Source organism: Limnohabitans sp. TEGF003, from assembly GCF_055395455.1.
Window position 1 is genome coordinate 2,336,188 of the sequence record NZ_AP029225.1, and the last position, 922,746, is coordinate 3,258,933.

Genomic DNA, 922,746 nt, shown 5'->3' on the forward strand with positions numbered 1-922,746 from the left:
GTGCAGCACCTTGAGCTTGTCGGTGTCGTCCATCTCCACCGTCATGTTGGCGCAGAAGAACTCGGCGGTGTAGTGCACCTTGAGCCAGCCTGTGTGGTACGCCAGCAAGGAATAAGCGGCGGCGTGCGACTTGTTGAAGCCGTAGCCCGCAAACTTTTCCATCAGGTCAAAGACTTCATCGGCCTTGTCCTGCGGGATGCCGTGGGTGGCCAAAGCGCCTGCGCGGAACTTCTCGCGGTGCTCGGCCATTTCTTCGGCCTTTTTCTTGCCCATGGCGCGGCGCAGCAAGTCCGCGCCACCGAGCGAATAGCCACCCAGGATCTGCGCGGTCTGCATCACCTGCTCCTGGTAGACCATGATGCCGTAGGTCTCGCTCAGCATCTCCGCCACCGCCGGGTGCGGGTACTCCACCACTTCGCGCCCATGCTTGCGGGCCACAAAGCTGGGGATCAGGTCCATGGGGCCTGGGCGGTAGAGCGCGTTCAGCGCAATCAGGTCCTCCAGGCGGCTGGGGCGGGCGTCGCGCAGCATGCCTTGCATGCCACGGCTTTCAAACTGGAACACGGCCTCGGTCTTGCCGTCTGCAAAAAGTTTGTAGGTCGCCGCATCATCGAGCGGGATGTTTTCAAAGGCGAAGTTCTCCTGGCCTTTGTGCCGCTTCATGATGAATTCGCGGGCGATCTCCAGGATGGTCAGCGTGGCCAGTCCCAAAAAGTCGAACTTCACCAGGCCTGCCGCCTCCACATCGTCCTTGTCGTACTGGCTCACGGCCGATTCGCTGCCGGGCTGCTGGTAGAGCGGGCAAAAGTCGGTCAGCTTGCCCGGCGCGATCAGCACGCCCCCGGCGTGCATGCCCACGTTGCGGGTCATGCCTTCGAGCTTTTGGGCCAGCTCGATCAGGGTCTTCACATCCTCTTCGCGCTCGATGCGCTCGGCCAGGATGGGCTCCATGGCAATCGCGTAGTTGTTTTTGTCGCCCTCTTTGGGCGTGGCGGGTGGGTACTGCAGCGTGACCGACATGCCCGGCTTGTTGGGGATGAGCTTGCTGATGCCATCGCAAAAGGTGTAACTCATGTCCAGCACGCGGCCCACATCGCGGATGGCCGCACGCGCGGCCATGGTGCCAAAGGTGGCGATCTGACTGACCGCGTCGCGCCCGTACTTATCCTTCACATAATCAATCACCCGGTCCCGGTTGGTCTGGCAAAAGTCGATGTCAAAGTCGGGCATCGACACCCGCTCGGGGTTCAAAAAGCGCTCAAACAGCAGGTTGTACTGCAGCGGGTCCAGGTCGGTGATCTTGAGCGCATAGGCCACGAGCGAGCCCGCGCCCGAACCCCGGCCCGGGCCCACGGGACACCCGTTGTTCTTGGCCCACTGGATGAAGTCGCCCACGATGAGGAAGTAGCCCGGAAAGCCCATCTTCAAGATGGTGTTCAGCTCGAACTCCAGCCGATCGACATACCGCTGGCGTTCGGCTTCGCGCTTGGCCTCGTCGGGGTACAGGTGGACCAGGCGCTCTTTCAGGCCCTCGTGCGAGACATGGCGGAAATACTCGTCCACCGACATGACCACGCCGTTCACAGGCGGGATCGGGAAATTGGGCAACTGCGGTTTGCCCAGCACCAAAGTCAGGTTGCAGCGCTTGGCAATTTCCAGGGTGTTGGCAATGGCGCTGGGCACATCGGCAAACAGTTCGCGCATTTGCGCCGCCGACTTGAAATACTGCTCGCGCGTGAAACGGCGCACCCGGCGGGGGTTGGCCAGGATTTCGCCTTCGGAGATACAGACCCGCGCTTCGTGCGCCTCGTAATCATCGGCCGTGTGGAACTGCACCGGATGCGTGGCCACCACGGGCAAACCCAAACGCGCAGCCAATGCCACCGCGCCCGCCACCTGCGGCTCGTCTTCGGGTCGGCCTGCGCGTTGCAGCTCCAGGTAGAAACGGTGCGGAAAGATCGAGCCCAGCTGCAGCGCCACGTCGGCCGCCTTGTGGGTGTCGCCCTGCACGATGGCCTGGCCCACCGGACCGGCTTGCGCACCCGAGAGCAAAATCAAGCCGTCGGACAATTCTTTGAGCCAGGCCAGCTTGACCACGGCCACGCCTTTGACGATGTTTTGCGTCCAGGCACGGGCCAGCAGCTCGCACAGGTTCAGGTAGCCTTGGTGGTTTTGTACCAAGAGCACCACCCGGCTGGTGGCCCCGGCGTCGCCCCCCAGGCCTTCGAGGTTGATCTCTGCGCCGACGATGGGCTTGACCCCCTTGCCCCGCCCTTCCTTGTAAAACTTGACCGTGCCGAACAGGTTGTTCAGGTCGGTGATGGCCAGCGCAGGCTGGGCGTCCTTGGCCGCGATCTTGACCACATCGTCGATGCGGCAAGTGGAGTCAACGACGGAGAATTCGGTGTGAAGGCGCAGGTGGACGAACATAGCCTGTCATTGTAGAAGGTCACCCTGCGGCAGAAGGTATGCCTATCTGTGGGAGGCTGGCTCTTGTGGGAGGCTGCCCCTGCAGCCGAAGGTTTTCGTATTCAGTCGCGCAAGACCTGCAACACGTCTGAACGGAACTCGCGCCCATACAAAATCAGCACCACCAAAGCTGTCCCCAAGACCAGGGCCAGCGGCGAGAAAAACCAGGCCATCGCCGCAAAAGAAAAGTAATAGGCCCGCAAACCATCGTTGAAAGTCTCGGCGGCGGCGCTGACCATATTGCCCGCCCGCTGCGCGTAGTGTTCGCGATCTGACTCACCGCTGGCAAAAGATTCTGGCGGCGGCATGCTGCCGATGATCAGGGCGACAAAGGTGTACTGCCGCATGGACCAAGAAAACCGGAAAAAGGCGTACACAAAAATGCCCACCAGCACCAAAATTTTCAGCTCAAACACCAGCAAGGGCGTGGGCTGGGCAAAGGGGATTTCGCCCACCAGCTCCGCCGCTTTGTTGGTGGTGCCCAACAAAGCGAACAGACCACCGATGATGATGATGCTGGTCGATGAAAAAAACGCCGGCGTTTGAGACAGGTTCTGGGTAATCAAACCATCGAGCATGCGCGGATCACGCGCCGTGGTTTGGAGCATCCACTTTTGACGGTACTTGTTGGTGGTGGCGATCAGGCTTTGGTCGCGCTTGCCGCGAATGCGGGCAAACCAAGCGTAGCCCACCCACAAAGCAAAAAAAGAAAACAGTGCCAGCCAATCGGCCCATGGCAGCATGGAGATGATTTTCATGCCGTCATGCTAACCGAGCAGCGCAATTGTCCGCCTATGGGGCGACCTCCTACAGGGACAAGCCCTCGACTATCGAGTGGGAGCGAGCCCCTGCTCGCGAATGGCTGGTCTGGCTCAGACGCTTTTGCCACACCACCATTCGGCCGCAGGGGCGGCCTCCCACAAAGGGGCTGATCAGCCGCGCAGCTTGGCAGCAACAGCGGCCACTCGCTCGCCGTAGGCTTTGGCCGTGTCCAAGTCACCCTGGGGGATGTCTTCTGCTGGGCTGGTCGGGCCGACTTGGGCCATCACGCCGGAGTTGGAACCGATGCGGTTGATGGTGCCATCGTTCATGGCAGGCTGGCCCACCCACACCATGCCTTGCTGCATGGCCAAGGTGATGAAGTACTGGATGGTCGAGAGCTTGTCGCCGCTGGGGCTGGCCGAGATGGTGAAGCCGCCTGCGACTTTGTCTTTCCAGGCGCTGGTGAACCAACGCTTGGAAGAGGCGTCGGCAAATTTCTTGAACTGCCACGAAGCCATGCCCATGTAGGTGGGGGAGCCGAAGATGATGGCGTCGGCCGCGTCCAGGGCCGCCCAATCGGCGTCGGTGATGTTGCCATCGGCATCGATGGTGACGGTTTGGGCGTTCGCGCCTTGCGCCACGAACTGGGCCACGCGCTGGGTGTGGCCGTAGCCGGAATGGAAAACAACAACAGTTTTAGCCATGAGAAATGCTCCTTGGAGAGGTTGAAAAAAGGGTTAAGTGAGGTGAGATGGGGGATGGATTCCCGCATGCGCGGGAATGACTAATGAGTGCACTGGAATGACAAATTCACAGGTTGAAACGGTCAAGGGGCGAGGTCGAACACGAGGACTTCGGCATCCTGACCTCGGGTCAAGGCCAGAGACGATTCAGACTGCAACATGGCCGCATCACCCGCGTTGAGCTGCTGGCCATTGACCTGCAAGCTACCGCGCACCAGGAAAACATAAGCCTTGCGCTCGGGGCTCAAAGACAAATGGGCGGTTTCTGCACCGTCGAACAGCCCCGCATACATGCGGGCGTCGGCATGGATTTTGACGGTGTGTTCAGCCGCTTCGGGCGCGGCGACCAAGGCGAGTTGCCCGCGTTTGGCCGATTCGGGCACGGTTTTTTGCTCGTAGCCCGGGTCGATGCCCGTCACATTGGGTTCGATCCAGATCTGCAAAAAGTGGGTTTGCTCGCCCTTGGCGTGGTTGAACTCGCTGTGGCGCACACCGCTGCCGGCACTCATGCGCTGCACATCGCCGGGCGGAATGCCCTTCACATTGCCCATGCTGTCCTGGTGCGCCAGGTTGCCCGACAACACGTAGCTGATGATTTCCATGTCGCGGTGGCCATGGGTGCCAAAGCCGGTTTCAGGCGCGATGCGGTCTTCGTTGATGACGCGCAGGTTGCCAAAACCCATGTGGGCCGGGTCGAAGTAGTTGGCAAAAGAAAAGCTGTGGAACGATTTCAGCCAGCCGTGGTCGGCGTAGCCGCGTTCATGGGATTTGCGAAGGGTCAGCATGAGGTTCTCCTGGATGCGATGGGCTAACTTTAATGACGGCATGGCCCAGATAAGTGCAATTCGTTTGCCGCCATCATTCGAATAATTTGAATTAAAATAAGCCCACCATGCAAAGCCCCAAAGATTGGCTCACGCCCGACGCCCTGTTCATGCTGCAAACCATCGACGAACAAGGCAGTTTTGCTGCCGCCGCCCGCAAGCTGAACCTGGTGCCCAGCGCCCTGACCTACCGGGTGCGGCAGCTGGAAGATGCGCTGGACGTGCTGTTGTTTGACCGCAGCTCGCGCCAGGCCAGGCCCACCGCAGCCGGGCAAGAGCTGCTGCGTGAAGCCGGTCGACTTCTGCAGGACATCGACGCCGTGGCCAACCGGGTCAAGCGGGTGGCCACGGGTTGGGAAGCGGTGTTGACGGTGGCGGTGGACAGCATCATTTCGCGCAGCGTGGTGATGGATTTGTGTGAGGCCTTTCTGGCGCTGAACAGCCCGACCCGCTTGCGCATCCGACACGAAACCTTGTCGGGCACCATGGCCGCCTTGACGTCCGGGCAAGCAGATCTGGCCTTGGGCGTGGCGCTGGGCCAGCACATGGCCGCAGACATTCAGCACATGGCGCTGGGTGAAGTGCCTTTTGTGTTTGCCGTGGCACCCCAGCACCCCCTGGCCCAAGCAGCCGAACCCTTGAGCAATACCCAACTGGTGCAGCACCGCATGGTCGCCGTGGCCGACTCGGTGCAGCGCGGCAGCGGCCTGACGGTGGGGCTGCAAGGCGGTCAGGACGTGTTCACCGTGCCCGATATGCCCAGCAAACTGCAAGCGCAACTGCGCGGTCTGGGCGCAGGCTTTTTGCCCCAAAGCCTGGCCGAGCCCTATGCGCAGCGAGGCTTGCTGGTGATCAAGCGCACCGACCAGTCACGCCTGAGCGCGGTGCACGCAGCCTGGCGCGACAGCCGCCTGAGCCCTGCGGGCCACGCCCTGCTGTGGTGGACGGCCCAACTGGAGAAAGCCACCACACGCCAGGCCTTGCTGCAGGAAATGCACACCCTCTAAAGTGCATTGGTAGTAACCCACCCAGTCAACATCCCACGGCTTTTCTCGGCTAAAGTGAACCCATGACCACACAACACATCGCCATCATCGGCGTCGGCATGGCCGGCGTCACTTGCGCACGCACACTGCGCCAAGCCGGACACAACGTCACCTTGTTCGAGAAAAGCCGAGGCCTCGGAGGCCGCATGTCCACCCGCGCCAGCGCCTTTGGCAGCTTTGACCATGGAGCGCAGTACTTCACCGTGCGCGACCCGCGTTTTGAGCTGGCCATCGGCACCGCGCCGGGGGTGTGCAAACCCTGGAGCGCCAACGCCGTGCGCGTGCTCGACCCGAACGGCCGTGTGATCGAAGCCGGTCTGCCCGGCGGCGAGCGCCACTGGGTGGCCACGCCCGGGATGAACGGTCTGGTCAAAGCCTGGGCCGCGCCCTTGGTGGAAGACGGCAATGTGCAGCTGCAAACCCGGGTCACGCAAATCACGGCCGACCCGATGAAGAAGAACGGTTGGCAACTGCACACCGAAAGCGATGACGGCGGACAGCACATTTATGCCGGTTTCGACAAAGTGATCTTGGCCATCCCCCCCGCCCAGGCGACCACCTTGCTCAAGACGTCCGGTCTGAGCGCCTTGGCCGATCCCCTGAAAGAGGTCCGCGTGGACCCTTGCTGGACGCTGATGCTGGCCTATCCGCAGGCTGTGCAGCCAGGCCTCATCACCCTCGGCCCGCAGTGGAACGCGGCCCGCAGCACACACCACCGCATCGCCTGGATGGCCCGCGAATCGTCCAAACCCGGGCGCGAGCGCATCGAGCGCTGGACCGTGCAGGCCAGCGCCCCCTGGTCTGCCGAGCACGTCAACGACTCGGCCGAACGCATCACCGGCAAGCTGATCAAGGCCTTTGCCGAGATCACCGGCATTCGCGCCACCCCGGCCCATGCCGAAGTGCACCGCTGGCTGTATGCCAAAACCGCACAGCCCTTGGGCGAAAGCCACCTGTGGTTCAAGGACCAGGGCATTGGCCTGTGCGGCGACTGGTGCTTGGGCCACCGGGTTGAAGACGCGTTTGTCTCGGGCCTGGAGCTGGCTTTGGCGGTGCTCAAGAAACGCTGATCACCCATGGGGAGCCCCTACACAGGCCGGTTCGCGCCCTCGCCAACCGGCCTTTTGCATGCCGGCTCGCTGGTCGCGGCGCTGGCCAGTTGGTTAGACGCCCGCGCCCACGCAGGCCGATGGCTCGTGCGCATCGAAGACGTGGACACACCGCGCTGCGTGCCCGGGGCCGACAAGGCCATCTTGCAGCAACTGGCAGCCTGCGGCCTGCTGCCCGATGGCCCGGTGCTGTGGCAAAGCCAGCGCGGCGAGTACTACGCTGCCGCCTTGCAAACCCTGGTGGACCAAGGCTGGGCCTACCCCTGCGGCTGCTCGCGCAAAGAGATCGAATCGGCCCAAGCCGTGGCCCGGCACAGCGCCGCCGTCTACCCCGGCACCTGCCGAAACGGTCTGAGGGGCAAACCCGCCCGCGCCTGGCGGCTGAATGTGCAGGCCGTGCAAGCCGCACTGGGCTTGCCCGCCGTCACGCATTGGCGCGACCGCCGCCTGGGGCCGCAACAGCAAAACGTGAGCCAGGAAGTCGGCGACTTTGTGCTGCGCCGGGCTGATGGCCTGTGGGCTTACCAGCTGGCAGTGGTGGTGGACGACGCCGCGCAAGGCATCACCCATGTGGTGCGCGGCCAGGACCTGGCCGACAACACAGCGCGGCAAATCGTGCTGCAACGCGCCTTGGGCCTGCCCACGCCCCAGTACCTGCACACCCCTCTGGTGATGGCTGCCAACGGCGAAAAGCTCAGCAAACAAAACGGGGCCCAAGCGCTCAATTTGCAAACCCCACAAGCCGTCTTGGCCGCGCTGAACGCTGCGGCGCAGGTGCTTGGGCTTAGTGCGGCACCCGCGCACCTCGCCCCCACGCAAGCCTTGGCGCTTTGGACCGAGCAGCTGAGGGCCAAGGCGCCCCCATGAGGGCATTCATTTGCGCCAGAGCCCCGATTCACACATAATATGTGCGAATGTATGGTCTGCTGCTGCACAGCCACCATGCACCTTTGAGGGAGGCCCACCATGAACATCACTTTGTCGGTCGACGAGCGCGTCGCCGAATCCGCACGCGAAGCGGCCCGCAAAATGGGCAAAAGTCTGAACCAGGCGGTGCGCGACTACCTGGAACAACTGGCCGGACAAGAGCGCCAGGCCACCGAGTGGCAACTTTGGGAGCAACGCTGCCTGAGCGGCGGCGGTCGCCTGCAAGGCTGGAAGTTTGACCGGGACGCCCTGCATGATCGCGGCTGAACCCACGCCGCCCTGGGGCCAACTGCTGGCCCTGCCCAAAGCCCGCTGCTTCATCGACACCAACCTGCTGGTTTATGCCGACAGCACCGACGAGCCCCGCAAACAGCGCATCGCCATCGATGTGCTGCGCCACCTGCGCTTTGAACGGCTGGGCGTGCTGTCCACCCAAGTCCTGAACGAGTACATCCAGGTCGGCCTGCGCAAGCTGGGCCTGTCCCACACGCACATCCGTGAGCAGCTGCACTGCTACCGGCAGCTGGACGTGGCCGCCGTGACCCCGGACACCATCGACCTGGCGCTGCAGCTGCACCAGCAACACGCCCTGAGCTATTGGGACGCCTTGATCGTGGCCAGCGCCCACATTGCAGGATGCTCGGTGCTGATCACAGAGGACATGGGCACAGGTGAGGTGCTGGCCGGGGTGAAGCTGGTCAACCCGTTCAGTGCGGCCTGAGCACGCCCAAGCCTAACCTGGACCCGCGATAATCACAGGCTTTGCCCCACATCCCGCCCCCCATGACGACGCCCGAAGACACCACAACCGCCCCGGCAGCCGACGCCCAGGAAGCCCCCTTCATGCGCACCATCAAGACCTATGTGCTGCGGGCCGGGCGCATGGGCTCGGGCCAGGTGCGGGCGTTTGAGCAATTCGGCCCGCAGTTTTTGATCCCCTACCGTGCTGAACGCCTGGACGTGCAGGCGGCCTTTGGGCGCAGTGCCCCCTTGATCCTGGAAATCGGTTTTGGCATGGGCGATGCCACCGCCAAAATCGCGCAGGTGCGCCCGGATGACAACTTTTTGTGCTGTGAAGTGCACGAGCCCGGTGTGGGCGCCTTGCTCAAGCGCTGCGGCGAAGAGCACATCGGCAACATCCGCATCGTCCAGCACGACGCGATCGAGGTCATGGACAACATGCTCGGCCCGGACAGCCTGGACGGCGTGCACATCTTCTTTCCCGACCCTTGGCACAAAAGCCGCCACCACAAACGCCGCCTGATCCAGGCGCCCTTTGTGCAGCGCCTGGCCCAGCACATCAAGCCCGGTGGCTACCTGCACCTGGCCACCGACTGGCAACCTTATTCCGAGCAAATGATGGCCGTTCTCCGCGCCGAACCCTTGCTGGCCAACACCAACGCCGCAGCGGACGGCTTTGCCACCAAACCCGACTACCGGCCGCTCACCAAGTTTGAAAACCGGGGCCTTAAGCTCGGCCACGGCGTCTGGGACCTGGTGTTCCGGCGGATCTGACATGACCCGCTCGGGACGTGTGGCCCAAATGCCCATGCGCGATGGCGTGAGCGCCAGCGTGGTGGCCGTCCCGGCAGGTCACTGGCCCCATTTGCTCGATTTTCTGGCGCAGCGCATGCCCGGCATCTCGCGCAGCGAATGGGCGCGTCGCCTGGACCAGGGTCTGGTGCTGCAAGAAAGTGGGCAAAGTGCCCAGGCCCATCAGCCCTGCCTGGCCGGGCAGCGCTATTTTTATTACCGCCATGTGGCTGACGAGCCGCCATTGCCCGGACAAGCGGCGGTGGTGTTCGAGGACGATCACCTGTTGGTGGCCGACAAGCCGCATTTCATGCCTGTGACGCCGTCAGGTCCTTATGTGCAGCAATGCCTGCTGGTGCAGCTCAAGCGCCTGACCGGCCAGGCCAATCTGGTGCCCCTGCACCGGATTGACCGTGAAACGGCCGGACTGGTGTTGTTTGGCAAACGGCTGCACGAGCGCGATGCCTACCACGCCCTGTTTCGGGAACACGCCATTCACAAGACCTACCACGCCGTGGCCTTGCACCGCCCCGAGCTGACACTGCCGCGCGTGCACACCAGCCGCCTGGCCGAAGACCCGGTGCATTTTTTCAAAATGTGCGAAGTCCAGGGCGAGCCCAACAGCGAAACCCGCATCGCGCTGCTGCGCAGCGAGGGGGGCCGAGCGCTGTACCAGCTGGAGCCGGTTTCAGGCAAACGCCATCAGTTGCGCGTGCACATGATGGCCATGGGGCTTGCGATTGAAGGCGACCAGTTTTACCCCACGGTGCTGCGGGGGCCAGATGAGCCTGAAAACCTGGCGCAACCCTTACAGTTGTTGGCCCACTCGGTGCAGTTCACCGACCCGCACACGGGCCAGGCCCGTGTGTTCGAAAGTCGCCAGCAACTGCGCCTGTGATTGTGGCTAGGCCACGCAGGCTCAAACCCGCTCGGTCACCCAGGCCTGCACGCTGGCCATCGCAGCGGGCAAAGCCGCGGCGTTGGTGCCACCGGCCATGGCCATGTCGGGCTTGCCGCCGCCTTTGCCGCCCACTTGGCCCGCCACAAAGCTGGCCAACTCGCCCGCCTTGACTTTGCCCGTGGTGTCGGCCGTCACGCCTGCGGCGATCTGCACCTTCTCACCGTCCACAGCGGTCAAGACGATCACGGCGGTTTTCATCTTGTCCTTGAGCTTGTCCATGGTGTCGCGCAGGGTCTTCGCGTCCGCGCCTTCCAGTTGAGCCACCAGCAGCTTGATGCCTTGGATGTCGATGGCTTGGGTCATCAGCTCGTCGCCCTGGGCCGAAGCCAGCTTGCCTTTGGCGGCGGCCAGTTCTTTTTCGAGCGCCTTGACCTGGTCCAGCACCTGCGCGATGCGGTTGTTCAGCTCGGCCGGCTGGGCCTTGAGCGTGCCCGCCGCTTGCGTCACGGTGGCTTCGAGCGACTGCAGGTAAGCCAAGGCGTTTTCACCGGTCACCGCCTCGATGCGGCGCACGCCAGCGGCCACACCGCCCTCGCCCACGATCTTGAACAGACCAATGTCGCCTGTGGCCTTGACGTGGGTGCCACCACACAGTTCGCGGCTCGTGCCAATGTCCAAAACACGCACGGTCTCGCCGTACTTCTCGCCAAACAGCATCATGGCGCCGGTTTTTTGGGCGCTTTCGATGTCCATCACCCGCGCTTGTGCAGCGGCGTTCGCCAAAATTTCAGCGTTCACACGCGCTTCGATTTCGCGGATTTCAGCGTCGGTCACGGGCGCGTTGTGCGCAAAGTCAAAACGGGTGCGCTCGGCATTGACCAAACTGCCCTTTTGCTGCACATGGCTGCCCAGCACTTCGCGCAAGGCCTTGTGCATCAGGTGGGTGGCGCTGTGGTTGCGCACGGTGGCGGCACGCAGGGCCATGTCCACATGGGCCTGAACCGCGTCGCCCACTTTCAGGCTGCCGGATTTCAATTCACCGTGGTGGCCAAACACATCGGCCTTGATCTTGAGCGTATCGGCCACGTTGAACTGGCCGCCCGCGTTGTGGATCATGCCTTGGTCACCCACCTGACCACCCGACTCGGCATAGAACGGGGTCGTGTCCAGCACGACCACGCCCGCCTGACCGGCTTTCAGTTCGGTCACGGCCTGGCCGTCGGCATACAGCGCCAGCACTTTGGCGTTGGCCGTCAGCTCGTCGTAACCCACAAAGTCGTTGCCCTCGCCCGAATACTCCAGGGCCTTGTCCATCTTGAACTTGCCCGCGGCACGGGCTTGGGCTTTTTGCTTTTCCATGGCCGTGGCAAAACCGGCTTCGTCCACGCTCAGGCCACGCTCGCGGCAGACGTCGGCCGACAGATCGAGCGGGAAGCCGTAGGTGTCGTGCAGCTTGAACGCCACTTCGCCCGGCAAGACCTTCACGCCACCCTCGAGGGCCGCGTCCAGAATCTGCATGCCGCTTTGCAGCGTCTCGAAGAAACGCTCTTCCTCCACACGCAAAACGTCGGCAATGCGCTCGGCCTGATTGGCCAAATTGGGGTACGCCGCGCCCATGAGCTTGACCAAGTCGGGCACCAGCTTGTGGAAGAACGGGGTTTTCTGGCCCAGCAAATACCCGTGGCGGATGGCGCGGCGGATGATGCGGCGCTGCACATAACCCCGGCCTTCGTTGCTCGGCACCACGCCATCGCTCACCAAAAACGCGGTGGCGCGGATGTGGTCGGCGATCACGCGCAAGGATTTGTTGTTCAGGTCGGAGCAGCCGGTTTCGCGGGCCGCGGCCTTGATCAGCGCGTCAAAAATGTCGATTTCGTAGTTGCTGTGAACGTGCTGCAAAATGGCCGCCAAACGCTCCAGGCCCATGCCCGTGTCCACGCAAGGCGCGGGCAGCGGCGTGACCGAGCCGTCTTCGTGCATGTTGAACTGCATGAACACGTTGTTCCAGATCTCGATGAAGCGGTCGCCGTCTTCGTCGGGGCTGCCCGGTGGGCCGCCGGGAATGTGCGGGCCGTGGTCGTAGAAAATTTCAGAGCAAGGGCCACAAGGGCCGGTGTCGGCCATCATCCAGAAGTTGTCGGACTTGTAGCGGCCGCCCTTGTTGTCGCCGATGCGGATGATGCGGTGTTCCTGCTTGATGCGCTCGGGCGTCCAGCCGGCTTTGACAAAAATGCCTTCCCAAATGCCATGGGCCTCGTCGTCTTCCATGTAGACGGTGGCGTAGAGCTTGTCGGCAGGCAGTTTATAGACCTGGGTCAGCAGCTCCCAAGCCCACTCCAGCGACTCGCGCTTGAAATAGTCACCGAACGACCAGTTGCCCAGCATCTCGAAAAAGGTGTGGTGGCGGGCGGTGTAGCCCACGTTTTCCAGGTCGTTGTGTTTGCCACCGGCGCGCAGGCAAGCCTGCACGGAGGCGGCACGCACATAAGAGCGCTTGTCCGAGCCCAAAAATACGTCCTTGAACTGGACCATGCCCGAGTTGGTGAACATCAAGGTCGGGTCGTTGCCCGGCACCAAGGGGCTGGAGGCCACCACGGTGTGCCCCTTGGACTCGAAAAAGTCCAAAAAGGTCTTGCGGATGTCGGCGACGGAAATGGGGGCTTGGCTCATGGTGGTTCAGGCTTTCAATGCAACCGGGCATTATAGATTTGAGGCCAGGCCCTACTTGCACAGCGGTCAGATCGGCGGCCCCGCAGACGCCGTGGTTTTGCGACTTTTGTGACAGACAGGGCCGCTCACACAGGCTAAGCTGCGCATTTGAATTTTCCCCGCGCCCGGCTCACGGGCTTTTGGAGACACCATGGACATGAAGACATCCCCCCTCGCCTTGCTGAACGACCCGACTTTGCTCAAAACCGACGCCCTGATCAATGGCCAGTGGGTCGCGGGCAGCCAGCGCTTTGACGTGACCGACCCGGCCACGGGCGGGCATTTGGCCAGCGTGGCCAACCTGGGTGCGGCCGAAGCCGAAGCCGCCATTGCCGCGGCCAACGCCGCCTGGGGCGCCTGGAAAACCAAGACCGCCAAAGAGCGCAGCATCATCCTGCGCAAGTGGTTTGACCTGCTGATCGCCAACACCGAAGACCTGGCACGCCTTATGACCGCAGAAAACGGCAAGCCGATCGCCGAGTCGCGTGGCGAAGTGGCCTATGGCGCAAGTTTTGTGGAGTGGTTTGCCGAAGAGGCCAAGCGCGTGAACGGCGAAACCTTGCCCCAGTTCGACAACAACCGCCGCCTGTTGGTGCTCAAGCAGCCCATTGGCGTGTGCGCGGCCATCACGCCCTGGAACTTCCCGCTGGCCATGATCACCCGCAAAGTGGCTCCGGCGCTGGCAGCCGGTTGCCCCGTGGTCATCAAACCCGCCGAGCAAACCCCGCTCACCGCCTTGGCTGCGGCCGAGCTGGCGATCCGTGCCGGCATTCCGGCCGGGGTGCTCAACATCATCACCGCAGACGGCCCGCAAAGCATCGCCATCGGCAAAGTGCTGTGCGCCAGCGACGTGGTGCGCCACATCAGCTTCACAGGCTCCACCGAGGTGGGCCGCATCCTGATGGCGCAGTCGGCCCCCACCGTGAAAAAGATGTCGCTGGAGCTGGGGGGCAACGCGCCCTTCATCGTGTTCGACGACGCCGACATCGACAGCGCCGTGGAAGGCGCTTTTGCCAGCAAATACCGCAATGCGGGCCAGACTTGCGTGTGCACCAACCGTTTTTATGTGCAGGAATCGGTCTACGAAGAGTTCGCCACCAAGTTCGCGGCCAAGGTCAAAACCGCGAAAGTGGGCAACGGCTTTGCCGACGGTGTGAACCAGGGCCCGCTGATCGAACCCTCGGCCCTCGACAAGGTCGAGCGCCATGTGAAAGACGCCATCGCCAAGGGCGGGCGTGTGCTCGCGGGCGGCAAGCGCCTGGACGGACAGTTTTTTGAGCCCACCGTGATCGCGGACGCCAGCGCCGACATGGTCTGCGCCAAGGAAGAAACCTTTGGCCCCTTTGCGCCCATCTTCAAGTTCAAGACCGAACAAGATGCCATCTTTGCCGCCAACAACACCGAGTTTGGCCTGGCCAGCTACTTCTACAGCCGCGACGTGGGCCGCATCTTCCGCGTGAGCGAGGCGCTGGAATACGGCATGGTCGGCATCAACGTGGGCATTTTGGCCACCGAGCATGTGCCGTTTGGTGGCGTCAAGCAGTCGGGCCTGGGCCGCGAGGGCTCACACCACGGCATGGACGACTATGTGGAGATCAAATACCTCTGCATGGGCGACATCCTGAAATGAACGTCTGAAAAGACCAAAGCCGCCCGATAAGCGGACGGCTTTGGAAGCATTGCGCGCAAGGCACCCGAGGGTGCCTTTTTTCACGACTTTTTGGCCAGGCCCAAACGCTCGATGGTGGCGCGTTCGGCCTCAAAAGTGCGGGCGCCGTAGCGGGTGTACTCCTCGGTGCCCATGTAGATCACGGGCTGGAAGAAGCGGTCCAGCGTTTCCAGCACTTTGGGGTCTTCCAGCGTTTTCTTGAAGGCATCGTGCAATACCCGCACCACGGCCGGGTCCATGCCCTTGGGGCCGCCAATGCCAAAAGGCGACTCGGTGATCGTGTCCCAGCCGCTTTCCTTGACGGTGGGAATGTCCGGAAACGCCTTGGTGCGGTTGCGCCCCAGCGTGGCCAACAGACGCAGCTTGCCCTCCTTGACCAGCGGTGCAAATTCGGTGGTGCCGCTCATCACGCGGATGTGTCCGCCCAAAATCGCCTGCATCAGCTCAGCCGAGCCTTTGTAGGGAATGTGGTTGAGCTCAATGCCCGCTTTTTGCGAGAACTCCTCAATCGCCAGGTGCGGCGTGGTGCCCGTGCCGGTGCTGCCGTACTCGACCTTGCCCGGATTGGCCTTGGCATAAGCCACCATTTCCTTGAGGGTCTTGAAAGGCGCATCCATGGTCGCCACCAAGCCAAAGGTATAGCCCGTGAGGCATGCAATGTGGGTCAGGTCCTTGACCGGATCAAAGGCCATTTTTTGCATGTGCGGCAAGCGGTACACGCCCAAAGGCAACTGGGTGAGCATGTAGCCATCGGGACGGGCATTGACCATGGCGGCGGCACCCAAAGTGCCCCCAGCCCCCGGCCGGTTGTCCACGACCACCGACACCCCCAACGCGCGCGAGGCGCTCTCGGCAAAAGCACGCATGACCGCATCGCTGCTGCCGCCCGGTGGCCAAGGCGCAATCAGGGTGATGGGTTTGTTGGGAAATGCGCTTTGCGCCCAAACGCTGCTGCTCATCAGCGCAGGCGCAGCTATGCCCGCCAGGATGCCCGCCATGCCTTGCAGGGTTTGGCGGCGCTGTGGGTCGGGGGTCTGCTCAATGGGTGAAATGTCTGTCTTCATCGGGGTTCCTGCAAATGGGTACACACCCCAATTTATGCAGACGGCCCACTCCCGTCCACCGGGTAAATCCGCAGTGAACACGCGATCGCGTCACGCCTGCGACAAATGCACCGCCTCTGCCGTGGCTCAAGTCCCTCTTGTCTGGACAAGGTCCAAGCACCAGTACAATCTGGTGCATCGCGGGTGTCGTTCAATGGTAGGACTCTTGCTTCCCAAGCAAATAACGTGGGTTCGATTCCCATCACCCGCTCCAGCACTTTCGCCCAGACCAAGAAGGCCCCGCAAGGGGCCTTCGGCATTTCCACCCTCGCCCATGCAGATCACCGTCAACGAAGAACTCAAAGCCTACATCGACCCGCTCACCCCGGACGAACACGCGGCGCTGGAGCGCAGCATCCTGGCCGAAGGTTGCCGCGATGCGCTGGTGCTGTGGGGCGATGTGTTGGTGGACGGGCACAACCGCTACGGCATTTGCCAAAAGCATGGCTTGCCTTTTCAGACGGTGCAGAACACGCGCTTCCAATCGATGGAGGATGTCCACCTGTGGATGATCGATCAGCACCTGGGGCGGCGCAGCGTGTCGGACTTTCAGCGTGGCGTGCTGGCTTTGCGCAAGCGTGAAATTCTGGCTGCGCGGCGTGCCCAAGCCATCGCCAGCGCCGAACCTGGCACGCCATCACTGGGCGATGCGACGCATGTCGTACCCCAAGACGCTGAAGTCCCCGAGCCCAACCCGCTCAAGAGCCGCGCGGACATTGCCAAAGCCGCCCGCCTGAGCAGCAGCCAGGTGGTGCAGATTGAAAAAATCCAGAAACAAGCCGCGCCCGAACTGGTAGCGGCCGTCAAGGCCGGCGCCATTTCCATCAATGCCGCAGCGGCCGTGGCCAGCTTGCCCGCTGAAGAACAAAAATCTGCCGCGCTGGGCGGCAAGGATGAACTCAAACAAGCGGCCAAGCGTGTGCGCGAGGTGCACCGCAAAACATCCCCAGAGGCCGCGGCCTCATCTGTGGACCTGCCCGAGGACGTGCAAGCCTTGCAAGCGCGTGTGGCCTCACTGACCGCAGAAAATCAGGCTTTGCGTGCCCAAGTGGCCGAACTGCAGGCTCAGCTGAAGGCCTGAACTCAGCGGTTTCTGGCGGCTTCTTGCAAAGCCACGTGCGTGACGCCCGCATCCGGCAGGCGCAGGCGCACGCCCTGGAAATACAGCTGGGCTTGTTCTGGCTGTTCAAAATGCACCCGCCACGGGGCAGCGCCATAGACACTGCGGGCTTCGTTCGCCGCCAAGGACAGCACCGTGCTGCGGCCTGCGCCATCGACCACGCAAATGGCCCCCGATTTCTGCGCCACGAGGTACACCATGTCGCCAGCTTTGCTGGGGCTGGCAGGTGTGAGCACGGCGGCGGTTTGATGGGGTTGGCACAGCTTGTCGTCAGGAGCGACTTTTTCAACTGCAACGGGTGCGGGTGCGGGCGCAGATTCAGGTGTGAACGCAGGTGCCGGTGTGGGCGCAGGCGTGGCAGCGGATGCGGGTGCAGGCCGCGCAGCAACGGCCGGCGCAGTCTTGGGCTGGGGAGCCGAAACCGGTTGAGCGGTTGACGCTTGCCACAGCGATCTCACCCCACCACTCGGGCCTGGGTGACGAAGCAAAACCAAACCCACCACGCACAAACCAACGGTCAGCAGCAAACCCAGCAGCCAACGGGGCGGTTGAGAGAACACCGAGGGGGCAGGAGTGGCTTGAGCCCTTTGGCGCGACAACTCCACCAACTCCTCTACAACAGAAGGCCCTGGAACCACTGCCGCATCGTCCATAGGTCGGATCACGGCGGCGGGATCGCCCCCCAGCAAGTTGGCGACCTTGCGGGCCGCGTTTTCCTTGATGGCCGGGGTGTAAAAAAGCGAGTTACCGCCCGACTCCAATTGCAAAATTTGGGCGACAGACAAATTGGCGCTGCTGGCCAAAGCGGTGACATCGCACCGCTGGGAGACGCGCCATTCGCGGAGCAATTCACCGCGCACGCGATCTGTGGGGAAGTTCGACATTCAGCAAGCCATTAAAAACCCCATTTTGTGAGGAACTGTCGGTCAATGGAATAAGGAAAAACCCAAAAGTGTTGCATTCAGTCGTTTTTTGCGACCATTAAGTCAATCAATTCAATGAAAACAAAAAAACCGCAATAAATTGCGGTTTTTTGAAGATTAGGGAGAACGCCGATCAGAAGATCAGTTTCACACCCGTCTTGCTTTGCAGCAACTCGGGCGTCACACCCGGGGCCAGCTCCACCACTTTCAGGCCCGCGTCGGTCACGTCCATCACGGCCAGGTCGGTGATGATGCGATCGACCACGCCCACGCCCGTCAGGGGCAAGGTGCAGGCGGGCAAAATCTTCATGTCCTCGGTGCCGTCTTTCTTTTTGGCCACATGTTCCATCAAGATGATCACGCGCTTGACGCCAGCGACCAGGTCCATCGCGCCGCCCATGCCCTTGACCATCTTGCCGGGGATCATCCAGTTGGCCAGATCGCCCTTTTCGCTGACCTGCATCGCGCCCAGGATCGAAAGGTTGATCTTGCCGCCGCGGATCATGGCAAACGACTGCTCGCTGCCAAAAATCGACGAGCCTTTGATGGTGGTCACCGTCTGTTTGCCTGCGTTGATCAGGTCGGCATCGACCTCGTCTTCGGTCGGGAAGGGGCCAATGCCCAGCATGCCGTTTTCGCTTTGCAGCCAGACTTCCTTGTCGGCGGGCACAAAGTTGGCCACCAGCGTGGGGATGCCGATGCCCAGGTTCACATAAAAACCGTCTTCCAGTTCGTGGGCCGCACGGGCGGCCATTTGGTCTTGACTCCAGCTCATATCAGACTCCCGCCTTTTCAGTGATGGTGCGTTTTTCGATGCGCTTTTCCGGTTTCGCGTTCAGCACGATGCGGTGCACATAAATGCCAGGCAGGTGCACACTGTCGGGGTGCATCTCGCCGGTTTCCACGATCTCTTCGACCTCGACCACGCAGATCTTGCCGGCCATGGCCACCGCCGGGTTGAAGTTGCGCGAGGTGTAACGGAACTGCAGGTTGCCGGACTTGTCGGCGCGGTGCGCCTTGACCAGTGACACATCGGGCACCAGCGAACGCTCCATCACATAGGTCTCGCCATCAAACTCGCGCAGCTCCTTGCCTTCGGCCACCAGGGTGCCCACACCGGTCTTGGTGAAGAAAGCCGGGATGCCCGCACCACCGGCGCGCAGCTTCTCGGCCAGCGTGCCCTGGGGCGTGAACTCCAGGGCCAGCTCGCCCGCCAGGTACTGGCGCTCGAACTCCTTGTTCTCGCCCACATAGGACGCGATCATTTTCTTGATCTGGCGGGTTTGCAGCAGCTTGCCCAGACCGAAATCGTCCACGCCCGCGTTGTTGGAAATTGCGGTCAGGTTCTGCACACCGCTGTCCTTGAGCGCATCGATCAGCGCCTCGGGAATGCCGCACAGGCCAAAGCCGCCCACGCCAATGAGTTGCCCGTCAGCCACGATGCCCTTGAGGGCCTCGGCTGCGGAGGGATAAATCTTGTTCACACCGGTCTCCAGGAAAGGATGAAAACGCTACGATACTACGTATTGGATTACGTAGTTTTTCGTAGAGGCTGGACCTGAGGCCGAAGTCATGGGGCAATCCCCCATTCGGCCGCAGGGGCGACCTCCCACAGGGATCGCGTTGATGTCTCAAGTGGGAGCGAGCCCCTGCTCGCGAATGCCCCCAAACACCCAAAAACCCAAACACCATGCCCCAGAACATCGACTACCGCCTCGCCTTCGACCTCGCCCCTGTCGGCATGGTGCTGTCGCGCAACCGCGCCATCGTCGACTGCAACCAGCGGGTGTGCGAGATGTTTGGTGTGAGCAAGGCGCAATTGATCGGCCAAAGCTTTCAGCTGCTGTACCCCAGCGCCGACGAGTACGAGCGCACCGGCCAGCGCATCGCCCCCATCCTGAACGCCAAAGGTGTGTATGCCGACGACAGGGTGATGAAACGGGTGGACGGGCGCTTCAAAGGCGAAACCTTCTGGTGCCATGTGACCGGCCGGGCGCTCAACCGCGACGCGCCACACGAGGCGGGCATCTGGACCTTTGAAGACCTGTCAGCCCGCAAACCTGTCAAGGCCGAACTCACCGCCCGCGAACGCGAAGTTGCCGCCCACCTGATGGACGGCCTGACCAGCAAGGAAATCGGCCGCGCCCTGGGCATCAGCCACCGCACGGTGGAAATCTACCGCGTCAAGCTCATGCGCAAATACCAGGCGTCCGGGACGGCAGATTTGATTCAGAAGTTGATGCGGGGGTGAGCTGCAAGTGGCTCATACCGCCCCCCGATGCACCAGGCGCAACCCATTCACAGCAGCTGCCGCCCCTATCGCACATCGCTCCGGTACATGTTGAATTGCCTTTTCAATCGACCCAGTTTTCAAGTCGCAGACCCGGGACACGGCTGAATTCTCGTGTGTTGTTGGTGACCAGCGTCCAGCCTTCGGCCAGTGCGTGAGCAGCTAACCACAGATCGTTATTGCCTATCGGCAAACCTTGCTGCTGCAAATTGGCGCGCACATGGCCGTAGTGGTCGGCAGCAATCATGGGCAAGGCACAAGGTTGAATCATCTGGACCAATCGATCGATGGTGGCCAAGGCACGCTCCCGGGCCTGACTTTTTTCGGCCCCAAAACGCAGCTCGCCCACGGTGATGGTGGACATGGCCAACTCTTGCAATGTGTGTGTTTCAAACCGATGTCGCACGGCCAATGGATGCCCTTTGGCGATGTAAATGCAGATATTGGTGTCCAGCAAGTAGCGTGTGGATTTCCCCATCTTGGCGGATGTGGCCATGGTCAAAAGGCCTCGCGCTCTTGGGGTGGCGTGTCTTGGCGGCCCTCGGCCATGAAGTCATCGGGCAAGCTGCTCAACAAGTCAAACACGGCTGCGGCATTGATCGGCACTTGGCGCAACACGATGTCGTTGCCCTGCCGAAAAATCTCGACTTGGTCGGTGTCAAACCGAAACTCTTTGGGCAAACGCACGGCCTGGCTGTTGCCAGATTGGAAAATTCGGGCGTAGGTCATGGCAGCTCCTTGATTTTGTAGATACATCCAGTATATACAATCACCTGAAACAAAGTCCATCCGTACTTAGTCACCCGTACAAGTCAAGCAGACACTGTGAAAGCAACACGGCATGCACAACATTCACAGGTTATTTGACGAGATCAAGAGTGGCTCTGCATCACTCTCACTTTGCTCCCTCGACCACCTCCGCCACCGTTCGAAACGCATCGATGGCCGTGGGGAAACCGCAATACACGCTGGCGTGCAACATCACTTCGCGCAACTCCTCCGGGGTGGCCCCGTTGTTGAGTGCGCCGCGCACATGGCCCTTGAGTTCATGCTGTTTGCCCAAAGCGGTCAGCATGGCCACCGTGACCAGGCTGCGGGTTTTCAAATCCAGACCGGGACGCTGCCAGACGTTTCCCCAAGCGTTGCGGGTGATGAACTCCTGCATGGGCTGGGTGTAATCGGTGGCGTTGCCAAAGGCGCGGTCCACAAATTCAGCGCCCATGACTTGGGTGCGGGTGATGAGGCCAGCCTGGAAGGCAGCGTCATCGGCGTGGGCGTCGCGGGCTTGCTCAATGGGTGTTTTGGACATGACAGGCTCCTGAAAAGTTCGTCAGCATAATCGGTCATGTGGCTGAGTCCAAGACAGCCAAAGCCGATAAGACATGGATACCCGCATTCGCGGGCATGACAACAAAAAGGACCCCCTATGAGCACCCGCTACCCTGCCCCCGAAATCAAGGACCTGCCCGACGACATCCGCGCCAAGGTGCTGGAGGTGCAGGAAAAAGCCGGTTTTGTGCCCAATGTGTTTTTGGCCTTTGCACGCCGTCCGGCCGAATGGCGGGCGTTTTTTGCGTACCACGATGCGCTGATGGTGCCCGAATCGGTGGGGCGCGAGAGTGGCCTGACCAAAGGCGAGCGCGAGATGATCGTGACCACCACCAGCGCCGCCAACAACTGCCTGTATTGTGTGGTGGCGCATGGCGCGATCTTGCGGATTTATGAGAAAAAGCCTTTGGTGGCCGACCAGGTGGCCATCAACTACCGCAAGGCCGACATCAGCCCACGCCAACGCGCCATGCTGGACTTCGCCATGAAGGTTTGCCAGCACTCCGACGAGGTCGAAGAAGCCGATTTTGCCGCTCTGCACGCCCACGGTTTCAACGACGAGGACATCTGGGACATCGCAGCCATCACCGCTTTCTTTGGCCTGAGTAACCGCATGGCCAGCTTCAGCGGCATGATGCCCAACCCGGAGTTCTACCTGATGGGCCGCGCGCCCAAGGCCAAGCCGACAGCCTGAGTGCGGGCCTGAACACCTGACTTGATCGGGGGCCGTGCCCTCAACTGCCGTGGATACCCGCATGCGCGGGCATGACAGACACGCCAATTTGTCACACCCGGCCCGATCGGGTGTCCATACCTTCTATGACGAATGGGTGCCAGGTCAGGCCGGGTTGGTGGGAGACTGGCGGGCCAGCAGGGCCCAGGCCATTTGCACCAAGGCCTCCTCAAAAGCCGGGCTGCCCAGCAGGGGTGACTTTTCCAGGCTGGCGCTGCGCAGCGTGCCGATGACCGAACGGGTCAGCACGAACAGCTGCGCCGGGCTGGGTGTTTGCAGCGCGGGGTGGCCGATGCGTTCAAAAAAGATGGCCAGGCGGTCGGCGACCTGGCGCACGGCGCTGGCGGTTTCATCGGGTTTTTCCAATGTCCAGCACAGGCGGATCAGGCTTTGGCTCAGGCCCTTGCCGGTGGCAAAACCGCGCACCAGGATACGAATGGCCTGGCCCAGCAGCTCGCGTCCGTCGAGCTCGCGCACGTTGGGCAAGGTTTCCAGCTCACTCAGGTAGCGGCCCAGCTCTTGCAGCACCATCTCTTGCCCGCGTGCGGCCATGGCCCGCACCAGCACCTCTTTGCTCGGAAAGTACTGGTAGAGCGTGCCAATCGAAAACCCGGCAGCCGCCGCGACCTTGTTGGTGGTCAAACCACCCTCGCCTTCCTTGTCCAGAATCTGAGCAGCAGCCTTGAACAGGGTCTGCATAGTCTGCTGCGCCCGGGCCTGCGAAGGCTGGCGACGCAGGCTGAGTTCGGCCTGGGGCTTGGCCTGTGGCTTGGTGGCGGGTTTTGCAGCGGGTTTGGGGGCGGGCATGAAAAGGCCTTTGACAAAATGTGAGCAGATAGCGAGTTGCAAGGTCTTTGCAAAACCTGAACAATGCTCACATTCTGACCTATATCACCATGAGACATGCCATGAGCACCCACCCCGCCGCCCCGACCGAGTTGACCGTGCGCCGCTTGAGCGTGGACCTGAGCCAGGGTTTCTCGCGCCACTGGAACGGCGGCGATGCGTTTTTGACGGCTTATGCCAACGCCTTGTCCATGAGCTTTCCGGTGGGTGAGCAATCGTTCATCGATGCCGTCAAAGCCGGGGCCAAGCAGCTGCCCGACACGCCCGAGAACGCCGAACTCAAGCAAATTGCCAAAGGCTTTGTCGGTCAGGAAGCCACCCACCGCCACCTGCATGCCCTGTACAACGCCCACCTGGAAAAACAAGGCCTGGTCAACCACTGGGGACCACGCGCCGAGCAGCGCCTGAAAAAAGGCCGTGACGAATTTTTCAGCAAAAGCGACAAGGGCTATCTGCACGAGCTGGCGATCACCGCCGCTTTTGAGCACTACACCTCCATCTTTGGTGACCTGACGCTCGAGCGCATCGACCAGCCGGGCGACTGGTTCGCCGGGGCCGAAGAACCCCTCAAAACCCTGTGGCGCTGGCACGCGGCCGAAGAGTCCGAGCACAAATGCGTGGCTTTTGACCTTTACCAGCGCTTGGGCGGCAACCACCAGTGGCGCATGCGCTGGTTCTGGTACGTCACCGTGCAGTTCAGCACCGATGTCTTCCGCCAGACGATCAACAACTTGTGGCACGACAAAACGCTCTTCAAGCCATCGACCTGGTGGTCCGCTGCAAAATTCCTGTTCGGTCGCCACGGCATGGTCTGGCGTGTGGCCAAACCCATCTGGGCCTACACCCGCAAAGACTTTCACCCCATGCAGGTGGGCAGCGCCACGCTGTCACAAGACTGGCTGCAAAGCCACGCCGACCAGTGGCGTGCGGTGGGCGTACCCGCCACATCGGCCGCTTAAGGCATTCGCGCACAGGGGCGCGCTCCCACGAAAAACAGCGCTCAGTCGCTGACCAAAGCCCGCACCCAGTCGGGCATGGTCACGGCTTTTTGCTGGGGAAAGTCCACCCAGATCGTGGTCGCCCCCCCTGCGGCAAACACCACGCCCGGCTGGTCGGTGCGCTCCAGCGTGCACCAGCTCTCAAAGGTCGTGCGGCCCGGATCGCTCACAAACATTTTGGCCAGGATGTTGCCCGGGTATTCAAACTGTTTGTAGAAGTTGCAAAAGGCATTGACGATCACCGGCCCCTCGCCTTGCGGATTCAGCACAAAGCCGATCTTGTCGAACCAGTCGATGCGGGTGGTCTCCAGATAGCGGAAGTACACCGTGTTGTTGACATGGCCCATGGCGTCCATGTCGCCCCAGCGGATGGGGATGACCAACTCGTGCACCAGTTTCTTGCGCTCGGGCAGCTCCAGCTTCATGGTTTGCCCCTCACACTGCAAAGCCGTCGTCGGCCGAGACCACCGCACCATTGATGAAATGGCTCTGGTCGCTGGCCAGCAGCATCAGCAAGGCGTCCAGGTCTTGCGGCTGGCCCACGCGCTTGCGTGGCAGCATGCTGATGAGTTTTTGGCCCTGCTCGGTCTGCCAGTGGTGGTGGTTGATCTCGGTGTCGATGTAGCCGGGGCAAATCGCGTTCACGTTGATGCCAAAACGCCCCCACTCCACCGCAAATGCCTTGGTCATCTGGATCACCGCCGCCTTGCTCATGCAATACACCCCGATTTGCGGCAAGACCTTGAGGCCCGCCATCGACGCGATGTTGATGATGCGCCCGCCCGTGAAGCTGCCCGGCGCTGCGCCTTTGGCCCGGGCCAGCATGCGCTTGCCCACCTCCTGCGCTACAAAAAAAGCACCGCGCACGTTGGTGTTCATGATGAAGTCGTAGTCCTCTTCGGTCACGTCCTGGATGCGCTGGGTGGTGCTCACACCCGAGTTGTTCACCAAAATGTCGATGCTGCCCATCTCGGTTTCGGCATGCGCCACAGCCGCCGCGATGCTGTGGCGGTCGGTCACGTCCATCTCGACCACATGCGCGTCGCCGCCCGCCGCCTCGATCTCGGCCCGCAGGTCCTTGAGCTTGTCCATGCGGCGGCTGGCCAGCACCACGCCCGCCCCGGCAGCGGCCAGGGTTTTGGCAAATTGCGCACCCAGACCACCCGATGCGCCAGTGACCAGGGCCACGCGGCCCGACAAATCGATTTCATAAGCCATGACAAATCCTTCCAAGGGTTTCGCGTCCGTTGCTTGCAACGGCTGACGCCATTGTGCGGGGGAACGGCGCTCAAGATGCATAAAATGAGTCACACGCCCGACAAGCCCTGCGCCCGGGTCACGCATCCGCAACTATCCTCAAAGAGACTTTCATGAGCCCCGAAGAAATCCTCAGCACCTACGGCCCCCGCGAATCCATGCCCTACGACGTGGTCGTGGTCGGTGGCGGCCCCGCTGGCCTGTCCACGGCCATCCGCCTGAAACAACTGGCCGCTGAAAAAGGCACCGACGTGTCGGTGGTGGTGCTGGAAAAGGGCGGCGAGCCCGGCGCCCACATCCTGAGCGGCGCCATCATGGACCCCAAGGCCCTGACCGAGCTCTTCCCCGACTGGAAAGAACGCGGTGCCCCCCTCAACCAGCCCGTGACCGATGACGCCTGGAGCTTTTTGAGCGAAACCGGCGCCACCCGCACCCCCGGCATCTTCTTGCCCGAGTGCGCACAAAACCACGGCAACTACATCATCAGCCTCTCCAACTTCACCCGCTGGCTGGCCCAGCAGGCCGAGAATTTGGGTGTGGAAATTTTCCCCGGCTTCACCGCCGCCGAAGTGCTCTACAACGAGGACGGCTCGGTTAAAGGCGTGGCCACCGGCAATCTGGGCATTGGCAAAGACGGCGAGCCGACCGAGAACTTCCAGCTCGGCATGGAGCTGCACGGCAAATACACCGTGTTCGCCGAAGGCGCACGCGGCCATCTGGGCAAGCAGTTGATCGCCAAATACAAGCTGGACGAAGGCCGCGACCCGCAGACCTACGGCATCGGCATCAAGGAAGTCTGGGAAATCGACCCCTCACGCCACACCCCTGGTTTTGTCATGCACACCGCCGGTTGGCCCATGAACAACGACACCTACGGTGGTGCGTTCATGTACCACATGGAAGACAACAAGATCGCCATCGGCTATGTGGTCGGTCTGGACTATGCCAACCCCTGGCTCAGCCCGTTTGAAGAGTTCCAGCGCTGGAAAACCCACAACAACATCAAGTGGTACTTCACCAACGACCAGGGCGAAGTCAACGCCAAGCGCATCGGCTACGGTGCCCGCGCCATCAGCGCAGGCGGCCTGATGAGCCTGCCCAAGACCGTGTTCCCGGGCGGCGCACTGGTGGGTTGCGACGCCGGTTACCTGAACGTCAGCCGCATCAAGGGCAGCCACGCCGCCATCAAGACCGGCATGCTGGCCGCCGAAGCGGCTTATGACGCCATCGTGGCGGGTCGCGAGCACGACGAACTCACGGCCTATCCCGAGGCTTTTGAAGCCAGCTGGCTTTACACCGAACTGAACAAGTCGCGCAACTTCAAGAGCTGGTTCAAGAAGGGCCTGACGGTCGCCACGCTCATGAACGGCTTTGAGCAGTTTGTGCTGCGTGGCCACATTCCCTGGACGCTGCGCCGCGACAAGGCCGACCACACGTACCTCAAGCCTGCTGCCGAGTGCGAACAAATCGTCTATCCCAAGCCCGATGGCAAGCTGACCTTTGACCGCTTGAGCAGCGTGTTCATCAGCAACACCAACCACGAAGAAAACCAACCGGCCCACCTGACGCTGAAAGACGCGTCTGTCCCCGTGGGCATCAACCTGGCCAAATTCGCCGGGCCAGAAAGCCGCTACTGCCCGGCCGGGGTGTACGAATTCGTCAAGAACGAAGACAACTCCGACCGCCTGCAGATCAACGCGCAAAACTGCGTGCACTGCAAGACCTGCGACATCAAGGACCCGACCCAAAACATCGTCTGGGTCACGCCCGAAGGCGGTGGTGGACCGAACTACACAGGCATGTAAGTCCTGTGCATTCACTTTGAGAGGCCCTGTAGGGCCTCTTTTTTTGCAAGGCGACCACAGCGTCACCAAGGCATCAGCACCCCCTCGAAAACCCGTAGTCGAACCGCTCTGCGGGCACCCCATAATCAAACTTGTATGACAAATTGATCCCCAATTCGTCATCGTCCATTGATCCACGAGGAGCTACGAATGAAATTGAGCAAACTGATGTTGGGCCTGAGCTTGGCCATCGGCATCGTATCCACGGCCTCTGCGCAAATCACCATGCGCAACAGCATTTCGGTCGCCCAGAACTCCCACCAAGGCGAAGCCATCGACACGCTGGCCAGAGAAGTGGAAAAGCGGACCAACGGTCGCATCAAGATCCAGAACTTCTACTCGGGTTCTTTAGGCGGTGAGCGCGAGTCGATCGAATCGGTCCAGCTGGGTACCCAGGAATTGGCCACCACATCCACCGGTCCCGTCCCCAACTTCGTGCCTGAGGCCCGCATTTTGGACGTGCCTTTCTTGTTCCGTGACAAAGCGCATGCACGCGCCGTGCTCGACGGCCCCATTGGCCAGGAACTGCTGACCAAATTCGAGTCCAAAGGCTTCAAGGCTTTGGCCTGGGGTGAAAACGGCGTGCGTCACATGACCAACAGCAAGCGCGCCGTCAACGAGCCCGGTGACCTGAAGGGTCTGAAGATGCGCACCATGGAAAACCCTGTCCACGTCGCGGCATACAAGAGCCTGGGCATTGTGACCACGCCCATGGCCTTCCCCGAAGTGTTCACCGCCTTGCAGCAAGGCACCGTGGACGGCCAGGAAAACCCCCTGTCCGTGATCATGGCGGCCAACTTTGACCAGGTGCAAAAACACCTGACATTGACTGGCCACGTCTATTCACCCGTGGTGATCTTGATGAACAAGGGCAGTTTTGACAAGCTCAGCGCCGCTGACAAGCAAATCTTCCTGGATGCCGCCAAAGAAGCCGTGAAGGCCAACCGTGCCCGCGTCGACAAGGACGATGCCAATGGCGTGGCCGAGTTGCGCAAGAAAGGCATGACCATCATTGAAAACGTGGACAAGTCCAAGTTCGTGGCCACCATGGGTCCTGCCATGGCCGAATTTGAAAAACAGTTCGGCAAAGCCAACCTGGACCGCATCCGCAACTTCAAGTGATTTAGCGCTTGTTCAAAACGCCCGCCAATGCAGAATTGGCGGGCGTTTTTTGATTTTGTCGAGAAGGAAGTTTTATGCGTTCGCTCTATCTGAGTGTGGAAAAGTGGACCACCGCTTTTTCCATGCTCGTGGCCTGTTTGATGCTGGCTGTCGCAGCTTGCCTGGGCATGCTGCAAATTTTCACCCGTTTCGTGCTGGAAACCCCCATTGAATGGACCGAGGTCATCATCCGCTTCAGCCTCATTTGGATGGTGTTCATGGGCATCCCCATGGCCTTTCGGCAAGGCGCCATGGTCAGCGTGGACGTGCTCTACCGCTGGAGCGGCCCGCGCATGAAGAAATTTCTCGACACCGCCGTGGCACTGGCTGCACTGACCTTGGTGTGCATCATCATCTGGTGGGGCTGGGACTACGCCAACCGCGGCAAGGTCCAGTCCATGATCGGGCTTGAAGACGTGTCCATGTTCTGGGCGTACATGGCGCTGCCCGTCGGCGCGGCTTTCAGCGTCATCAGCATCATTGGCAATTGGCTGGATCCCCAGCGTCTGGAACTGGAGACCGCACAATGAGCGTCGTCATGCTTTGCACCATGGTGCTGTGCTTTGCACTCACCATCTCGGTGGCCGTGTCCATTGGGTTGTCGGCCATCGTCGGCATCCAGATCGGCAATGCCAACATGCTCATCTCCGTCAAGGAGATGTTCAACTCGATGAACAAATTCCCGCTGGCTGCGATCCCCTTCTTCATCCTGGCGGGCAACATCATGGAAACCGGCGGCATCTCCCGTCGCCTGGTGGAGTTTGCCAAGAGCATCGTGGGCGGCGTGCAAGGCGGCTTGCCCATGACCTGCGTGCTGACCTGCATGATTTTTGCGGCGGTGTCGGGCTCCTCGGTCGCCACCACCTTCGCCATCGGCACCATCCTGATCCCGGCGCTCATCAAGCACGGCTACCCCACCACCTATGCGGCTTCTTTACAAGCCACGTCGGCCGAGTTGGGTGTGATCATCCCGCCCTCGATTCCCATGATCCTTTACGGCGTCAGTGCCGAAGTCTCAATTGGCGAATTGTTCATTGCCGGTTTTGGTCCGGGTCTGTTCATCGGCGTCGCCTTGATGTTCTGGGTCTGGGTGTATTGCAAATACAAAGGCTGGGGCAAAAACGATGGCGATGGACGCTTGAGTTTTGGCAAAGCATCGTGGCAAGCCGGTTGGGCGCTCATGATGCCCGTCATCATTTTGGGCGGCATTTACGGCGGTGTGTTCACGCCCACGGAAGCCTCGGCCGTGGCGGTGTTCTACGCGCTGATCGTCGGCACGGTCATTTACCGCGAAATCAAGCTGAAAGACTTGGCTGTGATCATGCGCAAATCGGTGCTGTCCAGCGCGGTGATCATGTTCATCATCGCCAACGCGGGTTTGTTCGCTTTCCTGATCACCCGTGCAGGGGTGCCTGAAGCGATTGGTCACTGGCTGGAAGACGTGCTCAAGTCGCCCGCCTACTTCCTGCTGGGCGTGAACGTGGCCTTGTTTTTCATTGGCATGTTCATTGAAACCAGCGCCGCCATCATCGTGTTGGCGCCCATTCTCGCCCCTGTGGCCATGCACTTTGGCATCGACCCGGTTCACTTTGGCTTGATCATGGTGGTCAATCTGGCGCTGGGCATGATCACACCGCCATTCGGTGTGAACCTGTTCGCGGCCTGTACGGTAGCGCGCATATCGCTCGATCGGATGATCAAAGATTTGATCCCCTTCGTGCTGGTGATCCTGGTTTGCCTGATGGTGGTGAGCTATGTACCTGCCTTGTCGCTGACCTTGCGGGATCTGGTGTACGCCAAATAAAGCTAGAATCCACCCCTGTCAGGAGAGCGCCTGACTTGGCTTCCCTCGCGAAACAAGTCAGGCCGCCGAAGGCGCAGGCGGTTTGAAAAACTGCTGAACGCTCAGGCAAAAGGACTGACAAAACGCTTTTCATCAAGGCGTTACCTCACTGGAGAGAGGTGCCGGGCCATCGGGCCACGGCATCCACCGAAGGAGCAAACCGCAGAACGTCCGGCTTTCAGGCCGAATGGTCCCGGCGAATCTCTCAGGTAAAGCGGACAGCGAGGGCAAGCCACAGCATGTGCTGTGGTTGTTCATTGCCCTTGGAGTTCCTGTGACCGCTGCTGCCGACTTGCTCACCACCCCTTTGAACGCCCTGCACATCGAGCTGGGCGCCCGCATGGTGCCTTTTGCGGGCTACAGCATGCCGGTGCAATACCCCGCTGGCCTGGTCGCCGAGCACCACCACACCCGCAACGCCGCAGGCTTGTTCGACGTCTCGCACATGGGCCAGTTGTGCCTGAGCGGGCCCGATGCCGCCGCCGCCTTCGAAAGCCTGATGCCGGTGGACGTGATGGGTCTGGGCGTGCACAAACAGCGCTACGGCCTGCTGCTCAATGACGAGGGCGGCATCATCGACGACCTGATGTTCGTGAACCGCGATGTGGCCAACGGCGGCGATATTTTTGTGATCGTCAACGGGGCTTGCAAACACGGCGATCTGGCCCACATCCAAGAGCGCATCGGCAGCCGCTGCACCATCACGCCGCAATTTGACCGCGCCTTGCTGGCCCTGCAGGGCCCGCAGGCCGTGACCGCCTTGCAGCGCCTGTTGCCCGGCGTTGAAAAATTGGTGTTCATGACCGGCACGCCCGCCACGTGGAACAGCGCCGATCTGTACGTGACCCGCAGCGGCTATACAGGCGAAGACGGTTTTGAAATCTCCCTGCCCGCCCACGCGGCAGATGCCTTTGCACGCGCCCTGCTGACCCAGCCCGAAGTCAAGCCCATTGGCCTGGGGGCCCGCAATTCGCTGCGCCTGGAAGCCGGGCTGTGCCTGTACGGCAACGACATCGACACCACCACCACCCCGGTCGAGGCGGGCCTGAACTGGGCCATGCAAAAGGTGCGCCGCACAGGAGGCGCGCGTGCAGGCGGCTTCCCCGGTGCCGCCAAAATCCTGGCCCAGCTCGACGGCACAAGCCCGGCGCAGCGCTTGCGCGTGGGCCTGGTGGCCCTGGAGCGCGTGCCGGTGCGCGAGCATGTGGAACTGCACAACGACGCAGGCCAGAAAGTGGGCGAAGTCACCAGCGGCCTGCTCGCCCCCACGGCCGATCAGCCTGTGGCGCTGGCCTATGTGCAGGCAGAATACGCGCCAGCAGGCACACGCCTGAACGCCATGGTGCGCGGCAAAGCCGTGCCCATGACCGTCTGCGCCCTGCCCTTCGTGCCCAACCGTTATTACCGCGGTTGAACTTAATCGGGGTCAGATCCCAATTAAATCCACACATCCTGACAAGCCAAACAATGGGGATCTGACCCCGATTGAATACCCCAACACACAAGGAGCTCCCACATGATCAAGTACACCGAAGACCACGAATGGTTGCAAATTGACGGTGACACCGCCGTCGTCGGCATCACCCACCACGCACAAGACGCGCTGGGCGATGTGGTGTTTGTGGACCTGCCCGAAGTCGGCAAGTCCTTTGCTGCCAAAGAGGTCGCAGGCGTGGTCGAGTCGGTCAAGGCCGCTGCTGACGTTTACATGCCCGTGGACGGCGAGATCACCGAGGTGAACGAAGAACTGCGCAGCGACCCCTCGCTGGCCAACACCGACCCCCTGGGCAAAGGCTGGTTCTTCAAGGTCAAGCTGTCCAACCCCGCACAGGCCGACGCCCTGCTGGACGAGACGGCATACAACAAGTTCTCGGCAGGTTAAACCTGCTCACGTCACCCCGGATTGGATCCGGGGTCCATGGATGCCCGATCGAGTCGGGCATGACAGCCCGAGAACCTTGGGCAAGTGGCATGACGTGCCGCTTGCCGAATGTTTTAAACGGAGCCACACATGCTGATGTCCACCCTCAAGCCCTTGGGCGAACTCGAAAATCCGTCCGAATTCATCGCCCGCCACATCGGCATCAGCGACGCTGACGAGCAGCACATGCTGAGCGTGATCGGCGAGGCTTCGCGCCGCGCCCTGATCGAGTCCATCGTGCCCCGCAGCATCGCCCGCGCCCAGGCCATGCAGCTGCCCGCCCCGGTGACCGAGGCCGCCGCGCTGGCCGAACTCAAAGCCATGGCGCAGCAAAACCAGTTGCTCAAAAGTTTCATCGGCCAAGGCTATTACGGCACCCATACCCCCGGCGTGATCCTGCGCAACATCCTGGAAAACCCCGCTTGGTACACCGCCTACACGCCCTACCAGGCCGAGATTTCTCAAGGCCGCATGGAAGCGCTGGTCAACTTCCAGACCATGGTGTGTGACCTGACCGGCATGCCGATCGCCAACGCCTCCATGCTCGACGAAGCCACCGCAGCGGCCGAGGCCATGACGCTGGCCAAGCGCTCGGTCAAGGCCAAGGGCCACGTGTTCATCGTGAGCGGCGACTGCCACCCGCAAACCATCGAGGTCATCCAGACCCGCGCCGCGCCACTGGGCATCACCGTCAAGCTCGTGCGCTCGGGCGACGAATGGCAAGCGGCCATTGCACAAGACGACTACTTTGCCGCGCTCAACCAGTACCCGGGCAGCAGCGGCTGGCTGGCCGACTGGCAGATCAGCGCCGACCTGATCCACAGCAAGCAGGCCGCCTTCATTTTGGCCGCTGACCTGATGGCGCTGGTGCTGCTCAAGTCGCCGGGCGAAATGGGGGCCGACATTGTGGTGGGCACCACCCAACGCTTTGGCATGCCCATGGGCGCAGGCGGTCCGCACGCGGCCTTCATGGCCTGCCGCGACGAATACAAGCGCTCGCTGCCCGGACGCCTGGTCGGCGTGAGCGTGGACGTGCACGGCAAACCCGCTTACCGCCTGGCCCTGCAAACCCGCGAGCAGCACATCCGCCGCGAAAAAGCCACCAGCAACATCTGCACCGCGCAGGTGCTGCCCGCTGTGGTCGCCAGCATGTACGCGGTCTACCACGGCCCTGCGGGCCTGACCCGCATCGCCCGCCGCATTGCGAGCTACACCGCCGTGCTGGCCGAAGGCCTCAAAGCCTTGGGCGCGTCCTTGCTGCACGGCACGGCGTTTGACACCCTCACGGTGGACTGCGGCAGCGCTGCAGCGGCCGACGCCCTGCATGCCCAAGCCGTGGCCAAGGAAATCAATCTGCGCCGCTACACCGGTGGCCGCGCAGGCTTCGTGGGCATCACGCTGGACGAGACCACCACCCGCGAGGACATCGCCACGCTGTGGGGGCTGTTCGCCAAAGTCGGTGCCAAACTGCCCTCCTTCGAGCAGTTTGAAAAGGGCATCGCCCCGCTGATCCCCGAGTCGCTGCGCCGCAGCAGCGCCTTCCTCACGCACCCGGTCTTCAACCGCTACCACTCCGAGACCGGCATGCTGCGTTACATCCGCCAGCTGTCCGACAAAGACCTGGCGCTCGACCGCAGCATGATCCCGCTGGGCAGCTGCACCATGAAGCTCAACGCCACCAGCGAGATGATCCCCATCACCTGGCCCGAATTTGCGGGCGTCCACCCCTTTGCCCCTGCCGCGCAATTGAAGGGCTATGCCCTGCTGGACCAGCAGCTGCGCGACTGGCTGTGCCAGGCCACGGGCTACAAAGGCATCAGCCTGCAGCCCAACGCAGGCAGCCAGGGCGAATACGCGGGTCTCTTGGTCATTCAGGCCTACCACCGCGCCCAAGGCCAGGGCCACCGCCACATCTGCCTGATCCCGTCCAGCGCCCATGGCACCAACCCCGCCAGCGCCCAGATGGTCGGCATGACCGTGGTGGTCACCAAGTGTGACGAAAACGGCAACGTGGACATGGACGACCTGAAGGCCAAGTGCGAGCAGCACAGCGCCAACCTGGCCGCCGTGATGATCACCTACCCCAGCACACACGGCGTGTTCGAGACGCAGGTCAAAGCCCTGTGCGAGCTGGTGCACCAGCACGGTGGCCGGGTGTATGTGGACGGGGCCAACATGAACGCCCTGGTGGGCGTGGCCGCGCCGGGTGAGTTTGGCGGTGACGTGAGCCACCTGAACCTGCACAAGACCTTCTGCATCCCGCACGGCGGTGGCGGCCCCGGCGTTGGCCCTGTCTGCGTGGTGGAGGACCTGGTGCCCTATCTGCCGGGTCACGCCACAGGCGGTGTACCGGTCAATGGCGTGGGTGCTGTGTCGGCCGCGCCGCTGGGCAATGCCGCCGTGTTGCCCATCAGCTGGATGTACTGCCGCATGATGGGTGCCGAGGGCCTGAAGCACGCCACCGAGTCGGCGATTTTGGCGGCCAACTACATCAGCAAGCGCCTGGCACCGCACTACCCCACGCTCTACGCCAGTGACAACGGCCATGTGGCGCACGAGTGCATCCTGGACCTGCGCCACTTCAAGGACACTTGCGGCGTGATGGCCGAAGACGTGGCCAAGCGACTGATGGACTACGGCTTCCACGCGCCCACGCTGAGCTTCCCGGTGGCCAACACCCTGATGGTCGAGCCCACCGAGAGCGAGACGCTGGAGGAAATCGACCGCTTCATCGACGCGATGATCGCCATCCGCGAGGAAATCCGCCAGGTCGAAAACGGCACTTGGCCGCAGGACAACAACCCGCTCAAGAACGCTCCGCACACGGCCGAAAGCCTGATGGCGGCCGACTGGAACCGCGCTTACCCGCGTGAAGTCGGTGGCGCGCTCAAGGGCCGCGTACCGGGCAGCGTGAAATACTGGCCGCCCGTGGGCCGCGTGGACAACGTCTACGGCGACCGCAACCTGTTTTGCAGCTGCATTCCGCTGAGCGATTACGCCTGACCGGACTGATAGCACAGGCAGTCTTCCTTGCGGGAGGCTGTCTGTGAGGCCAAACGTCCTTGATCATCCCAGCCTGCACATCGCTCGCGCCGGCCCCCCGTCATCCTGACCTTGAATCAGGATCTATGTCTACATGGAGAATGGACCCCGGGTCTTCTCCCGGATGACAGATGCTTTCTCCATATTTGTTTCTTCGCCTGGATGCTAGCCAGTCCGGCGGACATGAGTGGCAAAATTAACAGCCCATATCAACAACCTGACACATCTCATTGGTCAAAATCCTCAAGCTTTTCACCCTGTTTTTTTCATTGGCTTGTTCTGCGGCTTGGACTCAGCCGCTGGACTTGGTGACTGAACGTGCTTGGTTGGAAGACCCGTCTGGAGAGATGTCGCTGCAGCAGGTACAACAAAGCACATTGCAGCCCCTGGGCACGAAAGAAATCAATCGAGGCTACAGCTCATCGGCTTTTTGGCTGCGCGTTCGAATAGACCCCACTTTGCTCGCCATCGACTCGGCAAGCGAGAGATTGGTTATGCGCATTCGCTCACCCAATCTTGACGATGTGCGACTCTTTGACCCTCTGTACCAAGGTACTGTGCCTCAAGTGAACGGTGACCGGCACAGCCGCAAGGGCAATGCCTACCGGTCTCTGAACTTGAACTTTTTGCTAAAAAAAGGACAACAACCGCGTGATGTGTGGCTGCGCATCACCACGACCTCTTCCACGCTCACCAAACTTCAGGTCTTGGCAGAGCCCGATGCAAGAGCGCTGGACATGGAACAAGCGCTTTGGTCGGTGGGCTACGTCGCCGTTTTATTGATCTGCATGGGCTGGGCTGCCATGGCTTGGCAACTGCTACATGATCGCCTGATTGTGTTTTACATCTTGCGAGAGACAGCTGCCATCGCTTACGCCTTTGCGGTTTTGGGAGGGTTTCTGCTGGTTCACTGGGATGTCTTGCCGCCGGATTGGGCTGACCGGAGCACCAACTTTATTGCATGCGCCTTGAGTGTCACATTCATCTGGTTTGACATCAAACTACTGTCGCAATTCAGGCCACACCCTGTCGGTATCTTGCTGCTGCGAGCGGCAGCACTTTTTTGTTCCTTGGCCGCCGTGCTCACGCTGGTGGGATACACACCTCTGGGTTTCGCGATCAACTCGTGGGTGGTGATTTTCTTGCCCTTGGTGCTGCTTTTCACTGCACTGTCAACGCGAGCATGGTCCGACGGTCATGACGCAGCCCCGCCCTTCATACCCCGATGGAGCCTTCTGGGGCTTTACATGATCTTTCCCGCGCTGATCATTGTGAACCGTGCTGTGCTGTTGGGCTGGATCCCGCCAGTGGTGGTGGCTTCGCACATGTTGCTAGCCTATATGCTGGTGAGCAGCGTGGCGATGATGGCTTTTTTGCAAATGCGCGCTTCGGGCATTTACAAGCAGCAGCAAGAGGCGCAAGTGCGTCTGCGATTGGCCGAGCAACTGGCCAACACCGAACGCGCACGTCGCGAAGAGCAAGAGCGTTTCTTGTCCATGCTCACCCATGAACTCAAAAACCCACTGGGCGTGATCCGTATCAGTCTGGATGACAGCGAGCTGGCAGGTCCGCAACGCACACGAATCAACAGGGCACTGGCCAACATCAATTCGATCATCGACCGCTGCGCCATCACCGACCAGATGGAACACCGAAAACTCACCCCTGAGCTCAAGCCCCTCGCGCTTGAGACGCTGGTTGAGGAGTGCATTCAAGGCAGTAGCGCCCCTGATCGATTGAAATTTTCAGAAAGAAAACCGGCTATCGTGCACTCAGACTCCGGTCTTCTTGCCATTTGTCTGGCCAACCTGATCGATAACGCCTTGAAATACGCCCCGCCCGCAAGCATCATAGAAGTGCAGCTGCAGCCTGTCCCGGTGGCAACAGACCAACCTGCTTCGAGCTGGAAGCTGATTGTGCGCAATGCCATCGGCCCGGCCGGAGCTCCCGACCCCGAACGGATATTCGAGAAGTATTACCGTGGCACGGACGCTGCGAGCCAAAGCGGATCAGGTCTGGGGCTGTACCTGACGCGTAACCTCGCTCAATTACTGGGCGCGCGCCTTGAATATCACGCCCATTCTTCCAGCGTGGAGTTTTGCCTGTGCCTACCGGCCTGAACATCGTCGTGATCGAGGACAACGACGACCTGCGGGAAGCCACCGTGCAAGCCCTGCAAAGGCAGGGCTATCAGGTGCTGGGTCTGGACTGCGCCGAAGCCTTGCCCGAAAAATCTTCCTGGCAGCGGATCGACATCATGGTGGTCGACCTGAACCTGCCTGGCGAGGACGGACTGTCACTGGTGTCGCGCGTGCGGGCCATCGACCCTGATGTGGGCATCATTATGGTCACTGCCCGTGGCCTGCCAAACGACAAAAAGCTCGGCTATGAGCACGGGGCGGACATTTACATCACCAAGCCTGCCGCACTGTCTGAGCTCTTGGCAGCCATTCGTGCTCTCTCGCGCCGCCTCCACGCCAGTACAAGCCAGTACAACGAACTTCGGCTCGACCAGGTAGCTCACCATTTGTCAGGCCCCAACCAGCTGAAAGTTCATCTGACCGGGCAGGAAATCGCTCTCCTTGTCGCGCTGGCGCGCGCAGCAGACAAGCGTCTTGAAATATGGCAACTTATAGAAATTCTTGACAAAAGCGGCGCTGAAGATCCCAGGGCTGCGCTCGCCATCGTCAGCACCCGTCTGCGAAAAAAATTGGAACAGGCCGGCTGTCACCAGCTTAGCCTCAAATCCATCCGTAACTGGGGGTATCAGCTCGTTGGACAGGTTCAACTGGTCTAAGCCCGCTGCAATTGAATTCGTCGGTATGCCTTGGCGTCAACCGACAAACTGCGCTAATCGCAAGCCCCGAACTGCACTTCTGCAGAATCACTGGGCCGCCTAGTGCTCATCGGACAAACTGTTAGCGCTCGCTGCTGAAATAATCAGAAATAAATATCACACCTGTATTTGTAATCTATCGCAGTATTGATTCAATCGGGTGAATTCATGTACCAAAATTGCCGGTCTATCCGGACCTGCTGTAGGCGCGGCGACCATCTTGCAGATGTATGCACGCCTCAAATTAAAAAGATCACCAGCGCCCAGATTGCCACTACTTCGGCCTTTCTCGCACTCTGGTTTTCTGCCAGCAGTTGGGCACAAAGCCTACCCGACGCCGGCAGCCTGCGCCAGCAGATCGAACAGCAGCGCGAGCTGCCCCTGCCGCAAGCAGCGCCAGCGCCGCGCGTAACGCCCCCGCCCGAGATCAAGGCCCCGTCAGGCATGACGGTGCGACCCCGGTCCTTCCGCCTTGCTGGCAACACCCTGTTGTCTTTTGAGCAGCTGGCACCTTCGCTGAGCGAGTTCGTCGGCCGCGAGCTTGACTTTGCCGGCCTGCAGCGCGCTGCCGATGCGGTATCCGCCGCCTACCGCCAGGCCGGCTGGATCGTGCGCGTGTACCTGCCCGAGCAGGACGTCAGCGCAGGGGTGGTCACGTTGCAGGTGGTCGAGGCCCGCTTTGCCGGTGTGCGCTTTGAGGGCGAAGCCTCCAGGCGGCTGCAGCGCGATGCGATTCAAGCCTTCTTTACCCGCCAGCAAGCCACCGGCCAGCCCCTGAACGGCGATGCGCTCGACCGCGCCCTGCTGCTGTCGGACGACCTGCCCGGCGTGAGCGTGGCCGGCACCCTGGCCCCCGGCAGCGCCGATGGCGAAACCGCCCTCGTGCTGCAAACCACCGATGAGCCCTTGATCTACGGCGACATCGGTCTGGACAACACCGGCGCACGTTCGACCGGCAGCGAACGCCTCACCGCCAACCTCAACATCAACAGCCCCGTTGCCCGCGGCGAGCTCGTGAGCCTGAGCGGACTGCACACCCAGGGCAGCGACTACGGCCGTGTGGCCCTCACACTGCCTTATGGCCACAACGGTCTGCGCCTGGGCGTGAATGCCTCGTCCATGAACTACCGGGTGGTGGGCGGGCCTGAGAGCATCACCAGCCTGCAGATCAACGGGCGCTCGAGCAGCATGGGCCTGGACTGGAGCTACCCGCTGGTGCGTTCGCGGCTGCACAACCTCTACTTCTCGGGCGGGCTGGAGAACAAGGGCTTTCACAGCGACAACCGCAACAGCAACGCGGCTGACCCCAAGAGCTTCTCGGACTACGAGACCCACAGCCTGCGCCTGGGCCTGTCGGGCAACCGCTTTGACGATCTGGGCGGGGGCGGCGCCAACAGCGCCTCGGTGCAGCTGCTGTGGGGGCGGCTGACGGCCATGCAGGCGCACAGCCAGATCGACAGCATCGGGCGCGACTACCACAAGCTCAACTACAGCCTCAGCCGCCAGCAAACGCTCACGCAGAGCCACTCCTTGCTGCTGAGCCTGCAGGGGCAGCAAGCCACGCAGGTGCTGGATTCGTCTGAACGCTTTTACATCGGCGGCGCCAGCACGGTGCGCGCCTACCCGGTCAGCGAGCTCGGCGGTGAGCGCGGCCAGGTGCTCTCGGCCGAGTGGCGCTGGCGCCTGAACCCGGCCTGGGTGCTCAGCGCCTTTGCCGACCACGGGCGGGTGATGAGCCTGCCGGCCACCGCCAGCGACCAGCGCAGCAGCCTGACGCTGCGCGGCCACGGCCTGAGCGCCAGCTGGCAAGGCCCCATGGGCCTGGTCTCCAAGCTGACCTGGTCGCGCCGCGACGGTGCCAACCCCAAGCCCACGCAGACGGGCACCGACAGCGACGGCACGCTCAAGGTCAACCGCCTCTGGCTGACCGCCAGCGTGACGTTTTGATGAAAAACCATCGCGCACCTTGGGGGATGGATCCTCGGGTCAAGCCCGAGGATGACAAGAGGGTTGGTCATACCCACCCCCACTCCTGTCATGCCCACCCCCATCCCTGTCATGCCCGACTCGATCGGGCATCCATGTCCCTTCCCTGTCATGCCCGACTGGATCGGGCATCCATGTCTGCCCTGAACGTGTACCCCTCCATGCGCGCCCTTGCACTGGCCCTGCTGACGCTGACCACCAGCGCCTTCGCTCAGAACAGCCCCCTCACCACCGCCCACACCACCACCGCCCGCCAGCGCATCCAGCCCATGAGCCAAGACACCGCCACCACCGCCTTCTTCTACCAAAAGCCCACCGTGCTCGACCGTGAGCAGCACAAGGGCCTGCGGCTCAAGGCCGCTGACGCCCGCTTTGCCAGCAAGAACCAGGCGGTGCCGCTGCTGGCAGCCGAGTTTCCCGAGGCCTGCCTCGAATACCCCATCGTCTTCACCCAGGGGCAGGACGGCCAGTGGATGGCCCTGGCGCTCACGGGGCTGCAGGCCGGGGCCAACGCCTTTGTGGATGCCAAGGGCCAATGGAGCGCGCGCTACGTGCCCGCCAGCGTGCGCCGCTACCCCTTCATCCTGGCCGAAGGCGCCAACCAGCAGCTCAGCCTCGCGGCCGATCTGTCGGCGCCGCAGCTGGGCACAGACGGTGATGCCCTGTTTGACGACCAGGGCGAGCCTACCGCGCTGACCCGAAACATCATGAATCTGCTGGCCGACTTCCAGAACCAGGCCACGGCCACCGCCGCCATGGTGCAAAAGCTGCACGAAGCCCAGCTGCTGACGCAGCAAAACCTGCAGGTCAAGCTGGGCGATGAGCGCAGCGCCGTGGTCGAAGGCGTCTGGATCGTGGACGAAGCCAAGCTGCGCCAGCTGCCCGACGACAAGGTGCTGGCCTGGTTCAAGGATGGGTCCCTGGCTGCCATCCACGCCCAGATGCTCTCGCTGCGCAACCTGTTGCCGCTGCTGCAGCGCAGCCAGCCGGGCAAGACCAGCGACAAGCCAGGCAAAAAGGCCAAGGGCTCTTGAGCCCATGGATTGCTTCGTACCTCGCAATGACGCAGATGCTTCGTGCCTCGCAATGACGCAGAGCCTTGTCACTGCAAGGAGCGCAGCGACGCGGCAGTCAACTCAGCACGCATGACCATGACCACAACACCCCTCATGCAAGACCTCGTCATTGGCTACGGCACCACCATCGAAGGCACCGTCCACAGCCTGGGCAAAGTGTACATCCACGGCTGCGTGATGGGGCATATCCAGGCTCAGACCGTGGTGTGCAGCCACACCGCCGATGTGCACGGCCACATCGTCTGCGAACAGCTGGACATGGCCGGCAAGCTCGACGGCAGCTTTGATACCGACGAGGCCTTCATTCGCGCAGGCGCCTGTGTCTGCACCTTTGAAGACGCTGTCTGCACGGGAACCTGCCGCATTGAAGGCACTTTTTCCGGAGAACTCAAGGCCGGACGCATCCTGCTACAGGGTGCTGGCGAGATCAACCGCATGCCCAGGCCACAAGCGCCCCCCAAACACCCAACCACACCACAAGAACCCTGCTCCGAACAAGGCACCTGACCCAAGGGAACATGACCATGAACAAGACCTTCCACAGCATCTGGAACGCCAGCAAACAAGCCTATGTGGCCGCCGCCGAAACCGTCTCGGCCAGAGGTAAACCCAGCTCGGGCGTCAAAGTGGCCGCCGTCATGGCTAGCCTGATGGGCAGCTTGCTGGGCACCGTGGCCAACGCCCAGACCGCGCCACCGCCCCTTTCCAGCACGGCGCTGCCCACCAGCGGCCAGGTCAGTGCCGGTCAAGCCAGCATCAGTCAAAACGGTGCCCACATGGTGATCAACCAGAGCACCCAACGCGCCGCCATCAACTGGCAAACCTTCAACGTAGGCAAGGACGCCCATGTGCAGTTCCAGCAGCCCAGCGCCGCCAGCGTCACGCTCAACCGCGTGATGAGTTCAGACCCCAGCCAGATCTTTGGTCGAATCAGTGCCAACGGCCAGGTGGTGCTGACCAACCCGGCGGGCGTCTACTTTGGCAAGGATGCGCGGGTGGATGTGGGCGGTCTGGTGGCCACCACCCACGGCATGAGCGACGCAGACTTCATGGCCGGCAAGAACCGCTATGAACGCAACGGCAGCACCGGCAGCGTGGTCAACGAAGGCGAGCTCAAAGCCGCTTTGGGCGGCTACATCGCCCTGCTGGCGCCCGAGGTGCGCAACCAGGGCGCGGTGATTGCGCAGATGGGCACGGTGGCCCTGGCCGCAGGCGAAGCCATTGACCTGAAGTTTGACAGCCACAACCGCCTGACCAGCCTGCGGGTCGAGCCCAGCCAGATGGCGGCTCTGGTCGAGAACAAACATGCGGTGCAGGCCCCGGGTGGCCTGGTCATCATCAGCGCGCAGTCAATGGACAGACTGGTGGGCGGTGTGGTGCGTAACAGCGGCCGCATCGAGGCCAACGGCCTGCAGCAGCAAGGTGGGCGCATCATGCTCTCGGCCAGCACCAGGGTGGACAACAGCGGCAGCATCAGCGCCAACGCCACGGCGGGCAACACCGCAGCAGTCAGCGGCCCGGCGGGCAAGGTGGAGATCAGCGCACCTGAGGTGCTCAACAGCGGCAGCATCAGCGCCACCGGCCTGAACACCGCCACCGCGCAGCACAGCGCCGGCAACGTGCTGGTGCAGGCCACCCACTTCACGCAGACAGCCACCGGGAACATCGACTTGAGCGCGCCCAGCCAGGGCGGACAGCTCAAGATCGAAACCACAGGCAACGTGAGCCTGCAAGGCAGCGTGAACGTGCAGGCCACACAGGACCGGACCCATGAAGGCACCGCCACGCAAGGCGGCACCATCGACATCGCCGCGCAGGGCGACATTGAACTGAACAGCGCCACGCTGGACGCCAGCGGTGGCCAGGGCGGCACGATCGCGCTGCGGGCCAAGGCGCCATCGCAGCCGAACAACCCACAGCCCGCGCCCGACGCCCCGGGCCAGGGCCGCCTGGCCATCATGGGCAACAGCACCCTCAGCACCCGTGGACGCAGTGGCCAGGGCGGCGGAAACGTACTGTTGGGCGAGCACATCAGCCTGCTGGACAAGACGCGCATCGACGCCATGGGAACCACTGGTGGCGGCCAGGTGCTGGTGGGCGGGGACTGGCAGGGCGGACAAAATGCAGATCGCCGTGTGTTTGACGACCCCCATGCGCTGTACCAGGCCACCACGGTGACCATGGCGCAAGGCGCCAGCATCGACGCCAGTGCCACCGAAAACGGTCACGGCGGCACGGTGGTGCTTTGGAGCGACATAGCCAACCCCAACTCAGCCACGCTGGTGTACGGCGCGCTCAAGGCGCAAGGCGGCGCACAAGGCGGCAACGGCGGGCAGATCGAGACCTCGGGCTTTTATTTGGATGCCGTGCCCAGCTATGTGAGCGCCAGTGCGCCCAAAGGCCAGAACGGTGAATGGCTGCTCGACCCCTACAACATCATCATTGCCAGCAGCAGCGCTGCGGGGACTGCGTTCTCTGCCGCAGGGGGCAGTTACACCTATACGCCAGGACTCGACAGCACCATTTTGGCGTCCAGCATCGTGACCGCGCTCAACGCGGGCACCAACGTCACCGTGAGCACAGGCTTGGCAGGCTCGCCAGGTGCCTCACTGGGCAATATCAGCGTCAACAGCGACATTACAGCCAGCACCGTGGGGGGCGGTTCGCTCACGCTCACAGCCGCTAACCACATCAACCTCAATGCCAACATTGCTACCTACGGCACCATCGAGTTCAATGGGGCCGTGAGGGTACAGGGGGCCGACCGCACTGTTACGTCCAGTAATGGCCATTTGAATTTCAACAGTACGATTGATTCTTTTGATTCAAAAGTGCAAGGCCTCTCACTAACAGCTTCAGCCGGCGGCATTCTTTTGGGGGGCTCTATTGGCTCAATTAACCCTATTTTTAATTTAAGTATTAATTCAAACCAGGGCGCTGTTTTTACAGGGAGTGAATTCGTGTTGGCGCCGCGTGATACTCGCGTCTACACTACCGAAGAAGTAACCAACCAAGCATGGGTGGAAATTGTAAAACAGTATGTCCCTGTTTCTCGATCATCTAGTACTGTACGGTTTTCTTCTATTGGCTCTATATCCTATGTCAATATAGGCTATACCCACATACCTTTTACTTTTGATGGAAACAAAAAATACAGAGCAGCTGTACAAGGCTCTTCTGATACGGGAATTGACGCAATTGTTCAAATTAGGACCGTTGGCAAAGATTTTTTTGGGAATATAAGAACCAATACCGTTGGTGAAACTACTCTAACTGCCGAAAAAAGCTATTCTTTGATTTCGTCGATTTCACTTACTTCGGATATGTCAGTTTTATTTGTCCACACAAACGCAAGTGGTGCCTATGGAGTCGCCCCTGCAAAATTCATTTCAAGCCAGCGCCCAGCGTTGATCTGAGTTTTGCAGTCGTTTGAGGCCGAAGATTTCTGCCAATTTCTCAAACAAACCCGCTAAACCACTCACCTGCAACAGGCACAACAAAAGGCCCAGGCCTTTCTTGGCGATCATCCGCAGCAGCCAGCGGATGTTGTAGCCCGCCGCGCACAGCACCGCGTGCAGCGCATCACCCTCTGAGCCCTTGAGGTGGCAGCGATCCATGCGGTGATCCGCTTTGAGGTGCCCGATGATCGGCTCGATGGCTTGGCGGCGTTTGAGCAGCCTGCGCTCTTCATCTGTGAGCCGCTTGTCCTTGCCACGGTGTTTGATCTCGATGTGCGGGTTGTCCTTGTCCACACCCCGGTAGCCCAGGTCGGCGTACACCACCTCGGGCTTGACCCCCAAGCCTTGCATCAGGATGGCGCTTTGCTCGATCTGCTCGTGCATGGTGTGTCCGTCATACGGGTTACCGGGAAAGCTCCTGGCGCCCACGATCAGATTGCCCTTGAGCGTCATGGCCAGACCCACCTTCACACCAAACTCGTAGGGGTTGCGGCTTTTACCTTTAGAGATGCACTCCACCTCGGGTGCATGCCAGCTGTAGAGCTTGGCGCGGTTGTCCACTGCCTTGCGGCTGCCGGTCTGCGTGACCAAGCGTTTGGCCTTGCCCAAGGTCTGGCCCAAGGTGTCTTGTATGGCTTGGCTGAGCGTGGTCATCTTGCGAGCCACCTCGCGCTGCAGCCGTCCAACGATGGTGCGCTGGCGTTTGATCATTTTGCGCATGCGTTTGAACTGACGGGCATGGGCATAGCGCCCAGCCTTGTAGCCCAGCAGTTGCCCTTCTTTGGCGTAGGTTTGCTTGAGCTCGATGCCATTGGCTTTGGCCACCTCGACCACCTTGGACCGGGCCGTCTCCAGCAGCTTGCTGTCGGTGGGGTGCGCCACGGCTTTCTCTTGCACCGTGGAGTCCACGATCACGCGCGTCAACTCTTTCTTGGCGATCAGCTTGAGCGTGACGGCCACCTCCATGGTGCGGGCCAGCAGCTCTTCCACACCTTCTTCGCCAAGGGCTTTACGGAAGCGCCCCAGTTGTGTCGGGTCGCACGGCCATTGGTGCTCGAAATACTCATTGCCAGAAAAGTATTGCCAAGTGGGGGTCTCGCCCCAACGCTGAATCACGTCTTCATCGCTCTCGTTGAACGCATGCTTGAGGTACAGCAGCGCCACCATCAGACGGGTGGGCAAACGAGGACGGCCAGCATTGGAGACGCCGCCACCGGCAACGGCCGAGACCGGGCCAAACAAATCCAAATCTTCGATCTTCTTGCCCGCCTTGACCTGGCGTGCCCAACGATGGGCGAGGGAAGCTTCGATTTCTTGCCAAGGCATGCGGTTGGCCAGTACCGCAAGCGGGTGACGCAAATCGATCATCTGGTCCAGGCGGTTGCGGAAAAAGTCATCGGTCATGGCGCTGCTTTCAAAAACTCCCAGAAAACAGCCTCCATTGAATAACTATTTGAGAGTTCTGACCATCCGGATTCACCCCAGATCACAAGCATTCATGCGGGTTGCAGGGGTTTTGCAGGGGCGACTATGGAACCTACAAAACGAGTGTTGAAGAACTACAGACATTTACCAGACAAGTCACAACAACAACTGGCGAATTAATCAATCCCACGTTCAACGTGACGGGCAATTTCAAGGTTGAAAACAATTCCAACAGTCGCTTTTTAAGGGTTGATGGCAATACAGGGGCCAAAGTCTCGTTGGCCATGAGCGGCACGGGCTCGTTGACCAAAGAGGGCACAGGCACTTTCACCTTGGGCGCCGGTAATACCTACACTGGGGGCACGTTTGTGAATGCGGGCACGCTTGCGCTGGGCGCCAGCAACGCACTTGCCGACACGGGTTCAATTAACGTCTCGGGGGGCACTCTGGCCATAGGGGGCTTTAGCGATACCGTGGGCGCAGTGGCCGTGACGGATGGAAGCATCACCGGCACCGGCACCTTGACAGGCAGCAGCTACCTTATCCATCAAAGCGCGGGCACGGCGACCGTTTCGGCGCGTTTGGCTGGCGCAGGCAGCCTCACCAAATCGGGCGCGGGTACCTTGGTCTTGACCGGTTCACAAAGCTATACCGGTGCAACCACGGTGTCAGGCGGCAGCCTCGTCTTCACCAACAACGCGGTGCCCACGACGAGCGGTTTTTCAGGCACCGGATCAGTCACCATCCAGCCCGATACCAGCTTCAGCAGCGCCCTGAACTCGAACCGCTACAGCTATGCCACCACCTTAAGTGGACTGACCCTCGGAAAAAATGGCAACACCGCTGGCATGACCATCGGTAGCGCCATCAGCATTGGCGGACCGATCGCGGTCTATGGTGGTTTGGTCACGCTCAGCGCTGACCTGACCAGCACGGCCACCAGTGGTAATGGCATCGACTTGAATGGTCAACGCATCACGCAAGGTGCCGGTATCCAGGTCAGCACCAGTGGTGCGCACATCGTTTACTCGGCAAGTGGTGGGGCTTTCACTTCAGGCGAGGATACCGCCATCAGCCTGGGTGCCACTACGGGAAGCCGCGCCGTCATCAACGCAGGCGGTGGCAACATCAGTTTGTCGGGAAGTTTCGGTGCCACCGGGGTTATAGGCGGCAGCAACATGAACGACTTTGCGATCTGGCTGGCCGGCTCCGACATCAAAACCAGTGGCAGTGGCACCATCACCATCACGGGCGATGCCACCAACACCACTGGCATTGCATCGGATTACGGTATCAATCTGGTTGCGGGCACTTTGATCCAGAGCCAAACCGGCGCCATCACCCTGACAGGTACTGGGAGCAAAGCGTCTGCCAATGCCCGCGGCGTGGTGGTGGACGGACAGGCGATCAAGATCCTGTCAGCCAGCGGCGCGATCCGCATCCGCGACCAGAAACCGGCAGGATTGACGGGTACTTACACCGGCTTCTATTTGCGGCCCAGTTCGACAGGCCACGTCGTGATCGGTTCTGATGGCAGCACCGTCTTGTCGGGTTCCTCTACGGCGAGTTCGTCCAACATCACCATCGAGGCCGACGCCGCTACATTCGTAGCCAATGAAAGTTATGGCACACAGATCAACACCAGCGGCGCCGTCACGCTGCAGCCTGATGGCAATGACTTTGTCGGCACGCTGGACACCACCAATCTGACCCTGGCCAGCACCCTTTCGAGCCTGAGCATTGGCAAAGCCTCCAGCGCAGACGGCACGGCCGACGCGGCCGTCACCCTAGGCAGCGTCACCAGTATCAATGGGCCGATCACCGTTTACGGCGGCAACATCAACATCAACGCGGGCCTGGTGACCAGCGCCAATGCAGTGATCACCCTCAAGGGCTCTGGCAACGTGACCGACGGCCCCAGCGGTTATGTGCAAGCAGGCAGCCAAACCACCCTCGGCGAGAGAACGGGCAGTTTGCTCCTGCTCGGTGGCAGCGTGACGCTGGACAACAGCGCGAACAACGACGTTTACAACCTGGCTGCGAGTGGTGTCAGTGGCCTGACATTTCTGGATTACGGCGGGTTGGATATTTCTACTGTGGCCAGTACAAGTGGCGTGTCGGCCACCGGCGTGGTGAACATCGGTACCCAGATTGGCTCGCTGCGCGTATCGCAGAACGTGGCCACCACCAATGCCAGCGCCAATGCGCTGACCTTGAACGCCAGCATCGGCAGCTCGGTGGGGGCTGATCTGTTATCGAATATTTTGATCAGCAGCACGACAAGCTACACCCCTACGATTTCGGTGGGGGCGGGTGGCATTGGCAGGCTCTACACCGGGGGCATCACCAGCGACAACCAGCGGTTGTCACAGCTGAGCAGTTTGACGCCGGGCTATTTCCGATACAACGCTGACGAAACGACCGATTTCGCCACAGCCGGGTTGACCGCATTGGGGGCCGGGATCAACGTGATTTACCGGGAACAGCCCAGCGCCACTGTGACGGTCGCCAACAAGTCCATGACCTACGGCGATGCCATTCCCATCCTGACCGGCAGCGTGAGCGGTGCGGTCAACGGAGACAACGCGACCTACAGCGTCACCGGTCGCCTGAACGCGAGCAGCGGCAACATCCGGGTGGGCAGTTACACGCTGACCGAGACCGGCTTGGCAGGGCTGGGTTACAACGTGACGGTGGCCTATGGCGCACTGACTGTCGGGCAGAAATCGTTGATGCTCACAGGTCTGCGGGCGTCGGACAAAACCTATAACCGTGAAACCGCGGCATCGATTGCCAGCTACGGTGCCCTCTCGGGTGTGGTCAGCGGCACCGTGGCTGGGAGCCAGGTCACAGACGCCGTGACACTGGTGACCAGTGGCGCGAGCAGCACGTTCAGCGATTACAACGCAGGTGCCAATAAAACGGTGACCGTCAGTGGCCTGAGCCTGACCGGAACCGATGCGGCCAACTACAGCATTGGCAGTCAAACCACGACGGCGACAATCAAACAGGCACCTTTGACGATCTCGGGTATTACCGCTGCCAGCAGGGCCTATGACGCGACCGACACGGCCACGGCCGATGGCAGTAAGTTGAGCCTGGGGGGGCTGATCGCTGAGGACGCGGGAGCGGTGACCGTCACCAACATCACGGGCAAGTTTGACAGCAAACACGTGGGCACCGGCAAGACAGTGACGCTGAGCTACACCAAAGGCGGCGCTGCGTTGGGCAACTACAGCGTGACGGACCAGACCAGCACCATAGCTGACATCACCAAAGCCACGCTGACGCTCGCTGGTGCCACCGGGGTGAGCAAAACCTATGACGGCACGAGCAGTACCGCCAGCCTGGTGCTGGACGGCACCTCGACGCCGGCACCGGCGGTAGGTAGTCTGGGCGGGATTTTGGGTACGGATACGGTCACCCTGACCGGCAGCGCGGTGTTTGCCAGCGCAGATGTGGCGCGTTCAGGAGACGCCATCACTGGTACCGTCACCACACAGGCCATCAACCAGGGCACCATCGCACTGGCCGGCGCCGATGCCGGCAACTACAACCTGAGCTGGACCCCAGGCAGCGGCACCATCCACCCGGCGCCGCTGACGGTGTACGCCAACAACGATGCCAAGTTTGTCTCGACGTCCGACCCGACGTTCTCGGTCAGCTATGCAGGCTTCGTGGCTGGGCAAACTGCGTCGGCACTGGACACCACACCGACAGTCTCCGTGGACCGGACCAATGCCCTCCCGGTCAGTGGTGGCGGCACACGCACGCTGGGCGCGAGCGGTGCAGAACTGGCGGACGTCTATACGGACGCACTTGTCCCTGGTGGTGCAACGGCCAAAAACTACAGCTTTAATTACGTCAAGGGCAGCTACGCCATCGTGCCGGCCGACCAATTGCTGGTGCGAATGGCGCCTGTCAGCACCGTTTACGGCACTGCTGCCTCGTATGCCGTAAGCAGCGCCAAGTATTTTGGCCAGACCGGTGCAGCCAAGGCTAGCGTCAGCTCGGTCGGGGCGTCGGGCGAGATTACGGGCGTGCAGGTCACCGACGCCGCAGACAAGTTTGTGGTGGGCGATGAGGTGAACGTCATCAGCGCCACAGGCACGGGCGCTCGCCTGCGCGTGGACAGCATCACGGGCAACGGCAGCATTGCCACCTTGAGTGTGGTCTCGGCGGGCAGCGGCTATGCAGCCAGTGATGAGCTGAACCTGCAGTACAGCCGCGAGGTGTCGGTGACGTCTGCCGTGGTCGGCAACAAGATCACCCTGACCGACATGGGCGGTCAGACGGCGCAATTCAACCTGGCGCCAACAGCTGCTGCATTGAGCACCGCCGGCAAGCTCAAGGCCGGCAACTACCAGCTCGGCGCCGATGGACTTGTCACCGAGACCAGCCCCAACTTCTCAAACGTGGTGACCGTCGTCGGCAACCACACGGTCACGCCAAAAGCGCTTACTACCAGCGTCACAGCAGGGGCCGCCAAGACCTACGACGGCACCCGTGCCATGGTTGGCCTCACCCTCGGCCTGACTGGCATCGAGACGGGCACCAACAATGACGTGGTCAATGCCAGCGGTACAGGCACCTACGACGTCGACAAAAACGCGAGCACAAGCAAGGCTTACACCGTCACCGGCATCACGCTGGGTGGTACAGATGCCGGCAACTACTACCTGTGGGACGGCACCACTGCCACCAGCACGTTGACTGGCACAGGTGCCATAGGCAAGCGCACGCTGAACGTTACCTACACCGGTGTGAACAAGGTCTATGACGGCAACAGCACGGCAAAGGTCATCACGAGCGATGACCGTGTGGCGGGCGACAAGCTGACCCTTGCCTACCAGGCGAACTTTGCGAGCATGAACTCTGAGGCTGCAAAAGACGTCTACCGGGTTGCAGGGGTGGTGACAGATAAGAACATCAGCATTGCCAGCGCCAGCCTTACAGGATCTGACGACGATGGCAACTACACTGTGGTGGCCACCGGCACTGCCACAGCCGCCAAAATCACGCCTGCATCGCTGGTGATTTCAGGCATCGTGGGGGTGGACAAGACCTACAACAATGACGCCACTGCATTGCTCAACACAGCGGGCCTCACGGCGACCGGTCTGATGGTCAGTGACACCTTCGGTGTGGAAGATGCCAACACGGTGCGGCTCACTGCCAGCGGCGCGTTCGGTGATGTCAATGCTGGCCTCGGCAAGGCTGTCAGCATCACCAGCAGCTACAGCGGTATAGACGCAGGCAACTACATCATCACCAGCCAGACCGGAACCACCGCGTCAATTGCCAAACGGCAGGTGATGGTCACGGCATCGAACGGCGTGAGCAAGACCTATGACGGCACCACCGACATGACCGGTGTGACCATTGGCCTGGGCGCCGTGAACGGCGTGACCGAATCGGGTCTGGTGAGCGGCGACAGTGTGGATGTTTCCGGCACAGGCAGCTTCAGTTCGGCCAGCGTGAGCCGCGATGCCAATGGCAATGTCTTGTCGGACAAGACTTACACCCTGTCTGACCTGCAACTAAGCGGCACCAATGCAGCCAACTACATGATTGCGGGCGGCGCCACCAGTGTGACCGGCAACAATGGTCGCATTGACCCGAAGACGCTGACGCTGATGGGCTTTGACGCGGCCAGCAAGGTCTACGACGGCACCACGGCAGCCACCATCATCAGTGCCGGTACGCTCGATGGCGTGGTAGGTGCGGACGACGTCAGCGCGAGCAACACCGGCGCTGCCTTCAGCAACAAGAATGTCGCCGATGGGAAAACGGTCACGCTCAACGGCATCGCTCTGGTTGGCTTGCAGGCAGGCAACTACTCGATCGCAGCCACTGCCACCGACACGGCCAACATCACCGCCAAAGCCCTGACCATCAGCGGTCTGAGCTCAAGCGATAAGGTGTATGACGGCACCACCACAGCCACCGTCAATGGCACTGCAGCGCTGCAAAGTTTCCAAGTCACCGGTACGGGTAACAGCTCGGATGGCATCGCCTACATCGGCGATGTTGTCAGCGTTACTGGAACCGCGGTCGGCAACTTCAATAGCAAGGATGTGGCCAGCGCCAACACCGTTGCTTTCACTGGCCTGAGCCTGACGGGTGGCGATGCAGGCAACTACACACTGACACAGCACGCCAACGACAACGCGCCCCGCATCACGCCCAAAGCACTGACCATCAGCGGCCTGAGCTCAAGCAACAAGGTGTATGACGGCACCACCACAGCCACCGTCAATGGCACTGCAGCGCTGCAAAGCTTCCAGACCGCTGGCACCGGTAGCAGCTCGGACGGTATCGCCTATACCGGGGATACCGTCAATCTGAGCGGCAGCGCAGTGGGTAACTTCAACAGTAAAGACGTGGCTACGGCCAATACTGTGGCTTTCACCGGCCTGAGCCTGACGGGTGGCGATGCAGGCAACTACACGCTGACGCAACACGCCGACGACAATACGCCCCGCATCACCGCCAAAGCGCTGACCATCAGCGGCCTGAGCTCGAGCAACAAGGTCTACGACGGCACCACCACAGCTACCGTCAATGGCACTGTAGCGCTGCAAACTTTCCAAAGTGCGGGCAGCGGCAACAGCAGCGATGGGGTGGCCTATATTGGCGATAGTGTCAGCCTCAACGGCACCGCGGTGGCCAACTTCAACAGCAAAAATGTAAGCGCGGCCAACACTGTGGCCTTCACCGGCTTGAGCCTAACGGGTGGTGATGCAGGCAACTACACGCTGACGCAGCACGCAGATGCACAACAGGTGATCACAACCAAGGCATTGACCGTCACCGCCAATGTGGTGAGCAAAGTCTATGACGGCACACTCGGCACCTCTGGTACAACGGGAACCGTAGACACCTCGGCTCTGGTCTCCGGGGATGTGGTCAATTCGGCGGGTACGCAAGCCTTCACCAACAAGAACCAGGGCACCGGTAAAACCGTACGGGCTTCGGGCGTAACCATCAAGGACGCCAGCAACGCCGACATGACTGGCAACTACGACATCACCTATGTGGATGACAACTCCAGCACCATCACCCAGCTGGCCTCGGCCACCTGGGTGGGGGGCACCACGGGCGACTGGTTCAACCCGCTCAACTGGGCCAGCACCAGCAACCTGGCTGCGACGGGTGCAGTGCCTGATTTGGCCAACGTTGCAGAGGTGGTCATTACCGCCGGCGCAACGGTCAGCTTCAACGCTACGGCCAGCGGTCTGGCGGAGGCTAACCAGCCGGTGTTCATCACTGCATTGCAAGGAAGCGGAGCCACGCTCAATGTTTCTGCTGGCTCGCTCAACATCGGCAGCAGCGGCATCACATTGGGCGGGTTGGCTCAAACAGGTGGGGACATCGTTAGCGCAGGTTCGGTTTCTGTGGTCAACGCCTTCAACCAAAGCGCAGGGACTCTGGGCACGACCGGCGTGGGCTCACACATCAGCCTGACCCAGGCCACGGGTGACCTGGCCTGGGTCAGCATCAGCAGCAGTGGCAATCTGACCGTGAACAGCGCAGGCAAGACCAGCCTGGGTACCACCACGGTTGGCGGCGACCTGAGCAGCACCACACGCGGAGCGGGCACACTGGGTGGCGTGGTGCAAACCGGGGCGCTCACTGTGGCAGGTCATGCACAGTTCATCGCCCACACAGGTACCGGTCAGGACGCACTGCTGAACCATGGCAGCAACGACTTTCAGGGCGCCGTGTCGTTCACCAATGCCAACAGCGGCAGCTGGCGCGATGTGACGCTGGTGGATGTCAATACCTTGACGCTCGGCGACATCAACGCCAGCGGCAAGCTGGACGCCACTGCAGCCACCAACCTGACCGTAGACGGAACAATCAATGTTCAGAGCCTGGACCTGACCGCCACATCGGGTGACATCACCCAAGGTGCCGGTGGTACGCTGACGGTGACGCAAGGTCCGACCAACCTGCTAGCGGGTGACAACATCACCCTGGACGGCGCCAACGACTTCACTGGTACGGTCAATGCAACCGGCAACAACATCACCCTGTCCGATCAAAGCGACATCACCCTGGGCGACATCAATGCCGGCGGTGACCTGATCGTCGATGCCGGTGGCAACATCGACCAGGACAGCAGCAGTGGCAAGAAGATCGTGGTCGGTGGCAACACGGACCTCAGCGGCGGTGACATCACGCTCGACGGCCCGGGCAACGACTTCCAGGGCACGGTCAATGCCGATGGCGACAAGATCACCCTCAAGGACGAGAACGACATCACCCTGGGCAACATCGATGCCGGCGGCGACCTGATCATTGATGCCGGCGGCAACATCGACCAGGACAGCAGCAGTGGCAACAAGATCGTGGTCGGTGGCAACACGGACCTCAGCGGCGGTGACATCACGCTCGACGGCCCGGGCAACGACTTCCAGGGCACGGTCAATGCCGATGGCGACAAGATCACCCTCAAGGACGAGAACGACATCACCCTGGGCAACATCGATGCCGGCGGCGAACTGATCATTGATGCCGGCGGCAACATCGACCAGGACAGCAGCAGTGGCAACAAGATCGTGGTCGGTGGCAACACGGACCTCAGCGGCGGTGACATCACGCTCGACGGTCCGAGCAACGACTTCAAGGGCACCGTCAACGCCGATGGCGAGAAGATCACTCTGTCCGATGAAAACGACATCACCTTGGGCGACATCAATGCCGGAGGCGACCTGATCGTTGACGCCGCCGGCAACATCGATCAGGACAACAGCGATGGCAAGAAGATCGTGGTCGGTGGCAACTCCGACTTCAGCGGCGGTGGCGACATCACGCTCGATGGCCCGAGCAACGACTTCAAGGGCACGGTCAACGCCGACGGCAAGAAGATCACGCTCAAGGACGAGAACGACATCACCCTGGGCAACATCGATGCCGGCGGCGACCTGATCATTGATGCCGGTGGCAACATCGACCAGGACAGCAGCGATGGCAAGAAGATCGTGGTCGGCGGCAACACCGACCTCAGCGGCGGCGACATCACGCTCGACGGTCCGCGCAACGACTTCAAGGGCACGGTCAACGTCGACGGCGAGAAGATCACGCTCAAGGACGAGAACGACATCACCCTGGGCAACATCGATGCCGGCGGCGACCTGATCGTTGGCGCCGGTGGCAACATCGACCAGGACAGCAGCGATGGCAAGAAGATCGTGGTGGAGGACAAAACCCAACTCACGGCCAGAGGCAACATCAAGCTTGACGGCAAGGAGAACAAGTTCACCAAGGGTGTAACGGTTTTTGCGCCCAGCTACATCATCGTAGGTGATTCGCGTAAGGATGTGGAGGACGCGCAAGGCAAAGCTATCACGGGGCTACAGGTCGCCGCATTGCCCGGCACCGGGAGCTTGAACAACACGCCGCCACAAGCCCTGGTCATGTCCTCGGATGGACCATCAGGGAGCTCTGCAACCACCGCATCCACTGCAAGCAGCGGCACGGGCGTGTCTGTGGACTTGCTGAGCACCAACCAGCAAGACACGCCTTTGATGGTGGCCGTTTCTCTGCCCAAGGGCGCCTCCACCGTGGGCAGCGGCTTCAGTTTCGAGATGCCCGATTCGGTCAAGTCCATGGCTGGCGCCGACGCCGATGTGCAGATCAGTCAGGTCAACGGCAGCCCCCTGCCCGCCTGGCTGAAATTTGACCGTCAAGCGATGCGCTTTGAAGCCAACGCGGTGCCCGACAGCGCACTGCCCTTGCAGCTTTGGATCGTGGTGGGCGGCCAGCGCGTGACGGTGGTGATCTCGGAGCGAACGGAGTGATGGACAGGAATTGCCGCAGCTGGCTTGCAATGAACAGCCCTCGCCTTGTGGGAGGCACCCCCTGTGGCCGCATGCCTTCGCGATCAGGGGATCGCTACTACAGAGGAGGACGACGGTCGGCCGTGAGCTGTTTGCCCGGCGACTGGAAAATGATCAACCCGGACGCCTCTTTCAAGCGCACACCACTCTGAACATGACCAGTGCTTGGAAAAAATTTGTGATAGCACCTATGCTGTCACACCGATTCCAGCGACTATTGATACCATGTGTTCACGCTGCGCTCCGTTTGGCACTGTCGGGTGGTGCGCAAGCCATCGTCACCCATAACTTAAGGGATTTGCAGGGCGTAGGGTTGCATCTGGGAAGCTTGCACAGCTTGACCAATCCGCAGGTGTCCCTGCCCAGCGATGTGCCACTACCCTCTTGGCTGATTTTTGATGTTCAAGGAATGCGTTTTGAGGCCTAAGCAGTTCCAGACTATGCGTTCCCGATACAGCTGGTATTAACCCTGAGTGACCATCGAGTTCTGATTGTCATGTCAGAAAGGACTGAGTCATCAGATCATTGACCGGATTCACAGTTCTACGGCGACCGCAACCTGTTCTGCAGCTGCATCCCGGTGGGCGACTACGCGGCCTGATCGCGGACCGCATGACCCGCACGACCGCCTGATTTTTGTCATCCCAACCTTCTCTTTGTCATCCCGGCCTACCCTTCGTCATCCCGGCCTTGAGCCGGGATCCATGTGTGCCAAGGAGATGGACCCCGGGTCTTCGCCCGGGGTGACAAATTCATTTGCTTCGCCCGAGATGGCCAATTCATTTTTTCACCCGGGGTGACAAAGCTCAAGAACAACCATAAAATCCAACTTCGCGTCGGGAGAGACTGCACCGCTTGAACAAGCCTCGTGCAGCGCCGAAGGAGCAACCACCCCGGAAACTCTCAGGCAAAAGGACCGATGCGAAACGGCGCCCAAAGCGCCACACACTCTGAAGAGCGACCCGGGTTCGTCACCCGGGACCACCGCAGGAGCAAGCCTCACACGAGGTGAATCTCTCAGGTTTCAAACAGAGGGGGTCATGCCGCGCACATCCGGTGCGAAGCGTGTCCATCCGTTTGAGACGCAGAAACGAGAGAAGCTTCATGAAAAAGCACATGGTCATCATTGGTGGCGGCATCACCGGCGTCACATCCGCCTACGCCTTGGCCCAGCAAGGCATCCAGGTCACCCTGATCGAGAAAAACCGCTACCCCGGCATGGAAACGTCCTACGCCAACGGCGGGCAGTTGTCGGCCTCCAACGCCGAAGTCTGGACCCACCCGTCCACGATCATCAAAGGCCTCAAGTGGATGCTCAAGAGCGATGCGCCGCTCTTGATGAACCCCGCCCCCACTTGGCACAAGCTCAGCTGGATGGCCGAGTTCGTGGCCGCTATTCCCAAGTACAAGGACAACACCATCGCCACGGCCAAGCTGGCCATCGAGTCGCGCGAGCACCACTTTGCCTGGGCCAAGGCCGAAGGCATCGACTTTGACCACAAGCGCGAAGGCATCCTGCACATCTACCGCGACAAAAAAGGCTTTGACCACGCAGGCCAAGTCTCCAAGCTGCTGGCCCAAGGCGGCCTGCCCCGCCGCGCCGTCACCCCCGACGAAATGAAAGCCATCGAGCCGACCCTGCAAGGCCAGTACTACGGCGGCTACTTCACCGAGAGCGATTCCACGGGTGACATCCACAAGTTCACCTTCGGCCTGGCCAAGGCCTGCGAGCGCCTGGGCGTGAAGATCCTGACCGAGCACCAGGTGCTGAATGTCGCCTCGAACGGCCAAACCGCCACCGTGCAAGTGCAGCACGCGGGCCAAACTGAGACCCTGAGCTTCGACGGCATCGTCATTTGCGCAGGCGTGCACGGCCGCCGCTTGGCCGCCCAATTGGGCGACCGCCTGAACATCTACCCCGTCAAGGGCTACTCGATCACCGTGGGCCTGAACGACGCCGCCAGCCAGGCCGCTGCGCCGCAGGTCAGCCTGCTCGACGACGAAACCAAGCTGGTGACCAGCCGCTTGGGCGCAGACCGTTTCCGCGTCGCGGGTACGGCCGAGTTCAACGGCATCGACCTGGACATCCGCGCCGACCGCATCAAACCGCTGGTCAACTGGGTCAACGAATGCTTCCCCGGTGTGGACACCCGCCGCGTCGAGCCTTGGGCCGGACTGCGCCCCATGATGCCCAACATGCTGCCACGCGTGGGCGCAGGCAAAAAAGCCAACGTGTTCTACAACACCGGCCACGGCCACCTGGGCTGGACCTTGTCCGCCATCACCGCGCATCAGCTGGCTGGGCATGTGATGGCGGCCATGAAGGACAATGTGCGCTCCTTCATGACCCCCGCCACTGCCTGACCATGCCGCTTCACATCCTGCCCGTCGATTACCAAAACCCTGTCCACCGCCATGCCCTGGTGATGCTGCTGGACGCCTACGCCCAAGACCCGATGGGCGGGGGCGAAGGACTGGCGCAGGATGTGAAAGATCGCTTGTGTGATGACCTGGCCGCACGCCCCGATGCGGCCAGCTTCATCGCCTGGCTGGACGATGCGCCAGTGGGCCTGGTCAACTGCATCGAGGGCTATTCGACCTTCAAGGCGCGGCCCCTGATGAACATCCACGACATCGCCGTGCTGCCGGGCCACCGGGGGGCGGGCGTCGGTCAGGCTTTGCTGGCGGCTGCCGAGCAGCATGCGCGGGCGCGTGGCTGCTGCAAGCTCACGCTGGAGGTGCTGACCGGCAATGCGCGGGCTTTAAAGAGTTACCTCGGCTTCGGCTTTGAGCCCTATGCGCTGGACCCCGCTGCGGGTCAGGCCAGCTTCATGCAAAAGTGGCTTTGAACAAAACCCTGTAGGTCGCGCCTTTACGGTCCGACCCTTGATTTTTTCGCTAAACGACATTTTCAAAAGGCGATAGCACACCGAAGATGTCGGACCTGAAGGTGCCGACCTACAAAGACCACGCGCCCAAATCAAAAGTCGCTGGACGACTGCACCTGCGCTTTGGCCAGCTGCCACTGCTCTTTGAGCCAGCGCTTGAGTTCGGCATCGTTCTGAATCCGTCGCAAATCGGCCGCCAGGCTGTCGGCGTTGTGCCGTTGGTCGGCCTGGATGCGCTGCAGGGCTTGCGTCATCGCCGCCTCGTCCACATCGGCCCGCACCGGCACGCACAGCTCCCGGCTCAAGCGGCTTTGCAAAGCGTCCAGATCGTCCTCCAGCGCTGCCACCTGTTCTTTGAGCAGCGAAGCCATGGCGATCAGCTGGGCATCGGCCATGCGGGTGGCGTTTTGCGGGTTGACCTGCGTCACCTGCATTTGCAGGCGCAGCAAGGTGCTCAGCTCATTTTTTTCATAGGCGGCGTTGACCTCGCTCATCAGCGCGGTTTTGCGCAGGCGCTCTTGCTCGTCGGGCTCACGGTCCGGGTGCAAGGCGCTGGCCAGTTGCCGAAACACCGTGCGGATGGCGCTTTTGGCATCAGCCTCGCGCAGCACAGCGGGCGGCACCTCGCCTTTTTCGGCCGCAGCGCTTTTCTTTTGGGCTTGTTTGTGTGCTTTTTTGGCCGCACGCTTGGCCGCCTTGCGCTGCTCGTCGGCCTCTTGCTGGCGTTGCCACTGGCGCATGCCCGCTTGCATCATCTCTTCGGGCGTTTGGTATTGGCCTGCTTTTTCAATCGGCTGGCCCAGCGCTTCTTCGATGCGCTCGCGCAAACGTTGCGCCGCCTCGGCCTGCTCTTGGGCTGCTTCCTGAGTGTCCTCATCGCTCACATACAAGTCGGCCAGTGCCTGGACTTGCGGGTCGGCGCTGGCGGCCAATTGGTCGAGCAAGCCTCGCACCAGTCCCCGCGCCATGCGCTGCTGTTTGTCGGTGAAGTCGGCCGTTTGCAGGCGCTCATGTACAAAGAGCAGCAGGCTTTTGCGATGGGCCTGCACCAGCTGCACCGACTCGCGCAAGGCCTGGATGTGGGCATACCGGTGCCGATCTGACCAAGCCTGTAGCCGCTCGATCTGGCCTGAGAGCTGCTCGATGCGGACCAGCAAGGCGTTGAAGCGCTGCTGGGCGGGCGTGAGCGGGGCTTGATCGCCGGGCTGCACCATCAAGGCAGACAAGGAGACGGCAGCGTCTTGGGGCGCTTCGGGCGAGGGGATCATTTGAAAAAAGAGCTAAGACTTTGAGTCTGCTCGATGTTAACCCCCTGCAAAGACTGCACCCTGCGGCCGAATGATTGAAAAGGCTAGGCCTTCGGCACACATTCGCGAGCAGGGGCTCGCTCCCACGGGGAGTCGGACTGCTTGGCTTATGTGGGAGGCCGCCCCTGCGGCCGAATGCAGGAAGGGGCCTCATCCGTCGATAATCCCCCCACTGATTCGAAAACCGCCCGCCTGATGCCCAGCCTCACCCCGTTCAAAGTGCTCAGCCTCATCCCGCCGATGACGCAGCTGAACACCCCCTACCCGTCCACGGCCTACCTGACGGGTTTTTTGCGTTCGCGGGGGTTTGATGCGGTGCAAGAAGACCTGGCCCTGGCCACCGTGCTCGCCTTGCTGAACAGACCAGGGCTCACCGCTTTGCGCGACGCAGCGCTGGCCTTGCCCGTTGAAGAGCGCTCGGGTCCGGTGAACTTTTTCCTTGACCATTTCAACGATTACGCCGTCAGCATCGACCCGGTCATCGCGTTTTTGCAAGGCCGCGACAGCACGCTGAGTCACCGCATTGCAGGCCGGGGCTTTTTGCCCGAAGGCCCACGCTTTGCGGCACTCGACGCCTATGACGACGATCGCACGGGCGACCCGATTGGATGGGCTTTTGGCGCATTGGGCCAGACCGACCGCGCCCGGCACCTGGCCACGCTGTATTTGAACGACGTGGCCGATGTGCTTCGCGACGCCGTGGACGAAGGCTTTGAATTTGTCCGCTACGCCGAGCGCCTGGCCGCCAGCCAGCCCAGCTTTGACGCGCTGGCTGAGGCGCTGGCACAGGCGCCCAACCTGCTCGACAGCACGCTGGAGCGCCTGGCCCTGCAAGCCATCGAGCGCCACCAGCCGCAGCTGGTGCTGCTGTCGGTGCCTTTCCCCGGCTCGGTGTATGCGGCGTTTCGCATCGCCCAATGCATCAAGCGCTCGCACCCGCGCATCCGCATTGGCTTGGGCGGCGGTTTTGTGAACACCGAGCTGCGCGAGTTGAAAGACGCCCGGGTGTTCGACCATGTGGATTTCGTGACGCTGGACGGCGGTGAGCGCCCGCTGCTGAGCCTGATCGAGCACCTGCAAGGTCAGCGCAGCCTGCAGCGCCTGCAACGCACCTTTGTGCGCAACGACGCAGGTCAGGTGCAGTACATCAACTTGGCTGAGCCCGACATCCCGTTTGAAGAGGTGGGCACGCCCACCTGGGACGGCCTGCCGCTGCACCAGTATTTGTCGCTGCTCGACATGCTCAACCCGATGAACCGGCTGTGGAGCGACGGGCGCTGGAACAAGCTCACCGTGGCGCACGGTTGTTACTGGAAGAAATGCAGCTTTTGCGATGTGAGCCTGGACTACATCAGCCGCTACGAAACCGCACAAGCCAGCACGCTGGTCGACCGCATCGAGCAGATCGTGGCCGAGACGGGCCAGACCGGCTTTCACTTTGTGGACGAAGCTGCGCCCCCTAAAGCCCTGAAAGCCTTGGCCGAGGAGCTGCTGCGCCGAGGTGTGCAGATCTCTTGGTGGGGCAACATCCGCTTTGAGAAAACCTTCACGCCCGAGCTGTGCGACTTGCTGGCCCAAAGCGGGTGTATTGCCATGTCGGGTGGCCTCGAAGTCGCGTCCGACCGTTTGCTCAAGCTCATGAAAAAAGGCGTCTCGGTCGAGCAGGTGGCGCAAGTGACCAAAGGCTTTGCCGATGCAGGCGTGCTGGTGCACGCCTACCTGATGTACGGCTTTCCCACGCAGACCGTGCAGGACACGGTGGACGCACTCGAATACGTGCGCCAGCTGTTTGAAAACGGCTGCATCCACAGCGGCTTTTTCCACCGCTTTGTGTGCACCGTGCATTCGCCCGTGGGCCAAAACCCAGAGGCTTATGGCGTGCAACTGCTGCCCCTGCCCGACGGCACCTTTGCCAAAAACGATGTGGGCTTTGTTGACCCGACGCCCATGCCCCCGGGCGTGGACCACGACCTGCTGGGCCAAGGCCTGAAAAAAGCCATCTACAACTTCATGCACGGCGTGGGCGTAGAGGCCGATGTGCGCCACTGGTTTGAGCTGCCCAAAGGCCAATGCCCCAAACCGACGGTGCCGCGCCACAAAATCGCCAAGGCGCTGGGTTGAACTGGGTTACATCTGTAGGTCGGCGGCTTCAGCCCCGACATGCGCCTGTGATGAGCCCACGAATGTCGGAGCTCAAGCTCAGACCTACAAAAAAACCGCCCGCACGCCAACCCAAGCACTGCTGAAATATGAGGCACACTGCGCCAAGCCAACAGGCATGCGGGTCTCAGGGCTTGTTCATGCAGTTATCCACAACTTGGCGCACAGTTGTCGGGGGTAAACCCGGCCAAGGAGCGCCAGCGCACCGACAAACTCAGCGGCTGGTCGCCATCAAAGCCGCAAAACCGACAAACACGCCACCTGTGACGCGGTTGAAATTTTTCAGCACATGGGCTTGCTGCAGATACCGCGAAAGTTTGTGGCCGCTGAGGGCGTAAATCAGGTACCAGCCGACTTCGATCACGGTGAACGTGGCCAACAAGATGCCAAATTGAGGCAGTGCAGGCCACTCAGGCTGGATGAACTGCGGAAAGAAGGCCGCTGAAAACACCATCGCTTTGGGGTTGCTGGCGGCCACCGCCAGGCCTTGCCGATAAAAAGAAGCCCCACTGCGCACGGGCAGAGGCTGTCCGCTGGCCGCTTGAGCCGTCGGGTTCGACAAGCCTGCCCGCCACAACTTGTAACCCAGATAGGCCAGATAGCCCGCACCCAGATAACGCAGCGCATCGAACACCATCGGAAAGGTGTGCAGCAAAGCGCCCAAACCCGCCGCCGAAATGCTCATCATGCACAGCAAGGCGGTCATGCAACCGGCCATGGTCATGACGGCCGAGCGCAGGCCAAAACGCGCGCCGTGGCTCATCACCAGCAGCATGTTGGGCCCCGGGGTGGCCGACACCACAAAGGTCAAGAGCACAAAAATCCACCACGCTTGCCAATTCATTCTGACCCTTGTTGTTCGATGCCGCCTCAAAAGAGGCCTTATTTTGAAGTTCATTCGGCCCAAGTCGCCCCCTCGGTCGTCTTATTTCTGGCCGATGACGTCATGGCATTTAACATTTAATGTAGTATTAGGTATTCAAAAATACAATTTCATGAATATTTCAAGCACCTCGGCACACAAACCTCAGCCACCAGCAGGCTGGAAAGAGGGTGTACGGCAATGGGTCGACAAGTCGCACAGCAACCCACGTGAGTGGCTGTTTTTTTCCTTTCTCGTGATTTTGAGCATCGGCTACAGCGCCTTTGCCATGGTCGCTTGGGACCTGGATTTTTGGGGCGGCGTCGTGGTGAATTTGCTGGGTATTGCCAGCATGGTGCTCATCGGTGGGTTGCGGCTGGCTGGCGTCAGGCTCAGCCCCCTGATCACGGCCTTGCAAGCGGCCACCTTGACCGAGGCGTTTTGCATCACCTGGATGACCGGGGGCATTTATTCGGCCACCATCAGCTGGCTGGCGCTGTCACCCTTGCCTGCGGTGATCGCCTACACGCAGCGGGCTCGCATAGCCGGTCTTGCCGTAGGTTGGTTGCTCATCCTGGGCCTGTATGGCTACGCCTTGCTGGGGGGTGAAATCGCCATGCAAATCGTGCCCCATGGTCTGATTCATTGGCACCTGATGATGGCGGTGGTCATTTTTGCCATGCAAGTGGCTTTGCTGTACCGCATGAACACGGTGCGCAACCACCGTTTGCAAAGCATCCAGAAAAAAAGTCGCCATTTGCGACACGTGCACCAACAGCTCAAGCACACCCAGCAGCAAAAAGACCTGTTTGTCGCCTCGGTCAGCCATGAGTTGCGCACCCCCATGAACGCCATTCTGGGGTTGGCCGATCTGATCCACCACGACAAAAGCCTCAGCACCGAGGTGCGCACCAAGATCGAAGACATCCAAAAGTCGGGCGAACATCTGCTGACCATCATCAACGACCTGCTGGACCACTCGCAAATGGAAGCGGGACGGCTGCAAGTGGTCAAAGAGCCCTTCAACCTGACAGAGACCATCCACACCAGTTTTCAGTTGCTCAAGCGACGCGCCGAAACCAAACCCTTGCGGTACACAATCACCATCGACAGCCAAGTGCCCAGCTGGGTGATGGGCGATGGGCATCGCTTGACACAGATTCTGGTGAACTTGCTCGGCAACGCCATCAAGTTCACCGAGCGGGGCGACATTGAGCTGCGCTGCACCGCAGAAACGGGCACCCATGTGCCAGCGGGCATGGCCCTGATCCACCTGGAGGTGCGAGACACCGGGATGGGCATTCCGACAGACAAGCAACACCGCGTGTTTCAAAACTTCTCACAGGTGGACCACACGATTGCACGCCGCTTTGGGGGCAACGGCTTGGGGCTGTCCATCACCCAAGGTTTGGTGCAAGCCATGGGCGGCGAGATTCACTTCACCAGCCAGGTGGGGCAAGGCACCCGTTTCTTTGTCGACCTGCCCTGCGAATTGACCGAAGCCCCGGCCCCCTTGCAAGCGGCCCAAGCGCCCCTCGACAGCGACCAGGCCATCCGCATCCTGATCGCCGACGACAACCCCTTGAACCGCCAAATCGCATCGCTGCAATTGCGCAGGCACCTGCCGCAGGCGGTGGTGACCGAGGTGGTTTCGGGTCTGCAAGCCTTTGAGCAAGTGCGCGACGGCTCGTTTGATGTGATCTTGATGGATTTGCTGATGCCCGAAATGGACGGGCTGGAAGCGTCACGCAAGATTCGCACCGAACTGCCGGAGCCCCAACGCAGCACCCCCATCATCGCCCTGACCGCGAACACCGACAAGGACGAGCTGGCCCGCTGCATCGAATACGGCATGAACGAATGCATGCTCAAACCCTTCAACCGAACCCATCTGGTGCAAAGGGTCCTGTCCTATGTCCTCTGACTTGAACAGACCCGCCGGGCTGCGCCGATGGACCCGCCCAGGCCGGAGCCTGACCTTGGGCATCGGCATTTTGTGCGGGTTGAGCTGGCAAACGGCATTGCAGGCCGCAGAAACCGATGTGCCTGTTCAGTGCAACATCCAGACGATCAAAGGCCAAAAAGTTCCCACCGAAGCCATCGAAGACTGCGTCGAATTTGGGGCAGCGATCGGCGAACTGGGGCTGGAGTGGCGACAAAAATTGCCCCCCAAAGTGCGCTGGGTCACCCGCAAAAATGCCAAAGACATCTGCGACCAAAAGACCAGCGAATGGGGGCAACGTGTGGGTGGCCTCATGGCGCAAGGCTGTGTTTTCCTGACGCCCAAAGAGTGCACCATCCTGACGAGCAGCTACATTTCGCATGCCACGCTGGGCAACGCGGTCAGGGCTTGCTCACCCTGAACCGGCCTGAGCCGTGTCACCAAGGAATGCTTTGCCCTTGGTGGTCCACAAACAGCGCGCGCCCCGTGGGCTGCAGGGCGTCCAGCACAGTCAGCAAACGCTGAGCGGCTTCTTCAGGCCGCATCGCATCGCCCCCCACAAAAGGCTGACTGAGCGCCGACTGCACCGTGCCCGGCTGCAAGGCGGCCACCACCGCCAAAGGTCTGCGGCGAGCGACTTCGATCGTCGCCGTCTGCAGCAGCATGTTCAGCGCCGCCTTGGCCGCGCGGTAGCCGTACCAGCCGCCTTTGCGGTTGTCTTCGATGCTGCCCACCCGGGCCGACAACTTGCCCCAAATCACGCGCTGACCCGGAGCCAACAAAGGCACAAAGTGTTTGAGCAGCAGGCCCGGCCCCACGGCGTTGAGCTGCAGCGCCGCCAGCAAATGCGCCGCGTCCAGCTCGTCCAGGCGTTTCTCGGGTCCGCGCCCGTTCACCGTGAGTGCGCCCGTGGCGTCCAGCACCAGATGGAATGGCCCCTGCGCCATGAGCGCTTGCGCACAGGCGGCGATGCTTTCTTCATTCAGCAGATCCAGCCCCGGCGAACTTTGGCGCGACACCCCCAGCGCCAAGGCGCAGCGCGGATCGTGTTGCAGCTGCTGCAGCAAGGCGCTGCCAATGGCACCACTGGCACCGATCACCAGGGCGCGGTAGCCCTCGGGCAGCGAATGCATCATGGCCGGGCCTTGCTCGGGTTGGCGCTTGGCGACTTGAGGTCGTAGGCGCAGCGAAAGCCGATGTAGACCGCATAAAAATCAGCGGGTTTGTAGGCCTGCACATCGGCCTTCATGTTGAACGCGCCGTACCACCAGGAGCCGCCGACGGTGCGCCGCTCAGCGCCCCGGGCGTCGGTGGTCCACTCCCACACATTGGCGCCCATGTCGTACAGGCCATTCACCCCCAGGCGCGTGGCCCCGGCGGGCGCGGCCCTGGGCCAGGGATCGGCATCGCTGGTGTTGGCGCCTTGCGGGCTGTCGCCCGTGGTCCAGGGGTAGGTGCGGCCCTTGACCCAGGGCGCAGGCGGCGCATCGCGCAGCTCGGTGAAGCCCGCTTTTTGCCACTCAGCCCCCGAGGGCAAGCGCCCCCCGGCCCAGCGGCAATACGCTTGTGCCTCGGCAAAATCCAGGTGCACGGCGGGCAAATCCGGGCTGGCGGGCACGCCATCGGGCCTGCGCCAGGACCAGCCGGGGCGGCGCTCCCAGCCTGCGCCGTATTCAAAACCACCGCCCTCTTTTTCGGCCCGGGTCACCGTGCCCGTGGCCCGCACATAGCGCTCAAACTGGCCGATGGTGACTTCGGTGCGGTCGATGGCCCAGTCGCCCAAAGCCACCCTGTCAGGCACTTTTTCAGCCATGGCTTGACCCGTTTGGGCTTGCGCCACAGGCATGCCCAGCGTGGTCAAGCTGGCCAGCAGCACAACACAAACACCCCAAAGCTTCATGACACTTTCTCCTCGCCCACCCAGCGCCGCACCCACTGTTGCAGGCGCGGGCGCAGCGGCAAAAACAAACGGTAAGCCCCCTCGAACACCCACGACATCGGTGGCCAGGCCGACAACCAGCCCAACCAACGCCAGCCCGGAAACAGCCGCCACATCTGCGAAAACGCCGCCGCGCCGCTGAACAAGCGCCCCTCGCGGTCGCGCACATGGAAACGCGCCATGGCCTGCGCACAACTGAGCGCGCCCAAATCGGTCCCGGTGCTCACATCCACCCAATCGACACTCGCCGACTGAGGCAGGCGGCGGTAGATCGCGATTTCGCGGCGGCACAGGGGGCAAGAGCCGTCAAAGTAAACCGTCAAGCGGTGCAGCGTGCTCATGCGGCCAGGTCTCCACGGGCCACCAAACGGCCTTGGCGGTCCACCACAAAACCTTCGCCCAGGCCCGGGTAGGCCCCGGTCAAGCCGGTCATGATGACCTGGTGCGTGACCCACACCTCGGTGCGCCCAGCCGGCAGCGCCTGCAAGCGCTCGCGCAAAGCCTGCTGCTGAGCAGCCGGATCGCCCTGCCCGGCAAAGGTGCTGTTGAGCGCGGGCCAGTCTTCGTAAGCGCCAAAAGCCAAGCGCGCCGTGTCCTGGCAGCGGCACCACTGGCTGCTGCGCACCGCGTCGGGCTTGAAGTTCTGCGCTTGCAGCCAAGCGCCCAAGGCGCGCGAGGCTTGGCGGCCCGCCTCGCACAGGTTGCGCTGCGTGCGGCACTGGCCGATCACAAACCCTGGCGGATCGCCAATCCCCGATTCGGTGGCGGCGTGGCGAATCAACAGCACACCACCGCTTTGCCGCCAAACAGCCAACAACTGCGCCCGCGTTGCAGGCTGTGCGGACTGCGCCAAAGCCAAGCCAGGCGTGCTGGCCAGCCATGGCGCGACCAAAGTCGCCCCCAAACGGGCCAGGGCGGTGCGGCGCGGCACACCAGCCGAAACGCGAGCGCTAGGTGTCATCCACTGCGCCTCAGGACACTTCGCCCGAAGCGATGCGGCGCAGCGCCTGCTCGAACACCTCGACCGGCTGGCCGCCCGATATCAAATGCCTGTCGTTGATGATGACCGCAGGCACCGAGCGGATGCCCGCCTGCGTGTAGAACTGCTGGCGCTCACGCACCTCGGCGGTGTGCACGTCGCTGCCGAGCACCTCACGTGCGGCGGCCACATCCAGTCCCGCTTCGGCCACGCCCGCGAGCAAAACCTCCGGGTCTTCCATGCACTCGGCGCGGCCCTGGTAGGCCTGCAAAAAGGCTTTCTTCAGGGCGTGTTGCGCACCAGCGCCTTGGCCCTCGGCCCAGTGCAGCAAGCGGTGCGCGTTGAAGGTGTTGTAAACCCGCCCGCGACCACCGGGATGAAACTCAAAACCCACCTCGGCCCCACGGGCGGCAATGGTCTGGCGAATTTGCGCCTGCTGCTCAGGGGTGGAGCCATATTTTTCGGTCAGGTGTTCGCCCAGGTCCTGCCCGCCGGGGGGCATGTGCGGGTTCAGCTCAAAGGGCTGGAAATGCAGATCGGCCTGCACCTGGCCGTCCAGGCGCTCCAGGGCTTTTTCCAGAGCACCCAGGCCCACGGCGCACCAGGGGCAGGCAATGTCGGAAACGAAATCGATTTTCAATGTGGTGGTCATGATGGACTTTCAGCAAGGCTTCATTGTCCACCGGACAACATTTGTCCGCCGTTGGCCCCACACAAAAGCCCAGCCCTGACAGGGGCGGCAAATCAAGCCCCCAGAATTTCCAGCAAGGCCGCGTTGAACGTTTGCGCCGCCTCGTACTGCACCCAATGCCCCGCCCCGGCCACGGTGTGCCACTGACCCCAATGGGCTGCCTGGCGCTGCATGGCGGCCTGCAACTCGGGCAAGCGTCCTTTGTACAAGGCGTCGTGTTCACCATAAATGGCGCTGACAGGCACCTGCAATTGGGGCAGGGTTTGGGCCACGATGTCGGTGGAAGACATGCGCCTGCGCGGCATGCGGTCACGCGCCACGTTGGCTGCATGCAGGCTGAGGGCCAAGTCGTCCAGGCTGTTCGGCTTCTGCAGCATGAGCGCCATCAGGTTGTGGCGGTGCACCACTTCTTGGGCTTCGGGGGTGGGCAAATGCCGCCAGCCCTTGAGCGGGATGCGCTCGGGCACCGTCAGGCCCATGCCGGGAGCGCCGACCAGCACCAGGCGCTGGGCGTCTTGCGCATGTTCGGCCAGCCACAAAGCCCCGGCCATGCCCCCGAACGAAAAACCCACCACGCTGACTTCGTCTGCGCACTGACCCGATTGCTGCAACTGCTGCAAACCTGCGTGCAGATGCGCTGGCAAAGCGTCCACATCGGTGCAGCCGCTGGGCAAATCGGAGTCGCCAAAGCCGGGCAAATCGGGCACCAGCACGCGCCAGCCTGCATCGCGCAGGGGGGCGATGTTGTGCACCCAGTGCGTCCAGCTGCCGCTGCCGCCATGCAACAAAACCACCGAAGGCCGATGGACCGCCCCCCAGCCGTGCCACACCATGCGGGCACCTTGCCAATGCGTTTCCAGGCGCTGGGCATCGGCCAAGGCCTGGCGCAAATCGCGCGTCAAAAAATCGGGCAAAACAGCAGCGTTCATGATCTCCTTCATGCTCACATCAGGGGACATGCCATCACCGGGACGCTGGTGGATGCTGCAAACGCCAGACCCTGTAGGCCGCAGCCGTGGCCACCACGCTGGTCAGGGCACTGACCACGAACACGCTTTGCAAGCCCCAGCGCTCGCTGATGACTCCGCCCAGCAAGGCCCCAATCACCCCAGGAAAGCCATAGGCCACGACGGTGTAAAGGGCCTGCCCTCGGCCCCGCAAACGCCCGGGGAAATGGTGAGAAATCAGGGCGATGCACACCGTGTGGTGGGTCGCAAAGGTCACCGCGTGCAGGGCTTGCGCCAAGAGCAACACCCAGAGCACATCGGCCCACGAGGCCGTGAAAACCATGCGCAAGGCCATGACCGCCGAACACACCACCAGCCATGCCGTCAACGGCATGCGCGGCAACCAGCGCGACTGGGAAAAAAACCACACGATTTCCACCGCCACCGAGACAGCCCACAGCACGCCGATCATGGTTTTGCTGTACCCCAGCGAATCGAGGTAGAGCGAGAAAAACACATAAATGCCGATGTGTGACAGCACATGAAAAAAAGTGGAAGCCAGAAACCACTGCACCGACTTTTGCCGCAACACGGGCCACACGGGCTCATGCACAGCCGAATGGTGGCTGGCCTCCTTGAGGTCCGGCAGCCACCACACACTCAACAACACAGCGGCCAGACTGAACACGGTCCAGCCCGGGAAATGCTGCATGCCAAAGGCCTCGAACCAGGCGCCTGCCGCAAAGACCGTGACCAGAAAACCCATGGAGCCCCACAGGCGCACCCGCCCGTAACGCTTGGTGTCAAAAGCACCGCCTTGGCTCACGAGGTGCGCCATGGCCGCTTCGCTCATGGGCATCATGGAACTGGTGTGGGTGAACATGAGCAACAAGACCAAGCCCAGCCCCACCGGTCCCCAATCCAGAAACAACAGACAAGCGGCCGCAAAAGCCACACCTGCGCCAATGCGCAGCAGCTTCACGCGCTCGCCCGTGCGGTCACTCAAAGCCCCCCAGGCATAGGGCGCAAACAATCGGGTGGTGGCCTGCACGGCGGTGAGCACACTGATGGTCAAGAGGCTCAGCCCCATGTCTTGCAGCCACAACGGCAAATAGGGGTTGAAAAACCCGATGTGGGCGAAATAACTGGCCGACAACGCGGCAAAAGGCAGGAGCTGACGGCGCTCAGACATGGAAGCTCCAATGCCCAGTGGGAGGCTGCCCCTGCGGCCGAATCTGTGCATACCGCGGCATCTCAACCATTCGCGAGCAGGGGCTCGCTCCCACAAAGGGGCACGCACCCTCATGCCAAGGCATCAGGGCTTGCCCGCTGGGATAGGGGGCAGATCGTGTTCGACATCCCCGCATTGGGCACGGTGCTGCAGGGCGTGCTCCATGACCACCAGCGCCAGCATGGCCTCGGCGATCGGCGTGGCGCGGATGCCCACGCACGGGTCATGGCGGCCTTTGGTGATGACCTCGGTGGGCTGGCCTGCTGAGTCAATCGAGTCGCGCGCAATCAAAATCGAGCTGGTGGGTTTCACGGCAATCGACACCTCAATGTCTTGCCCCGTGCTGATGCCGCCGAGCACCCCGCCCGCGTTGTTGCCCACAAAACCAGCCTGCGTGAGCGCGTCGCCTGCGGTGCTGCCCTTTTGCGTGACGCAGCCAAAGCCCGCGCCAATCTCCACGCCTTTGACGGCGTTGATGCCCATCATGGCGTAAGCGATGTCGGCGTCGATCTTGTCAAACAGCGGCTGGCCCAGGCCCACAGGCACACCGCGCGCGACCACGCGCAGGCGGGCACCGCACGAATCGCCCGACTTGCGCAGCGCGTTCATGTAATCCTCGAGCGCCGACACATCGGCCACTGGGGCAAAAAACGGGTTGTTCGGCACGTGGTCCCAGCTCTCAAAGCCAATCGGCACGTCGCCAATCTGGGTCATGCAGCCGACAAAAGTGGTGCCAAATTTTTCTTTGAGCCACTTTTTGGCCACCGCGCCAGCCGCCACCATGGGGGCCGTCAGGCGGGCCGACGAACGGCCACCGCCACGCGGGTCGCGCAGGCCGTATTTGCGCCAATAGGTGTAGTCGGCATGGCCGGGGCGGAAGGTTTGGAGGATGTCGCCATAGTCCTTGCTGCGCTGGTCGGTGTTGTTGATCAGCAGGCAGATCGGGGTGCCGGTGGTTTTACCCTGGTAAACCCCTGAGAGGATCTGCACCGCGTCGGGCTCGTTGCGCTGGGTGACGAACTTGCTGGTACCGGGGCGGCGGCGGTCCAGATCGGGCTGGATATCGGCCTCGCTCAGGGGCATGCCGGGGGGGCAGCCGTCGATCACGCAGCCAATGGCCGGGCCGTGGGATTCACCAAAGTTGGTGACCGAGAAGAGATTTCCGAAGGTATTGCCGCTCATTTGGCCATTATCCCAGAGCGGGGAGCGGCTTTTGTGGGAGGCTGCCCCGGGGCGAGTGCCCTGAAAAAAATCAGAGTTTGACGTCCTCGGCCTCGGCAGTGGAGCCATCGGGCCAATCACGAATGTAGGCTTTGAGCATCTTGTTCTCAAAGTTCTGGCTGTCCACCACCGCCTTGGCCACATCGTAAAAACTGATCACGCCCATCAACATGCTGCCGTCCATCACCGGCATATAGCGGGCATGGTGCTCCAGCATCATGCGGCGCACCTCGTCAATGTCGGTACTGCCTGCGCAGGTGAGTGGTTGGGACTCCATGGCTTCGCGCACCACGGTGTTGCCAACTTGCCCCCCGTTTTTGACAATTTGCAGAATCACCTCACGGAATGTCAGCATGCCGACCAACTGGCCCTGGGCCATCACCACCAGAGACCCGATGTCTTTTTCGGCCATATCGGTCATGGCACGGGACAGGGGTTCATCGGGCTGCACGGTGAACAAGGTGCCGCCCTTGACGCGGAGGATGTCGCTGACTTGCATGGTGTGTCTCCTTGGGGTCGAATGGGGTTCTGATTGGGTATCAATATAGCCCACAATGAACGTTGAACAACAGCCCCCAAGCGGGTCAAACGTTTTCTTTTTTTCGGAGAGAAGCCATGGCTGGTTACAGCGATCCCGGTTTTGACACTTTGGCCCTGCACGCAGGTGCCGCACCCGACCCGAGCACGGGTGCACGGGCCGTGCCCATCCACCTGACCACCTCCTTTGTTTTTGAGTCCAGCGACCAAGCCGCCGCCCTGTTCAACCTGGAGCGCCCGGGCCACGTCTACAGCCGCATCAGCAACCCCACCAACGCGGTGCTGGAGCAGCGCATCTCGGCACTCGAAGGCGGCATAGGCGCCATCACCACATCGAGCGGTCAGGCCGCTTTGCACCTGGCCATTGCCACGCTGATGGGCGCAGGCTCGCACATCGTGGCGTCGAGCGCTTTGTACGGCGGCTCACACAACCTGCTGCACTACACCCTGAGCCGCTTTGGCATCCGAACCACTTTTGTCAAACCCGGCGATCTGGACGCCTGGCGGGCCGCTGTGCAGCCCGACACCAAACTCTTTTTTGGCGAAACCGTGGGCAACCCCGGCATGGACGTCCTGAACATCGAGGCCGTGAGCGCCATCGCGCACGAAGCGGGCGTGCCGCTGCTGGTGGACTCCACCCTCACCTCGCCCTGGCTCATCAAGCCCTTTGACCACGGGGCCGATCTGGTCTACCACTCGGCCACCAAGTTCCTGTCGGGCCACGGCACGGTGGTGGGCGGCGTGGTGGTCGATGGCGGCAGCTTTGACTGGGACAAATCGGGCAAGTTTGCCGAATTGAGCCAGGCCTATGAAGGCTTTCACAACATGGTCTTCAGTGAAGAGAGCACCGTGGGTGCCTTCTTGCTGCGCGCCCGGCGCGAGGGCCTGCGCGACTTTGGTGCCTGCATGAGCCCGCACACCGCGTGGCTGATCCTGCAAGGCATCGAGACCCTGCCGCTGCGCATGGCCCGGCACATGGAGAACACGGCCAAAGTGGTCGAGTTTTTGGCGGCACACCCCTTGGTCAGCCGGGTGGGCCACCCCCTGCTGGAGAGCCATCCCTCACATGCGCTGGCGCAAAAACTCTTGCCACGCGGAGCCGGTTCGGTGTTCAGCTTCGACATCAAGGGCAGCCGCGCCCAAGGCCAAAAGTTCATCGAGACCCTCAAGGTTTTCAGCCACCTGGCCAATGTGGGCGACTGCCGCAGCCTGGTGATCCACCCGGCCAGCACCACGCACTTCCGCATGACGGACGAAGCCCTGGCCGCAGGTGGCATCGGTCCCGGCACCATCCGCCTGTCCATTGGCCTGGAAGACCCGGCCGACCTGATCGACGACCTGAAGAAAGCCCTCAAAGCGGCCGAGAAAGCCGCTTGAAATTTGCGCAGCTTGCCCATGCCCTCCACACACCACTGTCATTCCGCGCAACTCCTGTCATTCCCGCGCATGCGGGAATCCATGGACCCCGGATCAAGTCCGGGGTGACATGCCGAGCATTTGTCCATTCTTGGACGGAACAGTTCATCACCTGAGCCTCAAGTCATGATCATCTCTTTGCCCACCCACAAGCTCTACGCCTACACAGGCGGCAAGCCCTTCAACCCCGCCCAACCCACCGCCGTGTTCATCCACGGCGTGCTCAACGACCACAGCGTCTGGATCTTGCAAACCCGCTACCTCGCCCACCACGGCTGGAACGTGTTGGCCATCGACCTGCCCGGGCACTGCAAAAGCGAAGGCCCGCCGCCGCAAAGCGTGGAAGAAGCGGCCGACACCATCATCGCGCTGCTGGATGCGCTGAAGATTGACAAGGCCGCGCTGATCGGCCACAGCTTTGGCTCGCTCATCGCCCTGGAAGCGGCTGCCCGTGATTCGGCGGCCCATCCCGGCCGCGTGAGCCACCTGGTCATGGTGGGCACGGCCTACCCCATGCGCGTCTCGCCCACCTTGCTCGACCTGTCGGTCAGTGCGCCCTTCAAGGCCATCGACATGGTCAACAGCTTCTCGCACTCCACGCTGGCGCCACCGCCTTCGGCCCTGGGCCCCGGCACCTGGCTGTACGGCGGCAGCAAGGCGCTGATGCGCCGGGTGCTGGCCAGCAACACGCAGGTCAATGTGTTCCATACCGGCTTCAAGGCCTGCGACAGCTACAGTGGCGCCGAAGTGGCCATGCCCCGTGTGAGCTGCCCGACCCTGTTTGTGCTCGGCAACGCCGACCAGATGACCCCGCCCAAGGCCGCGCAAAGCCTGATCGCGCTGTGCACCCAACCCAAGGTGGTGAAGCTGCCCGCGGGCCATTCGCTCATGACCGAAGCGCCTGAAGGGGTTCTGCAGTCGCTCAAGGATTTTTTGAAGCCATGACCCTGACGAAAATTCGCGAGCAGGGGCTCGCTCCCACACAAAACAACAGGCCCTCTGCCTTTGTGGGAGGCCGCCCCTGCGGCCGAATGCCTGCATGGCCCTTACCGAAGATTAGCGCACAGGTGTGCGCTCGTACAACATGAACAAACTGATTTCCAGCATCACCCCGGCGCTGTCGGCTGACAGGGCAAACGAGATCGCCCAAACACTGGACCTGCGAGCCCTGCCGCGCGATTTTCTGGACAACCCCTACCCGGTTTATGCCGCACTGCGCGAAGCGGAGCCCTTCAAGCGCATGCCCGACGGCTCGTACTTCCTCACTCGCCATGCCGATCTGGTCGGGGTGTACCGCGACGCCAAGGTCTTCAGCTCTGACAAGCAGGTCGAGTTCGGCCCCAAATACAACCACGCGCCATTCAACCAGCCCCCTTACACCACGCCCGGCGGTGTGGCCCTGCTGTTCGAGCACCACACCAACAGCCTCGTCTTCAACGACCCGCCCCTGCACACCCGGGTGCGCCGCCTCATCATGGGCGCCCTCACCCGCCGCGCCATTGAGGCCATGGAGCCTGGCCTGGTGCAGCTGGTCGACAGCCTGCTGGACAAGATCGAGGCCCGAGGCGGCGGCGACCTGATCGAAGACTTTGCCTCGGCCATTCCGGTCGAGATCATCGGCAACCTGCTGGACGTGCCACATGCCGACCGCGAACCCTTGCGCGGCTGGTCGCTGGCGATTTTGGGGGCGCTGGAGCCCGCCCTCACGCCCGAACAGGAAGCGCTGGGCAACCGCAGCGTGACCGAATTTCTGGCCTACCTGCGCGAGCTGGTCGCCAAACGTCGTCAACAGCCGGGCGACCCGGAGCACGATGTGCTGACCCGGCTGATCCAAGGTGAGGAAAACGGCGATGCCCTGAGCGAAGTCGAGCTGCTGCAAAACTGTGTGTTCCTGCTCAATGCCGGGCACGAGACGACCACCAACCTGATCGGCAACGCCCTCATCACCTTGCAAGAGTGGCCCGAGCAGCGCGAACAACTCAAGGCCGACCTGAAACAAGCGGCCAGCGACGAAGAACGCGAACAGATTCTGGGCCTGGCGGTGGACGAGTTTTTGCGCTTTGAATCGTCCAACCAGCTGGGCAACCGCCGCGCCCTGCAGGCCACGCAGGTCAACGGCGTGGATCTTCCCGCAGGCGCTTTGGTCACGCTGTGCATTGGCGCGGCCAACCGCGACCCGGCGGTGTACGAGAACCCCGAACAACTGGACCTGCGCCGCACCGGGAACAAGCACCTGGCCTTTGGCTTTGGGGTGCACCAGTGCGCGGGCCTGAGCCTGGCCCGCCTCGAAGGCCGCATCGCCATCGGGCGCTTTTTGCAGCGTTTTCCCGATTACCGACTGACCGAGGCCCCGGTGCGCGGTGGCCGTGCCCGGTTCCGCGGCTTTTTGAGCGCGCCCTTTCAAACCCACTGAACACAGCCCGGAGACACCGCCATGACCGAAGCCGTTCACCATGCCAGTTTTGCCGAGTTTTACCCGTTCTATTTGAGCGAGCACAGCCACCGCACCTGCCGACGCATGCACTTTGTGGGCAGCAGCTTGTCGCTGGTGTGCCTGGCCATGCTGGCCATCACCGGCAAGCCGCTGTACTTTTTGTATGGTTTGCTGTGTGGCTACGGCTGCGCCTGGATCGGGCATTTTGTGTTCGAAAAGAACAAGCCCGCCAGCTTCAAGCGCCCGCTTTACAGCTTCATGGGCGACTGGGTGATGTACCGCGACATGTGGCGCGGGCGCGTGAGTTTTTGAGGTTGCAGCCTTCGGCCAGGATGGATACCCGGTCAAGCCGGGTATGACAAAAACCTCGTCACCCCCGACCTGATCGGGGGTCTGTACCTTCGGAGCCGATGGATACCCAGCAGAGCCTGGTAGGACGGAAGGGTCAGAATGGCCTCAGGCGGCCGGTACGGGCAAGAGCTGCGCCACTCGGATCTGATCCAGCCCGGTCTGCGTCCAGACCGGATCGACCCCTGAGCCTCGCAAAACCAGCAAACGGTCCGCCAGCGGGGCCACGCTGACCTGGGTGGGGTCAATCAGCAGGACTTGCCGGGCTTGTCCTTGGTCGTTCTGCTCGGTCAGGCGTCCCACCCAATCGAGGCTTTGCAAAACGTCCAGCACCTGACGCAGTTCGCTGGCCTCCACACGCAAACGCACCGCCAGGTCATCGGTGCTCCAACCCCGCTGGTCAGACACCTTGGCAGCGTTCAACTCGGCCACAATCTCCAACGCCAGGCGAAAGCCCCAACCCGCCCCCTCGGGTTTGCGCCACTCTTGCCGGCCCAAGTGGGGCAGGCTGGAAGCCAGCACAGCCCCCAGCAAAACCAGCAGCCAGGTCACATAAATCCAGACCAGCAAAATCGGCAACGCAGCAAAAGCGCCATAAATCAGGGAATAAGTGGGCACCTGAAGCAGGTAAAGCGCCATCAGCTTTTTGGCCAACTCCAGGGCACCCGCGACCAGAAATCCGGCGGTAATCGCATGCCGCCACCGCACACGGGTGTAGGGCACATAAAAATACAAACCACTCACACAGGCCGTGAGCAGCACAAACTCAAAACTGTCGAGCAACCAGCGAACCGAGCCCGGCAACACATTCACCACGTCACGCGAAGCCGTCACCACATAAGACGTGATCGCCAGACTGGCCCCCAAAAACAGAGGCCCCAGCGTGATGGCGGACCAGTACAGCAGCACCCGCTGCGGCAAAGGGCGCTGACGCCGCAAGCCCCAGATTTGCCCCAAAGTGCGCTCGATCGTCACCATCAAAAACACCGCAGACAACAGCACCGCGACCAAACCCGCCGAGCCCAAACGGCTGGCCTTGCGGGAAAACTGGGTCAGGTAACTGAGCACCTGGCGGGCAATGCTTTCGGGCACCAGGCTCTCGATCAGCCAACGCTGGATCGTGTCCTGAAACTTGCCAAACACCGGAAACGCGGCAAACACCGCCAGACCCACGGCAAACAGAGGCACCAAAGCCAGCACGGTGGTGAAGGTGAGCGAGCTGGCGCTCACGCCCAAACGGGCCTCGCGAAAGCGCTCGGCCAGCACACCCGCCATCTGGCGCCATGGAAAAACCGACAATTCCTGCCACCAAAGGGTGGCTTGGGCGCTCAAAGAAGACTTGGACAAGGGAGAAGGCATGCCCGGTATGATGCCACCGCAATGAACACCTACACCGAAAACAACCCCGCTGGCGTCGATTTCACCCGCTGGATGGCCGTGGGCAGCTTGCTGGGCCTCATCCTCTTGGGCCTGGCCTGGGAGCTTTGGCTCGCGCCCTTGCGTCCGGGTGGCTCCTGGTGGGCCATCAAAGTGCTGCCGCTGTGCATTCCGCTGGCGGGCCTGCTGAAAAACCGCATGTACACCTACCGCTGGGTCAGTATGCTGGTGTGGCTGTACTTCATCGAGGGCGTGGTGCGGGCCTGGGGCGATGCCTGGCCCTCCAACGCCCTGGCAGGACTACAAACTTTGCTGTGCACCACCTTGTTCATAGCCTGCGCCTTACACGTGCGCATCCGCTTCAAAGCTGCCAAAGCAACGGGTAATTTTGTGCCCGTGCCCCGCGACTGAAGCCTGCACCCCGCTCATTGACACCGTCAGCCACCATTTGCCCATGACCGCTTTGCCCCACGCTCACCCCGAACTGATCGCCCAACTTCGTCAGATTTGCGGTGACGCCAACGTCTTGACCCACGACGACCCGGCCACCGACCTGAGCCCCTGGGAGCAGGACTGGCGAAAACGCGTCAAAGGCCGTGCCTTGGCCGTGGTACGCCCAGGCAACACCGCCGAAGTGGCGGCAGTGGTCAAGGCCTGTGCAGCAGCCAACACGCCCATCGTGCCGCAAGGCGGCAACACCGGGCTGGTGGTGGGCGGCGTGCCCAACGGCTCGGGCACCCAGATCGTGCTGAGCATGACCCGCATGAACGCCGTGCGCGCCATCGACCCGGCCAACCTGACCATCACCGTGGAAGCCGGTTGCGTGCTGCAAAACCTGCAGGCCGCGGCCGAGGCTGCCGGTTTTCTGTTCCCTTTGAGCCTGGGCGCCGAAGGCAGCTGCACGATCGGTGGCAACCTGGGCACCAACGCAGGCGGCACGCAAGTCGTGCGCTACGGCAACACCCGCGAGCTTTGCCTGGGCCTGGAAGTCGTCACCGCGCAAGGTGAAGTCTGGAACGGCCTGAGTGGTCTGCGCAAGGACAACACCGGCTACGACCTGCGCAACCTGATGATCGGCAGCGAAGGCACGCTGGGCATCATCACAGCCGCCACGATGAAGCTCTATCCACAGCCCGCCGCACAGCTGACCGCCTGGGCCGCCGTGCCCAGCATGGAAGCGGCCGTGCAATTGCTGGGCCTGGCGCACCAGCGTCTGGGGCCAGGCCTCACGGGCTTCGAGGTCATGAACCAGTTTGCGCTCGGCCTTGTCGACAAACACTACCCCCAATTGCGCGTGCCCCTGTGGCAAGGCACCCCTTGGTGTGTGTTGCTTGAAAACTCCGACAGTGAAAACGAAGCGCACGCGCGCAGCCAATTTGAGGGCCTGCTCGAAGCCGCCCTGGAACAAGGTTGCGTGACAGACGCCGTGGTTGCAGAAAACCTCACACAAGCGAAGGGGCTGTGGCACATCCGTGAAAGCATCACCCTGGCCCAGGCCACAGAAGGCCTGAACATCAAGCACGACATCAGCATCCCGGTCTCGCGCATCCCGGACTTTGTGGCCGAGACCGACGCCCTGCTCGCGCGTGAAGTCCCCGGCATGCGCATGGTCGACTTTGGCCACCTGGGCGACGGCAACCTGCACTACAACGTACAAGCGCCCGAAGGGGCCGATGGCCCCGCCTTTTTGCGGCAATACGAAGACCGGGTGAACACGCTGGTGTTCGACCAGGTCAAGCGCTTTGGCGGCTCGATCAGCGCCGAACATGGTGTGGGCGAGCAAAAAGTGAACAAGCTGCCGCTCTACAAAGACCCGACAGCGCTGGCCATGATGCGGGCCGTCAAGCAGGCGCTGGACCCGAAAAACCTGCTCAACCCCGGCCGCGTGCTGGGCTGAAAACGCACCATTTACACTTGCAGCCATGACTTCTCCCAACCGCCCCGTCCGCAGCCAGTACGAAGACTTGATGCGCCACGTCTACACGACCGGCGTGCAAAAAGGTGACCGCACCGGCACCGGCACCCGCAGCGTCTTTGGCCACCAGATGCGCTTTGACCTGAACGAAGGTTTTCCACTGGTCACCACCAAGAAGGTCTTTTTGCGGGCCATCATCGTGGAGCTGCTGTGGTTCTTGCGCGGCGACAGCAATGTGAAGTGGTTGCAAGAGCGCGGCTGCACCATCTGGGACGAATGGGCGCGCGAAGATGGCTCGCTCGGTCCCGTTTATGGCGTGCAGTGGCGCAGCTGGCCCACCCCGGGCGGTGGCCACATCGACCAGATCCAGCAGGTCATGGACACGCTCAAAAACAACCCCGACTCGCGCCGCATCATCGTGAGCGCCTGGAACGTGGCCGAACTTGACCAAATGGCCCTGATGCCCTGCCATGCCTTCTTCCAGTTTTATGTGGCGCCGCCCCAAAAGGCGGGCGACAAGCCCAAACTCAGTTGCCAGCTGTACCAGCGCAGCGCCGACATCTTTTTGGGTGTGCCCTTTAACATTGCCAGTTATGCCTTGCTGACCCACATGATCGCGCAGCAGTGCGACATGGACGTGGGCGACTTCATCTGGACCGGTGGGGATTGCCACATCTACGCCAATCACCATGAGCAAGTCGAGCTGCAGCTGAGCCGCCAGCCCTTTGCCTACCCCACCTTGAACATCAAGCGTAAACCCGCTTCGATCTTCGATTACGAGTTCGAGGACTTCGAGGTCGTGGGCTATGAGTGCCACCCCGCCATCAAGGCTCCCGTGGCGGTCTGAGTCCCGGCCTGATGAAACTGCACCTGATTTATGCCCGCGCCCGCAACGGCGTGATCGGCAAGGACAACCAGATGCCCTGGCACCTGCCCGAAGACCTGGCGCACTTCAAGCGCGTCACGCTGGGCCAGCCGGTCATCATGGGCCGCAAGACCTGGGACTCACTGCCCGCCCGCTTTCGCCCCCTGCCCGGGCGTCTCAACATCGTCATCACCCGACAGCCTGAATGGCAGGCCGAAGGGGCCTTGCGTGCGGCCTCCATCGAAGACGCCATGCGCCTGTGCGGCGAGGCACCGGATGCCTGGATCATGGGCGGCGCCGAGATCTACCGCCTGGCCGAACCCCTGGCCAGCACGGCGGTGGTGACCGAGATCGACGCCGACTTTGATGGTGATGCCTTTGCGCCCAAATTGGACGCAAGCTGGCGTGAAATACAACGCGAACCGCATCTGGCCGCCAATGGCTTGAATTTCAGTTTTGTAAGCTACCAACACGCAATTTGAGGAGACTCCATGTCAGGACACGGCTTTCACGTGCATGGCCCGCACGACCACGAACTTGAGCACGCCGCGCAAGGCCATGGTGGCAGCCATACCAACAGCATCGCCATGTTCACCGCCATCATCGCCACGGTGGGCGCGTTGTTTGGTTACATGGGCGGGGCCACACAGGCCAATGCCGGCCTTTACAAAAACAACGCCGCCATCAAAAAAACCGAAGCGTCCAACCAGTGGAACTATTACCAGGCCAAGAGCAGCAAGCAGAACCTGAGCGAGCTGGCCCTAGAACTAGCTCCAGCTGGCAAAAAAGAGTTTTACCAAGAAGAAATCAAGCGCTACAAGGGTGAAAAATCAGAGATCAAAGCCGCAGCTGAAAAACTCGAAGCAGAGTCCAAACACTGGGATGAGCAGTCAGACGAGCAAATGCACCAGCACCACCGCTGGGCGCAGGCCACCACGGTGCTCCAGGTGTCGATCGCCATGGCGGCGATTGCCCTGCTGTCCAAAAAGAAATGGCTGGAAGTGGTGATGTACGGCGCAGGGGCAGTGGGTGTGGTGATTGGCGGGTTGGCCGCCCTGCACATCTGAGGGATTAAAAGCCCAACGCCGCTGTGCTGCACAGCGGCGTGGCTCAACCGGAACAAGGCCTTTTCAGGCCTTTTTCTTTTTCGGCGCAGCGCCGGTATCGGTGTCGCCTGTTTTCTCGCTACCGCAGTAAGCCAACCACATCTGGCGCAGCGCACCCTCGAAGTCGCGGGTGTACTGGTCGATGTCCCAAGCCGGTGCAGCCTGCAGGCGCTCGCGCAAACCACGTTTGAGTGACAGCAAAGCCTGGCGGTCGCGGGCCATGGCGGCGGCGATGCGCACATAGTCGGCATCGGTCTGGGCCACCCAGTCGGTCAAGCCCGCCGCCGTCATGAAGCTGGCCCCCATGCGCGACACAAAATGGCCACCGGCCTTGACGACCACCGGCACGCCCATCCACATCGCCTGCAAGGTCGTGGTGCCGCCGTTGTAAGGCACAGGGTCGAGTGCGATGTCCACATCGGCGTATTCGGCCATCATGTCGGTCAGGCCCACCGGGCCCCGGAATTCCAGCCGCTCGCGGGCAATGCCTTCGGCCAAAAAGCGCTGGGCAAAGGCCTCGACCGCGCCATCGTCCTTGAAACTCGGGGCCTTGAGCAGCAGGCGTGAACCCGGCACCTCCTGCAACACTGCCGCCCACAGCTTGACGGTGTGGGGCGTGAGTTTGGGCACGTTGTTGAACGATCCAAAGGTCAAAGGCCGCTCGGCATGCGCCTGGCCGTAGTCCGGGTACGGGTAGTTCACCTCAGGGGCAAAACAGAACACACTGTGCGGCAGGCGCGCCAACTGTTCGCTGAACAAGCCTTCGCTGCCAGCAGGGGCGACCACGCCGTCGGCCACCAGCCAGTCGATGTTGGGCACCCCGGTGGTGCCGGGATAGCCCAGAAAGGTGGCCTGCACAGGCGCGGCGCGCTGACCGAACAGGCTCATGCGCTGCATGCTGGTGTGGCCCGACAGGTCCAGCAGGATGTCGATGCCGTCTTCTTCGATGCGGCGCGCCAGCTGGCCGTCGTTCCAGTGGGTCACCTCCACCCAGTGGGCCACACGGCGTTTGGCCAGCTGCGTTTGCTCGTCGTACGACACCCCCGTGAAATACACCGTCACCTCAACCGCCTTGGGGTCCAGCCGGGCCAGCAGCGGCTGCATGAAGATGTTGACCGGGTGCTGGTGGTGGAAATCGGCCGACACCAGACCCACACGCAGCTTGCGGTGGGGGGTCTTGTCGTTCTTGAAGCTGCTGCGAGAACGGGCGTTTTGCCCCATGTGGGCAAACAACTCGCGGTGAAAGTCGGTGACTTGCTGCGGGCTGAGCTGGTCGCTGTAGAGCGAACTCATGGCCGCGCTCGAATGCATTTTGGAGCCTGGACCTTCTTCGTCGGCCAGCGCTTTGTAAAGCCGCCAAGCCGTGTCGGCATCGCCCGTGCGACCAGCCACACTGGCGCGCATTGACTTGGCACCCGGCTGGGGGGCGATGGCCTCGGCCTTGGCCAACGAAGCCAGGGCTTCTTGCATGTTCCAGCTCTCGGCCAGTGAATGGGCCAGATTCCAGTGGGCGGTGCCGCTGTCCGGGTGCAGCTCGACGTTGCGACGCAGCACCGCCTGGGCTTCTTGCCACAGGTTGTAGCGGAACGACAAATCGGCCAGACGCACCAGCGTGGCCTCGGCGGTGCCCGCACTGGCCCGCTCAAACGCCCGGTGTCCGTCTTCGGTCATGCCCAGGCGCATGAAGATGTCGCCCAGGTCCATTTGCATCTCGGCGCGTTCGTTGTCGTCGATCTGCTCTTGGCTCACGCGCAAGACCAGCAAGGCCTGCCGCAAGGATTCGAGCGCCCGGGCGGCATCGCCGCGCTCCAGGCGGAACTTGCCCATGCGCCAATGCACCAAGCGGTTTTTGTCGACCCCGGCGACGGTCAAGGCGCGGTGGTATTCGGCCGCACCCGCGTCCATTTGCCCCTGGTCTTCGAGCACACGGGCCAGCGACAAACGCGCCTCGTAGCGGGTGGGCACCAGCGCGATGGCCTTGCTGTAACAGGTCATCGCCTGCTGGGGCACGCCTTGCTGGCGGCACAAATGTCCGGCTTCCAGCCAGCCGCTGTAATTAGCGGGAAAGGCCTTGAGCAAGGTCGCAAAGCCCTCCCGTGCCGCCTGCCAATCCCCCAAGCGGACCCCACAACGGGCCCACTGCAAAGCGGCAGCCTCCATCTGCGGAGCTTGCTGAAGGGCCAACGCATAGCCCGCACGCGCCTGCTCCCAACGTCCAGCTTTGAAATCGGCATTGGCCTGGTTGAACGCCTCGACTGCAGCCACCGGCAAGTCCAGTTCGGGGGCTGCGACATCGGGGTGATCCTGGGGGCTGTCCTGGGAAGGGGGCTGAGTGCTCATCGAGGGGTGTTGTGTCAGAAAATCAAGCGCCCATTGTCACGGCTGCAAGCACCATAAGCGATCCAAAAGTGCATTTTTTGTGTTTCCAAAGGCAGCACACGACACCTTTCATCCATGGACTAAACTCAAAACACCCCCGCCCCATCGCCAGAAAAAAATTCCCCCATGAAAATTGCCACCTGGAACGTCAACTCCCTGTCCGTGCGCCTGCCCCAGGTGCTCGACTGGCTGGCCGCCAACCCGACCGATGTGCTGGCCCTGCAGGAACTCAAGCTCACCGACGACAAATTCCCGGCCGCGGCCTTTGCCGAAGCGGGCTACCAGGCCCAATGGTTCGGCCAGAAAACCTACAACGGCGTGGCGCTGATCTCCAAAGCCGAAGGCACGGATGTGGTCAAAAATATCCCCGGCTTTACGGACGACATGTCGCGTGTGATCGCGGCTACCTACCCCGATGGCGCAGGCGGCCAGGTGCGGGTGATCGGTGCGTATTTCCCGAACGGCCAGGCCCCGGACAGCGACAAATTTGTCTACAAGATGCGCTGGCTCGATGCGCTGCGCGACTGGGTGGGCCGCGAGATGCAAAAGCACCTGAACCTGGTGCTGATGGGTGACTACAACATCACTTTTGACGAACTTGACATGTGGGACCCGGTGGGCTTGGCGGGCACCATCCACTGCACCGATACCGAACGCGAAAAGCTGCAGGCCCTGATCGGCCTGGGCCTGACGGACAGCTTCCGCCTGTTTGAGCAGCCCGAAAAAAGCTACAGCTGGTGGGATTACCGCGAGTTCGCCTTCCGCCGCAACCGGGGTTTGCGCATCGACCACATCCTGATTTCGCAGGCCCTCAAGGCACGCGCCAGCGCTTGTGTGATCGACCGTGCCCCGCGCAAAAACGAGCGCCCCAGCGACCATGCCCCTGTGGTGTTGACCTTGGGGGCTTGATCTCAAGGCACCATCACATGGTGCCAGTAACGTCGCGCGCGCACCCGCTCGCATTGAACCTCATCCGGAACGTCGCTGCGCCAAATCGCCGCGCCGCAGCGGCTGGACTCGACCAAGGCAATGCCCTGCGCCTGGTAGCGCGACACCACCGATGCTGCGGGGTGGCCGAATCGGTTGCGGTAACCGGCCTGCACGAGTGCGAACCGGGGCTGCAACGCCTGCAAAAACGCGGCGCTCGACGAGGTTTGGCTGCCATGGTGCGGCACCAAGAGCACATCGACCGGGGCCAGGCCCGATGGCCCTGCAGACGGTGACCCCGCCTGCAACAGCGCTTGCTCTTGCGCCACCTCGATGTCACCCGCCAACAACGCCGAAGACTTGCCGTTGCCAATGCGCAAGACGCAACTGACTTCATTGGGTCTCGGTGTTCGACCCGGCGCATTGGGGGAAAGCGCAGGGTGCAGCACCTCGAACTGCACCCCATCCCACACCCACGACTGCCCAGCCTGGCAGCGCACCCAGCCCGGGCGCAGGGCATGCAAGGGGTGCGCATCCTCCAATGAAGACCACAACGCGGCCTGCGGCTGCATGGCCAGCACCGCTGCTGCGCCCCCGGTGTGGTCGCTGTCGCGGTGGCTGAGCATCAAGGTGTTGATGCGCTCGCCCATTTGCGCCAACAAGGGCACCAGCACCCGGTGGCCCGCATCGCTTTCGGCCGAATAGCGCGGCCCCGCGTCGTAGAGCAGGCTGTGGGTGGCGGTGCGCACCAGCACCGCATTGCCCTGGCCCACGTCGGCCGCCAGCAATTCGAAATGACCGGCTTCAGGGCGCGGTGATTCGCCCCACAACACGGGCCACAGCAAGGGCAAGCACAGCAGCTTCCACGACCAAGGCAGCTTGAGCACCAGCCCCCAAGCGCCCAACAGCGCCAGCGCCCCCAGCCCCCAGGACGGCATGGCCGTGGACACGCTGGCCATCGGCCAGGTGGCCAACCAGCCCAAGCCGCTCATGAGCGGCTGCAGCGCCCAAGCCGCCAACACCGCAAAGCCCGACCCCAACAGACCCAACATGGCCAGCGGCGTGACCACCAAGGTCACCCAGGGAATCGCCCACAAATTGGCCAACAAACCCACCAGCGAGACCTGGCCAAAAAACAGCAAGGTCAAAGGTGCCAGCGCCAGTGTGACGATGGCCTGCTCGCGCACCAAACGCATGAGGCCGTGCCACACGGAAAGCAAGCCTCCCAAGCGGGGCTGTGGGGGAAGGTGCGCCTGCCCCTGCAGCGAGTCCGAACTGGACTGTGTCCCTGCGGGCTGGCGTGCTGCAGGGTGCGCCCGGCCCGAGGCCATGAGCACCCCCACCGCGACAAAGCTCAACCAGAATCCCGGCTGCAGCATGGCCCAAGGGTCCAAGGTCAGCACCAGCGTCCCGGCCAACAACCAGATCAGCCGACCATGCCAATGACGCGCCGACATTTTCAGCAGCAACACAACCCCCAGCATCCACAAGGTTCGCTGTGCGGGCACACCCCAGCCGCTGAACAGCGCATAAAACCCGGCCAGCGCCCAGCCCGCCAAAGCCCCCACATGCACCGCAGGCCAACGCAAAGCCCCGTTGAAGCCCCAAAGCGCGGATCTGCGCCAGCCCCAAGCCACCAGACCCCCAGCCAGCCAAGCGAACATGGTCACATGCAGGCCCGAGATGCTCATCAGGTGCGCCACGCCTGTCGCCCGAAATACATCCCAGTCTGCGCGCTCAATGGCCGCTTGGTCGCCCGTGACCAACGCCGCCACCACACCCGCCCGCTGGGCCGCTGCCGCATCGCCGCCCGCCAGGGTTTCCTGACTCAGCAAGCGGTCACGGACCGATTGACGCCAGGCTTCGATCGGATGCGCCCCGGTGTGGGCCAAACGCTGTGGGGCCGGGTCTTTGACCCCTGAGCGCACATAGCCTGTGGCGCGAATGCCCTGCTCCCACAGCCACAGCTCGTAATCAAACCCTCGCGGATTCATGTGCCCATGGGGTGCTTTCAGGCGCACGCGAAAACGCCAGCGTTCGCCGGCTTTCACAGGCTCAGGTAGAGGCGACACATTCCAGCCGCTGTCGTGCAGCCCGTCCTGCCCATACCAACCCAGATACACCTGAGTCGGCAATTCCGCCCCCAAGTTCAGCGCATGCCTTGCGCCCGACTTGTCGACCCGCCGGGCTTGTTCGAGCCGAAAACGAAAACGCCAGCCCAGGTCTTGCCGCTGCGGCATGGCCTGGACCACCCCCACCACATCAAGATCCTGGCCCTCCAGCCATGGGGCCATACCGCCAGCGCGTGTCCCGGCCTGCCAACCCGTCAGCCCAAACGCCGCTGTCGACCACACCAGCCCCCACAGGGCCTGGCGAACCCCAGCGTGCGCGAATTGAAAAACGGTGACACGTCGCAGCAGCCATGCACCGACAAGGGCCAAAGCCATGCAGGCGCCATAGACCGACCCAGACCACAAGACCGCTTGTTGCAACTGCAGCGCAAGGCCCAGGCACCAAGCCAGCAAGCTCCAGCCCAAGTCTCGCGCCCAAGCCATGCGCATCAGACGGCCCGGCCCAACACAGACCCCCGCGCCGCAACCCGGCCATGCCTGCCGGATGAACCGCATCGCTTCATGTCAGCCTCCCTGATTTGGCTGGTGATTCCAACGCTCGTTTCGGCGTTCTGGGTGTCCGCTCCAGCAGGCCGCATCGCCGGGCGATGCGGACCCAAGACCTGGCGTCTGCCTGGCTCTTTGTAACTGTCCACGCACCGTTTGTCATGCGTATCGCCCCTGTTGCATTGGCTGCGATATGCCGATACGCATCGCCCAGCCACGCATGGCCTGCAAGTCATCGCGGGCAGGCATTCGGCCGCAGGGCCAGCCGCCCGCAAAGAGCCGCCCAGTCCGTGATTTGGATTGAGCGACAATGCCGGTTCATTTTTGTCACCCCCGTACCCACGGGACCCCATCCCTTCAGCCCAGAGACCCACCATGAGCGTTTACGACACCCTGAAATCCCTGAACATCGAACTGCCCCCTGTGGCCGTGCCCGCAGCGGCTTATGTGCCCTTTGTGCAGACCGGTAACCTGGTCTTCCTGTCGGGCCACATCGCCAAAAAAGACGGCAAAGTCTGGGCCGGCCAGCTGGGCAAGAACATCAGCACCGCCGAAGGCCAGCAAGCCGCTCGCGCCGTGGCCATCGATCTGATGGGCACCTTGCACGCTGCCGTGGGCGACTTGAACAAGGTCAAACGCATCGTCAAAGTGATGAGCCTGGTCAACTCGACCGGTGACTTCACCGAGCAACACCTGGTCACCAACGGCTGCAGTGAACTGCTGGGTCAGGTTTTTGGTGCACAGGCAGGCGCCCACGCCCGCAGCGCTTTTGGTGTCGCGCAAATCCCTATGGGCGCTTGCGTCGAGATCGAACTGATTGCCGAAATCGGCTAAAAAAAGCCACGCCCTGCTGATGCAAGGCGTGGTTTTTTGACGGTGAGGCCAACCGCTCCCGGACTCGGCCTGGGCGACTGGCGATTTGAGGATCAGCCGCGCCCCGGGATCTCCGAGAGCAAAGCCTCCACATGGGCTTTGGCTTTTTCAAGCGAAGCCATGCTGCCCGTCAGGTACATGCGGCCGCTGGCACCGATCATGCTGCACTCGACCAGGGTCAGGTCGGGGGCGACTTTTTCGGCTTCGTTGGCCATGTGGGCACCGAACAGGGCCGGGGCCACTTCCATGAGCAGCATGTTCTGGCCGGGCAGCACCATGCTGGCTTGGCGCGTCCGGTTCATCAGCACGGCGTGCTGATCGGTCACGTTTTCCAGAATGTCGCTGTACAGCAGATGCGGGCGCAGCTGGTCTTCGGCCTTGGCGCCCATCCAAGCCAGAATGACCTGGCCTGCTCGCTGCAGCGCCGCGCTGTCGTTGCTGTGCAACTCCAGCACGCCAAACTGCCGCTCCACCGCCAGAATGCCAGGCTCCAGGGTGGGCTCGGCCTTGAGCGCCAGATCGATCACGCGCTGGATGGACAGCCCGGGGGCGATCTCGACCAGCAGCGCATTCGTGCCCTGCATCGCCACGTAGCCGCGTGCGCCCAGGGGCGAACTCATCCACGAGGAGAACTGGGGCTGCAGGTCGGTGAGCGTCAGGTAAACCCGAAGCTCAGCGGCCGGCTTGGCGGGCGCTGCGGCTTTTTTAGTTGTGGCCATGCGGCCTCCTTATTTGCAACAGCCGTCGATCACTTGCCGTCGAAGGCTTTGGACACGTCAGCGTGGGGACGTGGGATGACGTGGCAGGACACCACTTCACCGATCGCGCCTGCGGCTTCTGCACCGGCTTCGGTGGCGGCCTTGACGGCACCCACGTCGCCCGAGACGATGATGGCGACCAGGCCGCCACCGACTTCTTTTTTGCCAACGATGTTGACGTTGGCGGCTTTGACCATGGCGTCAGCGGCAGCGAAGGCGGCAACATAACCTTTGGTTTCGATCATTCCGATGGCTTGTGACATGTGAGTCTCCTTGAGGGGTTAAAAAAGAAAGGGTTGAGGGAAAGGGTGGAGGAAAAAATACCGCTGCGTCAACGCATCGGCGTGGGGGTGTCGTAGTTGTCGAGCGAGGCAATGACCAGGGCATCGGCCACCACACGCGGGTGCGCCGGGGCGAACCACCAGGCAGCGGGGGCACCGATGGTGATCATCACGCGCTCGCCGATGCCGCAGCCCAACGGGTCGAAGCAGACGACCACGTCCTTGGGGTAGTCCAGCTGGACCTCCAGCAAAGCGCCGGGCGGCAATTCGGGCAGGCGCTTGCTGGCCACGATGCGGCCGATCACGGTTCCTGTTTTCATGGGGTGGCTCCTCGGTCAATGGTGATGCCGCGCTTGCGCAGGGCTTCTTTGCCCAAGGGGGTGAGGACCGCCTTGGGGTGGATGCGAACGGTTTTGACATGGGCGGGCAAGGTTTTGAGCAGCTTCTCGCCGATCACGCCTTGGAGTTCAGGGACTTGCGCTTTGTGGTCATGCAGCTCGCAGGTGTCGCCCTTGCATTCGCAGGCTTTGCCTTCTTTGCACGAGGGGCAGCAAGCGGCCGGGTCGATGGCGGTGGTGGCGGCCATGGCCGAAGCACCGCCGGATGAACCCGTAGAAGCCGCCACGGCTTTCACCGCCGCTTCGTCCACCCGCATGTCAAAACGCAGCAAACCCGATTGCGCCGCTTGCAGCAGCGCAGGGCTGGCGGCCAGGCGCTTGAAGAGGTCGGTGAGTGCGGCCGCTTGCGCGGCCGTGCCCACGCGCAAGGGCACCACCACGCCTGCGGTACTGGCAGCGGCATGTGCAGGCGCTGGGGCCGATGGCGCTGCAGGTGCAGGTGTGGCTGCAGGCTTGGGGCTGCCCACTTGCTTCCAGTAAGCGTCTTTGCGGGCGATCAGGCCATTGCGGATCTGGTACACGTCGGTGCCGTCGTAAGTGCCGGTCTGGCCACCGGGCAGCGGCACGGTCACCTTGTAGTTCTGCACCACGGTCTGGCCCAGCACATGCATGTGCGAATCCGAGAACTTGGGGCCAGTCGGGCTGGCAAAGCGTTCTTTCAAAAACGCCAGGCAGGCTTCGCGGCCGTTGAGCACACGCGAATCGGGCAGGATCCAGACCACATCGGGCGCAAAGCAGGCCACGATGGCTTCCGCGTTCACGGTCTCGTAACCGGCTTCAAAGCGGCGCATCAAAGCCGCCACGGACGCGTCAGCCGCCGGGGCTGGGCCAGACGCAGCGCCCAAGGCCTTTCGCACTTGCGTGCGAATTTGCTCACGCAAAGCGTCTGTGCTCATGCAGCACCTCCGGCGTCGCGGATCACGGCCTCGGCCACGGCAGCGGCGGCCCGCACGTCCGAGGCATTGCCCGACAGGTACAGGCGACCGGCCGGGCCCATGAAGCGGCAGTCGATCAGTTTCACATTGGCGGCCTTCTCGGCCTCGTTGGCCACCAGCAGCGCATACGACGAGGTGGTCATCTCCATGATGTAGAGCGACTCGCCAGGCAAGAGCATGCTGCCCGATTTGCTGCGGTTGATCAAAAAAGCGTGGTAGCCGTCGACCCGGTCAATCACTTTGGAGGCCAGGATTTCGGGCTTGAGCACGCTTTTTTCGCTCACGCCCATGGCTTCGAGCACGGCAGCACCGGCCGACTTGACGGACGAGGAGGACTGGCCGTGGAACTCCAGATAGCCGAACTGACGCTCGACCACCAGGTTGCCGGGCTTGACGTTGTCGTGCTTGAGCGCGATGTCGGTCAGCCACTCGATGTCCATGCCGGGAGCGACTTCGATCACCATGGCGGCGTCGTTGTGGCGCGGCAGAAAACCACGGGCGGTGGAGCCCAGCATGCACATCAATTGAGGCTGCAAGCGGTCCAGAAAAATGTAACTGCGCAAAGTGGACATGAGGGGCTTTCAGCGAAGGTGTTCGAGTTCTTCCTGCACGATGCGCAGGACGGTGGCCTGAAGTTCAGGCGTGAGGGTGGACAGCTGGCCCGCAGCCGCGGGCACACCCGAAGACAGTGCGGCACCCGAGGCCATGGCCCCGGCCCAGCCACCCGGCAGCGGAAAGGCCACGCGTTTCCAGTTGACCAGCAGCTCGGGGCCGACGTTGCAGTCCACCGAGCTTTTGCCTGCATACCCCGTGCCGATGGTGAAGGTGTAAGGCAAACCGGTGTTGGCGCCCGTGCTGTCGTGCACCGTGGAGCCGTTGACCACCACGCGGTAGTAGTCGAGCGCGGCGCCCCAGACCACCGCCTGCTCGGCGCTGGCGGTATGGATGCCCGAGGTGTGGCCTGCGCCGCTGTGCTGCAGCATGAGACGCGCCACGTCGATCGCCTGGTCCATGCCCGGCACCACCACACAGCCCAGAATGGGCGAGAGCTTTTCCTTCAGCAGCACATGGCCAGCCTGCGGGTTGGCGATGGGGCAAACCAGTGCCTGGCAGTCGCGTGGCACCTGCACACCAGCGGCCTGGGCGATCTCAAACGCGGGGCGGCCCACCACCTTGCCATTGAACTTGCCGCCGGGGAAGGCATGGTGTTGGATCTTTTGTACTTCTTCTTCGGTGCACACATGCGCACCCTGACGGGCCAGGGCTTGTTGCATCTGCGTCGCGATGCCCGCGTGCAGCATGAGCACCGAAGGCGCCGAGCAGGGGCTGCCGTGGTCAAAGTTCTTGGCGGTGACGATGGTCTGTGCAGCGGCTTCGAGGTCGGCGCTGGCGTCCACATAAATCGGCACATTGCCCGAGCCCACGCCAATGGCGGGATTGCCCGAGCCATAGGCCGCACGCACCATGGGCGTGCCGCCGGTGGCCAAAATCACGTCAGTGCGGCTGTCACGCATGAGCGCGCCCGTGGCCTCGACCGTGGGGCGGGTCAGGATCTGCAGTGCATGGGCCGGGCCGCCGGCTTTTTCAATGGCCGCTTGCAATTCATGGGTCACGGCGGTGCAGCACCCCAAAGCCACCGGGTGCGGCGAGATGACCAGCGCGTTGCGCGTCATCAGGCACAGGATGGTCTTGAAGATGATGGTGGCCACCGGCGAGGTGGAGTTGGACAAGCCCACCACCACACCGGCCGGGCGGCCAATCTCGACGATGCGCAACGCATCGTTGCGGCGCACGCCGCCTAGGGCCACGTTGTCCCAGGCGTTGGGCGTGAGCGTGCAGGCGATCTGGTTCTTGGCGATCTTGTCGGCCACTTTGCCAATGCGGCTTTCGCGTACGGCCCACTCGGCATAAAACTCGGCACGCGGCAGCAAGGCGGCGGCCACTTCCTTGGCCACGCGCTTGGCTTCCTCGGGCGTCCACTGCGCCAGCGTGGCAGCGGCCTGCCGGGCGCGGCCCAGCAAGTCGCGGGCCTCCTGCAAGGCGGCCAGGTCGTGGTCGGCCAGGTCGATGGGGTTGCTTGAACTCATGTCAGAGGGCGTCCCGGGTTCAACGGCGCTGCGCTGCAGCGGCCACGGCGTTCAGGTCCACACTTTCCAGCGCGCTGAAAATCGCTTCCACCGCCTGCTTTTCACGCGGGCTGGCCGCCTGCATGCGGGTGGTGTCCAGCAGCTGGCGCATCACCGAGGGCTGGCCAGCTGTGCTGGCGCTGCTGGCGGCTCCGGGGTTGTAGGTGGGCACAAAGCTGCCGCAGGTCATGCGCTGACCGGCGCGGTAGTGCGGGGCGTAGTCGAACACGGCGTAGTGCTGCGTGGCGCAGTTGTCCCACATGGCGACCGAGTCCTTTTCCCAGCGGAAGCGCACCATGAACTCGGGCTTCTTGATCCACTCGTAGAGCATGTTCAGCACCGCGTCCGACAAGTCCATGTGCATGCCCAGCAGGCGCTTGGTCCAGATCGAGTTGACGAACAGGATCTTGCGGCCGGTGTAGGGGTGTGTGATCACGGCCGGGTGCGTCACCGTGGGCGTGTTCTCGATCATCTTGCACTCCTGGGCATTGGCCGTGACCATCATGCCGCTCTTGGCCGAGGCCCGCTGCGCCAGGCGCTCGTGCACATTGATGCGGCGGAAATGCCAGGGCAGGTCGTGGTCGGCCTGCAGGCCTTCGAGCATCTGCTGCATGCCGGGGTTGAGCGCATCGAACGCCGCACCGGCATGCATCCACATGGTGTCGCCACCAGCTGGCGGCAAGTCGGTGATGCGCAGGATGGACACCATGTTGGGCTTCTTGCGGAAGGTCACGTCGGTGTGCCAGCGGTCGGTCTCGGGGGCTTCGTGGCCCTGGTTGGAGATCAGCTGGATCTGGGGGTGGCCTTCTACATGCGGGAAGAACTCGTGCTGCTCCATCTCGCCAAAGTTCTGGCCCAGACGGATGTAGGACTCGGGCTTCAGGGCCTGCTTGCGGAAGAACACCACGCCGTATTGCCACAGCGCCTTTTTGATTTCTTCGTAGACGTCCTCTGAGCGGGTGTTGTTCAGATCCACGCCGCTGATCATGCCGCCGATGGTGGGGGTCAACGGGTCGACCTGGATGTGACGAAAGCTCATTCTTGTATCTCCTTGATGTGACAAAACAGCCCGGCTCATTGCCAGTGCAGCAAACGTTTTTCGAGCCAGGTCATGGTGCGCACTACGGCCACACCCAAGAGGGCCAGCACCAGCAGCAGCGCCATCACGCCATTGACTTCAAAGGTGGAGCCCAGGTAGGCCAGGGACTGGCCCAGGCCTTTTTCCGAGGCGATGATTTCGGCCCCGATCACGCCCAACATGGCGTAGATCAGGCCCAGGCGCAGGCCCGAGAAGATGACCGGCACCGCGCCGGGCAAGGTCACCTGGAAGAAGGTGGTCACGGCGCTGGCACCCAGCGTCTTGCACAGCGTGACGTGGTCCTGGCTCACGCCGCGAATGCCAGCCACCGTGCTGGACAGCACGATGAAAAAGGTCAGGCTGCAACCGACGGCGATCTTGGAGCCCAGGCCCAGACCAAACCACAGGATGAACAGCGGCGCCAGCGCAATGCGGGGCATCACGTTCATGGCGTTGAAGTAGGGGTCGAGGAATTTCTCGACCTTGGGGAAAGCCACAAACAGCAGGCCCACAGCCAAGGCGGCCGAGCTGCCCAAGGCAAACGAGATCAGCGTGCCCGCCATGGTCCAGCCCAGATCGGTCCAGAGCTTGCCGGTGGCGATGTTGCTCCACAAAAATTTGATGACGCCGCTGGGTTGGCCCACAAAGGTGGGGTCCAGCCAGCGGTTGACGGTGAGCCACTCGCCCAGCGCCAGCAGCACAGCGATGAACACGATGTGGGCAGCGCCCCAGCGGAATGTGTCAGCCTTCATGTTTGCTCCAGCCAGATTCCAGGTGCGACCAGAGTTGCGCATACAGCTCATGGAAATGCGGGTCTTTTTGCAGCTCGCGGATCGAGCGCGGGCGTGGCAGGTCGATGGCGATGTCGGCCACGATGCGCCCGGGGCGCGAGGTCATGACCACCACCCGGTCGGACACGGCCACGGCCTCGGACAGGTCGTGCGTGACAAACAGCACCGACTGTTGGTGCTGCTGGCACAGGCGCAGCAACAGGTCTTCGAGTTGCAGCTTGGTTTGCGCATCCAGCGCGCCAAAGGGCTCGTCCATCAAGAGCAGAGGCGAGCCCATGGCGAAGGTGCGGGCCAGGGCCACGCGCTGGCGCATGCCGTGTGACAAGGCCTTGGGCAAGGCGTTTTCAAAACCGGCCAGACCGACTTCCTGCAGCATGGCGCGGGCGCGTTCTTCGGCTTGGGCACGCGGAACACCGCGCACTTCCATGCCGAACATGGCGTTGCCCAAAGCGGTTTTCCAGGGCATGAGGCTGTCGCGGGCCAGCATGTAGCCCACTTGCGGGTTGCCTTGACGTGGCGCTTGTCCATTGACTTGCAAGCCGCCTTGGCCGGTGTGCGGTACCAGCCCGGCGGCCAGGTTCAGCAGCGTGGTTTTGCCACAACCGCTGGGACCCACCAGGGAAACAAACTCGCCTTGACGGACATGCAGCGTCACATCGGACAGCACCTGGTTGGTGCCATCGAAGCTCAGGTGCACGCCGTCGGCAGCGATGGCCAAGGACGTTGCGCTCAATTCAGGTGCTCCACTCATGCAAACAGTCGGTCAGGTCGGTGGCTGCAGCGATCAGCGCAGTTGCAAGATCTTGCTGGTGTCGAACTTTTTGTCGATCTGCTGGGTGTTGTGCAGGTAGTCGGCGGCATGCTGCAAGGCCTTGGCATCCAGCGAAAACCTGGCACCGCTGATCGAGTTGCGCAAGGAGGCTTCGACCGCGGCAGCACCCGCAGGGCCTTCGATCTTGAAGGTGTCGTTGATGACCTTGAGCACAGCCGCGAAGTTGGCCGGGTTCTGGATGAAGGCTTCGGATTCGCGCATGGCCTTGGCAAAGGCGTCCAGCGCTGCGCCGTTCTTTTGCGCAAAGTCGCCACGCACCGTCATCGGGCCAGAAGCGCCGTTGAGCTTGGTGATGGCCTCTGGGCCTTCGCCTTTGCGTGGGTCCACGATCACGCGGCACACCTTCATGGCCGAGCAGAAGCCGTCCATGGGCGCGAACAGCATGACGGCGTCGATTTGCTTGTTGGCGATGGCGGGCAAGGCGGTATTAGGGGCACCCACGGGCACGATGGTCACATCGCTGCCGGACATGCCAGCACCCTTGAGCATGTCGAGCAACTGGAATTCAGCACCAGAGCCGCGGGCCGTCACACCGATTTTTTTGCCCTTCAGGTCGGCCATCACCGCTGGGTAGCCTTTGGCGGCATTGGGCGTCTCGGTGTGGGCGCCGGCCATCAAGAAGAAGATGTTGTCGCGTGCTGCGTTGCCAATGATCTTGAGGTCAGCGCCTTTGTTGGCGGCCTGGATCACCACTTCCGACGGGCCGAAAGCGATGTCGATGTCACCCGCCATCAGGGTCTGGATGCCCAAGGGGCCTGCAGGAATGGTCTTGAGCTCGCACTTGAGGCCGTTCTTTTCGCAGAAGCCATTGGCCGCCGCCACGCGGGTGATGATGTTGCCAAGACCAGGGTAATCCTGGATGCGCAGGGTGGTGGTCTGCGCCATGGCAGTGGTGCCCAGGGTCAGGGCCAATGCACCGATGGCGGTGCGCAAGAAGGCGGGGGCTGAAAAGGTCATGTCGTCTCCGTTGTTTGAACGTTGCACTTGCTCTCAAGTTCAACTGGCACGATTTAAGCCCCTGTGACACACTCGAATTGTTTCTGATGTGACAATTTAGGGGAAAGCACTCAAAATAATCCGAGACACCCCTGCGACGACATGGCCCTGCCCTCCTCTTCCAAATCTGCACCCACACCCGCAACAAAACGCCAGATGGCCAAGCGCCATGCGGTGTTCAAGGCTCTGGACGCCGATGTCTTCACACAGGCCTGGGCAGAAAACTCGGCCCTCACGACACGCTCTGCACAAGCCCTTCAAAGTGTGGGGGTGGTGCGCCCATGGCGTGATGGCCAAGTCGTGCTCAGCCGAGGCCAACCCACCTCGACAGCCCTGCTGCTGATGAAAGGCCGTTTGCGTGTGAGCGTGACCACGCCCGAAGGCGAGGAGCAATTGCTGCGCTGGATGCTGCCTGGAGAAATTTCGGGCCTGAGCTCGGTGTTTGCCGAAACCACCTACCCGGCCGACCTGGTGTCTGTAGGGCCCAGCCAGGTGCTGCACATCGAGCGGACCCGCTTGATCGACCTGATCAGTCGCGACCCTGTGGTGGCCGTGGACCTGTTGCGCATCCTGGGTTTGCGCATCAACCAGTTGTTTGACACCCTGGCTGACCAAGGCATGCACAGCCTGGAACAACGCGTATGGGCCGCCCTGGAGCGCATCGCCAAATTCAACAGTGTGAAAGTTCCCGACGGCGTGATGCTGCGCGTGAGCCAGACCGACCTGGCGCAAGCTGCTTCGGCTTCGCGCCAGCGCGTGAACCAGCAACTGCGCCACTTCCAAGACCAAGGCCTGATCCGCCTGGGCTATCGCAACATTGTTTTGCTGCGCCAATGACGTTAGCCACCCGCGCAGTGCACACTGACCTCTTTTTCAACCGGAGACTTCCATGACCCTTTCCATGTCCAGCGCCAGCTTGCCCGTGTGCACCCGCATGTTGAGCAACCTGAGCCACATCCTGAGCAAGGCCGAGCAATTTGTTGAAGCCAAAAAAATCGACCCCACGGCGCTGACCGCCTACCGCCTCGCACCCGACATGTTCCCCTTCACACGCCAGGTGCTGATCGCCTGCGATGCGGTGAAAAACGGCGTGGCCCGCTTAAGCGGTATTGAAGCCCCCAAGTTCGACGACACCGAAACCACACTGGCCCAGCTGCAGGAACGCATCCAGAAAACACTCGCCTACATCGCGACTGTGCCTGCCACAGCATTGGACGGCACCGAAGACAAAGAAATCACCTTCCCCGCTGGCCCCGGCAAAACCCGCACCCTCAAAGGTCAGGACTACCTGACGGGCTGGATGCTGCCCAATATGTACTTCCACATCACCACGGCCTACACCATCCTGCGCCACAACGGTGTGGAGGTGGGCAAGGTGGACTACCTGATGGGCGCGCAAGGTTGAGCGTTTCAGCCCATGGTCTCGACGGGATGCGCATGACATCAACATCTGATGGAGGTTTCTGATGAACCTGCACCGCATCGATCTCGTGTCCCTGTCGCTCTTTAACCTGGTGGCCCGCACAGGCAGCATCAGCCAAGGGGCTGAATTGGCCATGCTGGCTGTCGGGGCCGCCAGCAAGCGCATTTCCGATCTGGAAACCGCCTTCGGCGTGGTCTTGTTGGAGCGGCATTCGCGCGGCGTCAAGCTCACCCCGGCAGGCCAGGCCCTGCAGCGGCATGTGCAGCGCATTCTGGGCGATGTGGACCAGATGAATGCCGATCTTTCCGACCATGCCAAAGGTCTGATGGGGGTGGTTCGCCTGTGGGCCAATACATCGGCCATCACCCAATTCCTTCCCCAAGACCTGGCCGCGTTTGCACAGCTTCAACCCGGCATACGCATCGAACTCAATGAGGCCGACAGCCACGAGGTGGTCATGGCGGTGCTGGACGGCCGAGCCGATTTGGGCATTTTTGCGGACCGCACACCCACCCTGGGCTTGCAGACGCAACGCTATCGCCATGACCGCCTGGTGCTGGTGGTGCCCCATGGCCACCCCTTGGCGCGACGCAAAAAAGTGGCTTTCACAGAAGCCGTGGACTTCGATTTTGTGAGCCTCACGCAAGCCACATCGCTGGCCCAGCGGCTTTCACTCGAAAGCGGACAGCTGGGCAGACCCCTGCGGATCCGCATCCATGTCCGCAGTTTTGACGCCATGTGCCAAATGGTGGCCGCGGGTTTGGGGATTGCCGTCTTGCCGTCTGCTGCGGCGCAGCCGCTGGTGAAGGCTTTGGGTCTGCGCCTGATTGAATTGAGTGACGATTGGGTTGCACGAGAACTGTTGCTGGGCGTCAGGGACCTGTCGGCACTGGCGCGGCCGGTGCGTGGCCTGCTCGATCATCTGGTTTCGCCAGACGCCCGCTGAGGGCTGCTTGCTTTCGCCATCCGCGAAAGCTCATTTGTCGCCTTGGTCATTCAACAGGGGGGCGCTTGTTCATACACTGCGAGCCAGATTGATCCATGGCCCACGGCAATGCACCCCAGCGCTCACCCACAAACCCTGTTCGACAAGCTCTGGCAAAGCCACCTGATTGACGAGACCCCCGATGGTGAATGCCTGATTTATGTGGATCGGCACCTCGTCTACGAAGTCACCAGTCCACAAGCCTTCGAGGGGCTGCGCCTGTCAAACCGCCAGCCATGGCGACCCTCCACGACGATCGCCGTGGCTGACCACAACGTCCCCACCACGGCGGCCCAACGCACATCGGTAGACGCCATCGCAGACCCGCTGTCGAGGGCCCAAGTTCGGCAGCTCGGTCTGAACTGTCAGGAGTTTGGCATCACCTTCCATGGCCTGGGCCAGAAAACGCAGGGCATCATCCATGTCGTCGGCCCCGAGCAGGGGGCCACGCTGCCGGGCATGACGGTGGTGGCCGGTGACTCGCACACCAGCACGCATGGTGCCTTTGGCGCGCTGGCCTTTGGGGTGGGTACCTCCGATGTGGAACATGTGCTGGCGACGCAGTGCCTGGCGATCCGTCCCATGAAACGCATGCAGGTCCTCGTGGAGGGGCCACTGGCAGCGGGTCTCACAGCCAAGGATCTGGTGCTGCACATCATTGGCGTGCTGGGCACAGCGGGCGCCACAGGCTATGCCATCGAGTTTTCCGGCAGCACAGTGCGCGATCTCAGCATGGAGGGCCGCATGACGCTGTGCAACATGGCCATCGAAGCAGGCGCACGCGTCGGATTGGTGGGCGTGGACGACAAGACCATCGACTACCTGCGTGGCCGTCCGCAAGCACCGCAGGGCACCCAATGGGAATCTGCAGTGGCCGCCTGGCGCACGTTGGTGAGCGACGAAGGTGCCGCCTTTGACCGCGAGTTGACGATCGACGCCAGCACGCTTGAGCCCATGGTGACCTGGGGCACCTCGCCCGACATGGTGGTGGGCATCGACGGCCGCGTGCCCGATCCGTCCGCCGAGCCCGATCCCGTGCGCCGCGCGAGCATGTTAGCCGCCCTCGACTACATGGGCCTGCAGGCTGGCACACCCATGCGTGACATCGCCATCGACAAAGTATTCATCGGCTCCTGCACCAACGCCCGCATCGAGGACCTGCGTGCCGCTGCGGCCGTGGTCAAGGGCCGCCGCGTGGCCGCCAACGTGGTGCAGGCCCTGGTGGTGCCTGGCTCGGGCCTGGTGAAAGAGCAGGCCGAGGCCGAAGGGCTGGACAAGATCTTCACCGACGCAGGCCTGCAGTGGCGTGAGCCCGGCTGCTCGATGTGCCTGGGCATGAACGACGACCGTCTCTCGCCAGGCGAGCGCTGCGCGTCCACCAGCAACCGCAACTTTGAAGGCCGTCAGGGCCCCGGTGGGCGCAGCCACCTGCTCAGCCCGGCAATGGCCGCTGCCGCAGCCATTGCCGGTCGTCTGACCCACGTGGAAGAACTCGAAGCCCTGGAGAAGACCGCATGAAACCGTTCAACCGACTGCAATCATTGGTGGTGCCGATCGACCGCGCCCATGTGGACACCGACGCGCTGATTCCCAAGCAGTTCATGAAGTCGATCAGCCGCACCGGTTTTGGCGACAACCTGTTTGATGAATGGCGCTATCTGGACCGCGGCGAGCCAGGACAGGACGCGTCACAACGCCCGCGCAACATGGCCTTTGCACTGAACCAATCGCGTTATGCCGGCGCGCAGATCCTGCTGGCACGCGAGAACTTTGGCTGCGGCTCCAGCCGCGAACATGCGGTGTGGGCATTGAGCGACTTCGGCATCCGGGTGCTGCTCGCGCCCAGCTTTGCCGACATCTTCTTCAACAACTGCTTCAAGAACGGCATGCTGCCCATCGTGCTGTCGGCGGAGCTGATTGACCAGCTGTTCAACGAGGTGGAGTACAACCCCGGCTACACCATGACGGTGGACCTGCATTCGCAAACGATCCAGACATCCACCGGCATGACGATACCGTTCGCAGTGGACGCTTCGCGCAAGCACCGCCTGCTTGAAGGGCTTGATGACATCGGTATCACGCTGAAACAGGCCGACCTTATCCGTGCCTACGAAGCCCGTCAGCGCCAAAACACCCCCTGGCTTTTTGCCTGAAACCCATGATTGTTTTTTAACAAGGAGACCCACCATGTTCCCACAACGCCGAAACCTTCTGGCCCTGAGCTTGTCACTGGCTGTTGCCGCGCCCTTGCTGGCACAAGACAAATTCCCCGCCAAGCCCGTCACCATCATCGTGCCCCATGCGGCCGGTGGCGCCAACGACACGATCGCTCGGGTGATCGCACAGAAGCTGAGCGAACAGACCGGGCAGTCCTTTGTGGTGGATAACCGCACAGGGGCTGGCGGCAATGTGGGTACGGTGGCCGCTGCGCGAGCCCGCGCGGATGGTTACACGCTGTTCATCACGGCCGACAGCTCCATGGTCATCAACCCTTCGCTGTACAAGAACACTGGCTTTGACCCGGTCAAGGACTTCGAGCCTGTCGGCACTGTGGCCACCGCCGGGTATGTGTTGGTCGCCAACCCTGCATTTCCCGCCAAAAACACGGCCGAGCTGATCACGCTGGCCAAGCAGCAGCCTGGCAAGATCAACATTGGCTCTGCCGGTAACGGCACCCTGAACCACCTGATTGGCGAAATGCTGGGCAAGACCACCGGCATCGACATGATGCATGTGCCCTACAAGGGCGCCTCAGCGGCTGTGACCGATCTGGTGTCAGGTCAGGTCCAAGTGTCGGTGCAGAGCCTGCCGTCGTCGATCGCTTTCATCCGCTCGGGCAAAGTCAAGGTGCTGGGTGTGGTCAACCCCAAGCGCCTGCCTGCCCTGCCTGATGCACCCACGATTGGCGAGACGATCAAGGGCTTTGGGGCCACGCCTTGGTACGGCATGTTTGCCCCTGCCGGCACACCCAAGGCCATCGTCAGCCAGCTCAACGCCGAGATCGCCAAGGCGCTCGAATCGAAGGACGTTCAGGAGCGTCTGGCCGGTGTCGGCTGTGAGCCCTTCAAGTCCACGCCTGAGCAGTTTGCGCAGCTGGTGCGTGACGACCTGCCTCGCTGGGCCAAGATCGTCAAGGAATCTGGCGCGACCATTGACTGAGGAATGCCGTGATGAACATGCCGCAACTGACGCCCGGTGCTCTCAAGGGCCTGCGGGTGGTGGAGATGGGTCAGCTGATCGCCGGCCCCTTTGCCGCCAAGACGCTGGGTGACTTCGGCGCCGATGTGATCAAGATCGAGCCCCCCGGTGCAGGCGATCCATTGCGCAACTGGCGCATGCTGCAAGACGGCACTTCCGTCTGGTGGCAGGTGCAGTCCCGCAACAAGCGCTCGATTGCGCTGGACCTGCGCAGCGCAGAAGGACAGGACATTGCCCGTCAGCTGATTGCCCAGGCTGATGTGCTGATCGAAAACTTCCGTCCTGGCACGCTTGAAAGCTGGGGCATGGACTACGAAACCCTCTCCAAGGCGAACCCCGGCCTGGTGATGCTGCGCATCTCGGGTTATGGCCAGACCGGGCCCTACCGTGATCTGCCGGGCTTTGGCGCCATCGGCGAGGCCATGGGCGGCTTGCGTCACCTGACCGGTGAGCCGGACCGCATCCCGGTGCGTTGTGGCATCTCCATTGGCGACACGCTGGCCGCATTGCATGGCACGATCGGTGTGCTGATGGCGCTCTACCACCGCAAAGTCAATGGCGGCCAGGGCCAGGTGATCGACGTGGCGCTCAACGAAGCCGTTTTCAACGTCATGGAAAGCCTGGTGCCCGAATACAGCGCCTTCGGTGCCATCCGCGAACCGGCAGGCTCGGCGCTGCCGGGCATTGCCCCCTCCAACGCCTACCGCTGTGCCGACGGTGTGGTGCTGATCGCCGGCAATGGCGACAGCATTTTCAAGCGCCTGATGCAGGTGATTGCGCGCGAGGACCTGGGCAACGATCCGGCGCTGGCCAACAACGCCGGCCGCGTGGAGCGCGTAAAAGAACTCGACGCGGCCATCGAAGCCTGGACGCAAGGCCGCAGCGTGACCGACGTGCTGGCGGCGCTGGCGCAGGCCAGCGTGCCAGCCGGCCGTGTTTACACCGCCAAGGACATTGTGGAAGACCCGCACTACCGCGCCCGCGACATGATCCTCAAGCAGCAGACCCGCGACGGCCATGAGATCGAAGTGCCCGGCATCGTGCCCAAGCTGATGGGCACGCCTGGCCAGGTGCGCAGCTCGGCGCCCAAGCTGGGTGAAGACACCGATGCGGTGCTGGCCGAGCTGGGCATGAGCGCTGACCAGATTGACGAATTGCGCAACAAGAAAGTGGTGGCATGAACATGAACAACAACGTCTGGCAAGGCGCAGGCCGCCGCATCCACCTGCAGGAAGTGGGCACACGCGATGGGCTGCAGGCCGAGTCTGCCTTTGTGCCCACCGAGGACAAGATTGCCTTGGTGGACGCCCTGTCTGAAGCAGGGCTGTCCAAAATCGAGGTGACCGCTTTTGTGTCGCCCAAGGCGATTCCTGCCCTGCGCGACGCCGAGCAGGTGCTGCGCGAAATCCGCCGTCAGCCGGGTGTGGTGTACAGCGCACTGGTGCCCAATGTGCGCGGTGCCGAGCGGGCCGTGGAGTCGCGTGCCGACGAGCTCAATCTGGTCATGTCGGCCAGCGAGAGCCACAACCGGTCGAATCTGCGCATGACGCGTGACACCTCATTTGCCGGCTTGGCCGAGGTGACGCGGGCGGTGCAGGGCACGGGCGTGGCCATCAACGTCTCACTGTCGTGTGCTTTTGGGTGCCCGATGGAAGGCGATGTACCGGTGCAGAGTGTGCTGGACTGGTGCCAGCGTTACGTGCAAGAGCTGGGCGCACATGGCGTGACGCTGTGCGACACCACCGGCATGGCCTACCCCACACAAGTGACGCAGCTCACGAAGGCTTTCCGCGAACGCTGGCCCGACACCGAGCTGACGCTGCATTTCCACAACACCCGCGGCATGGGTCTGGCCAACGTGCTGGCCGCCATGGATGCCGGGGCCGACCGCTTTGACGCCTCCTTCGGCGGCATCGGTGGCTGCCCCTATGCGCCGGGGGCTTCGGGCAATGTCTGCACCGAAGAAATCGTCCACGCACTGAACCTGATGGGCTACAACACGGGCGTGGACCTGACGCGCCTGCTGGCCGCTGCCAGCCGTCTTCCCGCCTTGATCGGCCACGACGTGCCCAGCCAAATCCTCAAAGCCGGCCAACGGCTGGACTTGCACCCGATGCCCGCCGCGCTCAGTGGCAACTGAAGTGGCCGGGGTCCTCCGGCTTGCCGATGCCCTTTTTGGGTGTGGCGAGGTTGGGCATTCACTTCCAAAGCGCATGGTTGGCCTTGTTTTCGGGCTGACCCGCATCCCCAACTGTCCCCAAACCCCGTGCCCAAAGCTGTGGACAAGTGCTTGGACAAGCCGCCAAAGCCCCGCCCCACAAGGCCTGGCGGGGCGTGCTTAAAAAAGCACCAATCTCCCCTGATGACTGCGCCCTGATCACTCCACCCGCATCACCCGGTTCGGCTTGAAGCCCAGATCGGCCACTTTGCCCTTCTTGGCGCGAGCGACCTTGGCGTTGTTCAGGCTGCGGATTTCCAGCGTTTCTTCGCGCTCCTTGCCGCCACGGCCAATGCCCGCGATCTTGACGCTGCGGGTGTAGGCCGCTGCGCCCGCCAGGGTGTCTTTGGCTTCGAGGTCGATCAGCATCAGGCCTCGACCGCCTTTTTCCATCGTCTTGAGTTCGCTGATTTCAAACGTCAACACTCGGCCGCCCGTGCTGGCGCAGCAGACGCTGGTGGCGGCGGGCATGGGCTGCTTGTCGGCAGGCACGGTGGCACTGCTGCCGCTCACATGGCTGGGAGCGCAGACGCTCTCCCCCTCGCCCAGGCTGATGAAGGCCTTGCCAGCCTTGTTGCGCGAAATCATGTTCTCGACCGAGGCCATGAAACCGTAGCCGCCTGAGCCGCTGAGCAGCAACGTGGCTTGGGCCGGGCCTGCAAAGTAGTGGGCTAGCTGAGTGCCAGCTTCCAGTTCGATGAGCGTGGTCACGGGTTGGCCGTCGCCACGGGCACCGGGCAGCGTGGCCACGGGGACGCTGTAGATGCGGCCGTTGCTGCCAAAGATGATGAGCTGGTCCACCGTGCGGCATTCAAAAGTGCCATACAAGCCGTCGCCCGCCTTGAAGGCGAAGCTGGTGGCGTCGTGGCCGTGACCGGTGCGTGCACGCACCCAGCCTTTTTCGGACACGACCACCGTCACGGGTTCGTCCACCACCTTGACTTCGGCCACGGCTTTTTTCTCTTCCTGGATCAGCGTGCGGCGCGGATCGGCAAAGGTCTTGGCGTCGGCTTCGATCTCTTTGATCATCAAGCGGCGCAGCGCGGCGGGGCTGCCCAGAATCTCTTCGAGCTTGCCCTGCTCTTCACGCAGCTCGGAGAGCTCCTGTTCGATCTTGATGGCCTCCAGACGGGCCAGTTGGCGCAGGCGAATCTCCAGGATGTCCTCGGCCTGGCGGTCACTGAGTTTGAAGGCTTCGATCAGTGCAGGCTTGGGCTCGTCGCTGTGGCGGATGATGCGGATCACCTCGTCGATGTTGAGCAGCACCAGCTGGCGGCCTTCGAGAATGTGGATGCGGTCCAGCACCTTGTTCAGGCGGTGCTGGCTGCGGCGGGTGATGGTGGTCTGGCGGAAGCTGATCCACTCCAGCAGCATCTGGCGCAACGACTTCTGGACCGGTTTGCCGTCGATGCCCACCGACGTCATGTTGATCGGCGCAGACGTTTCGAGGCTGGTGTGGGCCAGCAAGGCTGTGATGAGTTCCTGCTGTTCGATGCGGCTGGTCTTGGGCTCGAACACCAGGCGCACGGCGGCGTCTTTGCTCGATTCGTCACGCACCACGTCCAGCACGGCGAGCATGCTGGCTTTGAGCTGGAGCTGGTCGGTGCTGAGCGCTTTTTTACCGGCTTTGACCTTGGGGTTAGTCAACTCTTCGATCTCTTCGAGCACACGCTGCGAGCTCACGCCCTGCGGCAGCTCGGTCACCACCAGCTGCCACTGGCCACGGGCCAGGTCTTCGATCTTCCAGCGGGCACGCACTTTGAGGCTGCCGCGCCCGGTGCGGTAAGCATCGGCGATGTCGCTGGCCGGGCTGATGATCTGACCGCCACCGGGGTAGTCCGGGCCAGGAATGATGGCCATCAGCTCGCTGTCGCTGAGCTTCTCGTTTTTGATCAGGGCCACGCAGGCGTCGGCCACTTCGCGCAGGTTGTGGCTGGGGATCTCGGTGGCCAGGCCCACGGCAATGCCGCTCGCACCGTTGAGCAAGGTGAAGGGCAAGCGGGCGGGCAACTGGCGCGGCTCTTCGGTGGAGCCATCGTAGTTGGGGATGAAGTCCACCGTGCCCATGTCGATCTCGTCAAGCAGCAAGCTGGTGATGCGGGACAAACGGGCTTCGGTGTAACGCATGGCGGCGGCACCGTCGCCATCTCTAGAGCCAAAGTTGCCCTGCCCGTCGATCAGCGGGTAGCGCTGCGAAAAATCCTGCGCCATGCGCACCAGCGCGTCATACGCCGCCGTGTCGCCGTGCGGGTGGTAGCGGCCCAGCACATCGCCCACCACACGGGCGCTTTTGACGGGCTTGGCGGCGGTGTTGTTGTTGGGGCCGCTGTAGGAGAGGCCCATGCGGTCCATCGAATACAAAATGCGCCGCTGCACGGGCTTTTGGCCATCGCACACATCGGGCAAGGCGCGGCCTTTGACGACGGACAGCGCGTATTCCAAGTAGGCGCGCTGGGCATAGGCGCCGAGGTGGTCACCTTCGGGGGCTGCGTCGGTGACGGGGGTTAACAAATCAACAGTCATGGCTTACTTTCAATGACGTATTCAAATTTCTTTCAACCAACCGGTTGAACGCTCTGACCCGGGAACCATTCGGCCCAAGTCAAGCCGGCATGGATGGCCGCGTTCGCGGCCATGACAGTGCCCATCACACATCGATTTCGATGCTGTCGCCGTGCAGTTCCATCAGCTCGCGGCGGGCGGCGGCTTCGCCTTTGCCCATGAGTTGGGTCATGAGGCTTTCGGTGCCCGCGTTGTCCAGCGGGCCCAGCTCGATGGGCAGCAGGCGGCGGGTGTCGGGGTTGAGCGTGGTGTCCCACAGCTGCTCGGCACTCATCTCGCCCAGACCCTTGAAGCGGCTGATGCTCCAAGCGCCTTCTTTCACCCCGTCTTTGCGCAGCTTGTCGATGATGGCGGTGAGTTCCCCCTCGTCGAGCGCATAGGCTTTGGACGCGGGCTTTTTGCCGCGTGCAGGGGCATCGACCCTGAACAGCGGCGGACGCGCCACATACAGGTGGCCCGCCTCGATCAGCTTGGGGAAGTGGCGGAAGAACAGCGTCAGCAGCAGCACCTGAATGTGCGAGCCGTCCACGTCCGCATCGCTCAAGATGCAGACCTTGCCGTAGCGCAGGTTGCTCATGTCGGGGTTGTCGTTGGGCCCGTGCGGGTCCACGCCAATCGCCACCGAAATGTCGTGGATTTCGTTGTTGGCAAACAGGCGGTCGCGGTCCACTTCCCAGGTGTTGAGCACCTTGCCGCGCAGGGGCAAGATGGCTTGGGTTTCCTTGTTGCGGCCCATCTTGGCGCTGCCGCCCGCCGAGTCGCCCTCGACCAGAAAGACCTCGTTGTCGGCAATGTCGCGACTTTCGCAATCGGTCAGCTTGCCGGGCAGCACGGCCACGCCCGAACTCTTGCGCTTTTCGACTTTTTGACCGGCCTTCTGGCGGGTTTGCGCGGCCTTGATGGCCAGCTCCGCCAGCTTTTTGCCGTAGTCCACATGCTCGTTCAGCCAGAGCTCGAGCGCCGGGCGCACAAAGCTGGACACCAGCCGCACCGCGTCGCGCGAGTTCAGGCGTTCCTTGATCTGGCCCTGAAACTGCGGGTCCAGCACCTTGGCGCTCAGCACATAGCTGGCGCGGGCGAACACGTCTTCGGGCATGAGCTTGACGCCTTTGGGCAGCAAACCATGCAGCTCGATGAAGCTTTTGACGGCGGTGAACAGGCCATCGCGCAAGCCGCTGTCGTGCGTGCCGCCTGCGCTGGTGGGGATCAAATTCACGTAGCTCTCGCGCACCGGCGCACCGTCTTCGGTGAAGGCCACAGCCCATGAAGCGCCCTCGCCTTCGGCAAAGCTTTCGCTGTTGCCATCCGCAAAGCCTTCGCCTTCAAACAAGGGGATCACCGGGTCGCCGTTCAGGGTTTGGGTCAGGTAATCGCGCAGACCGGCTTTGTATTGCCACTGCTGGGTTTCCTTGGTTTTCTCGTTCACCAAGGTCACCGTCACGCCCGGCATGAGGACGGCCTTGCTGCGCAGCAGGTGCGTCAGCTCGTTCATGGGCAGGGCGCTGGATTCGAAATACTTGGCGTCAGGCCAGGCGCGCACGGTGGTGCCCTGTTTGCGGTCGCCCTCGCCTGCGGGGCGGGCGACCAGCGGCTCGGTCACGTCGCCGCCCGAAAACACCAACGTCGCCACTTGGCCTTCGCGGTAGCTCGTGGCCTCCAGGCGTTTGGACAGCGCGTTGGTCACCGACACGCCCACGCCGTGCAAACCGCCCGAGAAGCTGTAAGCCCCGCCCTTGCCCTTGTCGAACTTGCCGCCCGCGTGCAGGCGGGTAAAGACCAGCTCGATGACAGGCGCTTTTTCTTCGGGGTGCAGGCCAAAGGGAATGCCCCGGCCATCGTCTTCGATGCTGACCGAGCCGTCGGTGTGCAGGACAACTTTGATTTTTTTGCCGTAACCCGCCAGCGCCTCGTCGGCAGCGTTGTCCAGCACTTCCTGAATGATGTGCAGGGGGTTGTCGGTGCGGGTGTACATGCCCGGGCGTTGCTTGACGGGCTCCAGGCCCTTGAGGACGCGGATCGAGCCTTCAGAGTACTCGTTGGAAGTTTTGACAGTGGATTGGGTGGCCATGGTGGCGGATTGTAGTGGGATTTATGCCGACCCACTGGATGCAAAACCAGTAGTTTTGACTGCCAGCGCCTGCGCCAAGGAGATTGGTTAAAGTCAGGGGATGCAACACAAACCCCTTTCCCTGTTCCAAGTGCTGGCCTGCGGCGCGGCCATCGTCACCCTGTCCATGGGCATCCGTCACGGCTTTGGCTTGTGGCTGCAGCCCATCACCCAAGCCCAAGGCTGGGGCCGTCAAGAATTCGCCTTTGCCATGGCCATCCAGAATTTGGCCTGGGGCTTCATGGGCATTTTTGCGGGTATGGTGGCGGACCGTTTTGGCGCATTTCGTGTCATTGCCATCGGGGCTTTGATTTATGGCGTGGGCCTTTTGGGCATGGCCTGGTCGACCGACCCCTGGGTGTTTGCCCTGTTCACCGGGGTGATCATTGGCACCGCGCAAGCGGGCACCACTTACGCCGTGATTTATGGCGTGATCGGTCGCAACGTGCCCGCCGAACGCCGCTCCTGGGCGATGGGCGTGGCGGCAGCGGCCGGCAGTTTTGGCCAGTTTTTGATGGTGCCCGTCGAGGGCCTGCTGATCAGCCAGATGGGCTGGCAAACCGCGCTGGTCATTTTGGCCGCGGCAGCGATGCTGATCATTCCCCTGGCTTGGGGCCTGCGCGAACCTGCCTTGAACACGCCCGGCCAAGTCAAGCGTGACCAAACCATTGGCCAGGCCTTGAAAGAAGCCTTCAAGTACCCCAGTTTTCAGCTGCTGATGGCGGGTTATTTTGTGTGCGGCTTTCAGGTGGTGTTCATCGGCGTGCACATGCCCAGTTACCTCAAAGACCACGGCCTGGCCCCCCAAGTGGCCAGTTATGCGCTGGCCTTGATCGGCTTGTTCAACGTGTTTGGCACTTACATCGCAGGCACTTTGGGCCAGAAAATGGCCAAGAAAAAGATCCTGGCCTTCATTTATGCAACGCGCTCGGTGGCCATCGTGCTGTTCCTGCTGGCCCCGTTGACTCCGATGAGCGTCTACATCTTCTCGGCCGTGATGGGCTTGCTGTGGCTGTCTACCGTGCCGCCCACCAATGCGGCCGTGGCGCAGATTTTTGGCGTTGCGCACTTGTCCATGCTCAGCGGCTTCATCTTTTTCAGCCACCAGATCGGCTCGTTCATGGGCGTGTGGCTCGGCGGTTACCTGTATGACAAAACCGGCAGTTACGACATCGTCTGGTACTTGGCCATTGCCCTGGGCGTGTTTGCCGCGCTGGTGAATCTGCCTGTGCGCGAAAGCCCGATTCAGCGCCACGCGCCCCAAGCAGCATGAGAACCAACATGCCTGACAGCCCGCCCAACTTAACCAGTGGGAGCGAGCCCCTGCTCGCGAATGCAAGCCAAGCTTCAACCCCCTCTGATCTGCCCCCCCCTTCGGCTGCAGGGGCGGCCTCCCACAGAGCACCTTACAGGAAATCCGGGCTTGGCATCGCGGCCGCCCTCCTCCTGGCCATCACCTTCTGGCTCTATGCCAAACCCGATGTGGTGATCATGCTGTCCGAACAGCTGTGGTCTTGCTTTTGAGTAGACAAGATGGAAGCCATGCACGGCACCGAAAACCCCTCGGCCTGGCTGCAACGCTGGGCCCATTTGATCGCTCCGGGCAGCCGCGTGCTCGATGTGGCATGTGGTGCTGGCCGCCACATGCGCTGGTTGGCAGCGCAGGGCCACCGTGTGCAGGGCGTGGACCGCAACCCCGAGGCGCTGGCTTGGGCCCAAGCGCATGGCGAAGTCATCTGCGCCGACATTGAAAACGGCCCCTGGCCCTTCCCCGGGCAAACCTTCGGCTGCGTGGTGGTCACCCATTACCTGTGGCGGCCGCTGCTGCCCGTCATCGTGGGCAGCGTGGCCCCGGGTGGCGTGTTGATTTACGAAACCTTTGCCGCTGGCAACGAAACGGTCGGCAAACCTTCGCGGCCCGACTTTTTGCTGCAGCCGGGCGAACTGCTGCAAGCGACCACTGGCCTGCGCACCGTGGCTTTTGAGGATGGCTTCGAGCCATCGCCAGATCGATTTATCCAACGCATTGCGGCGGTGAGACCCTTGACTGCGGGCGAAGTGCAACGCTGGCCATTGCATGCCGCTTGACACCCACCCGGGTTTACCCGAGCCTTGCGACCGAAATTCCACTGCGCCCGAGCTCATCAAAGCGGCCTGCAATCGTTAGAATGGGTTCTTTCTGCTCAGAAACACCGGACATGACCACCGAATTTCGCCCCATCCGAGGCAGCATTCCTGCCCTCATCACCCCCATGCTCGAAGACGGCCAAGTGGATTACCCCACTTTGCGAAAACTGATCGACTGGCATGTGGCCGAGGGAACCGATTGCATTGGCGTGGTCGGCACCACGGGCGAGTCGCCCACGGTCACGGTCGATGAGCACTGCGAAATCATCCGCGTATCCGTCGAGCAGGCTGCAGGCCGCGTGCCGATCATGGCCGGTTGCGGTGCCAACTCCACGGCCGAAGCCATCGAGCTGGCCAAGTTTGCCAAAAAGGTCGGCGCCGACTGCCAGCTGCAGGTGGTGCCCTACTACAACAAGCCCACACAAGAAGGCCAATACCGGCACTTCCGCGCGATTGCCGAAGCCACGCCCGACTTGCCGGTGATTTTGTACAACGTGCCCGGCCGCTCGGTGGCCGATCTGCAGCACGACACCGTTTTGCGCCTGGCCCAAGTGCCCGGCATCGTCGGCATCAAGGAAGCCACGGGCAACATCGAACGCGCCCAGTGGCTGATCCGCGATCTGCCCAAAGAGTTTGCGGTCTACTCCGGCGATGACCCCACTGCAGTGGCGTTGATGCTCTGCGGCGGTGCGGGCAACGTGAGCGTGACCGCCAACGTGGCCCCGCGCCTCATGCACGAGCTGTGCATGGCAGCCCTGAGAGGTGATGTGAAAGAAGCCATGCGCATCCAGTTCCAGCTGATGCCCGTGCACAAAAACCTGTTTGTCGAAGCCAACCCGATTCCCGTGAAGTGGGCCATGCAACGCATGGGCCTGTGCGGCCCGACCTTGCGCTTGCCCATGACCGAACTGTCCGAGTCGCAACAACCTGTCGTCGAGGCCGCTCTCAAGGCCAGCGGCCTGATTTGATTTCCACCTAAGGATTGCTTGTGAAATTGTCCCTTCGCTCTACGTCTTCCCAAACGGTGCAACGCACTGCCGTTGTCGCAGCCTTGGCCATTTTGGTCAGCGGCTGCTCCATCTTGGAAGAAGACAAGATTGACTACAAAAGTGCAGCCAAAGCACCCACACTGGAGATTCCACCCGATCTGAGCCAGCTGCGTCGGGATTCCCGCTACGCCATCGAGAGCAACTCGGCCACGGCGTCTGGCTTCCAGAGTGCCAGCGCCCGCGTGGCCGATGCCGGTACTGCCGCCAACAGCCTGGGCGATGTGCGCATGGAGCGCCAAGGCAACCAACGCTGGTTGGTGGTGGCACGCCCTGCCGACAAGGTGTGGGAGCCACTGCGTGAGTTCTGGACCAGCAACGGTTTTGTCCTCATCACCGACTCGCCGGACGTGGGCATCATGGAAACCGACTGGGCAGAAAACCGCGCCAAAATCCCGCAGGACATCATCCGCAGGACTTTGGGCAAGGTGCTCGATTCCTTGTATTCGTCGGGCGAGCGCGACAAGTTTCGCACCCGCGTAGAGCGCAATGCACAAGGCGGCGTCGAGATTTACATCACCCACCGCGGCATGGTCGAGAACTACACCAGCCCGCAAAAAGAGCAAACCATCTGGCAGCCCCGCGCCAGCGATGCCGAACTCGAAATCGAGTTCCTGCGACGCCTGATGGTGAAATTGGGCGCCTCACCCGAGGCCGCCAAAACAGCGGCCAGCAGTGCAACGCCCGCCCAAGTGACCGCTGTCACCAGCCTGGACGGACAACCCACCATCCAGATCAACGACACGCTGGACCGCGCCTGGCGTCGTACCGGCGTGGCGCTGGACCGCACAGGTTTCACGGTGGAAGACCGCGACCGCAGCAAAGGGGTTTATTTCGTACGTTATGTCACACCGGGCACCACGGCCGACAAGGAACCCGGCTTTTTTGCCCGCTTGTTCAGCAGCAAAAAAGAAGAGGTGGCTTTGTCCCGTTACCGCATCGCCTTGACCGAAAAAGGCAACACCAGCATCGTGCGTGTGCAAGATGCCAACGGACAGCCTGAAACCTCGGGCAACGCCGAGCGCATCCTGAAATTGCTGGCCAACGAGCTGCGCTGAACGCGCTGTGATGGGTGGGGGCCAGCCTCCACCTTCGGGACTGGCCGCCGATGACCCATAAAAAAACCCCGCGATGCGGGGTTTTTTGATGCGTTCCCGGCGCAAAGCCGGGAAGGCGGCAAACCATTACTTGGCAGCAGATGCGTCAGCAGCTGGAGCGGCAGCAGGTGCAGCAGAAGCGTCAGCAGCAGGAGCGGCTGGTGCAGCAGCTGGAGCTGGAGCAGCAGGAGCAGCGGCTTCTTCTTTTTTGCCGCAAGCGGACAGAGCAGCAGCAGCGATGATGGCAGCCAAAACGAGGGACTTGTTCATGATGATTTTTCCTTATGGGGTTAAAACAATTTCCGGAAATTGTCGAAAGCAGCCTTCAAGACTGCTGGGACCGAGACAAAAGCACTCGAGCTCTTTTGTTCTCAGTCACAAATTATATCGTTTTCCCTAGGGCATCGGATAACAGAAATCACAAAGCTGACGCGAAACCTTCAAACCATGCTGTTACCCGGGAAAATCCTCAGCGGGTTTCAACCAGTCGGCCACCATCCAATCGAGCAAGGCTTCTCGGGCGGAGTCGCTCAACTTGGCACAAGAAGCCGCGGATAAGCAACGGTTGTCAGCCAATTGACGCAAGAAGCGGGCATCCTTGCCGGCCACACGGAAGCTTTCGCCATTGATGAACACATGCCGCTCGTCATACATCATTTTGGTGCGCCGATCGAGTTGCACGCCCGCCGACAAATCAGGCTCAACGTTGGAGATTTCAAACCAGACATTGGACTTCGGCTCGGTCAGGTACTCGCCCAGCAAGCTGTCGAGCAAAGTCGGGTTTTTGAGCGCTTTTTCAAGCACTTGCCGCGCGAAGCCAGCCAAAGACGGCGGCACAGCGGCAGGTGTCGTCACCGCTGTTTGTTTCGGATCGCGGTACAGCGCATCGCCCACCCCCTCGAACGCCTCATCGGCCAGACCGAGCAAGAGCTCACGCGCCAACTCCCCCTCTTGCGGTGCCCGAAACCCAATCGACCAGGTCATGCACTCGCCCACAGCCACGCCGTCGTGCGCATATTTGGGCGGTAAATACAGCATGTCCCCCGGGTTCAGCACAAACTCCTCTTCGGCTTCGAAGTTTTGCAAAATCTTGAGCGGCACGCCTGGCTGCAGACTCAGGTCTTGGTTGCGGCCAATGCGCCAGCGGCGCTGGCCATGGGCTTGCAGCAAAAACACGTCATAGCTGTCAAAGTGGGGCCCGACACCACCACCCTCGGTGGCGTAGCTGATCATGACATCATCCAGCCGTGCATCGGGCACAAAACGGAACTGCTGCATCAGCGCGTGCACGCCGTCGTGGTGCAAGTCGACGCCCTGCACCAGAAAAGTCCATTTCTTCTGACTGAAGGGCGGCAAGCTGCGCTTGGAGAGCGGACCGTGCTTCATCTGCCAGCCCTTGGGCGAATCCACGATCAGACGCGACTCCACGCCCTCCTGCCCCGCCAAAGCCACCAACTCAGAGCGCCCCACGCAAGGCACAAAACCAGGAATGGCATTGCGCACCAGCAAAGGCTTTTTTTGCCAGTGGCGCTTCATGAATTGGCTGGGGCTGAGGCCACCCAGCAGGGCCAACGGCTGTTCTGTTTTCATGTTCCGATCCGGTTGCGGGGCTCAACCGGCCCCATTCAAAGCGCAAGCGGCCTCAAAACCGGCCGCCAAACTGCGACAATTGTCCTATGGAAATCAAGACACCTTCTGTGGTCGCACTGACCTGGACACTCAAAGACACGCTGGGCGAAGTTCTGGACACCCTGGACGAGCCCGTTGAATTTTTCATTGGCGGCCAAGATCTGCTGCCCAAGATCGAGGAAGCCCTGCAAGGCCATGAAAAAGGCGCCAAGGTCGATTTGCACCTGGAGCCCGAGGATGCTTTTGGCGACTTCGATGAAAACCTGCTCTTTCTGGAGCCATTGGCCCTCTTCCCCGAGGGTCTGGAGCCGGGCCTGACCATCGAAGGCACCGCGCTGCCCGAAGGCTGCCACCCGGATGCACCGCGCAACGTGCTCTACACCGTCACGGAAATCTACCCCGAGCATGTGGTGCTGGACGGCAACCACCCGCTGTCGGGCATTGCACTGCGCCTGCACCTGAAGGTGGAATCGGTGCGCGAGGCGACCGAAGCCGAAGTGGGCAGCGGCAGCTGCGGCACGGGCTTTTTCAAGATCGAAGTGGGCGATGAAGGCATGCCCACAGGACCGACACTGCACTGAGCCGCCATGAACCCCAACATCGAAATCAAAATCCTGGACCCGCGCTTGAACACCTGGGGCCTGCCCAGGTACCAGACCCCACTGGCTGCAGCCATCGACTTGTTTGCCTGCATCGACGCACCCTTGCACATTCAGCCGCAGCAAGCTGCGGTGCTGGTGCCTTCCGGCATCGCGCTGCACATGGATTCACCTGAGTTTTGCGCCGTGATCTTGCCCCGCTCGGGCCTGGGGCACAAAAAAGGCCTGGTGCTGGGCAACAGCGTGGGCCTGATCGATGCCGACTACACCGCCCAATGCTTCATCAGCGTCTGGAACCGGAACCCGCCCGGCAGCGAGGCCATCACCATCGAGCCGGGTGAACGCATTGCCCAGATGATGTTTTTGCCTGTGGTGCGTCCACAGTTTCAGGTGGTGAACGAATTCAGCCGAAGCAGCGAGCGCGGCGCCGGGGGCTTTGGCTCCACCGGCACCTGAACCCAACACCTGAACCCTCAAATCGGCCGCAACGCCTGTGTCAGCACCTTGCTGACCGGGTTGACCAGATACGACAAAATCGAGCGCTGGCCCACCACCAGGTCCACCTGCGCCGTCATACCGGGGCGCACCTCCATGCGCTGGGCCTTTTCGCCATCAAAGTCCTTGGCACCGATCTTCACATGCACCCGGTAATAGGGCTGAGGGCCGCGTTGGGTTTCTTCGACCAAGGTGTCGGGGCTCACATAAACCACCTCCCCCCTGAAGCCACCATAGATGCTGGCATCAAACGCATCCAGCTTCACATTGGCCGCTTGCCCCACGGTCACAAAAGCAATGTCGGCCGGATACACCTTGGCCTCCAGCACCAGCCCACTTTGGGTGGGCAGCAACTCCATCACCGTGTCACCCGGCCGCACCACCCCGCCCAAGGTGGTCACACGAATGTTTTTCACCAACCCCCTGCTGGGCGCACTGAGGTCAGTCTGCTCCAGCAGCTGAGCGCGGTCATTCAACGCCTCGCTCTGGGCATTCAGGTCCTCCTGGGCCTTGGTCATATCGGCCTGGGCATCCTGAAAAAACTTGTTGTGCCGCGTCGTGATCTGCGCCTCGATGTCGGCAATCTGGCGGCGTGATCGCAAGATATCCGCCTGACTCACATCGCCAGTGGACTCCAGCTTCTTGATCATCTCGCTTTCTTCGAGCAGCACCGAATGCACCTTGCGCAGCGCCTGGATGTCCTCCGTGAAGGCCGTCTTGCGGCGGTTGTACAGGTTGGTCTGGTTTTCGATCAAGGCCGGGTAAGCCTTCATCTGTTGGTCAAAGCTCAATTTTTGGCCATACACCTCGGCACGCAAACGGGCCAATGTGATGCGCAAGGCCATCACCTTGCCCTGCGTATCGTCCAACGCCGCCTTGACCCGGGTTTTCTCAAAGCTGGCCAGCAACTGCCCCTCTTTGACCTCTTGCCCCTCTTGCACGAACAACTCACGCAGCACGCCACCGTCGACCGCCTGAATGATCTGCGTGCGGTCGCTGGCAATCACTTGCCCCTGCGCACGTTTGACCTGATCGATCTCGGTCATGCCCGCCCAGACGGTCAAGCCCACCAGCCCCACCATCGTCACCCACAAGGTCAGGCGCACCGATGCACTGTGGGGCGTATCAAAATCTGCTCTTTGCTTCATGTTCTCTTTCATGCCCGCGCTCCTGTGACCTGAACGCCCACGGCAGGCGGCGTTTGGCGGGCAGACGGTGTCTCGGTTTGGGTGTTTTTACTCAACTGCGCCAACACCGCATCACGCGGCCCATCCATCACGACCTGGCCACGCGCCACCACCAAAACGCGCGACACCAAAGCCAGCATGCTGGGTTTGTGCGTGACCAGCACCAAGGTGCTGCCGCCCAGTTGCGGGTTACGCAGTGCATTCAGACAACGGGCTTCGGTCCCTGCATCCATGGAGGCCGTGGGCTCATCGAGCAACATGACCTTGGGGCTCGCCAACACCAAACGGGTAAACACCAACAATTGTTTTTGTCCGCCAGACAGGCCGCGCCCGCCCTCAAAAATAGGCAAATCCAAGCCCATGGGGTGCGCTGCCACCAAATCAAGCAAGCCGGTCTGCGCCATCGCGGCCTTGATCACGTCATCGCCCGGATTGGGCAAACCCACCAACAGGTTCTGACGCAAAGTGCCTTCGAACAAGCGGTGGTCTTGCTGCACATAACCCACATGCCGGCTCATCGTCTCACGCGCCACATGCGACACGTCCAAGCCATCGATCAGAACACGCCCCTCGGTGGGGCGATACAAACCTGCCATCAAACGCAACAACGTGGATTTGCCTGAACCCACAGTGCCCAAAATGCCAATGCGCTCACCGGGTGTGACGGTCAAACGCTTCACACTCACAGCAGGCGGCGCTTTGCCATAGGCAAACTGCACATCCTCCAGCACATATTGACCATTCAACACCGAAGGCGTCAAGGGCTGAACACCCGCGGTGGTGTCAGGTGCCAGCTTGTACAAACCCTCCACGCCATCGATCGCCACACGGGCGTGTGCGTGCTGCACCATCAGGCTGGGCACCATCATCACGGCCGACAAGACACGCCCGCCCAATATCGAACAGGCGATCAAACCACCCATGGTGATCACCCCATCAATCACCAGCGCGGCACCCAGAGAAATCAGCAGCACAAAACTGAACTGCTGCATGCTGGCCATGAAGTATTGCAAGCTGTCATTGGTGTGACGCATCTTCAGATCGTTGAGGATCGTCTTGTTGCACAAATCAATCCATTTGGACAAAAAGAACCAGCCCCCGTGGGTGGCCTTGATGGTTTCAGCCCCTTCCACGGTCTCGACCAACATGCCGGTCTTCATGTTCACCTCGCGCTGGCCCTCGGCAGCCAGGCGACGCACCCGACTGCGAAAAGTCAAGCCAATCACCAAAGCCAATGTGGCCATGACCAAGGGCACCAAAGCCACCCAGGGCGAGGCGATCCACGCAATCACCACCAAAAAGATCACAGCAGCAGGCACATCCACCAGAGCGAACAGAGTTGAGGCGGTGTAAAAGTTACGGACCTGTTCGTAGCCTCTGAGCTGCGAAGCCAGAGAACCAACGGAAGCAGGCATCTGGTCCAGCCGCACCGAGAGCAAACGCTCAAAAATGTCCCGCCCCAATCGGCTGTCCAGTCCAACCACAGCGCGGTCCATCACCTTGGACCGGGCCCATTTCATGACCCACTCAAAAACGATCAAGATCAAAACACCGCCAAGCAGGGCGACCAGCGTCTCGATGCTGCGGGTCGGAATAACTTTGTCATAAACCTGCATCGAGAAAAACGACACCACCACCGCCAACAAGTTGATCATCAAAGACGCGGTGATCGACTCTGCAATGGGGCCCCGAAACGACTTGAGCACCTGCGACAAACGGTCTTCAAATCTGGCAGGCCCACCCGACGCCCCGGCCTCGGGTGGCAACACCCGCAGCACACACGTCAGATCGCCAGCCCCCACATGCACCGCCGGCTGGCCTGCACGCTCGAGCAACCATTCGTCACCCATCAGACCTTGTGTCAGCAAGCCCCAGCCATGGGTGCGGCTGCAGACCAACAAGGGCAAACGCTCGCGCAGTGGCGCAGGCAAGCTTCGCGCACCCACCCAACCTGCCTGCAAACACACCTGCTCGGCCAATACCGGGGACAAAGCCACCGCGTCAGCGCCCTCTACACCCGCGACTGCCAACACAGCCCCCTGCAACCTCACTTCGTCGAGGGCAAACCGCTGTGTGCGCGCCAAAGACACCAATGCAGCACTCAGCTGCGCCCAAGCCAATTCATTCATAGTCATCGCATCCAATCTGGGTGGGTCGGCAGCTCACCGCTGCGCAGACGCCAGCGGTAGTAGGCCAGCGTGGTGGCATTGCCGGCTTGCGCCAGACGCAGCTGCGACTGAGACAACTCCTGCAAAGCATTGAGCACCTCCAGCCAGCTTTTGAGGCCACCAAAATACAGCCGCTCGTAAGACGCCAGCACTTCACTGGCACTGTCAATCGTGGACGCCAAGGACGTCTGACGGTCGAATTCACGTTGCAAAGTGGCCCAGTCCTGCAACAACAACTCCTGCTTTTCCAGGCGCACCGCGTCCACGGCCTCCAGACGGGCTTGCAAACGTGCACTGTCCGCAGCCGACTGCGTCATGCTTGCCAGGCCCGCACCAGGGGTGTAATTGAGACCCAGGGTCCACAAACTGCGCTCGGCCTCGGTGGTCACATCACCCAGGCGACGCTGATAAGCCAACACCAGCTTGGGCCAGCGCTCGGCTTTTTGCACCTTCAGTTGCTCCGAGGCCGCCGCGGCATCCAGCTCGGCCCTGCGCACTGCGGGGTGTTGCGCCAAACGTTCAGCCGCGACCTCGGCCCTTTGCATCTTCATCCACTGCGCCAAAGGGCCTTGAGGCAATGGCACGCGCAAAGCTGGCAACGACGTTTGCAAAGGCCCACCCACCAGCTGCTCCATGCGCTGCAGCGCCATTTGCATGGCCGACTCGGCATCCGCCAAATCGGCCTGCGCCCGCGACACGCGCACAGCGAGCAGCCTGAGCTCCACCGAAGAAGACAAACCCGCCGACACCCGCCGCTGCATGATGGCTTGGTAGCGGTTCAGCCCTTCCAAGGTGCGGTTGGTCACGGCGCGGTTGGCCTCGGCATCCAGCAAACCGGCCCAGACCTCCACCAAACGCAAAGCCACATCACCACGCACCACATTCACCTGCTCGGCGCTGGCCTGATCCAACTTTTCAGCAGCGGCCACGCGTGCCCTCACGGCGCCACCAGACCACAATGGCTGCTGCACATTGAAAGTCGCACCTTTTTGAGCCGCCGTGTTCGGGCCATCGGTGCGCTGCGTGTTAAATGACACGGTGGGCCAAAAGCCCCACTTGGCCACATCCACATCGAGCTTCGCCCCATCGCCTTGCGCCAAGGCTGCGCGAACCTGCGGGTGCACCGATGTCGCGGTCCTCAACAGCCCCTCAAAGACCGCATGCGACGGCGCACTGGCCACCTCAGTAGGCAGCACAGCAGCCACCTGGCGGGCAGTGACAAGCTCGTGCTGTGCTGCTCCCGTCAAAGGAAAACCAACAAGCCCCAACGAAATCCAGGCCCAGCGCCACATCGAGTGACAGCGATTTAAATCCAGCATTTTTTACACCTTGAACACACAAAACCGCCTTGGATGAGCCTCGAAGGCATGTGCAAGACCCCAAAAAGACCTCTTCAGTCAATTTCCAGATGAATCCATGCTGTCAATTTTAGACTAATAAATAACCTTAGTTTTAAATTAAAATTTTTAAGACTTATAAAACAGTTAATTCAATTAAAACATTAAAAACATCAGATCCAATGAAACTACGAGCGCATGGACTTTTCAGCCCATGCGCTCTGATTCAAAGATTCGCGGTCTGTCACGCCAGTGGATGTGACAGATGAAACGTCACAGCACCTGGTAAGCGTGCAACTGCTGTTGGGTCAACGTTGTGTATTCGAATGCTGCATCCGACACCAAGACGCTGGAGCCATCGGAGGCCGTGGCCGTGGTGCGGCCGGCCTCGATCACGCCGATGGCAGGCTCACGCTGCACACCATCGCTTTCCAGGTTGATCTCTTGAATGCCCCAATCAAGTAAATCACGCAGTTCGCCCACATCACTCACGCCGTTGCCGTTGGCGTCTTGCCAGACACCGAACTCGGCAAACTTCGCGTCCTGCGCGTTCAGCACGCCGTCGCCGTTGCTGTCAAAGCCCATGCGCAGGCCTTCCAGGTCGGTGTTGCCGCCGTACAGTGTGAAGGCGTACTGGCTCTGGTCATGCACCTGGCCGTTGCCAAACTTGTTCCAAACCAGCACACCGTCCTCGCGAGCCGCCCAGGCGCTGAAGTCCAGCTGGCCATCGATGTTCACGTCCATCAGCTGATGCGTGTAGCTGATCGTGCCGTCGCCGTTCAGGTCGAACACGATGGGGGCCACGTTCATGCCCACGCTCACGCCGCTCGTCACGAACACCTGTGACATCGTGGGCTCGTTGGTGTAAACGTTGTAGGTGATGCTGCCAACGCTGACCGTGCCGCTCAGTGCCCACACGCCATTGGTTCCCTTGAGGTTGAGCACATCGGTGCTACCCCCCTCCACCACCAGCTGGTTATAGCCCATGGTGCTTTGCAGCGTGTAAGTGCCGCTGCTCCAGGTGCGGCCGTCTTCGCTCAGGCCCAGGTGGATGGTGTTCATGCGGCCGACCATGTCGTTCACATCACGCGCTGTGAGCGTCAGCGTGTTGGCCTGGCCATTGGTGCCGTCCAGGTCGATGCGCTCAATACTGTTGATGCGGCTGATGCCCATGCCACCCATGCTGTCGATATTGGTGATGGCCGTCAGGTCCAGACTTGCACCAACACTCAGTCGCAGTGTGTCGTAGCCTGCACCGCCGTCTACATAGGCCTTGGGCGAACTTGTGCTTGGGTTGGCCAGGTTGGTCACGTCGCTGTCGATCAGAACGACGGTATCGTTGCCACCGCCTGCGTCAAAACGGTCCACACCACCACCGCCCTCCAAGGTGTCAGCGCCTGCGGTGCCCACCACTTGTTCGTCGAACGCAGTGCCGGTACCCATGGCAACGTAGCCAGACACGTACTTCTGGCCCCCATAGACGATGTAGGTGTTGCCATAGGCGCCCACACCTTTGGCCGCGACCAGCAAGTCATCGTAGCCGTCGCCGTTCAGGTCACCGCCGTTGGACACGCTATAACCGAGCTGGCTGGTTGCGCTGGGGCCGTTGATCACAAAGCCGCCGTTGCCATTGGCCAGATCGGTGGCCTGCACGGTGGTGTTGTTGGCCTTGCCGTAGACCACATAAGCGCTGCCCGAAGTGGAGCCGTTGGCGTTGGCGTTGTTGGCCCCCACCACCACATCGGCCAGGCCGTCGCCGTTGAGGTCGCCCGCATACGACACGTCATTGCCGAAACTTCCCGCGCTGGCGCTGATCTTGAAGCCAGCAACGGTGCTGCCAACGCTCGTAACGTTGACCGTGGTGCCCGCCAGCGAAGGGCTGCCGAACACCACATAGGCCGCATTGGCCCCGCGTGCACCGACGATGAAGTCGGCGATGCCGTCGCCGTTGACGTCGCCCGCGCCAGCCACCTGGTAAGCGTAGTCTGCGTTCGCATTGCCCAGGATTTTGAACCCACCTGTTCCAAGATTGGAAATGTTGAGGCTGCCCGTCTCGGTTCGCCCGAACACCACGTAGTCCATGCCCTGGTTGATACTCCCGTAACCACCGATCAGCACATCCGACAGGCCGTCACCGTTAATGTCACCCAGATTGGTGACCGAATTGCCAAAGTCAGCGCCTCCGTTGTGGATGGCCAATCCCAGGGCACCTGCACTGGTCAGATCGCTGAAGCTGGTGTAGGTGCCGGCCTGGATCGTGTTGCTGTAGATGACATAGGCTCTGGCACCACCGCCCGCCCCTACCAGCAGATCGGCCATGCCGTCACCGTTGAAGTCACCTGCAGTAGAGACGTCACTGCCAAACTTTTCCGCCCCGATTTTGTCGTCGATCATGAATCCGGATGTGCCCATGCTGGAGCCAATGGTCACTGTGGCGCCATCAGACTTGCCATACACCACATAAACAGCACCGCTCTGGCTCCCCTCAACGGGCCGACCAACAATCAGGTCGGACAAGCCGTCACCGTTGAGGTCACCCGCATAGTGCACCACATTCGTGCCACCTCCGGCATCGTTGATGGCAAAGCCCTGGGACGCTGACATGGTGGCCAAGTCCAGCGGCATGAGGTTGCCTGAATTGCCAAACACCACATAGGCTTTGGTGTCGGCCAGAGTCTGGTCAGGGTAAGCCGACACGATGAAGTCATCGATGCCGTCACCGTTCACATCACCCGCATACGATATGTTGTAGCCCCCGTTGGTGATGGCCGTGCTCGTCAGGTTGGTGGGCGTCAGGGGCACCGAGGTGTCGTTGATCGTGACCGGCTGGCTGATCGTGCCCACCGTCATGGTCAAGGTCTCGGCCCCTTCGGTCAGCTTGTCGGCCACGATGGGCAGCGAGATGGTGAAGCTCGTCACACCGGCGGGCACGTTCAAGGTGCCATTCGCGTTGAGCGTCACGCCATCGCTGAAAATGGCACTGGCGTAGTCAGCAGAGGTGAGACCTGCACTGCCGCTGATGCTGTAGGCCAGTGCACTGTTGCCGTTGGCGCCACTCAAAGTGACCGTGCCCACCAGCACAGTGCCCTCGTTGATGGAATCGGGGGTGTTGAAGGAGAAGTCAGTCACGGGGGGCAGCTCGCCCTGCAGCGTGGCCACTTCCTGGCTGAACGCCGTCTCGCCACCGCGGATGCTGACGTTGATGCGCTCGGCTTGGTCGAGCGTGCCGCCGGTGTTGTCGGTGCCGGTGTTGTCCACCGCCACCACGCTCAGGCTGGCGTAGGCGCTGGCGCTGCCCCCCCAGCGCACCAGGGTGTCCTTGCCCAGGTACAGGGCCGAGCTGACGCTGGCGCTGGTGATGTTGACCCAGCTGCTGCCGTTGTAGTACTGCCAGTAGCTGCCGTTGTTGCTGCCCGCGCCGGTGATGGCGTAACCGGTGACTGCGCCATTCGTGTCGAGGCTGTCGTTGGCCTGCACAAGACTGAAAAGGGTGACCCCGTTTGTATCGGTCACGTTGTATGCGCCCACCTGCACATCAGAGATCAAAACGAATGGACCGATGGTGGCTGAAGGGGAGTTGGCATGTTCGATCTGTACGTTGTGTACTTTTCCGCTGATGCTGACCAACACCGAACCACGGTAAGAATCAGTGGAACTATCTGTGTTGCTTATCAGGGTGACAGATCCATCGGCATTCACAGTGAACGTGAAGTATTCACTACCCGTTGAGAAGTTATTTTCCGACAGGTTAATCCTGTTGCCCGCTGCATCAAATGCCGAAACCCGGACGATGTCTTGCCATTGAGCTGTATCAATGTCGTTGATTCTGAACCTGACGTTTCCGACCTCCTTGAGGATATTGCTGTTGGTCTCGTAAAACTTGAAATTGGTTCTGGACAATTCTGGACCCGTTCCACCTTCAACCATTAGGCTCGAGTTGGTTGAGAACGATTCACCAGGAGCCACATAGACAGATCTGTCATCTGTTCCCAGATTTTTCAGTCCTTGATCCGAATTCGATGTGTTGGTGTTGACCGTTTGCGTGGTCATGCGGTAACTGCTCTTGTCAATGGTGTAAACATCGCCAAAGGTCAATTTCCTCAAGCTCCCAACATCGTTCATCCAGCTCACCATCTGACCTGCGCTGCTGGTGGTCAGGCTGGTGCTCTGAATCACCGGCGCATCGTTCGTGTCCACCGTCACGCTGAAGGTGTTGCTCTGCGCGCTGACGTTGCCGGCCGTGTCGGTGGCCACCGCCTTGACGCTGTAGCTGCCCTGTGCCAGCGGCGTGGTGGGGGTGTAGCTCCACTGGCCGCTGCTGTTGGTCAGCGTCTCGCCCAGCAGCGTGCTGCCGTTGTAGAGCTTGATGCTGCTGTTTGCCTCGGCCGTGCCCTTGAAGGTGGGCGTGGTGTCGTCGGTGGTGCTGCCGCTGGCAAAGTTGCCGGTGGCACTGCCCACGTTGTCGGTGTAGCTGGCCACGGTGGTGCCGGTGGGCGCGGTGGTGTCGATCACCAGCTGGCTGGTGGTGCCACTGTAGGCGGTGCTGCCGCCGTTGGTGGTCACGTTGACCACGCTGCCGTTGACCAGGCTGGCCGAGCCGCTGGCGCCGGAGTCGTCCACCAGGCGCACGGTCAGCGCGCCGGGGGTGGCTGGTCCGTTGTAGCGCACCAGGGTATCGGCGGCCAGGAACACGGCGGCCGAGTCGCCGGTGCTGCTGGGCAGCGCCGTCCAGCTGCTGCCGTTGAACCATTCGTAGCCGGCACTGTTGCCGGTGACGACCACGCCCTTGAGGGTCTGGCCGGCGTTGGCGTCGCTGAAGGCGACTTCGAACAGGCTGGCCACGGTGGCGGCGTCGGTCAGGGTGGCGGCTGCGCCGGCTGTGGGGGTGGCGTTGTTGCTCACGCTCACGCCGCTGGCCACGAACACGGTGGCACCCTGGTAGCTGTAGGCCACGTAGTTGGTGCCGCTGACAAAGCCCCAGGCGCTGCCGTAGCTGGCGGCCAGGCTGGCACCGCTGGCGGTGGCGCCTTGCGTCCAGCTGCCCACCAGTTGCAGGGCATCGGGTGTGGCACCGCCGTCACCGTTGACGACCACCATCTTGGCCTCGTTGGCCATGGTGTTGGCGTTGTCGGTCACTTGCTGGCCCATGCGGGCCACGGCGGCGGGGTCGAGCTTGAGCGTGTTGACCACGCCGGTGCTGCCGCCGAGGTTGAACACACCAAAGTTGCCGACATTGGACGCCACGGTGGCGCTGGTCAGGTCGAGCGTGCCGGCCGAAGTGGTGGACAGCGTGAGCGTGTTGATGCCCGTGCCGCCGCCCAGCAGCATGGTGTTGCTGTTGCCCAGTTGGATGAGGTTGTCGTTGTTGATGATGACGGTGTCGTTGCCCGCGCCAGCCAGGATGCGGTCGGCGCCGCCATTGGCGGTGAAGGTGTCGTCCAGGTCGCCGCCCGTCAAGGTGTCGGTGGCGTTGGAGGCACCACCGGTCTGCACGATGGCACCGGTCGGGCCAAAGTTCATCACCTTGAGGCTGTGCTCACTGTTGTATGTGCGGTTGGCCACCTCGTCCTGGTAGCTGACCTGGAAACCGCCGTTGTCCAGCGCCAGCAGGCTGATGCTTTCCAGACTATCTTGGTACGAAGACGAAGCCTCGTCCACCATGAAGAAGGGCACTTTCACGCTGCCGTCCGGGTTGACGATCATGGCGAACACACCGTACTTGCCCGTGGCATTGACGGTCGCGATCGCCACGATGACGATGCTGCCGTCCTTGAGCTGCACCACATCATTCGGGAAGCTGTATTGGTAGGTGTAGCCCGCAGGCACCACATTGGAAATCCGGTACTCGAACAGGTTGTCCACGCTTTGGGTGAGCGGATTGACCAGCATCAGTATGAGCGCTTCGCCGGAGAAGGCATCCACGCCACTGCCCAGAACCGCCAGCTTGCCGTTGCTGAGCAAGGTGGTCTGAATGTTGCCGGTGCTGTAGACAAAGTCCAGATCGAAACTGACGGGTGTGAGACTGCCTGGCGCAAAGTGCATCAGCTTGACGTAGCGGTCAAAGTCCCCTTCGAGGGTGAGCACAACACTGCCGTCAGCCAGCAGGACCGGGTTCAGGTTGCTGTAGAAGCTGAACCCTCCGGTGAGGACTGTCGGCCCTTCCAGAATGGCGCCCGTGCTGGCATTGACCTTGAGCGAAAAAACGGTGGTGTCGTTGGTGTAAACGACGGCCAGGGTGTTGTCGTCGATCAACCAGTTGGACGTCATGTACACGCCGGTGATGCCGCTGTAGTTGATGGGCGTTTGCGGTACACCGTTGGCACTCACACGCGTGAGCGTGAGGGTGCCGTTGTTGATCTTGCCATCGATGTTACGGGCACCAGTGATGTAGAAGTTGCCCAGGCTGTCAGGGCTGAGGCTGACGCCTGCCGTCTTGTCGCCCCAGCCGCTGGTCAGGGTGTCGCTGGACACATTGGTGGACAGGATGGCCCCGGTGGCCGAATCCACCACGCTCACGGCGCCCGTGGTCAAAGAATTTTCCGGCACTCCGCCAGCAGTCCACTGTGTGCTGTTGCGTTGGACGATATAGGTCTTGTCGCCCACCTGGTAATGCGCTGCATAAGTGAGGTAAGGGCTGCCAGCCGTGAGGACATCCGTGCCTGCGGGCGCAGGCGCTGCACCGAAGTACTGCGTAGCCGTTGCGCCCTGCCCGGCCACGCCGGTGCTGACGCTGGTGTAACTGCCGCCGGCCACGCTCACGCCGATGGCATCGCTGCCGGTGGACGGTGCGGTCACGACCAGGGTGTACTGGGTGTCAGACACCTTGGTGAAAGCGCCCTTGGTGCCGGCGCTGATGCTCACGTCATCGGCCGTGAAGCCGCTCACCGCCTCGTTGAAGGTGAAGGTGAAAGTCACGTCGCTGCTGTTGGCGGCGCTGCTGGCGCTCACGTTGTCGGTGATGCTGACCTGTGACACCGACAGCGCGGCCAGCGGGCTGCTGATGCTGCTTTGCAGCACATTGGGTGCGGTGTTGGCATCAGCCTGCAGGCCGATCTTGTACTCCAGGGCCGCCGAGCCGATGTTGCCGGCTATGTCTTCCACGCGGGCCAGGTAGCGGACCTGGGTGTTGTAGGCCGTGGTGTTGGTGGCGTCGTCAATGGTCCAGGTGGACTGCCCGCCGGCGTTCACTGTCACGGTGGCGTTGCCGACCTTGACGAGCGCGTTGACCCAGCTGCTGCCGTCCCACTGGTAGTACACGCTTTCATTCATCTTGGGCTTAGTCAGCAGGGTGCTGCCGCTGTAGACGCTGAAGCTGTAGGTGGAGGTGCGGACCACTTCGACGATGTCGCCGGCGTTGGGGGCCGTGGGCAGGTAGATGTTGGCCGCGTAGCCACCGTCAATGACGTTGTAGGTGAGCTTGCTGTAGCCACTGGCAATCTGGCCTGGGGCGTTGTTAACCTGGGTCTGGCTGACGGCACCGGTCATGTCGGGCGAGCGGTAGACGACCAAGCTTTCGTCGCTGGCCAGCGCGGTGCCGGCAGTGGCCCCGCCCAGCATGCCGATGACGGTGGGCGTGAGGTCGTCGGTGGTGCCGCCTTTAGCCACCGTGCCGGTCTGCAAGCCGTAGTTGTCGTTGATGCTGGTGGTGACCAGGCTGGGGCTGGAGACGGTGGTGTCGACCGTGACGGTCAGTGCCGGGCTCTTGCCGCTTTCGTTGCCGGCAGCGTCGGTGAGCGTGTACGTCAGGGCATACTCACCGCTGGACAGCGGGCTGTTGGGCGTGAGGAGGCCGGTCAGCGGGTCGTAGGTGGCAGCGACCTTGACACCATCGACATACAGGCTGGGCAGGTCGGACTGACCAGCGCCGATGTTCAGAACCGGCGTGGTGTCGTCGGTGACGGATGCAGTGCTGGCCGCATTCTGGATGGTGCCAACGTTGTCGACGAAGTTCTGCGGTGCACTGCCCGGGTTGGTCGGGGCTGTGGTGTCAATCCAGAGGCCGCCGGTCTTGTTGCCGTTGGCGTCGAACTGCTGGGCATGAACGGTGTAGTCGCCGAGGTATTGGTCACCGTATGTCCAGGTGACGGCAAAGCCGCCGTCGGCCTTGGGCACGACGCTGGCGAACCATTGCCAGTTGGCGGTGTCGGTGTTGACGTTGAGGGCACTGCCCAGCGGCGTGCCGGTGTTGCTGAAAATCTGGCCCTTGAGGTCATAGCCTTTGTTGCCGGCCATGTCGTATTCGGCCCAGATGGCAACGATGCGCCCGTCGCTCAGGAAGGTGACGTCGCCGTAGCCTTCGTAGCCACCCGCGGAGCGGGTGTAGACCGGAATCTCGCCGGTGCGGGCGCTGCCGTCGGCGTTGAAGATGCGCAGGTTCTGCGCCAGAGACATGCCGTCCTGGCCCCAGGACATCCACGAGACGACATACGAGCCGTCGGTGTGGGTGCTGATGGCCGGCTGCACCTGGTTGTTGGTGCTGACGGTGCTGACCTGGGCGGCGCTGTTGGACGCGCTGAGGTTGGCGTTGAAAGTCTGCGCGTACACGCCGGTGCCGTCGCCGTCACCCAGAGCTTGCCAGGTGACGATGAGCTTGCCGTTGGTGCCGGCCGCGATGTCGAGGTCGCGGTTGGCGCCATAGGTGCCGTTGATCGGACCGGAGGCAGTGAAGCTGGCCAGCTGGGTGGCGCTGGTCTTGAGGCTGCCGTTGGCGCCGTAGACGCTGCCCCAGACCGTGCTGGTGCCGGCGTTGTCTACACGCCAGACCACGGCCACATCGCCATTGCTCAGGGTGGTGGTCTGAACGTTGCTGCCCGCATTGGCCACGTTGAATTGCGGCACGGTGACGCTGCCCGTGTTGCCAATGAACACGCCGGCCACGCCGCCGGTTTCCACTTCGGTGGCCACGAAGGCACCGCCGGGCACCGCCGTGACGTCGGGCAGGATACCCGTCTGGCTGATGACAAAGCTGCCACCCAGGGGCAGGCCCTTGGCGTCATAGAGGCGGCCCACGGTGTAGGTGTCGTTCGTGCCGGTGCCCCGGTAGTAGACGACCAGGGTGTTGCCGTTGTCGAGCTGGACGACCTTGGCGTCGGTCTGGGCGTTGAGAGTGTGGACCGGCACTTGCTGCTCGGTGCTGTAGCCGAGCTGGGCGCTGTCGCTGATGACGCCGCTCAGCGTCTGGCGCACCTGGATGCTGCCGGCGCTGTACTGGCCCTGGGGCAGCACGAAGCTGGTGCCGGAGCCGGTGGCCCAGGTCTGGCCGTTGTCGGTGCTGTACTGCCAGGTGGCACCACCGACCAAACCACTGACGTTGATGGTGCCATCGGCGGTAATGCCGTCAATGGCCAGCCAGCCGCTGTCGCTGGACAGCGACAAAATGGGTGCCTGCAGGCTACGGTTTAGCGCAAATATGCTGGTGGTGCTGGTGGTGCTGGTCGGGCTGATGTTGCCCACTGCGTCGGTCACGGTGGCCACGACGGTGTAGTTGCCGTCTTCGTCAATGGCACTGGTCGGAATGGTGACCGGCGCGGTGCCGTTGGTCACGTCTGCCGGCAGCACGGTGTACACGAATTGACGCAGATCGCCGCTGGGGTCAGTGACAGTGAGAGTGATCACATCACCAGCCAAAGTTCCCGCAGGCAAGTCGACAGTGGTTTGCACACCATCGGTGGCCTTGGTGGCGTTGATCCCACCTTGCAAGGCTTCGGTCACGCTCAAGGTTGGTGCGCCGGTGGACTGGGTGTCGACCGCGTAATTGCCCGAGGTGACCAGCGCGTTGGCGTTGCCTGCCGCATCGGTCACAGCGCTGGCATTGAGCTTGATCACATTGGTGCTGTCTTCCACGGTCGAATTGGGCGTGAAGGTGGCCGTCCAGGTGATGCCACCGTCGGTGCTGACAGGGGTGCCAAGCGTGCCGTTTTCGACCACGAAGTCGCCCGCCGTGAGGCCGGTGACGGCTTCGCTGAAGGTGATGGTGGCGGTGGCTGTCTCGTTGGCCGCCAGCACGGTGTCGCTCAGCGTGATGGTGGCGGTGGGCGGCGTGGTGTCGGTAAAGCTGACGTTCACGTCGTTGTCGACCAAGGCCTGCGCCTGGGTGGTGCTGTGGTCATAGACCTTGTAGGTGATACTGTTCTTGACGACGTCGCCCTTGTAGGTCCAGACACCGGCCAGGCCGGTGTTGCCCAGCACGCTGTTGCTGCTGAAGCCGTCGGTCGCGAGCTCGTTGAGCACCAGGCTGTCGCCCACTTGGCCGTTGACCACGAACTGGACTTTGCCCGCGCTGCTGGTGGCGCCGTTTTGGGCATTGCTCACCGAGGTGAAGTCGTAACCCGAAAGGTTGGCACTGCCCAGAGACAGCACGCTGTTGGCCGACAAGGTCAGCTTGCTGCTGCCGCCCTGCATCTCGAAGACTTCAACCTCCTGAATAGGCTTGACCGTCTGGTTGCTGGTGATGGCCGTCACGTCCAGTTGGGTGCCTGCAGCGAGCTTGAGGGTGTCCACCCCGGCGCCGCCGTCGATGCGACCGCCTGAAGCGAGGACGCTTTGCAGTGCTGTGGCTGTATTGGCCGTGATGGTGTCATTGCCCGCAACCGAATCAAGTGCGTCTTTGGTGTAAGTGAGGGCGGCGTCGTTGCCGGCGGTCACGCCGTTGGGCATGCTGTTCGCCACGAGCGTGCCGTTGGTGGCTGGTGCATTGGTGGCGAAGGAAACGTTGTCGACAATCACATCGCCATACGACTGTGGGGCACCTGTGTTGAGGTTGGTTCCCCAAAGCGACAGGGTGATGGTCTTGGTGCTGGTGGCGGTATAGACGACGGTGTAGTGACCGCTCTCCTTGTTGTTGACGTTGTAGATGGTCAGCGAAGTGCCGTCCACATCCGTACCCAAACTTCCGCCACCCGCAGTGCCATCACCCAGGTTGGTGGCATAGTCGAGCTTGAAGGTGTAGGTCTTACCCGCTTCCACCTGGGCCGTGGTCTGCCAGAACACGGCCTTGGTGCTGCTGGCAATGTTCGCCATTAGCACGTTTCCAGCCATGGTCCCGTCAGGGTTGGCCACAGCGGCAATGGCCTTCTTGGTCCAGCTGATGTTTGTAGCCGTGCCTGAGGTCGTGGTATTGGTGATGCCTGTGTTCAGGACGGGTGAGCCAATGCCAGCATTACTGGTCGCGACGTCGTAGTTGACGTTGTCAACCCAGGTCACACCAGGCGCGGTAAAGCCGCTCAGTGCATCGGTGCTGAAGTCGCCGTTGCTGAGCTGGGTGGCGCCGGATGAACTGGTCACAGTCCAAAGAGTGGAGTACACGCTCTGGTTACCCGCCGTGTCCACTTGCACCGCCGAGAAGGTGTGGGCGCCTGCCGTGGGCGCTGCGATGGTGGCTGTCCATTCGCCACTGCCGTTGGCCGTGGTGGTGGCCACCAGGTTGCTTCCGGTGCTGTCGTACACGTAAACCGTGGCGTTGGCTTCGCTGTTGCCGGTGACGGTGGTGACCGTGTTGGCGGTGCTGCCGCCCGAGCTGATACTGGTGCCGGCGCTGTCTTTGACGCTGGTGATCTGGGGGGCTAACGCGCTCAGGTCGGCGTTGACGACCTGCGTCTGCACAGGGCCACTGTTGCCTGCGGCGTCCACCACTTTGGCGGTATAGGTCCAGCTGCCGCTGTAGCCGTTGGTGTCGGTGATGGCCCAGACGGTGCGGGCGGCGTTGAGCGTGGCGTAACCGATGAAGGTGGCGCCGTTGTCGGTGTAGACGGCGACCTGTTCACTTGCAGCCAGCGCTGCGCTCACGGTGCCCGAGACCAGACGGCCGGCGCTGGCGTCGGACGTGGTCCAGTCGGCGGTCGCTGTGCCCGTGCTGGTGTCCTTGGTCATGCTGGAGTAGCTGACCATCTGATCAGGACGGGTCACATCGCGCACCAGCGTGGGGCCGTTGGTGTTGACCACGTTGCCCGCAGCGTCGTAGAGCTTGACGCTGACCACACCGCCTGCCGTGATGGCGGCCTGCAACTCGCTGGTGGAGGGCGAACCGTCGCTGGTGGTGAAGCTGACGCTGGTGTCCCCTGACCCGATGTCAGCGTCGGTGCCCACGAGGGTGCCGTTCACATAGAACTCGGCCTTGCCGCCCGTGGCTTGTTCAGCAGTGATGCTGGCGGTGATGTCCAACGCGGTGTTGGTGCTGTTGAGCGTGTTGGCCACGACAGTGCCGCCACTGGGGGTGACGGTGACGCTGGTGGCGGCGCTGGGCGCTGTGGCGTCCAGCGTGAAGCTGGTGCTGCCTGCGCTGCTGGTGTTGCCTGAGGTGTCGGTGGCCACTGCGCTGACGGTGATGGCACCGTCGCTCAACTGGCTGGCGCCCGCACCGAGATCGCTGGCCGACAACTGGACAGACTGCGCACTGCCTGTGCCAATGACGGTCTTGGTGACGGTGGAGCCGTCTGCATCGGTGAAGGTCACGGTCACGGTGGCGCCGGCCTCGGCGGTCACAGTGACCGCGCCAGTGGGTGCTGTGGCTTCGGCCAGGTTGGCACCGTCGCTCACGCCCGTGCCCAGTGCCAGTGTGGGCGTGGTGGGCGCGGTCAGGTCGGTCGTGGTGACCGTGGTGGCCGGACCGGTGTTGCCAGCGGCGTCGGTGGCCGTGACGCTGTAGCTGCCGGTCAGCGGGCTGGGCGCTGCGGCCAATTCGAGGCTGAAGGCACCGGTGGTGGCATCGGCCATGGTGGTGTGGGTCACACCGGCAGGGTCGGTGATGGTGACGGTGCTGCCCGGCTCGGCGGTGCCGCTGATGGTGGGCTTGCCGTCGCCGTCGGTGTCTTTGACGGTGACGCTGGTGGGGGCAGCTGGTGCGGTCAGGTCGGTCGTGTTGACCGTGGTGGCCGGGCCGGTGTTGCCTGCGGCATCGGTGGCCGTGGCGCTGTAGCTGCCGGTCAGCGGGCTGGGCGCTGCGGCCAATTCGAGGCTGAAGGCACCGGTGGTGGCATCGGCCGTGGTGGTGTGGGTCACACCGGCAGGGTCGGTGATGGTGACGGTGCTGCCCGGCTCGGCGGTGCCACTGATGGTGGGCTTGCCGTCGCCGTCGGTGTCTTTGACGGTGACGCTGGTAGGCGCGTTGGGCACGCCGGTGTCGAGTGTGAAGCTGGTGCTGCCTGCACTGCTGGTGTTGCCGGCGCTGTCGGTGGCCACTGCGCTAACAGTGATGGCACCGTCGCTCAACTGGTTGGCGCCCGCACCGAGATCGCTGGCCGACAACTGGACAGACTGCGCACTGCCTGTGCCAGTGACGGTCTTGGTGAAGGTGGAGCCGTCTGCATCGGTGAAGGTCAAGGTCACGGCGGCGCCCGCCTCGGCGGTCACAGTGACCGCACCTGTGACAGCTGTGGCCTCAGCGCTGGTGGCCCCATTGCTCACGCCCGTACCCAAGGCGAGAGTCGGTGTGGTCGGGGCGGTCTTGTCAAGTGCGTCGATCAGCGCTTGCAGTTCGCTCAGGCTGTCGGTCTCGGAACCGTCGTTGGTTTTGGCAGCAATGGCCGCCAGCAATGTGGGCAGATTGTTGGCCGTGACGCCGGTGGTGTTCAGGCCGATCTTGGTGAGGTCGGCCACAGTGAGCGCTGGACTGGCTGTACCGTCATTGGCCACCGTCTGGATGGCGTTGGCGATGCGGGCCAGCTCGTTGATCTCGGCGATGGTGTCCACGTCCACCGCTTGCAATGCCCCTACGATGTCGTTGAGCAAAGCCAGGTTTTGCACATCGGTTGCAGCGTCGCCGAGGGTGGCACCGATCGCAGCGTATTGCGCGGCGGAAGGATCTTGGCCGTTGGCATCTCCAGCAGCGCCGTTGGCCTCGGCCAAGATGGCGTTGTAGGCGTCGACGATGACCTGCACTTCACCCGTGGTGTTGGCGGCTTCGCCATTGACGGCAGCGCTGGCCAAGGCGTCTTGTATGGCGACAACGTTGCCAGAGCTGACACCGCTGACACCTGCGCTGTTGAAGTCGGTGGTGGTGGGTGCCGTGCCGGTGGCGCTGACCAGGCCGCTGGTGTTGTTTTCAGCGTAAGCACTGATGGTGTCTAGCGCAGCAGTTTGCGCGGCGATGGCTGCGGCGACCACGGCTTGCACACCCGCTTGGGTGTTGAGCTGCGTGGCGTCGTTGGCCGCCACCAGCGCGGCCTGCACAGCAGGCAGGTTGTCGACTGTCACACCCGTGATGCCAAGCAATTCCAGTTGCGCTTGGGTGGCGTTGCCGTCCATGACGGCTTGCACGGCGGTGGCCAGAGCTTGCACTTCTGTCACGCTGTCCACGTCGCCCGTGGTTTTGGTCCCGATCACATCGCCCAACAGGGCCTCTTCTGCACCAGCGTCCACACCGTTGACGCCAATGGCGGCGTACTGCGCGGCAGACGGATCTTGGGCGTTGGCATCGGCCGTGGTGCCATTGGCTTCGGCCAGGATGGCAACGTAGGCGTTGACGATGGCTTGCACTTCGGCTGCCGTGTCGGCCAGTGCGCCGGTGATGTCGGCATCGGCCAGGGCACTGTTGATGGCGGCCACATTGGCGTCGGTCACACCGGTCACGCCCAAGGCGTCGTAGTCGGCGGTGGTGGGTGCGGGGTTGGTGACCAGGTCTGCGCCGTTGTCCTGTGCATAGGCCGCAATTTTGTTGGCTGCGGCAATGGCGGCACTCACCACGGCTTGCACGCCTGCTTGGGTGTTCAACTCGGTGGCGTCATCGGCCGCCGCCAGTGCGGCTTGCACACTGCTCAGGTTTTCTGGGGTCACGCCGGTGACGCCCAGCGCTTCGAGTTGGGCTTGGGTCGCTATGCCGTCCATGACGGCTTGCACGGCGGTGGCCAGGGCTTGCACTTCGGTGACGCTGTCCACTTCGCCAGTTGTTTTGGTGCCGATCACATCGCCCAGCAGGGCCTCTTCTGCACCAGCGTCCACACCGTTGACGCCAATGGCGGCGTACTGCGCGGCAGATGGATCTTGGGCGTTGGCATCGGCCGTGGTGCCATTGGCTTCGGCCAGGATGGCGGCGTAGGCGTTGACGATGGCTTGCACTTCGGCTGCCGTGTCGGCCAGTGCGCCGGTGATGTCGGCATCGGCCAGGGCACTGTTGATGGCGGCCACATTGGCGTCGGTCACGCCGGTCACACCCAAGGCGTCGTAGTCGGCGGTGGTGGGCGCGGGGTTGGTGACCAGGTCTGCGCCGTTGTCCTGCGCATAGGCCGCAATTTTGTTGGCTGCGGCAATGGCGGCACTCACCACGGCTTGCACGCCTGCTTGGGTGTTCAACTCGGTGGCGTCATCGGCCGCCGCCAGTGCGGCTTGCACACTGCTCAGGTTCGCATCGGTCACGCCGGTGATGCCCAGCGCTTCGAGTTGGGCCTTGGTCGCTGTGCCGTCCATGACGGCTTGCACGGCGGCGGCCAGGGCTTGCACTTCTGCGACTTCGTCGGCCGCGGTGCGTGCCTTCGCGTCCAGCACGTCACCGAGCAGGCTCACTTCCTCGGCCGTGTCCACACCCGTCACACCAATGGCGCTGTAGTTGGCTTGGCTTGGGTTGGCGGCGTTGTTACCGGTGCCGTCGGCAGCCGCCAAGATGGCGTTGAAGCCGTCAACAATGGCCTGTACTTCGGCGGTGGTGTTGGCCAGCTCGCCCGTCACATCCAGGTCGTTGAGAGCGTCGTTGATGGAAGCAAGGTTGGCGCTGGTCACACCCACAGCACCGGCAGCGGCGTACTGCACCACGCTCGGGCTGGTCGCGGTCGCATTGTTGGCTTGCGCAGCGGCTTCGATGGCGGCCAGAGCGTTGGCTTGTGTGGTGGCCGCGCCATCGACGATGGCTTGCAATTCGGCCTGGGTAGCAATCGGCGTGCCGTCGGCGTTGGCGGCGGCAATGGCGGCTTGCACAGCGGCCAGATTGCCAGGGCTGACACCGGTGACCAGCAGATTCAGCTGCGCCTCGCTCGGCGCGGTCTGGCTGGTTCCTGCGGTGTAGGCCACCACAGCGGCCACCGCGTCGGCCAGGGCTTGCACTTCGGTGACGCTGTCCACTTCGCCAGTTGTTTTGGTGCCGATCACATCGCCCAGCAGGGCCTCTTCTGCACCAGCGTCCACACCGTTGACGCCAATGGCTGCGTATTGGGCGGCAGACGGATCTTGGGTGTTGGCATCGGCCGTGGTGCCATTGGCTTCGGCCAGGATGGTGGCGTAGGCGTTGACGATAGTTTGCACTTCGGCTGCCGTGTCGGCCAGTGCGCCGGTGATGTCGGCATCGTTCAAAGCGCTGTTGATGGCGGCCAAATTATCAGCTGTCACCCCAATGGCACCGGCAGCGGCGTACTGCACCACGCTCGGGCTGGTCGCGGTCGCATTGTTGGCTTGCGCAGCGGCTTCGATGGCGGCCAGAGCGTTGGCTTGTGTGGTGGCCGCGCCATCGACGATGGCTTGCAATTCGGCCTGGGTAGCAATCGGCGTGCCGTCGGCGTTGGCGGCGGCAATGGCGGCTTGCACAGCGGCCAGATTGCCAGGGCTGACACCGGTGACCAGCAGATCCAGCTGCGCCTCGCTCGGCGCGGTCTGGCTGGTGCCTGCGGTGTAGGCCACCACAGCGGCCACCGCGTCGGCCAGGGCTTGCACTTCGGTGACGCTGTCCACTTCGCCAGTTGTTTTGGTGCCGATCACATCGCCCAGCAGGGCCTCTTCTGCACCAGCGTCCACACCGTTGACGCCAATGGCGGCGTACTGCGCGGCAGACGGATCTTGGGCGTTGGCATCGGCCGTGGTGCCATTGGCTTCGGCCAGGATGGCAACGTAGGCGTTGACGATGGCTTGCACTTCGGCTGCCGTGTCGGCCAGTGCGCCGGTGATGTCGGCATCGGCCAGGGCACTGTTGATGGCGGCCACATTGGCGTCGGTCACACCGGTCACGCCCAAGGCGTCGTAGTCGGCGGTGGTGGGCGCGGGGTTGGTGACCAGGTCTGCACCATTGTCTTGGGCGTAAGCGGCGATCTTGTTGGCCGCAGCGATCGCAGCACTCACCACGGCTTGCACACCGCTTTGGCTGTTGAGTTCGGTCGCGTCGGCAGCAGCGGCCAGTGCGGCTTGCACGCTGCTCAGGTTCGCATCGGTCACGCCGGTGATGCCCAGCGCTTCGAGTTGGGCCTTGGTCGCTGTGCCTGCCATGACGGCCTGCACAGCGTCAGCCAGGGCTTGCACTTTGGGCACCGTGTCGACGTCGGTGCTGGCTTTGGCGTCCAGCACGTCGCCGAGCAAACCTTCTTCTTGCGCGGTATCAACACCGTTGACCCCAATGGCGGCGTATTGGGCTTGGGTGGGGTTGGCGGCATCGTTGTTGGCCGTGCCGTCTGCGCTTTGCAAGATGGCAGCATAAGCATCCACGATGGCCTGCACTTCGGTGCGCTGGTCGGCTTCGGTGCCGATGATGTCCGGGTCTGCCAGGGCGCTGTTGATGGTGGCCACAGAGGGCTGACCTGCACCGCCGATACCGGTGACGCCGAGGGCGATGTAGTCGCCCAGCACGGGCGTGAGGCTGGCGTTGCTGGCGGCAGCAGCGCCGTCGTCTTGTGCGTAAGCGGCCAGCTTGTCGGCTGCTGCGTTGTAGGCGGACAGCGCAGCTTGAACCAAGTCCGCCAGCTCTTGCTGGGTGGCCAAGGGTGTGCCGTCGTTGTTGGCGGCATGGATGGCGTTGCGCACGGCCAGCAAGGCTTCGTCGGTGACAACGCTGGCACCCAGCGGCGTGCTAGCGCCCGTGGGCGTTTGGCCCGCCACGAGTGCGTTGATTTGGTCAGCGGTGGCGGTCAAGTCGGCGGTGGTGCTGAAAACGGTGGCCACGGCAGTGGCCAAGGTTTGCAGAGCCTCGGCGCTGTTGACGTCACTGGTTTGCTTACCGTCGACCACGTCGCTGAGCAACACGGCGTGGGTGTTGTCCAAGCCGGTCAGGCCCAGCAGCTGGTAGTCGGCCAGGGTAGGCGCGGCAGCGCCCGAGTTGCTGTCGGTGCCATCGGCCGCATTGAAGACTTTTTGGTAGGTGTTGACCAGGGTTTGGACTTCGGCGGCGGTGTTGACAGCCGCATCGTTGACAGCAGCGGTGTTGAGCACGCTGTTGATGGCGGCCAGGTTGGTGTTGGAGACACCGCTCACACCCAGGTCGGTGTAGTCGGCCACTGTGGGGGTGGTGGCAGTGGCGGTGTTGTTCAGGGCGGCGGTTTCAATGGCGTTGAGGGCTGCATTGAACTGGTCGACGGCGCTCTTGACAACGGCAGCCAGTTCAGCCTGGTTGGCAATCACGGTGCCATCGCTGTTGGCCGCGTCGATGGCCGCTTGCACGGCTTTGAGCGCATCGTCGCTGACCGGGACTGCGCCCAAGGTTGCGCCGCCCGTGGTCTGACCGGCCACCAACGCGTTGATTTGCGCGGCAGTCGGAGCCACATCGCTGGCCGGGTCGTCGTAGCCAAGAACGGCTTGGGCAGCGTTGGCCAGGGCTTGCACCTCGGCCACGGTGTCGATGTCGCCGTAGCTCTTGCCGTTGACCACGTCGCTCAGCAGCGCCGCACTGGCTTCGGTGATACCCGTCACGCCAATGGCGGCGTAGTCGGCCGCAGTGGGCTGTGCCGGGGCGTTGCTGTCGTTGCCGTCGGCTGCAGTGATGATCTTGTTGTAGGCGTTGACGATGGCCTGCACTTCGGCGGCGCTGTCGGCGTCGCCGCGGTCGTCAACTGTGCCCAGGGTGTTGTCTGCGCCGTTTTGGCTGTTGATCGCGTCGTTGATGGCGGCCAGGTTGGCGCTGCTGACACCGGTCACGCCTGCAGCAGCGTAGTCGGTGGTGGCAGGCGCTACGGCGCCGGTTTCGGCGTAGTCAGCGATCTTGTCGATGGCCAGCTCGTAGGCGTCCAAGGCGGCCTTGACGACATCGGCCAGTTCAGCCTGGTTGGCAATCACGGTGCCATCGCTGTTGGCCGCGTCGATGGCCGCTTGCACGGCTTTGAGCGCATCGTCGCTGACCGGGGCTGCGCCCAAGGTTGCGCCGCCCGTGGTCTGACCGGCCACCAACGCGTTGATTTGCGCGGCAGTCGGAGCCACATCGCTGGCCGGGTCGTCGTAGCCAAGAACGGCTTGGGCAGCGTTGGCCAGGGCTTGCACCTCGGCCACGGTGTCGATGTCGCCGTAGCTCTTGCCGTTGACCACGTCGCTCAGCAGCGCCGCACTGGCTTCGGTGATACCCGTCACGCCAATGGCGGCGTAGTCGGCCGCAGTGGGCTGTGCCGGGGCGTTGCTGTCGTTGCCGTCGGCTGCAGTGATGATCTTGTTGTAGGCGTTGACGATGGCCTGCACTTCGGCGGCGCTGTCGGCGTCGCCGCGGTCGTCAACTGTGCCCAGGGTGTTGTCTGCGCCGTTTTGGCTGTTGATCGCGTCGTTGATGGCGGCCAGGTTGGCGCTGCTGACACCGGTCACGCCTGCAGCAGCGTAGTCGGTGGTGGCAGGCGCTACGGCGCCGGTTTCGGCGTAATCGGCGATCGTGTCGATGGCCGTGTCGTAAGCGGCGATTGCGGTGTTGAGGATGCCTTGCAACTCGCTGAGCGAGTCTGTGGCGGTGCCGTCATTGGTCTGAACAGCAATGGCCGCGAGCACGGCTGGCAGGTTGTCGGCGGTCACGCCCGACAGGCCGATCTTGGCCAAGTCTTCGGCGGTGAGCGCCGGGGTGGGCGTGCCATTGGCGGCCAGCGTCTGGATGGCGTTGGCGATGCGGGCCAGTTCGTTGATTTCACCCACCGTGTCGACATCGGCCTTTTGCGCGGCACCCACGATGTCGTTGAGCAAGGCGAGATTTTCTGCATCGGTGGCCGCTGCGCCAATGTCGGCTCCAATGGCGGCATATTGCGCGGCAGTGGGATCGCCGTCTGGCGTGGCATCAAGCGTGGTGTCGCCAGCGACGCCGGTGGTGTCGTTGGCCTCGGCCAGGATGGCGTTGTAGGCGTCGACGATGGTCTGAACTTCGGCCGCGTTTTCCACCTCAGCGCCGGTGATGGGCGTGGTGTTGAGCACGCTGTTGATGGCGGCCAGGTTGTCTGCGGTGACCCCGGTCACACCCAGTGCGGTATAGATCGCCTGGCTGGGGGAGCTGCTGGTGGCGTTGTTGTTGTTGGCGGCAGCCTGGATCTCGGTCAAAGCCGAGTCGAAGCTGGTGGTGGCTGCATCGATGATGTTTTGCAACTCGATGAGGCTGTCGGTGGCTGCGCCGCCGTCGGCCTGGGCAGCGAGGGCAGCGCGCACAGTGTTGAGGTTGTCGGTCGTGACGTTGGCCAGACCCACTTTGGCAAAGTCGGCTGGCGTGAGCGATGGGCTGGGCGCACCGCCGGCGACGATTTGCTGGATGGCGTTGGCGATGCGGGCCAGCTCATTGAGTTCGGCCACGCTGTCAACAGCGGATTTTTGCGAAGCGCCCACGATGTCGTTGAGAAGCGCCAAGTTTTCTGCGTCGTTGGCGGCCAAGCCGATGCTGGCACCGACGGTGGCGTATTGAGCGGCCGTGGGGTCGATGGTGGGCGTGGTGTCAGTCACGCTGTCGCCGGTGTTGGCGTCCAGGTCATTGGCCTCTGCGAGGATGGCGTTCCAGGCGTTGACGATGGGCTGGATCTCAGCGGCACTGTCAACCGCCGCGCCATTGACTGGGACCGTGTTGAGGGTGCTGTTGATGGCCGCGACGTTGCCACTGTCTACACCGGTCACACCGGTGTCGGCGTATTGGCTGGTGGTGGGCGTGGTCGAGCTGGCACTGTTGCCTTCTGCCGCACCAGAGATGGCGGACAGCGCACTTTGGTAAGCCGTCAGGGCGTTTTGCACCACAGCGGCAAGTTCTGCCTGCGAAGCAATCGGGCTGGCATCGCTATTGGCCTTGTCGATGGCAGCCTGCACAGCGGCCAGTGCGTCATCTGTCACGGTGCCCACCGGGCTGCCGTTCACACTTTGACCAGCCACCAACGCGTTGATTTGGGCGGCAGTGGGGGCTGTGTCGGTGGCTGGGTCGTCGAAGCCAAGCACCGCTTTGGCGGCATCGGCCAGGGCTTGCAATTCAGGCACAGCGTCCACAGCGGTGCTGGGCTTGCCGTCAACCACGTCAGACAGCAGTGCGGCGGTGGCGGCGTCCACGCCGGTCACGCCGATGGCGGCGTAATCGGCTGCGGCGGGCACAGCAGCGCCGCTCGTGTTGGCGTCCGTGCCGTCGGCGGCGGCCAACACTTTGTTGTAGGCGTTGACGATGGCCTGCACTTCTACAGCAGAGTCAGCGGCAGCGCGGTCGTCGGTGGTGGCGGGGGTGCTGGCGGCTTGGGCGTCGATGGCGCTGTTGATGGCGGCCAGGTTACCGTCGGTGACACCCGTGACGCCTGCAGCAACGTAATCGCTCGTGGCAGGGGCTGGCTGGGTATTGTCAGCAGCGAAATCTGCGATCTTGTCGATCGCGGCCTCGTAAGCAGCGATCGAGGTGTTGAGGATGCCTTGCAACTCGCTCAGGGAGTCGGTGGCGGTGCCCTCATTGGCCTGTGCCGCAATGGCCGCGAGCACGGCGGGCAAATTGTCGGCGGTGACGCCAGACAGACCGACTTTGGTCAGGTCTTCGGCGGTGAGTGCAGGACTGGGCGTGCCGTTGGCAGCCACGACCTGAATCGCGTTGGCAATGCGCGCCAGCTCGTTGATTTCGGGGATGCTGTCGACATCGGACTTTTGCGCGGCGCCCACGATGTCATTGAGCAGTGCGAGATTTTCTGCATCGGTCGCCGCTGCGCCAATGTCGGCCCCGATGGCAGCGTATTGCGCTGCGGTGGGGTCGGCGGTGGGCGTAGCGTCTGGTGTGGTGTCACCAGCGGCTGCAGTAGTGTCGTTGGCCTCGGCCAAGATGGCGTTGTAGGCATTGACCAAGGCTTGGACTTCAGCGGCAGTGTCGACCTTGTCGCTGGTGACCGGGGCGCTGTTGAGCGCGCTGTTGATGGCGGCCAGGTTGTCGGCGGTGACGCCACTGACCCCGGCGTCGGCGTATTGTTGCGCGCTGGGGCTGGTGGCCGTGGCGTTGTTGCTGGCAGCGGCAGCCTGGATGGCGTTGAGCGCGTTGGTGTAAGCAGTGACCGCGTTGTCGATCAGGGTTTGCAGCTCGGCCTGGGTCGCGATCGGCGTGCCGTCAGCATTGGCCGCCGCAATGGCAGCCTGAACAGCGGCCAGGTTGTCGGCGGTAACGCCGGTGGCCAGCAGGCCCAACTCGTCCACGCCAGGCGCGGTTTGGCCATTGCTGCCGGTGTAGGCCACCGTGGTGGCCACGGCGTCGGCCAAGGCTTGCACCTCTGCCACGGTGTCGACTTGGTCGGCTGTTTTGGTGCCGATGATGTCGCCGAGCAAGGCGGTTTCAGCACCGGCGTCCACACCCGTCACGCCAATGGCGGCGTAGTTGGAAGCAGACGGATCTTGGGCGGTGACGTCTCCGCTGGTGCCATTGGCTTCGCGCAAGATGGCATTGAAACCGTCGACGATGGCCTGCACCTCGGCAGTGGAATCGGCGGCCTCGCCGTTGACCAAGGTACTGTTGAGCGCATCGTTGATGGCGGTCAGGTTGTCGGCCGTGACGCCCGAGACCGCGATGGTGCTGTATTGGGTCAAGCTGGGGCTGGAGCCATTGGCAGTGTTGCCTTGGGCAGCATCGCGGATGGCGTTCATGGCCACAGTGAAGTTGCCAGCTACGCCGTCCACAATCGCCTGGAGTTCGGCCAGGCTGTCGGTGGCAGCACCTTCATCATCTTTTGCGGCAATGGCGGCCAGCACAGCCGTCAGGTTGGCTGGCGTGACGTTGACCAGACCGGCTTTGCTGAGGTCATCGACCGTCAGGGCTGGGCTGGGCGTTTGGCCTGCTGCGGTTTGCTGGATAGCGTTGGCAATGCGTGCCAGCTCGTTGATCTCGGCGATGCTGTCTACACCGGTGGTAGCTTGCGCACCCACGATGTCGTTGAGCAAAGCCAGGTTGTCGAGATCGGTGGCCGCTGCGCCAATGTTGGCACCAATGGCAGCATATTGGGCGGCCGATGGATCTTGGGCATTGGCGTCTGTGGCTGTGCCGTTGGCTTCTGCCAGGATGGCGTTGTAGGCGTTGACGATGGCCTGCACTTCGGCAGCGCTGTCGGCATCGCCACGGTCATCGGTGTTGCCCAGGGTGTTGTCTGCACCGTTCTGGTTGTTGATGGCGTCGTTGATGGCGGCCAGATTGGCTTCGCTCACACCCGTCACACCGGCGGCGGAGTAGTCACCCACAGCAGGAGCCGTGGTGCCGGTCTCGGCGTAGTTGGCGATCTTGTCGATGGCCGCTGTGTAAGCGTCGAGCGCGGCTTGAACCACATTGGCCAGTTCTTGCTGACTGGCAATGGGGGTGCTGTCGCTGTTGGCCTCATCAATGGCTTGTTGCACAGCAGCCAGGGCATCGGCCGTCACGGTGTCGGCAGGCAGCACAGCGCCGCCGGTGGGCGTCTGGCCCGCGACGAGCGCGTTAATTTGCGCTGCGGTAGGCGCCGTGTCGGTGGGCTGGTCGTAGCCGGTCACGGCCTTGGCTGCGTCGGCCAAAGCTTGCACTTCGGCCACGGTGTCGACGGCGTCTGTGGTTTTGCCATCGATCACATCCGACAGCAAAGCGGCAGCGGCGGCGTCCACACCGGTCACGCCGATGGCGGCGTAGTCGGCGGCGGTGGGCACAGCGGTGCCGCTGGTGTTGGTGTCCGTGCCGTCGGCAGCGGCCAAAACCTTGTTGTAAGCGTCGACGATGGCTTGCACTTCAGCGGCGGTATTGGCACCCTCGCGGTCGTTGGCATTGCCCACGGTGGTGTCTGCGCCGGCCTGGCTGTTGATGGCATCGTTGATGCTGGCGAGGTTGGCGCTGCTGACCCCGGTGATGCCTGCGGCGGCGTAGTCGGTGGCCGCAGGAGCCACAGCACCAGTTTCGGCATAGTCGGCGATCTTGTCGATGGCGACTTCGTAAGCGGCGATCGTAGTGTTGAGGATGCCTTGCAACTCGCTCAGGGAGTCGGTGGCGGTGCCCTCATTGGCCTGTGCCGCAATGGCCGCGAGCACGGCGGGCAAATTGTCGGCGGTGACGCCAGACAGACCGACTTTGGTCAGGTCTTCGGCGGTGAGTGCAGGACTGGGCGTGCCGTTGGCAGCCACGACCTGAATCGCGTTGGCAATGCGCGCCAGCTCGTTGATTTCGGGGATGCTGTCGACATCGGCCTTTTGCGCGGCGCCCACGATGTCGTTGAGCAATGCGAGGTTTTCGGCATCGGTCGCCGCTGCGCCAATGTCGGCCCCGATGGCAGCGTATTGCGCTGCGGTGGGGTCGGCGGTGGGCGTGGCGTCTGGCGTGGTGTCGCCAGCGGCTGCAGTAGTGTCGTTGGCCTCGGCCAAGATGGCGTTGTAGGCATTGACCAAGGCTTGGACTTCAGCGGCAGTGTCGACCTTGTCGCTGGTGACCGGGGCGCTGTTGAGCGCGCTGTTGATGGCGGCCAGGTTGCCGGCGGTGACGCCACTGACCCCGGCGTCAACATATTGTTGCGCTGTGGGGCTGAGCGTGCCTGAGGTGCTGGCGTTGTTGTTGCCAGCGGCCTCCTGGATGGCATTGAGCGCGTTGGTGTAAGCGGCTGTCGCGTTGCTGACGACGCCCTGCAGCTCGCTCAAGGAGTCGGTGGCAGTGCCGTTGTCGGCCTGGGCTGCAATGGCCGCGAGCACGGCGGGCAAATTGTCGGCGGTGACGCCAGACAAACCGATCTGGGCCAGGTCTTCGGCGGTGAGTGCCGGGTTGGGCGTTTGGCCTGCTGCCGTTTGCTGGATGGCGTTGACAATCCGGGCCAACTCGTTGATGTCGGCGATGCTGTCCACATTGCTCGTTTGCGAGGCGCCGACGATGTCGTTGAGCAGCGCGAGGTTTTCGGCATCGGTCGCCGCCGCGCCAATGTCGGCCCCAATGGCAGCATATTGCGCGGCAGTGGGATCGCTCTCTGGCGTGGCATCAGGCGTGGTGTCGCCTGCTGCGGCGGTGCTGTCGTTGGCCTCGGCCAAGATGGCGTTGTAGGCGTTGACGATCGCCTGGACTTTGGCAGCGGTGTCGGCATCGCCACGGTCATCGGCATTGGCCAGCGTGTTGTCTGTGCCGTTTTGGTTGTTGATGGCGTCGTTGATGGCCGCCAAATTACTGTCACTCACGCCCGTCACGCCTGCAGCCTCGTAGTCAGAGGTGGCGGGGGCTGTAGTGCCTGTCTCGGCGTAGTCGGCGATCTTGTCGATGGCCAAGGCATAAGCGTCCATCGCAGCTTTGACCACATCGGCCAGTTGCTGCTGCGTCGCCAGGGGCGTGCCGTCGCTGTTGGCGGCGTCGATGGCGGCCTGAACGGCTTTGAGCGCGTCGTCGGTAATAGGGTTGGTCAAGGTGCTGCCGCCAGCTGTCTGGCCTGTGACCAGGGCGTTGATCTGGTCTTTGGTCGGCGCGGTGTCTGTCGCCGGATCGTCGTAGCCGATCACGGCTTTGGCCGCATCAGCCAGGGCCTGGACTTCCGCCACGGTATTCACAGCCTCAACTGTCAAGCCGTTGATCACGTCCGACAACATCGCGGCAGTGGCGTCGGTGACGCCCGTCACGCCAATGGTGGCGTAGTCCGCTGCAGCGGGCAGAAGTGGGGTGTTGCTGTCATTGCCGTCAGCGGTGCTCAAAATCTTGCTGTAAGCATTGACGATGGCCTGAACTTCGGCTGGGCTGTCAACGGCGCTGCTGTCGTTGCCATTGCCCAGCACGCTGTCGCTGCCGGTCTGGCTGTTGATGGCGTCGTTCACGGCAGCCAGGTTGCCCCCTGCGCCACCGGTCACGCCGGTCACGCCTGCATTGGCGTAATCGGTGGCGGTAGGCGCAGTTGTGCCTGTAGCGGCATAGTCGGCAATCTTGCCGATGGCCGCGCTGAGCGTGACGCTCAGGGTACCTGCGGCACTGTTGTTGCCGCTTGCGTCTTGGCTGGTGATGCTGAGGGTGTAGACGCCATCTTGCGCCAAGAGGGTGTTGGGCAGAGTCGGGGTGGCTGTGCCACTGGCAGCATCCGGGTTGGTCACGGTGTGTGTGAAGCGGCGCTCGACACCATCTGGGCCCGTCACCGTGAAAGTGAGCACGTCGTCCGCCACACTGCCCGAAGGCAAGGTCACGCTGGTTTGCAGACCGTCCGCCAGTTCTGCCGCCGTGATCCCGCTGGACGCTTCGACAATCATCAGCACAGGTACCGATACAGCAGCGGGTGTGCCGTTGGCGTTTTGCCCGGGAGCGACTGTATCGAGTGTGAAGCTGACGTTGTTGGCAGCTGCGCCCAAATTACCGTTCAAATCGGTCAGTGTCGCGGTCAAGCTGCAAGCGCCATCGGCACTGGTCGTGGTCTTGGGCACGTTCAAAATGCTCGTGCCCGCAGTCGCTTCCGCATTGGTGACTGTGTGACTGAACTGACGAACGATGCCCAAGGGGTCGGTCACGCTGACGGTCAGAGTTTCGCCAGCTTGCGTACCGGCAGGCAGGCTAACACTGACTTGCAAGCCGTCGCTCAGTTCAGTTGCATTGACGCGCAGATCGGCCGCTTCGGCCAGGGTGACGGTGGGGGCCAATGGGGCCAGGGTATCCACATCGACGGTGCGGCTGACCGTGGCTTGACTGCCAAAGGCGTTGGTCACAGCGACGCTGTAGTCAACGTCGCCTTCGGGCAGCAAGGCCACTGCCGAGGCTGGAATAGTGACAAGAATCAGATTGCTGCCAGGCGTGGTGCCGGCCAACACTTGGGCGGTGTAACTGGTGCCATTGAGCGTGACAAGGACGTCAGAACCCACGTCGGCATCGGTGGTGCCTGTGAGCACCACGGCCGAGTCGTTTTCAATGGCGTTGATCCGATCGTCACCCGACAAGGGATTGAGCGTGACAACAGGCGGCTGGGTGTTGATGATCAACTCCGCGGCGCTGGCGTCCTCTTTGGTAACGTTGCCAGCGGTGGTGGTCACCTGCACATCGTAGGTGCCGTCAGTGAGCGTCACACCTGCGGCTGCGGTATCCAGGCTCCAGGCTTGGGTGGTGGCGTTGTAGCTCAAGCCCGTTGGCAAGCTAGCGATGGTGCCGCTGATTGTGACGCCGTTGACGATGACCGTGAGCGTGTCACTGGCTTCCAGCGCAATGTAGTTGCTGGCCACAGCAGGATCGGCACCTGGCAGCAGCTTGCGGGCCAGACCCGACAAAATCGGTGTGGTGTCGTTGGTGAGGGTGTTGTTGACGGTGGGTACGTCGGGGCTGGCGGTGTTGGTGCGCAAGCCAAATCGATTGTCAACAATCGGATTGCCCGCTTTGTCGGACGTTTGAGCAATGACTTCGTAGACGTTGCCGTGGTTCAGGGCAATGGCGTCCGGATCGGTGACGGTCACGCTCCAGGTGTTGTCCATCAAGGCACGCGACCTGGGGGCTTGGACAGTGGTGGTGTAAGTCGTGCGGTTGAGCGTGACGTACACCGTCGAGCCCACTTCGGCGTCGGTCACACCACTGAGCACCAGCGGCGTGGCCAGCGTGGTGGGCGAGGTGCCACGTTCAGCGGCATCGAGCTCGCCGACAAACTGGTTTTGGCTCGCATCGACCGTGTCCCCTGCGATGGTGCTCACGCCAAGGCCGGGCTGCGTGGTGTCCAGTGTGAAACTCAAGCTGGCAGTTTGGGTCGTAGCGCCGTTGGCGTGGGCGATCTGGCTGGTGACCGTGTAGTCGCCGTCGACCACCGCACCGCCCGTCTGGACCACAGTTTGACTGAGGACCACTGAGGCAGCGCCTGCGGCCAGGTCGTTAGCAGTGAGCACATGGGTGACGACAGCCGGTGTGCCGTCGTTGTTGTCGATGGTGAGGGTCAGGGTGTCGCCGACAGCGGCGTCTGCCGGCAAAGTCACCAGGGTTTGGATGCCATCGGCCAGCTCATCAGCGCTGATGCCATTGGTGGCTTCAGCCACGGCGATGACCGGCTGGGCGTTGGCCCAGTTGACATCGCGCACCAGGTCTTGGAGCTCGCCCAGCGTGTCGACACCGGTGCCGCTGTCGTTGGTGGCGGCCACAGCCGCGAGGTATTGGGACAAAAAGGACGGATTGACGCTGTCCAGACCGATGGCTTGCAAGTCAGCTGCGGTGAGCGCGGGGCTGATGGGCGTGGTGCCTGCAGCGGTTAGCACCAACCGGTCAGCAATGCTGGCCAAATTGACCACCGCGGCACCCGGATTGTCACCGGTCAGGGTGGAAGCTGGGGCGTTGTCCACGATTTGGTTGAATAAGGCGAGATCGGCAGGACTGTTGATCACATTGGACAACCCCAGTGCGGCGATGTCGTTTGCATCCAACAAAGGAATGCCTTCTTCTTGACCATTGGCCAAAGCATTGAGTTTGGTCGCAGCATCGACCAGGTCTTGTAATTCTTCCCGGCTGTCGACAGTGGCACCCGTCACCCCTGTGGTGTCAAGCAGGCTGTTGATCAAGCCCACATTGGCCGCAGTCACGCCAGTGACGCCCGCGGCCCCATAGATGATGGGGCTGATGGCCGAGCTGGTGCCGGTGTTGTTTTCGGCGGCGGCAACGATGGTTGCCAGCGCGTTGTTGATGCCGTTGACCAAGGCCTGTAATTCGGCCTGGGTGACGGGCTGGTTGGCATTGGTGCCTGTGGTGTTGGTGTTGGCATCGGCCAACGCAGCCAACACACTGGCAAGGTTGGCGTCGGAGACGCCGGTCACCAAGGCTTGCAGCTGGGCCACTGTGGGGGCTGTGTTGCTGCCGGTATAGACCACGGCCGCTTGAGCAGCATCGGCCAGGCCTTGGATGTCTCCTGCGGTGTCAACAGCTGTGACGGGCTTGCTGTCGATCACATCCGACAACAGTTTGGCGGTGACGTCGTTCACACTCACGCCGATGGCAGCGTAGTCGGCGGCAGTGGGCGTCGCAGTTGCATTCGAATCGGTACCATCCGCAGACGCCAAAATTTTGTTGTACGCATCAACAATGGCTTGCAACTCGGCAGGGCTGTCGGCCTCGACACCAGAAACGCCGGTTGCGCTGGACTGTGCGCCTGTGATGCCTGTGTTCAAGGCGCTGTTGATGGCAGACACGTTGGCATTGGTGACGCCTGTGACGCCGGCAGCTGCATAGTCGGCCGGGTTGAGCGTCGCAGCGGTGTTGTCTTCGGCTGTGGCCGCGATAAAGGCTGCAGCTGCGTTGAGGTCGTCCACGATGGCTTGCAGACCCGCCAAAGTGTTGAGCTGTGTCGCATCGTTGGCTGCCGTCAGTGCGGCTTGCACGGCGGCCAAGTTATCTTGGGTGACGCCGGTCACGCCCAAAATTTCGAGCTGCGCCTGCGTGGCGTTGCCCTCCATGACGGCTTGCACCGCGTCAGCCAAAGCCTGCACTTTGGACACGCTGTCCACATCGCCGGTGTTCTTGATGCCAATCACATCGCCCAACAAGGCTTCTTCTGCGCCGGCATCCACACCTTTCACGCCGATGGCAGCGTACTGCGCTGCAGACGGATCTTGGGCGTTGGCATCAGCGTCGCTGCCGTTGGCCTCGGCCAAGATGGCGGTGTAGGCGTTGACGATGGCCTGCACCTCGGCAACGGTGTCGGCTGCTTCGCGGTCGTTGGCGTTGCCCACGGCGGTGTCAGATCCCGCTTGCGCGTTGATGGCGCTGTTGATGGCGGCCAAGTTGGCATCGGTGACACCGTTCACGCCTGCAGCAGCGTAGTCGGCAACGGCTGGGGCAACCTGCCCCGTTTCGGCGAAGCTGGCAATCTTCTCCAGAGCAATCACATCCGCACCTGAATCGCCAGGGCCGGCTGAACCGCCACCGCCACCGCCACCGCCACCGCCACCGCCACCGCCACCGCCACCGCCACCGCCACCTGCAGCTGCCGCACCCAAAGCGCCTGCGCCGGCCACCAAGGGGTTGAACGCCAACACACCCAAGGCAACACCGCTGGCATCAGCCACTTCCACGTTGCCCAAAAATGAGTACGCACTGCCACGGGCCTCGGTCAAAGACGTCAATGCACTTTCAGTGTCGCTGCTTTCGACAATGTATTCATAAAAGCTGCCGTTCTCGGCCTCGCCAATCAAGCCCGAAAAACCATCCGGTACCGCGTCGTAGTAACCCTCGAGCACCACATGCGGTGCATCCACCCCCTCTTCCAGCATCACCAACAAGTCTTGGCCCACGCGTTTGACCTTGACCATCTCCGGCGCGGTCTGACCTTCACGGGCCAAATCCTTGAGTTGGTATTTCAGGCCGGGCTGCACCTTGATGCGCAGCGGTTGGCCTGAACTCGCAGCGGTGAGTTTGACGTCAAAAACCTCTGGTGTCTTACCTTTTGATTGCTGAACGACGACTTGGATTTGGGGTGTTGCCATGGTGGTGATCAATTCGAAAAATTATTTGGATGCGGCCTTGGTGCCAACTGCGGCTGTCGGTGCGACGGCGGATTCGGAAGGGGTGCGGCAAGCCTCGGAGCGACGCACGCGGCTTTGAAAGCCTGTTGGCATCGCTGAGCCAGCTTCTTGTCGGGCCGTGTCGGGCGTGACTTCTTGCCAGCGCACACCCTGCTCAACCAGCGATTCAACTCGGAAATAACGGCTTTGCCCCGAGACCAGTTCCGTGTCAATGGATTGAAATCCAGTGGCAGCGGGGTGGATGGCCTTCAATCGAACGGCTATCAGACCTGGGGAGACGCACAGCTCTGTGTAGGTTCCCGCAAACAGGGTGGCGTGGTACGCGTCAGCTATATACAAGCGCAAAGGATGCGCAGATGCCTGTTGGGCTGGACGGTAAAAAACCAACTGCCCTCGCCCCTGTCCCGCAACAGGCTGGTCTTGCAAGGCAGAAAGCGAAAGGGAGGGCAAAGGAGCCTGGATGGGCGCTTTGGACGCGGTGTCTGTCTGTGCGAAAGTCATTTGTGCGCACAGCAACCATGCTAGGGGCACCACCAGCACGCGTCTCACAGCAGCTTGGACTTGACAGCGTGGGTTAACAAATTTGGCAATAGAAGTGGTCATTTCAAACAATTGCAGCCCGATTACAGGCTTTTATGAATTTTGATCACATAGTTTACATATATTCAACGATCAAAAATTTATTCTTACGAATAAATACACAAAAAATTTGCCAAAATAAACATAAAAAACGAAATAAACAATTAATTCATTGAATTTAATACGCATCGATTTGATGATTTACGACTTTTTTCCAGCAAAAACATGATGTTGCAAGCACGAGCAGCTCAAAACGCGACGACCCAAAAACATCAAAAATCGCAGAAAGCAAGGGTGCGTTCCAGGCCAAGACTTCTCCACTGCCGTGCATGGCCCTTGCCGAAATGAATGCGTAAGAACACAGCCCGGCATGGGCGAGCGAAGACCATTCAAACGACAAAAAGGCCCATCGGCGCAAAACGCCGATGGGCCCTTGAAATTGGAAAGCGTTAGGTGACCGTGAAACTCAAAGACGGCGAGCGATGTCGCCGATCAACTGCACCGCCAACTCTTGCTTGCTGGCATGCGGCAATTCGCGTGCACCGGCTGCGTCCACCAGAAGCAAGGCGTTGTCATCCTGGCCAAAGGTGGCGGGGCCAATGTTGCCCACCAGCAAAGGGACGTTTTTGCGGACACGCTTGGCCGTGGCGTGTGCCAGCAGGTCATGGCTTTCGGCAGCAAAACCCACGCAGAACAATTCGCCCGACACGCCACGCGGTGACTGGGCGATGGTGGCCAGAATGTCTGGGTTTTCAACAAAGCTCAGCTCAGGGGGCTGACCGGAGCCATCTTTTTTGATCTTTTGATCGGCCGAATGGGCAGGCCGCCAATCGGCCACAGCAGCCGTGGCGATGAACACACCGGCCGCATCGGCATGCAACTGCACAGCTTCGAGCATTTGACGTGCCGAACGCACATCCACACGCTGCACGCCCCGTGGTGTGGGCAAATGCACCGGCCCCGCCACCAGCGTGACACTCGCCCCGGCCATGCGGGCCGCCCGGGCAATGGCAAAACCCATCTTGCCACTGGACAAATTGGTGATGCCGCGCACCGGGTCAATCGCCTCATAAGTGGGCCCGGCCGTGACCAGCACCGCCTTACCCGCCAGCACCTTGGGCGTGAAAAACGCTTCCAGCTCTTCCAGAATTTCATTGGCTTCGAGCATGCGCCCGTCACCTGTTTCGCCGCAGGCCTGATCGCCCTGCCCCACATCCAGCACATGGATGCCATCGGCTTTGAGTTGGGCCACATTGCGCTGCGTGGCCGGGTTGGACCACATTTCTCGGTTCATGGCCGGGGCCACGATCAGCGGCACCTTGTCCAGAGGCCGCGCCAGGCACATCAAACTGAGCAGTTCATCGGCACCGCCGTGCAGCAGTTTGGACATGAAATCCGCACTCGCCGGGGCCACCACCATCGCATCGGCCTCGCGGCTCAAGTTGATGTGTGCCATGTTGTTGGCCTCGCGCGGGTCCCACTGAGAGGTGTAAACCGGCCGGCCCGACAGGGCCTGCATGGTGACGGCCGTCATGAATTGCTCGGCCGCTTTAGTCATCACGACCTGCACCGTCACGCCCGCCTTGACCAAGGCGCGGCAGAGTTCAGCCGACTTGAAGGCCGCAATGCCGCCCGACAAGCCCAGAACGATGTGTTTTCCAGCCAATGTGCTCATGGCGGGGAATGTAGCAGACCACAACGTGCCCAAGGCGTTGATACGAGGGCTATGCCTGTAGTTGAATGGGCTGCAGTGGCTCAACACACATTCGCGAGCAGGGGATCGCTCCTACCAAAATTACAAGCGCAGCGGTCAAAGGATGTGATGTGGGAGGCCGCCCCTGCGGCCGAATGGGTGCTGTGGCACATCCAGCATTCGCGAGCGGGGGCTCGCTCCCACAAAAATACAAGCTCAACGCAGCCCTGGCCCCGGCGCGGAAAACCACCACCGCCACGTCCAACGAACCCACAAGAAACGCCTGAAGACCGGGAAAACCCCGAACCCGACTGTCTATAATCACGATTTCCACCTACCGGGGGCTGTTGGCTCCCGTCTTGGACATGACCAAATTCGTCTTCGTCACCGGCGGTGTGGTGTCTTCCCTGGGCAAGGGAATCGCCTCCGCATCGCTCGCCGCCATCCTCGAATCGCGCGGCCTCTCTGTCACCCTCATCAAGCTCGATCCCTACCTCAACGTCGACCCCGGCACCATGTCGCCCATCCAGCACGGCGAAGTGTTTGTGACCGACGACGGCGCTGAAACCGACCTGGACCTGGGCCACTACGAACGCTTCATCAACACCCGGATGAAGAAGGCCAACAACTTCACGACCGGCCAGATCTACAAAAGCGTGCTCGAAAAAGAACGCCGCGGCGACTACCTGGGCAAGACCGTGCAGGTCATCCCCCACGTCACCAACGAAATCCAGGACTTCGTCAAGCGCGGCGCGGGTTATGGCACGCCCGAAGCGGTGGATGTGGCCATCGTCGAAATCGGTGGCACCGTGGGTGACATCGAGTCGCTGCCGTTTCTGGAGGCCGTGCGCCAGCTCAGCCTGCGCCTGGGCCCCAACAACACCGCCTTTGTGCACCTGACTTACCTGCCCTGGATCGCCACGGCCGGTGAACTCAAAACCAAGCCGACACAACACACCGTGCAGAAACTGCGCGAGATCGGCATCCAGCCCGATGCCCTGCTGTGCCGTGCAGACCGCTACATCCCCGACGACGAGCGCGACAAGATTTCGCTGTTCACCAACGTGCAGGGCTGGGGCGTGATCTCCATGCCCGACGTAGACACCATCTACAAAGTGCCCCGTGTGCTGCACGAGCAGGGCCTGGACGGTCTGATCTGCGACAAACTGCGCCTGAACACACCCCCCGCCAACCTCAAGCGCTGGGACGATCTGGTGCACGACACCGAGCACCCCCAAGGCGAAGTGACCATTGCCATGGTGGGAAAATACGTGGAACTGACCGACAGCTACAAATCGGTCAACGAAGCGCTCAAGCACGCCGGCATGCGCAACCGTGTGCGCGTGAAGATCGAGCACATCGACTCCGAAACCATCACCCCCGAGACCGTGGCCAGCCTGGCCAAATTCGACGGCGTGCTGGTGCCCGGCGGCTTTGGCAAACGCGGTGTCGAGGGCAAGATCGAAACGGCCCAATACGCCCGCACCCACAAAGTGCCTTACCTCGGCATCTGCTTGGGCATGCAAGTGGCCACCATCGAGTACGCCCGTCATGTGGCCGGCATGAAGGACGCCAACAGCACCGAGTTCGAGCCCGACACCCCCTACCCCGTGATCGCCCTGATCAACGAGTGGAAAGACGCCGATGGCTCCATCCAGAAACGCGACGCCAACTCCGATTTGGGCGGCACCATGCGTCTGGGTGCACAAAGCTCCGACGTGGCCAAGGGCACGCTGGCCCACCAGATCTACGGCGACGTGGTGACCGAACGCCACCGCCACCGTTACGAGGCCAACGTCAATTACCTGGACGACCTGCGCAAGGCCGGGCTGGTGATCTCGGCGCTGACCCAGCGCGAGCAGCTGACCGAGATCGTCGAACTGCCACAAACGGTTCACCCTTGGTATGTGGGCGTGCAGTTCCACCCCGAATTCAAGTCCACACCCTGGGACGGCCACCCCTTGTTCAACGCCTTCGTCAAGGCGGCGGTTGAACACAAGGCTGCCGCCTGAGAACCATCAACGCACAGGAGCAAGCCATGAAACTTTGTGGATTCGACGTTGGCCTGCAGCAGCCCTTCTTCCTGATTGCGGGCACCTGCTCGATTGAAGGTCTGGAGATGTCCCTCGAAGTGGCCGGTCGCCTCAAAGAGGCTTGCTCGGCGCTTGGCATTCCCTTCATCTACAAAGGCTCGTTCGACAAAGCCAATCGCTCCTCGGGCAACACCCAGCGTGGTGTCGGCCTCGATGCGGGCCTGAAGATCCTGGATGAAGTGCGCCGCCAGATTGGCGTGCCGATCCTGACCGATGTGCACGACGAGTCGCAGGTCAAGACGGTGGCCAGCGTGGTCGATGTGCTGCAAACCCCCGCCTTCTTGTGCCGCCAGACCGATTTCATCCGCGCCGTGGCCCAGTCGGGCAAGCCTGTGAACATCAAGAAGGGCCAGTTCTTGGCCCCTTGGGACATGAAGAACGTCATCGACAAAGCTCGCAGCGCTGCGCGCGAAGTCGGCCTGCCCGAAGACAACTTCCTCGCCTGCGAGCGCGGCGTGAGCTTTGGCTACAACAACCTGGTGGCCGACATGACCAGCTTGGCCGAAATGCGCAAGACCGGGGCCCCCGTGGTGTTCGACGTGACCCACTCGGTGCAAAAGCCCGGCGGCCAAGGCACCAGCAGCGGCGGTGCCCGCGAGATGGTGCCGGTGCTCGCCCGTGCGGGCGTGGCTGCTGGTGTGGCAGGCCTCTTCATGGAAACCCACCCCAAACCCGCCGAGGCTTGGTCTGACGGCCCCAACGCCGTGCCGCTGGGCAAAATGAAAGCCTTATTGGAAACCTTGGTCCAGCTCGATGCCGTGACCAAGAAAAACCCATTTTTAGAGGATGATTTTTCATGAGCGGCTACATCATCGCCCACGTGCAGGTGACCAACCCCACCCAGTACGAAGAGTACAAAAAGTGGTCCACCGCCGCCATGAAAACGGCCGGCGCAGAAGTCTGCGTGCGCGGTGGCCAGGTGCAAGTGCTCGAAGGCGACTGGGCCCCTGAGCGCATCGTTGTCCTGAAGTTCCCCTCGTTCGAGGCCGCCAAGGCCTTTTACGAACTGCCTGAATACCTCAAAGCCCGCGAAGCCCGAAAAGGCGCCGCCATCATGCGCATGGTGGCCGTCGAAGGCGTTTGAGCCGCTGGCCTGTGCAACCCGTTTTGTTTTTAAATTGAGAGAGTTCAAAAATGAGTGCAATCGTTGATATTGTCGGCCGTGAAATCCTCGACAGCCGTGGCAACCCCACCGTCGAATGCGACGTGCTGCTGGAATCGGGCGTCATGGGCCGTGCCGCTGTGCCGTCTGGCGCATCCACGGGCAGCCGCGAAGCCATTGAGCTGCGCGACGGCGACAAGAGCCGGTATCTGGGCAAAGGCGTGCTCAAAGCCGTCGAACACATCAACACCGAAATCTCCGAAGCCGTGCTGGGCCTGGACGCCTCCGAACAAGCCTTTCTGGACCGCACCCTGATCGACCTGGACGGCACCGAGAACAAGAGCCGCCTGGGCGCCAACGCCATGCTGGCCGTGTCCATGGCCGTGGCCCGCGCTGCGGCCGAAGAGTCCGGCCTGCCGCTGTACCGCTACTTTGGCGGCATGAACGGCAACCAACTGCCCGTGCCCATGATGAACGTCATCAACGGCGGCGCACACGCCAACAACAACCTGGACCTGCAGGAGTTCATGATCATCCCCGTGGGCGCACCAAGCTTCCGCGAAGCCGTGCGCTACGGTGCCGAAGTGTTCCACGCCCTGAAGAAAATCATCCACGACAAGGGCATGAGCATTGCCGTGGGCGACGAAGGCGGCTTTGCCCCCAACGTCGACAGCCACGAAGCGGCCATTCAAATGATTCTGGACGCCATCGCTGCTGCCGGTTACACCGCGGGTGAACAAATCGCGATTGGTCTGGATTGCGCCGCCAGCGAGTTCTACAAAGATGGCAAGTATGTGTTGGCTGGTGAAGGCGGCATCAGCCTGACATCCGAGCAGTGGACCGACATGCTGGCCACCTGGTGCGACAAGTACCCCATCATCAGCATCGAAGACGGCATGGCCGAAGGCGACTGGGACGGCTGGAAAGTGCTGACCGACCGCCTGGCCAAGAACGTGCAAATCGTCGGTGACGACCTGTTCGTGACCAACACCAAGATCTTCAAGGAAGGCATCGACAAGGGCATCGCCAACTCGATCCTGATCAAGATCAACCAGATCGGCACCCTGACCGAAACTTTTGAAGCCATCGAGATGGCCAAGCGCGCCGGTTACACCGCCGTCATCTCTCACCGCTCGGGCGAGACCGAAGACAGCACGATTGCCGACATCGCTGTAGGCCTGAACGCCGGTCAGATCAAGACCGGCTCGATGAGCCGCTCGGACCGCATGGCCAAGTACAACCAGCTGCTGCGCATCGAAGAAGACCTGGGCGACGTGGCGGTGTACCCTGGTCGCAATGCGTTTTACAACCTGCGCTGACCCCCAATGGGCAACCGCCTTGTTCCCGTGGTGCTGATCGCCTTGCTGGCGATCATCCAGGCCCAACTGTGGCTGGGCAAGGGCGGTGTGCCCAGTGTGGCTGAGCTCGAGCGTGAGCTGCAGCAACAAAAAGCGGCGAACGAAGAAGCCCGCCTTCAGATCGAGCAGCTCAATGCCGAGGTCAACGACCTCAAAGAGGGCTTGAACATGGTCGAAGAGCGGGCGCGCCATGAGCTGGGCATGGTCAAACCCAACGAAATCTACGTGCAAATCGCCAAATGATGTCCACAACCGAGATCGCCGGTTTCGTGCTGGCCTTGGTGATGGTGGTCTGCAGCATCAAGGAGCTGCACTGGAGCTGGCCGCTGGCCATCGCCAGTTCCATCCTTTACTTCTTTGTGTTCAAGGACAGCCTGCTGTACGGTGAAGCGGGTCTGCAACTTGTTTTTGCCACCCTCGCCTTTTGGGGTTGGTGGCAATGGCTGCGCAAGGGCGACGACGCACAACCGGCCCTTGTGATCCAGCGGCTGTCAGCGCGGGGTTGGCGGCTGGTGCTGATGGCCAGCGCCTTGCTGTGGCCTGCACTGGCCCTGCTGCTGCATCACTTCACCGACAGCGATGTGGCCTGGTGGGACGCCTTGCCCACGGCCCTGAGCCTGGTCGGCCAGGCCCTGTTGGGTCGCAAATACATCGAGAACTGGCTGGTCTGGCTGGTGGTCAACGTGATCAGCGTGGCGCTGTTTGTCCACAAAGAACTGTGGCTGACGGCCGTGCTTTATGCATTGTTCACGGCCATGAGCGTGTGGGGCTGGCGCGCTTGGCAGCGCAAGCTGCGCCACCAGGGCGCATGAGTCGCGTGCAACGCATCGCCATCCTGGGTGCAGAAAGCACGGGCAAGTCCTGGCTCACCCAAGCCTTGTCCAGCGTGATACGGGCCCGTGGGCATGCCGTTTGTACGGTGGATGAGGTGCTGCGCGGCTGGTGCGCGCGCGAAGGCCGAACGCCGCATCCCCACGAGCAAATGGGCATCGCCATCGAACAGGCCCGGGCTGTGGAACAAGCCCCACCCGGCTGGGTGGTTGCGGACACCACCCCCCTCATGACAGCGGTCTACAGCCACATGCTGTTTGGCGACGACAGCCTCTACCCCATGGCATTGGCGCACCAGGCCCTGTACGACAGCACATTGGTCACCGGGATCGACTTGCCTTGGGTGGCCGATGGCCTGCAACGCGACGGCCCGCACGTGCGCGGCCCTGTGGACACGCTGGTGCGTCAAGCGCTGGAGGGTGCGGGCATCGCCTACCGCGTGGTTTACGGACAAGGCCACCAACGCCTGAACAATGCCCTGCTGGCCTTGGGCTTGCCGGGCGAGGATGCTGCTGCGCGGGCGCTGCGCGAGCAATCCCAATTTGCCATCAACCAGGGCCGCACGGTGTGGCAATGCAACGAATGCAGCGACCCGGATTGTGAACACAAGCTGTTCACCGGGCTGCTGGCCAAGCGATCAGGCTAAAGCACCTGCGGCCGAATAGCTGCAGCGCCCATGCACCCATTCGCGAGCGGGGGCTCGCTCCCACAAAAATCGGTGATCGCAGGGCGTTCGTGGGAGGCCGCCCCTGCGGCCGAATGCAGGCAGCGCCCGTGCACCCATTCGCGAGCAGTGGCTTGCTCCCACAGAGATTTTCAGTGCACCGAGCCGCCCGGCACATCGGCCGGCAAACCTGTCGGCAAACCTGTGAACAGGCCCGCAGCATCCACCGGGTCAAAGCGGTACTGCGCTCCGCAAAAGTCGCAACCCACTTCCACTTGGCCTTGCTCGGCGATGATGCCTTCCACCTCTTCGGTGCCCAGGCTGCGGATCATTTGGCCCACCCGTTCGCGGTTACAACGGCAGGCAAAGCGCGGGCCGATCTTACCCATCAAGGGCTCGAAACGCGCCAGGGGCTCTTCCCAGTACAGGCGGTGCAAGATGGTTTCCGCGTCCAAGCCCAGCAGCTCTTCGCGCTTGAGGCTTTTGGTCAGAATCGAGATGCGGCTGAAGTCTTCACTCTGGCCGAGCACCGATTCGCGCATGAGTGAGTCGGCCTTGCCCGCCAAATTGCCCTCGCCCTCGATGGGCAGGCGCTGGATCAGCAAGCCCGCTGCCACCTTGTCGTCGGCCGCCAGCACCAGCACGGTGTCGAGCTGCTCGGACTGCAGCATGTAGTGCTCCAGCACTTCGCTGATGTTTTCCAGCTTTTCGCCCCGGTCACCAAACAAAGGCACCACACCTTGGTAGGGCTGCTGGCCGGGCAAACGGTCTTGGGGGTCCAGGGTGATGGCGCAACGGCCTTCGTTGTTCACGTTCACCATCTGGCTCAGGGTGGCGTCGTCGGCCACCTCGCCCACCTGGGTGCAGGTGGCGCGCAGGCTCAAATCCGGTTGCACCTCTACCACGCCGAGCTTGACCGGGCCGTCACCAAAAATCTGCAACACCAAAGCGCCGTTGAACTTGATGTTGCCCTGCATCAGCACACCCGCTGCGGCCATTTCACCGAGCAACTGGCGCACGGGCGCGGGGTAAGCGCCAGTCTCGGAGTTGGCCGCACGCCGTGCCAGGATGTCTTGCCAGGCATCGGTCAGGCGCACCAGCATGCCGCGCACGGGCAGGCCTTCGAAAATGAATTTGTGGAGTTCGGACAAAGTGCAATCAACAGCCGCTCGGGCTGATCCTCAAAAGTTAAAGGGGTTCCAATCGGGCGGAAAAAGCCTCAAGCGATTTTTTTCAGGCCAGTCTTGAAGCGCCGGGCGTTTTGCATGTAGCTGCGGGCACTTTGGCGCAAGCCTTCGATCTGCTCGAGCGTCAATTCGCGCACCACTTTGGCGGGCGAACCCACGATCATCGAGCCGTCTGGAAACTCCTTGCCCTCAGTGACCAACGCGCCTGCACCCACCAGGCAGTGCTTGCCGATCTTGGCCCCGTTGAGCACCACCGCGCCCATGCCAATCAGGGATTCGTCGCCAATTGTGCAGCCGTGCAGGATGACCATGTGACCTACCGTGACGTGCTTGCCGATGGTCAGGGGTTTGTCATGGTCGCTGTGCAGCACACTGCCGTCCTGGATGTTGCTGCCCTCGCCAATCTCGATCGGCTCGTTGTCACCCCGCACCGTGGCACCGAACCAGACGCTGGCATCGGCGGCGATGTGCACCGCGCCCATCACCTGCGCGTTGTCGGCCACCCAAGCGGAGTCGGCCACCTGGGGGATGTGTGCGTCAAGTTGGTAAATGGCCATGGGGGTCTCCTCGGGGTCTGGATGTCTGAAAACCTACAATTGTAGGGATGCCCACACCCTGCCGTGGGCGCTGCCTGCGATCACCATGCACACCCTGCGCACCGCCGCCCTGATCCCTTGGGCGCAAACCGACCCAAACCTGAAGGCCCAGGCCACCTTGGCGCTGGACCTGAGCCTGCCCGTGGGCGCGCTCGACAGCCTGAGCGCACCCGCTGCAGGCCCCGGCCGCGCCCACCGCCCCGTGCTGGTGCCTCACACCCAGCTCAAAGCCAAATCCATGGCCACGCCTGAGGGCCGGGCCATGTTGGTGCATTCGATTGCCCACATCGAACTCAACGCCATCGACCTGGCGCTCGACGTGGTCTGGCGCTTTGCGGGCATGCCCGAGGCGTTTTACACCGACTGGGTGCGCATTGCCCAAGAAGAAGCCAAGCACTTCAGCCTGCTGCGCCAGCATTTGCTGGACATGGGTTTTGACTACGGCGACTTTCCCGCCCACAACACCCTGTGGGACATGGCTGAGCGCACCAAAGACGACATTCTGGCCCGCATTGGCATCGTGCCGCGCACCATGGAAGCGCGGGGGCTGGACGCCTCACCGGGCGTGAAAAACAAACTGGTCAGTGTGGGGGACCACCGCGCGGGCGAGATCCTGGACATCATCCTGGAAGAAGAAATCGGCCATGTGGCCGCAGGCAACCGCTGGTACCGCTACCTGTGCGAGCAGCGCGGTTTGGACCCGGTGCGCACCTACGCCGAATTGATCGCGCAATACGACGCCCCCAAACTGCGCCCGCCCTTCAACATGGCGGCCCGGCGTCTGGCCGGGTTTGAAGAGGCGGAGTTGGCGGCGCTGAGCTGAGCAGACCCGCCATTGCAGAAGCGAGCATTCGGCCGCAGGGGCAGCCTCCCACAAAACACCGACAGCCGATCCGATGTGGGAGCGAGCCCCTGCTCGCGAATGGATGTATGGGCACTGCAATCATCCGGCTGCAGGGGCAGCCTCCCACAGAGTCGGCGGTTGCATCACCCTCTGGGGTGGTGCTGGGCGTGCAAGGTCTTGAGGCGCTCACGCGCCACATGGGTGTAGATGGTGGTGGTCGAAATGTCGGCATGGCCCAGCAACATCTGCACCGCCCGCAAATCGGCCCCGTGGTTGAGCAAATGCGTGGCAAAGGCGTGGCGCAGCGTGTGCGGCGACAGGGGTGCGGTGATGCCTGCCTCGATGGCATAGCGTTTGACCAGGTTCCAGAACATCACGCGTGACATGGCAGTGCCGGGCTTGGGGCCACTGCTGGTGACAAACAGGTCTTCGGTCTGACGCTGGCCAAGCAAGGCTGGCCGCGCCTGCCCCAGGTAGCGCTGGAGCCATTCCCGCGCCTCTTCGCCAAAGGGCACCAGCCGCTCCTTGCTGCCTTTGCCCATGATGCGCAACACACCTTCGTTGAGTGACACATGCAAGGTTTTGAGCGAGACCAACTCGCTCACCCGCAGGCCGCTGGCGTACATCAGCTCCAGCATGGCGCGGTCGCGCAAGCCCAGATCGGTGGCCACATCCGGCGCACGCAGCAAAGCATCCACCTGCGCTTCGCCCAAGGTTTTGGGCACACGCAGCGCCTGTTTGGCGGCCAGCATGCGCAAAGTGGGGTCGCTTTGGATCAGGCGTTCGCGCAACGCCCACCGGAAAAAGCGCTTGAACACCGTGAGCCTGCGGTTGGCTGACGTGGCCTTGGTCTGGCCATGGCGCTCGGCGAAATAGGCCTGCAGATGGTGTTCTTGGGTCGCCTCCAGCGCCAGCCTGTGGCTCAAAAACAGCCAGGTAGCGTAGAGCGACAAATCCTGGCGGTAGGCTGCCAGCGTGTTGGCAGCCAGGCCGTCCTCCAGCCAGAGGGCTTCGGCGAATCGGTCGATGGCGCTCTGGCTGGCCTTATGCATGGACTGGCATCAGTCCAGCTTGAGTTTTTGCTGGTCCACGACTTTCTTGTAGACCTCGAACTCGGCCTTGATCTGGGCCGTGAATTCTTCGGGCGAGTTGGCCACGATCAAGGAGCCAGTGTCGTTGATGCGCTTGGTCACGCCAGGCTCTTGCAAGGCCTTTTTCACGCCTGCGCTGATCTTGTCCACCACCTCTTTGGGCAGGTTTTTGGGGCCGAGAATGCCGTAATAGGCCATGCGGTTGACCGGCTCCAGCCCAATTTCCTTGAAGGTTGGCACGTTGGGCAATTGGGGCAGGCGCTGAGGTGCGGCCACCACGATCGGCACCAATTTTCCGGTTTGGATGAACGGCAGGGCCGAAGGCAAGTTGTCAAAAATGATCGGCACCTGGCCCGCCACCGTGTCGTTCAGGGCCGGGCCTGCACCACGGTAGGGAATGTGCGTGATGAACACGCCCGCCAGACTCTTCCACAGCTCGGTTTGCAGGTGGCCGATGCCGCCCGTGCCCGACGATGCGTAGGAGTATTTGCCCGGGTTCTTTTTGATTTCGGCCAAAAAGCCTTTGTAGTCCTTGGCCGGGAAGCTGGGGTGCACCGCGATCACGTTGGGCGTGGCCGCGATGTTGATGATGGGCGTGAAATCGGTCAGGACGTTGTACGGAATTTTGGGGTTGATGGCCGGGTTGGCGGCGGTGGTCGACACGGTGGCCATGCCCAGGTTGTACCCGTCGGGTGCGACACGCGCCGTTTCGGTCGCGCCCACCACACCACCACCACCGGCTTTGTTTTCGACGATGACGCTTTGGCCCAGGGCTTTGCCCAAAGGCTCGGAAATCACGCGAGCGACGATGTCGGTGGTGCCACCGGGGGCAAAAGGTACCTGCAACTTGATGGGTTTGTTGGGATAAGCCTGTGCCCACACAGAACCACTGGCCAACAGGGTGACAGCCAGGCCGGTCACAGAAACCAAACAGCGACGCTTCATTCGAAAACTCCTTGAAAGATGGCACATGATAGGCAAAGACGGCGGGCTTTCGTGAGGGGGAAAACCATAAAACCGTCAAAAAAACACATGAACCTCAGGTGACAAGACAGCGCCTGGGCACCTTGGAGGGTCAGTTATCCTAGTCGAGTGAACTTTGCCCAACTCCTCTTTCCCGATTTTTCCCTGATTTTGTGCGGCTATCTGATCTGCCGCTTCACCGCCTTGAACCGCCCGGTGTGGCAACAGGTGGAGAGTCTGGTGTATTTTTTCCTGTTCCCGGTGCTGCTGTTTCACTCCATCGTGAAAAGCCCACTGGACCTGAATGCGGCCTCCAGCCTGATCGGGGCGGGGCTGAGTCTGGGCTTGTGCGCGATTGCCCTGTCGTACAGCCTGCCCTATTGGCCCATCTTGGGCCAGCGGCTGGACCGGCGCGACCACGCGGCCAGCGCCCAAGTGGGCTTTCGCTTCAACTCCTTCATTGCGCTGGCGCTGGCCGAACGCCTGGCTGGCCCCGAAGGCCTGCTGATGATCTCGGTGCTGATCGGGGTGTGCGTGCCGCTGTTCAACATCGGCGCGGTCTGGCCCATGGCCCGGCATGCCAACACCGGCTTTTTGCGCGAGCTGGTGCGCAACCCGCTGATCATTGCCACCGGCTCCGGTTTGGCCGCCAACCTGCTGGGTTTGCGCATTCCTGAATGGCTCGACCCCAGCGTCAGCCGGATCGGCGCTGCGTCTTTGGCCTTGGGCTTGATGGCCGCGGGCGCGGGCATGCAGCTGGGCACCTTGCGCCAGGGCAAACTGCTGGGCCTGAGCGTGCTGACGGTCAAACACCTGCTGCTGCCTTTGATCGCCCTGGGCATGTCCCGCCTGTTTCAGCTCGACGCCCTGCAAACCACGGTGCTGTTGGCGTTTTCAGCTTTGCCCACGGCATCCACCTGCTACGTGCTGGCCGCCCGCATGGGCTACAACGGCCCCTACGTGGCGGGACTGGTCACGCTGTCGACCTTGTCAGGGATGTGGAGTTTGCCGTTTGCGCTGGGGGTGCTGCGCTGACGCAGAACTTCGCGAGGCGTCACCCCTGACACCCCCAACCTTCACCCCGACTTGATCGGGGATCCATGCCTGCGGCTGCCATGGATACCCGCCTGCGCGGGTATGACCCTCCGGTTTCGTCACCCCCGACTTGATCGGGGGTCCATGCCTTCGGCTGTTATGGATACCCGCATCCGCGGGTATGACAAATCAAGTGCGACCAAACTCATCACCTGCGGGCCAGCGACCAGGCCACCTGCTCCTGCACCACCGGGTCGGGGTGCGCAGCGTGGATGGCGAGGGCCTGCTGCAAGCCCCGCTGTTCATCCGCCGACAAGTCCCCTGACGCCAGTGCGTTGCCCGCTGCCAGGGCCAAATTGCGCAGCCAGCGGGCGTGGCCGATGCGGCGGATGGCGCTGCCTTCGGTACGGCGCAAAAACTCGGCCTCATCCCACGCCATCAGCTCTGTGATGCTGCCTGCACCCAAACCCTCGCGGGTGAGCCAATCGGGCAAAGGGCTGACTTGCGCAAACTTGTTCCAGGGGCAGGCCAGCTGGCAGTCGTCGCAGCCGTAAATGCGGTTGCCGATCAGCGGGCGCAGCGCCTCGTCGATGGGCCCGGCATGTTCGATCGTCAAATAAGAAATGCAGCGCCGTGCATCCAGCTTGTAAGGCTCCACGATGGCCTGGGTCGGGCACAGGTCGATGCAGGCAGAGCACTGGCCGCAGTGCGCCGACACCGCCGGGGTTTCGGGCAGGGCCAAGTCCACAAACAACTCGCCCAGAAAAAACATGGACCCGGCCTCGCGGCTCAGCACCAGCGTGTGTTTGCCGCGCCAGCCCAAGCCGCTGCGGGTGGCGAGCTCTGCCTCCATCACGGGGGCCGAGTCGGTGAACACGCGGTGGCCAAACGGGCCAATCGCCTGAGCGATGCGGTCCTGCAGTTTTTGCAGGCGGCTGCGCAAGACCTTGTGGTAATCGCGCCCCCGGGCATACAGCGACACCACGGCTTCGCCCGGGTGCAGGCTGCGGGCAGTTTCGCGGGCCAGCCAGTCGGGCGGCGTGTCGTGTGGCAAATAATCCATGCGGGCGGTGATCACACTCACCGTGCCCGGCACCAGTTCGGCCGGGCGGGCGCGCTTCATGCCGTGGCTTTCCATATAGCCCATGCTGCCGTGAAACCCAGCGGCCAACCAGGCTTGTAACCCGGGCTCTGCCGAGGACAAATCGATGCCCGCCACGCCAATTTGGGACAATCCCAACCCATGCGCCCAGATCTGGATCTGGGCCCACAGTTCAGGAAGGTCGATTTGAGTACGTTGAGCAGTCACCCGCCGATTGTAGGAAGCCCCACCGCACCCAGCGTTTGGGCGGGCTTGTGGCCGAATGAAGCCGCCACGCAGGCCTTTGCCGAACAACTGAGCGCCGCCTTGCAAAAATGGCCGGGCGGGCGCGATGCCCGCATCGAGTTGCGTGGCAACCTGGGCGCAGGCAAAACCACCTTGGTGCGTCACCTGCTGCGTGCGGCCGGGGTGACAGGTCGCATCAAAAGCCCGACCTACGCCGTGGTGGAGCCGCACCAGGCGGGCACAAGCGAAGGCGACAGCGCCTGGCCCATTTGGCACTTCGACTTTTACCGTTTCAACGACCCACAGGAATGGGAAGACGCGGGCTTTCGCGACATCTTCGCCGGGCCGGGCCTCAAGCTCATGGAGTGGCCGGACAAGGTGGCTGGGCAACTGCCACCACCGGACTGGGTGATTGCGCTCGACGCCATCGACGAAGACCAGCGCCGGGTGCAGATCAACGCAGCCACAGAGCGGGGCCAGCACTGGCTGCAAACTTGGGCCCAGACTCACCCGGAGAGCGGCCATGCAGGCTGATCGCCGACGCCTGGTCAAAGCAGGCCTGCTGGTGCTCAGTTTGGGGGCCGCACAACTGGCACGCGGGGCCAATATGCTGGCCGTGCGCATTTGGCCAGCGCCCGATTACAGCCGCGTCACGCTCGAGTCAGACACCGCGCTCAAGACCCGACAAACCTTCATCGACTCACCGCCCCGACTGGCCGTGGACATTGAAGGCATGGAACTGAACGCTGCTTTGCGCGAACTGGTGGGCAAGGTGCAGGCTTCAGACCCCAACATCGCGGGCATTCGCGTGGGCCAGTTCAATGCCAACACTGTGCGGCTGGTGATCGACCTCAAACGCCCGATTGCACCCCAAGTTTTCACCCTGCAGCCTGTGGCCGCCTATGCCCACCGCCTGGTCCTCGACCTGTACCCCTCACAAGCGGCAGACCCGCTGGAGCAACTGATCCAGGAGCGGGCTGCGGCCAAGGCAGCGGCGACCTCGAGCAGCTTGCCCCTTGCCCCCCAGGCGAACGATCCTTTGGGCGAGTGGATGGCCAAGCAAGGCCAGTCCAACGCCAAGGCATCACCACCGCCAGCAGCACCCAGCACCCGCAAGCAGGACTTTGAGCCCCCACCCTCAGCCGTGCTGGACAACCCCAACCACCCGCCGCGCCCGGCCAACACCCCGGCCACCGACCGGCTGATCGTGATCGCGCTGGACCCGGGTCACGGGGGCGAAGACCCCGGCGCCATCGGCCCCGGCGGCACCCGCGAAAAAGACGTGGTGCTGAAAATTGCCCACCTGCTGCGCGACCGCATCAACGCCAGCAGCGTGAACGGCAGCCCGATGCGGGCCTACCTGACCCGCGACGCCGACTTTTTTGTGCCCCTGCATGTGCGGGTGCAAAAAGCCCGGCGCGTGCAAGCCGACCTGTTCGTCAGCATCCACGCCGATGCGTTTTACACGCCCCAGGCCAAAGGCGCGAGCGTGTTTGCGCTCAGCCAAGGGGCGGCTTCCAGCAGTGCGGCCCGCTGGATGGCCCAAAAAGAAAACAAGGCCGACTTGATCGGCGGCATCAACCTGGGAAGCCAGGACGCGCAGGTTCAGCGTGCCTTGCTGGACATGAGCACCGCAGCGCAAATCAAGGACAGCCTGCAGCTGGGCGGCAGCTTGCTGCGCGAGATTGGCGGCGTTGGAAAATTGCACAAACCCCGGGTCGAGCAAGCGGGTTTTGCGGTCCTCAAAGCCCCGGACATTCCGAGCGTGCTGGTGGAAACCGCTTTCATCAGCAACCCGGAAGAAGAAGAAAAACTGCGCAGCGACGCCTACCAAAAGCAGCTGACCGATGCCCTGATGCGCGGCATCCTGCAATATTTCTCGCGCAACCCGCCGCTGGCGCGCAACCGGAGCCTGTGAAGACCTTCAGACGGCCCGCCGGGCCCTCCACGCCCCAAACATGGCGATCAGGCCCGGCACGATGATCAAGGCCCAAATGATCTTGGACAGGTGCGTCTGCACAAAGGGCAAATTGCCGAACAGGTAACCGGCCAAGGTCAGGCCCACCACCCAAATGAAGCCGCCCACCACATTGAACAGGGTGAACTTGCTGCGGGTCATCTCGGCCACACCCGCCACAAAGGGCACAAAAGTGCGAATGAACGGCATGAAACGCGCCAGGATGATGGTGATGCCGCCGTATTTTTCGTAAAACGCGTGGGCTTGGTCAAAGCCCTTGCGGCTGAAAAAACGCGAATCTTCCCACTGGAACACCCGGGGGCCAAAGTAGCGCCCGATCGTGTAGTTGGTCTGATCGCCCAAAATGGCCGCCACCAGCAGCAAGCCCATCACCAGCGGCAGGCTCATCAAACCCGCGCCGCACATGGCCCCGACGATGAAGAGCAGCGAGTCGCCTGGCAAAAATGGCATGACCACAACGCCGGTTTCCACAAAAATGATGAGGAACAACAGGGCATAGACCCAGGCCCCATATTGGGCAACAAAGGCCTCCAGGTAGCGGTCGACGTGGAGGATGAAATCAACGAGTTGCAGCAAGATGTCCATGCGCCGATTATCCCCGCAGGCATTCGGCCGCAGGGGCGGCCTCCCACGAAAGGGGACTTTGGCCAAGCCATGTGGGAGTGAGCCCCTGCTCGCGAATGCCCGAAGAGGCACTGCACCCATTCGGCCGCATGGGCAGCCTCCCACGACCAGATGCACCGATCACAAGCCCTAAAATCAGGCTGTGACCACTCAACAGACCCCGGCCCCCGCGCGCCGCCCCATTCGCGAACTCCCCGATGAACTGATCAGCCAAATCGCCGCAGGCGAGGTGGTCGAGCGGCCTGCATCGGTCGTGCGCGAATTGGTGGACAACGCCATGGACGCGGGCGCGCGCAGCATCACGCTGCGCCTGATGGGCGGCGGCACCCGGCTGATTTCGGTGGAAGACGACGGCGGCGGCATCGCGCCCGACGAGCTGGCCACCGCCTTGAAGCGCCACGCCACCAGCAAGATCGGCAACCTCGATGAACTCGAATCGGTCATGACCATGGGCTTTCGGGGCGAGGCGCTGGCGGCCATCAACTCGGTGTCCGAGCTCACCCTGCTCTCGCGCATGGATGGCCAGCCCACCGCCTTTGCCCTGGACGGCCGCACAGGCGAGATCCGCCCCGCCGCCCGCGCTGTGGGCACCACGGTGGAGGTCAAAGAGTTGTTTTTCTCGACACCCGCTCGCCGCAAGTTTTTGAAAAGCGACAGCACCGAGCTGGCGCACTGCATCGAAGCCGTGCGCCGCCACGCCCTGGCCCGCCCCGACGTGGGCTTTGCCATCTGGCACGAGGGCAAGCTGGTCGAGCAGTGGCGCGTGCACCCCGGCGCGGCAGGCCTGGAACAACGCCTGGCCGATGTGCTGGGCGAAGAATTCGTGGCGCAGTCCATCCCAGTCCAGTACCACGCTGGGCCGCTCAAGGTGATCGGCCGCGCGGGTCTGCCCGACGCCGCTCGCTCGCGCCCCGACCACCAGTTCGCCTATGTCAATGGCCGTTTTGTGCGCGACAAGGTGGTCATGCACGGGGCGCGCAGCGCTTACGAAGACGTGCTGCACGGGAACAAGCAACCCGCCTACGCCCTGTTCATGCAGATCGACCCCACGCTGGTCGATGTGAATGTGCACCCGACCAAGATCGAGGTGCGATTTCGGGACAGCCGGGCTGTGCACCAGGCGGTGCGCCACGCGCTGGAAAACGCGCTGGCCGCGCCGCGCTCGCAAAACCTCAACGATGAAGCGGCCAGCAGCGCCAGCGACTTTGACCTGAAAGCGTCAGTCGCCAAAGCCCTGCCCGAATCGGCCAGCTGGCAACAAGGCGGCATGGCATTTGAGCGTCCCGCAACGTCGAACTTCAGCGCCCCGGCCTACAAGCCCGCTGATTTTTTGCGTCCCCGCGTCAATGGCGAGCAGGCCATGGCCGACCTGAAGGCGCTTTGGCAGCCCTCGCAGCCCTCACCCCACGCCGCAGAGGCAGCAGGCATGTGGGAGGCTGCTCCAGCGGCCGAAGGCCATTCGCGAGCAGGGGCGGCCTCCCAAACTGAAACAGGCTCAGCTGCTGCGGCACAAGGGGATTCGCTTGCGGGGGCAAGCTCCTACAGAACGCCAGAGACACCTTCAGCACCCCTGCCCGAAGGCGACTGGCCGTTAGGCCGTGCCGTGGCGCAGTTGCACGGCGTCTACATCCTGGCCGAAAACAAGCAAGGCCTGGTGGTGGTGGACATGCACGCCGCGCACGAGCGCATCGTCTACGAGCGCCTGAAAAAGCAGCTCAACGCCGCCGATGGCGAAGGCCCGCGCATCGCCAGCCAACCCCTGCTGATCCCCGCCACCTTTGCCGCCACACCGACCGAAGTGGCCACGGCCGAAGCCTGCGCCGAGGCGCTGGAGCAACTCGGCCTGGAAATTTCGCCCCTGTCGGCCAAAACCCTGGCCGTGCGCGCCGTTCCCACGAGTCTTGCGCAAGGCGACGCGGTCGAGCTGGCCCGCAGCGTGCTGGCCGAGCTGTCCCAGCACGACGCCAGCACGGTGGTGCAACGCGCCCAAAACGAGATTTTGGCGACCATGGCCTGCCACGGCGCAGTCCGCGCCAACCGCCGCCTGACGCTGGACGAGATGAACGCCTTGCTGCGCCAGATGGAAGAGACCGAGCGCTCCGACCAATGCAACCACGGCCGTCCCACATGGCGTCAGATGACGATGCGGGATCTGGATGCGCTGTTTTTGCGGGGTCGGTGATGGTTGTTTCAGCACCTCAGTTCGAATCCGAGTCAGGGGCGCCTTTCCATCGGTCGCGCTTGTGGTCTGAACCCGGGTCAGCCGCACTCGCCGCGCGGTCTCGCTCATACTCGCTTCGCTCGCCAAATCGCGAGCTCCGCGCGGCGAGCGCAGCCGACCCTGTGCCTGTGCCCCCAAAAACAGGGGCTGGTTTGAACAACCACAAAGCGAGTGTCGGGGCCGGTGCGCGGACTGCCCGATTTGGCGAGCGCAGCGAGTATGAGGGCAGCCGCGCACCGGCCCCGACGCTCGCGTTCCAAGAAGAAAGAAAAATCAGCTCACCTTCGCCAACGCTGACGAAGACTCAAGACCCAACACTGGCATGCCGCAAAAACTGATCGTCCTCATCCTCGCCCTGCTGCTCGGCCTGCAACCCGTCACCACCGACTTGTATCTGCCCGCCCTGCCCGCCATCACCCAAGGCTTTGGCTCGGGCATGGGGCAGGCCCAACTCACCCTCACGGCGCTGCTGCTCGCTTTCGGCCTGTCGCAACTAGTCTGGGGACCGTTGTCCGACCGCTTTGGTCGCCGCCCCATCCTGCTGTGGGGCATGGGCGCTTACACGCTGGCCTCGGTCGCTTGTGCGCTGGCGCCCGACATGGCCTGGCTGATCGCCGGGCGCACGGTGCAAGGCATCGCCATGGGTGCGGGCGTCATGGCCGCGCGGGCTGTGGTGCGGGATTTGTTCCAGCCGCTGCAGGGTGCCACGGTCATGTCACAAGGCCTCACCGGGCTGGGCATCATCGCCTGCGCCTGTGCACCGCTGGGCGGCATGCTGACCGACGCCCTGGGTTGGCGTTACGCCCTGCTGGCCCTGGCCGTGTTCGGGGCGGCCACACTGGCCCTGCTGGCCTGGCGATTTGAAGAAACACTGGCCCAACCCGACCCGCACGCCCTGAGCGCCGGGCCGCTCTTTCGGGCCAACCTGGACATCCTGCGCAACCCGGTGTTCCTCACCTGGTGCGCCCTGTCGGCCAGCTCTTACCTGGGGCTTTTCACCTTTTTGGCCAGTTCATCGTTTGTCTTCGTCACCTTCATGGGCTACAGCAAAACGGCCTACGGCTTTCTGATGCTGAGCATGTCGCTGTCCTACATCGTGGGCACTTTCTGGTGCCGCTGGATGTTGCGACGCACCAGCGTGCATCGCACCGTGGGCATCGCCGCCATCCTGACGATCACGGGTGGGGTGGGCATGGCCGCTTTGGCCTATGCGGGCCAAGGCCAGGACTGGTATGGGGCGTGGGCCGTCATGGTGCCCATGTACATCTTCATGTTGGGCCACGGCGTGCACCAGCCTTGCGGCCAGAGCGGCGCGGTGGCACCCTTCCCGCACCGGGCTGGGACAGCCTCGGCCCTGAACGGCTTTTTGATGATGCTGGGGGCTTTCTTCATGGGGGGCTGGCTGGGCACCCACATGGACCGCCCGGTGTTTGCGCTGGCCCACGGTCTGTTGCTGTGCGCCGTTTTCATCACCTTCGTGGCCTGGACCGGTGTGCAGCGCCATGGTCGCCCGGTGGTTACATCGGCCAAGCCCGCATGAAGCAACGCCCCGTTGACGCCATCGCCCTGGTGGGGCCCACGGCCAGCGGCAAAACCGCTGCCGCGCTGGCCTTGGCGCACAGCCTGCAGCCCCACGGCGGCGCAGAAATCATCAGCGTTGACTCGGCCCTGGTCTACCGGGGCATGGACATTGGCACCGCCAAACCCAGCCGCGAAGAGCTGGCCGCCGTGCCGCACCACCTGATCGACACCCTGGACCCGCTGCAAAGCTACAGCGCCGCCGAATTCGCCAAAGATGCGACCACCCTCATCCGGGACATCCGCGCACGCGGCAAAACCCCGCTGCTGGTGGGCGGCACCATGCTCTACCTGAAGGCCCTGCTCGAAGGGCTGAACGACATGCCCCCGGCCGACCCCGAGGTGCGGGCAGACATCCACGCCCGCGCCGCGCGGCTGGGCTGGCCCGCCCTGCATGCCGAACTGGCGCAGGTGGACCCGCAAACTGCCGCCCGCCTGGCCCCCGGCGACAGCCAACGCATTGGCCGAGCGCTCGAAGTCTGGACCGCCACCGGACAAAGCCTGTCGTCCTTTCACCAAAGCGCCAAAGCCACTGCGCCCGACTGGCACATCCCCGTCATCAGCCTGGAGCCGCTGGACCGGGCTTGGCTGCACCAGCGCATTGCCCAGCGCTTTGATCTCATGATGGCGACCGGCTTCATGGACGAGGTTAAGGCCTTGCGCCAACGCGGCGACCTGAACCCGGACCTGCCGTCCATGCGCTGCGTGGGTTACCGCCAAGCCTGGCAAGGGCTTCAGGAGGGCTGGCCTGAAAGCGAGATCCGTGAGCGCGGCATTTTTGCCACCCGGCAGTTGGCCAAACGCCAGATCACCTGGCTGCGCAGCATGCCTTCGCGCTGCGTGGTGCAAGCCGACGGCCCACACCCCGTCGCCTCGGCCGTCACGGCACAGGCCCAGACCTGGATGTCCGCATGAGCCTGCTTGCCCCACACCCTGCAAAGCACAGGCGCCTGAGCCTGCATTTTTGGGGGCTGATGCTGTGGTGCTTCAGCCCGCTGGCTATATCAGCGCCCGACCTGACGGCCATGCCCATGGCGCAGCAAGTGCTGCAGATCAGCAACTCGGGGGCCGCCCCTGTCAGCCTGGTGTGCCCACGCAAAGGCCCGCCCAGCACACGCCCCAGCGCCCCTGTGGCCGAACCCACCGAAATCCCCGACGACGACGAGGTCGCCCAAGCGCTGCAAGAGGCGAGTGCCGAGCGCACCGCGCCGACCGCTCTGGCTGGCCCACGGCTGCAAGGCGATCCGCGCGGCTGGCGCATCGCGGTGTGGGGCGACAGCCACATGGCCGCGGCTTTTTTCAGCGACCAGATGGTGCGCCAACTGGTCCCGGCTGACGCAACCGTCACCAGCCGCTTTGTCCATGCCGGCGTCGGCCACGGTGGCGTGCGGGCGCTCGTGCGCAAAACCTGTTTGTCTGGCGACTGGGGCCGCGAAATGGCTTACGCCCACGCCGACGCTGCGGCCGCCCCAGGGCCGGGCATGACGAGCCTGGTGGCCAAACGCCCCGGCGCCACACTGGCGCTGGACCTGCGCGACGCCCAAGGGCTTGCCCGCCACAACCGCCTGCAGATCCTGCACCACGGCGATGGCCCAGGCCTCACCCGGCTGGCCATCAGCGTGGACGGCGAAACCGAGACACTGGTGCCACTCGAGCCAGCCGCAGGCCCAAGCGCCTTAACGCTGGAGACCCGGGTGCCGCTGTCCACCTTGCAGATCCGCGTGGTCGAGGGGGGCTTCCGCTTTCAGGGCCTCAAGCTGCCCGAAACACCAGCGCCCGCCGCATCGGCCCTGCACCTGGATTTGTTCGCCTACCCGGGGGCCACCATGGCGGGCTGGGTGCGCAGCGATTTGGGCTATTTGGCGTCCTGGTTCACCGACCAAGCCTACGACCTGGCCTTGATCGCCTTTGGCACCAACGAGGGCAACGACCCGCGCTTCAACGAAGACGCTTACCGGGACACGCTCTCACGGACGCTGAGTAATTTCCGCAGGGTCTTTCCACAAACCCAGTGCGTGCTGATCGGACCGGGCGACCGGGGCATTCGGGTGACCAAGTCCAGAGCCACCAAGCGGCCCAAGGCAGCAGCCAACGCCAAAAACCAGACTTCCAAAAAACAGGTGCCCAAAGGCAAAGCTGCCCCCAAAGCACCGCCTCAGACGGCCAAAGCCGCCCCTGCCGCCCAGTTGCTCAAATACGCCCGCATCCACGAGCGCATCGGGCAAATCCAGGCCGAATTGGCGGCCCAGCACGGCTGCCAGGCCTGGAGCATGCAAAACGCCATGGGCGGCGTGGGCAGCGCCTACACCTGGGCACGCAAGAGCCCGGCGCTCATGGCGCCTGACCTGATCCACTTCACGCCGGCTGGTTACCGTGAACTGGCCAACACCTTCATGGCCGACTTCGGCCTGGCCAAACCATGAGCGCCTTGGCGCGTTTGCCGGGACTTGACGGCCTGCGCGGCGTGGCCGTGCTGGCCGTGATCGGCTACCACCTGAACCTGGGCCACTTTTTACCTGCGGGTTTTCTGGGGGTGGACATCTTTTTCACCGTCTCGGGTTTCATCATCACGGCGCTGCTGCTGCAAGAACACGCCCAGACCGGGCGCATCGATTTCCCGGCGTTTTACCTGCGCCGGGCACGGCGGCTGTTCCCGGCGGCCTTGGTCATGCTGCTCTTGCTGGTGCCGCTCACGCCGCTGTTTCAGCCCGCCGCCCTGCCGCGTTTGCGCGAAGACTTGCCCGCTGCCTTTTTGTACCTGTCCAACTGGTGGCAGATCGTCGCGCAGCAGTCGTATTTCGAGGCGATCGAGCAACCCCGGCTGCTGCAGCACCTGTGGTCTTTGGCGGTGGAAGAGCAGTATTACCTGCTGTGGCCCCTGGCGGCGTTGTGGCTGTTGAACCGGACCGGCCGCACGGGCCTGGGCGTGGCGGCGGGCTTGATCGCCGTGGCCAGCACAGTCTGGATGGCCTGGCTGTACACCACGCAACTGGAGGGCGGCGACCCCAGCCGCGTGTACCTGGGCACCGACACCCATTTGATGGGCTTGCTGGCCGGATCGGCCCTGGCCGCCTGGTGGAACCCCTGGAAAATCCGCATGGCTTCTCAGGCCAGCGACGAAATCCTGAACCTGGCGGGCACCGCCGCGCTGGCGGCCCTGATCTGGGGCATGGCCGAAACCCACGAAGGCATGCCCGGGCTGTACCAAGGCGGCTTTTTGCTGGCGGCCTTGCTCACCTGCGTGGTGATCGGCGCGGCCACCCGCGAAGGCACTTGGGTGGCCTGGATGCTCTCGACCCGCCCGATGCTGTGGCTCGGTGCCCGGTCGTATTCGCTGTACCTGTGGCATTGGCCGGTGGTGGTCTGGCTGCGGCCTTCCACCCAAGCCGATGCGCTGGAGCTGACCTGGGTCAACGCCGCCCGCCTGTTGATCACTCTGCTGTGCGCCGAAGCCTCTTACCGCTGGGTGGAAACCCGCTGGACACACAACGCCCGGGCCAAGCCCTGGCGGCGCAGCACCACGGTGGCCGCTGCGGCCCTGGTGGGGGTCAACGCCGCTGTGCTGGCCTTCGTGCCCGGCTCGTTGCCTCCCAGCCAGGACACGCCAAAAGCCATCAACAAGCCTGCAGACCCCAGCCCCACCAAAGGGCCGACCGCTACCCCGACCCTGAACACAGCACCTCAGCACGCCCCGAGGACAGACCCTGTTCCTCCCGCAGAAGCCCCTGCACAGCCGCTGACGCCCCCCGACACCCGTGGCACCCATTACCAAAAAGTCACCCTGGTTGGCGACTCGGTTTTGCTGGGGGCCAGCCCCTATCTGCAGCGCCGCCTGCCATCGGCCTCGGTGGACGCCAAAGTGGGCCGACAAGGCAGCGATGGCCTGAAGCTGGTGCAAAGCCTGCGCGAGACCGCCCAGCTGGGTGACGCAGCGGTCATCCATTTGGGCACCAATGGCTATTTGGCAGAAAAACAGTTCCGGGCGCTGCTGGCGCAACTGAGCGACCGCAAAACGGTGGTGGTTCTGAATGTGTACGGTGCCAGACGCTGGACCGGGCCCAACAACGAGCTGATCGGGCGGGTCAGCCAGAGCTTTGACAATGTGCGTCTGGTGGACTGGCATGCGATCGGCCAGGCCAACCCGGACTATTTCGTGCAAGACGGCATCCACCTGTCGGGCAGCGGCATTCATGCCTATTACAACCAGATCCGCATGGCCTTGGGCCAACCCGAGGTCACGGTCAACGGACCGACATTGCGGCAAGTCAAACGACCGCCACTGCCCAAAGGCGGCGGTATGCCGGTGAGCGCCCCCCCGGCTTCATCTTCGGCAGCAACTTCGGCGACATCTTCGGCGGCTCCTTCGCCCGCCACCCTGCCCCTTGCAGCACCGGTGCCGCCCTCCACTCCTGCGCCCACCGAAACTGGCAAAGCAGCCCCCGAGACGACGGCCCCAACCTCATCGGGTGGCTGAACCCTCGCCCCTGTGTCAGGGCAGGACTTTGGGCGTACCGAGTTCGGCGTAAGGCGACTGCCGCCACTGCCGCGAGCTGGCCAGAGGCAAGGCCGCAGCACCCGGCAACATGTTCAAGGCACTCAGCCCCGCATCCTGGGCCAGTGGTCCGCCGCCGCGCAAACCCAGAACCTGCGCAGTGGTGGGCAAAGGCATACTGGCCAGTACAGGCACGCTGTCCTGCAGGCGCTGAGTGGTCTGAATGACCGAAGCCAGCACTTTGGCGTAATTAGGTGCGGTGGCGTAACCGGCTTGCTGCAAGGCGCTGGCAAAGGCCTGTGGGTCGCCCAGGTTGCGCATGGCATTCGCATAACGCGGGCTCTGGCTGATCAGGCGGGCATAGTCGTTGAACGACTCCTGGTAACTGCCGTAAGCGCGAAACTGCCCCCGCACTTTTTGCGCAGCGCCGTTGATGAATTCGGTGGTCCAGATCTCGGCCACAGGCCCCTTCCAGTTGGCACCCGCGCGGATACCAAACAGGTTGTGCGAGGTGCGGCCATCGTCAAAGCGGATTTCGTGCTGGCCCCAACCGGTTTCGAGCGCAGCCTGCGCCACCATGAACGTGGCCGGAATGCCGCTGGTCGCCTGGGCTTGGCGGGCGGCTTGGGCATGCTGGGCCAGAAAAGCCCTGGCGCCTGCCGAAGCCGGACCGTCCGAAGGGCCTGCCACACGGCTGGCGGGGGCTGTGGGTCTGGGTGCGGCACCCGCCCAAGGGGTGTCCGGCAAGCCCGGTGAGTTGGGCTGCAAAGCCTCGGCCATGGCCAAGCTGGTGGCCGACGACAGGTCAATGCGTTGGTCCGGGTAAATCAGGTTGGCATTGGGGATGCCGTTGTCAGCCGCCACCTTGAGCGCCACGCGGTACAGCTGATCGCCCGACAGCTGGAGCGATGCCTGGGTTTCCTGCAAGCGTTTTTGAATCAAGCCACTCAGGGTGTCCCCCGGGCGCACCGTGACGACCTCGCCCGGCTGGGTGAGGCTGGACAAGGTCTGAGAAAATGTCCCCCCCTGTGTGCCCGAACGCGCAGACGCACCCGCCAGGCGGTCCGATGATTCGGACGCCGAGGGGGTGAAGGGCGTGACAGCAAGCAAGGTCATGGCATCATGGGCGACCGGCACAGAAGGTGCGCGGACACCGGAAAATTGACGGATATTCCACAGTCTGTGGGTAAAAAAGCAATTTTCGAGCCTGAAATCAAGCCCAGTCCCACCGAGAAGATCAATACCTAAGTGGTACAAACACGCCTCACACGTTTGAACGGACGCATTTTTTGACACTGGTCTTTGCCCGATTCGCCGCCGCACTCCTGGCGGCCTGCTGCCCGCTCGGCGCCCTCGCTGCGCCGGACATGGCACTGCTGCGCGTGAGCGGGCCAAGCCAGCCGACCGAGTTCAACTGCCCGGCCAGCAAGTCACGGGCATTGGCCAACGCGCCGCGCTCCGGCCCAGTGGCAGAAGATCCGCCAGCCAGCTTGGTGGCTGCGTACACAGCGCCCGACCACAACCACACACCCGGGCTCAAAATCGGCCTGTGGGGTGACAGCCACACGGCATCGGGCACCTTCACCGACAACCTGCTGGAGGCCTTGCGCCTGCCACGCGCCCAAACCCACCCCAGCTTCATCGCCCCGACTTTTGGGCTCAAGGGCATCCGACACCCCCTGCGCCGCGCCTGTCTGAGTGACGACTGGCAGTTGAGTCTGGCCTTTCGATCGACCCATGAAAGCCCCCAGGCGTATGCCAAATCCCTGGCCCACCTGGGCACCGACAACCCGGGCGCTTACCTCTGGCTGGACTTTCGCTACCCCGATGTCCAAACCCGCCTGACATGGGCCGACATCCACTTTTCCAAAGACCAGGCCGAGCGCACGCTGGTCCTGGGCATCCGCGTCGATGACGGTGCCGAAGCCATCGTCAACCTGGGGCCCGGCAGCCCCCAGCGCCTGCGGGTGCAAGGCGAGCAAGCCTTTGCCACACTGCGCTTGCGGGTCATCGCCGGGCAGCTGCGCGTCGACGGCATCGCCCCGGTGTACGAAGGCAAAACACAGGTCGTGCTGGATGTGTTCAGCATCCCCGGCGCCACCGCCAAGGGCTGGCGTGTGGTGGACACGGCCCAGCTGCGCCAGCAAGACCCGCTGGCCGTCGGCTACGACGTGGTCATGCTGCAATCGGGCACCAACGAATCGCTGGACCCGGACTTCAAGGTCGCGCTTTACGAAGCCCAGCTGAGTGCCAGCCTCACCCGCCTGAAAACCGCCTACCCCCGGGCCCGCTGCATCCTGATCGGTCCGCCAGACGCCAAAAGATCGTCCAACACCGTGCGCCTGATCAACGACAGCCAATACCGCCTGGCCAGCGCCAAGGGCTGCGCCCACTGGCACTGGCAAAAAGCCATGGGCGGCCCCGGTGCCGCACAGCGCTGGCTGGCCAATGGCTGGATGCAAGCCGACCTGCTGCACCTGACGCCCGAGGGCTATGCCCAAAGCGCACGCAGCATGGCGAGTGTGGTGCCGATCAAGCAGCGGTGAGTCAGCAACTGGGCGGACGGCCAGATTGATGTAGGCAAATGTAGGGATTAACGCAAGACGTGACAGACAGTCGAACCAAATTCATCATATTTGCACTTTTTGCCGGTTTGCCAGCTCTTACTTACCCCACCACAGTCAGGCCCAATCGCTCGCAAAAACTGACGCTGCAACCATGGATTGCGCGTCTGTTGTCGAGTCTGGGTTTGTGGCTTCTTCTGGCCGCATCGTCTGTGGCGCAAATGCACGACCACATCATCGCTAGGGCGTATTGGCAAGACGACAGCGCCCAAGCCAGTTTTGAAACAGCACGCGGCCAGTCTTACACCCCTTACCAGAAAATCCTCAGCCGCGGGTACACCGACTCGGTGCACTGGATACGCCTGACCCTTGCTGCGAGCCCCCAGCCCCTGGGCTTGCGCATCAACCCGGCATGGCTGGACAGCATCACGCTGTTCGATCCGGCCAATGACCATGCGACGATCACCGTAGGGGACCGTCATCCCACCCAGAACAATGCCCTGCCGGGTCTCGGGTATTCGTTTGAATTGCCCGCAAGCCCTTCACCACGGCAAGTCTGGCTACGGCTACAAACCACGAGCAGCCACTTGCTGGACGCAGAGGCAATCCCGATTGTTCAAGTCCCACAAGCAAGCACGGTTCAAATCACTTTGTCGGCGCTCTACACCTCCGTTCTGGTGCTGATTCTTTTTGTGCTGATCTCCATCTGGTGGGTACAACGCGACAAAGTCCTTGGCACCTATTTGATACGACATGCGTTTTACACCTACTATGGCGCGGCCTATTTAGGCCTGCCCACACTGCTGTTTTCCGCTTGGTTGCCGCCCACTTTTTTTGATTTCGCTTTCTCTCTGAGCGCCACGCTCATGCTGCCGATCGCCATCCGCTTCGACATCATCTTCCTTTCAGGGTATCGACCCCAGAAGCAGCTGATGCTGCTTCTGAAGGCCTTTGGTCTCATCAGCCTGTTCGTGCCATTGGCACTGCTTGCAGGTCATGCTCGGCTGGCACTCCAGACCAATGTCTTGCTGCTGATAGCGGCCACCAGCGTCATGGCACTGACGGCACTCTCCTGTCGCCCCGATCAGCCCACTGAACAAATACTGTCCAAAAAGGTCATGGTCACTTACTACACTCTGATTTTCAGCAGCCTGCTGATCGGACTTTTCAACGTCATAGGCTGGGTACAGGTACAAGGCTGGACCTTGTATGCCCTCATCCTGCATGGCCTGGTGTCAGGCCTCATGATGGCGGGCATCCTGCTGGTGCGAGCGCAACGCATGGCTAACCTGAGCCAGCAAATGCGTTGGCAACTGAAAAAAGCGCAACAGGACATGGCACAAGAACAGCGACAACGCCAGGAGCAATCTCAGTTCCTGCACATGCTGATGCACGAACTCAAGACCCCGCTGACCGTTGTGTCGCTGGCCCTGGGCACCAGAAAAAATCGCGAGGAAAACCTCGAACACGCAGGACGCGCCATTCAGGACATGAAAGCCATCATCGACCGCTGCGTCCAGGCCGATCAGCTCGGTCAATTGGCACTGCAACAAAGCCTACAAGCAGTGAACGTCTTCGCACTGATCCAGCAGCTGGCCGAAAAGTTGCCGACGCTGGAAAAGCGGCTTCGCATCCAGATGCCGGGCCGTTTGCCCGAGTTGCAAACCGACCAGCAATTGCTGCAGATCATTTTGAACAACCTGCTTGACAACGCGGCCCGCTACAGCGACTCGCTGACCCATGTGACGGTGAGTCTGCTAGCACAAGAGCGGCAAAACCAAAGCGGTCTGGCCATTTGCGTTCGCAACACCCCGGGTGTGGCGGGCTGGCCCGACGAACACATGCTTTTTGATAAATATTACCGCGCTGTGGGTGCACAACGGGAATCAGGCTCTGGCCTGGGGCTGTTTCTGTCACGGCAATTGGCTCAAAGCCTGGGGGGCACGCTCAACTACACCCCCAGTGCTCAACTCGTGGAATTTACCCTGTGGATACCGCTGTCCCCCATCTGAATATCGTCCTGGTCGAAGACCACGACATCCTTCGCACAATGCTGAAGCAAACCCTTGAGGAGTCGGGGCACCAAGTGGTAGCGCTGTCCTGCGCCGAAGAACTTGAAGACGAAGCCGGCGGCCACGCCGTTGACATTTTCCTGATCGACCTGAACCTACCCGGCGAAGATGGCTTCAGCCTGACCGAACGGGTGCGGGCAGCTTATCCATTGGCCGGCTTGATCATCGTTACCGCGCGCTCCAGACTCGAAGACAAACTGGAAGGCTACGCCCGCGGGGCCGACCTGTACCTGAGCAAACCCTTGGAGGTGCCCGAGCTGTGTGCTGCCGTGGCCGCCTTTGGCCGACGCCGCCAACGTGTCGACGACCTGCTGACCCAGCAGCACACTTTCACACTGTCTCAGCAGCAAATGACGCTGACCAAGACCGGGCAAACTCCCGTCCATCTGAGCGCGGCAGAGGCGGCGATGTTGGTGGCCTTTTCTCGTGCGCCGGGCCAGCGAGTCGCTTACTGGCAAATCGCCGAAACCTTGGGGCTGGATCTGCAAAATTACCCCAAATCCAGCCTGGAAGTGCGTATTGTCCGTCTGCGCAAAAAACTGGTCGAAGCAGGCGCCGAACCCGGCTGCCTCGAGGCAGTGCGAGGACACGGTTACCAACTGTGCATACCGATTCAGGTAATTTGAACGCCTGGCCCTCTTCAATGTGATCGACTGCCGGAGATTTTGTAGGTTTTGGTAGGGATGATAAATAAGGTTTGCCTATCGTTCACAAATCTCCAAATTTGTGAACAGGCAAACCTTCCATGCGCCCATACCCCAGCCCCCTTTTGCCCCTGGTGCTTCTCTTGGGGCTCAACACCAGCAGCTGGTCCCAAACCGTTCCCGATGCAGGCAGCATTCGCCAGCAAATCGAAACCTCACGCCCTTTGCCCTTGCCTCAGGCAGCGGCGCAACCCCAAGCAACGCCCCCAGCCGAAATCAAGCCCCCGGCGGGCATGACGGTGCGCGTACAATCTTTCCGTTTTGCTGGTAACGCTTTGTTAAGCGCCGACCAGCTGTCCGCTGCCACAGCCTCTTTCACAGGACGCGAACTCGGCTTTGAAGGTCTGCAACGCGCAGCAGATGCCGTGGCTGCCGCCTACCGCGAAGCCGGGTGGATCGTGCGCGTGTATTTACCCGAGCAAGATGTCAGCACGGGCAACATCACACTGCAAGTCGTCGAAGCCCGCTTTGCTGGCGTGCGTTTTGAAGGTGCGCCCTCCAAAACGGTGAGGGCCTCCGAGATCGAAGCCTGGTTCAAGGGCCGTCAGGCCACGGGCCAGCCCCTGAACGCCAACACCCTGGACCGCGCCCTGCTGCTGGCCGACGACCTGCCCGGCGTGAGCGTGGCCGGCACGCTGGCCCCTGGCGCACAAGACGGCGAAACCGCCCTGGCGCTGCAAACCACCGACGAGCCCTTCATCTACGGCGACTTCGGTCTGGACAACACCGGAGCGCGCGCCACCGGCAGCAACCGGGTCACTGCCAACATGAACATCAACAGCCCAGGCGGGCGCGGCGAACTGGTCAGCCTGAACCTGCTGCACACCCAGGGCAGCGACTACGGCCGCGTGGCCCTGACCGTGCCCGATGGTTACAACGGCCTGCGTTTGGGCTTCAGTGCCTCGTCCATGCGCTACAAGGTGATTGGTGGCTCTGAAAGCATCACGAGCTTGAACATCCAAGGCAACTCCAGCAGCATGGGCCTGGACTGGAGCTACCCCTTGGTGCGTGCGCGCCTGCACAACCTGTACTTTTCGGGCGGGCTGGAGAACAAGGGCTTTGAGAGCGACAACCGCAACAGCAACGCGGCCGACCCCAAGAGCTACGCCGACTATGAAACCAACAGCCTGCGCCTGGGCCTGTCGGGCAACCGCTTTGATGACCTGGGCGGCGGCGGTGCCAACAGCGCCTCGGTGCAACTGCTGTGGGGCCGCCTGACCAGCATGCAAGCGCACAGCCAGATCGACACCATCGGGCGCAGCTACAAGAAACTCAACTACACCGCCAGCCGACAGCAAACCATCTCACCGGCGCACTCATTGCTGCTGAGCCTGCAAGGGCAGCACGCCACGCAGGTGCTGGACTCGTCTGAGCGCTTCTACATCGGGGGCGCAGGCACGGTGCGGGCCTACCCGGTCAGTGAACTCGGTGGCGAGCGCGGACAGCTGCTGAGCGCTGAGTGGCGCTGGCGCGTGCACGCCGCCTGGGTGCTGTCGGCCTTTGTCGACCATGGCCGTGTGGTCTCGCTGCCGGCAACCCCCAACGATCAACTCAGCAGTCTGAGCCTGCGCGGACACGGCCTGAGCGCCAGCTGGCAAGGCCCGATGGGCATCAGCACCAAGCTCACTTGGTCACGTCGCAATGGTGTCAACCCCAAGCCCACCCAGACGGGCACCGACGGCGACGGCACCCTCAAGAAAAACCGCTGGTGGATCACCGCGAGTGTGCCGTTCTGATGAAAAACCACTTCTCGACCTTACAGGTGGATCCTCGGGTCAAGCCCGAGGATGACAAAGGAATTTGTCATGCCAGGCCAAAAGTTGACTGTCATGCCCGCCCCCACCGCTGTCATGCCCGACTTGATCGGGCATCCATGCCTGCCCACAGCGCCTGCCAATCCATGCTTGCCTTTGCTCTGGCCCTGCTCACGCTGACACCCAGCGCATGGGCACAACCCACCCCGACATCTGAACAACGCATCCACCCCATGAGCACCGCAGCCCAAACCACCGCCTTTTTCTACCAAAAACCTGTCGTGCTTGACCGTGAGCAACACAAAGGCCTGCGACTCAAAACCGCCGACGCCCGATTTGCCGCCAAAAACCAGGCCGTGCCGCTGTTGATGGCCGAGTTCCCCGAGGCCTGCCTGGAATACCCCATCGTCTTCTTCCAAGGCCAAGACGGCCAATGGCTGGCACTGGCACTGACGGGCCTGCAAGCTGGGGCCAACGCTTTTGTCGACGCCAAGGGCCAATGGAATGCCCGCTACGTGCCCGCCAGCGTGCGCCGCTACCCCTTTATCCTGGCCGAAGGCGCCAACCAGCAACTCAGTCTGGCCGCCGACCTCGCTGCCCCTCAGCTGAGCAGTGAGGGCGATGCCTTGTTTGACAGCAAGGGCGAGCCCACCGATCTGGCCAAAAACATCATGCAGCTGCTGGCCGACTTCCAGGGTCAAGCCAAGCGGACCGAAGACTTCGTGAAAAAACTCCAGGAGGCTGGGCTCCTGGTACAGCAGAACTTGCAGGTCCGCCTGGGCGATGGCCGCAACGCGGTTGTGGACGGCGTGTGGATCGTTGACGAAGCCAAGCTGCGCCAACTGACCGACGACAAGGTGCTGGCCTGGTTCAAGGGAGGCGAACTCGCCGCCATCCACGCCCAAATGCTGTCATTGCGCAACCTGCTGCCACTGCTCGAACGCAGCCAGAGTGCACCTGCCGATCAACAGGACAAACCTGCCCGAAAGACCAGCAAAACCAAGGCCTCCTGACACCATGACCATCGCCAACACATCCCCCAATGCAGCACCTGCAAACAACGCCGACAACGTCCTGATCGTCGGCTCCGGCTTCACCATCGAAGGTCAGGTTCAAGGCCAGGGCACCCTGCTGATCCATGGAACCGTCAAAGGCACCGTCACGGCCGATGTCGTCAAATTCAGCGAAACCGCGCTCGTGACAGGTCATGTTGAATGCCGACAACTGGACGTTGCAGGACAGCTGCATGGCAGCTTTGAGGCAGCGGACGTCGTGGTTCGCCAAAGCGGCGCCATCACCATCCAGGACAAGGCCATCAGCACCGGCACCTGTCTGGTGTCGGGTGCGGTGTCCGGTCAGCTCCGGGCCTCACAACTGAAAGTCGAACTCAGCGGCCACATCAGCGGCCACACCCACGCCGACCGCCTGGACGTGCATGGCCACATGCAAGGTGAACTGATTGCGGGCGACATGGTGGTGCGCAGCAGTGGCACCGTGGCCGGCAACGTGCGATATGGCAACCTGTCCATGGAGCGCGGCAGCGACGTGAGTGGCCAGCTCAAGCGAACGGACAACGATGCGACGCCAGCCGTTGATGTCAAAGAACCCGTGGTCATCCACTTGCCCGTCAACATCGTGCAGCAACTTCGCAAACAGCCCGACGATCTGAAGTTGAGCCTGGCCAACGGTGAGCCTTTGCCCTCCTGGATCTCGGTCGATCGGCAACACGCCTGGCTGGTCCTCGGTCAACCCGCCTATGACCAACTGGTGGCCAGTGGTCAGAGCATCTCGATCAAGTTGCAGGCCGGTACCGAAAACCTGGTCTTCAAGCTCCCACCCGAGGCTGCATGAGCATGCAAAGCGGTGCCCCAAGACATCACCTAGCGAACCTTCGCGGCGGCTTGATGGGCGCATGCCTGAGCCTATGCGCGCTGTTCGTCTGGGCCAGTGAACGCACCGTCGCCTCACCCGCAGAAGCCAACATCGCTGAACTGCAAAAAAGTCTGCAACGGGTCCACACCCGCATAGACCAACTGCGCCAGACCACCATGCAGACCGGCCGGACCCAGATCGACCAGGGTGAAACCATCCAGAGGCAGATTCGCGGCATTGAGCGCCAGCAAAGCCAACTGGACACGCAGCTGCACACCTTGGGCCAACAAAACCTGCAGCAGATCAGCGCCCTGCAAACCGCCAATCGCCAACAAACGATGGCGCTGTCGATGCTGACAGGCATCGTGGTTCTCCTGTTGCTGCTGCTGACCTTTGCCTGGCGCAACCGCCAAAGTCACCACGAAAAACCGTTGTCCATCGGGCGAGCCACAAACACAAGCCTGCCGCCCGCGCAAAGCAGCGCGACTGGAACAGCCGCTGAAACCGCTTTGCCAGCGCCGCCGACCGCCCACCCCAGCGAGATCCCGGGCGATACACCGTCGCCGACCCCAACGCCAACCGGGCCCCAGCTGGACAACCCGCCCTCCCCACAGCAAGCCACCGAGGCAAAGCCGGTACCCACCGCCCAAACCGTGGCCGAACCCACTGCACCGGCCGCCCCCTGGGCCAACCTTGTGGCTGCCGATCTTCACAGCACAGAACAAACCCTTGCCCAAGCGCGTGCCAGCTTCATGCAGCCCGCCCGCATCGATTCCTGAGAGTCCCCCATGCATTCCACACTCAACCGCGTTTTCAGAGTCATCTGGTGCAAAGTGCGCCTGGCATGGGTGGCCGTCAGCGAAGTCACCAGCGGCTGTGGCAAGGTTCAGTCCAGCACGCGTCGCGCCCAACGCGAAGCTGCGGGCGCGGTGCTGGCCAGCGCAGAAAACACGCGTGCCGTGTGGGACAACGACCACATGCGCCTGGTGCCGCTGGTGCAGCACCTCCCACTGGGTACCCGCCGCTGGATCGCGCAACGCATCGAACGCACTTTGCAGGCGCTCAACACCCCGCGCACCCTGCTGGCCTCGGCCATCGCCTCGGGCGGCGGCGTGATGGCCGCGCCCCCCGCCCCCAACCAGCTGCCCACGGGCGGACAAGTCAGCGCCGGTCAGGCCAGCATCAGCAAGGCGGGCGGCAACTTGGTCATCAACCAAAGCAGCGACCGCGCCGCCATCAACTGGCAAAGCTTCAACGTCGGCAAAGACGCCCATGTGCAGTTCCAGCAGCCCAGCGCAGCCAGCGTCACGCTCAACCGCGTCATGAGCAGCGACCCCAGCCAGATTTTTGGCCGCATCAGCGCCAACGGGCAGGTGGTGCTGACCAATCCGGCAGGCGTGTACTTTGGCCCCAGCGCCCGCGTGGACGTGGGCGGCCTGATCGCCACCACCCATGGCATCTCGGACGCCGACTTCATGGCCGGCAAAAACCGCTTTGAGCGCGACGGCAGCACGGGCAGCGTCATCAATGAGGGCGAAATCAAGGCCGCCTTGGGCGGCTACATCGCGCTGCTCGCACCCGAGGTGCGCAACCAGGGGGCCGTCATCGCGCAGATGGGCACGGTGGCTCTGGCATCCGGCGAAGCGGTTGACCTGAAGTTTGACAGCAACAACCGCCTGACCAGTCTGCGGGTCGACCCCAGCCAGATCCAGGCCCTGGTGGACAACCAGCACGCGGTGCAGGCGCCAGGCGGCCTGGTCATCATCAGTGCGCAGTCCATGGACCGGCTGGTGGGTGGGGTGGTCAAGAACAGCGGCAGCATTGAAGCCACCGGTCTGCAAAGCGAGGGCGGACGCATTGTGTTGTCGGCCAGCACCAAGGTGAACAACAGCGGCACCTTGAACGCCAGCAGCGCAAAAGGCCAGGGTGGCAGCATCAGTCTGCAAGGAGAACACATCCATCTGCAAGACGGCACACGCATCGACGCCAGTGGCACCACAGGCGGCGGCACTGTACGGGTGGGCGGCAACTGGCAAGGCAGCACGGATCCGCTGCTGCAAGCCACTGGCCAGTCCACGCAGGCCGCCACCACGGTGACCATGGAGCCGGGCGCCACCATCGACACCAGCGCCACACAGCAAGGCGATGGCGGCAAGGTGGTGCTGTGGAGCGATGTCAGCAAGGCCGACAGCCTGACCACAGCGCAAGGCACCGTGCTGGCCAAAGGCGGCGTGCTGGGCGGCAACGGCGGGCAGGTGGAAACCTCGGGCCACAACGTCAACATCGACGGCTTTGCGGTAGACACCCGCTCGGCCAGCGATGCGCTGGGCAAAACCGGCCTGTGGCTGATTGACCCCTACAACTACACCATTGGCAGCACGCAGGCCGCCACCATTGGCAGCGATCTGAACACCACAGATGTCACCATCACCACGGCCAGCAACGTCGCCGCTTATGGCTCCAGCGGCAACAGTGCCAACGCTGGCGACATCACCGTCAACAGCGACATCACCAAAACCGGCAGCGGCACCACCACCTTGACGCTGCTGGCTGCACAAGCTGTGGTCAACAACGCGACCATATCCGCCACAGGCACGGGCAAGCTCAATGTGGTCATGGTTTCCGAAACCGACGGGGGTACCTCGCGTGGCGTAGCGACCGGCAGCATCAGCACCAACGGCGGCCACGTCTGGATTGGTGGCGGTGCGCAGACCAGCCTGTGGAACGGACTGAGCGTGGGCAGCGGACCGGCTTATGGCGGCGGCGGCAACATGAACGCCATCGATGTCAGTGGCAACATCACCACCAACGGCGGTGACCTGTTCATGGCTGGCCACACCAAAGCTTCTCTAACGAGCTACGGCGATATTGCTGCCTACCAGGGCAACTACACCTTCAACACGGGCGCAGGCAACATCACCCTGCTGACGAAAAGCAGTGACTTTTTCTACAACACCCACAAGATCACGCTCAACACCACCGGCAAGCTGACGCTGGCCCCGCTCAGTGGGCAAGCCTACGCTCTGACGGACCTGACCTGGAACGGTACGCTCAGCAGCAACACTTTCACGGGTTCGTCTGATGTCACGGGTTTGATCATTCAGAATTTTCCCAGTCTGGGCGCCCTGACACTGGGCCATTACCAGGGTACAGGCGTTGCTGGCGACACAGCCTACGTCTCCAACTCCAGCAGCGGTGCAACCATCAATGGAGCCATCGGCATTTCAGGCCCCATCACCGTCTATGGCGGCGCCATTACCGTCAATGCCAACCTCAGCAGCACCAACAGCGGAGCGGGCGTTTTGCTCAAGGCCAGAGACGACATCCTGCAAACCGGAGCCTCTGTCACCACCAACGGCGGTCGGGTCATCTACTGGGCTGACAGCGATGCCAATGCCAGTGGCCGCATTGCGTTGACCAGTGGATCCTCGGTCAGCACCAGCGGCGGCGGCATCTGGATGGGCGGCGGTTTGGGCGGCGGCAGCTGGACACCCGCCATCGGCGCCGCAGCGGTGTCGGTAGGCAGCGGCGCTGCCCAAAGTTCGACCACTGCCGCCAACGGCATCTTGCTCGACACCGGCACCACCCTGAACGCCGGCACGGGCAACATCTGGCTCAACGGCAAAAGCAACTACACCGGTGGTCACTGGGGCATGGGTGTGCGTATCTATGCAGCAGGCAGCGGCAAAATCACCAGCCTGACGGGTACCAACATTGACATCACCGGCACCGGAACGGCCAGCAGCGGTTCCTGGATCGGCGCATACGGCGTGAACGTGCAAAGCGAAAGTTCGGCCACTACCAGCATCACGGCTAGCGGCACTCTGAACATCACCGGCACTGCGGGTGGCACCAACACATCAGGTGGTACCAACCATGGTGTGGCCTTCAGCGGATCTGGCAGCGCCAGCAGCGTCAGCGTTACCAGTGCCGGCGACATGATCATCACCGGCACGGGTGGCGGTAAAAGCGGTGCGGGCACCGATAACGACGGTATATCCCTGGGCTATGGATCAACGCTCAAGTCGGGCATTGGCAACATGACCTTGGTGGGCGTTGCAGGCCTGAACAGCTCCAGCGAAGGCATCACCTTCCAAAGCACCAGCAGCACCAACACCCTGGGCCATGTCAACAGCCAAAGCGGCAACATCACCCTGCGTGCAGACAGCCTGTACTTTGGCAGCACCAACACCAACCAGGTACTGACCCAGGGCACCCTGACGGTGGAACCTTACAGCCCGAGCTTCAGCAGCCCCTTGAGCTGGCCGATCAGCAATGTGAGCTTGAGCTTCATGACCGGCCTGACCCTGGGCAAGAGCGGCAACACGGCAGACATCACCATAGCCAGCAACACCAACATCAACGGCCCCATCAACATTTACGGTGGTGCAGTCACCCTGAACGGAGCCGTCTCCACCGGCAACACCACCACGGGCAACGTGCTCATCGAGACCACAGGTCTGGTGGGCACGGGCAACATCACACTGGCCAGCGGGCGCAACCTGACGGTCAAACAGTCGGGCGATTCGATTTACCAAGGCAGCATTTCAGGCAGCGGTGCCACGCTGACCAAAGCAGGTGCAGGTCGCTTGAACTTGATGGGCGAAAGTATCTACACCGGTGGCACCTTCCTGAACGCAGGCACCCTGGGGCTTTACACCAACACGGCGCTGGGCACTGGTGCCTTGACCATGGCAGGCGGCACCTCGCTGCTGCTGGGCCGCACGGTCACCGACATTGCCAACAGCATCACACTCAACGGGGCGGCCTCTATCAGTCTGGACGCCAATGTGGACTACCTGGTGGTGGCAGGAGGCGGTGCGGGTGGTGTTGCAGACGATTTCGCGCCGGGCGGCGGCGGTGGCGCTGGCGGCTTGTTGCAAGACAGCCTCGCACTTGGCGGAGCCAGCTATGCCGTGACAGTTGGCGCGGGAGGTGCAGCCGACACTACTCCCGCCAATGGAGGCGACTCCAGTCTGGGCAGTATCGCTGTAGCCATCGGTGGGGGTGCGGGCGGCAACAACCGCGCGAGCAGCGGGAGCAACGGTGGTAGCGGTGGTGGTGCCGGGGGACGTCAAGTAGCGGACACTGGCCGCACCGGGGGCCTGGGTACCCCGGGTCAAGGCTATGACGGCGGCAAAAACAAATCTGGAACGGGCTCATTTTCGTATGGCGGCGGCGGCGGCGGCGGTGCAGGTGGTGCTGGTTCATTCTCTGAAAATGGGTATGGCGCTGCCGGTGGCGCGGGCCTGGCCCTGGACATCACAGGCAGTACAGTGACCTACGCCAGTGGCGGTGCTGGCGGCAATTCCAACTCAGTTGGTACAGGTGCAAATGGGGCCGCCAACTTGGGAAATGGTGGTGCCGGGGGGTCAAGCAATGACACCAGTCTGAAATGGGGCGGTAGTGGTGGCTCGGGCATTGTGGTGGTGCGTTATTTGGGTGGCTTGGGCAGCAACACGGGTGGCACCGCCACATCGGGAAGCGGCACTGCAACGGGCTACACCGTGCACACTTTCACCAGCAGCGGCACCCTCTCATTGAGCTCGATCAGTGCTGCACTCAGAGGCAACATCAGTGGTGCCAACAACCTGACCTTGAACGCCACGGGTGGTGAAATCAAGCTGTCCGGCACCAACACCTACAGCGGAGGCACCACCATCAGCGGTGGCAGGGTGAAAGTGGGCGATGCAGGCACCACCGGCACCTTGGGCACCGGCAGCGTAGCCAACAACGGCTCCTTGTATTTGAACCGAACGGATGACTTCACTTTTGCCAATGCCATCAGTGGGACCGGCTCGCTGGCCAAAATGCAAAACAGCGTGGCCACCCTCACGGGCAACAACAGCTACAGTGGCTCGACCATCATCAGCAGCACGGGCGGCACGTTGCAGGTTGGCGATGGTGGCACCACCGGCTCGTTGGGCAGCGGCTCGGTGACCAACAACGCTGCACTGGTGTTCAATCGCTCGGACAACCTCACACAAACCGGTCTCATCAGCGGCACTGGCACATTGACCCAGCAGGGCACCGGCACTCTGACACTGACGGCGAACAACACCTACACCGGCACCAACACCATTGCCAACGGCGTGCTGGTGCTCGCCAACAACGCGCCCGCTCCAACGAACAAGACCTTCAACGGTACTGGGCAATTGCGCATCGAGCCGGCGACCGCCAGCAGCAGCTTCACGTCGGCGTTCTCTACATCGGGGTGGACTTTTGACACGAACCTGACCGGGCTGACCTTGGGCAAGGACGGCAACACCGCCGACATCACCATTGCCAACGCTGTCAGCATTGCCGGCCCCATCGGCATCTATGGCGGAAACATTGCCATCAACGCGGGTCTGGTGACCACCGCGTTCAACGACAGCAATGCCGTCATTACCCTGAAAGGTTCGGGCAATGTGACCGACGGTGCCAGCGGCTATGTGCAAGCAGGCTCTCAAACCACCTTGAGCCAAAGGACTGGTGGCCTGCTGCTCTTGGGCGGCAATGTGACGCTGGACAACAGCGCCAACAACGATGTCGGCACCTTGGCCGCCAGTGGCGTCAATGGCTTGACCTATCTGGACTACGGAGGACTTTTCATCAATACCGTTGGGACCACGCAAGGCGTGTCGGCCTCGGGCGTGGTGAACATTGGCACCAAGCTCTATTCCTTGGCCGTTGAAAAAAATGTGACAACCACCAACGCGAGTGCCAATGCGTTGACTCTGAACGCCAGTATCGACAGTGCTGTGGGGGCGGATCTCAGTTCCAATATCCTGATTCGGGGCACACCAGGCTACACCCCCACCATTTCAGTCGGCAGCGGCGGTGTGGGCAAGCTTTTCACCGGCGGCATCACCACAGACAGCCAACGGGTGTCTCAGCTCAGCAGCTTGAGCACAGGCCACTTCCGCTACAACGCGGACGAGACGACCAACTTTGCAACGGGCAGCTGGACACCACTGGGTGCAGGCATCAACGCCATCTACCGCGAGCGGCCCAGCGCCACGGTGACCGTGGCCAACAAATCCATGACGTACGGCGATGCATTGCCCACGCTCACGGGCAGCGTCAGTGGTGCAGTCAATGGCGACAGCGCCACCTACTCAGTGGTCAGCCGGCTCAATTCGAGCAGTGGCAACATCAGGTTTGGCAGTTACACCATCACTGAAAACGGCCTGACGGCGCTGGGCTACAACGTGACTTCAATCAGCCCAGGCACACTGAGTGTGGCGAAAAAAGATATTTCACTGACCGGTTTGCTGGTCAATGACAAAACCTACAACCGCAGCGCAACCGCGACTGTTTCCAGCTATGGATCGCTTTCGGGCGTGGTCACAGGCGATGCGGTTTCATTGATCACCAGCAGTGCCAGCGCGTCATTTGACAACTGGAATGCAGGTGCCAACAAGACGGTGACCGTGACCGGTCTGAGCCTGGCAGGCAAGACAACGCCAGTTGTGGCCGACGACTCCGCCAACTACACCCTCGTTAACCAGACAACCACCGCAACGATCAACAAGGCCGCACTCACATTGGCTGCGGTCACACAGACCAAGGAATACGACCGGACCACCGACTCCAGCGGAACCGTGGGGGTGACAGGTCTGGTAGCACTCGACAACATCACAGCGGGTACGCTGACACAGTCCTTTGACAGCAAGAATGTCATGGGCACCAATGGCTCGCTGCTGCGCGTCAACGGCGGCTATGTCATCAATGACGGCAACGGTGGCAACAACTACAGCGTCACCACCACCACCGCGAATGGCACGATCACGGCCAAGGCGCTGACCCTGTCAGGCGCCAGCGGCGTGAGCAAAACCTACGACGGCACCGCCAGTACAGCCAACCTGGTGCTGGACGGCACCAACACGGCTGCGGCAGCCATGGGCAGCCTGGACGGTGTGATCAGCGGCGATACCGTCACCACAACGGGTGCACCGGTGTTTGCCAGTGCCAATGTGGCGCGGGTAGGCAGCGTGGTGACCGGTGCGGTCACCACGCAGGCGATCCAACGGGGGACGGTGGCCTTGAGCGGCGCTGATGCCGGCAACTACAGCCTGAGCTGGACCAACGGCACTGGCACGATCAAGCCGGCCGTTTTGACTGTCGCCGCCAACAACGAAGCCAAGTTCGTGACCCAGGCCGATCCGACATTCACCGCGAGTTACAGCGGTTTTGTGAACGGCGAGACGGCCAGCACCCCTGGCGTACTCAGCGGCACATTGGCCGTGACGCGCTCGGCGAGCGGGCCGGATGGCAACACCTCTGGCAGCAACACCCTGGCAGGCACCTACACCGGTGCCATCACGGCCAGCGGCTTGTCTGCCAACAACTACGCGATCAGCTACAGCCCGGGCAACTTCACCATTGTGGGTTCGGATCAGCTGATCGTGCGCGCCAGCGGCACCAGCACCTATGGCAGTGCAGCGGTATACAACATCTCCTCTGCATCGTATTGGGACCCAACAGCCAACGCGGGTGCAGGTGCAGAAGTGGTACTGACCGGCATCACCGCCAACGGCAACAACAACTTCACCGTGCCTGACGGGGCCAGTGCCTCGGCCACCTTCACCCTGGCCCCGGCCAACGCACTGACTTCAGGCGCAGGTCAGCTCAAGGCAGGCAGCTACCAGCTGACCACCAGCGGTACTGTTACGGAAAACAGCGGTAATTTCAGCAATTCGCTCGTGGTGGTGGGCACGCACCAAGTCAACCAGGCCGCTTTGACGCCCGTGGTGAACACTGCGGCCAAGACCAAGACCTATGACGGCACCGCCGCCATGAACAGCCTGAGCATGGACCCCGGCGCCGCCGGGGTGCTGACCAACGATGGGGTTGTGCTGAGCGGCTCAGGCAGCTTCAGCGACAAAAACGTCAGTCGGAATGCGGGCGCACTGGCGGCCAACAAGTCCTACACCGTGTCTGGCATCGGCCTGAGCGGTGCCGATGCAGCCAACTATTACCTGTCCACCAGCAGCATCACCGGCAGCGATGGCCAGATCACACCCAAAACACTGACGGTGAGCTACACAGGGGTGGACAAGGTCTACAACGGCCTGACAGCCGCCACCGTGACAACCAGCGACGATCGCATCTCGGGTGACAACTTGAGCATTCTTCGCACAGCAAACTTCGTGAACAGCAGCAATGTGGCCGACAAGAATGTGGCCTACAGCGGCAGCACCGTCATTGCGAAAAACATCAGCATCACCGGCGCCAGTCTGGATGCCGCCGTGGGTGACGCCCTGAACTACACGTTGGCCAGCGCGACGGGCACGGCCAGCGCCAAAATCACCCCGGCCTCGCTGGTGATTTCGGGCATCGTGGGTGTCGACAAGACTTACGACAAGACCACGGATGCCAACCTCAGCACCACCGGCCTACAGGAAACCGGTCTGATTGTCGGCGATGCTGTCACCGTGACACCTACCGGCACTTTCGCCGACTACAACGCAGGCCTGGGCAAGACAGTGACGATCTCCAGCACATACGGCGGTGCGGACAAGGGCAACTACTCCATCACCGGACAAACCAGCACCAAGGCATCCATCAACAAGCGGCAGGTGTCTGTCTCGGCTGCGGGCGGAATCAGCAAGGTGTACGACGGCACCACCGAGATGAACGGTGTGAGCATCACCGTGGCGGCCGTCAACGGTGTGGCGGATTCAGGTGTGGTGAACGGTGACACAGTCGATGTATCAGGCACTGGCAGCTTCAGCTCAGCGAACGTGAGCCGCGATGCCGGTGGCAATGTCCTGGCCGATAAGTCTTACACCTTGGCCGACTTGCAATTGAGCGGCGCATCTGCCAACAACTACATGATTGTGGGCGGTGCCACCAGTATCACGGGCAGTGACGGTCGCATCGACCCCAAAACGCTCACCCTCACCGGCTTCACCGCAGACAACAAGGTCTACGACGGCAACAATGTGGCCACCATCCTCAACGCGGGCACCTTGACTGGCATCGTAGGCACGGATGCCGTGACCGTGAGCAACACTGGCGCCACCTTTGACAATCAAAACGCTGCCTCTGGCAAGACCGTGACCCTCAATGGCATCGCACTGGGCAGCACCGATGCGGGCAACTACACCATCGCTAACACCGCCACCAGCACGGCGAACATCACCGCCAAAACCCTGACGATCACGGGCCTGGCGGCCGACAACAAGTCCTACGACGGCACGACCGCGGTAACCATCAGCAGCTGGGGCTCGGTCAGCACCGGCATCACCGGTGAAGCCCTGACGCTCAACCACGGCAGCGCCAGCTTCGACAATGCCAACGCCGGCGATGGCAAGACCGTGACCGCCAGCGGCTACAGCCTGGCCAATGGCACCGGCGGTTTGGCCAGCAATTACCAGCTTGCATCTACCAGCGCGACCACCACGGCCGATGTGGCCAAAGCCGCCCTGAGCATCAGCACGAGCAACGTGACCAAAACCTACGACGGCGGAACCGCTGCTACCGGCACGGCCACAGTGGTGTCGGGCACGCTCTTCACCAACGTCAGCAACGGCAACGCCCAGGACAACATTTCAGGCGGAACTTTTGCCTTCACCGACAAAAACGCCGGTACGGGCAACAAGTCGGTTACCGTGACAGGCGTCACCGTCACCGACGGGAACAACGGCGGTAACTACGACGTCACTTACGTCAGCAACACCACCAGTACCATCCACAAGGCCCCCCTGACCGTCACGGGCACCACCGTCGCCAACAAGGTCTACGACGGCACCACCACGGCCACGCTCAGCGGGGGCATCCTGGTGGGGGTGGTGGGCACCGATGACATCACCTTGACGCAAGACGGCACCTTTGCAGACAAGAACGCCGGTACCGGCAAGATCGTCACGGCGGCAGACACGATTGGCGGCACGGATGTGGGCAATTACACGTTGACGCAGCCCACAGGCCTGAGCGCCAACATCACGCCCAAAGCCCTGACCATCAGCGGCCTGAGCTCTGCCAGCAAGGTCTACGACGGCACCACCACGGCGGTGGTCAACGGCACAGCCGTATTTGCCACCGAGGCCCCAGGCAGCGGCAGCATCAGTGACGGCAAGGCCTACAGCGGTGACACCGTGAGCCTGAGTGGCACAGCCACCGGCACCTTCAACAGCAAGGATGTCGCCAGCGCCGATCGTGTGAGCTTCACAGGCCTGAGCCTGACGGGTGCACAGGCCGGCAACTACACGCTGTCCCAGCACGCCGATGACACCGCCGCGCGCATCACCCCGGCCGCGCTGACGGTGACTGCCAACAACGATGCCAAGTTCATCTCGCAGGCAGACAGCGTCGGCTATGCGGGTGTGGGCTACAGTGGCTTTGTAAACGGTGAGGGCACCAGCGAGCTGGGCGGTACCCTGGCCGTGACACGCAGCAACGCTGCCACCAACGCCGCCGGCAGCTACAGCGGCGTGCTGCAGGCCAGTGGCCTGACGGCGGCCAATTACAACATCCAGTACGTCAACGGTGACTACAAGATCGTCGGCTCCAACGAGCTGCTGGTGCGGGTGAACAAGCTGACATCCACCTACGGCGCGGCGGCGCAGTACGCCATCGACGCGGTGGAGTACTTTGACGGCACCAACATCATCCGGCTGGACAACGGCAGCGTGGTGGGCAGCAGCGTGGCCATCAACCCCACCAACCAGGTGGTGGTGAACGACGGCGCCAACGGCACGGCCAGTTTCACCCTCAGCCCTGTGTCCGGCGTATCAAGCGGCGCCGGCAAGCTGACCGTGGGCAACTGGCAGCTGGGTACCAGCGGCACCGTCACCGAAAACAGCCAGAACTTCAACAACACCATCACCGTGGTGGGCAGCCACCAGGTCACGCCCAAGGCCGTGACCGCCTCGGCCACGGGGGTGAGCAAGGTCTATGACGGCAGCACCACCGTGACCAACGCCAGCCTGTCGCTGGCAGGCACAGAATCGGGCGATGTGCTGAGCGTGAGTGGCACGGGCACCTATGCCAGCAAGAACGCCGGCACCAGTTTGGGCTACAGCTTTGCCAGCGTCACATTGAGCGGCGATGACAAAGACAACTACTACCTTTTGGGAGGTAACAGCTTTACCGGCAGCAACGGCATCATCACACCCAAGACCGTGACCCTGTCGGCCAGCAAGACCTATGACGGCAGCACCAGCCTGACGGGCAGCCAGGTGAGCATCGGCGGCCTGATCAACAGCGAAACCCTGAGCTACACCGGCGCCACCGCCAGCGACGCGCATGTGGCCACCCAGGGCAAATACATCAGTGCCATCACGTTGGCCAACGCCACCGACGGCTCGGGCGGTCTGGCGGCCAACTACCAGCTGCCTACACTGGACGCCAGCGATGCAGCCGTCACCATCAGCGCCCGCACGCTGACGCCCACCCTCAGCAACACCGGGGTGAACAAGGTGTACGACGGCACCACCAGTGCGCCCGCCGGTCTGGTGCCGACGTATACCTTCAGCGGCCTGGCCAGTGGTGACACAGCGGCCAGCATGGCGTACGCCAGCGCGCTCTACAACAATGCCAACGTGGCCAGCGCCAATGCCATCGCCTTGTCGGGCCTGCGCATTGACGCGATCACTGGCAGCAACGGTTCGCAGGCCTCGGACTATGTGCTGGACGCCACCACCAAGTCGGTGGCAGCCACCATCAGCAAGGCGGGTCTGACGGTGCGTGCCAACAACGATGCACGCTTCCTTTCGCAAAGCGACTCAACCACCGGCTATACCGGCGTCACCTACAGTGGTTTCGTCAATGGCGAGTCCAGCAGCGTGCTGGGCGGCACCCTGGGCGTGACGCGCACCAATGCCAGCACCAGCACTGCGGGCATTTACAACAATGTGCTGCAGGCCAACGGCCTGACGGCAGACAACTACAACCTGAACTACGTCAACGGCAACTACACCATTGTCGGCTCCAACCAGCTGCTGGTGCGGGTGGCCAATGCGAGTGACACCTATGGCACAGCCACGCAATATGCGCTGAGCAGTGTGCAGTACGAAGCCGGCGGCACCGTGTACACACTGGGCACCGGCGGCAACGTGGCGGGCAGCAGCGTGGCCATCAACAGCAACGCGGTGAGTATCAGCGACGGCTCGTCGGGCACGGCCAGCTTCACGCTGGCGCCTCTGTCTGCCGCCACCAGCACGGCGGGCAAACTCAAGGTGGGCAACTACCAGCTGGGCACCAGCGGTCTGGTCACAGAAAACAGCGCCAACTTCAGCGACACTGTCACGGTGGTGGGCAGCCACCAGGTCAATGCCAAGGCGGTCACCGCGTCCGCAACAGGCGTCAGCAAGGTCTACGACGGCAACACCACGGTCACCAACGGCACGCTGGTGCTGACCGGCAAAGAGTCAGGCACGACGGGGCAAAGCGATGACCTGAGTGTCAGCGGCATCGGCAGCTACGCCAGCAAGAACGCTGGCACCACCGCTTACACCTACGCCAACGTGGCGCTCTCCGGCACAGATGTTGGCAACTATTACCTGGCCGGCGGAAACAGCTTCACGGGCAACGATGGCGCCATCACGGCCAAGCCCTTGACCGCCAGCTACAGCGCCAGCAACAAGGTGTATGACCAATCCACCAACGCCAGCGTGGCCGGCAGCTCCAATGACATCGTGGCAGGCGATGTGGTGACCCTGACCCAGACGAGCGCGTCGTTTGCCAACAAAAATGTCGGGGCCGGCAAGTCGGTCACCGTGAGCGGCGTTGCGCTCACTGGCACCGACAAGGACAACTACAGCCTGCAAAACACCACGGCCACCACCACCGCCAGCATCACCCCCAAGGCCATCACGGTCAGCGGCATCACAGCGGCCAGCAAGGTCTATGACGGCGGCACCAGCGCAGCCGTGGATGCTTCGAATGCATCAGGCTGGATCAGCGGCGATCAGGTCACGGTCAACGCCACCGGCGCGTTTGACACACGACACATCGGCACGGGCAAGACCGTCAGCCTGAGCAGCAGCTACAGCGGTGACGATGCCGGGAACTACACCTTCACCGACCAGGCCACCGCCACGGCCAATGTGACCGCCAAGGCAGTGACCTTGAACCTGGCGCCGGTCTCCAAGGTCTACGACGGCCAGACCGCCTACAGCGCCAGCGCCGCTGAACGGCAAACACTGGGCACCCAGCTGGTGGGCGGGGACACCGTCACCACAGCCCTGGTTAACTTTGACAACAAGAACGTCGGCACAGGCAAAACCGCCACGCTCAGCTCGGTCACCGTGGACGACGGCAACGGCGGACGCAACTACAGCGTCACGCTGGGCTCAAACAACAGCAGCGCGATCACCCGTCTGAACTCGGTAACCTGGGTGGGCGGCAGCACCGGCAACTGGTTCGACCCAGCCAACTGGGCAGGCGGCGCAGTGCCCGATCTGGCCAACGTGGCCAACGTGCTGATCCCTGCTGGCACGACCGTCAGCTTTGACACGGCAGGGGCCAAGCCACCGGCGGTGGCCACTTCAGCGGTGAACATCGACAGCCTGGGCAATGCCGGAGCGTTGAGCCAGACCAACGGTACCTTGCAGGTTGCGGGGGCCGTGACCCTGGCAGCGTATGCGCAGACCGGTGGCAGCCTGGCAGTGGGCGGCGACCTGACCGTCAATGACGGCTTCAGCCAGAGCGGCAATGGCAGCGTGGCGGTGCAAGGCAAGGCCGACATCGCCAGCAGCAACGCGGTGCAACTAGGCCAATTCAGCACTGGTGGTGATCTGTCGGTCACGGCCCGCAGTCTGGCCTTTGGCACCACCACGGTGAACGGCAACCTGGTCAGCCGAACCACGGGCAGCGCCACAGATGGCGGCGTGAGCCAGACGGGCGAACTGGTCGTCCAGGGCAACGCCGACTTCGTGGCCGACTCCGGTGCCAGCCAAACGGCCAACCTGACACTGTCCAACGACTTCCAGGGCGTGGTCTCGTTCACCAAGGCCAATGGCGGCAGCTGGCAGCAGGTCAAGGTCACCGACCGCAACGACTTCAAGCCAGGCAACTTCGACATCGACGGTGACCTGTATCTGGATGCTGGCGGTGACATCATTCAGGACCACAGCAACGGTAAAAAAATTGTGGTGGGTGGTGACACCCACATCAAGGCAAATGGCGACGTGGTCTTGGACGGCCAGAACAACAAACTGAGCAAAGGCGTCACCGTCACAGCCCGCAGCGTCAAGATTGTGGGTGACTCACGCAAGGCCGCAGGCGATGCCGAATCCACCGTCCGGGGCAGCCTGCCCGTCAGCACGTTGCCGGGCGTTGGACTCTCAAGCGCCAACGCTCCGCCACCACTGGTGCTTGTCTCCTCTTCTTCGACCAGCTCTTCGAGCAGTCCAGCCGCTGCAAGCGGCCCAGCGGGTGCCAACAGCGCAGGCGTGACGGTCGATCTGCAAGGCCAAGGCCAGCAAGACACTCCATTGATGGTGGCCGTTTCCCTGCCCAAGGGCATGTCCACTGTCGGCACTGGTTTCAGCTTCGAGATGCCCGAATCGGTCAAGGGCATGGCAGGCGCTGACGGCCAAATCCGCATCACCCAAGCGAACGGCAGCCCCCTGCCCGCTTGGCTGAAGTTTGATCCGCAACAAATGCGCTTTGAAGCCAGCGCTGTGCCTGACAACGCTCTGCCCATGCAACTGGTGGTCGTGGTGGGTGGCCAGCGCGTCGCGGTGGTGGTTTCGGAGCGGACAGAATAAGCATCTATGCGCATGTCATGTCGACGACTATGGCAAATGGTGACGGGTCTGGGCTTGCTTCTGGGCTTGGCCACCATGACATTGGCACAGCCGAACGACCTGGTGATCCAGCGCGGCTTGTGGATCGACACAGGCGCTCAAGCCACTTTTGATGAAGCGCGACAGCAAAATTACACCCCTTTTCAGGCAGTTCTGAGCCGGGGTTATTCGGACGCGGCGCACTGGGTTCGTCTGACCATCGCGGCCAGCGATCAGCCGCTGGGCCTGCGCATCACACCAGCATGGCTGGACAGCATCACCCTTTACGACCCTGCGCATTCCGACACCCCTGTCACCGTCGGTGATCGCCATGCTGCGCGGCGCAATGCCCTGCCCGGTCTCGGCCTTTCGTTTGAATTGCCGCCCAACCCCAACCCGCGTGATGTCTGGCTGAGGCTACAGACCACCAGCACACACTGGCTCAATGCAGAAGTCCTGCCCATGGCGCAGGTTCCCCAAACGAGCAGTCGGCAAATCATCTGGTCTGCGCTGTACGCCGCTTTGCTGCTGCTTATCCTTTTTGTGCTGCTGGTCATCTGGTGGGGACAGCGCGACCGGGTTCTGGGTGCCTATCTGATGCGGCATGCCCTGTTCACATGGTATGGCGCAGCCTATCTGGGCTTGCCCACGTTGATGTTCTCAGACTGGATGTCTGCAGCGGTTCTGGACCAGGCTTTTTCGTTCAGTGCCGTCATGCTGCTGCCCCTGAGCGTGCGATTCGATTTGGCCTTTCTGTCCAGTTACCGACCACGCAAAATCTGGCTGCGACTGCTCGCCCTGATCGGCTGGCTAGGCATAGGCGTGGTGCTGGTCCTGCTGACAGGTCACACACGGCTGGCCCTGCAACTGAACGCCTATGCCCTCATGCTGGGCATGACCGTTTTATTCCTCACCGCCCTGTCCTGTCCGTCAACCACCACCGCCGAACAGATCATGCCCAAGAGGGTCATGGTCGCTTATTACGCACTGATCTTCAGCAGCCTGCTCATTGGCCTGGTCAATGTGCTGGGCTGGCTCGAACCGAAAGCTTGGAGCCTTTACACCCTGAATGTGCATGGCCTGATCTCAGGCCTGATGATGACCGCCATCCTGTTTGTGCGTGCCCAGCGTCTGGCCAGGCAGAGCCAGCAAGTCAGCTGGCAACTGCAAAAATCGCAACAAGACATGGAGCTGGAGCAACACCGCCGGGAAGAGCAAACAAGGTTTTTGCACATGCTGACCCACGAACTCAAAACCCCACTCGGTGTGGCGCGCATGAGTCTGGGCGCATCCAGAATGATCGGGCCACAGCGCGAAAGGATCGAGCGGGCTCTGACCAACATCAATGCCATCGTGGACCGCTGCCGCATCACCGACCAGCTTGAACACCAGCAGCTTTTGCCGAAAACCACGCCCTGTAGCCTGACCACGGTGGTCGACGAATGCATTGCCGCAAGCACCGCCCCGGAGCGTGTCAAGGTCTCTGCGCGCCAGCCGGCGCGTGTGCAGTCCGATGCGCAATTGCTGTCGATCTGCCTGGCCAACCTGATCGACAACGCCCTCAAGTATTCAGCCCCCGAGACCATGGTGGACATCCGCATCGAGTCTGCGACATCTCACAGCGGCATGGCCGGTGTGCAAGTGTGTGTGCGCAACGTGGCCGGCGCTGCAGGCCTGCCCGATGCTGCGCAAGTCTTTGCCAAGTATTACCGCAGCCCCGGTGCCCTGAGCAAGAGCGGTTCCGGTCTGGGGCTTTACCTGACCCACAGCATTGCCGAACTGCTGGGGGCCAGGTTGTCGTACCAAACCAATGCTGACCAAGTGGAGTTTGTCCTATGGATGCCCATGCCCAACTGAACATCGTGGTGGTGGAAGACAACGACGATCTGCGCGAAGCCACCGTCGAAGCGCTGATGCTGGAAGGTCACAAGGTGACAGGCCTCGATTGTGCCGAGGCCCTGCCTGAGCAGGCCTCGTGGCAGGCGATTGACCTGATGGTGGTGGACCTCAATCTGCCGGGGGAAGACGGTCTGGCACTGACACGGCGCGTGCGCGCAATGCAACCCGGGATTGGCATCATCATGGTGACCGCCCGGGATTTGCCAAGCGACAAACAACGAGGCTATGCCACGGGCGCAGACATTTACATACCCAAGCCGGCCGCGCTGGAAGAGCTGAGCTCTGCCATTCAGGCGCTGGCACGACGACTCAATCCCCAGAGCCAGGAAATCACAAGTGCAACGCTGGACACGGCACGCCATATGTTGCAATGCAACGCGCTGCAAGCCGTCCAGTTGAGCCCGCAAGAAGCCGCCTTGCTCACCGCCTTCTGCCGTGTGGCCGATTGCCGTATCGAAACCTGGCAGCTCATCGAAGTGCTCGAGAAAGACCGAGCCGAAGACCCCAAAGCGGCGCTGGAAATCCTGATCGTGCGGCTACGCAAAAAGCTGCAACAGGCAGGCTGCTGCCAAGTCACCATCAAGGCCATCCGCAACTGGGGCTACCAAATGACGGGCCATCTGCTGCTAGTCTGAGCAGTCCCAGGCGTATCCCTCCTAATTCTTGAAAAATTTTTCTTCGACAAATCATCAAAAAACATAATCTGGAAGGATTCAGAAGGAAAAGTAATCAAAGTCTTAATACCCTCAGCTTTGACAAATTGCGCCTGCCGAAAGGCATGCAATCGAAGCACAGGGAACAAGACCATGAACAAAACCTTCCACAGCGTCTGGAACGCCAGCAAACAAGCCTATGTGGCCGCCGCCGAAACCGTCTCGGCCAGAGGCAAACCCAGCTCGGGCGTCAAAGTGGCCGCCGTCATGGCTAGCCTGATGGGCAGCTTGCTGGGCACCGTGGCCAACGCCCAGACCGCGCCACCGCCCCTTTCCAGCACGGCACTGCCCACCAGCGGCCAGCTCAGTGCAGGTCAAGCCAGCATCAGTCAAAGCGGTGCCCACATGGTGATCAACCAGAGCACCCAACGCGCCGCCATCAACTGGCAAACCTTCAACGTGGGCAAAGACGCGCATGTGCAATTCCAGCAGCCCAGTGCGGCCAGCGTCACCCTCAACCGCGTGATGAGTTCGGACCCCAGCCAGATCTTTGGCCGCATCACGGCCAACGGCCAGGTGGTGCTGACCAACCCGGCGGGCGTCTACTTTGGCAAGGATGCGCGGGTGGATGTGGGCGGTCTGGTGGCCACCACCCACGGCATGAGCGACGCCGACTTCATGGCCGGCAAGAGCCGGTTTGAGCGCAACGGCAGCAACGGCAGCGTGGTCAACGAAGGCGAGCTCAAGGCCGCACTGGGCGGCTACATCGCCCTGCTGGCACCCGAGGTACGCAACCAGGGCGCGGTGATTGCGCAGATGGGCACCGTGGCGCTGGCAGCCGGCGAAGCCATTGACCTGAAGTTTGACAGCAACAACCGCCTGACCAGCCTGCGCGTTGAGCCCAGCCAGATCGCGGCACTGGTGGAGAACAAGCACGCGGTGCAAGCGCCGGGCGGTCTGGTCATCATCAGCGCGCAGTCGATGGACAGGCTGGTGGGCGGCGTGGTCAAGAACTCGGGGCGCATCGAGGCCAATGGCCTGCAGCAGCAAGGCGGGCGCATTGTGCTCTCAGCCAGCACCAAGGTCGAAAACACGGGCAGCATCAGCGCCAACGCCACGGCAGATGGCCCGGCGGGCAAGGTGGAGATCAGCGCGCCTGAAGTGACCAACAGCGGCAGCATCGGCGCCACGGGCAACGCCGCCCACAGCGCCGGCAGCGTGCTGGTGCAGGCAACGAACTTCACGCAGACTGCGACCGGCAGCATCGACCTGAGCGCGCCCAGCCAGGGCGGGCAGCTCAAAATCGAAACCACCGGCAACGTGAGCCTGCAAGGCAGCGTGAACACACAAGCCACGCAGGACCGCACTCCGGAAGGCACTACAACACAAGGCGGGCAGCTCGACATCGCCGCACAAGGTGACATCGAGGTGAACAGCGCCACCCTGGACGCCAGCGGTGGCCAGGGCGGCAGCATCGCGCTGCGGGCCAAGGCGCCAAGCCAGCCGAGCAACCCCAACCCCCTGCCCGACGCTCCAGGCCAAGGACGTCTGGCCATCATGGGCCAGAGCACGCTCAGCACCCGCGGGCGCAGCAGCCAGGGTGGAAGCAGCACGCTGCTGGGCGACCACATCGAGCTGCTGGGCACCACCGCCATCGACGCCACAGGCGCTACCGGCGGCGGCAAAGTGCTGGTGGGCGGCGACTGGCAGGGCGGCAACGGGGTGTACCAGGCCACGACGGTCACCATGGCAGAGGGTGCGAATATCGACGCCAGCGCCACTGATCAGGGTAATGGCGGCAAGGTGGTGCTGTGGTCCACCGACGTCACCGACTTTGCTGGGCAGATCGCATCCAGAGGTGCCGGCCAGGGTGGCATTGGTGGCGACGCCGAAGTCTCGGGCAAGGCGCTGCTCAACTACACCGGCTTTGCCAACCTGTTAGGCAGTGAGGGAGGCCGGGCGGGCGAGTTGCTGCTGGACCCTTACAACCTGTACATCGTCTCGGGCACGGGCGGCTCAGTTTTGGCCGGCAGCGTCGATTCGCAGTTGGGCGTGTCTACGCTGGCCACGCAGTTATCGAGCGCCAGCGTCACCATCAGCACAGGCAGCTCTGGCTGGCAGGTGGGGAATGTGGGTTTGATGACAGCCCTCAACAGCTCATCCACCAACAACCTGACGATCAATGCGGCAGGCAATGTCGTGATTGCTGCCGACGTGAACATCGGCGGCAAGCTCACCATCAACACGGGTAACTACTACGACTTTGTGATGGGCACCAATGTATCCACTGCGAGCGGTGTCAACATCACAGCGCATGGCGGTTTTGAGAAAACCAACACCACCGGCACCAGCTACCTCACGGGCAGCATCACCACCACTGGCAATGCCATCACGCTCAACGGCGACATCCAGCTGGCCAACTTCAGCGGCGGCGACATTGGCCTGAACAGCAACGGCGGCACCATCACGCTCAACAGTGGCACCATCAGTCGCTACAACGCGACTTCGGGTGAATATGCCTTGCTGACGGCTTACCGTCTTTACCACAACCCCAGCGTCAGCACACTGGGCTCTGACATCCTCTTGACCTACACATCCGGCGCAGGGGTGTTTTTGGGTCAGCAAGGGATAGGCAGTACTCAATACCTACTCGTGGGCGGCGGTGGTGGAGGCGGTGGCACGGGGACATATTTCTTCTCAGCTGGCGGCGGTGGTGGTGGTCAAGTTGTTCAAGGAACATTGTCTGCATCGTGGGGCTCGTCCTATGACGTGGTGGTGGGCTATGGCGGTGCGGGGTCAAGTGACTACAGGTTTGCAGGCGGTATTGGTGGCACCAGTCGCCTAGGAGGTTTGACCGCACTCGGCGGCGGCGGCGGTGCCTCCGGTGATGCAACGAAAGCCTCCACAAGCGGAGTGGCTACAGCAGGTTTTACAGGTGGTGGCGGTGGTGGACACCTGAGTTACGACGCTGTTCAAAAAGGAGCCACCGGAACAGGCGGGGCAAACCACAAAGGCGGAGACGGCCTTAGTAGCGGGAATATCGAAAACGACCAACGCGGTGGCGGGGGTGGTGGCGCTGGTGGCGCTGGTCAGCCTGGGGCTATTTCGGGCAATGTGAACGGGCCTCACGCAAAAGGCGGTGTTGGCATCACATCAAGTATTACCGGTTCCACCGTCGCATATGGTGGTGGCGGTGGTGGCGGCAAAAGACGAAATTCCATAATGTGGAACATCTATGCCGGTGCAGGTACCGATGGTGGTGGTAACGGTGGTGCAAACGCGAATGGTTTCGATGGACTGGCAAACCGAGGCGGTGGCGGTGGCGGTGCGGCCAGTGAAGGCGGTGTCAAAAAAGGGGGGGACGGCGGCTCCGGCATCGTTGTAGTCCGCTACACCGTGGGCACCACCAGTTCCTTGGCAGGCAATTCTTTGGCCATCAACGCTGGATCTGGCGCTGTCTCCATGTCCTCCATTGCCTCCGGCTTGAGCAGTCTCGCGATCACGGTGGGTAGTGCGTCCACCGTGTCTGGAAAGATCTCAGGCAGCACCAGCTTCACGAAAAACGGCGTTGGCACGCTGGCACTGACCGAGAACAACTCCTACACAGGTACAAACACCATCACCGGCGGTACGCTGGTGCTGCAGAACAACGCGCCCAACCCTACAAACAAGACATTCAACGGAACGGGGGCTCTGCGCATTGAGCCATCTACCAGTTTTACCTCTGCGTTTTCAACGTCCGGTTGGGCGTTCCAGTCCAGCTTAAGTGGTTTGACGCTGGGCAAAGACGGCAACACCCAGGCCATCACGGTGGCCAGCGCCATCAGCATTGCCGGGCCCATTTCCATCTACGGCGGCAACATCACCCTGGATGGCGGCCTGACGGTCTCGGGCACCAACACCATCACCCTCAAAGGGAGCGGCACCGTCACTGACGGTGCCAGCGGTTTCGTGAACGCAGGAAACTTGTTGCTGTTGGGTGGTGCGGTCACGCTGGACAGCACCAGCAACGCCATCGGCACGCTGGCGGCCAGCGGCATCGGCAGCCTGACCTATGTGGACAGCGACGCGCTGACGATTGGCACCCTGGGCAGCACCATCGGCGTATCTGCCACGGGTGCGGTGAGCATCGGCACCCGCACGGGTGACCTGACGCTCTCTCGCAATGTGTCGACCACAGTCACCAGCAACACATCGGCGGTGGTGCTCAACGCAGGCATCACGACCAATGCAGGGACCAGCACGGGCGGCAACATCATCGTCAGTGGCACGCCCAGCGTGACCGTGGGCAGTGGCAGCCGCGCCACCCTGTACAGCGGCAGCATTACCGGCAGCACTGGCTTAGCCAATCTGAGCGGGCTGACGGCAGGCACCGGGCGCTTCCGCTACAACGCCGACGAAACCACCAACTTTGCCACGGCCCCCTGGACCAACCTGGGCACCGGCCTGTATGCGGTTTACCGCGAGCAACCCGCGGCCAGCCTGAGCAGCACCACGCTGACCATGACCTACGGCGACCTGCTGCCCAGCATCAGCGCCACGGGTCTGGTCAACGGCGATGTGTCCACCTACTCGATAACAGGTCGACTCAATTCCACCTCGGGCAACATCCGGGCCAGCGCAACGCCCTACACCATCAAAACCGACCTGATCGGCCTGGGCTACAGCGCGGCTTCGGGCACGGGCACATTGACGGTGAACAAAAAGACGCTGACATTGGTTGACTCCGCCGCTGCCAGCCGCGTGTACAGCGGCAACAGCACCGCCACCATCACCTCGGTGGGCAGCCTGGTGGGCAAGGTGGGCAGTGACGTGGTGACGGTCAGCAACACCGGTGCCACCTTTGACACCAAGGATGTCGCACCGGGCAAAACGGTGACGCTCAGCGGCATCACCTTGGGCAGCACCGACGCTGCCAACTACGCCATTGCCAGCACCGCCACCACGACGGCGAGCATCACGCCAAAGGCGCTGACGGTCACAGCCGTCAACGAAAGCAAAACGTACGATGGCGCGGCATTCAATGGGGGTAATGGCGTCACCTATGCAGGCTTCGCGGCCAGTGAAAATGAAAGTGTCCTCACCGGCACCATCGCCTACGGCGGCAACAGCCAGGGCGCTGTGGATGCTGGTGCGTATGCGATCACCCCCAGCGGTCTGAGCAGCATCAACTACAGCATCCAGTTCAAGGACGGGGTGCTGACGGTCAACCCCAAGCAATTGACGGTGACGGGATTGGTGGCTGAGGGCAAGGTCTATGACGGTACTGCCAACGCCAACATCACGAACTGGGGCGGCGTGAGCACGGGCGTGACGGTGGGGGGGGTGACTGAACAACTGACGCTGAACCACGGCACCGCGTCGTTTGCGAGCAAAAACGTGGCCTATGCATCGGGCGCAGTCACTGGCCAGACTGTGACCGCCACCGGCTACAGCGTGTCCAATGGCACCGCGAGTACAGGTTATTCCGCAGGCAAGGCCAGCAACTACGTGCTGACCAGTTCCTCGGCCACAACCACGGCCACCATCTCGCCACTGGCGCTGTCCATCAGCGGCGTGAGCATCAACGACAAGGTCTACGACGGCAATGCAACGGCCACCGTCAACGGCGGCAACATCAGCAAACTGGGCGCAGACGATGTGAACCTGGTGCGCACCGGCGCCGCCGGTACGTTTGCAGGTGGCGCTGACGTGGCGTATGACAGCGCCACCCCCGCCAATGTGACCACCAAGTCCGTCACAGTGAGCGGCTTCACGCTCTCTGGTGCCGACGCGGGCAACTACAGCGTGACCCAACCCACCGGCCTGAGCGCCACCATCACGCGAAAGACAGTCACACTCAATTCACTGAGCACTACCAGCAAGACCTACGACGGCACCACCAGCGCGCCCCTGTCAAGTACACCCACCTTGTCGGGTGTGGTACCGGGCGAGAGTCTGGGCGTCACAGGTACGGCAACCTATGCAAGTGCCGATGCGGGCGAAGGCATCCAGGTCAACGTCACCGGGCTGACCTTGGGCGATGTGGCAGGTGCAGGCGGCGGCAAGGCCAGCAACTACCTTTTGAGCAGCACCACCGCCACCACCACGGGCACGATCAACCGGAGGATGCTGACCATTACGGGACTGGCTGCTGAACCTAAAACCTACGACGGCACCACCAATGTGACGATCATGGGCTGGGGGTCGCTTGGTGCCGTAACAGGCAACTCCGAAAGCGGGCTGGTGGCTGGTGAAACGCTTGAACTCAACCATGGCACGGCTTCATTTTCTACAGCTGATGTATTACGTGATGGCAATGGCAATCCGATCGCCAAAACAGTAACGGCAATTGGTTATAGCCTGGCCGACAGTACGGGCAAGGCCAGCAACTACATGCTGAGCAACACTTCGGCAACGACAACGGCGACCATTTCGCCAGCCACATTGACAGTACGCGCCAACGACGATGCCAAGTTCGTGACGAAAAACGATCCGTCCTTCACCGTCAGCTATTCTGGTTTTGTGAATGGCGAAACGACCAGCATCTTCTCTGCACCCAACAGTGCGCCGGTGGTGGTGCGCTCAGGCGCAGGGACGGTTGAGCTTGCCGGCACTTATGCTGGCGCACTGACCATCTCCGGTGGAGCGGCCAACAATTACACGATCAGTCCCGTGGCGGGTTCTTTCACCATCGTGCCTGCAGGCCAATTGCTGGTGCGTGTGAGCAATGTGAAGAATGACTATGGCACCACCACCACTTATACAGTAAGCGAAGCCAAATATTTGAGCCTCAGCGACAACACCACCATCGTGGACTTGACCTCCAGTGTGGTGGCCTCAGGAATCAACAACAACTCGATTGCCCTGACCGATGGAAGTTCGGGCACAGCAAACTTCGATCTGGGGGCACTCAACCCAGTTTTGAGTTCTTCTGGCAAATTGAAAGTGGGAAGCTATCAGGTCGGCGCCAGCAGCATTTCAGAGACCAGCACCAACTTCAACAACACCATCAATGTGGTGGGCGCACACCAGGTGGATCCGAAACTGCTTACGCCCAGCGTGACCGCAGGCGCCACCAAAACCTATGACGGCGCCACCAACATTACGGGCTTGCAGGTATCGAGCTCGGACATCCTGAGCGGTGACAAGGTAACCATGACAACGGGCGGCGGTGTGTTCGACTCCCGTAATGCGGGTACTCGGGCCTACACCGTGAGAAATGTTGCATTGGCCGGTACCACCACCCCTAGCGTGGGCGATGACTCCGCCAACTACTACGTCAGCAATGGCACGATCACCGGCACGGGCAGTATCAGCAAGGCCGCGCTGACGCTGACGGCAGTAGCCGACACCAAGGTGTACGACGGCACAACGGCTTCCAGCAAGGCCGTGGGCGTGAGCGGCCTGGCGGCGAGCGACTCCATCAGCGGTCTGGTGCAGACCTTCGACAGCAAGAACGTGACGGCCACCACCGTGGCGGCTTCGGGCTACAAGGTCAATGACGGCAACGATGGCAACAACTACACCGTAACGTCCACCACGGCCACCGGCACCATCACCCCAGCCGCACTGACGCTTAGCGCCGTGTCGGACACCAAGGGCTATGACGGCACCACAGCTTCGAACAAGACGGTGCTGGTCAGCGGACTGGTGGCCGGCGACTCGATTACCACTCTGAAACAAGCGTTTGATACGAAGAATGCGGGCACAGGCGGCACCCGGTTGAATGTGGTCACTGGTGCCTCAGGCTATGTGATCAGCGATGGGAATTCAGGCAACAACTACAGCGTCACCCTGCAGGCGGCAGCTGGCACCATCACCCCGGCCTCGCTCATCGTCAGTGGCATCACGGCCAGTAACAAGACCTACGACGGAAACGTCACCGTCAATGGCATCAGCTATTCAGATGCCGCCAACCTGAAAGGTCTGATCGGCTCTGACGATGTGACGTTGGGCACGGTCACCGGCAGTTTTGTGAACAAGAACGCCGGTGTGGGCAAGACGGTCAACCTCAGCTACACCCTGGGTGGCACCGATCTGGGCAACTACCAGGAGACCCCCCAGACCACCACCACGGCCAACATCGACAAGCGCACACTGAATGTGTCGGCCTCGGGCGTGACCAAGGTCTATGACGGAACCACCGGCATGGGCAACGGCATCACGCTGTCGTCAGACAAGGTGGGTTCAGACGTCATCAATATCAGTGCCATCGGTGCGTTCAGCTCGGCCAACGTCGGCACCCAACTGGGCTACACGCTGACCGTCACCGGCATCACAGGCGCCGATGCCGGCAATTACAGCCTGGCGGGAGGCGGCACGTTCACTGTGGAAGCAGGCAGCGCCAATGGTGGCACCATTACCCAGCGCCCGCTGACTGTCACGGCCAACAACGCCCTCAAGACCTACGATGGACAAACTTGGTCGGGTGGCAATGGCTTGAGCTACAGCGGCGTGGCGGGCAATGCGGCCAGTGGTTTCGCCAGTGGCGAAGACGCCAGCGTTCTGACGGGCACAGTAACCTGGGGCGGCACGTCTCAGGGGGCACGCAACGCAGGCAGCTACTCACTTAGCGCCAGCGGCTACAACACCTCGGGCAACTATTCGTTCACCTATGTACCTGGCACGCTCACCATCAACCCGGCGGCGCTGACCCTGACGGCCGTGAGCGAGACCAAGGTGTACGACGCCACCAACACCTCGTTGGGCACGGTGTTGGTCAGCGGTTTGCAGGTGGGGGATAGCATTTCCAACCTGACGCAAGCTTTTGACAGCAAGGCGGTGGGAACGGGCGAGAGTCGCCTGAATGTAGTGTCGGGTGTCAACGGCTACGTGCTCAATGACGGCAACAGCGGTGCAAACTACAACGCCACCCTGGTGGCCGCCAGCGGCTCCATCAACCAACGCGCCATTGCCATTGGCGGTATCACCGCCAGCAGCAAGGAATACAACGGCCTCGATACTGCTACGGTCGACAAGACGGGCGCGACCGGCTGGATCGTGGGTGACGATTTCGTCGTCAACGCCACAGGCACTTTCAGCGACAAGCATGTCGGCACCAACAAGGTGGTGACGCTCACCAGCAATTACAGCGGCTCGGATGTGGGCAACTACCTCATCACCGATCAGGCCATCACAACGGCCGACATCACGGCCAAGCCCATCACCATCAGCGGCATCACGGCAGCGAACAAGGTGTACGACGGCGACAACATCGCCACTGTGAGCGTGAGCGGTGCGTCAGGCTGGATCGTGGGTGACAGCTTCAGCGTGCAAGCCAGCGGCAGCTTTGCCGACCGGCATGTCGGCACGGACAAAACCGTCAACCTGAACGTGAGTTACACCGGCGACGACATTGGTAACTACATCGTCACCGTGCCTGCAAGCACCACGGCCAACATCACGGCCAAGCCGGTGATTTTGTACGCGCCAACCGCCTCCAGAGACTACAACGGCCAAACCGGCTACACAGCCACCGATGCACAAATGGCTGTGCTGACCTCTGCCTTGGGCGTGGCAGGAGATTCGATCAGCGGTATCACGCTGACCTTTGACAACAAAAATGTTGGCGAAAATAAGCTGCTCACCGCCAGCAACCTTGTCATCAACGACGGCAACGGGGGCAACAACTACGCAGTAGAACTTGTCCACAACAGCCAAAGCAGCATCACCCGTCTGAGCTCGGTGTCGTGGACAGGACTCAGCACAAGCAATGCATGGTTCGACCCGCTCAACTGGTTTGGCGGCGCAGTGCCAGACCTGGCCAACGTGGCCACCGTCGTCATTCCTGAAGGCTTTACGGCTGACTTCAACACGACAGGCAGCTACCCAGCCGGTGTGGTGAGCAACCAGCCCGTGAGCTTGCTGGGCCTGCAAGGCGCGGGAACGCTGAGCATGACCGCAGGCGATTTGAATTTGGGCAACAACGGTGCTGCGCTGGCTGGTTTTGCCCAGACAGGTGGAAGCGTGACCAGCACGGGTAGCCTGAGCTTTACCGACAGCTTCAGTCAGACGGGCGGTACGCTGAGCACGAGCGGGACCACCGCACACATCACCATCAGCCAGATGACAGGGCCAGTGATCGAGTCGACCGTTGGCACTGGTGCCGATCAAGCGACTGTTTTCACCAAAACAGCGGGGCCGCTGAGCTGGGCCAACATCAGCTCGGGCGGCAATTTGACGGTCACTGCATCCAAAATTGATTTTGGTCTGACCACGGTCGATGGAAACCTTTTGAGCACCACCACAGGCACAGGCTCTGCAGGTGGTGTGAGCCAGAGGGGTCCGGTGGTGGTCAAAGGCGGTGCGCAATTCGTGGCCGACACCGGTACTGGCCAGGACGCGGTATTGCTCGCAATCAATGACTTCCGCGGGGTGCTTTCGTTCAACAAGGCCAATGGTGGCAGTTGGCGGCATGCCTCGGCGAAGAACACCGGCTCCTTGACGCTGGGCAACGTGGATACGGAAGGCGACTTCAAGGTGGATACGGGCGGCAATGTGCTTCAAGACAAGACCTCCCCGAACAAGATCGTGGTGGGTGGCCAGACCGATCTGACAGCCATTGGCGACATCACGCTCGATGGTCCGACCAACGACTTCAAGGGTACGGTCAACGCCGACGGCAAAGATGTCACGCTCAGAGATGAAAACAGCATCACCCTGGGCAATGTGAACACCGATGAGGACCTCAAGGTCACCGCCGGTGGCGACATCAGCCAGGACAAGACTTCGCCGAACAAGATCGTGGTGGGTGGCAAGACCGACCTGACAGCCGGTGGCGACATCACGCTCGATGGCCCGACCAACGACTTCAAGGGCTCGGTCAATGCCGATGGCAAAGATGTCACGCTCAGAGATGAAAACAGCATTACCCTGGGCAATGTGAACACCGATGAGGACCTCAAGGTCACCGCCGGTGGCGACATCAGCCAGGACAAGACTTCGCCGAACAAGATCGTGGTGGGTGGCAAGACCGACCTGACAGCCGGTGGCGACATCACGCTCGATGGCCCGACCAACGACTTCAAGGGCTCGGTCAATGCCGATGGCAAAGATGTCACGCTCAGAGATAAAAACAGCATTACCCTGGGCAATGTGAACACCGATGAGGACCTCAAGGTCACCGCCGGTGGCGACATCAGCCAGGACAAGATTGCACCGAACAAGATCGTCGTGGCAGGCCAGACCGACCTGACAGCCATTGGCGACATCACGCTCGATGGCCCGACCAACGACTTCAAGGGTAGCGTCAACGCTGATGGCCAAAACGTCACACTCAGCGATGTCAACGACATCACTCTGGGCGGTATTCAAGTTCAAGAAGATTTTGAAACCCGTTCGGGCAGGAGCATGACTCAGGACTCTGCTGGCGGTAAGAAAATATTGGTCGAAGGCAAGACACGCCTCACCGCTGGTGGATCGATTGTTCTCGACGGCAAGGACAACAAATTCAAAAAGGGCGTCACGGTCTCTGCAGCCAGTTATCGGATTGTGGGCGATTCCCGCAAGGATGTGGAAGAGGCACAGGGCAAAGTTCTGAGCACGTTGGCAAGGCCAGCCATGCCCGCAGGCTCACCCCTGTCAAGTACACAGCCATCTCAACCGCTGGTCATGTCAACATCGACTACCGGCTCAAGCTCCGGTGCTTCCAGTGCTCCTGCCAATGCCAACAGCGCAGGTGTCACGGTTGATCTGCAAAACACCAGCCAGCAAGGCACCCCCTTGATGGTGGCGGTTTCTCTTCCTAAAGGTGCCTCCACTGTTGGTACAGGCTTCAGCTTCGAATTACCAGAAACCGTGAAGTCGATGGCAACTCCGAACACGGCGCTGCAAATAACGCAGACCGATGGCAGCCCCTTGCCTACTTGGCTGAAGTTCGATCAAGGCGCAATGCGCTTTGAAGCGACGGCTGTGCCCGACAGCGCGCTCCCGATGCAGCTTGTAGCTTTGGTGGCAGGTCAGCGCGTGACGGTGGTGATTTCTGAGCGGACGGAGTAGATCAGTCCTAATTGATCATGCGCTCTCATCCCTTGCATTGGGAGGCAACAGACATGGACCCCCGATCAAGTCGGGGGTGACGAATGAGAGGTCAGGGGTGACGAACAGTAGGTCGGGGGTAACGAATAATAGGTCAGCGGTAACGAATAATAGGTCGGGGGTAACGAATGGTAGATCATGGGTGACAAGTGTTTGTCATACCCGCGCATGCGGGTATCCGTTGCCCACAGTGTACTTTTGGCATAGCTGTACCTGAACTTCAATCTCGTCCCTGCCGCGAGGCCTTGATCTTCGACTGCAACGCCTTGCCCTCCAGCCTTCTTTGCACCGAGCCATAAGTGGGCTTGGTCGCCTTGCGGGGTTTGGGGGGCTTGGCGTATTGGTCCAGCGTTTCATACAGCCGTGCCCAGGCATCCACCCGGTTGGCTTCTTGGGTGCGGTGGCGCTGGGCCTTGAGGATGAACACACCTTCCTGCGTCAAGCGGCTGTCACCCGACTGCAGCCAACGCTGCTTGACGTCGTCGGGCAAAGATGAGCCTGCCACATCAAAGCGCAGCTGGATGGCGCTGGAGACTTTGTTGACGTTTTGGCCGCCAGGGCCTTGCGCCCGGATGGCACTCATCTCCACTTCAGCGTCGTCGATGTGCAGGGCGTGTTTCATGTTGCAGTCTTATCTCTGTAGGAGGTCGCTCCTGCGGCCGAAAATATTTTTTTGTAAGACCATCAATCGCGAGCGGGGGCTCGCTCCTACCGAGATACAGCCACCCAAGGTACGCTGGCACTTACTGCAGCGGACCCTTGAGGTTTTCAGGAATGGGCAAGGGCATGACCTCGATACCCTCTTCCAGCAAAGCCTCAGTTTCTTCGCGGGTGGCTTGGCCCCGGATGTTGCGCTCTTCGCGTTCGCCGTAATGGATTTTGCGGGCCTCTTCGGCAAACTTGGGGCCGACATCTTCGGTGTTGGCCATAACATGGCGGACCATGTTCATCATGGCCACATGCATTTGCTGCAAAGTGTCGGGGGCCAACGCAAGATCTGCGCTTGCGGGGCTCTCGCCTTGGGGAGCAGGCACCGCTGAGGCCTGGGCACTGGCTGCAGCATCACCCGAGTTTGCGGATGCATCCGGGGACACGCCGTGTCCCAGATTCAAGCGTGGTGCCGAGAGCATTTTGACAATCTCGCTATCGTTGCACACCGGGCACGTGACCAAGCCCCGCGCGCGCTGCGCGTCGTAGTCGTCTTGCGAGCCAAACCAGCCTTCAAAGCTGTGGCCCTGCGAACATTGAAGGTCGAGGACTTTCATGGGCGGTGTGTTTCAGGGCAAGGATTGCCAAGTCAGCGGCCAATGGCCTGACAGGGTATTTTGCAACCAAAGCGCACCGGTGAGGGTTTTGGCATCGGTGACTTGCCCGTCCCGGCACCAGGCCATCAACTGCGCGGGCGTGGCGGTGAACACGTCCAGAAACTCTTCGGCATCGAGTTGCCGTTCGCCCAGGCTCAGGTCTTTGGCAAACCAGATCTCGATCACCTCGGTCGAGTAAGCAATCACCGGGTGCAAAACCCCTGCCCTCGCCCACTGACGCGCGCTGTAGCCGGTTTCTTCAAGCAGCTCGCGCTGGGCACACAACCACGGGTCTTCACCCGCATCGAGCTTGCCAGCGGGGAACTCGATCATGACTAGCCCCACCGGGTAACGGTATTGGCGCTCCAGCACCAAGCGCATGCCCTCGGGTGTGTCCAGCATGGGGATGACCATCACCGCACCGGGGTGGACCACATATTCACGCGTGGCCAAGGCCTGGTTGGGCAGGCGCACCGTGTCGCGAAAGGCGTGGAGGAAATGGCCGTGCAGCAACTCTTGCTGGCTGACCTTGTGCTCGATCAGATGATCGTCAGACATGCGTGTGTGCAGACCGGCAGGCGTTCAATGCTTGCGGTGCATCAGGTAGCGGTAGACAAAACCCGGAAAGGCCAGCGTCACAAACATGGTGCCGGTGACCGCGAAAAACTCCCAGCCTTGGGGGGCGATCTGACCGCTGTGATTTTCAAGTGCCAGGCCGATGCCGCCGACCACAAAGTACAGCACCACCAATTCGGCCAAGCGCCAATGCAATGGTTTGGAGCTGCGCTGCGGCCCCACCAAAAAAATACGCTGATTGGCAAACGGCAAATTGGCAGCCAGCAAAGCCAACACCACCAAAAAACCGATTTGCGCAGAAACAGACATGCGGCACCGATCAGATGGCCAGCATGCTGGCCACAGCGTTGGCACACAGGGCCATCAAAGCGCCCGGCACGATGCCCAGCACCAAGACCAGCAAACCATTGACCGACAAGACCACACGCACATCGGTGGTGGCCGAGACGGTGGTGGCCGTCACTGGCTCGTCAAAGTACATGACCTTGACCACGCGCAGGTAATAGAAGGCACCGATCAGGGACATGATGACCGCAAAGATCGCCAAGCCCATGTAGAAACCCTGACCCGAGACGATGAGCGACTGCAACACCGACAGCTTGGCATAGAAGCCGACCATCGGCGGGATGCCCGCCATCGAGAACAGACAGATCGCCATCACGCCCGCGTACAAGGGGCTGCGTTGGTTCAAACCGGCCAGGTCGGTGATTTCTTCGCTCTCAAAACCTTGACGCGCCAGCAACATGATCACGCCGAAGGCCGCCAAAGTGGTCAGCACATAAGACACCGTGTAGAACATGGCCGAGCTGTAGGCATTGGCCGCCAGAGTGGTTTGGCCGTTGATGACACCGGCCACAAAACCCAACAACACAAAACCCATCTGCGCAATGGTCGAGTAGGCCAGCATGCGCTTGAGGTTGGTCTGGGCAATGGCGGCCAGGTTACCGACCAGCAAAGAGCCAATGGCCAACAGCGACAACATTTGCTGCCAATCAAATGCCAAAGGCAACAAGCCTTCGACAAGCAAACGCATCATGATGGCGAATGCGGCCAACTTGGGTGCGCCACCGATCATCAGGGTGATGGCCGTGGGTGCGCCTTGGTAGACGTCAGGGATCCACATGTGGAAAGGCACCGCACCGATCTTGAAAGCCAGACCGGCCACAATGAACACCAGACCGAACACCAGCACCTGGTGGTTGACCTGACCTGTGGCAATTGCCTTGAGCACCTCAGACAACTCCAGGCTGCCCGTCGCGCCGTACATCATGGACATGCCGTACAGCAAGAAGCCCGAAGCCATGGCACCCAGCACAAAGTACTTCATGGCCGCTTCGGTCGCTTGCGTGTGGTCACGGCGCAGGGCCACCAGGGCGTAGCTGGACAGTGTCAGCAGCTCCAGGCCCAGGTAAATCACGATGAAGTTCTGACCCGAGATCATGAAACTCATGCCCAGCAAGGCAAACAGGCTCAGGCTGAACAGCTCGCCGCCACGCAGCATGTCGCGGTCGGCTGCATAAGGACGCGAATAAACCAGGGTCACCATCACGGCGATGGTGGCAAAGCACTTGAGCCAGTGGCCCATGGGATCGCTCACCACCAGACGGCCAAAGCCGTACAGCGTCTGCCCGGCATCGGCATACATGGCGTGCAGCCAGGCCACACCGCCCAAAGACAACAAGGTCAGCACATAGGTGGCGGTGCGCTTGGGGCTTTTCACGAAGAGGTCGGCCAGCGCGATCACGCAAGCCATGACCAGCAACACGATCTCGGGGTAAACCGTCATCCAGCTGGAGTTGTCCATCATCTGTGTTCTCTCAATTTTCTAATCAGGCGAAACGTTCAATGCCCGCTGCTCAAGGCAGCTTGGACAAGGCCACGTGTTTGAGCAAGTCGGCCACCGAAGTGTCCATCACGTCGGTGAAAGGCTTGGGGTAGACACCCATGTAGAGCACGGCGGCCGCCAGCAAGGCCAGCATCAGGAATTCGCGGCCATTGATGTCGGTCAGTTCCTTGACATCGTTGTTGGCCACAGGCCCCAGGTAAACGCGCTTGAACATCCACAAGGTGTAAGCAGCGCCAAAGATCAGGGCCGAAGCCGACAGCAAGCCGATCCAGAAGTTGAACTTGACGGCACCCAGAATCACCATCCACTCGCCCACAAAACCAGCTGTGCCGGGCAAGCCGCAGTTGGCCATGGCAAAGAACAGGGCAAAAGCTGCAAACTTGGGCATGGTGTTGACCACACCGCCATAGCTGGCGATTTCACGCGAGTGCACGCGGTCGTACAACACGCCAATCGACAGGAACATGGCGGCCGACACGAAGCCGTGCGCAATCATCTGCACGATACCGCCGGACACGCCCAGTGGGTTGAAGATGAAAAAGCCCAGGGTCACAAAACCCATGTGCGCCACCGACGAGTAAGCCACCAGCTTCTTCATGTCCTGCTGCACCATGGCCACCAGGCCCACATAGACCACAGCCACCAACGACAAGATGATGATGAACATGCCCCACTCGCGTGCGGCGTCGGGTGCGATGGGCATCGAGAAGCGCAGGAAACCATAAGCACCGAGCTTGAGCATGATGGCCGCCAGCACGGCCGAGCCACCTGTCGGCGCTTCCACGTGCACATCTGGCAGCCAGGTGTGCACTGGCCACATGGGCACCTTGACGGCAAAAGCCGCAAAGAAAGCGAAGAACAGCAAGGTTTGGACCGAGCCGGACAGCGGCAATTTGTGCCAGGTCAGGATGTCGAAGCTGCCGTTCGAAGCGGTGTACAGATAAACCAGTGCGATCAGCATCAACAATGAGCCGAGCAAGGTGTAGAGGAAGAACTTGAAAGCGGCATAGATCTTGTTCGGGCCACCCCAGATACCGATGATCAGGTACATCGGGATCAGCGTGGCTTCGAAGAAGACATAGAACAAGATGCCGTCGAGCGCAGTGAACACGCCGATCATCAGACCCGACAGGATCATGAAGGCAGCCATGTACTGGTTGACTTTGCGGGTGATGACTTCCCAGCCCGCAATCACCACGATCACGTTGATGAACGCAGTGAGCAAGACCAGCCACAGCGAAATACCGTCCACGCCCAGGTGGTAGTGCACATTGAAGCGCTCAATCCACGAGGCCTTTTCGACAAATTGCATGGCCGAAGTACCGAGCTGAAAGCCCGCGTACAGCGGCAGCGTGACCAGAAAACTGGCGATCGAGCCGACCAGCGCCAACCAGCGCACGGCGCGGGCTTGGCTGTCACGACCGAGGGCCAGCAAGACGATGCCAAAAGCAATCGGCATCCAGATGGCAAGGCTTAACAATCCCATTTTTATCTTGTCCTCAAAACCGTTAAGCGAGCCAGACGAAATACGTCATCAGCACGAACACACCCAAAATCATGACCAGGGCATAGTGGTACAGGAAGCCCGACTGGAACCAGCGCACCATGCCAGAGACCAAGCCGACGACTTTCCAGGAACCGTTGACGACCAAGCCGTCGATGATGGCGCGGTCGCCCACCTTCCACAGGCCCAGGCCCAGGCCGCGAGCGCCCTTGGCCAGAATGTTCTCGTTGATCCAATCCATGAAGTACTTGTTCTCCATGACCACGATCAGCGGACGCAAGGCACGGGCAAAGAATGCCGGGACCTTGGGGTTGACCAGGTACATGTACCAGGCGGTCACCACGCCGGCCAGAGCCAGCCAGAACGGTGCCGTGCTCAAGCCATGCAGCGCCATGGCCACAGGGCCGTGGAACAGCTCACCCAATTGCGTCATCGCAGGGTGCTTGGCTGCGTCCACAAAGATCACGTCTTTGAAGAAGTCGCCATACAGCATGGGCTGGATGGTCATGAAACCAATCACCACCGAAGGAATGGCCAGCAAGACCAGCGGCACCGTGACCACCCAAGGCGACTCGTGGGGTTTGTCATGGCCATGGTCATCGTGACCGTGGTGGTCATCGTGGTGCGCATCCGGGTTCTGGTCGTAACGCTCAGGGCCATGGAAGACCAGGAAATACATGCGGAACGAATAGAAGGCGGTGACGAACACACCGGCCAGTACTGCAAAGTTGGCAAAGCCAGCGGCAGGCAAGGTGCTCAGGTGCACGGCTTCGATGATGCTGTCCTTGGAATAAAAACCCGAGAAAAGCGGCGTGCCGATCAGCGCCAGCGAGCCCAACAACGACGTGATCCAGGTGATGGGCATGTACTTGCGCACGCCGCCCATCCAGCGGATGTCCTGGTTGTGGTGCATGCCCATGATGACGGAGCCTGCACCCAAGAACAGCAGCGCCTTGAAGAACGCGTGCGTCATCAGGTGGAACACCGCCACCGAGTAGGCCGATGCGCCCAAAGCGACGGTCATGTAACCGAGCTGCGACAAAGTGGAATAAGCCACCACACGCTTGATGTCGTTCTGGATGATGCCCAAAAAGCCCATGAACAAGGCCGTGATCGAGCCGATCACCATGATGAAGTTGAGGGCCGCATCGGACAACTCAAACAACGGCGACATGCGGGCCACCATGAAGATACCAGCCGTCACCATGGTGGCGGCGTGGATCAGGGCGGAAATCGGGGTCGGGCCTTCCATGGAGTCAGGCAACCACACATGCAGCGGAAACTGCGCCGACTTGCCCATGGCGCCAATGAACAGGCAGATGCAGATCACAGTGATCAACATGCCGTCCAGACCGAACACGTACCAAGGGAAGTTGATCGCGGCCAGCTCGTTGGCCTTGGCAAACAACTCGGTGTAGTTGAGCGTACCGGTGTAGGCCACGATCAATCCGATGCCGAGGATGAAACCGAAGTCACCCACACGGTTGACCAAAAAGGCCTTCATGTTGGCAAAAATCGCTGTTGGCTTGTTGTACCAAAAACCGATCAGCAAATACGACACCAGACCCACAGCTTCCCAGCCGAAGAACAGCTGCAGCAGGTTGTTGCTCATGACGAGCATCAACATGGAGAAGGTGAACAGCGAGATGTAAGCGAAGAAGCGGTTGTAGCCTTCGTCTTCTTCCATGTAGCCAATGGTGTAAATGTGCACCATCAGCGACACAAAAGTCACCACACACATCATCATGGCGGTGATGCCGTCGACCAGAAAGCCGACTTCCATCTTCAGGCCACCCACCACCATCCAGGTGTAGAGGGTCTCGTTGAAACGGGCACCGTCGATGACGTTCTTGAGCGTCATGGCCGACAGGATGAAGGCCACCAGCACACCCAAAATGGTCAGGGTGTGAGACAGGCGACGGCCGATCCAGTTGCCACCAAATTGGGTGCCGAGAACACCGGCCAGCACCGAGCCCACCAGAGGGGCCAGCGGCACAGCCAGCAGCATGCTTGCGTTGAGGGTTTGACTCATATTCTTGTTAACCCTTGAGCGAATTGAGTTCGTCCACGTTGATGTTGTTCTTGTTACGGAACAACAGCACCAGGATGGCCAGACCAATGGCCGATTCGGCCGCAGCCACCGTGAGGATGAAGAACACGAACACTTGGCCGTGCATGTCACCCAGGTAGTGAGAGAACGCCACAAAGTTCATGTTCACGGCCAGCAGCATCAGCTCGATGGCCATGAGCAAAACGATCAGGTTCTTGCGGTTCAGAAAAATGCCGATCACGGCCAATGCGAACAGCATCGCGCCGAGCGACAGGAAGTGTCCCAGGGTCAGTGTCATCATTTGCTTTCCTCCGCAGCCGCTACAACAGGGGCAGGCGCTGCTTGGGTCGGTGCCATCTTGACCACTTGCATGCGGTCAGCCGCACGCACCCGGACCTGGATGGACGGGTCGATCGCCTTGCTGTCCTTGCGCTCACGCAGGGTCAAGGCAATCGCGGCAATCATCGCCACCAACAAAATGGCCGCCGCAATCTGGATCGGCATCAGGTACTCGGTGTAGAGCAGGATGCCCAGGGCCTTGGCGTTGTCCACGGGCACCGCACCCGTGGCCATGGCAGGCGCTTCGGACAGACGGAAACCGGACAACAACACAGCGGCCATCTCAAGGGCAACGATGGCCCCCAGGGTGGCTGCGAGCGGGAAGTTTTTCCAGAAGCCCCTGCGCACGGTGTCGATGTGGATGTCCAGCATCATCACCACAAACAGGAAGAGCACCATCACCGCGCCCAGGTACACCAGCACCAGCAAGATGGCCAGGAATTCGGCATGGAGCAGGAACCACACAGCGGATGCTTGCGAGAAAGCCAGCATGAGGAACAGCACCGCATGCACGGGGTTGCGTGCGGTGACCACCCGGAAGGCTGCAAACAGCAGCACCACCGAGAAGAGGTAGAAGAAACCGGTCTTGACGTCCATAGGTCTGTCTTTTTAAGTGTTCAGGACTGGGCAGCGTTCAACGGTAAGGAGCGTCAGCAGCTTTGGCCGCAGCGATCTCTTTTTCGTAACGGTCGCCCACGGCCAGCAACATGTCCTTGGTGAAGTACAGGTCACCGCGTTTTTCGCCGTGGTATTCAAAAATGTGCGTCTCGACAATCGAATCGACCGGGCAGCTTTCTTCGCAAAAGCCGCAGAAGATGCACTTGGTCAGGTCGATGTCGTAGCGTGTGGTGCGGCGTGAACCGTCTTCGCGCTGGCCCGCTTCGATGGTGATGGCCATCGCGGGACACACGGCTTCGCACAGTTTGCACGCGATGCAGCGCTCTTCACCGTTGTCGTAGCGGCGCAGGGCGTGCAGGCCACGGAAACGTGGCGACAGCGGGGTTTTTTCTTCGGGGAACTGCACCGTCACCTTGCGGGCGAAGGCGTAGCGTCCGGTCAGGGCCATGCCCTTGAACAACTCCACGAGCATGAAGCTCTTGAGGAAGTCCTTGATCGAGAAATTGGAAGCAGTCATTGTGGTCATGGTCGTGCGCCGCTTATTTCCAGATGTTCCAGGGTGAGAACAGCCATGCGCCCACCACCAGCAGCCACACCAAGGTGACTGGAATGAAAATCTTCCAGCCCAGACGCATGATCTGGTCGTAACGGAAGCGCGGGAAAGTGGCACGAATCCAGATGAACATGGACACGACCAGGAAGGTTTTCAGGCCCAGCCAGATCCAGCCGGGAATGGCGTTGAACAAGGCGCTGTCGATGGGTGGCAACCAGCCGCCCAGGAACATGATCACCGCCAGGATGGACACCAGCCACATGCTGGCGTATTCGGCCAGGAAGAAGATGGCAAAGCCCATGCCCGAGTACTCGACCATGTGTCCGGCCACGATTTCGGCTTCGCCTTCGACCACGTCAAAGGGGTGACGGTTGGTTTCGGCCACGCCCGAGATCAGGTATACCAGGAAAATCGGCAACAAAGGCAACCAGTTCCAGGACAGGAAACCCAAGCCCATGTGGGCCATTTGTCCTTTGCCTTGCGCGAGCACGATTTCGGTCAGGTTCATGCTGCCCGAGACCATCAAGACCACCAGGAAGCAAAAGCCCATGGCGATTTCGTAGCTGACCATCTGGGCCGACGCACGCAGCGCACCCAAAAAGGCGTACTTGGAGTTGGACGCCCAACCCGCGATGATCACGCCGTAGACCTCGATGGAGGTGATGGCCATCACCAGCAAAAGACCAGCATTGATGTTGGTCAGCGCCACTTCGGGGCCAAAGGGAATCGCCACCCAGGCGGCCAGGGCCGGCATGATGGCCATGATGGGGCCGAGGCGGAACAAGCCCATGCTGGCCGCTGTCGGGTTGATCAGTTCCTTGGTCAGGAGCTTGAGCGCATCGGCAATCGGCTGCAACAAGCCCATGGGGCCCACGCGGTTGGGGCCATGGCGCACTTGCATGAAGCCCAGCAGCTTGCGCTCCCACAGCGTCAGGTAAGCCACAGCGCCCATCAAAGGCGCGAGGATGGCCACGATCTTGAGCAAGATCCACAAAACAGGCCAAACCAAAGTGGCCCACCAGCTGGCAGCGACCAAGTTCAGGCCGCCGTTGTACAGAGCGTCAATCATGGGGTCACCTCCTGGCGGGCGTCTGCGGTCAGCTGCAAGGACGGCGCACGGCGAACGATGCTGTCGAGCTGGTAGATCGAAGCGCTCACGGGTGCTGCGGTTGTGGCGGTCACCGTGATCGCAGCGCGCGTGGCATTCGAAGCCACCAAAGGCTTGGCCGTGGCACGGGCCAGCACCTCTTGCGAAGTTTCAAAAGACACACCCGGGATGTCGAGCAAGTTGGCCAGCACACGCAGCACTTTCCAGGCAGGACGCGTCTCGGCCAAAGGCTTGACCACAGCATGGAAGCTTTGCAGGCGGCCTTCGGCGTTGACAAAGGAACCCGATGTTTCGGTGAAGGGCGCAATGGGCAACAACACGTCGCTGAAAGCCATGTTGGCTTTGAAAGGGCTGAGTGTCACGACCATCTCGGCCTGACCCAAAGCCTGTGCAGCGGCGCTGCCTGCAGCGCTGTCGAACTCGGGCTCGGTGTTCAGCAAGATCGCGGCTTTCAAGCCACCGGCCAGCATTTGGCCTGCGTGCTTGCCACCGGTTTGCGGCTGGGCACCGACCCACTGCGCGCCCACGGTGTTGGCCGCTTCGGTCAGGTAACCCACAGTCGCGCCGGTTTGCTCGGCAATCCAGTTGGCCAAGGCCAGCAGGCTCGATGCGTTGGCTGCGTGCGCTGCGGCATTGCCCAGCAACACGGCTTTGCGCTCGCCGCCCAACAAGGACTTGGCGATGGCTTGGGCCTGCGCGGTGGCGTTGCCGGCCACAGGCGCTGCAACACCCTTTTCTGCCGCGATGGCTGCGGCCACATCGGCCAGGGTTTGAGCCCAAGCCGAAGCATCGGCCAGCACGGCTTGCGCCACGGGCATGGCCCAGGCGTCGGCATGACTGAAAGCTGCAGGCGAAGTGATCACGTTCAGCTGCGCGCCATGGCGCACGGCATGGCGCACGCGCAGGGCAAACAGCGGATGGTCCTTGCGCAGGTTGGAGCCCACCACCAGCACGCGCTGCAAAGTGGAAAGCGATGCGATCGATGTGCCCAGCGTGCGGACACCTTCGGACGCACCAAACTCGGCGTGACGCAAACGGTGATCGATGTTGTCCGAACCCAGTCCGCGCATCAAAGCGCCAGCCAGGTACAACTCTTCCAGGGTGCTGTGCGGGCTGACCAATGCACCGATGCTGTTCGCACCATGGTCGCGCTGGATGTTGCGCAAGCCATTGGCCACGTATTCGAGGGCGGTCTGCCAGTCGACGGTTTTCCACTCGCCGCCCTGCTTGAGCATGGGCTGGGTCAAGCGGTCACCGCCGTTGAGTGCTTCATAAGAGAAGCGGTCACGGTCGGCAATCCAGCACTCGTTGACTTCTTCGTTCTCGAGTGGCACCACGCGCATGACCTGGTTGTTCTTGACCTGCACGACCAGGTTGGCACCGGACGAGTCGTGTGCCGCAACCGACTTGCGGCGCGACAACTCCCAGGTGCGGGCGTTGTAACGGAAAGGCTTGCTGGTCAGGGCACCGACAGGGCAGATGTCGATCATGTTGCCCGACAACTCGGAGTCGATCGTCTGGCCCAGGAAGGTTTCGATCTCGGCATGCTCGCCACGGTGGGACATGCCCAGCTCCATGGCACCCGCCACTTCCTGACCAAAGCGCACGCAACGTGTGCAATGGATGCAGCGGCTCATCTCTTCCATGGAGATCAGCGGGCCGACTTCCTTGTGAAAGACCACGCGCTTTTCTTCTTCGTAACGCGATTGCGTGCCGCCGTAACCCACGGCCAGGTCTTGCAACTGGCACTCACCGCCCTGGTCGCAGATGGGGCAATCGAGCGGGTGGTTGATCAGCAAAAACTCCATGACCGACTTCTGCGCCGCAATCGCTTTGTCGCTCTTGGTGCGCACGATCATGCCTTGCGTCACCGGCGTGGCGCAGGCGGGCATGGGCTTGGGGGCTTTTTCGACCTCGACCAGGCACATGCGGCAGTTGGCCGCGATGGAGAGTTTCTTGTGGTAGCAGAAATGGGGGATGTAGGTGCCGGCTTTTTCAGCGGCGTGCATCACCATGCTGCCTTCGGCAACTTCCACTTTCTGACCGTCGAGTTCTATTTCAACCATGGGTCTTCACCGTTGTCACATCAGCGCCGACCATGCAGGTCTTGTGCTCGATGTGGTGTACAAATTCGTGACGGAAATGCTTGAGCATGCCGCGCACCGGCATGGCCGCTGCGTCGCCCAAGGCGCAAATCGTGCGGCCCATGATGTTGCCGGCCACGCTGTCGAGCATGTCGATGTCGCTGGCACGGCCCTGGCCGTTTTCAATGCGGTCGACCATGCGCCAGAGCCAGCCTGTGCCTTCGCGGCAAGGCGTGCACTGACCGCAGGATTCGTGCGAGTAGAAGTAAGACAAACGGGCCAAGGCCTTGACCATGCAGCGCGTCTCGTCCATGACGATCACCGCGCCCGAACCCAACATCGAACCGCCCTCTTTGGCGATGCTGTCGTAGTCCATGGTCAAGGTCATCATCAAGTCGGCCGGAATCACGGGCGAAGACGAACCGCCGGGGATCACGGCCTTGAGCTTGCGGCCACCGCGCACGCCACCTGCGAGCTCAAGCAGCTTGGCAAACGGTGTGCCCATGGGCACTTCGTAGTTGCCGGGGCGTTCCACGTCGCCGCTGACCGAGAAGATCTTGGTGCCGCCGTTGTTGGGCTTGCCGCACTCCAGGTAAGCCTGGCCACCATTGCGGATGATCCAGGGCACCGCTGCGAAGGTCTCGGTGTTGTTGATGGTGGTGGGCTTGCCGTACAGGCCGAAGCTCGCAGGGAACGGTGGCTTGAAGCGCGGTTGGCCTTTTTTGCCTTCGAGCGATTCGAGCAGCGCGGTTTCTTCGCCGCAGATGTAAGCGCCAAAACCGTGCGAGGCGTGCAACTGGAAGCTGAAGGTGCTGCCCAGAATGTTGTTGCCCAGATAGCCTGCTGCGCGGGCTTCTTCGAGGGCTGCTTCAAAGCGCTCGTAGGTGTGGAAGATTTCACCGTGGATGTAGTTGTAACCCACGCTGATGCCCATGGCATAAGCCGCGATGATCATGCCTTCGATCACCGTGTGGGGGTTGTACTCCATGATGTCGCGGTCTTTGCAGGTGCCCGGCTCGCCTTCGTCCGAGTTGCAGACCAAATACTTCTGACCAGGGAACTGGCGGGGCATGAAGCTCCACTTCAGGCCGGTGGGGAAACCCGCACCGCCGCGACCACGCAGGCCAGAGTCCTTGACGGTGGCGATCACCTGGTCCTGCGTCAGACCTTCGCCGCCATCCTTGCCCAGGATCTTGCGCAAGGCGGCATAACCGCCGCGCGCTTCGTAGTCTTTGATGCCCCAGTTTTGGCCATTCAAACCGGCATAGATTTGCGGATTGATGTGACGGTCGTGGAAGCAGGTTTCCACACCCGTGGCCTGGAATTGGCTCAGGATTTGTTCGACTTTCATCAGGCGGCCTCGGCTTTCTTCAGGCTGTCGACGAGTTGGTCGAGTTTTTCATGGCTCATGAAACTGCACATGTGGCGGTCATTCACCAGCAGCACCGGCGCATCGGCGCAAGCGCCCTGGCACTCGCTGGGTTGCAGGGTGAACAGGCCGTCGGCCGTGGTTTCGCCCGCATGAACACCCAACTTGTGCTCAAGGTGCTCGAGGGCCTTTTGACCACCGCGCAACTGGCAAGGCAGGTTGGTGCAAACGTTCAGCTTGAACTTGCCCACCGGCTTTTGGTTGTACATGTTGTAGAAGGTGGTCACTTCGTGGACCGCCATCACCGACATGCCCAGGTACTCGGCCACGACCTGCTCGCTGTCGGGACTGACCCAGCCTTGTTCTTGCTGCACGATCGACAGGCAAGCCATCACGGCCGACTGCTTCTGGTCTGCAGGGAACTTGGCGACTTCACGCGCAAAGCGCGCTTTGGTTGACTCAGAGATCATCGGTCAATCTCTCCAAAAACAATGTCCATCGTCCCGATGATGGCGACCGCGTCGGCCAGCATGTGGCCTTTGGCCATTTCATCGAGGGTGGCCAAATGGGCAAAGCCCGGGGCACGAATTTTCAGGCGGTAGGGCTTGTTGGCACCATCGCTCACCATGTAGATACCGAACTCACCCTTGGGGTGCTCGACGGCGGCATAGGCCTCGCCTTCAGGAACGCGGAAACCTTCGGTGAAGAGCTTGAAATGGTGAATCAAGTCTTCCATGTTGGACTTCATGCCTTCACGCGATGGCGGCGCCACCTTGTGGTTGTCGGTGATGACCGGGCCAGGGTTGGCACGCAGCCATTTCACGCACTGCTGAATGATGCGGTTGGACTCCCGCATCTCCTGCACGCGCACCAAATAGCGGTCGTAGCTGTCACCGGTCTTGCCCACCGGCACGTCGAATTCGACTTTGTCGTAGGCGTCGTAGGGCTGCTTCTTGCGCAGGTCCCAGGCAAAGCCCGAGCCACGCAGCATAGGGCCAGTCATGCCCAGGTTCAGGGCGCGCTCGGGCGGGACCACGCCAATGCCCACGGTGCGTTGCTTCCAGATGCGGTTGTCGGTCAGCAGGGTTTCGTACTCGTCCACACACTTGGGGAAACGCTGCGTGAAATCGTCGATGAAATCCAGCAGGGAACCCTGGCGGTTCTTGTTCATCTCGGCGATGGTCTTGGCGTTCTTGACCTTGCTGGCCTTGTACTGCGGCATGCTGTCAGGCAGGTCACGGTAAACACCACCGGGACGGAAATACGCGGCATGCATGCGGGCGCCCGACACGGCTTCGTACATGTCGAACAGGTCTTCGCGTTCACGGAAGGTGTAGATCAGGATGGTCGAACTGCCGCAGTCGTTGCCGTGCGAGCCGAGCCACATGAGGTGGTTCAGGATGCGGGTGATTTCCGAGAACATCACACGGATGTACTGGGCGCGCATCGGCACTTGCAGACCCAGCATCTTTTCGATGGCCAGGCAGTAGGCGTGCTCGTTGCACATCATCGACACATAGTCCAGGCGGTCCATGTACGGCAGCGACTGGATGTAGGTCTTGTGCTCGGCCAGTTTTTCGGTGGCGCGGTGCAACAGACCAATGTGCGGGTCGGCGCGCTGCACCACCTCGCCGTCGAGTTCCAGCACCAAACGCAACACACCGTGCGCAGCCGGGTGCTGTGGACCAAAGTTCAGGGTGTAGTTTTTGATTTCGGCCATATCAGTTCAGGCCTCCGTAGTGTTCTTCACGGATGATGCGTGGCGTGATTTCACGCGGCTCGATGCTCACCGGCTCGTAAATCACGCGCTGACGCTCGGCGTCGTAGCGCATTTCAACGTGACCCGACAGCGGGAAGTCCTTGCGGAAGGGGTGACCGATGAAACCGTAGTCGGTCAGGATGCGGCGCAGGTCGTTGTGGCCTTCGAAAACGATGCCGTACAGGTCAAACGCTTCGCGCTCGTACCAGTTGGCCGAGTTCCAAATCGCATTGACCGAGTCGACCAAAGGCAGGTCGTCGTCGGGACACAACACCTTGACGCGCACACGCTGGTTCAGGCTCACCGACAACAAGTGCACGGTCACACCGAAACGGGGACCATCGGTGCCCACTTCGCGGTAAGTGGAATAGTCCACCCCCGCCAAGTCAATCAGTTGTTCAAATTGGCAGCCTGGCGCATCGCGCAAGGTTTGCATGACGCCCAGGTAATGCTGAGCACTCACATGCACAGTCACTTCACCCAAAGCGATGGAAATGCGCTGAACACGGTCACCCAAGGCCGCAGCCAGGGTGTCTTGCAGGTCTTCGGGGCGAATGGCGAAATCGGTCATCGTCATTCCCTTCAAGCACGCGCAATGGTGTGCGTGCGGCGGATTTTCTGCTGCAGCTGGATGATGCCGTAGATCAGCGCTTCGGCTGTGGGCGGGCAGCCCGGCACATACACATCCACCGGCACGATGCGGTCGCAACCGCGCACCACCGAGTAGCTGTAATGGTAGTAACCACCCCCATTGGCACACGAGCCCATGGAGATCACCCAACGTGGCTCGGACATCTGGTCGTACACCTTGCGCAGGGCAGGCGCCATCTTGTTGCACAGGGTGCCGGCCACGATCATCAAGTCGGCTTGGCGTGGACTGGCGCGGAACACCTCGGCACCAAAGCGGGCCAGGTCATAGCGGGCTGTGGCCGAATGCATCATCTCGACCGCACAGCAAGCCAGACCAAATGTCATGGGCCAGAGCGAGCCGGTTTTGGCCCAATTCACCACCGAGTCGTAACTCGTGGTGATGAAGCCCTCTTTCATCACGCCTTCAATCATTTTTTGTCCTTAAGCAAGCTGAATGTTGCCGTCAGTGCGAATGTTCATTCCCAGTCCAGAGCGCCTTTTTTCCATTCGTAGACAAAGCCCACGACCAGAATGGCCAAAAAAATCACCACAGCCACGAAGCCGGCCATGCCCACTTCCTTGAGGGCTACAGCCCAAGGGAACAGGAACGCGATTTCCAGATCGAACAAGATGAACAGGATGGCCACCAGGTAGTAGCGCACATCGAACTTCATGCGGGCGTCTTCAAAGGCTTCGAAGCCGCATTCATAGGGGGAGTTTTTTTCCGCGTCAGGTCGGTTGGGGCCAAGGATGTAGCCCAAAACCTGGGGAATGATGCCGACAGCAATGCCGACCAAAATGAACAAGAGAATGGGGAGGTATTGTTCGAGGTTCATCTTGAGACTGACGGTATCACCGAATGAAACACCCAAGCCTGTCGGCTTGGGCTTTTCTGTTTGTCTGGTGCCGTCGGCGAGACTCGAACTCGCACAGCTTTCGCCACTACCCCCTCAAGATAGCGTGTCTACCAATTTCACCACGACGGCTGGATACATTTGCCCGAATTGCATGAGGCGCGCCAAGTGGCACATTTAGCTCTCCGGACAATCCCGTAGTTTACTCTGAAAAGCCCGCCATTTCCTTTCAAAAACCGGGAAAATTGTGCAGAGCAGCAAAGCTGAACGGTAGCTTACTTGGCGGGTGCCGGTGGCACGCTGTTGTCAGGCTTGGCGGTGGGCGTGTTGCCCGGAATTTGAGCGGCAGTGCTGCTGTCCACAGGCGTTGCTGGCGCGGGGGCCGTCACTGCGGCGCCCTCGAGCACGCTGCCCGAAGGTGCTGCGGGACGCGCGTTGCTGAAATAAGCCAAGGCCAATGTGCACACAAAGAACACCGCCGCCAACACCGCCGTGGTGCGCGACAGGAAGTTGGCCCCGCCTGTTGCACCAAACAAACTGCCCGAACCACCGCTGCCAAAAGCTGCACCCATGTCAGCGCCCTTGCCGTGCTGGATCAGGATCAGGCCAATCATGGCCAGTGCCGACAACATCTGGACCACCAAAATCAAAGTCAACATCACGCTCATCAGGATTCTCCGAACAATCTAAAAAAACAGGGGATTGAAAGCTCAGCGCGAAGCGGCCTTCAACATGGTCAAAAACTCGGACGCCTTCAGCGCCGCACCACCGATCAAACCGCCATCCACATCGGGCTGGGCCAGCAAATCGGCAGCGTTGGCGGCATTCATGCTGCCGCCGTACAAAATCGAAACACGGTCCGCATGCGCGGTGGCCGCTTGCAACTGTGCCCGCAAAACCGCGTGCACGTGTTGCGCTTGCTCAGGGGTCGCCGTCAATCCGGTGCCAATCGCCCAAACCGGCTCATAGGCCACGACGATTTCGCTGATGCAATGGCCGTTGGTGTGAATGACCGCTGCCAATTGTCGCTTGACCACCGCTTCGGTTTGACCCGCATCACGCTCAGCCAGACTCTCACCCACGCACACGATGGGGGTGATGCCCGCCGCCAATGCGCGCTGGGCTTTGCTGGCCACGGTCACATCCGTTTCGCCGTGGTATTGACGGCGCTCCGAGTGACCCACGATGCAGTAGCGCACCGCAAAATCACGCAACATGTCGGCCGACACCTCGCCCGTGTAAGCGCCTGCTTCGTGGGCAGACACATCTTGTGCACCCAGAGCCAGGGCCGATCCGGCCAACAAGGCTTGCGCTTGCGCCAAATATGGCGCAGGCACACACACCGCCGCACGGCAAGTCTTGCCGCCCATGCCCGCCAACACTTCGGACAACAAAGAAGCGTTGGCAACGAGGCTGCCATTCATCTTCCAGTTGCCGACCATCAACTTGGCTGCCATCGTCGTCACCAGGTCACCACCAACTTGCCCACATGCTGGTTGGTCTCCATCAGGGCATGGGCTTGCGCCGCGCCCGAGGGCAGACCACCACCCGCCTCCACCGCGCCAAACACGCTGTGGATGACCGGTTTGATGCGGCCTGACTCGATCCAGGGCCAAACGGTTTGGCGCAGAGACCGAGCAATGGCCGCCTTGAAAGCCACAGGCCGTGGACGCAAGGTCGAACCGGTGATGGTCAAACGGCGACGCAAGACCAAGCCTGCATTGAACGCGCTTTGGACACCACCTTGCACCGCGATGATGACCAATCGGCCGTCTTCGGCCAGGGCCTCGACTTCACGCGCCACATAGTCGCCTGCAACCATGTCCAAAATCACGTTCACACCCACGCCGCCCGTCAGGCGCTTGGCCTCAGCCACGAAGTCGGTGGTTTTGTAATTGATGGCATGGTCCGCACCCAAGGCCAGGCAAGCCTGGCATTTGTCGTCAGAACCCGCCGTGGCGATCACGGTCGCACCCGCTGCCTTGGCCATCTGGATGGCCGTGACGCCGATGCCGCTGGTGCCGCCCTGGATCAACAAGGTCTCACCCGCTTGCAAACGCCCGCGGTCAAACACATTGCTCCAAACCGTGAAGAAGGTCTCGGGCAGCGAGGCGGCTTCGGTGTCCGTCAGGCCCTTGGGCACTGGCAAACACTGAGCCACCGGGGCCACGCACAGCTGCGCATAACCACCGCCCGCCACCAAGGCGCACACGCGGTCACCCACGGCCAAACCCGCTTCGGCCATGGCCGCAGCATCGCCCGACACCACCACACCCGCCACTTCGAGGCCGGGAATGTCGGAGGCACCCGGGGGCACAGGGTAGTTGCCCGTGCGTTGCAGCACATCGGGGCGGTTGATGCCGCTGGCCGACACGCGAATCAGCAACTCCCCAGCCCCGGCCACGGGGTCGGGACGGGAGCCTGGCACCAGCACCTCGGGGGCGCCGTAGCTTTGGATTTCAATGACGTTCATGGTGAATCCACGCAATGTCGGGTGATCGAAGACCACCCGAAGCAGCGCTGTTTAGCCCTGAGCTGGACGGTCCAACAAAGCCTTCATCGACAGCTTGATGCGGCCTTTTTCGTCGGTTTCCATGACCTTGACCTTGACGATCTGGCCTTCGCTCAGGTAGTCGGTCACTTTTTCAACGCGCTCGTGGGCGATCTGGCTGATGTGCAACAGACCGTCTTTACCGGGCAACAGGTTGATCAAGGCACCGAAGTCCAGAATCTTGGTGACTGGGCCTTCATAGACCTTGCCGATTTCGACTTCGGCCGTGATCTGCTCGATGCGCTTCTTGGCGATGTCGGCCTTCTCGCCGTCGGTGGCCGCGATGGTGATGGTGCCGTCTTCCTCGATGTTGATCTGGCAACCGGTTTCTTCGGTCAGGGCGCGGATGGTCGCGCCGCCTTTGCCGATCACGTCACGGATTTTCTCGGGGTTGATCTTCATGGTGAAGAGCTTGGGCGCGAAATCGGACACTTCGGTGTTGGCTTCGCTCATCGCTTCTTGCATCTTGCCCAGAATGTGCATGCGGGCTTCTTTGGCTTGGGCCAAAGCGACTTGCATGATTTCCTTGGTGATGCCCTGGATCTTGATGTCCATCTGCAAAGCGGTGATGCCGTTGGTGGTACCGGCCACTTTGAAGTCCATGTCGCCCAGGTGGTCTTCGTCACCCAGGATGTCGGTCAACACCGCAAAGCGGTTGTCTTCCTTGATCAGGCCCATGGCGATACCGGCCACGTGGGCTTTCATCGGCACGCCAGCGTCCATCATCGACAAGCAGCCACCGCAGACCGAAGCCATGGACGAAGAGCCGTTGGATTCGGTGATCTCGGACACCACACGCAGGGTGTAGGGGAACTCTTCTTTGGTCGGCAACACCGCAGCCAAAGCACGCTTGGCCAGACGGCCGTGGCCGATTTCGCGGCGCTTGGTCGAACCCATGCGGCCCACTTCGCCAGTGGCAAAGGGAGGCATGTTGTAGTGGAACATGAAGCGGTCTTCGAACTCGCCCGCCAACGCGTCGATGCGCTGTGCATCGCGCTCGGTGCCCAAAGTGGTGATCACCAAAGCCTGGGTTTCGCCACGGGTGAACAAGGCCGAGCCGTGTGTGCGGGGCAGCACGCTGTTGCGGATTTCAATGGGGCGCACAGTGCGTGTGTCGCGGCCGTCGATCCGGGGCTCACCCGCCAAAATCTGGCTGCGCACGATGCGCGCTTCGATTTCGAACAGCAGGTTGTCGAGCTTGACGGGGTCAAACGCCACACCCTCTTCGGCCAAAGCGACTTTGACCGACGCATAGGCTTCACGGCATGCGTGCGTGCGGGCTTGCTTGTTGCGGATCTGGTAGGCGGCGCGCAGCTTTTCTTCAGCCAAAGAAGCCAGTTTGGCTTCAAAAGCGGTGTCGCGCGCAGGTGCTTGCCAGTCCCACACGGGCTTGCCAGCTTCGCGCACCAGCTCGTGGATGGCGTTGATGGCCGTCTGGCTTTGCTCGTGGCCGTACACCACAGCACCCAGCATGATTTCTTCGGACAGTTGCAGGGCTTCGGATTCGACCATCAGCACAGCGGCTTCGGTACCGGCCACCACCAGGTCCATCGCACTGTCTTTGCGCTGGGTCTGGCCAGGGTTCAGAACGTACTCGCCATTGATGTAGCCCACGCGCGCGGCGCCGATCGGGCCGTTGAACGGGATGCCCGAGATGGACAAAGCAGCAGACACGGCGATCATCGCGGCGATGTCGGCGTCAACTTCAGGGTTCAAAGACACGGTGTGGATGACCACGTGCACGTCGTTGTAGAAACCTTCGGGGAACAGAGGACGGATCGGGCGGTCGATCAGGCGGCTGGTCAGGGTTTCGTGCTCACTGGGCTTGGCTTCACGCTTGAAGAAGCTGCCGGGGATCTTGCCTGCGGCGTAGGTCTTCTCGATGTAATCGACCGTGAGGGGGAAAAAGTCTTGACCGGCTTTGGCGATCTTGGAACCCACGACGGTGGCCAGCACCACGGTGCCTTCCATGTCGAGCAGCACAGCGCCGCCTGCTTGGCGAGCCACTTCGCCGGTTTCCATCTTGACCGTGTGCTGGCCCCATTGGAAGGTTTTGGTAACTTTGTTGAAAATGGACATGTTCAGAACTCCTGAAAACAAAAGCGCATGAGGCTGCACTGTGGGCCCGGAAGTTGACGCTCTGAACTCGATGCCATTCCACAAAACCTTGCAAAACTTTGCTGTAAAGCCTTGTGGAATGACACAGCGCGAGATCGCCCTGACAAATTCCGACTGAAAAAAAGAATAAAGCGCCTGAGCTAGTGAACTAACTCAGGCGCTTTTCATCTGGAGAGACGATTACTTACGCAGGCCAAGCTTGGCGATCAGCGCAACGTAACGGTCAGCATCACGGGACTTGAGGTAGTCCAGCAGCTTGCGGCGACGGCTCACCATGCGCAGCAGACCGCGGCGACCGTGATGGTCTTTGGCGTGTGTTTTGAAGTGGGGAGTCAGCTCGTTGATGCGAGCAGTCAGCAAAGCGACTTGGACTTCGGGGGAGCCAGTGTCGTTGGCAGCACGTGCGTTGGCCTTGACGACCTCGGCCTTGATCGAGGATGCGATCATGGTGTTTCCTTGTTGTTTCGCTGGCGTTCAGTGACGAATTTCAGCGGGTTAATGACTTGCGCCACCTGCCGGAAAAGCGAATGGCGTGCGCTTTGCAAATCGCAAAACAGGCGGATTATAGCCCGAATGAGGGCACTTTGATGACCTTCAGCCCCGTTGGCGGTCGGCCATGCCGTGCCTTTGGAGCCGCCCAAAGGCAGAACGCACCCGATTCAAAGGCATGGATACCCGCATTCGCGGGTATGACAAGCGTTCATTGCGGTCACGTTGCTTTAATTGGGGTCAGATCCCGATTAATTCTTGGCCAACCAAGCTTTGAGCCGTTCCACGCCTTGGTTCAACCTGGCCAGGTCTTTGGAGGCAAAGCACCAGCGCAGCCAACCTGCCGCTTCGGGGGCAAAGGCTTCGCCGGGGGCCAGGCCCAAACCGGCCTCGGCCACCAGGCGCTTGGCCGTAGCCACCGCGTCAGGATGCCCATCGAGCTTGAAAAATGCGTACATGCCGCCCTTGGCCGGGGCCAACTGAACACCCGGCACGGCTTGCAACAGCGGCACGAGGGTGTCGCGACAGGCTTTGAGGTGCGCCACCACGCGGGGCGTGATGTCGGCCGTATTTTGCAGCGCCACCACACCCGCTTTTTGGGTGAACACCGAGGCGCACGAGGTGTTGAACTCGATCAGTTTGCCCATGTGGGGTGTCATGGCCGCGGGCATGACCAGCCAGCCCAGACGCCAGCCGGTCATCAAAAAGCTCTTGGAAAAGCTGTGCACCACGACAAGGCGGTCATCCGGCTCGGCCACATCCAGAAAAGACGGCGCACAGCCATTGGCCGTGTCGGTTTCGTAATACAGGCGCTCATACACCTCGTCGGCCAGCACCCAGGTGCCGGTGCTGCGGCAGTGCGCCAGGATCTCGGCCTGCTCGGCGCGGCTGAGTGTCCAGCCCGTGGGGTTGTTGGGCGAGTTGACGATGAGCACTCGGGTGGCGGGGGTGATCGCGGCTTTGAGCGCGGCCATGTCCAGCTGCCACTGGCCAGCCACCGGGCGCAGCGACACGCATTTCAAATTCGCCCCCATGACCAGCGCCTGCGCCGTCAGGTTGGGCCAGACGGGCGTGACGGCGACCACCTCATCGCCTGCGTCAATCAGGGCTTGCGCGGCCAGCATCAAGGCGTTCACGCCGCCCGAGGTGATGGCGAGGCGCTCCACGCCAATGGATCCATGCAGGGCCGACATGTAGTCGGATACCGCCTGGCGCAGCTCGGGCAGGCCCAAATTGTGCGAATAAAAGGTCTCGCCTTTTTGCATCGAATCGATGGCCGCCTGGCGCACGATGTCGGGCGTGACCTCGTCGGACTCGCCAAACCAGAAGGCCAGCACATCAGGGCGGCCCATGCCCGCGTTGGCCACTTCGCGGATGCGGGACTCTTCCAGGTCCATGACGGCCTGGCGCATGAAAGGAGGGGTGTTTGGGTTCATGCATCCATCGTAACGGCTGACCTGCCCTGCAGGTGTCACCCCTTGCACAACTGTTGCGCTTGCCTATGATGATCGGCACAAGAACAGACAGGGAGACCACCATGAACACACGGCATTGGATGACTGCGCTCACCAGCGTGGGCTTCGGGCTTGGCTTGTTGACCATTGCGCCAGCCAGCCATGCGGCAGACAACTTCACCGCTGTGACGGCCGCAGACAAGCCCGCGAAGGCCAAAAAACCCAAACAGGCCAAAGCGCCCAAGCCGCCTGTCAACCCGGGCGCAGGCGAGAGCAAGACCGAGCGTGACAAGCGCCTGTTGCGAGAATGCCGGGGCAAACCCAATGCGGGAGCTTGCGAGGGGTTTGCCAGTTAAGAAGCCCAAGCGAGTACTGGTGCATGCCACCATTCGCGAGCAGGGGCTCGCTCCCACAACAGATGAAGCGCGGCGTTTTGTGGGAGGCTGCCCCTGCGGCCGAATGTGTGAGGTGGCGATGTGGCCATTCGCGAGCAGGGGCTCGCTCCCACCACAGATGAAGCGCGGTGTTTTGTGGGAGGCCGCCCCTGCGGCCGATTGTGTGAGGTGGCGATGTGGCCATTCGCGAGCAGGGGCTCGCTCCCACGACAGATGAAGCGCGGTGTTTTGTGGGAGGCCGCCCCTGCGGCCGAATGTGTGAGGTGGCGATGTGGCCATTCGCGAGCAGAGGCTCGCGCCCACTCAGACCAGCGTCCACCACTGCACCAGGCCACTGGCCCGCACGCTGGGGCGGTGGATGGCGCCCTCCAGCAAGCCCGCTTCGGCTTCGATCAAGGTGAATTGCTCACGCGCCCGCGTGATGCCCGTGTAGACCAACTCCCGGCTCAAGACTTCGGCACCACCGGGCGGCAGCACCAGCACGGTGTGCTCGAACTCAGAGCCCTGGCTCTTGTGCACGGTCATCACAAAAGCGGTTTCGACATGGGGCAGGCGCATCACGCTGACCGAGCGCAAGGCCTCGCCATCCAGGAACCAGACCTTGAGCTTGCCCTCGGTGTTGGGCAGCACCACGCCCACATCGCCGTTGAAAACGCCCAGCTGCGCGTCGTTGCGGGTGACCATGACCGGACGCCCGGCAAACCATTCGCCCGTGACTTTCAGCAGACCGTCGTCAGACAAGGCTTTTTGCACAGCGGCATTGAGTTCTTGGGTGCCCCAGTCGCCCTGATGCACCGCACACAGAATGCGAAAACGCTCGAAAGCCTTGAGCACGCTGCGCACCCAATTGGCATGGATTTCGGCGTCTTGCCCGCTCGAAACCTGCTGCATTAGGCGCAGGTAGTCGGCGTAGGAGGGTTTGTCTTGGGTGCCCAAGGCCAATGCGCAGACGGCTTGGGGTGTGGAGGGCTGCAGCGCTACCAGAGCGCTGGGTTCGTTGTGGTATGGGTCTTCGGCGGGCTTTCGCGAGCGGGGGCTCGCTCCCACAGAAGACAAGAGAGTGGCACGGGCGGCATCAGCGTCACCCCGATTCACGGCCAGGGCCAATTGGCCGATGGCGCCTTTGAATCGGCGGCTTTGGCGCAGCATCACAGTTTGCTGTGCCAGCAAGGGCGCAGCGCCCCCAGATAGGTACTCGGCAGGCAAGGTCTGCCCTGCCACGGTCTGCACGAACTGCGCGGTGCCTGCGCTGTAGCGGCCTGCGGCAGCATCACGGCACAAATCGCCCAGCACCGCCCCCGCCTCCACCGAGGCCAGCTGGTCCTTGTCACCCAGCAGCACCAGCCGCGCCTTGGGGGGCAGCGCCTGCAGCAGCGCGTCCATCATTTCCAAATGCACCATCGAAGCTTCGTCCACGATCAGCACGTCCACATCGAGCGGATGGGCCGCGTGGTGCCTGAACTGGCGCGTGTCGGGGCGCGCGCCCAGCAGAGAGTGCAAAGTACGGGCCGGTCCCATGCGGGCGATCAGCGTGTTCAAGTCGAGGCCGCTGCCTTCTGGTACTTGATCTTGCAGACTGGTGAGTGCGTTGTCGATGGATTGCTTGAGCCGCGCCGCCGCCTTGCCGGTGGGTGCAGCCAATGCCACACGCAGCGGGCTGCCCTCCTCGTGCAGTGCCAGCAGCAGTGCCAGCAAACGTGCAGCGGTGTAGGTCTTGCCCGTGCCCGGCCCACCGGTGATGACCGACAGACGCGCACGCAGCGCCACGGCACAGGCCACTTTTTGCCAGTCGGTGTCTACAACCTGAGCGCTGGGCGCAAAAAAGCAGTCCAGCCAGCGGCGTGCCGCCGCCTCGGGCACGGGCAGCGGTTCGCTGGCCCGTTGCAGCAGGCCTTGGCCCACACGCTTTTCATAGCCCGCATAACGGCGCAGGTACAAGAGCGGTGCATCAGCGCTGCCGCCCAGCACGAGAGGTTGGCCCTGGTCGGGCGCATCGCTGTGGCGCATGCAGGCCTTGGAGGATGTCGCCCCTTGCAGAGCGGCTTGCCAATCGGGCAGCGTGGCGGGCAGGTGCGCCCAAAGCGCTCGCAAGCCTTGCGGCCCGTCCACCGCCATGGTGGGCCAGCCCAGCAAGGCCACAGGGGGCGCGGACAGGTCAGCCAAGGGCAGGCAGGTGTGGCCGCGTCCTTCCATTTGCGCAAGCATGGCCGCCGCCACCAGCAGCGCAGGGCTGGCCTGCGCATCGAGCCGCAGCAGTTGGGCTGCAAGCGCGCTGTCGATGTGGCGCAGCAAACCCTGCTCGGTCCACAGCTGCAGCCATTGCAGCGTTTGCGCAGCGCTCAAGCCTTGGGCGGGCAAGTCGTTGAGCCAGTCCATTTGAGTGACGGGAACAGACACCGTGCGGGAGGACTTTTTGAAACTCATGCTTTCACCTCGGCGCTCAGCATGGCGTCCAGGCCATCGAGCAATTCGATCGGCGCAGGCAAAGTGCAGCAGCCGCCCGCAGGCCCGTCGATGCCACGCAAGAACAGGTACACCGCGCCGCCCAGTTGCTGCACCGGATCGTAAGCCTCGCCCAGGCGGGCGCGCAGCAGACGGTGCAGCGCCAGCATGTAGAGCGCGGCCTGCACCTCATAGCGGTGGTGGGCCATGGCCTCGGCCAGAGCCTGCGGCGTGTAGGCGGCGTCGTCTGCGCCCAGGTGGTTGGATTTGTAGTCGAGCACCCAGTAACGGCCTTCGTGCTCGAACACCAGATCGGCAAAGCCCATCAGCATGCCGTGCAGCTGCGCGTCGGGCAGTTGGGGGCGGCTCACGCCAGGCAGCAGGTGCTGCTGGCACAGCGCATCCACCTCGCGGGCATGCAGCCGCTCGGCGGGCAGCCAGAACTCCATCTCGGGCAGCAAGGTGCCCAGCGCATTGAGCGGGCTGCCTGGTCCCCGCAGGGGCTGCGCCACCACACGGGTGAGCCACTGCACCACATCATCGGCTTGGGCTTTGTAGCCTGCGTTGTCGCAGCGCTTTTTCAGGCGCTCGGCCTTGGGTGCGTCGAGCAAGAAACCATCGGCAGCCAGCCATTCGAGCTGGTCGTGCAAAAAGTTGCCTGCGCTCGGGCCTTTGGCAAAGCGGTGCCAGGGGGCTTGTGGGCCAGCCTGTTCGGGCAGCGCCTGCGCGTCCACGGGCGGCTCGTCGTCGGCGGGACGCGGCGTGGCCATGTGCAACACCGTTTGCGAAGCCAGGTCACGCGTCAGGCGTGAGAAGCTCGCGATCGTCCACGACTTGTCGATGCGGGCGGTGCAGCTCAGCGCGTCACGCAGTTCGCTGGTGTGGGCAGGCCGCTGCCAGACAGTCAGTGGCACTTCTTCGCTCGCGCTCACCAGTTGCACCGACAAGCGCTGCTCATCTGCATCTTTTTCCAGCGCTTGCAGCTTGGGCAACCAGTCGGCGGCCTCGAATTCCAAACCGCCACCCAGCAAATGGCCTGCCGCGCTCTGGTGGTTCACACATGACTTTCCACCCTGCCGATTGACCGGGCTCCAGCCGACCCACAGCGCATGCCGCGCCCGCGTGAGCGCCACGTACCACAGGCGCAGGTCTTCGCGCAGGCGGTCGTGGTCTGCGAGCTTTGTGTCGTCTTTGTCAAAGTCCAGCGTCCAGACCCGCTCGCCCTCCCCGTCGTCCAGTTGCAGCACCGGGGTTTTGTGGGCTTCCAGCATGCGGTGGCTGTGCGCAAAGGGCAGGCACACCACCGGGTACTCCAGGCCTTTGCTGGCGTGGATGGTGATGACCTTGACCAGGTCTTCGTCGCTCTCCAGGCGCACGGTCTGCTCTTCGCTGTCTCCAGCGCCGCCCGCGTTCACCTCGTCGATCTGCTGGGCCAGCCAGCGGATCAGGGCCTGCTCGCCGTCGAGTTGGCTGCTGGCGGTCTGCAGCAGTTCAGCCAAGTGCAGCACATTCGTCAGGCGGCGTTCGCCGTCGCTCTGGCCGCGCCAGCGCCCGGCCAGTTGCAGCACATGCAGCGACTGGCGCAGCATGGCCAGCACGCCCTGCCCTTGCCAGACCATGCGCAACTCGCGCATCTGCTCGGCGCGTTGGTCCAGCAACTCATCTTGCGTGGCCAGGTCGTACAGCTCGGCGAGCGACAGGCCCACCGTGCGCGTGCCCAAAGCGGCGCGCACGCGGCGCATGTCTTGCGGCTCGGCCACGCCGCGCAGCCACAGGCACAGGTCGCGGGCTTCGTCGCTGGCAAACACCGAGTCGCGGTCGGACAGGTACACCGAGGCCACGCCCCGCGCACGCAAGGCGTCGCGCACGGCCGCGGCCTCTTTGCCTGTGCGCACCAGCACAGCGATGTCTTTGGGTTGCAGCGGCTGGTCGCCCTTGTCGGGCGTGGCAAAGCGAGCCTGCGGATCGCTCAGCCAGGCCACGATCTGCTCGGCGCACAGGGCTGACAGATGCGCCAATGCGTCGCGTGCACTGCGCAGTGTGGCGTCATGCACCACGGTCATGGCCTGCACAACGCCTTCGCGGGTGGTGAACACTTCACTGCGGCCCTTGGCTTTGACGGGCTGGAAAGGCAGCGGATCTTCATCGCCACGCTGATAGCCAAAGGCGTCTTTGGGGATTTCAAACCAGCGGTTGACCACATCGACCACTGCTTTTGTCGAGCGGTAATTGGTGGCCAGCACATGGTGGCGGCCTGTGGTGGCGCTGCGTGCGGCCAGATAGCTGTGGATGTCAGCCCCACGAAAACCGTAGATCGATTGCTTGGGGTCCCCGATCAGCAGCAGCGCAGCGTCTTGCCGGTTCTCGGCCGTGCGGTAGATGCGGTCAAAGATGCGGAACTGCAGCGGCGAGGTGTCCTGAAATTCGTCGATCATCGCCACCGGGAACTGCTCGCGCAGGCGCTGCGCCAGGCGCTCGCCCGATTCGGGGTCGGCCAGCGCCACATCGAGGCGCTGGAGCATGTCGGCAAAACCGAACAGACCGCTGCGCCGCTTGAGCTCGGCCATGCGCTGCAGCACATGGGTGCGGGCGTGCAGGCGGGCGGCCTGCGCGGGGTCGGGCAAGGCCAACAAAGCCGTTTGCAGATCGGCATAGGCTTGCGATTCGGGCGGCAAGTCCACGTGGGCTTCGCCGGGTTTGCGGCAAGCCAGCAAACCCTGTGGTGTGAAACGGTCCCAGCCAGTTTTCATGGTGGTTTGCAAGACCTTGCCGTCTTCCGGGCCTTGGGCCCAGGCTTTGAGCACCTCCAACCAAGCCGCACAATTTTTGTAACTCAGCTTACGGCCGTCCCAGCTGGACTTGTGGTGCGCCAGTTGCCCCTCAATCCATCCCAGCAAGTTGTCGGCCTTTTCAACCCACCCCTGCTTGAGCGCCGCCAGTTGCGCATCACGCTCGGCCAGCGCCGCGCCGAAGACCTGCGCCAGCGTGCCGGGCGCAGGGTCAGCCAGCGGCACCGCCATCAGCGCACGCATGTCCTGGTCGAGCGCGGGCACGTCGCGCCAGACGCGCTGCACCTGTGCCACCAGCGGTGTGGCCATGGGGTAGAGCTGCTGACGCCAGTAGTCCTGCACGGCCTCCAGCCGCAGCGCGGCTTCGTCGCCGACCAGCTGCTCTTCAAACAGGCTGCCGCTGTCAAAGGCGTGCTCGCGCAGCATGCGCTGGCACCAGGCGTCGATGGTGTAGACGGCCGCATCGTCCATGGCCTGCGCGGCCAGCGCCAGTCGGTACGCTGCCTGTTCGCGGGGCTCGCCTTTGGGGTATTCGCTGCAAAGCTGCTTCAGAAAAGGATCGTCCGTTTCAGCGATGCCCCGGAATACCTGCGCCGCCTCGGTCAGGCGGGCGCGGATGCGGTCTGACAGCTCACGCGTGGCGGCGCGGGTGAAGGTCATCACCAGCACGTCTTGCGGCAGCATGGGGCGCACGGGTGCGCTGCCCGCATCGCCATGGCCCAGCACCAGTCGCACATACAGGGCGGCAATCGTCCAGGTCTTGCCCGTGCCTGCGCTCGCCTCGATCAGGTGGCTGCCGCGCAGCGGAAAGCTGTGGGGGTTGAGGGCGTGTGCGGTGCTCATGCGTCTTCCCCTTCGTCGTCTTCAGACGCATCTGGCAAGACCTCGACTTCAGCCTCCGCAGCCCAAGCCTTGAGCGGCGCGTACACCGCCTGCGCCAGCCGATCGAGTGCGCCCGTGGCCAGCAAGTCCTCCACCGTCGGGTAGGTGCGGGCCAGCGCAGGGTCTTTGTCTTTTTCTGCGCTTTTGAACTCGCTGCCCTCATAGGCATCGGCCAGCGCGTTGAGGTTGTCCGGGTCCTTGAGCCACTGCAAGGCCACGCCTGGTGGCAGGGGCAGCGGCCAGCGCATGCCCTCGGCCCAGGTGGCCAGCAGGGTCTGCAACTGGGCGCGAGCAGCCTGCGGGTCTTGCGGGGGCACACGCACCACGGCGTTGCGGCCCACCACCACGCACTTGCATGGTTGGTCCATGGCCGCAGCGGCCAGCGACTGCAGCCAGATGTCGATGAGTTTTTCGGGTCTGGCCAAAGGTGTTTTGGGCTTCAGGTCCGCCACGTCGTTGGCACGCAAACTCAAAAGCATTTGCCCGCCCTCACCCGCCAGCACGCCGCCCAGCGCATCCTGCAAGCCCACCTGCGGATGCGTCTGGTCAAGCAGCACGCGCTCGGCCGCTTTGGGGTAATCCGCGCGCTCGCGCCATGCGGCGGCCAGCTGGGTCTGCAGGATGTGGGTGAGCTTTTGCGCTTCGAGCGTGCCCACCCCCGCCAGCGGCAAAGCCCCGGCCTCACGCAAGTGCTGCACCACACGCGCCGCATGGCGGGGCAGTTCGTCTGCACTCAAATCCGAGGGCACGTGCTGCAGTTCATGGTCGAGCAACTGGTACAAGTCCAGCCCGCCCAGGCCAAACAGTTCTTCGTCGTGAAGCTCGCTGCGTTCGTCATCCAAATGCACCTGCAGCCGCTCTCTGAAAAACGCACCCACAGGTTTGCGCAGGAAGCGGGCCAGTTGCAGCAAGGTGATGACGGGCACGCCGTTGGCGGACTCCAATACCGGCAACAAGCCTGCATACCCTGTGGGAGCGAGCCCCTGCTCGTGAATATCTGCTTCGGGTCCGCAAGCATTCGGCCGCAGGGGCAACCTCCCACCCAAGGCACTGGCTGCGTTTTCTGTGGGAGCGAGCCCCTGCTCGTGAATATCTGCATCGGGTCCGCATGCATTCGGCCGCAGGGGCGACCTCCCACCCAAGGCACTGGCTGCGTTTTCTGTGGGAGCGAGCCCCTGCTCGCGAATGTCTGATGAGGCCAAAGCAGAGGAGCACTCTGCTGCAGGGGTGGCCTCCCGCTGAAGATCCATTTGCGCCGCCCGCCACTCCTTGGCATAGGTCTGCAGCCCACTGCCCGCTTCAAAATAAGCGCGGCTGAAGGGTTGCAGCGGGTGCACCGTGGTCAAGTTCATAGCGGTGTCTTTGCCCCAGAGCAAGTCGATCTCGTCACGCAGCTGAGACACCAGCACCGAGGGCGGTTGCTCGCTGTTGTTGCGCACGCTGCGGCCGCTCCAGCTCACGTACAGCACCTGCCGCGCTGACAAGAGCGCTTCGAGCATGAGTTGGCGGTCGTCGTCGCGGCGCGAGCGGTCGCCGGGGCGCGTCATGCCGGGCAGGCCCATCAGGTCAAAGTCGGCACGCGGGCTGCGGCGTGGGTAATCGCCGTCGTTCATGCCCAGCAGGCACACCGCCTTGAACGGGATCGCCCGCATCGGCATGAGCGTGCAAAACGTCACGCCGCCAGCGCGAAAGCGCTGCTCCAGTCGGGGCGCCTTCAAAGCTTCAAGCCAGGCCGATCGGGCCACGGCCAGCGGCACAGCCTCGGCAAAACCCGCTTCGTCGCAGGCGCGCACCCAGTCGCTGAGCGCCTGGTCGAGCGCCGCCAGCGCATTGCGGTCGTTGTCGTCTCGCGGCTTGAACAGGTCCGCCAGCATGGCGCGACAGCGCTCGGCCCACTGCACGGGCGTGGCGCTTTGTGTGCAGGTTTTCCACCAGTCAATCAAGGCCTGCAGCAGGTGCGCCAGCGACCCGGCCAGCTCGGCGTCCAGCCCACCTACTTCCGGGTAAGGCGACACGCCCAATGAAACGCCATCGTTCACCGGGTCGGCCCCGCAGGCATAACCCATGAGCATGCGCTGCACGCCAAACAGCGCCGAGTTGTCGTCGCCGCACACGCCCAGCCCCAAGCCCGCACGGTGCTCGGCCGACAGGCCCCAGCGGATGCCCGAGCCCGCCATCCAGCGCGTGAGCGTGGGCAGTTGTTCGTCCTTCAGGCCAAAGCGGGCAGCGAGCGCGGGCACTTCAAGCAACTCGACCAGCTCGCTCATGCGGCTGCGCTGCTGCGGCAGGGCCAGCAACCATTCGACCGCATGGATCAACGGACTGATGGCCTGCGCACCCAGGTCGGCAATGTCAAACGGGATGAAACGCGCATCGCTGCGCTTGTATTGACCAAACACGGCGCGGATCGCCGGGGCCATGACTTCGATGTCGGGCACCATGACCACCACATCGCGCGGCGACAGTGGTTGATCGCCCGGCGGCGTGTGGAACCACTGCAGCAACTGGTCGTGCAGCACTTCGAGTTCACGCACCGGGCTGTGGGCCACGCTGAAGGTGACCGAGCGGTCGCCCTCGCGCAGCGGCACCGCCGGGGTGCCCGAGCTGGACGGCTCCAGGTCGCGGATGCGGCGCTGCAGCTGCGCGAGCAAACGCGTGCCGTCTTCGCCAGGCACATCGTCAAAAAAGTCCAGGCGCGGCCACTGCGTGACTTGCTGGGCCGCCTGCAGGTCGTCAAAGGCGTCGAGCTGGCGGATGAAGTCGCGCCCTTGCCGCCCCCATGCGGCCAGCAGCGTGGGCGCGTGCAGGTGCATCTGCGCCAGCGGCAAAGTGGCCAGCGCCTCGCCCCGATAAGCGTGACGTCGCCGCTCGGCCTGCAACCATTCGCGGCCATCGATGATGTCGCCCCAGTGGTACTGGCACGGGTTGGGCACGGCCAGCAGCACCTGGCTGTGCGCGGCCAGCGCTGCCAGCATCTCCAGCAGCTGCCCCGGCATGTGACTCATGCCAAACACCGACACGCGCCGCGCCACGGGGCTGGCCAGCGGCTGGCCCGACTGCAGGTGCGCCAGCGCCCGCGCATGCAGCGCGGGGCGTGTGGCTTGGCGCTGGCTGTCATCCAAAGTGTCGAGCACGCGCCGCCACAGTTCGGCCTGCCAAAGCTGGTCATCGCCCAGTTCATCATGCCCAGCGGCTTTGCGCAGCACGTTGCGCCCGGCGGCCCAGTCCTGCAGCCAGTCGGGGCGGTAAATCTGGTACTGGTCAAACAGGTCGGCCAGTCGGCTGGCCAGTTGCAGCAGGCGGTCGGGCTCGTCGCCTCTCAAGAAACCCGCCACGGGTTGGAACACGGGATCACTCAGGCAGCCGGGCAGCAAAGCCATTAACCGCCAGGTCATGGGCAGCTTGTCGAGCGGTGAGTCGGGTGGCACGTTCTGCGTGCCCAGCACCTGCCGGTAGGTGCGCCACAAAAAGCGCGAAGGCAGCTCCACCCGCGTGGCCGCGCACACCCCACCTTGGCGGGCCAGCTCGATCTTGATCCACTCGGCCATGCCGTTGCTCTGCACCAGCACCACTTCGCTCTCGAGCGGCAGCAACGGGTGCGCACGCAGCCAAGCCGTGAGGGTGTCGGCCAGCACCTCGGAGCGGTGGCTGTGCAGGGCGATGAAGCCGGGCGAAATGGCAGGAATGGGCATGCAGGCGGGAAAAGGAGCGGAGAACGAAAGCGTCAAGAATAGCCGCAATCTAGCCCCACGCAGGCTCAAGGCGCGAGCCTGTGACTGCTGATTTTTTAAGCACATCCATCCAAGCCAGTCAGGATGCGCCCCGGCACAGTTATTCATGGACTTATCCACACCTTTGGGCACGGGCTTTGGGGGCAACCTTGCCCGACCTGCGAACAGGGCTAAAAGTTCTTGAACATGCCCATCCTTTACAAAATCGATAATCGCTCTGCTATTCTTAAACCGATTCGCATCCCCGCTTTTTTCTCATTTCGTTTTTCAGGAGTCACCATGGATTCATTCAGCATTTGGCATTGGCTCATCGTCATCGCCGTTGTCCTCGTTGTTCTGCTGGCAGGCAACCTCGTTGCTAACAAAAGCGGGGCCTTGGTCGTTAAAAAGTTCTTTGTCAGCCCCAGCCCACGTGATGACGGTGTTTACGTCGAAATCATCGGCCGACAAAGTGGCCTGATCGCTTGGTTATTTGCGCTGCTCAAGATTGACCCCACGCTCGAGATGCGTGTTCGTCATGACAAGGTGGAATACATGGCCGCCAGTTTTTCTGGTTTCGAGCGTGTCATCTTGCCCATCCACTCCGTCAGCTCCGTGTTTTTTGGTGTGGTTCGCCCTTGGCTGAAAGCGTTGACCTGGCTTCTGGTTTTTCTGGCGGGTGCCTACGCTGCCGCCGAAGCGGGCAGCACCGGGGCCGTGATTGGTCTGACCCTGGCAGGTGTTGTGGTCGCTGTTTTGATCTTTGTCCTAGGACGCGAGCGCAGCATTGGTTTCACCGAAATGACCGGAGATGACTACGCCTTGCGTTTGAAGCGTTCGGTCATCGAAGGGCAGGAAATCAGCGAGGAGCGTCTGGCCGAAATCGCCGCCATCATCATTGCACTGCTGGACGCGCACAAGAAAGCCGACTGAGCCATGCTGGAACACAACACACCGCGCAAAGCCCCCACCCTGTCTCTGGATGAAAAAGTCGGCCACACCCTGCAGCTGACCGCCGAGCCAACAGGCACCCTGCGCAACGCCTCCTCGACCTGGGTGGCCACGGCTCTGTTCGGGCTCATCGGTCTTGCCGCCTCTGCATTCCTGATCCCCTTGAGTCAGGGGCAATTCCAATCGCCTTGGACCGCAGAGCTTCGGTCAAGCCTTCCCGCTTTGTGGGGCGCGGATGAAGAACCCGAAGCCAGCGTTCAAGAGGCCACGCAAACGAGCGAATCCACATCAGAAGTGCCTGCATCGGACGTGGCCGAGCTGATGGGAAAACTCAAAGGCAAATATTGCTTCAATTACATGCCCACTGGCGACGATCCCGGCGCACGTGATGCCTTCGCAAAACTCTACTGGAACAAACTCAATGCAGAGCTGACCCAGCTGACGGAAGACCGCCTGGACGTGTGCTCACCGTTTGCTTACCAGACCCCTGAAGTTCTGGTGGGTGGAGGCTGCCAAAAAAGCAATTGCGGCTCCAATGACGTGACCTTCTACATCAACCGCCAAGGCAAGATCGCCATGGACTACCGCGTTGAAGGTGAATGCCGCTACGCGGCCGAAGATGGCTTCACGCAAGTCAGCCTTTTGTGCAGCCAATGACACGGCGCGAGGGTTGCCCTGAGGACTTGGCACATGGGGATACACTGACCCGCCGTTTTTGAGCCCACCATGTCTGAAATCGACCGACTCTACCAATACAAGACCTTGCTCAGCTCACGCCGAGTCATGAGCCGAGAAGACATCCTCAACAAGCTCGAAATCTCGCTGGCCACCTTCAAGCGGGACATCGCCAAGCTGCGTGACCAGTTGCACACCCCCATCGTGTTCGACCGGGACCTGGGCGGCTACCGGCTTGAACAAACAGAAAGCACCGAACTGCCGGGCATGTGGTTCAGTCAGGACGAAATGCTGGCCCTCATGACCATCCAAAGCATGATCGTGCAGCTCGAACCCGGCTTACTCGGCCCCAAGCTCAAACCGTTTCAAAAGCGCCTGGACGACATGCTGGCCAGCCAAGGGCTGGATGCCGCCACCCTGACCCAGCGGGTCCGCGCAGTCCATGCGGGCAAACGCCGCCTGCCCCTGACCAGCTTTGAGACCCTGGCTAAAGCGACGCTGGAGCGCAAGCAAGTTCAGGTCGAGCACATCAACCGCCAAAACGGAGAAACCGTGCTGCGGGACATTTCGCCCCAACAACTGGTGCACTACCGGGACAACTGGTACGTGGACGCCTGGTGCCACCTGCGTGGTGGCTTGCGCAGCTTTTCTGTAGACGCGATTACCCGGGCCACCCTGCTCGACAAAGCCAGCAAAGACATTGACCTGATCGCCATGCGCCAGCAGCTCGATGGCGGCTACGGTATTTTTGGTGGCACCCCCAAAGCCTGGGCACAACTGCGGTTTTCGAAAGCACGAGCCGCATGGGTTGAGCACGAAATCTGGCACCCCGAGCAAAAAAGTGTGCGCTTGGCCGATGGACGCTACGAACTTGTGGTGCCCTATGCCGATGAAAGAGAGCTGCTTGGCGACATCTTGCGCTTTGGGGCCGATGTGGAAGTGCTTGCCCCATCCCGCTTGCGCGAACAAGTGCAGGCTGAAATTCAAAAGATGGGGCAGTTATACGGGCGCTGACGCAGCCTGCGCGACGCTCAGACCTTGGGCCTCCAGGGCAGCCACATAGACATCACGCAAAAATTCACTGGCCACGCACACCCGAATGCACTGCAGGTGCGGCGCCAGCGCTGATGCGGCACAAAACACCTTGGCGGTGATCTCTGCCGCCAACTCAGGCGGGAAAGCGAACACGCCTGTGCCAATGGCGGGCAACGCCAAGGCTCGAATGTCATTCTGGTGGGCTGCTTTGAGAGCAGCTTCTATGGCCTGCTCCAAAATTTGGGGTGCATCATCGTGGTTGGTGTACGAAGCCGCCCGCACATGGATCACCCACAGGTTGGGCAGCTTGAACCCCGGCGTGACCAGGTAAGCACCAAAAGCCAAGGGTGCGAAAGGCTTGCAATACTCTTCCAGCTTGGGGCCTGCGGCGGTATGGATGGCGCCAGCCACACCCGAGCCCAAACGCAAATTGGCATTGGCACTGTTGACCACCGCCTCCATGTCGGGTTGCTTGACGATGTTGCCGACGACGACTTCGATCTTCATATTTTTGCTCCTTTGGAGAAGCGAATCTTGAGCCTTCAAAGGCTCAAGACATGAGCCTCACCAATTCGTTGTCAATCATGGACATCTTCCATGGCATCGTCCTGCGTCAGCATCCAAGGGCTCAAGGCTCCCTCCAAAACCCACACATAGCCCCTGCGGCTGAACTGTGTGCCCCACTCTGATGTCCAATCGCAAGCAAACGACCAAAGCACTGCATCAGCAGGCCTTTTGGACACAAAGTCTGTCCAAGCAGCATTCAAGTGCCCAAAGGGCAAATCAGGAACGGCATTCAAAGGGTCTTTGACAAAGCTGGAAGCCTCGACTTCTGCAATCGTTGTCTGGCCAATGAGATCTTCAGGGCGTACCCGGAACACCGCGTCACTTCGGCGCTTGGCCTCACGCTTTTCATTTCTTCGCTCTTTGTAGATGAACCAGATCACAGCAGGCCAAGCCGTCACAACAAGAATTGAACCCAGAGCTGGAGCCACCACTTTTTCCAGAATTTGATCCGTTTTGCTTTGAGTACCGCGCATACTTGCCAAAAGTTGGCTCATATCAGACTTGGGCCGCCGAGCATTCTGGACATACACCCCCAAACCAAAAACCAGGCCAAGACCCAAATAAAGCCACAGCCAGATCATTGATCATCTCCATGGTTAGCTTTGCGCGATGGCCGGGTCGTCATTCCACCGATGCTGTAGCCCTCTGGCGCGTCCTCGTCACCCACGCCGTTGTGGCGAATCTCTTGCTTGACGACCACGCCGTTTTGCAAGGTCAACAAAACATCGCGCTCATAGATGCTGGCGTAGCCCATGTGCACGTATTCGAGACGCTTACCCTGGGGAATGCGCAACGTGCCGGAAAACCAATGGGCGAAGACGCGATGCGCGAAGCCTGGGAAAACGCTCTCCAGGTCCGCATCTTCGCCCGATTTCAAGGAACCATGTAGCGCGACAAGGTACATGCGGTCATTCAGGATTTCCCATGTGCCCACGTAGCCACGCCAAAGGGCCGTGGATGTTGACTCAAAACCCGGGTCGCGGCCCCCCAGGCTGAAGTAGTTGTTCAAAGGGTTGGTCAACAAAGGGACCTTTTGGCCCTCAAATATCAGCTTTTCTGAGATTTGTGCTGTCATTTTGACCTCCATCGTAATTGTCAAAAACCAAAGGCTCACTACGTGAGCCTTGCCAATCAAATTAGAAGCCGCAAGTGAATTTAAATTAAATTAAATATAAATTGATATTAAATTCAAGGGCATTTATATTTTAAAAATTATTAATTTATATGACGCCTTCAGGAGAAATTAAAAATTATTTGTGGGTTATTTATATTTAGAAAAGTAATCTTTCAATACAAAACCTGAAACTGCAGCCATTCTCTCCTCAACTGTCATGTGCATTCCAAAACCATTCCAATTAATTAATCGCAAGCAATGTTGACAAACCAAAAGTTTTTGACTAGAAATTTGTCTACCATTAATGCGAACAGGAAATAACCCATCTTGACGATTTGAGGTTATAAATCTACTACTTCTATCAAGTGTACGCATGGCCTGACGAGTAGCACAATCTGCAATATGATAACGTGGAAGTTTAACTTCATTTTGGTAACTAATAACATCGTATATATAGAAAATTACTCGTTGACCTTTATAGCGCAAGGTACCGTCATAAACGACTTCAACATCATCAAAATCAACATCAGTTTGAACTGTCATTGAAGGAGGCGGAGCACTACCACTAGATACTCTTGCTGGCGGCATAACAGGTTGAGGCGATGGCGATGCAAGATCTATGGGTTTGCTGGGCGCCACTGGTTTAAGATCAATTTTAATAACAATCTTAGGCACGAATGGGTCGCGAAAATGATCAATCAAGGGAGCAGACGAGAGCTCCATGCGAAGATCATTTAAGCTAGCATCAAGTGCGAAATCAAATATTTTCATTTATTTTCCACTTGTTATTTTTTGTGCTATTTGCCCCATTCGCTCATCAGAATTAGTAACAATCCTAAATTCAACACGCTGATTTTTAGCGGAATTTACATCGACCGGATCAAATGGGACTGATGAAGACAATCCATTAGCAGTAACTTTTTTAATAATCCAATCAGTATCTGATTTAAGCTCAGGCATAACCAGTAAATACTCAAGCGTTGATCTGGTACGATCCTGCGAAAGCTTCATATTATTAAAGTATGCAGATTGACGAGTGCTATTTGCACTCCAGAAGGAACTAGTATGCCCTTCAATGCGTATTTCCTTAATAACACCCTGGAATTCGGTGCTATTAAGCAATTTAATATACCTAGGAAAAAAATCAGTCAATACAATTTTATATTTATCGGTCAATACAGAACTACCAGTTGCAAATAGAACCTCAGGATCATTAAAACGTATAGTCATGTCTCCAAGCAAATCAGCATTCCACTGCTTTATATCGTCCTTAAATTCTTTTTGCAGAGCCTGTTGCAAATTACTTTTGGACTTTTCATACTCCTTGACTACGAGAGTGGTTGTTTGCTCAACGCGCAACATAAAAGCTGCCGTCAAAAGCATGAAAACCATCATCAACCCTGTCATCAGGTCTGCTAAGGGAATCCAATGTGACTGATTGCTCTCAGTTTCCATGGCTGCGATCCTTTTGTTGAGATGCAACCATATCGGCAAGTCTCACAACTTCTCTTAATTTATCGGTTAGCGGCGTGTAATCCGCAACAAATTTGGTTGACAATGAAGCTAATTGATTGCCCAAAGCCTGAAGACTTCGGTTAAGCTCATTTTCAAGACTGCTCTCTAACTTTGAAACACCGTCTTGTACCTTCTTGACACTTTCCGCAAGATTCAAATTAACTGTTTTTTGATTTTCTTCAAGACTATTGCTAAGTTGTCGAGCAAGACTTTCATTAGTAGTCCTAGCTTTTGAACCAAAATCTGCAACCGTAACGTCAAGCTGTCGCCCCACTTGCTCCAAATTATGTTTTGATTGCTCAGCAAATGCCCTACTAACTGAACTCATTTCTCCCTGAACCGCCTTAATACCCTCACTGATTTGAGTTGTCATTTGCTTGAAGTGCGCTTCAAATTTAGGTGCAGTGTCTTTTAGACCACCAAGAATATCAGCAAGACTTTTCTGGGAAGAATCTATCTTTTCAGCTTGTTCAGCCAATAATTTACTCAATTGATAAACTTGTGCAGCTGCTGTACCGAATTCTTTGGTCGCATTAACAATAACCAAGAGATTTTGTGATGCATCTTGTAAGTTTTTAGCACCTACATTTTGAACTTCCTGAAGCTTTTCCAAATGATCTTTATATTGATTTTGCCACTTTAACAAATCACCAACCGCCAAATTAAGTTGCTTGAAATTCTCACCAAACTGCTCACTTAATTTTTGGTTGAAATCTCGTATAACGTCACGAAGAGCCTCAACTAAAGTCTTTGAACTTTGCTCGGCCAATTGCTTAGCAAAATTATCCAATGACTCACGCATAGACTTAAAGCTATCACTTTGATCTTGCCGCAACATTTTCAACTGTGATATTAATGTATCCTGATCTTGACCAGTAAGGCTTGTTTTTAGTCCTTGTAAAGCAACGACTACATCATCTAAAGATGAGCTTTTTGGCGTCCCTGGTGCTTGCTCAATTGGAGTTTTCTGAAACTTATGGCGTGCACGAATTACTAATGAGCCGAAAACACCTGAGACAGAAGCCCAAAAAGCAGTTTTTACACCCTCTAGCAAGTTAGGCACACTATTTTGAACATCATTTGTGTCGAAGTCTAGCAATGCCAATGCAATTCCAACAAAGCATCCAAAAATACCCAGAGTAGTTAATATTTCAGGGCCATGAACTACAGCAAATCGATCAAATCTTATCTTTACAAAATAGAAAGTTAAGAACACGTTGATGCCAACAAAAAACAGGGTGTGACCATCGCTCAGAAGAGCCGTCCAACCACCTGCAGCAAGCGCTGTAGATGATATTAAAAATAGTGCGAAACCTGAAATTAGAGTCTTTATCATTTATTCTCCATTTTTAAATGTTGTCGTCATTTGACTAGCTGCATCAGTTTTCCGAAGGTATCAACCACATCGTATTTGACATTCTCAGGAGCGAATTTTTTATTCACTTCAGCAAAGAACTTGCGTGCGCACTCGATCTTGGTGGCTTCTATTGGCCGCAGGTCCATTGTGGACATGGAGCCCTTGGTCTCTGCCACAAAGTAAACATGCTTGATGCTGCCCTCTTTGAACGAGATGGCCCAGTCGGGGTTGTAGTCGCCTACGGGCGTGGGGATCAAAAACCCTCTTGGCAGTTTGGCGTAGACCACCACGTCTTTGCTGGTGTCCAGCTCTTGCACAAACTTGCGCTCGATGTTGGAGTCGGTCAGCACGTAGTCGTAAATGTGACGCTCCAGCTTGTTGCCCGCGTTGCTCAAGTCTTGCTTGGTTTGGCCAGCGGTGAAAATGTCCAAATCAAACTTGTCTTCCACGGTGTCGTACGCCAGGTGTTCAATGATCACCGTAGCTTTTTGCTCGTTGATCACTCGAATGGCTTCTGCAATAAAGCTCTCGGGGTTGGTCTTGTACTGCGCAAATACCGCTGCATTGATGCCCTTCAGAATCTCTGCAATGGTCCGGCGGGTCAAAACCGTTCCCTCTGCTAATTCACCAATCAAGTCGTACTTCACAGCCGAGTGGATTGATATCTTATTGGTTTCCACCTCGGTCGCCTTTAGCACAAAAGCGTTACCGTTTTGCAAACCATCGGCAGTAATCTGCTCGACCTGCTCACCACGCTGAATCGTGTATTGCAGTGGCGTCACTCGCAGGCCAACCTTCCCATCTTTGTCGTTGATAGCTGCAATGGCTTTTTGCACCAGTTCTGCCGAATCAAAGTGCACGCTGTACGCTGCTTTGCGGTTGATTCGGTCCCACAGCGCCTTGAACTCTTGCTTATCAAAGTTGGCGTTGGGCAGCAGCTTTTTGGCTTTGCGACCGTCGGCAGGCTGCATCATCTGGCCTTCGCTGAATACCGAATCCACCAACTTGATGACTTGCTCGGCCATAGGCAGCAAGTCGTCGGGTAATGGGGTCAAGCTGCCGTCGGCTTTGGCCTGGTGGTACTTCTCGGTGATGTTGCGTTTCTTGTCGACGTAGCCGTTTTGGATCAAGTAAAACTCAATGTCAGTGGCTTGTTCGTCGGTCAAGGTCACGGGGCCGGTTGGCGTCTGCAGGACCTTGCCCACAAAGTACGCCTTATCGGCCACCTTGGGCCGCTCAGACAAGGAATCGCTGATGTCCTTTTGCAGCGCCGCGACGAAGTTTTTGTAGCTCTCGCTCGCAACCACCGTCAGCACGTTCACATCGTGGACGATAGCTGGGTGATCCACGCGATCACCGTTTTGGTTTACACACAGGCGCAGGCCACGGCCCACTTCTTGACGGCGCGAAATCGTGTTGTCGCTGTGCTTGAGCGTGCAGATCACAAACACATTGGGGTTGTCCCAGCCTTCGCGCAATGCTGAATGCGAAAAGATGAAACGCACAGGCTCGGCCAACGACAGCAAGCGCTCCTTGTTTTTAAGAATCAAGTCATACGCATCCACGTCGCTCGACAGGCCCGCGTTCTCGCCACGCTTTTCCACATCGGGGTCCACCAGCCGCTTGCTTTTTTTGTCGATAGAAAAGTAACCGCTGTGCGTCTTGTCCGCTGCGATGCCTTTGACGTACTGCGTGTACGGTGTCTCAACCAAATCCAGCACCTCGTTCAGGTGCAGCTGGTATTCCTCTTCAAACACGCGGGCGTATTCGCCCTTTTCATCGGTTTGGCTGTAATCGCGGTACTTGGCCACTTCGTCAATGAAGAACAGTGTCAGCACCTTGATGCCGTCTTTGTGCAGCTCTTGTTCTTTTTCAAAATGCGCCTTGATCGCCTCACGGATCTGAATGCGGCGCAAAGCCGCCTCGTTTACATCGCCGATGGCCTCGCCCACCGACAGCTCCACGCCGTTAGTAAAGCTCAGCGTGTCGGTGTTGGCATTGATGTCGGCCACCACATAGCCCTGGTACTGGTTGAGCCCGTTGGACAGATCAAACAAGTTGTCGCCCTTGCCCAGTTTGCGCGGCACGGGCTTGATGTCGCCATTGGCCTGTTTGATCTCCAGCTCCACCCTGGCCACGGGCGGCTTGGTGGTGGAAATGTCGATGGACTGCAAAAACAAATACGCATTGGTGCCCGCCAACCCTTTGACCGCGATGCCGCGCACGTCAATCTTCTTGACCAGTTTCTGGTTATAGGCATCCAGCGCGTCGAGGCGGTGGATTTTGTTGTGCGTGGTTTTGTGGGTGGCCGAGTAGCGCAGCACCATCAGCGGCTTGAAATTGACCAGCGAATCCAGCGTTTTACCGCCTTCCATTTTTTGCGGCTCGTCCAGAATCAGGATCGGCCTGTTGGCGCTGATCACATTAATCGGTCGGCGGCTCTGAAAGTCGTCCAGTTCTTCGTAAATGCGACGAGCATCCTTGCCTGTTGCATTGAACGCCTGCACGTTGATCACCATCACATTGATGCCCGCGTCACTCGAAAAGCTCTCCAGGTGGTGCAACTGCTTGGAGTTGTAGGTGAAGAAACGGGCCTTCTTTTTGTAGGTCTCCAAAAAGTGGTCGGCCATGATCTGCAGCGACTTGGTCACCCCTTCACGAATGGCAATGCTGGGCACCACGACGATGAACTTGCTCCAGCCATAGGCCTCGTGCAGGTCAAACATCGTCTTGATGTAGCAATAGGTCTTGCCCGTGCCGGTTTCCATCTCGATGTCCAGGTTCACCCCGCACACCTTAGTGCTCACCAAACGGGGGGACACGGGCAGGTTTTGCAGGCGCTGCACCTTCTGAATGTTGCCCAGCAACTGGTCCGGGGTCAGCGTGATATCGCCGTTGCGAAAAGCGGCCTCTTGGCTTTCGGCTGCAGGTGCGTCCTCCAGGGCCAAAGCACCCTGCGGGCTGCTGGGCGTGGGCCGACCTGCGCCGGGGTCGAGCCGGTAGCGCACACCGCCATGCGCGGGGGCCTGGCCAACAAAGCAGTCCACCACCGCTTGCACAGCGGCCGACTGGTAGGCCTGGGTTTTGAACTTGATCTTCATTGCGCGATTACCTTTTGCCTGTATTTGTGGAGTCTGCAAACTCCACAAACTGTTTTGCGGAGCCCAAAAGCTGTTTCAGGCTCCACAAAGTTGATTTCTTCTCTGCAATTTCTCTGCAAATTTCGTTTAAAAATGATTGCAGAAAGCCATAAGTCATTGATTTTTATAGAAATATTTTCAATTTCTTTCTGCATTCATTCTGCAAGCCGCCACACAGGGCTGCCGCGTGAACCCGTGTTAAGAATGAGCCCCCGGCGTCGCAGCTTGGTCAACAAATTGCCGACCTTGTCCTCTTTTTGCTCTGCCGTCAGCGCAACACTCAGCTTGGCAAGCAAGAGCTGGTTGATCTCTTTGCGGGTCGCTTGCCCAAACTTACCAAGGTAGTCCATCAGCAACTTGGCGTAAAACTCGTCGTCTTGAGCGCGGGTGTGGATGTAATCCACCTTGCCCGCCGTCACGCCAGCCACTGCGGCTGACACATGGAAATGGGGTTTGCGTCCCTCAATCAAGCCACTGCGCTTGAGTCGCGCTACAGCGCTTTCGGGAATGGGCAGCTTTTTCTGCACCCGGTCCAAGGCCAACACATCGGCCAAAGGCAAATCTGTCTTCTGGATCAAGAGGCGGCTGTACGCCAAGTCCACCACGCTGCCATACACCGTCATGCGCACCACCCCTGTTTCGCTCAGGTCGTAGTCGGGCATGGGGAAATAACGCCGGGCTTGCTCACGGTGCATCCAGTGAATACCGTAACCCATGGTGTCGATCATGTTCAGTTCGGCCATGGCCTGGGCCAAAAACGGGTTGCGATAACGCCGGGGCGTTTTATTGCCCGCAATGTAGTCGTCGGGCTGGCCATCAAAAAACTGCCCCTCGTTCTCAAACACCAAGGTGGCAGGGGTTTCGGTCACCACAATGCGGCCACAGCGGCTGTAGTCCTGGTGCGCTATGCAGTTGTGCAAGGCCTCCAGCACAACCCGCCTGTCGTACTTGGACACCTCCACCGGAATCAACACGTTGTCGGGCAGGATGCGAATCTGGACATTGCGAATGCGCTGATACAGCTCACTGGTGGCTACCAAAAACGGCAAGCCAAAATGCTCATAGGCACGCTCTGGCCCTTCCAGCTTCCAGGTCAGTTGCGCGGGGTGTGGCGAGAGCAAGTGCGCTGAGGTTGATTTGCCCAACAACAGCAAGGTGCCCCGCGTGATCTGGCCATCGCGCAACAAGTGTGCACGCTCTAAAAACGCGGCGACAGGCCAGGCCATCACCTCTTCGGCAGAAAAACGGTTGGCGTACTTTTTGGCAAACGCGCTGCGTGCCAACTGCAAAGCGGATTCATCCAAATGCGCCAAGGTGGCACCCGGCACCAGTTGCGCCGTCCAATCCGTCAGCAGCGTTTGCTGGCGGATTTCATCGAGCTTGTCCAGACCCAAGGATGTGCGGCTTTCACCCGCACGGGCGTAGTAGTGGCCCTTCCAGGCGATGGGCATGCCCCGGGGTGCTGGCGGCACCTCCATCAGCACCACACGGCCAGCCGCGTGCTGCAACACATGGATGTTGCGCAAGGTGATGCTTGGCTCTGTGCTGTCGGCAATCTGGCTCTTCAGGCTTTGCAAGCGCTCGGGTTGCGGCCGGTAATCGGAGCCCACCACACTGCGGGTTTTGTCGCTCACACCAAACACCAGCCAAGCTCGATCTACACCCCGCAAATTGGCCTCGTTGGCCAAGGCAGAGAAATACTCACCGATCTTGTCGGTGTCGTAGTCATTGCCCGCCTGCTTGAACTCCACCACCTCGTTCTCCCAGGTGGCCACAAGTTCATTGAGCAAAGCGCTTAACGCGGCTTGGTCCATGGCTGCTCCTGTCAGAGGCACTTGACTTCGGTCGAAGGTGAAAGCTGCTTGAAGATCTGCTCCACATTGATCTTGACCGCGCTGTCTTTGAAGCCCGCATCGCGGAACACCACGCGCATGGGCTGGTGCTTGGCCAAGGCTTTGACAAAGTCTTCGTCCACCCCGCCGCTGGCGTCAAAGCATGCGGCCAAGACATTGCCATCGACAAAGAACACTTCTTTGCCTTGGATCGTTTCTTTACCAATGGGCAGCGCCAAGTCAACACCCCAATCGAGCATGACTTGAAACAGCAAGTCTTCGGCTGTACGGTCCGGCTTGATGTTGTCGACGAACATGTCGAACTTGGCTTTGTCTAACGCGTCGGGGGCGTAGTAGACATCGGCCATGTTGGATGTGTCGATTTTTAAAACTCTGAATCCCACATCAAGGACGTTCTTTGGATTAGCCTGGAAAATTTTTTTACCAGCACGCCTCACTCGTTCTTTGGATATTTCTGCAATGTTGCAGGGGCGATTAATTGACTTACAGAAGTCAATGGCCGCTTGATGATCTTCATTACTCACATCCAATTCTTCCGGCCATTGAACCAAGATAAATTTTCGCCTTGAGTTTTTATCGGAAAGATTTACGTCAAATACTGCTTGAGCTGCAGTACCTGAGCCAGAAAAGAAATCTAAAACAATGTCATCAGGCTCGGTACTCAATCGAATAAACCGCTCAATTAATGCAGACGGCTTTGGGTATGAAAAAACATCTTGGCTACCCAACAACTCGGCAATTTGTAGTCGTGCAGTTTGTGTATCTGGAACATCAGATAAAATCGATTTCGGAGATTCAAATGCAACTTTCTTTTTGGAATAAAGTTTCCCGTTATCTTTAAAGAAAAATTCAACAATTTCCTGACCCTTGGTGTCGTATACCTTTTTCCCATCTAACCAGTCTTGGATCATGTTCTTCATAGTCCAACCAGCTGACAATGTCACATCTTTCGCCAAAGCCCCGTTTTTGAATTCAAGTTGGCCTTGAATCTCTATCCGCTCAGAGCCTTCGATTGCACCAGTAATTACCTTGTCTGGTCCTTCATATCGTATGCCAGCACGAAAAGATATATCAGATGCAGGGTGACGTCGATCAACTTTTTTATTACAGCGATCAATAGAGAACTCTCCATCACCTAACTTATTGAATAATGGGAGGCTAGACTTATCCTTCGCATAGCCAATAACATATTCATGCGCTCTAGATATATGACCAGCATTGATTCCTCTTGGGAGGGACCAAATAAATGGCGATATTGCGTTGCTTTCCCCGAATATTTCGTCACAAACTTTTCTAAGATTGACGACTTCATTTTCATCAATAGATATGAATAAAATACCATCTTCACTTAAAAGCGTACGAGCAAGTCGTAGCCTTTGATAAATCATTGTTAACCAATCAGAATGAAATCGGCCTTTTGCTTCGGAATTTAAAGTCAGTCTTCGTTTCTCATCGTCTATTTGATTTGACTTAACTAGATAAGATTCGGTGTTCTCTGAAAAATCATCCTCATAAATCAGATCTGTTCCTGTGTTGTAAGGTGGATCGATGTAAATCAACTTCACCTTACCAAGATAGGTCTCCTGCAACAGTTTTAATGCATCAAGGTTGTCGCCCTCAATAAACAGGTTCTTTGTGCTGTCAAAGTCCACACTCTCATCACGGCATGGACGCAGGGTTTTGGCGATCGGCGCGTTAGCTGTCAACAAAGCCTCGCGTTTACCAGGCCAGTTCAATTGGTAGCGCTCTTGCGGTCCTTCCACAATAGATCCCGACAACTCTTGTCGCAACTGGTCAAAGTCAACTGCAAGCTTCACGCTGCCATCCTCCCCCTTGGCCTCTGTCACGCAGTTTGGAAACAGCGATTGAATACGCGCAATATTTTCTTGCGTCAGGTCGGGCGAATGCATTTTCAGTTTGTCCATGGTGCTGCTTTCAGGCGCTGGCTTGTGGCTCAGCGACTCAGTTCTTGAAGTTCGGTTTTGAGTTGTCGCAATTGGGCATTGATGCCCACCTTGCGGTTGAATTGTTTTTCTTTGGCCAGTTGGGCCTGTGTTTTATCTACGGCACGTTCCAAAGCTGCAAGCTTACCCATTCGTTGCACTTGGTCGGCCAGCTTTTCTTGCGGGCGTGCGGGCAAACTGATGAGGTGGCGTAACAGGCTTTCGTACAAAGCGGCCAGGTCCAACGCCATTGGCAGTGGGGTACGCGCTGCATCGGCTGGCTGCCAGTTGCCAGCAAAGTAGTCGCTGCACACCCATTGACTGGCATCGGCCGCGCTGGGGCGCTTGTGGCAGGCAATGGGTTGCACGCGCCCTTCAAAGCAAAGCTCAAAAATGATGGAATATTGCACCGCACCATCGATGCAACGCAGCACATCCAGGTGAAGCTCGGGCACTTTGAGGTCTATGCTGAATACTTGCACCTCGGGCACGCCGGGTTTGGCAGGCAGGTTGATGGTTTCGGGGGCCAGTTTGTATTGCCAAACAATTTGTTCCACTTGGGCCACAAACAGGTCTTTCAGGCGGGTGTTGGCACCCGCTTTTTCGTAGAGTTTGTTTTTGGGCAAGGTTCGCCCAAATGCCGCTTGGGGCGGGTAGCTGAACAAGGCGTTTTGGGAGGGCTCGCTCATGCTGCTCATGAATGGGCCTGCACCACCAAAAAGCTGACAAGCTCAAAGTCGTCCAAACCCGAGATGGTGTTGGTCAGCGCCGTGGTCTTGCCACCGGTGAAAAGGCTGTCCAGGTCTTTCTCTTCTTTGACGTCGATCATCGAGCGAATGCTTTGGCTCAGCAGGTCTGAATAAGCTTGCATGTGGCGGCCATCGGCGGTTTCTTGGTTGAAGCTTTGGCAGGCAGGCAACACCGGCTCGGTTTGGCCTTTGCAGGCGCTACGCACCAGGTCGAGCAAGCGCTTGACTTCGGTGTGGTCGTGCACCACTTGGCCCGCACTGTTGATGTAGACCAAGTAATACGGGTGAAGCCGGTTGTGCTGGTTGACCTGCACGCCGTTATTGCGGTTGCGCAAGGTGAAGATGACGCCGGGCTGCAAGCCCATGTCCTCGTTAGCACTCACCACGGCGTGCATGCCGTTGGGCATGTTGGCCAAGTCACCATGGGCTTTGACGTAATTGAGCAAGTCCATGCGGAAGTCGTTCAGGCCCAGGTCGGTGATGGACACGCCGGTTTTCACGTCCTCCAGCTCAATCACTTCTTCTTGCAGGCGGCGCAGTTGCTCTTTGCGGTAGGCCACATCGTTGGCTTGGGCCGACAGCACGTTGTCGTCGCCCGTGGCAGCCAGGTCGGCAATGGTCATGCGGCTTTCAACACGCTCTTTGAGGCGGATGTATTCGTCCAGCGAGATGTCGGGCCAGTAGTTGACCAGCTGAATGGTGCTGTTGGGCGAGCCAATGCGGTCCACCCGGCCAAAGCGCTGGATGATGCGAACCGGGTTCCAATGGATGTCGTAGTTGACGAGGTAGTCGCAGTCTTGCAGATTCTGGCCTTCAGAGATGCAGTCGGTACCAATGAGCACATCCACCTCTGCAGGCTCTTGCGGCAAGACCAGGGCTTTTTCTTTGGACCGAGGCGAGAACAGCGTGAGCAGCTCTTGAAAGTCGTAGCTCTTTTTGAGGGTGGACTTGGGGCCACCACTGCCAGTGACTTTGCCGGTGTGAATCTGCAGCTGGCTCTGCAGGTCGGGGGCCAGGTTGGCGTAGAGGTAATCGGCCGTGTCGGCAAAGGCGGTGAAGATCAGCACCTTTTTGTTGCCGGGGTTGATCGGGTTGGCGATCTTGTTCAGCACCAAGGCTTTGAGGTGCTGCAGCTTGGCATCGTCTGCAGGGGTGACTTTGTGCATGGAAGCCAACAAGGCATCGATGATTTGCATATCGACCTGAAGGTCGTGCTCCCAAGATGGCAAGTCCATATCGGACAAGCTGATCTTGATGCGCTTGCCGATATCGGAATCGCCCAGGTCGGGCAATTCGTCTTCTTCGGCGTCCAGGTCGACCAAGGCTTCGGTCAGGTCGCTCACATCGGCAGCGCGGCCTGACTGGTTGAAGGCGCGGATTTTGTCTAGCGTGCTGACGTGGTTGGCTTTGAGTGACTCCAGCGTCAAGCGGAAGGATTGCACCGAGCTTTCCAAGCGCTTGAGCAGGTTGGTGGTCATCAGCGCCTGCAGGCTTTTTTCGCGGTCGGCCTGTTTGAGCTTGCCGCCACCGCTGGCCACTTGGGTGTCGTATTGCTCTTCGTACTTTTTCAGGCGGCTTGGCAAGATGTAGCTGATGGGCGCGTAGACGGCCAACTTGAGCAAGGTGAGCTGCCCAAAAATCTCATTGAAGCTCATCACGTCGGTGCGGCTGGTGAGCGGGCTGTGAAAGGTCAGCGGTTTGCGGCGCTCGGGGAATTGGCCGATGTCGGTGGTGTCGTAGAAGGTCTGGATGTGCTTGCGCGAGCGGGCAATGGTGACGCTGTCCAGCAGCTCAAAAAAGTCAAAGTCCAGCGAATCCAAAATGGCACGGGCGGTGCGCTCTTCGGGTGGCAGCTTGGCCCAGTTGTTGAAGCTGGCTTGGGCACCCCGAAAGATTTCTTCAACCGTTTTGCCAGTTTTGAGCTTTTTGCTCAGGTTTTCAGATTCACCTTCGTAGGCCAGTGCCAGCTGGTTGCGCAAGTCATTGAAGCGGTTGTTAACCGGGGTGGCCGAGAGCATCAGCACCTTGGTTTTGACACCCTCTTTGATGACCTTGTTCATCAACTTCTGGTAGCGCGTTTCCTTATCCTTGAAAACGTCGTTGTTGCGGAAGTTGTGCGATTCGTCGATGACCACCAGGTCGTAGTTGCCCCAGTTGATGCGGTTGAGCGGCGTGCCAAACGATTCGCCACTGGTGCGGCTCAGGTCGGTGTGGCAGAGCACGTCGTAGTTGAACCGGTCTTTGGAGAAGATGTTGGTCTTGAGGTTGCGGTTGTAGTTGAGCCAGTTGTCGGCCAGCTTTTTGGGGCACAGCACCAGCACCGATTTGTTGCGCAACTCGTAATACTTGACCACCGCCAGCGCGGTGAAGGTTTTGCCCAAACCGACGCTGTCGGCCAAGATGCAGCCGCTGTAGGTTTCCAGCTTGTTGATGATGCCGGTGGCCGCGTCCTTCTGGTAATTGAAGAGCTTTTTCCAGATCAGCGTGTCTTGGTAACCCGTCAGGTCGTTGGGCAACACGTCTTCGTTGATGTCGTCAAGGAACTCGTTGAAGATGTTGTAGAGCATCAAGAAATAGATGCTCTCGGGGGAGTTTTCTTGGTAGACCGAGTCGATGTGGTCGCAAATTTGCGCCGTCACATCCTGGAGTTTTTGGGGGTCTTGCCAAATTTGATCGAACAAGCTGAGGTAGGTGCCCGTGAAGGTGGGCTCGTCCATCTTGTTGACCAAGTTGGATACGGCATTGCCAGGCTGATAGCCAAGGTCCACGGCGGTAAAGCCGTGCAGCGGCATGTAAGCCGTGTCAGACGTACCAGATGCCCCACCCTGAACACAGGCGAATTGCTGCATGGGCGACTGGGTGTGGTTGGACTTGAACTTGGCTTTGCTGCGAATCCAATCCGCGCACTCTTTGGCGATGGCTTTTTGGGTCAGCTTGTTTCGAAGCTGGATTTCAAACTCGCTGCCGTAAAGGCTACGTTCGCGGTCAAGCTTAGGAATGTGGAATTCGCGTCTTTCCTTGCGAATTTTGTCGGTCACCTCGCTGGCAGTGAAGGTGGGCGCGGTAAAGATGAAATCCAGGCCGTCAATCTTCTGTAGCTCGGACTTGAGGGCTTCGTAGGCGTACATCGAAAAGCACGATGCAGCGACCTTGAGGCGCACGCCGGGCTTGAGTGTCTGCTTGAGGTCATCGCCAAGCAGACGGTTGATGTTGTCTAGGAGTTCCATTTTTAAGGTCGGATTTTTATGCTTTTGCCGTCTCAGACCATGGCGATAGCAACTGAATTTGAATTACTTTGAAGCATTTATAAATATTATCCAATGTACTTGACCTTCAAATCAGCCAACCATGGACCACATCTCTAATGGCGAGACACCAACAGCGCCGAGCGCTTGAGCCTGCTGGAGCAACTCACGATCTTCGGTCACGAGCAAAAGCGGGCTTTGACTGCCTCGATAGACCTCAGATTGCAGACTTTCGAGAATCCGACCATCGGCTCGGTCTGAGCCCTTTCCCCCAGAAAACCACACCCTGAGGTTGTCGGTTTCGCTCCAATGTTGGTCATCTGGCCCATCGAACCAAATATCCGCTTGCAAAAGCGGGTGAATCGCAGCCAGAGTCTTGACGCGATCAATCAGCAAAGCCCTGGCTTTGGCGTTTGGGCCCTGCCCTTCGCGAAAATAGTCGCCGCCAATGATGGGCTTGAGCTTGGGCAAAAGGTTATGGCCGTCAATCAGTAGCCGACATGGTCGGGCATTCAGCAGACAGTCTTCAAGGAGCTGACTGGCGGTAACGGGGGGTGCCAAGTCTTTTGGGTCAGGGTGATGCATGGCATAGATGGCCATGATCTGTCGATTGATGAGTGCATAAGCTTGTTGGCACATGGTCATGCTCCAGGACTCAGTCAGCATGGTGCGTTCCATCGCTTTTTTATGAGCTTGCAAGGCATCGATGTCTTGCATTGTTTGTAGCGTCTGAGCCAATTGACGCAATTGGGGTGCTTGCGGCTGGAGGCTGGTTTGGTTCAGTCGCGCTTCGGTCGCTTCAATATGGGCCGCCAATGCCCGGATTTCGTCCAAAAGCTGGGGTAAGGGGCGAAGGGATTCTTCCTGGGCAGTTTTGAGTGCCGCCAGCAAATGACGCGCTTGGGCCAATTCTTCGGCCACCTGAGACCGAATACCGTAACGTTTGTCTTGCTGAGCCTGCCGGGCGAGCAACTGCTGCGCACTGGTCAGTCGACTGCTGCTGTTGGATGACCAATTGGCCAAGCTTTCGCAGGATTCAAGCCAAGGTGCAAGGCGATTTTTGAGTCCGTCGGCAATGCCTTGTGCCACCCGCTGGTTGAGCTGTGAATGCATGGCGACTAAATCGACGCTGCGTTCACTGGCCAATCGGGTTTGGCCCGCAAGGTCAGCGATGAGTTTGTTGACCTGGCTTTGGAGCTTGTCTCGCTCCGTTGTCAATAAATTTCGCTCTTTTTGGAGTTGGCGATAAAGGGTGCTGGAAACGATGTCCCGCTCTTGCTGTTCTTTGGTCAAGATAGGTGCTGCGGCTACCGTAACTGTGCGGGGCGCAGGGACTTCGTAAGGCACATCCTCAAGAATCGGGCGCAAAGTCTCCAGCAACGGTTTGAAGCGGTTCTTGAATAACTCTTCCTCTTTGGTCTTGGTGGCAACTTTGGCTTTCGGCGGCTTTGCCATTTCAGCCTGGGCCAGCTCACGCACACTTTCACGCGCGTCGAGCAGCATGGCCGCCAATATGGGCAAGCGGCCAAAATGATCGAGCAGTGAGACAAGGCCAAGTTTGATGGCTTTTTCGCTGAGAACGTCAATCAAAGACTCAGACAGCGTAGCGGACCGAAGAATATCCAAAACTGGAGGCGGTGGTGTTTTGAGCTGCAACTTGGCCGTCACCCGTTGACGAAGCTGATCGACGTTGGGTTTGTCTTGCTTAAGCCCGTTGAGCAGTTCAGGCATTTTGCGAGCTGACGTGATCAAGAGCGAATCAGGCATGGCATCTACTGCGTTTTTGTAAAACGTCAGCATTTCATCGTCCAGCGTGTGGTCGTCAACGATCATCTCGGATAGCTTTCACTCTAAAAATGTCAATTTTGGACAAGATTCAATTCTCGTCTGGATAGGTATGACGCGATGGCATTAAGCACATGCGAATTCAATAAAGGACTGTCGGTCGAGGGAATTTCACTTTTCATGAGTTGTCCGCCAGTATCCCTTTTTGGAATAAATCCCCTCCTCCGTCGCCCTGGCATCCCAAAAGTGGCACTCGGGTACGAAGTCGAGCCAAGGCCCGGGTTTTGCCTTCAGTCGGTCAAAGTCGTTGGCTTTCAGGGCTCGCTGCGCCTGGTGCACGTCGTCAAACTGCAGTGCATCGACAACGGCACTGCGGTTGCTGAAGTCGGCCCTTTTGAAACCACTGGGCCTAAGCGTCATGCCCTTATCGTGAAAGAAGTACACCGTGGCTTGTCCGTTGGTCTGCGGCTCGATCAAGGCCCAGTTGTGCGACATCATTCCCAACACTTTGACCCACCAATCACGGTTGCCGATGTGAAACAAGGGTGGAACCATGGGTTGATCGGGCAGATCTGGCATTTGGGTCTTCATGCGACGGGCCTGCCATGCCCATTCAAAGTGAATATCGCCATCGTTGTGGGTGGTTTCAAAGACAAAGGGCTGCTCGTCTTGGCGCTCTATCGCCTGCATGATTTGTTCCGCCCTGGCTGCAAAATCATCTGAAAAGTCATGGTCCAGCGACTGGGCAGCTTCGTCGAAGTGCCCTAGCTCACGCAGTATTTCTGCTCTGAGCAAAATTTGGGAATCGCTGTCAGAGGTCAACAGTTCCAACAAAGCCAGCAAATTGACTTTCTCATCGGCATCAAGTTCATCTGGGCCAGAGTCCATCCGCTCATCGTTGACGCGGTGCCATGCATACAGGCGCAGCTGTTCTGGGTGGGCACTGATGTCATGACTGTGGACGTAATGGGTGCACTGACTGCGGGTTGCCAATTCATAACGAGGGACGTCCCGGTATTGCTCGGCCAAGGCTTCTTGAGCTTTCTTGCTGGCCAAAGCCTCAGGCGTGGGCTTTTCTACAAAGCCGAAACCAGGGAAATAGTTTCTGTACGAAATGGCAGGCTGTGCGCCCGCCATGCAAAACAGCTCATGGCAATGTGGGCAGACCACCAACGGCGGTGTCTGCGGCAACATGCGGGCTTTCATTTGACCGTCAGAGCGGTATTGCGCACCCAGCGTGTTACCTGAACTGAGGGTTCGGCGAGAAAACAAGCCATCGCAGGCGGTGCAACGGTACAGAAGAATGGGTCCGGGGAGCATGCTGAATCCTTTTTCGACAAATGGATCGTATGGGCATGAAAGCTCTCGCCCTGAGCCTTGAGCCCTGTGCATGAATACAGTGCCCCGATGGCATTGACCGCGAGGATTCAGAGACTTGGATCTCTGGGTCATTTATGTCATTTTTGACAAAGTGCCCAGATTTGTGTTCTTCTAAAAAAGGAACAGCACTCATTGGACCCGAGATGAAAGAAACCGAAGTCAAACCCTCTTTGCGCATCAGCCACATCGTTCATGGGCGTGAATCTCGGGGCAACCGCGTGTACTACCTGGTCGACCCCAAGGGTCAGGGCACGTTGTCTGCGGTGCCAGAAACAGTGGTGCTCCGAAGGTGGCGGCAAAGGCGCTTTGACGGTTACCGGTTTTCTGGCACCAGGCTGAGTGCCACCATCTGGCGTGCCGTGTCGAAGGCATTGGGCCAGGACGCCAAACAGTTGTGCAGCATGTCACTGGCTGAGCTGACCCAAGCCATTGCGCGTAAGCGACCTGCATTGCGACAGGCGTTCCTGGCATTACCTGCGCCCGAGGCCTTGCACACGCTGTTTGCTGTATGCGGCCCCAGTCGTCTGCAAGCGATTCTGAATAAGCATCTGTCAGCAGCACACGCTGGTTTATCGGGGGTGCCTGACTTGTTTGTCTATGCCATACAACTTTCGACAGGCAAACCAGCCATAGCCCGGTTTGTGGAGGTCAAAAAACCCGAGGAGCCAGCATCCCAAGTCCAGTTGGATGAAATTGCCTTTCTCAATGGTTTGGGCTTGCACGCCAGGGTGCTGCGCTTGAAGGAACGCGCTTCGACACTGAAATAAAGAACAGTGCCATGGGTCATGCACTGAGCCTAGATCCGGGCAACCTCCGTCCACTTTCACAAAGGTAGAACATGAGCAAAAAATCCGTAGACGAAATCATTTCGATGGCGAAGAACATCACCAACCAAGCTGCAAATGCTGGTGAAGCGGCAGCGGTATCGCCGGAACTGATGGATGCGATCCAGTCGGTGGCTGCACAGATCAAGCGTTCAGCGGGGGCTGACAGCGGGCTGGCCGCACTGGTGGATCAAGTGCAGGCGCTTGCCAAGGGCGCTGACAAAAAGTGAATGCCCCATGTCGCTGGAAATCCGAAACTGCCAATTTCGCTTTGAGTGTCCGAAAACTTGGGATTCGTTGACAAAGACATCGACATCGACGGTGCGGTTTTGCGACCAATGCCGACGCGACGTTCACTATTGCAAAACGCCAACCCAACTTCACGCGGCCATGGTGAAAAACCAGTGTGTAGCGGGCCCAGTGGGGTAGGCCTCGCAGTCAAGCCTTGGTCATCAAAGACTCAAGTTCGGTCACCGCCTGACTGAACTCACCCAACAGTGGGCTAGACCAACCATCTGACAGGGACTGCAGGCACCCTTTGTAATACCAAATTTGCTTGTCTGCGGCTTTGTTGGCACTACCAGCCATCTCGTTTTTCCAGGCCGTAGCGCCCTTGGCGCGGATATCGCGCAAGGTGTTGCTGAGGTTGTGCAACTTGTCTGCCGTCACGACGAGTCTTGCGTTGTGTGGCTCTTCGCGCATGCGGTCGATGTAGGCTTGTTTGCGCGGCTGCCATTGCGGCTTGGGCGTTTCAAACGTGTCGGTACAGCATTCGACAATGTCGGCAACTTCATCACCAAACATGACACGGACCGTATCGAGCATTGGCCGCCCGCCACAATCCTCAGCCGCGTCGTGCAACAGCCCCGCAATGGCTTGATCTTCGTTACCGCCATATTCCAGAACAAGCGCACTGACGGCCATCAAGTGACTGATGTAGGGAGCGCCTCTTCCGCCACGTGCCTGGGTCGCGTGGATTTGGTTGGCAAACTGTAAAGCCAGCGCAAAGCGTGGAGAGAGCAAAGGGGTTTCTGATTTCAACATGGTTGTCCTTTTGCCAGGAAACAAAAACAACCGACCGCGACCCTGGCGCTCGCGGCCGGTCGGGATATGTATGTGTTGGGGGTTGCGTGGTGAGTGCTTGCGAGAGTTCGCGTACCACCTATTAATTATGCCACTGGCATGCACGACATCTTGTTCAATGGGCATACTCCTCTATAAAAAATTGGCACTTTTATATGGCCTGATTTCCATCCCTGACCACCCAAACCACCTATGCCAGCTAATACCCAACCTCTTCCGATCGTTACCTTGATTGTTCTGAGTCTGCTGATGCCTGCCGCTTTTGCCCAGCGCATGTACGACAGCAGCGGGCGTGCGTTGGGGCGGGTGGATGCCGAGCGGTTTTACAGCGCCTCGGGCCAGCAGATCGGGCGGGTCGATGGTGAGCGCGTTTACGACGGCTCAGGGCGGCAACTGGGGCGCATCGACGGGGACCGTGTCTACAACGCATCGGGCCGCCAGATCGGCCGCATCGATGGTGACCGGCTGTACAGCGCTTCGGGCTCGCAGATGGGCCGCATCGACGGCGAGCGCCTGTACGACGGCTCAGGCCGCCAGATCGGCCGCGCCGATGGCCTGCGCCGGATGCAGATGATCGTGTTCTTCTATTTCTTCATGTGAGGTGGAGGCTCCCGGCTATGCAGGACGGACAGGTTTAGCGTTGGCTGCCCGTCTGAATTTGGCATCCCGACCCCAAAACACTTATACTTCCACTTATACTTTGTCGCAATGGAGTTGAACCATGTCACAAATCACGCTGTATTTGGACGATGCCACCCAAGCCTTGGTTGATGAAGCAGCCAAAGCCAATGGGGTTTCCAAGAGCCGATGGGTGGCGGACATCATCCGCACTTATGCGGCGCACGATTGGCCGCAGGACTGCCTGGCGCTGGCGGGCCGTTTTGCAGACTTCCCCTTGCAGGAAGATGTTCCCCAAATCCAACCCGCCGATGTCCCGCGCCTGATTTTTTGATGGTCGGCCATGTTGATCCTCGACAGCAACACCATCAGCTATTACTTCAGAGGTGACCCGCAAGTGGTGCCTCGCATGCAAGCAGTAAGACCGGGCACGCTCGGCGTTCCGGCCATTGTGGCCTACGAGTTGCGCTACGGACTGATGCGCTTACCCAAAGAAGCCGCCGAACCTCGCCTGGCCGCGTTGGCACAATTTTTTCGCCCTTTGCAAATGCTGCCCTTTGATGATGAATGTGCCTTGCAGGCTGCCAAAATTCGCATCGCTTTGGAAGCGGCAGGCACACCCATCGGTCCACACGATACCTTGATAGCGGCCACTGCCATGCGCCATCAAGCGGCGCTCATCACGCGCAATGTGCGCGAGTTTTCTCGGGTACCGGGCCTGCAGTGCATCAACTGGCACGACCCGACTTAGCCCAACCACCCCACACGCTCCAGCGTCCAGAACGCCCCCAGCACCACAACGGCCGCAGAGCCACCCGCCACCACCACCCAGCGGTAGATGCGGGTGTGGCGCAGCCACCAAGCCACAGGCAAAAACGCGCCCACGATGGCCAGTTGCCCCAGCTCCACGCCGATGTTGAAGCCGCCCAATGCGGCCAGCAGCGCACTGGCGGGCAGGCCCAGGTCGAGCAAGACGCTGGCAAAGCCAAAGCCGTGCACCAGACCAAACACAAAGGCCAAACGCCAGCGCTTGAGGGCGCTGAAACCCAGCAAATTGTTCAGCGCGGCCAGCACTACCGAAATGGCAATGGCTGGCTCCACCAGATCGGCGGGCGGCGTGAGCCAGCCCGTGATGGTCAAGCCCAACGTGATGGAGTGCGCCACCGTGAAGGCCGTGACGACCGCCAGCACGTCCAGCACCACGGGCCGAGCCTGCTTGGCCGCTTGCCAATCCACCACCTTTTGGCGAGAAGGCTGCAAGGGGGCCAGCACCAAGAGGCTGAGCAGGAAGACGATGTGGTCGATGCCGATCCAGATGTGCCACACGCCCTCGAGGATGTAGCGCCCAAACACTTTGAGCGGGCTGTTGTCTGCGCGGCCGATGCGGGCTTCTGGCCTTTCAGGGCTGAGCAAAGCACTGCTTTGGTGGTCCCCCAGATCCACCTTGAGCAAGCCGCGGTGCAGACTGTCTTGCGCAAAGATCAAGTCATAACGCAGCGCCAAACGGACATCGGCCGCGTCTGCTGCAGAGGACAGCCCCGGGCAACTCACGACCCACTGGGCGCTCAGGTAGGTGCCATCGGCGTGCTCGCTGGCTTGCAGGTCTGCGCGGCCCAAGGCGCACTCTTGTCCAGCCGCAGCCAGGGCAATGCCCTGCGCCAGCCAGTCGTTCAACTCGGGGCTTCGCGCCTGCGTCTCGCCCCAAGTGACTTGGCCATCGCGGTTGGCGTCCAGGTCAAAAATCAGGTCAAGGTCCCGCATGTGGACATCGGCCCTGAGTGTCAACGCGGAGCCAGACGTGCTGAGCGTGAGGTAGCTGTTGCTGCTGGAGTGCGCCTGGGCCACAGGGGTGCTGAGCAGGCTGAACACAGCCAAAGCAGCAGCCACCCACCAGCGCCGCGACACGCCCTTGTTGGGAGAATTCATCATGGACGCCCCCCGGTCCAGCTCGGGTGAGACTGGAGCTGTGCCAGCATCGGCGTCAATTGCAGGTCGGTGTAACCGGTTTTTTCTGCCCACTTGACCACGGGCTCGGCAGCCCGGGCTTGGCCCAAAGCCAGCGCAGCCTGCACAAACAAGAGCGCATCGGGCGGTTCTTTTTGCAACTGCCAGTTGTCGATGGACAAAGCCAGCCCCGCTTTCAGGTCGCGCCCGTAGGCAATTTGGTAAATGAGTTTGGGCCGCTCGATCAAGGCCTCTTGCCGCAAGGCTTGCGATTGAAGCCGCGCTTCCAACTGGCTGGCCAAGCGGCCTTCGTCCGGGTCTTTCAATCCGCGACTGGCCAACACCGCCTGCATCAAGAGCGCATCGGTCAGGGTCGCAGGGCTGTTTGGGGCATTGCCGCCGCTGGTGGCGGCCATGGCGATGGTTTTGGCTTCGCGGTACTGGCCTTGCTGGTTGAGCAAGTCGGCCAAGGACAAGCGGATCAGGTGGGACTGCGGACTGGCTTTGAGACGCTGGCTCCAAACATCCAAGGCGCGGGCAGGTTGCCCGGCCACGCGGTGCGCCTCGCCCAAATGGAAGCCCAACCAGTCTTGCGAGGAGGGATCTTGGTAGCTGGCGGAGCGAAGGGCCCGGCTCAACATGGCCACCGCTGCCAATGGCTGGCCTGTGCGGTAGAGCAACACCGCGCGGTAGACATCGGCTTCTTCTGCGCCGAGCAAGCGGCCCATTTCCTCAATGTCTTTCTGGGCCGCCGTCATATCGGCCAAGAGCAGGTGCAAGGCAAAGCGCCAAGACCAAAATTCGGCACGTGCAGGCTCCAGGGCGATGGCGCGGTTGATGTCTTGCAAACCATCCTGAAAATCGTGAAAGCCTTGCTTGACCAAGCCCCGCAAAAAATAAGCCTCTGCAGGCAAGTCAGCCACGGTCCACCAGGGCTTCAAAGCCGCCTTGGCCGAGCCATACCAGCGCAAGTCACCTTCGGTCAGGCCCAGCGTGAAAACCGCTCTGGCATAGGCCAGTGCGGTGGGCAAGTTTTGAGGCTGGGCCCGCCAGGCTTGGTCCAAAGCCCGCAAAGAATCTGGACGCCCCTTGGCCGCATGCACCGACGCGGACAAAACCACCGCAGATGCAGCGGGCTTGAAACGCTCTTGGGCGGCAACAGGTGACACGGCCAAGAAGCCCCCCAAAAGCGCGGTCACAGCTGCGCCTGAAATCGGTGTGAAAGCATCACAGCGGTGGCGATGGGTTTTGTCCATGGTTTTCATGTGCCTTTGATGCTTGATAGTATGCGTCTGTGCATTGGCTCACACCGATTCACCATTCTTGTCCTTTTTATCAACCTCTCTCCTCCAAGGTGTTTTTATGAAATTCGTGATGACCGCTCTCGTTTCCGCTTTCATGTTGGTGTCCATGCCCGCCTTCGCAGGTGCGCACGGCGGCGGCAAAATGGACGACAAAAAAGTCGACTGCTCCAAGAAAGAAAACGAAAAGAACCCTGCTTGCGTCAAGAAGTAAACTTTCTTGCCCTCAGGCCTGAACCCCTTTCGAGGGGTTTTTTTACGAGTTGATCACCATGCATTTCTACGAACCCCGCCTGGGCCACGGCCTCAAGCACGACCCGTTCAACGCCATCGTGGGCCCCCGCCCCATTGGCTGGGTGTCCAGCCGCAGCGCGAGCGGCGTGCTGAACCTGGCCCCGTACAGCTTTTTCAGCGCTTTCAACTACGTGCCGCCCGTCATCGGTTTTTCGAGCATTGGGCGCAAGGATTCGCTCAACAACATCGAGGCCACGGGTGAGTTTGTCTGGAACCTGGTCACCCGCGATCTGGCCGAGGTGATGAACCAGACCTGTGAGGCGGTGCCACCCGAGGTGAGCGAGTTTGATCTGGCGGGCCTGACGCCCGAGGCATCACGGGTGGTGGGTGTGCCACGTGTGGCGCAAAGCCCGGTGAGCTTTGAGTGCCGCTGCACACAAATCCTGCAACTGCAAGACCTGCAGGGCCAGAAGATCGACACCTGGATGGTGTTTGGCCAGGTGGTGGGCATCCACATCGACGAGCGCTTGCTCAAGGGCGGGGTGTATGACACGGCCCATGCCGGGCACATTTTGCGCGGCGGCGGCGCAGCGGATTACTTCACCATCGGGCCGGAACAGCTGTTCAAGATGTACCGCCCCGAAAGCGGTGCCCGCGACCTGCCCAAGTGAGGCCTTGCGGCCCTGCCCCAGCGAAGGGGCAGCGCCTGCGGGTGTCACCTGAGGGGCAGGCCGAGCGGCAGCGGCTGCGTTAATCTGGGCAAAGGGCTTCCGTTTTCCCAGCAGGCGGCTGTGGGCCTTTCACCCCAAGTTCAGGACAAAGACATGACCGCACCACTCACAGGACAAGTTGCATGGATCACAGGCGGGGGCAGCGGCATCGGGCTGGCGGGCGCGATAGAGCTGGTCAAGGCCGGGGCCCATGTGGTGATTTCGGGCCGCAACGCAGCCACCAATGCCAGCGCTTTGGCGGCACTGAAGGCTGTGGGCAGCGCCGAGGCCCTGCTGCTGGACGTGGCCGACAAGCACGCCGTCAAGGCGGCCGTGCAACAGATTCTGGACCAACATGGGCGCATCGACATTCTGGTGACCAGCGCGGGCACCAATGCCACACAACGCAATTTCGACGTGGTCACGCCCGAGGCTTGGGACGATGTGGTGGCCATCAACCTGTCGGGCCTGTTTTATTGCGTGCACGCGGTTCTGCCCGCCATGCGCCAGCAGCAAAGCGGTTTGATCATCAATGTGTCCTCATGGGCGGGGCTGTACGCATCCAAGCTGACTGGCCCGGCCTACAACGCCACCAAACGCGCCGTGCTGGCCTTGACCGAATCCATCAACATGGAAGAGTGCACAAACGGCATCCGCGCTACCTCGCTCTTGCCCGGCGAAGTGGCCACACCCATTCTGGACAAGCGGCCCGTGCCGCCGTCTGCCGAGCAACGCGAGCGCATGGTACAGGCCGAAGACATGGGCCAGGCCATCCTGTTTGTGGCGCAGATGCCCGCCCGCACCTGCATCAACGAATTGATCATCTCCCCCACCTTCAACCGCTTTTACACAGGCGGGCTGGAGACACCACCCAAGCGCTGAGCCTCGCCCGATGAGTCAGCTTTTCAGCGACAGCGCCCGGCACCGCCGCATCGGCATTGCGCTGGTGACGGTCACCACCTTGATGTTTGCGGTGCTTGACGCATCGGCCAAGTGGCTGGTGCTCACCCTGCCCGTGATGCAGGTGGTGTGGATGCGCTTTTTGACACACGCACTGTTTTCCATCGCGGTGTTCGCGCCATCGCTCAAAGGCGATCTGTTGCGCTGGCGGCACCCGCGTTTGCAGTTGCTGCGCGGCTTGATGCTGGCGGCCATGACCGGCCTGAACTTCTGGGCCTTGCAGTATTTGCAGCTGGCCGAGACTGGGGCGATGCAGTTTTCCGTGCCGATTTTGATTGCGCTGCTGTCGGCCTGGTGGTTGGGCGAGCGGCTGGACGCCAAGCGTTGGCTGGCCATTGCGGTGGGCTTTGCGGGGGTGCTGGTCATCATCCGCCCCGGCAGCCAAGGCTTTCACCCAGCCATCTTGCTGTCGGCGCTCAATGCCATTTTGTATGCGCTCTTCAACATGATGACGCGGCATCTGGCCAGCAGCGAAAACCCGGCCACCACACAAATGACCTCGGCGGTGGTGGCCACTTTGGCCCTGACGCCCGTGGCGCTGTGGCAATGGCACCAACCGGCCACGCTGCTGGAATGGTGCGTGATGGCGCTGGCGGGTTTGTGCGGCGGCATTGGCCACCACTTTGTGGCTGTGGCGCACCGCTACGCCTCAGCGGCGGTGTTGGGACCATTTTTGTACCAGCAGATCGTTTACATGACGGTGCTGGGTTGGCTGGTGTTTGGCCAGGTGCCCGACCTGCCTGTGGTGCTGGGCGCTTTGGTGGTGGTGGCCAGCGGCCTGTATTTGCTGTGGCGCGAGTTTCAGGGCACCCACCACGACTGATGCACTGAACGCTGGTTTGAGTCAGATCGGTGACACCCAGACCGCCGACCCGCACACAAGATGTGAGCATGCCTGATGCATTTGGGTTGCCTTCAAAGGAGTCCTGCATGTCTTCTTCTCCTCGCTGGAAAAACCGCCCACCGGGCTCGAACTGGGGCGACTTCGGGCCTGACGACCAGTACGGTCGCATGAACCTGTTGACGACTGAAAAAGTCCTGCAAGGCATGCAAGAAGTGCGCACGGGACGGACCTTCAACCTGAGCTTGCCGCTGGATTTTCCGGGTGGCAACGTGCTCAACCCGCGGCGTCAGCCACCCGTGCTGCGCCCCACCTTGCGCGGCGACAAGCCCAACATGAACTACCAGCTGTGGTGTGACGATCCGGCCTGCACCGATGTGGTGTGCGACGACCTGGCGATCCTGCATTTGCAGTACAGCACCCAGTGGGACAGCCTGGCGCATGTGGGCTCGATGTTCGACGCCAATGGCGACGGCGTGCCCGAGCCGGTTTATTACAACGGCTTTCGTGCGGGCAGCGATGTCGTGGGGCCCAGCAGTGGATCGGGGGCGGGTATTTTTGGTTTTCCCGAGATCGCCCGTGAATCGACATCAACGGCCAAGGCCTTGGGCATCGAGAAAATGTCCGAGCGCTGTGTGCAGGGCCGTGCGGTCATGATCGACCTGCATGCCCATCTGGGCCGCGAGCGGGTGCGGGTGGGCTACGACATGCTGATGGACATCCTGCACCAGGACCGGGTGGTGGTGGAGCCCGGCGACATGGTGTGTCTGCACACGGGCTTTGCGCAGATGCTGCTGGAGATGAACAAACAGCCCGATCCGCATGCGGTGGAAAACTCTTGCGCGGTGCTGGAAGGACGCGACGAGCGGCTGCTGCAGTGGATCACCGATTCGGGCCTGGTGGCGCTGATCGCCGACAACTACGCGGTCGAAGGCTTGCCCGCCACACCCCGGCCCGGCAGCTGCGCGGCTTTGCCCTTGCACGAGCATTGCCTGTTCAAGCTGGGCGTGCACCTGGGCGAGATCTGGCACCTCACCCCCCTGGCCCACTGGCTGCGGGCGGCTGGCCGTTCGCGCTTTTTGCTCACGGCCCCGCCGCTGCGCCTGCCGGGGGCCATTGGCTCACCCGTCACGCCCATCGCCACGGTGTGACACCCGCTGTGGATGGCCTGTAGCCCTTGGCCTCAATCGATTTGGGTTTGCGCCAGCGTGCCCGATTCCACCAAGCGCCGGATGGCCCCAGCCACCTGCTCTTCGCGCCCCGCAAAGCCATGCTGGGTAAACGCCTGGCAGGCCTCACCACGGAAACCCGATCCGCCCGACACCGACGCCAAGCCCACGCCCCATTTTTCAGCGATGGCCACGGCATCCCGATGGTACGTCATTGGGCAAGGGTCCTGACGGTGGTGAAAGATGAATTGCGGGGTTTTGAACGGCCCAAACTCCAGCCCCTGATCTCTGGCCTTGCTGTAGGTGCCCGCGGTGTGGACGATACCGGCATAAAGGTTTTGCCCATGCTTGAGCAAGCCAGCGGTGGTGATCACCCCTCTGCTGGTGGACACGGCCCAGATGTGCGCCAAGCTGGGGATTTGTCTTTGCACCTCTTGAACCAAGAGCGCAATGTCTTGCGCCCGCTCGGCTGAGGCCTGGTAGTTGTCGGGGCACTGGGTTTCAAAATCGGACCGACAGTCGAGCAACAAGGTGACGACCTGGGGAGACAGCAGGTGCTGACGGGCACGCACCAAAAAATTGCCGTTTTGCCGGGTGGTGATCTGCCCCGCCTCGTTCAGACGTGGCCGGGTGACCCCGGGGTGCCCCGACACCACCACCAGCAGTTTTTGAGGGGCCACAGCCGAATCCAGCTTGGACAACACGCCTTGCTGGGTGAACTCCTGCGGGGTCTTGACGGTGACGATCTCTTCGATGATGCGGGCGGGCGCACTCGGTGCATCAGTGGCTCTGGCGATGCCCATAACCCCATAAAACGCCAAGGCCAACACCCAAAGTTTGCCCACCATGACCAACCCCTTCCAATGTGGATATTCAGGAAATGTGCTCCATTGTGACTGGGCTGGCGACACGACGAATCCTGAATGTGACTGCCCAAATGGACAGGGCATGGTGGAATAGCCCCTGCCCTTCAGCCCATCTAGAGACAGACCATGGTCCATTACTTTGACGAAGCCCGCGTGCAGCAACTGCTGAACGTGCCCGACCTGCTGCAAGGCGTGCGCGAGGCCTTGGTGGCGCTGACGCTGGACCAGGTGGTGCAGCCGCTGCGCATGGTCATGCCCATTGGCGAGGCCTCCAACGAGGGCCTGCTGTTTTTAAAACCCGCGCAACTGGGCGATGCCTTGAGCACCAAGCTCATCACGCTGGTGCCGGGCAATGCGCAAAAGGGCTTGCCCACGCTGCTGAGCACCATTGTCTTGATGGACCCGGCCACGGGCCAGACGCTGGCCGTGATGGAAGGCAACACCATCACCGCCATGCGCACGGCAGCGGCTTCTGCCGTGGCCGCCGATGCGCTGGTGCCACGGGCACCGCAGGTGGTGGCCATGCTGGGCAGTGGCGTGCTGGCCCGCAGCCACGCGCAGATGCTGCGGGCCGTGCGCAAGGTGTCCGAGATTCGGGTTTGGAGCCCCAACGCAGTCAACGCGCAGCAGTGCGCACACGACATTGGCGGTGTGGCCTGCGCCAGTGCCGAACAAGCGGTGCGCGGCGCTGACATTGTCTGCACCGTGACCAATGCCAGCGAACCCGTGCTGCAGGGCGCCTGGCTCAAGCCCGGTGCCTTTGTGGCGGCTGTGGGCGCGCCCCGCCCCACCTGGCGCGAGCTGGACGATGCGGCCATGAAAAATTGGGTGGTGGCCGATCAGCGCGAAGCGGCTGAAAAAGAATCGGGCGATGTGCTGCTGTCAGGCGCGCAGGTCGCGGCCGAAATCGGCGAAGTGTTGTGCGGGCGTGTGGCGCCACCGCCTGCGGGCACCACCATCGTTTTCAAATCGCTGGGCCAGGCGGTGGAAGACACGGTGGCGGCCCGTCTGGTCTACCGCGCGGCATTGGCCGAAGGCGCTCGCCCATGAGACGCGCCGATGTGGTGATCGTGGGCAGCGGCGTGATGGGTGCGGCCACGGCCTATTGGCTGACCCGCCTGCAGCCTGCCTTGAAAGTGACGCTGATCGAATCGGACACGCGCTACGAAAAAGCCTCCTCTTCACTGTCGGCCAGCTCGATCCGTCAGCAGTTCACCTGCCCGGTCAACATCCGGCTGAGCCAATTCGGCATCGCTTTTTTGCGCGAGGCCGAGCAGCACCTGGGCCTGCCCGACCACCCGGTCGCACTGGGTTTGCAGGAACCCGGCTATTTGTACCTGGCCCTGCCTGAGCAAACAGCAGCCCTGCGCACCGCACACCAGATCCAAAAACAGGCCGGGGCCGATGTCGCCCTATTGGGCCCCGAGGCCCTGCGCCAGCGCTACCCCTGGCTGAACGTGGACGATGTGGCGCTGGGCAGTCTGGGCCTGAGCGGAGAGGGTTGGTTTGACGGCCCTGCCCTGCACCAAGCGTTTTTGAAAAAAGCGATGGCGCAAGGCGTGCAGCGACTGCACGACCGGGTGGTGGACCTGGACCACACAGCGACGCAAATCACGGGCGTGCGTTTGGCCAGTGGCAGCACCTTGCCCTGCGGCCAAGTGGTCAATGCCGCGGGGCCTTGGGCTGGCGAAGTGGCGGCCATGGCCGGGGTGCAACTGCCCATCGAGGCGGCGCGTCGAACGGTGTTTGTGCTGTCTTGCCCCGAGCCGCTGCCGCAATGCCCCTTGCTGATCGACCCGAGCGGCTGGTGGCTGCGACCCGAGGGCCGGTTTTTGATCAGTGGTTCAGAGCCCACACAAACCGAACCCGGCCTGCCGCTGGAGCCCGACTGGGCAGAATGGAACGACGAACAATGGGCATCGCTCGCGCACCGCATCCCGGCGCTGGCGGCTTTGCGGGTGGAGCGGGCCTGGGCAGGCTATTATGAGATGAACACCTTCGATCACAACGCCGTGATCGGCCCGCACCCCGATCTGCGCAACCTGTATTTCATCAACGGTTTTTCAGGCCACGGCATGCAACATGCGGCAGGCGCTGGTTTGGCGCTGGCCGAGTGGATGCTGCAGGGCCAGGCCCAAACCATCGACTTACAAGAGTTAGGTTTTGAGCGCCTGGTGCAAAACCGACCGCTGCGCGAGTTGGCGGTGATCGGCTAAGGCTAAAGGTCTTCGCGCGCTTCGATCTGCAAGCGCTGCACCACCGAGCCCCGAGTGCCCGCCACAGCGCGCACGCGCAGGGATGGACCGGCTTCGAGCACCACGCGGCAGTGGTAATCGAGCCCATCGGTCTGGCCCGGGCAATTGCTGGCAATGCGGCGGTGCCATTGCTGCTTGCCGTCGATCTCCAGCGTCAACGCGTGCCATGCCTCGGCAGGGTCTTCGGGCACACGCACCAGCAAGCTGACATCGATGTCAAATGTGCGTGGCCGCTTCAATGCGCCGGGAATGTTCAGCACGGCCACCGCATCGGCCGTCTCGGTGCGCCACAACTCGGGTTTTGCCTGTGCGGCCATGTCGCTCAGGCTTTGAGCAAGGTGCTGAGTTCGCCACTGTCGATGAGGCGACGCAGGTCATCGGCACCACCGACCAGGGTTCCGCGCACAAAGACCATCGGGAACGTGGGCCAGCCGGTCCACATCTTCAGCGCATTACGCAAACGCCATTGCGAGAAATAGCTGCCAAACTCGATGTACTCGTGCGCCACGCCCGCTGCGGCCAGCGCCTTGCGGGCTTTGCCCACAAACGGGTTGCCCGACAAGCCGACCACCACCACAGGGTGCTGGGCGATGGCGGTTTGCACCTGCTGGATCACGGGCAAGTGGTGCTCGGCAATGCGTTGGCGGATGGCCGGGTGGATGGCTGATTCATCCAGAAGCGGTCGGGTCATGGAAATCCTTGGAAACCTATAAATGAGACGCCGAGTGGTCAGGCCTTGAGGGCGTTGGCCCCGTCGTGCATGAGTTGTGCGATGTTGGCCGAGCCGAGCAATTGCATCGGGCTGCTGCTGGCCAGATCGATCGCAGCCTGGCTGAATACGCCCAGGCTCATGCAGGTGCACGAAAAGGCATCACGGCTTTCACGGACAGCCAGCAACTCCCGCAAATGCTCTGCGCCCACGGTGGCCGCTTTCCAGCGTTTGGCACTGACCAGGGTGATGCGGCCATTTTTTTCGATCTGAAAATCGGCCGGGCCATCGTTCAAGCGACTGACCACAAAACCCTGCTGCCGGAGCGCTTCTTCGATCAACACCGAAAAATCACGCCAACCCATGCCCCGGGCCTGCTCCACCAGTTCCTGGATGCGGCTGGCCGAGATGGCATTTCTTTGTCGCCAGGCGGCCATGACGCCAATGACAAAAAACGGGAACGCCCCCAACATGCCCGCTGTTTTGTAGGCCTCAGGCAGCAAAGCCCCTGCCACCAGGGCCACGCCAAACATCACCAAAAAGCTCACCCACCACGGGGCGCGTAGCAAAGTCGCAAAGAGCGACTTTTCGGACATTTTGAATTTCATGGGCAATCAAAGAAGGTCAACGGGCTAAAGGTCAGACCGCAACAAAAAATGGCGGGCCTGAAACCAAGGCCCGCCAGTGTAGTGGCTCCAACGTCCAAATCCCACAAAGCGCTGAAAAGCCCCTTGCGTTTCACGTCATGCAGGGTTTAAGCCCTTAAGAGACCGGCTCGTCGTCCATTGGTGAATCAGCACTGGCAGCATCAACAAAAGACCCAACAAACTGATTTTCAGGCCAGGGGCAATCAGGCACAGCGCACCCACCGTGCACAGCACACGCTCCCAGCGCTTCATCTCGGCCATCAGGTAACCGCTGAGCGCCGCAGCCAGCGCCACAATACCGAACACACAACCGATGAAGGTGACTGCAAAATCAGCCCAAGTGAAGCCCTTGGCAACCAGCAGCAGCGATGGCGAAAACACGAACACAAAAGGCACCAGCGCCTTGGCCAGGCCCAGTCGAAACGCCATATTGCCGGTCTTGAATGGATCACTGCCCGCCATGCCCGCCGCCGCATAAGCGGCCAGCGCCACCGGCGGCGTGATGTCGGCCAGCACCCCGTAATAAAACACGAAGAAATGCGCCACCAAAGGCTCCACCCCCAGTTGCACCAAGGTGGGTGCGGCCACCGTGACCATGATGATGTAGTTGGCCGTGGTCGGGATACCGCAGCCCATCAAGATGCAGACAATCCCTGTCATGAACAGCGCGGCCAGCAGCGTCAGGGACTTGCTGTCGGCCATGAAGGCAGGCAACCAATTCATCATGAAGGCGGCGATGATTTGCGCCCATCCGGTGATGATGAAACTGATCTTGAAACCCACACCCGTGAGCGTGACCACGCCAATCACAATGCCCACGGTGGCCGCCGCAGCGCCCACGGCCAGTGCATATTTGGCACCCGTCTCGAACGCTTCAAGCAGCACTGCGTTGTCGATGCGACCGATCACGCCCATCCACTTTTGTCCCGCCCAGATCAGGGCCACGCCCAACGCCAGAAAACCCAGCTTGATGGTCTCACCATCGCCGCCCCAGTCGACAAAAGCGATCAAGGCCAACAGCACATGCAGCGCAATCAGCAGACCCCAATTGACGCCCCGATTGCCCCGCACCGAAGTGCACAGGCCCACAATCATGCAAGAGGTGATGCCGGTGAAGGCGGCCAAATAGGGCGTGCGGCCGGACACCAAAATGGCGATCAACAAGACCAATGGGATCAAGGTAGGCCAACGCTGCTGAAAGGACTCGCGTAACTTAGGCATCTCTTCGTCGGTCAGGCCACGCAAGCCATAGCGTTTGGCCTCGAAATGCACCTGCATGAACACCCCAAAAAAATGCATGAAGGCCGGCACAACGGCCGCGGCGATGATGGTCTGATAAGACACGTTCAAAAACTCGACCATCAAAAACGCCGCAGCACCCAGCACGGGCGGTGTGATCTGCCCGCCTGTCGACGATGCGGCTTCAACCGCGCCCGCGAACTCACGGCGGTAGCCCACCCGGATCATGGCCGGGATGGTCAGCGAGCCCACGGTGACGGCATTGGCCACCGACGAGCCGCTGAGCATGCCGAACATGGCCGAACCAAACACACTGACTTTGGCTGGACCGCCCGCATAGCGTCCCGCAACCGTCGAAGCAATGTCCAGAAACAATTGCCCCAAACCAATCCGCGTGGCCAACACGCCAAACAACACGAAGTGAAAAACATAAGTGGCCACCACACCCACCGCCACGCCATAAATACCCTGGCTGGTCAGGTACTGGTGGTTGATCATCTGGCTCCAGCTGGCACCTGCGTGCTTGAGCAAGCCCGGAAAATAAGGCCCAGCCAACGCATAGACCGTGAAGCCGATCGCAATCAAGGGCAAAGGCCAGCCCATGGAGCGGCGGGTGGCTTCGAGCAAGGTGATGAACAGGATGGAGCCCATCACCACATCCATCGTGTCTGGGTTGCCCACACGAAAGGCCAGGTCATCGAAGACGTAGGGGATGTACATGACGCTGGCCGCACAGGCCAGGCCCAACAGCCAATCCACCAGCGGTACACCACCGATGCTGAAACGACTTTTGGACACGGTGGTGTCTGCGTCCGACCGGGTCGCTGCAAACACCAGAAAAATCAGGCCCAGCACAAAGGCCAAGTGCACACCCCGGTGGGTGGTCTCACGCAACAGGCCAAAGCCCGCTGTGTAGTAATGAAAGCCCGACAGGATGATGAGCAGCCATTTCACGATCACCGACGCTGGGGGCAACGTGGGCCGAAAACGCATTTCGGGGTCGAACTTTTCTTCGAGTTCCTGCAGATCGCGCATGTCGCGCTCGCGGGCTTCGGTCATACCTGTCCTTCAAAACACAGGGCGCACATGCGCCCTGTTTCACATTTCAGGGTGCATTGCACCCTTGCCCCCAACAGCACGTCACACAGCAACGCGCCGTTTTGACCAAATCACTTCAGGACACCGGCTTCCTTGTAGAACTTCTCGGCACCGGGGTGGAAAGGAATACCCACACCTTTGACGGCGTTTTCCTTGGTGATGAATTTGCCTTTGGCATGTCCGGCCGCCAACGCGTCCTGGGCGGCTTTGCTGTAAAGCGCCTTGGTGATCTGGTAGACGGTTTCGGTGTCGGCCTTGGCGCTGGTCACCCACTGGGCACCCATGGCCATCGTCTGCACAGCTGGCACATCCTTGTAGGTTCCTGCAGGAATGGTGTCGACTGCCAGGTAAGGGTTGCTCTTGCGCAAGGCTTCGGCCTGGGGACCAGCCAAAGGCACCAGCTCGATGCCGGCACCGCTGGAGGCCAGCTCGGCAATCGCACCAGCAGGTGCCCCACCCACAAAGAAGAAGGCGTCCAATGCGCCATCTTTCAGTTTGTCACCGGCCTGGTTGGGCTTGATGTATTCAGGTTTGATGTCGCTTTCTTTCACACCATAAGCCGCCAGCACCGTGCGGGCATTGACCAGGGTGCCCGAGCCTGGCTCGTCCAGCGCCACGCGCTTGCCCTTGAGGTCGGCCACCGACTTGATGCCCGAACCTTTTTTGACCACGAGGTGGATGCTCTCGGGATACAGGTTGGCGATCATGCGCAGATCGGCGACTTTGGGTTTGCCTTCGTAAACGCCGGTGCCGGTGTAGGCCCAAGTGGCCACATCCGACTGCGAAAAGCCCGACTCCATGGCACCACCGGCGACGGCATTGACGTTGGCCACCGAACCATTGCTGGCCTGAGCTGTGGCCACGATTTTGCCGGGCTGGCTCACCGCGTTGGCGATCATGCCGCCCACGGGGTAATAAGTGCCTGCGGTACCACCGGTACCGATGCGGAAAAATTGTTGTGCTTGCACGGGTGCTGTCATGGCAGCAGCCAAACCCAAGACCCAAAACAGATTGCGACGCTTCATGTGATTCCTCGTGGAAGGGTTAAAAAAACCAGACCTACTGTGTAGCACAACTTGCGCCTGATTTGCCCCTGAATCGGGTCAGGCTCAGGGTAGACTCTGATATCGATGCCCCTAATGACAAGGGTCTAGCGCCTGGATAAAAGTGGCATTTCACTGTACAAAGGAAACCCATGCATGTGTGCGTATTGGGCGCCGGCATCATTGGCCTGACCACTGCTTATGAATTGACGCAACGGGGTCACCAGGTCACCGTGGTCGACCGTACGGCACCTGCCGCAGGCGCCAGCGGGGGCAACGGTGCACAGCTCAGTTACTCCTATGTGCAGCCTTTGGCCGACCCGGGCATCTGGGCGCAATTGCCCAAACTGCTGCTGTCGCCATCTTCTGCACTCAAGATCCGCCCCCAATTGGACACGCACCAATGGATGTGGGTTGTGCAGTTCTTGCAAGCTTGCAATGCACAACAGTCGCAAAAAACCACAGCGCAATTATTGACCTTGGCCGCGCAAAGCCGAGCGGTGTTTGATGCGCTGCGCGAACGCGAAAACATCGACTGTGACTTTGCGATGTCGGGCAAACTGGTGTTGTTTCGCACAGAGGCCTCATTTGCCGCTGCACGGCAGCAGATGGTGTTGCAAAAGCAATTGGGAGGCGCCACGCAGCGCGCGGTCTCAGCGTCTGAGGCCTGCACCATCGAACCTGCTTTGGCGCATCAACAAGAACCGTTTTCGGGCGCGATTTACACAGACAGCGAATGCGCGGCCGATTGCAAAAAAGTGTGCGAGGCCTTGACGCAGATCCTGATCTCACGGGGTGTGGCCTTGCGCTTGGGTCAAGACATCCAAGGCTGGCTTCAATCGGGCGACAAAGTCGCTGCAGTCAGCCTGGCCAATAGCGATCAAATTTCGGCCGATGCTTTTGTGCTGTGCACAGGCCACAACGCACCAGTGCTGGCTGCAGCGGCAGGCGTGCGCATACCGGTATATCCGCTCAAGGGTTACAGCATCACGGTTGCCACCGATGGGCAAGGATTGGCACCCAAGGTCAGCATCACCGACAGCGCCCGCAAGATTGTCTTTGCTCGTTTAGGGCAGCGGCTGCGGGTAGCGGGCATGGTGGAGTTGGTAGGACAGGATGCAAGCGTTCAGGCCCGTCAGATTCAAACTTTGCAGCAAGCCACGCAAGCACTATTTCCAGATTGCTCTCGCTACACCGACATCCAGCCCTGGGCCGGCATGCGCCCGGCCACACCCACAGGCTTGCCCATCACTGGCCGCCAAACCACAGGGCCGCGCAATCTTTTCATCAACGCCGGGCAAGGCGCCTTGGGCTTCACTTTGGCGTTTGGGTCTGCGGTTCAACTGGCGGACGCGCTCAGCTGAACCGCTACTTTGCGGGCGTGTCAATCCACCGTCATCCCCGCGTTCTTGACCACCTGGCCCAAGCGGATGGTTTCCTTACGGATCAACTCGCCAAACTGAGCAGCTGTGCCGCCCACCCGGGCGTGCCGATGGCTTCCCATTTTTTCTTGAACTCTGCGTCGTTGAAGATAGCGTTCAAGGTGGTACTGAGTTTTTGCACCACGGGCGCAGGCATGCCCGCACGCACCGCGATGCCATGCCAGCCGGTCAACTCGTAACCTGGCACACCCCCTCGATCACCTGTACCTGACCACCGATCAAGTCGTTAAGCGCAGGGCCTGCGCCTCGGTTAGGAATGTGCGAAATTTTGGTGTTCACCTGGGTGTTGAAAATTTCACCCCCCAAATGCTGGGGTGTGCCGTTACCGGCCGATGCAAAAGCGAGTTGGCTGCTGGGCTTTTGGGCCAGTGCAATCAACTCCTTGACGTTGTTAACCGGCACGCTGGGGTGCACTTCGAGCACTAGCGGGAAGGCCGAAATCTGGATCACAGGTGCCAAGTCGGTCTTTGGAACAAAAGGCATGCTGCGGTACAGCGTGGGTTTGACCGCCATGGGACCGTTGGCTGCCAGCAGCAGGGGGTAACCATCCGCAGGCGCTTGCTTGGCCACTTCAGCACTGCCCAAATTGCCACCTGCACCGCCTTTGTTGTCCACAATCACCGTGACACCCAGACAGGTGCTCAACTCACTTTGCAGCATGCGGGCCATCAGGTCGGTCGGGCCGCCCGGTGGGTAAGGCACGACAAACCGGATGGTTTTGCTGGGGTAGTTGTCCTGGGCCAGCGCAGGCACGGCGGTGGCGGCCAAAAGGGCGGCTGAGAGTGCTGCGTTTCATGGTGTTGTTTCGGGTAAAAAAATGAAAAGCTCAAACGGCAAAAAATGCTTCACGCGCCTGCTGCGCGGTGCAGAGGCTGCGGCCCAGCACCCGGGCCGAGTCGGCCACCTGGCGCACCAGCGCGGCGTTGTCCGGGGCAACCTGCCCGTTGTTGAGCAAGAGGTTGTTTTCAAAGCCCACTCGCACATGGCCGCCCAGTGCGGCGGCGGTGGTGGCGCAGGCGTGTTCGCCCGCGCCAAAAGCGCACATGGACCACGGCTCGTTGCCGGTGTGGGCCATGACAAAGGGCAACAGGTCTCGCGGCTCGGAGGTTTGGCCCACCGAATAACGGCCCAGCACAAACAAGAGTGACCAGGGCGCATCCGGGACCACGCCTTGCGCACGCAGGGCTTGCCAGCGCTGCAGATCGGCCACGTCGTATACGATGACCTGGGTCATGACGCGCTCTTTGGCCAACCAGCCAAAGAATTGGGCGAGGCCCGCGTCGCCGATTTCGGGCCGGTCCACTTCACGCAGGCCCACCGACACGGCTTCGGGTTGGAGCGCGGTGACCATGGCGATTTGCTCGGGCGCTTTGTACACGCGGGCAGCTTCGCTGGTGACCTGGATGATCAGGTCATCGCCCACTGCCGCCTTGACCGCCTGCTGCGCATCGCGGTAACCCTGCACGTCCAGGCTGTGACGGCCTTGTGCATCGCGGATGTGCATGTGGATCATGGCCGCACCGGCATCGAGGCACAGCTTGGCGGTCTGGCCCAGCTCGGCCGACGTGAGGGGCAGCGCGGCGTGGTCAGGCCGCTGTTTGTAAGCGCCATTGGGCGCGACAGTGATCAAAAGAGGATGCGGAAAAACAGCCATGGGGTGCCTTGTGGGTATCAGTCGTGAGGGGATCAATCGAGAGGATGAAGAGGCGGCAACTCAGAGGCCAGTAAATCCAGCCCCTGGCGCAGCAGGCGGTCGTAGCGTTCGCGCTCGGCCTTTTGGGTCTCGGGTGTCCAGCTGAAAAAGCCCTGCCCGGTCTTCATGCCCAAGTCACCCCGGGCCACGCGCTCTTGCAGCACGCGGGCGGGCTCGGCGTTCACCGCCAGGCTGGGGTACATGCTGGCCGCGGCGGCGGTGTGCACCTCCAGCCCCGCATGGTCGCGCTGCATGACCGGGCCTGCGGCCAGAAAGCGGAAACCAAAACCAAAGCGCACGGCCGCGTCCACGTCTTCGGGCCAGGCCACATCGGCCAAGTCGGCCACGGCCTGCACGCGCTCGGTGCGGTGGGCCATGCCCAAAGGTTCGAGGTTGTGGCGCACATGGGCGGCCAGCGCTTGGCGCTTGACGGCATCGGGCTCGACCACGGTGACCTGGCTGCCGCCACGGGCCAACACGATGGCCACGTCCATGCCCATGGTGCCGCCGCCCACCACCACGGTGAGCGCTTGAGAGGGATGCGAAGAAATCATGAATCGGGGTCGCTGTGAGTCAAGGTGCGCTGAGTCTAGAAAGCGCCAAGGCTTTCGTCCAGCCGTTTCTTTCAGTGGGCCGGTCATGCACAGGTCCATCAGGCCTTGATCCGCCCAAAGCACCTCCCGTGCAGGTGCTTTCAACAGCTCTGGCATGATCGAAAGCATCTGCCGCTGCACAAGAAAGCACACCGTGAATTGGCTTCAAAGATTGCCGGGTTTTACCCGGTCTGCCCCTGGCCTGGAATGGGCGCTTTGGAAAAAGCTGCCCTGGATCGCACTGGCGGGCACCGCCTTGCCTTTGGCCTTGGTGAGCCTGGCTTATCTGGCGGCTCCAGAGATCCCCACGCCCGCCTCCGAACGGGCGTTGACCCAGTGGTTTTACATCGCCATCGGCGTGGTGGTGCTGCACTGGACGCTGGTGCTGACAGCGGCCATCGGCTGCGTGATCGTGATGCTGATGAAAGGCCCGGCCTTTGTGGCCGATGGCTTTGAGGTGCAACACACCGACCAACCCGGCAGCCCGACACAGGACGAGATGCGTGAAAAAAACTGAATTGCACGCCAGCCCGGCCGCTTCTTTGTCAGAGGCGGACGTGTCGGGCATCATCGCGATGGCCTGGCAGGACGACACCCCGTTTGAAGCGATTGCCTCGCAGTTTGGCTTGACCGAGCCCGACGTCATTGCCTTGATGCGGGCGCAACTGAAAACCCGTTCGTTCAGGGTCTGGCGCATGCGGGTGCGGGGACGCGCAGCCAAGCACCTGGCCTTGCAGCAAGGCCAACAGCCACGCCATGGCGGCACTGCTACTTCATCGGCCGCAGAAAACGAGCAGCAGCTTGCGCAGGCCCCTGAGGACTACCCTCTGCCGCCCTCATCCATCTCGCGCCAGTCCTTGCGCTGAAAGACGTCAGGCCCTTTTTGGGAGCGCAGTCGCGTTGGGCGACTGCTGTGCATGGTCCCGCTTGGCATGCGCCTGAAAGGCCGGGGCCTCAGAACCTGAAGGCGAAGCTGGAAGCGACCCAGCAGGCGGGTTTTCAAAACCCGAAGGCTCAGGCAGGATCGACTGCAGCACGTTCAACACATTTTGCAAACGCGGGTCGTGGGTCTGCGCGTCGTCGGTGGTGTCGTTGATGCAAAAGAAATCCAGCGCACCGAATTCGGCCACCAGCGCCTGCAGCTGTGCGTTTTGGTCGGCCTCGCCCGTGGACACATAGCGGTGGCGGTATGGCCGGATGCTCGCTACCCCGTGCGCCAAGGCCCAGCGCAACACGAAATCGGACACGATGGTGGGTTTGTCCCAGCTGCGGAACACGGTGGACCTGACGGCGGCAAACAACTCCGGGGCGGTGTCCTCCAGCTCCAGCAGGATCGACTTGAGCATGGGCCGGGGCGAATGCGCAAACGTGCGGAAGGTGCTTTGGTAGAGCGGATCTTGCTCGCGCAGCGCAGGCGTGCCCAAACGGGCCTTGTCCGTGAGCCACTGAATGGACAGGCGGCAGGCGTTTTCGAGGGAAGTGGCGTCCATGCGCATGGCTTCGTCCGTGACCATCGGATCGTCAGACCAGGTCACATGGAAGCCCCCGGGGTGGAACCAGTCCTGAACCCGCACCGGAGCACCAAAAAACACATCGTCATTGAGGTAGAAATAGCGCTCGGACAAGCCGGGGATGTGGTGAATCCACGACTCGATGTGCCCCGAGTCAAAAGTGGGCAGCGATGCCTCGGGCATCAAATCACGGTGGTCCACCAGCGTCAGGCGGTCGGATGGCCGCAGCCAATCGGGTGCCTGCGCGTCGGTCACGATGTAGACATGGCCGTGGTCGGGGAAAAATTGTTCCAGCGCACGCAGGCTGTAGCGCAGTTCATGGTTGTCGCGAAAGCGCCCTTCCACATTGCTGTAGCGGGCCATGGCGGCACTGGAATCTGAGGGGAGTTGCTGCAGGGCCGCTTGGCGCTTGGCACGCCAGTTCGAATCGTTCCCGTCAACCCACAGATAAACGATGTCGATGGGCGAATCGTGGGACATGTCTGCATTGGATTTTTTGAAGTGGCTGAGTCTAGCAGTGGGTCTGCCCGGGCGTTTTCAATACCCGCCCTGGTGTGAGGGCCACTGCTCAAGCGGCATGGCGGGCTTGCACCCACCGTGCGGCAAGAGACCGATGCAGCAGCGATGGATGGGATACGATGGGTTGGCTGTAACTCCACCCATACCCACCACGATGCGCTGGCTTGTTCCCCTCTTGTTTCTTTTTTGCGAGGCTGCCATGGCCATTGAAGAACCGCGTTACACCGTGCTCGTCTCGGAGCCCCCTTTTGAAGTGCGTCGCTACGCCGCCTTCACGGTGGCGCAAACGCAAATCCAGGGAGACTTTGACGCCGCCAGCCGCAGCGGCTTTCGGCGCATTGCCTCGTATATCTTTGGCGACAACGTGCAAGCCGGTTTGGGTGCGCAACGCAAGATAGCGATGACCGCGCCTGTGACCGTGGTGCCAGAAGACCAGGGTTGGCGCGTGCATTTTGTGATGCCTTCGGCCGAAAACGTGCAGACCCTGCCCCAGCCGCTCAACCCGCACATCCAGCTGCGCCCCGTGCCCGAACACGAGACGGTTGCGGTGCGCTTCAGCGGCTTCACCACGCAAGCGAGCATCCAGGCCCAAACCGAGCGCCTGCGGGCCTGGGCGCAGGCACACCAACTCAAACTGAGCCCCACGGCCCAAATCGCCCGCTACGACGCCCCCTTCACCTTGCCCTGGAACCGCCGCAACGAAATCCTGATTGACCTGGTGCCCTGAAAGCGGCCGGGATGACGAATCAGAAAACCGGCACCGAGGCACGAGAAAAGCCTTACAAGGGCAACACTTCTACACTGCGCGTGAGCACGGGGCGGCACAAAATCTTGTAACCGTCGGCGTCAAAATGGGCAGCCACCTGGCTGGCGGTTTGGCTCAATTGACGCGCAGCTTCGACGCTGGGGGCACTGCCCAAATAGCACCAGTGCCGGACAACGTGGATTTGCGTCAGGGCCTCATCACGCTCGACCAGACCCACCGCGCCCGGATAAGGCCAGCATTCCACGCGCAGCGCCAGCAGGCTGGTGAACAGCCGCTCGCGATGCGACTCGGGGCTCTCGTCCCCCCGGCACACCCCTGCACACTGGCGAATGGCCGCTCTGAAGCAGGCTTTGCCAGGCGGCAGTTTTTCAAGGCCCAGGGGGCCGTAGCAGAGTTGGTGCTGGTCGGCGATGGCGCGCAGCGCATCCAGTGCGGCATGGCGGCTGGCGTACAGGCCATACAGATCGGGCTGCGTGGCAAAGTCGATGTCCTTGGAATACACCACCTCGGGCACCCCGTCGGTCAAGCGCAGGCTGCACAGCTGCTTGTTGCGGCGCAATTTCTGGTTGAACAAGGGGTGCTGGGCCTTGATCATTTGCGCCTCCAGCAGCAAGGCCCCGATCTCGCCCGCCGTGCGGATGTGGCTGATGCGCCGGGTCTGGCGCAACATGCGGGCTTCGTCAGGCGTGCGCAGGTGCGAGAGCAGGCGGGCGCGGATATTGATGCTTTTGCCGATGTACAGCGGCAAGTCGCCTTCATCGCCGTGGAAGGTGTAAACACCCGCCCCGGTGGGGGCGTCTTCGATGGCTTCGCGCAGGTGTTGCGGGTAGGCGTAGACGCGGCTGTCTTCAAAGTCTTCGCGGCGACGTCGGGGCAAAGTCATGGTGGCGTGAGTGGGTCGAGGGCTGCAAAGCAAAATACTGTTTATATTTACAGTATACTGGCACCGTCATGCTTCCTGCAGTTGCCTGACATTGTCCTTTTGAACGCCCCTGGCCACGCGGCTCGGGGCGTTTTTTTTGAGGGGCGGAGCCCTGCGCCCAGACTCAGCGCATGCGGGCGCTCAAGCTGCCCAAGGGCGCAGAAAACTCGGCCCGCCAGTTTTCGCCTGCCTGAACCGGCCAGGCGTCGGTCCAGGTGCCGGTGGTGACCACATCGCCCGCTTACTCGTGTCCCAGACCGTGCCCCACATGGGGCCAAACACCTCGTAGCGCTGCCACAGGGTGCGATTGGTGAAGCCGATTTTGTAGCCCTTGGGCACTTCGCCGCGCTGCTGGCGCAAGCGGCGCACGGCCAGGGCTTGTTGATAAGCCGCTGCGGTGTCGGTGCCACCCACCACGCCGGGCGGCTGGCCCCACAAACGGGCTTGGTCGTGGTGCTGCAAAAGTTGTTCGGGGGTCATGCGGGGGCTCCTGTTGATAAGGGTGAAGACATCAAACCGCCACAAAACGGCCGTCTTCCAGGGTCTGGATTTGCCCCATGGCCAGCAGTTCATCGAGGTGCATGGCGATGGTGTTGCGCTCGGCGCACGGCACAAAGGGCACGTCGTAGCCTGCGGGGTAGAGCAGGCGGCGATCGACCAGTTCATCCAGGCTTTGCGGGGCCTGCAAATAGCCCAGCAGTTGCGTGCTGCGCTCGTCGATCTTGCTGGCAAAACGGGCCAGGTCGGCCAGAAATTGCGCGCGATCGGTGATCACCGCCTTGTGGTGCGAGGTGGCCCAGATGCGGGCGTCCAGCTCGGCGACTTTTTTCAGGGTCTGCCGAAAGTCGCTCAGGCTGGAGGTGGCGTCGCCGTAGTAGGGGCCAAAGCCACTCAGGTCGATGTCGCCAATGAAGGCCAGGCCTTCGCTTTCGACCACCAGGGCGCAGTGGCCTGCGGTGTGTCCCGGCAGGTGGTGCGCACGCACCCGCACGCCGCCGCCCAGGTCCCACACCGTGCCGTCCCTGTAGCCGGTGGCGTCGGGCCGGGGGTGGTAATGAAAATCCTTTTCCACGATGGCCCGCATCGCGTCCAGCACGTCTGGCGGGTAGCCGTAGTGGCGGCACATGCCGTCCCACGATTGGGCGGCGGCCAGGTCGGCCTCGTGCACCTGCACACGGGCGTGCGGCAGGCGGTGCAGCCCGGCCATGTGGTCTTCGTGCACATGGCCCAGGATGACCAGGTCCACCGTGTCCAGCTCGGGGCCAATGCGGTTGGCCACCTCGGGCGTGTCGAAAGCCACCCGCATGTCGGCCCCCTGCACGATGAGCTGGTTGCCGTCGGGGTATTTGCCCGACTTGTCACCCAAGTGCACCCGGACCGCTCCGAAATTCAAAACCGAGGCCATGCCCGTGTCTCCTTGTATTGCCCTGTAAGGAACTATAGCCAGCGTGACACCCCAGCGCTGCCGCGCACGCTACAGTCCAACGCATGACCGATCTGCCCTCCCCCGCCACGCTGGCCCCCACCGCCCTGATCGACAGCGACCACCCCGATGTGATCGCCTTTGCGCAGCAGCATGCGCAGGGCGCCACCGACCGCGAACGTGCCGTGGCCCTGTATCTGGCGGTGCGTGACCAATTCCGCTACGACCCTTACCGCATCGATTTGTCCCCGCAGGGCATGCGGGCCAGCTCGGTCATTGCCCAAGGCTCGGGCTGGTGCGTGCCCAAGGCGGCGCTCATGGCCGCGGCCTGCCGGGCGGCGGGCTTGCACGCCCGCCTGGGTTATGCCGATGTGCGCAACCACCTGAGCACCGAGCGCCTGCGCCAGACCATGCAGACCGATGTGTTCATCTGGCACGGCTATGCCGACATCTGGCTGGAAGGCCAATGGGTCAAGGCCACGCCCGCTTTCAACATCGAGCTGTGCGACAAATTCGGCCTGCTGCCGCTGGAGTTCGATGGGCGAAACGATTCCATCTACCACCCGTTCGACAAGGCGGGCAACCGGCACATGGAGTACGTGAACCAGCGCGGCACCTTCGATGACATGCCCTTGGCGCAGATCGTGGCCGACTTCCAGACCGTTTACCAGGGCTGGATGGCCGACAAGGACCCGCTGCACAACGCCAGTTTTGAGCAGGACGTGACGCGTGAGACGCGTTAAGGCACTTCAGGCGCTGACCGTCGCCGCCCGCTTCACCCGCCACAGAAGCCACAAGGCGATGCTCAGGTTGAGTGCGTTCCACATCACGCCGTTGATGAAAGCGGCATGGTAGGAACCTGTGATGTCAAACACCTTGCCCGACATCCAGCCGCCCAAGGCCATGCCCAAGAGCGTGGCCATGATGACCGCACCCACGCGTGAGCCCGCTTCTTTGGCCGGGAAGTACTCGCGCACGATGATGGCGTAGGCGGGCACGATGCCGCCCTGAAACAGGCCAAACAGCGCCGAGATGATGTAGAGCGACACCAGGCCATCGAAAGGCAAAAACAAGAGCAGCGCCACGCCCTGCAAGACCGAGCCCAGCACCAGCGTGCGCAAGCCGCCAATGCGGTCGCAAATGGCCCCGGAAATCAAGCGGCTGGCGATGCCGCTGGCCAGCATGAGCGAGAGCATTTCCGCGCCGCGTGCCGCGCCAAAGCCCAGGTCGGTGCAATACGCCACGATGTGCACCTGCGGCATGGCCATAGCCACGCAGCAAGCCACACCCGCCACGCACAACAAGAACTGCGCCTTGTTCAGACTCAAACCAAAGGGACGCTGCGACTGCTGGGCCTGGGCGCTGCCCGCCACCGGAGTTTGCAAAAGGGGGGGCCTTTGGCGCATGAGCAGGCTGAGCAGCACCATGCCGATGCCGCAAATCAGGCCCAGCGCCACATAGGTGCTGCGCCAACCCACGGTCTCGACACCGTACTGCGCCAAAGGTGGCCAAAGGGCCCCGGCCACGTAATTGCCACTGGCGCACACCGCCACGGCAATGCCCCGGCGCTTGCGCCACCACAGCGAGGTGTCGGCCACCAAAGGTGCAAAGGTGGTGGAGCTGCCAATCAGCCCCAAAAACAAGCCATGCGCCAATGCAAACCACCAGATGTTGCCGGACAAACTGGCCGCGATGAACCCCAGGCCCGTGCCCACACCCCCCAAAAACAAAGGCACATGCACGCCTGCACGGTCGGCCCAGCGGCCCATGAACAGGCCCCCAATGCCAAAGCCGATCATCATGAGGGTGTAGGGGATGGACGCATCGGCCCGGCTGACACCGAACTCGGTCTGCACGGCGGGCAGTACTACGGCCACCACATACATGCTCGCGCCTCCCAACGTCATCAGGGCCAGGGTGACCAGCAAACGCCGGGCGGCGTAGGCGGAGTCGATCAGGTGTTCGGCGGCGGCAGTGGATGAGCTCATGCCTTCAGATTAGCAGGCCGGGCCACGCGGCGTTGGCAAATGCGGGACAAGCAGGCAAGTAATTCAACAATACAAATAATGGCTATGATTTTGGCAAATCAACCACCAAAAACACCATGCTTAAATTATTTGCATTTTTGGCTTCGGCCTTGTTGATCAGCAGCGTTCACGCCCAAGGCAGCAGCTGCACGGCCGCCGCAGCGGAGAAGAAATTGGCAGGCGCGGCCAAAAACTCGTTCCTGAAGAAATGTGAAAAAGACGCGACCGCCCAATGCGAGGCCTCCACCGCAGAACGCAAACTGGCCGGCGCTGCCAAAAACAGCCACATCAAAAAATGCGTCAAAGACGCTGTGGGTGAAGCGCACTGATGGGGGCTTGCCCCGGATTCCCTCCGTTGTGCAAAGCGTTGGGCATCGCCTGCCTGGCGCTTGCAAGCCTGGGTCTGGCCTGGGCTGACGAACTCCAAGGCCGGGTGGTCAAAGTGGCCGATGGCGACACCATCACGGTCCTAGATGGGCAGCGCCAGCAGCATGTGATCCGACTGGCAGGCATTGACGCCCCCGAAAAAAGCCAGCCTTTCGGCCAAAAATCCAAAGCCCATTTGTCGCAAGCCGTCTTCGGACAAACCGTGACCGTGACGTTTGACAAGCGGGACCGCTATGGCCGCATCGTCGGCCAAGTGCGGGTTCTGGGCGAAGACGCCAATTTGCGACAACTTCAAGCGGGCTGGGCTTGGCATTACAAGCAGTACCAAAACGAGCAAACGCCCGATCAACGCAGCGTCTACGACGCCGCCGAACGCGCTGCGAGAGAAAAACGTCTGGGCCTGTGGCAAGGACAAGGCCCTGCCAGCCCGGAGCCGCCCTGGGATTACCGCGCCCGGCTCAAATCCGAACGCCAGTCAGCGCAACACAACACCCCTTTGACGGAAAGCCGTCTGCAGTAGTTGGGGTGGGCGCGAGCCCCTGCTCGGGCAGGTTGGCCACCCACTCAGCCCTCTCAAAAGCGCAAGGTCAGCAGGCATTCGTCCGCAGGGGCGGCCTCCCACAAATGCGAAACCAGGGCGATCCGCATCAACCGGGGCGCACCATCTTGCAGCTGCTGGGCAGACGGGCCTGCTCGGCCTTGATCTGGCGCACCACCTTGAAGCCGTAGCCTGAACCTTCCACATCAAAAGGCACGCCCGCAGCGCCTTGGCGTTGCATCACGCCCACCACCAGCGGCTGCTGGAACTGGTGGTCTTCGGCACGCATGAAGCCGGTCTGCCCGGCCATGCTGACGCGGGCTTTCTCCAGCGCCAGCGCCACCGCCACAGGCTCGGTGCTGCCCGCTTTTTCGACCGCCTGGGCCAGGGCTTCGACCATCAGCTGCATGCGCACATGCACATAGTCTTCCGAGGGCTTGCTGAAACGCTGGCGAAACGACTGGTAAAACGCTTCGCTGGCCTTGCCCGGCACATTGGGCAGCCAGTCGGCCACCGCGATCACCCGGTCTACACCCGCATCGCCCAAGGCCGCAGGCGCGCCCAGCGCATTGCCATAAAAGGTGTAGAACTTGCCTTCGTAACCGGCCTCGCGAGCGGCCTTGACCAAAAGCGTCAGGTCATTGCCCCAGTTGCCGGTGATGACCGCTTGAGCACCGCTGGCCTTGATCTTGGCCGCATAGGGCAAAAAGTCTTTGACACGGCCCATGGGGTGCAGCTCGTCGCCCACCACCTTCACATCGGGGCGCTTGTCGGCCAATTGGCGCTTGGCTTCGCGCAAGACGGCCTGGCCGAAACTGTAGTCTTGCCCGATCAGGTACACCGACTGGAGCTTTTTGTCCTCCCGCAGCACCTGCATCAGCGCGGTCATGCGCATGTCGGCGTGGGCGTCAAAACGGAAATGCCAGAAGCTGCATTTCTCATTCGTCAGGATCGGGTCCACCGCCGAGTAGTTCAAAAACAGCACGCGCTTGGCTGGCTCGCGCTCGTTGTGTTTGTTGATCGCGTCGATCAGGGCCGCCGCATTGGCCGATGAATTGCCCTGCAAGATCACCTGCGCCCCGTCGTCGATGGCGGACTTGAGGGCCGACAAGGCTTCTTCGCTTTGGCCTTTGCTGTCGTAGCGCTCCAGCACCATGGGCAGCAGGCCTTGCGGCGTTTTGACGCCCCCTCGCGCATTCACGCGCTCGACCGCCCAGGCGATGTTGCGCACCACCGCCTCACCCGTGTTGCCAAAGGGGCCGCTCAGGCCCTCGATCAGTGCCAGCTTGATGGGGGCAGGCGATTGTGCCCACGAAGGCGACAACAACAAGGTTGCAGCCAGCGACACGGCGACACGACGGAAAATGAAGGACAAACGCATATCAAAAATAGAACCCGCCAGAAGGCGGGTTGAAGCTGAGAAGGGGCGCAGTGTAACTGCCCTGTTGGACACCCACGATGACCGCTGATTCGAGTGGATTTTGTGGGCGGCTGCCCCTGCGGCCGAATGTCTGCTGGGACAACAACCCATGTTTGAACCACCATTCGCGAGCAGGGGCTCGCTCCCACGGGGGGGAAGCCCAGCGTCAAGCCAGCTCGTGCAAGGGCCAGCGCGGTTTGACGTCGAAGCTGTAACGCGCCTCGGCGGCTTGCGCGCCAGCTTGCAAGCGCATGGCTGCTGCCATGGCAATCATGGCGCCGTTGTCGGTGCACAGGTGCAGCTCGGGGTAGTGCACGCGCACTTTGGCTTTGGCGCAAGCGGCGTTGAGCTGCGCGCGCAACTCGCGGTTGGCCCCCACGCCCCCGGCCACCACCAAGCGCTTCATGCCGCTGGTCTTGAGCGCGTTCATGGATTTTTTGACCAGCACTTCCACAATCGCCGCTTGGGTCGATGCGGCCAAATCGGCGCGCTCGGGTGCGCCTTCGGTGTGGGCGGCAGGGCCGATTTTTTGGCTCTGCGTGAGCACCGCCGTTTTGAGACCTGCGAAGGAAAAATCCAGATCGCCGCTGTGCAGCAAGGGGCGCGGCAGCTTGTAGGCCGCCGGATTGCCCTGCTCGGCCAGGCGCGACAGACCCGGGCCACCGGGGTACGGCAGGCCCATCAGCTTGGCCGACTTGTCAAAGGCCTCGCCCGCGGCGTCGTCGATCGTCTCGCCCAGCAATTCGTAGCGGCCCACGCCGTCCACCCGCATCAGCTGGGTGTGCCCGCCCGACACCAGCAAGGCGATGAACGGGAACTCGGGTGGGTCCGCGCTCAAGAAGGGCGAGAGCAAATGCCCTTCGAGGTGGTGCACGCCCAGAACCGGCTTGCCCAAAGACGCCGCCAGCGCGCAGGCCACGCCCGAGCCCACCAACAGCGCCCCGGCCAGGCCCGGCCCCCGGGTGTAAGCCACCACGTCGATATCGGCCAAAGCGGTCCCCGCCTCGGCCATGACCTGGCGGGTCAGCGGCAGCACGCGGCGAATGTGGTCGCGGCTGGCCAGCTCGGGCACCACGCCACCATAGGCCTGGTGCATCTCGATCTGGCTGTAGAGCGCATGCGACAACAGGCGCGGCATGGCGGTCCCGTTGGCTTCCACCAAGGCCACACCCGTCTCGTCGCAGGAAGATTCAATGCCCAAAATTCGCATAGCAGATAGTTTAAGCGGGGCATGGAGGCTGTCCGGGCCCTTGGCCATAATGAACTAAACCATTTTTTGGCAGCCCAGGCCATTGAACCTGTGGGAGGCCGCCCCTGCGGCCGAATAACGTTCGCGCGCAGGGGCGCGCTCCCACAATGCCAGCTACCCTACAGGACCTATCCATGACCACTCTCCGACTGATTTCCTCCATGGCCACCAAGCCCCTGCTGGCCGATTTGGTGGCGCTGTACAAGGCGCAAGCCCCGGGCGTTCAAATTCAAGTGGAGTCGGTCGGCGGCGTGGATGCGGCCAAACGCGTGCAAGCGGGCGAAGCCTTTGACGGCGTGGTGCTGGCCAGCGACGCCATCGACAAACTGGTCGCCAGCGGCCACGTGCTGGCAGGCAGCCGCGCCGACCTGGTGCGCTCGGGCGTGGCGGTGGCCGTGCCTGCGGGGCAGCCCATGCCCGACATCTCGACCGAAGCCGCACTCAAAGCCGCCGTCCTGGCCGCGCCCACGCTGGGTTACTCCACAGGCCCCAGCGGCGTGCAACTGGCCAAACAGTTCGAGGCCTGGGGCATCGCCGACACCATCGCACCACGCATCGTGCAGGCCAAGCCCGGCGTGCCCGTGGGCTCACTGGTGGCCCAGGGCCAGGTGGCGCTGGGCTTTCAGCAACTGAGCGAAATGCTGGGTGTGGCGGGCATCACCATCGTGGGCGGCCTGCCACCCGAGGTGGAGATCATCACCACGTTTTCTGGCTCGGTGGCCGCGACCTGCGCCCAGCCGGATGCCATGCGTGCGCTGCTGGCCTTTTGGCAATCGCCCGCGTGTGACGCGCTCAAGCGGCAGCACGGCATGGCTCCGGCCTGAAGCCATACCCATATAACCAGCAGTTGGATTGATTCCTCCACAATATGTGGCATGGGCATCGGTCACTACATCAAGGACATCGGACGCGGCAAGGACGGCGCCCGGGCACTCGGCCGCGCGCAAGCCGCCGACCTGATGGGTCAGGTGCTCGACGAGCAGATCAGCGACCTCGAATTGGGCGCGTTTTGCATCGCCATGCGCATCAAGGGCGAGACGCCCGAAGAGATGGCCGGTTTTCTGGACGCCACGCATGCGCGCCTGAACAAGGTCCCCACAGGCCAGGTGCCCACGGTGGTGCTGCCCAGCTACAACGGTGCCCGCAAACTGCCCGTGCTCACGCCCCTTCTGGCCCTGCTGTTGGCCCGCGAGGGCGTGGCGGTGGTGGTGCATGGCAGTGCCACCGAAGACAAGCGCGTGTGCAGCCAGGCGGTGTTTTCGCAGCTGGGCATTGAAGCGCTGGCCCAAGTAGCACCCGCTGCGGCAGGCCAGGTGCAGTTCATCCCCACGGGCGTGTTGCATGCCGGGCTGGACAGGTTGCTGGCCGTGCGCCGCGTGGTGGGCCTGCGTAACCCCGGCCACAGCCTGGTCAAACTGATGAACCCCTGTGATTCAGAAAGTGGCCCCGCGCTGGTGGTGAGCAGCTACACCCACCCTGAATACCTGCACTCGATGTCGGCCACCTTCGCGCTGACCGGGCAACACGCCTTGCTGCTGCGCGGCACCGAGGGCGAGCCCGTGGCCGATGCGCGGCGCACCCCGGCCATGGATGTTTTCAAAGACGGCCAGCCCCGGCGGGTGCAAGACCAGCAAGAGGGTTCTTTGATGCAAGTGCCTGAATTGCCCGCGATCGACGCAGCGGCCACAGCGGTCTACGTGGAGCATGTGTTGCAGGGTCTGCTGCCTGTCCCCCAAGCCATTGCGCTGCAAGTGCAACACATCCTGCAAGAGGTGAAGCCATGAACACCACGCCCAGCCTCCCCCGTGGGAGCGAGCCCCTGCTCGCGAACGACCGAAGCGCCACAGCCCGTCACCCAGGCCGCTGCACGCTGGTGGGCGCGGGCCCGGGCGATCCGGAGCTGCTCACACTCAAAGCCGTCAAGGCGATTGCCAGCGCCACCGTGCTGTTGGTGGACGATCTGGTGAACGACGCCGTGCTCGAACACGCCTCACCCAGCGCACGCATCGTGCATGTGGGCAAGCGCGGCGGCTGCAAGAGCACGCCGCAGGCCTTCATCGACAAGCTGATGATCACCGCCGTGCAAGAAGGCGAGCATGTGGTGCGCCTCAAAGGGGGTGACCCCTTCATCTTTGGCCGAGGCGGTGAAGAAGTCGAACACCTGCGCGAGGCGGGCATTGACGTGGAGGTGGTCAACGGCATCACCTCGGGCCTGGCGGGCATGAGCAGCCTGGGCGCACCTTTGACGCACCGCGAACACGCACACGGGGTGGTGTTTGTGACGGGCCACGCCAAGCCCGGCGACAGCGGCACCGATTGGGTGCAGCTGGCCACCACAGCACACCAGGCCAAGCTGACGCTGGTGATCTACATGGGCGTGAGCAGCCTGGCGCACATCAGCCAGGGCTTGCTGCAGGGCTTGCCTGCACACACGCCCGTGGCCATCGTGCAGCACGCCAGCCTGCCCACGCAGCGCGAGGCCTTGACCACGCTGGGCGAACTGGTGGGCACCGTGCAACGCGAACAGCTGCAAAGCCCCAGCATCATCGTGGTGGGCGATGTGGTGCAAGGGGCGAGGGCCTGGCAACAGGCCGAGCCAAATGCCACCGTACAACGGGCGGCTTGACTTGATGCCACCATGTGGGAGCGAGCCCCTGCTCGCGAATGGTGGTTAAAGCATTTGTTGTGGGTCCATCAGGCATTCGGCCGCAAGGGCGACCTCCCACACGACAACAACTGCTCACCGCCCTCCCCTTACACTCCTGAGCCATGAAGACATGGGACGTGGTGATCGTGGGTGCCGGGGCTGCCGGTTTGTTTTGCGCGGGCGTGGCGGGTCAGCGCGGGCTGAAGGTGCTGGTGATCGACCACAGCGACAAGATCGCCGAAAAAATCCGCATCTCGGGGGGCGGACGTTGCAACTTCACCAACCGCTTGCTCGACGCATCGGCCCCGCAAAAGCACTTCATCAGCCAGAACCCGCACTTTTGCCGCTCGGCCCTGTCGCGCTACACGCCGCAAGACTTCATCGACCTGGTGCAAAAGCACGGCATCGCTTTCCATGAAAAGCACAAGGGCCAGCTGTTTTGCGACCATTCGGCCGAGGACATCATCCGCATGCTGCTGGCCGAATGCGCGGCTGGCGGCGTCGACATCCGTACGGGCTGCAATGTGAAGTCGGTGCAAGCCCCCAGCGAACAGAACACCCACTACACCCTGGAAACCAGCCAAGGCACTGTGTACACCACCTCACTGGTCGTGGCCACGGGTGGTTTGTCGATCCCCAAAATCGGGGCGAGTGACTGGGGCTACCGCATCGCCAGCCAGTTTGGTCTGCGCCTGGTCGAGCGCCGCCCCGGCCTGGTGCCCTTGACCTTTGACGGCGAGGCCTGGGCGCCTTATGCCCAGCTGGCCGGGCTGGCGCTGCCCGTGGGCATCGAGACGGGCGAGAAAAAAAGCCGCATGCACTTTGACGAAGACCTGCTGTTCACGCACCGGGGCTTGTCCGGGCCCGCCGTGTTGCAAATTTCCAGCTATTGGCAGGACGGCACGCCGATTCGCCTGAACCTGGCCCCGGAGGTGAACCTGCCCGAGCGCCTGCAAGAGGCCAAGCTGTGCTCCAAAAAACTGCTGGGCAACGAGCTGGCCACCTTGGTGCCCAGCCGCCTGGCCGAAGCCTGGGTCAGCCAGGATCCGGCGCTGCAACGCACGGCCGCCGAAGTGCCCGACAAAGCGCTGAACAAACTGGCGCAAGCACTGTCCAACTGGACACTCACCCCCACGGGCAGCGAGGGCTACAAAAAAGCCGAGGTCACCTTGGGCGGGGTGGACACGCGCGATCTGTCTTCACAGACCATGGAGTCCAAACAGCCCGGTTTGTATTTCATTGGCGAGGTCATCGATGTGACCGGTTGGCTGGGCGGCTACAACTTCCAGTGGGCCTGGGCCAGTGCGCATGCGTGTGCGCAAGCCTTGCCCGTCGCGCTCAAAAGCTGAAGCGCCTGCCCAATTGCACAAACAGGTTGTAGGCATCGCCGGACCCTCTGGCTGCGCCCAGGTAAATGTCACCGATCTTGCTGTCCACCGAAACAAAGACGGTGCCGCTGTAGCGCCAACGCATGGCGTCGCCCTTGTACCAGGCGTCCCCGGCCTCGAGGACCGTGCCCACATAGGTTTTTTGGTTGAACAGGCCGCCATGGGTCAGGCGGTACATGTAGGTGGTCTGCAGGTGCGCCAATTGGTCACCGGCCAACTGGCCCATGCGGTAAGCCCCCATGTTCTGAAAACCACCCAGGATCAATTGACTGGGCGAGCGGCAGTTGCCGCAATCGAGCGTGACGCGGTCTTGCGCCAGGTTCAGACCCACATTGACAATGTGCGGCCCCACAGAATGGGCCCACTTGGCGCTCAAGCGTCCGCCGCTGTAGATGGCCCCCGAAACCCCTTGCTCCAGACTGGCTCCCAGAAAGTACCCGCGTGTCGGAAAGCTCAAGGAGTCCAGTTGGTCAATCTGAAACTGCGCCTTGACGCCGTTGTACTTGACCAAATCGGTGTTCGACAGTTCGGCCAAGTCCGTCGTGGTGTCAAAGCTTCTGCGGATCGCGCTGGAGGTGATGCCCATCTTGATGTTGGCCTTGCGCTCGAAGTCGTACACCAGCTGCGCATCCAGGCTCTGCACGGTCTGATTGAAATAGGCCAGCTTCTGATTGCCCGCTTCATCTCTGAAAATCGCGCTTCGGTACAAGGGCAGATAGTTGCGGTCCCACGAAGCACCAGCCTCCAGGCTCCAGCCTTGGGACAGCGGTTGGTAAAAACGGGCCGCCAGCTCGGACTGGGTGCCCAAACGGGCATCCAGTGAAAACTCCAGGCCCGATGGCGTCAACCAAGGGCGGCGGTAACCGACGCCCACAGCAAACTGGGTGATGCCATCGAGCTCCGTGGAAAACCCCAAGGTGGTCTTGAAAAAATGCGGACTGTAGGGTTTCTCACGCACCGTGACGATCAGCTTGTAGCGCTCGCCCTGCAGCTGCGCCAGGCTGTAACTGACCAGATCGAAATAGCCGCTGGTGTAAAGCTCGTCCATGTAGCGTTCCGCCTGCTGGGCCGAGAACTCCTGATCCAACATGGGCGACAACACGGTCTGGATGTAACGCTCCGACACGTCCCTGTGGCCTTGCGCTTCAATGGCCACGATGCGTTTTTCACGCTGGTCAAACGACAAGCGCGTGGTCGATGGGGGCGCGGGCTGCACAGCCCATGCTGTGCGCAAAGCGGCCAGTTGGGTAGCTACGGGGGCCAAAGCCTGCTGGCCCCGCGCCACGATCTCGGGGGCGCGGTTGAAATCGGCAAAACCGATGTCCTGCACCGACGACTGCACCAGCACATCCTGAGGCCGCAGCAAGGCCAGATTGCGTTTTTCGTTTTGGCGAATCAGGATGTCCAGCATCCGGTTGGCCACCACCAGGGCGTGGCTCGGTTGCGCGGTCTTGTCCTCGTCCACGCCTCCGCCCAGGAACGAGGCCACGATCACATCGGCCCCTTCGCGCAATGCCACTTCGATGGGCAAATTGGCCACCAGACCCCCATCGACATAGGTCTCTCCCTCGACTTCCACCGGGGCAAACACCGCAGGAGCCGCCATGCTGGCCCGGATGGCCAGGTGCAGCGCACCCTGGTCAAAAACCTTCAACTCGCCGTCGCGGTAACGGGTCGCCACCGCGCGAAACGGGATTTTGAGATCGTTGAAATGAACACTCGGCGGCACGTGCGCCGTCAAGGCCTGCAGCAAAGCCAGGAAACGCTGGCCATCGCTGACACCCCGGGCAAAGCTCACGCCACCGTCCTTGATGCCGAATTCCAGCTCCACCGGGTATTTCTGCTGGTAAGCACGGGTGCGCGAGGGCAGCTCCAGGCGGTTGAGCTGATCCAAAGCCACCTTGGACGGGTCCAGGCCACCGACCGTGCGCTCGATCTCGTCTGTGGACATGCCGCTGGCATACAAGCCCCCAATGACGGCCCCCATGCTGGTGCCCACAATGCGGGCAATCGGAATGCGGTCGCGCTCCAGCTGACGCAACACCGCCAGATGGGCAAAGCCCTTGGCACCACCACCGGCCAACACCACCACCACAGAAGGGGCCGCGAGGGGCGGACTGGCCAGCGTTTGCGCCTGGCTCCAGCCGCCCGTCAGGCCCAGGGCCAAGACCACCAGGGCCCGGAACAGGGACGCACAAGCAGGGCAGATGTTTTTGAATGTATTCATTGGTATTGCATTTTAGGGACCCGCTTTCAACCGGGGATGCGGCTGGCTGCAAGCGTTCCGGGCCTGGCCCATTTTCCGCAAAGATGTGTCTTTGAGCACACAGTGCCAGGCCAGCCCCGTTTCTCAGGCGCTATAATCTCAGGCTTTGCTGGCAAACCCCCGTCTGCCAAATACTAGTTCGTGACGGGGAACCGCCGAAACTGGGCTTCAAGGGCCCGATCTCCCTTGTGGCTGCAGCCGGCACATTTTTGGAAAATTGATTCAATGACCACCATCCGCGTGAAAGAAAACGAGCCGTTTGACGTTGCCCTGCGTCGCTTCAAGCGCACCATCGAAAAACTCGGCCTGCTGACAGACCTGCGCGCCCGCGAGTTCTATGAAAAGCCCACCACCGAGCGCAAGCGCAAAAAAGCAGCTGCCGTGAAGCGTCACTACAAGCGCGTTCGCAGCATGCAGTTGCCCAAGAAGATGTATTGATCTTCATTTGTATGGCCTGAAAAGGTCTGCAAACAAGCCCGCTGGAGGACGCTCAGGCGGGCTTTGTTGTTTTGACTCCCCCACATTGGCCACACACCAGGAGCCTCCCATGAGCCTGAAAGAGAAAATCACCGACGACATGAAAACCGCCATGCGGGCCAAAGACGCCGAGCGTCTGGGCACCATCCGCCTGCTGCTGTCGGCCATGAAGCAAAAGGAAGTGGACGAGCGCATCGAGCTCGACGATGTGGCCGTGGTCGCCATCGTGGACAAACTCATCAAGCAGCGCAAAGACTCGATCACCGCTTTTGAACAAGCCGCCCGCCAGGACCTGGCCGACAAGGAAAAAGCCGAAATGGCCGTGCTGCTGGCTTACCTGCCCGAGCGCATGTCGGCCGAAGAAGTCACAACTGCCGTTCAGGCCATCGTGGCCGAGCTGGGAGCCAAAGGCCCGGGCGACATGGGCAAAGTCATGGGCGCGGTCAAGACGCGTTTGGCTGGCAAGGCCGACATGGGCCAGGTGTCGGCAGCGGTGAAGGCTGCGCTGGCAGGCTGATGCACTGCAGATGATGATGGACGGGCGGTGAAGGCGCTCAGGCCTGCAAGATCAGCGCCGCCCCGGCCACCGCCATCACCGCCCCGCTCCAGGCCCCCCAAGCCGGGCGGCGGCGGTACACCACCCAAAGCAGCGGCAGCAGCAAGATGGGGGTGAGCGACGAGAAAATGCCCACCAGGTTGGCCTGCCCGGTGTGCAAGGCCTGCAGGATCAAGGTCATGCCCAGCGCCATGGCCACGGCCGCACTGGCCCAGGTGTTGAACAGGGTTTTGGCGGTCAATGGGTTTTGCACCCGCGCCACCTGCGCCCCAGCCCACAGCAGCGCCAGATGTGCCAAAAAGCTGGCCGATGTGCGCACAGCAGACGCCGCCACCGCGTCCACGCCCGAAGCCATCAAGGGCTTGATCATCAAAGTGGCCACAGACTGGCAAACGGCGGCCAGCAAGCCGAGCAAAACCCCGGTCATCAAAGTGCCTCGCGTGTTTTCCCAGGCGTGGGTTTCGCTCTCGCGGCGGCCCCACACAATCGCCACCATCACGCCCGAGACCAGCAAAGCACCGCCCAGCAAGGTCCAGCCCCACAGGGTTTCGCCCAGAAACAACCAGGCGAGCAAGGTGGAAAAAATGGCGTGCGTGGCAAACAACACGCCGCTGCGGCGTGGCCCCAGCCGGTTCATGCAGGCAAACAGCGCGGTGTCGCCAATGAAAATGCCAATGAAGCCCGACAGGGCGAGTAAGGAGATGTTGGCGCTGTCCAGACTGCGCCACTGCCCGGTGAACAGCGCCAGCGCCCACAGCAGGGTCAAAGCAAAAAACAAACGCCAGCGGGTGAAGGCAAACGCCCCCATCTGGCTGGAAGCGGCGGCAGAAAACAAACTGCCCACCGCCCACGACAAGGCGGCCAGCGCTGCAAGGAGTTCTGCCTGCACAGCGCAGCAGGCCTCAGCTGCCCGCCAGCTTCATGCGGTTGACCAAAATGGAGCCGGTGGTTTTGGCACCCATGTTGTAGGTGTCCGCCCCCACGGCCTCGATGCCCATGAACATGTCTTTCAGGTTGCCCGCGATGGTGATCTCGTGCACCGGATAGGCGATCTGGCCGTTTTCCACCCAAAAGCCGCTGGCCCCGCGTGAATAGTCGCCCGTGACATAGTTCACGCCCTGCCCCATCAGCTCGATCACGAACAGGCCCGTGCCCAGCTTTTGCAGCATGGCGTCCAGATCGTCACTGGACTGCGTCAGGCGCGAGGTCAGCGTCAGGTTGTGCGAGCCGCCCGCGTTGCCGGTGGTCTTCATGCCCAGTTTGCGCGCCGAGTAGCTGGACAGGAAATAACCCTCGACCCGGCCGCCCTTGACCACATGGCGGCGCACCGAGCGCACGCCCTCGTCGTCAAAAGGCGAACTGCCCTTGCCGCGCAGCAAGTGCGGGTCTTCTTCGATGTCGATGTGTTTCGGGAACACCTTCTTGCCCAAAGAGTCGAGCAAGAAACTGCTCTTGCGGTACAGCGCCCCGCCGCTCACGGCCTGCACAAAACCGCCCAGCAGACCCGCCGCCACAGGCGACTCGAACAGCACCGGGCACTCGGTCGTGGCGATCTTGCGTGCACCCAGGCGCGACAAGGCGCGTTCGGCGGCGTAGCGGCCCACGGCTTCGGGCGAGGCCATCTCGTCCGCGCAGCGCATCGAGGTGTACCAGGCATCGCGCTGCATCTCGGCGTTGCGGCCGGGCAGCTTGGCAATCGGGGCCACCGAAATGCTGTGGCGCGAGCTGGCATAACCGCCGCGAAAACCGTGTGTGTGGGCGCTGAAAAAATGGCTTTGCTGGGCCGACACGGCCGCGCCGTCGCTGTTGGTGATGCGGCGGCTGGTTTTCATGGCCGCGGCTTCGCACTGCAAGGCGATCTTGGCGGCTTCTTCACTGTTGATGGCCCAAGGGTGGAACAAATCCAGGTCACGGTGCCGGGTTTCGATGTCGGCTTCGTCGGGCAGCCCGGCGGTCGGGTCTTCGGCGGTGAAGCGGGCGATGTCGTAAGCCGCCTGCACTGTGCGCTCGATCGCGGCTTTGGAAAAGTCCGACGTGCTGGCGTTGCCCCGGCGGTGGTCCACGTAGACCGTCACGCCCAGCGATTTGTCACGGTTGCGCTCCACGTTTTCCAGCTCGCCCTTGCGCACGCTGACCGACAGACCGCAGCCTTCAGACGCTTCGGCCCCCGCGTTGGTGGCCCCCAACTTTTTGGCGTGCTTCAGGGCGATGTCGACCAACTCTTCAAAATGGTCACGCGAGTAGCTGAAACCGTCGTGGGCCTGCGCGCTGGCGGCGGCGGCAGGGGCATTTTGTTGCACGGAACTTTTCACAGAAATTTTCACGAAGAGGGTCTCGAAAAAAATGGCGGGCGCTGGGCCCGCAGTGGCCGCTATGATACTTGCCACCCAGCCCCTGCGCTGCCCCAGAGAACGAGTTCCCCCAGTCATGTCCCGTAAACCCAAAAAAGGCTATTTCGTCCGTGGTCAGTTTGTTGCTGAAGGCAGCGAGCTGGACCTGGAGTACAAGCGCGAGCTCAAAGGCGGCCTCGACGGCCCCAGCCGCACCGAACTCAAGCGCGAAAGCACCGAGCTGCAAGAACTCGGCACAGCCTTGCTCACCCTGCGCCGTGACCTGATGGAGGGCCTGGCCCTGCCCGACAAGCTGGTCGAAGGCCTGGCCGAAGCCAAGCGCATCACCAACTTCGAGGGTAAGCGCCGCCAAATGCAGTTCATCGGCAAGCAAATGCGCCTGCTCAGCCCCGAAACGCTGCAAGCCGTGCGCGAGGCGCTGGACATCCAGCGCCTGGGCAGCGCCAAAGACACCCAGGCCCTGCACCTGGCCGAAGCCTGGCGCGACCGCCTGATCGCCGACGATGCCGCCGTGGGCGAGTGGATTGCGCATTACCCACAGACCGACATCCAGCAGCTGCGCGCCCTGGTGCGCCAGGCCCGCAAGGACGCGGTGCCCGTGACCAACGCCGCCGTCTCGCAAGGCCTGGCCCCGCGCCAAGGCCGCGCTTACCGCGAGCTGTTCAAACTGGTGCGCAGCGTGCTGACAGGCGGCGAGAGCGACAAGACCCCCGACGAGACCGAAGATGAGTGAACCCAACGCCACAACCCCTTTTGACCCGGTCAAGATTGGCATCGTGTCCATCAGCGACCGCGCCAGCACCGGCGTCTACGAAGACAAAGGCCTGCCTGCATTGCAGGACTGGTTGACGAAGGCGCTGCACAACCCGATCACTTTCGAGCCGCGCCTGATCCCCGACGAAAAAGACCGCATCAGCGCTACCCTGATCGAGCTGGTGGACGTCGGCTGCAGCCTGGTCTTGACCACGGGCGGCACCGGCCCCGCCCTGCGCGACGTGACCCCCGAAGCCACGCTGGCTGTGGCCGACAAGGAAATGCCCGGGTTTGGCGAACAGATGCGCCAGATCAGCCTTAAATTTGTGCCCACCGCCATCCTGTCACGCCAAGTGGCCGTCATCCGGGGCCAGAGCCTGATCATCAACCTGCCGGGCCAGCCCAAGTCGATTGCCGAGACGCTCGAAGGCCTGAAGGACGCGGACGGCAAAGCCTTGGTGCATGGCATTTTTGCGGCCGTGCCCTATTGCGTGGATTTGATTGGCGGGCCTTACCTGGAAACCCGTGACGAGGTCTGCAAGGCTTTCCGCCCCAAAACCGCGATCCGTCCCGCACGCTGAGCCCCCCCGACAGCCCGGCCCCCGGGCAGTGGCCTGCCGTTGGGTATAATACACGCTCTCGGCAAGAGCGACAGCAGCACCTCCGGCTAGACCACCGCCATCAGCGCGACGCCCCCATGTGGGCCGGTCACCGTTCCGCAAGGACTGCATTCCAAATGTTCGCCCCACATCTTGCCATTGCAGATTGGACGCCCATATAAAGCGTTGATCTGTGTCTCAACCCACGCCCGCGCCGGGATGTATTTGGCGCTGACTGTGTCCGTTTCCTTGTCTGTTTTGATGTTCCGAGGTGTTCATGCCTGCTCAAAAGTCGAAGAAGCCTGCCCAGGCCGCTGCCAAAGCCAAACCCGTTGCCAAGACCGCTGTTGCGAAAAAAGCCCCCGCGCCCGCCGCCAAGCCCAAAGCAACCAGCCAAGTGACTGCCAAAGCACCGGCCAAGAAGCCCGCCCCCGAGGCGAGTAAAGCCAAGGTGCCTGCGAAAGCTGCTGCCAAACCGGCAGCAAAACCCGCAGCCAAAACAGCCCCCAGCAAGGTCAAAGCAACGGCAACCCCGGCAACTTCTGCCAAGCCTGCCAAGAAAGCCGCCTCCGTGCCCGCCAAGAAATCTGAAGTGACCGAGAAAAAATCCACCGCCAAGGCCAAAGACGCCGCTGCCGAAGTGGAAGTGAAAAAACCTGCCAAAGCAGCCAAAGCCGCTGCCCCGGCTACCGAGAAAAAGCCCGCTGCCAAAAAAGCCGTGACCGGTGCCAAACGCGGCCCGAAGAAAAAAGGCAGCATTGCCGAGCCCAGCTTGGACGACGATCTGGACATCGAAGCCGACCTCGAAGGCGAACCGGTTGTTGAAAGCGGCTCCGAGACCGCCGAAAAAGTCAAACCCCTGCGCATGAAGATCAGCAAGGCGAAAGAGCGCGCCTTGATGAAGGAATTTGGCCTGGACGAAACCGTCCTGACCGAAGCCGAGATGAAGCAGCGCCGCGACCGTCTGAAAGCCCTGATCAAGCTGGGCAAGACACGCGGCTACCTCACCAACGGCGAAATCAGCGACCACCTGCCCGACAAACTGGTCGATGCCGAAACCCTGGAAGTGGTGATCGCCACCCTGAACGACCTGGGTGTGGCGGTGTACGAGCAAACGCCCGACGCCGAGAGCCTGATCATCACGGACAACGCGCCCACGGGCTCGACCGAAGAAGAAGCCGAAGAAGCCGCCGAAGCCGCTCTGTCCACGGTGGACAGCGAATTCGGCCGCACCACCGACCCTGTGCGCATGTACATGCGCGAAATGGGCACGGTGGAGTTGCTGACCCGCGAAGGTGAAATCGAAATCGCCAAGCGCATCGAAGGCGGCCTGATGGACATGATGGCCGCGATCAGTGCGTCGCCTGCCACCATCGCCGAAATCCTGCGCATGGCCAATGAAATCCGTGAAGGCAAGGTCGTCATCTCCACTGTGGTCGACGGTTTCGCCAACCTCAACGAAGCCGACGACTATGTGGCCGAAGAAGACTTCGACGAATTCGACGAAGCCGATGACGACGACGGCAAAGGCGGCTCCAAGGCCCTGACCAAGAAGCTCGAAGAGCTGAAAAACCAGGCCCTCGAACGCTTTGACCGGATCACCGAGTACTTCGAAAAAGTGCACAAGGTGTACGACAAGGAAGGCTGGGGCACCCCCGCTTACAACAAGGTCCAGGCCGCCCTGTCGGAAGAGCTGATGACCATCCGCTTCACCGCCAAAACCATTGAAAAGCTGTGCGACATGGTGCGCGCCCAGGTGGACGACGTGCGCAAGAAAGAGCGCGAGCTGCGCCGCATCATCGTGGACAAGTGCGGCTACCCGCAAGAGCAGTTCATTGCCGAATTCAGCGGCCGTGACAAAAACGGCAAGCGCGTCGAATCGCAGCTGCTCAACCTGAAGTGGATCGAAAAGCAGGCCGCCGCAGGCAAGAGCTGGAGCGCCGTCATGGGCCGCAACATCCCGCCCGTGCAGGACCTGCAGCAAAAACTGATCGACCTGCAAGCCCAGGTGGTGGTGCCGCTCGACGAGCTCAAAGACATCAACAAGCGCATGAACGCGGGCGAGCGTGCCAGCCGCGATGCCAAGAAAGAGATGATCGAGGCCAACTTGCGCCTGGTGATCTCGATCGCCAAGAAGTACACCAACCGCGGCCTGCAGTTCCTGGACCTGATCCAGGAAGGCAACATCGGCCTGATGAAGGCGGTGGACAAGTTCGAATACCGCCGTGGCTACAAGTTCTCGACCTACGCCACCTGGTGGATCCGCCAGGCCATCACCCGCTCGATTGCGGACCAGGCCCGCACGATCCGCATCCCGGTGCACATGATCGAGACCATCAACAAGATGAACCGCATCTCGCGCCAGCACCTGCAGGAATTCGGCTTCGAGCCCGATGCCTCCATCCTGGCCGAGAAGATGGAAATCCCGGAAGACAAGATCCGCAAGATCATGAAGATCGCCAAAGAGCCGATCTCCATGGAAACGCCGATCGGTGACGACGACGACAGCCACCTGGGCGATTTCATCGAAGACAGCACGCACACCGCGCCCATCGACGCGGCCCTGCAAGCGGGTCTGCGCGATGTGGTCAAAGACATTCTGGACAGCCTCACGCCCCGCGAAGCCAAAGTGCTGCGCATGCGTTTCGGCATCGAAATGTCCACCGACCACACGCTGGAAGAAGTGGGCAAGCAGTTCGACGTGACGCGCGAACGCATCCGTCAGATCGAAGCCAAGGCGCTGCGCAAGCTCAAGCACCCCAGCCGCAGTGACAAGCTGCGCAGCTTCATCGACACGATGTAAGCCACTGCAGACGACAGCACCAAGCCTCCCGGCTGACAAGCCGGGGGGCTTTTTTTATGATGTGTCGTGCGTGCATAGCGACAAAGAACCCATCAAAGGATCAAAATAATCAAAAAAGAAAAACAGCAGGCCCCACGAACTTATTTCGCATATGTACGGCAACGAACATAAAAATGATGAAAACTACCTATACTTCACCGCATCAACGTCGATAAGGACAATAAATGTTGAGTCCGGCCTGCAATCTCATGATTTCTCAATTAAAAATTGATAAATATGAAAGATTGCTTGACAGTTTTCAACTGGTTGGCTTGGAGCCCGGTCAGTTGATTTTCAGGCCCTATGAGGCCATTCAGTTCGTCTACTTTCCTGTGACCGCCATCATTGCGATGGAAATCGACATCTCGGATGGCACCTCGGCAGAGATTGTGCTGATCGGCAAAGAGGGCATGGTCGGCAGTGGCGTGATGGGTGGCAATCAGAACTTCAGCCGAGCGCGCGTGAAGTTTGCAGGATTGGCCTACAAATTGCCCCTCACCGTCTTTCAGTCGGAGCTGAGCCAGGACCGCTCTTTTTTGAAAATCTGGATGGCCGTCACACGCCAGATGATCTTGCAGATCGCGATGCCCACGGTTTGCAGCAGCAGACACAGCAATGAACAGCAGGTGATCCGCTGGCTCATGAACACGCTGGACAAAACACAAGGCGAAGTGCTGCAGGTGACGCACCAGGAAATTGCCGACAGCTTGGGCATTCGCCGCGAATCGGTCACTTTGACCGCTGGCAAACTGAGCCAGGAAGGCTTGCTGGAAATCAGCCGCGGACAACTCAGGGTGCTGAATCGGCCTGAACTGGAAGCGCGTGCCTGCGAGTGCTACCGGGTCATGAACCCGGCCTTGAAGCATTGACAACCCTGCTCACCGCCTCCAAAGAACCCGGCATGCCTTGTCACTTGCGTCCATTTTTTGCGCGGCTCGCCACCGCTGTCGCCATGGCGGCCAGTGCATGCGCTGCGCACGCCGCACCACCCAGCGCAGCGGCTGCCCCCAAGTCACCCGTCTGGATCGGCTTTGACGATGCGTTCGGACAAAAAACCAACACCTCGGCCATGGCCATCGAATGGGGCATCCAGGCCGCCATGGAAGAGATCAACGCAGCGGGCGGGGTGCTGCAGGGCCGACCGCTGAAACTGATCACCACCGACAACAAAGGCGTTGCCGCCCGAGGCAAAGACAACTTCATCCAGTTGGCCAGCACACCCGATTTGGTGGCGGTCCTGAGCGGCAAATACAGCCCGATCAGTGTGGAAATGCTGCCCGAAGCGCATCGTCTGGGCGTGCCCTTGATCAGTGTCTGGGGCTCTGCCGACCCGATCACGGAGCATGCACACCAACCGTCTTACTCATTTCGGGTCTCGCTCAAGGACGATTGGGGGGTGGAAGCGATGATGAAACGGCTGTCCACCAAGTACAAAGTCCAGCAAGCCTGTGCCATCTTGCCCAACACCGCGTGGGGACGGTCCGCAGAGCGCGTGATTCAGGACAAATCGGCGCAGAGCATGATCCGTTTTCCGGTGGTGCGTTGGTACAACTGGGGTGATGCCTCGCTGAAAAGCCAATACCAAGGCTGCCTGGACGCCCGCACCCAAGGTCTGCTCTTCGTGGGCAATGAAAAGGAAGGGGCCACTCTGATCAAGGAAATGGCCGAACAACAGCGCAGCCAGCGTCTGCCTGTGGTGTCGCATTGGGGTGCGGCGGGCGGCACGCTGCACGAATTGGCCCAAAACGCGTTGCCCCTGGTCAACGTCGACTTCATCCAGACCTTCAGCTTCATCCACAACAGGCGGCCTCGCGCGGTTTATCTGGCCGATTGGATTTTGAAGAAAAGCGCCCTCAAAAGCACGCACGACATCCCCAGCCCGGTGGGTGCGGCACACGCATATGACACGGTGCATCTGCTGGCCAGCGCCATCGAAGTGGCCCAAACCACCGAGCCGGCAAAAATCAGGGACGCGCTGGAAAAATTGCCCCCTTTCAACGGGGCGGTGAGGCATTACGCCAAAGCCTTCACGCCCCAGCGGCATGACGCGCTGGACAAATCGCAAGTGCTGTTCGTCAAGCTCACGCCCTCCGGCCAACTGATCCCGCAATGAGCCACCCGCCAAGTCTCTGGCGGACTTGTGGCCACCTTTGAGGTCCTGTGCGACTTACCGTGACTGGGCCTTGTGGCCGTAAGGGCAGTGGTTGGGGCGAGGCCCCACCTGTGGGTGCAGGCGGCAGGTGTTGGGCCGTTTGTCGTACACCGTGCAACGGCGGGTCTTGGCGTCCAGAAACTGGCAATCGCCACTGGCGCGGCGCGCCAGGCTGAAGATGCTGTTCTTGAAGTTGAAGTGCTCGATCAGCCCGGCTTTGGAGAGCCGTTTGGCGATCTGTTTGGGGTCTTCGTGCTCGGCCTCAAACGGATCCACCAACTCCAGCCGCACCAGGTCGGCCAGCTTGACCTCCACCGGCATGGTGCAGCAGTTGGCCGCACAGGTGTCGCACAGCCCGGCCTTGTAACGGGTCCAGGTTTCGCAACGGTCAACGTCGACAACGGCGATAGGAGATCTCATGCGAGGGATTATCCCCGCACGCACGAGATCAATCTGCCTGTGCATGGACGAATTCAGGCCGAAGTCATGAAATGTCGTTGGACCACCCATGCCAGCATGGGTGCCCTTGGCCGCAGACCCCTTTCACGCGCTTTGAAGCGGCGGCATCAAACACCCTCACTGACCCGTCCAGCCTTGACCGCTTCCCATGCGTCCTCCACCCAGTCACACAAAATAGCACGGGTTTCACGGGGGTCAATGATGTCCAGAATGCCGAACTTCTCGGCCGTGCGGAAAGGCGAAGTCATGTGGAGGTAGAAAGCCTCCAGCTCGGCGCGCTTGGCGGCAGGGTCGGGTGCGGCGTCGATCTCGGCTTTGTGAGCCGCCATCACACCCCCCTCGATCGGGATCGAGCCCCAACGTGCCGAGGGCCAGGCGTAGCGCAGGTTCAGTGCCTCGCCGTATTTGGGTCCGTGCAGGGCACCGGCCATGCCAAAGCAGCGGCGCATCAGGATCGACACCCACGGCGACTGGCAGGCGTGCAGCGCCTCGCCCACGCGCAGCGCACCCAGCAGCGTGCCATCGATTTCGGCCTCCAGTCCGGTCTGGTTGCCTGGCTGGTCCACAAAGTTCACCACCGGCAAACCAAACAGACTGCAGAGATTGACATGCCGCTCCATCTTGTAAGCAGCTTGCAGAGTCATGGCACCGCCCTGCACCTTGGGGTCGTTGGCGATCACACCCACGGGTATGCCATTCAGGCGCGCCAGCGCGGTGATGACCGAGCCACCTTGGTAACGCCCGATTTCGAACAGAGAGCCAGCATCCATGACCGAGGCCAGGATCTTGCGCGGGTCGTAGATCTTGCGGCGATCCCGCGGGATCGCGTCCTTGAGCCAATCGTCGGCGCGCCAGGGGTCATCCTGGGGCGTGGTCACTGGCGCGAGGTGGTACCTGCTGCGTGGCAGGTAGCTCAGAAAGCGGCGAACCTGAGCCAGCGCATCGGCTTCGTCTTCGGCCTCGTTGTGCACCAGCGCGCTCTTGCGGTGCACCCCGTGCCCGCCCAGGTCGTTCTTGTCAACCTCTTGCGCATAGGCCTGGCGCACCACATGCGGACCAGCGGCCATGACCTGAGCCTGCTCACGCACCATCACCGAGAAATGCGAGGACAACACCTTGACCGCCCCTTGCCCGACGCAGGCCCCAAGTGCCACGCCCACCACCGGCACCGTCTTGAGAAGCTCCTGTGCGGGCCAGCTGGGGTATTCGGGGATCTTGGTCCCCCCGATCTGCATCAGCAACTTGACGCTGCCACCGGCCGAATCGACCAGACGCACCAGCGGCATGCGCAGCTGGTGAGCCATGCGCTCGATGTAAATCCACTTGTCGGCAATCGTGGCTTCGGACGAGCCAGCACGGATGGTGAAGTCGTCCACATGCAGCGCCACCTTTTGGCCGTCGATGCGGCCAGTGCCGACAATAGCGTTGGTCGGCTCCAACCGCTCAAAAGTGCCATCAGCGCTGTAGCGACCCTTACCGGCCAGTGCGCCCAGTTCGCGAAAGGTGTTGGCATCCAACAGCTGGTCAATGCGCTCGCGGGCATTCATGCGCCCAGTGGCCTTGAAACGCGCCAACGCCTCGGCGCCGCCCATGGCGAGGGCATGGGCACGGCGCGTCTGCAGCTCGCCCAATTCAACGGCCCACTCGCCCGCAGGCTCAAATGATGTCCAAGCTGTCATGCGGCCCCCAGTCCCAAAGTAGCCACCAGCGCACGGGTTTCACTCAGTTCGGTTTCCAGGTAGCGGTGCGAATCCACATAGCCTTTGAAGATCGGCTGGTTGCCCGACTTCTCGACCATGGCCCTCCACTCAGCCGATTCAGACACCTTGCGCAAGGCGTTTTCCCAGAACTGGATCTGCTCGGCGTCCACGCCACCGGGCAGCAGCACCCCGTTGTAGCTGACGTAATCGGCCGCCACGCCCTGCTCACGCCAGGTCGCAATCCCCGCGAACATACCGGTGCCCCTGCGAGCTGCCGCGCTGGCCAGCACACGCACTTTGCCAGCCTGCACCTGAGGCATGACCGTGGGGCTGGTGGCCGAGACCACGTCCACATTACCGCCGAGCAACGCGGTCATCGATTCGCCCGAGGAGCGAAACGGCACCACGGTGAGCTTGTCAACGGCCACACCCGCCGCCTTCAGCGGCTTGGCCAACGCCAGATGGGTGTTGAGCCCGCGGGTGGGAGCCACCGCAAAGCTGATTCCACCCGGGTCCTGCTTGATGCGCGTCAGCAGGTCCTGCACGTTGCGCAGCGGGCTGTCGGCGCGCACAGCCACCAGCGAGGTTTCTTCGACCAGCATGGCCACCGGCACGAATTCACGCATGTCCGCCTTGAGAATGCCTGTGACCTGACCGGCGATGCTGCCAGTGTGGAAGGTGCCCAGGTGGTGTGCATTGCCCCGGTTACGCTGCAGCTGCTGCAGCGAAAGCAAGCCTGCAGCGCCCGGCTTGTTGTCGGACAGCACGGTCTGGCCGTGCAGCAGCTGCATTTTTTCGAGCACGGTCTTGATGCCACGGGCATACAGGTCCACCGAGCCGCCCGGGGCCACGCCGATCACGTAGCGGATCATTTCGGACGGTTTCCAGCCGGTTTCATTGGCCAGGGCTGCCGGTGTCAACGGCATCAGTGCCGTGCCAGCCATCAGGCCCAGCGCCTGGCGGCGGTCAATCAGTGTGTTCATGGGGTTTCCTTTCAGGTCAGGGAAAAGTACAACAGGTGCAAGTCGGCTGGCCTCGCCGCTCAGGCGACAGGCGGCAAGCCGAGTTCCTGCAGCACCTGCGCGGTGTCCTGCCCGAGGCTCGGGCCGGTGCGCACGATGGCACCCGGTGTGGCCGACAGGCGCGGCACGATGCCGGTCTGCACGGTGTGGCCCAGCTGTGGGTGCGGCACCTGCTGCAGCATCTGTCGCGCCCGGAAATGCGGGTCCTGAAAGATGTCGGCAATCGTGTAGACCTGCGTGGCTGGCACCTGGGCCTGCTGCAGCATCTGCACCAGCGCAGCGGTTTCAAAGCCCCGGCTCCAGTCGGCAATGATGGCGTCAATGGCCCGCATGTTTTCGGGCTTGCCACGCACTTGGATGGTCTCGAAGCGCGGGTCGGTCAGCAGATACGGCTTTTGCATCAACGCCACCAGGCGTTGCCAGATCGGCTGGCTGTTGGCCGCGATCAGCACCCAACCGCCGTCACGCGCCGGATACGAGCTGTTGGGTGCCATCGACGGCAGGTTGGCACCCTCGCGCATCGGCACGATGCCCAGTTTGTCGTGCGCGGGCACGATGGGCTCCATTTGCGTGAAGGCGGCCTCGTACAGAGCCACATCAACCACCTGGCCCTTGCCCGTGTGCTGGCGCGCATGGATGGCAGCCATGGCACCAAAGGCAGCATAAACCGAAGACAAATAATCGGTCGTGGCCAGTGCCACCCGGGCGGGCGGCCGGTCGGGGTCGCCTGTCATGTGGCGCACGCCACCCACCGCTTCGCAGATCGCACCGTAGCCGGGCTGAGCGGCATAAGGCCCGTCCTGGCCGAAGCCGCTGATCCGCACCATGACCAGGCCCGGGTTGCGTGCCGACAGCGCCTCGTAGCACAAGCCCAGGCGCTCCATGACGCCGGGGCGGTTGTTCTCAATCACGATGTCGGCGCGCGCCATCAGCTCGAAAGCCAGCTCGCGACCCTGCTGTGTCTTGAGGTCGAGCACCACAGAGCGCTTATTGCGCAGGATGGATGCCGCGTACAGCGACACGTTGTCGATGTGCTGCCCCATCTGCCGCACCGGATCGCCCTCGGGCGGTTCGATCTTGATCACGTCGGCGCCAAAGTCAGCCAGCAACCGGGCGCAGGCAGGCCCGGCAATGGTGGTGCAGACCTCGATGACCTTGAGGTCGGTCAGCGGGCCCTGGCGCTGCGCCAGCGCTGCGCCGGTTTCCGGATGGACAGCGGCGTTCATGCGCGCACTCCCCGCTGGCCCAAAAGGCGCACCGCCTCCTGCGCCGACTCGTCCAAGCGCTGGCGCGTGAGCCGAACCACGGCATCCACATCCCCGGCCTCCAGCGCCAGCACCGCTTGGCCCCAGAGCTGGGCCGAGCGTTGCCGCCGCTCCGGCGAAGCCAGACCCAGCTTGCTGTAGCGCAGGGTTTGCAGCGAAATCGAGGTCAGCATGCGCTGCAAACGGCGGTTGCCGGTCAGCCGAGCCACCAGAATCAGCAGGCGGTAGGTGGTCTCGGCGTATTGCTCGCCTGCATCTGCGTCTTGAGCCAGCGCTTGCAGGCGTTGGGTGCCGCTCAGCATCAACGGCACGAGGTTCGGATTGGGCTGGTCCATGAGGCGGCGCACGGCCACCTCGAACAGGCCTGCGCGGATGTCCAGCAGCTCGGTCAACTCCTGCGCCGTGAGCTCGGTCACGATCGCGCCGCGACGCGCCAGCAGCGTGACCAAGCCCTCGCGTTCGAGGATGCGGATCGCCTCACGCACCGGCCCGCGGCTGACCTGAAACTCGTCGGCCAACTCCTGCTCGGCAATGCGCTCACCGGGCTGCAACCGTTCCTCCAAAATGCGCTCGCCCAACCGCGCCGCGATCTGCTCGGGCACGGTCAGTGTCGGAACGTCCTGATCGGCAAACAGCCGAAACGCGACCGCACTCTCCCAATCGGCCAACAAGTTTTGCGGAATGTCCTGGGGGTTCATGGCAACCTTTCAGTCGAGTGTGACGAGCCACTGCCCGTCTTGAACCGCCTCGCCTTCGGCCACCAGCACCTCGCGAACCGTGCCCGCCGAAGGTGATTCGATCGGGATTTCCATCTTCATGGATTCAACGATCAGCAGGGTCTGCCCGGCCTCGACGCTGGCGCCGGGCTGCACCTCGACCTTCCAGATACTGCCGGTGATTTCGGAAAAGACTTTTTTCATGGCTTGATTTTTTAATATGAACAATCAGATTGTTAACAATATTAAAAACAACGCCATACAGGAAAACCCTTGAAAAACTGCCCCCCGGCCCACGGCTCAATCGCGCAGGCGGACCGCCGCTGGCGGCAACGCAGGTGACGATGCCATCGCGAGTGCTGCGTGGCGATCCACGGACTGCCGCGTCACCTCGTTTCTCGCCGTGTCAGCCGTTGAATCTCCATCAACTCCAACGACCACGCCCGCGCCATCGATGCCCATAATCTGAGGCAGCGTAGGGGTGATGCCAGCGTCGCTGTCGCGCATGCAAAGGTCCACCCGGTTGAGCGTGGCCGCATGCATGCGAACCCGTCATGAAAAGATCGGGCGCAGCCCGACCACACAGGCCGAAGACGTGTTGGCCGCAAAGCCTGAGGCACCAGCTAGCGGGGCTGCGTTTACACCATGGGTTAGCCAGGCACCATGGCCAAACCCCATCAGCCCTTCTTGGCCACCAGCGTCAGGATATCGTAACTGGCCACTACTTCGCCCAGCTGGTTGGTCACTTCCACATCCCAAGCGACCACGCCCTGCCCCACGCCGTTGGCGTCTTTCTTTTGGCGGTCGATCTTGCGTTTGGCTGTCAGGCGAGCCTGGATGGTATCGCCGATGCCCACGGGCTTGACGAAGCGCAGCGTGTCCAGACCGTAGTTGGCCAGCACCGGGCCGGGTGCTGGCGAGACGAACAGGCCCGCAGCGGCCGACAGCACGAAGTAGCCGTGCGCGATGCGTTTGCCAAATGGCGAATCCTTGGCGGCGATCTCGTCGAAGTGCATGTAGAAATAGTCGCCCGACAGGCCGCCAAAGGCCACGATGTCGGCCTCGCCCACAGTGCGGCGGTGGGTGAGCAGGCTCTCGCCGATCTGCAGGTCTTCAAAGTAACGGCGGAAGGGGTGAACCTCGGTCTCGATGAGTTTGGCGCCGCGCATGTACTCGCCCGTCACAGCGGCGATCATGGTGGGCGAGCCCTGCAGCGCGGTGCGCTGCATCAGGTGCTTGACGGCGCGGATGCCGCCGAGCTCTTCACCGCCACCTGCGCGGCCGGGGCCGCCGTGCTTGAGGGGCGGCAGAGGCGAGCCGTGGCCTGTGGATTCCACCGCCGATTCGCGGTCCAGGATGTGCAAGCGGCCATGCAAGGCGGCCGCCACCGGGATCACTCGGGCTGCGGTTAGAGGGTCTTTGGTCACCAGCGTGCCGACCAGGCTGCCCTGACCGCGTGCGGCCAGCTGCAGCGCTTCGTCGATGCCGTCATACGCCATGAGCGTGCTCACGGGGCCGAAGGCTTCCACGTCGTGCACGCTGTCGGTTTGCAGAGGTTTCTGGCACAGCAGCAGCGTGGGCTGGAAGAAGGCGCCGCCTTCGACGCCCTGCCCCTCGGGTTTGAAATCGGCACCGCCGCCAAACACCAGCTCGGCGCTTTGGCGCAGCAGAGCCACGCGCTCGGCCACATCAGCCTGCTGCGAATGCGAGGCCAAAGCCCCCATCTTCACGCCTTCGACCGACGGGTCACCCACCACCACTTTGGCCAGTCGTGCCATGAGTTTTTCAGCGACAGCGTCCAGGTGCTGGCGCGGCACGATGGCGCGGCGGATCGCGGTGCATTTCTGACCGGCCTTGACGGTCATCTCGCGCGCGACTTCTTTGACGAACAAATCAAACTCTTCGTCGTCGGGCGTGACATCGGGCGCGAGGATGGCGCAGTTGAGCGAGTCAGCCTCGGCGTTGAAGGGGATGCTGTGTTTGATCACATTGGGGTGCACGCGCAGCATGGCAGCGGTGTCGGCCGAGCCGGTGAAGGTCACCACATCCTGGCCGTTCAAACGGTCGAGCAGGTCACCGGTGGAGCCGATCACCAGCTGGAGCGAACCCGCAGGCAGGATGCCCGATTGCTCGACCAGGCGCACCATGGCTTCGGTCAGGTAGCTGGTGGACGAAGCGGGTTTACCGATGCAGGGCATGCCCGCCAAAAAGCTGGGCGCGAATTTTTCGAGCAGGCCCCAGATCGGGAAGTTGAAGGCGTTGATGTGCACCGCGATGCCGCCACGCGGCACCAGGATGTGCGTGCCCGCAAAGCCACCTTTTTTGCCGAGCGGGAACGCCGGGCCTTCGTGGATCAGGTTGCCGCTGGGCAGCTCGTTGCTCCCGATGCTGGAATAGGCAAACAAAGTGCCCGCGCCGCCTTCGATGTCCACCCAGCTGTCGGCGCGCGTGGCACCCGTGTGGGCCGAGATGGCGTAGAGCTGCTCTTTGTGCTCGCCCAGGTACTTGGCCAGGGCCTTGAGGCGCTGGGCGCGTTCCTGAAAGTCCAGTTTCAGCAAATTGGGCAGGCCCACGGTGCGGGCGTAGTGCACCGCGTCGCCAAAGTCGATGGCCTCGGCGTGGGTTTGGTAAACGGTCTGGCCGTTGAGGGCGCTGCGCAGCTGCTGCGCGCCTTGCTGGCCGATCCACTGGCCACCGATGAAACTTTGCAGGACTTGGGACATGGGAAGATGCTTTCAGAAAAGAACAAAGCCCGGTCCACAAGAATTAACCAACCGAGCGGTCGGGGAATTCTAGTCGGTTTGCCCTTTGAGCCCAACAAGAATTCGAAGGGCTGACTTTTGGAGGCTGCCCAGTCCTTCAAAGACGCCAGATCACAGCCAATTAACCAGGGGTTTACCCTAATCAAAAGACCAGCCGCCATGGTTTTAGAAAATTAGTATGCATGCTTATAATCTCACCACTTTCTTCATGTTCACCTGTTGGAGTTTCCATGAGCACTGCGCCTTCTCAACTTCCCGTCATCGTCGCAGGCGGTGGCATTGGCGGTCTGGCCGCCGCCCTCGCCCTGGTCCGCCAGGGCTTTGAGGTCACGGTGCTGGAACAAGCCCCCGAGATCGGCGAGATCGGCGCGGGCATCCAGCTCGGTCCCAACGCCTTCCACGCCTTTGACGCATTGGGCGTGGGCAACAAGGCCCGGGGCCGCGCTGTGTACACCGACTACATGGTCATGCACGACGCCATCGACGAGTACCAGGTCGGCAAGATCGAGACCGGCGAAGCCTTCCGCAAGCGTTTTGGCAACCCCTACGCCGTGATCCACCGGGTGGACGTGCACCTGTCACTGCTCGAAGGCGCACAGGAAACCGGCAAGGTCCAGTTCCACACCAACACCCGCATCGTCTCCATCGAACAGGACGAAGCCAACAACACCGTCACCGCCATCGACCAGAACGGCAAGCGCTGGACAGGCCAGGCCCTGATCGGTGCCGACGGCGGCAAGTCGGTGGTGCGCCAGCAGTATGTGAACGACCCACCCCGCGTGACCGGCCATGTGGTGTACCGCGCCGTGGTCGACAAGAAGGACTTCCCCAAGGACCTGCAGTGGAACGCCGCCAGCCTCTGGGCTGGCCCCAAGTGCCACCTGGTGCACTACCCGTTGCGTGGCGGTGAACAGTACAACGTGGTCGTGACCTTCCACAGCCGCCAGCAAGAAACCTGGGGCGTGACCGACGGCTCCAAGGAAGAAGTCGAGAGCTACTTCCAGGGCATCAGCCCCAAGGCACGCCAGTTGATCGAGTTGCCCAAGACCTGGAAGCGCTGGGCCACCGCCGACCGCGAGCCGATTGGCACCTGGGTGTTTGGCCGCGCCACCATCCTGGGCGACGCCGCCCACCCCACCACGCAGTACATGGCGCAAGGCGCGTGCATGGCGATGGAAGACGCCGTCACGCTGGGCGAAGCCCTGCGCGTGAACAACAACGACTGGACGAAGGCCCTGGCTTTGTACGAGCGTTCACGCGTGGCGCGCACCGCCCGCATCGTGCTGTCGGGCCGCGAAATGGGCCGCCTGTACCACGCCGCTGGCGTGGAGCGTCTGATCCGCAACTCGCTGTGGAAAGGCCGCACCCAAGAGCGCTTCTATGATGCGATCGAATGGTTGTATGGCTGGAACGTCAACAACTGCCTGGCCCAGGACTGAACCCCAAGGAGACCTTTCATGCAAGAACTCGGAAAACTCGAAGACCTGCCGCAGGACTACCGCGACGATCTGAAAAACCTGAACCTGGTGCCCCTGTGGCCCAGCCTGCGCGGCGTGCTGCCCCCCAAGGTGCCCACCCGCCAGACCCAGCCCACCTGCTGGGCCTACAAGGACATCAAGCCGCTCTTGCTCAAAGCGGGCGAGCTGACCCCGATTGAAAAAGCCGAGCGCCGCGTGCTGGTGCTGGCCAACCCCGGCCACGGCCTGGAAAAAATGCAGGCTTCTGCCGCCATGTATTTGGGCATGCAATTACTCATGCCCGGCGAATGGGCCCCCAGCCACCGCCACACGCCCAACGCGGTGCGCATGATCGTCGAAGGCGAAGGCGCTTACACCACGGTGGACGGCGAGAAGTGCCCGATGAGCCGAGGCGACTTGATCCTCACGCCCACAGGCCTGTGGCACGAACACGGCCACGACGGCACCGATCCCGTCATCTGGCTGGATGTGCTGGACCTGCCGCTGGTCTATTACATGGAGGCCAGCTACCACATCAACGGCGAGCGCCAGACCGTGGTGCCTGGCCAGGGCGACAAGCAATACGCCCGTGGCGGCGTGGTGCCCAGCCATGTGTTCGAGCGCAGCAAGAAGGCTTACCCCATGCTGCGCTACGCCTGGAAAGACGCGAAGGCCGCACTGGAAGCCATGGCTTCGGACGACGCCGCGCTGGAGCAAGTACAGGTCACCTACGTGAACCCCGAAACCGGTGGCGATGCAGAAAACATCCTGGGCTTTTACGCCCTGATGCTGCGCCCCGGCCAGACGCTGCGCTTGCCTGCCCGCTCACCGGCACAGGTGTTCCACGTGATCGAAGGCGCTGTGCAAGCGCAGATCGTGAACAGCACCTTCACCCTGGCCGAAGCCGACACCTGCTGCGCCCCGGGCTACGAAGCCGTGACGCTGAAAAACCTGAACGCGAACCAAGCCGCCTTCATCTTCATCGCCGACGAATCGCCCCTGCACCGCAAGCTCGGTGTTTACGAGAACCGCGGCTGATTGGTCATCCTCGGGCTTGACCCGAGGATCCATGGATGCCCGATCAAGTCGGGCATGACAGCTGGATTTTTTCGGCATCACTGCCTTTTTATTGAACAACCCCATGACCTCTTATCTCTTCAATCCCCCCGCCGTCCAGTCCCTGCCCATTCGTGGCAAAACCGAGCGCTTCCCGATCAACCGCATTTTCTGTGTGGGCCGCAACTACCATGCGCACGCCGTCGAGATGGGCCGCCCCGTCGACAAGAGCGTCGAGCAAGCCTTCTACTTCACCAAGTCGCCCCAGACCCTGGTGGAGAGCGGCGCCACCATCGCCTACCCACCCCGCACCAACAACTACCACTTCGAGATGGAACTGGTGCTGGCCATTGGCAAAGCAGGCTTTCGCGTGAGCGATGCCAATGCGCATGAGCTGGTCTATGGCTACGCCGCGGGGCTGGACATGACACGCCGCGACCTGCAACTGGTGGCGCGTGACAAAGGCCGCCCCTGGGACACCGGCAAGGACATCGAAGAAGGCTCGGTCTGCTCCGAGATCGTGCCCATGCCCGGCGTGGTGATCGAGCACGGCGCGATTGCGCTGGAAGTTAACGGTGCCACCAAGCAGTCATCCAACGTGGACAAGCTGATCTGGAACATCCGCGAAATCATCACCGACCTGTCCACCTACTACCACCTGCAACCCGGCGACCTGATCTACACCGGCACGCCCGAAGGCGTGGGTGCCGTGGTGAGCGGTGACAAGATCACCGGCCGCGTCGAAGGTGTGGCCGAAATCGCCCTGACCATCGGCGCTGCCGAGTAAGCACCACTCAGGCTACCCCCACTCTCTTGTTGATGCCTTTTCGGCCATCCCCGGGATGGTCGAAGGGGTTTTTTCGCGTCCGAATGCCAAAAACGCGCTTTTTTCACACACAAGCAATGACACCGATGAACGACTCCGGGCAGGAAGCCCGACGCTTAAGCACCGTGCGCTGGGTGCTGGTTCTGGCCACCGTGGGCCTAATTTTTGACGGCTACGACCTGGTCGTTTATGGCGCCGTGGTCTCCACCTTTTTACGCGATGCCAGCCAGATCGGCACCGTGACCCCCGGCATCGCCGGAGCCTTGGGCAGCTACGCCTTGTTTGGTGAGGCTGTCGGCGCGTTTTTGGCCGGTTCGGTGGGCGACATCATCGGGCGGCGCAAAGTCATGCTGGCCTCTTACGCCTGGTTCTCGGTCGGCATGGGCCTGACAGCCTTATCCACCAGCACCCAGACCTTTGGCTGGATGCGCTTTGTCACGGGCATCGGCATCGGCTCCTTGGTGGCCACCACGGCAGCGCTGGTGTCCGAATACGCACCCAAGGACCGCAAGAACCTCTACATCGCCATTTGCAACGGGAGCATTCCGCTGGGCAGCCTGCTGTCGGCGGTGCTGGCCATCTTGCTGCTGGAACACATCGGCTGACGCGGCATGTTCTGGATCGGCGCTGTTCCGATGGTCACCCTGCTGCCGCTGGCGTATTTCAAGATGCCCGAATCGGTCGCCTGGCTGGCCGCCCGTGGACGCCTAGAGGAAGCGCGTGCGCTGTCCGAGCGCACCGGCGTGGAAATCCCTGTGGCCAGCCACCAGGCCACCACTGCGCGCAGCACCGGCAAGAGCGGCTTCGCGGGTCTGTTCAGCCGCGACTACCTGTTCCCCACACTGGTCTTGGGTTGCATGAGCGCCACCGGCTTGCTGCTGGTGTACTCGCTCAACACCTGGCTGCCCGAGCTGATGCTGCGTGCGGGCTACAACGCCAAAGGCTCGCTGTCCTTTTTGGCAGTGCTCAATGGCGGCTCGCTCTTTGGCGCGCTGGCGGCCTCACGCGCGGCCGACCACTTTGGTCCCAAGCCGGTGGTGGCGGCCAGCTTTGCCACGGGTGCCGCCGCGCTGGTGGTGCTGATCTTCAACTTCGAGTTGGCCGCCCTGCTGGCGGTGGTGGCCGTGGTCGGTCTGGGCACCAGCGGCACGCAAACCCTGATCTACGGCTTTGTCGCCAATTACTACCGCACGAATGTGCGTGCAGCCGGCGTGGCCTGGTGCGCAGGCTTTGGGCGCGTCGGCGGCATTGGTGGTCCTTTGCTCGGAAGCTTGCTGATCGGGGCCGGACTGGAACTCGACTATATTTTCTATATCCTGGCCGGTCTGGGCCTGTTGGGCATGTTGCTCACTTTGCTGGTGCCGCTGTCGCGCAATGCGCTGCCAGCACCCACACGGCACGCCCGGACCCCACATGCTTTGTCCACCCCCGCAAGGAACTGACCCCATGAAACTCTACAACTTTTTCCGCAGCGGCACCTCGCACCGCCTGCGCATCGCCCTCAACCTCAAAGGCATCGCCACCGACTATGTGGCCGTCGATCTGCGGGTGGAAGAACATCTGAAAGACGCCTTCAAAGCGGTCAACCCGCAGCAGCTGGTGCCCGCGCTCGACACGGGTGAGCAGGTGCTGATCCAGTCGCCCGCCATCATCGAATGGCTGGAAGAAAAATACCCTACGCCCGCGCTGCTGCCCACCGATGTCAACCAACGCGCCCATGTGCGTGCCCTGGCCGCCATCGTCGGCTGCGACATCCACCCCATCAACAACCGTCGCATTCTGGAAACCCTGCGCAAGCAGTTCGGAGCCAACGAAGAAGCGGTGAACGCCTGGTGCGCCACCTGGATCAGCGCAGGCTTTGACGCCTACGAAGCGCTGATCGCGGCCGACACACAGCGTGGCCGCTTCAGTTTTGGCGACACGCCCACCATTGCCGATGTGTATCTGATCCCCCAGGTCGAAAGCGCCCGCCGATTCAAAGTGGACCTGACGCAATGGCCGCAGATCATGGCGGTAGAAAAGGCTTGTATGACACTGGAGGCCTTTCAAAAGGCTGCGCCGGGTCAGCAGCCGGATGCCTGAGCGACACGCCTCAAAAGCAAGGGCCCCCAGGGGCCCTTTTTTGATGAAACGCTGGGAAGCCAATTCTGTTCTGTAGAGTTAGGCAACCTACTTAAATCCGCTGCGATGGTCCGGACACGACCCGATGCGGTCGTCGACGAACCCACAATGAACTTCCGCTCCTGGTTAATAGCGAAGTTCAGAACAGGCGTTCGGCCGCAAATCAGCGGACCTGCAAAAGTCCTAGATTTCCCCGGAGATGCCAAAGCAGGTATGCAGGCAGGCCGAACTCGTGCATCGGCGCGCCCAGCACGACATGGCCATGTGGCTGCATCTCAGCGATCTAGCATCATCCCGAACCATCTATGCGGCTTGCCCGGCTCCAGTGAACGCGGCGCTGAGCGCCGAATTCACTGATTTCAATGACCCCGGCGTGGACTGCGTGCATTCACACCGAAGTCATGCTGCCCGATGGCAGTGGTCAGTTCAGTAGGTGATGACCGGCATTTGGCCGGTGCGGATGGCTTCGGCCAGTTCGATCTTGACCTGTTCGCGTGTCTTGCCCTGGGCCACCGGTTTGGCCGGGTAGCGGCCAGGGAAAAGTTCATTGGCTTTCTTGCCGCTCTCTTGGTCGATCACGATGTCGCCGGTGCGGATGGCTTCGGCCAGCTCGGCTTTGACTTGCTCGCGGGTCTTAGCTTCGACGACCGGTTTGGCCGCGTAGCGGCCAGGGAAAAGTTCATTGGCTTTCTTGCCGCTCTCTTGGTCGACCACGATGTCGCCGGTGCGGATGGCTTCGGCCAATTCAGCCTTGACCTGTTCGCGGGTTTTGGGGGCCGAAGCATCAAAGGCCAGGGCATGGCCAGCGGACAGGGCTGCCACGGCAAGGGTCAGGGCGGAGAGGGTATAGCGGTTCATGATCGGTTTCCTTTCGGTTTCAAGAAACGGCCGATCTGTCAACATGACAGAGCTTCTGGCCGGGTCGATGGACCTTCGTGTGGAAAGCACTGCATCGATGGGATGAACTTTAAAATTTCTGATTCGAGGGAAAAACAGCCAATAAAACATTGGGTCATTTCCAAAAGAGAAATAATGCAAGCTCTTGAAGAGCCTGTAAGGAGCGCTGGATGGACCGACTGCAGTCGATGCGTGTTTTTGAGAGCGTGGTGGACGAGGGCGGCTTTGCCGCTGCAGCGCGGGCGCTGGACATGTCGGCCCCCGTGGTCACCCGGCTCGTAGCCGACCTGGAAGAACACTTGGGCACGAGGCTGTTGCAGCGCTCCACTCGGCGCCTCTCACTCACCGAGGCTGGCCAGCAATACCTCAGCCGCATACGCCACATCCTGCAGGACATCGATGATGCCGATGCGATGGCGAGTTCGCACACCACCGAGATGGCCGGCGTACTGCGAATCCAAGCGCCGCCCCTGCTGGCCACCTATGTTGTCGCGCCTTTGCTGGGCCGCTTTCGCAGCCAGTACCCTGCGGTGCGGATCGAGCTGCATGTGTCGCCCGTGACCGAGCCAGCCATTGAGGACTTCGACATCACCTTGCTCGGCACCGATGACAACTTCGACGCTGACATCGTGGCGCGCAAGGTCATCGAGTCAGAAGCTTTCCTGGTCGCTTCGCCGGCTTACCTGCAGCGCCGTGGGGAGCCACGCAGGCCAGCGGAGCTGGCGCACCATGATTGCCTGAGATTGAAATCGCCCCAAACCCGACCACGCGTTTGGCGTTTGTGGAGTCCTCAACGAGAAGAACAATGGCAGGATGTGGAAGTTCAGCCTGTTTTGTTGTCCAACCACATGGACACGCTGTTGCGCGCTGCGCTTGATGGCGCCGGCATCATGTCTTTGCCCTTGGATATCGCGGCACCTTACCTCTCACAAGGCACTTTGGTTCGGGTGCTCTCTCCCTGGATCACAGGGCGGCTGGCCTTGTATGCGGCATTGCCGAGCCGTAAGTTCATTCCCGACCGGACACGGGTTTTTCTGGAGTATCTGATCGAGCAAACAAAGCTTCAGACCGACAAGGCCTTGAAGGCATTCACTTCAACGAAAGCGGATTCCGTTGGTTGAGCCACCGACGCACGCGGGCCGCGGTTCAGCCTGAAATTTTCAGATGCCTTCAAATGGAGAAAGCGTGTCGATGGACGCCTGCAGACTGACCATCGACGCGCTAGGTCGGTTCCATCACACGGGTTTGGAGTGCGTTTTTCATGAATGCGGCGGCTTGGTTGCTCAATCGGGGCAAATGGGCAATCTGGTCTTGCTCGATGTGCTGCAGCACCATTTCGTTGATTCCACCAATCAGCCCAGTGGCCAGCCATTGCGGGATCGGAGTTGAGCGATGGTTGGCGGCGGCCGCCAGAAGTACCCCCGCTAGTCTTTCCATTGCCAAGCGCCTGGCGACCAGCCCAGCAGGTCCAAGCGCAAGGATCTCCACAAACAACGCGCGCAGTAGCAAGGGATTGGCGGCCAAGGTCTCCAGATAGAGCCTGATGGTCAGATCAATCTGCGAACTCCAATCTCGCTTGGGATCGATGCTGGCACGCAGCGTGGCCTCGATCTTTTGCGCAGAGTGGTTGAACAGCGCGATCAGGCAGTCGGTCTTGTCCTTGAAGTATTGGTAGAAGGTCCTCTTGGACACATTCGCCTCGCGAACGATGTCTGAAGTCGTGAGTTGCGCGTACCCGTGAGCAGTGACCGCGCGTGCCATTCCCTCCAGCAACCGGGTGCGGTGTTCATCGTCAGGGATCTGTGGTCGGCTCATGGTTCGAGTATCTCATGCTCGGTACTTGACAGTACCGAAAATCGGCGTAGAATTTTGATTATGGTACCAATTGGTACCGAACTAGAGAATGCCATGTTGAATCAACAAAATCGATTGCTTGCCAGGCTGACACTCAGTGCCTTGATGGGGGTGGCAGCTTGCCTTCCCACGCTGACACATGCCGAAGCTCTCAACTTCGAAGAAGCCGCCCATCGACTGCAAGCCAATTCAGATCGCCTGGCAATGACTCGCTTTTCTGTTGAGAGCGCACAATTAAAAGAGCAGGCCACTCGGCATCTGGGTGGTCCCGTGGTGACCGCAGGAGCTGCGGCTTTCCGCTTCCAGGGCGCCGTACAGGGCATTGATCTGACCCCCCTGACGCACACGATCGGTTCGTCGATTGCAGCGTTGCCGGCGCCGCTGGCTACCGGTTTGGCACACTTGCCGCCACTTCCGAACAGCCTCGATCTGAGCACGCAGCGCAGTGGCAATACCTCATCCGTCTCGGCCATATTGCCGATCTACACCGGTGGCGCCACCACGGCAATCAAACAGGCCTTGCAAGCCAAAACCGAAGAGGCCCGGGCAGACGGCCGCCAGGTACAACAGGAAGTGTTCAATGAGTTCGTGCAGCGCTACTTCGGCGCCCAACTGGCTGAACGCGCCGCCGGATTGCGTGAAGTGGCCTACCGGACCGTCCTGGAGCATGACGCCGCCACGCAGCGAATGCTGGAAGCAGGCCTTGTCGCACAGGTCGAGCGACTCCAGGCTCGCGCAGCGATGGAGGATGCCAAGCGTAACGCCCTGAAGGCCCGGGATGACGCTGAGTTGGCGTCGACGGCGTTGGCCAGAACCCTTCGCAACGCTGAGCGGATTCAACCGATGAGCCCGCTGTTCGTGATCAGTTCGCCGATCGAGCCGCTCGGCTACTTCACTGACGCGGCCCTGGAACGTCACCCGGGATTGGCCAAGGTGGCTGCCAAGAAGCGTGAAGCCGAGCAAATTCATGCGCTGGAAGAGTCTCAGAAGAAGCCTGCGGTGTTCGCCTTTGGCCAACGCCAACTGCGCTCCTCGGACCAGGCCAATTGGGTTGTGGGCGTCGGGGTCAGCTGGAGGTTGTGGGGTGGCGTGGACCGCTCCTTAATGAGCGAAGCCTCTCACCGGCTCATCGAGATGGCGGACAGCCAGGACAAGCAAGCCCGAAATGACATTGCCTTGCTGGTCGAGAAACGTTGGATGGCCGTCGACCAAACCCGGCGCCAGTTCCTTGCGCTGACCCCGAGTCTGGAGTTGGCCAATGCAGTCCTCCAACTCAAGACCAAGGGCCAGAAGGCGGGTACCAACTCCACGCTGGAACTGATCGACGCCGAAGTGAACCTGGCCAAAGCCAAAACGGAACAGGCGCAAGCGGCTTACGACTATGTCAAGGCGCTCGCCGATCTCCTTGAAGTGTCTGGCCTGTCCGATCAATTCGGCAGTTACATGGCTCGTGCCGATCTGAAAGTGCAATGAGATGAACAAGAAACTACCCATCACTCTGGCCATCATCGGCGCAGTCACCGTTCTCAGCGTGGGCCTATGGAAGGCCCAACAGCCTGGCGCCGAGGCGTTCCAGGGGCAAATGGAGGTTCAGGAAGTAGACGTCGCTTCCAAGGTCAGTGCCCGGATCGCGGACATCTTGGTCAAGGAAGGGGATGTCATCACGGTCGGCTCGCCGCTGATTCGCCTGGACAGTCCTGAGGTGACCGCAAAACTGGCGCAGGCCACTGCGGCCCAGGAGGCTGCGCAGGCCACCGCGGCCAAGGCACAAAATGGCGCCCGCCCCCAGGAGGTGGAAATCGCCCGTCTGAACTGGCAGCGCGCATTGGCGGCGGCGGACCTGGCACAGGCGTCGTTCAAGCGGATCGAAGGATTGGCCAGGGACGGCTTGATCGCTGCGCAAAAGCGCGACGAGGCCGAAGCCAATTTCAAGACAGCCCGCGATCAAGCCCTGGCTGCACAGGCCCAATACGAGATGGCTCGCGCCGGGGCCCGTGCCGAGGACAAGCAAGCTGCCGCCGCACAGGCGCGTCAATTGGCTGGAGTCGTAGCTGAAGTCCAGGCGGCCAAGGCCGAGACGGAACTCAAGAGCCCAGTGGCCGGCGAAGTCGTCAAGGTGCTGGGGCGCGTGGGTGAAATTTCGCCCCAAGGCGTCCCCGTGGTCACGGTTGCCAACATGGCAGATCAGTGGGTGGTGCTCAACGTGCGCGAAGACAAACTCGACAAGTTCGCCGTCGGCAAAGAATTCGATGCCACCTTGCCTGCCCTGAAAGGCCGTAAGGTTCGCTTCAAGGTCTACCGGGCAGCAGTCCTGCCTGATTTCGCCACGTGGCGTGCCACCAGGTCCGATCAGGGCTTTGACATCAAGACCTTCGAGGTGCGTGCCCGTCCGACCCAAATGATCGAGGGCGTTCGCCCAGGCATGTCCGTGCTGGTCGAGTGAATTGACCATGCGCCACTTCTTCAACAGCACTAGGCGGGAGGCCCGTCGCCTTGGTCAAAGTCCCTGGGACTTGGCGATGGTGACTTGGGTGCCTGTATTGGCCGTGGTGTTGGTCGTTTGGATATTCTCCAGCGCCATCCCCAGGAACCTACCTGTTGGCGTGATGGATGAAGACCATTCCGCGCTATCGCGACAACTGGTCCGCATGCTCAACGCCTCGCCTGGCATGCAAGTGGTGGACGAATTCGACAGCGAGTCCACGGCCCAACTTGCCCTAAGAGAGGTGCGGGTCTACGGGATGATCAACATCCCCAGGGACTTCGAGAGAGACATCAAGCGCGGGATAAAGACGGAGGTCATTCTGCGTCACAACGCTCAGTTCGCCACGCATTCGAGTCTGCTGCAGCGGGATGTACGCACGGTGGTTGGGACCCTGGCCGCCGGCATCGAAATGTCTGCTCGAAACAAGCGAGGTGAATCGGCCCAACAGGCCAAGGTCAGCTTTAACCCGATCCAAATCCAATCGATCGCACTGTTCAACGGGTCTGGCAACTACGAAAAGTACCTGACTGCCGCCGCGATCCCCGCCATCCTTCACATCCTCGCGATGACGGCTGGGGCTTGGGCGGTCGGCCGTGAATTCAGGGACAGGACGCTGGGGCAGTGGCTGCAGCACGAGGGGCCGCGGGCCGTCGGAGCAGCCTTGCTGGGCAAGCTGGCGATTCCCTGGGTGACCCTGACCAGCGTGGGCGCCGCGGCGCTCTGGTACATCACGACCGGGCGTGGCTGGGACATCCCTGGGAGCCTTCTCTGGATCTGCTTGGCCATGACCTTACTGATGGCGCTATCGCTGGCCGCGGGTGCAGCGGCGGCCACTCTGACCAAGTCCTTGCGCACTGCGTTGTCCGTCACGGGGCTTTTGACCGCCCCGGCATTCGCGTTCAGCGGTATGAGTTTCCCGCTGAGTGCGATGCCTGACAGTGCTCGGATGTGGGCGACCTCCATGCCGTTCACCCACTACATCCGATTGCAGACCGAGCAATTGCTGATGGGCTTAACCTTCGGCGCGAGTGCCGCCACACCTGCTGTATTCCTGCTGGCCACCCTAGGGTTGCTCGGGCTGGCGGCCTTGGGCTTGGTCCAGGCTCGCGACAAGCCATCGACCTGGGGAGCGCGTTGACATGACCTCGCACCATCCCACTTCGCTGAGGTCAGGGTTCGTCGCAACGCTGAGGGACGTCTTGCGCGACAAGGGCGCATTGATGATCTTTGTGGCTGCGCCCCTGTTCTATGCTTTCTTCTACCCCTGGTTCTTTGGCCCGGAGGTCGTGACCCGGATCCCGGTGGCGGTTGTCGACCAGGATCACTCGGCGCTTTCACGCTCGATTCATCGTCTGGCACTTGCCAATCCTCGCATCGAGGTCAAGGCAGTGGGGGCGGATGAGCGAGCCGCGCAAGCCGCCATGAGTCGTGGTGAGATTGATGGCTATCTGGTCCTGCCCGACGACCTGAAAGCCCATGTTGCCAGGGGAATGCCCGCTATGGTGACCGTGGTCTCGAACGGGGCCTATCCCCTCATCAGCAAGGCAGTTCAGTACGGCTTTTCTGAGGCCGTGGGCGCAGCCTCGGCAGGTGTTGAGATCAGGCAGCGAGAGGCCAAAGGACAGAGTCCCCGCCAAGCCGGCGAGAGCCGCACTCCCGTGGATTTCCGGGCCATGGCGCTGTTCAACCCTACAGAAGGCTATAGCAGCTTCATTGTTCCTGCCGTTGCCTTGTTCATCATGCACCAGACCCTCCTGATGGGCGTGGGTATGCTGGTGGCGACCTGGGTCGAACGAGGCGCGGCTTATGCCAGTCCAATGGCCTGGATCGGGCGCTGGCTGGCATTCCTGTTGCCGGGATTGGTGTCTGGCCTGTTCTATTTCGGATGGGTCTTTTGGCTCTACGGTTACCCTCGCGCTAACAACGTGGCTGGCTCCCTGGTTTTCCTGGTCCTGTACGTGTCGGCCATCGTGACGCTGGGGTCACTTGTGGGCCTGTGGTGTAGAGATCGCGAACGGGTCCTTCAAGTCCTGCTTTTTTCGACATTGCCGATGGTGTTTCTTGCCGGATTTTCCTGGCCGCCAGAAGCGTTGCCGCTCCCGTTGCAGTATCTGCGGTGGTTGATACCGACAACGTCTGGAGTGCAGGCTGCATTGCGCCTGAATCAAATGGGAGCCCCTCTGCAAAGCGTGATGCCCTATCTCGGTTGCCTGTTGGCACTGACCGTGGTGGCCGGCAGCTTCGTCTTGAAATTCGGCGGTAAGCCGCAGGGCGATTGAGGACGGAGATACTTGCACACGCGCAGGCAATGGGCTGCTGTGAAGGCACGCTGCTGGTTCGAGGAAGAGCCACGCGTCGACTTCATCCGCAATATCGCCCCCTGGGACGCCGACGATCTGGACGCTGATCGCAGCCGAGGATTGCGATTGGACTCTGAGCGGCCGTTGATCAAAGTTCTGCTGACGGCAGCTTTTGGCCGGGTTCTGCCGGCCAAGCGTTACTGACTGATGTCGGCTTGCAGCCTGAAACCGTCATTGCCCACCCCAGGTCATTAGTAAGTACCAATACCTCAGAGTTTTTCCGTGCTGCTGTGCATGGTCTGGGCAATCTGCTCCATGGCGAGCGGGGCTGGTTGAAGCCACAAATACGTTGACCAGCGTCTGCTGTGTCAGGTCAGATACATAGCCCTTAGCCAGTTGTTTTCTCAAACACAGTCTCATAAAACCTTGACGCGAATCCGCGACAATTGAGGCTCTAATGACGAACACCATGCACACCAAGAATTTCTCTCTCCTCTCTGTTGCCCTGGCCATTGCCGTGGGCGCCCTGGTCCCAAGCTCTGGGGCTTTCGCCGCCAAACACAACAAAACCAAAGCCACGGCCTCCAAGCCCGCCGCCTCCAAAAAAGTGGCCGTGGCCGCCAATGCGCTGCCCCCGCTGGCAGCACAGGTCGCGTTGGCGGTCAATCCGCCTGCACTGCCCGCCAAGGCCTGGTTGTTGATGGACTTTGACTCCGGCGAGGTGCTCGCCTCGGCCAACGCCGACGAGCCGCTGCCGCCCGCATCGCTGACCAAAATGATGACCAGCTACATCGTCGAGCAAGCGTTGCGCTCGGGCAAGCTCAAGCCCACCGACCTGGTCACCGTGAGCGAAAACGCCTGGTGCCGCGGCACCAGCGCCGAATCGTGCATGTACCTGCCGCTGAACAGCCAGGCGACGGTGATCGACATCTTGCGCGGCATCATCATCCAGTCAGGCAACGACGCGTCCAAAGCGATTGCCGAGCACATGGCCGGCTCCGAGGCGGGCTTTGCCAAATTGATGAACGCCGAAGCCCAGCGTCTGGGCATGACGCACACGACCTTCGTGAACCCCACTGGCTTGCCCGATCCCGCGCACAAATCGTCTGCGCGAGATCTGGCCATCCTGGCGCGGGCCATCATCAAGGACGGCGCCGAGTACTACCCGCTCTACGCCGAGCGCGAGTTCAAGTACAACGGCATCAAGCAAGGCAACCGCAACGCCTTGCTTTACACCGACCCCTCGGTGGACGGCCTCAAAACCGGCCACACCCAAGAGGCTGGCTTCTGCCTGGTGACTTCGGCCAAGCGCAATGACATGCGCCTGATCTCGGTCATCCTCAACACCCACAGCGCCCAGGCGCGGGCAGACCAATCGCGCACCCTGCTGGGTTGGGGCTTTGGCAGCTTCGAGAAAGCCATACCGATTGCAGCCAACGCAGTGGTCGGCACAGCCAAGGTCAGCTTCGGCAAGGCCGACACCGTGGCCGCTGGTCTGGGCACACCCTGGATGCTGACCGTGCCACGCGGCACGCAAGTACAGACCGCCGTGCAGCTCAACCCCGGTCTGGAAGCCCCCGTGGCCAAGAGCGCGGTGATCGGCAAAGTGGTGGCCACTGCCAATGGCAAGCCGGTGGGGGAGGCACCGCTGGTGGCGCAAGCCGATGTGGAGCGCTCGGGGCTGCTGCTGCGCGGCTGGCAACACCTGCTCAAGCTGATCGGGCAATAAGCGCGAAGGGCGCAGAGCCGGGGGCTGTGCCCGCCCCAAGGCATCGCTTAAAGCATGCGGGCCAAAGCCGCTTGCAAATGCTCAGATGGCAATCGCTTGAAGCCGGAGCGGGCAAAGCGCTGCAAGCGGCCTTGCATGAAGGCCACCAACAAGGAGGCGGCCACTTGTGCGTCCGCGGTGGGGGTGACCGAGTCGTTGGCTTTGAGGGATTGACGCAGCTGCGCCTCCACTTTGTCAAACAGCAAATTGATGCGCTCTTGCAGGCGTTCGTGCTCCAGCACAAGCGCGTCGCCAATCATCACGCGGCTCATGCCCGGGTTTTTCTCGGCGAACTGCAGCAGCAAGGCCACGATCCGACCCGCTTGCACGGGGCCTGCTGGCTCACGGTCTGTCACTTGCCGGATCAGGCCGATCACGGACTGGTCGACAAAATCAATCAGTCCTTCAAACATCTGCGCCTTGCTGGCAAAGTGGCGGTACAAAGCCGCTTCGCTCACGCCAATCTTGGCAGCCAGACTGGCCGTGGTCACGCGCTCGGCACCAGGCTGCTCCAGCATGGCGGCCAGGGTTTGCAGAATCTGCAAACGCCGCTCGCCCGGACGCGGGCGTTTGCGTGCAGGCGCCGTTTCATCGTCTGTAAAGCGTTGGCTGGCTGTTTCTGAATCTGACATGTCTCCCCCTCACTCTTTTTGATTCGCCTGCTCGTGCAGCAACGCGAAGACCTCAGCGGCTCTTGATCATGGTGCCGAAGGCTTGCTCGGACAACACTTCCAGCAGCATCGCATGAGGCACGCGGCCATCGATGATGTGCACCGCGTTCACACCGCTCTTGGCGGCATCCAGGGCCCCTGCGATTTTGGGGATCATGCCGCCGCTGATGGTGCCGTCGGCACACAGCTCGTCGATGCGGGCGGGTGTCAACTCGGTCAATAGCTGACCTTGCTTGTCGAGCACACCACGGATGTTCGTGAGCATGAGCAGCTTTTCGGCTTGCAGCACGGTGGCCAGTTTGGCAGCCACCACGTCGGCGTTGATGTTGTAGCTTTCGTTGTTGACGCCAAAGCCAATGGGGCTGACCACGGGGATGAAGGCGTCATCTTGCAGGCACGTCAGGATCGAAGGATCAATGCTTTCGATCTCGCCCACTTGGCCCACATCGTGTTCTTTGCTCGGGTCCTGGCTGTCCACCAAGCGCAGTTTTTTGGCTCGGATCAGGCCGCCGTCACGGCCCGTGAGGCCCACGGCCTTGCCGCCTGCGCGGTTGATCATGCCCACGATGTCTTGCTGCACTTCGCCGCCCAGCACCCACTCCACCACTTCCATGGTCTCGGCATCGGTCACGCGCATGCCCTGAATGAATTCGCCGGTTTTGCCCAGGCGCTTCAAGGCCGTTTCAATTTGCGGGCCACCGCCGTGCACCACCACCGGGTTCATACCCACCAGCTTGAGCAGCACCACGTCTTCGGCAAAGGCTTGCTGCAAGGCTGGGTCGGTCATGGCGTTGCCGCCGTACTTGATGACCAGGGTCTTGCCGTGGAACTTGCGGATGTAGGGCATGGCCTGCGCCAGGATCTGGGCCTGGTCATGCGGGGCAACGTTGGGGGCAGCGGTGTTGTCGGTCATGGTGCGTCGCGAAGTTTCAAAAAAGGATTCAAATGTCCAGGGGATTGTGCCGCAAGCCCATGGCAGTTCAGAGGATCTCGGCCAGCATGCGGTTGACGCCTTGCTGCCACGGCGGCAGCACCAGCCCAAAGGCTTCTTGCAGCTTATGGGTGTTCAGCCGCGAATTCAACGGGCGCTGTGCGGGCGTTGGGAAGGCGGTGGTGGGCACGGGCGCGATCTCGCTCACTTTCAGGCCCGGCTCGGGCTGGATTTGACGGGCTTGTGCGATCACATGGCTGGCGTAGCCGTGCCACGTGGTCTCACCGGCAGCCACCAGGTGGTAGATGCCGCCCAGCCCTGGCTTTTGCCGGGCGCTGCGGATGGCATGCGCCGTCACGTCGGCGATGAGATCGGCACCTGTCGGGGCACCGTGCTGGTCATTGATGACGGTCAGGCGTTCGCGCTCTGCAGCGAGCCGCAGCATGGTCTTGGCAAAGTTGCCACCCCGCGCCGCATACACCCAGCTGGTGCGAAAAATCAGGTGTTTGCAACCGCTGGCGATGATGGCCTGCTCACCTTCGAGTTTGGTCTGGCCGTACACACTGAGCGGCCCCGTGGCGTCGCCCTCTCGCCATGGCTGGTCGCCGTGACCATTGAACACGTAGTCGGTCGAGTAATGCACCAACCATGCACCGATCTCGGCGCCGGCCTGCGCCAGCGCTGCGGGTGCGGTGGTGTTCAGACACCGGGCCAGTTCAGGCTCGGATTCGGCTTTGTCCACCGCCGTGTGGGCGGCGGCATTGACGATCACGTCGGGACGCCAGTCCCGCACCGTTTGCGCCAAACGCTCGGGCTGACTCAGGTCGCCACAGAACTCGGTGCTGTGCCGGTCGAGCGCCAGCACCTGGCCCAGAGGTGCCAAGCTGCGCTGCAGCTCCCAACCGACTTGACCGTTTTTGCCTAACAACAAGATTTTCAAAATGTGTTCCTGTTCATGTTATGCCGCCTGCTTGTCACCCCAGACCTGATCGGGCATCTCTCTACTCTGTCATATCCGACTTGATCGCGCATCTCTCTTCTCTGTCATGCCCGACTTGATCGGGCATCCATGGTTTTGAAGTCATGGATACCCGCATGCGCGGGTATGACAAAGGGGTATGCGGGTATGACAGCGGTGTATGCGGTTATGACACTTCTCCTTCGTCATCCCTGACTCGATCGGGGATCCATGCCTTTTGCCTTCGACTGCCTTGGATACCCGCATTCGCGGGTATGACAGAGGTGCGAGCGGGTATGACAGAGGTGCGAGCGGGTATGACATTTCTCGTTCGTCATCCCCGACTTGATCGGGGATCCATGTCTTCATGCGTATTGTTTGTTCACCCACTCGCGGTAAGCGCCGCTTTGCACGTGGGCCACCCATTCGGGGTTGGCCAGGTACCACTCGACGGTTTTGCGGATGCCGGTTTCAAATGTCTCGGCGGGCTTCCAGCCCAGCTCGGCTTCGAGCTTGCGGGCGTCGATGGCGTAGCGTCGGTCATGACCCGGGCGGTCGGTGACATAGGTGATCTGGCTGGCATAGCTGGAGCCATCGGCTTTGGGGCGCATTTCGTCGAGCAGTTTGCAAACGGTCTGCACGATCTCGATGTTGGGCTTTTCGTTCCAGCCGCCCACGTTGTAGGTCTCACCCAAGCGCCCGGCTTCGAGCACGCGGCGAATCGCACTGCAGTGGTCTTTGACGTACAGCCAGTCGCGAATCTGCATGCCGTCGCCATACACAGGCAAGGGCTTGCCCGCCAAGGCGTTGACGATCATCAGCGGGATGAGTTTTTCGGGGAAGTGGTAGGGCCCGTAGTTGTTGCTGCAGTTGGTGGTGAGCACCGGCAGGCCGTAGGTGTGGTGCCAGGCGCGGACCAAATGGTCACTGGCCGCCTTGCTCGCGCTGTAGGGGCTGTTGGGTTCGTAGCGGTGGGTTTCGGCAAAGGCCGGGTCGCCCTTGGCCAGCGAGCCATACACCTCGTCAGTCGACACATGCAAAAACCGAAAGCCCGCTTTTGTGGGCTTCTCAGCTGCCCCTGTGGGAGCGAGCCCCTGCTCGCGATTGTCTGAATCAGCCAACCCGCCCCAATACCCCCGCACCGCCTCCAGCAAACGGAACGTGCCCACGATGTTGGTTTCAATGAACTCGCCCGGGCCGTGGATCGAGCGGTCCACATGGCTTTCGGCGGCAAAGTTGACCACGGCGCGGGGCTGGTGCTCGGCCAACAAACGGCTGACCAAAGCGCTGTCGCCGATATCGCCTTGCACCAGCTGGTGACGCGCATCACCTTGCAGGCTGGTCAAGGTCTCGGGGTTGCCCGCGTAGGTGAGTTTGTCGAGGTTGATGATGGGCTCGTCGCTGGTGGCCAACCAGTCGAGCACGAAATTGGCACCAATGAAGCCGGCACCGCCAGTGACGAGAAGGGTCATGAGAGGGATCGAGAATGGGGCCACGGGGTGCGGCGCCTCTGTTTCGGGATTTTAGAAGCATTGCCCCCACGCACAGGTTAAAGTGGCATCTTGTTCAGGAAGTTCAACATGGCCTCATCAGACAACTCCAAACGCAACAAAACCAGTCCGAAGACGACGCCGGTCAGCCCGGTCCTGCCCGCGCAGCAGGTGTGGCTAGCGGGTCTGGGGGCAATGGCCAAGGCTCAGGAACAAGGCAGCAAAGCCATTGAGGCCTTGGTGAACGATGGCTTGGCCTTTCAGCGCAAAAGCCAGGCCGAAGCCCAGCAACGCTTGCAAGAGGCCACCGAACGCTTGAGTCACATGGCCAGTGACTTTGGTCAGCAAGCTACGGGCCGGGTCGACAAGCTGGAGCACTTGTTTGAAGACCGCGTGGCCAAAGCCCTGCACCGCCTGGGTATGCCCACCCTGCTGGACATTCAGATGCTGAACGATCGGGTGGCGCAGCTGGAGGCGCAGCTGTCTGCGTTGCGCGGGACCAGCGCCAAAAAGGCGACGCCAGCCCCCAGCAAAACGGCCAAGGCTCAACCCAAAACTGCGAGCACCGCCCGGTCGGCCAAGAAATCCAGCTGATCGATCAAGGTCGCCTTCAGACATGGCCAAAAAAGCCCCCCGCCGAACAGCCGAGCGCATTGCCGACGTGACGCTGGAGCTGTTCAACCGCTTTGGTGAGCCCAACGTCTCGACCACGTTGATCTCTGCCGAGCTGGGCATCAGTCCGGGCAACCTTTATTACCACTTCCCGTCCAAAGACGCCTTGGTCAATCGCCTCTTTGACCAATACGAGACCGCCATGCTGGGGCTGCTGGACGCCGCCCCCGATGTACGGGACATCGAAGACACCTGGTTTTTCCTGCATTCGCTCTTTGAGCAGGTGTGGAGCCACCGCTTTTTGTACCGGGACCTGAACAACCTGCTCTCGGGCAACCGGCATCTGGAGACGCACTTTCATGCGGTGCTGGAACGCCAAACCCACGCGTTCAGGTTGATGCTGGAGTCACTGGCCGCCGCAGGTCTGATGCGGATCGGGCCGGACAGCATTGAAACCCTGTCGACCAGCATGTCGGTCATGGTGACCTACTGGCTCAGCTATGAATACGTGCGCAACCCCCGCCAAGCCTTGGAGCCCGCCAGCGCGGGGCTGGCCCTGACACGGGGTGCCCAGCATGTGCTGGCCTTGCTGACCCCGTACATGGCCAGCCAGGACTTGCAAGACCACCTGCAAAGCTTGACGGCTGCCTACAGCGCCAGTTGATGGATTTTTGGGGGAGCAGGCCTCGCCGAGCGTGTTGAATCTGAGCGAGGTCCGTGCCTTCGGCTGGGATGGATACCCGCATGCGCGGGCATGACAAAGATGGGCTCGGGCATGAAGCTTCATCTTTGTCATCCCCGACTCGATCGGGGATCCATGCCTTTGGCCTTCGACTGCCATGGATACCCGCATGCGCGGGCATGACAAAGATGGGCTCGGGCATGAAGCTTCATCTTTGTCATCCCCGACTCGATCGGGGATCCATGCCTTTGGCCTTCGACTGCCATGGATACCCGCATGCGCGGGTATGACAAATACCGGGGCTGTGGACACGCCCATTTCTGAGCGCCCCCCCACCGATCAGAACTTTCAGCTGAAACGCTGAGCGGCCAAGGCCAGCAGGCCGTCAAAAATCAGGTTGTCCACCAGCTCAAACTGCACAGACATGCTGGGGGCCATTTTCCAGCCCGCGCCGCCGGTCATGATGCACATGGGCTCTTCGCCCGTGCGCTCGCGCAGGTGCTGAACCATGCGTTCACAAGCCCCCGCAATGGCGTAGGTGCCGCCACTGGTCAGCGCGTCGCTGGTGTTGGTGGGGAAAGGTGTGACTTCTCCGGTGGGCACATGCAAGCCCGCTGTGCCCGACTCGAGCGCACGCAGCATGATGCCGTGACCGGGCAAGATCAGCCCACCCAAAAACCGGCCCTCGGCATCGATGGCCTCGACCGTCACGGCCGTGCCTACCATCACCACCACCAAAGGGCGGGACGGGCCAGCGGCCAGCATGCGGTGACGCGCCCCGATCATGGCGACCCAACGGTCCGAGCCTAGCCGCGAAGGGTGGTCATAGCCATTGATAAGACCCGCCTCTTGGGCGCTGGGCACCACCCACTGGGGGGTGAAATCCCAAATCTCCATTTGCTCCTGCACGCGGCGCTTGATGGCGTCGCCCGCCACCACACAGCCCAGCATCTGGTCCGGCTTGGGCAGATCGGCCCAGGAACCCTCGGCCAGGCGGTCGATGTTTTCCAGAAACTCCGCGCCATGGGCCAGCAGCACAGCATCCGGGCGTGGACGCTCGTAGAGCGCCCACTTGAGTCGGGTGTTGCCGACGTCAAGAGCTAAAAAAGTCATCCGGTGATGATAATGATTTTTGGCGGCACGCCAGCCGTGCCGGGCGTCATTCGGTTTGGCCTGCTTTTTTGGCCTTGCGGATGACTTCCTGCGCATCACGCCCCAAGCCCGCGGGCGGCTCAGGCTCCTGGCCAGCGGAAGCTTCACGGCCTTCAAACTGGAGCATCAGCCCCAACAGGCGTGCCCCGTGCTCCACCGCCATGGAGGCGTATTTGATGTCGCCCTGCACCAATGCGCTGGCCATGAGCTCCACCCGTTCGAAACCGTGCAGGTTGCCCGAGACTTTGCCGGCCACGATGATGCGGCTGGCGATCACGTCGCCCTGGACTTCGCCTGTGGGCCCAATCACCACAGAAATGGCCGCGTCGTGGGGCGCTTCGATGTTGCCCACCACCTTGCCGTCGATGCGCACGCTCTCTTGCAGTTTCAGACAGCCATGGATTTCGGCGTGTCGGCCGATCAGGGTGTCAAATTTTTCCTGGCCCATGAGCAAAGGGGTGGCGTTTGTTTTTTTTGTACCGAACACGTGTTCTCCTCGTTGTCTTGAAATCGGACCGATTCAGGAACGGTCCCAGGCCGCCAAAGCTTTGACGGGATGCAAGGCTCGCCCCTTGAAGATCACTTCGTAATGCAAGTGGGGCCCTGTGGACCGCCCCGTGTTGCCCAAGGTGCCAATGGTCTGATGCGTTGCGATGGGTTGACCCGCCTGCACCTGGATGGTTTGAAGGTGTGCATAGCGGGTCACGAAGCCCTCTGCGTGCTGGATGTCCACCATATTGCCGTACGCCCCCGAATACTCCGCTTGCAGCACCACGCCGGGCGCAGTGGACAACACGGGCGTGCCAAGCGGCGCGACAAAGTCAATGCCCTCGTGCAAACTGGGCAGGTGCGTCATGGGGTCCACACGAAAGCCAAAACCACTGGTCACCACAAAGCCCCCCGAAATCGGCAGCAAAGTGGGCAACAAATCGATGCGCCCCAGGTCTTTTTGCCACCGGTTTTGCATATCCTGCATCGCTTCGTCATAGCGCTGGGCTTTTTGTAAAGACTGTTCCATCTGGGCTTTGAGCGAACCATCGGCCGAGCGCCACAGGGGCAACAAATTCATGGGACCGCCCCGACCCAACAGGCCATCGCTGGGCACGGAGGACGAGAAAGACAAGAGCTTTTCAATGCCCAAACGACCCAAGGCTTGGTTTTTCAGCCGCTCCAGCTGCATCAGGCGGTCACTCACATGGGTCAGCTGGCGGTTCAGTTCCTCGAGCTTGCCCCGGTAATCGGCCTCGATTTTTTGCTGTTCACTTTGGCTGGTGACGCCGCCCATGCGCTGGGCCAGCTCAGGCACATATTCCACCGCCACCCGCAGCCCGATCAGGTTGAACAAGAAACCCAAGAGGACCAGAAAGCCCGACACAGCAGCCACTGCGGTCAAGACGGTGCGTGTGGTGATGGAAATAGTGACTACTTTGGCAGCAGGTCCGGCTACCCAAATCAATTGCATTGCTGCCCCTCGATGACGCGACGATCCCCAAACAACGCTGTGATTGGGCCAACCGGTTATTAAACCAAAAGAATCGGTCGCAGCAATTAGGGCAATACCGGGGTGATCCGGCGGGCAGAAAATGGTTTGGTTTCAGAGCTTCGGGCGCACCACGGGCTGTACCGATTCATAAGCCCGCGCGGCGCGCAGCACCAGTGCGTCGCCAAACATGGGCCCCACGATCTGCACACCCATGGGCAGGCCCGCCCGGGTCACGCCACAGGGCACGGTGATGGCCGGTTGCTGGGTCAGGTTGAAGGGGTAGCTGAACGGCGTCCAGCCCAGCATGCTGTGCGGGTCCATGGGGACCGTCCCCGCAGGCCGCGCCTCAAAAGCCGGAATCGACACCGAAGGTGTCACCAGCAGGTCGTAGCGCTGCATGAACTGGCGCATGTGCGAGCCCAGCACGCCCCGGCGTTGGTTCAACTGCTGGATCTGCTGGGCATTGAGCTGTGCGCCCAATTGCGCTTCGGCGCGGAAGTCCGGGTCGGCCAGGGCCTGCTGCGCTGCCGTGAGGCCGGACCAGACGGTGTAGGCGCCCAGGAACCACAGGCCGGTGGTAATTTCAAGCGGATCGTCAAAGCCGGGGTCCACCTGCTCCACGTGAGCCCCCAGGTCCTGGAGCTTTTTCACGGCCTGATCCACGGCCGCGGCAATCTCGGGGTGGACGTTGTGGGCGTAACCGAGCGTCGGCGAATATGCGATGCGCAGGCCGCGAATGCCGTCTTCCAGCCCCACGGTGTAGTCGGTCGCCTCGGGTGGCAGCGAGGTCCAGTCTCGGGCGTCGGGCTTTTTGAGCACGTTCATCATCATGGCGGCATCGCGCACGCTCAGGGTGTGCGGCCCCAGATGCGCCACCGAACCAAAAGGCGACAGCGGGTAAGCCGGCACGCGGCCAAAGCTGGGTTTCAAACCCACGTTGCCACAAAACGCCGCCGGAATGCGCACGCTGCCCGCACCGTCGGTGCCCACCGCCAAAGGCCCCAGGCCCGCAGCCACAGCCGCCGCCGCACCGCCTGATGAGCCGCCGGGTGTGTGGTTCAAATTCCAGGGGTTGCGGGTGATGCCCGTGGCGGGCGAGTTGGTTTCGCCCTTGCAACCAAACTCGGGCGTGGTGGTCTTGCCCAGCAGCACCGCACCTGCTTCACGCAGGCGTGCGGTGGCCGGCGCGTCCACCTCCCAAGGCTGCTGGGGGTCGATGGTGCGGCTGCCGCGCAGCGTGGGCCAGCCTTGCGTGAGGATCAGGTCCTTGATGCTGGTGGGCACCCCGTCGAGTTCACCCACCGGAGCGCCTGTGCTGCGGTGCGCTTGCCAGCGCGCTTCACTGGCACGGGCGCTGGCCAATGCGCTTTTGGCATCGACCAGACAAAAGGCGTTGATCTGCGGGTTGAGGCGGTCCATGCGCGAGAGCACCGCCTGCGTGGCCTCCACCGGGCTGGCCTGACCACTGCGGTACAAAGCCATCAATTCATGCGCGGTGCATTGGGTCAGGTCGGTGGTGCTCATGCAAGTCTCCAATCGTTGAGAGTCAGGTCACACCCAGCCCATCAAGGCCGAGTTTCAGGGTCTGGTGCGGGTTTGGGGGCTGAGCTTTTTCCAGGGCAAGTCACCCGGGTCGGCGGCCATAGGGCCCGCCGCCTTGGCCACCAGCACCCGGCTGGCGATGGGCGTGAAATCGGCGCGGAAATGGTTGGAGCTTTTGACCACCAGCAACTTCATTTGCTCGGGCTGAATGCCCACAGCACGGAACAGTTCGCGGTCGAGCATCTGCATCTTGCCGCTGGCCACGGCCACCAGCACGCCGTCGATTTCAAGGCAGGCGCTGGGCCCGATATGGGCTTTCATGCCGGTCATCATCGGGCCTTTGAGCTCGCACTCGTCCCCGCCCAATGCACGCACCACAAAGCGCCCTTGCACAGGCGGGTCACTGGGCGCACCGGTGAAGGTGGGCACGGCCTTGCCCAAGGCCAACTCCAGCACCGCCCCCACGCCAGCGGCGTGCGCCTGGCGCGCCGCAGAGGGGTCGTACAGCATGCCCAGCGCCACTTGCCCAGGCCAGCGTTGACCGGCCCCCTGCTGCAGCAAGGCGTGCAGCATGCCCGTGGTGTTGCTGTCGCCGCCTGCGCCCGGGTTGTCTTGCGTGTCGGCCATGACCACGGGCGGCCCCGACACCTCGGCGGTCGCCAAAGCTTGCGCCACCGCTTCGCGGGCGGGCAAGACATCGGGCCGCCATTGGCCAGGTTCAGCCACAAGCGCAAACAAACGCTGCACCACCGCATCGGCTTGCGGACCGTGGCCCCACACCACAGGGCCGCACTCGTCAAAGTCAGAGGCGGGAAAGCCCATGCAAAAACTGAGCATGCAGCCGGTCTGCGCCTCCAGCGCGATCATTTCGTCATAGAGGTCTTTGGCCGGGGCCATCCAGGTGCTTTGCGCGTTGAGCGGAATCAAAAAGGGCAAACGCCGCGCTTGCATGGGCCGCTTGGCGCCTGCGCGCAGGTGTTCGCGCAGCAGCATGGCGGCCCGTTCACCGGTCTCGGCCATGTCGATGTGCGGGTAAGTGCGGTAAGCCACCAGGCCGTCGGCCAGGCGCAGCATGCGTTCGGTCACGTTGGCGTGCAGGTCCAGGCTGCCCACAATGGGCACGCGGGGCCCCACCACGGCACGGATGCGGGCGATCAGCTCGCCCTCGCTGTCGTCGGCGTTTTCGGCCACAGCAGCACCGTGCAAATCGAGGTAAACACCATCGAGGCCTTGCACCATGGCTGCCCGCACATCTTCGAGGATGGCGCCGCAGATGCGCTCAAAAGCGTCGCGTGTGACATAGGACGAGGGCGTGGCCCCAGCCCAGGCCGACGGCACGATCTGCCAGCCTTCGCGCCGGGCCGCGTCGATGAACCCACCCGCCGGGATGTTCACGCCAGTCATGGCATCGACCATGGCCTGTCCGCGCACAAAGGCCGGGAAGGCCTCACCGGTCTGAAAAGCGGCCCAATCGGCCAGGCTGGGGGCAAAGGTGTTGGTTTCGTGCTGGTAGCCAGCGATCAGAATGCGGGTCATGCCGTGTCAATCAGGGTGTTCGGTCGGCGGCAAGGCCGCAGGAGCGGCCTCCAAAAGCCGCCGTGTGTAGTCTTGCTTCGGGTTGGCGTACAGATCGGTGGTGCGGCCTTGCTCCACGATGCGGCCTTGGTGCATGACGATCACGCGGTCGCACAGCTGGGCGGCCACGCGCAGGTCGTGCGTGATGAAGAGCAGCCCCAGGCCCAGGCGCGACTGTGCCTCGCGCAGCAGGTTCAGGATCTGGGCCTGCACACTCACATCGAGCGCGCTCACGGCCTCATCGGCCACCAGCAGCTGCGGGCGGCAGGCCAGCGCACGGGCAATCGCCAGGCGTTGACGCTGACCGCCGCTGAACTGGCTGGGGTAGCGCTTCAGGGCCTCCACCGGCAAACGCACCTGCGCCATCAATTCGACCGCCAAGGCTTCGGCTTGTTCACGCGACTGGCCAAAGTTCATTGCGCCTTCGACCATGGACTGGCCCACGGTGCGGCGCGGGTTCAGCGAGCGGTTCGGGTCCTGAAAGACCACCTGCACACGGTGGCGCAGTGGCCGCAACTGGCCCTCGGGCATGCGGGCCACGTCTTCGGCACCCCACAAAATTTGGCCTTCGGTGGGGTCGATCAGGCGGATCAGGCAACGCGCAAAAGTCGACTTACCCGAACCCGACTCGCCCACGATGCCCACCGTCTCACCGGCACGCACGGCCACCGCCGCATCCATGAGGGCGGCCGTGGGGCGGCTGCGGCCCAGCCAGTCGTGGCTGATGTAGGTCTTGCCCACGCCCTGGCCCGACAACAGCGCAGGGCCTTGGGGCTCGGGCTTGGCGGGCGGCGGCGTCATGCCCGGCACGGCGGCCAGCAGCTGGCGCGTGTAGTCGGCGCGGGGGCGGCGCAGCACCTGTTCGCAGTCGCCGCTCTCCACCGCTTGGCCCTGGTTCATCACCAGCACCTGGTCGGCGATTTCGGCCACCACGCCCATGTCGTGGGTGATGAACAGCACGGCACTGCCCTGCTCGCGCTGCAAGTCGGCGATCAATCGCAAAATCTCTTTTTGCGTGGTCACATCCAGTGCGGTGGTCGGCTCGTCGCAAATCAAGAGCGCGGGCTTCAAGATCACGGCCATCGCGATCACGATGCGCTGACGCTGCCCACCGCTGAGCTGGTGCGGGTAACTGCGCAACATGCGCGCCGGGTCGGGCAGCTTGACGCGCTCGAACACACGCAAAATTTCGGCCCGGCGCTGCTCGGCAGGCCAGTCGGTGTGGGTGGTCAGCAACTCGTCCACCTGGTCGCCGCAGGTCATGACCGGGTTCAGGGCCGTCATGGGCTCCTGGAACACCATGCCCATGGTCTGCCCACGCAGCTGGCGCAGCCGCAGTTTGGACGCCTGCAGCAAGGACTCGCCTTGCAGGACGATGTCGCCCGCCACGGGCTGCAACTCTTTGGGCAGCAAGCCCATCACGGTGGTGGCCATGACCGACTTGCCCGAGCCGGACTCGCCCACCACGCACAGAGTCTGGCCTGGCAGGATGTCCAGCGACACCTCGGTGATGGCATGCGCCCGGTCACCGCCCGCAGGCAAGGCGACCGAGAGGCCACGAATGGACAGGACGGGGGTGCTCATGCACCGCTCCGTTTGGCAAATTTGGGGTCCAGCACATCGCGCAGGCCATCTCCCAGCAGGTTGATCGCCAGCACCGTGGGCACAAGAAACAGCGCGGGGAACAGCACATTGCCCGGGTACTGGGTGAACTGCACCCGCCCCTCGGCCATGATGTTGCCCCAGGTCGGGATGTCGGCCGGCAGGCCCAGGCCCAGGAAGCTCAAGATGGCTTCGGTCAGCACGGCACTCGCCGCGATGAAGGTGCCCTGCACGATCAGCGGCGCCATCGCGTTGGGCAGGATGTGCCGCAGCAGGATCACAGGTGTGGGCGTGGCCAGAGCGCGGGCCGCTTCAACAAAAGGCTCTTCGCGCAAGGTCAGCACCAGCGAGCGCACCAGGCGCGTGACGCGGGGAATCTCGGGGATGGCGATCGCCACCACCACGGTCCAGAGTTGCGCACCCAGCGCCGCCACCAGCGCAATCGCCAGCAAGATGGCGGGGATGGCCATCAGGCCGTCCATGAAGCGCATGAGCACCATGTCGAGCGCACGGAAGTAACCCGCCAGCATGCCCAAAGCACCGCCCACCAGCAAAGCCACCACGGCGGTGAACAGGCCAACCAGCAAGGACACGCGGGTGCCATAGAGCACACGGCTGTAGATGTCGCGGCCAAAATTATCGCTGCCCATCCAGAAGGTGTGGGCCACACTGGTGCCGTCCAGCAAACCGAACTGCCCCACCACGCCAGCTTGGGTGTTGATGTTGGCCGAGTCCATGGCCGCCGGGTCCACCGTGCCCAGCCAGGGCGCGGTCAAGGCGATCAGGATCAAGAGGCCCAGCACACCCAAGCCCAAACGGACGGTGGTGTGCGCCAGAAGTTTTCGGAAGAGGGTGTTCATCAGTAACGGATCCGGGGATCGAGCCACAGGTAGCTCAAGTCCACCAACAAATTGATCAACACGTACAGCACGCTGAAAAACAGCACCACACCCTGAATGACCGGAAAGTCGCGGTTGAGCACCGCGTCCACCGTGAGCGAGCCCAAGCCCGGAATGGCGTAGACCGTCTCGGTCACCACCACGCCACCAATCAAGAGCGCGATGCCGATGCCGATCACCGTGACGATGGGCACCGCGGCATTGGCCAGCGCATGGCGCAGCAACACCACCTGCTCGGTCACGCCTTTGGCGCGGGCGGTGCGGATGTAGTCCTCGGTCAGCGCCTCGGACACGCTGGCGCGGGTGACTCGTGCGATGAGCGCCACATAAATGGTGGCCAGCGACAGCCAGGGCAGCACCAGCTGGTAAGCCCAGGCACCCACACCTTGCGAAAACTCGCCAAACAAACGGTGGTAACCCTGCACGGGCAGCCACTGCAGCTGAATGGCAAAGATGTAGATCAGCACATAACCGATCACAAACACCGGCACAGAGAACCCAGCCACCGCAAAACCCGACAGCAGGCGATCCAGCCAACCGCCCATGCGCCAGGCCGCCAGCGTGCCCAAGGGTACCGCCACCAGCACCGCCAGCACCATGGTGCCTGCGGCCAGTGACAGCGTGGGCTCAATGCGCTGGGCGATCAGCTCGGTCACCGGCTTGCCCAGGTAAAAGGAGTAGCCCAGGTCACCCTGCAATACCCCCATCAACCAGATGCCGAATTGGGTGAACAGCGGCTTGGTCAGGCCCAGCTGTTCGCGGATGCGGTCGATGTCTTCGTTGGTGGCGTTGTTGCCCGCGATCACGGCGGCCGGATCCCCCGGCGTGAGCCGAAGGATCAGGAACACGATGACCGCCACCGTGAACAACACAGGGATCAGCGCCAGCAGGCGCTGCAGCAGGAATCTCAGCATGGAACTTCAGCCGATCTGGGGTTCAAAAAGACAGTCAGTTCTTCTTGATGTTCCAGTACACCTGCGCACCACCGGGCACCAGGCCAGAGATGTTCTTGCGCAGGGCGGCAGGGTTGAAGTACTGACCCAGCGGCACGTGGGTGGCGGTTTCCATGGCACGCAACTGAATCTGCTCGGCGATCGCTTTCTTTTGTGCGTCGGTGGTGGCCTGGGCGAACTTGACCTTCAGGTCTTCGATCTGCTTGTCGTCTTGCCAGCCGAACCAGCCTTTGTCACCAGCCGCGTTCATCATGGCCATGGTCAGCGGGTTCAGAATGTCACCGGCTGTCCAGGCGGTCATGAAGGCGTTCCAGCCGCCCTGTGCAGGGGCGTCTTTCTTGGCGCGGCGTGCGACCAGGGTGGCCCAGTCCATTTGCTGCATGTCGACTTTGAAGCCCGCGGCTTCAAGTTGTTGCTTGGCCACCAAGGGCAGCTTGGCAATGGCGGCCAGATCGGTCGGGCGCATCAGCACCACGGGCGTGCCGTCGTAGCCGGCCTCTTTGAGCATTTCAGCCGCCTTCTTGGGGTCGGCCATGCCGGTGTAAATGCCGGTCTTGTCGCTGGCAAACGGTGTGCCGCAGGGGTACATGCTCTTGCAGAAAGTGAACATGCCGGGTGCGCCGACCTGTGTTTTCAGGTGTGCTTCCTGGCCCAGCGCCACCATGGCGGCCTGGCGGATCTTCACGTTGTTGAACGGTGCATGCAGGTGGTTGAAACGCAGGATGAACTGCAAGCCTGCGGGCTGGGCGTCCACCAACTGGATGTCTTTTTGCGCTTTGAGGGAGGCGTACTGCTCAAAGGTGGGTTGCTCGACGATGTCGACCTCGCCAGCCACCAAGGCATTGAATTGGGTCTGCGGGTCGCGGATGATGACCCACTCCACGCGATCCAGATACACGTTCTTGCCACCCGCAGTGCCGTCAGGCGCTTCGCTGCGGGGCTTGTATTTGTCGTTCTTCACGTAAACCAGGCGCTCACCAGGCTTGTATTCACCCGGCACGAACTTGTAAGGACCGGAGCCAATGTGCTCCTTGATTTGCTCGCTGCCGGGCGTGGCGGCAATGCGGGCGGGCATGATGAAGAGCACGTTGGACGAGGGCTTGCCTAGCGCTTCGAGCATCACGCCAAAAGGCTGCTTGAGCTTGATGACAAACGTCTTGGCATCGGGCGTGGCGTAGTTGTCCACACTCTTGGCCAGCACACCGCCAAAGCTGTCGCGGCTGGTCCAGCGCTTGATAGAGGCCACCACATCTTCACTGGTCACGGGTTTGCCGTCATGAAACTCCAGGCCATCGCGCAGCGTGAAGGTCCAGGTCAGGTTGTCTTTGCTGACATTCCATTTGTCCACCATCTGGGGCTTGGGTTTGCCCGCCAGATCGGTGCCGAACAAGGTGTCGTAAATCATGTAGCCGTGGTTGCGCGTGACAAATGCGGTGGACCAGATGGGGTCGAGGATGGTCACGTTGGAATGCGGCACCACGCGCAGGGTCTTGCCCTGGGCTTGGGCCACGAAGGGGGTCAACAAGGCGGCCGCCAATGTGGCCACAGCAAAAAGGGAACGACGTTTCATGGGTTACTCCAGTCAAGACGGGGACATTGGACAGCGGTCCAAAACACTATAAAACGAAACATGACCATTTCTTATCAGGACATTACCCAATGGGGTGCACTTGACTTGTCCCGTGCGGTACACAGCAGACAAGTTTCTTGCCGTGAGGTGATGCAAGCGACCCTGTCGCAGGTGGACCGCCTCAACCCACAAAGCAACGCCATCGTGAGCCGCGTGGACAGCGACGCCCTGCTGGCTCAAGCCGATGCGCGCGATGCGCAACTGGCACGTGGAGAGTCGATGGGCTGGCTGCACGGCATACCGCAAGCCATCAAGGATTTGGCCAATGTGCAAGGTCTGCGCACCACCTTGGGCAGCCCCTTGATGAAAGACTTTGTGGCCAGCGAAGACGGCCTGATGGCGCAGCGCATGAAAGCGGCAGGCGCCATCGTCATCGGCAAGACCAACACACCTGAGTTGGGTTTGGGCTCGCACACCTTCAACGAAGTGTTTGGTGCCACACGCAACGCCTGGGACCCGAGCAAGTCGGCAGGTGGCAGCAGCGGCGGCGCGGGCGTGGCGCTGGCCCAGCGCATGCTGAGCGTGGCCGATGGCTCGGACTTCATGGGCAGCCTGCGCAATCCGGCGGGCTGGAACCATGTGTTTGGCATGCGCCCCTCACAGGGCCGCGTGCCCATGTGGCCTGCGCAGGACGTGTTCATTGCCCAGTTGGGCACCGAAGGCCCCATGGGTCGCCATGTGCGCGATATGGCCATGTTGCTGTCCACGCAAGCCGGTTCGGCCCCATCCAGCCCCTTGAGCCTGAGCGATGACCCGGCCCTGTTCGCAGGCGCGCTGGACAGCGACCCGCAAGGCCAACGCATCGGCTGGCTGGGCGATTTGCAGGGCTACCTGCCCATGGAAGAAGGCATTGTGGCGCTGTGCGAATCGGCGCTGAAAAGTTTTTCCGGCATGGGCTGCCGCGTGGACGAAGTCCGACTGGGCATGCCACCTGAGCAGATCTGGCAAGCTTGGCTGGTCTGGCGTCAGGCCTTGGTGGGGCCACGTGTGGCGCCTTTCCTGGTCAACCCGGCCAACCGTGCACACATCAAACCCGAGGCACTGTGGGAGCATGACCAGTCCCTCACCTTGACGGGCGCCCAGCTGATGTCCGCCAGCGCCAGCCGGACACGTTTTTACCAAAGCATGCTGGCTTTGTTTGAAAAGTTCGATGTGCTGGCCATTCCGGTGGCGCAGGTCTGGCCGTTTGATGTGCATGCGCGCTGGCCGCAGAGCGTGGCAGGTCGCAGCATGGACACCTACCACCGCTGGATGGAGGTGGTGATTTACGCCACCTTTGCAGGCCTGCCCTCGATCAGCGTGCCTGCGGGTTTTGGCGAGAACGGCTTACCCATGGGTTTGGCCTTGATCGGCAAACCGCAAGGGGATCTGGCGCTCTTGAAATTGGCACACGCTTACGAGATGGCGAATCTGGACATGATCAGCCAGAAGCCGCCGGGCGTTTGAAAATCAAGCTGCCATGCGCGTCCAGCCCGTGAGGTCCAGAGACGCCAGCGCCATGATCTTGGCGGAATCGACCAGCTCCTGGATGCCCACGTACTCATCGGGCTGGTGCGCCAAATCCAGAATGCCCGGGCCATAAGCGATGCAGTCTTGCAACTTGCCCGAGCGCACGATGTGCTTTTGGTCGTAGGTGCCAGGGCTGGCGATGTAGCTCGGGGCTCGCCCCAGCACCCGGGCAATGGCCCGCGCCGTGGCATCCACCACGGGCGCATCTTTGGGCGTAGCGGTGGGCACAAAACTCATGATGTCGCGGATGCCGTAGTCAAAACCCGGCCGGGTGCGCTTGAGCTCGTCGAGCATGTCGATGATTTCCTGCTTGACGGCTTCGAGGTTTTCTTCGGCGATGAAACGGCGGTCCAGCACCGTGCGGCAGCTGTGGGCCACCACTGGCGCGGGCGTTTGCGCCGTGGGCCAGCCGCGCTCGTCGTTGGCATAAACCTGCTCCACCTGGCCGCCGTGGATGCTATTGATGTTGAGCGTGCTCACGCGTGCGCCGGGTGGCTCCACGGGCTCGGCCGTTTTGCGGCCTTGCAGGCGCGGCTGCAGCTGCGTCTCCAGCAAATGGATGAAGGCGCTCATGTGGTTGATGGCGCTGTCCCCCAAAAACGGCATGGAGCCGTGCGCGATGCGCCCCCGGGTTTCCACCTCGCCCCACCACACGCCCCGGTGCCCCAAGCAAATGCGGTCCACGCCTAAAGGCTCGGGGATGATCACATGATGCACACGGGGTTTGCTGAAGTAACCGCGCTCGGCCAGATAGCCCACACCCGCAAAACCGCCAGACTCTTCGTCCACCGTGCCGCTGATTTCCAGAGCGCCCGGAATCGGCAAGCCCGACTCGATCAGGGCTTCGCAGGCGATGATGCTGGACGCCAGGCCGCCCTTCATGTCACAGGTGCCCCGGCCGTACACACGCCCATGGGCCACCTGGCCACCGAAAGGCTCGTAAGTCCAGCCCGAACCCACCTCAATCACATCGATGTGGCTGTTGAAGTGCACGCACTCGCCCGGGGCCTGCCCTTGCCAACGCGCCACCACATTGGTGCGCGGGTGGCTGTCGCTGTCACCGGGTGCGCCAATGGCCCGCACGTACTCGACCGCAAAGCCTTTTTTGGCCAGACGTTCGCCGATGAAATGGGCACACGCCTCGTAAGCGTCACCCGGCGGGTTGATGGTGGGGATGCGCACCAACTCTTGCGTGAGGGCCGTGACCTCGTCCCGCTTGGCCTCGATGCGCTCGAGCAGCTTTTGAACAGAAGAATTCATGGCTTCAGTCTATCGCCCGCCAACTGGGGGACGAAGTCACGCAGGGTACAGGGGCCCGTCTTCAGCTTTGCTGCCAAGGCAGGCCGCGAAACCGCCAGCCGCCCTTTTGGCCCCGGTGCGCCTGCTCGTCGGGGTCGCCCTCAAAGCCTTCGAGGATGTTGTAGGCTTGCAGGCCCAGTTCGGTGGCGCGCTGGGCGGCGGCGATCGATCGCACACCGCTGCGGCACAACAACACCAGCTTTTTGCCACCCGCCCCCAATGCCTGCACACCCTCGTCAAAACCGGGGTTCATCGCCATGCCGGGCCACTGCTTCCAGGCCAGTGCATGGGCACCGGGCACAAAGCCCACCCAGGCGCGCTCGGCGTCGGTGCGCACATCGACCATCACCGCCTCGCCCGACTGGACCCAGGCCCAGGCCAACTCCGGCGAAATGTCGCCGGCATACCCGTTGGCAGCTTGTACGTTGGGGGCAGGGGTGGGTTGTGTGCTCATGTCGGGGCTCCTGTGGGCTGGAAAGCAGGAATGGGGAATCAGGTCTGAATCATAGCTTTTTGCATTTACGCACGGCCCGACCCCACCGTCAGTGACAGGACAGGCTGCAGCGGCTAAGATGCGGGTTTTGGTTGACGTTTACGTCAACGTCAAAGCCATCCAGATCGCCCGCCAACGGAGACCCCCATGACCGACCTGTCCGCCGAATTCAAAGCCTTGGCCGAGTACCGCCCCACGAACAAGGTGCGTTTTGTCACCGCCGCCAGCCTGTTTGACGGCCACGACGCCGCCATCAACATCATGCGCCGCATCCTGCAAAGCATGGGGGCCGAAGTCATCCACCTGGGCCACAACCGCTCGGTCGACGAAGTGGTGACCGCCGCCCTGCAGGAAGACGCGCAGGGCATCGCCATCAGCTCTTACCAGGGCGGGCACAACGAATACTTCAGCTACATGGTCGATTTGCTCAAGGCCCGGGGTGGCGAGCACATCCAGGTGTTTGGCGGCGGCGGCGGCGTGATCGTGCCGGCCGAAATCCGCGCCCTGGCCGAGAAAGGCGTGCGCATTTTCAGCCCCGAAGACGGCCAAAAAATGGGCCTGGCCGGGATGATCGGCGAGATGGTCATGCGCTGCGACCAGGACGTGAGCCCGCTGGCCCCCAAAACCGTGGACGCCATTCAAGGCCACGGCGAGATGAACTGGCGCGCCCTGGCGCAGCTGATCACTGCTTTGGAAAACGACAAGGCTGATGCGGGTGTGGTGAAAGCCGTGCGCGAGCAGGCCGCCAGCAAGAAAGTGCCTGTGTTGGGCATCACCGGCACGGGCGGTGCGGGCAAGTCGTCGCTCACCGACGAGCTGATCCGCCGTCTGCGCCTGGACCAGGACGACGCGCTGCGTGTGGCCGTGATCTCCATCGACCCTTCACGCCGCAAGAGTGGTGGTGCGCTGCTGGGCGACCGCATCCGCATGAACGCCATCTCGCCCTGGTCACAAGGCCCCCGCGTGTTCATGCGCTCGCTGGCCACGCGTGACTTTGGCTCTGAAATTTCGGCCGCCCTGCCCGATGTGGTGGCGGCCTGCAAGGTGGCCGGTTTTGATGTGATCGTGGTCGAAACCTCCGGCATTGGCCAGGGCGACGCCGCCATCGTGCCGCATGTCGATGTGCCCATGTACGTGATGACGCCCGAGTTTGGCGCGGCCAGCCAGCTCGAAAAAATCGACATGCTGGACTTTGCCGAGTTTGTGGCCATCAACAAGTTCGACCGCAAAGGCGCGAGTGACGCGCTGCGCGATGTGGCCAAGCAGGTGCAGCGCAACAAGGAAGCCTGGACCACCCCCACCGAGCAGATGCCGGTGTTTGGCACCATGGCCGCCCGCTTCAACGACGACGGCGTGACCGCGCTGTACCAAGCGCTGAAATCCCGCCTGGCCGAACTGGGCATGAAGACCACCGAAGGCCGCCTGCCCGTGGTGAATGTGCGCCACAGCACCCACCAGAACCCGGTGGTGCCCTCCTCGCGCACCCGCTATCTGGCCGAGATCAGCGACACCGTGCGCGGTTACAAAAAACGCGCCATTGACCAGGCCCGCCTGGCCCGCGAGATCCAGCAGCTGCGCGCCGCAGCCCGCATGCTCGAAGTGGGCAAGTCCGGTCGCGCCAAGGCCGCCGAAGCCGCGATTGACTTGGCGGTGCAGCGCGAACAAACGCAAGACCCCACTGCCCGCAAACTGCTGGCCCAGTGGCCCGACATGCAAAAAGCCTATGCGGGCGACGAGTACGTGGTGAAGATCCGCGACAAAGAAATCCGCACAGCACTCACCACCAAGTCTCTCTCCGGCACCACCATCCGCAAAGTCGCGCTGCCCAAGTACGAAGACGATGGCGAAGTGCTCAAGTGGCTGATGCTGGACAACGTGCCCGGCAGCTACCCCTACACCTCGGGCACCTTTGCCTTCAAGCGCGAGGGCGAAGACCCGACCCGCATGTTCGCCGGAGAGGGTGACCCTTTCCGCACCAACCGCCGCTTCAAGCTGGTGAGCGAGGGCATGCCCGCCAAGCGCCTGTCCACCGCCTTCGACTCGGTCACGCTGTACGGCAACGACCCCGACCTGCGTCCGGACATCTACGGCAAGATCGGCAACTCGGGCGTGAACGTGGCCACGCTCGACGACATGAAGGTGCTGTACTCGGGCTTTGACCTGTGCAACCCCACCACATCCGTGTCGATGACGATCAACGGCCCCGCGCCGTCCATCCTCGCCATGTTCATGAACACGGCCATCGACCAGAACATCGACAAGTTCAAAGCCGACAACGGTCGCGAGCCCACCGAGACCGAAACCGCCAAGATCAAGGAATGGGTGCTGGCCAATGTGCGCGGCACGGTTCAGGCGGACATCCTGAAGGAAGACCAGGGTCAGAACACCTGCATTTTCAGCACCGAGTTTTCGCTCAAAGTCATGGGCGACATCGCGCAGTACTTTGTGCACCACGACGTGCGCAACTTCTACTCGGTGTCGATCAGCGGCTACCACATCGCCGAAGCCGGGGCCAACCCGATTTCGCAGCTGGCCTTCACGCTGTCCAACGGCTTCACCTTTGTGGAAGCGTATCTGGCGCGTGGCATGCACATCGACGACTTCGCGCCGAACCTGAGCTTCTTCTTCAGCAACGGCATGGACCCCGAATACACGGTGCTGGGCCGCGTGGCGCGGCGCATCTGGGCCGTGGCCATGAAAGAGAAGTACGGTGCGAACGAACGCAGCCAAAAGCTCAAGTACCACATCCAGACCTCGGGCCGCTCGCTGCACGCACAAGAGATCCAGTTCAACGACATCCGCACCACGCTGCAGGCGCTGATCGCGATCTACGACAACTGCAACAGCCTGCACACCAACGCGTTTGACGAGGCCATCACCACGCCCACCGAAGACTCGGTGCGCCGCGCCATGGCGATCCAGCTCATCATCAACCGCGAATGGGGCCTGGCCAAGAACGAGAACCCGAACCAAGGCGCCTTCATCATCGACGAACTGACCGAACTGGTCGAAGAGGCGGTGCTGGCCGAGTTTGAAAAGATCGCCGAGCGTGGCGGCGTGCTGGGCGCGATGGAAACCGGCTACCAGCGCGGCAAGATCCAGGACGAATCCATGCACTACGAGATGCTCAAGCACACGGGCGAGCTGCCCATCATCGGCGTCAACACCTTCCGCAACCCCAAGGGCGACGAAGTGCTGGAAAGCCTGGAGTTGGCCCGCTCGACCGAAGAAGAAAAGCAGTCACAACTCAAGCGCCTGCAAGACTTCCACACCCGCCACGCCGACAAGGCACCGGCCATGCTCAAGCGTTTGCAGCAAGCCGTGATCGACAACGGCAATGTGTTCGAGGTGCTGATGGACGCGGTGCGGGTCTGCTCACTCGGCCAGATCACCAACGCGCTGTTCGAAGTGGGTGGTCAGTACCGTCGAAATATGTGAACCTCAGAAGTTCACCTGATCCCCGCCCTTGAGCGCCAGCATGCTGCGGGCCTCATCGGGTGTGGCGATCTCCAGGTTCAGAGCTTCGAGCACCGTGCGGATGCGCTGGACCTGTTGCGCGCTGGACTCGGCCAATTTTCCAGGACCGATCCACAGCGAGTCCTCCAGGCCCACGCGCACGTTCGAGCCCATGGCCGCACCGATGCTGGCCAGCGCAATCTGGCCTTTGCCTGCCCCCAGAATCGACCACTGGTAATCGTTGCCGAACAAACGGTCGGCGGTGCGGCGCATGTGCATCAGGTCTTCGGGGTGCGGGCCGATGCCGCCCAGAATGCCGAACACCGATTGCACAAACAAAGGCCCCTTCACCAAGCCCCGGTCACGAAAGTGCGCCAGGTTGTACAGGTGGCTGATATCGTAGCACTCGAATTCAAAGCGGGTGCCGTTTTCGGTGCCCAGGCGCAAAATGGTTTCGATGTCCTTGTAGGTGTTCTTGAACACCAGATCACGGCTTTTTTCCAGGTGCTCACGCTCCCACTCGTGCTCAAACGTCTTGAACCGGTCGAGCATGGGGAACAAGCCGAAATTCATCGAGCCCATATTGAGCGACGCCACCTCGGGCTTGAAAGTCAGGGCCGGCTGCATGCGCTCATGCACCGTCATGTGCGGGCTGCCACCCGTGGTCAGGTTGATCACGGCATTGGTGTGGGCCTTGATCTTTTTCAAGAAGGGCACAAAGAACGCCGGGTCTTGCGTGGGGCGGCCGTCTTTCGGATCGCGGGCGTGCAGATGCAAGATTGCTGCACCCGCCTCGGCGGCGGCAATGGCCGCATCGGCAATTTCGTCAGCAGTGACCGGCAAATGCGGCGACATGCTGGGCGTGTGGATGGCCCCGGTGGGTGCGCAGGTGATGATGACTTTGCGGGCTTGGCTCATGAACCGTCTTCTGAATATGGCTGGGCAGCAGGGGCTGAACCCTGGATGCGCGCCAGCATGCCCGAGCCGTCGGGCTCTTGGGGTCACCAAGGCAACACTGCGCACCGAATGGCGCAGGCCAAGGGTGGTGCCACACACCGGTCATGGTCCTGCATCAAAATCAACCGTCACCGAGCCACTAAACTCGAAGAACCTGTCCAGGAACCCCCATGCAGCACCTGCCGCCTTTCATCGCCCCCTCCGAGCACCACGATGCCGACAGCGCCTTGGCGCAAATTCAGCACATCTACCAGCACAGCGTGAACCACCTGCGCCAGGCCATGCGCGAATTTGTGGCGGGTGCGGACATGGCGAACACCCGGGTGCGGGCTTTTTACCCCTTTGTGCGGGTGCAAATCAGCAGCGCCAGCCGCAAGAAGGAGGGCCTGAGCAGCCGCCTGAGCTACGGCTTTGTGGCCGAGCCTGGCCGGTTTGAAACCACGCTCACCCGGCCCGACCTGTTTGCCTTCTACATCCGCCAACAACTGGCGCTGCTGCTGCAAAACCACGGCGTGAGCCTGCAGGTGGGCACCAGCAACCAGCCCATCCCCATCCACTTTTCGTTGGCCGAAGACGAGCACATGGAAGGCAGCCTGAGCCCCGAGCGTCAGGCCCTGATGCGCGAGGTGTTTGACCTGCCGGATCTGACCGCCATGGACGACGGCATTGCCAACGGCACACACGAGCCAGCCCCTTCCGAGGCGCGGCCGCTGTCGCTGTTCACCGCGCCCCGCATCGACTATTCGCTGCAGCGCCTGCGCCACTACACCGGCACCTCGCCGCGCTGGTTTCAGAACTACGTGCTGTTCACCAATTACCAGTTTTACATCGACGAGTTCATCGCGCTGGGCCGCGCCGAAATGCACAACCCGGACAGCGAATACATCGCCTTTGTCGAGCCCGGCAACATGGTCACCCGCCGCGTGGGCCTGACCCCCGAAGACGTGGACGCCCTGGGCCAGATGCCACCTCGCCTGCCGCAAATGCCCGGCTACCACCTGGTGCGCAAGGGCCACAGCGGCATCACCATGGTCAACATCGGCGTCGGGCCCGCCAACGCCAAAACCATCACCGACCACATCGCCGTGCTGCGCCCGCACGCCTGGCTGATGCTGGGCCACTGCGCGGGCCTGCGCACCACCCAGCAACTGGGCGACTACGTGCTGGCCCACGCCTATGTGCGCGAAGACCATGTGCTCGACGAAGAGCTGCCGCTGTGGGTGCCGATCCCGGCGCTGGCCGAAGTGCAGGTGGCGCTCGAGCGTGCCGTGTCCGAAGTCACCGGCAGCCAAGGCCCCGAGCTCAAACGCCTCATGCGCACCGGCACCGTGGCCAGCACCGACAACCGCAACTGGGAGCTGCTGCCCACCCACAACGTGGCCAGCACGCCGCAGCGGCGCTTCAGCCAAAGCCGCGCCGTGGCGCTGGACATGGAAAGCGCCACGATTGCAGCCAACGGTTTTCGCTTTCGGGTGCCCTATGGCACCTTGCTGTGCGTGAGCGACAAGCCATTACACGGCGAAATCAAGCTGCCGGGCATGGCCAACCACTTTTACCGCGAACGCGTGAACCAGCACCTGCAAATCGGCATCCGCGCCGTGAGCCTTCTGCGCAACGCCGGCCCCGAACAACTGCACAGCCGCAAACTGCGCAGCTTTGCCGAAGTGGCGTTTCAGTAACTGCCGTCAACCATGTGCCCCCGTAGGTCGGTGGCTTGAGCCCCGACAGGCGTTCGCGATCCATCATGTCGGGGCTAAAGCCACCGACCTGCAAAACGATACCCTTCTAGAATGAACCTCATGCACATCCTCTTCATTGCCGACCCCCTCGAGTCCTTCAAGATTTACAAGGACACCACGTTTTCGATGATGCGCGAAGCGCAAAAGCGCGGCCACCAGGTCGTGGCCTGCCAGATGACCGATGTGCGCTGGCAGCAAGGCGAAGCCGTGTCTGCCCAAGTGCGCGACATCACGCTCACTGGCCAGCCCGACACCTGGTTCACCCAGACCGGCACGCGCCGCGCCAACTTGAAGGACTTTGACGCCGTCATCATGCGCACCGACCCGCCGTTTGACAGCGAATACTTTTACGCCACCCACCTGCTGAGTCAGGCCGAGCGCGAAGGCGCCAAGGTGTTCAACAGCCCGGCAGCCCTGCGCAACCACCCCGAGAAGCTGGCCATTCTGGAGTTTCCACAGTTCATCGCGCCCACGCTGGTCACCCGCAGCGAAGCCGACATCCGCGCTTTCCACGCCGAGCACGGCACCATCATCCTGAAGCCGCTGGATGGCATGGGGGGCACAGGCATCTTCAAGGTGGGTGCCGACGGTTTGAACCTGGGCGCGATCATCGAAACCCTGAACCGTGGCGGCGCACAAACCGTGATGGTGCAAAAGTTTTTGCCCGGCATCGCGCAAGGCGACAAGCGCGTGTTGTTGATCGGCGGCAAGCCCGTGCCCTTTTGCCTGGCACGTATTCCGCAAGGCGGTGAAGTGCGCGGCAACCTGGCCGCTGGCGGCAAGGGCGTGGCCCAACCGATTTCGGCGCGCGACCGCGAAATTGCCGAAGCGCTCGGCCCGATCCTCTTCGCACGCGGCCTGATGCTGGTGGGCCTGGACATCATTGGCGAGAGCCTGACCGAGATCAACGTGACCAGCCCGACCTGCTTTCAGGAAATCACCGACCAGATGGGCTGCGACGTGGCGGCGCTGTTTTGGGACGCGGTGGAAGCGGCGCTCTGAGCGCCGCGCCTTGAAGCCCGGTCAAACCGACTGTCGGACCTGAGGGTCCGACCTAGCCTTTCAGATCGCCGTCCTCAAAGGTGTACAAGCGCCCTGGCTCAAAGGCCACCCAGGCCTCGTCGGTGGTCAAAGGCGCGGTCACCACCACCGCCACCCGGTCGGTCTCGCGGGTGTGCTCTGCAAAGTTCACACTCAGGTCTTCGTCGCTCAAGGTCGCACGGTTGAAGGGGTGCCTGCGCAGCACGTAATGCAAATGCGTGCTGGCATGCGCCCACAGCGCCTGTCCGTTGGACAACAAGAAGTTGAAGGTGCCAAAGCGGGCGATCTGCGGCACCAGCTCGCGCAAGGTCAGCGACATTTCCTGAACGCTCGGCACACTGGCGTGTGACTTGGCCAGCTCTTGCATCAGCCAGCAAAACGCCCGCTCGCTGTCGGTCTGCCCCACGGGCTTGAAGCTGCCGTGCAGGCGCGGCGCATAGTCCACCAGGTTCCCGTTGTGCGCAAACACCCAGTAGCGGCCCCACAGCTCGCGCACAAAGGGGTGGCAGTTCTCCAGACTCACCACGCCTTGCGTGGCCTTGCGGATGTGGGCGATGACGTTCTGGCTCTGGATCGGGTAACGCCGAATCAGATCGGCAATCGGCGATGTGCTGGCGCTTTGGTGGTCCACAAAGTGGCGCACACCCAGCCCCTCAAAAAAGGCGATGCCCCAGCCATCGCCATGGTGGTCGGTGAGGCCGCCGCGCTGGGCAAAGCCACTGAAGCTGAAGGTCACATCGGTGGGGGTGTTGCAGTTCATGCCGAGCAGTTGGCACATGGTTCAGTCCTTGGCGGGTGTGGCTTTGGGTTCGGCCATTTTCCAGGCAGCCAGTAAGGCCAGCGCGGTCATCGTGGCCAGAAAAACAAAGGTCTCGTTGAAGGCCCGCAAATCGGCGCTGCCCGGGCTGCTGGAGGCGAAGGCGTACACCGCCAGACGCCACTCCAGCACGATGGCGCAAATGCTCACGCCCGCCGCGCCGCCCAGCATGCGCACAAAACCGATCACGCTGGACGCCTGCGGGATCAGGTCCTTGGGCAAGCCCCGCAAAGCGCCCAGATTGAGCGAAGGCAGGATGAAGCCCAGACCAATGCGCCCGAGGATCACCAAAATCCAGAGCAAGGCCAGGCCTGCCGCCGGGTGCACCAGCGGCATGAGCGCAAACGACAGCGCCAGCATGGCCAGGCCCCAGCTCACCCAATAGGCGGGCGGAAACCGATTGGACAAACGCCCCACCACCGCGATGGTCACGGCCAGCAAAATACCCGCTGGCAACAAAGCCGCGCCAATGTAGGACGGCGACAGGCCCAGCCCCATCTGCATGTAGACCGGCAACAAATAGGTGGAGCCAAACAGCGCGATGCCGTAGGTGAAAGACACCAGCGACCCCATGGCGAAATTGCGGTGGCCAAACACACGCAGGTTCATGAGCGGCCCCCGCGGAGGCTGCCCCGACGCGCTGCGGCTTGCGTGGCGACGGGCGCGGCGACCCGGCTGCAGCAAATGCCGCTGCCAAGCCACAAACACCGCCATGCCCACACCCGCCAGCGCCAGCAGCACCACGGCCACCGTGTCGTCATCGCCGCGCAACTGCACCAGACCGTTGAGCAGCATCAAGGTGGAAACGCTGGCCAGCGCCAGCCCGATCCAGTCCAGGCCCGGGCTGTCCGCATCGGCCTGCACGCCGCCCGGGGCCGAGGTGGGCACATAGCGGCGCGACAGCCACAGCGCCACCATGGCCAGCGGCACCACCATGAAAAAGATCGAACGCCAGCCAAACACATCGACCAGCACACCGCCGATGCTGGGGCCTAAGGCCGGGGCCAGCACCACACCCATGCCAAACAGCCCGCTGGCGCGGCCCTGCTCTTCGGGCGCAAAGGCGCGCAAGATGATGATCGCGGGAATGGGCTGCACCACGCCTGCGGCCAGGCCCTCGGCCACGCGGGCGGCCATGACCAGCGGGAAATCGTTGGCGAAGCCGCCCACCACGCCGCCGCCCAGCAAGAGCCACATGCACACCTCGTACACACGGCGGTAGCCGTAGCGCGACAACAACCAGGGCGTGGTCAGCATGGATACCGTCATCGCCACCATGAAACCCGAGGTGACCCACTGCACGCGGCTTTGACCCAGGGTGAAGTGCTGGCTCATGTCGGGAATGGCCACGTTCATGATGGTGGACGACATCACCGCCGCCATGGAACCCAGCATGACCGACAGCAACAACAGCCAGCGGTGGCGCTCGCCGTAGCGCGCTTTCAGCGCCTGCAGGCTGTGGGGGCCTTGGGCCAGGCTCATGCGCCCTCGCCTGGGTTTTGGCCTTGTGATGGCGGCGTGGACGCCACGACACAGGCCGCGCAAATGCAGGCTTTGTTGCGGGCCGCTTCGGGGACTTGTTTCAACAAATCGGCGCTGAACGCCACGCGCGTGCACCAGCACGGTCCGGGTGCTGCAGCTCCGGTGTTGGGCGCGGCCATGGCGCAGGCATTGGGCTGCCCACACAAAGGGCAGCGGCATGGGTCAAGGGCAAACTGCGTCATGGCGGTGAAATCTCAGTTGTTGCCCTGGCGGCGACGCTGCGCGTCACGCCACAGGCGAATGGCCAGCACCACCATGGGCGCGTTGTGCAGGAAAAAATCAAAGATGTCGATGGGCTTGCTCAAACTGCCCTCGGTGAGCATGCGCCACTTTTCCACCAGGTGCGGCTCGGGCACAAAAGGGGCGCCCGCCAAATAAACGGCAATGGCCACCAGCCACAACTTCGGAATCCGGTCAATCCAGCGCATTGCGCCCTCCTGAAAACCCCTATTTTCAGGGATGACCGGTGCAGCAACGCATGACCCACAGCAAAACGGCTCCCGAAGGAGCCGTTTTTTCAAGTACCAGACCTGCCCGAAATCAGGCCGCTTTGACCTTCAGGCGCCAGGCGTGCAGCAGGGGCTCGGTGTAACCGCTAGGTTGCGCCTTGCCTTTGAAGACCAGGTCGCAAGCCGCTTTGTAAGCGGCCGACTTGGCGAAGTTGCCGGCCATGGGCTGGTAAGCCGCGTCGCCCGCGTTTTGAGCGTCGACCACAGCGGCCATGCGCTCCATGGTTTGCTTGACCTGCTTTTCGGTGACCACGCCGTGGTGCAACCAGTTGGCCATGTGCTGGCTGGAAATGCGCAGCGTAGCGCGGTCTTCCATCAGGCCCACACCGTTGATGTCGGGCACTTTGGAGCAGCCCACGCCTTGGTCGACCCAGCGCACCACATAACCCAGGATGCCCTGGGCGTTGTTGTCGAGTTCTTTTTGCTTGTCCTCTTCCGACCAGTTGGCGGCGTCTTTGGCCACCACAGGGAACTGCAACAAAGCGTTGAGCGTGTCTTCGCGCAATTGTTTCGGATCTTGCTTGGCCACAGCCTTTTCCATCTGCTTTTGCAGGGCAGGCACATCCACCTGGTGGTAGTGCATGGCGTGCAGCGTGGCGGCGGTGGGGCTGGGCACCCAGGCGGTGTTGGCACCGGCCAGGGGGTGACCGATCTTGGCCTTGAGCATGTCGGCCATCAGGTCGGGCATGGCCCACATGCCTTTGCCGATCTGGGCGCGACCACGCAGGCCGCAGGCCAGGCCCACATTCACGTTGTTCTTTTCGTAAGCGGCCAACCAAGTGCTGTTCTTGATGTCGCCCTTGCGCATGACGGGACCGGCCAGCATGCAGGTGTGCATCTCGTCGCCCGTGCGGTCCAGGAAGCCGGTGTTGATGAAGGCCACACGGCTCTTGGCTGCGGCGATGCAGGCCTTGAGGTTGGCGCTGGTGCGGCGCTCTTCGTCCATGATGCCCAGCTTGACGGTGGAGGGCTTCATGCCGATGACTTTTTCAACACGGCCAAACAGCTCGTCGGCAAAGGCCACTTCGGCCGGGCCGTGCATCTTGGGCTTGACGATGTAGACGCTGCCGGTGCGGCTGTTGCGCAGCGGGTGCGAGGACTTTTTCTGCAGGTCCACCAGGGCGCAGGTCACGGTGACCATCGCGTCCATGATGCCCTCGGGGATCTCTTTCATGCTGCCATCGGCGGCTTTGTAGAGGATGGCGGGGTTGGTCATCAGGTGACCGACGTTGCGCACAAACATGAGCGAGCGGCCGTGCAATTTGACCGTGCCCTTGCCTGTGGGTTGGGTGTACTCGCGGTCACCGTTCATGGTGCGGGTGAAGGTCTTGCCGCCTTTTTGAACTTCTTCGCTCAAGGTGCCTTGCAGGATGCCCAGCCAGTTGCTGTAGGCCAGCACTTTGTCGTCGGCGTCCACCGCGGCCACCGAGTCTTCAAGATCCAGGATGGTGGACAGGGCGCTTTCAGCGATCAGGTCGGACACGCCAGCCGGGTCGGTCTTGCCGATAGGGGTGTTCTTGTTGATCTGCAGGTCCAGGTGCAGGCCGTTGTGCACGAACAGCACCGAGGCGGGGGCCTTGGCATCGCCTGTATAGCCCACGAACTGCTTGGCGTCTGCCAGGGTCGTGCTCTTGCCATTGGCCAGAGTGACCACCAGCTTGCCTGCCTTGACGGCGTAGCCCTTGCTGCCCACGTGCGAGCCGGTCTTCAGTGGTGCCGTGCGGTCGAGCACATGGCGGCAGTAGTCGATGACTTTGGCGCCACGCTTGGGGTTGTAGCCCGAGCCTTTTTCGCAGCCATCGGCTTCGCTGATCGCGTCGGTGCCGTACAGCGCGTCGTACAAAGAGCCCCAACGGGCGTTGGCGGCGTTCAGGGCGTAGCGAGCGTTCAGGATCGGCACCACCAGCTGGGGACCAGCCAGCTTGGCCAGCTCGGCGTCCACGTTGGCGGTGGTGGCCTGCGCATTCTTGGGCTCGGGCACCAGGTAGCCGATCTGGCTCAGGTATTTGCGGTAGGCCTTCATGGCCTTGCCCTCGGCCACCGGGCCGGGGTTGGCGGTATGCCACGCGTCCATGGCCGTCTGGATGCGGTCACGCTCGGCCAGCAGGGCGATGTTTTTCGGGGCCAGGTCGGTCACGATGTCGTTGAAGCCCTTCCAGAACTTGTCTTTGTCCACGCCAGTGGCGGGCAGCATCTGGTCATTGATGAAACTCAGCAAGGGATTGGCCACTTGCAGGTTGTGGATCGCGGTGCGTGCAGTCATGGAAGCCTCGAAAGGATGTTGAAAAACGGAAGGAATGTCGCTCAGGGCATGGTCGCCACAGAGCCTCGATCTGACGTGAAAGGACTTTATTCTAAGTTTGTATGCAGATAAACCCGTTCAAATGCCATAAACCCATGACTTTTCCGCACAAATCCGCTGTTGTCTAATCCTGTCATGACCCGCATTGACCCTCCAGCCGTCCTGATCAGCGAAGTCGGCCCGCGCGATGGCCTGCAATCGGTGACAACCACCATGCCCACGGCCGACAAGCTGCGCTGGATCGACGCGCTGGCCGCAGCCGGCCTGCGCGAGATCGAAGTCGCCTCGTTTGTGCCCGCCCAACTCTTGCCCCAAATGGCCGATGCCGCGCAAGTGGTGCAGCACGCGCTGCGCCACACGGGTGTGCGTGTGATGGCGCTGGTGCCCAATCTGCGCGGCGCACAGGCCGCACTGCAAGCCGGCGCGCAAAAGCTCACCCTGCCCGTGTCGGCCAGCCCCGCGCACTCCCTGGCCAATGTGCGCAAGACGCCCGAAGCCATGGTCGACGAGGTGCGGGCCGTTCTGCGCCTGCGCGACGAGATCGCGCCCGGCGTGCCAGTGGAAGTGGGCATGTCCACCGCCTTTGGCTGCACGCTGCAAGGCGCGGTGCCCGAGGACGATGTGCTGCGCCTGGCGCTGCAACTGGCGCAAGCAGGGGTGAACGAGATCGGCCTGTCGGACACGACCGGCATGGGCAACCCGGCTCAGGTCAGCCGCTTGTTCAAAGCATTGTTCCGGGAAATCGGCCCGCTCACAGGCGCGGCCCACATGCACAACACCCGGGGCTTGGGCTTGGCCAATTGCCTGGCCGCTTACGAAGCGGGCGTGCGCACCTTCGACAGTTCTCTGGGCGGTTTGGGTGGCTGCCCTTATGCGCCGGGTGCTTCAGGCAATGTGGTGACCGAAGATTTGGTCTTCATGTTCGAGGCCATGGGCGTGTCGACCGGGGTTGACCTGAACCGGCTCATGGCCGCGCGCGCGCCTTTGAGAGCCGGGCTGCCCGGCGAGCCGCTGTATGGCATGACGCCCGAGGCGGGTTTGCCCAAGGGCTGGGTTTGATACAAGCATCCTCGCGCATCAATCACCCATCGCGGCGGCGGCATTGCAACCTTGAACCCGCATAATCGGGTCGCATGGACAAGCTCAAAGCCTTCGAAACCTTTGTCTCGGTTGCCACCAAGGGCAGCCTGACCGCCGCTGCCCGGGCCGAGGGCGTGGCCCCGGCCATCATTGGCCGCAGGCTCGATGCGCTGGAGGAAAGCCTGGGCGTGAAGCTGCTGGTGCGCACCACCCGGCGCATCACCCTGACGCACGAAGGCAGCGCTTTTCTGGAAGATTGCCAGCGCCTGCTCTCGGATGTGGCCAATGCCGAAGCCAGTGTGTCGGCGGGCGGCGTCAAGGCGAGCGGCCATTTGCGCATCACCGCCCCGGCCGGGTTTGGCCGCCGCCATGTGGCCCCGCTGGTGCCGCGCTTTCGCGAACTGCACCCCGATGTGACGATTTCGCTCAACCTGAGCGACCGGGTGGTGGACCTGGCGGCCGAGGGCTTTGACTGCGCCGTCCGCGTGGGCGACCTGCCCGACAGCTCGCTGGTCAGTGTGCGCATGGCCGACAACCGACGCCTGTGCGTGGCCACCCCGGCTTATCTGGCGCGGCGCGGCACGCCACAACAACCCTCTGACTTGCTGCAGCACGACTGCCTGACCTTGTCGAGCGACGCCTCGCAAACCCGGGGCTGGGCTTTTCGCAACCCGGCAGATGGTGGACAGGACGTGGTGCACCTGCGCCCCGGCGGTCCGCTCGACTGCTCGGACGGGCAGGTGCTGCACGACTGGTGCCTGGCCGGTTACGGCATCGCCTGGCGCAGCACCTGGGAAGTGGAGGGCGAAATCCGCTCGGGCCAATTGGTGGCGGTGCTGGAAGAGTTTGCGGCGCCACCCAACGGGATTTTTGTGGTTTTTCCTCAGCGCAAGCACCTGCCGCTGCGCGTGCGCTTGTGGATCGACCACCTCAAACACCACTACGCCCAGCCCGGTTACTGGCAAACGGCCCATCGCTGAGCCCGAAAGCCACGGCAACCCGCCCTAAAGCCCAGCGCCTTGGGGCCCAAGCCGTAAAATCGCGCCCTATGCTTTCTGCCAAACAACATTTGCTCACGGCCCTGGCCGCCGAGCTTGAAAAACTCCAAACCGGCGCGGGTGCGCGTGCGGCCTTCGAATCGCCCAAAGTGGCCGCCCATGGCGACCTGGCCTGCACCGCTGCGATGCAGCTGGCCAAAGCCCTCAAGCAAAACCCCCGGCAGTTGTCCGAAACCCTGCGCAGCGCCTTGCTGGCCACCCCCGCTTTCGAGCGCTGGGTCGACGCCGTCGAGATCGCCGGGCCCGGCTTCATCAACATCCGTCTGAAAGACGCGGCCAAACAGGCCGTGGTGCACGAAGTGCTGCAAGCGGCCGAATGCTTTGGCGATCAGCCTGCCCAACCCAACAAAGTGCTGGTCGAGTTTGTCTCGGCCAACCCCACAGGCCCCTTGCATGTGGGCCACGGCCGTCAAGCGGCCTTGGGCGACGCGATTTGCAATTTGCTGGCCACACAAGGCCAGCAGGTCTACCGCGAGTTCTATTACAACGACGCGGGCGTGCAGATCAGCACGCTGGCCAACTCCACCCAGCTGCGGGCCAAGGGTTTCAAACCGGGCGACGCCGAGTGGCCCGAGGCTGCCTACAACGGCGATTACATCCAGGACATCGCCAACGACTTCATGGCCAAAAAGACCGTCAAGTCGGATGACCGCGAATTCACCGGCAGCGGCGATGTGAATGACCTCGACGGCATGCGCCTGTTTGCCGTGGCCTACCTGCGGCGCGAGCAGGACCTGGACCTCAAGGCCTTTGACGTCCAGTTCGACAACTATTACCTGGAGTCGAGCCTCTACACCAGCGGCAAGGTGGATGCGGCCGTGCAAAAGCTGCGCGAAGCGGGCAAGACCTACGAACACGACGGCGCCTTGTGGCTCAAGTCCACCGATTACGGTGACGACAAGGACCGCGTCATGCGCAAGGGCGACGGCAGCTACACCTATTTTGTGCCCGATGTGGCTTACCACATCACCAAGTGGGAGCGCGGCTTCACCCGTGTGGTGAACATCCAGGGCACCGACCACCACGGCACCATTGCCCGTGTGCGTGCGGGCCTGCAGGCGGCAGGCGTGGGCATCCCCGAGGGCTACCCCGACTACGTGCTGCACACCATGGTGCGCGTCATGCGCGGCGGCGAAGAGGTCAAGATCTCCAAGCGTGCCGGCAGCTACGTCACGCTGCGCGATTTGATCGAGTGGACCAGCAAGGACGCGGTGCGCTTTTTCCTGCTCTCGCGCAAACCCGACACCGAATACATCTTCGACATCGACTTGGCGCTGGCCCAGAACAACGACAACCCGGTGTATTACGTGCAATACGCGCATGCACGCATCTGCTCGGTGTTGGCGGCCTGGGGTGGCGATGTGGCCAGCTTGGCCAAAGCCGACCTGTCGCCGCTGCAAAGCCCGCAGGCCCACGCGCTGATGCTGGCCCTGGCCAAGTACCCCGAGATGCTGACGTCTGCGGCCAACGACTTCGCGCCGCACGACGTGACCTTCTATTTGCGCGACCTGGCCTCGCTGTACCACAGCTACTACGACGCCGAGCGCATTCTGGTGGACGACGATGCGGTCAAACAAGCGCGTCTGGCCCTGGTGGCCGCCACCGCGCAGGTGCTGCGCAACGGCCTGAAAGTGCTGGGCGTGTCGGCCCCGCAAAAAATGTGATGGGACGGATCATGCAACTCCACAGCCAACGCGGCGGTACTTTTCTGGGCTTCATCATCGGCCTGGTGCTGGGTCTGGCCGTGGCTTTGGCCGTGGCCATTTATGTGACCAAGGTGCCCACGCCGTTTTCCAACAAAAACCAGACCCGCAGCACCGACCAGGACGTGCAGGAAACCGAAAAGAACAAGGACTGGAACCCGAACAGCGTGTTCCAGCCCAAGCCACCCGCCGAAGCCCCTGCCGCGCCCAGTGCACCTGCGGCTGACGCGGCCACCGACAAATCCGCTTCGGGCACCGCGGGCAAAAGCGCCGCAGAAGCACCCAAATCCGAACCACGCCCAGCTGTCACCGCCGATCCGCTGGGCGATTTGGCCAAGTCCAAATCCGGTTTGAGCACCCCTGCCACGCCCGCCAATGCGGCCGACCCCTTTGACTACGTGATCCAGGTGGGGGCCTACCGAACCAGCAGCGATGCCGACGCCCAAAAAGCCAAGCTGGCCTTAATGGGTCTGGACGCCAAGGTTTCTGAGCGGGATCAAGCCGGACGCACGGTGTATCGCGTACGCTTGGGGCCCTTTGCAGACAAAGCCGCCGCCGAACGCATCCGCGCCCGCCTGGAAGGCAGCGGCATTGAAAACACCCTGGTCCGGGTTCAGCGCTGAACCCGCCCCCTTATTTGGAGCATGTCCATGAAACGCCGTCTCTTCTCTTCCGCCTTGCTGAGCGCCAGCGCCTGGCTGAGCGCACCTGTGGCCTGGGCTCAGGCCGCCCTGTTCAAATCCGGCAAGGACTTTCTGACGCTGGACCGTGCCGTCGCCACCGAAGCCGGCGCGGGCAAGATCGAGGTCATCGAGTTCTTCTGGTACAGCTGCCCGCACTGCAACGCCTTTGAGCCCGGCTTTGCCCAATGGGTGAAAAACGCCCCGAAAGACGTGGTGGTGCGCCGCATCCCCGTGTCCTTCCGTGATGACTTTGCCCCTCAGCAGCGCCTGTTTTTCACGATCGAGGCCATGAACCTGATGGAAACGCTCCACCCCAAGGTGTTTGCCGCGATCCATGTGGAGAAGTTGATGCTCAACACCGACGCCAGCGTGCTGGCCTGGGCCGAGAAGCAAGGCGTGGACAAAGCCAAGTTCAACGACATCTACAAATCCTTTGGTGTGGCCACCAAACTCAAGCGGGCGGTGCAGCTGCAAAACGAATACAAGGTCGAAGGCGTGCCTTCTTTGGGCGTGGCAGGCCGTTACTACATCGATGGCACCCTGGCGGGCAGCATGGACCGCGCCCTGAAAGTCGCGGAATCCCTGATTGCCCAGTCGCGCACCAGCCCGGCCAGCGCCCCGACCGCGAAAAAATAAAACCCTGCGTGCAGCCCCGAGGGGGGTGGCCCAACGCAGAGCCCGCCCGGCCCAGGCCAGTGCGGGTTTTTTTACGCCACAGGCATGCCTGCGCCGCCGATACAGCCTGGCTTGCGCCTACAATCAAAATTCGTCACCAGCAAGATTCATGCCCTCAATGAAAATTCTCCGCACCATCGGCCTCCTTGCCTCAGGGCTGGGTTTGTTCGGCATGCCCGCCTGGGCCGAAAAGGCCGACCGCGACAAACCCATGCTGATCGAGGCGGATGCCATGCGCCACGACGAGAACAAATTGCTCACCATCTTCACAGGCCAGGTGGTGGCCTTCAAAGGCACGATGGTGCTGCGTGGCGCCCGCATGGAGGTGCAGCAAGACAAGGAAGGCCAGCAAATCGCCCACGTTTGGGCCGCCCCGAATGAGCGGGTGTTTTTTCGCCAAAAGCGCGAAGGCGTGGACGAATTCACCGAGGGTGAAGGCGAAATGGCCATCTACGACAGCAAGGCCGACGTGGTCACCTTGATCCAGCGGGCCGAAGTGCGCATCTTGCGTGGCACGGTGTTGGCCGATCAGATCAACGGCCAGAAAATCGTGTTCAACAACACCACCGAAGTGATGACGGTGGACCGCCCCGCTGCAGGCACCAAAGCCACCGACCCGCGCGACCAACGCGTGCGTGCGGTGCTGACCCCCCGGAAAACCAATCCGGCCACCACGCCACCTGCGCCCAGCCCGGCCATTCCGGCCCTGCGGGTCAGCCCCGGCACGGCTGAAAGCAGCAAGCCATGAGCGAAGCTGTGCTCACCAGCCGACTGGAAGCCCACCACCTGCAAAAAGCCTATGGCAGCCGCAAGGTGGTGCATGACGTGTCGGTGCAAGTGGACAAAGGCGAAGTCGTCGGTCTGCTGGGCCCCAACGGCGCGGGCAAAACCACCTCGTTTTACATGATCGTGGGCCTGGTGCGGGCCGATGGTGGGCAGATCCTGATCGACGGCGAAGACGTCACCCGCATGCCCATCCACAAGCGCTCGCGCATGGGCTTGTCGTATTTGCCGCAAGAGGCGTCCATCTTCCGCAAGTTGACGGTGGCCGAGAATGTGCGCGCCATTTTGGAGCTGCAAACCGATGCACAAGGTCGGGGCTTGTCGTCTACCGACATCGAAAAACGCCTGACCGAATTGCTGAACGATTTGCGGGTGGACCACCTGCGCGACTCGCCTGCGGTGGCGCTGTCCGGTGGTGAGCGCCGCCGCGTGGAGATTGCCCGCGCCTTGGCCACCGACCCGCGCTTCATTTTGCTGGACGAGCCTTTTGCCGGCATCGACCCGATCGCGGTGATCGAGATCCAGCGCATCATTGCCTTCCTCAAGCAGCGGGGTATCGGTGTGCTGATCACCGACCATAACGTGCGCGAGACGCTGGGCATTTGCGACCACGCCTACATCATCAGCGAAGGCCGTGTGCTGGCCGAAGGCACGCCCGACGAGATCGTGACCAACGCCGATGTGCGCCGGGTGTACCTGGGCGAACACTTCAGGATGTGATGCACACCCAGCCCGTTCTCGATTTGAAAGCGCAGCCATGAAGCCCGGCCTGTCGCTTCGCATGTCCCAGCACCTGGCGCTCACGCCCCAGTTGCAACAATCGATTCGCCTGCTGCAGCTGTCCACCCTGGAGCTGTCACAAGAGGTCGATCAGATGCTGGACGACAACCCCTTTCTGGAACGCGCCGAAGAAGAAGCAACTGCCGAGGCCTTTGGCCTGGACCAGGCCGACACCCATGTCAGTTTGGGCGACCGGGTCAGCGAAAGCGCCAGCACAACGAGCAGCAGCGACGACAGCGCCAGCGAAACCCGCGACGAAGCCGTGACCGATGTGGCCGAAAGCTGGGACGGCGACGGCAGCGTGGACATGCGACCCGACGACAGCGAATGGGGTGGCGACGCCGCACCGCGCCAAAACAACGGCGAAGAAACCGCCGACGCCATCGACCTGGCCCGCAGCAGCGGCTCGCTGACCGACTTTTTGCACCGTCAGGCGCTGTCGCTGCGCCTGTCCGAAGTGGACCGTGCCGCGCTGCGCTTTCTGATCGAATCGCTCAGCGACGACGGCTACCTGACCGACACCCTGCCCGAACTAGCGGCCAGCTTGGCAGGCACAGACGACTACGAACAGATCGACGAACTGGTGCACCGTTTCACCGTGGCGCTGGGTTTGCTGCAGTCGCTCGAACCCGTGGGCGTGGGCGCACGCGACCTGGCCGAGTGCCTGCGCATCCAGATCAAGGCCTGGCTGCAAGACGACCCAAACGACGAAGTGGCACAAGCGGCGCTGGCCATCTGCGCCCAACCTCTGGAAATGCTGGCCAAGCGCGACTTCAAACGGCTGGCGGTGGCCTGTGGCCTGAGCGAAGCCGTGGTCAAAGCCGCCATCGCCTTCATCGCCCGGCTTGAACCCAAACCCGGCCGCCCCTTTGTGCAGGCCGAGCAAAACATCATCATCCCCGACGTGCTGGTGGTGAACACCAGCAAGACGGCCACGCCCAAATTCCGCATCCAGCTCAACCCCGACGTGATGCCCAAGCTGCGCGTGCACGACATCTATGCCAACGCCCTGCGCGGCGGCAAAGGCGACAACCATGCAGGCCTGCAGCAGCGCCTGCAAGAAGCGCGCTGGTTCATCAAGAACATCCAGCAGCGCTTTGACACCATCTTGCGCGTGTCCACCGCCATCGTGGAGCGGCAGAAAAACTTCCTCACACACGGCGAGCTGGCCATGCGCCCGCTGGTGCTGCGCGAGATCGCCGACGAGCTGGGCATGCACGAGTCCACCATCAGCCGCGTGACCACGGCCAAATACATGGCCACGCCGCAAGGCACGTTTGAGCTGAAGTATTTCTTCGGCTCGGGCCTGGGCACCGACAGCGGCAGCGCTGCATCGAGCACCGCCGTGCGGGCGCTCATCAAGCAGTTTGTCGCCGCCGAAAAACCCACCAAACCGCTGTCGGACAACCAGATTTCCGAGATGCTGAAAGAGCAAGGCATCGACTGCGCCCGCCGCACGGTGGCCAAGTACCGCGAAGCCCTGAAGATCGCGCCCGCCAACCTGCGCAAAACCCTTTGAGAGTATTTGAGTGAATTCATTGAACCTGTTCATGCCTTGCGCCGCGGGCGTTGAGGGCTTTTTGGCCGACGAGGTGCACGCCATCACGGGTCTGACGGGCCACGACCTGCTCACGGGCCGTGGCGGCGTGATGGCCCGCGCCTCGTGGCGCGACGCCATGCGCATCAACCTGCACAGCCGCCTGACCCAGCGCGTGCTGGTACAGCTGTCGGTCACCGACTACCGCAACGAAAACGACCTGTACAACGCCGCCAGCGAAGTGGCCTGGGAAATCTGGTTCACGCCCAAACAGACCTTCAAGATCGACATCACCGCGCAGCACAGCCCGCTCAACAGCCTGAACTTTGCCGCGCTCAAAATCAAGGACGCAGTAGCCGACCGTTTTCGCGCCAAACGCGGCGAGCGCCCCAGCGTGGACACCAGCTGGCCCGACGTGCGCATCTACGCACACCTGACACCCGAAACGGCCACGCTCTACATCGACACCTCGGGCGAGCCACTGTTCAAGCGCGGCTGGCGCACCGACAAGGGCGACGCGCCTTTGAAGGAAACCCTGGCCGCCGCCATGATCGCGGCCAGTGGCTGGGACGCCACCGTGCCCCTGTACGACCCCTGCTGCGGCAGCGGCACCATCCCGATCGAAGCGGCGCAAATCGCCTGCGGCATCGCGCCTGGTTTGCAGCGCCGCTTTGGCTTCGAGAAATTGCTGCCCTTCCAGAACCACGTCTGGCAAGGCCTGATCGAAGAAGCCCGCGACCACGAACACGAACCCACAGCGCCGGTTTTTGGCAGCGATGTGGCCTTCCGCATGGTTGACTTTGCCGAGCGCAACGCAGAACGCGCAGGCGTGTCAGGTGTGATCGAGTTCCGGGGCGGGGATGCGCTGCAACGCATGCCGCCCAGCGAGACGCCCGGCGTCATGCTGCTCAACCCGCCTTATGGCGAGCGCATTGCCGCAGCGGGTGTGGCCGGGCGCGGGCGCGACAGCTTCCAGCCGGGCGCACTGGCCGATGCGCGTTCAAGCACCCGTGCTGCCGCCCCCAGCCACCACCGCGAAACCGCCCAGACCGACGACGGCGGCGACTTCTTTGCCCAACTGGCCAGCCACTGGAAGAAAAACTACAGCGGCTGGAGCGCCTGGATGCTCACGCCCGACCTGAAGCTGCCCAGCAAAATGCGCCTCAAAGAATCGCGCCGCGTGCCCATGTGGAACGGCCCCATCGAATGCCGCCTGTTCCGCTTTGACATGATCAAGGGCAGCTTGAAGCGCACACCGACCGACGCCTCTGCCGACAAAACAGGGGATGCCGGAACGCCTGCCCCATGAGTGTGAGCACCCCGGTGCGCCGCGTGCTGGACACCAACATCGTGCTCGACCTGTGGGTGTTTGAAGAACCCCAAGCCGAAGCCTTGCGCAACAGCTTAGAGAGCGGCAGCACGCAATGGCTGGCCACCGCCGCCATGCGCGAAGAGCTGGCCCGTGTGCTGGCCTACCCACAAATCGCCAAACGCCTGACGCACCGCCAACTGCCCGCCAGCGCCGTGCTGGGCCACTTTGACCGCTGGGCCCAACTGCAGCCCGACGCGCCCAAAGCCCCCTACGCCTGCAAAGACGTCGACGACCAAAAATTCATCGACCTGGCCGTGCAACACACCGCCGCCCTGCACAGCAAAGACGCGCAGGTGGTCTGCATGAAAAAGCGCCTGGAGCGCTGCGGCGTGGCCTTGAACCCTGTGACCCCGTAGGTCGGTGGCTTCAGCCCCGACATGGGTTTTGCACCAAACTCGGCAACGCCGGATCTGAAGGGCCGACCTACAATCTCGACCTGATTACAGGAACACCCCATGAACACGACCGCTGGCTTGGAAGCCGAAGACTTTGACACCCTGGACAACATCCTGGACGACCTGCGCGAGCGCTTTGAAGAAACGCCGCAGTGGGAGTTTTGTGAGGGCTTCATGGCGGCGCTGGTGTGCTGCCGCCGCGCCTTTCCCGACAGCGAGTGGCTGCCCATGCTGCTGGGCATTGATCCGGACGAGCCCGAAGGCGGCAGCTTTGCCGACGACGCCCAGCGCCAGCAGTTCATGGCCTTGTGGCAGCGCCGTTTTGACGAGATCAAGCTCGCGCTGGACACCCCGGTGGAAGCACTGGACGACGACAAGGCCTATGCGCCGGAGGTGATGGATGTGCGCGGTGCGATCGCCTCGCTGCCACCGGAGGAGCGCGAAGAAATCGAAGACAGCGAGATCCCGTCGTTTGCGCAGGTGTGGGCCTTGGGCTTCATGTTCGCGGTGGAAAACTGGCCCGACGAGTGGGCCACACCCAAGGACAAGGACGCCGCCAAGTGGCACGACCTGTCGCTCGAAGCCATCGTGGCGCTGACCGAAGACGACGACGCGGTGCCGACGCTGTCGGCCTTGTCAGAAGACGGGCCACCCAGCGTGAGCGAAGAGCGCCTGAACGCTTATGGCGAGGCGCTGTGGGCGGTGTACGACCTGCGCGAAATCTGGCGCAACATCGGGCCCCGGGTGGCGCAAGTCATCAAGGAAGCCACGCCTGGGCGCAACGATGCGTGCAGCTGCGGCAGCGGGAAAAAATACAAGAAGTGCTGCGGGGCCTGAAGCTCCGCGAAGATGGATCCCGGATCAAGTCCGGGATGACCCATCACGGCGTCATACCCGCGAAGGCGGGTATCCACGAAAACCGAAGGCTGGGACCCTCGATCAAGTCGAGGGTGACGAGGCCGGGTTGTCATGCTCACCTGTCATACCCGCGCATGCGGGTATCCACCGCAGCCGAAGGCATGGCCCCCCGATCAAGTCGGGGGTGACAGCGCTAGGCTATAACGAGGGTGACAGGGCTAAACCAAGTCGGGGGCGACAGAGAACGGAAAGTGACGGGACCAGCCGTCACACCATCCACTGCGCCAGCGCGTCGCTGGTGGCTTCGGGCAATTCTTCAGGGATGAAATGCCCGGAGGGCATGACCTGGCCACTGACACGCACCGCGCATTGCGCCTGCCACAGCTCAACCGGTTTGAACATGCGGTTGACCACGCCCCGGCTGCCCCACAGGACCAAGGTGTCGCAGGCGATTTTGTCGCCGCGCTCTCGGCTTTCACGGTCGTGCTGCAGGTCGATGCCTGCGCTGGCGCGATAGTCTTCGGCCGCGCTGTGGATGGCGGCAGGCCAGCCCTTGTCGTTGAGTGCGGGGTTGCAAAAAGCGCGCTCGTATTCGGCCAAGGCTTCAGGCTCGATGTAGCCCAGACCTTGACTGCCCCAGCCGCCGAGCTTGGCGTGTAAATAGGCCTTGGGGTTGCCGCCGATCATGAACTCGGGCAAGGGCGCGGGTTGCGTCAGGTGGAACCAGTGGTAATAGGCCTGCGCAAAGGCAAAGTACGGGTCGGCCACGGGGCCAGAGACCTCCGGTTTTTTGCCCCACAGACCGCCGTACATGTCGAAAGTGGGCGCGATGTCGATCACGCACAACTTGCGCACACGCGACGCATGGTCCAGCGCCAGACGGTGCGCCACGCGCCCGCCACGGTCGTGACCGCACAGGAAAAAATAGCCTACACCCAAGGCATCGAGCAGACCCACCACTTCTTGCGCCATGGCGCGTTTGCTGTAGTGGGCATGCTCGGCGTCGCCCACGGCGTGCGACGAATCGCCATAGCCCCGCAAGTCGGGCATCACCAAGCGGTAACGGCCACGCAGGTTTTGCGCGACGCGGTGCCACATGACATGGGTTTGCGGAAAGCCGTGCAGCAAGACCAGCACGGGCAGATGAGATTGCGCTGTCCAGTCGGCCGATTGCCGATAGCAGACGGGCAAGCCCGCCACTGCGCGCGTTTGCCGCTCGAAGCCTTCAAACCAGGCCATCAGTCGACCTTGGCACCCGAGGCTTTGACCACCTCGGCCCACTTCTTGTGTTCGACCTCAATCAGCGCAGCAAACTGCGCGGGCGTGTTGCCGCTGGGGATCGCACCCAAAGTGGCCAGGCGCTCTTTCATCGCAGGTGTGGCGAGTGACTTGGCGACTTCTTGCTGGATGCGGCTGACCACGTCGGCAGGCGTGCCTGCGGGGGCCAACAAACCGAACCAGCTGCTGGCTTCAAAGCCTTTGAGGCCACCCGCTTCTTCGACGGTCGGCAAGTCGGGCAGTGCTGCCGAACGCTGGCTGCTGGTCACGGCCAAGGCCTTGAGTTTGCCCGCCTTGATGAGCTGCATGGCCGAGGGCAAATTGTCAAACATCACGTCCATGCTGCCGCCCGCCAAGTCGAGCAAGGCTGGACCGGAACCCCGGTAAGGGATGTGCGCCATGAAGGTGCCGGTTTGCGACTTGAACAGCTCGCCCGCCAGATGGATGGACGTGCCATTGCCGCTGGAGGCCATGTTCAGCTTGCCGGGGTTGGCTTTGGCGTACTGGATGAAATCCTTGACGTTGTTGATCTTGTTGGCGGCGGCTTTTTCGGCGTTGACCACCATCACATTGGGCACACCCGCCACCAGGGTGATGGGCACAAAGTCCTTGAAGGGGTCATAGGGCAGCTTGCTGTACAAGGCGCGGTTGATGCCGTGCGTGCCCACCGTGCCCATGAGCAGGGTGTAACCATCGCCCGCCGACTTGGCCACTTGTTCGGCCCCCAGGTTGCCCCCGGCTCCGCCTTTGTTTTCGATCACGAATTGCTGGCCAAAGGCCTTGGCCAGGTCCGGCGCGATGGCGCGGGCCAAAATGTCGGTGGTGCCGCCGGGTGCAAAAGGCACCACGATCTTGACCGGCTTGTTAGGCCAAGCGGTTTGCGCCCAGCTGGCAGGGGCCGCCGACAACAACAGTGCCGCGGCCATGCCCAACACTGGACGACGCGTGAATGACTTTGGAAAATGGACTATGCTTGTCTCCTTGCAACAGATGCAAAGCATGATGCCACTCGCCTGCGCGAACACTGTCACTCAGGCGAAGAAAGCCGGTTGATTTAAGGGTTTGTTCTAGTCAATTGGGCCTGCAGCTGCGGCTTAAGCACCTTGCCCAAAGCGCTTTTGGGCAGACTGTCCATGAACACTACACGGCGGGGTAATTTGAAGCGTGCAATGCGCGACTGCAAATGCGCCAGCACCGCCTCTGCGTCCAATGCCTGCCCTGCGGCGTCGGGCGAGCGCACCAGCACGGCCACAGGCACTTCGCCCCAGCGCGCATCGGGCAGGCCGACCACGGCGCTTTCGGCCACGCCGGGCAAGGTGACCAGCTGGTTTTCAATCTCGGCCGGGTAGATGTTCTCGCCGCCCGAGATGATCATGTCTTTGCTGCGGCCCACGATGGTGATGCAGCCGTCTTCGGTACGCTGGCCCAGATCACCCGAATGGAACCAGCCATCCTGCAAGCCCATACCGGTCATGCCCTGCGCGCTCCAGTAACCGCGCATCAGGTTGGCGGCGCGGATGCAGACTTCGCCCGTCTCGCCAGGCCCGACCGCCTGGCCTTGGGCGTCGATCAGTTTGACCTGCGCCTCCGGATGCGGCCAGCCCGATGCGCCCACGCGGGCCATGGCCTCGGGCAGGGGCAGCACGATGGACACGGGGCCGGTTTCGGTGGTGCCATAGACCTGGCCCACGGGCACACCGCGTGCGTGCAGTGTTTCGAGGTAAGCCACGGGCACGGTGGACGAGCCGGTCATGATGCCGCGCAAGCAAGCCAGCGAGGTGTCGGCCCAGCGCGGGTGTTCAAACACGGCGCGCATGGTGGCGGGCACCAAGAGCGACAGCGTGGGGCGGCTGGTGTTCATTTCGCTCAGCCAGGCCGTCGGGTCAAAGCGCGGGTGCAGCACCACCTCGATGCCCGACAGCAAGGCGGGAAGGGTCTGGATGCACAGGCCGCCCACATGGAACATCGGCAACGTGGACAGCACCTTGTCGCCCGGCACAAAACCGTGCGCCCAGGCACTGGCACGTGCGTTGGCCAACAGCGCCGCCTGCGTGTGCACCGCACCCTTGGGCACGCCCGTGGTGCCCGAGGTGTAGACCAGCAGCAGCGGCAGGTCGCCGTGCACAGTGGGTCGTAGCAGGCCGCGTGGTGAAGCGGTGTTGATCAGGGTGTCGAGGTGCGTGTGTTGCAGGCCTGCACCTTGCAACGCATGGGCTGTATCGGCGTGGTGGGTGTCGTGCAGCAGCAGGCGCGGCTGCGCGTCCTGCATGACCTGCTGCAACTCGGGCACCGCCAAGCGGAAGTTGAGCGGCAAAAAAATAGCCCCCAGCCGGGCGCAGGCCACCAGCGTGACCAGCTGCAGCTCGTGGTTGAAACCGAGCCAAGCCACGCGGTCGCCCGGCTGCACGCCCCAGGCGGACTGCAGGTGGGCGGTGACCCGCTCCACACGTCGCCAGAACTTGGCGAAGTCATAGGCGAAGGTGCCGCCTGTCTTGTGCTCGTCTCCCCGGAAGGTCATGGCGGGCTGCGTGCCGCAGTCCTGCGCCAGCTGTGCAAAACGGGCCGCGATGGGGCTGGTTTCGTCGCCCCACATCACTCGTCTTTTTCGCCGGGTTCGTACAGCGCTTCGCGCCCGATGCGGTCCATGCACAGCTCGGCCGTCCAGGGCAGCATGAGCGAGCCGCAGCGTGCATCGCGGTACAGGCGCTCGAGCGGCAGGCTTTTGAGCATGGACTGGCCGCCGCAGGTGCGGATCGCCAAGCGGGCGATGTCTTGCGCGTTCTCCATGATGGTGTACTGCGCGGCATAGGCGCGCAGGCGGGTGGATTTGCTCGGATCGACCTTGGCGTCTTCGATGGCGCGCAAAAAGAGGTTGCGGGTCTGTTCGAGCTTGACAAACATCTCGGCCACAGCGATTTGCTTGGTCGCGAACTGGCGGCGCTTGATGGGGCCCGTGCCGGGAATCTCGCCACGCAAATAGGCTACGGTGAAGTCGTACGCCGCTTGCGCGATGCCCATGTAGGTGGGCGAGAGCGTCATGAACATGTGCGGCCAGCGGCTGGCGGCCTGAAAGTACAGACCTTGCGGCATCAGCGCGGCGTCGTCGGGCACGAACACGTCTTTGAAGATGAGGTTGCGCGACACGGTGGCGCGCATGCCCAGCGGGTCCCAGTCGCCTTCGATCGTCAGGCCCGGCGCGGTGCGGGGGATGGCCAAGTAAAGAGTGTCGCGGCGCGAGAGGTCAGCGCCCTCTTTCTTCTCGGTACACAGCACGCCAAAGTAATCGGCCGCGTCGGACAGGGAGGCGAAGATTTTTTTGCCATTGATCTTCCAGCCACCTTCGACCTTGACGGCGATGGTTCCGAAGGGCTGAGCGCCTGACGCTGCTGCACCGCCTTCCGAGAATGGCTGCGCGTAAATCGCGCCGTCTTTCACCACCCGCGCAAAGTGGGTGGCCTGGTGCTGGCGGTGGCTGGCGCGTTGCTCTGGCGTCATCTCCAGGTCTTCAGACAACAAGCCGCTCCAGAGCATGGTGCAGACGTGCATGTTGAAGGTGAGCGCGGTGGCGCCGCAATAACGACCGATCTCGGCCGACACCATCGCATAGGTGGCGTAATCGGCACCCTGGCCGCCATGCGCTTCGGGCACGCACAGCGCCAAAAGGCCAGAGTCACGCATGTCGTCGTAATTGGCAAACGGGAACTGCGCGTCGCGGTCCAGTTGCGCAGCGCGAGGGGCGAACTTCTCACGACCCAGTTGACGGGCCAGCGCCATCAGCTTTTGCTGTTTTTCGGTCAGGGGGTAGTCGTCGCCACAGATGGGCATGACGTCTGGTTGAGAGGGGGCTTGCACGTCGGTCATGGTTTCACGTCCTTCAGGAATTTTTCGAGTTCGGCGTTGAACGCCTCGGGCTGTTCGTAATGCAGCAAATGCCCTGCCCCGGCCAGGCAGGCGTAGCGCGCACCGGGGATCTTTTGCGCCATAAGTGCCATCACCGTGGGCGGTGCAGTGCGGTCATGTTCTGCGGCCAGGCACAGTACGGGCACGGTGAGGGTGGGCAAAGCGGCGCGTTGCTCAAACTGCACCAGCGCATGCAGCGCGGCACGGTAGGTGGCGGGCGGCACGGCCGACATGCTTTGGTGCGCAGGGATCAACTGGGTTGCATCGCCACCGGGAGCGGCCATGTTCGAGATCAGCTTGTCGGCAATGTCGCCCATGGTTTTGCCCGCTTCTAGTGGAGCCAAGCGCTGCGCCAAAAACTGTTTTTGAAAATCACCATCGCTGTGGCCAAAAGCCGGGCTGCTGGCAGCCAGCAGCAGGCCACGGATGCGCTCAGGCTTTTGCGTCCAGGCTTGCAGGGCGACCATGGCGCCCATGCTGTGGCCCACCAACACGGCTTGGTCGATGCCTGCTGCGTCGAGCATCTGCCAGAGGGCTTGCGCCAGGTGCGCGAAGTCATAGGGGGTGACCGTGGGGCTGTCGCCATAACCGGGCATGTCCCAAGCCAGGCTGCGCCAACCCAGAGCGGCCACATGCGCTTGCTGCGCTGCCCAGCCGTGTCGACCCCCGCCCACGCCGTGCAGGAACACCACGGCGGGTTGTGTGGGCAAGCCCACGTCGGTGAAGGCGGGCGTATTCATGAAAAGTACCGCCTGAAAATCTTCCGCGTTGCAGCTTTGATGTGGGAGGCCGCCCCTGCGGCCGAATGTTGAACGTGGCTCCGCCCTGCATTCGCGAGCGGGGGCTCGCTCCCACATGGATTCAGGAAAGCGGGTGCCTGCAGCATCATGAAAGCGCATCCGTTTGAACCACTCCCGCATCGACCACCACCGTGTCGTCGAGCCGGATGGTGCAGCCGCGCATTGGCAGGTCAAAGTGGCCCAGGGTGTGGCGACCCGCGACTTCGTTGGCCCCGGTCGAGTACAAGAAATTGCCCGCAAAAGCCCGCAGCTCGGTGCCGTTGCAGTCGCGCTTGTCGTAAAACGCCATGGCGTCCCAGCGGGCCGCCGGGTTCAGGCCAAAACCCACATGCGAGACCGCATAAGCGGCGCGGTGACCCTCGGCGTCTTCCCAGGCTTTCCAGTAGCCGCGCATCATGTCCACATCGACGCCCTGCCCCTCGATGGCGATCACGCTGTCGTTCTCTATGGTCAACCTGATCGTGTCGCGCAAATAAGTTTTGAAGGTCAGGTTCACATCGCCCGGGGCCATGACCAGCATGCCATTGACACTGCCCGCAGCCGGGAAAGCCAGCGCCAGCCCGGCAGGCCAGTGCGACACCATGCCCGGCTTGGTGCAAAAGCCCCACACACCGCCGACCACCGCTTGTTTGTCGCCATGTTTCAGGTTCACGCGCAGGTCGGTTCCTGCGGCGGACGTGACGTGCATTTGCTGCGCGCCACGCAGTTTCTTCATGGCGGCACGCACCACGCCTTCGAGCGCCGGATCGGGCACGGTGCGCTCCAGAATTTCAGGGTGCTCGTTGGACACCATGAGCAGACGCGGCATGTGGCCGTCCACGCCCTTCATGATGGTCGACAGCTCGGGCGCGTGCAGCAGGCCTTCGACGGTGCAGTCCACCACCATGTCGGCGCGGGCCAATGCCACCACCACGGGGCCCAGTTGCCCGATGGCGTCACTCGCGCCCGTGGAGCGCACCGGGGCGGGTGCCGTCAATGCAGGTGTGGTCAGCGTCACTTCAAACACCTTGGCCCCCATGCCCTCCAGCGCCAGACGGGCAAGCTCCACGTTCACACGGCGCGACTGCGTTTCGGCCAAAATGGCCACCACTTCACCCGGCTGCACTTTGCACAGGGTGAAGGTGCGGACAAACGCCGCCAGCCACTTGTGTTCAATCTTTTCTACCAACATGTTTGCCTCCTGAACGGACGGGGTCCGCGCACGACGCGTCTGACCTCATGCCAAACAGTTTATATGAATATTCATGTAAATTCATCCATAATGACCCTATGCGCCCCACCCCACCTCCGACCATTCAGCCGCTGACCCCTGACTTTGAGGCCCCTCATTTCAGGCAAGCCCTGTCGCGCTTTGCCACGGGCGTGACCGTCATCACCACCTTCGCGCCGGGTGCTCAAAAAGGCGACACGGCCAGCAGCAGCTTTGTGGGCATCACCGCCAGTTCGTTCAATTCGGTCTCACTCACGCCACCGCTCGTGCTGTGGAGCCTGGGCCACAAGGCCAGCAGCTTGCCGCTCTTCCATGCAGGCACGCACTATGTGGTCAATGTGCTGGCCGCAGACCAGCTCGACTTGTGCAATCGTTTTGCCTACGGCAAAGGCGACCGCTTTGCCGACACAGCCTACACCCTGGGGCAAGCCGGGTTACCCATTTTGAAAGGCGCTCTGGCCTGGTTTGAATGCCACAACCGCAGCCGCCACGAAGAAGGCGACCATGTGATTTTTGTGGGCGAAGTGGAACGCTGTGGCTTCAGCGAGGGTTCGGCCCCACTCGTTTACCAGGGCGGTCAGTTCAGCACCACCACGCCACTGGCATGAGCAACTCCACAGGCTTTGTTGATGACTACCTGGCTTATTTGCTGGCACGCGCCAGCCATTTGATTTCGAGCGAATTCCACGCCGTGGTCGAGGCCAGCGGTCTAAGCCTGATGGAATGGCGCGTCATGGCGAGCCTGTCAGGCAAAGACAGTTTGAGCATCAACGAACTCGCCAGCATCGTGCTGGCCAAACAGCCCACCGTGACCAAGCTGGTGGGCCGCATGCAAGACGCCGGGTGGGTCACGCGTTGTGATGCCACACACGACAAACGGCAAAGCCTTGTCAGCCTCACGGCCGCAGGTCGGCGCAAAGTACAGCCCCTGCTCAAGCAAGCCAAAGCGCACGAAGCCCAGGTGGTGTCGGCTTTGGGTGCAGACCCTGCTCATCAACTCAAGCTCATGTTAGAGAGCTTGATTGCGGCGCACAGCAGTACCTAAGCGTGCAAGGGCACAGCCAGAATTTCGGGCTTTAAGTTTGGGTGAACCATTTATTGCCTGTCTTTGCGGCAAGTGGATATGGCTAAGACTCAATGGCTGCGTTGCAGCGTTAGGCGACGTTCATCACTACGCTGCGATGGTCTGGACACGACCCAAAGCGGTCTTCACGGTGAACCGACCCTCTGACTCAGACGTGGCGTGATCAGATCATCGGTCCCGCGGTGGGTATCAGCTCGCAGACCACAAACCAGCCTTTGACGCGGCGGATCAATGCCCAGCGCCAGTGACCGGTTCAGAGGGTACTTCTGCCGTTGAGGACGTGTACCTAATCAAGTGCGCGCCCTTCGCCTTGTTCCTCGACCGTTTGACCATCGCGGATGTGGTAGATCCGCTTGAAGGTCGGGATGATTTTCTCGTCATGGGTCACGACGATGATGGCGGTCTGCGCCTGACGGGCCATGTCATTGAGGATGCGCACCACGGCCAGGGCGCGTTCGCTGTCCAGGGGCGCGGTCGGCTCGTCGGCCAGAATCACCGGCGGTTTGTTGGCCAGCGCCCGGGCGATTGAAACCCGTTGCTGCTCGCCACCGGAAAGCTGCGCTGGTTCGGCTTTGGCACGGTGAGCGACATCCAGAGCATTCAGCAATTCAAGTGCACGCTGCCGCGCCTGGACATTGGGCACACCTGCCAGCATGGGCAGCAGCGCTACGTTGTCGGTCACGTCCAGGAACGGGATCAGATAGGGCGCCTGAAACACAAAGCCGATCCGGTCACGGCGCAAGGCGCGCAGGTCGGGCGTTTTCCAGCCATCGTCATAAATGACTTCGTCGCCCAGTGTCATGCGACCCGATGTGGGCTCGATGATGGCCCCCAGGCATTTGAGCAAAGTGCTTTTGCCGGAACCAGACGGCCCCACCAGCCCGACCACTTCACCAGGAGCGACCTGCATGTTGACGTTTTTCAGCGCTTCGACCGCCGTGTCGCCATGGCCATAAACCTTGCGCAGGTTTTCGATGCGAATGCCACCAGTTTGCTTGATCATTTCAGGGTCCTCAACTGATGGCTTGCGCGGGATCGACACGCAAGGCGACACGTATCGCCAGCGTGCTGGCCAGCGCACAAATGAGCATGGTGGCACCGAAGCCAACCACCGCGTCCTGCGTAAGCAACAGCACGAACTTGGGGAACACCGGTGCCCAAATTGTCGCGGCCACCTTGCCCACCACAAAGCCGATTACACCCAGACCCAGCGCCTGCTGCAAGATCATCGTCGCGATGGTGAGGTTGCGGGTACCGATCAGTTTGAGCACCGCGATCTCACGGATCTTGCCCAGCGTCATGGTGTAGATGATGAAGGCCACAATCGCCGCGCTCACCACAGCCAGAATGGCCAAAAACATGCCGATCTGTTTGGCCGAAGTGGCAATCAATTTATCCACCAGGATGTTCTCCATGTCAGCACGGGTAAACACGGTCAGGTGCTTCCAACGTTGGATTGGCTCGGCCACACGTTCAGCGCTCCAGCCATTGGCCACACGCACCAGCACAGCATTGACGTTGCGGCTGCTGGTCTGCAAGTTCTGCACCGCATCGAGCAGGCCCGGCACTGCAGGTCGGTTGAATGCTGGATTGGCGGCTGTACGCACACGGTCGTTCACGATGGCGTCGTTGTCCTTGAGGAACTGCGCTTCCTGAGCATCCTTGATCGGGATGAAGACCATCGGGTCGCCGCCAGATGACACCATGCGGCGTGTCAGGCCCACCACCTCGTAGGTGTGGCGCCGGATTTCCACCCGGTCCCCCAGCGAGAGTCCGGTCTTGACGTCAGCCACCGCCTCGTAATGGCTGCGCGTGAGATGCCGGCCAGCCAATAAATAGCCAGGCTGCCCGGGCAAGCCAGCGGCACCCGGCTCGATCCCGACCACCATGGTCCGCGCCTCTTTGCCTCCTACCGTCCTGACCTGCATGGTGAAGTAAGTGATGTTGGCCGCCATGGCCACGCCGGGCATGCCCGCAATGCTGCGCACCACATCGTCCTTGAGACTGGATGATTCGGCATAAGGTCCCTGCGTGTCCTTTTGAACCACCCAGAGGTCGGCACCGCTGTTGTTCAACAAAGCTTGGGCATCGTCGACCATGCCGCGAAACACGCCAGCCATGGTCAATGTCACGCCAATGAGCAAACCCAGCCCCAGACCGGTGAACACAAACTTGGCCCAACTGTGCTGAATGTCGCGCGCCGCCAGGCTGATCATGGCTGCGCCTTTTTAACCAGAGCGTCCACCACCTTGAAGCGGGCTCCTGTCGACAGCGGCTTATCGCTGTACACCACCACGGTGTCACCAGAGGCCAGTCCGCTCAGCGCCTGTACGCGGCCGTCCAGACTGGACACTCCCCACTCCACGGAAACAAAGTCCAATGCGCCGTCTTTCAGACGCCACACGCCCGTTCGGCCCTGATGCGTCTGCACACTGGCCTGCGGTACCGCCAAGGCCTGATCCTCTGGCTGCAACTGGAGCGTGACCTCGGCCATCTCGCCGATCGACAGTGATGCAGGCGTTTGATCAAACGTCACTTGTGCGATGCGCTCCTCGGTCACTGCATCGGCCTGCAACTCCAGCCGTTCCACCTTACCGGTCAGCACCTGCTGCGGTTGCGAGCGCAACACAATCTGGGCGGGCAAACCAAGCGCCAACCCTCTCGAGCGTGCCTGGTCCACGCGCAACTTCACCCAGAGGGTGGCGGGATTGGCCAGCCTGATCACGGATTGACCGGCCACCACTGTGCTGCCTGCCTCAGCATCGCGGCTGACCACCACCGCATCGGCCGGTGCGATCAATCGGGTGTTCTGTCTTTGCTGCACGGCCGCTGCACGCTCGGCCTGCAGGCGTTGGGTGTCCTGGCGGGTCGCCTGCAAGTTGGCTTGAGCGGCCTCGTGTGCGGCCTGCGCAGACTGCAGCTCCTGCTCGCGCCCCTCTAGCGCTGACGGGCTGATGAAGTTCTGCCGAGCCAATTCCTTTTGCCGGTTCAGATTGGTGGTGGCAAGCGCTCGTCGGGCTTTGGCGTCTGCCAATTGAGCCTGTGCTGCCGTTTGAACACTCACCGCCTTGGCAAGCGCGGCATCTTGCGCCTGCAAGCGTTGGTCCAAATCCACTGGATCCATCTCTGCCAACAACTGTCCAGCCTTGACCGCCTGTCCCGCATCGACATGCACGCGCAATACGCGCCCCGCCACCGTGGGGCCCATCAGCCAACTCTGGCGCGCTTCCACACTGCCAATGCCAAACACCGAGGGCGTCAGATTTTCGCTCTTGACTTGTGTCACTGTAACTTTAGTCGGGGCAAGTGGCCCCATGCGAGTCGCCACGAATCCCAGAGCCACAATCACGATCGCGGCACTGGTTGCGACCAAGACCTGCCGCTTTTTGATATTGGAGAGTGTCATCGGCGCTTCTTTCGTCAGGTTTTAGGATTTGGCAACAGGCCTGCCTCGTAGAGTTTGAACACGGCTTTGCCCTGTCGTGCCAGTCCATGGAGATTGCCCGTGACCAGAGACTGCATGACCAGCCCCTGAACCGCTCCCATGAAGAGGACCGCTGCCGACGGGAGATCCACATCTTTTGCCAGCAAGCGCTCTTCACGGGCGTGGTCCAGCAGTTGGGTCACCAGAGTCCGGTAGTCGGCCATCAGTTGCTGCACCCTGCCTTTGAGCGGTGTGGGCTTGGCATGCTGCAACTCTTGAAAGACAAGACGGGGAACCCCCGGGAACTGCTCAACAAAACCGATGTGGGCCAAGAAGACTGCACGCAGGGCCTGCAAGGCATTGTCCTGCCGTGCTTGTGCTGCTTGCTCAAGCTGCTCCATCAAGGACTGGCGTACCCAATCAAGAACAGCCAGCCAGATGGCCTCCTTGCTGTCGAAATGCTTGAATACGCCCCCTTGGGTGATTCCGATGGCCAAGGCCAGGTCACCCGTGGTGATTCCGGCTGGGCTGCGCTGAGCGGCCAATCTCAAGGCTGCCTGGATCAGTTCTGCCTGGCGGTCTTCGCTTTTGAGCTTGATTCGTGTGTTGGCGACCATAAGATAAGTAATTGATGAATTACTTTATCATGATTTCCAATGCCTTTTGAGTCGGTCGCACCAGTATGTTCGGCGCTGGACCTGTCATACTGATCTGATCGTTGGAAACGAGTGCCAGCGACCGGTGTCGGCTAAGTGCTGTCATCTGGGTCGTCATCTGCCAAATGTCCGGTATTCACAGCGCCCATCGGCCGAGCCAGCAGGTGCGAATGACTCTTGCCAGCCTTTACCGGTCCACCAGGTAGGATATGCCAACGACGCCTCATGGCCGGGTTCTGCCGGCCAAGCGTTACTGACTGATGTCGGCTTGCAGCCTAAACCTGCCGATCGATCTAGGCTTTCTACAGCTTCTTACCAAAGCATTTTTCGCTCACTCCGGCACCACCGCCGTCACTTCAATCTCCACCAACGCACGGTCTTCCACCAGATCTGCCACCTGCACCAGTGTCATGGCCGGGTAGTTCTTGCCGATGACTTCCTGATAGACCTTGCCCAGCTCCCTGCCGCGTGCGAGGTATTCCTTCTTGTCTTTGACGTACCAGGTCATGCGGGCCATGTGCTGTGGGCCTGCGCCTGCGCACGCGAGTGTGTCGACGATGTTTTGCAGGGCCTGGCGGCACTGGGCCACAAAGTCGTCGGTCTCGAATTGGGCCTGGCCGTTCCAGCCGATCATGCCCGCGACGAACACCATGCGGCCACGCGCTTCGATGCCGTTGGCATAGCCTTTGGCGGGTGCCCAGCCTTCGGGTTGCAAGACGTTGAACATATGGGGCTCCTCAGGAAGAAATTTGACGCAGCTTGAAGCGCTGCAGTTTGCCGGTTTCGGTGCGGGGCAAGGCGTCCAAAAAGACCACCTTGCGCGGGTACTTGAACGGCGCAATGGTTTGCTTGACGTGCTCTTGCAAGGCTTTTTCCATGGCCGCATCACCTGTGTGGCCGGGCTTCAGCACCACATAGGCCTGCACGATGTGGCCACGGTCTTCGTCGGGCATGCCGACCACGCCGCATTCGGCCACGGCCGGGTGTTGCAGCAAAGCGCCTTCCACCTCGGGGCCTGCAATGTTGTAGCCCGCCGAGATGATCATGTCGTCGTTGCGGGCCTGGTAGCTGAAGTAGCCATCGGCGTCCATGACGAAGGTGTCGCCGGGCAGGTTCCAGCCGTCTTTCACATACTCTTGCTGGCGCGGGTCGGCCAGGTATTTGCAGCCTGTGGGGCCGCGCACAGCGAGCCGCCCCACGGTGCCGGGTGGCACGGGTTGCATGTCATCGCCCACGATCTGCGCCACATAGCCGGGGACCACTTGGCCGATGCTGCCGGGGCGTACTTGAGCGCCCGCACTCGAGATGTAGATGTGGATCACTTCGGTGCCGCCAATGCCGTCGGTCATTTCGATGCCCGTGGCCTGCTTCCACAGCTGGCGGGTGGCGTCGGGCAAGGCCTCGCCTGCCGAGACAGGGTGCTTGAGGCTCGACAGGTCAATGCCTTTAGCCAGCGTCGCCATCTGGCGGTACATCGTGGGCGCTGTGTAGCACTGCGTGGCGCGGTACTTGTTAATGGTCTGCATCAAGGTCTCGGGCGTGTGCTTTTCGAGCAGCACGGTGCTCGCGCCATATCGCAGCGGGAACGCCAGCAGACCACCCAAGCCGAAGGTGAAGGCGATGGGCGGCGTGCCGCAGACCACATCGTTCTCGTTCATCTGCAATATGTGGCGCGGGAACAAATCGCACATGGCCAGCACATCGCGGTGGAAGTGCATGGTGCCCTTGGGCTTGCCCGTGGTGCCGCTGGTGAACGCGATCAGGCACACGTCATCGCGGCTGGTGGGGTGCGCGGTGTACGCGCCGCTCTGCCGCTGCATGCGCTGCTCCAGGCCATCAGGGGCATCGCTGCGGAACTGCACCAACTGCTGCAAGCTGGCCATGTGGCTGGCGTGACCGGGCGTCATGCAGTGCTGCAGTTCGTCGGCCAGCAGGCTGTCGCACAGGGCGGCACTGACCTGCGCTTTGTCGATGATCTGTGCCAACTCGCCCGCACGCAGCAGCGGCATGGTGGGCACCGCCACCAGCCCGGCCTTGAGTGCGCCGAGCAAGCAAGCGGCCATCATGGGGCTGTTGCCGCCGCGCAGCAAAATGCGGTTGCCGGGCACGAGGCCCATGTCGAGGGTCAACACCTGGGCGATGCGGTTGCTCTTGTCCTGCAACTGCGCATACGTCCAGCTGAAGTCGCCACCACCCTTGTTGAAGTCACTCACGCCATGCAGCGCAATGCGACTGCCTCGGCCTTCGCTCACATGACGGTCCACCAGTTCCACCGCGCAGTTGATCTGGTCCGGGTAGTCCAGCTCGGGCCTGTCCGCCATGAACACAGGCAGTTGATCTTTGGGCGGCAGCCGATCACGCGCAAAGGTGTCGGTGTGGCTGCTGGGCAGCAGTTGGTTCCAGTCGCTCATGTCAAGCTTTCAACAAGTCCTTACCAATGATCAGCTGCTGCACTTCGGTGGCGCCTTCGTAAATGCGCAGCGCACGGATTTCGCGGTACAGCGACTCGACCATCACGCCTTTTTTGACGCCCATGCCGCCGTGCATCTGCACCGCCATGTCGATGATCTGTTGGGCGTTTTCGGTGGCGGTCATCTTGGCCATGGCTGCTTCGCGGGTGATGCGCCCGCCTTGGTCGCGCAACCAAGCGGCGCGGTAGGTCAAGAGCGTGGCCGCGTCCAGCATGGTGGCCATTTGGGCGATCTTGGTCTGGGTGATCTGGAAGTCACCCAAGCTCTGCCCAAACATCTTGCGCGAACGTGCCCAGCTGATGGACTCGTGCAGCGCACGCCGCCCAAAGCCCAAAGCGGCTGCCGCCACAGAGGTGCGGAACACATCGAGCGTGGCCATGGCGACCTTGAAGCCTTGGCCCGCTTCGCCAATGCGTTGATTGGCAGCCACCTTGCAGTTGTCGAACTTGAGCGTGGCCAACGGGTGCGGCGCGACCACGTCGATGCGCTCTTCGATGGACAGACCGGGCGTATCGGCATCGACAATGAAAGCCGTGATGCCGCGTGCGCCGGGGGCTTCGCCTGTGCGGGCGAACACCACATAAAAGTCGGCAATGCCGCCATTGCTGATCCAGGTCTTGCGGCCGTTGAGCACATAGCCGTCTGCCGTGGCCGTGGCGCTGCACTGCATGGCTGCCACGTCTGAGCCCGCATCGGGCTCGCTCAAGGCAAAGGCGCTCAAGGCCTGGCCCGACGCCACACGCGCCAGGTAGCGCTGCTTTTGATCGGGTGTGCCCATGAGGCTGATGGCGCCTGTGCCCAAGCCCTGCATGGCAAACGCGAAGTCCGACATACCGTTGTGGAAGGCCAGCGTTTCGCGCAGCAGGCACAGCTGGCGCGTGTCGATCACGTCCGACGCTGCGCCATAGGCCGTGCCCGATACTGCATGCTTGAGCCAGCCGCCGCTGCCCAGCAGGCGCACCAGACGGATGCATTCGGCGTCCACCGCGTCGCGGCTTTCGTCGTGGTGTACGTGGGCCAGGTGTTCGTTGCACCAGGCGTCCAGCCGCACTTTGAAGTCGCGGTGGCTGTCGTCAAAGAAGGGCCAGTCGAGTTCTGCTGGGTGTGACGCTGTGTGGTCGGACATGACTCAATCCCCCTCGAACACTGGCGTTTGCTTGCCCACAAAGGCGTGGTATGCCCGGTGGAAGTCGTTCGTGGCCATGCAGATGGCCTGGGCCTGGGCTTCGGCCTCGATGGCTTCGTCCACGCCCATGTTCCATTCCTGCTGCAGCATCTTCTTGGTGATGCCGTTGGCAAAGGTAGGGCCTGCCACCAGCTGTGCAGCCATGGCCTGGGCCTCGCTCAACACCTCGTCTGCGCCGCACACGCGGTTGTAAAAACCCCAGCGCTCGGCCTCCAGCGCGCCCAGGCCACGCCCAGTGAACAGCAGCTCGCTGGCGCGCCCCTGGCCGATGATGCGCGGCAAGAGCGCGCACGCGCCCATGTCGCAACCGGCCAGGCCCACCTTGTTGAACAGGAAATAGGTCTTGCTGCGCTCGGTGCCGTAGCGCAGGTCAGACGCCATGGCCAGGATCGCGCCTGCGCCCGCGCATACGCCGTCGATGGCGGCGATGATGGGTTGCGGGCAAGCGCGCATGGCCTTGACCAAGTCGCCCGTCATGCGGGTGAAGGCCAGGAGGCCGGGCATGTCCAGCTTCGTGAGCGGGCCAATGATCTCGTGCACATCACCGCCCGAGCAGAAGTTGCCGCCCTCGCCCGTGATGACCACGGCGTGGATGTCGGGCGCGTAGGGCAAGGCGCGGAAGAAATCGCGCAGCTCGGCGTACGAATCGAAGGACAGCGGATTCTTGCGTTCAGGGCGGTTCAGGCTCACGGTCGCGACACCGTCATTGACGGACAGCAAAAAATGCTCGGGCTGATAGCCCGCCATGGGCTGGTTGTGGCGGGGCAGCTGGTGCGGCTGGCCTGGCAGGTAGCGTGTGCTCATGGGATCTCCTCGGTTCATTCCGTGTGTGGGTGGATTGGGGGTGGGCTGGGTTGACCCGTCTTCAGGGTGCCCAGCAGTTGGTGCAGTTGCTCTTGCTGCTGTGCGGGCAAGGGCGACAGCAACTCGACCACCCAGTTTTCGTGGGCACTGGCCATGGCGGCAAAAGCCTCGCGACCAGCAGGCGTCAGGTGCACCGCAAACGCACGTCGGTCTCCGGGCTGGGGTTGGCGTTGCACGAGTTGTTCTTTTTCCAGCTGGTCGACTATGGCTGTGACGTTGCCGCCCGTGACCATCATGCGGCGCGACAGCTCGCTCATCGACAGGCCTCGCGGTTCGCGCTCCAGCTGCGCCATCAAGTCAAAGCGCGGCAGCGTGATGCCAAACTGCTCACGCAGGCGCTGGCGGATCGTATCTTCGATACGGGTGGTGGCCGACAACAGGCGCAGCCACAGGCGCAGCGAGGCGTGGTGGTCTGCGTGCGCACGCACTTCCATGTCAATATCAGGTCGAGCACTCATCCTGCCAGCTCCCCGCCGTCAATCGCAATGGCCTGGCCGTTGATCGCATCGCTGCCCGCTGCGCACAGCCACAACACGCTTTGCGCCACTTCGTTCGGTTGAACCAGGCGCTGCTGCGGGTTGCTGGCAGCCAGTGCCTGGCGGGCTTCAACTTCGCTCTTGCCGGTTTTGTTCACGATGTTCTGCACCGCTTCGCGCACGATGTCGGTCTCGGTGTAGCCGGGGCAAATGGCGTTCACCGTCACGCCTTTGCGGGCCAATTCCAGTGCCAAGGCCTTGGTCAGGCCCACCACACCGTGCTTGGCGGCTACATAGGCGCTCACATAGGCGTAGCCCTTGAGGCCCGCTGTGCTGGCGATGTTCACGATGCGTCCCGGTGTTCCGTTCGCTGCTGCTTCGAGCATGCCCGGCAGCACCGCCTGGATGCAGTGGTAAGTGCCCGTGAGGTTGACATTCAGCATCTGCTGCCACAGCGCGGCATCGGTTTTGGTAAAGGGCGCACTGTGTGCCTGACCCGCGTTGTTGACCAGGATGTTGACCGGACCCAAGCGGGCTTGCGCTTGCTGAACAGCCGCTTGCACGGCATATTCATCGGCCACATCCATGGGCGCAATCATCACCGCCACGTCGGGCACTTGCGCACGCAGGGCCTCGGCTTGCGCTTGCAGCTTGTCTTGCGAGCGACCACACAGTGTCAAGCGGCTTCCCGCCTGAGCCAAGGCCAGCGCGATGGCCGCACCAATGCCAGCACCCGCGCCTGTGATGAGGGCGTGGCGGTTGCTCAACATGCTTTAACCTCTGTAGGAGCGGCGCACTCGCCGCGAAGGATGCCCAACTTTGACGAAGGGGCACCCCCTGCTCTTTGATGCACCATCTCAATCCCCTTTGCCAGCGGTCTGCAGCGCACGCTCACGGGCAAAACCCGCTTCAAGCTGCGGCTTGCCCGACACGTAGCCACGCGGCCAAGCGATATCCTTGAAGCCGATGCGCGCCGCTTCGGTCAGTGTCCAGGCCGGGTTGGCCAGATGCGGGCGTGCCACGGCGCACAGGTCGGCGCGCCCTGCAGCCAGGATGCTGTTGACGTGGTCGGCTTCGCTGATGGCACCCACCGCGATGGTGGCGATGCCCGCTTCCTGGCGGATGCGGTCGGCAAACGGGGTCTGGTACATGCGGCCATAAGTGGGCTTTTGCTGCGTACTGACCTGGCCCGACGAGCAGTCGATCATATCGGCGCCTGCAGCCTTGAAGGCGCGTGCGATCTCGACCGCATCGCTCGGCGTGATGCCGCCTTCGACCCAGTCGTGCGCCGAGATGCGCACCGACATCGGCAGATGTTTGGGCCAGGCTGCACGCACGGCGGCAAACACTTCTAGCGGGTAACGCAGACGGTTGGCGAGCGAACCGCCGTACTCGTCGGTTCGCTGATTGGTCAATGGACTGATGAAACTCGACAAGAGATATCCGTGTGCACAGTGCAGTTCCAGCCAGTCAAAGCCTGCTTGGGCAGCGCGCTGCGTGCAGGCCACGAAGTCAGCCGTGACGCGCTCCATGTCGGCACGTGTCATGGCACGTGGCACATCGCCATGAGTCAGATACGGGATGGCTGACGCAGCGATCAGAGGCCAGTTGCCTTCTGCATCGTCTGCGGGCACAGGCTGGTCCATGCCCGCGCCTTGCCAGGGACGGCAGGTTGAGCCTTTGGGCCCGGCGTGTCCGATCTGCAGTCCGATCTTGGCGTCTGACTTGGCGTGCACCCAGTCCACTATTCTTGCAAAGTCGCTGGTCTGCTGGTCATTCCACAGGCCCGGGCAACCGTGCGTGATGCGGCCGTCGGCGCTGGGCGAAGTCATCTCGACCATCACCAGCCCTGCACCGCCCATGGCGCGTGCGCCCAAGTGCACAAGGTGGTCGTCGCCCACGCGGCCGTCCACCGCCATGTATTGCGCCATGGGCGAGACCACCACGCGGTTCTTGAGCGTGACAGAGCGCTGTGTATAAGGCGTGAACATCGGTGGGCGAATGCCCGGCGTGGCCGTGCGGCCTGCGAACCAGGCCTCGTAACCTTCGAGCCAGGCCTTGTCACGCAGACGCAAATTCTCGTGGCTGATGCGCTGGCTGCGGGTGAGCATGGAGTACATGAACTGCTCAGGTTCGAGCTGGTCGCAGTAGCGCTCGCCGCAGACCTCGAACCACTCCATCGCGTTCCAGGCGGCGTTCTGCAGGCGGATCACGTCGATCTCCCGCACGGCCTGGTACTTCTGCAGCACCTCGGGAATGCGGTCGGCCGTGTCGCCCACGGTCTTGAACTGGCGCACCAGCTCGATCGCGTCTTCGAGCGCGAGCTTGGTGCCCGAGCCGATCGCGAAGTGTGCGGTGTGCACCGCGTCACCCATCAGCACCACATGGCTGTTGCCGTTGAAATGCGACCAGTGGGCGCACTTGACGCGCTGGAAGTTGAGCCACGCCGATCCACGCAGGTGGCGGGCGTTGGTCATCAACTTTTCGCCTTGCAAGTTCTTGGCAAAGAGCTTTTCACAGAAGGCAATCGAGACATCCTGATCGGCCTTGTCCAGACCGTGGGCCAGCCAGACGTGCTCAGGGCATTCGACGATGAAGGTGGACGTCTGATTGTCGAACTTGTAGACGTGCGCCTGGAACCAGCCGTGTTCTGTCTTCTCGAACAAAAAGGTGAAGGCGTCGTACAAGCGGTTAGTGCCCAGCCAGATGTAGCGGTTGGGCCGGGTGACGATGTCGGGCTGAAAGACCTCGGGCAAACGGCTGCGTACGCGGGAATTGATGCCATCGCTGGCGATGATCAGATCGGCATCGGGGAAGTCCAGATCGGATTGCGCGTCCTGCTCAAACAGCAGCTTCACACCCAATTCCTCGCAACGAGCCTGCAATATGTTGAGCAACTTCTTTCGGCCGATGCCCACAAACCCGTGGCCGCCGGACCGGATCACGCGTTCCTTGAAGTGCAGCTCAATGTCATCCCAATGGTTAAAAGCCTGCTGCACCTCATTGGCGGTTTCAACGTCCCACTGGCGCATGTTTTCGAGCGTCTGGTCGGAAAACACAACACCCCAACCAAAGGTGTCATAGGGCTTGTTGCGCTCTACCACGGTGATGTCGTGCTGCGGGCCGAGTTTTTTCATCAGCAACGCGAAGTACAAGCCGGAAGGACCACCGCCAATGCACACGATTTTCATGTTCACTCTCTTTGCTTTAGACCATACAAACCCATTAATTCAGGTCCATATATTTCAGGCTTCAAGTATTTGAGCAAATGAACTCGCTGTCAATCAGGTAAAAACCCTTGCAAGGCAATGAAAAAATGGGGAAGTTGCATGTGGATGAGGAAACTCATCGCACAAAGCAAAACGCCCCACCGAACGGTGAGGCGTTTTGGGCTGTTAGAAGCCTGACGATGTCCTACTTTCACACGGGAATCCGCACTATCATCGGCGCTAAGTCGTTTCACTGTCCTGTTCGAGATGGGAAGGAGTGGGACCAACTTGCTATGGTCATCAGGCATAACTTGTTGTCATCTTGATATCAGTCAAGACAACGAATTCATAGAGTTTCGAATCAGATTTGGACTTTTCAGCCCGGCCTTTCAGCCTTTTTTGAATGCGTCAACTTGGCATAACAGCCTTGACCAATGCACACCCTTCGATGTGTGATCAAAGTTATAGGGTCAAGCCGCACGAGCAATTAGTATCGGTTAGCTTAACGCATTACTGCGCTTCCACACCCGACCTATCAACGTCCTGGTCTTGAACGACTCTTTAGGGGGCTCAAGGCCCCGGCAGATCTCATCTTGAAACGAGTTTCCCGCTTAGATGCTTTCAGCGGTTATCTCTTCCACACTTAGCTACTCGGCAATGCCACTGGCGTGACAACCGATACACCAGAGGTGTGTCCACTCCGGTCCTCTCGTACTAGGAGCAGGCTTCCTCAAATCTGCAGCGCCCACGGAAGATAGGGACCAAACTGTCTCACGACGTTTTAAACCCAGCTCACGTACCTCTTTAAATGGCGAACAGCCATACCCTTGGGACCGGCTACAGCCCCAGGATGAGATGAGCCGACATCGAGGTGCCAAACACCGCCGTCGATATGAACTCTTGGGCGGTATCAGCCTGTTATCCCCAGAGTACCTTTTATCCGTTGAGCGATGGCCCTTCCATACAGAACCACCGGATCACTATGTCCTACTTTCGTATCTGCTCGACTTGTCAGTCTCGCAGTTAAGCACGCTTATGCCATTGCACTATTATCACGATGTCCGACCGTAACTAGCGTACCTTCGAACTCCTCCGTTACGCTTTGGGAGGAGACCGCCCCAGTCAAACTGCCTACCATGCACTGTCCCCGATCCAGATAATGGACCTAGGTTAGAACCTCAAACACACCAGGGTGGTATTTCAACGTCGGCTCCATGAGAACTAGCGTCCTCACTTCAAAGCCTCCCACCTATCCTACACAGATCTGTTCAAAGTCCAATACAAAGCTACAGTAAAGGTTCATGGGGTCTTTCCGTCTTTCCGCGGGGAGATTGCATCATCACAAACATTTCAACTTCGCTGAGTCTCAGGAGGAGACAGTGTGGCCATCGTTACGCCATTCGTGCAGGTCGGAACTTACCCGACAAGGAATTTCGCTACCTTAGGACCGTTATAGTTACGGCCGCCGTTTACTGGGACTTCAATCAAGAGCTTGCACCCCATCATTTAATCTTCCAGCACCGGGCAGGCGTCACACCCTATACGTCCACTTTCGTGTTTGCAGAGTGCTGTGTTTTTATTAAACAGTCGCAGCCACCGATTTTTTGCAACCCCGTTGGGCTCCCTCTGTTCGAGTTCACCTACTTGGGGCATACCTTCTCCCGAAGTTACGGTATCAATTTGCCGAGTTCCTTCTCCTGAGTTCTCTCAAGCGCCTTAGAATACTCATCTCGCGCACCAGTGTCGGTTTGCGGTACGGTCAATGACAAGCTGAAGCTTAGTGGCTTTTCCTGGAAGCAGGGTATCACTCACTTCAGGTGCAAGCACCCTCGTTATCACCCCTCATCTAAGCCCGGCGGATTTGCCTACCGAGCACGACTACAGGCTTGAACCAACATATCCAACAGTTGGCTGAGCTAACCTTCTCCGTCCCCACATCGCACTTGTCATCGGTACAGGAATATTGACCTGTTTCCCATCAGCTACGCATCTCTGCCTCGCCTTAGGGGCCGACTCACTCTACGCCGATGAACGTTGCGTAGAAAACCTTGCGCTTACGGCGAGGGGGCTTTTCACCCCCTTTAACGCTACTCATGTCAGCATTCGCACTTCTGATACCTCCAGCATGCTTTACAACACACCTTCACAGGCCTACAGAACGCTCTCCTACCACTTGCAATAAATTGCAAATCCGCAGCTTCGGTAACTGGCTTAGCCCCGTTACATCTTCCGCGCAGGACGACTCGATCAGTGAGCTATTACGCTTTCTTTAAATGATGGCTGCTTCTAAGCCAACATCCTGACTGTTTTAGCCTTCCCACTTCGTTTCCCACTTAGCCAATTTTAGGGACCTTAGCTGGCGGTCTGGGTTGTTTCCCTCTTGAGTCCGGACGTTAGCACCCGGTGCTCTGTCTCCCAAGCTGTACTCTGCGGTATTCGGAGTTTGCCTTGGTTTGGTAAGTCGCCATGACCCCCTAGCCAAAACAGTGCTCTACCCCCGCAGGTAATACTTGAGGCACTACCTAAATAGTTTTCGGAGAGAACCAGCTATTTCCAAGTTTGTTTAGCCTTTCACCCCTATCCACAGGTCATCCGCTAATTTTGCAACATTAGTCGGTTCGGACCTCCAGTACCTGTTACGGCACCTTCATCCTGCCCATGGATAGATCACTTGGTTTCGGGTCTACACCCAGCGACTGATCGCCCTATTCGGACTCGATTTCTCTACGGCTTCCCTATTCGGTTAACCTTGCCACTGAATGTAAGTCGCTGACCCATTATACAAAAGGTACGCAGTCACCCTTGCGGGCTCCTACTTTTTGTAAGCATGCGGTTTCAGGATCTATTTCACTCCCCTCCCGGGGTTCTTTTCGCCTTTCCCTCACGGTACTTGTTCACTATCGGTCAATGATGAGTATTTAGCCTTGGAGGATGGTCCCCCCATATTCAGACAGGATTTCTCGTGTCCCGCCCTACTTGTCGTTAGCTCAGTACCACACATTTGTTTTCGCATACGGGACTATCACCCTCTATGGTCGGCCTTTCCATGCCGCTTTGCTAACAATTGCGCTATCACTAACAGGCTCTTCCGATTTCGCTCGCCACTACTTTCGGAATCTCGGTTGATGTCTTTTCCTCGAGCTACTGAGATGTTTCAGTTCACCCGGTTCGCCTCGCATGACTATGTATTCATCATGCGATACCCCGAAGGGTGGGTTTCCCCATTCAGAAATCTCCGGATCAAAGCTTATTTGCCAGCTCCCCGAAGCTTATCGCAGGCTTTCACGTCTTTCGTCGCCTATCATTGCCAAGGCATCCACCACATGCTCTTAGTCACTTGACCCTATAACTTTGAACTCTCTTATCGAGAACCCATCGTTATTTCAAGGACTGTCTGTCAGGTCTTTCACCTGACGCGTTATGCCGTAATGTGAATATTCCTTCAACACCGGATATTTCTATCCAACATTAAAAGAACAATTCGTCATTACTGAATCTCAACTGCCTTTCGGCACCGTTGAATATTCGTTTTGACGCAATCAAAAAATTGTCACCAGGGGCACGGTCCGCACTAAACCTTTACGAATGTGCGGTTTCCCCTGGCAACTCTGATTCGACTCTATGAATTTTTAAAGAACAGCCGTGTGTCTTGCGACACTTGTCAATCGATCAATATCAATCAACACAAAAACAGCCTTTACAAACTTCTTGCAAAGCAGCTTTTGTTTTGAATGAACAATCTGCGAGATCCATACAGACCCCAGACATTCGATAAGTGATGGTGGAGGATGACGGGATCGAACCGACGACCCCCTGCTTGCAAAGCAGGTGCTCTCCCAGCTGAGCTAATCCCCCGGTGTCTTACCCTCTTGCGCCTTACAGCGCTTGTCCTCAGAAGGATTGGTGGGTCTGGTTGGTCTCGAACCAACGACCCCTGCGTTATCAACACAGTGCTCTAACCAACTGAGCTACAGACCCAAGCCGGTCACCAATAACCCAAGCAAAGCCCAAGCCGTCAGCGACAACCTTCCAACAACCGATAAGTGTGAGCGTTCAATTTAGATTGCAGTTTCCAGAAAGGAGGTGATCCAGCCGCACCTTCCGATACGGCTACCTTGTTACGACTTCACCCCAGTCACGAACCCCGCCGTGGTAATCGCCCTCCTTGCGGTTAGGCTAACTACTTCTGGCGAGACCCGCTCCCATGGTGTGACGGGCGGTGTGTACAAGACCCGGGAACGTATTCACCGTGACATTCTGATCCACGATTACTAGCGATTCCGACTTCACGCAGTCGAGTTGCAGACTGCGATCCGGACTACGACTGGTTTTATGGGATTAGCTCCCCCTCGCGGGTTGGCAACCCTTTGTACCAGCCATTGTATGACGTGTGTAGCCCCACCTATAAGGGCCATGAGGACTTGACGTCATCCCCACCTTCCTCCGGTTTGTCACCGGCAGTCTCATTAGAGTGCCCAACTGAATGTAGCAACTAATGACAAGGGTTGCGCTCGTTGCGGGACTTAACCCAACATCTCACGACACGAGCTGACGACAGCCATGCAGCACCTGTGTTACGGTTCTCTTTCGAGCACGAAGCTATCTCTAGCGACTTCCGTACATGTCAAAGGTGGGTAAGGTTTTTCGCGTTGCATCGAATTAAACCACATCATCCACCGCTTGTGCGGGTCCCCGTCAATTCCTTTGAGTTTCAACCTTGCGGCCGTACTCCCCAGGCGGTCAACTTCACGCGTTAGCTTCGTTACTGAGTCAGTGAAGACCCAACAACCAGTTGACATCGTTTAGGGCGTGGACTACCAGGGTATCTAATCCTGTTTGCTCCCCACGCTTTCGTGCATGAGCGTCAGTACAGGTCCAGGGGATTGCCTTCGCCATCGGTGTTCCTCCGCATATCTACGCATTTCACTGCTACACGCGGAATTCCATCCCCCTCTACCGTACTCTAGCTATGCAGTCACAAAGGCAGTTCCCAGGTTGAGCCCGGGGATTTCACCTCTGTCTTACATAACCGCCTGCGCACGCTTTACGCCCAGTAATTCCGATTAACGCTTGCACCCTACGTATTACCGCGGCTGCTGGCACGTAGTTAGCCGGTGCTTATTCTTACGGTACCGTCATGAGCTCCCAGTATTAATGGAAACCTTTTCGTTCCGTACAAAAGCAGTTTACAACCCGAGGGCCTTCATCCTGCACGCGGAATGGCTGGATCAGACTTGCGTCCATTGTCCAAAATTCCCCACTGCTGCCTCCCGTAGGAGTCTGGACCGTGTCTCAGTTCCAGTGTGGCTGGTCGTCCTCTCAGACCAGCTACAGATCGTTGGCTTGGTGAGCCTTTACCCCACCAACTACCTAATCTGATATCGGCCGCTCCAATCGCGCGAGGCCTTACGGTCCCCCGCTTTCATCCGTAGATCGTATGCGGTATTAGCGTAACTTTCGCTACGTTATCCCCCACGACTGGGCACGTTCCGATATATTACTCACCCGTTCGCCACTCTCGAGGGGTTGCCCCCTCTACCGTTCGACTTGCATGTGTAAAGCATTCCGCCAGCGTTCAATCTGAGCCAGGATCAAACTCTATAGTTCGATCTTGATTTTTTTCGCTCTTTCGAGCAACTCATAAATTGGAATCAACGCGGACATCATCTCTGATATCCACATCTTTTTTACTTCATGAGCGTTTGTTAGCTAATTAAAGCTAAGTTCCGAAGAACTTGGCAATCACCATCAAACGCCCACGCTTATCGGCTGTATATTTTTAAAGAACCCAAGCAGCTTAGAGCCACTTTTCTTGCCTCGCCGCGATCAGCGAAGCCTTCCATTGTATCACGCTTTTGCGCTTTCTTTAGAAGAATTTGAATGTCTTCTAAAGAAAACGCCCCACCGAACGGTGAGGCGTTTTGGGCTGTTAGAAGCCTGACGATGTCCTACTTTCACACGGGAATCCGCACTATCATCGGCGCTAAGTCGTTTCACTGTCCTGTTCGAGATGGGAAGGAGTGGGACCAACTTGCTATGGTCATCAGGCATAACTTGTTGTCATCTTGATATCAGTCAAGACAACGAATTCATAGAGTTTCGAATCAGATTTGGACTTTTCAGCCCGGCCTTTCAGCCTTTTTTGAATGCGTCAACTTGGCATAACAGCCTTGACCAATGCACACCCTTCGATGTGTGATCAAAGTTATAGGGTCAAGCCGCACGAGCAATTAGTATCGGTTAGCTTAACGCATTACTGCGCTTCCACACCCGACCTATCAACGTCCTGGTCTTGAACGACTCTTTAGGGGGCTCAAGGCCCCGGCAGATCTCATCTTGAAACGAGTTTCCCGCTTAGATGCTTTCAGCGGTTATCTCTTCCACACTTAGCTACTCGGCAATGCCACTGGCGTGACAACCGATACACCAGAGGTGTGTCCACTCCGGTCCTCTCGTACTAGGAGCAGGCTTCCTCAAATCTGCAGCGCCCACGGAAGATAGGGACCAAACTGTCTCACGACGTTTTAAACCCAGCTCACGTACCTCTTTAAATGGCGAACAGCCATACCCTTGGGACCGGCTACAGCCCCAGGATGAGATGAGCCGACATCGAGGTGCCAAACACCGCCGTCGATATGAACTCTTGGGCGGTATCAGCCTGTTATCCCCAGAGTACCTTTTATCCGTTGAGCGATGGCCCTTCCATACAGAACCACCGGATCACTATGTCCTACTTTCGTATCTGCTCGACTTGTCAGTCTCGCAGTTAAGCACGCTTATGCCATTGCACTATTATCACGATGTCCGACCGTAACTAGCGTACCTTCGAACTCCTCCGTTACGCTTTGGGAGGAGACCGCCCCAGTCAAACTGCCTACCATGCACTGTCCCCGATCCAGATAATGGACCTAGGTTAGAACCTCAAACACACCAGGGTGGTATTTCAACGTCGGCTCCATGAGAACTAGCGTCCTCACTTCAAAGCCTCCCACCTATCCTACACAGATCTGTTCAAAGTCCAATACAAAGCTACAGTAAAGGTTCATGGGGTCTTTCCGTCTTTCCGCGGGGAGATTGCATCATCACAAACATTTCAACTTCGCTGAGTCTCAGGAGGAGACAGTGTGGCCATCGTTACGCCATTCGTGCAGGTCGGAACTTACCCGACAAGGAATTTCGCTACCTTAGGACCGTTATAGTTACGGCCGCCGTTTACTGGGACTTCAATCAAGAGCTTGCACCCCATCATTTAATCTTCCAGCACCGGGCAGGCGTCACACCCTATACGTCCACTTTCGTGTTTGCAGAGTGCTGTGTTTTTATTAAACAGTCGCAGCCACCGATTTTTTGCAACCCCGTTGGGCTCCCTCTGTTCGAGTTCACCTACTTGGGGCATACCTTCTCCCGAAGTTACGGTATCAATTTGCCGAGTTCCTTCTCCTGAGTTCTCTCAAGCGCCTTAGAATACTCATCTCGCGCACCAGTGTCGGTTTGCGGTACGGTCAATGACAAGCTGAAGCTTAGTGGCTTTTCCTGGAAGCAGGGTATCACTCACTTCAGGTGCAAGCACCCTCGTTATCACCCCTCATCTAAGCCCGGCGGATTTGCCTACCGAGCACGACTACAGGCTTGAACCAACATATCCAACAGTTGGCTGAGCTAACCTTCTCCGTCCCCACATCGCACTTGTCATCGGTACAGGAATATTGACCTGTTTCCCATCAGCTACGCATCTCTGCCTCGCCTTAGGGGCCGACTCACTCTACGCCGATGAACGTTGCGTAGAAAACCTTGCGCTTACGGCGAGGGGGCTTTTCACCCCCTTTAACGCTACTCATGTCAGCATTCGCACTTCTGATACCTCCAGCATGCTTTACAACACACCTTCACAGGCCTACAGAACGCTCTCCTACCACTTGCAATAAATTGCAAATCCGCAGCTTCGGTAACTGGCTTAGCCCCGTTACATCTTCCGCGCAGGACGACTCGATCAGTGAGCTATTACGCTTTCTTTAAATGATGGCTGCTTCTAAGCCAACATCCTGACTGTTTTAGCCTTCCCACTTCGTTTCCCACTTAGCCAATTTTAGGGACCTTAGCTGGCGGTCTGGGTTGTTTCCCTCTTGAGTCCGGACGTTAGCACCCGGTGCTCTGTCTCCCAAGCTGTACTCTGCGGTATTCGGAGTTTGCCTTGGTTTGGTAAGTCGCCATGACCCCCTAGCCAAAACAGTGCTCTACCCCCGCAGGTAATACTTGAGGCACTACCTAAATAGTTTTCGGAGAGAACCAGCTATTTCCAAGTTTGTTTAGCCTTTCACCCCTATCCACAGGTCATCCGCTAATTTTGCAACATTAGTCGGTTCGGACCTCCAGTACCTGTTACGGCACCTTCATCCTGCCCATGGATAGATCACTTGGTTTCGGGTCTACACCCAGCGACTGATCGCCCTATTCGGACTCGATTTCTCTACGGCTTCCCTATTCGGTTAACCTTGCCACTGAATGTAAGTCGCTGACCCATTATACAAAAGGTACGCAGTCACCCTTGCGGGCTCCTACTTTTTGTAAGCATGCGGTTTCAGGATCTATTTCACTCCCCTCCCGGGGTTCTTTTCGCCTTTCCCTCACGGTACTTGTTCACTATCGGTCAATGATGAGTATTTAGCCTTGGAGGATGGTCCCCCCATATTCAGACAGGATTTCTCGTGTCCCGCCCTACTTGTCGTTAGCTCAGTACCACACATTTGTTTTCGCATACGGGACTATCACCCTCTATGGTCGGCCTTTCCATGCCGCTTTGCTAACAATTGCGCTATCACTAACAGGCTCTTCCGATTTCGCTCGCCACTACTTTCGGAATCTCGGTTGATGTCTTTTCCTCGAGCTACTGAGATGTTTCAGTTCACCCGGTTCGCCTCGCATGACTATGTATTCATCATGCGATACCCCGAAGGGTGGGTTTCCCCATTCAGAAATCTCCGGATCAAAGCTTATTTGCCAGCTCCCCGAAGCTTATCGCAGGCTTTCACGTCTTTCGTCGCCTATCATTGCCAAGGCATCCACCACATGCTCTTAGTCACTTGACCCTATAACTTTGAACTCTCTTATCGAGAACCCATCGTTATTTCAAGGACTGTCTGTCAGGTCTTTCACCTGACGCGTTATGCCGTAATGTGAATATTCCTTCAACACCGGATATTTCTATCCAACATTAAAAGAACAATTCGTCATTACTGAATCTCAACTGCCTTTCGGCACCGTTGAATATTCGTTTTGACGCAATCAAAAAATTGTCACCAGGGGCACGGTCCGCACTAAACCTTTACGAATGTGCGGTTTCCCCTGGCAACTCTGATTCGACTCTATGAATTTTTAAAGAACAGCCGTGTGTCTTGCGACACTTGTCAATCGATCAATATCAATCAACACAAAAACAGCCTTTACAAACTTCTTGCAAAGCAGCTTTTGTTTTGAATGAACAATCTGCGAGATCCATACAGACCCCAGACATTCGATAAGTGATGGTGGAGGATGACGGGATCGAACCGACGACCCCCTGCTTGCAAAGCAGGTGCTCTCCCAGCTGAGCTAATCCCCCGGTGTCTTACCCTCTTGCGCCTTACAGCGCTTGTCCTCAGAAGGATTGGTGGGTCTGGTTGGTCTCGAACCAACGACCCCTGCGTTATCAACACAGTGCTCTAACCAACTGAGCTACAGACCCAAGCCGGTCACCAATAACCCAAGCAAAGCCCAAGCCGTCAGCGACAACCTTCCAACAACCGATAAGTGTGAGCGTTCAATTTAGATTGCAGTTTCCAGAAAGGAGGTGATCCAGCCGCACCTTCCGATACGGCTACCTTGTTACGACTTCACCCCAGTCACGAACCCCGCCGTGGTAATCGCCCTCCTTGCGGTTAGGCTAACTACTTCTGGCGAGACCCGCTCCCATGGTGTGACGGGCGGTGTGTACAAGACCCGGGAACGTATTCACCGTGACATTCTGATCCACGATTACTAGCGATTCCGACTTCACGCAGTCGAGTTGCAGACTGCGATCCGGACTACGACTGGTTTTATGGGATTAGCTCCCCCTCGCGGGTTGGCAACCCTTTGTACCAGCCATTGTATGACGTGTGTAGCCCCACCTATAAGGGCCATGAGGACTTGACGTCATCCCCACCTTCCTCCGGTTTGTCACCGGCAGTCTCATTAGAGTGCCCAACTGAATGTAGCAACTAATGACAAGGGTTGCGCTCGTTGCGGGACTTAACCCAACATCTCACGACACGAGCTGACGACAGCCATGCAGCACCTGTGTTACGGTTCTCTTTCGAGCACGAAGCTATCTCTAGCGACTTCCGTACATGTCAAAGGTGGGTAAGGTTTTTCGCGTTGCATCGAATTAAACCACATCATCCACCGCTTGTGCGGGTCCCCGTCAATTCCTTTGAGTTTCAACCTTGCGGCCGTACTCCCCAGGCGGTCAACTTCACGCGTTAGCTTCGTTACTGAGTCAGTGAAGACCCAACAACCAGTTGACATCGTTTAGGGCGTGGACTACCAGGGTATCTAATCCTGTTTGCTCCCCACGCTTTCGTGCATGAGCGTCAGTACAGGTCCAGGGGATTGCCTTCGCCATCGGTGTTCCTCCGCATATCTACGCATTTCACTGCTACACGCGGAATTCCATCCCCCTCTACCGTACTCTAGCTATGCAGTCACAAAGGCAGTTCCCAGGTTGAGCCCGGGGATTTCACCTCTGTCTTACATAACCGCCTGCGCACGCTTTACGCCCAGTAATTCCGATTAACGCTTGCACCCTACGTATTACCGCGGCTGCTGGCACGTAGTTAGCCGGTGCTTATTCTTACGGTACCGTCATGAGCTCCCAGTATTAATGGAAACCTTTTCGTTCCGTACAAAAGCAGTTTACAACCCGAGGGCCTTCATCCTGCACGCGGAATGGCTGGATCAGACTTGCGTCCATTGTCCAAAATTCCCCACTGCTGCCTCCCGTAGGAGTCTGGACCGTGTCTCAGTTCCAGTGTGGCTGGTCGTCCTCTCAGACCAGCTACAGATCGTTGGCTTGGTGAGCCTTTACCCCACCAACTACCTAATCTGATATCGGCCGCTCCAATCGCGCGAGGCCTTACGGTCCCCCGCTTTCATCCGTAGATCGTATGCGGTATTAGCGTAACTTTCGCTACGTTATCCCCCACGACTGGGCACGTTCCGATATATTACTCACCCGTTCGCCACTCTCGAGGGGTTGCCCCCTCTACCGTTCGACTTGCATGTGTAAAGCATTCCGCCAGCGTTCAATCTGAGCCAGGATCAAACTCTATAGTTCGATCTTGATTTTTTTCGCTCTTTCGAGCAACTCATAAATTGGAATCAACGCGGACATCATCTCTGATATCCACATCTTTTTTACTTCATGAGCGTTTGTTAGCTAATTAAAGCTAAGTTCCGAAGAACTTGGCAATCACCATCAAACGCCCACGCTTATCGGCTGTATATTTTTAAAGAACCCAAGCAGCTTAGAGCCACTTTTCTTGCCTCGCCGCGATCAGCGAAGCCTTCCATTGTATCACGCTTTTGCGCTTTCTTTAGAAGAATTTGAATGTCTTCTAAAGAAAACGCCCCACCGAACGGTGAGGCGTTTTGGGCTGTTAGAAGCCTGACGATGTCCTACTTTCACACGGGAATCCGCACTATCATCGGCGCTAAGTCGTTTCACTGTCCTGTTCGAGATGGGAAGGAGTGGGACCAACTTGCTATGGTCATCAGGCATAACTTGTTGTCATCTTGATATCAGTCAAGACAACGAATTCATAGAGTTTCGAATCAGATTTGGACTTTTCAGCCCGGCCTTTCAGCCTTTTTTGAATGCGTCAACTTGGCATAACAGCCTTGACCAATGCACACCCTTCGATGTGTGATCAAAGTTATAGGGTCAAGCCGCACGAGCAATTAGTATCGGTTAGCTTAACGCATTACTGCGCTTCCACACCCGACCTATCAACGTCCTGGTCTTGAACGACTCTTTAGGGGGCTCAAGGCCCCGGCAGATCTCATCTTGAAACGAGTTTCCCGCTTAGATGCTTTCAGCGGTTATCTCTTCCACACTTAGCTACTCGGCAATGCCACTGGCGTGACAACCGATACACCAGAGGTGTGTCCACTCCGGTCCTCTCGTACTAGGAGCAGGCTTCCTCAAATCTGCAGCGCCCACGGAAGATAGGGACCAAACTGTCTCACGACGTTTTAAACCCAGCTCACGTACCTCTTTAAATGGCGAACAGCCATACCCTTGGGACCGGCTACAGCCCCAGGATGAGATGAGCCGACATCGAGGTGCCAAACACCGCCGTCGATATGAACTCTTGGGCGGTATCAGCCTGTTATCCCCAGAGTACCTTTTATCCGTTGAGCGATGGCCCTTCCATACAGAACCACCGGATCACTATGTCCTACTTTCGTATCTGCTCGACTTGTCAGTCTCGCAGTTAAGCACGCTTATGCCATTGCACTATTATCACGATGTCCGACCGTAACTAGCGTACCTTCGAACTCCTCCGTTACGCTTTGGGAGGAGACCGCCCCAGTCAAACTGCCTACCATGCACTGTCCCCGATCCAGATAATGGACCTAGGTTAGAACCTCAAACACACCAGGGTGGTATTTCAACGTCGGCTCCATGAGAACTAGCGTCCTCACTTCAAAGCCTCCCACCTATCCTACACAGATCTGTTCAAAGTCCAATACAAAGCTACAGTAAAGGTTCATGGGGTCTTTCCGTCTTTCCGCGGGGAGATTGCATCATCACAAACATTTCAACTTCGCTGAGTCTCAGGAGGAGACAGTGTGGCCATCGTTACGCCATTCGTGCAGGTCGGAACTTACCCGACAAGGAATTTCGCTACCTTAGGACCGTTATAGTTACGGCCGCCGTTTACTGGGACTTCAATCAAGAGCTTGCACCCCATCATTTAATCTTCCAGCACCGGGCAGGCGTCACACCCTATACGTCCACTTTCGTGTTTGCAGAGTGCTGTGTTTTTATTAAACAGTCGCAGCCACCGATTTTTTGCAACCCCGTTGGGCTCCCTCTGTTCGAGTTCACCTACTTGGGGCATACCTTCTCCCGAAGTTACGGTATCAATTTGCCGAGTTCCTTCTCCTGAGTTCTCTCAAGCGCCTTAGAATACTCATCTCGCGCACCAGTGTCGGTTTGCGGTACGGTCAATGACAAGCTGAAGCTTAGTGGCTTTTCCTGGAAGCAGGGTATCACTCACTTCAGGTGCAAGCACCCTCGTTATCACCCCTCATCTAAGCCCGGCGGATTTGCCTACCGAGCACGACTACAGGCTTGAACCAACATATCCAACAGTTGGCTGAGCTAACCTTCTCCGTCCCCACATCGCACTTGTCATCGGTACAGGAATATTGACCTGTTTCCCATCAGCTACGCATCTCTGCCTCGCCTTAGGGGCCGACTCACTCTACGCCGATGAACGTTGCGTAGAAAACCTTGCGCTTACGGCGAGGGGGCTTTTCACCCCCTTTAACGCTACTCATGTCAGCATTCGCACTTCTGATACCTCCAGCATGCTTTACAACACACCTTCACAGGCCTACAGAACGCTCTCCTACCACTTGCAATAAATTGCAAATCCGCAGCTTCGGTAACTGGCTTAGCCCCGTTACATCTTCCGCGCAGGACGACTCGATCAGTGAGCTATTACGCTTTCTTTAAATGATGGCTGCTTCTAAGCCAACATCCTGACTGTTTTAGCCTTCCCACTTCGTTTCCCACTTAGCCAATTTTAGGGACCTTAGCTGGCGGTCTGGGTTGTTTCCCTCTTGAGTCCGGACGTTAGCACCCGGTGCTCTGTCTCCCAAGCTGTACTCTGCGGTATTCGGAGTTTGCCTTGGTTTGGTAAGTCGCCATGACCCCCTAGCCAAAACAGTGCTCTACCCCCGCAGGTAATACTTGAGGCACTACCTAAATAGTTTTCGGAGAGAACCAGCTATTTCCAAGTTTGTTTAGCCTTTCACCCCTATCCACAGGTCATCCGCTAATTTTGCAACATTAGTCGGTTCGGACCTCCAGTACCTGTTACGGCACCTTCATCCTGCCCATGGATAGATCACTTGGTTTCGGGTCTACACCCAGCGACTGATCGCCCTATTCGGACTCGATTTCTCTACGGCTTCCCTATTCGGTTAACCTTGCCACTGAATGTAAGTCGCTGACCCATTATACAAAAGGTACGCAGTCACCCTTGCGGGCTCCTACTTTTTGTAAGCATGCGGTTTCAGGATCTATTTCACTCCCCTCCCGGGGTTCTTTTCGCCTTTCCCTCACGGTACTTGTTCACTATCGGTCAATGATGAGTATTTAGCCTTGGAGGATGGTCCCCCCATATTCAGACAGGATTTCTCGTGTCCCGCCCTACTTGTCGTTAGCTCAGTACCACACATTTGTTTTCGCATACGGGACTATCACCCTCTATGGTCGGCCTTTCCATGCCGCTTTGCTAACAATTGCGCTATCACTAACAGGCTCTTCCGATTTCGCTCGCCACTACTTTCGGAATCTCGGTTGATGTCTTTTCCTCGAGCTACTGAGATGTTTCAGTTCACCCGGTTCGCCTCGCATGACTATGTATTCATCATGCGATACCCCGAAGGGTGGGTTTCCCCATTCAGAAATCTCCGGATCAAAGCTTATTTGCCAGCTCCCCGAAGCTTATCGCAGGCTTTCACGTCTTTCGTCGCCTATCATTGCCAAGGCATCCACCACATGCTCTTAGTCACTTGACCCTATAACTTTGAACTCTCTTATCGAGAACCCATCGTTATTTCAAGGACTGTCTGTCAGGTCTTTCACCTGACGCGTTATGCCGTAATGTGAATATTCCTTCAACACCGGATATTTCTATCCAACATTAAAAGAACAATTCGTCATTACTGAATCTCAACTGCCTTTCGGCACCGTTGAATATTCGTTTTGACGCAATCAAAAAATTGTCACCAGGGGCACGGTCCGCACTAAACCTTTACGAATGTGCGGTTTCCCCTGGCAACTCTGATTCGACTCTATGAATTTTTAAAGAACAGCCGTGTGTCTTGCGACACTTGTCAATCGATCAATATCAATCAACACAAAAACAGCCTTTACAAACTTCTTGCAAAGCAGCTTTTGTTTTGAATGAACAATCTGCGAGATCCATACAGACCCCAGACATTCGATAAGTGATGGTGGAGGATGACGGGATCGAACCGACGACCCCCTGCTTGCAAAGCAGGTGCTCTCCCAGCTGAGCTAATCCCCCGGTGTCTTACCCTCTTGCGCCTTACAGCGCTTGTCCTCAGAAGGATTGGTGGGTCTGGTTGGTCTCGAACCAACGACCCCTGCGTTATCAACACAGTGCTCTAACCAACTGAGCTACAGACCCAAGCCGGTCACCAATAACCCAAGCAAAGCCCAAGCCGTCAGCGACAACCTTCCAACAACCGATAAGTGTGAGCGTTCAATTTAGATTGCAGTTTCCAGAAAGGAGGTGATCCAGCCGCACCTTCCGATACGGCTACCTTGTTACGACTTCACCCCAGTCACGAACCCCGCCGTGGTAATCGCCCTCCTTGCGGTTAGGCTAACTACTTCTGGCGAGACCCGCTCCCATGGTGTGACGGGCGGTGTGTACAAGACCCGGGAACGTATTCACCGTGACATTCTGATCCACGATTACTAGCGATTCCGACTTCACGCAGTCGAGTTGCAGACTGCGATCCGGACTACGACTGGTTTTATGGGATTAGCTCCCCCTCGCGGGTTGGCAACCCTTTGTACCAGCCATTGTATGACGTGTGTAGCCCCACCTATAAGGGCCATGAGGACTTGACGTCATCCCCACCTTCCTCCGGTTTGTCACCGGCAGTCTCATTAGAGTGCCCAACTGAATGTAGCAACTAATGACAAGGGTTGCGCTCGTTGCGGGACTTAACCCAACATCTCACGACACGAGCTGACGACAGCCATGCAGCACCTGTGTTACGGTTCTCTTTCGAGCACGAAGCTATCTCTAGCGACTTCCGTACATGTCAAAGGTGGGTAAGGTTTTTCGCGTTGCATCGAATTAAACCACATCATCCACCGCTTGTGCGGGTCCCCGTCAATTCCTTTGAGTTTCAACCTTGCGGCCGTACTCCCCAGGCGGTCAACTTCACGCGTTAGCTTCGTTACTGAGTCAGTGAAGACCCAACAACCAGTTGACATCGTTTAGGGCGTGGACTACCAGGGTATCTAATCCTGTTTGCTCCCCACGCTTTCGTGCATGAGCGTCAGTACAGGTCCAGGGGATTGCCTTCGCCATCGGTGTTCCTCCGCATATCTACGCATTTCACTGCTACACGCGGAATTCCATCCCCCTCTACCGTACTCTAGCTATGCAGTCACAAAGGCAGTTCCCAGGTTGAGCCCGGGGATTTCACCTCTGTCTTACATAACCGCCTGCGCACGCTTTACGCCCAGTAATTCCGATTAACGCTTGCACCCTACGTATTACCGCGGCTGCTGGCACGTAGTTAGCCGGTGCTTATTCTTACGGTACCGTCATGAGCTCCCAGTATTAATGGAAACCTTTTCGTTCCGTACAAAAGCAGTTTACAACCCGAGGGCCTTCATCCTGCACGCGGAATGGCTGGATCAGACTTGCGTCCATTGTCCAAAATTCCCCACTGCTGCCTCCCGTAGGAGTCTGGACCGTGTCTCAGTTCCAGTGTGGCTGGTCGTCCTCTCAGACCAGCTACAGATCGTTGGCTTGGTGAGCCTTTACCCCACCAACTACCTAATCTGATATCGGCCGCTCCAATCGCGCGAGGCCTTACGGTCCCCCGCTTTCATCCGTAGATCGTATGCGGTATTAGCGTAACTTTCGCTACGTTATCCCCCACGACTGGGCACGTTCCGATATATTACTCACCCGTTCGCCACTCTCGAGGGGTTGCCCCCTCTACCGTTCGACTTGCATGTGTAAAGCATTCCGCCAGCGTTCAATCTGAGCCAGGATCAAACTCTATAGTTCGATCTTGATTTTTTTCGCTCTTTCGAGCAACTCATAAATTGGAATCAACGCGGACATCATCTCTGATATCCACATCTTTTTTACTTCATGAGCGTTTGTTAGCTAATTAAAGCTAAGTTCCGAAGAACTTGGCAATCACCATCAAACGCCCACGCTTATCGGCTGTATATTTTTAAAGAACCCAAGCAGCTTAGAGCCACTTTTCTTGCCTCGCCGCGATCAGCGAAGCCTTGAATTATGACACAGTTTTTGGCGCTGCGTCAAGTTTTTGAAAATTTTCTGGCGCTTGACCAGATTACCTCATCAACCTCTTCGCTGCGCTTGCTGCTCTTCTTTTGAAGGCATCAGTTGTGTGCAGCGAAGCCCTCGATTATGACACAGCTTTTTCGTCTGTGGTGAGTTTTTTGGTGCCGCTGGGCATTTTTTGCAAGCACCGCCCGGATAATGGGCCCATGGCTTTACTCACACTCTTGAACGCTTCTCTGGCTTTTGGCCATGTTGCACTCCTCGATCACGCAGACTTCTCCCTGGAGACATCGGAGCGCATCGGCTTGATTGGTCGCAACGGCACGGGCAAATCGTCCCTGCTCAAAATCTTGGCGGGCATGGAACGCCCGGATGACGGCACGCTGCACGTGCAACAGGGTGTTCGCATCGCCTACGTCGCACAAGAACCTGTTCTGGTCCCCGAGCACACCATTTTTGAGTCGGTTCGCGAGGGATTGGCCGAGGTGATGCAATGGATCGACGATTACACGCACAGCAGGGGGGATCTGGACACCCTGCAGGGGCTGATCGAGTCACGTGACGGATGGGGCTGGGAACAACGCCTGGACGAAACCCTGCAACGCCTGAAGCTGGACCCCAACGCCGTTGTGCAATCGCTGTCGGGGGGCATGCGCAAGCGCGTGGCTCTGGCGCAGGCCTTGGTGACCCGTCCTGATGTGCTCTTGTTAGACGAGCCCACCAACCACCTGGACCTGAATGCCATCACCTGGCTGGAGGATCTGCTGATTGACTTCAAGGGCAGCGTGATCGCCATCACCCATGACCGAGCCTTCTTGGACCGCATCGCCACGCGCATCGTCGAGCTGGACCGGGGCAAGTTGCGCCCTTATCCGGGCAACTATGCCGCCTACCAAATCCAAAAAGAAGAGCAACTCGCCCAAGAAGCCGTGATCCAGGCCAAAGCCGACAAACTGCTGGCCCAGGAAGAAATCTGGATTCGCAAAGGAGTGGAAGCACGCCGCACCCGCAGCCAAAGCCGCATCACCCGACTGCAAAACCTGCGCAGTGAACGCGCCGCCCGCCGTGAAAAAGTGGGCAACGTGAAAATGGAAGTCGCCTCGGGTGTGCCCAGCGGCAAACTGGTGGCCGAGTTGACGGACGTGAGCAAGAGTTTCATCCAGCCCGATGGCACGGTGCGCACCATCATCCACAAGTTCACCGGCACCTTGCTGCGCGGCGACAAGATCGGCCTGCTGGGCCCCAACGGCGCGGGCAAGACCACGCTGCTCAAACTGATTTTGGGCGAACTCGAAGCCGACAGCGGCGAAGTGCGCCGTGGCACCAAGCTGGAAGTGGCCTACTTTGACCAGATGCGCGATGCGCTGGACCTGGACGCCACGCTGGAAGACTTCATCAGCCCCGGCAGCGAATGGATCGAGATCGGCAACAAGCGCCAGCACGTCAAGAGCTACCTGGGCGATTTTTTGTTCTCGCCCGCACGCGGCACATCGCCCGTACGCTCCTTGTCCGGGGGCGAGCGCAACCGCTTGCTGCTGGCACGCCTGTTTGCGCGCCCGGCCAACGTGCTGGTGCTGGACGAACCCACCAACGACCTGGACATCGAAACCCTGGAATTGCTGGAAGAGCTGCTGCAAACCTACGAAGGCACCGTGTTCCTGGTCAGCCACGACCGCGCCTTCATGGACAACGTGGTCACCGGCATCATCGCCTGCGAAAGCGCCCCGGACCAACCGGGCCTGTGGCGCGAATATGAAGGCTCGGTGCAAGACTGGCTGGTGCAATCGCAACGCGCACAGGCCATTCGGGCGCAGGCCGCGCAACGCAGTGGCTCGACGCCCGTGGCTGCCGCCACCCCCGTCACAACGGCCGCCCCACCCGCAGCAGCTGCCCGCAGCAAACTCAGTTACAAAGAACAACGCGAACTGGCCGAGTTGCCCGCCAAAATCGAAGCGCTGGAAAAAGAGCAGGCGGAGGCCCGCGCACAACTGGCGGACGGCAGCATTTACCAGCGTGACCCGGGCTTGGCACAGCAACTGTTCAAGCGCGATGCCGAGATTGACGAGGTGCTGTTGGCGGCCATGGAACGTTGGGAAGTGCTGTCGGCCCGCTGAAGGCACGCTTGGGAGTCCAAATGGCGACCTGACTTGTTGCCTTTTGGCTCTACATTCAAAGCCATGACCCCTTCAGAACTCAGCGCCCTGCTGGTGCTCGCCACCGTGAGCAGTTTCACCCCCGGACCCAACACCACCTTGTCGACCGCCATGGCCGCCAACCACGGTCTGCGCCGTGCCATGCGTTTTGTCTGCGCGGTACCGTTGGGCTGGGGCATTTTGTTCGTGCTGTGTGCCACGGGTTTGGGCGGTTTGGTGGTGGCTTTTCCGCCTTTGCGCTGGGGCATCGTGACGCTGGGCACGGGTTATTTGCTGTGGCTGGCATCGCGCTTGTGGCAAAGCGGCAGTTTGCAGCAGGCCGACAGCGCCAAACTGCAGGTGGGCTTTGTGCAAGGCGTGGGCCTGCAGTTCCTCAACATCAAGGCCTGGATGCTGGCGCTCGCGATCGTGGCGGGCTGGGTGGCCGGGCGCGAAGACGCCACGGCCCGCACGCTGGTGCTGCTGCCCATCATGGTGGCCTACGGTTTTTTCAGCAACCTGACCTACGCGGTGGCGGGCTCGATGCTGCGGCACTGGCTGGCGCACGGCCGCCGCTTGCTGATGTTCAACCGCTGCATGTCGGTGGCGCTGGTGGCCACGGCCTTGTGGATTTTGAACGGCTTGCGCCAAAGCGCAGGTTGACAGCAAACGCAGCAACCGCACAGCAGCACGCTCGCGCCCGATCACCGCATGGACAGCACCCACCAACACCGCGAGAACCTGGGGCTTTGGCTCGGGTTGCTGGGCGTGATCATCTTTGCATTGACCCTACCCATGACGCGCCTGGCCACCGGGACGGCAGACGCGCCCCAGTTGTCACCCTGGTTTGTGACCTGGGCACGGGCCGCGCTGGCGGGGGTGCTGTCGGCCATCTACCTCTTGGCCGTGCGTGCGCCTTGGCCCTCGGCTGCGCAACGCGGCCCCTTGTACTTGTCGCTGGCGGGCAACGTGATCGGCTACCCGCTTTTGCTGGGCTGGGCGCTGCGCCACGTCACGGCCAGCCATGCGGCCGTCATCACCGCCTTGCTCCCGCTGGCTACGGCCGCAGCCGCCGCCTGGCTCATGCACCAACGCGCCCGCCTGGGGTTTTGGGTGTTTGCCGCTTTGGGCAGCGGCCTGGTCGCGGTCTACAGCCTGCTTCGCGCAGCACAAATGGCCAATGGTGTGGCGCAGGGCTTTGGCCTGACCTGGGCCGATACCCTGCTGCTGGGCGCGGTGGCGGCCGCGTCGCTGGGCTATGTGGCCGGGGCCAAAGTCACGGCCAGCCTGGGCGCTGAAAAAGTCATCAGCTGGGTGTGCGTCATGGCCTTGCCCATCACCCTGCCCGGCGCCTGGCTGACCTGGCCCGAGAACGCGGTAGCGCCCGCTTCGTGGTGGGCCCTGATGTATGTCGGCGTGTTCTCCATGTGGGCGGGCTTTTTTGCCTGGTTTCGCGGCCTGTCGCTGGGTGGCCCCCTGCGCGTGAGCCAGCTGCAACTGCTGCAACCGTTCATCACCATCCTGACCGCCGTGCCATTGCTGGGAGAATCCCTGGATGCGATGACGCTGGGCTTTGCCCTGCTGGTGGTGCTCACGGTCTTCATGGGGCGGCGCACGGCCGGTCCCCGGCCTCCCCAACAACCTCTGAAGGAAACAACATGAACTGGAAGCTGGCCCAACGCGCCGACAAAATGAACCCCTCGGTGATCCGCGAGATCCTGAAAGTGACCGAGAAGCCCGGCATCATCAGCTTTGCGGGCGGCCTGCCCTCGCCCCAGACCTTCCCGATCGACGCCATGCGCGAAGCCAGCGAGCGGGTGCTGAGAGACGACGGCAAAGCAGCCTTGCAGTACGCCGCCAGCGAAGGCTATGCGCCGCTGCGCGAATGGGTGGCGCAAGACCTGCTCAAGCAAGGCATGAACGTCAGCCCCGACCAGGTGCTGATCACCACCGGCAGCCAGCAAGGCCTGGACCTGGTGGCCAAGATCCTGATCGACGCAGGCAGCCGCATTTTGGTGGAGACCCCCACCTACCTGGGCGCGCTGCAGGCCTTCACCCCGATGGAGCCAGTGGCCGTCGGAGTGAACAGCGACGACCACGGCGTGGATGCCGACGACCTGCGGGCCAAAGTGGGCAATGGGGCTGACAAGGCCCGCTTTGTGTATTTGCTGCCCAACTTCCAGAACCCCACCGGCCGCACCATGACCGAAGCGCGCCGCGCCGCCGTGGCGCAAGTGGCTGTCGAGTCTGGCTTGCCGATCATCGAAGACAACCCCTACGGCGACCTCTGGTTTGACGCGCCGCCCGCGCCATCGCTGAGCTCGCGCCACCCCGAGGGCAGCGTGTACCTCGGCTCTTTCTCCAAAATCCTGGCCCCCGGCCTGCGCTTGGGTTATTTGGTCGCCCCCAAAACGCTCTACCCCAAGCTGCTGCAAGCCAAGCAAGCGGCCGACCTGCACACGCCCAGCTTCAACCAGCGGGTGGTGGCCGAAGTGCTGAAAGACGGCTTCATCGAGCGCCATGTGCCCACCATCCGCGCCTTGTACAAACAGCAGTGTGAAGCCATGCTGGCCGCGCTCGACCGCGAAATGGCCGGGCTGGGCCTGACCTGGAACCGCCCGGTGGGCGGCATGTTCCTGTGGGTGCAACTGCCTAAGGGCCTCAAAGCCGTGCCCCTGCTGGAAAAAGCCGTGGCCAAAGGCGTGGCCTTTGTGCCGGGCTTTGCCTTCTATGCGCAGGACGCCAACGAAAGCACGCTGCGCCTGTCGTTTGTGACCGCCACCGTCGACCAGATCAACACCGGCATGGCCGCGCTGGCGGCCGCCATCCGCGAATCGCTCTGAACATCACGCAGGACCTTGCCATGAAAACCCGCGCCTTCCAACAAGTCGACGTCTTCACTGACACGGCCTTTCTGGGCAACCCGCTCGCCGTGGTGCTGGACGGCGAGGGTCTGAGCGATGCGCAGATGCAGGCCTTTGCCCGCTGGACGCAGCTGAGCGAAACCACTTTTGTGCTGCCGCCCACGCCCGAAGGGGCTGCGGGCGGTGCCGACTACCGGGTGCGCATCTTCACGCCCGGCGCTGAGCTGCCGTTTGCGGGTCACCCGACGCTGGGCACGGCCCACGCATGGCTGAGCGCAGGCGGCCAGCCGCGGCAAAGCGGCCAACTGGTGCAGGAATGTGGCGTCGGTCTGGTCAGCCTGAAATCGGTCGATGGCCGCTGGGCTTTTGCCGCGCCCCCCTTGCAGCGCCAGACCCCAGCGCCAGCGCTGCTGGCCGAAGTGCTGGCGGCTTTGGGCCTCCACGCCGACGAGGTGCTGGCCGCGCAAGACCTGAACAACGGCCCGCACTGGCTGGGCCTGTTGATCGACTCGGTGGACACCCTGCTCGCGCTGGCGCCGGACCACGCGGCGCTCAAACGCCTGAACACCAAGGTCGGCGTGGCGGCCAAACGTGAGACGAATCCCAGCGGCCTGATCCGCCGCGCCAACCGCGAGGCCCGCGCCTTTGCGCCGTCCACCCGCATCGCCAACGACCCCACCGATCTGGAAGTGCGGGCCTTTGCCGCCCCGGTGGGCATCGCCGAAGACCCGGTCACCGGCAGCTTGAACGCATCGCTGGCCCAATGGTTGATGGCCGAGGGCCACATGCCCGCGCAATACAGCGCCCGCCAGGGCACAGCGCTGGGCCGCGCCGGACAGGTGTTTTTGTCGCAAGACGAAAGCGGCCAAGTCTGGGTGGGCGGCCATGTGGTGGGCTGCGTTCAAGGCCACGTCACACTTTGATTTGCGCTTGACCGCGCTTGACCCCGGAAAGACCATGACCGACCTGCCCACGCTTTCACAGATCGAAGCCGCCGCCCAAACCGTTTACGCGGCCTTTGGCCCGACGCCGCAATACCGCTGGGCCACGCTCAGTCAACGTCTGGGCACCGACTGCTGGGTCAAGCACGAAAACCACACACCCGTGGGCGCGTTCAAGGTCCGGGGAGGCTTGACATATTTCGACCACTTGCGCAGCACCCAGCGTTTGCCCCAAGAGGTCATCAGCGCCACCCGGGGCAACCACGGCCAAAGCATTGCCTATGCCGCAGCGCGGCACGGTGTCGCGTGCACCATCGTGGTCCCACGCGGAAACTCCAGCGAGAAAAACACCGCCATGCAGGCCTTGGGCGCGCGTTTGGTGGAGCACGGTGACGACTTCCAGAACGCCCGCGAACACGCCCAAGCGCTCGCTGCAGAACGCGGGGCCCACATGGTGCCCAGCTACCACCCGGCACTGGTGCTGGGCGTGGCGACCGCATGGGTCGAGTTTTTGCGGGCCGTCCCGACCCTCGACGTGCTGTATGTGCCAATTGGACTGGGCTCCGGCGCCTGCGCCGCCTTGGCGGCCAAACAGGCCTTGGGGCACGCCGTCAAGGTGGTCGGTGTCGTGAGTGCCCACGCCACCACCTACGCCGACTCGATGGCGGCGGGTTGCGTGGTGGAAGCCCCGGTCAGCACCGTGCTGGCCGATGGCATGGCCGTGCGCCGCGCCGACCCGCAAGCGCTGGCCATCCTGCAAGCGGGATTGGACCGTGTGGTGCCAGTCAGCGACACCCAGGTCGCGCAGGCCATGCGCGACCTGTACACCGACACCCACAACCTGGCCGAAGGCGCGGGTGCCGCCAGCTTTGCCGCCGCGTGGGCAGACCGGGAGCAGCTGCAAGGCCTGCAGGTCGGCACCACCCTGTGCGGCGGGAATGTGGACACCGCCCTTTTTTGCGACGTGTTGAAAAAACACCTCTGAGCCCGGCAGACGTCCGACAACGACGCCAAACGATGGCCGTCGCTCTTGGGACAAAGCCTGCAGACCTGCCCGGACAGAATCCCCCGTCATGGGAACTCTTTATCTGGTCCGCCACGGACAAGCCTCGTTCGGGGCCGACGACTACGATCAACTCAGCGCCTTAGGCCGCCAGCAGGCGGTGCGCCTGGGCGAGTATTTGCGCCCCAAGCTGCAAGACAAACCGCTCGAAGCGGTGCTCATGGGCAGCCTGAAGCGCCACCGCCAAACCTGGGAAGGCATTGCCGAAGGCGCGGGCTTGACGCACACGCCATCGGTTTGGCCCGGCCTGAACGAATACGACAGCCACGCGCTGATCGAGTCCATCCACCCCGAGCCGCTGGCCAAGCCCGACACGCCCGAGCTGTACCGCCACCATTTCAGGCTGCTGCGCGATGCCCTGCATGCCTGGATGGCCGGACGCACCCAGCCGCAGGGCATGCCCAGCTATGCCGACTTTGTGGGCGGCATTGAGGCGGCGCTCGACCATGTGCGGCAGTCACACACCGGAGACGTGATGATTGTCTCGAGCGGCGGCCCCATCTCGACCGCCGTAGGCCGCGTGCTGGGCACCCCGCCCGAAACCACCATCGAGCTGAACCTGCGCATCCGCAACACGGCGCTGACCGAATTCGTGTTCAACCCCAAGCGCCACATGCTGCTGACTTACAACACCTTGCCGCATCTGGACAGCGACGAGCACCAAAGCTGGATCACCTTCGCCTGAAGCAAAATTCAACCATGCACAAGATGCGGCTCACCGGTAGATTCCCTAAGCAATAACCCTTCGCTTAGCAGGCAAAATCGGGCCATGAACAGTTCAACCGCTTGGTTGACCCTCCAATCGCAAGAGGGTGGCATCCAACTCACCACAACCCAAGCCGAGGACGCTGACCGGCTGACACGCGAGTTGGTCCATTTGCTGGACGAATGGGCACTGGCTTGCGCTGTTCAGACCTTGGTCTTGCCCCTGAACGGCGACCGCGTCGCACTGATTTGCAATCTGCGCCCCGACTTCAGAGCGCAGTGCATGCCCGGCCACGACACTTTGGCCTTGCAAGAAAAATTGGGCCATACCCCCCAAACCGACGAAGCCTGGGCGCTGGAGCGTGAAATATGGGTGGCCCTGCTGGGCTCCCCGCACCGTTTTCAATTCGCCAGCCTGGCCTCGCTCACCTCGCACATCCGGGTGCGGCGCAACATGGCTTTGGACGCCCGGAAAACCGCCTTGGCTTTCAAAACCGATGCGGCCGAGCGGCCTCAGGCATTTTGGCAAGACGGTGGGGACGACGCGGGTTTCATCCTGCAACCCGGTCGCTGCTTGGTCGACGCCCTGATCGCGGCCACCCAACCCGATGCCACGGGCAAGCTCTACGATTTTTCTTGCTACCGGGCGACCGAATACGTGATCTTGCTGGGCATCGCGCAAGAGCTCCAAACCGGCAACCCCGAACTGCTGGCCCAGTTGCAACGCCTCAATGAAGTCCACGCAGTGCGATCGGGTCAGTTCCATGATGTCTACCTGATCGAGTACGGCAGCATGGAGGCCCCATTGCCAGCCCGCTTTTATGTGCCGGGCGACCGTTTGTGGTTTCGCAACCCCGACGAACGCTCTTCAGACGTCACCGGCTACGAAGGCTCCTGGGTTCTTTACATGGGCGGCGGCTTGTTCAGCAACTTCTGGAAGCGCGACACGCCTTACACCCTGGAGTCCAAAGCCATCGAAATCTTCCACTGGAAAGATGGCGTGTACGCCGACGCCCAAGGGGACTTGCAGATGGACGAGACGGTGGTCGAGGCCTTGGTCGCGCAAACCCAAGCCAACCCTGAAGCCCGCTCGCAGGTTCTGGAGCGCATGCTGCGCATGCGCGACCCCAAAGGCGTTTACGCCGAAGGCGGCTGCATCGACACGACCCGAGAGTACCCACGCAGCGTGAGCCGCGACCACTGCGAACTGGTGCTGCCCCGGCTGTGAAAAACAGCGCCGATCAGCCGACCTGATCGCGCAAGGTGTCCGGCGGCAGCCGGTCGATCTCACCGAGCAGCTGCGCCAGCGCCCGCCCGGAGGCGTCCAGCAAGGCCTGGCCTTTTTCCGCCGTGGCCGCCGCCGCGTTGCCCGCCGCGCCCTGGCGGTTGTAGTCCTGCATCTGCCAGCCCAGCTTGGCGCTTTTGCCGTTGCCCAGGATCTCAAAGCGCTCGGCGCGGTCTTGCGAGGTGGACCGGAAATTCTGTGCCAGGTCCATGCGCACCGCACCGGGCCGCAGCGCCAGCATCATCGAGGTTTCGGTGTCCCCCGCATGCACGCCAAAGCGGTGTTCTTCGGGGGAGAACAGCGCATTCACGTCCCCACCTTGCGCATCGCGCAGCGGCAGATTGAACCAGCTCACGCTGTAGACCAGCATGCCCAGCCGGGCCCGCAGGTCCCGTGCCACGATGTCCATCACGCTGACCTGCCCGCCGTGCGCGTTGAGCAAGACCAGTTTCTTCACGCCACTGGCCGCGACCGACTCGCCCATGTCGGTCCACAAGCGGATCACGGTCTCGGCCTTGAGCGTCAAGGTGCCGGCAAAACGGGCATGCTCGGGGCTCAGGCCCACCGTTTGGGTGGGCAAGAACAAAGCAGGCAAATCGGCCGGCAAATGGGGCAAACAAGCGGCCACCACGCCATTGACCAGATCGGTGTCCACCGAGAGCGGCAGGTGTGGGCCATGTTGCTCGGTGGCGGCCACGGGCAGGACGGCGATCACGCGATCCATGGCACGGCCCGTTGCCAAGGCCTGAAAATCGGTGGTGGTCCAGTCGGCCCAAAAACGCGAAGGGTTTTGCATGGCAGGCATCTTAATGGAGCCGGGGCGTGTACAGTGCCTCTCGCACAAGACCAAGCCCCCAGGGTTTGGCGCAAAAAAGAAGGATGGGTGTGAAAGTTTCCGTGTTTGACCGTGGTTTGGCCTCGCTTGGGCGCCAGCTCGCCTGGCTGGTCTGGCTCGCCTTCATGGCGGCCTGCGTGCCCAGCCTGGCGCAGACGGGTGCCCTTTTTTCATCCAAGGCCACCGTCAGCACGCCTGGCACCGCCGCTTTGTTGGCCAGCGCCAGCCCTGTGGTCAGCACCGAGCAGGTGCGGGCCGAATTGCTGGCGCATGCCCCCCAGGGCATCCAGGCGGGACAAACCTTCTGGCTGGGCCTGCAGATCGAGCACCAGCCGCATTGGCACACCTATTGGCAAAACCCGGGCGACTCGGGCTTGCCCACCCGGCTGCAATGGCAGCTGCCCGCAGGCTTGCAGGCGGGGGACATCGCCTGGCCCCTGCCCAAAAAAATCCCGATTGGCACCTTGGCCAACTACGGTTACGAGGGCCGCCTCTTGCTGGCCGTACCGGTCACGGTGGCAGCCGGATTCCAGTTCCCGGCCACGGGTGGTTTGCCGATCCAATTGCAAGCCGAGTGGTTGGTGTGCCGCCAGGAATGCATCCCGCAAGAAGGGCGCTTCACCCTGAACCTGGCCTCTGCCGCGCCACAAAAGGCGCACGCGGCTTTGTTTGAAGCCAGCCAAAAACTCAGCCCCCAGGCCCTGCCTCAACTGCAGCAAGGCGGCAGCTGGATCACCGGGGGACAAACCCAGCTGTCGGACGACGGCCAGCAACTGAGCTTGCGCGTGCACGGCCTGCCTGCCAGCTGGCGTGGCCAGACGCTCAGCGCCTTCCCGGTCACGGCCAGCGTGGTGCACAACGCAGCCGTACAAGGCAAGGACTGGACGCAAAGCTGGCAAGGCGCGGTCTGGCGTGCCCAAATTCCGGTGTCGCCAGAGCGCGGAGACAGCCCCACGTCGATGCGCTGGGTGATCGCAGCCGGGCCCGAGTCGGCGCCCAAAGCGCCTGCTTTTGACATCGACACCCCCGTGCAAGGCACCTGGCCCGCGCTGACAACAGCTGCGCCCGCCGAAATTTCGCCCGCCTTGGCCAAGGCGCTGACCGAGAACGCCCGCGCCACACAAAAGCCAGCGGCCGCCTCCACCACCCCCTTGGGCCTGGCGCTGGCCATCCTGGGCGCGCTGGTCGGCGGCTTGCTGCTCAACCTCATGCCCTGCGTGTTTCCGGTGCTGGCCATCAAGGTGCTGGGTTTTGCTCAAGGCCACACCTCGCAGACCCCACACCGCGCTGCCGGCATGGCCTACACGGCGGGGGTGGTCATTTCCTTCGTGCTGCTGGGCGGCCTGATGCTCGCCTTGCGGGCTGCGGGCGAGCAACTGGGCTGGGGCTTTCAGCTGCAGTCGCCGCCTGTGGTGGCCGGTTTGGCGCTCTTGTTCACCCTGCTGGGCCTGAACCTGGCGGGTGTTTTCGAGTTCGGGCAGATGCTGCCCAGCAGCCTGGCCTCATTGCAAAGCCGCCACCCGACGGTGAACGCCGGTTTGTCGGGCGTGCTGGCCGTGGCCGTGGCCTCACCGTGCACCGCGCCCTTCATGGGCGCGTCGTTGGGCCTGGCGATCGCGTTGCCCGTTTGGCAAGCGCTCAGCGTGTTTGCCGCCATGGGGGTGGGCATGGCCCTGCCGTATCTGGCAGCCAGCTGGTGGCCGGGCATCGCCCGCGCCCTGCCGCGCCCCGGGCCCTGGATGGTGACTTTCCGTCAGGCCATGGCGTTCCCGATGTTCGCCACCGTCATCTGGTTGCTGTGGGTGCTGGGGCAACAAACCGGCATCGACGGTGCCAGCGGCTTGCTGGCCTTGCTGCTCACGGTGGCTTGGCTGGTTTGGGCTCTGAGCTTGAGCGGCCGCACGCGTTGGGTTTTGAGTGGCTTGGCCCTGGCCGCCTTGCTGTGGCTGGGCAGCAGCTGGCTGCCTTTGGCTTTGCGCGAAGCACCGTCCACCCCATCGGCCAGCAGCGCCAATGCAGCACCTGGCGCAGCCACCTGGCAGGCCTGGTCCCCCACAGACATGCAAATCCAACTGGCCACTGGCCGCCCGGTGTTTGTGGACTTCACCGCCGCCTGGTGCGTGACCTGCCAGTACAACAAAAAAACCACGCTGGCCGATGAACGCGTGTTGGCCGACTTTGCGGCCAAACAGGTGGTGCTGATGCGCGCCGACTGGACGCGCCGCGACCCGGCCATCACGCAGGCCCTCACCGAACTGGGCCGCAGCGGTGTGCCGGTCTATGCGCTGTACGCCCCCGGCCGTGCGCCCGTGCTCTTGTCCGAGCTGCCCAGCGTGGCGGAAATCCAAACCGCCTTGCAGGGGCTTGCTGCGCGTTGAGCTGACCTGACGTGCGTCATTTGGGCGCTTGCCCCTGATCGTGAATGTCTGGCGTGGCCTTGCCAGCATTCGGCCGCGGGGGCGGCCTCCCACCAAGAAACAGCCCACACACCAACCCAAGCGGCTTGCCCACTCATGTGAGCGCTGGCCCCTGCGCGCGAATGAGCCCCGCTTGGGCCTGCCACAATAAGGGCATGAGCTCTTTCGCCCCCCTTCAAAACGACACCTTCCTGCGCGCTTGCCTGCGCCAGGCCACCGACCACACCCCCGTCTGGCTCATGCGCCAGGCCGGGCGCTACCTGCCCGAGTACTGCGCCACCCGCGCCAAGGCCGGCAGCTTCATGGGCCTGGCCACCAACGTCGACTACGCCACCGAGGTCACCCTGCAGCCGCTGGACCGTTACCCGCTGGATGCCTCCATTCTCTTCAGCGACATCCTCACCGTGCCTGACGCCATGGGCCTGGGCCTGTCTTTCGCCCAGGGCGAAGGTCCGCGCTTTGCCAAGAACGTGCGCGACGAAGCCGCCGTGGCAGAACTCGCCGTGCCCGACATGAACAAGCTGCGCTATGTGTTCGATGCCGTGACATCGATCCGCAATGCGCTGAACGGCCGCGTGCCGCTGATCGGCTTTTCCGGCAGCCCCTGGACGCTGGCTTGCTACATGGTCGAGGGCGCGGGGTCTGACGACTACCGCCATGTGAAGACCCTGATGTACAGCCGCCCGGACCTGATGCACCGCATCCTGGCCATCAACGCCGACGCCGTAGCCCTGTACCTGAACACCCAGATCGAAGCGGGCGCCCAAGCGGTGATGGTGTTTGACAGCTGGGGCGGCGTGCTGGCCGATGGGGCTTTCCAGCAGTTCAGCCTGGCCTACACCGCCCGCGTGCTCTCGCAATTGAAGACCGAGCACAACGGCCAGCGCATTCCCAGCATCGTCTTCACCAAGGGCGGCGGCCTGTGGCTGCCCGAGATGGCAAGTTTGAACTGCGACGTGCTGGGCCTGGACTGGACGATGAACCTGGGCCGCGCACGTGCTCTGGTGGGCGGCCCAGTGGGCGGCCCCGGCAAGGCGCTGCAAGGCAACATCGACCCGAACATCCTGTTTGCGCCGCCCGCGCAGATCGCGACCGAGGTGCACCGGGTGCTCGACAGCTTTGGCACGCCGCACACGGACAAAACCACCACCGGCCCCACGCACATCTTCAACCTGGGCCACGGCATCAGCCAGTACACCCCGCCCGAGCATGTGACGGCGCTGGTCGAGGCGGTGCACAGCCATTCGCGAACATTGCGCCAAAACTGAGCAGGGGACGCGCCAAGGTTGAGCCGTTAGCATAAAAAACAGCGATTCAAGCCCTTTTTTTGCAAAATAAATGGCTTCAAACGCTTGACTTATGCACAAAAGTAAACCTTGGCGTCAAGACCTCTTGTTTGCTGCGCAGCAGCAAATCGGGTATATCACCCACTTCGCAAGTCATTGATTTTATTGGGTTTTTTATCTTGCACATTGGATGTGCAATTTGTTGGAAGGCTTGATTTTCAAGGCTTCCAGCGCATCCCGACCAGGTTTTCAACAAAGTTATCCACAGTTTTTTTGGATCGCCTTCAAAGTACTGAAAAATCAATGACTTACATCTTGTTTCAAGAAATCAGCTAACTTCCAATTCTGGCAATTTCATCCAAAACACTGAGAACAATGTGAGCACCCACCACTGGATCGACGTTGCCGTCCAGACCCCGGCCCACAGCCAGGTGGGGGGTCTGCTGAGCTACCGCAGCCCCTTTGGGCTGCAGCCCGGTCAGCTGGTGCGCGTGCCTTTGGGCCAACGCGAGGTGCTGGGTGTGGTGTGGGCCGTGCGCGATGCCGCGCCCGCCGACATGCCCGCCTCGGCCGTGCGCGATGTGTTGAGCGTGCTCGAAGGCCTGGCCCCGCTCGATGAGGCGTGGCGGCAATTGGTGCAGTTCTCGGCCCAGTATTACCAGCGCTCGCTGGGCGAGGTGGCCCTGTCGGCCCTGCCGCCCCAGCTGCGCGACCTGACCAGCGAACAACTGGCACGCCGCCTCAAAAAACAAAACACCAACCGCGCCGTGCAAACCACCCCCGGCCCGGCCCTCTCAACCGAGCAAAGCGCCGTGCTGGAACAGATGGCCAAAGGCACAGGCCCGTTTTTGCTGTTTGGCAGCACCGGCAGCGGCAAGACCGAGGTGTATTTGCAAGCGGTGGAGCGCATGCTGGCCACCGACCCGCAGGCCCAGGCCCTGCTCATGGTGCCCGAGATCAACCTCACGCCCCAGCTGGAAGAACGGGTACAAGCCCGTTTTGGCACCGAAGCGGTGGTGGCCATGCACAGCGGCATGACGCCCGCCCAGCGCCTCAAAGCCTGGCTGGCTGCGCACGCGGGCCACGCCCGCATCGTGCTGGGCACGCGCATGGCGATTTTTGCGTCCATGCCGCACCTGAAACTCATCGTGGTCGACGAAGAACACGACCCCAGCTACAAGCAGCAAGAAGGCGCACGCTATTCGGCCCGCGACCTGGCCGTGTACCGGGGACGCCTGCAAAACGCCACGGTGCTGCTGGCCTCGGCAACGCCATCACTCGAGAGCTGGCACCACAGCCGCCCGGCCACCGAGGGCGACCCCGGCGGGCGATACCAGCGGCTGCTGATGCCATCTCGAATCGGTGCAGGCATTGGTACCGGCCTGCTGCCCAAAGTGCGCCGGGTCGACATGAACAAACAACCCCGCCGCACGGTGCTGTCAGCGCCTTTGGTGGCCGCCATCCAGGAGCGGGTGGAGCGCGGTGAGCAATGCATGCTGCTGCTCAACCGCCGCGGCTATGCCCCGGTGCTGCACTGCGCCGACTGCGGCTGGAAAAGCGCATGCAAGCACTGCAGCGCATTCCGGGTGTTTCACAAGATTGACCGCACCCTGCGCTGCCACCACTGCGGCCTGACCGAGCGCGTGCCCCGCGCCTGCCCCGAGTGCGGCAACGCCGACATCGCGCCGATTGGCCGGGGCACCGAACAACTCGAAGAACACCTGGGCGAATTGCTCACGCATGTGTTGCGCCCCGACGGCTCGCCCGTGCGCATCGCCCGCATCGACGCCGACAGCACCCGCCTCAAAGGCGCGCTGGAAAGCCAGCTGGCGCAGGTGCATTCGGGCGAAGTGGATGTGCTGGTGGGCACGCAAATGATCGCCAAGGGACACGACTTCAGGCGCATCACGCTGGTGGCCGCCGTGAACCCGGACACGGCGCTGTTTTCAAGCGACTTTCGCGCGCCAGAGCGGCTGTTTGCGCTGCTCATGCAGGCCGCAGGTCGCGCCGGGCGAGACGCCGCGCAAAGCGCCACCAGCGAGATGTGGGTGCAGACCTTTCACCCCACGCACCCGCTGTTTGAAGCCCTGAAAAAACACGACTACCCGGCCTTTGCCGCCAGCGAGTTGGCCGAGCGCACCGCCGCCGACCTGCCGCCCATCAGCCACCAGGCCCTGCTGCGCGCCGACGCCCGCACCCAGGAAGCCGCCCAAGCCCTGCTGAACGCCGCCCGCGAAACACTGGAGGCGCAACTGAGCGCAGACCCGGCCACCGCAGACTTGGTCTTGCAGGTCAGCGTCTACCCGGCTGTGCCGATGAGCATGCAGCGTGTGGCCGATGTGGAGCGCGCCCAAATGCTGCTGGAGAGCCCCAACCGCATGGCGCTGCAAAAAATGCTGTGGCACCTGCACGGCGTGCTGCACCAGGTGCGCAGCCAGCCCGAACACAAGGGTGTGATCCGCTGGCTGGTGGACGTGGACCCGCAAGCGATCTGACATGGGCTGGCAGGTTTCCTGTGGGAGCGAGCCCCTGCTCGCGAACGTGCGCCCTGCCACTTCAACCCTTCGGCCGCAGGGGCAGCCTCCCACAACCGCCATGCAGAAATCCCCGGTTGTGGATGTCAGACTTTGAAAAAAGCCACCGCCCCCGAAAACGTCAAAAACGCCACCGCTGTGGTGACCAAAATGATGCGGGCAATGCGCCCGTTGTCCGCGCCCAGGCGCTCGGCCAAAAGCGACACATTGCTGGCGCTGGGCAGGGCAGCCACCAACACCATCACCTGCAGGGCGAAGGGCTCGATCGGCAGGCCCCACTGGATGGCCGTCAAGCCCACCAGCAAAACCAAGACCGGGTGCAACACCAATTTGATGAGTGAAATCGGCAGGTAATCGACCATGCGCAAAGCGCCATGAGGGCGCTCATGCGCCAGCATTTGCGAGCGGGCCAACACCGCCCCAATGGTGAACAGCGCCACGGGCGACGCCGCATCGGCCAGCAAGCTCACGGTTTTGTTCACCGGACCGATCAACTCCAGGTTCCAGAATGAAAACGCCGCGCCCAGGCTGATGGCCCAAGGCATAGGGTTGCGCAGCACCCCGGCCAGCGCCTTGCGGGCCGCCACTGCCGCGCCATGCTGCCCGGCCGCGTCCATGCGCGACAAAGCCACACACAGCGAAGAGGTGATCACCAGATCCACCACGATGGTCACGATGGCAGGCCCCACCGCCTGCGCACCCAGCAACGCCACCAACAAGGGCACACCCATGAAGCCGGTGTTGGGAAAGGCCGCCACCAGCGCCCCCAAAGACGCGTCGTTCCAGCGGATGCGCGCATTCAGGCTGATGGCGATGCTGAACGCCACGATCAGCAAGGCACACAACAAATACGTGAAAAACACCCCGGCATCGAGCAACTGGGCAATCGGCGTGTCGGCCCCAAAGCGGAACAACATGCAAGGCAGGGCAAAAAACAGCACAAAACCATTCAAACCCGGAATGGCCTCGAGGGGCAAAAACTTCAACCGGGCAGCGCCATAGCCGCACAAGACCAAGGCGAAGAAAGGAAAAGTGACACGCAGGATTTCAAGCATGGGCTGATTGTCGGGGTAAACCAGTAGAGCCCTCGGCCTGCACAGTCGCAGTGCGGACAAAATTGAGACAGCTCCCCCCTGCGGTCAGGTGAACGTCTTGCAAGTCCGATCACAAGAAGGTCGCTGCAGACACCCCAAAACGCGCACTCAAGGCGCGGACTTGCCGCACATTGAGTTCGCGTTTGCCCGTCAATATTTCAGAGACCACGCCCTGGCTGCCAATTTCTGCCAAGTCACCTTGTTTGAGTCCGTGCTGGGCCATCAAAAACTTCAACGCCTCTACCCCTGAGGTTTCAGGCAGCGGGTGATGCTCTGTCTCATAGTCCTCAATCAAGTCACCCACAATGTCCACCAAACCCATGAGGGGATGGTGCTCATCACCGCCCGTCTCCTCAAGCAGCGCCTCAAGCATGGTGGTCATTCGGGCATAGTGCGCCTCATCGCGGATGGGGGCAATGTCTGTGGCCGCGCGAAACTGCTCCCATGCGGGGAGAAGATGCTGCATATCAATGGGTGCATTCATGACTTCCATGCTCCTTTGTCATATTCACGGTGGGTTAACACCGCTTTGATGTAAACGATCTGCTTTTCAAACCGAACGTAGGCGATCAGCCGGTACTTGTTGCCCCCAATGTCGAACACCACCAGTTCGCCCACTTTGTCCACGGTGTTGAATGCCGCTTTCAGTTCACTCCAGTTGGAAAATCGGTTCTTCTCAATCACCCGCCGCCAGCCCTGCAATGGCGCATCGGCCAGCGGGTGTACTGTGGCAAACGACCGCAGCGCACTGTTGCTGATGATTTTCATGGGGCGATCATATCTCAAATTGAGATTTTGCACAGATCGGTCCACGAACGACCAAGACGGTTCAACGCGCAAGGGCAGCCGCTATGATGGCCCGCTTTGCTTCGCCCCCCATTTTCCCCACACAACCCCATGTCAGCCGGACTCAACAACGCCCAACTCGAAGCCGTGAACTATGTCTCCGGCCCTTGCCTGGTGCTGGCCGGGGCGGGTTCGGGCAAGACGCGGGTGATCACGCACAAGATCGGCCGCCTGATTGAAGCCGGGCTGGAGCCCAAACGCATCGCCGCCATCACCTTCACCAACAAGGCCGCTGCCGAGATGCGCGAGCGGGCCAAAGATTTGATTGGCAAGGCCGCCAAAGATGTGACGGTCTGCACCTTCCACGCCCTGGGCGTGCGCATCATGCGCGAGGACGGCCATGTGCTGGGCCTGAAACCGCAGTTCAGCATCATGGACGCGGACGATGTGACCAGCATCCTCAAGGACTGCGGCGGCACCACCGACGCGGCCACCGCCCGCCAGTGGCAGTGGACCATCAGCCTTTGGAAAAACATGGGCCTGAACGCCGAGCAGGCCGCGGCCCAAGCGCCTGACGACAACGCCCGGGTGATCGCCCGCATCATGGCGCTGTACGAAGAGCGGCTGACGGCTTACCAAAGCGTGGACTTCGACGACCTGATTGGCATGCCCCTGAAGCTGCTGGCCGACTACCCCGAGGTGCGCGAGCGCTGGCAGGCCAAGATGGGCCATGTGCTGGTGGACGAATACCAGGACACCAACGCCACACAATACGAGGTGCTGAAACACCTGGTGGGCGAGCGGGCGCGCTTCACGGCGGTGGGCGACGACGACCAGTCGATCTACGGCTGGCGCGGGGCCACGCTGGACAACTTGAAGCGCCTGCCGGTGGACTTTCCGAATTTGAAGGTCATCAAGCTGGAGCAGAACTACCGCTCCACCAGCGCCATCTTGCGGGCGGCCAACAACGTGATCCAGCCCAACCCCAAGCTGTTCCCTAAAACGCTGTTTTCGGAGCTGGGTGAGGGCGAGCCGGTGCGCGTGATCGATGCCGTGAACGAAGAGCACGAAGCCGACCGGGCGATTGCCCGCATCCAGTCGATTCGAGGCGGGCAGATCAACCCCTCCAAACACCGCGAGTTCAAGGACTTCGCCATCCTGTACCGGGCCAACCACATGGCCCGACCGTTTGAGCAAGCGCTGCGCCGCGCCAACATTCCTTACAAGGTGTCGGGTGGGCAGAGCTTTTTTGACAAGGCCGAGATCAAGGACTTGTGCGCCTGGTTTCGCCTGTGGATCAACAACGACGACGACCCGGCATTTTTGCGCGCCATCACCAGTCCCAAGCGCGGCATCGGCCACCAGACGCTGGGCCAGCTGGGCACTTTTGCCACGCAGTACAAACTGAGCCTGTTCGAGGCGCTGTTTGCGGGCAGCCTGCCCAGCGCGGTGAATACCCGCGCGGTGGACGGCCTGCACGAGTTTGGCCGCTACATCAACGACCTGGAACACCGTGCGCGCCAAACCCTGGGCAAAGAGGCGGCGCTGGCGTTTCTGCTGGAGTGGCTCCAAGAGATTGGCTACGAATCGCACCTGTACGACGGCGAGGACAACGAAAAAGTGGCCTCGGCCCGCTGGACCAATGTGCTGGAGTTTTGTGACTGGATGGCCGGGCGCTGCGGTGGCGAGATCGAAGACGCCACCGGAACAGAAACCACCGAAACCAAAAACCTGCTGGAGGTGGCGCAGACCATCTCGCTGATCTCCACCCTGAGCGAGCGCGAGAAAGACCAGAACGTGGTGACCCTGTCGACCCTGCACGCCTCCAAGGGCCTGGAATGGCCGCATGTGTTGCTGGTGGGTGTGAACGAGGGCCTGCTGCCTTTCAAACTGGGCGACGACGACACCACGGAGGGGGCGAGCCAGGAAGGCATCTTGCTGCGCCTGCAGGAAGAGCGCCGCCTGATGTACGTGGGCATCACCCGCGCCCAGCGCAGCCTGGCCGTGAGCTGGACCAAACGCCGCAAAAAAGGCCGCGAAACCGTGGCCGCCCTGCCCAGCCGCTTCATTGCCGAAATGCGGCTGGATGAAAAGACCACCCAAGAAGACCCGCGCGAAAAACTCAAGGCGCTGCGGGCCGAATTTGCCCAACGCGCAGCAGTCTCTGCAGCGGCGGCAGCGCAAGCCAAAACATGAACCTAACACACGCCTTTTTGAACCGACGCGCCCCAGCCGCTTGGCTGTGCGGCCTGCTGGCCCTGACCCTGAGTGCCTGCCAGGGGCTGCCCACACGCACGGGCTGCCCCAGTGCCCAGAACATGAGCCCTGACATGCTGCACGGCACCTGGACCGTACAGATCACGGGTGAACCCCTGGGGACTTTGACCTTGGGCCCCCACCCGGAACACGTGGGGAGTTTGCGGGGTGAATGGGTCACCGCAACGGCGTCGAAACCCCGCGCGGTGGTGGCCGACCTGGACGACGGCGAGTTCACCCTGGAAGAGACACACGACGGCCAACGCATCGCCGCCACCTGGCTGGGCAGCCTGCCCAAGGGGGCTTGCGGGCGTCAAATTCAGGGCCAAAGAACGACAGCCGGTCGGGACACCCGCCCCTTCGTGTTGACCCGCCAGCCCTGACCCCCTGCCCCCGCTGGTGAATTGGCCTGCGCCGTCCAAAGGCCACTGTTTTCTCACGCAAAATACAGACCTCCACTCTCAGGGCCTTTGACCAGATGAACGCGTCCACTTACCTTCAAGCACCGCCGAAGCGCAAGCTGCTCGGTCTGGCTGGGGTGGTGGTTCTGCATGCCTTGTTGTTTTGGGCTGTCCAGGCGGGCTTGACGCGCACCGTCATTCAAAAGATGCCCAACGTGGTGCAAGCGCTGCTGCTGGAAGAAAAGAAACCCGAGCTGGCAACGCCACCCTCGCCCCAGCCGCCGCCACCTGCGCCGTCCAAACCCCCACCGCCCCAGACCCCGCCGCCCGCGTATGTGCCGCCTGCCGTGACGCCACCCGCCGAGATTCCTGCTGCTGCACCTGCAGCAAATGTCATCACTGCGGCAACGGCTACGTCTCAACAACCCACTTCGTCGACTACATCTGTTTCAGCAGCCCCTGCCATAAAGTCCGAGCCAGTTAGAACCGGTCCAGTAGGCATTTATTGCGAAAAACCAAGCTATCCTCTGGCATCAAAACGCATGGAAGAAGAGGGTTCTGTTACCTTAAATATATTTGTTGGTGCCGACGGTAATGTATTCAAAATAAATATAGACAAATCATCTGGTCATAAACGACTAGATGAAGCAGCTAAAAATGAATCCATGCGATGGCGATTCAAACCCGCCACTTTGGATGGAAAGCCTATTGAACATTCATTTACGAAAACGTTCAATTTCAAGCTTGATCCCGACCCAATTCAACCCTCTAAAGTAGACGGAAAATCTCCATGCTGAACTTATTCAAACTATCGCCAATGAAATTTTGTGTCTTCTTTATTTGTAATGTTTTTTTTCTGACGCCAATTTATGCTGCTGAAGAAGTTTCTGACGTAAACCCCTATGGCCTGGGTGCCCTGTGGGCGCAGGGAGATGCGGTGGCCAAGGGCACCTTGCTGATTCTGGTGCTCATGAGCATGGGCAGCTGGTATGTGATCTTCACCAAGTTCACCGAGCAATCCAAGCTGCACCGATTTGCCAAAACCGCACAAGCGAACTTCTGGACGGCGGGCTCTGTGCGGCAAGCGGCCGAGGCTTTGGAAGCAGACAGCCCCTTCCGCTTCATTGCCGAAAAAGGTCTGGAGGGTGCAAGCAAACACCCAGGCCTGCTGGGCAATGTGGACTTCAACACCTGGGTCACGATGGCACTGCAGCGGGCCATGGGCACCGTGCAAAGCCGTCTGCAAAATGGCCTGGCCGTGCTGGCCACCGTGGGCTCTACCGCGCCTTTTGTCGGCTTGTTCGGCACGGTTTGGGGCATCTACCACGCCCTGGTCAAGATCGGCATGTCGGGCCAGGCCAGCATCGACAAAGTGGCGGGCCCCGTGGGCGAGGCGCTGATCATGACCGCCATTGGCCTGGCTGTGGCCGTGCCCGCCGTGCTGGGCTACAACTGGCTGGTGCGTCGCAACAAAGCGGCGATGGATGAAGTCAACGCCTTCGGTGCCGACCTGCACGCCGTGCTGCTGGCGTCAGGCCAAAAATAATGGGCATGAACCTCGGCCCCACGCTAGGCAGTCAGGACGATGACGAGGTCATCGGCACCATCAACACCACGCCCTTGGTGGATGTGATGCTGGTGCTCTTGATCATTTTTCTGATCACCATCCCGGTGGTGACCACCTCGATCAAGGTGGACCTGCCCAAAGAGCAGAACGTGGTGCGCGAGGCCAAGCCCGACACCGTGATCATCTCGGTCAACCAGGCGGGACAAATCTACCTCTACGACACGCCCGTCAAAACGCCTGGCGAGCTGGTCGAACGCTTGAAAAAGTTTGCCGCCATGAAGCCGCAGCCCGATGTGCAGATCCGGGGCGATGCGCAAAGCGCTTTCGAATCGGTGGGACGCGTCATGTACGCGGTGCAACGCGCAGGCATCACCCAGGTCGGCTTCATCACCGACCCGGCCCGCTGACCCCCTTAGGACACCACCATGGCCATGAACCTGGGCACCAGCCACAGCGACGAACCCGACGTGATGATGGACATCAACACCACGCCCCTGATCGACGTGATGCTGGTGCTGATCATCATGCTGATCATCACCATTCCAGCGCAATTGCACGCGGTCAACTTGGACATGCCTGTGGCCGCTGCTGCGGCGAAAAAGCAAGATCCGGTGGTGATCCGCGTGGACATCGACGCCGACGCCAGCCTGCGCTGGAACGGTCAGCTGCTGGGCGACCGACAAGCCTTGGAGACCCGCCTCGCCGAAGCGGCCGCCGTGCAGCCGCAACCGGAGCTGCACATCCGCTCACATGCCCAAGCCAAATACGAAGCCACCGCAGCGGTACTGGCCAGTGCCCAGCGGCTGGGCCTGACCAAGCTGGGCATCGTCGGCACCGAACGCTTCGCCAGCCCGTAACCGGCACACCAGAAGCTGACCGCGCCGCTCACCCGCCATGGATGCCCGATCAAGTCGGGCATGACGACAGGTTGACAGCACAGTCTCGCGAAATTTTGTCGGCGCATCCTCGAGAAGTCTTGTCAGCGTACCCAAGCGAAGTTTTGTCACACCCGGCTTGACCGGGTGTCCATGTCCGCTGGGGTACTCCACCCCCATCCGGCAACGCTCACCCGCCATGGATGCCCGATCGAGTCGGGCATGACCACGCTGGGGGTCACGCCCAAAGAAAAAGCCGCTCGAGAGCGGCTTTTCAAGGGAAAGAGAACCCAAATCAGTCGGCGTACTTGCCAGCGGCATCGACAGCGGCCTTGATCTTGATCATCTCGGCGGCCACAAACTTCTTGTGCTCTTCAGGCTCGACACGCTTGTCGGTCACCACCAAAGCGCCCAGACCTTCGTTCTTCTTGATGAACTCGGGGTCTTTCAGGGCTTTCTTCAGGGCGTCGTTCAGGGTCTTGGTGATCGCTGCGGGCGTGCCTTTGGGGGCATACAAACCATGCCAGATGGTCAGGTTGAAACCCTTCAAACCCATTTCCTGCAAGCTGGGGTAGTGCTTGAGCACAGGGTGACTGGCCAGGGGCTTGGCAGTGGTGACCGCGAAAGCCTTGACGCGACCGCCTTCGATCTGGCTGGTGGTGTTGGTGGTCTGGTCACACATCACATCGACCTGGCCGCCGATCAAGGCGGTCATGGCAGGTGCCGTGCCACCGAACGGGATGGTGGTCATCGCGTCTTTGGTCTGCAGATTGGATTGCCACAGCAAACCACAGATGTGCGAGGCGGAACCCAGACCCGCGTGGGCGATGTTCAGCTTGCCCGCATTGGCGCGGATGTAGTTCTCAAAATCGCGGTAGGTGTTGGCGGACAGCTGGGGCTTGCCGATCAAGGTCATGGGCACGTCATTGACCATGCCCAGGAACTCGAAGTCTTCCAGCGGCTTGTAGGCGATCTTGCGGTACAGGGCGGGTGTGGCGGCCATGCCGATGTGGAACAGCAAAAGCGTGTGGCCATCGGGGTTGGCTTTGGCCACCTTGGTGGCACCGATCGTGCCGCCAGCGCCTGCGGCGTTTTCGACCACAAAATTGCTGCCGGGAATCTGCTTGCGCATGGCTTCGGCCAAGTCGCGTGCCACGCGGTCTGTCGGGCCACCTGCGGTGAACGGCACCACGATTGAGACAGGTTTGTTACCGGGGAAAGTCTGGGCCTGAACACCCACAGACACAGCGGCCAAAGCGGCCAGAGCGATCCATTGCTTCATCTAACACTCCTGAAATTGACTGTACAGTTTAAAACTTCAAGAGTGTCACGAAATCGCGGAAACTACTTAGCGGCTAACCCTTGTATGACCTTGATTTCATTAAGGAATTGGGCCGCCCGCGGCCACAACATGGCGTTGCCAAAACCCTGAAAACAGGGGCTCACTGGTAACTGCGAGCGTCTTCGATCACTTTGCCATCGTTGGCCAGGCTGCCGGACTGGACCAGATGCACCTCACCACGGAGTTTGGTGACATCGCGCACCGCCTCGGACACTCGGGCCTTGAGGGCCTCATCGCTCAGGTGATCGGTCTCGACATGCAAAGCCATCTGGTCGTTGGCCATCTCACCGGTCACCACCAGGCGGGCCTTGCGCACCTCGGGGAAGCGCTTGACGATTTCGGCCACCTGACCGGGGTGCACAAACATGCCCCGGATCTTGGTGGTCTGGTCGGCGCGGCCCATCCAGCCTTTGATGCGCTGACCCGTGCGGCCCGTGGGGCAGGTGCCGGGCAGGATGGCGGACAAATCGCCCGTGCCAAAACGGATCAAGGGGTAATCGGGGTTGAGCGTGGTGATGACCAGCTCGCCCACCTCGCCTTCGGGCACCGGGTCGCCCGTGCCGGGGCGCACGATCTCGACGATCACGCCTTCGTCCAGCACCAGGCCTTCACGCGAGGCAGTTTCATAGGCAATCAAACCCACATCGGCCGTGGCATAGCACTGGTAAGCATCCACACCGTGCGCCGTCATCCAGTCGCGCAGGCTGGGCGGAAAGGCTTCGCCCGACACCAGCGCTTTGCGCACGCTGGGCAGGGCCACGCCCATCTCGGCGGCTTTTTCAAGGATGATTTTCAGGAAGCTGGGCGTGCCGATGTAGCCTGCAGGCTGCAACTCGGCCATGGCCGCCACTTGCTGTTCGGTCTGGCCAATGCCACCCGGAAACACGGTGCAGCCCAAGGCATGGGCACCGGTTTCCATCATGGAGCCCGCAGGCGTGAAGTGGTAGCTGAAGCAGTTGTGGATCAGCTCACCCGGACGAAAACCGGCCGCAAACATGGTGCGGGCCATGCGCCAGTAATCGGCCCGCGTGCCTTCGGGCTCGTAGATCGTGCCGGGGCTCGCAAACACGCGGGTCATGCCCGGGCCAAAACCCAAGGTGCTGAAGCCGCCGAACACATTGCCGCCTGCCGCACGCGCTGCTTTCTGGCGTTCGAGCAACTCGTATTTGCGGATGACCGGCAATTGGGCCAGCGCAGCGCGGCTGGTGACGCTGGCGGCATCCACGCTTTGCAGCAACTCGGCAAAGGCCGGAGCCTTGGCTTTGGCATGCGCCACCTGCGCGGGCAACGCGGCCATCAAGGCGGCTTCACGCTCATGCGGGCTGCGGGTTTCGAGGGCGTCGTAGTGCGTCATGGGTGCAGACAGATCTTTGTGGGAGCGCGCCCCTGCGCGCGAAAAACGGTTGTGCGTGTGTGGCATTCGCGCGCAGGGGCGCGCTCCCACAGGGGTAGAAGTCTCGGACTTCCTAAGCCCTCAAGCCAACCAGCGCTTGCGGCGCTTGTAGCTCTTGACGTCCTTGAAACTCTTGCGCTCGCCACCGCCCACGCCCAGGTAAAACTCTTTCACGTCCTCGTTGGTGCGCAGCTCTTCGGCCGCGCCGTCCATCACCACACGGCCCGACTCCATGATGTAGCCGTAGTCGGCGTATTTGAGCGCCATGTTGGTGTTCTGCTCGGCGATCAGGAACGTGACTTTTTCCTTCTCGTTCAAATCCTTCACGATGTTGAACACCTCTTCCACGATCTGCGGGGCCAGGCCCATCGAGGGCTCGTCCAGCAAAACCATGTTCGGGTTGGACATCAGGGCGCGGCCAATGGCGCACATCTGCTGCTCGCCACCCGAGGTGTAGGCCGCTTGCGAAGTGCGGCGGGTCTTCAAACGCGGGAAGTAGTTGTAGACCTTTTCCAGGTTGGCCGCGATCTCGCCCTTGTCGGTGCGGGTGTAACTGCCGGTCATCAGGTTCTCTTCGATGGTCAGGTGGGCAAAGCAGTGGCGGCCTTCCATCACCTGCACCACGCCCCGGTTAACCAGGTCAGCGGGCGAGAGGTTCTCGATGCGCTCACCACGCAGCTCAATGGAGCCCTTAGTGACTTCACCACGCTCGCCCTTGAGCAAGTTGGAGATGGCCCGCAGCGTGGTGGTCTTGCCCGCACCGTTGCCGCCGAGCAAGGCCACGATGCCCCGCTCGGGCACTTGCAGGGACACGCCCTTGAGCACCAGGATGACATGGTTGTAAATGACTTCGATGCCATTGACGTTGAGGATGATGTTGGAATCGTTCATGGGTCGCCTGTTTGAATCAACCGAAAGGCCAGCGCTCCCGCTGGTCTTTCGGTTGACGGCTCACGCCGAAGCGCGAGCCATCAACACGAACCGATTAAGACTGGCAATCCGCAGGGGTGCGGCGTGTCATCTTCTTGTCGGCTAGGTACTTGTCGGCACCGGCTTTGATCATGGGCTTGAGGATCTGCTCGTCGGCCTGGATGAAGTCAGAGCTGAAGCTCCATTTGCTGCCGTCCCAGGTTTGCACGCGGGCAGAGGTCGAACCCATGTGATCAGCGCACGAAGTGGACAGCGGCTGCATGATGCCGGTGAAGCCCATGGCGTCCAGACGCTTTTGGTCCAGGTTCAGGTTTTCCAGGCCCCAGCGCACTTGCTCGCCAGTCATGACCTTGCCCTTGCCAAAACGCTCCTGCGCACGGCGCACGGCTTCCACGCCCAGCATGCCAATGATCACGCCACGGGTGTAAAGCACTTGCCCCACTTCATCCTTGGGACCGGAGCCTTGGCTCTTGCCATGCACGTGCTTCAGGATGTCCTGAATCACCTTGGGTTGTGTGCCGGAGGTGTTCAAAGCCAATGCGTTGTAACCCTTGGCGCCTTCGCCCACGTCCTTGACGTCAGGCTCGGCACCGGCCCACCACACACCGTACATCTTGTCGCGGGGGTAGCCTGTGGCCTGCGCTTCTTTCAGGGCGGTGGAGTTCATCACGCCCCAGCCCCACAGCATCACGTAGTCAGGACGGCTTTGGCGCACTTGCAGCCAGGCCGACTTTTGCTCGACGCCGGGCGCAGTCACGGGGATCAGTTGCAGGTCAAAACCATGCATCTTGGCACGCTCTTGCAGCAAAGGAATCGGCTCTTTGCCGAATGGCGAGTCGTGGTAAACCAAGGCAATCTTCTTGCCTTTGAGCTTGTCCAGGCCGCCTTCTTTTTTGCCCAGGTGTTGCACCAGGATGTCAGCGCCCGTCCAGTAGCTGCCCATCAAAGGGAAGTTCCACTTGAAGGCCATGCCGTCCTGCGCGATCGACAAACCGTAGCCCAAGGTGATCAAAGGCAACTTGTCCACAGGCGCTTTTTCGGTCAACGCAAACGTGATGCCCGTGGCCTGTGGATCGAACAGGGTCACGCCTGGGCGGCCTTTCAGGCGCTCATAGCATTCCACACCACGGTCAGTGGCGTAGCCGGTTTCGCACTCTTCAAAAGTGATCTTCACGCCGTTGATGCCGCCATCGCGGGCATTGATCAGCTTCAGATAGTCTTGCTTGCCGTTGGCCCATGGGATGCCGTTAGGGGCATAAGGGCCGGTGCGATAGGACAGCAGCGGGAAAAACTGCTCCTTCGCTTGTGCCTTGGCTTGCGCCTGCACCGAGGTCGTCACCAAGGACGATGCAGCGGTCGCCACAGCGGCCACAGCCAAAATCAAATCACGCATCTTCATACTTGTCTCCTTAGAAAAAACACTCACACAAAAAAACCAAAACTCACCCGATTGATCTTGAAAAAATCAGTGCGGGAAAGGCCACAAACGCAGCTTCTGTTTGGCGATCGACCAGAGCTTGGCCAAGCCATGTGGCTCCACGATCAAGAACCACACGATCAAACCGCCAAAGATCATCAGCTCGGCGTGCGACACGCCTGCCGTCGAGATCTCGATGCCCACCAAGCCCGCCAAAGCAGGCAGGATCTGACTCAATGCAATCGGCAGCAAGGTGATGAACGCCGCGCCCAGGAATCCACCGAGGATGGAGCCCAGACCGCCGATGATCACCATGAACAACAAACGGAAGGAAATGTCCACCGAGAAGGCCGCAGGTTCCCAGGCACCCAGGTAAATGAAAGCCCACAGGCCACCGGCCATGCCCACGATGAACGAGCTCACTGCGAAAGCGCTCAGCTTGGCATACATGGGGCGGATGCCGATCACGGCCGCAGCCACATCCATGTCGCGGATCGCCATCCACTCGCGGCCCACGGCGCTGCGTACCAGGTTTTTCGCGAGCAAGGCCACCACCGCCAGGATGCTCAGGCACAACCAGTATTTGCTCATGGCACTTTCGATGGGCAGACCGAACACCTGCAAGTCAGCCACCGACACCGAGCCCGAAGGCGAGTCGTTGGTCAGCCACTTGATGCGCAAGAACATCCAGTCGCTGAAAAACTGCGCGGCCAAAGTAGCCACCGCCAGATACAGGCCCTTGACGCGCAAGCTGGGCAGACCGAACAAAATGCCGAACACCGTGGCGCACAAGCCGCCCAGGATCAAGGCTGGAATCAAGGGCAGTCCTGGCACACGCACAAAGAAGTTGTAGGCGCCGTAAGCCCCCACCGCCATGAAGGCACCCGAACCCAAGGAAATCTGACCACAGTAACCCACGAGGATGTTCACCCCCAGCGCGGCCAAGGACATGATGAGGAAGGGAATCAGGATGGCACGGAAGAAGTAGTCCGACGCCAACATGGGCACCACCGCAAAGGCAAACACCAACAGCAGCGCCATGACGATGCGGTCTTGCCGGATCGGCAGGATTTGTTGATCGGCCCGGTACGAGGTTTTGAATTGACCGTTTTCTCTGTAGAACATAATTTTTCCTTACACGCGGTCGATGATCTTTTCGCCAAACAGACCTTGCGGACGGATCAGCAAGAATCCCAGCGCCAGCACATAGGCGAACCAGATCTCGATACCGCCCCCCACATAACCGCCCAAATACACCTCGGAGAGTTTTTCACCCACACCGATGATCAGGCCGCCAATGATGGCGCCCGGCACCGATGTCAGGCCGCCCAGAATCACCACCGGCAGGGCCCGCAGGGCCACGGTGGCCAGCGAGAACTGAACACCGAGCTTGCTGCCCCAGATCATGCCGGCCACCAAGGCCACGATGCCCGCGACACACCACACGATGACCCAGATGCGGTTGAGCGGGATACCGATCGACTGCGCCGCCTGGTGGTCGTCGGCCACCGCACGCAGGGCGCGGCCCGTCGCTGTTTTCTGGAAGAAGATCGTCAGCAAGGTCACCAGCGCAGCGGCAATCAGCGCGGCATACAGGTCTTCCTTGTTGATCAACACACCGCCCTGGAACATGCCTTCCAGAATGAAGACCGGGTCCTTGGGCATGCCGATGTCGATCTTGTAAATGCTGCTGCCAAAAATGGTCTGACCCAAACCTTCGAGGAAGTAGGCAATGCCCAGCGTGGCCATCAGCAGGGTTGCGCCTTCCTGGTTGACCAAGTGCCGCAGCACCAGGTACTCGACCGCCCAGGCCACCACAAACATCACTACCGCCGCCATGGCAAAGGCCAGCAGGTTGGCCATCCACAAACTGTCCACGCCAGTCCACTGCGGAATCCATTCAGAAAACCGCGCCATCGACAAAGCGCCAAACAGCACCATCGCGCCCTGCGCGAAATTGAACACGCCAGAGGCCTTGAAAATGAGCACAAAGCCCAGAGCCACCAGCGAATACAACATGCCCGCCATCAGGCCACCGAGCAATGTTTCAAGAAAGAATGCCATCTTTAAATCCTTGTTCGTGCGGGTTCGGTCAGTGCGACGTGCCCAAGTAGGCACTGATCACTTCTTCGTTGTTGCGCACCTCGTCGGGCGTGCCGTCGCCAATCTTCTTGCCGTAGTCCAGCACCACCACGCGGTCCGAGATATCCATCACCACGCCCATGTCGTGCTCGATCAACACCACCGTGGTGCCGAACTCGTCGTTGACGTCCAGGATGAAGCGGCACATGTCCTGCTTTTCTTCCAGGTTCATGCCGGCCATGGGCTCGTCAAGCAGCAGCACTTGCGGCTCCATGGCCAGGGCGCGGCCCAAGTCCACCCGCTTTTGCAGGCCATAAGGCAACTGGCCCACGGCCGTCTTGCGGAAGGCCTGGATTTCCAGGAAGTCGATGATGTGCTCGACTTTTTCGCGGTGTGCCTCTTCCTCGCGCTGGGCTGGGCCCACGCGCAGCGCCTGCAAAAACAGATTGCTTTTGATCTTCAGGTTGCGTCCCGACATGATGTTGTCGATCACGCTCATGCCTTTGAACAAAGCCAGGTTCTGGAAGGTGCGGGCAATGCCCATCTCGGCCACCTGGCGGCTGTTCATGTGGTCAAAGGTCTGGCCACGGAAAGTGATGCTGCCCTCTTGGGGTGTGTAGACCCCGTTGATGCAGTTGAGCATCGAGCTTTTGCCCGCGCCATTGGGGCCGATGATGGCGCGCACTTCATGCTCGCGCACGTTGAACGAGATGTCGGTCAGCGCCTTCACGCCGCCGAAACGCAAACTGATGTTGTTGACGTCGAGGATGACGTCGCCGATTTTTTTGGTCATGCTGCTGCCTTCACGGGTGTGAATGTTTTGGCGTCGGAAATCTTGAGCGTGGCGCTGACGCTGCCGGTACGGCCGTCTTCGAACTTCACCACCGTCTCGATGAATTGCTCGGTTTTGCCGCCATACAGGCCATCGACCAGCGGTTTGTATTTGTCGGCAATGAAGCCACGGCGGACCTTGTTCGTGCGTGTCAATTCGCCATCGTCGGCGTCCAGCTCCTTGTGCAAGACCAGGAAACGCGAAACCTGACTGCCCGCCAGCAAAGCGTCTTCGGCCAGGTCGGCGTTGACTTTTTCCACGCACTCCTTGATCAACTCATACACCTCGGGCTTTTGGGCCAAGTCGGTGTAACCGGCATAAGGCAGGTTGCGGCGCTCGGCCCAGTTGCCCACCGCGTCGAAGTCGATGTTGACCATCACGCAGACTTTCTCGCGCTGGTCGCCATAGGCCACGACCTCTTTGATGTGCGGGAAGAACTTGAGTTTGTTCTCAACGTATTTGGGCGCGAACATGGCACCGTCGTTGGCACCGCCCTGGATGCGGCCCACGTCTTTGACGCGGTCGATGATCTTGAGGTGGCCATGGCTGTCGATGAAGCCCGCGTCGCTGGTGTGGTACCAGCCGTCCGGCGTGAGCACTTCGTCGGTGGCTTTCTGGTTTTTGTAATAGCCCTTGAGCAAGCCGGGCGACTTGACCAGGATTTCGCCGTTGTCTGCGACCTTGATCTCCACGCCTTTGCACGGCACACCCACAGTGTCGGCACGAGCCTGGTTGTCGGGCTGCAGACAGACGAACACAGCGGTTTCGGTCGAGCCATACAGTTGCTTGATGTTCACACCGATCGAGCGGAAGAAGGTGAACAAATCCGGGCCAATCGCCTCGCCTGCGGTGTAGGCCACGCGCACGCGGCTGAAACCCATGTTGTTGCGCAAGGGGCCATACACCATGAGGTTGCCCAGGCTGTACACCAAACGCTCCATCAGACCGACCGACTGGCCGTCCATCAAGGCGGGACCGACTTTCTTGGCCACGCCCATGAAGTAGTGAAACAGCTTGCGCTTGAAGTTGCCCGCATCTTCCATGCGGATCATCACGCTGGTGAGCATGCCCTCGAACACACGAGGCGGCGCGAAGTAGTAGGTGGGCCCAATCTCTTTGAGGTCGATGGTCACGGTGGCTCCCGACTCGGGGCAGTTGACCACGTAGCCACACACCAACCACTGCGCGTAGCTGAAGATGTTCTGACCGATCCAGGCGGGTGGCATGTAGGCCAGCACGTCTTCAGCGTTGGTCAACTTGTCAAACTCGGCACCGGCTTCGGCGCGGTCGATCAAGGAGCTGTGCGTGTGCACCACGCCTTTGGGGTTGCCCGTGGTGCCCGAGGTGAAGAACATCGCGGCCACATCGGTGTATTGGGCTTTTTCGACTTCTTCAGAGAAGAACTGTGAATGCTGCTTGGCGAACACCGCGCCTGCAGCGATCAGCTCTTCGAGCGAACCGAGGCCATCTTCGGTGTACTTGCGCAGGCCGCGTGGGTCGTCGTAATAAATGTGGGTCAGCTGCGGGCACTGCTCGCGCACTTCCAGCATCTTGTCGACCTGCTCCTGGTCTTCCACCACGGCAAAGCGGACTTCGGCGTTGGTGATGGGGAACACGCATTCGGCAGCCGCTGCATCCTGGTACAGCGGCACAGGGATCGCACCCAACGACTGGGCGGCCAGCATGGTGGCGTAAAGCCGAGGCCGGTTGGCCCCCACCACGATCAGGTGCTCACCGCGCTGCAAGCCTGCCTGGTGCAGACCGCAGGCGATGGACTCGACCAGCTGGGACAAGGCCGCCCACGAGGTGGCCTGCCAAATGCCATATTCTTTTTCTCGCAGGGCGGGCGCGGTGGGGCGCTCGGCAGCGTGTTTGAGCATCAAACGGGGAAACGTTGTTTGCATGACCTGACCTGTCTCCAAAAACGGTGCATCGAATGCAATGCGACTGAACTGGGGCGGATCGTAGGCACTCATTTGACGCCAAGTTGTCGTTTGGACGACAATTCAGGGAAGACCCCTAGCCCATCTGACCGGTTCCTGACAAACATCAAATCCAACATGGCCAAAGAAAACAGCGTGTACAAGCGCCGCCGCGCGCCCACCGAATCCGAGCTGCAAATGATCCCGTGGCTGCACCTGCTGCGCCCCCAAGAGCGCCTGGAGATCGTGCCGCAACTGGTGGTGAGCGACCCCCAGGTGGGCGACTATGTGTGCCGCGTGGGCCGACCAGTGACCTTTTGGTTTGGCGTGATCTCAGGCTTGCTGAAAATGAGCAGCGACAACGAAAGCGGCCAGACCATGACCTTCACGGGCGTGCCGCCCGGGGGCTGGTTTGGCGAGGGCACAGCACTCAAGCGCGAGGTCTACCGCTACAACATCCAGCCGCTGCGCCCCAGCGTGGTCGCTGGCTTGCCGCTGGAGACCTTTCACTGGCTGATCGACCACTCGCTGGGCTTCAACCGTTTCATCATGCAGCAGCTCAACGAGCGGCTGGGGCAGTTCATCGCCGCACGCGAACTGGACCGCATGACCAACCCCGAGTTGCGCCTGGCCCGGCACTTGGCCACTTTGTTCAACCCGGTGCTGTTTTCTGGCGTGGGCGAGGTGCTGCGCATCACCCAGCAAGAGCTGGCTTATCTGGTGGGCCTGTCGCGCCAGCGCGTGAACGAAGCGCTGCGCGTGCTCGAAGCGCGTCAGCTCATCCGCGTGGAATACGGCGGGCTGCGCATTCTGGATTTGCAGGGGCTGCGCACAGCACAGTTTTTGTAGATCGGTGGCTTTAGCTCCGACGCATGCTTGCGGCCCACCAGCACATGTCGGGGCTGAAGCCACCGACCTACAGCAAAAGGCAGACCAGGAACCCATGTTCTGCCCCCAACAAAAACAACGGACAATCGGTCAACTTCTTTTTGCCCCACCGAACCATGACCCAGCCCCCGGTTTTCAAACGCGCCCCCCGCCCCGAAGGCAAGGGCGAAGCCGCCACGCCCAGCGGCACCTCGCGCCTGAACAAGCGCATGGCCGAGCTGCGCATGTGCTCGCGCCGCGAGGCCGATGCCTGGATCGAGCAAGGCTGGGTGTTCGTCAACGGCCAGCCTGCCAGCATGGGCCAGCAGGTCACGCTGTCGGACCGCATCACCGTCGACAAAGCCGCTGAACAGCAGCAAGACCGGCAAGTCACCATCTTGCTGCACAAGCCCATGGGCTATGTGAGCGGCCAGGCCGAAGACGGACACGAGCCCGCCATCACCCTGATCAACCCACGCAGCCACTGGGCGGGCGACCCGTCCAAACTGCGCTTCACCCCGCCGCACCTGCGCGGCTTGGCCCCGGCTGGGCGGCTCGACATTGATTCGACGGGCCTTTTGGTGCTGACACAAGACGGCCGCGTGGCGCGCCAGCTGATCGGCGAAGACTCCGAGATGGAGAAGGAATATTTGGTGCGCGTGGCCTACACCGGTCACGAGAACACTGCGGCGGCCTCTGCCGCGTCGGCCACCTATGGCGGCAAAGCCAACCAGCTCACGGCCATTGGCGACTTTGACCGGGTGAGTGCCAATGTGCAGGCCGTCTTCCCCAAAGCGCAACTGGAGCGCCTGCGCCATGGCCTGAGCCTGGACGGCAAGCCACTCAAGCCCGCCAAGGTCGATTGGCAAAACCCCGAACAACTGCGCTTTGTGCTGACCGAAGGCAAAAAGCGCCAGATTCGCCGCATGTGCGAGCAAGTGGGCCTGAAAGTCGTGGGCCTCAAACGCATCCGCATGGGCAATGTGCAGCTGGGCCAAATGCCGCCCGGACAGTGGCGATATTTGGGTCCGAACGAATCCTTCTGACGCGCGACGGGCTTGCTCATCTGCGGGCTTGTGGGAGCGAGCCCCTGCTCGCGAATGTGTGCCCCGCCCACTTCAAGCATTCGGCCGCAGGGGCAGTCTCCCACAAAAACCAGGCGATCCTGTCCCGCACATCCTCGCCCCTTGAATTCCAAACGCCTGCCCCCAGATAAGCACCGTTTTGGTTATCTCACCTTTTGACCCTTGAACTTTTTCAAACCGATATGAGCAAGCAAACCCATGCCTTTCAGGCCGAAGTCGCACAACTGTTGCACCTGGTCACCCACTCGCTGTACTCCAACCAGGAGATTTTTCTGCGCGAGCTGATCTCGAACGCGTCCGACGCCTGTGACAAGCTGCGCTTTGAAGCCCTCAACAACACCGCCCTGTACGAAGACGCGCCCGAATTGCAGGTGCGCCTGTCCTTCGACAAAGCCGCCAAGACCCTGACCATCACCGACAACGGCATCGGCATGACGGCGCAAGAAGCCATTGACCACCTGGGCACCATCGCCAAGAGCGGCACCAAGGACTTCATGAGCAAGCTCAGCGGCGACCAGAAAGCCGACGCACAGCTGATCGGCCAGTTCGGTGTGGGCTTTTATTCAGGTTTCATCGTGGCCGAAAAAATCACCGTCGAGACCCGCCGTGCAGGCGCCAAGCCCGAAGACGGCGTGCGCTGGATCAGCGGCGGCACGGGTGACTTCGAGGTCGAGACCATCACCCGTGCCGAGCGCGGCACCAGCGTGATCCTGCACCTGCGCGAAGACGCACTGGAGTACGCCAACACCTGGAAGCTCAAGGAAATCGTCGGCAAATACTCCGACCACATCAGCCTGCCCATCCTGATGGAAAAGGAAGAGTGGAAAGACGGCGAGCTGATCGACCCCAAAGACGAAAACGGCGGCCGCAAACCCGGCGGCATGGTCAAGACGGGCGAGTGGGAAACCATCAACAAAGCCAGCGCTTTGTGGACCCGCCCCAAGAAAGACATCACCGACGAGCAGTACGCCGACTTCTACAAACAGATCAGCCGCGACTTTGAAGCCCCGCTGACCTGGACCCACAACCGCGTGGAAGGCAGCACCGAATACACCCAACTGCTCTACATCCCGTCCAAGGCCCCCATGGACCTGTGGAACCGCGACAAGAAGGCGGGCATCAAGCTGTACGTCAAGCGCGTGTTCATCATGGACGACGCCGAGGCACTGATGCCCAGCTACCTGCGCTTTGTCAAAGGCGTGGTGGACTCAGCCGACCTGCCGCTGAACGTGAGCCGCGAGTTGCTGCAAGAAAGCCGCGACGTCAAAGCCATCCGCGAAGGCTGCACCAAGCGTGTGCTGTCGATGCTGGAAGACCTGGCCAAACACGACAAAGCCCCCGAGGCTGGTTCCGATGGCGTGACAGATGTCCTGAGTGAAGAAGACAAAGCCAAACAAGGCCAATATTCGAAGTTCTACGCCGAGTTCGGCGCGGTGCTCAAGGAAGGCCTGGGCGAAGACTTTGCCAACAAAGACCGCCTGTCCAAGCTGCTGCGTTTTGCATCGACCACCAGCGACACCGTGAGCGTGAGCTTTGCCGACTACAAAGCCCGCATGAAAGAAGGCCAGGACGCGATCTACTACATCACCGCCGACACCCTGGCCGCCGCCAAGAACAGCCCGCAGCTCGAAGTCTTCAAGAAAAAAGGCATCGAAGTGCTGCTCATGACCGACCGTGTGGACGAGTGGGCCCTGAACTTTGTGCACGAGTTCGACGGCACCCCGCTGCAAAGTGTGGCCAAGGGCGCGGTGGACTTGGGCAAGCTGCAGGACGAAGAAGAAAAGAAAGCGGCCGAGACCGCCGCCGAAAACTTCAAGCCCGTGCTGGCCAAGCTCAAAGAAGCGCTCAAAGACAAAGCCGAAGACGTGCGCGTGACCAGCCGCCTGGTCGACAGCCCCGCCTGCCTGGTGGTGACCGACGGCGGCATGAGCATGCAACTGGCCCGCATGCTCAAGCAGGCTGGTCAACAAGCGCCTGAAGTCAAGCCCGTGCTGGAGGTCAACCCCGAGCACGCGCTCGTCAAAAAACTCGACGGCTCGGTCCATTTCCACGACCTGGCACACATCCTGTTCGACCAGGCCCTGCTGGCCGAAGGCGGTTTGCCCGAAGACCCTGCGGCTTATGTGAAGCGGGTGAATGCGTTGCTGAGCTGAACGCGCTGCAGTGGGGAGGCAACCCTTCGGCTGCAGGGGCAGCCTCCCACAGGGAACAAGATTGGGGGTCTTTGTGGGAGCGAGCCCCTGCTCGCGAATGCCTACACAGCCAGCCCACCAAGCTGAGTTTCAAACGCTGAGCGGCGCTTCCTGCATTTGCTCGACCTGCTCTTGCAGCATCAGCACCTGGCCGCGCCAGTAGTCGGGCGTACCGAACCAAGGGAAGTTGACCGGGAAAATCGGGTCTTCCCAGCGCCTTGCCAGCCAGGCGCTGTAATGGATCAAACGCAGGGTGCGCAGCGGCTCGATCAGTTTCAGCTCGGCCCGGTCAAAGTCACGCACCTGCTCGTACCCATCGAGCAAAGCCGACAGCTGCTGCGTGCGCTGGCGGCGATCGCCCGACAGCAGCATCCACAGGTCTTGTACCGCAGGGCCCATGCGGGCGTCGTCCAGGTCCACAAAGTGCGGGCCGCCACCGGGCAGCTCGGTGGGGGTCCACAAGATGTTGCCCGGGTGGCAGTCGCCGTGCAGGCGTATCAGGCGGCGTTCCGATGCACCTTCCGCCATTTGTTCTTGCACCAAGGCCAGCGCCGCCGCAAAGGCCTCGCGCCATTCGCGCTCGACTTCCAGTGGAATCATTTGGTGCGTTTGTAGCCACTCGGCGGGCTCCAGCGCAAAGGACTGCACATCGAGCGTGGGCCTGTGCGCAAAGGGCTTGGCCGCGCCCACGGTGTGGATGCGGGCCAAGAAACGGCCGATCCATTCGAGGACTTCAAAGTCGTCCAGCTCCGGCGTGCGGCCGCCGCGCAAGGGGCTGACCGAAAAATCAAAGCCCACACTTTGGTGCAGGGTCTGACCGTTCAGCACCAGGGGCGCAACCACGGGCACTTCATTGGCCAGGAGTTCGGCCGCGAAGTCGTGCTCTTCCTGAATCTGTGCCCGGCTCCAGCGGCCGGGCCGGTAAAACTTGAGGACCACGGCCGCGCTGCCCTGGACGGGTTCGTCCAGGTGCGCACGGTACACGCGGTTTTCGTAAGAGCTGAGCGCCAGCAAACGGCCATCGGGCCACAGGCCCAGATCGGTCAGGGCGTCCATCACCCGGTCAGGGGTAAGTTCGGCGTAGGGGTGCAAGGCGTGGGCATCGGTCATGCACCGATTGTGGCGCACGCCCGGCGTCTACTGGCCGGTAAAACGTGCGGCGCGTTTTTCCACAAACGAGCGCACGCCCTCGGCCGCGTCTTCGCTGCGCGACAAGCGTTGCTGCACGGGCAAAAAGTCGTGCATGGCCACCAGCGGGCCATGCTCCACCGCTTTGAGCACGTTTTGCCGTGTGGCCACCACCGCCAGCGGGGCTTGGGCGGCGATTTGCTCGGCAATGCGCATGGCCTCGGCCAAGAGGCGATCAGTCGGCACCACCTTTTGCACAAAGTTCAGGCGCAGGGCCTCGGCGCTGTCAAACACATCGGCCGTGAGCAAATGCAAGAGTGCATTGCCCATGCCCGCGCGCTCGGCCATGCGCAGTGTGGCCCCGCCCGTGGCCATGATGCCGCGCTGCACCTCCAGCTGCGAGAAACGGCAGTCGTCGGCCGCGACCACGATGTCGGCGGCCAGCATCAGCTCAATGCCCAGCGTGTAAGTGATGCCCTGCACCGCCACCACCATGGGTTTGACGCGGCGGCGGTAACCGTCCATGCCCAGGTTGAGCGGGTCGACCAAGCCCAGCGGCACCGACTTTTCGCCGCGTTGCATGAGCGGCGCAATGGTGGGCAGATCCAGCCCGGCCGTGAAATGCGCACCCGCCGCACACAGCACGCCCACGCGCAGGGCCGGGTCGTCGTCCAGCCGCGTGTAGGCCTCGCCCAATTCGCGGAACATCTTGGGCGTGAAGCCGTTGCGCTTGGCGGGGCGGTTGATGCAGATTTGAAGGACCGCGCCGTGCACGGTGCAATCGATCTGGCCTTCGGGGTGGGGGGTGGTGTTCATGGCACTCGCTCTGTTGTATCGCTGTAGGAGGCTGCCCCTGCAGCCGAATGCGTGAAGTGTCCGGTGCACACATTCGCGAGCAGGGGCTCGCTCCCACAGGGAATAGGACCTCAGTACTTGTAAACGCCCTGACCGGTCTTGCGGCCCAAACGGCCTGCGGCCACCATTTCTTTGAGCAGCGGGCTGGGGCGGTACTTGCTGTCGCCGAACTCCTTGAGGTAGACCTCCATCACGGCCAGGCACACGTCCAGACCGATCATGTCGGCCAGCGCCAGCGGGCCAATGGGCTGGTTGCAGCCGAGCTTCATGCCCGCGTCAATCGCTTCGGCCTCGGCCAGGCCCTCGCCCACCACAAAGAAGGCTTCGTTGATCATGGGCACCAGGATGCGGTTGACCACAAAGCCGGGGGCGTTCTTCACGGTGATCGGGGTCTTGCCCAGCGCCAGCGCCATGTCGTGCACCGCGTCGTGCGTGGCGTCGCTGGTCTGCAGGCCACGAATGATCTCGACCAGCGCCATCATGGGCACGGGGTTGAAAAAGTGCATACCAATGAAGCGGTCCGCACGCTGGGTGGCGGCGGCCAGCTGGGTGATCGAGATCGACGAGGTGTTGGACGCGATGATCACATTGGGGGCCAGCAGTGCGTCGAGCTGCTTCAGGATCTTGACCTTGAGTTCGTGGTTCTCGGTGGCGGCTTCGATCACCAGCTGGGCGCTTTTGAGGTCATCGTAGTTGCTAGAGCCCTGGATGCGGGCCAGCGCAGCGGCCTTGTCGGCCTCGCTGATTTTTTCTTTCTTGACCAGACGGTCCAGGCTGCTGGCCACGGTAGCCACGCCTTTTGCAACGGCTGCGTCCGAGATGTCGACCATCACCACCTGAATGCCCGACACCGCACACGCCTGTGCGATGCCATTGCCCATGGTGCCTGCGCCAATGATGCCTACGGTCTGGATGCTCATGCTCTTCATTCCTTGAAAGTGGAGGGGCTCAAAAAGAATGATCTTAACGGGGCTGAACCGGGGTCTGGCTGACAGCCCCGTCAGACTGGCACAGAACAATGCCAGCCTGACCGAGCTCAAGATAAGCACCTCAGAACCTGCGCTGCGCCTCCAGCCCCAGCATGAACTTGCGCCCCGGGCCGGGTTCATAGAAACGGCCTTGGCCGCCGTTCACGATGACCGAGCCCACGTGCTTGCGGTCGGTCAGGTTGTCCACCCGCACAAACTCGCGAAGCGTCCAGTCACCACGGTCTTGCTGGAACTGCACACCCAGGTTGAACAAGGTGTGGCCTGCCGCCATTTCTGTGTTCAGGTCATCCACCAGCACACCGCCCGTGTGGCGCGCCTCCAGCGTCACACGGCTGCCTGCCCAGCCAGTGTCCCAAGCCGCTTGCGCAAACAGCTGATGCATGGGCAGTCCAGGCATGCGGTTTCCTGCAGGCACTTGCACTTGTGGCTTCACGTTGGGACACAGGGTCTCCACGCAGGTCTTGAAGGCATCCCGATAATTCGCCTCCATCCAGGTGTAGGCCGTTGTCAAGGTGACAGGGCCTGTGCGCCATTCGCCCGCCAACTCAACGCCTTGACGCAGGGTGCGGCCAGCGTTCTGGAACGTGGTGCGGCCACCCGTGTTGTTTTGCACGACGATTTCGTCGTCGGTTCGGATGTCAAAGGCGGTCACGCTCCAACGGATTTTGTCGGCACGGCCGCGCAAACCCAACTCGGCACTGGTGCTGCGTGCGGCATTGAGTTGGGTGTTGAAACCTGCCGAGTTGTCACTGCGGTAGGCCACCTCGTTGAGCGTGGGGATTTCGTAACCTTTGCCGATGCTGGCAAAGGCCTGCACAGATGGGTTCAACTGCCAGCGTACGCCCAAAACGGGCAAGGTCGCCTGGAATGTTTTGCTGCCGCTGTCATCCCCGTTGATGCCCAATATGTAGTGATCTGTGGATTGGTATTCGGTGCGCGTCTGGCGCACACCGCCCATGAGAGTCCAGTCTTGTGTGCGCCATTCGGCTTGCAGGTACGGGTCCAGGGTTTGGGCGCGGTTGACCTCGTCACGGCGCAGCTTGCCCTGAACACCAATGGCGGTCGGACTGTTGGCGGGTCCCGTGTAGTTTTCAAAACCTTTGCGTTGATCACTTTGGTGGTCTGCCGCCAGCCCAGCACTGAGCGACAAGCGCCCACCCTGCCAGTCGCGCTCGTGCCGCCAGCGAGCGTTCACGCCCCAGTAATCGCGGTTCAGGTCGATCACCGCCCCCGAACTGCGGGGCGCGGCTTGCGCACTCGGCAGAATCGACTGGAATTGCACCACCTCCCTTTGCCCCCCGTAGCCCATCAATTCCAACTTGTGGCCGTTGCCCAGCGCTTGCTCAAAGGCCAAGCCCAACTGAGTTTGCGAGACGGTTTTCCGGGTGTTGTAGTCCAGTGCCAAAGCGCTTGTTAGCTTTGGGTTGGTTTCAAATTCGGCGCGCGTAAGACCTTGCGGATCCAGCGCCGAGCTGCTGTGCCGGTTGAACACCAGCACCGTGCGCCCGCCTTCGTGCGAACGCGAGAGTTTCACATTGGCCGTGGTGCGGTCGGCGGCCGACTGTGGGCGCGTGCCATCGGTCGCAAAACCGCTCACGTCCAGCGCATACGACCAACCCGGGGCCTGCTGCGTACCCGTCTGGCCTGTGACTTGGGTGGATGCGCGCCACAGACCATCTGACCCCGCCACCACGCCTGTGCGCCACTGCGCGGGCTGCTGGCCGTCTTCGGTGTAGAGCAACAAAGCACCACCCGATGAGGCACCGTAAAGTGCCGCCATGGGGCCACGCACCACTTCGACCCGGTCGGCGCTGCCCAGCGGGAAGTTGGCCGCCTGGCCGGAGCCGTCCGGGGCGCTGGCCGGGATGCCGTCCACAAACAGCCGCACGCCGCGCACGCCAAAAGTGGCACGAGCGCCATAACCACGTACCGAAATTTGCAAATCTTGGGCGTAGTTTTGCCGGTTACGGATCACCAGACCCGGCACACGCCCCAGACTCTCGGACAGATTGACTTGGGCTTGCCCGTCGCGCAGCTCATCGCCCCCCACCACATCGACCGAGGCCACGCCACGCCAGACCCCGCCGCCTGAGCGCTCGGCAGAAACCACCACAGGCGAGAGGGCGCCTGCATCCTCTGTGGTGACAGGCTCAGCCCGTGTTTGTGCCTGGACACCGCCTGCACACAACAGCGCAATGGCGACGAGTACGGGGCGCGGGGAAAAATGGAGTCTGTCGTTCACTGGGTCAACCTTCTTGTTCATCATGCTGGCACAGCCCCCAACCCTAGAGGTGAGCGGCCCCCAAAAAACCTGGTTTTAGTCCACTCAATGGGGTTTGCCCACTTCGATCGGAATCGAGGCGTACCAAGCCGCCAGATTTTCAATTTCTTGATCGGTCAGTGGCTTGGCCATGACCGCCATGACTTCGTTGGCCCGTTTGCCACTGCGGTATTGCTTGAGTTGCTCTTCGATGTAGATGGCCGGTTGCCCGGCCAGATGCGGCGCATTGGGCATGGTGGACAAGCCATAAGCGCCATGACAGGTCACGCACAGGCCCGCCTTGACCTGACCCGCCTTGGCGTCTGCCGCCTGAGCCTGAAAAGCCATACCCGAGCCAAGGGCCAGCACCACACCCAGAACCAGAAACATTCTTGCTTTTGCTGAAAACATCTTCAACCTCTTCATCCTTGAATAAAGGCACCCGCAAGTGCGGGTGCCTTTATCGTTCACGGCATCAATTGCCGTAGGTCACGCGGTAGATCGCGCCCACATAGTCGTCCGAGATCAGGATAGAGCCGTCTTTCATGACCGCCACATCCACCGGACGCCCGAGGTAAGTGCCAGTCTCTGGGTTGAGCCAGCCTTCGGCAAACACCTCAGACTTGTCGGCTGTGCCATCGGCCTTGAGCGAGACGAAGTTGATCAGCGCACCGCTGGCGGGGCTGCGGTTCCAGGAGCCATGCGAGGCGACAAAAATGCCACCGCGGTACTTGGCCGGGAATTGTTTGCCTGTGTAGAAGGTCATGCCCAATTGCGCTTGGTGCGCAGGGAATTCGATCTGTGGAAACACCGCATTGGCGGGCTCTTTCATGTCCTTCAGGTCAGGCGCCGCGGCCGAGCCAGCCACCTTGAACTTGCCATTCCAGTAGGGGTAGCCAAAGTGCTCGCCCTTCTTGGTGGAGCGGTTCAACTCACCCGGCGGGATGTCGTTGCCCAAGCCATCGGTCTGGTTATCGGTCCACCACAAAGTGCCGTCTTTGGGGTTGAAGTCCTGGCCCACCGAGTTGCGCATGCCGATGCTGTAGACCTCGCGGCCGCTGCCATCGAAGGGGTCCATGCGCACAATGCCGCCGATGCCCAATTTATTGAACTCATCCACTTTCTCGCGCGGCTGCACGTTGAAGGGCTGACCGAGGGTGATGTAGAGCTTGCCGTCTGGGCCCACACGGCAGGTGCGGGCGCCGTGGTTGTACGACTCGTGCTCGGTCGGGATCAGCTTGCCCTGCGGCACCACCTCGATCACCGCCACGTCCGGGCCTTCGTAGAAAAATTCAGCAGCCGGGAAGTTCAGCACGCGGTTGTGCTCGGCCACCACCAGGAAACCGTCCTTGGTCCAGCACACGCCGTTGGGCACCTTGAAGTTGAGTGACGGCGCAAACGACTTCACCTCGTCGGCAACGCCGTCGCTGTTGCGGTCGGTCACGGCCCAGACGGTGGTCTTGCGGGTGCCCACAAACAGCATGTTGGTGGACGGCGCGACCGCCATGTGCCGTGCATCGGGCACCACGGCGAACAGGTCGATCTTGAAGCCCTCGGGCAGCTTGATTTTCTTGAGGTTGTTGCGGATGGCGTCGGCGTTGCGGCCGGTTTGCGGCACCACCGGGATGTTCAGATCGGTCGTGGCGACCTTCATCTGCTTCATCGTGTTGAGGTTGTCTTTGCCGGACTGGGCATGCACCCCAGTGGCCATGGCGGCTGCAAGCAAGGCCGCACTGAGTCGGGTCATTTTCACGTTCATCTCCTCTTGTTGATCTTCGGAATCGATCGGTTGTCGACATGTGACAAGCCCGGATCACCGAGACTTGGCCTTTTTAATTTATGCCAAAGCCCCCTCAACAGTCTTGGTGAAAACCCTTCCAATTTGTGTTTATTAAATGAAATAAATTACAACTTAAATTAAATAAAAATATTAGCTATTTGTCCCCATAGGGACTGACAAAACAAAAGCTAAAAAGAAACCAAAAGAATTCTCTTTAGTGCAGAGTGTCAGAACTCGGGACACGCAGGGCTTGCGTGCGATGATTTACGCCCAGGCAAGACACCATGAACATCCTTTTTGTCCACCAGAATTTCCCCGGCCAGTTCAAGCACCTGGCCCCCGCCATGGCACGCCAGGGTCACCGCGTGGTGGCCCTGCACATCAACGCCTGCCCGCCTGTGCCGGGCGTGGAGCTGGTGCGTTACGGCGTCACAGCTCGCCCCGGGCAAGGCACACACCGCTGGCTGGCCGACCTGGAAGTCAAAACCTTGCGGGGCGAAGCCGCCTGGCAAGCCGCCCTGAAGCTGCGCGAACAAGGCTTTGCGCCCGATGTCATCGTGGCCCACCCCGGTTGGGGCGAAAGCCTGTTTTTGCAGCACGTCTGGCCGCAGGCACGGCTGGGCATTTATTGCGAGTTTTTTTACCAAGCCCAAGGCGCCGACACCGGGTTTGACCCGGAGTTCGGCCCACCCGAGGCCGACAGCGCTTGCCGTCTGCAGATGAAAAACGCCAACTACGAACTGCACTTCGCGCGTGCGCACGCGGGCATCGCACCCACCCACTGGCAGGCCTCGCTCTTCCCCGAGCCTTTTGCCTCACGCATCACCGTTGTCCACGACGGCATCCGCACCGACCAGATCAAGCCCGACCCCAGCGCAAGCATCCGGGTGCAAACCCCGCAAGGCGTATTGCAACTGGGCCGTGACGACGAAGTCATCACCTTCGTCAACCGCAACCTGGAGCCCTACCGCGGCTACCACCAATTCATGCGGGCTCTGCCCGCCATCCTGAAAGCCCGCTCCAAGGCACGCGTGGTGATCATCGGTGGCAACGAAGTCAGCTACGGCGCTGCGCCGCCACCGGGGCCCGATGGCCAAGCCCAAACGTGGCGCGAGATTTTCCTGAACGAAGTCAAAGGCGAGTTGGACCTGTCACGCGTGCACTTTGTGGGCAAGGTGCCCTATGCCGATTTCTTGCGGGTGCTGCAGGTGTCCACCGTGCACGTGTACCTGACCTACCCCTTTGTGTTGAGCTGGAGCCTGCTCGAAGCCATGAGTGCAGGCTGCGCCATCGTGGCCAGCGACACCGCCCCGGTCCGCGAAGCCATCCGCCACAGTGAGACCGGGCAACTGGTGGACTTCTTTGACCCAGCGGCGCTGGCGCAGCAGGTGATTGACTTGTGCAAGAACCCGGCAGAGCGGGTGCGGCTGGGCGCGCAGGCGCGGGCGTTTGCGGTCGAAAACTACGATCTGGAGACGCGGTGTTTGCCTGGGCAGATGGCGTGGGTGCAAGGGTTGAGATAAACAAAGGAGCAAACCCATGTTTTCACACATCATGGTGGGCGTGAGCGATTTCAAACGGGCCATGGCGTTTTACCAACCCGTGCTGGATGCGCTGGGCATTCAGTTTCGGTTCTTGGAAGATGACCGCCCTTGGGCGGGATGGCAATCATCACCAGAAGCCCGGCCCCTGTTCCTCATTGGCCGCCCACACAACCAGGCACCACACCACCCGGGCAATGGCCAGATGGTTGCATTCTTGGCCGCGTCACGCCAGCAAGTGCAAAACGTGCACGCTCTGGCGCTGGCCCACGGCGGGACGTGCGACGGCCCGCCAGGTTTGCGGCCCGAGTACCACGCGCATTACTTTGGCGCCTACTTCCGCGATCCGGATGGGAACAAGCTGTGTGTGGCTTGTCATGGGGTGGGGTAGGGCTTATTTTTGCCCCGCGTATGCCTGAACGATAAACGGCTTGACCGCATCTAAGTCAGCTTGCGTCTCAATGGCAATTTCTACATTGCCCGTACCCCAATGGCCAATGGCACTCACGTCGCGGGCATTCGTCAACGCCTTCACTACAGGAGCAGGGTCTAGGTGCAAGTACAGCAGCACCCTCTTTTTGGATAACACCACGGTGGCGAAGTTTTTCAGGCGCTTGAATGCCACGTAGAGCTTGAGTTCTTTGCGCTGCACGTCGTCACCCAGCGATGTGGCGTAGTCCTCTAGCGAGGTCAGCACCAGCTTCAAGTCTTGCGGCAACGCGCTCAGGTGCTCGGCATAGGTTTTGTCAGTGCCGCCCGCCGAAGGGGCGGTCGACACTGGCGACTTGTTGGCCTTCCCAGAAGACTTGGCTTTGCTGGCTGCGGCGGTGCTGGCGTTGGCCAGCTCAAACAGCAGCAGATCATCACTAAACTTGCGGTAACGAATCAGCTCGATGTTGCGGTTCATCTGCTGCACCGCGTGGCCGTCGAACTTGGTGAAGTCGGCCGCAATGCACACCAAGCGCGGCGCACTCCAGTCGATGGCATCGGCTGCGGCCTTACCCACCTTGTCCAGCACCAGCAGCTTGAACTCGGCCTGGTGGTCCATCAACCAGTCCAGGTAATACAGCCCTTGGTTGATGACGTTTTCACCCACCGATCGCTTGTATTCGATGATGACCGGGCAATGGTTCTCGTCCAGCCCCAGCGAGTCGATATGAATCGCCCCGGTTTTCGTGGAGGCCAGTTGGTTTAAGTTGAGACCTCTGTCTCGTTCTTGCCGGCTAGCTGCCGGTAGTAGTTCTCCTCAGCTTCAGCCGGTGGAATATACCCAATCGAGCTGAGCAGTCGGTGGTGGTTGAACCAAGCCACCCATTCCAGGGTCGCCAGTTCCAGTGCCTCCTTGGTTTTCCAGGGTGCACGGCGGTGGATCAATTCGGCCTTGTACAGCCCATTGATCGTCTCGGCCAGGGCGTTGTCGTAGCTGTCGCCACGGCTGCCCACCGAGGGCTCTATCCCAGCTTGGGCCAGGCGTTCGGTGTAGAGAATGGAAACGTATTGAGACCCCCTGTCCGAGTGATGTATCAAGGCATCCGAGCGCTCGGGTTGCCTGTCAAACAGCGCTTGCTCCAGCGCATCGAGCACAAAGTCCGTGCGCATGGAGCTGCTCACCCGCCAGCCCACGATGCGCCGGGCAAACACGTCAATCACAAAGGCCACATATTGCCAGCCCTGCCAGGTGCTGACGTAGGTGAAGTCTGACACCCACAGCTGGTTGGGCCGATCGGCTTTGAACTGGCGATTGACTCTGTCTAGGGGGCAAGGTGCTGCTTTGTCCGGGACCGTCGTGCGGATGACCTTGCCCCTGCGCACACCCTGCAATCCCATGCGTTTCATGAGCCGCTCGACCGTACAACGCGCCACCTCAGTTCCTTCACGATTCATCTGGTGCCAGACCTTGTCGGCCCCATAGACCTGCATATTGGCCTGCCAGACGGCTTGGATCTTTGGCATCAGGGCTTCATCGCGTTTGGCTCGGGCGCAAAGCAGTTCGGGTTTGCGTTGGCGGGCAGCATGGCATCTGTAACCAGAGGGGGCAATTTGCAGCACTTTGCAAATCGGCTCGACCCCGTAGGTGGCACGATGTTTATCTACAAAGGCTCTCAGGACTTGAGTCGGCGGTCGAGCTCCGCCTGGGCAAAAAAAGCGCTCGCCAGCTTGAGGATCTCGTTGGCTTTGCGCAGCTCTTTGACTTCACGCTCAAGGTCTTTGATGCGGGCTCGCTCGTCAGAGCTGAGGCCATCGCGCATGCCTGCATCAACTTCGTGCTGGCGAACCCAGTCGTTGAGGGTTTGCGGCACACACCCGATCTTGGGGGCAATTGATTCAATGGTGGCCCAAAGAGATGGGTACTCGCCGCGGTGTTCGAGCACCATGCGGACAGCGCGTTCGCGCATTTCGGGTGAAAAACGGTTTGATTTCTTGCTCATGGCTCCATCTTCTCAAAGTGTGGAGCCTCCTCAAAATCCGGGGCGATTCAATACGCCCGCCGTGCGTCTTGCCGGTGGAGTATTCAGAGGCCAGGAAGCGGATGCCCAGAAAGGTGTCCAGGTTCGCCTCGATCAGGTTTTGCATCGGCTTTTCCAGATCCGATGCTGCGCCTTGGAGCTCGGTGGCTTGGCCTTTGGTGATGCGGAAGAGCTTGATGTCGCTCATAGTCAAACTTGTTCGGCGGACATTGCTAAAGGTGCAAGCTCGTCGCGTCGCGCGAACTGCTTCAAGCCATTGGCGATCAAGAAACAGCGTACAGCTGCCGCAAACTCACCCGAAGGTGATGCCATGGCCAGCAAAAGCGAACGTGACTCCTCGGCATTTTTATTGTCCCTTTCGGTGCGCTGACCTCGAGGAACCTTCAGAACTTCTTTGTACTGCACTAGTGCGCGACGGCACTTATTTAAAATAGCAGCTCTCGCTTTGTTCAGCTTTGATTGCCTGAGCCCGAGTTGAATGATCGCCTGCTCCACAAGGCTCTGAGTTTGCTCGTCTAAATCTGGATCTGGCACCACATTTCCGTCATCGTTGAACCACAACTTGTACGGGTCTTCAGGGTCACATGGGTCAAGCAGGACTGGAGACTCCTGCGCGAAGTCCCTTTGCGAGAGAGACGCTCTTTTCTCTGGATCAACAAGCGGAAACCATTCGCCTTTCCCGACGGAGTCTGAAGAGTGCTCTTTATTTGTGCGATTGCATAGCTGGCCAGCAAGCCTAAAGTTGTCCGGCTGAAATGCCAGCCAACAGTATCCGCTTGCGAAGGTCTTGCTCGCCTGCTTTGCGCGGCCGTGTGGTCTGAAATGATCGATCTCATACCGGGAAACGTTTTCAATGGCTTCGGAGTACCAGCATTTCCCGTGGGACATGACCTCTAGGTATTTGCGCAGAGAACCCCAAGCCTCTCGGTTCTTATCTATAAAAGCCTTTCGCGCCTCTTCATCAGCAATGACCTCGAGTTCTTCTGATACTTTGGACAGTTTGAGTTTGACGTCATCCGGGACGGAATCCCATCTTCTGTGTATGTAAATCATTTGTGCAACACCAACTGTGCGACGACTTTTTTTACCAATTCATCTTGAGCGCGCAGCCGCTGAGGTGTGCGGGGTGTGGAATCCCGTAATTCGATATCGTCCATCTCGCGCAGGAAAGAGCGGTAAAGCGCATCTCGCTCTTCGTACATGAAACCGAATTCACGCAGCTGTTCATTGATTCTTTCTAGCGCCTGTGTTTGAACCTGATCTAACTCCGCAAGTTTCGCCAGTCGGTTTCTAGAATTAATGAGATCTAAAGTGGGTTGATCCAGAGTAGTGGGCATGCCGAAAACATCAGTTAGGACACCACCAATACCGAGCCCCCGAGGATCAGTAAAAGGTTCTTCAGCCAAAGTGACGTCCGTGCCCTGCTCACTGAAAAGCACGCGCACTTCGCTCTTGGTGAGTCCGCAAATCGTCAACGGGTTGTGAGACGTCAGCAAGATGTGGCAGTTGTCTGCGTCGGCAACCTGTTCTGTCCATTGCTCCAGCAGCCTCAGATAGCTGTGCTGCCAATGAGGGTTGAGATGGGTGTCGGGCTCATCGAGCAAGAACAAAACACGTTTGCCCCTTGCGACACGCAGCAGGCCCATCACCATCAGCAACTGCCGCTCTCCGTCTGACAGGTCGCTGTACTCCACTTCTTCTCCGTCACCGGTGTCGCGGGTCACCCAGATGTTGAAATCTCGGATGAGGTCCGACACGTCCATGGCTTCGAGCGCATAGAACATGTCGGCGTCATCGCTGAACTCATCGCGCATCTGTTCCAGTGCAGACTGGTCTTTCAAGAAGACGCCGAACTGCACCTCGTCCTGCTTCTTGTCGCGGTAGTCCTGAACAGCATTGCCCACCAGGCCGAAAGGGTGGAAGGCCATGTCTTTCAGCAATCGTGCCGTCTTGCCTGCTGGACCACCCGCTTTCCAGAAGTCACCCGCCTGCTTGAGCTTGACGGCCTGACCGCCTTTGGCGTACCAAGGCGCGTGCAGTAGGCACAGAGCAGAATGAAAGTCTTGGATTTTGACGGTTTCGCGCAGCAGCTTCCGCGTCGGATCATTGGAGAACACCAACTGCGTGAGCAAAGCAAATACGCCATGCAGCGGCCGGCAATAGAACAACCGACGCGACTGCAACGCCTCGAAGCAGGCGGCGGGGTCGTTGTTGGTGGCGATGGCCTTGTAGTAGTTGGACTGGTGCTTATCAAAAATCTGTTCCAACCGGCGGCCGTTTCCGGAGTAGTAGCCGAACACCAGGTCTGGAAACCACTCTGACTTGTTCTTTTCGAACTCCGTGCGACTGACCTTTTCCCCGTTGATGGTGATGGGGTGCTCGTCGGGCAAGTTGCTGAGCACCACGCACGCAAACTGCCCAGCCTTAGCGGTACGCGGCTGAATCCGGTACTGGACCCGATAACGAAACCGTAGGGTCTGGTCTCGCAGATCAACGTGACGAAAAATGCGGGCCAGCGCCTCGATCAAATTGGATTTGCCCGCGCCGTTCTGGCCGATCAGCACGGTGGTCAGTTTTCGCTCATCAAAGTCCACCTCCAGCTGCCGGAGGTTTTTGAAGCCGTCGATGTAAACCTTATCCAGCCGCATGACCGAGCTCCAGCGTGGTGGTGTTGTCCCTGACATGGCCTTGCTCCACTTCCCAGGCCAGTTGTTTGTAGAAGTCGGCCACTGGCAGCTCGGCAACTTGGTACAGCGCTTGCACGGCCACCGGTTCGCCCAAGCGGCGTAGGTGGTCGGCCAGGTAGGGTTTGCCTTTTACTTCTTCGTCTTGTCGGCTTTTGGTCATGAAGGCGGATTCCTTGGACGCATGCGCAGCACGCGGCGCGCGGGGTTGGCGGGTCTTGGGCGCAGGTGTGGCACTTTTTCGCTGGGCGGCGATGCGGGCCAGCAAGTCGATGGCCGGTTCGTCGCTTGGGTCCTGCGGTATCAGCTCGCCACGGAAGGCTTTGGAAAGAACCAAGGGAGTCAGGCGCTGGGTTTGCGCAAATGCTGCCGTGTATCTGGCCTCGATGCGGTCAGCCAACTTGAACAGCTTCTCCACCCGCCGAACGATTTCAGCCTGTTCGTCTGGTTTGGGTAACCACAGCGTCAGAGACCGAAGTTCCTCTGCGTTGAGGTTGTTCACGCCGCTGGTCGATTTGGCAGTGAGTTCTATGTATTTCCGCTGCAATGGGGCAGCCAAGCAAAGACGGACAAACGCAGGCAATGCCAGTTCGGCATTCACGCGCAATCGCATCAAGTAACCCGCAAACAAGAGGCCTGCCTCCTTCTCTGTCACGATACTGGTTTTGCCTACCAACTCGAGGCTTCCGTTCGATCGGATAACCAATAGATCTCCCACCTCCAGCGCCAGTTTCTCAATCTCTTTTTCTTCGAATTTCGCAGACTTCAAATCGCGCACATCGATCCGACCATGATCTGCAATGTTCGGAATGCGGAGTACGCCAACTCCACTTTTTGAGTAGTCACACTTTTTTGAGGTGCCGTAGCGCAGATCAGTGGCGATGGTCTGAATGTTGGACTCAGTCCAATCTGCGGGCATGCAACTGGTCACGATGGCTGCCGATGATTTTCTGTAATCCTCGGTCAGGCGGCCGGAGGTCGCAGCAGCAAGAACCGCCTGCCGAAAGCGTTTGAGCAGTGCGGGGATGTTGTCGAGGCGGCGTTGGCAGGTGTTGATCCGGGCCAGCAGGGTGTCGAGTTGGTCGGCGATGCGGGTTTGTTCCTTCGACGGTGCAATGGGGGCTACATAGGCACGAACGTCCTTAGTGCGTACTGCTGGATAAAGAGCCCCCTGAACCAGCTCCGACATGGCGTAGACAAATTGTTCTGTCCGAACCAAGTAAGCCAACCACCTTGGATCGATGCCTTCCAACGGCCTCAGAACGTCGAAACCTGTAGACGCGATTTGTCCGTCTAGAGAAGGCGGGACTAAGGCTGCCGCGTTCAAGTTGGGCCGCGTCATGGAAACCAAGGTGTCGCCGGTGGCAACCTGCTTTCTGGCCCTGCTCGGCGCATCCTTACCCAGCAACTCTTGCGGTGCAGCGATGGTTTTCGTCTCCCGATCTATGGACCCGATGTCGATGTAGGTGAACCTTTCGGCTGGGTCCGGTACACGCTGCGGCACGTCGGATGAAATAGCAGACAGCGGTGCTGTGCCCCAATTTTCCGGAAGCTCATTCATCGCTGCCCCCTTCCAGCAGCAACCCGCGCCGCGCCAGCCGTTCGCGCGCCTCTGCCAGCGCCTCGTGCAGCCGTTGCTCCAGTTCGGCCTTTGGGGGTAGCTCGGTCCAGTACTCCGCCACGGTGATGCCGTCTTGATGCATTTGCAGCAGCTCTACCTGTTCGCGGCTGGCTTCAGCGCACAAGATCAGGCCAATCGGTGGTTCTTCCCCGGGCTGGCGTTCGTGTTGGTTCAACCAGGCGAGGTACAGCTCCATCTGGCCTTTGTGAGCGGCTTTGAAACGGCCTAGCTTGAGCTCGATGGCCACCAGCCTGCGCAAGCGGCGGTGAAAAAACAGCAGGTCCAGGTAGAAGTCTTCGCCGTCGATGACCATGCGTTTTTGGCGCTCTACAAAGGCAAAGCCCCGGCCCAGCTCCAAGATGAAGGCTTCGAGCTGGCGCAGGATGGCCCCTTCCAAGTCAGCCTCGGCATGGCCTTGGCGCAGGCCCAAAAAGTCCAAAAAGTACGGGTCTTTGAAGACTGCGCCCACCGCTTGCCCGTCTGCAGGCAGCAGTGTGGGTGACGTTTGAGTTTGGGCGATTTCTGTGCGCTCAAAGGCCTTGCGTTCAATTTGCTTGGCCAGTTCGCGAACGCTCCAGCCGTCTTGTGCGGCTTGGTGGGCATAAAAGTACTGGGCTTCTGGCGTTTTGAGAGCGACGATGGCCACAAAGTGGCTCCAGCTCAATTTTGTCGACAGTGTCGACAAAATCTCAGCGCTGGGGAACGCCTGCGCAAACTTGACCATGCGCCGCAGGTTGCGGGCTTCAAAGCCACGGCCAAATTCTTGGGACAGTTGTTGGCCCAATTGCTCCAGCAGCTGGCTGCCGTATTGGGGGCGCTCGCCGCCCAGCACTTCGGACACCAATCGCTGGCCAACGCTCCAATACAAACGGGTCAGCTCCGCGTTAACGGCACTGGCCAATCGCTGGCGGCTGCTGGCAATCAGGGTGCGCAGCTCGGCGTGCAGACGGTCGGCCGGCTCGGGCATGACCTCATTCATGGTTGCGCCTCTTCTGGCTGGTCATCGATCAACACGTCTTCAAGCACTGCATCGGGGTCTTCGCCCAGCTCTACAAGCAGGGCGCGCAGTTCAGCCATGGCGCCACCCAGCTCGCGCTGCAGCAAGCGGGCCACCAGGGCGGGGTCGTCGCGCTGGGCTTCGGCGGTGTTGGCACTGTCGTCTTTGAGCCAAGCCAGGTCAAGGTTGTCACTTCGCTCGGCAATTTGCTGGCGTGTGTATTTGCGCCAGCGGCCTGTTTCTCCTGTGTCCACGCGTTGCGCCAAGGCTTTGGGGTTGCCTTGGGGGTCAGAGCCAAACACGTCTTCAAATTTGTCACGCGGCTGATCGGCTGGGGCTTCGGCCGGGGTGCGGAAGTAGTCGCGGGTGAAAGGGGTGCGCTTGCCAAACTGGGGCATGTTGGCACGCATGTCATACACCCACACTTCTTTGGTGTTGCCTTTGTCTTTTTGGCCCTTGGTGAAAAACAGGACGTTGGTTTTGACGCCTTGCGCATAAAAAATGCCCGTGGGCAAACGCAAGATGGTGTGCAAGTTGCACTTTTCCATCAGGTCGCGGCGGATGCTGGTGCCGATGTTGCTTTCGAACAGCACGTTGTCTGGCAACACCACGGCAGCCCGGCCGCCAGCGGCAAGGTTGCGGTAGATGTGCTGCAAGAAGGCAAATTGTTTGTTGCTGGTCTCAAAGGTCAGGTCGGTTCGTGTGGGCAAACCACCGCCTTTTTTGGTACCAAAGGGTGGGTTAGAGAGGATGAGCGAAGCCGCTGGAATGCGAGTGCCTTCTTCGCCAAGTGTGTCGCCATAGGACACGCCGCCTTCGATGCCGTGCAGCAGCATGTTCATGAGTGCGAGGCGGTGGGTGTCTTGCACCAGCTCCATGCCGTAATAGGTGCTGTGGCGGTAGCGGCGCTGTTGCTCCTCGGTCAGGCTGTCAAAGTCGTTGTGATCGCGCAGGTAGTTGTTCGCTGCGATCAAAAATCCACAAGTGCCCGCTGCAGGGTCTTGAATCACGTCGTTCAACTGCGGCTGCATGACAGTGACGATGCTGTCGATCAGGCACCGAGGCGTGAAGTATTGACCAGCACCGCTTTTCTTTTCGGTGGCGTTGCGTTCCAACAGGTCTTCGTACAAATCGCCCAGGTCGTCGCGCTGCACGCTGTACCAATCAAGCGCATCAATGTCGGTGACGAGTTTGCTCAGGGTGGCGGGCTTGGTGATGAAGGTGTTCGCGTTGGCATAAATCTGCTGCACCGCACCTCGGCTGTGCAAGCCATAGTCCAACAGCATTTCTTTGTACATGTCCAAGCGGTCGGGGGCGGATGCACCGATCAGGTCGCCCCACAAGATGCCCGGTTGCTCAAACTTCTCTGCGCCTTTTTTGCGCTCAACGGGTTTCCAGACTTTGAGGCGTTCTTCTTGCCCTGTCTCTTTCATCATTTTGAGAAAGAGCAAATAAGTCAGTTCGCTTAGGTATTGGTGGTAGGTGACGCCATCGTCGCGCAGCACATGGCACAGCGACCAGAGCTTGGAGCCAATGTCCTGGGTGATTTGGGGAGTTGTCATGGGATAAGAGGTCAGGCGCTTTGGGCGGGTGGCATCCAAAGCGCATCGTTAAACGCGTCAAGCACGGGCTGGAGTTGGCCGTTGAAGAGTTTATCCAAACGGGTGAAGCCTCCGCCCTCGCGTTTGAACAGCAGATCGGGGTCGTCCAGGGCTTCGCGGTCGACCAAGAGGTTGGTTTTGGTTTGTGCGGCAATGCGTTTGAGCCAGGTGCGTTGCGGCTCGGTCCAAGGTTTGCCCGAGGGTGGGTGGTTGAGCAATATTTTGAGCGCATGGTCCACCCGCTCGTTGTAGGGCTGCAGGGCATCCCCCAATGCGGCTTGGCGAATGTAGCCCACGATGCGGGCTGCGATGTCTTGGTTGCTCATTTCGCGCCAAGCGGTGGCCAGGCGTGCCTCGCTGAAGCCAGCCAAGTCCAAGGCCAAAATCAGTTCTTTGAGCTGTTTGCGTTTCAAATCACGTGGCTTGGTGAGCACGGCCATGAGTGCAGGCAGTTCGTTGCTATGACTGGTGATGAATTGCTTGAATTCGTCCAAGTAGTCTTCAGGCTTGGTGGCTTTGCCATAACCCCGCTCGGTGCGCAAAAAAGTATCTGGGTGATCGGACACATACATGGGCTGGCTTTGACCAGACGATTTGCGGTCCAAGATTTCACCCAGATCAGGATTCTGAATGAACCAATCCGCTACCTCAGTGAGCGACAGTGTTTTGAGTTTTTTAATGAAGGCATCAGGACTCATGCCCGCCTTGACTTCGAAGTCTTGCGCGTCTTTGTCTTTCAAGTGCCGCTTTTTGACTTGGAGCTTTGCCAAAAATTGCTCGCGGACAAGTTCACGGACCTCGTCCGATTGCGCTTGCGTGATTTCGTTTTCAAGTTGTTTGAAGGTGATCTTGGGGTTGACGACAACGGGCTTCATGTCGGTCATATTGCCCACCGACTCAAAAATGCGAACGGCATCAAACACACGGAAGGTGTCTTTGTTATCGCCATCAAAATCGCACAAACGGGTGGCACGGCCCAGCATCTGGTCAAACAAAATGCGGCTGTTGACTTGACGCAAGAAGACCAAATTGCAGATTTCAGGAACGTCCACGCCCGTGGTGAGCAAGTCGACAGTCACGGCCACGTTCGGCACGCGTTCGTTTTTGAAACGGCGGATGAGTTCTAGAGGCTTGTCTGCGTTGCCTGTGATCTTGATAACGGCGTCGTCCTCTACGCTGCCGTATTGGACTTCAAATGCTTTTTTCAATACATCCACCACCAAGTCGGCATGGTCACTATTGACGCAGAAGATGAGTGTTTTACGCTGTCCGGCAGGGTCGATTTCTTGCGCCAAATAACCACACACCGCCTCGTTGAACTGGCGGGTAATCACTTTGCGGTTGAAGTCTTCTACTTTGAGCTGAATCTCATCGGGCGCTTTGAAGAGGTCAATCTGGTTGCGCCTGGCATCGTAAATTTTGACGTCTTCGCCCACCTTCCAGGTCATGCCTTGCTCAGTCAGCTGTGTGTGAATTTGAATGGGAGGCTCGTAATCCACCAAGTAGCCATCAATGACCGCTTCACGATAGCTGTAGCTGTAAATGGGTGGGCCAAAGATTTCTGTTGTGTGCAGTGCAGGCGTGGCCGTGAGGCCAATTTTGACGGCATCAAAGTAATCCAGAACGCGACGGTATTTGGAGACGTAATCGTCAAAGCCTCGGAAGCTGAGTTCTGTGTCTGACATTTCCCGATCAAGGGTGTAACCACGGTGGCATTCGTCAATGACGATGCAGTCGTATTGATCAACTGTGGGCGGTGCCACGCCTTCAGCAGGGAACAGAACTCGGCGCATCATGCCTTGCACAGTGGCAATGTGGACCGCTGTGTCGGCGTCTGGTGCTTGCACGTCCAGCTCTTTGATGCCAAAGGCGTCTGCGAAGGTGTGCAAGCCTTCCATTCGGGTGTCTTTGAAGGCATTAGCAGCCTGTTCGCCCAATGCCGAACGATCTACCAGGAACAGGATACGGCGAAAACGCCGGGCCTTTAGCAAGCGATAAATCAGAGCAATACAGGTTTTTGTCTTGCCTGTACCTGTGGCCATGGCCAACAAAATGTCGCGCTGACCTGCTGCAATGCACTGTTCTGTTTGTTGGATCGCGGCTTGCTGGTAATAGCGGAGAAGAAACCCGAAGATGAACGGCGTGTTGTCCAACTCCGCATGCGCTTTACTTTCATCTTGGGCCAGCAGTGCCTGCAAACCCTCTGGGGTGTACCAACCATCAAGGGCTGTGCTTCGATTGTTTGGCAGCCGGAGATCACAAAACCAAATACCACTTTTCGTGGCCAATTGCCTGAGGTACGGGCGTCCGTTGGTCGAGAAAACAAATGGAATGCGAAACTCTTGCTGCGCTCCCCAGTTGTGCGTGTGCAACTGCGTTTCTTCACTGGGCCTGAACGTGCGGCTGTAGCGTTTACTTTGCTGCAGATCGGCCGAGACATCTTTGCTGCCACGCTTTGCTTCGACCACCGCCATCGGAACCAAGCCTTTAAACAAAACATAGTCGGCTGCATAACCCTCACAGGGCCACTCGGCGATCGCCATATTGCGGCCTTTGGCTGGGCGAGCGCCTTGGCTGTAACGCAAGACTTCAGTATCTGCCTCCCATCCCGCTTGGCGCAATTGAGAATCAACGATTCGGCGTGTTTGCGATTCGTCCAACTCAATGAGCGTTGCGGCCTGATTGGCAGACGCCACGATTTTGGCGAAATTGTTGGGTGGTGAGGCTTTAGCCGTAGCTTGAAGATCAGACAACTGGGATGAAAGTAGGGCCTTCGCTTGATCAGACTCAACCGCGATTTGCTCCCACAGCGTACGCTCTTCATTGATTGTGGTCAGCTGGGTTTTCGCTTGTACCAGCGCCGTCGCAGCCTCTTCATGCATGGCTTGGTACTCGCGTACAGCTTGCCGAAGTTTGGTCAGCTCGTCCCTTAAAGCCTGAGATTCATCGCCTGGCGGTGTCGGCGGCAAAAAAGGACCAGATCGGAAATCAGCTTGCTTGAATGTTCGGTGATACCAAACGCTGAGCTGCCAACACAGTTTCAGCGTATTCAAGGCTTTGGCGTGGTCACCGGCCAAAGCGTGATTGGCGGCATTGCCAGTCACCCGAATTTCATCAAAGATTTGTCGAGTTTCGCGAGGCAGTAAATTTTCCGCTTGCAAGCGGCGGATCAATTCATACTGCGTTTCGTCTTGCGAGGCATAAAGCCCACCCCGTGCCGCCAATGACTGCGCCAATAACTCTGCCAATTGCCTGAGCTTGAGAAGACTGGTGTTGGGGTCTTCGGCAAAGTACCGCTCTGCCAATGCCCCCAAACGCCAAAGCTGGGGCTCATAAGCCCTGAGCATGTCAAAGTTAGAACGGATGTCCTGCCGCATACTGAATTTTTGAGCGCGATAAGCGCTGGCCTCGGATGTGGAAGACTCGATATTAACCGTAAGTAGTTAGTATTTTTGAATCAAACAGAGACGCACAACCCTCAACTCCGAAACCGCTTCCTGGTGAGCGCCAACGCCACCCAAAACGACACGACCGCAAACCCCGCCAGCACCATCACATGACGCAGCGGTTGGTCTGGCCAGCGGTCCATGAAGAGGGGCCGCACCAAGTCCACCGCCACCGACAGCGGCAGCCAATCGGCGATCACACGCACGAAACCGGGCAACTGCTCACGTGGGAAAAAGATGCCCGAGAGGAACATCATGGGCGTGAGGAACAGGGTGAAGTAGTAGGTGAAGAAGTCGTAGCCCTTGGCCAGCGCGTTGAAGATCAGCGCCATGCAGCTGAAGGTGATGCCCACGCCCAGCAGCACGGGCCAGGCCACCAAAAGCTTCCAGCTGTGGCTGATGCCCAAGGCAAGCATGACGCCCAAAATGGCGGTCACGGTGAACAGGGCCTTGAACGCGGCCCAGAGCATTTCGGCCAGCACCACGTCATCGAGCCGCACTGGGGCGTTCATGATGCCGTCCCAGGTTTTTTGCACATGCATGCGCGAGAACGCCGAGTACAGCGCCTCAAAGGTGGCTGCATTCATGGCGCTCATGCAAATGCTGCCGCTGGCCAGGTACAGGATGTAGGGCACTTTTTCGCCGCCCAGCTCGATCTGCCCGACCAAGGCCCCGAGGCCGTAACCAAAGGCGACCAACCACATGAGCGGCTCGGCGATGTTGCCCACCAGGCTGGGAATGGCGAGCTTTTTCCAGACCAGCCAGTTGCGCTGGAACACAGGCCACCAGCGCATGGACAGGCGGGGCGCAGCCCAGATGTTGTTTTGAATTTGGCTCATGGTCAGCCTTCCTCCCGGATCTGGCGTCCGGTCAATTTCAAAAACAGATCTTCCAAATTAGAAGGTCGGTGCAAGGTGCGCAGCGCGGGCCAGGCCTCCAGGGCGTGCATCAAGGCGCGGCTGTCCTCGGTGTAGAAGAACACCGTTTCGCCGCTGACCTCAACGCGCCCGGCCAGGGCTTTCAAGCTGGCTTCGTGCGCCAACGCCACCGCGCCTTGGCCAAACACTTCCACCACTTCGGGCTCCAGGTGCTCGGCGATCAGGTCACGGGGTTTGCCTTCGGCGATCTTGCGGCCCTGGTCCAGCACCAACAGGCGTGAGCACAGGCGCTCGGCTTCGTCCATGAAGTGGGTGGTCAGCAAGATGGATTTGCCCTCTTGCAGCAACACTTGCAGGCGCTCCCACATCAGGTGCCGCGCCTGCGGGTCCAGGCCCGTGGTGGGCTCGTCCAGCATCAACAGTTGGGGATGGTTGATGAGGGCACGGGCCAGGCTCAAGCGCCGCTTCATGCCGCCCGACAGCTCGCCGGGCTTGGCTTGGGCTTTGTGGCTGAGGGCACCAAATTCGAGCAGCTGCGGAATGCGCTCGCGGATCACGGCGTCGGGCAGGCCAAAGTAGCGGCCAAAGACCAGCAGGTTCTCTTCGGCGGTGAAGTCCGGGTCCAGCGTGTCCATTTGTGCCACCACGCCCAAGCGGGCTTTGATGGCCAGCGCGTCACGCGGCATTTGCAGGCCTTCAAAGTAACGAATGCTGCCACTGCCTGGCTCGGACAAGCCCAGGCACATGCGCAGCGTGGTGGTTTTGCCCGCGCCGTTGGGGCCGATCACGCCCAGGCATTCGCCGGGCTCGATGTGGAAAGACAGGTCGTTCACCACCGTGGTGTCGCCGTAGCGTTTGACCAGATGTTCAACCGAAAGCAATGGGGAGTTCATGCTCGGATTGTGCCTGCTGGTTCACGACCATTCGGGCGCAGGGGCCGCCTCCCACAGGGAACACAGCAGACTGATGTGGGAGCGAGCCCCTGCTCGCGAATGCCCGATTGGCCACAGCACGCATTCGGCCGCAGGGGCGGCCTCCCACAAGGGCCTCCACAAGGGGAAACCCGAGCAGGCTGACCGATAAAATCGGGGCCTCCTTCAGAAACGCCCCGGCGGCCTCTCCATGTCCAGCTCTTTCTCTGACCGCCTGGCGGTCTTGCCGCAGTACCTGATCCCCAAACAAGCCCTGACTGCTTTTGCGGGCTGGGTGGCGGGCAGCCAATGGGGCGGCACGACCACCGGCATCATTGACTGGTTCGTCAAGCGCTACAACGTGAACATGGCCGAAGCTGCCAACCCGGACACGGCCAGCTACAAAAGCTTCAACGAATTCTTCACCCGCCCCCTGCGCGGCGATGCGCGTCCACTGGCTGCGGCTGATTTCGTCAGCCCGGTGGATGGCGCCATCAGCCAGTGCGGCCCCATCACTGGCGATCAAGTCTTTCAGGCCAAGGGTCACAGCTACAGCACTCGCGCCTTGGTCGGCGGTGACGCAGCGCTGGCCGCACAGTTTCAGGACGGTGAATTTGCCACCTTGTACCTCAGCCCACGCGACTACCACCGCATCCACATGCCTTGTGCAGGTCGCCTAACCCGCATGATTTACGTGCCGGGCGATCTGTTCTCGGTGAACCCGACCACGGCACGTGGTGTGCCGGGCTTGTTTGCCCGCAACGAGCGTGTGGTGTGCGTGTTCGAAGGCGAGCACGGCTCATTTGTGATGGTGCTGGTGGGTGCCACCATTGTGGGCAGCATGGCGACCGTGTGGCACGGGGTGGTCAACCCACCGCGCCCTGGGACGGTGCGAGAGTGGACCTACGAGATGGGCAACATCAGCCTGGCCCAAGGTGAAGAGATGGGCCGCTTTTTGCTCGGCTCTACCGTGGTGATGCTGTTCCCCAAAGGGGTGATGCAGTTCAACCCCGACTGGACAGCCACGCGGCCGATTGCCATGGGTGAGGCAATGGGCGCGTTGATTTAATTGGGATCTGACCCCAATTAAACAGGGCCACCCCCGATTCATTGCTTTGTCATACCTGCGAATGCAGGTATCCAGAAGTCATGGACACCCGGTCAAGCCGGGTGTGACATTGGGGGGTCAGATTTCGATCTTGGAGCCCAGCTCGACCACCGCGTTGGTCGGCAGGTTCAAGAACTCGGCCGCAGCGCTGGCGTTGTGGTGCATTTGGGCGAAGAGTTTTTCGCGCCAAGTGGCCATGCCGCCGCCGATGGTCGGGATCACGATGTCGCGTGACAGGAAATAGCTGGTCATCATCGGGTCGAGCTGGTAGCCCTCGCCTTCGATGGTGGCCAAGGCCGATGGCAGGTCCGGGTTGTCCTTGAAGCCGTAGTTCACGATGACCTGCCAGCAGTCGTGACCCAGCGGGGTCACTTCCAGGCGCTGCTGGGCATCCATGCGCGGCACTTCGTGGCTGCGCACCGTCACAAACAGGTTGCGCTGGTGCAGCACCTTGTTGTGCTTGAGGTTGTGCAGCAAGGCATTGGGCACATTGCCCGGCTCAGCCGTCAGGAACACGGCCGTGCCCTCGACCCGTGTGGGCGGGGCGACGAAAACCGCCTCTAGAAAATCATTCAGCTTGAGCGCGTCGGAGCGCAGTGACTCATTGAGCAAGCTGCGACCATCGTGCCAGGTCAGCATGAGGGTGAACACCGCCGCGCCGATGAGCAGTGGAAACCAGCCGCCGTCGAACAGCTTGAGCAGATTGGACGCCCAGAAGGCCAGATCGACCACAAAGAAAAAGCCAGTGGCCCCGATGCACAGCGCCAGCGGCAGCTTCCAGGCGTAACGGATCACGAAGAAGGTGAGCACGGTGGTGATGAGCATGTCGGTGCACACCGCAATGCCATAGGCTGCGGCCAGATTGCTGGACGACTTGAACATCACCACAGCCAGCACGATGGCCGTGAACAGGCCCCAGTTCACAAAAGGCATGTAGATTTGCCCGGTGTCGGTTTCGCTGGTGTGCAGCACCTGCAGGCGTGGCAAATAACCCAGCTGGATCACCTGCTTGGTCACGCTGAAGGCGCCCGAGATGAGGGCCTGCGAGGCGATCACCGTGGCCATGGTCGCCAGCCCCACGAGTGGCAGCAAGGCCCAGTCCGGAGCCATCATGAAGAAGGGGTTTTTCACGGCCTCGGGCTCGGCCAGCAGCAATGCACCTTGGCCAAAATAGTTCAAGGTCAGGCACGGCATGACCACGCTGAACCAGGCCAGGCGGATGGGCTTTTTGCCAAAGTGCCCCATGTCGGCATACAGCGCTTCGCCGCCTGTGACACACAGCACGACCGCACCCAAGATGATGAACGTGGTGCCGGGCTCGTTCCACATGAAGCCCAGGGCATAGTGCGGGCTGATGGCGAACAAGATTTCGGGGTGGTGCACGATGTGTGACACGCCCAGCACCGCGATGGTGACAAACCAGACCAGTGTGATGGGGCCGAAGAATTGGCCGATCCCGGCCGTGCCACGCTTTTGCACCCAGAACAGCCCGAACAGGATCACCAGCGTCAGCGGGATGACATATTTCTTGAAAGCGGGGGAGATGACCTCCAGGCCTTCGACTGCCGACAGCACCGAAATCGCCGGGGTGATGACGCCATCGCCATAAAACAGGCAGGTCCCGAAGATGCCCACCACCAACAGCACTTTGCGCAGCTGGGGCCGGTCTTTGACCGATTGCGAAGCCAGAGCCAACATGGCCACCAAACCGCCTTCGCCGTGGTTGTCGGCGCGCAGCACCAGCACCACGTACTTGACCGACACGATGGTGGTCAGCGTCCAGAAAAAGATGGAGAGGATGCCGTAGACGTTGTCGTGCGTGAAAGGCACATGGCCGGAGCCAAAGACCTCTTTCATCGCATACAGCACGCTGGTGCCAATGTCGCCGTACACGACGCCGATGGCGCCCAAAGTCAATGCGACAAGAGAAGAGCGGGTGGAAGACACAGGCAATGACCTGACGCGGGTCAAGCCGGATGACATACAAGGGCGCTATTTTGCGCCCGATTTCAGGCCCGTGTCACCGTCTCTTTGGGGATTTTGTTGCAGCGCAGCAACTTCAGTCGTACACCTCGGCTTCAGGGTCGGTGGCTTCGAGTTCGTAGCTGGCCGCCAGCATGGCCAAACGGCCAATCACGCCATACATGTAAAAGCGGTTGGGCACGCTGGCCCCGGGTTTGACGCCCGGCTGGGGCAGGTGGGGGGTGTCGGCAAAGGCCAAAGGCACAAAACTTGCGCCTGGGGCGTTCAGGTTTTCGTCCACACCGCGCTCGGCGTGGACACGGTAGAAACCACCCACCACATAGCGGTCCATCATGTAAACGACGGGTTCGGCCACGGCGTCGTTGATGCGCTCGTTGGTCAGCACGCCTTCCTGGATGATCACGTCGTTGACGGTCTGGCCGTCCTTGATGACATTCATCTTGTTGCGGGTTTTGCGGTTGAGCGCGTCCAGATCGGCCACATCGCGCACCGTCATGATGCCCATGCCATAGGTGCCGTTGTCGGCCTTGACCACCACAAACGGCTTTTCGTTGATGCCGTATTCCTTGTACTTGCGCTTGATCTTGGTCAGCAGCGCGTCCACATTGCTGCGCAAGCAGTCCATGCCCGTGCCTTCGGCAAAGTTGACATCGCCGCACTGGCTGAACATGGGGTTGATCAGCCACGGGTCGATGCCCAGCAGCTTGCCAAAGCGCTTGGCCACCTCTTCGTAGCTCTGGAAATGCTTGGTCTTGCGGCGCACGCTCCAGCCCGCGTGCAAGGGCGGCAGCAGGTATTGCTCGTGCAGGTCTTCCAGAATGCCCGGAGCGCCTGCCGACAGGTCGTTGTTGAGCAAAATGGTGCAGGGGTCGAAATCTTTCAGGCCCAGTCGATGCTTGCTGCGCACCACAGGTTCGAGCGTCACGCTTTCGCCGTTGGGCAACTCGATGGTGGTGGTTTCCTTGATCTCGGGGTTGATCGAGCCCAGGCGCACATTCAAACCCGCCATGTGGAAGATGCGCTGCAGCTGCGCCACATTGGTCAGGTAAAAGGTGTTGCGGGTGTGGTTTTCCGGAATGATCAGCAGGTTTTTGGCCTCGGGGCAGATCTTCTCCACGGCCGCCTGGGCCGCCTGCACCGCCAAAGGCAGCATTTCGGGGGTCAGGTTGTTCCAGCCACCGGGGTAGAGGTTGGTGTCCACCGGGGCCAGCTTGAAGCCGGCATTGCGGATGTCGACCGAGGTGTAGAACGGTGGGGTGTGCTCCATCCACTCCAGCCGGAACCAGCGTTCGATCGCGGGCATGGAGTCGAGGATGCGCTGCTCCAGCTCATTGATGGGGCCGGTCAGGGCAGTGACAAGATGGGGAACCATGGGCGACCTTTATGGGGCTGAAATGACAAAAACAAAAGAATCATATGGGGCCGGAGAACGCCTTTGCAAGCACTGACCGGACAAAAAGCGAGGGGCTTGTGCACCACGCCACAAAAAGACCGGGCTCAGCCGCGGACCTCGCCCTCGCCCAGCACCACGTACTTGAGTGAGGTCAGCCCCTCGATGCCCACCGGGCCCCGGGCGTGGAATTTGTCGGTGCTGATGCCGATCTCGGCGCCCAAACCGTATTCAAAGCCGTCGGCAAAGCGGGTGCTGGCGTTGACCATGACGCTGGCCGAGTCCACCTCGCGCAAAAAGCGCTGGGCGTGCATGTGGTCGCGGGTCAGGATGGCGTCGGTGTGGTGGCTGCTGTAGTGGTTGATGTGGGCAATCGCCTCATCCACACCGTCGACCAACTTGATGCTGATGATGGGGGCGAGGTATTCCTCAAACCAGTCCTGTTCGGTGGCGTCTTTCAGGTTCGCAGCCGGCACCTGACTCAAAATGGCTTTGGCCTTGGGGCAGCAACGCATCTCGACACCTTTGGCCGCATAGATCGCGCCGATTCTGGGCAGGAATTCGGCGGCCACGCCACGTGCCACCAGCAAACTTTCACTGGCGTTGCAAGGGCTGTATTTTTGGGTTTTGGCGTTGTCGGCCACTTTCACAGCCATGTCGATGTCGCACGGATCGTCCACATAGGTGTGGCAGTTGCCGTCCAGGTGTTTGATGACCGGCACTTTGGCCTCGGCACTGATGCGCTCGATCAGGCCCTTGCCGCCGCGCGGAATGATGACGTCCACAAACTGCGGCATGGTGATGAGCTGGCCCACGGCGGCGCGGTCGGTGGTTTGCACCAGTTGCACCGCATCGACTGGCAAACCGCTGTCCGTCAGCGCCTGCTGCACCAGTTGGGCCAAGGCCTTGTTCGATTCAATCGCCTCGGAGCCACCGCGCAAAATGCAGGCGTTGCCGCTCTTGATCGACAAACTGGCCGCCTCGATGGTCACGTTCGGGCGGCTCTCGAAAATCATGCCAAACACGCCAATCGGCACGCGCATCTGGCCCACGCGGATGCCGCTGGGCACCTGTTTCATGCCAATGATCTCGCCAATCACATCGGGCATGGCCGCCAACTGTTCGCACCCTTGGGCGCAAGTCTCCAGCACTTGGGGGGTGAGTTTCAGACGGTCCACCATCGGCTCGGCGAGCCCGGCTGCGCGTGCGCGCTCGAGGTCTTTGGCATTGTCCCGTTGCAAGGCGTCGGTGTTGGCGCGCAACAAGGCCGCCAGATGGCGCAAAGCCTTGTTTTTGGTGGCGGCCGAGGCTTTGGCCATCAGCGCCGAGGCTTTTTTGGCCTGCTGGCCCAAGGCCTGGACGTGTTCGGCGGTGTTCAATTCAGTCATCGGGACATTTTCGCAGATGCAAGCCGGTTTTTTGTAGGAGGCTGCCCCTGCGGCCGAATGTCTGCATGAGCACATTGACACGACTGCGCCAGGCACAACCTTCGGGGCAGGGGCGCGCGCCCACAGGAATCAGGCACCCAGAGGAGCCGTCACACAGAGGAGCCGTCACCCCCGACTCGATCGGGGGTCCATGCCTTCGTTGACCCTGGATACCCGGTCAAGCCGGGTATGACGATAGAGGGCTGGACATGACCATAGCGCGGGCCAGGTGCGGCAACAATGAACCCGCCATGGCCGCGACCGGCCGCATCAACGGACGATGCAAAAGCGCGAAAAGCGCACCGCGAGACGTTGCAAGGCTTGCCAAGGGTCGGTCGGCCAGTCGGGCACTTTCAGGCCTTTGACGATGCCATCCACCTGATGCGCCGCTTGCAGCAAACCGTTCAGACGGGCTTCGGTCATGCGGGGCAGCACGCGTTCAAACAAGCGCTCGCGCGGACCCCACACGCGCTGTTCGCGCAGAGCCAGGGGCATGGGTTTGCCACTGGCGATGGCGTCTTTCACGCGTTTGAGGGCACGGATGTCTTCGGCCAAGGTGTAGTGCACCAGCACGGCGGCTTCGCCCTCGGCCTGCAGGCCGTCGAGCATGCGCTGCACGCGGGCCACCTGGCCCGACAGCACCGACTCGGACAGTTTGAAGACGTCGTAGCGGGCCACATTGACCACAGCCGACTCGACTTGTTCTTGGCTGAGCTCACCGGGTGGATGCAACAAACCGAGTTTTTGGATTTCCTGGTGCGCAGCCAAGAGGTTGCCTTCCACGCGGTCGGCAAAAAACTGCAGGGTGCGCTGGCCTTCTTCGCCCGCCACCACGCGCTGGCCTTGCTGCTGCAGGCGCTGGGCAATCCACTGGGGCAAGGCGTTGCGGTCCACCGGATCGATCTGGATCGACACACCCGAATTTTCCAGAGCGCCGAACCAGGCCCCTTTACGGGTGGCGGCATCGAGGCGCGGCAACAAAAACAGGGTCAAGGTACTGTCGTTGCCTTGGGCTGACGCGGCCAGTTGCTGAATGGCGGTACTGCCCTCTTTGCCAGGCTTGCCCGAAGGCACGCGCACTTCCACGATTTGTTTGTCGGCAAACAGGCTGAGCGAGCCGCCTGCGGCCAGCACTTCGCTCCAGTCAAAGTGGGCGCCCGAGACGGTGTGCACGCTGCGCTCGGTGTAGCCCTGAGATCGGGCCGTTGCCCGTATGGCATCGGCGGCTTCCTGGATCAACAAGGCCTCATCGCCGTGCAGCACATACAGGCTGCGCAAGCCTTTTTGCAGGTGCGCAGACAACTGAGGAAGGGCCAACTGCATGGATGCGCTCAATCCCGGCGCATCAAGGCCGGGTTGCCGGATTGGACGAGGCCTCTGGCGCAGGCGCTGCTGCGGGCGCTGCCGCACCCGTCGGCTTGGGCAGGCTGCGCGGCTTGACCGCCGACAAACGGCGCATGATCTGCTGCACGATGTCGGTTTGCATGTCGCGGTACAGAATGCCCATCTCGATTTCTTTGGACAGCGCCGCCGTTTCGTTGAAACTCAAATCGCGTTGCTGGAACAGCTCGACCGGCTCGATCAACTCCACGCCCTGTGGTGTGCGCAGGCGAAAACGCACGCGCATCCGCAGCTGCAACTCACGCACCTGACCCGTCGCACTCACGCCCACCGCCACCTGCTGGCGGTCTTCGCTCAGGATGTCGAGGATCGCATCGGCCTGGAGCATTTGCTTGGGCTCGGTCAAGAGCTCAATGCGCCCCGTGCCGAGCAAGTTGCGCCGCAACTCCACCCCCAAGGGCGAGGTGGTCGAGAAATTCGCATAGAGGGTCTTGAACGCGAAATCGTTGGTTTGGCGCAGCTGAAACCCGCAGCCCGCGAGCCAAACGGGCAAGGTGCCCAAGCTCGCAGCGGTCAAAAAGAATCGGCGTGAGGGTTTCATGGGGTGTGCGCTCTCAAATCACCACATTGACCAGACGACCCGGCACCACGATGACCTTCTTCGGTGCGGCACCTGCGGCCTGCTTGACGAAAGCTTCGCTGGCCAAGGCAGCGGCTTCGATCTGGGCCTTGTCGGCGCTGGCGGGCACCAAAATCGACCCACGCAACTTGCCGTTGATTTGCAGCATCAGCTCGATCTGGTCGCGCGCCAGAGCCGACTCGTCCACCGTAGGCCAAGGGGCGTCCAGCAATTCGCCTGCAGCTTGGGCAAAACCCAGTTGCTGCCAGATTTCGTCGGTGATGTGCGGGCAGGCGGGGTAGAGCATGCGCATCAAGAGCGAGACGCCTTCGCACAAGGCGGCGGTGTCGCCTTGGCTGCCATCGGGCTTGAAGTCTTCCAGCGCGTTGAGCAGCTTCATGCAACCAGACACCACGGTGTTGTATTGCATGCGCTCGTAGTCGTAACCCACTTGCTTGAGCACCAGGTGCATCTCGCGGCGCAAGGCCTTGGCCGAATCGCCCAAAGCGGCTTGGCTCAGGTCCTGAGCCGTGGCCGAGCGCAGCAGCTCGTGGTGCTTGAACGCGAAGTTCCAGACCCGGCGCAAAAAGCGGTAGCTGCCCTCCACGGCCGAGTCGTTCCACTCCAACGTCACCTCAGGTGGCGCGGTGAACATGGTGTACAGGCGCGCCGTGTCGGCACCGTACTTTTCGATCAGGTCCTGCGGGTCCACGCCGTTGTTCTTGGACTTGGACATGGTGCCCACGCCCTCGTAGTCGATGGGCGTGCCCACGGGCAAACGGCCATCGCCGCTGTCGGCTTCGTTCTTGAGCTTGGCACCCACGATCTTGCCCGACTCGTCGAGCACATGCTCCACGTCGTGCGGCCAGAAGTAGTCCTTGCCGCCCTTGGCAGTGCGGCGCGAGTAGATGTGGTTGAGCACCATGCCCTGCGTGAGCAGCTTGCTGAAGGGCTCGTCCACCTTGACCAAGCCCAGGTCTCGCATGACCTTGGTCCAAAAGCGGGCGTAGAGCAGGTGCAGGATGGCGTGCTCGATGCCGCCGATGTATTGATCCATCGGCATCCAGTAATCGGCACCCTCAGCGACCATGGCTTGGTCATTCTGAGGGTCGCAATAGCGCATGAAGTACCAAGACGAATCCACAAAGGTGTCCATGGTGTCGGTCTCGCGGCGGGCGGGCTTGCCGCACACCGGGCAAGTCACGCCCGCGTGGAAGCCTTCGTGCTTGTGCAGCGGGTTGCCCGAGCCGTCGGGGATGCAATCTTGCGGCAGCACCACGGGCAGGTCTTTTTCGGGCACGGGCACCGCGCCGTGCTCGTCACAATGGATGATCGGGATCGGTGTGCCCCAGTAGCGCTGTCGGCTCACGCCCCAGTCGCGCAAACGCCAAGTGGTCTTCTTCTCGCCCAAGCCTTTGGCGGCGAGCAGCTCGGCGACTTTGCTGACGGCAGCTTTTTGCGTCAAACCGTCGAGTTCGCCGGAATTGATGCAAATGCCGTCTTTCAATCCATAGCGCTCATGCCACTGGCCTGCATCAAAGAAGCGCCCGCCGACCTCTACCAATAATTCGCCAGTATGAGCATCACGCAACTCGCGGTGAGCATGGCCGCTGACGTTGTCTTTGTACTCATGAACAACCACTTCGTCGTTTCTTGCAACAACTGGCTTGATCGGCAACTGGTACTTGAGGGCAAACGCAAAGTCGCGCTCGTCGTGCGCGGGCACGCCCATCACCGCGCCGTCGCCGTAAGACATCAGCACATAGTTGCCCACCCAGACCTCGACCTTCGCTCCGGTCAGGGGGTGCGTGACGAACAAGCCCGTGGGCATGCCTTTTTTCTCTTGTGTGGCCAGCTCGGCTTCGGTGGTGCCGCCGGTTTTGCACTCTTCCAAAAACGCCGCCAACGCGGGCTTGCTCGCCGCAGCGTGCAGCGCCAGCGGGTGCTCGGCCGCCACGGCGCAGAACGTCACGCCCATGATGGTGTCGGCGCGGGTGGTGAACACGTACATCTTGCCGTCGCCAATCAAGGCACCGGTGGCATCTTTGATGTCGTGTGGGAACGCAAAGCGCACCCCCTCAGACTTGCCGATCCAGTTTTCCTGCATCAGCCGCACTTTGTCAGGCCAGCCGTTGAGGGTGGCCTTGTCGTTGCCGATCTGCACATGGTCCAAAAGCTCTTGCGCATAGGCGGTGATGTTCAGGTAGTACCCCGGGATCTCGCGCTTTTCAACGGGGGCACCCGTGCGCCAGCCTTTGCCGTCGATCACCTGCTCGTTGGCCAGCACGGTCTGGTCCACCGGGTCCCAGTTCACCACCTGGGTCTTGCGGTAGGCGATGCCTTTTTCCAGCATCTTCAAGAACAGCCACTGGTTCCACTTGTAATAGGTCGGGTCGCAGGTGGCGACTTCGCGTGACCAGTCGATGGCCAAGCCCATGGCCTGCATCTGCTTTTTCATGTACGCGATGTTCTCGTACGTCCACTTGGCCGGGGGCACGCCGTTCTTCAAGGCGGCGTTTTCGGCGGGCAAACCAAACGCGTCCCAGCCCATGGGCATCAGGACGTTGTAGCCCTTCATGCGCAGGCTGCGCGTGAGCATGTCGTTGATGGTGTAGTTGCGCACATGGCCCATGTGCAGCTTGCCGCTGGGGTAAGGCAGCATGGAGCAGGCGTAAAACTTCTTTTTGCTGGCGTCTTCGGTCACGCGGTAGGCATCGCGGGCGGTCCAGCGGGACTGCGCAGCAGGTTCGACTTCGAGGTGGTTGTACTTGTCTTGCATAGCCTGCGATTGTAGAGGGGCGGGGTGTGGGCTCGGCACATGGCGACAAGCCCTTGGCAGGCATTCGGCCGCAGGGGCGGCCTCCCACAAAAACCAGGCAACCCCCTCTCTTGTGGGAGCGAGCCCCTGCTCGCGAATGGCAGCCCTGCCACTGCAAACATTCGGCCGCAGGGACGGCCTCCCACAAAGTCAGGCCAAGGGTGTGAAAACTCAGCGCGTGAGCGCCGGGGTTGTTTGCGCCACAAAACCGATGCGCGACAGACCGGCTTTTTGGGCCAGGCCCATGGCCTCCACCACCCGGCCGTAAGGCACCGACTGGTCGGCGCGAAGCTCCAGCTCGGTATCGGGGTTACGCCGGGCAGCTTCCGACAGGCGCTGGCGCAAGGCTTCAGGGGTGATGGGCTGGTCGTTCAAGAACAAGGCCCCCTGGGCGTCCACCACCAAAGACACCGCCTGCGGGGCTGCGCCCGACTGTCCGCCCTCGCTTTGGGGCAGGTCCAGGCGAATGGCGCTGGTCATCAAGGGGGCGGTCAGGATGAAAATGACCAGCAAAACCAGCATCACGTCCACCATGGGGGTGACGTTGATCTCGCTCATGGGGGCGTCCGGCTTGCGGGTTTCCAGGCGACCGAAGGCCATGGCTCAGTCCTGCGGGTCGGCCAGCAAGCCACGCAAATCGTGGGCAAAGCCTTCGAGTTCGGCCTCGATCTGGTTCACTTTTCGGCCCAACAGGTTGTAGCCCAACACCGCCGGAATGGCCACGGCCAGCCCGGCAGCGGTCATGATCAGGGCTTCGCCCACGGGTCCGGCCACCTTGTCGATGGTGAGCTGTCCGGCTTCGGCCATGCCGGTCAAGGCATTGAAGATGCCCCAAACGGTGCCCAAAAGACCCACAAATGGCGAAATGGAGCCCGCTGTGGCCAACCAGACCTGGCCCCATTGCAAACGGCGCACCACGCCCTGCAGGGCATCGCGCAAGGCACGGGTCAGTTGTTGGCGGCGGGCACCTGCTGAAGCCAGGGTGCCGCCCACCGGGAGCAAGGTGGCTTCCAGCAGGGGGGTGATGCAGGCGTCGCGGTCAAACTGGGCCACGCGCTGCTGGGCCTGGTCCAGGCCCGGGGCCTGCCAGAACGCGGCCACGCTGCGGCGCACATCCAGGCCCACGCGCGCGAGCAAGCGCCATTTCCAGACCATGACCACCCAACTGCCCACCGAAAGCGCCAGCAAAACCAGCGCCAGCACACGGCTGACCCCATCGCTGTGCAACAGAAAGTCGTGGAGGCTCATGGGTGCCAGGCTGGTCAGCGCAAATTCAACACGTCAAACATGTCAAACAGGCCGCGCTGCTGGGTCGCCAGATAACGCACTGCACGCAGGCTGCCTTGGGCGTAAGTGGATCGGCTGGAGGATTTGTGCGTGACTTCGATGCGCTCGCCAATACCGGCAAACAGCACCGTGTGGTCGCCCACGATGTCGCCACCCCGGATGGTGGAAAAACCGATGGTGGAGGGGTCGCGCTCGCCCGTGTGGCCATAGCGCTCGTAGACGGCGCAGTCTTTCAGGTCGCGGCCAATGGCCTCGGCAATGACTTCACCCATCTTGAGGGCCGTGCCCGAAGGCGCGTCCACCTTGTGGCGGTGGTGGGCTTCGATGATTTCGATGTCGTAGCCCGTGGACATGGCTTGCGCGGCCATTTGCAGCAACTTGAGCGTGACGTTGACGCCCACGCTCATGTTGGGGGCCATCACGATGGCAATGTCTTTGGCGATTTCAGCGATTTCGGCTTTTTGCGCGTCGGTGAAGCCGGTGGTGCCGATCACTGCCTTGACGCCCAGTTCACGGCACACCTGCAAATGGGCCAGCGTGCCCTCGGGGCGGGTGAAGTCAATCAGGCAAGCGGCATCCTTCAGGCCCGCCCGCAGGTCGGAGGTGACGCGCACGCCACTGGACTGGCCCAGCGGCGCGGCGGCATCTTGGCCCAAGGCAGGACTGGCGGCCATGTCGAGCGCGCCTGCCAGACGGCAATCGCCGGAGGCCAGGATGGCTTCGATGAGCATGTGGCCCATGCGGCCAGACGCGCCGGCAACGGTGATGGGCAAGGGGGTCGATGGGGTCATGTGATGGATGGAATGAAAGGTACGCGCCATCGGGCGTGCTGCCCGAACAAGGGCCCATCAACGGGGTGTGGGCTCCAGAGGAGGGTAAGTCGCAGGCAGCGGCGCAGTGCGCGGCGCATCGTCAGCCGCCTTCGGTGCGGGGAACTTTTTCAGGTCTTCTTCGCTGGCCTGCAAGTTGGGCACGCTGGCGGCTTTGCGCTGGACCACCAGGCGCTCGACAAATTCGGACTCGCTGGGCAGGTCACCGCCTTCCACCGACGAGACCACATCGTCTTTGAAGTAGACGGTGAGCTGGAAACTTTGGGGTGGCACACCCTGGCGGCGGATGCTGAAGGCGTAATCCCAACGGTCGGCATGGAACAGGCTGGTGACGAGGGGGGTGCCCAAAATGTCGCGGACCTGCGCCCGTGGCATGCCCGTGGTGATCGCCTGGCGCTGCTCTTTGGAGACAAAGTTGCCCTGCACCACCTCGGGGACATAGGGTTTGAAGGTGTCGCTGGTGAAGCTGGCCATGTTGGCGCAACCGGCCAAACTGGCGCACATGAAAAGCATGGCCAGGCGTGTGCCTGTCACGGAAAAAGTCAGGGATGCTGTCATGGTTGAGGGCTGGCCGATATGATCGGGTCATTGTAGCGGCAGCTACGCGCCCACACCGGCTTTGCCTATCCCGACACCCCTTCACATGACCCAAATCGACGAACTGAAAAACAATGGTCTGAAGGCCACGCTGCCACGCCTGAAGATCCTGGAGGTCTTTCAGCGCGGGCAGCAACGGCACATGACGGCCGAGGACGTGTTTCGCCTCCTGTTGAGCGAGAACACCGACATCGGTCTGGCCACGGTGTACCGGGTGCTGATGCAGTTTGAGCAGGCGGGCATCCTGAGCCGCAACCACTTTGAGAGCGGCAAAGCCGTTTACGAACTCAACGAAGGTCAGCACCACGACCATATGGTGTGTCTGGACTGCGGTCGGGTGGAGGAGTTTTATGACCCGGAAATCGAGTCCAGGCAACAAGCGGTGGCCGAAGCCAAAGGTTTTGTGATCGCCGACCACGCCCTGAGCCTGTACGCCCACTGCACCCAAAAGCCTTGCCCGCACCGCCAGGGTTGAGCAGGCCGGGCGTCCTCAATCCATCGCCCGGCGCTGGCGCTCGATGAATTCCTGGTAGGTGTCGATGCCGCGCATCTGCAAGATGGTGTTGCGCACAGCGGCCTCGACCAACACCGCGATGTTGCGCCCCGCCACCACCTGGATGACCACTTTGCGCACCGGAATGCCCAGCACATCCTGCACCAGCGGTTCGGAAGGCAGGCGCTCGTAATCCCGCTCCAGCGTTTCACGGCGCACCAGGTGAACAATGAGCTTGAGCCGCATCTTGCGGCGCACCGCGGTCTCACCAAAGATGGCACGGATGTCCAGCAGACCAATGCCGCGCACCTCCAGCAGGTTTTGCAGCAGGTCGGGGCAGCGCGCCTCGATGGTGGTCTGGTTGATGCGGTACAGGTCCACCGCGTCATCGGCCACCAGACCGTTGCCGCGCGAAATCAGCTCCAGCCCCAACTCGCTCTTGCCCAAACCGGACTCACCCGTGATCAACACGCCCATGCCCAAAATGTCCATGAACACGCCGTGCATGGTGGTGCGGTCGGCAAAATGCTTGGACAGGTAGGCCCGCAGCACATCGATGACAAAGGCCGACGAGTGCTCGGTCGAGAACATCGGGATCTGGGCCCGCTCGCACATGGACAGCAGGGCTTCGGGAGCCGTCTGGCCATCGGCCAAGACCAGCACCGGGGGCTCCAGCGTCACGATGCGGGCAATCCGGCGCGCACAGTCATCGGGCGTGGAGTTGGTCAGGTAAGCCACCTCGCGGGGCCCCAGAATCTGCACACGGTAGGGGTGGATGTAGTTCAGGTAACCAACCAGGTCGGCGCCCGATCGGGCTTCGCGCACAGCGACTTCATCAAAGCGTCGCTCCGAAGCGCCCAGACCGGCCACCCATTGCCATTTGAGCTTGCCGCGATGGTCCTCGAACAGGACATCGGCACTGATGACGCTGGGCTTCATCGCAAAAACCTCGAAAAAAGGAGGGTCAGACCGTCTGGGTAGACTGCCACTGGGCGATCAGCTGGTGCAGGTCCTGCTGGACGGTGCTGTTCTTGATGTTTTCACGCAAAGCGGTGTCGCTGAGCAATTCAGCGATTTCGGACAGGATTTCCAGGTGCTTTTGGGTGGCGGCTTCGGGCACCAGCAAAAAGATCAACAGGTTGACCGGCTGTTCGTCAGGGGCGTCAAAGCCAATCGGCTGCGCCAGCTGGAACACGGCGGCCATGGGCGCTTTCAGGCCCTTGATGCGGCCGTGCGGAATGGCCACACCATGACCCAGCCCCGTAGAGCCCAACCGTTCACGGGCAAACAGGCTGTCGGTCACCAAAGCACGGGACAAGCCGTGGAGGTTCTCAAAGAGAAGTCCGGCTTCTTCGAATGCGCGTTTCTTGCTGGTGGCTTCCACCCCAACAAGAACCTGGGCAACGGGCAATATGGATGAGAGGCGATTCATGGTCGAGGCCGGATTATGCACCTTGCGCGGGCACCCCGGTCATGGGGCCTGAAAGCCGGGCGACATGGGCGGTGTTTGCGCCTCTGAACAGGCTGGGCGCCTGCATGAAAAAGGGCCACAAGCTTGTGGCCCTGTTGTGAGCGAAACATTCACCCGATCACATCATGCGCTTGGGCGCGCTGTGGTGATGGTCTGTGATGCGGTCCTTGTGCTTGACGACCTGACGGTCCAGCTTGTCCACCAGTTCATCCACAGCGGCATACAAATCTTCGTGAGCGCTTTCTGCAAACAAGTCGTTGCCCTTGACGTGGATGTTGCATTCGGCGCGTTGGCGTTTTTCTTTTTCCTTCTGCTTTTCGACGGTCAGCAGCACTTTGACATCGACCACTTGGTCAAAGTGCCGGGTGATCCGGTCGAGCTTCCCCGTGACGTACTGACGCAATGCCGGGGTCACTTCCAGATGGTGCCCGCTGATGGTTAAATTCATAGTCGTCGCCTCCATGATTCAGGGTATGAAAAGCCCCGCTGAAGCGGGGCTCCGAAACCACCTGTGGGGGTGGTTCGACCCCACTATGCGCCGCACCCCAGCGAAATGCAAGACGCCAACAACTAAACCTGTAACGTCGGCTGGCTTTGCACCCAAAACCCGTTTTCAGTGCTATTGTTCGATTTGAAGCCCAAGAACAAGCGGGCATTTCAGGCCTGACAGTTCAAATCGCAGCGGTCGGCGCCCCATGCAGACGCAAACGCCCAGCCAGCCAGGCGCTGATGATGCTGGCCAACACCCCCAACAAACCCGCCACCCAATACCCAGTGAGCTGTCCTTGCGCATCTCGCCCAATGATGAGCCCGGCCACCAGCGCCGCGAAACCCATGGCGGCCGACTGAACCGCCGAATTCAGGGTCATGAAGGTGCCGCGCAAACGCGGCTCCACGGCCGATGAAATCATCGCCATGCCCGGAATCATGCGCCCGCTCATGACCGTGAAAAACAAAGTCGACACGGTCAGCAAACCCCACAAGGGCAAGCCTTGCGTGAGCGTGGTGGCCATCAGCGGCACCGTCACTGCCAAAGCCAGTCGCTGGAACACCCGGACCTTGCCCACCCGGTCGGTCAGCCGCCCGAAATAACGGGCACTGAGCAAAGTGGCCACCCCACCGCACAGATAAATCCAGGGCACTTCGGCGGTCTGCATCCCGGCGTTGGACTGCAGGTAAATGGTGATGTAGGGGATGACGGTGAACGCCGCAAACATCATCAGGGCCGACACCCCGAAGGCCTTGAGGTGGTTGACCTCGGCCAGTACCTGGCCAATGCCGCGCCAGACACTCACCCGCTCAGGGTGGTGCAAATGCGCATCCAGCCGGGGCAAGGTTTGCCAGGCCCCCAAGGACAGCAGCCCCACCAGCGCGGCGATGCCAAAAAACGGCGCATGCCAGCTCAGGTGCGCCGCCAAAAACAGCCCCAGCGGCACCCCCGCCACGGTGGACACGGAAAACGAGGTCATCACCACGCTCATGGCGCGGCCACGCCGCTCAAAGGGGATCACATCGGCCACGATGGTCTGCGACAAAGCCGACAACACCCCGCCAAACAAACCAGCGGCCACGCGGGCCACCATCAGCCAGACATAGTCGGGCGCCAGACCACACGCCAGGGTGGCCAGACCAAACAAGGCGTACATGACCAGCAACAGGCGCTTGCGGCTGAAGCGGTCGATGTAGGTGGCCGCCATCAGGCCGGACAGGCCCGCCGACAAGGTGTAGGCCGAGACCAGCAGACCGAACTGGGCGTTGCTGATGCCGAACAAGGCCGTGAACTGCGGCCCCAGCGGCATCATGATCATGAAATCGAGGATGTGGGTGAACTGGATGCCAGCCAGCGTGAAGAGCAGCCAGCGCTCACGCCGTGGGGTCAAATATGGGGTCATGGAACAATGCCGTTGAATGGTCTGAATCTAACACCCGCAGCCCCCAGAGCCTCTGTCCAACTTCACATGCCCATGGACCCCGTGACGCCCACCCCGCCAAAATCAGCCCTTGAACAAGCCCTCTCGCCCCCCCCGCAGCCCGTGATGGGGCTGGTGCTGATGGGTGGCGGAGCGCGCACCGCTTACCAAGCCGGGGCGCTGCAGGCCATCGGCCAACTGCTGCGCCGCACAGCGGGGCCATCCCCCGCTTTTCCATTCCAGGTGCTGGCGGGCACCTCGGCCGGGGCCTTGAACGCGACTTTTCTGGCCAGCAAGGCGCTGGACGGTCTGGCCGGCCTGGACGATCTGGCCCATTTCTGGACCCGGATCCGCACGGAGGCGGTCTACCGCCTGCCCCAAACCCCGCTGGACAAATTCAGCCGTTGGGCCACCGCGGTGGGTTTGCTGCGCTCTGTCCGCGCCCATGCCGCCGCCATGGACAGCCTGGCCCTGGTCAACACCTTGCACCAGGCGATCGCCCTGGAGCGGATCGACACCGCCTTGCACAGCGGCGTGCTGCAGGCCCTGGCGGTCACCGCGTCGAGCTATTCGAGCGGTGTGCACTGGACGTTTTGCCAGACCCGGGATGGCCAGCCCATTCCATGGAGCCGTCCAGGCCGCCGTGCCGAGCAGCAACCCATCACCATCGAGCACCTGATGGCGTCCAGCGCCATCCCCTTCATTTTCCCGTCCACCCCGCTGTGGGTAGACGGTGGCATGGAGTATTTCGGGGATGGCTCGATGCGGCAAATCTCACCCTTGTCCTCGGCCGTGCACCTCGGGGCCGACCGGATCTTGGCGATTGGCGTGAGCCAACCCCAACGGGCCAGCCTGGTGGCACCCGCCCGCGCCACAGGACGCCCCTCGCTGGGCACGATCGCTGGCCACGCCATGGCCAGCGTGTTCCACGACACGCTGGAGGCCGATGTCGAGCAGATCAGCCGGATCAACCAGGCCCTGGACAGCTTGCCCGAGGCGGTACGTGCAAGCCTGCCCCTGCGCCCGGTGCAGGTGCTGACGCTGCAGCCCAGTGCCTCGCTCGACGCCTTGGCGCAAGCGCACGCCCACACCCTGCCCCGACCCATTCTGCGGGTACTGGAGGGTCTGGGTGCATTGCGCGGCAGTGGCGCGGCCCTGGCCAGCTATTTGTTGTTCGAGCCGGCGTTCATCGCCGCGCTGATGGCCTTGGGCCAGGCGGATGTGCAGGCCCGCGCCGATGACATCCTGGCTTTTCTGGCCCCCGCAGGGGCACATCCGGTGCGATAATCCGCCGATTCATTCTGGAGACACATTGCCGTGGAAACTACCCCGAGTCGGTAGCTTTCGAACGCGCTGAGCACCCTGCCCATCGTTCGAAAGCTGCAGAAAACCCCCTTCGCCGCCCCTTTGAACTTTTGGCACCTGGCCATTTTTCGGATTCGCCATGCTCAACATCTTCACCCTCGCCAATGGCCGCCTCTTCCAGGAAGAGATCGAGTCGCTGGAAGAACTCTCCCGCTTCCAACCCATCTGGGTCGACCTGGAGTCGCCCACGCTGGAAGAAAAACGCTGGATCAAACAGTACTTCGGCCTGTCCATCCCGGAAGACGCGATGGACGAGGACATCGAGGAATCGGCCCGCTTCTACGAAGAAGACAACGGCGAGCTGCACATCCGCTCCGACTTTTTGATCGCTGACGAAGACGAGCCGCGCACGGTACGCTGCGCCTTCATCCTGAACCAGCACAACGCCGACCTGAAAAGCCAGGGCGTGCTGTTTTCCATCCACGACGAAGACGTGCCGGTGTTTCGCCTGCTGCGGATGCGGGCGCGCCGCGCCCCCGGCCTGATCGAAGACGCCAAGGAAGTCCTGCTCAAGCTGTTCGATGCCGATGCCGAATACTCGGCCGACACGCTCGAAGGCATTTACGACCAACTCGAAACCGCCGGTAAAAAAGTGCTGTCGGGCGACGTGACCGACGCCATGGCCGGTGAAGTGCTGGGCGCCATCGCCCGACAGGAAGACCTGAACGGTCGCATCCGCCGCAACGTCATGGACACCCGCCGCGCGGTGAGCTTCATGATGCGCTCGAAGATGCTCAACGCCGAGCAGTTTGAGGAAGCCCGCCAGATTCTGCGCGACATCGACTCGCTCGACTCGCACACGGCGTTCCTGTTCGACAAGATCAACTTCCTGATGGACGCCACGGTTGGTTTCATCAACATCAACCAGAACAAGATCATCAAGATCTTCTCGGTGGCCAGCGTGGCCTTGCTGCCGCCCACCTTGATCGCCAGCCTGTACGGCATGAACTTCCAGTACATGCCCGAGTTGTCGCAAAAATGGGGCTACCCCTATGCGCTCGCCTTGATGGCCGCCAGCGCCGTGGTGCCCATGTGGTACTTCCGCCGCCGGGGCTGGCTCAAATAAGACCGGCTCAAGCGGGCTGGCGACGGCTCAGCCACTGCGACAAAATCGCCAGACTGTAACGGCTGGCCACTTCGCGGATGAAGCGCTGAAAGTCGGTGTGCGCTGCGTCGTCCGCCCGGTCCGAGATGGTGCGCACCGCCGCAAAGGGCACGCCGTAATCGTGGCAGACCTGCGCCACCGCTGCGCCCTCCATCTCCACCGCCAAAGCCTCGGGCAAAGCCTGCCGCAAGGCCTGACTTTCGGCCGAGGTCGAGACAAAGCGGTCACCACTGATGACCAGACCCTGGTGCACACGCGGCGCGTTCAGCGCAAATTCGGCCAATGTTCCTGCGCCCAGATGTTGCCCTGCATGGGCCAACACCTGCTGGCTGGCCGCGGCCAATTGGGCCGACAGGCCCGCATCGGCCTCAAAATAGGCACGGCCGTACAGTGGCACCTCATGGCGCGGGAAGAGCGGCGAAGCGTCCATGTCGTGCTGCAGCAAACCCTGGGCCACCACCACATCGCCCACCCGCACATCGGCACCCAGGCCACCCGCCACGCCGGTGAACACCAGGGTGTCGGCGGCAAAGCGTTCCAGCAGCACTGTGGCGGTGGTGGCTGCAGCCACCTTGCCGATGCGCGAAAGCACCGCCACCACCGAGTGGCCTTGCCAATGGCCGACCCAAAAGTCCCGCCCAGCCACCTGAACGCGCTGCTCATCGGGCATGGCCGCCAACACCGCCGCCAGTTCTTCGTGCATGGCACTCATGATGCCGATCACCGCCATGGATCACCCCTTGTTCAATGACTCCAAGTCAAACGGCCACCCGTGAACGGGTGGCCGCTGCGCCCTGTACAGGGGCCTTGGCCCCACAGTGCTCCGGTCAGGCCTTGGCCCGCAACTCGCGGCGCAGGATTTTGCCCACCGGCGTCTTGGGCAATTCGTCGCGGAACTCGATCACACGCGGCACCTTGTACGCCGTCATGTTTTCGCGGCAGTAAGCGATGATCTGCGCCTCGGTCAGCGCCGGATCTTTGCGCACCACCACCAGCTTGACCGCTTCGCCGGTTTTCTCGTCCGGCACGCCAATGGCCGCGCATTCGAGCACGCCCGGACAAGCCGAGGCGACTTCCTCCACCTCGTTGGGATAGACGTTGAAACCGCTGACCAAAATCATGTCCTTCTTGCGGTCCACGATCTTGAAGTAGCCACGCTCGTCCATGGTGCCGATGTCACCCGACTTGAAATAACCGTCGGCAGTCATGACCTTGGCGGTTTCGTCAGGGCGTTGCCAGTAACCCGCCATCACCTGCGGGCCCTTGATGGCGATCTCGCCCGGCGTGCCAAGCGTGGTGATTTCGTGGCCATCGTCGTCGAGCAGCTTCATGAAGGTGCCGGGCAAGGGCACCCCGATGGTGCCGGTGAACTCGGTGCTGGTGGTCGGGTTGCAGCTGGCCGAGGGGCTGGTCTCTGACAAACCGTAACCTTCGCAAATCGGGCAGCCGGTTTTCTCCAGCCAGAGCTTGGCCACATTGGGCGTCACGGCCGTGCCCCCGCCCAAGGACACCTTCAGGTTGGACCAGTTGACGGTGCCGAAATCCGGGTGGTTGGCCAGGCCGTTGAACAAAGTGTTCACCGCCGGGAAGCTGTGGAAGGTGTGCTTGGACAATTCCTTGAGCACGGCGGGCAAGTCACGCGGGTTGGGAATCAGGATGGTCTTGCCGCCCATGCGCAGGCTCAGCATCATGTTCACCGTGAAGGCGAAGATGTGGTACAGCGGCAATGCGCACACCGCCGTGGGTTGCTCCCCGGCGGGAATGCGCTTCATGACGGGCTCGTTCCAGGCCTCGGACTGCAGCACGTTGGCGATCACATTGCGGTGCAACAGCACCGCCCCCTTGGACACACCCGTGGTGCCCCCGGTGTACTGCAGCACCGCGATGTCGTCGGCCGACAGCTCGGGTTTGCGGAAGGCTTGTTGACGGCCTTTGGACAAAGCGTCGTTGAAACGCACCGCCTGCGGTAGCTGAAAAGCCGGCACCATTTTCTTGACGTTGCGCACCACGTAGTTGACCAAGGCCCCCTTGAGCAGGCCCAGCCGGTCACCCATGGCGGCCAGCACCACATGCTGTACCGGAGTTTGGGCGATGCACTTTTCCAGCGTGGCGGCAAAGTTCTCGATGATCACGATGGCCTTGGCCCCCGAGTCCTTGAGCTGGTGCTCCAGCTCACGGGCGGTGTAGAGGGGGTTCACGTTGACCACCACCAGACCCGCACGCAAAATGGCCGCTACGGCCACCGGGTATTGCGGCACATTGGGCATCATGATGGCGACACGGTCGCCTTGGCTCAGACCCAGCGACTGCAGGTAAGCCGCCATGGCCAGACTGTCACGGTCGGTCTGGGCAAAGCTGAAATCCTTGCCCATGAAACTGTAGGCCGGACGGTCTGCGTATTTGGAAAAACTCTCTTCAAGCAAGCCCACCAAAGAGCTGTACTGGGTGGGATCGATGTCGGCTGGAACGCCTTCGGGGTAACTCTTGAGCCAAACGGGGTTCAGGTTCATGTGGGGTTCTCCTGCGGGCCAGTCTACCTCACAACTGACGGCTAACTGACTCGCAGGGGTACTGGATTTCCCGAGGTTGCAGGCCGCTTGCAGCGCGCCCATGACGCCGTGCCCAGCTCGGGCCTGAAGACACCGGTTGGTAATACGTGGGCACCCAAAAAACAAGGGGCCCGAGGGCCCCTTGTGCATGCTGCGACAAGCAGCCGGTCAGCCTTTGAGGGCCACCAGCACCTCGTCGAGCATCTTTTTGGCGTCGCCAAACAACATGCGGTTGTTGTCCTTGTAGAACAGGGGGTTGTCCACGCCCGCATAACCGCTGGCCATGGAGCGCTTCATCACGATGCTGGTGCGCGCCTTCCAGACTTCGAGCACAGGCATACCGGCGATCGGACTGGTCGGGTCATCCTGCGCAGCAGGGTTCACGATGTCGTTGGCACCGATGACCATGACCACGTCGGTGTCCGGGAAGTCGTCATTGATCTCGTCCATTTCCAGCACGATGTCGTAGGGCACCTTGGCCTCGGCCAGCAGCACGTTCATGTGGCCGGGCATGCGGCCCGCCACCGGGTGGATGCCAAAGCGCACGGTCACGCCCTTGTCGCGCAGGGTCCGGGTGATCTCGTTGACGGTGTGCTGGGCCTGGGCCACGGCCATGCCGTAGCCGGGCACGATGATCACGCTCTTGGCGTCACGCAGCAGCTCAGCGGTGTCGCTGGCGCTGACGGGCACCACCTCGCCTTGCGGCTCGGCTGCGGCACCGTCGGCCTTGGGTGCAGCGGGTGTACCGCCACCAAAGCCACCCGCGATCACGCTGATGAAGTTGCGGTTCATCGCGTTGCACATGATGTAGGACAGGATGGCACCCGAAGAGCCCACCAGAGCGCCGGTCACGATCAGCAAGTCGTTGCCGAGCATGAAACCGGTGGCCGCCGCGGCCCAGCCCGAATAGCTGTTGAGCATGGAGACCACCACCGGCATGTCGGCGCCGCCAATGGCCATGACCATGTGAACACCGAACAGCAGCGCGATCACGGTCATGACGATCAGCGGGGTCATGCCGCTTTGCACGTCGTGCGCGTTGACAAATTCACGGCCAAACCAGACCACGACCAAGAGACCCGCCAGGTTGAGCCAGTGGCGCGCAGGCAGCAAAAGCGGCTTGCCACCGATCTTGCCGTTGAGCTTGCCAAAAGCGATGAGCGAGCCCGAGAACGTGACCGCGCCGATCAGGATGCCGATGTAAATCTCCACTTCGTGGATGGTCTTCTCCACCCCGGTGTACTGGATCGAGGTGTCCACGTAGCTGGCAAAGCCCACCAAGCAAGCGGCCAGGCCCACCAGGCTGTGCATGAGCGCCACGAGTTCGGGCATCTGGGTCATCTTGACGGTTTTGGCCGCATAAAGGCCAATGCCACCACCGATCACCAAGGCCGCCACGATCCAGGGCACGCCTGCGGCGGCCACACGAGGGCCCACGATGGTGGCGAGCACGGCCAGCGCCATGCCAACGACGCCGTAGAGGTTGCCTCGGCGCGAGGTTTCCGGGTTGGACAGGCCACCCAGGCTGAGGATGAAGAGGATGGCCGCGCCAATGTAGGCGACCGTTGCCAAGCTAGAGGTCATGAAGGTCTCTTTTCTTTATTCGATCAGGTCGTTACTTGCGGAACATGTCGAGCATGCGGCGGGTCACGGCAAAGCCACCAAACATGTTCACGGCCGTCAGCACAATGCCGGCAAAAGCCAGCCACTGGATCAGCTGGTCAGGTCGTCCGTTGGTGCCCGCCTCGGGCGGCAGGATCTGCACCAGCGCACCGATCACGATGATGCTGGAGATCGCATTGGTCACGCTCATGAGCGGCGTGTGCAGCGCAGGCGTCACGTTCCAGACCACCATGTAGCCGATGAAGCAGGCCAGCACAAACACGGTGAAGTGGCCGAGGAAAGCCGCCGGGGCATACGCGCCAATGGCCCAAAAAGCCAAGGCCCCCAGACCGAACACCATGGCCAGCGTTTTGACCGGCATCGGGCCGCTGCTGCCGTGGCCGTGAGCGCTTTTCTTTTCAGCAGCGGCCACCGGCTTGGCGGCGGGCTTGGGTGCGGCCGCGGGCAGCGGCGGCGCGGGCCAGGTGATTTCACCGTCCTTGATGACCGTCAGGCCCCGGATCGCGTCGTCCTGCATGTTGACGTTGATGACGCCGTCCTTGGTCTTGCACAGCTCTTCCGTCAGGCGGAACAGGTTGGTGCCGTACAAGGTGGACGACTGGCGCGCCATGCGCGAAGCCAGGTCGGTGTAACCCACGATGGTCACGCCGTGCTTGACCACGGCCTTGCCGGGCTCGGTCAGTTCGCAGTTGCCGCCTTGCTCGGCGGCCATGTCCACGATGACGCTGCCGGGCTTCATGCTTTGCACCATCTCGGCGGTGATCAGCTTGGGCGCGGGCTTGCCGGGAATCAGCGCGGTGGTGATGATGATGTCCACCTCGCGGGCCTGCTGCGCGTACATCTCGCGCTGCGCGACCTGGAAGCCCTCGCTCATGACCTTGGCGTAACCGCCACCGCCCGAGCCTTCTTCTTCGTAATCCACCTTGACGAATTCACCGCCCAGCGACACGACCTGGTCGGCCACTTCGGCACGGGTGTCGTTGGCGCGCACGATGGCACCCAGGCTGGCGGCCGCGCCGATGGCGGCCAAACCGGCCACACCCGCACCGGCGATGAAGACTTTGGCCGGGGGCACCTTGCCCGCGGCGGTGATCTGGCCGTTGAAGAATCGGCCAAAGGCGTTGGCTGCCTCGACCACGGCGCGGTAGCCGCTCACACCTGCCATCGAGGTCAGCGCGTCCATCTTCTGGGCACGGCTCAAGGTGCGCGGCAATGCGTCGATCGACAGCGCCGTGACCTTTTTGGCCGCGAGCTGCTGCATCAAGTCGGGGTTTTGCGCGGGCCACAAAAAGCCGATCAGGGTCTGGCCTTCGTGCATCAACGCGACTTCGTCGGCCGTGGGGGCACGCACCTTGAAGACGATGTCGCTGCCGCTCCACAAGGCCGCGGCGTTGGGCGCGACTGTGGCACCGGCTTCGACATAGGCCTCGTCAGACAGGTCGGCCAGCGCACCCGCCCCCTGTTCCACCACCACCTCAAAACCGAGTTTGACCAGTTTGGTCACCACATCGGGCACAGTGGCCACCCGTTTTTCACCGGGGTATATCTCTTTGGGCACGCCTATGCGCATGGTTTATCTCCTGGAAATGATGAAATCGGTGGACTCGTCCATGTTAAAGGCCAAGTCAATCGTCCAATATATACCGAAACTTACAACACCCCTCCCAGACCCACCCCGGGCATACCCTGATCCATCCAAACGGATAATCCCCAGATGGACACTCGCTGGAAACCCAATGTCACCGTGGCCGCCATCATCGAGCGCGATGGCCGCTACCTCCTGATCGAAGAACACACCCAAGAGGGTTTGCGCCTGAACAACCCGGCAGGCCACCTGGACCCCGGTGAATCGCCCGCACAAGCCTGCGCCCGAGAAGCCTTGGAAGAAACGGCCCACCCCTTCACCCCGACCGCCCTGGTGGGCATCTATTTGTCGCGTTTTCAACGGCCGGCCACGGGCGAAGACATCACCTATGTGCGCATGGCTTTTTGCGGCGACATCGGCGAGCTGCAGCCCCACCTGAGCCTGGACGAGGGCATCGTGCGCACCCTGTGGATGACGCCCGAAGAAATCCGCGCCAGTGCCGAGCGCCACCGCAGCCCCCTGGTCTTGCGCTGCATCGAAGACCACCTGGCAGGGCAACGTTTCCCCTTGAGCGTGATCCACACCGACGCAGCGGTGGCCAACTTGCCCCCCCTGTCGACATGAGCCCCGACCTGCCCACCGAAGCGCTGTGGCTGCTCACGGGTGCGGCCGCTTTCGCGGCGGGCGTGCTCAACGCCATTGCGGGCGGCGGCAGCTTCCTGACCTTTCCCGCCCTGGTGTTTGCCGGTGTGCCGCCCCTGGCGGCCAATGCCACCAGCGCCATGGCCGTCAGCCCGGGCTACTTGGGCAGCGTGCTGGGTTTTAGGGCGGAGTTGCAAACCCTGCCCAGAGCCCTGCTGCAACGCGAAGTGGCCATTGCTGCGGTCGGTGGCCTGATCGGTGCGGGTTTGCTGCTGCTCACCCCGGCGCGGGTGTTTTCAGGTCTGGTGCCCTGGTTGCTGCTGCTGGCCACGGCGTTGTTTGCCGCTGGCCCCTGGCTGGCCCGGCGCAACGCAGGCCAGGGCCACCCCGCATGGCGACTGCCGGGCCTGATGGGCGTGGCCATTTATGGCGGTTACTTCAACGGCGGACTGGGCATTTTGCTGATGGCGCTGTACACCCTGACGGGCGAGAGCCGGCTGAACACGGTCAATGCGCTGAAAAACCTCAACTCCTTTGTGCTGTCGCTGCTGTCGGTGGCCGCTTTTGCGGTGGCGGGCGCCATTGTCTGGCCGCAGGCGCTGTGGATGATGGCCCTGGCCACAGCCGGAGGCTGGGCGGGTGCACGCTTGGCCAAACGCCTGCCCGTGCGCTGGGTGCGCTGGCTGGTCATGCTCACTGGGCTGGTGATGAGCGGGGTCTTTTTCGTGCGCAGCTGATGGTGTCGGAAACCTGTTGGAGCAATGGCTGCGGCCAAGGCCCCAAGACGCTCAGGGCAAAGAAGGCTTTTGACCTGCCGCCACTTGGTCCAGCTGGGCTTGTTCGGCAAAGACTTTGGCCACATAGCCGCCATCTTCTGTCAAGGCGTAACCCCCCAGGTAAAACTTGAGGCCCTCTTCCAGGGAGCCGTCACGCATCTTGACCGCATCCGACAGCACCGCTGCCCCCACGCGCATGTTCGTAATCGGGTCAAAAGCGGCCAAACGCCCGCCATAGGCTTCGTAGCGCTTGGCGTGGATGTCGGTCATCACCTGCATCAAGCCCTGTGCGCCGGCCTGGCTCTGGACATACGGGTGAAAGTTGGACTCGATGGCCATCACCGCCAAAATGAAGTGCGGTGCCAGTTTGGTTTTTTTGGACAAGACATGCGCTTCGGCCACCAAAGCGGCCAAGGGCTCCGGTGCGACTTTGTACTTGCGCCCTAACCATTCGGCCACAGCCGCCTGGGCGGGCGGCAGATCCTGCAAACTCACGGCCGTGGCGCGTTCTGCGGTGTTCTCGGGCAACCACGGCAACAAAACCTGCCGCTCCCGCAACCAGTTGAACACCGCGCCTTCGGCCGAGTGCAGCCATTGCGGGTTGAGCCACAAGGCCAGAACCAGGCTGAGCGCAGTCAAGCCCACCATGGCCAAACCACTGTGGGTGATGATGAACATGCCATGCGCGACATCGCGCAAGAATGTTCTGCCGTGTTGGCACCAGGTGCAGTGCTTGGTCATGAATTCGGGCCCATCGGGCATTATAAATTTTCGACCTTGTCGGGCCAGTCAGGTGGTCGCGGGATAATTGCGGCATGTCCCAACTCCACCGTGTGGTCGTCGGCTTGTCCGGCGGCGTCGATTCTGCTGTCACCGCCCATTTGCTCAAGCAACAGGGCCATGAGGTCATTGGCATCTTCATGAAAAACTGGGAAGACGACGACGACAGCGAATACTGCTCTTCCAACATCGACTTCGTGGATGCCGCTGCCGTGGCGGATGTGCTGGGCATCGAGATCGAGCACGTCAATTTTGCGGCCGATTACAAAAACCGTGTTTTTTCGGAGTTTCTGCGCGAATACCAGGCCGGGCGCACGCCCAACCCCGACATCCTGTGCAACGCTGAAATCAAGTTCAAGTCCTTTTTGGACCATGCCATGCGGCTGGGCGCCGAAAAAATCGCCACCGGCCATTACGCCAGGGTGCGTTTGAACACTGCAACAGGTCGGCACGAGCTGCTCAAGGGCCTCGACCCCAGCAAGGACCAAAGCTATTTTCTCCATCGCCTGAACCAGGCTCAGTTGTCCAAGACCCTGTTCCCGGTGGGCGAGCTGCACAAATCCGAAGTGCGCCGCATCGCCGAAGAGATCGGCCTGCCCAACGCCAAAAAGAAAGACTCCACCGGCATCTGCTTCATTGGCGAGCGGCCTTTCCGTGAGTTTTTGAACCGCTACATCAGCAAGGAACCCGGTCCGATCAAGGACCCGTCAGGGCGCACCATTGGAAAACATGTGGGGCTGAGCTTTTACACTTTGGGCCAGCGCCAGGGCTTGGGCATTGGCGGCATCAAAACCCAAGGCGCACAAAAAGGTGGCAGCGAGCACACGCCCTGGTTTGTGGCCCGCAAAGACGTGGAGAAAAACACCCTGTGGGTGGTTCAAGGGCACGACCACCCCTGGTTGCTGTCGCCCCAGCTGCAAGCCACCGATGTAAGCTGGTGCGCGGGCCAAGCGCCTGCGTCCGGGACCTACGCCGCCAAGACGCGCTACCGACAAACCGATGCGCCTTGCCACCTGCAAGCGCTCAGCATGCCCGATGGCTCCACGGGCTTTGAGTTGTCGTTCAGCGAGCCCCAATGGGCCGTCACCCCCGGCCAAAGCGCTGTGCTGTACGACGGTGAAGTGTGCCTGGGGGGTGGCGTGATCCACTCGGCCAGCGCCTGCCCCCCCAAGACCGACTGATTTATTCCCCGCCCAGCCCCAAACGGTTAGGCTCGCGCTTTTCGACGGCAAAGCGCAGCAAGGCCGCCGTGCGGAAAACCCCGTGCGCAAACTTGCTGTAAGGCAAGGTCAGGAACAAAGCCATGACTGCGCCCAAATGCACCGCCAACATCAAAGGCATGGCCGCCGTGGCACCCAACAGCCACAAGAGCAAACCCGTCACGCTGACCAGGAACAACAAGGCAATGAAACCCCGATCCATGGGCTTTTGAGCCGCATCACCGTGGTCCGGGTGGCGGCGCAAATTCAAGCGCCACAAGCCAGCCGTACCCACTGCCAAGCTCACCCCACCGATGACGCCGAGCAGCTTGGGCAAGGTCGTCAAATCGTAAGGTGCGGGCCAATCCAACACATAGTGGTACAGCGTGGCCACGCTGGTGGCGGCAAAGCACAGCATGAAACCGTAAAACGTCAGGTGGTGGTAGCGCCTGCGGGCATGCGTCCAAGCGTCGTCTTCGTTGTGACAGCCTTCGCCATGGCCACCGTCGAGGTACTTCAGGCGCAAAGCCGCATGCGCAGCCTCGGCCGCGGCGGGCGGCGTCAGGTCGGCACCGCTGGTGGCCGGCGTCACATCTCGCCAAAAGCGCCGCACGCCCAGCGCCAGCGCCAGCACCGCAAAAACAAAAATGGGGGCGAACAAACTCACCATCAGGTTGTGTGGAAACACCGCGTAAAAGCCCCCAGCCACAGGCGTTGACCACAACGTGCCCTGGCGCAACATGGTCAGCGCCAAAAACAGCGCCAAGCCAAATGCAAGCGCGACCGACAAGGTCAGGCCGTTGCGTTGGTACAAACTGCCCAAGGCGGGCGGCCAAGCGTAGTCGGCATAGGTCTGGCCACGCACCTGGGCCATGGCCTTGGGCACGTTGATGGCAAAGTCGTGCGGCGGCGCGTACTGGCAAGCGTGCAAACACGCACCACAGTTGTGGCACAGGTTGGCCATGTAGTGGATGTCGGCCTTGCCAAACTCCAGCCGCCGCGTCATGGCCGGGAACACCGCACAAAACCCCTCACAGTAGCGGCAGCCATTGCAAATTTGCATTTGCCGGGCCACTTCGGCCTCGGGTGCGGTCAACTCGCCGCATGCCAGCGCACGGGCATCACGCGTCAGGGCTTCAAGCGTTTGCATGAAAAGCCCCTTGCTTTTGCGCTTTGACTGCTTTGGCCGCCTGCTCGCCCGCGATGCGGCCAAAGGCCGTGCCAATCGTCATGCCCACCCCAGCGGTGTAGCCCTTGCCCAGCACGTTACCGGCCATCATCTCGCCTGCCACAAACAAGTTGGGGCTGGGCCGGTCGTTGAATCGCACAGCGGTGGTTTCATCGGTTTTGAGTCCCAGATAGGTGAAAGTGACGCCAGGCCGCACGGCGTAGGCGTAATAGGGCGCGGTGTCCAGCGGCCGCGCCCAATGGGTTTTGGCCGGGCTCACGCCCTCGGTGTGGCAGTCGTCGAGCGCCGTGTGGTCAAAAGTGCCTTCTCGGCAAGCCGCGTTGTAGTCATTGAGCGTTTGCATGAAGGTCGCCTCATCCAGGCCCAGTTTGCGGGCCAGCTCGGGCAAGCTGTCTGCTTGCGTGCCTTCAAACACAGGTGGCATGAAGCGGCCCACGGCCTTGGCATCGATGATGGAGTACGCCACCTGCCCCGGCTGCTGCGCCACCAAGCGGCCCCAGATCGCGTAGCGCTTGGGCCAGAAGTCTTCGCCTTCGTCGTAGAAACGACGCGCCTCGCGGTTCACCACCACGCCCAATGACACGCAGTCTATGCGGGTGCAAATGCCGCCGTCATACAACGGTGCACGGGCGTCAATGGCCACCATGTGCGCCTGGGTGGGGTCACCAATTCGGTCGGCGCCTTGCTCGAGCATGTGCTTGAGCAGCACGCCTTGGTTGAAGCGCGTGCCGCGAATCAAAAACTGATCCGCCGGGTATTCACCGCGCTCGTTTTGGCCCCAAGCTTCGCGCAGCCACTCGCGGTTGGACTCAAAACCACCAGCGGCCAACACACAGGTGCGGGCCTCAATGCGCTCACGCCGCACGCTGCCGTCGGCCTGTTTGTGCTTGACCGATGCAGCCACAAAACGGCCTTTGTCCAATTCGACGCTGTCCACTTCGGCGTTGTAGTGGATCTGTACGCCCAGTTTTTCAGCGCTGCGGTAATAGGCATTGACCAACGCCTTGCCCCCACCCATAAAAAACGCGTTGGTGCGGGCCGTGTGCAAAGCGCCCGACAACGAAGGCTGAAAGCGCACGCCGTGCTTGACCATCCAGGGCCTGCAGGTGGCCGAATGGCGAATGGCCAAACGGGCCAGGTGTTCGTCGGTCAAGCCGCCCGTGACTTTGAGCAGGTCTTGCCAAAACTCTTCTTCCGGGTAGGCATCGACCAGCACGTCTTGGGGGGCATCGTGCATGCAGCGCAAATTGCGCGTGTGCCCCGAATTGCCGCCGCGCCACTCACGCGGAGCCGACTCCAGCAGCATCACGCTGGCCCCGGCTTCGCGCGCCGTCAAGGCTGCGCACAAGGCGGCGTTGCCGCCACCGATCACCAATACATCCAAGTCCATGCCTGCTCCGAAAAAAGACAATGCTCAATCAGGCTTGATACCTGCACGTTTGACAATGTCGCTCCAGATGCGCTGCTCGTTCTTGATGAACGCCGCGTACTCACTGGAGGGTCCGCCACCGCCTACCGCGTTGTCGGTGGCAAAGCGCTCTGTCACCGCACTGGATTTAAGGGCTTTGAGCGACTCTTCCTGCAAGCGCTTGACGATCTCAGGCGGTGTACCTGCGGGCACATGGATGCCATACCACTGCGAGGTTTCAAAGTCTTTGAAACCCAGCTCGGCCACAGTCGGCACATCGGGCATGGCCGCGATGCGCTGTTGCGTGCCCACAGCAATGGCGCGCAGCTTGCCGCTGCGGATGTGCGCCCCCAAGGCGGGCATGCCTGCAGAAGACGCGTGCGTGCGTCCGGCCAGCAAGTCGGTCAACTGTGGCCCGGTGCCACGGTATGGGATGTGCGTGATGTACATGCCCGTGACCAGCTTGAGGTACTCCATGGCCAGATGGCCCGCACTGGCATTGCCCGCAGAGCCATAGTTGAGCTTGCCCGGATTGGCCTTGGCGTAGTCCACAAACTCCTTGAAGTTTTTGGCCGGCACGTCGGGATGAATCACAAAAACGTTAGGTACCTTGGCCAGCAAAGTGACCGGTACAAAATCCTTGTTCACATCGTAGGGCTGATTTTTCAGCATGTAAGGGTTCACCGCCAAAGTGCCCACATGCGTGAGGATCATGGTGTGCCCATCAGGCGCAGCTTTGGCCACATCTTGCATGGCGGTCACGCCCGCACCGCCGGGTTTGTTTTCCACGTACACGCTTTGCCCGAGCTGCTTGGTCAGCTCGGCCGCCACCGAGCGGGCCACGATTTCACTGGTACCACCCGGTGCAAACGGCACCACAAAACGGATGGCCTTGCTGGGCCACGGTGCGCTTTGAGACTGAGCCCAAGCAGGCCAGGCACACAGGGCAAGGGCCGACAAGCTGGCGCTGAGCGCAAAGCGGCGGGAATTTTTGTTCATGAATGTCTCCTTTTGTTGTTGAAAAACCAGAATACGCCAAACAACGAAGGCCCTTAAAACTGGTATTTACGCAGCCCGCCATCGACCGGAATGACCGCGCCCGTGATGTAGCTGGCCAAAGGCGAGGCCAAAAAAGTCACCAAATTGGCCATGTCTTCGGGCTCGCCGTAACGGCCCATCGGGATCTCGTTCTCGCACTGCCACTGGCGGTATTCGGGCGTGTAGTTACGAAAAATCTGCTCGGAATGGATGCGTCCGGGAGGCACGCAGTTCACCGTCACGCCATGCTTGCCGACCATGCGCGACAAGCCTTTGGCCCAGCTGTGAATGCCCGCCTTGGCACAAAACGCGCCGTTGGTGTGCTCGGGCTCGCTCTTGCCGGTGATGTTGATGATGCGGCCCCAGTTGCGTGCGATCATCTGGTCGATCAAAGCGTCGGCCACTTGGCGTGGGCGGTGAAAGTTCAAGGTGATGGCCTCTTGCCAGGCTTCTTCGCTCACATGCAAGTCCTTGAAGCTGCGTGAACCGCCAGCGTTGTTCACCAAAATATCCACACTGCCCAAACCCGCCAAAGCGGCATCGGCGAGGCGTTTGGCCGCGTCTTCGGCGTACAGGTCCGACTCGATGATCACGGGCGCATGACCACCAGCGGCCACAATCTCCGCGGCCAACTCCTGGAGCTTGTCCACGCGTCGCGCCGACACCGCCACGCGCACGCCTTCGGCAGCCAAAGCTTTGGCAATGCCGCGGCCAATGCCCACGCTGGCACCGGTGACCAAGGCGGTTTTGTTGTTGAGTTGCAAGTCCATGACGTGTCTCCTTTTGTGTGCTTAAAAGCTTTAATTTAGAGACCGGCGCGCAGGCCGTGCAGGCCTTTTGGGGCATGGGGCCATCACTTTTCGTGATGCCCTTAAAAACAATCAGGCGACGGGGCTGATGGCCGCGCCCAGCCAAGCACCGCCTTGCACCAAGGCGCGGGCGCAATCGGCCAAGACCACTCGGGTGGCCAGTGCAGCGGGTGACAGCTCGTCGTCGGACAAGCCACACAGCAAATTCACCCGTTGCACTTGGTGATCGTTGATGCGGGCCATGTAGAGGTGATCACGCTCCGAGCCCATGCGCGAAACCGCTGCCCACGGCTGCAACGTGACACCCAAGCCCGACTTGACCGCGTCCATGAGCATGGCCAATGAATCGACCTCCAGCGTGACCTGCGGGGTGACGTTGGCACGGGCAAAAGCAGCATTGAGGGTGCTGCGCAAACCATGGGGCCCGGTAGGCAAAATCAAGGATTCTTGCGCCAGATCGGCCATGCACAAGCTTTGCGGAGCTTTGGCCGAGCGCGTAGACAGCGCTGCGATCAAAAAAATGTCTTCCTCGATCAAAGGACACACGCTCCAGCGGCGGGCGGTTTGCAGATGCTGACTGGCGCGGATAGGTGAGTCAAACAACACCGCCAAGTCGAGCTGCCGCGCATTGAGCATGGCCGACAAATGACCCGACAGGCTCTCTACCATGTGAAGGCGAACATCAGGGTAGCGCTCGCGCATGGCGCGCATCAAGGGCAACCCTAGAACCGCCGCCGTGGTGGGGGCCAGACCCACGCTCACCGTGCCCGTCAGTCGGGCCTGCTGGGCAGAGCGCACCGCTTGCTCTGCGTGCCGCAAAGTCAGCTGAGCCTCCCGAAAAAAAGCCACACCCGCTTCAGTGGGAGTCACACCTTGGGGGGTGCGCTGCAACAGGCGGGTGCTTAACTCCCCTTCCAAGCGCGTGATCTGCTGGCTCAGCGCCGATTGCACCAAATCCAGGTCGAGCGCCGCACGGCTGATGCTGCCGACTTCAACCACCTTCACGAAATAGCGCAGCTGCCGCAACTCCATGATTCAAGGCTCCAGTTGGTGCAACTTTTTGTGAATGCGCTGCACGGCCTTCCAGACGCCCCAAAAGACCACCGGAACCAAGAACCCCACCACCGTTTCCGGCTGAAATGGCATGCCCGCAACTTTCAAAGCTTTGACCACATAGAGCAAAAGACTGACCACGTAATAAGAGATCGCTGCGATCGACAGGCCTTCCACCGTGCTTTGCAATCGCAGTTGCAAGGCTTGGCCTTTGGTGAGCTTTTCCAGCAACACTTGGTTTTGGGCTTCGGTGGCAATGTCCACACGCGTGCGCAGCAAGGCGCTAGTGCGTGAGACACGCTCGGCCAATGAGGCCAGGCGTTTTTCTGTGGCCTGCACCGTGGCCATGGCCGGAGACAAACGGCGTTGCATGAATTCGCCCAGGGTTTGGGTGCCCGAGATCGGCCGCTCGCGCAACTCGGCCAAACGTTGGCTGACGAGCGTGTCGTAAGCCCGCGTGGCCGAAAACCGGAAGCCATGCTCGGCCGTGGCCCGCTCGATGCGCGCGGCCAGGGACACCAGCAAGTCGAGCAAGGCTTGATCGCTTTCGCCCTTGCTTTCGAGCAAACCGGTGATGTCGGCCAACTGCGCCTCGGCAGCTGACAACATGGCCGACAAATTCTTGGCCACAGGCAAGCCACGCAAGGCCATCAAGCGGTAGGTTTCCATCTCCAGCAGGCGTTGCGAAATGCGGCCGGCACGCGCTTCGGTGGTGCCATCGGGGGCCAGAACCAGCATGCGCTCAAAGCCATCAGCGCCAATGCGGAAATGGGTCAGGATGCACGAGTGCGGCAAACCTTCTGTGGTGTTGCCCATGCGCGAGGCCAGCACGGCCCCTGGCCCAAGCCAGGATTGGGCGGTGGCGATCAGGTCGGGCTGGTCCATATCGGCTTGCAACATGCCCAGATGGATGGCCGCCATGGTTTGCCCGGGTATGCCACGGAGCCACTCGGTCCCGGCCACCACATGCGCGGCCAACTCGGGCTGCTCGGCACCCCACCCGGCATGCGCGGGCAAAGCCTGCACGATGGAGTAGCGTGTGAATTCGGTGTGTCGCTCCCATTTCACAGTGAAATGGTCGCATCGCAAGCGCAGAAAATTGCCTTGCAGGCTCTCCAGACTCAAATCCGCGTGGCCCGGCAAAAGGCGCAAATGCGCCCATTCCTGCTCGCGGGAGACCCCGGCATTGAGCACCGCCACATACACAATCAAGGCCGGCAAGCGCACCCGGGCCGATGGGCGGGCGTGTACCTCGTTGTGCAATTCACGCCGCAGGGCGTCTTCTTGGGGCAAAAACCGGGAGGTGATTTCGTTCATCCCTGCATTCTGACGACCTTATGGAAAACAGAACACCCCCTGCGTACAGAAATATGCACCGCCCCCTGTCGGGTGCGATGGCTCAGGCCTGGGCCGGTGCGGGGGTTTCGGCCACCAGCAAGCGTCCGTGCCACAAGCCGTGAACCGTGGCCAGCAACAGGGCACCGATCACGCCCGAGGCCATCACCAGCCAGGCCATGGCCAAAACATGGACCCAGCCCTGGGTGGGGGCAAGGTGCAAGGACAAAGCAGCCGAGGCCGCCAAGGGGAAAGACATGCCCCAAAAAGGCATGCCAAAGGGCTGCTGAAGGCAGCGTTTGAGCACGGTCAGCGAGACCAGCGTGAAAAACACGGACACACCCCAAAGCATGTGCACCAGCGTGTCAGGTGCGCCCAACTGGTGCCCGGACAGAGCAAGCACCGAAGGCGGGGCCATGGTGATGAAGGTGGTGGGCAGCATGCGCTGGGGCCACAAGCCCACCATGCCGATGCGCGCCAAAACAAGCACCAAGGCGATTGGCCACAGAAAAATGGCCACGCCATACTGCGCAGCGGCCCACACCGGATGGCCCAGCGTCACGCCAGCCAAGGCGGGCAGCACATTGCCCACCACCGGAATGAACAGCGCAGGGGTCATGCCACGCCAAAAATGGTCTGCCGTCATGCCCGGCTGCAACCAGCGCCAAATTACCCCGACGGTGCCCAGCAACAAGCCGACAGCCCCCAGCATCCACACCCCGTCAGCCCAAAGGCTGTAACCGTGGTGCGCCACCCAGACCGTGGGCAACAAGACCACGGAAGAGGGCAGCGTGGCCACAAACACATGGCGCAAGGGGTGGCGCGCATCTTCCAGCAAGGCTTCAGGAAAGTGCAGCCAGCGCCACAGCTTGAGCCCGATCAGCGCCACAAAGACCAGACCTGCCAACACGCCCACAACCAGCGACACCTGCAAGGCCACAGGCCCCCAGTGCGGCACAGCGCGCAACCATGCCAGTGACAAGCCGCACAGACCCATGACCATGGCAAACCACGCAAAACCCAAATGCTGCACGGATGCAAAAGACACACGCTCTGTCATGTGGCGATTTTTTCTGTAAAAAAACCCGTGGTGCAAACCACGGGTTGGGGAGCTCGCAGACGAGCCGGTCTTCAGAACGGGATGTCGTCGTCCATGTCATCAAAACTGCTGGCGGCAGGCTTGGGTGCTGCCGCCGCAGGGCGCTGCGCAGGCGCTGCAGCAGGACGTGCGGCGGGTGCCGACTGGCGCGGTGCGTAGCCGCCACCGCCGTCATCGGACGGGCCGCCCATGCCCTGGCGACCGCCCAGCATCTGCATGGTTTCACCCCGGATCTCGGTGGCAAATTTCTCGATGCCGTCTTTGTCGGTGTACTTGCGGGTGCGCAGGCTGCCTTCCACATAGACCTGCGAGCCTTTTTTCAGGTACTGGCCTGCGATTTCGGCCAATTTGCCAAAAAAGCTGATGCGGTGCCACTCGGTGGCTTCTTTCATCTCGCCCGTGGCCTTGTCCTTGTAGCGGTCGGTGGTGGCCACATTGATGTTGCTGACCGCATCACCCGAAGGCAAATAACGGGTTTCAGGATCGCGGCCCAGGTTGCCGACGATGATGACTTTGTTGACGGATGCCATGAAAACTCCTCGATGATGTCTGAATTATGAGGCCATTCCCCGGCCTTGCAGCTGCAGGGGGCCGCCCTCAGGCCGCTTGCCCGAGCGGTGCACTTCGGCCCGGGGTTTGCATCGGCCAGGCCACCAGCAACCAGGCCAGCATGGCCACCCCGCAACACAAAAACAGCGCCGGGCTGCCCCAGGACTTGACCAGCCAGCCGCCCATGAGCCCGCCAACAAAAAAGCCCAGCGACTGCAAGGTGTTGTAAACCCCCATGGCGGTGCCGCGCATGGCACGGGGGGCAATGCGCGAGGCCAAACTGGGTTGGGTGGCCTCCAGCGCATTGAAGCCACAGAAGAACACCAGCAGCAAGGCCGCCAAAGTCCCCAAACTGGTGCTGCCCATCGACTGAAAGAACAAACCGGCTTGCACCAGCACAATCAGGCTGATCGAGAGCAGGAACACCTTTTTCAGGTGCCCACGGCGCTCCATGGCAAACACCACGCCCAAAAACAAGAAGGACAGGAGCACGGCTGGCAAATACACCTGCCAGTGCTGTGCCGTTGGCAGCCCGGCCTGGACCAGCAAGGCCGGCACGGCGACCCACATCGCCAGCTGCACCGCATGCAACACAAACACACCCACATTCAGGCGCATCAGGTCGGCATGGGCCAGCACCTCGCGCAAGCGCCCCCGGCCCTGCCCGGTCACAGGCGCGGGCGCAGGGGGCGCACCCCAGATGACCACGCCCACCCCCACCAAAGCCAGCACACCCGTCAGCCCAAACAGGCCGGGCAAACCGATCCAGGCCGTGAGCAGGGGCGACACCACCAAGGACAGGGCGAACATCAACCCAATGCTGCCGCCCACCAAAGCCATGGCCTTGGTGCGCACCTCGTCGCGCGTCAGGTCGGCCAGCAAGGCCGTGACCGCGGCCGACACCGCCCCTGCGCCCTGCAAACTGCGCCCGACCAGCAAACCGGTCAGGTCGGTGGCCGCAGCCGCCCAAAAGCTGCCCAAGGCGAAGACCAGCAAGCCCAGCACGATGACACGCTTGCGGCCAAAGCGGTCCGAGGCCATGCCAAAGGGCAGCTGCAAAAGACCTTGTGTCAGCCCATAAATGCCCATGGCCAGGCCCAGCCACACTGGGTCTTCGCCGCCGGGGTAGCGGCGGGCCTCCAGCGCAAAAACCGGCAACACCAGAAACAAACCCAGCATGCGCAGCGCAAAAATGCTGGCCAGCGAGGCGCTGGCGCGGCGCTCGGTGGGGGTCATGTCCAAAGAATCCAAAGCCATTGAATGCGAAGCGTCGGCCACAAAAAATCCCGCCCATGGGCAAAACCAAAAGCCCGATTGTCCCTGATTGACGGCCTCCGGTGCCCAAAACCATGCGGGCGGGGATAATCAAAGGTTTTGCTGATTTGACCGCCCACCGTGAACCTTGTTGACCCTCCTCTCTTGCCTGACGAACCGCCAGAAGCGAAGTATCTGGCCACGGCGCTGCGGCAAAGCCACATCAGTGTGCGGGGGGCGCGCACCCACAACCTGAAAAACATCGACCTCGACATCCCGCGCAACCAGCTGGTGGTGATCACCGGGCTGTCGGGCTCGGGCAAGTCGAGTCTGGCCTTTGACACGCTGTACGCCGAAGGCCAGCGCCGCTATGTGGAAAGCCTGTCGGCCTATGCGCGGCAGTTTTTGCAGCTGATGGACAAGCCCGATGTGGACCTGATCGAAGGCCTCTCGCCCGCGATCAGCATCGAGCAAAAAGCCACCAGCCACAACCCTCGCTCCACCGTGGGCACGGTCACCGAGATCCACGACTACCTGCGCCTGCTGTATGCCCGTGCAGGCACGCCGTATTGCCCCGACCACAACTTGCCCCTGCAGGCGCAGACCGTGAGCCAGATGGTGGACGCCGTGCTGGCCCTGCCCGAAGACACCAAGCTGATGATCCTCGCGCCGATTGCGCGTGAGAAAAAAGGCGAGTTCGAGAAGGTGTTTGAGCAGATGCAGGCGCTGGGCTATGTGCGCTTTCGCATCAATGGCCAGACCTTTGAGGTAGAAGACCTGCCCACCCTCAAGAAAACCGAAAAGCACAACATCGACGTGGTGGTGGACCGCATCAAGGTTCGGGCGGAAGAGGACGCCAAGGCGAGGGACGCCCTGCGCCAGCGCTTGGCCGAAAGCTTTGAGGCCGCACTGCACCTGGCCGAGCACCGCGCCGTGGCGCTGGAGATGGACACCGGGAAAGAACACCTGTTCAACGCCAAATTCTCCTGCCCGGTGTGCAGCTATTCCATCAGCGAACTGGAGCCGCGCTTGTTCTCGTTCAACTCGCCCATGGGTGCGTGCCCCACTTGCGACGGCATCGGCACCATGGCGTTTTTCGATCCCGAGAGGGTTGTGGCCTTTCCTTCACTCAGCCTGGCCAGTGGCGCCATCAAGGGCTGGGACCGGCGCAACGGCTTTTACTTCAGCATGCTCGAAAGCCTGGCCAAGCATTACCAGTTCGACATCGAAACGCCGTTCGAAAAACTCGCGCCCATTCACCAGCAGGTCTTGCTACACGGCTCGGGCGACGAAGAAATCAAGTTCAGCTATGTGATGGAGTCCGGTGCCTCGCAAGGCAAGAAGGTCAGCAAAAAGCACCCGTTTGAAGGCATCATCCCCAACATGACGCGGCGCTACCGCGAGACCGACTCGGCCGTGGTGCGCGAAGACCTGGCGCGTTACCGCAACATGCAGGCCTGCACCGATTGCCAAGGCACGCGCTTGCGGCGCGAAGCCCGCCATGTGCGCATTGGTGAAGGCGATCAGGCCCGCGCCATTTACGAGATCAGCCACATCACCCTGGGCGAGTCGCAGCAGTATTTTCAGGGCCTGAAAATGCACGGCGCCAAGGCCGAGATTGCCGACAAGGTGGTACGCGAGATCGCGCTGCGTTTGAAGTTCTTGAACGACGTGGGTTTGAACTACTTGAGCCTGGACCGCAGCGCCGACACCTTGTCGGGCGGCGAATCGCAACGCATCCGCCTCGCCAGCCAGATCGGCTCGGGCCTGACGGGCGTGATGTATGTGCTCGACGAGCCCAGCATTGGCCTGCACCAGCGCGACAACGACCGCCTGATTGGCACGCTGCAGCACCTGCGCGACATCGGCAACAGCGTGCTGGTGGTCGAGCACGACGAAGACATGATCCGTGTGGCCGACCACGTCATCGACATGGGGCCCGGCGCGGGCGTGCACGGCGGGCGCGTGATGGCGCAAGGCACCTGCGCCGACATCCTGGCCGCACCCGATTCGGTGACCGGTCAGTACATGTCGGGCCGCAAAAAGATCGAGGTCCCCAAACGCCACAAGGTAGGCAAAGACTTCATCGAGATCATCGGGGCCAGCGGCAACAACCTGAAAAACGTGAACGTGAAATTCCCCGTCGGGCTGCTCACCTGCGTAACCGGCGTCTCGGGCTCGGGCAAGTCGACCCTGGTGAACGACACGCTCTACACCGCCGCCGCGCACCAGATCCACCGCGCCCATGACGAAGCAGCAGCCCACGAAGAGATCAAAGGGCTGGAGCATTTCGACAAAGTCATCAACGTCGACCAGTCGCCGATTGGCCGCACCCCGCGCAGCAACCCCGCCACCTACACGGGCCTGTTCACCCACATCCGCGAGCTGATGGCCGAAGTGCCCGCCGCACGCGAGCGCGGCTACGGCCCGGGGCGTTTCAGCTTCAACGTGGCCGGAGGCCGCTGCGAAGCCTGCCAGGGCGACGGCATGGTGAAAGTGGAGATGCACTTTTTGCCCGACGTGTACGTGCCCTGCGACGTGTGCCACGGCATGCGCTACAACCGCGAAACGCTGGAAATTCAATACAAGGGCCAGAACATCGCGCAGATCCTGAACATGACGGTGGAAGCCGCGCACCAGTTCTTCAGCGCCGTGCCCAACATCGCCCGCAAATTGCAAACCCTGCTGGATGTGGGCCTGACCTACATCCGTCTGGGCCAAAGCGCCACCACACTCTCGGGCGGTGAAGCGCAGCGCGTCAAGCTCGCCCTGGAACTGTCCAAACGCGACACGGGCCGCACGCTCTACATCCTGGACGAACCCACCACCGGCCTGCACTTTGCCGACATCGACCTGCTGCTCAAGGTGCTGCACCAGCTGCGCGATGCGGGCAACACCATCGTCATCATCGAGCACAACCTCGACGTGATCAAAACCGCCGACTGGCTGATCGATATGGGCCCTGAAGGCGGCGCAGGCGGTGGCACGGTGCTGGGCGAAGGCACGCCCGAGCAACTGGCCAAAAACCCGGCGAGCTTCACCGGGCACTATTTGCAGCGGCTGCTGCCAAAGCCATGAGACCCGCATGGAAACCGAACTCAAACTCAGCCTGAGCGCGCAAGACCTGCCGCGCCTGCTGACCCACCCGCTGCTGGCGGGTGCGGGCAGTGCGCAACGCCTGCTCAACACCTATTTCGACACACCCGACCTGGCCCTGCAACAGCGCCGCATGGCGGTGCGCGAGAGGCTGGCGGGCGAGCAATGGCTGCTGACCGTCAAGACGGCAGGGCAAAGCCAAAACGGTCTGTCGCGCAGACAGGAGTGGGAAGGGCCAACCACGCCGGGGGCCCTGCAGTTCGACACACTGGTAGGCGATGCCGCCTTGGCTGCCGAGCTGATGGCTCTGCGCCCCACTTTGCGAACGCTGTTTTGCACCGACTTTCAACGCCAACGCTGGGTCCTGGTCCACGAGGGTGCACAAATCGAAGTGGCACTGGACCAAGGTCAAATCCATGTACCCGGCTCCCCGCTGAGCGAGCCACTGCTGGAGCTGGAGCTTGAATTGTTGAGCGGACCTGAACAAGTCTTGATGGCCCTGGCCAATGTGCTGCGCCAGACACCCCAAGGCCCCGTGACGCTCACACCCAGCGACGCGAGCAAGGCGCAAAGGGGCATGGCACTTTGGCGGCGTTTGGGCTGATGTGACGCCACGCCTGACCGCACGCGGCAAGCACCCTGATCAAGCGCTGGCCTCGCGCAGCAACGTGGACTCCTGCAAAAAGGTGTCGAGCAGGCGCTGGGCGGGCAAGGACAGGGGCGCGTCCGTGCGCGAAAAAATGTGGATGGTGGTGGCCGGCAAGGTCTCTTGCAAACTCAGCGCCACCAAACCCATGCGGGGGCCGTGTGTGGCGTAAAACCGCTCTGGCACGATGGCCAGGGTGTCCATGCTGGGCAGCACGGCCAGCAAGGTCGAGAACGACTCGCAATCCACCGTGACCTTGGGCGCTGCCAGCCCGCGCTGCTCAAAGCCGAGATGCACGGGGTCACCTGGCCCCAGCCTCGGCCCCGAAAGCAACCACGAAGCACCGCTCAAATCATCCAGCCGTCGCGCTTGAGCCAAGGGATGCCCCTGCTTGGCGACGATGACCGATGGGCTGTCGATCAGTGGGGCCGCTTGCAGATCCCGCCCGATGCCTGCGGGCGGCAGGGGGCCGAGCGCCATGTCCAGCTCGCCAGAGCGCAGTTGCTGCAAGGCTTTGGGATACAAAGCATCGACCAGGTGCACACGCACATGGGGCCAGCGGGACTGGAAGGCCGACACCGCGTTCGCCGCCAGCATCAAGGCCGCTGCGGGTGACATGCCCACGCTGAGCGTGGTCTGGCTGTCGCTGGTCAAGGCCGCCACCTCCTGACGAGCACGTTCAATCTCGCGCACCACGGTGGCCGCACGCGCGGCCAGCATTTCACCTGCAGGGGCCAGCCGGACGCCCTTGGGCGAGCGCACCACCAAGGCGGCCCCGAATTCGTCTTCGAGTTGCTTGAGGGCCTTGGTCAAGGCGGGCTGCGTCACGTTCATGCTGGCCGCCGATGCCCGCATGCTGCCGGTCTGGGCCAGCGTCAACAGCAGCTGAAGTTGTTGCAATCGCATCGAAAAACCTCTTTTTCTGATAACCCATGGTAATCGTCTTCACCAAATGCGATTGGCGGTCCGCTGAGCACGCCGATAGCATGGTTTGGGTTGGCTTGCAGCTGTGTTCGCGCAGAGTCCCAGCAACACCCAACCGGCCCAGAGCCACAAAAAACACAAGGATGGAGACATGATTCAACGCAGACAACTGATCGGACACTTGGCCGCTGCACCGCTGCTGGCCAGCCTGCCTGTACGGGCACAAACTTACCCTGACAAACCCATTCGGATTATCGTCCCCCTGCCCCCGGGCAGCCCGCCGGATGTGCTGGCGCGTCACTTGGCCGATGCCGTGGGCCGCAACTGGAAGCAGCCCGTGATTGTGGAAAACCGGCCCGGTGCCACCGGCATGATCGGCCTGCAAGCGCTGGCCCGTTCAACGCCCGATGGCTACACGGTGGGCGTGATGTTCCTGACGCACACCGTGCTGCCCGAACTCATCGGACCCTTGCCCTACAACACGGCCACCGACTTTGCGCCCATCGCGAATTTGGTCTGGCTCTACAACGTGTTGGTCGTGCCCGCATCGTCGAATATCCAGACCTTGCAAGACCTGGTCAACCGCGCACGGGCCGAACCCAATGCGCTGAACTACGGGTCAGGCGGCAACGGCTCCCCCGCCCATCTGGTAGCCGAGTCCTTCTGTCAAGCCAGCCAGGTGAAGATGACCCATGTGCCTTTCAAAGGCCCTGCCGAAGCGGTGTCGGCCCTGATGGGCAACCAGATCAGCGCCATGTTTGCCACAGTGCCGACAGCCGCCTCACTGGTGCGCTCAGGCAAATTGCGTGCGATCGCCGTGACCAGCCCACAACGCCTGAGCGCCCTGCCCAATGTGCCCACACTCGCCGAAGCGGGCGTGTCAGGGGTGGAACTCAAGGAATGGGAAGGCCTGGTCGCCCCGGCGGGCACCCCCAAAGCCATCATCGACAAATGGAACCAGGAGTTGTTCCAGGTGCTGGCATCGAGCGAGCTGCGGGCCAAGCTGGCCGATCTGGGTATGTCGGTGGTGCCCTCGCACCCGAGCGGCGACTTTGCGGACTTGATCCGCAAGGAGCTCGATCACTGGGGCAAGTTTGTGCGCACCTCAGGCATTCGGCCCAGCTGATGGGGGTTGGCCCGGCTTGACCGGGCCACCGTGTCACCGTGCCGATGAAATCGGCGGCTCGAACACCACCCCAAATTCAGGTGCAATTTCTGTCACCTTGCGCGGGTTGGCGATGTTGTGAATGCGCCGGTACAAAGCGGGCAACTCGCCTGCAGGTTCAGCCCAGAAAATGGCTTGCACCACCTTGCCGCTGTTGTTGTAAAACGCATGTGGAATGCCCTTGGGCAGGTGACCGACTTCACCCGCTTGCACCGTGCTGCGCACACCGTTGATCACCACATCCACCGACCCGTTGAGCGGACTGAGGTACTCGTCCTGCTCAGGGTGCGTGTGCGGCGGCACAAAGCTTTCTTCCGGGAAGGTGGCGTGCCAGACAAACTGCTGCTCGTCGTACTGTTTGGGCGTGTAGACCTGGCCCATGATGTTCCAGGTCACCCCATCGATGCCGGTCGGGGAATGGTCGCAATCGGGCAGTTGGGCAGTGGGGCTCATGAGGGTCTCCGGTTTCAGACTTTTTCGGTGGTGACGTGCTGGCCCGTCAGGCGGTCGAGCGCCTCCTTGACCAACGGGTTGTGGCTCGCATAGCGGGGCTTGAAGGTCTGCCGCTGCGCCCGCAAATCGTCTTCGTCGGCATACCCGATCAGGATACCGTTTTCGGCAATGCGGGCCTGGATTTCGGTGTTCTCGATCATTTCGTCCGACACCGTGACACGCTGGCGAGGACGTCGGGCCCACTCGAACAAAGCTTCGTGCAACCGCGCCCGTTGGCGCACATGCTCTGGATCGGCCGAGGCACCCAAATCGTTCAGCTCATGGGGGTCGGACTGCAGATCAAACAGCATTGAACGGTAGCCTTCGCACAGCACATATTTCCAGCGGCCATCAAAAGCCATCCGCATCCAGGAATCAATCGGCGGCTGCTGTAATTCGATGCGGGCATCCTGGAACGCGTAGTCGCATTCGCAGACCGCGATCTCGCGCCAATCAGACGGCGTCTGGCCAAACAGCCAGGGGCGCAGAGAGCGGCCATCCATGATGTGGGGCACGGGGTTGCCACCGTACACATCGAGGAATGTGGGCGCGATGTCCACCGCCTCCACCAGGGCCTGGCAGCGCGTGCCCCGGGTGGCGTCTGCACGGGTATCGGGGTCGTAAATGATGAGCGGTGTGCGCACCACTGGCTGATGGAACAGTTCCTTGTCGCCCAGCCAGTGGTCACCCAGAAAGTCGCCATGGTCCGCGCAGAACACGATCATGGTGTTGTCCATCAGGCCGCGCTCTTCCATGAAGGCGAAGAGCTTGCCCATCTCGTCGTCGATCTGCTTGACCAGGCCCATGTAACCCACCATGACCGCATCGCGCACGCCGGGCTTGGCAAAGGTGCGCGAAACCCTGTGATGCGTCATGGCGGCATAGACCGGATGCGGGTCCTTGAGCTCTTCTTCGGACCGCACCATGGGCAGGGCGTCCTCGGGTTTGTACATGCCGGCATAGGGCTTGGGCACCACATACGGCCAGTGGGGTTTGATGAAAGACAGGTGCGCCACCCAAGGCTGGTCCCCCGCTTCGCGCATGAAGTCCATGGCCCGGCGTGTGGTGTAGGGCGTCTCGGAATGTTCATTCGGGATGCGGGCAGGCAGGTGGCTGTACTTGAGGTACCAGCCCGAGCGGAACTGACCTTGCTCGTCCACCACCGTGTTGGCCCATTCCTCCCAGGGGTTGTCGCCCCCGAAGCCTTGCTTGCGCAGGTAGAGGTTGTAGTTGGGGTCCGGGTCATGGCCAGAAAACGGGTGAATCCCATCGTCGCGCTCGTAAGGGTCAAAACCGCACTCGGCGATGCGGACACCGATCTGGGACTCGGGGTCGATGCCCAGACGCGACATGCCAGACGAATCACCACGCATGTGCGTCTTGCCAATCAACACCGAACGCACACCCAGCGGCCGCAGATGATCGCCCAGTGTCATCTCGCCTGCCTTGAGCGGCACGAAGTTCCAGCTCACGCCATGCGACTGCATGTAGCGACCGGTGTAGTAGCTCATGCGCGAAGGCCCGCACACGGGCGACTGCACATAGGCGTTGTCAAAAATCACGCCCCGCCGGGCCAGCCCATCCAGATGGGGTGTCTGCAGCTTCGGGTGCCCATAGCAGGACAGGTGATCGGCACGCAGCTGATCACACATGATGAAGAGGATGTTCTTGACGCGTTTCATGAAGGCGGAGCCTGGTGCGCAGGCGCAAATGATCGATGACCCATGCTAAGTACAAACGCCCCCACCATCCAATCGCATTTTTTGAAGCCGATTACCCAGAGTTATCGGCTTGAATTTCAATCCGCCTTGACAGAGGCCAGACATGCACACCCAGCCCGCTGAACTGAATAAACTGAAGGCCACACCCGACCCGGACCCAGCCCCACACCATGCCCCACCACACCGCCGAATTTCAATACGTCACAGGCCAGATGCGGCCCAGTTTTGGCGATCTGTTGGCCCGATTTGAAGCTCGCAATGCACAAGCCTTGTCACTCCCCCATTGGGAGTTGGACGTGGCTTATGGTCCGCATGCACGGGAAGTGATGGATGTGCGCCCCAGCGAGGCCAAGGCACTGGGCACGGTGGTCTACTTTCATGCAGGCTACTGGCAATCACGCGACAAATCGCAGTTTCGATTTCTGGCGCCTGCCTTCAACGCCATGGGCTGGGACATGGCCTTGGTCAACTACCCCTTGTGCCCCGACGTGGGCGTGACAGACATCGTGGCCTCGGTTGCACAGGCTTTGCAACAAGTGGCCGCCCACCAAAGCGAACGAGTGCGCCCCAGCCCGATTGTGCTCTGCGGCCACTCTGCAGGTGCCCATCTAGCGATTGAGCTGGCTTTGCAACAAGCCACTGCCGCAGCCCCGCTCCCGATTGCAGGTGTCGTGGCCATCAGCGGCGTGTACGACCTACAGCCCCTGCTGGACACCACGCTCAACGCCCGGCTGCAACTCGATGCCGAATCGGCACAGGCCTGCTCACCCACGCACCGTGTGCGGCCGGGTGCCGCCCCGGCCTTGTTCGTGTGGGGCGATACCGAAACCCCGGCGTTTCACGCCCAAAGCCAGGACATGGCGCGTTTGTGGCAGCTTCAAGGCAATGTGGCGCAATGCTCGGCTGTCGCCCAGGCCGACCATTTTTCGGTGCTGGAATACGTCACAGCGCCCGATGGCCTGGTTGCACAAAAACTTCAGCATTGGGCGCACCCTGCTTGACAGACAACCGATCAGCACTGGGATCAGCCCACAAGCTGCTGTTACCCAGGCGATACCCTGGTGCCAGCCTGTGATGTACAAATGACTCCAAGAATTGGAGTCCCCATGCACACTGTCAAACACCTGGATTTTGCAAAGCCTGCCGATGTCGGCCTGTGCCCCGACCGCACGCAGCGGCTGATGGACGTGCTGCGCCGCGAAGTGGCCAGCGGCAGGTTGCCCGGTGCCGTGGCCATGGTGGCGCGACGCGGGCAAATCGCCTTGTTCGAGGCCGTGGGCCAGCAAGACCCGACCACGGGCACGCCCATGCAGACCGACAGCATCTTCCGCATCTATTCGATGACCAAGCCGGTCGTATCGGTGGCGGTGATGATGCTGGTCGAACGCGGGCAGTTGCTGCTCTCCGATCCGGTCAGCCGGTGGTTGCCCGAATACGCCAAGCAGCAGGTAGCGACCGCCAATGGGCTGGAGTCAGTCAAGCAAGAAGCCACGGTTCAGGACCTGCTGCGCCACACGGCCGGGCTGACTTATGAATTTCTGGGCGACTCCACCGTGCAGCGGCAATATGCGCAAGTGAAAATCGCCTCGCGCGAACGGACCAATGCCGAGTTTTCGCAAACACTGGCCGCCATACCGCTGCAGTTTCAGCCCGGCACGGTATGGGCCTACAGCCGCGCCACCGATGTGTTGGGCAGGCTGGTCGAGGTGGTCAGCGGGCAAAGCCTGGGCACATTTTTGCAAGCCGAAATCTTTGGACCGCTGGGCATGGTGGACACCGGCTTTACCGTTCCACCCGATCAGCAGCACCGCATTGCCGAGCCCTTTGCGCACGACCCTGACGGCGGCGTGCCCATGAAAGTGCTCGAACCCCGGCAAATGCCTGCCATGGAAGGCGGCGGTGGTGGCCTCATGTCCACGGCGATGGACTACACCCGCTTCTTGCAGTGCCTGCGCAACCGGGGCGAGTTGAACGGCGTACGCCTGCTGGGCCCGCACACGGTGGACTTCATGACCGCCGACCACCTGGGCGACATCCCGACCGATGGCACGCTGCTGCCCCCGGGCCACGGCTTTGGCCTCGGCTTTGCGGTGCGCACCCATTTGGGCCTGTCGCCCGTGCCCGGTTCGGTGGGCCTGTATTACTGGGGCGGCATCGCGGGCACCACCTTCTTTGTGGACCCGGCGCTGGACATGTATGCGATGCTGATGATTCAGGCGCCCAACCAGCGGGATTACTATCGACCTCTGTTCCGCGATCTGGTGTACGCGGCGCTGGTCTAAATCAGGCAGGTCGGCGGCTTCAGCCCCGACATGGACCTGTCGCCAAACCAGCCATGTCGGGGCTAAAGCCACCGACCTACAAAAATCATTGACTTTCTGGAGACAAAAACCATGCCCCAACCCGGCCTCATGATGAACCGCCCCCTGCTCATTTCGGGCATCCTCGAACACGGCGCTGCCCAGTTCGGCGACCAGGACATCGTCTCGCGCGAGACGCACGGCCCCTTGCACCGCTACACCTATGCCGACGCGGCCAAACGCTCGCGCCAGCTGGCCAACGCCTTGGCGCAAATGGGCCTCAAAGCAGGCAGCGCGGTGGGCTCCATCGCCTGGAACAACCACCGCCACCTGGAGGCGTACTACGCCGTCTCGGGCAGCGGCATGGTCATGCACACCTGCAACCCCCGCCTGCACCCGCAGCAGCTGATCTATGTGATCAACCATGCCGAAGACGAGGTGGTGCTGTTCGACGCCACTTTCGCACCGCTGGTCAAAGGCATTGCCGCGCATTGCCCCAAAGTGCGCGCCTGGGTTTGCCTGACCGATGCCACCAACACGCCCGTCATCGAGGGCGTGAGCGTGATGAACTATGAAGACCTGATCACCGGCCAGCCGGACACCTTCAACTGGCCCGAGCTGGATGAAAACACCGGTGCGGCGCTTTGCTACACCTCGGGCACGACCGGCAACCCCAAGGGCGTGCTGTACACACACCGCGCCATCGTGATGAACGCCACCACCGCCTGCCTGCCCGATGTGCTGGGCTTGTCCACGCAAGAGACCATCTTGCCTGTGGTGCCCATGTTCCACATCAACGCCTGGTGCATCCCCTATGCCGCGCTGGTGTCAGGCACCAAGTTGGTCCTGCCCGGCCCCAAGCTCGACGGCCCCAGCCTGTTTGAGTTGATGGAGGCCGAGCAGGTCACCATCAGTGCGGGCGTGCCCACCATCTGGATGGGCCTGATTCAGCATGCAGAACAAAACAATTTGCGCTTCACCAGCATGCGGCGCACCTGCGTAGGCGGCTCGGCCATGCCGATGGCGCTGATCGCCAAGTTCATGGACAACTATGGCGTGGAAGTGCGCCACGGCTGGGGCATGACCGAAACGACCGCCGTGGCCACCATGAGCAACCTCAGCCGCGCCGACCGCCAAAAGCCAGCGGCCGAGCAGCACGCCATTGTGGCCAAACAAGGCAAAACCGTCTCGGGCATCGAAATCAAGATCGTCGATGAAAACGGTGTCACCTTGCCCCGCGACGGCACATCGCAGGGCGAGCTGATGGTGCGCGGCCAATGGATCGTGGAGCGCTACTACAAGGCCGACAAAACCGCGCTGGTGGACGGCTGGTTCCCCACGGGTGACATCGCCACCATCGACGCGAGCGGCACCATGCAAATCCGCGACCGCACCAAGGACGTGATCAAGACCGGGGGCGAGTGGATCAGCTCGATCGACCTGGAAAACGCCGCCATCGGCCACCCGGCGGTGGCCATGGCGGCGGTCATCGGCGTCAAGCACCCCAAGTGGGACGAGCGCCCACTGCTGTTCATCGTACGCAAGCCCGGGCAGTCGCTGGAGAAGCAGGAAATCCTCGACTTCCTGTCCACCAAAGTCGCCAAATGGTGGGTGCCCGACGATGTGGTGTTCCTCGAATCCCTGCCCGTGGGCGGCACCGGCAAGGTGCAAAAAAACGACCTGCGCAAGGACTACGGCGGCGTGTTCAGTTGATCCGGCCCCGGCTTGGCGGGCCGCAGATGGGCCGCCAGGCAAGCCCAAATCGCACCGAATTAATGCAAATCAATCCCTGAGCTTGTCCAAATTTGCCCTAAAAAGGTGATTGATGCTCAAAAACAGGGATTTCAGTGTGGGAAAATTCATATTCCCTTCACAAAACGCACTCAAACGGAGCATCCATGACAACAGGCAGCCTGGCCCAGTTTCTCGCCACGGTCAACGACCGCAACCCCGGCCAACCCGAATTCATGCAGGCGGTCACCGAGGTCATGGAAAGCCTCTGGCCCTTCATCGAGCAGCACCCCCAATATGCCGAACAAGCTTTGCTGGAGCGCCTGGTCGAACCCGAGCGCGTGGTCATGTTCCGCGTGTGCTGGGTGGACGACAAAGGTCGCGTGCAAGTCAACAAAGGCTACCGCATCCAGCACAGCATGGCCATTGGCCCCTACAAAGGCGGCCTGCGTTTTCACCCCTCGGTCAACCTGTCGGTGCTCAAGTTTTTGGCTTTCGAGCAAACCTTCAAGAACGCGCTGACCACCCTGCCCATGGGCGGCGGCAAGGGCGGCTCCGACTTCGACCCCAAAGGCAAGAGCAAAGGCGAAGTCATGCGCTTTTGCCAAGCCTTCGCCTCCGAGTTGTTCCGCCATGTCGGCCCCGACACCGATGTGCCAGCGGGTGACATCGGTGTGGGTGGCCGCGAAGTCGGCTTCATCGCCGGCATGTACAAAAAACTCTCGAACAGCGCCGCCAGCGTGTTCACTGGCAAGGGCCTGAGCTTTGGCGGCTCGCTCATCCGCCCCGAAGCCACCGGCTACGGCACCGTCTACTTTGCCGACGAAATGCTCAAGACCCGCGGCAAGAGTTTCAAAGGCCTGCGCGTGTCGGTTTCCGGCTCGGGCAACGTCGCGCAATACGCGGTCGAAAAAGCCATGGCCCTGGGTGCCAAGGTCGTGACCGTGTCCGATTCGAGTGGCACCGTGGTCGATGAAGACGGCTTCACCCCTGAAAAACTCGCCATCCTGATGAAGGTCAAAAACCACGACTATGGCCGCGTCGACGACTACGCCAAACAGGTCGGTGCCCGCTTCGAAGCCGGCAAAACGCCTTGGCACATCCCGGTGGACGTGGCCCTGCCCTGCGCCACCCAAAACGAACTGCATGAGAACGACGCCAAGACCCTGATCGCCAACGGCGTGGTCTGCGTGGCCGAAGGCGCCAACATGCCCTCGACCATCGAAGCGGCCAAGGCCTTCGAAGCCGCTGGCGTGCTGTACGCCCCCGGCAAGGCCAGCAACGCCGGTGGCGTGGCCACCTCCGGTCTGGAAATGAGCCAGAACGCCCTTCGCCTGTCCTGGAGCCGCGAAGAAGTGGACGCCCGCCTGCTGGGCATCATGCAAAACATCCATGCCGCCTGCCTGAAGTACGGCAAGCGCAGCGACGGCAGCGTGAGCTACATCGACGGCGCGAACATCGCCGGTTTCGTGAAAGTGGCCGATGCGATGTTGGCCCAAGGCGTGGTCTAAAGCGTCTGCGTCCGTCTGCCCTCAGGCCTTGGCGCTCGGCCGCTCGTTCATGCGGTCACGCCAGGCCTGCAAGGCGCTCATGCCTTCGTCACCGGGCACGAACTTCATCAGGCCCCGCGCAAACTCCAGCGCACAAAACGCGGTGATGTCGGCGATGGTGAAGCGCTCACCCGCCATCCACGGCTGACTTTGCAGGCGCTGGTCAAAACCCCGCGCCACCTCCCGCACCTTCTCGGCCTGTGAACGGCCGAACTCGGGGAACTGCGGCTTCTCCAAAGCCGCCAAGCCCGGGTGGCTGTGGCGGATCGCGTTGGCAATGCCGCCCAACAAATACAGCTCCACCTGCCGATCGGCCATCTCGATGAAGCCGCGTTCGTCACCGTCCACGCCCATCAGGTTGGGCTCGGGGTAACGGCCCTCCAGCAAGGTGCAAATGGCCCGCGTCTCGGTGATCACGCGGCCATCGTCCAGCTCCAGCGCAGGCACTTTGGCCAGCGGGCTTTTGGCCAAATAGTCAGGCTGGCGGTGCTCGCCGCCGTTCAGGTCCAGGTTGACCATCTCGATGCCAGTGATGTTTTTCTCGACCAAAAACATCAGCACCCGGCGGGGGCTGGGGGCGCGGTGGGCGATGTAGAGCTTCATGACGCATCCTTTTTGTTTTGACCCATCTCGACCATCTTGCGGGCTTCTTCAGAAAAGCGCTTGGCGGCTTCGTCGCCGTCTTTGGTGAGGTTGATTTTGGACGGCGGCGCTTCGATGCCGCGCTGCACCGCAGGGCGCTGGCGGATCGCATCGAGCCAGCGCTGCAGATGCGGCAAGTCATCCACCTCCACACCCGACCAGCGGTGCGTGCGCACCCAGGCCCAATTGGCAATGTCGGCAATCGAGTAATCACCGGCCAGGTATTCGTGGTCCTTGAGGTGGCTGTCGAGCACCGTGAACAAACGCTTGCTCTCGCCTTGGTAGCGGTCAATCGCGGGCTGGATTTTTTCCGGAAAGTAGCGAAAAAACACATTGGCCTGCCCCATCATCGGCCCGATGCCGCCCATCTGGAACATCAGCCACTGCAGCACACGCGAGCGGCCCTTGGCATCGGTGGGCATGAGCTGCCCAGTTTTCTCGGCCAGATAAATCAGGCAAGCGCCCGACTCGAACACCGCAAAATCATCGGCCTCGCGGTCCACGATGGCGGGGATGCGGCCATTGGGGCAGATGGCCAAAAAGTCAGGCAACTTCTGCTCGCCCTTGGACAAGTCGAGCACCTTGAGCGTGTAGGGCAGCACCAGCTCTTCGAGCGCGATGGAGACTTTGTGCCCGTTGGGCGTGGCGGCGGTGTAGAGGTCGATCATGGGCGCAGGCTAGCAGGTCCAACGCCACAACACCACCTCTGACTGCCCCCAACACGACAGCATCACAGGATCACCTCAATGGATCGCCGCGTACATGATGCCTTCCTGCGTTGCATCGGTTGCCGAGAATTCAACAACGACCTTGCCCTGCTTGGCCACCAGTATCCGGTCGGACAACGCCATCACTTCCGGCAAGTACGAAGAAATGACAACCACCGCTTTCCCTGCATCGGCCAAGCGGTTGATTTCCGCATGGATTTCTGCAATGGCCCCCACATCCACCCCACGGGTTGGTTCGTCAAAAATGATCACATCCGGGTCTTGCACCAGAGATTTGGCAATCACCACCTTTTGCTGGTTACCGCCGGAGAGTTCGATCACCTTCACATCCTTGCTGATGGCACGCACATTCAGCAGACGGCTCCAATGCTCACCGATCGCATTGGCTTTGGAGTTGGATGTCGCGCCGAACGCATTTTTCGATTTGCCCAGCAGGCCCATGTAAATGTTCTTCGCAATCGACATGGTTTCAAAGAAACCTTCGACCTTGCGGTCTTCTGTGATGTAAGCGATGCCATCACGCACCGCCTCACGCGGCACGCGATAACGCACGGGCTTGCCATGCAAAAGCACTTCACCGCCATGAAAGAAGTCACGCTTGATGAGCCCGGCCACCACCTTGAAGGTTTCGGTGCGTCCTGCCCCCACCAATCCGAAAACACCCGTGATCTGCCCGGCGAAGACCGACAGCGAGTTGTTTTTCACCATGGAGGCCATGCGCAAGTTGCGAACCGACAGCATGCACTCGCCCTGTGGGCGAACGGTGGTTTTCTTCTGGCCGTAAAGGGTTTGCGACAAATCACGGCCTACCATGGCCTGCACGATGCGGTTGCGGTCAAAGTTGCTTTTGTCGTCGGTCACGATGTGCTGACCATCGCGCAGTACGGTGATGCGGTCGGCCAGCTGCAGGGCTTCCTCCAAAGCGTGAGAGATGAAGATGATGGACACCCCTCGCGCCTTGAGCTTGAACACCAGGTCAAAAAAGTACTTCTTTTCCTCGGGCGTCAGGCTGGCCGTGGGTTCGTCAAAAATGATGACACTGGCCTGGTGCAGCACCGCACGGGCGATCTCTACCATCTGTTTTTTGGCCGCGCCCAGCAAGCTCACGGTGGCGGTCGGGTCCACATCAAAATTGAGCGACTGCAAAAACTGCTGCGCCGAAATGTAGACCCCGCGCAAACGGTTGAAAAACTGCTCCTGCCCCAAAAACAGGTTTTGCGCCACCGTCATGGTGGGCACCAGGCTGGTTTCCTGAAACACCATGGCAATGCCGTGCTGCAGAGCTTGCAGCGGGGTGGACAGCTGCACCTCTTGGCCGTGCACCAGCATCTGGCCCGAACTCAGCGGCACGACCCCGGCCATGACCTTGGTCAGCGTGGACTTGCCCGCGCCGTTTTCACCCAGCAAGGCATGGATCTCACCCCGGCGCAGCGAAAAACTCACATTTTCAATGGCAGGCACGCCGCTGTAGCGCTTGGTGGCCTCGCGCAGTTCCAGTACCACGTCGGTGGTGCTGGCGCTGACGTCTTGATGCTTGTGTTGCTCGTGTGTCATGTCCGGGCCTCCGCCTTGTTCAGATCGATCCGCAAAAGCCGCCCCGAACCTTTGGAGGCCGCCCAGAGTGCGCCTGCACATTCGACCACGGCCGTGACGCCATGGTGGCGCCCGTCCACCTGGCTGTGCAGCGATGACAGGATGCGCCCGTCTGCCGACACGCGCAGCACCAGCCCATACGAGCGCGGGGGTGCCCAGGGTTTGAGCATGCCCATTTGCTTGACGCCCGCGCCTTGCAAAGGCTCCAGAAAGCTGTGCCCCGACGACAGGGCCGGGGCAATCCAGTAGCGTGGGTCAATCTCTTGGATCATGCGCTGGCGGTAAGCTGGCTCACGCAGCACAAACTCCACCAGCTGTGAGCGGCAGACAAAGCAGCTCAGCCAAAAACCGCCGCCCGCCGCTGCGCTCATGCGCGAGGGGTAAGCGGGCAATTCCGCCACCAAGGCACCTGTATCCGAGCCCTGCCCCAATACCGGACGGACGCGGTGCTTCCAGCTCTCGCTGAACAGGGCTTGACCGTCCAGAGACAGCACGCCAAAAGCGTGGTGCAAGCCCGTGGCCAGGCTCTGCACCGCGCCGGTGGCGGGCTGCCAGCGGGCCACGCGGCCGGTATGGCCCAGTTCCATCAGGTCGTGGCACCAGTCGTCGGTGCTGCGCCGCTGCGAGCCGTCGCTGAACAAGAGCGCCCCATCGGCCTCAAAGGCCAGCGCGTTGACGCTGTGCAGGGGCTGGCCCTGCAGACTATGGAGCACCGGTCCGTCGCTCAGGCTGCCGTCGGCTTGCGTGTGCAGCACTTGCACCTGCGTGCCGCCCAGTGCCACAGCCAGGGTGCCATGGGTTTGTGCAGCCAGGGCGGTTATAGGGCTGGAGAACTCGCGCACCAGCAGCGGCTGGCCATCGTACAGGCGCAGCAGGCGCTTGCCTGCGCTGATCCACAGCTGCTGGCCGTCACAGGCCAGGTCGTCAATGCCCGCGATCTCGGCGGCCACGCTGGCCTCGTCGAGCTGGCGGTTGGGCTTGAGTGCCCCGTCCATGACCGGCACCGTGATGGCGGCGCTGCCGCGCCCCAGCAGCCGGTCACTCCAATTGCGCAAACTTGTCAGCATCAGCGTGCCCCCCAGCGTTGGCCGTATTGAGAAAAATTCGGATCGGCGTTTTCGAGCTTGTAGCGGCCAATGCGGTTGTTGGAGATGCCGCCCAGGTACAGGTGGCCCTGGTGCTCGCGCATCGAGGTGATCATGGGGTGGTTCTCGCCGCCCAGGTCCCACAGGGTCTCCAGGATCTCGCCTTTTTCAGAAAACTTGAGCACGCAGCCGGTGTTGATGTTGGGGAACAGCCACTCGTCAAACGGCACACGCTTGGCCATGCGCTGGCGGAAACCCGGCATGCGCAGCGCCAGGTCGTAAGCCGGGCCGCGCATGCCCACCAGAGCCAGCCAGTAATTGCCGTCCGAGGCCAGGTTGATGTTGTCGGGGTAACCCGGCAGGTTGTCGACCACCATCTCGACCTGGTCCTTTTTGGGGCCGTCAAACCAGAAGCGCTTGATGCAGCAACCCCAGGTCTCGGCAAACAGGATCGACTGGCCATCGCTGGCGATGCAGATGCCGTTCGGGAAACGCAGCCCGCGCAACACAGTTTGGGTGCTGTTGTCGCGCGGGTCGTAGCAGACGATGCGGCCATTGCCGCGTGCTTCCAGGCCGTCCACGGCCCATTCGTGCATTTCGTAGCGCACGGTGGCTTCACTGAAAAAGATGCGGCCATCGTCGGCAATGTCCAGGTCGTCGGCCAGGCGCAGTCGGCTGTCGTCGTTGATCGAACTCCAGCTGCGGTTGGTCTCGTCGGTCACGCGCTGCACCTCGCGCTCGGGCGTGATGCGGTACAGGCCCATGCCGCCCACGCAGACGACCAGGTTGTCCTGCCGGTCAAAGGCCATGCCCAAGGGCTGGCCGCCAATGTGCGCAAAGACTTCCATGCGCTGGTAATCGGGGGCAAAAAAGCGCATCACATCGCCATGGCGCGAGCCCGCGTACAGGTTGTTCTCGCGGTCCAGGATCACGTCTTCTGGCGCTTCGATGCGGCCCAGGCCAATCGTCTCGACCGCACGCAGTTTGTTGTTCAGGGTCCAGGGGCCACTGTTGCTGCCACTGGCTTGGCCCTCGCCTTCGGCCGTGCACACCGGTGCCGGTGCCAGGGCCTGGTAAGCCGGGCTCACATAGACCTTGCTGATGATGCGGTGGCGGTTCTTGAGCCAGCGCACATCGATGACAGCCGCCGCAATCAGGATGCCCGCCAGCACCATGCGCGTCAGCCCCCCCGAGACCGACATGGAGGTCAGGCCGTTGGTGATGAGCAGTACCACCAAGGTACCCACCATGGCCTTGGTCACCGAGCCTCGCCCACCACCCAGGCTGATGCCACCCAGCACGGCAGCGGTGAGCACCAGCACCTCCATGCCCACGCCAATGTCGGCGCCCGCGGTGGCCAGGCGCGAGGCAAAAAAGCAGCCGCCCACGGCCGTCAGCATGCCGCTGGCGACATAGCTCAGGGCCACCGTTCGGCGCACCGCAATGCCGCTGTTGTAGGCCGAGCGGCGCGAGCCGCCGATGGCCATGATGTGCCAGCCCACGCGCAGGCGTGTGAGCATCACATGGCCGCCAATGGCCGCCAGCGCATAGGTCCAGGCCACGGTGGGCAGGCCCAAAAACGTGCCATTGCCCAAAAAGTCCCAGACCTCGGAGTCAGGAATGCTGCCCGCAATGGCGGTGGAATACTGCAAGCTCAGGATTTCATACACCGAGCGAAAAATGATCAGGGTAATCAGCGTGGTCAAAAAGGCCCGCAACCTCAAGTAGCCGATCAAGACCCCATTGACAGCGCCCAGCAGCGCGCCACACAGCAGCGTGCCCAACACGGCCAGCCCCACGGGCCACTTGAGCACATGCATCAGCATCAGGGCGCAAAAATTGGTCAGCGCAAACATGGAGCCCACCGACAGGTCGATGCCGCCCACGATCATCACCAGCGCCATGCCCAGCACGATGAAGCCGATTTCTCCGGCTTGCCGCAAGGTGTCGGCCAGCATGGTGGCGCTGTAGAAGTTGGGCACCAGCTGGCCCGAAAAAAAGACCACCATGGCCAGCAGCAACACCGGCACGGCGGTCTCCGTCCAGCGCTTGGACAGGATCTCGCCCACCCAGTGATCGGGCCAATATTTGTAGCGCAGTCGCGTCAGGGTTTCAGTCATGTGCAGACCATGGGTTGGGAGGTGTACAAAAACAGGCGCTCAAGGCGGCAAGGCAGGCGGGCCGGGCCGCCCACCTTGCCGCCATGACGCGTCCAAGACCCGCTTACTTGGAAGCGGCCAGCTTCCAGCAAGTGCCGTCAGCCGAGGCGTTTTGCTTGGTGATCGGGATCAGCGTGGTGTAGATGTTTTGCTTGGCCGCACCGGGCTTGACACCGCCTTGCACCAGCCACTTGATCATGGCCGCCATGTTGCTGGCCTGGGTGGGCACGTCGTAGCTGATGTCCAGGTCAAACGCACCCGACTTCACCATGTCGCAAGCGCCTTTTTGCTCACCGCCGCCCGAGGTGGCCAGGTAGACCTTGCCGGTCAGGCCCGCTTCCTTGACCGCCGCTGCGGTGCCGATGTCCATGCCGTCCCAAAAGCCGATGATGCCGCACAGATCCGGGTTTTGCTTGAGCACGGTCTGGGTCAGCGCCTTGGCTTTGGCAGCGTCCCAGTCCGCGGCCTGGTTGGACACCACCTTGATTTCGGGGTGCTTGGCCAGCACGTTTTCCACGCCCTTGAGGGTGTAAGCGCTGGTGGCCGCAGTGGGCGCGCCCTGCACGATGGCGATCTTGTTGCTCTTGCCTTTGCAGGCTTGCACCACGGCGTCGGCATTGCGCTCGCCAATGTCCACCCAGTCAGCACCCACAAAGGCGGTAGACGGCTGGGCCGAGCGCATGTTGATCTGCACCACGTAAATGCCTTCGTCTTCGGCCTTCTTGATCAGCTTGGCGTAGGTCTGTACATCGGGGTTGTGGATCACGATGACGGCGGGCTTTTCAGCGATCAGCGCGGTGAAGGCCTGGGCGCCCGCGTTGGTGTTCCAGTTGGGGTCACGCACCACCACTTTCATGCCAGCGGCTTCGAGTTCCTTTTTCAGACCCGCATGCCAGCCAATGGCCAGGTCAAAGCCAAAGGCCACGGGAATGAAACCCACGGTTTTGCCTGCAAGGGCTTTTTTGTAGCCGTCGCGAAAGGGCTCATCCAGTCCTTTTCCCTGTGCCATGGCGGATGTGGCCGCGCAAAGGCCCAGCGTCAAAACGGCTGCGGCGGTGGTCAGTTTTTGAAAAATTCTCATTGCCTGTCTCCTGGTGGTTGAAAGTGATTGACGCCCCAACAAGCCGGGCGTCTGGCTGTGCTCAGATGTCCCCTTGCTGTGCTGTTTCTTCGTTGCGGGGGTTCAAAATCGAATCGATCAGGATGGCCGCCAGCAGCACCACCCCTTTGACAATGTTCTGCACGGAATACGAGATGTCCATGATGGTCATGCCGTTGAGCATGGTGCCAATCAACAGCGTGCCGATGATGACGTTGACCACCCCACCCCGCCCGCCCGACAAGCCAATGCCGCCCAGCACCACCACCAGCACCACGTCGTAGACCATGGTCGAATTGAAAATTCGGGTGGGCATGCTGTTGACCGATGCGGACATGACCAGGCCGGCAAACAAGCCGACCAGTGCGGCCAGCACAAATTGCAACACCATGATGGGGCGCGTGGGCAGACCGGTGGTGCGTGCGGTCAACGGGTTGTCGCCCATGGCGTAAATGAATGTGCCTGCCCGCATGCGCCCCAGAAACAAGGACAGCAACATGGCCGCCAGACCGAACATGATCACCGGTGTGGGAATGCCCAACAGCGAGCCTCGCCCCACCCAGACCAGTGCATCCAGCGTCTCGGGCCACTGCACCACTTCAAGCTGAAAGATGAAGGCTTGGCCCAAGCCTGCCAAAAACAGGCCCGAGGCCAACGTGGTGAACAGCGAAGGCACTTCGGCATACGCAATCAACCAGCCGTTAAGCAACCCAAAAGCCAGCGACAAACACAGCGCCACACCGAAGGCGGGGCCGATGCCGTAGCCGTTTTGCACCAGTTGCAGCAAGAAGCCCGAAGGCACCGCCATGGCCGCGATCATCGAAATATCGATGCCCCGCCCGATCACCACGACCGCCATGCCCAACCCCAGAATGCCCAGGATGGCGACGTTTTGCAGCAAGGTCAGCAGGTTGTCCACCTGCGCAAAGCCCGGCAAGAAAGCCGCCAAGGCGATGAACATCACCACGAAGATGGAAAAAACAATGGTCTGCTGTGTGGCGCGTAACTTGATCATGAACATCTCACTCAAATAAGGGCTGCATGCAGGGACTGGCGCAGTTCGCGTTTGACGATCTTGCCGTTGAGGTTGCGCGGCAGTGGCTCGGTGCCGATGGTCCAGGTCTCGGGTACGGCGTAGTCGGCCAGCAGCGGGGCGCAATAAACTTGCAAGGCGCTGGCCTGCGTCTGTTCGTTGAGTTCACGCACACACACAAAGGCATGCACACGCTCGCCCAGCACGGCGCAAGGCACCCCCACCAGCGCGGCTTCAATCACCTGCGGGTGTTCGCACAACACGTTTTCTACCGAGGCGCAATACACCTTGTAGCCGCCCCGGATGATCACGTCCTTCTTGCGGTCCAGAATGCGCACAAAGCCCTCGGCGTCCATGCTGCCGATGTCGCCCGAATGCCAAAAGCCCCCGGTGAATTCGGTGGCCGTGGCCTGCGGGTTATTCCAGTAGCCGTTGACCACCATGGGGCCTGCGATCCAGATCTCGCCCACGCCGCCACGCGGCAATTCGTTGCCCTGCTCGTCTACCACACAAATCTCGCCGCAGGGCACGACCTGCCCCACGCTGTCGCGGTGTGCGGCGGTCTGCCCGGGCGGCATGATGGTGGCGGGTGAACAGGTTTCGGTCGCGCCATAGGCGTTCATCAGCACCAGACCAGGCAACTTGACGGCCAGGCCATCGATCGTGGCCGTGGGCATGGACGCCCCGCCATAGGCCCCGATGCGCCAGTGGCTCAGATCATGGCTGGACAGGTCGGGCAAAAGCAGACACAGGTTGTACATGGCCGGGACCATGATGGTGTGCGTGATTTTTTCGACCGCTGCCAGCCGGATGAAATCGGCCGCCTTGAACTGAGGCATCACCACCATGCAGCCGCCGCAATACAACATGGCATACAGCTGCGCCACCAAGCCGGTCACATGGCTCAGTGGCACGGCCACGGCTGTGCGGTCTTGCGCGCTCAGGCCCATCAGCTGTGCGTAGTGCATGACCGAATGCACGATGTTCAGGTGGCTGAGCATGGCCCCCTTGGGGCGGCCCGTGGTGCCCGAGGTGTAGAGCAGCACGGCCAGATCGTCCTCTGTGCCACCGTGTGCAGTGGCCAGGGGAGGCGCCATCATCAGCGTGGCAAATGTTTCAAAACCCTGACGTGCGGCCGTGCCCGTCACAATGCGACACACCAAATGCGGCAGTTGCTCAGACGCCGGTTGCAGGTCGGCCAGCTCGGCACTGCAAATGAGCGCCTTGGCTTCAGAGTTGTTCAACGCAAACTCCAGCTCCACACCACGCGCCCTGGAACTCACGGGCACCAGCACAGCCCCCAGCCAGGCACAGGCCAGGGCTGCAATCACAAACTCGCTGCCATTGCCCAGATGCAGAGCCACACGATCACCCGCCACCACGCCACGCTGGGCCAAACCGCCTGCACATTTGCAGGCCGCGTGGTGGAGCTCATGCCAGCTCAGCCGCAGATCACCACACACCATGGCCGCGCCCTGCGGGAACTGCCGCGCCGCCGTGCTCAGCATCTGCGCCAGCGTGGTGGGTCGGTCGGCATAGCACCGCACGATGCGGTGGTCGAAATGGCTTTCGCGGCGGATGTCGGTTTTCAAGGCATCTCCTGCCAGGTTGGCGATCGTGTGTGTATCGTGTGGTGCGCTCAGCACACCCCGCATGAGCATCTCAATGCAATGGGTCACCGCGTCTTGCAAACTTTTTTCAGAATGCACTTCGGGTCGGTACCAGCGGCCAATGCCGCCAATAGCCCCGACGACAGAAAAAGCCCCGACCCCCGGGTCGCCCGCCATGATCCAGCCCTCGGACATGCCTTGCGCGATCAGTGCGCGGAAATCCGCATCCACTTGGGCCTTGAGGTTGCGCAACTCGTGACGCCTGACCTCGGGCAAAGGGTCTTCACCGACCCGGCTCACGCAAAGGCCAAAGTCACCAGTGACCACCGTGGCGTAGAGCTGCATGGCCAGACGCAGGCGTTCGCGCCCGCTGTGCCCTTGTGCTTCAAGCACCTGCAAACCGTTTCGGAACATGGCCAGTTCACGCTCCACACATTCAAAAAGGATTTGCTCCTTGTTGTCGATGTAGTAGTACAGCGTTGGCTTGGTCACACCCAGACTTTGTGCAATGTCGTCCAGCGATGTGCCCTGAAAGCCCTTGCGTGTGAACAGGCGTGCAGCCGACAAGAGCACCGCTTCTTTTTTGGTCTGATGCTGTTGTTCACGCTCTAACCGCACCACCCAAGGCGATTCGAGCGCGTCGGTCATCTTTTTACCGAGCGTCTTTACAGCGGTTTTTGTCGACGTGGAAACCATTAAATCTCTTTTGAAAACAACAGTTACTAGCCAGTAACTTAATTGACTTGAAAATCAATGTAGAGCAATCCCACGCATTCGAATCTAGGGCAATCCCTGAGCTGCAGCGCAACAACTGTCGACTGCGCGACAAGGCTGCAGACTTGCCCATGTGGCGCTGTGCCCCCTGCGTGACACGGAGTCGCCCGCCTGACAGGCGCAAGCAGGCAAGCGCTTTCACACTGCGGGCAAGCACCTCGCCTTTGCAGACTGCAAGACGCTTGAAGCCGCACACACCACATGGAATGGACTCATGAACTTTGACATCTCCCCCGACCTGCAGGCCCTGCGCGAACGCACGCGGCAGTTCATCGCCGAACAGGTGATCCCGCTCGAAGGCGACCCGCGCCACGGCCTGCACGGCCCGTCCGAAGACCTGCGCCGCGAGCTGGTGGCCCGCGCACGCGCTGCGGGTTTGCTCACGCCCCACGCCTCTGTGGAGATGGGTGGAATGGGGCTGAGCCACATCGCCAAAGCGGTGGTGTTTGAAGAAGCCGGTTATTCCAACCTGGGGCCCACCGCGCTCAACATCCACGCGCCCGACGAAGGCAACATCCACCTGATGGAAGAAGTGGCCACGCCCGCGCAAAAAGAGCGCTGGCTGCGCCCGCAGGTGGCGGGCCTCACGCGCTCGTGCTTTGCCATGACCGAACCCGAACCCGGCGCAGGCGCTGACCCGTCGATGCTCAAGACCACCGCCGTGCGCGATGGCAAGGACTACCTGATCAACGGCCGCAAATGGTTCATCACCGGGGCCGACGGCGCGGATTACGCCATCATCATGGCCCGCATGGAAGACGGCTCGGCCACCATGTTTTTGACCGACATGGACAAAGCCGAAATCCAGCTGGAACGCAGCATGGACGCGATGGACAACTGCTTCACGGGTGGCCACGGTGTGCTGCGCTTTGACAACTTGCGCGTGCCCGCCAGCGATGTGCTGGGCGAAGTGGGCCAGGGCTTTCGCTACGCCCAAGTGCGCCTGGCACCCGCTCGCCTGACGCACTGCATGCGCTGGCTGGGGCAGGCCCGCCGTGCGCACGACATCGCGCTCGATTACGCCAGCCGCCGCCACGCCTTTGGCAAACCGCTGGCCGAACACGAGGGCGTGGGCTTCATGCTGGCCGACAACGACATTGACCTGCACACCGCCCGCCTGCACATCTGGCACACGGCCTGGCTGCTCGACCAAGGCCAAAAAGGCGGCTTTGAATCGAGCCGCGCCAAAGTGGCCTGCTCCGAAGCCGAGTGGCGCGTGGTGGACCGCTGCGTGCAAATTCTGGGCGGCCAGGGCGTGACCGCCGAAACGCCGGTCATGCGCATCTTCATGGACATGCGCGCCTTCCGGGTCTATGACGGCCCGAGCGAAGTGCACCGCTGGAGCATGGCGCGCAAGCTGGTGTACAAAGCCCAGCAGGCGGCCAAGGCCTGAGGCGTTTCAGGCCTTGGCCGCTTCCAGCGTGTCCCGCGTCTGCATCGCGACTTTCCGCGCAGCCTGCTCGAAGTCGTCACCGCTCGATGCGTAGAGCACCGCGCGTGACGAATTGACGATGATGGACCCAGCGCTGCTGCCATCGGCATGGGCCCGCCAGCCAGCTTTCACAGTGGCGACCGCATCACCGCCTTGTGTACCCACGCCGGGGATCAAAAGGGGAACGGTGGGGGCGAGTTCGCGCACACGCTCGATCTCGGCCGGGTAGGTGGCGCCCACCACCAGGCCGAGCTGACCGTTCAGGTTCCAGGGGCCTTGAGCCAAACGGGCCACGTGTTCATACAGGCGCGGCTGGCCTTCCACCGAAGACAGGCGCTGGTTTTGCAAATCATCGCCACCGGGGTTGGAGGTGCGACACAGCAGGAATGCACCTTTGCCTTCGTACTTGAGGTAGGGGACCACCGAGTCCCAGCCCATGAAGGGCGAGAGGGTCACAGCGTCGGCGCCGTAACGCTCAAAGGCTTCTTTGGCGTATTGCTCAGCGGTGCTGCCGATGTCGCCGCGCTTGGCGTCCAGAATGATGGGCACATGCGGGGCCACGCGGCGCATGTGTTCCATCAGGCGCTCCAACTGGCCTTCGGCGCGGTGCGCGGCAAAGTAGGCAATTTGGGGTTTGAAGCTGCTGACCAGGTCGGCCGTGGCGTCGACGATGCGGGCGCAGAAGTCGTAGATCTTGTTGGCGTCGCCCTTCATGCCCGCAGGGAATTTGGTGGGTTCCGGGTCCAGGCCCACACAAAGCATGGAGCCGTTTTGGCGCTCGGCGGCGCGCAGCATGTCGAGGAAGGTCATGGGGGTGGATTGTACTTTTCCACCCCGTGCCCATCTTTGGCTTGGTCACCACCAGCGCGGCACCTTCGCACGGTAGCTGTCGTACGCTTGGCCGTAAACCAGTGGCAAATGCGCCTCCTCCAGCCGCACCTGAATCTGGATCAACAACTCACCAGACACCAGCAACAACATCGACACGGCATTGGGCAGCAGGCACATGAGCGCCCATAAGTTCAGGCGCATTGACAAAAATATCGGATTGCGGGAACGCGCAAACAAGCCGTACGTCACCAGAGGTCCAGGGGTATCCGCATCCAGCCCAATGCGCCAGGACAAGCCCATTTGCTTCTGTGCCAAGACCACCCCCAAGCCACTGACCACCAAAACGCCCCACCCAAATGCGCGCCCATAGGCGTTGTCTAGCCAAGCCATGGGCGGCGCGATGTTGTCCGACTGCCATCCCAGGGTCAAGGCCGTCAAATAGACAAAGCACAAGGCCAACACCACCTTGAACATGCGACCGACATACCCCGGCGCATCGTCCGTGGCGGGCAGTCGCAAGGGGTTCAGCCCCGTGGCCCGGTAAACGCTGACGGAGCGCCACAACATGGCAACACCGGCGTAAACGACGAAGTAAATCCATAAAAATCCTGCGAAATGGTTCATGCACAGCCCCTGAAGTTATTTGATTGAAGATGCGATGATTGGAAACCTTCAAGCTGCTACAAGGTCAATACCCTCCATGAGCAAAACTGCAACACCCACCCTGCGCATAGGCCAAGTGGCCCAGGCCAGCGGCATGAGCACGGCCAGCATCCGTTTTTACGAACAGCAAGGCCTGTTGAGCCCGGCAATGCGGGCCAGCAACGGCTACCGCGCTTACAGCGCTCAAGACATCGAACGCTTGCGGCGCATACGCACTTGCCGGAGTCTGGACATGTCGATCCAGGAAATTCAGGTCCTTTTGAATGTGCCCGGAGACACCGCCAGCGCTTGCGAAGTCACTTCACAGGTGCTGCTGCAGCACTTGGACCATGTGGCGCAAAGGATCGAGGAACTGCAAGAACTCAAGAGTCGACTGGAAGCATTGCAGGCTCTATGCCGTCACCCGGTCGATGCCCACTGCCCAACGCAAACGGCCATGGGACAAATGAACACCACGCCCAAGGCGCTGGCCCACAGTCACCTTCGCCATCTTTGAATCACACCCCATGCACAAACTCTCTCCCCGCCAATGGACCATGCTGGTTTTGCTCACCTTGGTCTGGGGCATCAACTGGCCCGTCATGAAAATCGGTGTCACCGGGTTTCCGCCGCTCACCTTTCGAGCCCTGTGCCTGTGGCTGGGCACACCGATTTTGGGAATGGCCTTGGTGGTCATGAAGGTGCCGTTTCGCATTCCGCGTGCGCATTGGCGCGAGTTGTTGGTGTTGGCAGTGTTCAACATGTTCATCTGGCAGGCGCTGATCATCATCGCGGTGCAGTCGCTGTCGAGTGGGCGGGCGGCGATTTTGGGCTACACCATGCCCATGTTTTCGGCGCTGCTGGGCGCGTGGGTGTTTGGCGACCAACTGGCCAAGCGCTCGTGGGCCGGGGTGGCGGCGGCCAGTCTTGGCGTGGTGCTGCTGTTGTGGCACGAGTTGTCCAACCTGAGCGGCAGGCCCACCGGGGTCTTGCTGGCCTTGGCTGCAGCCAGCACTTGGGCGCTGGGCACACAAATGCTGCGCCGCACCGCCATGCCTGTGCCCACTTTGGCCATCTCGTTTTGGATGACCTTGATGACCACCGGGGTCCTCAGCGTGTTGGCCTTGGTGTTGGAGAGCGGTCGCTGGGTGGCCCCAAGCCCGTCCAACTGGTTGGCGATTGGCTTCAACGCGGCTCTGGTGTTTGGCTTTGCGCATGCCGCTTGGTTTTATCTGGCGCGCAGCTTACCGCCTGTGGCTTCAACGCTGAGCGTGATGCTGATCCCGGTTTTGGGCGTGTTCAGTGGGGCGGTGTGGCTGGGCGAAGTGCTGCACTGGCAAGACTGGGCAGCCGTGGGCTTGATGGTAATGTCGATCGCGGCCGTGCTGTGGCCCAAGCGCAGCGCGGCTTGAGCCCTTCGGCCGCGGGGGCGGCCTCCCACGTGGACATCAACCGCGCACCACGTTCAGCGCCAACACCAGATCGGCCCAGGCCTTGGCCTTATCGGGCAAATTGCGCAGCAGCGAATCGGGGTGGTAGGTCGCCACCACGGGCACGCCTTGGTAGCTGTGGACCTGGCCCCGCAGCTTGCCCAGCGGCTCGGTCGATTGCAGCACCGTCTGAATGGAAAACCGTCCCATCACCAGAATGACTTTGGGTTTGACCAGGGCCACCTGCCGCGCCAAATACGGCGCGCATGTGGCCAGCTCTTGCGGGCTGGGGTTGCGACTGCCGGGCAGGCGGCACTTCAAGCTGCTGGTGATGTAGACACCGCCTTCGCCTTTTGTGTCCCGGCTCAAACCGACCGCTTTGAGCATGTTGTCCAGCAACTGCCTGGCCTGGCCCACAAAGGGCTCGCCATGCTGGCCTTCAGTTTCGACTTGCGGGTCGCCAATGACCAGCCAGTCGGCTTGCACATCGCCCACGCCGAACACCGCTTGCTGGCGATTCGCGCACAAATCACAGGCCCGGCAACTGGCCACGGTGGCTTGCAAGGCCGCCCAATCCATCTGGTCCACGCCTTCGGCCAAGGGCTGTCCCACCAGCACTTCGGTCACAGGCATGGGCGCCGCAACCGGTGTGGGGGCCGGGGCCGCAGGTCGCGGCACGGGCGACGCCACAGGGGCAGATGCGGGCAGGGCCACATCAGGCGCAGCGGCAAGCGCCTGAACTGGGGTCTCTGCCTGAACCTGGGCTTGTGCTTCGACGGTGCGCTTGGGCCACCACACGCGCACGCCCATTTCGGCCAGCATGGCGCGTTGGCGGTCGTCCAGGTCGAATCGGGTGGGGTCGCTCATGTTGGGGCTCACAGTTTCAAACTCATCACCACCGCATGCTCACGCTGCTGGCGGCCTGCAGGATAGTAATCCTTGCGGATGCTGACCTGCTTGAAGCCATAACGCTCGTACACCTGCAGCGCACGCAGGTTGCTTTGGCGCACCTCCAGCCACAACCATTGCGCACCTGACTGGCGCGACAACAGCGTCAAGGCGTCCAGCATCATGTGGCCCCACCCTTGGCCTTGGTGCGCAGGCGCCACGGTGATGTTGAGCAGGTGCATTTCTTCGAAGCCACGCATGGCCAGAAAGTAGCCGAGCAACTCGCCGTCCAGCCACAGGCACTGGGCCTCAAACAGCGGGTTGAGCGAGTCCCGGAAATTGCCGCGTGTCCAAGGGTGGCTGTAGGCGGTTTGCTCGATGGCCATGACCGTGTCCAGATCGTCCTGTGTCATGGCAGCCAGCGTGACGCGGTTGCGCGTGGCCTCGGATGGCTGCGGGCGGGACAACTTGTCAGCGCTCATGACCGCACTCATGGCTGCGCCGTGGCCTTGGCCAAAGCCGACTGGGCCTGCGCCTTCATGGCTTCACGCTCGGCGGTGGTGTTGGCCACTTTGTCGCGGATATAGAGCGGCATGGCCTGCTCGGCAGGTACGGTCAGACCCTGCGCCCACAAGGCCGGGGCCAGACGCAGCAAAGCGGCAGCGGTGGGCAGGGCCTCGCAGCGCCCACCATCGGACGCCGCTTGGGGCAAGCGATGGCCATACGCGGCAAAGGCATTGCCAGCCTGCAACACGGGCTGGCCTTCAGGCATCGCAACACTTTCGGGCGCGCCGACCCGCAGGGGCGTGGCTTCCTGCCAAAGCCCGGGGTTTGTCCCCGCCGCGGGCTGCCAGCAGTAAACAGCGCTGTAGACCTCGTCCATGCGGGCATCCAAAAGGGCCAGCACGTTGAGCGCGGCATCGGGCGCAATAGCGCCCGCTTGGCTTTGCGCCCAACGCGCCTCCTCGGCCACGGCCAACAAAGTGTCAACGGGCAACACCGGCACATCGACCCCAAAGGCCAGACCTTGGGCCACCGCGCAGGCGGTGCGCAGGCCTGTAAAAGACCCAGGACCCCGGCCGAACACGATGGCGTCGAGCGAGGCCAGCGGCATGTCGGCTTCGGCCAGCAAGGCCAGCACGGCCGGAATCAAACCGCTGGAAGCTTGTGCGCCACCGGGCAAGGTTTGGGTCCAGACCTGCTCGCCGCGTGCCACGGCCAACGACAAGACATCGGTGCTGGTGTCAAAGGCCAGCCAGCGGCGCTCGGGGCTGGTGCTCATGGCTGGCCTCCGGCTGGCGAAGAGGCGGCGGCGGGGACGGTAACGGCCACAGCTTTTTTGGCCTGCCGCACACCAAACAAGATGCCACTGGTCACCAGCGCCAGCCCGGCCAGCAAATTCCAGTGCATCGGTTCGCCCAAAAACCACACGGCACCGAGGGCCGACAGACCCGGCACCAGGGCCGTGATCATGGTCGAGCGCACCGGCCCATAGTGGCGCACCATCTGCGTGAAGGTGATGCCCGAAATGACCACCGATCCCATGCCCTGAAAGACCGCCTGGAACAGGACCTCGGTCCAAGGCACCTGCAGCAAATGGGTGGGCAACACCCCCAAGCCGATCAAGGTCAGGTACACAGGCACAAAGCTGACAAACGCAAACGCGGTGATGGCCATGGTCGCTCGCACCGCATCCAGACCGTGTCGACGCACCATGACGCTGTAACCCGCCCAGCAGCAAGCAGCCGCCATGAACAACACATCGCCCTTCCAGACCTCGCCGCCGTCAAACGCCTTGAGCAAGCTGACACCCCCCACCAGCACATCGCCCAGCACAATGAAGCCCAGCCCCAGTGCGCGGGCCGAGGACACTTGCTCACGCAGCACCAGCCAGGCCAGCAAGGTGGTCCACAAGGGCAAGCTGCCGGGCAACAACACCGAAGCGTGGGAGGCCGGCGCAAAAAAGAAGCCCGTGTAGGCCAACACGGCATAGAGCAAACCACCCAACAAGCCAGCCTGCACGGTTGGGGCCAGGGGCAAAGGCGACAGGCCGCCCAAAGAGCCCACTTTTTGACCGGCCTGTCGAGCGGAGCGCATCAACCACCAGGCCCAAGGCAGCAAGATGCTGCTGGCCCCGAGGATGCGGGCCAGCGCGATGTCCAGGGGCAGCAAGCCCCGAGACGCCGAAGCCCGCGCAATGACAATGAAACCCGTCCAGATGAGCACCGTGATGACCGCCGAAGCCAGGCCCACGGTTTTTGAAGAAAATCGCATGGCCCGAATCATACGGGGCCGCCGCCCACGCTTGCCCTTGGCGGCCCGAACACGGCCCATGCCCGTTAGACTTGCCCGATGACTGTCTCACGCGTCAAGCGACCCTTTTTATCCGCACTCGTCCACGCCACTTGCGCGGTGCTGGCCCTGAGCAGTGCGGTGGCCTGGCCTGCCAAGGCCCAAAGCAGCGCCCCAAGCAGCGACGACAGGACCCGCCAGACCCCTGCGGGTGACCCCGCGCTGCCCCGGCATGTCCTGCAAACGCTGCACAAGGCCCAAGTTCCCCCTTCGGCCCTGAGCGTGCGCATCGCCCCCTTGCCCGATGGACCTGCTGCCAATGGGGCAATGCCACGGCAGTTGTCGCACCACGCACAAGCCAGCGTCAACCCGGCCTCGGTCATGAAGCTGTTTACCACTTATGCGGGCTTGAGCCTGCTCGGGCCCGAACACGTCTGGCGCAACCGCATCTACACCGACGGCCCGGTGCGCGATGGCGTGCTGCAGGGCAATCTGATCGTGCGCGGCAGCGGTGACCCCAAGCTGGTGGTCGAGCGCCTGCAAGCATTGATGGCCCAGGTGCGCGCAGCAGGTGTGCGCGAGGTGCGTGGGGATATCGTGCTCGACCGCAGCGTGTTCGATGTGCGCGAACGCAGCGAGCCTTTTGACGACGAGCCCCTGCGTCCTTACAACGTGGGGCCGGATGGCCTGCTGCTCAACTTCAAGGCCGTGGTCTACACCTTCACGCCCGATGCCGCCAGCGGCCAAGTGCAGGTGCGCTTTGAGCCGCCACTGGCCGGATTTTCCGCGCCCACGCAACTGCCACTGACCCAGGCTCCTTGCAGCGACTGGCGGCGCCAGCTGCAGGCCGACTTCAGCCAGCCCCAGCAAGTGCGCTTTGCAGGCCGCTACCCCGCCAGCTGCGGCGAACGCGAATGGCCTGTGGCCTACCCGGAACCCGAAGCCTATGCGCCGCGCGTCATGCAGGCCTTGTGGCAGCAAGCGGGCGGGCAACTGTCAGGACAGGTGCGTTACGGCTCGCGCCCAGCCTCGGCCAAGCTGCTGCTGGAAGCGCCGTCCTTGCCCTTGTCCGAGATCATCAAGGACATCAACAAATTCTCGAACAACGTGATGGCGCAGCAGCTGTACCTGACGCTGTCGAGCGAGTTGGGCGCACCCGGGCGTTTGGAGGCCTCGCGCCTGCGCCTGTCGCAATGGTGGCGTCAAGGTTTTGCTGGAGTTGACGAGCCGGTGCTGGACAACGGCTCAGGCCTGTCACGCACCGAGCGCAGCACCGCGCATGCCCTGACAGCCTTGCTGCAGGCTGCGCACGCCAGCCCTCACGCCCGGCATTTTGTCGACTCACTGGCCATCGCCGGGGTCGACGGCACCGCTGCCCGCCTCAAAGACCGCAGCCCACAGTCGCCCGTGATCGGCAACGCGTGGCTCAAAACCGGCTCATTGCGCGATGTGGCCTCGGTGGCCGGTTATGTGCAGGGGCAAAGCGGCCAGCGCTATACCGTGGTGGCCGTGCTGCACCACCCCAACGCGCACCAGGCCCGGGCCGCGCTGGACCAGCTGCTCGAATGGACCGTGCGCGACTTGGACGCGAGCACCGCCAGCCGTCGGCCACCCCACACCCCGGAACGCAAGACCGCACAACGCAGTGCAGCACGTTGAACACACGACACCCGCACACGCAGGGACTACCCCACATGAACCTCATTGACTGGGTCGGCTCCTTGGCCGCCTTCCTGACCACCGCCAGCTTCATTCCGCAAGCCTGGCAAACCTTCCGCACCCGCGACGTGAGCGGCATCTCGCTGGGCATGTACAGCCTGTTCACCATGGGCGTGGCCCTGTGGCTGGTCTACGGCATCTTGCTGGTGGCCTGGCCCATCATCATCGCCAACGCCATCACCACCAGCCTGGCGTTGATGATTTTGGTGATGAAGCTGCGCTACCGCTGAAGCCGCTTCAGGCCGCTGCCCGCTGCAGTCTGTCCCGCACGCCTTCCCACTCGGGCGTGTCGGGCGGCAGTTGCACCCAGATTTGCGAGACGCCCCGGGCATCCAGATCGCGCAACACACCGAACAGGTCGTGGGCGGCTTGCTCGGCCGTGGTGGCTTGCTGGCGCCACAACACCCCCGCGCCCATGCCCTGCTCGCTCGCAGGACGCTCGGCTGACCACAGCCCCAGGTTGTTGGCGTGTGGCCCCAGGGCTTGCAGCTTCTGGGCGATCTCTTGGGCCGACATCAGGCGCACCTTGGCGCGGGGTGCGTAATGCGATTCGAGCGTGCCTGAGGCTCGGGGCGCGGGCTGGCCCAGTACCGCTTGCGGCGTGTCCTTGTCCAGCACGGCGCGGCCGCAAGCGGCTTCAATCTGCACCCGCGTGATGTGCCCGGGCCGCAGCAACACCGGCTCACCACGGGTGCAGTCGATGATGGTGGACTCGATGCCCACGTCGCAATCGCCGCCGTCCAGAATCAACAAATCGGGGCCCAGCTCGGACTGCACATGTGCAGCGCTGGTGGGGCTCACGCGGCCAAAGCGGTTGGCGCTGGGGGCCGACACACCCAGCACGCCCAACGGCAGGCAGGCCTGCAACAAAGCTTGCGCCACCGGGTGCGAGGGGCAGCGCAGCCCGATCGAGTTTTGCCCTGCCGCCGAAGCCGTGGCCACGCCACTTTGGCGCGGCAGGATCAAGGTCAACGGTCCGGGCCAAAAAGCGGCCATCAAGGCTTGCGCGAACTCGGGCACCTGCGCCGCAAACAGCGCCACTTGGTCCCGGCTGGCCACATGCACGATCAGCGGGTGGTCGGCCGGGCGACCCTTGGCCACAAAGATTTTGGCCACCGCCGCGTCATCGCCCGCGTTGGCGGCCAGTCCGTACACGGTTTCGGTGGGCAAGCCGACCAACTGGCCGTCACGCAAAGCCTGTGCAGCCTGCGCGATGGCAGCATCCGAGGGACTCAGGATCATGGTGGTCTTTAAAACGCTTCGATGCCGAGCAAAGCGGCCGCTTGCAAGGCGGTGGCCCGCACGGCCTCCGGGGTGGCAGCCGTGATGTTCAGGTGGCCCATCTTGCGGCCGGGACGGGCCGACAACTTGCCGTACAGGTGCAAGTGCGTGCCGGGCAACGCCAGCACCTGGCCCCAGGCGGGGCTGGTCGGACCTTTGCTTGTGGACATGACAGGCGTGTCTTCGGGCCACAAATCGCCCAGCAGGTTGAGCATGATCGCTGGCGAATGCTGGCGCGGCTGGGTGAGCGGCAAACCCGCCAGCGTTCGCACCTGCAGCTCAAACTGCGACTGGTCGCAGGCGTTCATCGTGTAGTGGCCGCTGTTGTGCGGGCGGGGTGCCATCTCGTTCACAACCAGCTCGCCGCCTTCCAGGATGAAAAACTCCACGCACAGCACGCCCACGTAGTTCAGACCTTCGGCAATGGCGCGGGTCGCGGCCACAGCTTGGGCGGCCAGGTCGGCAGGCACCGCGCCTTCGTACACGCTGGTCACGGCCAAAATGCCGTCGCGGTGCAGGTTCAGTTGCACCGGGAAGTTCACCATCTGCCCATCGGCCCCACGCGCCACGATGACCGAGCACTCGGCCTGCAGGGGCAGCATTTTTTCGAGCACGCAGGGCACGTTTTTGAGTTGCCCCCAAGCCGCCGCCAATGCTTCGCGGGTCTTCACGCGGATCTGGCCTTTGCCGTCGTAACCCATGCGCGAGGTTTTCAAAATGCCCGGCAGCAAATCGTCGCCCACAGCCGCCAACTGCTCGGCCGTTTCGATCACGGCATGCGGCGCGACCGGCACGCCGCAGCGCACAAAGTGGGCCTTCTCGGCGGCGCGGTCTTGTGCAATCGCGACCGACTCGGAGGCCGGGGCCACCGGGCGGTGTGCACCCAGGGTCATCAAAGCGGGGGCAGGCACGTTTTCAAATTCGGTGGTGATGGCCGCGCAGCGCTGCATCAGCTGGGCCAGGCCCTGCTCGTCCAGATAATCGGTCTGGATGTGGTGGTGGCTCACCCGCCCGGCCGGGCTGGCCGCATCGGGGTCGAGCACAGCGGTGAAGTAGCCCATGGCCTGCGCGGCGTGGACGAACATGCGGCCCAGCTGACCGCCACCCATCACGCCCAAGGTGGCAGGTTGGCCATTGACCATGGAGCCCGGCAGAATCGCGCGGCTCATGCGGCACCCACGGGTGGCAAGGTCATGGCACGCGCAGCCGCAGTTTGCTCGGCGCGGAAGGCTTCGAGCTTTTGGCGCAGCGTCGCATCGTGATTGGCCAGCATGGCCACCGCAAACAGGGCTGCATTGGCCGCACCGGCTGCGCCAATGGCAAAGGTGGCCACCGGGACGCCCTTGGGCATTTGAACAATGCTGTGCAGCGAATCCACACCTGACAGCGCCTTGGTCTGCACCGGCACACCCAGCACCGGCACCACGGTTTTGGCCGCGATCATGCCGGGCAAATGGGCCGCGCCGCCCGCACCTGCGATGATGGCCTGCAGGCCGCGCTCGGCCGCGCTCTGTGCATAGGCAAACATATCGTCGGGCATTCTGTGGGCCGAAACCACGCGGGCGTCGTGGGGGATGCCAAACTGTTGGAGAATCTGGACTGCGTGCTGCATGGTGTCCCAGTCGGAGCTGGAACCCATGACGACGCCGATGAGCGCTTGAGTCATTGGGTGCTTTTCGTGATCAATGTCGAATTTTAAGGTTTCACCCGCTTGGGGTCTGGAACACAACCCGGAACACTGCCCGCCATGATGGACGTCACGATACAAAACTTTGAAGCCGAGGTCATCGAAGCCTCCATGACCACGCCTGTGCTGGTGGATTTTTGGGCGCCCTGGTGCGGCCCCTGCAAGTCGCTGGGCCCCATCCTGGAGCGGGTCGAGACCGCCTACGAAGGCCGCTTCAAGCTGGTCAAGATCAACTCCGATGAAGAGCAGCAACTGGCCCAGGCCTTTGGCATCAAAAGCATCCCGACTTGCGTGCTCCTCAAAAACGGTCAGCCGGTCGATGGTTTCATGGGTGCCTTGCCCGAAGGCCAGGTCAAGCAGTTCCTGGACAAACACCTGCCCGCTGCCGAAGAACTGCAGGCCCAAGCCGCCGCCCAAGAAGCCCAAGAGCATTTGCAAGCCGGTGACGCCCAAAGCGCCCGCGCCGCGCTGGAGCAGGCCCTGGCCACCGACCCGGGCAACGACGATGCCCGTTTCGACCTGGTCAAACTGCTGATCGGCCACGGTGAATTGGCCGAAGCCGCCGCCTTGCTGGCCCCGGCCATGGCCCGCATTCCGGTGCCGCTGCGCTTTGAGGCCCAAACCCAGTGGCTCAACGCCCTGGAATTCGTGACCAACGACCCGCGCGGCCAATGGGAGCTGGCCCAATTTGACGAACTGATTGGCCAGAACAAGCGCGACTTTGAAACCCGTTTTGCCAAAAGCCGCCTCTTGATCGCCGTGGGCCAGTGGGAAGCGGCCATGGACGAACTGCTGGAAATCATCATGCGCGACAAGAAATGGGACGACGAAGCCCCGCGCAAAACCTTTGTCGCCCTGCTGGAGCTGATGACGCCACCCAAACCCAAAACGCAAGACGCCACCGGCAAATCGGCGGGCGGCATTGAGCTGATGGGCAAAGCGGCTGTGCAGGAAGACCCGCTGCTGGCCATGATCTCCAGCTACCGGCGCAAGCTGAGCATGGCGCTCAACTGAGCACAGCTCAGCCCCCCATCCAAGGCCCGGTCCAGCAGCAGCGATGCAAGCCAACCGGGCTTTTTGACGACCGCGCCGCCAAGCGTCTCAGCGCGTCGCCCCGGCCTGACGCTCGATGTCCATGTGCATGCGCTGCAGCAGCCCGGCCCACATGAGCACCTCGCCCACCACAAACATCGGCCCCACCAACAAGCCCACCAGGTCGTCCACAAAAGCCGGTTTGCGGCCCTCGAAATAGTGGCCGATGAACTGGATGACCCAGCCGATGGCAAACAGGCCCAAGCCCGCCTGCCAGACTGCCAGCCCCAGGGCTTGCGCCAGGGGCGGCACCTCATGGGCGACCGCGATCAGCACGCCGTTGACCACCGATGTGGCCACGCCCAGCAACAGATCGCCCCGGCTCAGGTACCACAGGCTGGTGAGGGCCCACATGGCCCAGGCCAGCGTCAGCGTCTGACCGGCCACCACCCAAGCCGGGCCCAGCAGCAAAACGCCGATCGACAGAAAAATCAAGGGAATGCCCACCAAATGGGTGGCGATGTTGCGGCGATCGCGGTGGTAGTGGGCGTACTGCACCATGAGGGCGGTTGCGGGGCGAAAAAGTGTCATCCAACTTCCTTGCTCTGGCGAACAAAACGCCAAATGTAATACTTGTCGTTACAGACATTTACCGGTTTCAGGCCGACAGACGGTCGGTGTCTGTGCTTTGGCGGGCCGATGCGACCTAGAATTTAACCATCACTTTCGAATTCATTTTTGCACCATGCCACGCGCCGAGCCCCTGATCACCCCTGAAGAGCTGCAATGCCTGCTCGGTGGTGCGCCTGCGCGCTCGGACGTGTCCGCCCCTAGCCTGCTGGCACAACTGCCTTCCCTGCATTTTGGCGCTGTACTCTGGCTGGTCAAGGGCATTTTCCTGTATGCCGTGCTCATGAGCCCCGAAGCCGCCAAGCTGGTGGACAGCAGCCGCTACCTGTGGATGCGCGGCAGCCTGGAGTTGCTTTGCCTGGGCGCTTTCTGGAGCGCGTCTTTGCACCCACACGGCCGCACGGTCGCCTGCGCCAGCATGCTCGTGGCCAGCACCACCTTGCTGCTCGACGCCATGACACTGCTGGCGTTCAGCGGCTGAAATCCCAATCCCCAAGCAAAAGGCGCTGCCCAGCAGCGCCTTTTTTGTGCCCGAAATGCTGGGGTTTCAGGCCATCAGCTTTTTCATGGCCTCTTCGTATTTGGCCGCTGTTTTCTCGATCACCTCACGCGGCAGGCGCGGTGCCGGTGGGGTCTTGTCCCAGGGCTTGCCGTTGATCTGTGCACTTTCCAGCCAGTCTCGCAAAAACTGCTTGTCGTAGCTGGGCGGGTTGGCACCCTCGGCATAACTGTCGGCGGGCCAGTAACGCGAGGAATCGGGCGTGAGCACCTCGTCCATCAGCACCAGGGTGCCGTCGGTGTCCAGGCCAAACTCGAACTTGGTGTCGGCAATGATGATGCCCTTGGCGGCGGCGATGTCTCGCGCGGCTTTGTAGAGCTGGATGCTGATGTCGCGGATGCGGGTGGCCAGGTCGGCCCCGATCATGGCCACGGTTTGCTCGAAAGTGATGTTCTCGTCGTGCTCGCCCACCGCCGCTTTGGCCGCGGGCGTGTAGATGGGCTCGGGCAGGCGGCTGGCGTTTTTCAGGCCTGCGGGCAGCTTCACGCCGCACACGGCCTGGTTGTCCTGGTATTCCTTCCAGCCGCTGCCCGCCAGATAACCGCGCACCACGGCCTCGACCGGAATGGGTTTGAGGCGCTTGACCAGCATGGAACGGCCTTTGACCTGCGGCACTTCTTCGGTGCTCACCACGCTCTCGGGGGCTTCGCCCGTCAGGTGGATCGGGCAGATGTTCAGGCCCTTGGGGCCCAATTTGTCAAACCAGAACAGCGCCATTTGCGTGAGCAACACCCCTTTGCCAGGAATCGGCTCGCCCATGATCACGTCAAACGCGCTGATGCGGTCAGACGCCACCATCAGGATGCGGTCGTCGCCCACCGCGTAGTTGTCACGCACCTTGCCACGCGCCAGCAGGGGCAAGGAAGTCAGGGCCGAAGTGTGGAGTGCAGAGGTCATGGCAAAACAGTCAGGCAACAGCAAAAAAGAAAAAGGCCCGTTGAACAGTCAACGGGCCATTCGGCGTGATTATCGCAGGCTGTGGGTGCGATCAGTGGACCACTTGCGCCAGCTCACCCCGGGCGTAGCGAGCGGCCACCACCTGCAGGCTGTCGCCCTTGATCTTGGGGGCCTGGCCTTCGCAGCCGAACTCCAGATAACGCTGCTTGCAGATTTGTTTGGCGGCTTCGCGGGCGGGCTTGAGCCATTCGCGGGCGTCGAATTTGTCGGGGTTCTCGAACAAGAACTTGCGGCAAGCGGCCGTCATCGCCAGGCGGATGTCGGTGTCGATGTTGATCTTGCGCACGCCGTGCTTGATGGCTTCCTGGATTTCCTCGACGGGCACGCCGTAGGTTTCCTTCATCTTGCCGCCGTACTGGTTGATCAGGGCCAACAGCTCTTGCGGCACGCTGGACGAGCCGTGCATCACCAGGTGGGTGTTGGGAATGCGCTGGTGGATTTCCTTGACGCGGCTGATGGCCAAAATGTCGCCCGTGGGCTTGCGGCTGAATTTGTACGCGCCGTGGCTGGTGCCAATCGCAATGGCCAACGCGTCCAGGCCTGTGGCTTTCACGAACTGGGCGGCTTCTTCGGGGTCGGTCAGCATCTGGCTGTGGTCCAGTTTGCCCTCGGCACCAATGCCGTCTTCTTCTCCGGCTTCGCCCGTTTCGAGGTTGCCCAGGCAACCCAATTCACCCTCGACCGACACGCCCAGCTGGTGGGCCATGTCCACCACGCGGCGGGTCACATCCACGTTGTAGGCAAAGTCGGCCGGGGTCTTGCCGTCTTCGAGCAAAGAGCCGTCCATCATCACCGACGAAAAACCGAGGTTGATCGCGCCTTGGCAAACCGCCGGGCTTTGGCCATGGTCCTGGTGCATGACCAGCGGAATGTGAGGCCACTGCTCGGTGGCCGCCTGGATCAGGTGCTTGATGAAGGGCTCACCCGCGTATTTGCGCGCACCTGCGCTGGCCTGCAGGATGACCGGAGCGCCAACTTCGTCAGCGGCCATCATGACGGCCTGGACCTGCTCCAGGTTGTTGACGTTGAAAGCTGGAATGCCGTAGCCGTTGACGGCCGCATGGTCCAGCAGCTCGCGCATTGAAACGAGTGCCATGTGAAATTCCCCAAAAGTTAAAAATGCATGCAGCCCGTGTCTGTACCCGGCCTGTAACTGTTCTGGATTTTAAAGGCCACTGGTGTTGGGTACAGATACTTTGTGGGAGCGCGCCCCTGCGCGCGAAAGGATTCGGCCGCAGAGGCGGCCTCCTGCAAGGCCAGGGTCAAGCCACTTTGCAAATCTTCAGCATATTGGTGCCGCCGGGCGAGCCCATGGGCTCGCCACAGGTGATGGCGTAGACATCGCCCGTGCCCACAATGTTGCGGCTTTTCAGATGTGCTTCCGCTTCGGCCAGGGCCGTGTCACGGTCGGCGCTGGTGTCCATCAAGAGGGGGCGCACGTTGCGGTACAGCGCCATCTTGCGCTGCGACGTGAGCTTGGTGGTCAGGGCATAGATGGGGATGTGCACCCGGTGACGGCTCATCCACAGGGCCGTGGAGCCCGATTCGGTCATGGCCACGATGGCTTTGGCACCCAGGTGGTGGGCCGTGAACAGCGCGCCCATGGCGATGGACTGGTCGATGCGGCTGAAGGTCTGGCCTTTGAAGTCGGCATCCAGTGCAGGGTCTTCGGCGTTTTCGGCGGCCTCACAGATCTTGGCCATCTCTTCCACCGTCTCAAGCGGGTATTTGCCTGCTGCGGTTTCGGCACTCAGCATGACGGCATCGGTGCCGTCCAGTACCGCGTTGGCCACGTCCGACACCTCGGCGCGGGTGGGCACCGGGTTGGTGATCATGCTTTCCATCATCTGGGTGGCGGTGATGACGACTTTGTCGTGCACCTTGGCCAGCTTGATCATGCGTTTTTGCAGAGCGGGCACCGCCGCGTTGCCCACCTCCACCGCCAGGTCACCCCGCGCGACCATGATGCCGTCGCTGGCGATCAGGATGCTTTCCAGGTGCGGGATGGCCTCGGCGCGTTCGATCTTGGCAATCAGCCCGGGCTTGTGGCCGTATTCGGCACCGGCCACATTGCACAGCTGGCGGGCCATTTCCATGTCGGTGGCGTTTTTCGGGAAGCTCACGGCCACGTAGTCGGCTTTCAGGCTCATGGCGGTTTTGATGTCGTCCATGTCCTTGGCCGTCAGGGCCGGGGCGGTGAGGCCACCGCCTTGTTTGTTGATGCCCTTGTTGTTGGACAGCTCACCGCCCAGCTTGACGGTGGTGTGAACCTGCTCGCCTTTGACGGCCACCACGTTCAAAACGATCAGGCCGTCGTTGAGCAACAGCACATCGCCCGCTTTCACGTCACGCGGCAGCTCTTTGTAATCGAGGCCCACGCCGTGGATGTCGCCCGGCTCGGTGCGCGAGGCGTCCAGCACAAAAGCCTGACCGGGCTCGAGCATGACTTTGCCCTCGGCGAACTTGCCCACGCGGATCTTGGGGCCCTGCAGGTCGGCCATGATGGCCACTTCGCGGCCTGCGCGTTGCGAGGCTTCGCGCACCAGTCGGGCGCGGTCCACATGGTCCTGCGCCTTGCCGTGGCTGAAATTGAGCCGGACCACGTTCACCCCGGCGCGGATCATGGCTTCGAGCAGGGCGGGATCGCTGGAAGCAGGGCCTAAGGTGGCAACAATCTTGGTGGCGCGACGGGGCATTCGGACATCTCCATGTAATTTGATTTCAATTCTCACACGAAACGGGTTACATCCCCGGTTCTTTCCGATGGGCCCCACAAGACAAGACGCGCGACCCGGGGCATCGGGTTCAGCCCAACAAGGCCGAAGGTATACACCGATTTCTCCCTGCGATGGCTCTGAATTGATCCTTGTCAGCCCATGGAAACGTTCAGGCGACTAAACTTCAGCCTGAGCGATTTAACTTGAAGCGTCATGACCGCATTACACACTCCGACCACGGCCCCCATCTCACCGGACCAGCCTCTGCCGCACCGCAAGACCCTGCGCGAGTGGCTGATCCCCCTGTCCGAACGCAGCACCCTGCGCGCCTTTGTGCTCCTGATCCTGGACTACGCCCTGTTCTTTGCCCTGATTGCCGGCACCATCGCCCTCGAATCCATTTGGCTCAAAGTGGTGTGTGCCCTGGCCGCCGGTTTCGTGATCGGCCGCCTGTTCATCATCGGCCATGACGCCTGCCACCAGAGCCTGACCCCCCACCGCGAACTCAACAAGGTGCTGGGCCGCATCGCGTTTTTACCCTCGCTGACCCCCTACAGCCTCTGGGACACCGGCCACAACGTGGTGCACCACGGCTACACCAACCTCAAAGGCGTGGACTTCGTCTGGACCCCGCTGACGGCGGCTGAATTTGAAGCCCTGAGCCCCATGCAAAAACTGCTGGAGCGTGCCTACCGCAGCGGCTGGGCGCCTGGCCTGTATTACATGATCGAGATCTGGTGGAAGCGCGAGTTCTTCCCCAACAAGACCCACATGCCCACCCGCCGCCCCATCTTCTTCAAGGACAGTCTGCTGGTGACCTTGTTTGGTGCGTTCTGGATCGCCACCATCGCCGCTGCGGCCGTCTACACCGGACAGTCGGTCTGGCTCTCGCTGTTGCTGGGTTTTGTGGTGCCCTTCTTCTTCTGGAACAGCATGATCGGCTTTGTGGTCTATGTGCACCACACCCATGTGAAAGTGTCCTGGCACGACAACAAGGCTGCCTGGACCAAGGCCGCGCCTTTCGTCTCGACCACCGTGCACCTGACCTTCCCCTTCAGGATCGGCGCACTGATGCACCACATCATGGAGCACACCGCCCACCACGTGGACATGAGCATCCCGCTCTACCGCCTGAAGCAAGCCCAGGCCAAGCTCGAAGAAATGCTGCCCGGCCGCATCATCGTCCAGCCCTTCTCCTGGAAGTGGTACTTTGAAACCGCCAAAAACTGCAAGCTGTACGACTTCAGCCGCGAATGCTGGACCGATTTCAAAGGCACGATGACCAGCCCGGTGCGCGGCAACCTGCCCCCTGCTGCGCAGGCCTGATCGGGCCTTGGCCCGAACCAACAAAAAACCCCGCATGGCGGGGTTTTTTGTTGTGGGAGATCAGCTGACCTCCATGTGGGAGGTCGCCCCTGCGGCCGAATGAATGCTGTGGCTCCGGCCAGCATTCGCGAGCAGGGGCTCGCGCCCACAAGGGGAAAAGCCGATCAGCCTGCGGCGCGTTTGGCCAGAATTTCGAAAGCAGGCAAGGTCTTGCCCTCCAGAATCTCCAGGAACGCGCCACCGCCTGTGGAGATGTAGCCCACCTGTTTTTCAATGCCGTATTTGGCAATCGCCGCCAGCGTGTCACCGCCGCCTGCGATGCTGAAGGCGCTGGACGCGGCAATCGCCTGGGCAATGACCTGGGTGCCATGGGCAAACTGATCAAACTCGAACACCCCCACCGGACCGTTCCAGACAATGGTGCCCGCCGCCTTGAGCTGCGCCGCCAGCTTGGCCGCCGTCTCGGGGCCAATGTCCAAAATCATGTCGTCGTCGGCCACATCGGTAGCTTTCTTCACGGTGGCCACCGCATCGGCGGCAAAGGTCTTGGCCACCACCACATCGGTCGGGATCGGCACTTCAGCGCCACGGGCCTTCATGGCCTCGATCACCGCTTTGGCTTCGCCCACCAGGTCCGCCTCGGCCAGACTCTTGCCGATCTTCAGGCCAGCCGCCAGCATGAAGGTGTTGGCGATGCCGCCACCCACGATCAGCTGGTCCACATTTTGGGACAGGCTTTTGAGGATGGTCAGTTTGGTGGACACCTTGGAGCCCGCCACGATGGCCGCCAGCGGTCGCTTCGGGTTGGCCAGAGCCTTGCCAATCGCGTCGATCTCGGCCGCCAGCAAGGGGCCTGCGCAAGCGATGGGCGCGAATTGGGCGATGCCGTAGGTCGTGCCCTCGGCACGGTGGGCGGTGCCAAAGGCGTCGTTCACATAGATGTCACAGAGCCGGGCCATCTTGCGGGCCAGCTCTTCGTTGTTCTTTTTCTCGCCTTTGTTGACGCGGCAGTTTTCGAGCAGCACGACCTGGCCGGGGGCCACGGTCACACCGTCCACCCAGTTGGCGACCAGAGGGACATCGCGACCCAGCAACTCGCCCAGGCGCTTGGCCACGGGTGCGAGCGAGTCTTCGGGCTTGAACTCGCCTTCAGTGGGGCGGCCAAGGTGGCTGGTCACCATCACAGCCGCTCCGGCGTCCAGCGCCATCTGGATGCAGGGCACGCTGGCGCGGATGCGGGTGTCTTCGGTGATGCTGCCGTCATCGGCTTGCGGCACGTTCAGGTCGGCGCGGATGAAAACACGTTGGCCGGCAGCCTTGCCGCTGGCGCACAGATCAGAAAAACGGATGACGTTCATGGAAAGACTTGTCCTGTATCGGGAAATTGGGCTTGATTTTAAAAGCACTGGCAAGGCACACATTCGCGAGCGGGGGCTCGCTCCCACCCAAACCAGGCGTGGCCATGACTTTGTGGGAGGCTGCCCCTGCGGCCGAATGCCTGCTGAGCCTTTGCACCCATTCGCGAGCGGGGGCTCGCTCCTGCGGGACAAGGTCCTGCTTACCAGCCCAAGCCGAGGTGCAAAGGCAGATACACCGCCATGCCCCCCAAAATGGTGATCAGCACATCGCGACGCCAAAAGTAAGCGGCGGCCCCCGCCACGGCGGCGTACAGGCGGGCGTCTTGCCAGGTGCTGACCAGCTCTCCCTGCACGGTGATGATTTCGGGAATGACCACCGCCGACAGGGCCGCGATCGGTGCGTATTGCAAGCCGCGCTGCGCCCAATGGGGCAAGTGCCAGGACTTGCTGGAGATGAAAAAGAAACTGCGCGTCAGCACTGTGACGAACGCCAAGCCGACGATCACAGCCAAAGACCACAGATCGGTAGCGTTCATGCGGCCACCTTGGGTGCGGGTCGGAATTTTTCGACCGTGAGGCACAGAATCACCGCCACGGCAATCGCGACCACGATGTTGAGTTTGAGCGGCAAGTGATAAGCCACCACAGCGGCCACGCCTGCGACAGCGGCCGACAGCATGCGCATGCGCGAACTGGCCAGCGAGCACTGGATGCCCAGCAGGCACAAAATGCCCGCAAAGCCCAAGCCCCATTCGGGCGGGATCAGGTTGGCCAGGCCCACGCCCAGCAAACTGGCCACGATCCAGCTGGTCCAGTTGAGGAAATAATTGCCCGCCAGATAGGCCTCTTGCCCCGTGCGCTCGTCGTCGGTGTTGGCAGGGTGCGGGTAATGCCGGGTGAACAGCACATAGGTGATGTCGGCGGTGAAATAGCCGTGGCACATGCGCTGCCAGCGCGGCAGGTGCATCAGATACGGGCGCAGGTGCAGGCTGAACACCACAAAGCGCAAGTTCACACAAAAGCCGGTCGCCAAAATCACCCAGGCCGGGGCCCCGGCCACCAACAACGGAATCGCTGCCAGCTGCGAGCTGCCTGCGAACACCAGCATCGTCATGGCCACGGCCTCGAACACGCTCATGCCCGACTTGACCATGGCCACCCCGGTCATCAAGCCCCAAGCGGCGATGCCGGGCGCTTGCGGCGCCAGGTCACGCAGGCCTTGCCAGTACTCGGTGCGGCGGTAAAGCGTGGGCTGGAAAAACATCAGGCCACCAATCGCTGACCCGGCTGCAAGGGGCAACCGCGCAAAAAGTCGGCCGCGCTCAGGCGTTTGCCGCCAGGGCGCTGCAGTTGCGTCAGGCACAGCTGGCCTTCGCCGCAGGCCACACGCACGCCCGACGCATCGGCGCTGAGCACGGTGCCCGGCTGGGCCGTCTTTGGGGCCGCCTCGGCCACGGCTTGCCAGATTTTCAAGGTTTCCACACCGGAGGCGGTCGCCAGCGGCACGGTCATGCCCGGAAACGGGTCAAAGGCCCGGATGCGCCGCGCCAGCACTTCGGCGCTCAAAGCCCAGTCGAGCGCGGCTTCGGCTTTGTCGATCTTGTGCGCGTAGTTCACACCTTCCAGGGGCTGCGGCTGACGGGGCAAGCTGTCCAAACTGGCCAGCGCCTGCACGATGGCCTGTCCGCCCAAAGTGGCCAGGCGGTCGTGCAGCACGGCAGTGGTGTCGGTGGGCGCTATGGCGCAAGGCAAGACCAGCAGCATGTCGCCCGTGTCCAGGCCCGCATCCATCTGCATGATGGTGATGCCGGTTTGCGCGTCGCCCGCCTCGATGGCGCGGTGGATCGGGGCCGCACCCCGCCAGCGCGGCAACAAGGAGGCATGGATGTTCAGGCAACCCTTGGGGGGCAAATCCAGCACCCATTGGGGCAGGATCAGGCCGTAAGCCGCCACGATCATGGCGTCGGCCTTGGCGTCCAGCAGGGTCTGGCGGGCTGCGGCGGCGTCTTCGGGGTATTTGCCGTCCAGGCGCAGGCTGCGCGGCTGGGCGACGGGCACATGGTGGTCCAAAGCCCATTGCTTGACGGGCGAAGGCTGCAGTTTCATGCCGCGCCCGGCCGGGCGGTCGGGCTGGGTCAACACCAGCACGATCTCATGGCCTGCCGCGTGCAGGGCGGCCAGGGCCACCTGGGCAAATTCGGGCGTGCCCGCAAAAATCAAACGCATGAACGGTTCTTCAAAGAGATCAGCGCCCGGCTTTTTGGGCTTTGACCATCTTGGTCTTGATGCGGCCTTGCTTGAGCGGCGAGAGGTATTCCACAAACACCTTGCCCATGAGGTGGTCGAGTTCGTGCTGGATGCAAATGGCCAGCATGCCCTCGGCCTCGATGGTGCGGCTTTGGCCATCGCGGTCCAAGGCCGTCACTTTGACTTTCGTGGCGCGCTCCACGCCGTCGTAGATACCGGGCACCGACAGGCACCCCTCTTCGCCCTTGACGCGCTCGTCGTTCATCCAAGTGATCTCGGGGTTGATCAGCACCATGGGCTGGTTGCGCTCTTCAGACGTGTCGATCACCACCAGACGCTCGTGCACATCGATCTGTGTGGCCGCCAGGCCAATGCCGCCCGCTTCGTACATGGTCTCCAGCATGTCGTCGATCAGGGCGTGCACGCGGGCGTCCACCGCCTGCACGGGCTTGGCCACCTTGTGCAGGCGGGGGTCGGGGTAGCAAAGGATGGGGAGCAGGGCCATGGCATCAACACGGAAAGGAAATCAGGGGTCTATTGTCCCCAATTTCCGAAGCGCCTGCCGGGGGCAGGGCGCATCTTGGGGGGACGGGCGTCTTCAGCGGCCCAGTGAACACGCAGCAAACAGGTCCAACTCGGGTTTGGCCAAACGGGTGCTGACCTGGCTCAGACTCAACATCGAGTGGAACAGGTGGTCGTGCGACAAGGCCTTGGCGCTCTGCGCTTGCAGGCAATCCATGCGCCAATTGCGCTCACGCTGCAGCGGTTTGGACAGCCACACCAGCATCGGCACATGGATCTGTTCTTTGGGTGCCAGGCTGTAAGGCATGCCATGCAGGTACAGGCCTTTTTCGCCCAAGGACTCGCCGTGGTCCGACACATAGATCAGCGCAGTGGGGCGCGACTGGGCCTGCAGCCACTTCACCGTTTTGGCAATGAAATGGTCGGTGTAAAGAATGGAGTTGTCGTAGGCGTTGACGATGTGCTCAGGCGGGCAGTTTTGCAGCGCATGGCTGTTGCACTCGGGCTGGAAGGACTTCATCGCTGCGGGCGAACGCTTGTAATAAGCCGGCCCGTGGCTGCCCATCTGGTGCATCACCACCACGGTGCCTTTGGCCCGTTTGACCGGGTCCAAGGCCGCCAGCTGCTGGGGCAGTTCGTGCAGCATCACCTCGTCCAGACACTCACCGTCTTTGCAAAACTCGGGCACTTTCAGTGCCGTGGTCGCCACATTCGGCACCCGGTCGCACACGCCTTTGCAGCCCGACTGGTTGTCCAGCCACAACACCGCCAAACCGGCACGCTGCAGCACATCCAGCACGCTCTCATAACGGGCTTGGGTGTCTTCGTAGGCCGCTTTGCCCAGATGGGAAAACATGCACGGCACCGACGCCTGGGTGCTGGTGCCACAGGATTTCACGTCCGAAAAATAGACCAAGTCGCCTTGCGCCTGAATTTGGCGCAACTGCGGGGTGGTGTCGCGGGCATAACCGCCCAAACCAAAATTGGCGGCCCGGGCCGTCTCGCCCAAAATCACCACCACCAGCGGTGCCGAGGCCTCGCTGGCCGGGGCCACGCGCAAGCTCGCGTCTTCGCCGATGACCTGCAGCGGCTGCGCCGCCACGGTCGCCTGCCCGACGGCCAGGCGGGTCATGCCGTAAACACTGTTGAACGGGTTGATCATGTAGCGCAACTGCTTGTGGTTGCGCGTGAGCGAAGCGATGTCCTGAAACGACATCCAGAAGAGCCCCAGCGCCACCAAAAAAGCCAGCAAGGCCACGCCCAGCTGACGCAGCAGCAGCTGCTTGGCCGACACCGCGCGAACAGGCTGACGCCAGAGCCACACCCCCGGCAGCACCACGCCGATGAGGACCGCCGCGAGCATGGGCCAGGACAGCAGATCGCGCACCTCACGCACATCGGTCTGCGCCACGTTGGCCAACATGCTCGAATCGATGACCACGCCATAGGTCAACATGAAGTAACTGCTGGACGTGACCGTCAGCAGCAGGGCCAGGCCCGCAGGCTTGAGCCAGCGAGGCCAAACCCACAGGCACAAAAACCAGACCAGCAACGCCAACAAAATCAGCCACAGGCTGCCCATGGTGGCCAGCGCACCCCAGCCATGGGTTTCCGGCAATTTCCAGATGGCCATCCAGAACGGCAAATTGCCGATGGTCGCCAGCCAGAGGGCCAAAACCGCCAGCAAACGGGTGGGGTGCCAGGCGGTGCGCTCAGGGGATATCTTCATGAAATAAGGTGCTCAATGTGACGTCAGTGGCCGCCATTCTAGAGTTCCCCCCTGAGCCTCGGCTGAAGGCGCACGCAATGCCCTGACGCCAGTCCGACTCCTCACTTCAGCCTGCTTTCAGCCGCATCGTGTTTAATTCAGGCCTTCTGCAAGACACCACAACACTGCCGCATGTCCATGACACCTCCCACGCCCGCCATGCGTGCACGCACCCCCTTACGCCAGTTGTGGCTCTTGACTGCACTGAGCCTGCTTTGCTTGCTCGCCTGGGACTTTTCGGGGCTGGACATGCGCGTGATGCAAACCATCGCCGATCACCGGGGATTTGGTCTGCGCAGCAACTGGTGGATGGAAAAGGTCTTGCACGACTGGGCCCGCCAGCTTGCGGTGCTGATTTACCTGGGCATGCTGGCCATGATCTGGCTACCATTTGGCCGCTTCCGGGCGTTGCGCCGAATGCAGCGGGTGGAAATTTTTGTTGGCATCACGCTGGGCCTGTTGCTCATCAACGTGATCAAGCGCTACAGCCTGACCAGCTGCCCTTGGGATTTAGCCGACTTTGGCGGTGTGGCACGCTACGTCTCGCACTGGCAATGGGGACTGGGCGATGGGGGGGCTGGCCAATGCTTCCCAGGCGGGCACGCCTCTGCGGCCATGGCGTTTTTGGCCTTGTGCCTGCCTTGGCTGTCTTCTGGCTTGTCAGATCAACGACGCCAAGGCTTGCGCTTGCTGATCGGCATTTTCGCGCTGGGTGTGGTGCTGGGTGGCGTGCAAACCTTACGGGGCGCCCACTACCCCAGCCACACCTTGTGGACCGGCCTGCTGTGCTGGGGCATCGCCTTGGCCAACCACATGGCGTTCAGCTGGCTGGCCCGCAAAAGAGCCGCCCAAGGGCGCTGACGAGGATTCGCATCATTTGCTGATGCGAGTGGTTTGAACCACAATGCCTCCACAGACAGCCTGCAGGCTGCTCAGGGAGACAAAATGGTGAACACCCGCGAAGAGTTGGCCGGCTGGCTGCGTCTGGCGCTCACACCCGGCGTTGGGTCCGATGCCGCCAGGCGACTGCTGGCCGCTTTGGGGCCGCCAGATGCCATTTTTGAACAAGGCGAATCGGCTTTTCGCCAAGTCGTATCCGCCCTGCAAGCCAAGGCCTTGTGCGACGCGCCGCCGGGTTGGCACGAACTGACCGATGCAACCTGGCAGTGGCTACACGACTCGCCAGACCCCGCAGTCTCGCGGGCCATCGTCACCCTGGGCGATACCGACTACCCCGTCACCTTGCTCGACATCCCCGACCCGCCCCTGATGCTGTATGCCCTGGGCCAGACCGCACAACTGCAGAGACTGCAGGCCGAACAAGCGCTGGCCATGGTGGGCAGCCGCAACCCCACACCCCAAGGTGCGGCCAACGCCCGCGATTTTTCGCGGAGCCTGGCCGCCAGTGGCCTGGCCATCGTGTCAGGACTGGCGCTGGGCGTGGACGGTGCGGCCCACGAAGGCGCCTTGCTCGGCGCCGCATCAGACAAGCTGGCCACCATCGCCATCGTGGGCACGGGCCTGGACCGGGTCTACCCGCGCCAGCACCGCGAGCTGGCGCACCAGATCGCCCTGCGCGGCCTGATCCTCAGCGAATACCCGCTGGGCACGCCACCGCTGGCACCCAACTTTCCGCGCCGCAACCGGCTGATCTCGGGCTTGTCGCAAGCCACGCTGGTGGTCGAAGCCGCCTTGCAATCGGGCTCACTCATCACCGCCAAACAAGCGCTGGAGCAAGGCCGTGACGTGATGGCCATCCCCGGCTCGATCCACTCGGCCCAATCCAAGGGCTGCCATTTGCTGATCAAACAAGGGGCCAAACTGGTGGAGTCCGCCCAAGACGTGCTGGAAGAACTGCGCCTGCCCGATCCGTTTGCGCAACGTTCACTCGCGCTGGAGGATTCACCCAGCCACGATGACGCGGTCAGCAACGAACCACCCGAGGATGCCTTGCTGCACGCCATGGGCCACGACCCAGTGAGCCTGGACGCGCTGCAAGCGCGCTGCGGCTGGAGCACCGCACAACTCCAGGCGCAACTGCTGGAACTGGAGCTGATGGGGCAGGTCGGACGCTTGCCGGGGGGCTTGTTTCAGCGGATTGGGACAGGGTGAGCGGTGCGTGACCCAGCACTTCATGCGGGGCCATGCCTTGTGCCTCCGTCTGCGATGGATACCCGCATTCGCGGGTATGACAGACAAACGGGCGAGGTTGATAGTCCACTTTTGTCACCCCCGACTTGATCGGGGGTCCATGTCTCGCGCCTCCGGCTGCCATGGATACCCGCCTGCGCGGGTATGACAGACCAGCGGGCTAGGCTGACAACCCACTTTTGTCACCCCCGACTTGATCGGGGGTCCATGTCTCGCGCCTCCGGCGGCCATGGATACCCGCCTGAGCGGGCATGACGGACAGCAGCGCGAGGATGAAAAATCCTGCCCGGCCTGACAGGCTCAGACCACCGCGCCAGAGTTCTCGTCGCTGGGGTCGTTGTCTTTCTTGATCGGCTTGATCAGGTCTTCGCGCTGGATGCCCAGCCACATCGCGATGGCGGCGGCCACGAACACCGACGAGTAAATGCCAAAGCAGATGCCAATCGTCAGCGCCATGGCGAAGTAGTGCAAGGTCTCGCCACCAAAAAGCAACATGGACAGCACCATGATCTGGGTCGAGCCGTGGGTGATGATGGTGCGGCTGATGGTGGAGGTGATCGCGTTGTCGATGATCTCCACCGTGTTCATCTTGCGGTAGCGGCGGAAGTTCTCGCGAATCCGGTCAAAAATCACCACCGATTCGTTCACCGAGTAACCCAGCACCGCCAGCACAGCTGCCAACACCGCCAAGGAAAACTCCCACTGGAAGAAGGCGAAAAAGCCCAGGATGATGATCACGTCGTGCAAGTTGGCGATGATGGCCGACACGGCGAACTTCCACTCAAAGCGGATCGCCAGATAAATCATGATGCCAATCACCACAAAGGCCAAAGCTTTGAGGCCGTCTTCGGCCAGCTCGTCGCCCACTTGCGGGCCCACAAACTCGGTGCGGCGCAAGGTCACATCAGGGTCATTGGCTTTGAGGGCCGTCAACACTTTTTCGCTTTGCTGGGCCGAGCTCACGCCTTTTTGCGCGGGCAGGCGGATCATCACATCACGTGCCGAACCGAAGTTCTGCACCTGCACCTCGGCAAAACCGAGGGTGGCCACCGTGCCGCGCACTTTTTGCAGGTCAGCGGGCTGGCTGTAGCTCACTTCCATCAAGGTGCCGCCCGTGAACTCCACCGACAGGTGCAGGCCACGGCTGAACAGGAAGAAGACCGCCAAGGCAAACGTCACGAAGGAAATCGCGTTGAAAACCAACGCGTGCTTCATGAACGGAATGTCTTTTCTGATTTTGAACAATTCCATGGTCTTATCCCCTTAGTCGGCTTTCACCGCAGAGCCGCCTTCAGGCCGCCACACCGTACCGATCGACACCGATTTGAGCTTCTTTTTGCCACCGTACCAGAGGTTGACCAGGCCACGCGAGAAGAACACCGCCGAGAACATGCTCGTCAAGATGCCGATGCAGTGCACCACCGCAAAACCACGCACCGGGCCGGAACCGAAGGCCAGCAGGGCCACGCCCGCGATCAAGGTGGTGATGTTGGAGTCAAAAATCGTGGCCCAGGCGCGGTCATAGCCCGCGTGAATGGCCGCTTGCGGGCTGACGCCGTTGCGCAGCTCTTCACGCACCCGCTCGTTGATCAGCACGTTCGAGTCAATCGCCATACCCAGCGCCAGCGCCATCGCGGCCATGCCGGGCAGGGTCAAGGTCGCCTGCAACATCGACAGGATGGCCACCAGGAACAGCAGGTTCACGCCCAGCGCGATGCCCGAGAACAAACCGAACATGGCGTAGTAAACCACCATGAAGGCCACGATCACCAGGAAACCCCAGGTCACGCTGTTGAAGCCCTTGGCGATGTTCTCGGCACCCAGGCTCGGGCCGATGGTGCGCTCTTCAATGATCTCCATCGGCGCGGCCAGCGAGCCCGCACGCAGCAGCAGCGCGGTGTCGTTGGCCTCTGCGGTGGTCATGCGACCGGAAATCTGCACCCGCCCGCCGCCGATTTCGGCGCGGATCACAGGCGCAGTCACCACTTCGCCCTTGCCCTTTTCGAACAAGATGATGGCCATGCGCTTGCCCACGTTGTCGCGCGTCACGTCCTTGAAGATGCGGGCGCCCTTGGCGTCCAGCGTCAGGTTGACCACGGGTTCCTGCGTCTGACCGTCAAAGCCCGGCTGGGCGTCGGTCAGGTTGTCGCCCGTGAGCACCACTTGCTTCTTGACGATCAAGGGGCGGCCATCGCGCTCCAGATAACGCTCAGCACCAAACGGGACAATGCCACCCGCTTGCTCGGCGGCTCGCGCTTCGGTGCTCTCGTCGACCATGCGCACTTCCAGCGTAGCGGTGCGGCCCAGAATATCCTTGGCCTTGGCTGTGTCCTGCACGCCGGGCAACTGCACCACGATGCGGTCCAGACCCTGCTGCTGGATCACCGGCTCGGCCACGCCCAGCTCATTGATCCGGTTGTGCAGCGTGGTGATGTTTTGTTTCAGAGCCTGCTCTTGCACTTTGCGGGCGGCTTCGGGCTTGATGCTGGCGGTCAGGCGGAACTCGCTGCCATCAGCCGCTTCCTGGTTTTGCAAATCGGCAAACTGCTCAGACAAGACACGCTTGGCCGCTTGCAGTTGCTGCGCATCGCGCAGGCGGATTTCAATGATCTGGCCATTGCGGCTGATGCCGCCATGGCGCACGTCTTTCTCGCGCAGCAAGCTGCGCAGGTCGCCCGTGATGGACTCGACTTTTTGCGTCAACGCCGCCTGCATGTCCACTTGCAGCATGAAGTGCACGCCGCCGCGCAGGTCCAGACCCAAGTACATGGGCGAGGCGTGCAGGGCAGTCAGCCAAGCCGGGGAGCGGGAAACCAGATTCAGCGCGACCACAAATTGCGGGTCAGCCGCGTCGACAATCAGCGATTTTTGAATGGCGTCCTTGGCCTTCAGCTGCTCGTCAGTGCTCTGGAAACGGGCTCGGATCGAGGTCCCGTCCAAGGCCACGGTTTGGGGCGTGATGGCTGCGGCCTTGAGCGCGTCTTCAACCTTTTGCAGCGTCGAAGTGTCCACCTTGATGGTGGCCTTGGCCGAAGACACCTGCACAGCAGGGGCCTCGCCATAAAAGTTGGGCAGGGTGTAGACCACGCCCAGCAACATGGCGATCACGATGATCGCGTATTTCCAGACCGGGTAACGGTTCATAGTGACTCGCGTGCAGGATGAAAAACCGGGGCCGACCAAGGCCGCGCCCCATGGAGAAAACGCGTGTGAATTACTTCAGGGTGCCTTTGGGCAGCACCTGGACCACGGCGCTGCGCTGCAACTGGACTTCCACACCTGTGGCCAGCTCCACGCCAATGTAGGCGTCACCGATCTTGCTGACCTTGCCCAACAAACCACCTGCCGTGACCACTTCGTCGCCTTTGGCCAACGCGTCGATCATGGCGCGGTGCTCTTTCTGCTTTTTCATCTGGGGACGGATCATGACGAAATACAGGACCGCGAACATCAGCAGCAAAGGCAGCATGCTCATCAAGGTGGACTGCATGTCGCCCCCTGCGGCAGCGGCTGGAGCAGTTTGGGCAAAAGCGGAAGAAATGAACATGGAAACTCCAAAAAAGCAAATTCGGGTTTTATCGGGGCCGATCGGGCGGCCCGCGAACGAAGCCGCCATTGTATGCGGCGCTATGATGCCCACTGAAAGCCTTTTTCCCCCACGGTCAGTGCCCCAAACCCGTGCTGCTGCACCGTGCAAACCCTGAGCCGAAAGGCCCGAAACAGCCCCGAGGAGCGACCATGCACCCTGCCAGCGGACATGACCACCACCACGATCATGAACACAGCACCCTGGGCGAAATGGATGTGCGCGTGCGTGCCCTGGAAACCCTGCTGACGCAAAAAGGCTACCTCGACCCCGCCGCCGTCGACCGCATCATCGAAACCTACGAGGTGCATGTGGGCCCGCACAACGGCGCCAAAGTGGTGGCCCGCGCCTGGGCCGACCCGGCTTTTCGGGACTGGCTGCTGCAAGACGCCACCGCCGCCATCGCCTCGATGGACTACACCGGCCGCCAGGGCGAGCACATGGTGGCCGTGCCCAACACCCCCGACACCCACAACATGGTGGTCTGCACCCTGTGCAGCTGCTACCCCTGGCCCGTGCTGGGCCTGCCCCCGGTCTGGTACAAAAGCGCGGCTTACCGCTCGCGCGCCGTGATCGAGCCGAGGGCCGTGCTGGCCGACTTCGGGCTCTCGCTGCCCCAGAACAAAAACATCCGCGTCTGGGACTCCACCGCCGAAGTGCGCTACCTGGTGCTGCCCGAGCGCCCCGCAGGCACCGAGGGCTGGAGCCAGGCGCAACTGGCGCAACTGGTCACCCGCGATTCGATGATCGGCACCGGACTGCCCCTGAACCCTGAGTCGACACCCAAGGAGGCCGCATGAACGGCGTGCACGACATGGGTGGCCAACAAGGCTACGGCCCGGTTCGCATCGAAGCCAACGAGCCGCTGTTTCATGGCGAATGGGAGCGCCGCGCATTGGGCGTGACGGTGGCCATGGGGGCCAGCGGCCTGTGGAACATCGACCTGGCCCGCTCGGCCCGCGAATCCCTGCCCCCGCTCGACTACGTGCAAGGCCCTTACTACGCCATCTGGACCAAGGCCCTGCAAAACATGCTGATCGAGCGCGGCCTGATCACCGCCGAAGAACTGGCCCAAGGCCAGCCCCTCACGCCCCCCGTGCCGGGCGTGCGGGTGCTCAAAGCCGCAGACGTGGACGCGGCGCTGGCCAAAGGCAGCCCGGCCGACCGGCCCAGCACGCAAGCGCCGCGCTTTGCGGTGGGCCAGCGCGTGCGCGCTCTCAACCTCCACCCCCAAGGCCACACCCGGCTGCCCCGCTACGTGCGCGGCCATGTGGGCACCGTGGTGCTGCACCACGGCAGCCATGTCTTGCCCGACCGGCATGTGAGCCGGATGCTGCCGCCCTTTGACGGCACGGCCGAGCACCTTTACACCGTGGTCTTTGACGGCACCGAGCTGTGGGGTCCGCAAGCCGAGGCAGGGCACCAGGTGAGCGTGGACGCCTGGGAGTCTTATCTGGAAGCGGTGTCCGAATGACCACCTTGAACGATCTGGCCCAAGCCTGCGGCGACGGCTTTCCCATGCCCCCCACGGCCAACAACGGCGCGGTGTTTGAAGCACCCTGGCAGGCCCACGCTTTTGCCATGACCTTGCAGCTGCACGAAAAAGGCGTCTTCACCTGGCCGCAGTGGGCCGATGCCCTGACGCGCGAAATCCGCGCAGGCCAAATGCGCGGCGAAGCCGACGACGGCAGCCTTTATTACACCCACTGGCTCAATGCGCTGGAGCAGCTGGTGATCGAGCGCCAACTGGGCACGCCCGATGAAATCCATGAACTGGAACACGCGTGGGAGGCGGCCGCCGAGCGCACCCCGCACGGCCAGCCCATCGTGCTGAACGCCGAAGAAAGAGGCTCCGTTTGAACCTGCGTTTGTGGGCCATGCTGGCCTTGATGGGCAGCCTGGTGTCGTTGGCAGTCGGCACCTCGTTTGCCAAAAGCCTGTTCCCGGCCTTGGGCGCCGAAGGCACCACCGCTTACCGGCTGGTCTTTGCCATGCTGATGCTGATGGCGGTGTTCAGACCGTGGCGTCGCCGATGGGTCTGGGCCGATGCGCTGCCTCTGGGCCTGTACGGCGTCACGCTCGGCGTGATGAACCTGCTGTTCTACAGCGCCATCAAGACCATCCCCTTTGGCGTGGCGATCGCCATCGAATTCACCGGGCCGTTGGCGGTGGCCGTCTGGACCTCCAAAAAAGCCAGCGACTGGCTGTGGGTGACGCTGGCAGTGGTGGGCCTGGCTTTGTTGCTGCCGCTGCCGGGGGGCGACGCGGCCACAGCACTGGACCCGATGGGCGTGTTCTTCGCATTCACCGCGGGCGTTTGCTGGGCGCTGTACATCGTGTTCGGTCAACGCGTGGCGCTGCGTTACGGCGGCATGGCCACGCCCATGGGCATGCTCGCTGCCGCTTTGGTGGTGGCCCCGATTGGTGTGGCGCATGCCGGCAGCGCCTTGCTCAACCCGCAGTGGCTGCTGGCCGGTTTGGCCGTGGCACTGCTGTCGAGTGCCATCCCTTATGCACTGGAAATGTTTGCGCTGAACCACCTGCCCAAAAACACCTTCAGCATCTTGCTGAGCCTGGAGCCGGCAGTGGGTGCCTTGGCAGGGTGGCTGGTGCTGGCTGAGCACTTGACCCTGTTTCAGGGGCTGGCCATTGCCATGGTGATGGCCGCTTCCATGGGCACCGCTTGGTCGGCGGGTCGCGCTTCGGCAGACCTTCGCGAGCAGGGGCTCGCTCCCACAAAATAAACAGCCATTCGCGAGCAGGGGCTCGCTCCCACAGGGATGGAGGGTTTATTGGGGCTTGGACTCTTCTGCCTTGGGTTCAGGCTTGGTTTCCGACTTGGCATCGGGCTTGGCTTCAGACTTGCCCTCTGACTTGGTCTCGGCCTGGGGATCACGTTTGAGCTTTTCCAGCTGCTTGAGCAACCAGCTGCGTTTTTCGAGGCGCTCTTGCTCCAGGCGCTCGATTTCCTGCAGACGCCTAGCGCGTTCGGCCTCGGCCTTTTCCTTGCGCTCGCGGGCCTGGGCGGCGAGGGCCTCTTGCGCCAACTGCTCCTCGCGCAAACGCGCCTCTTCTTGTGCTTTGGCTTTCGCCTCTTCTTCGGCCTGCAATCGGGCCTGCCGGGCTTGTTCCTGCTTTTGGCGGGCCGCTTTGGCCGCAGCGGTTTCGCGCACGCCCGTGCCCCAAGGCTGCTCATCCAGCTGTCGCCGGATCGCGGCCTCTGTAGAAATCGGCACGGCCTTGCCTTTTTCAGTGACCGAGAAATAGCCCTCACAGCGTGTCTTCAAGCCGCCGGGCAAGGTGCAGGCAAAGCCTTGGGGGTTTTGATCGCCCCAGGCTTTTTTCTGGGCCACGAACTCATCACAACGGGTCAAGGCCCGCTGGATCTTCCAGTCCTCGGGGCTGCTCTCCTTGGCCGTCGTGTCAAACCACTCGTAACGCACCCGGTCCAGCTGCAAAGCGGTGCGCACGCATTGCGCCTTGGCGGGGCCCATGGCCGCGAAAGCATTGCGCCAGGCGGATTGCAGCGCCGCATGGTCTGACACCACCACAAAGCGGGTGCTGCCCTGGGTGGGGCAGGCGTTCACGGCCTCGGCGTTGCCGCGCTTGAACTTGCCGCGCCAGCTGACCACGACCGACTCGACATCCTGCGGCGTGATGTCGATGCGGGTCTCGAAGTAGGGTGCACGCACCTCCCGCTCCAGCGTCGCCTGGCCTTGGACCGAAATTTCGAGGTTGCAAACCTGTTCGGCGTTTTGCACACGTGCGGCCACCACCACCGTGTTGGGCTGCTCCGCCAACAGCTGGTATTGCCCGGCCTGTGCCGAAACAGCCAGCGCCAGCCCCCCGCACCAACGGGTGATCAGACGGCCCGTGTTCAGGGCGAGTGCGCGGATGGAATGGGATTGCATGACTGAAATGAATCGACCCCAGGCGGCGATTCTTGAGCCCGGCTCACTGGCCTGTGAACACGGCTGGGCGCCGTTCGGCAAAGGCCGCCCGTCCTTCGGCAAAGTCCGCGCTGCGGCTGGTCATGTGCTCGCGCTCACGCAGGCGGTGCTCGTCCATCTGCCCGGCGGCTATTTCGTTCAGGGACTTTTTGGTTTCCTGCACGGCCAAAGGCGCCAACTTCAGGACATCGCCCACCAATTGCGCCAGCACAGCGTCCCACGCTGTTGAATCCACCAGCGCTTCAAAGAGCCCCATCGCATGGAGCTGCTCGGCCGTGAAAGGTCGCGCTGTCAAAAAAGCCCGTTTGGCACCCGCCACCCCGAAACGGCTGACATAACGCTGCAAGCCACTGGGGTAGTAATGCAGGCCCAGCGCCGTAGCGGGCATGCGCCACTCGATGCCTTGCAGGCCGATGCGCAGGTCACACGCCAGCACCACATCGGTCGCGCCGCCGTACACGCTGCCGTTGAGGGCGCAAATGGTGACGGGCCGCAGCCGCGCCAGCGTGTCCGGAATCTCCTCAAAGAAGGTGGCGCCGTGACCCGGCTCGTCAAAACCGCCAATGTCATACCCGGCACAAAACACCGGTTTGGGCTGACCCGCCGTGTTGGCGGTCAACACCAGCACACGCACATCGGGGTTGCGCTCAATGGCATCAAAGTGGGCCAGCAAAGCCTTGAGGTCGCCGTTTTCCAGGCGGTTGCGCTGGGCTGGGCGGTTCAAAGTGATGGTGGCCACGCCGCCTTCGATCTGCAAAACGGGGGCGCAGGCTTGCGCAAAGAGGGATGACATGGCTGAGGTCCAAAACAAAAAGGGTGCCTTGAGGCACCCTGATTGTAGAAAGCCGGCTGTGGCAGCCAGCTCATGCGGTCCAGGCTCAGGCCTTGGTTTTGGCCTTGCTCATGGCGGCCTTGACCGAAGCTTCGGCTTGGGCTGTGGCGGCCTTCAGGTTGGACTCGGCGGTGTCAGCGGCTTGCTTGGCCACTTTTTTCAGGGTCTCGGCAGCGGTTTGGCTGGCTTCGAAAGCGGTCTTGAACACGGCCACAGCGGCGTCGGAACCGGCAGGGGCGTTCTTCAGGCTGTTTTCGACCAGGCTTTTGACAGCTTTTTCGGATTCGGCCATTTTGCTTTCGACCGCTTTGGTGAACTCGGCGCCAGTGCTGTTGGCGATGTCAGCCAGGTGACGGCCATAAGACACCGACTTTTCGAAGGCGGGCTGCACCAAAGCGGCTTGCACGGCCATCAGGTCTTGAGGCGACTTGGCAGCCATCAGGGCTTGCATGTTGGCGAAAGACTCGCCCACAGCGGCTTTGCCAGCAGCCATGTTCAGCTCGACCAGGCGCTCAAAACCGGCGAAAGCGGTTTGCGACAGGCCAGCGGCCACGTTCAGGTTGGCTTGTTGGGTGGCGGTGAATTGTTCGGTGTTGAAGTTCATGGTGTGTTCCTTGGAGGGTTTTTGTTGCAATGCAGCAATTTGAACAGCCCCCAGCGCCCAAGGCAAGGGAAAACCCGCACTTTAGAGTCCGCTCTCCAATTGGCGGCTTGTGTGCGCAAGCCCACTGAAGCCCGGATACCGCCTGTGTCATACACAGCGCAAGGCCTTTGCCTGCCGGGCCCACCCAACTCACTACACTTGGCGCAACGCCGATTCGGCACCAATCCCCGCTTTGTATGGAATTTCTCAGTCTGCTGTTCGTCCTGGCTACGGCCATCCACTGGCTCAACACCCAAGGCCAGCGCCAACGCACCGCCTTGCTGGCCGAGCAATTGCGGCCCTACCAAATCGAAAAGCACATGGAGCAGCTCACCGGGGCCTACATGCGGGCACTGGACGAAAGCGATGCAGAACGGCAGCAACAAATTTTGCAGTTGCAAGCCCCGGCCGAAGCGCAACTGGCCCAAGAGTTCCAGAGCCTGGCCCGCGACTTTGCCAAACTGCCTGCCCCCGTGACCCGGGCTTTCAAGGTGGCGCTGCCCTACATCGACCAGCTCTCGCCCAAAGCCACGTTTGACATGCGCCGCATGCTGGAAGTGCACGCCCAAGGCATCGAGCGCACTGTGCGCAACCAGCAAGGCCTGACCCCCAAGGAGCGGTCCTTTCGCATGATGGGCGAGATGTTTCTGATGCAGCACAGCTGCCACTGGTTTTGCCGCTCCAAAACCATCGCCTCGGCCCGCATGGTGACCCAGCACCAGACCCGCTACGAACAAGCGCTCGACGCGGTCAGCCCGGAAACCCGCCAGGCCTATCTGGCGGTGGTGCAGGGCTGATCAGGCTTTGAGTTTGTGTCACCCCGGGCGAAGACCCGGGGTCCATCTCCCCTGCAACCATGATCCCGGATCAAGTCCGGGATGACAGACAAGGGGGATGGCCCCCCTGAATGTCATACCCGCGAAGGCGGGTATCCGTGGTCATCGAAGGGATGGATCCCAGATCAAGTCCGGGATGGCGAGAGGGGACGGGCCCTCCAGGTCAGGTCCAGATGACATAAGGTCATGTCCTTCGTCAGCCCGCCAGGGCCTGCAGCGCTGCCTGCGCGATGCTGCCCGCGTCCACCGCAAAGAAGCGGCGCAGTGCGGCGCGGGTGTCGCTGCGGCCAAAGCCGTCGGTGCCGAGGGTGCGGTAGCGGCGGCCTTGGGGCAGGTAGGCGCGCACGCTCTCGGGCACGGCCCGCACATAGTCGCTGGCGGCCACGATGGGGCCGGCACTGGGGGCCAGCAGGCGGCTCAGGTAGGGTGCATCGCCGCTGGCCTCATTCGCCATGCCGTCGCGGGCCAGCTCGCTCCAGCTGGTGATGCTGTACACGTCCACCCCCACGCCCTGCGCGGCCAGTTGCTCGGCAGCGCGGATGACCTCGGTGAGGATGGCCCCGGAGCCCAGCAGCGTCACGCGCTGACCTTTCGCCGAGGCATCGCTGGGACCATTCGTGGGACCATAAGCGCCAAAGTGGTAGCCCCCACGCAACACGCAACGCTCGGCACCCTCGGGCAAATTGGGCTGCGCGTAGTTTTCATTCATCAGGGTCACGTAATAAAACACGTCGGCTTGCTGCTCGACCATCTCGCGCATGCCCGCGTCCAGAATCACCGCCAGCTCACCCGCGAAGGCCGGGTCGTAGGCCTTGCAGTTGGGGATGGTGGCCGCCACCAAGTGGCTGCTGCCGTCCTGGTGTTGCAGGCCCTCGCCGCCCAAGGTGGTGCGGCCTGAGGTGGCACCGAGCAAAAAGCCGCGGGCACGCTGATCGGCCGCCGCCCAGATGGCGTCGCCCACGCGCTGAAAGCCGAACATCGAGTAGTAAATATAAAAGGGCAGCATGGCCAGTCCGTGCACGCTGTAGCTGGTGGCTGCGGCCGTCCAGCTGGCGATCGCACCCGCTTCGCTGATGCCTTCTTCCAGGATCTGGCCGTCGGTGGCTTCGCGGTAGCTCAGCACCGAGCCGATGTCTTCGGGCGCGTAGCGCTGGCCCACGCTGCTGTAAATGCCCACCTGCTTGAACAGGTTGGCCATGCCAAAGGTGCGCGCCTCGTCGGCCACGATGGGCACGATGCGCGGTCCGAGTTGCTGGTCTTTGAGCAGGTTGCCCAGCATGCGCACAAAGGCCATGGTGGTGCTCATCTCCTTGCCATCGGCCTGCAGCGCAAATTGCCCGTAGTTGGCCAAGGCGGGCACAGGCAAGCGGTCACACACCGTCTCGCGCTTGGGCAAGCTGCCGCCCAAGCGGGCGCGGTGTTCGCGCAGGTAGCGCATCTCGGCGCTGTCGTCGGCGGGTTTGTAAAAGGCCAAGCCCTTGGCCTGCTCGTCGCTCAGCGGCAGGTCAAAGCGGTTGCGGTAGTCGATGAGGTCTTGCTCGTCGAACTTCTTTTGGCTGTGCGTGGTCATCTTGCCCTGGCCCGCGCTGCCCATGCCAAAGCCTTTTTTGGTGTGCGCCAGGATCACCGTGGGCTGGCCACGGTGCGCAGCCGCTGCGGCATACGCCGCGTGGATTTTCACGATGTCGTGGCCACCGCGCTTGAGCTGGTCGATCTGCTCGTCCGTCATGCCCTGCGCCAGCCGCGCCAGTTCTTCGTTCTGTCCAAAGAAGTTCTCGCGGTTGTAGCGCCCGTCCTTGGCGGCAAAGGTCTGCATTTGCCCGTCCACCGTGTTGGCAAAAGCGCGCAGCAAAGCGCCCGAGGTGTCACGCGCCAGCAGGCCGTCCCAGTCGCTGCCCCAGACCAGCTTGATCACGTTCCAGCCCGCACCCGCAAACAGCTTTTCCAGCTCGTCGATGATGCGGCCGTTTCCACGCACCGGGCCGTCCAGGCGCTGCAAATTGCAGTTGACCACCCACACCAGGTTGTCGAGTTTTTCGCGTGCGGCCAAGGTCAGGGCGCTCATGCTCTCGGGCTCGTCCATCTCGCCGTCGCCAAACACGCCCCACACCTTGCGGCCGCTGCAGTCTTGCAGCTGGCGGTGCGTCAGGTAGCGCATGAAGCGGGCGTGGTAGATCGAGCTGATCGGCCCCAAGCCCATGGAGCCGGTGGGGAACTGCCAAAAGTCGGGCATCAGCCACGGGTGCGGGTAGCTCGACAAACCGCGAGCGCCGCTGTCCGGTGCGGTGATCTCCTGGCGGTAGTGCATCAGGTCCGCCTCGGTGAGGCGCCCTTCCAGAAAAGCGCGGGCGTACACGCCGGGTGCGCTGTGCGGCTGGAAGAACACCAGGTCGCCCTTGTGCTGCTCGGTGCGGGCGTGGAAGAAGTGGTGAAACCCGGTCTCGAACAAATCGGCCACGCTGGCGTAACTGGCGATGTGCCCGCCCAGCTCGCCATAGGCCTGGTTGGCACGCACCACCATGGCCAGCGCGTTCCAGCGCATGATGGCCACCAGCCGCTCTTCGGTGGCCAAGTCGCCGGGGAAGTCGGGCTGGTCTTCCACCGCGATGGTGTTCATGTAGGGCGTGTTCAGATCGGGCTGCCAGCCCGTGCGCTGCTGGCGCGCCACGGTGGCCAGCTCATCCAGAATCTGCCGGGCACGCTCAGGGCCTTGGGTGCCGATGAGGGCCAGCAAGGCCTCGCGCCACTCGGCGGTTTCTTCGGGGTCGATGTCGTGGGCCTGTGTCAGCGCGTGCAAGAGGGGTTCAAAAGGTGCGTTCATGCATGGGACTGTACCGGGCAGCGCGGCGCATGTGCTGCGTATTTGGATTACGAAAAAGCCGATTTGAAGCACAATATGCTGAAAATACAAAGGATTCAGCACATGGTTCTGGACAACGTGGATTTGAAGATACTGGACGAACTGCAGCGCGACGGCTCGCTGTCCAATGTGGCGCTGGCCAAACGCATTGGCCTGTCGCCCTCGCCGTGCCTGGCACGCGTCAAGGCGCTGGAGTCGGGCGGCGTCATCCAGCGCTATGTGGCACTGGCCAGCGCGGCGGCGCTGGGGCTGGGCCTGACGGTGTTCATCTCCATCAGCCTCAAGACCCAAAGCAAGGAAACCCTGGCCGACTTTGAAGCGCACATCGCGCGGCACGACGAAGTGATGGAGTGCTATTTGATGACCGGCGACAGCGACTACCTGCTGCGCGTGGCCGTGCGCGACATGGCGGCGTTGGAGCGCTTCATCCTGGAGCAGCTCTCACCGATTCCGGGGGTGGAAAAAATCCGCTCCAGTTTTGCGCTCAAACAGGTGCGCTACAAAACGGCGCTGCCGCTGGGTTTGGGGTGAGGGGCGTTCAGCCCTGCGCCTCGGCCTCCGGCCACAAACTCGGAAAGTAAAAGCGCAACGCGTGCTGTGGCACGCCCAGGCGCAGCTTGCCGTGAGGCGAATCGCTTTCCAGCAAACCCCTTTTGAGCAATGCCGACACCTGCGCCGTGGCCAAGCGTTCGCCCAAACCCAGCATGGCTTTGAAGTCGGCCCGGTCCAGCTCGGCCTGCGACGCAAACAGGTAATGCAGCGCCCGCAAAGCTTCGGCGCGCACGCCTTGCTTGACCACGTTTTCTTCGTAGGCCAAACACGCCGCCATGCGGTCCTTCATGCCATCAAGCGACAGCAAGCCGGACATGAAGTCAACTTGGTCGATGCACACGCCCAACACGTAGTCGATCCAGCGAATCAAACCCGACTCGGTCAGATTGCCCCGGCCATCCAGATCTCCCGCCCGGGGTTCATCGGCTGCTGACAAGTTGGCGTAATAAGCTTCGTGCGTACGAGCAAATCCCCGCAAAGGCGACCACAAACCGTTGGTCAAACCCATATGGCCCAACACCAAATGGCTGTGCAGCCGCACCACACGCCCGTTGCCGTCTGCAAAAGGGTGAATCCAGGCCAGCCGCTGGTGCGCCGCCGCCATGGCCACCAGCTGTAGCTCGCCTCGGCGCAAGCCCGAATACACAGAAGACCAACGGGCTAAAAAAGCAGGCAAAGCCGCCGCAGCGGGCGCGGCATGCCGCCCCACACTCACCTCGCGTTCACGCAGAGCACCGGGCCGCAAGGTTTGCGGGCCAGACGGTGATTCAAGCTGGCGATCGGCTTCGGGTAGGCGGGCAAACAAATCCTGGTGGATGTCGCACACGGTCTGCACCGACCAGACTTGGGCACTGTCCCACGCAGGCCACCGCGCCTCCAATTGCGACTCGGTCGCCATGTGGGCCAGCGCCATGCGTTGACGGCGGGCCTTGTCGGCGTCCTGGGCGTAATCGTTGCGCAGGGCTTGCTCGATCTCCAGCGGCAAGGTGTGCTGCCCCTCGATCTTGTTGGAGTAATACGAGTTCATGGCCCGCAACGATGAGCGCAGCCCCGGCAGCGCCCCGCTCGGGCACCAACCCGACAAACGGTCTGCCTTGCGGATCAGATCATGCGAACGCTCCAGCAGGGGGCCCATGCGGTGATCAGCGGGCAGCAAGGGCTCCATCTGGGCCGGATGGTCGTACAGCTGAAATTTTTGCGACTTTGACATAAGACGCAAGTCTATGTCATGTAAGGATATTTACCAAATCATGCGGGAAATTTTGCGACTTTGAATGCGACTTAGTTTGCGCCATTCGACCCCCGCCAAGCTCTGCACCAACACACACCATGTCGGACCTGAAGGTGCCGACCTACAAAGATCCAGGGCCACCCGTGCGCGCCTTCAAATACGGCCCCACCATGTGGCGGCTGGTGCGTTGCAGGCCCATCAGCAAAGCGTGGTCGGCCTGGGTGCAGCCGTAGCGGGTTTTCAGGTCGTGCTGCATCTGCGCCAGCAAATGCGCGGCCATCTCGGCATCGGCCAAGGCCCGGTGGGCGCGGCCTGACGAGGGCAAATGGTGCAGCGCCGCCAGCGTGCCCAGCTTGTGGTTGGGCGCTTGCGGGTACAGGCGGCGCGACAGCAGCAAAGTGCAGGCAAAGGCATGCGAGCCATCTTGCCCGCAACGGGCCAGTTCGGCCTGCCAGAACTTTTTGTCAAAGGCCGCGTTGTGCGCCACCATGGGCCGCCCGCCCACAAAGCGGGCCGCCTCGCGCATCACCTGCTCGGCCGGGGGCGCGGCCTGCACCATCTCGTTGGTGATGCCCGTCAGTTGAGTGATGAAAGGGTTCACCCGCACCCCGGCGTTCATCAGGCTTTGGTAGCGGTCCACCACCTGCCCGCCTTCGAGCATGACGATGGCCACCTCGGTGGCGCGGTCGCCCATGTTGGGGGAGATGCCGGTGGTTTCGAAGTCGATGATGGCGATGGGGTTCATGGGGTTCAGTGATAGTCTTGTTCACGCTGGTGCTTAATGACCAACACGAACACCACATCGGCAGCGGCGTCGAAAGCATACAGCGCCAGATAACCCGATCTTCCGCGTGAGATAACGAGCTCGCGCATACCCTGTGCCACGGGGCGTCCCATCAATGGATGGCGCTCCAACACCGACAAAGCATCCAGCACCAAGTCCACCGTTTCGACGGCGTGTTCAGGTCGACTTAGCAACAAAAAATCCACCAACTCCTCGAGGTCGTTAGCCGCCTCCGGGGAATGCACCAACCGCGTCATGACCGCGGGGCCAGCAACTGCTCAAGCCCTTGTGCCGCAGGCCGCTTGCCCGTGCCGCCTCGCACCTTGTCTTTCAGGTATTCGGCCATGGCCCGCCCATCCACAACCATGCCTGTTTGCAGCAGGTTTTGCCGCGCCTGCAAAGCACGCTGAACCAAAGCGTCCTCTTCTTCAGAGCGGGCCACAGCCGACTCAATGGCCTGCACCATGAAGGCGTGTGGCGTCACACCACGTTGGCTGGCCGCAGCTTGCACCTTGGCGCGTGATTGTTCGTCCAATTTGACAGAGAAGGTCGGCATGTGGGTCTCCTGTTGCGCCAAGTATACTGAATGGTGTTACCTTATAAACACCCCATGCACCCCGGCCCCCTCCTCTTCTGCGGCGACCCGCACGGCCAATGGCAGCACATCATCGATGCCGCCTTGCAAACCCACGCCCGCGCCGTCATCCTGCTCGGCGACCTGGAGCCGGCCCGGCCGCTGCACATCGAGCTGGAAGCGATTTGGGAGCGGGTCTGGTTCATCCACGGCAACCACGACACCGACCATGCGGACAACTTTGGCAACGTCTGGCACGACGAGGTGAGTGAGCGCAGCCTGCACTGCCGTGTGGTCACGCTGCCCTGCGGCACGCGCATCGCCGGGCTGGGCGGTGTGTTTCGCGGTGCGGTGTGGTACCCCAAAGACCAGCAAGCGCCCAAGTTTCGCAACCGCGAAGCGCACGCCCGCGTCACCCCGCGTCACCCCGCGCCAAGACCGCTGGCAAGGCAGCGTGCACCTCAAGCACTGGTCCAGCATCTACCCTGACGAGTTGGAACAACTGGCCACGCTACAAGCCGACATCCTCATCACCCACGAAGCGCCCGGCTACCACGAGCACGGCTTCAAAGAACTGGACGCCCTGGCCCGACGCATGGGCGTGCGCATGACGGTGCACGGCCACCAACACGACTGCATCGACAGCAGCGCCCACTGGGAAGCGCAAGGCTTTCAGAGCTTTGGGGTGGGGCTGCGGGGGGTGATGGCAGTGGATGGGTTCGATAATTTTTTGGGCAGCGTCGAACGCAGCTCACATGGCCATACGCCAACGCACGAGCGAGACCCTTTCGAAGGGATGCCCGGTTCAATTGAGCTTTTTGCCGTCAAATTGGACAATTGATATCAACAACAGAATTTTGATATCATTCTCGCCTTGCTTCAGGAGACCCAGCCATGTCATCCATCACCATCCGCAATTTGCCCGAAGAAACCCACAGAGCTCTGCGACAGCGTGCCGCATTGGCGGGCCGCAGCACCGAAGCCGAAGTGCGCGCCATTCTGGAGCAAGCCGCACGCCCGCAAGGGCGCATCCAACTGGGATCGCTGCTGGCCGAAATTGGCCAACAAGCTGGCGGCTTTGACTTGAATATTGAGCGCGACAAAACACCCGCAAAACCCATGGTGTTTGAATGATCTTGCTCGACACCAACGTCATCTCGGAGCCACTGAAGCTGTCGGCGGACGCGGGCGTTTTGTCGTGGATCGATGCGCAATCCATCGACACCCTTTATCTGTCCGCCATCAGCCTGGCCGAATTGCGCTTTGGCATCGCCGCCCTGCCAGCGGGCAAACGCAAAGAAACCCTGCACCTGGGTTTGGAGCAACGCATCCTGCCTTTGTTTGCTGACCGAATACTGCCGTTTGATACTGCAGCCTCTCAAGCCTATGCGGACATTCTGTCGATGACGCGCACGCAAGGCAGGGCCATCGCAACAGCCGACGGCTACATCGCCGCCACAGCAAAGCGCCATGGCTTCATGGTCGCCACACGCGATGCCAGCCCGTTTGAAGCAGCGGGACTGACCGTGATCAACCCTTGGACGGTCCAGCACTGACCGCCCATCCTCTTTTGCGGCGACCCGCACGGCCAATGGCAGCACATCATTGATACGGCCTTGAAAACCCACGCCTGCGCGGTGATTTTGCTGGGCCACTTGGAGCCAGCACGGCTGCTAAACATCGAGCGAGAAGCCATTTGGGAGCGCGTCTGGTTCATCCACGGCCACCACGACACCGACCACGGCTTCAAAGCGCTGGACACCCTGGCCCGACGCATGGGCGTGCGCATGACGGCGCACGGCCACCAACACGACAACATTGACAGCAGCGCCCAATGGGACGCGCAAGGTTTTCAGAGCTTTGGGGTGGGGCTGCGGGGGGTGATGGCGGTGGATGGGCTGGATTGATCGTCACCCGATATCACCAGCCGCCATTCAATCCGGCAAATGCTTGGCCAAATCCATGCAGTCATGAAGCAAACCGATGACATCGATGGCTTGACCGTCCGCCATCCTGAAAACCACCAAATGGCGGCCTTTTCTGCCCAGTCGTGCGACATGCAGTGTCCGAATACCCAGCCCGATGTCGTCGCGCACTTTGCTGCCCACCATGTTGGGGCCATCGGTCAGCGCCTCCAATGCAAGCGTCAGCGTCTCAAGGTAGTCATCCGCCTGAAGTGCACCGAACTGATCGGTCGTCCAAACAAGCGCGTCAAGCAAGTCGCGCTCGGCCTTTTCTGCCAACCGAACTGCCCATACCGGACTCATTGGACAGTGCGCACTTTGGCTGCAATGCCCCGCAGGTGATCGCGCAAGCCTTGCTTGGATTCAAAAGTCTTGAAACGCCCCGCGTCAATATCTGCAATGCCCTCTTGAGCTGCTTTTCGCAAAGCCGCCAGTCGATAAGCGTCCTCGGCGTCTCGCTGCTCCACCATGCGCAGCCCCTCACGCAGAACTTCGCTGGCATTTTGATAACGGCCACTTTGGACCAGCTGCTCGACCAACGCTGCTTGGTGATCAGTCAGCACAACATTTCGGGTGGGCATGGGAGGGCTCCACTTGGAAACAGGTATGGCAGATTATGCCAACAAGGTCCCATGTTGATCACGCCAAACGTAACGGCCTGGCCATTTTTGGTGCTAAACAACACAATAAACTGATTGAATCTATACAATTAGAAAATCAAAACTTACATTAAGAGATACAAATGCTTGACCTTAACGATGCAATCATCCTCGCTTGTGCCGCCCAAGGTGGAGCCATGGCCAGTGTGGCGACCGAGCAAACCGGCCTGACGCGGGTGGCCGTGTCGCGGCGCATCAAGAAGCTGGCTGACAGTGGCTATTTGCAGCGGCACGGCACAGGCACCCGGCAAACCTACAGCCTGGGCGACAAGCGCTTTTGGCTGGGCCTGCAGCAGCGCGAAAGCATTTTGCAGCGCGGCGGTGAAATGGCCGTTTGGGAGCAGCGCCTTGCGCCCCTGCTGACCGACCTCAAGCCCAACGTCAAAAGCCTGGTGAACACCGCATTCACCGAAATGCTCAACAACGCGCTCGACCACTCCAACGGTTTGCAGGTGCTCATGGGCATGCACCTGGAGGGCGGACAGTTGCAAATGGTGGTGGCCGATGACGGCGAGGGGATCTTTTGCAAAATCGCCGAATCGGCACACCTGTTTGATGAACGCTTGGCCATTTTGGAGTTGGCCAAAGGCAAGTTCACCACCGCGGCCCAAGGCCATTCGGGCATGGGCATTTTTGTGTCGTCCCGCATGATGGACGGCTTCGCCATCGAATCGTGTGGCCTGCGTTTTGACCCCAACGAGGCCAGCACCCCCTTGGCCCGTTTTGACTGGATCGACGTAAACGCCGCTCTGAAGCCGTCACAGGTGCAGACCGTGGTGCGCATGTCGCTGGCGGTGGACAGCACCCGCACCAGCAACGATGTGTATTTCAAATACTTTGAAGCCAGCAACGTGGGCGATGCAGAGCCGGGTGAAGCCTTTCACACCACAGAAATCCCGGTGCGTCTGGCCCAACTGAGCAGCGAGCTGGTTTCTCGCTCGCAAGCCAAATGGGTCATGAACCGCGCCACACAGTTCAAGACCGTGGTGCTTGACTTTGAAGGCGTGGCCCACGTCGGCCAAGCCTTTGTGGATGAAGTTTTTCGCGTCTTTGCCACCGCACACCCCCATGTGCGGCTTAAAACCATGGGCATGACGCCAGAGGTGGCCAAGCTCGTGAGCTTGTTTGGAGGGGCTTGATTCCCAGGGCCTCGTGTCCGTGGCTCCATCCGCTGACTCAATCCGGACTGTTGGTTAACCCAGGCAAAGCCCTGGTACACAAAACCCCGCCCCGTTCGTAAGCTGAGCGCCTTTGCAACAAGGAGGCGGTATGCCCAAGCACGCACAAGCAGCCGATGCCCCCGTTTACGGCATTCGGCCCCAAAAACCCGGCATGTATTTGGGCTTGTTCCATGGCCGCGACACGCCTAATCAAGTCATGAACGACTGGGGTTTTGACGGCCCCGCCCTTGGCCCGCTCCAACACGTTCACACCACCTACGCCAGCGCCGTGCATCTCCAGTTCACCAGCGAAAGCGATGCCCACTTGCTCACCGGTAAAAACGACACCTATTTGGAACTGCAACTTGACGGCGACCTGCTGTGCTTTGACGGCAAGCTGTACGGCGATTGGACGGTCTATGTGGTGACGCCCGAAGAATGCTGAACGGCCCCGGGAATCGAGGAGGCTCCAACCTTTAAGAGAATGGAGCCATGAAAAAGTCACCCAAGTTTTCCCCTGAAGTCCGCGAGCGGGCCGTTCGCATGGTGCGGGAGCACCGAGAGGAATACCCATCGCTGTGGGCTGCGGTGGAGTCGCTGGCACCCAAGATCCGGTGTGTGCCCCATACGCTGTACGAATGGATGCGCAAGCATGAGGTCGACAGCGGCGTGCGCCAGGGCACGAGCACGGCGGACAAAGATCGGCTCAAGGAACTCGAACGTGAGAACCGCGAGCTGCGCAAGGCCAATGAAATCCTCAAGCTGGCCAGCGCGTTTTTTGCCCAGGCGGAGCTCGACCGCCGTTTGAAGAACTGAAACGATTCGTGGACCTGCACCGTGACACCTACGGGGTCGAGTCCATCTGCAAGGTGCTGCAGATGGCCCCATCGTGTTACTGGCGCCACGCCGCACGCAAGTGCAATCCTGAGTTGCGCAGTGCCAGAGCCAAGCGCGACGAGCAGCTCATGGCCGATGTACAGCGTGTCTGGCATGCCAACTGGCAGGTCTATGGTGCCGACAAGGTCTGGCTGCAAATGAACCGTGAAGGCATTCGGGTGGCGCGCTGCACCGTCGAGAGGCTAATGCGCAAGGCGGGGTTGCAAGGCGTGCGCAGGGGCAAATCGGTGAGGACCACAACACCGGATGCTTCGGTGCCGTGCCCGCTCGATCGGGTCAACCGGGTCTTCAAGGCCGACAGACCCAATCAGCTGTGGGTATCGGACTTCACCTACGTGAACACATGGCAGGGCTGGTTGTACGTGGCCTTCGTCATCGATGTGTTCGCCCGCCGCATCGTGGGCTGGCGAGTCAGCCGCACCATGCAGACTGACTTTGTCCTGGATGCGCTGGAGCAGGCTTTGTACGAACGCCAGCCGGCAGCCAACGATTTGATCCACCATTCGGACAGAGGCTCGCAATACGTGAGCATCCGCTACACCGAGCGACTGGACCAGGCCGGTATCAAACCATCGGTCGGCAGCAAGGGCGATTCCTACGACAACGCGCTGGCCGAAACCATCAACGGGCTGTACAAGGCCGAGTTGATTCACCGCCGGGGACCCTGGAAAAACAGGGAATCCGTGGAACTGGCTACCCTGCAGTGGGTGCACTGGTTCAATCACATCCGACTGCTCAAGCCGATTGGGGGCATCCCTCCGGCAGAAGCTGAGGCAAACTACTGGCGCCAGCTTGCTGCTGCCAGCACCTCGACAGAGGTATCAACTTAAGCCAACCAGCCTCCTTGAAACCCGGGGCCGTTCATGCTTCAGGCCACCGGACACCTTCCGGCAAAACACCCGCCCCAACGATTTGCGCAGACAAGCCAAACTCAAGGAACCCTTAAGCGGTGATTGCATTGAATAAGTTCAATCACACAGCGGGAATACCCAGAGAGGTCAAATAACCAAAGATAGGATCGTAAAAAGACGGGTCTCTGGTGGGGTCCTCGGGATCACCGGGCGGGATCACGATCACCATGCCCTGCCTAGCGCGGGTGAGCAAGACCCGATAGGCATTCTTCAAATACATCTGGCGATGCGCCAAGTGTATTTTTTGCCATTTGTTACCCACAAACGAACGGTATTCCCAGCCAGCTTCGCCGAAGCGCAAGTCGGCATCCCAAACCACACAAGCCCAGTCGAGTTCTAAACCTTGAACGTGAAACTCAGTAGCCACGTCTTCCAGATAAAAAGACGACCGAACGTCATCGCGGTCGTCCAAAAACCAATGGATGGGGTCCATGGGTGAACGAACGTCGATGGCGTGGGGGCGCAGGCGAACGGCTTGCGAAGAAACTACCATGCCGAAGCGCTCGCTGCCACGGGCTTTGTCGCGCAGCCAGCGCTTGGCCTTGTCCAAATCGCGGGTCACCACGATCGGGTAGCGCGCCTGCACATCTTGGAACATGGCTTGGGCCAAATCGGTACGACGGTCCAACAAATGCTTCACAAAGGTGGACACATGCTCTGCGCGGAAGGAGCGCATGGACACCGACAAATGCAGATCGTCGTTGTGGTGAACGTTGTCCCGTGACTTCAGTTGCGTCAGCGCTTCGGCTGCACCGTATTCCGAGTCTTGCAGGTGCGGCGAAATGTGAACCGCCCAATCGGGGTAGTGCTCGTGAATGGCCTTGAGCCACTCGCCAATGCCAGCCTCACCCGTGTTGATCTCTTGTCCACCGCCGACCAAACAAACGACCACCGCCCAGTCGGGGTGACGGTCAAGGCAGGAGATCAAGAAGTCTGGCTCTGATCGGTTGAAGTCTGGGTAACCCTTTTTGCGAGCCATGAACTGGGTGGTTTGTTCCAACGTCCATGCGCGTTGTGCTTCGTCAAAGATCACCACGTGATCCACAGGTGGCCGCTCGTCCGACAAATACGCATCGCGGAAATGGTGGACGTTTTGAATGAAGGCTTCAACGGCTTTTCTGGCTTCACCCTTGCGCAACTTTTGACCCACAGCTTTCTTTCGGGCCACTTCGTCGCGCACCAAAGCTTCACGCAGGATGGCCACCAATGGGCCATTGCCCGACAGGTACACGCTGTGCAAATCGCTCTCGGCATCCATGTGTTTGGTGGCGATGTCCAAGCCAACCAAGGTTTTGCCCGCGCCGGGAACACCCGTCACAAAACAAATGGCCTTTTGCTTCCGTTGCTTTGAAGCTTGGATCAGCTGCGCAATGGCAACCGAGGTTTGCGCCAAGTTCTTTTCACCCGCATCGTTGCGTGAGAGTTCGGCCACCGAGTGGTTGCCGTAAAGGGCGGACGCGGCTTCGATGATGGTGGGGGTGGGACGGTAACGTCCGTTGGCCCAAGCAGAGGCGTCCAGTTGGGCGCCCGACGAAAAGGCCAACACATCCTCGATGGTGGTGGCCAAGAAGGCGGGTGATGTGTTGATGGGGAATAGCACACCGTCGTTGTGGTGGCTGGTGACGATCTGACCGCGTGTGCCTTGTGTTTGCGTGGCGATCAAGATGGGGGCGATCACGCAGTGGTGGCTTGTCTCGTGGAAGTTTTTCAGGTCGAGCGCGTAGTCCCAAACCTGATCCACCGCAGCACGGTTGAATAAAGATTCTCCGACCTTGAACTCGATGACAAAAATGGCGTGATCAATCAACGTCAATACATCGATGCGTTTGCCCAAACGGGGCACGATGAATTCAAAGAAAACCGTTCCGCGGCCTTCAAAGGCCTTTAACGCGGGCTGGAGTATTTGGATCTGTGAACGCCAAGCATCCCGCTGGGTCGTGTCGATGGAAAAACCGCTGTTGTCCGCCAGGACACCCAGCACCAAGCTGGGGTCTGATGTCACAAATTCCTTGATGTGTGCCGAATAGAAGGAACGATTGGAATATTGCACGGGTTACCCAAAGTACTTACTTTTTGAATTGAGATGATCTTAAACGGATTGATGATGATTCAACGATGCCAGCTTGATACTCAACCACCTGATTTAGCAATGCAATGTTCTCAGTCGGCCATGTGGTGCTGGCCCACAAAAAGGCGCACATCCTGCTGGTCACGCTCAACAAACAAGGCCGGGCTGACGAGCACAAGTACATGGACCACTGGATCGATGACACGCACTTTCACTGGCAAAGCCAGAACGCCACAGACCCGACCAGCAAACGCGGCGACGAAATCATCCGCCACGCCGCTTTGGGCATCGACATCCACCTCTTTGTGCGCGACACCAAGCTGGCCGTGGGCAAGGCCGCACCGTTCACGTACCACGGCCGGGTGCGCTACCAGTCGCACCAGGGCAGCAGGCCCATGAGCATTGTGTTTGGGCTTGATGCGGTGGTGGGGTCATTTGCAGGGCTGGATTTGCCAAGTCTGCAGCCCAATCGTCTCAATGGTCTTTTAAAATTTCTTCAAAATAGACAATTATTTTATTTTTTGTCCATAATGGCGAAATGTCCAGCAAGCCCCCTATTGTTTTCCCTCAAGAGCAAACACTGCTCACGGCCTTGGGCGAGCGCCTGCGGCTGGCGCGTTTGCGCCGCAAACTGAGCACGGCTGTGGTGGCGCAGCGGGCAGGCATGTCGCGCACTTCGGTCTACAAGGTCGAGGCGGGCGATGCGGGTGCCACTTTGGGCACTTATCTGCGCGTGCTGGTGGTGCTTGGGCTGCAGGCAGATTTCAACGCCTTGGCCGCCGACGACAAAGTGGGGCGCAAGCTGCAGGATTTGGCTTTGGCCCCATCGCCCGCAGCGCGACGCAAGCGCCCTGCCAGCATGCAATCCACCGACGCTGCCAACAGCACTTCTGAGGGGCAGCCATGACGGGGCCATTCGATGGGCTGGAGGTCTGGTTGGATTGCGATTTGGGGCCAGCTTGTCTGGTTGGCAACTTGGCACATGACCGTGGGCAGATTCGCTTTCATTACGACAAGGCTTGGCTGAACGACCCGAGGGCTTTTGCGCTGGACCCTGATTTGTCTTTGGACGCGCACCCGTTTTTCCCCAAGCCGGAGCTGGGTAACTTTGGCGTCTTTCTCGACTCATCACCCGACCGCTGGGGTCAAACGCTGATGAAACGGCGCGAGGCCTTGCTGGCCAAGGACCAAAAGCGTCAGGCCAGAACACTTTATGCGTGGGATTTCCTGATCGGCGTGCAGGACATGACCCGGCAGGGGGCGTTGCGGTTTCGCCCATCTGGCACGCAAGCGTTTTTGAGCAACGATGCTTTTGCAGCGCCACCCGTGACCACGCTGCGCGAACTGGAGCAGGTGGCTTGGCAACTCACTCACAAGCGCATTGACGATCTCGATGCTTTGCGGAAATGGTTAACAGTGCTTGTGGCACCGGGTTCTTCGCTGGGGGGTGCCCGTCCCAAGGCCAACTTCACAGAGCTGGACGGCTCTCTTTGGATTGGCAAATTTCCGGCGTGTGATGATGACCGTGATGTCGGGGCTTGGGAGTTCGCCACACATCAAATGGCCCAACGTGCAGGCATCGATGTCCCTGCTGCAAAGCTGTTGCGTCTGGGTGGTGAGTTTCATACTTTTTGTGTTCAGCGCTTCGACCGTGTCGGTGGTCAGCGGCGGTTTTATGCATCGGCAATGACGCTGCTGCACAAGGAGCAAAGCGAGGGCTGTAGTTATCTGGAATTGGCGCAATTTCTGCGGGCCAGTGGCGATGCTGAGACTGTTCAATCTGATCTGTCTCAGCTGTTCAGGCGCGTGGTGTTCAATGTGGCGATAGGCAATCGGGACGACCATTTGCGCAATCACGGCTTTGTGTTGAGCTCAACGGGCTGGCGTTTGGCACCCGCGTTTGATGTGAACCCGAACATCGACAAAGCCGAGCATGTGCTGAACATTGACGATATGGACAACCGTCCTGACTTGCGCACCGCGTTGAACACGGCCGCGTTTTACGGCCTGACGGCAGCGCAAGGGCGGCACATCATGGACGAGGTGATGGGTGTCGTGGACACTTGGCGCGATGTCGCCAGCCAAGTCCGCATTTCTCGGGCAGATATCGAACTAACGGCCGCTGCGTTCAGTGCACATGCGGCGTGGCCAAAAGGCTGAAGCCCGCCCGGCTCTGTGGCCGTTGATAACGTGACTTCAGCAGTTCACCCTGTAGCAAGGGACACAAGCCGTAAATTCCTCTCTAGGCTTGACAAGGACTTGGCTGTGTTGTCCGAGCAAGTGACATAGAACTGCTAGTTACAAGCCGTAAAAATCCCACCGCACACTTTTGACCAGCCAGGGAGGCCAAGTGTGCGAACTGGTCGTCACCCATCAAAAACAGGCAGCGTCGCTAAGGGGTTGGGTTCGTTGAGGTGGATTGAATATACCCCAACGATTTCCTGCAAGCCACACTTTTCAGGTGTGGGTGGTTTGGCACTTTCGTGCAGTGGCCGAGGGCGAGCGAATCGGCCAGTCGTGGGAAGTGGTTGGGTGGTCGTTGAAGGAAAACGACAGCGGCCGGTCGTTCTAAACTTTGCCCGCTTTAGCCATCGGACAGCTACCAGCAAAAGGGCTGCCTGCAACTCCTGGCTGGCGCGGGCTGTCCAGTCAGGTCAGGTTGCCAACACCTTGCGTGTTGGCCTGTTCAAGAGACTCAAGTGGGTGTGAGGGCTGGCGTCTGGGTAGTCGAGCCACGCAATGCCAGCCGCGTCAAGTCCGACACCCGCACCAGTGCTCCTCGCTGCATTCCGTTGGGCAAAGGTTTGCCCCCCAACAGTTCGACGTCCAGTTGGTCCATCAGAACCGAAGACTTGCTGCCGACAATCCTGGCCAGGTCAGCCAGGGGGATGAACTGCTGAGTGAATCGCAGCAGATGGTCGGGGGTGACGACCCGGCAAGGTTGGCCTCGAAGTGAGATGGTCTCGGACTCCAGCAGGCCTTGCTCAATCCAGTGGCTGATGCTTTCCCACTTCCAGCCGGTTTTCTTGCTCAGCTGGTTGACCGCCAGACCGTGCTCAAGCATCGGGGTGCCAAAGTACTGCTTGACGTCTGCGAGCCTGAACTGCAGCTTGCCCACCTGCTTGGCGGGTGCGACAGGCCGAACATCGCCAGAGTGGATGGCTTTCATGGCCGATTGGATGGCCGCCTTGTCACCCATGCGGCGGGTGGTGAGCTCGCTCAGGGCAATCAGCTCTTCGCCCTTCGCTGCCTGAACCTCTAGCCCCAGCAGCTTGTCCACCAAGCCCTGCAGCGACGCACGATGGACTGGGCCGGACTTGAAGGGGTCATCGCGCCAGTGCTTGTCGGTTAGCAGCAACTGGGCTGCTGCCATGTGCTCGAAGACACTGGTGTGCACGCCGAGCAGCTGGCAAGCTTCCGATTGCCCCATCCATTGGCCACGAGAGGTCTGCAGTCGCTCGACTTCCGACACGGGCACCTCGTAAACCAACCCGCGGGTGCCAAAGCGTTTGGTCCGGTAGGTCAGCAGGTTCTGGTGAATCAGCTTCATGAGCCCATCGCGGCTGACCCCGGTGCGCTGGGTCACGTCCTTGAGCAAGACATGGGTGATGCCCTGCGACGCGCTGGCATCCGAAGTGTCAAGCCCCACGACGCCATCAAACTCGACGGCCGCCACACGAAGCACAGCGTCCAGGAAAGGACGAAGTGGGCCGGTGGCCGTCAGGGCCTTGAGCTGCAGGTACCAGCGTCCAAGCAAGCTGTTGAGGGTGCGGGCCTGAGGCGTGCCTGCGGCGATGCGGTTTTTCACATGCGCCTCAAAGCCGCGCGGCCAGTCCTGCAGCAACAGGTCAAGCGGACGCAGAAACTCGATGGCTTCGCTGACGGTGTTGGGGGTGGCGGCATTGCGTGGCGGGTGCGCTGCTTTAGGGTCGTGCAACAGGCACAGGGTTCGCACAAGCTTGCTCAGTGTCGTGACCTCCACGCCGGAAATCTCGGGAGCTGTATCGAAGGAGCCAGAACCCTCAGCATGGGCCAGCTGTTGCGCCAGCCACCGCTGCGCAGGTGTTGCGCTCTTGCAGGTGTGCGTGCGCAGGTCATGGCCACACTGGCACAGTTCCAGTTTTTCTCGGGTCGTCGAGAGCAGTTCACCACACGCTTCGCAGCGGTCAATCAGCTCAACACCATGCTTGTTGCAGGCCACTGCGTAGCCATGCTCCCAGTAGGCGTGCAGATGCGCCGATTCCTCCAGGCACCTGGGGCAGACAGCGTCATGCTGATTGCGGTGCAGTGAGCGCCAGGCCCTGGCCGCTTGCTCTTGTTGCGCCGCGGTCACGGTCCACTGCAAATCCAGACCCAAGGCGCTGGCCATGTAGTGGGGCTGGCCCAGCAGACCCGAGCGAGAGGGGGAGACCTCGGCCATTTTGGCCAACTCCTTCCAGTGCCACAGTGCGTTGTGGGCGGCAAGGCGGCGGTAGTAACCCAGTGATGACTCGTGCTCAATCGGCGCGAAGATGATGGCAAGCTGCATTTCAAATCCCTGATGTGATGGTTGTGGGGGTGGTGGCCAATGAACGGAGAGTCATGCCGTTGAGCCTGAGCACCTCTTCGTGTGCTTTGTTGAGTTCAACGGCTGTCACGGGGCGGCCACTGAACGGGGGGTAGGTGGTCGTGCTTGGCGTCTCAATGGCCTGAGCGGCCAGGGCGCAATCGTCATAAGTCACCGCGCGGGGGGATTGATGGCTCATGAGGCAGGCCAGCTCCTGCATGAATCGACTGAGGACTCCCACCAGACCGCCACACAGCAAGTAGCAGTTGTTGACCAGACTCTGAAGGTCAACGTCGATAGGCCACCCTGCTTTCTTGAAGATTTCGGCATAGGTGTGCACACACGCTGTAAAGCTCTGTCGCTCTGGTACAGACATATAGCTGTAGGGCCGGAACTCACGCCTGGCTGACGCCCTGCACCGCAGCTGCTCGTTGCTCTCAAAAAGCTTTTGAAGCCGCGGAACGCCAAAGAGGATGAGCGTGACCCCCAGCTGCTCGTGCAAGTCCTTGAACCAGTCACCCGCCGCACGCGGAGGAACGCGTGAACCAGGTTCGACCAGGTGGCTGGCTTCTTCCCACAGCAGGACCTTGGTCTTGGCCAAGCGCAACTGCTCGAGCATGCGGTTGAACATCACCCCGGACGTCAAGCCACGCTGGGGCAGGGGTACGCCAAGCGCCGTGAGCACGCTGATGGGCAACAGCTTCGATGAAATCGAAGACAGAACCGGAACGGTCAGCACAGGCACCTCGCGCACGTTGCCTACACGTTGCGCGGGGTAATGGCTGGCCAGTGCGTTGAGCAGCATGGACTTGCCAACCCGCGAAGGGCCAATGACCCACTCGACCCTTGGGGCCAGGCCGTCAAGGGTGTCATCAATGCGGCGCTTGAGCACCGTGTGGTGTTCGTTGAAGAATTCATGGGGCAGCTCGCAGTTCTCAATGCTGCGCCGCAGTTCAAGGGCTGTTGTTGTCATAGGATGGATTGACGGGTGTTGCGGTCGAGGACGGGCAGCATCGGCACGTCGGCTGCGTTGATGTCAGTCGCGTCGGTAGCAGACATGTCCATGGTGGCCGGCGGTGAGGCCATGGGCTTTTCGATGGCACGCATGACAGCGCTCGTTTCCTTGCTGCGCTGAGTGGTGGCGCGTGATTGCTCTGGCCACTTCTTGCCGTGCTTGCCGGATTTGGCGGTATCCGTTGAACGCTTGTAGAGGTCGCGCCGGAATCCCTCAGACTGTTCAACGGCATCGGGTGTCCGACCCGCTGCACCGCGCATCATTTCCTTGGCTTGGGTGAAGGAGTAAGCCGGGGTGGCTGCGTCGACGCTGGTGTTGACGAGCTCCAGCAATTGACCATCCGGACCATCGGAGACATAGACGTGACGGAAGTCATCCGGGTCGGCCAGAATGTCCAGGGTTGTCTCACCGTACTTGGTGATGAGGTATGACATGTTCGGACCACGGAAGTTGAACCCTTCGTAGGTGATGCCCGTCTTGCGAGACAAGGTTCGACGGTCATGCTCGTAGATGGCCATGCGCCAGCGGCTGATGCTCGGTGGCAATGGCAAGGGGTGGCCTTGGTCCTGGGTGATGGTCTTCCAGCGCTGCGCCGGTGTGTTGCCCAAGTGCACAGGGTCGATGAATACGCTTTGCAAATGCCGCTTGAGCTCGGTGTTGGCCCACTCCTCGTGGTACCAACGCACAATCCAGCGCTCCAGTTCGTGCAGCTCCATCGGCAACTCTTTGAGCTCTTCAGGCTTGCGCTGCCCGTCCACGCCGTCAAACCGTGTGCAGCCTGGCAAAGTTTCCAGGGCTGACTTCAATGACCGGTTGAGCCGCTCAATGAAGGGCTTGCCGTGGGCATGACGGGATTTGCAATGTTTGGGGTCAATGCCCAGTGCAGTGAGCTTTTGCATGCGCTCGCCCTTGGTTTCCGGACCGTTGTCGAAGACCAGCAGCGAGGGCGTGCCGAAGCAATCCAGGTCATAGTCAAGGTCCAGGGCTTTGAACCGTTCTTTCTTGGAAAACAGCACGCTCTCGACGCACTTGAGGCTGTCGGATACGGAGGGCGAGCCAACTACCAGATGCCAGCCCACGGGCATGCCCGTGCAGCAGTCGATGGCGTGTACCAGGTAAATGGAGTTGGAGAGGCCGTCAGGCGTGTTGATACGCCATGGCAGGTGCAAGGCGTCTTGCTCAACGCGCATCAGTGGCGTTTCCACCCGAATCACCTCACTTGCCGTGGATTTGGCTGCGGCCACCAATCTGGGGTCCATGCGCTCGGTTTCAGGGTCAGTGGTGATGCTGCGTACCACCTTGCGTATGTAATCCTGGCTGACCGTGTCACTCCTGTCGATGAGCTGTTCGTCACGCAGTGCCTGGTTGACCCACTTACCAAAGTTGGTCCTGGTCCACCGCGATTGCGGTTGCAACAGGAAACGCTCAGCAGCGTCTTCGATGAATGCCCGCACGCTTTCTGAGCGTCTGGGCACGAAATTGCCGCGGTTGCTGTTGTCAAACAGGAGGGGCAGACCGTTGTCGTGACGACCGAGATAGCGGTAGATTCGGACATCTGACGGGAACGGCTTATCTGAATCAGGGTTGGCTTCGTACTCGCGCTTGATGGCTTGGTAAGCCATGTGACGGCTCACGCCCATGGTTTTGACGTACTCCAGTATTCGCCTGGTGATGTTCGTTGCAAACGCCAAGTCCTCGAGCTCTTTGTCGCTCAGGTTCTGATAGGTCGTGACTTTCGGGGCCCCCTTGCGCTTGGGCGTGATGGCGCCTGCGGCGATGCTGTTGCGGAGGTCTTCGTAGTCGAGATAGACGTCAGACTTCTTCTCGCAGTCGAGCGCTTTGATGCAACCCTTGATGAGCTGCGTATCGAGCACGACATGCGTTACAACCCCCAAGCGGTTGTCGAACAGCTCGTCCCCTTTGAGCAAATGCTGATTCATACGCTCAGGCTCCACAGCAACTGCAGGTGGTCCAGGCTCCCAAAGGCCGGCTCGGCTGGAGCACTCCCACGAATCGGGTGGGCGTGCAAGTCCATGCGCAAAGCGCCAAAGGCCAGCAGCACCGGAGTCATGCTCGCACTCATGCCCAGCCCTGCGCAGTAGTCGGCCAGCGTGATTGCACCTTGATTGGCCAGACGTGCGACTTCCTCGCAAACCTCTGGTCCTGGCATCAGGTCATCGTGCAGGCTGGCCTGGTGCAGCAGCGGCACGTTGGTTCGCAAGGGATGCTTGGATGACCTGGGCACCACAGGCCGTGCGAACTCATAGCCGTTTGCCCACAAGACGCGTTCGGCGTGCTCGAGCTTTTGCTGATAGCGTTCATCGCCCAAGTAGCCTTCGAGCTTGACTTCAACGGCCCGCTCGATGCCGCCGCTGAGCCTGACCAGGAAGTCGGGCGTGTAAAACCGAGCGCCCTTCTTGCCACGCTGCTGTGCCCATGCCTCCTGCCGTTCATCGGCCGAGCGCAGCACCGTGCCGTTGACCAGGTCAACCATGAATGGCTGGGTCCACACCTCCACCACCTCGGGGTCCAGGCTCAGCATGTGCGCAGCCAGGCGCTCGGCCTCTTGCTCGACCACCATCAACCCCCCTGATTTCTTGCCATGGGTCAGGAACGACTCCTTCCCATAGGTTGACGCCACGCGGCGTGCCCCTGTATCGACCCCAGACATCCCTGGGCGTTTTCCGTACACCTTGCTCATCTATGCCCCTTACAACGCTTGTGTTTTGGCGAACTCGAACGGCCCCATGCCGATGGCGAGTACCTGCTTGAAGGGCAGGCTTGTCGGTATATGGAGTACCTACAATAGGGTGACAAAATTGACGCCTTTGCGCCAAGCCAACCTGTCAGCTGAGCAGTGGAGCGGCGGGCAGGAATGGCCGCCAGAGGGTTGTGGAAAGGTGCTGGCTCGTGGGGGCCAGCCGTCCAAAGAGGGAGAAAAGCGTGACGACAACAGCCAAGCTCAAGCAGACGTGGCAGGGGTATGCCCAAGGGATGGTGCAAGACGCCATCCTGGCGCACAAGCTCACGTACAGGAGGCTCGCCGAGCTGCTTGATGAGACTCACGGGATGAAGGTGACCCCCAAGACGCTGGCCCGAAAAATCGGCCGTGGAAGCTTCGATGCGGGGTTCTTCTTTACCGTCATGTCCGCACTGGGCGTGAGCCGCATTGACATGGCGGGTGCACCCAAGCGGGCTGGCAAGCTCGTCTACACCCCTGCGCAGGATGTGAAGCGCCAGAGCTGGATGCCCCAATAAAGCAGGCTCAACGCGCCCTTGCTGGCGTTGACTGCCGAGTCCATGGTTCTTCGCAAACTGCGAAAAACATGGGTGATTGAATACCGCGTCCATCGCGCACCCCTTTCATAAAAAGGGGGGCTCACACCCTCTCGGGGCGTGGCATCAAATAGACATCAGTTCAAACATCTGCTTTGCAGACGAGGAAAAGTCTAGCAAAGAAGATGGGAAACCGGAAATCAAGTGATGGTCATCCTTCTTGGTTCGGCGCAGGCGTTGATGTTCTCTTTGACTGGGTTGCACTGGGGAGTGCGTATGCGCTTGGGCTTTGTGTAAAACCGAAAATGCAAGCCATGACTTGCGAAGTTTCGCGATAAAGGCATATATGCAAGCAATGGCTTGCACGTACCCCATGCGCGTTAAGGGGGTGAGGGTTCAGATGGCCTACTACTGGCCATGGAGCGTCCAGCCGGGAGTGCTGTGGGATGGGCGTGCAATGGGCAGATATTCGCGCCAAGCGAAAAATCAGCGGGCCAGCACTTTGGGGATATCACTCCAGCGTGTGGTGTAGCGCGGTGATACTCGCTCGCGTTTCATCGTCCATGCGGCAGCCGTGCCCATGGAACCGATTTTGAGGGTCCCACGTCCGAACCGGCGGTTGATTTCATCGAGCACCCCGACCAGACGTTCAGAGCGCTGTCGTGGCAGTTCATCCGCGTCCATGTCCCAAAGGGATGCCTGCCGCTGGGATTTCGGGGTCAGCTCGCTGAGCATGACGGCCGCTTTTTTGTAAGCGAAGCCGGGCCGGTAAATCTGCTCCAGCACCCGTATGGCGTAAGCCACCAGGATGCGGCTGTCCGCCGTCGGGTCCGGAATCGGCACGATGACGCTGCGGCTGTATTGTGGCTCGTCAGGCTTGAACCGGTTGGTCATGACCGCCACGGTGACTGCGCCGGCCACCGAGTTCTGGGCGCGGAGTTTTTCTGCGGCGCGGCAGATGTAGGTCGCAACCGCTTCCTTGAGCTCTTCTAGCTCGTAGACCGGCTTGCCGAACGAGCGGCTGGACATGATTTGCTGCTTAGTCGGCATCATCATCTCCAAGGGCAGGCAGCTGCAGCCTTGAAGCTCTCGGACGGTTCTTTGCATCACCACAGAAAACGCCCGGCGCATAAGCTCCAGGTCAGCACGCTGCAGGTCCAGCACCATGTGGATGCCCATGGTGCCCAGCTTTTGAGTGATGCGGCGACCCACGCCCCAGACCTCACCCACCTCGTTGCGAGCCATCCAGTCGGCCTGCTCGGACAGGCTCAGGGATTCAAAGTCACACACACCGTCAAAGCAGGGGTTCTTCTTGGCCAGGTGATTGGCGAACTTTGCCCGTGTCTTTGTGCTGCCCACGCCAACGCACACCGGCAAGCCAACCCAGCGGGCCACACGCTGGCGGATTTTCTGCCCGTAGGCAGTGAAACTGCCTTTGCTGATGCCCGTCATGCCATCCAGGCTGAGGAAGGACTCATCAATGCTGTAGACCTCGATATCGGGGGAGAAGTCCCGTAAGACCTCGACCACCCGGTTGCTCATGTCGGCATAGAGCTCGTAGTTGGAGGACAGGGCGATGATGCGGTGCTGTTTGGCCAGGTCCCGCAGCTTGAACCAAGGCGAGCCCATCGGCACGCCGATGGCTTTGGCTTCTTTGCTTCGGGCCACCACGCAGCCGTCGTTGTTTCTGAATGACCCTAACAGTTAGTCGGGATAAAGTGACAGGTTTTGCTTATTGAAGCGTAACTAACGGTTTTCAGACGATTCGGAGACTGCACAAGAGAGGGGTGCCATGCCTTGCGCAGCCCCACCTCCCTCATCACGGTGCTACAGCAAAGCAGCGAATGCTGCAAGTCGAGGACAACGCTTTGTCTGACTGCTTTCGGCCAACGCGGTTGCTGGAACGAATCCTTATCCCCGCTCCGACTTCATCGTATGCCCATAGAGGTGAGCCTACCTACCTCTGCAAGCGTTGCATCTTTGATTTGGCTGCTTGCCGTGCTGTCAGCGAGGTAAGCAGTCACAAGGACCGGTGCGCCTTGCGGTGGCAGCAATATTCCGATGTCGTTCGCATCTGTCTTGTTGGTTCCGGTCTTGTCGCCAACGGTCCAATCAGCAGGGGCTCCGGCCTTGAGGCGCTTTCCTCCAGTCGTATTTTCGAGCAGCCACTGGCGAAGCAAATTCCGCGATGAGGGTGAGAGTGCATCGCCCAAGAGGAGCTTGTTCATGGTCATGGCCATGGCTCGCGGTGAGGTCGTATCCAAGGTTCCTCCCTCGACTCGGGTGTTGAGGTCGGGTTCGTTGCGATCGAGCCTCGTGACCTTGTCACCGAGTTGACGGGCATACTGGGTGAGAGCTTGAGGGCCACCGTAGCTGGCTAGTATGAGATTGCCCGCTGTGTTGTCGCTGGTGGTTATCGTCGCGTGACAGAGTTGGGCCAAAGTCAGCCCCTCTCCATCCGCATTTGCCTCGGTCACTGGCGACCAAGGCACCAAGTCCTGCTTACGGTAACGAATACGTCGAGTGAGCGACTCTTCACCACGATCCACGCGCGCCAGCACCAAGGCACTCGCCAGCAGCTTGAACGAACTGAGCATCATGAAAAGTTCGTCAGAGCGGTAGCCAAATTCGTGACCGGTCGCTGTGTCTATGACATGTACGCCCAACCGGCCTTGGGCTTTTGCCTCGAGTTGCTGAAACACAGCAGTCATCTGTCTTTGCTCACCGATGGCAAAGCTTTTCTTGGGCAAAATCGCACTGAAGCCAAAGGCAGAAAATGCCATCCCGACGGAGAAGTTGCGTCTTTTCATAGTTCCCACTGTTTGAAAATGAGGGATCATATGGTTCGTCGGTAGCCTCTTCAAACGGGAAATCTGCAGCCCAGACCCAAGAAAAACTGAGATCATCATGGACCTACCGCTTAACGCGCTGCGCGCATTTGAGGTGTCTGCACGCCATTTGAGCTTCACCCGTGCGGGCCTTGAACTGCACCTGACGCAGACCGCCGTCAGTCAGCACGTCAAGAACTTAGAAGACCGCCTCGGCAAGAAACTATTCCGGCGTATCCCGCGAGGGCTTGCTTTGACAGATGAAGGGGCCGCCCTGTTACCAGTGTTGACCGATGCTTTTGAACGGATCGGTTCAACGCTTGAGAACTTCAAGACGCCTCATAAGAAAGAAGTTTTGTCTGTCGGCGTCGTGGGCACGTTTGCAGTGGGCTGGTTGCTGCCACGCCTACGCGACTTTCAAGTCAAGCACCCCTTCATAGATCTTCGACTGTTCTCCAACAACAACCGAGTCGACTTGGCAGGGGATGGTCTGGACTTCGCAATTCGCTTTGGGGATGGCCACTGGCACGGCACAGAAGCGTCGAAGCTTTTTTCTGCGCCACTCACGCCTGTCTGCGCCCCTTTCATCGCAAGTCGCATCCACACCCCCAGTGATTTGGTACGGGCAACGCTATTGCGCTCGTATCGGGCAGACGAATGGACTGCATGGTTTCAGGCGGTTGGGTTAAGCCCTCCACATTTGACAGGCCCTGTATTTGACTCGTCCCTTGTACTTGCTGATGCAGCCGCACAAGGAGCTGGTGTGGCGTTGTTGCCGATTCGCCTCTTTGGGCGGGACCTACTCGGCGGTCGGCTGGTGACCTTATTTGACACTCGAATTGAGACGGGAAGCTACTGGTTGACCAAGCTCAAGCCTCGCAAAGAGACCGATGGGATGAAAGCTTTTCGTGGCTGGCTGGAGCAAGAGTGCCGAGACGATTAGCTTTCGGCATTTGGAGGTTGTAGCCTGCAGCCACTTTGACCGTTGAGCAGTTACATCATCGCGATGGATTGGAGGCTGCCGCTCAAGTGAACATGGCTGCATCAAGAGACTGCCAACGGGCCAATTCAGAGTTATCAACAGGCATCGTCCTCCCCCAGATCCCCACCCGCTACTCGTCTCAAAGAGACGATGAACCCGAAGTCAGGAAGGCAGGAATACAAGGCTGAATATTACTAACAACTTCATACAGTCAGATCAACTGACGTAAAAGTTATTGCCATCAACCAGAGCGAACATGAACAGCGCCTCTGAACAGGACTAAACTCCTGTGCCTTTTGGTTGAAGAATCGAAACAACTTTGCCAGTAGCCATGCCTTTGAGTAAGGCTAATTCGTTCAGAAGGACTTGGTTGACAGATGCAAGTTTGGCCAAGTCCACGCGCGACTCTGCCAGTTCCTGCCTCAGAGCACGGTTGACCTCGCGCTCACGAACCAGCGCATCATGCTTGGCATCGCGTTGGGTTCGCGTCGCCTTGCCCACTAGCCCTCTGATTTTTTCGGCAAGGTCGGGATAGGTGTTGTGAATCAGTGCGGGGGTCACACCTGCCAACTTGGCTACCGCAGAAATGGAAACCTTGCCCTGGTCAGCCTGCACCTGCGCAATCGCCAGCTGGATCTCATCAACGGTCTTTTTTCGGCTACGAGCCTTCGAGTCACTCATTTGAAGCTCCATTAAGATTTGACGTGTCCGGTGTCAGCAGAACACCAAGGTCTACCATCACTTGGCGCGCCCATTGAACGTCGCGCTCAGCACGTTGCTTAACCGCCGGTCCAGCATCGTCAATGCTCAACAATTCAATTTGTTGCTCATAGATGCCTTTCCAGATGTCGGTGAACGACTCATCAATGACGCCGTTCTTGCAGCCAACACACCGGGTCGCTTCATACAGACCCGCGCCGCCACACCCCTTTTCTTGCGCCAGGCACCATCCGTGGCCCGTTGCTCGGATGTGAACCTGGGCTGCTGTTTCAGCCAACAATGCGGTTCGACTTTTCAGGGTAATCGCACGCGCTTTTTTGATTTCTCGTCCAGCACCGCCGCTCAAGGACTGTTCACCAAGCCAAGACTCGATCAAGTCCACCTTGAAGTCGGTCATTTCTTCCAGAACCTCATCGAACAGCGATGCGTCTTGCATCGGGTTGGATGCATACAACTGGGTCATGCTCATACTGGAATGCTTGAACTGCCATTTGAGGAAGACAAGCGAGGAGCGACCCATGCGCGACTCCACAATGTTGCGCGCGTAAGTTCTGCGGCACTGGTGGGGTGCCAACTGCCAGTCCGTGCCAGCAGCCTTTGCCAATCGCCGGAATGAGACCTTCGATCCAGCATTGGACAGCGCGTCAACGTGATAGCCAGTCGATGCGCTCTGCCCAGACATGCTTGTGCAAAGAAATAACTTTTGGGCGTCTCTCTTCGCTTTTGCCAACCGCACCATCCGGTCCGTCATGTCCTGATGTGTGGGGTTGCACTCCAGCTCCGCAATTTCAAGAGTTAGCTTTTCTTGAAGTGGCTTTGCATAGCGCCACATCAGATCCAAGACTTTAACCGTGAGCTCGGGTATCAAGAACTCCACCTTGCCTTTTCCCGTCTTGTGCTCGGTGGTGGCGACCCAGTGGAATTCAACGCCGTCTCTCACTTCGCTGCGCCATGATCCGGCCTCGACCCCGATCGCCTCCTCATTGCGCATGCCACTGGTTATCGACAGGACATAAAGCGCAGCATCTCGAATGCGGACCAGCGCAGGATTTCTAAACCCCAACCTCCCGGTATCGCGTTCGTTCAGAATTCCCGGTGCCGCTGCAAGAATCTCTTCACAATAGTTGAATACCTTGGCTTGCACATCAGGAGGGATGATGGGCGTTTTCCCGGTTTCAGTTCGCCCAATTTGTTTTGCCAAACCACTGACCCGCCACAGCGAGCTGTCGCCCCAAGGGCATGCAGCAAGCGGGGATGACGTATCGTTGCGAAACACCCATAAGAAGTCCAGGATGCGCAAGCTGTCGTAGACGCTACTTGCATTGCGTGTAAGTCGAGATTTCGTGTAATGAACATAGTTGGCGACGTGAATGGGTTTCACTTGGTCGAATCCCTTGATGTTCAGTGCAGTCAGCCAACGCATCATCGGAATTGCTGCTGCAATGGCAGCCTGGCAGATACCCATTGCCACCGGAGGCTTCGAGCCTGGCAGTCCTCGCTTGAACCATGCATACAGGACAGCCTTGCAGTCATCGACCAACTCCTGTGAGCAATCCCCTGGCCAAGGAATGTATTTCTGACCATCGGCCACGTTGGATTGCTCAAAGTAGGGCCTGAAGTCCCAAATGGGATCACCAAATCTGGAGAGAACGTGATTGCTGCCATCCGTGTCAGCCACCGCGCTGACCACGATATTGGATTTCTCGGATTCCGATAGCCCTTTGGATGAAACGGGCTGGTCAGCCAATAGGTCGTATGCCTTAGGCGGTAGCAATGCAAGGGCGTTACCGGCCATAGCGGGCCTCTCGATTCAATTGAGACTGGTGCATGCGTATCGCCCAGAAGGGATGTGGGTCTTTTTCGGCCAGCGCCCTAGCTTGCTCCACCATTTCTGGGAAGAAGTTGTCGACTGTAATTCGGTCGATTTGCGCGATGAGGTCTCGATGGTGACCTTGCCACTCATGCCACTCTTCTTTGGCGTAGTAGCGCATCTCCGACATCAGGAAGCGTTGGAAGCTGAAGAGCCGGTGCAGGTCTTTGACCGTCCCCACAATGGCGTAGCTTGGACACCCCAGGCAATGCGTGAATTCCGCGCAATGTGTGGAGCCGTCTTTCGGAGCGTGCGCGCCTTGCAAGCTGTCTTTGCAACTACCTGTGGGGGTTGGCACGAGGTCTTGCCCCCTGAGTTTGGCTGGCAGCGCTTCGCCAATGAATTTCGCACCTTCCGCCTTGGTGCGCTCGTCAAGGCGCAAGTAGTGGTTGTCTGCTACCTGAGGGGAATGTCCCATCACAGCGGACACGGCAAGCAGATCGCCATCACTGAGCTGCCAGAGCCGGTTTTCCATGGTTTTTCGCAGGCGTCCAAGTGTCACCCGCAACGGTGAGTCGTCATCTGCCACTAACCTGTGTCGTTGAACGATTGCCCGCGTAAGTTCGGACACGTTTCCCACATTCAGACAAAGCACTTTCCCTTTGCCTTTTCCACGCTGCGCCGATCGGTAGAGCCAAACACGATCCTTGATCGCCTCAGGTGCATCGGGCACCAGTAACTCCGTTAAAGCCAATACCTTCTTGAGCACCGCAACTCCATCCATAGGAATGATCGCGGCGCGATCGTGGACCTGGGTCTGCCGCAACGACGTAGATTGCGCGCCCTTGCCCCTGCGTTTGAAGGTTTTAACTAGCATGAGATTGGGCATGAAAGGATGTGGGTCTAAACAATCCCGCTTCATTTCCAGAAGTGGGGTTGTGTTGATGCCCGAGCGCATGCCAATGATGAGCATGAGGGCCGCAATGGCTTCCGACTCCAATCCCACAAATCGTCCATGATGGATGGCAATAAGGTCGGCTTTGAGGGCCGTGGCCAACTTCTGCATTTCCGCCTGACTTAAAGATGTTTCGCCTCGCGTCACCTTAGCGTTCATGGGGAATGGATTGGCGGGCAGTAAAGCCTCAGGAGTTTGGTCGATAAAGCCATAGTCCATCAGGCCAACCACCACCGACTTGAAGGCGCTGTAGTAGTTCTTGGCAGTGGAGCCCTTGGGGTATTTGAGCCTGAGCCACGCGATGTATCGTGCGACATCTCCATGCCGCATATCAGCCGGCCTAGAGGGCATGGTGTCCACATGGCTTCCCGTAAGGTATGGGAGAAACACTTTGATCCCGTTGGATGCAAAACTCGCGATGGTTGCCACCGAATAGTTCCCACTGTGGAGCCGGGCCTTCAATACCGTGGTCACTGCCGAAATCCAGTCGTCAATGCCACGCCCCAACCATGGGCGCAGGTCAATCAGGTTCTGATGTCGCGGATTGGGAGGCAGCTCGACCAGCGCATCAGTTGCTCCCAAGCCAGCGGCCAGGTCGGTGGCGGTTCCAGATGCCTTAGCCTTGTAGTTCTTTGTGCGGGCCATCAACGATTCCCCATCGCGATCTGTGCCTCGCCACCGTTGGCGAACAGCATGTCCATTTCGTCTTCATGGGCCAAAACGATCTGGGCGTCCAACTGATTGATCAGATGCAGGTAGATCGCAGTGGTTTGCACATCCGAGTGCCCCATGCGGTCGCGGACATAAAGCAACGGCTCACCCTGGAAGACCGTGCTTTTGCGCAGAGCCGACAGCGTGTAGGTTCCATAGGTGTGCCGAAGCATGTGCGCCCTCACCGGGAAGCCAACTTTTTTCTCAATGGCTTTCATGGCGTCGACGACCGCGCCTTTCGAGAATTCTGTTCCAAGCTCTGTCAGCACAAGCGCCGTCGGGACCTGCCCAGCCCTTTGCCGCCGGACCTCTCGCTGGTGCAGCGAATAGGTCCACATGTCTTCCATCAGCGACCACGGCACATCCACGCTTCTGGGCTTGCCATACTTGAGGTGCATGTCAGCAGGCTCCAGATTGACGCGGATCATCTGCCCAGGAGTAAGCCCCGTTCGGGTTCTCGGGTTGAAGACATACGTCAATGGAAAGGAGCGCGCCTCACAGGAGCGCATCCCGGTGCGCACCATCAGGTTGAACAAAAGAGCATGGCTTGGGTCAAGCCTTGCGCCAAGGCACTGCCTGACCTGCTCTTTAATCAAGAATTTGATCGTTGCCTTACGCTCGCGGGCCATTACCACCGGCTTTGAGACCATGCCACCCGTGCAATCCACATGGGCAAGAAACCCCTGATGGGATGGAGTCCGAACGTCGCGCATGCCGAATGGCAGATGGGAGACGTAGCCCTGGCGTTTGCACCAATCGTAAAACCGCACGACCAGGTTCAACCGCTTATTCACGGTATTCGGATTCAGACCTAGCTCGCCAAGCGACCAATCACGATACTTGGCCACAACGCTCAGCCCATGCGGCTTTTGGTCCTCATCCCAGGTCAAGTCGTTGGCAGACAAGAATGCAAAGTAGTCGTATAGCCTGCGGCCATACGCTTCCCAAGTGAGCTTGCTCTCAATGCTTCCATGGGTGACCAAGGTGTGCCACAGGAACGATTGCGCAGGTTCCAGGGGCCATCCGTCATCGTCGATAAGCAACGGGAAACCCGCAAACGAACGACCTTCAACCGTGAGGTCCGTTGTAGCCAGCACAAGCCTCACACCCCCCTCTCTTTCAGTAGCTTGGCGGCCGCCTTGAAGTTGATGCCGTGAATGTGCATGACCAAATCAATGGCGCCGCCACCCCCACGGTCCATGCGCACATCCCAAAACTTCGGTCCGGTGCACAAGAGCTCCCAATCATGGCCGGCAGCATGGGCGTGCCAACGGGTGGTCAGATGACTCGATCGTGGATGAAACGAGGGATCTTCTTTGATGTGTTCAGCCAGCAGGCGCAGGACATAGAGGGAATCCATCTCCCGCCACCGCGCCAGGTCAAAGTTATCCACAGATCTCATTACGCTCCGTTTCCTCCCCCAGACCCCCACCTGCTACTCGTCTCAAAGAGACGATGAATCCAAATATCCAAAGTCCGAAAGACATGAAGCATCCTACTAACAAACTTGATCAATAAGATCGTTGTTGGAGAGCACCACGATCGGAACCTTGGCCAGGTCCGGCCGGAAGACCCGTTCGCAGCTCACATAGAAATTGTTGCAGTCGACCAGGGCCAACTGCTGCACAGGCCTTTTCACGGGGCGACCTCAGTACAACTTGTGCAGGTTGCGGGTTACCACACCCCAGATGACCAGCTCCTCGCCGTCTTTGACCACGATGGGTGGGTACAGCGGGTTTTCTGCAATGAGCTTGACCACGCCGCCCCGGCGGTACAAGCGTTTGACGGTGTAGTCGTTGTTCAGCACTGCCAAGACGATGTTGCCGTGCTTGGCCTCGATGGAGCGATCCACCAAGAGTTCATCGCCTTCATAGATACCGATGCCACTCATCGAGTCGCCCTTGACACGAAAAATGAAGGTGGCTTCCTTGTTGCGAATCAGGTGCTCGTTCAGGTCAATGCGCTTGCGCGTGTGGTCTGCCGCTGGCGATGGAAAACCAGCTGCGACCTTCCAGGCGCAAACATCCAGCCAGACTTTGGTGTCAGGCACGAATACAGGAGAAAGCGACGGTTCAGGGAGAGTGGGCATGCCTTGAATATACTGTACGAATATACAGTTTTTCAAGTGCCCATATCCACCCCGGCAAGAGAACTTTGGAATCAGGTCCTGGGCGCTGGGGACGCCACCAACTCCGGCATGTGCTGCCAGTTCATCAGTGCCGTGGCCTGCGAAACATCGGCACTGAGCCAAGCACCGTGCAGCGCAGGGGCGATGATGACGGGGGTTCGCTTTTCATCACCGCTCTTGTGAAACTGGTTCATGACCGGATGCTCATCGGCATTGACCGTGAGCATAGAAAAACTCACCACCCGCTCGCCCGAGGCGGGGTCGGTCCAGCGGTCCCACAGGCAGGCGATGCCAAACGGGTCACCACTGGCCAGCGCAATCTTCCAGCGCAAGGCCCTACCGGACTCGTAGCTGGGCTCATAGAAGTGATCGACCAACACCAAGCCGTATTGGCGCTGACGCCATGCGGTGCGGTAACTGGGCTTTTCTGCAGCGGTTTCGCTGCGGGCGTTGTAGGTGTGGCGACTGATCTTGTCGTCCTTGGCCCATGCGGGGATCAAGCCAAACCGAGCCAAGCCGCACGCAACCCGACCGGTTTGGTGGCTTTTGACCACGACAGGTGCAGCAAACCCAGGGTAAGACTCCTCGGGGTAGCCAGCTGGCAAGTCAACGCCGAACTTTTCCTTGACCCATGGGGCGCGTTGGGTTGGAGTGAAGTTGGTGCACACAGGGAAAGTTTATCGCCAGCTTCGACTTCCTCCACCACTGCGACTCATGTGGACCCAAACGATCCCCGCCACAGCCATATGCGCCAAAGTCAGAACAACAGAATATCCATGCAACCACACAAAACGCGTTCTGTCACCCATGCCCGTTGCGCTGCTGATTGCAGGTAAATAACTTTCCGGCATGTCGAAATCCTTCAAATACACCAAGGCGTCATGGCACGACGAGGTGTGTCTGAACCACCGACTTGAGTTGATCCGCCCGAAGTGCCGCGGTGGACATCTCATCGAGCGAGAGGCGAACGCCCAGTGAGCCACTGCCCAAGCGCACAGGAAACTTCTTCAGGCTGATGTCCATGTGCAGGATGGCCGGGTGTGCTGCGCATGCGCCTGCAATGCGCGTCATGAGTCTTTCCTGCGTCTCATAGTGACCATCTGCCGCGAGTCGGTCAATTTCCTGAATCAATGGGTCATAGTCAAACACATGCGCCATGCCGTCGCGTGCGATGAAGACGTGATCGACGGCAATGCCCAGTGTCAAATCCAGGATGTGCCTATCGGGCTTGGTGTCGTCAGGACCATAAGTTCCGATGTCCGTCTTCAGTTCTAGATCTCGCAATTCGATGAGCGCTGAATTCATGGGTTTCATGCCTGTGTCTTTTGACTGACGAATTTCACCAGACCCTCGCTGGCCTCTTCGATCAAGTCCAATACGTGTTCAAACCCTTGGCTGCCACCGTAGTAGGGGTCAGGTATCACGGGCGCCTGCGTTGTTTGCAAAAACTCAGCGAATCCCCGGATCTTGTGAAGATGCTGCGCAGGGCACCTTTCTTCCAGCAAGGCGCGGTTGTCCCAATCCATGGTCAGCAACAAATCGAATTCCTCAAAGTCACGCTCGACAACGGATCGGGCCCTCAAATGCGACAGGTCATAACCGCGTTGACGCGCATGCGCCTGGCTGCGTTCATCGGGGGGCGCGTCCGGGTGGAAGTTGTGCGTTCCTGCCGAATCGATTTTGACTTTGTGCAGAAGATGGTGCTCGGCCAGCTTTTGAGAAAAGACCGCTTGCGCCGTAGGACTTCGACAAATGTTGCCCATGCAAACAAACAGAATTTTGAAATCAGCGAGGTTCATTTCATGCTTTGTTTCGGGTGCACAGGAGAGCGCTAAGCCGTTCGCTTCAGATCAGAGGCGTCGGGCCAAAACCACAGCCGCAGACGAGCCCCAGCCGACCGTCCAGCACCAGATCCGCAACAACAAGCCGGGATGGCTGCCTGCCAAGGCCGCAGATTCATCCCGGTGATGCTGCTCATCGGCATGCAACGAATCAACAGCGGCAGCAAGCCTTCAGGGCCGCCGTGCACATGGATGTGATCAATCTGCTGCTGGTAATGGTGATCGACAAAGGTCTCGACCGCTGCAATCGTGGCGTAAACAGCAGGGCGACCGATCAGGGCTGGCAATGCGCCAGTCAGCCATCCGGCCAAACGCCATGGCCCCAGAAGGCAACTTCGCTGTGAGGCGGGCAACCAATTTTCCATTTCAGCCAAATGGTCGGCTTCGGTGACCCCATGTGCCTTGGCAAAAGCCAAGAGTTCAAGGTCACCACGCCACTGCGCTACGGCTTGAATGCCTTTGTAAATGTAGACAGCACCCGTCTCACCCGCATGGTCAGAACGCAGTTCTTGCACAAGATGGTGAGACAGGCCTGTCCTCATCCACAGCGGTGATTCAGACACCCAGCAGTTTCTTGGCTTCGGCCAGCGCCTTCATGGATTCGGTGTGCTTGCCTTCTTTGTGCAACTTTTCACCCTCTTCACGCAAAGCTTTGACTTTGGACATGTCCGCAGCCGGCAATGTCGCCGAAGGCATCTTGGCGTCGATGGCCCGCATCTCACCAGGGCAACCATGCGCTGAAGCGGTGGCTGCAAAGAACACAAACATTGAACCCAAAACAAGATGTTTCACAGATGAACTCCAGTTGTTGAGATCTGAGGATATTGCAAGCTATCTGGCGGGCGTCATTTCAGGAATGCTTGTCCCCAATCACTGCTGGGGAATAAGCTGTGCAGGAACGAATGGGGTGACGACAACAACCAGCCGCCTTTGTGCTGTGACAGACAGACCTGTGCACCCGCTTCTTCTATCTTGAACATTCTGGTTGTGGTTACGCCATGGTGGCGTGAGGATCGGCCAGTCATCTGTCCATGAGACAAGGAGTTCAGCCATGCACACCCCTCCCCCCTTGATCCGCATCACAGGCACCGCCTGGCTGGCTGCCGCATCCCTGATCTTGTCCGCCTGCTCGGGCATGACGCAGCAAGAAATGAACACCGCCATTGGCGCTGGTGTCGGGGCCATTGGTGGCTCCATATTGACTGGTGGCAGCACAACCGGCACATTGGGTGGTGCTGCGGTAGGTGGTGTGATCGGTCACGAAGTCAACAAACCCGCCAAGTGAGAAACGACCATGCTTGAAACCATTGCCATCATTCTGGTCATCTTGTGGCTGGTGGGTCTCGTGTCTTCGTACACCATGGGAGGCCTGATCCACATTCTGCTGGTCATCGCGATCGTGGTGATCCTGGTGCGCGTGATCCAGGGGCGAAGACTCTGAATCTGACACAGCCGCTCACACGCCACTGTCCATCCATGAAAAATCCTGCACCTTGAAAAGGGTGCAGGATTTTTGTTGGCGAATGGCTCAGCGTTGCTGCTGCGAACCAGTCACCTGCACTTCCACACGACGGTCCACACGCAAGCAGGTGATCAAGGCCGGGCTCGCTGTCATGCCTTTGCAATCGCCCATCTGGGTTTCGGGTTGCGAAGAGCCCACACCGACGGCGGTGACTTTGGCAGCCGAAATGCCCCCCACTTGCACCAGGTAATTGCGGACCGCCTCGGCACGTCGCAGTGACAGCTTGTCGTTGTAGGCCTTGGACCCCAAGCGGTCCGTGTGACCCGTGACCTGGATGCTGTCGACGTTCACGTCTTTGAGCTCCAGGAGCAGTATGTCCAGCGCCTGTTTACCGTCCGCTTGCAAACTGTCCTGGTCAAAACCAAACAGGGAGTCGGCCTCCAGCTTCACCTTGACCCATGGTTTGGGTGCAGGCTCGGCAGGCGCAGCCGGGGCCTGTGCAACCACCGCTGGCTCCTTGTAAACCGGCTCGACGACGGGTGGTACATAGGGGGTGTAGGCCGTTTTGGTCACGGGCGTTGTGCCGCCAAAACGGTAGACCAAACCCAAAGAAATCAGATCGACGTTGGCGCGTTGACCCACGGAATCGTTGACACGGTAGCGCTCACCCTCCAGACGCAAAGTCAGCGCTGGCGTGAATGCATACTGGGTGCCCAGACCATATTTGTAATTGGTCTCGCGCTTGCTGGTTGAAGGTTCTGTCACCGACACAGCACCCGTGCCACTGAATGTGCCCTTAGTTTGTGCGTAAGCAGCCCCCACGCGACCCAGCAAGGACCAACGGTCCGTGATGGGCAATGTGCCCACCAGGTCCAGGTTCAGGCCCCTGACCCGCGCAGAACCAGACAACGTACCGGCAGGTGTGGTGCTGGCATCAAAACCAAATCGGCCCAAGTCGAAATAACCCGTTTCCACGGCCCAGTTGGGGCTCATGGGGAAGCCCACAAAAGCTTTGTAACCGGTCCCCTTTTGGTCGACGGACAAGGCATCGGTGGTGAAGCCAGCACCCAACAAGCCTTGCGTGATGCGTGCGTTGTCAATGTGCGCCTTGGACTCGCCCGCACTGATGCCCATGTAAAGACCCGTATTGGGCACCACCTCTTGTGCAAACAGCGCTGGGCTGGCCACAGCCAGCAAGGCCAACAAAACTGCATGGGCTTGGATGTCAAATCGTTTCATGTCAAATACTCCAAAAAATGGCGAGATGCCTGTGTGAAAAGAGAACGGAAATCCGGTCAAACTGCGAGAACAGCCTCACCAGAAACTGGTGTCAATGCGGGCCTGACGGGGGTGAAGCCTTCGCCTTGGTTTTGTCGTTGAGCAAGCGGCGTATCAGAATCAACCACACTGGATCGCGCAGGGCCTCTGCGAGCGTGGCTCTCGATACCGCCAAACGCTGGACAGGCGTCAAGGTGCTGTTCATGCCGTTTGCGCTTGTTGTATGGCCTGAAGGTCCAGCTGGATTTGCGTCCGGATTTCGCTCAGGACGGGCTGCAAATGCAAGCTGCGGGCCCACCACCAGCAAATGACGCTGACACCCAAGCTGCTGGCGGGCAATGCCAGCAAGACCCACGGGTGAGGCGCATCCTGCAGCGGCAAAACACCCCACAGCAGCAAAGCCACGCCGCCAAACACCACCGCCAACAACAGCGCCAGTGCACTGAGGCTGTACATCACCCATCGGTTTTTGAGTGTGCACAGATAGCGGGCGCTCAACTCACTGGCCAAGTCTGCATACGCTTGCGCATGCGACTTGAGCAAGTCAGGCGGCAGCAACAGCAGTTTCAGCAGCGTGGACATCAGGGCTGGCGTGAGCGCATGAACCAGGAAACCGCCAGGGCAGCCAGGGCACCTGTGCCAGCCGCGATCAGGACCGCGTTGAGCGGCGATTGCTGAATCAGGTGCTCCGTGCTGACCCGCACATGGTGGGCCTCTTTTTCGAGCTTGCGCATGGCGTCTGCATACACGTCTTTGCCTGACTCGCTCAGGTTGCGCAGTTCGTCTTTGACCCGATGGCCCATACGGTTCATGGCGGGCTGAGCGTCTTGCAAGGCCTCATTCACATTGCTGGCCATGGTCGTGCCGAAAGACGAAATTTTTTCTGGTGCCGTTTTTTGATCTGACATAAAAGCCTTTTGAATGAAGTGAACCCATGGAGAGACCCACTTTAGAAGTTCAAGCAAACAGGCGTCTGTGGTTTGGCACACCAACGGCCAGCAAATGCACCGAGCACAGAGACTTCGGACAAAGAACACGCGCAAACCATGGAAAAATATCCACAGTCTTTGCAAGCATTTCCTGCGCTGGATCAAGTCATTGCACTCTTTTTGCGCGATCATGGTCCAGCCGATGCCGCCATTGATCTTTAGTTTCAGCCTGCATCGGTACTTTGAAATGGATGACATGCATTACCTCGACCTCAGGCCATCCCAGCTCATCGGGTCGTGCTCACGCGCATCGGCCATGCCCCGATGACGACGTCATCTGGTCTTGCACCAAATCAACTGCTGGCCTGTTTGCCCCGCGCCGAGCTGGCGCTTTTGACCCCCCTGCTGGACAAGGTGGAGCTGCAGGCAGGTAAATCGCTGTATGCCTCAGGTTCGCACTTTGAGAATGTTTATTTCCCATTGAGTGGCTTGGTGGTCTTGCACAGCCAGGTCCAAAATGGCGACTCCTCGGTGCTCTCGCTGGTCGGGCGTGAAGGCTTTGTGGGTGTGTCGAGCTTCATGGGCGGCCTGTCCACCACCAGCGACGCGACTGTTTTTTCAGGCGGCACCTTCATGCGCATGCGCAGTGCCGATCTGCGCCAGGCATTTGAACAATCGGTGCCCCTGTTGCACTTGTTGTTGCGCTACACACAGGCGCTCATCACGCAAATGGCACAGACTTCGGCGTGTAACCGCCACCACTCGGTGGACAACGCGTTCAGCCGATTTTTGTTGCTGGGCCTGGACCGGACGGTTGGCCATGAATTGCTGTTAACCCATGAAAAAGTCGCCCATTTGCTGGGCGTGCGCCGCGAAGGTGTCAGCGAAGCGGCCATGCGCTTGCAGCGCCAAGGCTTGATCAGTTATTCACGGGGCCGCATCAGGGTTTTGGATCGCGTGGGCATGGAGGCTTGCTCTTGCGAGTGCTACAAAGTCATCAAAACCGAATACGATCGCCTGCTGCCGATGCAGTTGGCTGTTTAAGTTGCCACGCCCAAAGTGCCTTGCCATGATTGACGCCCTTGTCTGATTCCCTGCCCGCCAAGCCAAACCCTGAAGGCCCACGCATTGTCGGCATCGGCGCATCTGCGGGTGGCCTGGCAGCACTGGAAAAATTCTTCGCACACCTGCCGAGCGAAACAGGTATGGCTTACGTGGTGGTTCAGCACACGAGCCCCAAGCACAAAACTCTTTTAGGCACCTTGTTGCAACGGGTCACGGCCTTGCCCGTTCACACTGCGGACAGCGGCAGGGTGGTGGAAGCCAACACCATTTACGTCATGCCCACCAGCGGCACACTCACTGTGGTGCGTGGCTGTTTGCATTTCATGGCCACGCCCCAAGCGGCCAGCGCACCGCTTGTGATCGATGCCTTTTTGACCTCTCTGGCGCAAGACCAAGGTTGCCGTGCAGTGGGCGTGGTTTTGTCGGGCATGGGGCGCGATGGCGTGCAAGGTCTGCAAGCCATTCACCAGGCAAAAGGTTTGTGCCTGGCGCAACAACCGGACACGGCCGCGTTTGCCTCCATGCCCCAAAGCGCCATCGATGCAGGGTGTGTGGATGTGGTGGCCGCGCCTGAGGACATGCCCGCACAGATTGCGCAATGGCCTTTGTCAAGCGATGCACTCTGCAAAGAAGTGCCTGCTGTCACCGCCACTGACACAGCTACCGAGCACCCCCCCTCTACCGATGGCCTGCAAGCCATTGTGGACCGGCTCCAACAACACCTCCACCACGATTTTTCGCTGTACAAAACCAGTACTTTGCTCCGGCGGGTCGAGCGGCGCATGCATGTTCACCAACTGCCATCGATGGTCGCCTATCTGAACTACCTGCAATCCAATCCACCCGAACTGGCATTGCTGTTCTCTGAAATGCTGATCGGCGTGACCTCTTTTTTCAGGGACGCACAGGTTTGGCAGGATCTGTCGGCGCATGTGTTGCCCACCCTGTTCAGCACAGATGACCCCTCCCCCATCAGGGCTTGGGTGCTGGGATGCTCCACGGGAGAAGAGGCTTACAGCCTGGCCATGCTGCTGCGAGAGGCGCAAGACCTGTCCGGCCAAGCACCCCGGGCTGTGCAGATCTATGCCACCGACCTCAATGCCGCTGCCATCGCTGTCGCCCGAAAAGGCTGGTACAGCCAGCAGGCGGTGGTCGGTATTTCCCAGGAACGCCTCACCCGTTTTTTCATGCCCAGCCAGGGTGGTCACCAGGTGCAGCCTGACATTCGCGCCATGGTCATGTTTGCCAGGCACGATGTGATCACCGACCCGCCGTTCACGCGGCTGGACCTGCTGCTGTGTCGCAACGTCATGATTTACTTCAATGCCACACTGCAGCGCCGCCTGATACCCTTGTTTCACTTTTGCCTGCGTGCTGGGGGCTGCCTGGTGCTCGGCAGCGCTGAAACCGTGGGGCGTTCGCAAAATCTTTTCAAGGCTTTGCTTCCTTCATCCCGAATTTACGCTCGAAGCGAGCAACGGCCCGCCCCTGGCTCGGTGGCTTTTCCCATCCATCGCCGGCCCGCCTCACCCTCCAAGGAGATGTCCGTGTCCACATTGCCCCCACCGCCCAGCGATAACCTGCAAGCCTTGGCCGATCAGGTCTTGCTGCAAACGTTTGCACCGGCTGCGGTTCTTGTCAATTCATCGGGCGATATTTTGTACATCAGCGGCCGAACAGGACACTACCTGGAGCCTGCTGCGGGCAAGGCGAACTGGAACATCCATGTGATGGCCAGATCCGGGCTGCGTGCCCAGATCGCCACCGCTTTGCGTCAAGCCTTGCAAGAAGGCCGCCCCGTGGTGGTGCATGGCTTGCCCCTGGAGGGACAAGGACATCGGCAGTTGCAAGTCACCATTCACCCATTGCACGAACCCAAGTCTCTGGCAGGCTCGGCCATGGTGGTTTTCAAAGAGCAGGAGGTCATCGCTGTCGCTGCGAACCCATCAACCTCCTCGGCTTCGGCCGTCAACGCCGAGTTGCAAGCTGCGCAAGCACAGTTGCAAGCCTTGCGCCATGAAATGCATGTGTCCAAAGACCAGCTGTCGGCCATCAATGAAGCCTTGAAACTCACCAACGAAGAGCTGCAATCGGCCAACGAAGAACTGAGCACCTCCAAAGAGGAAGCGCAGTCCATGAACGAAGAGCTGCAAACCATCAACAGCGAACTGCAAACACGCCTTGACGATCTGGCGCTGGCGCAAAGTGACATGCAAAACCTGCTCAACAGCACCGACATTGCCACGCTCTTCTTGGACAACGACTTGAACGTGCGCCGTTTCACGGAAAAAGCGGTTGGCATTTTTCATTTGCGCGAGGCCGATGTGGGCCGCCCACTGAGCGATCTGGCCAACACGCTGGTGTATCCGCTTTTGCAGGACGACGTGAAGGAAACCTTGCGCACCTTGACGCCCTGCACCAAGTCTGTGGCTGCCACCGACGGTCGCTGGTTTTCGGTGCGCATCATGCCCTACCGGACCTTGGCCAACACGGTCAATGGTGCCGTGTTGACTTTTGTCGACATCAGCACAGCCAAAGCGCTCGAATTTCGCTTGCGTGAAAGCCATGCGACACCACCCCCACCCGAGAGTCCATGATGAATGCCCCACCCAACAGCAGTGCGCCACCTTCGCCCAATTTGCGCGAGCGAGCACAGTCCCGGCTGCATACCAAACACACCCAGACTGACGTGGCCAAGGACGCCAGCAAAGCCTTGCGGGTGTTGTTCGATCTGGCCTCATCTCCCGCCACCGCCCACGACGCCTTGGCTTTGCTGCACGAGCTGCAGGTGCACCAGGTCGAACTGGATTTGCAAAACGAAGAGCTGCAATCCTCCCGCGCCGAGCTGGAAGCCTCCTGGACGCGGCAAACCCAGTTGATGGACGCCTCGCCCAGTGCACAGCTGATTCTGGATGGCTCGGGCTGCTTGGCGGCATGCAACGTGCAAGCCTTGCGATGCCTCGCCCAAAGCTGGCCCCAGCTGCTGGGCAAACCGCTGAATACCTGGATCTGCCCCATGGACAGGCCGCGAGTTCAAGCATGGCGAAAGAACGCCGAGCAGCGCTCTCAACCCATATCCCTGGGCTTTTCGCTTCAGGCGGGAGGGGCAACAGCTCGTGCTGTATGGGCTGCGGCATGCGCCAACCCTTTGTCTCCGGGCGTGCTGATGTCATGGGTCGATGCACCAGACGCATTGGCTTGACGTGTGATGCAGCGCACGGACGCATGCGCCGCAGACACCTAGCATCAAGTTGACTTGAGGCCGGCACCCGAACAGGTGAGGCACCAAGCCATCAGCCAAGCCGCGGTTTGGCTGGTTCACCTTCACGCACAACTTCAAGCACGATAGGACTTCATCATGATCCGTCAAACATCGCTGGCCGCCATGGCCGCTTCCCTGGTTATTTTGGCTGCATCGGGTTGCGCGGTGACGCGTGGACAAGAGACGGTTGGGGCTTACATCGACGATGCGGGCATCACGACCTTGGTGAAATCCCGTTTCTTTGAAGACAAAGACGTTGCAGGCACCTCGATCAGCGTGGAAACCCTCAACGGCACTGTCATGTTGTCAGGCTTTGCCAAAAACAGCCTGGAGCGCAACAAGGCCGAAACCATCGCCCGTGGTGTCAAGGGCGTCAAGTCGGTCAAGAACGAGATCGCCATCCGTCCATGAGGACAGTGGCGGTTTTTGACCGTGTCCGTGCGCTGGTTCACGCTTTTTGCATAAAAGGGGGACAGCGCATGGACTCGACCGGTGTACAGTCGCACCAGCCAGCGCCTTCCCGTCTTGTGCATTTGCGCTGCAACGATTGACTTTTTGCAAGCTTCTCCTCCCGGCTACCTGACCAAGCAAGAAACCATCGCTGTCCTTGGCGTGGACGATTTGCAGATCCGTTCGCTGCTCGACAAAAACCAGTTCCACGACCCTCTGGAGGAAGCCCTCAATCTGGGGATTTCTTCGGCCACGTGGCCCTTGTTTGGCTTGCTTTGGCCTTCAGGGCAGCGCATGGCCGAACGCATGGCGCAAAGGCCCGTGACGGATGAACGGATTCTGGAAATTGGTTGCGGCCTGGGGTTGTCGAGTCTGGTGGCGCATCGGCGCGGTGCCAATGTCACGGCCAGCGACTGCCACCCCTTGACCCATGCTTTTCTGGACGAAAACACCCGCCTCAACGGCTTGCCACGGATGGCTTACCGTCACGGTTTATGGGGCACGGCTGCGCTGCGTGAAGACGGCCTGCCCGTGCTGACCTTGGCGCAGGATGCGAATGTCAGTGGCGTGTTTGATTTGATTGTGGGCAGCGACATCCTCTACGAACGCGACGATGAGGGGACATTGGCCAGCTTCATCAACAGCCATGCAGCGCAGCACTCGGAGATATGGGTGGTGGACCCCAACCGGGGCAACCGGGCTGCCTTTCACAAACACATGGCGCGTGCCGGCTTTGCCATGCATGAGCACCTGCTGGAGCAAGCCGCCACGCTGGATCAACCTGCATACAAAGGGCGCATGCTGACCTACACGCGCTAAGAAACAGATCCCATATCAAGTCCAGGATGACACGCTCACAACACGATCCTGTCACACCGGACTAAATCGAAGGGTCCATGCTGGCCGTTCCTTGAATCACAAACTCAAGTCGTAACCGATGGTGATCGGTGCGTGGTCTGAAAACTTTTCGCCTTTGTAGATGTGTTCGGTGCGGGCCTTCTCGGCCAAGGCGGGCGTGGCCAAGTGGTAGTCCAGTCGCCACCCCACGTTTTTCGCATAAGCCTGACCGCGGTTGCTCCACCAGGTGTAACAAGCGTCGGTGGTGTCGGGCTGCAGTCGGCGGTACACGTCCACCACGCCGCCTTCGGTGGTCAGCTGGGTCATCCAGGCACGCTCTTCGGGCAGGAAGCCGCTGTTCTTGAGGTTGCCTTTCCAGTTCTTGAGGTCGGCCTCCTTGTGCGCAATGTTCACGTCACTGCACACAATGAAATCGCGCTCGGCCTTGAGGGTCATCAGGTGCGGGTACATCTTGTCCAGAAAGCGGAACTTGGCCTCCTGCCGCTCGGGGCCGGACGAACCGCTGGGGAAGTACACGCTGATGATGGACAGCTTGCGGCCAGGCTTATCAAAGCGCGTTTCCACATAACGGCCTTCGGCGTCGAACTCGCCGCCGTCAAATCCGATGACCACATCGCTGGGCTCGTGGCGGGTGTAGACGCCCACGCCCGAGTAACCCTTTTTCTCGGCAAAGTGGAAGTGGCCCCTCAGGCCCGCGAGCTCTTCAAACTTGCCCGCCACGTCAGACTCCTGGGCTTTGACCTCTTGCACACAAATACAATCGGGTTTCTCTTGCGCCAGCCAGGCTTCGACCCCTTTGGTCGTGGCCGAACGGATGCCGTTGAGGTTGAGGCTGGTGATTTTGAACAAGGATTTCCCCATGGTGACAGGACAGGCAAGCAGCGCCGACACACAGGCGCTGGCTCAGGAATTTGTGCAGTTTGCGGTCGATTCGGGCGTGCTGCGCTTTGGCGAATTCAAGACCAAAGCCGGGCGCATGAGCCCCTACTTCTTCAACGCTGGCCTGTTTGACGATGGCGCCAAGCTCGGCCGACTCGCGCAATTCTATGCAAAAGCCCTGCTGGCCAGCGGCATCGAATTCGACATGATCTTTGGCCCTGCTTACAAGGGCATTCCGCTGGGCGCGGCCGTGGCCATCGAGCTGGCCCGTCTGGGCAAGAACGTGCCCTTTGCCTACAACCGCAAGGAAGCCAAGGACCACGGCGAAGGCGGCTCACTGGTGGGCGCGCCGCTCAAAGGCCGGGTGCTGATCGTGGACGACGTGATGAGCGCCGGCACCGCTGCCCGCGAATCCATCGAACTGATCAAAGCCGCCGGGGCCACGCCTCACGCGATTGCGATTGCGCTGGACCGACAGGAAATGGCCACCGAAAAGCAGGCCGATGGCTCGGTCAAAGACGTGGCCCACAGCGCTGTGCAGTACGTGCGGGGCACATTGGGCATGGGCGTGTGCTGCATCGCCCAGCTGTCTGACCTGTTGGCTTATCTGTCGGCGCAAAGCGGCAACGAGCTGGGTCTGCACCTGCCCAAGGTTCAGGCTTACCGTGACCGCTACGGGGTGTGACCCTGGTCACCAAACCCGATGGCACCTGGCTGCGCCTGCACGGGTTATCATGTGAGACTACCGATTAAGTTTTCATAAAGTGAAATTTAAGCCCTTTGCCATGGCAGCCTGTTTGCTGCTGGTCTCTTCCATGTTGTTTGCAGCCCCTGACGACGAGGCGTCGACCGGGCCCAAACGCATGCCTGAAAAAATCAATTTGATTCAGCTGGGTGACCAGGTCAAAACCAGCGTGGGCGAAAAGACCAATCAGATGTTGGGCCAAGCCATGACCTTGCTGGGTGTTCCCTACAAACGGGGAGGCAGCTCGGCCGACACGGGCTTTGACTGCAGCGGCTTCGTGCGTCACATCTATGAAACCTCGATCGGACGTTTGCTGCCTCGGCGTGCCGAAGAACAGGCCGTGGCTACTGAAAAAATCGATCGCAGCGAACTCCATCCTGGTGATCTGGTTTTTTTCAACACCATGCGCCGCACCTTCAGCCATGTTGGCATTTACATCGGTGATGGCAAATTCATCCACGCACCCAGCGCAGGCAAAGCGGTGCGCGTGGACGACTTGAGAGCGGCTTACTGGACCAAGCGCTTCACCGGCGCACGGCGTGTCCAGGAAACCGCAACCACCGACAACGTCAGCCGCTGATCGGCACGCGAGCGCACACAAAAACGCCACCGCAAAGGGTGGCGTACTTGAGTTTGGTGCGGCTGGCGGGGATCGAACCCACGACCCTTGGCTTCGGAGGCCAATACTCTATCCACTGAGCTACAGCCGCACGCTGCATTGCGCATGGATTATCTCACGGCTTGTCTTTCTTCCTCGCGCTTGCAAGCTCGGCGAAGGGTGGGCGGCTATAATATTGGGTTGATTCCGGTCAATCCCAAGGCCCATCGGCCAAGCCCTACAAGAGGATTTCATGAGCGACAACAGCCACGATCAGCACGAAGCACACACCGGCCCGGTGAAAACGCCCAAGCAAATGCTTTTGCTGAGCCTTGCATCTTTCATCATTCCGGTGTTCATCATCATCGGCTTGGTGTTCTACGTCACATCGGCCAACAAGCCCGCTGCCGGCGCTGTTGACACCGAAAAAGCCACCGCTCAGCGCATCCAGAAAATCGGCATGGTCGAGATTCGTGACGCCAACCGTCCCCTCAAGGCCGGTGAAGAAGTCTACAAAGCGCAGTGCGCTGCCTGCCACGCAGTGGGTGCAGCCGGTGCTCCCAAGTTCGGCGATGCCGCCGCCTGGGGCGCTCGCATCAAACAAGGCCTCGATACTTTGGTGACTTCTGCCCTCAAAGGCAAAGGGGCCATGGGTGCACAAGGTGGTGGCGATTTCAACGACACCGAAATTGCACGCGCTGTGGTGTACTTGGCCAATGGTGCGGGTGGCAAGTTCGAAGAGCCCAAAGCACCCGCTGCCGAAGCTGAAAAGAAGTGATGGCCTGAGGCCTCCCAAAGAACCGACCTGAGGGTCGGTTTTTTTATGTCCGGCTGGATGGTTTGTCGTTTTACCCACTTTGTGGACTGATCACGAAACCAAAACGCGAGGGCAAGGTACTGGCCTGGCATTCTTCAGGCGCCCAAAGGCCTTGCTCGATCGCCTCGGCCACCAAGCCGACGTCCCAGGTATGCACCAGCCCCAAGCCCAGTGGCGTGTGCAAATAGACGCGCCCAAGTTCATCGACCAGACAGGCCAGCGCCTGCGTTGCCTGACCGGTGTGGGCTGTCGGCTCAAAGCGCTCGTTCAAGCGCCACACATAGGGCGTGGTTTCCAGCTCCACATAGACCCTTTGTGGCCCATTTTGAAAATACCAACACCCACGGGCATCGAGCTCGTAATTGCGATGGATGAAGTCGATGAGTTTTTCGTGCCGCAGCACCGAGCCCTTGGCACCGTTCACCCCGCTCTGGAACCTGCCCAACTGTTGGACACGGTCATCCCGCATGAGCCATTGGCCGCGACTGTCCAGCCCCAACCAGCCATAACAATCGGGCACGTTCGGCCATTTGGCCATGGCCTGGCGAACGATGTCATCCATGTGATCGCTCCTGCTTGAGGGCTTGTCCCGAGGCGGTCATCAACCAAGGGCCAACCGCATCCGGCAAACCACGCACATGGCTGGGCCAAGGCCCTTGGGCAAAACCCACGTGGCCACCCTGCTCCGGTTGCCAGAGCGTGACCGCAGCTGACACATCCGTGCGCTGCGGCAAGCTGCTTGCAGGCACAAAAGGGTCGTTGCGTGCGTTCAATGCCAACGCCGGAATGCGGATGTCTTTCATCAACGGTTTGGCCGATGCTCTTGACCAGTAATCGTCGGTGTTCTTGAAGCCATGCAAGGGTGCGGTGAACACATTGTCAAATTCGTACAAATCGCGCGCAGCCATGAGTTGCTGTCGGTCGAACAAACCCGGATGTTGTGCCAGCTTGGCCAATGCCTTGGGCTTCATGCTGCGCAAAAACATGCGGGTGTAAATCTGTCGGTTCAAACCTTGGCCAATGGCTTGACCGCTTTGCATCAAATCAAGAGGCGAGCAAATCGATGCGATAGCGTCTGCGCTTTGCGAGGCAGATGCCCCGTGTTCGGCAGCCCAGCGCATCAAGGCATTTCCCCCAAGCGACACGCCAGCCGCGACCATGGTTTGGCCGCCCTGCGTCCGGTGTTGCTGTCGCAATCGCCGCAACACCCAATCGATCTCCTGATGATCGCCTGAATGGTAGGCACGCGGTCCGTGGTTGAGTTCGCCACTGCAGCCCCTGAAATGCGGCAAGGCAAAGTTGAGGTCGTGTGACGCCGCCCAATCGGCAAAGGCCTGTGCGTAGTGGCTGTCGGATGAGCCTTCCAGTCCGTGAAACAGCACCACCATCGGCCTGTCCAGACGGCTTGCTGGCTGCCGATCCACGTCGATGAAATCGTCGTCCGGTGTCACCCAACGTTCGCGCACTTTGGGTAAAGGAGGCCCCCAGCGCCTTCGTGCATACAAAGCAGGCCAAATGGTTTGCGCATGCCCGCCCGGCAACCACGCTGGCGCTCTGTACTGCATGGGTTCAGTGCAAAACCGTGGGTTTGACGCCCACATCCGCCGGGTCATGGGCCGTGCCGGGACTGGCATGGTGGGCCACCATGCGCCAGCCTTGCGGTGTTTTGTGATAAACGTTGGTGGCCAAGACAAACGCCTGTTTTGCGCCTTGCGGGGTGATCACCTCCACCCGCTCCACCAGGTGGTGAACGGCACTCGCCAACGAGACGATCTTGCGCACTCTTTCTGGATGCGCCTGCACACTGCCGTTGGCAAACATGCCCTCGAATGTGGCACGGATGGCACCCTGTCCGATCAAACGCGGGCCACCGGGGTGCACACACACGATGTCATCTTCTTCTGCCCAGCACGCCATGAGCTGTTCGATGTCGGCGTTGTGCAGCGCTTCGTAAAAGCTTTGTTCGATGTCGTCGGGTGACCCACCCACGATGGCGGCGTGCAGTTTGGCTCGTTTCATGATGGGTGAAGTCTACACGCCTGCACGGTGCGGCGGGACACAAAAAAACCCGGTCACAATGTGTGCCGGGTTTTTGAAGATGTCTGCAAGGCTGCAGACACCCCGCTGGAAGAGCGTCTTATTTCTTGCGGTACTTGCGCAGCGCAGAAAGTTGAGCCGCCAAAACAGCCAACTCGGACTGGGCACGCGCCAGATCGATTTCGCTCTTGGCATTGCGCAAGGCCTCTTCCGCCAATTGCTTGGCGGCGTTGGCCTTTTCTTCGTCGAGGTCTTTGCCGCGGATCGCGGTGTCTGACAGCACGGTCACGCAGTCGGGCTGCACTTCCAGAATGCCACCGGCCACGAAAACGAATTCCTCGCCGCCGTCAGCCTTCTCGATGCGAACCGACCCGGCCTTGATGCGGGTGATCAGCGGGGTGTGGCGTGGGTAGATGCCCAGTTCGCCAGACTCGCCGGGCAAGGCCACAAACCGGGCTTCGCCCGAGTAGATGGACTCTTCGGCACTGACCACATCAACGTGGATGGTGTTCATGTTTACTCCTTAAAAAGGTGCGTTCAAGCGGGCTACGGGAGGGCTGGATCAGCCACCCCGTGGCGCTGCTTTAAGCTGCCTTTTTGGCCTTTTCGAAAGCTTCGTCGATGGTGCCGACCATGTAGAAAGCTTGCTCTGGCAGGTGATCGCACTCGCCAGCCACAATCATCTTGAAACCACGGATGGTTTCGGCCAAGGTGACGTACTTGCCGGGCGAGCCGGTGAACACTTCCGCCACGTGGAAAGGCTGCGACAGGAAACGCTGGATCTTGCGGGCACGGGCCACGGCCAGCTTGTCTTCAGGGGCCAGATCGTCCATGCCCATGATCGCGATGATGTCGCGCAGTTCGCGGTAGCGCTGCAGAGTACCTTGCACGGCACGGGCGGTTTCGTAGTGGTCCTGACCCACAACCAAGGGGTCCAGCTGGCGGCTGGTGGAGTCCAGAGGGTCCACGGCAGGGTAGATACCCAGCGAGGCGATGTCACGGGACAACACGACGGTGGAGTCCAAGTGAGCGAAGGTGGTCGCTGGCGAGGGGTCGGTCAAGTCGTCCGCTGGCACGTAAACGGCCTGGATCGAGGTGATCGAACCGACTTTGGTCGACGTGATACGTTCTTGCAAACGGCCCATTTCTTCGGCCAGGGTTGGCTGGTAACCCACAGCGGAAGGCATACGGCCCAACAAAGCGGACACTTCGGTACCGGCCAAGGTGTAGCGGTAAATGTTGTCCACGAAGAAGAGCACGTCTTTGCCTTCGTCACGGAAGGACTCAGCAATGGTCAGACCGGTCAAGGCCACGCGCAGACGGTTGCCTGGTGGCTCGTTCATCTGGCCGTAGACCATGGCCACTTTGGATTCCGACAGGTTCTCGAGGTTCACCACGCCGGAGTCGGCCATCTCGTGGTAGAAGTCGTTGCCCTCACGGGTACGCTCACCCACACCGGCGAACACGGACAGACCCGAGTGCGCCTTGGCGATGTTGTTGATGAGTTCCATCATGTTCACGGTCTTGCCCACACCGGCACCACCGAACAAACCGACCTTACCGCCTTTGGCGAACGGGCACACCAAGTCAATCACCTTGATGCCGGTTTCCAGCAGCTCTTGGGATGGGCTCAGTTCGTCGTAAGCAGGGGCTTTGCGGTGAATGGAGGAAGTGAGTTCCTGGCTGACAGGACCACGCTCGTCGATGGGCGCACCCAACACGTCCATGATACGGCCCAGTGTGGCCTTGCCCACAGGCACGGTGATGGGGTTGCCGGTGTTGGACACCATCAGACCACGACGCAAGCCGTCAGAGGAACCGAGCGCAATGGTGCGCACGATGCCGTCGCCGAGCTGCTGCTGCACTTCCAGGGTCAGCGCAGAGCCTTCCATTTTGAGTGCGTCATAAACCTTGGGCATCTGGTTGCGTGGAAACTCCACGTCGACCACAGCGCCAATACACTGAACAATTTTTCCTTGGGCTTGCATTTTTCGCTCCAAATAATTTGAATTTGCAGAACTGGGAATCAACCGCTGATCGCGGCTGCGCCAGAGACGATTTCCGACAGTTCTTTGGTGATGGCGGCTTGGCGGGTCTTGTTGTAGACGAGTTTGAGTTCGCCAATCACATTGCCTGCGTTGTCCGTGGCGGCCTTCATGGCCACCATGCGCGCCGCATGCTCAGAAGCCATGTTTTCGGCCACGGCCTGGTAAGCCAGTGCTTCTGCGTAACGGACCAACAACTCGTCAATGACCGACTGCGCATCGGGCTCGTAGATGTAATCCCACCCGTGGGCCACGGAACCTGCCGCCTTGGTGTCTGCTTCCATCTGGGTGGAAGACAAAGGCAGCAACTGGTCGATGGTGGGCACTTGCGCCATGGTGCTGACAAACTTGTTGTAGCACAGGTACACAGCGCTCACCTCGCCTGCGGCATAAGCGTCGAGCAGCACCTTGACGGGGCCAATCAGCTTGTCCAGGTGCGGTTTGTCGCCCAGATGGGTCACATGCGCCACCACTTTGGCATTGACGCGGTTCAGAAAACCCAAACCCTTGCCGCCAATGGCCACCGCCAATGGCGTCTTGCCTTGGGCTTGTGTTTCACGCAATTGAGCGGTCACAGCGCGCAACAGGTTGGTGTTCAAGCCACCGCACAACCCTTTGTCTGTGGTCACCACAATGAAGCCCACCGACTTACCGTCGTTTTGCTTCATGAAGGCGTGTACGTACTCAGGGTTGGCCTGCCCGAGATGAGTCGCAATCGTGCGAATCTTCTCGCTGTAAGGACGGGCCGTGCGCATACGCTCCTGCGCCTTGCGCATTTTGGAGACGGAAATCATCTCCATGGCCTTGGTGATCTTCTTGGTGTTTTCCACCGATTTGATCTTGGTGCGTAGTTCCTTGCCCGATGCCATCAGCGGCTCCTTTTGATCAGGTGGAAATTAAGCAAAGCTTTTCTTGAAAGCGGCCACGGCGGTGTTCAATTCGGCTTCTGCCTCTTTGTCCAGTGCTTTGGAGCTTTCGATCTTGGCCAGCAATGCAGCGCACGAGTCCTTCAGGTAAGCGTGCAAACCGTGCTCGAAGGCCAGGACTTTCTTGACATCGATGTCGTCCATGTAACCTTTGTTCACCGCAAACAAGCTGGCGCCCATCAGGCTGATCGACAAGGGGCTGTACTGGGCTTGCTTGAGCAACTCGGTCACGCGGGCACCACGGTCGAGCTGCTTGCGTGTGGACTCGTCCAGATCGGAAGCGAACTGCGCGAAAGCAGCCAATTCACGGTACTGGGCCAAGTCGGTACGGATACCGCCAGACTGGCCTTTGATGACCTTGGTCTGAGCCGAGCTACCCACGCGGGACACCGAGATACCGGCGTTGATCGCAGGGCGGATACCGGCGTTGAACAGGCTGGTTTCCAGGAAGATCTGACCGTCGGTGATCGAAATCACGTTGGTGGGCACGAAAGCGGACACGTCACCGGCTTGAGTTTCGATGATGGGCAGAGCCGTCAAGGAACCTGTTTTGCCTTTGACAGCGCCTTTGGTGAAGGCTTCGACGTAGTCGGCGTTCACGCGGGCTGCGCGCTCGAGCAGACGGCTGTGCAAATAGAACACGTCGCCAGGGTAGGCTTCGCGGCCTGGTGGGCGGCGCAGCAGCAGCGACACTTGACGGTAAGCCACGGCTTGCTTGGACAGATCGTCATAAACGATCAGCGCGTCTTCGCCACGGTCACGGAAGTATTCGCCCATGGTGCAGCCAGAGTAGGCCGACACGTACTGCATGGCAGCAGATTCAGAGGCGGAAGCGGCCACAACGATGGTGTACTCCATCGCGCCAGCTTGTTCCAGAGCGCGCACCACGTTCTTGATCGACGAGGCTTTTTGGCCAATCGCGACGTAAACGCAGGTCATGTTCTGACCTTTTTGGTTGATGATGGCGTCGATCGCGACGGCGGTCTTGCCGGTCTGGCGGTCGCCAATGATCAATTCGCGCTGGCCACGGCCCACGGGCACCATGGAGTCAATCGACTTCAGGCCGGTTTGCATCGGCTGGTCCACCGATTTACGTGCGATCACGCCAGGGGCGACTTTTTCGATCACGTCGGTCATCTTGGCGTTGATCGGGCCTTTGCCGTCAATCGGCTGACCCAGGGCGTTCACCACGCGGCCAATCAGCTCAGGGCCGACGGGCACTTCCAGAATGCGGCCGGTGCACTTGACCGTATCGCCTTCGGAGATGTGCTCGTACTCGCCCAAGATCACGGCACCGACCGAGTCACGCTCGAGGTTCAGGGCCAGACCGTAAGTGGCGGCACCTTCTGCAGTGGCCGGGAATTCGAGCATCTCGCCCTGCATCACATCGGACAGGCCGTGCACACGAACGATACCGTCGGTCACGGACACCACGGTGCCCTGGTTGCGGATATCGGCGCTGGCGGACAGCCCTTCAATGCGGCTCTTGATCAGTTCAGAAATTTCTGCGGGATTGAGTTGCATGACTCTTTCCTTCTTTCTTTAAATATGTCCGGTCTCAATCCGCATCAAGCGGTGAGGGCCGATTTCATTTGTTCCAGTCGGGCCTTGACGGAGGTATCGAGCACCTCGTCGCCCACCACCACACGAATGCCACCGATCAGGGAGGCATCGAGCTCGACACTCACGTTGAGCTTGCGCGCAAAGCGTTTTTCGAGCGTGGACGACAAATCAGCCAAAGCCGAAGCGTCGATGGGGAATGCGCTGTAAACCACCGCATCAGCGGTGCCACCTTGCGCATTCATGAGGGCGCGGTACTGCTGTGCAACCACAGGCAACGCACTGAGACGGCGGTTTTCGATCACCAGGCGCAGGAAGTTCTTGCCAGCCTCGGGCAGTGCTGTGCGCACCACACCGGAGATCAGGTCAAACGCCTGCTCATCGGACACTTTGGGGCTGTCGATGAACTGCTGCAGCTGCGCGTTGTCGGCAACAGCAGCGAGTTCATCCAGCCAAGCGGCCGTGCCAGCAAGATCGGATGCCTGCGCCTTGAACAGCGCTTCGGCATAAGGGCGGGCGATGGTAGCAAGTTCTGCCATGGTCTTCTCTGGCTGGAGCTTTTTACAGCTCGGTCTTGAGGCGGCTCAGCAGATCAGCGTGGACACCGGCGTTGACTTCCTTGCGGAGAATCTGCTCGGCGCCTTTGACGGCCAGGGCAGCGACTTGCTCACGCAGAGCTTCGCGGGCCTTGACTGACTGCTGCTCGGCTTCGGCCTTGGCAGCGGCGATGATCTTGTTGCCTTCTTCGGTGGCTCGTGCCTTGGCTTCATCAATGATGCCATTGGCGCGGCGCTCGGCGTCAGCCAGGCGCGAAGCCGTCTCGTTGCGCGATTTGGCCAACTCGGACTCGACACGCGCATTGGCGTTGGCGAGTTCGGACTTGGCTTTGTCTGCAGCAGCGAGGCCGTCAGCGATTTTCTGTGCCCGTTCATCGAGCGCTTTTGTGATCGGGGGCCACACGAATTTCATCGTGAACCACACCAGAATCGCAAAAACGATCATCTGAATGAACAGAGTAGCGTTAATGTTCACGGTTCAGTCCTTCTTCTGTTGGAAGAGGTACGTGGATTACTTCAGAACGAAGGGGTTGGCGAAGGCGAACAGCAAAGCGATGGCCACACCGATCAGGAACGCAGCGTCGATCAGACCCGCCAAGATGAACATCTTGGTTTGGAGTTCGTTCATCAGTTCAGGTTGACGAGCCGAAGACTCGAGGAATTTGCCGCCCATCAAAGCGATACCGATGGAAGCGCCGATAGCACCCAGACCAACGATCAAACCACATGCCAATGCCACCAGGCCGAGAATGTTTTCCATGAGAAGCTCCTAAAAGTTAGTGGAAAAAAGAAACAGGAAACGAGAGAAAAAGTGTCATCAATGTGCGTCGTGCGCTTGACCCGTGTAGATCAGCGTCAACATCATAAAGATGAAGGCTTGCAAGGTGATGACCAGGATGTGGAACAAAGTCCACACGGTACCGGCGATGACATGGCCAATGGCCAAACCAACACCTGTTGCCGACAATGCCCAGCCGCCACCCATGAGGGCAATCAACATGAACACCAACTCACCCGCAAACATGTTGCCAAACAGTCGCATGCCGTGCGAAACCGTCTTGGCCAAATATTCAATCATCTGCATCAGGAAGTTAATCGGATACAGAGCCCAATGGTCGCCGAAGGGGGCAGCAATCAGTTCATGCGCCCAGCCGCCCAGACCTTTGATCTTGATGTTGTAGACCAGGCAGATGAACAGCACCGAGCAAGACAAGCCCAGTGTGGTGGACAAGTCGGCCGTGGGCACTACGCGCATGTAGTCCTTGAAACCCATGGCCGGGCCAGCAGCGTGCCATGCAGCAGGAATCAGATCCACAGGCAACATGTCCATCGCGTTCATCAGGAAGATCCAGACGAACACAGTCAATGCCAAAGGAGAGATGAGTTTGCGGCTCTTGGCGTTGTGGATCACGCCCTTGGCCTGGTTCTCGACCATTTCAGACAGGATCTCAACGGCAGCCTGAAAGCGGCCGGGGACGCCCGAGGTCGCTTTGCGGGCAGCAGCCCACAACACGATGCAACCGATCACGCCCAGAATCAGGGAAAAGAAAACCGAATCGAGGTTGAACAGACTGAAGTCAACGATGTTGGTTTGCTTGACGCCTTCAAATGAGAAATTCATTTGCAGGTGTTGCAAGTGATGCTGGATGTACTCTCCAGCCGTTGGGGCGTGTGCGCCAGCGTTTTCAGCAGCCATAAATCACCAATCAGTTCAAAAAATAGTCGGTTTCGATTTGCGTTGCATCCAGCCCAGCGCCATGGCCAGCCAATACACCTTCATCGTCACCACAAAGCCGGCCACCAAGGCAAACCAGCTCAGGTCTGAAATCACTTTGGGCGCCACCAGAAGCAGCGCCACGGTCAAGACAATCTTGACCAACTCCCAAACAAACAAACCCACCAAGGCAGAGCCCGGTTGGGTTCGCCGCATTTGCCGGCTCAAAGCCCTGACAAACACCACGGCGGGAATCACCACCGCCACCGAACCCCAAGCCGCCGAAGCTGCCAGATGCCACTGGCCGCTGACCAGCCCCGTGAGCAGCGCCAGCACGGCACCAACCCCCACCTGTAACAGCAACACACGCCAAGGCGATGCCTGTGGGTTGTTTTGCCGCCAGGCCTGCGCCTCTTCGGCGCTCAGGGGCTTGAAATCGGGTTCGGAACCTTCATCTGCAGCATCTGTCGTGTCACTGGGCATACCCGTTTTCAGGGATGAGGCGATTTTGGTCATCTCAAATTACACCGGGGTTACGTACACGGCGAACACCGCAAAGCCTCTGATTATACGTAGAAACCCGTGCGCGCCCACTTTTTTTGATCCAGATCCAATTGCCCCACGCCCAACACGGCCAAGACCAACAGCGACAATCGTCCGGCAAGCCCACGGGGCCTGCGCTTTTCACGCTGTAGATCGGTGGATGTATGTACGAATGGTTTAAATTTTTTCATCTGGCCGCCGCCATCGTTTGGCTTGGCGGGATGGCCCTGGTCATTCTGGCGATGCGCCCCGTGGTGATCGCCCAAATGGCCCCGCCTGAGCGCCTGACTTTGATGTCCAGCGTGTTGAAGCGGTTTTTTGCCATGGTCTGGGGCTCGGTAGCCCTGATTCTGGCCACCGGTTTCTGGATGCTGTCGACGGCCGACATGGCCCTCGCCCCCAAGGGCTGGCATGCCATGTCAGGCTTGGGCCTCCTGATGTGCCTGATTTTTGCGCACATCTGGTTCGCCCCATTTCGCCGCCTGAAAGCGGCCGTGGCCGCATCCGACTGGCCTGCGGCAGGCCATGCCCTGGGCCAAATTCACCCCTTGGTCATGACCAATTTCGCATTGGGCTGGCTGGCGGTGTTGGCCGTCGTCGTCTGGCGTTAAGCTTGCAAGCCCAACGGAACATCTCATGAGCGCCTCCATCACCCCACCCAAGGGCATTGACCCACGCAAAGACACCTTGATCGAATACCCCTCGGTTTTTCCGATCAAGGTCATGGGCGCCATGGTCGACGGCTTTGCCGAGGCCATGTGCCAGGTCGCCCTGCAATTCGACCCCGGCTTTGACGCCAGCACCATCGAGCTGCGGCCCAGCAAAGGCGGCAACTACCTGGGCGTGACGCTCAGCATCACGGCCACCAGCCGCGAGCAACTCGACGACCTGTACCGGGCCCTGACCTCGCACCCGATGGTCAAAATCGTGCTTTGAGCATGGACATCCGGTTGCTCGGACGGGTGGACTACCTGCCCACCTACGGGGCCATGCAGGCCTTCACGGCTGCTCGAACGCCCGAGACACCCGACGCGCTGTGGCTGTGCGAACACCCGCCCGTGTTCACTCAAGGGCTGGCGGGCCAGGCCTCGCACCTCTTGATGCCGGGCGACATTCCGGTGGTCCAGACCAACCGGGGCGGACAGGTCACCTACCACGGGCCCGGTCAGGTCATGGCCTACCCCTTGGTCAACCTGCAGCGCGCCGGTTACTACGTCAAGGAATACGTTTTCAAGCTCGAAGAAGCCGTCATCCGAACCCTGGCCCACTTCGGCGTCACAGGCCACCGGGTGGCGGGTGCACCTGGCATTTATGTGCGTCTGGACGACCCCTTCAGCCATGCGGCGCTGGTGGGGCCGGCACCCGCCGATAACCCCTTCAAAGGCCTGGGCAAGATCAGCGCCTTGGGCATCAAGGTGAGCCGCCATTGCACCTACCACGGTGCCGCACTCAATGTGGCGATGGACCTGGAGCCCTTTGACCGCATCAACCCCTGTGGTTATGCCGGATTGAAAACCGTGGACCTTTCTACAATCGGTGTAGAAACCACCTGGAACGAAGCCGCCCAAGTGCTGGCCCAGCAACTGGCCGCCCGTTTATGAACCCCCGGCTACCGCCCCCTTGGACGGCAGCGACCGAAAGAACACCATGAGCAACACCCCCACCGAACGCCAAGTGGTCCGCGAAGCCCAAAGCGTTGAAAACTACGACCCGATGGCCAAGCAAAAAGCCGCGGCCAAACTCTCACGCATACCGGTCAAGGTGGAAGCGGGCGAAGTGCTGAAAAAACCCGAATGGATCCGCGTGAAAGCGGGCTCACCCACCACCCGTTTTTACGAAATCAAGGACGTGCTGCGTGCCAACAAGCTGGTGACTGTGTGCGAAGAAGCCAGCTGCCCCAACATCGGCGAATGTTTTGGCAAGGGCACGGCCACCTTCATGATCATGGGCGACAAGTGCACACGCCGCTGCCCATTTTGCGACGTCGGCCATGGCCGCCCCGACCCGCTGGATGTGAACGAGCCCGACAACCTGGCCAAGACCATCGCGCAGCTCAAGCTCCAATACGTGGTCATCACCAGCGTGGACCGCGACGACCTGCGCGACGGCGGTGCCGGCCACTTTGTGGAATGCATTCGCAAGACCCGCGAACTCTCACCCACCACCCAGATCGAAGTGCTGGTACCCGACTTCCGGGGCCGCGACGACCGCGCCCTGGAGATCCTGAAAGCCGCGCCACCCGATGTGATGAACCACAACCTGGAAACCGTGCCGCGCCTGTACAAGGAAGCACGGCCCGGCTCGGATTACCAGTTCTCGCTGAACCTGCTGAAAAAGTTCAAGGCACTGTTCCCTCATGTCCCCACCAAGAGCGGCCTGATGGTGGGCCTGGGTGAAACCGACGAAGAGATTCTGGACGTCATGCGCGACATGCGCGCCCACAACATCGAGATGCTCACCATTGGCCAATACCTGGCCCCCAGCAACAGCCACCTGCCGGTGCGCCGCTACGTGCACCCCGACACCTTCAAGATGTTCGAGGCCAAGGCCTACGAAATGGGTTTCTCGCACGCGGCGGTGGGTGCCATGGTCAGATCCAGTTACCACGCCGATCAGCAGGCCCATTCGGCGCACCTGAGTCTGTCCGAGAAATCCTGATCCAAGCCATCACCCCCAGGTTTTCATTCAAGGCCGTCATGACCGATTCCACCCCAGAAAACACCCCCTACACCCCGCCCAAAATCTGGACCTGGAACAAGGCCAACGGTGGGCGTTTTGCGAACATCAACCGCCCCATTGCAGGCCCCACGCACGAGCAGGAACTGCCACGCGGCAAGCACCCCCTGCAGCTGTACTCGCTGGGCACGCCCAACGGCGTCAAGGTCACGGTCATGCTCGAAGAGTTGTTGGCCCTGGGGCATGCGGGCGCCGAATACGATGCCTGGTTGATCCGCATTCAGGAAGGCCAGCAATTCAGCAGCGGCTTCGTGGGCGTGAACCCGAACTCCAAGATCCCGGCTCTGCTCGATTGCAGCGGTGAAAAACCGATCCGGGTGTTCGAGTCAGGGTCCATCCTGTTGTACCTGGCGGAGAAATTTGGCGCCTTGGTGCCCACCGATCCGGCCCAACGTGCCGAATGCCTGTCCTGGCTGTTCTGGCAAATGGGCAGCGCCCCCTATCTGGGTGGAGGATTTGGCCACTTTTATGCCTATGCGCCCGTGAAAATCGAATACGCCATCGACCGCTTTGCGATGGAGGTCAAGCGAGAAATGGATGTGTTGAACCGGCGTTTGGCCGAGAGCCGCTTCATCGCAGGCGACGACTACACCATCGCCGACATCGCCATCTGGCCCTGGTATGGCGGCATGGCCAAGGGCACCATGTACGAGGCGGGCGAGTTCCTGCAGGTGCACGAGTACGAACACGTCATCCGCTGGGCTGACGAGTTGGCGCAACGCCCTGCGGTGCAACGTGGGCGCATGGTCAACCGGGTCATCGGGGCTCCTGAGAGCCAGTTGCACGAACGCCATGACGCCAGCGATTTCGACACACGCACCCAGGACAAGATCGCCCCAGCCGGAGCCTGAATTCACCGGGCCTGGCGGCCCGGTCTCTCATCCGGTCATTTTTTCGCGCCAAAGGCCCTGCAAAGCAGCCCACCAGTCTCGGGCGAATCGAGCGCTGTCAAACAAGGGCGATTGCGCCGCCTGTGAACGCAGCGTGCCGCGCAAACGCTGCAGCTTTTCGCACACGTCTTTCCCACCCTGCCCCCAAGCCACGGCCTGCTGCACATAGTCGGCTTCGCTGTGCGTCACCCAGTCGGCCAACCCCACGTTTTCCAGCATGGCCTGGCCTTGCCGCCCCAGCATGCCGGGCAGCGCCAGCGTGAGGGTCGGCACGCCCATCCACAGCGCTTCGGCGGTGGTGGTGCCACCGGGGTAAGGGAAAGTGTCGAGCAAGATGTCGACCGTGCTGTAAGCCGCGAAATACAGCTCACGGCTGACCGAGCCCAGCAGCTCCACGCGGCCCGCGTCGATGCCCGCCGCCTGCAAGCGCCCCGCGAAACGTGCGCGTTGCCCTTCGTCATTCAACTGCGGCGCTTGCAGCCGCAGGCGAGACTGCGGGCAAGCATTCAGAATCTGCGCCCACGCGGCCAGCACGCCCGCATTGATCTTGGGCAGGGTCTGAAAACAGCCGAAGGTGATGAAGCCGTTTTGCAGCACGGGCGGCACTTCGGGCGGCTCGGTCACCACGGGCGGGCTCATGCACAAACGCGTGTGGGGCAGGCGCAGCACCTTCTCCACATAGAGCGACTCCTCGCCCATGGGCACACAGACTGGATCGGCCAGGATGGCGTCCATTTGCTGCAAACCGGTGGTGGCGAAATAACCCAGCCAGCTGACCTGCACCGGAGCGGGTTTGGCCGCAAACACCGGCAGGCGGTTGCCCGCCGTCCGGCCTGACAGATCCACCAAAATATCGATCTCGTCGCTGCGGATCTGGGCGTCCAGCCGGGCGTCATTCCACAAATCAACGGTGTGCCAGGCAGCGAAGACGGGCCGAATGTCCTGCGTGAGTTCGTCGGCCAGCGCTTGGTTGGCATAGGCCAGCAGCGTCAGTTCACCAGACGCCACGGCGGTGGATGCCAGCGCCAGCAGCACATCGCGCAAGAAGTAGCCCACCGGGTGCTTGCGCAAGTCGGCCGACACGAGGCCCACGCGCAAAGGTTTTTTGTCTGCCGCCCGGCGCGGCCACGCGGGGCGCGCCGGGTTCAATTCGCCCACACGCCAGATCAGGGCTTGCTGGGCTGCTTCATCGGGTGGGTAACGGTAATGCTGCACAAAAATCAGATTGGCCAGCGAGTCGGCATGGCGGGGATCCACATCGAGTGCGGCCTGATATGCCTGACTGGCAGCTTCAAAATCGAACGTGTCTTGCAGCATCTTGGCGATGTTGAACCGAGCCTGCACGTTGTCGGGTTCGATGGCCAAGGTGCGCTGGTAGGCGGCGCGGGCTTCTGCCAATTGGCCCAATGACTGGTAAGTCAGGCCCAAATTGAGCTGTGAATTGGCATGGCCGGGGCGGTGCTGAACCGCTTGTTTCAAAAAGCCCAGCGCTTGTTCGTGGCGATTGAGTTTTTGCAGCGCCAGTCCCAAATTGGACAAGGCCTCCACATGCGCGGGCTGGCGCTTCAGGATGGCTTGGTACAGCGATACCGCCAGCTCCAGCCGGTGCGTGCGGGCGGCCAGCGTGGCCTTGAGGTTGAGCGCCGCCACTTCATGCACAGCATGCAAGCCCGGCATGGCCAACAAAGCATCGGTCTGCGCCTCGGCCTGATCCCATTCAGCCCGGTGGTAAAAATTCACGGCGGCGTCATACAAGGCCTGCGCTTGCGCCACAGTGGGGGCGGCACGAACTGGCTGGGGTACAGCTTGCCCCAGCATTTTGGCCAGCATCCCCGAGGGCTGTGCAGTTCGGCCTTTGGCCGGTGGTTTTTTCATGGGGTCACAAGGCCAGATGCCGGCAGGGGTGTATTTGAGGAGCGTTTATTTTAGTTCTCACAACTCGCTCTGCCGGACCCTCGCAATGAACAAGGCCTGGGGTGGCCTGACGCGCGTCCTCAGCGCGGCATCAGGCTGGCGGGATCGTCCGAAGCCAATACTTGCGCAGCCCACAGCGCCAGCTTGGCGGTGTCTGAGCGCAGCACTTGGTGCTTGACCGAGAGGATTTGCGACGGGTGCATCGAAAAACTGCGCAAACCCAGACCCAGCAGCAAGCGGGTCATGGCCACATCGCCCGCCATTTCGCCACACACCGACACGCCCTTGCCCTGCCGATCGCACTCGGCAATGGTGTCGGCAATCAGGCCCAGCACGGCGGGGTGCAGCGGGTCGTACAAATGCGCCACCGACTCATCGGCACGGTCAATCGCCAAGGTGTACTGGATCAGGTCGTTGGTGCCGATCGACAAGAAGTCAAAGTACTTGAGGAACAGGCGCACAGACAAGGCAGCCGCCGGGATCTCGATCATGGCCCCCAGGCGCACCGGACCATAGGCCACGCCACGGCGATCCAGCTCCTGGCGGGCCTGGTCGATCAAGGCCATGGTTTGGCGAATCTCGCTGCCGTGGGCCAGCATGGGGATGAGCAGATTGACTTTGCCATGGGCGGCCGCACGCAAAATGGCCCGCAGCTGTGTCAAAAACATGGCGGGGTCGGCCAGACTCCACCGGATGGCCCGCAAGCCCAAGGCAGGGTTCAGGTGCGCCGCATCGTGGCGCGCTTCATCCAGGGGTTTGTCCGCCCCGACATCGACCGAGCGGATGGTGACCGGCAAGCCATTCATGCCATCCACCGCACGACGGTAAGCCTCGTATTGCTCGTCCTCACCCGGCAAATCGCCCTGGCGACCCATGAACAAAAATTCGCTGCGGAACAAACCGACGCCCACCGCCCCGGCCGTGATGGCCGCGCCCGTGTCCTCCGGCATCTCGATGTTGGCCAGCAATTCGATTTTCTGGCCGTCCAGCGTGATCGCCGGGGTGTGGCGCAAACGGGCCAAACGTTCCCGCTCCAGATCACCTTGGCGTTGCTTGAACCCATAGTCGGCCAGGATGATGGGCGACGGATCGACGATGACCACACCCGCATCGCCGTCGATGATGACCCAGTCGTCTTGTTTGATCAGCTGGCTGGCGGTGCGGGCACCCACCACAGCCGGAATGTCCAGACTGCGCGCCACGATGGCCGTGTGCGAGGTTTTGCCGCCCACATCGGTCACAAAGCCGGTGAAGATGCTTTGCTTGAACTGCAGCATGTCGGCAGGCGACAAATCGTGGGCCACCAACACCAAAGGCACATCGGTGTCACCCAGCTGCAGCTCTTGCTGAGGTCTGGCCGGGCGGGCGACCTTGGCCACCAGTGAGCCCGTCCCTTTGAGGCTTTGCAGCAAACGCTCCGCGACCTGCTCCACATCGGCCTTTCGCTCGCGCAGATACGGGTCGTCCATCTCGTCAAACTGGCGCGCAATGATTTCGAGCTGGCTGGTCAGCGCCCATTCCGCGTTGTACAGGCGGTCCTTGATCCAGTGCGCCACGCTGGCATTGAGCTCGTCGTCCATCAGCAGCATCAGGTGCACGTCAAGCAAGGCGGCCAACTCGTGTGGCGCGTCCTTGGGCATGTCGCGTTGCAAGCGCTGCAGCTCGTCGATCACGGCATCGCGTGCAGAACGCATGCGCTCGATCTCGGCTGGCACCTGTTCGGCCTGAATGAAGTAGTGCGCCACATCGACGCGGCTGGAGGCCACCAGCACAGCACGGCCAATGGCAATGCCCCGGGCCACTGCCAAACCATGAATGCTGAAAGTCATCGCAGGCGCTCCATGGGCTTTTGGGGCAGCAACAACACCTTCACTCGCCTTCGCCGAATTTATCGGCGATCAGCGCCAGCAACGCATCGAGCGCCTCCTGCTCGCGCTCACCCGAGGTTTCCAGCAGCACTTCGCTGCCCAGCCCGGCGGCCAGCATCATCACGCCCATGATGCTTTTGGCATTGATGCGGCGCTCGCCCTTGCTCATCCAGACATCGCATGGAAAGCTGCCAGCCAACTTGGTCAGCTTGGCCGAGGCCCGGGCGTGCAAACCCAGTTTATTGCTGATGGTCGTGGTGGCTTGGGGCATGTCTCTTTCCTGTTTGATTTTGGGGAGCGGTGCTGCCCACGGGCATCACGCCTTGCGTGCCGCCAGCCTGTGCGCGGGTGGCCAAGGCCTCCAGGCTTTCGTGGCGGTAGCAGACGCTGCGCAGCAGCATGGGCAAATTGGCACCCGCCACCAGCCGCGTGTGCAGGCCGTCGTTGAGTTGTTGGGCCACGTTGCAAGGGGTCGCGCCAAAAACATCGCTGAGTAAAAGCACTTCGGACGTGTTCAGGGCGCCAATGGCCTCACGTGCCTTGACCAGACTGGCTTCTGGCGCATCATTGGGCAACACATCGATCGCCAGAACCCCGGCGGCACAGTCCGGAAAAACGTGCAAGGCACAGTCGCGCAAGGCGCTGGCCAATGGGGCGTGAGCAATGATGAGGATGCCGATCATGAGGTTTTGATTATCAGGGCTGAACCGGCTTTTTCAGCAAGAAGTACAACCAGGAAAGCACGGAGCAAATGCCAAAGCTGGCCAGCGCGGCCTGGTAGGCGGCAGGCTTGGTCAAGCCGATGCCCAGGCCTGCGTCGACCAGCAAGCCGATGCCCCACTGGACCACGAAGATCCCGGCAAACACCACCAGGTTGTAGGCCGACAGCGCGCGACCGGCCAGATGTGACGGAAAGGCCATGCCCACGGCTGGCTGGGCCAGTGCCACAAAAGTGCTGGTCACGCACAGCAAGGCCACCCCCACGGCAGCACCGTCGCCCACGGCGGGTCCCATCCAGACCAAGGCACCAATCACCAAAAAGCTCAAGGGAACGCCCCAGGCAATCAGGCGCTCGACCGGGATGCCCTTGCGCGCCAGCCCCGGTGTGATCAAGCCCCACAGCCAAAAACTCACGAGCATGGCCAGGTTGATGAGGAACAAACCCTGAGCCGCTTCGCCAGCAGTCCATCCGGCCACTTGGGTCATCCAGGGGCCCGCCCACAAGGTTTGGATGGCCACCATGCCGCCGTAGGTGAAAAAGCCGATCGGCGTCATGCGCCAAAAATAAGCACTGCGCCAGATTTCGCGGTAACTGCCATCGTCCTCAGATGTCGACTGTGGCGTGCTGGCCTTGGGAGTCGCCTTTTGCCAAACCGGCACCACCAAGGCAATCAAGAGCATGGCGATGGCGATCATCACGCCCAGCATGACAAACAGGGCACGCCAGCCCCAAATGGGCATGAGCCACTGCACTGGCAAGGTGGCGGCCAGCATGCCCAAAGAGCCGGTCATCAGCATCCAGGAGTTGGTGCGCAGTTGGGTGCTGGCATCAAACCAGCGCCGGTAGCCGGTCAGGGGCGCCATCAGGCAAGCGCTCACGCCCATGCCACACAACACCCGCGCAGCCAGCAGGCCATGAAAGCTGCCCGCCCAGGCAAAAGCCAGGCAACCCAGCACCGCGAACATCAAAAAGGCCAGGATGACTTTTTTGGGGCCGTGTTGGTCCAGCCAGCGCCCCAAGGGCAGCTGCGTCAGCGAAAAGCCCAAAAAGTACCCCCCCGCCAGCAAGCCCAGGTCCTGCGCACTCAGGTTGAATTCGCTGGTCAAGGTGGGCGACAAAGTGGCCGTGATGGCCCGCACCAGGGCAGAGAAAAAATAGGCCAGCGCAAAGGCCAGAAACACCACCACCGCCATGCGGCGTGGCAAGTGGTCGGGGTGCGCCAACGTGTTGGTGGTCATGGTGGCAGCGCTCATGGCTTGACTCCATCAAACAAGGTGTTGGCCAGCTCTGCTGCGATGTTGCGGTCATACACCACGGCATGAAGCAATCGCACCCGATCACCTTCGGCCACGGCACCCCACACGGCGTCCATCTTCACCGGCTCGCCATTGGCCCGCTGACCCGTCGCTTGGACACGCACAGAGGTCGCCAAGGGCAACTGGCCGGGCCGCAACCAGGCCTGCTGCTGCCCGGCCGCCAAGGGCTGGGACACGCGGGCATTGTCCAGGGTGGCTTTTTGCCAGGCGGCCATCACCGCGCTGGCATCGGTGCCGGCCGGCAAGGAAGCCGTCATGACGGCGACCATGGCACTGCCGCTTTCGCAGCCCACCACGTGCAAGTCCACAGGCACACCGCCCAGGGGCACGCTGCGGGTGGTGCGGTCGGGTTTACAGGGCAGCTGGGCCTTCAGGCTGGTGCCCTCCAAAGTGATGTCACGCCAGTTCTGGTCGGGGCTGCAAGCACTCAAAGTCAGGGCACACACCAGGCTGGCTGTCAAGGCCGGAGAAAAGATTCGCATGGGGTGATTATCCTGATCAGCGGCCGCATTGGGTTTTGGCGACAATGTGCCGCATGAATTCACTCGACGGCATCCGCGTTCTCGACCTCTCCCGCGTACTGGCGGGCCCCTGGTGTACCCAGACCTTGGCCGATCTGGGGGCCGATGTGATCAAGATCGAGCGCCCCGGTACGGGCGACGACACCCGTACCTGGGGGCCTCCCTTTTTGAAAGATGCCCAGGGCCAGGACACCGCTGAGGCCGCCTACTATCTTGGCGCCAACCGCAACAAGCGATCGGTGACGTGTGACATCGCTCAACCCGAAGGCCAGGCGCTGATCCGCGAACTGGTTCGGCACTGCGACGTGTTTGTAGAGAATTTCAAGGTCGGCGACATGGCCCGCTACGGGCTGGACTATGCCAGCCTGAGTGCGCTGAACCCCAAGCTGGTCTATTGCAGCGTGACGGGCTTTGGACAGACCGGGCCTTACCGCGAGCGAGCAGGCTACGACTATGCGGTGCAAGGCATCGGCGGCTTGATGAGTGTGACCGGCGAGCGTGACGACCTGGGCGGTGGCCCGCAAAAAGTGGGCGTGGCCGTGGCCGATCTGTTCACCGGCATGTACGCCACGGTGGCGATCCTGGCGGCATTGCGCCACGCCGAGCGCACGGGTGAAGGCCAGCATGTCGACATGGCCTTGCTCGACACGCAGGTCGCCATGCTGGCCAATTTGGGCTCCAATTACCTGGTCAGCGGCAAAACGCCGGGACGCGCCGGCAACGCGCACCAGAACATCGTGCCCTACCAGGTGTTTGAAGTCATGGCCCCACCCGGTGCAGCGCCTGGCAGCCGCGACCACCTGATCCTGGCGGTGGGCAACGATGGGCAGTTTGCCAAGTTCTGCGCCGTGGCTGGCTGCCCCGAGCTGGCGCAGGACCCGCGCTATGCCCTGAACGCCGATAGGGTTCGCCACCGCGCCACCTTGGTGCCCCTCTTGGAGGGCATCCTCAAAACCCGAACCAAGGCCGACTGGCTGGCGGCACTCGAAGCCGCCAAAGTGCCTTGCGGGGCGATCAACACCCTGAGCGAGGTCTTTGTGGACCCGCAAGTCGCGGCTCGCGGCATGGTGCAGTCATGGCAACACCCGGTCAAACCCGACCTGAAGCTGGTGGCCAGCCCGATCAAGATGAGCCGCACCCCCGTGCGCCGGGACTTGCCACCGCCCATGCTGGGCCAGCACACGGCCGAAGTCCTGACCGAAGTGCTGGGCTGGTCCGCCGAACAACTGGGTCCGCTGCGCGGCAAAGGGGTGATCTGATGGCCAACTTTTTGCTGGTGCACGGCGCTTGGCACGGGGCTTGGTGCTGGCAACGTGTCTTGCCAGGTCTGTACCAAGCCGGCCACCGTGCCCATGCCGTCACCCTGACCGGGGTGGGCGAGCGCGCTCACCTGCTCCACCCAGGCATCGATCTGGAAACCCACATCACCGACGTGATGGCCGCCATGGACGCCGAAGAAATGAACGAGGTGGTGTTGGTGGTGCACTCGTACGCAGGCATGCTGGGCACGGCGGTGGCCGACCGCAGGCCCGAGCGCCTGCGCCACCTCGTGTATCTGGACGCCGTGCTGCCCAAACCGGGCGAAAGCTGGAGCAGCACGCACGCCAGCGCCACCCGCAATGCCCGCATCGCCGCATCACAAGCCGACCCCTTGCACGCATTTCCTGCGCCAGACCCTTCGGTTTTTGGCTTGAGCGATGCCGACCACGCCTGGGTGCAAAGGCGTCAAACCCCGCACCCGGGTGGCCCTTACACCCAGGTGCTCGACTTTGACCCACAGCGTGTGGCTCAAGTGCCGCGCACCTTCATCAACTGCACCGCCCCGCCTTTGGGCACCATCGATGTCAGCCGCCTGCGCATGGTGGACCCCAAATTCTGGGACGGCGCCTGGTTGCCGGGCTCACAAGTGCTGGAGATGCACACCGGTCATGACCCCATGGTCAGTGACCCCCAAGGTTTGCTCAAGCTCTTGCAGACCCTCGTTTGACAAGCTCGCAAGCCCTGAAGGCCGGTCCTGATGTGACCGATCAGCGCAGGGCACCGAAGACTTTGGTCAAGATGGCGCTGCCGGCCTGCGCAGGGTTTTGTCGGATTTTCTTTTCCTCTTCGCCGATCATGAAGTACAGACCATCGAGGGTTTTGGCCGTGACGTGCGTCTCCAATTTGGCTTTGTCCTTGTCCAACAGCCCCATGCCGGTGAGTTTGACGGCCACCGCATTGAACTGATTCACCACCCCGAGTTTTTCCAACGATTGCTTGACCGTGGGCATGAACTCCACGGTCAATGGTTCACGCGTCTTGCTGGCAAAAAACTGCGTCACCGAATCGTCTCCACCTTGCAAGATGCTTTTGGCGTCTTGCACACTCATGGTCTCGATGGCTTGCGTCAGCCATTTTTGGGCTTTAGGCACAGCGGCTTCTGCGGCGCGGTTCATTTGCAAATTCAGCTCATCCAGCTGCTGGCCCATGCCCAAAGACTTGAGCAGCTTGCCCGCTTTGTTAACCGCATCTGGCAATGCGATGCGCACTTTGTCGTTGCCCCAAAAGCCATCATGTGCACCCAGCAGCTGTACAGCCACTTCGCCACCTTTTTGCAACGCCTGTTTCAGCCCTCTGGACGCATCGGCCGATGTGAGCGCAGCCAAACCCTGCGCCTGTACGGGCACAATGACCAAGGCGCCTGCGGACATGGCAAACGTATTAAACTTTCTTCGATGAAGATGCATATGAAAACTCCCTGGAATCTGCAGCCTGTGAGCCGTCGTGTATTGAATGCGCTTGCCACACTTGGACTTTTGTTGTCCCTGTGGGGGTGTGCAGGTGAACGCGCACCCCAATCTTCCTTTGTTTTGCTCGATGGCAGCACCCTCAGCACCCAACAATTGCAAGGAAAAGTATCTCTGGTCAATTTCTGGGCCACCAGCTGCACCACCTGTGTGGCCGAGATGCCAGAACTTGTAGCCACTTACAACAAGTACAAGGACCGGGGCTACGTCACTTTGGCCGTGGCCATGAGCTACGACCCGCCCAGCTACGTGGTCAATTTCGCCCAATCGCGTCAGCTGCCCTTCCAGGTCGCCATTGACAACACCGGTGCGGTGGCCCGCGAATGGGGCGACGTCAAGCTCACGCCCACCACTTTCCTCGTCAACAAGCGGGGGGAGATCGTCAAACGGTTTGTGGGCACCCCCGACTTTGCCGAACTGCACAAGCTGATCGACAAGTTACTGGCCGAATCCTGAACAAGCAGGACCGCTGGCCCGCTGCTGAGCGCTTCTTCAGTCTTTTCGGAAGTTGTCGTGACAGGCTTTGCACGATGCAGCCGCAGGGCCAAAAGCCGCTTTGAGGGCATCGATGTTGCCTGACTTGGCTGCCACATTCAATTTGCCGATTTCGGCCTGCATCTTGTCTGCCGCGTCTTTGTACTTCGCGGCCTCTTTCCAGATTTCCGGTTTGGCGCGCGTATCGCCTTTGTCCGTGCCTTCGCCAAACGCGGCCCATGGCAATTTGGACAGCGTCAGCACCACATCCGCATTTTCAGCGGCCATTTTGGCGTCATAGGGCGCGCGTCCGTTGGCCATTGCACCCAAACGGCCAAAGTGGGCAGCCATCACCGTGAAGCTGGCTTTGCGATACTTGACCGCATCCTCCGGCTTGGCAAACTGCGCGTGGGCAGGTAAGGTCGCGGCCACGGCCATGGCGACACCGAACAGACTGGACATTGTTTTCATGCTCGACTCCAAAAGGGGTGATGGACAACTCCAGGCTGTTGTCCCGGATGCATGGCAGTCTCGCACGTTTTTGTTTCACCAGCATCCATGAAAGTCCTTATGGTCCGCATCCGCATTTGGGATTTGCCCACCCGTCTTTTTCACTGGGGCCTCACCGCCTGTGTGTTGGGCTTGGTCATCACGGGCAATGTGGGTGGTCAGGCCATGATTTGGCATTTTCGGTTGGGTTATGCCGTGCTCGGTCTTTTGTTGTTCCGAATCCTCTGGGGCTTCTTGGGGGGGCATTGGTCGCGCTGGACACAATTTCCCCTGCAACCTGCAGGCGTTTGGGCTTATGTCCAAGGACGTCATCCGAGCCGCCACTTTGCAGGCCACAACCCTTTGGGTTCGTGGTCGGTGTTGGCTTTGCTCCTGGTGCTGGCCCTGCAGGGGAGCACCGGTCTCATCAGTGATGATGAAATCGCCAACATGGGGCCCTTGTCCTCGCTGGTGACTGCATCCTGGGTCAGTTGGGCCACGAGTTGGCACAAAGGCTGGGGCAAAACCATTTTGATCTTTCTTGTGGTTCTGCATTTACTGGCCCTGGCTTGGTACACATGGCGCAAGCGGCAAGCATTGGTCTCGGCGATGTGGCATGGCGACAAAGCCTTGCCTCATGAGACAACCGCCACTCGCGACAACGGTCCGTCCCGAGCCATGGCCTTGCTGCTGTTGGCCATATCGGTCTTGGCGGTTTTCGGGCTGGTCTCTTTAGGCGCTTGACTTCGCCCTTTTGCGCTGCGGCTACACTGTTGTCTTCTTTTTTTCTGGTCTGCCTTGTTCATGTCGACCATTCAATTGTTGCAACCGGCCAGCGTCGCTGACTGGGAAGCGACCCGTGTCATCTTTCAGGAATATGCAGCGAGCCTGAAAGTGGACCTGTGTTTCCAGGGCTTTGAGGACGAGCTGAAAGCTTTGCCCGGCGACTATGCCGAGCCTCGCGGTGCGCTCTTATTGGCCTGGGTTGACGGTGCTTTGGCCGGGTGTTGTGCCTTGCGTCCGCTGGATGGCTCCGATTACAGCAATGCGGCAGAAATGAAACGCCTGTATGTGCGCCCCCCCTTCAGGGGTTTGGGACTCGGTCGGCAATTGACGGAGGGTATCCTCGATGCGGCGCGCAAATCGGGTTACAGCTGCGTCTTGCTTGACACCCTCGATGACATGGAGTCGGCGCGGGCCTTGTACGAAGACCTGGGCTTTGTCGAAATTCCGCCCTACTATCACAACCCATACGCTGGCGCGCACTACCTCAAGGTCGACATCGACTGAGCCCAGCGACTCGCCACAAAAAAGGGACCTGCGGTCCCTTTTTTGTCATGCTGCGGTGGTTCAAGCTTTGGCTTGGGCCAGCAAGGTGGCCGCGTCACTGACTTCAAATTTGCCAGGACCTTCCACGTTCAAGGTGACGACTTTGCCGTCTTTCACGAGCATCGAGTAGCGGTTGCTGCGCAAACCCATGCCACGCGCTGTCAGGTCAAGGGTCAGACCCGTGGCCTTGCTGAACTCTGCACTGCCGTCGCCCAGCATGCGCACTTTGTTGCCGGTTTTCTGATCGCGCGCCCAGGCGCCCATGACGAATGCGTCATTGACGCTCACGCACCAGATTTCGTCCACGCCAGCGGCCTTCAGGGCATCGTGGTTTTCCACATAACCCGGCACATGTTTGGCCGAGCAGGTGGGCGTGAAAGCGCCTGGCAATGCAAACAAGGCGATGGTTTTGCCCGCAGTGGCTTTGGCCACATCCACAGGGTTGGGGCCAATGCTGCAACCATTGCCTTCCACTTCGACGTATTCCATCAGCGTGGCCGCTGGCAAGGTGTCTCCGACTTTGATCATGTTGTGCTCCTTATTTTTGATGTGGCGATATTGCCGGGGTAAAAAAAAACGACCCACCATTGTGGGTCGTTTTTTGAAAGTTTGCAGAAGTCGGGCTTTTGGGCTCAGACCGATGCAGCTTTCTGAACCAGGCGCGTAGCCACCCAGTTTTTGGTCTTCGAAATCGGACGGCTTTCCGTGATTTCGATGGTGTCGCCCAGGTGGTATTGACCTGTCTCGTCGTGCGCGTGGTACTTGCTCGACTTGGCCACGATCTTGCCGTAGAGGGCGTGTTTCACACGACGCTCGACCAGCACGGTCACGGTCTTGGCGCGCTTGTCGCTGACCACCTTGCCAATCAAGGTGCGCTTGAGGGATGTTTTAGCTTCCGTCATGGTCACTCCTTACTTGGCGGCTTGCTTTTGGGCAAGGATGGTTTTGGCACGGGCGATGGCACGGCGAGTCTGGCTCAGCGTACCGGTGTTGCCGAGTTGTTGCGTGGCTTTTTGCATACGAAGGCCAAAGTGGGCTTTTTGCAGCGCTTTGATCTCGTCCTTGATACCAGCAACGTCTTTTTGGCGCAATTCAGCAGCGTTCATTTCTTGTTTCTCCTGAATTATTGGCCAATCATGCGCGCCACAAACGTGGTGCGCAGGGGCAACTTGGCAGCGGCCAATTTGAAGGCTTCACGGGCCAACTCTTCAGGCACGCCCACGATTTCGTAGAGCACCTTACCGGGTTGGATTTCGGCCACATAGTACTCGGGGTTACCTTTACCGTTACCCATACGCACTTCAGCAGGCTTGGTGGAAATCGGCTTGTCGGGGAACACACGAATCCAGATACGGCCGCCACGCTTGACGTGACGGGAAATCGCACGGCGTGCGGCTTCGATCTGGCGGGCCGTCAGACGGCCACGGTCTGTGGACTTCAGGCCGAAGTCACCGAACGCCACCGTGTTGCCACGGGTAGCGATGCCGGTGTTGCGGCCTTTCTGTTCCTTGCGGAACTTTCTGCGAGCAGGTTGCAGCATGTTGTTACTCCTTATTGACCGTCAGCTGCTGCAGCTGGCGCGGCGACTGTGCGTACGCGCTTAACGGCGGGTTTGGCATCACCACCCGCGCCGGCAGGCTTGTCGCTGCCGTCGGTGGGTGCTGTGTTGGTGCCTGCGGGACGACGTGGGCCACCACGGCGGTCGCCACTTGGGCGCTCACCAGGACGGGCATCACGACGTGGACCACGTGGACGACGCTCTTCTTCGGCACGTGGCTCGGCCAGTGCAGGTGCGTCATTGCGGCCCAGTGTGTCGCCCTTGTAGACCCAGACCTTGACACCGATGATGCCGTAGGTGGTCTTGGCTTCGGACGTGGCGTAATCGATGTCAGCGCGCAGGGTGTGCAATGGCACACGGCCTTCGCGATACCACTCGGTACGCGCAATTTCGATACCGTTCAAACGGCCAGCCGACATGATCTTGATGCCTTGGGCACCCAGACGCATGGCGTTTTGCATGGCACGCTTCATGGCACGGCGGAACATGATCCGCTTTTCGAGCTGTTGGGTAATGCTGTCTGCGATCAGTTGGGCATCGATTTCAGGCTTGCGCACTTCTTCGATGTTGACTGCGACAGGCACGCCCAGACGGGCAGCGAGTTCCTTTTTGAGCAACTCGATGTCTTCGCCTTTCTTGCCGATCACCACGCCTGGACGAGCCGAGAAGATGGTGATGCGGGCGCTCTTGGCAGGACGCTCGATCAGCACGCGGGAAACCGCGGCGTTCTTGAGCTTGGCCTTGAGGTACTCACGCACCTTGATGTCTTCGGCCAGCATGCCGGCGAAGTCTTTGTTGCTCGCGTACCAGCGGCTTGCCCAGTTACGGCTGACAGCCAGGCGGAAACCGGTAGGATGGATTTTCTGTCCCATAGTTCTTCCTGATTAATTGCCGACCGTCACATACACATGGCATGTGGGCTTGCTGATGCGGTTGCCACGGCCTTTGGCGCGGGCGGTGAAACGCTTGAGCGTAGTGCCTTGTTCGACGTAGATGGTTTTCACCTTCAACTCGTCGATGTCGGCGCCGTCGTTGTGTTCAGCGTTGGCGATGGCGGACTCCAGAACCTTCTTGACGATGCCCGCAGCTTTTTTCTGCGTGAAAGTCAGGATGTTCAGAGCTTGATCCACTTTTTTACCGCGAATCAAATCGGCGACCAGGCGGCCTTTATCGACCGACAAACGGACGCCCCGGAGGACTGCACGTGTTTCCATGGTCTTTCCTTATTTCTTCTGGACTTTTTTGTCCGCAGGGTGACCCTTGAAGGTGCGGGTCAGTGCGAATTCGCCCAATTTGTGGCCAACCATCTGGTCGGTCACATACACAGGAACGTGTTGCTTGCCGTTGTGAACGGCGATGGTCAGACCGATGAAATCGGGCAGGACCATGGAGCGACGCGACCATGTCTTGACGGGCTTTTTGTCTTTGGTGGCAACGGCTTTTTCAACCTTGGCCAACAAGTGGTGGTCAACGAATGGACCCTTTTTGAGAGAGCGTGTCATTGTCTAACCCTTACTTCTTGCGACGCGACACGATCATGACCTGTGTGCGCTTGTTGTTACGGGTACGGTAGCCCTTGGTGAGGTTGCCCCACGGGTCTACTGCATGACGGCCTTCGCCGGTACGGCCTTCGCCACCACCGTGCGGGTGATCCACTGGGTTCATGGCCACGCCACGAACGGTTGGGCGGATACCCATCCAGCGTTTGACACCGGCCTTGCCCAATTGGCGCAGGCTGTGCTCTTCGTTGGCGACTTCACCAATGGTTGCACGGCATTCGATGTGGATCTTGCGAACCTCACCGGAGCGCATGCGCACTTGAGCGTAAATGCCTTCGCGAGCCAGCAAAGTGGCCGAAGCACCAGCCGAGCGGGCGATCTGAGCACCAGCACCGGGCTTGAGCTCGATGCAGTGGATGGTCGAACCCACGGGGATGTTGCGGATAGGCAAAGTGTTGCCAGCGCGGATCGGGGCTTCAGCGCCCGACATCAGGGTCGCACCGGCCTCAATGCCACGGGGGGCAATGATGTAACGGCGCTCGCCATCGGCGTAGCACAGCAAAGCAATGTGCGCAGTACGGTTGGGGTCGTACTCGATGCGCTCGACCTTGGCCGGGATCGCATCTTTGTTGCGCTTGAAATCCACCACGCGGTAGTGGTGCTTGTGACCACCGCCTTTGTGGCGTGTGGTGATGTGACCGTTGTTGTTACGGCCAGACTTCTGGTGCTGGGGTTCCAGCAATGGCGCGTAGCCTTCACCTTTGTGCAGGTGGTCACGCGTGACTTTCACCACGCCACGACGGCCTGGGGATGTCGGTTTGATCTTGATGACAGCCATGATTACGCGGCCTCCCCGGACAGGTTCAGCTCTTGACCTGGTTGCAGCGTGACATAAGCCTTGCGAACGTTATCGCGGCGGCCAATGGTCTTGCCAAAACGCTTGGTCTTGCCCTTGGTATTCACCACAGAGACGCCTTTGACCTCGACCTTGAACATCAATTCCACAGCGGCTTTGATTTCAGGCTTGGTAGCGTCCTGCAGCACTTTGAATGTCACAGCGTTGGATTTTTCTGCAACCATGGTGGCCTTTTCGGACACAATGGGCGCAACCAGCACGGACATCAGACGACCTTCGTCAAACTTCACGGCGCTCATGCAAACATCTCCTTGAGTTTGTCCATGGCACCTTTGGTCACGAGGACTTTCTTGAAGTTCACCAAAGACACGGGATCGGCGTAACGGGGCTCAACAATCAGGATGTTGATCAGGTTGCGCGATGCCAGGTACAGGTTTTCGTCGACTTCGTCGGCGATCACCAGCACGTTGTCGAGACTCATGGCCTTGAACTTGGCAGCGAGCTGCTTGGTTTTAGGTGTCTCAACCTTGAAGGAATCCACCACAGCCAGGCGGCCTTCGCGGGCCAGCTGCGAGAAGATCGAAGCCATACCGGCACGGTACATCTTCTTGTTGATCTTCTGGGTGAAGTTTTCGTCGGGCATGTTCGGGAAAATCCGACCACCGCCACGCCACAGAGGCGAGGAAGTCATACCAGCACGAGCGCGACCAGTGCCTTTTTGTTTGAAAGGCTTTTTGGTGGAGTGGTGAACTTGTTCACGGTCCTTTTGGGCGCGGGTGCCTTGACGGGCATTGGCCTGATAAGCCACCACGATCTGGTGAATCAGGGCTTCGTTGTATTCACGACCGAACACAGTCTCGGGCGCATCCACTTTGGAAGCGGCTTGACCTTGGTCGTTCAGGAGTTCGAGCTGCATCAGTTCGCTCCTTTAGCTTTGATGGCGGGACGCACGGTCACGAAACCACCTTTGGAACCGGGAATGGCACCCTTGATCATCAACAGACCACGGGCTTCGTCAACGCGGATGACGGCCAGGTTCTGGGTGGTGCAAGTCACATCACCGAGGTGACCCGACATTTTCTTGCCAGGGAACACACGGCCAGGATCCTGCGCCATCGAAATCGAACCAGGCACATTGTGCGAACGGCTGTTACCGTGCGATGCGCGCTGCGATTTGAAGTTGTGACGCTTGATCGTGCCGGTGAAGCCTTTACCGATGGAAGTGCCTTGCACGTCCACTTTCTGGCCCACAGCAAACACGGCAGCCACGGGCACAGTCGCGCCAGCGGCGTACTGGGCAGCCGTGTCGGCGGTCACGCGGAATTCTTGAATGATTTCACCGGCTTCAACACCGGCTTTGGCCAGGTGACCAGCGATGGGCTTGGTCACGCGCGATGCCTTGCGGGCACCAAATGTCACTTGCAAAGCGACATAGCCATCGTTCTCTTGGGTTTTGACCTGGGATACACGGTTGTTGGACACATCCAGCACTGTGACAGGAACGGAATCCCCATCATCAGTGAACAGACGCATCATGCCCACCTTGCGGCCCAGCAACCCGAGGGAGTTGCTCAGACTCATTGTTTTCTCCAAAACTTTCACCGAGGCCACTTCAATTGGCAGCCCCGTTTGGTGTGTGAAAGACTGTTAATAAATCTCACCCCAAAAGAGGTGAGCCTGAAATTATAGCCCGACTCGCCATTTCTGGCAAATCGGGCCTTGTTTCAAGTTTTTGGATGGCCTGTCGGCCACCCCAAACCGCATTACTGCAGCTTGATTTCGACGTCCACGCCAGCAGGCAGGTCGAGCTTCATCAGGGCGTCCACAGTTTTGTCTGTGGGGTCCACGATGTCCATCAAACGCTGGTGGGTGCGGATTTCCAACTGGTCACGGCTGGTCTTGTTGACGTGCGGCGAGCGCAGGATGTCAAAACGCTTCATGCGTGTTGGCAAAGGCACGGGGCCCTTGACAATCGCGCCGGTGCGCTTGGCGGTGTCAACGATCTCGGCAGCGGACTGGTCGATCAGTTTGTAATCAAACGCCTTCAGGCGGATGCGGATTTTTTGCTTGGATGACATGTCAATTCCTTGTGGTGAGTGTTTGCTTGTCGCAGCGCAAGGGCACAGCCCCCGCGCCACCGATCCACAAAAGAATTAAGCGATGATCTTGGCAACCACGCCAGCGCCGACGGTACGGCCACCTTCGCGGATAGCGAAACGCAGACCTTCTTCCATCGCGATGGGGTTGATCAGCTTCACAGTGATCGACACGTTGTCACCTGGCATCACCATCTCTTTGCCTTCTGGCAACTCGATCGCACCGGTCACGTCCGTTGTACGGAAGTAGAACTGGGGACGGTAGTTGTTGAAGAAAGGCGTGTGACGGCCACCTTCGTCTTTGGACAAGACATAGATCTCGCCCGTGAAGTGGGTGTGCGGCTTGATCGAGCCGGGCTTGCACAACACTTGGCCGCGCTCGACGTCTTCGCGCTTGGTGCCGCGCAGCAAGATACCGACGTTGTCGCCAGCTTGACCTTGGTCCAGCAGCTTGCGGAACATCTCCACGCCTGTGCAAGTGGTCTTGACGGTGTCCTTGATACCGACGATTTCGATTTCTTCGCCGACCTTGATGATGCCGCGCTCGATACGGCCAGTCACCACGGTGCCGCGACCGGAGATGGAGAACACGTCTTCCACGGGCATCAGGAATGCGCCGTCTACGGCACGGTCAGGTGTCGGGATGTAAGTGTCCAGAGCCTCGGCCAGCTTCATGATGGCCTGCTCGCCCAGCGGGCCCTTGTCGCCTTCCAGCGCCAGCTTGGCGGAACCTTGAACGATCGGTGTGTCGTCGCCTGGGAAGTCGTACTTGGACAGGAGTTCGCGAACTTCCATCTCGACCAGCTCCAACAGCTCGGCGTCATCCACCATGTCGCACTTGTTCAGGAACACGATGATGTAAGGCACGCCCACCTGGCGGGCCAACAGGATGTGCTCACGGGTCTGGGGCATGGGGCCGTCAGCAGCGGAGCAAACCAAAATAGCGCCGTCCATCTGGGCAGCACCGGTGATCATGTTCTTCACATAGTCAGCGTGGCCTGGGCAGTCCACGTGCGCGTAGTGACGGTTCTCGGTCTCGTACTCGACGTGAGCGGTGTTGATCGTGATACCACGGGCTTTTTCTTCGGGAGCCGCGTCGATCTGGTCGTACGCTTTGGCAGCACCGCCGAACTTGGCAGCCAGCACGGTGGTGATGGCGGCAGTCAGTGTGGTTTTGCCGTGGTCAACGTGACCGATGGTGCCCACGTTCACGTGGGGTTTGGTCCGTTCGAATTTTTCCTTAGCCATTTTTCAATCCTTAAAAAGAGCAATGCCCGTGTGTTGGTTTAATGTTTGCATCAGGTTGCTGGATCACTCCGCACGGGCACAGAGTGGCACTTGATCGCAGACAGTTCTTGAAAAGCGAAAAAGGGCACCCGTCACCGGGTGCCCGCTTCATCACTTGGCACGAGCGGCAACGATGGCGTCAGCCACGTTCTTCGGAGCTTCAGCGTAGTGCTTGAATTCCATCGTGTAGGTGGCGCGACCTTGCGACATGGAGCGCAGGGTGGTCGAGTAACCGAACATCTCGGACAGTGGCACCTCGGCCTTGATGGCCTTGCCGCCACCGACCATGTCGTCCATGCCCTGGACCATGCCACGGCGTGAGGACAAGTCGCCCATCACGTTACCGGCGTAGTCTTCTGGGGTCTCGACTTCCACAGCCATCATGGGCTCCAGAATCACGGGGTTGGCTTTGCGGCAACCTTCTTTGAAACCAAAGATGGCGGCCATCTTGAAGGCCATTTCGTTCGAGTCCACGTCGTGGTACGAACCGAAGTGCAGGGTGACCTTGACGTCCACCACAGGGTAGCCCGCCAAAACGCCTTGACCCAAAGCTTCGATCACGCCTTTTTCCACCGCAGGGATGTATTCGCGAGGAACCACACCGCCCTTGATGGCGTCAACGAACTCAAAGCCCTTGCCTGGCTCCTGAGGTTCGACCTTCAGAACCACGTGGCCGTATTGGCCCTTACCACCGGACTGACGCACGAACTTGCCTTCGGCTTCTTCGACGGTCTTGCGGATAGTTTCGCGGTAAGCCACTTGCGGCTTGCCCACGTTGGCTTCCACACCGAATTCGCGCTTCATGCGGTCCACGATGATTTCCAGGTGCAATTCGCCCTGACCACCAATGATGGTCTGGCCGGATTCTTCGTCGGTTTGCACGCGGAAAGATGGATCTTCAGCGGCCAGACGCGACAGGGCGATGCCCATCTTTTCCTGGTCGGCTTTGGACTTGGGCTCCACCGCCTGGCGAATCACGGAGTCGGGGAACACCATGCGCTCGAGCGTGATCACAGAGTTGGGATCGCACAAGGTTTCGCCGGTGGTGACGTCTTTCAAGCCCACGCAAGCGGCGATGTCGCCCGCACGGATCTCGTCGACTTCTTCACGGTTGTTGGCGTGCATTTGCACGATACGGCCGATACGCTCTTTCTTGCCGCGCACCGCGTTGTACACGGTGTCGCCCTTTTTCAGGACGCCGGAATACACGCGCACGAAAGTCAGTTGACCCACAAACGGGTCGGTCATCAGCTTGAACGCCAACGCAGAGAACTTCTCTTCGTCGTCGGCCTTGCGGGTGACTTCTTTTTCTTCTTCGTCAAAACCCTTGATGGCTTTCACGTCCAGAGGCGATGGCAGGAAGTCGATCACGCCGTCCAACATGCGCTGCACGCCTTTGTTCTTGAAAGCGGTGCCGCAGAACATGGGCTGGATTTCGGAAGCCAAAGTGCGGATACGGATGCCGCGCTTGATTTCTTCTTCCGACAAGTCGCCTTCTTCCAGGTACTTGTTCATCATGTCTTCAGAGGCTTCAGCAGCCGCTTCGACCATCTTCTCGCGCCACTCTTTGGCGGTCTCGAGCAAGTTGGCAGGGATGTCTTCGAAGGTGAACTTCATGCCCTGGGAAGCTTCGTCCCAGATGATGGCCTTCATCTTGATCAGGTCGACCACGCCGGTGAAGTTGTCTTCCGCACCAATCGGGATCACGATCGGCACAGGGCTGGCTTTGAGGCGCAGCTTCATCTGCTCAACGACTTTGAAGAAGTTGGCACCCGTGCGGTCCATTTTGTTCACAAAGGCCAGACGTGGCACCCTGTATTTGTTGGCCTGACGCCACACGGTTTCGGACTGGGGCTGCACGCCGCCCACAGCGCAGTAGACCATGCAGGCACCGTCCAGCACGCGCATGGAACGCTCCACCTCGATGGTGAAGTCCACGTGGCCGGGGGTGTCGATGATGTTGAAGCGGTGCTCGGGGAAGGAGTTGTCCATGCCCTTCCAGAAGCAGGTGGTGGCCGCCGAGGTGATCGTGATGCCACGCTCTTGCTCTTGCTCCATCCAGTCCATGGTGGCAGCGCCGTCGTGCACTTCACCAATCTTGTGGTTCACGCCGGTATAAAAAAGGATACGCTCAGTCGTCGTGGTCTTGCCGGCGTCAATGTGAGCCGAAATACCAATGTTGCGATAGCGCTCGATGGGGGTAGTGCGAGCCATTTATTTCTCCAAAGATTAAGTACCAAAGCCCGCCACCCCAAATGGGGCCAGCGGGCTGGCTTCTGAACGTGTCGGGCTTCTGTGTGAAGCCCTTGTGCATCAGAAGCGGAAGTGCGAGAACGCCTTGTTGGCTTCGGCCATGCGGTGAACTTCGTCACGCTTTTTCATGGCGCCACCACGGCCTTCGTTGGCCTCGAGCAATTCGTTGGCCAAACGCAGGGCCATCGACTTTTCACCGCGCTTGCGAGCGGCTTCCTTGATCCAGCGCATCGACAGGGCCAGGCGACGAACAGGGCGCACTTCAACAGGCACCTGATAGTTCGCACCACCCACGCGGCGGGATTTCACTTCCACCATGGGCTTGACGTTGTTGATGGCGATGGAGAAGAGTTCCACAGGGTCTTTTCCTGTTTTCTTTTCCATGGTGTCCAGAGCACCATAAATGATGCGTTCTGCGACAGCTTTCTTGCCGCCTTCCATGATCACGTTCATGAACTTGGAGAGCTCGACATTGCCGAACTTGGGATCCGGCAGGATTTCACGTTTAGGGACTTCGCGACGACGTGGCATATTTCACCTCATATTGCTTCAGTTGGCATCTTTTCAGACACCGCGAGCGTTATTCAAAACAGCTCACTTACTCGACCCACCTGGACGATTCCGGGCTTCGGGTCACTTCGCTGGATCACCGCGCCACGCGGGAAACAGCACCGAAAAATTTCAACCCCAAAGGGCTTACTTGGCCTTTGGCTTCTTCGCACCGTACTTGGAGCGCGACTGCTTGCGGTCTTTCACGCCTTGCAAGTCGAGCGAACCGCGCACGATGTGGTAACGCACACCTGGCAAGTCCTTGACACGACCACCGCGCACCAGAACAACAGAGTGTTCCTGCAGGTTGTGGCCTTCACCGCCGATGTAGGAGATGACCTCAAAACCGTTGGTCAAGCGCACTTTGGCCACTTTACGCAGAGCGGAGTTAGGCTTTTTAGGCGTTGTGGTGTACACACGGGTGCAGACACCACGACGCTGTGGAGAGTTTTGCATCGCAGGGCTTTTGGACTTGATCGTTTCGACCTCGCGCCCCTGACGCACCAATTGATTGATGGTTGGCATTGTTTGTAACGTCCCTAAACGTTGGAATTGGACAAAAGAAACTTCTCCGCCCCAAAAGCGGAAAAGCCCGCCAGTATAACCGCCTGGCGCTCGGGTGGCAAGTTATCCACAATTTGGCCCAAAGAGACGGCCAGCGCTCACTTGATCCACAGACGCACCGCGTCCCAGGCGCGGCCCAGAACGCCGGCTTCCTCGACCGCCTCCAGCGCCACCAAGGGAACCTCCAACAAGGCCTGGTCCCCGCGCAACACCTTCAATGCGCCCACGGTCTGGCCCTTGCTGAAAGGTGCCACCAGCGGGTCCGGGCGGGACACCTGGGTTTTGATCTGGGCGGCAGAACCTGCGGGCACGGCCACCACCAGCGGCTGCAAAGACCCCAGTTTCAAGACCGGCGACTTGCCTTTCCACAAAGTCGGGCTGACGATGGCCTGACCGGCCTCGAAGAGTTTGACCGCATCGAAGGCGGTGTAACCCCAGTTGAGGAGCTTCTGGCTTTCGTTGGCCCGTGCGTTTTCACTGTCAGCCCCCAAAACGACCGACAACAGACGCCGTTGGCCAATGTTGGCGAATTCCCGCTTGGCCGTGGCCACCAAGCCATAACCGGCTGCGTTGGTATGCCCTGTTTTCAGGCCGTCCACGGTGGGGTCACGGAACAGCAGCAAATTGCGGTTGCTGTCGTTGGCTGCGGGGGTGCCTTCGTAGCGGTACTTCTTGATGGCGTAATAGGGCACGAATTCGGGGAAATCCCGCATCAAGCGGCTGGCCAGAAGGCCCAAGTCACGCGCCGTGGTGGTGTGGCCCGCCTCCGTCAGACCCTCCGGGTTGCGATAAGTGGTGTTCTTCATCCCCAGGACTTTGGCCTGGTCGTTCATCAGTTGCACAAAGCGCTCCACGCTGCCGCCCACCCCTTCGGCCAGGGCCACGGTGGCATCGTTGCCCGACTGGACCACCATGCCCTTGATCAGGTCTTCGACGGGCACCCGCATCTTGGGGTCAATGAACATGCGCGAACCCGGCATCTTCCAGGCCCGCTCCGACACGGGCAGGGTTTGCTTGAGGTCGATCTTGCGTGACTTCAGGGCATCGAACACCAGGTAAGCCGTCATCAATTTGGTCAGCGAGGCGGGCTCCACCGCCATGTCCGGGTCTTTGGCCGCCAGCACCTGGTTGGCGGTGACATCGATCAACAAATAAGCTTTGGCCGCCACCTCGGGAGGCTGGGGCATTTGCGCCTGAACGCTCCAAGTCAAGGCTGCCAGGAAAGCCAGGGCCAGGGTTTTCAATGAAGTTGTCATGCGGATCTTGATCGTCTGGGCGCACCCTGCTGCGGTGCACCGGGCATCAGGCGCGAAGGTGCCTGGCCACCAAATTTTTGAGCAGGGGCAGCTGTCCGTGAAAGAAATGCGCCACCCCGGGAATGACCGTGACCGGCAAGGACTGCGGCCTAGCCCAGTCCATCACACTGGCCAGAGGCACCGTATCGTCTTGTTCCCCATGGAGCAACAGGGTCGCCTCGTGCAGCTCGGGCGCGACCGGTGCCACCTCAAAGCGCGAAGCGGCTGTGCCCACCAGCACCAGCTTGTCCGGGGTGCGTTCGGGGCTCAGTGTCCGGGCCACATGGCTGGTCACAAAGGCCCCAAAGGAAAAACCCGCCAGCGCCAAAGGCCCCGAGGGTGCCACCTGTTCGATCACCGCGAGCATGTCTGCGGCTTCGCCGCGCCCCTCGTCGTACGTGCCCGCACTGGCCCCCACCCCCCGGAAGTTGAAGCGCACCGCCTGCCAGCCACACTGCACAAACGCACGGGCCAGCGTCTGCACCACCTTGTTTTGCATGGTGCCGCCAAACAAGGGGTGCGGGTGTGCGATGACGGCAGTCCCCCGGATCGCGTCTGGCGCAGGGGCGTCACGCAAAGCCTCGATGGCACCGGCAGGCCCTTGCAGCGTCAGGGATTGGGTGGCCGAATTCATCAGCGCCCCAGGTGCTCAGGCGTGACCAACCGCGTCACGACCTGGCCGTTCTGCAGATGCGACTCGACGATTTCGTCGATGTCGGCCTGGTCCACATAGGTGTACCAGACGCCTTCGGGATAGACCACAGCGACCGGGCCGCCAGCGCAGCGGTCCATGCAACCGGCCTTGTTGACCCGCACCTGCCCGGGCCCCGCCAAGCCCAGTGCCTTGACGCGTTGTTTGCAATGGTCAAAAGCGGCTTGCGCGCCCTGCTGGGCACAGCAAGCCTCGTTGTTTTTGCGCTCGTTGAGGCAAAAAAAGATGTGGCGCTTGAAATAAGGACTGGAATTTTCAATGGTCATGTCCGAATTCTAGGTCCGGACCTGATCACGTATCTCTCGTAAGGCCGGGCGACGACAAGCGCTGAATCAGGTACGCCAGCAGGGCATAAGGCCACAACCAACCCAGCCACTGGCTCAGGCCATGAAAACGGATGAACTGGCCCTGCTCCCAGGTTTGCAAGGTCAAGGCAAAGTAGGCGTCGGCCGAGGCGTTGTTGAGCAGGCTCAACTGCCACACCAAGGCCGCCAGCGCCAGCACCCAACACACCCGCACCGCACAAAACGACAGCGCCACCATGGCGACAATCGCCAGCACCAGGCCTGCCAGCACCTCGGTGCTGACCCAGCCCCACGCGTGGGCAGGGCCATAGGTGAGCGCCGCTGACAAAGCACTGGCCCCAAAACCCACACCCACCAACAACGCTGCCACCACCATGCGCTGCCCCCACAGGCGCAACACCCCGAAAGCCAACAGGCAGGGCAGCAGCAAGCCAATCGCCACACACAGGATTTCGCTCACGGGCAACAAGGGCTGCAGCTCCACCTCGCGCAGGGGCAGCCACTCCAGCCAAGGGGTGTCTTGCAGCACATGGGCCAGTGCGGTCTCCACACGCTCAAGCACCTGCCCCAAACCAAAGGTCACAGGTGCCGGGAATAACAAGGCCACAGGCCACACGGCCAACAAAGCCATGGCACCACTGGCGTCGGAGACAAACCAACGGTCACGAAAGCGGCTCCAGCGGTCCAGCAAGCCCACCCGCTCCAAAGCACTGGCCATGGCGGCCCCCAGAAATGCACCGGAGATGTTCAAGGCGGCGTCCACATTGGACGGGACCCGCACAGGCAAAAACATCTGCATGGACTCCATCGTCAAGGACAGCAGCGCTGCCGCGAGCGTGCTCATGGCAATGGCGGGCCAGCGGTCGCGGGTTCGGTGCACCGCCAGCGCCATCAAAAACCCGAAAGGCGCATAGCCGGCCACATTGGACAAGACATCAAAGCCTGTCCAATAGCGCGGCAAAGGGGCCGTCAAAAAGGCCCAGGGGGCGATGCCCTGGATGCGCCAGCCGTCAAAAGGATAAAGACTGGCATAAACGATCAGGACCGCATAGATCCAGACCAGGGGCCAGGCGGCCGTTCTGCGCGAAGGCGTGGTGCGCATGCCCGGCTCTTAAAACGGCTTGACCACCACCAAAATGACGGCCGCCAGCATCATCAGAACTGGCGCCTCATTGAACCAGCGAAACCAGACATGGCTGCGCTGCATCTGGCCGCTCTCGAACTTGCGCAGCAAGACACCGCAACTGTGGTGGTAACCGAGCAAGGCCAACACGATCAGCAGCTTGGCATGCATCCAGCCCTGCCCCGAACCCATGCCAATGCCGTAATACAGCCAAAGCCACAAGCCCAGCGCCAAGGCGGGGATGGCCAAAATGGTCATGAAGCGGTAGAGCTTGCGCGACATCAACAGCAAACGCGCGCGCTCTGCCACGGAGCCTGGCTCCACCATGGCCAGATTGACAAAAATCCTCGGCAGGTAGAACAGGCCGGCAAACCAGCTGGCGATGAAAACGATGTGAAGGGCTTTGATCCAGAGCATGGCTCAAGTGTAGTCAGTGATGGCCCATCACGACCTGGGGGCTCGCGCAGGCAAAAAAAAACCCCCGGCCAGGGGCCGAGGGTGGGAAGCCCTTTGGCGTTACCGCGTCAGGGCCCCGCTCAGGGAGGAAAAGCGGGAGGCAGCAAGCTGCCCAAGGCGAATTTATCAAATAACAAAACCATTAACAAGTTGAATTTCGGTTTTTATGTTGATTTTGCTGGTTGTCGCCTGCGCGCCATGACCAGACCCCTGGTGGCCAAGGCCGCTTTGGCTTGAGCGCGACTTCAGGCACAATTTTCAACATGAACCCTGTCGCTCCCTTCCCCGCCAACCGCCCACGCCGCTTGCGCCGTGATGAATTCACCCGCAATCTGGTGCGTGAGCACCGGGTCACAGCGCACGACCTGATCTACCCGGTGTTTGTGCTGGACGGCCAAAACCAGCGCCAGGCCGTGGGCTCCATGCCCGGCGTTGAGCGCTTGTCGCTCGACCTGCTGCTGCCCGTGGCCGAAGACTGCGTCAAGCTCGGCATCCCGGTCATGGCGCTGTTCCCGGTCATCGACGCCAGCCTGAAGGACCCCACGGGCAGCGAAGCCAAGAATCCAGACGGTCTGGTGCCCCGCGTGGTGCGCGAACTCAAAAAACGCTTCCCCGAGCTGGGCGTGATGACCGATGTGGCGCTCGACCCCTTCACCAGCCATGGCCAGGACGGCTTGCTCGACGAGACCGGCTACATCCTGAACGACGAAACCACAGCGGTGCTGGTGCAGCAGGCCCTGACGCAAGCAGAAGCCGGGGTGGACATGGTCGCGCCCAGCGACATGATGGACGGACGCATCGGCGCGATCCGCCAGGCGCTCGAAGCCCGCGGCCTGATCCACACCCGCATCATGGCCTACAGCGCCAAATACGCCAGCGCCTTCTATGGCCCCTTCCGCGACGCGGTGGGTTCGGCCGGCAACCTGGGCAAAAGCAACAAAAAGGTCTACCAGATGGACCCCGGCAACACCGACGAAGCCCTGCGCGAAGTCGCCATGGACCTGGCCGAAGGCGCGGACATGGTGATGGTCAAGCCCGGCATGCCGTACCTGGACATCGTGCGCCGCGTCAAAGACGAGTTCAAGGTGCCCACCTTCGCCTACCAGGTGTCGGGTGAATACGCCATGCTCAAGGCCGCTGCGCAAAACGGCTGGCTGGACCACGACCTGGTCATGATGGAAAGCCTGCTGGCCTTCAAACGCGCGGGCGCGGACGGCGTGCTGACCTACTTTGCCCGCGACGCCGCACGCTGGATCGCCGCCCATTGAAAGAGACCCCCCTCCACGCTGGCGCACCCGGTTTGCGGGTGTTCAGCATCGCGGGCAATCGGGTGCAAGCCTGGCCTTCACACAGCCCTGACAGCCCGCTGCCCGAGGCTTTGCCCGAACAAGGCTTTCTCTGGCTGGCCTTTTCACGCGAACACTTCGAGCGCCATGTGCCTGCCATCCAGACCTGCCTGCAGCAGTTGACGGGGCAAAGCCTGGTGGACCTGCATGTGTCGGACTTGCTCAACGGCCAACTGCCCTCGCGCTACGACTTCACTTCGCATTACGACCTGCTGGTGTTTCGCCGACTGGCACAGCAATCGGGCACCGCGCCCCGGCACAGGGAAGCCCAGGCCAAACATTCACCAATCAAGCGGCCCGGTCCACCCATCCTGCAGCGCATCGACACCAGCCCAGTGGGCTTTGCGGTGTTCGACAAGGTGCTGCTGAGCGTGCACCCCGACGACTGCGCCGTGCGAGAAGCCTACGCCAGCCGTCTTTTGAATGCGACAGGCGACAAGGCCCTGGCGCACGACCCCCGGTCTGCAGGCGCTCGAGGCATCCCAATGAGCCCAGCCGACATGATGCTGCGCATCGTCAGCCAGATGGTGGACGCGTACCTGGATTTAAGACGGGAACTGAGCCGCCAGCTGGACCACTGGCAGGCCGAACTGCTCCACCCCGGTGCACGCTTTCGCCGCTGGGACGCCTTGCTGCAAGCACGACTGGCGTTGCACCAACTCGAAGACCTGTGCGATGACCAGCACACGGCCATGCTCAATTGGAACGAAACCCTGGACGACTGGGTGGTCAACGAAGACCCGGCCGCCCTGCGCGAACACGAATTGCTGAAGGTGCGCTGCCGGGATGTGCTGGAGCACATTGACCGGGTGGTCCACCATGTGCGCCGCCTGGAGCACAACACCGAAACCGCGGTGCAAATGCACTTCAATGCCCAAGGCAACCGCACCAACGACATCATGCGGACCTTGACGGCACTGACCGCGATCTTCTTGCCACTGAACCTGATCGCAGCGGTGTTCGGCATGAACTTCGAGTTCATGCCCTGGCTGCACACCGCCAGCGCTTTTTGGTGGACGCTGGGCGGCATGGGGGCGATTGCCACCACCATGGGCTTGGTGTTCTGGCGCAAACGGTATCTGGCGCGCACGGGCGAGTAAGCGCCAAACACCACCAACCCTTCTCGTCACCCTCGACTTGATCGGGAGTCCATGCCTTCGCCCACCCTGGATACCCGCATGCGCGGGTATGACATCCCAAGTTCGTCACCCCCGACTCGATCGGTGGCCCATGCCTTCGCCCACTCTGGATACCCGCATTCGCGGGTATGACATCCCAAGTTCGTCACCCCCGACTTGATCGGGGGTCCATGACTTCGCCTACCCTGGATACCCGCGTGCGCGGATATGACCGCCCACAACCCATCAGCTCAGATGCTGCTTAAAAAAGGCCAGCGTGCGTTCCCGGGCCAATTGGGCCGAAGGGGCATGCCAGGAAGCGCGCTGGTCGCAGTTGAAGCCGTGGTGAGCGGCATAGGTGTGGACCGTCACTTCGGGGTGCGCCTTGCGGAAAGCCGCCACGGTGTCCATCGGAATCCAATGGTCTTCTTCGGCAAAATGCGCCAGCACCGGCACCTTGGGTTGGCGGGCGGTTTCGGCTTCAGTGGTCACGCCACCGCCGTAATAGGGCACCGCTGCGCTCAGGCCTTTCAAGGTGCAGGCCGCACGCCAGGTCAACAAGCCGCCCCAGCAGTAACCCACGATGCCCACCTTGCCACCCGACGCCTGCGCGGCATGGTCGATGGCCGCCTGGATGTCCTGCATCACGCCGGGCGCAGGCAAGGCCTCGGCCGCTGTTTTGTAGCCGAAGCCTTCGCCCATATCGGCTTCGGTGTAACCCAATTCCACACCCGGCTTGACGCGGTGAAAGGCTGCCGGAGCCACCGCCAGATAACCCTCGGCGGCATAGCCATCGGCCACAGCGCGGATGTGGCTGTTGACGCCAAAAATTTCCTGAATCACGACCACGGCACCCTGGGGTGCACCTGCAGGGCGGGCCTCATAAGCGGGCACGGCTTTGCCGTCAGCCGACTTCAGTTCGATCATCGATCCCATGTGTTTTCCTTTCAAGACAGAGGTCAGTTCAACGGGCCAGCGCACGCTCGACAAAATCGAGCCGGTCCTGGCCCCAGAAAATCTCGCCATCCACCACATAACTGGGCGCACCAAACACCCCCGCATCGATGGCCGCCTGGGTGTAGCTTTCGTAGCGCTCCTGCACCGCCTGGCTGCGGGAGGTGTCCATCAGCTGGTCTGGCAAGCCCTGCTCAGCCAGCAGCTCGGCCAGCACCTTGTCGTCGGCCATGTTGCGCTCCTGCGCCCAGCAAGCGGCCAAAATCGCGCCCGCGATCTTCATGGCGGCTTGCGGACCTTGAGCCAAATCGGCCGCAATGATCAGGCGCGCAGCATCGTCCCCACCGACCGGGAAATACCGGGGCTTCAGATTGAGAGGCAGATTCAGGTGCTGGCTGAAACGCTGCAACTCCACCAGGCGGTAAGCCTGCCGCTGTGGCGCACGCTGGCCCAGCGGCAAACCGCCCGAGATCGGGAAAACCTTGCCGCCCAGGTCGATCGGCATCACCCGCACGGAGGCCCCGGTGCGCTGCACGATGTCGGCCAGGCGCTGGTGGCCCAAATAAGCCCAGGGGCTTTGCGGGGCGAAGTAATAGTCCACTGTGCGACCCATGTGGTCTCCTTGTGTGTTGTGTAATCGTCAAGCGAAGCAGCGGTTTTAACCGCATCCATGAATTTTTGCAGGAGATACGCGATGAACAAGGTCTTGTTGGTGACGGGCGGCAGCCGGGGTATCGGGGCGGCCACGGCCCTGTTGGCGGCCCAAAACGGCTGGTCGGTGGCTGTGAACTACACCGCCAACTCGCTGGCGGCGGACGAAGTGGTGCGCCAAATCCGCGCCTCGGGGGGGCAAGCCATGGCGGTACAGGCCGACGTGGCCGACGAAGCGCAAGTGCTGCGCATGTTCGAGCACATTGACGCCAAACTCGGCCGCCTGCACGGCCTGGTCAACAACGCAGGTGTGGTCGATGTGGCCGCCCGTGTGGACCAGATGAGCGTGGCCCGTTGGAAGCGCATGTTCGACATCAACGTGATCGGCAGCCTGATCTGCGCCCGCGAAGCCGTGCGCCGCATGAGCACCAAGCACGGCGGCGAAGGCGGCAGCATCGTCAACGTGTCGAGCGCCGCCGCCCGCCTGGGCGCGCCCGGCCAGTACGTGGACTACGCCGCCGCCAAAGGTGCGATCGACGCTTTCACCATCGGGCTGTCCAAAGAAGTGGCCGCCGAGGGCATCCGCGTCAACGCGGTGCGCCCAGGCCTGATCGAAACCGAGATCCACGCCTCGGGCGGTCTGCCCAACCGCGTGAAAGACCTGCAGCACCTGGTGCCCGCCCAGCGCGGCGGCACTGCCGAAGAAGTGGCCGAAGGCATTGTCTGGCTGCTGTCGGACAAGGCCAGTTACACCACCATGAGCTTTATGGACATCTCGGGAGGCCGTTGATGGCAGAGATCAAATACTTCTGGGAAGACATGGCTGTGGGCCAGGTGCGCGATCTGGGCACCATCACGCCCACCCGCGAAGAGATCATCGCCTTCGCCACCCAGTTTGACCCGCAGCCCTTTCACCTGAACGACGAAGCGGCCAAGGCCTCGGTGTTTGGTGCCCTGTCGGCCAGCGGCTGGCACACCTGCGCCATGGCCATGCGGCTCATGGTGACCAACTTTTTGCACGAAACCTCCAGCCTCGGCTCGCCAGGTCTCGAAGGCATCAAGTGGCTCAAACCGGTCTACCCGGGCGACACCCTGCGCCTGCAAAGCACCGTGCTGGAGACCAAGCCCATGGGCAAACGCCCGGACGTGGGCATGACGCGCAACCTGTGGGAAATGTTCAACCAGAACGGCGACAAGGTGCTGCACATGGAAGGCTGGGGCATGTTCCGCCGCCGCTCGCCAGCTGCTGCCGACTGAAGCGGTCACGACCCCTGTGGGAGCGAGCCCCTGCTCGCGAATGTGTGCAATGGCACGACGCGCATTCGGCCGCAGGGGCGAACTCCCACTGAAACGTGCCACCGCGACCTCCATGGTTTAGCCAGTTGCGCCAAGGCACAATGGGGCGATGGACTTCAAACCGCTCATCACCCTGCTGGCCATCGTCAACCCGCTGGCCATCGTCCCGTTTTTCATCCACTACACCCAGGGCTTCAGCCGCGCCCAACGCAAAAGAACGATTTGGGTGTCGTCCTTTTCTGCCTTTGTGGTGATCGCAGCCAGCGCTTTGCTGGGTCTGCAGATTTTGGAGTTCTTCGGCATTTCGCTGGCCAGCTTCCAGGTCGGCGGTGGCATGTTGCTGCTAACTGCGGCCTTGTCGATGCTGAACGCGCAACCGGCCGAATCGCGCGCCAATGCCGACGAAGTGCACGACGCCGAAGCCAAAGCCGCCGTGGGCGCCAGCATTGCCGTGGTGCCCCTGACCATCCCGCTGCTGACGGGTCCGGCGACCATGTCCACCGTGGTGATTTATGCCGAAAAAGCCAAAAACTTCGCCCAACTGGGCACCCTGGTCGGCTATGGCGTGGTCATTGCTCTGGCCACGGCGCTGTGCTTTTCACTGGCCACCCCGATTGCCCGCATCCTGGGCAAAACCGGCATCAACGTCATGACCCGCCTCATGGGTCTGATCCTGGCCGCGCTGGCGGTCGAGGTGATGGCCGACGGGCTGCACAAGCTGTTTCCGGTGCTGGCACGCGGCCTTTGACCGGTCAAGGCGCGGTGACATAGCGCCACACAGCCCAAGCCACCGCGGACCACACCGACAAGACCAGCACCATGCCTGCCCAGCTGACGGGCTTGGCTTGGCGCTCGGCCATCCAGCCGTCGGCCTGCTGGCGACAGTCCAGCGCGATGTGCTCCGGCAAATACCGCACCACCAGCCAGATCAACACGGGCAACAAAATCACATCGTCCAGATAGCCCAGCACCGGAATGAAATCGGGCACCAGATCAATCGGGCTGAGCGCATAAGCCACCACGAAAAAAGCCAGACCTTTGAGCCACCACGGCGTGCGCGGGTCACGGCAGGCAAACCACAACATCAGGCCATCGCGCTGGATGCGGCGCGCCCAGGTCCGGACAGCAGACAAGGTGTTTTTCAGCGATGGCATGTCAAACCTCTGCAAAGCCCTGCGCCAGCCCTTGGCGCAAATGCGCCACCAGCGCCGCCACCGCCCGAGGTACATGTGGTGCATAGGGTCGGATGGCGTAAATGGTTTCAGCAAAGGCCCCCACGGGTTTCCAGTCGGCCAGCACCCGCACCAGCTTGCCCTGGCGCAGGGCAGTCTGCGCGCTGAAATCGGGCATGAGGGCGATGCCTGCGCCGGTCAGGGCGGCTTCGCGCAGGGCTTCGCTGTTGTTGGCGGCAAAGTTGCCCGACACGGGCACGGTGATGCGCTCGCCAGCGATAGACAGCTGGCGTGGCTCAAACGTCCAGGCCGGGGTGTCTTGCGAGCGGGGGTAGTGCAGGCAGTTGTGGGCCTGCAGCTCGGCAGGGGTCTGCGGCTCGCCGTGTTTGCGCAAGTAGGCGCGGGTGGCCACCAGCACCGATTCGGTGGCGCACAGCGCCCAGGCCACATGGGTGTCGGGCGGGCGGGCGGTGTGGCGGATGGCCAGGTCGTAGCCTTCGGTGGCCAAGGTGCTCAGGCGGTCGGACAGGTCCAGCTCGATCCGCACATCCGGGAAGTCTTTCAGAAATTCGGCCAGCAGCGGCACCAGCTGTTGGCGCGCCAGCGCCACGGGGGCGGTGACCCGAACCAGGCCGCCAGGCTGCTCGGCCAGGTCACGCACCTGGGCAAAGCTTTGCTCGATCTGCTCGAACGCGGCGCGGGTGTCATCCACCAGCCTTTGGCCCGCCTCGGTCAGGCGCAAGCTGCGGGTGGTGCGCTGCACCAGGGTGACTTTGGCGGCGCGCTCCAATTCGGCGATGCGCTGGCTCATGGCCGCCTTGCTGACCCCCAACCGAGCCGCAGCGGCGGTATAACTGCCTTGCTGGGCCAGCACGCTCAGCCAGTGCAAGTGCGTCCAGAGGGTGGTGATTTTTTGGTCTTCCATCGTTGTATTGTTCACTATTTTGAACAATCAATTCAACTTTCAGGCATTGCGGCGGGTGGCGGGGGTGCCTAAACTGAGTCCGTTGCAGGCAATCACTCGCACCCAGGTGCGCTCCCACATCCCACACGAAAGCCCCACATGAGCATTTCCCCCATCGGCCATTACATCAACGGTCAGGTCGCCGCAGGCACTTCGGGCCGCAGCCAACCTGTGACCAACCCCGCTACAGGTGCCGTGACCGGCAACGTGGCCTTGGCCAACAGCGCTGAAGTCGCCAAGGCGGTGGCCGCAGCACAAGCCGCTTTCCCGGCCTGGGCCGACACGCCGCCCCTGCGCCGCGCCCGCGTGATGTTCAAGTTCCTCGAACTGCTGAACACCCACAAAGACGAGTTGGCCCACATGATCACCGCCGAGCACGGCAAGGTGTTCACCGACGCCCAAGGCGAAGTGAGTCGCGGCATCGACATCGTCGAATTCGCCACCGGCATCCCGCAGCTGCTCAAGGGTGACTACACCGAGCAAGTCTCCACCGGCATCGACAACTGGACGATGCGCCAGCCCCTGGGCGTGGTCGCGGGCATCACGCCCTTCAACTTCCCCGTCATGGTGCCCATGTGGATGTTCCCGGTCGCCATTGCAGCGGGCAACACTTTCATCTTGAAGCCCAGCCCGACCGACCCGACCCCGTCGCTCTTCATCGCCGACCTGCTGAAAAAAGCCGGTCTTCCCGACGGCGTGTTCAACGTGGTGCAAGGTGACAAGGAAGCCGTGGACGCGCTGCTGGAGCACCCCGACGTGAAAGCCATCAGCTTCGTCGGCTCCACACCGATCGCCAACTACATCTACGAGACCGGCGCCCGCCACGGCAAGCGCGTGCAGGCCCTGGGCGGCGCAAAGAACCACTTGGTCGTCATGCCCGACGCCGACATCGACCAGACCGTGGACGCGCTGATCGGCGCAGGCTACGGCTCGGCAGGCGAGCGCTGCATGGCGATTTCGGTGGCCGTGCTGGTGGGCGATGTGGCCGACAAAATCATCCCCAAGCTGGTCGAGCGCACCAAAGCGCTGCAAGTGCTCAACGGCGAAAATCTGGCCGCCGAAATGGGCCCCATCGTGACCGACGCGGCCCGTCAGCGCATCAAGGGTTACATCGACGCAGGCGTGGCCGAAGGCGCCAAGCTCTTGGTCGACGGCCGCGAATTTGACGGCGCAAAGGCCGGTGCCGGTTGCGAGCAAGGTTTCTGGATGGGCGGCACGCTGTTCGACCACGTGACCACCGACATGAAGATCTACAAAGAAGAAATCTTTGGCCCGGTCTTGAGCTGCGTGCGCGTGCCCGACTTCGCCACCGCGGTGCAGATCATCAACGACCACGAATTCGGCAACGGCGTGAGCTGCTTCACCCGCGACGGCAACGTGGCCCGCGAGTTTTCGCGTCGCATCCAGGTGGGCATGGTCGGCATCAACGTGCCAATCCCGGTGCCCATGGCCTGGCACGGCTTTGGCGGCTGGAAGCGTTCGCTGTTTGGCGACATGCACGCCTATGGCGAAGAGGGTGTGCGTTTTTACACCAAGCAAAAGTCCATCATGCAGCGCTGGCCTGAGTCGATTGGCAAGGGTGCGGAATTTGTGATGCCTACTGCCAAGTAATCATCACCTCTTGCAAGTGTGAATGGCCTCGTTGCGCTTCTGCGTGGCGAGGCCATTTCTTTGGCTTCTTGCCTAGCGGGTCTAGAGAAGTGTTCAGCGCTCACGAAAGTGAGCGTGCGTGCCGAGCTGTTGCGGTGGTGAGCTGCTCGAGGGACTCGTTTCGACCCATTGCAGCCGGTCACATCTTTTAAGACGTTGACTTGTTTGTAGCGGTTGCTGCCGGTCGTGTCCCGCAGTCATTTGTGGGCTTTCTGCCAGTAGCGGTCGGTCGATCTTTAACCATCAGGCTCGGCAGCCGGTCAGTTCGGTCATAGGCCAATGACCGCTACCACACATCCTATCCAGTGCTGACGGATAGGATCCATTGATGCATGGGCCAATTTGCACAACAGGCTATGACGCCCAATGAACAGGGAGCCCTGCACATTTTCGATGCAGCGACGTTTTCTTACTGAACTAGCTGGATGTCAGTGACGATCATCTTGCCACCTTCATTGATCACCATAAACTTAATTTTTTCGCCTGGCTTGATGTTGGTCAATAAACTCTTATCTTTAGCAGTAAATACCATTGTCATTCCCGGCATATCCATATGTTTGATTTCGCCGTGTTTGATCGTGACCTTGCCAGTTTCGAGATCAATTTTCTTGACCTCTCCGTCGGTTAAAGACGGCGTCATTTGAGACATGTTCATCTTGCTGTGATCCATGACAGCTTGGGAAAAACTGCTTAAGGGAAGAGCCGCACCAATGGTCAATAGTGCAATTGCAATTTTCGTTTGAATATTTTTCATATTTTCCTCATGAGTAAGAGTTAAAAACTTTTGATGATCCGTCTTTTTGGATTAGCAAGACTTGATACGCGTCACGCCTTGCGCCGTAGACAGGACCGTCCATTCCAGGAGATCCGATAGGCATCCCCGGAACGGCAAGACCTAACGCTTGTGGTTTTTCTTTGAGTAAACGTTGAATGTCTTCGGCTGGCACATGCCCCTCAATCACATATCCACCGACCAGAGCTGTATGACATGAAGCGAACTTTTGAGGCATACCCAGTCGAGCCCGCGCTGCGTTATTACCTTGACCGTTTACTTTCAAAGAAAAATTATTCTTTTCTAAATGAATAATCCAGTCTTTGCAACAGCCACAGTTAGGGTCTTTCCAGACTTGTATAGCTATAGCGTTTGGGCTGGCTGCAATAGCAATTGAGGACGAGCACATTGAAGCTATTCCCAACAATAGCAACCGCCTCGTTGAATTTTTTGAACTGTTTTTGTCAGTCATTTCAGCAGCCCTATCCTGTAATGAAATTACTTCTTGCCAACCTTGATCGCGCCCTTCATCCCAGCTTCGTAGTGGCCTGGCATCAAGCAGGCAAAATTTACGGTTCCAGTCTTCGTGAATTGCCAAACAATTTCGCCTTGCTGTCCTGGAGATAGTGTCACTTTGCCAGGTTCGTCATGTTCCATATCTGGGAATTTTTTCATCTGCTCCAGATGCTCGAGCAATTCCTTCTGGGTGCCCAGACTCAATTCGTGCTTGACCTTTCCTTGATTCTTGACAACAAAGCGGACCGTCTCTCCTTGCTTGACCTGAATAGATGAGGGTGTGTAACGCATGTTATCCGTCATATCGACATTGATGGTCTGCGTTACCTTGGAGGCAACACCTGGTTTGCCAATTGCGGTTTCCTCGTCAGCATGGCCATGCCCACCGGCGTGCTTTCCAGCCGCAAAAGCCGACGCTGACAGGGTCAGAGCAACCAAAACAAAGATTTGGCGAGAAGTGATGTACTTGGGTTTCATTCGTTAACTCCGGAAAAAAATTCAGTGATTGCTATGTGATGAGGGCTTGCGCACCTTGACTTCGGTCGTCTTGGCGGGCATCTGGGCGCGAGGCATGGACTGCCCACCCTCCGCCTTGAAGCGCGCTGGTTCAGTCAACGGCCCGGTGTACTCATGGGCTACCGTGCCTTCGGGATGCTTGTACCAACCCGGGTCCTTGTAGTCCCCCGGCTTTTGATTACGGCGGACCTTCAGAACGCTGAACATGCCACCCATTTCGACCGATCCGAAGGGGCCTTGGCCAGTCATCATCGCAGCGGTGTTGTCAGGGATGGGCATTTCCATCTCAGTCATGTCGGCCATACCACGCTCACCCATGACCATGTAGTCTGGAATCAGGTTATTGATCTTCTTGGCGATGCCACGGTGATCCACACCAATCAATGTCGGAACGTTATGGCCCATGGCGTTCATGGTGTGATGGCTTTTGTGACAGTGGAAGGCCCAGTCCCCTTCCTCATCTGCCAGAAACTCGATCTGTCGCATCTGACCGACGGCCACATCGGTCGTCACTTCATGCCAGCGGGTGCTCTTGGGTGTCGGGCCACCGTCCGTACCAGTGACGAGGAACTCATGGCCGTGCAAATGTATGGGGTGGTTCGTCATCGTCAGATTGCCAATGCGAATACGCACCTTGTCGTTCAGGCGAACATTGAGGCTGTCAATGCCTGGAAATATCCGGCTATTCCAGCTCCACAGGTTGAAGTCCAGCATTGTCATGATCTTGGGGGTGTAGCTGCCCGGATCGATGTCATAGGCGTTGAGTAGGAAGCAGAAGTCTCGCTGGACCTCATCAATCAGATCATTCTTGACCTTAGGATGGGTCACCCAAAAGCCCATCATGCCCATGGCCATCTGTGTCATCTCATCAGCATGCGGGTGGTACATGAAGGTGCCAGGCCGGCGCGCGACGAACTCGTAAACAAACGTCTTGCCGGAGGGAATAGCCGGCTGGTTCAGTCCGGCCACACCGTCCATGCCGTTGGGCAGGCGCTGCCCGTGCCAGTGAATGGAGGTATGCTCTGGCAGCTTGTTGGTCACGAAGATCCGCACGCGATCGCCCTCGACCACTTCAATCGTGGGCCCCGGGCTCTGGCCGTTGTAGCCCCAGAGATGGGCTTTAAAGCCAGGGGCCATTTCCCGCACTACTGGTTCGGCGACCAGGTGAAATTCCTTGACGCCTTGATTCATGCGCCATGGCAAAGTCCATCCATTCAGCGTCACCACCGGGTTGTAGGCGCGTCCGCTGTTGGGGACAAGCGGCGCCATGGTGTTAGGGCTGGTCTGTATTACAGGCTCAGGCAGAGCGGCCATCGCCACGCGGCTGACCGCGCTGGCGGCCACGGCACCACCAGCAATCCCGGCGTACTTGAAAAAGTCTCTTCTGGAAGTCATCGTTGTATCTTTCATTCAATGAGGCGCAGCGCCACCGGCTGGCGCACTGGGCATGGCTGCCAGCGGAGTGTTCATCGGTCGCCCGACCAGTGAGGCTTGTAGCGCGGCATCCGCTAGCCAAAACTGCTGCTCGGCTCCGATCGCAGCCATGACCGTAGAGACCTGATCACGTGAGTCCGCCAGCAACTCGAAGATGCCGATGATCATTCCGTTGTAGCGCAGTTGGTTCTCTTCTGAGATCACCTTACGAAGCGGTATCACCTCGTCCCGGTTGTGCCGTGCAATGTCATAAGCCGTGCGATAGGAGGAGTAGCTTTCTCGCAAGCTTGAACCCGCCGAGCGGACGGTCGCCTCAAGCTGATTGGCTGCGGCCAAGGTGCGTGCGTTCATGGCATCGCGCTGCATGCCCCCCCAATCAAAGATGGGCAGGCGTACCGCGATTTCATACCCTCGCGCTACGCTGCGCTCACCCGCCACGCTGTTCGTGCTGGTGTTGCGCATGGCCCTCAGTTCAATGTCGGTGACGCTGGTGACCATGTTCAAACCCTGGGCTCTGGCGGAAGCATCCAGTGTGCTTTGGGCAAGACGGATGTCGAGGCGGTTACGCGTAGCAAACGTCGCAACGCCCTGCGGATCGAGCGCCTGTTTGGGTAGTTCAGGCAAGCGGTCCGGCAGTTTGAGCATCTGGGCCTGTTGGGCATCCAGACCGAGTACGCGTACGAACTCTTCGCGGGCAGCAGTTACTTGGTGAGTTGCTGTTGCCAATCGGGTCCCTGCGTCCGCATAGAAGGCCTGCTCACGAGCCCGTGTGAGGCGATTGAAGTTGCCTATGGCCTGCATCCTGCGAGCCAGTTCGGCACTCGCTGCAGCGCTTTCATACACCTGCTTGGCATACTGAAGCGTCTGTTGGGCAGCCACGGCGCGGACCCATGCCTGGCGCACGCGGGTGACCTGGTCGACCACATCACTCGACAGTCGCAGATGGGCCACTTCGATGCGACGGTTGGCGATTCCCTGGCGACTAGGGAGGGTCAGAATATCGAGCAGACCAAAGGAAAGCGCACGGTTTAACTCCAGCGCATCACCGGCCACCATGCGTTCCAGGGAGAAGACCGGGTTTGCAATCCTGCCCACTTGTGCCGCATCTGCGGACTCCGCCCAACCTTGAGCCAGCAACGCCTGGAGCGATGGGCTGTTGACGAGCGCCAGCTGGACCGCCTCGCGCTGACCCAGAATGTTTTGAAGCAGCTTCTGGGCCGCCTGCGCACGCTGTTCGCGCTCATCGGCAGTCCGCGCGAGAGAAATCTGCCCTTCGGCAAAACTCTTGGCCTCCTCGTTCACCCGGGCAACGTTTTGTTCGAGGCTAACAGTGGCGCAACCGGCAAGCGTGGCCAAGGCGATCGCGGATAGCGCCAGTTTCCCTAGCGAGGTGCTTGGGATGCGCTTCATGGCTTGACTCCCCCATGATGACCAGATTGCGTATCAGGCACGTCAGAGGCGTCCTTCAGGGCCTCACCTGTCGCGACCTCCTTGGCATAGCTGCGCCAGCCTCCAATACGACCTACCAAGTCGTTGGCTTTGACCCATGACTGAATGGCCTGGTCGTTATAGGGGCGGAAGTCACTAAGTGCAGACTTGTACTCAACTTCCACCACCGAAAGATTTTTCACGGGCTCGCTGGTGGCTTGGGCCGCGGCTACACCAGCTAACATGGCACAACTCAGGGCGAGACATGTCTGTGCGAATAATAGTGAACGTCTGACGAGCATGGTTTCCTCAATGTGATCGGTAACATAGATAGGGGGAATTATTAAAATACCAAGTCGTCAGCACGATGTCGAAAAGATTACATATTTGTCATCTTGCCATCGCAACAAATGGAAGTCGTCATACTCAGGTCTGCCATAGAGGGTCAGTTGCCAATGAAAATTTTGATTGTGGAAGATGAGCCCAAGACCGGGGCATATCTGCGCCAGGGACTGATCGAGGCCGGTTTCGTTGTGGACTTGGCCAGAAATGGGCCCGACGGCCTTCACCTAGCTCTTGGCGGTAACTACGATCTCGCGATCCTGGATGTGATGATGCCGGGCATGAACGGTTGGGAGGTCCTGCAGGCGATACGTCATGAAGGCCTACAAGTGCCAGCCATGTTTCTCACCGCCCGCGATCAGGTGGAAGATCGCGTGAAGGGGCTTGAATTAGGCGCCGACGATTACCTCGTCAAGCCGTTTTCCTTTGCCGAGCTCTTGGCCCGAGTTCGCACCATTGTGCGCCGCGGTCGTAGTGGCACCGAATCCACGATCTTGCAGGTGGCAGACCTCCAACTTGATCTGCTACGCCGCCGCGTCACCCGAGACGGCAAGCGCCTTAATCTCACCGCCAAGGAGTTTGGATTGCTAGAACTGCTGATGCGTAGGCAGGGAGAAGTCCTGCCCAGGTCGCTGATCGCCTCTCAGGTTTGGGACATGAACTTCGACAGCGACACTAACGTCATCGAGGTGGCCATGAGGCGTCTGCGCGTCAAGATCGATGATGATCACCAGTTCAAGCTGATCCAAACTGTACGCGGCATGGGCTACGTGCTCGAAGCGCCGGAGGGTCGCTAGATGTTTCGCAGGCTGTCACTGACATCCCGCCTCACCATCTTTTTTATAGCGCTGGCCAGTTCGGTCATCCTGGGCTTGGCGCTTCTTTTCATGGTAGAGGCTGATAGGCACTTCGTCGACCTCGATAGCGCCGCCTTGGATGATAAAAAGCACCTGATCGAGGGCATTCTGGCCAGTTCTCGATCCCATGAAGAAGCTCGCAGTCGCCTGAACGAAGCATTGAGCCATCACCACGGCCTTTACGCTCTGGTCAAAGGACCGCAGGGTGAAAAGTTGTACCAGACCAACGGATACAGCGGCCAGACTACGCAAGCATCATTCAGCACGAATGACGACGGCCACGGGCTTCAGTCTTGGAGGAGTGGCGGTCGCGAGTTCCATGAGATGAGCTTTACTGCTGGCATGGTTCAGGGAATGGCCGGGCCGCTCCAAATATCACTCGCCGTCGATACGCAGCACCACCAAGAATTCATGAGGGAGCTCTGGCGCAGCATTGCGATCTATGCTGTGCTGGCCATTCTTCTAAGCGGATTCTTGGCTTGGTTCGCGGCTCATCAAGGCATGTCTCCGCTGCGCGCAATGAAACGTCGCGCCGCTGCAGTGACAGGCCAACAGTTGCAAGAGCGCATGCCCGAGGATGCCGTCCCGATTGAAATGGCAGATTTGGCAAGGGAACTCAATGAGATGTTGGGTCGCCTGCAGAACGACTTCAAACAGCTTGCTGATTTTGCGGCGGATTTGGCACATGAACTTCGCACACCCATCAGCAATCTCCTCACCCAAACACAGGTGACGCTGTCCACCCAACGCGACCTTAAGACATACCAAGATACGCTGGCGTCCAACGCAGAGGAATTGCAGCGTTTGGCTCGGGTGGTATCAGACATGCTATTCCTCGCCAAGACAGAGCGGGGGGTAGACCTGCCCCATAAGGAGTCCTTCTCGGCAGCACAAGGAGCTCGCGAACTCGTTGAATTTTATGAAGCCGTTGCGGACGAAAAACGCATCTTGATGAGCGTGGAAGGTGATGGGCGAATCTATGGCGATCGTTTGATGTTCAGACGTGCCTTGAGCAACCTCCTATCCAATGCGCTCAGGCATGCACCAGTCGGCGGTGTCGTGGGCGTCAGAATCGAAAGTTCGTCGCGTGGAATTGAAGTCACTGTCAAAAACACGGGCAAGGAGATTCCATTGGATGTCCAGCAGAGAGTCTTCGAGCGCTTCTATCGCGCAGACTCAGCACGCAGGCACCCAGCTTCTGACGGGGCAGGCTTGGGGCTGTCGATTACCAAAGCCATCGTCGAGGCCCATGGCGGGGCGATCTCGGTTACTTCAGACCAGGAGTGGACTCGATTCAGGCTTGTTTTTCCAGGGCTTCAAGCAAGGATGAGGCAAGCGACTGAACTACTTAGTCGGCCCTGAATAACGCCTTTTGCGTGAACAAGAGAGGGCCGGATCGCGCTGTACCGATTCATAACAACCGCCGCAGCGGGCGCAAACAAATGAGACTGCCCAATGAGCAATCAAGGCGACCGGGGAAACTGCTGCGGCCGTGGGACGTGGCGGCCACACCGCTGGAACTGGCGCTGGCCAGGGGCCACCGGTGGTTGGCAATGCTGGAGTACGGCAAGTTGAAAAACCTGACTGAAAATGTAGCGCTGGAGGGAGTCGACAACAGCTACGTCAGCCGGATGGTGAATTTGACTACGCTGGCACCGGACATCGTCGAGGCGATTTTGGAGGATACGCTGCCGGATCACCTGACGCTGTTTGATCTTGCGGTGGACCCGCCTGCGCTGTGGGAGGAGCAGCGGTTACGGATTTGGTGATACGGGACTGTAAAAGATAGTGATGGCGACTGACTCCATGACAGCGGGGTGTCTGTACAGCCAGCACCAGACCGCCCGATCATGTTCGCATAAGCACGGATCGCATACGCGGCATGTCGAGTGACCGGTATTTCAATTACAACGGTCCTCGTAGCTCCTCCCGCTTAAATGACCGGTAGTAATCGCCGCAACTATGACGTCCACTTACCGCGAGTGACTACAACCAGCCTAAATCACAGATTGATACAACAACAGCATCGTCCGCTTTTGGCCGAAAAGGGCACCTCGAAGTTGAATGAGCGCAGCGCCACGAGCGCCTGCTTACCGCTCCACCCAAGCCGAATACTCCAACGGCCGAATCCCAAACCGCACCGCATTGCCCGCATGCAGCGCCGCAAACTCGGCCAGCACCAGCGCGGTGAAATGCGCGTGCTCATCTGGCGGCACCGAGTCGGGCATCTTGCTTTTCACCGCCTGCTCGGTGGCGGCTTCGCCTTGGCGCACGATGGCCGCGACCACTTCGGCCAGGGCTTGCCGGTGGCGCAGCCTAAAGGTGTCCGGCGGCACCAGGGTCTGCTGGATCGCCACGTATTGCTGGCATGAGCGTTCATAGGCCCACACAAACACGTCGCGCAACAGCTCCACGCGGTTGAGTTCGTACACGCCCAGCATCGCGTTCACATAGGCTTGCTGCGGCACGTCGATGAAGGACAACGGGCAGAGGTTGTGGCGGATGAACGGGATGTTGGCGGCCAGGCGCGAGACGCGTTTGTTCACGTCTTCAAATGGCTGCAGGTAAGGCAGGTGCACCATCAAAAAGAAAGCCTGCTCAAACGGGTCGGCAATCTCGGCCGCCATTTGCACCACGATGCCCAGCAACTCTTCCAGCCGCTGGGGCAGCGCCAGCGGCAGGTAAACGCTGCCGCCGATCTCCACCGGGCGGCGGCGCACGCGGCCCACGGCGGTGGGGTCGGCCATCAGGCCGTCTGACAAAAAAGCGTGCAGCGCGATCACGGTGTCGGTCTGCACAAGCGCGTTGTCGGGGCTGAGCACCAGGTATTCGATGGCCTGTTTGTGGTTCAGGATCATCTGCGTTTCCAGCGCGTCCTTGCCTTCGGCGGCCTGGCCAAAGGCGATCAGCCGCTCGGTGTCCAAGCGGCTGTAGGTGTTGCCCTCGAGCTGCGACGAGGCCCAAGACAGGTCGATCAACAAGCGGTTGAGCATGTCCCGCGCAAAGGTGCCGGCGGGGGTTTGCGCGGCGGGCGAGCGGCCCATGGTGTGCAGCTGCTCGCGCAAGTCCTGCGGAAGGTACGCCGTGTGGTTAGGCTGGTATTGCTCCAGGAACGATGGCTGGTAAGCCACTGGGCGGCGCTGGTGGCGCGGCTGGGTGACGTAGGCGCGAACCTCAGCCCCAGCCGCGGACACGGGCATGTCATCGGGCGGCGGGGCTGTGCGCCAAGCGGCTTCGGGCTCTTGTGCGCGGATGGCGGCGGATGGCATGCGGCGGTAGCGCGCCGTGCGGCGATCGCCCAGCATCTCGATGCGTTGCTGCGCCACCAGCAAGGCCAGGCGCCGTTGCAGAGTGCGGCGGTGGATCGGGATGCCCAGCTGCTGCGCGATGGTGTCAATGCCCACGCCGTCAGGTGAGGTGCCAATGAGTTCGACCAAGCTGTCCAGCTCGTGGGTGGGAGTCAGGCGTGACATGCGGTGGGCTTTGAAGTGGCAGATGCTTAGCGACAAATAAGTGTCGCAAACCATTTTATGCGACACATGAAGTGTCGTAAAGACCTGTTTTACGCCGTTTTTACACCCTGATGTGCCTGCTCTTTTGTCGAAAAACCGGCGCAAGGCTGATGATGGATGGGCGGCACGCGCCCCAGCCCGAGTCTCGGACGCTACGTCCGATCGGGAAAAACGGCCATAGCAAAGGCACAATCGCCTGCTGAGGAGACCAGGTACAACATGAACGACAACACCTTCGACTACATCATCGTGGGCGGCGGCACGGCAGGCTGCCTGCTGGCCAACCGCTTGTCTGCCGACGCCAGCAAGCGCGTGCTGCTGATCGAGGCGGGCAAGAAAGACGATTACCACTGGATTCACATCCCGGTCGGCTACCTGTATTGCATCGGCAACCCCCGCACCGACTGGCTGTACCAAACCGAACCGGCCGATGGGCTCAATGGCCGCAGCCTGCGTTACCCGCGTGGCAAGGTGCTGGGCGGGTGCTCGAGCATCAACGGCATGATCTACATGCGCGGCCAGTCGCGTGATTACGACCAATGGGCGCAGATCACCGGCAATGACGCGTGGCGCTGGGACCAGACCCTGCCCTACTTCAAGCTGCACGAAGACCACTACAACGGGGCCAACGAATTTCACGGGGCTAAAGGGGCCAAGTCCGAGTTGCTGGCCCCTGCCGATTTGCCCAAGGGCAGTTATTTACACACCCTGCGCGGACGCAACACCGGCGGCGAATGGCGCATTGAAAAGCAGCGCCTGCGCTGGGATGTGCTGGACGCGTTCGCGCAAGCGGCGCAACAAGCGGGCATTCCCGCCACGGACGACTTCAACCGGGGCAACAACGAGGGCGTGAGCTATTTCGAGGTGAACCAGAAATCCGGCTGGCGCTGGAACACGGCCAAGGCTTTTCTGCGCCCCACTTGCTATGCACGTTCTAACTTCGAGTTGTGGAACAAGGCCCAAGTGGCCAAGCTGATCCTGGAAACCCAGCCCGACGGCAGCCAGCGTTGCACCGGGGTGCAAGTGTGGTCGGGTGTGGAGATGGTCGAAGTCAAAGCCACCCGCGAGGTGATCCTGAGCGCGGGCAGCATCGGCTCGGCGCAGATCCTGCAGCTGTCGGGCATCGGCCCTGGCGCTTTGCTGCAGGACAAAGGCGTCGAGGTCAAGCACGAGCTGCCCGGCGTGGGCGCCAACCTGCAAGACCATTTGCAGATCCGCTCGGTGTACAAGGTCAAGAACGCCAAAACCCTCAACACCCTGGCGGGCAGCCTGGTGGGCAAGGCCATGATCGGGCTGGAATACGCCTTCAAACGGACCGGCCCCATGAGCATGGCGCCCAGCCAGCTGGGCGCGTTCACCAAAAGCGACCCGTCGCAGCCGCACGCCAACATCCAGTACCACGTGCAGCCGCTGAGTCTGGACGCGTTTGGCGAGCCCCTGCACAGCTTCCCGGCGATCACTGCCAGCGTGTGCAACCTCAACCCGACCAGCCGGGGCACAGTGCAGATCAAGACCAACCAATTTGACGACGCACCCGCCATCGCACCCAATTACCTGGCCACCGAGGAGGACCGCAAGGTGGCCGCTGACAGCCTGCGGGTGACGCGGCGCATCATGGCCCAGCCCGCCATGGCACCTTTCGCACCCGAAGAGTTCAAACCCGGCGTGCAGTACCAAACCGACGAAGAACTGGCCAAGCTGGCCGGGGACATCGCCAGCACCATCTTCCACCCGGTGGGCACCACCCGCATGGGCCGCGAAGACGACCCGATGGCGGTGGTCAACCCACGCCTGCAAGTGCGCGGTGTGGCGGGCTTGCGCGTGGTCGATGCGGGCGTGATGCCCACCATCACCAGCGGCAACACCAACAGCCCAACGCTCATGATTGCCGAGAAAGCGGCGCAATGGATCGCCGAAGACGCCGCCCGCCAGGCCATTGCCTGAGCCTGAAAAGCATGCCAAACGACTCTTTTTCGTCAGTTCAAGGTCAGTTCTGGGCAGGGATTTCCCCAAAATGGGGAAATCCCTGAGTTCAGAGGCGCTCTGGGTCACTTACATTTCACTCACTCGATGCAAAGCAGTACTTGCATCCCGAGGGCCGAGGAGACAAACAAGCCCAAGAACTCGAACATGAACCAACATCCCAACGAGGTGTACTTTCCAAGCGTCGCGCAAGCGGCGCTTTTTTTTGCCTGTTCATTGGACTGCTCATCTTCCCCTTTGTGGGAGGCCCACAACAAAACACCCCACCTAGCCTGACCATGCCCACTGGCAACGCAATGCCACAATCAAGGCCATGGAATTACTGATTGTTTCGCTGGCCTCGCTGCTGGCTGGCCTGGTCGACGCCATTGTGGGCGGCGGCGGGCTGATCTTGCTGCCCGCCCTGTTTGCCACCTTCCCCGGGGCAGCGCCCGCCACCTTGTTTGGGACCAACAAAAGCGCCTCCATTTGGGGCACTGCCTTTGCCACCGTGCAATACAGCCGCAAGGTGGTCATGCCGTGGCGGTCCCTGCTGCCTGCTGCGGGTGCGGGTCTGCTGGGCTCTTTGGCCGGGGCCTGGGTGGTCACCCAGGTGGACCCGAGCCTGTTTCGCAAAATATTGCCCGTGCTGCTGGCGGCGCTGTTGCTGTACACCCTGGTCAAGAAAGACCTGGGCCGCAGCCATGCGCCACGCTTTGCCGGGGCACAAGAGGCCTGGATCGCAGCAGGCATTGGCCTGGTGATCGGGTTTTATGACGGTTTTTTTGGGCCGGGCACTGGCAGCTTTCTGGTGTTTGCCTATGTGCGGGTGCTGGGCTACGATTTTCTGAACGCCTCGGCTGCAGCCAAGATGATCAACGTGGCGACCAATTTGTCGGCACTCACATTGTTCACCCTCAAAGGCCATGTGTGGTGGCATCTGGCCCTGGCCATGGGTGCGGCCAACATTGTGGGCAGCCTCATTGGCACCCGGCTGGCCCTCAAGCACGGCGCGGGCTTTGTGCGCCATGTGTTCATTTTTGTGGTGCTGGCCCTGATCTGCAAAACCGCCTACGACACCTGGCTCAAAGCCTGAATCGACGGCGTCAGCGCAAACGCCACTTGATCTGTCCGGCGTACTGCGCCAGCGCCACACCCAGCAAGGTCACGCCCGCCCCGGCGATCTTGATCCAGGTGTAGTGCTCACCCGACAACGCCCAGGCAAACAGGCCCGCCATCGGGGGCATCAGGTACATCAGAGGGGCCGTGCGCGCCACGCCGCGCACATTGTTGATCCAGCCCCAGGCCAGCCAACCGGCAAAGGCCGACACCATGATCGACCAGAGCAGGCCCACCCAAGCCCAAAAATCCAGCACGGACCAAGGCGCATCCACGCCTGCCGGAACCGACAGCAGCATCACCGGCAGACCGCCGAGCAAGGTGGCGTAGCCCATGGTCAGCACCGGGCCGTGGCGTTGCATCACGGGCTTGACCGCCACGGTGTAATAAGAAAAGAGGCCCGCGGCCACCAGCAGCACCAGATCACCCCCTCCAGCGCGCCAGTTGCCACCCAACAGTTTGTCGGACAGGAACATCAAGACCCCGCCAAAAGCCAAGGACACCCCGGCCATCTGGGGCAGGCTCAAGCGCTCCAGGCCCTGCATGCGCAGGATCAACAGGGTGAAAATCGGCCCACAGGCCAGAATGACCGAGCTGGAAAACGCCGTGGACCAGTGGATGCCATAAGTCACCAGGCCCACATGCAGGGAGTGCCCAATGAAGCCCAGCCAGGCCATGTGTTGCCAGTCCTTGCGGGGCAAAGGCGGCAGCCAGACCCCAAAACGCCAGCGCATCAGGACCAGGGCACACAGCGGCATGATCAGGTAACGCGCCCACAGGAAACCACCCGGAGAAATCAGCCCAAACAGGTATTTCTGGAGTGTGAAATTACCGCCCCAGATGACGATCAGCACCAAGGCCACGAGCAAGGCGCGTTGGTCGTGTCGGTGGACAGGGGTGCGGTGGGGCATGCCGCGATTGTGGGGCCAACGATCAGCCCGGCTTGTCACGCTGGCAGCAAGCTGCCGCCGCACCTCTGGCAGACCGCCAAGCTGTCAATCCTCCAGCACCACCGGCACGCGCGGCGCCAGGGCGCACATCAATTCATAACCCACCGTACCAGCCGCTTGGGCCACCTCGTCGATGCCGAGCACCGCGCCCTGGGCCGACTGCCCCCACAGCGTGACGGTGCTGCCCACCCCGGCTTGGGGGAAACTGCTCAGGTCCACCGTCAGCATGTCCATGCTCACGCGGCCCACGGTGCGGCCGCGTGCGCCGTCCACCAGCACAGGTGTACCCGTGGGGCAGACGCGCGGGTAACCATCGGCATAACCGCAGGCCACCACGCCGATGCGCATGGGGCCATCGGCCACAAAGCTGGAGCCATAACCCACGCTGTCGCCCGCCTGCAAATCCTGCACGGCGATGATCCGGGCATTCAGACTCATGGCGGGCCGCAAACCCCAATGCGCGGCGCTGTGTTCCGGGAAATCCGGCGCGCTGCCATACACCGCGATGCCCGGGCGAATCCAGTCGGCCTTGACAGCGGCATCTTTCGCATGGCGCAAGGTGGCGGCGCTGTTGCTGACACTGCGCTCGCCCGGCAGGTCGCGGGTGGCCTCTTCAAAGCGGGCCATTTGTTCGGCAATGCCTTTGGGGCCGTCGGCGTCGCTGAAATGGGTCATGAGCGAGATTTCGTCCACCTGCGGCAGGGCGTTCAGCCGTGTCCAGGCCGAGCGAAAGCGCTGTGGGCTAAAACCCAAGCGGTTCATGCCCGAGTTCATCTTCAGGAAGACCCGGTGCGGCTCGTGGGTCTTGTGCAGCGCCAGCATGTCGATCTGCTCGTCGCAATGCACCGTGTGCCACAGGTGCAGGCGAGAGCACAGCTCCAGGTCTCGCGCCTCGAAAGCACCTTCGAGCAGCAAAATCGGGCCGCGCCAGCCCAAAGCCCGCACCCGTTCGGCCTCGGCCAGGTCCAAAAGCGCAAAACCATCGGCCCCACGCAGACCCTCAAACACCCGCTCGATGCCATGCCCGTAGGCATTGGCCTTGACCACGGCCCAGGCCTGGGCGTCGGGCGCGGCCTGGCGGGCCACGCCCAGGTTGTGGCGCAGCGCGGCGGTGTGGATGGTGGCTTGTATCGGGCGGGGCATGGGGTCTGAGGGCAAAAAGTGCGGGTCAAGTATGCCAGCTTGAGCGAGCGCCCAATCGGCCCCAAACCATCGGGTAAACACACCCTTTCCCCGCGCGGGAAGGGGCTTACAAATGATTTACACTGGCCCGCTGCCTGTTAACCCCGCGCATTCCGCCTGAGCTGTTCAGGCGCTGGCTGACCCTTGTAATCCATGGAAGTTTTTCAGTTTCTGATGCCCATCTTCACCGAATACGGCTATTTGGCTGTGTTTGTGATGCTGTTGATCTGCGGTTTCGGCGTTCCCGTTCCTGAAGACGTGACCTTGGTGACGGGTGGTGTGATTGCCGGTCTGGGCCATGCCGACGTGCACACCATGTTTGTTGTGGGCATGGCGGGCGTGATGATTGGCGACGGGCTGATGTTCACGCTGGGACGTCTTTATGGCCAGCGCATTTCCCGTTTGCCCGGGTTTCGCAAGATCCTGACCCCCGAGCGCTTTGCCAGCGCGCAAGACGCTTTCCACAAATACGGCAAATGGGTCATGTTCGTGGCCCGCTTTCTGCCCGGTCTGCGCACCCCGGTGTTCTTCTCGGCAGGCATGAGCCACCGTGTGAGCTTCGCCACCTGGTTCCTGATGGACGGCTTTGCCGCTCTGATCAGCGTGCCAATCTGGGTTTATCTGGGCTACTTTGGCGCACAGAACTGGGATTGGATGTTTGGCGTGCTGCGCCAGTTCCAGCATGGCATTTTTGCCCTGCTGGGCATCGGTGTGGTCTGGTTGGGTTGGCGCTGGTGGCGCAAACGCCAGACCACTGCAGCCGCCGACACCCCCAACGACCCGTCTTGACAAGCCCGGACATGGGCCCAGCCGCTCCCAAAAGCCTGGCCGTGGCCGGGCTCCTGCTCAACGCCTTTGTCTGGGGCGTGTGCTGGTGGCCCTTCAAACAACTCGAAGCCCAGGGCCTGCACCCGCTGTGGGCCACCGCGCTGGTCTACGCCTTTGTGTTCGTGTCCATCGCTCTGTGGTTGTGGCGCAGCGGGCAGCTGCTGAGCTGGCGAAAGCACCCCGGGCTGTGGCTTTTGTTGCTGGCCTCGGGCCTGACCAATGTGGGCTTCAACTGGGCCGTGACGGTGGGCGACGTGGTACGCGTGGTACTGCTGTTTTATTTGATGCCCGCCTGGTCGGTGCTGGTGGCCTGGTGGCTGCTGGATGAAAAGCCCACCCCCATGGCCTTGCTGCGCTTGCTGCTGGCGCTGGCCGGTTTGTTCATCGTGCTCAAAACCCCCGAGACCCCTTGGCCCGTGCCCGAGAGCCTGGCCGATGGCCTGGCCCTGATGGGCGGCCTGACGTTTGCCATCACCAACGCCTTGCTGCTCAAGCTCAAAGACACCCCCAGCGCCTCGCGCACCCTGGCCATGTTTGGCGGCGGTGCAGTCATGGCCACGCTGGCCGCCTTGGCGGGCCTGGCCACGGGCGTGGTGGCCGTGGGCGCGGCCCCTGCCTGGAGTTGGTTGCCGCTGGTGGCCCTGCTGAGCATCTCGTTTTTGTTGGGCAACCTCGCGCTGCAATACGGCGCCGCCCGCCTGGCCGCCCACACCACCGCGCTGGTCATGCTGTCCGAGGTGCTGTTTGCCAGCGTGTCCTCGGTCTTGCTGGGGGCGTCCAGCTGGGACAGCCGCACCCTGATCGGCGGTGCCTTGATCTTGCTGGCGGCCTTGCTGTCCATCGTCGGTCCGGGCCACAAGGCCAAGTGAATCGGCTGACACAGCCAGGGGCTGTCGCTGGCATGATGTCCTTTTGCCCACTTCCACCGGAAAGCACCCATGAGCCTGTACGACTTCGAAGCCCAAAGCATCGACCACCAAACCGTGCCCCTGTCGCGCTACAAGGGTCAGGTGATGCTGATCGTCAACACCGCCAGCGCCTGCGGCTTCACGCCCCAGTTCACCGGGCTGGAAAAGCTGCACCAGAAGTACAGCGCACAAGGCCTTGCCGTGCTCGGCTTTCCCTGCAACCAATTCGCCAGCCAAGACCCGGGCGACGACGCGCAAATTGCCAACTTTTGCCAAAAGAATTACGGCGTGAGCTTTCAGATGATGAGCAAGGTCAAGGTGAACGGCGACGAGGCGCACCCGCTGTACCAATGGCTCACCGCCGAAGCGCCCGGCATTCTGGGCAGCAAGGCCATCAAATGGAACTTCACCAAGTTTTTGGTGGGGCGCGATGGGCGGGTGATCAAGCGCTATGCGCCCCAGGACTCGCCGGAGAAGATCGCCAAGGACATTGAGGCGGCGCTGACAGCTTGACCGGCAGCGCGAGTCGAGCCTGCGCCATCCCTGGTCTGAACCTGTTCAGGCCTGCCAGGTCAGCACGGCCAACCACACCAACATGGCTGCGCCACCCCACACCAACACCCGCGTGCGCAGACGCAGCACTTCCACGGCGCTGACCAAGCGTGCATTCTGCTCGGCCAACTCGGCCAGGGTTTCGGTCAGCTCGCGTTGGGCCTGGGCCTGACGGTCGATCTCGCCTTGCGCGGCGATCAGGGCGTTTTTGAGTTCTCCCAAGCTGGGCACCGCACTGACTGGTGTCGTTGTGGCGGGGGTGCCTGCTTGACCGGGCGGCTGAGGGGGTTGGCGATCCATCAGCTTGCGTGCTGCTTTGAGCACCGAAGGCGCGTGTTCGATCACATCGCCCCAGGGAATCACTTTGAGCGCCATCAACCAAGGTATCGCCATCGTCTTGTCCTTTGTTTGCGCTTTGCAAGCGCGGTCTGCCATCTCAGCGTTCCATCCTACCCGGGTGGACATTTTGGCGTGCTCGGGCGCGGGCCTTGCCGGATGGGGGACAAGGACTTTGAACTTCGGTTGAATGCGCTCAAGGGGCCTGGATTTTTGAATTCATCCTTGAAATCTGAACGTCACACGTTAAATTTTCAAGGATGGTGGATCAGCAACAGCATTCCTGATGGTCTGAACGCCAATGCCAGGCACTGGCAGAGACCTTGTTCCCACCCACACCATTGGCCCTAGCGTGCGGTATCGCTTCTGCGCGGGATTTCATGGGGATTCCCATTGCTTACAGGCTTCATCAAGCCTTGCTCTAACGAAATTGCTGCCCACTTGGGCGCCAGATCCGATCGGAGTGGGGTTATTTCAATCTGTCCTTTTTCGTCCCCTTCTGGTCTCGCCCAGCCCTGTGCAGCGCCAAGTGTGATTCGCACAATGGCCACATGTTCAACACCTGCACCCGCACACCATGACCAGCCAAGCCACATCCCAAAAATCCGCCCTGCTCATCATCGATGTGCAGCAATCCTTTGAGCACATGCCGTATTGGCCTTCGGGTCATGCCTCGCCATTTCAGCAAGCGCTCCTGAAGCTGGAGGCGGGTTGCCGTCAGGCCGATGTACCGGTGGTGCATATTTTTCACATCGACAACGATGGCCCTTTTCGCGCCGACTCCGGCCTGATCCGCCCCATGAACTGGCTGCCGGGCCAGCCCGCCGCACGCTTTGACAAGCATGTGCACAACGCCTTCACCGACACCGGTCTCGATGTGTGGCTGCGCAGGCGCGGCGTGCAGCGCCTCATCATCAGCGGCATCCGCACCGAGCAGTGTTGCGAAACGACGGCACGGGTCGGCTCGGACCTGGGCTATGCGGTGGACTTTGTGTCCGAAGCGACGTTGACTTTCCCGATGACGCACAAAGGCAGCAGCCAGACCTTCAGCGCCCAAGCCATCACCACGCGCACCGAGCTGGTCTTGGCCGATCGCTTTGCGCGCATCGTGACCGTGGATACTTGCCTGTCCAGCCTTTGAACCGCCCGCCAGGAAACCCCATGCTCCAGCTACGCCCCAACTGTGAATGCTGCAACCGCGACCTGCCGCCTGCGGCACTGGATGCGCGGATTTGCTCGTTTGAATGCACCTTTTGCGCCGAGTGCGCCGACACGCGCTTGCAAGGCATCTGCCCCAATTGCGGCGGTGAACTGGTGCGCCGCCCGGTACGCCCGGCGGCCAAGCTGCTGAACAACCCGGCATCGACGGAGCGGGTGTTTAAACCACAAGGATGCAAGCCCGTAACAGCCGAAGGTAAAGCATGAGCACACTGCCCATGCGACCCAAAGACCTGGCACTGGCATTACTCGTCATCGGGGTGTGGGGCGTCAACTTTGCCGTCATCAAAATCGGCATCGTCGGCGTCCCGCCCCTGCTGCTGGGGGCATTGCGCTTCATGCTGGCGGCATTTCCGGCTTTGCTCTTGTTCAAGGCACCCCGCGTGCCGCTGCGCTGGTATCTGGCTTATGGGTTGACGATCTCGGTCGGTCAATTTGCGTTTTTGTTCAGCGCCATCCATGTGGGCATGCCCTCTGGCCTCGCTTCGCTGGTGCTGCAGTCGCAGTCGTTTTTTACGCTGCTGCTGGCCAGCTGGTGGCTGCATGAGCGCTGGCATGCGCATCAGTTGGCGGGCCTCTTGCTGGCGTTGGCCGGACTGGTGCTGATCGGTGTGGCGCATGGCGCAGTGGCGTCCGGGGCCAGTTTGCCCCTGCTGGGCTTTGGGCTCACGCTGCTGGCGGCGCTGTCATGGGCGTGCGGCAACATCGTCACACGGCTGGTGAGCCAATATGGCCCCATGAACCAACTGGCCTTTGTGGTCTGGGCCAGCCTGGTGCCACCGCTGCCGTTTTTAGGCTTGTCACTGTGGCTGGAGGGACCTGAGGCCATCGTCCAGGCACTCACGCATTTGACGCCAGGCACGCTCGCGGCGGTGGCCTACCTGGCCTGGATGGCGACTCTGCTGGGCTATGGGTTGTGGACCTATTTGATGAGCCGCTACCCCACCAACCGCGTGGCCCCCTTCACGCTGCTGGTGCCGCTGGTGGGCCTGAGCACCGGCTGGCTGGTCTTTGGCGAAACACTGGGGCCGCTGCACTGGGCCGGCGGGGCACTTCTGATGTTGGGCCTGCTCATGAACGTGTTTGGTCAACCTTTGTTGAAGCGCTGGGCATGCAAGCCCTGATCGTTTACCTGATCGTGACCCCGGGCGTGCTGCTGCTCGACTACGCCGGACCCGCAGAGGCACTGCGCATGGCGCGTGACATGGGTGCCCCGTTGGTGCTGCACACCTGTGGGCCACGCCCTGACGTGAACACTTCGCTGGGCACTCAGCTGACCGGTCTTGACCCCTTGCCCCAGCCGCTGCCGCCCAACAGCCTGGTGCTGATCACCGGCAACAGCCACGAGCGCGAAGACTATGCAACGCCCGCAGCCCAGCAAGTGGTGCGCTGGCTGCAAACCGCCATGCGGCCGGACACGCGATTGGGCAGCATCTGCTCGGGCGCGTTGCTGCTGGCTATGGCGGGCCAACTCAACGGCCTGCGCTGCACCACACACCACACGCTCCTTGATGATTTGCAAGCCTTGGCCCCCACGGCACAAGTGCAAGCCGACCGGATTTTTGTGGACGCCGGGCGAGTGCTGACCAGCGCAGGCATCACCACCGGCATCGATCTGGCGCTTTATATCGTTGAACAAGTGGCCGGTGCCGCGTTGGCGGCGCAAGTGGCGCGACGCTTGGTCATGTACACCCGCCGTGGCCCGAATGACCCGCAGCTGTCGCCCTGGCTGGCGCACCGCAATCACATGCACCCGGCGGTACACAGGGCGCAAGATGCCATCGCGCAAAGCCTGAGCCAAGACCCCGCCCACCGCTGGACGCTGCCCGAGCTGGCAGATATGGCCTGCGTGAGCCCACGGCATCTGTCGCGCTTGTTCATGCTGCACACCGGCATCAGCGTAGTGGACTACCAACAGCTACTGCGTATGACGCGGGCACGCGAACTGCTGACACAACAACCGGCGCTGACCCAGGAACAATTGGCCGAGGCCTGCGGCTTTGGCTCGGCGCGAGATTTCAGAAGGGTGTGGCAGCGGTGGGTGTCGATCAACACGCCATCCATGAACAGCTAATCAAAGTGTCGCCCCCTTAACTCAAGTCACGTCCACTGACTTTCGCGAGAGACGCCGCGCACGCTGGCGCACGGCTTCAATGTCTTGCTCCAGCGCATTCAGGTCTTGTGCAGGTGCCGCCACTTCGGGCAATGCAGCATGACGCCCCATGAGCCATAGCGCAGTGGCATAGACACCCATACCCACCGAAGGATCGCCCTTTTCCATGCGGATGAGCGTGGGCACCGACACGGCCATGCGGCTGGCCCAAGCGCGCAGGCTTTCCTTGCGGCGCTGACGGGCCAGCGCCAAGTTTTCACCCAAATCCCGCAGCGCTTTGGCGGCTGAAGCGGGCAGGTGGTCGGCAGCAAGAGAGGGCTTTGGCATAACACAAACTTTAACAGAAATTAAATTTTGTGCTTCTTTGTGTTCTTTGATGCTCAGCCGCTGATCGCCTCGTCCAACAATTCCACCCAATGCCGCACGGGCAGGCCGCTGCCGCTTTGCAGGTGGGTGATGCAGCCGATGTTGGCGCTCAGCACGCCTTGCGGCTCCAGCGCATTCAGGTGGCCCAGCTTGCGGTCGCGCAGCTGCTTGGACAGCTCGGGGTTGAGCACGCTGTAGGTGCCTGCCGAGCCGCAGCACAGGTGCGACTCGTTGGCCGTGACCTTGATCTGGAAACCCAGATCGCCCAAATGCTTTTCCACGCCGCCTTTGAGTTGTTGGCCGTGTTGCAGCGTGCAGGGCGGGTGGTAGGCCTGCAGGCCTGCGGCTTGCAGCGCTTCGGGCTTCAGCTTGGGTTTGAGCAGCGGCACCAGCTCGGGCAGCAGCTCGCTCAGATCGCGGGTCAGGGCGCCGATGCGGGCGGCTTTGTCGGCGTACACCGGGTCGTCTTTGAGTACATGGCCGTAGTCCTTGACCATGACGCCGCAGCCCGAGGCGTTCATCACGATGGCTTCGACCTCGCCGCTCTCCACCAGTGGCCACCAGGCGTCGATGTTGGCGCGCATGTGGTCTTTGCCGCCATCGTGGTCGTTCAGGTGGAACTTGACCGCGCCGCAGCAACCGGCCTTGGGCGCGGTCACCGCCTGAACACCGGCAGCGTCCAGCACGCGGGCGGTGGCGCTGTTGATGTTGGGGCTCATGCTCGGCTGCACACAACCGGCCAGCATCAGCACCTTGCGGGCGTGCTGGCGGGTGGGCCAGGCACCGGCGTCTTGCGGCGCAGGCACTTTGGCTTTTAGACTCTCAGGCAGCAGGCCGCGCACCATCTGGCCCATCTTCATGGCTGGGGCAAACAGGGGTGAAGGCAGGCCTTCTTTCAGCGCCCAGCGCACCAGCTTTTCGCTGGCGGGGCGCTCGACTTTGGCGTCCACCAGCTTGCGGCCGATGTCCACCAAGTGGCCGTATTGCACGCCGCTCGGGCAAGTGCTTTCGCAGTTGCGGCAAGTCAGGCACCGGTCCAGGTGCATCTGGGTTTTGCGGGTGGGCGTTTCGCCCTCCAGCACCTGCTTCATCAGGTAGATGCGGCCACGCGGGCCGTCGAGCTCGTCACCCAGCAACTGGTAGGTGGGGCAAGTGGCGGTGCAAAAACCGCAGTGCACGCACTTGCGCAAAATGGCTTCGGCCTCCAGGCCTTCGGGGGTGTTTTGGTATTCGGGGGCGAGGTGGGTTTGCATGGCGATTCGCCTCAGAGGGGGTGCAAGCGACCGGTGGCGAACACGCCTTTCGGATCGAACTGCTTTTGCAATTGCTGTTGAATGCGCGCTTGCACGGCGTCCAGCGGGGTGTTCACCCCGGCGACCTTGTCCACTTCGGCGTGGGCGACGCTGGCGCGGAACAAGGTGGCGTGGCCACCGACCGATTGCGCCAGTTCACGCAAAGCCACCGCCGCCGAGGCGGGTGCCCACAGCCAGCGCTGTGCACCTTGCCATTCGATGTACTGGGCATAAGGCAAATCCAGCAAAGGCGCCGTTTGCGGCACCGACAGACGCCACAGGCAGGCATCGGGGCTGGGTGGGTCAAAAAACGGCAGGGTCTGCTCACCACTGGCGCGCCAGTCCTGCGCGGCTTCGGCGTTGTCCATGGCCTGCACCTGCGCACCCAGGGCGACGGCATCGGCACTCATTTTGGCCATGGCCGACTGCACGGCCGCCACCGCACCCCGCAGACGCACAAACAAATAGTCGGCCACGGGTTGGGCCGTGGGGTCGCGCACCCAGGCGCTGGCGTTCAGGGGCAAGGGCTGACCGCCCCAGCGGTGCAGCAAATCCAGCGCCGGGCCTTGCGCCAAACCCGCCATCATCAAGGTGGCCTCGGCCGGGGCCACGGGCAAGACCTTCAGGCTGACCTCGGTGATCAGGCCCAGCGTGCCCCAACTGCCCGCCATCAGGCGGCTCACGTCGTAGCCGGCCACGTTTTTCATGACCTGACCGCCAAAGGTCAGGTGCTCGCCCAGACCGTTGATGAAACGCGCGCCCAGCACGTAGTCGCGCACAGCCCCAGCGGTGGCGCGGGCCGGGCCGCTCAGCCCTGCGGCCACCATGCCGCCCACCGTTGCACCATTTTCCGAGCCTTGGCCAAAATGCGGCGGCTCAAACGCGAGGCACTGGCCCTTTTCGGCCAATGCCGCTTCCAGCTCGGCCAAGGGCGTGCCGCAGCGCACCGTGACCACCAGCTCGCTGGGCTCGTAACTCACAATGCCCCGGTAGCCCCGGGTGTCGAGCACATCGCCCGTGAGGCTCTGGCCCCAAAAGTCTTTGCTGCCGCTGCCGCGCAAACGCAGCACGCGGCCGTCCGCACCCGCCTGGCGCACGGCGTCGATGAGGGAATTGAGTTGAGCTTCCATGGGCCAAGATGGTAACCCTCGGCCTCAGGGAACCGCGTGAATTTTTTGAACGAATGGGTTGTGGGAAATTGGGCGTATCAAAGTACCACCAAGTGCGCTGGGGTTGCGCCGCGCACTGCACTGATCGGAATTCGTTGATCCAGCGTCACCAGTCTGCCTTGGTTCTTGACGGCCAAGGCCAAGAGGTACAAATCCGTCAACTGCCTCGCGCTGTGAATGTGCCCATGTTGAAACTGCTGCGGATCCAAGAGGCTGATCTCATCGGACCAAAAAGCATGATGCGCCGTTCTTGTGGAGTTTTGCAACATGCTGACCAGCATGGGGATGGGTTGAGGGCTGCTGTAACCAGGCTGCCCCATGATGCGAAGGCACCCATTTTGGGTCAATGCACAGGTGGCCCAGCCATGTTGAATGTGGTTTTCAAACCATTGCGCGGCACGGACATGGTGGACATGATCGCGATCGTGCAAGGCAATCAGCACATTGACATCGAACAGCGCACGCATCAAACACCCTCGGCATCGCGCAATCGTTCGATCAGCTCATTGCTGATGACCGCACCCCGTGAAGGCAAGGGCTGAATGCCGTATTGGGCCAGGCGTTCTGACACCTGGGGCACGGCTTGAGCTGTTTGCGGCTGATAGGCCCCCACTGCAAATGCCTTTCGCGCCAAATCACTCATGACTTGTCCAATCGACTTTTTCTCTCTTTGGGCAATTTCTTTGGCTGCAAACAGCACGTCGTCCGCAATGTCCAGGGTGGTTCGCATCTCAGCTCCTGATGTCTTGATGTTTGATGTTATCACATCAAACGTCCATCATATCTGGTGCACCTGTTTCAACAGGGGCATCCTCCATGGGCTTCAAAACGCCTCGAACCCATTGACCGGCAAGCCCGCCACCGCCACCCGCATCGCAAACACACACCCGGCATCGGGATACTGCGCCAGCTCTTGCGGGCTGCGGCCCTGGCGCGAAGTGGTGATGAACAGGGTTTTCAGGTCTGGCCCGCCAAAGCAGGGCATGGTGGGGCAAGGCACAGGGGTTTTCACTTCGGCCAGCACCTCACCTGCAGGCGACAGGCGCAGCAAGCGCTGGCCTTCGTATTGGGCGGACCAGTAACAGCCTTCGCTGTCCACCGCCGCGCCATCGGGGCGGCCGCCATAGGGGCTGCCATCTCCCCAGCTCCAGCCTGCGGGTTTGGGGGCCATTTGATGGAACACGCGAGGGGCTGACAGTTGGCCCGTCGTCGCCTCAAAGTCAAAGGCGCGCACCTGGTGCGCGGCCGTGTCGGCCCAATACGTGGTGCGGCCATCGGGTGACCAGGCCAGGCCGTTGGCCGTCACCACACCGTCCATCATGGCGTGCAGGCCTTGGCCGTCCAACATGTAAAGCACGCCGAGCGCCTGGTCTTTGGGCTCGTACAGGCTGCCCGCCCAAAAGCGCCCTTGCGCATCACACTTGCCGTCGTTGAAACGCAGGCGCGTGGTGTCGTAAGGCGCAGCCGCCAAAAGCTGCAAGTCACCCCCCCATTCGCGCGCCAGGTAAATGCCATCGCGCAGGGCCATGACCAAGCCACCGCCCTGCACTGGTGCGATGCAGCCGGGCTCTTGCGGCAGGGGCCAGTAGTCGACTGGGCCCTGGGCCTGTAGACCCTGCACCGCCACGCGTGCAATGCGACGGTCTGGAATGTCCACCCAGTACAGGCGTTGTTCAGTCGGGTGCCAGAAAGGCGACTCGCTCAAGCCACCGGGTTCGGCGGTCAGGGCTCGCCAAGGGCTTGCATCCCCCAAGGTCATGGCGCTACAAGGCGAAGGTGGAAATCGCGGGCACAGCAGCCACCACCACCACCCCCAGCAACAAAGCCACCAAATAGGGCCAGATGGCGCCCATCACCTCGTCGGGCTTGGCGTCACCAATGCGGCAGGCCACATAAAAGCCCACCCCAATGGGCGGCATCATCAGGCCCACGTTCATGGCACACACCACCACCATGGCGTAGTGGATGTCGTGGATGCCCAGCTTCTTGGCAATCGGGAACATGATGGGGGCCAGCAGCAGCACGGCAGGCAAACCTTCCAGCAAGCACCCCAGCACCAGAAACACCACGATGGTGACGGCCAGAAAAGCGATCGGGCCGCCCGGCAAAGTGGTCAGAAAACTCGACAATTGCTGCACCACGCCGCTTTGGGTGATGGTCCAGGCCATGGCCGAGGCCGCGCCCAAGATCAACAAGATCGCACCCGACAAGGCGGCCGTCTCAACCAGCATGTCGTAGAACTTGCGCAGGCCAATGCCGCCGTACATCACCTGGCCAATCACCAGCGCATACAACACCGCGATGGTGGACACCTCGGTGGCCGTGGCCACGCCGCCACCCACCGCGCTGCGGATCAAAAAGGGCAGCACCAGCGCGGGGGCCGCCACCAGCAAAAAGCGGCCGATGACCGAAATCGGTGGACGCTTGACACCCTCGACCTGCTCATGCCGCGCCTTCCAGCGGGCCAGCACCAACAAGGACAGCAGCAGCACCATCGCCACCACAAAGCCGCTCTGGAACAGCCCGGCAATCGACACACCCGCCACCGAACCCAGCACGATCAGCACAATGCTGGGCGGCACCGTGTCGGCCATCGCCGCGCCCGTGGCCAGCAAGGCCACCATTTCCTTGGGCTTGTTGCCGCGTCGCTTCATCTCAGGAAACAGCGCCGGGGCCACGGTGGCCATGTCCGACACCTTGGAGCCCGAGATGCCCGAAACAATGAACAGCGAGCCCAGCAGCACATAGGACATGCCGGCCTTGACGTGGCCGATCAGCGAGGCCAGAAAATCCACAATCGCCTTGCCCATGCCGGTGGCGTCGAGCACGCAGCCGAGCAGCACAAAAATCGGCACCGACACCAGAATCAGGCTGGACATGCCCTCGTCCATGCGCCCCACCACGATCAAGAGCGGCACCTGGGTGGTGAACGCCAGATAGCTGAGCGCCCCCAAACCAAAACAAAACGCGATCGGCACGCCCGCCATCAGGCACACCGCCACCACGCCCACCAAAAAGATGAGCATGTTCCAGCTGCCCAAGTTGGGCAGCGTGGCGCTGTATGCATGGCAAACAGCGGCCACAGCCCCAACCGCCACAGCCGCGCTGAGCAGCGCCCGCACAGGCACGGTGCGCGCAGCGTAGGCCAGCACAATCAGCAGCATCACGCCCAAGCCAAATGGGATGGACGCCACGCGGTAGGTGTTGGGCAAGTCCAGCGCGGGCGATTTGATGAACCATTCTTCCTGGGCGTACTCCACCGCCGAAGGCAGCAAACCCACCAGAAACGCGACCACCACCGTGAGTGCAAAGGCATGCACATACGGCTGCACGCGCGTTGGCAGCTTGTCGACCACCAGCGACAAGCGCAAATGCTCGTTGCGGTGCATCGCCAGTCCGGCACCGATCATGGTCAGCCAGATGAACGAGGTCGACACGACCTCGTCAATCCAGACAATCGAATTGGCAAACACGTAACGCGACAAGACAGCCGCCAGAAGCAACACCACAATGCCCACCATCAGGGCGGCCGAAACCGCCTCCAGGGGGAACATCCAGCGTGACGCTTTTCGACCACCGCCCGGGCCGGCAGCCTCTGGTGCGGAATAGTGCTCGCCGCCCAAAAGCGGCTGGGTCTGAACGTCCGTCATAAGTGTGCTGTTTCTCGTTTTTATCTTGTCTGCGCCGTGGCCGATCAGCCCAGTTTGCCGCTGTAGCGTTCCAGCAAGGCCCAGGCCTCGTCACCGAACTTGGCTTTCCACTCGGTGTAGAAACCGGCTTGGCGCAGGCGGTTACGGAAGGTGTCGGCCTTGGCGTTGTTGAACACCATGCCTTTCTCGGTCAGCGACTTTTGCAGCGTGGCGTTCATGGCGGCCACATCGGCGCGTTGCTTGAGGCCAGCAGCGTTGATGTGCTTGGCCACGATGGTGCGCAGGTCGGCAGGCAGACGGTCCCAAGCGCGGCGGTTGGCCAGGAACCAGAAGCCGTCCCACATGTGGTTGGTCACCGAGCAGTATTTCTGCACTTCGTTGAGCTTGGCGGTGTCGATGATGGCCAGCGGGTTTTCCTGACCGTCCACCACCTTGGTTTGCAGAGCCGAATACACCTCGGCAAAGTTGATCGAGGCCGGGGCCGAGTCAAAGGCCTTGAACATGGACGTCCACATGGGCGACACGGGCACGCGGATCTTGAAGCCCTTGAGGTCGTCGGCCGTCTGGATCGGCTTGGTGGACGAGGTGATCTGGCGGAAACCGTTGTCCCAGATGTTGTCCATGGCCACCAGGTTGGCCTTGCTGATTTCCTTGCGCACATGCGCGCCCAGATCGCCGTCGAGCGCTTTCCAGACGGTGTCGTAGTCAGGGAAGGCAAAACCCAGGCCGGTGATGGCCGCACCCGGCACCAGGGTGGACAGGATCAGGCCCGACAGGGTGAAGAACTCGATGCCACCAGCGCGCAGCTGGCTAAGCATGTCGGTGTCGTTGCCCAGCTGGCTGGCCGGGAAAATCTGGATGTCCACGCGGCCCTTGGTCTCGGCCAGGATGGCAGCGGCCATTTCCTTGGCGCGCAGGTTCATCGGGTGGGTCACCGGCAAGTTGTTGGCGTATTTGTAGGTGAACTCGGCCTTGGGCTGGGCCAGCACCTGGCTCATGGGCAAGGCGGCCACGGACGCGGCGGCAGCAGTGCGCAAAACGGAACGGCGGGAAAGGGTCATCTCAGTCTCCTAAAGGTGGGTCATCGATCAAACTCGGGGCCGGGTGGCCCCACTTCACTTCTCTCTCTTCTCAAGTCACGGCCTGCAACTGCAGGTCGCCTCGTTCTTCCAGCATCTGGCGGATGTCTTTCTTGGTGATTTTCCCGTAACCCGACTTGGGCAAGGCATCCCAGAAAAAGACATGACGCGGCCAGCGGTACTTGGCACAACGCCCCTCCAGATGCGCCAACAGTGCTTGCGCCGTCAGGGCCGGGTCACGGCTGACCACCACGGCCACGCCCACCTCGCCCCATTTGGCATCGGGCACACCCAGCACGGCCACTTCGGCCACGGCAGGGTGCGTCAGCAAAATTTCTTCCACTTCACGCGGGTAGACGTTGGAGCCCCCCGAAATGTACATGTCGGATTCTCGCCCTGTAATGTAGAGCAAACCCCGCGCGTCGAGCCGCCCCAGGTCGCCGGTGTGGAACCAGCCCCCGCGCAGCGCCTTGGTCGTGGCGTCTTCGTTGTTGAAGTAACCCGCGAACACGGCCGGGCCCCGGCAGCAGATTTCGCCCACCGTGCCCGTGGGCACCGGGTTCATCTGCGCGTCCAGAATCGCCACCTCCATGCCGGTGCGTGGCCGCCCGCAAGAGCCGATGTTCGCATTCGGGTCGGCATCATCGATGGCGTGCATGGAAGGCGGCAGCACGGTGATGCAGCCCGTCACCTCACCCAGACCGAAGTACTGCACCAGCACCGGGCCGAGTTTTTGCAAGGCCAATTTCTGGTCGGCCCGGTACATCGGGGCACCCGCGTAGATCACATAGCGCAGGCTGCTGTGGTCGAACTGGTCCACCGCCGGGTCTTCGACCAACAGCTTGACGATGGTGGGCACGGTGAACAGGTTGGTCACGCGGTGCTTTTCGACCAGACGCCAGACTTCGGCCGGTTCCATGCGCTCGGACGGCAGCAGCACCGTGGCCGCGCCCCGCGCCACATTCAGCAGGGCATGGATGCCCGCGCCATGCGACAAAGGCGCCACCGCGATCGAGCAGTCGGTCTCACACGTCCCGGGGATCAGATCGGCCAGGTGGTTGGTCACCACAAACGCCAGCTGCCCATGCGTCAGCATGCCGGCCTTGGGGCGGCCGGTGGTGCCCGAGGTGTAGAAGTACCACAGCACCTGGTCGGGCGTGACGGTTGCCATGGCGGTGGGCGCACCCGCATGGCGTGCCAGCAGGTCTTCGTAAGCCGTTTCGCCCGCACGCGGCTTGCCGATGGTGATGACGTGTTGCAGGCGGGGGCTGGCTTCGCGCACGGCGTCCACATGCCCGGCAAACACATCCTCGGCCAGCATGAAGGTGGCCTCGCTGGAGCTGCCCAGGTAGGCCACTTCGGGCGGCGTCAACCGGAAATTGGTCGGCACCCAAACCGCGCCCAACCGAAAAGCGGCCCAGCAACTCTCGAACATGGCCAGGCTGTTGCGCGACTGCACCAGCAGCTTGTCGCCCGGCTGCATGCCCATCTCGCGCAGGCCCTGCACCAAAGCGTCCACCCGCGCGTTGATCTCGCGCCAGGTCCACTGGCGCTCACCCTGAATCAGCCCCGGCCGGTCCGGGAACAGCGCGGCTGTCTGCGCCAGCAGGGCCGACAGGTTCATGACCTGTGCGTCGCTCATGCCGCACGCTCCAGCACGCTCAGATAATTGGCCACCGCCGCGCCGCCCATGTTGAACACCGCACCCAGCCGGGCATTGGGCAGCTGCATATCGCCCGCCTCGCCCGTCAGTTGCATGGCGGCCATGACGTGCTGCGACACCCCGGTGGCCCCGATCGGGTGCCCGCGTGACTTGAGACCGCCCGAGGGGTTGACCGGCAGTGCCCCATCGATGCGGGTCACGCCATCCAGAATGACGCGTGCGCCCTGTCCGTGCGGGGCCAGGCCCATGGCTTCGTATTCGAGCAACTCGGCCACTGTGAAGCAGTCGTGCGTTTCCACAAACGACAGATCCTTGAGCGACACCCCGGCGGCATCGAGCCCCTTGTGCCAGGCCATGGCCGCCCCTTCAAAACGGGTCGGGTCGCGGCGCGACAGGGGCAAATATTCATTCACCTGCGTGCGCGACTTCCAGCGCACGGCGGGCACGCGGGCACCGGCCACGGGCGCTTTGGAGATCACGAGCGCAGCGGCGCCGTCGGACACCAAAGAGCAGTCCGAACGCTTGAGCGGACCCGCCACAAATGGGTTTTTGTCGGACGGGTGGCGGCAAAAGTCAAAACCCAGATCGCGGCGCATGTGGGCGAACGGGTTCTTCAGCCCGTTGGCGTGGTTCTTGGCGGCGATGGCGGCCAGTGCGTCGCTCTGGTCGCCAAAGCGCTCGAAATACGTGGCCGCGATGGTGCCAAACACGCCCGCAAAACCGGCCGGGTTGGCCGCTTCTTCTTTCACATAAGAGCAGCGCAGCAAGGTTTCGGCGATCTTGGCACCGGGCACGGCGTTCATGATCTCGAAGCCCACCACCAGCGCGTGGCGCACACGGCCGGATTCGACCGCGTCCATGGCGGCCCAGATGGCCGCCGAACCGGTGGCACAGGCGTTCTCAAGACGCACCGCGGGCACATGGCGCAGGCCCGGCACCGCCATGGCCACCAGCGCCCCGGTGAAGTCCTGCGGCATGAAGCCGCCGTTGTAGTGGCCCACAAACACGCCATCGATGTCTTGCGCCTGCAAGCCGGCGCTGTCCAGCGCGGGTTGCACCGCATCGCGGATCAGTTGCTCGGCATCGACCGCGTCGAGCTTGCCAAACGGGGTGTGGCCCCAGCCAATGATGCAGCTGCTGCTCATGATGCGGCTCCCACGTTCTGCAGCTCGGGGGTGGTGCGGCGCAAGGTGGGCAAACCCACACCCGAGGCGTCAAAACCGCCATCCACCGCCAGAAACTGGCCATTGATGAAGCTGGCCTCTTTGCTGCACAAAAAGCCCACGGTGTTGGCCATCTCTTCGGTGCTGCCGTAGCGGCCCAGCGGGATGGTGTCGTAATAGTCCGAGCGGATCGCCACGCTGTGCACCAGCTTGGCCATCTCGGTCTCGACCGGGCCGGGGCAAATCACGTTGGTGCGCACACCATAGTTGCCCAGCTCCACCGCGAATTGCTTGGTCAGGTGGATCAGCGCGGCCTTGCTGGTGCCGTAGGCCACGCGCAGCGTGCTGGCACGCAGGCCCGAGATCGAGGCGATGTTGACGATCGCGCCGCTGCGCTGGGCGGCCATGATCGCGCCAAAGGCATGCGAGCACAAAAACGCGCCGTCCAGGTTGGTGCTGAGCACCTGCCGCCATTCGGCAAACGTGGTCTCCAGCACCGGCTTGAACACCGCCACACCCGCGTTGTTCACCAGCGCATCGACCCGGCCAAAGCGGGCCACCACGGCGGCCGCTGCGGCATCGACCTGATCGGGTTGCGACACATCGCAGTGCAGCGCCAGCACATCACCCGGGCGGGCCAGTGTGCGCTCGGTGGCGGCCAGCGTGGCCTGGTCAACGTCGAGCAAGGCGACCTTGTAGCCGTGGTTCAGGAACCACTGGCCGATGGCCAGGCCAATGCCGCGGGCACCGCCGGTCACCACAGCAACAGGCGTGGTGACAGGAATGGAATTTGAGGAAGTGGTCATGTGGATGGGTCAATGGTTGGGTGGGTGAAAAAAATCAAACAGCGCCGGACTCGGCTGAGGGCAGCCACTCTTCCAGAGTGACTTCCAAAGTGGCAAACACCAGGTTGTGGCCGGGCACAAAACGACCGCTGACCACCTGGCCTGCGGCATCGACGACCACACCGTTCAGGTCGGCCGTGGTCTGGCCGTGGGCGTCGGTGCGCAGCTCGCCAAACAGGCTGAGCACCTCCACGGCGGGGCCTTCGACAAAGATTTGCTGACCCGAAGGGACCTGCAGACACGCATCGACCAGGCTGCCCAAGCCCACACGCACCAGCGCATGACGCAGGCCCTGAGCGCGGCAAATGGCCTGCAGGCCCTGGACCAGGTCTTCGTTGGGGGCCATGCGGCCATACACCATGCGGCCCAGACGGCCCTCTTCGGTTTGCATGGTGTGCACAGCTTCAACCATGGTGTGTGCCTGCCACGGTGGCCACAGCCGGGGGCTGGATGGCATGGGGTTTGAGCATGTGCAGGCGGGTTTCGTCGTCAAAACCCAGGCGCAGCGCCACGCCATCCAACACCGACACCAACACCGTGACGGGCCGCTGGCCCACCACGGTGCGGGGGGTCAGCACATGCCCGCCGCGCACACGGCCTTGGGCATCGGCGAAACTGGCGTGGCAATGGATCACGGGAGCGCCCTGCTCGTCCTGACCCAGGGTGGCGCTGCCGCGCAGCAAGCTGGCGCCCTGCAAGACGATGGGTTCGCCATAGGTGGCCATGAGCTGGCCTGCAGGATCAGGGACAGGCAGGCAATACGCCACCTCGGCCAGGTCACCGCCCATGAGCGCCATGGCGGCGGCCTGGACACCTGCAGCGCCCAGCGCACGCGTCAAGCCCTCGTGCAAACAATTGCCCGCCGTCAAGGACAAGCGGATTTGCCGCCCGCCATGGGCCGCCACGTGTGACAGGCGCAGGTCTGCGCGTGGCCCGGGATGGACCAATGTGCGTGGCCGCCCGGAGGCGGGCTCCGGGAGGTGTCCCGGTGCGGGAGCTGCCATGTCATGTCTCCTGGCCTGTGTTGGCCATCTGTTCTTGGCTCGACCTCGTGGGGTCGCTTTGGGTTTGTATTTTGAGACCAATTCAGGGCCTCGCTTTGTTTCTGTTAAATTTACTTTACAGATCAATCTATTTGCAAAAAATATCAATGGACATGCGCCACCTGCGGTGTTTTGTCGCTGTGGCCGAAGAACTCCACTTCGGCCGTGCCGCCCAACGCCTGCACCTCACCCAGCCCCCGGTCAGCCTCGCCATCAAGGAGCTCGAAGACGAATTGGGCGTGCGCCTGCTCGAACGCACCTCGCGCCGCATCGCCCTGACCCCGGCCGGAGCAGAGGCCCTGCAAGACGCCTATGCGGTGCTGGCCTCGGCCGATCTGATGCGCCGCCGCGCCCAGGAAGCGGCCCAAGGCCTGATGGGCTCGCTGACCATCGGCTTCATCAGCCTGCCCGCTTATTCGTTTTTGCCGCCGCTGCTGCGGCGCTTCACGCAGGACTACCCCCGGGTCAAGGTGTCTTTGCTCGAAGGCACCACCGACCAGCTGATCCACGACGTGGAAAGTGGGCGCATCGACCTGGGCCTGGTGTTCCAGACCTCGGACCTGCCGCCCACGCTGGATGCGCAACTGGTGCTGCACGAGCCCCTGGTGGTGGCTTTGCCCGAACACCACCCGGCCGCCGCACAGACCACGGTGTCCTTGGGCAAACTGGCGCAAGAGCAATTTCTGGGCTTTGAGCGGCACAACGGCCCGATGATGTTCGACGCCATCGTGGCCACTTGCATGAAGCACGGTTTCAGCCCGCAAATTTTCAGCGCCCGCCAGATGCACACCATCGTCAGCATGGTCAGCGGCGGCTTGGGCGTGGCGCTGGTGCCAGCCTGTGTGCAGGCGCTGCAACGCCAAGGTGTGGTCTACCGACCCCTGCGCGGCGACAAACCCCTGGTGGCCACCGAAGCCGTCTGGCGGTCATCCGACCAGTCCCCCGTTTTGCAAGCCTTCCGGCAGATGCTGCCCAAGGTCAAATAGGGCCCGCCCAAAAAACAGCCCGCAGGGCCGAAGCGTTGCGGGCTGAAGACACGATGAACAAAGGGTGGCTTGCGCCACCCTTTGCCATGAGGTTTGCCTTGACCGGCTTTAGCCGTGGTAGGCCGACTCACCGTGCGAAGAGATGTCCAGACCTTCGCGCTCTTCTTCTTCCGTGACACGCAGACCGATGGTCAAGTCCACGATCTTGAAGGCGACCACCGAGACCACACCCGACCAGACGATGGTCAGCAGCACAGCCTTGGCCTGTGTCCAGACCTGAGCGGCGATGGAGTAAGCGTCTGGCGTGACCATGGCCACGGTGACCCAGTCACCCACGGCGCTCGGGCCACCCAAGGCGGGCGAGTTGAACACGCCGGTCAGCAAGGCACCGACGATACCGCCCACACCGTGCACACCGAACACGTCCAGCGAGTCGTCTGCACCCAGCATCTTCTTCAGGCCGTTCACACCCCACAGGCAAGCAAAACCTGCCACGATGCCGATCACCAGACCACCGCCGAGGCCGACGTTGCCTGCGGCGGGCGTGATGGCGACCAGGCCGGCCACTGCACCCGAAGCGGCACCCAGCATGGAGGCTTTGCCGCGCATCAGGGCTTCACCCACGCACCAGGCCAGCACCGCACCGGCTGTGGCGACCAAGGTGTTGATGAAGGCCAGGGCTGCGAAACCGTTGGCTTCCAGCGCCGAGCCGGCGTTGAAACCAAACCAGCCCACCCACAGCAAGGACGCGCCCACCATGGTCAAAGTCAGGCTGTGCGGCGCCATGGCTTCACGGCCATAACCGATGCGCTTGCCCACCATGAAGGCACCCACCAGACCCGCCACAGCGGCGTTGATGTGCACCACCGTGCCGCCTGCGAAGTCCAGTGCACCCCACTGCCAGATCAGGCCGGCCTTGCTGGTCATTTCGTCGGCCACTTCCTTGGCGGTGTAGGCGTCAGGGCCCATCCAGAACCAGACCATGTGCGCCACAGGCAGGTAGCTGAAGGTGAACCACAGCACCATGAAAGCGAGCACGGCAGAGAACTTGATGCGCTCGGCGAATGCGCCGACGATCAGCGCACAGGTGATGCCTGCGAAGGTGGCCTGGAAAGCGGCAAACGAGATCTCGGGAATGACCACGCCCTTGCTGAAGGTGGCCGCGTTGGCAAAGGTGCCGCCCACGTTGTCCCAGATGCCTTTCATGAACAGGCGGTCAAAGCCCCCAATGAAGGCGTTGCCCTCGGTGAAGGCCAGGCTGTAGCCGTAGATGAACCACAGCACGGTGATCATCGAGAAAGTGACCACGACCTGCATCAACACCGACAGCATGTTCTTGCTGCGCACCAAGCCACCGTAGAACAGGGCCAGGCCCGGAATGACCATCAGGATCACGAGGATGGTGGACACCATCATCCAGGCGATGTCGCCCTTGTTGGGCACGGGTGCGGGTGCGGTTTCGGCTGCAGCGGGGGCCGCAGCAGCAGGTGCTGCAGGGGCGGGTGCTGCGTCCGGTTTGGCTTCAGCCGCTGGTGCCGTCACGGCAGCAGGGGCAGTGGTTTGTGCGGTGGCGACAGACGCCGTGCCGAACACACCAAGACCCAGACTCAGGCCCAAGGCCAGGGTAGCGAGTAGTTTTTTCATTTATCGACTCTCTTTCTTGTCCATCAAAGGGCTTCTGCGCCGGTTTCACCGGTGCGGATGCGAACCACTTGCTCGAGGTCGTACACGAAGATCTTGCCGTCGCCGATCTTGCCGGTGCGGGCACCGGACTCGATGGCTTCGATCACACGCTCGACCAGTTCGTCCGAGACAGCGGCTTCGATCTTCACTTTGGGCAAAAAGTCGACCACGTATTCCGCGCCGCGGTACAGCTCGGTGTGGCCTTTTTGACGACCGAAGCCTTTGACTTCGGTCACGGTGATGCCCTGCACTCCGATGCCCGAAAGTGCTTCACGCACCTCGTCCAGCTTGAAGGGTTTGATGATGGCGGTCACCAGTTTCATGTTGGCTCCTTGTGTGTTTTTGTGGGGCTTAGAAGGCGTACTTCAGGCCGACTGTCACTCCAGACTTGCCGTTGAATTTATCTTTGAGTGTGTAGAACACCTTGTCTGCGTCAGTGCCCACCAAAGCAGCGCTGGCTGTCAAGCCATTACCCAAATCTTTGGAGAGTGTCAGGGCGTAATCGGTGTATGTCCCGGCGTCATTGTTTTTGACCATTTGATGACCCACATGCGGCACCAAAGTAAAACCATTGCCCAGATCAAAAGCAGCGCTCAAGTCAAGGTAATAGCTGTTTTTGCTGTTAGGGGTACCAAACACGTTGGTCAACGAATGAGAGTACTTAGCAGTCACAACGCCAAACGTTGCCGCACCGTAAACCTCGCTGGTGTTGGCATTTGCGTAAAGCGGAACTTCACCAAGCTTGTTGCCCACGTATTCATAGCGCAAGAAACCAACGTCGTACGCAACAGCCCCCACAGTACCTTTGTAGCCACCATACAAGTCAAGTTCGACATTGCCTTTGGAAGCGCCAGAGTCTTTGATGAACTTGATCGTGGAACCCCAAGCGCCCACATAAAAACCACTCTTGTCGGCGTAATCCACACCACCTTGCAAAGCGGGCTGCAGACGGGACTGGGAAATGCCACGGTAACGGTAGTCGCTGGTCACGCCCACATTGAAGGACAGGCTGCTCTCGGGAGTCGCCGTCTGGGCTTGTGCCAAACCGCTCACAGAACCCAAAGCCAGAGCCATCAGGGAAGGAACGAGGATTTTTTTCATGGTGAACTCCAAAAAAGTGAAGAAAGGACAAGCACCTCATGCAGATAGCGTGCCAACTCACTTCAGACCCCATCACCAAGGGCATTTACCAGTGCATGCCCGCTCTGTGCGTGCTTGAATGGCATTCCAACAAGATCCGTGCGCATGATCTGCGTGCACGGACACACACCATGCACCAGCATGGGGCAGGGAGAGGATATGAGTCTCAGTTTGGTGCACAGCCGCGCATTGGTCGGCCTGCAAGCGCCCGCCGTCACCGTCGAGGTGCATCTGGCCAATGGTCTGCCCAGCTTCACCTTGGTGGGCTTGGCCGATGTCGAGGTCAAGGAAGCCCGCGAAAGGGTGCGTTCAGCCTTGCAAAACAGCGGGCTGGACTTTCCGCACAACAAACGCATCACCGTCAACCTGGCCCCGGCGGACTTGCCCAAAGACTCCGGGCGGCTGGACTTGCCGATTGCGCTGGGCATATTGGCCGCCAGCGGGCAGATCGACGCCAGCAAGCTGGAAGGCTACGAATTCGCGGGCGAGTTGTCGCTGTCGGGCGAACTGCGCCCGGTGCGTGGCGCCCTGGCCATGAGCCTGGTGCTGCGCCAGCAACACGTGCGCACCCGGCTGGTGTTGCCCCCAGGCAGCGCCGAAGAGGCCGCCCTCGCACCAGACGCCGAAGTCTTCCGGGCCCGGCATTTGCTCGACGTGGTGCAACAGTTCCTGCCACCCTCCAACGAGCCCCCGCCGGAGCCGGGCGAGGGCTGGGTGCGCATGGCGACCTCTGTGCCCCATGCACCACCACGCTACGCCGACCTGGCCGATGTGAAAGGCCAAGCCGGCGTGAAACGGGTGCTGGAAATCGCCGCCGCAGGAGGCCACTCGCTGCTCATGGTCGGCCCACCGGGCTCGGGCAAATCCATGCTGGCCCAGCGCTTTGCGGGTTTGCTGCCGCCCATGTCGATCGAAGACGCGCTGGAGTCGGCGGCGGTGGCCAGCCTGGCCGGGCGCTTCGATTTGGCCCGCTGGGCGCAACGCCCCACCGGCCAGCCGCACCATTCGGCCAGTGCCGTGGCTTTGGTCGGTGGGGGCTCGCCGCCCCGACCTGGAGAAATTTCACTGGCGCACCATGGGGTGCTGTTCCTGGACGAACTCCCGGAGTTTCCAAGAGCCGCTTTGGAAGCCCTGCGCGAACCGCTGGAGAGCGGCACGATCACCATCGCCCGGGCAGCGCGGCGGGCCGAGTTTCCAGCGCGTTTTCAGCTGGTCGCCGCCATGAACCCCTGCCCCTGCGGCTACCTGGGCAGCAGCACGCGGGCCTGCCGCTGCTCGCCCGACCAGGTCAGCCGCTACCAGGGCAAGCTCAGCGGGCCACTGCTCGACCGGATCGATTTGCACATCGAAGTGCCCAGCCTGAGTGCACAAGACCTGCTGAACGCCCCGCCCGGCGAAAGCACCAAGGCCATTGCGGCCCGCAGCCTGGCCGCCCGTGAACGGGCGCTGGCCCGGCAAGGCTGCGCCAACGCGGCGTTGCAAGGCCAGGCCATCGACACCCATTCACGTCTGGACGACAGCGCCACCAGCTTGCTGCAAAAGGCTGCCGCCAAGCTCGGCTGGAGCGGACGCAGCACCCACCGCAGCCTGAAAGTCGCCCGCACCATCGCTGATCTGGCCGGCAGCGACACCATTGCCGCCGCACACGTGGCCGAAGCGGTGCAGTACCGGCGGGTGCTCAAGGAATCCTGACGCGCAGCGCCGGTTACAACTGAAAACACCTCCACAGGGGCTTTGTCGGCACCGGCCTGACGGGCGCGTTAAGGTTGGACACACTCCTGGAGAGGCAAACGATGAAAAAGACTTTGGGTACTTTGGTGATGGCGCTGTCCCTGGGGGCCGTGAGCACACAGGCCTTGGCTGGGGGCCCCCACGGTCATGGCCATGGGCACCACCCACGCGCCTCTTCCGGCTACCACCAACGTTCATCCGACTGGTTGGGGCCACTGATCGTGTTGGGCATTGCCGGCGCCGCCATCAGCGCAGCGGCCAGTCAACCAAGCACCGCACCGCCGCCCCAGGTGACTTATGTGACACCCCCGGTCACCTACGTGCCACCGCCTCCGCCCGCGAGTGCCAGCTACTTTTGCAGCTCGGTGGGGCAGTTTTACCCGAACACCGCTTATTGCCCGGAGGGCTGGCAGCTGGTTTACCCCGTGCGCTGAGACAGACTGCACTGGCAGCGGTCATGACGGGCCGCGTGTTTGTCAAGGGTATGCTCTGACCCATGCATCCTCTGTACCGCAGCGTGGCGGCCTGAAGCACTTTCTGCCGTGCACCCACCGCGCCTGATTCCCTTCAGCTTCTGGCTGTCTTTGCCCCAGCTCATCACCTGGGGCAGTGTTTTCTACACCTTTTCCTTGCTCATGACGCCCCTGGAGGCCGAGCTGGGCATGGGCCGGGCCGAGTCTTCGCTGGCCTTCAGCCTGGCGTTGCTGGCCGAGGGCTTGATGGCTTATGCGGTCGGCCGCTGGATCGACGCCGGACACGAGCGTGTGGTGATGACGCTGGGGTCGGTTTGGGTGGGGCTGGGTTTGCTGGGGCACAGCGCAGTGACATCGGTGGCCGGGTTTTATGCCGCCTGGATCTGGCTGGGCCTGGGCATGGCCGCCACGCTCTACACCCCGGCATTTGCAGTGGTCACACGGCGCTATGGGCAGGACTTTCGCCGCGCCATCATCGCCCTCACGTTTCTCGGCGGCTTGGCCAGCACCGTGTTCATCCCTTTGTTTTCCTGGTGGATGGACCTGTGGGGTTGGCGACAAGCCCTGTGGGCGCTGGCGGCGCTGCAATTTTTGGTGTGCATGCCTTTGCACGGCTGGCTGCTGCAAGGCGCACCGCGCTCCTCCTGCCATGCACCGTCAAAAAATGGAAACAACAGGCCAACGACGCTGCAGTCCACGGTCTCGGTGCGTGAACACCTGCGGCACGCCCCCTTTTGGCTGCTGGCCCTGTTCATGGTGCTCATGATGTCGGTCACCTCTGCCCTGCCCGCCCACATGATCGCTTTGCTGCAAGAGGCGGGTTTGTCCCCCACATGGGTGATTGCCGTGCCGGCAGCCATTGGCGTGATCCAGGTGGTGGGGCGCGTGGTGCTGTTTCTCTTTGAACGCCGCTGGGACGTGCACACCGCCAACCGCTGGATCCCTGGCTTCATTCCCATGGGGGTGCTGGCGCTGTTGCTCGGGGGTTTTCACCCGGCAGGGGCACTGCTGTTTGTGCTGTTGTTCGGCCTGGGCAACGGCATGATCACCATCGTCAAGGGGACGGCGCTGGCCCAATACGTGAGCCGCGACCACGTAGGCCAACTCAATGGCTTGCTGGGTCTGCCGATCGCGGTGGCCAGAGCCGCTGCCCCTTTGACGGTGGGCCTGCTGTGGTCACCCGCAAGCGGTTACCAGTTGGCCCTGCTGTGGCTGCTGGTGGCCAGCCTGTTGGCCACCGCCGCCTTGTGGGTGGCGCAAAGACATGCCCTGAATACCCAGCCTTGAGGGGTGTGCAAACCGCCACACCCGAAGCTGCGCCCCTGCTTATATCCACAACGGCATATATAACCAACTAAAAAATCGTTCCCATGTCTTTGGTGGCTGGCCACAATCGCACCATTGTTTTCAACCACCCTAAAGGGATTGTCCAAATGAAACACCTCACCACCCTGGTTCTGGGCCTGGCCCTGTCGGCCGCCGCCTCGGCCGCCCAACCCCTGCTCAGCCCCGCCGAGCTGCAGGCCAAACTGAACAACCCCCAAGTGCGCGTGATCGACATCCGCGACGCCAAGTCTTATGCCGCCGGGCACATCGCCGGCGCGGTCAACGCACCTTACGGCAGCTGGCGCGGCCCCGCGCACAACCCGGGCGAACTGCCCGAGTTGCCCAAGCTGACGGCGCTGGTGCAAAGCCTGGGCCTGACGCCCGCCACCCACGCAGTGGTGGTGTCGAGCGGCGCTGACGCCACCGACTTCGGTGCCTCCGCCCGCGTGTACTGGACGCTGAAAGTGCTGGGCCTCAAGGAACTGTCCGTGCTCAACGGCGGCCTGAAAGCCTGGAGCGAAGCCGGTCTGACGCAAAACACCGACGCCGTCAAAGTCGCCGCCAGCAACTTCCAGCCCAAGCTGGACCACAGCCAGATCGCCACCAAAGAAGAGCTGATCCAGCGCGTGAAGGCCGGTGACGCCACCCTGATCGACGCCCGCCCTGCCGCCTTCTTCAACGGCGAAACCAAAGCCCCCGCTGCCAAAGTGGCTGGCACCCTGGACGGCGCTGTGAACCTGCAACACGACAAGTGGTTCGCCCCCGGCAGCTCGACCTTTGTGCCCGCTGACCAGGCCAAGAAAATCGCCGCCGCCAGCCCGATCGACCCCGCCAAAGAAACCGTGTCTTTCTGCAACACCGGCCACTGGGCAGCGACCAACTGGTTTGCCATGTCCGAAGTGCTGGGCCAGAAAAACGTGAAACTCTACGCGGGCTCCATGGTCGAGTGGTCGCAAGACCCGAACGGTCTGCCCATGGCCAACGTGCCCAGCCGCACCACCCAGCTGCTGCAGGATGCCAAGGCCTGGGGCGCCAAAACCTTCAGCAAATGATGGTCCAATAAGACTTATGAAACGACTCCCTTTAGCGGCCATCCTGGCCGCTTTTTTCATCTTCCTGATCCTCGAAGTCTCGGTGCGCCAGTCGGTCTTGCTCCTGGTGGGCGTGGGCATGGGCGCGGCTTTGGCCGGGGCACGCTTTGGGTTCACCACCGGCTGGCGTCAGCTCATCGAACAACGCAACCCGCAAGGCGTGACCGGCCAGGTGCTGCTGCTGGCACTGGCCAGTTTGGCGGCGCTGCCGCTGCTGGGCCAGTTTTCTGAACTGCACGCCGCCTTGGGGCCACCCAGCGTGAGCCTGCTGGTGGGCGCTTTCGTGTTCGGATTGACCATGCAAATTGCCGACGGCTGCGGCTCTGGCACGCTCTACAAAGCGGGCCTGGGTGTGCCGCTCAACATGGGCATCCTGCCCTTGTTTGCTTTGGGCAGTTTTTTGGGCTCGGTGCACCTGGACAGCTGGTTGTCACTGGGCCAGATGGAACCCGTGAGCCTGAGTGAGCAACTGGGCACTTCCGGGGCCTTGGGCCTGACCCTGGCGCTGCTGGCCGCCGTGCTGGTGGTCACCCGCCTGTGGGTGGGCGCGGGTCAGACCTGGTTCAACAAACGCTGGCTCTGGGGTGCCGTGGCGCTGGCCATTCTGGCCACCATCAACCTGCTGCTGGCCGGCCAACCCTGGGGCGTGGTCTATGGCTTTGGCCTGTGGGCCGCCAAAGGCGTGGTGGCGCTGGGCCTGTTCGACCCTGCGGGCAACGCCTTCTGGGGCCAAGCTGGCAACGCGCAGCGCCTGACGCAAACCGTGCTGATGGACGTGACCACCATCACCAACATCGGCATCCTGGGCGGCGCGCTGTGGGTCTCGGCCAAGGCGCCTGGCGACAGCAAACCCCTCACAACGCAGCAATGGGTGATCGGCCTGGTGGCCGGTTTTGTGATGGGCTACAGCTCGCGCCTGGCCTTTGGCTGCAACATCGGCGCCATGCTCAGCGGCATCTCCACTGGCAGTCTGCACGGTTGGATCTGGGTACCCATGGCCTTTGCGGGCACGCTGATCGGTGTGCGCGTGCGCCGCCACTACCAGTTTTGAAGGAGGCTGCATGAACAAAACACAGCAACTGCAAGCGGTCTTCTGGCTCAGCCTGGCCGCCTTTCTGGCCTGGGACTTCAAGACATCCAATCCCGTAGATCTGCGCAACGAACCGCCGCTGATTGCGGCCGGCTCGGGCCAGGCCACGAGTGGGGGGCATTGTTCGATGGCCAAGTGAAGCGACTGTTTGGGTTCAATCTCCCGAGGTTTGAATTTCTCGTGAGACTGTCCACAATCCCGCCGCCCACATCCCTGCTGCAGAAATGGCTCTGCCATGGGGGCGGTCGTTTTCTGACCCGAATGCGCGCCAGCCCTTTCGCTCAAGACGGTCAAAGGGCCGAAGACCGTTGAAACGCTTGGGCATTCCACCCCATACAGCCCCTGGCCAGATTGCCGCCAGCAACGGCATGACAGACATCAAATTGTCTGGACCATCTCCGGCACAGCCGCAAACAGATCGGCCTCGAGGCCGAAGTCGGCCACGCTGAAGATCGGCGCTTCGGGGTCTTTGTTGATCGCCACGATCACCTTCGAATCCTTCATGCCCGCCAGGTGCTGTATCGCACCCGAGATGCCCGCTGCGATGTACAGCTGCGGCGCGACGATTTTGCCGGTCTGGCCAACCTGCAGGTCGTTGGCGGCGTAACCGGCATCGACCGCTGCACGGCTCGCGCCAATGGCCGCGCCCAGCTTGTCGGCCAACGGCGTCATCACTTCGTTGAACTTCTCGGCGCTGCCCAATGCCCGGCCACCCGAGACGATGATCTTGGCGGCGGTGAGTTCAGGGCGGTCGTTCTTGGCGATCTCGCTGCCCTTGAAGCTGCTCTTGCCGCTGTCTGCTTGTGCGGCTGCGGATTCGACGGCAGCCGAGCCACCTGTGGCGGCTGCGGCGTCAAAGCCGGTGGTGCGCACGGTGATCACTTTGGTCGCGTCGGTGGACTGCACGGTGGCCATGGCGTTGCCCGCGTAGATCGGGCGCTCGAAGGTGTCGGCCGAGATGACTTGTGTCACATCGCTGATTTGCGCCACATCAAGCTTGGCCGCCACGCGGGGGGCCACGTTCTTGCCTGCGGCCGTCGCGGGGAACAGGATGTGGCTGTAGTTGCCCGCGATGGCCAGCACTTGGGCGGCGACGTTCTCGGCCAGGCCATGGGCCAGGGCTTCGCTGTCGGCGTGGATGACTTTGGCCACGCCCGCTATTTTGGAAGCGGCTTGCGCGGCAGCAGCGGCGTTGTGGCCAGCGACGAGCACATGCACATCACCACCGCAAGCGGCAGCGGCGGTGATGGTGTTCAGGGTCGCGCCTTTGATGGAGGCGTTGTCGTGTTCTGCAATAACCAGAGAAGTCATGTTTTTTCCTTGATTCGTTGTTCTGTGGGAGCGAGCCCCTGCTCGCGAATGGCTGTTCATCGCCATTCGGCCGCGGGGGCGGCCTCCCACAAAGAGCCTCAGATCACTTTGGCCACGTTTTTCAGCTTATCCACCAGCGTGGCGACGTCGGGCACCTTGATGCCGGCGCTGCGCTTGGCGGGTTCTGCCACCTTCAGGGTCTTGATGCGGGGGGCCACATCGACGCCCAGGTCTTCCGGCTTGAAGGTGTCGAGCTGCTTTTTCTTGGCCTTCATGATGTTGGGCAAGGTCACGTAGCGCGGCTCGTTCAGGCGCAGGTCGGTGGTGACCACCGCAGGCAGGCTGATGCTGAGCACTTCCAGGCCGCCGTCGATCTCGCGGGTCACTTGCGCTTTGCCGTCCACGATCTCGACCTTGGAGGCGAAGGTGGCTTGGGGCAGGTCGGCCAATGCGGCCAGCATCTGACCGGTCTGGTTGCAGTCGTCGTCAATGGCTTGCTTGCCTAGGATGATCAGGCCGGGTTGCTCTTTGTCCACCAGGGCCTTGAGCAGCTTGGCCACGGCCAGGGGCTGCAGGTCCAAGTCAGCGGGGGTCTCGACCAAAATGCCGCGGTCGGCACCGATGGCCATGGCGGTGCGCAGGGTTTCCTGGCACTGGGTCACGCCGCAAGAGACGGCGATCACTTCGGTGGCCAGCCCTTTTTCTTTCAGGCGCACGGCTTCTTCAACGGCAATCTCGTCAAAGGGGTTCATGCTCATCTTGACGTTGGCAATGTCCACGCCCGAACCATCGGACTTCACGCGGACCTTGACGTTGTAGTCCACCACCCGCTTGACGGGAACGAGAATTTTCATGGTGTCTCCTTGGGTATACAGCACCGCTCAATCGAGCTTGGCGCCAGAGAGTTTGACCAGACGTTCCCAGACCGGGGCGTCTTTCTTGAACTGGACTGCGAATTCCTCGGGCGTGCTGCCCACGGGAATGAAGCCCATTTGCTGGATGCGCTCGCGCATATCGGGCTGCGCGATGATGGCGCGCACTTCGGTGGCCACGCGGTTGAGCACATCGGCCGGGACCTTGGCAGGTGCACTCATGCCCACCCAACCCGTGACGCGAAACACCTCGTCCTTGATGCCCTGCTCGATCATGGTGGGCACCTTGGGCAGCGCAGGCATGCGTTGCATGCCAGTGACCGCCAGCACCTTCAGTCGGCCCGATTCGATGTAGGGACGTGCTGACTGCAGGCTGGCGAAAGTCATCTGGATCTGGCCACCGACCAGGTCCTGCAGCATCAGGGCTTCACCCTTGTAAGCGGCGTGGTTCATGTCGGCCTTGAAGTTGTCCGACAGCCAGGCACCGGCCAAGTGGGCATACGAGCCCATACCCCAGGACCCGTAGGCCAGCTTGCTTTTGTTGCGCTCGATGTACTGCATCAGTTCGGGCGCGTTGTTCACCGGCAGTTGCGGGTTGACCAAAAGCACCACTGGTGCCAGCGCGATCTGCGTGATCAAGGCCTGGTCTTTTTGCGGGTTGTAGGGCAGCTTCTCGTACAGGTACTGGTTGATGAGCATGGTCGTGCCCAACGAAACCAGGAAGGTGTAGCCGTCCGCCGGCGACTTCAAGGCCTGGTCGGTACCGGTGACGCCACCGGCGCCACCGCGGTTGTCCACCAGCACGGGCTGACCCAGGCGAGTAGCGAGCTTCTCGCCCAGAGTGCGGGCTGTGATGTCGGTTGCACCGCCAGCGGCGTAAGGCACGATCAGCTTGATGGGCTTGCTGGGGTAAGCCTGGGCCCAGGCGCTGACAGTGCTCAGTGCCATTGCGGCGACCAGCAGGGTGCGGCGGTTGAAAATCGATGTTTTGAAAACGTTCATCTCTGTGCTCCTGTTCAGTCCACACCAATGGACTTGTTGCGAATCACTCGGCCCCATTTGTCGTAGTCGCCCTGGATGCGGGCAGCCATGCGCTCAGCGCTCTGATAATTGGCGATGGCGCCAGCGGTCAGCATCTTTTCTTGCACCGCTTTGTCAGCCAGAATTTCTGTCACCTCTTTGTTGATGCGCGCCACCACTTCCTTGGGGGTGCCCAAGGGGGCCAGCAGGCCACCCCAGGAGACGGCATCAAAGCCCTTGAAACCTTGCTCGGCAATGGTCTTGACTTGCGGCAGCATGGCCACGCGTTGCGGCGAGCCGACCGCAATCGCACGCAGCTTGCCCGACTGGATATGCGGCAGGGCTGCCACCAGGTCGGCATACATCACAGGCACCTGGCCGCCGATGGTGTCGGTGATGGCCGGCACACCGCCCTTATAGGGTACATGTTGCATGTCAAACTGACCCAGCTCCTTGAGCAGTTCCATGCTCAGATGTCCAAAGCTGCCGGGGCCGGAGCTGGTGTAGTTGATCTGACCAGGTCGCGCCTTGGCATGCGTGATGAGCCGCTGCACATCGGTCACGCTGGGCATCTGGGCAGGGTTGACCACCACCACAATCGGCAGGTCATAAATGGTGGCCACGGGCGTGAAATTTTTCACCGTGTCGTAGCCGGTTTTCTTGTAGATGTGGGGGGCCAGCAGCGTGGGCGTGGCCAGCATCATCAGGGTGTAGCCATCGGCCGGGCTGTCCATGACCTGCTTGGCAGCAATCGAGCCGGAAGCCCCGGCACGGTTTTCCACCACCACAGGCTGCTTGAGCCGCTCGGCCAGTTTCTGGCCGAGGATGCGCGAAGCGGTGTCGGTCGGGCCGCCCGCCGGAAATGGCACAACGAGCTTGATGGGGCGGCTCGGCCAGGCATCGGCCAGAGCGGTGGTCGCCACCAGCGGCAGCAGTGCAGCCAACAGGGCGCGGCGAGTGCATCGGATGATGTTCATGAAGGTACTTCCTCTGAAAAAAAAGCGTCAGTTCGGTTGTGAGGGGGGCAGCGTCAGCACCCCCCTGGTTTGCAAATCCTGCAGCGCCTGCTCGGACATCTGCAGTAATTTCTGCAGCACCTCGCGGGTGCCTTCGCCCAGCGTGGGTGGCGCGTTGCGGATCGGCAGGCGTTCGCCGTCAAGCCGGTAGGGTGGCGCGAACACATGGGTGCTGCCGGCCACCGGGTGTGGCATTTCCTGGAGCAGACCGCCTTGGCGGGTGCGCTCGCTGGTCAGCGCTTCGTGCAGACCCGCCACCTTGCCGCAGGGAATGCCTGCCGCGCTCAGGCGCTGCAGCAGCACGTCGCGGGGGAAGCTGCGAATCAGTGCCATCATCATGGGCAGCAGCGTGAGCCGGTTTTTGGCACGCTCCACGTTGGTGGCATAACGCGGGTCCTCCACGATGTCGGGGCGCTGCACCACCTCACGGCAGAACTTGTCAAACTGGCTGTTGTTGCCCACCGCGATGATGAGCGGACCGTCCGCCGCCTCGAACATGCCGTAAGGCACGATGGACGGGTGGGCGTTGCCGTAACGCTGGGGATCGCGACCCAGCAGCATGGCGTCCAGGCCGTAATAGCCTGTGACCATCAGGCCACAGTCGTACAGCGACATCTCGATGTGCCGACCCTGGCCCGTGCGCTCACGACGGAACAGTGCCGCCAGCACCGCCTGGGCGGCGTACATGCCGGTCATCATGTCCACCACGGCCACGCCAAACTTGAGCGGGGCCTGCCCGGCTTCGCCGTTGATGGCCATGAGGCCGGCCTCGCCCTGGATCACCAGGTCGTAGCCCGGGCGTTTGGCTTCAGGTCCGGCGCTGTTGTAGCCGGCCACCGAGCAATAGATCAGGTCAGGCCTGATCGCTTTCAGCTGGGCATAGCCCAGACCCAGTTTGTCGGCGCCGCCGGTCTTGAAGTTCTGAATGACGACGTCGAACTGCGGCAGCAGGTCGTGGATCAGCTTTTGTCCTTCGGGCGTCTGCAGATCCACGGTGATGGACCGCTTGTTGCGGTTCATGCTGTTGTAGTAGGTCGTCTCCGTCTTGCCGATGCGCATGCCCCAGTCACGGGTATCGTCCCCGCGACCGGGATGCTCCACCTTGATGACTTCGGCACCGAAGTCGGCCAGCACCTGCCCGCACAAGGGGCCTGCAAACACGCGCGACAGGTCCAGGACCCGCACGCCTTCAAGTGGCATGTCCATGGCTTCAGCCCTCTGCACCCAGGGCCATGTAGCGGGCCAGGTGGTGGTCTTCGTCGCCGAGCTGGTGGTCGATCATGACCAGGCGCTTGGCGTAATGCGACAGCGGCAACTCCCAGGTCATGCCGATGCCGCCGTGCAGCTGAATGCTTTCTTCGGCCACCCGCGTGCCAATACGACCGATGGTGAACTTGGCCGCCGACAGCGCGCGTTCCCGGGTGATGCGGTCAGCGTCCAGGGCGGCGGCGGCATTGATGACCGCCGAGCGCGCCTGCTCCACCTCGAGCAGCAGATCGGCCATGCGGTGTTGCAGGGCCTGGAAGCTGCCAATCGGTTTACCAAACTGTTTGCGCGTTTGCAGGTATTCGAGCGTGCTTTGTTTGGCCACGTCCATGGCCCCCACGGCCTCGGCACACAGCGCCAGCACACCGCAGCCCACCGCTTGCTCCAGCACGGCCAGGCCCTGGCCTTCGGTGCCAAGCAATGCGCTGGCATCCACACGCACCTGGTCGAGCACCAGCTCGCAGGCACTGCCGCCGTCGATGCGGTTGTAGCTGCGGCGCTGCACACCAGCGGCATCGCCCGGCACCAGGAAGAGCGTGATGCCCTCTGCACTGTCCACCGCGCCCGAAGTGCGGGCCGACACCAGCAGCAGCTGGGCGTGTTGGCCGTGCACCACCACCGCCTTGCGGCCCGAAATCACCCAGCCATCGCGCTGACGCTCGGCACGGGTGGCCACGCGTTCCAGCTCGTAGTGGCCCTGCGGCTCATCGTGAGCCAGCGCGGCCACGGTGCTGCCATCGATCAGTTCGGCCATGCGTGCCTTCTGGGCCTCGCTGCCTGCGGCAGTCAGCGCACGGCCGACCATCAAGGCGCCCAGGAAAGGTTCGGTCACCAGGCCACGGCCCAGGCACTCGAACACTACGGCAATGTCAAAGCCGGCACCGCCAAAGCCGCCCACGGCTTCGGGAAACAGCGCGCCGATGGCGCCGAGCTCGGCAAACTGCTGCCAGCGCTCTGCGGCAAAGCCCTGCTCGCCATAGGCATGGTGGTTGCGGAACTCGATGCCGTATTGCTCGGCCACGAAACGGTTGAGAGAGTCCGCCAGCATGCGGCGGTCTTCGGTGTGTTCGAAATTCATCGCGTGGGCCTCACAGTCCCAGGATCATCTTGGAGATGATGTTTTTCTGGATTTCATTGGAGCCGCCGAAGATCGACAGCTTGCGGTAGTTGAAGTAATTGGCAGCGGCCGTGGCGGCTTCCTTGGGGCCCACGGGCTCATCTGTGTAGCCTTCGTACTGGGCCTCTTCGATGTAGGGCAGCGCATACGGCCCCATGGCACGGCGGATCAGCGACAGGATTTCCTGGCGGATCTCGGTGCCGCGGATCTTGAGCATGGAACTCTCGGCTCCCGGCACGCCACCACCGGCCACCGCAGCGATCACGCGCAAGTTGGTGGTCTTCATGTTCTCCAGATCGATCTCGACCTTGGCCATGCGGGTGGCAAACAGCGGGTCCTGGCTCAGAGGCTTGCCGTTGCGGTGCACCTTGCTGGCCACCACCTTGAGCTTTTCGAGCGCAGCCATCGAGAAGCCCACACCGGCAATGCCCGTGCGCTCGTAAGTCAGCAGGTATTTGGCGCAGGTCCAGCCCTTGTTCTCCTCACCCACCAGGTTTTCGACCGGTACTTTCACATCGGTGAAGAAGACTTCGTTGACTTCGCGGTCGCCGTCGAGCGTGCGGATCGGGCGCAGTTCCACGCCCGGGCTCTTCATGTCCACCAGCAAAAAGCTGATGCCTTCCTGCGGCTTGGCGTCGCGGTCGGTGCGCACCAGACAGAAAATCATGTTGGCGTGCTGGCCCTGGGTGGTCCAGGTTTTCTGGCCATTGACGATGTAGTGCTCACCCTGGCGCACGGCCGTGGTTTTGACCGAGGCCAGATCGGAGCCGGCACCCGGCTCGGAATAGCCCTGACACCACCAGTCCTCGCCGCTCAAGATGCGTGGCAGCCAGTAACGCTTTTGCGCTTCGTTGCCGTATTTGATGAGCACAGGCCCCAGCATGTTGACACCAAAAGGCACGATGCGCGGCCCGCCGGCCAGTGCACACTCGTGGTCAAAGATGAATTTCTGCACCGCGCCCCAGCCGGGGCCACCCCAGGCCTGGGGCCAGTGGTTGGCATACCAGCCACGCGCGTTCAGGATGGCGTGCCACTCATCCTGGTCAGCTTTGGAGAGGCGCTGACCGGCCTTGACCTTGCTGGCGATGCGCTGGGGCAGTTTCTCTTTCAGAAAAGCCTGCACCTCGGCGCGGAAGGCTTCTTCTTCGGGGGTGAAGTTCAGATCCATGTCGTTCCTCAGTAAATTTCAAACAGGCCCGCAGCGCCCATACCGCCCGCGATGCACATGGTGACCACGGCGTACTTGGCTTTGCGGCGTCGGCCTTCGAGCAGCACATGTCCGGCCAGGCGCGCGCCGGTCATGCCGAAGGGGTGACCCACGGAAATGGCCCCGCCATTGACGTTCAAGCGCTCGTCGGGAATGCCCAGCTTTTGCTGGCAATAGATGGACTGCGAGGCGAAGGCTTCGTTGAGCTCCCACAGGTCGATGTCATCGACTTTGAGGCCATGGCGCGCTAGCAACTTGGGCACAGCGAACACCGGACCGATGCCCATTTCGTCAGGTTCGCAACCGGCCACCGCCATGCCGCGGAAGGCACCCAAAGGCTGCAGGCCCAGACGCGAAGCCTCGCCCGCTTCCATCAGCACGCAGGCCGATGCCCCGTCAGACAGTTGCGAGGCATTGCCGGCGGTGATGAACTGCTCAGGGCCTTTGACGGGCTGCAGCTTGGCCAGCGATTCGTAGCTGGTGCCGGGGCGGTTGCAGTTGTCGACCGTGGCGGTCACTTCGCGCTGGCTCACCACACCGGTTGCCTTGTCGGTCACGGCCATGACCGTGGTGCAAGGCACGATCTCGTCGTCAAAGCGGCCTGCGGCCTGGGCTTCGGCCGTCTTGCGCTGGCTCTCGACCGAGAACCGGTCCTGCGCTTCGCGGCTGATGCCGTAGCGGCGGGCCACGATGTCGGCGGTGTCGATCATGGCCATGTAGAGCTCGGGCTTGCGCTCCAAAATCCAGGGGTCCATGCCCAAGTTGCCATCGTCGCGCGAGCGGATGCCCGAGATGCTTTCCACACCCCCGGCGATCATGGCAGGCGCACCGTCAACCACGATGCGGCCTGCGGCCATGGCAATCGCCTGCAGGCCGGAAGCGCAAAAGCGGTTGATGGTGGTGCCGGCGATCGACAACGGCAGCTCGCTGCGGATGATGGCCTGGCGCGCCACGTTGCGCCCGGTGATGCCTTCGGGGTAGCCACAACCGAGGATGGCGTCCTCGATCAGGGCCGGGTCGATGCCAGCGCGCTGCACTGCCGCCTGGACGGCGAACGCGGCCAGCGTGGGCCCGGGCGTGATGTTGAATTCGCCCCGGTGGGATTTGGCCAGAGGGGTACGGGCGGTCGAGACGATGACGGCTTCACGCATGGCGTGTCCTTTCCTTGAAAACTGAAATCGGGTGGGTCAGAGGTGACTCAAAGGCGGTTCAGGCTGTCGAAGTTCTGGCCTTCGGCCACCAGGCGTTCGAGCAGGGGCGAGGGCTTCCAGAACACGGGATCTGCCTTGGCGAACTCGCGGATGTCGTCGAGCACCTTGTCCAGGCCCACCATGTCGGCGTATTTCATCGGCCCGCCACGGTGACGCGGAAAACCGTAGCCGTACAAAAAGGTCACATCCACATCGAGCGGGCGCAGCGCAATGCCTTGCGCCACCACGTTGGCCCCTTCGTTGACCATGGCCGCCATGTAACGCCGCATGATCTCTTCGGGTGTGAATCTGCGCGGGGTGATGCCGGCGCGCTGGCGTTCGGCATCGATGATGGCGAGCACTTCGGGGTCGGGCTGACCCGTGCGGGCCCCTTGCGGGTAGAGGTAATAGCCACGGCCGGTTTTCTGGCCGAACCAGCCACGCTCGCAGATGCGGTCGGCAATCTGCACATAACGGGCTTGGGGATCGCGGGTGGGTGCACGGCGTTTGCGCGTGGCCCAGCCGATGTCGCCGCCGGCCAGGTCCGAGACCTGAAACGGGCCCATGGGGTAGCCAAAGTCGCGCACCGCCGCATCAATTTCGTAGGGTGAAGCGCCGTCTTCCATCATGTGGTCGGCCGCGGCACGGTACACCGCCAGGATGCGGTTGCCGATGAAGCCGTCGCACACCCCGGCGCGCACAGCCACTTTCCTGAGCTTTTTCGCCAGCTCGAAGGCCGTGGCCACGACATCGGCCGCCACCTGGGCGGGCACGACGATTTCCAGCAGCTTCATGATGTTGGCCGGCGAGAAAAAGTGCAGGCCAATCACGTCCTGCGGGCGCGCAGTGCTCGCCGCGATCGCGTCGATGTCCAGGTAAGACGTGTTGGTGGCCAGCACCGCGCCGGGCTTGCAGACCCGGTCCAACTCGGCAAACACCGCCTGTTTGACGGTCAGGTCTTCAAACACGGCTTCAATCACCAGGTCCACCGAGGCCAACGCTTGGTAATTTGTGCTGCCGGTGAAGCGGGCCATCACGTCGGCCTTGGCCTCGGGCGTCATGCGGCCCTTGGCCACCAGGCCGTCATACACCTTTTCCACATGGGCGCGGCCACGGGCGATCGACGCCTCGTCGCGCTCCACCATGGTCACGGGCAAGCCGGCGTCGAGCACCGACACCGCAATGCCTGCGCCCATGGTGCCGCCACCGACCACGCCCACCGAGGCGATGGCGCGTGGCTTGGCCGCCCGGGCTTCGGGGACCTTGACGACTTCACGCTCGGCAAAGAACGCATGGATCAGACCGGCACGCTGAGGGCTGTCAATGCACTGCAAAAACAGCTGACGCTCGAATTTCAGGGCTTCATCGAACGGCAAGTCCAGACCGGCCTGCACCGCCTCGATCACCTTCAGGGGCGAGAACAGGCCGCGTGATTTTTGGGCGGTCTCACTGCGCAAAGTCTCCAGCGTGGCCAGAGATCCGGCTTTGTCACGGAACAGCGTGTCCACATCGCGCGTGCGTCGCACGCCAGCCCCCGCAGACAGCAACTCGGCGGCATAAGCCAGACCGGCAGCGCGCACATCGCGGCCTTCGGCCAGGCGGTCGATCAGGCCCACGTCCAGCGCTTCCTGGGCCCCCATGTGGCGGCCGCTGAGCATCAGCTCCACGGCGGGGCGCAGACCCATCAAACGGGGCGCGCGCTGCGTGCCACCCGAACCTGGCAGCAGGCCAAGCTGAACTTCGGGCAAACCCAGACGAGCATCGCCCAGGGCCAGCCGGTAGTGGGCGGACATGGCGATTTCCAGCCCCCCGCCCAGCGCCGGGCCGTGGATGGCGGCAATGACAGGCTTGTCGCAGGCTTCGATGCCGTTGCACACCTCGGGCAGGCTGGGTGGCAGCGGTGGTTTGCCAAATTCGCGGATGTCCGCGCCAGCGATGAAGGCGCGACCGGCGCCCACGATCAGCACAGCGCGTACCTGCGCGTCGGCTTGCGCCTGCTGCACGGCCTGAAGCAGACCCCGGCGCACCTCCACATTCAGGGCATTGACCGGCGGGTGGTCGAGGGTGACAACCAGGATATCGCCCGCACGCTCGGTGCGGACGGCGGGTGCTGCAGAAAGGCTCACACAAAACTCCAAAAGGCAAAAAACCACCGCAGTGGACTCTCGGTATTGTCTTTTGGAAAGATTGGATTGACAATTACACGTTTCATTGACAGAGTGTCAAATAAATTTGACGTATGAGCCTGGATCTTTCGTCCCTGACCTTGCTGGTCGACATCATTGATGCGGGCAATCTCAGCCAGGCCGCGCGCAAGCTGAAGATGACGCGCGCCAACGTCAGCTACCACCTGAGCCAACTGGAAAAAGCAGTGGGCGTGGAACTGGTGCGGCGCACCACACGACGGGTGGAACCCACCGAGGTGGGCTGGCGTCTGTACGAGCATGGGCGTACCGTGCGCAACGAAATCGTGGCGGCCGAGGAAACCATTGCCAATCTGGGTCAGGGCCTGCAAGGGCGTGTGGGCCTGAGCGTGCCCAGCGGTTACGGACAGATGGTGATGTCGGACTGGCTGGTCGAGTTCAAGCGCCTGTACCCGGGCATCGTGCTCGACGTGGTGTTTGAAAATCGGATCGACAACCTGCGCGACGAGGTGGACATCGCCGTCCGCATCCTGCCCGAGCCACCGCAGCAAATGATCGCGCGCGAGTTCGGCACCGTGCGCTATCTGGCTTGTGCCTCCAAGGCCTATGTGCAGGCGCACGGCTTGCCTACCGAACTGGCGCAGTTGCGCACCCAGGCCCTGATCACTGCCAACGTGGTAGGCCGACACCTGTCACTGCGCGGCTATCGACAAGGCGAACGCGAAGAGGTCATGCTCGCGCCCACCCTGATCTCCGACCACTACCCCTTTTTGCGCCAAGGCATCCTGGCCGGCCTGGGCATCGGGCTGGTGCCCGACTATGTGGTGCAAGACGTGATCGCCAACGGCGAGGTGCTCACCGCACTCAACGATTACCGGCTCAGCATCTTCGGCACCAACATGTACCTGCTGTACCTGCCCAACCGGCACCAGACCCGGGCGGTACGCACCTGCATCGATTTCCTCACGGACAAGGCCCGCAGTATTGAAGCTTGAGGCTTCGGCGGCATGCACGCAGGGTTTTTGGACCATCCACCGATTTGCTCGGCCATGGCCAACAGGGATCAAAAGCCAGGCCTCCTGTGGTCCGACATTCTTGAACCTGCACCCAACCCGCGCGTGTGCGGCGAAGCCACCCCCAAGAGCGCTTTGACCTGCCAAGCCTTGGCAGGACCGGCCTCGTGACACAAGGTTCAGGCCGATGCTGCAGTGGCCCCGGGGGAAGATTGGTGTGCCGCAAAACGCGCCAGCACATGGCCGATCATGCCTTTGGCCAGCTCTTCCTCGCCAAAGAACACGGTGCCCACGCCGTCCTTGCGCAGCATCGACGACTCGTCTTCGCTGTGCATGCACAGCACGACCTCGATGTCCGGGTTCAAGGTGCGTGCAGTGCTGGCCATTTGACGCACCGTCAGCGGGTCGTGCGTGGCCACCACCAGCATCGCGGCATCGGCAATATGGGCCTGGATCAGCACCGCCGGATCGGCCGCGTTGCCCGACACCGCCACCAGCCCCTGGCTGCGCAGGTCTTCGACCAGTTCGCGGTTTTGATCGGCCACCACAAACGGAATGCCGCCCGCCGTGAGCGCGTCAGCAATGCGCCGACCCACCCGACCATGACCCACCAGCACCACTTGGCCTGAGAGGTACTTGCGTTCGGTGCTCATGGGCAGCTCGGCATAGGGGTCGTCGCGCTGCTCCAGACTGCGGGCCAAGGTCGAGCGGGCCAGAATCCAGCGGCGCATCGGCTCGATGGCTGCAAACAAGAGCGGGTTGAGGGCGATCGAAATGAGCGCTGCAGCAAGCACCAGGCTCATGCCTTCGGCCGGCAACAAGCCGAGCGACAAACCCAGTCCCGCCAGAATGAAAGAAAACTCGCCAATCTGGGCCAGACTGGCCGACACCGTGAGGGCCGTGTTCAGTGGGTACCGGAAAGCCAGCACGATGGCCAAAGCCGCCACCGACTTGCCGACAATGATGATGGCCACCACCGCCAGCACATGCAGGGGTTGCGTCAGCAAAATGCCCGGCTCGAACAGCATGCCCACCGACACAAAAAACAACACCGAGAACGCATCCCGCAAAGGCAGCGACTCTTCGGCGGCGCGGTGGCTGAACTCCGACTCGCGCATGACCATGCCCGCAAAAAACGCGCCCAGGGCAAAGGACACGCTGAACAGCTGCGCCGCCCCGTAGGCAATGCCAATGGCAGCAGCAATGACCGACAGGGTGAACAGCTCGCGCGAGCCGGTGCGCGAAATGTGCCACAAGAGCCAGGGCAGAACGCGACGCCCGGCCACCAGCATGATGGCGATGAAGGCCGCCACCTGCAGCAGGGTTTTGCCGATCGTGACCCACAGCGGCTCGGCACCGGGTGCAGGGACCACCGAACTGCCCAGCACACCGGCCAGCGGCGGCATCAGCACCAGCACCAGCACCGTGGCAAGGTCTTCCACCACCAGCCAGCCGACGGCGATGCGGCCATTCATGCTGTCCAGCACACCCCGCGCTTCGAGCGCCTTGAGCAGCACCACCGTGCTCGCGCACGACAGGGACAAACCAAAAATCAGGCCCGCACCCCAGGACCAGCCCCAGGCCCAGGCCGCCCCCATGCCCAAGAGCGTGGCCAGACCCATCTGCACCACCGCGCCGGGCACCGCGATGCGCCGCACCGCCAGCAAATCCTTGAATGAAAAATGCAAGCCCACGCCAAACATGAGCAACATCACGCCGATCTCGGACAACTGGGCCGCCAGTTTCACATCAGCCACAAAGCCGGGTGTGGCGGGGCCGATCAGGATGCCGGTCAACAGGTAACCCACGAGGGCGGGCACCTTCATGCGCTCGGCCACAAAGCCCAGCACCAGTGCGATGCTGAAGCCTGCGGCCAGGGTGGTGATGAGGGAAATGTCGTGCGGCATGGTCCCGAATATAGGGCAGATGCAAAGGCCTCACATGGCCCGACATTTGGCGCAGGGCCACAGCGGCGGCGACAGGCCTGAAGGAACCTCTCCGCGCCTCAGCGTGTGAGCCAGCGCCGCGCCGCAAAGCTCAGCGCGTCCACGCAAGCCACCATCAGCAGCATGGCCGCCAAAATGGTGGCGGTTTTGTTCATGTGGAACAGGCCCATGTGGAAAGACAACAATTGCCCCAAGCCGCCCGCACCCACCACGCCCAGCACGGCGGCAGCGCGGATGTTGTTTTCCCAGCGGTACAGCGTGTAGCTCATGAGCTGCGGCAGCACCTGCGGCAAAGTGGCATACAAGAACACGCGCAGCGGACCCACGCCCTGGGTGCGCAAGGCATCACCCGGCCCGGTGGGCACGTTTTCCATGGCCTCGGCAAACAGGCGACCCAGCACGCCACTGGTGTGCAAGGCCAGCGCCAATGTCCCCGCCATGGGCCCGAGACCCGCCGAGATCAAGAGCAATGCGGCCCACACCAGTTCGGGAATGGCGCGCAACGCATTGAGCAACCAGCGTGTGGGGCTGCGCAACCAAGCCGGGTCTTGGGTGCTCAAGCGGCTGGCCGGCACCGCCAGCGCCAGCCCCAAAACCGCCGCCATGGCGGTGCCCAGCGCCGACATGGCCAGGGTTTCCCAGGCGGCCCAGGCCACCTTGTTCACAAACACGGGCGACAAGTCGGGCGGAAAAAACTCCGCCACAAAGCGGCCCATGCTGCGCGCCGCTTCCATCGATGCAAAAGCCGCCCAATCCAAATCGAGCGACACAAAACTGGCCACCACCAAGACCCCCAAAGCCACGGTGAACCAACACGCCTTGCAGCGGGCGTCAAAAATTGGCGGCGGCAATTTGTAGGGCGGGTTGGCCGCTTCACGCGAAAAGGACTTCATGCCAGCGCCTTTCTCAGCCAGGCGCTCACGCGGTCGGCCAGCGCCACCAGCGCAATGAACACCAGCAGCAAGGTGGCCACCTCGCCGCCATTGAACATCTTCATCGAGTTGTCCAGTTGCTGGCCCAAGCCCCCCGCGCCCACAAAGCCCAGCACCACCGACGAGCGGATGGCGCATTCCCAGCGGTAAACGGTGTAAGACGCCAACTCAGCAGCATGGCTGGGCAGCAGCGCGTACACAAAGGCCTGCAGCCGGCCGCTGCCGTTGCGCATCAGGGTCTGGGTGGCGTGGGCCTCGCCGCTTTCCAGAATCTCGGCGTACACCTTGCCCAGCATGCCGCCATAGGTCAGCGCAATGGCCAGCACGCCCGCGGTGGGCCCCAGGCCCACCACGCGCACAAACACCAGCGCCCAGATCAATTCGGGAATGCTGCGCAGCACGATCAAGGCCGCACGCACGCACCAGCGCAGCACGGCCGGCCAGCGGTCCATGCGACCGGACAAGGCCGACAGCGACAGAACCCGCGTGGCCAGCAAACTCATCGGCACAGCCAGCACCAGCGCCAGCGTGACGCCCGCGGTGGCCATGGCCACGGTGCGCCAGGTCTCGCGCAGCACCATCTGCAGAAATTCGGGGTGGTGCACCAGCGGCCAGAAGCTGCGCACAAAGTCGGCGGTGACCTTGCGGTTCTCGGGCTCCCACAGCACCCAGGGTCGGAACTCGGTGGCCACACCCAGCGGCCACAACAGCACCAGCGCCAGGCACAGCCAGAACACGCGTGCGGCAAACGCCGGGTCGCGCGTGGGTGCTGGTGCAAACGGCCGCGCGGGTGGTGAACCGGGAGGCTGGGCCACAGGCAAATGGGACACGGAAGCGGTCATGGGGGGTGAGCGAAACGTCTGGAGCCCGAACGCCTCAGCGGCAGTGCATCACCACGGGGGCGGGCGCTGCCGGTGCAAGCTCTTGCAGCGCCGCAGGCAACGCCTCACCGCGCAACTCGTGCTCGTGCTGGTCGTACAAATGCGCCAGGCGCTCGGGACTGACCTGATCCGGGGGCAGATCGAACACCTGCTGGCCATCGCGCAAGCCAATGATGCGCGGAAAGTGCGCCAGCGCCATGTCCACCTGGTGCAACGTGGCCACCAGCGTGACCTGGCGTTCGCGGGCCAGGCCCACCAGTGCGGTCATGGCCATGCGGGCGCGCACCGGGTCCAGCGCCGACAACGGTTCGTCGATCAGCCACAGGCTGGCCGGGGCCAGCAGGGCGCGGGCCAGGCCCACACGCTGGCGCTCACCGCCCGACAGGCGGTCCACGCGCTCAAACAATTTGTCGCCCAGGTCAAAGTGCGCCAGCGCCTCGTAAGCGGCCGGGATGTCGGCCGGGTAAAACAGCGAACGCAAACTGGCCCACAAACCCATGGCGGGCAAACGCCCGGCCAGCACCGAAGTCACCACACGTTGGCGCGGCGGCAGAGGCGGCACCTGCGGGGCCAGAAACAACCGACCACGCAATGCGCGCAAAGCGCCTGCAGACTGGGCCCAGGGGTTCACCCCCGCCAATTGCAGCGTGCCTTGCGTGGGCGGCTGGGCACAGGCCAGCACCTGCAACAGCGTCGTCTTGCCCGCGCCCGAGGGGCCAATGATGGCCACCTGCTCACCCGCAGCCAGCTGCAAATTCAATGCACGCAAGGCCGCTGGCGCACCCGGCTTCGCCGCCGGGTGCCGCGCTTCAAGGGCCTGGAGGTCAATGTTCACTGTGACGGCGTCCAGGCTTTACAGCAAGCCCGCGCTGCGTGCAGCCGACTCCAGGCCTTTGTAGTTGTCGGGCGTGGTGGGCACATAGCGGGTGGCGCGGTTGAGCTTCAGGATCTCGGCGTGCTCGGGGTTGGCGGGGTTCAGGGCCAACAAGGCGGTCTTGATTTTTTCGCGCAGGTCGGCAGGCATATCGGCGTGCACCGACCAGTTGTAGTTGAAGTAAGGCGGCGTGGTGTAGAACACGTTCACCGCCTGGGTGTCGACCTTGTTGTCGGCCACAAACTTTTTCCAGACGGTGATGTCGAGCGCAGCGGCATCGACCTTGCCGCTGACCACCGAAGCGATGGTGGCGTCGTGCGCGCCGCTGTAGGCAATGCGCTTGAAGTCCTTTTCAGGTTCGATCTTGGCTTGCAGCAAAAAGCTGCGCGGCATCAGGTGGCCCGAAGTGCTGCTTTGCGAGCCAAAAGAGACTTGCTTGCCCTTGATGTCGGCCAGCGTCTTGATGCCCGAATCGGTCTTGGCAATGAACACCGACTGGAAACGCGTGTCTTCTTCACGCTGCGCCAAAGGCACCACCTTGCCACCGGAACGGATGCTGGCCTGCACAAAAGTGAAGCCGCCAAACCAGACCACATCGACCTTCTTGTTGACCAGCGACTCCACGGCCGCAGGGTAATCGGTCACGGGTGTGAACTGCACCTTCATGCCCAACTGCTTTTCCAGGTAGTTGGCCAAGGGCGTGAATTTGCGCACCTGCTCGGTGGCGGCTTCCTCGGGGATGGTGGTCACGCGCAGCGTGGTCTGCGCCTGGGCAGCGCTGAAGGCCGACAAAGCCAACAAGCCGGCGCAGGCCGAAGTCAGGAATTTGGAAAAGAAGGTGTAGGTCATGGTGGCTTTGTAAAAAAACAAATAAGGGCGATTACACCCTGAAATCCTTGCACCCGACCGGACAGGGGCCAAACCTGCACAGGCCAGTAGAGTCTGCGGTGACTTAATATGCCGCATGCCCACGCCCCAATTCATCCAGTTGTACCAGCACAACGCCGCCGCCGTGGCCCAGGAACTCCTGCAGGGCCTGAACGCCCCGCAGGCCTTCACCTCGCCCAAGTACCTGTACGACGCGCTGGGCTCGCGCCTGTTTGAAGCCATCACCGAGCTGCCCGAGTACGACCTGACGCGCACCGAAGCGCAACTCATGCGCCTGCACAGTGCCGACATGGCCCGGCATCTGCCCACAGGCGCTTGCTGGATCGACTTGGGCGCGGGCAACTGCGAAAAAGCCGGGCGACTGCTGGGGCCCCTGCAGGCCGGGCGCTACGTGGCGGTGGACATTTCGGTGGACTTTGTGCGCCAAGCCCTGGACAGCCTGCAGCGCCAGCACCCGGGCCTGCCCATGACCGGTCTGGGCACCGACTTTTCGGGTGGTCTGGATTTGCCAGACGCGCTGGGCCTAGACACGGCGCAGCCACGCGTCTTGTTTTACCCGGGCTCGAGCATCGGCAACTTCACACCCGATCAGGCCCTGGGCTTTTTGCAAAGCCTGCACCGCGCTTGCGGCACGGCCATGGGCAGCGGCTTGCTGATCGGGGTGGACTTGCTCAAAGACCCGGGCGAACTCGAAGCGGCCTACGACGACGCGCTGGGTGTGACTGCAGCCTTTGACCTGAATTTGCTGCTCCACATCAACCGCCTGGTGGGCAGCAACTTTGCGGTGCGCGACTGGCGACACCTGTCGCGCTTCAACGCCGAGCAGTCGCGCGTGGAAATGCACCTGCAGGCCCGCCACGCGGTGCGCGTGCAGTGGCCGGGCGGCGAGCGCCTGTTTGCGGCGGGGGAAACCATCCACACCGAAAACGCCTGCAAATGGACGGTGCCGAACTTCGAGGCCTTGCTCCGCTCCGCAGGCTTTGCCCAGACCCGTGTCTGGACCGACCCAGCCCAGCGCTTTGCGATGTTTTGGGCAACGGCCTGAGCTTGTCGCGCATTTGATTGGTCGACAGGACCCACCTGCCCATAATGAATTCGACCCAGCACTCTTGCTGTGTACCCATTCAATGACCAGGAGACTTGCATGTTGAACGATCTGAAAGACAAAGTGGTGTTGATCACCGGCTCCAGCACCGGCATCGGGGCCGCAGCGGCGGTGGCCTTTGGCAAACAGGGGGCACGGGTGGCCGTGCATTACAACAGCAGCAAAGGTCCGGGTGAAGAGGTGCTCAAAGCCGTCAAGGCCACGGGCGCACAGGCCATCTTGCTGCAAGGCAACGTGCTCAAAACCGCCCAATGCCATCGCCTGGTCGAAGAAACCGTCAAAGCATTTGGCCGCATCGACATCCTGATCAACAACGCCGGGGCCCTGGTCCAGCGTGTGCCGATTGAAGAAATCACCGACGAGCTGTTTGACAACGTGGTGCACCTGAATGTGCGCTCGGCCATGATGTGCAGTGCCGCTGCAGTGACCGCCATGCGCAGGCAAGGCCAGGGCGGCGTCATCATCAACGTGACTTCGGTCGCGGCCAGACACGGCGGTGCAGCTGGCGCGTCGCTTTATGCAGGCTCCAAAGGCTTTGTGTCCACCATGACCAAAGGTCTGGCCAAGGAACTGGTCAAGGACAAGATCCGTGTCAACGCCATCGCTCCCGGCGTGATCACCACGCCCTTCCACGAGCGCTTCTCGACGCCCCAAATGCTGGAAGGCTTCAAGGCCACGATCCCGATGAACCGTCTAGGCACTGCGGACGAATGTGCAGGCGCATTCCTGTATCTGGCTTCCGAGCAGATGTCGGGTTATGTGACTGGACAGATCATCGACATCAACGGTGGGCAGTACATGCCCTGAGGGTCAATGCACTGAGGGGTAGAGCACGGTCACGCGCCACAAGGTGCGTGGCCGGGTCAGATCGATCAGGGGTGCGCTGTGCAGCAGCAAGGCGTTGTCCCAGACGATCACGTCACCGTTTTCGTAGTGGTTGGTGTAACAGTATTTGTCTTGCGTGGCGTGCGCCGCCAATTCGCGCAACAGGTCCAGGGCCTCGTCATCGGGCATGCCCTCGATGCCAAACGAGCTGCCACTGACCGCATACAGCGCAGGCTGGCCCGTGAAGGGGTGTTTTTTAACCAAGGGGTGCCGCACCCAGTTGACCCGCTTGGCTTGCTCGGCATTGAGCACTGAAGCCACTGTTCTCGATTGCTGGTCCAGATCGTCGCGGTTGCCATAGTGGTGCTTGACCACGAGGTCCTTGATGCTTTCTTTCATGGCGGACGGCAAGTCGGCATAGGCCTTGGCCTGGTTGGCAAAGGTAGTGCCGTTGGGCGCTGGCGGAACGTCCTGAGCATGCAGGATGGTGCAACGCGCCACATCGTCCAGATAGGAATAGTCGGTGTGAAAATACGTGCCAGCGTCCACCAGTCCGGTGGGTTGGCCATCCTTGAACACATTGGACAGCATCAGGATGTTGGCATCTTCCGGGTGATGGAAGGTGTCGATGACGTGCGGCGAAGGCCGCCCCCATTGCCGCGCAAAACCCACCATTTGCGCGGCTGTGAGCGACTGGTTTTTCAGCACCACAAAACCGTGCCGGTGCAAGGCGTCGGCCAGCCACTGGCTTTGGCCGGCATCCAGAGGCTGCGAAAGGTCCAGGCCCTCGATGCGGGCACCCAGAACATCACTCAAAGGTGTGGACACGGGCATGGGATGCGCTTTCCTCAGTTGATCATTTCAGGGGAAAAAATGCGAGGCAGGAACAAGGCGATTTCGGGGAATACGATGACCGCAAAAAGCACCAGCAACATGGGCACCACCATGATCATGGTGTCCTTGAGCGCGAACCTCAACGGCACCTTGGCCACCGCACAACAAATCATCAGGCACATGCCATATGGCGGCGTGACCAGTCCAAAAGCCAAAGACAAAATACCGATGATGGCGAAGTGCACCGGGTGCATGCCCACCGACTGCGCCAAGGGTTGCAGGGTGGTCCCCACGATGATGATGGCAGGGATCGCATCCAGGAAGCAGCCCACAATCAGGAAGGCCACCGCAATGAAGATGCCCACACCGATCACGTCCATGCCCCAGGTCTGAACGTTGGAGAGCAAGGCCTTGGGAATTTGGTAATAAGCCAAGAGCCAGCCAAAAACCGAAGCGGTTCCGACACAAAACAAAGCCACGGCAGACAACTTGCCCGTATCCAGAACTGCTGCGATGAATTGCTTGAACCCCATCTCGCGGTAAAAGAAAAGAGACAAAAGTGCCGCATACAAAACAGCGGCTGCCGCAGATTCAGTCGCCGTGAACCAGCCCAGCAAAATGCCACCCACAATGATCACAGGCGTCAGCATGGCCGGGATGGCGACACCCGCTGATTTGACTATTTCAAGGATATTCGCACGGGGGTAAACAGGGTAGTTGCGTTTGATCGAATAGGCATGCACTGTGGCCATTTGCGCCAAACATAACAACACACCCGGCACGATGCCCGCCAAGTACATGGCGCCGATCGATGTAGAAATCACGCCACCCCAAACCACCATCAAGATGGAAGGTGGAATGATCACCGCCAGAACCGAGGAAACTGCCGTCACCGCGATCGAAAAGGACAGGTCGTAGCCTTCTTTGACCTGCGCCTCAATGAACAGCTTGCCCTGGCCCGCAGCATCGGCACTGGCCGAGCCCGAAATACCGGCAAAAAAGACCGACAACAACACATTGACTTGGGCCAGCCCGCCCGGGAAATGACCCACCAGCGCCCGAGACAAACGCATCATTCTGGATGTGATGCCGCCGCCATTCATCAAGTTGGCGGTCAAGAGAAAAAACGGCACCGCCAACAAAATGAAAGAGTTGTAAGTCTTGAAGGTCTCGTTGAAGAGCACCATCGGCGAAAGCCTGGGCTCCAGCAACAAAACCGGCAAGGACGCCAGACCCAGGGCAAAAGCCACCGGAACCCGGATGGCCAGAAGAAGGAAGAAACCCCCGAAAAGGATCAGGGCGGCCATTCCTGGCGAAAACATGACTGAGCTCAAACCACTGACTCCTGGTTCACACTTTCATCGCCGACAGATGGGCTGAACATGTGGTGCAACAAGAAAACCATCCACAGGAAACCCGAAATGGGCCAGGCGATGAAGATCCACCACATGGGCATATCGGCCAACTCCGAGGTCTGATTCCATCCAAACTGGGTGAATTCAATCCCCCAATAGAAAATCACCCCTGAAAAGATCAACATGAAAAACTGGCACGCGAACAACAGGCGCCGATTGGCCTTGGCGGACAGTTGCGGCAAAAAGTCCACATCAAAGTGCATCTTTTCGCGCACCCCCAAAGTGGCACCCAGCATGATCAGCCAGATGAAAAAGAAACGGCTCATTTCCTCTGTCCACATGTAGCGAGGAATGAAGTCGGTGTACCTGGAAAAAATCTGCAAACTCACAGGTACCAGCAACAGCAGCACCGTGAAGATCAGAAAAAAGGACAGCAAAGCATCAATGAGGAACAACAGCTTTTTCATGAGCAACTTCTGAGGTCAACAAGCAAGGCGGCGGCCTTGCGGCCACCGCCCCCGATCTACAGATCACTTCAAGGCATTGATCTTGGCGTAAATCGCGTCAGCACCGACCTCTTTGGCATAGGCGGCCATGACAGGATCCACCAGCTTTTGCATCTCAGCGCGTTGTGTGAATGGCACCTGCTTGAGCTTGCCTTCCTTGGCGTATTTATCGAGCTTGGCCTGGTCTTCAGACGATTCGATTTGACGACCATAGGCACCCGCTTCCTTGCCGGCCTTCACGATCGCTGCTTGCAGGTCTGGCGGCAGTTTTTTCAGCGTCTTGACGGAGAAGCACAGGGGGCGGATGGTGATGGCGTGGCGCGTCATCAGGATGTTGGGCGCCACTTCGTAGAACTTCATCGCCTCCACGCCAGCTGCTTCGTTTTCACCAGCCTGGATCACACCATTCTGGATGGCGTTGTAAACCTCGTTGTAGGCGATCACCGTCGGGGTCATGCCCACTGCGCCAAAGGTGCGGCTCCAGATGGGGGCACCCTGCACGCGCACTTTCAGGTTTTTCAGCTCGGCCAAATTGCCAGCGGATTTGTTGGCAAAAATGTTGCGCACGCCACCACCGGCGTAGCCAATCAGTTTGACCTCGGCTTTTTGCTCGACTTCATCGGCGATGGGCTTGAGCACGTCTTGGTCGAGCACCTTGTTCCAGTGGTTCAGGTCACTGAACAAAAAGGGCGCGTCGATGAAAGGTGCCGCTTTGGAGAAGGTGGACATGTGGGCGGGCGAGACGATCGCGTAGTCGACCGCCTTGCCTTGGTTCATGTACGCGAAGTAATCTTTTTCAAGGCCCAGCTCGCTGTTTTTGTGCAGCACGAAATTGATGGGCTTGCCATAGTATTTTTTGACCAGTTCTTCAAACCGCACCATCGATTTGGTGAAGGCGTGGTCGTCACCGAACTGGGACGCGCCGTGCAAAGTGATGGCCGCTTGTTGTGCATGCACGCCCAAGGCCATGACCGAAGAAAGAACCACGCCGAGCAAAGGCTTCAAAACTTTCATGTGTATGTCTCCTGTAGTGATATCAACAACAAGCGATTGGCACCGTTGTTTTTTCACTGTAGGACAAACCCACTTGAACAGTCTTGGGGTAAACCATGGGTCCACCGCGCAGCTGTCACGTAGGTGTCCACAGGCTCTGGCACCCTGGCTCAGGAAAGTGATACCTTGAAATGGCCAGCCCACGCCTGTTGCCACATGAGGACATTCGGGGTTTTAATTCATCATACGAAAGAGACATCAATGAAACACATCGGTTTTATCGGCGCTTCAGGCTTGATGGGCCACGGCATTGCGAAAAATTTGTTGGCCAAAGGTTTTCAGGTTTCCCTGACCGCCCATTCACGGCGCGAACCCCTGCAGGACCTGCTGGCGCAAGGCGCCAAACTGGTGGAGCGCCACGCCGATCTGACGGCCTGTGATGCGGTCATCATTTGTGTGACCGGCTCCCCTCAGGTCGAAGCCGCGCTCGAAGGCCCCAGCGGCTTGTTCAGTCAGGCCCGCCCGGGGTTGGTGGTGGTGGATGCGTCCACCAGCGAGCCCGACTCCACCCGTCGCCTGGCCGCGCGCTGTCAAGCCCTGGGCATGACCCTGGTCGATGCGCCCCTGGCCCGCACACCGGTCGAAGCCGAAGCGGGCAAGCTCAACACCATGGTGGGCGCATCCCCTGAGGTCTTTGCGCGTCTGGAGCCGGTGTTCAAGGCCTATTGCGAAAACATCTTCCATGTCGGCGAAATGGGCGCAGCACACGTCATCAAATTGCTGAACAACTTTCTGGGTCAAGCCATCACCACAGCGGCCGCAGAGGCTTTTGCCGTGGGTGCCAAGGCGGGCATCGATGTGACCCAACTGGTGCGGGTGGTGTCGGCTGGCGCGGTCAATTCGGGCCTGTTCCAGGCCATGGCCAAAACACTGGATGGCGACTACACCGGCCTGAAATTCGAGCTGAACAACGCCTCGAAAGACCTGCGCTATTACGTGCACCTGACCGAGAGTGTGAAAGCCCCCTCATTGGTGGGCACCAGCGTGCACCAAAGCCTGGTGACCGCCTGCGCCTTGGGCTATGGTGCGGAGCTGGTGCCGTCGCTGGTCAAGGCGCAAGCACAGATCAACCAGGTCACCATCGCCAAAGGCAGCTGACCCATGGGCCAACGCATGGGCATGGCCCTGGTGGGTCTGGGTGCGGCCTCGCAGCCGCATCTGCGCAGTTTGCAAGACCTGGCGGAGCGGATCGACCTGCGTTACGCGGTGACGCGTCACCCGCATCCGGACCGCATTCGACCCTACGCCGGTCCAGTGCGTGTTGTCTCTGAACTGGACGAAGCCCTGCGAGACCCGCAGGTCCAGGCCGTCATCGTGGCCACACCCCCGGCCACGCACCTGGCCATTTGCCAGCAATGCTTTGCTGCGGGCAAACATGTGCTGCTCGAAAAACCCCTGGAGCTCGACCAGCAGCGTTCTGCCCAACTGGTCGAAGCGGCCCAACAATCAGGACTGCATCTGGGGGTGGTGCTGCAGCACCGCTTTCGCGAAGCCTCGGTCGTGTTGCAACAATTGATCACGCAAGGGCGCTTGGGCGAAGTGCAGGCCGCTTCGGTGCGGGTGCCCTGGTGGCGCTCGCAAGCCTATTACAACGAACTCGGGCGCGGCACTTTGGCGCGTGACGGGGGTGGCGTTTTGCTCACCCAGGCCATCCACACCCTGAACCTGTTTCAGGCTTTGGTCGGGGTGCAATCGGTCAAAGCCGCCACAGTGCGACAAACCCGCCTGCACCAGATGGAAACCGAAGACCATGTGAGCGCCCTGCTGGTCCTGGGCAACGGCGCCCCCGGTGACTTGATGGCCACCACGGCGATGTACCCCGGTTATCCGGAAACGATCGAGGTCATCGGCACGCTGGGCAGTGCACGCCTGAGTGGTGCCAGTCTGGAAGTTAACTTTTTGACGCAAGAGACCCTGACGGTGACCAGCGAAGGCGGCACCGGCAGCGGTGCCAACATGATGGATTTTTCACACCAGCCCCACAAAGACCTGCTGACCGATTTCATCGACGCAATTGCATCAAACCGCCCACCCCGGGTCACCGGTGCCGATGCGCTGAGCACCCACGCCCTGATCGATGAATTGCTGCGCATGGGCTCATCGCCACTGTGAGCTGATTGCTCACAAGGCCACAGACCGGAAGCCTGCAAAGATGTCCTGCCGCTCGGGCAGAAAGAAGTTGCGGTAACGCACATCGATCACATGCGCCGAGGTGGCAGCGCATGCCCCACGCAGCACGCGGTGGGTGTGCCACCAGGGCGCTGAATAGTCACGGTAGGGATGCACTTCAAAACCCGGATAGGGCGCGAAGTCGCTGGCCGTCCACTCCCACACCTGGCCCCACGCAAAACCGGACTGCTGCGCAGCGCATTCCCACTCGGCCTCGGTGGGCAAGCGCCTGCCCGCCCATTGGCACCAAGCCTGGGCATCCTGCGCACTCAGGTGTACCGCCGGAGCTTGCAAGTCCAATGCATGCCACCGGCCAAAGCGCTGCGCTTGCCAAGCCCCATGCGCGCAGCGCATGTGCGGCGGCATGGGGTGACCTGTGGCCTGCACAAACGGCAGGTAACGCGCCCAAGTGACGGCCTCTGCGTCGATGCTGAAAGCCGCCAGTGTCACCGGATGGGCCTGGCGCTCGTTGTCGCAAGCGAAGCCTGGCCCCGCATGGCCGAGTGTGTAGACCTGCGCCGGCACATGGATCAGTGCTCGGGACTCAGTTTGCAACCAGGAAGCCCCCGTGCGCCAGCACAGGGCCTCGGGCAAGGTCAGGCCCAAAGCCTGCGCCATGTAGACCGAGGCTTCGTTGTGCATGTCTTCGTGTTGCAGGGCCAGCCGCCAGAAATACAGGTCATCGTCGCTGGCTACATGGCCTGCGTCGTGCTGCACCTGCACCCCTTGCAAGTGGCTCAGACTGCGCTGCAGCACCTGCGCCAAATAGGTCTGCGTCCCGGTCAGATCGGGCAAAGACAAAGCCCAGCGGCTGTCGTGCGCCACCTCGCTGGAGTTGTAGAGCGCATCGGCATGGGGCAGCAGCGAGGCGTCAAAGTCCGCGCCGCTGCTGGCACTGCGCGTGCCCAGATGGCGCTGACGGTTGCGCACCGTCCACCATTCCTGAAACCAGGCGATGTGACCCCACTCCCACAAAGGCGGGTTCATGCCGGGCAGGGGCGGCACCGACAAATCGGGCAGGGCGCTTTGCCAAGCCTGCATCAGCCCCAGCGTGCGGGTGCGGGTGGCTTGCAGGGCGCGGGCCAACGCCGCAGGCCCGGCGGTGCGCACAGCGCTGTGCACAGGCCCCAGGCAAGCTGAAAAAGACCCGGCCAACGATGCGCCTGGCCCTGTCTGCCCTGCCCCCGCCGTGGTACTGCCATTCATGTATAAACCGCCCATGCAAAAACTTCGTGTGGTCATTGTCAGCCCGGCCTTGGCCGACGCCAACAATGGCAATTGGCAAACGGCGCGCCGCTGGCAACAGCTGCTGTCTGCGCATTCTGCCCGCATCGTGCGACAGTGGCCCGATGCCCAGGCCAACACGGACGATGTGATGCTGGCACTGCACGCCCGCCGCTCGGCGGACGCGGTGCAGGCCTGGCACGACAGGCACGGCCAACGGGGCCTGGGCCTGGTGCTGACGGGCACCGACCTGTACCGCGACATTGCCCACGACCCGCAAGCGCAAAAGTCTCTGGCCCTGGCGCATTCCTTGGTGGTGCTGCAGGGGCTGGGGGTGCAAAGCCTGCCGCCCGAGCACCAGGCCAAGGCCCGTGTGATTTTTCAGTCCACCGGCACGCGCCAGACCTTGCCCAAAACCAAGCGCCACCTGCGCGTGGTGATGGTGGGGCATTTGCGCGAAGAAAAAGACCCGCTCACCCTCATGGCAGCAGCCCGACTGTTGCCACCCGACGCTGGCGTGTTCATCGACCACATTGGCGCAGCGCTTGACCCCGTGCTGGGCCATGCCGCTGAGGCCACGCAAGCGCAATGCCCCCATTACCGCTGGCTGGGGGCTGTGCCTCACGCGCAAACGCTGCGGCGTATCCAGCGCGCCCACCTGCTGGTGCACTGCAGCCGCATGGAAGGCGGGGCACATGTGCTGATGGAGGCGATGTGCAGCGGCACGCCCGTGCTGGCCTCGCGCATCGACGGCAATGTGGGCCTGCTGGGTGAGGATTACGCGGGCTACTTCAAGCCCGGTGATGCCGCAGGCCTGGCCGATCTGCTGATGGCTTGCCGAGCGCCGCAGACCGGTCACAACCTGGTGGCACACTTGGGGGATCAGTGCGCCTTGCGCGCACCCTTGTTTGAACCTCAGGCCGAACGCGCCGCCTTGCACCGCTGGGTGCAAGACCTCTGGACCCATTGAATGCAATCATCCCATCAACCTGTTTTGCGCGACCTGGTGCTGGTCGGCGGCGGCCACAGCCATGTAGGTGTGCTGCGCATGTTCGCCATGAAGCCCGAGCCCGGTGTGCGCATCACCGTGATCTGCACCGACATCGACACGCCTTACTCGGGCATGTTGCCCGGCTACATCTCAGGCCATTACAGTTTTGACGAGGTGCACATCGACCTGGGCCGCCTGTGCGCCTTTGCCGGTGCACGCCTGTACCACGACGCCGTGGTCGGCATCGACCGCAAAAACCAGAAAGTCATTTGCCAAAACCGCCCACCCGTGGCCTATGACCTGCTGTCCATCAACATCGGCTCCACGCCGCAGGTGCAACACATCGAAGGCGCACCCACGCTGGCGGTACCCGTCAAACCGATTGCGCAGTTCAACCAGCGCTGGCTGGCCCTGCTGGACAAGGCGCGGCAGTGGCCTTCGCACAGGGGTCGCATGACGATTGCGGTGGTGGGCGGTGGTGCGGGGGGCGTGGAGCTTTTGCTGTCCATGCAGTACCGTTTGCGCCACGAACTCAAGGCCCTGGGGCGCAGCCCCGAAGATTTGAAATTTGTGCTGCTGACTTCAGGCGACACGATCTTGCCCACGCACAACCCAGGCGTGCGCGCACGCTTTGCCAAGGTGCTGCAGGAGCGCAACATCGAGGTGCACACCCACGCCGAGGTGGTGCAGGTGTCGCCGGGCTGTTTGCACACGCGTGACGGCCGCACCTTCGATGCGGATGAAACCATGTGGGTCACACAGGCCGGTGGCCCGGTCTGGCTGCAAAGCACGGGTCTGGCGCTCGATGACAAAGGCTTCATCCTCGTTCACCCCCAGTTGCAATGCCTGAATGACCCGCTGGTGTTCGCAGCGGGCGATATTGCCTCGTTGGTGGAACGCCCGCTGGAAAAAGCCGGTGTGTTTGCCGTGCGCATGGCCAAGCCTTTGGCCGAGAATTTGCGCCGCAGTTTGCGCGGCCAAAAACTGTCGGCTTACCACCCACAACGCCACTGGCTGGCCCTGATCTCGACCGGCAACCGTTATGCGGTGGGTTCGCGTGGGCCTTGGGGCTTTGGCGGTGACTGGGTGTGGCGCTGGAAGGACCGGATCGATCGGCAGTTCATGCGCCGCTTCACCGAATTGCCCGACATGGCAACCCAAGCGCCTGGCACCAATTTGCAGACTGCCATGCGGTCGATGGGCCAACTCCTCAAGGACATCCAGGCGCAAGGCAAAGCCCCCACCACGCGCCTGAGCCTGACATCCGAGGAGTCCTTGCAGGCCATCTCGGCCATCGCCATGCGTTGCGGCGGCTGCGGCGCCAAGGTCGGTGCCAACATCTTGTCTCGCGCACTGGGCAGCTTGCAACCGGTGGAACGACCCGATGTGCTGATCGGCTTGCACTCGCCCGACGACGCGGCCGTGGTGCGCGTGCCGCCCGGCATGGCCGTGGTGCAGACGGTGGACTTTTTCCGGGCCTTCATCGACGACCCGTATCTGTTTGGCAAAGTGGCGGCGAACCACGCGCTGGGCGATATTTTTGCCATGGGCGGCGAGCCGCAAACGGCCACCGCCGTGGTCACCGTGCCGCCGGGCCTGGAAAGCAAGGTCGAAGACCTGCTGACGCAGATGATGGGTGGCGCCATCGAGGTGTTGAACGCCGCAGGTTGCGCCCTGGTGGGCGGACACACAGGCGAGGGTGCGGAGCTGGCCCTGGGCTTTGCCATCAACGGCCTGATCGACGAGAAGATGGGCAGCGTGATGCGCAAGGGCGGCATGCAGCCGGGTGATGTGCTGCTGCTGACCAAACCCATGGGCACCGGCACCTTGTTTGCCGCACACGCACGCCATGCGGCCAAGGGCCGATGGATCGCAGCCGCCTTGCAATCGATGGAGCAATCCAACCAGCAGGGCGCTGCCATTTTGCGCACGCATGGTGCCACCGCCTGCACCGACCTGACCGGTTTTGGTCTGCTCGGCCACTTGGTGGAGATGACCCGGCCATCTGGCGTGGACGCCGAGCTGAACATGAGCACGCTGCCGCTGCTGGACGGTGCGGTGGACTGTGTCAAGGCGGGCATCGTCAGCTCCTTGCAACCGGCCAATGTGCGGCTGCGCCGCGCCCTGCGCAACGCGGATGAGTTTGTGAGCGACCCGCGCTACCCGCTGCTGTTTGACCCGCAAACCGCGGGTGGCCTGCTGGCCAGCGTGCCCGCAGCCCAAGCCGCTGCCTGTGTGCAGGCGCTCAAAGCGGCAGGCTACGTGCACACCGCGATCATCGGCCGCATCACCGCGCAAGGCGAGGCCATTGAGCCGGTGTTGCTGAAAACCTGAGCGGCTCCAACGACATGACCACAGAACACTTCACCCACCCCATCACACTGAACGCCGACCTGAACCAGCGCTGCGTCGTGCACAGCCCCTCGCTCGACTGGGTGGACTCCCCCTCATCGGGCGTGTCGCGCCGCATGCTTGAGCGCGACGGCGGCGAAGTGGCCCGGGCTACGTCCATCGTGCGTTACGCGCCGGGCTCGGCCTTTGCCAGCCACACGCATGGCGGGGGTGAAGAAATTTGGGTGCTCGACGGCACGCTGCACGACGAGCACGGGGTGTACGGCCCCGGCACTTACATCCACAACCCGGTGGGCAGTTCGCACGCGCCGTCCTCGCCCGGGGGCTGCACCTTGTTTGTGAAGCTGCGCCACCTGGACCCCCGCGACGACAAACGCGTGGTCATCGACACCCGAAGCAGCGAATGGCGTCAGGGCCTGGTGGAGGGCCTCAAGGTCTTGCCCCTGAACACCTTCGAGACCCAAAACACCGCGCTGGTGCGCTGGGCACCGCAGACGTTTTTCAATCCTCACCGTCATTGGGGTGGCGAGGAGATTTTTGTCATCGAAGGCGTATTCTCGGACGAGCACGGCGACTACCCCGCAGGCAGCTGGCTGCGCAGCCCGCACATGAGCCAGCACCAACCGTTCAGCCGCGAAGGCTGCTTGATCCTGGTGAAAACCGGGCACCTGGTGTGAACATGAGCCAACGCACGTCCCCCATTCGCGCCGTGGTGTTCGACGCCTATGGCACGCTGTTCGATGTGTATTCGATCAGCGCTTTGGCCGAAAAGCTTTACCCCGGCCAGGGCGCAGCCCTGTCGGTGATCTGGCGCGACAAGCAGATCGAGTACACGCGGCTGATTTCGCTGAGCGACCCCAATTCACAGGGGAGTCGGCATTACCAATCGTTTTGGGACATCACACGCGCGTCGCTGCGCTATGCCCTGGCGCGTTTGGGCTTGGTGCACACCCAGGCTCATGAGGACGCCCTGATGGCGCAATACGCCGAACTCACGGCCTTCCCGGAAAACCTGGGTGTGCTGAAGGCCCTGCGCCAACGTGGCATCGCCACGGCGATTTTGTCGAACGGCAGCCCCGAAATGCTGCAATCGGCTGTACGCAGTGCGGGCATGGCCGACCTGCTCGACGCCGTGTTGTCGGTGGACAGCGTGCGCCAGTTCAAGACCACCCCCACGAGCTACCAGCTGGTGCAAGACCGCTTGGGCTTTGCACCCGCTGATGTGTTGTTCGTGTCCAGCAACGCCTGGGATGCGCTGGGTGCCACCTGGTTTGGCTTCACCACGCTGTGGGTCAACCGCCAGGGCCTGCCACCCGAGGCCATTGGCCCGGCACCGCACCACACAGGGCACGACCTGACCGAGGTTCTGCAGGTCTTGCAGTTCCACTGACAGCACCCTTACCCCGACTACCGCTGTTTGGCTCAACACCCCACGCCATGCACACCTGACCATGACCCGCCCCACATCCTCCAAAGGCCAAACACGTCCGCTGGATCACATCACGGTGGTCTCACTCGAGCATGCCATTGCCGCCCCTTTTTGCACACGCCAACTGGCCGATCTGGGGGCGCGTGTCATCAAGGTCGAGCGGCCCGGCACGGGCGACTTTGCCCGCGCCTATGACCAGCGTGCGCGAGGCTTGTCCTCGCATTTTGTGTGGGTCAATCGCTCCAAAGAGAGTCTGGCGCTGGACCTCAAAGAGCCTAAACACCTTGCAGTGCTCAAAGCCTTGCTCTGCAAAGCGGATGTGCTGGTGCAAAACCTGGCGCCCGGTGCCACCGCCCGCATGGGACTGGACGCCACAACGCTGCTTGCACAGCATCCGCGCCTGATCGTGTGCGACATTTCAGGCTACGGCAACGATGGCCCCTACCGAGACAAAAAAGCTTATGACTTGCTGATCCAGAGCGAAGCCGGTTATTTGAGCGTGACCGGCACACCCGAGCAACCCAGCAAAAGCGGCAACTCCATTGCCGACATTGCCGCAGGCATGTACGCCTACAGCAACATTTTGTCTGCGCTGTTGCAACGTGACAAAACCGGTCAAGGCTCACACATCGACGTGTCCATGCTGGAATCGCTGACCGAATGGATGGGCTTTCCGATGTATTACGCGATGGACGGCGCAACACCACCTCCACGCAGCGCTGCAGCACATGCCACGATTTACCCTTATGGCCCCTTTCAGGTGGGTGGTGAGCTCGGCACCCAGGGCGAGCATATCGCCACCGTGATGCTGGGCCTGCAAAACGAACGGGAATGGGTGCTGTTTTGCGAGCATGTGTTGCTGCAGCCAGCACTCGCCCGCGATCCGCGGTTTGAGCACAATGCACTGCGCAACGACAACCGTTTGGCTTTGCAAGCGATCATCCTTGACACCTTTGCACGGCTGACCTTGGCGCAGGTCACCGAGCGGCTGGACCGGGCCTCCATTGCCAATGCCCGCATGAACACCATGGCCGACTTGTGGGCACACCCGCAGCTGCAGGCCCGCGCACGTTGGACACACGTGCCATCCCCCGCTGGCGAACTGCCCGCCCTGCTGCCACCCGGCAGGCAAAGCGCGTTCGATTACCGCATGGACCCAATCCCCCGGGTGGGCGAGCACAATGAGCCGATCCTGAGGGAACTGGGGCTGCAGCTTTAAATGGCCCAAACCTGGTGCCAGAGCCAGCGCGTGCCTGAAAACTCAAGATTCCTGACCTGCTGCCGATATCAGGATGTGGTTGATTGTTTTGGATGCACTGGCCTTGGACTGTTGATGAAAAACTGGCGTCTTTCCCTGCTCGGCCTTGTCATGGCGATGCTGGCCCTTCATTTCCCTGCGCAGGCTCAGGCCCGGGCAGGCGGATGCCTGGTCGCCGAATTCAGATCGCTGGCCTTGCTGACCCACGATGTGGGCGAGCGCATTGCCAAAGTGAACGCCTGGCTGAAACAAAAAGGCCCGCGCTGCACGCAAGCGCAGCTGGCCGCCATTGCCTCCAACCGCGCCACATGGCTGGGCACGGCCGACACGATTGAAGTGGCGGGCCACGTCGACGGCTTGATCGAAGCCAAAATTGCCAACGATCCCGACATGATGGCGGCCATGTACACCTCCAAAGGCAAAGAAGCCCGCGCCTCTGTCGAGGTCACACAGCCACCGCCTGCGCCTGCACCTGTGGTGCCGGCAGCGGCCGGCCTGCCAGCCCCTGCCGCCGCAGGGAACACGGTGCAGCCCGTCATCGTGCAAGCGCCCATGGCGGCTTTGGCAGACAAACCCGAACCGCCTGACGCGTTTTTTGGTCGTCGGCAAAAAGCCCAGATTCTGGAGTACTACGAAGAAAACAGAGGTCCAGGCGAATGCCCAAGGGGCATGGTGAAACGTGGCGACAAGTGTGAGTCCAAACTCAAAGAACGGGATTGGAAGCTTCGCCAACCGCTGGCCTCTTCTGAAAAACCCGAGGACTTGCCCACCCCACTGTTGCTCAAGCTCGGCCCACCCGCGCCTGATCACCAATTCAAACGGGTCGGCTTCGACATCCTGATGTTGAAGGGTCCCCAAAACATCGTGACAGATGCCGTCCTCGACCTGGGCGGTATCCAAGTCAAAGCAGACAAAAAAGAAGAGCCGCCAAAAAGCTGATCGCTTGCGCCCGTGGTTCAACGGGTCCAGTCCAGACCCTTGACCCAGCCCACACTTTGGCGACCTGTGTTGTCGCTGTCGGCACCGATCAACACCGCAAGCACTGAGGGTACCGTGGCGCCTGTGGGCAGTTCATCGGCAAACAGCTTGGCAAAGTCAGCGGCCACGTCGCGCGTTTCGGTCTGCCACTGAGACAAGGGCGCGTCCTTGCCTTGCAGGGTGATGAAGCGCACGCGCTGGGTGTAGGGGTTGGCACCTTGCAAGCCTGCTGGGTAGGTGCTGTCCCACACATAGCAAAGGGTAGCGGCCGGCAAGTCTTCGCCACTGACGGTGCGGGCGATGCGCAACAAGGTGCGCTCCACAAAAGGCACGCGCTCCAGCGGGTGGTCGAACATCACGCACACCTTGAGTGCCGCATCGTCACCCGCTTTGGTCAGGATATCGGGCGCCGCTTTGCCACCGGTGAGCGGCTGGTCCAGCCGCCAACGCCATTGCAGGCGACCTGCCGCAACTTGGGGTGCATCGTGGACCCAGGTGCCATACGACGCACGGGTGCTGACCTTGAGTGCGCGCTCGCCTTGCACATCGGCCAGTTCAAAGCGCGTATGCGGAATGTCAACCTTGGATTTGGGAAAGCCCACAAAACGCCAAGTGCTTGGCGCAGCGCCATCGGGTGGCACCAGAGGCGAAAGGCTTTGCGCACTGAAGCAAGGTGTGGCGCAGGCCATGCTCAGCGCCAGCAGCGCGGGGATGGGTTTCAACAAGCGGTTCATCCACGCCGCCAATCGTGGAACTTCTTCACCCAAGCCAGCAACTGTTGCGGCGCGTGGGCCCGCTTCCATTCACCGGCCGCGTATTTGTTGGCCTCGGCCATGGTCGGGTAGGTGTGGATGGTGCCCAGGATTTTGTTGAGGCCCAGGCCATGCTTCATGGCCAGCACGTATTCGGCCAACAAGTCACCCGCGTGTGCGCCCACGATGGTCACGCCCAAAATGCGGTCCTTGCCCGGCACGGTGAGCACTTTCACAAAGCCGTGGGCTTCGCTGTACGGCCCTTCGTCGCAAATCGCCCGGTCCAGGTCGTCGATGCCGTACTTCGTCACCTCGTACGCGATGCCTTGGGCTTGCGCCTCTTGTTCGTTCAGGCCCACTCGCGCCACCTCGGGGTCGATGAAGGTGGCCCAAGGGATCACGCGGTAATCCACCTTGAAGGACTTGAAGTCACCAAACAGCGCATTCACCGCCGCATACCAAGCCTGGTGCGCGGCCGTGTGGGTGAACTGGTAAGGCCCGGCCACATCGCCTGCGGCGTAGATGTTGGGGTAGAGCGTTTGCAAATACTCGTTGGTGTCCACCGTGCGGTGCGTGGGCACGCCAATGTCTTCTAAGCCGTAGCCTTGCAGACGGGCCACACGGCCCACGGCGCAGACCAGCGCGTCAAAAACAATCTCCACTTCTTGCCCCTGTGTGGAGGCCACCAAAATTTTGTCTTCACCCCGGCGCTCGCAGCGCAGCGCCTTGTGCCCGGTGAGCACCCGCACGCCGTCGGCCTGCAGCGCGTCGCGTGCCAACGCAGACACCTCTTCGTCCTCCCGCACCATGATGCGATCGCCCATCTCGACCTGCGTGACCTGGGCACCCAGGCGGGCAAAGCTTTGCGACAGCTCGCAGCCAATCGGCCCACCACCCAGCACCACGATGCGCTTCGGAGTATCGTCCAGCTTGGCAAACTCGTCCCACAGCGTGTCGCTGGTCACATAGCCCACGTCATCGAGGCCCGGCAAAGGCGGCACGATGGGGCGTGCACCCGCCGCAATCACGATGCTGCGCGCTGTCAGGCGCTGCACCTGGCCGTTGTTCAAAGTCACTTCCACTGTCCAGGGGTTCACCAACTTGCCGTAACCCTGCAGCACCTCCACACCCAAGCCGGTGTAGCGCTCCACACTGTCGTGCGGCTCGATGGCTTTGATCACATCGTGCACACGCTGCATCACCGCCTTGAAACTGAAGCTGGGCGCGGTGTCGCTCAGGCCGTACTTCGCGCCGTGGCGCATCTGGTGGGCCAGCTTGGCGCTCTTGATCAAGGCCTTGCTTGGCACGCAGCCATAGTTCAAGCAGTCACCGCCCATCTTGTGGGCTTCAATCAAAGTGACTTTGGCCTTAACCGCGGCGGCAATGTAGGCCGAAACCAAACCTGCAGCGCCACCGCCGATCACGATCAGGTTGCGGTCAAAAGTCTTGGGGCGCACGCTGGCCCAGCGGGCATAGACCTTGCGCTTTTGGATGGCCGCCACCACACGCCGCGCCAACAAGGGGAAGATGCCCAGCAACACAAAGCTGCCCAAAAGCGCCGGGCTCAGAATGCCCCGCACCGAGTCCAGCTGCGCCAGTTGCGTGCCCGCATTCACATACACCGCCGTGCCCGCCAGCATGCCCAGCTGGCTCACCCAGTAATAGGTCCAGGTCTTCATGCGCGTCAGGCCCATGAGCAGGTTGATCAGGAAAAACGGCACCACCGGGATCAGGCGCAAAGTGAAGAGGTAAAACGCGCCCTCTTTGTCCACACCCGTGTTGATGTCGGCCAAGCGCTGACCAAAACGCGCTTCGACCCACTCGCGCAGCACAAAACGCGAAGCCAGAAAAGCCAAAGTGGCACCGAGGGTGGAGGCAAACGACACCAGCAGCAAGCCTTGCCACAGGCCAAAGACCGCACCGCCCGCCAGGGTGATGATGACTGCGCCCGGAATCGACAAAGCCGTGGCCACCACATAAATCAAAAAGTACACCGCTGCCACCATGAACGGTTGCTGCGCATAGAGCTGGTCAAAACTGGCTTGGCTGGCCTTGAGCTGCTCAAAGCTCAGATAACGCCCCAAGTCCAGGGCGACAAAAGCGCCGATGGCCAAGACCAGCAAGAGCAGCAAAAGGGATTGACGAAAGCGCATGAGAAGAAAACTCCGGGATGACCCCATGATTTGAACAGTGAGCAGCTACTGATTGTTGATTCGACGCCACAGGGCGATAGGTTACAGCCCGCGTCAGGAACTTCCCTTAGCTTGAAGTCGCCGATACCCACACACCACCCGCATCCCCGTGGTGATGGCACACAACCCAGCAAACCCATAAGCCAACACAGCAAAGTGTTCAGGCCAGATGCACATGGCGGCGAAGACGGTGATGGTCTCGGTGGCTTCGGTCAGGCCGCCTAAAAAGTAAAAGCTTTTGCCCGGCAAGGCGGTGTCGGTCAGGCCGCGTTTTTCGGCCAGTGCGGCAAACGCCAAAAAGCTGCTGCCGGTGCCGATGAAGCTGGCGAGCAAGGCGGCGGCGGGCAGTGCGTTGGCGCTGGGGTTGGCCACCGCAAAGGCCAGGGGGATGGCGGCGTAGAACACAAAGTCGAGTGCGATGTCCAGGAAGCCGCCCGCGTCGGTGGGCTGGGTCAGGCGGGCCACGCTGCCGTCAAGGCCGTCGAGCAAGCGCGAGGCCAGCAGCAGCGCCAAGCCCCACCACCACGCTTGCAGCGCAATGGCCACGGCGGCGGCCATGCCGATGGCAAAGCCCAGCCAGGTCAGCGCGTCGGCACTGATGCCTGCGCGCACCAAGCCGCGTGCAGCGGCGTTCAGCGCGGGGCGCAAGAGGGTTTGGGCGTGGCGGTCAAACATGGCTTGGGTTTTCTTCGATGGCGCGCAAGTGCACCACGCGCTGCGGGTCGGCCACGTCTTGTTCGTCGTGTGTGACCAGCACCACCGGGATGCGCCGCTCGCGCACATGCGCAAACACCCATGGGCGCAGCTGGGCGCGCAAGGCGGCGTCGAGTTTGGAAAACGGCTCGTCCAGTAACAAGGCTTGTGGCTCGGCTAACAGCGCCCGCATGAGCGCGACGCGGGCGCGTTGCCCACCCGACAAGGTAGAAGGATCACGCTCACCCAAACCCAACAACTCCGCCTCTTGCAGCGCTTGCTGCACACGCGCTTGGCGCTGTGCTGGCGGCAAGCTGCGGGGCACCGCAAAAAGCAGGTTTTCAGCCACCGTCATGTGGGCAAACAGCAAAGCATCCTGAAACACCAAGCCGACACCGCGCAGGTGCGTGGGCAGCAGCGTGAGGTCGCGGCGATTCAACCGCACACGGCCCGAAAACTGCAAAGGCTGCAAGCCTTCGGACACGCTGGCCAGCGTGCCTGCGATGGCCGCCAGCACCGAGCTTTTGCCGCAACCGCTCGGCCCCATCAGCGTGAGGATCTCGCCAGCGGGCACTTTCAGGTGCAGATCTTGCACCAAGGTCTGCGCCACCGTGCCCAAGCATTCGATGTCGATCTGAAGTCCCGCGTTCATGTGTTGTCTTTCATCCGCCCGATCTTCTCAAATTGGCGTGGCCTGCCCAGCCAGCCCGCCAAAGCAAAGGCCAACACGGGCAAGAGCATCTGCAAGGCCGCATAAGCGCTCATGAGCGAGCGCTGCGCACCCGACGCCAGCGTCACGGCTTCGGTGGTCACCGTGGCAAAGCGCCCCGCCCCCACATACAAGGTGGGCAAATACTGCGCCACGCTGACAGCAAAACCCACCGCCCAGGCCGAGGCGATGGCGCGCTGGAGCAGCGGCCATTTGATGCGCACCAACTCGGTCCAGCGGCCCTGACCCAAGCTGGCCACCACGGCCGATTGGCGCGGATCGACCGCCAAATAAGCGGGTTCCAAGGCCAACAGCACATACGGCAACACCATGACCGCATGAGCCAGCAGCAGGCCCAGCCACTGCCCCTCCAGCCGCCACTGCAGCGCCACGCTGTAGAGGCCCACCACCCACAGCACCGAGGGCAACACCAGCGGCAGCAACCACCAAGGTCGCAAAGCTTGTTGCCAGCGGCGCGGTGTCCGCTCCAGCCAGGCCACCGACCAAACCAGGCACACACTGGCAGAGGCCGCCGCCAAACCCAAGGTGGTGCCGACCGTGCTGACACTGCCCAGCACCTGCGACCAGGCATCCAGGGTCCACAAGGATGGCCAGACCTGCGGAAAAGGCCAGACACCCGAGACGCTGCCCACTGCGAGTGCGAACCAGACGGCGAGGTAGGCACCGCCGATGGCGAGCGCCAGGCCGGACATTCGACCACGCGAGAGGCCTGCTGCTGAATGCCCATGTTGGCTTGAATGACCATTCGGCTGCAGGGGCAGCCTCCCACAAAAACGCCCAACCCAAGGCAGCATTTTTTGTGGGAGCGAGCCCCTGCTCGCGAATTTGTGCATGGCCGCGACCACTCGCAACGCCATCACAGTGAGCACGCCCGCCAGCAACACCGTGCCCGTCAGCCACCCCGCCGCCGCTGCGCCTTGCGCCTGCATGGCCGCATCGGCATCACCCAGCCATTGCCAGGCCAGCACCGCCAAAGTAGGTGGCGTCGCAGGGCCGATGATGAGCGCCATGTCCACCACCGTGAGGCCATAGGCCAACACCGCCAGCAGCGGCCAGCGCAAACGCGGTGCCAGCTGCGGCCAGACGACTTGGGCAAAGGATTGTCCGGGGGTGCGACCCAGAGTTTGGGCCAAGGCAAATTCAGCCTGCCAGCGGCGGCGCAGATCTTCACGTTGAAGTTGCGTGGCGGCCACCCACAGCAAAAACGGCACCTCCTTGAGCCACAGCGCCAAAATCAAGCCCAAGCCCCACGGGTCTTGTGTGGTCAACCAAGACGGCGGCGCATCAAACCCCGTGAAGCCCGGCGACGCAAGGCGCAAAGCCCAGCCGCTGGGCGAGAGCCACAACACCAGGCCAATGGCCAAGGCCGCGTGTGGCGTGGCCAGCAAGGCAGGCACATGGGTGAGCCAGCGGGCCAATTGCTGCCGAATGAAACCATGGGCCAACAAACGCGCCACCGTCCACCACACCAGCACGGTCGAGGCCAGCCCGGTCCACAACGTCATGCCCCAGGCACGCAGCGTTTGCGGATCGGCCCACAGGGCTTGCCAGGCTGGTGCATCGAACACTTGCGATGCCGCAGCCCACAACGCCCAGCCCATGGGCAGGCCAGCCAGTGCAGCCAGCAACACGGGGCCGAAGAAGCTCACGCCCCGAAGGTCGGAGCTTCAGCTCCGACATTGGCGGTGATCGGACCCCATGTCGGGGCTGAAGCCGCCGACCTACAAAAACAAGCAGCGGCCGTCTCAGACGCCATAACGGCGGGTCCACTCTTTTTCGAGCGCGTCCACCCACGAGGCATGGGGCTCGGGCAACACGGGTGCCGTCACGGCCACTTGACCAGGACGCGTTGCCGATTGAAAACGCGCACGCTCGGCGGCAGGCAAGCGGGCCACGTCCAGCACCGTCGGGTCGCCCCACACGTCGATGTCGGCCTTGCGCGCTTGCGCGGCGGGTGACAGCAAAAAGTTCGCCACCACTTGTGCGCCCGCTTTGCTGGGTGCGTTGTAGGGGATGGCTACAAAGTGCGTGTTGCCAATCGTGCCCTTGGCGAACTGCCAACTCTGCACCGTGGCGGGCAGGCGTTTGGCGGCGATCTCATTGGCCGCTTCATTGGGGTTGAACGTCAAGGCCATCACCAATTCACCATCGGCCATCATCTGGCGCACGGCTGCCGAGTTTTGCGGAAACTGTTTGCCACCGCGCCACAAATGCGGGTGCAGCGCATCCAAAAAGCGCCACAGCGGCGCGGCCTGCGCCGCCAAAGCCGCGGGCGTCACGGGCTGGGCCAACGCTTTCACGTCCGGCGCGTGTTCGATCAAGGCCTGCTTGACGAAGGTGGTGCCATGAAAGTTGGGCGGGCGCGGGTAGGTGATGCGCCCGGGTTGGCTGCGGGCCAAGGCCAGCAACTCGGCCATGTTTTGCGGTGGTTTAGGCAGACGCTGGGCATCAGCAAAAAACGTGAGCTGAGCCATGCCCCAGGGCGATTCGAGACCCTCAGTGGGCACCGAAAAATCGACCAGCGTGGTGGGCTTGCCCACGGTGTCTACCCACTGGAAGTTGGGCAAAGCTGTTGCGAAGGGCGCAGACAACAAACCATCGCGCTTCATGGCGGCAAAGTTCTCGCCGTTGATCCAGACCAGGTCCACCGTGCCCTCGGTGTCTTTGCGGCCAGCTTGCTTTTCGGCGCGAATGCGTTTGACCACATCGGCCGCATCGCTGATCTTGACGTGCTGCAGCTTGACGCCAAAGTCGCGCTGCAACTCAGCCGCGGCCCATTGCAAGTAAGCGTTGATGCGTTCGCTGCCAGCCCAGGCGTTGAAGTACACCGTCTGGCCACGGGCGGCACGCTCGGTGTCAGCCCAATCGGCCTTTTGCGCTTGTGCCCAAGTGGGGGCGACCAAGGCAGCTGCTGCAGCGAAGGCTTGGCGGCGGTTCAGAACAAAAGATGGATGGGTAATGGCAACTGGAGTGAAATGCATAACTTGAGATCGAAAAAGATCAACGGAGGATATCTGTCGGCCCGAACTGTAGACCATTCAGGTTTTGGATTGCAGGAGCAGCCGAGAAAACAACGTATCCATCGACAACCGACCCGGCCCCATGAACACCAGCGGCAGCAGCATGGCGATGTAGATCACGGGGAGCTTGAAATTGCCAAAGCCATCGTTGGTCAACGCATAGCCCTTGAGCAATTCACTCAGGCAGGACCACGACTCGGGCCAGTGCACGCTGAGCATGGCCACCACGGTGAGCACGATCAATGAAGCCGAGAAAAAGCGCGTGCCCAATCCGATGACCAGGGCGATGGCCCCCACGATCTCAAAACCGGTGGCCAAGGCCCAGTTGAGGTCGGCAGGGATCAGCTTGAAAGGCCAAGGAAATTGATCTTGGATGTCGGCAAACCAGTTGCTGCCGTGCAGCTTTTCAAAACCAGCTTCGCCAAACTCCCAAGCCAGCAGCAATCTCAAGCTGAGCAGGCCGATCCAAAGACCGAGCAAATCGAGTGCATGGATACCGCGACGGGCGAGTTGAAAGGTGCTGTTCATGTGCGTGTGCCCAACAAGACGCCTTGCTCGCGCAGGCTGATGAGGAGTTGTTGTCCGAAGCCTTGCAAGGCTTGCGGATCTGGGTGGTTCATGTCGGTGGCCAGTTGCGCAAAGGCTTGTTGGCCGCTCAGGCCTTGATCCAGCAGGCTCAGCACATGGGCCGTGACGGCGTTGATCTCGGTAAATTGCACATTGAGCTGCGCATCGCGAAACACCACCAAAAATGTGGGCTCCGCCTGGCGCGGCTGCCAGTCGGGGCCAATGCGGTGCACGGGCCAGGGGCTGACCACATCCACCCGTGCGGGGTTGAGGCACACGCTTGCCCGCATCATGTCGCCCTGCGGGTCGTGCGGGGGAGGCGTAACGTCCATCACATCCACCGCCAGTTCGGCCCATTCGTAACGCGCCAGATCGGCCAGCCAGACTGGCAAGGGCTGGGCGATGTGGTGCTCACTCAGGTAGCGCACAAACTCGCGCGGGATCTCGCGAAACCAAGGCGTGTGCGAAGGCCAATCGCGGTAAAAAGTGCGGCACAGCCTGCGCCAGCGAGCATCGCCCAGCAGTTGTCGGCTGACAGGAAAGCAGCTGTCTAAAAAACCGCAAACGTTGTTGAACAGCAGATCGTTGTACACGCCCATGCGTCGCTTGGGCATGCCCGGTGGGCGGCGTGTGTGGTGCGGATCGCGCAGGTGCGCGGCCATCTGGTGCTGGAATTCTTGGAAGGCCAGCATCACGCCACCTGCTTTGTTGTGGCTTGGGCTTGCGTACCAGTTGGATCACCAAAAGCTTGGTGCTGCAAGTTCGCGATGTGCGCCACCTCTTGAGCCAGGATTGGCAGATCGGGGATGTTGAAGTCGCGCTCCAGGCAAGTGGGCACCGGGTGGCCAATACGTTGGTAAGCGGCTTGCAGCAGTTGCCAGACCGGATCGATCACGTCGCTGCCATGGGTGTCAATGACCAAGCCGTCTTCTTCGACATAGTGCCCGGCCACATGCACATAGCAGGTGCGCTCCAGCGGCAGCTGCGCCAGATAGGCGTGTGGGTCAAAACCGAAGTTACGGCTGTTGACATAGATGTTGTTCACATCCAAGTGCAGCAGGCAATCGGCTCGCTCGACAACGGCCCGTACAAATTCGGGTTCGGTCATTTCAGCCCCCGGGGGCGCGATGTAAGTGGATGCGTTTTCCACGCCGATGCGCATGCCCAGAATGTCTTGTGCGCGGGCGATGCGCTCGGCGGTGTAGCGCACGGCTTCTTCGGTTTGGGGTATCGGCAGCAAGTCGTACAGGTGGCTGTCGTCAGCGCACCAGGACAGGTGTTCGGTGAACAGGCGCATGCCGTGTTCGCGCATGAAATCGCGTGTGCGGCGCAGCAGGATTTCATCCAAGGGGCCGGGGCCTCCCAAAGACAAAGACAGGCCGTGGCACACAAAAGGGTAGCGCTCGGTGAAGGCACGAAAATCGCGGCCTGCCCTGCCACCCATGCCTGCCCAGTTTTCCGGGGCCACTTCAAAAAAGCCGATGCTCTCGGGTACCCCTTGGTGCAAAGCCGGGATCAACTCACGTCGAAAACCCAAACCTGCCCGTGGGGCCAGCGTGTTGTGGTGGGTATTGGAGGGCATGTGCAGGGCGCTCAAATCAGGGATGGGGTTGAGACAGGTCAGTCAGCCCCTAGGGCGCACCCGATGGCGGGCACAACCCAGGACACTGACTGCCCTTGTGCGAACGGGGCGTCTTACTTCTTCTTGTCGCCGCCGCATTTGCCTTCGCCGCACTTGCCGTCTTTGGCCTTGCCTTTGTCGCCACCACACTTGCCCTCGCCACACTTGCCATCTTTGGCCTTGGTGGTTTTCTTGTCGCCGCCGCACTTGCCTTCACCGCACTTGCCGTCTTTGGCTTTGGTGTCGGCTTGGGCCACTTGGTAACCGGCGTCCAGGGTCTTAGCGGCAAAGGGGTTGCCAGCAGCGTGTGCGGGCAGCAAGGTGGCTGCGGCAAAGGCTGAGCCCAAAGCGATGGTGATGAGGTGTTGCTTGTTCATGAAATGCTCCTGAAAGTTTGAGGTGAGGTTGTTGACCGCTTTGAGCTGTACCGCGTGGCACTTGTTCATCGCTGTCGTGGTGTAATCCGCGCCGGAACATTCAAAAGTTACGAAAAATGCATGCCATTTGTTTCATTTTGTATCTGTAACTTTTCCACCCCTTTGGACGAACTGACTTGAGCGAAAGCCTGCAAAAACAAGAAGCTGAACTGCACTCTGTATGGATGCAATCCCTGCAAGGGGACTCCGCCAGTTACCAGCGTGCCCTCGGCCTCATGAGCAGCCACGTGCGGCGCTTTCTGCAAAAACGGATGCCATCCCAACTCAGCGATGTCGAGGACCTTGTGCAAGAAACCCTGATGGCCATCCACCAAAAGCGCCACACCTACCAAAGTGACCAACCCTTGACGGCCTGGATGTATGCGATTGCGCGCTACAAATGGGTGGACCATTTGCGCGCCCACGGCCGCCGCGAAGGCCTGCATGACGACATCGACGACTGGTCCGAAACCCTGGCCGTGGACAGCGATGAAGCCGCCAGCGATACACACAAGGACCTGGACGTCATGCTGGCCGATTTGCCTGTGCGCCAACGTGAAGCCATTGAGCACACGCGTTTGCTGGGTTTGTCCATCACCGAAACAGCCCAGCGGACCGGGCAAAGTGAAGCCTCGGTCAAAGTGAACATCCACCGAGGCCTGAAAACCCTGATGGCCAAATGGGGAGCGAAGTCATGAAAACAAACGACCTGATTGCCTTGCTGGCCAGCGACACACTGCAGCCGCAAGTCCCCGTGCGTCAGCAATTGCTGCGCAAACTGTTGCTGGGCGCACTGGTCTGTGGTGTGCTCCTGTTGGCCGTATGGGGTCTGAACCCGCAGATGGACGAGATGGCACTGCACCCTGCTTTTCTCACCAAGATGCTGTGGCTGGCAGCCCTGATGGTCTTCAGCTTGTATGGTTTGTTTCGCCTGGCCCGGCCCGGCGTCGGGGCCGGTCACACCGTGTGGGGCATTGGCCTGACGCTGCTGGCCATGCTCAGCTTGGGTTTGGTGCAACTGCTGCAAACCGGTGCAGGCTTGCGCACTGCGCAGTGGATGGGCGACTCCTGGCAGGTTTGCTCGGTGAGCATCGTGGCTTTGTCTATGCCCATATTGGGCGCTTTGCTTTGGGCCTTGCGCCAGCTGGCCCCAACTCGCCCGGTGCTCACGGGTGCAGTGGCGGGCATGTTGGCAGGCAGCTTGGCGGCCAGCATTTATTCGCTGCACTGCCCCGAAACTAGCCTGACGTTTTTCGCCGTCTGGTACGTGGCGGGCATGGCCTTGGCCACGGGTTTGGGCGCCCTGCTCGGTGGGCGCTGGCTGCGCTGGTAAGCGCACGGCTTTACGCCACGCCTGGCAGCTGAGCGAGCGTTTTTAGACCTCGCTAGCCAGTGGCAAATTGAGCAACAGGTTTTGCGGTTTGAGCTTGAGCAAGCCTTGCTCGTTCATGGCCAAACCCAAATACACCAGTTTGCCCTGCACGTCGGCACGCATGTCTTGCGGGTTGTCAAAACGCAATTTGAACAGGCTGATGAGTTGCTGCTGGCGTTTGTTGTCCAGCTCGACGCCTTGGTAGAGGTCATTCAGCAAAGCGGTGGCCGTCACGTCCAGACCCACATGCCAACGCCAAGCCGGGTCGTCGACTTTTTGCACCGGCTCGATGCTGACGGCCACGCCCAAAAAGTGCTGCACCCAACGAGCCAGCACCACCGACAAGGCCTTGAGCCCAGAGCGGGCGTTGACCATGCTCAAAATCAAACCGTGCGGCAATTCGTTTTGCAGCTCGTGCGTCATGTCGAGCAAGAACGCATAGCGGCCCAGGCCTTCGCGCTGCGCAAAATAGCGCTCGGCGTTGTCCGGGTGCAGCACCTTCACATCGACCGCTTTGAGCGTGGCGCCGCCCTCCATCAAGAGGCGCCCCATCTCGCCCAGGCCACCTGTGGATTTGAGGCTATCGAGTGTGTCGCTGTCGCCCGACAGCACGCGACCGCCTTCGATGGTGATGCGCTGACGCCGAAACAGCAGCTCGGCCGCACGCCAGACCCAGGCGTCCTGCACATCGGTCAGCACATTGCACACGATGGCCTGCACCACGATGTCGATGAACAGCGGAGGCAGCTGAATGTTGCCGCTTTGCTGCCAAGCCATGTAGGCCGACTCCAGCGAACCAGCGGCTTGCACCTCATCGCGAAAGCGCAAGAACAGTTGGTAGTTCTCCCGCGCATCGTCGTCCTTGAAGGCCTGAAGTTGTGCAGGCAACACGGGCATCAAAGGATCATCCAACAGGGCCTGGTGCAAACGCTTTTCGGCTTTGCACGATTCGGGCACCAAGGCCAGCTCGGGGCGCTGCAACCAAAGCCGCCAGTAGTCGGGCGTGGGGGCCATCCAGCCACGCGCGTTGCGCGTCAGGTGTTGGTGGCCGCAGGCCGTCCAGAAGTTGAGCATGGCGGTCACAGGTTGGGGGCCAACAAACGCTGCAGATCTTTGACTTCCACACCGCTGCGCTGCGCCAGGTCTTGCACCTGGTCCTCACCCACCTTGCCCACGTTGAAATACTGCGCTTCGGGGTGGGCGATGTAAAAACCACTCACGCTGGCCGCAGGCGTCATGGCCAGGCTTTCGGTCAGGCCCATGCCAATGTCGTCGCATTGCAGCAAGTCGAACATCGCTTTTTTGGCGCTGTGATCAGGGCAGGCGGGGTAGCCGGGTGCGGGGCGGATGCCTTGGTATTTTTCGGCAATCAACTCTTCGTTACTGAGCGACTCGGCTGCCGCATAGCCCCACAGGTCGGTACGGACTTTCTTGTGCAGGCACTCCGCAAGCGCTTCGGCCAAACGGTCGGCCAGAGACTTGAGCATGATGGCGCTGTAGTCGTCGTGTGCGGCTTCAAAAGCAGCGGCGCGTTTGTCGGCGCCAATGCCTGCGGTGACAGCGAAGACGCCGACGTGGTCTGGCGCGGTGCCAGCGGGTGCCACGAAGTCGGCCAGGCAACGGCTGGGGCGCATGACACCGTCGATCATGTGTTTCTCGGTCTGCTGACGCAAGCCGCGCCAGGTCATGGCGACCTGACTGCGCGACTCGTCGGTATAGAGCGCGATGTCGTCGTCGTTCACGCTGTTGGCGGGGTACAGGCCCAGCACCGCGTTGGCCGTGACCCAGCGGCCATCGATGATTTTTTGCAGCATGGCCTGGCCATCGGCATACACCTTGCGCGCCTGCTCGCCCACCACTTCGTCGTCGAGGATCGCGGGGAAAGGCCCGGCCAAGTCCCAGGTCTGGAAGAACGGGCCCCAGTCGATGTACTGCGCGATCTCGGCGAGGTCGTAGTTCTTGAACACACGGCGGCCGATGAACTTGGGCGCAGCGGGCACGCCCTGGGCCCAATCGATCGGCGTCTTGTTGGCGCGGGCCTGCGCCAGCGTCCACATCGGCGTTTGTTTTTTGTTAGCGTGCTGCTCGCGCACCTTGGCGTAATCGGTGTTCAGGTCGGCGATGAATTTGGCCGCTTGCTCAGACAGCAAACCCTGCGCCACGCCCACGCTGCGCGAGGCATCGGGCACATAGACCACGGGGCCACTGTAGTTGGGCGCGATCTTGACGGCGGTGTGCACGCGGCTGCAGGTGGCGCCACCAATCAAGAGCGGCATTTGGCGCTCGCGGAAGTACGGGTCTTTTTCCATCTCACTGGCCACGTACTGCATCTCTTCGAGGCTGGGCGTGATCAGGCCGGACAGGCCGATGATGTCGGCATTTTCTTCTTTGGCTTTGGCCAAAATTTCGTGGCAGGGCACCATCACGCCCATGTTGACCACTTCGAAGTTGTTGCACTGCAAGACCACGGTGACGATGTTCTTGCCAATGTCGTGCACATCGCCCTTGACGGTGGCAATCACGATCTTGCCCTTGGCTTTCACGTCTTCGCCTGCGGCTTCTTGCGCGAGTTTTTCAGCCTCGATGTAGGGCAGCAAATGCGCCACGGCCTGCTTCATCACGCGGGCGCTCTTGACCACTTGCGGCAAGAACATCTTGCCCTGGCCGAACAAGTCACCGACCACGTTCATGCCGTCCATCAGCGGGCCTTCGATCACATGCAAGGGGCGACCGCCTTGGGCCAACACTTCTTGATAAGCCGCTTCGGTGTCTTCGTTGATGAAGTCGGTGATGCCATGCACCAGCGCATGCGAGAGGCGCTGCGCCACGCTCACAGGCGCATCGGGCGTGCCGCGCCAGGCCAGCTTGGTGCTCTCGTCTTTGGCCGCGCCCTTGGCGCTGTCGGCAATCTCCACCAGGCGCTCGCCTGCGTCAGGGCGGCGGTTCAGCACCACGTCTTCCACGCGCTCGCGCAGCGTGGGCTCCAGGTCGTCGTACACGCCGACCATGCCCGCGTTGACGATGCCCATGTCCATGCCGGCTTTGATCGCGTGGTACAGGAACACGGTGTGGATCGCTTCACGCACCGGGTCGTTGCCTCTGAAGCTGAAGGACACGTTGGACACACCGCCCGACACCTTGGCACCCGGCAGGTTCTGCTTGATCCAGCGCGTGGCTTCGATGAAGTCCACCGCGTAGTTGTTGTGCTCTTCGATGCCGGTGGCGATCGCAAAAATGTTGGGATCGAAGATGATGTCTTCGGGTGGGAAGTCCACCTCATCGACCAGCACGCGGTAAGCGCGTTCGCAAATTTCGATCTTGCGCTCGTAGGTGTCAGCCTGACCTTTTTCGTCGAACGCCATCACCACGGCGGCAGCGCCATAGCGCTTGACCAGCTTGGCCTGGCGCTTAAATTCGTCCAAGCCTTCTTTCATGCTGATCGAGTTGACAATGCCCTTGCCCTGGATGCAGCGCAGACCGGCTTCGATCACCGTCCATTTGCTCGAATCCACCATCACCGGCACGCGAGCGATGTCGGGCTCGCCCGCCATCAGGTTCAAAAACCGCACCATGGCCGCCTGGCTGTCGAGCATGGCTTCGTCCATGTTCACGTCGATCACCTGCGCACCGTTTTCAACTTGCTGGCGCGCGACGGCCAGCGCCTCTTCGTACTGGCCGTTCAGGATCATGCGGGCAAAAGCCTTGGAGCCGGTCACGTTGGTGCGCTCGCCCACGTTGACAAACAGCGACCCCTCGCCGATGGAGACAGGCTCCAGACCGGACAACTTCATGGGGGGAACAGACACGATTTCAGACGCGACAACAGACACAGGCTCACCTTGGGATAACAGGTGAGCGTCGTTGTGCAAGATCATTCAGACATTGAACGGCCCCAAGCCTGACCTGCGGCACCTGGACGGTGGCGGGCTGCAACGCTCCTTGGGAAGGTACTTATTTTACGGCTTGTTGGGTAATCGACCCGATTCACAAGCCGATATTTATGTACTAAGGTTCTCGTAAATTCGAATAAATATCAGGGAGGTGGTTCACATGAGCATGACCAGTTCACTGGAGCCTGCGCGGGTCAAAACCAGACAACAAATCGTTGGCTTGGTTGACAAAAAACATATACTTTCAAATTCGTCAACCAAGGAGCCGCCATGATTCACCACCGAATCCACCGCGCACGCATGCTCAGAGGTTTAAGCCTTGAAGCTTTGGCCCACAGCCTGGGAGACATCAGCAAGCAAGCCTTGAACAAGTTCGAGAAAGGCGATTCCAAGCCCAATTCGACCCGCATCTTGCAGCTGGCCAAAGCGCTCAACGTCAAACCCGAATACTTTTTCCGATCCGACGCCATTCAACTGGCACCACTGGAATTTCGCAAGCTGTCCAAAATGTCGCAAGCCCGGCAGGCTTCAGTGCGCGAAAAAATGCACGATCACCTGGAGCGCTACGAAGCACTGGAGCGCTGCTTTGACGCGGAAACCACCGTCCAAGTCTTGCCCGCCCAATCGCTGGCTGTGGCCAACGCTCAAGAAGCGGAAATGGCGGCGCAACAACTGCGCGAGCAACTGCACATTGGCCACGATGCCATTGCCCACCTGACCGAACTGCTGGAGGACAACGGCATCAAAGTGGCCCTGCTGGATGGCCCGGATGACTTTGACGGCGCATGCGCTGCCACCCACGACAACCAGCATGTGCTGATTGCGCTGAACTGCCAACGCCCTGGCGAGCGCATGCGCTTTACTGCTGCGCACGAACTGGGCCACTGGGTCATGGCCCTGCCCGAAGACATGAGCGAAAAAGACAAAGAAACCTGCTGCCACCGGTTTGCAGGCGCTTTCTTGTATCCGCAAAGTCGTGTGCTGCAAGACTTTGGCAGCCACCAACGCTCCCGGGTTTATTCGGCAGAACTGCTGAATGCCAAGCGCCGTTACGGCGTGTCCATGCAAATGGCACTGCGCAGGCTGAAAGACCTGGATCTGCTCAGTGATGCGGGCTATCGCAACGCCTACTTTGAATTCAGCAAACACGGCTGGCGCACCAGCGAGCCCGAAGCGTTGCTGCCTGAACAGCCGCGCAGATTTGAGTCCCTGGTCTATCGCGGATTGGCTGAAGAGCTCTTCACTCCATCCCGAGCCGCAGAGTTTTTGCAGTGCAGCCTGCATGAGCTGGACCCCCAACTGGACCGCTTGCCCACCACCGCATGACACCGCAGGTCTACATCAGCGACACCAACATCTGGATTGACTTGCGCAATGCAGGTCTTCTGGATGCGATGTTTGACCTGCCCCTCACACTATGCTGCACAGACTTTGTTCTGAGTGAATTGAAAGACTTTGACCACCAGCATTTGCTTGCGCGTGGCTTGGTGGTCGAAACACTGGATGAGCTGGCGACTGCCGCCCTCTTTCCACTGATGCAAGCCCACAACAACAGCTCGTTAGCTGATTTATCGTGTTACCAATTGGCACAACAAACGGGCCACGCCTTGCTCACAGGCGATGGCCGCTTGCGTAAACAGGCCAAGGCCGACGGCTTGCAAGTGCATGGTGCGCTGTGGTTGCTGGATCAAATGGTGATGCACCAAATCATTGAACCGAAAAATGCAGCCACGAGCTTGCAAAGCATGCTGGATTCTGGCGCTTGGCTTCCTATGGATGATTGCCAAAAGCGCCTGACCTTGTGGAACGCCTGAGCTTTAAGTGACCCGCCCCGGGAAGACAGCTTTCAATCGGTACGCCTTCATCAAGCTCGACATTCAAGATCTACCCAGAAACTGCACAAGGGTCATTTGTGGGCATTTGCCCGCAGGTGACTGAGATTTTGAGAGGACTGGTCACAATGAAGTCATTTCCAGATTTGAGAGTTGCATGTCCGATCTACCCATTGCGCTGCTGCAAGGCGCTTCAAACTTTCGCGATATTGGTGGCTACCGCAGCGCCGACGGCCGCCGCGTGCGGTGCGGCCAGATTTTTCGATCCGACCATCTGGCGGGATTGACGTCCGAAGACCTGGCGCGTCTGGCTTCGCTGGGCATTGGACACAGCCTCGACTTTCGCGGAGCGGCCGAATGTGCTGCCACGCCTTACGACATTCCCGGCGTGCAGCGTGTGGCGCTCACCATCGAGCCCACCGTGATCGCCCGCATGCAGGCTTTGGTGGCGCAGGGCGTGGTACCCACGGCCGAAGAAACTGTGGAGTTGATGCGCGAGACCTACCGCGATTTCGTGAACCGCAACGCGGACACGTATGGACGCTTCATGAAACATTTGCTGGAACAGCCCACACCGCAGGTGTTTCACTGCACAGCGGGCAAAGACCGCACGGGTTTTGCGGCGGCGCTGGTTTTGTCAGCGCTGGGCGTGGACAGGGCGACCATCGAACATGATTATTTGCTGACCAACCAGCTCTACAAACGAGATGCCCGCCTGGAAGGCCAAGGCCACCCGCATGTGATGAAGGTGCTGTGGCAAGTGCAGCCCGAGTTTTTGCACGCGGCGTTTGAAGCGGTGGATGTGCAGCATGGCGGCATGACCGACTATTTGCACGGGGCCATTGGCCTGACCCCGCAAGAGCTGGCCGAGTTGCAGCGCATGCTGCTGGAAGATGAAGCTGCTTTTGGGTGAAGGCGGATTTTTGTGGGAGCGAGCCCCCGCTCGCGAATGGCCGCAAAGCCCCTGAAATCATTCGGCCGCAGGGGCGACCTCCCACGGGGAGAAACTGACCGCCGGGCGCGGTGAACTTAAGCCGCCTCTTTGTAAAAGAACCCGCCATGCACATTGCGCGGAGCCAGCGGGGCCACGGCCTTGCCGATCGCGCCGATGTGGTCGGGCGTGGTGCCGCAGCAGCCGCCCACGATGTTGACCAGGCCTTCGGCGGCAAACTCGTGCAGCAGGCGGCTAGTCACTTCGGGCGTTTCGTCAAACCCGGTGTCGCTCATGGGGTTGGGCAGGCCAGCGTTGGGGTAGCAGCTGATGAAGGTATCACCCGCGACCTTGTTGAGTTCTTGGATGTAGGGGCGCATCAGCGTGGCCCCCAGCGCGCAGTTGAGGCCAATGGCCAGCGGGTGCGCGTGGCGCACGCTGTGCCAGAACGCGGTCACGGTCTGGCCGCTCAAAATGCGGCCCGACGCATCGGTCACCGTGCCGCTGATGATGAGGGGCAGGCGCTCGCCGCTGGCTTCAAAAAATTCTTCAATCGCAAACAGCGCCGCCTTGGCATTGAGCGTGTCAAAAATCGTCTCGACCAGCAGCACGTCTGAGCCGCCTTCGACCAAGGCCTCGACCTGCTCGTAATACGCCGCACGCAGCTCTTCAAAGGTCACGTTGCGGGCACCGGCGTCGTTCACATCAGGGCTGATGCTGGCGGTCTTGGGCGTAGGGCCCAAAGCGCCGACCACAAAACGCGGCTTGTCGGGCGTGGAAAACTTGTCGCAGGCGGCGCGGGCCAATTTGGCCGATTGCAGGTTCATCTCGCGGGCCAAGTGCTGCATGTCGTAGTCGGCCTGGGCCACCGTGGTCGCGCCAAAGGTGTTGGTCTCGATCATGTCGGCCCCGGCGGCCAGATAGCCTTCGTGGATGTCGCGGATCACGTCGGGACGCGTCAGGCTCAGCAGCTCGTTGTTGCCCTTGACGTCTTTGGGGAAGTCCTTGAAACGCTCACCCCGGTAATCGGCCTCGGTCAGTTTGAAGCGCTGGATCATGGTGCCCATGGCGCCATCCAGGATGGCAATGCGGGTTTTCAGGATCTCGGGCAGCGCCTGGGCGCGGGTATAGGTCAGGGGTTTCATTCGGTGTCGGCAGAAAAAACAAGGGCTTGCGGTGTCTGGCGTTTGGCTTGCCAGGCTTGCAGTGCCTGGGCGCGGGTGGCGCCCGGGTGCTGCGCAAAATGATCGCGGATGTGCTGGTTGAACTGGAATTGTCGCTGAATCGGCGTGACACCCTGCGCGCAGCTGTCTTGGTAGACAGCCAAAGCCTGCCCCAGTGTGCGGCCTTCAGGGTGTTTGAACAGGTCGCGCAGGGCCTGGTTGAAACGAAACGCGGGACTGGTGTGCGCCACAAAAAAACCGCGCAAAGCGGCATTGAGCCGCCAGCCGGGGCCAATCACCGTTTGCGGCGTGAGGTTGTCGGGCATGGCCCCCTTTGGGACCTTTGAAGCCGTGGCGGGCAAGGGCTGAGCCAACAGGCCCGCCATCACACGCGCCGTCAGGTCTTGCTTGCTGCCGCCCGTGGGCCAGTCTTGCGCGCTGCAGAAGTCTTGCAACTCTTTTTTGAGCCAATACCACGCCCTGAAGGTTTCAGGGGGCAGGTCGGGCGTCAGCAAGGGGCGGTTCATGCCGGGGATTTTAAAGACCCGAACCCCGCACGCCCGAGCCGCTCAGACCGCGCTGCCCACGCGGTAAAAGTGCTTGGCATAAATCATCCAGCGGCCTTCGTGCAGCATCAGGTTCAGGTGGTCTTCCATGATGTTGTCAAACAAACGCAGACGGACCTTGACCAGCGCCATGGTGGGCGATAGCACATCGACCAGCAGAATCTGCTCGTCACGCGGGTAAGCGCCCGAGGCGGGTGATTGGCGGCCCTGCACCATCTCGCGATACACCGCAAAGGGGCGCACGACCAACTGGCCATCTTGCTGGGAGTACAGCACGCAGTCTTTGTGAAACACCCGGTCAAACAGGGCCATGTCCTGGGTTTGCAGGACTTCAAAATAGTCGGCCAAAAAGGCGCGCAGGTCGTCGATGAGCATGGGAGGTTCCTTGTTAAACTTTGAAAGCCTGGTGGCTTGTGGGCCACCAGACTTGCCAGTCTAGGCAGCGCTGGCTGCGGCTGACCTCCATCTTTTTCGAGCATTCATCGAATTCCATTGACATGACCGGCCGCGCCCCGCCCTTGCCAGCTTTGCGCGCCTTTGCCGCCTGGGTGCGGCTGGGCTCGGTGAATGCCGCTGCCGAAGAACTCCAGCTCACGCCGGGCGCAGTGAGCCACCAGATCCGCGCACTCGAAGAGTTTTTGAACGTGCCCCTGATCGAGCGCAACGGCCGCCGCTGGACGCTGACCGACACGGGCCGCATTTACGGTTACCAGGTGCGCCAGGCCCTGCAGGACATCGTGGACGTGACCGAACGCGTGCGCAGCCAGCGGCATGCTCAGGCCCACACCCAGGACCTGCGCGTGGCGGTGCTGCCCTCGTTTGCCAACGGCTGGTTGTTGCCCCGGCTGGCCGACTTCACCCGCTGGCACCCACAGGTGCGGCTGCAGCTGCATGGCTCCATGGACTATGTGGACCTGAGCGAAGGTCAGGTGGATTGCGCGATCCGTTTTGGCCATGGCCGCTGGCCCGAAGCCGAAGTGCGCCCCCTGATGGGTGACAGCTTGCTGCTGTTGGCCTCACCCACTTTGCTGGGGCCCGAGCCCCCGCAAACCCTGAAACAGCTGCTGCAACTGCCCTTACTGCACGCCAGTGAAAACTGGGCCACCTGGCTGGCCGATGTGCCCGAAGCCCACAGCGGCGTGCAGCGGCCCGCCAGCCACATGAGCTTCACCGACTCGACCCACTTGCTCGAAGCCACCCGACTGGGGATGGGCGTGGCGCTCAGCCGCCGCTCGATCGCAGACCAGCTGCTGCAACGGCGCGAACTGGTGCAGGCCCATGCCCACGAATGTGCGCACGCGTCGGCTTATTACCTGCTGCTACCCAAAGTCAGCGGCAAGCACCCGGCCCGCGATGCCTTTGCCGACTGGCTGCAAGGCGCGTGTTCGCGCTTTGCCCAGCGCCATGCGCTGCCCACAGGCGTGCTGAACGGCGGCTAAGCCGTTTGCGTTTCAAAAGCCTCAAATCTGGCGGTAACGCGCAAAACCCGAAGCTCTGAGCTGACACGCCGGGCACTGGCCGCAGCCATAGCCCCAGTCGTGGCGTTGCGTGCGCTCGCCCAGGTAGCAGGTGTGGCTGTGCTCCACGATCAAGTCCACCAAGGCCTGACCGCCGCCTTGCGGCACAGCCTTTTGGCCCAGCTCGTGCGCCAGCTGCCAGGTCTGGGCCTTGTCGATCCACATGAGCGGGGTTTCGATCAACAACTTGCGGTCCATGCCCAGCGACAAGGCCACCTGCATGGCTTTCATGGTGTCGTCGCGGCAGTCGGGGTAGCCCGAGAAATCGGTCTCGCACACGCCCGTGACGATGACCTGCAAGCCCCGGCGGTAAGCCAGCGCCGCGGCCAGCGTGAGGAACAGCAGGTTGCGCCCCGGGACAAAGGTGTTGGGCAGGCCCGAGCTGGCCATTTCAATCGCGGTGACGCGGGTCAAGGCGGTTTCGCTGATCTGGCCCAGGATGCCCGCGTCCAGCAAGTGGTCTTCGCCCATCTTGGGGGCCCATTGGGGAAACTTCGCCTTGATCGCGGCCAGCACGTTCAGGCGGGCTTCCAACTCGACTTTGTGGCGCTGGCCGTAGTCGAAGGCGAGGGTTTCAACGGGTTCGTATTTGGACAGCGCATGGGCCAGGCAGGTGGTGGAGTCCTGACCACCGGAAAACAGGACGAGGGCGGAGGTGTGCATGGGTTGGGATGGTAACGCTTGGGTCTGCGCTCGGAAGCTTTCATCGGAGGGGCGCGTTTGGAAGGGGCCGGCGGCGGGCTCCTCATGAGGCGGGGGTACGCCAAAATCGTCGCCCGCCGCCGGCCCCTTCCAAACGCTGGTGGTGACCGCTTTCCTTGCTGGCCATGCGGGTGCTGACTGCGCAGCCCATGGTGTTGTGTGGGTGGGAGGGGGCGGGCACGGTGTGACGAATTAAGTATCACCCCGGAAAGATTTGAATTTGTCACCCCCGACTTGATCGGGGGTCCAGGGCTTCGTTGGCCATGGATACCCGCGTTCGCGGGCATGACAGGGTCTCCGCTCATCCCCGAAAATACCGCTTCACGATAGCGGACAATCAAGCCTTCAAAAAGCTGTCCAACCCCACGTGTCCCCCCACCTCCCCATCCTGCGCGAAGTATTTGGCTACGACGCCTTTCGCGGCCCGCAGCAAGCCATCATCGACCATGTGGCCGCCGGGGGTGATGCGCTGGTGCTCATGCCCACGGGCGGGGGCAAATCGCTGTGTTACCAAATTCCAGCCATTGCACGCCAGCGCGCTGGCCACGGCATCACGGTGGTGGTGTCACCGCTGATTGCGCTGATGCACGACCAGGTGGGTGCCCTGCACGAAGCGGGGGTGAGTGCCGCTTTCCTCAACTCCACTTTGACCAGCGAAGAGGCCAGTGACATCGAACGGCGTTTGCTGCGCGGCGAGATCACGCTGCTCTACGCTGCGCCCGAGCGCGTGACCAACGGGCGATTTTTGGCGCAGATGGATTCGCTGCTCGAGCGGGGGTTGCTGAGCCTGTTTGCGATCGACGAAGCCCATTGCGTAAGCCAGTGGGGCCACGACTTCCGGCCCGAATACCGGGGCCTCACCGTCTTGCACGAGCGCTACCCCAGCGTGCCGCGTGTGGCGCTCACAGCCACGGCCGATGCGCTCACGCGTGCCGACATCGTCGAGCGGCTGCAGCTGGAAAGCGCCAAGCTGTTCATCAGCAGCTTTGACCGGCCCAACATCCGCTACACCATCGTCGAGAAAAAAGACGCCAGCACCCAGCTGCTGCGCTTCATCGAGCGCGAACACCCGGAAGAAGCGGGCGTGGTCTATTGCCAGTCGCGCAAGCGGGTCGAAGAGGTCGCGGCCATGCTGTGCGAAGCGGGCATCCGTGCCCTGCCCTACCACGCGGGGCTGGACGCGGCCGTGCGCCAGCGCCACCAGAACGAATTTCTGCGCGAAGAAGGCGTGGTGATGGTGGCCACCGTGGCTTTTGGCATGGGCATCGACAAGCCCGATGTGCGCTTTGTGGCGCACCTGGACATGCCCAAGAACATCGAAGGCTACTACCAGGAGACAGGCCGCGCCGGACGCGACGGCCTGGCGTCTGACGCGTGGATGGCCTACGGCCTGCAAGACGTGGTGAACCAGCGCCGCATGATCGACGAAAGCCCTGCGGGCGAAGAATTCAAGCAAGTCATGCGCGGGAAGCTCGACGCGCTGCTGGCCCTGGCCGAAGCGACCGATTGCCGCCGCGTACGCCTGCTGAGCTACTTTGGCGAGAGCTACGCCAGCCAAAAGGACAGCGCGCAGGGCGTGTACATGCCCTTTTGTGGCAACTGCGACAACTGCCTGAACCCGCCCGAAGTCTGGGACGGCACCGACGCCGCACGCAAGCTGCTGTCCACGGTGTACCGCACGCAGCAAAGCAGTGGCCACAGCTTTGGGGCCAGCCACACCATGGACATCGTGCGGGGCAAAAAAACCGAGAAGGTGGTGCAGCGTGGCCACGAAGGCATCAGCACCTTTGGCCTGGGCGCGGAATACAGCGAGCAGCAGTTGCGCGCCGTGATGCGCCAGCTGATTGCGATAGGCGCTTTGCATGTGCACACCGAAGACGGTTTCAGCACCCTGCATCTGACCGAGGCGTCACGCGCCGTGCTCAAAGGCGAGGTGCCCGTGCAGCTGCGCGAGAGCACCAGCCAGCGCAGCGACAAAAAAAGCCGCACCCGCAGCGGTCCGGCACCCGCAGCCGCCAACTTGGGGCAAGACGCGATGGTGCGTTTCATCAACCTCAAGGCCTGGCGAGCCGAGGTGGCCAAGGAACACAACCTGCCCGCGTATGTGATCTTCCACGACGCGACGCTGGCCGCCATTGCCGAGGCCGCACCGCAAAGCCTGTCGGACCTGCAGGGCATCAGCGGCTTGGGTGTGAAAAAGCTCGAAGCCTATGGCGACCAGGTGCTGAAAGTCTGCAAGGGCTGATGCCCTGCGGCTGGGCCGGCCCGGCCCATTGAGAGCGCCAGCGCACGGTCCATCGTGCGATCACCGCCTAAGCTGTTCCCTGCAGACATGACCGTCACAGCAGGAGAACCCCCATGAACCAAGCCACCCAAACGCTCAGGCACGAGCACGAAGCCATCACACTGGGCCTGAAAATTCTGGCCCGGATGGAGCAGCGCGTGAACGCCGAGCAGATCACGGACATCCAGGACTTGTCCACCATGACAGATTTCCTGAAGACCTTTGCAGACACCTGCCACCATGGCAAGGAAGAAGGCATTTTGTTTCCGGCCCTGAAAGACCTGGACCCGAAGCAAACACAAGGGCCGATTCAGGGCATGCTGGACGAACACGCCCAAGGTCGCCAGCTCCTGGCCGACATGCAAGCGGCTTTGCAGCCCACGCTGAAAATCAACGCCTTCCATGAGGCCGCCAGAGCCTACGCCCAACTGTTGCTGGCCCACATCGAGAAAGAAAACACCGTCCTCTTCCCGATGGCCGAGCGCCTTTTGTCACCCGAGCAACAAACCCAGCTGGCCCATGCTTTCGATGCGCACGAAGACCAGGTCATGGGCCCAGGCCAACATGAGGCCCTGCACGCCACACTGAAGAAGCTGCTGGCCAAATATCCGGCTTGATTGGCCCGCGCTGCCTCAGGAAGGGTCCACCGCGATGGCGCCGCGGCGGATCTGGTCGCGCTCAAGCGATTCAAACAGCGCCTTGAAGTTGCCTTCGCCAAAGCCTTCGTCGGCCTTGCGCTGGATGAACTCGAAGAACACAGGGCCCAGCAGCGTCTGGCTGAAGATCTGCAACAGCAACCGCTTCTCGCCATTGGCGGTAGAGCCGTCCATCAAGATGCCGCGCGCCTGCAACTCGGGCACAGGCTCGCCATGGCCCGGCAGGCGCTCTTGCAGCATCTCGTAATAGATGTCGTTGGGCGCTGTCATGAGTGGAATGCCCGCCATCTGCAAAGCATCCACACTCTTCAAAATATCGTCCGTCAGCAGCGCGATGTGCTGAATACCCTCGCCGTTGAACTGCATCAGGAACTCTTCGATCTGACCGCCCGTTTTGCCCGACTCTTCGTTGAGCGGGATGCGGATCATGCCATCGGGCGCGGTCATGGCGCGGCTGGTCAGGCCCGTGTATTCGCCTTTGATGTCGAAGTAACGGATCTCGCGGAAGTTGAAAATCTTTTCGTAGAAGTTGCCCCAAAAAGCCATGCGGCCCTTGTAGACGTTGTGCGTCAGGTGGTCGATGATCTTGAAGCCATGGCCGGGTGGATGGCGGTCCACCCCCTCGATGAATTCAAAGTCGATGTCGTAAATGCTCTTGCCGTCTTCAAAGCGGTCGATCAAATACAAAGGCGCGCCGCCAATGCCCTTGATGGCGGGCAGACGCAGCTCCATCGGGCCGGTCGGCACGTCCACGGGCTGGGCGCCCATGTCCAGCGCGCGGGCATAGGCCTTGTGCGAATCCTTGACACGAAAAGCCAGCGCGCAGGCACACGGGCCGTGCTCGGCAGCAAAGTAACCGGCCAGGCTTTTGGGCTCGCGGTTGACGATGAAATTGATGTCGCCCTGGCGGTAGAGCACCACGTCCTTGGAGCGGTGTTTCGCCACCAGCGTGAAGCCCATTTTTTCAAACAGGGGCTCCAGGGTGTTGGGCACAGGGGATGCGAACTCGACGAACTCGAAGCCACACAGGCCCATGGGGTTGTCAAAAAGATCGGTCATGAAAATCTCCAGCAATGAACCGGGCCGCGCTGCTGAAAGAGCACGGCCCGAATTGAAATCGGTCAAACAAAAAAGGGGAATTTGCAGGTCGGGGTTGGACCGAAAACACGTCGGACCTCAAGGTACCGACCTACAAGAAAATCTTCAAACCTGCGGCGGTGCGCAGGGCTTGCCCCGCGTGCTGCGCGCGAGGTGAATGCCGAAAATCAAAACCTGGATGGACATGGGGGGTGATGGTCGTCGCCTGAGCGTCAAATGTCAAGGCAAGCAGACGCCGAGCACTTCAGGCCACCGCTTGGCTGGCGCGCAAGCGCTCAATCTCAAGGGGGCTCAGGCCCAAGCTGGACAGCAACGCGTCTGTGTTCTCACCTTGGCGGGGTGGTTGGTGACGCACCCCCAAACGCTGGCCGCCCATGGTGAAGGGCAACAAGGCGGCGGGTGCGCTTTGCCCTGCCTTGGGACCATCGGTCAGGCGCACATCGGCCAAGCCGCCAGTGGCCTGCAGGTGCGGGTCATCAAACAGCTCTTCGGGCTTGACGATGGGCGCAAAAGGCAAGCCAGCCTTTTCAAAAATGGCCGACAGCTCGGCCGCCGTGAAGGCGGCCAGGCGGCGGCGCAAATCGGGTATCAACTCGGCACGAAGCGACACGCGCGCGTTGTTGTCAAAGTAACGCACATCGGCTTTCAGGTCTGCAAAGCCCAGCACGTCGCAGAAGGTGGCCCACTGCGCGTCGCTCACTGCCGCCAAAAAGATTTGCTCGCCGTTTTTGACGGTGAACACGTCGTACACCGCCCAGGCCGAGATGCGGTTGGGCATGGGCTCGGCCGCTTTGCCGGTGATGGCGTACTGCAGCATGTGCTGGCCGACCAGGAACACGTTGTTCTCAAACAAAGCCGACTGGATCTCTTGCCCACGCCCGGTGATGCCGCGCTGGATGAGTGCACCCAACACGCCAATCGCCCCGAACATGCCGCCCATGATGTCGTTCACGCTGGTGCCCGCACGCAGCGGGTCGCCCGGACGGCCGGTCATGTAGGCCAAGCCGCCCATCATCTGCACCACTTCGTCAAGCGCGGTGCGGTGGTCATACGGGCCAGGCAAAAAGCCCTTGAGGCTGGCGTAAATCAGCTTGGGGTTCTTGGCCGAGAGGCTGGCGTAGTCCAGGCCGTACTTGGCCATGGTGCCGGGCTTGAAGTTCTCGGCCACCACATCGGCCGTGGCACACAGGCGGCGCGCGATCTCAGCCCCCTCAGGGCTTTGCAGGTTGATCTGGATGCTCTTTTTGTTGCGGTTGAACATCGGGAAAAAGCCCGCACCCGAACCCAGCAGGTGCCGGGTGCGGTCGCCCTCGATGGGCTCGACCTTGATGACCTCGGCCCCCATGTCGGCCAGCACCATGCCGCAAGTGGGGCCCATGACCATGTGGGTGAACTCGACGACGCGCAGCCCTTCGAGTGGGAGTTTCCGAACCGATTCGGTCATGCGCGCACTCAGCGGTAAAACGCTTCCACTTTGCCTTTGAGCTTGATGAGCAGCGGCTGGCCTTTGCGGTCCAAAGTTTTGCCAGCGGGCACACGCACCCAGCCTTCGCTGATGCAGTATTCCTCGACGTCGTTGCGGTCCTTGCCATTGAAGCGGATGCCGATGTCGTGCTCAAACACGGCGCGCACATGGTGTGGGCTGCGGGCGTCGATGGACAGACGGTCAGGCAATGGGGGGCGCTCTGTGGCAGACGTTTCGGGGGTAGAGGATTCGGTCATGGGATGGCGAGTGCACAAAAAATAAGGAACAGCGGCGATTCTCCCCGATTTGCGGGGCCGTCGGTGGCAGAATCCCGGGTCCTTCGACGGCCAGCGCTTTGGTCTGTCCCGTCCGCTTCAGCTTCACCCCCGTCCTCATGACCTCTTCCCCCGCCGGCACGCTCGGCATCGATTTCGGCACCTCCAACTCGGCCGTAGCCTGGCTCGGCCCAGAGGGCAGTGCCCGCCTGATTCCGCTGGAGGGCGAGGCGCTGGCCATGCCCACGGCCGTTTTCTACAACGCCGAAGACCACAGCACGCACTTCGGGCGCGATGCCCTCAAACATTACCTGGAAGGCACCGAAGGCCGCTTGATGCGTTCGCTCAAAAGCCTGCTGGGCAGCCCGCTTTTGCTGGAGACCACACAGATTGGCCACCAGCAGATCAGCTTTCAGGACATCATCACCACCTTTTTGGCCACCCTGCGTGAACGCGCCACGCAAAGCTTGGGCAGCGCCCCACGCCGCGTGGTGATGGGCCGCCCGGTGCACTTTGTGGACGACGATCCCGCGCGTGATGCGCAGGCCGAGGCCTCACTGCGCCAAGCGGTCGAGGGGGTAGGCTTTGATGAGGTGTCGTTTCAACTCGAACCCATTGCCGCCGCGCTGGACTACGAACGGCGCCTGACGAAAGAAAGCACTGTGCTGGTGGTCGACCTGGGCGGCGGCACCTCGGACTTCACCGTGGTGCGCCTGGGGCCTGGGCGCATTCAGAGCCTCGACCGCAGTGCCGATATTTTGGCCACCACCGGCGTGCACATCGGCGGCACCGACTACGACCGGCAATTGAATCTGGCACAGGTCATGCCGTTGCTGGGTTACAAACACCTCGGCCCCGAACAGCGCGAAGTGCCCAGCCGCGTGTTTTTTGACCTGGCCACCTGGCACCTGATCCACTGGCAATACCAGCCCAAGGCCATCGCACATGCCCAAACCCTGCGCAGCAACTACAGCGAGCCGCGCCTGCACGAGCGCCTGATGCGCGTGCTGACCGAGCGGCACGGCCACCACATGGCCCACGAGGTGGAGCAGGCCAAGATCCGCTGTTCGGTGAGCCGCGCCGATACAGGCATTGATCTGTCGGTGATCGAGCGTGATTTGCAAGCGCATCTGGGCGTGGCCGACATGCAGGCGCATTTGCACGAGTTGCTGGCGCGCACCCTGGCCTGCGCCCGCGAATGTGTACAAAGCGCAGGGCTGAGTCAAGCTTCGCTCGATGCGATTTACCTGACAGGCGGCTCATCGGCCTTGAGCACTTTCCAACAAGCCTTAAAAGCCGAGTTCGCGGGCGTGCCGCTCATCGAAGGCGATTTGTTTGGCGGCGTGGCACTGGGCTTGGCCTACAGCCGCTGAGCTGAAAAAAAAGCCACTCAGGCATGACCTGAGTGGCTTTGGGTGCGAGCGGAGCCGATCAGCTCTTCACGGCAGCCAGAGCGGCATTGAAGGTGGCACTGGGGCACATGATGGCGGCCAGCTTGGCCTGGTCAGGCATGTAGTAGCCACCGATGTCCACAGGCTTGCCCTGCACGGCGTTGAGTTCTTCCACGATCTTTTTCTCGTTCTCGGTCAGTTGCTTGGCCAAAGGCGCAAACTGGGCCGCCAGCTCGGCGTCTTCGGTTTGCGCTGCCAGCTCCTGCGCCCAGTACATGGCCAGATAGAACTGGCTGCCACGGTTGTCCAGCTGACCCGTTTTGGGCGAAGGGTTCTTGTTGTTGTCGAGCAGCTTGCCGGTTGCGGCATCCAGCGTTTTGGACAACACGACGGCCTTTTTGTTGCCCGTCTTCAAGCCCAGATCTTCCAGCGACACGGCAAGCGCGAGGAATTCACCCAAGGAATCCCAGCGCAGGTGGTTTTCTTCCACCAGCTGCTGCACGTGCTTGGGGGCCGAGCCGCCCGCACCGGTTTCGTACATGCCGCCACCGGCCATCAAAGGCACGATGGAGAGCATCTTGGCCGAGGTGCCCAGCTCCATGATGGGGAACAGGTCGGTCAGGTAGTCGCGCAGGATGTTGCCGGTGGCGCTGATGGTGTCCAGACCACGGATCACGCGCTCCAGGGTGTAACGCATGGCACGCACTTGGCTCATGATCTGGATGTCCAGACCGGCCGTGTTGTGCTCGTGCAGGTACATCTTGACCTTGGTGATGAGCTGGGCTTCGTGGGGGCGGTACTGGTCGAGCCAGAACACCACGGGCATGCCGGAGTTGCGGGCACGGGTCACGGCCAGCTTGACCCAGTCGCGGATCGCCGCGTCCTTGACCTGGCACATGCGCCAGATGTCGCCCTCTTCCACGTTTTGGCTCAGCAGCACTTCGCCGGTGTTGAGGTCGGTGATGTTGGCCACGCCGTCTTCAGGAATCTCGAACGTCTTGTCGTGCGAGCCGTATTCTTCGGCTTGCTGGGCCATCAGGCCCACGTTGGGCACCGTGCCCATGGTCTTGGGATCGAACGCGCCGTGCCATTTGCAGAAGTTGATCATCTCCTGATAAATGCGGGCAAAAGTCGACTCGGGCATGACGGCCTTGACGTCTTTCAGGCGGCCGTTGGCGTCCCACATCTTGCCGCCGTTGCGGATCATGGCGGGCATGGAGGCGTCCACGATCACGTCATTGGGCGAATGGAAGTTGGTGATGCCCTTGGCCGAGTCCACCATGGCCAGCTCGGGACGGCCTTCGTGGCAAGCGTGCAGGTCACGCTTGATCTCGTCTTGCTTGGACTGGGGCAAGCTGGTGATCTTGTTGTACAGATCGGCCATGCCGTTGTTGACGTTCACACCCAACTCTTTGAACAGGGCACCGTGCTTGGCAAACGCGTCCTTGTAGAAAATCTTGACGCAATGACCGAACACGATGGGGTGGGACACCTTCATCATGGTGGCCTTGACGTGCAAGGAGAACATCACACCGGTTTTGTGCGCGTCTTCGATTTCTTTTTCATAGAACTCGAGCAAGGCTTTCTTGCTCATGAACATGCTGTCGATGACTTCGCGGTCAAGCAAGGAAACTTTGGGTTTGAGGATGATGGTCTTGCCGCTCTTGGTGATCAGCTCCATCTTCACGTCACGCGCGCGGTCCAGCGTCATGGACTTTTCGCCGTGGTAGAAGTCGCCCGCGTGCATGTGCGAGACGTGCGAGCGCGAAGCCTGGCTCCACTCGGCCATGCTGTGAGGGTTCTTGCGGGCGAATTCCTTGACCGCACGAGGAGCGCGGCGGTCCGAGTTGCCTTCACGCAGCACCGGGTTCACGGCAGAGCCTGTGCACTTGGCATAGCGGGCCTTGATGGCTTTTTCTTCGTCGTTTTTGGGGTTCTCGGGGTAGTCGGGCAGGGCGTAGCCTTTGGCCTGCAGCTCCTTGATGGCAGCCGTCAGCTGACCGACAGAAGCGCTGATGTTGGGCAGCTTGATGATGTTGGCTTCGGGCTTGAGGGTCAACTTGCCCAACTCGGCCAGGTTGTTGGTGACGCGCTGCTCAGGAGGCAGCAGATCCGAAAATTCACCCAGAATGCGGGCGGCCACCGAAATGTCGCTTTCGGCCACGTCGATGCCGGCAGGCGCTGCAAAAGTGCGGATGATGGGCAGGAACGATGCCGTGGCCAACAAAGGCGCTTCGTCTGTCAGGGTGTAAATGATCCGGGATTTGTCTGCAGCCATGGGTACTCTCGTTGTCAGGGATATGAAAAAAGAATCCGGCGCTCGGCGGTATGTCGAGCCGATTCAAAAATCGCCCTTTTAAGGCGGTTTAGCCCGTGACTTTATCTCAAATACCCCCCCGTTTTGCTTACTGGGGACCCGCCGCCGTCTCCTGGTGGGGGCCCTCAGACTGGCCGGGCGATTAAACTGACACCCCTTCAAACATGCGTCAGCCCCACGGGTGGGCGCTTTTTTCACAGCATCTGCGCCTTTGGGGGCAGACCACCACCAAGGAAAACCGCCATGGGCGCGCAATGGAAAGCAAAAGGCAAGGCACAGGCAGCAGACGCCCGGGGCAAACTGTTTGGCCGCCTGGCCAAGGACATCATGATCGCCGCCCGCAACGGCGCGGACCCCGCTGCCAATGCCCGTTTGCGCCTGGTGGTCGAACAAGCCCGCAAGGTGTCCATGCCCAAAGACACCCTGGAGCGCGCCATCAAAAAAGGCGCGGGCCTCTTGGGCGATGCCGTCAGCTTTGACCGCGTCATTTATGAAGGTTTCGCGCCCCACCAGGTGCCGGTGATGATCGAAGTGCTGACTGACAACGTGAACCGCACCGCGTCCGAAATGCGCGTGTTGTTCCGCAAGGGCCAGCAGGGCACGTCGGGTTCGGTGTCCTGGGACTTTGACCATGTGGGGTTCATCGAGGCCGAGCCTGCCCAGCCTGGGGCCGACGCCGAATTGGCCGCCATCGAAGCCGGTGCGCAGGATTTTGAACCCGCCGACGAAGACGGCGTGACGGTGTTCATCACCGAAGCGACCGACTTGGACCTGGTCAGCCGTGCCCTGCCCAATTTCGGCTTCACCGTGGTGTCGGCCAAACTGGGCTACAAACCCAAAAACCCGATCGACCCGGCCAACTTGAGCGCCGAGCAACTCGAAGAAGTTGAAGCCTTCCTGGGCGCGATCGACAACAACGACGACGTTCAAAACGTGTTTGTGGGCTTGGCAGGCTGAACTGCCTGACAGGTGACACAACGCACTGACGAACACAGCCCGCCCCACTAAGGTGGGCTGTTGTCATTTTCAGGAGCGTTTTGCCATGAACCTGTCCCAACTTTGCCAACGCGACATCCTCACCCTGAGCGCCGAAGCCCCGGTGCGCAAAGCCGCCGAGATGATGCGCATCCACCATGTGGGTGCGCTGGCCCTGACCGACCCCGAAGACGCCACACGCGTGGTAGGCGTGGTGACCGACCGCGATCTGGTCATCAACCTGCTGGCCCAGGACCGCTTGCCACAAGAGCAGAATGTGGGCGCTTTCAGCACACCCCACTTGATTCGCGTGCCCGGCACGGCCAGCGTGCACGAAGCCGTGCAGGCCATGACCCAACACGGGGTGCGGCGGCTGTTCGTCACCGAGGCCAACGGGCGGCTGATGGGTCTGGTCTCGCTGGACGACCTGCTGGTCCACCTGGCCGATGAGCTGAGCGCTCTGGCGCAGGCCTTGCGGATTGGCATCGACCTGGAAAGCAGCCGCACCTCGCCCATGTTCAACCCGGCTGAAATGACCGGGGGCATGTACCTGGCACAACACGAGCCTTGATGTGGGCACAGGGTGGGCCTGCTGTGTGACACAGGCCACATGGAAAAAGCCAGGCCCCCAAATGACAAACCCGACCGGCGAACCGGTCGGGCTGATGGGTCGTCACGAGAGGATCGTCCCAAGGATTGCCCAAAAGAAGATTCATCGTTCTGATGGGCGGGGCACATGCATGTGCCCCAGAGGATGCTTCGATCAGTTTCCCGATGTCAGCGGTTTCACTGTAATCCCGCCGGGCAACCGTGGTCAAGGCCCTGTTACATGTTTTGCGGAACTCAGCCGCGACTGCGCCGCTTTTGCACCGCCTGCGCCAGGGCCTCCAACACCGGCACCGTCTGCGCAAAGCTGATGCAGGCGTCGGTGATGGACACGCCGTACTGCAAAGGCTGACCCGGTTTTTGGTCTTGTCGGCCTTCTTGCAAATGGCTTTCGATCATCAGGCCCATGATGCGGCGGTCACCCGCGGCCACCTGCGCGGCCACGTCGTGCGCCACCTCGATTTGCTTGGCGTGCTGCTTGCTGCTGTTGGCGTGCGACACATCCACCATCACTTGCGGGGCGATGCCCGAGGCTTCGAGCGCCTTGCAGGCCGCATCCACATCGGCTGCCGAATAGTTGGGGGTCTTGCCACCGCGCAGGATGATGTGCACGTCCTGGTTGCCACGCGTCTCGAAGATCGCGGCCTGGCCCATCTTGGTCATGCCCATGAAGGCGTGCGGGGCCTTGGAGGCCACCACCGCATCGGCTGCGACCTTGACGCCGCCATCCGTCCCGTTCTTGAAGCCGACTGGGCACGACAGGCCGCTGGCCAGCTGGCGGTGGCTTTGGCTCTCGGTGGTGCGCGCACCGATGGCACCCCAGGTGACCAGATCGCTGATGAATTGCGGGCTGAGCAAGTCCAGGAATTCCGTGGCCACGGGCAGGCCCAGGTCGATGATGTCGAGCAACAGTTTGCGGGCCATCTCCAGGCCTTCGTTCATGGCAAAGCTGCCGTCCAGGTGCGGGTCGTTGATGTAACCCTTCCAACCCACCGTGGTGCGAGGCTTTTCAAAATACACGCGCATGACGATTTGCAGGTCTTTGGCGTGCTTGTCGGCTTCGGCCTTGAGCAGCCGGGCATAGGCGATGGCCTGGTCGTGGTCATGGATCGAGCAGGGCCCGACCACCACGACCAAACGGTCGTCCTGGCCTTGCAGCACATTCGAGATGTCTTGCCGTGAACGCTCCACCAGCGCCAGGTGCGCGGGCGATGCGGGCAGCCGCTCTTCGAGCAGCGCGGGCGTCATGAGGGGGCGCACCGAAGCAATGCGGGTGTCGTCGATGCGGGTTTTGTCTTGGGTGGAAAGCATGTGTGAAGTCACCTGATAATTCAGACCCAGTTTAAAGGGAACCACGATGACGCTGCCCGCCCCCCAGTTGGAACATGTTTGCGATTTGGCCGTGACCATCGCACCACCCGTTGAAGTCGGCCACACGCCCGCAGGCCTGCGCCGCATGATCCCGATCACCGGTGGCACCGTGACCGGCCCGCGCCTGAACGGCAAAGTGCTGGCAGGCGGTGCCGACTTTCAGCTGATTTTGGGCGGCGGCACACAAGCGCACCTGGATGCGCGCTATGTGATCGAACTCGACGACGGCTCACGCGTGTTCGTGCAAAACACCGCCCTGCGCGTGGCATCGCTGGACAATTCACAGCGCATCATGAACGGCCAACCGGTCAACCCCGACGAGATCTATTTCCGCTGCCAGCCCAAGCTGGAAGCCACAGCGCCGCAGTGGGCCTGGCTGAGCGAGAGCCAATTCATCGGCAGTGGGCGACGGGCACCCGACGGCGTGTTTCTGAGTTTTTACCGGGTGCTGTGAACGGGCCTGAAGGGCCTGCGACATTGCGCTGGAGGTGCACTCACATGAATCGCGCGGGCGCGTAAGGGGCTGGGTCAATCCAGGTGTGTCGGCCCTCGACCATCTCGGCAAGCAAGCGTCCGGCCACAGGCCCCAAGGTGAAGCCCTGATGGGCATGGCCAAAGTTGAACCACAAACCCTTGTGGCGCGGCGCAGGCCCCGTCACAGGCAACATGTCGGCGGTGCAGGGGCGCGCGCCCAGCCAAGGGGCCTCGGGCAAAGGCTCACCCAAATTCACCAGTTCACGCGCCAAGGCTTCGGCCTTGGCCAGTTGCACGGGCGTGGGTGGGGCATCGATGGGGGCAAACTCAGCCCCGGTGGTCAAACGCAGGCCGCGCTGCATGGGCGCCAGCACATAGCCGCGCTCGGCATCGAGCACCGGTTGAAGCAGCTGGGCGGGCGAGGTGTAGTGCTGGTGGTAACCGCGTTTGATGAACAGCGGGAAACGGTAACCCAGCGTGCGAATCAAACCGTCGGCCCAGGGGCCCAGCGCCAGCACGGCTTGCTCGGCATGCACACGGCCTTCGGTGGTTTGCACCGACCAGCCCAAGCCTTGCGACTGCAAGCTGGTCGCGTCTCCCGTCAACAAGCGCCCGCCCCGCGCCACAAACAGATCCGCATAACGTTGCACCAAGGCGCCGGGGTCGTTGACCGCCCACGGGTCCAGCCAATGCACGGCGCCCGCCAGTGGCAAGCGCAAAGCAGGTTCGGCCTGCGCCAGCTGGGTGGTGTTTTCGGCCTGATAACGCACACCAAAACGGTCATGCAAGTTCGCAGCCCGTTCAACCGCCTCGTCCAGCGCCTTGGAGGTGCGGAACACAAAACGGAATCCTTCATGGCGCGCCAGATCCTGTGCACCGGCAGCGGTCATGAGGAAACGGTGTTCGTCGGTGGCATGGGCGATCAGGCGGCTGTACGCGTGGGTGGCTTGCGCATGGCGCTTGGGGTGTGAGTGGCGCAAGTAGCGGAGCAACGATCCGGCCATTTGCCACAAACCCCGCGCATGCCAATGGACCTCGGCCCCCCGGCCCATGGCCACATTCAACAAGAAACCTGGCTCACGCGGAAAAGCATAAGGTTCGACCGCTTCGCGCTGAATCAGGCCGGCATTGCCAAAAGACGTTTCCTGCCCCGGTGCACGGCGGTCCAACAGCACCACGTCGAAGCCACGCTGCTGCAAATGCAAGGCGGTGCAGGTGCCGACCATGCCAGCGCCCAGAACAAGGATGGAAGAAGTCATGACGTTTCAAACGGTGTAGCGGGTGTCCATGGATCAAGGCCTGTTGTCAAAAGACAAACCTTGGGTGTGTCCAGTATAGAGACGGTCAAGCGTTCGCCGGCCCCCCGTTTGCGGCGGATGGCACTGAGACCTTTTGCTCTGTTTAAACTGTTCGCATGAGCACCTCCACTGAAAACCTGCAACAAGCCTTGTCCGAGCTGTTTGCCCCCTGGGTACAGGCCTTGAACCTGACCGTCGAAAGCACGCAAGCGGACAGCGTGACTTTGCGCCTGCCGCAAAGCGATCAGCTTTCGCGCGTGGGCGGCATGCTGTGCGGGCAGGCCATGATGGCCGCGGCGGACACGGCCATGGTGCTTGCGCTGATCCAGCACTTTGGCCAATTCAGGCCCTGCAGTACGGTGCAGCTGTCCAGCACCTTCATGAAACCGTTGTCGGGGCAGGACGCCCTCGTCACAGCACGCGTCTTGCGGGCAGGCAAAGCCATGGCGTTTGGCGAAATCGACCTGGCCGGGGCCGATGACGGTAAAAGTGTTTTCAGGGCCAGCACGACTTACGCCTTGATGTGAAGGGGTCGTTTTGCCAGCGGCAACCCACGCGACGGCTTGATCGGGTCTTCACTGTTAATGTGTTGCATCTGTTGATTGGAGGTCCGGCATGAAACACATGGGTTGTCTCTCTTTTGCAAAGCCACAAACTGCGCGGCGCGCGCTTTTGCTGGCCTGCTCCGGCATGCTGGTGGGAGCCCTTGGCCTGCAAGCTACCAAGGCTTTGGCGCAGGAGTTCCCGCCCAAGAAAAACATCACCATGGTGGTGGGCTTTGTGGCGGGGGGTGCGGCCGATACGGGTGCGCGCATCATCGCCAAACGGCTGGGCGAGAACCTGGGCGTGTCGGTCACGGTCGAAAACAAGGCAGGGGCCGGTGGCAACATTGCGCACCAATTCACCGCCACCGGCCCTGCCGACGGCAGTGTGCTGCTGCTCGGCTCGGTCGGACCGCTGGCGATTGCGCCGCACATGATGAAACTGCCCTATGACCCGGTCAAGGATCTGGCGCCCTTGACGATGGCCATGAATTTTCCGAACGTGTTGGTGGTTGACCCGGGCGCGGGCATCAAGACCTTTGCCGACTTCATCGCCACCGCCCGCAAGAACCCCGGCAAGCTGACTTTTGCCTCGACCGGGCCGGGCTCAGCCTCACACCTGTCGGGCGAACTGCTCAACGACATGGCCAAGCTGGACACGGTGCACGTGCCCTACAAAGGCGGTGCAGCGGCGCTGCAAGACGTGCTGGGCGGCCGCGTCACTGGCTGGTTTGCCACGATGGCCACGGCCGCGCCCCACATCGAAGCGGGCAAACTGATCGCCTTGGCCAGCACAGGTACGCAACGGCTGGCGACGCTGCCCAAGGTGCCGACCGTGGCCGAGTCGGGCTTTCCTGGTTTCAACGCCACCAACTGGTACGCTTTTGTGGCCTCGTCCAAAGTGCCCAAACCCGTGCTGGACCGCTGGAACACCGAACTGGTCAAGGTGCTGACCACCCCCGACGTGGTCGAGCAACTCAACAAGCACGGCCTCACCCCCATGCCAGGCACCCGGGACGAGCTGGGACGCTACATGGCCAGCGAAAGCGCGATGTGGGGTCGGGTGATCCGTGAGCGCAAGATCGTGGGGGATTGAGCTGCAAAAGTCAGCGCTTGCCCCCTGTCAGTCTGGCGAAACACCCGATTGGCTACAATAGCGGGCATTACAGAGTTTGAGGTTCACCATGTCTGCTCACAACGACACACACACATCTGACGATCCCGTGGAAAACGTGGTCAAGCACATTCCCGTGGTCATTCCGGCCGCTGGTGCGGTGTTGATTTTCTTGTTGGCCTTCATCGCCGTGTTCATGGCCTGAGGCTTTGACCGTTTGCGGTGCTGGTCTTTGGGCCGCACCGTTCAGCCCAATACCCGCTACAGCTTCGGCTTGGCGGGTTTTGTTTTGGGCCGAAGATCGTGCCCGCGTGTCAATTGGCTGCGTCGCGCACGGGCATGATGTGCAAAGCCTGCGGGGCGATCAGCAACTGAACCCAACCACCGGTCTCCACTTGCAGGCGCCGCAACAAACGCGTGGTCAGGTTCAAGGTGAGGGTCTGACCGGGCAGGTCTTGCGGCGACACAGTGCACAGGCTGATTTCGCCCAGCGACAAAACCTCCAGCAACTGGCAACGCAAGCGGGTCTGCCCAGCGACGGTTTCCAAAGCTTCGCCATCGCGCAGCACATCGACCTGCTCCCCGTTCAGCACCCAGGTCACGGGTGTGTCGTCCCCGATCTTGTTTTTGTCGATCACGGCCAGATCGATGCTTTGTTCAGGCCTGGCCGCATCGGTCCAACGCAGACGGCCCCAGCCGGGCCGGTCCTTGAAAAAACGCCCTGCAAAATGGTTTTGAATGCCCACCAGTTCGGCCACCCGGGCGTTGCGCGGGCTGGCGAACACGCGGGCTGGCTCGCCCGTTTGCAGGGTTTGACCCGCGTCGACGATCACCACCCGGTCGGCCAATCGACGGGCTTCAGCCAAATCGTGCGTCACCAGCACCATGGGCACCAACACCTTTTGGCGCAAGGCGGCCAGCTCGCGGTAGAGCGTCTGGCGGGTGGGCGCGTCCACCGCAGAAAAAGGCTCGTCCAGCAACAAAACACCAGGCAAGGCTTCAGGCACCACAGCATGGGCCACCGTGGGCTTGGCCATGACGCGCACCAACGCCCGCGCCAGCGCCACGCGCTGCTGCTGGCCACCTGACAATTGAGACGGCCTGCGGCCACTCAAAGCACCCAGCCCCAGGCGTGCGAGCAAACCCTGCACGTCGTCTGGCGTCCAGCCCGGCCCAGCCGCCAGCGCCACATTGGCCTGCGCCGTCATGTGCGGAAACAGCGCGTAGTGCTGGAACACCAGACCTGCCCGGCGCGCTTGCGGGCTCAGCTGCACGCCCGCCGCTGTGTCCAGCCAAGCTTGGCCCGCCACCCGAATGTGGCCCTGCACATCGGCGGGCGTCCACAAGCCCGCGATGGCGCGCAGCATGCTGGTCTTGCCGCTGCCCGACGGCCCGACCAGCGCCACCAGTTCGCCCGCACCGCAGTCAAACTCGGCCTCCAGCCGGATCGGGCTGGCCGAGCGCAGTTGCACTTGCAGGCCGGTCATCAGCGCTCCTGCAGGGCACGACCCAGTGGGCCCACCCGGTCAAACGCCAGCACCAGGCTCAGCGCCAGCAGCGACACGCCCACCAGGGCCAACGCCATCACATGGGCCGACTGCAGGTCCATGCCCTGCACCTTGTCGTAGAGCGACACCGACAGGGTACGGGTTTCGCCCTCGATGTTGCCGCCCACCATGAGCACCACGCCAAACTCGCCCAGCGTGTGCGCCACCGTGAGCGCCATGCCGGCCAGCAAACCGGGCCAGGCCAGCGGCAATTCGATGCGCCAAAACGTCTGCCATGTCGACAGGCCCGAGACCCAGGCCGCCTCGCGCAGGCTGTGCGGCACCGCGGCAAAGGCGCGTTGAATCGGTTGCACCATGAAGGGCAGGTTGACCAAGACGCTCACCAGCAGCAGGCCCTCCAGAGTGAACACCAGCCGTATGCCCGAAGCCGCCAACCACGCGCCCAAGGCGCTGCCTTGGCCAAAGGCCACCAAGAAGTAAAAGCCAATCACCGTGGGTGGCAACAGCAAGGGCAGCAGCAGCAAAGCCTCGACCACAGGCCGCCCGGCCCAGGCCGTCACCGCCAACCAGCGGGCCAGCGCCAAGCCGACAGGCAGCAGCGCCAAGGTGGTCAAAACCGCCAAGGTCAGCGAAACGTGAAGGGCGGACCAGTCCATGGGTGGAATGTGTGAGGGTTGAATTGAAGGAGCTGTCTGGTTTTGAAGCGCCGCGCCAACTCAAAGGCCACAGCGCACCGCCTGATTATTGCGGCAAGGCATAACCATGGCGCACCCACACAGCCAGTGCCTGCGCACTGAGCAAAAAACGCTGCCAGGCCACGGCCGCCTCGCTGGCGCCCTTGAGCAAAACCATGCGCTGGTGCAAAGGCGCGTGCAAGTCGGCGGGCAAGGGCAAGACCTGCAAACTGCGGGCAATTTCGGGAGCCAGCGCCAGCGCCAGCGCGGTGATGCCCGCCTGCGCCGCGCCCGTGGCCACAAACTGGGTGGCTTGGCCGATGTGGTCACCCAGCACTTTCTGCGCTGTCGGCAACGGCCCGACACCCGAGCGGCGTAAAGCCTCCTCGGCCGCCACGCCATAAGGGGCCAGCGCCGGGTTGGCGATGGCGAACTTGTCCCCCGGCTTCAAGGCGCGCACGACCGCAGCCAGCCCCTGGTTCAAGGGCAGTGGAGAATTTTTAGGCACGATCAGCGCCAACCGACCGGTGGCGTAGCGGTATCCGGCGTCCACCGTGCGGCCCGCCTTGACCAGTTCGACCACCCGGTCTTCGTCGGCTGAAATGAACTGCTCCACCGGCAAGCCCTGCAGAATCTGCCGCGCCAGGTTGCCTGATGCGCCCAGATTCACATCAATCCGAATCCCGGTTTGTTGTAGATAAAGGCCTGTCAGGTCAGCCAGCACAAACTTCAGATTGCTGGCTGCAGCGATTTTGACGGGTCCCGAACTGCGCGTCTGTGCCCCCCATGACGTGCTCAATGGCCAGCCCAGTGCAGCCATCAAGCAAGCGCGGCGCCCTGCTTGGGGTCCAGACGCCACAAGGAGTTGCATAACGTCATGCATCTTTTGCATAGATTTAAAGGGGTTTAGAACCGATCTGACAGGCACGAAACAGGCAGTCTCCCTAAAATCGAGACCCGCTGGTTACGAAGCGGTTACCGCCGCCCTTTTCTCAATCTGTCACAGCCCCCTCAGTATCTCAGCCCCTCAGCCGTTTTTTCAAAGCCCCTGCGCAGAGGTTTTGAAAAAACGATTTTTAAACTTGGAGCCAGTCATGAACTCACCCGCAATGCAGGGCCTGAACCTGAACACACCCGCGTACGTCAAAAACGCACGGCTGATCGCCTGGGTCGCCGAAATGGCCGCACTGTGCAAGCCCGACAGCATCTGCTGGGCCGACGGCTCGCAGGAAGAATACGACCGCCTGTGCGCTGAACTGGTGGCCGCTGGCACCTTCAAGAAGCTCAACCCCGCCAAACGCGCCAACTCTTTCCTGGCCTGCACCGACCCCTCGGACGTGGCCCGCGTGGAAGACCGCACCTACATCTGCTCGGCCAAGAAAGAAGACGCCGGCCCGACCAACAACTGGATGGCCCCGGCCGAGATGCGCGCCACGCTCAACCCCCTGTTTGACGGTTGCATGAAGGGCCGCACCATGTACGTGGTGCCCTTCTCCATGGGTCCGCTGGGTTCGCACATCGCCCACATCGGGATCGAGCTGACCGACAGCGCTTACGTGGTCGTCAACCAGAAGCTGATGACCCGCATGGGCAAGGCCGTGTACGACGTGCTGGGCAGCAATGGCGAGTTCGTGCCCTGCGTGCACACCGTGGGCGCCCCGCTGGCCGCTGGTGAGAAGGACAAGACCACCTGGCCCTGCAACCCGACCACCAAGTACATCGTGCACTACCCCGAGACGCGCGAAATCTGGTCTTATGGTTCGGGCTACGGCGGCAACGCGCTGCTGGGCAAGAAGTGCTTTGCGCTGCGCATCGCCTCGACCATGGGCAAGGACGGCGGCTGGCTGGCCGAGCACATGCTGATCCTGGGCGTGACCAGCCCCGAGGGCAAGAAATACCACGTCGCGGCGGCCTTCCCCAGCGCCTGCGGCAAGACCAACTTCTCGATGCTGGTGCCGCCCAAGGCCTTTGACGGCTGGAAAGTCACCACCATCGGTGACGACATCGCCTGGATCAAGCCGCACGCCGACGGCAAGATGTACGCCATCAACCCCGAAGCCGGGTACTTTGGGGTGGCCCCCGGCACCAACATGAAGACCAACCCGAACTGCATGCTGAGCCTGCACAAGGACGTGATCTTCACCAACGTGGCCCTGACCGACGACGGCGACGTGTGGTGGGAAGGCATGGAGAAAGACACCGGCAAACTGCCCGATCACCTGATCGACTGGCAAGGCAAGGACTGGACACCCCAGATCGCCAAGGAGACCGGCGCCAAGGCCGCACACCCCAACGCCCGCTTCACCATTGCCGCCACCAACAACCCGGCCCTGGACCCGCAGTGGGACGACGCCAACGGCGTGGCCATCGACGCCATGATGTTCGGCGGCCGCCGCTCCACCACCGTGCCGCTGGTGACTGAAGCCCGCAGCTGGACCGAAGGCGTGTACATGGCCGCGACCATGGGGTCAGAGACCACCGCCGCCGCCTTTGGCGCGCAAGGCGTGGTGCGCCGCGACCCCTTCGCCATGCTGCCGTTTTGCGGCTACAACATGAGCGACTACTTCCAGCACTGGCTGGACATCGGCGCCAAGCAACAGGCCGCCGGCTTCAAGCTGCCCGCCATGTACTGCGTCAACTGGTTCCGCAAGGACGAGTCCGGTTCCTTCGTGTGGCCAGGTTACGGCGACAACATGCGCGTGCTCAAATGGATCATCGACCGCCTCGAAGGCAAGGCTCAGGGTCAGCAGACCATGTTCGGCGTGGCTCCGCAGTACGCTGAAATCAACTGGACCGGCATCGAGTTCAGCGCCGAGCAGTTCGCCAAGGTCACCAGCATCGACAAGGCCGCATGGTCCGAGGAATTCAAGCTGCACGACGAGCACTTCGCCAAGCTGGCTCAGCGCCTGCCCAAGGCACTGCTGGACACCAAGGCCGATCTGGAAAAGCGCCTGGCGGCTTAAGTTCGGTATCCCCGCGCAGGCGGGGGGCTCGCCATGAATTCATGGATGCCCGATCGAGTCGGGCATGACATCTCATGAATGCCGGGTCCGCATGCTTGGATGTCTCGCCCGTACCCTTGAATGTCAACCCCCTAGATGTCATACCCGCGCATGCGGGCATCCATGGTGAACGAAGGCAGAGACATGCCACCATGTCTGGCGACAGATAAGACAGCGACATGGTCTGACAAACGCCCCGGCCGCGAACCGGTGCGTTTTGACGTGACGGCACAATCAACGCACTTATGCTTTTGCTCAACACCCCTGAATCCCGCGAACGCCGGGCCCTTTGGCTGCTCTGGATCACACCGGCCCTGTGGTCCGTCAATTACATCGTGGCCCGCACCGCACCCGGGGTGGTGGAGCCGCACATGCTGGCGCTGGGGCGGTGGGCGCTGGCGGGTTTGATCCTGGGCTTCATTGCACGCAGTGAGCTCTGGCGCGAACGCCGCAGCAGCCTGCGGGTGGCTTGGCAATACCTGGTGCTGGGCGCTTTGGGCATGCTGATTTGCGGGGCCTGGGTTTACCTGGGCGCACAGACCACCACCGCCATGAACATCGCGTTGATTTACGCCGCCTCACCGGTACTGATCGCACTCGGTGCCGTGCTGTGGCTGGGCGAACGGTTTTCCTGGCGACAAGGCTTGGGCGTGCTGGTGGCCATGGCGGGCGTTTTCCATGTGGTGGTCAAGGGGCAATGGGCGGCGCTGGGCCAAGTGCAATGGGTGGCGGGTGACGGCTGGATTGTGGTCGCCATGATCGCTTGGGCAGGCTTTTCTTTGCTGCAAAAAAAATGGCCCTCGCCTTTGGGTGCCACTGCGCGGCTGGCCACGATTTGCATGGGCGGCGTGTTGGTGCTTTTGCCTTTTGCAGCCTGGGAATGGCGGCAAGCCGAAACACCCCCGTGGAGCATGCAAGCCACCTGGCTGGTGGTGGGTGCCGGGCTGGTGCCCGGCGTCGGGGCTTACTGGGCTTATGGGTTTTGCCAGAAGGTGCTGGGCGCCAGCCGCGTGGCAGCCAGCTTGTACCTGGGGCCGCTGTATGGCGGCTTGACCGCCTGGGTGGTGCTGGGCGAATCTCTGGGATGGCACCACGTCATGGGCGCGGGCCTGATCTTGCCCGGCATCTACCTGGCCTCACGCCAAGCCCCCGCCAGCCCGGAGATCTGACGCCGCTTGGCGCTCCACAAGCGCGGGTCTTTGCGGACTGCCGGCACAAAAAAGCCTCCCGAAGGAGGCTGTTGGGTTCTGGGCATCATCGCCCCTGGCAGAAGCCTCAGATGTAATACATGCGGCTGTTGACCATGCGGGCAGCGCGGCGGCTCATGTAAGTGGTCAAGTCGGCGGCTGGGGCAGAAGTGTTTTCGGCGCGGTCCATGGCCGTTTGCAGCTCGGTCATCAGGCGGCTGTCGGTTTGGGCCATGGCCCACAGTCGCTGGTCCGCACGGTTGCGCGCCAAGTTGGCCGACCAGGTGTCCAGATTCGCCATCACGGCCTGCGCCAACAGACGGCTCACGCCGCGCAAGGCGGCAATGGCGACCACCGCCACGGCCCAAAGCGCCATCCAGGCCGCGATCACATGTGTTTCGGCCCAGTCGTCAATCAGGTGGTCGGTCACCACCACCAAAGCCGCAACGCCAGCGGCGAGCATCCAGGTGGCCAGGGTTTTGGTCGAGGTTGTGGGTGCTGACGGTGCAGCAGAGGGGGCGGGCATTTGGCCCAAGACAGATTTAGAAGTGGTCGTGTTCATTTTGAGTTCCCTTGATTTGATTTTGTATGCTTTGGCAATCCAAACCAGCAAAACCATGACCCGAATCATAGGGTTTTTACTCATGCGATTCAACTTTATATTCATGATGTTCATCATTCATAATCGTGATATGTCACCGGTATTTGCATGAACTCCCCCATCCCGGCCTCATTTCGCACGCTCGACCTGAATTTGCTCCGAATTTTTGACGAGGTCATGGCCGAACGCAGTCTGACAAGGGCTGCACGCAACCTCTCGCTGACCCAGCCCGCCGTGAGCAACGCCTTGCGTCGCTTGCGCGATGCACTGGGCGACGAACTGGTACGCCGCCACGGGCACGGCATTGAACCCACCCCACGCGCCTTGGTGCTGTGGCCCAGCGTGCGGGAAGCGCTGCGCCAGCTGCAAGAAGCCATCGTGCCCCAAACGTTTGTCCCCCAAGAGGCCAGCAGCACCTTCATCCTGGCCATGGCCGACGCCACGGCAGCAGAACTGATGGGCGGGCTGGCCCGTCAAATCCAGTCCGAGGCGCCGGGCGTCTCGCTGCGGGTGGTGCCGCTGACCACGCGGGACCCCCGCAGTCTGCTCAGCGATGGTGCGGCCGACATGGCACTGGGCTACTTTCCCGCTGTGCTGACCGACTTGACCGGGCGCGCACAAGCGGGTGAAGCCGTGTCCTTTGAACACCAGCGCCTGTATGCCGGTGAATATGTGTGCGTGATGCGACAAGGCCACCCACTGGCCAAGCAGCCCATGACACTGGACAGGTATTGCGCCGCCCGGCACCTGTTGGTGAGTTTTTCAGGTCGGCCCTATGGCTTTGTCGACGAAGCGCTGGCCACGATTGGTCGACAGCGCCGCATCGTGATGACGGTGAACCAGTTTTTCACCGCCGGGCAGGTGGTGGTCAACTCCGACCTGCTCACCGTGCTGCCGCGACACTTTGTACCGACCACCGGCATGGGCGATCAGTTGCTGCTGCGTGAGCTGCCGCTGGACGTGCCCCCCGTGCATGTCGAGGCTTTGTGGCATCGGCGGCTGCAACACGACGGCGCGCACCAATGGCTGCGTGAGCAGCTGCTGCAAGTGGCGAAAGCGGCTTTCGACACCGAAGCCACGGGGGTAATGGCATGAACATCCAGCTCCTGTCGGACCTGCATCTGGAGTCCAACCCCGGCTTCATGCCCACGCCCGCGCCGGGTGCCGATGTGCTGGTGCTGGCCGGTGACATCGGCTCGTACCAAACCGGCTCGGCACTGGCCGCGTCCGGCGATGGCGACTTTGGCCTGGCGCGGTTTTCGCCGCTGCACGGCTGGCCGACGCCCGTGCTGTTTGTGCCCGGCAACCACGAATACGACGGCCTGGACTTTGACCAAGCCCACGCCCGTTTGCAGGGCACCTGCCAGCGCTTGGGCATCACCTGGCTGGAGCGCGAGGTGCTGGAGCTGGGCGGTGTGCGTTTTGTCGGCACCACGCTGTGGACCGATTTCGATGCGCTGGGGCCGCTGGCAGGCCAGACCTTGCCAGACCCCACATCTGCCAAATTTCCGGCCCACTTTCACCATCCCAACAGCCAGTACACACGCCAGCTCAAGGCACGTGAGAAGGCTTTTCGGGCGGCCAACTATTACCTGCGCAAAACCCTGACCACACGCCGTGGCGAGCCCTGGCTGGCCGAGGGCCTGCGCGAGCAGGCCCTGCAATGCCAAGTCTGGTTGAGCCAGGCCTTGGCCCAGCCGTTTGACGGACCCACCGTGGTCATCACGCACTTTGCGCCCAGCCTGCACAGCGCTGATCCGCGTTACGGCCACGTGCCGGGCACGGCCGGTTTTTGCAATGCACTGGACCACTTGCTGCCACATGCCCAGTTGTGGCTGCACGGCCATTTGCATTGCGCCAGCGACTACACCCAACACGGCTGCCGCGTGGTGGCCAATCCGCTGGGTTATGCGCACAAAAACGAGCAGCTGCAATTCCAGCCTGGCTGCCTGCTCGCACTCTGAATGAATGCCAGATCACATGGGGTCACACACGCCCCGGCATCCCGTCAAATTTCATGACCCAAGTCAAGACAGGGCTCTGAGGCTGCGGTTAAAGTCAAGACTTCTTTGATCCGCAACAGGAGACCTTCATGAAAATCTTATTGGCCGTTGATGGCAGCGAATACACCAAAAAAATGCTGGCCTACCTGACCACGCATGACGAACTGTTCAGCGCGAACAACAGCTACACCCTGCTGACGGTGAATCCACAACTGCCCCCCCGTGCGCGCGCAGCCGTGGGCAAAGAAGTGGTCGACGCCTACCAACGTGAAGAAGCCGAAAAAGTGCTCGGCCCGGTCACCAAGTTCCTGTTGCGTCACGGCATCGACGCCAAGACCGTGGCCAAGGTGGGCCATGCGGGCGAGACCATTTCCAAGACCGCCGACAGCGGCAAGTTTGACCTGGTGGTGATGGGCTCACACGGCCACGGCACGCTGGGCAACCTGGTCATGGGCTCGGTCGCCACCCAGGTGCTGGCACATTGCAAAGTGCCCGTGCTGTTGGTGCGCTGAGCATTGGGGTATCAGCCCGGCCCTTAGCCAGCATTCGCGAGCAGGGGCTCGCTCCCACCGGGAAAAGCGAACCTCAAACTCAGCGGGCGCTCAGGCCGTCGAAACAGGTGCTCATCACCAGGTCGAGGATTTGTTCGTCGGTGTGCTGCTCGCCCATTTTGAGGAACTCCAGCACCGGATCGCAGGCCCGTGCAAACAGGGTGTAGAGCACAGCCACCGCAGGCAAGGCTTGGTTGATCTGACCTTGCGCCTGGGCTTTTTCAATCCAGCCGCCCAGCGCATCGCTGACTTCCATCAAGCCATCCATGTAGTCCTTGCTGGCCATCAAGGTGGCCCGCAGGCTGGAATTCTGGCTGGGCAAGGAAGGCATCAGGCCTTGCAGTTTGAGGGTCATCGTCCAGCGGGTCACCGCCTTGAGCTTGTCGATGGCCGCCTGTTCGGCAGGCAAAGTCGAGATGAACTCTTGCGCCTTGCGCATGGCCGTCACCATGGCCGCGCAGGCCAGCTCTTCCTTGCTGGTGAAGTGCTTGTACAGACTGGCCTTGGCAATGCCCACCTCGGCCGCCACTTCGTCCACCGTCATCGCGTCAAAGCCTTTTTCGGCCAGCAATCGGTTGACCGACTGGATGATGGCCGTCTCTCGGGCGGCGAGCATCTGGACCTTGAAGGATTTTTTGGGCGGTGTACGGGCTTCTGTATTCATCGGCGGATTCTAGCCCGGCAGACCAAAAAAAGACCCTGCGGTCATCCCTAAGCCTGTTCAATTCAAACCGCGAGAGTCCCGTTTATCCACACGGGCCGGTGGGCGTCAGGCTTTTTGCAAGCCTGGCACCCCCGCGCGAACAACCCACTGCCCCTGCGAGCGAAAAACCCCGTCCGCCTGGGCCGGGTTGGGGGTGGTTCTGAACTCTGCCGCCACGCCCTCGGGCCGCACATCCAGCACGGTGTAACCGCGTTCGTCCGAGCGGGCATGCAAGATGTCCGGGTTGCTCTCGCGGATTTGGGCCAACAACTTCTCACCTAGACCGCGTGAGGTGACCGATGTGGTCACGATCTCGCTGGCCACCACAGGCGAGCGCTCGTCGTTGGCTTGCACGCGCAATTGGGCTGCCACGTTCATGTGCACATCGCCGCCCAACAGCACCACATTGGACACCCCTGCCTGCGCCACCGTGCCGAGCAGTCTGGCCCGGGCTTGCGGGTAGCCGTCCCAGCCATCGGTGAAGGCACTGCGCCCCAAAGGCGTGTTGACGCCACTCGAACTCATTTGTGTGGACTGCGCCACCAGTTTCCAGCGCCGGGTGCTACGCGTCAGGCCCTCGGTCAACCATTGCTCTTGCGCCGCGCCCAGCATGCTGCGCGCCGGATCGCTCAGGGCATCACAACCCACCACCACCCGACCACCGCCCCGGTTCGGGTCCAGACAGGCCTGGTGGTCGCGGTACTGGCGGCAATCGAGTGTCCACAGATCGGCCAGTTTGCCCCAAGCCATGCGGTCATGGATGCGCATTTGGCTGCCGTTGACCGGGTCTGGCCCCAGGCGCAGCGGCATGTGCTCAAAATAAGCCTGGTAAGCCGCCGCGCGGCGGCGCAAAAACACCTGCGGATCGGTGAACTGGCGATCGAGGTCGTTGGCGTAATCGTTGACCACTTCGTGGTCGTCCCAGGTCATGACCCAAGTGTGCGCGGCGTGGCAGGCTTGCAAATCCGCGTCGGTCTTGTATTGCGCGTGACGCTCCCGGTATTCCTCCAGCAACTTGGGCACCCCCCCTTGGTGCTTGCGCAACATGTACTGGGGGTTGGAGCTTTCGTAAATGTAGTCCCCCACAAACAGCACCAAGTCCAGATCGCTTTGGGCCATCTCGCGGTGGGCGGCAAAAAACCCCTGCTCGTAATGCTGGCAAGAGGCCAGGCCCATGCGCAAGCGTGCCACGGCCTCCTCGGCAGCAGGGCTGGTGCGTGCACGGCCCACCGGGCTGATGGCGTTGCCGCAGACAAAGCGGTACCAATAAGGCCGCCCGGGCTGCAAACCACTGGCCAGCACATGCACGCTGTGGCCACGGCTGGCATCGGTCTGCACGCGCCACTGGCGCACAGGCTGGCGCAATGCCGCATCGGCAAACACCTCGCACACGACGGGCACGCTTTGGCTCTTCAGCGCCGCATCGGCCTCGCTGATGCGAAGGCGCGTCCACAGCACCACGCTGCCCGGCTGGGGCTGCCCGCTGGCCACCCCCAAACCGAAGGGGTCCACTTGCCAGCGCAGCCCGTTGCCCGAAGGCGAGCCCTGCAACAACTGCGCTTGGGCGGCGGCGCTCAACCAGGGCATCAAGGCCAGGGCCAAGGCCCGGCGGTGCACATCACGGCGGGAAACAAGGGGGCGGTTCATGTCTGCAAAGCGTTCAGGGCGGGATGACCAAAATTCAGCAGGCATGTTAACCGGGGCGCTTCGGCTGGCCTGCGCCAGTGGCCGCTTGCCAAGCGGTGACAGGCAGGCACGCCAGACGGCGGCACAATGAACGGCATGACCCCGCCCGAAAAAATCCGCAAAGACCACCTGGACACCCTGGCCGTGAGCATGCTGCTGGTCTGCTGCATGTTCTGGGGGTTTCAGCAGGTCCTGGTCAAGGCCACGGTGGCCGAATTGCCGCCCGTGTTCCAGTCCGCAGTGCGCGGCGTGGGGGCCACGCTGCTGCTGTGGCTGTGGTGCCAATGGCGCGGGGTGCGCCTGTTTGCACGCGACGGCAGCCTGTGGGCCGGTTTGCTGGTGGGCTGCCTGTTTGCTGCGGAGTTTGCTTTCATCTACATCGGCCTGCAGCACACCTCGGCCTCGCGGCTGACGGTGTTTTTGTACACCTCGCCCTTTTGGGTCGCGGCGCTGGTGCCTTTGTTCATCCGCACCGAGCGGCTGCGCCCTGTGCAATGGCTGGGCATGGCCTGCGCGTTTGCCGCCGTGGTGTTTGCCTTGCGCGAAGGTTTTGGCGGCGGCGGTGCCACGGGCGACCTGATGGGCCTGGCGGCCGGAGCCTTGTGGGGCCTGACCACCGTGGCCATCCGGGCAGCCAACCTGACGCGTCTGGCCGCCGAAAAACTGCTGTTTTACCAACTGGCCGTCAGCACCGTGGTGCTGGTCTTGCTGTCACACCTGATGGGTGAGCCCTGGGGCGGTGACTGGAGCCACTTTGCCATCGGCTCGGTGGCCCTGCAAACCGTGGTGGGCGCATTCGCCAGCTACCTGGCCTGGATGTGGATGCTGGGCCACTACCCGGCCACCAAAATTTCCGCCTTTGTGTTTTTGACGCCGCTGTTCGCGCTGCTTTTCGGCATGCTCTGGCTGGGCGAAGCCGTAACCATGACGCTGGCGCTGTCCTTGGCGCTGGTGGCGGTCGGCATCGTGTTGGTCAACCGCAAACCTGGCTGAGCGCGGCATGGGTTTTTCGCTCTGTCAGCCGTACCCGCCCGATCTGTCATTCCCGCGAAGGCGGGAATCCATCTTCCTTTCCCCATCGGTAAAAAAACCTCACACCAATTCCACCCCTTGAACCTCCTTTCTGAAAGACACGCATGACCTACCAAGCCCTCCAAATTGAAAAAGACGACGCCGGTTACCGCTGCACCCTGCAAACGCTGGATGACAGCGCCTTGCCCGAAGGTGACGTGACCGTACAGGTCGACTATTCCACCGTCAATTACAAAGACGGCTTGGCGATCACCGGCAAATCGCCCGTGGTGCGCAAGTTCCCGCTCACGCCCGGCATCGACCTGGCGGGCACGGTGACCGACAGCCAGCACCCGCTGTTCAAAGTGGGTGACCCAGTCGTGCTCAACGGCTGGGGCGTGGGCGAAAGCCACAGCGGCGGTCTGGCGCAAAAGGCACGCCTGAAAGGCGACTGGCTGGTCAAGCTGCCCGCCGCCTTCACCCCGCGCCAGGCCATGGCCATTGGCACGGCCGGCTACACCGCCATGCTGTGCGTGATGGCGCTGCAAAAGCACGGCGTCACGCCAGACAAGGGCGACATGTTGGTCACGGGCGCGGGCGGCGGCGTGGGCAGCGTGGCGATTGCGCTGCTGGCCAAGCTGGGTTACCGCGTGGTGGCCAGCACCGGCCGCCTGCAAGAAGCCGACTACCTGCGCCAGCTGGGCGCGGCCGACGTGATGGACCGGGCCGAACTGTCGGCGCCCGGCAAACCGCTGGCCAAAGAGCGCTGGGCCGGCGTGGTCGACACCGTGGGCAGCCACACCCTGGCCAACGCCTGCGCCAGCACCAAGTATGGCGGCGTGGTCACCGCCTGCGGCCTGGCCCAAGGCATGGACTTTCCGTCGAGCGTGGCGCCCTTCATCCTGCGCGGCGTGACCTTGGTCGGCATCGACAGCGTGATGGCCCCGCGTGCCGTGCGCGAAGCGGCCTGGGCACGCCTGGCCCAAGACCTGGACACATCGCAGCTGGAGCACATGACCCGCGAAGTGGGTTTGGCCGACGCGATTGGCTTGGGCGCGGAGATTTTGGCGGGGCAGGTGCGTGGGCGGGTGGTGGTGAACGTCAACCGCTGAAAGACCCTGAGGATTGTCAGCATGTCACCGATAATCACGCCTTCTGATTTCCAACGGCTTGCACCTTCGCAGGCCCTCTTCCCGGAGCAAACATGAGCACTTTCCAAACCACCGGCGCACGCGCCACGGGCCTGGCCACCATCGCCGCCGACGGCACCGTGCTGGACACCTGGTTCCCGGCCCCCGAACTGGCAGGCGATGTGGCCGCCAGCGGCAGCACCCGCCTGACCCAGGCCGAAGCCGTGGCCGCTTTGGGCGCTGACGTGGCCCAGGCCCTGGCCCCTTGCGCCGTGCGCAACGTGACCGTGGTGGCCGTGCGCACCGAAATCAAAAGCCTGGCCGACGCACCCGCCGACACCCACGACGCTTACCTGCGCCTGCACCTGCTGAGCCACCGCCTGGTTTTGCCGCACGGTGCCAACGTGACCGGCATCTTTGGTCTGCTGCCCAACGTGGCCTGGACCAATTTCGGCCCCTGCGCCCTGGCCGATGTGCCTGCCGCCCGCCTGAAAGCCCGTGGCACCGGCCGCGTGCTGGAGGTCAAGGGGCTGGACAAATTCCCGCAGATGACCGACTACGTGATCCCCTCGGGCGTGCGCATTGCCAACGCCGACCGCGTGCGCCTGGGCGCGCACCTGGCCAGCGGCACCACCGTCATGCACGAAGGCTTTTGCAACTTCAACGCGGGCACCTTGGGCGCCAGCATGGTCGAAGGCCGCATCAGCGCGGGCGTGGTGGTCGATGACGCCAGCGACATCGGCGGCGGCGCGTCCATCATGGGCACGCTGTCGGGCGGCGGCAAGGAAGTCATCAAGGTCGGCAAGCGCTGCCTGCTGGGCGCGAACGCCGGCATCGGCATCTCGCTGGGCGACGACTGCGTGGTCGAAGCCGGCTGCTACATCACCGGCGGCAGCCGAGTGCAGCTGCCCGACGGCAGCGTGATCAAAGCCAAGGAACTGTCCGGCAAAAACGGCATCCTGTTCCGCCGCGATTCACAGTCCGGCGCCTTGCACGCCATTCCGCGCAACAAGAGCTGGGGCGAGTTGAACGCCGAGTTGCACAAGAACTGATGCCATGCGCCGAGGCCTGCCCTTGAACTGGAAGTTGACCGCTATGGGCAGCTTTTTGCTGCCTGTGGTAATGGTGCTTCTGCGCCAACTGTGGCCAGATATTTCATGGGGCTTTCTCTTGCTGTTTGGCTTGCAAGTGATGCTGTTGCTGGCGGCACTGCACTTGGTGGTGACCAGCATCTGGGGGCCTGGAAGCCATTGGAATTTGCCCAGCCCGTCGGGCCATTCACAGCGCCGCATCTTTGTGAAAAGAGGGGCTCTCATGGCCAATTTACAAGCCATGCCGCGCCGTGTCAAAGCGGTCGTTCAAGCGCCGCTTGGGCGTTTTTTGAAACGCAAAGCCCCTTGATACCGGGCACCGAGCTTGCCCCACTGCACCACGAATTCAAAGCCCCTGAACCAGCGCCCCGTTGATTCGGGCCAATTCACGGAATTCAGCACTGATGCGGCCATCACCCGCTGCGCTTTGCCAGAATTGGATCGCCAGCGTCCGCGCATGCGGCCAGACACTCAGGGTGTCCGCATTGGGACGTGGCAGTTGGCGGGTCCAATCGCGCACCACCACCTCGCCCGCCACAGGGGCATAAAACATGGGCAACATGTCGTAGGCCGGGGCCAACTGCCAACGGTGCTGGTGCAACAACAGTGAGACATTGCCGTGGTGGCGGTCGGTGTTGGCGATCAAGGCGCCAAAGGCGTCGAGCAGGCACAGCGTCTGGATGTCGGCAGCGCTCAGGCTTTCAGTGCCTGCGCGACCGGTCTGCATGGCCGTCGCCGCCCACTGGGAACCGATGCCGATGTAGTGCGCGTCGTACATCTCCAGCGACACCATGCCCACACGGCCCTGGGGAGTGCGGTCAAAACGACGACTCTGCAAAAAGACGCGGCCACCGGCCTGCACGATGTCGGTCTGCGCAGCGGCAATGCCTGCGGCTTGCAGCGTTTGAAGGGCCAATGCCTCGCAAACCAGCAGGTCGCGCCAGCGCTGGTCGGCCGGGGCGTCACCTGCGGGCGAGAACTTGACCAGCACGGGCACGCCATCCGTCACCGCGCAAAACTTCGGCTGCTCGCCACCTGCGCTGGAACCCGGAGCTGCGCTGCCCAGGGCTTGCAGCGCCAAGCGAGGATAGTCCTGCTCTGGGTAACTGACCACGGGGGCGGCGCTGCGACTGGGCGGCAGGGCCAGATAGCGGTCAAGCGAAGCCGCACCCACCAGCAGGTTGCCGGGCAGGTCTTCGCCTGCACGCACCAGCGCGAGCAGGATGTGGTCGTCGCTCCAATGCGCCAGATGCGGGGGCAGGGCCAGTTCAGCATGCGCCTGCGCAAAGGCGCGGCCCAGAAAGCCTTGGGGCCGGGTGTCCATCAAGAACCAAGGCAGGCTGGGGTGATACGCGCTTTGGCCGTGGGCCTTGTCGGCTTCGTCCATCCAGAAGCCGCCACCGGCCAGTGGGTAGAGCGTGCCAAAGCGTTGCAGCTCACCACTGGGCAGCACCTGATGCATCAGCACCTGCCGCCCTACGCCAGGCACATCACGCGGCAGCAAATAGCGTTGCGCCCTGGCCGCCCCCACCTTCACCACCTGCCCCGACGCCAGCAAGGGCGCCAACAGGCGCGACACCGTGGGTTGGCTCACGCCCAGCTGCGCCTGCAGCTCAGGGCTGCTGGCGTGGCCGTTGTGACGGCGCAAGGCGGAGATCAGGGCTTCGGTGGTCATTGAATGGATATCTGAATAGATATGCTGATAGTACAGACATTCTAAGCTGTTGTCATTCAACGATTTTTTAATATTTTCGCTTGTCTAACGCTTTTCCCGTGAATGGTTACAGATGATGCGAGATCCCAGGTTTTCCATCCCGCGGCCAGTTCACGCCTTGGCCAAATGCCGTTTGGCCAGATCCACATACCAGTCCAGACACCCCGGGTTGGCCATGGCGTCCTTGTTGACCACCTTTTCCAGCGGCTGGCCCAGCATGAGCTTCTTGATCGGCAACTCCTGCTTTTTGCCGGACAGGGTGCGCGGGATCTCGGCCACCTGGAAGATGTCGTTCGGGATGAAGCGCGGGCTGAGTGCCACTTTGATGGCGTTGTTGAGCTTGGCCTTGAGCGCGTCGTCGAGCGTGGTGCCCGGGCGCAGCACCACAAACAGCGGCATGTAGCTTTCCTTGCCCAGGTACTCCAGGTCCACCACCATCGAGTCCATGACTTCGGGCAGGGCTTCGACGGCGCTGTACAGCTCGCTGGTGCCCATGCGCAGGCCGTGGCGGTTGATGGTGGCGTCGCTTCGGCCAAAGATCACGCAGCCTTCGCCCTGGCCCTGTGCATCCCCGATGCGCAACCAGTCACCGTGCCGCCAGACGCCGCCCATGCTGGCCGGGCCGTCGCCACCGCCGGGTTTACGGCCGTGGCCAGCAGGGTACATCTCGAAATAACTGGCGAGATAGCGGGCGTTGTCCTTGTCGTTCCAGAAATACAGCGGCATGGACGGAATCGGCTGGGTACAGACCAGCTCGCCCACTTCGCCCAGCACGGGCTCGCCCGCTTCGTTCCAGGCCTCGACCGCGCAGCCGAGTTCGCGGCACTGCATCACGCCAGGCTCTTGCGGCAGCTCGCGATGGCCACCCACAAAGGCGCCCGCAAAGTCGGTACCGCCCGAAATGTTGCACCACCAGATGTCGGAGCCAATGGCCTTGAACTGCTCCACCCCCCAGGTTTGGGTGTCGGCCGACAAGGGCGAGCCGGTGGTGCCCAGCGCACGCACCCGCGACAAATCGCCACAACGCGAAATGTCCAAACCGGCTTTGTGGCAGTTGGCAAAGTAGGCCGCGCCTGCCCCAAAAAACGTGACTTTTTCCTGCGCCGCCATGCGCCACAAAATGCCCCAGTCGGGCTTGTCTTTGCTGCCGCCGGGGTTGCCGTCGTAGATCACGCAGGTCACGCCATTGAGCAAGCCCGCCACCTGCGCGTTCCACATGACCCAGCCGGTGGAGCTGTACCAATGAAAACGCTCGCCCCAGCTGTTGGCGTGGTAGCTGCAGCCGATGTCGTTGTGCAAAATCTTGTTGGCCAAGGCCACGATCACGGTGCCGCCGTGGCCGTGCACGATGGGCTTGGGCAGACCGGTGGTGCCGCTCGAATAGACGATCCACAGCGGGTGGTCAAACGGCAGCCACATCGGCTCGAAGGCCTGCACCTCGGCGTCCTCACGCGCGGTGATGGCCGACATCTGCACGCTGCTGCCCACATCGCAGTTGGTCAGATCCAGTGTGCCCAGGTTGTCGTGAATGATGACGTGCTGCACGCTGGGCAAAGCATCGCGCAGCTCCTGCACCACACCCATGCGGTCAAAGTCGCGCCCGCCGTAACTCACGCCATCGACTGCAATCAGCACCTTGGGCTCGATCTGTTTGAAGCGGTCGAGCACGGCGTTGGTGCCCATGTCGGGCGCGCAAATGCTCCACACACCGCCCACGCTGGCGGTGGCCAAAAACGCCACCATGGCTTCGGGAATGTTGGGCAAATACGCCGCCACCCTGTCCCCCGGCTGCACGCCCTGGGCCTGCAGGTGCAGCGCCATGGCAGCCACCTGGCGGCGCAATTCAGGCCAGCTCATCTCACGGCGCAGGCCTTTTTCGTTGTGGCTGATGACCGCCAAAAACCCGGCCTCGTGCGCGGGCTGCACATGCCTCAGCACCTGATGCGCGTAGTTGGTCTGGGCTCCGGGAAACCACTTGGCGCCCGGCATGACGTTGTTGGCCAGCACCGCGGTGTGTGGCGTGGGCGACTGGAATTCAAAATAATCCCAGATGCTTTGCCAGAACGCATCCAGCTCGGTGACCGACCAGCGCCAAAGGTCGTTGTAAGTGGCAAAGCTCAGGCCGCGCTCATCGCGCAGCCAGTTTTGATACAAGCGAATTTGAGGCAGATGAGGCGCGGGAGCGGAGAGATGGTTCACATTTTTCATGGCTTGCAGCGTAGCAGCGCCTGCGCTGCGCTGTCACGCGCAACAACCCTGAACCGTACACCTAGGTGACAGCGTGGGCCGGGTTTAACCGGGCACCGTTTCGCAGCGGCCCTGACCCGTGGCCTGACCGCGAAAATCGCTTTGCCACTGCTGCGCCACCAGATCGATCTGGATGCGCTCGTTGTCGATCGCGGTCATCACGCCACCGGGCAGCAGCGAAAAACCATACGGCTCGACACCATCGATGCGCAGGCGGCGAACGGCTTTTTTGTCCCAATCGATGCGCACTTCGCGCACCCAGGTGCTGCGCTGCGGCAAATAGGCCACAGCGCAACTGAGCACCACCGACGACGGCGCGGCGATGGCGGGGCCCGCCGCGGCCAGGCACAAGGCAGCCCACCCCACAACGCGTGCCAGCCTGCGCACGATGTCAGGCCTTGTCTTGGGCCATGCGCTGGCTTTTCCAGTACACATCGTCGCCGCCATTCATGCGGTTGAGCACACGGGCCAGCACAAACATCAGGTCCGACAGACGGTTGAGGTATTGGCGCGGGGTTTCGTTGATGGCCTCTTCGTTGCCCAGTGCCACACAAGCGCGTTCGGCGCGGCGGGCCACAGTGCGGCACACATGGGCTTGTGCCGCGCCACGGGTGCCTGCGGGCAAGATGAATTCTTCAAGCTTGGGCAGTTGGGCGTTGTACTTTTCAAGGGCGGCGTCGAGTGCCGCCACGGCCTCTTCTTTCAACAACTCAAAGCCGGGAATCGACAGCTCGCCCCCCAGATTGAACAGCTGGTGCTGCACCTCTACCAGCACCTCGCGCACGTCAGCGGCCATGTCCTCGCACAGCAACACACCGATGTGGGAGTTCAGTTCGTCCACCTCGCCCATGGCGTGCACGCGCAAGCTGTTTTTAGACACGCGCTGGTTGTTGCCCAGCCCCGTGGTGCCGTTGTCCCCGGTGCGGGTGGCGATTTGTGTGAGTCGGTTGCCCATGGTGTTGCTCTCTTTTTTGTTCGCTCAAGCCTGCAGGGTCTGGAAAAAGCCCACAAAGGCGCACGCCTGCAAAGGTGCTTGATTGTCGGCCAACTGGCTGCAACTTGTCTGACAGCGGACAGCAAGACCGGGGTTTGCGGCGTAAACTGCGTTTTCACACGCTTGGCGGGCCTGGCTCGCCGCCACTGGAGAACCCCATGAACGCCCCTGTTGCTGCCGCTCACCTGGCCCCCGAAATCGCGCAACGCGCTGTGCCTGAAGCCTTTTTGGCCGCCCTGAAAGCCCGCTTTGGCGGCAACTGCTCCACCGCGCTGGTGGTGCGCGAGCAGCACGGCCGCGACGAGTCGGCCTTCACCCATGTGCCGCCCCCCGCCGCCGTGGTGTTTGCCGAAAACACCCAGGACGTGGCCGACGCGGTGAAACTGTGCGCCGAGCACAAGGTGCCGGTCATTCCTTTTGGTGTGGGCTCCTCGCTCGAAGGCCATTTGTTGGCGGTGCAAGGCGGCATCAGCATCGACCTGATGCGCATGAACAAGGTGCTGTCCATCAACGCCGAAGACCTGACAGTGACGGTGCAGCCGGGCGTGACGCGCAAGCAGCTCAATGAAGAAATCAAGTCCACGGGTTTGTTCTTCCCGATCGACCCGGGAGCAGACGCGACCATTGGCGGCATGAGCGCCACCCGCGCCAGCGGCACCAACGCCGTGCGCTACGGCACCATGCGCGAGAACGTGTTGGCCATGGAGGTGGTCACCGCAGCGGGCGACATCATCCGCACCGGCACCCGCGCCAAAAAGTCGAGCGCCGGTTACGACCTCACGCGCCTGATGGTGGGCAGCGAAGGCACGCTGGGCGTGATCACCGAAGTCACGGTACGTCTGTACCCCTTGCCAGAGGCCATCTCGGCCGCGATCTGCTCCTTCCCCAGCATCGAGGCGGCAGTCCACACCGTCATCCAGACCATCCAGCTGGGCGTGCCGATTGCCCGCGTGGAGCTGATCGACCACAACACCGTGCGCATGGTCAACGCCTACGCCAAGCTGGGCCTGCGCGAAGAGCCCATGCTGCTGATGGAGTTCCACGGCTCGCCTGCGGGTGTGAAGGAGCAGGCCGAAACCGTGCAAGAAATCGCCAGCGAATTTGGCGGCAACGCGTTCGAGTGGGCCGTCACGCCCGAAGAACGCACCCGCCTGTGGACCGCACGGCATAACGCCTACTTTGCCGCCATCCAGAGCAAGCCCGGCTGCCGTGCCATCAGCACCGACACCTGCGTGCCGATCAGCCGCCTGGCCGATTGCCTGCTTGACTCCATCACCGAGACCGATGCCAGCGGTATCCCTTACTTTCTGGTGGGCCATGTGGGCGACGGCAATTTCCACTTCGGCTATTTGATCGACCCGAACAACCCACAAGAATGCGAAACCGCCGAAGCACTGAACCAGCAACTGGTCAGCCGCGCTTTGCGCCTGGGCGGCACCTGCACGGGCGAGCACGGCATCGGCCTGCACAAAATGGACTTCTTGCGCACCGAAACCGGCGAGGGTGCGGTGGACATGATGCGCACCATCAAGCGGGCGCTGGACCCGCACAACATCATGAACCCAGGGAAAATTTTCTCGATGTGAAGAACCGGCCGGATCAGCGGTCCGCTTGCATCAGGCCCGCGTCAACAACAGCTGCTCGACTTTGGCGCACAGCTGGGCAGGCTCAAACGGTTTGAGCATCACGCCGCTCAAACCAGCCTGGCGAAACGCATCCAGGTCAACCGGATTGACGTTGGCGGTCAGGCCCAAAATCGGCACATGACGAACCGGCGGCGCAAACACCTCGCGCAATGTGCGGGTGGCCTCAATACCGTCCATGACGGGCATGACCATGTCCATCAGCACCAAATCCACCGTGTTGTCACGCAGGCATTGCAGGGCTTGCGCACCGTCTGCGGCCTCCAGAATCTGGCTCTGAGGCCAGCTGTTTTGCAGCACCTGCTTGACGAGCAAGCGGTTGACAGGGTGATCGTCGGCAATCAGAAAGCGCCAAGCCATCTCGCGGGTATGGACCTCGGACTTGATGGCATTGAGCGGGTGAGCCGGCGCCTGTGCAGCGGTCAACGGCAAGCGCAGCCAAAACCGCGATCCACGGCCAAGTTCACTCTCAAACCCGATGTCCCCGCCCAGCAAATGTGCCAGTTTTTGTGAAATCGCCAACCCCAAACCATTGCCACCGTAACGCGCCTGAATGTCGCTGTCGGCCTGGCTGAAACGGTTGAAAATTTGCGCTTGCCGCTCGGGTGCAATCCCAATGCCAGTGTCCGTCACGGAGAACAGAACACCGGGGTTTTCCCATTGCACGCGCAGCACCACCGAGCCCTGGTGGGTAAATTTCAGCGCGTTGCCCAACAAGTTGACCAGCACCTGCATGAGCCGGTGGCGGTCAGTGTGCACCCAGGTCGGCAAGGCCTCGTCCAGCTCGATCCGGTAATCCAGCTCCATGCTCTTGACGCGAGGCCAGAACAACTCAAAGGCATAACCGGTGATGCTGCGCAGTTCAAACGTCTCGGGCTGGATCACCAATTGGCCGGTTTGCAGCTGCGAATAATCCAGGATGTCGTTGATCACCGTCATCAGGTGATCGGCCGACTGACGTGTGTGGTTGAGCACCTTGAGGGCCTCGGGCTTGCCCTCGACCCTGGCCAACAACAAGGCGTTGAAGCCCAGGATCGCGTTCATCGGGGTGCGCAACTCATGGCTCACCGTCGCAATGAAGTGCTCGCGCATGGCCGACGCGTGTTCAAGTTCTTGCCGCCGCGCCTCCAGCTCACGCTGATGGCTGCGGCTTTCCTCCAACGCTTGGCGATACATGTGGTCGTACATCAAAGGCACCACGATCAGCACACAGGTGACCAGCGTGTAGGTCACGAAGGACGACAGCACGTGGGCCATACCGGTTTCGAAGGCATGCACCCAACCCAGGTGGTTGGACACCACCATGACGAGTTGCAAACCCAACGCAGCCCACAGCCAGAAAAAGCCAGCCCTTCGGCTGATCATGTAAAACGGTGTCAAGGGCAAGATCAACAGCCAGGCCAGTCGGGGTGAGTGAACGCCACCGCTCACCCACACGGCATAGAACAAAATGAGCGCCCCCAGTCCTGTACCGAGGTGAATGGCCCAGTTGGGCGAAAAGCCCTGATTGACGAGCACCAGCAGCACAAACAAACAAAAGGCAAAGGAGCCAAACATCACCGTGGCGTAGGGATAGGGGCTGATCACCGCGTAGGTCAACATCACGCCGATCACCATGACGGCAAAGAAAAACGCATAGGGCATCTTGCCCTGCCGGTAGCGTGCGGGCAGGCGTGCGGCAATGCGGGGCTTCCATCGCTGGATCACACCATGAAGGCTCACAGCTTGCCCTCCCGGGCTTGGCGTACGCAACGACCCACTGTGTGCATCAGCGTGGCCGTGTCCATTGGCTTGTGCAAAACCTCATTCATGCCCGCAGCCAAACAGCGGTCGCGGTCAACCGGGTTGGTGTTGGCCGTCAACGCCAAGATGGGCATGTGCGCGGCCCTGGCCGGAAAGTGCTGGCGTATTTGCTGCGTCACCTGCATGCCATCCATGTCCGGCATGATCATGTCGATCAAGGCCACGTCAAACACCTGCTGGTCGAGCAGGGCCAAGGCTTTGGCACCACTGTCCACGGTGGTGATGTGGGCGTTGGGCCAGCATTTCTGCAGTTGCAACTGGGCCACCATCAGGTTCACCCGGTTGTCGTCCACCACCAAGATGTTCAGGGCCTCGTCGGCCAGACCATCGTCCGCCAGGGTGTTGGACACGTCTGTGTCCTGCGCGGCTTGAAAAGGAATCTCAAACCAGAACAATGCCCCATGCCCTTCTTGGCTGTCCACACCGATGCGGCCGCTGTGCAGGATGACCAGCTTTTCACACAATGTCAGCCCCAAGCCCGTGCCGCCATACGCGCGGTTGGTCTGGACATCGGCGTGCTCAAAGCGCCGAAAAATGTGCTGCTGCCGCTGCGGCGCAATGCCCCGCCCCGAGTCCTGCACCTCGAATCGCAGGCACTCCCCACGGGCCTGCAAACGGACATGGACGGCACCTTCGGTCGTGAACTTGATGGCGTTGTCGACCAGGTTGTTGAGGATCTGGAGCAGGCGGTTTCGATCGCCGTGGACGCGGCAAGGCACCGCGGCATCCAGCTCAAAACACAAATCCAAGCCCTTGCTCGAGGCCTTGTCGGCATGGCGCTGCTGCAGTTCATCCATCAAGGCTTGGGGGGCAAAGTCGGCGCGGTTCAAGCGCAACTTGCCCGCTTGCAGCTGTGAAAAATCCAGAATGTCGTTGACCACCTGCAACAAATGTTCGGTCGAGCGGCGGATGTGCCCCACCACCGCCAATTGCTCGGGGTTGTCCGAGAGTTCACGGCGCAACACGCCGTTGAACCCCAGAATCACATTCATCGGGGTGCGCAGCTCGTGGCCCACAGCGGCCACAAATTCGTCCTTGTGCGCCTGTGCCCGGATCAGCGCTTCATGGGTGGCCTTGAGTTCATCGTTGCGCTGGTTGAGTTTGCGCAACTGCACTTTGTGCAGGTGTTCATAAATGCGCACCCCCATCATCAGGTTCAGGAGCGCCAGCAAATGGTTCAGATAAGCCCAAGTCACCACCGACGACGACACAGTCACATGGCTGCCGACCCAGCCCATCCAGGTGAACCACGTCAGCACCAGAATCGACAGCAGCATGATGCCAATCCAGACCAGCGTGGCGGCGCGTCCCAGCAACAGCAACACCGGCACCGACAAGACATTGAGCCAGACCACCGCGGTGGAATTGATGCCGCCCGTTTGCATGGCCGTGTACACCGTCAGCAGCACGGTGAGTGCAGTGACCGCGTGGACGAGGTGGTCAAAAATGGCGCGGATACGGACCACCGCCAACAGACAGACGGCCAACACCGACACGAGCAAATTGGCCTGCGCCACCCGCTCAACCGGCGTGAACAAATAGCCAAAGAATGTCGTCAAGCCCACCAGGACCAAATAGATGGTGAGCATTTCCTGACGCAAAAACCCGTTTGGACGAAACAAGGTTCGCCACAAAGCCTTGATCAGTTTTTGCGTACCGCGCAGCACCGTCTTATCCGCGCAATTTTTCAATCAGGCCATTGAGCTCATCGAGCGAGCCGAACTGGATCGACAACTCGCCCATCTCTTCGATCTTGCCCAAACGCTTGACGCGCTTTTTCACACGCACCTCGACCTCGGCCATGAGCAGATCCGAAAGCTCTTCTTCCACCCGCCGGATGTCGCGGGACTTTTCCTTTTTGGGTTTTTGATGCACCAGGTTGAATTCGGCACCGAGCTTTTTGGCCAGGCTTTCGGCTTCGCGCACCGACAGTTTCTTGGCCGCGATCTGGTTGGCGGCGGTGATTTGGGCGGCCTTGTCAAGGGACAACAAGGCGCGGGCATGGCCCATGTCCAGATCGCCCGCCATCAACATGGTCTGCACCGGATCGGCCAGATTCAGCAAACGCAGCAAGTTGCTGGCGGCGCTGCGTGAGCGGCCGACCGCTTGCGCCGCCGTTTCGTGAGTGAGCCCAAACTCTTTGATCAGGCGTTGCAGGCCTTGGGCTTCTTCGAGCGGGTTGAGGTCTTCGCGCTGGATGTTCTCGATGAGCGCCATGGCCGCGGCGGCCTCGTTGGGCACGTCACGCACCAAAACAGGGACAGACTCCAGCCCCGCCAGACGCGAAGCGCGGAAACGCCGCTCGCCCGCGATGATCTCGTACTTGCCCGCGTTGTCGCCCTCGCTCAGCTGGCGCACCAGGATCGGCTGCATGATGCCTTGCGCCTTGATGGATTCGGCCAACTCGTACAAAGCGCCCTCGTCCATGCGGGTGCGCGGCTGGTACATGCCGGCCACCATCTGATCGAGCTTGAGCTGGGTGGGCACCCCCGTTTCGGCCGTCATGTCGGCAACGGGTGCGTCCTGCACTTTGGGGCCCAGCAGGGCTTCGAGTCCGCGGCCCAGGCCTTTGGGTTTTTTGGTGACCATGGTCAATCCTTCAGTAATGTTTGCAACAGCGCATGGCCCTGCGGCCAATCGCCCAGCGATGAATCGGCGTTGATGTGCCCGGCTTCACCCAAGTCCACCCAAGTGGCCCCCCAATCGTGGGCCAAACCTTGGGCACGCCGGGCAGCGCAATAGGGGTCGTTCTGGCTGCCCACCAGGATGCTTTTGAACGGCAATGGCTGGCGCACGATGGGCGACCAGCCGGGCAGGCGGTGGTTCAATTCAGGGGCTTCGGTGTCCCCCGGAGCCACCAGCAAAGCGCCTCGCACTCTGGCCGTGTGCCGGGACACAGAGGCCCAGGCGGCCACCAAAATGCAGCCCAGACTGTGGGCGGCGAAAACCACTGGTCCTGGCGCATCGATCACGGTCTCGTCCAGACGCGCCAACCAGTCCCCACGCAAGGGGTGCAGCCAATCGTTTTGCTCGACCACGGCATAGCCATGCAGACGCGCCCAACGCATTTGCCAATGCTCGGCACCACTGCCTTGCCAGCCCGGCAAGATCAGCACCGTGGCCGCTTGGGCCAGAGCACCATCGAGCGGCAGGGGTTGCGCCTGAAACGACATCGTCAAACGGCTCAGAGCGTGGGCGCGCGCAACACCAGTTCACGCGCAAAGTCGACATAGGCCTGGCTGCCCTTGGCAGGCGGGTCAAACACCACGCCCGGCAAGCCGTAGCTCGGCGCTTCGGCCAGGCGCACATTGCGCGGGATCACGGTGTCGAACACCTTGTCGCCAAAGTGGGCCTTGAGCTGGTCGCTGACCTGCATCTGCAAGGTGATGCGCGGGTCGAACATGACACGCAGCAAGCCGATAATTTTCAGGTCCTTGTTCAAGTTGGCGTGCACCTGCTTGATGGTGTTGACCAGATCGGTCAGGCCTTCGAGCGCAAAGTATTCGCACTGCATGGGCACGATCACGCCATGGGCCGAGCACAGGCCGTTGAGCGTGAGCATGGACAAGGACGGTGGGCAGTCGATCAGCACAAAGTCGTAATCGGCATCGACCACGGCCAAGGCATTTTTCAGGCGCTGGTCGCGGTGTTCCAGCTGCACCAGCTCGACCTCGGCACCGGCCAGTTCGCGGTTGGCGCTCAGCACGTCGTAGCCGCATTTGTCGGCCTTGACCACGGCTTCGGCGATCGAGGCCGACTGCAGCAAGACATCGTAAACGCTCAACTCAACCGCGCGTTTGTCGATGCCCGAACCCATGGTGGCATTGCCCTGCGGGTCCAGGTCCACCAGCAGCACCCGCTGCCCGACTTTGGCCAAGCCTGCGGCCAGGTTCACGGTGGTGGTGGTTTTGCCAACGCCACCCTTTTGGTTGGCAATGCAGAAAATCTTGGCCATGCTGCGCTTTCGGGGTTATTTGGACATGGCCAGCTTGATGCCAAAGCCGACCAGAAAAATGCCGGCCACCTTTTCCAGCACCCGCCCCACCAAAGGGTTGGCGCGCATGCGCTCGGCCAGGTGGTGCGTAAGCAAGGTCATGCCCAGGCCATACAAAAAGGTCAACGCGGCAATGGTGGCCGCCATGACGCCAAAGCTGACCCAACCCAGATGGGTTTGGGGGTCTACGAACAATGGAAAGAAGGCCATGTAAAAGACGATGGCCTTGGGGTTGAGCAAGGTGATGGCCAGGGCCTGTTGAAAATACTGGCGGGGCCGGATGTTCAGCACAGGCGCATCACCCGGTTTGGCAGACAGCATCTTCCAGCCCAGCCAGGCCAAGTACACCGCGCCCAACCACTGGATGGCCACAAATGCCGCCGGGTAGGTGGTCAGCACCGCCGCCACACCTGCGACCGCCAGCCACATGAGCACCTGATCCCCGGCGATCACGCCCAGGGTGGCCATGAGGCCACCGGCCACGCCGCCCTTGCTGGTGGAGGTGATGAGGGCCAGATTGCCCGGGCCAGGAATGGCCAGAAACACCACGATGGCCGCCACAAATGCGCCGTAATCCGAGATGCCAAAGAACATGAAGAGCTTTCCGAAAAATGAGACCGTCTGGTGCGCGCCTTATTTGGCCAACACCATCCTGAAACCGAAACCCACCAGGCACAAACCCGCCAGTTTTTGCAAGGAGGATGACAACTTGGGATGGGCGCGGAGGCGTTCGGCCATGTGGTGGGTGACCCAGACCACCCCCAAACAGTACACAAATCCCAACGCTGCGATGGTCCCGGCCATCACACCAAAAGTCACCCAACCCTGGTGCTGGACCGGGTCGATGAACTGCGGGAAAAACGCCAAATAAAACATGATCGCCTTGGGGTTGAGCAAGGTGATGAGCAATGTTTCCCGAAAATAATGCCCGGGCGTGATCTGCAGGCTGGGCCCCTCGCCCGGCTTGGACATGAGCATCTTGCCACCCAGCCACAACAAATAAGCCGCCCCCAGCCACTGCAAGGCCATGAACAAAGGCGGGTAGGTCTTGAGCATGGCGGCCACACCGGCCACCGTGAGCCACAGCAAAATCTGGTCCCCCAAAAGCAGGCCCATCACCGAAGCCAGGCCACCCGGCATTCCGCCTTTGCTGGCCGAGCTGATCAGCGCCAGGTTACCGGGGCCTGGCAAAAACAAAAGCAGGACAAAGGCCGCAGCGAATGCGCCGTAATCCGAGATACCAAACATGTCTGCACTTTCAGGGGGGATGTGGCGAGTGTACGTGATGCCCTTCGGGAAACCCCTCAAACAGCGTGTTTCACGTGAAACACGCCTTCCTTCACGCCGTTTGGGGCTTGATCCAGACCATGCAACGCTCCACATCCAGGCCCGGCACCTTCAAAGGCTCCACGTGAAACACCTGAATATCCGTCGGCAGTGCGTCGATTTCACTCTGTGGGTGTTTGCCCTTCATGGCCATCCACACCCCGCCGTCGGCCAGTGCCGAACGGGACCAAGTGACAAAGTCAGGCAAAGAGGCAAAGGCCCTGGAGCAAATGATCTGGTACGGATCGGTCAGGGACTCGACCCGGGCGTGCACACCGCGCAAATTGGGCAGCTTCAAACTCACCGCCACCTGCTGCACAAAGGCGGCTTTCTTGGCCACGGTGTCCACACAGCTCACGTTCAACTCGGGCATGCAAATGGCCAGCACAACGCCAGGCAGGCCGCCACCCGAACCGACATCCAGCACCCGAACGGGCTGGCCTTGGGTGTGTCGGCGCAAAGGGGCGATGGCGGTCAGGCTGTCCAACAGGTGGTGCGTGAGCATGTCCGCCGGGTCGCGCAACGCGGTCAGGTTGTAGACCTTGTTCCATTTCTGAATCAGCGCCGCATAGTCCAGCAAATGCTGGATTTGCGCATCCGTCAAAGCCAAACCCAAGGCTTGCGCACCCGAGCGCAGCCCAGCCTCAAGATTCACGCTCATGCCTGCACGCCTTCTTCAGCCGCTTGCATGAAGCCCTTGAACCCGCCCTTCTTCAAGTGGATCAAGAGCAAGGACACGCTGGCGGGCGTGATGCCCGAGATGCGCGAAGCCTGGCCCAAGGTTTCGGGGCGGTGCTTGGCCAGCTTCTGGCGGGCTTCGATCGACAAGGCCGAGACCTGCATGTAGTCCAGGTTCTCGGGCAAGCGCAGGTGTTCGTAAAAGGCAGCCCGCTCCACCTCCCCTTTTTGCCGGTCTATATAGCCGGAATATTTGGCCGCAATCTCGACCTGCTCGATCACCGAGGGGCTCAAGTCGCCCAGCGTTTCACGTGAAACATCGGCGCTGGCCATGCGCCCGCCGTCCAAAGACATCAGCGCCGGATAGCTCACATTCGGTCTGCGCAGCAAATCGAAAAGGTTGTGCTCGTGCTCAATGGCCTTGCCCAAAACCCGCTCGGATTCCGCTGCGGGCAGGTTGCGCGGGTTCACCCAAGTGGATTTCAGGCGCTCTGTTTCACGTGAAACAGCATCGCGTTTGCGGCTGAACGCGCCCCAACGGGCGTCATCCACCAAACCCATTTGGCGGCCCAATTCGGTCAGACGGGCGTCGGCGTTGTCTTCGCGCAGCTGCAGGCGGAACTCCGCCCGGCTGGTGAACATGCGGTAGGGCTCGGTCACGCCCTGGGTCACCAGGTCGTCCACCAGCACACCCAAATACGCCTGGTCGCGTGCAGGTGTCCAGGCGGCTTCGCCCCGGCATTGCAGCGCAGCGTTGATGCCCGCGAACAGGCCCTGGGCCGCAGCTTCTTCGTAACCGGTCGTGCCGTTGATCTGACCCGCAAAGAACAAGCCGTTGATCTGCTTCGTCTCAAAACTGTTCTTCAGTGAGCGCGGGTCGAAATAGTCGTATTCGATGGCATAACCCGGGCGCAGAATGTGGCAATTTTCCAGCCCCTTCATCGACCGCACCAGATCGTACTGGATGTCAAACGGCAAGCTGGTCGAGATGCCGTTGGGGTAATACTCGTTCGTGGTCAGGCCTTCGGGTTCCAGAAAAATCTGGTGGCTGTCCTTGTCGGCAAAACGGTTGATCTTGTCTTCCACGCTCGGGCAATAACGCGGGCCCACGCCCTCGATCTTGCCGGTGAACATGGGGCTGCGGTCAAAGCCGGAGCGGATGATCTCGTGTGTGCGCTCGTTGGTGTGGGTGATCCAGCACGGCACTTGCTGAGGGTGCATCTCCGCCTTGCCCATGAAGCTGAACACGGGCACCCCGCCCCCCTTCTCCTCATCCCAGTTCATGCCGCCGGGGACGCCGTCGCCGGGCTGCTCGGTGCATTTCGAAAAATCAATGGTGCGACCATCCAGGCGCGGCGGTGTGCCGGTTTTCAGGCGGCCTTGCGGCAGCTTCAATTCCTTCAGGCGCGCCGACAGGCTGACAGCCGGTGGGTCACCCGCTCGGCCCGCTGAATAGTTCTGCAAGCCCACATGGATCTTGCCGTCCAGGAAAGTGCCTGCCGTCAGCACCACGGTGCGCGAACGGAAACGAATGCCGACCTGCGTCACAGCGCCCACCACCCGGTTGCCTTCGACCATCAGGTCGTCCACGGCTTGCTGGAACAGCCACAAATTGGGCTGGTTCTCCAGCATGCGGCGGATGGCGGCTTTGTAGAGGATACGGTCGGCCTGGGCGCGTGTGGCGCGCACGGCCGGGCCCTTGGAAGAGTTGAGGATGCGGAACTGGATGCCGCCTTCATCAGTGGCCAGCGCCATGGCGCCGCCCAAGGCATCCACCTCTTTGACCAGGTGCCCCTTGCCAATGCCGCCAATGCTGGGGTTGCAGCTCATCTGACCCAGCGTCTCGATGTTGTGGGTCAACAAGAGCGTTTTGCAGCCCATGCGCGCAGCCGCCAGCGCAGCCTCGGTTCCGGCATGGCCACCGCCGACCACGATCACATCGAATTCTTGAGGGTAAAGCATGAGAAGTCCGCCTTGAATGAAGGCCAAAAATGGGCGCCGCCTGCGCCGTGGGCCGCCCTGCCACGGGGTCGGCTGAAGCTGCTGATTTTACAGGCAGGGGGTCAGGCCTGCGGCCCTTGCGGTTATGCACCAAACGCATGACCTGACAGCCAAGCGGCCTTGGACGGCGGCGCGTGCCCGCCCTACCATTTGCACCACCGACAAACCGTCAGTTTCAAGAAAGGCGACGAAACATGTCCAATTCACCTGCAGGCTTCCCCGCCACAAGCGCCCATGCACTGCCCTCTTATTTGAACCCCGAGCACCTGGGCCCCTGGGGCATTTACCTGCAGCAAGTTGACCGCGTCACGCCCTATCTGGGCAGCTTGTCGCGCTGGGTCGAAACGCTCAAACGCCCCAAACGCGCCCTGATCGTGGACGTGCCCATCGAACTGGACAACGGCACCATGGCCCACTTTGAAGGCTACCGCGTGCAGCACAACACCAGCCGAGGCCCGGGCAAAGGCGGCGTGCGCTTTCACCAGGACGTCACCCTGTCCGAAGTCATGGCCCTGTCGGCCTGGATGTCGGTGAAAAACGCGGCCGTCAACCTGCCTTTTGGCGGCGCCAAGGGCGGCATCCGGGTCGACCCCAAAACCCTGTCTCGCGGCGAGCTGGAGCGCCTGACACGCCGCTACACCAGCGAGATCGGCATCATCATCGGCCCGACCAAGGACATTCCGGCCCCGGACGTGAACACCAACGAGCAGATCATGGCCTGGATGATGGACACCTACTCCATGAACGAAGGCGCCACCGCCTCGGGCGTGGTGACCGGCAAGCCCTTGGCCTTGGGCGGCTCTCTGGGGCGACGCGAAGCGACCGGGCGTGGCGTCTTCACCGTGGGTCAGGAAGCCGCGCAACACATCGGTCTGGACATCGCCAAGGCCCGTATCGCCGTGCAAGGCTTTGGCAATGTGGGCGGCACTGCGGCCAAGTTGTTTGCGCAGGCCGGGGCCACGGTGGTCGCGGTGCAGGACCACGGCGGCACGGTTTATCAGGCGTCTGGTCTGGACGTGCCCGCTCTGTTGCGCCATGTTGGGGAGCACGGCAGCGTCAAGGGGTTCACGCCAGCAGAGACCCTGCCCGATGCGCAGTTCTGGGGGGTGGACTGCGACATCCTGATCCCGGCCGCACTGGAGCAGCAAATCACCGCCGCCAATGCCCACCAGATCCTGGCCCGCATGGTGATCGAAGGCGCCAACGGCCCCACCACGCCCGAGGCCGACGACATCCTGCACGAGCGGGGCATTCTGGTCGTGCCCGATGTGATCGCCAACGCGGGCGGCGTGACGGTCAGCTACTTTGAATGGGTGCAGGATTTCTCCAGCTTTTTCTGGAGCGAAGACGACATCAACACCCGCTTGGTGCGGATCATGCGCGAAGCTTTTACCGCCATCTGGCAAGTGGCCGACGAGCACCGCGTCAGTCTGCGCACCGCCACCTTCATCGTGGCTTGCACGCGCATTTTGCAAGCGCGCGAATTGCGCGGTTTATACCCCTGACATCCGGTTTTTACGCACAGACCCAAAAGACCGTTTGTCCATCAAGCAAGGCGCTCAAGGCTTCAAAGGCAAGGCCCCTGCGGCCTTGACCTCACCCAGCGAAAAACTGGTGTGCAGGTCTTTCACATTAGGCAGGTTGATCAGCACATCGCGAGCGAACTGGCTGAAGGTGTTCAGGTCTTTGCTGACCACCTGCAGCTCGAAGGTGCCGGTGCCGCTGATGTAGTGGCAAGAGATCACTTCCGGGATCTTGAGGATCGCCTCCTCCAGTTGGCGTGTGATGTCGCCCCGATTGCGCTCGGCATCCAGGCGCACGAAGGCGAACACGTCCAGCCCCACTTTTTGACGGTCGATTTCAGCGCGGTAGCCTTTGATGACGCCCGCCTCTTCCAACGCCCGCACCCGCCGCCAACACGGCGCTGCCGACAGGCCGACTCGCTGCGCCAACTCGGCGTTGGTCAAGCGCCCATCGCGCTGCAGTTCATTCAATATCGCCCAGTCGAATTTATCCAGTGTTTCCAAAATAGGCCTCTTTGAGCAAGATTCTTTCAAATCATAGGGCAAATCCTGTCGCAGAAAGCAAGCACTTGTCGGCTTGGCCGTCCTACACTGTGTTTTCCATTGATCGCCACAGGACACACCATGAACGCCCCTTTGCCCGAATCGATTCGCCAGGCTCTGGAAACCGTGACGCTGGACGACAAATACAGCCTCGACGTCGGCCGCGCCTTCATGAGCGGCGTGCAGGCCCTGGTCAAGCTGCCCATGCTGCAACGTCAGCGCGACGCCCTGCAGGGCAAAAACACCGCCGGCTTCATCAGCGGCTACCGGGGCTCGCCACTGGGCAGCTACGACCAATCCTTGTGGAAAGCCAAGGACCACCTGAAGGCCCAGCACATCGTGTTCCAGCCCGGCGTGAACGAAGAGCTGGCCGCCACCGCTTTGTGGGGCACGCAGCAACTGGGTTTTGCGCCGCCCGGCACCAACAAGTTCGATGGCGTGTTCGGCATCTGGTACGGCAAAGGCCCCGGTGTGGACCGCTGCTCGGACGTGTTCAAGCACGCCAACATGGCGGGCACCACGCCCTGGGGCGGCGTGCTGGCCGTGGCGGGCGATGACCATGTGGCCAAAAGCTCCACCGCCGCGCACCAAAGCGACCACATCTTCAAGGCCTGCGGCCTGCCCGTGTTTTTCCCGGCCAGCGTGCAGGACATCCTGGACCAAGGTCTGCACGCCTTGGCCTTGAGCCGCTTTGCAGGCATCTGGTCGGGCATGAAGACGATTCAGGAAATCGTCGAGTCGAGTGCCACCGCACACATCGACCCCGAGCGCGTGCAAATCGTGCTGCCCGAATTCGTCATGCCCCCCGGCGGCGTGCACATCCGCTGGCCCGACACTGCGCTAGAACAAGAAGCCCGTTTGTTCGACTACAAGTGGTACGCGGCTCTCGCCTACATCCGCGCCAACAAACTCAACCACAACGTCATCCAGGGACCGAATGACCGCTTTGGCCTGATCGCCAGCGGCAAAGCCTACAACGACACGCGCCAGGCTCTGCTGGACCTGGGGCTGGATGACGTCACCTGCCAGCGCCTGGGCATCCGGGTCCACAAGGTGGGCGTGGTTTGGCCGCTCGAAGCACAAACCACCCGCGAGTTCGCCACCGGGCTGCGCGAGATTTTGGTGGTCGAAGAAAAGCGCCAAGTCATCGAATACCAGCTGAAAGAAGAACTCTACAACTGGCGCGACGATGTGCGCCCCAATATTCTGGGCAAGTTTGACGAAGCTGATGGTGATGTGTCGGGCGGTGAATGGTCCATCCCCAACCCGACCGAGCGCACACTGCTGAGGGCCAACGCCGATCTGACCCCGGCCCTGATTGCACGGGCCATTGCCAAACGCCTGAAGAAAATGGGTGTGGACGCCGACACCACCGCCCGCATCGACGCACACCTGGCCGTTCTGGACGCCAAGGAAAAATCGCTGCAAACCCTGACCCTGGGCGCGGCTGCCGAGCGCACCCCCTGGTTCTGCTCAGGCTGCCCGCACAACACCTCCACCAAGGTGCCCGAAGGTTCACGCGCCATGGCGGGCATCGGCTGCCATTTCATGAGCCTCTGGATGGACCGCAGCACCACGGGCTTCACCCAAATGGGCGGCGAAGGCGTGCCCTGGACGGGCCAACAACCCTTCAGCACCGACCAGCACATCTTTGCCAACATCGGCGACGGCACCTATTTCCACAGCGGAATTTTGGCGGTGCGCCAAAGCGTGGCCTCGGGTGTGAACATCACCTACAAAATTTTGTACAACGATGCCGTGGCCATGACCGGCGGCCAGCAAGTCGGTGAGCGCCCCGAAGGCCACAGCGTGGTGCAAATCGCCATGAGCATGAAGGCCGAAGGGGCTCAGCGCATCGTGGTTGTGACCGACGAGCCTGAAAAGTACAAGGGCGTGGCTTTGGCCGAAGGCGTGCGGGTGTTCCACCGCGACGAACTCGACCGCATCCAGCGCGAAATGCGCGAGATCAAAGGCACCACCGTCATCATTTACGACCAGACCTGTGCCACCGAAAAACGCCGCCGCCGCAAGCGCGGCACCATGGTCGACCCTGCGGTGCGCGTGATGATCAACGAAGAAGTGTGTGAAGGTTGTGGTGACTGCGGCGTGCAATCGAACTGCTTGTCGGTCGAACCTTTAGAGACACCCTTGGGCCGCAAGCGCACCATCAACCAAAGCACCTGCAACAAGGACACCAGCTGCCTCAAAGGCTTCTGCCCCAGCTTTGTCACGGTGGAAGGCGGCACGTTCAAAAAGAAAGCCTCGTCCAGCACAAGCACGCTGAACCCTGCCAATTTGGGCGCTTTGCCAGAACCTGAACTGCCCCTCATCACCCAACCCTGGGGCATGGTGGTCGCAGGCGTGGGCGGCACAGGCGTCATCACCATCGGCCAGCTGCTGGGCATGGCCGCACACATCGAAGGCAAGGGCATCGTCACACAAGACTCGGCCGGTCTGGCGCAAAAAGGCGGCGCGACCTGGAGCCACATCCTGGTGGCCAACAGCCAGGACGAGATCCGCACCACCCGCGTGAGCATGGCTGCTGCCGACCTGATCATCGGTTGCGACCCGATCGTGAGCGCCTCCAAGGAAACCACCTTGCGCATGCGTGCAGGCCGCACCCATGTGGCCCTGAACAGCAACAGCACACCCACCGCCGCGTTTGTGAAAAACGGCAACTGGCAAAACCCGGCCGAGCAATGCGTGGCCGAAATCACCGCACAAGTCGGTGTAGAGGGCGTGGGCGCTTTTGACGCCGATGCCCTGGCCAAGCAACTCATGGGCGACACGATTTATGTGAACCCCATGATCCTGGGCTACGCCTGGCAAAAAGGCTGGGTCCCTTTGCGCCGCGAATCGTTGGTGCGGGCCATTGAGCTCAACGACGTGCAGGTCAAAAACAACCTCGCCGCATTCGAGTGGGGCCGCCACGCCGCTTGCCAACTGGATGTGCTGATGAAAGCCATCCAGCCTGCGCAAGTGGTCCAGTTCAAGAAACGTGAATCGCTGGAAGACCTGATCGCCGACCGCATGGCACGCTTGACCGATTACCAAAATGCCGATTACGCCAAGCGCTACCAGGCATTCATCGCCCAGGTTCAATCAGCAGAAGCCCCGTTGGGAAAGAGCACATTGACCGAAACCGTGGCACGTCATTTGTACAAGCTGATGGCCTACAAGGACGAATACGAAGTCGCCCGCCTGCACACCCAAACAGGTTTTCTGGCGCGCATTCAAAACAGCTTTGAAGGTGACTTCAAAGTGCATTACCACCTGGCCCCACCGCTCTTGGCCAAACGCAACAACAAAGGTGAGTTGATCAAACAGAAATTCGGACCCGCCATGTTGACGGGCTTCAAATTGCTGGCCTCATTGAAGGGCTTGCGTGGCACCTGGTTTGATGTGTTTGGACGCACTGAAGAACGACAAACCGAGCGCGCCTTGATCCAGGAATACATGCAGCACATGGGGCAAGCCATTCAAGGCCTGAACCTTGAAAACCATGCTCAGGCTTTGCGCATGGCACAAGTGCCTGAAAACATCAAAGGGTTTGGCCATGTGAAGGAACGCAACATCAAGGCGGCACGGGCTTTGTGGGCTTCTTTGCGGGCGCAATGATTGACGATGCCTCTTTGAACCCGTTGAAAACCATGGACACCCGATCAAGTCGGGTGTGACAGAGTCACAACAAACCAATCTTGGTAAATGCGTCATACCCGCGCATGCGGGTATCCAGGGTGAACGAAGGCATGGACACCCGACCGAGTCGGGTGTGACGAGATCAGATCAGCGCGCGTCAGGCAACTCGATCTTGACTTCCAGCACTTCCAGGTTGTCCTGGCGTTCGAGGTTCACCTTGATGTCCTCAGGGTTGATCTTGATGTACTTGCTGATCACAGCCACCAGCTCGCGTTGCAAGTCGGGCAGGTAGTCGGGCTCGGCGGCATTGCGACCGCTGCGCTCATGGGCCAAGATGATTTGCAGGCGTTCCTTGGCGACGCTTGCGGTCTTCTTCTTTTCACCCAGCAGGAAGGAAAGAAACGACATGGTTCACTTGCCTCCAAACATGCGCTTGAAAAAACCAGGCTTGACCGCTTCCGTGAAACGCATGGGCTTGTCTTCACCCAGGAAGCGGTCAATCACATCCTTGTAGGCCTCAGACACATCGGTGTCGTTCATGTGGATGGCAGGCGTGCCCTGGTTGGAAGCCTGCAACACATTGTCACTTTCAGGAATCACACCCAGCAGCTTGATGCGCAAGATGTCCTGAATGTCTTGCAAGGACAACATCTGACCGTCTTCCACCCGGTTGGGGTTGTAACGTGTGATGAGCAGATGCTCCTTGATCGGCTCCAGGCCTTCAATGGCACGCTTGGTCTTGCTGCCCAGCATACCCAGAATGCGGTCCGAATCGCGCACCGAAGACACCTCAGGGTTGGTCACCACCAAGGCTTCATCGGCAAAATGCATGGCCATCAAGGCACCAGTTTCAATGCCTGCGGGGGAATCACAAACGATGTACTCAAAACCCATGTCGTTCAGATCGTTGAGAACTTTCTCCACGCCTTCTTGTGACAAAGCATCTTTGTCACGGGTTTGAGAAGCCGCCAAAACAAACAGATTTGGACATTGCTTGTCCTTGATCAGCGCCTGGTTCAGGTTGGCCTCGCCTTGAATCACATTGATCAGGTCATACACCACGCGGCGTTCACAACCCATGATCAGGTCCAGATTGCGCAGACCCACATCAAAGTCAATGACAGCGGTCTTGAAGCCTTTGAGCGCCAGACCCGTAGCGAAACTGGCGCTGGTGGTGGTTTTACCCACACCGCCTTTGCCAGAGGTCACAACGACGATTTTTGCCATGGGATTTTCTTTCTTGGACTGAGGTGAATGACAAAGGTCAGGGTTTGAGCGGCGTCACCAGCAATTTGTCGCCATCAGGGCCTGATTGCAAACAAACCTGGGCAGGTCTGCCCAATACCTCTGGAGGTAAAGCGTTTTCGCTGGTGCGGTACACACCTGCGATCGAGATCAGTTCGGGCTCCATGGCCAAGGCAAAAATACGGGCCTCGGTGTTGCCCCGCGCACCTGCGATGGCCTTGCCACGCAAAGTCGCATAAATGTGAATATTGCCATCAGAAATCACTTCGGCACCTGGATTCACCATCGCCATGACCACCAAGTCACGGCCTTTGGCGTAAACCTGCTGACCCGAACGCAAGGGCTTGTCCACGACCATGGCACCTTGGGGTACCACCACAGGTGCTGGAGTTGCTACAGGCGCCTCAGACGGTGATGGGGTGGGGTCGGGTGGTGCAAGCTCCGAAACAGCCACAACGCGCCGAATACGGGCATCTGAGGCATCCACCAGACCCGCTGCCTTGGCCTGATCCCAAACAGCGCCTTCAGCGCCTTTGACTGCCAAGGGCACCAAAGCGTGTTGTGTGAGCACCTGCATGAGGGCAGGAAGATCGATGAAAAAGCCTTCTTCACGGGTGTCCAGAGCTGTCAAATCAATGATCACAGGATCATGGTCGAAGAAACCCGGACTTTCGGCACATTGTTCGCTCAAAGCGCGTGACACGGCTTGAATGTCCGTGGTCTTCAACAGCAAAGCCACCATGGACAGGTCAGCGCTTTTGATGTCGTAACAGGATAAACGTGCTTCTTCTGAAACGATAGCCATGGTGCCGGAAGGTTGGAAAGTGCCAAATCTTAACAGTGCTGTTGTTCTGTCTTATCTCTCTATAGTTTTATATCTTTAAATAGCAGTAGTAGGTAAGCACAGGGCTGTTCTGTGGATAAGCAAAATTTTCTCTTTAAAAACAGAGGCTTGCGTATTTTTCAAGCCTGTGTGTGGGTCTGCTTTTGAGCTGTCTTGTCAAAATGAACAACTTGCGCAAAGCGGATCACGCTGTGGATAAGTGCCGTGTTGCCCTTTTCTTATCCACAGCCTTGTACCAAAACCGCTTTCAGCCCCCAATGGCCCATTGGATGACACCTTTGGCCACAAAACCCAACATGCCAAAAGCCAGTCCGAGAAAAAGCACAAAAGTGCCGAATTTGCCTGCTTTGGATTCCCAAGCCAACTGGATGATGATGAACAGCATGTACAGCATGAAGGCACCAACACCGATGGTCAGGCCAAACCAGGCAAATTGTTCTTCGTTGAAGCCGAACATCACGGTTCACCCTGCCCTGAAAGACGCTCGGGCAAATCCGACACATCCACCATGTGGCGGTAGGCATGCCAACTGCCATGGCCCAGCATGGGCACCACCAGGATCAGGCCCAGCAACAGGGAAAAAATGCCCAGCAAACTGAAACCCAAGATCAGGAATGCCCAAAAAGTCATTTGAAAAGGATGGGTCAACACCGCTTTCCAGCTGGTCAGTACCGCTTGCAACACCGTGACACGCCGGTCCAACAGCAAAGGCATTGAAATCACACTGGAGGCGAACACCGGGACGGCCATCATGCCCCCCAGTCCGACCCACAGCTCAAACAAATGCCCTTCTTTGGCCAATACCACATGGCGCATAAAGTCCATGGGTGTGTGAATGGGGGCGGGGGCCAGCAAAGTGATGAGGGCAGACGAGGTGATGACCCAGCCTGTCGCTGCCAAACCCAACAGCAAGCCAAAGCGAATCAGGCTCCAGTAACTGTCAGGTTCGTGGCGCAAGCGCAGCTGCCATTGCGTCCAGGTGTTCAGCAGCAGCCGAAAATCAACGGTTTCACCTTTTTCCAGGGCGCGGCTCATGGCGTAGAGGCTGGTGGCCAATACCGGAGCCACTACCATGAAGCCGGACAAAGAACCCACCAACAGCCAGAACCGATCATGTGCGATCCAGGCGATGCAGCTGCCCAAAAAGGTCAAAATCAGACCGTGCATCGTGCTCAGCAAAGGGGCCCGCGCCAGATCCTTGAAGCCCAAAGCCAGCCATTGCATGGGCTGGTCTTTCAGCAGGGGCAGAATGGGCGGTAAAAAAAGGCCAGAACGGGTCTTGGCGCTTGGGGTTGGCATGGAATCAGGCATGGGCACAGCTTACCCATCCTCGATCCCTTCAACCTTGACCTGTGTCAAATCCAGAAAGGCAGAAAAAAGGCCACGGGTCAAAGTGGCCTTGTCGTCAATGCTCTAAACAGAGGCGTTCAGTGGTGGTTGTGATGGCCACCATCACGGCCCATTTTGTGGCCCATGCCTTGCATCATCCGTGCAGTTTCGGTATCGAATACTTTTTTCTGTTCTGCATTGAGCGCAGCATAAAAAGTTTTGGTGGCTTCAGCACGTTTTTGCATGTCTGCATCACGTACCGCTTTGTGCGCTTGCATCTGGTCGATGCGCTCGGGCGTGGTCAGCTTTTGCAGCGTTGCACGGTCCAGGTGCGCCATTCTTTGAGCAGGCGCTTGCATGCTTTGCGCAAAAGTGGTCCAAGCATTTTCCTGACCGGCTTCAAGCTTGAGTTTGCCTTTGAGGTCAGACCAATATTTTGCATGCCGCTCGCCCATTTGGGTGCGCATTTGTTCCATGCGTTGGGCGCGTGGACTGTCGGTTTTGGCTTCAGGCACCGTTTGTGCCAGAGCCAGGCCAGAGAGGCTGGCCAACAAAGCGCTGGCGATGAGTGTGTGGCGAATCGATTTCATGGCGAACATCCTTTCAGTGATGGAACGCCTCCAGTCTCGCCGCTTGATGTGTCTGGGGTGTGGCGCGCTTGCTGCGATTTGTAAAGTTCGGTGAACAAGGAGCAATAAAAAATCACGCCACAACGCGGTAGCCTTCATCGGCGATGGCTTTGGCCAGGGCATCGCGTGGCATTTCTGAATCCACTTCGACCTTGTTTTGCGTGCGGTCGACCAGAACTTTGGCTTCGGCGTCCAAAGACAACAAGGCTTTGGTCACAGCTTTTTCGCAATGGCCACAAGTCAACCCCTCAACGGTGAAAATTTGGTTCATGATGTCTCTTTCAGGCATACCCTCATGGGCGTGCTCAAAGCATAGCGCCAAACCACTGCATTGACATGACACAGATCAAGACGGAAGCCCAGAACAGGGAGACCATTCACGACATCGGCATCGGCGGCATGACCTGTGCGTCGTGTGTTGCACGGGTTGAAAAAGCACTTTTGAAAATTCCAGGCGTGGACGCCGCAACCGTGAATCTGGCCACCGAATCGGCCCGGATTGTTGTGCATTCAGCGCAAGCGAGTGATGCGGTTTTGCGCAGGGCTATTCGCGATGCGGGCTATGAGCCCCTGATGCCCAGCGAACGTGAAGAAAGCGAACACGCTTCGCCCTGGACCGGTTTTTCACCTGTGGCATGGGGCTTGGTGTTGTCAACGCCTTTGGTGCTGCCGATGCTGGGCAGTTTATGGGGTCAACATTGGATGTTGCCTGCCTGGGTTCAGTTTGCTTTGGCCACCCCGGTGCAATTCATTTTGGGGGCACGCTTTTACAAAGCAGGTTGGCACGCGCTCAAAGCCTTGACGGGCAATATGGATTTGCTGGTGGCGTTGGGCACCACCGCGGGTTGGTTGTTGTCGGTGTGGTTGTGGTGGACAGCACACCCGGGCCATGAACCTCATTTGTATTTCGAAGGCTCGGCCGTGGTCATCACCTTGGTGATGTTGGGCAAGTGGCTGGAGACCCGTGCCAAACGCCAAACGACCGAGGCCATTCGGGCGCTGCACGCGCTGCGGCCTGACAAGGCCCATTGGCTCAGCGATGAAGGCGAAATTGATGTGCCCGTTGCAGAAATTCTGGTGAATGACCGCATCGTGGTTCGGCCCGGTGAACGGTTTCCGCTGGACGGTGAATTGGTCGAAGGTCAAACTCAGGTAGACGAGTCCATGCTGACAGGTGAGCCTCTGCCCGTGAGCAAGGTGGTGGGTACGCGGTTGACCGGGGGATCCATCAACGGCGATGGTCGCGTGGTGATCCGCGTGAGCGCCGTGGGGCATGAAACGGTACTCTCGCACATCATCCGCTTGGTTGAAGACGCACAGGCCGCCAAAGCCCCCATTCAACGCCTGGTCGACAAAGTCTCCGAAATTTTTGTGCCCGTCGTGCTGGTGGTGGCCTTGGTCACGCTGGGGGTCTGGGTGCTTCAAGGCGCAGGCTTCGAAACGGCATTGATCCATGCGGTGGCGGTGTTGGTGATCGCCTGCCCCTGTGCCTTGGGTTTGGCCACGCCCGTGGCCATCATGGCGGGAACAGGTGTGGCTGCCAAAAACGGCATCTTGATCAAGGACGTCCAGGCTTTGGAATGGGCACATAAGGTGCAAACAGTGGCCTTTGACAAAACGGGCACGCTCACCGTGGGGCAACCCCGAATGGTGCGCCACGTGGTGGCGCCAGGGCAAGATCAGGATTTGGCCCTGACCTGGGCCGCGAGCGTGCAAAGCGGCAGCGAGCATCCCTTGGCCAGGGCGGTGGTGAGCATGGCGACAACTCACAAGCTGAAATTGCTGGAACCCGAAAACCTCACAGCAGTGCCTGGCCGTGGCGTGCAGGCCACATTGGGCGGACGCCAGATGATGCTGGGCAGTCTGCGCTGGTTGCAAGATGAAGGCATGGACAGCAGCATTTGGGCGCAAGACATACAAGCCTTGCTGGGCCAGGGTGCAACGCTGTCGGCTTTGGCAGAACGAACGCCATCGGGTCTGCAAGGCATTTTGCTCATGGCTTTTGGTGACGAACCCAAAGCAGGCGCAGCGCAAGCTTTGGCCGCGCTGCGCGAAAGGGGCTTGAAACTGGTGATGATTTCAGGTGACAACCAGGCTGCAGCCGAAGTCATGGCGCGCCGTCTGGGCCTGCGGCCAGAAGAGGGTGAGGTTTTGGCCAACGTGCTGCCTGGCGATAAGGCCGCCCAGGTTCAACAGCTGCGTGCAGGAGGGCGGGTGGTGGCGATGGTAGGCGACGGGGTGAACGATGCGCCTGCATTGGCCGCCGCCGATGTGGGCATGGCCATGGGCAATGGCACCGACGTGGCCATGCACGCGGCAGGCATCACCCTCATGCGCGGTGATGTGGCGCTGGTGGGTGCGGCGCTCGACATCTCGGCACGCACCGTGGCCAAGATCCGGCAAAACCTGTTTTGGGCCTTTGCCTACAACGTGGCGGGCATTCCGCTGGCCGCGTTGGGCTACCTGAACCCGGTGATCGCGGGTGGGGCCATGGCGCTCAGCTCGGTCAGCGTGATGAGCAACGCCTTGCTGCTCAAACGCTGGAAACCTTGAAATCCGTTTCTTAATTTTGGGAGGTCGCGCCTGCGGCCGAGCGTCTGCAAAGCCAAATCACCCATTCTTGACATGTGTCATGGTGCGCTTGGGCGCCAACCGGCAAACTGAAAGCCTTCAGAAACCGGAAACTATTTTCATGACACAGCACAGCGCGCTTCAAATCATCCGTGACGAACACGCCTCCTTGGCGGCCATGCTCCAGTCCATGCGCATGATGGTCCAACGCGGACCTGCAGACGACCGACGCAACTTCTTTGACGTGCTGCGTGCCATGCTGTTTTACATCGACGAATTCCCGGAGCGCTTGCACCACCCCAAGGAATCGAACCTTTTGTTCCCTAAAGTCGTGAAGCTGGCCCCCAAGGTGATGGGTGCCATCGACAAGCTGGAGCGTGATCACATGAACAGCGAAAAAGCAGCCCGTGACCTGCAGCACTTGTTGCTGGCATGGGAGCTGCTGGGCGCGGGCCGTCGCCAGGCGTTCGAAGAAGCATTTGAAAAATACGTCAGCTTCTATCTGGAGCACATGAACCTGGAAGAGTCCGTGATCTTGCCCGAGGCGCAGCGTTGTTTTTCAGAGGACGATTGGCGCGTGCTGGACGCAGCGTTTGCCGAAAACGCGGACCCGCTCACAGGCCATTACCCACCCACCCAGGCGTTTGAAAAATTGTTCAGCCTGATCGTGACCCGGGCACCTTCGCCCATTGGGCTGGGTTGAGGGGTCGCGGTTTTCAGAACATCCTTTTCAGAACATCCATTTGGTCCCGAGTGTCACCAGGTTTTGCCCCGCCTGGCGACCCACGCTGGCGTCCAGCTGCAACTTGGACAGGATGTTCGTGCGCAAGCCCGTGGCCCAAGTGGGCTTGTCGCGCTGTTGTCCATAGACCTCCACATGGGCGGTGACGTTGCCATAAGCACGCTCCCAAGCCAGCCCCCAAGTGCCGACGCGTTGGCTGCTGGCAAAATCCAGCGCCCCCAAATTGGTGTGCAGGCTGCCCAGGGTCGGGTGGTTGCAGGTCAACAGGGCATTCACATAGCCCATGGACGACTCCCCGGTGGTGCGGGCAGCGCCCAACACAGCACCGACATGGCAGCTGCGTATTCCACTCCTAATTGACCACCCGCGCCAATTCTTAGTGACCACCATTTCCAGTCGGAACTGACCACTCAGTCCAGCCACGTGACCAAAGTTTAAAAGTGTTGCGGTCTTGACCAGATAGACAGACTGACAAAGCCAGTCTGTCTATCCTTCAATTAACTAGATTGCATTTTTTTGCGAGCCATTGTTTTGCGCATGGACTCGCCCTTTGGAGACAGCCGATGGGATTGATGCACCACGCGGTCCAAGATGGCATCAGCCACAGTAGGGTCAGGGAAGAATCCGTGCCATTGGTCGGTTGGGTACTGCGTTGTGATGAGCAATGATCCAGTTCGCATTCGGCGATCAATCACATCTAACAAGAACTGCGACGCATGTTGGTTCATTTCTCCCAAACCCAGATCATCAAGTATCAGCAAACTTGGTTTGCTCAATGACAACTTCAGTGCAGGCAATGAACCATCTAACAGTGATTGGTTGATGGTTCCGTACAGATCGCTGGCTCGGTAAAACAGAACTGGCATTTTCAACCTGCATGCCTGTTGGCCAAAGGCACACGCAAGCCAAGTCTTGCCAACACCTGTTGCCCCTTGAATGATCAAGTTCTGTTGACGGCGTATCCAGTCACAGCTTGCTAGAGAAGCCAACTGTGCCTTGTCTAGGCCACGGTTGACTTTGTACTCAACATCCTCAAAAGACGCTGCTTCGGGCATACCTGCACCCCTAATTAGGCGTTTCAACTTTCGGGCCTCACGCTCGGACGCCTCATAGTCAACAAGCATGGCAAAGCGATCATCAAAACTGACATCATGCAATTTAGGTTGCTGAAGCTGCATGTCATAAGCATCGGCCATTGGAACGAGCTTGAGTTCACGAAGGCGGGTAATGGTTTGCTGTGTGCTGCTCATACTGATTCTCCAAAATAACTAGGACCGCGCAATTCACCGATGACTTTGACTTTTGGTGTTTGCGCGACATAAAAACGTTTGTCTGCATCCTCTTTGAGGATAGATGTGATGCTGCGGAGTGAGGTGATGTTCAAAGGCATGGCGTAGGCACAGACCTCTTCAAATCGAGCATCTCCGTAGTCCCTTGCAAGGTCGCGCATTCGCCGTGCGGCTTTGACGCCGTTCGTGATGTCGCTTCGGTTTTCAAGTTGATGCCGAATCATCAACTCCACGTTGTCGCCAACACTCATGGCCCACGCCAACAAAGCCCGAGGCTCGGCATCCAGTACGCGACTATGTATGACAGGGCGATGCTCGGGCATCGTGCTGGCGTCACCTTCAAGCGAAATCAATGGATGAAGCGCAATCCTTCGACCTCGATGGAATACCTCAATGACAGTAGCGGTGAACCTGAGGTCAACGCTTTCCCGTGCCAGCGTATGCGGGACTGAATAGAACCGCCGTTGGTGTTCGATGTGATAGTCGTCCTGCACTCTGACGCCATAGCGCCAATCACTCAATTCGAATGCCGTACCAGGCAATGGCTTGAGGCTCGATTTTTCTGTTTCAAGGAATCGATCCATGCGACAGCCTGGTAATCGCTTGAATGGATGGCGGTTCATTTCTTCGGTCTTGATACGAAGCTCTGCATTCAATTCGGCAAGGCTAAAGAAAACGCGATCGCGAAGTGAAAACAATGCCCATCTCTGAGCTATTTGCACGCCCACTTCCGCCTTGGCTTTATGTTTGGGCTTTCGTGCTCCAGTTGGCAGCGGTGCTGTGTCGTAATGGCTGAGGCAATCTCTGTAAGCAGGATTGATGACCGTGCGATCCCGTTCCCTTCGCCAAACTGCTGCTTTGAGGTTGTCGCTGATCACCCACTCAGGCACGCCGCCTAGTGCTTCAAAGCAATTGGCATGACATTTCAGCCAGTCTTTCGTGGTCTGACTTGCCGTTGCCTCGATGTACGTGTAATTTGAATACCCCAAGACAGCAACAAAAATCTGCGCAAAGGTTGAAGGGCCACCGTTTTGATCTCGGATTTCAACCGTTCTGCCTGCATAGTCCACGAACAGCTTTTCACCGGGTCGGTGGGCTCGGCGCATCACCACATGCTGGTTCTTTGTCCACGCTCGGTAGAGCGTTGCAAACTGTGAGTAGCCAATGCCATTTGGAGTCGTTTCACGCCACTCTCGCCATAAACGTTCCAGTGTTGCATCAGGCCGTCGCATTTCTGCATGAACCCATTCGTAATCTGGTTGTGACTTGAGTTTGGCGACAGAGCGATTCTGCGTACCAAGCGCCGCCTGCCAGGCATCGTCATCCATTTGGGATAACTCTTGCCAAGTCAGGTCAGTCGCATCAACTTTCAGTCGAAATTTCCTAATCGTGTCGTGGTGTTGCCCTGTTGTCCGTGAAATTGCACGGTGAGACAAGGTTGGGTCATAAAAGTGCTGGCGTGCAATGTCACGCTGCAAATGAACGGGTAGCCTCATAGGCGTTTCCTTTGGTCAAGCGAGTGCAGGAGGCATGCACTCAGGATGAGTTAACCCAGCCCCTGCCACTTGACACGAGGGGATGCTCGACCGATACTCCAACCCACAAGGTACTACTTGATTCGGCTTCGGTCGGACGCTAGGCCCGAGGCGGACACCTCGGGCTTTTGCGTTTCTGGGCGGCTTGATTTAGCGTTGTTCTGGTCTTTGGCTCCTTGGTTTATTCGGTGGTGGATGTGATTCGAGCCTGCGCAAGCCAGTGCGCAACATCTCTGGTTAGCGCATAAAAACCTCGTCGATGTGGCAACGTGAACAGCGTTACAGCGACTTGACCACGGTATCTGGCTTGCCTAAGCCCAGCCATGCTCGTGTGTCCCAGCGCATTGGCCAACCGCAACCCACCCAGTAGTGGGCCGTGGGTCTTTTCCATTTCAGTTTTCAACTTCTCTGCCAAGGTGTTTGGTTCACATGTACTCGTGGTCATTTGTTCGGGCCTCTCTACGGTTGTCACGCAGTGTTTCCGAAAGTTCACACATTGACAACACGAACAGATAATCGGAGTTTCTGTACACCACCAAGATGCACTCACTTTTGCAACCGTCCAAATCAGGTCGCCCCAAGCGAAATCCAATAGATGTTTTGCGCACCAAGGTTTGGTTTTATGCCGTCAAAGCAAAGTCAGGTTTGCCAAGTGCCTATGCAATCGAGTTGGCTATCGATCCTTCCATCCCCAAGAGCAAATGGGATGACATGAAGCGCCCACGCAAGTGGGATGGCTACCAAACGGGTTTGCGTGTGCCGCAAAGAATCACGGGCAAGCCTTATTCCGTGGATATGGCCGAGGCGCATTACCCTGGCACAGCGGTTTACTTTGACTCGCCAATATGGGCCGTGTTGCGGGGTGATCAGATGGACCAGTGGTGGATCGACGATCAGCTCAAAGCTATGAGTCCTGAGATTGCAGAAATTCTTAATGTATCTGCCCCTCCATTCCTTCAGGAGAATCCTGACCCTGAGCGGTTCCGAAAATTTGACGAGGAAGCGGCCTATCGTCTGGCTGAAATTGGGACATTTGAAGCGTTGACCGCACTCATCTTGCTGGTCAAGAAATCGGAGTTGATTTCATCGCACGAGTTGAGATCAATGGTTCTCAACGCCTATCACCATTGCCAGCAATGGCTACGAGAAGTGCCGGAAATTGCACCGATAGCAGAAGAGCTGTTTCATGCAATTGATTTGAATTGCAAGCACTGGATCTATCCTTCACCAGAGTGGCGAATGGAGGTGGTCATCTTTACGAGAGAGTTTCCTTAACTTCAAAAAAATGACCTCCACGAATAAACATCAATTTGCATTGAACAGATGCCAATGCAAATGGTTTGTTAACGAATTATTTGAGTGTAAATCGCACTGTCGCCACTTTGGCGTTGTTGCTGACTTGCGCGACTACTTTCGCTCCTGCAAGCGCTTTGAATTTTCCAGTGGCTTCAAGCTTCTCACCTACCGGTTTTAATTCAACCTCTTGTTTTTCAGAGCCTGAAAGCATCGTGACTTTGGCCGTAGCCGTGCTGACATTGACAGGCTTTCCGTGATCTCGCAAATAAAGTTGTAGAACATCGGCCTTAGCTACAAATTCATATTCAATGTCCTTCACCTCTGCCACCACACCTCCGTGCATTGGCTTGGCATTACCATGACTATGGCCTTCCCCAGCTGCAAATCCGGCTGTGCTGACAAGCAGACTCAATGCAATAGCGATTTTTTGAATTTTCATTTCCAATCCTTTCAGTATCAAATTAAAGTGCTTCGGCGTCTTTGTCTTCTAACAAGCGTTCGGCATCTCGACGACCAAAGAGCCAAAACATGACAGGGGTCAGGAACGTATCAAGCAACGTGGAGCTGATCAGCCCTGAAAAAATGACCACCGCAACTGGGTGTAGAACCTCAGTCCCCGGGCGCTCTGCTTCAAAAAGCAAAGGAGCCAATGCAAATGCGGTGACCAACGCGGTCATCAACACAGGGCTTAATCGTTCGAGTGAACCGCGAAGAATCATCTTGTGATCAAAGTTCTCGCCTTCAAATCGCATCAAGTTGATGTAATGACTGACTTTCAAGATGCCGTTTCTGACTGAAATTCCAGCTAGCGTGATGAATCCCACCAAAGCAGCCACAGACAACGGCTGTCCTGACAACCACAGCCCGAGAACTGCACCAACCAAGGCCAGCGGTATGTTCACCATGATCAACGCGGAAAGTCGCGTTGACTTGTAGCGGCTGTACAGAACGACAAACATCAAGACCAGTGATACGATTGAGAGCAGCCCCACAAGTCGTGAAGCTTCCTCTTGAGCTTGAAACTGACCGCCTAGCGTGATGAAGTACCCCTCGGGGAGTTTTGTGTCGGCCACCACAGCGCGAATATCCGCAACAATTTCTGACAAAGCTCGACCAGACGCGTTTGCGGACAAAACGATGCGGCGTTTGCCGTCATCGCGGCTGATTTGGTTCGGACCATCTCCATCTTCAATCGTCGCCAACTTTGACAATGGCACTCGACCGTTGGGAGTTTCAATCAAGATTTGATTCAAGCCCTCAACCGAACGAGCAGATTCAGGCAAGCGCACGACCAATGCAAAACGACGACCGCCCTCCACAATCTGGGTGATTTTTTCGCCTTCGACCAAGCTTTGCAAAGTCGAGAGCACTTGTGGCGCAGGAATTCCGTATTGAGCTGCTGCGGCATAGTCAATACGAACCTTGATTTGCGGTGCCAGCACTTGCTTTTCGATTTGCAGATCAGCAACGCCGGGAATAGTCGCTAATCGTGCCCTCAACGAGTCAGCTTGCCCACGCAATCCATCCAAATCGTCACCAAAGATTTTGATGGCGATTTGAGAGCGCACACCAGACAACATGTGATCGATGCGGTGTGAAATGGGTTGACCGATTTCTAGGGCAGCAGGCAAATTGACAAGACGAGCACGGATGTCCGCTTTGATTTCATCCATGCTACGCGTCAGCTCTGCCGTAGGCTTAAGGCCCACGTCCAGCTCACTCACGTGAACGCCTTCTGCGTGCTCATCAAGCTCAGCTCGCCCGCTTCGACGACCCACATGTGTAACCTCTGGCACTTGCTTAACCAAGACCTCAGCTTGTCTGGCCAAAGCCGTGGTTTCGGCCAAAGTCACGCCGGGGTTCAAGCGCAGTCCGATCAGCAGTGTTCCTTCGCTGAAGGGTGGCAAGAAAGTCGTAGGAAAAAATGGCACTGCTGCAATTGCCGTCAGCACGGCGAATCCAGAGGCAACCAATGCAGTTTTCGGTTTTTTTAAAACGCTTTGAAGACTGCTTGCATAGCGTGTTTTGAGCCAAATCAGAACCTTGGTATCCCCATGATCCAAGTTTTTCATGGTCGGCAGGAGGTAGTAACTCAGCACGGGGGTAATGGTGACCGAAACAAGCAATGACGCCAGAGTTGAAACGATGAAGGAAATGCCCAATGGAACAAAGAGCTTTCCCTCCAAGCCGGGCAATGCGAACAACGGAATGAAAACGAGGACGATGATCACCGTGGCATACAAAATGGCAGATCTAACCTCCATTGAAGCTTTCGCTACAACTTCCAACGGATGAAGACGGTGCTGCGGATGTTTTATGCGATCTTCCTTCAACCGGCGCAGAATGTTCTCTACGTCGACCACCGCATCGTCGACCAGACCGCCAATGGCAATGGCCAATCCTCCAAGAGTCATGGTGTTGATAGACAAGCCAAAGTACTTGAATACCAAAGAGGTGATGAAGATGGATACGGGAATCGCTGTCAAGGCGATGATGGTGGGTCGAACCGTACCTAAGAAAAAGAACAAAATCACAGCGACAAATACGGATGCACCAATCAATTTGCCTTGTAGCGTATTGATGGATGCTTCGATGAAGCTGGCCTGTCTGAATGTGACGCGAGGGGCATCCATGCCAGCTGGCAAGGATGATTTCAACCCTACCAACGCATCCTCAATTGCACGTGTCAGGGCAATCGTGTCTGCGGTGGGTTGTTTCTGAATACCCAAAATAACTGCCGGTTTTCCCTCAAACCCTGCATCACCACGCTTCAACGCTGCAGCAAAAGTAACATCGGCAATTTGGCGCAACAAGATTGGTTGCCCATTTTTTGTGGTCAGTGCCAGATTTTTCAAATCGTCCAAACGGGAAGTTCGTCCGAGGTTGCGGATCAGGTATTCCCTTCCATTGAGTTCCAAAAAGCCACCGGAGGTATTGGCAGAAAAACCTTTCAGCGCAGCTTCCATTTGATCGTGTGAGATGCCCAACTCAGCCATACGAGCCGTATTGGGTTGCACCTGAAACTGACGCACCTCGCCACCAATTGGAATAACTTGGGCAACCCCAGAAACCGACAGAAGGCGTGGACGCAAAACCCAGTCTGCGTACTCACGGACAGCCATAGCTGAAATCTTCTGTGAATCGACTGGAATAGCGATTTGCATGATCTCGCCCATGATCGAGCTGATTGGCCCCATGCGCGGCATTACGCCAGCAGGCATACCGTCTTCCATGGCTGACAGTCGCTCAGATACCAACTGTCTTGCACGGAAAATGTCTGTATCCCATTTAAAAGTCACATATAAAAATGACAACCCGGCTGAAGAAATAGACCGGACGGATTCAACGCTAGGCAAACCGTTCATGGCGGTCTCTAGGGGGAAGGTGATGAGTTGCTCAACCTCTTCTGGCGCCATGCCACCTGATTCGGTCATGATGGTGACCGTGGGCTTGTTCAAATCAGGAAAAACATCCACTGGTGTTTTTGTCAGTGTGAATGCGCCGTAGGTCATCAATACGACACTGGCGATGATCACCAGCAATCGATTGGCTAAACTGTTTTCAAGTAACCACTTAAACATATCAACGCACTTGGTTAATCAATGTTGCGCCTTGCGTAGCGATCAAATCGCTCACCTCAAGACCCGATGTGATGGCAACCCGTGTACCGTCCAAGGGTTCAAAAGTGATGGTGCGCGGTGTGAATCGCTCAGCAGCTGTTTTGACCCAAACAATGGATTGATTGGCTGGGTTCTTCATCAGCGCAGAAACTGGAACAGCCATGCCTTTCACCTTGTCTTTGGTCTGAATCACCACTCTTACTGGCTCACCGAGAGCCAATGCGCTCAGTTCTTCGCCCTGAGCCTTGAAATTCATGGGCAGTGCTTGCTCCCGTAGGCTGCGTGCTGCCCCTAAAAACTGCAGCGAAATTTGTTGGCCATTCACTGCCATGAACGCCTTGTCCACGCTGGCGATGAGAGCGGTGTCAAAGGCCAAGGCTTCAATTCGCAGGCGTGCTGGGTCCACAATTTCAAACACCAACTCTCGCGCATCGATCACTTGTCCTGCCACCACATTTGCTGAGGCAATCACGCCAGAAACGGGTGCCACCAAAGGTTCTCGGTGGTTCAGTCCTGTGCTAACTGCCGAGACGCGGCCCGTCAAACTTTGCAGCTCGCTCTCAGCTGCTTCGATGTCTTTGCGTGGCACGGTATCGGAAAGTTCCTTGAATCGTGCCAGTCGTTTTTCTGCAAGAGATTTAGCTGCTTTGAGTTCTGCCAACTGTGCAAACTGATTGGATTGCTCAATAGGCGCCAGTGAAGACACCAGATAAGCAAGAACTTCCCCTTTGCGCACCGCAGTACCGAGATTTGGCAGACCTTTAGGACCGGCTTCGATTCGACCAGCATTGATGGCTTGAACTTTGCCACCAGCATTGGGGTCCATGCTGACCTTGCCGTTGAGTTCTATTGACCTCGGCAAGTCTGTAACTTCCACTTTGATAGTTCGAATTGCCAATTGACGTTGGGCTGGCTTTGGTAAGAAGACGCTGCCATCGGGCAAGCGCTGAGGCCCGTTCAAGTTGGGAGTAGCAGATGCACCGCCATGGTCATGGCCTTCACCAGCCCAAGTGCTGGTCACCGGAGATAGGGCAGTCACTGCGGCCATCACGACAGTCAGTGTTGAAAGAGTGGTTTTGAAAGTCATGCGGCACCTCCGGTGCGATTTGCTTGATGAGTCTGTAGGCGCTTGCGAATAAAAATCAGCGCCATGAGGGCAGCGGCAGAAAACAAAGCCCAGCTGAGCCACTTTTTCCATCCATTTTTTGAAGCGCTACCTTGTCCATTCAAATCTGAGTGAATGTCCAGCTCCCCAGCCAACAAATCAACTTCTTTGTCGATCGTGACAGTCGCAGTCACGCTGATAACACCGGGTTTCGGCTCAGCGGGGAGCACAATTTCAAACTCACCTTCACCGTGCTTTTGCGCTACAAATTTAACGCCAGATAAGTCCAGCTCAATTTGTGCCTCTTTGACAGGCGCATTGGTTTCAAGGCGATCTAAATAGAGAGTGATTTGCTTTCCGTTCAGCACACCGACCAATTCGAGTGCATCTGAAACTGCTGTAAAACGGGGGGTGGAGGGGGCTGATGTGGCTGCCTTGGCATCGCCATGATCGTGCCCTTCCCCTGCCCAACTCAGACTGGAAAGAGCCAAGCCGATGGCAAGCCCAATGGTTCTGATTCCTGATGAAATAGTCATTGAAATTTTCAGTAATGTTGATTGATTCATAGCACACCTTATTGCGGCAATAGTCCAGCTGCTTGACGTAGCGCTGAGATAGACGCAGAGAACTCGATACGACTTAAAGCAGCTTGGCGTTGTGCCTCAACGGCTTCTACCTCGATGCGCAGTCGGGTTGGCAAATCGGATTCACCAAGCTGAAACGATTTCTCAAAGAAGGTGCGGGACTCCAAAGCCAATTTGGCTCTGCGCTCCGCCGCTTTGAGTTGAGCCTGTGCAGCATTGACTTTTGCTTGAGCAAAGTGCCACAGGGACTGTGTCCGATCGCGCTCCAAGGTCAATTGCGCTTGGGCTTGTGTTGCTTCAGCTTGGGCGTGAGCTACAACCGCCTCATACCTAGGGCCACCGCCAAACGGAAGTCGAATGCCTATCGTTATTTTTGAGCTGTAGGGATCTGCAAGATTGCCACGATCTCTGGATTTGGCAATCGTGAATTCTGGGTTCGCCCTTGTTCTGGTTGCGGCCAGTGCCATCGCGCGATCGGCAACATCTGAGCGCGCTTGCAGCTCCATCAATGCAGCATGGTTGCGTGGGTATTCAGCTGAAGGGATTAACTCTGGGCTGTCTGACAAATTCAGCGTTGAAAAACTTGTCGCACCAATCGATGCTTTGATCATCTGAATGGCAAGTTCCAAATTTGCTTGCGCCATGGCATACGCAGACTCAGCCACCGCAACGGCACCTTCAGCTTGGTGTTGATCCGATTGAGCTAAATCACCCGCCTTCACCCGTTTAGAAACATCTTCAGCTAAGCGTTTCGCATTGTTTAATTGATCCGTGGTGACATCTTTTTCGATCCGAGCACGGTGCAAATTCCACCAATCCTCACGGATTTGTCCAGCAACACGCAGTTGAGTTGCTTTAATTTGATGCTCTAAAGCGTTTGCCTCAGCTTCTGCAAGAGCAGAACTTTTGCTTCGTTGTCCGGGCAGCCACATCGGAACTGCGATTGCAATTTGTTGCTCTCGTTCGCCCGAATTTCTGCTCCACTGATCAGATTTTGAGTTCAGCTCTACGGCTGCTGGCTCTGGCGTCCATGCTGCTGCTGCACGCTTTTGGGCTTGCAATGCTTGTTGACGAGCCTCTAACGCTTGTGCTTCTGGTTGACGTGCCCAAGTGGCATCAAAGATATCTTTGACGCTCTGAACTGGCCGTGGCTGGTTGGTATTTTGCGCAAATACATGAAAGACACTGCACACTGAAATGGCAGCTACTGCACTCAGGCGCCATTTGAAATTCCATTTTTTGGTTCGGTACATCCGACTCTCCTAGGTTGTGAATAACCATGACATGGAGATCGGTAAGGAAGCTGCATCGACACGCGCAGCCGCTTGAGAACTGAAGCTCAGTTCTCAAGAAGTCGGCTGAAGCGGAGAATGGATTGAACTAACCTCACCGATCAGGCGAGGTGGTTCCACTGAGGTCGTTCTGGTCGTTCTATGGCAGAACGGAAAAGGAATTCGGCTTGGGTAGCCGTCACGTGCTCGGCGCCTTCTGATGAAGGCATTTGCTTCTGAGTAACCAATGCTGCGCAGCAACCAGCATGGCAACTGGCGCAATCTGTATCACTACCGTCCAGATTACTTACATTTGAGGTAGGCGCTTTGGTGTCGGACATGGAGTCGCCAGACTTGTGCTCGTGCTCATGATGACCGGGGTGTTGCGCTTGCGAGCTGACATCGCTTTCATGCTGGCAATAACCACTCACTGCAGCCCAAGAGAGCTGCAATGGCATAAAGACCAGCAAGAAAATGGCTATCAAGCGACGCATGGGCGGAAGTCTATCAGCAAAGATGGAAGACAAAGTTGGTTTTTCGTTGAATGCCCCATCTTCAATGCTGGGCTTTCAAAAGCCTCAGGCCATTGAAAACGACCATCAGACTAGCACCCATGTCGGCAAACACTGCCATCCACATAGTTGCATCGCCAAAAATCGCCAGCGCTAAAAATACGGCCTTGATACCGAGCGCCAAGCTGATGTTTTGCCAAAGCACAGCATGGGTTCGTTTGGATAATCGAATGGTTTCTGGCAGACGGCGCAGGTCATCATTCATCACCACCACATCAGCCGCCTCCATTGCGGTGTGCGTGCCAGCGCCTCCCATGGCAAAACCAATATTAGCTTTTGCCAAGGCAGGTGCATCATTGATGCCGTCACCTGTCATGGCCGTGACGCCAAACCGCTGTTGAAGCTCAGCAATCGCATCTAGTTTGTCTTCTGGCAGCAGGTTGCCTCTAACTTCATCAATCCCTGCTTGCGCTGCTACGGTATGCGCTGTGGCAATGTTGTCACCCGTCAACATCACGGGTGTCACGCCCATGGACTTCAACTCAGCCACCGCTTGTGTGGACGAGGGTTTGATGGTGTCGGCCACAGCACACAAAGCCATCACACGATTGGCATTGGTCAAAATGGTGACGGTTCTTCCCGCTTCTTCATGAACTTTGAGGCGATTCTCAAGTTCGGCAGAGCATTGTTGGCGCTCTTCGATCCAACGATGATTGGCCAACGCATAGGGATGCGCCTCAATGACACCTTGTACGCCACGACCTGCAACTGCTTGAAATTCAGTGACATCTCTTAGGTCTGCGGTGAGACCTTCGGCTATGGCTTTGGACACGGGATGGTCTGAACGAGCAGCAAGACTTTTGGCAATGCTTTGAATGTTTGCAAAATCTAAGCTTGTATCAATGGGTTCAAACGCCACTAATTTCGGTTTACCTTGTGTGATGGTTCCTGTTTTGTCTAGGGCTACCACCTTGATGCTTCTGGCTTCTTCAAGATAAACACCCCCCTTGATCAAAATGCCTCGACGTGCCCCTGCAGCTAAACCACTGACGACCGTGACTGGGGTGGAAATGACCAAGGCACAAGGGCAAGCAATGACCAAAAGCACGAGGGCTTTGTAGAGCGCTTGAATCCAAGTCCAGTCTGCAAGCCAAGGCATCAGTACAGCCACAGCAACAGCTAAAACAAAGACGGCTGGGGTGTAAATAGTTGCGAATTTATCCACAAACCGTTGGGTTGGGGCACGTGATGCTTGCGCTTGCTCGACGGCGTGAATGATGCGAGTTAAGGTGCTGTCCGAGGCCAGTGCCGTGACCCGAATTTCTAGCGATCCTGATTGATTGATGGTGCCTGCATAGACTTCATCACCAGCAGTTTTATCGACTGGCAAGCTTTCACCAGTGACAGGGGCTTGATTGACAGCACTGCTACCTGATATGACGACGCCGTCTAGGGCGATGCGTTCGCCCGGACGCACACGCACAGTTGCGCCTATTTCAACGGTCTTCACAGGGCACGGCACCCACTGCCCATCAGCTTGCAGAACTTCGGCGTGTTCTGGTGCAAGTGCCAGCAGGCTTTTGATGGCGTTGCGAGCACGGTCGACTGCTCGGGCCTCAATCGCTTCAGCAATGGCATACAGTGCCATCACCATAGCGGCCTCTGGCCATTGTCCGATCAGGAATGCACCTGTGACAGCGACGGTCATGAGTGCGTTCATATTCAAGCGCCCTCGAACCAATGCAGAAAGTCCTTTGCCGTATACCGAAAAGCCCGCCAAGGCGATCGCACAGGCGGCAAGTGCCATGCCTAGTCCCTTTGAAGTCAAGTCATCTGGCAACGCAAAAGCCAAACCCTCGGCGGCTAAAGACAATATCAAAGCACAAATCAACTTGCCCCATGAGTTCCAAAATCTATGAGAGGCAGCGCCTTTTGAATTTGCTTTATCACGCTCGTTGATCAAAGGCTCTGGTTTAAAACCCACTCTGCGAATGGCATCGATAGATTCGGCAACAACTTGTGGATCAGCGGCAATCGTCAATTCGCGAGCAGTCAGATCGAAGCGCAAACTTCGAATGCCTTGAATCGCTACCAACGCTTGACGAATTTCTGACTCCTCAGAAGCGCAGTCCATATTGGCAATGCGAAAACGCTGATCATCGTTAGTTAAACCAGCTGCACTGGGGTGCTCAAAAGTGACAGGCGTTGAAGCGCAAGTCGTCCCGCATTCGCAGGCTGATTGAGTTTTAGTTTGTTCTACTGGCGCTTTGACTGACATGACTGTTACTCCTAGTTGGGCAAATTAGAAACCCTATAGTCACTACAGAGTCAAGTGCATAGAATTTAATTTTCAAATCAGTTCTGAAAGGTGCCACATGAAGATCGGTGAACTAGCTAAATCTACCCAAACACAGGTGGAAACGATTCGGTATTACGAGCGAGAAGGGTTGCTACCTTCACCGCTGCGATCTGAAGGCAACTATCGAATTTATGGCCCCGAACATGCGGCTCGTCTGTCTTTTATCCGGAACTGCAGAAGTCTGGATATGACACTGAACGAAATTCGAACCTTACTGGCTTTCAAGGACGCACAGCAAGGTGACTGCGATGGTGTGAATGAACTGATCGATACACACATGGCGCACGTTGCGTCAAGGATAAAAGAGTTGCGAACACTTGAGCGCCAACTCAAAGAATTACGCGAAACTTGTATGGAAGCGCGGGCAACAAACCAATGCGGCATTCTTGCTGAGTTATCTGCACATCCACGCCAAGCAACTTTGAAATCAAAAAGCGTTTCAGGGCACATTGGTGGATTGCACTCAAAAAGCTTGTAATGTCTGAGATGGACATTAATTGGTCAATACAACTGGACGCGCTGGTCACGTTGCTGGACTGATTGGTCAACATCACTGGAATACGCAGCAGCCGTTTTCCTGTGATTCGGTGATCCTGAACTTGGCCTGAACGTTCAAGGTCTCAAGCCCTGTTTTTTGCTCTCGGGCGATGCCTGCGCCCAGCTCCACGTTTTGAATGGGTGCATAGGCTGGCGCGACAGTCCAGCTGCGCGAGCCGTTGGGTGCGCGCGTCCACCAGCCCTCCACATGGCCTTCGCCCGCATCGTTCACATTGGCGTCGTCCACTGTCAAGGGTCGACCCGCTTGTGCCTGCAGGGTGCACACCAGGCCCAACAAAAGGAAAACGACTTTGCGTTGCATTCCAAAACGATTCATGACGTGCTGCCTTGTTGAAGAAAAGGATAGTCGGTATAGCCTGTGTCGTCACCGCCATAAAAGGTCTTGCGGTCAGGGGTGTTGAACGGGCCCCCTTGCTTGAGTCGTGCGCCCAGATCCGGGTTGGCAATGAAGGGGCGGCCAAAGGCCACCAGATCGGCACCTTGGGCCAGCGCTTGTTCGGCCAGCGGCAGATCGTAGCCATTGTTGAGCATCCAGGCGCCCTGCCCCTTGGCCGCGGTGTAAGCCTGGCGCAGCGCGGCGTAATCAAAAGCCTGTGCACCTTGTTGGTGGTCGCGAGACCCACCGGTCGAGCCTTCGATCACGTGCACATAGGCCAACCCCATCGGGCCCAGCAAACGGGCCACATGTTCAAACAAGGGCTGGGGATGGTCATCGCTGGCATCGTTGGCGGGTGTGACGGGAGACAGGCGAATACCCGTGCGATCACCGCCAATTTCAGCCACCACGGCGCTCATCACTTCGTGTAGAAAACGGGCACGGTTTTCAATGCTGCCGCCGTAAGCATCGCCGCGCTGGTTGCTGCCTGAGCGCAAGAATTGGTCGATCAGGTAGCCGTTGGCTGCGTGCACTTCCACGCCATCAAATCCGGCCCCGATGGCGTTGGCGGCGGCACGGCGGTAGTCTTGCACGATGCCGGGCAATTCTGCGGCGTCCAGCGCACGGGGCGTGGAGGTGTCCACAAACTGGGCCTGGCCGTTGACCAGCAGCACCGTTTTGGTTTTGGCTGTGATGGCCGAAGGTGCCACAGGCGCAGCACCACCCGGCTGCAAGCTGGTGTGTGACACCCGGCCCACATGCCACAGCTGCATCACGATCTTGCCGCCCTCGGCATGCACGGCGTCTGTGACTTGCTTCCACGCGGCGACTTGCTCCTTGCTCCAGATGCCGGGCACATCGGCATAGCCTTGGCCTTGGTGGCTGATGGCGGTGGCCTCGGTGATGATCAGGCCCGCACCCGTGGCCGGGTTGGCGCGTTGGCGGTAATAAGTGGCCATGCGTGCGTTGGCCAGTGCGCCGGGTGCGCGGTTGCGGGTCAAAGGGGCCATCACGATGCGTGAGGCCAAAGCGATGCTGCCGACTTGGCAGGGTTCAAACAAGGAGCGCACGGGGACTTTCGACGAAGGTTGCAAAAGATCAAACCATGTCTAGAGTGACAAGGTATGGATTGATTGCCTATTGTCTATTCGTTATGAGGCCTCAGTGAGTTAGCCCCCTGAATCACAGTCCCGTCGGTATTCCTTAAACTAAGAAACAGGAATACGACCATGGATATGACTATGTCTTCAGCAACGCCCACCCGGGTTGAAGTGGTGACCAGCGTTCAGCGCCGCAGGCGCTGGACCCCCGAGCAAAAGCTTGAAATCGTCAAACAGACCAACGAGCCTGGCAACTCCGTCTCGACGGTTGCCCGGCAATTCGGCATCACAGCAGCGCAACTCTTTCAATGGCGAAAGGCCTACCTGCAAGGCTCACTGATGGCTGTGGGTGCCAACGAAACCGTGGTGCCAGCGTCAGAGCTTCAAGAGGCCATGCGCCGCATCAAACAACTCGAAGGCGCACTGGGCCGCAAGACTTTGGAGAACGAGATTCTCAAGGAGGCTGTGGACTTCGCCAAAGCAAAAAAGTGGATTGCGCGCTCGCCAGTATTGCCCGGGGGCGAGCAGTGAGGGCCGTCTGCCATGCCCTTAGCGTGTCGCGCAGCCATGTGTTGGCCAGACGAGATCGCCCGTGCGAATGGGCAGACTTGAGAAAGTCACCCCCACGCAACGATGACGCTGCCGTCAAACAAGCCATTGCCAACGTGGTCAAGGACCGCGCCACTTACGGCTACCGCCGTGTCTGGGCAAGGTTGCGATTGGAGGGATACGACCGTGTCAACCACAAGCGGGTTTACCGGGTGATGCGTGATGAAGGTTGGCTGCTGTACCGGCATGGAGAAAAGCCCGTCGACACCAGAAAGCACGAAGGCAAGGTGGCAGTCAAGGACAGTGACGTGCGATGGTGTTCAGATGGCTTGGAGCTGTCATGCGACAACGGCGAGAAAGTGCGGGTGGCGTTTGCGCTGGACTGCTGCGACAGGGAAGTCATGAGCTGGGTGGCTACCACCAAAGGCATCGATGCGGCCTTGGTGGGCGATTTGATGATGCAGGCGGTGGAAAATAGATTTGGTGCAGATGGCAAGCCGCCCAAGCCCATTGAATGGCTCACGGACAACGGCAGCTGCTACACGGCGGCCGAGACCAGGAGCTTTGCCAAGCAATTGGGGCTCAAGCCGGTGACCACACCTGTGACCAGCCCACAAAGCAACGGCATGGCCGAGAGTTTTGTGAAAACATTGAAGCGAGACTACGCGAAATTGGCCGAGAGGCCGGACTCGCAAACGGTGATGGCGCTATTGCCCAAATGGTTCGATGACTACAATTCTTACCATCCGCACAGCGCACTGGGATATCTGCCCGCCAAGCTGTTCAGGGCAAAACGAGCGGTAAATTAAACATACCGGCGGTACTGGGTTATGGGGTCAAGACCAGGCAGCCAAATCAGCACAGCAGGTAACCTCACCTTAAACGCCGGGCAAGACCTGAGCGCCAAAGCCGCCACCATCAACGCAGGCCAAGCCCTGAACGTGAACGCGGGCAACAACGTCAACATCACCACCGGCCAAGCCAGCCAAAGCCTGGACACGGCCAACCGGGTCACCAGCAAAGGCACGCTGTCCAGCCGAACCTTGAGCACCCGAGAAACCAGCCAAAGCACCACAGCGGTGGGCAGCAACCTTGAAGGCCAAAGCGTGAGCATCACAGCTGGCCAAGACCTGAGCGTTAAAGGCACCAACGTCCTGGCCGACCAGAGCGTCAACCTGAACGCCGGGCGCAACGTCACTATTGAAGCGGCGCAAAACACGCAAAGCCAAACCAGCTACCGACAAGAAACCAAAAGCGGCCTCATGAGCGGTGGCGGCATTGGCTTCACCATTGGCAGCCGCATGCAAAGCCTGGACCAACAAGGCCAAAGCACCAACGCAGCTCAATCGACCATCGGGGCGATCAACGGCAACGTGACCATCAAGGCAGGTGGGGCCTACACCCAGACCGGCAGTGACGTGATGACCCCCAAAGGAGACATCGACATCACCGCCAAGAAAGTAGACATCACCGAAGCCCGAGAAACCGGCAGCCAAAGCACAGAACAAAAGTTCAAGCAAAGCGGCCTGACGGTGGCCATCACCAGCCCGGTGCTGTCGGCCCTGCAAACCGTGCAAAGCCAACTGCAAGCCGCAGGCAACACCGGTTCCGGTCGCATGCAAGCCCTGGCCGGGGCCAACGCGGCGATGAACCTCAAACAAGCAGCAGACGCCATCAAAGCTGGCCAAGGCGACGCCAACGGCGTGGTCAAAACGGGAGCCCAGAACCCAGACGGCAGCCCCAAGACCAACCCAGACGGCACACCAGAAACCGCACAAGGCAACGCCGCAGACAAAGCAGGTGGCATTGGCATCAGCATCAGCGTGGGCTCCAGCAGCAGCCAGTCCAAGCAAAGCTCCAGCGCAGACAATGCCCGTGGCAGCACACTGACGGCAGGCGGCAACGTCACCATCAAAGCCACAGGCGATGGACAGGGCAGCAACCTCACGGTGCAAGGCAGCAGCATCCAAGCCGGGCAAACCACCACACTCAAAGCCGACAACCAAGTGAACTTGCTGGCCGCACAAAACACCACCAGCGAGAGCAGCAGCAACCAAAGCAAGAGCGGCAGCGTGGGCGTGGCCATCCAGTTGGGTGCAGGCGGGGGCGGCATGGGTTTTACGGCCAGTGCCAGCAAAGCCACAGGCCAAGGCGCGGGCAACGGCGTGACCTACACCAACACGCAAGTGGCGGGCAATACGGTGAACATCGAATCGGGCGGCGACACCACCTTGACGGGTGCACAGATCATCAGCGCAGGCATGAGCGGAGTGGGCTTTGGCAGTGACAGCGGCAATGCCGCGAGCACGACTACAGCAGGCATATCTATACCTACTGCATTGTTTTCAATAAATGCCCGGGGTGGCTTTAGTGCTTTAGGCATTTGAAGGATGCGCAAGCTGAGCGGTTAGGCCCGAACCCGAGTCTCGAAGTCGTCTTGCGCGCTGAGCACCTGTCTTCAGCCGCGATAAAAGTCAACAGACATTCAATCCGTATAGCCAGGGTTTTCGCGGCCCAGCTTGCGCAGCAGCGAAGGCCAAACAAACGCACCGCCCAAGCCACCCGTTTGCACGCGCATGGCGTTGGCCACGCCATCCAGAATTTGAGGGTTCACCGCCGTGAGGTCTTTCGGGCCCGCTTGCCCGGCCAGCGCGTCGACCTGAATCCGGCAGGTGTTTTCAAACGTGTACATCGACAGGAATGCATCGGCAATGGTTTTGCCCACGGTGAGCAAGCCGTGGTTGCGCAGCACCAGGTAATTGGCCGAGCCCAGATCGGCTTGCAGGCGCAGTTTTTCGTCGTCGCGGATGGCCACGCCTTCGTAGCCGTGGTAGGCCAGTGAGGCCAACACAAAGGTGCTTTGCTGGCTGATGGGCAATACGCCATGGGCCTGGGCGCTGACGGCCACGCCCGCCCGGGTGTGGGTGTGCAGCACGCAACCGGCATCGGGCCGTGCTTCGTGCACCGCGCTGTGGATCACAAAACCCGCCGGGTTCACCGGGAACGGGCTGTCATGCAGTTTGTTGCAAGCCATGTCCACCTTGACCAGACTGGATGCTGTGATCTCGTCAAACATCAGGCCATAGGGGTTGATCAGAAACTGGTGGTCGTCACCTGCCACCGAGTGTGGCAGCTTGGCGCTGATGTGGGTGAACACCAGATCGCTCCAGCCGTACAGCGCCACCAGCCGGTAACACGCGGCCAAGTCCAGCCGCAGCTGCCATTCGTCGGGGTGAACGCTGTCTTTCAAAGAAGGAATCTCAAACGCCATGGCCGTGCTCCGAAAGTCAAAAATTTCAGCTTACCCATGAACCGTCGGCGCTCATGACGTCTTGGTGACTGGCGCAGCAGCGCCGCTTCAGATATCCGGGCGAGTGAGCTGTTCAAGCCGGGTGAGGTAAATTCGCGCAAACTGGCCCTGATCGTCCAGCGGGCCACACATCTCCACATTAGCTTGCAGTTGCCCACACACTGCAGGCCGTTCGGGCTGGCCAAATATTTTGCAGCGCAGCTGCTCGTCGAGCTGGATGCAAGGCACGCCTGCGGGTTTGCCGCTAGGCATGCCCGGGATGGGCGAGGAGATGGACGGCGCCGTGCAACAGGCCGCGCAACCGGATCGGCAGTTCAGGCTCATCGGGGCCACAGCGCCCACAGTTGCAGGGGCTGCTTCATGCGCCCTGCCAGCTCACCCGCTGTCGGGCCGGAGCCTGCGTAGTAGTCGGCCCGCACCGCGCCCACAATGGCGGTCCCAGTGTCTTGGGCCAATACCAAGCGGTCAAGCCGGGTTTGCGGGCCGCTCGATTTGAGCCACACAGGGGTGCCATACGGAATGCTGCTGCGGTCCACCGCGATGGAGCGCTCTGCGGTCAAGGGCACGCCTTGTGCTCCTTTGGGGCCTGGTGGCACCGTGCCAACAGGCAAGGCTTCTTCCTTGAAAAAAACCACACGGGGGTTTTGCCACAACAACTCGTTCACACGCGAGGGGTTGCGGTCAATCCATGCTTTGATGCCCGGCCACGAGGCGTCGCGAATCAGGTTTTGGTCCAGCAGCCAGCGGCCAATGCTTTTGTAGGGTTGGTCGTTGGTGCCCGCAAACGCCAGCCGCACCATGCGTTGCCTGCCATCGGGTTCGCGCACATGGATCAGGCCTGAGCCCTGAATATGCAGCACCATGGCGTCAACCGGGTCGGCCAGGTACACCAGGGCCTTCCCGCGCAAAGCGGCACGCGCTTGCGGCAGGGTGTCCATTTCCTGTCGGGTGTACCAGGGCTTGCGTTTGTTCAGGTCGGCAGGCGGGCCATAAAGCGGCACTTGAAAGCCGGGGCGCGCCTGGCGTTCGGCGTTCAAGACGGGCTCGTAGTAGGCGGTCAACAAGCCCTCGCTTTGCTGGGTGTGTGACTCCACGCGGTAGGGCTGCAATTTCTCGCGCAGCCATTGGCGTTGCGTTTGCACAGGCGCCTGTGCCAGTTGCCGAACTTCCGGGCACAGCGCAGCCCAGGCGGGACTGGGGCGGGTGCAGCTTTGCACCCATGCAGGCCAGGCTTCGTGCACCGCGTCTTGTTCCAGTCCGGGCAGTTCGGACCAAGGCACCGGAACCCAGCGGCTTTTGGCTTGCACGATGACGGGGGGCAGCGGCGTCACATCCGCAGTGGGTGGCGTGGCCAATGGGCCGCTTGGGCTGGGCTCATCCAGCACGGGGGCGACCGAGCAAGCGGTCAGGCTGCCTACAATCGCAGCCAACAGCCAGCGGGCACCCGCGCGGCGAACATTCAGAAATGGGAACTTGATCATGGCGCTTATTTTGCTGGAAGCCTTGTTGGCCCTGGTGCTCTTCGTCGTGATTGTGTGGTGGACCATGTTTTCCGGGCGAAACAAGGGCGAATTGCCACAGGCCGATCCCATGCCTGCAGACAAAAAAGACCAGGACGAACCCAAGGCCTGATCGCGGCGCTGAGCGAGGGCTCAGTCCAGCAGCGTTCCGGCGCCTTCGAAACGCTGGGCGTAATAGCGGTTGCTCAGCTGGTCCATGCGCACACCGGTTCGGGGGTTGCTGGCGTGCACAAAGCGGCCGCCGCCCACATAGATACCGACATGCGAATGCCGTGCACCCAAGGTGTTGAAGAACACCAGATCACCCGGCTGAATGCGGGTGCGGTCAACGGGTCGCGATTTTTGGCCCAGATCGGCCGAAGTGCCCTTGACGGGCAAACCGGCAGCCTCCCGATAAACATGCGAGACCAGACCTGAACAGTCAAACCCTGTGGCAGGCCCCCGGCCACCCCAGCTGTAAGGCGTGTCCAGCAAGGACATGGCAAACAAGGCCAGGTCGTTGCGTTTGGGGTGGTAGTCGGTGCTGGCGGCGGGTGTGGGCTCGGATGCCAGCTCTGGCGCACGGGTGGGCTCTGAACGGTGGTCTGTCAACACCGGGGCAGAGGAGCAGCCTGCCATCAAAAGAGCCAGGCCTGTGAGGGTGGCGATCAGGCCGGTACGGGTGCGCGCTGGGATGGGAAGGGTCATGTCCGGGGTCTGGCTCATGTCAGTGTTCGCATCAGGTTGGCCAATTCGACAGCCGATTTGACTTCCATTTTGTCAAAAACGCGCGAGCGGTGCACCTCCACCGTGCGCACGCTGATGTCGAGTTGGTCGGCGATCAGCTTGTTGGGCAGGCCCTCCACCACCAGGCGCATCACATCGCGCTCGCGCTCGGTCAACTCGCCCAGGCGCGATTGCAAAAAGTCCTGCTGGGTGCGTGCATTCAAGCGATCCTGAGACAAGCGCAGCGCCTGTTCCACCCGATCGACCAGGGCGTTGTCCGAGAAAGGCTTTTCACAAAAATCAAACGCACCGCGTTTGACGCTGTCCACCGCGGTGGGCACATCCGCATGACCGGTGAGAAAAATCACGGGCCAAGCCTGCGCGACGCCGCTGGCTTGCAGGTGTTCAAACAAGGCCAGGCCGCTCATGCCCGGCATGCGCACATCCAGCAAGATGCATCCGGCTTGCTGGGGCAAAGGGCGGGGCTGGGTCTGTGAAGCCGCCGTCTCCAGCATCTCCAAAAAAGCTTCGGCGCTGTCGTAAGACTCGCTGAGCAGGCGCCGTGTGCGCAGCAACCAGGCCATGCCTTCGCGCACGCCAATGTCGTCGTCCACGATGTAGACCATGCTGTCAAAAGGGGGTTGCATGGCGCGATTTTAGGCGGTGTGTGTGGTTTGACTGCCTGCTGCGGGCAGCGTGAAACGGAACACGGTGCCGACGGGCTGGTGTGGTGCGAACTCCAGTTGGCCCCCATGTTGTTCGACCACGGTGCGGCACAGGCTCAGGCCCAGGCCCATGCCTTCGGGTTTGGTGGTGAAAAAGGGGTTGAACAGCTGGGCCGCCACATCGGGCGCAATGCCTGCGCCCAGGTCGGTGACAGAAAACGCGACGCCCGCATGCTCCTGCCCGGGCGCAGCCAGTTGCACCTGCAGCACCAGCACCCTGTCGCGGCAGTGTGGCGAATCCATGGCCTGCATGCCGTTGCGTGCCAGATTCAGCAGAACCTGCTCGACCATGGTGCGGTCACACCACACGTCAGGCAGTCGGGCGTCCACCCGCATGTGCACGCGCACCTGCAGTTTGCGCGCTTGCAGGTTGACCAGCGGGGCAATGGCGTCCAGCAGGGCCTGCGGCTGCACGGCTTCGCGGGCCTGGTCTCGGCGGCGCACAAAGTCGTGCACGCTGTTGATGACGCGCCCAGCCCGCTCGGCCTGTTCGGCAATGCGGCGCAGGGCCATGTGCACATCGTCCAGGGTCTGGGGCTCGGCTTGCGGGTCTTTGAGCAGGTTGAGCGAGCCGTTGGCATAACTGGCGATCGCGGCCAAAGGCTGGTTCAGCTCGTGGCTGAGCAAAGACGCCATCTCGCCCACGGTGGCCAGACGTGCCGTGGCTTGCAGGCGGTCCTGGCTGGCCCGCGAGAGCTCTTCGATGCGGCGCTGCTCGCTGATGTCGATGACCGCGCCCATCCACCCGGTCTGCTCGCCCTGCACGCTGATCAGGGGGGCCTCGATGATCAGCACTGGAAAGCGGGTGCCGTCCTGGCGCATGAAGACCGATTCAAAACCCTCTCTGGGTGATGCATTGCCCGCCATGCGGATGGCCTGACGCTGCTGGTATTCGTCCACCATTTCGGGGGGCCAGTAAGGCATGGGGGCGTTCTGGCCGATCAGGGCCTCGGCCTCCCAGCCCACCATCTGGCAAAAGGCCGGGTTCACATAGGTGATGCGGCCTTGCAGGTCGCGTGCACGCAAGCCCGTGACCAGGGAGTCTTCCATGGCTTTGCGGAAGGCCAGCGCATCGGCCAGGTCGCGCTCGGCCTTCAGACGCCTGCGGGCGTCCTTGGTCAGCAACACCATCACCGTGATCAGCGCGATCGACATGCCCGTGACCAAGGCCGTGAGCACATTGGGAAACAGGTCCGGTTCGCCCCGCCGACCGTCCATGCGCAGCAACAAGGTGTTCCCCGGCAAATCCACCAGTTGCTGGCTGGTGAAGACCCGTCGTTCACGGCGCTGTGCACCCGCAATGGCCAGCCGTGTGCCGTCCGGTTCGACAAAAGACAATTCGTTTTTGCGCCCAAAAGTGCGGCCCAGGCGCTCGGTCAACAGCTCCTGCAGGCTGTAGGTCACGACCGTAGAGCCCACCCACTCCCCGTTTTGTGAGATGGGCAGGCACAGCTCCATCACTTCGATGCCCAAGCCGTCGCTTTGGGGCAGGAAGTAGGTGCTGGAGTAAGCGGGGCCGTTCAGGCGCCTGGCCCGCTGGCAGGCTTGGCTGGCCTCGTTCAGGACCTCGTTGCGCGAAATGCGCTCAAACGCAGGTGCGCGCAAGGGCGAATCGGCAAACGCTTGCAATTGCCAGGTTTTGTCGCGCCACTCCACGCGCAACCAGTCCCGGTTGTCACGCAGCAGCGCCAAGGCTTCGGGTTGCCAAGTGGCGGAAGCGAAATGCCCCGATTGCAAGGCTTGCAAAGCCTGCACTTGCCGCGACAGGCTGCTGCGCAAATCACTCACGGCGTCTGCGGTGTCGCGCTCCAGCTCGGCCTGCACCTGACTGGCCTCATAGCGCCCGGCCAGCCACACCAGCGTGGCCAGCACGGCCAGCACCAGCGCGATCAGCGCCGCCCACAAGGAGCGCCGCCCGGACCCCCAGGGCAAGGCCTTGTCGAGTTGGGCGCTGATCCGGTTCAGTTGTCTTTGCCATGCGGCCATCAGGCGCGGGGTGCCGAGTGTGGTCATCGGGCTTCAGGGCGGTGTGTTGGCTGCAGGTGGGGCCTTGCCATCGCCCGTGCTGCTGACTTTGGTGACCCGCGGGTCGGCCCAGCTGCCATCGATGAAAAACTCCTGGGTGTTGGCTTTGATCAAGGGGTTTTGCAAGAACAGCTGCGCCAGAAAAGCCGTGAGGCCGACCACGGGGTTGACCGCAATGCCCGCCACCAGCGAGGCCGTGCCCGCGTCGAGTGCGGGCAAGATCACCACGCGCAGTTTTTGGGTTTCCTGGGCGATGTCGGCCGAGCCATCGAGCTGCACCAGCGCGTTCACGCCCTTGATTTGCATGTTGCGCGTGTAGGCAATGCCTTGAGCGATGCTGACGTCGCCACGCACCGAATCAAAAGCAAAGCCTTCGGAAAAAACATCACGGAAATCCAGCAGCAGTCGCCGCGGCAAGGCTTGCAGGCTCAAGACCCCCAGCAATTTGGCTGCCCCCGCATCGGCTTTGAGGAACTGACCACGGCCCATCTTGACGGCAAACTGGCCCGACATGCTCGGGTAATGCAAGGCCAAGGGAGAGCCTTGCCAGCTCACGGTGCCTTCGAGTTGCCCCGTGCCGCCACGCAAGGCGTTGGGCGTGCCCAGCCGCGTGAGCAAGGCGCCCGCGTCGGAAATGTCCAACTTGAAATTCATTTCGGTTTTGCGCTGCGAGCCGCCTTCGGCAGCGGTCAGCCAGCGCCCGGTGCTGCGAAAGCTGGCCTCGGGGACGGTGATGTTGAATTTGTTCAATTGCCACTCGGGGTTGGCTTTGATCCGGGTTTTGGGCTGCTCGGTGTTGAGGGCTTCGATCTCGATGCGCCCGAGCTTTTTGCCGCGCAGCTCCAGCTGTTCCACCACGATGTCCAGAGAGGGCAAATTGACCGGGGGCGCTTCGAGCAGACCCTCCACTTCGGCCACACTGGATGGTGGCAAATTCAGGCGCGACAGGCGTGCAAACAAGTGGCCCAGCTGGTCGTTGCCGGGTTGGCGGTAGACCACGTGGCCATTGAGCTCGCGGGCATCGACGTTGACGCGCCATGTGTTTCCCTCGCGCACACCGCCTGCCACCACCTGGTGCAAAGTGCGGTCATCGGCGGTGAGTGTGTTGGCCTGCAGGCCGATGCGCGTGGGGCTGTAGGCTGTCCAGGCGGTTTTGCTCGTGGCTTTCTGGCTTGCTGCGCCCAGGTCGGCGGGCAGCAGGCTTTGCCAGTCGTCAACCGCAAAACGGTCCAGCGCCACCGAAGCGCTGACGCCTGTGGCAGGTAAGGCTGGTGCTTGCGAAGCTGGCAGACCCAGGGTGAGGCTGCCCCGCAGGACCACGGCTTCCGGACCTGACAGATCTCGCACATACAGGGCCGATGCCACGGTGCCCCATTCGAGCTGCAGTTGGTCGCGCAAGGTCGCGCCAGACCCCTGCACACGTGTGCGCAGGGTGACGGGCATGCTGACATTCGCCGCCTTGCCCAGAGGCGCGGGCAGTTTCAGGGCCAGGCCTTCGAGCGGGCTTTGCAGTGTGAATTCGGGTTGTCCTTGTCGCCAGCCCAGTTGCGCGCTGTAACTGGTGGCGCCCGTGGCGTGTTGGGCCCAGGCGTTGAGCGGGCTGATCTCTTTGGCCTGGCGAAGTCCTTCGGCTGTGATCTGGCCTTGGGCGCGCAGTTGCAAGGCGCTCTCGTTGGTGGCCGCGCCTGGGTTGGGCCGCATGCCGCCCTCGATCCGAACCGGCCCACCCAACAGGCGCGCTTGTGTGCCGCTCAGGCTGAAACCGGCTTCGCTGAACTGCACCGTGCCCTGGAGCTTTTCCAGCAGGGGTGTGTCGGGCGTCATGCGCACATCGTTGCCGCCCAACACCACGGCGCCTTGCAGCTTGGTGTTTTGGGGTGTGAGCAGGGGCACGGCCAGTTTGAAGCGGGTTTGCACATTGCCCGTGGCCTGGGTTTGCCGCAAAGCGCCTGACAACATCGCGTCCAACGGTGATTTCTGAACCAGCGTCAGCACTTGTGCCGCGGGGCCTTTGTTTTCGGCAGAGACATTCAGCACCGGGCTGTGCAACATGTCGGGGATTTCGGCTTGGCCTGCGGTCAGGCCAAGGCCCGTGCGGGGATCGCCTGCACGGGCGCTGGCGTCGCTGAGTTTCATGCCCAGGTGGTCAAAGACGAGCTGACCGGTCAGCTTGTGCAGCCGCGGCCAGGGCAGGCTTTTGGAGGGCAGCAAAGCTGCAGGCAGGTAATCCAGTTCCACGTCCTGAATGCGCCCAGCAAACCGGAAATCGCCCTCTTTGGCGTTGGCAAAGGGCAGCTTGGCCAGGTCGCCCTTGATCTTGACCTGCACGTCTGAATAGACCCCTTTGACCACCGCGTCCCGCACATATTGGCGCACGTTTGCGGGCAGTGTCAGGGGCAGGTAGCGGTGCGCCTGCGCCGCGTTGGCCTGCTTGATCTTGCCTTGCAGGTCCAGTGTGCCGGGGCCTTGGCCTTGGGGGGCGGGATGCCATTGGCCCTGCCATTGGCCTTGCAGGTCCGCGTTGGTCAGTTCAAGTTTCCAGTCGGGCACGTGCCACTGTGAGTTCTCGCGTTTGAAAACCGCTTGCGCGTGCAAAGACTGCACACGCACCTCGGGGTCTTCCAGAATCCCCGGCAAAAACACGGCCCCGTCAGCGCCCATGTTCAACTCAATTCGGCCACCATCCTGGTTCAATTTCAGCTGGGCTTGCGCACCTTGCACGCCCGGCCAGCGGGTTTGTTTTTCACCTTGGCGTGTGGTCGGCGGTGGCAGTGACAACTTCTGCAAGGTGACTTGTCCGTCATAGCGCTGAGGCGTTTGCCAATCGCCCTGCCAACGCCATTGCAAGGCCTCGACTTGCCCGCTGACGGTTTGCTGTTGCAGGCGTTGACGCCACACGTCTGGCAAAGGCATGCGCAAGGCCACTTCGCGCAGCGCCAACAGGTCCAGGTGATCGGCTTGCAGTTGACCGCTGGCCGCGTTTTTGCCTTGTGGGTGGGTGTAGGTCAGCGCGGCATTGCCGCCAGGCCAGGCCAGGCCCTGGTCGCTGACAAAGGCCAGGTGCTGTGTCGAGACCTCGAAGCCCAGCGGGCTGACCCGGCCGCCCAAACGCCCCGAGAAACGTTCAAAGGTCAGCGGTGCTTCGTTCTGCGCCCAGGCGGTTTGCAGACCTGTCAGATGGACATCGGCCACGCCGCCAGCCCACTGGCCGTTGTTCACGTCGTTCCACAGACGCAAACTGCCTTGACCCGAGGTGATCTTCACGCCTGCAGGCAGGTACGGCCCGAGCCGCGCCACATCCATCTGTGGCAAGTAGGTGTAGACCTGACCCGTCCAGTCCGCCCATTGGCCCGGGTGGATGGACAACAGGTTGCGTTTGAAGCGGCCTATGGTGACAAAGCGTTGGCCCCAGTTGTCGGGGGGGGTGGCGTCCAGCCGGACATCGTGGTGCCGGGCCGAATTGCGCAGCACCAGGTCCAGATCGCGCAGCGACACGCTGGCAGACGCCGGGTCTGTTTGCACAGGGTTGTGCGGTGCGTTCTCGCGGGTCCAGTGCAACGTGCCGCCGCGCACAATGACCTCGCGCTGTGCGAACAACCAATCGGCGGCGGCGTTGTCACCGCCTTTTGGCGGCGTCCAATCGAGTCCGGCCACGCGCCAGCGTCCATTGGCCATTTGCCGGACATCGAGCTCCGGGCCGTCCAGCACCAGTTGCTCCAGCTTCAAGCCCAGCACGGAGCGCACACTGATCGCGATCATCACCTTCGGCAGCCGCAAGGCGGTGCGGCCCTCGGGGTCGAGCAGTTCGATGTTGCGCAACTCAAATGAGGGGACCCAGCCTGTCGATTCGGCCGAGATTTCACCAATCCGCACCGGAACCCCGATGGTTTTCTGGGCCAAGCGCTCCAGCGCGGGGCGGTGTGTGTCGATTCGCGGCACAATCCAAAAATGCAAGGCAGTCCAGGCCATGCCCAATGAGACGCCCAGCACCAACAGGACCCAGGCCACGACCCGCATCAAGCGGGACAGCACGAGGGTCAAGCGGGGAAAATGGGGCAAAGACGGCACAAACATTTGAATCAGAAAGTCAGCAGGAATTATGACCCGCAGCCAGCGCATGGACGAGGCACCCGCCCCAAATGATGTCAGTCCGGTCGATTTGCCCTTGTATTCACGGTTTCTGCAGCGTTTGCACCGCCGCTATCCTGCCGAGTTGCCTCTGTTGCCACCTGGCCCCCCGACCCGAGACAGCCTGAGCGCGGCCTACGCCGCCCTGCAGGCCAAAGGCCTGGACACCAGCGCCGCCTTGCGGGTGCTGCGCCAGCTCACGCTGGAGCGCCTGGCCTGCTTGGACTGCAGCCGTCAAGGCGATTTGGCGGTGGTCACCCACGGCATGACCTGGTTGGCCGAAGTCACCCTTGACATCGCCTGGCGCCAAGTCATGGCCGATCTGGATGCCCTGCACGGCGCACCCACCAAGGTCAACGGCGAGCGGGCCGAGATGTGGATCATCGGCATGGGCAAGCTGGGCGCCCGTGAGCTGAATGTGTCCAGCGACATCGACCTGATTTATGTCTACGACGAAGACGGCGAAACCCTGGGCAACAGCGAAGGCCGCAACAAGGTCTCGTGCCAGGAATACTTCACCCGCGCGGTCAAGCGCATGTACGCCCTGATCGGCGATACCACCGAGCACGGCTTTGTGTTCCGGGTGGACTTGGCCTTGCGCCCCAACGGCAACTCCGGCCCCAGCGTGGTCTCGCTCGATGCGCTGGAAGAGTATTTGCTGGTGCAAGGCCGGGAGTGGGAACGCTTTGCCTGGATGAAAAGCCGTGTGGTGGCCCCCCGCAGCGCGGTGGTCAACGGCTCGGCGCAGGCGTTGCGCGGCGTGGTGCTGCCTTTCGTCTTTCGTCGTTACCTGGATTACAACGTCTTTGAGTCGCTGCGCACGCTGCACCAGCAAATCCGCGACCACGCGTCCAAACGCAGCGCGGGCCACCCCGAACGTGCGAATGACGTGAAACTGTCGCGCGGCGGCATCCGCGAGATCGAATTCACAGTGCAGCTCTTGCAGGTGGTGCGCGGTGGGCAGTTCCCCGAGTTGCGCACACGCCCCACGCTGGACGCCCTGCAGCGTGTGGCCAAGGCCGGGCTCATGCCGCAGGCCACGGCCGATGCGCTGGGCGCGGCGTATGTGTTTTTGCGTCAGGTGGAGCACCGCATCCAGTACCTGGACGACCAGCAAACCCATGTCTTGCCGACCCGCGACGAAGATTTGGGCTGGATTGCACAGACCTTGGGTTACGCCGATGCCTCTGCGTTTTTGAGCGACCTGAATGGGCACCGCGAGGTGGTGGCGCAAGAGTTCGACACCTTGCTGGGCGGTGACCGTGAATGCAAAGGCTGCAATGGCAAGAACGGCAAAAACAGCCGTGAACATGCCGAGCTGGATGCTGTGCTGGGTGACTTCAGTGGCCCGGTGCGTGAGCGCCTGGCCCAGTGGGCCGACAACCCGCGCGTGCAGTCCCTGCGCGACGACGCCCGGGGCCGCCTGATGCGCCTGCTGCAACGCACCGCCCAGTGGCTGGACGATGGGCGCGTGAGCGAAGCAGCCGTGTTGCGCATGGCCGACTGGATCGAGCCGCTGCTGCGCCGCGAAAGTTATTTGGCCCTGATGCTGGAGCGCCCCTCGGTGCACGAACGCCTGCTGCGCCTGCTCGGTGCGGCCAAGTGGCCCGCCCGTTATTTGCTGCAACACCCGGGCGTCATTGACGAGCTGGCCGGGGGTAATTTGTTCAGCACCCGTTTTGATGCCGCCGAATTCGAGGGCGAGTTGCAAGCCCGCCTGGTGGCGCTGCAGCGCACGGGCGAAGACGACGAGGAAAGCCTGCTGAATTTGCTGCGCCGTGCCCACCACGCGGAGCAGTTCCGCACCCTGGCGCGTGATGTGGAAGGCGTGCTCACGGTGGAGCAAGTGGCCGACGACCTGAGCGCCCTGGCCGATGCGGTGCTGCGCGTGACGGCCCGCTGGTGCTGGAGCCGCCTGAAAACCCGCCACCGCGAAGAACCGGCCATTGCCATCATTGGCTACGGCAAGCTCGGCGGCAAGGAGCTGGGTTACGGCAGCGACCTGGACATCGTGTTCGTGTACGAAGACGAGGACGAACGGGCACAGGAAATCTACGCCGCCTATGTGCGCAAACTCATCAACTGGATGACGGTGAAAACCGCCGACGGTGACCTGTACGAGATTGACACGGCGCTCAGGCCCAACGGCAACTCGGGCCTCTTGGTCACGCGCTTTGAGGCTTATGCCGACTACCAGCAGCAGCGCGGCAGCAACACCGCCTGGACTTGGGAGCACCAGGCCATGACCCGCGCCCGCTTTGTCATGGGCTTGCCCGGCTTGGCCCCGCAATTTGACACGGTGCGCCATGCCGTCATCAGCGCCCCGCGCGATGCGGTCAGCCTCAAGGCCGAAATCGTGGCCATGCGCGACAAGGTGCGCCAGGGCCATCCGGTCAAGGCCGAGCGCTTTGATGTCAAGCACAGCCCCGGCGGCATGGTGGACGCCGAGTTTGCCGTGCAATACCTGGTGCTGCTGCACACCGCCGCCCACCCCGAGCTGGCCGACAACGTGGGCAATATCGCGCTGTTGCAACGGGCCGAAAAAGCCGGACTGTTGCCCACAGGCGTAGGGCAAGCTGCGGCCAATGCGTACCGCGAAATGCGCCGCGTGCAACACCGCGCCCGCCTGAACGAAGAGCCCACCGATGTGCCACTGGAACAGCTTGCGAGCGAGCGCGAGGCGGTGTTGGCGCTGTGGCGTGGGGTGATGGGCTGAGGAGGCCTTCGTCATGCCCGCGCACACGGGCATCCATCTCTGGTATGCCCTCAGGCCATGGAGCCCCAGCATGGCCTCGATGGCCCGGAGACCAACCCCAAATCGATCATGGTCTTTCCCCCTCAAAAAGACGCATTGGCGACGATTGGGCCTAAAAGTATTAATATCTAGCGCTTTTAACGCCTGATTTATCAGTTTTCAGGATGCAATAACGCCCCGGATATGAGCAAACATGTCTTGCGGGCTGCAAGCCAGAGGATGCCGCCCATGCCACAGCACTTCATCAAACCCGGCGCTGATTGGGGAAAAGCCTCGGCTGTGGGCGCATCGCTCGCGATTTGTGTGGCTTGTCCTGCATGGGCTCAAACGACAGTGCCAGCCACTGCTGGTGTGACGGCAAGCAAAGTCGAGCTGACTTTCCCCGATGTGGAAATCACGGAAAAAAGCTTGGAGTTCCGCCAATTTGAAAAAGTGGAAATCACCGGTTCGGCCATTTTGGCCAAAGAGGCCAAGCAAGCCTTGCCTCTGCAGATTCTCGACCGCCGTGACATCGAGCGCAGCGGGGCCGCTTCGCTGCCCGAATTGCTTCAGAGGCTGCCGCTGATGAGCAATTTTTTTGAGTCCGGTACCGTCACAGGCACTGTGGCTGGTGGACCTGAAGCAGCGGCCATTCACGGTAACCAGGGCGGCACTTTGGTCTTGCTGAACGGCCGACGACTGCCCTATTACGGCAGCCAGGCCATCATGATCGATCGTTCGGTGGTCGACCTGAACTTCTTGCCCTTGGCGGCGGTTGAAAAAATCGAAATCCTGACCGATGGCGCGTCCAGCCGCTACGGTTCGGATGCGGTCGCAGGGGTCATCAACGTGATCACCAAAACCGATATTCAGGGCCTGAGCGTTGGTGTGGAAGCAACTGTGCCGCAAGACGGACATGGCCACAGCAAAGGGGTCAATTTGTCATGGGGCAAAGGTCGACTGCAGCGCGACGGCTACAGCTTGCGTGCGCATTTCACGGCGCAGAAAACCGAAGCCGTGTTGGCCAAGCACCGTGAAGTGTCCAGCCAAGGAGCCAGGTCTATGCAAATAGATGGAAAGACTTGGTGGCTGACGCAAAATTACAGTGCATACAGTGCCCCTGCGAAAAACTATCTGGACGCCAATGGGGACTTGAAAAACACCTACTACCTTCAAACCGGTCAATGTGAGCCAGGCTGGTATGAGCTCGGACGCGGACAGTGCTTCACCAACACCCAGGGTGAAATGACCCTTTACCCAGAGGTCAACAAACAGTTGCTGTACCTCCAAGGCGATCGGATGCTGGCCAATCGCTGGGTTGTTTTTGCAGAAGGTCTGCTGGGCCAACAAAAATTCAACACGGTCGCGGGTGGTGACTACAACACCAAGGATGTCCTGGGCCCCGATGGCAACACCTATTTGTTGGATATTGTTCCATTGGGCTTAATGAGCCGACAGCAGTACGTCAATCACATCGGAAATATCGCATTGGGTTTACGTGGCGAGCAATATGGTTGGGATTTTGTGACCTCTGTGTCATCTGGCCGACATCGCGTGCGGCGAGATTACATCGGCGGCGCGGTCACGAATGGATTTGCTGCTGCAACGTTGCCCCCCGAGATTGTGGGGCAGCACCCTTCCCAATATTCAGCAGACACGCTGGCGTTGCTTCGGCAGTACCAAGGACCGGAAAAAGAGTGGCTGGACGATGCGTTTAGCCAGATTGACAGTTTCAACTTCCTGGCCAGTCGGGAATGGATGGAAACAGACTATGGCCCCGCCAGTGTGGGTGCTGGCCTGGATTGGCGGCGTGAGCGGGTTTATTACACAGCACGCGATAAGGAAACACGTCCTGGATTTGATGCCAGTCGCTTGGTCTGGGCCGCTCATCTGGAGCTGTCTTCACCTGTTGGCCCGCACAGCGAAGTGACGGCCGCTGCGCGGTACGACCAGTATTCAGATTTTGGAGGGGTGCAGACAGCGAAACTGGGGTGGAAATGGCAACCGGAAAGGGCATGGCTTTTCAGGGCTTCGGTGGGCACCGGTTTTCGTGCCCCCAACATCGCTCAAATGGTCCCCATCAGCAGCACCATTGCCGGATACATGGATAGTTTTGGCAATGAAATTAGCGTCAAAAGCGGGGGAAACCCCATGCTTCGGCCAGAAAAATCGCTCCAAAGAAATCTGGGCTTCCGTTATGAGCCCAATCAACGCTGGAGTTTGGGGGCAGACCTGTGGCAGCTCGATATTCGGGATACTTTTGGTTATTTGACCATCGAAGAAATTCTGAACAACCCTGGTTTGAAAGCCAAGTTTTTTGACCAGCAGTTGTTGACCCAAACCAACCAAAATCTGGGTCGCAGTGTTAAACGGGGTCTGGATTACGACATCCATTGGCGTCAACCCACCGATCTTGGCCGTGTCCGGACGAGTCTGAAAGGCGTGTACATGTTGAAGTCTGCCAAGGAAGATGCGGTGGACCGTACCTGGGTTTCGAACATCGGTACGCACACCAGTCACTTTCTGACCACAGCCCGGCACCAGTGGTCTTTGACATCCATGCTCGAACGTCCCCAGTGGGTGGGGGGCTTCACGTTGCATTACAAAACCGGTTACGACCTCGAGACGACGTTGTACGACAAGGATAACAATTGGCGAAATGAAACGACGCGAGTTCCTGGACATTGGACACTGGATTTGTTAAGCCGCTGGCAAATCCAGCCCAAACTGACGCTGAGCGCCCATTTGATCAACGCCACCAACCGCATGCCTGCCCTGCGAATGGGAATCCAAGACAATGCGTTATTGGGTGTAGACACACGTTACGCCAATTACATGGGACGCAACCTGCAGCTGAAGCTGGACTACAAGTTCTGAGCTTTTGAAGCCGCGGGTGCGATCACCCTCGGTATCTGCCGGAAAACCCGTGCCGCTAAACTCTCTGCACGCTGTTTGGGCGTGCAGCCAAGAGAAGAGTCATGAAAAAAAGCGGTGTTGGGGCATGGGCATGGGCATGTGCCTGGGTTTGGGTCATTGCGGTACCTGTGGCCTTTGCCGCGGAAGACAACAAAACTCCTGCTGCCGCCAAACCCTCCCTCACGGTCACCGTGACCATCCCCCAAACAGCCAGCCTGACCCAAAAAATCAGCGCCAACGGCAACCTGGCCGCCTGGCAAGAAGCCGTCATCGGGGCCGAGGCCAATGGCCTGAAGATCACCGAGGTGCGCGTGAACGTGGGCGACCGCGTGCAGCGCGGCGATGTGTTGGCGGTTTTGCAGGCCGACACCTTGCGGGCCGAGCTGGCGCAGGCCGAAGCCGCCCTGGCCGAGGCCACGGCCAGCGCCCAGGAAGCCAAAGCCCAGGCCGAGCGTGCCCGCAGCCTGCAGCAGCAAGGCTTTTTCAGCAACGCACAGCTGAGCCAGGCGCTGGCCGCCGAGGCTTCTGCCGGGGCCCGCGTGCAGTCCGCCCGCGCCATGGTGCAGCTGCAAAACGTGCGCTTGTCTCAGACGCAGGTGCGCGCGCCCGATGCGGGCGTGATCTCGGCTCGGCAGGCCACGGTGGGCAGCGTGGTGGGTGCGGGCACCGAGTTGTTCCGCTTGATTCGCCAGGGCCGCATCGAGTGGCGTGCTGAAGTGACCGCTGCCGAGATCGGCCGCATCCAGGTCGGCGCGCCCGTGCAAGTCAAAGCGGCCAGCGGCCAGCTGATGCAAGGCAAGGTGCGCATGGTCGCGCCCTCGGTCGATGCCCAAACCCGCAACGCTTTGGTGTATGTGGACCTGCCCGCACAAACCGGCAGCGCCCGCGCAGGCATGTACGCCCAAGGCGAGATCGCGCTGGGCCAAAGCCAGGCCCTCACCGTGCCACAAAGCGCGGTGGTGGTGCGCGACGGTTTCAGCTATGTCTACACCGTGGGGGCCGACCAAAAAGTCAGTCAGCTCAAGGTGCAAACCGGACGCCAAAGTGCAGACCGCGTGGAGGTGACCAGCGGCCTGAAAGCCGATGCGCGGGTGGTGGCCAGCGGTGGTGCATTCCTGAACCACGGCGACACGGTGCGTGTGGTGGATGCCCCGGCAGCCACACCCGCTGCCAAATAAAGGGACGCCATGCTCAACGTCTCTTCCTGGTCGATCCGCAACCCGATCCCGGCGGTCATGCTGTTTGTGCTGCTGACGGTGGCGGGTCTGATCGCGTTCGGCTCGATGAAAGTGCAGAACTTTCCTGATCTGGATGTGCCCACCATCTCTGTGACGGCCAGCCTGCCCGGTGTGGCACCCTCGCAGCTCGAAACCGATGTGGCCCGCAAGCTCGAAAACGCACTGGCGCCACTGCAGGGCCTGAAGCACATCACCACCAAGGTGCAAGACGGTGTGGTGTCCATCACCGCCGAGTTCCGCATGGAAAAGCCCACGCAGGAAGCGGTGGACGATGTGCGCTCGGCCATCCAGGGCGTGCGGGCCGACTTGCCCAGCGACCTGCGTGACCCGGTGGTGCAAAAGCTCAACCTGGCCGGTACGCCCGTGCTGGCCTACACCGTGCGTTCCGAACGCATGGACGACGAGGCCTTGTCGTGGTTGGTGGACAAGGACATCACCCGCAAGCTCTTGTCGCTGCGCGGCGTGGGCGCGGTCAACCGCGTGGGCGGCGTCATGCGTGAGGTGCGTGTGGCGCTCGACGTGAACCGTTTGCAGGCGCTGGGCATCACGGCGGCCGAGGTGTCCCGCCAGCTCAAGCAGGTGCAGCAAGAAGGCTCGGGCGGGCGCATGGATGTGGGCGCAGGCGAGCAGCCCGTGCGCACCCTCGCCACGGTCAAGACGGCGCAAGAGGTCGGACAAATTGAGCTGGCCACATCGCGGGGTGGCCGTGTTCGCCTGGACCAGGTGGCCACGGTGAGCGACACCCTGGCCGATGCGCGGTCTGCCGCCGCACTGGATGGCAAGCCCGTGGTGGGTTTTGAGGTGGTGCGCAGCAAAGGCGAGAGCGAAGTGGCCGTGGGCCGCCTGGTACGCCAGGCGCTGGTCGATTACCGTTTGCAAAACCCCGACATCGAGATCACCGAGGCCTTTGATTTTGTGACCCCGGTGGAAGAGGAATACCAAGGCTCCCTTGTGCTGCTGTACGAAGGCGCGATGTTGGCGGTGCTGGTGGTGTGGCTGTTTTTGCGCGACTGGCGGGCCACCTTTGTGTCGGCCGTGGCGCTGCCGCTGTCGGTCATTCCGGCCTTCATTGGCATGGCGTATCTGGGTTTTTCCATCAACGTGGTGACTTTGCTGGCGCTGTCTTTGGTGATCGGCGTGCTGGTGGACGACGCGATTGTCGAGGTGGAAAACATCGTGCGCCATTTGCGGATGGGCAAGTCGCCGTACCAGGCGGCCATGGAAGCGGCCGATGAAATCGGGCTGGCCGTGATTGCCACCACCTTCACCCTGATCGCGGTGTTTTTGCCCACGGCTTTCATGAGCGGCATTCCTGGCAAGTTCTTCAAGCAGTTTGGCTGGACCGCGTCGCTCGCGGTGTTTGCCTCGCTGGTGGTGGCGCGGGTGCTCACGCCCATGATGGCGGCTTACATTCTGAAGCCCATCGTCACAGCCGCGCACGAGCCGGGATGGATGAAGCGCTACATGGTCTGGGCCACCTGGTGCATGCGGCACCGCCTGGCCACCATGGTCTTGGCCACGCTGTTTTTCATCGGCTCCATCATGCTGGTGCCTTTGTTGCCCAAGGGCTTCATTCCGCCGGACGACAACTCGCAAACCCAGGTCTATGTGGAGTTGCCTCCGGGCTCCACCTTGGCGCAAACCCAAGCCAGCGCCGAGCATGCCCGCAAGCTGCTCATGGCGGTGAACGATGTGAAAAGCGTCTACACCACCATCGGCGGCGGCAGCGCGGGCTCTGACCCGTTTGCGGGTGGCGGTGCGGCCGAAGTGCGCAAGGCCACACTCACCATCCAGCTGACCGAGCGCGGCACACGCCCGCGCAAGCAGACGATTGAAAACGACATCCGCACGGCCTTGCAGCAACTGCCCGGCGTGCGCACCAAGGTGGGCCTGGGTGGTTCGGGCGAGAAATATGTGCTGGTACTCACGGGCGAAGACCCACAGGCCCTGCAAACCGCCGCCATGGCGGTGGAGCGCGACCTGCGCACCATTTCAGGTCTGGGTTCCATTGCGTCTACCACCAGCCTGGTGCGGCCCGAAATCGCGGTGCGCCCGGACTTTGCCAAAGCCGCCGATTTGGGTGTGACCAGCGCTGCCATCAGCGACACCTTGCGCGTGGCCACTTTGGGCGACTACGACGCGGCCCTGCCCAAGCTCAATTTGTCGGAGCGCCAGGTGCCCATCGTCGTGAAGTTGGGCGACGAGTCGAGGCACGACCTGACCACGCTGGAGCGCCTGATGGTGCCCGGCAGCCGTGGCCCGGTCATGCTGGGCCAGGTGGCCAGCATCGAGGTGGCGGGCGGCCCGGCCGTGATCGACCGCTACGACCGCCAGCGCAACATCAATTTCGAGATCGAGCTGTCGGGCATGCCGCTGGGCGACGTGACAGCAGCGGTGCAAAAGCTGCCCGCGCTGCAAAGCCTGCCGCCCGGCGTGAAGGTGGTGGAAGTGGGTGATGCCGAAGTGATGGGCGAACTCTTTGCCAGCTTTGGCTTGGCCATGATGATCGGTGTGCTGTGCATCTACATCGTGCTGGTGCTGCTGTTCAAAGGCTTCCTGCACCCCATCACAATTTTGGCGGCGCTACCGTTGTCGCTGGGCGGCGCGTTTGTGGGTCTGCTGATCGCGCAAAAGAGCTTCTCGATGCCTTCGCTCATTGGTCTCATCATGCTCATGGGCATCGCGACCAAGAACTCCATCTTGCTGGTCGAATACGCCATTGAGGCGCGGCGCGGTAAACCCGCCGAGGGCGATCACCCGGCCGTGCCTGGCATGAGCCGCTGGGACGCGTTGCTCGATGCGTGCCACAAACGCGCCCGTCCCATCGTCATGACCACCATTGCCATGGGCGCGGGCATGCTGCCGATTGCCGTGGGCTGGGGCGCGGCCGATGCGAGTTTCCGCTCGCCCATGGCGATTGCCGTGATCGGCGGCTTACTTACCAGCACGGTGCTCAGCTTGCTGGTGATCCCGGTGGTGTTCACCTACCTGGACGATTTGGGGCAGTGGTCGGCACGCCTGTACAAAAAGGTGACGCGCAGCGCTTGAGATCGCCGTATGGTTGGTGAATGCTCTGTGACGACGGGGTGAGCGTGCGCTGCGTTCGTTCGTTAACACAGAACCCCATCTTCGATGGGTGACCCACCTCACACGGCAGCCTGGGGCATGGGCCTGGCTGAAAAAAACGCGTAACAAAAATTGATCGTGGTCACAAAGTCGTGCTTCGTGGCCTTGTCAAATGCGTTTTCGCAGATCACATTCTTCATGGGGTCTCCAACTTCGCCGCTTCATTGTCGGAGGTGTCACATGAAACACGTTCAATTGTTCACGCGCCGCGCCAACCTTGCCATGGCCGCAGCGGCTTCCATCGTCACGGCTTGCGCCGTTTGGGGGCCCCGTGCAGAGCGTTGGCGTGCGCCTACCGCTGGTGCGAGTTGGGAGGTGGCCCAGAGCAACACGGGCAGCTATGGCAAGGACATGGTGCTGCGCATCACCCGGGGCGACGGGATCTGGCAAGGGCAGCCGGTCATGACGCTCGCCAATTCACAAGGCATGAACACGGTCATCACACCCACAGGCCACTGGATCGCCATCGTGGGTCGCGATGGCCGAACCCTCACGCGCTGGGACCCGCCCTTGGGATTCGAGTACCCCATCACAGTGGGCAAATCCTGGGTCAAGGCTTACTGCATGACGTTTGGGGCTCAGGGTAAAACCTTGCCTTATGACCTGAACTGCACGGTGCAAAGCCATGAAAAGGTCACGGTCCGTGCGGGCACCTTCGACGCCTTCAAGATCGTTTGCAGCACGAACATTGGCAATGAAGAAACCTACTGGATCAATTTTGACCAGGGTGTGTTCATCAAAACCGATCTGAGACGCACCACCAAGAGCCCGTTTGGTGCGGGCACTCAGCAAAGCGAGCTGGTGTCAGCCCCGTCCCTCAAGCCCTGAACAAGGCCCGGCTTGCGAAGCTTGTCCACAAGCATCAAGGCGATGACCCCAAAGGCGGCTGCACAGGGACGGTGGAAAAATGGTGCAAGCGGATGCGCCAGCCTTCGCCATGCGCTTGCGGCACCCAGGCGCCGCGCAGGCGCGAGGCGGTGTGTTCATCGCCCTTGAGGTGAAACCTGAACTTCACGAAACCCTGGCCATCGCGGGCGACAGTGACATGCCCGGTCTTTGGGTACAGTGCATCGAGGGTCGTGACTCAGCCCCGTGCCAGGTGCTGCAGCGCCACGACCCTGAACCTCTACACAAGACAAAGGAGCACGACATGAGCAGCAAAGTGGCGATGGTGGTGGGCGGCGGCAGTGGCATGGGGGCCGCCGCCGCCCGCAAGCTGGCGCAAGAGGGTTTTCAGGTGGCGGTGTTGTCCTCGTCCGGCAAGGGCGAGGCGCTGGGACGTGAATTGGGCGGTATCGGCATGACTGGCTCCAACCAGTCGAGCGAAGACCTGCAAAAACTGGTGGATCAAACCATGGCGCGATGGGGCCGCATCGATGTGTTGGTCAACAGCGCAGGCCACGGCCCCAAGGGCCCGGTGCTGGAGCTGACCGATGCACAGTGGCATCTGGGCATGGACATGTACTTTCTGAACGTGGTGCGCGCCGTGCGTTTGGTGGCGCCCATCATGGTCCAGCAAAAAGCGGGGGCCATCGTCAACATCTCCAGCGCCTGGGTGGTCGAGCCCAGTGCGATGTTTCCGACCTCGGCGGTGGCACGCGCTGGCCTGGCCGCCTTCACCAAGCTGTTTGCCGATGAGCACGCCGCGCACAATGTGCGCATGAACAATGTCTTGCCCGGCTGGATCGACAGCTTGCCCGCCAAAGAAGAGCGCCGCGAAAGCGTGCCCATGCAGCGCTACGGCACCAGCGAAGAAGTGGCCGCGACCATCGCCTTTTTGGCTTCGGAAGGTGCGGCCTACATCACAGGCCAGAACATCCGTGTGGATGGCGGCTTGATGCGCTCGGTGTGAACGCGCAGGTCCACCCCCTGCGTTTCAAGGGTTGCAGAAATCACAACGGGCTGGATCTGCCCATGGCTGGCTTTGGACTTTGCGCGGTTCTTCGTGGCCGCATTTTTTGCAGCCCCATATTTCGGCTTTGGGCAATCGGGTCAAGCTGCCGCAGTCACGGCAGGGCAGCCCCGGAATCTGCTGGCTGAGCCAGTAGCCCGGTGTGTCACAGCTTGGGCATACCGACAGCAATTTTTGAATCAGATCCCCGGTCGCTTTGAGGATGGTTGTCTGCCGCGTTGGATTGCAAAAAGCCCGCAGATCGTTTTCGACAAACACCACACCATGGGCAGACTTGGCTTGCGCCAGGTGAAAGGCCTTGAGCAAGGTCTCGCGATCGCGGATGCCTTTGTCCATGTCGGGGTGCTCGGCGTGTTCCGGGCGCAGCACAAGATGGTGTTCTGGAAACCGGGCATCCGTGGCAAAGCGCTCCAGCTCTTGCAGGGTGGTCACCATTCGGTGCAGGCTTTGGGCAGGTCCGTGTGCAAAGCCGGTCACTTCAATCGCATGCACACGATCGACCCACAACAAGACCTCGGTGTTCCAGGGCATGAAAGCGCCAAAAGGGTCGGGGCCAAACGAACCTTCACTGGCCAAGCCGACAGATGCACCCGTCAGCGCCATGCCGATGTTGGCTTTTTTGCGCGCCGCATCGAGCTGCGAGCCCGCCCGTGTCAGCTCACGCGTGAACGTGCCCAATTGGTCGGTGTCATAGCCGTCGGTGTGCACCAGATGGCAGCCCAGTGCGGCTTCGAGCGGCTCGCGCACCAGGTCCTGTTTGCCATGCTGCGTCAGAAAGGCGATGGGACAACCCTCATAAAAACGAGGCATGGCCAGGGTCATGTCAGCAGTGTCTGGGCCACCGCCAGATAAACCGGGATGCCCAGCACGATGTTCAAGGGAAAGGTCAGCCCCAGGCTCAACCCGAAATACAGCGCGGGTTTGGCCTCAGGCAAAGCGGTGCGCAGCACGGCGGGCACCGCGATGTAGGAGGCACTGGCCGCCAGCACCATGAGCAAAGCCCCGTCGCCTGCGCTCAGATTCAGGCCATAGGCCAGAGCCAAAGCCAGGCTTGCGTGCACCAGGGGGCCGATCACTGCATAGGCGATCAGCACGGGCGACTGGCCTTTGACTTGCGGCAGGTTGCGCGCCGCCATCAAGCCCATGTCGAGCAGGAAGAAGGCCAGCATGCCTTTGAACAGGTCGACCGAGAAGGGGGCCATCGCCGCTTGTCCGGCCTCGCCCGTGACCAGGCCGATCACCATGGCGCCCAAGAGCAGCAACTGCGCACCGTCGGTGAAGGACTCGTGCAGGATCTTGCCGACCGATCCGCCAGCATGTGCTGCTGGGCCACCCAGCGCGGCCATGCCGCCTGCCTGCACCACCACGCCCGAGGCCTGTTTTTGCCGCAGCGAATTGGCCAAGACCACCGCCAGGATGATCGCGGGCGACTCCATCAGGGCCATGGCCGCAGCCATGTGACCGCCGTAGGGCACGCCCTGGTTTTCCAGCGTCTGCACCGCCGTGACAAAGGTGACCGCGCTCACCGAGCCATACGTGGCGGCCACGGCCGCTGCGTCAAAGCCCGAGACAAAGCGGCGCAGCACGGCGTAACCGATGAGCGGGATGACGATGGCCAGCGCGACGGCTGCGGCCAGGCTGATGCCCACGTTGGCCGTCAGGCCCGATTGCGACAACGCAAAGCCGCCCTTCAGACCCAGGGCCATCAGCAGGTAGAGCGACAAAAAGCGCGAGATGGCGGGCGGGATTTCGAGGTTGGATTTGACGGTGCCTGCCAGCACGCCAAAGATGAAAAAGAGGATGGCCGGGTCGATCAGATTGTGCATGGTTGTGTTCCTTGCGCCGATCATAGAAACTGGCGAGGCTCTTGTAAAATCGATTCTTCAATCATTGAATATAGATAAAAATCTATGAATGTCAGCTTCCGGCAATTGCGATTGTTTTTGGCTTTGGCCGAAACCGGCAGCGTGAGCGCTGCGGCCAAGGTGATGCACGTGACCCAGCCCACAGCCTCGATGCAGCTCAAGGACATCAGCGAATCGGTGGGCTTGCCGCTGTACGAGCTGGTGGGTAAAAAGCTTTACCTGACCGAGGTGGGCCAGGAGCTGGCGCAGACTGCCCGCGCTGTGGCGCAAACCTGGGACGCCTTCGAGCAGAACGTGGACGCGGCCAAGGGTTTGTCGCGCGGCAAGCTGCGGGTGGCGGTGGTGAGCACGGCCAAGTACTTCATGCCGCACCTGATTGGCAGCTTTTGCAAGCAGCACCCGGCCATCGATGTGTCGCTCGAAATCCTGAACCGCGACGGTGTGGTGCAACGCTTGCGTGACAACCTCGACGACCTGTACATCATGTCCATGCCCCCCAAGGACATGGACCTGGGCGACGAGGCCTTCATGCCCAACCCGATCGTGGTGATCGCGCCCACGTCCGACCCGCTGGTCAAACGCAGTGCCGTGCCTTTGCACGAGTTGGCGCAGCGTCGCTTCATCCTGCGCGAAAAAGGCTCGGGCACACGCATGGCCGCCGACCAGTTTTTCCGGTCCATGAAGTTCCGCCCCGATGTGCGGCTGGAGCTGGGCAGCAACGAGGCGATCAAGGAGTCGGTGGCTGGAGGGCTGGGGGTAGGTGTGGTCTCGCGCCACGCCTTGCATGGCCACCAGAAAGAAAACGGCGTGAGCGTGATCGATGTGGCCGGCTTTCCCCTGCCCTCGGCCTGGCACATCGTTTACCCGGCCGGCAAAAAACTCTCACCGCTGGCGCTGGCCTTCAAGCAGCACGTGCTCAAGCAGATCGGTCGGCGCAAATGACTGGTGGGTGTGCCGCTATGAGTTGGCGGGTACGGTACGCAACAGGTATTCGTGAAACAGGGGTACCGTGAAGGCCGTGTCGCCGTGGGTGGGGCTCCAGACGATGCCTTTGCGAATCAGGCTGGAGCGAACGGGCGCTTGCGTGCTGACGGTTTTTTGTAATTGATTGGCGATGTCCCCGGAGCGGTGTGGCCCAGGACCCAGATCGGCCATGGCACGCAGATAGCGGCGTTCACTGGGTGTGGTTCGTTCCAGACGCACCTTGAAGAAGCTTTCATCAAGGCCAGCAATGGTCAGTTTTGTTGCCGCCTCCACAACATCCAAAGTGATAGGACTGGTGGTGGCCAGATCCCAGGTGTGCTTTCCCCATTCCTGTAAAAAATACGGATAGCCCTGGGTTTTTTCCACAATGGCCAGCGCCGCCTTGTCGGTGTAGTCCACACCCAGTTGTTGAGCGGGTTTGCGCAAGGCATCCAGTGCCGCCGCTGTGTTGAGTTTGTCGACTTGTGGGTATTCGAACAGGCGTTCTGAATACGACTTGGCTTCACCCGCCAAAGCCAGCAACTGCGGCAGACCGGCGCCCACCAAGGTAATGGGCAAACGCAGGTGCGCACAGCGGTGCAGCGCAGAAATCAGGGCCGCAAACTCACGCTCTTTGACATATTGAAGTTCGTCGACGAACATGACCATCACGGTGCCTGCGGCCTTGGCCGCTTCTCCGGTTTGAACCAAGAGCGCAGTCAAGTCGGACTCCAGCTCGCCGTTGTCGGCCAGACCGGGCTCAGGTTCGTAGTCAAAGCCGACTTCGATGTCGGCAAATTTGAGTTTCAGACCTTTGGCAAAACCCGCCAGTGCTCGCAGGGCCCTTTGTGAAACCTCTTTGGCCGATGCGATGGTGCTTATGCGCAAAAGTGACTTACGTAATTCGGGTGCCAGCATGGCAGGAAGGGATTTGTTTTCGGGTGCTTCGATGCGCAAAGTTTGGATGCCTGTGCCCTCTGCGTCCGAGCGCATGCGGTCCAGCAAGACGGTTTTACCCACCCCTCGCAAACCCACCAAAATCAGGCTTTTGGCCGAATTACCGATGCGCAGTCGTTCAATGCAGATTCTGACCTTTTCGCGCAGTTCGTCTCGACCGGCCAGCTCAGGCGGGGGCGTGCCTGCGCCGGGGTTGTAGGGGTTGGTAATCGGGTTCATGGATGCACATATTAGCAAAGTTATTAAAATTTTATAACACTTGTAATTTGCTTATAAAACCCGGCTTGGTTTTGTACCTTCTTCAAACCTGATCGAGCCCTGCTCTGGTGGCATCTGCTTGCTGGCTGATCTGAGCCTTGTCGTCCACGCTCATCTTCCCCACATGCTTGACCATGAGCGCGGTGCGCGGGTTACCGGCAAAGTCCTGCTCGTGACGGATCAAAAAGTCCCAGTAAAGCGTGGTCATGGGGCAGGCGCTGGGGCCGGTGCGCTGCTCGGGTTGGTAGCGGCAGCCTTTGCAGTAGTTGCTCATGCGGCTGATGTACTGGCCGCTGGCCACATAGGGTTTGCTGGTGAAGCGCCCGCCGTTGGCGTGCAGGGCCATGCCCAAGGTGTTGGGCGTTTCCACCCACTCGACCGCGTCCACGTACATGGCGCGGTACCAGGCGCTCACCTGCTGGGGTGACAGGCCAGCCAGCACCGCAAACTGCCCGGTGACCATGAGGCGCTGGATGTGGTGCGCGTAGCCGTGCTGCAGGCTTTGGCCGATGGTGGACTGCATGCAGGCCATGTGGGTCTCGCCCGTCCAGTACCACTGGGGCAGGTCGCGGGTGTGGCCGTAGTGGTTGGCTTCGGCCATGTGCGGCATGTCCAGCCAGTAAACACCGCGAATGAACTCGCGCCAGCCCAGAACCTGGCGGATGAAGCCCTCCACACTCGCCAGGGGCAAGCCCCGCGCGTGATAGGCCTGCTCGGCCGCTTGGATGACTTCGCGCGGACTCAGCAAATGCAGGTTCAGGCTGCTGCCCACCAGCGCGTGCCAGCCAAAAGGCAGCGTGGTCCACATGGCGTCTTGCCAGGCGCCAAAGTTTTCCAGCCGCTGGTCGATGAAATGCTGCAAGGCCACGAGTGCGTCTTCGCGGGTCACGGGCCAGGCGAAGTGGTCCAGTGTGCCGGGGTGCCCGGCAAAGCGTGTTTGCACCAGCGCGATCACGTCTTGCGTCACGCGGTCGGGTGCAAAGCGGGCGGGCGGGGGCACGGCGGTGGGGCCTTTGGCGCCAAAGCCTTTGCGGTTCTCGGCATCAAAATTCCATTGCCCACCGATGGGCTCTTGGCCTTCCATCAGCACGCCGTGGCGCTTGCGCATTTCGCGGTAAAAGAACTCCATGCGCAGCTCTTTCTTGTCGCCGGCCCACTTGGCAAACTCGGCGCGACTGCACAAAAAGTGCGTGTCACTCACCCAACGCAGCAGCAACTGGGCCTGAGCTGCGGCGTCTGCGATCAGCCGCTCCATGCGCCAGGCCCCGGTTTCCATGACCACCAGCGCCCGGGGCCTGTGGGTGTTCAGCGCGTGCGCCAGCCGTTCGGCAAAGTCGCCGGGCAGGCTCGGGTCGTCCAGCTTCATATAAGAGCAAGGCCAGTGGCGGCGGTGGGCCTCATTGGCAAAGTGCCGCATGCCCGACAAGAAGATGGCGATGCGGGCCTGGTGGTTCCAGACTTCGCCTGCCTCGCTGTCGGCCTCGATCATCAAGAGCCGGTCTTGCGCAGGGTCAAAACCATCCAGCGCCGGGCTGTCCCAGCCCAGTTGGTCCCCCAGCACCAGCACCAGGTGGCGGCAGGGCGTGAGCGCTTGGGGTGCAGGCATGCCTGCGGTGTCCGTTTTGTGTGTCATGCTCAGCGTTCGGTGCGGGCTTGGGGTGGCACTGATGGGGCGGCTTTGGATTTGTCTGCACGGCAGCGGTCGCTGCAATACAACACGCTGTCCCAGTTCTTGGCCCAGCTTTTGCGCCAGCTCATGGCACGGCCACAGACGGCGCAAGGTTTTTGCGGCAAATCCTGTTTGTTCCCTTTAAAACCCGAGGGTTTGGGCATGTGCGTCTCCGGTGAAAAGGGGCTGGCGTGACAATCTGGGCAAACAAGTTTAAACTGATCAGTCACAAAATGGATTTTCAAGTGCAAATGAACCACTCATGGGTAAAACAATGGGGTCCGGGCCTGTTGATGGCTTTGCTGGCCGCTGTGCTGGGCCTGGGGCTGGAAGCTGCGCAGGCCAGCCCGCAAAAAGGCGGCAACAGCACGGCCTGCCCCGCCATCCTGAACCACACGTTTGACCGTTTGCAGGATGAAAAGCCCCAGTCACTGTGCCAGTACGCGGGCAAGGTGGTGCTGGTGGTCAACACCGCCAGCTTTTGCGGCTTCACCTCGCAGTACAAAGGGCTGGAGGCGCTGAACACGAAATACAAGGACCAGGGCCTGGTGGTGCTGGGCTTTCCGTCGAATGACTTTGCGCAGGAAAAAGGCAGCAACAAAGAGATTGCCGAATTTTGTGAAAGCACTTTTGGCGTGAAGTTCCCCATGTTCACCAAAACCCAGGTCACCGGGGATGGCGCTGCGCCCCTGTTCAAACAGCTCACCGCGCAAACCGGCCAGAAGCCGCGCTGGAACTTTCACAAATACCTGATCGGCCGTGATGGCCAGGTCATTGACCAATACAACAGCATGATTGGCCCCGAGAGCAAAACCTTGGTGTCGGCCATCGACAAAGCCTTGAAAGCCAAACCATGAGCCGACGCCTGAAACTGGCCATTGTGGGTTCGGGCATTTCCGGCCTGGCCGTGGCCCACACCCTGAAAGGCCACGCCGACATCACCGTGTTCGAGGCGGGCGATTATTTCGGCGGCCACACCCACACGGTGGACGTGACGTTGCCCACGCCGCAGGGCATGGTGACGCACGGCGTGGACACCGGCTTTCTGGTGTTCAACGAACGCACCTACCCCAACCTGATCAACCTGTTTGCCGAGCTGAGTGTGGAGACCGCGCCGTCGGACATGTCGTTTTCAGTCCAGGTGCCGGGGGCGCTGAATGGCAAAACCCTGGAGTGGAGTGGCACCGACCTGAACAGCGTGTTTGCGCAGCGCGGCAACCTGGTCAACCCACGCTTTTGGCGCATGCTGGCCGATGTGTTGCGCTTCAATGCGCTGTGCACCCGCATCGCCAAAGAGCAGCGCGAGAAAGAACTGCAGCAACCGCTCTCCGACTTTTTGCGCACACACAAGTTCAGCGAGCCGTTTCGCGATTGGTATTTCCTGCCCATGCTGGGCTGCATCTGGAGTTGCCCGACCGACCAGATGCTGCAGTTTCCGGTGGCGACCATGATCCGGTTTTGCCACAACCACGGCCTGATCCAGGTGACCAACCGCCCGCAGTGGTTCAGTGTGGTGGGCGGTGCCCGAAACTACGTCGAAAAAATACTGGCAGGCGTGCACGACAAACGCCTGAACACCCCGGTGCGCCTGATCGAGCGCGATGCACAAGGTGTGCGCATCGTCACCGACGGCCATGCCGAGCGCTTTGACCAAGTGGTCATCGCCACCCACACCGACCAGGCCCTGAGCCTGCTGCGCGAGCCCAGCACGTACGAGCGCAGCCTGCTCAGCGCCATCCGCTACCAGGACAACCGTGCCGTGCTGCACACCGACGCCAGCGTGCTGCCCGCGAACCCCAAGACCTGGGCCGCATGGAACTACGAACGCGCCGCCAGCAGTGAGCGCGAGTCTTCGCGGGTGTGCCTGCATTACCTGCTCAACCGTTTGCAACGCATCCCGTTTGCGCAGCCCGTGGTGGTCTCGCTCAACCCGCTGCAGGCCATTGACCCGGCCACCATCGTGGGCGAATACGACTACGCGCACCCGGTGTTTGACCTGGCTGCCATCGAAGCACAAAAGAAATTGCCCTTGCTGCAGGGCCAACAACACACCTGGTATGCCGGGGCCTGGACGGGTTACGGCTTCCACGAAGACGGCCTGAAATCCGGCCTGCAAGTGGGCCGCGCTCTGCTCAAACGCATCCACGAACAGGCCCACCCTGTTCAGGACAGACTGGCCGCATGAAGTCTGCTACTGCGCTCATTGGCTGGGGCCAGGTGCGGCACACACGGCACCGTCCCGCACACCACGCCTTCGCTTACCCCACGGCGTTTTTGATGCTGCCCATGCGCAGCTTGGCGCTTGCCGGCATTCGCGAGCGGGGGCTCGCTCCCACACAAGACCCTTTGAATGAGGCTGTGTCCTCCACTGATCGTGAGACTTTGTGGGAGCGAGCCCCCGCTCGCGAAAGTGAACCCATCGCATTGGCCATCAACCGCCGCGCCTGGTTCGCCTTCCATGACGCCGACCATGGCGATGGCCGCCCTGCTGAGACCGGCGGTGCGCTGGCCTGGCTGGACGAATTGCTGCAAAAAGAAGGCATTTGTGATGCCACAGGCGAGGTCTGGCTGCAGGCTTTCCCGCGTGTGCTAGGCCATGCCTTCAAGCCCGTGAGCTTTTGGTACGCGCACCGCGCCGACGGCAGCCTGGCCGCCATCGTGGCGGAGGTCAACAACACCTTTGGTGAGCGTCACTGTTACCTGCTGCCCGAGCCGCAATACGGCCAAACGATTTTGGCCCACAAGGTGTTCCACGTTTCGCCCTTTTGCGATGTGCAGGGTGAGTACCGTTTCCGTTTCATGCGCACGCAGCACAAGGGCCAAGACCGCATCGTCGCGCGCGTGGACCACACCGACGACGACGGCCCCTTGATCGACACCAGCTGGAGCGGTGTGCTCGAGCCTGCGACGGCAGCCGCCCTGCGCCGCGTGATGTGGCGCTTTCCCTTGCTTACACTGGGTGTGGTGGCGCGCATCCACTGGCACGCACTCTTGCTGTGGCTGAAAAAAGTACCGTTCTGGCACAAGCCCGAGCCGCCCCGCGATTTTGTGACCCGATGAACCCTGGACCCACCGGATGCCCACCACGATGAAGACCGCCAACCCTGCCACTGCCTTGGGTGCTTCCAGCGCCGCAGCGCAGATTCCGCACGCCAGTTTGCCCAAAGCCGCTACCCGTTTGCTGGGCCTGCTCACCCGCCTGAAAATCGGCACGCTCACCTTGCATGCGCCCGATGGCAATTTTCAGGTGTTTGGCACGCACGAGGCCCCGTTTGCGGCCCTGCACATCCACCGCTGGTCGGTCTGCGCCGAGGTGCTCAAGTCGGGCGATATCGGCTTTGCCGAAGGCTACATGGCGGGCGACTGGGACACGCCCGATCTGGCAGGTTTGCTGCGCCTGTTGATCGCCAACCGCACGCAAATCGAGGGCGCGATTTACGGCCACTGGCTGGGGCGGCTGGTCTACCGTGTCAAGCACCTGCTCAATCGCAACAACCGCAGCAACAGCCGCAAGAACATCCACGCGCATTACGACCTGGGCAACGCTTTTTACGAGTTGTGGCTGGACGGCACGATGAACTACTCGTCGGCCTGGTTCGACGGCGACAAAACGCAGCCCATGGCCGATGCCCAAAAAGCCAAGGTGCGCCGCGCCTTGCGCATGGTCAACACTCAGCCGGGTGACCGCTTGCTCGAAATTGGTTGCGGCTGGGGCGCTCTGGCCGAATCGGCCACCACCGAATTTGGTGCGCACATCACGGGCGTGACCTTGTCCACCGAGCAGCTGGCGTTTGCCCAAGCCCGCATGCAATCGCACGGCGTACAGCAGCGGGCCGATTTGCGCTTGCAGGACTACCGTGACATCAACGATGGCCCGTACGATGCGATCTGCTCGATCGAGATGATCGAGGCGGTGGGGCAAGAATATTGGCCCACCTACTTCCAGACGGTGAGCCGTTTGCTCAAGCCCGGTGGCCGCGCCTGCATCCAGAGCATCACCATCGACGACGCGCTGTTTGAGCGCTACCTGCATTCGACTGACTTCATCCAGCAGTACATCTTTCCGGGCGGCTGTTTGCCGAGCCCCAGTGAGTTCCGAAAACAGGCGCAAGCGGCCGGGCTGCAGGTGGTGGACGAGCTGAACTTTGGTCCCGACTACGCCGAGACGCTTCGCCGTTGGCGCGAGAGTTTCACAGCCCAACTTGAGACGGTGAGAACGCTGAAATTTGACGAGCGCTTCATTCGCCTGTGGACTTTTTATCTGGCGTACTGCGAAGCCGCTTTCGATGAAGCCAACATCGACGTGGTGCAGTTCACCTTGGCCAAACCAGGCTGATGCGCATGCACACCCCGCTGAAAACGATGTTGGCATTGTGGCTGCGCCGACAGGGGGTGCGCGGCGCGGGTGTTGCTGTCCTTTTGGCTGGGTTGCACGGGGCTGCGCAAGCCCAGGCCAGCAGCGTGTCCAGCCCCAATGCAGGCTACAGCCGCCCCGAAGTGGCCGCCTTGAGCGGTGTGGTGCCGACCGCGCCTGTGCGTTTGCGGGTCTGGGGCTTCGAGGTGTATGACGCGCGGCTGTGGACACCCGTGGGTTTTCGGCACAGCCAGTACGCGCAATATTCGTTTGCGCTGGAGCTGCAGTACCTGCGCCGCCTGGAAGGCGCGGCCATTGCCAGCCGCTCGATCGACGAAATGCGGCGCGTGGGCAGCTTCACTGACGCCCAGGCACAAAGCTGGCTGGCGGCCATGCGCGAGTTGTTTCCCAATGTGAGTGCTGGCGAACGCATCACGGGTGTGAACCTGCCGGGCGTGGGCGCCGAGTTCTGGGTCAATGGCCAGCGTGTGGGGGCGGTCAATGACCTGGCTTTTGCGCGTTTGTTTTTTGGCATCTGGCTCGATGAACGCAGCTCCGAGCCCAAGATGCGCGCCCAATTGCTGCAGGGTTTGCAGCCATGAACGTCGCGCCCGCCTCTTTGGCTGTTGTGCCGCGTTCGGCCTCAGCGGCTTACGGTTTGCTGGGCTTGCCCTTGGCCTTTGTGGCCTTGCCGGTGTATGTGCATTTGCCCAACCTGTATGCCCAGCAATACGGCGTGCCGCTGGCCGCTTTGGGCGCGTTGCTCTTGCTCAGCCGCAGCATCGACGCGGTGGTGGACCCGTGGCTGGGGCGTTGGGGAGATCGGCTCTACTGCCATTCGTGGCGGGCCGTGTGGGTGGCGGCGGTGTTGCTGGCACTGGCCGTGGCGCTTGGTTTTGCGGCCTTGTTTTTTCCACCCGCGGCGGCTTTGTCGCCCACGGGCTTGCTGGTGTGGGCGGGCTGCGCGCTCACGCTCAGCCATCTGGCCTACAGCGGGCTGGGCATCCTGCACCAGGCCTGGGCGGCGCGACAGGGCGGCGGCGGTATCGCGCAAAGCCGATGGGTCGCCTGGCGCGAGGGCTTTGCGTTGGTGGGCGTGTTGCTGGCGTCAGCTTTGCCCGCATTGTGGGGCTGGGGGCCGACCACGGTTTTGCTGGTGCTCATGCTGGCGCTGGGCTTGTTCAGTTGGCGGCGAACTGCTCACAGCGCCTTGGCACCCGATGGGGCCGCGCCTCAGGGCCATGCGGCGGGCAGCCTCTGGCAGCCGTGGCGACATGCAGGTTTTCGCCGCTTGTTGATGGTGTTCATGCTCAATGGTCTGGCCAGCGCCGTGCCCGCCACGCTGGTGCTGTTTTTTGTGCAAGACCTGCTCCAAGCGCCCAAGGCCATGGAGCCGTTGTTCTTGGGTTTGTATTTCGCCGCCGGGGCGCTGTCGTTTCCGCTGTGGCTCCAGGTGATCGACCGCATCGGCTTGCTGCGCACCTGGGCCACTGGCATGGCCTTGTCGGTGCTGGCTTTTGTCAGCGTGGTCACCCTGGGCGCGGGTGACACGAGCGGGTTTTTGGTGGTGTGTGCCTTGTCGGGCATGGCGCTGGGCGCGGACCTCACGGTGCCCGGAGCCCTGCTCAACCAGCTGATTGACCGCTGCGGCGAGCGGGGCCGCACAGACGGTGCCTTCATGGGCTGGTGGAATCTGGCCACCAAACTCAATCTGGCTTTGGCCGCTGGGCTGTCGCTGCCCTTGCTGGGTCTGTGGGGTTATGCCCCGGGCCAGCAGGGTGCCGACGCCGTGCTGGCGCTGGGCCTGGCTTATGGCCTGCTGCCTTGTGTGCTCAAGCTTTTGGCCGGACTGGCTTTGTATGCGGGCTTGATGCGTCGGCCCGATTTGATCTCGGGGTCTGATACAGCCCATCCTTCGGCTCACCCTTCGGCCCGCCCTTAGGCGTGTGCCGCTTTGACACTCGACTACTGGAGCTCACCATGCGCCCAAACAACGCCTTGATTCACCGCCGCACTGCCCTGACCCGCCTGGCCGCTTTGCCTGTGGTGGCGACCACGCCGTTCCTGGCCAGCTGCGCTGGGCCGCAGGTGCAACAGTATGCGCAGGAAAAACCGCAACTGGACTTGCGCACCTATTTCAATGGCACCCTCGACGCCTGGGGCGTGTTCACCGACCGCAGCGGCCAAGTGGTCAAACGCTTCACCGTGGTCATGGACTGCAGCTGGAATGGCGACGAAGGCGTGCTGGACGAGGCCTTTGTCTACTCGGACGGGACCACACAGCGCCGCATCTGGAAACTCAAGGCCGGGCCCAACGGCACGTACACCGGCCGCGCCGACGACGTGGTGGGCGAGGCTTCGGGCCAGGTCAGTGGCAACGCGTTTCGCTGGGGCTACACCATGGCGCTGCCGGTCGATGGCCGGGTCTGGCACGTTGACTTTGACGACTGGATGTACCTGATGGACGACCGCGTCATGCTCAACAAAGCCACCATGAGCAAATGGGGCGTGACGCTGGGCGAGGTCACCTTGTCGTTCACACGCCGCACGCCTTTGGCGGCCAAGTCGGGTTGATGCGCATGACCCCCCATTCTTCTGGCGCGGCAGCCTTGCCCACTGAAACAGCCGAAACGGCCACGCCCAAATTGGGCCCACAAACTGCGGCACCCGCCCCGCAAGCGCAAGCCCGCAGCTGGCTGCAACTCAACACCCCCATCACCGACTGGCAGGGCCGCCGGGTCTGGTTGGTGGGTGCATCCACCGGCATTGGCCTGGCTTGTGCGCAGGCGCTGCGTGAGGCGGGTGCGCAAGTGGTGGTGTCGGCCCGCAATGCGCAAGGCGTGCAAGACTGGGCCGCGCAGGATGCGGGGGTGAAGTGGCTTGCGCTCGACGTGAGCGATGGGCCCCAAGTACAGGCCGCTGCCCGCGCCTTGCTGGCCGAAGGCCCGCTTGACATGGTCGTGTATGCGGCGGGCTACTACCGCGCCCAACGCGCCACCGCCATGGATCTGGACGACCTGCTGCAGCACGACAAGGTCAACTACCAAGGCGCTTTGCAGGTGATTCACGCGGTGCTGCCCGGCATGCTCGCGCAAGGCCGCGGGCACATCAGCCTGCTCAGCAGCGTGGCTGGCTGGCGCGGCCTGCCCAATGGCCTGGCCTATGGCCCGACCAAGGCTGCGCTCACCCACCTCGCCGAGACCCTCTACATGGACCTGCAAGACCAGGGCATCGGCGTGAGCGTGGTCAATCCCGGATTTGTGGCCACACCGCTCACGGCGCAAAACCAATTCACCATGCCTGCGCTCATCAGTCCCGAGCAAGCCGCACGCCACATGCTCAGGGGCTGGGCGCAAGGCCAGTTCGACATTCATTTCCCCAAACGTTTCACCCTTTGGCTGAAGTTGTTGCGCCTCTTGCCCTATCGCCTGTACTTCCCGCTGGTGCGCAAGTTCACGGGGCTGTAAGTCTGAATGGAAAGCCGCTCATGAACACCCGACAAGCCACGCAAAATCTGGCCACGTTTTTTGAGACTTTGTCGCCGCACAGCGTGGCGCAGCTGCACACGGTCTACGACGCGCAAGCCACCTTCAAGGACCCATTCAACGAGGTGCAGGGCCTGCCTGAGATTGAGCGGATTTTTCGGCACATGTACGTGGCGCTGGACCAGCCGCACTTTGTGGTGACTGGCCAGGTGGTGGACGGGTCACAGGCCTTCCTGACCTGGGAATTCCGCTTTCGCTTCAAGCGTTTTGACACCACCACCCTGCAAACCGTACGCGGTGCCAGCCATGTGCTGTTCAACGAGCAAGGCCTGGTGACGATGCACCGCGATTATTGGGATGCGGCCGAGGAGCTGTACGAGAAACTGCCGGTGGTGGGTGCGGTGATGCGCTGGCTCAAGGCCCGTGCGAATCAAGCCTGATGGGTGCAACGCTGCTTGGGTAATATGCCTCCTTCTTGTGATTGAGGATGGGCATGTTTAAAAGTCATCAGCGAAACCGCTGCAGCAGTGGGCGAGTTGCCTTGTGTATGGCTTTTTTGCTGATTTGTTGCGGACTTGCTGGGTGCCAGCAAATTATGGACAGGTTGTCAGGGACAGTGCTTTCTGTGGTGAGTCAGGATCAAGAAGACAAAGTGGACAAGCCATCGATGGAGACGGTCACTGTCTCGGTTCCCGTTGCTGAATCGAAGATATTGCAGACATTTCAGGATTGCGCCAGTTGTCCAATCATGGTCAAAGTGCCTGCTGGAACGTTTCAAATGGGCTCGCCTGCAAGTGAAGAAGGCAGGGATGCGGATGAAGCGCCACGCATAGACGTGGTGGTTTCCGCTTTTGCGATCAGTCAGACCGAAGTGACCCGTCACCATTGGGCTGCTTTTGAACTTGACTCTGGGCATCGTGCGGCATCTGGTTGTTTGACGTGGGATGGAGACGGTTATGTTCAAGCCCAACATTTGGGTTGGCGATACCCTGGTTTCTCACAGTCAGATGAGCACCCTGTGGTGTGTGTCAGCTGGGATGATGCTCAGGCCTATGCGCAATGGCTCAGTCGCCAAACAGGACACCTGTACCGGCTGCCACACGAGTTTGAGTGGGAGTATGCCGCCAGAGCCGGGACACAGGGACCGTATCCTTGGGTAAGAGGGGCATCTGATCAGTGTCGCCATACCAATGCTGCGGATGCTGCTTTGACTCGGAAGCATCCTCAATGGCCAGGTCAGACTTGTCATGACGGGTTTGCTTACACCTCACCCGTGGGCAGTTATTTGCCAAACCCATGGGGCCTGTACGACATGCATGGCAATGTCATGGAGTGGACGCAAACTTGCTGGAGCTTGCAGTTATCTCGTCCAGGTGACTCAGCACCGTTGAATTGCGCTAAACGGGTGACTCGGGGTGGCGGCTGGGATTTGCCGCTGGTGTACCTGCGCAGCGCCTATAGAGGAAAGGCACCTCCGCTCAACCGCGGCACCGGCACGGGTATTCGACTCGTCAGGGAGTTGCCCTGAACCCGGAAAACGCCAAGCTAAGAGCAGTTGAATAGTCGAAAAATTTACTCGGGTATTGGCCGGTTTGAAACCGAATGTTTTTGGGGTTATTATTGTTATGAATAGTATTAACCATCAAAAACGACAATGCAAAACAAACCCCGTCAACATCAACGTCTCGGATTCATTCTTTGTGCCCTGGCGCTGGTGCCGGTGGCCGCACAAGCCCAATTCGGGAACTTGATGCAACAGCTTCAAAAGCTGCAGCCGCCCAGTCAGCAAACAGGCGCTGCCCCAACCATGGGTGGTGGAAAAAATACAGCCAAAGGTGGCGGTTTGATGCCCAGTGACCAATGGTGCCGACAGCAGGTCGGCGCTTTGGGCAATTTAAAAATCGATACAGGGTTGATCGCCAGCGAATTCAAGATACAGGAGCTCGAAGCACTGCAAGATGAGTTCATGAAGGCGTTTCGCAATGACAGGATCAACAAGACCTTTCCAAACGCGAGATTTTTCCAGGCCTCTTTTGAAACCAAAAAAGTCCGAGCCATTTATGACACATTCCTGGCTTTCCCAGAGCCAGAAACATTGGCGGCACTGATACAGATTTCGCGAGGATCAGACCAGCAAGAGCGTGCCGATGCGTTGATGGCTTTGACCTTTTTGCATTTGCAGGCCCCCGAGTTGTCTGTCAACAAAGATCGGTGGTGGGCCAACTTCCAAGCGGCACTCGGCACAGAACATTTCACAGCCCTGGTTTTCAGAGCACGCATGGCCGCTTACGGTGAGTACGGCCCCAAGAACCTGGGCCAAGCCTTGGGTGATCTGGTCAGCGCCGGCAACTTGCGCAGCAAATACAGTCAAGGTGATGGCGTCCGTAAAGAATTCGATTCGCAAAACTACCAGTTGATCCACACGGCCACTGCCAAAGATATCTTTTTCAATGAGCCCAACATGCCTTATCGGCAGCAATGGGAAGGCCCTGCCAAAACCGGCATGCAAATTGAGCAGGCCCAGCAGGCCTATGCGCGGCAATTGCCAAACACCCGCATTGGCAAGATGTATGCACAGGCCAGTCAAATCAATGCCGAGTCCATCAAGATCGGTAACGACATCATCAAATCCACGCAAGGCGGTAACCAATTGATGGGTCAACTGGAAAGTCTGGAGTCCCTGAAATCAAACACCAAAGGCGAGAAGCCGGTTTTTGAGGATGTGAGCCCTGAAATTCAGGCCGCTCAAATCAAGATGATTTCCAAAACCACGACGCTCGATGAGCGTCAAAAACAAATGCTGGTCCAGGCGCAAGAGAAAAGATTGGCGGCCCAAGGCATCATTTCGCAGTCATATGGCGAGTTGCTGCAAACACTGATGTCCGGTTTTGGCGACATGGTGAAGATGGCGGCCCCTTTGCCCGCCTTGACTCAAGCCAACAATGCGCTGATCCAGAGTTGCATCATTTCCTCCAAGTGGGATCAAGCCATGCGTGCCAAGGATGTGCCCAAGGCCGATATCAAAAAGGCCGAGGCATCGGTCAGCGATCTCAGCAGCAAATACAAAGACTGAAATGGCCAACGTCAAAACCCAAGGGCCATCACGGCGTGATTGGATGGTGGCATGCGCAAGTGTGCCTGCATGGAGCTGGCCCTTGTTTTCGCAGGCACAGCCTGCAGCGTCCAGAAGTCGGCCTAAAACACCTCCGGTGTGGACGGGCTTCGGCCTCAATGGTGGGGCTGCACAAGCGCGGTACGACTTGACACGCGAGTTTGTTCGACAAACCCGCAAATTGAGTCTTTCAGACAGCAAGGCCTTTACAGAAGAAAGCAAGCACACGGCAAGTTTGCTCGCACAACTCAAACCACCCCTTGTCCAATTCAAGAACGGGATTGAGTTCGGCGAAGACATGCTTGTGGGTTTTGCCCACGACTATGAGACGACCGTAGGCGCGCGCGTGGAAAAAGACGGGGAAAATGCCAATACCCTGTTCATCTTCATGTCAGGCGTAGGCCTTGTGATGTCATTCAGCCAGAGTACCGGTTGGCGAATTGTGTCTTCATTTCCGTTCATGTTGCGCTTTGAACGCCTGGGTGGTGATCTCAAAAATGTGCGCGCCAAGGCGGTGGGCTTCATGGGTGAAGCCTACAAAGGCTACGCCAACGCATTCGTACATTTCCTGGGCCGTTTTAATAAGTGGGATCAAGGCTTCAGCAGCAATTATTTTGCTCGCTTGACCAAGGCTTCTATACATCCCGATGCACAGGCCAAACTTGCGTCTTACAAGATCGATCAGATTTTGAATCCAGAGTTGCTGGGCTTTTCATCCAGCTCAGCGATTTGCGACAACCTGAACATCCCATTGCTGCCGTTTCAGGAAAACGATGCGCTGGCCAAGCGGTATGCCGTCAAATTCAATGACGATCTGGCAGCTCAAAACGAAATCGCCATTCCAGACGCTGATCTGAAATTCGAGGTGGTATTGCGTGATCTGGACAAAAAAATAATCCACAGCACCCAACGCGGCGTCACCATCATTCGTCGCACTCTGGTGATTCGTTTGTTTGCGATTGATGAGTATGCCAACGAGAAAGACAAACGCTTTCTGAATGTCTTGGCGGCCAGCACGCACGAAGATCGCACACCGCTCAACTCAACTGAAGACGATACGCCAGAGCGTGATCTGGTTTTCTTTGACCGACTGCTGTCGCGCACCCTGACCAACCTTCTCAGTGGCATGGCCAAGCGTGATGCACAGACATTGGCTCTGGCTGAAGTTCGACTTGATGCAGTTGCACCCGCCATTCCAAGACTCCTTGAACTTTGTGCCAAAACACGTTGAAAGAATGAACATGAAAAAACTCCATCGCTTTTCCCGATTCAAGTCCGTTCTGTTGGCGCTGGCCCTGTCCAGCGTGGCAACCATGGGTATGGCACAGCAAAAATTTGTGCGTGCCCAAGCCACAGATTCCAACAAAGAGACAGCAACAAACAAAGCCAAAGTGGCTGCATGGAAAAACTATTTAGGCTCACTCCAAGGTGCCAAACTGGACAACATCCTGGCCAATGAAAAAGTATTTCTCGACGACCTTGGCAGCATCGTGGTTGATGTCAACGTGGTCGATGAAAAATGCACATCCGGTTTTTCGGGTACCTGTACTGTCAGCATCAAGGCGGCCATCAACGAAAGCATGATTGACAGCCGATTGCGCCAGACATCACAAGCCTCCGGTGGCGGCAAGGCGTCTGCGCAGGATGACATTGCGTTTCTGGTGATGGCACGGGTGGCAGATTCACAGACCTCTTTTGATACCAAGGTCACCAAACGCGCTGAATCAACCGTAGGTACAAGTGGCTCATCCGCCAGCGCAGATGCTTCGGCCAGCAACAAAACAGGCAGCGCAGAGGCTTCTGCAGACGCTGTGTCGGTGACGCAAACCGCCAAAACAGTGACCGGTGGCTCTCAGGAAACCAAGCGTGATCGAATCAAGTATGTGGCCTGGGCCAACATCGATGACTTGCAAAACCGCGTAGGCGAGACTTTGACAAACAACCGGATCAGTACCGTGCCCTGGGAAGAGTTGGTGAGCAACTGTGGCGTGACGGACAACGATCCTTTCTCCAAAATGTATGCGGAGTCCGAAACGGGTCAACTTCCTGCCAACGTTCGCAATGACACCTTCAAGAAGATCAAGGAATGTCAGCTGACCAAATTCATCCTGGCGTCCATTGAAGTGGATGGTTATCGCAACGATCCCAATACCGGTTTGTGGCTCGCCAGTGGCAATATGAACATCACAGCCTATGATTTGACAGGTCGTTTCGCGCGCAGCATTGGTTCGGCCAACCGCACATTCAGCGGTCGTGCTGAAAAGCTCAATGACGCAGGTCGTGCTGCACTGGCCAATGCAGCCAAGGTGGCTGCTGATGTCGTGGTCAATCAGCTGAATCTCAAGTGATGCACCAAATCCTTAAACACATGCGCGGTTTTTCCGCGGCATTGTGCATCCTGATTTTGTGCCTGCCTGCAGCGCACGCTCAGATCGTTTATCGAGAAGTGGTGGCTACAGGCAATGGCGGAGACCCATCTGCCGCAATGATCGACGCCATTGAAAACGCCATTGGTCAAGTGGGCGGCATGAAAATGTCAAGTGCCACATCGATGTCGATGAGTGAGGTTACCCGGGGCAACAGCACCACGCTGGAGCAGGATTTCAAGCAGAACATTGAGCGCCTTACCCGAGGCGTGGTCAAGTCTTACAGTGTTCTGGAGTCTGGCACCAGCCCCGGTTCGGGTCGTTCGTTTGTGAAGATCAAGGCGGTGATTCCTACCTACAAGGCATCCGAACAACTCAAGCGTCTGAAACTGGCGGTTATGCCGCTGACCGTCGTTGGATCCGCAAGCAGCAAGCCTGATGCAGCAAACTTTGCCGAGAGCGTCTCCGCGGCTCTGGAGGCCTACCTCACGCAAACGCGTAAGTTTGCGATGATTGATCGGCGTTATTCGGATTCGAGCAACCGTGAATTGGCCAGGGTCAACTCACGCAATGCGCCCATCGAAGAGACGGTGAAGGTGGGCATGCGCGTCGGCGCTGATTACATTGTGTTGGCCGCACTCAAGGAGTTTGCGGCACAACAGGTTCAACAGCAACGGGTCACTGGACGAGTCGTATCGCGCATGAGCGCACCGGTCTCTATTGATGTGCGCGTGCTTGACATTGCGACAGGGCAGATCAAGTTTGCTCAGACCTATGTGAATCCTGGACGACTGCACAGCAACATGTCATTGAGTCAATACGCGGCAGATATTGGCAGCGACATCGGACAAGTCATCAACATGGCGATTTATCCGATTGCGGTAGTCAGTGCCAACGCGGGTCAAGTGACATTGAACCAAGGTGGCGACACGGTGCAGGTAGGCCGTGTCTACCGCTTGGTCAGTCTGGGCCAAAACCTGATCGATCCGTACACCAAAGAATCTTTGGGTCAGGAAGAAAAAGAAGTGGCGCGCGTGGAGGTGACCAGTGTCACCGACCGCACCGCCACGGCCAAGGTCGTCACAGGCAGTTTGCCAGCGACGGTCAAGCCCGGATCGGTCTTGGCGAGGGTTTTGCCCGATGACCCCAATATGGCTCTCAATGTGCAAGTGAGCTTGCCCACATTGCCAGGAACAGGAAATTCAGTCGGTGCGGGTAAATCCAAATCCAAAGACGATGAAGATTGGTAAGAACTTGATAAAGGAATCGATATGAAAACACAAATCTCCCCTTGCACCGTACGTTGGCTAATGGGTAGCACCCTGGCGGCAGCCGTGATGACCTCGGGTTTGGCGCAGGAAGCCAAGGTCGAGATGGAACAAAGGCCATTGCCTGAATTGCCCAAAAGCATTTCAGGAACCGAGACCGTTGACCAGCGTATGCAAGCCTTCTTGAAAACGCAACAACTTCGGCAAGGCGAAAATGAAGAGGGTGGTCGAAGCATTCTGGTATGGCTGGGTAAAGGCACCATCTCGGTTCCACCATCGGATAAAAACTTTGTTTTGGCTCGCAACATTGCTTTTCAGAAAGCCATGCTTGATGTGAAACAAAAATGCGCTGAATTCATGGAAACCAGGGTTTCGAGTGAAATGATGCAGGACATGTCGTCACCAGGAGCAGAGCGTGCAGCAGCCGATGCCATGCGCTTGCAACGAGAGGGGCTGGCACAAGAGGGTGCTGTTCAAGTCGCGAAGGCGCTCAATTCAGACGTGAAGGTACGCAATGCACCTGCAACGCTTCAGACGGCTGGGCTGTACGGTGAAAAAATTCTTGAAAACAAGATGAAGGAAGAATTGGCCAAAAAAGGCATTGATCCCAACAAGCCTGTGGACCAGCAGCAAGTCAAGGCTATTTTGAACACATCCAGTTTCAAGAACAAAACCCGGGCGACGGCGCGTGCGCGCTGCACAGGCATCAAGGTGATGGCCTCTTTTGAGCAGAACCCTGCCAGTGGCCAAGGGCAAATCGGGGTGGTGACTGTCTGGACACGCAAGCTGCATGAAATTGCAGATGCTGTCATCACCGGCAATTACACGCTGATTCCACGAGGTGAACCCGGGATCGCGATTACCCAACATATCCCACAGGATGAACGTACGTTGGTATCAACATACGGAACCCAAATGGTCCGCAACGAAAAAGGGGAATATGTGCTCTTGGCATTTGCCCAGGCACAGCCTCAATCGAAGTCTCAGCAAAGTAAAGACCTTGCATACAAGATGGCACGATTGCAGGCTCAGGGAATGATCAGGTCATTCCTCGGCGAGGCCATTTCTTCAACCAACGACATGTTGCAGCGTGAGGAATCGACGGAATTTGAAGACGAGTCAAATGAAGTCAAAATTGACAGCGCCAACAGCAACAAGGTGCAAGCCATAGCTGAAAAACTGCCGATCAAAGGGATGCAGGAAGCACATCAATGGGAGACCTTGCATCCTGCCAACAACGGTCCCGTGGTCGGTGTGGTCATGGAGTGGAAGGCGGCCTCTGCACAACTTGCAGGGATGCTGCGAGGCCTTAACCAGGCCAGTGGTGCCAAAACAGCTGAAGCCGTCAACAGGATGAATGCTGGTGGCGGCAGTGTTGGTGGTGCAACTCCTGCAGGAGGTGGTTCTGGTGCTGCCCAGTCTGCGCCACGCACCAGCAATGCCAATTCAGGACAAGGTGTGAAGTCTCGGGATTTCTGACGAGAGATCATTTGTGAATGTCTCTTGGCGTAATGCCGTATTGATTTTGGCAGGATGGCCCCTGGTCAATATGGCCTGGGCTCAGACTGATGATGCACGTGCTGTTTTGACCCGTTTACCCATCAATCAGGTTGCGGAGTTGGACGGACATGTTTACGCACGCGTTCAGGATCAACGCCGGGGGGGTACACAGGCTTTGGAGCGACTGTTGATTGGACGGGCGACGGTGCTCGCTGGTCACTGGTTGTGTCACTTCACGCCCAGTCCGAACCAACGATTGGATGTCAATTTGCAAGGAGTCAGCTTGATCTACTCCCGTGAAGTGGATGGGGTCATGGATGTCGTGATCAAGCTGAAAAAGCAAAAGCCCGATTGCGTTGTTCAAACAGTTCAGGCGCGTCCTGAGCCTATGCCCTCCACGTCAGCTTCTTCCACCGTATCTACAGTGAATGCCATGCCACGGTTGGAACCAGAGCAAAAGACATTGCAGACGATACCCGCAACAGAGCCTCCCGATAAAGGTTTCAAGGTTCGCGTTTATTCAACAGAACACTGATTCACATGATTCATTTCAAGACTCCAATGCGTCAGATGGTTTTTGTCACGGGCTTGATGCTGTGTGGTTTTTTGAGTGCTCAAACCGTGCGTGAAGAAGCCACCCTTCTGGACAAGCCCGATGGCAAACCGGGTAATGTGAAACTGGCTGCAGGCACTTCGCTCAAGACGCTCAAACGTCAAGGATTCTGGGTTGAGGTCGACGCTTCTGGCAAGACAGGCTGGCTCAAGGTTTCGCAGATCAATTTCGCAGGCGCCACCAGTGGTGCCACAGCCATCGATACAGGCCGTCTGGGAACGGGGAACATTGTGGCCACTTCAGCTGCTCGCGGCTTGTCTGCCAAGGACCTGGTGAGCGGGCAACCTGACTTCAATGAAGCAGCCAAGCTGGAATTGTTGACTGCACAGCCTTCGGCCGTCCAGGCGTTTCTTACCGCAGGCAATGTTGTGGCCATCAATCAGAAAATTCAATTGACGGTACCTCGCCCAGCTTCTGCGGCAACGCCAGCAGCCGGCACAGGACAGGCGTCGGGACCCTCTTCGTCTGCGAAGAAGAAAGGTGATGATGATTGGTAAGTACATGAAGCACGGGTTGGCCGGTGTCGCTGTATGCATTAGCTTGACAGCTTGGGCGCAGACCGATGAAGAAAAAGTAGGCAAAGCAGCTGCCGCGCAGGTGCTCGGGGCTGCCCCGTTGGTGGTGGCTGACCCGGCACAGCAATATGTGAATGTGCTGGGACAGGCCCTGTCTGCGCAATCGGGGGCGATTTACAAGTGGCATTTCGGTGTCATCAAATCGGATGCCATCAATGCGTTTGCCATGCCCGGAGGGTACATCTTGCTTTCGTCGGGCCTGCTCAAGACGCTTGAGAGTGAAGACGAGCTGGCATTCATCCTGGCCCATGAAGTGGCGCATGTTTCACGCAGACACCATTACCAGGTGGTGCAAAGGCAGCGCTTGGCAGACCAGGCGGCGAAAGGACTGCAAGCGGTCACACAAGATTCAGACACAGCCAAATTGGCGCAGGCCAGCGGTCAGATTTACGCTCGTGGACTGGATAAGGGGGCTGAGTTTGAGTCCGATCGTCTAGGTGTGGAGTACATGACGCGGGCAGGTTATGACCCAGTGGCAGCGATCAATGTGCTGGAGAAGCTGCAACGATTCAAGGGCAATGACCCACGCGCCGAACTCCTTTTTTCGACACACCCTTCGCCTGCCGAGCGTTTGGACATGTTGTTGCAATCGGGGATCGACAAGTTGCCACGGCCCACCGAAAAACCAAACGCTGCACGACAAGCACGTTTTCAGAAATTCATTCAGGCGATTTGAAATTTTATTGACGGATATTCAGCATGTCAGAGACTCAAGACCCCAAAAAAGAAGCGTTCCAACGCAAATGTTCCATCATCATTTCGCTGATTGCCTCGATGTTGCTGGTCAACAATCTCGGCTCGCAAAATGCAGCAGGTAGCGCTTCATTTCTGAACGCAGCAGCGATCAACACCTATGCGTTCTACCAAGCTAAAAATATTCGCCAGAATGACATGAACCTGGCGGCCCAAACCTTAGATGGCATTGCCAACACATCGGTTCCGCTGGCCAATGAAGCGGCTAAAAAAGCCTTGCGAGAACAAGCTGAGGTGCTGCGAAGCAAGGCTTTGAGTTATGAGTCGGAACCTGTTTCTGGAGAAGGCAAAAAAGAACTGCTGGCCAAAGCCAAAGAGGCTGAAAAAGCGCGTGATCAGGCCATGGAAAAAGGACCCTATTTCGATTTCGCAGGCTTGTTATTGCAGTTGTCGATCATTTTGATCTCGGTCGTGTTGATTACCGAGCGTCGCACCTTGTATGTATCGGGCATGCTTGCTGCGGGAGTGGGAACTTTTTTGAGCCTGGACGGGTTCTTCTTGTTCCTGAGGATTCCCTTTCTCAGTTGAAGCGGTGGTTTGCAGCAGAGGTATAGATCTGCTTAAAACACCTGCACGGTCATGCCTGCTGCTCAACTGATTCAGACCCAAAGTCCTGCGCCTGGTCAATCTGTCAGCGTCTGGAAAGAGACCGGCCATTCTGACGCAGGGAGCTGTTACCGAAAGATTTGGCAATGCCAAACCGGGTCAGCTGCAAAAGCCTGGCTCTCATGGGCGCACCATGAGCATTTGGTGCTCACACTTTTGGCCCATCGTGATGCGAAGCATGTGGTTCAGGTTGCCGGTTTACAGGTTCATTCAGATCGCGTCGAGGTGGTGACGCTTGATGCGGGGCCGGATTTCCAGAGAGACTGGTTGGACCGTGCTGCTGTACAAGGTGGGCCTTTGCTCTTGGAGCCGGAGGGTGCGCTCAAATTCGCGCGTGCGTGTTTGAAGGCCCTTGAGGCGATTCATGCACTGGGGGTAATGCACGGTGATTTCAAGAGTGACAACCTCTGCATCAAAGCCATCAAAATGAACCCAGAATCGGGCGTTGCACTTGATCTGGAAAGTCTTCGACTGATCGATTTTGCATACGCTGTTTACAGAGAGCAGCCTTTGAGATTTGTTTTGCCAACAGATCCGGACCGTCTTGCATACATGCCAGACACCTATCGAGCCGCTATCAAAAAGGCCCAGGCCACAGCCGATCCGGCCCATATCCAGCAGGCAGCATGCGCGCAGGTAGACCTCTACAGCCTTTGGTACATGTTGTCGAATGTTGTGCCCAGCAACTTGCAGGATGGGCGATGGATGGTCTGGCAGGAGTGGATGCATGCTTGCAGAAAAGCCGCACGCGAACCGTTAATCACTTTGACCGCTTTCGATGCCCCGACAAAACAGATGTTGGCTCTGACAGAAAAGATGCTGGGGCAACTTGCTGAACCGCAAAGCCGATGGGCACAAGTGGCGACCACATTGCCAAGCTGGGAAATACAGTCTGGAGAAACGCCGTTGGCAAATGCACACCCGACGAAGTTGCTGACACCTTTGATAGAGATTCGATTGTCAGCGGTGACCACCGGAGCAAGCGAGCCGTCGAGTCAACAGATGACTGTGCAAGCTAGCTCGGTCAAACTGAAGGACCAGCCATCTTCTTCAACAAGCAGGGTTAGGCAAAATATTTGGCAGTACCAGAGATGGTGGGTGATTGTGGCCTCTTTGGCATTTCTTTATGGATGGCTTGACCACCGTTTCGCAGAAACAGGGTTGAAGCTCACCGATCTGGGCTTTGGTCTGGGCCTGTTGGCCATGGCCTTGGCGTTCCCTGTGGTGTTGGGTGCATTGTGGCGCGCGGTTTTTCATTCGCGCAGCGCATGTTCCTGGGTGCGCTATCCGGGTCTTGTGCTGTGTGGCATTGCGGCGTATTTTCTGGTGGTACTCGTACCGGTCGGTGTGTCCGTGTCGCAATTGATGGCTTTTCTTGTGTTGTTGACGTTGCTGGTGGTGGCGTTGCTGGTTTGACATATTCATAAAAATTCACATGTCCAAAATGCTCGAAACGGTGATGGATGTCGTCCGTGACATTGCCAAAATATATCTGCCAGGGTTATATAACCTGATCAAGCGGGGCCTTGACCTCAAATCCTTTTCCATGTCGATGGTGGCGCATTATTCGCGCCGATTTGGTGCCAAGGCCATTTTGACGGTGGGGGTTCTCGCGACAGCATATGCCAGTTATTTGTTCATGGTCAACGCCTTGACACCGGGTGCACCCAAAGCCAGTCACGATGTGATTCTGAAAACGCGGTTTTCAAGCCCTAAGCCTGCGGACAAGATCCTGATTGTTGACATCGATGAGCGCACCCTTGCGGCATTGTCCGAGAAACATGGGCGTTGGCCTTGGTCGCGCGATGTGCTGGCTGATGGCTTGCAGAAGTTCAATGACCTTGGTGCCCGTGCCGTGTTGTTCAATGTGCTGTTTTCTGATCCGGACAAAAACAACCCGGATGCAGATGCGGCCATGGATGTGACGGCGCAGATGAATCGCGCAACGGCATTTCCATTGATTCGTCTTAATCCGAAAAATGACACACAGAGTCAACTCAAGGTGGCTCAGATTCCCGGTGTTCAGTTCAAGCCAGAGCATTCGGCAGACAGCACAATCGCCGTCATCTTGCCCATGTTTGGCGCCATGCATGACCGTCTCGGTGTGGCCAATCAAAAACCTGATGCTGACGGCATTGTGCGCAAATACCCCTTGCGCTGGGAGGAGGCGACATTTGTATTGCCATCGATGGTTCAGCGCACCGCAGAACTGGGAACAGCAGATATCGCTCGGGTGCCTAACCTGATTTCCCTGAACTGGCGCAATAAGCAAGGGCGTTACAACCGGATATCGTTCAGTGATGTCTTGTTGGATCAGATCAAACCCGATCAAATACAGGGTTTCAAGGACGCTTTTGTGGTTTTGAGTTTGTCGGCGCCCGGTTTGGGGCAGACCAAACCGACATCCGTGGCTTCGGTGGAAGACGATGGTGAAATTCTGGCAACGGCGCTGGACGACGCTTTGAACGATACGCATCTTCGTACGTTGCCCAATACGGCGGCGTACCTGATCAACTTGCTCACCATCTGGGTTTTGGTCTGGATGAGCCTGAAACAAAAAACCGGTGGTTTCATGAACAAGGCTTTTGTGATCGGTCAATCTGGTCTAGGCAGCATCACGCTCTTGTCGGCCAGTTACACCCATTACTTGATTGATCTGTCTGACAGCATGTCGTTTGGCTTGAGCGTGTTTGCGGCCATCAAATTGGTGCAAAGCATGGACGATCGTTGGTCACGTGCGCGCCCTGGCTTCCGCAAGGCGCGTCCAAGTCAGATCAAGGGGCAATTGTTGTTGCTCGGCTTTCTGGACCACCGCGTCAATGCCAGCCAAGTCAAGACATTGCAAAACGCCGCAGAGCGGATTGTGGGCTTGCCCAATGTGGTGCGTGTAGATGATCTGTTTGGGGGGGAAAGTTTCATCAAGTCACAATGCGCACACTTCAAGGCCTTGTTGGTCAATGTTGCCGACAATCAGGCTGAAGCCATGCAATCGCTGCTGGCCCATGAAGACTATGCGAAAGTGGATGTGGCAACGTACGACATGACCTACATGTGGGACCCAGAAAACAGGGATTTCACTGCGGAAGTGGCACCGCTCATTTTGACCAGTGCGGCCAGGCTGCTGCACGACGATTGGGCGACCAAGGCCTGAAGCTGTGGGGCATTCTTGAGCACACCTCACCGGTCAATCCATGCCTTGCAGGACCTCTCGATGGGCCTGCAACAAAACCGTTTGCGTTTCAGTGCAGCCTCAATGCCGGGCCCACACGTTTTGCCTAACCAAGACAGTTACGCTTGTCGTTCGCCAGATTTTTTCGCAGTAGCTGATGGCGTCGGTGGCGGAGCTTTAGGTGAGGTGGCCAGCGCCATGCTGGTTCGGCAACTTGGGCAGTTGCAAGCGCCACAAGCTGCAGCGGTTAATCAGGCCTTGAGAGACGCCGATCTGGCGATTGCACAACGGTTGGCGCAAGAGGGTCAAGGTCCTGGAGCGGCTGTTTGTGCCGCGGTTTGGTTGACCGATGCCAAATCTTCGACATGGCTGGCCATGACAGTGGGTGATTGCAAGATTTTGGTGGCCAATCGGAGTGGGTCTGCTTGGCGCATTCGCTGGGCATCTACCAATCAGAGTTATGAACATTGCGGCATCACGCCACCTCCTGGCGTGTCTGTTGATGCGCCTGCCAACATGGTTGGTTGCGGCTTGCCTTTGCCAGCCCAGTTTTGCCACATTACATTGGCAGCGGGTGAGCGACTGATCTTGTGCAGTGACGGTTTCTACAACGCGTTCAACGTCGAGGATATACAAAAAATTTTGAACGAAACCCCTCAGCCATTGAGCCTTTCCAGCGCACAAACGTGGTGTGAATGCGCTCAGAGAAATGGCGCACTCGATGATGTGACCGTGATCCTGGTGGAGCCTGTCGCCGTGCCTGCTGTCATATCGATGTGGTGGTGGACTGTAGCCTTCTTTTTGGCCATGACGCTCGCATTCGGATCGTGGGACTGGTGACGATGACATCGCAAATCGCCATGGGCAGAGCGGGGGCGTTTGGCGCTGTGACATGGGAGCGGATTTTTTTTGTACTGGCACTGCTGTTTGTGCTTTGGGTGGGGCAAGGTGTTCAGCAATATGCGCAGCAGGGAGAGTTGCGCTGGCAGAGGGATCGCCATGCAGGCATGGTCTTGGCGGACACGGCAATGCCTGAGTCCCTCACTGTTTTGTGGTGCCAGCGTGATACCGATTTCATCCGCCAAAATTTGAACTCGGTGGGCGAGGCCCGCTGCCGATCAGATGTTTGGAAATTTGTCTGGTCGTGGTTGAAAAATGCACCCGAAGTTCATGGAGGGGCTGTCGCAGAACCCCGACGGGTTTTGCAACTTTGGCAAAGAGAGGTGGCTCTGCGCACGCAACAGTGGCGACTTCGCTGGTCTGCTCAGGATGCGGCCCAAATCAAGGCAGTCATGGTTGCAGAGGCACAGACGGTGACCGATACGTCTTCTGCCCCATCTCTGGGGACCGGTCAGGCAACAGTGTCGCTGGAGCAGGAGTTGCCTGCGGAAGTGGTGCGATTGCAGGCTTTGTCCAACGAGCGACTGATGCAATGGGATCAGTGGGTGAAAGACAGCATTGAGCCTCTGATTCAATCGCCCATTACTGAAATTCAAGCCGAAGCTTTGTGGGCGGTGGCTCAATCGCTCGAAGGCTCAGGGTCTGATGTAGTGGCCCGTACGGTACGCCAGGCAATCAAGGCGAATGACTATGCGACACGTGCAGGGTATTTGCAAAATTTGATGACGCATTTGCCTTGGTTGTTGACGGGGCATTGGTTGTTGACCGTAATGGTCACGTACTGGTTGCGTGCGCGCGTGAGACCTTTGCAGCAATTGAATGGTTTGATTTTGATAGCGATGATTTCTTGGTTAGGCGTATCTGCCTTGGGCGTAGCACCCTCGCCATTCAAGTATCCCGTTCTTATGATCATCTTGGGTCTGTGGATGGTGCTGTCATGGGTGACTGCACATTTTTATGCGCATGCTCTGCCTGCGCCGATTTCGGCTGAACCGGTCAATTCGAGCTGGCTGCCTGGATGGTGGCTGTTCACAGCTACAGGTTGTCTGCTTTTGCTGGACCAGTCATTGCATTTTCATGAACGGTTGAGGTTTTTGGCATTGGAGCAGTGGTGGGCTTGGTTCGTCAGTGCGCTGTTGTTGCCGCTGGCGGCCTGGGCTGCACCCTGGTTGCTGGGGGGCGTTCGCTGGCTGGGTTATGCCTTGTGGGGGCATCGCTCATATGGAGGTATTGCGTTGCGTTGGCTGGTGGGCGCTTTGCTGGTACTTGGTTTTCATATGGCCCATCGACTGAATATTCCCCAGCATGTGACGGGTGAGTTGTTGAAGGCGGTTTTTTTGGTCGCCTTATGCGGTTGGTGTGTCTGGAAAATGCCATTGGCAGCGCAGTTGTGGCACGCAGGGCATGCCCGTAATTCGGTGCGTTATCTGATGGGGGCCGTGACCTTGATGGTCTTGGTGGCCGTTGCGGCGTTTGCCACCTCGGACAAGGGCCCTTTGCTGGTCATGGCTTTGTTGATGGCGGTCTTGTTGGCGACGGTGTTGGGCTGGACCGGCGGTATGGGGCTACTCGTCTTGGGCTTTGGGACCATCTTTCTCATTGGTGTTGATCTCGACGTGGTGGGTGAGCGCTTGCAGGCTTGGCAGGACCCTTTCACGGCAGACCGCGATGACATGGCCCGTTTGATGTGGTTCCAGTCCGAAGCGGCCCGTTTCGCCTGGGGCTTTGGGGTGGGGCAGGTGCCCTGGTGTGGCGGTTCGCGGCTGGATGTGTGTCATGGCCTGCCCTTGCAGTTGCAAAGCGATTACACCTTCACCGCGATCATGGGCTGGTGGGGACCATGGGGCGCCTGGTCTTGGCTCTTGTTGTTCAGTGCGTATGCCTACCACGCCTTGATGTACTGTGCCAGGCGCAGTCCATCGGTTCTGACACCAGGGATGCTGTTGCAACCGGGTTCTGTCAAAGAGGCTTTGGCCATGCACTTGCTCTTTTTGTTTGCGGTGCTGATGCTCATGCAAACATGGATCACCGCGGCCGGTAATTTAGGATGGCTGCCCCTCACAGGTTTGACATGGCCTTTGCTCAGCTATGGCAAAAGCAGTTTGTGGGTCAGTACCTTTTTTGCAGGTGCCTGGGGCATGCGGAGGCTCCATGCTTGAACAAGCCCGTTTCAGCTTGGCCAGGGCGGGTGTCATGGTGGGCTTGTGTGGTTTGGTCGTCTTGGGCGCCGGTTGGGTCATGAACAGCCGTGACGGTGTTAAAAACAAGGCGTCTGTGCATTTCAGTGCCCGTACCTGGGAGGATGTGCAGTGGGTCTTGCGTTACGTTACGCCGCTTGCTTCGCCGATTGAGACGACCATGTCAGAACTTTCGGGCCCAGGCTGCGCTGCTGGTCGGCCCGGCCATGAGCGCTTGCGAAAAGCGGTCGAGACGCTCAACCAGAATCTGGAACATTTGAACCGTACCAGCTTTGTCCGACAACACTACCGGTTGAATATAGACGGGCTGCTGTTGGATGCGGGTCGACCGGATCAGACTTGTGCGCAAATACACCGCCCAGTTCAATGGCTCAATGACCGGGTACGACAACAAGGTGTGCAATTCCTGCAATCCCTTGTTTGGAAAGAAAGGTCAGGAACGTCTGTACAGGCACGATTCGAAACCACTACTTGGGTCGCCTTGCCCAAGCAGATGCTCACATCCCGATCAGCCTGGTCGGGTTTGCCAGGCTGTATTTATGGAACCGATGCGATCACAGGAAAGCGCGTGGTGGCCGACGGAGATTCTGTCGTTTCGAAGTTTTGCCAGACACAACCTGCAGCGGATCAAGCCTTACGCTCCCCGGTTTCTTTGTGGGACCAAGTGCCTGGCTTGCCGTCTTTGCTGGAGCCCTTGGCGGCCTGGCGGCTGCCTCAGCATGTGCAATACAGCGACCGAGTGGGCGACGACAACCATGTCGTCGTGGCAGGTCGAAAACAGACAGTGGGGCAGCATGTCCAGCTCAGCATAGACCCGTCTTGGCAGGCAGGGTTGCAAACCTTGGCCGAGTGTTTCAGTGGCAAAGTGTCGCCTGTTTGCGCGGCTTATGCCACACAGGCAGAAGGTCGTTTTGAAAATGCCCGTGTGCGCATGGCTGGGATTGCAGTGATCGATGTCGCGACCGGTCGCTTGGTGGCTGCAGCCAGCGCCAACAGTCCGTGTTATGCCCATGACAAAACCCGGGCAGGCGTGCGACCCTCAGACTGTCCGGCGGTGCCGGATGACACGGTGCACAGACCTCGTATTCCTCAAATGTTGAGCAACCATGCGCTTTTCACCCAGGCACCTCCGGGTTCTCTGGTCAAACCTTTGTTGATGACGGGCATCGTGTCGTATGTGTCCCCCCAGACCAGTCTGGCAGGACTCGAACAGGCCTTGCAAAGATCTGATTCCCAGCAATTTCTGGATGCTTTTCTGTGTCGTCAAAAACTGGGACAAGGTGGGTTCGCGGCACGCTGTGATCGGCCCGCGCTCACACAAAAAAATGCCCATCAATTGGGCTGGAACAGTGGATGCGATGGCCTGTCCGATCTCGCTCGCTCCCAATGTGGCATGGTTGATTTGATCGAAGGTCGACCATTGGTGCAAAAACCTGCCTATCAAAACGCCCTAGGCACTGCGGCGTGGCATTCACCCGCCTTGCCCGTTTTGATGGGGCAGACCTTGGTCATGCCTTATCGATCTGGCTCGGGCGTATCGGGTTACCAGGACATGCCCTGGCCTGATAGCCTGCCCGGCGTTGAACAACGCCAAACCTGCGCCCAGTCGGGCGTCAAAGGTTATGTGCGCTGCGGCGGTCCACAGATGGCGATCATCAGTGAGGCCTACGGTCAAGGCAATTCTCTGACCACGCCTGTAGGTGTGGCCAGTTTGCTGGCCACATTGGCCAATTCAGCGCAGGGCCAGGTGACGCATTACCCCCATGTTTTGGTCGATCGGGTGCGTTCTGACGGTCAGAGTGATTCCAGCATCGAGATCATGAGACGCGCAGCGTCATCACAAGGTCCTGAAGGTGTCGATTCTGTGGTGGCACGTCGGGTGCTGGGCGCCATGGAAAGAACCCTTCTGCCCGGCGGAACAGCCCATGCCGCTTGTGTTCGTGCCTTCGGGGCGGCGGGTTGCCTGATCCCTCGGGGTGTAGCAGGAAAGACAGGCACCCCTGGCGATGCCGATGAGCGAAGTCTGTCGCAGGTGGTACAAGACATGCGCTCACGCGCACAATGCTCAACGCGTTCATCAACAGACTGTGCCCGACAGTACCCTTTGCCCAGACCGCGTTACCGTTGGTATGCCGCCGTTTTCAAGTCTCAGGGCTCGGACCGTTACGACAAAGCCATTGCGGTGCTGGTGCACAGCAATTGGCGTCGATCTGACGGACGCTATGCGGACGATCAGAATGCCGCTGTAGAAATGGCCATGCTGGCCATTCGGCAATTTCAGACAGCGCCTTTGAAACCATGATTGCCAACGTGCACCAAATGGAAGTTTTATTGCCCTGGGCACAGGCTTGGGTGCAAATGCAGTGGGAGATTGCCTTCTGGGTCGCAGAGCACGGTGATCGGGCTCGGATTCAGGTGGTTTGGAATGAGGAGCGTCTGAGCGCCGAGGTGGATGTTGCAGAATTTCAGGCGACCACGACACCCTTTTACAAAGCCTTGCAGCAACGCTTGGCAGATGGTTGTCAGTGGCAATTCAAAAAACAGGAGGGATCGACCGGGCACCGGTTGGTCCTGGGTCTATCCGCTTCGCAAGGGGCATGACTGAGCGCAGACGATGAAACAATACTGGACGCCTTTGGCCAAATGGTTGGGCATGTCAAAAGCACACAGCGACAGCGAGTCGGTAGTTGATACACCTGCTGAACCCATGGGTTTGTCCGCTGCTGATGTTGTGCACAGTCCTTGGCCGGATCTTTACAAAGCCCTGCGTGAACATGCACAGAGCGAGTGGGTGGTGCGCAGTCAGCGCCATGCCGATATCAATTCGGATGAGCGATTGGCCGTGACGCGTTTGCAAATCCGTGCGACATCGCATGTGCTGGATACACAGCTACAGCAATGGTTTGCTGAAAGCGATGTGCCTCATTTGATCCAGTGGATGGCGCGTGGACCTTTGAAAACGGCCGCTATTGAGCGCTGGGTGGTGCTTGACACCTTGAGCAGTCTGGACGTGTTGCCTTTGCCTCAGGCAGAAGGCCAACCCGTCAGTCCCTACGATATTGCGGCTACGGCATCGAAATCGGAGACAGGCGGTTACGAGTTTGTGGCTGAAACCCGATGGGTACCTAAGCCTGCAGGGGCAGACAATGCACAAACCTTGCCGCCTCTGGAGTTGCAGATTCATGATGCTTTGGGTGAACGGCGCATTCATGTGATGCAGACGCTGGTGGTGTTGGGCGCTGAAAAAACCCTGAAAGCACCCGATGGTCAAAAGATCCGTTTGATTGACCAAAGTCCTGTGCCATGGCAGGGCGAAACAGCCTGGTTTGTGGCCCTTGCTGCGCAGCATGTATCAGGCATGCACCTGGTTTTGCGCTTGCATGAACACGGTGTCGATTGCCTGGACGCTGGCTCTACCAACGGCAGCTATGTGAACGGAAAAAGGCTGAATCCCGGCAACTGGCATGAGGTCAAGCATTTGGAGACGGTGTTCCTGGGTGGGCCTGAAAGTGATCCCCGAAGTCACACCGCTTGTGTTCAATTGCGTGTCGGTCATCAGGCCGTGGCCTGGGTAACGGACAAAACGCCTTTGCGCACGGCAGCGTCTGAGAACATGCCACCCAAGCTGGTGCTACAGCCCTTGGAGGCTTCGGGCATGGCAATTGTGCCCGTGCATGCCCTGCCTTTCACCATTGGACGCGAGGCAGATTGTGACTGGGTCATCCCGGCCCGTTTTGAAATGGTTTCCCGTCAGCATCTGGTGATCGAAGCGGTGGACACAGCGCTGCAGCAAGTGAAGTTGCGTGACCTCAGCCGTCAGGGATTGACCGAGAGCCGTGAAGGTTGGCGTGGATCGGCTGCTCAAGGAGTCTGGGTGTCCTGCGCGGACACTATCACCTTGGGTAAAAGCTCTCGCCATCCAGGCTTGAGCTTTGGGTTTTCAGGACTTTTCCCAACTCAGACGAATTGAGTTCAACCCGGCAAACTGTCCACAAAACTTGGCCGCTGCGCCAGTTTGTCGTACAGCTTGTGCAGATTGGGATAAGGCGTGCGCCAATCGATCTGTGGGAAGCGGAAGTCCAGATAGCCCAGCGCACAGCCCACGGCGATATCGGACAGGCTCAGGTGGATGCCGGAGCAAAAAGCCTTGTCACCGAGACCGTGGCTCATGGCTCGCAGCGCGTGCTGGATTTTGTCCAGCTGGCGGTCGATCCAGGCTTGGCTGCGCTGGTTGTCTGCGCGTTCGGTCCATACCGCTTCCATGCGGGCGAGCAAGGCGGCGTCCAGCAGACCATCGGCCAGGGCTTCCCAGGTTTTGACTTCAGCGCGTTCGCGCCCGGCCGAGGGGATGAGTTTGCCCACAGGCGACAAGGTGTCCAGGTACTCCACGATCACACGCGAGTCGAACACCGCTTCTCCACCTTCCATGATCAGGCAAGGCACTTTGCCCAGAGGATTGGATTGGTGGATGGTGGTCTGCGCCGACCAGACATCTTCCGTCACGTGCTGGTAGTCCAGCTTCTTCTCGGCCATGACGATGCGCACTTTACGGACATAGGGACTGGTGTAGGAGCCGATGAGTTTCATGGTGTGGAGAATGTCTGAACAGAATGGCTGCTGATTCTAGAGCTTACAGGGTGCTCGATGCTGACAGCCATTCGGATCGCCCTTGTCCTGGCGGTTTGACCCTGCCAATTACAATCGCAGGATGAATTTCACCCCCATTTCCGCCCTGTCGCCGCTGGATGGCCGTTACGCCAGCAAACTCAATGCCCTGCGTCCGCTCATGAGCGAGCAGGGTTACATGCACCGCCGCGTTCAGGTCGAAATCGCCTGGTTCATCGCCTTGTCCGATGCCGGGTTTGCCGAATTCAAACCCCTGTCGCCCGGTGCACGCAGCTACCTGACGGGTTTGGTCAAGAACTTCAGTGAAGCGGACGCGGTGGCCATCAAGGAATTTGAAAAGACCACCAACCACGACGTGAAAGCCGTGGAGTACTGGATCAAATCCAAGTTCAAGGACCGTCCTGAACTGGAAAAAGCCGCCGAGTTCGTGCACTTCGCCTGCACCAGTGAAGACATCAACAACACCAGCCATGCCCTGCAACTCAAGGGCGCACGCGCCCAGGTCATCCTGCCGGGATTGGACGGCCTGATCGCCAAGCTGCGCGAGATGGCCCACGCGTTTGCCGAGGTGCCCATGCTCAGCCGCACCCATGGCCAAACCGCCAGCCCCACCACCGTGGGCAAGGAAATGGCCAACGTGGTGATGCGCTTGAACGGTTGCCGTGAAAAGATTGCCGCCGTCAAACTCATGGGCAAGATGAACGGTGCCGTGGGCAACTACAACGCCCACCTGTCGGCCTGGCCTGACTTTGATTGGGAAGCCTTTGCACGCCAAGTGGTCGAGACCCCCGAGCTGGGCGAAACCCAGGCCAGCCAATGGGGCTTGGGCCTCACGTTCCAGCCTTACAGCATCCAGATCGAGCCGCACGACTACATGGCCGAGTTGTTTGATGCCGTGGCGCGCAGCAACACCATCCTGATCGACCTCTCGCGCGACATCTGGGGTTATGTGAGCCTGGGTTATTTCAAGCAGCGCTTGAAAGCCGGTGAGATCGGCTCGTCCACCATGCCGCACAAGGTCAACCCCATCGACTTTGAAAATGCCGAAGGCAATCTGGGGCTGGCCAACGCCGTGCTCAAGCACCTCTCCGAGAAGCTGCCGATCAGCCGCTGGCAGCGCGATTTGACCGATTCCACCGTGCTGCGCAACATGGGCGTGGGCCTGGGTTACACCGCGCTCGCCTACGCTTCGCTGATGACCGGTTTGAACAAGCTCGAACTCAACGAAGAAGCGCTGGCCGCCGACTTGGACGCCGCCTGGGAAGTGCTGGCCGAGCCGATCCAGACGGTGATGCGCCGCTATGGCGTGCAAGGTGCTTACGAAAAGCTCAAGGAAGTCACCCGTGGCAAAACCGTCACGGCGGCCGACCTGCATGGCTTGATTGCCGCGTTGGAGATCCCGCAGGCTGACAAGGACCGCTTGCTGGCCATGACACCGGGCAGCTACATCGGCAAAGCCGCCGAGCTGGCCCGCCGGGTTTGAAGTCGTCGTCTCAAATTTTTTTGTCACCCCCGTGAAAACGGGGGTTCATGCCTGCTTCCAAGATGGATCCCCGCATTCGCGGGGATGACATCCAACAGGTTCTCACCGTGTTCTGGACGTCCTCACCATGGCCCTCAAATCCACCATCTACAAAGCCAACCTGTCGATCGCCGACATCGACCACAGCTATTACGAAGACCACCAGCTCACGCTGGCGCGGCACCCGAGCGAAACCGACGAACGCATGATGATCCGCCTGCTGGCGCTGGCCATCAATGCCTACAAGCTGCAAGCGGTGTGCAACGGCGACGGCAAGCTGGCTTTTGGTGCGGGCTTGTCAGACCCGGACGACCCGGACGTCAGCCTGCGCGACTTCACGGGCCAGACCCGCATGTGGATCGAAGTCGGCCAGCCCGAAGACAAACCCATCATGAAAGCCTGCCAGAAGGCCGACGAGGTGCTGTTGTATTGCTTCAACCACGCCGCCGAAGTCTGGTGGAAAGGCATCGAGACCAAGCTGACGCGTCTGGACAAGTTGCAAGTCTGGCGCGTGCCCACCGAGCGCTCACAAGAGCTGGCCCAACTGGCCGAGCGCAGCATGCAGCTGCAAGCCACGGTGCAGGAAGGCGCCGTCACTTTCAGCAGCGACAAGGGCAGCGTGCACATCGAGTTGCAACGCTGGAAGTAAAGCAAACCCACAAGCGCTACAGCTCATCCCGGACTGGATCCGGGGGCATGGCTCAATCCGCAGCTTTGAGGTCCAGCTTGCTTTGTGCGTCTGCCGCTGCTTTGGCCCATTGGCGATCTTCCGCGGCGCGTTCGGCATACCGGTTGAAGCGCCATGAGGTGCCGTCAACCGTGATGCGTCGCCAGACGGCCCGCTTTTCTCCGGCGCTCATCTCGGTCCACAACTGCACTTCCTCAAAGCTGCGGCCGCAACCTTTGCAGGTTTCATCGCCCTGGCTGGTCGAGCAAATGGCAATGCACGGCGTATCGGGGGTGCTGGCGTACCAGTCCTGCCAGGCTTCTGCCGCGGCCAAAGGCAGGGTGAACTCGTCGGCCAACTCTTGTTTGTAATAGACCATCAGGCCATACACCTCGGCCAGTGCACGCAATTCACGTGGCAAGGTGACCCCGTCGGGCGAGGGGTTCTTGAGGCGCCAATGGTTGATGGCGGCTTCGATGTCGGTGATGTGGATTCCGGCCATGGTGTGTCTGCAGAAGGAGCGCGATCATAGCGCCTTCGGGGCGAGCGGCTCAGCGTTCGGCTTGCATGTCCCGTATTTGCGCTTGTGCCAGCCGCAAACGGGTGTCCACAATCGAGGCCTCGATGTGGTCGCCAGCTTGCAAGCGGTTGTTTTTGGCCCAGTCTTGTGCGGCCCGAAAGCGGTCGACCGCCCCGGTCCAATCCATCCGGGCCATTTGGGCTTCCCCTTCGGCTCGCAGTGAGGCCAGCGTCTGCCCCTGCAAGGCCAGCATGCTGGCCAGGGTGTTCCAGGCCTGCGCATCGTGTGGGGCTTGTGTGACTTGTTCACGCAGTTTTTGGGTGATGCTGGCGCGTGCCGGATGCGGTGGCAGGCGCAACAGGGCTTGTGCCGTGGCGATCAGTTCGGGTCGTGGCAATTGGGCCTGGTTCAAGCCCTCGAGCACTTGCAGTGCCAGGGCAAAACGCTCTTGCTTGGCGGCCACCTCGGCCTGCAGCAAAAGCGTCAGCCGTTTGGCTTCGGGTGTGGTCGACGTCAACTGCGACAGCCGCTGCCAGCTGCGCTCAGCCGCTGCCATGTCCCGCAGCTGCAGGTGCGCCAGCGTGGCCGCATACAGGGCCCCCGCCTGGGCTTGTGGCGATGTGGCTTTGCCGTCCTGGGTCCAGGCTTTCAAGGCTTCCACGCTGTTTTGCGACATCACCCGGGCGCGAGCGGCCAGCATGGCTTGCACCATGTCACCGCTTGCACGTGGGCTGGCGCTGTTCAGCTGCAAGCGGGCCTGCATGTCGGCGATGCGTTCGGTGGTCAAAGGGTGGCTGCGCAGGTACGGAAAAGCGCCGTTGTCGTTCACGCCTGCAGCCTGCTGCAGCTTGGCAAACATGCCTACAAAGCCTTGTGGGTCATAACCCGCGTCGGCCAGGATGCCGTAGCCCACCCGATCGGCCTCACGCTCCATGTCGCGTGAATAGCTCAGTTGCGATTGGATCGCCGCCGCTTGTCCGCCCACGATCAGTCCTTGCGCGGCCTGCGGGTTCTTGCTGACTGCGATGGCGCCCAAAATCATCGAGCCGATCAGCCAGGGCGTCATCTTGGCCTGTTCGTCGATCGAGCGGGCGATGTGGCGCTGGGTGACGTGGCTCAGTTCGTGCGCCAAGACCGAAGCCAGTTCGTCGTGGGAGGTGACCACCGCGATCAGGCCCAAATGCACCCCCAGATAACCACCGGGCAAGGCAAAAGCGTTCACCGAACGGTCGCGGCCGAGCAAGATGCGCCAGGCAAACCGCTCTTGCAAATCGGTGGACAGCTCTCCACGGGCAGCGGCCGCTTTGATCAGCGGGGCCCACAAGCGCTGGATGTATTCGTCCAGAACCGGGTCTTCCAGGTAATCCGGGTCGCGGTACAACTCCCGTGCAATCCGGTCGCCCAGTTTGCGTTCGGCCCCCAGGGAAATGCCCTCGCTGTTGCCCAAGGACGGCAAAGCCTTGGACTGGGCCCAAGCCGGCTGCAGGCCCAAAGCGCCCAGCAGCAAGACCAGCATCAGTTGGGAAGGTCGCAAGAGGTGTTTCAAGGTGATCGATGTCCTGTGAATGGGTCGGTTGATGGCCGTATGATGCGCCATTCTTGTCAACCTTTTGTAAATGGTTTTAACCAGCACAGCCATGACCCAGTCAACCGACGTCTTGACCCATTTTGACGCCCAAGGCCAAGCCCACATGGTGGACGTGGGGGGCAAATCCAGCACGCGGCGCATCGCGGTGGCTACTGGCCGCATCGAGATGCTGCCGGCCACGCTGGCACTGATCGAGTCGGGCACCGCCAAAAAAGGCGATGTGCTGGGCATCGCCCGCATCGCCGGCATTCAGGGGGCCAAGAAAACTTCGGATTTGATCCCCTTGTGCCACCCGATTGGCCTGACCCGCGTGGCGGTCGAGTTTGAGGTCTTGAGCGCCCAGTCGACCGTGGTCTGCACCGCCACCGCCGAAACCATCGGCCAGACCGGTGTCGAGATGGAAGCCCTCACGGCAGTGCAAGTGGCCTTGCTGACCATCTACGACATGTGCAAAGCCGTCGACCGCGGCATGACCATCAACGGCGTGACTTTGCTGGAAAAGCATGGGGGCAAGTCGGGGAGCTGGGTCAGCGAAACCTGAAGCCTTACTTGGCTGTTCCCCCCTGTGTCGTCATGGCCTGACTGGATCGAGTCTGGGGAAATGGATCCTCGGGTCAAGCCCGAGGATGACAAATCACAAGCGCCCGAGAATGACCACAGGGCGTGAATTTCAGCGTGAAGAGCGGCCGCGAGAGAGCAAGGCGTACAGCAGGATCGCCCCAAAGGTGGCGGTACCGATGCCGCCCAGCGCAAACGGGCCGAACTTGAGGGTGAAGTCCCCTGTGCCCAGCACCAGTGTGATGGCGGCGACCAGCAGGTTTTTGTTGTCTGAAAAATCCACCTTGTTGTCCACCCAGATCTTGGCACCGGCCACAGCGATCAGGCCGAACACCACGATGGACACGCCGCCCATCACGGGCAGCGGAATGGCTTGGATGAGTGCACCGAATTTGGGCGAGAAGCCCAGCAGGACGGCCATCAGCGCTGCGACCAGAAAGATCGCGGTGGAGTAAATGCGTGTGGCGGCCATCACGCCGATGTTTTCGGCATAGGTCGTCACGCCAGTGCCACCGGAAGCGCCGCTGACCATCGTGGCCACGCCGTCACCGATGAAGGCTCGGCCCATGTAAGCGTCCAGGTTTTTGCCCGTCATGGCGGTCACCGCTTTGATGTGGCCCAAGTTTTCGGCCACCAAGATGATGGCCACAGGCGCGATCAGCAGCATGGCGCGGCCGTCGAACACCGGTGCGGCGAACGTGGGCAGGCCGAACCAGGCGGCGTTCGCCACACCCGAGAGGTCCAGTGGTTTGCCCAGGCCCAGGCCATTGGTCAGCACGGCGTAGATGATGCTGGCAAGAATCAATCCCACCAGAATCAGCAAGCGCTGCACCATGCCGCGTGAATACACCGCGACCAGGCCGACGCTGACAAAGGTGACCAGCTGCATCCAGGCATCGAAGTCGCCCGCGGCCATGTTTTTGATCGGTATGCCTGCCAGATTCAGGCCGATCACGGCCACCACCGCGCCGGTGACCACCGGGGGCATCATCCGCTCGATCCAGCCGGTGCCAACCGCCTGCACAACCAGGCCGATCAGTGTGTAGAGCGCGCCGCAGGCGATGATGCCGCCCAGCGCCACGCCCATGTTCGCGTTCGGTCCTTTGCCTGCATAAGCTGTAGCGGCAATGACCACGCCGATGAAGGCAAAGCTCGAACCCAGGTAGCTGGGCACCTTGCCGCCGGTGATGACAAAGAAGATGAGCGTGCCGACGCCGCTCATCAAAATGGCGATGTTGGGGTCAAAGCCCATCAGGATGGGGGCCAGCACGGTGGCACCGAACATGGCAATGACGTGCTGCACGCCCATGGCGGCGGTGTGCGGCCAAGGCAGGCGCTCGTCGGGGCCGATGGTGCCGCCTTGCAGCAGCACATCGGGGCTTTGCGTTTTCCATTGAAACATCGACATACCAATCTCCCTGAGTGAAATGTGGGAGCCATGCTAACGCAGTTTGGCGCCTCATTCCGATGCCTTGGTGACCCGGTGCTGCAGGCACAATCGTGCCTGTCTGTTTCCCATATTGCGAAGAAGGAACCCGGAATGACCGCCATCAACCCCGCCGAACGCGGCCAAGTGCACTTGATTGATCACCCGCTGGTGCAGCACAAGCTCACGCTCATGCGCAAGAAGGACGCCAGCACCAGCAGCTTTCGACGCTTGCTCAATGAATTGGCCAGTCTGATGATTTACGAAGTTTGCCGCGACATGCCCTTGCAGGACGTGCAGATCGAGACCCCACTGGAGACCATGACCGGACGCGTGATCGACGGCAAGAAGCTGGTGTTCGCCAGCATCCTGCGCGCTGGCAATGGCATTCTGGACGGGGTGTTGTCGGTGGTGCCGGGCGCACGTGTCGGTCATATCGGCCTGTACCGGGATCCGAAAACCCTGCAGGCGGTGGAGTACTACTTCAAAATGCCCAAGTCCATGAGCGAGCGTGATGTGGTTGTGGTCGACCCCATGCTGGCCACTGGCAATTCGGCAGCTGCCGCGATTGCGCGGCTCAAGCAGTGTCAGCCGCGTTCAATCAAGTTCCTGTGCCTGTTGACCTGCCCCGAGGGCATCAAGACTTTGCACCGCGAGCACCCCGATGTGCCGATTTACACCGCCGCCATCGACCGCGAACTCAATGACCACGGCTACATCTTACCCGGCTTGGGTGATGCGGGGGACCGTATTTTCGGAACGCAGTGAACGCGTCGGCCTGCGGGCCTTTGTTCATGCCAGGCGCCCGCTGAGCGCTTTAAAGGGTCGGCAGGGGTACTGAAGGGAAAGCCGCCCGCCACCGCGCCGTGTGCAGGTCCACCAAATCCTGCCTGCCCAGCATGTGGGCGCTCAAGATCAGCTGCTTGACCACTTGGGGCTCGGGTGAGTAGTGCAGCATCGCCTGGCTGGTGGCCAACACCCATGGGGCGTTGTCCGGGGTCACGCGGGTCAGCGTCAACTCAGCAAAGGTGGCCGATCGCTGAAAAAACCAGCTGCTGCGTGCCGCGCCCAGTGGGTCGTCACGCCACACAGGCCAGCGTTGTGCAGCGGGCATGTAAATTTGCCGCACGCGGGCATAGTCCGCGCCCACCAGGCAGACGGTAGCCAGCAGCAAGCCGCCGATCAGCGGCAAGCTGCGCGATGAACGGGCTTGCCAGCCTGCGCTCGGCATCCGCAGCAACACGCCGCACAAAAGCACAGCCATCTGAAACGGGCCGTACCAAAGCGGAAACTCCAGCAGGCTGTGCAGGCCGATCACCGCCAGCACCGACCAGGCCAGCTGATGGGTCGGCGATCCACTGGTCCACGGCCGCGCCCAAGCCAGTGCGGCCAGCAAGGCCAAGCCCAAAGCGGCGGTGACCGGGAGGCCCAGCGTCACGGCCAGGTGCAAGGGCAAGTTGTGGGCATTGCCCAGAATCTCGCAGAACCTTTTCTCGGGACCACCCTCGTATGCGGTGATGTAGTGGGCGTATTTGAGCTCGCCCCAGCCCCAGCCCGTCCAGGGCTTTTGACCGATCAGCTCGACCACGTTGGCCCACAACACACGGCGGCTGCCACAGCCTTCGTTGTGGCCCATGCGGGTCAGGGCGTCGATGACGTCTTGCCCGGTCAGCAGGCCCAAGCACCAGGGTAAGCCCCAGTTGGCCAACAGGTACATCGCCAGGGTCCAACATGCCAGACGCGGGGACAGCCTTGGCATGGGCGAACGGCTGCGCCAGGCCCAGAACATGACCAGACCGCAGACCAGCAGCATGTGCAGCAAACCGGTGCGCGATGTGGTGGCCGCATTGCCGATGGCCAGCAAGGCCAGCATCCACAGCGCGTGCCGGGTCCGCAGCCCATGGGCTTGCCACCACAGCACCGCCAGCATGCCGATGGCGAGCAAAGTGGCAAGCTGGTTGCGTTGGCGCAAGTTGGCGTTCGCTTCGCCCAGAGCCGCCACATGCAGCCAAGGACCGAAGGCTTCGGCGGCCCCAAAGTATTGGATGAGCCCCATGACGCTGCTGACCAAGGCCGCCACAGCCCACGCCCGGGCCACGTCCAAGGCCTGCAGGCGCGGACCCCACAACAGCAGCAAGCCGATGCAGGCCCAACTCACCAGCAAGGGCACCGTGTTGGGTTGCGGCGAAGGTGACCAGGGTGCAAGCCAAGGCAACACCAGCAGGACACCCAGCGCGAGCTCGGGTGCCCACGCAGGCGTGCTGACGGGGCGGCGTCCGGTGGTGTTCAAACCCATGTGTCAGCCACCAAGAAAAACGCCCTGTGTTCAGCAGGGCGTTGGGGTGTGCGAAAGATGTTCAGGACGCTTTGCATGAAGCGGGCAAATACTTGACCGGCAAGCCGTTGCTGCTGGCCGGACCACAGCGCCAGCCGGAGATGGTCTTGCCGCCGTCGGTGCTGCCGTTGACCGGGGTCTCGCCGGTTTGCAGCGGGGTCAGGGCAAGGGCATTGGCCGATGCGCTGGTGCTGCCGCGCAGTGCTTCATGCTTGCCGACCACGGTGATCACGCCATTGCCATCCACGGCCACGCTGGCGACGTATTTGCTGGTCTGGCTCTCACAGACTTTGGGCAAAGCCGCCGACACATTGGCGTCCGACGATGAGCTGAGCGCCTCATTGACTGCGGTCTTGCAGCCATTGGCCGCCAGCAGCATTTCGGACACCTTGGCCCGGATGGTGTAGTCCTGGTAAGCCGGCAAGGCCAGCGCACCCAAAATGCCGATGACCGCGATCACGATCATCAGCTCGATCAATGTCAAACCTTGTTGGTTTTTTGGCATGGTTTTCCCCCTGGTGAATGGCCCTCGATGGTAAATCATTCACCCACCAAAGGCCTGTTTTCAGCTCAAGAGGCAGCGTTGTCGGTGTGTGCAGGACGGCGGGACATGATGAATTTGCCCAGTGCCAGCACCAGCAAAGCGCCTGCAATGCCCAGACCGTAGCCCCAGGCCTTGTCTTGCGGCAGGTAAGCCACCAGGCCCGGATCGGTCTGGATCATGGTGCCTGCGATCCAGCCCAGCAGCATGCCACCAGCGGTGATGATGATCGGGAAGCGGTCCATGAGTTTGAGCACCAGCTGGCTGCCCCAAACGATGATCGGGATGCTGACCAGCAGGCCGAAGATGACCAAAGGCATCTGGTGGTCGGCGTTGCCCGAAGTTTGGGCGGCACCGGCGATGGCGATCACGTTGTCCACGCTCATGACCAGGTCGGCAATGATGACGGTTTTGACCGCGCCCCAGAGCTTGTCGCTGCCCTGGATGTTGCTGTGGTCGTCTTCTTCATCGGGGGTCAGCAGTTTCACGCCGATCCAGATGAGCAAGATCGCCCCCACAAACTTGAGGAAGGGGATGGCCAGCAAAGTGAGCGCAAAAAAGATCAGGATGACGCGCAACACGATGGCACCA

General features: G+C 61.0%; 796 protein-coding genes, 9 tRNA genes, 9 rRNA genes, 3 pseudogenes, 5 riboswitches and 2 other annotated features (2 of these 824 cut by a window edge). Of the genes and pseudogenes, 340 read left to right on the forward strand and 477 right to left on the reverse strand.

The genetic code is table 11. From position 1 onward, the window contains the following. The 4 genes from dnaE to ACZ5RT_RS11430 form a co-directional block, all read right to left on the reverse strand. A protein-coding gene (gene dnaE, locus ACZ5RT_RS11415) for a DNA polymerase III subunit alpha (protein ID WP_464452526.1) crosses the window boundary here: on the reverse strand, positions 1–2,430 show its 5' portion. 1,098 nt of this gene lie to the left of the window's left edge; 2,430 of the gene's 3,528 nt are visible here — the first part of the coding sequence; the start codon lies at positions 2,428–2,430; its stop codon lies off the left edge, out of view. A gap of 101 nt (positions 2,431–2,531) precedes the next feature. Continuing rightward, entirely contained in the window at positions 2,532–3,227 is a 696-nt protein-coding gene (locus ACZ5RT_RS11420) for a DUF599 domain-containing protein (protein ID WP_108426521.1), read from the reverse strand. Between the two features lie 174 nt (positions 3,228–3,401). Further along, positions 3,402–3,935 carry a flavodoxin family protein gene (locus tag ACZ5RT_RS11425; RefSeq protein WP_291929618.1) on the reverse strand — a complete coding sequence of 178 codons (534 nt, stop codon included), beginning with the start codon at positions 3,933–3,935 and terminating at the stop codon, positions 3,402–3,404. 122 nt (positions 3,936–4,057) lie between these two features. Continuing rightward, a complete protein-coding gene (locus ACZ5RT_RS11430) occupies positions 4,058–4,759 on the reverse strand; it encodes a pirin family protein (protein WP_464452527.1) in 702 nt (233 codons plus the stop codon). A 107-nt stretch (positions 4,760–4,866) separates the two neighbouring features. Between ACZ5RT_RS11430 and ACZ5RT_RS11435 the strand changes: the two genes are divergently transcribed. The 7 genes from ACZ5RT_RS11435 to ACZ5RT_RS11465 all read left to right on the forward strand — a co-directional run bounded on the left by ACZ5RT_RS11435 (position 4,867) and on the right by ACZ5RT_RS11465 (position 10,311). Next, positions 4,867–5,805: a LysR family transcriptional regulator gene (locus tag ACZ5RT_RS11435; RefSeq protein WP_464452528.1), complete on the forward strand. Its 939-nt coding sequence runs from the start codon at positions 4,867–4,869 to the stop codon at positions 5,803–5,805. 62 nt (positions 5,806–5,867) lie between these two features. Then, complete coding sequence (locus ACZ5RT_RS11440) at positions 5,868–6,914, forward strand: NAD(P)/FAD-dependent oxidoreductase (RefSeq protein ID WP_464452529.1); 1,047 nt, start codon at positions 5,868–5,870, stop codon at positions 6,912–6,914. A gap of 6 nt (positions 6,915–6,920) precedes the next feature. Beyond that, positions 6,921–7,820: a tRNA glutamyl-Q(34) synthetase GluQRS gene (gluQRS, locus tag ACZ5RT_RS11445; RefSeq protein WP_464452530.1), complete on the forward strand. Its 900-nt coding sequence runs from the start codon at positions 6,921–6,923 to the stop codon at positions 7,818–7,820. Between the two features lie 99 nt (positions 7,821–7,919). Further along, positions 7,920–8,147 carry a DUF6364 family protein gene (locus ACZ5RT_RS11450; protein WP_291924827.1) on the forward strand — a complete coding sequence of 76 codons (228 nt, stop codon included), beginning with the start codon at positions 7,920–7,922 and terminating at the stop codon, positions 8,145–8,147. Continuing rightward, positions 8,134–8,601: a PIN domain-containing protein gene (locus tag ACZ5RT_RS11455; protein ID WP_464452531.1), complete on the forward strand. Its 468-nt coding sequence runs from the start codon at positions 8,134–8,136 to the stop codon at positions 8,599–8,601. Before ACZ5RT_RS11450 ends, ACZ5RT_RS11455 begins: the two co-directional genes overlap by 14 nt. Positions 8,602–8,663: 62 nt before the next feature. Continuing rightward, on the forward strand, positions 8,664–9,395 hold the full coding sequence (trmB, locus tag ACZ5RT_RS11460) for a tRNA (guanosine(46)-N7)-methyltransferase TrmB (RefSeq protein WP_464452532.1): 732 nt from the start codon (positions 8,664–8,666) through the stop codon (positions 9,393–9,395). 1 nt (position 9,396) lies between these two features. Beyond that, the gene (locus tag ACZ5RT_RS11465) at positions 9,397–10,311 is read left to right on the forward strand and encodes a pseudouridine synthase (protein WP_422172251.1); all 915 of its coding nucleotides are present in this window, start codon (positions 9,397–9,399) and stop codon (positions 10,309–10,311) included. Positions 10,312–10,332: 21 nt separating this feature from the next. On the opposite strand, the gene alaS is transcribed toward ACZ5RT_RS11465, so the two are convergent. After that, on the reverse strand, positions 10,333–12,984 hold the full coding sequence (gene alaS, locus ACZ5RT_RS11470) for an alanine--tRNA ligase (RefSeq protein WP_464452533.1): 2,652 nt from the start codon (positions 12,982–12,984) through the stop codon (positions 10,333–10,335). A 190-nt stretch (positions 12,985–13,174) separates the two neighbouring features. On the opposite strand from alaS, the gene ACZ5RT_RS11475 reads away from it, so the two are divergent. After that, a complete protein-coding gene (locus ACZ5RT_RS11475) occupies positions 13,175–14,653 on the forward strand; it encodes an NAD-dependent succinate-semialdehyde dehydrogenase (RefSeq protein ID WP_464452534.1) in 1,479 nt (492 codons plus the stop codon). Between the two features lie 80 nt (positions 14,654–14,733). Here the strand turns inward: ACZ5RT_RS11475 and ACZ5RT_RS11480 are convergent, their stop codons facing one another. Then, positions 14,734–15,756 carry a tripartite tricarboxylate transporter substrate binding protein gene (locus ACZ5RT_RS11480; RefSeq protein WP_464452535.1) on the reverse strand — a complete coding sequence of 341 codons (1,023 nt, stop codon included), beginning with the start codon at positions 15,754–15,756 and terminating at the stop codon, positions 14,734–14,736. 179 nt (positions 15,757–15,935) lie between these two features. Between ACZ5RT_RS11480 and ACZ5RT_RS11485 the strand changes: the two genes are divergently transcribed. Beyond that, a tRNA-Gly gene (locus ACZ5RT_RS11485) sits at positions 15,936–16,009 on the forward strand. A 60-nt stretch (positions 16,010–16,069) separates the two neighbouring features. Next, a complete protein-coding gene (locus ACZ5RT_RS11490; protein WP_464452536.1) occupies positions 16,070–16,876 on the forward strand; it encodes a ParB N-terminal domain-containing protein in 807 nt (268 codons plus the stop codon). A 2-nt stretch (positions 16,877–16,878) separates the two neighbouring features. Here the strand turns inward: ACZ5RT_RS11490 and ACZ5RT_RS11495 are convergent, their stop codons facing one another. The 3 genes from ACZ5RT_RS11495 to ACZ5RT_RS11505 all read right to left on the reverse strand — a co-directional run bounded on the left by ACZ5RT_RS11495 (position 16,879) and on the right by ACZ5RT_RS11505 (position 19,322). Then, positions 16,879–17,799 carry a hypothetical protein gene (locus ACZ5RT_RS11495; RefSeq protein WP_464452537.1) on the reverse strand — a complete coding sequence of 307 codons (921 nt, stop codon included), beginning with the start codon at positions 17,797–17,799 and terminating at the stop codon, positions 16,879–16,881. A 172-nt stretch (positions 17,800–17,971) separates the two neighbouring features. Continuing rightward, on the reverse strand, positions 17,972–18,613 hold the full coding sequence (locus ACZ5RT_RS11500) for a 3-oxoacid CoA-transferase subunit B (RefSeq protein WP_422172229.1): 642 nt from the start codon (positions 18,611–18,613) through the stop codon (positions 17,972–17,974). Position 18,614: 1 nt separating this feature from the next. Further along, positions 18,615–19,322, reverse strand: a complete 708-nt coding sequence (locus ACZ5RT_RS11505) for a CoA transferase subunit A (RefSeq protein ID WP_422172227.1) — start codon at positions 19,320–19,322, stop codon at positions 18,615–18,617. Between the two features lie 206 nt (positions 19,323–19,528). Here ACZ5RT_RS11505 and ACZ5RT_RS11510 point away from each other — a divergent pair, with 206 nt between their 5' ends. After that, on the forward strand, positions 19,529–20,089 hold the full coding sequence (locus tag ACZ5RT_RS11510; RefSeq protein ID WP_464452538.1) for a LuxR C-terminal-related transcriptional regulator: 561 nt from the start codon (positions 19,529–19,531) through the stop codon (positions 20,087–20,089). A 103-nt stretch (positions 20,090–20,192) separates the two neighbouring features. On the opposite strand, the gene vapC is transcribed toward ACZ5RT_RS11510, so the two are convergent. The 3 genes from vapC to ACZ5RT_RS11525 all read right to left on the reverse strand — a co-directional run bounded on the left by vapC (position 20,193) and on the right by ACZ5RT_RS11525 (position 21,437). Further along, a complete protein-coding gene (gene vapC, locus ACZ5RT_RS11515; RefSeq protein ID WP_422172224.1) occupies positions 20,193–20,624 on the reverse strand; it encodes a type II toxin-antitoxin system tRNA(fMet)-specific endonuclease VapC in 432 nt (143 codons plus the stop codon). Between the two features lie 2 nt (positions 20,625–20,626). Further along, positions 20,627–20,857, reverse strand: a complete 231-nt coding sequence (locus ACZ5RT_RS11520) for an antitoxin (RefSeq protein ID WP_422172222.1) — start codon at positions 20,855–20,857, stop codon at positions 20,627–20,629. A gap of 166 nt (positions 20,858–21,023) precedes the next feature. After that, positions 21,024–21,437, reverse strand: a complete 414-nt coding sequence (locus ACZ5RT_RS11525; protein WP_464452539.1) for a carboxymuconolactone decarboxylase family protein — start codon at positions 21,435–21,437, stop codon at positions 21,024–21,026. A 117-nt stretch (positions 21,438–21,554) separates the two neighbouring features. On the opposite strand from ACZ5RT_RS11525, the gene ACZ5RT_RS11530 reads away from it, so the two are divergent. After that, positions 21,555–22,151 carry a peroxidase-related enzyme gene (locus ACZ5RT_RS11530; protein ID WP_464452540.1) on the forward strand — a complete coding sequence of 199 codons (597 nt, stop codon included), beginning with the start codon at positions 21,555–21,557 and terminating at the stop codon, positions 22,149–22,151. Positions 22,152–22,295: 144 nt separating this feature from the next. Here ACZ5RT_RS11530 and ACZ5RT_RS11535 read toward each other — a convergent pair whose 3' ends face one another. Next, entirely contained in the window at positions 22,296–22,997 is a 702-nt protein-coding gene (locus tag ACZ5RT_RS11535; protein WP_464452541.1) for a TetR/AcrR family transcriptional regulator, read from the reverse strand. A 101-nt stretch (positions 22,998–23,098) separates the two neighbouring features. Between ACZ5RT_RS11535 and ACZ5RT_RS11540 the strand changes: the two genes are divergently transcribed. Beyond that, positions 23,099–23,995 carry a metal-dependent hydrolase gene (locus ACZ5RT_RS11540; RefSeq protein WP_422172215.1) on the forward strand — a complete coding sequence of 299 codons (897 nt, stop codon included), beginning with the start codon at positions 23,099–23,101 and terminating at the stop codon, positions 23,993–23,995. A gap of 41 nt (positions 23,996–24,036) precedes the next feature. Here the strand turns inward: ACZ5RT_RS11540 and ACZ5RT_RS11545 are convergent, their stop codons facing one another. Continuing rightward, the gene (locus tag ACZ5RT_RS11545; RefSeq protein ID WP_416558722.1) at positions 24,037–24,459 is read right to left on the reverse strand and encodes an acyl-CoA thioesterase; all 423 of its coding nucleotides are present in this window, start codon (positions 24,457–24,459) and stop codon (positions 24,037–24,039) included. Between the two features lie 10 nt (positions 24,460–24,469). Next, entirely contained in the window at positions 24,470–25,252 is a 783-nt protein-coding gene (locus tag ACZ5RT_RS11550) for an SDR family oxidoreductase (RefSeq protein ID WP_422172213.1), read from the reverse strand. Positions 25,253–25,404: 152 nt separating this feature from the next. On the opposite strand from ACZ5RT_RS11550, the gene ACZ5RT_RS11555 reads away from it, so the two are divergent. From ACZ5RT_RS11555 to ACZ5RT_RS11615, 13 genes are all read left to right on the forward strand, one after another. After that, complete coding sequence (locus tag ACZ5RT_RS11555; protein WP_464452542.1) at positions 25,405–27,096, forward strand: electron transfer flavoprotein-ubiquinone oxidoreductase; 1,692 nt, start codon at positions 25,405–25,407, stop codon at positions 27,094–27,096. Between the two features lie 189 nt (positions 27,097–27,285). Beyond that, complete coding sequence (locus tag ACZ5RT_RS11560; protein WP_464452543.1) at positions 27,286–28,257, forward strand: TRAP transporter substrate-binding protein; 972 nt, start codon at positions 27,286–27,288, stop codon at positions 28,255–28,257. A 74-nt stretch (positions 28,258–28,331) separates the two neighbouring features. After that, entirely contained in the window at positions 28,332–28,826 is a 495-nt protein-coding gene (locus tag ACZ5RT_RS11565) for a TRAP transporter small permease (RefSeq protein ID WP_464452544.1), read from the forward strand. Continuing rightward, positions 28,823–30,100 (forward strand): TRAP transporter large permease, encoded by a 1,278-nt coding sequence (locus tag ACZ5RT_RS11570; protein WP_464452545.1) that lies wholly within the window; start codon positions 28,823–28,825, stop codon positions 30,098–30,100. The genes ACZ5RT_RS11565 and ACZ5RT_RS11570 overlap by 4 nt, the downstream gene beginning before the upstream one ends. Before the next feature lie 9 nt (positions 30,101–30,109). Further along, positions 30,110–30,227: riboswitch (glycine riboswitch) on the forward strand. Positions 30,228–30,238: 11 nt separating this feature from the next. Next, positions 30,239–30,371, forward strand: a riboswitch (glycine riboswitch). Between the two features lie 42 nt (positions 30,372–30,413). Next, positions 30,414–31,553 (forward strand): glycine cleavage system aminomethyltransferase GcvT, encoded by a 1,140-nt coding sequence (gene gcvT, locus ACZ5RT_RS11575; protein ID WP_464452546.1) that lies wholly within the window; start codon positions 30,414–30,416, stop codon positions 31,551–31,553. 102 nt (positions 31,554–31,655) lie between these two features. Then, a complete protein-coding gene (gene gcvH / locus ACZ5RT_RS11580) occupies positions 31,656–32,021 on the forward strand; it encodes a glycine cleavage system protein GcvH (RefSeq protein WP_464452547.1) in 366 nt (121 codons plus the stop codon). 129 nt (positions 32,022–32,150) lie between these two features. Continuing rightward, on the forward strand, positions 32,151–35,063 hold the full coding sequence (gcvP, locus tag ACZ5RT_RS11585; protein WP_464452548.1) for an aminomethyl-transferring glycine dehydrogenase: 2,913 nt from the start codon (positions 32,151–32,153) through the stop codon (positions 35,061–35,063). Positions 35,064–35,332: 269 nt separating this feature from the next. Beyond that, a complete protein-coding gene (locus tag ACZ5RT_RS11590; protein ID WP_464452549.1) occupies positions 35,333–37,222 on the forward strand; it encodes a sensor histidine kinase in 1,890 nt (629 codons plus the stop codon). Further along, the gene (locus ACZ5RT_RS11595) at positions 37,207–37,899 is read left to right on the forward strand and encodes a response regulator transcription factor (RefSeq protein ID WP_464452550.1); all 693 of its coding nucleotides are present in this window, start codon (positions 37,207–37,209) and stop codon (positions 37,897–37,899) included. The genes ACZ5RT_RS11590 and ACZ5RT_RS11595 overlap by 16 nt, the downstream gene beginning before the upstream one ends. Positions 37,900–38,106: 207 nt before the next feature. Continuing rightward, on the forward strand, positions 38,107–39,885 hold the full coding sequence (locus ACZ5RT_RS11600) for a ShlB/FhaC/HecB family hemolysin secretion/activation protein (protein WP_464452551.1): 1,779 nt from the start codon (positions 38,107–38,109) through the stop codon (positions 39,883–39,885). A gap of 173 nt (positions 39,886–40,058) precedes the next feature. Next, positions 40,059–40,958, forward strand: coding sequence for a SapC family protein (locus ACZ5RT_RS11605; RefSeq protein WP_464452552.1), 900 nt, complete (start codon positions 40,059–40,061; stop codon positions 40,956–40,958). Between the two features lie 117 nt (positions 40,959–41,075). Next, on the forward strand, positions 41,076–41,507 hold the full coding sequence (locus ACZ5RT_RS11610) for a bactofilin family protein (protein WP_464452553.1): 432 nt from the start codon (positions 41,076–41,078) through the stop codon (positions 41,505–41,507). 17 nt (positions 41,508–41,524) lie between these two features. Then, the gene (locus tag ACZ5RT_RS11615) at positions 41,525–44,416 is read left to right on the forward strand and encodes a two-partner secretion domain-containing protein (RefSeq protein ID WP_464452554.1); all 2,892 of its coding nucleotides are present in this window, start codon (positions 41,525–41,527) and stop codon (positions 44,414–44,416) included. Here the strand turns inward: ACZ5RT_RS11615 and ACZ5RT_RS11620 are convergent. Next, a complete protein-coding gene (locus ACZ5RT_RS11620; RefSeq protein WP_464452555.1) occupies positions 44,390–45,862 on the reverse strand; it encodes an IS5 family transposase in 1,473 nt (490 codons plus the stop codon). The genes ACZ5RT_RS11615 and ACZ5RT_RS11620 overlap by 27 nt on opposite strands. Positions 45,863–46,080: 218 nt before the next feature. Here ACZ5RT_RS11620 and ACZ5RT_RS11625 point away from each other — a divergent pair, with 218 nt between their 5' ends. From ACZ5RT_RS11625 to ACZ5RT_RS11635, 3 genes are all read left to right on the forward strand, one after another. After that, on the forward strand, positions 46,081–55,689 hold the full coding sequence (locus ACZ5RT_RS11625) for a YDG domain-containing protein (protein ID WP_464452556.1): 9,609 nt from the start codon (positions 46,081–46,083) through the stop codon (positions 55,687–55,689). Positions 55,690–56,555: 866 nt separating this feature from the next. Next, a riboswitch (glycine riboswitch) is annotated at positions 56,556–56,657 on the forward strand. An 11-nt stretch (positions 56,658–56,668) separates the two neighbouring features. Next, a riboswitch (glycine riboswitch) is annotated at positions 56,669–56,770 on the forward strand. A 62-nt stretch (positions 56,771–56,832) separates the two neighbouring features. Then, positions 56,833–58,092: a D-amino acid dehydrogenase gene (locus ACZ5RT_RS11630; protein ID WP_464452557.1), complete on the forward strand. Its 1,260-nt coding sequence runs from the start codon at positions 56,833–56,835 to the stop codon at positions 58,090–58,092. A gap of 2 nt (positions 58,093–58,094) precedes the next feature. After that, entirely contained in the window at positions 58,095–58,577 is a 483-nt protein-coding gene (locus ACZ5RT_RS11635) for a GNAT family N-acetyltransferase (RefSeq protein ID WP_464452558.1), read from the forward strand. A 131-nt stretch (positions 58,578–58,708) separates the two neighbouring features. Here the strand turns inward: ACZ5RT_RS11635 and ACZ5RT_RS11640 are convergent, their stop codons facing one another. Continuing rightward, the gene (locus tag ACZ5RT_RS11640; protein WP_464452559.1) at positions 58,709–59,884 is read right to left on the reverse strand and encodes a J domain-containing protein; all 1,176 of its coding nucleotides are present in this window, start codon (positions 59,882–59,884) and stop codon (positions 58,709–58,711) included. A 234-nt stretch (positions 59,885–60,118) separates the two neighbouring features. Between ACZ5RT_RS11640 and ACZ5RT_RS11645 the strand changes: the two genes are divergently transcribed. Then, complete coding sequence (locus ACZ5RT_RS11645; protein ID WP_464452560.1) at positions 60,119–62,044, forward strand: B12-binding domain-containing radical SAM protein; 1,926 nt, start codon at positions 60,119–60,121, stop codon at positions 62,042–62,044. 253 nt (positions 62,045–62,297) lie between these two features. Here the strand turns inward: ACZ5RT_RS11645 and ACZ5RT_RS11650 are convergent, their stop codons facing one another. Then, the gene (locus tag ACZ5RT_RS11650; protein WP_422172188.1) at positions 62,298–62,927 is read right to left on the reverse strand and encodes a LysE family translocator; all 630 of its coding nucleotides are present in this window, start codon (positions 62,925–62,927) and stop codon (positions 62,298–62,300) included. A gap of 151 nt (positions 62,928–63,078) precedes the next feature. Between ACZ5RT_RS11650 and ACZ5RT_RS11655 the strand changes: the two genes are divergently transcribed. Beyond that, positions 63,079–64,869, forward strand: a complete 1,791-nt coding sequence (locus tag ACZ5RT_RS11655) for an ATP-binding protein (protein WP_464452561.1) — start codon at positions 63,079–63,081, stop codon at positions 64,867–64,869. Then, positions 64,859–65,308, forward strand: coding sequence for a hypothetical protein (locus ACZ5RT_RS11660; RefSeq protein WP_422172184.1), 450 nt, complete (start codon positions 64,859–64,861; stop codon positions 65,306–65,308). The genes ACZ5RT_RS11655 and ACZ5RT_RS11660 overlap by 11 nt, the downstream gene beginning before the upstream one ends. Positions 65,309–65,324: 16 nt before the next feature. Here ACZ5RT_RS11660 and ACZ5RT_RS11665 read toward each other — a convergent pair whose 3' ends face one another. The 9 genes from ACZ5RT_RS11665 to ACZ5RT_RS11705 form a co-directional block, all read right to left on the reverse strand. Beyond that, positions 65,325–66,020, reverse strand: coding sequence for a Rossmann-fold NAD(P)-binding domain-containing protein (locus ACZ5RT_RS11665; protein WP_464454216.1), 696 nt, complete (start codon positions 66,018–66,020; stop codon positions 65,325–65,327). Next, positions 66,020–66,787 carry a formylglycine-generating enzyme family protein gene (locus ACZ5RT_RS11670; protein ID WP_464452562.1) on the reverse strand — a complete coding sequence of 256 codons (768 nt, stop codon included), beginning with the start codon at positions 66,785–66,787 and terminating at the stop codon, positions 66,020–66,022. Before ACZ5RT_RS11670 ends, ACZ5RT_RS11665 begins: the two co-directional genes overlap by 1 nt. Further along, complete coding sequence (locus ACZ5RT_RS11675) at positions 66,784–67,167, reverse strand: thiol-disulfide oxidoreductase DCC family protein (RefSeq protein ID WP_464452563.1); 384 nt, start codon at positions 67,165–67,167, stop codon at positions 66,784–66,786. Before ACZ5RT_RS11675 ends, ACZ5RT_RS11670 begins: the two co-directional genes overlap by 4 nt. Further along, positions 67,164–67,787, reverse strand: a complete 624-nt coding sequence (locus ACZ5RT_RS11680) for a histidine phosphatase family protein (protein ID WP_464452564.1) — start codon at positions 67,785–67,787, stop codon at positions 67,164–67,166. Before ACZ5RT_RS11680 ends, ACZ5RT_RS11675 begins: the two co-directional genes overlap by 4 nt. Positions 67,788–67,797: 10 nt before the next feature. Next, complete coding sequence (locus tag ACZ5RT_RS11685; RefSeq protein WP_464452565.1) at positions 67,798–68,457, reverse strand: DsbA family oxidoreductase; 660 nt, start codon at positions 68,455–68,457, stop codon at positions 67,798–67,800. A 92-nt stretch (positions 68,458–68,549) separates the two neighbouring features. Next, positions 68,550–69,425 carry an alpha/beta fold hydrolase gene (locus ACZ5RT_RS11690; protein WP_464452566.1) on the reverse strand — a complete coding sequence of 292 codons (876 nt, stop codon included), beginning with the start codon at positions 69,423–69,425 and terminating at the stop codon, positions 68,550–68,552. A 34-nt stretch (positions 69,426–69,459) separates the two neighbouring features. Beyond that, the gene (locus tag ACZ5RT_RS11695) at positions 69,460–70,635 is read right to left on the reverse strand and encodes an MFS transporter (protein ID WP_416558742.1); all 1,176 of its coding nucleotides are present in this window, start codon (positions 70,633–70,635) and stop codon (positions 69,460–69,462) included. Positions 70,636–70,758: 123 nt separating this feature from the next. After that, positions 70,759–71,856 carry a chorismate synthase gene (gene aroC, locus ACZ5RT_RS11700; protein ID WP_422170369.1) on the reverse strand — a complete coding sequence of 366 codons (1,098 nt, stop codon included), beginning with the start codon at positions 71,854–71,856 and terminating at the stop codon, positions 70,759–70,761. 70 nt (positions 71,857–71,926) lie between these two features. Continuing rightward, positions 71,927–72,394: a CBS domain-containing protein gene (locus tag ACZ5RT_RS11705; protein WP_464452567.1), complete on the reverse strand. Its 468-nt coding sequence runs from the start codon at positions 72,392–72,394 to the stop codon at positions 71,927–71,929. A gap of 116 nt (positions 72,395–72,510) precedes the next feature. Between ACZ5RT_RS11705 and ACZ5RT_RS11710 the strand changes: the two genes are divergently transcribed. The 4 genes from ACZ5RT_RS11710 to ACZ5RT_RS11725 all read left to right on the forward strand — a co-directional run bounded on the left by ACZ5RT_RS11710 (position 72,511) and on the right by ACZ5RT_RS11725 (position 76,594). Then, positions 72,511–73,809: an O-acetylhomoserine aminocarboxypropyltransferase gene (locus ACZ5RT_RS11710; protein ID WP_422170373.1), complete on the forward strand. Its 1,299-nt coding sequence runs from the start codon at positions 72,511–72,513 to the stop codon at positions 73,807–73,809. Between the two features lie 165 nt (positions 73,810–73,974). Further along, positions 73,975–74,793, forward strand: a complete 819-nt coding sequence (locus tag ACZ5RT_RS11715) for an alpha/beta fold hydrolase (protein WP_464452568.1) — start codon at positions 73,975–73,977, stop codon at positions 74,791–74,793. A 139-nt stretch (positions 74,794–74,932) separates the two neighbouring features. Next, positions 74,933–76,261 carry a cytochrome P450 gene (locus ACZ5RT_RS11720; protein ID WP_464452569.1) on the forward strand — a complete coding sequence of 443 codons (1,329 nt, stop codon included), beginning with the start codon at positions 74,933–74,935 and terminating at the stop codon, positions 76,259–76,261. Between the two features lie 21 nt (positions 76,262–76,282). Then, on the forward strand, positions 76,283–76,594 hold the full coding sequence (locus tag ACZ5RT_RS11725; protein ID WP_291924905.1) for an Mpo1-like protein: 312 nt from the start codon (positions 76,283–76,285) through the stop codon (positions 76,592–76,594). 144 nt (positions 76,595–76,738) lie between these two features. Here the strand turns inward: ACZ5RT_RS11725 and ACZ5RT_RS11730 are convergent, their stop codons facing one another. Continuing rightward, the gene (locus ACZ5RT_RS11730) at positions 76,739–77,989 is read right to left on the reverse strand and encodes a YihY family inner membrane protein (protein ID WP_464452570.1); all 1,251 of its coding nucleotides are present in this window, start codon (positions 77,987–77,989) and stop codon (positions 76,739–76,741) included. Between the two features lie 21 nt (positions 77,990–78,010). On the opposite strand from ACZ5RT_RS11730, the gene ACZ5RT_RS11735 reads away from it, so the two are divergent. From ACZ5RT_RS11735 to ACZ5RT_RS11755, 5 genes are read left to right on the forward strand one after another with little or no spacing between them, the layout of a single operon-like run. Then, positions 78,011–78,418 (forward strand): DUF2069 domain-containing protein, encoded by a 408-nt coding sequence (locus ACZ5RT_RS11735; protein WP_464452571.1) that lies wholly within the window; start codon positions 78,011–78,013, stop codon positions 78,416–78,418. Between the two features lie 43 nt (positions 78,419–78,461). After that, positions 78,462–79,904 carry an FAD-binding oxidoreductase gene (locus ACZ5RT_RS11740; RefSeq protein ID WP_464452572.1) on the forward strand — a complete coding sequence of 481 codons (1,443 nt, stop codon included), beginning with the start codon at positions 78,462–78,464 and terminating at the stop codon, positions 79,902–79,904. A 25-nt stretch (positions 79,905–79,929) separates the two neighbouring features. Beyond that, positions 79,930–80,769 carry a thymidylate synthase gene (locus ACZ5RT_RS11745; protein WP_464452573.1) on the forward strand — a complete coding sequence of 280 codons (840 nt, stop codon included), beginning with the start codon at positions 79,930–79,932 and terminating at the stop codon, positions 80,767–80,769. Positions 80,770–80,780: 11 nt separating this feature from the next. Further along, positions 80,781–81,269, forward strand: a complete 489-nt coding sequence (locus tag ACZ5RT_RS11750) for a dihydrofolate reductase (protein WP_464452574.1) — start codon at positions 80,781–80,783, stop codon at positions 81,267–81,269. Positions 81,270–81,278: 9 nt separating this feature from the next. Continuing rightward, complete coding sequence (locus ACZ5RT_RS11755; RefSeq protein ID WP_464452575.1) at positions 81,279–81,854, forward strand: DUF4337 domain-containing protein; 576 nt, start codon at positions 81,279–81,281, stop codon at positions 81,852–81,854. Positions 81,855–81,917: 63 nt separating this feature from the next. Here ACZ5RT_RS11755 and ACZ5RT_RS11760 read toward each other — a convergent pair whose 3' ends face one another. After that, positions 81,918–84,233 carry an O-linked N-acetylglucosamine transferase, SPINDLY family protein gene (locus ACZ5RT_RS11760; protein ID WP_464452576.1) on the reverse strand — a complete coding sequence of 772 codons (2,316 nt, stop codon included), beginning with the start codon at positions 84,231–84,233 and terminating at the stop codon, positions 81,918–81,920. 165 nt (positions 84,234–84,398) lie between these two features. Between ACZ5RT_RS11760 and xth the strand changes: the two genes are divergently transcribed. Beyond that, complete coding sequence (xth, locus tag ACZ5RT_RS11765; RefSeq protein WP_464452577.1) at positions 84,399–85,181, forward strand: exodeoxyribonuclease III; 783 nt, start codon at positions 84,399–84,401, stop codon at positions 85,179–85,181. A gap of 2 nt (positions 85,182–85,183) precedes the next feature. On the opposite strand, the gene ACZ5RT_RS11770 is transcribed toward xth, so the two are convergent. After that, positions 85,184–87,754: a DNA internalization-related competence protein ComEC/Rec2 gene (locus tag ACZ5RT_RS11770; RefSeq protein ID WP_464452578.1), complete on the reverse strand. Its 2,571-nt coding sequence runs from the start codon at positions 87,752–87,754 to the stop codon at positions 85,184–85,186. A 438-nt stretch (positions 87,755–88,192) separates the two neighbouring features. On the opposite strand from ACZ5RT_RS11770, the gene ACZ5RT_RS11775 reads away from it, so the two are divergent. Further along, a complete protein-coding gene (locus ACZ5RT_RS11775; RefSeq protein ID WP_422169660.1) occupies positions 88,193–88,651 on the forward strand; it encodes a RidA family protein in 459 nt (152 codons plus the stop codon). 92 nt (positions 88,652–88,743) lie between these two features. On the opposite strand, the gene ACZ5RT_RS11780 is transcribed toward ACZ5RT_RS11775, so the two are convergent. From ACZ5RT_RS11780 to ACZ5RT_RS11825, 10 genes are all read right to left on the reverse strand, one after another. Beyond that, on the reverse strand, positions 88,744–89,409 hold the full coding sequence (locus ACZ5RT_RS11780; protein ID WP_108426583.1) for a microcompartment protein: 666 nt from the start codon (positions 89,407–89,409) through the stop codon (positions 88,744–88,746). 29 nt (positions 89,410–89,438) lie between these two features. Continuing rightward, on the reverse strand, positions 89,439–89,711 hold the full coding sequence (locus tag ACZ5RT_RS11785; protein WP_019427480.1) for a BMC domain-containing protein: 273 nt from the start codon (positions 89,709–89,711) through the stop codon (positions 89,439–89,441). A gap of 68 nt (positions 89,712–89,779) precedes the next feature. Then, a complete protein-coding gene (locus ACZ5RT_RS11790) occupies positions 89,780–90,049 on the reverse strand; it encodes a EutN/CcmL family microcompartment protein (protein WP_108426584.1) in 270 nt (89 codons plus the stop codon). Further along, positions 90,046–91,023 (reverse strand): nuclear transport factor 2 family protein, encoded by a 978-nt coding sequence (locus ACZ5RT_RS11795; RefSeq protein ID WP_464452579.1) that lies wholly within the window; start codon positions 91,021–91,023, stop codon positions 90,046–90,048. Before ACZ5RT_RS11795 ends, ACZ5RT_RS11790 begins: the two co-directional genes overlap by 4 nt. Continuing rightward, a complete protein-coding gene (locus tag ACZ5RT_RS11800) occupies positions 91,020–91,634 on the reverse strand; it encodes a BMC domain-containing protein (protein ID WP_291924940.1) in 615 nt (204 codons plus the stop codon). Before ACZ5RT_RS11800 ends, ACZ5RT_RS11795 begins: the two co-directional genes overlap by 4 nt. A gap of 9 nt (positions 91,635–91,643) precedes the next feature. Next, the gene (locus ACZ5RT_RS11805) at positions 91,644–93,149 is read right to left on the reverse strand and encodes an aldehyde dehydrogenase family protein (protein WP_464452580.1); all 1,506 of its coding nucleotides are present in this window, start codon (positions 93,147–93,149) and stop codon (positions 91,644–91,646) included. Positions 93,150–93,168: 19 nt separating this feature from the next. Continuing rightward, on the reverse strand, positions 93,169–94,227 hold the full coding sequence (locus tag ACZ5RT_RS11810; RefSeq protein WP_464452581.1) for a TauD/TfdA dioxygenase family protein: 1,059 nt from the start codon (positions 94,225–94,227) through the stop codon (positions 93,169–93,171). Positions 94,228–94,262: 35 nt separating this feature from the next. Continuing rightward, the gene (locus tag ACZ5RT_RS11815; protein WP_422169654.1) at positions 94,263–95,018 is read right to left on the reverse strand and encodes an ABC transporter permease; all 756 of its coding nucleotides are present in this window, start codon (positions 95,016–95,018) and stop codon (positions 94,263–94,265) included. Continuing rightward, positions 95,008–95,808 (reverse strand): ABC transporter ATP-binding protein, encoded by an 801-nt coding sequence (locus tag ACZ5RT_RS11820; protein WP_464452582.1) that lies wholly within the window; start codon positions 95,806–95,808, stop codon positions 95,008–95,010. The genes ACZ5RT_RS11815 and ACZ5RT_RS11820 overlap by 11 nt, the downstream gene beginning before the upstream one ends. 33 nt (positions 95,809–95,841) lie before the next feature. Next, the gene (locus ACZ5RT_RS11825) at positions 95,842–96,846 is read right to left on the reverse strand and encodes an ABC transporter substrate-binding protein (protein ID WP_464452583.1); all 1,005 of its coding nucleotides are present in this window, start codon (positions 96,844–96,846) and stop codon (positions 95,842–95,844) included. A gap of 141 nt (positions 96,847–96,987) precedes the next feature. Here ACZ5RT_RS11825 and ACZ5RT_RS11830 point away from each other — a divergent pair, with 141 nt between their 5' ends. The 8 genes from ACZ5RT_RS11830 to ACZ5RT_RS11865 all read left to right on the forward strand — a co-directional run bounded on the left by ACZ5RT_RS11830 (position 96,988) and on the right by ACZ5RT_RS11865 (position 104,631). Then, a complete protein-coding gene (locus ACZ5RT_RS11830) occupies positions 96,988–97,722 on the forward strand; it encodes a Crp/Fnr family transcriptional regulator (RefSeq protein ID WP_464452584.1) in 735 nt (244 codons plus the stop codon). A 52-nt stretch (positions 97,723–97,774) separates the two neighbouring features. Then, a complete protein-coding gene (locus tag ACZ5RT_RS11835; RefSeq protein ID WP_422169650.1) occupies positions 97,775–98,290 on the forward strand; it encodes a DUF1993 domain-containing protein in 516 nt (171 codons plus the stop codon). Between the two features lie 61 nt (positions 98,291–98,351). Beyond that, on the forward strand, positions 98,352–99,254 hold the full coding sequence (locus ACZ5RT_RS11840) for a LysR family transcriptional regulator (RefSeq protein WP_422169649.1): 903 nt from the start codon (positions 98,352–98,354) through the stop codon (positions 99,252–99,254). Between the two features lie 108 nt (positions 99,255–99,362). Further along, positions 99,363–100,811, forward strand: a complete 1,449-nt coding sequence (gene leuC / locus ACZ5RT_RS11845; RefSeq protein ID WP_464452585.1) for a 3-isopropylmalate dehydratase large subunit — start codon at positions 99,363–99,365, stop codon at positions 100,809–100,811. Next, on the forward strand, positions 100,808–101,446 hold the full coding sequence (gene leuD, locus ACZ5RT_RS11850) for a 3-isopropylmalate dehydratase small subunit (protein WP_464452586.1): 639 nt from the start codon (positions 100,808–100,810) through the stop codon (positions 101,444–101,446). The genes leuC and leuD overlap by 4 nt, the downstream gene beginning before the upstream one ends. Positions 101,447–101,480: 34 nt before the next feature. Further along, complete coding sequence (locus ACZ5RT_RS11855) at positions 101,481–102,452, forward strand: Bug family tripartite tricarboxylate transporter substrate binding protein (protein WP_464452587.1); 972 nt, start codon at positions 101,481–101,483, stop codon at positions 102,450–102,452. Positions 102,453–102,463: 11 nt separating this feature from the next. Then, positions 102,464–103,672 carry a CaiB/BaiF CoA transferase family protein gene (locus ACZ5RT_RS11860; protein WP_464452588.1) on the forward strand — a complete coding sequence of 403 codons (1,209 nt, stop codon included), beginning with the start codon at positions 102,464–102,466 and terminating at the stop codon, positions 103,670–103,672. Then, positions 103,669–104,631: a hydroxymethylglutaryl-CoA lyase gene (locus ACZ5RT_RS11865; protein WP_464452589.1), complete on the forward strand. Its 963-nt coding sequence runs from the start codon at positions 103,669–103,671 to the stop codon at positions 104,629–104,631. The genes ACZ5RT_RS11860 and ACZ5RT_RS11865 overlap by 4 nt, the downstream gene beginning before the upstream one ends. A 237-nt stretch (positions 104,632–104,868) precedes the next feature. On the opposite strand, the gene parC is transcribed toward ACZ5RT_RS11865, so the two are convergent. Continuing rightward, positions 104,869–107,232, reverse strand: a complete 2,364-nt coding sequence (parC, locus tag ACZ5RT_RS11870) for a DNA topoisomerase IV subunit A (RefSeq protein WP_464452590.1) — start codon at positions 107,230–107,232, stop codon at positions 104,869–104,871. A 124-nt stretch (positions 107,233–107,356) separates the two neighbouring features. Beyond that, entirely contained in the window at positions 107,357–109,339 is a 1,983-nt protein-coding gene (locus ACZ5RT_RS11875) for a DNA topoisomerase IV subunit B (RefSeq protein WP_464452591.1), read from the reverse strand. Between the two features lie 100 nt (positions 109,340–109,439). On the opposite strand from ACZ5RT_RS11875, the gene ACZ5RT_RS11880 reads away from it, so the two are divergent. From ACZ5RT_RS11880 to bamC, 4 genes are all read left to right on the forward strand, one after another. Continuing rightward, the gene (locus ACZ5RT_RS11880; RefSeq protein WP_464452592.1) at positions 109,440–110,651 is read left to right on the forward strand and encodes an MFS transporter; all 1,212 of its coding nucleotides are present in this window, start codon (positions 109,440–109,442) and stop codon (positions 110,649–110,651) included. A gap of 269 nt (positions 110,652–110,920) precedes the next feature. Continuing rightward, complete coding sequence (locus tag ACZ5RT_RS11885) at positions 110,921–111,466, forward strand: class I SAM-dependent methyltransferase (protein WP_422169664.1); 546 nt, start codon at positions 110,921–110,923, stop codon at positions 111,464–111,466. A 110-nt stretch (positions 111,467–111,576) separates the two neighbouring features. Further along, positions 111,577–112,473 carry a 4-hydroxy-tetrahydrodipicolinate synthase gene (gene dapA, locus ACZ5RT_RS11890; RefSeq protein ID WP_108426598.1) on the forward strand — a complete coding sequence of 299 codons (897 nt, stop codon included), beginning with the start codon at positions 111,577–111,579 and terminating at the stop codon, positions 112,471–112,473. A 26-nt stretch (positions 112,474–112,499) separates the two neighbouring features. Beyond that, positions 112,500–113,609: an outer membrane protein assembly factor BamC gene (gene bamC / locus ACZ5RT_RS11895; RefSeq protein WP_291925032.1), complete on the forward strand. Its 1,110-nt coding sequence runs from the start codon at positions 112,500–112,502 to the stop codon at positions 113,607–113,609. A gap of 126 nt (positions 113,610–113,735) precedes the next feature. Here bamC and ACZ5RT_RS11900 read toward each other — a convergent pair whose 3' ends face one another. Both ACZ5RT_RS11900 and ACZ5RT_RS11905 read right to left on the reverse strand, forming a co-directional pair. Beyond that, the gene (locus ACZ5RT_RS11900) at positions 113,736–113,918 is read right to left on the reverse strand and encodes a hypothetical protein (protein WP_108426599.1); all 183 of its coding nucleotides are present in this window, start codon (positions 113,916–113,918) and stop codon (positions 113,736–113,738) included. Positions 113,919–114,101: 183 nt separating this feature from the next. Continuing rightward, the gene (locus ACZ5RT_RS11905; protein WP_464452593.1) at positions 114,102–115,238 is read right to left on the reverse strand and encodes a JmjC domain-containing protein; all 1,137 of its coding nucleotides are present in this window, start codon (positions 115,236–115,238) and stop codon (positions 114,102–114,104) included. Between the two features lie 86 nt (positions 115,239–115,324). On the opposite strand from ACZ5RT_RS11905, the gene ACZ5RT_RS11910 reads away from it, so the two are divergent. Continuing rightward, positions 115,325–115,858 (forward strand): FKBP-type peptidyl-prolyl cis-trans isomerase, encoded by a 534-nt coding sequence (locus ACZ5RT_RS11910; protein ID WP_464452594.1) that lies wholly within the window; start codon positions 115,325–115,327, stop codon positions 115,856–115,858. 6 nt (positions 115,859–115,864) lie between these two features. After that, a complete protein-coding gene (gene dut / locus ACZ5RT_RS11915; protein ID WP_464452595.1) occupies positions 115,865–116,332 on the forward strand; it encodes a dUTP diphosphatase in 468 nt (155 codons plus the stop codon). A 17-nt stretch (positions 116,333–116,349) separates the two neighbouring features. Here the strand turns inward: dut and ACZ5RT_RS11920 are convergent, their stop codons facing one another. The 5 genes from ACZ5RT_RS11920 to coaBC form a co-directional block, all read right to left on the reverse strand. Then, positions 116,350–117,531, reverse strand: coding sequence for a secretion protein (locus tag ACZ5RT_RS11920; RefSeq protein WP_464452596.1), 1,182 nt, complete (start codon positions 117,529–117,531; stop codon positions 116,350–116,352). Then, positions 117,528–119,687, reverse strand: a complete 2,160-nt coding sequence (locus ACZ5RT_RS11925; protein WP_464452597.1) for an ATP-binding cassette domain-containing protein — start codon at positions 119,685–119,687, stop codon at positions 117,528–117,530. Before ACZ5RT_RS11925 ends, ACZ5RT_RS11920 begins: the two co-directional genes overlap by 4 nt. A 2-nt stretch (positions 119,688–119,689) precedes the next feature. Beyond that, a complete protein-coding gene (locus ACZ5RT_RS11930; protein ID WP_464452598.1) occupies positions 119,690–120,868 on the reverse strand; it encodes a TolC family protein in 1,179 nt (392 codons plus the stop codon). A 468-nt stretch (positions 120,869–121,336) separates the two neighbouring features. Then, positions 121,337–151,534 carry a beta strand repeat-containing protein gene (locus ACZ5RT_RS11935; protein ID WP_464452599.1) on the reverse strand — a complete coding sequence of 10,066 codons (30,198 nt, stop codon included), beginning with the start codon at positions 151,532–151,534 and terminating at the stop codon, positions 121,337–121,339. A 1,084-nt stretch (positions 151,535–152,618) separates the two neighbouring features. Beyond that, positions 152,619–153,827 (reverse strand): bifunctional phosphopantothenoylcysteine decarboxylase/phosphopantothenate--cysteine ligase CoaBC, encoded by a 1,209-nt coding sequence (gene coaBC, locus ACZ5RT_RS11940; protein WP_464452600.1) that lies wholly within the window; start codon positions 153,825–153,827, stop codon positions 152,619–152,621. Positions 153,828–154,210: 383 nt separating this feature from the next. Between coaBC and ACZ5RT_RS11945 the strand changes: the two genes are divergently transcribed. Genes ACZ5RT_RS11945 through ACZ5RT_RS11975 form a run of 7 tightly spaced genes read left to right on the forward strand, consistent with a single transcriptional unit; the run spans position 154,211 to position 159,875 of the window. Next, a complete protein-coding gene (locus ACZ5RT_RS11945; protein WP_464452601.1) occupies positions 154,211–155,857 on the forward strand; it encodes a CTP synthase in 1,647 nt (548 codons plus the stop codon). Positions 155,858–155,883: 26 nt separating this feature from the next. Then, on the forward strand, positions 155,884–156,738 hold the full coding sequence (gene kdsA, locus ACZ5RT_RS11950) for a 3-deoxy-8-phosphooctulonate synthase (RefSeq protein WP_291924980.1): 855 nt from the start codon (positions 155,884–155,886) through the stop codon (positions 156,736–156,738). Further along, positions 156,735–157,022 carry a DUF1330 domain-containing protein gene (locus ACZ5RT_RS11955; protein ID WP_291924982.1) on the forward strand — a complete coding sequence of 96 codons (288 nt, stop codon included), beginning with the start codon at positions 156,735–156,737 and terminating at the stop codon, positions 157,020–157,022. The genes kdsA and ACZ5RT_RS11955 overlap by 4 nt, the downstream gene beginning before the upstream one ends. Positions 157,023–157,072: 50 nt before the next feature. Continuing rightward, a complete protein-coding gene (gene eno, locus ACZ5RT_RS11960) occupies positions 157,073–158,359 on the forward strand; it encodes a phosphopyruvate hydratase (protein WP_291924984.1) in 1,287 nt (428 codons plus the stop codon). A 6-nt stretch (positions 158,360–158,365) separates the two neighbouring features. Further along, positions 158,366–158,641 carry a cell division protein FtsB gene (ftsB, locus tag ACZ5RT_RS11965; protein WP_108426606.1) on the forward strand — a complete coding sequence of 92 codons (276 nt, stop codon included), beginning with the start codon at positions 158,366–158,368 and terminating at the stop codon, positions 158,639–158,641. Beyond that, the gene (gene pnuC / locus ACZ5RT_RS11970) at positions 158,638–159,210 is read left to right on the forward strand and encodes a nicotinamide riboside transporter PnuC (protein WP_464452602.1); all 573 of its coding nucleotides are present in this window, start codon (positions 158,638–158,640) and stop codon (positions 159,208–159,210) included. Before ftsB ends, pnuC begins: the two co-directional genes overlap by 4 nt. Then, the gene (locus tag ACZ5RT_RS11975; RefSeq protein ID WP_464452603.1) at positions 159,207–159,875 is read left to right on the forward strand and encodes an AAA family ATPase; all 669 of its coding nucleotides are present in this window, start codon (positions 159,207–159,209) and stop codon (positions 159,873–159,875) included. Before pnuC ends, ACZ5RT_RS11975 begins: the two co-directional genes overlap by 4 nt. Positions 159,876–160,045: 170 nt before the next feature. Here ACZ5RT_RS11975 and hslO read toward each other — a convergent pair whose 3' ends face one another. Then, on the reverse strand, positions 160,046–161,044 hold the full coding sequence (gene hslO, locus ACZ5RT_RS11980; protein WP_464452604.1) for an Hsp33 family molecular chaperone HslO: 999 nt from the start codon (positions 161,042–161,044) through the stop codon (positions 160,046–160,048). A gap of 68 nt (positions 161,045–161,112) precedes the next feature. Further along, positions 161,113–161,637: a gamma carbonic anhydrase family protein gene (locus ACZ5RT_RS11985; protein ID WP_464452605.1), complete on the reverse strand. Its 525-nt coding sequence runs from the start codon at positions 161,635–161,637 to the stop codon at positions 161,113–161,115. Between the two features lie 85 nt (positions 161,638–161,722). Between ACZ5RT_RS11985 and ACZ5RT_RS11990 the strand changes: the two genes are divergently transcribed. Beyond that, positions 161,723–162,499 carry a ferritin-like domain-containing protein gene (locus tag ACZ5RT_RS11990; RefSeq protein ID WP_464452606.1) on the forward strand — a complete coding sequence of 259 codons (777 nt, stop codon included), beginning with the start codon at positions 161,723–161,725 and terminating at the stop codon, positions 162,497–162,499. 164 nt (positions 162,500–162,663) lie between these two features. On the opposite strand, the gene xerD is transcribed toward ACZ5RT_RS11990, so the two are convergent. Then, positions 162,664–163,572 (reverse strand): site-specific tyrosine recombinase XerD, encoded by a 909-nt coding sequence (gene xerD / locus ACZ5RT_RS11995; protein ID WP_464452607.1) that lies wholly within the window; start codon positions 163,570–163,572, stop codon positions 162,664–162,666. A gap of 9 nt (positions 163,573–163,581) precedes the next feature. Beyond that, entirely contained in the window at positions 163,582–164,556 is a 975-nt protein-coding gene (locus ACZ5RT_RS12000; protein WP_108426612.1) for a tripartite tricarboxylate transporter substrate binding protein BugE, read from the reverse strand. Positions 164,557–164,703: 147 nt separating this feature from the next. On the opposite strand from ACZ5RT_RS12000, the gene ACZ5RT_RS12005 reads away from it, so the two are divergent. Continuing rightward, positions 164,704–165,609: an AEC family transporter gene (locus ACZ5RT_RS12005; protein WP_291925001.1), complete on the forward strand. Its 906-nt coding sequence runs from the start codon at positions 164,704–164,706 to the stop codon at positions 165,607–165,609. A gap of 208 nt (positions 165,610–165,817) precedes the next feature. Here the strand turns inward: ACZ5RT_RS12005 and queG are convergent, their stop codons facing one another. Then, positions 165,818–166,870 (reverse strand): tRNA epoxyqueuosine(34) reductase QueG, encoded by a 1,053-nt coding sequence (gene queG / locus ACZ5RT_RS12010; RefSeq protein ID WP_464454217.1) that lies wholly within the window; start codon positions 166,868–166,870, stop codon positions 165,818–165,820. Here queG and tsaE point away from each other — a divergent pair. Together tsaE and ACZ5RT_RS12020 are read left to right on the forward strand one after the other, a co-directional pair. Next, a complete protein-coding gene (tsaE, locus tag ACZ5RT_RS12015) occupies positions 166,853–167,470 on the forward strand; it encodes a tRNA (adenosine(37)-N6)-threonylcarbamoyltransferase complex ATPase subunit type 1 TsaE (protein ID WP_464452608.1) in 618 nt (205 codons plus the stop codon). The two genes, queG and tsaE, sit on opposite strands and share 18 nt — an antisense overlap. After that, positions 167,460–168,854: an N-acetylmuramoyl-L-alanine amidase gene (locus ACZ5RT_RS12020; RefSeq protein WP_464452609.1), complete on the forward strand. Its 1,395-nt coding sequence runs from the start codon at positions 167,460–167,462 to the stop codon at positions 168,852–168,854. Before tsaE ends, ACZ5RT_RS12020 begins: the two co-directional genes overlap by 11 nt. Before the next feature lie 6 nt (positions 168,855–168,860). Here ACZ5RT_RS12020 and ACZ5RT_RS12025 read toward each other — a convergent pair whose 3' ends face one another. Continuing rightward, positions 168,861–169,499, reverse strand: coding sequence for a DedA family protein (locus ACZ5RT_RS12025; RefSeq protein WP_464452610.1), 639 nt, complete (start codon positions 169,497–169,499; stop codon positions 168,861–168,863). Between the two features lie 181 nt (positions 169,500–169,680). On the opposite strand from ACZ5RT_RS12025, the gene mutL reads away from it, so the two are divergent. From mutL to ACZ5RT_RS12050, 5 genes are all read left to right on the forward strand, one after another. After that, positions 169,681–171,720: a DNA mismatch repair endonuclease MutL gene (gene mutL / locus ACZ5RT_RS12030; protein ID WP_464452611.1), complete on the forward strand. Its 2,040-nt coding sequence runs from the start codon at positions 169,681–169,683 to the stop codon at positions 171,718–171,720. Between the two features lie 361 nt (positions 171,721–172,081). Next, positions 172,082–173,299: a multidrug effflux MFS transporter gene (locus ACZ5RT_RS12035; RefSeq protein WP_416558808.1), complete on the forward strand. Its 1,218-nt coding sequence runs from the start codon at positions 172,082–172,084 to the stop codon at positions 173,297–173,299. After that, on the forward strand, positions 173,296–174,252 hold the full coding sequence (gene miaA / locus ACZ5RT_RS12040; protein ID WP_464452612.1) for a tRNA (adenosine(37)-N6)-dimethylallyltransferase MiaA: 957 nt from the start codon (positions 173,296–173,298) through the stop codon (positions 174,250–174,252). Before ACZ5RT_RS12035 ends, miaA begins: the two co-directional genes overlap by 4 nt. Next, positions 174,249–175,760: an SGNH/GDSL hydrolase family protein gene (locus ACZ5RT_RS12045; RefSeq protein ID WP_464452613.1), complete on the forward strand. Its 1,512-nt coding sequence runs from the start codon at positions 174,249–174,251 to the stop codon at positions 175,758–175,760. The genes miaA and ACZ5RT_RS12045 overlap by 4 nt, the downstream gene beginning before the upstream one ends. Further along, entirely contained in the window at positions 175,757–177,811 is a 2,055-nt protein-coding gene (locus ACZ5RT_RS12050) for an acyltransferase family protein (RefSeq protein WP_464452614.1), read from the forward strand. The genes ACZ5RT_RS12045 and ACZ5RT_RS12050 overlap by 4 nt, the downstream gene beginning before the upstream one ends. 15 nt (positions 177,812–177,826) lie before the next feature. On the opposite strand, the gene flgJ is transcribed toward ACZ5RT_RS12050, so the two are convergent. Further along, positions 177,827–178,945, reverse strand: a complete 1,119-nt coding sequence (gene flgJ, locus ACZ5RT_RS12055) for a flagellar assembly peptidoglycan hydrolase FlgJ (protein ID WP_464452615.1) — start codon at positions 178,943–178,945, stop codon at positions 177,827–177,829. 173 nt (positions 178,946–179,118) lie between these two features. Here flgJ and ACZ5RT_RS12060 point away from each other — a divergent pair, with 173 nt between their 5' ends. The 11 genes from ACZ5RT_RS12060 (at position 179,119) to ACZ5RT_RS12110 (ending at position 217,045) form a co-directional block, all read left to right on the forward strand. Beyond that, positions 179,119–180,375, forward strand: a complete 1,257-nt coding sequence (locus ACZ5RT_RS12060) for a GDSL-type esterase/lipase family protein (RefSeq protein WP_464452616.1) — start codon at positions 179,119–179,121, stop codon at positions 180,373–180,375. A gap of 239 nt (positions 180,376–180,614) precedes the next feature. Further along, positions 180,615–182,405 carry a sensor histidine kinase gene (locus tag ACZ5RT_RS12065; protein ID WP_464452617.1) on the forward strand — a complete coding sequence of 597 codons (1,791 nt, stop codon included), beginning with the start codon at positions 180,615–180,617 and terminating at the stop codon, positions 182,403–182,405. Next, positions 182,381–183,091 (forward strand): response regulator transcription factor, encoded by a 711-nt coding sequence (locus tag ACZ5RT_RS12070; RefSeq protein ID WP_464452618.1) that lies wholly within the window; start codon positions 182,381–182,383, stop codon positions 183,089–183,091. Before ACZ5RT_RS12065 ends, ACZ5RT_RS12070 begins: the two co-directional genes overlap by 25 nt. A gap of 119 nt (positions 183,092–183,210) precedes the next feature. Further along, a complete protein-coding gene (locus tag ACZ5RT_RS12075; protein ID WP_464452619.1) occupies positions 183,211–184,905 on the forward strand; it encodes a ShlB/FhaC/HecB family hemolysin secretion/activation protein in 1,695 nt (564 codons plus the stop codon). A 164-nt stretch (positions 184,906–185,069) separates the two neighbouring features. Further along, positions 185,070–185,936, forward strand: a complete 867-nt coding sequence (locus ACZ5RT_RS12080) for a SapC family protein (protein WP_464452620.1) — start codon at positions 185,070–185,072, stop codon at positions 185,934–185,936. A 4-nt stretch (positions 185,937–185,940) separates the two neighbouring features. Beyond that, positions 185,941–186,774 (forward strand): polymer-forming cytoskeletal protein, encoded by an 834-nt coding sequence (locus ACZ5RT_RS12085; protein WP_464452621.1) that lies wholly within the window; start codon positions 185,941–185,943, stop codon positions 186,772–186,774. Beyond that, positions 186,771–187,574 (forward strand): hypothetical protein, encoded by an 804-nt coding sequence (locus ACZ5RT_RS12090; RefSeq protein WP_464452622.1) that lies wholly within the window; start codon positions 186,771–186,773, stop codon positions 187,572–187,574. The genes ACZ5RT_RS12085 and ACZ5RT_RS12090 overlap by 4 nt, the downstream gene beginning before the upstream one ends. A gap of 9 nt (positions 187,575–187,583) precedes the next feature. After that, a complete protein-coding gene (locus ACZ5RT_RS12095; RefSeq protein WP_464452623.1) occupies positions 187,584–202,496 on the forward strand; it encodes a YDG domain-containing protein in 14,913 nt (4,970 codons plus the stop codon). 75 nt (positions 202,497–202,571) lie between these two features. Next, positions 202,572–204,371: a sensor histidine kinase gene (locus ACZ5RT_RS12100; RefSeq protein ID WP_464452624.1), complete on the forward strand. Its 1,800-nt coding sequence runs from the start codon at positions 202,572–202,574 to the stop codon at positions 204,369–204,371. Next, complete coding sequence (locus ACZ5RT_RS12105; protein ID WP_464452625.1) at positions 204,350–205,048, forward strand: response regulator transcription factor; 699 nt, start codon at positions 204,350–204,352, stop codon at positions 205,046–205,048. Before ACZ5RT_RS12100 ends, ACZ5RT_RS12105 begins: the two co-directional genes overlap by 22 nt. A 171-nt stretch (positions 205,049–205,219) precedes the next feature. After that, positions 205,220–217,045 (forward strand): YDG domain-containing protein, encoded by an 11,826-nt coding sequence (locus ACZ5RT_RS12110; protein ID WP_464452626.1) that lies wholly within the window; start codon positions 205,220–205,222, stop codon positions 217,043–217,045. A 259-nt stretch (positions 217,046–217,304) separates the two neighbouring features. On the opposite strand, the gene arfB is transcribed toward ACZ5RT_RS12110, so the two are convergent. From arfB to ACZ5RT_RS12235, 25 genes are all read right to left on the reverse strand, one after another. Beyond that, positions 217,305–217,706, reverse strand: a complete 402-nt coding sequence (gene arfB, locus ACZ5RT_RS12115; protein WP_464452627.1) for an alternative ribosome rescue aminoacyl-tRNA hydrolase ArfB — start codon at positions 217,704–217,706, stop codon at positions 217,305–217,307. Positions 217,707–217,827: 121 nt separating this feature from the next. Then, positions 217,828–218,349: a DUF1178 family protein gene (locus ACZ5RT_RS12120; protein WP_464452628.1), complete on the reverse strand. Its 522-nt coding sequence runs from the start codon at positions 218,347–218,349 to the stop codon at positions 217,828–217,830. Positions 218,350–218,361: 12 nt separating this feature from the next. Then, complete coding sequence (locus ACZ5RT_RS12125; RefSeq protein WP_291927031.1) at positions 218,362–218,946, reverse strand: NUDIX domain-containing protein; 585 nt, start codon at positions 218,944–218,946, stop codon at positions 218,362–218,364. Positions 218,947–218,970: 24 nt separating this feature from the next. Further along, the gene (locus ACZ5RT_RS12130) at positions 218,971–219,273 is read right to left on the reverse strand and encodes a DUF2818 family protein (RefSeq protein ID WP_464452629.1); all 303 of its coding nucleotides are present in this window, start codon (positions 219,271–219,273) and stop codon (positions 218,971–218,973) included. A gap of 10 nt (positions 219,274–219,283) precedes the next feature. Then, the gene (gene nuoN, locus ACZ5RT_RS12135) at positions 219,284–220,771 is read right to left on the reverse strand and encodes an NADH-quinone oxidoreductase subunit NuoN (protein ID WP_291927026.1); all 1,488 of its coding nucleotides are present in this window, start codon (positions 220,769–220,771) and stop codon (positions 219,284–219,286) included. A 49-nt stretch (positions 220,772–220,820) separates the two neighbouring features. Next, the gene (locus ACZ5RT_RS12140; RefSeq protein ID WP_464452630.1) at positions 220,821–222,296 is read right to left on the reverse strand and encodes an NADH-quinone oxidoreductase subunit M; all 1,476 of its coding nucleotides are present in this window, start codon (positions 222,294–222,296) and stop codon (positions 220,821–220,823) included. A gap of 22 nt (positions 222,297–222,318) precedes the next feature. Then, complete coding sequence (nuoL, locus tag ACZ5RT_RS12145) at positions 222,319–224,346, reverse strand: NADH-quinone oxidoreductase subunit L (protein ID WP_464452631.1); 2,028 nt, start codon at positions 224,344–224,346, stop codon at positions 222,319–222,321. Positions 224,347–224,353: 7 nt separating this feature from the next. Continuing rightward, positions 224,354–224,662 (reverse strand): NADH-quinone oxidoreductase subunit NuoK, encoded by a 309-nt coding sequence (nuoK, locus tag ACZ5RT_RS12150; RefSeq protein WP_100119811.1) that lies wholly within the window; start codon positions 224,660–224,662, stop codon positions 224,354–224,356. Further along, positions 224,662–225,300: an NADH-quinone oxidoreductase subunit J gene (locus ACZ5RT_RS12155; protein WP_108426638.1), complete on the reverse strand. Its 639-nt coding sequence runs from the start codon at positions 225,298–225,300 to the stop codon at positions 224,662–224,664. Before ACZ5RT_RS12155 ends, nuoK begins: the two co-directional genes overlap by 1 nt. 37 nt (positions 225,301–225,337) lie before the next feature. Continuing rightward, positions 225,338–225,838, reverse strand: a complete 501-nt coding sequence (nuoI, locus tag ACZ5RT_RS12160; protein WP_369907564.1) for an NADH-quinone oxidoreductase subunit NuoI — start codon at positions 225,836–225,838, stop codon at positions 225,338–225,340. Between the two features lie 22 nt (positions 225,839–225,860). After that, a complete protein-coding gene (gene nuoH, locus ACZ5RT_RS12165) occupies positions 225,861–226,943 on the reverse strand; it encodes an NADH-quinone oxidoreductase subunit NuoH (RefSeq protein ID WP_464452632.1) in 1,083 nt (360 codons plus the stop codon). Next, positions 226,940–229,048: an NADH-quinone oxidoreductase subunit NuoG gene (gene nuoG, locus ACZ5RT_RS12170; RefSeq protein WP_464452633.1), complete on the reverse strand. Its 2,109-nt coding sequence runs from the start codon at positions 229,046–229,048 to the stop codon at positions 226,940–226,942. Before nuoG ends, nuoH begins: the two co-directional genes overlap by 4 nt. Beyond that, positions 229,041–230,417: an NADH-quinone oxidoreductase subunit NuoF gene (nuoF, locus tag ACZ5RT_RS12175; RefSeq protein WP_464452634.1), complete on the reverse strand. Its 1,377-nt coding sequence runs from the start codon at positions 230,415–230,417 to the stop codon at positions 229,041–229,043. The genes nuoG and nuoF overlap by 8 nt, the downstream gene beginning before the upstream one ends. Then, positions 230,417–230,905, reverse strand: coding sequence for an NADH-quinone oxidoreductase subunit NuoE (gene nuoE, locus ACZ5RT_RS12180; protein ID WP_464452635.1), 489 nt, complete (start codon positions 230,903–230,905; stop codon positions 230,417–230,419). Before nuoE ends, nuoF begins: the two co-directional genes overlap by 1 nt. Beyond that, a complete protein-coding gene (locus ACZ5RT_RS12185) occupies positions 230,902–232,155 on the reverse strand; it encodes an NADH-quinone oxidoreductase subunit D (protein ID WP_464452636.1) in 1,254 nt (417 codons plus the stop codon). The genes nuoE and ACZ5RT_RS12185 overlap by 4 nt, the downstream gene beginning before the upstream one ends. Before the next feature lies 1 nt (position 232,156). Continuing rightward, positions 232,157–232,765 carry an NADH-quinone oxidoreductase subunit C gene (locus ACZ5RT_RS12190; protein ID WP_422172603.1) on the reverse strand — a complete coding sequence of 203 codons (609 nt, stop codon included), beginning with the start codon at positions 232,763–232,765 and terminating at the stop codon, positions 232,157–232,159. 11 nt (positions 232,766–232,776) lie between these two features. Then, the gene (locus ACZ5RT_RS12195; RefSeq protein ID WP_019428571.1) at positions 232,777–233,256 is read right to left on the reverse strand and encodes a NuoB/complex I 20 kDa subunit family protein; all 480 of its coding nucleotides are present in this window, start codon (positions 233,254–233,256) and stop codon (positions 232,777–232,779) included. A 44-nt stretch (positions 233,257–233,300) separates the two neighbouring features. Beyond that, positions 233,301–233,660 (reverse strand): NADH-quinone oxidoreductase subunit A, encoded by a 360-nt coding sequence (locus ACZ5RT_RS12200; protein ID WP_108426646.1) that lies wholly within the window; start codon positions 233,658–233,660, stop codon positions 233,301–233,303. 65 nt (positions 233,661–233,725) lie between these two features. Further along, positions 233,726–233,810, reverse strand: a tRNA-Leu gene (locus ACZ5RT_RS12205). A 143-nt stretch (positions 233,811–233,953) separates the two neighbouring features. Beyond that, a complete protein-coding gene (secG, locus tag ACZ5RT_RS12210) occupies positions 233,954–234,346 on the reverse strand; it encodes a preprotein translocase subunit SecG (RefSeq protein ID WP_108426647.1) in 393 nt (130 codons plus the stop codon). 42 nt (positions 234,347–234,388) lie between these two features. Then, positions 234,389–235,135, reverse strand: a complete 747-nt coding sequence (tpiA, locus tag ACZ5RT_RS12215; RefSeq protein ID WP_464452637.1) for a triose-phosphate isomerase — start codon at positions 235,133–235,135, stop codon at positions 234,389–234,391. Positions 235,136–235,140: 5 nt separating this feature from the next. After that, a complete protein-coding gene (locus ACZ5RT_RS12220) occupies positions 235,141–236,151 on the reverse strand; it encodes an NAD(P)H-quinone oxidoreductase (RefSeq protein ID WP_464452638.1) in 1,011 nt (336 codons plus the stop codon). Between the two features lie 51 nt (positions 236,152–236,202). After that, on the reverse strand, positions 236,203–238,308 hold the full coding sequence (gene pnp / locus ACZ5RT_RS12225; protein ID WP_108426650.1) for a polyribonucleotide nucleotidyltransferase: 2,106 nt from the start codon (positions 238,306–238,308) through the stop codon (positions 236,203–236,205). 219 nt (positions 238,309–238,527) lie between these two features. After that, complete coding sequence (gene rpsO / locus ACZ5RT_RS12230; protein WP_019428565.1) at positions 238,528–238,794, reverse strand: 30S ribosomal protein S15; 267 nt, start codon at positions 238,792–238,794, stop codon at positions 238,528–238,530. Positions 238,795–239,087: 293 nt separating this feature from the next. After that, positions 239,088–240,272, reverse strand: a complete 1,185-nt coding sequence (locus ACZ5RT_RS12235) for a pyridoxal phosphate-dependent aminotransferase (RefSeq protein ID WP_464452639.1) — start codon at positions 240,270–240,272, stop codon at positions 239,088–239,090. 101 nt (positions 240,273–240,373) lie between these two features. Here ACZ5RT_RS12235 and ACZ5RT_RS12240 point away from each other — a divergent pair, with 101 nt between their 5' ends. Next, positions 240,374–240,646, forward strand: coding sequence for a hypothetical protein (locus ACZ5RT_RS12240; RefSeq protein WP_464452640.1), 273 nt, complete (start codon positions 240,374–240,376; stop codon positions 240,644–240,646). A gap of 342 nt (positions 240,647–240,988) precedes the next feature. Here the strand turns inward: ACZ5RT_RS12240 and recD are convergent, their stop codons facing one another. From recD to recC, 3 genes are read right to left on the reverse strand one after another with little or no spacing between them, the layout of a single operon-like run. Next, on the reverse strand, positions 240,989–243,109 hold the full coding sequence (gene recD, locus ACZ5RT_RS12245; RefSeq protein WP_464452641.1) for an exodeoxyribonuclease V subunit alpha: 2,121 nt from the start codon (positions 243,107–243,109) through the stop codon (positions 240,989–240,991). Beyond that, entirely contained in the window at positions 243,106–246,759 is a 3,654-nt protein-coding gene (gene recB, locus ACZ5RT_RS12250) for an exodeoxyribonuclease V subunit beta (protein ID WP_464452642.1), read from the reverse strand. The genes recD and recB overlap by 4 nt, the downstream gene beginning before the upstream one ends. Then, positions 246,756–250,490, reverse strand: a complete 3,735-nt coding sequence (gene recC, locus ACZ5RT_RS12255) for an exodeoxyribonuclease V subunit gamma (RefSeq protein WP_464452643.1) — start codon at positions 250,488–250,490, stop codon at positions 246,756–246,758. The genes recB and recC overlap by 4 nt, the downstream gene beginning before the upstream one ends. A gap of 225 nt (positions 250,491–250,715) precedes the next feature. Here recC and ACZ5RT_RS12260 point away from each other — a divergent pair, with 225 nt between their 5' ends. The 3 genes from ACZ5RT_RS12260 (at position 250,716) to ACZ5RT_RS12270 (ending at position 253,148) form a co-directional block, all read left to right on the forward strand. After that, positions 250,716–251,441, forward strand: a complete 726-nt coding sequence (locus ACZ5RT_RS12260) for a hypothetical protein (RefSeq protein WP_464452644.1) — start codon at positions 250,716–250,718, stop codon at positions 251,439–251,441. 3 nt (positions 251,442–251,444) lie between these two features. Then, complete coding sequence (locus ACZ5RT_RS12265; protein WP_464452645.1) at positions 251,445–252,116, forward strand: hypothetical protein; 672 nt, start codon at positions 251,445–251,447, stop codon at positions 252,114–252,116. 69 nt (positions 252,117–252,185) lie between these two features. Further along, positions 252,186–253,148, forward strand: coding sequence for a helix-turn-helix transcriptional regulator (locus tag ACZ5RT_RS12270; protein WP_464452646.1), 963 nt, complete (start codon positions 252,186–252,188; stop codon positions 253,146–253,148). Here the strand turns inward: ACZ5RT_RS12270 and ACZ5RT_RS12275 are convergent. The 13 genes from ACZ5RT_RS12275 to ACZ5RT_RS12335 form a co-directional block, all read right to left on the reverse strand. Then, positions 253,134–253,676: a macro domain-containing protein gene (locus ACZ5RT_RS12275; RefSeq protein WP_464452647.1), complete on the reverse strand. Its 543-nt coding sequence runs from the start codon at positions 253,674–253,676 to the stop codon at positions 253,134–253,136. The two genes, ACZ5RT_RS12270 and ACZ5RT_RS12275, sit on opposite strands and share 15 nt — an antisense overlap. Before the next feature lie 71 nt (positions 253,677–253,747). Next, positions 253,748–254,317, reverse strand: coding sequence for a hypothetical protein (locus ACZ5RT_RS12280; RefSeq protein ID WP_464452648.1), 570 nt, complete (start codon positions 254,315–254,317; stop codon positions 253,748–253,750). Continuing rightward, on the reverse strand, positions 254,314–254,850 hold the full coding sequence (locus ACZ5RT_RS12285) for a hypothetical protein (protein ID WP_464452649.1): 537 nt from the start codon (positions 254,848–254,850) through the stop codon (positions 254,314–254,316). Before ACZ5RT_RS12285 ends, ACZ5RT_RS12280 begins: the two co-directional genes overlap by 4 nt. Positions 254,851–254,997: 147 nt before the next feature. After that, positions 254,998–255,621: a hypothetical protein gene (locus ACZ5RT_RS12290; protein WP_464452650.1), complete on the reverse strand. Its 624-nt coding sequence runs from the start codon at positions 255,619–255,621 to the stop codon at positions 254,998–255,000. Further along, complete coding sequence (locus ACZ5RT_RS12295) at positions 255,622–256,305, reverse strand: OmpA/MotB family protein (RefSeq protein WP_464452651.1); 684 nt, start codon at positions 256,303–256,305, stop codon at positions 255,622–255,624. It abuts the gene before it with no gap. Next, positions 256,295–257,701 carry a hypothetical protein gene (locus ACZ5RT_RS12300; protein ID WP_464452652.1) on the reverse strand — a complete coding sequence of 469 codons (1,407 nt, stop codon included), beginning with the start codon at positions 257,699–257,701 and terminating at the stop codon, positions 256,295–256,297. The genes ACZ5RT_RS12295 and ACZ5RT_RS12300 overlap by 11 nt, the downstream gene beginning before the upstream one ends. A gap of 26 nt (positions 257,702–257,727) precedes the next feature. Beyond that, positions 257,728–260,823, reverse strand: a complete 3,096-nt coding sequence (locus ACZ5RT_RS12305; RefSeq protein WP_464452653.1) for a type III restriction-modification system endonuclease — start codon at positions 260,821–260,823, stop codon at positions 257,728–257,730. Positions 260,824–261,017: 194 nt separating this feature from the next. After that, positions 261,018–262,676, reverse strand: a complete 1,659-nt coding sequence (locus ACZ5RT_RS12310) for an RNA-binding domain-containing protein (RefSeq protein WP_464452654.1) — start codon at positions 262,674–262,676, stop codon at positions 261,018–261,020. 11 nt (positions 262,677–262,687) lie between these two features. Then, the gene (locus ACZ5RT_RS12315) at positions 262,688–264,640 is read right to left on the reverse strand and encodes a site-specific DNA-methyltransferase (RefSeq protein ID WP_464452655.1); all 1,953 of its coding nucleotides are present in this window, start codon (positions 264,638–264,640) and stop codon (positions 262,688–262,690) included. A 29-nt stretch (positions 264,641–264,669) separates the two neighbouring features. Continuing rightward, positions 264,670–265,347, reverse strand: a complete 678-nt coding sequence (locus ACZ5RT_RS12320; RefSeq protein WP_464452656.1) for a DUF4391 domain-containing protein — start codon at positions 265,345–265,347, stop codon at positions 264,670–264,672. A 5-nt stretch (positions 265,348–265,352) separates the two neighbouring features. Then, entirely contained in the window at positions 265,353–268,634 is a 3,282-nt protein-coding gene (locus tag ACZ5RT_RS12325) for a helicase-related protein (protein WP_464452657.1), read from the reverse strand. 111 nt (positions 268,635–268,745) lie between these two features. Continuing rightward, positions 268,746–270,485, reverse strand: a complete 1,740-nt coding sequence (locus ACZ5RT_RS12330) for an NYN domain-containing protein (RefSeq protein WP_464452658.1) — start codon at positions 270,483–270,485, stop codon at positions 268,746–268,748. 123 nt (positions 270,486–270,608) lie between these two features. After that, a complete protein-coding gene (locus ACZ5RT_RS12335) occupies positions 270,609–271,757 on the reverse strand; it encodes a hypothetical protein (protein ID WP_464452659.1) in 1,149 nt (382 codons plus the stop codon). A gap of 203 nt (positions 271,758–271,960) precedes the next feature. Here ACZ5RT_RS12335 and ACZ5RT_RS12340 point away from each other — a divergent pair, with 203 nt between their 5' ends. Together ACZ5RT_RS12340 and ACZ5RT_RS12345 are read left to right on the forward strand one after the other, a co-directional pair. Next, on the forward strand, positions 271,961–272,584 hold the full coding sequence (locus tag ACZ5RT_RS12340) for a VRR-NUC domain-containing protein (RefSeq protein WP_464452660.1): 624 nt from the start codon (positions 271,961–271,963) through the stop codon (positions 272,582–272,584). Between the two features lie 71 nt (positions 272,585–272,655). Continuing rightward, positions 272,656–272,871: a hypothetical protein gene (locus tag ACZ5RT_RS12345; RefSeq protein ID WP_108426660.1), complete on the forward strand. Its 216-nt coding sequence runs from the start codon at positions 272,656–272,658 to the stop codon at positions 272,869–272,871. 208 nt (positions 272,872–273,079) lie between these two features. Here the strand turns inward: ACZ5RT_RS12345 and ACZ5RT_RS12350 are convergent, their stop codons facing one another. Next, positions 273,080–273,685, reverse strand: coding sequence for an HD domain-containing protein (locus tag ACZ5RT_RS12350; RefSeq protein WP_158268697.1), 606 nt, complete (start codon positions 273,683–273,685; stop codon positions 273,080–273,082). Positions 273,686–273,973: 288 nt separating this feature from the next. Here ACZ5RT_RS12350 and ACZ5RT_RS12355 point away from each other — a divergent pair, with 288 nt between their 5' ends. The 3 genes from ACZ5RT_RS12355 (at position 273,974) to ACZ5RT_RS12365 (ending at position 275,093) form a co-directional block, all read left to right on the forward strand. Next, positions 273,974–274,324, forward strand: coding sequence for a 5-fold beta-flower protein (locus ACZ5RT_RS12355; RefSeq protein WP_464452661.1), 351 nt, complete (start codon positions 273,974–273,976; stop codon positions 274,322–274,324). A gap of 121 nt (positions 274,325–274,445) precedes the next feature. Beyond that, on the forward strand, positions 274,446–274,676 hold the full coding sequence (locus ACZ5RT_RS12360) for a ribbon-helix-helix domain-containing protein (RefSeq protein WP_108426663.1): 231 nt from the start codon (positions 274,446–274,448) through the stop codon (positions 274,674–274,676). Positions 274,677–274,685: 9 nt separating this feature from the next. Continuing rightward, entirely contained in the window at positions 274,686–275,093 is a 408-nt protein-coding gene (locus ACZ5RT_RS12365; RefSeq protein ID WP_464452662.1) for a PIN domain-containing protein, read from the forward strand. Here ACZ5RT_RS12365 and ACZ5RT_RS12370 read toward each other — a convergent pair. Together ACZ5RT_RS12370 and ACZ5RT_RS12375 are read right to left on the reverse strand one after the other, a co-directional pair. Beyond that, positions 275,090–276,268, reverse strand: coding sequence for a HupE/UreJ family protein (locus ACZ5RT_RS12370; protein ID WP_464452663.1), 1,179 nt, complete (start codon positions 276,266–276,268; stop codon positions 275,090–275,092). The genes ACZ5RT_RS12365 and ACZ5RT_RS12370 overlap by 4 nt on opposite strands. Beyond that, the gene (locus ACZ5RT_RS12375) at positions 276,268–277,542 is read right to left on the reverse strand and encodes a tetratricopeptide repeat protein (RefSeq protein WP_464452664.1); all 1,275 of its coding nucleotides are present in this window, start codon (positions 277,540–277,542) and stop codon (positions 276,268–276,270) included. Before ACZ5RT_RS12375 ends, ACZ5RT_RS12370 begins: the two co-directional genes overlap by 1 nt. A gap of 118 nt (positions 277,543–277,660) precedes the next feature. On the opposite strand from ACZ5RT_RS12375, the gene ACZ5RT_RS12380 reads away from it, so the two are divergent. The 5 genes from ACZ5RT_RS12380 (at position 277,661) to ACZ5RT_RS12400 (ending at position 281,483) form a co-directional block, all read left to right on the forward strand. Continuing rightward, the gene (locus ACZ5RT_RS12380) at positions 277,661–277,801 is read left to right on the forward strand and encodes a hypothetical protein (RefSeq protein ID WP_158268698.1); all 141 of its coding nucleotides are present in this window, start codon (positions 277,661–277,663) and stop codon (positions 277,799–277,801) included. Between the two features lie 58 nt (positions 277,802–277,859). After that, a complete protein-coding gene (locus ACZ5RT_RS12385) occupies positions 277,860–278,492 on the forward strand; it encodes a flavin reductase family protein (RefSeq protein ID WP_108426883.1) in 633 nt (210 codons plus the stop codon). 153 nt (positions 278,493–278,645) lie between these two features. Then, entirely contained in the window at positions 278,646–279,413 is a 768-nt protein-coding gene (locus tag ACZ5RT_RS12390) for an SDR family oxidoreductase (protein ID WP_464452665.1), read from the forward strand. Between the two features lie 10 nt (positions 279,414–279,423). After that, a complete protein-coding gene (locus ACZ5RT_RS12395) occupies positions 279,424–280,314 on the forward strand; it encodes a DMT family transporter (RefSeq protein ID WP_291925737.1) in 891 nt (296 codons plus the stop codon). A 107-nt stretch (positions 280,315–280,421) separates the two neighbouring features. Continuing rightward, on the forward strand, positions 280,422–281,483 hold the full coding sequence (locus tag ACZ5RT_RS12400) for a cyclase family protein (RefSeq protein WP_464452666.1): 1,062 nt from the start codon (positions 280,422–280,424) through the stop codon (positions 281,481–281,483). Positions 281,484–281,515: 32 nt separating this feature from the next. Here ACZ5RT_RS12400 and ACZ5RT_RS12405 read toward each other — a convergent pair whose 3' ends face one another. Beyond that, positions 281,516–282,349 carry a hypothetical protein gene (locus tag ACZ5RT_RS12405; RefSeq protein WP_464452667.1) on the reverse strand — a complete coding sequence of 278 codons (834 nt, stop codon included), beginning with the start codon at positions 282,347–282,349 and terminating at the stop codon, positions 281,516–281,518. 144 nt (positions 282,350–282,493) lie between these two features. On the opposite strand from ACZ5RT_RS12405, the gene ACZ5RT_RS12410 reads away from it, so the two are divergent. Both ACZ5RT_RS12410 and ACZ5RT_RS12415 read left to right on the forward strand, forming a co-directional pair. Beyond that, on the forward strand, positions 282,494–283,417 hold the full coding sequence (locus tag ACZ5RT_RS12410) for an ornithine cyclodeaminase family protein (protein ID WP_464452668.1): 924 nt from the start codon (positions 282,494–282,496) through the stop codon (positions 283,415–283,417). Further along, entirely contained in the window at positions 283,414–284,583 is a 1,170-nt protein-coding gene (locus ACZ5RT_RS12415; protein WP_464452669.1) for an NAD(P)/FAD-dependent oxidoreductase, read from the forward strand. Before ACZ5RT_RS12410 ends, ACZ5RT_RS12415 begins: the two co-directional genes overlap by 4 nt. A gap of 2 nt (positions 284,584–284,585) precedes the next feature. On the opposite strand, the gene ACZ5RT_RS12420 is transcribed toward ACZ5RT_RS12415, so the two are convergent. From ACZ5RT_RS12420 to ACZ5RT_RS12440, 5 genes are all read right to left on the reverse strand, one after another. After that, positions 284,586–284,939, reverse strand: a complete 354-nt coding sequence (locus tag ACZ5RT_RS12420) for a hypothetical protein (protein ID WP_291925749.1) — start codon at positions 284,937–284,939, stop codon at positions 284,586–284,588. A 5-nt stretch (positions 284,940–284,944) separates the two neighbouring features. Next, complete coding sequence (locus ACZ5RT_RS12425) at positions 284,945–285,313, reverse strand: glutaredoxin domain-containing protein (RefSeq protein ID WP_464452670.1); 369 nt, start codon at positions 285,311–285,313, stop codon at positions 284,945–284,947. Positions 285,314–285,351: 38 nt separating this feature from the next. Continuing rightward, a complete protein-coding gene (locus tag ACZ5RT_RS12430) occupies positions 285,352–285,939 on the reverse strand; it encodes a restriction endonuclease (protein WP_291925755.1) in 588 nt (195 codons plus the stop codon). 135 nt (positions 285,940–286,074) lie between these two features. Further along, a complete protein-coding gene (locus ACZ5RT_RS12435) occupies positions 286,075–288,276 on the reverse strand; it encodes a TRAP transporter permease (protein ID WP_464452671.1) in 2,202 nt (733 codons plus the stop codon). Between the two features lie 110 nt (positions 288,277–288,386). Further along, positions 288,387–289,340, reverse strand: a complete 954-nt coding sequence (locus ACZ5RT_RS12440) for a TAXI family TRAP transporter solute-binding subunit (RefSeq protein WP_108426676.1) — start codon at positions 289,338–289,340, stop codon at positions 288,387–288,389. Between the two features lie 170 nt (positions 289,341–289,510). Between ACZ5RT_RS12440 and ACZ5RT_RS12445 the strand changes: the two genes are divergently transcribed. Beyond that, a complete protein-coding gene (locus tag ACZ5RT_RS12445) occupies positions 289,511–290,722 on the forward strand; it encodes a D-amino acid dehydrogenase (protein WP_464452672.1) in 1,212 nt (403 codons plus the stop codon). A gap of 20 nt (positions 290,723–290,742) precedes the next feature. On the opposite strand, the pseudogene ACZ5RT_RS12450 reads toward ACZ5RT_RS12445, so the two are convergent. From ACZ5RT_RS12450 to ACZ5RT_RS12460, 3 genes and pseudogenes are all read right to left on the reverse strand, one after another. Then, positions 290,743–291,568: pseudogene (locus ACZ5RT_RS12450) on the reverse strand (Bug family tripartite tricarboxylate transporter substrate binding protein). A 58-nt stretch (positions 291,569–291,626) separates the two neighbouring features. Beyond that, positions 291,627–292,454 carry a beta-keto acid cleavage family enzyme gene (locus tag ACZ5RT_RS12455; RefSeq protein WP_464452673.1) on the reverse strand — a complete coding sequence of 276 codons (828 nt, stop codon included), beginning with the start codon at positions 292,452–292,454 and terminating at the stop codon, positions 291,627–291,629. A gap of 32 nt (positions 292,455–292,486) precedes the next feature. Beyond that, a complete protein-coding gene (locus tag ACZ5RT_RS12460) occupies positions 292,487–293,047 on the reverse strand; it encodes an FAD-dependent oxidoreductase (protein ID WP_464452674.1) in 561 nt (186 codons plus the stop codon). 193 nt (positions 293,048–293,240) lie between these two features. Here ACZ5RT_RS12460 and ACZ5RT_RS12465 point away from each other — a divergent pair, with 193 nt between their 5' ends. Beyond that, positions 293,241–293,603, forward strand: a complete 363-nt coding sequence (locus ACZ5RT_RS12465) for a hypothetical protein (RefSeq protein WP_291925769.1) — start codon at positions 293,241–293,243, stop codon at positions 293,601–293,603. After that, the gene (locus tag ACZ5RT_RS12470; RefSeq protein ID WP_464452675.1) at positions 293,590–293,952 is read left to right on the forward strand and encodes a TIGR03643 family protein; all 363 of its coding nucleotides are present in this window, start codon (positions 293,590–293,592) and stop codon (positions 293,950–293,952) included. The genes ACZ5RT_RS12465 and ACZ5RT_RS12470 overlap by 14 nt, the downstream gene beginning before the upstream one ends. Positions 293,953–293,958: 6 nt before the next feature. Here ACZ5RT_RS12470 and ACZ5RT_RS12475 read toward each other — a convergent pair whose 3' ends face one another. Beyond that, positions 293,959–295,077, reverse strand: coding sequence for a Stealth CR1 domain-containing protein (locus ACZ5RT_RS12475; RefSeq protein WP_464452676.1), 1,119 nt, complete (start codon positions 295,075–295,077; stop codon positions 293,959–293,961). A gap of 238 nt (positions 295,078–295,315) precedes the next feature. Here ACZ5RT_RS12475 and ACZ5RT_RS12480 point away from each other — a divergent pair, with 238 nt between their 5' ends. After that, positions 295,316–295,843 (forward strand): SOUL family heme-binding protein, encoded by a 528-nt coding sequence (locus tag ACZ5RT_RS12480; protein WP_464452677.1) that lies wholly within the window; start codon positions 295,316–295,318, stop codon positions 295,841–295,843. 52 nt (positions 295,844–295,895) lie between these two features. Here ACZ5RT_RS12480 and cho read toward each other — a convergent pair whose 3' ends face one another. The 3 genes from cho to ACZ5RT_RS12495 form a co-directional block, all read right to left on the reverse strand. After that, the gene (gene cho, locus ACZ5RT_RS12485) at positions 295,896–296,765 is read right to left on the reverse strand and encodes an excinuclease Cho (RefSeq protein WP_464452678.1); all 870 of its coding nucleotides are present in this window, start codon (positions 296,763–296,765) and stop codon (positions 295,896–295,898) included. A gap of 180 nt (positions 296,766–296,945) precedes the next feature. Continuing rightward, positions 296,946–297,284, reverse strand: a complete 339-nt coding sequence (locus ACZ5RT_RS12490) for a hypothetical protein (RefSeq protein WP_464452679.1) — start codon at positions 297,282–297,284, stop codon at positions 296,946–296,948. 31 nt (positions 297,285–297,315) lie between these two features. Continuing rightward, complete coding sequence (locus tag ACZ5RT_RS12495) at positions 297,316–298,209, reverse strand: MBL fold metallo-hydrolase (RefSeq protein WP_464452680.1); 894 nt, start codon at positions 298,207–298,209, stop codon at positions 297,316–297,318. Between the two features lie 83 nt (positions 298,210–298,292). Between ACZ5RT_RS12495 and ACZ5RT_RS12500 the strand changes: the two genes are divergently transcribed. Beyond that, positions 298,293–298,970: a transglutaminase domain-containing protein gene (locus ACZ5RT_RS12500; RefSeq protein WP_464452681.1), complete on the forward strand. Its 678-nt coding sequence runs from the start codon at positions 298,293–298,295 to the stop codon at positions 298,968–298,970. 6 nt (positions 298,971–298,976) lie between these two features. Here ACZ5RT_RS12500 and ACZ5RT_RS12505 read toward each other — a convergent pair whose 3' ends face one another. After that, positions 298,977–300,215, reverse strand: coding sequence for an MFS transporter (locus ACZ5RT_RS12505; RefSeq protein WP_291925789.1), 1,239 nt, complete (start codon positions 300,213–300,215; stop codon positions 298,977–298,979). Between the two features lie 116 nt (positions 300,216–300,331). Between ACZ5RT_RS12505 and ACZ5RT_RS12510 the strand changes: the two genes are divergently transcribed. Both ACZ5RT_RS12510 and ACZ5RT_RS12515 read left to right on the forward strand, forming a co-directional pair. Next, complete coding sequence (locus ACZ5RT_RS12510) at positions 300,332–300,583, forward strand: hypothetical protein (protein ID WP_464452682.1); 252 nt, start codon at positions 300,332–300,334, stop codon at positions 300,581–300,583. 26 nt (positions 300,584–300,609) lie between these two features. Next, complete coding sequence (locus ACZ5RT_RS12515; protein WP_464452683.1) at positions 300,610–301,161, forward strand: thermonuclease family protein; 552 nt, start codon at positions 300,610–300,612, stop codon at positions 301,159–301,161. A gap of 127 nt (positions 301,162–301,288) precedes the next feature. Here the strand turns inward: ACZ5RT_RS12515 and ACZ5RT_RS12520 are convergent, their stop codons facing one another. Beyond that, the gene (locus tag ACZ5RT_RS12520) at positions 301,289–302,560 is read right to left on the reverse strand and encodes a branched-chain amino acid ABC transporter substrate-binding protein (RefSeq protein WP_108426689.1); all 1,272 of its coding nucleotides are present in this window, start codon (positions 302,558–302,560) and stop codon (positions 301,289–301,291) included. Positions 302,561–302,765: 205 nt separating this feature from the next. Continuing rightward, on the reverse strand, positions 302,766–303,809 hold the full coding sequence (tsaD, locus tag ACZ5RT_RS12525) for a tRNA (adenosine(37)-N6)-threonylcarbamoyltransferase complex transferase subunit TsaD (protein ID WP_464452684.1): 1,044 nt from the start codon (positions 303,807–303,809) through the stop codon (positions 302,766–302,768). 173 nt (positions 303,810–303,982) lie between these two features. Between tsaD and ACZ5RT_RS12530 the strand changes: the two genes are divergently transcribed. The 4 genes from ACZ5RT_RS12530 (at position 303,983) to ACZ5RT_RS12545 (ending at position 307,844) form a co-directional block, all read left to right on the forward strand. Beyond that, positions 303,983–304,672, forward strand: a complete 690-nt coding sequence (locus tag ACZ5RT_RS12530) for a substrate-binding domain-containing protein (protein WP_464452685.1) — start codon at positions 303,983–303,985, stop codon at positions 304,670–304,672. Positions 304,673–304,723: 51 nt separating this feature from the next. Continuing rightward, positions 304,724–305,632: a DNA-binding protein YbiB gene (ybiB, locus tag ACZ5RT_RS12535; RefSeq protein WP_464452686.1), complete on the forward strand. Its 909-nt coding sequence runs from the start codon at positions 304,724–304,726 to the stop codon at positions 305,630–305,632. Then, positions 305,629–306,474 carry a uroporphyrinogen-III C-methyltransferase gene (gene cobA, locus ACZ5RT_RS12540; protein WP_464452687.1) on the forward strand — a complete coding sequence of 282 codons (846 nt, stop codon included), beginning with the start codon at positions 305,629–305,631 and terminating at the stop codon, positions 306,472–306,474. Before ybiB ends, cobA begins: the two co-directional genes overlap by 4 nt. 143 nt (positions 306,475–306,617) lie before the next feature. Continuing rightward, entirely contained in the window at positions 306,618–307,844 is a 1,227-nt protein-coding gene (locus ACZ5RT_RS12545; RefSeq protein ID WP_464452688.1) for a BaiN/RdsA family NAD(P)/FAD-dependent oxidoreductase, read from the forward strand. On the opposite strand, the gene ACZ5RT_RS12550 is transcribed toward ACZ5RT_RS12545, so the two are convergent. Further along, entirely contained in the window at positions 307,834–310,110 is a 2,277-nt protein-coding gene (locus ACZ5RT_RS12550; RefSeq protein ID WP_464452689.1) for a patatin-like phospholipase family protein, read from the reverse strand. The genes ACZ5RT_RS12545 and ACZ5RT_RS12550 overlap by 11 nt on opposite strands. 264 nt (positions 310,111–310,374) lie before the next feature. On the opposite strand from ACZ5RT_RS12550, the gene rpsU reads away from it, so the two are divergent. Further along, positions 310,375–310,587: a 30S ribosomal protein S21 gene (rpsU, locus tag ACZ5RT_RS12555; protein ID WP_108287360.1), complete on the forward strand. Its 213-nt coding sequence runs from the start codon at positions 310,375–310,377 to the stop codon at positions 310,585–310,587. A 109-nt stretch (positions 310,588–310,696) separates the two neighbouring features. Further along, positions 310,697–311,143, forward strand: a complete 447-nt coding sequence (locus ACZ5RT_RS12560; RefSeq protein WP_464452690.1) for a GatB/YqeY domain-containing protein — start codon at positions 310,697–310,699, stop codon at positions 311,141–311,143. Between the two features lie 37 nt (positions 311,144–311,180). On the opposite strand, the gene ACZ5RT_RS12565 is transcribed toward ACZ5RT_RS12560, so the two are convergent. Further along, positions 311,181–312,071 carry a DMT family transporter gene (locus ACZ5RT_RS12565; protein WP_464452691.1) on the reverse strand — a complete coding sequence of 297 codons (891 nt, stop codon included), beginning with the start codon at positions 312,069–312,071 and terminating at the stop codon, positions 311,181–311,183. Between the two features lie 13 nt (positions 312,072–312,084). After that, positions 312,085–313,611: a metalloprotease PmbA gene (gene pmbA, locus ACZ5RT_RS12570; protein WP_464452692.1), complete on the reverse strand. Its 1,527-nt coding sequence runs from the start codon at positions 313,609–313,611 to the stop codon at positions 312,085–312,087. On the opposite strand from pmbA, the gene yjgA reads away from it, so the two are divergent. From yjgA to ACZ5RT_RS12595, 5 genes are all read left to right on the forward strand, one after another. Continuing rightward, positions 313,610–314,266 carry a ribosome biogenesis factor YjgA gene (yjgA, locus tag ACZ5RT_RS12575; RefSeq protein WP_464452693.1) on the forward strand — a complete coding sequence of 219 codons (657 nt, stop codon included), beginning with the start codon at positions 313,610–313,612 and terminating at the stop codon, positions 314,264–314,266. The two genes, pmbA and yjgA, sit on opposite strands and share 2 nt — an antisense overlap. Next, positions 314,259–314,867, forward strand: a complete 609-nt coding sequence (gene mog / locus ACZ5RT_RS12580; RefSeq protein ID WP_464452694.1) for a molybdopterin adenylyltransferase — start codon at positions 314,259–314,261, stop codon at positions 314,865–314,867. The genes yjgA and mog overlap by 8 nt, the downstream gene beginning before the upstream one ends. 295 nt (positions 314,868–315,162) lie before the next feature. Beyond that, complete coding sequence (gene rpoD, locus ACZ5RT_RS12585) at positions 315,163–317,688, forward strand: RNA polymerase sigma factor RpoD (protein ID WP_464452695.1); 2,526 nt, start codon at positions 315,163–315,165, stop codon at positions 317,686–317,688. Positions 317,689–317,972: 284 nt separating this feature from the next. Continuing rightward, positions 317,973–318,596 carry a Crp/Fnr family transcriptional regulator gene (locus tag ACZ5RT_RS12590; protein WP_291929725.1) on the forward strand — a complete coding sequence of 208 codons (624 nt, stop codon included), beginning with the start codon at positions 317,973–317,975 and terminating at the stop codon, positions 318,594–318,596. After that, the gene (locus ACZ5RT_RS12595; RefSeq protein ID WP_464452696.1) at positions 318,593–319,840 is read left to right on the forward strand and encodes an ABC transporter substrate-binding protein; all 1,248 of its coding nucleotides are present in this window, start codon (positions 318,593–318,595) and stop codon (positions 319,838–319,840) included. The genes ACZ5RT_RS12590 and ACZ5RT_RS12595 overlap by 4 nt, the downstream gene beginning before the upstream one ends. Positions 319,841–319,894: 54 nt before the next feature. On the opposite strand, the gene ACZ5RT_RS12600 is transcribed toward ACZ5RT_RS12595, so the two are convergent. From ACZ5RT_RS12600 to paaZ, 8 genes are all read right to left on the reverse strand, one after another. Then, positions 319,895–320,299 (reverse strand): YkgJ family cysteine cluster protein, encoded by a 405-nt coding sequence (locus ACZ5RT_RS12600; RefSeq protein ID WP_291929729.1) that lies wholly within the window; start codon positions 320,297–320,299, stop codon positions 319,895–319,897. Positions 320,300–320,445: 146 nt separating this feature from the next. Continuing rightward, positions 320,446–322,017 (reverse strand): acyl-CoA carboxylase subunit beta, encoded by a 1,572-nt coding sequence (locus ACZ5RT_RS12605; protein ID WP_464452697.1) that lies wholly within the window; start codon positions 322,015–322,017, stop codon positions 320,446–320,448. After that, positions 322,014–323,021 carry a Bug family tripartite tricarboxylate transporter substrate binding protein gene (locus ACZ5RT_RS12610; protein WP_464452698.1) on the reverse strand — a complete coding sequence of 336 codons (1,008 nt, stop codon included), beginning with the start codon at positions 323,019–323,021 and terminating at the stop codon, positions 322,014–322,016. Before ACZ5RT_RS12610 ends, ACZ5RT_RS12605 begins: the two co-directional genes overlap by 4 nt. Positions 323,022–323,080: 59 nt before the next feature. Beyond that, positions 323,081–324,286, reverse strand: a complete 1,206-nt coding sequence (locus ACZ5RT_RS12615; RefSeq protein ID WP_464452699.1) for a CaiB/BaiF CoA transferase family protein — start codon at positions 324,284–324,286, stop codon at positions 323,081–323,083. Then, entirely contained in the window at positions 324,283–325,023 is a 741-nt protein-coding gene (locus tag ACZ5RT_RS12620; RefSeq protein ID WP_464452700.1) for a GntR family transcriptional regulator, read from the reverse strand. Before ACZ5RT_RS12620 ends, ACZ5RT_RS12615 begins: the two co-directional genes overlap by 4 nt. Positions 325,024–325,032: 9 nt before the next feature. Continuing rightward, positions 325,033–325,245: an acyl-CoA carboxylase biotin carboxyl carrier protein subunit gene (locus ACZ5RT_RS12625; protein ID WP_464452701.1), complete on the reverse strand. Its 213-nt coding sequence runs from the start codon at positions 325,243–325,245 to the stop codon at positions 325,033–325,035. Positions 325,246–325,341: 96 nt separating this feature from the next. Next, positions 325,342–325,584, reverse strand: coding sequence for a hypothetical protein (locus ACZ5RT_RS12630; protein WP_464452702.1), 243 nt, complete (start codon positions 325,582–325,584; stop codon positions 325,342–325,344). 134 nt (positions 325,585–325,718) lie between these two features. Then, a complete protein-coding gene (paaZ, locus tag ACZ5RT_RS12635; protein ID WP_464452703.1) occupies positions 325,719–327,764 on the reverse strand; it encodes a phenylacetic acid degradation bifunctional protein PaaZ in 2,046 nt (681 codons plus the stop codon). 269 nt (positions 327,765–328,033) lie between these two features. Here paaZ and ACZ5RT_RS12640 point away from each other — a divergent pair, with 269 nt between their 5' ends. The 5 genes and pseudogenes from ACZ5RT_RS12640 to maiA all read left to right on the forward strand — a co-directional run bounded on the left by ACZ5RT_RS12640 (position 328,034) and on the right by maiA (position 333,224). After that, positions 328,034–329,242: a 3-hydroxybenzoate 6-monooxygenase gene (locus ACZ5RT_RS12640; protein ID WP_464452704.1), complete on the forward strand. Its 1,209-nt coding sequence runs from the start codon at positions 328,034–328,036 to the stop codon at positions 329,240–329,242. A gap of 18 nt (positions 329,243–329,260) precedes the next feature. Continuing rightward, positions 329,261–330,298 carry a cupin domain-containing protein gene (locus ACZ5RT_RS12645; RefSeq protein WP_464452705.1) on the forward strand — a complete coding sequence of 346 codons (1,038 nt, stop codon included), beginning with the start codon at positions 329,261–329,263 and terminating at the stop codon, positions 330,296–330,298. Between the two features lie 103 nt (positions 330,299–330,401). Continuing rightward, positions 330,402–331,103, forward strand: coding sequence for a fumarylacetoacetate hydrolase family protein (locus ACZ5RT_RS12650; protein ID WP_464452706.1), 702 nt, complete (start codon positions 330,402–330,404; stop codon positions 331,101–331,103). 125 nt (positions 331,104–331,228) lie between these two features. Then, positions 331,229–332,584 (forward strand): annotated as a pseudogene (locus ACZ5RT_RS12655) (MFS transporter). A gap of 4 nt (positions 332,585–332,588) precedes the next feature. After that, positions 332,589–333,224, forward strand: a complete 636-nt coding sequence (maiA, locus tag ACZ5RT_RS12660; RefSeq protein ID WP_464452707.1) for a maleylacetoacetate isomerase — start codon at positions 332,589–332,591, stop codon at positions 333,222–333,224. 465 nt (positions 333,225–333,689) lie between these two features. On the opposite strand, the gene ACZ5RT_RS12665 is transcribed toward maiA, so the two are convergent. Then, on the reverse strand, positions 333,690–334,121 hold the full coding sequence (locus ACZ5RT_RS12665; RefSeq protein ID WP_374351360.1) for a DUF4148 domain-containing protein: 432 nt from the start codon (positions 334,119–334,121) through the stop codon (positions 333,690–333,692). A gap of 209 nt (positions 334,122–334,330) precedes the next feature. Here ACZ5RT_RS12665 and ACZ5RT_RS12670 point away from each other — a divergent pair, with 209 nt between their 5' ends. Next, positions 334,331–335,281, forward strand: a complete 951-nt coding sequence (locus tag ACZ5RT_RS12670; protein ID WP_464452708.1) for a LysR family transcriptional regulator — start codon at positions 334,331–334,333, stop codon at positions 335,279–335,281. Between the two features lie 100 nt (positions 335,282–335,381). On the opposite strand, the gene ACZ5RT_RS12675 is transcribed toward ACZ5RT_RS12670, so the two are convergent. Next, a complete protein-coding gene (locus ACZ5RT_RS12675) occupies positions 335,382–335,975 on the reverse strand; it encodes a TetR/AcrR family transcriptional regulator (protein WP_066692010.1) in 594 nt (197 codons plus the stop codon). A gap of 93 nt (positions 335,976–336,068) precedes the next feature. Here ACZ5RT_RS12675 and ACZ5RT_RS12680 point away from each other — a divergent pair, with 93 nt between their 5' ends. The 5 genes from ACZ5RT_RS12680 to ACZ5RT_RS12700 all read left to right on the forward strand — a co-directional run bounded on the left by ACZ5RT_RS12680 (position 336,069) and on the right by ACZ5RT_RS12700 (position 342,528). Continuing rightward, positions 336,069–337,487 carry a TolC family protein gene (locus ACZ5RT_RS12680; RefSeq protein WP_464452709.1) on the forward strand — a complete coding sequence of 473 codons (1,419 nt, stop codon included), beginning with the start codon at positions 336,069–336,071 and terminating at the stop codon, positions 337,485–337,487. A 1-nt stretch (position 337,488) separates the two neighbouring features. Beyond that, the gene (locus ACZ5RT_RS12685) at positions 337,489–338,457 is read left to right on the forward strand and encodes an HlyD family secretion protein (protein ID WP_191819796.1); all 969 of its coding nucleotides are present in this window, start codon (positions 337,489–337,491) and stop codon (positions 338,455–338,457) included. A 7-nt stretch (positions 338,458–338,464) separates the two neighbouring features. Further along, positions 338,465–339,637 carry an ABC transporter permease gene (locus tag ACZ5RT_RS12690; RefSeq protein WP_464452710.1) on the forward strand — a complete coding sequence of 391 codons (1,173 nt, stop codon included), beginning with the start codon at positions 338,465–338,467 and terminating at the stop codon, positions 339,635–339,637. Position 339,638: 1 nt separating this feature from the next. After that, complete coding sequence (locus ACZ5RT_RS12695; RefSeq protein ID WP_464447237.1) at positions 339,639–340,778, forward strand: ABC transporter permease; 1,140 nt, start codon at positions 339,639–339,641, stop codon at positions 340,776–340,778. Between the two features lie 490 nt (positions 340,779–341,268). After that, positions 341,269–342,528, forward strand: a complete 1,260-nt coding sequence (locus ACZ5RT_RS12700) for a D-alanyl-D-alanine carboxypeptidase family protein (RefSeq protein ID WP_464452711.1) — start codon at positions 341,269–341,271, stop codon at positions 342,526–342,528. Positions 342,529–342,575: 47 nt separating this feature from the next. Here the strand turns inward: ACZ5RT_RS12700 and slmA are convergent, their stop codons facing one another. From slmA to rfbB, 4 genes are all read right to left on the reverse strand, one after another. Then, a complete protein-coding gene (gene slmA, locus ACZ5RT_RS12705) occupies positions 342,576–343,199 on the reverse strand; it encodes a nucleoid occlusion factor SlmA (RefSeq protein WP_464452712.1) in 624 nt (207 codons plus the stop codon). Between the two features lie 52 nt (positions 343,200–343,251). Then, positions 343,252–344,151, reverse strand: a complete 900-nt coding sequence (argB, locus tag ACZ5RT_RS12710; protein WP_291926618.1) for an acetylglutamate kinase — start codon at positions 344,149–344,151, stop codon at positions 343,252–343,254. Between the two features lie 67 nt (positions 344,152–344,218). Beyond that, positions 344,219–345,109, reverse strand: a complete 891-nt coding sequence (gene rfbD, locus ACZ5RT_RS12715) for a dTDP-4-dehydrorhamnose reductase (protein WP_464452713.1) — start codon at positions 345,107–345,109, stop codon at positions 344,219–344,221. A gap of 383 nt (positions 345,110–345,492) precedes the next feature. Further along, positions 345,493–346,599, reverse strand: coding sequence for a dTDP-glucose 4,6-dehydratase (gene rfbB, locus ACZ5RT_RS12720; protein WP_464452714.1), 1,107 nt, complete (start codon positions 346,597–346,599; stop codon positions 345,493–345,495). Positions 346,600–346,707: 108 nt separating this feature from the next. On the opposite strand from rfbB, the gene ACZ5RT_RS12725 reads away from it, so the two are divergent. Continuing rightward, complete coding sequence (locus tag ACZ5RT_RS12725) at positions 346,708–347,211, forward strand: phasin family protein (protein ID WP_291924728.1); 504 nt, start codon at positions 346,708–346,710, stop codon at positions 347,209–347,211. Between the two features lie 22 nt (positions 347,212–347,233). Next, positions 347,234–347,893, forward strand: coding sequence for a TetR/AcrR family transcriptional regulator (locus tag ACZ5RT_RS12730; protein WP_464452715.1), 660 nt, complete (start codon positions 347,234–347,236; stop codon positions 347,891–347,893). A 366-nt stretch (positions 347,894–348,259) separates the two neighbouring features. Here the strand turns inward: ACZ5RT_RS12730 and ACZ5RT_RS12735 are convergent, their stop codons facing one another. The 9 genes from ACZ5RT_RS12735 to ACZ5RT_RS12775 all read right to left on the reverse strand — a co-directional run bounded on the left by ACZ5RT_RS12735 (position 348,260) and on the right by ACZ5RT_RS12775 (position 358,687). Further along, positions 348,260–349,024 carry a type III pantothenate kinase gene (locus tag ACZ5RT_RS12735; protein WP_291924732.1) on the reverse strand — a complete coding sequence of 255 codons (765 nt, stop codon included), beginning with the start codon at positions 349,022–349,024 and terminating at the stop codon, positions 348,260–348,262. A 46-nt stretch (positions 349,025–349,070) separates the two neighbouring features. After that, the gene (locus ACZ5RT_RS12740) at positions 349,071–349,550 is read right to left on the reverse strand and encodes a bactofilin family protein (protein WP_291924735.1); all 480 of its coding nucleotides are present in this window, start codon (positions 349,548–349,550) and stop codon (positions 349,071–349,073) included. A 33-nt stretch (positions 349,551–349,583) separates the two neighbouring features. Beyond that, on the reverse strand, positions 349,584–350,525 hold the full coding sequence (locus tag ACZ5RT_RS12745; RefSeq protein WP_291924736.1) for a M23 family metallopeptidase: 942 nt from the start codon (positions 350,523–350,525) through the stop codon (positions 349,584–349,586). Between the two features lie 132 nt (positions 350,526–350,657). Further along, complete coding sequence (locus ACZ5RT_RS12750; RefSeq protein ID WP_464452716.1) at positions 350,658–352,070, reverse strand: amidase; 1,413 nt, start codon at positions 352,068–352,070, stop codon at positions 350,658–350,660. Between the two features lie 54 nt (positions 352,071–352,124). Next, the gene (locus tag ACZ5RT_RS12755) at positions 352,125–353,624 is read right to left on the reverse strand and encodes a M81 family metallopeptidase (RefSeq protein ID WP_291924740.1); all 1,500 of its coding nucleotides are present in this window, start codon (positions 353,622–353,624) and stop codon (positions 352,125–352,127) included. Between the two features lie 6 nt (positions 353,625–353,630). Continuing rightward, positions 353,631–355,247, reverse strand: coding sequence for a dipeptide ABC transporter ATP-binding protein (locus ACZ5RT_RS12760; protein ID WP_464452717.1), 1,617 nt, complete (start codon positions 355,245–355,247; stop codon positions 353,631–353,633). After that, positions 355,244–356,125, reverse strand: coding sequence for an ABC transporter permease (locus ACZ5RT_RS12765; RefSeq protein ID WP_464452718.1), 882 nt, complete (start codon positions 356,123–356,125; stop codon positions 355,244–355,246). The genes ACZ5RT_RS12760 and ACZ5RT_RS12765 overlap by 4 nt, the downstream gene beginning before the upstream one ends. Further along, complete coding sequence (locus ACZ5RT_RS12770) at positions 356,125–357,078, reverse strand: ABC transporter permease (protein ID WP_464452719.1); 954 nt, start codon at positions 357,076–357,078, stop codon at positions 356,125–356,127. Before ACZ5RT_RS12770 ends, ACZ5RT_RS12765 begins: the two co-directional genes overlap by 1 nt. Positions 357,079–357,112: 34 nt before the next feature. Then, positions 357,113–358,687, reverse strand: coding sequence for an ABC transporter substrate-binding protein (locus ACZ5RT_RS12775; protein ID WP_464452720.1), 1,575 nt, complete (start codon positions 358,685–358,687; stop codon positions 357,113–357,115). A 66-nt stretch (positions 358,688–358,753) separates the two neighbouring features. Here ACZ5RT_RS12775 and ACZ5RT_RS12780 point away from each other — a divergent pair, with 66 nt between their 5' ends. Continuing rightward, on the forward strand, positions 358,754–360,193 hold the full coding sequence (locus ACZ5RT_RS12780; protein WP_464454218.1) for an amidase: 1,440 nt from the start codon (positions 358,754–358,756) through the stop codon (positions 360,191–360,193). 3 nt (positions 360,194–360,196) lie between these two features. Here the strand turns inward: ACZ5RT_RS12780 and ACZ5RT_RS12785 are convergent, their stop codons facing one another. After that, complete coding sequence (locus tag ACZ5RT_RS12785) at positions 360,197–361,516, reverse strand: acetylornithine deacetylase/succinyl-diaminopimelate desuccinylase family protein (protein ID WP_464452721.1); 1,320 nt, start codon at positions 361,514–361,516, stop codon at positions 360,197–360,199. Between the two features lie 61 nt (positions 361,517–361,577). Then, a complete protein-coding gene (locus ACZ5RT_RS12790) occupies positions 361,578–362,009 on the reverse strand; it encodes a rhodanese-like domain-containing protein (RefSeq protein WP_291924754.1) in 432 nt (143 codons plus the stop codon). A gap of 186 nt (positions 362,010–362,195) precedes the next feature. On the opposite strand from ACZ5RT_RS12790, the gene icmF reads away from it, so the two are divergent. Next, complete coding sequence (gene icmF, locus ACZ5RT_RS12795; RefSeq protein WP_464452722.1) at positions 362,196–365,486, forward strand: fused isobutyryl-CoA mutase/GTPase IcmF; 3,291 nt, start codon at positions 362,196–362,198, stop codon at positions 365,484–365,486. 3 nt (positions 365,487–365,489) lie between these two features. On the opposite strand, the gene kce is transcribed toward icmF, so the two are convergent. After that, positions 365,490–366,422, reverse strand: coding sequence for a 3,5-dioxohexanoate:acetyl-CoA acetone transferase (gene kce / locus ACZ5RT_RS12800; protein ID WP_291924774.1), 933 nt, complete (start codon positions 366,420–366,422; stop codon positions 365,490–365,492). 209 nt (positions 366,423–366,631) lie between these two features. Here kce and ACZ5RT_RS12805 point away from each other — a divergent pair, with 209 nt between their 5' ends. Together ACZ5RT_RS12805 and gshB are read left to right on the forward strand one after the other, a co-directional pair. Next, a complete protein-coding gene (locus ACZ5RT_RS12805) occupies positions 366,632–368,140 on the forward strand; it encodes an AMP nucleosidase (RefSeq protein ID WP_464452723.1) in 1,509 nt (502 codons plus the stop codon). 120 nt (positions 368,141–368,260) lie between these two features. Continuing rightward, positions 368,261–369,202: a glutathione synthase gene (gene gshB / locus ACZ5RT_RS12810; RefSeq protein ID WP_464452724.1), complete on the forward strand. Its 942-nt coding sequence runs from the start codon at positions 368,261–368,263 to the stop codon at positions 369,200–369,202. 52 nt (positions 369,203–369,254) lie between these two features. On the opposite strand, the gene ACZ5RT_RS12815 is transcribed toward gshB, so the two are convergent. From ACZ5RT_RS12815 to ACZ5RT_RS12835, 5 genes are all read right to left on the reverse strand, one after another. Continuing rightward, positions 369,255–370,019 (reverse strand): class II glutamine amidotransferase, encoded by a 765-nt coding sequence (locus tag ACZ5RT_RS12815; RefSeq protein ID WP_108428451.1) that lies wholly within the window; start codon positions 370,017–370,019, stop codon positions 369,255–369,257. Between the two features lie 3 nt (positions 370,020–370,022). After that, positions 370,023–371,540, reverse strand: a complete 1,518-nt coding sequence (locus ACZ5RT_RS12820) for an MFS transporter (protein ID WP_464452725.1) — start codon at positions 371,538–371,540, stop codon at positions 370,023–370,025. Further along, positions 371,537–371,782, reverse strand: coding sequence for a cysteine-rich CWC family protein (locus ACZ5RT_RS12825; protein WP_464452726.1), 246 nt, complete (start codon positions 371,780–371,782; stop codon positions 371,537–371,539). The genes ACZ5RT_RS12820 and ACZ5RT_RS12825 overlap by 4 nt, the downstream gene beginning before the upstream one ends. 12 nt (positions 371,783–371,794) lie before the next feature. Continuing rightward, a complete protein-coding gene (locus ACZ5RT_RS12830; RefSeq protein ID WP_464452727.1) occupies positions 371,795–372,028 on the reverse strand; it encodes a hypothetical protein in 234 nt (77 codons plus the stop codon). Positions 372,029–372,140: 112 nt separating this feature from the next. Further along, a complete protein-coding gene (locus tag ACZ5RT_RS12835; protein ID WP_464452728.1) occupies positions 372,141–374,372 on the reverse strand; it encodes a malate synthase G in 2,232 nt (743 codons plus the stop codon). Positions 374,373–374,546: 174 nt separating this feature from the next. Between ACZ5RT_RS12835 and ACZ5RT_RS12840 the strand changes: the two genes are divergently transcribed. From ACZ5RT_RS12840 to ACZ5RT_RS12890, 11 genes are all read left to right on the forward strand, one after another. Further along, complete coding sequence (locus tag ACZ5RT_RS12840; protein ID WP_464452729.1) at positions 374,547–375,470, forward strand: hydroxymethylglutaryl-CoA lyase; 924 nt, start codon at positions 374,547–374,549, stop codon at positions 375,468–375,470. Between the two features lie 74 nt (positions 375,471–375,544). After that, on the forward strand, positions 375,545–376,471 hold the full coding sequence (locus ACZ5RT_RS12845) for a LysR family transcriptional regulator (RefSeq protein ID WP_291927331.1): 927 nt from the start codon (positions 375,545–375,547) through the stop codon (positions 376,469–376,471). A gap of 68 nt (positions 376,472–376,539) precedes the next feature. Further along, positions 376,540–378,213 carry an arginine--tRNA ligase gene (argS, locus tag ACZ5RT_RS12850; protein ID WP_108428458.1) on the forward strand — a complete coding sequence of 558 codons (1,674 nt, stop codon included), beginning with the start codon at positions 376,540–376,542 and terminating at the stop codon, positions 378,211–378,213. 11 nt (positions 378,214–378,224) lie between these two features. Next, a complete protein-coding gene (locus ACZ5RT_RS12855; protein ID WP_464452730.1) occupies positions 378,225–378,875 on the forward strand; it encodes an SPOR domain-containing protein in 651 nt (216 codons plus the stop codon). 27 nt (positions 378,876–378,902) lie between these two features. Beyond that, the gene (locus tag ACZ5RT_RS12860) at positions 378,903–379,571 is read left to right on the forward strand and encodes a thiol:disulfide interchange protein DsbA/DsbL (RefSeq protein WP_464452731.1); all 669 of its coding nucleotides are present in this window, start codon (positions 378,903–378,905) and stop codon (positions 379,569–379,571) included. Between the two features lie 157 nt (positions 379,572–379,728). Next, a complete protein-coding gene (gene lptA, locus ACZ5RT_RS12865) occupies positions 379,729–380,358 on the forward strand; it encodes a lipopolysaccharide transport periplasmic protein LptA (RefSeq protein ID WP_108428460.1) in 630 nt (209 codons plus the stop codon). Further along, positions 380,355–381,113 (forward strand): LPS export ABC transporter ATP-binding protein, encoded by a 759-nt coding sequence (gene lptB / locus ACZ5RT_RS12870; protein WP_422172177.1) that lies wholly within the window; start codon positions 380,355–380,357, stop codon positions 381,111–381,113. Before lptA ends, lptB begins: the two co-directional genes overlap by 4 nt. A gap of 37 nt (positions 381,114–381,150) precedes the next feature. Continuing rightward, positions 381,151–382,692, forward strand: coding sequence for an RNA polymerase factor sigma-54 (locus tag ACZ5RT_RS12875; RefSeq protein ID WP_464452732.1), 1,542 nt, complete (start codon positions 381,151–381,153; stop codon positions 382,690–382,692). A 10-nt stretch (positions 382,693–382,702) separates the two neighbouring features. After that, the gene (locus ACZ5RT_RS12880) at positions 382,703–384,019 is read left to right on the forward strand and encodes a THUMP domain-containing class I SAM-dependent RNA methyltransferase (protein WP_464452733.1); all 1,317 of its coding nucleotides are present in this window, start codon (positions 382,703–382,705) and stop codon (positions 384,017–384,019) included. Continuing rightward, entirely contained in the window at positions 384,016–384,438 is a 423-nt protein-coding gene (locus tag ACZ5RT_RS12885) for a PIN domain-containing protein (RefSeq protein ID WP_464452734.1), read from the forward strand. The genes ACZ5RT_RS12880 and ACZ5RT_RS12885 overlap by 4 nt, the downstream gene beginning before the upstream one ends. A 99-nt stretch (positions 384,439–384,537) precedes the next feature. Next, entirely contained in the window at positions 384,538–385,314 is a 777-nt protein-coding gene (locus ACZ5RT_RS12890; RefSeq protein WP_464452735.1) for a YecA/YgfB family protein, read from the forward strand. 288 nt (positions 385,315–385,602) lie between these two features. On the opposite strand, the gene ACZ5RT_RS12895 is transcribed toward ACZ5RT_RS12890, so the two are convergent. The 6 genes from ACZ5RT_RS12895 to ACZ5RT_RS12920 form a co-directional block, all read right to left on the reverse strand. After that, positions 385,603–386,574 carry an alpha/beta fold hydrolase gene (locus ACZ5RT_RS12895; protein WP_464452736.1) on the reverse strand — a complete coding sequence of 324 codons (972 nt, stop codon included), beginning with the start codon at positions 386,572–386,574 and terminating at the stop codon, positions 385,603–385,605. Beyond that, the gene (locus ACZ5RT_RS12900) at positions 386,574–387,539 is read right to left on the reverse strand and encodes a Bug family tripartite tricarboxylate transporter substrate binding protein (protein ID WP_464452737.1); all 966 of its coding nucleotides are present in this window, start codon (positions 387,537–387,539) and stop codon (positions 386,574–386,576) included. The genes ACZ5RT_RS12895 and ACZ5RT_RS12900 overlap by 1 nt, the downstream gene beginning before the upstream one ends. A 128-nt stretch (positions 387,540–387,667) precedes the next feature. Continuing rightward, positions 387,668–389,206 carry a class I adenylate-forming enzyme family protein gene (locus ACZ5RT_RS12905; RefSeq protein ID WP_464452738.1) on the reverse strand — a complete coding sequence of 513 codons (1,539 nt, stop codon included), beginning with the start codon at positions 389,204–389,206 and terminating at the stop codon, positions 387,668–387,670. Continuing rightward, the gene (locus ACZ5RT_RS12910) at positions 389,206–390,474 is read right to left on the reverse strand and encodes an acyl-CoA dehydrogenase family protein (protein WP_464452739.1); all 1,269 of its coding nucleotides are present in this window, start codon (positions 390,472–390,474) and stop codon (positions 389,206–389,208) included. Before ACZ5RT_RS12910 ends, ACZ5RT_RS12905 begins: the two co-directional genes overlap by 1 nt. Beyond that, positions 390,471–391,253, reverse strand: a complete 783-nt coding sequence (locus ACZ5RT_RS12915; protein WP_464452740.1) for an alpha/beta fold hydrolase — start codon at positions 391,251–391,253, stop codon at positions 390,471–390,473. Before ACZ5RT_RS12915 ends, ACZ5RT_RS12910 begins: the two co-directional genes overlap by 4 nt. 145 nt (positions 391,254–391,398) lie before the next feature. Then, complete coding sequence (locus ACZ5RT_RS12920) at positions 391,399–392,484, reverse strand: M29 family metallopeptidase (RefSeq protein WP_464452741.1); 1,086 nt, start codon at positions 392,482–392,484, stop codon at positions 391,399–391,401. 98 nt (positions 392,485–392,582) lie between these two features. Between ACZ5RT_RS12920 and ACZ5RT_RS12925 the strand changes: the two genes are divergently transcribed. Both ACZ5RT_RS12925 and ACZ5RT_RS12930 read left to right on the forward strand, forming a co-directional pair. Next, positions 392,583–393,131 (forward strand): flavin reductase family protein, encoded by a 549-nt coding sequence (locus ACZ5RT_RS12925; RefSeq protein ID WP_464452742.1) that lies wholly within the window; start codon positions 392,583–392,585, stop codon positions 393,129–393,131. Next, positions 393,128–393,568, forward strand: a complete 441-nt coding sequence (locus tag ACZ5RT_RS12930; RefSeq protein ID WP_464452743.1) for a MarR family winged helix-turn-helix transcriptional regulator — start codon at positions 393,128–393,130, stop codon at positions 393,566–393,568. The genes ACZ5RT_RS12925 and ACZ5RT_RS12930 overlap by 4 nt, the downstream gene beginning before the upstream one ends. A 325-nt stretch (positions 393,569–393,893) precedes the next feature. Here ACZ5RT_RS12930 and ACZ5RT_RS12935 read toward each other — a convergent pair whose 3' ends face one another. The 26 genes from ACZ5RT_RS12935 to ACZ5RT_RS13060 all read right to left on the reverse strand — a co-directional run bounded on the left by ACZ5RT_RS12935 (position 393,894) and on the right by ACZ5RT_RS13060 (position 422,986). Beyond that, the gene (locus tag ACZ5RT_RS12935) at positions 393,894–394,610 is read right to left on the reverse strand and encodes an ABC transporter ATP-binding protein (RefSeq protein ID WP_464452744.1); all 717 of its coding nucleotides are present in this window, start codon (positions 394,608–394,610) and stop codon (positions 393,894–393,896) included. A 10-nt stretch (positions 394,611–394,620) separates the two neighbouring features. After that, the gene (locus ACZ5RT_RS12940) at positions 394,621–395,823 is read right to left on the reverse strand and encodes an ABC transporter permease (RefSeq protein WP_464452745.1); all 1,203 of its coding nucleotides are present in this window, start codon (positions 395,821–395,823) and stop codon (positions 394,621–394,623) included. Beyond that, positions 395,820–396,923, reverse strand: a complete 1,104-nt coding sequence (locus tag ACZ5RT_RS12945) for an efflux RND transporter periplasmic adaptor subunit (protein WP_464452746.1) — start codon at positions 396,921–396,923, stop codon at positions 395,820–395,822. Before ACZ5RT_RS12945 ends, ACZ5RT_RS12940 begins: the two co-directional genes overlap by 4 nt. A 104-nt stretch (positions 396,924–397,027) precedes the next feature. Further along, entirely contained in the window at positions 397,028–397,648 is a 621-nt protein-coding gene (locus ACZ5RT_RS12950; protein ID WP_464452747.1) for a TetR/AcrR family transcriptional regulator, read from the reverse strand. A gap of 370 nt (positions 397,649–398,018) precedes the next feature. Next, complete coding sequence (locus ACZ5RT_RS12955) at positions 398,019–398,414, reverse strand: RidA family protein (RefSeq protein ID WP_019430837.1); 396 nt, start codon at positions 398,412–398,414, stop codon at positions 398,019–398,021. A gap of 10 nt (positions 398,415–398,424) precedes the next feature. Then, the gene (locus ACZ5RT_RS12960) at positions 398,425–400,080 is read right to left on the reverse strand and encodes an AMP-binding protein (protein WP_464454219.1); all 1,656 of its coding nucleotides are present in this window, start codon (positions 400,078–400,080) and stop codon (positions 398,425–398,427) included. Positions 400,081–400,099: 19 nt separating this feature from the next. Continuing rightward, on the reverse strand, positions 400,100–401,284 hold the full coding sequence (locus ACZ5RT_RS12965) for an acyl-CoA dehydrogenase family protein (protein WP_464452748.1): 1,185 nt from the start codon (positions 401,282–401,284) through the stop codon (positions 400,100–400,102). A 3-nt stretch (positions 401,285–401,287) separates the two neighbouring features. Continuing rightward, a complete protein-coding gene (locus tag ACZ5RT_RS12970; RefSeq protein ID WP_464452749.1) occupies positions 401,288–402,148 on the reverse strand; it encodes an enoyl-CoA hydratase family protein in 861 nt (286 codons plus the stop codon). A 14-nt stretch (positions 402,149–402,162) separates the two neighbouring features. Then, positions 402,163–402,666, reverse strand: a complete 504-nt coding sequence (locus tag ACZ5RT_RS12975) for a MarR family winged helix-turn-helix transcriptional regulator (protein WP_291923680.1) — start codon at positions 402,664–402,666, stop codon at positions 402,163–402,165. Then, positions 402,663–403,454, reverse strand: a complete 792-nt coding sequence (locus ACZ5RT_RS12980; protein WP_464452750.1) for an SDR family NAD(P)-dependent oxidoreductase — start codon at positions 403,452–403,454, stop codon at positions 402,663–402,665. The genes ACZ5RT_RS12975 and ACZ5RT_RS12980 overlap by 4 nt, the downstream gene beginning before the upstream one ends. 87 nt (positions 403,455–403,541) lie before the next feature. Further along, a complete protein-coding gene (locus tag ACZ5RT_RS12985; RefSeq protein WP_464452751.1) occupies positions 403,542–405,875 on the reverse strand; it encodes a bifunctional salicylyl-CoA 5-hydroxylase/oxidoreductase in 2,334 nt (777 codons plus the stop codon). Positions 405,876–406,085: 210 nt separating this feature from the next. Beyond that, positions 406,086–406,198: ribosomal RNA gene (gene rrf, locus ACZ5RT_RS12990) — 5S ribosomal RNA — on the reverse strand. A gap of 161 nt (positions 406,199–406,359) precedes the next feature. Next, positions 406,360–409,236, reverse strand: a 23S ribosomal RNA gene (locus tag ACZ5RT_RS12995). Between the two features lie 436 nt (positions 409,237–409,672). Beyond that, a tRNA-Ala gene (locus ACZ5RT_RS13000) sits at positions 409,673–409,748 on the reverse strand. A gap of 46 nt (positions 409,749–409,794) precedes the next feature. Next, positions 409,795–409,871: transfer RNA gene (locus tag ACZ5RT_RS13005), tRNA-Ile, on the reverse strand. A gap of 98 nt (positions 409,872–409,969) precedes the next feature. After that, positions 409,970–411,500 (reverse strand): 16S ribosomal RNA (locus tag ACZ5RT_RS13010). A gap of 328 nt (positions 411,501–411,828) precedes the next feature. Further along, positions 411,829–411,941 (reverse strand): 5S ribosomal RNA (gene rrf, locus ACZ5RT_RS13015). A gap of 161 nt (positions 411,942–412,102) precedes the next feature. After that, positions 412,103–414,979 (reverse strand): 23S ribosomal RNA (locus ACZ5RT_RS13020). 436 nt (positions 414,980–415,415) lie between these two features. Beyond that, positions 415,416–415,491, reverse strand: a tRNA-Ala gene (locus tag ACZ5RT_RS13025). Positions 415,492–415,537: 46 nt separating this feature from the next. Beyond that, positions 415,538–415,614, reverse strand: a tRNA-Ile gene (locus tag ACZ5RT_RS13030). 98 nt (positions 415,615–415,712) lie between these two features. Further along, positions 415,713–417,243: ribosomal RNA gene (locus ACZ5RT_RS13035) — 16S ribosomal RNA — on the reverse strand. Between the two features lie 328 nt (positions 417,244–417,571). After that, positions 417,572–417,684, reverse strand: a 5S ribosomal RNA gene (gene rrf, locus ACZ5RT_RS13040). A 161-nt stretch (positions 417,685–417,845) separates the two neighbouring features. Then, positions 417,846–420,722, reverse strand: a 23S ribosomal RNA gene (locus ACZ5RT_RS13045). A gap of 436 nt (positions 420,723–421,158) precedes the next feature. Beyond that, positions 421,159–421,234, reverse strand: a tRNA-Ala gene (locus tag ACZ5RT_RS13050). A 46-nt stretch (positions 421,235–421,280) separates the two neighbouring features. Then, a tRNA-Ile gene (locus ACZ5RT_RS13055) sits at positions 421,281–421,357 on the reverse strand. 98 nt (positions 421,358–421,455) lie between these two features. Continuing rightward, positions 421,456–422,986: ribosomal RNA gene (locus ACZ5RT_RS13060) — 16S ribosomal RNA — on the reverse strand. The 16S, 23S and 5S rRNA genes sit together here with 6 tRNA genes alongside, the layout of an rRNA operon. A gap of 452 nt (positions 422,987–423,438) precedes the next feature. Between ACZ5RT_RS13060 and ACZ5RT_RS13065 the strand changes: the two genes are divergently transcribed. From ACZ5RT_RS13065 to ACZ5RT_RS13100, 8 genes are all read left to right on the forward strand, one after another. Continuing rightward, positions 423,439–425,346 carry an ATP-binding cassette domain-containing protein gene (locus ACZ5RT_RS13065; RefSeq protein WP_464452752.1) on the forward strand — a complete coding sequence of 636 codons (1,908 nt, stop codon included), beginning with the start codon at positions 423,439–423,441 and terminating at the stop codon, positions 425,344–425,346. A gap of 63 nt (positions 425,347–425,409) precedes the next feature. Then, entirely contained in the window at positions 425,410–426,027 is a 618-nt protein-coding gene (locus ACZ5RT_RS13070; protein WP_464452753.1) for a LysE family translocator, read from the forward strand. A gap of 48 nt (positions 426,028–426,075) precedes the next feature. After that, the gene (locus tag ACZ5RT_RS13075; RefSeq protein ID WP_464452754.1) at positions 426,076–427,026 is read left to right on the forward strand and encodes a DMT family transporter; all 951 of its coding nucleotides are present in this window, start codon (positions 426,076–426,078) and stop codon (positions 427,024–427,026) included. Beyond that, positions 427,023–428,207: an aminotransferase-like domain-containing protein gene (locus tag ACZ5RT_RS13080; RefSeq protein ID WP_464452755.1), complete on the forward strand. Its 1,185-nt coding sequence runs from the start codon at positions 427,023–427,025 to the stop codon at positions 428,205–428,207. Before ACZ5RT_RS13075 ends, ACZ5RT_RS13080 begins: the two co-directional genes overlap by 4 nt. A gap of 20 nt (positions 428,208–428,227) precedes the next feature. Continuing rightward, entirely contained in the window at positions 428,228–429,151 is a 924-nt protein-coding gene (locus ACZ5RT_RS13085; protein WP_464452756.1) for a PhzF family phenazine biosynthesis protein, read from the forward strand. 34 nt (positions 429,152–429,185) lie between these two features. Then, positions 429,186–430,154, forward strand: coding sequence for a threonine dehydratase (locus tag ACZ5RT_RS13090; RefSeq protein WP_464452757.1), 969 nt, complete (start codon positions 429,186–429,188; stop codon positions 430,152–430,154). A gap of 88 nt (positions 430,155–430,242) precedes the next feature. Then, positions 430,243–430,917, forward strand: coding sequence for a histidine phosphatase family protein (locus tag ACZ5RT_RS13095; RefSeq protein WP_464452758.1), 675 nt, complete (start codon positions 430,243–430,245; stop codon positions 430,915–430,917). Positions 430,918–431,001: 84 nt separating this feature from the next. Further along, a complete protein-coding gene (locus tag ACZ5RT_RS13100) occupies positions 431,002–432,165 on the forward strand; it encodes a hypothetical protein (RefSeq protein ID WP_291927481.1) in 1,164 nt (387 codons plus the stop codon). Between the two features lie 13 nt (positions 432,166–432,178). On the opposite strand, the gene ACZ5RT_RS13105 is transcribed toward ACZ5RT_RS13100, so the two are convergent. Continuing rightward, positions 432,179–433,018 (reverse strand): creatininase family protein, encoded by an 840-nt coding sequence (locus ACZ5RT_RS13105; RefSeq protein ID WP_464452759.1) that lies wholly within the window; start codon positions 433,016–433,018, stop codon positions 432,179–432,181. A 164-nt stretch (positions 433,019–433,182) separates the two neighbouring features. Between ACZ5RT_RS13105 and ACZ5RT_RS13110 the strand changes: the two genes are divergently transcribed. From ACZ5RT_RS13110 to priA, 3 genes are all read left to right on the forward strand, one after another. Next, complete coding sequence (locus ACZ5RT_RS13110) at positions 433,183–435,435, forward strand: protein-disulfide reductase DsbD family protein (protein ID WP_464454220.1); 2,253 nt, start codon at positions 433,183–433,185, stop codon at positions 435,433–435,435. A 194-nt stretch (positions 435,436–435,629) separates the two neighbouring features. Beyond that, positions 435,630–436,742: a uroporphyrinogen decarboxylase gene (gene hemE / locus ACZ5RT_RS13115; RefSeq protein WP_464452760.1), complete on the forward strand. Its 1,113-nt coding sequence runs from the start codon at positions 435,630–435,632 to the stop codon at positions 436,740–436,742. Between the two features lie 395 nt (positions 436,743–437,137). Next, positions 437,138–439,255 (forward strand): replication restart helicase PriA, encoded by a 2,118-nt coding sequence (priA, locus tag ACZ5RT_RS13120; protein WP_464452761.1) that lies wholly within the window; start codon positions 437,138–437,140, stop codon positions 439,253–439,255. Positions 439,256–439,380: 125 nt separating this feature from the next. On the opposite strand, the gene ACZ5RT_RS13125 is transcribed toward priA, so the two are convergent. From ACZ5RT_RS13125 to ACZ5RT_RS13135, 3 genes are all read right to left on the reverse strand, one after another. Next, complete coding sequence (locus ACZ5RT_RS13125; RefSeq protein ID WP_464452762.1) at positions 439,381–440,349, reverse strand: AEC family transporter; 969 nt, start codon at positions 440,347–440,349, stop codon at positions 439,381–439,383. Positions 440,350–440,458: 109 nt separating this feature from the next. Next, positions 440,459–440,872, reverse strand: coding sequence for a helix-turn-helix domain-containing protein (locus ACZ5RT_RS13130; RefSeq protein WP_464452763.1), 414 nt, complete (start codon positions 440,870–440,872; stop codon positions 440,459–440,461). Next, positions 440,869–441,156: a type II toxin-antitoxin system HigB family toxin gene (locus ACZ5RT_RS13135; RefSeq protein ID WP_291927462.1), complete on the reverse strand. Its 288-nt coding sequence runs from the start codon at positions 441,154–441,156 to the stop codon at positions 440,869–440,871. Before ACZ5RT_RS13135 ends, ACZ5RT_RS13130 begins: the two co-directional genes overlap by 4 nt. A gap of 129 nt (positions 441,157–441,285) precedes the next feature. On the opposite strand from ACZ5RT_RS13135, the gene ACZ5RT_RS13140 reads away from it, so the two are divergent. From ACZ5RT_RS13140 to ACZ5RT_RS13165, 6 genes are all read left to right on the forward strand, one after another. Beyond that, the gene (locus tag ACZ5RT_RS13140) at positions 441,286–443,370 is read left to right on the forward strand and encodes an ATP-dependent helicase (protein ID WP_464452764.1); all 2,085 of its coding nucleotides are present in this window, start codon (positions 441,286–441,288) and stop codon (positions 443,368–443,370) included. Continuing rightward, on the forward strand, positions 443,367–443,813 hold the full coding sequence (locus ACZ5RT_RS13145) for a hypothetical protein (RefSeq protein WP_464452765.1): 447 nt from the start codon (positions 443,367–443,369) through the stop codon (positions 443,811–443,813). The genes ACZ5RT_RS13140 and ACZ5RT_RS13145 overlap by 4 nt, the downstream gene beginning before the upstream one ends. A gap of 95 nt (positions 443,814–443,908) precedes the next feature. After that, entirely contained in the window at positions 443,909–444,628 is a 720-nt protein-coding gene (locus tag ACZ5RT_RS13150; protein WP_422169268.1) for an energy transducer TonB, read from the forward strand. A 20-nt stretch (positions 444,629–444,648) separates the two neighbouring features. Further along, on the forward strand, positions 444,649–445,377 hold the full coding sequence (locus tag ACZ5RT_RS13155; RefSeq protein ID WP_422169267.1) for a MotA/TolQ/ExbB proton channel family protein: 729 nt from the start codon (positions 444,649–444,651) through the stop codon (positions 445,375–445,377). Then, on the forward strand, positions 445,377–445,805 hold the full coding sequence (locus tag ACZ5RT_RS13160; protein ID WP_464452766.1) for an ExbD/TolR family protein: 429 nt from the start codon (positions 445,377–445,379) through the stop codon (positions 445,803–445,805). Before ACZ5RT_RS13155 ends, ACZ5RT_RS13160 begins: the two co-directional genes overlap by 1 nt. 18 nt (positions 445,806–445,823) lie before the next feature. After that, a complete protein-coding gene (locus tag ACZ5RT_RS13165; protein ID WP_464452767.1) occupies positions 445,824–446,255 on the forward strand; it encodes an ExbD/TolR family protein in 432 nt (143 codons plus the stop codon). 313 nt (positions 446,256–446,568) lie between these two features. On the opposite strand, the gene ACZ5RT_RS13170 is transcribed toward ACZ5RT_RS13165, so the two are convergent. From ACZ5RT_RS13170 to ACZ5RT_RS13205, 8 genes are all read right to left on the reverse strand, one after another. Beyond that, entirely contained in the window at positions 446,569–447,555 is a 987-nt protein-coding gene (locus tag ACZ5RT_RS13170) for a tripartite tricarboxylate transporter substrate-binding protein (RefSeq protein WP_464452768.1), read from the reverse strand. Between the two features lie 160 nt (positions 447,556–447,715). Continuing rightward, positions 447,716–448,969: a phenylacetate--CoA ligase family protein gene (locus ACZ5RT_RS13175; RefSeq protein WP_464452769.1), complete on the reverse strand. Its 1,254-nt coding sequence runs from the start codon at positions 448,967–448,969 to the stop codon at positions 447,716–447,718. Between the two features lie 120 nt (positions 448,970–449,089). Next, a complete protein-coding gene (locus tag ACZ5RT_RS13180) occupies positions 449,090–449,899 on the reverse strand; it encodes an ABC transporter ATP-binding protein (protein WP_464452770.1) in 810 nt (269 codons plus the stop codon). Between the two features lie 94 nt (positions 449,900–449,993). After that, complete coding sequence (locus ACZ5RT_RS13185; protein ID WP_464452771.1) at positions 449,994–451,337, reverse strand: ABC transporter substrate-binding protein; 1,344 nt, start codon at positions 451,335–451,337, stop codon at positions 449,994–449,996. 66 nt (positions 451,338–451,403) lie between these two features. Further along, the gene (locus tag ACZ5RT_RS13190) at positions 451,404–452,480 is read right to left on the reverse strand and encodes a branched-chain amino acid ABC transporter permease (RefSeq protein WP_464452772.1); all 1,077 of its coding nucleotides are present in this window, start codon (positions 452,478–452,480) and stop codon (positions 451,404–451,406) included. Between the two features lie 9 nt (positions 452,481–452,489). Further along, a complete protein-coding gene (locus ACZ5RT_RS13195; RefSeq protein WP_464452773.1) occupies positions 452,490–453,419 on the reverse strand; it encodes a branched-chain amino acid ABC transporter permease in 930 nt (309 codons plus the stop codon). A gap of 28 nt (positions 453,420–453,447) precedes the next feature. Then, complete coding sequence (locus tag ACZ5RT_RS13200) at positions 453,448–454,230, reverse strand: ABC transporter ATP-binding protein (RefSeq protein WP_464452774.1); 783 nt, start codon at positions 454,228–454,230, stop codon at positions 453,448–453,450. Further along, complete coding sequence (locus ACZ5RT_RS13205) at positions 454,227–456,173, reverse strand: AMP-dependent synthetase/ligase (RefSeq protein ID WP_464452775.1); 1,947 nt, start codon at positions 456,171–456,173, stop codon at positions 454,227–454,229. Before ACZ5RT_RS13205 ends, ACZ5RT_RS13200 begins: the two co-directional genes overlap by 4 nt. A gap of 156 nt (positions 456,174–456,329) precedes the next feature. Between ACZ5RT_RS13205 and ACZ5RT_RS13210 the strand changes: the two genes are divergently transcribed. The 3 genes from ACZ5RT_RS13210 to htpG all read left to right on the forward strand — a co-directional run bounded on the left by ACZ5RT_RS13210 (position 456,330) and on the right by htpG (position 460,296). After that, on the forward strand, positions 456,330–457,040 hold the full coding sequence (locus tag ACZ5RT_RS13210; RefSeq protein ID WP_422169258.1) for a Crp/Fnr family transcriptional regulator: 711 nt from the start codon (positions 456,330–456,332) through the stop codon (positions 457,038–457,040). Between the two features lie 155 nt (positions 457,041–457,195). Further along, a complete protein-coding gene (locus tag ACZ5RT_RS13215) occupies positions 457,196–458,104 on the forward strand; it encodes a pseudouridine synthase (protein WP_108427365.1) in 909 nt (302 codons plus the stop codon). 221 nt (positions 458,105–458,325) lie between these two features. Continuing rightward, positions 458,326–460,296 carry a molecular chaperone HtpG gene (gene htpG, locus ACZ5RT_RS13220; protein ID WP_464452776.1) on the forward strand — a complete coding sequence of 657 codons (1,971 nt, stop codon included), beginning with the start codon at positions 458,326–458,328 and terminating at the stop codon, positions 460,294–460,296. A gap of 129 nt (positions 460,297–460,425) precedes the next feature. Here the strand turns inward: htpG and ACZ5RT_RS13225 are convergent, their stop codons facing one another. The 6 genes from ACZ5RT_RS13225 to ACZ5RT_RS13250 all read right to left on the reverse strand — a co-directional run bounded on the left by ACZ5RT_RS13225 (position 460,426) and on the right by ACZ5RT_RS13250 (position 467,326). Then, positions 460,426–461,445 carry a serine/threonine protein kinase gene (locus ACZ5RT_RS13225; RefSeq protein ID WP_464452777.1) on the reverse strand — a complete coding sequence of 340 codons (1,020 nt, stop codon included), beginning with the start codon at positions 461,443–461,445 and terminating at the stop codon, positions 460,426–460,428. Between the two features lie 27 nt (positions 461,446–461,472). Beyond that, positions 461,473–462,279, reverse strand: coding sequence for a crotonase/enoyl-CoA hydratase family protein (locus ACZ5RT_RS13230; protein WP_464452778.1), 807 nt, complete (start codon positions 462,277–462,279; stop codon positions 461,473–461,475). Between the two features lie 110 nt (positions 462,280–462,389). After that, entirely contained in the window at positions 462,390–463,238 is an 849-nt protein-coding gene (locus ACZ5RT_RS13235; RefSeq protein WP_464452779.1) for a 3-hydroxybutyryl-CoA dehydrogenase, read from the reverse strand. A 130-nt stretch (positions 463,239–463,368) separates the two neighbouring features. Then, positions 463,369–465,549, reverse strand: a complete 2,181-nt coding sequence (locus tag ACZ5RT_RS13240) for a TonB-dependent receptor family protein (protein WP_464452780.1) — start codon at positions 465,547–465,549, stop codon at positions 463,369–463,371. Positions 465,550–465,633: 84 nt separating this feature from the next. Further along, positions 465,634–465,957, reverse strand: coding sequence for a c-type cytochrome (locus ACZ5RT_RS13245; RefSeq protein ID WP_464452781.1), 324 nt, complete (start codon positions 465,955–465,957; stop codon positions 465,634–465,636). Between the two features lie 85 nt (positions 465,958–466,042). Next, positions 466,043–467,326: a PQQ-dependent sugar dehydrogenase gene (locus ACZ5RT_RS13250; protein ID WP_464452782.1), complete on the reverse strand. Its 1,284-nt coding sequence runs from the start codon at positions 467,324–467,326 to the stop codon at positions 466,043–466,045. Between the two features lie 305 nt (positions 467,327–467,631). Here ACZ5RT_RS13250 and ACZ5RT_RS13255 point away from each other — a divergent pair, with 305 nt between their 5' ends. Both ACZ5RT_RS13255 and ACZ5RT_RS13260 read left to right on the forward strand, forming a co-directional pair. Further along, positions 467,632–468,870 carry a glycosyltransferase family 4 protein gene (locus ACZ5RT_RS13255; RefSeq protein WP_464452783.1) on the forward strand — a complete coding sequence of 413 codons (1,239 nt, stop codon included), beginning with the start codon at positions 467,632–467,634 and terminating at the stop codon, positions 468,868–468,870. 16 nt (positions 468,871–468,886) lie between these two features. Further along, positions 468,887–469,279, forward strand: a complete 393-nt coding sequence (locus tag ACZ5RT_RS13260) for a VOC family protein (protein WP_464452784.1) — start codon at positions 468,887–468,889, stop codon at positions 469,277–469,279. Positions 469,280–469,282: 3 nt separating this feature from the next. Here the strand turns inward: ACZ5RT_RS13260 and ACZ5RT_RS13265 are convergent, their stop codons facing one another. The 11 genes from ACZ5RT_RS13265 to ACZ5RT_RS13315 all read right to left on the reverse strand — a co-directional run bounded on the left by ACZ5RT_RS13265 (position 469,283) and on the right by ACZ5RT_RS13315 (position 483,476). Then, a complete protein-coding gene (locus tag ACZ5RT_RS13265; RefSeq protein WP_464452785.1) occupies positions 469,283–469,984 on the reverse strand; it encodes a DUF5655 domain-containing protein in 702 nt (233 codons plus the stop codon). Between the two features lie 95 nt (positions 469,985–470,079). After that, a protein-coding gene (locus ACZ5RT_RS13270) for an IS3 family transposase (protein WP_464452786.1) occupies positions 470,080–471,317 on the reverse strand; the annotation gives its coding sequence in 2 pieces (ribosomal slippage) (positions 470,080–471,026 and positions 471,026–471,317; 1,239 coding nt in all). Next, positions 470,920–471,036 (reverse strand) — a sequence feature (AL1L pseudoknot). Its footprint overlaps the gene before it by 117 nt. Further along, the gene (locus ACZ5RT_RS13275; protein WP_464452787.1) at positions 471,214–471,543 is read right to left on the reverse strand and encodes a hypothetical protein; all 330 of its coding nucleotides are present in this window, start codon (positions 471,541–471,543) and stop codon (positions 471,214–471,216) included. The genes ACZ5RT_RS13270 and ACZ5RT_RS13275 overlap by 104 nt, the downstream gene beginning before the upstream one ends. A gap of 2 nt (positions 471,544–471,545) precedes the next feature. Next, positions 471,546–472,409: an HNH endonuclease family protein gene (locus tag ACZ5RT_RS13280; protein WP_464452788.1), complete on the reverse strand. Its 864-nt coding sequence runs from the start codon at positions 472,407–472,409 to the stop codon at positions 471,546–471,548. Then, positions 472,406–474,004, reverse strand: coding sequence for an AAA family ATPase (locus tag ACZ5RT_RS13285; protein WP_464452789.1), 1,599 nt, complete (start codon positions 474,002–474,004; stop codon positions 472,406–472,408). Before ACZ5RT_RS13285 ends, ACZ5RT_RS13280 begins: the two co-directional genes overlap by 4 nt. Next, complete coding sequence (locus ACZ5RT_RS13290) at positions 473,991–475,601, reverse strand: restriction endonuclease subunit S (RefSeq protein WP_464452790.1); 1,611 nt, start codon at positions 475,599–475,601, stop codon at positions 473,991–473,993. Before ACZ5RT_RS13290 ends, ACZ5RT_RS13285 begins: the two co-directional genes overlap by 14 nt. Further along, positions 475,594–476,640: a PDDEXK nuclease domain-containing protein gene (locus tag ACZ5RT_RS13295; protein WP_464452791.1), complete on the reverse strand. Its 1,047-nt coding sequence runs from the start codon at positions 476,638–476,640 to the stop codon at positions 475,594–475,596. Before ACZ5RT_RS13295 ends, ACZ5RT_RS13290 begins: the two co-directional genes overlap by 8 nt. After that, on the reverse strand, positions 476,637–478,220 hold the full coding sequence (locus tag ACZ5RT_RS13300; protein WP_464452792.1) for a class I SAM-dependent DNA methyltransferase: 1,584 nt from the start codon (positions 478,218–478,220) through the stop codon (positions 476,637–476,639). The genes ACZ5RT_RS13295 and ACZ5RT_RS13300 overlap by 4 nt, the downstream gene beginning before the upstream one ends. A gap of 11 nt (positions 478,221–478,231) precedes the next feature. Then, positions 478,232–481,636 carry a type I restriction-modification system endonuclease gene (gene hsdR / locus ACZ5RT_RS13305; RefSeq protein WP_464452793.1) on the reverse strand — a complete coding sequence of 1,135 codons (3,405 nt, stop codon included), beginning with the start codon at positions 481,634–481,636 and terminating at the stop codon, positions 478,232–478,234. Positions 481,637–481,737: 101 nt separating this feature from the next. Continuing rightward, complete coding sequence (locus ACZ5RT_RS13310) at positions 481,738–482,544, reverse strand: ABC transporter permease (protein ID WP_291924185.1); 807 nt, start codon at positions 482,542–482,544, stop codon at positions 481,738–481,740. A gap of 2 nt (positions 482,545–482,546) precedes the next feature. Continuing rightward, positions 482,547–483,476 carry an ATP-binding cassette domain-containing protein gene (locus ACZ5RT_RS13315; RefSeq protein ID WP_291924183.1) on the reverse strand — a complete coding sequence of 310 codons (930 nt, stop codon included), beginning with the start codon at positions 483,474–483,476 and terminating at the stop codon, positions 482,547–482,549. A gap of 229 nt (positions 483,477–483,705) precedes the next feature. Between ACZ5RT_RS13315 and asd the strand changes: the two genes are divergently transcribed. Then, complete coding sequence (gene asd, locus ACZ5RT_RS13320) at positions 483,706–484,563, forward strand: archaetidylserine decarboxylase (protein ID WP_464452794.1); 858 nt, start codon at positions 483,706–483,708, stop codon at positions 484,561–484,563. A gap of 117 nt (positions 484,564–484,680) precedes the next feature. On the opposite strand, the gene ACZ5RT_RS13325 is transcribed toward asd, so the two are convergent. From ACZ5RT_RS13325 to ACZ5RT_RS13370, 10 genes are all read right to left on the reverse strand, one after another. Then, positions 484,681–486,549 (reverse strand): potassium transporter Kup, encoded by a 1,869-nt coding sequence (locus tag ACZ5RT_RS13325; protein ID WP_108427363.1) that lies wholly within the window; start codon positions 486,547–486,549, stop codon positions 484,681–484,683. A gap of 112 nt (positions 486,550–486,661) precedes the next feature. After that, positions 486,662–487,957: a glutamate--cysteine ligase gene (gshA, locus tag ACZ5RT_RS13330; RefSeq protein WP_108427299.1), complete on the reverse strand. Its 1,296-nt coding sequence runs from the start codon at positions 487,955–487,957 to the stop codon at positions 486,662–486,664. Positions 487,958–488,082: 125 nt separating this feature from the next. Next, positions 488,083–489,363, reverse strand: a complete 1,281-nt coding sequence (locus ACZ5RT_RS13335; protein WP_422169682.1) for a glutamate-5-semialdehyde dehydrogenase — start codon at positions 489,361–489,363, stop codon at positions 488,083–488,085. A gap of 309 nt (positions 489,364–489,672) precedes the next feature. Further along, positions 489,673–490,725: a DNA polymerase III subunit delta gene (gene holA / locus ACZ5RT_RS13340; RefSeq protein WP_464452795.1), complete on the reverse strand. Its 1,053-nt coding sequence runs from the start codon at positions 490,723–490,725 to the stop codon at positions 489,673–489,675. 22 nt (positions 490,726–490,747) lie between these two features. Further along, entirely contained in the window at positions 490,748–491,344 is a 597-nt protein-coding gene (locus ACZ5RT_RS13345) for an LPS-assembly lipoprotein LptE (protein WP_464452796.1), read from the reverse strand. A gap of 13 nt (positions 491,345–491,357) precedes the next feature. Continuing rightward, positions 491,358–494,141, reverse strand: a complete 2,784-nt coding sequence (gene leuS, locus ACZ5RT_RS13350) for a leucine--tRNA ligase (RefSeq protein WP_464452797.1) — start codon at positions 494,139–494,141, stop codon at positions 491,358–491,360. Positions 494,142–494,351: 210 nt separating this feature from the next. Beyond that, on the reverse strand, positions 494,352–494,780 hold the full coding sequence (locus ACZ5RT_RS13355; protein WP_464452798.1) for an ExbD/TolR family protein: 429 nt from the start codon (positions 494,778–494,780) through the stop codon (positions 494,352–494,354). A 3-nt stretch (positions 494,781–494,783) separates the two neighbouring features. Then, complete coding sequence (locus ACZ5RT_RS13360) at positions 494,784–495,428, reverse strand: MotA/TolQ/ExbB proton channel family protein (protein WP_291927709.1); 645 nt, start codon at positions 495,426–495,428, stop codon at positions 494,784–494,786. 14 nt (positions 495,429–495,442) lie between these two features. Next, entirely contained in the window at positions 495,443–496,258 is an 816-nt protein-coding gene (gene dapB, locus ACZ5RT_RS13365; RefSeq protein ID WP_464452799.1) for a 4-hydroxy-tetrahydrodipicolinate reductase, read from the reverse strand. Positions 496,259–496,315: 57 nt separating this feature from the next. Further along, a complete protein-coding gene (locus ACZ5RT_RS13370; protein ID WP_291927703.1) occupies positions 496,316–496,855 on the reverse strand; it encodes an outer membrane protein assembly factor BamE in 540 nt (179 codons plus the stop codon). Between the two features lie 85 nt (positions 496,856–496,940). Here ACZ5RT_RS13370 and fur point away from each other — a divergent pair, with 85 nt between their 5' ends. Continuing rightward, complete coding sequence (gene fur / locus ACZ5RT_RS13375) at positions 496,941–497,369, forward strand: ferric iron uptake transcriptional regulator (RefSeq protein ID WP_108427290.1); 429 nt, start codon at positions 496,941–496,943, stop codon at positions 497,367–497,369. 15 nt (positions 497,370–497,384) lie between these two features. Here the strand turns inward: fur and hprK are convergent, their stop codons facing one another. From hprK to ACZ5RT_RS13395, 4 genes are all read right to left on the reverse strand, one after another. Beyond that, the gene (hprK, locus tag ACZ5RT_RS13380) at positions 497,385–498,326 is read right to left on the reverse strand and encodes an HPr(Ser) kinase/phosphatase (protein ID WP_291927700.1); all 942 of its coding nucleotides are present in this window, start codon (positions 498,324–498,326) and stop codon (positions 497,385–497,387) included. 25 nt (positions 498,327–498,351) lie between these two features. Next, positions 498,352–498,819 carry a PTS sugar transporter subunit IIA gene (locus ACZ5RT_RS13385; protein ID WP_464452800.1) on the reverse strand — a complete coding sequence of 156 codons (468 nt, stop codon included), beginning with the start codon at positions 498,817–498,819 and terminating at the stop codon, positions 498,352–498,354. A gap of 157 nt (positions 498,820–498,976) precedes the next feature. Next, a complete protein-coding gene (gene hpf, locus ACZ5RT_RS13390) occupies positions 498,977–499,306 on the reverse strand; it encodes a ribosome hibernation-promoting factor, HPF/YfiA family (protein WP_019429675.1) in 330 nt (109 codons plus the stop codon). A gap of 223 nt (positions 499,307–499,529) precedes the next feature. Continuing rightward, the gene (locus tag ACZ5RT_RS13395; RefSeq protein ID WP_464452801.1) at positions 499,530–500,750 is read right to left on the reverse strand and encodes an MFS transporter; all 1,221 of its coding nucleotides are present in this window, start codon (positions 500,748–500,750) and stop codon (positions 499,530–499,532) included. A 66-nt stretch (positions 500,751–500,816) separates the two neighbouring features. Here ACZ5RT_RS13395 and ACZ5RT_RS13400 point away from each other — a divergent pair, with 66 nt between their 5' ends. Both ACZ5RT_RS13400 and corA read left to right on the forward strand, forming a co-directional pair. Next, complete coding sequence (locus ACZ5RT_RS13400) at positions 500,817–502,055, forward strand: patatin-like phospholipase family protein (RefSeq protein ID WP_233249455.1); 1,239 nt, start codon at positions 500,817–500,819, stop codon at positions 502,053–502,055. 157 nt (positions 502,056–502,212) lie between these two features. Continuing rightward, a complete protein-coding gene (gene corA / locus ACZ5RT_RS13405) occupies positions 502,213–503,199 on the forward strand; it encodes a magnesium/cobalt transporter CorA (protein WP_291927687.1) in 987 nt (328 codons plus the stop codon). A 7-nt stretch (positions 503,200–503,206) separates the two neighbouring features. Here corA and ACZ5RT_RS13410 read toward each other — a convergent pair whose 3' ends face one another. From ACZ5RT_RS13410 to ACZ5RT_RS13425, 4 genes are all read right to left on the reverse strand, one after another. After that, positions 503,207–503,968: a 5'-methylthioadenosine/adenosylhomocysteine nucleosidase gene (locus ACZ5RT_RS13410; protein WP_464452802.1), complete on the reverse strand. Its 762-nt coding sequence runs from the start codon at positions 503,966–503,968 to the stop codon at positions 503,207–503,209. A gap of 97 nt (positions 503,969–504,065) precedes the next feature. Further along, entirely contained in the window at positions 504,066–505,748 is a 1,683-nt protein-coding gene (locus ACZ5RT_RS13415) for a long-chain-fatty-acid--CoA ligase (protein ID WP_464452803.1), read from the reverse strand. A 207-nt stretch (positions 505,749–505,955) separates the two neighbouring features. Next, a complete protein-coding gene (pntB, locus tag ACZ5RT_RS13420; protein WP_464452804.1) occupies positions 505,956–507,371 on the reverse strand; it encodes a Re/Si-specific NAD(P)(+) transhydrogenase subunit beta in 1,416 nt (471 codons plus the stop codon). Between the two features lie 31 nt (positions 507,372–507,402). Continuing rightward, positions 507,403–508,980, reverse strand: coding sequence for a Re/Si-specific NAD(P)(+) transhydrogenase subunit alpha (locus ACZ5RT_RS13425; protein WP_464452805.1), 1,578 nt, complete (start codon positions 508,978–508,980; stop codon positions 507,403–507,405). 144 nt (positions 508,981–509,124) lie between these two features. Here ACZ5RT_RS13425 and ACZ5RT_RS13430 point away from each other — a divergent pair, with 144 nt between their 5' ends. Both ACZ5RT_RS13430 and ACZ5RT_RS13435 read left to right on the forward strand, forming a co-directional pair. Next, positions 509,125–509,619 (forward strand): NUDIX hydrolase, encoded by a 495-nt coding sequence (locus tag ACZ5RT_RS13430; protein ID WP_464452806.1) that lies wholly within the window; start codon positions 509,125–509,127, stop codon positions 509,617–509,619. After that, positions 509,616–510,374, forward strand: a complete 759-nt coding sequence (locus ACZ5RT_RS13435) for a sulfite exporter TauE/SafE family protein (protein WP_291929836.1) — start codon at positions 509,616–509,618, stop codon at positions 510,372–510,374. Before ACZ5RT_RS13430 ends, ACZ5RT_RS13435 begins: the two co-directional genes overlap by 4 nt. Before the next feature lie 51 nt (positions 510,375–510,425). On the opposite strand, the gene ACZ5RT_RS13440 is transcribed toward ACZ5RT_RS13435, so the two are convergent. After that, positions 510,426–511,175: a transglycosylase SLT domain-containing protein gene (locus tag ACZ5RT_RS13440; RefSeq protein WP_464452807.1), complete on the reverse strand. Its 750-nt coding sequence runs from the start codon at positions 511,173–511,175 to the stop codon at positions 510,426–510,428. Between the two features lie 53 nt (positions 511,176–511,228). Here ACZ5RT_RS13440 and mnmA point away from each other — a divergent pair, with 53 nt between their 5' ends. Continuing rightward, positions 511,229–512,374, forward strand: coding sequence for a tRNA 2-thiouridine(34) synthase MnmA (gene mnmA / locus ACZ5RT_RS13445; protein ID WP_464452808.1), 1,146 nt, complete (start codon positions 511,229–511,231; stop codon positions 512,372–512,374). A gap of 1 nt (position 512,375) precedes the next feature. Here mnmA and tcuB read toward each other — a convergent pair whose 3' ends face one another. From tcuB to ACZ5RT_RS13490, 9 genes are all read right to left on the reverse strand, one after another. Further along, positions 512,376–513,542, reverse strand: coding sequence for a tricarballylate utilization 4Fe-4S protein TcuB (gene tcuB, locus ACZ5RT_RS13450; RefSeq protein ID WP_464452809.1), 1,167 nt, complete (start codon positions 513,540–513,542; stop codon positions 512,376–512,378). Further along, entirely contained in the window at positions 513,529–514,971 is a 1,443-nt protein-coding gene (tcuA, locus tag ACZ5RT_RS13455; RefSeq protein WP_291929844.1) for an FAD-dependent tricarballylate dehydrogenase TcuA, read from the reverse strand. The genes tcuB and tcuA overlap by 14 nt, the downstream gene beginning before the upstream one ends. Before the next feature lie 24 nt (positions 514,972–514,995). Then, entirely contained in the window at positions 514,996–515,988 is a 993-nt protein-coding gene (locus tag ACZ5RT_RS13460) for a Bug family tripartite tricarboxylate transporter substrate binding protein (protein WP_422172440.1), read from the reverse strand. A gap of 53 nt (positions 515,989–516,041) precedes the next feature. Further along, the gene (locus ACZ5RT_RS13465) at positions 516,042–516,797 is read right to left on the reverse strand and encodes an SDR family NAD(P)-dependent oxidoreductase (RefSeq protein ID WP_291929848.1); all 756 of its coding nucleotides are present in this window, start codon (positions 516,795–516,797) and stop codon (positions 516,042–516,044) included. 111 nt (positions 516,798–516,908) lie between these two features. Further along, the gene (locus ACZ5RT_RS13470) at positions 516,909–517,868 is read right to left on the reverse strand and encodes a LysR substrate-binding domain-containing protein (RefSeq protein ID WP_464452810.1); all 960 of its coding nucleotides are present in this window, start codon (positions 517,866–517,868) and stop codon (positions 516,909–516,911) included. A gap of 3 nt (positions 517,869–517,871) precedes the next feature. Further along, positions 517,872–519,206, reverse strand: coding sequence for a DUF3422 family protein (locus tag ACZ5RT_RS13475; protein ID WP_291929852.1), 1,335 nt, complete (start codon positions 519,204–519,206; stop codon positions 517,872–517,874). Positions 519,207–519,288: 82 nt separating this feature from the next. Then, entirely contained in the window at positions 519,289–520,272 is a 984-nt protein-coding gene (locus ACZ5RT_RS13480) for an SLAC1 family transporter (protein WP_464452811.1), read from the reverse strand. Between the two features lie 83 nt (positions 520,273–520,355). Next, complete coding sequence (gene ssb, locus ACZ5RT_RS13485) at positions 520,356–520,853, reverse strand: single-stranded DNA-binding protein (RefSeq protein ID WP_108427276.1); 498 nt, start codon at positions 520,851–520,853, stop codon at positions 520,356–520,358. A gap of 67 nt (positions 520,854–520,920) precedes the next feature. Continuing rightward, positions 520,921–522,108 carry an MFS transporter gene (locus ACZ5RT_RS13490; protein WP_464452812.1) on the reverse strand — a complete coding sequence of 396 codons (1,188 nt, stop codon included), beginning with the start codon at positions 522,106–522,108 and terminating at the stop codon, positions 520,921–520,923. Between the two features lie 159 nt (positions 522,109–522,267). Here ACZ5RT_RS13490 and uvrA point away from each other — a divergent pair, with 159 nt between their 5' ends. Further along, complete coding sequence (gene uvrA / locus ACZ5RT_RS13495; RefSeq protein ID WP_464452813.1) at positions 522,268–525,204, forward strand: excinuclease ABC subunit UvrA; 2,937 nt, start codon at positions 522,268–522,270, stop codon at positions 525,202–525,204. A 7-nt stretch (positions 525,205–525,211) separates the two neighbouring features. Next, positions 525,212–525,826 carry a CYTH domain-containing protein gene (locus tag ACZ5RT_RS13500; RefSeq protein ID WP_464452814.1) on the forward strand — a complete coding sequence of 205 codons (615 nt, stop codon included), beginning with the start codon at positions 525,212–525,214 and terminating at the stop codon, positions 525,824–525,826. A gap of 39 nt (positions 525,827–525,865) precedes the next feature. On the opposite strand, the gene ACZ5RT_RS13505 is transcribed toward ACZ5RT_RS13500, so the two are convergent. Further along, positions 525,866–526,774: a LysR family transcriptional regulator gene (locus ACZ5RT_RS13505; RefSeq protein ID WP_464452815.1), complete on the reverse strand. Its 909-nt coding sequence runs from the start codon at positions 526,772–526,774 to the stop codon at positions 525,866–525,868. Positions 526,775–526,943: 169 nt separating this feature from the next. On the opposite strand from ACZ5RT_RS13505, the gene ACZ5RT_RS13510 reads away from it, so the two are divergent. Then, on the forward strand, positions 526,944–527,918 hold the full coding sequence (locus tag ACZ5RT_RS13510; RefSeq protein ID WP_464452816.1) for a Bug family tripartite tricarboxylate transporter substrate binding protein: 975 nt from the start codon (positions 526,944–526,946) through the stop codon (positions 527,916–527,918). Between the two features lie 33 nt (positions 527,919–527,951). Here ACZ5RT_RS13510 and ACZ5RT_RS13515 read toward each other — a convergent pair whose 3' ends face one another. Continuing rightward, positions 527,952–528,410, reverse strand: a complete 459-nt coding sequence (locus tag ACZ5RT_RS13515) for a cupin domain-containing protein (protein WP_464452817.1) — start codon at positions 528,408–528,410, stop codon at positions 527,952–527,954. Between the two features lie 14 nt (positions 528,411–528,424). Next, positions 528,425–530,131, reverse strand: a complete 1,707-nt coding sequence (locus tag ACZ5RT_RS13520) for a sulfatase-like hydrolase/transferase (protein WP_464452818.1) — start codon at positions 530,129–530,131, stop codon at positions 528,425–528,427. Positions 530,132–530,340: 209 nt separating this feature from the next. Here ACZ5RT_RS13520 and ACZ5RT_RS13525 point away from each other — a divergent pair, with 209 nt between their 5' ends. The 4 genes from ACZ5RT_RS13525 to gdhA all read left to right on the forward strand — a co-directional run bounded on the left by ACZ5RT_RS13525 (position 530,341) and on the right by gdhA (position 535,712). After that, the gene (locus ACZ5RT_RS13525; RefSeq protein ID WP_464452819.1) at positions 530,341–531,171 is read left to right on the forward strand and encodes an alpha/beta hydrolase; all 831 of its coding nucleotides are present in this window, start codon (positions 530,341–530,343) and stop codon (positions 531,169–531,171) included. 105 nt (positions 531,172–531,276) lie between these two features. After that, the gene (locus ACZ5RT_RS13530; RefSeq protein ID WP_464452820.1) at positions 531,277–532,452 is read left to right on the forward strand and encodes a serine hydrolase domain-containing protein; all 1,176 of its coding nucleotides are present in this window, start codon (positions 531,277–531,279) and stop codon (positions 532,450–532,452) included. Positions 532,453–532,563: 111 nt separating this feature from the next. After that, the gene (locus ACZ5RT_RS13535) at positions 532,564–534,183 is read left to right on the forward strand and encodes a long-chain-fatty-acid--CoA ligase (RefSeq protein ID WP_464452821.1); all 1,620 of its coding nucleotides are present in this window, start codon (positions 532,564–532,566) and stop codon (positions 534,181–534,183) included. Between the two features lie 185 nt (positions 534,184–534,368). Next, positions 534,369–535,712, forward strand: a complete 1,344-nt coding sequence (gdhA, locus tag ACZ5RT_RS13540) for an NADP-specific glutamate dehydrogenase (protein ID WP_464452822.1) — start codon at positions 534,369–534,371, stop codon at positions 535,710–535,712. Positions 535,713–535,733: 21 nt separating this feature from the next. Here gdhA and ACZ5RT_RS13545 read toward each other — a convergent pair whose 3' ends face one another. The 8 genes from ACZ5RT_RS13545 to ACZ5RT_RS13580 all read right to left on the reverse strand — a co-directional run bounded on the left by ACZ5RT_RS13545 (position 535,734) and on the right by ACZ5RT_RS13580 (position 546,348). Then, on the reverse strand, positions 535,734–536,354 hold the full coding sequence (locus tag ACZ5RT_RS13545; RefSeq protein ID WP_464452823.1) for a glutathione S-transferase family protein: 621 nt from the start codon (positions 536,352–536,354) through the stop codon (positions 535,734–535,736). After that, positions 536,351–537,061, reverse strand: coding sequence for a glutathione S-transferase family protein (locus ACZ5RT_RS13550; RefSeq protein ID WP_464452824.1), 711 nt, complete (start codon positions 537,059–537,061; stop codon positions 536,351–536,353). The genes ACZ5RT_RS13545 and ACZ5RT_RS13550 overlap by 4 nt, the downstream gene beginning before the upstream one ends. Before the next feature lie 75 nt (positions 537,062–537,136). Next, positions 537,137–538,675, reverse strand: coding sequence for a sugar ABC transporter ATP-binding protein (locus ACZ5RT_RS13555; RefSeq protein WP_464452825.1), 1,539 nt, complete (start codon positions 538,673–538,675; stop codon positions 537,137–537,139). Beyond that, positions 538,672–539,781 carry an SMP-30/gluconolactonase/LRE family protein gene (locus tag ACZ5RT_RS13560; RefSeq protein WP_464452826.1) on the reverse strand — a complete coding sequence of 370 codons (1,110 nt, stop codon included), beginning with the start codon at positions 539,779–539,781 and terminating at the stop codon, positions 538,672–538,674. The genes ACZ5RT_RS13555 and ACZ5RT_RS13560 overlap by 4 nt, the downstream gene beginning before the upstream one ends. Then, positions 539,781–541,919, reverse strand: a complete 2,139-nt coding sequence (locus tag ACZ5RT_RS13565) for an ABC transporter permease (protein ID WP_464452827.1) — start codon at positions 541,917–541,919, stop codon at positions 539,781–539,783. The genes ACZ5RT_RS13560 and ACZ5RT_RS13565 overlap by 1 nt, the downstream gene beginning before the upstream one ends. A gap of 103 nt (positions 541,920–542,022) precedes the next feature. Next, positions 542,023–543,039 (reverse strand): sugar ABC transporter substrate-binding protein, encoded by a 1,017-nt coding sequence (locus ACZ5RT_RS13570; protein WP_464452828.1) that lies wholly within the window; start codon positions 543,037–543,039, stop codon positions 542,023–542,025. Positions 543,040–543,100: 61 nt separating this feature from the next. Continuing rightward, entirely contained in the window at positions 543,101–544,072 is a 972-nt protein-coding gene (locus tag ACZ5RT_RS13575) for an ABC transporter permease (RefSeq protein ID WP_464452829.1), read from the reverse strand. An 11-nt stretch (positions 544,073–544,083) separates the two neighbouring features. Then, positions 544,084–546,348, reverse strand: coding sequence for an AMP-binding protein (locus tag ACZ5RT_RS13580; RefSeq protein ID WP_464452830.1), 2,265 nt, complete (start codon positions 546,346–546,348; stop codon positions 544,084–544,086). A 340-nt stretch (positions 546,349–546,688) separates the two neighbouring features. On the opposite strand from ACZ5RT_RS13580, the gene ACZ5RT_RS13585 reads away from it, so the two are divergent. After that, positions 546,689–547,867 carry an acyl-CoA dehydrogenase family protein gene (locus ACZ5RT_RS13585; RefSeq protein WP_464452831.1) on the forward strand — a complete coding sequence of 393 codons (1,179 nt, stop codon included), beginning with the start codon at positions 546,689–546,691 and terminating at the stop codon, positions 547,865–547,867. Between the two features lie 6 nt (positions 547,868–547,873). Here the strand turns inward: ACZ5RT_RS13585 and pyrF are convergent, their stop codons facing one another. Then, positions 547,874–548,716 (reverse strand): orotidine-5'-phosphate decarboxylase, encoded by an 843-nt coding sequence (gene pyrF, locus ACZ5RT_RS13590; protein ID WP_464452832.1) that lies wholly within the window; start codon positions 548,714–548,716, stop codon positions 547,874–547,876. A 45-nt stretch (positions 548,717–548,761) separates the two neighbouring features. Further along, positions 548,762–549,361, reverse strand: coding sequence for a methyltransferase family protein (locus ACZ5RT_RS13595; RefSeq protein WP_416560083.1), 600 nt, complete (start codon positions 549,359–549,361; stop codon positions 548,762–548,764). Positions 549,362–549,437: 76 nt separating this feature from the next. On the opposite strand from ACZ5RT_RS13595, the gene ACZ5RT_RS13600 reads away from it, so the two are divergent. Together ACZ5RT_RS13600 and ACZ5RT_RS13605 are read left to right on the forward strand one after the other, a co-directional pair. Further along, positions 549,438–549,896: a MerR family transcriptional regulator gene (locus ACZ5RT_RS13600; protein ID WP_416560082.1), complete on the forward strand. Its 459-nt coding sequence runs from the start codon at positions 549,438–549,440 to the stop codon at positions 549,894–549,896. Between the two features lie 10 nt (positions 549,897–549,906). Continuing rightward, positions 549,907–550,791 (forward strand): DMT family transporter, encoded by an 885-nt coding sequence (locus ACZ5RT_RS13605; RefSeq protein WP_464452833.1) that lies wholly within the window; start codon positions 549,907–549,909, stop codon positions 550,789–550,791. A 36-nt stretch (positions 550,792–550,827) separates the two neighbouring features. On the opposite strand, the gene ACZ5RT_RS13610 is transcribed toward ACZ5RT_RS13605, so the two are convergent. Genes ACZ5RT_RS13610 through ACZ5RT_RS13625 form a run of 4 tightly spaced genes read right to left on the reverse strand, consistent with a single transcriptional unit; the run spans position 550,828 to position 553,971 of the window. Next, positions 550,828–551,676 (reverse strand): uracil-DNA glycosylase, encoded by an 849-nt coding sequence (locus ACZ5RT_RS13610; protein ID WP_464452834.1) that lies wholly within the window; start codon positions 551,674–551,676, stop codon positions 550,828–550,830. Positions 551,677–551,684: 8 nt separating this feature from the next. Next, complete coding sequence (gene rimI / locus ACZ5RT_RS13615; protein WP_464452835.1) at positions 551,685–552,179, reverse strand: ribosomal protein S18-alanine N-acetyltransferase; 495 nt, start codon at positions 552,177–552,179, stop codon at positions 551,685–551,687. Between the two features lie 8 nt (positions 552,180–552,187). Then, on the reverse strand, positions 552,188–552,979 hold the full coding sequence (gene tsaB / locus ACZ5RT_RS13620; protein ID WP_464452836.1) for a tRNA (adenosine(37)-N6)-threonylcarbamoyltransferase complex dimerization subunit type 1 TsaB: 792 nt from the start codon (positions 552,977–552,979) through the stop codon (positions 552,188–552,190). Then, entirely contained in the window at positions 552,976–553,971 is a 996-nt protein-coding gene (locus ACZ5RT_RS13625; protein ID WP_464452837.1) for a DMT family transporter, read from the reverse strand. Before ACZ5RT_RS13625 ends, tsaB begins: the two co-directional genes overlap by 4 nt. 78 nt (positions 553,972–554,049) lie before the next feature. On the opposite strand from ACZ5RT_RS13625, the gene dacB reads away from it, so the two are divergent. Beyond that, positions 554,050–555,648 carry a D-alanyl-D-alanine carboxypeptidase/D-alanyl-D-alanine endopeptidase gene (gene dacB / locus ACZ5RT_RS13630; RefSeq protein ID WP_464452838.1) on the forward strand — a complete coding sequence of 533 codons (1,599 nt, stop codon included), beginning with the start codon at positions 554,050–554,052 and terminating at the stop codon, positions 555,646–555,648. A 35-nt stretch (positions 555,649–555,683) separates the two neighbouring features. Further along, positions 555,684–555,938 carry a SemiSWEET transporter gene (locus tag ACZ5RT_RS13635; protein WP_108427263.1) on the forward strand — a complete coding sequence of 85 codons (255 nt, stop codon included), beginning with the start codon at positions 555,684–555,686 and terminating at the stop codon, positions 555,936–555,938. A gap of 7 nt (positions 555,939–555,945) precedes the next feature. Here the strand turns inward: ACZ5RT_RS13635 and ACZ5RT_RS13640 are convergent, their stop codons facing one another. The 3 genes from ACZ5RT_RS13640 to purE are packed head-to-tail and all read right to left on the reverse strand — an operon-like array spanning position 555,946 to position 558,655. Next, positions 555,946–556,950 (reverse strand): L-threonylcarbamoyladenylate synthase, encoded by a 1,005-nt coding sequence (locus ACZ5RT_RS13640; RefSeq protein ID WP_464452839.1) that lies wholly within the window; start codon positions 556,948–556,950, stop codon positions 555,946–555,948. 8 nt (positions 556,951–556,958) lie between these two features. After that, the gene (locus tag ACZ5RT_RS13645; RefSeq protein ID WP_464452840.1) at positions 556,959–558,158 is read right to left on the reverse strand and encodes a 5-(carboxyamino)imidazole ribonucleotide synthase; all 1,200 of its coding nucleotides are present in this window, start codon (positions 558,156–558,158) and stop codon (positions 556,959–556,961) included. After that, positions 558,155–558,655, reverse strand: a complete 501-nt coding sequence (gene purE / locus ACZ5RT_RS13650; protein WP_291923700.1) for a 5-(carboxyamino)imidazole ribonucleotide mutase — start codon at positions 558,653–558,655, stop codon at positions 558,155–558,157. The genes ACZ5RT_RS13645 and purE overlap by 4 nt, the downstream gene beginning before the upstream one ends. Positions 558,656–558,736: 81 nt before the next feature. Here purE and trxA point away from each other — a divergent pair, with 81 nt between their 5' ends. Then, a complete protein-coding gene (gene trxA / locus ACZ5RT_RS13655; protein WP_422169599.1) occupies positions 558,737–559,690 on the forward strand; it encodes a thioredoxin in 954 nt (317 codons plus the stop codon). A gap of 87 nt (positions 559,691–559,777) precedes the next feature. On the opposite strand, the gene ACZ5RT_RS13660 is transcribed toward trxA, so the two are convergent. Beyond that, positions 559,778–560,299 (reverse strand): Mpo1 family 2-hydroxy fatty acid dioxygenase, encoded by a 522-nt coding sequence (locus ACZ5RT_RS13660; protein ID WP_291927130.1) that lies wholly within the window; start codon positions 560,297–560,299, stop codon positions 559,778–559,780. A gap of 154 nt (positions 560,300–560,453) precedes the next feature. On the opposite strand from ACZ5RT_RS13660, the gene ACZ5RT_RS13665 reads away from it, so the two are divergent. Continuing rightward, positions 560,454–560,819, forward strand: a complete 366-nt coding sequence (locus ACZ5RT_RS13665) for a hypothetical protein (protein ID WP_464452841.1) — start codon at positions 560,454–560,456, stop codon at positions 560,817–560,819. Between the two features lie 66 nt (positions 560,820–560,885). Here ACZ5RT_RS13665 and ACZ5RT_RS13670 read toward each other — a convergent pair whose 3' ends face one another. The 3 genes from ACZ5RT_RS13670 to pyk all read right to left on the reverse strand — a co-directional run bounded on the left by ACZ5RT_RS13670 (position 560,886) and on the right by pyk (position 564,550). Next, positions 560,886–561,794: a phosphoribosylaminoimidazolesuccinocarboxamide synthase gene (locus ACZ5RT_RS13670; protein ID WP_464452842.1), complete on the reverse strand. Its 909-nt coding sequence runs from the start codon at positions 561,792–561,794 to the stop codon at positions 560,886–560,888. 91 nt (positions 561,795–561,885) lie between these two features. Next, complete coding sequence (gene fba / locus ACZ5RT_RS13675) at positions 561,886–562,950, reverse strand: class II fructose-bisphosphate aldolase (protein WP_108427256.1); 1,065 nt, start codon at positions 562,948–562,950, stop codon at positions 561,886–561,888. Between the two features lie 166 nt (positions 562,951–563,116). Next, positions 563,117–564,550 (reverse strand): pyruvate kinase, encoded by a 1,434-nt coding sequence (gene pyk, locus ACZ5RT_RS13680; protein WP_464452843.1) that lies wholly within the window; start codon positions 564,548–564,550, stop codon positions 563,117–563,119. A gap of 234 nt (positions 564,551–564,784) precedes the next feature. On the opposite strand from pyk, the gene ACZ5RT_RS13685 reads away from it, so the two are divergent. Then, positions 564,785–565,897, forward strand: a complete 1,113-nt coding sequence (locus ACZ5RT_RS13685; protein WP_464452844.1) for a fatty acid desaturase — start codon at positions 564,785–564,787, stop codon at positions 565,895–565,897. Between the two features lie 164 nt (positions 565,898–566,061). Here ACZ5RT_RS13685 and ACZ5RT_RS13690 read toward each other — a convergent pair whose 3' ends face one another. The 6 genes from ACZ5RT_RS13690 to ACZ5RT_RS13715 form a co-directional block, all read right to left on the reverse strand. Beyond that, positions 566,062–567,255: a phosphoglycerate kinase gene (locus ACZ5RT_RS13690; RefSeq protein WP_464452845.1), complete on the reverse strand. Its 1,194-nt coding sequence runs from the start codon at positions 567,253–567,255 to the stop codon at positions 566,062–566,064. A 200-nt stretch (positions 567,256–567,455) separates the two neighbouring features. Then, the gene (locus ACZ5RT_RS13695) at positions 567,456–567,791 is read right to left on the reverse strand and encodes an AzlD domain-containing protein (RefSeq protein ID WP_108427252.1); all 336 of its coding nucleotides are present in this window, start codon (positions 567,789–567,791) and stop codon (positions 567,456–567,458) included. Beyond that, the gene (locus ACZ5RT_RS13700) at positions 567,788–568,519 is read right to left on the reverse strand and encodes an AzlC family ABC transporter permease (protein WP_291927109.1); all 732 of its coding nucleotides are present in this window, start codon (positions 568,517–568,519) and stop codon (positions 567,788–567,790) included. Before ACZ5RT_RS13700 ends, ACZ5RT_RS13695 begins: the two co-directional genes overlap by 4 nt. Continuing rightward, complete coding sequence (gene fmt, locus ACZ5RT_RS13705) at positions 568,519–569,481, reverse strand: methionyl-tRNA formyltransferase (RefSeq protein ID WP_464452846.1); 963 nt, start codon at positions 569,479–569,481, stop codon at positions 568,519–568,521. The genes ACZ5RT_RS13700 and fmt overlap by 1 nt, the downstream gene beginning before the upstream one ends. A 19-nt stretch (positions 569,482–569,500) precedes the next feature. Next, a complete protein-coding gene (gene def, locus ACZ5RT_RS13710; RefSeq protein ID WP_108427249.1) occupies positions 569,501–570,007 on the reverse strand; it encodes a peptide deformylase in 507 nt (168 codons plus the stop codon). Between the two features lie 93 nt (positions 570,008–570,100). Next, positions 570,101–571,753, reverse strand: coding sequence for a phosphoethanolamine transferase (locus tag ACZ5RT_RS13715; RefSeq protein WP_464452847.1), 1,653 nt, complete (start codon positions 571,751–571,753; stop codon positions 570,101–570,103). Positions 571,754–571,924: 171 nt separating this feature from the next. On the opposite strand from ACZ5RT_RS13715, the gene ACZ5RT_RS13720 reads away from it, so the two are divergent. Both ACZ5RT_RS13720 and dprA read left to right on the forward strand, forming a co-directional pair. After that, on the forward strand, positions 571,925–572,653 hold the full coding sequence (locus ACZ5RT_RS13720; RefSeq protein ID WP_464452848.1) for a phosphatase PAP2 family protein: 729 nt from the start codon (positions 571,925–571,927) through the stop codon (positions 572,651–572,653). Positions 572,654–572,737: 84 nt separating this feature from the next. Next, the gene (gene dprA, locus ACZ5RT_RS13725; RefSeq protein ID WP_464452849.1) at positions 572,738–573,904 is read left to right on the forward strand and encodes a DNA-processing protein DprA; all 1,167 of its coding nucleotides are present in this window, start codon (positions 572,738–572,740) and stop codon (positions 573,902–573,904) included. 339 nt (positions 573,905–574,243) lie between these two features. Here the strand turns inward: dprA and secF are convergent, their stop codons facing one another. The 3 genes from secF to yajC all read right to left on the reverse strand — a co-directional run bounded on the left by secF (position 574,244) and on the right by yajC (position 577,490). Then, positions 574,244–575,194 carry a protein translocase subunit SecF gene (gene secF / locus ACZ5RT_RS13730; protein ID WP_464452850.1) on the reverse strand — a complete coding sequence of 317 codons (951 nt, stop codon included), beginning with the start codon at positions 575,192–575,194 and terminating at the stop codon, positions 574,244–574,246. A gap of 12 nt (positions 575,195–575,206) precedes the next feature. After that, positions 575,207–577,087, reverse strand: a complete 1,881-nt coding sequence (gene secD, locus ACZ5RT_RS13735; protein ID WP_464452851.1) for a protein translocase subunit SecD — start codon at positions 577,085–577,087, stop codon at positions 575,207–575,209. Positions 577,088–577,157: 70 nt separating this feature from the next. Then, positions 577,158–577,490 carry a preprotein translocase subunit YajC gene (gene yajC / locus ACZ5RT_RS13740; protein WP_108331682.1) on the reverse strand — a complete coding sequence of 111 codons (333 nt, stop codon included), beginning with the start codon at positions 577,488–577,490 and terminating at the stop codon, positions 577,158–577,160. 191 nt (positions 577,491–577,681) lie between these two features. Between yajC and nthA the strand changes: the two genes are divergently transcribed. From nthA to ACZ5RT_RS13760, 4 genes are read left to right on the forward strand one after another with little or no spacing between them, the layout of a single operon-like run. Then, positions 577,682–578,329: a nitrile hydratase subunit alpha gene (gene nthA, locus ACZ5RT_RS13745; RefSeq protein ID WP_464452852.1), complete on the forward strand. Its 648-nt coding sequence runs from the start codon at positions 577,682–577,684 to the stop codon at positions 578,327–578,329. Continuing rightward, positions 578,326–579,003, forward strand: coding sequence for a nitrile hydratase subunit beta (gene nthB / locus ACZ5RT_RS13750; protein ID WP_464452853.1), 678 nt, complete (start codon positions 578,326–578,328; stop codon positions 579,001–579,003). The genes nthA and nthB overlap by 4 nt, the downstream gene beginning before the upstream one ends. Then, positions 579,000–579,389, forward strand: a complete 390-nt coding sequence (locus tag ACZ5RT_RS13755; RefSeq protein ID WP_464452854.1) for a nitrile hydratase accessory protein — start codon at positions 579,000–579,002, stop codon at positions 579,387–579,389. Before nthB ends, ACZ5RT_RS13755 begins: the two co-directional genes overlap by 4 nt. A 17-nt stretch (positions 579,390–579,406) precedes the next feature. Next, the gene (locus ACZ5RT_RS13760) at positions 579,407–580,273 is read left to right on the forward strand and encodes an EamA family transporter (protein WP_422169605.1); all 867 of its coding nucleotides are present in this window, start codon (positions 579,407–579,409) and stop codon (positions 580,271–580,273) included. 45 nt (positions 580,274–580,318) lie between these two features. Here ACZ5RT_RS13760 and ACZ5RT_RS13765 read toward each other — a convergent pair whose 3' ends face one another. The 3 genes from ACZ5RT_RS13765 to phaP all read right to left on the reverse strand — a co-directional run bounded on the left by ACZ5RT_RS13765 (position 580,319) and on the right by phaP (position 582,915). Next, entirely contained in the window at positions 580,319–581,440 is a 1,122-nt protein-coding gene (locus tag ACZ5RT_RS13765) for a hypothetical protein (protein WP_464452855.1), read from the reverse strand. A 43-nt stretch (positions 581,441–581,483) separates the two neighbouring features. Then, positions 581,484–582,272, reverse strand: a complete 789-nt coding sequence (locus ACZ5RT_RS13770) for an enoyl-CoA hydratase/isomerase family protein (protein ID WP_464452856.1) — start codon at positions 582,270–582,272, stop codon at positions 581,484–581,486. An 85-nt stretch (positions 582,273–582,357) separates the two neighbouring features. After that, the gene (phaP, locus tag ACZ5RT_RS13775; RefSeq protein ID WP_291929628.1) at positions 582,358–582,915 is read right to left on the reverse strand and encodes a TIGR01841 family phasin; all 558 of its coding nucleotides are present in this window, start codon (positions 582,913–582,915) and stop codon (positions 582,358–582,360) included. A gap of 236 nt (positions 582,916–583,151) precedes the next feature. Between phaP and ACZ5RT_RS13780 the strand changes: the two genes are divergently transcribed. Then, entirely contained in the window at positions 583,152–583,751 is a 600-nt protein-coding gene (locus tag ACZ5RT_RS13780; RefSeq protein WP_291929629.1) for a hypothetical protein, read from the forward strand. Positions 583,752–583,986: 235 nt separating this feature from the next. On the opposite strand, the gene mdeB is transcribed toward ACZ5RT_RS13780, so the two are convergent. Next, positions 583,987–586,611, reverse strand: coding sequence for an alpha-ketoglutarate dehydrogenase (gene mdeB / locus ACZ5RT_RS13785; protein WP_464452857.1), 2,625 nt, complete (start codon positions 586,609–586,611; stop codon positions 583,987–583,989). A gap of 102 nt (positions 586,612–586,713) precedes the next feature. Between mdeB and ACZ5RT_RS13790 the strand changes: the two genes are divergently transcribed. Beyond that, on the forward strand, positions 586,714–587,181 hold the full coding sequence (locus tag ACZ5RT_RS13790) for an Lrp/AsnC family transcriptional regulator (protein ID WP_108330006.1): 468 nt from the start codon (positions 586,714–586,716) through the stop codon (positions 587,179–587,181). A gap of 7 nt (positions 587,182–587,188) precedes the next feature. On the opposite strand, the gene ACZ5RT_RS13795 is transcribed toward ACZ5RT_RS13790, so the two are convergent. The 4 genes from ACZ5RT_RS13795 to ACZ5RT_RS13810 all read right to left on the reverse strand — a co-directional run bounded on the left by ACZ5RT_RS13795 (position 587,189) and on the right by ACZ5RT_RS13810 (position 589,773). Further along, complete coding sequence (locus ACZ5RT_RS13795; RefSeq protein ID WP_464452858.1) at positions 587,189–588,412, reverse strand: Fic family protein; 1,224 nt, start codon at positions 588,410–588,412, stop codon at positions 587,189–587,191. Positions 588,413–588,554: 142 nt separating this feature from the next. Then, on the reverse strand, positions 588,555–589,178 hold the full coding sequence (locus tag ACZ5RT_RS13800; RefSeq protein WP_464452859.1) for a 3'-5' exonuclease: 624 nt from the start codon (positions 589,176–589,178) through the stop codon (positions 588,555–588,557). A 5-nt stretch (positions 589,179–589,183) separates the two neighbouring features. Continuing rightward, a complete protein-coding gene (locus ACZ5RT_RS13805) occupies positions 589,184–589,474 on the reverse strand; it encodes a type II toxin-antitoxin system RelE/ParE family toxin (RefSeq protein ID WP_464452860.1) in 291 nt (96 codons plus the stop codon). Then, entirely contained in the window at positions 589,471–589,773 is a 303-nt protein-coding gene (locus tag ACZ5RT_RS13810) for a CopG family ribbon-helix-helix protein (RefSeq protein WP_291929634.1), read from the reverse strand. The genes ACZ5RT_RS13805 and ACZ5RT_RS13810 overlap by 4 nt, the downstream gene beginning before the upstream one ends. 54 nt (positions 589,774–589,827) lie before the next feature. On the opposite strand from ACZ5RT_RS13810, the gene ACZ5RT_RS13815 reads away from it, so the two are divergent. The 5 genes from ACZ5RT_RS13815 to ACZ5RT_RS13835 are packed head-to-tail and all read left to right on the forward strand — an operon-like array spanning position 589,828 to position 591,698. Beyond that, positions 589,828–590,280: a metallophosphoesterase gene (locus ACZ5RT_RS13815; protein WP_464452861.1), complete on the forward strand. Its 453-nt coding sequence runs from the start codon at positions 589,828–589,830 to the stop codon at positions 590,278–590,280. Beyond that, positions 590,246–590,632, forward strand: a complete 387-nt coding sequence (locus ACZ5RT_RS13820) for a hypothetical protein (RefSeq protein WP_464452862.1) — start codon at positions 590,246–590,248, stop codon at positions 590,630–590,632. The genes ACZ5RT_RS13815 and ACZ5RT_RS13820 overlap by 35 nt, the downstream gene beginning before the upstream one ends. Positions 590,633–590,685: 53 nt before the next feature. Continuing rightward, positions 590,686–590,925 (forward strand): FitA-like ribbon-helix-helix domain-containing protein, encoded by a 240-nt coding sequence (locus ACZ5RT_RS13825; protein WP_108285431.1) that lies wholly within the window; start codon positions 590,686–590,688, stop codon positions 590,923–590,925. After that, on the forward strand, positions 590,922–591,347 hold the full coding sequence (locus ACZ5RT_RS13830) for a type II toxin-antitoxin system VapC family toxin (RefSeq protein ID WP_422169215.1): 426 nt from the start codon (positions 590,922–590,924) through the stop codon (positions 591,345–591,347). The genes ACZ5RT_RS13825 and ACZ5RT_RS13830 overlap by 4 nt, the downstream gene beginning before the upstream one ends. 60 nt (positions 591,348–591,407) lie before the next feature. Further along, a complete protein-coding gene (locus ACZ5RT_RS13835) occupies positions 591,408–591,698 on the forward strand; it encodes a hypothetical protein (protein WP_422169214.1) in 291 nt (96 codons plus the stop codon). Positions 591,699–591,725: 27 nt separating this feature from the next. Here ACZ5RT_RS13835 and ACZ5RT_RS13840 read toward each other — a convergent pair whose 3' ends face one another. Both ACZ5RT_RS13840 and ACZ5RT_RS13845 read right to left on the reverse strand, forming a co-directional pair. After that, positions 591,726–592,058: a type II toxin-antitoxin system RelE/ParE family toxin gene (locus tag ACZ5RT_RS13840; RefSeq protein ID WP_291929638.1), complete on the reverse strand. Its 333-nt coding sequence runs from the start codon at positions 592,056–592,058 to the stop codon at positions 591,726–591,728. After that, positions 592,055–592,336, reverse strand: a complete 282-nt coding sequence (locus tag ACZ5RT_RS13845) for a type II toxin-antitoxin system ParD family antitoxin (RefSeq protein WP_291940716.1) — start codon at positions 592,334–592,336, stop codon at positions 592,055–592,057. The genes ACZ5RT_RS13840 and ACZ5RT_RS13845 overlap by 4 nt, the downstream gene beginning before the upstream one ends. A 161-nt stretch (positions 592,337–592,497) precedes the next feature. Here ACZ5RT_RS13845 and ACZ5RT_RS13850 point away from each other — a divergent pair, with 161 nt between their 5' ends. From ACZ5RT_RS13850 to ACZ5RT_RS13860, 3 genes are all read left to right on the forward strand, one after another. After that, the gene (locus ACZ5RT_RS13850) at positions 592,498–593,553 is read left to right on the forward strand and encodes an STAS-like domain-containing protein (RefSeq protein ID WP_422169212.1); all 1,056 of its coding nucleotides are present in this window, start codon (positions 592,498–592,500) and stop codon (positions 593,551–593,553) included. A gap of 130 nt (positions 593,554–593,683) precedes the next feature. Then, positions 593,684–594,019, forward strand: a complete 336-nt coding sequence (locus ACZ5RT_RS13855) for a hypothetical protein (protein WP_464452863.1) — start codon at positions 593,684–593,686, stop codon at positions 594,017–594,019. A gap of 47 nt (positions 594,020–594,066) precedes the next feature. After that, positions 594,067–595,301 (forward strand): IS3 family transposase gene (locus ACZ5RT_RS13860; RefSeq protein WP_464452864.1). Its coding sequence is split into 2 segments (ribosomal slippage): positions 594,067–594,349 and positions 594,349–595,301, totalling 1,236 coding nucleotides; the frame shifts between segments, so codons are not numbered across the junction. Further along, positions 594,345–594,461, forward strand: a sequence feature (AL1L pseudoknot). (Overlaps the previous gene by 117 nt.) A 142-nt stretch (positions 595,302–595,443) precedes the next feature. Here the strand turns inward: ACZ5RT_RS13860 and ACZ5RT_RS13865 are convergent. Next, positions 595,444–597,384: a DUF2075 domain-containing protein gene (locus ACZ5RT_RS13865; protein ID WP_464452865.1), complete on the reverse strand. Its 1,941-nt coding sequence runs from the start codon at positions 597,382–597,384 to the stop codon at positions 595,444–595,446. A 152-nt stretch (positions 597,385–597,536) separates the two neighbouring features. Here ACZ5RT_RS13865 and ACZ5RT_RS13870 point away from each other — a divergent pair, with 152 nt between their 5' ends. Genes ACZ5RT_RS13870 through ACZ5RT_RS13880 form a run of 3 tightly spaced genes read left to right on the forward strand, consistent with a single transcriptional unit; the run spans position 597,537 to position 599,610 of the window. Next, positions 597,537–598,085, forward strand: coding sequence for a DUF3427 domain-containing protein (locus tag ACZ5RT_RS13870; protein WP_464452866.1), 549 nt, complete (start codon positions 597,537–597,539; stop codon positions 598,083–598,085). After that, positions 598,043–598,357 (forward strand): helix-turn-helix domain-containing protein, encoded by a 315-nt coding sequence (locus tag ACZ5RT_RS13875; protein WP_464452867.1) that lies wholly within the window; start codon positions 598,043–598,045, stop codon positions 598,355–598,357. Before ACZ5RT_RS13870 ends, ACZ5RT_RS13875 begins: the two co-directional genes overlap by 43 nt. Next, entirely contained in the window at positions 598,354–599,610 is a 1,257-nt protein-coding gene (locus tag ACZ5RT_RS13880; protein ID WP_464452868.1) for a type II toxin-antitoxin system HipA family toxin, read from the forward strand. The genes ACZ5RT_RS13875 and ACZ5RT_RS13880 overlap by 4 nt, the downstream gene beginning before the upstream one ends. A gap of 535 nt (positions 599,611–600,145) precedes the next feature. Here the strand turns inward: ACZ5RT_RS13880 and ACZ5RT_RS13885 are convergent. From ACZ5RT_RS13885 to ACZ5RT_RS13900, 4 genes are read right to left on the reverse strand one after another with little or no spacing between them, the layout of a single operon-like run. Further along, positions 600,146–601,978, reverse strand: a complete 1,833-nt coding sequence (locus ACZ5RT_RS13885) for a TniQ family protein (protein WP_464452869.1) — start codon at positions 601,976–601,978, stop codon at positions 600,146–600,148. Between the two features lies 1 nt (position 601,979). Next, complete coding sequence (locus ACZ5RT_RS13890; RefSeq protein WP_464452870.1) at positions 601,980–602,969, reverse strand: TniB family NTP-binding protein; 990 nt, start codon at positions 602,967–602,969, stop codon at positions 601,980–601,982. Further along, positions 602,966–604,951, reverse strand: coding sequence for a Mu transposase C-terminal domain-containing protein (locus ACZ5RT_RS13895; protein WP_464452871.1), 1,986 nt, complete (start codon positions 604,949–604,951; stop codon positions 602,966–602,968). The genes ACZ5RT_RS13890 and ACZ5RT_RS13895 overlap by 4 nt, the downstream gene beginning before the upstream one ends. Further along, positions 604,948–605,682, reverse strand: a complete 735-nt coding sequence (locus ACZ5RT_RS13900) for a TnsA endonuclease N-terminal domain-containing protein (protein ID WP_464452872.1) — start codon at positions 605,680–605,682, stop codon at positions 604,948–604,950. Before ACZ5RT_RS13900 ends, ACZ5RT_RS13895 begins: the two co-directional genes overlap by 4 nt. Positions 605,683–605,954: 272 nt before the next feature. On the opposite strand from ACZ5RT_RS13900, the gene ACZ5RT_RS13905 reads away from it, so the two are divergent. Continuing rightward, positions 605,955–606,269 carry a DUF6471 domain-containing protein gene (locus tag ACZ5RT_RS13905; RefSeq protein ID WP_464452873.1) on the forward strand — a complete coding sequence of 105 codons (315 nt, stop codon included), beginning with the start codon at positions 605,955–605,957 and terminating at the stop codon, positions 606,267–606,269. A gap of 504 nt (positions 606,270–606,773) precedes the next feature. Here the strand turns inward: ACZ5RT_RS13905 and ACZ5RT_RS13910 are convergent. Together ACZ5RT_RS13910 and blaPAU are read right to left on the reverse strand one after the other, a co-directional pair. Beyond that, positions 606,774–607,958, reverse strand: coding sequence for a Y-family DNA polymerase (locus ACZ5RT_RS13910; RefSeq protein ID WP_464452874.1), 1,185 nt, complete (start codon positions 607,956–607,958; stop codon positions 606,774–606,776). 257 nt (positions 607,959–608,215) lie between these two features. After that, positions 608,216–609,097, reverse strand: a complete 882-nt coding sequence (gene blaPAU, locus ACZ5RT_RS13915; RefSeq protein WP_422169972.1) for a PAU family class A beta-lactamase — start codon at positions 609,095–609,097, stop codon at positions 608,216–608,218. A gap of 97 nt (positions 609,098–609,194) precedes the next feature. Between blaPAU and ACZ5RT_RS13920 the strand changes: the two genes are divergently transcribed. Beyond that, entirely contained in the window at positions 609,195–610,058 is an 864-nt protein-coding gene (locus ACZ5RT_RS13920; RefSeq protein WP_422169971.1) for a LysR family transcriptional regulator, read from the forward strand. Between the two features lie 318 nt (positions 610,059–610,376). Here the strand turns inward: ACZ5RT_RS13920 and ACZ5RT_RS13925 are convergent, their stop codons facing one another. The 12 genes and pseudogenes from ACZ5RT_RS13925 to ACZ5RT_RS13980 form a co-directional block, all read right to left on the reverse strand. Beyond that, positions 610,377–610,778, reverse strand: coding sequence for a TetR family transcriptional regulator (locus ACZ5RT_RS13925; protein WP_422169970.1), 402 nt, complete (start codon positions 610,776–610,778; stop codon positions 610,377–610,379). Continuing rightward, entirely contained in the window at positions 610,771–612,612 is a 1,842-nt protein-coding gene (locus ACZ5RT_RS13930; protein WP_464452875.1) for an integrase, read from the reverse strand. Before ACZ5RT_RS13930 ends, ACZ5RT_RS13925 begins: the two co-directional genes overlap by 8 nt. Then, complete coding sequence (locus tag ACZ5RT_RS13935; RefSeq protein ID WP_422169968.1) at positions 612,602–614,227, reverse strand: hypothetical protein; 1,626 nt, start codon at positions 614,225–614,227, stop codon at positions 612,602–612,604. The genes ACZ5RT_RS13930 and ACZ5RT_RS13935 overlap by 11 nt, the downstream gene beginning before the upstream one ends. Beyond that, on the reverse strand, positions 614,227–615,399 hold the full coding sequence (locus tag ACZ5RT_RS13940; protein WP_464452876.1) for a tyrosine-type recombinase/integrase: 1,173 nt from the start codon (positions 615,397–615,399) through the stop codon (positions 614,227–614,229). Before ACZ5RT_RS13940 ends, ACZ5RT_RS13935 begins: the two co-directional genes overlap by 1 nt. After that, positions 615,396–615,653 (reverse strand): hypothetical protein, encoded by a 258-nt coding sequence (locus tag ACZ5RT_RS13945; RefSeq protein ID WP_424380868.1) that lies wholly within the window; start codon positions 615,651–615,653, stop codon positions 615,396–615,398. The genes ACZ5RT_RS13940 and ACZ5RT_RS13945 overlap by 4 nt, the downstream gene beginning before the upstream one ends. Before the next feature lie 159 nt (positions 615,654–615,812). Beyond that, positions 615,813–615,920, reverse strand: a pseudogene (locus ACZ5RT_RS13950) (Y-family DNA polymerase); the annotation flags it as partial. Between the two features lie 21 nt (positions 615,921–615,941). Next, positions 615,942–616,343, reverse strand: coding sequence for a LexA family protein (locus tag ACZ5RT_RS13955; protein WP_422169965.1), 402 nt, complete (start codon positions 616,341–616,343; stop codon positions 615,942–615,944). Positions 616,344–616,453: 110 nt separating this feature from the next. After that, entirely contained in the window at positions 616,454–617,089 is a 636-nt protein-coding gene (locus ACZ5RT_RS13960; RefSeq protein WP_464452877.1) for an SOS response-associated peptidase, read from the reverse strand. A gap of 211 nt (positions 617,090–617,300) precedes the next feature. Then, positions 617,301–617,726: a dihydroneopterin aldolase gene (locus tag ACZ5RT_RS13965; protein WP_464452878.1), complete on the reverse strand. Its 426-nt coding sequence runs from the start codon at positions 617,724–617,726 to the stop codon at positions 617,301–617,303. Positions 617,727–617,731: 5 nt separating this feature from the next. Further along, positions 617,732–618,220, reverse strand: coding sequence for a low molecular weight protein-tyrosine-phosphatase (locus ACZ5RT_RS13970; RefSeq protein ID WP_464452879.1), 489 nt, complete (start codon positions 618,218–618,220; stop codon positions 617,732–617,734). Positions 618,221–618,252: 32 nt separating this feature from the next. Beyond that, positions 618,253–618,777 (reverse strand): demethoxyubiquinone hydroxylase family protein, encoded by a 525-nt coding sequence (locus ACZ5RT_RS13975; protein ID WP_464452880.1) that lies wholly within the window; start codon positions 618,775–618,777, stop codon positions 618,253–618,255. A gap of 40 nt (positions 618,778–618,817) precedes the next feature. Further along, a complete protein-coding gene (locus tag ACZ5RT_RS13980; protein WP_422169960.1) occupies positions 618,818–619,054 on the reverse strand; it encodes a hypothetical protein in 237 nt (78 codons plus the stop codon). A gap of 259 nt (positions 619,055–619,313) precedes the next feature. Between ACZ5RT_RS13980 and ACZ5RT_RS13985 the strand changes: the two genes are divergently transcribed. Together ACZ5RT_RS13985 and ACZ5RT_RS13990 are read left to right on the forward strand one after the other, a co-directional pair. Continuing rightward, positions 619,314–619,547 carry a glycine zipper 2TM domain-containing protein gene (locus tag ACZ5RT_RS13985; RefSeq protein WP_464452881.1) on the forward strand — a complete coding sequence of 78 codons (234 nt, stop codon included), beginning with the start codon at positions 619,314–619,316 and terminating at the stop codon, positions 619,545–619,547. Between the two features lie 9 nt (positions 619,548–619,556). Then, positions 619,557–619,703, forward strand: coding sequence for a lmo0937 family membrane protein (locus tag ACZ5RT_RS13990; RefSeq protein ID WP_291929890.1), 147 nt, complete (start codon positions 619,557–619,559; stop codon positions 619,701–619,703). An 87-nt stretch (positions 619,704–619,790) separates the two neighbouring features. Here the strand turns inward: ACZ5RT_RS13990 and ACZ5RT_RS13995 are convergent, their stop codons facing one another. The 3 genes from ACZ5RT_RS13995 to ACZ5RT_RS14005 all read right to left on the reverse strand — a co-directional run bounded on the left by ACZ5RT_RS13995 (position 619,791) and on the right by ACZ5RT_RS14005 (position 621,910). Continuing rightward, on the reverse strand, positions 619,791–620,963 hold the full coding sequence (locus tag ACZ5RT_RS13995) for an outer membrane beta-barrel protein (protein WP_464452882.1): 1,173 nt from the start codon (positions 620,961–620,963) through the stop codon (positions 619,791–619,793). Positions 620,964–621,203: 240 nt separating this feature from the next. Next, entirely contained in the window at positions 621,204–621,584 is a 381-nt protein-coding gene (locus ACZ5RT_RS14000) for a hypothetical protein (RefSeq protein ID WP_291929885.1), read from the reverse strand. Next, entirely contained in the window at positions 621,584–621,910 is a 327-nt protein-coding gene (locus tag ACZ5RT_RS14005; protein WP_464452883.1) for a hypothetical protein, read from the reverse strand. Before ACZ5RT_RS14005 ends, ACZ5RT_RS14000 begins: the two co-directional genes overlap by 1 nt. Before the next feature lie 345 nt (positions 621,911–622,255). On the opposite strand from ACZ5RT_RS14005, the gene ACZ5RT_RS14010 reads away from it, so the two are divergent. The 5 genes from ACZ5RT_RS14010 (at position 622,256) to ACZ5RT_RS14030 (ending at position 627,527) form a co-directional block, all read left to right on the forward strand. Then, positions 622,256–622,975: a Crp/Fnr family transcriptional regulator gene (locus tag ACZ5RT_RS14010; protein ID WP_464452884.1), complete on the forward strand. Its 720-nt coding sequence runs from the start codon at positions 622,256–622,258 to the stop codon at positions 622,973–622,975. A 38-nt stretch (positions 622,976–623,013) separates the two neighbouring features. Beyond that, complete coding sequence (locus ACZ5RT_RS14015) at positions 623,014–625,593, forward strand: chemotaxis protein CheB (RefSeq protein ID WP_464452885.1); 2,580 nt, start codon at positions 623,014–623,016, stop codon at positions 625,591–625,593. After that, positions 625,593–626,198: a hypothetical protein gene (locus ACZ5RT_RS14020; protein ID WP_464452886.1), complete on the forward strand. Its 606-nt coding sequence runs from the start codon at positions 625,593–625,595 to the stop codon at positions 626,196–626,198. The genes ACZ5RT_RS14015 and ACZ5RT_RS14020 overlap by 1 nt, the downstream gene beginning before the upstream one ends. A gap of 156 nt (positions 626,199–626,354) precedes the next feature. Continuing rightward, entirely contained in the window at positions 626,355–626,669 is a 315-nt protein-coding gene (locus ACZ5RT_RS14025) for a BON domain-containing protein (RefSeq protein ID WP_464452887.1), read from the forward strand. Positions 626,670–626,813: 144 nt separating this feature from the next. Then, a complete protein-coding gene (locus ACZ5RT_RS14030) occupies positions 626,814–627,527 on the forward strand; it encodes a class I SAM-dependent methyltransferase (RefSeq protein ID WP_422169974.1) in 714 nt (237 codons plus the stop codon). A gap of 96 nt (positions 627,528–627,623) precedes the next feature. Here the strand turns inward: ACZ5RT_RS14030 and ACZ5RT_RS14035 are convergent, their stop codons facing one another. Next, on the reverse strand, positions 627,624–628,415 hold the full coding sequence (locus ACZ5RT_RS14035; protein ID WP_464454221.1) for an exodeoxyribonuclease III: 792 nt from the start codon (positions 628,413–628,415) through the stop codon (positions 627,624–627,626). Between the two features lie 10 nt (positions 628,416–628,425). Between ACZ5RT_RS14035 and pyrE the strand changes: the two genes are divergently transcribed. Continuing rightward, positions 628,426–629,130 carry an orotate phosphoribosyltransferase gene (gene pyrE / locus ACZ5RT_RS14040; RefSeq protein ID WP_108428192.1) on the forward strand — a complete coding sequence of 235 codons (705 nt, stop codon included), beginning with the start codon at positions 628,426–628,428 and terminating at the stop codon, positions 629,128–629,130. Positions 629,131–629,230: 100 nt separating this feature from the next. Continuing rightward, positions 629,231–629,770: a C40 family peptidase gene (locus ACZ5RT_RS14045; RefSeq protein ID WP_464452888.1), complete on the forward strand. Its 540-nt coding sequence runs from the start codon at positions 629,231–629,233 to the stop codon at positions 629,768–629,770. Between the two features lie 54 nt (positions 629,771–629,824). Here ACZ5RT_RS14045 and ACZ5RT_RS14050 read toward each other — a convergent pair. Further along, positions 629,825–629,900: transfer RNA gene (locus ACZ5RT_RS14050), tRNA-Arg, on the reverse strand. 141 nt (positions 629,901–630,041) lie between these two features. Here ACZ5RT_RS14050 and ACZ5RT_RS14055 point away from each other — a divergent pair. Further along, a complete protein-coding gene (locus ACZ5RT_RS14055; RefSeq protein WP_464452889.1) occupies positions 630,042–630,566 on the forward strand; it encodes a c-type cytochrome in 525 nt (174 codons plus the stop codon). A 70-nt stretch (positions 630,567–630,636) separates the two neighbouring features. Here the strand turns inward: ACZ5RT_RS14055 and ACZ5RT_RS14060 are convergent, their stop codons facing one another. The 12 genes from ACZ5RT_RS14060 to ACZ5RT_RS14115 all read right to left on the reverse strand — a co-directional run bounded on the left by ACZ5RT_RS14060 (position 630,637) and on the right by ACZ5RT_RS14115 (position 639,960). Next, positions 630,637–631,167, reverse strand: a complete 531-nt coding sequence (locus ACZ5RT_RS14060; protein WP_464452890.1) for a DUF2946 family protein — start codon at positions 631,165–631,167, stop codon at positions 630,637–630,639. Next, a complete protein-coding gene (locus ACZ5RT_RS14065; RefSeq protein ID WP_464452891.1) occupies positions 631,160–632,170 on the reverse strand; it encodes a YheT family hydrolase in 1,011 nt (336 codons plus the stop codon). Before ACZ5RT_RS14065 ends, ACZ5RT_RS14060 begins: the two co-directional genes overlap by 8 nt. A gap of 4 nt (positions 632,171–632,174) precedes the next feature. Further along, a complete protein-coding gene (locus ACZ5RT_RS14070; RefSeq protein WP_108428187.1) occupies positions 632,175–632,624 on the reverse strand; it encodes a YybH family protein in 450 nt (149 codons plus the stop codon). A 118-nt stretch (positions 632,625–632,742) separates the two neighbouring features. After that, entirely contained in the window at positions 632,743–633,156 is a 414-nt protein-coding gene (locus ACZ5RT_RS14075; protein WP_108428186.1) for a F0F1 ATP synthase subunit epsilon, read from the reverse strand. 70 nt (positions 633,157–633,226) lie between these two features. Further along, the gene (gene atpD / locus ACZ5RT_RS14080; RefSeq protein ID WP_108428185.1) at positions 633,227–634,630 is read right to left on the reverse strand and encodes a F0F1 ATP synthase subunit beta; all 1,404 of its coding nucleotides are present in this window, start codon (positions 634,628–634,630) and stop codon (positions 633,227–633,229) included. Between the two features lie 38 nt (positions 634,631–634,668). Continuing rightward, the gene (atpG, locus tag ACZ5RT_RS14085; protein WP_464452892.1) at positions 634,669–635,556 is read right to left on the reverse strand and encodes a F0F1 ATP synthase subunit gamma; all 888 of its coding nucleotides are present in this window, start codon (positions 635,554–635,556) and stop codon (positions 634,669–634,671) included. A 27-nt stretch (positions 635,557–635,583) separates the two neighbouring features. Beyond that, a complete protein-coding gene (atpA, locus tag ACZ5RT_RS14090; protein WP_108428183.1) occupies positions 635,584–637,137 on the reverse strand; it encodes a F0F1 ATP synthase subunit alpha in 1,554 nt (517 codons plus the stop codon). 44 nt (positions 637,138–637,181) lie between these two features. Next, complete coding sequence (locus ACZ5RT_RS14095) at positions 637,182–637,712, reverse strand: F0F1 ATP synthase subunit delta (RefSeq protein ID WP_422169561.1); 531 nt, start codon at positions 637,710–637,712, stop codon at positions 637,182–637,184. 22 nt (positions 637,713–637,734) lie between these two features. Continuing rightward, a complete protein-coding gene (locus ACZ5RT_RS14100; protein WP_108428181.1) occupies positions 637,735–638,205 on the reverse strand; it encodes a F0F1 ATP synthase subunit B in 471 nt (156 codons plus the stop codon). A gap of 36 nt (positions 638,206–638,241) precedes the next feature. Continuing rightward, positions 638,242–638,490 (reverse strand): F0F1 ATP synthase subunit C, encoded by a 249-nt coding sequence (gene atpE / locus ACZ5RT_RS14105; RefSeq protein WP_019429175.1) that lies wholly within the window; start codon positions 638,488–638,490, stop codon positions 638,242–638,244. 57 nt (positions 638,491–638,547) lie between these two features. Further along, a complete protein-coding gene (gene atpB, locus ACZ5RT_RS14110) occupies positions 638,548–639,426 on the reverse strand; it encodes a F0F1 ATP synthase subunit A (RefSeq protein WP_108428180.1) in 879 nt (292 codons plus the stop codon). Between the two features lie 15 nt (positions 639,427–639,441). Then, positions 639,442–639,960: an ATP synthase subunit I gene (locus ACZ5RT_RS14115; protein WP_291927758.1), complete on the reverse strand. Its 519-nt coding sequence runs from the start codon at positions 639,958–639,960 to the stop codon at positions 639,442–639,444. A 191-nt stretch (positions 639,961–640,151) separates the two neighbouring features. Here ACZ5RT_RS14115 and ACZ5RT_RS14120 point away from each other — a divergent pair, with 191 nt between their 5' ends. The 5 genes from ACZ5RT_RS14120 to yghU are packed head-to-tail and all read left to right on the forward strand — an operon-like array spanning position 640,152 to position 643,574. Next, the gene (locus tag ACZ5RT_RS14120) at positions 640,152–640,598 is read left to right on the forward strand and encodes a CopD family protein (protein WP_464452893.1); all 447 of its coding nucleotides are present in this window, start codon (positions 640,152–640,154) and stop codon (positions 640,596–640,598) included. Positions 640,599–640,623: 25 nt separating this feature from the next. Next, complete coding sequence (locus ACZ5RT_RS14125) at positions 640,624–640,923, forward strand: DUF493 family protein (RefSeq protein ID WP_291927763.1); 300 nt, start codon at positions 640,624–640,626, stop codon at positions 640,921–640,923. A 2-nt stretch (positions 640,924–640,925) separates the two neighbouring features. Further along, on the forward strand, positions 640,926–641,588 hold the full coding sequence (gene lipB, locus ACZ5RT_RS14130; RefSeq protein WP_464452894.1) for a lipoyl(octanoyl) transferase LipB: 663 nt from the start codon (positions 640,926–640,928) through the stop codon (positions 641,586–641,588). A gap of 46 nt (positions 641,589–641,634) precedes the next feature. Then, positions 641,635–642,645 (forward strand): lipoyl synthase, encoded by a 1,011-nt coding sequence (lipA, locus tag ACZ5RT_RS14135; RefSeq protein ID WP_464452895.1) that lies wholly within the window; start codon positions 641,635–641,637, stop codon positions 642,643–642,645. 38 nt (positions 642,646–642,683) lie between these two features. After that, complete coding sequence (gene yghU / locus ACZ5RT_RS14140) at positions 642,684–643,574, forward strand: glutathione-dependent disulfide-bond oxidoreductase (protein WP_291926794.1); 891 nt, start codon at positions 642,684–642,686, stop codon at positions 643,572–643,574. A 27-nt stretch (positions 643,575–643,601) separates the two neighbouring features. On the opposite strand, the gene ACZ5RT_RS14145 is transcribed toward yghU, so the two are convergent. The 6 genes from ACZ5RT_RS14145 to ACZ5RT_RS14170 form a co-directional block, all read right to left on the reverse strand. Next, positions 643,602–645,488 carry an O-linked N-acetylglucosamine transferase, SPINDLY family protein gene (locus ACZ5RT_RS14145; protein ID WP_464452896.1) on the reverse strand — a complete coding sequence of 629 codons (1,887 nt, stop codon included), beginning with the start codon at positions 645,486–645,488 and terminating at the stop codon, positions 643,602–643,604. Positions 645,489–645,607: 119 nt separating this feature from the next. Then, entirely contained in the window at positions 645,608–647,356 is a 1,749-nt protein-coding gene (gene ptsP, locus ACZ5RT_RS14150; protein ID WP_291926790.1) for a phosphoenolpyruvate--protein phosphotransferase, read from the reverse strand. A gap of 40 nt (positions 647,357–647,396) precedes the next feature. Next, positions 647,397–647,666 (reverse strand): HPr family phosphocarrier protein, encoded by a 270-nt coding sequence (locus ACZ5RT_RS14155; RefSeq protein ID WP_291926788.1) that lies wholly within the window; start codon positions 647,664–647,666, stop codon positions 647,397–647,399. Continuing rightward, a complete protein-coding gene (locus ACZ5RT_RS14160) occupies positions 647,635–648,078 on the reverse strand; it encodes a PTS sugar transporter subunit IIA (protein WP_108428173.1) in 444 nt (147 codons plus the stop codon). The genes ACZ5RT_RS14155 and ACZ5RT_RS14160 overlap by 32 nt, the downstream gene beginning before the upstream one ends. A 13-nt stretch (positions 648,079–648,091) precedes the next feature. Further along, a complete protein-coding gene (locus ACZ5RT_RS14165; RefSeq protein WP_422169555.1) occupies positions 648,092–649,369 on the reverse strand; it encodes an MFS transporter in 1,278 nt (425 codons plus the stop codon). Further along, entirely contained in the window at positions 649,366–649,914 is a 549-nt protein-coding gene (locus tag ACZ5RT_RS14170; protein ID WP_422169554.1) for a hypothetical protein, read from the reverse strand. Before ACZ5RT_RS14170 ends, ACZ5RT_RS14165 begins: the two co-directional genes overlap by 4 nt. 53 nt (positions 649,915–649,967) lie before the next feature. On the opposite strand from ACZ5RT_RS14170, the gene ACZ5RT_RS14175 reads away from it, so the two are divergent. Both ACZ5RT_RS14175 and ACZ5RT_RS14180 read left to right on the forward strand, forming a co-directional pair. Next, complete coding sequence (locus tag ACZ5RT_RS14175) at positions 649,968–651,212, forward strand: CaiB/BaiF CoA transferase family protein (protein ID WP_464452897.1); 1,245 nt, start codon at positions 649,968–649,970, stop codon at positions 651,210–651,212. Continuing rightward, positions 651,212–651,940, forward strand: coding sequence for an alpha/beta fold hydrolase (locus tag ACZ5RT_RS14180; RefSeq protein ID WP_464452898.1), 729 nt, complete (start codon positions 651,212–651,214; stop codon positions 651,938–651,940). Before ACZ5RT_RS14175 ends, ACZ5RT_RS14180 begins: the two co-directional genes overlap by 1 nt. 40 nt (positions 651,941–651,980) lie before the next feature. On the opposite strand, the gene ACZ5RT_RS14185 is transcribed toward ACZ5RT_RS14180, so the two are convergent. Continuing rightward, positions 651,981–652,643, reverse strand: a complete 663-nt coding sequence (locus ACZ5RT_RS14185) for a DUF4197 domain-containing protein (RefSeq protein WP_108428169.1) — start codon at positions 652,641–652,643, stop codon at positions 651,981–651,983. 36 nt (positions 652,644–652,679) lie between these two features. Here ACZ5RT_RS14185 and ACZ5RT_RS14190 point away from each other — a divergent pair, with 36 nt between their 5' ends. Continuing rightward, positions 652,680–653,195, forward strand: a complete 516-nt coding sequence (locus ACZ5RT_RS14190) for a TlpA disulfide reductase family protein (RefSeq protein ID WP_464452899.1) — start codon at positions 652,680–652,682, stop codon at positions 653,193–653,195. 36 nt (positions 653,196–653,231) lie between these two features. Here the strand turns inward: ACZ5RT_RS14190 and ACZ5RT_RS14195 are convergent, their stop codons facing one another. After that, entirely contained in the window at positions 653,232–653,684 is a 453-nt protein-coding gene (locus tag ACZ5RT_RS14195) for a c-type cytochrome (protein WP_291926777.1), read from the reverse strand. An 87-nt stretch (positions 653,685–653,771) separates the two neighbouring features. On the opposite strand from ACZ5RT_RS14195, the gene ACZ5RT_RS14200 reads away from it, so the two are divergent. Then, on the forward strand, positions 653,772–654,446 hold the full coding sequence (locus ACZ5RT_RS14200; RefSeq protein ID WP_464452900.1) for a cytochrome b/b6 domain-containing protein: 675 nt from the start codon (positions 653,772–653,774) through the stop codon (positions 654,444–654,446). A 60-nt stretch (positions 654,447–654,506) separates the two neighbouring features. Continuing rightward, the gene (locus ACZ5RT_RS14205; RefSeq protein ID WP_422169549.1) at positions 654,507–654,992 is read left to right on the forward strand and encodes a GNAT family N-acetyltransferase; all 486 of its coding nucleotides are present in this window, start codon (positions 654,507–654,509) and stop codon (positions 654,990–654,992) included. Positions 654,993–655,052: 60 nt separating this feature from the next. On the opposite strand, the gene ACZ5RT_RS14210 is transcribed toward ACZ5RT_RS14205, so the two are convergent. From ACZ5RT_RS14210 to ACZ5RT_RS14310, 21 genes are all read right to left on the reverse strand, one after another. Further along, the gene (locus ACZ5RT_RS14210) at positions 655,053–655,559 is read right to left on the reverse strand and encodes a peroxiredoxin (RefSeq protein ID WP_291926771.1); all 507 of its coding nucleotides are present in this window, start codon (positions 655,557–655,559) and stop codon (positions 655,053–655,055) included. A gap of 104 nt (positions 655,560–655,663) precedes the next feature. Next, positions 655,664–655,933: a 30S ribosomal protein S17 gene (gene rpsQ / locus ACZ5RT_RS14215; RefSeq protein WP_108428165.1), complete on the reverse strand. Its 270-nt coding sequence runs from the start codon at positions 655,931–655,933 to the stop codon at positions 655,664–655,666. Positions 655,934–655,942: 9 nt separating this feature from the next. Further along, on the reverse strand, positions 655,943–656,137 hold the full coding sequence (gene rpmC, locus ACZ5RT_RS14220; RefSeq protein WP_108428164.1) for a 50S ribosomal protein L29: 195 nt from the start codon (positions 656,135–656,137) through the stop codon (positions 655,943–655,945). Positions 656,138–656,154: 17 nt separating this feature from the next. Beyond that, on the reverse strand, positions 656,155–656,571 hold the full coding sequence (rplP, locus tag ACZ5RT_RS14225; RefSeq protein WP_108428163.1) for a 50S ribosomal protein L16: 417 nt from the start codon (positions 656,569–656,571) through the stop codon (positions 656,155–656,157). 11 nt (positions 656,572–656,582) lie between these two features. Then, positions 656,583–657,461, reverse strand: coding sequence for a 30S ribosomal protein S3 (rpsC, locus tag ACZ5RT_RS14230; RefSeq protein WP_108428162.1), 879 nt, complete (start codon positions 657,459–657,461; stop codon positions 656,583–656,585). Positions 657,462–657,473: 12 nt separating this feature from the next. Beyond that, positions 657,474–657,803 (reverse strand): 50S ribosomal protein L22, encoded by a 330-nt coding sequence (gene rplV, locus ACZ5RT_RS14235; RefSeq protein ID WP_019426902.1) that lies wholly within the window; start codon positions 657,801–657,803, stop codon positions 657,474–657,476. Between the two features lie 9 nt (positions 657,804–657,812). Beyond that, the gene (gene rpsS, locus ACZ5RT_RS14240; protein WP_007847809.1) at positions 657,813–658,091 is read right to left on the reverse strand and encodes a 30S ribosomal protein S19; all 279 of its coding nucleotides are present in this window, start codon (positions 658,089–658,091) and stop codon (positions 657,813–657,815) included. A gap of 10 nt (positions 658,092–658,101) precedes the next feature. Next, on the reverse strand, positions 658,102–658,926 hold the full coding sequence (rplB, locus tag ACZ5RT_RS14245) for a 50S ribosomal protein L2 (protein ID WP_019426904.1): 825 nt from the start codon (positions 658,924–658,926) through the stop codon (positions 658,102–658,104). A 2-nt stretch (positions 658,927–658,928) separates the two neighbouring features. Further along, the gene (gene rplW, locus ACZ5RT_RS14250; RefSeq protein ID WP_053172819.1) at positions 658,929–659,243 is read right to left on the reverse strand and encodes a 50S ribosomal protein L23; all 315 of its coding nucleotides are present in this window, start codon (positions 659,241–659,243) and stop codon (positions 658,929–658,931) included. Continuing rightward, positions 659,240–659,860 carry a 50S ribosomal protein L4 gene (gene rplD, locus ACZ5RT_RS14255; protein WP_019426906.1) on the reverse strand — a complete coding sequence of 207 codons (621 nt, stop codon included), beginning with the start codon at positions 659,858–659,860 and terminating at the stop codon, positions 659,240–659,242. The genes rplW and rplD overlap by 4 nt, the downstream gene beginning before the upstream one ends. Continuing rightward, the gene (gene rplC / locus ACZ5RT_RS14260) at positions 659,860–660,525 is read right to left on the reverse strand and encodes a 50S ribosomal protein L3 (RefSeq protein ID WP_108428161.1); all 666 of its coding nucleotides are present in this window, start codon (positions 660,523–660,525) and stop codon (positions 659,860–659,862) included. The genes rplD and rplC overlap by 1 nt, the downstream gene beginning before the upstream one ends. A 182-nt stretch (positions 660,526–660,707) precedes the next feature. Then, the gene (gene rpsJ / locus ACZ5RT_RS14265; protein WP_019426908.1) at positions 660,708–661,022 is read right to left on the reverse strand and encodes a 30S ribosomal protein S10; all 315 of its coding nucleotides are present in this window, start codon (positions 661,020–661,022) and stop codon (positions 660,708–660,710) included. Between the two features lie 75 nt (positions 661,023–661,097). Then, on the reverse strand, positions 661,098–662,288 hold the full coding sequence (gene tuf, locus ACZ5RT_RS14270; RefSeq protein ID WP_291928994.1) for an elongation factor Tu: 1,191 nt from the start codon (positions 662,286–662,288) through the stop codon (positions 661,098–661,100). A 150-nt stretch (positions 662,289–662,438) separates the two neighbouring features. Beyond that, the gene (gene fusA / locus ACZ5RT_RS14275) at positions 662,439–664,541 is read right to left on the reverse strand and encodes an elongation factor G (protein ID WP_464452901.1); all 2,103 of its coding nucleotides are present in this window, start codon (positions 664,539–664,541) and stop codon (positions 662,439–662,441) included. Positions 664,542–664,640: 99 nt separating this feature from the next. Beyond that, the gene (rpsG, locus tag ACZ5RT_RS14280; RefSeq protein WP_053172830.1) at positions 664,641–665,111 is read right to left on the reverse strand and encodes a 30S ribosomal protein S7; all 471 of its coding nucleotides are present in this window, start codon (positions 665,109–665,111) and stop codon (positions 664,641–664,643) included. Positions 665,112–665,276: 165 nt separating this feature from the next. Next, positions 665,277–665,654 (reverse strand): 30S ribosomal protein S12, encoded by a 378-nt coding sequence (rpsL, locus tag ACZ5RT_RS14285; RefSeq protein ID WP_011466063.1) that lies wholly within the window; start codon positions 665,652–665,654, stop codon positions 665,277–665,279. A 137-nt stretch (positions 665,655–665,791) separates the two neighbouring features. After that, complete coding sequence (locus ACZ5RT_RS14290; protein ID WP_464452902.1) at positions 665,792–666,949, reverse strand: D-alanyl-D-alanine carboxypeptidase family protein; 1,158 nt, start codon at positions 666,947–666,949, stop codon at positions 665,792–665,794. Positions 666,950–666,995: 46 nt separating this feature from the next. Continuing rightward, entirely contained in the window at positions 666,996–667,622 is a 627-nt protein-coding gene (locus ACZ5RT_RS14295; RefSeq protein WP_422172149.1) for an alpha/beta hydrolase, read from the reverse strand. After that, on the reverse strand, positions 667,622–667,966 hold the full coding sequence (locus tag ACZ5RT_RS14300; protein ID WP_416559769.1) for a (2Fe-2S) ferredoxin domain-containing protein: 345 nt from the start codon (positions 667,964–667,966) through the stop codon (positions 667,622–667,624). Before ACZ5RT_RS14300 ends, ACZ5RT_RS14295 begins: the two co-directional genes overlap by 1 nt. A gap of 25 nt (positions 667,967–667,991) precedes the next feature. Continuing rightward, a complete protein-coding gene (locus ACZ5RT_RS14305; RefSeq protein ID WP_464452903.1) occupies positions 667,992–669,107 on the reverse strand; it encodes a VanZ family protein in 1,116 nt (371 codons plus the stop codon). Between the two features lie 9 nt (positions 669,108–669,116). After that, positions 669,117–669,545, reverse strand: a complete 429-nt coding sequence (locus ACZ5RT_RS14310; RefSeq protein WP_291926733.1) for a CopD family protein — start codon at positions 669,543–669,545, stop codon at positions 669,117–669,119. A gap of 302 nt (positions 669,546–669,847) precedes the next feature. Here ACZ5RT_RS14310 and hemB point away from each other — a divergent pair, with 302 nt between their 5' ends. Beyond that, complete coding sequence (gene hemB, locus ACZ5RT_RS14315; protein ID WP_108428027.1) at positions 669,848–670,852, forward strand: porphobilinogen synthase; 1,005 nt, start codon at positions 669,848–669,850, stop codon at positions 670,850–670,852. A gap of 32 nt (positions 670,853–670,884) precedes the next feature. Further along, a complete protein-coding gene (locus tag ACZ5RT_RS14320; RefSeq protein WP_464454222.1) occupies positions 670,885–672,030 on the forward strand; it encodes a magnesium transporter CorA family protein in 1,146 nt (381 codons plus the stop codon). A gap of 264 nt (positions 672,031–672,294) precedes the next feature. Here ACZ5RT_RS14320 and ACZ5RT_RS14325 read toward each other — a convergent pair whose 3' ends face one another. Further along, positions 672,295–672,984, reverse strand: coding sequence for a dienelactone hydrolase family protein (locus ACZ5RT_RS14325; protein WP_464452904.1), 690 nt, complete (start codon positions 672,982–672,984; stop codon positions 672,295–672,297). A 28-nt stretch (positions 672,985–673,012) separates the two neighbouring features. Next, on the reverse strand, positions 673,013–673,615 hold the full coding sequence (locus ACZ5RT_RS14330; protein ID WP_464452905.1) for a DsbA family protein: 603 nt from the start codon (positions 673,613–673,615) through the stop codon (positions 673,013–673,015). Between the two features lie 81 nt (positions 673,616–673,696). On the opposite strand from ACZ5RT_RS14330, the gene ACZ5RT_RS14335 reads away from it, so the two are divergent. From ACZ5RT_RS14335 to ACZ5RT_RS14345, 3 genes are all read left to right on the forward strand, one after another. Beyond that, positions 673,697–674,443, forward strand: a complete 747-nt coding sequence (locus tag ACZ5RT_RS14335; RefSeq protein ID WP_291926743.1) for an SDR family oxidoreductase — start codon at positions 673,697–673,699, stop codon at positions 674,441–674,443. After that, positions 674,443–674,910 carry a MaoC family dehydratase gene (locus ACZ5RT_RS14340; protein WP_291926745.1) on the forward strand — a complete coding sequence of 156 codons (468 nt, stop codon included), beginning with the start codon at positions 674,443–674,445 and terminating at the stop codon, positions 674,908–674,910. The genes ACZ5RT_RS14335 and ACZ5RT_RS14340 overlap by 1 nt, the downstream gene beginning before the upstream one ends. A gap of 148 nt (positions 674,911–675,058) precedes the next feature. After that, complete coding sequence (locus ACZ5RT_RS14345) at positions 675,059–675,697, forward strand: MarC family protein (protein ID WP_108427922.1); 639 nt, start codon at positions 675,059–675,061, stop codon at positions 675,695–675,697. 4 nt (positions 675,698–675,701) lie between these two features. Here ACZ5RT_RS14345 and ACZ5RT_RS14350 read toward each other — a convergent pair whose 3' ends face one another. After that, complete coding sequence (locus ACZ5RT_RS14350; protein ID WP_291926749.1) at positions 675,702–676,103, reverse strand: YkvA family protein; 402 nt, start codon at positions 676,101–676,103, stop codon at positions 675,702–675,704. A 1-nt stretch (position 676,104) separates the two neighbouring features. Continuing rightward, positions 676,105–677,046 (reverse strand): LysR family transcriptional regulator, encoded by a 942-nt coding sequence (locus ACZ5RT_RS14355; protein WP_291926751.1) that lies wholly within the window; start codon positions 677,044–677,046, stop codon positions 676,105–676,107. 138 nt (positions 677,047–677,184) lie between these two features. Between ACZ5RT_RS14355 and ACZ5RT_RS14360 the strand changes: the two genes are divergently transcribed. After that, entirely contained in the window at positions 677,185–678,696 is a 1,512-nt protein-coding gene (locus ACZ5RT_RS14360; RefSeq protein ID WP_464452906.1) for a CoA-acylating methylmalonate-semialdehyde dehydrogenase, read from the forward strand. Positions 678,697–679,144: 448 nt separating this feature from the next. On the opposite strand, the gene ACZ5RT_RS14365 is transcribed toward ACZ5RT_RS14360, so the two are convergent. From ACZ5RT_RS14365 to ACZ5RT_RS14390, 6 genes are read right to left on the reverse strand one after another with little or no spacing between them, the layout of a single operon-like run. Then, on the reverse strand, positions 679,145–679,489 hold the full coding sequence (locus ACZ5RT_RS14365; RefSeq protein WP_464452907.1) for a copper-binding protein: 345 nt from the start codon (positions 679,487–679,489) through the stop codon (positions 679,145–679,147). A gap of 7 nt (positions 679,490–679,496) precedes the next feature. Further along, positions 679,497–679,979, reverse strand: a complete 483-nt coding sequence (locus ACZ5RT_RS14370; protein ID WP_464452908.1) for a DUF411 domain-containing protein — start codon at positions 679,977–679,979, stop codon at positions 679,497–679,499. A gap of 26 nt (positions 679,980–680,005) precedes the next feature. Then, positions 680,006–680,500 carry a cupredoxin domain-containing protein gene (locus ACZ5RT_RS14375; RefSeq protein ID WP_100117898.1) on the reverse strand — a complete coding sequence of 165 codons (495 nt, stop codon included), beginning with the start codon at positions 680,498–680,500 and terminating at the stop codon, positions 680,006–680,008. Positions 680,501–680,521: 21 nt separating this feature from the next. Next, positions 680,522–681,934, reverse strand: coding sequence for a multicopper oxidase family protein (locus ACZ5RT_RS14380; protein ID WP_089958022.1), 1,413 nt, complete (start codon positions 681,932–681,934; stop codon positions 680,522–680,524). Between the two features lie 15 nt (positions 681,935–681,949). Then, complete coding sequence (locus ACZ5RT_RS14385; protein ID WP_464452909.1) at positions 681,950–683,383, reverse strand: TolC family protein; 1,434 nt, start codon at positions 683,381–683,383, stop codon at positions 681,950–681,952. Beyond that, positions 683,380–683,646, reverse strand: coding sequence for a hypothetical protein (locus tag ACZ5RT_RS14390; RefSeq protein WP_228769235.1), 267 nt, complete (start codon positions 683,644–683,646; stop codon positions 683,380–683,382). The genes ACZ5RT_RS14385 and ACZ5RT_RS14390 overlap by 4 nt, the downstream gene beginning before the upstream one ends. Positions 683,647–683,856: 210 nt before the next feature. Here ACZ5RT_RS14390 and ACZ5RT_RS14395 point away from each other — a divergent pair, with 210 nt between their 5' ends. The 3 genes from ACZ5RT_RS14395 to ACZ5RT_RS14405 all read left to right on the forward strand — a co-directional run bounded on the left by ACZ5RT_RS14395 (position 683,857) and on the right by ACZ5RT_RS14405 (position 686,369). Next, positions 683,857–684,540, forward strand: a complete 684-nt coding sequence (locus tag ACZ5RT_RS14395; protein ID WP_089958025.1) for a heavy metal response regulator transcription factor — start codon at positions 683,857–683,859, stop codon at positions 684,538–684,540. Then, on the forward strand, positions 684,541–685,962 hold the full coding sequence (locus ACZ5RT_RS14400) for a heavy metal sensor histidine kinase (protein WP_464452910.1): 1,422 nt from the start codon (positions 684,541–684,543) through the stop codon (positions 685,960–685,962). It begins immediately after the preceding gene. An 80-nt stretch (positions 685,963–686,042) separates the two neighbouring features. Further along, a complete protein-coding gene (locus ACZ5RT_RS14405) occupies positions 686,043–686,369 on the forward strand; it encodes a LacI family transcriptional regulator (RefSeq protein WP_194944739.1) in 327 nt (108 codons plus the stop codon). Positions 686,370–686,690: 321 nt separating this feature from the next. Here ACZ5RT_RS14405 and ACZ5RT_RS14410 read toward each other — a convergent pair whose 3' ends face one another. Continuing rightward, positions 686,691–688,073, reverse strand: coding sequence for a Fic family protein (locus ACZ5RT_RS14410; protein ID WP_464452911.1), 1,383 nt, complete (start codon positions 688,071–688,073; stop codon positions 686,691–686,693). Between the two features lie 258 nt (positions 688,074–688,331). On the opposite strand from ACZ5RT_RS14410, the gene ACZ5RT_RS14415 reads away from it, so the two are divergent. Both ACZ5RT_RS14415 and ACZ5RT_RS14420 read left to right on the forward strand, forming a co-directional pair. Beyond that, positions 688,332–690,056, forward strand: a complete 1,725-nt coding sequence (locus ACZ5RT_RS14415) for a GMC family oxidoreductase (RefSeq protein ID WP_464452912.1) — start codon at positions 688,332–688,334, stop codon at positions 690,054–690,056. A 352-nt stretch (positions 690,057–690,408) separates the two neighbouring features. Beyond that, positions 690,409–691,170 (forward strand): sulfite exporter TauE/SafE family protein, encoded by a 762-nt coding sequence (locus ACZ5RT_RS14420; RefSeq protein WP_291925694.1) that lies wholly within the window; start codon positions 690,409–690,411, stop codon positions 691,168–691,170. A gap of 10 nt (positions 691,171–691,180) precedes the next feature. Here the strand turns inward: ACZ5RT_RS14420 and ACZ5RT_RS14425 are convergent, their stop codons facing one another. Together ACZ5RT_RS14425 and alr are read right to left on the reverse strand one after the other, a co-directional pair. Beyond that, the gene (locus ACZ5RT_RS14425; RefSeq protein ID WP_416559785.1) at positions 691,181–692,104 is read right to left on the reverse strand and encodes a DMT family transporter; all 924 of its coding nucleotides are present in this window, start codon (positions 692,102–692,104) and stop codon (positions 691,181–691,183) included. An 84-nt stretch (positions 692,105–692,188) separates the two neighbouring features. Further along, on the reverse strand, positions 692,189–693,286 hold the full coding sequence (alr, locus tag ACZ5RT_RS14430) for an alanine racemase (RefSeq protein ID WP_464452913.1): 1,098 nt from the start codon (positions 693,284–693,286) through the stop codon (positions 692,189–692,191). A 192-nt stretch (positions 693,287–693,478) separates the two neighbouring features. On the opposite strand from alr, the gene ACZ5RT_RS14435 reads away from it, so the two are divergent. The 3 genes from ACZ5RT_RS14435 (at position 693,479) to ACZ5RT_RS14445 (ending at position 695,574) form a co-directional block, all read left to right on the forward strand. Further along, positions 693,479–694,114 (forward strand): DedA family protein, encoded by a 636-nt coding sequence (locus ACZ5RT_RS14435; protein WP_464452914.1) that lies wholly within the window; start codon positions 693,479–693,481, stop codon positions 694,112–694,114. Between the two features lie 11 nt (positions 694,115–694,125). Next, complete coding sequence (locus ACZ5RT_RS14440; protein WP_464452915.1) at positions 694,126–695,022, forward strand: EamA family transporter; 897 nt, start codon at positions 694,126–694,128, stop codon at positions 695,020–695,022. A 69-nt stretch (positions 695,023–695,091) separates the two neighbouring features. Then, complete coding sequence (locus ACZ5RT_RS14445) at positions 695,092–695,574, forward strand: glutathione peroxidase (protein ID WP_464452916.1); 483 nt, start codon at positions 695,092–695,094, stop codon at positions 695,572–695,574. A gap of 45 nt (positions 695,575–695,619) precedes the next feature. Here the strand turns inward: ACZ5RT_RS14445 and ACZ5RT_RS14450 are convergent, their stop codons facing one another. Next, a complete protein-coding gene (locus tag ACZ5RT_RS14450; protein WP_464452917.1) occupies positions 695,620–696,006 on the reverse strand; it encodes a hypothetical protein in 387 nt (128 codons plus the stop codon). A 520-nt stretch (positions 696,007–696,526) separates the two neighbouring features. Between ACZ5RT_RS14450 and ACZ5RT_RS14455 the strand changes: the two genes are divergently transcribed. From ACZ5RT_RS14455 to ACZ5RT_RS14470, 4 genes are read left to right on the forward strand one after another with little or no spacing between them, the layout of a single operon-like run. Then, complete coding sequence (locus tag ACZ5RT_RS14455) at positions 696,527–697,090, forward strand: isochorismatase family protein (protein WP_464452918.1); 564 nt, start codon at positions 696,527–696,529, stop codon at positions 697,088–697,090. 20 nt (positions 697,091–697,110) lie between these two features. Next, complete coding sequence (locus ACZ5RT_RS14460; RefSeq protein WP_422171662.1) at positions 697,111–697,374, forward strand: DUF1272 domain-containing protein; 264 nt, start codon at positions 697,111–697,113, stop codon at positions 697,372–697,374. An 11-nt stretch (positions 697,375–697,385) separates the two neighbouring features. Further along, entirely contained in the window at positions 697,386–698,291 is a 906-nt protein-coding gene (locus tag ACZ5RT_RS14465; protein ID WP_422171732.1) for an EamA family transporter, read from the forward strand. Next, positions 698,279–699,241 (forward strand): GlxA family transcriptional regulator, encoded by a 963-nt coding sequence (locus ACZ5RT_RS14470; protein WP_422171664.1) that lies wholly within the window; start codon positions 698,279–698,281, stop codon positions 699,239–699,241. Before ACZ5RT_RS14465 ends, ACZ5RT_RS14470 begins: the two co-directional genes overlap by 13 nt. A gap of 21 nt (positions 699,242–699,262) precedes the next feature. Here the strand turns inward: ACZ5RT_RS14470 and ACZ5RT_RS14475 are convergent, their stop codons facing one another. From ACZ5RT_RS14475 to ACZ5RT_RS14535, 13 genes are all read right to left on the reverse strand, one after another. Next, positions 699,263–699,607, reverse strand: coding sequence for an XRE family transcriptional regulator (locus ACZ5RT_RS14475; RefSeq protein WP_422171666.1), 345 nt, complete (start codon positions 699,605–699,607; stop codon positions 699,263–699,265). Between the two features lie 53 nt (positions 699,608–699,660). Continuing rightward, entirely contained in the window at positions 699,661–700,899 is a 1,239-nt protein-coding gene (gene glcF, locus ACZ5RT_RS14480; protein WP_464452919.1) for a glycolate oxidase subunit GlcF, read from the reverse strand. An 11-nt stretch (positions 700,900–700,910) separates the two neighbouring features. After that, positions 700,911–702,068: a glycolate oxidase subunit GlcE gene (gene glcE, locus ACZ5RT_RS14485; protein WP_464452920.1), complete on the reverse strand. Its 1,158-nt coding sequence runs from the start codon at positions 702,066–702,068 to the stop codon at positions 700,911–700,913. A gap of 77 nt (positions 702,069–702,145) precedes the next feature. Then, entirely contained in the window at positions 702,146–702,574 is a 429-nt protein-coding gene (locus ACZ5RT_RS14490; protein ID WP_291925673.1) for a TA system VapC family ribonuclease toxin, read from the reverse strand. Continuing rightward, positions 702,574–702,837 (reverse strand): hypothetical protein, encoded by a 264-nt coding sequence (locus tag ACZ5RT_RS14495; RefSeq protein WP_422171672.1) that lies wholly within the window; start codon positions 702,835–702,837, stop codon positions 702,574–702,576. The genes ACZ5RT_RS14490 and ACZ5RT_RS14495 overlap by 1 nt, the downstream gene beginning before the upstream one ends. 93 nt (positions 702,838–702,930) lie before the next feature. Further along, positions 702,931–703,866, reverse strand: coding sequence for an SMP-30/gluconolactonase/LRE family protein (locus ACZ5RT_RS14500; RefSeq protein WP_464452921.1), 936 nt, complete (start codon positions 703,864–703,866; stop codon positions 702,931–702,933). A 4-nt stretch (positions 703,867–703,870) separates the two neighbouring features. Continuing rightward, the gene (locus tag ACZ5RT_RS14505) at positions 703,871–705,757 is read right to left on the reverse strand and encodes a TRAP transporter large permease (RefSeq protein ID WP_108427943.1); all 1,887 of its coding nucleotides are present in this window, start codon (positions 705,755–705,757) and stop codon (positions 703,871–703,873) included. A 44-nt stretch (positions 705,758–705,801) separates the two neighbouring features. After that, complete coding sequence (locus ACZ5RT_RS14510; protein WP_108427944.1) at positions 705,802–706,818, reverse strand: TRAP transporter substrate-binding protein; 1,017 nt, start codon at positions 706,816–706,818, stop codon at positions 705,802–705,804. A gap of 70 nt (positions 706,819–706,888) precedes the next feature. Continuing rightward, a complete protein-coding gene (locus tag ACZ5RT_RS14515; protein ID WP_291925662.1) occupies positions 706,889–708,478 on the reverse strand; it encodes an acyl-CoA synthetase in 1,590 nt (529 codons plus the stop codon). Further along, the gene (locus ACZ5RT_RS14520) at positions 708,475–709,644 is read right to left on the reverse strand and encodes an acetyl-CoA acetyltransferase (RefSeq protein ID WP_291925657.1); all 1,170 of its coding nucleotides are present in this window, start codon (positions 709,642–709,644) and stop codon (positions 708,475–708,477) included. The genes ACZ5RT_RS14515 and ACZ5RT_RS14520 overlap by 4 nt, the downstream gene beginning before the upstream one ends. After that, positions 709,641–710,468, reverse strand: a complete 828-nt coding sequence (locus tag ACZ5RT_RS14525; RefSeq protein ID WP_291925655.1) for an SDR family NAD(P)-dependent oxidoreductase — start codon at positions 710,466–710,468, stop codon at positions 709,641–709,643. The genes ACZ5RT_RS14520 and ACZ5RT_RS14525 overlap by 4 nt, the downstream gene beginning before the upstream one ends. Before the next feature lie 34 nt (positions 710,469–710,502). Further along, entirely contained in the window at positions 710,503–710,919 is a 417-nt protein-coding gene (locus tag ACZ5RT_RS14530; protein ID WP_291925652.1) for a PPC domain-containing DNA-binding protein, read from the reverse strand. Next, entirely contained in the window at positions 710,912–711,511 is a 600-nt protein-coding gene (locus ACZ5RT_RS14535; protein ID WP_291925649.1) for a PCC domain-containing protein, read from the reverse strand. Before ACZ5RT_RS14535 ends, ACZ5RT_RS14530 begins: the two co-directional genes overlap by 8 nt. Positions 711,512–711,657: 146 nt before the next feature. Here ACZ5RT_RS14535 and ACZ5RT_RS14540 point away from each other — a divergent pair, with 146 nt between their 5' ends. Beyond that, the gene (locus ACZ5RT_RS14540) at positions 711,658–712,536 is read left to right on the forward strand and encodes a LysR family transcriptional regulator (protein ID WP_291925646.1); all 879 of its coding nucleotides are present in this window, start codon (positions 711,658–711,660) and stop codon (positions 712,534–712,536) included. 108 nt (positions 712,537–712,644) lie between these two features. On the opposite strand, the gene ACZ5RT_RS14545 is transcribed toward ACZ5RT_RS14540, so the two are convergent. The 3 genes from ACZ5RT_RS14545 to ACZ5RT_RS14555 are packed head-to-tail and all read right to left on the reverse strand — an operon-like array spanning position 712,645 to position 715,320. After that, positions 712,645–714,180 (reverse strand): ammonium transporter, encoded by a 1,536-nt coding sequence (locus ACZ5RT_RS14545; RefSeq protein ID WP_464452922.1) that lies wholly within the window; start codon positions 714,178–714,180, stop codon positions 712,645–712,647. A gap of 23 nt (positions 714,181–714,203) precedes the next feature. Continuing rightward, positions 714,204–714,542, reverse strand: coding sequence for a P-II family nitrogen regulator (glnK, locus tag ACZ5RT_RS14550; protein ID WP_108427952.1), 339 nt, complete (start codon positions 714,540–714,542; stop codon positions 714,204–714,206). Between the two features lie 28 nt (positions 714,543–714,570). Further along, positions 714,571–715,320 (reverse strand): TorF family putative porin, encoded by a 750-nt coding sequence (locus ACZ5RT_RS14555; protein WP_291928272.1) that lies wholly within the window; start codon positions 715,318–715,320, stop codon positions 714,571–714,573. Positions 715,321–715,518: 198 nt separating this feature from the next. Here ACZ5RT_RS14555 and ACZ5RT_RS14560 point away from each other — a divergent pair, with 198 nt between their 5' ends. The 6 genes from ACZ5RT_RS14560 to ACZ5RT_RS14585 all read left to right on the forward strand — a co-directional run bounded on the left by ACZ5RT_RS14560 (position 715,519) and on the right by ACZ5RT_RS14585 (position 721,209). Beyond that, positions 715,519–717,051 carry a YifB family Mg chelatase-like AAA ATPase gene (locus tag ACZ5RT_RS14560; RefSeq protein WP_291928269.1) on the forward strand — a complete coding sequence of 511 codons (1,533 nt, stop codon included), beginning with the start codon at positions 715,519–715,521 and terminating at the stop codon, positions 717,049–717,051. Between the two features lie 101 nt (positions 717,052–717,152). Then, entirely contained in the window at positions 717,153–717,524 is a 372-nt protein-coding gene (locus tag ACZ5RT_RS14565; protein WP_464452923.1) for a hypothetical protein, read from the forward strand. A 108-nt stretch (positions 717,525–717,632) separates the two neighbouring features. After that, positions 717,633–718,850 (forward strand): MFS transporter, encoded by a 1,218-nt coding sequence (locus ACZ5RT_RS14570; RefSeq protein WP_464452924.1) that lies wholly within the window; start codon positions 717,633–717,635, stop codon positions 718,848–718,850. Positions 718,851–718,996: 146 nt separating this feature from the next. After that, a complete protein-coding gene (locus ACZ5RT_RS14575) occupies positions 718,997–719,941 on the forward strand; it encodes a sulfurtransferase (RefSeq protein WP_464452925.1) in 945 nt (314 codons plus the stop codon). 16 nt (positions 719,942–719,957) lie between these two features. Continuing rightward, positions 719,958–721,031, forward strand: coding sequence for a YeeE/YedE thiosulfate transporter family protein (locus tag ACZ5RT_RS14580; protein ID WP_464452926.1), 1,074 nt, complete (start codon positions 719,958–719,960; stop codon positions 721,029–721,031). 10 nt (positions 721,032–721,041) lie between these two features. Beyond that, positions 721,042–721,209, forward strand: coding sequence for a hypothetical protein (locus ACZ5RT_RS14585; RefSeq protein ID WP_416559814.1), 168 nt, complete (start codon positions 721,042–721,044; stop codon positions 721,207–721,209). A gap of 239 nt (positions 721,210–721,448) precedes the next feature. On the opposite strand, the gene ACZ5RT_RS14590 is transcribed toward ACZ5RT_RS14585, so the two are convergent. The 9 genes from ACZ5RT_RS14590 to ACZ5RT_RS14630 form a co-directional block, all read right to left on the reverse strand. After that, positions 721,449–722,381, reverse strand: coding sequence for an electron transfer flavoprotein subunit alpha/FixB family protein (locus ACZ5RT_RS14590; RefSeq protein WP_464452927.1), 933 nt, complete (start codon positions 722,379–722,381; stop codon positions 721,449–721,451). Between the two features lie 98 nt (positions 722,382–722,479). Continuing rightward, complete coding sequence (locus ACZ5RT_RS14595) at positions 722,480–723,235, reverse strand: electron transfer flavoprotein subunit beta/FixA family protein (protein ID WP_108312888.1); 756 nt, start codon at positions 723,233–723,235, stop codon at positions 722,480–722,482. A gap of 27 nt (positions 723,236–723,262) precedes the next feature. After that, entirely contained in the window at positions 723,263–724,255 is a 993-nt protein-coding gene (locus ACZ5RT_RS14600) for a Bug family tripartite tricarboxylate transporter substrate binding protein (protein WP_464452928.1), read from the reverse strand. Between the two features lie 14 nt (positions 724,256–724,269). Continuing rightward, positions 724,270–725,250, reverse strand: a complete 981-nt coding sequence (locus ACZ5RT_RS14605) for a tripartite tricarboxylate transporter substrate binding protein (protein ID WP_464452929.1) — start codon at positions 725,248–725,250, stop codon at positions 724,270–724,272. 27 nt (positions 725,251–725,277) lie between these two features. Beyond that, on the reverse strand, positions 725,278–726,495 hold the full coding sequence (locus ACZ5RT_RS14610) for a CaiB/BaiF CoA transferase family protein (RefSeq protein ID WP_108326991.1): 1,218 nt from the start codon (positions 726,493–726,495) through the stop codon (positions 725,278–725,280). 4 nt (positions 726,496–726,499) lie between these two features. Then, complete coding sequence (locus ACZ5RT_RS14615; RefSeq protein WP_464452930.1) at positions 726,500–727,633, reverse strand: acyl-CoA dehydrogenase family protein; 1,134 nt, start codon at positions 727,631–727,633, stop codon at positions 726,500–726,502. Between the two features lie 10 nt (positions 727,634–727,643). Further along, complete coding sequence (locus ACZ5RT_RS14620) at positions 727,644–728,840, reverse strand: acyl-CoA dehydrogenase family protein (protein ID WP_464452931.1); 1,197 nt, start codon at positions 728,838–728,840, stop codon at positions 727,644–727,646. Between the two features lie 8 nt (positions 728,841–728,848). After that, positions 728,849–730,030 carry an acetyl-CoA C-acyltransferase gene (locus ACZ5RT_RS14625; protein WP_464452932.1) on the reverse strand — a complete coding sequence of 394 codons (1,182 nt, stop codon included), beginning with the start codon at positions 730,028–730,030 and terminating at the stop codon, positions 728,849–728,851. 47 nt (positions 730,031–730,077) lie between these two features. Further along, positions 730,078–732,195, reverse strand: coding sequence for a 3-hydroxyacyl-CoA dehydrogenase NAD-binding domain-containing protein (locus tag ACZ5RT_RS14630; protein WP_464452933.1), 2,118 nt, complete (start codon positions 732,193–732,195; stop codon positions 730,078–730,080). Between the two features lie 119 nt (positions 732,196–732,314). Between ACZ5RT_RS14630 and ACZ5RT_RS14635 the strand changes: the two genes are divergently transcribed. Further along, positions 732,315–733,208: a LysR family transcriptional regulator gene (locus tag ACZ5RT_RS14635; protein ID WP_464454223.1), complete on the forward strand. Its 894-nt coding sequence runs from the start codon at positions 732,315–732,317 to the stop codon at positions 733,206–733,208. Positions 733,209–733,405: 197 nt separating this feature from the next. Here the strand turns inward: ACZ5RT_RS14635 and ACZ5RT_RS14640 are convergent, their stop codons facing one another. The 5 genes from ACZ5RT_RS14640 to ACZ5RT_RS14660 all read right to left on the reverse strand — a co-directional run bounded on the left by ACZ5RT_RS14640 (position 733,406) and on the right by ACZ5RT_RS14660 (position 738,708). Then, positions 733,406–735,133 (reverse strand): cation:proton antiporter domain-containing protein, encoded by a 1,728-nt coding sequence (locus tag ACZ5RT_RS14640; RefSeq protein ID WP_464452934.1) that lies wholly within the window; start codon positions 735,131–735,133, stop codon positions 733,406–733,408. A gap of 98 nt (positions 735,134–735,231) precedes the next feature. Then, on the reverse strand, positions 735,232–736,065 hold the full coding sequence (phnE, locus tag ACZ5RT_RS14645; RefSeq protein ID WP_291928247.1) for a phosphonate ABC transporter, permease protein PhnE: 834 nt from the start codon (positions 736,063–736,065) through the stop codon (positions 735,232–735,234). After that, entirely contained in the window at positions 736,062–736,946 is an 885-nt protein-coding gene (locus ACZ5RT_RS14650) for a PhnE/PtxC family ABC transporter permease (RefSeq protein ID WP_464452935.1), read from the reverse strand. Before ACZ5RT_RS14650 ends, phnE begins: the two co-directional genes overlap by 4 nt. Before the next feature lie 34 nt (positions 736,947–736,980). Further along, entirely contained in the window at positions 736,981–737,820 is an 840-nt protein-coding gene (locus tag ACZ5RT_RS14655; protein WP_464452936.1) for a phosphonate ABC transporter ATP-binding protein, read from the reverse strand. Positions 737,821–737,838: 18 nt separating this feature from the next. After that, positions 737,839–738,708, reverse strand: coding sequence for a putative selenate ABC transporter substrate-binding protein (locus ACZ5RT_RS14660; protein WP_464452937.1), 870 nt, complete (start codon positions 738,706–738,708; stop codon positions 737,839–737,841). A 115-nt stretch (positions 738,709–738,823) separates the two neighbouring features. Here ACZ5RT_RS14660 and egtD point away from each other — a divergent pair, with 115 nt between their 5' ends. Together egtD and ACZ5RT_RS14670 are read left to right on the forward strand one after the other, a co-directional pair. After that, positions 738,824–739,792: an L-histidine N(alpha)-methyltransferase gene (gene egtD, locus ACZ5RT_RS14665; protein ID WP_464452938.1), complete on the forward strand. Its 969-nt coding sequence runs from the start codon at positions 738,824–738,826 to the stop codon at positions 739,790–739,792. A 102-nt stretch (positions 739,793–739,894) separates the two neighbouring features. Then, on the forward strand, positions 739,895–740,659 hold the full coding sequence (locus ACZ5RT_RS14670) for an SDR family NAD(P)-dependent oxidoreductase (RefSeq protein ID WP_464454224.1): 765 nt from the start codon (positions 739,895–739,897) through the stop codon (positions 740,657–740,659). 3 nt (positions 740,660–740,662) lie between these two features. Here the strand turns inward: ACZ5RT_RS14670 and ACZ5RT_RS14675 are convergent, their stop codons facing one another. From ACZ5RT_RS14675 to ACZ5RT_RS14690, 4 genes are all read right to left on the reverse strand, one after another. Beyond that, positions 740,663–741,511 carry a TauD/TfdA dioxygenase family protein gene (locus tag ACZ5RT_RS14675; protein WP_464452939.1) on the reverse strand — a complete coding sequence of 283 codons (849 nt, stop codon included), beginning with the start codon at positions 741,509–741,511 and terminating at the stop codon, positions 740,663–740,665. 14 nt (positions 741,512–741,525) lie between these two features. After that, complete coding sequence (locus ACZ5RT_RS14680; RefSeq protein WP_422171703.1) at positions 741,526–742,833, reverse strand: TRAP transporter large permease; 1,308 nt, start codon at positions 742,831–742,833, stop codon at positions 741,526–741,528. A gap of 8 nt (positions 742,834–742,841) precedes the next feature. Next, positions 742,842–743,333, reverse strand: a complete 492-nt coding sequence (locus tag ACZ5RT_RS14685; RefSeq protein WP_464452940.1) for a TRAP transporter small permease — start codon at positions 743,331–743,333, stop codon at positions 742,842–742,844. 63 nt (positions 743,334–743,396) lie between these two features. After that, entirely contained in the window at positions 743,397–744,386 is a 990-nt protein-coding gene (locus ACZ5RT_RS14690) for a TRAP transporter substrate-binding protein (protein WP_422171707.1), read from the reverse strand. A 240-nt stretch (positions 744,387–744,626) separates the two neighbouring features. Here ACZ5RT_RS14690 and ACZ5RT_RS14695 point away from each other — a divergent pair, with 240 nt between their 5' ends. Then, positions 744,627–745,523: an NAD(P)-dependent oxidoreductase gene (locus ACZ5RT_RS14695; RefSeq protein ID WP_464452941.1), complete on the forward strand. Its 897-nt coding sequence runs from the start codon at positions 744,627–744,629 to the stop codon at positions 745,521–745,523. A gap of 3 nt (positions 745,524–745,526) precedes the next feature. Beyond that, positions 745,527–746,537, forward strand: coding sequence for a Gfo/Idh/MocA family protein (locus ACZ5RT_RS14700; RefSeq protein ID WP_464452942.1), 1,011 nt, complete (start codon positions 745,527–745,529; stop codon positions 746,535–746,537). A 9-nt stretch (positions 746,538–746,546) separates the two neighbouring features. Here the strand turns inward: ACZ5RT_RS14700 and senA are convergent, their stop codons facing one another. Then, positions 746,547–747,800 (reverse strand): selenoneine synthase SenA, encoded by a 1,254-nt coding sequence (gene senA / locus ACZ5RT_RS14705; protein ID WP_464452943.1) that lies wholly within the window; start codon positions 747,798–747,800, stop codon positions 746,547–746,549. A 13-nt stretch (positions 747,801–747,813) separates the two neighbouring features. Between senA and senB the strand changes: the two genes are divergently transcribed. The 6 genes from senB (at position 747,814) to ACZ5RT_RS14735 (ending at position 754,787) form a co-directional block, all read left to right on the forward strand. Beyond that, positions 747,814–748,788, forward strand: a complete 975-nt coding sequence (senB, locus tag ACZ5RT_RS14710) for a selenoneine biosynthesis selenosugar synthase SenB (protein ID WP_464452944.1) — start codon at positions 747,814–747,816, stop codon at positions 748,786–748,788. After that, positions 748,789–751,143 carry a selenide, water dikinase SelD gene (gene selD / locus ACZ5RT_RS14715; RefSeq protein WP_464452945.1) on the forward strand — a complete coding sequence of 785 codons (2,355 nt, stop codon included), beginning with the start codon at positions 748,789–748,791 and terminating at the stop codon, positions 751,141–751,143. A gap of 14 nt (positions 751,144–751,157) precedes the next feature. After that, a complete protein-coding gene (locus ACZ5RT_RS14720; RefSeq protein ID WP_464452946.1) occupies positions 751,158–751,838 on the forward strand; it encodes a cupin domain-containing protein in 681 nt (226 codons plus the stop codon). Positions 751,839–751,840: 2 nt separating this feature from the next. Continuing rightward, on the forward strand, positions 751,841–752,551 hold the full coding sequence (locus tag ACZ5RT_RS14725; RefSeq protein WP_464452947.1) for a haloacid dehalogenase type II: 711 nt from the start codon (positions 751,841–751,843) through the stop codon (positions 752,549–752,551). A gap of 61 nt (positions 752,552–752,612) precedes the next feature. Next, positions 752,613–753,809, forward strand: coding sequence for a CaiB/BaiF CoA transferase family protein (locus tag ACZ5RT_RS14730; RefSeq protein WP_291928202.1), 1,197 nt, complete (start codon positions 752,613–752,615; stop codon positions 753,807–753,809). Positions 753,810–753,923: 114 nt separating this feature from the next. Further along, positions 753,924–754,787, forward strand: coding sequence for a hypothetical protein (locus ACZ5RT_RS14735; RefSeq protein WP_291928199.1), 864 nt, complete (start codon positions 753,924–753,926; stop codon positions 754,785–754,787). A 17-nt stretch (positions 754,788–754,804) separates the two neighbouring features. On the opposite strand, the gene ACZ5RT_RS14740 is transcribed toward ACZ5RT_RS14735, so the two are convergent. The 10 genes from ACZ5RT_RS14740 to ACZ5RT_RS14785 form a co-directional block, all read right to left on the reverse strand. Next, positions 754,805–755,560 carry a DUF3047 domain-containing protein gene (locus tag ACZ5RT_RS14740; RefSeq protein WP_464452948.1) on the reverse strand — a complete coding sequence of 252 codons (756 nt, stop codon included), beginning with the start codon at positions 755,558–755,560 and terminating at the stop codon, positions 754,805–754,807. Then, the gene (locus ACZ5RT_RS14745; protein ID WP_464452949.1) at positions 755,557–757,731 is read right to left on the reverse strand and encodes an FAD-dependent oxidoreductase; all 2,175 of its coding nucleotides are present in this window, start codon (positions 757,729–757,731) and stop codon (positions 755,557–755,559) included. Before ACZ5RT_RS14745 ends, ACZ5RT_RS14740 begins: the two co-directional genes overlap by 4 nt. Positions 757,732–757,824: 93 nt before the next feature. Next, on the reverse strand, positions 757,825–758,445 hold the full coding sequence (locus tag ACZ5RT_RS14750) for a CDP-alcohol phosphatidyltransferase family protein (RefSeq protein ID WP_464452950.1): 621 nt from the start codon (positions 758,443–758,445) through the stop codon (positions 757,825–757,827). Then, positions 758,438–759,115, reverse strand: coding sequence for an ATP-binding cassette domain-containing protein (locus tag ACZ5RT_RS14755; protein ID WP_464452951.1), 678 nt, complete (start codon positions 759,113–759,115; stop codon positions 758,438–758,440). The genes ACZ5RT_RS14750 and ACZ5RT_RS14755 overlap by 8 nt, the downstream gene beginning before the upstream one ends. After that, positions 759,112–760,842: an ABC transporter permease gene (locus tag ACZ5RT_RS14760; protein WP_464452952.1), complete on the reverse strand. Its 1,731-nt coding sequence runs from the start codon at positions 760,840–760,842 to the stop codon at positions 759,112–759,114. Before ACZ5RT_RS14760 ends, ACZ5RT_RS14755 begins: the two co-directional genes overlap by 4 nt. A 96-nt stretch (positions 760,843–760,938) precedes the next feature. Next, a complete protein-coding gene (locus ACZ5RT_RS14765; RefSeq protein ID WP_464452953.1) occupies positions 760,939–762,174 on the reverse strand; it encodes an ABC transporter substrate-binding protein in 1,236 nt (411 codons plus the stop codon). A gap of 57 nt (positions 762,175–762,231) precedes the next feature. Further along, complete coding sequence (locus ACZ5RT_RS14770) at positions 762,232–762,741, reverse strand: HvfX family Cu-binding RiPP maturation protein (RefSeq protein WP_464452954.1); 510 nt, start codon at positions 762,739–762,741, stop codon at positions 762,232–762,234. Continuing rightward, complete coding sequence (locus tag ACZ5RT_RS14775; RefSeq protein ID WP_464452955.1) at positions 762,738–763,472, reverse strand: HvfC family RiPP maturation protein; 735 nt, start codon at positions 763,470–763,472, stop codon at positions 762,738–762,740. The genes ACZ5RT_RS14770 and ACZ5RT_RS14775 overlap by 4 nt, the downstream gene beginning before the upstream one ends. Next, a complete protein-coding gene (locus ACZ5RT_RS14780) occupies positions 763,472–764,362 on the reverse strand; it encodes an HvfB family MNIO-type RiPP peptide maturase (protein ID WP_464452956.1) in 891 nt (296 codons plus the stop codon). The genes ACZ5RT_RS14775 and ACZ5RT_RS14780 overlap by 1 nt, the downstream gene beginning before the upstream one ends. A gap of 113 nt (positions 764,363–764,475) precedes the next feature. After that, complete coding sequence (locus ACZ5RT_RS14785) at positions 764,476–764,778, reverse strand: HvfA family oxazolone/thioamide-modified RiPP metallophore (protein ID WP_464452957.1); 303 nt, start codon at positions 764,776–764,778, stop codon at positions 764,476–764,478. Positions 764,779–764,954: 176 nt separating this feature from the next. On the opposite strand from ACZ5RT_RS14785, the gene ACZ5RT_RS14790 reads away from it, so the two are divergent. Both ACZ5RT_RS14790 and ACZ5RT_RS14795 read left to right on the forward strand, forming a co-directional pair. Continuing rightward, positions 764,955–765,515 carry a sigma-70 family RNA polymerase sigma factor gene (locus tag ACZ5RT_RS14790; RefSeq protein ID WP_464452958.1) on the forward strand — a complete coding sequence of 187 codons (561 nt, stop codon included), beginning with the start codon at positions 764,955–764,957 and terminating at the stop codon, positions 765,513–765,515. Further along, positions 765,512–766,150, forward strand: a complete 639-nt coding sequence (locus ACZ5RT_RS14795) for an NrsF family protein (protein ID WP_464452959.1) — start codon at positions 765,512–765,514, stop codon at positions 766,148–766,150. Before ACZ5RT_RS14790 ends, ACZ5RT_RS14795 begins: the two co-directional genes overlap by 4 nt. A 42-nt stretch (positions 766,151–766,192) precedes the next feature. Here the strand turns inward: ACZ5RT_RS14795 and ACZ5RT_RS14800 are convergent, their stop codons facing one another. Together ACZ5RT_RS14800 and metH are read right to left on the reverse strand one after the other, a co-directional pair. Next, on the reverse strand, positions 766,193–767,263 hold the full coding sequence (locus tag ACZ5RT_RS14800) for a DUF6352 family protein (protein ID WP_464452960.1): 1,071 nt from the start codon (positions 767,261–767,263) through the stop codon (positions 766,193–766,195). A 5-nt stretch (positions 767,264–767,268) separates the two neighbouring features. Next, on the reverse strand, positions 767,269–769,980 hold the full coding sequence (gene metH / locus ACZ5RT_RS14805) for a methionine synthase (protein ID WP_464454225.1): 2,712 nt from the start codon (positions 769,978–769,980) through the stop codon (positions 767,269–767,271). A 55-nt stretch (positions 769,981–770,035) separates the two neighbouring features. Further along, a riboswitch (S-adenosyl-L-homocysteine riboswitch) is annotated at positions 770,036–770,136 on the reverse strand. 213 nt (positions 770,137–770,349) lie between these two features. Here metH and ACZ5RT_RS14810 point away from each other — a divergent pair. The 3 genes from ACZ5RT_RS14810 to ACZ5RT_RS14820 all read left to right on the forward strand — a co-directional run bounded on the left by ACZ5RT_RS14810 (position 770,350) and on the right by ACZ5RT_RS14820 (position 772,824). Next, complete coding sequence (locus ACZ5RT_RS14810) at positions 770,350–771,405, forward strand: helix-turn-helix domain-containing protein (protein WP_464452961.1); 1,056 nt, start codon at positions 770,350–770,352, stop codon at positions 771,403–771,405. Then, a complete protein-coding gene (locus tag ACZ5RT_RS14815) occupies positions 771,402–771,893 on the forward strand; it encodes a PIN domain-containing protein (protein WP_464452962.1) in 492 nt (163 codons plus the stop codon). Before ACZ5RT_RS14810 ends, ACZ5RT_RS14815 begins: the two co-directional genes overlap by 4 nt. A 175-nt stretch (positions 771,894–772,068) precedes the next feature. Next, positions 772,069–772,824: a tyrosine-protein phosphatase gene (locus ACZ5RT_RS14820; protein ID WP_464452963.1), complete on the forward strand. Its 756-nt coding sequence runs from the start codon at positions 772,069–772,071 to the stop codon at positions 772,822–772,824. A 116-nt stretch (positions 772,825–772,940) separates the two neighbouring features. Here the strand turns inward: ACZ5RT_RS14820 and ACZ5RT_RS14825 are convergent, their stop codons facing one another. The 3 genes from ACZ5RT_RS14825 to ACZ5RT_RS14835 are packed head-to-tail and all read right to left on the reverse strand — an operon-like array spanning position 772,941 to position 774,946. After that, positions 772,941–773,987, reverse strand: coding sequence for a homocysteine S-methyltransferase family protein (locus ACZ5RT_RS14825; protein ID WP_464452964.1), 1,047 nt, complete (start codon positions 773,985–773,987; stop codon positions 772,941–772,943). Next, positions 773,984–774,532, reverse strand: a complete 549-nt coding sequence (locus tag ACZ5RT_RS14830) for a DUF6434 domain-containing protein (protein ID WP_464452965.1) — start codon at positions 774,530–774,532, stop codon at positions 773,984–773,986. Before ACZ5RT_RS14830 ends, ACZ5RT_RS14825 begins: the two co-directional genes overlap by 4 nt. Positions 774,533–774,574: 42 nt before the next feature. After that, entirely contained in the window at positions 774,575–774,946 is a 372-nt protein-coding gene (locus ACZ5RT_RS14835; protein ID WP_291924712.1) for a nuclear transport factor 2 family protein, read from the reverse strand. Between the two features lie 122 nt (positions 774,947–775,068). Between ACZ5RT_RS14835 and ACZ5RT_RS14840 the strand changes: the two genes are divergently transcribed. After that, positions 775,069–776,010 (forward strand): LysR substrate-binding domain-containing protein, encoded by a 942-nt coding sequence (locus ACZ5RT_RS14840; RefSeq protein WP_464452966.1) that lies wholly within the window; start codon positions 775,069–775,071, stop codon positions 776,008–776,010. A 21-nt stretch (positions 776,011–776,031) separates the two neighbouring features. Here ACZ5RT_RS14840 and queC read toward each other — a convergent pair whose 3' ends face one another. Continuing rightward, complete coding sequence (gene queC, locus ACZ5RT_RS14845; protein ID WP_464452967.1) at positions 776,032–776,751, reverse strand: 7-cyano-7-deazaguanine synthase QueC; 720 nt, start codon at positions 776,749–776,751, stop codon at positions 776,032–776,034. Positions 776,752–777,157: 406 nt separating this feature from the next. Here queC and recQ point away from each other — a divergent pair, with 406 nt between their 5' ends. Beyond that, the gene (gene recQ / locus ACZ5RT_RS14850) at positions 777,158–779,035 is read left to right on the forward strand and encodes a DNA helicase RecQ (protein WP_291927754.1); all 1,878 of its coding nucleotides are present in this window, start codon (positions 777,158–777,160) and stop codon (positions 779,033–779,035) included. Between the two features lie 113 nt (positions 779,036–779,148). Further along, on the forward strand, positions 779,149–779,691 hold the full coding sequence (locus tag ACZ5RT_RS14855; protein WP_422170185.1) for a hemerythrin domain-containing protein: 543 nt from the start codon (positions 779,149–779,151) through the stop codon (positions 779,689–779,691). Positions 779,692–779,706: 15 nt separating this feature from the next. Here the strand turns inward: ACZ5RT_RS14855 and hppD are convergent, their stop codons facing one another. From hppD to ACZ5RT_RS14870, 3 genes are all read right to left on the reverse strand, one after another. Further along, positions 779,707–780,789 (reverse strand): 4-hydroxyphenylpyruvate dioxygenase, encoded by a 1,083-nt coding sequence (gene hppD, locus ACZ5RT_RS14860; RefSeq protein ID WP_291927748.1) that lies wholly within the window; start codon positions 780,787–780,789, stop codon positions 779,707–779,709. A 283-nt stretch (positions 780,790–781,072) separates the two neighbouring features. Further along, entirely contained in the window at positions 781,073–782,272 is a 1,200-nt protein-coding gene (locus tag ACZ5RT_RS14865; protein WP_464452968.1) for a CaiB/BaiF CoA transferase family protein, read from the reverse strand. An 8-nt stretch (positions 782,273–782,280) separates the two neighbouring features. Beyond that, positions 782,281–782,550: a DUF3297 family protein gene (locus ACZ5RT_RS14870; RefSeq protein ID WP_291927733.1), complete on the reverse strand. Its 270-nt coding sequence runs from the start codon at positions 782,548–782,550 to the stop codon at positions 782,281–782,283. Between the two features lie 137 nt (positions 782,551–782,687). On the opposite strand from ACZ5RT_RS14870, the gene ACZ5RT_RS14875 reads away from it, so the two are divergent. After that, positions 782,688–783,941 carry an Hsp70 family protein gene (locus ACZ5RT_RS14875; protein ID WP_464452969.1) on the forward strand — a complete coding sequence of 418 codons (1,254 nt, stop codon included), beginning with the start codon at positions 782,688–782,690 and terminating at the stop codon, positions 783,939–783,941. A gap of 58 nt (positions 783,942–783,999) precedes the next feature. On the opposite strand, the gene ACZ5RT_RS14880 is transcribed toward ACZ5RT_RS14875, so the two are convergent. Next, positions 784,000–786,237: an NADP-dependent isocitrate dehydrogenase gene (locus ACZ5RT_RS14880; protein WP_464452970.1), complete on the reverse strand. Its 2,238-nt coding sequence runs from the start codon at positions 786,235–786,237 to the stop codon at positions 784,000–784,002. Between the two features lie 282 nt (positions 786,238–786,519). On the opposite strand from ACZ5RT_RS14880, the gene ACZ5RT_RS14885 reads away from it, so the two are divergent. Both ACZ5RT_RS14885 and ACZ5RT_RS14890 read left to right on the forward strand, forming a co-directional pair. Beyond that, a complete protein-coding gene (locus ACZ5RT_RS14885) occupies positions 786,520–787,233 on the forward strand; it encodes a YebC/PmpR family DNA-binding transcriptional regulator (RefSeq protein ID WP_464452971.1) in 714 nt (237 codons plus the stop codon). An 85-nt stretch (positions 787,234–787,318) separates the two neighbouring features. After that, positions 787,319–787,822, forward strand: coding sequence for a CBS domain-containing protein (locus ACZ5RT_RS14890; protein WP_464452972.1), 504 nt, complete (start codon positions 787,319–787,321; stop codon positions 787,820–787,822). Between the two features lie 272 nt (positions 787,823–788,094). Here ACZ5RT_RS14890 and ACZ5RT_RS14895 read toward each other — a convergent pair whose 3' ends face one another. After that, positions 788,095–789,168, reverse strand: a complete 1,074-nt coding sequence (locus ACZ5RT_RS14895) for a 3-deoxy-7-phosphoheptulonate synthase (RefSeq protein WP_464452973.1) — start codon at positions 789,166–789,168, stop codon at positions 788,095–788,097. A gap of 46 nt (positions 789,169–789,214) precedes the next feature. Here ACZ5RT_RS14895 and ACZ5RT_RS14900 point away from each other — a divergent pair, with 46 nt between their 5' ends. Then, the gene (locus ACZ5RT_RS14900) at positions 789,215–789,682 is read left to right on the forward strand and encodes a DUF3237 domain-containing protein (RefSeq protein ID WP_464452974.1); all 468 of its coding nucleotides are present in this window, start codon (positions 789,215–789,217) and stop codon (positions 789,680–789,682) included. Between the two features lie 40 nt (positions 789,683–789,722). Here the strand turns inward: ACZ5RT_RS14900 and ACZ5RT_RS14905 are convergent, their stop codons facing one another. Beyond that, on the reverse strand, positions 789,723–790,961 hold the full coding sequence (locus tag ACZ5RT_RS14905) for an NAD(P)/FAD-dependent oxidoreductase (RefSeq protein ID WP_464452975.1): 1,239 nt from the start codon (positions 790,959–790,961) through the stop codon (positions 789,723–789,725). 155 nt (positions 790,962–791,116) lie between these two features. Here ACZ5RT_RS14905 and ACZ5RT_RS14910 point away from each other — a divergent pair, with 155 nt between their 5' ends. The 3 genes from ACZ5RT_RS14910 (at position 791,117) to ACZ5RT_RS14920 (ending at position 792,861) form a co-directional block, all read left to right on the forward strand. Then, positions 791,117–791,527, forward strand: a complete 411-nt coding sequence (locus ACZ5RT_RS14910; protein ID WP_464452976.1) for a PaaI family thioesterase — start codon at positions 791,117–791,119, stop codon at positions 791,525–791,527. Positions 791,528–791,690: 163 nt separating this feature from the next. Beyond that, the gene (locus tag ACZ5RT_RS14915) at positions 791,691–792,638 is read left to right on the forward strand and encodes a Bug family tripartite tricarboxylate transporter substrate binding protein (protein WP_464452977.1); all 948 of its coding nucleotides are present in this window, start codon (positions 791,691–791,693) and stop codon (positions 792,636–792,638) included. An 88-nt stretch (positions 792,639–792,726) separates the two neighbouring features. Continuing rightward, positions 792,727–792,861, forward strand: a complete 135-nt coding sequence (locus tag ACZ5RT_RS14920; protein WP_255417455.1) for a hypothetical protein — start codon at positions 792,727–792,729, stop codon at positions 792,859–792,861. 109 nt (positions 792,862–792,970) lie between these two features. Here ACZ5RT_RS14920 and ACZ5RT_RS14925 read toward each other — a convergent pair whose 3' ends face one another. The 3 genes from ACZ5RT_RS14925 to modA form a co-directional block, all read right to left on the reverse strand. Continuing rightward, complete coding sequence (locus ACZ5RT_RS14925) at positions 792,971–794,143, reverse strand: ABC transporter ATP-binding protein (protein WP_464452978.1); 1,173 nt, start codon at positions 794,141–794,143, stop codon at positions 792,971–792,973. Then, positions 794,143–794,820, reverse strand: coding sequence for a molybdate ABC transporter permease subunit (modB, locus tag ACZ5RT_RS14930; protein ID WP_424374390.1), 678 nt, complete (start codon positions 794,818–794,820; stop codon positions 794,143–794,145). The genes ACZ5RT_RS14925 and modB overlap by 1 nt, the downstream gene beginning before the upstream one ends. A gap of 85 nt (positions 794,821–794,905) precedes the next feature. Next, on the reverse strand, positions 794,906–795,637 hold the full coding sequence (modA, locus tag ACZ5RT_RS14935) for a molybdate ABC transporter substrate-binding protein (RefSeq protein WP_464452979.1): 732 nt from the start codon (positions 795,635–795,637) through the stop codon (positions 794,906–794,908). Between the two features lie 295 nt (positions 795,638–795,932). On the opposite strand from modA, the gene ACZ5RT_RS14940 reads away from it, so the two are divergent. Both ACZ5RT_RS14940 and ACZ5RT_RS14945 read left to right on the forward strand, forming a co-directional pair. Then, on the forward strand, positions 795,933–797,801 hold the full coding sequence (locus tag ACZ5RT_RS14940; protein WP_464452980.1) for a phosphoenolpyruvate carboxykinase (GTP): 1,869 nt from the start codon (positions 795,933–795,935) through the stop codon (positions 797,799–797,801). A 284-nt stretch (positions 797,802–798,085) separates the two neighbouring features. Next, positions 798,086–799,009, forward strand: a complete 924-nt coding sequence (locus ACZ5RT_RS14945) for a DMT family transporter (RefSeq protein WP_464452981.1) — start codon at positions 798,086–798,088, stop codon at positions 799,007–799,009. Between the two features lie 106 nt (positions 799,010–799,115). Here ACZ5RT_RS14945 and ACZ5RT_RS14950 read toward each other — a convergent pair whose 3' ends face one another. After that, complete coding sequence (locus ACZ5RT_RS14950; protein WP_291940581.1) at positions 799,116–799,589, reverse strand: hypothetical protein; 474 nt, start codon at positions 799,587–799,589, stop codon at positions 799,116–799,118. 147 nt (positions 799,590–799,736) lie between these two features. Between ACZ5RT_RS14950 and ACZ5RT_RS14955 the strand changes: the two genes are divergently transcribed. The 3 genes from ACZ5RT_RS14955 (at position 799,737) to ACZ5RT_RS14965 (ending at position 802,143) form a co-directional block, all read left to right on the forward strand. Then, entirely contained in the window at positions 799,737–800,723 is a 987-nt protein-coding gene (locus ACZ5RT_RS14955; RefSeq protein WP_464452982.1) for a LysR family transcriptional regulator, read from the forward strand. After that, positions 800,720–801,592: a metallophosphoesterase gene (locus tag ACZ5RT_RS14960; RefSeq protein WP_464452983.1), complete on the forward strand. Its 873-nt coding sequence runs from the start codon at positions 800,720–800,722 to the stop codon at positions 801,590–801,592. The genes ACZ5RT_RS14955 and ACZ5RT_RS14960 overlap by 4 nt, the downstream gene beginning before the upstream one ends. A 128-nt stretch (positions 801,593–801,720) precedes the next feature. Next, positions 801,721–802,143, forward strand: a complete 423-nt coding sequence (locus ACZ5RT_RS14965) for a universal stress protein (RefSeq protein WP_108428650.1) — start codon at positions 801,721–801,723, stop codon at positions 802,141–802,143. A gap of 79 nt (positions 802,144–802,222) precedes the next feature. On the opposite strand, the gene ACZ5RT_RS14970 is transcribed toward ACZ5RT_RS14965, so the two are convergent. Together ACZ5RT_RS14970 and ACZ5RT_RS14975 are read right to left on the reverse strand one after the other, a co-directional pair. Next, complete coding sequence (locus ACZ5RT_RS14970) at positions 802,223–802,846, reverse strand: TetR/AcrR family transcriptional regulator (protein WP_464452984.1); 624 nt, start codon at positions 802,844–802,846, stop codon at positions 802,223–802,225. Between the two features lie 105 nt (positions 802,847–802,951). Next, on the reverse strand, positions 802,952–804,532 hold the full coding sequence (locus ACZ5RT_RS14975; RefSeq protein ID WP_422170039.1) for an alkaline phosphatase D family protein: 1,581 nt from the start codon (positions 804,530–804,532) through the stop codon (positions 802,952–802,954). Between the two features lie 126 nt (positions 804,533–804,658). Between ACZ5RT_RS14975 and ACZ5RT_RS14980 the strand changes: the two genes are divergently transcribed. The 4 genes from ACZ5RT_RS14980 (at position 804,659) to ACZ5RT_RS14995 (ending at position 808,113) form a co-directional block, all read left to right on the forward strand. After that, a complete protein-coding gene (locus ACZ5RT_RS14980; RefSeq protein ID WP_464452985.1) occupies positions 804,659–805,564 on the forward strand; it encodes a DMT family transporter in 906 nt (301 codons plus the stop codon). Between the two features lie 143 nt (positions 805,565–805,707). After that, positions 805,708–806,694: an acrylyl-CoA reductase (NADPH) gene (gene acuI / locus ACZ5RT_RS14985; protein ID WP_464452986.1), complete on the forward strand. Its 987-nt coding sequence runs from the start codon at positions 805,708–805,710 to the stop codon at positions 806,692–806,694. Positions 806,695–806,786: 92 nt separating this feature from the next. Continuing rightward, the gene (dapD, locus tag ACZ5RT_RS14990) at positions 806,787–807,764 is read left to right on the forward strand and encodes a 2,3,4,5-tetrahydropyridine-2,6-dicarboxylate N-succinyltransferase (RefSeq protein WP_464452987.1); all 978 of its coding nucleotides are present in this window, start codon (positions 806,787–806,789) and stop codon (positions 807,762–807,764) included. A gap of 43 nt (positions 807,765–807,807) precedes the next feature. Beyond that, a complete protein-coding gene (locus ACZ5RT_RS14995; protein WP_464452988.1) occupies positions 807,808–808,113 on the forward strand; it encodes a hypothetical protein in 306 nt (101 codons plus the stop codon). A gap of 36 nt (positions 808,114–808,149) precedes the next feature. Here ACZ5RT_RS14995 and yjjJ read toward each other — a convergent pair whose 3' ends face one another. The 4 genes from yjjJ to ACZ5RT_RS15015 all read right to left on the reverse strand — a co-directional run bounded on the left by yjjJ (position 808,150) and on the right by ACZ5RT_RS15015 (position 812,719). Further along, positions 808,150–809,478 (reverse strand): type II toxin-antitoxin system HipA family toxin YjjJ, encoded by a 1,329-nt coding sequence (gene yjjJ, locus ACZ5RT_RS15000; protein ID WP_464452989.1) that lies wholly within the window; start codon positions 809,476–809,478, stop codon positions 808,150–808,152. A 150-nt stretch (positions 809,479–809,628) separates the two neighbouring features. Further along, complete coding sequence (locus ACZ5RT_RS15005) at positions 809,629–811,725, reverse strand: acetoacetate--CoA ligase (protein ID WP_464452990.1); 2,097 nt, start codon at positions 811,723–811,725, stop codon at positions 809,629–809,631. A gap of 84 nt (positions 811,726–811,809) precedes the next feature. Next, positions 811,810–812,151, reverse strand: coding sequence for a hypothetical protein (locus tag ACZ5RT_RS15010; protein ID WP_416559902.1), 342 nt, complete (start codon positions 812,149–812,151; stop codon positions 811,810–811,812). A 4-nt stretch (positions 812,152–812,155) separates the two neighbouring features. Continuing rightward, positions 812,156–812,719: a cob(I)yrinic acid a,c-diamide adenosyltransferase gene (locus ACZ5RT_RS15015; protein ID WP_291929510.1), complete on the reverse strand. Its 564-nt coding sequence runs from the start codon at positions 812,717–812,719 to the stop codon at positions 812,156–812,158. 197 nt (positions 812,720–812,916) lie between these two features. Here ACZ5RT_RS15015 and ACZ5RT_RS15020 point away from each other — a divergent pair, with 197 nt between their 5' ends. Then, positions 812,917–814,344 (forward strand): FAD-binding oxidoreductase, encoded by a 1,428-nt coding sequence (locus ACZ5RT_RS15020; protein WP_464452991.1) that lies wholly within the window; start codon positions 812,917–812,919, stop codon positions 814,342–814,344. Between the two features lie 30 nt (positions 814,345–814,374). Here ACZ5RT_RS15020 and ACZ5RT_RS15025 read toward each other — a convergent pair whose 3' ends face one another. From ACZ5RT_RS15025 to mnmG, 9 genes are all read right to left on the reverse strand, one after another. After that, on the reverse strand, positions 814,375–816,123 hold the full coding sequence (locus ACZ5RT_RS15025) for an ATP-binding protein (protein WP_464452992.1): 1,749 nt from the start codon (positions 816,121–816,123) through the stop codon (positions 814,375–814,377). Then, on the reverse strand, positions 816,120–817,793 hold the full coding sequence (locus ACZ5RT_RS15030; RefSeq protein ID WP_464452993.1) for a hybrid sensor histidine kinase/response regulator: 1,674 nt from the start codon (positions 817,791–817,793) through the stop codon (positions 816,120–816,122). The genes ACZ5RT_RS15025 and ACZ5RT_RS15030 overlap by 4 nt, the downstream gene beginning before the upstream one ends. Before the next feature lie 82 nt (positions 817,794–817,875). Then, complete coding sequence (locus ACZ5RT_RS15035) at positions 817,876–818,793, reverse strand: ParB/RepB/Spo0J family partition protein (RefSeq protein WP_464452994.1); 918 nt, start codon at positions 818,791–818,793, stop codon at positions 817,876–817,878. 2 nt (positions 818,794–818,795) lie between these two features. Continuing rightward, a complete protein-coding gene (locus tag ACZ5RT_RS15040; protein ID WP_464454226.1) occupies positions 818,796–819,377 on the reverse strand; it encodes an RBBP9/YdeN family alpha/beta hydrolase in 582 nt (193 codons plus the stop codon). Between the two features lie 11 nt (positions 819,378–819,388). Next, the gene (locus ACZ5RT_RS15045) at positions 819,389–820,159 is read right to left on the reverse strand and encodes a ParA family protein (protein WP_464452995.1); all 771 of its coding nucleotides are present in this window, start codon (positions 820,157–820,159) and stop codon (positions 819,389–819,391) included. Positions 820,160–820,174: 15 nt separating this feature from the next. Continuing rightward, positions 820,175–820,792: a LysE family translocator gene (locus ACZ5RT_RS15050; protein WP_291929519.1), complete on the reverse strand. Its 618-nt coding sequence runs from the start codon at positions 820,790–820,792 to the stop codon at positions 820,175–820,177. Between the two features lie 39 nt (positions 820,793–820,831). Next, complete coding sequence (locus tag ACZ5RT_RS15055) at positions 820,832–821,446, reverse strand: LysE family transporter (protein WP_291929520.1); 615 nt, start codon at positions 821,444–821,446, stop codon at positions 820,832–820,834. A 91-nt stretch (positions 821,447–821,537) separates the two neighbouring features. Beyond that, positions 821,538–822,185 carry a 16S rRNA (guanine(527)-N(7))-methyltransferase RsmG gene (gene rsmG / locus ACZ5RT_RS15060; RefSeq protein WP_464452996.1) on the reverse strand — a complete coding sequence of 216 codons (648 nt, stop codon included), beginning with the start codon at positions 822,183–822,185 and terminating at the stop codon, positions 821,538–821,540. Then, on the reverse strand, positions 822,182–824,164 hold the full coding sequence (mnmG, locus tag ACZ5RT_RS15065; RefSeq protein WP_464452997.1) for a tRNA uridine-5-carboxymethylaminomethyl(34) synthesis enzyme MnmG: 1,983 nt from the start codon (positions 824,162–824,164) through the stop codon (positions 822,182–822,184). The genes rsmG and mnmG overlap by 4 nt, the downstream gene beginning before the upstream one ends. Before the next feature lie 233 nt (positions 824,165–824,397). Between mnmG and ACZ5RT_RS15070 the strand changes: the two genes are divergently transcribed. After that, positions 824,398–825,708: a Glu/Leu/Phe/Val family dehydrogenase gene (locus tag ACZ5RT_RS15070; protein WP_464452998.1), complete on the forward strand. Its 1,311-nt coding sequence runs from the start codon at positions 824,398–824,400 to the stop codon at positions 825,706–825,708. A 54-nt stretch (positions 825,709–825,762) separates the two neighbouring features. Here ACZ5RT_RS15070 and ACZ5RT_RS15075 read toward each other — a convergent pair whose 3' ends face one another. After that, positions 825,763–826,230 carry an Lrp/AsnC family transcriptional regulator gene (locus ACZ5RT_RS15075; RefSeq protein ID WP_291929524.1) on the reverse strand — a complete coding sequence of 156 codons (468 nt, stop codon included), beginning with the start codon at positions 826,228–826,230 and terminating at the stop codon, positions 825,763–825,765. A gap of 120 nt (positions 826,231–826,350) precedes the next feature. Here ACZ5RT_RS15075 and ACZ5RT_RS15080 point away from each other — a divergent pair, with 120 nt between their 5' ends. Next, positions 826,351–829,887: an indolepyruvate ferredoxin oxidoreductase family protein gene (locus ACZ5RT_RS15080; RefSeq protein WP_464452999.1), complete on the forward strand. Its 3,537-nt coding sequence runs from the start codon at positions 826,351–826,353 to the stop codon at positions 829,885–829,887. 168 nt (positions 829,888–830,055) lie between these two features. On the opposite strand, the gene minE is transcribed toward ACZ5RT_RS15080, so the two are convergent. The 7 genes from minE to ACZ5RT_RS15115 all read right to left on the reverse strand — a co-directional run bounded on the left by minE (position 830,056) and on the right by ACZ5RT_RS15115 (position 834,226). After that, positions 830,056–830,316: a cell division topological specificity factor MinE gene (minE, locus tag ACZ5RT_RS15085; RefSeq protein WP_108428041.1), complete on the reverse strand. Its 261-nt coding sequence runs from the start codon at positions 830,314–830,316 to the stop codon at positions 830,056–830,058. A 3-nt stretch (positions 830,317–830,319) separates the two neighbouring features. Beyond that, the gene (gene minD / locus ACZ5RT_RS15090) at positions 830,320–831,135 is read right to left on the reverse strand and encodes a septum site-determining protein MinD (RefSeq protein WP_291929527.1); all 816 of its coding nucleotides are present in this window, start codon (positions 831,133–831,135) and stop codon (positions 830,320–830,322) included. A 37-nt stretch (positions 831,136–831,172) separates the two neighbouring features. Continuing rightward, positions 831,173–831,958 carry a septum site-determining protein MinC gene (gene minC, locus ACZ5RT_RS15095; RefSeq protein ID WP_291929528.1) on the reverse strand — a complete coding sequence of 262 codons (786 nt, stop codon included), beginning with the start codon at positions 831,956–831,958 and terminating at the stop codon, positions 831,173–831,175. Positions 831,959–832,244: 286 nt separating this feature from the next. Then, the gene (locus tag ACZ5RT_RS15100; RefSeq protein WP_199220112.1) at positions 832,245–832,454 is read right to left on the reverse strand and encodes a DUF2788 domain-containing protein; all 210 of its coding nucleotides are present in this window, start codon (positions 832,452–832,454) and stop codon (positions 832,245–832,247) included. Continuing rightward, complete coding sequence (locus ACZ5RT_RS15105; protein ID WP_464454227.1) at positions 832,454–833,296, reverse strand: DUF2189 domain-containing protein; 843 nt, start codon at positions 833,294–833,296, stop codon at positions 832,454–832,456. Before ACZ5RT_RS15105 ends, ACZ5RT_RS15100 begins: the two co-directional genes overlap by 1 nt. Positions 833,297–833,424: 128 nt before the next feature. Next, entirely contained in the window at positions 833,425–834,039 is a 615-nt protein-coding gene (locus ACZ5RT_RS15110; RefSeq protein ID WP_464453000.1) for a Spy/CpxP family protein refolding chaperone, read from the reverse strand. Next, complete coding sequence (locus ACZ5RT_RS15115; RefSeq protein WP_291929531.1) at positions 834,029–834,226, reverse strand: heavy-metal-associated domain-containing protein; 198 nt, start codon at positions 834,224–834,226, stop codon at positions 834,029–834,031. Before ACZ5RT_RS15115 ends, ACZ5RT_RS15110 begins: the two co-directional genes overlap by 11 nt. Before the next feature lie 65 nt (positions 834,227–834,291). Here ACZ5RT_RS15115 and ACZ5RT_RS15120 point away from each other — a divergent pair, with 65 nt between their 5' ends. Both ACZ5RT_RS15120 and ACZ5RT_RS15125 read left to right on the forward strand, forming a co-directional pair. Continuing rightward, positions 834,292–836,508: a heavy metal translocating P-type ATPase gene (locus tag ACZ5RT_RS15120; protein WP_422170061.1), complete on the forward strand. Its 2,217-nt coding sequence runs from the start codon at positions 834,292–834,294 to the stop codon at positions 836,506–836,508. Between the two features lie 139 nt (positions 836,509–836,647). Next, entirely contained in the window at positions 836,648–837,229 is a 582-nt protein-coding gene (locus tag ACZ5RT_RS15125; protein ID WP_464453001.1) for a hemerythrin domain-containing protein, read from the forward strand. Between the two features lie 27 nt (positions 837,230–837,256). Here ACZ5RT_RS15125 and ACZ5RT_RS15130 read toward each other — a convergent pair whose 3' ends face one another. The 3 genes from ACZ5RT_RS15130 to istA form a co-directional block, all read right to left on the reverse strand. Continuing rightward, positions 837,257–837,691: a hypothetical protein gene (locus ACZ5RT_RS15130; protein ID WP_464453002.1), complete on the reverse strand. Its 435-nt coding sequence runs from the start codon at positions 837,689–837,691 to the stop codon at positions 837,257–837,259. A gap of 74 nt (positions 837,692–837,765) precedes the next feature. After that, on the reverse strand, positions 837,766–838,518 hold the full coding sequence (istB, locus tag ACZ5RT_RS15135) for an IS21-like element helper ATPase IstB (RefSeq protein WP_464453003.1): 753 nt from the start codon (positions 838,516–838,518) through the stop codon (positions 837,766–837,768). After that, on the reverse strand, positions 838,515–840,053 hold the full coding sequence (gene istA, locus ACZ5RT_RS15140; protein WP_464453004.1) for an IS21 family transposase: 1,539 nt from the start codon (positions 840,051–840,053) through the stop codon (positions 838,515–838,517). Before istA ends, istB begins: the two co-directional genes overlap by 4 nt. Positions 840,054–840,632: 579 nt before the next feature. On the opposite strand from istA, the gene ACZ5RT_RS15145 reads away from it, so the two are divergent. Then, on the forward strand, positions 840,633–841,367 hold the full coding sequence (locus ACZ5RT_RS15145; protein ID WP_464453005.1) for a hypothetical protein: 735 nt from the start codon (positions 840,633–840,635) through the stop codon (positions 841,365–841,367). A 76-nt stretch (positions 841,368–841,443) separates the two neighbouring features. Here ACZ5RT_RS15145 and ACZ5RT_RS15150 read toward each other — a convergent pair whose 3' ends face one another. From ACZ5RT_RS15150 to ACZ5RT_RS15180, 7 genes are all read right to left on the reverse strand, one after another. Further along, positions 841,444–841,827 carry a hypothetical protein gene (locus ACZ5RT_RS15150; RefSeq protein ID WP_464453006.1) on the reverse strand — a complete coding sequence of 128 codons (384 nt, stop codon included), beginning with the start codon at positions 841,825–841,827 and terminating at the stop codon, positions 841,444–841,446. Positions 841,828–841,849: 22 nt separating this feature from the next. Further along, entirely contained in the window at positions 841,850–844,969 is a 3,120-nt protein-coding gene (locus ACZ5RT_RS15155) for an efflux RND transporter permease subunit (RefSeq protein WP_464453007.1), read from the reverse strand. Position 844,970: 1 nt separating this feature from the next. Beyond that, complete coding sequence (locus tag ACZ5RT_RS15160; protein WP_464453008.1) at positions 844,971–846,095, reverse strand: efflux RND transporter periplasmic adaptor subunit; 1,125 nt, start codon at positions 846,093–846,095, stop codon at positions 844,971–844,973. Beyond that, the gene (locus tag ACZ5RT_RS15165; protein ID WP_464453009.1) at positions 846,092–846,679 is read right to left on the reverse strand and encodes a hypothetical protein; all 588 of its coding nucleotides are present in this window, start codon (positions 846,677–846,679) and stop codon (positions 846,092–846,094) included. The genes ACZ5RT_RS15160 and ACZ5RT_RS15165 overlap by 4 nt, the downstream gene beginning before the upstream one ends. A gap of 8 nt (positions 846,680–846,687) precedes the next feature. Then, the gene (locus ACZ5RT_RS15170; protein ID WP_464453010.1) at positions 846,688–847,950 is read right to left on the reverse strand and encodes a TolC family protein; all 1,263 of its coding nucleotides are present in this window, start codon (positions 847,948–847,950) and stop codon (positions 846,688–846,690) included. 140 nt (positions 847,951–848,090) lie between these two features. Further along, on the reverse strand, positions 848,091–848,462 hold the full coding sequence (gene czcI, locus ACZ5RT_RS15175) for a cation efflux protein, CzcI family (RefSeq protein ID WP_464453011.1): 372 nt from the start codon (positions 848,460–848,462) through the stop codon (positions 848,091–848,093). Between the two features lie 61 nt (positions 848,463–848,523). Further along, positions 848,524–850,758, reverse strand: a complete 2,235-nt coding sequence (locus ACZ5RT_RS15180; protein WP_464453012.1) for a heavy metal translocating P-type ATPase — start codon at positions 850,756–850,758, stop codon at positions 848,524–848,526. 97 nt (positions 850,759–850,855) lie between these two features. Here ACZ5RT_RS15180 and cadR point away from each other — a divergent pair, with 97 nt between their 5' ends. Further along, positions 850,856–851,317: a Cd(II)/Pb(II)-responsive transcriptional regulator gene (gene cadR / locus ACZ5RT_RS15185; protein ID WP_464453013.1), complete on the forward strand. Its 462-nt coding sequence runs from the start codon at positions 850,856–850,858 to the stop codon at positions 851,315–851,317. Positions 851,318–851,389: 72 nt separating this feature from the next. Here the strand turns inward: cadR and ACZ5RT_RS15190 are convergent, their stop codons facing one another. Together ACZ5RT_RS15190 and ACZ5RT_RS15195 are read right to left on the reverse strand one after the other, a co-directional pair. After that, complete coding sequence (locus tag ACZ5RT_RS15190) at positions 851,390–851,713, reverse strand: hypothetical protein (protein ID WP_464453014.1); 324 nt, start codon at positions 851,711–851,713, stop codon at positions 851,390–851,392. Continuing rightward, the gene (locus ACZ5RT_RS15195) at positions 851,710–852,843 is read right to left on the reverse strand and encodes an alkene reductase (protein WP_464453015.1); all 1,134 of its coding nucleotides are present in this window, start codon (positions 852,841–852,843) and stop codon (positions 851,710–851,712) included. The genes ACZ5RT_RS15190 and ACZ5RT_RS15195 overlap by 4 nt, the downstream gene beginning before the upstream one ends. 171 nt (positions 852,844–853,014) lie before the next feature. Here ACZ5RT_RS15195 and ACZ5RT_RS15200 point away from each other — a divergent pair. Together ACZ5RT_RS15200 and ACZ5RT_RS15205 are read left to right on the forward strand one after the other, a co-directional pair. Then, positions 853,015–854,231 (forward strand): IS3 family transposase gene (locus ACZ5RT_RS15200; protein ID WP_464454228.1). Its coding sequence is split into 2 segments (ribosomal slippage): positions 853,015–853,345 and positions 853,345–854,231, totalling 1,218 coding nucleotides; the frame shifts between segments, so codons are not numbered across the junction. A 21-nt stretch (positions 854,232–854,252) separates the two neighbouring features. Beyond that, positions 854,253–855,809, forward strand: a complete 1,557-nt coding sequence (locus ACZ5RT_RS15205; RefSeq protein ID WP_464453016.1) for a hemagglutinin repeat-containing protein — start codon at positions 854,253–854,255, stop codon at positions 855,807–855,809. 98 nt (positions 855,810–855,907) lie between these two features. On the opposite strand, the gene ACZ5RT_RS15210 is transcribed toward ACZ5RT_RS15205, so the two are convergent. From ACZ5RT_RS15210 to mltA, 3 genes are all read right to left on the reverse strand, one after another. Continuing rightward, entirely contained in the window at positions 855,908–856,693 is a 786-nt protein-coding gene (locus ACZ5RT_RS15210; RefSeq protein ID WP_464453017.1) for a class II aldolase/adducin family protein, read from the reverse strand. 87 nt (positions 856,694–856,780) lie between these two features. Next, complete coding sequence (locus tag ACZ5RT_RS15215; protein ID WP_464454229.1) at positions 856,781–857,050, reverse strand: YkgJ family cysteine cluster protein; 270 nt, start codon at positions 857,048–857,050, stop codon at positions 856,781–856,783. A gap of 2 nt (positions 857,051–857,052) precedes the next feature. Further along, positions 857,053–858,279 carry a murein transglycosylase A gene (mltA, locus tag ACZ5RT_RS15220; RefSeq protein WP_422170077.1) on the reverse strand — a complete coding sequence of 409 codons (1,227 nt, stop codon included), beginning with the start codon at positions 858,277–858,279 and terminating at the stop codon, positions 857,053–857,055. Here mltA and ACZ5RT_RS15225 point away from each other — a divergent pair. Beyond that, on the forward strand, positions 858,212–858,364 hold the full coding sequence (locus tag ACZ5RT_RS15225; protein ID WP_291929543.1) for a hypothetical protein: 153 nt from the start codon (positions 858,212–858,214) through the stop codon (positions 858,362–858,364). The two genes, mltA and ACZ5RT_RS15225, sit on opposite strands and share 68 nt — an antisense overlap. Positions 858,365–858,384: 20 nt before the next feature. Here the strand turns inward: ACZ5RT_RS15225 and ACZ5RT_RS15230 are convergent, their stop codons facing one another. From ACZ5RT_RS15230 to ACZ5RT_RS15245, 4 genes are read right to left on the reverse strand one after another with little or no spacing between them, the layout of a single operon-like run. After that, positions 858,385–858,939: a C40 family peptidase gene (locus tag ACZ5RT_RS15230; protein WP_464453018.1), complete on the reverse strand. Its 555-nt coding sequence runs from the start codon at positions 858,937–858,939 to the stop codon at positions 858,385–858,387. A 14-nt stretch (positions 858,940–858,953) separates the two neighbouring features. After that, entirely contained in the window at positions 858,954–859,604 is a 651-nt protein-coding gene (locus ACZ5RT_RS15235; protein ID WP_422170081.1) for a response regulator transcription factor, read from the reverse strand. Positions 859,605–859,613: 9 nt separating this feature from the next. Further along, on the reverse strand, positions 859,614–861,695 hold the full coding sequence (locus tag ACZ5RT_RS15240; RefSeq protein WP_464453019.1) for a PAS domain S-box protein: 2,082 nt from the start codon (positions 861,693–861,695) through the stop codon (positions 859,614–859,616). 6 nt (positions 861,696–861,701) lie between these two features. After that, complete coding sequence (locus ACZ5RT_RS15245; protein ID WP_464453020.1) at positions 861,702–865,739, reverse strand: YhdP family protein; 4,038 nt, start codon at positions 865,737–865,739, stop codon at positions 861,702–861,704. Between the two features lie 67 nt (positions 865,740–865,806). Here ACZ5RT_RS15245 and glnE point away from each other — a divergent pair, with 67 nt between their 5' ends. The 5 genes from glnE (at position 865,807) to ACZ5RT_RS15270 (ending at position 876,677) form a co-directional block, all read left to right on the forward strand. After that, on the forward strand, positions 865,807–868,551 hold the full coding sequence (gene glnE / locus ACZ5RT_RS15250) for a bifunctional [glutamate--ammonia ligase]-adenylyl-L-tyrosine phosphorylase/[glutamate--ammonia-ligase] adenylyltransferase (protein ID WP_464453021.1): 2,745 nt from the start codon (positions 865,807–865,809) through the stop codon (positions 868,549–868,551). A 267-nt stretch (positions 868,552–868,818) separates the two neighbouring features. Next, a complete protein-coding gene (locus ACZ5RT_RS15255) occupies positions 868,819–871,446 on the forward strand; it encodes a TonB-dependent receptor plug domain-containing protein (protein ID WP_464453022.1) in 2,628 nt (875 codons plus the stop codon). A 101-nt stretch (positions 871,447–871,547) separates the two neighbouring features. Next, a complete protein-coding gene (locus tag ACZ5RT_RS15260; protein ID WP_464453023.1) occupies positions 871,548–872,663 on the forward strand; it encodes an efflux RND transporter periplasmic adaptor subunit in 1,116 nt (371 codons plus the stop codon). A gap of 9 nt (positions 872,664–872,672) precedes the next feature. Further along, positions 872,673–875,771: an efflux RND transporter permease subunit gene (locus ACZ5RT_RS15265; RefSeq protein WP_464453024.1), complete on the forward strand. Its 3,099-nt coding sequence runs from the start codon at positions 872,673–872,675 to the stop codon at positions 875,769–875,771. A 258-nt stretch (positions 875,772–876,029) separates the two neighbouring features. Continuing rightward, positions 876,030–876,677, forward strand: a complete 648-nt coding sequence (locus ACZ5RT_RS15270; protein ID WP_464453025.1) for a hypothetical protein — start codon at positions 876,030–876,032, stop codon at positions 876,675–876,677. Between the two features lie 34 nt (positions 876,678–876,711). Here the strand turns inward: ACZ5RT_RS15270 and ACZ5RT_RS15275 are convergent, their stop codons facing one another. After that, positions 876,712–876,864, reverse strand: coding sequence for a hypothetical protein (locus ACZ5RT_RS15275; protein ID WP_291929552.1), 153 nt, complete (start codon positions 876,862–876,864; stop codon positions 876,712–876,714). Positions 876,865–876,999: 135 nt separating this feature from the next. Here ACZ5RT_RS15275 and ACZ5RT_RS15280 point away from each other — a divergent pair, with 135 nt between their 5' ends. Continuing rightward, entirely contained in the window at positions 877,000–877,701 is a 702-nt protein-coding gene (locus ACZ5RT_RS15280) for an SDR family oxidoreductase (protein WP_291929553.1), read from the forward strand. Between the two features lie 24 nt (positions 877,702–877,725). On the opposite strand, the gene ACZ5RT_RS15285 is transcribed toward ACZ5RT_RS15280, so the two are convergent. Together ACZ5RT_RS15285 and ACZ5RT_RS15290 are read right to left on the reverse strand one after the other, a co-directional pair. After that, positions 877,726–878,583 (reverse strand): DUF6671 family protein, encoded by an 858-nt coding sequence (locus ACZ5RT_RS15285; protein WP_464453026.1) that lies wholly within the window; start codon positions 878,581–878,583, stop codon positions 877,726–877,728. Beyond that, positions 878,580–879,587 (reverse strand): sodium-dependent bicarbonate transport family permease, encoded by a 1,008-nt coding sequence (locus ACZ5RT_RS15290; RefSeq protein WP_464453027.1) that lies wholly within the window; start codon positions 879,585–879,587, stop codon positions 878,580–878,582. Before ACZ5RT_RS15290 ends, ACZ5RT_RS15285 begins: the two co-directional genes overlap by 4 nt. Before the next feature lie 84 nt (positions 879,588–879,671). Here ACZ5RT_RS15290 and ACZ5RT_RS15295 point away from each other — a divergent pair, with 84 nt between their 5' ends. Further along, positions 879,672–880,568: a LysR family transcriptional regulator gene (locus tag ACZ5RT_RS15295; protein WP_291929556.1), complete on the forward strand. Its 897-nt coding sequence runs from the start codon at positions 879,672–879,674 to the stop codon at positions 880,566–880,568. A 15-nt stretch (positions 880,569–880,583) separates the two neighbouring features. On the opposite strand, the gene ACZ5RT_RS15300 is transcribed toward ACZ5RT_RS15295, so the two are convergent. The 3 genes from ACZ5RT_RS15300 to ACZ5RT_RS15310 all read right to left on the reverse strand — a co-directional run bounded on the left by ACZ5RT_RS15300 (position 880,584) and on the right by ACZ5RT_RS15310 (position 883,637). After that, positions 880,584–881,765, reverse strand: a complete 1,182-nt coding sequence (locus ACZ5RT_RS15300; RefSeq protein ID WP_291929557.1) for an ATP-binding protein — start codon at positions 881,763–881,765, stop codon at positions 880,584–880,586. Positions 881,766–881,847: 82 nt separating this feature from the next. After that, the gene (locus tag ACZ5RT_RS15305) at positions 881,848–883,437 is read right to left on the reverse strand and encodes a cryptochrome/photolyase family protein (protein WP_464453028.1); all 1,590 of its coding nucleotides are present in this window, start codon (positions 883,435–883,437) and stop codon (positions 881,848–881,850) included. Between the two features lie 2 nt (positions 883,438–883,439). Further along, on the reverse strand, positions 883,440–883,637 hold the full coding sequence (locus ACZ5RT_RS15310) for a DUF2256 domain-containing protein (protein WP_291929559.1): 198 nt from the start codon (positions 883,635–883,637) through the stop codon (positions 883,440–883,442). 87 nt (positions 883,638–883,724) lie between these two features. Between ACZ5RT_RS15310 and ACZ5RT_RS15315 the strand changes: the two genes are divergently transcribed. The 26 genes from ACZ5RT_RS15315 (at position 883,725) to ACZ5RT_RS15440 (ending at position 912,342) form a co-directional block, all read left to right on the forward strand. After that, positions 883,725–884,330: a glutathione peroxidase gene (locus tag ACZ5RT_RS15315; RefSeq protein WP_464453029.1), complete on the forward strand. Its 606-nt coding sequence runs from the start codon at positions 883,725–883,727 to the stop codon at positions 884,328–884,330. 8 nt (positions 884,331–884,338) lie between these two features. After that, positions 884,339–885,658 carry an NAD(P)/FAD-dependent oxidoreductase gene (locus ACZ5RT_RS15320; protein WP_464454230.1) on the forward strand — a complete coding sequence of 440 codons (1,320 nt, stop codon included), beginning with the start codon at positions 884,339–884,341 and terminating at the stop codon, positions 885,656–885,658. After that, positions 885,655–886,533 (forward strand): DUF1365 domain-containing protein, encoded by an 879-nt coding sequence (locus ACZ5RT_RS15325; RefSeq protein WP_464453030.1) that lies wholly within the window; start codon positions 885,655–885,657, stop codon positions 886,531–886,533. Before ACZ5RT_RS15320 ends, ACZ5RT_RS15325 begins: the two co-directional genes overlap by 4 nt. 16 nt (positions 886,534–886,549) lie before the next feature. Further along, the gene (locus ACZ5RT_RS15330) at positions 886,550–887,809 is read left to right on the forward strand and encodes a class I SAM-dependent methyltransferase (RefSeq protein WP_464453031.1); all 1,260 of its coding nucleotides are present in this window, start codon (positions 886,550–886,552) and stop codon (positions 887,807–887,809) included. Between the two features lie 5 nt (positions 887,810–887,814). Beyond that, a complete protein-coding gene (locus ACZ5RT_RS15335) occupies positions 887,815–888,429 on the forward strand; it encodes a chalcone isomerase family protein (protein WP_291929563.1) in 615 nt (204 codons plus the stop codon). Beyond that, positions 888,426–889,769 (forward strand): MFS transporter, encoded by a 1,344-nt coding sequence (locus ACZ5RT_RS15340; RefSeq protein ID WP_464453032.1) that lies wholly within the window; start codon positions 888,426–888,428, stop codon positions 889,767–889,769. Before ACZ5RT_RS15335 ends, ACZ5RT_RS15340 begins: the two co-directional genes overlap by 4 nt. Positions 889,770–889,807: 38 nt before the next feature. Beyond that, positions 889,808–890,401 carry a DUF3833 domain-containing protein gene (locus tag ACZ5RT_RS15345; RefSeq protein WP_422169878.1) on the forward strand — a complete coding sequence of 198 codons (594 nt, stop codon included), beginning with the start codon at positions 889,808–889,810 and terminating at the stop codon, positions 890,399–890,401. 122 nt (positions 890,402–890,523) lie between these two features. Next, positions 890,524–891,294 carry an SDR family NAD(P)-dependent oxidoreductase gene (locus ACZ5RT_RS15350; protein ID WP_464454231.1) on the forward strand — a complete coding sequence of 257 codons (771 nt, stop codon included), beginning with the start codon at positions 890,524–890,526 and terminating at the stop codon, positions 891,292–891,294. Positions 891,295–891,314: 20 nt separating this feature from the next. Further along, the gene (locus tag ACZ5RT_RS15355) at positions 891,315–891,752 is read left to right on the forward strand and encodes a nuclear transport factor 2 family protein (protein WP_464453033.1); all 438 of its coding nucleotides are present in this window, start codon (positions 891,315–891,317) and stop codon (positions 891,750–891,752) included. Between the two features lie 107 nt (positions 891,753–891,859). Continuing rightward, positions 891,860–892,840 (forward strand): formylglycine-generating enzyme family protein, encoded by a 981-nt coding sequence (locus ACZ5RT_RS15360; protein ID WP_422169880.1) that lies wholly within the window; start codon positions 891,860–891,862, stop codon positions 892,838–892,840. A gap of 318 nt (positions 892,841–893,158) precedes the next feature. After that, entirely contained in the window at positions 893,159–894,385 is a 1,227-nt protein-coding gene (locus ACZ5RT_RS15365; protein WP_291929568.1) for a hypothetical protein, read from the forward strand. Between the two features lies 1 nt (position 894,386). Continuing rightward, entirely contained in the window at positions 894,387–895,655 is a 1,269-nt protein-coding gene (locus ACZ5RT_RS15370) for a hypothetical protein (RefSeq protein ID WP_464453034.1), read from the forward strand. A gap of 10 nt (positions 895,656–895,665) precedes the next feature. Continuing rightward, entirely contained in the window at positions 895,666–896,772 is a 1,107-nt protein-coding gene (locus ACZ5RT_RS15375; protein WP_291929570.1) for a hypothetical protein, read from the forward strand. Beyond that, positions 896,772–898,040 (forward strand): CsgG/HfaB family protein, encoded by a 1,269-nt coding sequence (locus ACZ5RT_RS15380; RefSeq protein WP_291929571.1) that lies wholly within the window; start codon positions 896,772–896,774, stop codon positions 898,038–898,040. Before ACZ5RT_RS15375 ends, ACZ5RT_RS15380 begins: the two co-directional genes overlap by 1 nt. Positions 898,041–898,061: 21 nt before the next feature. After that, positions 898,062–899,537 (forward strand): DUF6844 domain-containing protein, encoded by a 1,476-nt coding sequence (locus ACZ5RT_RS15385; RefSeq protein WP_422169883.1) that lies wholly within the window; start codon positions 898,062–898,064, stop codon positions 899,535–899,537. 13 nt (positions 899,538–899,550) lie between these two features. Continuing rightward, positions 899,551–900,093 (forward strand): hypothetical protein, encoded by a 543-nt coding sequence (locus ACZ5RT_RS15390; RefSeq protein ID WP_291929573.1) that lies wholly within the window; start codon positions 899,551–899,553, stop codon positions 900,091–900,093. A 5-nt stretch (positions 900,094–900,098) separates the two neighbouring features. Next, positions 900,099–900,668, forward strand: coding sequence for an SH3 domain-containing protein (locus ACZ5RT_RS15395; protein WP_291929574.1), 570 nt, complete (start codon positions 900,099–900,101; stop codon positions 900,666–900,668). A gap of 43 nt (positions 900,669–900,711) precedes the next feature. Then, on the forward strand, positions 900,712–901,422 hold the full coding sequence (locus ACZ5RT_RS15400) for a M48 family metalloprotease (protein ID WP_464453035.1): 711 nt from the start codon (positions 900,712–900,714) through the stop codon (positions 901,420–901,422). A 23-nt stretch (positions 901,423–901,445) separates the two neighbouring features. Next, a complete protein-coding gene (locus ACZ5RT_RS15405; RefSeq protein ID WP_108428080.1) occupies positions 901,446–902,027 on the forward strand; it encodes a DUF4337 family protein in 582 nt (193 codons plus the stop codon). A 222-nt stretch (positions 902,028–902,249) separates the two neighbouring features. Next, positions 902,250–903,521: a hypothetical protein gene (locus ACZ5RT_RS15410; RefSeq protein ID WP_464453036.1), complete on the forward strand. Its 1,272-nt coding sequence runs from the start codon at positions 902,250–902,252 to the stop codon at positions 903,519–903,521. A 19-nt stretch (positions 903,522–903,540) separates the two neighbouring features. After that, positions 903,541–905,256: a CHASE2 domain-containing protein gene (locus tag ACZ5RT_RS15415; RefSeq protein WP_464453037.1), complete on the forward strand. Its 1,716-nt coding sequence runs from the start codon at positions 903,541–903,543 to the stop codon at positions 905,254–905,256. Between the two features lie 60 nt (positions 905,257–905,316). After that, the gene (locus ACZ5RT_RS15420; RefSeq protein ID WP_464453038.1) at positions 905,317–906,114 is read left to right on the forward strand and encodes a PP2C family protein-serine/threonine phosphatase; all 798 of its coding nucleotides are present in this window, start codon (positions 905,317–905,319) and stop codon (positions 906,112–906,114) included. Between the two features lie 2 nt (positions 906,115–906,116). After that, positions 906,117–908,333 carry an FtsW/RodA/SpoVE family cell cycle protein gene (locus ACZ5RT_RS15425; protein WP_464453039.1) on the forward strand — a complete coding sequence of 739 codons (2,217 nt, stop codon included), beginning with the start codon at positions 906,117–906,119 and terminating at the stop codon, positions 908,331–908,333. Positions 908,334–908,412: 79 nt separating this feature from the next. Next, entirely contained in the window at positions 908,413–910,674 is a 2,262-nt protein-coding gene (locus ACZ5RT_RS15430; protein ID WP_464453040.1) for a penicillin-binding protein 2, read from the forward strand. Further along, positions 910,671–910,973 carry a hypothetical protein gene (locus tag ACZ5RT_RS15435; protein WP_108428087.1) on the forward strand — a complete coding sequence of 101 codons (303 nt, stop codon included), beginning with the start codon at positions 910,671–910,673 and terminating at the stop codon, positions 910,971–910,973. The genes ACZ5RT_RS15430 and ACZ5RT_RS15435 overlap by 4 nt, the downstream gene beginning before the upstream one ends. A gap of 13 nt (positions 910,974–910,986) precedes the next feature. After that, positions 910,987–912,342 carry an FHA domain-containing protein gene (locus tag ACZ5RT_RS15440; RefSeq protein ID WP_464453041.1) on the forward strand — a complete coding sequence of 452 codons (1,356 nt, stop codon included), beginning with the start codon at positions 910,987–910,989 and terminating at the stop codon, positions 912,340–912,342. A 2-nt stretch (positions 912,343–912,344) separates the two neighbouring features. Here the strand turns inward: ACZ5RT_RS15440 and ACZ5RT_RS15445 are convergent, their stop codons facing one another. Beyond that, positions 912,345–912,959 carry a glutathione S-transferase N-terminal domain-containing protein gene (locus ACZ5RT_RS15445; RefSeq protein ID WP_291925486.1) on the reverse strand — a complete coding sequence of 205 codons (615 nt, stop codon included), beginning with the start codon at positions 912,957–912,959 and terminating at the stop codon, positions 912,345–912,347. Positions 912,960–913,080: 121 nt separating this feature from the next. On the opposite strand from ACZ5RT_RS15445, the gene purB reads away from it, so the two are divergent. Continuing rightward, positions 913,081–914,481 carry an adenylosuccinate lyase gene (gene purB / locus ACZ5RT_RS15450; RefSeq protein ID WP_464453042.1) on the forward strand — a complete coding sequence of 467 codons (1,401 nt, stop codon included), beginning with the start codon at positions 913,081–913,083 and terminating at the stop codon, positions 914,479–914,481. 127 nt (positions 914,482–914,608) lie between these two features. Next, complete coding sequence (locus ACZ5RT_RS15455; RefSeq protein ID WP_108428091.1) at positions 914,609–915,169, forward strand: YaeQ family protein; 561 nt, start codon at positions 914,609–914,611, stop codon at positions 915,167–915,169. Between the two features lie 52 nt (positions 915,170–915,221). Here the strand turns inward: ACZ5RT_RS15455 and ACZ5RT_RS15460 are convergent, their stop codons facing one another. Both ACZ5RT_RS15460 and ACZ5RT_RS15465 read right to left on the reverse strand, forming a co-directional pair. Continuing rightward, positions 915,222–915,689, reverse strand: a complete 468-nt coding sequence (locus ACZ5RT_RS15460; protein WP_108428092.1) for a DUF3717 domain-containing protein — start codon at positions 915,687–915,689, stop codon at positions 915,222–915,224. Between the two features lie 49 nt (positions 915,690–915,738). Further along, positions 915,739–917,223 (reverse strand): M48 family metalloprotease, encoded by a 1,485-nt coding sequence (locus ACZ5RT_RS15465; RefSeq protein ID WP_464454232.1) that lies wholly within the window; start codon positions 917,221–917,223, stop codon positions 915,739–915,741. A gap of 121 nt (positions 917,224–917,344) precedes the next feature. Here ACZ5RT_RS15465 and moaC point away from each other — a divergent pair, with 121 nt between their 5' ends. Further along, positions 917,345–917,836: a cyclic pyranopterin monophosphate synthase MoaC gene (gene moaC / locus ACZ5RT_RS15470; protein WP_291925498.1), complete on the forward strand. Its 492-nt coding sequence runs from the start codon at positions 917,345–917,347 to the stop codon at positions 917,834–917,836. 129 nt (positions 917,837–917,965) lie between these two features. On the opposite strand, the gene ACZ5RT_RS15475 is transcribed toward moaC, so the two are convergent. Further along, on the reverse strand, positions 917,966–919,261 hold the full coding sequence (locus ACZ5RT_RS15475; RefSeq protein WP_464453043.1) for a solute carrier family 23 protein: 1,296 nt from the start codon (positions 919,259–919,261) through the stop codon (positions 917,966–917,968). Between the two features lie 132 nt (positions 919,262–919,393). Between ACZ5RT_RS15475 and upp the strand changes: the two genes are divergently transcribed. After that, positions 919,394–920,047, forward strand: coding sequence for a uracil phosphoribosyltransferase (upp, locus tag ACZ5RT_RS15480; RefSeq protein ID WP_108428103.1), 654 nt, complete (start codon positions 919,394–919,396; stop codon positions 920,045–920,047). 49 nt (positions 920,048–920,096) lie between these two features. Here upp and ACZ5RT_RS15485 read toward each other — a convergent pair whose 3' ends face one another. The 3 genes from ACZ5RT_RS15485 to ACZ5RT_RS15495 all read right to left on the reverse strand — a co-directional run. Further along, a complete protein-coding gene (locus ACZ5RT_RS15485; RefSeq protein ID WP_464453044.1) occupies positions 920,097–921,575 on the reverse strand; it encodes a PglL family O-oligosaccharyltransferase in 1,479 nt (492 codons plus the stop codon). 61 nt (positions 921,576–921,636) lie between these two features. After that, positions 921,637–922,119, reverse strand: coding sequence for a pilin (locus ACZ5RT_RS15490; RefSeq protein ID WP_291925506.1), 483 nt, complete (start codon positions 922,117–922,119; stop codon positions 921,637–921,639). A 65-nt stretch (positions 922,120–922,184) separates the two neighbouring features. After that, positions 922,185–922,746 carry the 3' portion of a TerC family protein gene (locus ACZ5RT_RS15495; protein ID WP_464453045.1) on the reverse strand. It continues 155 nt past the right edge of the window, so the window shows 562 of its 717 coding nt (coding positions 156–717); its start codon lies off the right edge, out of view — the gene reads right to left on this strand; its stop codon occupies positions 922,185–922,187.

Coding starts and splice junctions, on each gene's coding strand:
- ACZ5RT_RS11420 (WP_108426521.1), bottom strand. CDS start 3,227: ATGAAAATCATCTCCATGCTGCCATGGGCCGATTGGCTGGCACTGTTT.
- ACZ5RT_RS11425 (WP_291929618.1), bottom strand. CDS start 3,935: ATGGCTAAAACTGTTGTTGTTTTCCATTCCGGCTACGGCCACACCCAG.
- ACZ5RT_RS11430 (WP_464452527.1), bottom strand. CDS start 4,759: ATGCTGACCCTTCGCAAATCCCATGAACGCGGCTACGCCGACCACGGC.
- ACZ5RT_RS11435 (WP_464452528.1), top strand. CDS start 4,867: ATGCAAAGCCCCAAAGATTGGCTCACGCCCGACGCCCTGTTCATGCTG.
- ACZ5RT_RS11440 (WP_464452529.1), top strand. CDS start 5,868: ATGACCACACAACACATCGCCATCATCGGCGTCGGCATGGCCGGCGTC.
- gluQRS (WP_464452530.1), top strand. CDS start 6,921: ATGGGGAGCCCCTACACAGGCCGGTTCGCGCCCTCGCCAACCGGCCTT.
- ACZ5RT_RS11450 (WP_291924827.1), top strand. CDS start 7,920: ATGAACATCACTTTGTCGGTCGACGAGCGCGTCGCCGAATCCGCACGC.
- ACZ5RT_RS11455 (WP_464452531.1), top strand. CDS start 8,134: ATGATCGCGGCTGAACCCACGCCGCCCTGGGGCCAACTGCTGGCCCTG.
- trmB (WP_464452532.1), top strand. CDS start 8,664: ATGACGACGCCCGAAGACACCACAACCGCCCCGGCAGCCGACGCCCAG.
- ACZ5RT_RS11465 (WP_422172251.1), top strand. CDS start 9,397: ATGACCCGCTCGGGACGTGTGGCCCAAATGCCCATGCGCGATGGCGTG.
- alaS (WP_464452533.1), bottom strand. CDS start 12,984: ATGAGCCAAGCCCCCATTTCCGTCGCCGACATCCGCAAGACCTTTTTG.
- ACZ5RT_RS11475 (WP_464452534.1), top strand. CDS start 13,175: ATGGACATGAAGACATCCCCCCTCGCCTTGCTGAACGACCCGACTTTG.
- ACZ5RT_RS11480 (WP_464452535.1), bottom strand. CDS start 15,756: ATGAAGACAGACATTTCACCCATTGAGCAGACCCCCGACCCACAGCGC.
- ACZ5RT_RS11490 (WP_464452536.1), top strand. CDS start 16,070: ATGCAGATCACCGTCAACGAAGAACTCAAAGCCTACATCGACCCGCTC.
- ACZ5RT_RS11495 (WP_464452537.1), bottom strand. CDS start 17,799: ATGTCGAACTTCCCCACAGATCGCGTGCGCGGTGAATTGCTCCGCGAA.
- ACZ5RT_RS11500 (WP_422172229.1), bottom strand. CDS start 18,613: ATGAGCTGGAGTCAAGACCAAATGGCCGCCCGTGCGGCCCACGAACTG.
- ACZ5RT_RS11510 (WP_464452538.1), top strand. CDS start 19,529: ATGCCCCAGAACATCGACTACCGCCTCGCCTTCGACCTCGCCCCTGTC.
- vapC (WP_422172224.1), bottom strand. CDS start 20,624: ATGGCCACATCCGCCAAGATGGGGAAATCCACACGCTACTTGCTGGAC.
- ACZ5RT_RS11520 (WP_422172222.1), bottom strand. CDS start 20,857: ATGACCTACGCCCGAATTTTCCAATCTGGCAACAGCCAGGCCGTGCGT.
- ACZ5RT_RS11525 (WP_464452539.1), bottom strand. CDS start 21,437: ATGTCCAAAACACCCATTGAGCAAGCCCGCGACGCCCACGCCGATGAC.
- ACZ5RT_RS11530 (WP_464452540.1), top strand. CDS start 21,555: ATGAGCACCCGCTACCCTGCCCCCGAAATCAAGGACCTGCCCGACGAC.
- ACZ5RT_RS11535 (WP_464452541.1), bottom strand. CDS start 22,997: ATGCCCGCCCCCAAACCCGCTGCAAAACCCGCCACCAAGCCACAGGCC.
- ACZ5RT_RS11540 (WP_422172215.1), top strand. CDS start 23,099: ATGAGCACCCACCCCGCCGCCCCGACCGAGTTGACCGTGCGCCGCTTG.
- ACZ5RT_RS11545 (WP_416558722.1), bottom strand. CDS start 24,459: ATGAAGCTGGAGCTGCCCGAGCGCAAGAAACTGGTGCACGAGTTGGTC.
- ACZ5RT_RS11550 (WP_422172213.1), bottom strand. CDS start 25,252: ATGGCTTATGAAATCGATTTGTCGGGCCGCGTGGCCCTGGTCACTGGC.
- ACZ5RT_RS11555 (WP_464452542.1), top strand. CDS start 25,405: ATGAGCCCCGAAGAAATCCTCAGCACCTACGGCCCCCGCGAATCCATG.
- ACZ5RT_RS11560 (WP_464452543.1), top strand. CDS start 27,286: ATGAAATTGAGCAAACTGATGTTGGGCCTGAGCTTGGCCATCGGCATC.
- ACZ5RT_RS11565 (WP_464452544.1), top strand. CDS start 28,332: ATGCGTTCGCTCTATCTGAGTGTGGAAAAGTGGACCACCGCTTTTTCC.
- ACZ5RT_RS11570 (WP_464452545.1), top strand. CDS start 28,823: ATGAGCGTCGTCATGCTTTGCACCATGGTGCTGTGCTTTGCACTCACC.
- gcvH (WP_464452547.1), top strand. CDS start 31,656: ATGATCAAGTACACCGAAGACCACGAATGGTTGCAAATTGACGGTGAC.
- gcvP (WP_464452548.1), top strand. CDS start 32,151: ATGCTGATGTCCACCCTCAAGCCCTTGGGCGAACTCGAAAATCCGTCC.
- ACZ5RT_RS11600 (WP_464452551.1), top strand. CDS start 38,107: ATGTACCAAAATTGCCGGTCTATCCGGACCTGCTGTAGGCGCGGCGAC.
- ACZ5RT_RS11605 (WP_464452552.1), top strand. CDS start 40,059: ATGTCTGCCCTGAACGTGTACCCCTCCATGCGCGCCCTTGCACTGGCC.
- ACZ5RT_RS11610 (WP_464452553.1), top strand. CDS start 41,076: ATGACCACAACACCCCTCATGCAAGACCTCGTCATTGGCTACGGCACC.
- ACZ5RT_RS11615 (WP_464452554.1), top strand. CDS start 41,525: ATGAACAAGACCTTCCACAGCATCTGGAACGCCAGCAAACAAGCCTAT.
- ACZ5RT_RS11620 (WP_464452555.1), bottom strand. CDS start 45,862: ATGACCGATGACTTTTTCCGCAACCGCCTGGACCAGATGATCGATTTG.
- ACZ5RT_RS11630 (WP_464452557.1), top strand. CDS start 56,833: ATGAAAAAGCACATGGTCATCATTGGTGGCGGCATCACCGGCGTCACA.
- ACZ5RT_RS11635 (WP_464452558.1), top strand. CDS start 58,095: ATGCCGCTTCACATCCTGCCCGTCGATTACCAAAACCCTGTCCACCGC.
- ACZ5RT_RS11640 (WP_464452559.1), bottom strand. CDS start 59,884: ATGATCCCCTCGCCCGAAGCGCCCCAAGACGCTGCCGTCTCCTTGTCT.
- ACZ5RT_RS11645 (WP_464452560.1), top strand. CDS start 60,119: ATGCCCAGCCTCACCCCGTTCAAAGTGCTCAGCCTCATCCCGCCGATG.
- ACZ5RT_RS11650 (WP_422172188.1), bottom strand. CDS start 62,927: ATGAATTGGCAAGCGTGGTGGATTTTTGTGCTCTTGACCTTTGTGGTG.
- ACZ5RT_RS11655 (WP_464452561.1), top strand. CDS start 63,079: ATGAATATTTCAAGCACCTCGGCACACAAACCTCAGCCACCAGCAGGC.
- ACZ5RT_RS11660 (WP_422172184.1), top strand. CDS start 64,859: ATGTCCTCTGACTTGAACAGACCCGCCGGGCTGCGCCGATGGACCCGC.
- ACZ5RT_RS11665 (WP_464454216.1), bottom strand. CDS start 66,020: ATGCATTCGCTGCCCGAGGGCTACCGCGCCCTGGTGATCGGTGCCAGT.
- ACZ5RT_RS11670 (WP_464452562.1), bottom strand. CDS start 66,787: ATGAAGCTTTGGGGTGTTTGTGTTGTGCTGCTGGCCAGCTTGACCACG.
- ACZ5RT_RS11675 (WP_464452563.1), bottom strand. CDS start 67,167: ATGAGCACGCTGCACCGCTTGACGGTTTACTTTGACGGCTCTTGCCCC.
- ACZ5RT_RS11680 (WP_464452564.1), bottom strand. CDS start 67,787: ATGACACCTAGCGCTCGCGTTTCGGCTGGTGTGCCGCGCCGCACCGCC.
- ACZ5RT_RS11685 (WP_464452565.1), bottom strand. CDS start 68,457: ATGACCACCACATTGAAAATCGATTTCGTTTCCGACATTGCCTGCCCC.
- ACZ5RT_RS11690 (WP_464452566.1), bottom strand. CDS start 69,425: ATGAACGCTGCTGTTTTGCCCGATTTTTTGACGCGCGATTTGCGCCAG.
- ACZ5RT_RS11695 (WP_416558742.1), bottom strand. CDS start 70,635: ATGTCTGAGCGCCGTCAGCTCCTGCCTTTTGCCGCGTTGTCGGCCAGT.
- aroC (WP_422170369.1), bottom strand. CDS start 71,856: ATGAGCGGCAATACCTTCGGAAATCTCTTCTCGGTCACCAACTTTGGT.
- ACZ5RT_RS11705 (WP_464452567.1), bottom strand. CDS start 72,394: ATGCAAGTCAGCGACATCCTCCGCGTCAAGGGCGGCACCTTGTTCACC.
- ACZ5RT_RS11710 (WP_422170373.1), top strand. CDS start 72,511: ATGGCTGGTTACAGCGATCCCGGTTTTGACACTTTGGCCCTGCACGCA.
- ACZ5RT_RS11715 (WP_464452568.1), top strand. CDS start 73,975: ATGATCATCTCTTTGCCCACCCACAAGCTCTACGCCTACACAGGCGGC.
- ACZ5RT_RS11720 (WP_464452569.1), top strand. CDS start 74,933: ATGAACAAACTGATTTCCAGCATCACCCCGGCGCTGTCGGCTGACAGG.
- ACZ5RT_RS11725 (WP_291924905.1), top strand. CDS start 76,283: ATGACCGAAGCCGTTCACCATGCCAGTTTTGCCGAGTTTTACCCGTTC.
- ACZ5RT_RS11730 (WP_464452570.1), bottom strand. CDS start 77,989: ATGCCTTCTCCCTTGTCCAAGTCTTCTTTGAGCGCCCAAGCCACCCTT.
- ACZ5RT_RS11735 (WP_464452571.1), top strand. CDS start 78,011: ATGAACACCTACACCGAAAACAACCCCGCTGGCGTCGATTTCACCCGC.
- ACZ5RT_RS11740 (WP_464452572.1), top strand. CDS start 78,462: ATGACCGCTTTGCCCCACGCTCACCCCGAACTGATCGCCCAACTTCGT.
- ACZ5RT_RS11745 (WP_464452573.1), top strand. CDS start 79,930: ATGACTTCTCCCAACCGCCCCGTCCGCAGCCAGTACGAAGACTTGATG.
- ACZ5RT_RS11750 (WP_464452574.1), top strand. CDS start 80,781: ATGAAACTGCACCTGATTTATGCCCGCGCCCGCAACGGCGTGATCGGC.
- ACZ5RT_RS11755 (WP_464452575.1), top strand. CDS start 81,279: ATGTCAGGACACGGCTTTCACGTGCATGGCCCGCACGACCACGAACTT.
- ACZ5RT_RS11760 (WP_464452576.1), bottom strand. CDS start 84,233: ATGAGCACTCAGCCCCCTTCCCAGGACAGCCCCCAGGATCACCCCGAT.
- xth (WP_464452577.1), top strand. CDS start 84,399: ATGAAAATTGCCACCTGGAACGTCAACTCCCTGTCCGTGCGCCTGCCC.
- ACZ5RT_RS11770 (WP_464452578.1), bottom strand. CDS start 87,754: ATGGCTTGGGCGCGAGACTTGGGCTGGAGCTTGCTGGCTTGGTGCCTG.
- ACZ5RT_RS11775 (WP_422169660.1), top strand. CDS start 88,193: ATGAGCGTTTACGACACCCTGAAATCCCTGAACATCGAACTGCCCCCT.
- ACZ5RT_RS11780 (WP_108426583.1), bottom strand. CDS start 89,409: ATGGCCACAACTAAAAAAGCCGCAGCGCCCGCCAAGCCGGCCGCTGAG.
- ACZ5RT_RS11785 (WP_019427480.1), bottom strand. CDS start 89,711: ATGTCACAAGCCATCGGAATGATCGAAACCAAAGGTTATGTTGCCGCC.
- ACZ5RT_RS11790 (WP_108426584.1), bottom strand. CDS start 90,049: ATGAAAACAGGAACCGTGATCGGCCGCATCGTGGCCAGCAAGCGCCTG.
- ACZ5RT_RS11795 (WP_464452579.1), bottom strand. CDS start 91,023: ATGAGCACAGACGCTTTGCGTGAGCAAATTCGCACGCAAGTGCGAAAG.
- ACZ5RT_RS11800 (WP_291924940.1), bottom strand. CDS start 91,634: ATGTCCACTTTGCGCAGTTACATTTTTCTGGACCGCTTGCAGCCTCAA.
- ACZ5RT_RS11805 (WP_464452580.1), bottom strand. CDS start 93,149: ATGAGTTCAAGCAACCCCATCGACCTGGCCGACCACGACCTGGCCGCC.
- ACZ5RT_RS11810 (WP_464452581.1), bottom strand. CDS start 94,227: ATGAGCTTTCGTCACATCCAGGTCGACCCGTTGACCCCCACCATCGGC.
- ACZ5RT_RS11815 (WP_422169654.1), bottom strand. CDS start 95,018: ATGAAGGCTGACACATTCCGCTGGGGCGCTGCCCACATCGTGTTCATC.
- ACZ5RT_RS11820 (WP_464452582.1), bottom strand. CDS start 95,808: ATGAGTGGAGCACCTGAATTGAGCGCAACGTCCTTGGCCATCGCTGCC.
- ACZ5RT_RS11825 (WP_464452583.1), bottom strand. CDS start 96,846: ATGACCTTTTCAGCCCCCGCCTTCTTGCGCACCGCCATCGGTGCATTG.
- ACZ5RT_RS11830 (WP_464452584.1), top strand. CDS start 96,988: ATGGCCCTGCCCTCCTCTTCCAAATCTGCACCCACACCCGCAACAAAA.
- ACZ5RT_RS11835 (WP_422169650.1), top strand. CDS start 97,775: ATGACCCTTTCCATGTCCAGCGCCAGCTTGCCCGTGTGCACCCGCATG.
- ACZ5RT_RS11840 (WP_422169649.1), top strand. CDS start 98,352: ATGAACCTGCACCGCATCGATCTCGTGTCCCTGTCGCTCTTTAACCTG.
- leuC (WP_464452585.1), top strand. CDS start 99,363: ATGCACCCCAGCGCTCACCCACAAACCCTGTTCGACAAGCTCTGGCAA.
- leuD (WP_464452586.1), top strand. CDS start 100,808: ATGAAACCGTTCAACCGACTGCAATCATTGGTGGTGCCGATCGACCGC.
- ACZ5RT_RS11855 (WP_464452587.1), top strand. CDS start 101,481: ATGTTCCCACAACGCCGAAACCTTCTGGCCCTGAGCTTGTCACTGGCT.
- ACZ5RT_RS11860 (WP_464452588.1), top strand. CDS start 102,464: ATGAACATGCCGCAACTGACGCCCGGTGCTCTCAAGGGCCTGCGGGTG.
- ACZ5RT_RS11865 (WP_464452589.1), top strand. CDS start 103,669: ATGAACATGAACAACAACGTCTGGCAAGGCGCAGGCCGCCGCATCCAC.
- parC (WP_464452590.1), bottom strand. CDS start 107,232: ATGACTGTTGATTTGTTAACCCCCGTCACCGACGCAGCCCCCGAAGGT.
- ACZ5RT_RS11875 (WP_464452591.1), bottom strand. CDS start 109,339: ATGGCCACCCAATCCACTGTCAAAACTTCCAACGAGTACTCTGAAGGC.
- ACZ5RT_RS11880 (WP_464452592.1), top strand. CDS start 109,440: ATGCAACACAAACCCCTTTCCCTGTTCCAAGTGCTGGCCTGCGGCGCG.
- ACZ5RT_RS11885 (WP_422169664.1), top strand. CDS start 110,921: ATGCACGGCACCGAAAACCCCTCGGCCTGGCTGCAACGCTGGGCCCAT.
- dapA (WP_108426598.1), top strand. CDS start 111,577: ATGACCACCGAATTTCGCCCCATCCGAGGCAGCATTCCTGCCCTCATC.
- ACZ5RT_RS11900 (WP_108426599.1), bottom strand. CDS start 113,918: ATGAACAAGTCCCTCGTTTTGGCTGCCATCATCGCTGCTGCTGCTCTG.
- ACZ5RT_RS11905 (WP_464452593.1), bottom strand. CDS start 115,238: ATGAAAACAGAACAGCCGTTGGCCCTGCTGGGTGGCCTCAGCCCCAGC.
- ACZ5RT_RS11910 (WP_464452594.1), top strand. CDS start 115,325: ATGGAAATCAAGACACCTTCTGTGGTCGCACTGACCTGGACACTCAAA.
- dut (WP_464452595.1), top strand. CDS start 115,865: ATGAACCCCAACATCGAAATCAAAATCCTGGACCCGCGCTTGAACACC.
- ACZ5RT_RS11920 (WP_464452596.1), bottom strand. CDS start 117,531: ATGAAAGAGAACATGAAGCAAAGAGCAGATTTTGATACGCCCCACAGT.
- ACZ5RT_RS11925 (WP_464452597.1), bottom strand. CDS start 119,687: ATGAATGAATTGGCTTGGGCGCAGCTGAGTGCTGCATTGGTGTCTTTG.
- ACZ5RT_RS11935 (WP_464452599.1), bottom strand. CDS start 151,534: ATGGCAACACCCCAAATCCAAGTCGTCGTTCAGCAATCAAAAGGTAAG.
- coaBC (WP_464452600.1), bottom strand. CDS start 153,827: ATGAGCACATTGGCTGGAAAACACATCGTTCTGGGCTTGTCGGGCGGC.
- ACZ5RT_RS11945 (WP_464452601.1), top strand. CDS start 154,211: ATGACCAAATTCGTCTTCGTCACCGGCGGTGTGGTGTCTTCCCTGGGC.
- kdsA (WP_291924980.1), top strand. CDS start 155,884: ATGAAACTTTGTGGATTCGACGTTGGCCTGCAGCAGCCCTTCTTCCTG.
- ACZ5RT_RS11955 (WP_291924982.1), top strand. CDS start 156,735: ATGAGCGGCTACATCATCGCCCACGTGCAGGTGACCAACCCCACCCAG.
- eno (WP_291924984.1), top strand. CDS start 157,073: ATGAGTGCAATCGTTGATATTGTCGGCCGTGAAATCCTCGACAGCCGT.
- ftsB (WP_108426606.1), top strand. CDS start 158,366: ATGGGCAACCGCCTTGTTCCCGTGGTGCTGATCGCCTTGCTGGCGATC.
- pnuC (WP_464452602.1), top strand. CDS start 158,638: ATGATGTCCACAACCGAGATCGCCGGTTTCGTGCTGGCCTTGGTGATG.
- ACZ5RT_RS11975 (WP_464452603.1), top strand. CDS start 159,207: ATGAGTCGCGTGCAACGCATCGCCATCCTGGGTGCAGAAAGCACGGGC.
- ACZ5RT_RS11985 (WP_464452605.1), bottom strand. CDS start 161,637: ATGGCCATTTACCAACTTGACGCACACATCCCCCAGGTGGCCGACTCC.
- ACZ5RT_RS11990 (WP_464452606.1), top strand. CDS start 161,723: ATGCACACCCTGCGCACCGCCGCCCTGATCCCTTGGGCGCAAACCGAC.
- xerD (WP_464452607.1), bottom strand. CDS start 163,572: ATGCATAAGGCCAGCCAGAGCGCCATCGACCGATTCGCCGAAGCCCTC.
- ACZ5RT_RS12000 (WP_108426612.1), bottom strand. CDS start 164,556: ATGAAGCGTCGCTGTTTGGTTTCTGTGACCGGCCTGGCTGTCACCCTG.
- tsaE (WP_464452608.1), top strand. CDS start 166,853: ATGCGCCCAGATCTGGATCTGGGCCCACAGTTCAGGAAGGTCGATTTG.
- ACZ5RT_RS12020 (WP_464452609.1), top strand. CDS start 167,460: ATGCAGGCTGATCGCCGACGCCTGGTCAAAGCAGGCCTGCTGGTGCTC.
- ACZ5RT_RS12025 (WP_464452610.1), bottom strand. CDS start 169,499: ATGGACATCTTGCTGCAACTCGTTGATTTCATCCTCCACGTCGACCGC.
- ACZ5RT_RS12035 (WP_416558808.1), top strand. CDS start 172,082: ATGCCGCAAAAACTGATCGTCCTCATCCTCGCCCTGCTGCTCGGCCTG.
- miaA (WP_464452612.1), top strand. CDS start 173,296: ATGAAGCAACGCCCCGTTGACGCCATCGCCCTGGTGGGGCCCACGGCC.
- ACZ5RT_RS12045 (WP_464452613.1), top strand. CDS start 174,249: ATGAGCCTGCTTGCCCCACACCCTGCAAAGCACAGGCGCCTGAGCCTG.
- ACZ5RT_RS12050 (WP_464452614.1), top strand. CDS start 175,757: ATGAGCGCCTTGGCGCGTTTGCCGGGACTTGACGGCCTGCGCGGCGTG.
- flgJ (WP_464452615.1), bottom strand. CDS start 178,945: ATGACCTTGCTTGCTGTCACGCCCTTCACCCCCTCGGCGTCCGAATCA.
- ACZ5RT_RS12065 (WP_464452617.1), top strand. CDS start 180,615: ATGCACGACCACATCATCGCTAGGGCGTATTGGCAAGACGACAGCGCC.
- ACZ5RT_RS12075 (WP_464452619.1), top strand. CDS start 183,211: ATGCGCCCATACCCCAGCCCCCTTTTGCCCCTGGTGCTTCTCTTGGGG.
- ACZ5RT_RS12080 (WP_464452620.1), top strand. CDS start 185,070: ATGCTTGCCTTTGCTCTGGCCCTGCTCACGCTGACACCCAGCGCATGG.
- ACZ5RT_RS12085 (WP_464452621.1), top strand. CDS start 185,941: ATGACCATCGCCAACACATCCCCCAATGCAGCACCTGCAAACAACGCC.
- ACZ5RT_RS12090 (WP_464452622.1), top strand. CDS start 186,771: ATGAGCATGCAAAGCGGTGCCCCAAGACATCACCTAGCGAACCTTCGC.
- ACZ5RT_RS12095 (WP_464452623.1), top strand. CDS start 187,584: ATGCATTCCACACTCAACCGCGTTTTCAGAGTCATCTGGTGCAAAGTG.
- ACZ5RT_RS12100 (WP_464452624.1), top strand. CDS start 202,572: ATGACATTGGCACAGCCGAACGACCTGGTGATCCAGCGCGGCTTGTGG.
- ACZ5RT_RS12105 (WP_464452625.1), top strand. CDS start 204,350: ATGGATGCCCATGCCCAACTGAACATCGTGGTGGTGGAAGACAACGAC.
- ACZ5RT_RS12110 (WP_464452626.1), top strand. CDS start 205,220: ATGAACAAAACCTTCCACAGCGTCTGGAACGCCAGCAAACAAGCCTAT.
- arfB (WP_464452627.1), bottom strand. CDS start 217,706: ATGAAACACGCCCTGCACATCGACGACGCTGAAGTGGAGATGAGTGCC.
- ACZ5RT_RS12120 (WP_464452628.1), bottom strand. CDS start 218,349: ATGAAAGTCCTCGACCTTCAATGTTCGCAGGGCCACAGCTTTGAAGGC.
- ACZ5RT_RS12125 (WP_291927031.1), bottom strand. CDS start 218,946: ATGTCTGACGATCATCTGATCGAGCACAAGGTCAGCCAGCAAGAGTTG.
- ACZ5RT_RS12130 (WP_464452629.1), bottom strand. CDS start 219,273: ATGTCTGTTTCTGCGCAAATCGGTTTTTTGGTGGTGTTGGCTTTGCTG.
- nuoN (WP_291927026.1), bottom strand. CDS start 220,771: ATGATGGACAACTCCAGCTGGATGACGGTTTACCCCGAGATCGTGTTG.
- ACZ5RT_RS12140 (WP_464452630.1), bottom strand. CDS start 222,296: ATGGGATTGTTAAGCCTTGCCATCTGGATGCCGATTGCTTTTGGCATC.
- nuoL (WP_464452631.1), bottom strand. CDS start 224,346: ATGAGTCAAACCCTCAACGCAAGCATGCTGCTGGCTGTGCCGCTGGCC.
- nuoK (WP_100119811.1), bottom strand. CDS start 224,662: ATGACACTGACCCTGGGACACTTCCTGTCGCTCGGCGCGATGCTGTTC.
- ACZ5RT_RS12155 (WP_108426638.1), bottom strand. CDS start 225,300: ATGGACGTCAAGACCGGTTTCTTCTACCTCTTCTCGGTGGTGCTGCTG.
- nuoI (WP_369907564.1), bottom strand. CDS start 225,838: ATGACTGCTTCCAATTTCTCGATCAAGGACTTCCTCAAGAGCTTCATG.
- nuoH (WP_464452632.1), bottom strand. CDS start 226,943: ATGATTGACGCTCTGTACAACGGCGGCCTGAACTTGGTCGCTGCCAGC.
- nuoG (WP_464452633.1), bottom strand. CDS start 229,048: ATGGTTGAAATAGAACTCGACGGTCAGAAAGTGGAAGTTGCCGAAGGC.
- nuoF (WP_464452634.1), bottom strand. CDS start 230,417: ATGAAAGTCGAACAAATCCTGAGCCAATTCCAGGCCACGGGTGTGGAA.
- nuoE (WP_464452635.1), bottom strand. CDS start 230,905: ATGATCTCTGAGTCAACCAAAGCGCGCTTTGCGCGTGAAGTCGCCAAG.
- ACZ5RT_RS12185 (WP_464452636.1), bottom strand. CDS start 232,155: ATGGCCGAAATCAAAAACTACACCCTGAACTTTGGTCCACAGCACCCG.
- ACZ5RT_RS12190 (WP_422172603.1), bottom strand. CDS start 232,765: ATGACCGATTTCGCCATTCGCCCCGAAGACCTGCAAGACACCCTGGCT.
- ACZ5RT_RS12195 (WP_019428571.1), bottom strand. CDS start 233,256: ATGATTGAAGGCGTGATGAAAGAGGGCTTCATCACCACGAGTTACGAC.
- ACZ5RT_RS12200 (WP_108426646.1), bottom strand. CDS start 233,660: ATGAACCTCGAACAATACCTCCCCATTCTCTTGTTCATTTTGGTCGGC.
- secG (WP_108426647.1), bottom strand. CDS start 234,346: ATGAGCGTGATGTTGACTTTGATTTTGGTGGTCCAGATGTTGTCGGCA.
- tpiA (WP_464452637.1), bottom strand. CDS start 235,135: ATGGCAGCCAAGTTGATGGTCGGCAACTGGAAGATGAATGGCAGCCTC.
- ACZ5RT_RS12220 (WP_464452638.1), bottom strand. CDS start 236,151: ATGAACGTCATTGAAATCCAAAGCTACGGCGCCCCCGAGGTGCTGGTG.
- pnp (WP_108426650.1), bottom strand. CDS start 238,308: ATGTCCATTTTCAACAAAGTTACCAAAACCTTCCAATGGGGCCAGCAC.
- rpsO (WP_019428565.1), bottom strand. CDS start 238,794: ATGATCGCATCCTCGATCAAGGCCGAGGTCGTCAAGGCCAACGCACGT.
- ACZ5RT_RS12235 (WP_464452639.1), bottom strand. CDS start 240,272: ATGAACCCAAACACCCCTCCTTTCATGCGCCAGGCCGTCATGGACCTG.
- ACZ5RT_RS12240 (WP_464452640.1), top strand. CDS start 240,374: ATGAACACACGGCATTGGATGACTGCGCTCACCAGCGTGGGCTTCGGG.
- recD (WP_464452641.1), bottom strand. CDS start 243,109: ATGAGTTTCAAAAAGTCCTCCCGCACGGTGTCTGTTCCCGTCACTCAA.
- recB (WP_464452642.1), bottom strand. CDS start 246,759: ATGAGCACCGCACACGCCCTCAACCCCCACAGCTTTCCGCTGCGCGGC.
- recC (WP_464452643.1), bottom strand. CDS start 250,490: ATGCCCATTCCTGCCATTTCGCCCGGCTTCATCGCCCTGCACAGCCAC.
- ACZ5RT_RS12260 (WP_464452644.1), top strand. CDS start 250,716: ATGCCCATCCTTTACAAAATCGATAATCGCTCTGCTATTCTTAAACCG.
- ACZ5RT_RS12265 (WP_464452645.1), top strand. CDS start 251,445: ATGCTGGAACACAACACACCGCGCAAAGCCCCCACCCTGTCTCTGGAT.
- ACZ5RT_RS12270 (WP_464452646.1), top strand. CDS start 252,186: ATGTCTGAAATCGACCGACTCTACCAATACAAGACCTTGCTCAGCTCA.
- ACZ5RT_RS12275 (WP_464452647.1), bottom strand. CDS start 253,676: ATGAAGATCGAAGTCGTCGTCGGCAACATCGTCAAGCAACCCGACATG.
- ACZ5RT_RS12280 (WP_464452648.1), bottom strand. CDS start 254,317: ATGATCTGGCTGTGGCTTTATTTGGGTCTTGGCCTGGTTTTTGGTTTG.
- ACZ5RT_RS12290 (WP_464452650.1), bottom strand. CDS start 255,621: ATGAAAATATTTGATTTCGCACTTGATGCTAGCTTAAATGATCTTCGC.
- ACZ5RT_RS12295 (WP_464452651.1), bottom strand. CDS start 256,305: ATGGAAACTGAGAGCAATCAGTCACATTGGATTCCCTTAGCAGACCTG.
- ACZ5RT_RS12300 (WP_464452652.1), bottom strand. CDS start 257,701: ATGATAAAGACTCTAATTTCAGGTTTCGCACTATTTTTAATATCATCT.
- ACZ5RT_RS12305 (WP_464452653.1), bottom strand. CDS start 260,823: ATGAAGATCAAGTTCAAAACCCAGGCCTACCAGTCGGCCGCTGTGCAA.
- ACZ5RT_RS12310 (WP_464452654.1), bottom strand. CDS start 262,676: ATGGACCAAGCCGCGTTAAGCGCTTTGCTCAATGAACTTGTGGCCACC.
- ACZ5RT_RS12315 (WP_464452655.1), bottom strand. CDS start 264,640: ATGGACAAACTGAAAATGCATTCGCCCGACCTGACGCAAGAAAATATT.
- ACZ5RT_RS12320 (WP_464452656.1), bottom strand. CDS start 265,347: ATGAGCGAGCCCTCCCAAAACGCCTTGTTCAGCTACCCGCCCCAAGCG.
- ACZ5RT_RS12325 (WP_464452657.1), bottom strand. CDS start 268,634: ATGGAACTCCTAGACAACATCAACCGTCTGCTTGGCGATGACCTCAAG.
- ACZ5RT_RS12330 (WP_464452658.1), bottom strand. CDS start 270,485: ATGATCGTTGACGACCACACGCTGGACGATGAAATGCTGACGTTTTAC.
- ACZ5RT_RS12335 (WP_464452659.1), bottom strand. CDS start 271,757: ATGCTCCCCGGACCCATTCTTCTGTACCGTTGCACCGCCTGCGATGGC.
- ACZ5RT_RS12340 (WP_464452660.1), top strand. CDS start 271,961: ATGAAAGAAACCGAAGTCAAACCCTCTTTGCGCATCAGCCACATCGTT.
- ACZ5RT_RS12345 (WP_108426660.1), top strand. CDS start 272,656: ATGAGCAAAAAATCCGTAGACGAAATCATTTCGATGGCGAAGAACATC.
- ACZ5RT_RS12350 (WP_158268697.1), bottom strand. CDS start 273,685: ATGTTGAAATCAGAAACCCCTTTGCTCTCTCCACGCTTTGCGCTGGCT.
- ACZ5RT_RS12355 (WP_464452661.1), top strand. CDS start 273,974: ATGCCTGCCGCTTTTGCCCAGCGCATGTACGACAGCAGCGGGCGTGCG.
- ACZ5RT_RS12360 (WP_108426663.1), top strand. CDS start 274,446: ATGTCACAAATCACGCTGTATTTGGACGATGCCACCCAAGCCTTGGTT.
- ACZ5RT_RS12365 (WP_464452662.1), top strand. CDS start 274,686: ATGTTGATCCTCGACAGCAACACCATCAGCTATTACTTCAGAGGTGAC.
- ACZ5RT_RS12370 (WP_464452663.1), bottom strand. CDS start 276,268: ATGAATTCTCCCAACAAGGGCGTGTCGCGGCGCTGGTGGGTGGCTGCT.
- ACZ5RT_RS12375 (WP_464452664.1), bottom strand. CDS start 277,542: ATGGACAAAACCCATCGCCACCGCTGTGATGCTTTCACACCGATTTCA.
- ACZ5RT_RS12380 (WP_158268698.1), top strand. CDS start 277,661: ATGACCGCTCTCGTTTCCGCTTTCATGTTGGTGTCCATGCCCGCCTTC.
- ACZ5RT_RS12385 (WP_108426883.1), top strand. CDS start 277,860: ATGCATTTCTACGAACCCCGCCTGGGCCACGGCCTCAAGCACGACCCG.
- ACZ5RT_RS12390 (WP_464452665.1), top strand. CDS start 278,646: ATGACCGCACCACTCACAGGACAAGTTGCATGGATCACAGGCGGGGGC.
- ACZ5RT_RS12395 (WP_291925737.1), top strand. CDS start 279,424: ATGAGTCAGCTTTTCAGCGACAGCGCCCGGCACCGCCGCATCGGCATT.
- ACZ5RT_RS12400 (WP_464452666.1), top strand. CDS start 280,422: ATGTCTTCTTCTCCTCGCTGGAAAAACCGCCCACCGGGCTCGAACTGG.
- ACZ5RT_RS12405 (WP_464452667.1), bottom strand. CDS start 282,349: ATGGTGGGCAAACTTTGGGTGTTGGCCTTGGCGTTTTATGGGGTTATG.
- ACZ5RT_RS12410 (WP_464452668.1), top strand. CDS start 282,494: ATGGTCCATTACTTTGACGAAGCCCGCGTGCAGCAACTGCTGAACGTG.
- ACZ5RT_RS12415 (WP_464452669.1), top strand. CDS start 283,414: ATGAGACGCGCCGATGTGGTGATCGTGGGCAGCGGCGTGATGGGTGCG.
- ACZ5RT_RS12420 (WP_291925749.1), bottom strand. CDS start 284,939: ATGGCCGCACAGGCAAAACCCGAGTTGTGGCGCACCGAGACGGCCGAT.
- ACZ5RT_RS12425 (WP_464452670.1), bottom strand. CDS start 285,313: ATGACCCGACCGCTTCTGGATGAATCAGCCATCCACCCGGCCATCCGC.
- ACZ5RT_RS12430 (WP_291925755.1), bottom strand. CDS start 285,939: ATGAAATTCAAAATGTCCGAAAAGTCGCTCTTTGCGACTTTGCTACGC.
- ACZ5RT_RS12435 (WP_464452671.1), bottom strand. CDS start 288,276: ATGACCGAAGCCCGCGAGCGCGACATGCGCGATCTGCAGGAACTCGAA.
- ACZ5RT_RS12440 (WP_108426676.1), bottom strand. CDS start 289,340: ATGAAGCGTCGCAATCTGTTTTGGGTCTTGGGTTTGGCTGCTGCCATG.
- ACZ5RT_RS12445 (WP_464452672.1), top strand. CDS start 289,511: ATGCATGTGTGCGTATTGGGCGCCGGCATCATTGGCCTGACCACTGCT.
- ACZ5RT_RS12455 (WP_464452673.1), bottom strand. CDS start 292,454: ATGGCTGTTTTTCCGCATCCTCTTTTGATCACTGTCGCGCCCAATGGC.
- ACZ5RT_RS12460 (WP_464452674.1), bottom strand. CDS start 293,047: ATGATTTCTTCGCATCCCTCTCAAGCGCTCACCGTGGTGGTGGGCGGC.
- ACZ5RT_RS12475 (WP_464452676.1), bottom strand. CDS start 295,077: ATGTCCCACGATTCGCCCATCGACATCGTTTATCTGTGGGTTGACGGG.
- ACZ5RT_RS12480 (WP_464452677.1), top strand. CDS start 295,316: ATGGCCATTGAAGAACCGCGTTACACCGTGCTCGTCTCGGAGCCCCCT.
- cho (WP_464452678.1), bottom strand. CDS start 296,765: ATGACTTTGCCCCGACGTCGCCGCGAAGACTTTGAAGACAGCCGCGTC.
- ACZ5RT_RS12490 (WP_464452679.1), bottom strand. CDS start 297,284: ATGACCCCCGAACAACTTTTGCAGCACCACGACCAAGCCCGTTTGTGG.
- ACZ5RT_RS12495 (WP_464452680.1), bottom strand. CDS start 298,209: ATGGCCTCGGTTTTGAATTTCGGAGCGGTCCGGGTGCACTTGGGTGAC.
- ACZ5RT_RS12500 (WP_464452681.1), top strand. CDS start 298,293: ATGACCGATCTGCCCTCCCCCGCCACGCTGGCCCCCACCGCCCTGATC.
- ACZ5RT_RS12505 (WP_291925789.1), bottom strand. CDS start 300,215: ATGAGCTCATCCACTGCCGCCGCCGAACACCTGATCGACTCCGCCTAC.
- ACZ5RT_RS12510 (WP_464452682.1), top strand. CDS start 300,332: ATGCTTAAATTATTTGCATTTTTGGCTTCGGCCTTGTTGATCAGCAGC.
- ACZ5RT_RS12520 (WP_108426689.1), bottom strand. CDS start 302,560: ATGCGTTTGTCCTTCATTTTCCGTCGTGTCGCCGTGTCGCTGGCTGCA.
- tsaD (WP_464452684.1), bottom strand. CDS start 303,809: ATGCGAATTTTGGGCATTGAATCTTCCTGCGACGAGACGGGTGTGGCC.
- ACZ5RT_RS12530 (WP_464452685.1), top strand. CDS start 303,983: ATGACCACTCTCCGACTGATTTCCTCCATGGCCACCAAGCCCCTGCTG.
- ybiB (WP_464452686.1), top strand. CDS start 304,724: ATGGGCATCGGTCACTACATCAAGGACATCGGACGCGGCAAGGACGGC.
- cobA (WP_464452687.1), top strand. CDS start 305,629: ATGAACACCACGCCCAGCCTCCCCCGTGGGAGCGAGCCCCTGCTCGCG.
- ACZ5RT_RS12545 (WP_464452688.1), top strand. CDS start 306,618: ATGAAGACATGGGACGTGGTGATCGTGGGTGCCGGGGCTGCCGGTTTG.
- ACZ5RT_RS12550 (WP_464452689.1), bottom strand. CDS start 310,110: ATGAATACATTCAAAAACATCTGCCCTGCTTGTGCGTCCCTGTTCCGG.
- rpsU (WP_108287360.1), top strand. CDS start 310,375: ATGACCACCATCCGCGTGAAAGAAAACGAGCCGTTTGACGTTGCCCTG.
- ACZ5RT_RS12560 (WP_464452690.1), top strand. CDS start 310,697: ATGAGCCTGAAAGAGAAAATCACCGACGACATGAAAACCGCCATGCGG.
- yjgA (WP_464452693.1), top strand. CDS start 313,610: ATGTCCCGTAAACCCAAAAAAGGCTATTTCGTCCGTGGTCAGTTTGTT.
- pmbA (WP_464452692.1), bottom strand. CDS start 313,611: ATGACTGGGGGAACTCGTTCTCTGGGGCAGCGCAGGGGCTGGGTGGCA.
- mog (WP_464452694.1), top strand. CDS start 314,259: ATGAGTGAACCCAACGCCACAACCCCTTTTGACCCGGTCAAGATTGGC.
- rpoD (WP_464452695.1), top strand. CDS start 315,163: ATGCCTGCTCAAAAGTCGAAGAAGCCTGCCCAGGCCGCTGCCAAAGCC.
- ACZ5RT_RS12600 (WP_291929729.1), bottom strand. CDS start 320,299: ATGAGATCTCCTATCGCCGTTGTCGACGTTGACCGTTGCGAAACCTGG.
- ACZ5RT_RS12605 (WP_464452697.1), bottom strand. CDS start 322,017: ATGACAGCTTGGACATCATTTGAGCCTGCGGGCGAGTGGGCCGTTGAA.
- ACZ5RT_RS12610 (WP_464452698.1), bottom strand. CDS start 323,021: ATGAACACACTGATTGACCGCCGCCAGGCGCTGGGCCTGATGGCTGGC.
- ACZ5RT_RS12615 (WP_464452699.1), bottom strand. CDS start 324,286: ATGAACGCCGCTGTCCATCCGGAAACCGGCGCAGCGCTGGCGCAGCGC.
- ACZ5RT_RS12620 (WP_464452700.1), bottom strand. CDS start 325,023: ATGAACCCCCAGGACATTCCGCAAAACTTGTTGGCCGATTGGGAGAGT.
- ACZ5RT_RS12625 (WP_464452701.1), bottom strand. CDS start 325,245: ATGAAAAAAGTCTTTTCCGAAATCACCGGCAGTATCTGGAAGGTCGAG.
- ACZ5RT_RS12630 (WP_464452702.1), bottom strand. CDS start 325,584: ATGCATGCGGCCACGCTCAACCGGGTGGACCTTTGCATGCGCGACAGC.
- paaZ (WP_464452703.1), bottom strand. CDS start 327,764: ATGTCCCAAGTCCTGCAAAGTTTCATCGGTGGCCAGTGGATCGGCCAG.
- ACZ5RT_RS12640 (WP_464452704.1), top strand. CDS start 328,034: ATGAGCACTGCGCCTTCTCAACTTCCCGTCATCGTCGCAGGCGGTGGC.
- ACZ5RT_RS12645 (WP_464452705.1), top strand. CDS start 329,261: ATGCAAGAACTCGGAAAACTCGAAGACCTGCCGCAGGACTACCGCGAC.
- ACZ5RT_RS12650 (WP_464452706.1), top strand. CDS start 330,402: ATGACCTCTTATCTCTTCAATCCCCCCGCCGTCCAGTCCCTGCCCATT.
- maiA (WP_464452707.1), top strand. CDS start 332,589: ATGAAACTCTACAACTTTTTCCGCAGCGGCACCTCGCACCGCCTGCGC.
- ACZ5RT_RS12665 (WP_374351360.1), bottom strand. CDS start 334,121: ATGAACCGCTATACCCTCTCCGCCCTGACCCTTGCCGTGGCAGCCCTG.
- ACZ5RT_RS12670 (WP_464452708.1), top strand. CDS start 334,331: ATGGACCGACTGCAGTCGATGCGTGTTTTTGAGAGCGTGGTGGACGAG.
- ACZ5RT_RS12675 (WP_066692010.1), bottom strand. CDS start 335,975: ATGAGCCGACCACAGATCCCTGACGATGAACACCGCACCCGGTTGCTG.
- ACZ5RT_RS12680 (WP_464452709.1), top strand. CDS start 336,069: ATGTTGAATCAACAAAATCGATTGCTTGCCAGGCTGACACTCAGTGCC.
- ACZ5RT_RS12685 (WP_191819796.1), top strand. CDS start 337,489: ATGAACAAGAAACTACCCATCACTCTGGCCATCATCGGCGCAGTCACC.
- ACZ5RT_RS12690 (WP_464452710.1), top strand. CDS start 338,465: ATGCGCCACTTCTTCAACAGCACTAGGCGGGAGGCCCGTCGCCTTGGT.
- ACZ5RT_RS12695 (WP_464447237.1), top strand. CDS start 339,639: ATGACCTCGCACCATCCCACTTCGCTGAGGTCAGGGTTCGTCGCAACG.
- ACZ5RT_RS12700 (WP_464452711.1), top strand. CDS start 341,269: ATGCACACCAAGAATTTCTCTCTCCTCTCTGTTGCCCTGGCCATTGCC.
- slmA (WP_464452712.1), bottom strand. CDS start 343,199: ATGTCAGATTCAGAAACAGCCAGCCAACGCTTTACAGACGATGAAACG.
- argB (WP_291926618.1), bottom strand. CDS start 344,151: ATGACCGACAACACCGCTGCCCCCAACGTTGCCCCGCATGACCAGGCC.
- rfbB (WP_464452714.1), bottom strand. CDS start 346,599: ATGACCCTTCTCGTCACTGGCGGTGCCGGCTTCATTGGTGCCAATTTC.
- ACZ5RT_RS12725 (WP_291924728.1), top strand. CDS start 346,708: ATGGCCTCATCAGACAACTCCAAACGCAACAAAACCAGTCCGAAGACG.
- ACZ5RT_RS12730 (WP_464452715.1), top strand. CDS start 347,234: ATGGCCAAAAAAGCCCCCCGCCGAACAGCCGAGCGCATTGCCGACGTG.
- ACZ5RT_RS12735 (WP_291924732.1), bottom strand. CDS start 349,024: ATGACTTTTTTAGCTCTTGACGTCGGCAACACCCGACTCAAGTGGGCG.
- ACZ5RT_RS12745 (WP_291924736.1), bottom strand. CDS start 350,525: ATGCAATTGATTTGGGTAGCCGGACCTGCTGCCAAAGTAGTCACTATT.
- ACZ5RT_RS12750 (WP_464452716.1), bottom strand. CDS start 352,070: ATGAGCACCACCGACCTGACCCAATGCACCGCGCATGAATTGATGGCT.
- ACZ5RT_RS12755 (WP_291924740.1), bottom strand. CDS start 353,624: ATGACCCGCATTCTGATCGCTGGCTACCAGCACGAAACCAACACCTTT.
- ACZ5RT_RS12760 (WP_464452717.1), bottom strand. CDS start 355,247: ATGAGCACCCCCGTCCTGTCCATTCGTGGCCTCTCGGTCGCCTTGCCT.
- ACZ5RT_RS12765 (WP_464452718.1), bottom strand. CDS start 356,125: ATGAACACCCTCTTCCGAAAACTTCTGGCGCACACCACCGTCCGTTTG.
- ACZ5RT_RS12770 (WP_464452719.1), bottom strand. CDS start 357,078: ATGCTGAGATTCCTGCTGCAGCGCCTGCTGGCGCTGATCCCTGTGTTG.
- ACZ5RT_RS12775 (WP_464452720.1), bottom strand. CDS start 358,687: ATGAAACGTCGTTCCCTTTTTGCTGTGGCCACATTGGCGGCCGCCTTG.
- ACZ5RT_RS12785 (WP_464452721.1), bottom strand. CDS start 361,516: ATGAATTCTTCTGTTCAAAAGCTGCTCGAGCGCATCGAGGCCAAGCGG.
- ACZ5RT_RS12790 (WP_291924754.1), bottom strand. CDS start 362,009: ATGAGCACACAACCCACCCCTGCCCCCAACGTACAAGCTGCCAACGGG.
- icmF (WP_464452722.1), top strand. CDS start 362,196: ATGACCGACCTGTCCGCCGAATTCAAAGCCTTGGCCGAGTACCGCCCC.
- kce (WP_291924774.1), bottom strand. CDS start 366,422: ATGAGCCAAGCCCGCAAAGTCATCATCACCTGCGCACCCACCGGGGCC.
- ACZ5RT_RS12805 (WP_464452723.1), top strand. CDS start 366,632: ATGCAGCACCTGCCGCCTTTCATCGCCCCCTCCGAGCACCACGATGCC.
- gshB (WP_464452724.1), top strand. CDS start 368,261: ATGCACATCCTCTTCATTGCCGACCCCCTCGAGTCCTTCAAGATTTAC.
- ACZ5RT_RS12815 (WP_108428451.1), bottom strand. CDS start 370,019: ATGTGCCAACTGCTCGGCATGAACTGCAACACCCCCACCGATGTGACC.
- ACZ5RT_RS12820 (WP_464452725.1), bottom strand. CDS start 371,540: ATGAGCCTGGCCCAAGGCCCCCACAGCCTGCAGGCGCTGAAAGCGCGC.
- ACZ5RT_RS12825 (WP_464452726.1), bottom strand. CDS start 371,782: ATGACGCAGTTTGCCCTTGACCCATGCCGCTGCCCTTTGTGTGGGCAG.
- ACZ5RT_RS12830 (WP_464452727.1), bottom strand. CDS start 372,028: ATGCGCTGGATTGACCGGATTCCGAAGTTGTGGCTGGTGGCCATTGCC.
- ACZ5RT_RS12835 (WP_464452728.1), bottom strand. CDS start 374,372: ATGACTGCACGCACCGCGATCCACAACCTGCAAGTGGCCAATCCCTTG.
- ACZ5RT_RS12840 (WP_464452729.1), top strand. CDS start 374,547: ATGACCCGCATTGACCCTCCAGCCGTCCTGATCAGCGAAGTCGGCCCG.
- ACZ5RT_RS12845 (WP_291927331.1), top strand. CDS start 375,545: ATGGACAAGCTCAAAGCCTTCGAAACCTTTGTCTCGGTTGCCACCAAG.
- argS (WP_108428458.1), top strand. CDS start 376,540: ATGCTTTCTGCCAAACAACATTTGCTCACGGCCCTGGCCGCCGAGCTT.
- ACZ5RT_RS12855 (WP_464452730.1), top strand. CDS start 378,225: ATGCAACTCCACAGCCAACGCGGCGGTACTTTTCTGGGCTTCATCATC.
- ACZ5RT_RS12860 (WP_464452731.1), top strand. CDS start 378,903: ATGAAACGCCGTCTCTTCTCTTCCGCCTTGCTGAGCGCCAGCGCCTGG.
- lptA (WP_108428460.1), top strand. CDS start 379,729: ATGAAAATTCTCCGCACCATCGGCCTCCTTGCCTCAGGGCTGGGTTTG.
- lptB (WP_422172177.1), top strand. CDS start 380,355: ATGAGCGAAGCTGTGCTCACCAGCCGACTGGAAGCCCACCACCTGCAA.
- ACZ5RT_RS12875 (WP_464452732.1), top strand. CDS start 381,151: ATGAAGCCCGGCCTGTCGCTTCGCATGTCCCAGCACCTGGCGCTCACG.
- ACZ5RT_RS12885 (WP_464452734.1), top strand. CDS start 384,016: ATGAGTGTGAGCACCCCGGTGCGCCGCGTGCTGGACACCAACATCGTG.
- ACZ5RT_RS12890 (WP_464452735.1), top strand. CDS start 384,538: ATGAACACGACCGCTGGCTTGGAAGCCGAAGACTTTGACACCCTGGAC.
- ACZ5RT_RS12895 (WP_464452736.1), bottom strand. CDS start 386,574: ATGGCCTGGTTTGAAGGCTTCGAGCGGCAAACGCGCGCAGTGGCGGGC.
- ACZ5RT_RS12900 (WP_464452737.1), bottom strand. CDS start 387,539: ATGGCCGCGGCACTGTTGTTGTCGGCGGCCCCTGCCAGCTGGGCGCAA.
- ACZ5RT_RS12905 (WP_464452738.1), bottom strand. CDS start 389,206: ATGTGGGGCGACGAAACCAGCCCCATCGCGGCCCGTTTTGCACAGCTG.
- ACZ5RT_RS12910 (WP_464452739.1), bottom strand. CDS start 390,474: ATGACCGACGTGCAAGCCCCCTCTCAACCAGACGTCATGCCCATCTGT.
- ACZ5RT_RS12915 (WP_464452740.1), bottom strand. CDS start 391,253: ATGAATACGCCCGCCTTCACCGACGTGGGCTTGCCCACACAACCCGCC.
- ACZ5RT_RS12920 (WP_464452741.1), bottom strand. CDS start 392,484: ATGTTGGTAGAAAAGATTGAACACAAGTGGCTGGCGGCGTTTGTCCGC.
- ACZ5RT_RS12925 (WP_464452742.1), top strand. CDS start 392,583: ATGCGCCCCACCCCACCTCCGACCATTCAGCCGCTGACCCCTGACTTT.
- ACZ5RT_RS12930 (WP_464452743.1), top strand. CDS start 393,128: ATGAGCAACTCCACAGGCTTTGTTGATGACTACCTGGCTTATTTGCTG.
- ACZ5RT_RS12935 (WP_464452744.1), bottom strand. CDS start 394,610: ATGATCAAGCAAACTGGTGGCATTCGCATCGAAAACCTGCGCAAGGTT.
- ACZ5RT_RS12940 (WP_464452745.1), bottom strand. CDS start 395,823: ATGATCAGCCTGGCGGCGCGCGACATTCAGCACAGTTGGGCCAAGTTT.
- ACZ5RT_RS12945 (WP_464452746.1), bottom strand. CDS start 396,923: ATGGGGCCACTTGCCCCGACTAAAGTTACAGTGACACAAGTCAAGAGC.
- ACZ5RT_RS12950 (WP_464452747.1), bottom strand. CDS start 397,648: ATGGTCGCCAACACACGAATCAAGCTCAAAAGCGAAGACCGCCAGGCA.
- ACZ5RT_RS12955 (WP_019430837.1), bottom strand. CDS start 398,414: ATGTTCAACGTCTTGCAACCCGAAGGCTGGGCACCCGCCAAAGGCTAT.
- ACZ5RT_RS12965 (WP_464452748.1), bottom strand. CDS start 401,284: ATGTCCGACCACACAGCGTCACACCCAGCAGAACTCGACTGGCCCTTC.
- ACZ5RT_RS12970 (WP_464452749.1), bottom strand. CDS start 402,148: ATGAGCACACGCTACCTGCCAGGCCAGCCGCACCAGCTGCCCCGCCAC.
- ACZ5RT_RS12975 (WP_291923680.1), bottom strand. CDS start 402,666: ATGAGTGCTCGACCTGATATTGACATGGAAGTGCGTGCGCACGCAGAC.
- ACZ5RT_RS12980 (WP_464452750.1), bottom strand. CDS start 403,454: ATGTTGAGCAACCGCCACGCCCTCATCACAGGCGCGGGTGCTGGCATT.
- ACZ5RT_RS12985 (WP_464452751.1), bottom strand. CDS start 405,875: ATGAAAATCGTGTGCATTGGCGGTGGTCCTTCCGGCTTGTACTTCGCG.
- ACZ5RT_RS13065 (WP_464452752.1), top strand. CDS start 423,439: ATGGCTTTACTCACACTCTTGAACGCTTCTCTGGCTTTTGGCCATGTT.
- ACZ5RT_RS13070 (WP_464452753.1), top strand. CDS start 425,410: ATGACCCCTTCAGAACTCAGCGCCCTGCTGGTGCTCGCCACCGTGAGC.
- ACZ5RT_RS13075 (WP_464452754.1), top strand. CDS start 426,076: ATGGACAGCACCCACCAACACCGCGAGAACCTGGGGCTTTGGCTCGGG.
- ACZ5RT_RS13080 (WP_464452755.1), top strand. CDS start 427,023: ATGAACTGGAAGCTGGCCCAACGCGCCGACAAAATGAACCCCTCGGTG.
- ACZ5RT_RS13085 (WP_464452756.1), top strand. CDS start 428,228: ATGAAAACCCGCGCCTTCCAACAAGTCGACGTCTTCACTGACACGGCC.
- ACZ5RT_RS13090 (WP_464452757.1), top strand. CDS start 429,186: ATGACCGACCTGCCCACGCTTTCACAGATCGAAGCCGCCGCCCAAACC.
- ACZ5RT_RS13095 (WP_464452758.1), top strand. CDS start 430,243: ATGGGAACTCTTTATCTGGTCCGCCACGGACAAGCCTCGTTCGGGGCC.
- ACZ5RT_RS13100 (WP_291927481.1), top strand. CDS start 431,002: ATGAACAGTTCAACCGCTTGGTTGACCCTCCAATCGCAAGAGGGTGGC.
- ACZ5RT_RS13105 (WP_464452759.1), bottom strand. CDS start 433,018: ATGCAAAACCCTTCGCGTTTTTGGGCCGACTGGACCACCACCGATTTT.
- ACZ5RT_RS13110 (WP_464454220.1), top strand. CDS start 433,183: ATGGCGGCCTGCGTGCCCAGCCTGGCGCAGACGGGTGCCCTTTTTTCA.
- hemE (WP_464452760.1), top strand. CDS start 435,630: ATGAGCTCTTTCGCCCCCCTTCAAAACGACACCTTCCTGCGCGCTTGC.
- ACZ5RT_RS13125 (WP_464452762.1), bottom strand. CDS start 440,349: ATGCTTGAAATCCTGCGTGTCACTTTTCCTTTCTTCGCCTTGGTCTTG.
- ACZ5RT_RS13130 (WP_464452763.1), bottom strand. CDS start 440,872: ATGAATGCACCCATTGATATGCAGCATCTTCTCCCCGCATGGGAGCAG.
- ACZ5RT_RS13135 (WP_291927462.1), bottom strand. CDS start 441,156: ATGAAAATCATCAGCAACAGTGCGCTGCGGTCGTTTGCCACAGTACAC.
- ACZ5RT_RS13140 (WP_464452764.1), top strand. CDS start 441,286: ATGTCAGCCGGACTCAACAACGCCCAACTCGAAGCCGTGAACTATGTC.
- ACZ5RT_RS13145 (WP_464452765.1), top strand. CDS start 443,367: ATGAACCTAACACACGCCTTTTTGAACCGACGCGCCCCAGCCGCTTGG.
- ACZ5RT_RS13150 (WP_422169268.1), top strand. CDS start 443,909: ATGAACGCGTCCACTTACCTTCAAGCACCGCCGAAGCGCAAGCTGCTC.
- ACZ5RT_RS13155 (WP_422169267.1), top strand. CDS start 444,649: ATGAAATTTTGTGTCTTCTTTATTTGTAATGTTTTTTTTCTGACGCCA.
- ACZ5RT_RS13160 (WP_464452766.1), top strand. CDS start 445,377: ATGGGCATGAACCTCGGCCCCACGCTAGGCAGTCAGGACGATGACGAG.
- ACZ5RT_RS13165 (WP_464452767.1), top strand. CDS start 445,824: ATGGCCATGAACCTGGGCACCAGCCACAGCGACGAACCCGACGTGATG.
- ACZ5RT_RS13170 (WP_464452768.1), bottom strand. CDS start 447,555: ATGAAGCAATGGATCGCTCTGGCCGCTTTGGCCGCTGTGTCTGTGGGT.
- ACZ5RT_RS13175 (WP_464452769.1), bottom strand. CDS start 448,969: ATGACGCACTACGACGCCCTCGAAACCCGCAGCCCGCATGAGCGTGAA.
- ACZ5RT_RS13180 (WP_464452770.1), bottom strand. CDS start 449,899: ATGAACGATTCCAACATCATCCTCAACGTCAATGGCATCGAAGTCATT.
- ACZ5RT_RS13185 (WP_464452771.1), bottom strand. CDS start 451,337: ATGAAGATGCGTGATTTGATTTTGGCTGTGGCCGCTGTGGCGACCGCT.
- ACZ5RT_RS13190 (WP_464452772.1), bottom strand. CDS start 452,480: ATGTTCTACAGAGAAAACGGTCAATTCAAAACCTCGTACCGGGCCGAT.
- ACZ5RT_RS13195 (WP_464452773.1), bottom strand. CDS start 453,419: ATGGCATTCTTTCTTGAAACATTGCTCGGTGGCCTGATGGCGGGCATG.
- ACZ5RT_RS13200 (WP_464452774.1), bottom strand. CDS start 454,230: ATGACCAAAAAAATCGGCGACGTCATCCTCGACGTCAACAACATCAGT.
- ACZ5RT_RS13205 (WP_464452775.1), bottom strand. CDS start 456,173: ATGCAAACAACGTTTCCCCGTTTGATGCTCAAACACGCTGCCGAGCGC.
- ACZ5RT_RS13210 (WP_422169258.1), top strand. CDS start 456,330: ATGGCCAAAGAAAACAGCGTGTACAAGCGCCGCCGCGCGCCCACCGAA.
- ACZ5RT_RS13215 (WP_108427365.1), top strand. CDS start 457,196: ATGACCCAGCCCCCGGTTTTCAAACGCGCCCCCCGCCCCGAAGGCAAG.
- htpG (WP_464452776.1), top strand. CDS start 458,326: ATGAGCAAGCAAACCCATGCCTTTCAGGCCGAAGTCGCACAACTGTTG.
- ACZ5RT_RS13225 (WP_464452777.1), bottom strand. CDS start 461,445: ATGACCGATGCCCACGCCTTGCACCCCTACGCCGAACTTACCCCTGAC.
- ACZ5RT_RS13230 (WP_464452778.1), bottom strand. CDS start 462,279: ATGAACACCACCCCCCACCCCGAAGGCCAGATCGATTGCACCGTGCAC.
- ACZ5RT_RS13235 (WP_464452779.1), bottom strand. CDS start 463,238: ATGAGCATCCAGACCGTAGGCATCATTGGCGCAGGCACCATGGGCAAT.
- ACZ5RT_RS13245 (WP_464452781.1), bottom strand. CDS start 465,957: ATGTTTCTGGTTCTGGGTGTGGTGCTGGCCCTTGGCTCGGGTATGGCT.
- ACZ5RT_RS13250 (WP_464452782.1), bottom strand. CDS start 467,326: ATGAACGTGAAAATGACCCGACTCAGTGCGGCCTTGCTTGCAGCCGCC.
- ACZ5RT_RS13255 (WP_464452783.1), top strand. CDS start 467,632: ATGAACATCCTTTTTGTCCACCAGAATTTCCCCGGCCAGTTCAAGCAC.
- ACZ5RT_RS13260 (WP_464452784.1), top strand. CDS start 468,887: ATGTTTTCACACATCATGGTGGGCGTGAGCGATTTCAAACGGGCCATG.
- ACZ5RT_RS13275 (WP_464452787.1), bottom strand. CDS start 471,543: ATGAGCGACATCAAGCTCTTCCGCATCACCAAAGGCCAAGCCACCGAG.
- ACZ5RT_RS13280 (WP_464452788.1), bottom strand. CDS start 472,409: ATGATTTACATACACAGAAGATGGGATTCCGTCCCGGATGACGTCAAA.
- ACZ5RT_RS13285 (WP_464452789.1), bottom strand. CDS start 474,004: ATGCGGCTGGATAAGGTTTACATCGACGGCTTCAAAAACCTCCGGCAG.
- ACZ5RT_RS13290 (WP_464452790.1), bottom strand. CDS start 475,601: ATGAATGAGCTTCCGGAAAATTGGGGCACAGCACCGCTGTCTGCTATT.
- ACZ5RT_RS13295 (WP_464452791.1), bottom strand. CDS start 476,640: ATGAATGAGGTCATGCCCGAGCCGGCCGACCGTCTGCACGCCGAGCTG.
- ACZ5RT_RS13300 (WP_464452792.1), bottom strand. CDS start 478,220: ATGACAACTCCCCAAATCACCCAGGACATTGGCTCCAAGCTCTGGTCG.
- hsdR (WP_464452793.1), bottom strand. CDS start 481,636: ATGCGGCAGGACATCCGTTCTAACTTTGACATGCTCAGGGCTTATGAG.
- ACZ5RT_RS13310 (WP_291924185.1), bottom strand. CDS start 482,544: ATGAGCCAAATTCAAAACAACATCTGGGCTGCGCCCCGCCTGTCCATG.
- ACZ5RT_RS13315 (WP_291924183.1), bottom strand. CDS start 483,476: ATGAACTCCCCATTGCTTTCGGTTGAACATCTGGTCAAACGCTACGGC.
- asd (WP_464452794.1), top strand. CDS start 483,706: ATGTCCAGCTCTTTCTCTGACCGCCTGGCGGTCTTGCCGCAGTACCTG.
- gshA (WP_108427299.1), bottom strand. CDS start 487,957: ATGGTTCCCCATCTTGTCACTGCCCTGACCGGCCCCATCAATGAGCTG.
- ACZ5RT_RS13335 (WP_422169682.1), bottom strand. CDS start 489,363: ATGACTGAATTGAACACCGCCGAACACGTCCAGGCCTTGGGCCAGCAG.
- holA (WP_464452795.1), bottom strand. CDS start 490,725: ATGCAGTTGGCCCTTCCTCAGTTGTCTGCGCACCTGCAAAAAGGCTTG.
- ACZ5RT_RS13345 (WP_464452796.1), bottom strand. CDS start 491,344: ATGAAACCCTCACGCCGATTCTTTTTGACCGCTGCGAGCTTGGGCACC.
- leuS (WP_464452797.1), bottom strand. CDS start 494,141: ATGCAAGACAAGTACAACCACCTCGAAGTCGAACCTGCTGCGCAGTCC.
- ACZ5RT_RS13355 (WP_464452798.1), bottom strand. CDS start 494,780: ATGGCCTTCGGTCGCCTGGAAACCCGCAAGCCGGACGCCCCCATGAGC.
- ACZ5RT_RS13360 (WP_291927709.1), bottom strand. CDS start 495,428: ATGAGCCTCCACGACTTTCTGTTGCACAGCGATGGGGTCAGCCGTGTG.
- dapB (WP_464452799.1), bottom strand. CDS start 496,258: ATGACCCCATCGACCCCCTTGCCCATCACCGTTGCCGGCGCGTCTGGC.
- ACZ5RT_RS13370 (WP_291927703.1), bottom strand. CDS start 496,855: ATGACAGCATCCCTGACTTTTTCCGTGACAGGCACACGCCTGGCCATG.
- fur (WP_108427290.1), top strand. CDS start 496,941: ATGACCCAAATCGACGAACTGAAAAACAATGGTCTGAAGGCCACGCTG.
- hprK (WP_291927700.1), bottom strand. CDS start 498,326: ATGAAGCCCAGCGTCATCAGTGCCGATGTCCTGTTCGAGGACCATCGC.
- ACZ5RT_RS13385 (WP_464452800.1), bottom strand. CDS start 498,819: ATGAATCGCCTCTCATCCATATTGCCCGTTGCCCAGGTTCTTGTTGGG.
- hpf (WP_019429675.1), bottom strand. CDS start 499,306: ATGAATTTAACCATCAGCGGGCACCATCTGGAAGTGACCCCGGCATTG.
- ACZ5RT_RS13395 (WP_464452801.1), bottom strand. CDS start 500,750: ATGACCCCATATTTGACCCCACGGCGTGAGCGCTGGCTGCTCTTCACG.
- ACZ5RT_RS13400 (WP_233249455.1), top strand. CDS start 500,817: ATGCCCATGGACCCCGTGACGCCCACCCCGCCAAAATCAGCCCTTGAA.
- corA (WP_291927687.1), top strand. CDS start 502,213: ATGCTCAACATCTTCACCCTCGCCAATGGCCGCCTCTTCCAGGAAGAG.
- ACZ5RT_RS13410 (WP_464452802.1), bottom strand. CDS start 503,968: ATGGCGGTGATCGGCATCATGAGTGCCATGCACGAAGAACTGGCGGCG.
- ACZ5RT_RS13415 (WP_464452803.1), bottom strand. CDS start 505,748: ATGAACCTGAACCCCGTTTGGCTCAAGAGTTACCCCGAAGGCGTTCCA.
- pntB (WP_464452804.1), bottom strand. CDS start 507,371: ATGACCTCTAGCTTGGCAACGGTCGCCTACATTGGCGCGGCCATCCTC.
- ACZ5RT_RS13425 (WP_464452805.1), bottom strand. CDS start 508,980: ATGCGCATAGGCGTGCCCAAAGAGATATACCCCGGTGAAAAACGGGTG.
- ACZ5RT_RS13430 (WP_464452806.1), top strand. CDS start 509,125: ATGGACACTCGCTGGAAACCCAATGTCACCGTGGCCGCCATCATCGAG.
- ACZ5RT_RS13435 (WP_291929836.1), top strand. CDS start 509,616: ATGAGCCCCGACCTGCCCACCGAAGCGCTGTGGCTGCTCACGGGTGCG.
- ACZ5RT_RS13440 (WP_464452807.1), bottom strand. CDS start 511,175: ATGCCCGATGGGCCCGAATTCATGACCAAGCACTGCACCTGGTGCCAA.
- mnmA (WP_464452808.1), top strand. CDS start 511,229: ATGTCCCAACTCCACCGTGTGGTCGTCGGCTTGTCCGGCGGCGTCGAT.
- tcuB (WP_464452809.1), bottom strand. CDS start 513,542: ATGCAAACGCTTGAAGCCCTGACGCGTGATGCCCGTGCGCTGGCATGC.
- tcuA (WP_291929844.1), bottom strand. CDS start 514,971: ATGGACTTGGATGTATTGGTGATCGGTGGCGGCAACGCCGCCTTGTGC.
- ACZ5RT_RS13460 (WP_422172440.1), bottom strand. CDS start 515,988: ATGAACAAAAATTCCCGCCGCTTTGCGCTCAGCGCCAGCTTGTCGGCC.
- ACZ5RT_RS13465 (WP_291929848.1), bottom strand. CDS start 516,797: ATGGACTTGCAACTCAACAACAAAACCGCCTTGGTCACCGGTGCCAGC.
- ACZ5RT_RS13470 (WP_464452810.1), bottom strand. CDS start 517,868: ATGGAGTTGCGGCAGCTGCGCTATTTCGTGAAGGTGGTTGAAGTCGGC.
- ACZ5RT_RS13475 (WP_291929852.1), bottom strand. CDS start 519,206: ATGAACGAAATCACCTCCCGGTTTTTGCCCCAAGAAGACGCCCTGCGG.
- ssb (WP_108427276.1), bottom strand. CDS start 520,853: ATGGCATCCGTCAACAAAGTCATCATCGTCGGCAACCTGGGCCGCGAT.
- ACZ5RT_RS13490 (WP_464452812.1), bottom strand. CDS start 522,108: ATGACCCCCACCGAGCGCCGCGCCAGCGCCTCGCTGGCCAGCATTTTT.
- ACZ5RT_RS13500 (WP_464452814.1), top strand. CDS start 525,212: ATGGAAACCGAACTCAAACTCAGCCTGAGCGCGCAAGACCTGCCGCGC.
- ACZ5RT_RS13505 (WP_464452815.1), bottom strand. CDS start 526,774: ATGCGATTGCAACAACTTCAGCTGCTGTTGACGCTGGCCCAGACCGGC.
- ACZ5RT_RS13510 (WP_464452816.1), top strand. CDS start 526,944: ATGATTCAACGCAGACAACTGATCGGACACTTGGCCGCTGCACCGCTG.
- ACZ5RT_RS13515 (WP_464452817.1), bottom strand. CDS start 528,410: ATGAGCCCCACTGCCCAACTGCCCGATTGCGACCATTCCCCGACCGGC.
- ACZ5RT_RS13520 (WP_464452818.1), bottom strand. CDS start 530,131: ATGAAACGCGTCAAGAACATCCTCTTCATCATGTGTGATCAGCTGCGT.
- ACZ5RT_RS13525 (WP_464452819.1), top strand. CDS start 530,341: ATGCCCCACCACACCGCCGAATTTCAATACGTCACAGGCCAGATGCGG.
- ACZ5RT_RS13530 (WP_464452820.1), top strand. CDS start 531,277: ATGCACACTGTCAAACACCTGGATTTTGCAAAGCCTGCCGATGTCGGC.
- ACZ5RT_RS13535 (WP_464452821.1), top strand. CDS start 532,564: ATGCCCCAACCCGGCCTCATGATGAACCGCCCCCTGCTCATTTCGGGC.
- gdhA (WP_464452822.1), top strand. CDS start 534,369: ATGACAACAGGCAGCCTGGCCCAGTTTCTCGCCACGGTCAACGACCGC.
- ACZ5RT_RS13545 (WP_464452823.1), bottom strand. CDS start 536,354: ATGAAGCTCTACATCGCCCACCGCGCCCCCAGCCCCCGCCGGGTGCTG.
- ACZ5RT_RS13550 (WP_464452824.1), bottom strand. CDS start 537,061: ATGATCGACCTCTACACCGCCGCCACGCCCAACGGGCACAAAGTCTCC.
- ACZ5RT_RS13555 (WP_464452825.1), bottom strand. CDS start 538,675: ATGACACACGAGCAACACAAGCATCAAGACGTCAGCGCCAGCACCACC.
- ACZ5RT_RS13560 (WP_464452826.1), bottom strand. CDS start 539,781: ATGCTGACAAGTTTGCGCAATTGGAGTGACCGGCTGCTGGGGCGCGGC.
- ACZ5RT_RS13565 (WP_464452827.1), bottom strand. CDS start 541,919: ATGACTGAAACCCTGACGCGACTGCGCTACAAATATTGGCCCGATCAC.
- ACZ5RT_RS13570 (WP_464452828.1), bottom strand. CDS start 543,039: ATGAGAATTTTTCAAAAACTGACCACCGCCGCAGCCGTTTTGACGCTG.
- ACZ5RT_RS13575 (WP_464452829.1), bottom strand. CDS start 544,072: ATGATCAAGTTACGCGCCACACAGCAGACCATTGTTTTTTCCATCTTC.
- ACZ5RT_RS13580 (WP_464452830.1), bottom strand. CDS start 546,348: ATGACCGACGCGCTCGAATCGCCTTGGGTGGTGCGGTTAGAGCGTGAA.
- ACZ5RT_RS13585 (WP_464452831.1), top strand. CDS start 546,689: ATGAACTTTGACATCTCCCCCGACCTGCAGGCCCTGCGCGAACGCACG.
- pyrF (WP_464452832.1), bottom strand. CDS start 548,716: ATGACCTTCCTCGACATGCTGCGCGCCGCCGAGCGCCAAAACGGCTCC.
- ACZ5RT_RS13595 (WP_416560083.1), bottom strand. CDS start 549,361: ATGAACCATTTCGCAGGATTTTTATGGATTTACTTCGTCGTTTACGCC.
- ACZ5RT_RS13600 (WP_416560082.1), top strand. CDS start 549,438: ATGAGCAAAACTGCAACACCCACCCTGCGCATAGGCCAAGTGGCCCAG.
- ACZ5RT_RS13605 (WP_464452833.1), top strand. CDS start 549,907: ATGCACAAACTCTCTCCCCGCCAATGGACCATGCTGGTTTTGCTCACC.
- ACZ5RT_RS13610 (WP_464452834.1), bottom strand. CDS start 551,676: ATGAGCGACCCCACCCGATTCGACCTGGACGACCGCCAACGCGCCATG.
- rimI (WP_464452835.1), bottom strand. CDS start 552,179: ATGAGCGCTGACAAGTTGTCCCGCCCGCAGCCATCCGAGGCCACGCGC.
- tsaB (WP_464452836.1), bottom strand. CDS start 552,979: ATGAGCACCAGCCCCGAGCGCCGCTGGCTGGCCTTTGACACCAGCACC.
- ACZ5RT_RS13625 (WP_464452837.1), bottom strand. CDS start 553,971: ATGCGATTTTCTTCAAAAACCGTGGGCCTGGCTTCGGCGGTCATCACG.
- dacB (WP_464452838.1), top strand. CDS start 554,050: ATGACTGTCTCACGCGTCAAGCGACCCTTTTTATCCGCACTCGTCCAC.
- ACZ5RT_RS13635 (WP_108427263.1), top strand. CDS start 555,684: ATGAACCTCATTGACTGGGTCGGCTCCTTGGCCGCCTTCCTGACCACC.
- ACZ5RT_RS13640 (WP_464452839.1), bottom strand. CDS start 556,950: ATGATCCTGAGTCCCTCGGATGCTGCCATCGCGCAGGCTGCACAGGCT.
- ACZ5RT_RS13645 (WP_464452840.1), bottom strand. CDS start 558,158: ATGAGCCGCGCGATTCTGCCGGGCTCCATGGTCAATGGCCAACCTGCC.
- purE (WP_291923700.1), bottom strand. CDS start 558,655: ATGACTCAAGCGCTCATCGGCGTCGTCATGGGTTCCAGCTCCGACTGG.
- trxA (WP_422169599.1), top strand. CDS start 558,737: ATGATGGACGTCACGATACAAAACTTTGAAGCCGAGGTCATCGAAGCC.
- ACZ5RT_RS13660 (WP_291927130.1), bottom strand. CDS start 560,299: ATGACACTTTTTCGCCCCGCAACCGCCCTCATGGTGCAGTACGCCCAC.
- ACZ5RT_RS13665 (WP_464452841.1), top strand. CDS start 560,454: ATGCCACGCGCCGAGCCCCTGATCACCCCTGAAGAGCTGCAATGCCTG.
- ACZ5RT_RS13670 (WP_464452842.1), bottom strand. CDS start 561,794: ATGACCTCTGCACTCCACACTTCGGCCCTGACTTCCTTGCCCCTGCTG.
- fba (WP_108427256.1), bottom strand. CDS start 562,950: ATGGCACTCGTTTCAATGCGCGAGCTGCTGGACCATGCGGCCGTCAAC.
- pyk (WP_464452843.1), bottom strand. CDS start 564,550: ATGCCCCGTCGCGCCACCAAGATTGTTGCCACCTTAGGCCCTGCTTCC.
- ACZ5RT_RS13685 (WP_464452844.1), top strand. CDS start 564,785: ATGACCGCATTACACACTCCGACCACGGCCCCCATCTCACCGGACCAG.
- ACZ5RT_RS13690 (WP_464452845.1), bottom strand. CDS start 567,255: ATGAACGTCATCCGTTTTTCTGATCTGTGCGCCAGCGGCAAGGCTGCC.
- ACZ5RT_RS13695 (WP_108427252.1), bottom strand. CDS start 567,791: ATGAACGCTACCGATCTGTGGTCTTTGGCTGTGATCGTCGGCTTGGCG.
- ACZ5RT_RS13700 (WP_291927109.1), bottom strand. CDS start 568,519: ATGTTTTTCCAGCCCACGCTTTACCGCCGCACCGAGTACTGGCAAGGC.
- fmt (WP_464452846.1), bottom strand. CDS start 569,481: ATGCGTTTGATTTTTGCGGGCACGCCCGAATTTGCCCAGGTGGCCCTG.
- def (WP_108427249.1), bottom strand. CDS start 570,007: ATGGCCCTGCTCCCCATCCTTTGCTACCCCGACCCCCGCCTGCACAAG.
- ACZ5RT_RS13715 (WP_464452847.1), bottom strand. CDS start 571,753: ATGAAGATATCCCCTGAGCGCACCGCCTGGCACCCCACCCGTTTGCTG.
- ACZ5RT_RS13720 (WP_464452848.1), top strand. CDS start 571,925: ATGTCCATGACACCTCCCACGCCCGCCATGCGTGCACGCACCCCCTTA.
- dprA (WP_464452849.1), top strand. CDS start 572,738: ATGGTGAACACCCGCGAAGAGTTGGCCGGCTGGCTGCGTCTGGCGCTC.
- secF (WP_464452850.1), bottom strand. CDS start 575,194: ATGGAATTGTTCAAAATCAGAAAAGACATTCCGTTCATGAAGCACGCG.
- secD (WP_464452851.1), bottom strand. CDS start 577,087: ATGAACCGTTACCCGGTCTGGAAATACGCGATCATCGTGATCGCCATG.
- yajC (WP_108331682.1), bottom strand. CDS start 577,490: ATGTTCATTTCTTCCGCTTTTGCCCAAACTGCTCCAGCCGCTGCCGCA.
- nthA (WP_464452852.1), top strand. CDS start 577,682: ATGCACCCTGCCAGCGGACATGACCACCACCACGATCATGAACACAGC.
- nthB (WP_464452853.1), top strand. CDS start 578,326: ATGAACGGCGTGCACGACATGGGTGGCCAACAAGGCTACGGCCCGGTT.
- ACZ5RT_RS13755 (WP_464452854.1), top strand. CDS start 579,000: ATGACCACCTTGAACGATCTGGCCCAAGCCTGCGGCGACGGCTTTCCC.
- ACZ5RT_RS13760 (WP_422169605.1), top strand. CDS start 579,407: ATGCTGGCCTTGATGGGCAGCCTGGTGTCGTTGGCAGTCGGCACCTCG.
- ACZ5RT_RS13765 (WP_464452855.1), bottom strand. CDS start 581,440: ATGCAATCCCATTCCATCCGCGCACTCGCCCTGAACACGGGCCGTCTG.
- ACZ5RT_RS13770 (WP_464452856.1), bottom strand. CDS start 582,272: ATGTCATCCCTCTTTGCGCAAGCCTGCGCCCCCGTTTTGCAGATCGAA.
- phaP (WP_291929628.1), bottom strand. CDS start 582,915: ATGAACTTCAACACCGAACAATTCACCGCCACCCAACAAGCCAACCTG.
- ACZ5RT_RS13780 (WP_291929629.1), top strand. CDS start 583,152: ATGGAATTTCTCAGTCTGCTGTTCGTCCTGGCTACGGCCATCCACTGG.
- mdeB (WP_464452857.1), bottom strand. CDS start 586,611: ATGAACGCACCTTTTGAACCCCTCTTGCACGCGCTGACACAGGCCCAC.
- ACZ5RT_RS13790 (WP_108330006.1), top strand. CDS start 586,714: ATGGTTCTGGACAACGTGGATTTGAAGATACTGGACGAACTGCAGCGC.
- ACZ5RT_RS13795 (WP_464452858.1), bottom strand. CDS start 588,412: ATGTCAAAGTCGCAAAAATTTCAGCTGTACGACCATCCGGCCCAGATG.
- ACZ5RT_RS13800 (WP_464452859.1), bottom strand. CDS start 589,178: ATGAACCCCATCGCCATCATCGACTTCGAAACCACCGGCATCTCCCCC.
- ACZ5RT_RS13805 (WP_464452860.1), bottom strand. CDS start 589,474: ATGACGCGGTTGGTGCATTCCCCGGAGGCGGCTAACGACCTCGAGGAG.
- ACZ5RT_RS13810 (WP_291929634.1), bottom strand. CDS start 589,773: ATGCCGACCTTCTCTGTCAAATTGGACGAACAATCACGCGCCAAGGTG.
- ACZ5RT_RS13815 (WP_464452861.1), top strand. CDS start 589,828: ATGCACCCCGGCCCCCTCCTCTTCTGCGGCGACCCGCACGGCCAATGG.
- ACZ5RT_RS13825 (WP_108285431.1), top strand. CDS start 590,686: ATGTCATCCATCACCATCCGCAATTTGCCCGAAGAAACCCACAGAGCT.
- ACZ5RT_RS13830 (WP_422169215.1), top strand. CDS start 590,922: ATGATCTTGCTCGACACCAACGTCATCTCGGAGCCACTGAAGCTGTCG.
- ACZ5RT_RS13840 (WP_291929638.1), bottom strand. CDS start 592,058: ATGAGTCCGGTATGGGCAGTTCGGTTGGCAGAAAAGGCCGAGCGCGAC.
- ACZ5RT_RS13845 (WP_291940716.1), bottom strand. CDS start 592,336: ATGCCCACCCGAAATGTTGTGCTGACTGATCACCAAGCAGCGTTGGTC.
- ACZ5RT_RS13850 (WP_422169212.1), top strand. CDS start 592,498: ATGCTTGACCTTAACGATGCAATCATCCTCGCTTGTGCCGCCCAAGGT.
- ACZ5RT_RS13855 (WP_464452863.1), top strand. CDS start 593,684: ATGCCCAAGCACGCACAAGCAGCCGATGCCCCCGTTTACGGCATTCGG.
- ACZ5RT_RS13870 (WP_464452866.1), top strand. CDS start 597,537: ATGTTCTCAGTCGGCCATGTGGTGCTGGCCCACAAAAAGGCGCACATC.
- ACZ5RT_RS13880 (WP_464452868.1), top strand. CDS start 598,354: ATGACGGGGCCATTCGATGGGCTGGAGGTCTGGTTGGATTGCGATTTG.
- ACZ5RT_RS13885 (WP_464452869.1), bottom strand. CDS start 601,978: ATGCAGCTTGCCATCATCTTCGCGCCGATTGAGCACGAGTCATCACTG.
- ACZ5RT_RS13890 (WP_464452870.1), bottom strand. CDS start 602,969: ATGACAACAACAGCCCTTGAACTGCGGCGCAGCATTGAGAACTGCGAG.
- ACZ5RT_RS13895 (WP_464452871.1), bottom strand. CDS start 604,951: ATGAATCAGCATTTGCTCAAAGGGGACGAGCTGTTCGACAACCGCTTG.
- ACZ5RT_RS13900 (WP_464452872.1), bottom strand. CDS start 605,682: ATGTCTGGGGTCGATACAGGGGCACGCCGCGTGGCGTCAACCTATGGG.
- blaPAU (WP_422169972.1), bottom strand. CDS start 609,097: ATGAAAAGACGCAACTTCTCCGTCGGGATGGCATTTTCTGCCTTTGGC.
- ACZ5RT_RS13920 (WP_422169971.1), top strand. CDS start 609,195: ATGGACCTACCGCTTAACGCGCTGCGCGCATTTGAGGTGTCTGCACGC.
- ACZ5RT_RS13925 (WP_422169970.1), bottom strand. CDS start 610,778: ATGAGTGACTCGAAGGCTCGTAGCCGAAAAAAGACCGTTGATGAGATC.
- ACZ5RT_RS13930 (WP_464452875.1), bottom strand. CDS start 612,612: ATGGCCGGTAACGCCCTTGCATTGCTACCGCCTAAGGCATACGACCTA.
- ACZ5RT_RS13935 (WP_422169968.1), bottom strand. CDS start 614,227: ATGGCCCGCACAAAGAACTACAAGGCTAAGGCATCTGGAACCGCCACC.
- ACZ5RT_RS13945 (WP_424380868.1), bottom strand. CDS start 615,653: ATGGATTCCCTCTATGTCCTGCGCCTGCTGGCTGAACACATCAAAGAA.
- ACZ5RT_RS13965 (WP_464452878.1), bottom strand. CDS start 617,726: ATGAATTCAGCGCTCATCGAATTGCGAGATCTAGAACTGAAGACGGAC.
- ACZ5RT_RS13970 (WP_464452879.1), bottom strand. CDS start 618,220: ATGAACCTCGCTGATTTCAAAATTCTGTTTGTTTGCATGGGCAACATT.
- ACZ5RT_RS13985 (WP_464452881.1), top strand. CDS start 619,314: ATGCACACCCCTCCCCCCTTGATCCGCATCACAGGCACCGCCTGGCTG.
- ACZ5RT_RS13990 (WP_291929890.1), top strand. CDS start 619,557: ATGCTTGAAACCATTGCCATCATTCTGGTCATCTTGTGGCTGGTGGGT.
- ACZ5RT_RS13995 (WP_464452882.1), bottom strand. CDS start 620,963: ATGAAACGATTTGACATCCAAGCCCATGCAGTTTTGTTGGCCTTGCTG.
- ACZ5RT_RS14000 (WP_291929885.1), bottom strand. CDS start 621,584: ATGTCCACGCTGCTGAAACTGCTGTTGCTGCCGCCTGACTTGCTCAAG.
- ACZ5RT_RS14005 (WP_464452883.1), bottom strand. CDS start 621,910: ATGTCAGATCAAAAAACGGCACCAGAAAAAATTTCGTCTTTCGGCACG.
- ACZ5RT_RS14010 (WP_464452884.1), top strand. CDS start 622,256: ATGACGACGTCATCTGGTCTTGCACCAAATCAACTGCTGGCCTGTTTG.
- ACZ5RT_RS14020 (WP_464452886.1), top strand. CDS start 625,593: ATGAATGCCCCACCCAACAGCAGTGCGCCACCTTCGCCCAATTTGCGC.
- ACZ5RT_RS14025 (WP_464452887.1), top strand. CDS start 626,355: ATGATCCGTCAAACATCGCTGGCCGCCATGGCCGCTTCCCTGGTTATT.
- pyrE (WP_108428192.1), top strand. CDS start 628,426: ATGGTGACAGGACAGGCAAGCAGCGCCGACACACAGGCGCTGGCTCAG.
- ACZ5RT_RS14045 (WP_464452888.1), top strand. CDS start 629,231: ATGGCAGCCTGTTTGCTGCTGGTCTCTTCCATGTTGTTTGCAGCCCCT.
- ACZ5RT_RS14055 (WP_464452889.1), top strand. CDS start 630,042: ATGAGCGACAACAGCCACGATCAGCACGAAGCACACACCGGCCCGGTG.
- ACZ5RT_RS14060 (WP_464452890.1), bottom strand. CDS start 631,167: ATGGATGACATCGTTCGCCAGGCCATGGCCAAATGGCCGAACGTGCCC.
- ACZ5RT_RS14065 (WP_464452891.1), bottom strand. CDS start 632,170: ATGCAGTACAGAGCGCCAGCGTGGTTGCCGGGCGGGCATGCGCAAACC.
- ACZ5RT_RS14070 (WP_108428187.1), bottom strand. CDS start 632,624: ATGAAACGAGCCAAACTGCACGCCGCCATCGTGGGTGGGTCACCCGAC.
- ACZ5RT_RS14075 (WP_108428186.1), bottom strand. CDS start 633,156: ATGAACACCATCCACGTTGATGTGGTCAGTGCCGAAGAGTCCATCTAC.
- atpD (WP_108428185.1), bottom strand. CDS start 634,630: ATGCAAGCCCAAGGAAAAATTGTTCAGTGTATTGGCGCTGTGGTCGAC.
- atpG (WP_464452892.1), bottom strand. CDS start 635,556: ATGGCATCGGGCAAGGAACTACGCACCAAGATCAAATCGGTGGAAAAC.
- atpA (WP_108428183.1), bottom strand. CDS start 637,137: ATGCAACTCAATCCCGCAGAAATTTCTGAACTGATCAAGAGCCGCATT.
- ACZ5RT_RS14095 (WP_422169561.1), bottom strand. CDS start 637,712: ATGGCAGAACTTGCTACCATCGCCCGCCCTTATGCCGAAGCGCTGTTC.
- atpE (WP_019429175.1), bottom strand. CDS start 638,490: ATGGAAAACATTCTCGGCCTGGTGGCATTGGCATGTGGTTTGATCGTT.
- atpB (WP_108428180.1), bottom strand. CDS start 639,426: ATGGCTGCTGAAAACGCTGGCGCACACGCCCCAACGGCTGGAGAGTAC.
- ACZ5RT_RS14115 (WP_291927758.1), bottom strand. CDS start 639,960: ATGACCAAAATCGCCTCATCCCTGAAAACGGGTATGCCCAGTGACACG.
- ACZ5RT_RS14120 (WP_464452893.1), top strand. CDS start 640,152: ATGTACGAATGGTTTAAATTTTTTCATCTGGCCGCCGCCATCGTTTGG.
- ACZ5RT_RS14125 (WP_291927763.1), top strand. CDS start 640,624: ATGAGCGCCTCCATCACCCCACCCAAGGGCATTGACCCACGCAAAGAC.
- lipB (WP_464452894.1), top strand. CDS start 640,926: ATGGACATCCGGTTGCTCGGACGGGTGGACTACCTGCCCACCTACGGG.
- lipA (WP_464452895.1), top strand. CDS start 641,635: ATGAGCAACACCCCCACCGAACGCCAAGTGGTCCGCGAAGCCCAAAGC.
- yghU (WP_291926794.1), top strand. CDS start 642,684: ATGACCGATTCCACCCCAGAAAACACCCCCTACACCCCGCCCAAAATC.
- ACZ5RT_RS14145 (WP_464452896.1), bottom strand. CDS start 645,488: ATGAAAAAACCACCGGCCAAAGGCCGAACTGCACAGCCCTCGGGGATG.
- ptsP (WP_291926790.1), bottom strand. CDS start 647,356: ATGACTTTCAGCATTCATGGTTTGGCAGTGGCCCGGGGCATTGCCATT.
- ACZ5RT_RS14155 (WP_291926788.1), bottom strand. CDS start 647,666: ATGCCCCAAGCCACCACGACCATCAGCAATAAACTGGGTTTGCACGCC.
- ACZ5RT_RS14160 (WP_108428173.1), bottom strand. CDS start 648,078: ATGATCGGCATCCTCATCATTGCTCACGCCCCATTGGCCAGCGCCTTG.
- ACZ5RT_RS14165 (WP_422169555.1), bottom strand. CDS start 649,369: ATGAGCGCTGCCACCATGACCACCAACACGTTGGCGCACCCCGACCAC.
- ACZ5RT_RS14170 (WP_422169554.1), bottom strand. CDS start 649,914: ATGCGAATCTTTTCTCCGGCCTTGACAGCCAGCCTGGTGTGTGCCCTG.
- ACZ5RT_RS14175 (WP_464452897.1), top strand. CDS start 649,968: ATGAATTCACTCGACGGCATCCGCGTTCTCGACCTCTCCCGCGTACTG.
- ACZ5RT_RS14180 (WP_464452898.1), top strand. CDS start 651,212: ATGGCCAACTTTTTGCTGGTGCACGGCGCTTGGCACGGGGCTTGGTGC.
- ACZ5RT_RS14185 (WP_108428169.1), bottom strand. CDS start 652,643: ATGTCCGCAGGCGCCTTGGTCATTGTGCCCGTACAGGCGCAGGGTTTG.
- ACZ5RT_RS14190 (WP_464452899.1), top strand. CDS start 652,680: ATGAAAACTCCCTGGAATCTGCAGCCTGTGAGCCGTCGTGTATTGAAT.
- ACZ5RT_RS14195 (WP_291926777.1), bottom strand. CDS start 653,684: ATGAAAACAATGTCCAGTCTGTTCGGTGTCGCCATGGCCGTGGCCGCG.
- ACZ5RT_RS14200 (WP_464452900.1), top strand. CDS start 653,772: ATGAAAGTCCTTATGGTCCGCATCCGCATTTGGGATTTGCCCACCCGT.
- ACZ5RT_RS14205 (WP_422169549.1), top strand. CDS start 654,507: ATGTCGACCATTCAATTGTTGCAACCGGCCAGCGTCGCTGACTGGGAA.
- ACZ5RT_RS14210 (WP_291926771.1), bottom strand. CDS start 655,559: ATGATCAAAGTCGGAGACACCTTGCCAGCGGCCACGCTGATGGAATAC.
- rpsQ (WP_108428165.1), bottom strand. CDS start 655,933: ATGACGGAAGCTAAAACATCCCTCAAGCGCACCTTGATTGGCAAGGTG.
- rpmC (WP_108428164.1), bottom strand. CDS start 656,137: ATGAACGCTGCTGAATTGCGCCAAAAAGACGTTGCTGGTATCAAGGAC.
- rplP (WP_108428163.1), bottom strand. CDS start 656,571: ATGCTGCAACCTGCTCGCAGAAAGTTCCGCAAGGAACAGAAAGGCCGC.
- rpsC (WP_108428162.1), bottom strand. CDS start 657,461: ATGGGACAGAAAATCCATCCTACCGGTTTCCGCCTGGCTGTCAGCCGT.
- rplV (WP_019426902.1), bottom strand. CDS start 657,803: ATGGAAACACGTGCAGTCCTCCGGGGCGTCCGTTTGTCGGTCGATAAA.
- rpsS (WP_007847809.1), bottom strand. CDS start 658,091: ATGACACGCTCTCTCAAAAAGGGTCCATTCGTTGACCACCACTTGTTG.
- rplB (WP_019426904.1), bottom strand. CDS start 658,926: ATGGCTGTCATCAAGATCAAACCGACATCCCCAGGCCGTCGTGGCGTG.
- rplW (WP_053172819.1), bottom strand. CDS start 659,243: ATGAGCGCCGTGAAGTTTGACGAAGGTCGTCTGATGTCCGTGCTGGTT.
- rplD (WP_019426906.1), bottom strand. CDS start 659,860: ATGCAGCTCGAACTCCTGAACGACCAAGGTCAAGCCGCTTCCAAAGTG.
- rplC (WP_108428161.1), bottom strand. CDS start 660,525: ATGAGTCTGAGCAACTCCCTCGGGTTGCTGGGCCGCAAGGTGGGCATG.
- rpsJ (WP_019426908.1), bottom strand. CDS start 661,022: ATGTCATCCAAGCAAAAAATCCGCATCCGCCTGAAGGCGTTTGATTAC.
- tuf (WP_291928994.1), bottom strand. CDS start 662,288: ATGGCTAAGGAAAAATTCGAACGGACCAAACCCCACGTGAACGTGGGC.
- fusA (WP_464452901.1), bottom strand. CDS start 664,541: ATGGCTCGCACTACCCCCATCGAGCGCTATCGCAACATTGGTATTTCG.
- rpsG (WP_053172830.1), bottom strand. CDS start 665,111: ATGCCACGTCGTCGCGAAGTCCCTAAACGTGAAATCCTGCCGGATCCC.
- rpsL (WP_011466063.1), bottom strand. CDS start 665,654: ATGCCAACCATCAATCAATTGGTGCGTCAGGGGCGCGAGGTCGAAACG.
- ACZ5RT_RS14290 (WP_464452902.1), bottom strand. CDS start 666,949: ATGACAACTTCATTGAAAACCCTGGCCCTGGCTTTCCTGGCAGCCTTG.
- ACZ5RT_RS14295 (WP_422172149.1), bottom strand. CDS start 667,622: ATGAATTCGGCCACCCAATCCCTGACGCTGCAAGGGCCTGCCGGTGCC.
- ACZ5RT_RS14300 (WP_416559769.1), bottom strand. CDS start 667,966: ATGACCATTGAAAATTCCAGTCCTTATTTCAAGCGCCACATCTTTTTT.
- ACZ5RT_RS14305 (WP_464452903.1), bottom strand. CDS start 669,107: ATGCGCACCACGCCTTCGCGCAGAACGGCCGCCTGGCCCCTGGTCTGG.
- ACZ5RT_RS14310 (WP_291926733.1), bottom strand. CDS start 669,545: ATGCTCTGGATCAAAGCCCTTCACATCGTTTTCATCGCCAGCTGGTTT.
- hemB (WP_108428027.1), top strand. CDS start 669,848: ATGAACCCTGTCGCTCCCTTCCCCGCCAACCGCCCACGCCGCTTGCGC.
- ACZ5RT_RS14325 (WP_464452904.1), bottom strand. CDS start 672,984: ATGGGATCGATGATCGAACTGAAGTCGGCTGACGGCAAAGCCGTGCCC.
- ACZ5RT_RS14330 (WP_464452905.1), bottom strand. CDS start 673,615: ATGGGTCGCACAGTGGACTATTACTTCGCCCCGCAAAGCCCCTGGGCT.
- ACZ5RT_RS14335 (WP_291926743.1), top strand. CDS start 673,697: ATGAACAAGGTCTTGTTGGTGACGGGCGGCAGCCGGGGTATCGGGGCG.
- ACZ5RT_RS14340 (WP_291926745.1), top strand. CDS start 674,443: ATGGCAGAGATCAAATACTTCTGGGAAGACATGGCTGTGGGCCAGGTG.
- ACZ5RT_RS14345 (WP_108427922.1), top strand. CDS start 675,059: ATGGACTTCAAACCGCTCATCACCCTGCTGGCCATCGTCAACCCGCTG.
- ACZ5RT_RS14350 (WP_291926749.1), bottom strand. CDS start 676,103: ATGCCATCGCTGAAAAACACCTTGTCTGCTGTCCGGACCTGGGCGCGC.
- ACZ5RT_RS14355 (WP_291926751.1), bottom strand. CDS start 677,046: ATGGAAGACCAAAAAATCACCACCCTCTGGACGCACTTGCACTGGCTG.
- ACZ5RT_RS14360 (WP_464452906.1), top strand. CDS start 677,185: ATGAGCATTTCCCCCATCGGCCATTACATCAACGGTCAGGTCGCCGCA.
- ACZ5RT_RS14365 (WP_464452907.1), bottom strand. CDS start 679,489: ATGAAAAATATTCAAACGAAAATTGCAATTGCACTATTGACCATTGGT.
- ACZ5RT_RS14370 (WP_464452908.1), bottom strand. CDS start 679,979: ATGACTGACAAAAACAGTTCAAAAAATTCAACGAGGCGGTTGCTATTG.
- ACZ5RT_RS14375 (WP_100117898.1), bottom strand. CDS start 680,500: ATGAAACCCAAGTACATCACTTCTCGCCAAATCTTTGTTTTGGTTGCT.
- ACZ5RT_RS14380 (WP_089958022.1), bottom strand. CDS start 681,934: ATGACTTCCAGAAGAGACTTTTTCAAGTACGCCGGGATTGCTGGTGGT.
- ACZ5RT_RS14385 (WP_464452909.1), bottom strand. CDS start 683,383: ATGAAGCGCATCCCAAGCACCTCGCTAGGGAAACTGGCGCTATCCGCG.
- ACZ5RT_RS14390 (WP_228769235.1), bottom strand. CDS start 683,646: ATGTTAGCTGGTGTAGCCGCGGCCCAAGCCACCAGCGAGCCCGTGAAA.
- ACZ5RT_RS14395 (WP_089958025.1), top strand. CDS start 683,857: ATGAAAATTTTGATTGTGGAAGATGAGCCCAAGACCGGGGCATATCTG.
- ACZ5RT_RS14400 (WP_464452910.1), top strand. CDS start 684,541: ATGTTTCGCAGGCTGTCACTGACATCCCGCCTCACCATCTTTTTTATA.
- ACZ5RT_RS14405 (WP_194944739.1), top strand. CDS start 686,043: ATGAGACTGCCCAATGAGCAATCAAGGCGACCGGGGAAACTGCTGCGG.
- ACZ5RT_RS14410 (WP_464452911.1), bottom strand. CDS start 688,073: ATGTCACGCCTGACTCCCACCCACGAGCTGGACAGCTTGGTCGAACTC.
- ACZ5RT_RS14415 (WP_464452912.1), top strand. CDS start 688,332: ATGAACGACAACACCTTCGACTACATCATCGTGGGCGGCGGCACGGCA.
- ACZ5RT_RS14420 (WP_291925694.1), top strand. CDS start 690,409: ATGGAATTACTGATTGTTTCGCTGGCCTCGCTGCTGGCTGGCCTGGTC.
- ACZ5RT_RS14425 (WP_416559785.1), bottom strand. CDS start 692,104: ATGCCCCACCGCACCCCTGTCCACCGACACGACCAACGCGCCTTGCTC.
- alr (WP_464452913.1), bottom strand. CDS start 693,286: ATGCCCCGCCCGATACAAGCCACCATCCACACCGCCGCGCTGCGCCAC.
- ACZ5RT_RS14435 (WP_464452914.1), top strand. CDS start 693,479: ATGGAAGTTTTTCAGTTTCTGATGCCCATCTTCACCGAATACGGCTAT.
- ACZ5RT_RS14440 (WP_464452915.1), top strand. CDS start 694,126: ATGGGCCCAGCCGCTCCCAAAAGCCTGGCCGTGGCCGGGCTCCTGCTC.
- ACZ5RT_RS14445 (WP_464452916.1), top strand. CDS start 695,092: ATGAGCCTGTACGACTTCGAAGCCCAAAGCATCGACCACCAAACCGTG.
- ACZ5RT_RS14450 (WP_464452917.1), bottom strand. CDS start 696,006: ATGGCGATACCTTGGTTGATGGCGCTCAAAGTGATTCCCTGGGGCGAT.
- ACZ5RT_RS14455 (WP_464452918.1), top strand. CDS start 696,527: ATGACCAGCCAAGCCACATCCCAAAAATCCGCCCTGCTCATCATCGAT.
- ACZ5RT_RS14460 (WP_422171662.1), top strand. CDS start 697,111: ATGCTCCAGCTACGCCCCAACTGTGAATGCTGCAACCGCGACCTGCCG.
- ACZ5RT_RS14465 (WP_422171732.1), top strand. CDS start 697,386: ATGCGACCCAAAGACCTGGCACTGGCATTACTCGTCATCGGGGTGTGG.
- ACZ5RT_RS14470 (WP_422171664.1), top strand. CDS start 698,279: ATGCAAGCCCTGATCGTTTACCTGATCGTGACCCCGGGCGTGCTGCTG.
- ACZ5RT_RS14475 (WP_422171666.1), bottom strand. CDS start 699,607: ATGCCAAAGCCCTCTCTTGCTGCCGACCACCTGCCCGCTTCAGCCGCC.
- glcF (WP_464452919.1), bottom strand. CDS start 700,899: ATGCAAACCCACCTCGCCCCCGAATACCAAAACACCCCCGAAGGCCTG.
- glcE (WP_464452920.1), bottom strand. CDS start 702,068: ATGGAAGCTCAACTCAATTCCCTCATCGACGCCGTGCGCCAGGCGGGT.
- ACZ5RT_RS14490 (WP_291925673.1), bottom strand. CDS start 702,574: ATGCGTGCGCTGTTCGATGTCAATGTGCTGATTGCCTTGCACGATCGC.
- ACZ5RT_RS14495 (WP_422171672.1), bottom strand. CDS start 702,837: ATGCGAACCACCCTGGACATTGCGGACGACGTGCTGTTTGCAGCCAAA.
- ACZ5RT_RS14500 (WP_464452921.1), bottom strand. CDS start 703,866: ATGACCTTGGGGGATGCAAGCCCTTGGCGAGCCCTGACCGCCGAACCC.
- ACZ5RT_RS14505 (WP_108427943.1), bottom strand. CDS start 705,757: ATGACGGACGTTCAGACCCAGCCGCTTTTGGGCGGCGAGCACTATTCC.
- ACZ5RT_RS14510 (WP_108427944.1), bottom strand. CDS start 706,818: ATGACCCTTTCCCGCCGTTCCGTTTTGCGCACTGCTGCCGCCGCGTCC.
- ACZ5RT_RS14515 (WP_291925662.1), bottom strand. CDS start 708,478: ATGAGCGACGCACAGGTCATGAACCTGTCGGCCCTGCTGGCGCAGACA.
- ACZ5RT_RS14520 (WP_291925657.1), bottom strand. CDS start 709,644: ATGAGCAGCAGCTGCATCATTGGCTGGGGCCACACCCCGTTTGGCAAG.
- ACZ5RT_RS14525 (WP_291925655.1), bottom strand. CDS start 710,468: ATGACCACTTCCTCAAATTCCATTCCTGTCACCACGCCTGTTGCTGTG.
- ACZ5RT_RS14530 (WP_291925652.1), bottom strand. CDS start 710,919: ATGGTTGAAGCTGTGCACACCATGCAAACCGAAGAGGGCCGTCTGGGC.
- ACZ5RT_RS14535 (WP_291925649.1), bottom strand. CDS start 711,511: ATGGCAGCTCCCGCACCGGGACACCTCCCGGAGCCCGCCTCCGGGCGG.
- ACZ5RT_RS14540 (WP_291925646.1), top strand. CDS start 711,658: ATGGACATGCGCCACCTGCGGTGTTTTGTCGCTGTGGCCGAAGAACTC.
- ACZ5RT_RS14545 (WP_464452922.1), bottom strand. CDS start 714,180: ATGAAAAAACTACTCGCTACCCTGGCCTTGGGCCTGAGTCTGGGTCTT.
- glnK (WP_108427952.1), bottom strand. CDS start 714,542: ATGAAACTGGTGACCGCCATCATCAAACCCTTCAAGCTGGACGAGGTG.
- ACZ5RT_RS14555 (WP_291928272.1), bottom strand. CDS start 715,320: ATGAAAAAAATCCTCGTTCCTTCCCTGATGGCTCTGGCTTTGGGTTCT.
- ACZ5RT_RS14560 (WP_291928269.1), top strand. CDS start 715,519: ATGAGTCTCAGTTTGGTGCACAGCCGCGCATTGGTCGGCCTGCAAGCG.
- ACZ5RT_RS14565 (WP_464452923.1), top strand. CDS start 717,153: ATGAAAAAGACTTTGGGTACTTTGGTGATGGCGCTGTCCCTGGGGGCC.
- ACZ5RT_RS14575 (WP_464452925.1), top strand. CDS start 718,997: ATGAAACACCTCACCACCCTGGTTCTGGGCCTGGCCCTGTCGGCCGCC.
- ACZ5RT_RS14580 (WP_464452926.1), top strand. CDS start 719,958: ATGAAACGACTCCCTTTAGCGGCCATCCTGGCCGCTTTTTTCATCTTC.
- ACZ5RT_RS14585 (WP_416559814.1), top strand. CDS start 721,042: ATGAACAAAACACAGCAACTGCAAGCGGTCTTCTGGCTCAGCCTGGCC.
- ACZ5RT_RS14590 (WP_464452927.1), bottom strand. CDS start 722,381: ATGACTTCTCTGGTTATTGCAGAACACGACAACGCCTCCATCAAAGGC.
- ACZ5RT_RS14595 (WP_108312888.1), bottom strand. CDS start 723,235: ATGAAAATTCTCGTTCCCGTCAAGCGGGTGGTGGACTACAACGTCAAG.
- ACZ5RT_RS14600 (WP_464452928.1), bottom strand. CDS start 724,255: ATGAACGTTTTCAAAACATCGATTTTCAACCGCCGCACCCTGCTGGTC.
- ACZ5RT_RS14605 (WP_464452929.1), bottom strand. CDS start 725,250: ATGAACATCATCCGATGCACTCGCCGCGCCCTGTTGGCTGCACTGCTG.
- ACZ5RT_RS14610 (WP_108326991.1), bottom strand. CDS start 726,495: ATGGACATGCCACTTGAAGGCGTGCGGGTCCTGGACCTGTCGCGCGTG.
- ACZ5RT_RS14615 (WP_464452930.1), bottom strand. CDS start 727,633: ATGAATTTCGAACACACCGAAGACCGCCGCATGCTGGCGGACTCTCTC.
- ACZ5RT_RS14620 (WP_464452931.1), bottom strand. CDS start 728,840: ATGGATCTGAACTTCACCCCCGAAGAAGAAGCCTTCCGCGCCGAGGTG.
- ACZ5RT_RS14625 (WP_464452932.1), bottom strand. CDS start 730,030: ATGCGTGAAGCCGTCATCGTCTCGACCGCCCGTACCCCTCTGGCCAAA.
- ACZ5RT_RS14640 (WP_464452934.1), bottom strand. CDS start 735,133: ATGCCGCACGACATTTCCCTCATCACCACCCTGGCCGCAGGCTTCAGC.
- phnE (WP_291928247.1), bottom strand. CDS start 736,065: ATGAAGTCCTTTTCGCGTGAAGCGGCCAACCCGCCCTACAAATTGCCG.
- ACZ5RT_RS14650 (WP_464452935.1), bottom strand. CDS start 736,946: ATGACCGCTTCCGTGTCCCATTTGCCTGTGGCCCAGCCTCCCGGTTCA.
- ACZ5RT_RS14660 (WP_464452937.1), bottom strand. CDS start 738,708: ATGACCTACACCTTCTTTTCCAAATTCCTGACTTCGGCCTGCGCCGGC.
- egtD (WP_464452938.1), top strand. CDS start 738,824: ATGCCCACGCCCCAATTCATCCAGTTGTACCAGCACAACGCCGCCGCC.
- ACZ5RT_RS14675 (WP_464452939.1), bottom strand. CDS start 741,511: ATGCCCGTGTCCACACCTTTGAGTGATGTTCTGGGTGCCCGCATCGAG.
- ACZ5RT_RS14680 (WP_422171703.1), bottom strand. CDS start 742,833: ATGTTTTCGCCAGGAATGGCCGCCCTGATCCTTTTCGGGGGTTTCTTC.
- ACZ5RT_RS14685 (WP_464452940.1), bottom strand. CDS start 743,333: ATGAAAAAGCTGTTGTTCCTCATTGATGCTTTGCTGTCCTTTTTTCTG.
- ACZ5RT_RS14690 (WP_422171707.1), bottom strand. CDS start 744,386: ATGAAAGTTTTGAAGCCTTTGCTCGGCGTGGTTCTTTCTTCGGTCATG.
- ACZ5RT_RS14695 (WP_464452941.1), top strand. CDS start 744,627: ATGAAACACATCGGTTTTATCGGCGCTTCAGGCTTGATGGGCCACGGC.
- ACZ5RT_RS14700 (WP_464452942.1), top strand. CDS start 745,527: ATGGGCCAACGCATGGGCATGGCCCTGGTGGGTCTGGGTGCGGCCTCG.
- senA (WP_464452943.1), bottom strand. CDS start 747,800: ATGAATGGCAGTACCACGGCGGGGGCAGGGCAGACAGGGCCAGGCGCA.
- senB (WP_464452944.1), top strand. CDS start 747,814: ATGCAAAAACTTCGTGTGGTCATTGTCAGCCCGGCCTTGGCCGACGCC.
- selD (WP_464452945.1), top strand. CDS start 748,789: ATGCAATCATCCCATCAACCTGTTTTGCGCGACCTGGTGCTGGTCGGC.
- ACZ5RT_RS14720 (WP_464452946.1), top strand. CDS start 751,158: ATGACCACAGAACACTTCACCCACCCCATCACACTGAACGCCGACCTG.
- ACZ5RT_RS14725 (WP_464452947.1), top strand. CDS start 751,841: ATGAGCCAACGCACGTCCCCCATTCGCGCCGTGGTGTTCGACGCCTAT.
- ACZ5RT_RS14730 (WP_291928202.1), top strand. CDS start 752,613: ATGACCCGCCCCACATCCTCCAAAGGCCAAACACGTCCGCTGGATCAC.
- ACZ5RT_RS14735 (WP_291928199.1), top strand. CDS start 753,924: ATGAAAAACTGGCGTCTTTCCCTGCTCGGCCTTGTCATGGCGATGCTG.
- ACZ5RT_RS14740 (WP_464452948.1), bottom strand. CDS start 755,560: ATGAACCGCTTGTTGAAACCCATCCCCGCGCTGCTGGCGCTGAGCATG.
- ACZ5RT_RS14745 (WP_464452949.1), bottom strand. CDS start 757,731: ATGCGCTTTCGTCAATCCCTTTTGCTGCTCTTGCTGGTCTTGGCCATC.
- ACZ5RT_RS14750 (WP_464452950.1), bottom strand. CDS start 758,445: ATGTTTGACCGCCACGCCCAAACCCTCTTGCGCCCCGCGCTGAACGCC.
- ACZ5RT_RS14755 (WP_464452951.1), bottom strand. CDS start 759,115: ATGAACGCGGGACTTCAGATCGACATCGAATGCTTGGGCACGGTGGCG.
- ACZ5RT_RS14765 (WP_464452953.1), bottom strand. CDS start 762,174: ATGCATTTCACTCCAGTTGCCATTACCCATCCATCTTTTGTTCTGAAC.
- ACZ5RT_RS14770 (WP_464452954.1), bottom strand. CDS start 762,741: ATGAACAGCACCTTTCAACTCGCCCGTCGCGGTATCCATGCACTCGAT.
- ACZ5RT_RS14775 (WP_464452955.1), bottom strand. CDS start 763,472: ATGCTGGCCTTCCAAGAATTCCAGCACCAGATGGCCGCGCACCTGCGC.
- ACZ5RT_RS14780 (WP_464452956.1), bottom strand. CDS start 764,362: ATGCCCTCCAATACCCACCACAACACGCTGGCCCCACGGGCAGGTTTG.
- ACZ5RT_RS14785 (WP_464452957.1), bottom strand. CDS start 764,778: ATGAACAAGCAACACCTCATCACCATCGCTTTGGGCTCAGCCTTTGCC.
- ACZ5RT_RS14795 (WP_464452959.1), top strand. CDS start 765,512: ATGAAAACAAACGACCTGATTGCCTTGCTGGCCAGCGACACACTGCAG.
- ACZ5RT_RS14800 (WP_464452960.1), bottom strand. CDS start 767,263: ATGCTCAACTTCTGGACGGCCTGCGGCCACCAACACCTGACGCGCAAC.
- metH (WP_464454225.1), bottom strand. CDS start 769,980: ATGAAGTTGTCCGGTCTGGAGCCTGTCTCCATCGGCGAGGGGTCGCTG.
- ACZ5RT_RS14810 (WP_464452961.1), top strand. CDS start 770,350: ATGATTCACCACCGAATCCACCGCGCACGCATGCTCAGAGGTTTAAGC.
- ACZ5RT_RS14815 (WP_464452962.1), top strand. CDS start 771,402: ATGACACCGCAGGTCTACATCAGCGACACCAACATCTGGATTGACTTG.
- ACZ5RT_RS14820 (WP_464452963.1), top strand. CDS start 772,069: ATGTCCGATCTACCCATTGCGCTGCTGCAAGGCGCTTCAAACTTTCGC.
- ACZ5RT_RS14825 (WP_464452964.1), bottom strand. CDS start 773,987: ATGAAACCCCTGACCTATACCCGCGCCCAGGCGCTGCCCGAGATCCTG.
- ACZ5RT_RS14830 (WP_464452965.1), bottom strand. CDS start 774,532: ATGAACCGCCCCTTGCTGACGCCCGACCTGCCCCCTGAAACCTTCAGG.
- ACZ5RT_RS14835 (WP_291924712.1), bottom strand. CDS start 774,946: ATGCTCATCGACGACCTGCGCGCCTTTTTGGCCGACTATTTTGAAGTC.
- ACZ5RT_RS14840 (WP_464452966.1), top strand. CDS start 775,069: ATGACCGGCCGCGCCCCGCCCTTGCCAGCTTTGCGCGCCTTTGCCGCC.
- queC (WP_464452967.1), bottom strand. CDS start 776,751: ATGCACACCTCCGCCCTCGTCCTGTTTTCCGGTGGTCAGGACTCCACC.
- ACZ5RT_RS14855 (WP_422170185.1), top strand. CDS start 779,149: ATGAACCAAGCCACCCAAACGCTCAGGCACGAGCACGAAGCCATCACA.
- hppD (WP_291927748.1), bottom strand. CDS start 780,789: ATGACCGATCTTTTTGACAACCCCATGGGCCTGTGTGGCTTCGAGTTC.
- ACZ5RT_RS14865 (WP_464452968.1), bottom strand. CDS start 782,272: ATGACCGAATCGGTTCGGAAACTCCCACTCGAAGGGCTGCGCGTCGTC.
- ACZ5RT_RS14870 (WP_291927733.1), bottom strand. CDS start 782,550: ATGACCGAATCCTCTACCCCCGAAACGTCTGCCACAGAGCGCCCCCCA.
- ACZ5RT_RS14875 (WP_464452969.1), top strand. CDS start 782,688: ATGACCTCTTCCCCCGCCGGCACGCTCGGCATCGATTTCGGCACCTCC.
- ACZ5RT_RS14880 (WP_464452970.1), bottom strand. CDS start 786,237: ATGGCTGCAGACAAATCCCGGATCATTTACACCCTGACAGACGAAGCG.
- ACZ5RT_RS14885 (WP_464452971.1), top strand. CDS start 786,520: ATGGGCGCGCAATGGAAAGCAAAAGGCAAGGCACAGGCAGCAGACGCC.
- ACZ5RT_RS14890 (WP_464452972.1), top strand. CDS start 787,319: ATGAACCTGTCCCAACTTTGCCAACGCGACATCCTCACCCTGAGCGCC.
- ACZ5RT_RS14895 (WP_464452973.1), bottom strand. CDS start 789,168: ATGCTTTCCACCCAAGACAAAACCCGCATCGACGACACCCGCATTGCT.
- ACZ5RT_RS14900 (WP_464452974.1), top strand. CDS start 789,215: ATGACGCTGCCCGCCCCCCAGTTGGAACATGTTTGCGATTTGGCCGTG.
- ACZ5RT_RS14905 (WP_464452975.1), bottom strand. CDS start 790,961: ATGACTTCTTCCATCCTTGTTCTGGGCGCTGGCATGGTCGGCACCTGC.
- ACZ5RT_RS14910 (WP_464452976.1), top strand. CDS start 791,117: ATGAGCACCTCCACTGAAAACCTGCAACAAGCCTTGTCCGAGCTGTTT.
- ACZ5RT_RS14915 (WP_464452977.1), top strand. CDS start 791,691: ATGCTGGTGGGAGCCCTTGGCCTGCAAGCTACCAAGGCTTTGGCGCAG.
- ACZ5RT_RS14920 (WP_255417455.1), top strand. CDS start 792,727: ATGTCTGCTCACAACGACACACACACATCTGACGATCCCGTGGAAAAC.
- ACZ5RT_RS14925 (WP_464452978.1), bottom strand. CDS start 794,143: ATGACCGGCCTGCAAGTGCAACTGCGCTCGGCCAGCCCGATCCGGCTG.
- modB (WP_424374390.1), bottom strand. CDS start 794,820: ATGGACTGGTCCGCCCTTCACGTTTCGCTGACCTTGGCGGTTTTGACC.
- ACZ5RT_RS14940 (WP_464452980.1), top strand. CDS start 795,933: ATGAACTCACCCGCAATGCAGGGCCTGAACCTGAACACACCCGCGTAC.
- ACZ5RT_RS14945 (WP_464452981.1), top strand. CDS start 798,086: ATGCTTTTGCTCAACACCCCTGAATCCCGCGAACGCCGGGCCCTTTGG.
- ACZ5RT_RS14950 (WP_291940581.1), bottom strand. CDS start 799,589: ATGAACACGACCACTTCTAAATCTGTCTTGGGCCAAATGCCCGCCCCC.
- ACZ5RT_RS14955 (WP_464452982.1), top strand. CDS start 799,737: ATGAACTCCCCCATCCCGGCCTCATTTCGCACGCTCGACCTGAATTTG.
- ACZ5RT_RS14960 (WP_464452983.1), top strand. CDS start 800,720: ATGAACATCCAGCTCCTGTCGGACCTGCATCTGGAGTCCAACCCCGGC.
- ACZ5RT_RS14965 (WP_108428650.1), top strand. CDS start 801,721: ATGAAAATCTTATTGGCCGTTGATGGCAGCGAATACACCAAAAAAATG.
- ACZ5RT_RS14970 (WP_464452984.1), bottom strand. CDS start 802,846: ATGAATACAGAAGCCCGTACACCGCCCAAAAAATCCTTCAAGGTCCAG.
- ACZ5RT_RS14975 (WP_422170039.1), bottom strand. CDS start 804,532: ATGAACCGCCCCCTTGTTTCCCGCCGTGATGTGCACCGCCGGGCCTTG.
- ACZ5RT_RS14980 (WP_464452985.1), top strand. CDS start 804,659: ATGAACGGCATGACCCCGCCCGAAAAAATCCGCAAAGACCACCTGGAC.
- acuI (WP_464452986.1), top strand. CDS start 805,708: ATGACCTACCAAGCCCTCCAAATTGAAAAAGACGACGCCGGTTACCGC.
- dapD (WP_464452987.1), top strand. CDS start 806,787: ATGAGCACTTTCCAAACCACCGGCGCACGCGCCACGGGCCTGGCCACC.
- ACZ5RT_RS14995 (WP_464452988.1), top strand. CDS start 807,808: ATGGGCAGCTTTTTGCTGCCTGTGGTAATGGTGCTTCTGCGCCAACTG.
- yjjJ (WP_464452989.1), bottom strand. CDS start 809,478: ATGACCACCGAAGCCCTGATCTCCGCCTTGCGCCGTCACAACGGCCAC.
- ACZ5RT_RS15005 (WP_464452990.1), bottom strand. CDS start 811,725: ATGAAAAATGTGAACCATCTCTCCGCTCCCGCGCCTCATCTGCCTCAA.
- ACZ5RT_RS15015 (WP_291929510.1), bottom strand. CDS start 812,719: ATGGGCAACCGACTCACACAAATCGCCACCCGCACCGGGGACAACGGC.
- ACZ5RT_RS15020 (WP_464452991.1), top strand. CDS start 812,917: ATGAACGCCCCTGTTGCTGCCGCTCACCTGGCCCCCGAAATCGCGCAA.
- ACZ5RT_RS15030 (WP_464452993.1), bottom strand. CDS start 817,793: ATGCTCACCATCTATTTGGTCCTGGTGGGCTTGACGACATTCTTTGGC.
- ACZ5RT_RS15035 (WP_464452994.1), bottom strand. CDS start 818,793: ATGGTCACCAAAAAACCCAAAGGCCTGGGCCGCGGACTCGAAGCCCTG.
- ACZ5RT_RS15040 (WP_464454226.1), bottom strand. CDS start 819,377: ATGTCGTTTCAGGCGCAACCCCTGCCGCTCGATGGTGCTCTGGCCCAA.
- ACZ5RT_RS15045 (WP_464452995.1), bottom strand. CDS start 820,159: ATGGCCAAGATTTTCTGCATTGCCAACCAAAAGGGTGGCGTTGGCAAA.
- ACZ5RT_RS15050 (WP_291929519.1), bottom strand. CDS start 820,792: ATGTTCTTTGGCATCTCGGATTACGGCGCATTTGTGGCGGCCATCGTG.
- ACZ5RT_RS15055 (WP_291929520.1), bottom strand. CDS start 821,446: ATGTTTGGTATCTCGGATTACGGCGCATTCGCTGCGGCCTTTGTCCTG.
- rsmG (WP_464452996.1), bottom strand. CDS start 822,185: ATGAGCGTGAATCTTGAGGCTGGGCTGCGCTCGGGTGCGCAAGCCTTG.
- mnmG (WP_464452997.1), bottom strand. CDS start 824,164: ATGCTTTACCCTCAAGAATTCGATGTGATCGTGGTCGGCGGTGGCCAT.
- ACZ5RT_RS15070 (WP_464452998.1), top strand. CDS start 824,398: ATGTCCAATTCACCTGCAGGCTTCCCCGCCACAAGCGCCCATGCACTG.
- ACZ5RT_RS15080 (WP_464452999.1), top strand. CDS start 826,351: ATGAACGCCCCTTTGCCCGAATCGATTCGCCAGGCTCTGGAAACCGTG.
- minE (WP_108428041.1), bottom strand. CDS start 830,316: ATGTCGTTTCTTTCCTTCCTGCTGGGTGAAAAGAAGAAGACCGCAAGC.
- minD (WP_291929527.1), bottom strand. CDS start 831,135: ATGGCAAAAATCGTCGTTGTGACCTCTGGCAAAGGCGGTGTGGGTAAA.
- minC (WP_291929528.1), bottom strand. CDS start 831,958: ATGGCTATCGTTTCAGAAGAAGCACGTTTATCCTGTTACGACATCAAA.
- ACZ5RT_RS15100 (WP_199220112.1), bottom strand. CDS start 832,454: ATGTTCGGCTTCAACGAAGAACAATTTGCCTGGTTTGGCCTGACCATC.
- ACZ5RT_RS15105 (WP_464454227.1), bottom strand. CDS start 833,296: ATGCCAACCCCAAGCGCCAAGACCCGTTCTGGCCTTTTTTTACCGCCC.
- ACZ5RT_RS15115 (WP_291929531.1), bottom strand. CDS start 834,226: ATGAACCAAATTTTCACCGTTGAGGGGTTGACTTGTGGCCATTGCGAA.
- ACZ5RT_RS15120 (WP_422170061.1), top strand. CDS start 834,292: ATGACACAGATCAAGACGGAAGCCCAGAACAGGGAGACCATTCACGAC.
- ACZ5RT_RS15125 (WP_464453001.1), top strand. CDS start 836,648: ATGACACAGCACAGCGCGCTTCAAATCATCCGTGACGAACACGCCTCC.
- istB (WP_464453003.1), bottom strand. CDS start 838,518: ATGAGCAGCACACAGCAAACCATTACCCGCCTTCGTGAACTCAAGCTC.
- istA (WP_464453004.1), bottom strand. CDS start 840,053: ATGAGGCTACCCGTTCATTTGCAGCGTGACATTGCACGCCAGCACTTT.
- ACZ5RT_RS15145 (WP_464453005.1), top strand. CDS start 840,633: ATGCACTCACTTTTGCAACCGTCCAAATCAGGTCGCCCCAAGCGAAAT.
- ACZ5RT_RS15150 (WP_464453006.1), bottom strand. CDS start 841,827: ATGAAAATTCAAAAAATCGCTATTGCATTGAGTCTGCTTGTCAGCACA.
- ACZ5RT_RS15155 (WP_464453007.1), bottom strand. CDS start 844,969: ATGTTTAAGTGGTTACTTGAAAACAGTTTAGCCAATCGATTGCTGGTG.
- ACZ5RT_RS15160 (WP_464453008.1), bottom strand. CDS start 846,095: ATGACTTTCAAAACCACTCTTTCAACACTGACTGTCGTGATGGCCGCA.
- ACZ5RT_RS15165 (WP_464453009.1), bottom strand. CDS start 846,679: ATGAATCAATCAACATTACTGAAAATTTCAATGACTATTTCATCAGGA.
- ACZ5RT_RS15170 (WP_464453010.1), bottom strand. CDS start 847,950: ATGTACCGAACCAAAAAATGGAATTTCAAATGGCGCCTGAGTGCAGTA.
- czcI (WP_464453011.1), bottom strand. CDS start 848,462: ATGCGTCGCTTGATAGCCATTTTCTTGCTGGTCTTTATGCCATTGCAG.
- ACZ5RT_RS15180 (WP_464453012.1), bottom strand. CDS start 850,758: ATGTCAGTCAAAGCGCCAGTAGAACAAACTAAAACTCAATCAGCCTGC.
- cadR (WP_464453013.1), top strand. CDS start 850,856: ATGAAGATCGGTGAACTAGCTAAATCTACCCAAACACAGGTGGAAACG.
- ACZ5RT_RS15190 (WP_464453014.1), bottom strand. CDS start 851,713: ATGAATCGTTTTGGAATGCAACGCAAAGTCGTTTTCCTTTTGTTGGGC.
- ACZ5RT_RS15205 (WP_464453016.1), top strand. CDS start 854,253: ATGGGGTCAAGACCAGGCAGCCAAATCAGCACAGCAGGTAACCTCACC.
- ACZ5RT_RS15210 (WP_464453017.1), bottom strand. CDS start 856,693: ATGGCGTTTGAGATTCCTTCTTTGAAAGACAGCGTTCACCCCGACGAA.
- ACZ5RT_RS15225 (WP_291929543.1), top strand. CDS start 858,212: ATGGCGCTTATTTTGCTGGAAGCCTTGTTGGCCCTGGTGCTCTTCGTC.
- mltA (WP_422170077.1), bottom strand. CDS start 858,279: ATGGTCCACCACACAATCACGACGAAGAGCACCAGGGCCAACAAGGCT.
- ACZ5RT_RS15230 (WP_464453018.1), bottom strand. CDS start 858,939: ATGACCCTTCCCATCCCAGCGCGCACCCGTACCGGCCTGATCGCCACC.
- ACZ5RT_RS15235 (WP_422170081.1), bottom strand. CDS start 859,604: ATGCAACCCCCTTTTGACAGCATGGTCTACATCGTGGACGACGACATT.
- ACZ5RT_RS15240 (WP_464453019.1), bottom strand. CDS start 861,695: ATGACCACACTCGGCACCCCGCGCCTGATGGCCGCATGGCAAAGACAA.
- glnE (WP_464453021.1), top strand. CDS start 865,807: ATGACCCGCAGCCAGCGCATGGACGAGGCACCCGCCCCAAATGATGTC.
- ACZ5RT_RS15255 (WP_464453022.1), top strand. CDS start 868,819: ATGCCACAGCACTTCATCAAACCCGGCGCTGATTGGGGAAAAGCCTCG.
- ACZ5RT_RS15260 (WP_464453023.1), top strand. CDS start 871,548: ATGAAAAAAAGCGGTGTTGGGGCATGGGCATGGGCATGTGCCTGGGTT.
- ACZ5RT_RS15265 (WP_464453024.1), top strand. CDS start 872,673: ATGCTCAACGTCTCTTCCTGGTCGATCCGCAACCCGATCCCGGCGGTC.
- ACZ5RT_RS15270 (WP_464453025.1), top strand. CDS start 876,030: ATGAAACACGTTCAATTGTTCACGCGCCGCGCCAACCTTGCCATGGCC.
- ACZ5RT_RS15280 (WP_291929553.1), top strand. CDS start 877,000: ATGAGCAGCAAAGTGGCGATGGTGGTGGGCGGCGGCAGTGGCATGGGG.
- ACZ5RT_RS15285 (WP_464453026.1), bottom strand. CDS start 878,583: ATGACCCTGGCCATGCCTCGTTTTTATGAGGGTTGTCCCATCGCCTTT.
- ACZ5RT_RS15290 (WP_464453027.1), bottom strand. CDS start 879,587: ATGCACAATCTGATCGACCCGGCCATCCTCTTTTTCATCTTTGGCGTG.
- ACZ5RT_RS15295 (WP_291929556.1), top strand. CDS start 879,672: ATGAATGTCAGCTTCCGGCAATTGCGATTGTTTTTGGCTTTGGCCGAA.
- ACZ5RT_RS15300 (WP_291929557.1), bottom strand. CDS start 881,765: ATGAACCCGATTACCAACCCCTACAACCCCGGCGCAGGCACGCCCCCG.
- ACZ5RT_RS15305 (WP_464453028.1), bottom strand. CDS start 883,437: ATGACACACAAAACGGACACCGCAGGCATGCCTGCACCCCAAGCGCTC.
- ACZ5RT_RS15310 (WP_291929559.1), bottom strand. CDS start 883,637: ATGCCCAAACCCTCGGGTTTTAAAGGGAACAAACAGGATTTGCCGCAA.
- ACZ5RT_RS15315 (WP_464453029.1), top strand. CDS start 883,725: ATGAACCACTCATGGGTAAAACAATGGGGTCCGGGCCTGTTGATGGCT.
- ACZ5RT_RS15325 (WP_464453030.1), top strand. CDS start 885,655: ATGAAGTCTGCTACTGCGCTCATTGGCTGGGGCCAGGTGCGGCACACA.
- ACZ5RT_RS15330 (WP_464453031.1), top strand. CDS start 886,550: ATGCCCACCACGATGAAGACCGCCAACCCTGCCACTGCCTTGGGTGCT.
- ACZ5RT_RS15335 (WP_291929563.1), top strand. CDS start 887,815: ATGCACACCCCGCTGAAAACGATGTTGGCATTGTGGCTGCGCCGACAG.
- ACZ5RT_RS15340 (WP_464453032.1), top strand. CDS start 888,426: ATGAACGTCGCGCCCGCCTCTTTGGCTGTTGTGCCGCGTTCGGCCTCA.
- ACZ5RT_RS15345 (WP_422169878.1), top strand. CDS start 889,808: ATGCGCCCAAACAACGCCTTGATTCACCGCCGCACTGCCCTGACCCGC.
- ACZ5RT_RS15355 (WP_464453033.1), top strand. CDS start 891,315: ATGAACACCCGACAAGCCACGCAAAATCTGGCCACGTTTTTTGAGACT.
- ACZ5RT_RS15360 (WP_422169880.1), top strand. CDS start 891,860: ATGGCTTTTTTGCTGATTTGTTGCGGACTTGCTGGGTGCCAGCAAATT.
- ACZ5RT_RS15365 (WP_291929568.1), top strand. CDS start 893,159: ATGCCCAGTGACCAATGGTGCCGACAGCAGGTCGGCGCTTTGGGCAAT.
- ACZ5RT_RS15370 (WP_464453034.1), top strand. CDS start 894,387: ATGGCCAACGTCAAAACCCAAGGGCCATCACGGCGTGATTGGATGGTG.
- ACZ5RT_RS15375 (WP_291929570.1), top strand. CDS start 895,666: ATGAAAAAACTCCATCGCTTTTCCCGATTCAAGTCCGTTCTGTTGGCG.
- ACZ5RT_RS15380 (WP_291929571.1), top strand. CDS start 896,772: ATGCACCAAATCCTTAAACACATGCGCGGTTTTTCCGCGGCATTGTGC.
- ACZ5RT_RS15385 (WP_422169883.1), top strand. CDS start 898,062: ATGAAAACACAAATCTCCCCTTGCACCGTACGTTGGCTAATGGGTAGC.
- ACZ5RT_RS15395 (WP_291929574.1), top strand. CDS start 900,099: ATGATTCATTTCAAGACTCCAATGCGTCAGATGGTTTTTGTCACGGGC.
- ACZ5RT_RS15405 (WP_108428080.1), top strand. CDS start 901,446: ATGTCAGAGACTCAAGACCCCAAAAAAGAAGCGTTCCAACGCAAATGT.
- ACZ5RT_RS15415 (WP_464453037.1), top strand. CDS start 903,541: ATGTCCAAAATGCTCGAAACGGTGATGGATGTCGTCCGTGACATTGCC.
- ACZ5RT_RS15420 (WP_464453038.1), top strand. CDS start 905,317: ATGGGCCTGCAACAAAACCGTTTGCGTTTCAGTGCAGCCTCAATGCCG.
- ACZ5RT_RS15425 (WP_464453039.1), top strand. CDS start 906,117: ATGACATCGCAAATCGCCATGGGCAGAGCGGGGGCGTTTGGCGCTGTG.
- ACZ5RT_RS15430 (WP_464453040.1), top strand. CDS start 908,413: ATGAACAGCCGTGACGGTGTTAAAAACAAGGCGTCTGTGCATTTCAGT.
- ACZ5RT_RS15435 (WP_108428087.1), top strand. CDS start 910,671: ATGATTGCCAACGTGCACCAAATGGAAGTTTTATTGCCCTGGGCACAG.
- ACZ5RT_RS15440 (WP_464453041.1), top strand. CDS start 910,987: ATGAAACAATACTGGACGCCTTTGGCCAAATGGTTGGGCATGTCAAAA.
- ACZ5RT_RS15445 (WP_291925486.1), bottom strand. CDS start 912,959: ATGAAACTCATCGGCTCCTACACCAGTCCCTATGTCCGTAAAGTGCGC.
- purB (WP_464453042.1), top strand. CDS start 913,081: ATGAATTTCACCCCCATTTCCGCCCTGTCGCCGCTGGATGGCCGTTAC.
- ACZ5RT_RS15455 (WP_108428091.1), top strand. CDS start 914,609: ATGGCCCTCAAATCCACCATCTACAAAGCCAACCTGTCGATCGCCGAC.
- ACZ5RT_RS15460 (WP_108428092.1), bottom strand. CDS start 915,689: ATGGCCGGAATCCACATCACCGACATCGAAGCCGCCATCAACCATTGG.
- ACZ5RT_RS15465 (WP_464454232.1), bottom strand. CDS start 917,223: ATGCTGGTCTTGCTGCTGGGCGCTTTGGGCCTGCAGCCGGCTTGGGCC.
- moaC (WP_291925498.1), top strand. CDS start 917,345: ATGACCCAGTCAACCGACGTCTTGACCCATTTTGACGCCCAAGGCCAA.
- ACZ5RT_RS15475 (WP_464453043.1), bottom strand. CDS start 919,261: ATGTCGATGTTTCAATGGAAAACGCAAAGCCCCGATGTGCTGCTGCAA.
- upp (WP_108428103.1), top strand. CDS start 919,394: ATGACCGCCATCAACCCCGCCGAACGCGGCCAAGTGCACTTGATTGAT.
- ACZ5RT_RS15485 (WP_464453044.1), bottom strand. CDS start 921,575: ATGGGTTTGAACACCACCGGACGCCGCCCCGTCAGCACGCCTGCGTGG.
- ACZ5RT_RS15490 (WP_291925506.1), bottom strand. CDS start 922,119: ATGCCAAAAAACCAACAAGGTTTGACATTGATCGAGCTGATGATCGTG.